This window comes from Aestuariibaculum scopimerae, from assembly GCF_059428085.1.
On the sequence record NZ_CM182089.1, the window covers coordinates 951,425 to 1,874,170 of the forward strand.

General features: G+C 36.3%; 774 protein-coding genes, 8 tRNA genes, 7 pseudogenes and 2 CRISPR repeat arrays (2 of these 791 only partly in view). Of the genes and pseudogenes, 385 read left to right on the top strand and 404 right to left on the bottom strand.

Going from position 1 to position 922,746, the window contains the following annotated elements:
- Positions 1-2,956 carry the 5' portion of a DNA polymerase III subunit alpha gene (dnaE, locus tag AC5SR4_RS04200; protein WP_495358283.1) on the bottom strand. It extends 1,433 nt beyond the left edge of the window, so 2,956 of the gene's 4,389 nt are visible here — the first part of the coding sequence; its start codon is at positions 2,954-2,956; the stop codon falls past the left edge of the window.
- A 158-nt stretch (positions 2,957-3,114) separates the two neighbouring features.
- Positions 3,115-3,564 (bottom strand): ferritin-like domain-containing protein, encoded by a 450-nt coding sequence (locus AC5SR4_RS04205; protein ID WP_495358284.1) that lies wholly within the window; start codon positions 3,562-3,564, stop codon positions 3,115-3,117.
- A 193-nt stretch (positions 3,565-3,757) separates the two neighbouring features.
- On the opposite strand from AC5SR4_RS04205, the gene AC5SR4_RS04210 reads away from it, so the two are divergent.
- The 3 genes from AC5SR4_RS04210 (at position 3,758) to rimM (ending at position 6,079) form a co-directional block, all read left to right on the top strand.
- Positions 3,758-4,822, top strand: a complete 1,065-nt coding sequence (locus AC5SR4_RS04210; RefSeq protein WP_495358285.1) for a lactonase family protein — start codon at positions 3,758-3,760, stop codon at positions 4,820-4,822.
- Positions 4,823-4,939: 117 nt separating this feature from the next.
- Entirely contained in the window at positions 4,940-5,482 is a 543-nt protein-coding gene (locus AC5SR4_RS04215; protein ID WP_495358286.1) for a 30S ribosomal protein S16, read from the top strand.
- A gap of 72 nt (positions 5,483-5,554) precedes the next feature.
- Positions 5,555-6,079, top strand: a complete 525-nt coding sequence (gene rimM / locus AC5SR4_RS04220; protein ID WP_495358287.1) for a ribosome maturation factor RimM — start codon at positions 5,555-5,557, stop codon at positions 6,077-6,079.
- A 148-nt stretch (positions 6,080-6,227) separates the two neighbouring features.
- Here rimM and AC5SR4_RS04225 read toward each other — a convergent pair whose 3' ends face one another.
- Entirely contained in the window at positions 6,228-6,677 is a 450-nt protein-coding gene (locus AC5SR4_RS04225) for a PA2169 family four-helix-bundle protein (RefSeq protein ID WP_495358288.1), read from the bottom strand.
- Positions 6,678-6,835: 158 nt separating this feature from the next.
- Between AC5SR4_RS04225 and AC5SR4_RS04230 the strand changes: the two genes are divergently transcribed.
- The 4 genes from AC5SR4_RS04230 to AC5SR4_RS04245 all read left to right on the top strand — a co-directional run bounded on the left by AC5SR4_RS04230 (position 6,836) and on the right by AC5SR4_RS04245 (position 13,418).
- A complete protein-coding gene (locus AC5SR4_RS04230) occupies positions 6,836-7,552 on the top strand; it encodes a tRNA1(Val) (adenine(37)-N6)-methyltransferase (protein WP_495358289.1) in 717 nt (238 codons plus the stop codon).
- A 108-nt stretch (positions 7,553-7,660) separates the two neighbouring features.
- Positions 7,661-8,839 (top strand): acyl-CoA dehydrogenase family protein, encoded by a 1,179-nt coding sequence (locus tag AC5SR4_RS04235; RefSeq protein WP_495358290.1) that lies wholly within the window; start codon positions 7,661-7,663, stop codon positions 8,837-8,839.
- Positions 8,840-8,968: 129 nt separating this feature from the next.
- Entirely contained in the window at positions 8,969-12,445 is a 3,477-nt protein-coding gene (locus AC5SR4_RS04240) for a PPi-type phosphoenolpyruvate carboxykinase family protein (protein WP_495358291.1), read from the top strand.
- Between the two features lie 73 nt (positions 12,446-12,518).
- Complete coding sequence (locus AC5SR4_RS04245; RefSeq protein ID WP_495358292.1) at positions 12,519-13,418, top strand: metallophosphoesterase; 900 nt, start codon at positions 12,519-12,521, stop codon at positions 13,416-13,418.
- Here AC5SR4_RS04245 and AC5SR4_RS04250 read toward each other — a convergent pair.
- From AC5SR4_RS04250 to AC5SR4_RS04320, 15 genes are all read right to left on the bottom strand, one after another.
- A complete protein-coding gene (locus AC5SR4_RS04250) occupies positions 13,415-13,744 on the bottom strand; it encodes a 2Fe-2S iron-sulfur cluster-binding family protein (protein WP_495358293.1) in 330 nt (109 codons plus the stop codon). The two genes, AC5SR4_RS04245 and AC5SR4_RS04250, sit on opposite strands and share 4 nt — an antisense overlap.
- A gap of 209 nt (positions 13,745-13,953) precedes the next feature.
- The gene (locus tag AC5SR4_RS04255) at positions 13,954-14,280 is read right to left on the bottom strand and encodes a hypothetical protein (RefSeq protein ID WP_495358294.1); all 327 of its coding nucleotides are present in this window, start codon (positions 14,278-14,280) and stop codon (positions 13,954-13,956) included.
- Between the two features lie 5 nt (positions 14,281-14,285).
- Entirely contained in the window at positions 14,286-15,713 is a 1,428-nt protein-coding gene (locus tag AC5SR4_RS04260; RefSeq protein ID WP_495358295.1) for an NADH-quinone oxidoreductase subunit N, read from the bottom strand.
- 22 nt (positions 15,714-15,735) lie between these two features.
- The gene (locus AC5SR4_RS04265) at positions 15,736-17,226 is read right to left on the bottom strand and encodes a complex I subunit 4 family protein (RefSeq protein WP_495358296.1); all 1,491 of its coding nucleotides are present in this window, start codon (positions 17,224-17,226) and stop codon (positions 15,736-15,738) included.
- Positions 17,227-17,233: 7 nt separating this feature from the next.
- Positions 17,234-19,153 carry an NADH-quinone oxidoreductase subunit L gene (nuoL, locus tag AC5SR4_RS04270; RefSeq protein ID WP_495358297.1) on the bottom strand — a complete coding sequence of 640 codons (1,920 nt, stop codon included), beginning with the start codon at positions 19,151-19,153 and terminating at the stop codon, positions 17,234-17,236.
- An 11-nt stretch (positions 19,154-19,164) separates the two neighbouring features.
- Positions 19,165-19,482: an NADH-quinone oxidoreductase subunit NuoK gene (nuoK, locus tag AC5SR4_RS04275; RefSeq protein ID WP_495358298.1), complete on the bottom strand. Its 318-nt coding sequence runs from the start codon at positions 19,480-19,482 to the stop codon at positions 19,165-19,167.
- Positions 19,479-19,994, bottom strand: a complete 516-nt coding sequence (locus tag AC5SR4_RS04280) for an NADH-quinone oxidoreductase subunit J family protein (RefSeq protein ID WP_495358299.1) — start codon at positions 19,992-19,994, stop codon at positions 19,479-19,481. Before AC5SR4_RS04280 ends, nuoK begins: the two co-directional genes overlap by 4 nt.
- Positions 19,995-19,998: 4 nt before the next feature.
- Complete coding sequence (locus tag AC5SR4_RS04285; protein WP_495358300.1) at positions 19,999-20,424, bottom strand: 4Fe-4S dicluster domain-containing protein; 426 nt, start codon at positions 20,422-20,424, stop codon at positions 19,999-20,001.
- A gap of 54 nt (positions 20,425-20,478) precedes the next feature.
- A complete protein-coding gene (gene nuoH / locus AC5SR4_RS04290; protein WP_495358301.1) occupies positions 20,479-21,543 on the bottom strand; it encodes an NADH-quinone oxidoreductase subunit NuoH in 1,065 nt (354 codons plus the stop codon).
- Positions 21,544-21,556: 13 nt separating this feature from the next.
- The gene (locus tag AC5SR4_RS04295) at positions 21,557-22,678 is read right to left on the bottom strand and encodes an NADH-quinone oxidoreductase subunit D (RefSeq protein ID WP_495358302.1); all 1,122 of its coding nucleotides are present in this window, start codon (positions 22,676-22,678) and stop codon (positions 21,557-21,559) included.
- A 2-nt stretch (positions 22,679-22,680) separates the two neighbouring features.
- Complete coding sequence (locus AC5SR4_RS04300) at positions 22,681-23,142, bottom strand: NADH-quinone oxidoreductase subunit C (protein ID WP_495358303.1); 462 nt, start codon at positions 23,140-23,142, stop codon at positions 22,681-22,683.
- A 12-nt stretch (positions 23,143-23,154) separates the two neighbouring features.
- Positions 23,155-23,736: an NADH-quinone oxidoreductase subunit B gene (locus AC5SR4_RS04305; RefSeq protein WP_495358304.1), complete on the bottom strand. Its 582-nt coding sequence runs from the start codon at positions 23,734-23,736 to the stop codon at positions 23,155-23,157.
- Entirely contained in the window at positions 23,706-24,056 is a 351-nt protein-coding gene (locus AC5SR4_RS04310) for an NADH-quinone oxidoreductase subunit A (RefSeq protein ID WP_495358305.1), read from the bottom strand. The genes AC5SR4_RS04305 and AC5SR4_RS04310 overlap by 31 nt, the downstream gene beginning before the upstream one ends.
- Positions 24,057-24,155: 99 nt before the next feature.
- A complete protein-coding gene (locus tag AC5SR4_RS04315; RefSeq protein WP_495358306.1) occupies positions 24,156-25,169 on the bottom strand; it encodes a 2-oxoacid:ferredoxin oxidoreductase subunit beta in 1,014 nt (337 codons plus the stop codon).
- A gap of 2 nt (positions 25,170-25,171) precedes the next feature.
- Positions 25,172-27,031 carry a 2-oxoacid:acceptor oxidoreductase subunit alpha gene (locus AC5SR4_RS04320; protein WP_495358307.1) on the bottom strand — a complete coding sequence of 620 codons (1,860 nt, stop codon included), beginning with the start codon at positions 27,029-27,031 and terminating at the stop codon, positions 25,172-25,174.
- A gap of 161 nt (positions 27,032-27,192) precedes the next feature.
- Here AC5SR4_RS04320 and AC5SR4_RS04325 point away from each other — a divergent pair, with 161 nt between their 5' ends.
- The 3 genes from AC5SR4_RS04325 to AC5SR4_RS04335 all read left to right on the top strand — a co-directional run bounded on the left by AC5SR4_RS04325 (position 27,193) and on the right by AC5SR4_RS04335 (position 31,826).
- Complete coding sequence (locus AC5SR4_RS04325) at positions 27,193-27,543, top strand: 4Fe-4S dicluster domain-containing protein (RefSeq protein WP_495358308.1); 351 nt, start codon at positions 27,193-27,195, stop codon at positions 27,541-27,543.
- Between the two features lie 268 nt (positions 27,544-27,811).
- Complete coding sequence (gene nifJ, locus AC5SR4_RS04330) at positions 27,812-31,342, top strand: pyruvate:ferredoxin (flavodoxin) oxidoreductase (protein WP_495358309.1); 3,531 nt, start codon at positions 27,812-27,814, stop codon at positions 31,340-31,342.
- Between the two features lie 109 nt (positions 31,343-31,451).
- The gene (locus tag AC5SR4_RS04335; RefSeq protein ID WP_495358310.1) at positions 31,452-31,826 is read left to right on the top strand and encodes a HEPN domain-containing protein; all 375 of its coding nucleotides are present in this window, start codon (positions 31,452-31,454) and stop codon (positions 31,824-31,826) included.
- Between the two features lie 45 nt (positions 31,827-31,871).
- Here the strand turns inward: AC5SR4_RS04335 and AC5SR4_RS04340 are convergent, their stop codons facing one another.
- The 5 genes from AC5SR4_RS04340 to trmB form a co-directional block, all read right to left on the bottom strand.
- A complete protein-coding gene (locus AC5SR4_RS04340; RefSeq protein ID WP_495358311.1) occupies positions 31,872-32,117 on the bottom strand; it encodes a NifU family protein in 246 nt (81 codons plus the stop codon).
- The gene (locus AC5SR4_RS04345; RefSeq protein WP_495358312.1) at positions 32,118-33,257 is read right to left on the bottom strand and encodes an Mrp/NBP35 family ATP-binding protein; all 1,140 of its coding nucleotides are present in this window, start codon (positions 33,255-33,257) and stop codon (positions 32,118-32,120) included.
- A gap of 97 nt (positions 33,258-33,354) precedes the next feature.
- Entirely contained in the window at positions 33,355-33,684 is a 330-nt protein-coding gene (locus AC5SR4_RS04350) for an MGMT family protein (RefSeq protein WP_495358313.1), read from the bottom strand.
- A 3-nt stretch (positions 33,685-33,687) separates the two neighbouring features.
- Positions 33,688-34,317: a LysE family transporter gene (locus AC5SR4_RS04355; RefSeq protein ID WP_495358314.1), complete on the bottom strand. Its 630-nt coding sequence runs from the start codon at positions 34,315-34,317 to the stop codon at positions 33,688-33,690.
- Between the two features lie 2 nt (positions 34,318-34,319).
- On the bottom strand, positions 34,320-34,994 hold the full coding sequence (trmB, locus tag AC5SR4_RS04360) for a tRNA (guanosine(46)-N7)-methyltransferase TrmB (RefSeq protein ID WP_495358315.1): 675 nt from the start codon (positions 34,992-34,994) through the stop codon (positions 34,320-34,322).
- A 105-nt stretch (positions 34,995-35,099) separates the two neighbouring features.
- Between trmB and AC5SR4_RS04365 the strand changes: the two genes are divergently transcribed.
- Complete coding sequence (locus AC5SR4_RS04365; RefSeq protein WP_495358316.1) at positions 35,100-36,155, top strand: glycosyltransferase; 1,056 nt, start codon at positions 35,100-35,102, stop codon at positions 36,153-36,155.
- On the opposite strand, the gene AC5SR4_RS04370 is transcribed toward AC5SR4_RS04365, so the two are convergent.
- Both AC5SR4_RS04370 and AC5SR4_RS04375 read right to left on the bottom strand, forming a co-directional pair.
- On the bottom strand, positions 36,129-37,172 hold the full coding sequence (locus AC5SR4_RS04370) for a sensor histidine kinase (RefSeq protein WP_495358317.1): 1,044 nt from the start codon (positions 37,170-37,172) through the stop codon (positions 36,129-36,131). The genes AC5SR4_RS04365 and AC5SR4_RS04370 overlap by 27 nt on opposite strands.
- The gene (locus tag AC5SR4_RS04375; RefSeq protein WP_495358318.1) at positions 37,172-37,852 is read right to left on the bottom strand and encodes a response regulator transcription factor; all 681 of its coding nucleotides are present in this window, start codon (positions 37,850-37,852) and stop codon (positions 37,172-37,174) included. The genes AC5SR4_RS04370 and AC5SR4_RS04375 overlap by 1 nt, the downstream gene beginning before the upstream one ends.
- Before the next feature lie 201 nt (positions 37,853-38,053).
- On the opposite strand from AC5SR4_RS04375, the gene AC5SR4_RS04380 reads away from it, so the two are divergent.
- The 3 genes from AC5SR4_RS04380 to AC5SR4_RS04390 all read left to right on the top strand — a co-directional run bounded on the left by AC5SR4_RS04380 (position 38,054) and on the right by AC5SR4_RS04390 (position 40,372).
- Positions 38,054-38,398 (top strand): T9SS type A sorting domain-containing protein, encoded by a 345-nt coding sequence (locus AC5SR4_RS04380; RefSeq protein WP_495358319.1) that lies wholly within the window; start codon positions 38,054-38,056, stop codon positions 38,396-38,398.
- Between the two features lie 110 nt (positions 38,399-38,508).
- Positions 38,509-39,315, top strand: a complete 807-nt coding sequence (locus AC5SR4_RS04385; protein WP_495358320.1) for a T9SS type A sorting domain-containing protein — start codon at positions 38,509-38,511, stop codon at positions 39,313-39,315.
- A 76-nt stretch (positions 39,316-39,391) separates the two neighbouring features.
- Complete coding sequence (locus tag AC5SR4_RS04390; protein ID WP_495358321.1) at positions 39,392-40,372, top strand: LuxE/PaaK family acyltransferase; 981 nt, start codon at positions 39,392-39,394, stop codon at positions 40,370-40,372.
- A 130-nt stretch (positions 40,373-40,502) separates the two neighbouring features.
- Here AC5SR4_RS04390 and tyrS read toward each other — a convergent pair whose 3' ends face one another.
- A complete protein-coding gene (gene tyrS / locus AC5SR4_RS04395; protein WP_495358322.1) occupies positions 40,503-41,798 on the bottom strand; it encodes a tyrosine--tRNA ligase in 1,296 nt (431 codons plus the stop codon).
- A gap of 87 nt (positions 41,799-41,885) precedes the next feature.
- On the opposite strand from tyrS, the gene AC5SR4_RS04400 reads away from it, so the two are divergent.
- Positions 41,886-42,893, top strand: coding sequence for an NAD-dependent epimerase/dehydratase family protein (locus AC5SR4_RS04400; RefSeq protein WP_495358323.1), 1,008 nt, complete (start codon positions 41,886-41,888; stop codon positions 42,891-42,893).
- Here AC5SR4_RS04400 and AC5SR4_RS04405 read toward each other — a convergent pair.
- The 3 genes from AC5SR4_RS04405 to AC5SR4_RS04415 all read right to left on the bottom strand — a co-directional run bounded on the left by AC5SR4_RS04405 (position 42,859) and on the right by AC5SR4_RS04415 (position 45,568).
- On the bottom strand, positions 42,859-43,404 hold the full coding sequence (locus AC5SR4_RS04405; RefSeq protein WP_495358324.1) for a DUF4296 domain-containing protein: 546 nt from the start codon (positions 43,402-43,404) through the stop codon (positions 42,859-42,861). The two genes, AC5SR4_RS04400 and AC5SR4_RS04405, sit on opposite strands and share 35 nt — an antisense overlap.
- Entirely contained in the window at positions 43,404-44,750 is a 1,347-nt protein-coding gene (locus tag AC5SR4_RS04410; RefSeq protein ID WP_495358325.1) for a dihydroorotase, read from the bottom strand. Before AC5SR4_RS04410 ends, AC5SR4_RS04405 begins: the two co-directional genes overlap by 1 nt.
- A 98-nt stretch (positions 44,751-44,848) precedes the next feature.
- Positions 44,849-45,568, bottom strand: coding sequence for a polyprenol monophosphomannose synthase (locus AC5SR4_RS04415; protein WP_495358326.1), 720 nt, complete (start codon positions 45,566-45,568; stop codon positions 44,849-44,851).
- A gap of 121 nt (positions 45,569-45,689) precedes the next feature.
- Between AC5SR4_RS04415 and AC5SR4_RS04420 the strand changes: the two genes are divergently transcribed.
- From AC5SR4_RS04420 to AC5SR4_RS04430, 3 genes are all read left to right on the top strand, one after another.
- Positions 45,690-46,337: a DUF4271 domain-containing protein gene (locus AC5SR4_RS04420; protein ID WP_495358327.1), complete on the top strand. Its 648-nt coding sequence runs from the start codon at positions 45,690-45,692 to the stop codon at positions 46,335-46,337.
- A 25-nt stretch (positions 46,338-46,362) separates the two neighbouring features.
- On the top strand, positions 46,363-47,112 hold the full coding sequence (locus tag AC5SR4_RS04425) for a uroporphyrinogen-III synthase (RefSeq protein ID WP_495358328.1): 750 nt from the start codon (positions 46,363-46,365) through the stop codon (positions 47,110-47,112).
- A gap of 179 nt (positions 47,113-47,291) precedes the next feature.
- The gene (locus AC5SR4_RS04430; protein WP_495358329.1) at positions 47,292-47,606 is read left to right on the top strand and encodes a hypothetical protein; all 315 of its coding nucleotides are present in this window, start codon (positions 47,292-47,294) and stop codon (positions 47,604-47,606) included.
- 54 nt (positions 47,607-47,660) lie between these two features.
- Here the strand turns inward: AC5SR4_RS04430 and pckA are convergent, their stop codons facing one another.
- Both pckA and AC5SR4_RS04440 read right to left on the bottom strand, forming a co-directional pair.
- On the bottom strand, positions 47,661-49,277 hold the full coding sequence (gene pckA / locus AC5SR4_RS04435) for a phosphoenolpyruvate carboxykinase (ATP) (protein WP_495358330.1): 1,617 nt from the start codon (positions 49,275-49,277) through the stop codon (positions 47,661-47,663).
- Positions 49,278-49,349: 72 nt separating this feature from the next.
- Positions 49,350-49,736 (bottom strand): DUF423 domain-containing protein, encoded by a 387-nt coding sequence (locus AC5SR4_RS04440; protein ID WP_495358331.1) that lies wholly within the window; start codon positions 49,734-49,736, stop codon positions 49,350-49,352.
- 90 nt (positions 49,737-49,826) lie between these two features.
- On the opposite strand from AC5SR4_RS04440, the gene AC5SR4_RS04445 reads away from it, so the two are divergent.
- Entirely contained in the window at positions 49,827-51,212 is a 1,386-nt protein-coding gene (locus AC5SR4_RS04445) for a saccharopine dehydrogenase family protein (protein WP_495359157.1), read from the top strand.
- A 28-nt stretch (positions 51,213-51,240) separates the two neighbouring features.
- Here the strand turns inward: AC5SR4_RS04445 and AC5SR4_RS04450 are convergent, their stop codons facing one another.
- Positions 51,241-52,782: a glycine--tRNA ligase gene (locus tag AC5SR4_RS04450; RefSeq protein WP_495358332.1), complete on the bottom strand. Its 1,542-nt coding sequence runs from the start codon at positions 52,780-52,782 to the stop codon at positions 51,241-51,243.
- Between the two features lie 109 nt (positions 52,783-52,891).
- Between AC5SR4_RS04450 and AC5SR4_RS04455 the strand changes: the two genes are divergently transcribed.
- The gene (locus tag AC5SR4_RS04455; protein ID WP_495358333.1) at positions 52,892-53,569 is read left to right on the top strand and encodes a ComF family protein; all 678 of its coding nucleotides are present in this window, start codon (positions 52,892-52,894) and stop codon (positions 53,567-53,569) included.
- Positions 53,570-53,628: 59 nt separating this feature from the next.
- A complete protein-coding gene (locus AC5SR4_RS04460; protein ID WP_495358334.1) occupies positions 53,629-55,233 on the top strand; it encodes an Ig-like domain-containing protein in 1,605 nt (534 codons plus the stop codon).
- On the opposite strand, the gene AC5SR4_RS04465 is transcribed toward AC5SR4_RS04460, so the two are convergent.
- The 6 genes from AC5SR4_RS04465 to leuS form a co-directional block, all read right to left on the bottom strand.
- Positions 55,220-55,999, bottom strand: coding sequence for an amidohydrolase (locus AC5SR4_RS04465; protein WP_495358335.1), 780 nt, complete (start codon positions 55,997-55,999; stop codon positions 55,220-55,222). The two genes, AC5SR4_RS04460 and AC5SR4_RS04465, sit on opposite strands and share 14 nt — an antisense overlap.
- A gap of 247 nt (positions 56,000-56,246) precedes the next feature.
- Entirely contained in the window at positions 56,247-58,016 is a 1,770-nt protein-coding gene (locus AC5SR4_RS04470; RefSeq protein ID WP_495358336.1) for a MutS-related protein, read from the bottom strand.
- 76 nt (positions 58,017-58,092) lie between these two features.
- A complete protein-coding gene (locus AC5SR4_RS04475) occupies positions 58,093-58,788 on the bottom strand; it encodes a zinc metallopeptidase (RefSeq protein WP_495358337.1) in 696 nt (231 codons plus the stop codon).
- Between the two features lie 155 nt (positions 58,789-58,943).
- Positions 58,944-60,044 (bottom strand): alanine dehydrogenase, encoded by a 1,101-nt coding sequence (ald, locus tag AC5SR4_RS04480; RefSeq protein WP_495358338.1) that lies wholly within the window; start codon positions 60,042-60,044, stop codon positions 58,944-58,946.
- Between the two features lie 235 nt (positions 60,045-60,279).
- A complete protein-coding gene (locus tag AC5SR4_RS04485) occupies positions 60,280-60,531 on the bottom strand; it encodes a SemiSWEET family sugar transporter (RefSeq protein WP_495358339.1) in 252 nt (83 codons plus the stop codon).
- Between the two features lie 2 nt (positions 60,532-60,533).
- Positions 60,534-63,347, bottom strand: coding sequence for a leucine--tRNA ligase (leuS, locus tag AC5SR4_RS04490; RefSeq protein ID WP_495358340.1), 2,814 nt, complete (start codon positions 63,345-63,347; stop codon positions 60,534-60,536).
- Positions 63,348-63,551: 204 nt separating this feature from the next.
- Between leuS and AC5SR4_RS04495 the strand changes: the two genes are divergently transcribed.
- The 6 genes from AC5SR4_RS04495 (at position 63,552) to AC5SR4_RS04520 (ending at position 68,174) form a co-directional block, all read left to right on the top strand.
- Complete coding sequence (locus AC5SR4_RS04495) at positions 63,552-64,484, top strand: DMT family transporter (RefSeq protein WP_495358341.1); 933 nt, start codon at positions 63,552-63,554, stop codon at positions 64,482-64,484.
- A 77-nt stretch (positions 64,485-64,561) separates the two neighbouring features.
- Complete coding sequence (locus AC5SR4_RS04500; protein ID WP_495358342.1) at positions 64,562-65,440, top strand: cell division protein FtsX; 879 nt, start codon at positions 64,562-64,564, stop codon at positions 65,438-65,440.
- Between the two features lie 143 nt (positions 65,441-65,583).
- Positions 65,584-65,838: a DUF3098 domain-containing protein gene (locus AC5SR4_RS04505; protein WP_495358343.1), complete on the top strand. Its 255-nt coding sequence runs from the start codon at positions 65,584-65,586 to the stop codon at positions 65,836-65,838.
- Positions 65,838-66,635, top strand: coding sequence for an undecaprenyl-diphosphate phosphatase (locus AC5SR4_RS04510; RefSeq protein WP_495358344.1), 798 nt, complete (start codon positions 65,838-65,840; stop codon positions 66,633-66,635). The genes AC5SR4_RS04505 and AC5SR4_RS04510 overlap by 1 nt, the downstream gene beginning before the upstream one ends.
- Positions 66,636-66,698: 63 nt before the next feature.
- Positions 66,699-67,391: a tRNA pseudouridine(55) synthase TruB gene (gene truB / locus AC5SR4_RS04515; RefSeq protein WP_495358345.1), complete on the top strand. Its 693-nt coding sequence runs from the start codon at positions 66,699-66,701 to the stop codon at positions 67,389-67,391.
- Positions 67,392-67,523: 132 nt separating this feature from the next.
- On the top strand, positions 67,524-68,174 hold the full coding sequence (locus tag AC5SR4_RS04520; RefSeq protein ID WP_495358346.1) for a hypothetical protein: 651 nt from the start codon (positions 67,524-67,526) through the stop codon (positions 68,172-68,174).
- Here AC5SR4_RS04520 and AC5SR4_RS04525 read toward each other — a convergent pair.
- Positions 68,158-68,775: a thioredoxin family protein gene (locus AC5SR4_RS04525; protein WP_495358347.1), complete on the bottom strand. Its 618-nt coding sequence runs from the start codon at positions 68,773-68,775 to the stop codon at positions 68,158-68,160. The genes AC5SR4_RS04520 and AC5SR4_RS04525 overlap by 17 nt on opposite strands.
- 79 nt (positions 68,776-68,854) lie before the next feature.
- Here AC5SR4_RS04525 and AC5SR4_RS04530 point away from each other — a divergent pair, with 79 nt between their 5' ends.
- Complete coding sequence (locus AC5SR4_RS04530) at positions 68,855-69,427, top strand: DNA-3-methyladenine glycosylase I (protein ID WP_495358348.1); 573 nt, start codon at positions 68,855-68,857, stop codon at positions 69,425-69,427.
- A gap of 224 nt (positions 69,428-69,651) precedes the next feature.
- Here the strand turns inward: AC5SR4_RS04530 and AC5SR4_RS04535 are convergent, their stop codons facing one another.
- The 4 genes from AC5SR4_RS04535 to AC5SR4_RS04550 form a co-directional block, all read right to left on the bottom strand.
- Positions 69,652-70,437 carry a polysaccharide deacetylase family protein gene (locus AC5SR4_RS04535; protein ID WP_495358349.1) on the bottom strand — a complete coding sequence of 262 codons (786 nt, stop codon included), beginning with the start codon at positions 70,435-70,437 and terminating at the stop codon, positions 69,652-69,654.
- Positions 70,438-70,654: 217 nt separating this feature from the next.
- A complete protein-coding gene (gene aat / locus AC5SR4_RS04540) occupies positions 70,655-71,281 on the bottom strand; it encodes a leucyl/phenylalanyl-tRNA--protein transferase (RefSeq protein WP_495358350.1) in 627 nt (208 codons plus the stop codon).
- An 88-nt stretch (positions 71,282-71,369) separates the two neighbouring features.
- Entirely contained in the window at positions 71,370-71,747 is a 378-nt protein-coding gene (locus AC5SR4_RS04545; RefSeq protein WP_495358351.1) for a DUF3127 domain-containing protein, read from the bottom strand.
- A 46-nt stretch (positions 71,748-71,793) separates the two neighbouring features.
- Positions 71,794-72,663 (bottom strand): flavin reductase family protein, encoded by an 870-nt coding sequence (locus tag AC5SR4_RS04550; protein ID WP_495358352.1) that lies wholly within the window; start codon positions 72,661-72,663, stop codon positions 71,794-71,796.
- 121 nt (positions 72,664-72,784) lie between these two features.
- Here AC5SR4_RS04550 and AC5SR4_RS04555 point away from each other — a divergent pair, with 121 nt between their 5' ends.
- On the top strand, positions 72,785-73,936 hold the full coding sequence (locus AC5SR4_RS04555) for a sensor histidine kinase (protein WP_495358353.1): 1,152 nt from the start codon (positions 72,785-72,787) through the stop codon (positions 73,934-73,936).
- A gap of 2 nt (positions 73,937-73,938) precedes the next feature.
- Positions 73,939-74,292 (top strand): hypothetical protein, encoded by a 354-nt coding sequence (locus tag AC5SR4_RS04560; protein WP_495358354.1) that lies wholly within the window; start codon positions 73,939-73,941, stop codon positions 74,290-74,292.
- Here the strand turns inward: AC5SR4_RS04560 and AC5SR4_RS04565 are convergent.
- Together AC5SR4_RS04565 and greA are read right to left on the bottom strand one after the other, a co-directional pair.
- Positions 74,289-74,681, bottom strand: coding sequence for an HIT family protein (locus tag AC5SR4_RS04565; RefSeq protein WP_495358355.1), 393 nt, complete (start codon positions 74,679-74,681; stop codon positions 74,289-74,291). The two genes, AC5SR4_RS04560 and AC5SR4_RS04565, sit on opposite strands and share 4 nt — an antisense overlap.
- A gap of 19 nt (positions 74,682-74,700) precedes the next feature.
- The gene (gene greA, locus AC5SR4_RS04570; RefSeq protein ID WP_495358356.1) at positions 74,701-75,174 is read right to left on the bottom strand and encodes a transcription elongation factor GreA; all 474 of its coding nucleotides are present in this window, start codon (positions 75,172-75,174) and stop codon (positions 74,701-74,703) included.
- 164 nt (positions 75,175-75,338) lie between these two features.
- Between greA and AC5SR4_RS04575 the strand changes: the two genes are divergently transcribed.
- Complete coding sequence (locus AC5SR4_RS04575; RefSeq protein ID WP_495358357.1) at positions 75,339-75,764, top strand: Rieske (2Fe-2S) protein; 426 nt, start codon at positions 75,339-75,341, stop codon at positions 75,762-75,764.
- A 115-nt stretch (positions 75,765-75,879) separates the two neighbouring features.
- Here AC5SR4_RS04575 and AC5SR4_RS04580 read toward each other — a convergent pair whose 3' ends face one another.
- The 8 genes from AC5SR4_RS04580 to AC5SR4_RS04615 all read right to left on the bottom strand — a co-directional run bounded on the left by AC5SR4_RS04580 (position 75,880) and on the right by AC5SR4_RS04615 (position 83,229).
- Positions 75,880-78,114, bottom strand: a complete 2,235-nt coding sequence (locus AC5SR4_RS04580; protein ID WP_495358358.1) for a TonB-dependent receptor — start codon at positions 78,112-78,114, stop codon at positions 75,880-75,882.
- 354 nt (positions 78,115-78,468) lie between these two features.
- The gene (arfB, locus tag AC5SR4_RS04585) at positions 78,469-78,876 is read right to left on the bottom strand and encodes an alternative ribosome rescue aminoacyl-tRNA hydrolase ArfB (protein ID WP_495358359.1); all 408 of its coding nucleotides are present in this window, start codon (positions 78,874-78,876) and stop codon (positions 78,469-78,471) included.
- On the bottom strand, positions 78,876-80,441 hold the full coding sequence (locus AC5SR4_RS04590) for a DUF4301 family protein (RefSeq protein ID WP_495358360.1): 1,566 nt from the start codon (positions 80,439-80,441) through the stop codon (positions 78,876-78,878). The genes arfB and AC5SR4_RS04590 overlap by 1 nt, the downstream gene beginning before the upstream one ends.
- Complete coding sequence (locus tag AC5SR4_RS04595) at positions 80,441-81,010, bottom strand: AAA family ATPase (protein ID WP_495358361.1); 570 nt, start codon at positions 81,008-81,010, stop codon at positions 80,441-80,443. Before AC5SR4_RS04595 ends, AC5SR4_RS04590 begins: the two co-directional genes overlap by 1 nt.
- On the bottom strand, positions 80,971-81,603 hold the full coding sequence (gene pnuC / locus AC5SR4_RS04600; protein ID WP_495358362.1) for a nicotinamide riboside transporter PnuC: 633 nt from the start codon (positions 81,601-81,603) through the stop codon (positions 80,971-80,973). Before pnuC ends, AC5SR4_RS04595 begins: the two co-directional genes overlap by 40 nt.
- Positions 81,587-81,847: a thiamine-binding protein gene (locus tag AC5SR4_RS04605; protein ID WP_495358363.1), complete on the bottom strand. Its 261-nt coding sequence runs from the start codon at positions 81,845-81,847 to the stop codon at positions 81,587-81,589. Before AC5SR4_RS04605 ends, pnuC begins: the two co-directional genes overlap by 17 nt.
- Positions 81,848-81,858: 11 nt before the next feature.
- Positions 81,859-82,602: a phosphoglycerol geranylgeranyltransferase gene (locus AC5SR4_RS04610; RefSeq protein WP_495358364.1), complete on the bottom strand. Its 744-nt coding sequence runs from the start codon at positions 82,600-82,602 to the stop codon at positions 81,859-81,861.
- A complete protein-coding gene (locus tag AC5SR4_RS04615; RefSeq protein ID WP_495358365.1) occupies positions 82,603-83,229 on the bottom strand; it encodes a 4'-phosphopantetheinyl transferase family protein in 627 nt (208 codons plus the stop codon).
- Positions 83,230-83,355: 126 nt separating this feature from the next.
- On the opposite strand from AC5SR4_RS04615, the gene ahcY reads away from it, so the two are divergent.
- On the top strand, positions 83,356-84,672 hold the full coding sequence (ahcY, locus tag AC5SR4_RS04620) for an adenosylhomocysteinase (RefSeq protein ID WP_495358366.1): 1,317 nt from the start codon (positions 83,356-83,358) through the stop codon (positions 84,670-84,672).
- A gap of 89 nt (positions 84,673-84,761) precedes the next feature.
- Complete coding sequence (locus AC5SR4_RS04625) at positions 84,762-85,226, top strand: very short patch repair endonuclease (protein WP_495358367.1); 465 nt, start codon at positions 84,762-84,764, stop codon at positions 85,224-85,226.
- A 138-nt stretch (positions 85,227-85,364) separates the two neighbouring features.
- On the opposite strand, the gene AC5SR4_RS04630 is transcribed toward AC5SR4_RS04625, so the two are convergent.
- The 6 genes from AC5SR4_RS04630 to AC5SR4_RS04655 form a co-directional block, all read right to left on the bottom strand.
- Positions 85,365-85,640: a hypothetical protein gene (locus AC5SR4_RS04630; protein WP_495358368.1), complete on the bottom strand. Its 276-nt coding sequence runs from the start codon at positions 85,638-85,640 to the stop codon at positions 85,365-85,367.
- Positions 85,641-85,766: 126 nt separating this feature from the next.
- Positions 85,767-86,783 (bottom strand): phytase, encoded by a 1,017-nt coding sequence (locus AC5SR4_RS04635; protein ID WP_495358369.1) that lies wholly within the window; start codon positions 86,781-86,783, stop codon positions 85,767-85,769.
- Between the two features lie 9 nt (positions 86,784-86,792).
- The gene (locus AC5SR4_RS04640; RefSeq protein ID WP_495358370.1) at positions 86,793-89,633 is read right to left on the bottom strand and encodes a TonB-dependent receptor; all 2,841 of its coding nucleotides are present in this window, start codon (positions 89,631-89,633) and stop codon (positions 86,793-86,795) included.
- Positions 89,634-89,838: 205 nt separating this feature from the next.
- Positions 89,839-90,099 carry a 50S ribosomal protein L27 gene (gene rpmA / locus AC5SR4_RS04645; RefSeq protein ID WP_495358371.1) on the bottom strand — a complete coding sequence of 87 codons (261 nt, stop codon included), beginning with the start codon at positions 90,097-90,099 and terminating at the stop codon, positions 89,839-89,841.
- 22 nt (positions 90,100-90,121) lie between these two features.
- Positions 90,122-90,679 carry a 50S ribosomal protein L21 gene (gene rplU, locus AC5SR4_RS04650; RefSeq protein WP_495358372.1) on the bottom strand — a complete coding sequence of 186 codons (558 nt, stop codon included), beginning with the start codon at positions 90,677-90,679 and terminating at the stop codon, positions 90,122-90,124.
- 100 nt (positions 90,680-90,779) lie between these two features.
- Positions 90,780-91,208, bottom strand: a complete 429-nt coding sequence (locus tag AC5SR4_RS04655; RefSeq protein WP_495358373.1) for a DUF4199 family protein — start codon at positions 91,206-91,208, stop codon at positions 90,780-90,782.
- A 183-nt stretch (positions 91,209-91,391) separates the two neighbouring features.
- Here AC5SR4_RS04655 and AC5SR4_RS04660 point away from each other — a divergent pair, with 183 nt between their 5' ends.
- Positions 91,392-91,778 (top strand): heavy-metal-associated domain-containing protein, encoded by a 387-nt coding sequence (locus AC5SR4_RS04660; RefSeq protein ID WP_495358374.1) that lies wholly within the window; start codon positions 91,392-91,394, stop codon positions 91,776-91,778.
- A 56-nt stretch (positions 91,779-91,834) separates the two neighbouring features.
- On the opposite strand, the gene gldD is transcribed toward AC5SR4_RS04660, so the two are convergent.
- The 4 genes from gldD to mutY all read right to left on the bottom strand — a co-directional run bounded on the left by gldD (position 91,835) and on the right by mutY (position 95,373).
- Complete coding sequence (gldD, locus tag AC5SR4_RS04665) at positions 91,835-92,419, bottom strand: gliding motility lipoprotein GldD (protein WP_495358375.1); 585 nt, start codon at positions 92,417-92,419, stop codon at positions 91,835-91,837.
- Positions 92,409-93,722, bottom strand: coding sequence for a gliding motility-associated protein GldE (locus AC5SR4_RS04670; RefSeq protein ID WP_495358376.1), 1,314 nt, complete (start codon positions 93,720-93,722; stop codon positions 92,409-92,411). Before AC5SR4_RS04670 ends, gldD begins: the two co-directional genes overlap by 11 nt.
- A gap of 50 nt (positions 93,723-93,772) precedes the next feature.
- Positions 93,773-94,225, bottom strand: a complete 453-nt coding sequence (locus AC5SR4_RS04675; protein ID WP_495358377.1) for a single-stranded DNA-binding protein — start codon at positions 94,223-94,225, stop codon at positions 93,773-93,775.
- A gap of 110 nt (positions 94,226-94,335) precedes the next feature.
- Positions 94,336-95,373 (bottom strand): A/G-specific adenine glycosylase, encoded by a 1,038-nt coding sequence (gene mutY / locus AC5SR4_RS04680; RefSeq protein ID WP_495358378.1) that lies wholly within the window; start codon positions 95,371-95,373, stop codon positions 94,336-94,338.
- A gap of 142 nt (positions 95,374-95,515) precedes the next feature.
- On the opposite strand from mutY, the gene AC5SR4_RS04685 reads away from it, so the two are divergent.
- Positions 95,516-95,806: an HU family DNA-binding protein gene (locus AC5SR4_RS04685; protein ID WP_495358379.1), complete on the top strand. Its 291-nt coding sequence runs from the start codon at positions 95,516-95,518 to the stop codon at positions 95,804-95,806.
- A 434-nt stretch (positions 95,807-96,240) separates the two neighbouring features.
- Complete coding sequence (locus AC5SR4_RS04690) at positions 96,241-97,788, top strand: Rne/Rng family ribonuclease (RefSeq protein ID WP_495358380.1); 1,548 nt, start codon at positions 96,241-96,243, stop codon at positions 97,786-97,788.
- A gap of 196 nt (positions 97,789-97,984) precedes the next feature.
- Here AC5SR4_RS04690 and AC5SR4_RS04695 read toward each other — a convergent pair whose 3' ends face one another.
- The 8 genes and pseudogenes from AC5SR4_RS04695 to AC5SR4_RS04730 all read right to left on the bottom strand — a co-directional run bounded on the left by AC5SR4_RS04695 (position 97,985) and on the right by AC5SR4_RS04730 (position 103,798).
- On the bottom strand, positions 97,985-98,485 hold the full coding sequence (locus AC5SR4_RS04695) for a DUF6438 domain-containing protein (RefSeq protein ID WP_495358381.1): 501 nt from the start codon (positions 98,483-98,485) through the stop codon (positions 97,985-97,987).
- A 51-nt stretch (positions 98,486-98,536) separates the two neighbouring features.
- Positions 98,537-98,889: pseudogene (locus AC5SR4_RS04700) on the bottom strand (integrase core domain-containing protein); the annotation flags it as partial.
- A 31-nt stretch (positions 98,890-98,920) separates the two neighbouring features.
- On the bottom strand, positions 98,921-99,247 hold the full coding sequence (locus tag AC5SR4_RS04705) for a hypothetical protein (protein WP_495358382.1): 327 nt from the start codon (positions 99,245-99,247) through the stop codon (positions 98,921-98,923).
- A gap of 226 nt (positions 99,248-99,473) precedes the next feature.
- Entirely contained in the window at positions 99,474-100,175 is a 702-nt protein-coding gene (locus tag AC5SR4_RS04710) for a hypothetical protein (protein WP_495358383.1), read from the bottom strand.
- Between the two features lie 56 nt (positions 100,176-100,231).
- Entirely contained in the window at positions 100,232-100,813 is a 582-nt protein-coding gene (locus AC5SR4_RS04715) for a hypothetical protein (protein ID WP_495358384.1), read from the bottom strand.
- 78 nt (positions 100,814-100,891) lie between these two features.
- Entirely contained in the window at positions 100,892-101,929 is a 1,038-nt protein-coding gene (locus AC5SR4_RS04720) for an aldo/keto reductase (RefSeq protein ID WP_495358385.1), read from the bottom strand.
- Between the two features lie 111 nt (positions 101,930-102,040).
- Positions 102,041-103,000 (bottom strand): OmpA/MotB family protein, encoded by a 960-nt coding sequence (locus AC5SR4_RS04725; protein ID WP_495358386.1) that lies wholly within the window; start codon positions 102,998-103,000, stop codon positions 102,041-102,043.
- 33 nt (positions 103,001-103,033) lie between these two features.
- Positions 103,034-103,798: an exodeoxyribonuclease III gene (locus AC5SR4_RS04730; protein WP_495358387.1), complete on the bottom strand. Its 765-nt coding sequence runs from the start codon at positions 103,796-103,798 to the stop codon at positions 103,034-103,036.
- Positions 103,799-103,968: 170 nt separating this feature from the next.
- Here AC5SR4_RS04730 and AC5SR4_RS04735 point away from each other — a divergent pair, with 170 nt between their 5' ends.
- On the top strand, positions 103,969-107,388 hold the full coding sequence (locus tag AC5SR4_RS04735) for a DUF8818 domain-containing protein (RefSeq protein ID WP_495358388.1): 3,420 nt from the start codon (positions 103,969-103,971) through the stop codon (positions 107,386-107,388).
- On the opposite strand, the gene AC5SR4_RS04740 is transcribed toward AC5SR4_RS04735, so the two are convergent.
- The 5 genes from AC5SR4_RS04740 to AC5SR4_RS04760 all read right to left on the bottom strand — a co-directional run bounded on the left by AC5SR4_RS04740 (position 107,385) and on the right by AC5SR4_RS04760 (position 113,830).
- Entirely contained in the window at positions 107,385-108,308 is a 924-nt protein-coding gene (locus AC5SR4_RS04740) for a M28 family peptidase (protein ID WP_495358389.1), read from the bottom strand. The two genes, AC5SR4_RS04735 and AC5SR4_RS04740, sit on opposite strands and share 4 nt — an antisense overlap.
- Positions 108,309-108,395: 87 nt before the next feature.
- Complete coding sequence (locus AC5SR4_RS04745) at positions 108,396-109,139, bottom strand: succinate dehydrogenase/fumarate reductase iron-sulfur subunit (RefSeq protein WP_495358390.1); 744 nt, start codon at positions 109,137-109,139, stop codon at positions 108,396-108,398.
- 10 nt (positions 109,140-109,149) lie between these two features.
- Positions 109,150-111,162: a fumarate reductase/succinate dehydrogenase flavoprotein subunit gene (locus AC5SR4_RS04750; protein ID WP_495358391.1), complete on the bottom strand. Its 2,013-nt coding sequence runs from the start codon at positions 111,160-111,162 to the stop codon at positions 109,150-109,152.
- A gap of 10 nt (positions 111,163-111,172) precedes the next feature.
- The gene (locus tag AC5SR4_RS04755; protein ID WP_495358392.1) at positions 111,173-111,832 is read right to left on the bottom strand and encodes a succinate dehydrogenase cytochrome b subunit; all 660 of its coding nucleotides are present in this window, start codon (positions 111,830-111,832) and stop codon (positions 111,173-111,175) included.
- 156 nt (positions 111,833-111,988) lie between these two features.
- A complete protein-coding gene (locus tag AC5SR4_RS04760; protein ID WP_495358393.1) occupies positions 111,989-113,830 on the bottom strand; it encodes a T9SS type A sorting domain-containing protein in 1,842 nt (613 codons plus the stop codon).
- A 103-nt stretch (positions 113,831-113,933) separates the two neighbouring features.
- Between AC5SR4_RS04760 and AC5SR4_RS04765 the strand changes: the two genes are divergently transcribed.
- The gene (locus tag AC5SR4_RS04765) at positions 113,934-115,226 is read left to right on the top strand and encodes an aminopeptidase P N-terminal domain-containing protein (protein ID WP_495358394.1); all 1,293 of its coding nucleotides are present in this window, start codon (positions 113,934-113,936) and stop codon (positions 115,224-115,226) included.
- A gap of 58 nt (positions 115,227-115,284) precedes the next feature.
- Here AC5SR4_RS04765 and AC5SR4_RS04770 read toward each other — a convergent pair whose 3' ends face one another.
- Positions 115,285-116,607, bottom strand: coding sequence for an aspartate kinase (locus AC5SR4_RS04770; RefSeq protein ID WP_495358395.1), 1,323 nt, complete (start codon positions 116,605-116,607; stop codon positions 115,285-115,287).
- Between the two features lie 265 nt (positions 116,608-116,872).
- Here AC5SR4_RS04770 and AC5SR4_RS04775 point away from each other — a divergent pair, with 265 nt between their 5' ends.
- The 4 genes from AC5SR4_RS04775 (at position 116,873) to AC5SR4_RS04790 (ending at position 119,027) form a co-directional block, all read left to right on the top strand.
- Complete coding sequence (locus AC5SR4_RS04775) at positions 116,873-117,529, top strand: hypothetical protein (RefSeq protein ID WP_495358396.1); 657 nt, start codon at positions 116,873-116,875, stop codon at positions 117,527-117,529.
- A gap of 43 nt (positions 117,530-117,572) precedes the next feature.
- Positions 117,573-118,355: an alpha/beta fold hydrolase gene (locus AC5SR4_RS04780; RefSeq protein ID WP_495358397.1), complete on the top strand. Its 783-nt coding sequence runs from the start codon at positions 117,573-117,575 to the stop codon at positions 118,353-118,355.
- Positions 118,356-118,453: 98 nt separating this feature from the next.
- Positions 118,454-118,681: a DUF1660 family phage protein gene (locus AC5SR4_RS04785; protein ID WP_495359158.1), complete on the top strand. Its 228-nt coding sequence runs from the start codon at positions 118,454-118,456 to the stop codon at positions 118,679-118,681.
- 70 nt (positions 118,682-118,751) lie between these two features.
- Positions 118,752-119,027, top strand: a complete 276-nt coding sequence (locus tag AC5SR4_RS04790) for a DUF1660 family phage protein (protein WP_495358398.1) — start codon at positions 118,752-118,754, stop codon at positions 119,025-119,027.
- Here AC5SR4_RS04790 and thiL read toward each other — a convergent pair.
- Positions 119,017-120,057 carry a thiamine-phosphate kinase gene (gene thiL, locus AC5SR4_RS04795; protein ID WP_495358399.1) on the bottom strand — a complete coding sequence of 347 codons (1,041 nt, stop codon included), beginning with the start codon at positions 120,055-120,057 and terminating at the stop codon, positions 119,017-119,019. The genes AC5SR4_RS04790 and thiL overlap by 11 nt on opposite strands.
- Positions 120,058-120,460: 403 nt before the next feature.
- Here thiL and AC5SR4_RS04800 point away from each other — a divergent pair, with 403 nt between their 5' ends.
- From AC5SR4_RS04800 to AC5SR4_RS04880, 17 genes are all read left to right on the top strand, one after another.
- The gene (locus AC5SR4_RS04800) at positions 120,461-120,790 is read left to right on the top strand and encodes a HesB/IscA family protein (protein ID WP_495358400.1); all 330 of its coding nucleotides are present in this window, start codon (positions 120,461-120,463) and stop codon (positions 120,788-120,790) included.
- Positions 120,791-120,799: 9 nt separating this feature from the next.
- Positions 120,800-122,248, top strand: a complete 1,449-nt coding sequence (gene sufB / locus AC5SR4_RS04805; RefSeq protein WP_495358401.1) for a Fe-S cluster assembly protein SufB — start codon at positions 120,800-120,802, stop codon at positions 122,246-122,248.
- A gap of 12 nt (positions 122,249-122,260) precedes the next feature.
- Positions 122,261-122,683, top strand: coding sequence for a hypothetical protein (locus tag AC5SR4_RS04810; protein ID WP_495358402.1), 423 nt, complete (start codon positions 122,261-122,263; stop codon positions 122,681-122,683).
- 1 nt (position 122,684) lies between these two features.
- On the top strand, positions 122,685-123,443 hold the full coding sequence (gene sufC / locus AC5SR4_RS04815) for a Fe-S cluster assembly ATPase SufC (RefSeq protein WP_495358403.1): 759 nt from the start codon (positions 122,685-122,687) through the stop codon (positions 123,441-123,443).
- Between the two features lie 32 nt (positions 123,444-123,475).
- The gene (gene sufD, locus AC5SR4_RS04820) at positions 123,476-124,789 is read left to right on the top strand and encodes a Fe-S cluster assembly protein SufD (protein ID WP_495358404.1); all 1,314 of its coding nucleotides are present in this window, start codon (positions 123,476-123,478) and stop codon (positions 124,787-124,789) included.
- A 29-nt stretch (positions 124,790-124,818) separates the two neighbouring features.
- Positions 124,819-126,033, top strand: a complete 1,215-nt coding sequence (locus AC5SR4_RS04825) for an aminotransferase class V-fold PLP-dependent enzyme (protein ID WP_495358405.1) — start codon at positions 124,819-124,821, stop codon at positions 126,031-126,033.
- A gap of 144 nt (positions 126,034-126,177) precedes the next feature.
- A complete protein-coding gene (locus AC5SR4_RS04830; protein WP_495358406.1) occupies positions 126,178-127,257 on the top strand; it encodes a zinc metalloprotease in 1,080 nt (359 codons plus the stop codon).
- A gap of 81 nt (positions 127,258-127,338) precedes the next feature.
- On the top strand, positions 127,339-127,761 hold the full coding sequence (locus tag AC5SR4_RS04835; RefSeq protein ID WP_495358407.1) for a hypothetical protein: 423 nt from the start codon (positions 127,339-127,341) through the stop codon (positions 127,759-127,761).
- A 39-nt stretch (positions 127,762-127,800) separates the two neighbouring features.
- Positions 127,801-128,223, top strand: coding sequence for a SufE family protein (locus AC5SR4_RS04840; protein ID WP_495359159.1), 423 nt, complete (start codon positions 127,801-127,803; stop codon positions 128,221-128,223).
- A gap of 69 nt (positions 128,224-128,292) precedes the next feature.
- Positions 128,293-128,616, top strand: coding sequence for an SUF system Fe-S cluster assembly protein (locus tag AC5SR4_RS04845; RefSeq protein WP_495358408.1), 324 nt, complete (start codon positions 128,293-128,295; stop codon positions 128,614-128,616).
- Between the two features lie 63 nt (positions 128,617-128,679).
- The gene (locus AC5SR4_RS04850) at positions 128,680-129,186 is read left to right on the top strand and encodes a DUF2480 family protein (protein ID WP_495358409.1); all 507 of its coding nucleotides are present in this window, start codon (positions 128,680-128,682) and stop codon (positions 129,184-129,186) included.
- A 66-nt stretch (positions 129,187-129,252) separates the two neighbouring features.
- Positions 129,253-130,182 (top strand): DUF3078 domain-containing protein, encoded by a 930-nt coding sequence (locus AC5SR4_RS04855; RefSeq protein WP_495358410.1) that lies wholly within the window; start codon positions 129,253-129,255, stop codon positions 130,180-130,182.
- A gap of 375 nt (positions 130,183-130,557) precedes the next feature.
- Positions 130,558-130,938, top strand: a complete 381-nt coding sequence (locus AC5SR4_RS04860; protein ID WP_495358411.1) for a response regulator transcription factor — start codon at positions 130,558-130,560, stop codon at positions 130,936-130,938.
- A gap of 19 nt (positions 130,939-130,957) precedes the next feature.
- Positions 130,958-132,061, top strand: coding sequence for a HEAT repeat domain-containing protein (locus AC5SR4_RS04865; RefSeq protein ID WP_495358412.1), 1,104 nt, complete (start codon positions 130,958-130,960; stop codon positions 132,059-132,061).
- Between the two features lie 2 nt (positions 132,062-132,063).
- The gene (locus AC5SR4_RS04870) at positions 132,064-133,500 is read left to right on the top strand and encodes a glycosyltransferase family 2 protein (RefSeq protein WP_495358413.1); all 1,437 of its coding nucleotides are present in this window, start codon (positions 132,064-132,066) and stop codon (positions 133,498-133,500) included.
- Positions 133,501-133,580: 80 nt separating this feature from the next.
- Positions 133,581-135,998 carry a sulfatase-like hydrolase/transferase gene (locus tag AC5SR4_RS04875; RefSeq protein WP_495358414.1) on the top strand — a complete coding sequence of 806 codons (2,418 nt, stop codon included), beginning with the start codon at positions 133,581-133,583 and terminating at the stop codon, positions 135,996-135,998.
- A 12-nt stretch (positions 135,999-136,010) separates the two neighbouring features.
- Entirely contained in the window at positions 136,011-137,261 is a 1,251-nt protein-coding gene (locus AC5SR4_RS04880) for a YaiO family outer membrane beta-barrel protein (protein WP_495358415.1), read from the top strand.
- Positions 137,262-137,324: 63 nt separating this feature from the next.
- Here the strand turns inward: AC5SR4_RS04880 and AC5SR4_RS04885 are convergent, their stop codons facing one another.
- Entirely contained in the window at positions 137,325-139,580 is a 2,256-nt protein-coding gene (locus AC5SR4_RS04885) for a penicillin-binding protein 1A (RefSeq protein ID WP_495358416.1), read from the bottom strand.
- Positions 139,581-139,604: 24 nt separating this feature from the next.
- Entirely contained in the window at positions 139,605-140,816 is a 1,212-nt protein-coding gene (hflX, locus tag AC5SR4_RS04890; protein ID WP_495358417.1) for a GTPase HflX, read from the bottom strand.
- An 84-nt stretch (positions 140,817-140,900) separates the two neighbouring features.
- Between hflX and AC5SR4_RS04895 the strand changes: the two genes are divergently transcribed.
- Positions 140,901-141,866 carry an endonuclease/exonuclease/phosphatase family protein gene (locus AC5SR4_RS04895; RefSeq protein ID WP_495358418.1) on the top strand — a complete coding sequence of 322 codons (966 nt, stop codon included), beginning with the start codon at positions 140,901-140,903 and terminating at the stop codon, positions 141,864-141,866.
- A gap of 13 nt (positions 141,867-141,879) precedes the next feature.
- Here AC5SR4_RS04895 and AC5SR4_RS04900 read toward each other — a convergent pair whose 3' ends face one another.
- Positions 141,880-143,181, bottom strand: coding sequence for a DUF5689 domain-containing protein (locus tag AC5SR4_RS04900; RefSeq protein WP_495358419.1), 1,302 nt, complete (start codon positions 143,179-143,181; stop codon positions 141,880-141,882).
- Between the two features lie 16 nt (positions 143,182-143,197).
- Positions 143,198-145,966, bottom strand: coding sequence for a carboxypeptidase regulatory-like domain-containing protein (locus tag AC5SR4_RS04905; RefSeq protein ID WP_495358420.1), 2,769 nt, complete (start codon positions 145,964-145,966; stop codon positions 143,198-143,200).
- A gap of 146 nt (positions 145,967-146,112) precedes the next feature.
- Between AC5SR4_RS04905 and AC5SR4_RS04910 the strand changes: the two genes are divergently transcribed.
- Positions 146,113-147,141, top strand: coding sequence for an endonuclease/exonuclease/phosphatase family protein (locus AC5SR4_RS04910; RefSeq protein WP_495358421.1), 1,029 nt, complete (start codon positions 146,113-146,115; stop codon positions 147,139-147,141).
- On the opposite strand, the gene AC5SR4_RS04915 is transcribed toward AC5SR4_RS04910, so the two are convergent.
- The 10 genes from AC5SR4_RS04915 to AC5SR4_RS04960 form a co-directional block, all read right to left on the bottom strand.
- The gene (locus AC5SR4_RS04915) at positions 147,142-147,579 is read right to left on the bottom strand and encodes a hypothetical protein (RefSeq protein ID WP_495358422.1); all 438 of its coding nucleotides are present in this window, start codon (positions 147,577-147,579) and stop codon (positions 147,142-147,144) included. It lies immediately after the preceding gene.
- 99 nt (positions 147,580-147,678) lie between these two features.
- Positions 147,679-149,043, bottom strand: a complete 1,365-nt coding sequence (locus AC5SR4_RS04920) for an endonuclease (RefSeq protein WP_495358423.1) — start codon at positions 149,041-149,043, stop codon at positions 147,679-147,681.
- A gap of 75 nt (positions 149,044-149,118) precedes the next feature.
- Complete coding sequence (locus AC5SR4_RS04925; protein WP_495358424.1) at positions 149,119-150,264, bottom strand: hypothetical protein; 1,146 nt, start codon at positions 150,262-150,264, stop codon at positions 149,119-149,121.
- Positions 150,265-150,276: 12 nt separating this feature from the next.
- Complete coding sequence (locus AC5SR4_RS04930; protein WP_495358425.1) at positions 150,277-152,817, bottom strand: TonB-dependent receptor; 2,541 nt, start codon at positions 152,815-152,817, stop codon at positions 150,277-150,279.
- A 159-nt stretch (positions 152,818-152,976) separates the two neighbouring features.
- Complete coding sequence (gene pgi, locus AC5SR4_RS04935; protein WP_495358426.1) at positions 152,977-154,596, bottom strand: glucose-6-phosphate isomerase; 1,620 nt, start codon at positions 154,594-154,596, stop codon at positions 152,977-152,979.
- A 2-nt stretch (positions 154,597-154,598) separates the two neighbouring features.
- Entirely contained in the window at positions 154,599-155,921 is a 1,323-nt protein-coding gene (locus AC5SR4_RS04940) for a M23 family metallopeptidase (protein ID WP_495358427.1), read from the bottom strand.
- A complete protein-coding gene (locus AC5SR4_RS04945) occupies positions 155,879-156,796 on the bottom strand; it encodes a tryptophan 2,3-dioxygenase family protein (protein ID WP_495358428.1) in 918 nt (305 codons plus the stop codon). Before AC5SR4_RS04945 ends, AC5SR4_RS04940 begins: the two co-directional genes overlap by 43 nt.
- A gap of 6 nt (positions 156,797-156,802) precedes the next feature.
- On the bottom strand, positions 156,803-157,585 hold the full coding sequence (locus AC5SR4_RS04950) for a DUF3108 domain-containing protein (protein ID WP_495359160.1): 783 nt from the start codon (positions 157,583-157,585) through the stop codon (positions 156,803-156,805).
- Between the two features lie 180 nt (positions 157,586-157,765).
- The gene (locus AC5SR4_RS04955; RefSeq protein WP_495358429.1) at positions 157,766-158,062 is read right to left on the bottom strand and encodes a nucleotidyltransferase family protein; all 297 of its coding nucleotides are present in this window, start codon (positions 158,060-158,062) and stop codon (positions 157,766-157,768) included.
- Between the two features lie 44 nt (positions 158,063-158,106).
- A complete protein-coding gene (locus tag AC5SR4_RS04960; RefSeq protein ID WP_495358430.1) occupies positions 158,107-158,526 on the bottom strand; it encodes a lipocalin-like domain-containing protein in 420 nt (139 codons plus the stop codon).
- Positions 158,527-158,998: 472 nt separating this feature from the next.
- Here AC5SR4_RS04960 and AC5SR4_RS04965 point away from each other — a divergent pair, with 472 nt between their 5' ends.
- On the top strand, positions 158,999-159,643 hold the full coding sequence (locus AC5SR4_RS04965; RefSeq protein ID WP_495358431.1) for a DUF6266 family protein: 645 nt from the start codon (positions 158,999-159,001) through the stop codon (positions 159,641-159,643).
- Positions 159,644-159,700: 57 nt separating this feature from the next.
- Here the strand turns inward: AC5SR4_RS04965 and hppD are convergent, their stop codons facing one another.
- From hppD to uvrC, 5 genes and pseudogenes are all read right to left on the bottom strand, one after another.
- Positions 159,701-160,861 carry a 4-hydroxyphenylpyruvate dioxygenase gene (gene hppD / locus AC5SR4_RS04970; RefSeq protein WP_495358432.1) on the bottom strand — a complete coding sequence of 387 codons (1,161 nt, stop codon included), beginning with the start codon at positions 160,859-160,861 and terminating at the stop codon, positions 159,701-159,703.
- A gap of 35 nt (positions 160,862-160,896) precedes the next feature.
- Positions 160,897-161,064: pseudogene (locus AC5SR4_RS04975) on the bottom strand (four helix bundle protein); the annotation flags it as partial.
- A gap of 62 nt (positions 161,065-161,126) precedes the next feature.
- Positions 161,127-162,284, bottom strand: coding sequence for a homogentisate 1,2-dioxygenase (locus AC5SR4_RS04980; protein WP_495358433.1), 1,158 nt, complete (start codon positions 162,282-162,284; stop codon positions 161,127-161,129).
- Positions 162,285-162,494: 210 nt separating this feature from the next.
- A complete protein-coding gene (locus AC5SR4_RS04985) occupies positions 162,495-164,726 on the bottom strand; it encodes a patatin-like phospholipase family protein (protein WP_495358434.1) in 2,232 nt (743 codons plus the stop codon).
- A gap of 182 nt (positions 164,727-164,908) precedes the next feature.
- Positions 164,909-166,705 (bottom strand): excinuclease ABC subunit UvrC, encoded by a 1,797-nt coding sequence (gene uvrC, locus AC5SR4_RS04990; RefSeq protein WP_495358435.1) that lies wholly within the window; start codon positions 166,703-166,705, stop codon positions 164,909-164,911.
- A 188-nt stretch (positions 166,706-166,893) separates the two neighbouring features.
- On the opposite strand from uvrC, the gene AC5SR4_RS04995 reads away from it, so the two are divergent.
- The 4 genes and pseudogenes from AC5SR4_RS04995 to AC5SR4_RS05010 all read left to right on the top strand — a co-directional run bounded on the left by AC5SR4_RS04995 (position 166,894) and on the right by AC5SR4_RS05010 (position 169,840).
- Positions 166,894-167,334 (top strand): ATP-dependent zinc protease family protein, encoded by a 441-nt coding sequence (locus tag AC5SR4_RS04995; protein ID WP_495358436.1) that lies wholly within the window; start codon positions 166,894-166,896, stop codon positions 167,332-167,334.
- A 71-nt stretch (positions 167,335-167,405) separates the two neighbouring features.
- A pseudogene (rimK, locus tag AC5SR4_RS05000) lies at positions 167,406-168,283 on the top strand (30S ribosomal protein S6--L-glutamate ligase).
- A gap of 23 nt (positions 168,284-168,306) precedes the next feature.
- Positions 168,307-169,269 carry a succinylglutamate desuccinylase/aspartoacylase family protein gene (locus AC5SR4_RS05005; protein ID WP_495358437.1) on the top strand — a complete coding sequence of 321 codons (963 nt, stop codon included), beginning with the start codon at positions 168,307-168,309 and terminating at the stop codon, positions 169,267-169,269.
- A gap of 7 nt (positions 169,270-169,276) precedes the next feature.
- A complete protein-coding gene (locus AC5SR4_RS05010; protein ID WP_495358438.1) occupies positions 169,277-169,840 on the top strand; it encodes a 5-formyltetrahydrofolate cyclo-ligase in 564 nt (187 codons plus the stop codon).
- Here the strand turns inward: AC5SR4_RS05010 and AC5SR4_RS05015 are convergent.
- From AC5SR4_RS05015 to AC5SR4_RS05030, 4 genes are all read right to left on the bottom strand, one after another.
- Positions 169,837-170,463, bottom strand: coding sequence for a lipoprotein signal peptidase (locus AC5SR4_RS05015; protein ID WP_495358439.1), 627 nt, complete (start codon positions 170,461-170,463; stop codon positions 169,837-169,839). The genes AC5SR4_RS05010 and AC5SR4_RS05015 overlap by 4 nt on opposite strands.
- 92 nt (positions 170,464-170,555) lie before the next feature.
- Positions 170,556-170,936 (bottom strand): TraR/DksA family transcriptional regulator, encoded by a 381-nt coding sequence (locus AC5SR4_RS05020; RefSeq protein WP_495358440.1) that lies wholly within the window; start codon positions 170,934-170,936, stop codon positions 170,556-170,558.
- Between the two features lie 4 nt (positions 170,937-170,940).
- Positions 170,941-174,408, bottom strand: a complete 3,468-nt coding sequence (gene ileS, locus AC5SR4_RS05025) for an isoleucine--tRNA ligase (protein ID WP_495358441.1) — start codon at positions 174,406-174,408, stop codon at positions 170,941-170,943.
- Positions 174,409-174,734: 326 nt separating this feature from the next.
- Complete coding sequence (locus AC5SR4_RS05030; protein WP_495358442.1) at positions 174,735-175,325, bottom strand: RNA polymerase sigma factor; 591 nt, start codon at positions 175,323-175,325, stop codon at positions 174,735-174,737.
- Between the two features lie 103 nt (positions 175,326-175,428).
- On the opposite strand from AC5SR4_RS05030, the gene AC5SR4_RS05035 reads away from it, so the two are divergent.
- The 11 genes from AC5SR4_RS05035 (at position 175,429) to AC5SR4_RS05085 (ending at position 189,123) form a co-directional block, all read left to right on the top strand.
- Positions 175,429-176,688: a FecR family protein gene (locus AC5SR4_RS05035; RefSeq protein ID WP_495358443.1), complete on the top strand. Its 1,260-nt coding sequence runs from the start codon at positions 175,429-175,431 to the stop codon at positions 176,686-176,688.
- 249 nt (positions 176,689-176,937) lie between these two features.
- On the top strand, positions 176,938-180,225 hold the full coding sequence (locus AC5SR4_RS05040) for a SusC/RagA family TonB-linked outer membrane protein (RefSeq protein WP_495358444.1): 3,288 nt from the start codon (positions 176,938-176,940) through the stop codon (positions 180,223-180,225).
- A gap of 22 nt (positions 180,226-180,247) precedes the next feature.
- Positions 180,248-181,273 (top strand): RagB/SusD family nutrient uptake outer membrane protein, encoded by a 1,026-nt coding sequence (locus tag AC5SR4_RS05045; protein WP_495358445.1) that lies wholly within the window; start codon positions 180,248-180,250, stop codon positions 181,271-181,273.
- The gene (locus AC5SR4_RS05050; protein WP_495359161.1) at positions 181,189-181,632 is read left to right on the top strand and encodes a RagB/SusD family nutrient uptake outer membrane protein; all 444 of its coding nucleotides are present in this window, start codon (positions 181,189-181,191) and stop codon (positions 181,630-181,632) included. The genes AC5SR4_RS05045 and AC5SR4_RS05050 overlap by 85 nt, the downstream gene beginning before the upstream one ends.
- 64 nt (positions 181,633-181,696) lie before the next feature.
- Positions 181,697-183,148, top strand: a complete 1,452-nt coding sequence (locus AC5SR4_RS05055) for a TlpA family protein disulfide reductase (RefSeq protein WP_495358446.1) — start codon at positions 181,697-181,699, stop codon at positions 183,146-183,148.
- A 589-nt stretch (positions 183,149-183,737) separates the two neighbouring features.
- Positions 183,738-184,580 carry an RteC domain-containing protein gene (locus tag AC5SR4_RS05060; protein WP_495358447.1) on the top strand — a complete coding sequence of 281 codons (843 nt, stop codon included), beginning with the start codon at positions 183,738-183,740 and terminating at the stop codon, positions 184,578-184,580.
- Between the two features lie 660 nt (positions 184,581-185,240).
- Positions 185,241-185,714 carry a hypothetical protein gene (locus AC5SR4_RS05065; RefSeq protein WP_495358448.1) on the top strand — a complete coding sequence of 158 codons (474 nt, stop codon included), beginning with the start codon at positions 185,241-185,243 and terminating at the stop codon, positions 185,712-185,714.
- 193 nt (positions 185,715-185,907) lie between these two features.
- Positions 185,908-186,243, top strand: coding sequence for a hypothetical protein (locus AC5SR4_RS05070; protein WP_495358449.1), 336 nt, complete (start codon positions 185,908-185,910; stop codon positions 186,241-186,243).
- A 751-nt stretch (positions 186,244-186,994) separates the two neighbouring features.
- Positions 186,995-187,402, top strand: a complete 408-nt coding sequence (locus AC5SR4_RS05075; RefSeq protein WP_495358450.1) for a hypothetical protein — start codon at positions 186,995-186,997, stop codon at positions 187,400-187,402.
- Between the two features lie 495 nt (positions 187,403-187,897).
- On the top strand, positions 187,898-188,464 hold the full coding sequence (locus tag AC5SR4_RS05080) for a hypothetical protein (RefSeq protein WP_495358451.1): 567 nt from the start codon (positions 187,898-187,900) through the stop codon (positions 188,462-188,464).
- Between the two features lie 347 nt (positions 188,465-188,811).
- Entirely contained in the window at positions 188,812-189,123 is a 312-nt protein-coding gene (locus tag AC5SR4_RS05085) for a GIY-YIG nuclease family protein (protein ID WP_495358452.1), read from the top strand.
- A gap of 116 nt (positions 189,124-189,239) precedes the next feature.
- Here the strand turns inward: AC5SR4_RS05085 and radA are convergent, their stop codons facing one another.
- From radA to panC, 5 genes are all read right to left on the bottom strand, one after another.
- Positions 189,240-190,598 carry a DNA repair protein RadA gene (radA, locus tag AC5SR4_RS05090; RefSeq protein WP_495358453.1) on the bottom strand — a complete coding sequence of 453 codons (1,359 nt, stop codon included), beginning with the start codon at positions 190,596-190,598 and terminating at the stop codon, positions 189,240-189,242.
- 8 nt (positions 190,599-190,606) lie between these two features.
- Entirely contained in the window at positions 190,607-191,758 is a 1,152-nt protein-coding gene (locus tag AC5SR4_RS05095; protein WP_495358454.1) for an alpha/beta hydrolase, read from the bottom strand.
- A 166-nt stretch (positions 191,759-191,924) separates the two neighbouring features.
- A complete protein-coding gene (locus tag AC5SR4_RS05100; RefSeq protein ID WP_495358455.1) occupies positions 191,925-192,884 on the bottom strand; it encodes a lysylphosphatidylglycerol synthase transmembrane domain-containing protein in 960 nt (319 codons plus the stop codon).
- Positions 192,885-192,889: 5 nt separating this feature from the next.
- Entirely contained in the window at positions 192,890-193,240 is a 351-nt protein-coding gene (gene panD / locus AC5SR4_RS05105) for an aspartate 1-decarboxylase (RefSeq protein ID WP_495358456.1), read from the bottom strand.
- A gap of 13 nt (positions 193,241-193,253) precedes the next feature.
- Positions 193,254-194,105, bottom strand: a complete 852-nt coding sequence (gene panC / locus AC5SR4_RS05110) for a pantoate--beta-alanine ligase (RefSeq protein ID WP_495358457.1) — start codon at positions 194,103-194,105, stop codon at positions 193,254-193,256.
- A gap of 278 nt (positions 194,106-194,383) precedes the next feature.
- On the opposite strand from panC, the gene AC5SR4_RS05115 reads away from it, so the two are divergent.
- The 6 genes from AC5SR4_RS05115 (at position 194,384) to AC5SR4_RS05140 (ending at position 203,830) form a co-directional block, all read left to right on the top strand.
- Positions 194,384-195,193, top strand: a complete 810-nt coding sequence (locus tag AC5SR4_RS05115) for a glycogen/starch synthase (protein ID WP_495358458.1) — start codon at positions 194,384-194,386, stop codon at positions 195,191-195,193.
- 27 nt (positions 195,194-195,220) lie between these two features.
- On the top strand, positions 195,221-196,894 hold the full coding sequence (gene bamH, locus AC5SR4_RS05120; protein WP_495358459.1) for a BamH family beta-barrel-assembly machinery protein: 1,674 nt from the start codon (positions 195,221-195,223) through the stop codon (positions 196,892-196,894).
- A gap of 9 nt (positions 196,895-196,903) precedes the next feature.
- Complete coding sequence (glmS, locus tag AC5SR4_RS05125) at positions 196,904-198,751, top strand: glutamine--fructose-6-phosphate transaminase (isomerizing) (protein ID WP_495358460.1); 1,848 nt, start codon at positions 196,904-196,906, stop codon at positions 198,749-198,751.
- A 222-nt stretch (positions 198,752-198,973) separates the two neighbouring features.
- On the top strand, positions 198,974-201,769 hold the full coding sequence (locus tag AC5SR4_RS05130) for a TonB-dependent receptor (RefSeq protein WP_495358461.1): 2,796 nt from the start codon (positions 198,974-198,976) through the stop codon (positions 201,767-201,769).
- A 167-nt stretch (positions 201,770-201,936) separates the two neighbouring features.
- Entirely contained in the window at positions 201,937-203,445 is a 1,509-nt protein-coding gene (atpD, locus tag AC5SR4_RS05135; RefSeq protein WP_495358462.1) for a F0F1 ATP synthase subunit beta, read from the top strand.
- 91 nt (positions 203,446-203,536) lie between these two features.
- Positions 203,537-203,830 carry a F0F1 ATP synthase subunit delta/epsilon gene (locus tag AC5SR4_RS05140; RefSeq protein WP_495358463.1) on the top strand — a complete coding sequence of 98 codons (294 nt, stop codon included), beginning with the start codon at positions 203,537-203,539 and terminating at the stop codon, positions 203,828-203,830.
- A gap of 55 nt (positions 203,831-203,885) precedes the next feature.
- On the opposite strand, the gene AC5SR4_RS05145 is transcribed toward AC5SR4_RS05140, so the two are convergent.
- The 3 genes from AC5SR4_RS05145 to AC5SR4_RS05155 are packed head-to-tail and all read right to left on the bottom strand — an operon-like array spanning position 203,886 to position 206,156.
- Positions 203,886-204,326 (bottom strand): LexA family protein, encoded by a 441-nt coding sequence (locus AC5SR4_RS05145; protein ID WP_495358464.1) that lies wholly within the window; start codon positions 204,324-204,326, stop codon positions 203,886-203,888.
- Positions 204,327-204,385: 59 nt separating this feature from the next.
- A complete protein-coding gene (locus AC5SR4_RS05150; RefSeq protein ID WP_495358465.1) occupies positions 204,386-205,642 on the bottom strand; it encodes a Y-family DNA polymerase in 1,257 nt (418 codons plus the stop codon).
- Between the two features lie 49 nt (positions 205,643-205,691).
- Positions 205,692-206,156 (bottom strand): DUF3157 family protein, encoded by a 465-nt coding sequence (locus AC5SR4_RS05155; RefSeq protein ID WP_495358466.1) that lies wholly within the window; start codon positions 206,154-206,156, stop codon positions 205,692-205,694.
- 11 nt (positions 206,157-206,167) lie between these two features.
- On the opposite strand from AC5SR4_RS05155, the gene AC5SR4_RS05160 reads away from it, so the two are divergent.
- The 7 genes from AC5SR4_RS05160 (at position 206,168) to AC5SR4_RS05190 (ending at position 213,139) form a co-directional block, all read left to right on the top strand.
- Positions 206,168-207,304 carry an aminotransferase class I/II-fold pyridoxal phosphate-dependent enzyme gene (locus AC5SR4_RS05160; RefSeq protein ID WP_495358467.1) on the top strand — a complete coding sequence of 379 codons (1,137 nt, stop codon included), beginning with the start codon at positions 206,168-206,170 and terminating at the stop codon, positions 207,302-207,304.
- Positions 207,301-207,912, top strand: a complete 612-nt coding sequence (bioD, locus tag AC5SR4_RS05165; RefSeq protein ID WP_495358468.1) for a dethiobiotin synthase — start codon at positions 207,301-207,303, stop codon at positions 207,910-207,912. The genes AC5SR4_RS05160 and bioD overlap by 4 nt, the downstream gene beginning before the upstream one ends.
- Positions 207,909-209,174, top strand: a complete 1,266-nt coding sequence (gene bioA / locus AC5SR4_RS05170; RefSeq protein WP_495358469.1) for an adenosylmethionine--8-amino-7-oxononanoate transaminase — start codon at positions 207,909-207,911, stop codon at positions 209,172-209,174. Before bioD ends, bioA begins: the two co-directional genes overlap by 4 nt.
- 22 nt (positions 209,175-209,196) lie before the next feature.
- Positions 209,197-210,354, top strand: a complete 1,158-nt coding sequence (locus AC5SR4_RS05175) for a beta-ketoacyl synthase N-terminal-like domain-containing protein (protein ID WP_495358470.1) — start codon at positions 209,197-209,199, stop codon at positions 210,352-210,354.
- 51 nt (positions 210,355-210,405) lie between these two features.
- A complete protein-coding gene (bioB, locus tag AC5SR4_RS05180) occupies positions 210,406-211,500 on the top strand; it encodes a biotin synthase BioB (RefSeq protein ID WP_495358471.1) in 1,095 nt (364 codons plus the stop codon).
- A gap of 227 nt (positions 211,501-211,727) precedes the next feature.
- The gene (locus tag AC5SR4_RS05185; RefSeq protein ID WP_495358472.1) at positions 211,728-212,588 is read left to right on the top strand and encodes a cupin-like domain-containing protein; all 861 of its coding nucleotides are present in this window, start codon (positions 211,728-211,730) and stop codon (positions 212,586-212,588) included.
- A 59-nt stretch (positions 212,589-212,647) separates the two neighbouring features.
- The gene (locus AC5SR4_RS05190) at positions 212,648-213,139 is read left to right on the top strand and encodes a DUF6646 family protein (RefSeq protein WP_495358473.1); all 492 of its coding nucleotides are present in this window, start codon (positions 212,648-212,650) and stop codon (positions 213,137-213,139) included.
- 4 nt (positions 213,140-213,143) lie between these two features.
- On the opposite strand, the gene AC5SR4_RS05195 is transcribed toward AC5SR4_RS05190, so the two are convergent.
- Positions 213,144-213,617: a regulatory protein RecX gene (locus AC5SR4_RS05195; RefSeq protein ID WP_495358474.1), complete on the bottom strand. Its 474-nt coding sequence runs from the start codon at positions 213,615-213,617 to the stop codon at positions 213,144-213,146.
- Positions 213,618-213,832: 215 nt separating this feature from the next.
- Here AC5SR4_RS05195 and AC5SR4_RS05200 point away from each other — a divergent pair, with 215 nt between their 5' ends.
- On the top strand, positions 213,833-214,024 hold the full coding sequence (locus tag AC5SR4_RS05200) for a hypothetical protein (RefSeq protein WP_495358475.1): 192 nt from the start codon (positions 213,833-213,835) through the stop codon (positions 214,022-214,024).
- A gap of 28 nt (positions 214,025-214,052) precedes the next feature.
- Here AC5SR4_RS05200 and AC5SR4_RS05205 read toward each other — a convergent pair whose 3' ends face one another.
- The 4 genes from AC5SR4_RS05205 to gdhA all read right to left on the bottom strand — a co-directional run bounded on the left by AC5SR4_RS05205 (position 214,053) and on the right by gdhA (position 221,017).
- A complete protein-coding gene (locus AC5SR4_RS05205) occupies positions 214,053-216,464 on the bottom strand; it encodes a TonB-dependent receptor plug domain-containing protein (RefSeq protein WP_495358476.1) in 2,412 nt (803 codons plus the stop codon).
- Between the two features lie 2 nt (positions 216,465-216,466).
- The gene (gene recO / locus AC5SR4_RS05210) at positions 216,467-217,186 is read right to left on the bottom strand and encodes a DNA repair protein RecO (RefSeq protein WP_495358477.1); all 720 of its coding nucleotides are present in this window, start codon (positions 217,184-217,186) and stop codon (positions 216,467-216,469) included.
- Positions 217,186-219,534 (bottom strand): type IX secretion system anionic LPS delivery protein PorZ, encoded by a 2,349-nt coding sequence (porZ, locus tag AC5SR4_RS05215; RefSeq protein WP_495358478.1) that lies wholly within the window; start codon positions 219,532-219,534, stop codon positions 217,186-217,188. The genes recO and porZ overlap by 1 nt, the downstream gene beginning before the upstream one ends.
- Positions 219,535-219,673: 139 nt before the next feature.
- Entirely contained in the window at positions 219,674-221,017 is a 1,344-nt protein-coding gene (gene gdhA, locus AC5SR4_RS05220; RefSeq protein ID WP_495358479.1) for an NADP-specific glutamate dehydrogenase, read from the bottom strand.
- Positions 221,018-221,327: 310 nt separating this feature from the next.
- Here gdhA and AC5SR4_RS05225 point away from each other — a divergent pair, with 310 nt between their 5' ends.
- Together AC5SR4_RS05225 and AC5SR4_RS05230 are read left to right on the top strand one after the other, a co-directional pair.
- Positions 221,328-222,164: a THC0290_0291 family protein gene (locus tag AC5SR4_RS05225; RefSeq protein ID WP_495358480.1), complete on the top strand. Its 837-nt coding sequence runs from the start codon at positions 221,328-221,330 to the stop codon at positions 222,162-222,164.
- A gap of 362 nt (positions 222,165-222,526) precedes the next feature.
- Complete coding sequence (locus tag AC5SR4_RS05230) at positions 222,527-223,399, top strand: AraC family transcriptional regulator (protein ID WP_495358481.1); 873 nt, start codon at positions 222,527-222,529, stop codon at positions 223,397-223,399.
- A 1-nt stretch (position 223,400) separates the two neighbouring features.
- On the opposite strand, the gene AC5SR4_RS05235 is transcribed toward AC5SR4_RS05230, so the two are convergent.
- The 5 genes from AC5SR4_RS05235 to AC5SR4_RS05255 form a co-directional block, all read right to left on the bottom strand.
- Positions 223,401-224,054, bottom strand: coding sequence for an HD domain-containing protein (locus AC5SR4_RS05235; protein WP_495358482.1), 654 nt, complete (start codon positions 224,052-224,054; stop codon positions 223,401-223,403).
- A gap of 27 nt (positions 224,055-224,081) precedes the next feature.
- On the bottom strand, positions 224,082-225,071 hold the full coding sequence (locus AC5SR4_RS05240) for an acyl-ACP desaturase (RefSeq protein ID WP_495358483.1): 990 nt from the start codon (positions 225,069-225,071) through the stop codon (positions 224,082-224,084).
- A 96-nt stretch (positions 225,072-225,167) separates the two neighbouring features.
- Positions 225,168-225,905, bottom strand: coding sequence for a lysophospholipid acyltransferase family protein (locus AC5SR4_RS05245; protein WP_495358484.1), 738 nt, complete (start codon positions 225,903-225,905; stop codon positions 225,168-225,170).
- 26 nt (positions 225,906-225,931) lie between these two features.
- Entirely contained in the window at positions 225,932-226,321 is a 390-nt protein-coding gene (locus AC5SR4_RS05250; RefSeq protein ID WP_495358485.1) for a hypothetical protein, read from the bottom strand.
- 123 nt (positions 226,322-226,444) lie between these two features.
- A complete protein-coding gene (locus AC5SR4_RS05255; protein ID WP_495358486.1) occupies positions 226,445-226,855 on the bottom strand; it encodes a BrxA/BrxB family bacilliredoxin in 411 nt (136 codons plus the stop codon).
- 97 nt (positions 226,856-226,952) lie between these two features.
- Between AC5SR4_RS05255 and AC5SR4_RS05260 the strand changes: the two genes are divergently transcribed.
- Positions 226,953-227,693 (top strand): TerB family tellurite resistance protein, encoded by a 741-nt coding sequence (locus tag AC5SR4_RS05260; RefSeq protein WP_495358487.1) that lies wholly within the window; start codon positions 226,953-226,955, stop codon positions 227,691-227,693.
- Here the strand turns inward: AC5SR4_RS05260 and AC5SR4_RS05265 are convergent.
- Positions 227,690-228,673 carry a S66 peptidase family protein gene (locus AC5SR4_RS05265; RefSeq protein ID WP_495358488.1) on the bottom strand — a complete coding sequence of 328 codons (984 nt, stop codon included), beginning with the start codon at positions 228,671-228,673 and terminating at the stop codon, positions 227,690-227,692. The genes AC5SR4_RS05260 and AC5SR4_RS05265 overlap by 4 nt on opposite strands.
- A 3-nt stretch (positions 228,674-228,676) precedes the next feature.
- The gene (locus tag AC5SR4_RS05270; RefSeq protein WP_495358489.1) at positions 228,677-229,276 is read right to left on the bottom strand and encodes a hypothetical protein; all 600 of its coding nucleotides are present in this window, start codon (positions 229,274-229,276) and stop codon (positions 228,677-228,679) included.
- A 145-nt stretch (positions 229,277-229,421) separates the two neighbouring features.
- Between AC5SR4_RS05270 and metG the strand changes: the two genes are divergently transcribed.
- From metG to AC5SR4_RS05295, 5 genes are all read left to right on the top strand, one after another.
- Complete coding sequence (gene metG, locus AC5SR4_RS05275) at positions 229,422-231,482, top strand: methionine--tRNA ligase (protein ID WP_495358490.1); 2,061 nt, start codon at positions 229,422-229,424, stop codon at positions 231,480-231,482.
- Between the two features lie 32 nt (positions 231,483-231,514).
- Positions 231,515-232,033: a ferritin gene (locus AC5SR4_RS05280; RefSeq protein ID WP_495358491.1), complete on the top strand. Its 519-nt coding sequence runs from the start codon at positions 231,515-231,517 to the stop codon at positions 232,031-232,033.
- A gap of 73 nt (positions 232,034-232,106) precedes the next feature.
- Positions 232,107-232,268 carry a hypothetical protein gene (locus AC5SR4_RS05285; RefSeq protein WP_495358492.1) on the top strand — a complete coding sequence of 54 codons (162 nt, stop codon included), beginning with the start codon at positions 232,107-232,109 and terminating at the stop codon, positions 232,266-232,268.
- 272 nt (positions 232,269-232,540) lie between these two features.
- A complete protein-coding gene (locus AC5SR4_RS05290; RefSeq protein ID WP_495358493.1) occupies positions 232,541-233,014 on the top strand; it encodes a lipocalin family protein in 474 nt (157 codons plus the stop codon).
- A gap of 18 nt (positions 233,015-233,032) precedes the next feature.
- Positions 233,033-233,737, top strand: a complete 705-nt coding sequence (locus AC5SR4_RS05295; protein WP_495358494.1) for a YiaD family glycine zipper/OmpA-like lipoprotein — start codon at positions 233,033-233,035, stop codon at positions 233,735-233,737.
- A gap of 76 nt (positions 233,738-233,813) precedes the next feature.
- Here the strand turns inward: AC5SR4_RS05295 and AC5SR4_RS05300 are convergent, their stop codons facing one another.
- Positions 233,814-234,245 (bottom strand): tellurite resistance TerB family protein, encoded by a 432-nt coding sequence (locus tag AC5SR4_RS05300; RefSeq protein ID WP_495358495.1) that lies wholly within the window; start codon positions 234,243-234,245, stop codon positions 233,814-233,816.
- A 138-nt stretch (positions 234,246-234,383) separates the two neighbouring features.
- Between AC5SR4_RS05300 and mfd the strand changes: the two genes are divergently transcribed.
- Entirely contained in the window at positions 234,384-237,773 is a 3,390-nt protein-coding gene (mfd, locus tag AC5SR4_RS05305; protein ID WP_495358496.1) for a transcription-repair coupling factor, read from the top strand.
- A 63-nt stretch (positions 237,774-237,836) separates the two neighbouring features.
- Positions 237,837-239,162, top strand: a complete 1,326-nt coding sequence (locus tag AC5SR4_RS05310) for a TlpA family protein disulfide reductase (protein WP_495358497.1) — start codon at positions 237,837-237,839, stop codon at positions 239,160-239,162.
- Between the two features lie 9 nt (positions 239,163-239,171).
- Here the strand turns inward: AC5SR4_RS05310 and AC5SR4_RS05315 are convergent, their stop codons facing one another.
- The 10 genes from AC5SR4_RS05315 to AC5SR4_RS05360 all read right to left on the bottom strand — a co-directional run bounded on the left by AC5SR4_RS05315 (position 239,172) and on the right by AC5SR4_RS05360 (position 248,422).
- The gene (locus tag AC5SR4_RS05315) at positions 239,172-239,546 is read right to left on the bottom strand and encodes a YraN family protein (RefSeq protein ID WP_495358498.1); all 375 of its coding nucleotides are present in this window, start codon (positions 239,544-239,546) and stop codon (positions 239,172-239,174) included.
- 19 nt (positions 239,547-239,565) lie between these two features.
- On the bottom strand, positions 239,566-240,726 hold the full coding sequence (locus AC5SR4_RS05320) for a metal ABC transporter permease (RefSeq protein ID WP_495358499.1): 1,161 nt from the start codon (positions 240,724-240,726) through the stop codon (positions 239,566-239,568).
- On the bottom strand, positions 240,719-241,846 hold the full coding sequence (locus AC5SR4_RS05325; RefSeq protein ID WP_495359162.1) for a metal ABC transporter permease: 1,128 nt from the start codon (positions 241,844-241,846) through the stop codon (positions 240,719-240,721). Before AC5SR4_RS05325 ends, AC5SR4_RS05320 begins: the two co-directional genes overlap by 8 nt.
- A 27-nt stretch (positions 241,847-241,873) precedes the next feature.
- Positions 241,874-242,608 (bottom strand): metal ABC transporter ATP-binding protein, encoded by a 735-nt coding sequence (locus tag AC5SR4_RS05330; RefSeq protein ID WP_495358500.1) that lies wholly within the window; start codon positions 242,606-242,608, stop codon positions 241,874-241,876.
- Positions 242,609-242,699: 91 nt separating this feature from the next.
- Positions 242,700-243,608, bottom strand: a complete 909-nt coding sequence (locus AC5SR4_RS05335) for a metal ABC transporter solute-binding protein, Zn/Mn family (protein ID WP_495358501.1) — start codon at positions 243,606-243,608, stop codon at positions 242,700-242,702.
- A gap of 9 nt (positions 243,609-243,617) precedes the next feature.
- Positions 243,618-244,418 carry a transporter gene (locus AC5SR4_RS05340; RefSeq protein ID WP_495358502.1) on the bottom strand — a complete coding sequence of 267 codons (801 nt, stop codon included), beginning with the start codon at positions 244,416-244,418 and terminating at the stop codon, positions 243,618-243,620.
- On the bottom strand, positions 244,405-245,064 hold the full coding sequence (locus AC5SR4_RS05345) for a metal-dependent transcriptional regulator (RefSeq protein ID WP_495358503.1): 660 nt from the start codon (positions 245,062-245,064) through the stop codon (positions 244,405-244,407). Before AC5SR4_RS05345 ends, AC5SR4_RS05340 begins: the two co-directional genes overlap by 14 nt.
- A 298-nt stretch (positions 245,065-245,362) precedes the next feature.
- The gene (gene feoB / locus AC5SR4_RS05350; protein ID WP_495358504.1) at positions 245,363-247,462 is read right to left on the bottom strand and encodes a ferrous iron transport protein B; all 2,100 of its coding nucleotides are present in this window, start codon (positions 247,460-247,462) and stop codon (positions 245,363-245,365) included.
- Positions 247,459-247,689 (bottom strand): FeoA family protein, encoded by a 231-nt coding sequence (locus AC5SR4_RS05355; protein WP_495358505.1) that lies wholly within the window; start codon positions 247,687-247,689, stop codon positions 247,459-247,461. Before AC5SR4_RS05355 ends, feoB begins: the two co-directional genes overlap by 4 nt.
- 58 nt (positions 247,690-247,747) lie before the next feature.
- Entirely contained in the window at positions 247,748-248,422 is a 675-nt protein-coding gene (locus tag AC5SR4_RS05360; protein ID WP_495358506.1) for an SCO family protein, read from the bottom strand.
- 164 nt (positions 248,423-248,586) lie between these two features.
- Here AC5SR4_RS05360 and rseP point away from each other — a divergent pair, with 164 nt between their 5' ends.
- The 5 genes from rseP to AC5SR4_RS05385 all read left to right on the top strand — a co-directional run bounded on the left by rseP (position 248,587) and on the right by AC5SR4_RS05385 (position 251,089).
- The gene (gene rseP / locus AC5SR4_RS05365) at positions 248,587-249,933 is read left to right on the top strand and encodes an RIP metalloprotease RseP (protein WP_495358507.1); all 1,347 of its coding nucleotides are present in this window, start codon (positions 248,587-248,589) and stop codon (positions 249,931-249,933) included.
- 99 nt (positions 249,934-250,032) lie between these two features.
- Positions 250,033-250,106: transfer RNA gene (locus AC5SR4_RS05370), tRNA-Asn, on the top strand.
- A gap of 172 nt (positions 250,107-250,278) precedes the next feature.
- Entirely contained in the window at positions 250,279-250,446 is a 168-nt protein-coding gene (locus AC5SR4_RS05375) for a hypothetical protein (RefSeq protein ID WP_495358508.1), read from the top strand.
- A gap of 155 nt (positions 250,447-250,601) precedes the next feature.
- Positions 250,602-250,673, top strand: a tRNA-Arg gene (locus AC5SR4_RS05380).
- Positions 250,674-250,759: 86 nt separating this feature from the next.
- Positions 250,760-251,089, top strand: coding sequence for a YegP family protein (locus AC5SR4_RS05385; protein WP_495358509.1), 330 nt, complete (start codon positions 250,760-250,762; stop codon positions 251,087-251,089).
- A 77-nt stretch (positions 251,090-251,166) separates the two neighbouring features.
- On the opposite strand, the gene AC5SR4_RS05390 is transcribed toward AC5SR4_RS05385, so the two are convergent.
- The 3 genes from AC5SR4_RS05390 to AC5SR4_RS05400 all read right to left on the bottom strand — a co-directional run bounded on the left by AC5SR4_RS05390 (position 251,167) and on the right by AC5SR4_RS05400 (position 252,619).
- Positions 251,167-251,532: a DUF2200 domain-containing protein gene (locus AC5SR4_RS05390; protein WP_495358510.1), complete on the bottom strand. Its 366-nt coding sequence runs from the start codon at positions 251,530-251,532 to the stop codon at positions 251,167-251,169.
- Positions 251,533-251,655: 123 nt separating this feature from the next.
- Positions 251,656-252,219, bottom strand: coding sequence for a fibronectin type III domain-containing protein (locus tag AC5SR4_RS05395; RefSeq protein ID WP_495358511.1), 564 nt, complete (start codon positions 252,217-252,219; stop codon positions 251,656-251,658).
- A gap of 169 nt (positions 252,220-252,388) precedes the next feature.
- Positions 252,389-252,619, bottom strand: a complete 231-nt coding sequence (locus AC5SR4_RS05400) for a hypothetical protein (protein WP_495358512.1) — start codon at positions 252,617-252,619, stop codon at positions 252,389-252,391.
- Positions 252,620-253,087: 468 nt separating this feature from the next.
- Between AC5SR4_RS05400 and AC5SR4_RS05405 the strand changes: the two are divergent.
- From AC5SR4_RS05405 to AC5SR4_RS05420, 4 genes and pseudogenes are all read left to right on the top strand, one after another.
- Positions 253,088-253,351 (top strand): annotated as a pseudogene (locus tag AC5SR4_RS05405) (arsenic resistance protein); the annotation flags it as partial.
- 226 nt (positions 253,352-253,577) lie between these two features.
- Positions 253,578-260,951 carry a SpvB/TcaC N-terminal domain-containing protein gene (locus tag AC5SR4_RS05410; RefSeq protein ID WP_495359163.1) on the top strand — a complete coding sequence of 2,458 codons (7,374 nt, stop codon included), beginning with the start codon at positions 253,578-253,580 and terminating at the stop codon, positions 260,949-260,951.
- 12 nt (positions 260,952-260,963) lie between these two features.
- A complete protein-coding gene (locus AC5SR4_RS05415) occupies positions 260,964-271,913 on the top strand; it encodes a Tc toxin subunit A-related protein (RefSeq protein WP_495358513.1) in 10,950 nt (3,649 codons plus the stop codon).
- A gap of 132 nt (positions 271,914-272,045) precedes the next feature.
- A complete protein-coding gene (locus AC5SR4_RS05420; RefSeq protein WP_495358514.1) occupies positions 272,046-272,918 on the top strand; it encodes a helix-turn-helix domain-containing protein in 873 nt (290 codons plus the stop codon).
- Here the strand turns inward: AC5SR4_RS05420 and AC5SR4_RS05425 are convergent.
- Together AC5SR4_RS05425 and AC5SR4_RS05430 are read right to left on the bottom strand one after the other, a co-directional pair.
- Positions 272,915-273,277: a rhodanese-like domain-containing protein gene (locus tag AC5SR4_RS05425; RefSeq protein ID WP_495358515.1), complete on the bottom strand. Its 363-nt coding sequence runs from the start codon at positions 273,275-273,277 to the stop codon at positions 272,915-272,917. The genes AC5SR4_RS05420 and AC5SR4_RS05425 overlap by 4 nt on opposite strands.
- A 26-nt stretch (positions 273,278-273,303) precedes the next feature.
- Positions 273,304-273,672, bottom strand: coding sequence for a DsrE family protein (locus AC5SR4_RS05430; protein WP_495358516.1), 369 nt, complete (start codon positions 273,670-273,672; stop codon positions 273,304-273,306).
- Between the two features lie 347 nt (positions 273,673-274,019).
- Between AC5SR4_RS05430 and AC5SR4_RS05435 the strand changes: the two genes are divergently transcribed.
- The 6 genes from AC5SR4_RS05435 (at position 274,020) to AC5SR4_RS05460 (ending at position 284,812) form a co-directional block, all read left to right on the top strand.
- Entirely contained in the window at positions 274,020-274,604 is a 585-nt protein-coding gene (locus tag AC5SR4_RS05435; protein ID WP_495358517.1) for an RNA polymerase sigma-70 factor, read from the top strand.
- A gap of 209 nt (positions 274,605-274,813) precedes the next feature.
- Complete coding sequence (locus tag AC5SR4_RS05440) at positions 274,814-275,968, top strand: FecR family protein (RefSeq protein ID WP_495358518.1); 1,155 nt, start codon at positions 274,814-274,816, stop codon at positions 275,966-275,968.
- 140 nt (positions 275,969-276,108) lie between these two features.
- Positions 276,109-279,717: a TonB-dependent receptor gene (locus tag AC5SR4_RS05445; protein WP_495358519.1), complete on the top strand. Its 3,609-nt coding sequence runs from the start codon at positions 276,109-276,111 to the stop codon at positions 279,715-279,717.
- A 13-nt stretch (positions 279,718-279,730) separates the two neighbouring features.
- The gene (locus AC5SR4_RS05450; RefSeq protein ID WP_495358520.1) at positions 279,731-281,548 is read left to right on the top strand and encodes a RagB/SusD family nutrient uptake outer membrane protein; all 1,818 of its coding nucleotides are present in this window, start codon (positions 279,731-279,733) and stop codon (positions 281,546-281,548) included.
- Positions 281,549-281,563: 15 nt separating this feature from the next.
- Positions 281,564-283,240: a DUF4957 domain-containing protein gene (locus AC5SR4_RS05455; RefSeq protein ID WP_495358521.1), complete on the top strand. Its 1,677-nt coding sequence runs from the start codon at positions 281,564-281,566 to the stop codon at positions 283,238-283,240.
- Positions 283,241-283,342: 102 nt separating this feature from the next.
- On the top strand, positions 283,343-284,812 hold the full coding sequence (locus tag AC5SR4_RS05460; RefSeq protein WP_495358522.1) for a pectate lyase family protein: 1,470 nt from the start codon (positions 283,343-283,345) through the stop codon (positions 284,810-284,812).
- Between the two features lie 196 nt (positions 284,813-285,008).
- Here the strand turns inward: AC5SR4_RS05460 and AC5SR4_RS05465 are convergent, their stop codons facing one another.
- The gene (locus AC5SR4_RS05465) at positions 285,009-286,181 is read right to left on the bottom strand and encodes a helix-turn-helix domain-containing protein (RefSeq protein ID WP_495358523.1); all 1,173 of its coding nucleotides are present in this window, start codon (positions 286,179-286,181) and stop codon (positions 285,009-285,011) included.
- Between the two features lie 860 nt (positions 286,182-287,041).
- Entirely contained in the window at positions 287,042-287,398 is a 357-nt protein-coding gene (locus tag AC5SR4_RS05470; protein WP_495358524.1) for an arsenate reductase family protein, read from the bottom strand.
- Between the two features lie 297 nt (positions 287,399-287,695).
- On the opposite strand from AC5SR4_RS05470, the gene AC5SR4_RS05475 reads away from it, so the two are divergent.
- Entirely contained in the window at positions 287,696-288,154 is a 459-nt protein-coding gene (locus AC5SR4_RS05475) for a DinB family protein (protein WP_495358525.1), read from the top strand.
- Positions 288,155-288,230: 76 nt separating this feature from the next.
- On the opposite strand, the gene AC5SR4_RS05480 is transcribed toward AC5SR4_RS05475, so the two are convergent.
- Positions 288,231-288,944 (bottom strand): DUF3298 and DUF4163 domain-containing protein, encoded by a 714-nt coding sequence (locus AC5SR4_RS05480; RefSeq protein ID WP_495358526.1) that lies wholly within the window; start codon positions 288,942-288,944, stop codon positions 288,231-288,233.
- A 221-nt stretch (positions 288,945-289,165) separates the two neighbouring features.
- On the opposite strand from AC5SR4_RS05480, the gene AC5SR4_RS05485 reads away from it, so the two are divergent.
- Both AC5SR4_RS05485 and AC5SR4_RS05490 read left to right on the top strand, forming a co-directional pair.
- A complete protein-coding gene (locus tag AC5SR4_RS05485; RefSeq protein WP_495358527.1) occupies positions 289,166-289,756 on the top strand; it encodes a hypothetical protein in 591 nt (196 codons plus the stop codon).
- 156 nt (positions 289,757-289,912) lie between these two features.
- The gene (locus AC5SR4_RS05490) at positions 289,913-290,527 is read left to right on the top strand and encodes a hypothetical protein (RefSeq protein ID WP_495358528.1); all 615 of its coding nucleotides are present in this window, start codon (positions 289,913-289,915) and stop codon (positions 290,525-290,527) included.
- 87 nt (positions 290,528-290,614) lie between these two features.
- Here AC5SR4_RS05490 and AC5SR4_RS05495 read toward each other — a convergent pair whose 3' ends face one another.
- From AC5SR4_RS05495 to AC5SR4_RS05535, 9 genes are all read right to left on the bottom strand, one after another.
- Positions 290,615-291,688, bottom strand: coding sequence for a PA0069 family radical SAM protein (locus AC5SR4_RS05495; RefSeq protein ID WP_495358529.1), 1,074 nt, complete (start codon positions 291,686-291,688; stop codon positions 290,615-290,617).
- A 209-nt stretch (positions 291,689-291,897) separates the two neighbouring features.
- Entirely contained in the window at positions 291,898-292,680 is a 783-nt protein-coding gene (locus AC5SR4_RS05500; RefSeq protein WP_495358530.1) for an enoyl-CoA hydratase/isomerase family protein, read from the bottom strand.
- A gap of 32 nt (positions 292,681-292,712) precedes the next feature.
- A complete protein-coding gene (locus AC5SR4_RS05505) occupies positions 292,713-294,170 on the bottom strand; it encodes a sensor histidine kinase (protein WP_495358531.1) in 1,458 nt (485 codons plus the stop codon).
- Positions 294,171-294,319: 149 nt separating this feature from the next.
- On the bottom strand, positions 294,320-294,868 hold the full coding sequence (locus tag AC5SR4_RS05510; RefSeq protein ID WP_495358532.1) for a CopD family protein: 549 nt from the start codon (positions 294,866-294,868) through the stop codon (positions 294,320-294,322).
- 4 nt (positions 294,869-294,872) lie between these two features.
- A complete protein-coding gene (locus AC5SR4_RS05515) occupies positions 294,873-296,243 on the bottom strand; it encodes an MATE family efflux transporter (protein ID WP_495358533.1) in 1,371 nt (456 codons plus the stop codon).
- Between the two features lie 8 nt (positions 296,244-296,251).
- Positions 296,252-297,274: a ferrochelatase gene (gene hemH, locus AC5SR4_RS05520; RefSeq protein ID WP_495358534.1), complete on the bottom strand. Its 1,023-nt coding sequence runs from the start codon at positions 297,272-297,274 to the stop codon at positions 296,252-296,254.
- 44 nt (positions 297,275-297,318) lie between these two features.
- On the bottom strand, positions 297,319-298,023 hold the full coding sequence (locus AC5SR4_RS05525) for a ThuA domain-containing protein (protein WP_495358535.1): 705 nt from the start codon (positions 298,021-298,023) through the stop codon (positions 297,319-297,321).
- An 83-nt stretch (positions 298,024-298,106) separates the two neighbouring features.
- On the bottom strand, positions 298,107-298,289 hold the full coding sequence (locus AC5SR4_RS05530) for a hypothetical protein (RefSeq protein WP_495358536.1): 183 nt from the start codon (positions 298,287-298,289) through the stop codon (positions 298,107-298,109).
- Positions 298,290-298,331: 42 nt separating this feature from the next.
- The gene (locus tag AC5SR4_RS05535) at positions 298,332-299,231 is read right to left on the bottom strand and encodes a helix-turn-helix transcriptional regulator (RefSeq protein WP_495358537.1); all 900 of its coding nucleotides are present in this window, start codon (positions 299,229-299,231) and stop codon (positions 298,332-298,334) included.
- A 189-nt stretch (positions 299,232-299,420) separates the two neighbouring features.
- On the opposite strand from AC5SR4_RS05535, the gene hemA reads away from it, so the two are divergent.
- The 5 genes from hemA to hemB all read left to right on the top strand — a co-directional run bounded on the left by hemA (position 299,421) and on the right by hemB (position 305,301).
- A complete protein-coding gene (hemA, locus tag AC5SR4_RS05540; RefSeq protein ID WP_495358538.1) occupies positions 299,421-300,680 on the top strand; it encodes a glutamyl-tRNA reductase in 1,260 nt (419 codons plus the stop codon).
- On the top strand, positions 300,673-302,250 hold the full coding sequence (hemC, locus tag AC5SR4_RS05545) for a hydroxymethylbilane synthase (protein WP_495358539.1): 1,578 nt from the start codon (positions 300,673-300,675) through the stop codon (positions 302,248-302,250). The genes hemA and hemC overlap by 8 nt, the downstream gene beginning before the upstream one ends.
- Before the next feature lie 29 nt (positions 302,251-302,279).
- Positions 302,280-303,302 (top strand): uroporphyrinogen decarboxylase, encoded by a 1,023-nt coding sequence (gene hemE / locus AC5SR4_RS05550; RefSeq protein ID WP_495358540.1) that lies wholly within the window; start codon positions 302,280-302,282, stop codon positions 303,300-303,302.
- Positions 303,292-304,194, top strand: coding sequence for an oxygen-dependent coproporphyrinogen oxidase (gene hemF / locus AC5SR4_RS05555; protein ID WP_495358541.1), 903 nt, complete (start codon positions 303,292-303,294; stop codon positions 304,192-304,194). The genes hemE and hemF overlap by 11 nt, the downstream gene beginning before the upstream one ends.
- A 120-nt stretch (positions 304,195-304,314) precedes the next feature.
- Positions 304,315-305,301, top strand: coding sequence for a porphobilinogen synthase (gene hemB / locus AC5SR4_RS05560; RefSeq protein ID WP_495358542.1), 987 nt, complete (start codon positions 304,315-304,317; stop codon positions 305,299-305,301).
- On the opposite strand, the gene AC5SR4_RS05565 is transcribed toward hemB, so the two are convergent.
- Positions 305,288-305,476: a hypothetical protein gene (locus AC5SR4_RS05565; protein WP_495359209.1), complete on the bottom strand. Its 189-nt coding sequence runs from the start codon at positions 305,474-305,476 to the stop codon at positions 305,288-305,290. The genes hemB and AC5SR4_RS05565 overlap by 14 nt on opposite strands.
- On the opposite strand from AC5SR4_RS05565, the gene AC5SR4_RS05570 reads away from it, so the two are divergent.
- From AC5SR4_RS05570 to AC5SR4_RS05595, 6 genes are all read left to right on the top strand, one after another.
- The gene (locus AC5SR4_RS05570) at positions 305,394-306,482 is read left to right on the top strand and encodes a CNNM domain-containing protein (RefSeq protein WP_495358543.1); all 1,089 of its coding nucleotides are present in this window, start codon (positions 305,394-305,396) and stop codon (positions 306,480-306,482) included. The genes AC5SR4_RS05565 and AC5SR4_RS05570 overlap by 83 nt on opposite strands.
- Positions 306,483-306,484: 2 nt before the next feature.
- Positions 306,485-306,970 carry a methylated-DNA--[protein]-cysteine S-methyltransferase gene (locus tag AC5SR4_RS05575; RefSeq protein ID WP_495358544.1) on the top strand — a complete coding sequence of 162 codons (486 nt, stop codon included), beginning with the start codon at positions 306,485-306,487 and terminating at the stop codon, positions 306,968-306,970.
- A 99-nt stretch (positions 306,971-307,069) separates the two neighbouring features.
- The gene (locus AC5SR4_RS05580; protein WP_495358545.1) at positions 307,070-307,666 is read left to right on the top strand and encodes a TetR/AcrR family transcriptional regulator; all 597 of its coding nucleotides are present in this window, start codon (positions 307,070-307,072) and stop codon (positions 307,664-307,666) included.
- Between the two features lie 66 nt (positions 307,667-307,732).
- Positions 307,733-308,878: a serine hydrolase domain-containing protein gene (locus AC5SR4_RS05585; protein WP_495358546.1), complete on the top strand. Its 1,146-nt coding sequence runs from the start codon at positions 307,733-307,735 to the stop codon at positions 308,876-308,878.
- A complete protein-coding gene (locus AC5SR4_RS05590) occupies positions 308,875-309,588 on the top strand; it encodes a 3'-5' exonuclease (protein ID WP_495358547.1) in 714 nt (237 codons plus the stop codon). Before AC5SR4_RS05585 ends, AC5SR4_RS05590 begins: the two co-directional genes overlap by 4 nt.
- Positions 309,589-311,268 carry an ABC transporter ATP-binding protein gene (locus AC5SR4_RS05595; protein WP_495358548.1) on the top strand — a complete coding sequence of 560 codons (1,680 nt, stop codon included), beginning with the start codon at positions 309,589-309,591 and terminating at the stop codon, positions 311,266-311,268.
- Positions 311,269-311,726: 458 nt separating this feature from the next.
- On the opposite strand, the gene AC5SR4_RS05600 is transcribed toward AC5SR4_RS05595, so the two are convergent.
- From AC5SR4_RS05600 to trhO, 6 genes are all read right to left on the bottom strand, one after another.
- Positions 311,727-312,380, bottom strand: a complete 654-nt coding sequence (locus AC5SR4_RS05600) for a CoA transferase subunit B (RefSeq protein WP_495358549.1) — start codon at positions 312,378-312,380, stop codon at positions 311,727-311,729.
- 4 nt (positions 312,381-312,384) lie between these two features.
- Complete coding sequence (locus tag AC5SR4_RS05605) at positions 312,385-313,086, bottom strand: CoA transferase subunit A (RefSeq protein ID WP_495358550.1); 702 nt, start codon at positions 313,084-313,086, stop codon at positions 312,385-312,387.
- 121 nt (positions 313,087-313,207) lie between these two features.
- Positions 313,208-315,547, bottom strand: a complete 2,340-nt coding sequence (locus AC5SR4_RS05610) for a penicillin-binding protein 1A (protein WP_495358551.1) — start codon at positions 315,545-315,547, stop codon at positions 313,208-313,210.
- Between the two features lie 65 nt (positions 315,548-315,612).
- Positions 315,613-316,110 carry a gliding motility lipoprotein GldH gene (locus AC5SR4_RS05615; RefSeq protein WP_495358552.1) on the bottom strand — a complete coding sequence of 166 codons (498 nt, stop codon included), beginning with the start codon at positions 316,108-316,110 and terminating at the stop codon, positions 315,613-315,615.
- Positions 316,097-317,284: a PSP1 domain-containing protein gene (locus AC5SR4_RS05620; RefSeq protein WP_495358553.1), complete on the bottom strand. Its 1,188-nt coding sequence runs from the start codon at positions 317,282-317,284 to the stop codon at positions 316,097-316,099. The genes AC5SR4_RS05615 and AC5SR4_RS05620 overlap by 14 nt, the downstream gene beginning before the upstream one ends.
- Before the next feature lie 110 nt (positions 317,285-317,394).
- Positions 317,395-318,474, bottom strand: a complete 1,080-nt coding sequence (gene trhO / locus AC5SR4_RS05625; protein ID WP_495358554.1) for an oxygen-dependent tRNA uridine(34) hydroxylase TrhO — start codon at positions 318,472-318,474, stop codon at positions 317,395-317,397.
- Positions 318,475-318,627: 153 nt separating this feature from the next.
- On the opposite strand from trhO, the gene AC5SR4_RS05630 reads away from it, so the two are divergent.
- The 5 genes from AC5SR4_RS05630 to AC5SR4_RS05650 all read left to right on the top strand — a co-directional run bounded on the left by AC5SR4_RS05630 (position 318,628) and on the right by AC5SR4_RS05650 (position 322,781).
- Positions 318,628-318,825: a hypothetical protein gene (locus tag AC5SR4_RS05630; protein WP_495358555.1), complete on the top strand. Its 198-nt coding sequence runs from the start codon at positions 318,628-318,630 to the stop codon at positions 318,823-318,825.
- A 332-nt stretch (positions 318,826-319,157) separates the two neighbouring features.
- The gene (recA, locus tag AC5SR4_RS05635) at positions 319,158-320,171 is read left to right on the top strand and encodes a recombinase RecA (protein WP_495358556.1); all 1,014 of its coding nucleotides are present in this window, start codon (positions 319,158-319,160) and stop codon (positions 320,169-320,171) included.
- Between the two features lie 107 nt (positions 320,172-320,278).
- Positions 320,279-320,689 (top strand): hypothetical protein, encoded by a 411-nt coding sequence (locus tag AC5SR4_RS05640; RefSeq protein ID WP_495358557.1) that lies wholly within the window; start codon positions 320,279-320,281, stop codon positions 320,687-320,689.
- Positions 320,690-320,715: 26 nt separating this feature from the next.
- A complete protein-coding gene (locus AC5SR4_RS05645; protein ID WP_495358558.1) occupies positions 320,716-321,258 on the top strand; it encodes an RNA polymerase sigma factor in 543 nt (180 codons plus the stop codon).
- 2 nt (positions 321,259-321,260) lie between these two features.
- Entirely contained in the window at positions 321,261-322,781 is a 1,521-nt protein-coding gene (locus AC5SR4_RS05650; RefSeq protein WP_495358559.1) for a hypothetical protein, read from the top strand.
- An 85-nt stretch (positions 322,782-322,866) separates the two neighbouring features.
- On the opposite strand, the gene AC5SR4_RS05655 is transcribed toward AC5SR4_RS05650, so the two are convergent.
- Positions 322,867-323,604, bottom strand: a complete 738-nt coding sequence (locus tag AC5SR4_RS05655) for a lysophospholipid acyltransferase family protein (RefSeq protein WP_495358560.1) — start codon at positions 323,602-323,604, stop codon at positions 322,867-322,869.
- A gap of 111 nt (positions 323,605-323,715) precedes the next feature.
- On the opposite strand from AC5SR4_RS05655, the gene trpS reads away from it, so the two are divergent.
- Positions 323,716-324,684, top strand: a complete 969-nt coding sequence (gene trpS / locus AC5SR4_RS05660) for a tryptophan--tRNA ligase (RefSeq protein ID WP_495358561.1) — start codon at positions 323,716-323,718, stop codon at positions 324,682-324,684.
- On the opposite strand, the gene dprA is transcribed toward trpS, so the two are convergent.
- Positions 324,681-325,784 carry a DNA-processing protein DprA gene (gene dprA / locus AC5SR4_RS05665; protein WP_495358562.1) on the bottom strand — a complete coding sequence of 368 codons (1,104 nt, stop codon included), beginning with the start codon at positions 325,782-325,784 and terminating at the stop codon, positions 324,681-324,683. The genes trpS and dprA overlap by 4 nt on opposite strands.
- Before the next feature lie 106 nt (positions 325,785-325,890).
- Here dprA and AC5SR4_RS05670 point away from each other — a divergent pair, with 106 nt between their 5' ends.
- Both AC5SR4_RS05670 and AC5SR4_RS05675 read left to right on the top strand, forming a co-directional pair.
- Positions 325,891-326,826, top strand: a complete 936-nt coding sequence (locus AC5SR4_RS05670; protein ID WP_495358563.1) for an HU domain-containing protein — start codon at positions 325,891-325,893, stop codon at positions 326,824-326,826.
- Positions 326,827-326,909: 83 nt separating this feature from the next.
- Positions 326,910-327,425, top strand: a complete 516-nt coding sequence (locus AC5SR4_RS05675; RefSeq protein ID WP_495358564.1) for an acyl-CoA thioesterase — start codon at positions 326,910-326,912, stop codon at positions 327,423-327,425.
- A 12-nt stretch (positions 327,426-327,437) separates the two neighbouring features.
- Here the strand turns inward: AC5SR4_RS05675 and AC5SR4_RS05680 are convergent, their stop codons facing one another.
- From AC5SR4_RS05680 to AC5SR4_RS05780, 21 genes are all read right to left on the bottom strand, one after another.
- The gene (locus AC5SR4_RS05680; protein WP_495358565.1) at positions 327,438-328,664 is read right to left on the bottom strand and encodes a murein hydrolase activator EnvC family protein; all 1,227 of its coding nucleotides are present in this window, start codon (positions 328,662-328,664) and stop codon (positions 327,438-327,440) included.
- 3 nt (positions 328,665-328,667) lie between these two features.
- The gene (gene lolB1 / locus AC5SR4_RS05685; protein WP_495358566.1) at positions 328,668-329,435 is read right to left on the bottom strand and encodes a lipoprotein insertase outer membrane protein LolB1; all 768 of its coding nucleotides are present in this window, start codon (positions 329,433-329,435) and stop codon (positions 328,668-328,670) included.
- A gap of 2 nt (positions 329,436-329,437) precedes the next feature.
- Positions 329,438-330,796, bottom strand: a complete 1,359-nt coding sequence (locus tag AC5SR4_RS05690; protein WP_495358567.1) for a tetratricopeptide repeat protein — start codon at positions 330,794-330,796, stop codon at positions 329,438-329,440.
- A gap of 115 nt (positions 330,797-330,911) precedes the next feature.
- Positions 330,912-331,931, bottom strand: coding sequence for a sugar phosphate nucleotidyltransferase (locus tag AC5SR4_RS05695; protein WP_495358568.1), 1,020 nt, complete (start codon positions 331,929-331,931; stop codon positions 330,912-330,914).
- A gap of 72 nt (positions 331,932-332,003) precedes the next feature.
- On the bottom strand, positions 332,004-332,378 hold the full coding sequence (locus AC5SR4_RS05700) for a GIY-YIG nuclease family protein (RefSeq protein WP_495358569.1): 375 nt from the start codon (positions 332,376-332,378) through the stop codon (positions 332,004-332,006).
- A gap of 55 nt (positions 332,379-332,433) precedes the next feature.
- A complete protein-coding gene (gene dut, locus AC5SR4_RS05705; RefSeq protein WP_495358570.1) occupies positions 332,434-332,868 on the bottom strand; it encodes a dUTP diphosphatase in 435 nt (144 codons plus the stop codon).
- 89 nt (positions 332,869-332,957) lie between these two features.
- The gene (locus tag AC5SR4_RS05710) at positions 332,958-334,424 is read right to left on the bottom strand and encodes a lipopolysaccharide biosynthesis protein (RefSeq protein WP_495358571.1); all 1,467 of its coding nucleotides are present in this window, start codon (positions 334,422-334,424) and stop codon (positions 332,958-332,960) included.
- 134 nt (positions 334,425-334,558) lie between these two features.
- On the bottom strand, positions 334,559-335,047 hold the full coding sequence (locus AC5SR4_RS05715; RefSeq protein ID WP_495358572.1) for a hypothetical protein: 489 nt from the start codon (positions 335,045-335,047) through the stop codon (positions 334,559-334,561).
- A gap of 174 nt (positions 335,048-335,221) precedes the next feature.
- Positions 335,222-336,082, bottom strand: a complete 861-nt coding sequence (gene atpG / locus AC5SR4_RS05720) for an ATP synthase F1 subunit gamma (protein WP_495358573.1) — start codon at positions 336,080-336,082, stop codon at positions 335,222-335,224.
- 30 nt (positions 336,083-336,112) lie between these two features.
- On the bottom strand, positions 336,113-336,457 hold the full coding sequence (locus AC5SR4_RS05725) for a four helix bundle protein (RefSeq protein WP_495358574.1): 345 nt from the start codon (positions 336,455-336,457) through the stop codon (positions 336,113-336,115).
- Positions 336,458-336,480: 23 nt separating this feature from the next.
- Positions 336,481-338,058 (bottom strand): F0F1 ATP synthase subunit alpha, encoded by a 1,578-nt coding sequence (gene atpA, locus AC5SR4_RS05730; RefSeq protein WP_495358575.1) that lies wholly within the window; start codon positions 338,056-338,058, stop codon positions 336,481-336,483.
- Between the two features lie 42 nt (positions 338,059-338,100).
- The gene (atpH, locus tag AC5SR4_RS05735; RefSeq protein WP_495358576.1) at positions 338,101-338,637 is read right to left on the bottom strand and encodes an ATP synthase F1 subunit delta; all 537 of its coding nucleotides are present in this window, start codon (positions 338,635-338,637) and stop codon (positions 338,101-338,103) included.
- Between the two features lie 4 nt (positions 338,638-338,641).
- Entirely contained in the window at positions 338,642-339,136 is a 495-nt protein-coding gene (locus AC5SR4_RS05740; protein ID WP_495358577.1) for a F0F1 ATP synthase subunit B, read from the bottom strand.
- 83 nt (positions 339,137-339,219) lie between these two features.
- On the bottom strand, positions 339,220-339,420 hold the full coding sequence (gene atpE / locus AC5SR4_RS05745) for an ATP synthase F0 subunit C (protein WP_106659118.1): 201 nt from the start codon (positions 339,418-339,420) through the stop codon (positions 339,220-339,222).
- A gap of 40 nt (positions 339,421-339,460) precedes the next feature.
- On the bottom strand, positions 339,461-340,546 hold the full coding sequence (gene atpB / locus AC5SR4_RS05750) for a F0F1 ATP synthase subunit A (RefSeq protein ID WP_495358578.1): 1,086 nt from the start codon (positions 340,544-340,546) through the stop codon (positions 339,461-339,463).
- Between the two features lie 124 nt (positions 340,547-340,670).
- Entirely contained in the window at positions 340,671-341,057 is a 387-nt protein-coding gene (locus tag AC5SR4_RS05755) for a DUF6168 family protein (RefSeq protein ID WP_495358579.1), read from the bottom strand.
- Entirely contained in the window at positions 341,054-341,296 is a 243-nt protein-coding gene (locus tag AC5SR4_RS05760; protein WP_495358580.1) for an AtpZ/AtpI family protein, read from the bottom strand. Before AC5SR4_RS05760 ends, AC5SR4_RS05755 begins: the two co-directional genes overlap by 4 nt.
- On the bottom strand, positions 341,244-341,675 hold the full coding sequence (locus tag AC5SR4_RS05765) for a bactofilin family protein (protein WP_495358581.1): 432 nt from the start codon (positions 341,673-341,675) through the stop codon (positions 341,244-341,246). The genes AC5SR4_RS05760 and AC5SR4_RS05765 overlap by 53 nt, the downstream gene beginning before the upstream one ends.
- A gap of 14 nt (positions 341,676-341,689) precedes the next feature.
- On the bottom strand, positions 341,690-344,272 hold the full coding sequence (gene porW / locus AC5SR4_RS05770; protein ID WP_495358582.1) for a type IX secretion system periplasmic lipoprotein PorW/SprE: 2,583 nt from the start codon (positions 344,270-344,272) through the stop codon (positions 341,690-341,692).
- A 189-nt stretch (positions 344,273-344,461) separates the two neighbouring features.
- Positions 344,462-345,172: an ABC transporter ATP-binding protein gene (locus AC5SR4_RS05775; protein ID WP_495358583.1), complete on the bottom strand. Its 711-nt coding sequence runs from the start codon at positions 345,170-345,172 to the stop codon at positions 344,462-344,464.
- An 11-nt stretch (positions 345,173-345,183) separates the two neighbouring features.
- Positions 345,184-346,662: a DUF5687 family protein gene (locus AC5SR4_RS05780; RefSeq protein ID WP_495358584.1), complete on the bottom strand. Its 1,479-nt coding sequence runs from the start codon at positions 346,660-346,662 to the stop codon at positions 345,184-345,186.
- Positions 346,663-346,778: 116 nt separating this feature from the next.
- Here AC5SR4_RS05780 and AC5SR4_RS05785 point away from each other — a divergent pair, with 116 nt between their 5' ends.
- Complete coding sequence (locus AC5SR4_RS05785; RefSeq protein WP_495358585.1) at positions 346,779-347,831, top strand: 2Fe-2S iron-sulfur cluster-binding protein; 1,053 nt, start codon at positions 346,779-346,781, stop codon at positions 347,829-347,831.
- Positions 347,832-348,034: 203 nt separating this feature from the next.
- On the opposite strand, the gene AC5SR4_RS05790 is transcribed toward AC5SR4_RS05785, so the two are convergent.
- Positions 348,035-349,063: a glycosyltransferase family 9 protein gene (locus AC5SR4_RS05790; RefSeq protein ID WP_495358586.1), complete on the bottom strand. Its 1,029-nt coding sequence runs from the start codon at positions 349,061-349,063 to the stop codon at positions 348,035-348,037.
- Positions 349,064-349,106: 43 nt separating this feature from the next.
- Positions 349,107-349,712: a DUF4254 domain-containing protein gene (locus AC5SR4_RS05795; protein WP_495358587.1), complete on the bottom strand. Its 606-nt coding sequence runs from the start codon at positions 349,710-349,712 to the stop codon at positions 349,107-349,109.
- A gap of 75 nt (positions 349,713-349,787) precedes the next feature.
- Here AC5SR4_RS05795 and upp point away from each other — a divergent pair, with 75 nt between their 5' ends.
- Positions 349,788-350,447: a uracil phosphoribosyltransferase gene (upp, locus tag AC5SR4_RS05800; protein ID WP_495358588.1), complete on the top strand. Its 660-nt coding sequence runs from the start codon at positions 349,788-349,790 to the stop codon at positions 350,445-350,447.
- On the opposite strand, the gene AC5SR4_RS05805 is transcribed toward upp, so the two are convergent.
- Complete coding sequence (locus AC5SR4_RS05805; protein ID WP_495358589.1) at positions 350,436-351,359, bottom strand: DUF6427 family protein; 924 nt, start codon at positions 351,357-351,359, stop codon at positions 350,436-350,438. The genes upp and AC5SR4_RS05805 overlap by 12 nt on opposite strands.
- Positions 351,360-351,398: 39 nt before the next feature.
- Here AC5SR4_RS05805 and AC5SR4_RS05810 point away from each other — a divergent pair, with 39 nt between their 5' ends.
- Positions 351,399-351,626 carry a DUF6341 family protein gene (locus tag AC5SR4_RS05810; RefSeq protein ID WP_495358590.1) on the top strand — a complete coding sequence of 76 codons (228 nt, stop codon included), beginning with the start codon at positions 351,399-351,401 and terminating at the stop codon, positions 351,624-351,626.
- Here the strand turns inward: AC5SR4_RS05810 and purD are convergent.
- Positions 351,621-352,892, bottom strand: a complete 1,272-nt coding sequence (purD, locus tag AC5SR4_RS05815) for a phosphoribosylamine--glycine ligase (protein ID WP_495358591.1) — start codon at positions 352,890-352,892, stop codon at positions 351,621-351,623. The two genes, AC5SR4_RS05810 and purD, sit on opposite strands and share 6 nt — an antisense overlap.
- Before the next feature lie 123 nt (positions 352,893-353,015).
- On the opposite strand from purD, the gene AC5SR4_RS05820 reads away from it, so the two are divergent.
- Positions 353,016-354,323: a phenylacetate--CoA ligase family protein gene (locus tag AC5SR4_RS05820; protein WP_495358592.1), complete on the top strand. Its 1,308-nt coding sequence runs from the start codon at positions 353,016-353,018 to the stop codon at positions 354,321-354,323.
- Here AC5SR4_RS05820 and AC5SR4_RS05825 read toward each other — a convergent pair.
- From AC5SR4_RS05825 to AC5SR4_RS05985, 33 genes are all read right to left on the bottom strand, one after another.
- Positions 354,307-355,089 carry a glycosyltransferase family 2 protein gene (locus AC5SR4_RS05825; protein WP_495358593.1) on the bottom strand — a complete coding sequence of 261 codons (783 nt, stop codon included), beginning with the start codon at positions 355,087-355,089 and terminating at the stop codon, positions 354,307-354,309. The genes AC5SR4_RS05820 and AC5SR4_RS05825 overlap by 17 nt on opposite strands.
- Before the next feature lie 8 nt (positions 355,090-355,097).
- Positions 355,098-356,477 carry an exopolysaccharide biosynthesis polyprenyl glycosylphosphotransferase gene (locus AC5SR4_RS05830; RefSeq protein ID WP_495358594.1) on the bottom strand — a complete coding sequence of 460 codons (1,380 nt, stop codon included), beginning with the start codon at positions 356,475-356,477 and terminating at the stop codon, positions 355,098-355,100.
- 13 nt (positions 356,478-356,490) lie between these two features.
- Positions 356,491-357,477: a UDP-glucuronic acid decarboxylase family protein gene (locus AC5SR4_RS05835; protein ID WP_495358595.1), complete on the bottom strand. Its 987-nt coding sequence runs from the start codon at positions 357,475-357,477 to the stop codon at positions 356,491-356,493.
- Positions 357,478-357,754: 277 nt separating this feature from the next.
- Positions 357,755-359,152 (bottom strand): UDP-glucose 6-dehydrogenase, encoded by a 1,398-nt coding sequence (locus AC5SR4_RS05840; RefSeq protein ID WP_495358596.1) that lies wholly within the window; start codon positions 359,150-359,152, stop codon positions 357,755-357,757.
- Complete coding sequence (locus AC5SR4_RS05845) at positions 359,149-360,294, bottom strand: MraY family glycosyltransferase (RefSeq protein ID WP_495358598.1); 1,146 nt, start codon at positions 360,292-360,294, stop codon at positions 359,149-359,151. Before AC5SR4_RS05845 ends, AC5SR4_RS05840 begins: the two co-directional genes overlap by 4 nt.
- Positions 360,295-360,365: 71 nt before the next feature.
- On the bottom strand, positions 360,366-361,565 hold the full coding sequence (locus AC5SR4_RS05850; protein ID WP_495358599.1) for a glycosyltransferase family 4 protein: 1,200 nt from the start codon (positions 361,563-361,565) through the stop codon (positions 360,366-360,368).
- Complete coding sequence (locus AC5SR4_RS05855) at positions 361,562-363,151, bottom strand: heparinase II/III domain-containing protein (protein WP_495358600.1); 1,590 nt, start codon at positions 363,149-363,151, stop codon at positions 361,562-361,564. The genes AC5SR4_RS05850 and AC5SR4_RS05855 overlap by 4 nt, the downstream gene beginning before the upstream one ends.
- The gene (locus AC5SR4_RS05860) at positions 363,133-365,250 is read right to left on the bottom strand and encodes a bi-domain-containing oxidoreductase (RefSeq protein WP_495358601.1); all 2,118 of its coding nucleotides are present in this window, start codon (positions 365,248-365,250) and stop codon (positions 363,133-363,135) included. Before AC5SR4_RS05860 ends, AC5SR4_RS05855 begins: the two co-directional genes overlap by 19 nt.
- The gene (locus AC5SR4_RS05865) at positions 365,225-366,418 is read right to left on the bottom strand and encodes a hypothetical protein (RefSeq protein WP_495358602.1); all 1,194 of its coding nucleotides are present in this window, start codon (positions 366,416-366,418) and stop codon (positions 365,225-365,227) included. Before AC5SR4_RS05865 ends, AC5SR4_RS05860 begins: the two co-directional genes overlap by 26 nt.
- A 7-nt stretch (positions 366,419-366,425) precedes the next feature.
- Positions 366,426-367,166 carry an AglZ/HisF2 family acetamidino modification protein gene (locus tag AC5SR4_RS05870; RefSeq protein ID WP_495358603.1) on the bottom strand — a complete coding sequence of 247 codons (741 nt, stop codon included), beginning with the start codon at positions 367,164-367,166 and terminating at the stop codon, positions 366,426-366,428.
- Positions 367,167-367,168: 2 nt separating this feature from the next.
- Positions 367,169-367,783: an imidazole glycerol phosphate synthase subunit HisH gene (gene hisH, locus AC5SR4_RS05875; protein WP_495358604.1), complete on the bottom strand. Its 615-nt coding sequence runs from the start codon at positions 367,781-367,783 to the stop codon at positions 367,169-367,171.
- On the bottom strand, positions 367,780-368,919 hold the full coding sequence (locus AC5SR4_RS05880) for an N-acetyl sugar amidotransferase (RefSeq protein WP_495358605.1): 1,140 nt from the start codon (positions 368,917-368,919) through the stop codon (positions 367,780-367,782). The genes hisH and AC5SR4_RS05880 overlap by 4 nt, the downstream gene beginning before the upstream one ends.
- 335 nt (positions 368,920-369,254) lie before the next feature.
- Entirely contained in the window at positions 369,255-370,379 is a 1,125-nt protein-coding gene (locus AC5SR4_RS05885; protein ID WP_495358606.1) for a glycosyltransferase, read from the bottom strand.
- 1 nt (position 370,380) lies between these two features.
- Positions 370,381-371,427 (bottom strand): glycosyltransferase family 4 protein, encoded by a 1,047-nt coding sequence (locus AC5SR4_RS05890; protein ID WP_495358607.1) that lies wholly within the window; start codon positions 371,425-371,427, stop codon positions 370,381-370,383.
- 6 nt (positions 371,428-371,433) lie between these two features.
- Positions 371,434-372,747, bottom strand: a complete 1,314-nt coding sequence (locus tag AC5SR4_RS05895; RefSeq protein WP_495358608.1) for an oligosaccharide flippase family protein — start codon at positions 372,745-372,747, stop codon at positions 371,434-371,436.
- Entirely contained in the window at positions 372,744-373,616 is an 873-nt protein-coding gene (locus AC5SR4_RS05900; protein ID WP_495358609.1) for a WD40 repeat domain-containing protein, read from the bottom strand. Before AC5SR4_RS05900 ends, AC5SR4_RS05895 begins: the two co-directional genes overlap by 4 nt.
- A gap of 68 nt (positions 373,617-373,684) precedes the next feature.
- Positions 373,685-374,896 carry an O-antigen ligase family protein gene (locus tag AC5SR4_RS05905; RefSeq protein ID WP_495358610.1) on the bottom strand — a complete coding sequence of 404 codons (1,212 nt, stop codon included), beginning with the start codon at positions 374,894-374,896 and terminating at the stop codon, positions 373,685-373,687.
- On the bottom strand, positions 374,883-376,277 hold the full coding sequence (locus tag AC5SR4_RS05910; RefSeq protein WP_495358611.1) for a hypothetical protein: 1,395 nt from the start codon (positions 376,275-376,277) through the stop codon (positions 374,883-374,885). The genes AC5SR4_RS05905 and AC5SR4_RS05910 overlap by 14 nt, the downstream gene beginning before the upstream one ends.
- Positions 376,278-376,312: 35 nt before the next feature.
- Positions 376,313-377,716, bottom strand: coding sequence for an LB_356 family protein (locus AC5SR4_RS05915; protein WP_495358612.1), 1,404 nt, complete (start codon positions 377,714-377,716; stop codon positions 376,313-376,315).
- A 5-nt stretch (positions 377,717-377,721) separates the two neighbouring features.
- A complete protein-coding gene (locus tag AC5SR4_RS05920) occupies positions 377,722-379,182 on the bottom strand; it encodes an MBOAT family O-acyltransferase (protein WP_495358613.1) in 1,461 nt (486 codons plus the stop codon).
- Between the two features lie 28 nt (positions 379,183-379,210).
- Positions 379,211-380,422, bottom strand: a complete 1,212-nt coding sequence (wecC, locus tag AC5SR4_RS05925) for a UDP-N-acetyl-D-mannosamine dehydrogenase (RefSeq protein WP_495358614.1) — start codon at positions 380,420-380,422, stop codon at positions 379,211-379,213.
- Complete coding sequence (gene wecB / locus AC5SR4_RS05930; RefSeq protein ID WP_495358615.1) at positions 380,415-381,566, bottom strand: non-hydrolyzing UDP-N-acetylglucosamine 2-epimerase; 1,152 nt, start codon at positions 381,564-381,566, stop codon at positions 380,415-380,417. The genes wecC and wecB overlap by 8 nt, the downstream gene beginning before the upstream one ends.
- Before the next feature lie 401 nt (positions 381,567-381,967).
- A complete protein-coding gene (cysC, locus tag AC5SR4_RS05935) occupies positions 381,968-382,555 on the bottom strand; it encodes an adenylyl-sulfate kinase (protein WP_495358616.1) in 588 nt (195 codons plus the stop codon).
- Positions 382,552-382,965, bottom strand: coding sequence for a DUF2061 domain-containing protein (locus AC5SR4_RS05940; RefSeq protein ID WP_495358617.1), 414 nt, complete (start codon positions 382,963-382,965; stop codon positions 382,552-382,554). Before AC5SR4_RS05940 ends, cysC begins: the two co-directional genes overlap by 4 nt.
- The gene (cysQ, locus tag AC5SR4_RS05945) at positions 382,965-383,765 is read right to left on the bottom strand and encodes a 3'(2'),5'-bisphosphate nucleotidase CysQ (protein ID WP_495358618.1); all 801 of its coding nucleotides are present in this window, start codon (positions 383,763-383,765) and stop codon (positions 382,965-382,967) included. The genes AC5SR4_RS05940 and cysQ overlap by 1 nt, the downstream gene beginning before the upstream one ends.
- Before the next feature lie 9 nt (positions 383,766-383,774).
- The gene (gene rfbD, locus AC5SR4_RS05950) at positions 383,775-384,560 is read right to left on the bottom strand and encodes a dTDP-4-dehydrorhamnose reductase (RefSeq protein ID WP_495358619.1); all 786 of its coding nucleotides are present in this window, start codon (positions 384,558-384,560) and stop codon (positions 383,775-383,777) included.
- Entirely contained in the window at positions 384,557-385,108 is a 552-nt protein-coding gene (gene rfbC / locus AC5SR4_RS05955) for a dTDP-4-dehydrorhamnose 3,5-epimerase (RefSeq protein WP_495358620.1), read from the bottom strand. The genes rfbD and rfbC overlap by 4 nt, the downstream gene beginning before the upstream one ends.
- Positions 385,105-385,968: a glucose-1-phosphate thymidylyltransferase RfbA gene (gene rfbA, locus AC5SR4_RS05960; protein ID WP_495358621.1), complete on the bottom strand. Its 864-nt coding sequence runs from the start codon at positions 385,966-385,968 to the stop codon at positions 385,105-385,107. Before rfbA ends, rfbC begins: the two co-directional genes overlap by 4 nt.
- 2 nt (positions 385,969-385,970) lie before the next feature.
- The gene (gene rfbB / locus AC5SR4_RS05965) at positions 385,971-386,978 is read right to left on the bottom strand and encodes a dTDP-glucose 4,6-dehydratase (RefSeq protein ID WP_495358622.1); all 1,008 of its coding nucleotides are present in this window, start codon (positions 386,976-386,978) and stop codon (positions 385,971-385,973) included.
- A gap of 9 nt (positions 386,979-386,987) precedes the next feature.
- Positions 386,988-388,061, bottom strand: a complete 1,074-nt coding sequence (locus AC5SR4_RS05970) for a hypothetical protein (protein ID WP_495358623.1) — start codon at positions 388,059-388,061, stop codon at positions 386,988-386,990.
- Between the two features lie 13 nt (positions 388,062-388,074).
- Complete coding sequence (locus tag AC5SR4_RS05975; RefSeq protein ID WP_495358624.1) at positions 388,075-389,763, bottom strand: DUF6909 family protein; 1,689 nt, start codon at positions 389,761-389,763, stop codon at positions 388,075-388,077.
- A 37-nt stretch (positions 389,764-389,800) separates the two neighbouring features.
- A complete protein-coding gene (locus AC5SR4_RS05980; protein ID WP_495359164.1) occupies positions 389,801-391,294 on the bottom strand; it encodes a GH3 auxin-responsive promoter family protein in 1,494 nt (497 codons plus the stop codon).
- A 3-nt stretch (positions 391,295-391,297) separates the two neighbouring features.
- Positions 391,298-392,167 carry a M23 family metallopeptidase gene (locus tag AC5SR4_RS05985; protein WP_495358625.1) on the bottom strand — a complete coding sequence of 290 codons (870 nt, stop codon included), beginning with the start codon at positions 392,165-392,167 and terminating at the stop codon, positions 391,298-391,300.
- A gap of 116 nt (positions 392,168-392,283) precedes the next feature.
- Here AC5SR4_RS05985 and tatA point away from each other — a divergent pair, with 116 nt between their 5' ends.
- Positions 392,284-392,469, top strand: coding sequence for a twin-arginine translocase TatA/TatE family subunit (gene tatA, locus AC5SR4_RS05990; protein ID WP_495358627.1), 186 nt, complete (start codon positions 392,284-392,286; stop codon positions 392,467-392,469).
- A gap of 82 nt (positions 392,470-392,551) precedes the next feature.
- On the opposite strand, the gene AC5SR4_RS05995 is transcribed toward tatA, so the two are convergent.
- The 4 genes from AC5SR4_RS05995 to AC5SR4_RS06010 all read right to left on the bottom strand — a co-directional run bounded on the left by AC5SR4_RS05995 (position 392,552) and on the right by AC5SR4_RS06010 (position 397,416).
- Positions 392,552-393,529, bottom strand: coding sequence for a DUF4837 family protein (locus tag AC5SR4_RS05995; protein ID WP_495358628.1), 978 nt, complete (start codon positions 393,527-393,529; stop codon positions 392,552-392,554).
- 20 nt (positions 393,530-393,549) lie between these two features.
- Positions 393,550-395,070, bottom strand: coding sequence for a LysM peptidoglycan-binding domain-containing protein (locus AC5SR4_RS06000; RefSeq protein ID WP_495358629.1), 1,521 nt, complete (start codon positions 395,068-395,070; stop codon positions 393,550-393,552).
- 108 nt (positions 395,071-395,178) lie between these two features.
- Entirely contained in the window at positions 395,179-396,366 is a 1,188-nt protein-coding gene (locus tag AC5SR4_RS06005) for a phosphoglycerate kinase (protein WP_495358630.1), read from the bottom strand.
- 204 nt (positions 396,367-396,570) lie between these two features.
- Positions 396,571-397,416, bottom strand: coding sequence for a T9SS type A sorting domain-containing protein (locus AC5SR4_RS06010; RefSeq protein WP_495358631.1), 846 nt, complete (start codon positions 397,414-397,416; stop codon positions 396,571-396,573).
- A gap of 151 nt (positions 397,417-397,567) precedes the next feature.
- Between AC5SR4_RS06010 and AC5SR4_RS06015 the strand changes: the two genes are divergently transcribed.
- The gene (locus AC5SR4_RS06015) at positions 397,568-398,716 is read left to right on the top strand and encodes a DNA polymerase III subunit (RefSeq protein WP_495358632.1); all 1,149 of its coding nucleotides are present in this window, start codon (positions 397,568-397,570) and stop codon (positions 398,714-398,716) included.
- A 4-nt stretch (positions 398,717-398,720) separates the two neighbouring features.
- Here the strand turns inward: AC5SR4_RS06015 and AC5SR4_RS06020 are convergent, their stop codons facing one another.
- The 8 genes from AC5SR4_RS06020 to AC5SR4_RS06055 all read right to left on the bottom strand — a co-directional run bounded on the left by AC5SR4_RS06020 (position 398,721) and on the right by AC5SR4_RS06055 (position 410,481).
- Positions 398,721-401,072 carry a TonB-dependent receptor domain-containing protein gene (locus tag AC5SR4_RS06020; protein ID WP_495358633.1) on the bottom strand — a complete coding sequence of 784 codons (2,352 nt, stop codon included), beginning with the start codon at positions 401,070-401,072 and terminating at the stop codon, positions 398,721-398,723.
- A gap of 58 nt (positions 401,073-401,130) precedes the next feature.
- On the bottom strand, positions 401,131-402,063 hold the full coding sequence (locus AC5SR4_RS06025) for a FecR family protein (RefSeq protein WP_495358634.1): 933 nt from the start codon (positions 402,061-402,063) through the stop codon (positions 401,131-401,133).
- Between the two features lie 54 nt (positions 402,064-402,117).
- The gene (locus AC5SR4_RS06030) at positions 402,118-402,630 is read right to left on the bottom strand and encodes an RNA polymerase sigma factor (protein ID WP_495358635.1); all 513 of its coding nucleotides are present in this window, start codon (positions 402,628-402,630) and stop codon (positions 402,118-402,120) included.
- A 420-nt stretch (positions 402,631-403,050) separates the two neighbouring features.
- Positions 403,051-403,572 carry an OmpH/Skp family outer membrane protein gene (locus AC5SR4_RS06035; RefSeq protein ID WP_495358636.1) on the bottom strand — a complete coding sequence of 174 codons (522 nt, stop codon included), beginning with the start codon at positions 403,570-403,572 and terminating at the stop codon, positions 403,051-403,053.
- A gap of 203 nt (positions 403,573-403,775) precedes the next feature.
- A complete protein-coding gene (locus AC5SR4_RS06040) occupies positions 403,776-404,657 on the bottom strand; it encodes a class I SAM-dependent methyltransferase (protein ID WP_495358637.1) in 882 nt (293 codons plus the stop codon).
- Positions 404,658-404,712: 55 nt separating this feature from the next.
- Entirely contained in the window at positions 404,713-406,584 is a 1,872-nt protein-coding gene (gene mnmG, locus AC5SR4_RS06045) for a tRNA uridine-5-carboxymethylaminomethyl(34) synthesis enzyme MnmG (RefSeq protein ID WP_495358638.1), read from the bottom strand.
- 83 nt (positions 406,585-406,667) lie between these two features.
- Entirely contained in the window at positions 406,668-407,081 is a 414-nt protein-coding gene (gene ybeY, locus AC5SR4_RS06050; protein WP_495358639.1) for an rRNA maturation RNase YbeY, read from the bottom strand.
- The gene (locus AC5SR4_RS06055) at positions 407,074-410,481 is read right to left on the bottom strand and encodes a DUF4175 family protein (protein ID WP_495358640.1); all 3,408 of its coding nucleotides are present in this window, start codon (positions 410,479-410,481) and stop codon (positions 407,074-407,076) included. The genes ybeY and AC5SR4_RS06055 overlap by 8 nt, the downstream gene beginning before the upstream one ends.
- Before the next feature lie 138 nt (positions 410,482-410,619).
- Here AC5SR4_RS06055 and gltX point away from each other — a divergent pair, with 138 nt between their 5' ends.
- The gene (gene gltX, locus AC5SR4_RS06060) at positions 410,620-412,131 is read left to right on the top strand and encodes a glutamate--tRNA ligase (protein WP_495358641.1); all 1,512 of its coding nucleotides are present in this window, start codon (positions 410,620-410,622) and stop codon (positions 412,129-412,131) included.
- Positions 412,132-412,154: 23 nt separating this feature from the next.
- Here gltX and AC5SR4_RS06065 read toward each other — a convergent pair whose 3' ends face one another.
- Entirely contained in the window at positions 412,155-412,838 is a 684-nt protein-coding gene (locus AC5SR4_RS06065) for a hypothetical protein (protein ID WP_495358642.1), read from the bottom strand.
- Positions 412,839-412,913: 75 nt separating this feature from the next.
- Between AC5SR4_RS06065 and AC5SR4_RS06070 the strand changes: the two genes are divergently transcribed.
- Positions 412,914-413,837, top strand: a complete 924-nt coding sequence (locus AC5SR4_RS06070; protein ID WP_495358643.1) for an SPFH domain-containing protein — start codon at positions 412,914-412,916, stop codon at positions 413,835-413,837.
- Between the two features lie 21 nt (positions 413,838-413,858).
- On the opposite strand, the gene AC5SR4_RS06075 is transcribed toward AC5SR4_RS06070, so the two are convergent.
- From AC5SR4_RS06075 to AC5SR4_RS06090, 4 genes are all read right to left on the bottom strand, one after another.
- Entirely contained in the window at positions 413,859-414,071 is a 213-nt protein-coding gene (locus tag AC5SR4_RS06075; protein ID WP_495358644.1) for a hypothetical protein, read from the bottom strand.
- 77 nt (positions 414,072-414,148) lie between these two features.
- Positions 414,149-415,306, bottom strand: coding sequence for a GNAT family protein (locus AC5SR4_RS06080; RefSeq protein WP_495358645.1), 1,158 nt, complete (start codon positions 415,304-415,306; stop codon positions 414,149-414,151).
- Positions 415,307-415,374: 68 nt separating this feature from the next.
- Positions 415,375-415,857, bottom strand: a complete 483-nt coding sequence (locus AC5SR4_RS06085) for a DUF1761 domain-containing protein (RefSeq protein WP_495358646.1) — start codon at positions 415,855-415,857, stop codon at positions 415,375-415,377.
- A gap of 183 nt (positions 415,858-416,040) precedes the next feature.
- Positions 416,041-418,044 (bottom strand): glutamine--tRNA ligase/YqeY domain fusion protein, encoded by a 2,004-nt coding sequence (locus AC5SR4_RS06090; RefSeq protein WP_495358647.1) that lies wholly within the window; start codon positions 418,042-418,044, stop codon positions 416,041-416,043.
- Between the two features lie 242 nt (positions 418,045-418,286).
- On the opposite strand from AC5SR4_RS06090, the gene AC5SR4_RS06095 reads away from it, so the two are divergent.
- The 6 genes from AC5SR4_RS06095 (at position 418,287) to AC5SR4_RS06120 (ending at position 434,717) form a co-directional block, all read left to right on the top strand.
- A complete protein-coding gene (locus AC5SR4_RS06095) occupies positions 418,287-420,491 on the top strand; it encodes an Ig-like domain-containing protein (protein WP_495358648.1) in 2,205 nt (734 codons plus the stop codon).
- Between the two features lie 5 nt (positions 420,492-420,496).
- Positions 420,497-423,241, top strand: coding sequence for a PorP/SprF family type IX secretion system membrane protein (locus AC5SR4_RS06100; protein ID WP_495358649.1), 2,745 nt, complete (start codon positions 420,497-420,499; stop codon positions 423,239-423,241).
- A 101-nt stretch (positions 423,242-423,342) separates the two neighbouring features.
- A complete protein-coding gene (locus tag AC5SR4_RS06105; protein WP_495358650.1) occupies positions 423,343-433,236 on the top strand; it encodes a T9SS type B sorting domain-containing protein in 9,894 nt (3,297 codons plus the stop codon).
- Between the two features lie 10 nt (positions 433,237-433,246).
- Positions 433,247-434,197 carry a PorP/SprF family type IX secretion system membrane protein gene (locus AC5SR4_RS06110; protein WP_495358651.1) on the top strand — a complete coding sequence of 317 codons (951 nt, stop codon included), beginning with the start codon at positions 433,247-433,249 and terminating at the stop codon, positions 434,195-434,197.
- A 35-nt stretch (positions 434,198-434,232) separates the two neighbouring features.
- A complete protein-coding gene (folB, locus tag AC5SR4_RS06115; RefSeq protein ID WP_495358652.1) occupies positions 434,233-434,595 on the top strand; it encodes a dihydroneopterin aldolase in 363 nt (120 codons plus the stop codon).
- Between the two features lie 51 nt (positions 434,596-434,646).
- A tRNA-Cys gene (locus AC5SR4_RS06120) sits at positions 434,647-434,717 on the top strand.
- A gap of 279 nt (positions 434,718-434,996) precedes the next feature.
- On the opposite strand, the gene AC5SR4_RS06125 is transcribed toward AC5SR4_RS06120, so the two are convergent.
- From AC5SR4_RS06125 to AC5SR4_RS06185, 13 genes are all read right to left on the bottom strand, one after another.
- Positions 434,997-435,593: a hypothetical protein gene (locus AC5SR4_RS06125; protein ID WP_495358653.1), complete on the bottom strand. Its 597-nt coding sequence runs from the start codon at positions 435,591-435,593 to the stop codon at positions 434,997-434,999.
- Positions 435,594-435,604: 11 nt separating this feature from the next.
- Positions 435,605-436,093: an RNA polymerase sigma factor gene (locus tag AC5SR4_RS06130; RefSeq protein WP_495358654.1), complete on the bottom strand. Its 489-nt coding sequence runs from the start codon at positions 436,091-436,093 to the stop codon at positions 435,605-435,607.
- A gap of 170 nt (positions 436,094-436,263) precedes the next feature.
- On the bottom strand, positions 436,264-436,953 hold the full coding sequence (locus AC5SR4_RS06135; protein ID WP_495358655.1) for a LysE family translocator: 690 nt from the start codon (positions 436,951-436,953) through the stop codon (positions 436,264-436,266).
- Positions 436,954-437,065: 112 nt separating this feature from the next.
- A complete protein-coding gene (gene bglX, locus AC5SR4_RS06140) occupies positions 437,066-439,384 on the bottom strand; it encodes a beta-glucosidase BglX (protein WP_495358656.1) in 2,319 nt (772 codons plus the stop codon).
- Entirely contained in the window at positions 439,384-440,481 is a 1,098-nt protein-coding gene (locus AC5SR4_RS06145; protein ID WP_495358657.1) for a glycoside hydrolase family 16 protein, read from the bottom strand. The genes bglX and AC5SR4_RS06145 overlap by 1 nt, the downstream gene beginning before the upstream one ends.
- Before the next feature lie 83 nt (positions 440,482-440,564).
- Positions 440,565-441,500, bottom strand: a complete 936-nt coding sequence (locus AC5SR4_RS06150; RefSeq protein WP_495358658.1) for a PKD domain-containing protein — start codon at positions 441,498-441,500, stop codon at positions 440,565-440,567.
- Positions 441,501-441,518: 18 nt separating this feature from the next.
- Complete coding sequence (locus AC5SR4_RS06155; protein ID WP_495358659.1) at positions 441,519-443,648, bottom strand: hypothetical protein; 2,130 nt, start codon at positions 443,646-443,648, stop codon at positions 441,519-441,521.
- Between the two features lie 121 nt (positions 443,649-443,769).
- On the bottom strand, positions 443,770-445,230 hold the full coding sequence (locus AC5SR4_RS06160) for a RagB/SusD family nutrient uptake outer membrane protein (protein ID WP_495358660.1): 1,461 nt from the start codon (positions 445,228-445,230) through the stop codon (positions 443,770-443,772).
- 7 nt (positions 445,231-445,237) lie between these two features.
- Positions 445,238-448,255: a SusC/RagA family TonB-linked outer membrane protein gene (locus AC5SR4_RS06165; RefSeq protein ID WP_495358661.1), complete on the bottom strand. Its 3,018-nt coding sequence runs from the start codon at positions 448,253-448,255 to the stop codon at positions 445,238-445,240.
- A gap of 228 nt (positions 448,256-448,483) precedes the next feature.
- On the bottom strand, positions 448,484-451,294 hold the full coding sequence (locus tag AC5SR4_RS06170; RefSeq protein ID WP_495358662.1) for a helix-turn-helix and ligand-binding sensor domain-containing protein: 2,811 nt from the start codon (positions 451,292-451,294) through the stop codon (positions 448,484-448,486).
- A 165-nt stretch (positions 451,295-451,459) separates the two neighbouring features.
- Complete coding sequence (locus tag AC5SR4_RS06175) at positions 451,460-452,134, bottom strand: head GIN domain-containing protein (RefSeq protein WP_495358663.1); 675 nt, start codon at positions 452,132-452,134, stop codon at positions 451,460-451,462.
- Positions 452,135-452,244: 110 nt separating this feature from the next.
- Positions 452,245-454,431, bottom strand: coding sequence for a ribonuclease R (gene rnr, locus AC5SR4_RS06180; RefSeq protein WP_495358664.1), 2,187 nt, complete (start codon positions 454,429-454,431; stop codon positions 452,245-452,247).
- 196 nt (positions 454,432-454,627) lie between these two features.
- The gene (locus AC5SR4_RS06185) at positions 454,628-456,118 is read right to left on the bottom strand and encodes a T9SS type A sorting domain-containing protein (RefSeq protein WP_495358665.1); all 1,491 of its coding nucleotides are present in this window, start codon (positions 456,116-456,118) and stop codon (positions 454,628-454,630) included.
- Positions 456,119-456,735: 617 nt separating this feature from the next.
- On the opposite strand from AC5SR4_RS06185, the gene rpiB reads away from it, so the two are divergent.
- From rpiB to AC5SR4_RS06200, 3 genes are read left to right on the top strand one after another with little or no spacing between them, the layout of a single operon-like run.
- The gene (gene rpiB, locus AC5SR4_RS06190) at positions 456,736-457,170 is read left to right on the top strand and encodes a ribose 5-phosphate isomerase B (RefSeq protein WP_495358666.1); all 435 of its coding nucleotides are present in this window, start codon (positions 456,736-456,738) and stop codon (positions 457,168-457,170) included.
- A complete protein-coding gene (locus AC5SR4_RS06195; protein ID WP_495358667.1) occupies positions 457,171-458,088 on the top strand; it encodes a cation diffusion facilitator family transporter in 918 nt (305 codons plus the stop codon). It abuts the gene before it with no gap.
- A gap of 14 nt (positions 458,089-458,102) precedes the next feature.
- On the top strand, positions 458,103-458,549 hold the full coding sequence (locus AC5SR4_RS06200; protein ID WP_495358668.1) for a GNAT family N-acetyltransferase: 447 nt from the start codon (positions 458,103-458,105) through the stop codon (positions 458,547-458,549).
- A 4-nt stretch (positions 458,550-458,553) separates the two neighbouring features.
- Here the strand turns inward: AC5SR4_RS06200 and AC5SR4_RS06205 are convergent, their stop codons facing one another.
- From AC5SR4_RS06205 to rnpA, 4 genes are all read right to left on the bottom strand, one after another.
- A complete protein-coding gene (locus AC5SR4_RS06205) occupies positions 458,554-460,005 on the bottom strand; it encodes a T9SS type B sorting domain-containing protein (protein WP_495358669.1) in 1,452 nt (483 codons plus the stop codon).
- A 10-nt stretch (positions 460,006-460,015) separates the two neighbouring features.
- The gene (locus AC5SR4_RS06210) at positions 460,016-460,864 is read right to left on the bottom strand and encodes an OmpA family protein (RefSeq protein ID WP_495358670.1); all 849 of its coding nucleotides are present in this window, start codon (positions 460,862-460,864) and stop codon (positions 460,016-460,018) included.
- Between the two features lie 87 nt (positions 460,865-460,951).
- Entirely contained in the window at positions 460,952-462,586 is a 1,635-nt protein-coding gene (locus AC5SR4_RS06215) for a S41 family peptidase (protein ID WP_495358671.1), read from the bottom strand.
- An 84-nt stretch (positions 462,587-462,670) separates the two neighbouring features.
- On the bottom strand, positions 462,671-463,129 hold the full coding sequence (rnpA, locus tag AC5SR4_RS06220) for a ribonuclease P protein component (protein WP_495358672.1): 459 nt from the start codon (positions 463,127-463,129) through the stop codon (positions 462,671-462,673).
- 132 nt (positions 463,130-463,261) lie between these two features.
- On the opposite strand from rnpA, the gene AC5SR4_RS06225 reads away from it, so the two are divergent.
- Entirely contained in the window at positions 463,262-465,112 is a 1,851-nt protein-coding gene (locus AC5SR4_RS06225) for a glutamate-cysteine ligase family protein (protein WP_495358673.1), read from the top strand.
- Between the two features lie 3 nt (positions 465,113-465,115).
- On the top strand, positions 465,116-466,306 hold the full coding sequence (locus AC5SR4_RS06230; protein ID WP_495358674.1) for an aspartoacylase: 1,191 nt from the start codon (positions 465,116-465,118) through the stop codon (positions 466,304-466,306).
- A 53-nt stretch (positions 466,307-466,359) separates the two neighbouring features.
- Here the strand turns inward: AC5SR4_RS06230 and AC5SR4_RS06235 are convergent, their stop codons facing one another.
- From AC5SR4_RS06235 to AC5SR4_RS06265, 7 genes are all read right to left on the bottom strand, one after another.
- Positions 466,360-467,907, bottom strand: a complete 1,548-nt coding sequence (locus tag AC5SR4_RS06235; protein ID WP_495358675.1) for a pectinesterase family protein — start codon at positions 467,905-467,907, stop codon at positions 466,360-466,362.
- 4 nt (positions 467,908-467,911) lie between these two features.
- Positions 467,912-468,559, bottom strand: coding sequence for a DUF3826 domain-containing protein (locus AC5SR4_RS06240; protein WP_495358676.1), 648 nt, complete (start codon positions 468,557-468,559; stop codon positions 467,912-467,914).
- A 174-nt stretch (positions 468,560-468,733) separates the two neighbouring features.
- Positions 468,734-470,578, bottom strand: a complete 1,845-nt coding sequence (locus AC5SR4_RS06245) for a M1 family metallopeptidase (protein WP_495358677.1) — start codon at positions 470,576-470,578, stop codon at positions 468,734-468,736.
- Positions 470,579-470,639: 61 nt separating this feature from the next.
- The gene (locus AC5SR4_RS06250) at positions 470,640-472,253 is read right to left on the bottom strand and encodes a S8 family peptidase (protein ID WP_495358678.1); all 1,614 of its coding nucleotides are present in this window, start codon (positions 472,251-472,253) and stop codon (positions 470,640-470,642) included.
- Between the two features lie 34 nt (positions 472,254-472,287).
- Positions 472,288-473,148 carry an MBL fold metallo-hydrolase gene (locus AC5SR4_RS06255; RefSeq protein ID WP_495358679.1) on the bottom strand — a complete coding sequence of 287 codons (861 nt, stop codon included), beginning with the start codon at positions 473,146-473,148 and terminating at the stop codon, positions 472,288-472,290.
- A 54-nt stretch (positions 473,149-473,202) separates the two neighbouring features.
- On the bottom strand, positions 473,203-475,398 hold the full coding sequence (locus tag AC5SR4_RS06260; protein ID WP_495358680.1) for a SulP family inorganic anion transporter: 2,196 nt from the start codon (positions 475,396-475,398) through the stop codon (positions 473,203-473,205).
- Positions 475,395-476,240, bottom strand: coding sequence for a universal stress protein (locus AC5SR4_RS06265; RefSeq protein WP_495358681.1), 846 nt, complete (start codon positions 476,238-476,240; stop codon positions 475,395-475,397). Before AC5SR4_RS06265 ends, AC5SR4_RS06260 begins: the two co-directional genes overlap by 4 nt.
- 206 nt (positions 476,241-476,446) lie before the next feature.
- Here AC5SR4_RS06265 and AC5SR4_RS06270 point away from each other — a divergent pair, with 206 nt between their 5' ends.
- The 4 genes from AC5SR4_RS06270 to AC5SR4_RS06285 all read left to right on the top strand — a co-directional run bounded on the left by AC5SR4_RS06270 (position 476,447) and on the right by AC5SR4_RS06285 (position 483,316).
- Positions 476,447-478,270 (top strand): cation:proton antiporter, encoded by a 1,824-nt coding sequence (locus AC5SR4_RS06270; protein WP_495358682.1) that lies wholly within the window; start codon positions 476,447-476,449, stop codon positions 478,268-478,270.
- 275 nt (positions 478,271-478,545) lie between these two features.
- A complete protein-coding gene (locus tag AC5SR4_RS06275; protein ID WP_495358683.1) occupies positions 478,546-480,786 on the top strand; it encodes a tetratricopeptide repeat-containing sensor histidine kinase in 2,241 nt (746 codons plus the stop codon).
- Between the two features lie 117 nt (positions 480,787-480,903).
- Positions 480,904-481,641 (top strand): LytR/AlgR family response regulator transcription factor, encoded by a 738-nt coding sequence (locus AC5SR4_RS06280; RefSeq protein ID WP_495358684.1) that lies wholly within the window; start codon positions 480,904-480,906, stop codon positions 481,639-481,641.
- Between the two features lie 223 nt (positions 481,642-481,864).
- A complete protein-coding gene (locus AC5SR4_RS06285; RefSeq protein WP_495358685.1) occupies positions 481,865-483,316 on the top strand; it encodes an Lcl domain-containing protein in 1,452 nt (483 codons plus the stop codon).
- Positions 483,317-483,632: 316 nt separating this feature from the next.
- On the opposite strand, the gene AC5SR4_RS06290 is transcribed toward AC5SR4_RS06285, so the two are convergent.
- From AC5SR4_RS06290 to AC5SR4_RS06315, 6 genes are all read right to left on the bottom strand, one after another.
- Positions 483,633-484,019, bottom strand: a complete 387-nt coding sequence (locus AC5SR4_RS06290; RefSeq protein ID WP_495358686.1) for an HU family DNA-binding protein — start codon at positions 484,017-484,019, stop codon at positions 483,633-483,635.
- Between the two features lie 410 nt (positions 484,020-484,429).
- Positions 484,430-484,855 (bottom strand): hypothetical protein, encoded by a 426-nt coding sequence (locus AC5SR4_RS06295; protein WP_495358687.1) that lies wholly within the window; start codon positions 484,853-484,855, stop codon positions 484,430-484,432.
- Entirely contained in the window at positions 484,849-485,427 is a 579-nt protein-coding gene (locus AC5SR4_RS06300) for a hypothetical protein (protein WP_495358688.1), read from the bottom strand. Before AC5SR4_RS06300 ends, AC5SR4_RS06295 begins: the two co-directional genes overlap by 7 nt.
- A 1,117-nt stretch (positions 485,428-486,544) precedes the next feature.
- On the bottom strand, positions 486,545-487,078 hold the full coding sequence (locus AC5SR4_RS06305) for an RteC domain-containing protein (RefSeq protein WP_495358689.1): 534 nt from the start codon (positions 487,076-487,078) through the stop codon (positions 486,545-486,547).
- Positions 487,079-487,429: 351 nt separating this feature from the next.
- A complete protein-coding gene (locus AC5SR4_RS06310) occupies positions 487,430-488,338 on the bottom strand; it encodes an NAD(P)/FAD-dependent oxidoreductase (RefSeq protein ID WP_495358690.1) in 909 nt (302 codons plus the stop codon).
- A gap of 199 nt (positions 488,339-488,537) precedes the next feature.
- Positions 488,538-488,684, bottom strand: a complete 147-nt coding sequence (locus AC5SR4_RS06315) for a hypothetical protein (protein WP_495358691.1) — start codon at positions 488,682-488,684, stop codon at positions 488,538-488,540.
- A 106-nt stretch (positions 488,685-488,790) separates the two neighbouring features.
- On the opposite strand from AC5SR4_RS06315, the gene AC5SR4_RS06320 reads away from it, so the two are divergent.
- Together AC5SR4_RS06320 and AC5SR4_RS06325 are read left to right on the top strand one after the other, a co-directional pair.
- Positions 488,791-489,285, top strand: a complete 495-nt coding sequence (locus AC5SR4_RS06320) for a hypothetical protein (RefSeq protein ID WP_495358692.1) — start codon at positions 488,791-488,793, stop codon at positions 489,283-489,285.
- Positions 489,279-489,977: a nucleotidyl transferase AbiEii/AbiGii toxin family protein gene (locus AC5SR4_RS06325; RefSeq protein ID WP_495358693.1), complete on the top strand. Its 699-nt coding sequence runs from the start codon at positions 489,279-489,281 to the stop codon at positions 489,975-489,977. The genes AC5SR4_RS06320 and AC5SR4_RS06325 overlap by 7 nt, the downstream gene beginning before the upstream one ends.
- Positions 489,978-490,063: 86 nt before the next feature.
- Here AC5SR4_RS06325 and AC5SR4_RS06330 read toward each other — a convergent pair whose 3' ends face one another.
- From AC5SR4_RS06330 to AC5SR4_RS06355, 6 genes are all read right to left on the bottom strand, one after another.
- Positions 490,064-490,732, bottom strand: coding sequence for an ATP-binding cassette domain-containing protein (locus tag AC5SR4_RS06330; RefSeq protein WP_495358694.1), 669 nt, complete (start codon positions 490,730-490,732; stop codon positions 490,064-490,066).
- A 314-nt stretch (positions 490,733-491,046) separates the two neighbouring features.
- Entirely contained in the window at positions 491,047-491,226 is a 180-nt protein-coding gene (locus tag AC5SR4_RS06335) for a hypothetical protein (RefSeq protein ID WP_495358695.1), read from the bottom strand.
- Positions 491,227-491,391: 165 nt separating this feature from the next.
- Complete coding sequence (locus AC5SR4_RS06340) at positions 491,392-491,919, bottom strand: hypothetical protein (protein ID WP_495358696.1); 528 nt, start codon at positions 491,917-491,919, stop codon at positions 491,392-491,394.
- A gap of 216 nt (positions 491,920-492,135) precedes the next feature.
- Positions 492,136-493,230 (bottom strand): HpaII family restriction endonuclease, encoded by a 1,095-nt coding sequence (locus AC5SR4_RS06345; protein WP_495358697.1) that lies wholly within the window; start codon positions 493,228-493,230, stop codon positions 492,136-492,138.
- Positions 493,227-494,489 (bottom strand): DNA cytosine methyltransferase, encoded by a 1,263-nt coding sequence (locus AC5SR4_RS06350; RefSeq protein WP_495358698.1) that lies wholly within the window; start codon positions 494,487-494,489, stop codon positions 493,227-493,229. The genes AC5SR4_RS06345 and AC5SR4_RS06350 overlap by 4 nt, the downstream gene beginning before the upstream one ends.
- A gap of 153 nt (positions 494,490-494,642) precedes the next feature.
- On the bottom strand, positions 494,643-495,188 hold the full coding sequence (locus AC5SR4_RS06355; RefSeq protein WP_495358699.1) for a hypothetical protein: 546 nt from the start codon (positions 495,186-495,188) through the stop codon (positions 494,643-494,645).
- Positions 495,189-495,832: 644 nt separating this feature from the next.
- Here AC5SR4_RS06355 and AC5SR4_RS06360 point away from each other — a divergent pair.
- A complete protein-coding gene (locus AC5SR4_RS06360; protein WP_495358700.1) occupies positions 495,833-497,134 on the top strand; it encodes a hypothetical protein in 1,302 nt (433 codons plus the stop codon).
- A gap of 63 nt (positions 497,135-497,197) precedes the next feature.
- A protein-coding gene (locus AC5SR4_RS06365; protein ID WP_495355978.1) for an IS3 family transposase occupies positions 497,198-498,336 on the top strand; the annotation gives its coding sequence in 2 pieces (ribosomal slippage) (positions 497,198-497,459 and positions 497,459-498,336; 1,140 coding nt in all).
- 488 nt (positions 498,337-498,824) lie between these two features.
- Here AC5SR4_RS06365 and AC5SR4_RS06370 read toward each other — a convergent pair.
- The 11 genes from AC5SR4_RS06370 to AC5SR4_RS06420 form a co-directional block, all read right to left on the bottom strand.
- Positions 498,825-499,208, bottom strand: coding sequence for a hypothetical protein (locus tag AC5SR4_RS06370; protein WP_495358701.1), 384 nt, complete (start codon positions 499,206-499,208; stop codon positions 498,825-498,827).
- Position 499,209: 1 nt separating this feature from the next.
- Complete coding sequence (locus tag AC5SR4_RS06375; RefSeq protein ID WP_495358702.1) at positions 499,210-501,813, bottom strand: ATP-binding protein; 2,604 nt, start codon at positions 501,811-501,813, stop codon at positions 499,210-499,212.
- A complete protein-coding gene (locus tag AC5SR4_RS06380) occupies positions 501,813-503,024 on the bottom strand; it encodes a DNA cytosine methyltransferase (RefSeq protein WP_495358703.1) in 1,212 nt (403 codons plus the stop codon). The genes AC5SR4_RS06375 and AC5SR4_RS06380 overlap by 1 nt, the downstream gene beginning before the upstream one ends.
- 718 nt (positions 503,025-503,742) lie before the next feature.
- Positions 503,743-504,045, bottom strand: a complete 303-nt coding sequence (locus tag AC5SR4_RS06385) for a hypothetical protein (RefSeq protein ID WP_495358704.1) — start codon at positions 504,043-504,045, stop codon at positions 503,743-503,745.
- A 55-nt stretch (positions 504,046-504,100) separates the two neighbouring features.
- Positions 504,101-504,529 (bottom strand): type II toxin-antitoxin system death-on-curing family toxin, encoded by a 429-nt coding sequence (locus tag AC5SR4_RS06390; RefSeq protein WP_495358705.1) that lies wholly within the window; start codon positions 504,527-504,529, stop codon positions 504,101-504,103.
- A gap of 1 nt (position 504,530) precedes the next feature.
- Complete coding sequence (locus AC5SR4_RS06395; protein ID WP_495358706.1) at positions 504,531-505,568, bottom strand: DNA-binding protein; 1,038 nt, start codon at positions 505,566-505,568, stop codon at positions 504,531-504,533.
- A 160-nt stretch (positions 505,569-505,728) separates the two neighbouring features.
- Complete coding sequence (locus tag AC5SR4_RS06400) at positions 505,729-506,280, bottom strand: hypothetical protein (protein WP_495358707.1); 552 nt, start codon at positions 506,278-506,280, stop codon at positions 505,729-505,731.
- Between the two features lie 212 nt (positions 506,281-506,492).
- Positions 506,493-509,336, bottom strand: coding sequence for a M16 family metallopeptidase (locus AC5SR4_RS06405; RefSeq protein WP_495358708.1), 2,844 nt, complete (start codon positions 509,334-509,336; stop codon positions 506,493-506,495).
- Between the two features lie 57 nt (positions 509,337-509,393).
- Positions 509,394-510,779, bottom strand: a complete 1,386-nt coding sequence (locus tag AC5SR4_RS06410) for a RagB/SusD family nutrient uptake outer membrane protein (RefSeq protein WP_495358709.1) — start codon at positions 510,777-510,779, stop codon at positions 509,394-509,396.
- 11 nt (positions 510,780-510,790) lie between these two features.
- Complete coding sequence (locus AC5SR4_RS06415) at positions 510,791-514,003, bottom strand: SusC/RagA family TonB-linked outer membrane protein (protein ID WP_495358710.1); 3,213 nt, start codon at positions 514,001-514,003, stop codon at positions 510,791-510,793.
- A 1,210-nt stretch (positions 514,004-515,213) separates the two neighbouring features.
- Positions 515,214-516,524, bottom strand: coding sequence for a FecR family protein (locus AC5SR4_RS06420; protein ID WP_495358711.1), 1,311 nt, complete (start codon positions 516,522-516,524; stop codon positions 515,214-515,216).
- A gap of 224 nt (positions 516,525-516,748) precedes the next feature.
- On the opposite strand from AC5SR4_RS06420, the gene AC5SR4_RS06425 reads away from it, so the two are divergent.
- Positions 516,749-517,318 carry an RNA polymerase sigma factor gene (locus AC5SR4_RS06425; protein ID WP_495358712.1) on the top strand — a complete coding sequence of 190 codons (570 nt, stop codon included), beginning with the start codon at positions 516,749-516,751 and terminating at the stop codon, positions 517,316-517,318.
- Positions 517,319-517,636: 318 nt separating this feature from the next.
- On the opposite strand, the gene AC5SR4_RS06430 is transcribed toward AC5SR4_RS06425, so the two are convergent.
- The gene (locus AC5SR4_RS06430; RefSeq protein ID WP_495358713.1) at positions 517,637-517,999 is read right to left on the bottom strand and encodes an endonuclease domain-containing protein; all 363 of its coding nucleotides are present in this window, start codon (positions 517,997-517,999) and stop codon (positions 517,637-517,639) included.
- A 254-nt stretch (positions 518,000-518,253) separates the two neighbouring features.
- On the opposite strand from AC5SR4_RS06430, the gene AC5SR4_RS06435 reads away from it, so the two are divergent.
- Both AC5SR4_RS06435 and AC5SR4_RS06440 read left to right on the top strand, forming a co-directional pair.
- Complete coding sequence (locus AC5SR4_RS06435; protein ID WP_495358714.1) at positions 518,254-518,727, top strand: hypothetical protein; 474 nt, start codon at positions 518,254-518,256, stop codon at positions 518,725-518,727.
- Positions 518,724-519,191, top strand: coding sequence for a type II secretion system protein GspG (locus AC5SR4_RS06440; protein ID WP_495358715.1), 468 nt, complete (start codon positions 518,724-518,726; stop codon positions 519,189-519,191). Before AC5SR4_RS06435 ends, AC5SR4_RS06440 begins: the two co-directional genes overlap by 4 nt.
- Before the next feature lie 179 nt (positions 519,192-519,370).
- On the opposite strand, the gene AC5SR4_RS06445 is transcribed toward AC5SR4_RS06440, so the two are convergent.
- From AC5SR4_RS06445 to lepA, 5 genes are all read right to left on the bottom strand, one after another.
- Positions 519,371-521,770, bottom strand: coding sequence for a glycoside hydrolase family 31 protein (locus AC5SR4_RS06445; RefSeq protein ID WP_495358716.1), 2,400 nt, complete (start codon positions 521,768-521,770; stop codon positions 519,371-519,373).
- A gap of 138 nt (positions 521,771-521,908) precedes the next feature.
- Positions 521,909-523,816: a 1,4-alpha-glucan branching protein GlgB gene (gene glgB, locus AC5SR4_RS06450; RefSeq protein ID WP_495358717.1), complete on the bottom strand. Its 1,908-nt coding sequence runs from the start codon at positions 523,814-523,816 to the stop codon at positions 521,909-521,911.
- A 3-nt stretch (positions 523,817-523,819) separates the two neighbouring features.
- Positions 523,820-525,085, bottom strand: a complete 1,266-nt coding sequence (locus AC5SR4_RS06455; protein ID WP_495358718.1) for a glucose-1-phosphate adenylyltransferase — start codon at positions 525,083-525,085, stop codon at positions 523,820-523,822.
- Positions 525,078-526,496 (bottom strand): glycogen synthase, encoded by a 1,419-nt coding sequence (locus AC5SR4_RS06460; RefSeq protein ID WP_495358719.1) that lies wholly within the window; start codon positions 526,494-526,496, stop codon positions 525,078-525,080. The genes AC5SR4_RS06455 and AC5SR4_RS06460 overlap by 8 nt, the downstream gene beginning before the upstream one ends.
- A 147-nt stretch (positions 526,497-526,643) precedes the next feature.
- Positions 526,644-528,440: a translation elongation factor 4 gene (lepA, locus tag AC5SR4_RS06465; protein ID WP_495358720.1), complete on the bottom strand. Its 1,797-nt coding sequence runs from the start codon at positions 528,438-528,440 to the stop codon at positions 526,644-526,646.
- A 474-nt stretch (positions 528,441-528,914) separates the two neighbouring features.
- Here lepA and AC5SR4_RS06470 point away from each other — a divergent pair, with 474 nt between their 5' ends.
- On the top strand, positions 528,915-531,098 hold the full coding sequence (locus AC5SR4_RS06470) for a TonB-dependent receptor (protein ID WP_495358721.1): 2,184 nt from the start codon (positions 528,915-528,917) through the stop codon (positions 531,096-531,098).
- Between the two features lie 98 nt (positions 531,099-531,196).
- Here AC5SR4_RS06470 and AC5SR4_RS06475 read toward each other — a convergent pair whose 3' ends face one another.
- From AC5SR4_RS06475 to AC5SR4_RS06485, 3 genes are read right to left on the bottom strand one after another with little or no spacing between them, the layout of a single operon-like run.
- Entirely contained in the window at positions 531,197-531,400 is a 204-nt protein-coding gene (locus AC5SR4_RS06475) for a hypothetical protein (RefSeq protein WP_495358722.1), read from the bottom strand.
- A complete protein-coding gene (locus AC5SR4_RS06480) occupies positions 531,397-532,791 on the bottom strand; it encodes a radical SAM protein (protein ID WP_495358723.1) in 1,395 nt (464 codons plus the stop codon). The genes AC5SR4_RS06475 and AC5SR4_RS06480 overlap by 4 nt, the downstream gene beginning before the upstream one ends.
- Positions 532,781-533,524 carry a prolipoprotein diacylglyceryl transferase gene (locus tag AC5SR4_RS06485; RefSeq protein WP_495358724.1) on the bottom strand — a complete coding sequence of 248 codons (744 nt, stop codon included), beginning with the start codon at positions 533,522-533,524 and terminating at the stop codon, positions 532,781-532,783. Before AC5SR4_RS06485 ends, AC5SR4_RS06480 begins: the two co-directional genes overlap by 11 nt.
- 82 nt (positions 533,525-533,606) lie before the next feature.
- On the opposite strand from AC5SR4_RS06485, the gene dusB reads away from it, so the two are divergent.
- On the top strand, positions 533,607-534,602 hold the full coding sequence (dusB, locus tag AC5SR4_RS06490) for a tRNA dihydrouridine synthase DusB (RefSeq protein WP_495358725.1): 996 nt from the start codon (positions 533,607-533,609) through the stop codon (positions 534,600-534,602).
- Positions 534,603-534,617: 15 nt separating this feature from the next.
- Here dusB and AC5SR4_RS06495 read toward each other — a convergent pair whose 3' ends face one another.
- Positions 534,618-535,823 carry an ABC transporter permease gene (locus AC5SR4_RS06495; protein WP_495358726.1) on the bottom strand — a complete coding sequence of 402 codons (1,206 nt, stop codon included), beginning with the start codon at positions 535,821-535,823 and terminating at the stop codon, positions 534,618-534,620.
- Complete coding sequence (rbfA, locus tag AC5SR4_RS06500; RefSeq protein WP_495358727.1) at positions 535,824-536,219, bottom strand: 30S ribosome-binding factor RbfA; 396 nt, start codon at positions 536,217-536,219, stop codon at positions 535,824-535,826.
- Between the two features lie 170 nt (positions 536,220-536,389).
- Between rbfA and mce the strand changes: the two genes are divergently transcribed.
- A complete protein-coding gene (mce, locus tag AC5SR4_RS06505) occupies positions 536,390-536,800 on the top strand; it encodes a methylmalonyl-CoA epimerase (protein WP_495358728.1) in 411 nt (136 codons plus the stop codon).
- Positions 536,801-536,847: 47 nt separating this feature from the next.
- A tRNA-Ile gene (locus AC5SR4_RS06510) sits at positions 536,848-536,921 on the top strand.
- 299 nt (positions 536,922-537,220) lie between these two features.
- Here AC5SR4_RS06510 and AC5SR4_RS06515 read toward each other — a convergent pair.
- Positions 537,221-537,586: a hypothetical protein gene (locus tag AC5SR4_RS06515; RefSeq protein ID WP_495358729.1), complete on the bottom strand. Its 366-nt coding sequence runs from the start codon at positions 537,584-537,586 to the stop codon at positions 537,221-537,223.
- A gap of 816 nt (positions 537,587-538,402) precedes the next feature.
- Here AC5SR4_RS06515 and AC5SR4_RS06520 point away from each other — a divergent pair.
- On the top strand, positions 538,403-538,594 hold the full coding sequence (locus AC5SR4_RS06520; protein WP_495358730.1) for a PID-CTERM protein-sorting domain-containing protein: 192 nt from the start codon (positions 538,403-538,405) through the stop codon (positions 538,592-538,594).
- A gap of 19 nt (positions 538,595-538,613) precedes the next feature.
- Here AC5SR4_RS06520 and AC5SR4_RS06525 read toward each other — a convergent pair whose 3' ends face one another.
- A complete protein-coding gene (locus tag AC5SR4_RS06525; RefSeq protein ID WP_495358731.1) occupies positions 538,614-539,204 on the bottom strand; it encodes a riboflavin synthase in 591 nt (196 codons plus the stop codon).
- Positions 539,205-539,269: 65 nt separating this feature from the next.
- On the opposite strand from AC5SR4_RS06525, the gene pdxA reads away from it, so the two are divergent.
- From pdxA to mtgA, 8 genes are all read left to right on the top strand, one after another.
- The gene (gene pdxA / locus AC5SR4_RS06530; protein WP_495358732.1) at positions 539,270-540,316 is read left to right on the top strand and encodes a 4-hydroxythreonine-4-phosphate dehydrogenase PdxA; all 1,047 of its coding nucleotides are present in this window, start codon (positions 539,270-539,272) and stop codon (positions 540,314-540,316) included.
- A gap of 73 nt (positions 540,317-540,389) precedes the next feature.
- Positions 540,390-540,929 carry a YceD family protein gene (locus AC5SR4_RS06535; protein ID WP_495359165.1) on the top strand — a complete coding sequence of 180 codons (540 nt, stop codon included), beginning with the start codon at positions 540,390-540,392 and terminating at the stop codon, positions 540,927-540,929.
- Between the two features lie 8 nt (positions 540,930-540,937).
- Positions 540,938-541,141: a 50S ribosomal protein L32 gene (gene rpmF, locus AC5SR4_RS06540; RefSeq protein ID WP_495358733.1), complete on the top strand. Its 204-nt coding sequence runs from the start codon at positions 540,938-540,940 to the stop codon at positions 541,139-541,141.
- 181 nt (positions 541,142-541,322) lie between these two features.
- Positions 541,323-542,324 carry a beta-ketoacyl-ACP synthase III gene (locus AC5SR4_RS06545; protein WP_495358734.1) on the top strand — a complete coding sequence of 334 codons (1,002 nt, stop codon included), beginning with the start codon at positions 541,323-541,325 and terminating at the stop codon, positions 542,322-542,324.
- Between the two features lie 22 nt (positions 542,325-542,346).
- Positions 542,347-542,829, top strand: coding sequence for an acetyl-CoA carboxylase biotin carboxyl carrier protein (accB, locus tag AC5SR4_RS06550; protein ID WP_495358735.1), 483 nt, complete (start codon positions 542,347-542,349; stop codon positions 542,827-542,829).
- A 78-nt stretch (positions 542,830-542,907) separates the two neighbouring features.
- On the top strand, positions 542,908-544,263 hold the full coding sequence (gene accC, locus AC5SR4_RS06555) for an acetyl-CoA carboxylase biotin carboxylase subunit (RefSeq protein WP_495358736.1): 1,356 nt from the start codon (positions 542,908-542,910) through the stop codon (positions 544,261-544,263).
- A 157-nt stretch (positions 544,264-544,420) separates the two neighbouring features.
- Positions 544,421-545,533, top strand: coding sequence for an NAD(P)/FAD-dependent oxidoreductase (locus AC5SR4_RS06560; protein ID WP_495358737.1), 1,113 nt, complete (start codon positions 544,421-544,423; stop codon positions 545,531-545,533).
- A gap of 1 nt (position 545,534) precedes the next feature.
- Positions 545,535-546,218, top strand: coding sequence for a monofunctional biosynthetic peptidoglycan transglycosylase (gene mtgA, locus AC5SR4_RS06565; RefSeq protein WP_495358738.1), 684 nt, complete (start codon positions 545,535-545,537; stop codon positions 546,216-546,218).
- Between the two features lie 10 nt (positions 546,219-546,228).
- On the opposite strand, the gene AC5SR4_RS06570 is transcribed toward mtgA, so the two are convergent.
- The 6 genes from AC5SR4_RS06570 to AC5SR4_RS06595 all read right to left on the bottom strand — a co-directional run bounded on the left by AC5SR4_RS06570 (position 546,229) and on the right by AC5SR4_RS06595 (position 552,671).
- Positions 546,229-547,140: an ABC transporter ATP-binding protein gene (locus AC5SR4_RS06570; RefSeq protein ID WP_495358739.1), complete on the bottom strand. Its 912-nt coding sequence runs from the start codon at positions 547,138-547,140 to the stop codon at positions 546,229-546,231.
- Between the two features lie 24 nt (positions 547,141-547,164).
- Positions 547,165-549,225 carry a prolyl oligopeptidase family serine peptidase gene (locus AC5SR4_RS06575; protein ID WP_495358740.1) on the bottom strand — a complete coding sequence of 687 codons (2,061 nt, stop codon included), beginning with the start codon at positions 549,223-549,225 and terminating at the stop codon, positions 547,165-547,167.
- Positions 549,226-549,329: 104 nt separating this feature from the next.
- Positions 549,330-550,319: an aspartate-semialdehyde dehydrogenase gene (locus AC5SR4_RS06580; protein ID WP_495358741.1), complete on the bottom strand. Its 990-nt coding sequence runs from the start codon at positions 550,317-550,319 to the stop codon at positions 549,330-549,332.
- Between the two features lie 138 nt (positions 550,320-550,457).
- Complete coding sequence (mscL, locus tag AC5SR4_RS06585) at positions 550,458-550,859, bottom strand: large-conductance mechanosensitive channel protein MscL (RefSeq protein ID WP_495358742.1); 402 nt, start codon at positions 550,857-550,859, stop codon at positions 550,458-550,460.
- A gap of 65 nt (positions 550,860-550,924) precedes the next feature.
- A complete protein-coding gene (gene alr, locus AC5SR4_RS06590) occupies positions 550,925-552,031 on the bottom strand; it encodes an alanine racemase (protein ID WP_495358743.1) in 1,107 nt (368 codons plus the stop codon).
- Positions 552,024-552,671 carry a thymidine kinase gene (locus AC5SR4_RS06595; RefSeq protein WP_495358744.1) on the bottom strand — a complete coding sequence of 216 codons (648 nt, stop codon included), beginning with the start codon at positions 552,669-552,671 and terminating at the stop codon, positions 552,024-552,026. The genes alr and AC5SR4_RS06595 overlap by 8 nt, the downstream gene beginning before the upstream one ends.
- A gap of 105 nt (positions 552,672-552,776) precedes the next feature.
- On the opposite strand from AC5SR4_RS06595, the gene AC5SR4_RS06600 reads away from it, so the two are divergent.
- From AC5SR4_RS06600 to AC5SR4_RS06615, 4 genes are read left to right on the top strand one after another with little or no spacing between them, the layout of a single operon-like run.
- Positions 552,777-553,520, top strand: a complete 744-nt coding sequence (locus tag AC5SR4_RS06600) for a DUF8457 domain-containing protein (protein WP_495358745.1) — start codon at positions 552,777-552,779, stop codon at positions 553,518-553,520.
- Positions 553,520-554,194: a 16S rRNA (cytidine(1402)-2'-O)-methyltransferase gene (rsmI, locus tag AC5SR4_RS06605; protein ID WP_495358746.1), complete on the top strand. Its 675-nt coding sequence runs from the start codon at positions 553,520-553,522 to the stop codon at positions 554,192-554,194. Before AC5SR4_RS06600 ends, rsmI begins: the two co-directional genes overlap by 1 nt.
- 2 nt (positions 554,195-554,196) lie before the next feature.
- Positions 554,197-554,541 (top strand): HopJ type III effector protein, encoded by a 345-nt coding sequence (locus AC5SR4_RS06610; RefSeq protein WP_495358747.1) that lies wholly within the window; start codon positions 554,197-554,199, stop codon positions 554,539-554,541.
- A 9-nt stretch (positions 554,542-554,550) separates the two neighbouring features.
- Positions 554,551-555,120, top strand: coding sequence for a uracil-DNA glycosylase family protein (locus tag AC5SR4_RS06615; protein ID WP_495358748.1), 570 nt, complete (start codon positions 554,551-554,553; stop codon positions 555,118-555,120).
- A gap of 7 nt (positions 555,121-555,127) precedes the next feature.
- Here AC5SR4_RS06615 and AC5SR4_RS06620 read toward each other — a convergent pair whose 3' ends face one another.
- Entirely contained in the window at positions 555,128-555,718 is a 591-nt protein-coding gene (locus AC5SR4_RS06620; protein ID WP_495358749.1) for a carboxymuconolactone decarboxylase family protein, read from the bottom strand.
- 59 nt (positions 555,719-555,777) lie between these two features.
- On the opposite strand from AC5SR4_RS06620, the gene AC5SR4_RS06625 reads away from it, so the two are divergent.
- Genes AC5SR4_RS06625 through AC5SR4_RS06635 form a run of 3 tightly spaced genes read left to right on the top strand, consistent with a single transcriptional unit; the run spans position 555,778 to position 559,198 of the window.
- On the top strand, positions 555,778-556,200 hold the full coding sequence (locus AC5SR4_RS06625) for an OsmC family protein (protein WP_495358750.1): 423 nt from the start codon (positions 555,778-555,780) through the stop codon (positions 556,198-556,200).
- A 34-nt stretch (positions 556,201-556,234) separates the two neighbouring features.
- Positions 556,235-557,926 carry a single-stranded-DNA-specific exonuclease RecJ gene (gene recJ, locus AC5SR4_RS06630; RefSeq protein ID WP_495358751.1) on the top strand — a complete coding sequence of 564 codons (1,692 nt, stop codon included), beginning with the start codon at positions 556,235-556,237 and terminating at the stop codon, positions 557,924-557,926.
- A gap of 3 nt (positions 557,927-557,929) precedes the next feature.
- Positions 557,930-559,198: an MFS transporter gene (locus AC5SR4_RS06635; RefSeq protein ID WP_495358752.1), complete on the top strand. Its 1,269-nt coding sequence runs from the start codon at positions 557,930-557,932 to the stop codon at positions 559,196-559,198.
- Here the strand turns inward: AC5SR4_RS06635 and AC5SR4_RS06640 are convergent.
- Entirely contained in the window at positions 559,195-559,947 is a 753-nt protein-coding gene (locus tag AC5SR4_RS06640) for a UDP-2,3-diacylglucosamine diphosphatase (RefSeq protein WP_495358753.1), read from the bottom strand. The genes AC5SR4_RS06635 and AC5SR4_RS06640 overlap by 4 nt on opposite strands.
- Before the next feature lie 10 nt (positions 559,948-559,957).
- Positions 559,958-560,410: a 6-pyruvoyl trahydropterin synthase family protein gene (locus AC5SR4_RS06645; RefSeq protein ID WP_495358754.1), complete on the bottom strand. Its 453-nt coding sequence runs from the start codon at positions 560,408-560,410 to the stop codon at positions 559,958-559,960.
- A 111-nt stretch (positions 560,411-560,521) separates the two neighbouring features.
- Here AC5SR4_RS06645 and AC5SR4_RS06650 point away from each other — a divergent pair, with 111 nt between their 5' ends.
- Positions 560,522-561,163: a 2OG-Fe(II) oxygenase gene (locus tag AC5SR4_RS06650; protein WP_495358755.1), complete on the top strand. Its 642-nt coding sequence runs from the start codon at positions 560,522-560,524 to the stop codon at positions 561,161-561,163.
- Positions 561,164-561,353: 190 nt separating this feature from the next.
- Here the strand turns inward: AC5SR4_RS06650 and AC5SR4_RS06655 are convergent, their stop codons facing one another.
- Together AC5SR4_RS06655 and AC5SR4_RS06660 are read right to left on the bottom strand one after the other, a co-directional pair.
- Positions 561,354-562,688 (bottom strand): MATE family efflux transporter, encoded by a 1,335-nt coding sequence (locus tag AC5SR4_RS06655; protein WP_495358756.1) that lies wholly within the window; start codon positions 562,686-562,688, stop codon positions 561,354-561,356.
- Positions 562,685-563,185: a GNAT family N-acetyltransferase gene (locus tag AC5SR4_RS06660; RefSeq protein ID WP_495358757.1), complete on the bottom strand. Its 501-nt coding sequence runs from the start codon at positions 563,183-563,185 to the stop codon at positions 562,685-562,687. The genes AC5SR4_RS06655 and AC5SR4_RS06660 overlap by 4 nt, the downstream gene beginning before the upstream one ends.
- A 146-nt stretch (positions 563,186-563,331) precedes the next feature.
- Here AC5SR4_RS06660 and AC5SR4_RS06665 point away from each other — a divergent pair.
- The 8 genes from AC5SR4_RS06665 to AC5SR4_RS06700 all read left to right on the top strand — a co-directional run bounded on the left by AC5SR4_RS06665 (position 563,332) and on the right by AC5SR4_RS06700 (position 573,082).
- A tRNA-Ala gene (locus AC5SR4_RS06665) sits at positions 563,332-563,405 on the top strand.
- 140 nt (positions 563,406-563,545) lie between these two features.
- Positions 563,546-565,096, top strand: a complete 1,551-nt coding sequence (locus tag AC5SR4_RS06670) for an alpha-N-arabinofuranosidase (RefSeq protein WP_495358758.1) — start codon at positions 563,546-563,548, stop codon at positions 565,094-565,096.
- Between the two features lie 74 nt (positions 565,097-565,170).
- Positions 565,171-565,428, top strand: coding sequence for a hypothetical protein (locus AC5SR4_RS06675; RefSeq protein ID WP_495358759.1), 258 nt, complete (start codon positions 565,171-565,173; stop codon positions 565,426-565,428).
- Between the two features lie 42 nt (positions 565,429-565,470).
- Entirely contained in the window at positions 565,471-566,421 is a 951-nt protein-coding gene (locus AC5SR4_RS06680) for a glycoside hydrolase family 43 protein (protein WP_495358760.1), read from the top strand.
- 6 nt (positions 566,422-566,427) lie between these two features.
- On the top strand, positions 566,428-567,417 hold the full coding sequence (locus tag AC5SR4_RS06685; protein WP_495358761.1) for an arabinan endo-1,5-alpha-L-arabinosidase: 990 nt from the start codon (positions 566,428-566,430) through the stop codon (positions 567,415-567,417).
- A gap of 1 nt (position 567,418) precedes the next feature.
- Positions 567,419-569,788 carry a beta-L-arabinofuranosidase domain-containing protein gene (locus AC5SR4_RS06690; protein ID WP_495358762.1) on the top strand — a complete coding sequence of 790 codons (2,370 nt, stop codon included), beginning with the start codon at positions 567,419-567,421 and terminating at the stop codon, positions 569,786-569,788.
- A gap of 70 nt (positions 569,789-569,858) precedes the next feature.
- A complete protein-coding gene (locus tag AC5SR4_RS06695; protein WP_495358763.1) occupies positions 569,859-571,847 on the top strand; it encodes an alpha-L-arabinofuranosidase family protein in 1,989 nt (662 codons plus the stop codon).
- 53 nt (positions 571,848-571,900) lie between these two features.
- Positions 571,901-573,082 (top strand): aldose epimerase family protein, encoded by a 1,182-nt coding sequence (locus AC5SR4_RS06700; protein WP_495358764.1) that lies wholly within the window; start codon positions 571,901-571,903, stop codon positions 573,080-573,082.
- A gap of 47 nt (positions 573,083-573,129) precedes the next feature.
- Here the strand turns inward: AC5SR4_RS06700 and AC5SR4_RS06705 are convergent, their stop codons facing one another.
- From AC5SR4_RS06705 to AC5SR4_RS06720, 4 genes are all read right to left on the bottom strand, one after another.
- Positions 573,130-575,895, bottom strand: coding sequence for a PD-(D/E)XK nuclease family protein (locus AC5SR4_RS06705; protein ID WP_495358765.1), 2,766 nt, complete (start codon positions 575,893-575,895; stop codon positions 573,130-573,132).
- Between the two features lie 78 nt (positions 575,896-575,973).
- Complete coding sequence (locus AC5SR4_RS06710) at positions 575,974-577,335, bottom strand: OmpA family protein (protein ID WP_495358766.1); 1,362 nt, start codon at positions 577,333-577,335, stop codon at positions 575,974-575,976.
- A gap of 123 nt (positions 577,336-577,458) precedes the next feature.
- A complete protein-coding gene (kbl, locus tag AC5SR4_RS06715) occupies positions 577,459-578,652 on the bottom strand; it encodes a glycine C-acetyltransferase (RefSeq protein WP_495358767.1) in 1,194 nt (397 codons plus the stop codon).
- Positions 578,653-578,673: 21 nt separating this feature from the next.
- A complete protein-coding gene (locus AC5SR4_RS06720) occupies positions 578,674-581,808 on the bottom strand; it encodes a UvrD-helicase domain-containing protein (protein ID WP_495358768.1) in 3,135 nt (1,044 codons plus the stop codon).
- A gap of 136 nt (positions 581,809-581,944) precedes the next feature.
- Between AC5SR4_RS06720 and AC5SR4_RS06725 the strand changes: the two genes are divergently transcribed.
- Positions 581,945-582,553: a superoxide dismutase gene (locus AC5SR4_RS06725; RefSeq protein WP_495358769.1), complete on the top strand. Its 609-nt coding sequence runs from the start codon at positions 581,945-581,947 to the stop codon at positions 582,551-582,553.
- Between the two features lie 551 nt (positions 582,554-583,104).
- On the opposite strand, the gene AC5SR4_RS06730 is transcribed toward AC5SR4_RS06725, so the two are convergent.
- The 3 genes from AC5SR4_RS06730 to AC5SR4_RS06740 all read right to left on the bottom strand — a co-directional run bounded on the left by AC5SR4_RS06730 (position 583,105) and on the right by AC5SR4_RS06740 (position 587,216).
- Positions 583,105-585,003, bottom strand: coding sequence for an amidophosphoribosyltransferase (locus AC5SR4_RS06730; RefSeq protein WP_495358770.1), 1,899 nt, complete (start codon positions 585,001-585,003; stop codon positions 583,105-583,107).
- Positions 585,004-585,081: 78 nt separating this feature from the next.
- Positions 585,082-586,008, bottom strand: coding sequence for a PfkB family carbohydrate kinase (locus tag AC5SR4_RS06735; RefSeq protein ID WP_495358771.1), 927 nt, complete (start codon positions 586,006-586,008; stop codon positions 585,082-585,084).
- 122 nt (positions 586,009-586,130) lie between these two features.
- Positions 586,131-587,216, bottom strand: coding sequence for a DUF6544 family protein (locus AC5SR4_RS06740; protein WP_495358772.1), 1,086 nt, complete (start codon positions 587,214-587,216; stop codon positions 586,131-586,133).
- A 246-nt stretch (positions 587,217-587,462) separates the two neighbouring features.
- On the opposite strand from AC5SR4_RS06740, the gene AC5SR4_RS06745 reads away from it, so the two are divergent.
- From AC5SR4_RS06745 to AC5SR4_RS06760, 4 genes are read left to right on the top strand one after another with little or no spacing between them, the layout of a single operon-like run.
- Complete coding sequence (locus tag AC5SR4_RS06745) at positions 587,463-588,143, top strand: TetR/AcrR family transcriptional regulator (RefSeq protein ID WP_495358773.1); 681 nt, start codon at positions 587,463-587,465, stop codon at positions 588,141-588,143.
- The gene (locus AC5SR4_RS06750) at positions 588,143-589,798 is read left to right on the top strand and encodes a peptidase domain-containing ABC transporter (protein WP_495358774.1); all 1,656 of its coding nucleotides are present in this window, start codon (positions 588,143-588,145) and stop codon (positions 589,796-589,798) included. The genes AC5SR4_RS06745 and AC5SR4_RS06750 overlap by 1 nt, the downstream gene beginning before the upstream one ends.
- A 3-nt stretch (positions 589,799-589,801) precedes the next feature.
- On the top strand, positions 589,802-591,160 hold the full coding sequence (locus AC5SR4_RS06755; protein ID WP_495358775.1) for an HlyD family secretion protein: 1,359 nt from the start codon (positions 589,802-589,804) through the stop codon (positions 591,158-591,160).
- Positions 591,157-592,575, top strand: coding sequence for a TolC family protein (locus tag AC5SR4_RS06760; RefSeq protein ID WP_495358776.1), 1,419 nt, complete (start codon positions 591,157-591,159; stop codon positions 592,573-592,575). The genes AC5SR4_RS06755 and AC5SR4_RS06760 overlap by 4 nt, the downstream gene beginning before the upstream one ends.
- On the opposite strand, the gene AC5SR4_RS06765 is transcribed toward AC5SR4_RS06760, so the two are convergent.
- Positions 592,556-593,161 carry an RNA polymerase sigma factor gene (locus AC5SR4_RS06765; protein ID WP_495358777.1) on the bottom strand — a complete coding sequence of 202 codons (606 nt, stop codon included), beginning with the start codon at positions 593,159-593,161 and terminating at the stop codon, positions 592,556-592,558. The genes AC5SR4_RS06760 and AC5SR4_RS06765 overlap by 20 nt on opposite strands.
- 135 nt (positions 593,162-593,296) lie before the next feature.
- Here AC5SR4_RS06765 and AC5SR4_RS06770 point away from each other — a divergent pair, with 135 nt between their 5' ends.
- From AC5SR4_RS06770 to AC5SR4_RS06800, 7 genes are all read left to right on the top strand, one after another.
- Positions 593,297-594,505: a FecR family protein gene (locus tag AC5SR4_RS06770; protein ID WP_495358778.1), complete on the top strand. Its 1,209-nt coding sequence runs from the start codon at positions 593,297-593,299 to the stop codon at positions 594,503-594,505.
- A gap of 362 nt (positions 594,506-594,867) precedes the next feature.
- Positions 594,868-598,086, top strand: a complete 3,219-nt coding sequence (locus AC5SR4_RS06775; RefSeq protein WP_495358779.1) for a SusC/RagA family TonB-linked outer membrane protein — start codon at positions 594,868-594,870, stop codon at positions 598,084-598,086.
- A 16-nt stretch (positions 598,087-598,102) separates the two neighbouring features.
- A complete protein-coding gene (locus tag AC5SR4_RS06780; RefSeq protein WP_495358780.1) occupies positions 598,103-599,482 on the top strand; it encodes a RagB/SusD family nutrient uptake outer membrane protein in 1,380 nt (459 codons plus the stop codon).
- Between the two features lie 174 nt (positions 599,483-599,656).
- Entirely contained in the window at positions 599,657-601,048 is a 1,392-nt protein-coding gene (locus tag AC5SR4_RS06785; protein ID WP_495358781.1) for an FG-GAP repeat domain-containing protein, read from the top strand.
- A gap of 25 nt (positions 601,049-601,073) precedes the next feature.
- Positions 601,074-602,534, top strand: a complete 1,461-nt coding sequence (locus AC5SR4_RS06790) for an FG-GAP repeat domain-containing protein (RefSeq protein WP_495358782.1) — start codon at positions 601,074-601,076, stop codon at positions 602,532-602,534.
- 3 nt (positions 602,535-602,537) lie between these two features.
- Positions 602,538-603,014, top strand: a complete 477-nt coding sequence (locus AC5SR4_RS06795; protein ID WP_495358783.1) for a protein-disulfide reductase DsbD domain-containing protein — start codon at positions 602,538-602,540, stop codon at positions 603,012-603,014.
- A 14-nt stretch (positions 603,015-603,028) separates the two neighbouring features.
- Positions 603,029-604,288: a TlpA family protein disulfide reductase gene (locus tag AC5SR4_RS06800; protein WP_495358784.1), complete on the top strand. Its 1,260-nt coding sequence runs from the start codon at positions 603,029-603,031 to the stop codon at positions 604,286-604,288.
- A gap of 1 nt (position 604,289) precedes the next feature.
- Here AC5SR4_RS06800 and AC5SR4_RS06805 read toward each other — a convergent pair whose 3' ends face one another.
- Positions 604,290-604,895 (bottom strand): RNA polymerase sigma-70 factor, encoded by a 606-nt coding sequence (locus tag AC5SR4_RS06805; protein WP_495358785.1) that lies wholly within the window; start codon positions 604,893-604,895, stop codon positions 604,290-604,292.
- A gap of 107 nt (positions 604,896-605,002) precedes the next feature.
- On the opposite strand from AC5SR4_RS06805, the gene AC5SR4_RS06810 reads away from it, so the two are divergent.
- The 7 genes from AC5SR4_RS06810 to AC5SR4_RS06840 all read left to right on the top strand — a co-directional run bounded on the left by AC5SR4_RS06810 (position 605,003) and on the right by AC5SR4_RS06840 (position 616,847).
- Positions 605,003-606,217 (top strand): FecR family protein, encoded by a 1,215-nt coding sequence (locus tag AC5SR4_RS06810; protein WP_495358786.1) that lies wholly within the window; start codon positions 605,003-605,005, stop codon positions 606,215-606,217.
- A 306-nt stretch (positions 606,218-606,523) separates the two neighbouring features.
- Entirely contained in the window at positions 606,524-609,778 is a 3,255-nt protein-coding gene (locus tag AC5SR4_RS06815) for a SusC/RagA family TonB-linked outer membrane protein (RefSeq protein ID WP_495358787.1), read from the top strand.
- A gap of 13 nt (positions 609,779-609,791) precedes the next feature.
- Positions 609,792-611,234 carry a RagB/SusD family nutrient uptake outer membrane protein gene (locus tag AC5SR4_RS06820; protein WP_495358788.1) on the top strand — a complete coding sequence of 481 codons (1,443 nt, stop codon included), beginning with the start codon at positions 609,792-609,794 and terminating at the stop codon, positions 611,232-611,234.
- Between the two features lie 272 nt (positions 611,235-611,506).
- On the top strand, positions 611,507-612,799 hold the full coding sequence (locus tag AC5SR4_RS06825; protein WP_495358789.1) for a TlpA family protein disulfide reductase: 1,293 nt from the start codon (positions 611,507-611,509) through the stop codon (positions 612,797-612,799).
- A 28-nt stretch (positions 612,800-612,827) separates the two neighbouring features.
- Positions 612,828-613,763, top strand: coding sequence for an ABC transporter ATP-binding protein (locus AC5SR4_RS06830; RefSeq protein ID WP_495358790.1), 936 nt, complete (start codon positions 612,828-612,830; stop codon positions 613,761-613,763).
- 15 nt (positions 613,764-613,778) lie between these two features.
- Complete coding sequence (locus AC5SR4_RS06835; RefSeq protein ID WP_495358791.1) at positions 613,779-616,091, top strand: Gldg family protein; 2,313 nt, start codon at positions 613,779-613,781, stop codon at positions 616,089-616,091.
- Between the two features lie 30 nt (positions 616,092-616,121).
- Positions 616,122-616,847 carry a hypothetical protein gene (locus AC5SR4_RS06840; RefSeq protein WP_495358792.1) on the top strand — a complete coding sequence of 242 codons (726 nt, stop codon included), beginning with the start codon at positions 616,122-616,124 and terminating at the stop codon, positions 616,845-616,847.
- A 137-nt stretch (positions 616,848-616,984) separates the two neighbouring features.
- Here AC5SR4_RS06840 and AC5SR4_RS06845 read toward each other — a convergent pair whose 3' ends face one another.
- Positions 616,985-617,569 carry an RNA polymerase sigma factor gene (locus AC5SR4_RS06845; protein ID WP_495358793.1) on the bottom strand — a complete coding sequence of 195 codons (585 nt, stop codon included), beginning with the start codon at positions 617,567-617,569 and terminating at the stop codon, positions 616,985-616,987.
- Between the two features lie 134 nt (positions 617,570-617,703).
- On the opposite strand from AC5SR4_RS06845, the gene AC5SR4_RS06850 reads away from it, so the two are divergent.
- The 6 genes from AC5SR4_RS06850 to AC5SR4_RS06875 all read left to right on the top strand — a co-directional run bounded on the left by AC5SR4_RS06850 (position 617,704) and on the right by AC5SR4_RS06875 (position 630,407).
- Positions 617,704-618,975, top strand: a complete 1,272-nt coding sequence (locus AC5SR4_RS06850; RefSeq protein ID WP_495358794.1) for a FecR family protein — start codon at positions 617,704-617,706, stop codon at positions 618,973-618,975.
- A 593-nt stretch (positions 618,976-619,568) separates the two neighbouring features.
- Positions 619,569-622,898, top strand: coding sequence for a SusC/RagA family TonB-linked outer membrane protein (locus tag AC5SR4_RS06855; RefSeq protein ID WP_495358795.1), 3,330 nt, complete (start codon positions 619,569-619,571; stop codon positions 622,896-622,898).
- An 11-nt stretch (positions 622,899-622,909) separates the two neighbouring features.
- On the top strand, positions 622,910-624,331 hold the full coding sequence (locus AC5SR4_RS06860) for a RagB/SusD family nutrient uptake outer membrane protein (protein WP_495358796.1): 1,422 nt from the start codon (positions 622,910-622,912) through the stop codon (positions 624,329-624,331).
- A gap of 177 nt (positions 624,332-624,508) precedes the next feature.
- The gene (locus AC5SR4_RS06865; RefSeq protein WP_495358797.1) at positions 624,509-627,283 is read left to right on the top strand and encodes a M16 family metallopeptidase; all 2,775 of its coding nucleotides are present in this window, start codon (positions 624,509-624,511) and stop codon (positions 627,281-627,283) included.
- A 378-nt stretch (positions 627,284-627,661) separates the two neighbouring features.
- Positions 627,662-628,489, top strand: a complete 828-nt coding sequence (locus tag AC5SR4_RS06870; protein ID WP_495358798.1) for an RteC domain-containing protein — start codon at positions 627,662-627,664, stop codon at positions 628,487-628,489.
- A gap of 1,213 nt (positions 628,490-629,702) precedes the next feature.
- Complete coding sequence (locus AC5SR4_RS06875; protein ID WP_495358799.1) at positions 629,703-630,407, top strand: DNA-binding domain-containing protein; 705 nt, start codon at positions 629,703-629,705, stop codon at positions 630,405-630,407.
- Positions 630,408-630,628: 221 nt separating this feature from the next.
- Here the strand turns inward: AC5SR4_RS06875 and AC5SR4_RS06880 are convergent, their stop codons facing one another.
- Positions 630,629-631,330 carry a hypothetical protein gene (locus tag AC5SR4_RS06880; RefSeq protein ID WP_495358800.1) on the bottom strand — a complete coding sequence of 234 codons (702 nt, stop codon included), beginning with the start codon at positions 631,328-631,330 and terminating at the stop codon, positions 630,629-630,631.
- Positions 631,331-631,675: 345 nt separating this feature from the next.
- Between AC5SR4_RS06880 and AC5SR4_RS06885 the strand changes: the two genes are divergently transcribed.
- The 8 genes from AC5SR4_RS06885 to cas2 all read left to right on the top strand — a co-directional run bounded on the left by AC5SR4_RS06885 (position 631,676) and on the right by cas2 (position 636,580).
- Positions 631,676-631,837, top strand: coding sequence for a hypothetical protein (locus AC5SR4_RS06885; protein ID WP_495358801.1), 162 nt, complete (start codon positions 631,676-631,678; stop codon positions 631,835-631,837).
- Between the two features lie 33 nt (positions 631,838-631,870).
- Positions 631,871-633,526 carry a tetratricopeptide repeat-containing sensor histidine kinase gene (locus AC5SR4_RS06890; RefSeq protein ID WP_495358802.1) on the top strand — a complete coding sequence of 552 codons (1,656 nt, stop codon included), beginning with the start codon at positions 631,871-631,873 and terminating at the stop codon, positions 633,524-633,526.
- 10 nt (positions 633,527-633,536) lie between these two features.
- Complete coding sequence (locus AC5SR4_RS06895) at positions 633,537-634,205, top strand: response regulator (RefSeq protein ID WP_495358803.1); 669 nt, start codon at positions 633,537-633,539, stop codon at positions 634,203-634,205.
- A gap of 86 nt (positions 634,206-634,291) precedes the next feature.
- Positions 634,292-634,588: an HNH endonuclease signature motif containing protein gene (locus tag AC5SR4_RS06900; RefSeq protein WP_495358804.1), complete on the top strand. Its 297-nt coding sequence runs from the start codon at positions 634,292-634,294 to the stop codon at positions 634,586-634,588.
- Between the two features lie 134 nt (positions 634,589-634,722).
- A complete protein-coding gene (locus AC5SR4_RS06905; RefSeq protein ID WP_495358805.1) occupies positions 634,723-635,211 on the top strand; it encodes an HNH endonuclease signature motif containing protein in 489 nt (162 codons plus the stop codon).
- A 31-nt stretch (positions 635,212-635,242) separates the two neighbouring features.
- Entirely contained in the window at positions 635,243-635,383 is a 141-nt protein-coding gene (locus tag AC5SR4_RS06910) for a hypothetical protein (RefSeq protein WP_495358806.1), read from the top strand.
- Entirely contained in the window at positions 635,376-636,260 is an 885-nt protein-coding gene (gene cas1 / locus AC5SR4_RS06915; protein WP_495358807.1) for a type II CRISPR-associated endonuclease Cas1, read from the top strand. Before AC5SR4_RS06910 ends, cas1 begins: the two co-directional genes overlap by 8 nt.
- Positions 636,261-636,274: 14 nt before the next feature.
- A complete protein-coding gene (gene cas2 / locus AC5SR4_RS06920) occupies positions 636,275-636,580 on the top strand; it encodes a CRISPR-associated endonuclease Cas2 (RefSeq protein ID WP_495358808.1) in 306 nt (101 codons plus the stop codon).
- Positions 636,581-636,697: 117 nt separating this feature from the next.
- Positions 636,698-637,524: a CRISPR direct-repeat array (repeat unit 37 nt; unit sequence AATATCGTGTTTTCTAATCTTTAATCAAACCACAACT).
- A 43-nt stretch (positions 637,525-637,567) separates the two neighbouring features.
- Here cas2 and AC5SR4_RS06925 read toward each other — a convergent pair.
- A protein-coding gene (locus AC5SR4_RS06925; protein ID WP_495355978.1) for an IS3 family transposase occupies positions 637,568-638,706 on the bottom strand; the annotation gives its coding sequence in 2 pieces (ribosomal slippage) (positions 637,568-638,445 and positions 638,445-638,706; 1,140 coding nt in all).
- A gap of 72 nt (positions 638,707-638,778) precedes the next feature.
- Positions 638,779-640,266: a CRISPR direct-repeat array (repeat unit 37 nt; unit sequence AATATCGTGTTTTCTAATCTTTAATCAAACCACAACT).
- Positions 640,267-640,320: 54 nt separating this feature from the next.
- A complete protein-coding gene (gene cas9, locus AC5SR4_RS06930) occupies positions 640,321-644,199 on the bottom strand; it encodes a type II CRISPR RNA-guided endonuclease Cas9 (protein WP_495358809.1) in 3,879 nt (1,292 codons plus the stop codon).
- Between the two features lie 567 nt (positions 644,200-644,766).
- On the opposite strand from cas9, the gene AC5SR4_RS06935 reads away from it, so the two are divergent.
- From AC5SR4_RS06935 to AC5SR4_RS06965, 7 genes are all read left to right on the top strand, one after another.
- Complete coding sequence (locus AC5SR4_RS06935) at positions 644,767-645,165, top strand: DoxX-like family protein (RefSeq protein WP_495358810.1); 399 nt, start codon at positions 644,767-644,769, stop codon at positions 645,163-645,165.
- Positions 645,162-645,896 carry a DUF2071 domain-containing protein gene (locus AC5SR4_RS06940; protein WP_495358811.1) on the top strand — a complete coding sequence of 245 codons (735 nt, stop codon included), beginning with the start codon at positions 645,162-645,164 and terminating at the stop codon, positions 645,894-645,896. The genes AC5SR4_RS06935 and AC5SR4_RS06940 overlap by 4 nt, the downstream gene beginning before the upstream one ends.
- Positions 645,887-646,639, top strand: coding sequence for a class I SAM-dependent methyltransferase (locus AC5SR4_RS06945; protein ID WP_495358812.1), 753 nt, complete (start codon positions 645,887-645,889; stop codon positions 646,637-646,639). The genes AC5SR4_RS06940 and AC5SR4_RS06945 overlap by 10 nt, the downstream gene beginning before the upstream one ends.
- A gap of 622 nt (positions 646,640-647,261) precedes the next feature.
- A complete protein-coding gene (locus AC5SR4_RS06950; protein ID WP_495358813.1) occupies positions 647,262-647,993 on the top strand; it encodes a DUF6090 family protein in 732 nt (243 codons plus the stop codon).
- A 210-nt stretch (positions 647,994-648,203) separates the two neighbouring features.
- Positions 648,204-648,710: a hypothetical protein gene (locus tag AC5SR4_RS06955; protein WP_495358814.1), complete on the top strand. Its 507-nt coding sequence runs from the start codon at positions 648,204-648,206 to the stop codon at positions 648,708-648,710.
- Between the two features lie 162 nt (positions 648,711-648,872).
- Positions 648,873-649,412 carry a helix-turn-helix domain-containing protein gene (locus tag AC5SR4_RS06960; protein ID WP_495358815.1) on the top strand — a complete coding sequence of 180 codons (540 nt, stop codon included), beginning with the start codon at positions 648,873-648,875 and terminating at the stop codon, positions 649,410-649,412.
- A gap of 97 nt (positions 649,413-649,509) precedes the next feature.
- On the top strand, positions 649,510-650,973 hold the full coding sequence (locus tag AC5SR4_RS06965; RefSeq protein ID WP_495358816.1) for a serine hydrolase domain-containing protein: 1,464 nt from the start codon (positions 649,510-649,512) through the stop codon (positions 650,971-650,973).
- A gap of 193 nt (positions 650,974-651,166) precedes the next feature.
- On the opposite strand, the gene AC5SR4_RS06970 is transcribed toward AC5SR4_RS06965, so the two are convergent.
- Positions 651,167-652,312: a N(5)-(carboxyethyl)ornithine synthase gene (locus AC5SR4_RS06970; protein WP_495358817.1), complete on the bottom strand. Its 1,146-nt coding sequence runs from the start codon at positions 652,310-652,312 to the stop codon at positions 651,167-651,169.
- 623 nt (positions 652,313-652,935) lie between these two features.
- On the opposite strand from AC5SR4_RS06970, the gene AC5SR4_RS06975 reads away from it, so the two are divergent.
- The 14 genes from AC5SR4_RS06975 to AC5SR4_RS07040 all read left to right on the top strand — a co-directional run bounded on the left by AC5SR4_RS06975 (position 652,936) and on the right by AC5SR4_RS07040 (position 663,935).
- Positions 652,936-653,946 (top strand): gliding motility protein GldB-related protein, encoded by a 1,011-nt coding sequence (locus AC5SR4_RS06975; protein ID WP_495358818.1) that lies wholly within the window; start codon positions 652,936-652,938, stop codon positions 653,944-653,946.
- A 159-nt stretch (positions 653,947-654,105) separates the two neighbouring features.
- Positions 654,106-655,062 (top strand): amidohydrolase family protein, encoded by a 957-nt coding sequence (locus tag AC5SR4_RS06980; RefSeq protein ID WP_495358819.1) that lies wholly within the window; start codon positions 654,106-654,108, stop codon positions 655,060-655,062.
- Between the two features lie 227 nt (positions 655,063-655,289).
- Positions 655,290-655,697 carry a nuclear transport factor 2 family protein gene (locus AC5SR4_RS06985; RefSeq protein ID WP_495358820.1) on the top strand — a complete coding sequence of 136 codons (408 nt, stop codon included), beginning with the start codon at positions 655,290-655,292 and terminating at the stop codon, positions 655,695-655,697.
- A gap of 436 nt (positions 655,698-656,133) precedes the next feature.
- A complete protein-coding gene (locus AC5SR4_RS06990) occupies positions 656,134-657,747 on the top strand; it encodes a family 43 glycosylhydrolase (protein WP_495358821.1) in 1,614 nt (537 codons plus the stop codon).
- 178 nt (positions 657,748-657,925) lie between these two features.
- Positions 657,926-658,054, top strand: a complete 129-nt coding sequence (locus tag AC5SR4_RS06995) for a hypothetical protein (RefSeq protein ID WP_495358822.1) — start codon at positions 657,926-657,928, stop codon at positions 658,052-658,054.
- 128 nt (positions 658,055-658,182) lie between these two features.
- Complete coding sequence (locus tag AC5SR4_RS07000) at positions 658,183-658,725, top strand: serine hydrolase domain-containing protein (protein ID WP_495358823.1); 543 nt, start codon at positions 658,183-658,185, stop codon at positions 658,723-658,725.
- Positions 658,703-658,921, top strand: coding sequence for a hypothetical protein (locus AC5SR4_RS07005; protein WP_495358824.1), 219 nt, complete (start codon positions 658,703-658,705; stop codon positions 658,919-658,921). Before AC5SR4_RS07000 ends, AC5SR4_RS07005 begins: the two co-directional genes overlap by 23 nt.
- 75 nt (positions 658,922-658,996) lie before the next feature.
- Positions 658,997-660,172 (top strand): DmpA family aminopeptidase, encoded by a 1,176-nt coding sequence (locus tag AC5SR4_RS07010; RefSeq protein WP_495358825.1) that lies wholly within the window; start codon positions 658,997-658,999, stop codon positions 660,170-660,172.
- A 261-nt stretch (positions 660,173-660,433) separates the two neighbouring features.
- A complete protein-coding gene (locus AC5SR4_RS07015; protein ID WP_495358826.1) occupies positions 660,434-661,162 on the top strand; it encodes an alpha/beta hydrolase in 729 nt (242 codons plus the stop codon).
- A gap of 207 nt (positions 661,163-661,369) precedes the next feature.
- Positions 661,370-661,588: a DUF6364 family protein gene (locus AC5SR4_RS07020; RefSeq protein WP_495358827.1), complete on the top strand. Its 219-nt coding sequence runs from the start codon at positions 661,370-661,372 to the stop codon at positions 661,586-661,588.
- A 178-nt stretch (positions 661,589-661,766) separates the two neighbouring features.
- Positions 661,767-662,519, top strand: coding sequence for a hypothetical protein (locus AC5SR4_RS07025; protein ID WP_495358828.1), 753 nt, complete (start codon positions 661,767-661,769; stop codon positions 662,517-662,519).
- Positions 662,520-662,649: 130 nt separating this feature from the next.
- On the top strand, positions 662,650-662,811 hold the full coding sequence (locus AC5SR4_RS07030; protein ID WP_495358829.1) for a hypothetical protein: 162 nt from the start codon (positions 662,650-662,652) through the stop codon (positions 662,809-662,811).
- 3 nt (positions 662,812-662,814) lie between these two features.
- Positions 662,815-663,384: a TetR/AcrR family transcriptional regulator gene (locus AC5SR4_RS07035; protein ID WP_495358830.1), complete on the top strand. Its 570-nt coding sequence runs from the start codon at positions 662,815-662,817 to the stop codon at positions 663,382-663,384.
- On the top strand, positions 663,369-663,935 hold the full coding sequence (locus AC5SR4_RS07040; RefSeq protein ID WP_495358831.1) for a TetR/AcrR family transcriptional regulator: 567 nt from the start codon (positions 663,369-663,371) through the stop codon (positions 663,933-663,935). The genes AC5SR4_RS07035 and AC5SR4_RS07040 overlap by 16 nt, the downstream gene beginning before the upstream one ends.
- Before the next feature lie 12 nt (positions 663,936-663,947).
- Here AC5SR4_RS07040 and AC5SR4_RS07045 read toward each other — a convergent pair whose 3' ends face one another.
- A complete protein-coding gene (locus tag AC5SR4_RS07045; protein WP_495358832.1) occupies positions 663,948-664,367 on the bottom strand; it encodes a nuclear transport factor 2 family protein in 420 nt (139 codons plus the stop codon).
- Between the two features lie 237 nt (positions 664,368-664,604).
- Between AC5SR4_RS07045 and AC5SR4_RS07050 the strand changes: the two genes are divergently transcribed.
- The 11 genes from AC5SR4_RS07050 (at position 664,605) to AC5SR4_RS07100 (ending at position 672,209) form a co-directional block, all read left to right on the top strand.
- Entirely contained in the window at positions 664,605-665,375 is a 771-nt protein-coding gene (locus tag AC5SR4_RS07050; RefSeq protein ID WP_495358833.1) for a hypothetical protein, read from the top strand.
- A gap of 96 nt (positions 665,376-665,471) precedes the next feature.
- Positions 665,472-665,711, top strand: coding sequence for a ribbon-helix-helix domain-containing protein (locus AC5SR4_RS07055; protein ID WP_495358834.1), 240 nt, complete (start codon positions 665,472-665,474; stop codon positions 665,709-665,711).
- Positions 665,704-665,991, top strand: coding sequence for a type II toxin-antitoxin system RelE/ParE family toxin (locus AC5SR4_RS07060; protein ID WP_495358835.1), 288 nt, complete (start codon positions 665,704-665,706; stop codon positions 665,989-665,991). Before AC5SR4_RS07055 ends, AC5SR4_RS07060 begins: the two co-directional genes overlap by 8 nt.
- 202 nt (positions 665,992-666,193) lie before the next feature.
- Entirely contained in the window at positions 666,194-667,042 is an 849-nt protein-coding gene (locus tag AC5SR4_RS07065) for a methylated-DNA--[protein]-cysteine S-methyltransferase (protein ID WP_495358836.1), read from the top strand.
- Positions 667,043-667,153: 111 nt separating this feature from the next.
- On the top strand, positions 667,154-667,756 hold the full coding sequence (locus AC5SR4_RS07070; protein ID WP_495358837.1) for an alpha-ketoglutarate-dependent dioxygenase AlkB family protein: 603 nt from the start codon (positions 667,154-667,156) through the stop codon (positions 667,754-667,756).
- Between the two features lie 75 nt (positions 667,757-667,831).
- On the top strand, positions 667,832-668,563 hold the full coding sequence (locus AC5SR4_RS07075; RefSeq protein ID WP_495358838.1) for an SDR family oxidoreductase: 732 nt from the start codon (positions 667,832-667,834) through the stop codon (positions 668,561-668,563).
- A gap of 253 nt (positions 668,564-668,816) precedes the next feature.
- Complete coding sequence (locus tag AC5SR4_RS07080; protein ID WP_495358839.1) at positions 668,817-669,629, top strand: class I SAM-dependent methyltransferase; 813 nt, start codon at positions 668,817-668,819, stop codon at positions 669,627-669,629.
- Positions 669,630-669,677: 48 nt separating this feature from the next.
- Entirely contained in the window at positions 669,678-670,055 is a 378-nt protein-coding gene (locus tag AC5SR4_RS07085; RefSeq protein WP_495358840.1) for a nuclear transport factor 2 family protein, read from the top strand.
- Positions 670,056-670,266: 211 nt separating this feature from the next.
- Complete coding sequence (locus tag AC5SR4_RS07090) at positions 670,267-670,812, top strand: carboxymuconolactone decarboxylase family protein (protein WP_495358841.1); 546 nt, start codon at positions 670,267-670,269, stop codon at positions 670,810-670,812.
- A gap of 75 nt (positions 670,813-670,887) precedes the next feature.
- Positions 670,888-671,313, top strand: a complete 426-nt coding sequence (locus tag AC5SR4_RS07095; RefSeq protein ID WP_495358842.1) for a DUF1348 family protein — start codon at positions 670,888-670,890, stop codon at positions 671,311-671,313.
- Positions 671,314-671,324: 11 nt separating this feature from the next.
- The gene (locus AC5SR4_RS07100; RefSeq protein ID WP_495358843.1) at positions 671,325-672,209 is read left to right on the top strand and encodes a helix-turn-helix domain-containing protein; all 885 of its coding nucleotides are present in this window, start codon (positions 671,325-671,327) and stop codon (positions 672,207-672,209) included.
- Positions 672,210-672,268: 59 nt separating this feature from the next.
- On the opposite strand, the gene AC5SR4_RS07105 is transcribed toward AC5SR4_RS07100, so the two are convergent.
- Positions 672,269-672,910: a ribonuclease H1 domain-containing protein gene (locus AC5SR4_RS07105; protein WP_495358844.1), complete on the bottom strand. Its 642-nt coding sequence runs from the start codon at positions 672,908-672,910 to the stop codon at positions 672,269-672,271.
- Positions 672,903-673,478 carry a phosphoribosylglycinamide formyltransferase gene (purN, locus tag AC5SR4_RS07110; RefSeq protein WP_495358845.1) on the bottom strand — a complete coding sequence of 192 codons (576 nt, stop codon included), beginning with the start codon at positions 673,476-673,478 and terminating at the stop codon, positions 672,903-672,905. Before purN ends, AC5SR4_RS07105 begins: the two co-directional genes overlap by 8 nt.
- Positions 673,479-673,663: 185 nt before the next feature.
- Here purN and AC5SR4_RS07115 point away from each other — a divergent pair, with 185 nt between their 5' ends.
- The 5 genes from AC5SR4_RS07115 (at position 673,664) to pyk (ending at position 678,046) form a co-directional block, all read left to right on the top strand.
- Positions 673,664-673,897 (top strand): acyl carrier protein, encoded by a 234-nt coding sequence (locus tag AC5SR4_RS07115; RefSeq protein WP_008269813.1) that lies wholly within the window; start codon positions 673,664-673,666, stop codon positions 673,895-673,897.
- A gap of 13 nt (positions 673,898-673,910) precedes the next feature.
- Positions 673,911-675,161 carry a beta-ketoacyl-ACP synthase II gene (gene fabF / locus AC5SR4_RS07120; RefSeq protein ID WP_495358846.1) on the top strand — a complete coding sequence of 417 codons (1,251 nt, stop codon included), beginning with the start codon at positions 673,911-673,913 and terminating at the stop codon, positions 675,159-675,161.
- A 103-nt stretch (positions 675,162-675,264) separates the two neighbouring features.
- Positions 675,265-676,005 carry a ribonuclease III gene (gene rnc, locus AC5SR4_RS07125; protein ID WP_495358847.1) on the top strand — a complete coding sequence of 247 codons (741 nt, stop codon included), beginning with the start codon at positions 675,265-675,267 and terminating at the stop codon, positions 676,003-676,005.
- Positions 676,006-676,124: 119 nt separating this feature from the next.
- Positions 676,125-676,610, top strand: coding sequence for an IPExxxVDY family protein (locus AC5SR4_RS07130; protein WP_495358848.1), 486 nt, complete (start codon positions 676,125-676,127; stop codon positions 676,608-676,610).
- On the top strand, positions 676,610-678,046 hold the full coding sequence (gene pyk, locus AC5SR4_RS07135) for a pyruvate kinase (RefSeq protein ID WP_495358849.1): 1,437 nt from the start codon (positions 676,610-676,612) through the stop codon (positions 678,044-678,046). The genes AC5SR4_RS07130 and pyk overlap by 1 nt, the downstream gene beginning before the upstream one ends.
- Positions 678,047-678,052: 6 nt before the next feature.
- On the opposite strand, the gene dinB is transcribed toward pyk, so the two are convergent.
- Positions 678,053-679,153 carry a DNA polymerase IV gene (dinB, locus tag AC5SR4_RS07140; RefSeq protein ID WP_495358850.1) on the bottom strand — a complete coding sequence of 367 codons (1,101 nt, stop codon included), beginning with the start codon at positions 679,151-679,153 and terminating at the stop codon, positions 678,053-678,055.
- A gap of 78 nt (positions 679,154-679,231) precedes the next feature.
- On the opposite strand from dinB, the gene AC5SR4_RS07145 reads away from it, so the two are divergent.
- The 4 genes from AC5SR4_RS07145 to AC5SR4_RS07160 are packed head-to-tail and all read left to right on the top strand — an operon-like array spanning position 679,232 to position 681,756.
- Complete coding sequence (locus AC5SR4_RS07145) at positions 679,232-679,849, top strand: DUF2238 domain-containing protein (RefSeq protein WP_495358851.1); 618 nt, start codon at positions 679,232-679,234, stop codon at positions 679,847-679,849.
- Entirely contained in the window at positions 679,830-680,300 is a 471-nt protein-coding gene (locus AC5SR4_RS07150) for a CYTH domain-containing protein (protein ID WP_495358852.1), read from the top strand. The genes AC5SR4_RS07145 and AC5SR4_RS07150 overlap by 20 nt, the downstream gene beginning before the upstream one ends.
- A 34-nt stretch (positions 680,301-680,334) precedes the next feature.
- Entirely contained in the window at positions 680,335-680,874 is a 540-nt protein-coding gene (locus AC5SR4_RS07155; RefSeq protein WP_495358853.1) for a YciI family protein, read from the top strand.
- Positions 680,875-681,756, top strand: coding sequence for an endonuclease/exonuclease/phosphatase family protein (locus tag AC5SR4_RS07160; protein ID WP_495358854.1), 882 nt, complete (start codon positions 680,875-680,877; stop codon positions 681,754-681,756). It begins immediately after the preceding gene.
- 2 nt (positions 681,757-681,758) lie between these two features.
- On the opposite strand, the gene pbpC is transcribed toward AC5SR4_RS07160, so the two are convergent.
- From pbpC to AC5SR4_RS07175, 3 genes are all read right to left on the bottom strand, one after another.
- A complete protein-coding gene (pbpC, locus tag AC5SR4_RS07165) occupies positions 681,759-684,095 on the bottom strand; it encodes a penicillin-binding protein 1C (RefSeq protein ID WP_495358855.1) in 2,337 nt (778 codons plus the stop codon).
- A gap of 1 nt (position 684,096) precedes the next feature.
- Positions 684,097-689,670, bottom strand: a complete 5,574-nt coding sequence (locus AC5SR4_RS07170; RefSeq protein ID WP_495358856.1) for an alpha-2-macroglobulin family protein — start codon at positions 689,668-689,670, stop codon at positions 684,097-684,099.
- A gap of 113 nt (positions 689,671-689,783) precedes the next feature.
- The gene (locus AC5SR4_RS07175; protein WP_495358857.1) at positions 689,784-690,860 is read right to left on the bottom strand and encodes an isoaspartyl peptidase/L-asparaginase family protein; all 1,077 of its coding nucleotides are present in this window, start codon (positions 690,858-690,860) and stop codon (positions 689,784-689,786) included.
- Positions 690,861-690,986: 126 nt separating this feature from the next.
- Between AC5SR4_RS07175 and amaB the strand changes: the two genes are divergently transcribed.
- A complete protein-coding gene (amaB, locus tag AC5SR4_RS07180) occupies positions 690,987-692,540 on the top strand; it encodes an L-piperidine-6-carboxylate dehydrogenase (RefSeq protein ID WP_495358858.1) in 1,554 nt (517 codons plus the stop codon).
- Between the two features lie 329 nt (positions 692,541-692,869).
- Here the strand turns inward: amaB and AC5SR4_RS07185 are convergent, their stop codons facing one another.
- On the bottom strand, positions 692,870-694,003 hold the full coding sequence (locus AC5SR4_RS07185; protein WP_495358859.1) for an ATP-binding protein: 1,134 nt from the start codon (positions 694,001-694,003) through the stop codon (positions 692,870-692,872).
- Between the two features lie 30 nt (positions 694,004-694,033).
- Positions 694,034-694,792 carry an SDR family NAD(P)-dependent oxidoreductase gene (locus AC5SR4_RS07190; protein WP_495358860.1) on the bottom strand — a complete coding sequence of 253 codons (759 nt, stop codon included), beginning with the start codon at positions 694,790-694,792 and terminating at the stop codon, positions 694,034-694,036.
- Positions 694,793-695,088: 296 nt separating this feature from the next.
- On the opposite strand from AC5SR4_RS07190, the gene AC5SR4_RS07195 reads away from it, so the two are divergent.
- The 12 genes and pseudogenes from AC5SR4_RS07195 to AC5SR4_RS07250 all read left to right on the top strand — a co-directional run bounded on the left by AC5SR4_RS07195 (position 695,089) and on the right by AC5SR4_RS07250 (position 706,875).
- Positions 695,089-696,198, top strand: coding sequence for a DUF4382 domain-containing protein (locus AC5SR4_RS07195; RefSeq protein ID WP_495358861.1), 1,110 nt, complete (start codon positions 695,089-695,091; stop codon positions 696,196-696,198).
- A gap of 191 nt (positions 696,199-696,389) precedes the next feature.
- Entirely contained in the window at positions 696,390-697,391 is a 1,002-nt protein-coding gene (locus AC5SR4_RS07200) for an AAA family ATPase (RefSeq protein WP_495359166.1), read from the top strand.
- A gap of 79 nt (positions 697,392-697,470) precedes the next feature.
- Positions 697,471-698,337 (top strand): DUF58 domain-containing protein, encoded by an 867-nt coding sequence (locus tag AC5SR4_RS07205; RefSeq protein WP_495358862.1) that lies wholly within the window; start codon positions 697,471-697,473, stop codon positions 698,335-698,337.
- A gap of 123 nt (positions 698,338-698,460) precedes the next feature.
- Positions 698,461-700,050, top strand: coding sequence for a hypothetical protein (locus tag AC5SR4_RS07210; protein WP_495359167.1), 1,590 nt, complete (start codon positions 698,461-698,463; stop codon positions 700,048-700,050).
- Positions 700,050-701,057: a vWA domain-containing protein gene (locus AC5SR4_RS07215; protein ID WP_495358863.1), complete on the top strand. Its 1,008-nt coding sequence runs from the start codon at positions 700,050-700,052 to the stop codon at positions 701,055-701,057. The genes AC5SR4_RS07210 and AC5SR4_RS07215 overlap by 1 nt, the downstream gene beginning before the upstream one ends.
- Positions 701,058-701,181: 124 nt before the next feature.
- Entirely contained in the window at positions 701,182-702,225 is a 1,044-nt protein-coding gene (locus AC5SR4_RS07220; protein WP_495358864.1) for a vWA domain-containing protein, read from the top strand.
- A 94-nt stretch (positions 702,226-702,319) separates the two neighbouring features.
- Positions 702,320-703,198, top strand: coding sequence for a tetratricopeptide repeat protein (locus AC5SR4_RS07225; protein WP_495358865.1), 879 nt, complete (start codon positions 702,320-702,322; stop codon positions 703,196-703,198).
- Between the two features lie 20 nt (positions 703,199-703,218).
- Positions 703,219-703,365 (top strand): hypothetical protein, encoded by a 147-nt coding sequence (locus AC5SR4_RS07230; RefSeq protein WP_495358866.1) that lies wholly within the window; start codon positions 703,219-703,221, stop codon positions 703,363-703,365.
- Between the two features lie 15 nt (positions 703,366-703,380).
- Positions 703,381-703,617 (top strand): annotated as a pseudogene (locus AC5SR4_RS07235) (four helix bundle protein); the annotation flags it as partial.
- 66 nt (positions 703,618-703,683) lie between these two features.
- A complete protein-coding gene (locus AC5SR4_RS07240) occupies positions 703,684-705,459 on the top strand; it encodes a BatD family protein (RefSeq protein ID WP_495358867.1) in 1,776 nt (591 codons plus the stop codon).
- A gap of 1 nt (position 705,460) precedes the next feature.
- A complete protein-coding gene (locus AC5SR4_RS07245) occupies positions 705,461-706,210 on the top strand; it encodes an SH3 domain-containing protein (protein ID WP_495358868.1) in 750 nt (249 codons plus the stop codon).
- A 38-nt stretch (positions 706,211-706,248) separates the two neighbouring features.
- Complete coding sequence (locus tag AC5SR4_RS07250; protein WP_495358869.1) at positions 706,249-706,875, top strand: carbonic anhydrase; 627 nt, start codon at positions 706,249-706,251, stop codon at positions 706,873-706,875.
- A 184-nt stretch (positions 706,876-707,059) separates the two neighbouring features.
- Here the strand turns inward: AC5SR4_RS07250 and AC5SR4_RS07255 are convergent, their stop codons facing one another.
- Positions 707,060-707,596, bottom strand: coding sequence for a CvpA family protein (locus AC5SR4_RS07255; protein WP_495358870.1), 537 nt, complete (start codon positions 707,594-707,596; stop codon positions 707,060-707,062).
- Positions 707,597-707,670: 74 nt separating this feature from the next.
- Here AC5SR4_RS07255 and AC5SR4_RS07260 point away from each other — a divergent pair, with 74 nt between their 5' ends.
- The 3 genes from AC5SR4_RS07260 (at position 707,671) to AC5SR4_RS07270 (ending at position 709,519) form a co-directional block, all read left to right on the top strand.
- Positions 707,671-708,027: a hypothetical protein gene (locus AC5SR4_RS07260; protein ID WP_495358871.1), complete on the top strand. Its 357-nt coding sequence runs from the start codon at positions 707,671-707,673 to the stop codon at positions 708,025-708,027.
- A gap of 73 nt (positions 708,028-708,100) precedes the next feature.
- Complete coding sequence (pheS, locus tag AC5SR4_RS07265) at positions 708,101-709,120, top strand: phenylalanine--tRNA ligase subunit alpha (RefSeq protein ID WP_495358872.1); 1,020 nt, start codon at positions 708,101-708,103, stop codon at positions 709,118-709,120.
- Positions 709,121-709,123: 3 nt separating this feature from the next.
- A complete protein-coding gene (locus AC5SR4_RS07270; RefSeq protein WP_495358873.1) occupies positions 709,124-709,519 on the top strand; it encodes a hypothetical protein in 396 nt (131 codons plus the stop codon).
- On the opposite strand, the gene AC5SR4_RS07275 is transcribed toward AC5SR4_RS07270, so the two are convergent.
- On the bottom strand, positions 709,520-710,521 hold the full coding sequence (locus AC5SR4_RS07275; protein ID WP_495358874.1) for an NAD(P)H-dependent glycerol-3-phosphate dehydrogenase: 1,002 nt from the start codon (positions 710,519-710,521) through the stop codon (positions 709,520-709,522). It lies immediately after the preceding gene.
- Positions 710,522-710,654: 133 nt separating this feature from the next.
- Here AC5SR4_RS07275 and AC5SR4_RS07280 point away from each other — a divergent pair, with 133 nt between their 5' ends.
- Together AC5SR4_RS07280 and AC5SR4_RS07285 are read left to right on the top strand one after the other, a co-directional pair.
- Positions 710,655-711,578 carry a nicotinic acid mononucleotide adenyltransferase gene (locus AC5SR4_RS07280; protein ID WP_495358875.1) on the top strand — a complete coding sequence of 308 codons (924 nt, stop codon included), beginning with the start codon at positions 710,655-710,657 and terminating at the stop codon, positions 711,576-711,578.
- Between the two features lie 218 nt (positions 711,579-711,796).
- Positions 711,797-712,459: a hypothetical protein gene (locus AC5SR4_RS07285; protein WP_495358876.1), complete on the top strand. Its 663-nt coding sequence runs from the start codon at positions 711,797-711,799 to the stop codon at positions 712,457-712,459.
- 68 nt (positions 712,460-712,527) lie between these two features.
- Here the strand turns inward: AC5SR4_RS07285 and nadD are convergent, their stop codons facing one another.
- The 6 genes from nadD to AC5SR4_RS07315 all read right to left on the bottom strand — a co-directional run bounded on the left by nadD (position 712,528) and on the right by AC5SR4_RS07315 (position 717,732).
- The gene (gene nadD, locus AC5SR4_RS07290) at positions 712,528-713,106 is read right to left on the bottom strand and encodes a nicotinate (nicotinamide) nucleotide adenylyltransferase (protein ID WP_495358877.1); all 579 of its coding nucleotides are present in this window, start codon (positions 713,104-713,106) and stop codon (positions 712,528-712,530) included.
- Between the two features lie 10 nt (positions 713,107-713,116).
- Complete coding sequence (gene gmk / locus AC5SR4_RS07295; protein WP_495358878.1) at positions 713,117-713,704, bottom strand: guanylate kinase; 588 nt, start codon at positions 713,702-713,704, stop codon at positions 713,117-713,119.
- Between the two features lie 27 nt (positions 713,705-713,731).
- Positions 713,732-714,589 carry a YicC/YloC family endoribonuclease gene (locus AC5SR4_RS07300; RefSeq protein WP_495358879.1) on the bottom strand — a complete coding sequence of 286 codons (858 nt, stop codon included), beginning with the start codon at positions 714,587-714,589 and terminating at the stop codon, positions 713,732-713,734.
- Positions 714,590-715,192: 603 nt separating this feature from the next.
- Complete coding sequence (locus tag AC5SR4_RS07305) at positions 715,193-715,858, bottom strand: DNA-binding response regulator (protein WP_495358880.1); 666 nt, start codon at positions 715,856-715,858, stop codon at positions 715,193-715,195.
- 2 nt (positions 715,859-715,860) lie between these two features.
- Positions 715,861-717,510, bottom strand: a complete 1,650-nt coding sequence (locus AC5SR4_RS07310; protein ID WP_495358881.1) for a tetratricopeptide repeat-containing sensor histidine kinase — start codon at positions 717,508-717,510, stop codon at positions 715,861-715,863.
- Between the two features lie 48 nt (positions 717,511-717,558).
- A complete protein-coding gene (locus AC5SR4_RS07315; RefSeq protein WP_495358882.1) occupies positions 717,559-717,732 on the bottom strand; it encodes a hypothetical protein in 174 nt (57 codons plus the stop codon).
- Positions 717,733-718,131: 399 nt separating this feature from the next.
- On the opposite strand from AC5SR4_RS07315, the gene AC5SR4_RS07320 reads away from it, so the two are divergent.
- A complete protein-coding gene (locus AC5SR4_RS07320) occupies positions 718,132-718,857 on the top strand; it encodes a hypothetical protein (RefSeq protein WP_495358883.1) in 726 nt (241 codons plus the stop codon).
- Here the strand turns inward: AC5SR4_RS07320 and AC5SR4_RS07325 are convergent.
- Entirely contained in the window at positions 718,841-719,866 is a 1,026-nt protein-coding gene (locus tag AC5SR4_RS07325; protein ID WP_495358884.1) for a DUF4974 domain-containing protein, read from the bottom strand. The genes AC5SR4_RS07320 and AC5SR4_RS07325 overlap by 17 nt on opposite strands.
- Before the next feature lie 569 nt (positions 719,867-720,435).
- Here AC5SR4_RS07325 and AC5SR4_RS07330 point away from each other — a divergent pair.
- Positions 720,436-722,535, top strand: coding sequence for an alpha-L-fucosidase (locus AC5SR4_RS07330; protein ID WP_495358885.1), 2,100 nt, complete (start codon positions 720,436-720,438; stop codon positions 722,533-722,535).
- A 139-nt stretch (positions 722,536-722,674) separates the two neighbouring features.
- Positions 722,675-724,618 (top strand): glucosamine-6-phosphate deaminase, encoded by a 1,944-nt coding sequence (gene nagB / locus AC5SR4_RS07335; protein ID WP_495358886.1) that lies wholly within the window; start codon positions 722,675-722,677, stop codon positions 724,616-724,618.
- 79 nt (positions 724,619-724,697) lie between these two features.
- On the opposite strand, the gene AC5SR4_RS07340 is transcribed toward nagB, so the two are convergent.
- Positions 724,698-725,411 carry a LytR/AlgR family response regulator transcription factor gene (locus AC5SR4_RS07340; protein ID WP_495358887.1) on the bottom strand — a complete coding sequence of 238 codons (714 nt, stop codon included), beginning with the start codon at positions 725,409-725,411 and terminating at the stop codon, positions 724,698-724,700.
- 76 nt (positions 725,412-725,487) lie between these two features.
- Entirely contained in the window at positions 725,488-726,546 is a 1,059-nt protein-coding gene (locus AC5SR4_RS07345; RefSeq protein ID WP_495358888.1) for a sensor histidine kinase, read from the bottom strand.
- A 124-nt stretch (positions 726,547-726,670) separates the two neighbouring features.
- Here AC5SR4_RS07345 and AC5SR4_RS07350 point away from each other — a divergent pair, with 124 nt between their 5' ends.
- The 15 genes from AC5SR4_RS07350 (at position 726,671) to AC5SR4_RS07420 (ending at position 754,762) form a co-directional block, all read left to right on the top strand.
- Positions 726,671-728,929: a GH92 family glycosyl hydrolase gene (locus AC5SR4_RS07350; RefSeq protein WP_495358889.1), complete on the top strand. Its 2,259-nt coding sequence runs from the start codon at positions 726,671-726,673 to the stop codon at positions 728,927-728,929.
- 1 nt (position 728,930) lies between these two features.
- On the top strand, positions 728,931-730,808 hold the full coding sequence (locus tag AC5SR4_RS07355) for a sodium:solute symporter family protein (RefSeq protein ID WP_495358890.1): 1,878 nt from the start codon (positions 728,931-728,933) through the stop codon (positions 730,806-730,808).
- Between the two features lie 56 nt (positions 730,809-730,864).
- Positions 730,865-731,830 (top strand): glycoside hydrolase family 130 protein, encoded by a 966-nt coding sequence (locus AC5SR4_RS07360; RefSeq protein WP_495358891.1) that lies wholly within the window; start codon positions 730,865-730,867, stop codon positions 731,828-731,830.
- A gap of 3 nt (positions 731,831-731,833) precedes the next feature.
- Positions 731,834-732,898 (top strand): carbohydrate-binding family 9-like protein, encoded by a 1,065-nt coding sequence (locus tag AC5SR4_RS07365; protein ID WP_495358892.1) that lies wholly within the window; start codon positions 731,834-731,836, stop codon positions 732,896-732,898.
- Positions 732,899-732,905: 7 nt separating this feature from the next.
- Positions 732,906-734,024, top strand: a complete 1,119-nt coding sequence (locus tag AC5SR4_RS07370; protein WP_495358893.1) for a family 10 glycosylhydrolase — start codon at positions 732,906-732,908, stop codon at positions 734,022-734,024.
- An 86-nt stretch (positions 734,025-734,110) separates the two neighbouring features.
- On the top strand, positions 734,111-735,127 hold the full coding sequence (locus tag AC5SR4_RS07375; RefSeq protein WP_495358894.1) for an isoaspartyl peptidase/L-asparaginase family protein: 1,017 nt from the start codon (positions 734,111-734,113) through the stop codon (positions 735,125-735,127).
- 8 nt (positions 735,128-735,135) lie between these two features.
- Complete coding sequence (lacZ, locus tag AC5SR4_RS07380; RefSeq protein ID WP_495358895.1) at positions 735,136-738,285, top strand: beta-galactosidase, LacZ type; 3,150 nt, start codon at positions 735,136-735,138, stop codon at positions 738,283-738,285.
- Position 738,286: 1 nt separating this feature from the next.
- Positions 738,287-740,611 carry a glycoside hydrolase family 20 protein gene (locus AC5SR4_RS07385; RefSeq protein WP_495358896.1) on the top strand — a complete coding sequence of 775 codons (2,325 nt, stop codon included), beginning with the start codon at positions 738,287-738,289 and terminating at the stop codon, positions 740,609-740,611.
- Positions 740,612-740,689: 78 nt separating this feature from the next.
- Positions 740,690-742,168 carry an alpha-L-fucosidase gene (locus AC5SR4_RS07390; RefSeq protein WP_495358897.1) on the top strand — a complete coding sequence of 493 codons (1,479 nt, stop codon included), beginning with the start codon at positions 740,690-740,692 and terminating at the stop codon, positions 742,166-742,168.
- Between the two features lie 19 nt (positions 742,169-742,187).
- A complete protein-coding gene (locus tag AC5SR4_RS07395) occupies positions 742,188-744,428 on the top strand; it encodes a GH92 family glycosyl hydrolase (RefSeq protein ID WP_495358898.1) in 2,241 nt (746 codons plus the stop codon).
- 14 nt (positions 744,429-744,442) lie between these two features.
- A complete protein-coding gene (locus tag AC5SR4_RS07400) occupies positions 744,443-747,088 on the top strand; it encodes a glycoside hydrolase family 3 protein (protein WP_495358899.1) in 2,646 nt (881 codons plus the stop codon).
- 319 nt (positions 747,089-747,407) lie between these two features.
- Complete coding sequence (locus AC5SR4_RS07405) at positions 747,408-750,515, top strand: SusC/RagA family TonB-linked outer membrane protein (protein ID WP_495358900.1); 3,108 nt, start codon at positions 747,408-747,410, stop codon at positions 750,513-750,515.
- A 12-nt stretch (positions 750,516-750,527) separates the two neighbouring features.
- Entirely contained in the window at positions 750,528-752,099 is a 1,572-nt protein-coding gene (locus tag AC5SR4_RS07410; protein WP_495358901.1) for a SusD/RagB family nutrient-binding outer membrane lipoprotein, read from the top strand.
- 229 nt (positions 752,100-752,328) lie between these two features.
- Positions 752,329-753,666: a sugar MFS transporter gene (locus tag AC5SR4_RS07415; protein ID WP_495358902.1), complete on the top strand. Its 1,338-nt coding sequence runs from the start codon at positions 752,329-752,331 to the stop codon at positions 753,664-753,666.
- A gap of 202 nt (positions 753,667-753,868) precedes the next feature.
- Positions 753,869-754,762 carry a sialidase family protein gene (locus AC5SR4_RS07420; protein WP_495358903.1) on the top strand — a complete coding sequence of 298 codons (894 nt, stop codon included), beginning with the start codon at positions 753,869-753,871 and terminating at the stop codon, positions 754,760-754,762.
- Positions 754,763-754,789: 27 nt separating this feature from the next.
- Here AC5SR4_RS07420 and AC5SR4_RS07425 read toward each other — a convergent pair whose 3' ends face one another.
- Positions 754,790-755,386, bottom strand: a complete 597-nt coding sequence (locus tag AC5SR4_RS07425) for an RNA polymerase sigma factor (RefSeq protein WP_495358904.1) — start codon at positions 755,384-755,386, stop codon at positions 754,790-754,792.
- Positions 755,387-755,517: 131 nt separating this feature from the next.
- Between AC5SR4_RS07425 and AC5SR4_RS07430 the strand changes: the two genes are divergently transcribed.
- The 10 genes from AC5SR4_RS07430 to AC5SR4_RS07475 all read left to right on the top strand — a co-directional run bounded on the left by AC5SR4_RS07430 (position 755,518) and on the right by AC5SR4_RS07475 (position 770,344).
- Positions 755,518-756,765, top strand: coding sequence for a FecR family protein (locus tag AC5SR4_RS07430; RefSeq protein ID WP_495358905.1), 1,248 nt, complete (start codon positions 755,518-755,520; stop codon positions 756,763-756,765).
- Positions 756,766-757,345: 580 nt separating this feature from the next.
- The gene (locus AC5SR4_RS07435; protein WP_495358906.1) at positions 757,346-760,606 is read left to right on the top strand and encodes a SusC/RagA family TonB-linked outer membrane protein; all 3,261 of its coding nucleotides are present in this window, start codon (positions 757,346-757,348) and stop codon (positions 760,604-760,606) included.
- A gap of 101 nt (positions 760,607-760,707) precedes the next feature.
- Positions 760,708-762,147 carry a RagB/SusD family nutrient uptake outer membrane protein gene (locus AC5SR4_RS07440; RefSeq protein ID WP_495358907.1) on the top strand — a complete coding sequence of 480 codons (1,440 nt, stop codon included), beginning with the start codon at positions 760,708-760,710 and terminating at the stop codon, positions 762,145-762,147.
- A gap of 113 nt (positions 762,148-762,260) precedes the next feature.
- The gene (locus tag AC5SR4_RS07445) at positions 762,261-765,020 is read left to right on the top strand and encodes a M16 family metallopeptidase (RefSeq protein ID WP_495358908.1); all 2,760 of its coding nucleotides are present in this window, start codon (positions 762,261-762,263) and stop codon (positions 765,018-765,020) included.
- A gap of 5 nt (positions 765,021-765,025) precedes the next feature.
- On the top strand, positions 765,026-765,226 hold the full coding sequence (locus AC5SR4_RS07450; RefSeq protein ID WP_495358909.1) for a hypothetical protein: 201 nt from the start codon (positions 765,026-765,028) through the stop codon (positions 765,224-765,226).
- Between the two features lie 70 nt (positions 765,227-765,296).
- The gene (locus AC5SR4_RS07455) at positions 765,297-766,130 is read left to right on the top strand and encodes an RteC domain-containing protein (protein ID WP_495358910.1); all 834 of its coding nucleotides are present in this window, start codon (positions 765,297-765,299) and stop codon (positions 766,128-766,130) included.
- Between the two features lie 965 nt (positions 766,131-767,095).
- Positions 767,096-767,764: a hypothetical protein gene (locus AC5SR4_RS07460; RefSeq protein WP_495358911.1), complete on the top strand. Its 669-nt coding sequence runs from the start codon at positions 767,096-767,098 to the stop codon at positions 767,762-767,764.
- Between the two features lie 145 nt (positions 767,765-767,909).
- On the top strand, positions 767,910-768,299 hold the full coding sequence (locus AC5SR4_RS07465; protein ID WP_495358912.1) for a hypothetical protein: 390 nt from the start codon (positions 767,910-767,912) through the stop codon (positions 768,297-768,299).
- 578 nt (positions 768,300-768,877) lie between these two features.
- Positions 768,878-769,285, top strand: a complete 408-nt coding sequence (locus AC5SR4_RS07470) for a hypothetical protein (protein WP_495358913.1) — start codon at positions 768,878-768,880, stop codon at positions 769,283-769,285.
- 732 nt (positions 769,286-770,017) lie between these two features.
- On the top strand, positions 770,018-770,344 hold the full coding sequence (locus tag AC5SR4_RS07475) for a hypothetical protein (RefSeq protein WP_495358914.1): 327 nt from the start codon (positions 770,018-770,020) through the stop codon (positions 770,342-770,344).
- Positions 770,345-770,828: 484 nt separating this feature from the next.
- On the opposite strand, the gene AC5SR4_RS07480 is transcribed toward AC5SR4_RS07475, so the two are convergent.
- A tRNA-Leu gene (locus AC5SR4_RS07480) sits at positions 770,829-770,910 on the bottom strand.
- A gap of 144 nt (positions 770,911-771,054) precedes the next feature.
- Between AC5SR4_RS07480 and AC5SR4_RS07485 the strand changes: the two genes are divergently transcribed.
- The 3 genes from AC5SR4_RS07485 to pth all read left to right on the top strand — a co-directional run bounded on the left by AC5SR4_RS07485 (position 771,055) and on the right by pth (position 773,412).
- Positions 771,055-771,996, top strand: a complete 942-nt coding sequence (locus AC5SR4_RS07485) for a ribose-phosphate pyrophosphokinase (RefSeq protein ID WP_495358915.1) — start codon at positions 771,055-771,057, stop codon at positions 771,994-771,996.
- A gap of 58 nt (positions 771,997-772,054) precedes the next feature.
- Positions 772,055-772,705: a 50S ribosomal protein L25/general stress protein Ctc gene (locus AC5SR4_RS07490; RefSeq protein ID WP_495358916.1), complete on the top strand. Its 651-nt coding sequence runs from the start codon at positions 772,055-772,057 to the stop codon at positions 772,703-772,705.
- 80 nt (positions 772,706-772,785) lie between these two features.
- On the top strand, positions 772,786-773,412 hold the full coding sequence (pth, locus tag AC5SR4_RS07495) for an aminoacyl-tRNA hydrolase (protein WP_495358917.1): 627 nt from the start codon (positions 772,786-772,788) through the stop codon (positions 773,410-773,412).
- 9 nt (positions 773,413-773,421) lie between these two features.
- Here the strand turns inward: pth and AC5SR4_RS07500 are convergent, their stop codons facing one another.
- Positions 773,422-776,454, bottom strand: a complete 3,033-nt coding sequence (locus tag AC5SR4_RS07500; protein WP_495358918.1) for a zinc-dependent metalloprotease — start codon at positions 776,452-776,454, stop codon at positions 773,422-773,424.
- Between the two features lie 168 nt (positions 776,455-776,622).
- Between AC5SR4_RS07500 and AC5SR4_RS07505 the strand changes: the two genes are divergently transcribed.
- The 16 genes from AC5SR4_RS07505 (at position 776,623) to AC5SR4_RS07580 (ending at position 789,186) form a co-directional block, all read left to right on the top strand.
- The gene (locus AC5SR4_RS07505) at positions 776,623-777,558 is read left to right on the top strand and encodes a bifunctional riboflavin kinase/FAD synthetase (protein WP_495358919.1); all 936 of its coding nucleotides are present in this window, start codon (positions 776,623-776,625) and stop codon (positions 777,556-777,558) included.
- Positions 777,559-777,629: 71 nt separating this feature from the next.
- Positions 777,630-778,901, top strand: a complete 1,272-nt coding sequence (gene serS / locus AC5SR4_RS07510) for a serine--tRNA ligase (protein WP_495358920.1) — start codon at positions 777,630-777,632, stop codon at positions 778,899-778,901.
- 513 nt (positions 778,902-779,414) lie between these two features.
- The gene (locus tag AC5SR4_RS07515) at positions 779,415-781,175 is read left to right on the top strand and encodes a tetratricopeptide repeat protein (RefSeq protein WP_495358921.1); all 1,761 of its coding nucleotides are present in this window, start codon (positions 779,415-779,417) and stop codon (positions 781,173-781,175) included.
- A 13-nt stretch (positions 781,176-781,188) separates the two neighbouring features.
- On the top strand, positions 781,189-781,512 hold the full coding sequence (locus tag AC5SR4_RS07520) for a DUF4286 family protein (protein ID WP_495358922.1): 324 nt from the start codon (positions 781,189-781,191) through the stop codon (positions 781,510-781,512).
- 58 nt (positions 781,513-781,570) lie between these two features.
- Complete coding sequence (rsmA, locus tag AC5SR4_RS07525) at positions 781,571-782,365, top strand: 16S rRNA (adenine(1518)-N(6)/adenine(1519)-N(6))-dimethyltransferase RsmA (protein ID WP_495358923.1); 795 nt, start codon at positions 781,571-781,573, stop codon at positions 782,363-782,365.
- Between the two features lie 10 nt (positions 782,366-782,375).
- Positions 782,376-783,749 (top strand): magnesium transporter, encoded by a 1,374-nt coding sequence (gene mgtE, locus AC5SR4_RS07530; protein ID WP_495358924.1) that lies wholly within the window; start codon positions 782,376-782,378, stop codon positions 783,747-783,749.
- Positions 783,749-784,684 carry a 2-hydroxyacid dehydrogenase gene (locus AC5SR4_RS07535; protein ID WP_495358925.1) on the top strand — a complete coding sequence of 312 codons (936 nt, stop codon included), beginning with the start codon at positions 783,749-783,751 and terminating at the stop codon, positions 784,682-784,684. Before mgtE ends, AC5SR4_RS07535 begins: the two co-directional genes overlap by 1 nt.
- Before the next feature lie 9 nt (positions 784,685-784,693).
- Positions 784,694-785,104 (top strand): response regulator transcription factor, encoded by a 411-nt coding sequence (locus tag AC5SR4_RS07540; protein WP_495358926.1) that lies wholly within the window; start codon positions 784,694-784,696, stop codon positions 785,102-785,104.
- Positions 785,105-785,320: 216 nt separating this feature from the next.
- Positions 785,321-785,692, top strand: a complete 372-nt coding sequence (locus AC5SR4_RS07545; protein ID WP_495358927.1) for a VOC family protein — start codon at positions 785,321-785,323, stop codon at positions 785,690-785,692.
- Positions 785,693-785,704: 12 nt separating this feature from the next.
- Positions 785,705-786,181, top strand: a complete 477-nt coding sequence (locus tag AC5SR4_RS07550; RefSeq protein WP_495358928.1) for a DUF4199 domain-containing protein — start codon at positions 785,705-785,707, stop codon at positions 786,179-786,181.
- Positions 786,171-786,626, top strand: a complete 456-nt coding sequence (locus AC5SR4_RS07555) for a DUF1801 domain-containing protein (protein WP_495358929.1) — start codon at positions 786,171-786,173, stop codon at positions 786,624-786,626. The genes AC5SR4_RS07550 and AC5SR4_RS07555 overlap by 11 nt, the downstream gene beginning before the upstream one ends.
- Before the next feature lie 4 nt (positions 786,627-786,630).
- A complete protein-coding gene (locus tag AC5SR4_RS07560) occupies positions 786,631-787,017 on the top strand; it encodes a VOC family protein (protein WP_495358930.1) in 387 nt (128 codons plus the stop codon).
- Between the two features lie 33 nt (positions 787,018-787,050).
- Positions 787,051-787,815: a sulfite exporter TauE/SafE family protein gene (locus tag AC5SR4_RS07565; RefSeq protein ID WP_495358931.1), complete on the top strand. Its 765-nt coding sequence runs from the start codon at positions 787,051-787,053 to the stop codon at positions 787,813-787,815.
- A 65-nt stretch (positions 787,816-787,880) separates the two neighbouring features.
- The gene (locus AC5SR4_RS07570; protein ID WP_495358932.1) at positions 787,881-788,234 is read left to right on the top strand and encodes a TM2 domain-containing protein; all 354 of its coding nucleotides are present in this window, start codon (positions 787,881-787,883) and stop codon (positions 788,232-788,234) included.
- Between the two features lie 103 nt (positions 788,235-788,337).
- Complete coding sequence (locus AC5SR4_RS07575; protein WP_495358933.1) at positions 788,338-788,661, top strand: ArsR/SmtB family transcription factor; 324 nt, start codon at positions 788,338-788,340, stop codon at positions 788,659-788,661.
- A gap of 27 nt (positions 788,662-788,688) precedes the next feature.
- Positions 788,689-789,186 (top strand): DUF6428 family protein, encoded by a 498-nt coding sequence (locus tag AC5SR4_RS07580; protein ID WP_495358934.1) that lies wholly within the window; start codon positions 788,689-788,691, stop codon positions 789,184-789,186.
- A 78-nt stretch (positions 789,187-789,264) separates the two neighbouring features.
- Here the strand turns inward: AC5SR4_RS07580 and AC5SR4_RS07585 are convergent, their stop codons facing one another.
- From AC5SR4_RS07585 to AC5SR4_RS07595, 3 genes are read right to left on the bottom strand one after another with little or no spacing between them, the layout of a single operon-like run.
- On the bottom strand, positions 789,265-791,094 hold the full coding sequence (locus AC5SR4_RS07585; RefSeq protein WP_495358935.1) for a GNAT family N-acyltransferase: 1,830 nt from the start codon (positions 791,092-791,094) through the stop codon (positions 789,265-789,267).
- A 22-nt stretch (positions 791,095-791,116) separates the two neighbouring features.
- Complete coding sequence (locus AC5SR4_RS07590) at positions 791,117-792,367, bottom strand: aspartate kinase (protein ID WP_495358936.1); 1,251 nt, start codon at positions 792,365-792,367, stop codon at positions 791,117-791,119.
- Between the two features lies 1 nt (position 792,368).
- Positions 792,369-792,848, bottom strand: a complete 480-nt coding sequence (locus AC5SR4_RS07595) for a GNAT family N-acetyltransferase (protein ID WP_495358937.1) — start codon at positions 792,846-792,848, stop codon at positions 792,369-792,371.
- 124 nt (positions 792,849-792,972) lie between these two features.
- Between AC5SR4_RS07595 and fbp the strand changes: the two genes are divergently transcribed.
- Positions 792,973-793,980 carry a class 1 fructose-bisphosphatase gene (gene fbp / locus AC5SR4_RS07600; protein WP_495358938.1) on the top strand — a complete coding sequence of 336 codons (1,008 nt, stop codon included), beginning with the start codon at positions 792,973-792,975 and terminating at the stop codon, positions 793,978-793,980.
- Between the two features lie 55 nt (positions 793,981-794,035).
- On the opposite strand, the gene AC5SR4_RS07605 is transcribed toward fbp, so the two are convergent.
- The 8 genes from AC5SR4_RS07605 to gltB all read right to left on the bottom strand — a co-directional run bounded on the left by AC5SR4_RS07605 (position 794,036) and on the right by gltB (position 806,292).
- Positions 794,036-795,889 (bottom strand): SulP family inorganic anion transporter, encoded by a 1,854-nt coding sequence (locus AC5SR4_RS07605; protein WP_495358939.1) that lies wholly within the window; start codon positions 795,887-795,889, stop codon positions 794,036-794,038.
- 50 nt (positions 795,890-795,939) lie between these two features.
- Positions 795,940-796,602 carry a DUF2490 domain-containing protein gene (locus AC5SR4_RS07610; RefSeq protein ID WP_495358940.1) on the bottom strand — a complete coding sequence of 221 codons (663 nt, stop codon included), beginning with the start codon at positions 796,600-796,602 and terminating at the stop codon, positions 795,940-795,942.
- Between the two features lie 25 nt (positions 796,603-796,627).
- The gene (locus tag AC5SR4_RS07615) at positions 796,628-797,257 is read right to left on the bottom strand and encodes a carbonic anhydrase family protein (protein WP_495358941.1); all 630 of its coding nucleotides are present in this window, start codon (positions 797,255-797,257) and stop codon (positions 796,628-796,630) included.
- 44 nt (positions 797,258-797,301) lie between these two features.
- Positions 797,302-798,123 (bottom strand): universal stress protein, encoded by an 822-nt coding sequence (locus AC5SR4_RS07620; RefSeq protein ID WP_495358942.1) that lies wholly within the window; start codon positions 798,121-798,123, stop codon positions 797,302-797,304.
- A gap of 6 nt (positions 798,124-798,129) precedes the next feature.
- Positions 798,130-799,722, bottom strand: a complete 1,593-nt coding sequence (locus AC5SR4_RS07625; RefSeq protein WP_495358943.1) for a SulP family inorganic anion transporter — start codon at positions 799,720-799,722, stop codon at positions 798,130-798,132.
- 97 nt (positions 799,723-799,819) lie between these two features.
- Positions 799,820-800,116 (bottom strand): hypothetical protein, encoded by a 297-nt coding sequence (locus AC5SR4_RS07630; RefSeq protein ID WP_495358944.1) that lies wholly within the window; start codon positions 800,114-800,116, stop codon positions 799,820-799,822.
- A gap of 193 nt (positions 800,117-800,309) precedes the next feature.
- The gene (locus tag AC5SR4_RS07635) at positions 800,310-801,773 is read right to left on the bottom strand and encodes a glutamate synthase subunit beta (protein WP_495358945.1); all 1,464 of its coding nucleotides are present in this window, start codon (positions 801,771-801,773) and stop codon (positions 800,310-800,312) included.
- A gap of 4 nt (positions 801,774-801,777) precedes the next feature.
- A complete protein-coding gene (gene gltB / locus AC5SR4_RS07640; protein ID WP_495358946.1) occupies positions 801,778-806,292 on the bottom strand; it encodes a glutamate synthase large subunit in 4,515 nt (1,504 codons plus the stop codon).
- A 465-nt stretch (positions 806,293-806,757) separates the two neighbouring features.
- On the opposite strand from gltB, the gene AC5SR4_RS07645 reads away from it, so the two are divergent.
- From AC5SR4_RS07645 to AC5SR4_RS07660, 4 genes are all read left to right on the top strand, one after another.
- Positions 806,758-807,789: a porin gene (locus tag AC5SR4_RS07645; protein WP_495358947.1), complete on the top strand. Its 1,032-nt coding sequence runs from the start codon at positions 806,758-806,760 to the stop codon at positions 807,787-807,789.
- A gap of 35 nt (positions 807,790-807,824) precedes the next feature.
- Positions 807,825-809,105: an ammonium transporter gene (locus AC5SR4_RS07650; RefSeq protein ID WP_495358948.1), complete on the top strand. Its 1,281-nt coding sequence runs from the start codon at positions 807,825-807,827 to the stop codon at positions 809,103-809,105.
- A 149-nt stretch (positions 809,106-809,254) separates the two neighbouring features.
- A complete protein-coding gene (locus AC5SR4_RS07655; protein WP_495359168.1) occupies positions 809,255-809,593 on the top strand; it encodes a P-II family nitrogen regulator in 339 nt (112 codons plus the stop codon).
- Positions 809,594-809,624: 31 nt separating this feature from the next.
- Positions 809,625-810,869 carry an ammonium transporter gene (locus AC5SR4_RS07660; protein ID WP_495358949.1) on the top strand — a complete coding sequence of 415 codons (1,245 nt, stop codon included), beginning with the start codon at positions 809,625-809,627 and terminating at the stop codon, positions 810,867-810,869.
- A 52-nt stretch (positions 810,870-810,921) separates the two neighbouring features.
- Here AC5SR4_RS07660 and AC5SR4_RS07665 read toward each other — a convergent pair whose 3' ends face one another.
- Positions 810,922-813,510, bottom strand: a complete 2,589-nt coding sequence (locus tag AC5SR4_RS07665) for a phosphoenolpyruvate carboxylase (RefSeq protein ID WP_495359169.1) — start codon at positions 813,508-813,510, stop codon at positions 810,922-810,924.
- 291 nt (positions 813,511-813,801) lie between these two features.
- On the opposite strand from AC5SR4_RS07665, the gene AC5SR4_RS07670 reads away from it, so the two are divergent.
- The 3 genes from AC5SR4_RS07670 to nadB all read left to right on the top strand — a co-directional run bounded on the left by AC5SR4_RS07670 (position 813,802) and on the right by nadB (position 818,458).
- Positions 813,802-815,637 (top strand): hypothetical protein, encoded by a 1,836-nt coding sequence (locus AC5SR4_RS07670; protein ID WP_495358950.1) that lies wholly within the window; start codon positions 813,802-813,804, stop codon positions 815,635-815,637.
- Between the two features lie 195 nt (positions 815,638-815,832).
- Positions 815,833-816,783: a quinolinate synthase NadA gene (gene nadA, locus AC5SR4_RS07675; protein WP_495358951.1), complete on the top strand. Its 951-nt coding sequence runs from the start codon at positions 815,833-815,835 to the stop codon at positions 816,781-816,783.
- A 112-nt stretch (positions 816,784-816,895) separates the two neighbouring features.
- The gene (nadB, locus tag AC5SR4_RS07680; protein ID WP_495358952.1) at positions 816,896-818,458 is read left to right on the top strand and encodes an L-aspartate oxidase; all 1,563 of its coding nucleotides are present in this window, start codon (positions 816,896-816,898) and stop codon (positions 818,456-818,458) included.
- Between the two features lie 302 nt (positions 818,459-818,760).
- On the opposite strand, the gene AC5SR4_RS07685 is transcribed toward nadB, so the two are convergent.
- Positions 818,761-819,093, bottom strand: coding sequence for a single-stranded DNA-binding protein (locus AC5SR4_RS07685; protein ID WP_495358953.1), 333 nt, complete (start codon positions 819,091-819,093; stop codon positions 818,761-818,763).
- Positions 819,094-819,298: 205 nt separating this feature from the next.
- On the opposite strand from AC5SR4_RS07685, the gene AC5SR4_RS07690 reads away from it, so the two are divergent.
- The gene (locus AC5SR4_RS07690; protein ID WP_495358954.1) at positions 819,299-819,808 is read left to right on the top strand and encodes a DinB family protein; all 510 of its coding nucleotides are present in this window, start codon (positions 819,299-819,301) and stop codon (positions 819,806-819,808) included.
- A gap of 11 nt (positions 819,809-819,819) precedes the next feature.
- A complete protein-coding gene (locus AC5SR4_RS07695; RefSeq protein ID WP_495358955.1) occupies positions 819,820-820,170 on the top strand; it encodes a hypothetical protein in 351 nt (116 codons plus the stop codon).
- A 62-nt stretch (positions 820,171-820,232) separates the two neighbouring features.
- Here AC5SR4_RS07695 and AC5SR4_RS07700 read toward each other — a convergent pair whose 3' ends face one another.
- Positions 820,233-820,700 (bottom strand): CBS domain-containing protein, encoded by a 468-nt coding sequence (locus AC5SR4_RS07700; protein ID WP_495358956.1) that lies wholly within the window; start codon positions 820,698-820,700, stop codon positions 820,233-820,235.
- A gap of 354 nt (positions 820,701-821,054) precedes the next feature.
- On the opposite strand from AC5SR4_RS07700, the gene AC5SR4_RS07705 reads away from it, so the two are divergent.
- The gene (locus AC5SR4_RS07705; protein ID WP_495358957.1) at positions 821,055-821,765 is read left to right on the top strand and encodes a hypothetical protein; all 711 of its coding nucleotides are present in this window, start codon (positions 821,055-821,057) and stop codon (positions 821,763-821,765) included.
- Here the strand turns inward: AC5SR4_RS07705 and AC5SR4_RS07710 are convergent.
- The gene (locus AC5SR4_RS07710; RefSeq protein ID WP_495358958.1) at positions 821,762-822,280 is read right to left on the bottom strand and encodes a hypothetical protein; all 519 of its coding nucleotides are present in this window, start codon (positions 822,278-822,280) and stop codon (positions 821,762-821,764) included. The genes AC5SR4_RS07705 and AC5SR4_RS07710 overlap by 4 nt on opposite strands.
- Positions 822,281-822,432: 152 nt before the next feature.
- Between AC5SR4_RS07710 and AC5SR4_RS07715 the strand changes: the two genes are divergently transcribed.
- The 4 genes from AC5SR4_RS07715 to AC5SR4_RS07730 all read left to right on the top strand — a co-directional run bounded on the left by AC5SR4_RS07715 (position 822,433) and on the right by AC5SR4_RS07730 (position 826,183).
- On the top strand, positions 822,433-823,401 hold the full coding sequence (locus AC5SR4_RS07715) for an NAD-dependent epimerase/dehydratase family protein (RefSeq protein WP_495358959.1): 969 nt from the start codon (positions 822,433-822,435) through the stop codon (positions 823,399-823,401).
- A 48-nt stretch (positions 823,402-823,449) separates the two neighbouring features.
- The gene (locus AC5SR4_RS07720) at positions 823,450-824,034 is read left to right on the top strand and encodes a HupE/UreJ family protein (protein WP_495358960.1); all 585 of its coding nucleotides are present in this window, start codon (positions 823,450-823,452) and stop codon (positions 824,032-824,034) included.
- A gap of 128 nt (positions 824,035-824,162) precedes the next feature.
- The gene (locus tag AC5SR4_RS07725) at positions 824,163-824,594 is read left to right on the top strand and encodes a deoxycytidylate deaminase (protein WP_495358961.1); all 432 of its coding nucleotides are present in this window, start codon (positions 824,163-824,165) and stop codon (positions 824,592-824,594) included.
- Positions 824,594-826,183: a S41 family peptidase gene (locus tag AC5SR4_RS07730; RefSeq protein WP_495358962.1), complete on the top strand. Its 1,590-nt coding sequence runs from the start codon at positions 824,594-824,596 to the stop codon at positions 826,181-826,183. The genes AC5SR4_RS07725 and AC5SR4_RS07730 overlap by 1 nt, the downstream gene beginning before the upstream one ends.
- Positions 826,184-826,190: 7 nt before the next feature.
- Here AC5SR4_RS07730 and AC5SR4_RS07735 read toward each other — a convergent pair whose 3' ends face one another.
- The 3 genes from AC5SR4_RS07735 to AC5SR4_RS07745 form a co-directional block, all read right to left on the bottom strand.
- A complete protein-coding gene (locus AC5SR4_RS07735; RefSeq protein ID WP_495358963.1) occupies positions 826,191-826,799 on the bottom strand; it encodes an FAD-dependent oxidoreductase in 609 nt (202 codons plus the stop codon).
- 1 nt (position 826,800) lies between these two features.
- The gene (locus AC5SR4_RS07740) at positions 826,801-827,004 is read right to left on the bottom strand and encodes a hypothetical protein (RefSeq protein WP_495358964.1); all 204 of its coding nucleotides are present in this window, start codon (positions 827,002-827,004) and stop codon (positions 826,801-826,803) included.
- Positions 827,005-827,108: 104 nt separating this feature from the next.
- Positions 827,109-827,696, bottom strand: a complete 588-nt coding sequence (locus AC5SR4_RS07745; protein ID WP_495358965.1) for a MarC family protein — start codon at positions 827,694-827,696, stop codon at positions 827,109-827,111.
- 109 nt (positions 827,697-827,805) lie between these two features.
- Between AC5SR4_RS07745 and AC5SR4_RS07750 the strand changes: the two genes are divergently transcribed.
- The 3 genes from AC5SR4_RS07750 to AC5SR4_RS07760 all read left to right on the top strand — a co-directional run bounded on the left by AC5SR4_RS07750 (position 827,806) and on the right by AC5SR4_RS07760 (position 832,358).
- Positions 827,806-828,372 carry a DUF3109 family protein gene (locus tag AC5SR4_RS07750; protein WP_495358966.1) on the top strand — a complete coding sequence of 189 codons (567 nt, stop codon included), beginning with the start codon at positions 827,806-827,808 and terminating at the stop codon, positions 828,370-828,372.
- Positions 828,373-828,667: 295 nt separating this feature from the next.
- The gene (locus AC5SR4_RS07755) at positions 828,668-829,648 is read left to right on the top strand and encodes a ribonucleotide-diphosphate reductase subunit beta (RefSeq protein WP_495358967.1); all 981 of its coding nucleotides are present in this window, start codon (positions 828,668-828,670) and stop codon (positions 829,646-829,648) included.
- 226 nt (positions 829,649-829,874) lie between these two features.
- Positions 829,875-832,358: a ribonucleoside-diphosphate reductase subunit alpha gene (locus AC5SR4_RS07760; RefSeq protein ID WP_495358968.1), complete on the top strand. Its 2,484-nt coding sequence runs from the start codon at positions 829,875-829,877 to the stop codon at positions 832,356-832,358.
- A gap of 58 nt (positions 832,359-832,416) precedes the next feature.
- On the opposite strand, the gene AC5SR4_RS07765 is transcribed toward AC5SR4_RS07760, so the two are convergent.
- The 3 genes from AC5SR4_RS07765 to AC5SR4_RS07775 form a co-directional block, all read right to left on the bottom strand.
- Positions 832,417-833,289: an OmpA family protein gene (locus AC5SR4_RS07765; protein ID WP_495358969.1), complete on the bottom strand. Its 873-nt coding sequence runs from the start codon at positions 833,287-833,289 to the stop codon at positions 832,417-832,419.
- A gap of 140 nt (positions 833,290-833,429) precedes the next feature.
- Complete coding sequence (locus AC5SR4_RS07770) at positions 833,430-835,745, bottom strand: inorganic phosphate transporter (RefSeq protein WP_495358970.1); 2,316 nt, start codon at positions 835,743-835,745, stop codon at positions 833,430-833,432.
- A 64-nt stretch (positions 835,746-835,809) separates the two neighbouring features.
- Entirely contained in the window at positions 835,810-837,000 is a 1,191-nt protein-coding gene (locus tag AC5SR4_RS07775; RefSeq protein WP_495358971.1) for a porin, read from the bottom strand.
- 393 nt (positions 837,001-837,393) lie between these two features.
- Between AC5SR4_RS07775 and AC5SR4_RS07780 the strand changes: the two genes are divergently transcribed.
- Positions 837,394-837,750 (top strand): toxin-antitoxin system YwqK family antitoxin, encoded by a 357-nt coding sequence (locus AC5SR4_RS07780; RefSeq protein ID WP_495358972.1) that lies wholly within the window; start codon positions 837,394-837,396, stop codon positions 837,748-837,750.
- A 75-nt stretch (positions 837,751-837,825) separates the two neighbouring features.
- On the opposite strand, the gene AC5SR4_RS07785 is transcribed toward AC5SR4_RS07780, so the two are convergent.
- The 3 genes from AC5SR4_RS07785 to AC5SR4_RS07795 all read right to left on the bottom strand — a co-directional run bounded on the left by AC5SR4_RS07785 (position 837,826) and on the right by AC5SR4_RS07795 (position 843,230).
- Positions 837,826-839,838 (bottom strand): beta-helix domain-containing protein, encoded by a 2,013-nt coding sequence (locus AC5SR4_RS07785; protein WP_495358973.1) that lies wholly within the window; start codon positions 839,836-839,838, stop codon positions 837,826-837,828.
- A gap of 148 nt (positions 839,839-839,986) precedes the next feature.
- Positions 839,987-842,728 carry a TonB-dependent receptor gene (locus tag AC5SR4_RS07790; RefSeq protein WP_495358974.1) on the bottom strand — a complete coding sequence of 914 codons (2,742 nt, stop codon included), beginning with the start codon at positions 842,726-842,728 and terminating at the stop codon, positions 839,987-839,989.
- Positions 842,729-842,861: 133 nt separating this feature from the next.
- Positions 842,862-843,230, bottom strand: a complete 369-nt coding sequence (locus tag AC5SR4_RS07795) for a carboxypeptidase-like regulatory domain-containing protein (protein WP_495358975.1) — start codon at positions 843,228-843,230, stop codon at positions 842,862-842,864.
- Positions 843,231-843,633: 403 nt separating this feature from the next.
- On the opposite strand from AC5SR4_RS07795, the gene dgt reads away from it, so the two are divergent.
- Both dgt and AC5SR4_RS07805 read left to right on the top strand, forming a co-directional pair.
- Positions 843,634-844,974, top strand: a complete 1,341-nt coding sequence (dgt, locus tag AC5SR4_RS07800) for a dGTP triphosphohydrolase (protein WP_495358976.1) — start codon at positions 843,634-843,636, stop codon at positions 844,972-844,974.
- 300 nt (positions 844,975-845,274) lie between these two features.
- A complete protein-coding gene (locus AC5SR4_RS07805; protein WP_495358977.1) occupies positions 845,275-848,427 on the top strand; it encodes a PA domain-containing protein in 3,153 nt (1,050 codons plus the stop codon).
- Between the two features lie 22 nt (positions 848,428-848,449).
- Here AC5SR4_RS07805 and dxs read toward each other — a convergent pair whose 3' ends face one another.
- Complete coding sequence (gene dxs / locus AC5SR4_RS07810; RefSeq protein ID WP_495358978.1) at positions 848,450-850,216, bottom strand: 1-deoxy-D-xylulose-5-phosphate synthase; 1,767 nt, start codon at positions 850,214-850,216, stop codon at positions 848,450-848,452.
- 567 nt (positions 850,217-850,783) lie between these two features.
- On the opposite strand from dxs, the gene AC5SR4_RS07815 reads away from it, so the two are divergent.
- A complete protein-coding gene (locus AC5SR4_RS07815; RefSeq protein WP_495358979.1) occupies positions 850,784-851,233 on the top strand; it encodes a nucleoside deaminase in 450 nt (149 codons plus the stop codon).
- 259 nt (positions 851,234-851,492) lie between these two features.
- On the opposite strand, the gene AC5SR4_RS07820 is transcribed toward AC5SR4_RS07815, so the two are convergent.
- Genes AC5SR4_RS07820 through aspS form a run of 3 tightly spaced genes read right to left on the bottom strand, consistent with a single transcriptional unit; the run spans position 851,493 to position 855,339 of the window.
- On the bottom strand, positions 851,493-851,729 hold the full coding sequence (locus tag AC5SR4_RS07820; RefSeq protein WP_495358980.1) for a hypothetical protein: 237 nt from the start codon (positions 851,727-851,729) through the stop codon (positions 851,493-851,495).
- Between the two features lie 17 nt (positions 851,730-851,746).
- A complete protein-coding gene (locus AC5SR4_RS07825) occupies positions 851,747-853,567 on the bottom strand; it encodes a chloride channel protein (protein WP_495358981.1) in 1,821 nt (606 codons plus the stop codon).
- 17 nt (positions 853,568-853,584) lie between these two features.
- Positions 853,585-855,339, bottom strand: a complete 1,755-nt coding sequence (gene aspS, locus AC5SR4_RS07830; protein WP_495358982.1) for an aspartate--tRNA ligase — start codon at positions 855,337-855,339, stop codon at positions 853,585-853,587.
- A gap of 216 nt (positions 855,340-855,555) precedes the next feature.
- Here aspS and AC5SR4_RS07835 point away from each other — a divergent pair, with 216 nt between their 5' ends.
- Positions 855,556-858,126 (top strand): carboxylesterase family protein, encoded by a 2,571-nt coding sequence (locus AC5SR4_RS07835; protein ID WP_495358983.1) that lies wholly within the window; start codon positions 855,556-855,558, stop codon positions 858,124-858,126.
- A 95-nt stretch (positions 858,127-858,221) separates the two neighbouring features.
- Here AC5SR4_RS07835 and AC5SR4_RS07840 read toward each other — a convergent pair whose 3' ends face one another.
- The 6 genes from AC5SR4_RS07840 to AC5SR4_RS07865 all read right to left on the bottom strand — a co-directional run bounded on the left by AC5SR4_RS07840 (position 858,222) and on the right by AC5SR4_RS07865 (position 865,917).
- The gene (locus tag AC5SR4_RS07840) at positions 858,222-861,740 is read right to left on the bottom strand and encodes an efflux RND transporter permease subunit (protein ID WP_495358984.1); all 3,519 of its coding nucleotides are present in this window, start codon (positions 861,738-861,740) and stop codon (positions 858,222-858,224) included.
- A gap of 12 nt (positions 861,741-861,752) precedes the next feature.
- Positions 861,753-862,925, bottom strand: a complete 1,173-nt coding sequence (locus tag AC5SR4_RS07845; RefSeq protein WP_495358985.1) for an efflux RND transporter periplasmic adaptor subunit — start codon at positions 862,923-862,925, stop codon at positions 861,753-861,755.
- Between the two features lie 32 nt (positions 862,926-862,957).
- Positions 862,958-864,298 carry a TolC family protein gene (locus AC5SR4_RS07850; RefSeq protein ID WP_495358986.1) on the bottom strand — a complete coding sequence of 447 codons (1,341 nt, stop codon included), beginning with the start codon at positions 864,296-864,298 and terminating at the stop codon, positions 862,958-862,960.
- Positions 864,299-864,301: 3 nt separating this feature from the next.
- Positions 864,302-864,907: a TetR/AcrR family transcriptional regulator gene (locus tag AC5SR4_RS07855; protein ID WP_495358987.1), complete on the bottom strand. Its 606-nt coding sequence runs from the start codon at positions 864,905-864,907 to the stop codon at positions 864,302-864,304.
- 112 nt (positions 864,908-865,019) lie between these two features.
- Positions 865,020-865,352, bottom strand: coding sequence for a hypothetical protein (locus AC5SR4_RS07860; protein WP_495358988.1), 333 nt, complete (start codon positions 865,350-865,352; stop codon positions 865,020-865,022).
- A 7-nt stretch (positions 865,353-865,359) separates the two neighbouring features.
- Positions 865,360-865,917 (bottom strand): RNA polymerase sigma factor, encoded by a 558-nt coding sequence (locus tag AC5SR4_RS07865; RefSeq protein ID WP_495358989.1) that lies wholly within the window; start codon positions 865,915-865,917, stop codon positions 865,360-865,362.
- 166 nt (positions 865,918-866,083) lie between these two features.
- Between AC5SR4_RS07865 and AC5SR4_RS07870 the strand changes: the two genes are divergently transcribed.
- From AC5SR4_RS07870 to odhB, 4 genes are all read left to right on the top strand, one after another.
- The gene (locus AC5SR4_RS07870; RefSeq protein WP_495358990.1) at positions 866,084-867,058 is read left to right on the top strand and encodes a polyprenyl synthetase family protein; all 975 of its coding nucleotides are present in this window, start codon (positions 866,084-866,086) and stop codon (positions 867,056-867,058) included.
- Complete coding sequence (locus AC5SR4_RS07875; protein ID WP_495358991.1) at positions 867,058-867,405, top strand: hypothetical protein; 348 nt, start codon at positions 867,058-867,060, stop codon at positions 867,403-867,405. Before AC5SR4_RS07870 ends, AC5SR4_RS07875 begins: the two co-directional genes overlap by 1 nt.
- A 353-nt stretch (positions 867,406-867,758) precedes the next feature.
- Positions 867,759-870,500, top strand: a complete 2,742-nt coding sequence (locus AC5SR4_RS07880) for a 2-oxoglutarate dehydrogenase E1 component (RefSeq protein WP_495358992.1) — start codon at positions 867,759-867,761, stop codon at positions 870,498-870,500.
- Positions 870,501-870,534: 34 nt separating this feature from the next.
- Complete coding sequence (odhB, locus tag AC5SR4_RS07885) at positions 870,535-871,761, top strand: 2-oxoglutarate dehydrogenase complex dihydrolipoyllysine-residue succinyltransferase (protein WP_495358993.1); 1,227 nt, start codon at positions 870,535-870,537, stop codon at positions 871,759-871,761.
- A 478-nt stretch (positions 871,762-872,239) separates the two neighbouring features.
- Here odhB and AC5SR4_RS07890 read toward each other — a convergent pair whose 3' ends face one another.
- From AC5SR4_RS07890 to AC5SR4_RS07905, 4 genes and pseudogenes are all read right to left on the bottom strand, one after another.
- The gene (locus AC5SR4_RS07890; RefSeq protein WP_495358994.1) at positions 872,240-872,869 is read right to left on the bottom strand and encodes a response regulator; all 630 of its coding nucleotides are present in this window, start codon (positions 872,867-872,869) and stop codon (positions 872,240-872,242) included.
- A 47-nt stretch (positions 872,870-872,916) separates the two neighbouring features.
- Entirely contained in the window at positions 872,917-873,363 is a 447-nt protein-coding gene (locus AC5SR4_RS07895; protein WP_495358995.1) for a retropepsin-like aspartic protease family protein, read from the bottom strand.
- On the bottom strand, positions 873,350-875,920 hold the full coding sequence (locus tag AC5SR4_RS07900) for a CHAT domain-containing protein (RefSeq protein WP_495358996.1): 2,571 nt from the start codon (positions 875,918-875,920) through the stop codon (positions 873,350-873,352). Before AC5SR4_RS07900 ends, AC5SR4_RS07895 begins: the two co-directional genes overlap by 14 nt.
- Positions 875,921-875,984: 64 nt before the next feature.
- A pseudogene (locus AC5SR4_RS07905) lies at positions 875,985-877,820 on the bottom strand (PKD domain-containing protein); the annotation flags it as partial.
- A 237-nt stretch (positions 877,821-878,057) separates the two neighbouring features.
- Here AC5SR4_RS07905 and AC5SR4_RS07910 point away from each other — a divergent pair.
- Complete coding sequence (locus AC5SR4_RS07910; RefSeq protein WP_495357223.1) at positions 878,058-878,804, top strand: tyrosine-type recombinase/integrase; 747 nt, start codon at positions 878,058-878,060, stop codon at positions 878,802-878,804.
- Positions 878,805-878,809: 5 nt separating this feature from the next.
- A complete protein-coding gene (locus tag AC5SR4_RS07915) occupies positions 878,810-879,931 on the top strand; it encodes an IS91 family transposase (protein ID WP_495357222.1) in 1,122 nt (373 codons plus the stop codon).
- Positions 879,932-880,201: 270 nt separating this feature from the next.
- Here AC5SR4_RS07915 and AC5SR4_RS07920 read toward each other — a convergent pair whose 3' ends face one another.
- The 3 genes from AC5SR4_RS07920 to AC5SR4_RS07930 all read right to left on the bottom strand — a co-directional run bounded on the left by AC5SR4_RS07920 (position 880,202) and on the right by AC5SR4_RS07930 (position 882,167).
- Positions 880,202-880,330 carry a hypothetical protein gene (locus tag AC5SR4_RS07920; protein ID WP_495358997.1) on the bottom strand — a complete coding sequence of 43 codons (129 nt, stop codon included), beginning with the start codon at positions 880,328-880,330 and terminating at the stop codon, positions 880,202-880,204.
- 295 nt (positions 880,331-880,625) lie between these two features.
- Positions 880,626-881,597, bottom strand: coding sequence for a hypothetical protein (locus tag AC5SR4_RS07925; RefSeq protein ID WP_495358998.1), 972 nt, complete (start codon positions 881,595-881,597; stop codon positions 880,626-880,628).
- Positions 881,598-881,714: 117 nt separating this feature from the next.
- Positions 881,715-882,167 carry a hypothetical protein gene (locus AC5SR4_RS07930; protein WP_495358999.1) on the bottom strand — a complete coding sequence of 151 codons (453 nt, stop codon included), beginning with the start codon at positions 882,165-882,167 and terminating at the stop codon, positions 881,715-881,717.
- Positions 882,168-882,308: 141 nt separating this feature from the next.
- Between AC5SR4_RS07930 and AC5SR4_RS07935 the strand changes: the two genes are divergently transcribed.
- The 10 genes from AC5SR4_RS07935 to AC5SR4_RS07980 all read left to right on the top strand — a co-directional run bounded on the left by AC5SR4_RS07935 (position 882,309) and on the right by AC5SR4_RS07980 (position 888,823).
- Complete coding sequence (locus AC5SR4_RS07935; protein WP_495359000.1) at positions 882,309-882,890, top strand: RNA polymerase sigma factor; 582 nt, start codon at positions 882,309-882,311, stop codon at positions 882,888-882,890.
- 5 nt (positions 882,891-882,895) lie between these two features.
- Complete coding sequence (locus AC5SR4_RS07940; RefSeq protein WP_495359001.1) at positions 882,896-883,639, top strand: tetratricopeptide repeat protein; 744 nt, start codon at positions 882,896-882,898, stop codon at positions 883,637-883,639.
- Positions 883,640-883,671: 32 nt separating this feature from the next.
- On the top strand, positions 883,672-884,439 hold the full coding sequence (locus tag AC5SR4_RS07945; RefSeq protein ID WP_495359002.1) for a TatD family hydrolase: 768 nt from the start codon (positions 883,672-883,674) through the stop codon (positions 884,437-884,439).
- A 3-nt stretch (positions 884,440-884,442) separates the two neighbouring features.
- The gene (locus AC5SR4_RS07950; RefSeq protein WP_495359003.1) at positions 884,443-885,474 is read left to right on the top strand and encodes an asparaginase; all 1,032 of its coding nucleotides are present in this window, start codon (positions 884,443-884,445) and stop codon (positions 885,472-885,474) included.
- 76 nt (positions 885,475-885,550) lie between these two features.
- Positions 885,551-885,638: transfer RNA gene (locus tag AC5SR4_RS07955), tRNA-Ser, on the top strand.
- A gap of 74 nt (positions 885,639-885,712) precedes the next feature.
- A complete protein-coding gene (locus AC5SR4_RS07960; RefSeq protein WP_495359004.1) occupies positions 885,713-886,486 on the top strand; it encodes a MotA/TolQ/ExbB proton channel family protein in 774 nt (257 codons plus the stop codon).
- Positions 886,487-886,509: 23 nt separating this feature from the next.
- A complete protein-coding gene (locus AC5SR4_RS07965; RefSeq protein ID WP_495359005.1) occupies positions 886,510-886,929 on the top strand; it encodes a hypothetical protein in 420 nt (139 codons plus the stop codon).
- A gap of 3 nt (positions 886,930-886,932) precedes the next feature.
- Positions 886,933-887,523, top strand: a complete 591-nt coding sequence (locus tag AC5SR4_RS07970; RefSeq protein ID WP_495359006.1) for an ExbD/TolR family protein — start codon at positions 886,933-886,935, stop codon at positions 887,521-887,523.
- A gap of 18 nt (positions 887,524-887,541) precedes the next feature.
- Positions 887,542-888,012 (top strand): ExbD/TolR family protein, encoded by a 471-nt coding sequence (locus AC5SR4_RS07975; protein WP_495359007.1) that lies wholly within the window; start codon positions 887,542-887,544, stop codon positions 888,010-888,012.
- Positions 888,013-888,130: 118 nt separating this feature from the next.
- Positions 888,131-888,823 (top strand): porin family protein, encoded by a 693-nt coding sequence (locus tag AC5SR4_RS07980; RefSeq protein WP_495359008.1) that lies wholly within the window; start codon positions 888,131-888,133, stop codon positions 888,821-888,823.
- On the opposite strand, the gene AC5SR4_RS07985 is transcribed toward AC5SR4_RS07980, so the two are convergent.
- The 14 genes and pseudogenes from AC5SR4_RS07985 to AC5SR4_RS08050 all read right to left on the bottom strand — a co-directional run.
- Complete coding sequence (locus AC5SR4_RS07985) at positions 888,824-889,432, bottom strand: hypothetical protein (protein WP_495359009.1); 609 nt, start codon at positions 889,430-889,432, stop codon at positions 888,824-888,826.
- On the bottom strand, positions 889,429-890,889 hold the full coding sequence (gene rpoN, locus AC5SR4_RS07990) for an RNA polymerase factor sigma-54 (protein ID WP_495359010.1): 1,461 nt from the start codon (positions 890,887-890,889) through the stop codon (positions 889,429-889,431). The genes AC5SR4_RS07985 and rpoN overlap by 4 nt, the downstream gene beginning before the upstream one ends.
- 67 nt (positions 890,890-890,956) lie before the next feature.
- The gene (gene asnS, locus AC5SR4_RS07995) at positions 890,957-892,390 is read right to left on the bottom strand and encodes an asparagine--tRNA ligase (protein ID WP_495359011.1); all 1,434 of its coding nucleotides are present in this window, start codon (positions 892,388-892,390) and stop codon (positions 890,957-890,959) included.
- A gap of 177 nt (positions 892,391-892,567) precedes the next feature.
- The gene (locus tag AC5SR4_RS08000) at positions 892,568-894,967 is read right to left on the bottom strand and encodes an efflux RND transporter permease subunit (RefSeq protein WP_495359012.1); all 2,400 of its coding nucleotides are present in this window, start codon (positions 894,965-894,967) and stop codon (positions 892,568-892,570) included.
- Between the two features lie 47 nt (positions 894,968-895,014).
- Positions 895,015-896,205 carry a DUF5686 family C-terminal domain-containing protein gene (locus AC5SR4_RS08005; protein ID WP_495359013.1) on the bottom strand — a complete coding sequence of 397 codons (1,191 nt, stop codon included), beginning with the start codon at positions 896,203-896,205 and terminating at the stop codon, positions 895,015-895,017.
- Positions 896,206-896,339: 134 nt separating this feature from the next.
- Positions 896,340-896,897, bottom strand: a complete 558-nt coding sequence (gene frr, locus AC5SR4_RS08010; RefSeq protein ID WP_495359014.1) for a ribosome recycling factor — start codon at positions 896,895-896,897, stop codon at positions 896,340-896,342.
- A 51-nt stretch (positions 896,898-896,948) separates the two neighbouring features.
- Positions 896,949-897,656 (bottom strand): UMP kinase, encoded by a 708-nt coding sequence (gene pyrH, locus AC5SR4_RS08015; protein WP_495359015.1) that lies wholly within the window; start codon positions 897,654-897,656, stop codon positions 896,949-896,951.
- A gap of 241 nt (positions 897,657-897,897) precedes the next feature.
- The gene (tsf, locus tag AC5SR4_RS08020) at positions 897,898-898,872 is read right to left on the bottom strand and encodes a translation elongation factor Ts (protein WP_495359016.1); all 975 of its coding nucleotides are present in this window, start codon (positions 898,870-898,872) and stop codon (positions 897,898-897,900) included.
- An 85-nt stretch (positions 898,873-898,957) separates the two neighbouring features.
- Complete coding sequence (gene rpsB / locus AC5SR4_RS08025; RefSeq protein WP_495359017.1) at positions 898,958-899,737, bottom strand: 30S ribosomal protein S2; 780 nt, start codon at positions 899,735-899,737, stop codon at positions 898,958-898,960.
- Between the two features lie 217 nt (positions 899,738-899,954).
- Positions 899,955-900,341 carry a 30S ribosomal protein S9 gene (rpsI, locus tag AC5SR4_RS08030; protein WP_495359018.1) on the bottom strand — a complete coding sequence of 129 codons (387 nt, stop codon included), beginning with the start codon at positions 900,339-900,341 and terminating at the stop codon, positions 899,955-899,957.
- Positions 900,341-900,796: a 50S ribosomal protein L13 gene (gene rplM / locus AC5SR4_RS08035; protein WP_495359019.1), complete on the bottom strand. Its 456-nt coding sequence runs from the start codon at positions 900,794-900,796 to the stop codon at positions 900,341-900,343. Before rplM ends, rpsI begins: the two co-directional genes overlap by 1 nt.
- A gap of 243 nt (positions 900,797-901,039) precedes the next feature.
- Complete coding sequence (locus AC5SR4_RS08040) at positions 901,040-901,333, bottom strand: type II toxin-antitoxin system RelE/ParE family toxin (RefSeq protein WP_495359020.1); 294 nt, start codon at positions 901,331-901,333, stop codon at positions 901,040-901,042.
- Positions 901,323-901,568 (bottom strand): addiction module protein, encoded by a 246-nt coding sequence (locus AC5SR4_RS08045; RefSeq protein ID WP_495359021.1) that lies wholly within the window; start codon positions 901,566-901,568, stop codon positions 901,323-901,325. Before AC5SR4_RS08045 ends, AC5SR4_RS08040 begins: the two co-directional genes overlap by 11 nt.
- 82 nt (positions 901,569-901,650) lie before the next feature.
- A pseudogene (locus tag AC5SR4_RS08050) lies at positions 901,651-901,920 on the bottom strand (sigma-70 family RNA polymerase sigma factor); the annotation flags it as partial.
- Between the two features lie 337 nt (positions 901,921-902,257).
- Here AC5SR4_RS08050 and AC5SR4_RS08055 point away from each other — a divergent pair.
- A complete protein-coding gene (locus AC5SR4_RS08055; RefSeq protein WP_495359022.1) occupies positions 902,258-903,088 on the top strand; it encodes an NUMOD4 domain-containing protein in 831 nt (276 codons plus the stop codon).
- An 87-nt stretch (positions 903,089-903,175) separates the two neighbouring features.
- Here the strand turns inward: AC5SR4_RS08055 and AC5SR4_RS08060 are convergent, their stop codons facing one another.
- The 3 genes from AC5SR4_RS08060 to AC5SR4_RS08070 form a co-directional block, all read right to left on the bottom strand.
- Positions 903,176-903,802 (bottom strand): cation efflux transmembrane domain-containing protein, encoded by a 627-nt coding sequence (locus tag AC5SR4_RS08060; RefSeq protein WP_495359023.1) that lies wholly within the window; start codon positions 903,800-903,802, stop codon positions 903,176-903,178.
- A gap of 64 nt (positions 903,803-903,866) precedes the next feature.
- Positions 903,867-904,085, bottom strand: a complete 219-nt coding sequence (locus AC5SR4_RS08065) for a hypothetical protein (RefSeq protein WP_495359024.1) — start codon at positions 904,083-904,085, stop codon at positions 903,867-903,869.
- A 144-nt stretch (positions 904,086-904,229) separates the two neighbouring features.
- The gene (locus tag AC5SR4_RS08070) at positions 904,230-904,727 is read right to left on the bottom strand and encodes a DinB family protein (protein WP_495359025.1); all 498 of its coding nucleotides are present in this window, start codon (positions 904,725-904,727) and stop codon (positions 904,230-904,232) included.
- 315 nt (positions 904,728-905,042) lie between these two features.
- Here AC5SR4_RS08070 and AC5SR4_RS08075 point away from each other — a divergent pair, with 315 nt between their 5' ends.
- The gene (locus AC5SR4_RS08075; RefSeq protein ID WP_495359026.1) at positions 905,043-905,999 is read left to right on the top strand and encodes a helix-turn-helix transcriptional regulator; all 957 of its coding nucleotides are present in this window, start codon (positions 905,043-905,045) and stop codon (positions 905,997-905,999) included.
- Here the strand turns inward: AC5SR4_RS08075 and polA are convergent.
- Complete coding sequence (gene polA, locus AC5SR4_RS08080) at positions 905,996-908,839, bottom strand: DNA polymerase I (RefSeq protein ID WP_495359027.1); 2,844 nt, start codon at positions 908,837-908,839, stop codon at positions 905,996-905,998. The two genes, AC5SR4_RS08075 and polA, sit on opposite strands and share 4 nt — an antisense overlap.
- Before the next feature lie 154 nt (positions 908,840-908,993).
- Here polA and AC5SR4_RS08085 point away from each other — a divergent pair, with 154 nt between their 5' ends.
- Both AC5SR4_RS08085 and AC5SR4_RS08090 read left to right on the top strand, forming a co-directional pair.
- Positions 908,994-910,229: a metallophosphoesterase gene (locus tag AC5SR4_RS08085; RefSeq protein WP_495359028.1), complete on the top strand. Its 1,236-nt coding sequence runs from the start codon at positions 908,994-908,996 to the stop codon at positions 910,227-910,229.
- A gap of 146 nt (positions 910,230-910,375) precedes the next feature.
- Positions 910,376-910,672: a thioredoxin family protein gene (locus tag AC5SR4_RS08090; RefSeq protein ID WP_495359029.1), complete on the top strand. Its 297-nt coding sequence runs from the start codon at positions 910,376-910,378 to the stop codon at positions 910,670-910,672.
- Here the strand turns inward: AC5SR4_RS08090 and AC5SR4_RS08095 are convergent.
- Both AC5SR4_RS08095 and AC5SR4_RS08100 read right to left on the bottom strand, forming a co-directional pair.
- Positions 910,669-911,319: a polysaccharide deacetylase family protein gene (locus AC5SR4_RS08095; protein WP_495359030.1), complete on the bottom strand. Its 651-nt coding sequence runs from the start codon at positions 911,317-911,319 to the stop codon at positions 910,669-910,671. The genes AC5SR4_RS08090 and AC5SR4_RS08095 overlap by 4 nt on opposite strands.
- 5 nt (positions 911,320-911,324) lie before the next feature.
- Positions 911,325-914,639, bottom strand: a complete 3,315-nt coding sequence (locus tag AC5SR4_RS08100; protein ID WP_495359031.1) for a protein O-mannosyl-transferase family — start codon at positions 914,637-914,639, stop codon at positions 911,325-911,327.
- Between the two features lie 153 nt (positions 914,640-914,792).
- Between AC5SR4_RS08100 and AC5SR4_RS08105 the strand changes: the two genes are divergently transcribed.
- Positions 914,793-914,865, top strand: a tRNA-Gln gene (locus AC5SR4_RS08105).
- Positions 914,866-915,124: 259 nt separating this feature from the next.
- On the opposite strand, the gene AC5SR4_RS08110 is transcribed toward AC5SR4_RS08105, so the two are convergent.
- Positions 915,125-915,949: a universal stress protein gene (locus tag AC5SR4_RS08110; RefSeq protein WP_495359032.1), complete on the bottom strand. Its 825-nt coding sequence runs from the start codon at positions 915,947-915,949 to the stop codon at positions 915,125-915,127.
- A 136-nt stretch (positions 915,950-916,085) separates the two neighbouring features.
- On the opposite strand from AC5SR4_RS08110, the gene rimP reads away from it, so the two are divergent.
- Genes rimP through infB form a run of 3 tightly spaced genes read left to right on the top strand, consistent with a single transcriptional unit; the run spans position 916,086 to position 920,552 of the window.
- Positions 916,086-916,547, top strand: a complete 462-nt coding sequence (gene rimP, locus AC5SR4_RS08115; RefSeq protein ID WP_495359033.1) for a ribosome assembly cofactor RimP — start codon at positions 916,086-916,088, stop codon at positions 916,545-916,547.
- A 13-nt stretch (positions 916,548-916,560) separates the two neighbouring features.
- Positions 916,561-917,793, top strand: coding sequence for a transcription termination factor NusA (gene nusA / locus AC5SR4_RS08120; RefSeq protein WP_495359034.1), 1,233 nt, complete (start codon positions 916,561-916,563; stop codon positions 917,791-917,793).
- A gap of 29 nt (positions 917,794-917,822) precedes the next feature.
- Positions 917,823-920,552: a translation initiation factor IF-2 gene (gene infB, locus AC5SR4_RS08125; RefSeq protein ID WP_495359035.1), complete on the top strand. Its 2,730-nt coding sequence runs from the start codon at positions 917,823-917,825 to the stop codon at positions 920,550-920,552.
- Between the two features lie 61 nt (positions 920,553-920,613).
- Here the strand turns inward: infB and AC5SR4_RS08130 are convergent, their stop codons facing one another.
- Positions 920,614-921,003, bottom strand: a complete 390-nt coding sequence (locus AC5SR4_RS08130; RefSeq protein WP_495359036.1) for an SPOR domain-containing protein — start codon at positions 921,001-921,003, stop codon at positions 920,614-920,616.
- A 214-nt stretch (positions 921,004-921,217) separates the two neighbouring features.
- Here AC5SR4_RS08130 and AC5SR4_RS08135 point away from each other — a divergent pair, with 214 nt between their 5' ends.
- Entirely contained in the window at positions 921,218-922,513 is a 1,296-nt protein-coding gene (locus tag AC5SR4_RS08135; RefSeq protein WP_495359037.1) for a c-type cytochrome, read from the top strand.
- Between the two features lie 83 nt (positions 922,514-922,596).
- Positions 922,597-922,746, top strand: partial view of a TAT-variant-translocated molybdopterin oxidoreductase gene (locus AC5SR4_RS08140; RefSeq protein WP_495359038.1) — the 5' portion only. The gene runs 2,946 nt beyond the window's last position; the window shows 150 of its 3,096 coding nt (coding positions 1-150); its start codon is at positions 922,597-922,599; its stop codon lies beyond the right edge, outside the window.

Below are 922,746 nucleotides of genomic sequence, written 5' to 3' on the forward strand. Positions count from 1 at the left end.
ACAATAACATTACTTGCTCTTGGTAAACAGTAATACCATAGGTTTCCTTAAGATATTCTTCCATGGCAGGTAAATCGTAATCAATAGCCTCATCACCATGTTTTCTGCGTACAAAGCTTGGTATATATTCCATAGGCCCTGGACGGTACAAGGCATTCATGGCTATCAAATCTTCAAAGACCGTTGGTTTTAAATCCCTAAGGTGTTTTTGCATTCCAGGCGACTCGTATTGAAACACTCCTACGGTTTCACCACGCTGGAACAGAGCATAGGTTTCTTCATCATCTAAAGGGAACGTTTCAGGATTCAACTCAATGCCATGCTTGGCTTTAACAATTTTTACAGTATCCTTAATTAAGGTCAATGTTTTTAACCCCAAGAAATCCATTTTAAGCAAGCCTGCTTCTTCTACAACTGAATTGTCGAACTGAGTAACATATAAATCGGAATCTTTTGCTGTTGCTACGGGCACAAACTTGGTAATATCATCTGGCGTAATAATAACACCACATGCATGGATGCCTGTATTTCTAACCGAACCTTCCAATGTTCTTGCTAGATTAACGGTTTCGGCTTCTAAATCTTCGCCTTCTGAAATGTTTATAAGCTGATTGACTTTTTCTAAGTCTTCTGCCCTAAATTTACCACTCAACTCCTTTTCGCTTAAACCGAATATTTTATTCAGTTTGGACATGGTAGGAATAAGCTTGGCTATTCTATCGGCATCAAACAAAGGCAAATCCAATACTCTTGCGGTATCACGAATGGATGATTTTGCAGCCATGGTACCGTAAGTAATAATTTGTGCAACTTGATTGGCACCATACTTATTGATAACGTAATCCATCACACGACTTCGGCCTTCGTCATCAAAATCAATATCGATATCGGGCATACTAATACGATCTGGATTTAAGAAACGCTCAAAAAGCAAATCGTACTGTAAAGGATCTATATTAGTAATCCATAAACAATAGGCTACTACAGATCCTGCTGCCGAGCCTCGTCCAGGCCCAACTGACACATCCATATTTCGTGCCTCTCGAATAAAGTCTTCCACTATTAAGAAATACCCTGGATAGCCGGTATTCTCTATAACGCTTAGCTCAAAATCTATGCGCTCTTTTATTTCTTCTGAAAGTTCCTCGCCATAACGCTTCTTGGCGCCTTCGTAAGTTAAATGCCTTAAATAAGCATTTTCTCCGCGTTTACCACCATCCAACAAGTCGTCTTCATGCTTAAACTGTTCAGGAATATCAAAAGCTGGAAGCAACACATCACGAGCCAATTCATAAGCTTCTACCTTATCAACAATTTCCTGAATATTACTTATAGCCTCAGGAATATCCTTAAAAAGATTTTTCATGTCTTCGGAAGACTTGAAATAATAGTCTTGATTGGGCAACCCATAGCGGTAACCTCGTCCGCGCCCTATAGGAGTTGCTTGCTTTTCACCGTCTTTTACACATAATAAAATATCATGTGCGTTGGCATCTTCTTTTTTACAATAGTAGGTATTATTGGTAGCAACTACTTTTATGTCGTGCTTTTTTGAAAACTCGATCAACACAGGGTTTACACGATTTTCATCTTCTTGATTATGGCGCATGAGCTCGATATACAAATCATCGCCAAACTGTTCTTTCCACCAAAGCAAAGCTTCTTCAGCCTGATTTTCGCCAATGTTCAAAATCTTACTGGGCACTTCACCATATAAACTTCCTGTTAGTACAATAAGATCTTCTTTGTACTGCTCTATAAGTTTTTTATCAATTCTGGGTAAATAATAAAATCCATTTACAAAGGCATGTGACGATAATTTGGCTAGGTTGTGGTAACCCTTTTTGTTTTTTGCCAACAACACTATTTGGTAACCATTGTCTTTTCTTGTTTTATCTAAATGGTTCTCGCATACAAAAAACTCACACCCTATAATGGGCTTTATTTCTTTAACTTTAGGCGTCTCTCCATTTTCAATAGCGGCTTCTATTTTGGCCTTAACAGATCGGTTATAGTTGCTAACTGCTTTTACAAAGTGAAAAGCCCCCATCATATTCGCATGATCGGTCAATGCAACTGCCGGCATGTTGTGCTCGGCCGCGGCTGAAACCAAATCGGCCACACTAATAGTTGATTGCAAGACCGAAAATTGCGAGTGGTTATGAAGATGTACAAAATCTACCTCCTTTAACTCTGATATGTTTTGTTTTATTTCTTCGGAAGAAATCTGGCTTCCCTCAGCTTTCTTAATGCGCTCCCTAATTTTTTTGCTCTCCTCCTTAAGGTTAATGTGCTTTAATCCTATAAGTTGAATTTCACTGGGATTGGCTTCTTTGAAATTTTGAAAATAATCTGGCTGAACATCTAATTGTTCTTGGGTATATTCCTCTAATCTGATAAGTTCGAAAAAACAGCGTGTTGTTGCTTCAACATCGGCAGTTGCATTATGGGCTTCGGCAAATGGTTGCTTAAATAAATATTCATGTAATTCAGTTAGAGTTGGTAGTTTAAACTTACCATAACGTCCTCCTGGAATTTGACATAGCTCTGCCGTATGTTCAGTACAAGTATCTAAAACTGGTAATTCTTGCAGTGGATTATCAATTGCTGCTCTTACAAACTCAGCTCCCATAATATTAAGGTCGAATTTCACATTTTGACCTACAACAAATTTGGTTTTATTCAAAGCTTCGTTAAACCTTTCTAAAACGACTTTTAGGGGCATGCCCTGCTCATGGGCCAACTCAGTAGAAATACCATGCACTTTCTCAGCGTCATACGGAATGTTAAAGCCTTCTGGTTGCACCAAATAATCTTGGTGATCGATACAGTTTCCCATAGCATCGTGTAGTTGCCATGCAATTTGTATGCAACGTGGCCAATTATCGGTATCTGTAATGGGTGCGTCCCATCGTTTGGGCAATCCAGTTGTTTCTGTATCGAAAATTAAGTACATGCGTAAGTTTATTTATTTGTCATTAAGTTGTTTATAAAAAACAAACTTAGCTCATAAAAATACATAGAAATTCCTCTTTTTGGAAGCTAAGTTATAAACAGTTGTAAACAAAAAAAGCGCAACCCAATGGATTGCGCTCATTTATATTAAACTATCGTTTAAGACACTAATGCTTCATGAACTTTTTCAGTATTAATAGCTGCCTGAATGGCATTTTTTTGCTTAATTAATAAGGAGTCTAGACTTGGTGGTAAGGTCCGGTCTTTCAGTATTTCATTATATTCTTCCAGACTGGCCTCTTCGCCTTTAATCGCCTCCTCTAAAATAACCTCAGCATTGTTAGAACTAAAAAGCGATTTTAAACTTGTCCAATTTCTATGAACTGTTCCTTTAAAGCTTCCTGAATCTTCCGGCATTTCACCATAGCGTATAATTTCTGTTCTAAGTTCTTTGGCAAATTCACTTCTTTCAGAGGCTCTTCTTTTAAAGAACATTTTAAGTCTTTTGTCCTCAACTTTATCAATAGCATTTAAATACCCTTTTTCGGCATCATAATTCTTTACTAATAATTCATTTAATTTGTTTGAAATTTTTTCACTGTACTTCATAATAGTCATTTTCATTTTTAAATTCCAATAAATTCTTTAAAGATGCGTATTGTTTCACATCACTGTATATAATGTATGAAATAACATATACATTGTCAAGCCATTTAACAGGATTTATAACAATTTAAGACTATTTAACAAAAAAGCGCTATTAAGCATTTTATTCCTATTTTTGATAAACAACTTTTTAACCATGCGACTTAAACTTCTCTTTTTACTCATTACGGCAACATTATTTAGTTGCAAAGACACTACAAACACATTATATATAGGTACGTTTACCGATGTGGAAGCCAAGGGTATTTATAAAATGGATTTTAATACTGAAACGGGAGCACTTAGCAACCTTACTCTGGCTGTCGAAGCTCAAAATCCCAACTTTATAGATTTCTCTCCCTCCAAACAATATTTGTATGCGGCTTGTCGTGGCGATGTACACAACATCAGCGCCTACAAAGTAACTGCTAATGGCATGCTGGAACTCATAAATAGTCAGGATAGCGAGGGTGACCGTCCTTGCTATGTTGCCGTGAATGGCGCCGGCGACCAAGCGGTGATCTCCAATTACGGTGGCGGCACGGTTGCTATTTATGACATTAATGAGGATGGCAGTGTTACTGAAGCCACTCAGGTTTTTAACCACAATACGAAACAGGATACGGCACGCGCACATTCTGCTCAATTTTTTGAAAACAAACTGTTTGTTGCCGATTTGGGCAGGAATATGGTTTACCTATATGAACCCAATGCTGATAATCGTTTCAAACTAAAAACAGCTCCTGTTGTAGATATGACCAACAATGCCGGCCCCAGACATTTTACTATAACTAAAGACGGAAAATTTATCTATATAATAAATGAATTTGCCAGCACTGTTACCACTGCTAAAAAAGTTGGGAACCATTATGAATTGGTTAATCACATCTCTACCCTATCCAATAATTATACAGGCGAAAATTCGTGTGCCGATATTCATTTAAGCAAGGATGAACGCTTTTTATATGGCTCCAACCGTGGCGAAAACTCTATAGTTGTTTTTAAAAGAGACACTGCAACTGGGATACTTGAAAAAATTCAGACCATATCGGTTCATGGGGACTGGCCTCGTAACTTTAGTTTAGACCCTACTGGTAAATTTCTTTTGGTTGCTAATAGAAGAAGTAATAATATTAGTGTTTTTAAAGTAAATCCAGATACGGGAACCATTAAGTTTATAAATGATTTTGAAGCGCCAACGCCTGTTTGCTTATTGTTTTGAAAACAAATGAATTACCTGTGTTCAAAAAAACAAATAAAATATTATTAATTAAAAAAATGTAGTATCTTTGCGCCCTTATTAATAACCGAGGTCGAGAACCTCAAATAATTAATTATTATGCCAGTAAAAATTAGATTACAAAGACACGGTAAAAAAGGAAAGCCTTTTTACTGGATCGTAGCAGCCGATGCACGTTCAAAAAGGGATGGTAGATACTTAGAGAAACTAGGCACTTACAATCCAAACACCAATCCAGCTAGTATTGATTTAAATGTTGATAGTGCCGTAACATGGTTACAAAATGGTGCACAACCAACCGATACTGCCAAGGCTATTTTATCTTACAAAGGTGCTCTATTAAAAAACCACTTAGCAGGTGGTGTTAGAAAAGGCGCTCTAACTGAAGAACAAGCTGAAGAAAAATTCAATGCTTGGTTAGAAGAAAAAGTAAGTAAGGTAGATGCAAAAGCACAAGGTTTGGCAAAAGCTGAGGCTGAAGCAAAAGCAAAAGCTTTAGAGGCTGAAAAAGCTGCAAATGAAGCTCGTATTGCTGCAGCTGCTCCTGCTGTTGAAGAAGAGGAAGTTGCCGAAGAAGTTGAAGAAGCGGCTACAAGTGAAGCTCCTGCAGAAGATGTGGAAGCTAAAAACGAAGAAGAATAAAAAACATAATATTTTTTATACTTTTAAACTCCGATAGCAACTATCGGAGTTTTTTTGTGACATAAGATTTAGATGAAAAAAGAAGATTGCTTTTATTTAGGAAAAATTGTAAAAAAGTACAGTTTTAAAGGTGAACTGTTAATTAAGCTGGATACTGACCAGCCTGATATATATGAAAATCTGGATGCTATGTTTATTGACATAAACAACACCTTAATTCCTTATTTTATTGAAAGCTCGCAACTTCATAAATCAAATTTATTGCGTGTGCAGTTTGAGGATGTCAATACTGAAGCCGATGCTGATGCCTTACTAAAAGTCGATGTGTATCTGCCTTTAGAATTCTTACCAAAGTTGGAGGGTAACAAATTTTATTTTCATGAAGTTATTGGATTTAAGATAGAAGATAAAAACTATGGGGAAGTTGGTAATATTATAGCAATAAACGACTCAACCTCCCAGGCATTATTTGAAATTGAAAATAACGGCAAGGAAATATTGATCCCTATGAACGATGAATTCATTATTAACGTTGACAGAAAAAACAAAACCATTTTTGTTGAAACACCTGAAGGGCTTATCGATTTGTACCTATAAAAAATTAGCTTATAAGCATAAGTCCAAAAAAGCATAAGCATGATTTTTAAAAATCATGCTTATGCTTTCTTAACTTTGTGGACACGTTTCTTAAGCCTTATAAAACTGGTGTTTTCAGAGTCTTTCCCCTCTTATTATTTTTAGCCAATTATGCCACAAATTGTGCCTCTCTTTTTATAACATGCATTGAGGCTTGTAAGTCATCTCGGTGTCTAATGAGCGCTTTACATAATGATAAGGGCAAACTAATTTCCCTTAGTAATTCATTATATTTCTCCACGCTCATTTTCTTAATCCTGTAAACTTCATCCAACAGGTCACTTTCATTATTTGTTAAGAGCAAGTTTCTAAAGTTCATCCATATTTGGTAGAAATCACTACTCAAGGAACCCATGGCTCGGGGTTCTGCATCCATCTTTTTTATTTCGGTTCGCAACTCTCTGCCAAACTCATTTCTTTCAAAACCTCTTTCTCTAAAAAAGGTTTTTAAATTTTCATCAACAGCTATATCAAGCGCTTCCGAATACACCTTCTCAACCTCATAATTCATAATCAACAAATCATTTAGTTTCTTTATCTTTTTTTCTGAATACTTCATATATATTGTATTTAGTTTTACTACTTTCAATTACGTTTTAAAAACGCATATAGTTCTCGCATCTCTAAGTTTAACGATGTGAGCACTGATATTATTGAAAATAAGCCTATTATTTAACAGAGTTTAATATAATTTAGCGGATTTTAACACAAAAATGCATGTCCAACAAACCATTTAAATTCAAGGAGTTTACTGTAAACCAAGATGCTTGTGCTATGAAAATTGGTACCGATGGTGTGCTTTTAGGTGCCTGGGTATCTTTAAAACACCACCCCTTTTCCATATTGGATATTGGTGCCGGCACCGGTATTTTATCTTTGATGCTTGCACAACGTAGCCAGGCAGACCTTATTGATGCTATTGAAATTGATCCCGATGCTTATGAGCAATGTGTTGACAATTTTGAGCAATCGCCTTGGGGTGATCGTCTGTTTTGTTACCACGCTTCACTGGAGGAGTTTGCAGATGAAATAGAAGAGCAATACGACCTTATTATTTGTAATCCCCCTTTTTTTATCGAAGATTATAAAACTGAAAACCTTAAGCGTGACTTGGCACGATTTAGTGATGCCATGCCTTTTGACCATTTAATTAAAAATGCCTCCTCGCTGCTTTCTGATAGCGGGTTATTCGCAGTCATTATTCCTTATAAAGAAACTAAGGCCTTTATTAAATTAGCAGCGCAATTTAAGCTATTCCCTAACAGAATTCTGGATGTTAAAGGCCAACCCCAATCAAAATTCAAAAGAAGCCTTATAGAGTTTTCCTTTCATAAAAGTGATGTACAAAACGAAACACTCGTTATAGAATCCACCCGCCATAAATACACAGAAGCCTATATAAATCTTACCAAAGATTTCTATCTAAAAATGTGATAAAATAATAAGATTTAATTAAATTTGAGGTCATAAAATGACGATTTCTTAAAAAAACACCACTATTCCTAATTATTTTATCCTGAAAGCGTCTTAAACTTAAAATGAATGAAGCCAGATTTATTTGTTGCTCCAGATTATTACAATTTAGATGAGCTCTTAACAGAAGAACATAAGTTAGTACGTGACGCAGCTAGAGCATGGGTAAAACGTGAAGTCTCTCCTATTATTGAAGATTATGCACAAAAAGCTGAATTCCCTACCCAAATAATAAACGGCTTAGCGGAAATAGGGGCTTTTGGGCCTTATATCCCTGTTGAATATGGCGGTGCTGGATTAGACCAAATTTCTTACGGCTTGATTATGCAAGAAATAGAGCGTGGTGATTCTGGTATTCGCAGTACAGCTTCTGTACAGTCGTCTTTAGTGATGTATCCTATATGGAAATATGGCAATGAAACACAACGCCAAAAATACCTCTCAAAGCTAGCAAGTGGTGAATGGATAGGATGTTTTGGCCTAACCGAACCTGATCATGGCAGTAATCCTGGAGGTATGGTAACCAATTTTAAAGACATGGGTGACCATTACCTTTTAAACGGTGCAAAAATGTGGATTAGTAATGCTCCTTTTGCACAAGTAGCAGTGGTTTGGGCCAAGAATGAAGAAGGTAGGATTCATGGGTTACTTGTAGAACGTGGCATGGAAGGTTTTTCTACACCCGAAACACATAACAAATGGTCGTTAAGAGCTAGCGCCACAGGCGAGCTTATTTTTGACAATGTAAAGGTGCCTAAAGAAAATCTGCTTCCCAACAAATCTGGACTTGGAGCACCCCTTGGCTGCTTAGATTCGGCTAGATATGGTATTGCTTGGGGAGTTATTGGGGCAGCCATGGATTGTTACGATACGGCATTACGCTACAGTAAAGAACGCATGCAATTTGGAAAACCTATAGGGCAATTTCAATTACAACAAAAAAAATTGGCCGAAATGATTACAGAAATAACCAAAGCTCAGCTACTTACTTGGCGCCTTGGGGTATTGCGTAATGAGGGCAAGGCAACATCTGCCCAAATATCCATGGCAAAAAGAAACAATGTGGACATGGCTATTAATATTGCTCGGGAAGCCAGACAAATGTTGGGTGGTATGGGTATTACCGGTGAGTATTCTATTATGAGACATGCCATGAACCTAGAAAGCGTGATAACCTATGAAGGCACTCATGACATACACTTACTCATTACAGGTCTAGACATTACTGGCTTAAATGCTTTTAAGTAATCTGTTCCATAATTCATAACCTTAAGCCCATACGTAAAGTATGACAAATATCATTTTAGTAAAAGACTAAACTTAGTAAGTTTGATTTTATTCCTATCAAGCTATTTGCAATCAATTAACTAAGTTTAAATGAAAACAGTCGAAACCAATAACCAAGCGAATTTACAGAACAGAAAAGATACCGTTCAATACATAAACCTGCAGTTAGCGGCTTTGGGGCAACCTCTTTTTCAAGACGAAGATGATGCCCTCGAGAAATTCTACAACCCTAAACTGCAACAATTAACAAATGCTTTTACCAAAAGTTTTAAAGAAAGATCACGGCTTTTATCGAAACATCTACCTCCAGCAGATCAAAGAATCCAAGACTTTATAAACGATTATTTAAACGAGATTTCTTTTGCTAAAGAGATTTTATTGCCCAATAACACTTTAATATTAAATCAAAAAGGTCATGCACGAGAAATTAGTTTACCTCCAAACGGCAATTCATTTTCAAGTAAAAACATTACTTCTTATAGAATAAAGCAAGGCGTACTAAACAATCCTTTACATGATAAAAGAACAACAAAAGGCACGTTCCATATTGTAGAAGGCGATTTGCCTGTACCTTTAGATAAAAAGGAAGTTTCTAAGCTAACTTTCGCTTATTTTTTAAAAGCAGCCCTTAGCCCCCCTGATGATTTGAACATTTTACCCTTAACTGCAAACCAAAAAGATAAGGCCAAACTAATGGTTTCTCTACTATTACGCCCTATGGTATGTCCTGAAGTAAAAGGTGTTATTTCTAAAAAAAGTATGGAAGTAAGATTCTTTGCTCCAGGCAGTCTAGTTAGCAACCTAGATTTTGTTGAATCGATATTTGGTAATGCTGGAGATCCTAATTTAGCACATAACGATGCTGCTCTAGACGCCGAGCATTGGACTGGACATACGGGGTGTATTATTTTAGCACCACAACTTAAAACCCTAAAGAAAAAAGACGTTGGGTTACCCCACTGGAACAATGCTACCGAACTCCAGAAAAGAGAAGGCATGTGCTGGAAAGATGAAAGTGAACTTTATAACAACGGCAGTGCGTTTAAGGTTACATGCAGAGATGATCGTGGTATAGTAGTCACCATTATTGCAGACAACTATTTTGGCTACTCTAAAAAAGAGATCAAAACGCAAATCAGTTATTCTGCCAATTTATATGGCTTAGTTGAAGAAGAACACTCAGGCGGCGCTATCGCCTTTCCTAGAGGTGTTATGGGCGATATTGTTGATGGTGCAGCTTTTTCAAAAAAAACAGGCAATAAATTCACTTTTGAAGATACCAAACAACTCTTAGCAAATCGCATAGATGTAAAGCCTGAAAATTATGCAATAGATAAAAAATACCCCAACTTAGTCTATATTCCAGAAAATGCTTTTATCAACACAAATACTAATAGTATAACTTGGTCTTATAATAATGCTGAACAAAAGTTAGTCTTGTCGCCTTACAAGACATATATACATCCTACGGGTAACAAGTTCAAACTGGAAAAACACAAAGCCATTTCATTATGGCGAATAGTAAATACAGCTCCTGAAGGCATTTTTTGCCATAAACCATGTACGGTTTCTGGAGGAGGCAAGTCTGAGATTTCAAAATCTATGCTAAACGCCATTACATATAGTACATTTAACATTATTGATATTGAAGAAGACTTTAAAAAAGCTGATGAAATTATTGAATATGACTACTCGAAGCGTTGGAAAAACTACGACCCCACACTTCCTCCTTCGGAGCCTTTTTTAAGTCCTAAAAGAACTTTAGGTTCTGCGGTAAGGCTGTTAACGCCTCTACCCGTATTTAAGGATGAATATAATACGTTCGTATCTAATATTCCGCCCCACATTAGATCGCTGGTTTTGTTTGTTAAAAGACTATATCGCCAAGATTACCATAATTTAAACTGGAAAGACTGTATGTCTGTTGACATTATAAACGGTCAAAATGGTACTGGCTTAAAGTACTACAACACTCCTGTTGTAGGCAGCTATGTGCGTATTGGGTTTAACCAAAATGGGCAATGGTTGTTAAATAAGTTAAGATCTGATTTTTCTGCTAGCCATAAAATACAATTAGAAGATGACATTTCTGCTTCTATCACCTTACCTAGAGAACAGTTTAAAAATCTAAACCCAGAATTCTCAAACAAAAGTTTAAAAGTTGTTGCAAACTGTGAAAGTTATTTGTTCCAAAGACCAGATGAAGCAATCGTTAGAGGGTATGATGAAGGAGCCGAACGAGATATTGTTTCAGATAACACCTTTTTAACCAACTATGAACTTTTAACTAAAAGTGATGCTGTTAAAATTTATGAAGACACCATAAACTTTGACAAGTATACTCAACCAGTAAAAGATCTTATTTTAAGTGTTGTTAATAGTGAAAAAGATGAAGAATATTTTGTATTACCGTCACACACCCGAATTGTAGATGGCCAACCCACTAAAAATCCGAGATATTTAGAATACAACAGGTTTATTAATGAAACTGAAGAAAGCTATCTAGGTGAAATTGGTGTACGCTTACATAGAAAAATAAAATCAGAAGACCCAGTAATAAATGTAGTTAATGCCGTTTTACCTGGAAGAAGGAACAATCCTGTGGACAAAAAATCAGGCATACGCCCATTGGCGGTTTACAACCCTATTCACTATCAAGAAACACCTGAACTATTCATGGATTTTATTTGTAGTCTTACCGGAAAGTCACCTTCTACCACCGGAGCTGGCTCTGAAGGCGCTTTAACAAAAGGCCCTTTTAATATGCTTACTCCTACAACCGATTTAAACAATGCACTGCTATCACATATCCTTACAGAATCTAATGCCTTTAGCACTGCTGCAGGTTACGTAGGTGCAGAAAATAAGGTTGACCATGACATTAGTTTATTAATTCCTGAAATTTGGGCTCGACTAGAACCTCAAGATCGTGACCCTAATTTCTTGATTAGCGATGGTGCTTTAGAAAAAATAGATGATTTTGAATACAATGGACAAAAAGTATTGGCCAGTCGTTTAGGATACCGGATAACCAAACAATTCTCTTTAAGATGTTTAAACCGCTTATTTGATGAACCTAATATTGTTTTTAATGAGAAAATGCTAAAACCCGAATTACAAGGCATGGAAGATTTTGTCGATGGTATTAACAATATTGTTGAAGCACAACAAAAAGTTGCTTTACGTTACTTTGAAGACGGCAGTATTAAAGCAGCCATTCCTCCTTTAAAAATATTATTACACATTATGGCTTACGGCACATATGAAGGCAAAGAAATAAGCAACCCTGAATTAAGACAATATTTTAAAAGAGCATATATTATTAATAGCGATTGGTATTTAGACCGCTTAAAGTTAAAGCAAGAAAAAGACTTGGCCTTTTACCAAAAGCAACAAAACTATTTAGAAAATTTTGCCTCTAAAGAAATCAATGCCGATCTAGTAGTTGAATTAAATATTTTAGAAAAATTACAAAATGTAAAAAACAAACTTAAAGAGGTTGGCTCTAAAACCTATTTAGACAGTTTAGTGGGAACCATAGGAGCCGATCCACTTTATAGGAAATAAACAAAAATAGTTTAGACTATTTTTTAAAAAAGTGTTTCAAAATTGAAACACTTTTTTATTTACATTTACTGTAATGTTTTCAAGTAAAAAAAGATTAGACAAAGCATATAATAATGCTAAAATTATCAATTTTGATGATACTAGTAAGCTTATTCTATTTAGTGATTGCCATAGAGGAGATAATAGTTTTGCTGATGACTTTGCCAATAATAGAAATATTTATTTTCATGCCTTAAAGCACTATTTCGATGAAGGTTTCCACTATTTTGAAATAGGTGATGGGGATGAGCTCTGGGAAAATTTATCGTTTAAATCTATTTTTGAAGCTCATAAAAATGTGTTTTTGTTATTAAAACGTTTTCATGACGAAAGGCGCTTGCACATGATTTGGGGAAATCACGATATGGTTTATAGAAACCCTAAGTATGTAAAAAAACACTTGGCAACATATTACAATAAAGAACTAGACACTGAAGTAAATTTACTAAATGGCATTACCTATTACGAAGGTATTCTTTTAAAGCATACTAATACCCAGCAGGTGGTATTTTTAACCCATGGTCATCAAGCTGATTGGTGGAATTATAGGTTTTGGAAGTTCAGCCGGTTTCTAGTAAGGGTTCTATGGAAACCTTTAAACATTATGGGTATTTCAGATCCAACATCGCCTGCAAAAAACTACAAAGAACTCATAAAGGTTGAGCGGCGTACCAAAAAATGGATTATGGAAAACAACAACTTAGTTACCATTACTGGTCATACTCATAGACCGCGTTTTCCCGAGCCTGGTGATATTGCCTTTTTCAATGATGGCAGTTGCGTACACCCCCGCAGTATTACAGGTATTGAAATTGAAAACGGTGAGATTTCATTGATAAAATGGCAAATAGAAACTACCAATGATGGTTTCTTAAAAATTGTTAGAATTCTTTTAGAAGGCCCAAGAAAACTAACAGCCTATAAGACTACTTAATCCTCAGGTGCTAATTCAACCTCCAAGCCTGCTACATCAGGTGTCATTTGTATTTGACAACCCAACCTACTATTTGGTTTTACATTAAATGCTTCAGACAGCATAGCCTCTTCATCATCACTCATTTCTGGTAATTCGGTATCACTTAACACATAGCATTGGCAAGAAGCACACATGGCCATCCCTCCACAAACACCTATGGTGCCTTCTGGGGCTAATTCATAAGAACGCACAACTTCCATTAGGTTCATAGCCATATCAGTTGGAGCTACTACTTGATGCTCATCCCCATTCCTATCCTTTATTTTAATTGTAATGTCTTGCATTAATAGGCTTTTTCTTATTGTAATTACTATATTATTCCTTTATTTGTTCAAATTCTTAAGAAAGAGCAGCAAAATTAAAATTAAATTTAGAATAAAAAAATTAAATCCTACTAAATTAATAGGATTAAAGAACATACAACATGATCAAAAAAATAAGGGCATGATGCCCTTTTCTATAATTTTACTAAAAAAAACGTGATGATTGCTTTCTAACTTCCTTTATCCCAATATTGGGGTTTAGTATCTTCAGACCGCTGTTCCCAATAATCTTGGTTTACTTTTTTGCCATCAAAAGTTTTAAGTTTTCTTTGGTACACCCAAATGGTAGGATTGAATACCATATCCGTTACGGCTACGGTATACAATTGTGGATCATCTTCAGCTTTCTTTTTATCTTCTTGAACAATAACTTCAAATCCGTTATGCTCCAATAGTTTTTTAAGAAACTCTTTTCTGTTTTCAGAAACACCTTTTTCAACAAACGTTACGCGTGTTTCTTCAATACTTCCAAACATATGACTTCCTGATAATGGCATACCTACTAATTTAAATTCTTACTTAACTCAAAAATATAATCATACAACGGACTATATAAACCTAAAACCAAAATACCTATTACTGTTACCAAAAGCCCTAACCGCATATATAATTTGTTTTTGAAATACGGAATGGCCTGATTACTAGTTCTTAAAAACATGGCCCGAACTACCAATAAATAATAGTACAATGAAATAGTTACATTAACAACTGCTAAAAAAACCAACAAGTAATATCCTTTACTGGCTGCTGCTGTAAAAAGGAAAAACTTACCAAAAAACCCTGCAACCGGCGGAATGCCTGCCAATGAAAACAGACCCAACATCATAACCAAACTTAAATTAGGATTGGTACGATACAAGCCCTCATAATCATTCATATTCTCCTTTCCCGTTTTCAATGAAATAGCCTGAACCACACCAAAGGCAGCTAAATTTGAAAATATATAAATCATTACAAAGTAAATAATGGTAGCCGTTCCTAATTGGTTTCCAGTCATTAAACCTAATAATATAAATCCAGCTTGCGCAATAGATGAAAATGCTAAAAAGCGTTTCATGTTTTGTTGGCGCAACGCAAATAAATTACCTGTAAACATCGTAGCCAAAGCAATTATATAAATGATGTTTTCCCAGACAGGCATTAACACTTTAAAGACCGTAAACAATAAAATCATGAGTATAAAAACCGCAGCTCCTTTAGATATGACCGATAAGTAGGATGCCACACTAATAGGGGAACCTTCATACACATCGGCAGTCCAAAAATGGAATGGCACTAAGGATATTTTAAAGGCTAACCCAGTAAAGAATAATACAGACCCCAATAAGGTTAAGTTTGTTGATGATATTGTTGATATGATGTCATCAAAATAAATAGAACCTGATGAAGCATAAAGCATAGAAATTCCAAATAATGCTACGCCTGATGCCAACGCTGCTGACAAAATCAATTTAATTCCTGCCTCGCTGGATATTCTTTTGGTCACTTCAAAAGCAGCCAAGGCAGCAACTGGTAATGTTGATAATTCCAACCCTAAGTAAAACATCAAGAAATCACCAGACGACATCATAAAATACATTCCAAACAGCGATGAAAATAATAGTATAAAAAACTCTGTCCCCCTAAGTTGAGCTACTATTTTTTCTTGTATCCAATCCGCTGATTGGAGTAACAATATAAAAACACCCACATTGAGTACGCTTTTAAAGAAATGGATCAATGTGTTGGTCTTGAACATGCCTCCAAACAAACTACCTGTTTCAATTGGAAAAAATCCAACAAGCGTATGGATTCCAAATAAAAAAATAGCCAAATGAACAATACTGTGTTTTTTGGTTTTTGAGATTGAAATTTCAGCCGTTACCAACAATAGTATTATTGTTAAAAGGATAATCTCTTGCCGCATCAATAAAAAGCTACTAAAGTTCATGTTGGTTTTTATTTAAATATTATTATAGTACTCCATGAATGAAGGGTTCTAAACTTTTCATAATCATATCACTTAACCATAAAGGCGCTACTCCTATACCAATTACTGGGATCATTAATAATAAAATCCCTGTTTTTTCATACCAAGTTGCCTTTGGCAAATCACTAACCGAATTGGTTTCTAAAGGTCCCATCATTATTTTTCCAACCAATCTTAAAATGTATACAGATGTTACTACAATTGATGATACCACCAAGATTGTTAGAACTCTATTAAATGTATCTGAGTTTTGCTGAAAAGCACCTACAAAAATATTCATCTCAGCCACAAACCCACTAAAACCTGGCAATCCTAAATAGGCCAATCCTGTAATAACATAAATAGCACCAATAAATGGTAGTACTTTCATCATACCCCCTAGCTTACTAATATCTCGTGTATGGGTCCGTCCATAAACCATTCCTATTAGAGCAAAAAACAATGCCGTTAACAATCCATGCGATAATGACTGAATGATAGCGCCATTCCACGCTATTTTATTAAGTGTTAACAACGCAAACAATACCAAACCTAAATGGCTTACTGATGCATATGCGTTGATGTACTTTAAATCGGTTTGCTTAATAGCTGAAAAAGCGCCATATACCACACCAATAGCCGCTAAAATGATAAAGAACCAAGACCAATGCAGTGCGCCTTCTGGCAATAAAAACATAGCAACCCTAAAAACTCCATATCCACCCAACTTCATTAAAACCCCAGCATGTAACATGGACACAGCTGTTGGCGCAGATGCATGACCATCTGGCGACCAAGTATGAAATGGAAACAACGCACTTATAACAGCAAAACCAATAAATACTAATGGGAAAAATAATTTTTGTGCCGCCAATGGTATATGCACTTGAGCTATATCCAATATATTGAAGGTCAACGGACCACCATCTACGTTGGAATTAAAATAAATCCCTAAAATCCCAACCAACAAAATAGCCGATGCACCCATTAACATAAGAGTCAATTTCATGGCTGAATATTCTTTTGGACCTGAACCCCAAATACCTATCAACAAATACATAGGAATTACGGCTATTTCAAAAAACACAAATAAGGTAAATAAATCAATTGAAATAAAAACACCGTACACACCTAATGATAATACAATTAAAGAAATGAAAAATTCCTTGGGCAATTCTTTCATTTTCCATGAAATAAAAACTCCCGCTAGCACAACAATAGCGGTTAACAATATTAATGCAACAGAAATACCATCAACACCAATATTATAATGGATATTAAAATTTTTAAACCACACAAGGTCTTTGGTGAAGACCATAACATCAGTATTTACGGCACGTTCTCTCAAATAGGCGAACAATAAATTGATGGCCATCCCCAGTTGAATAAGACTTCCAATCATAGAAACAATTCGAGCTCGCTCTAAGGATTTAGAGAATACTAAAGCTAAAACGGTTAGTATAGGTACTACTATAAAAAGTGTTAGAATATCCATATTAATTTTAATTGGTCCATAAATAAATAAACACTAAGGCCAAGATGACAGCTCCCATAACAAAGGAAAAAGCATAATCTTGGAATTTACCAGATTGTAATACTTTTATCTTATTTGATGTTTTCACGGTTGAGTTACCAATTAAATTCATGGTTCCGTCTACCACATTCCTATCAAACCAAGCAAAAGGCTTTGAAATACCATTGAACAATATTTTCTTTGTTACAAACAGGTATATTTCATCAAAATAAAACTTGTCACTTGTCCACTTATAAAATGGGCCCAATGCTTTAGCATATATATCAGACAAACTATTTTCTCTTTTATAAAACATCCATGCAAGCGCTATGCCTATTAAACCAACACCTGTAGCAATAGCAGCTAACGGATAGTTTAAATGGCCTTCAAAACTCATTCTATCGGCTGTTACAAATTTGCCAAACGGAATAAACCCGCCCAAAATACTCAACAAGGCCAAAACCAATAAAGGAAAGGTCATGGACAATGGCGATTCATGAGGCGTATGATTATACGTTTTTTCTTTTCCCCAGAAGATTCCAAAGTAAATCCTAAACATATAAAACGCCGTAAGGCCTGCTACAAAAACACCAACAAAATAAATCAACTTATTATGCTCAAAAGCTGCAACTAAAATTTCATCCTTAGACCAAAATCCTGCAAATGGTGGCACACCAGATATGGCTAATGCCGCTATTAAAAATGTTATATTAGTAATAGGCATGTACTTACGTAACCCGCCCATATCCTTTAAATAATTACTATGTACCGCATGTATAACTGAACCCGCACCCAAGAACAACAAGGCTTTAAACATAGCATGTGTAAACAAGTGAAACATAGATGCCATATACCCAACGCCTTCATGACCATCATAACCAGACACACCTAAAGCCAACATCATATAACCTAATTGAGACATGGTTGAAAATGCCAATACGCGTTTGATATCGGTTTGTGTAATAGCAATAATAGCTGCAAAAAGTGAAGAGAAAGCACCCACATAGGCCACAATGTTCAATGCAAATCCGTATTCAACAAAATAAAACATTGGGAATAAGCGGGCCACTAAATAAACCCCTGCTACAACCATGGTAGCTGCGTGAATTAATGCTGAAACAGGTGTTGGACCCTCCATAGCATCAGGCAGCCAAATATGTAATGGAAACATGGCCGATTTACCAGCGCCTCCTATAAATATCAATATCAAAGCCCAAGTGATAACCGACAGTCCCATAAATGAGGTTGATGCCCAATTTAATATCGCACTCCCCTCTGGATTATTTAAAGTCTCAAAATCATAAGTGCCAGTAAAATACCCCATAATCAAGATTCCAACAAGAAACCCTAAATCAGCAAATCTTGTAACTATAAATGCTTTTTTGGCCGCTGAAACAGCCGATGGTTTAGTATAATAATAACCTATTAATAAAAAGGAAGACACTCCTACCAATTCCCAAAAAATATAGATTTGAAAGAGGTTTGTTGCTAATACCAGTCCGTACATAGAGAAAGTAAACAAAGACAGGTACGCAAAAAAACGAGTATATCCATCATCGCCTCTCATATAACCTCTACTGTAAATATGAACCATTAAGGATACAATAGATACCACTACAAGCATCATGACAGAAATAGGATCAATCAACACCCCTATATCAATATGTAAGGTTTCCGTAAAGTTCATCCAAACACTTTTATTAACATAGGTTTGATAAACACCATCCGCTTTCCCACTAACAAAAAAATATTGAAACGCTGTGTAAAAAGATAATGCTGCAGAAACAGATAGCCCAAGAACTCCTATGTATCCAGAAATGGCAGGCTTTATTCTTTTGTTATTAATACCTAACAATAAAAATACTGCTAGTGGAATTAAAGGAATTAATATTGTATAACTAATATTCATAATTCAACCTATTAATATTTCATGACTTCAGTGTCTTTAACCTCAACAGAACTTATCTGCCTGTAAAGATTAATAATAATGGAAACTGCCAAGGCGGTTTCTGCTGCAGCAACTGCTATAATAAAAATTGCAAAAATGACACCCTGTAACATATCGGGGTATAAATATTTGTTGATGACCACAAAATTTACAACCGATGCATTCAATATCAATTCAATAGAAATCAATACAGAAATAAGGTTCTTTCTTGTAATAAAACCATAAATTCCAACGAAAAACAAAATGGATGTTACTGTTAAAATCTCATATATACTAATACCTACAATCATAATTCATTATCATTTAGTTTTTTTCCTTTTGCGATAATTATGGCTCCAACCATAGCGGCCAATAGTAGCACACTAACTACTTCAAATGGCAATATAAATCCACCAGCATCATAACTTAACAGTTTTATACCAATATCGGCCGTAGTGGTTGTGACCTGATTGTCAACTACATTAAAATGATTGTTATTAATGGTATATAAAAACACCCCAAGACCAAACAAGCACAACAAAGCGGCGAGTATCTTTCTTAATGGTTTAGCTACATCAAGTTTCATTTCAATATGATGTACCAATAGCACAGAAAAAATAATCAATACAATAATCCCCCCAGCATAAACAGTTAGCTGGATGGCTGCTAAAAAGTTATAATCAATTAAAAAATAAATACCTGCAATACCGCAAAGCACAAACAAAAGATAAATAACCGATCTAAGCATTTTACGGCTACTAACCGATGCTACTGCAAACACAATAATTATAAAAGCTATAATATAAAATATAATCTTTTCCATATGCTTAATCTTCTACACCGGCTCTAAGCCTAGAATCCGGTTTGTTTAAAACTCTTGTAAGGGTTGTTCTATCGTATACAGAATTTTCAAAGTTTTGTCCCCATTTAATGGCATCTGTAGGGCAGGCATCAATACATAAGCCACACATAGTACACATCCCCAAATGGTATACAAATTTGTCTATCTTTTTTTTCTTTTTCCCTGTAACTTCATCAATTCCTCTATCCCAAATAATCTCTATAGTACCATTAGGGCAAGCTATTTCACATTTTTGACAGCCTGTACAGGCATGTTCGTTATTTTCGTCATGAGGCATGGTTACTTCACCCCTAAACCTATCAAACATTTTTAAAGTTGCTCTGTTATCTGGATATTGTTGTGTAATGGCCCCTTTTCTGGCATTTAAAAAGTACTTGCCTGTTACGCTCATTCCCGTAAGCAAAGTTTTTATTCCGTGATATATATTTGAAAGATAACCCATAACTTAAAACTGAATTGTTAATTTTTGCCAAACCAAAAATGCCATAATCATAATATTTATAAGGTTAATTGGCAGCAAATACTTCCATTCCAAGGTCAACAATTGGTCAATACGCAATCGTGGGAATGTCCATCTAAACCACATCATTAAAAACACTAAAATCAATGCTTTCAATAAAAACCAAAACACACCTAGCCAAGGAAGCGATTCCGTGATTCCAAAAGGTGACAACCACGCTCCAAAAAAGACGGTTGTTGCAATACATGCTATAATAAACATGTTGATGAATTCTGCTAAGAAGAAATAAGCAAATTTCATCCCTGAATACTCAGTATGAAAACCAGCTCCCAATTCTGATTCGGCCTCAACCATATCAAATGGTGCTCTGTTGGTTTCTGCTGTTCCTGCAATCATGTAAATCATAAAAGCTATAATAGCAGGCACATGTCCTTGAAGAATAAGCCAACCATGCTTTTGTATTTCCACAATTTCTGAAAGTTGTAAAGAGCCCGTTATTAAAACCATGGTCAATAAAGACAAGCCAATTGATAATTCATAACTAATGGTTTGAACGCCGCTACGCATGGCTCCAATTAACGCGAATTTATTATTACTACTCCAACCTGCTAATAAAATACCAATGACCCCAATGGACGATATGGCTATCAAAAAAAAGACGCCTATATTAATATCAAAAGCCTGAAACCCTTGTGTAAATGGAAAAACACCCAATGCCATTAATGATGTAACAATTACAAAATAAGGCGCTAAATTGTATAAAAACTTATCGGCCTTAACTGTTCCTGTTAATTCTTTGGACACTAATTTTAAAGCATCGGCCATCGTTTGCAACAACCCTTGAAAGCCAACTCTATTAGGACCAAGACGTAATTGAAACCATGCTGCAACTCTACGTTCTAGCAATACTAAATACAATCCGGCCACTGCAAAAATCATTAAGTAAACAACTGCAACAATAACCATTGCAGAAACACTTGCAATTCCTTCTGGCATCATACCCATTAACCAATCTTCAATTGTGTCTGTTATATTTAAAACTATATTCATAGTGTGCATGTTATTATCTATCAATATCTGGTATAACTAAGTCTAGTGTTGCCATTATAGCTACTAAATCGGCTATTTTACTTCCTACTGCTATATGATTTAATACCGACAAGTTTGAAAATCCTGGTGACCTGAATTTAAGTCGGTACGGGTTTTTGGTTCCTGTACTAATGATATAAACCCCCAATTCACCCCTGGCCGTTTCAACTTTTTGGTAATATTCTCCTTTAGGTAATTTAATAACGGCATTGGTTTGTACTCTAAAATCACCTTCGGGAATATTATCAATCAATTGCTCAATGATTGATAATGACTCCCACATTTCCTGAATTCTAACTTGGTAGCGCGCATAGGTGTCTCCTTCGGTTCTCAAGGCTTCTTTAAACGTTACTTGATCTAATGCACTATATGGATGATGTTTTCTCACATCACAGGAATAACCAGAAGCCCTACCAACCGGACCAGAAACCCCATAAGAAATGGCGTCTTCTTTTGAGAGCACACCAACACCCATAGTTCGTTTTTGGAAAATAACATTATTGCTCAATAACCGATCGTATTCTGGGATTTTAGTTTTAAAATGTACTATAAAATCTTTTACTCGTTTTACAAAATTGGGATGAATATCATACATCAATCCTCCAGGTATATTATAATTCATGGTTAAACGTGCACCACAGGTTTCCTCAAAAATATCATTGATCATCTCTCGATCCCTAAATCCATAAAAATAGGTTGTCAATGCACCCACATCCATACCCATAACACCCCACCATAAACAGTGAGAAGCGATTCTGGTAAGTTCCCCAACAATGGTTCTTATAACTTTAGTACGGTTTGTAACCTCCACCTGTAAAGCATTTTCAACCGCTAAACAAACTGCTTCATTATTAATATTGGCCGATAGATAATCCATTCTATCAGTAAGGTGAACGATTTGTTGGTAGCTATCACGCTCACACATCTTTTCAATGGAACGGTGTATATAACCCAAATCTGGATCTACCTTTTTAATGATTTCACCATCAATGGTTAATAGCAAGCGCAATACACCATGTGTTGCGGGATGCTGAGGCCCCATATTGATAAAGTATTCCTCTGATTTGAAATTATTATTTATAACGGCAGTTTCCATAACTATTTTATAACCATATTAATATCGTCTTCATAATCTTTTCTCAAAGGGAATCCTTTCCATTCATCAGACAAAAAAAGACGTTTTAAATTGGGATGATTATTGAATTGTATTCCAAAAAAATCAAAGACCTCGCGCTCATGAAATTCGGCTGTTCTCCATATGTCACAAACCGAATCAAAGGTTGGGTTTTCTCTATTAGTAGTTTTTACTTTTACGACTATTTGATGCCTATAATCAGTGGATTCTAAATGATATACCACACCTAATTCTTCTCCCCAGTCCACACCACTCAAGCAAAACAAATAATCAAATTTGGTTTCTATGTCACTTTTTAATTTTGACATTAAACCGTGAAGGTGTTCTTGCTGAACCGAAATATTTAAAAATTGTGATTCCTCTTCTGAGAATTCCAAGCCTGGAACCCAAGTGGCAATCAAATTTTGTAAAGCTTCATTTGTCATAACATACCGTTTTTATTGACCGTCATCAAACCCATCAATTGGATTGGCTTTATGTTTCATGTTTTCAGTTCGAATCTTATCTTGAAGCATCAGCATCCCTTCTAAAAGCGCTTCAGGTCTAGGTGGACACCCCGGAACGTATACATCTACTGGAATTACGTGATCTGCTCCTTTCACTACCGAATACGTATTGTAAAAAAAAGGGCCTCCAGAAATAGCACAAGCACCCATGGCAATCACGTATTTTGGTTCCGCCATTTGGTCGTACAAACGTCTTAAAACCGGTGCCATTTTATTGACAATAGTCCCTGCAATGATGATTAAATCTGCCTGACGTGGGGAAGGTCTTGCTACCTCAAATCCAAATCGTGAGTAGTCGTGTCTAGCTGCCCCTGTTTGCATCATTTCAATAGCGCAACAGCTAGTTCCAAAATAAAGGGACCACAATGAATTTGAGCGTCCCCAGTTTATGATTTTATCTAAAGATGTAACGATAACATTAGCGCCGTTTCCAGCTGGAATAACCTTTCCAGGAAAATCGTCCGGTATTTGTGGTATGTTTTCTACTCCCATTTCAATGCTCCTTTTTTCCATGCATAAATTAATCCTAATCCTAAAATGAACAAGAAAAGAAGAATCTCTATAAAGCCTATGGCCCCAAAATCTTTAAAAACTACGGCCCAAGGCACAAGAAAAGCGACCTCAACATCAAACACCAAGAACAAAATTGCAAATAAATAATACCCCACTTTAAATTGCACCCAAGTTGGTCCAATGGTAGACATCCCACTTTCATAAGGTTCACGCTTTTGGGCATTATCCGATTTATGGGAAATTAAATTTGACAAGAAATTTGCTCCAGCAACCAGAACAATTCCGGCAATTAAAAATACGATGATGGCTTCTGATCCCATTTAAAAATTCTTTTTAACAATTCAAAATTAGTGGTAAATATTTGCCTTTTAAATGACATAAGTCAGTTTTCAAAAATTTATTTCGCAAATGTCTTGCTCCTATTTTACCATGTATATTTCTCCAGAATAAAACAGGTCATTTGTTTCTTTAAATTTAGAGTTTGCCTTAACTTGCTTTGTTAAAGCATCTTCTCGTTCTTCAAAAGTCACATCATCAAAACTTCTAATGATTCCTGTTGCTAATGGATACGTTAATCGCACTAACATTTGGTGTAGTGTTGGATCTTTTTCTTTAGCATTATGCACTAAAACATCGGCTTCTGTAATGCCATTTTCTCCTATATTAACTACTTCAATTTTTAAACCATTTAAAACCAATCCTTTATTTCGGTTTTTGCCAAAAATCATTGGTTTTCCATGTTCTAAAAAAATCTGCTTATCCTCTTTAACATCCTTACTAGTTACATTACTATAACATCCATCATTAAAAATAACACAGTTTTGTAAGACCTCTATTAGAGAAGTTCCTTTAAATTTATGGGCTTCTATAATGATCTGAGAAATATCCTTAGGCACATTTCCCCCTATTCTTGCAAAAAAGCGAGCATTGGCACCAAGGGCTAATTCTCCTGGACTGAAAGGAGGCTGAGTGTTTCCATATGGTGACGATTTTGTTTTTTGACCAACCAATGAGGTTGGTGAAAACTGCCCCTTTGTTAATCCGTAAATCTCATTGTTAAAAAGAACAATATTTAAATCAACATTTCTTCTTAAAACATGAATAAAATGGTTGCCTCCAATAGCCATAGAATCACCATCTCCTGTCATTACCCAAACACTTAAGTTAGGATTAGCCATCTTTACTCCTGTAGCAATTGCAGGCGCTCTACCATGTATTGTATGCATACCATAGGTATTCATATAATAAGGAAAACGTGATGAACATCCTATGCCAGATATAAATACAACATCTTCTTTTTTAACTCCCATTTCTGGAAGTGCTTTTTGCATTGAACGTAAAATAACATAGTCGTCACATCCTGGACACCACCTTACTTCCTGGTCACTTTCAAAATCTTTGTAAGTGTATTTTTTTTCAACGATTGTTTCCATATTTATTTTACTATTTTTTTAAATTCATCGATAAGTTCATTATTCCCAAATGGCAAACCCTGAACCTTATTAAACTGTAAAAACTCAAAACCACTGAAATTCATTCTTAAAATATTGGCAAACTGACCGTTGTTTAATTCACAAACAAGAATCTTTTTGAATCTTGACAATAAATCTTTTGTGTTTTTTGGAAGTGGATTGATATAATTAAAATGTGCAAACCCAATAGATTTATATCCTTCTTGGTTTATTTGCTTTACTGCCGAGTGCAAAGAGCCATATGTTCCTCCCCAACCAACAACCAACAAATCGCCAGAATCAGCAAATTCAGTTTTAATCTCTGGAATATAATTTTCAACACGCTTTACTTTTTCAGCTCTCAATTGTGTCATCTTTTCATGATTTTCAGGAGCTTGGTTTACATTTCCCGTAATACTGTCTTTTTCCAAACCACCAACCCGGTGTTCTAACCCAGGTGTTCCTGGAATACCCCAATTACGGGCCAATGTGTGTTCATTTCTGGTATACGGATGCCAGTTTTCAACTCCAGTTTTAGTAATATTGTTCTTTATGTCCGGAAGTTGGTCAACACTCTGAATTTTCCAGGGAGCAGAGCCATTTGCTATATAACCATCTGTCAATAAAATAACGGGGGTCATATGCTCCAAGGTCAGCTTTGCAGCTTGAAATGCAAAATCAAAACAGTTTGCTGGTGTACTAGCAGCAATCACTATAACAGGACTTTCTCCATTTCTACCATACATAGCTTGCATTAAATCGGACTGTTCGGTTTTTGTTGGCAAACCTGTTGATGGTCCCCCACGCTGCACGTTAACCACAACCAATGGTAATTCCACGGCCATAGCCAATCCCAATGCTTCTCCCTTTAGGGCTAATCCTGGTCCAGATGTTGTAGTTATGGCTAAATCGCCTGCAAAAGACGCTCCAATGGCCGATGTAATTCCTGCAATTTCATCTTCAGCTTGAAAGGCCTTAACACCAAAGTGTTTGTGTTTAACCAACTCATGTAATATATCTGTTGCAGGTGTAATAGGGTATGATCCTAAAAACAGCTCTAATCCAGATTTTTCGGCCGCTGCCAAAAAGCCCCAAGCTGTCGCTGTATTTCCCATAATAACCCTGTAGGTTCCAGATGCCATTTTTGCTGGCGAAATAGTATAGGCATTTGGTATAAGCTCTAATGTTTCAGCAAAATAATATCCTGCGTTTAGAACCTTAGTATTGGCTTCAATTAAATGGGGTTTTGTTTTAAATTTTTTATTAAAAAAATCAATAGTATGCTCTTTTGCACGACCATACATCCAGTATACCATTCCTAAAGCAAACATATTTTTACTTCTAATAATGGTCTTGTTATCCAATCCCTCCACACTCTTTAAAGCTTCTTTGGTTAATGAAGTCATATCAACTTGAATTACCCTATAATTATCCAAACTATGGTCTTCAAGTGGATTCGATTCATATTGTGCTTTTTCAAGATTTTTTTTAGTAAATGCATCCGCATCAACTATAATAGTATGTCCAGGTTTTAAAGCATATAAATTGGTTTTTAACCCAGCCGGATTCATAGCTACCAACAAATCCAAATTATCTCCTGGTGTACTTACTTCTACACTTCCAATATGCACTTGAAAACCCGAAACACCATATAAGCTCCCTTGTGGCGCTCTAATCTCTGAAGGATAGTTTGGAAACGTTGCAATATCATTTCCAAACATGGCAGAAGTGTCAGAAAACTGGGTCCCTGTTAACTGCATGCCATCACCTGAATCTCCAACAAATCTAATTACAACGGCCTCTAAGACCTCTGGTTGAATCTTCTCTTTTTCTGTCAATATCATGTATTACATATTTAGTTAATTTATTGAATTCATTAAATGATACTGTATTTAATGTGCCTAAATATAACTTCACTTTTTATTATGAAATATGATTTATGTCATTAAAAAGAATTCAAATTAGATTTAATATTGTAATGTATTTATAATAAAAAACTTAAATTATGGCTATAATTATAACAGATGAATGCATAAACTGTGATGCATGTGTTGCGGAGTGTCCTAATAACGCCATTTATGAGCCAGATCAAAACTGGTCTTATTCTGATGAAACTGCTTTATCAGGAATAGTAACAACTCCTAGTGGCAATGAAGTCGATGCTGATGCAGAAAATGATCCGATTTCTGATGAATTCTATTTTATTGTTTCAGACAAATGTACCGAGTGCAAAGGATTTCATGATGAACCTCAATGTGCTTCCGTATGCCCTGTAGATTGCTGTGTCCCTGATGAGAATCACGTAGAATCTGAAGAAGCGCTCTTGGCTAAAAAAGCTTGGTTACACGGCGAGTAAATTTATCATTAAAAATTTTGTTTTGTTTTTTAGTAATATTACTAACCTAGTTAGTAATATTACTTAATCAATTGATTTATTGTATATTATATTTTTGGATATTCTACTTTTTGTGCCCAAATAAAACCCTTTCACTAAATACTTTTACACTATATTTTGCTTGAATTGATTTTTTTGCTTAGCTGACATAAGTCATAGAATTAGTGATACGCTATTTGTAATTTCATACCACTTATTTAGTATCTGAAATTAATAAATTATAAGTATTATGGAAAAAGGATTTGAAAAGCTCATATGTGACGCCAATGAAGCTGTAGCAAGAGTAGCACACAAAACGAATGAGGTTTGTGCTATTTACCCAATAACACCCGCATCACCAATGGGCGAACATGTGGATGTTTATAGTTCAAAAGGTCAAAAAAATATTTGGAACAATATACCTAGAATAGTTGAAATGCAAAGTGAAGGCGGTGCCGCAGGAGCAGTCCATGGGTCCTTACAAGCTGGTGCATTAACTACAACATTTACCGCATCACAAGGATTACTCCTCATGATTCCCAATATGTATAAAATAGCAGGCGAATTATTGCCTAATGTTATTCATGTAGCTGCACGAACAGTAGCTACACATGCACTTTCAATTTTTGGTGATCATTCCGATGTTATGGCGGCAAGACAAACTGGTTTTGCTATGCTATTTGGAAGCTCTGTACAAGAAGCACAAGATTTTGCATTAATTTCCCAAATTGCTACATTAAAATCAAGAGTGCCTTTTTTAAATATTTTTGACGGGTTTAGAACTTCGCACGAAATTTCAAAAATAGACAGTATTCCTGACAAGGTTATTAAAGCAATGATGCCAGAGGATAAGATTATGGAACACAAAAAGCGTTCTCTAGATCCCGATCACCCTGTAGTTAGAGGTACATCTCAAAATCCAGATGTCTTTTTCCAAGCTAGAGAAGCATCCAACAAATATTATCAAAACGTTCCTGAAATTGTTCAAAATACAATGGATGAGTTTTACAGCCACACAGGACGTAAATACAACTTGTTTGATTATATAGGTCACCCCGAAGCTAAACGTATTATAATTATTATGGGATCTGGTGAAGGCGCAGTTAAAGAAACTGTATCTGAATTGGTTGAAAGAGGCGAAAAAATAGGCGCTCTTTTGGTTCGATTATATAGACCGTTCTCCATTAAAAACTTTATACAAGCACTACCCCAAACTGTTGAAAAAATAGCTGTACTGGATCGAACTAAAGAACCTGGAAGCGTTGGCGAACCACTTTATTTAGATGTTATTTCTGCTATAAATGAAAGCAAAAGACCAATACCAATTGTTGTTGGTGGTAGATATGGACTTTCTTCAAAAGAGTTCAATCCTAAGATGGTTAAAGGCATTTATGACGAATTATTAAAAGCAAAACCAAAAAACCATTTTACTGTAGGTATTAATGACGATGTAACAAACACAAACATTGAAATTGATGAGCATTTTTCTGTAAAACGCACAACTATTAATTGTATGTTTTACGGATTAGGTTCTGATGGTACTGTTGGTGCCAATAAAAACTCTATTAAAATTATTGGAGATACAACTAATAATTATGTACAAGGATATTTTGTTTATGACTCTAAAAAAGCAGGAGCACAAACTATTTCCCATTTACGCTTTGGCCCAGAACCCATTTATTCTACCTACCTAATTGATAAAGCTGATTTTATCGCAAGCCATCAATTTAATTTTATTGAAAAATATAACATGCTATCCGACCTAAAATTAGGTGGTACATTTTTATTAAATTCACCATTCTCAAAAGATGAGATTTGGAATGAATTACCAAAAAGACTTCAAAAAGAAATTATAGATAAAGAAGCTGAATTTTATGTTATTGATGCTAGTAAAGTAGCTCTTGAAGCCAACCTTGGTAAACGTGCCAATACAGTTTTACAAACTTGTTTCTTTGCTATTTCAGGAATTTTACCTAAAGAAGAGGCTATTCAAAAAATTAAAGATGCCATTGTAAAATCATATTCTCACAAAGGAGAAAAAATCGTAAAAATGAACTTCAATGCGGTTGATAAAGCACTTGAGAATTTACAAAAAGTAGAATACCCAAAAATATCAAATAGCGAAAAACCATTATTATCTGCAATGACAGATGCTCCCGATGGATTTGTAAAAGAAGTCTTGGAGAAAATATTGGCTGGTGCCGGTGATGAACTGCCTGTAAGCGCTTTCCCTGTTGACGGCACATTCCCAACTGGAACCACACAATATGAAAAGCGTGGTATTGCCGATTTTGTTCCTGTTTGGGATGATGAAAACTTATGTACACAATGTAATAAATGTGTGGCTATTTGTCCGCATGCAGCAATCAGGTCAAAAGTTGTTTCAAATGATCTTTTAGCCAATGCACCATCATCATTAAAGGCAGTTCCTGCAAAAGGACGTCCTTTCAATTCTGAAACAGAATCTTATGTATTACAGGTTTCACCAGAAGACTGTACAGGTTGCGACCTTTGTGTAGCTGTTTGCCCTGCCGTTAGTAAAGAGATAGACGATTTCAAATCTATCAATATGAAGAAAAAATTGGATGTAAAAGCCAATGAATCTGCTAATTGGGATTATTTTGTTAATCTTCCTTATTATGATAGAAATGAGTTACAAATTACCAATATTAAAGGGTCTCAATTCTTGGAGCCATTATTTGAATTCTCTGGTGCATGTTCTGGTTGTGGTGAAACGCCATATATTAAATTGCTAACCCAATTATATGGTGATAGTATTTTAATTGCTAATGCAACAGGATGCTCCTCAATATATGGAGGTAATTTACCAACTACACCTTACAAAACAAATGAATTTGGTAGAGGTCCTGCATGGGCAAACTCCTTATTTGAAGATAATGCAGAGTTTGGCTTAGGCATGCGATTAGCACTTACTAAAAAACAAGAAATTGCAGTAGACCTATTAAAGTCTTTAGAACCTTTGGTGGGCAGTACAATCGTTGAAGCAATAATAAACAATCCGGAGGTAACCGAGACTGAAAAAGCCAAAAAGAATACTGATATTTTAGAGCTTAAGAAGACGTTGGAAGTCATTAACAATGAAGATGCTAAAAAGTTAAATCATTTAACTGAATACTTACGAAAAAAAGCTGTTTGGATTCTTGGTGGTGATGGTTGGGCCTATGATATAGGATATGGCGGTGTCGATCATGTTTTAGCTTCTGGTGAAGATATTAATATTTTAATATTAGATACCGAAGTATATTCTAATACTGGTGGGCAAACCTCCAAAGCAACCCCTCTTGGTGCTAGTGCTAAATTTTCAGTGTCTGGAAAACGAACCAGCAAAAAAAGTTTAGGCTTACAAGCTATATCTTATCAAAATGTATATGTTGCTCAAGTGGCCATAGGTGCTAAAGATTTACAAACACTTAAAGCCTTAGAAGAAGCAGCCGCTTATCCTGGACCTTCAGTAATTATTGCTTATTCACATTGTGGTGAGCATGGCTATGATTTAAAACATGGTGCTGAGCAACAAGAAAAAGCTGTAGATTCTGGTTATTGGCCTCTATTTAGGTTTAACCCATTACAACCAAAAGGGAAAAAATTTAGGTTAGATTCTAAAAAACCAACAATTCCTTTAAGTGATTTTATGTATAATGAAACACGATTTACAAGAGTTGTGAAAGATGATGCTGTATTAGGCAAATCATTACTTGATCAAGCACAAGAGGAAGTGGATTCAAAATGGGAACGCTTAGAGCTTTACAGAGACATGTAATTAAAAGTCTTAGCTAAAGTTCAATAACAAGTTTTATTCTAAATGTCATATGAGATGATGACATTTAGAATAAAACTATTATAATTATTAACTCTAAAATACTTTTATCATGGAAAAAAAAGCCAAAGAATTATTTGTAAATGCCCAAGAGAGATTGAATGAAGCAAAACAAGAATTGTTTAGACCACAAGAAGATATTGTATCTTACTCTGTTTGTAAAAATTCCCAATTTGCTATTGAAAACTATTTAAGAGGTTATCTTTTTAAAAATGGAGTAGACCCCACAGCTTATGAAACAATTGACAGTCTTTTTGAGCAGTGTAAACTTATCAATAAAGGATTTGAAAAAGTAGATCTATCTGATTTTGATTGTAAATCATATAAGATAGATTCAGGATATTGTAATGAAATCTCAAAAGTTAGTAGTTGTTTTGATGCTGCAGACAATTTAGATACTTTTCTTAGACAAGAAAAAATAATTTAATCTGAAAAAGTCATTTATCAGAAGTATAAGTAAAATGATTATATTTTAAGATTGTATATTAATTACTTGTTCAATTTGTGGAACATATTTTTTAATTGTCATTTCCACACCAGATTTTAATGTCATTTGGTTAACATTACATCCTACACATGTCCCTTGCAATTGCACTCTAACCAAGGTATCATTTTCTTCAATTGACAACAGTGAAATATCACCACCATCACTTTGTAAAAACGGGCGAATTTCTTCTAACGCTTTTTCAACATTTATTTTAACTTCTTCTGATGTCATCTACTTCTTTTTAACTGCTGAACATCCAGCCATTGTTGTAATTTTTATAGCTTCAGTGGGGGGCAAATCTTCATTGCGTCTAACAACTTCTTGCACCACATTTTGTGTTAACTTTTCAAATGCTTGCTCTAAAGCTGTAGCTGTTTGCAACGCTGCTGGACGTCCTACATCGCCAGCCTCTCTAATGCTTTGTACTAAAGGTATTTCTCCTAAAAATGGCACATCTAAATCGGATGCCAAATTTTTAGCCCCTTCTTTCCCAAATATATAATATTTATTGTCTGGTAATTCTTCTGGCGTAAAATAGGCCATATTCTCTATAATTCCCAATACAGGAACGCTTATACTGTCTTGTTGAAACATAGCAACTCCCTTCTTGGCATCTGCCAATGCAACATTCTGAGGTGTACTTACTACCACAGCTCCCGTAATGGGCAAAGATTGCATAATACTTAAATGAATGTCGCCCGTTCCAGGGGGCAAATCTAAAAGCAGGAAATCAAGCTCACCCCAGTGTGCATCAAAAATCATTTGGTTTAAAGCTTTAGCCGCCATAGGACCACGCCATACCACCGCCTGATTAGGCTGTGTAAAAAACCCAATGGACAAGACTTTAACGCCGTAGTTTTCAATTGGTTTCATTTTAGACTTTCCCTCTATGTTTATTGCAAGGGGTTTTTCGGTTTCCACATCAAACATAATGGGTATGGAAGGCCCATAAATGTCTGCATCTAAGACACCTACCTTAAAACCCATTTTAGACAAGGTAACGGCTAAATTTGCTGTCACTGTAGACTTGCCAACGCCACCTTTTCCTGATGCTACTGCTATAATATTATTAATGCCTGGTATTGGATTTCCCTTTATAACATTTGGCTTTGGTTTTGCCGGTGCATCTACTTTTACATTAACCGTAATTTTGGCTTTTTCATAAACCTGATCGTGAATGGTTTTAAGAATATCCACCTCGGTCCGCTTTTTGGCTTGTAAACTGGGGTTCTTTATCGTTATGTCCACAACCACTTCATCGCCAAAAGTCATAACGTTTGTTACGGCTCCGCTTTCAACCATGTTTTGACCTTCACCTGGTACTGTTATGGACTCTAATGCTTTAAGTATATCTTGTTTATTGAGCTTCATTCACTATTTAGATTAATTCTAAGATGCAAATATACAGTGAATTGTTTAGAATTTAAAGCGATTACATGGAAATGATTTATACTAATATTTAGTTTAATTATAATGATTTTGAGGGATCCCAAAATACCTTGTCAAAATTTTGTATTTGATTATCTTTAACTTTAATCCCTTCGCTTTCTAAAAGCTGTTGCATTAAATTAGTGCCTTCAAAATGATGCTTACCTGTTAATAGCCCTTTTCTATTAACCACACGATGCGCAGGAACTTCTTTACCCACCGAACCATTCATGGCATACCCTACCATCCGAGCACTTCGTGAAGCACCAAGGTATTTTGCAATGGCACCATAACTGGTAACACGACCATAAGGAATTTGTTTTGCTACTTGATAAACTTTATCAAAAAAATTTAAAGTTTCTGCTTTCATAAACTACATTTCTTTAATGATATTAATTAAAGTAACCACAGAAATAATCCCTGTAATACTTCCTATAATGTAGTTCATATTTTTTTGTGAAGCGATTGGCTTGTCTTTTATTTTATGAAAAAAGAACATATAGATATATAGCATAACAAAGGTCCCCATAGCTGCTCCAGCCATATATGCTATAATACTAATTTGACTAAAATCCAACCAACCAAATGATGCTACTGTAATTGTCATGTAAGCCTGGTAAGGAATCGGGAAGACATTTATTGCAGACAAGAACATGCCTTGAAAAAAACGACTATGCTTACTCCGTATTTGAGGTTCTACAACCTTTTTGGGCTGCTTCTTGGCTACTAGTAAATAATAAACTGTAATGAGTACAAAAATTACAAAAGCAACACGCTGAAGAACATCCACAACCTCAGTATGATTACTTAAATACCTAGCAAAAATGGCAGCTATGTACGTTTGCAATAAAACAATAACACAAACACCCATTGAGAACATAATGCCTCTTACATGCCCTTCTTTTAAACTTATTTTTGCGGCTGTCATGTTTAATAGCCCTGGTGGCACAACACCAATTAAAGCTATAAACAAACCTAAAAAGAAAATAAAAGTTATATTCAAAACTATTTAATTTTAAATCGAATATACGTAATTGGTTTGTTTTGTTCTAAATACTGTGACTCATAAAAGGTTTGAATACTTGTAACCTCTTCAGGGCTGCCTTCTTGTTTATACACGTTGTGATTGGCATACAATACTTCGTGCCCCTCTCCATGTAACAGTCCCAATGTATAACCGTGCATAAATTCGCTGTCGGTTTTAAGGTTTACAATTCCTTCGGGCTTTAAAACAGTTTTATAGCGCTTTAAAAAAGCGGTATTGGTCATACGATGCTTGGTACGCTTATATTTTATTTGCGGATCTGGAAAAGTAATCCAAATTTCATCAACCTCTTGCTGGGCAAAAGCATACTCAATAAGCTCGATTTGTGTACGCAAAAAAACAACATTGGGTATGTTTTCCTCAATAGCTGTTTTAGCGCCTCTCCAAAATCTGGCGCCTTTAATATCAATCCCAATAAAATTCTTATTTGGATATTTTTTTGCCAAGGCTACAGCATATTCACCTTTTCCACAGCCTAATTCTAAAACTAAAGGGTTTTTATTTTTAAAAATAGTTTTGTTCCAATGTCCTTTTAATGAAAACCTATTGGTTATCAACTCATCCCTAGAAGGTTGAAATACATTTTTAAAAGTCTCATTTTCTCGAAACCTCTTTAGCTTATTTTTACTTCCCACGTGTTAATTTCTATTTTTTTAAATTATTAATTAATGTTAAAAAATAATTATTTGGTAAAATTAAGGAAATATACGAGAGTGGTAATATGCTTATCTTTGAATTTAATGAAAAAAAGAATTTTAGTAGCACCTCTAAATTGGGGGTTGGGGCACGCTACTCGGTGTATTCCCATAATAAACATGTTAATTGCCAATGGTTTTGAACCAATCATTGCAAGTGATGGTGTTGCACTAACACTATTGCAAAAAGAATTCCCTAAACTTTCATCTATTGAATTACCTTCTTATAATGTTACGTATGCTAAAAAAGGGAAACATTTTAAATTAAAGATGCTAAAAGATTCCCCTAAGCTTCTTAAGGCTATTAAAGCTGAAAAAAAAGCCATTAAAATCTTCATTGAAAACAACACGATTGCCGGTATTATTTCAGATAACAGATTAGGTGTTTATAGCAAAAAAGTGCCTTCAATATTTATAACGCATCAACTAAATGTTTTAAGCGGCACAACCACTTGGTTTAGTACAAAACTTCATGAAAAATTTATACAGAAGTTTAACGCTTGTTGGGTGCCAGACACTAAAGGAGAAATAAATTTAAGCGGCAAACTGGGGCACCCAAATACTTTTGAAATACCTACTGAGTATATTGGTCCTTTAAGTCGATTTGAAAAAAAATCATTGAACATTGTAAATGATGTATTGATCTTGCTTTCTGGGCCTGAGCCCCAACGAACACTACTGGAGGAAAAGCTGCTTTTGGAATTTAAAAACTATCCTAAAAAAATTGTTTTTGTTAAAGGTATTATGGAACAGGAACAAACCATGCAAACAATAGGCAACATGACACTTTATAATTTCATGACATCTGATTTATTAGAAAAAACCATAAATGAAAGTGCCTTGGTTATATCACGTTCTGGTTATACAACTTTAATGGACTTGGCAAAGCTTAATAAAAAGGCTTTTTTTATACCAACTCCAGGTCAGTTTGAACAAGAATATTTAGCAAAGCGCCTTACTGAATTAAACTTAGTACCCAGTTGCAAGCAAGAGGAATTTACAATAAGTAAAATAAACGATATTGCCTGTTTTAAGGGTTTAAAGGCCTTTGATTTTAAAGTAGATTTTAAAACACTATTTAGCCTTTTCGAGAGTAAATGAAAATTCACTACCCACACCAAAATCACTCTCTACATAAATTTTCTCATCGTGTGCCTCAATAATGTGCTTTACTATAGACAACCCAAGTCCAGATCCGCCTTCTTTTCTAGAACCACTTTTATCAACCCTATAAAACCGTTCAAACAATCGGGGTAAATGTGTTTTTTCTATGCCCTCACCATTATCGGTAACCCTTACAATAACTTTGTTTTTAATTAAGTTTTCAATACTTACTTCTGTAGTACCTTTTTCTCTTCCATACTTAATAGAGTTAACAACTAAGTTTGCAAGCACTTGTTGTATACGCTCTTTATCGGCATTTACTAGAACTGGTTTAGGATAATCAATATCAAAGGTGAGTGTTATTTTTTTCTTGGCAGCTTTCATTTCAAACATATCAAATACGTTCTTTACCAATTCCACAATATCAAAAACCTCTATATTTAAACTTAAATCGCCCACTTCCAACTTAGTTATCATATCCAAGTCCTTAATAATGTACCCCAAACGTTCTACACCTTTATTGGCTCTTTCTAAATATTTCGTCCTAAGGTTTTTATCATCCATAGCACCATCCAACAGAGTTAAAAGATATCCTTGAACAGTGAACAATGGTGTTTTTAACTCGTGCGACACATTACCCAAAAATTCTTTTCTGTAGTGTTCCCTAACTTTTAGAGTTTCTATTTCAATCTTTTTGTCTTTTGCAAACTTATCAATCTCTTGGGTTAGGGTTTGCATATCTGTTGTAATGGTTCCCTTTGTTAAACTTGTGGACTCTAAAAGCGTTAAATCGTCGTATATTTTTTTAACCCGCTTGTAAATAAATTTTTCCACTCTTAGTTGAACAACCAAAAAGGAAAAAAAGTATGTACAAAGCACAAAAGCCAACAAATAGAAAATATTGAAGGTGTAAAAAACATATAAAAAAACACTCGTTAAGAGCGTTATAAATATGGTAATGTATAGCGATGTTTTTATCGCAAACTTATACGATTTTTTAAATTTTAACTGCATTAATCTACAAACTTATAGCCTACCCCTTTTATTGTTTTAAAACTATCATCTCCTATTTTTTCACGAAGCTTTCTAATGTGTACATCTATAGTACGACCACCAACTACAACTTCATTGCCCCATACAGTATCTAGTATCTCATCACGTTTAAAAACTTTTCCTGGTTTAGACGCTAGTAAAGATAACAATTCAAACTCTTTTCTTGGTAAAATAATTTCTTTTCCTTTTGAAGTGATTTTGTATTCGTCTCTATTTATTACCAAGCTGCCCACTTTAACAGTGTCTGTTGTCTCTTCTTCTTTAAAACGCCTTAACAACGCCTTTACTTTACTTACCAAAACCTTAGGTTTTATAGGCTTTGTTATATAATCATCGGCTCCAGCATCAAACCCAGCTACTTGCGAATAATCTTCTCCTCTGGCAGTTAAAAAAACTATGAGTGTATTTTGTAAATCTGGATTTTTTCTAATGAGTTCACAGGCTTCAATACCATCCATTTCTGGCATCATGACATCGAGAATTATTAAGTGGGGTATCTCTTTTTTTGCCTTCTTTACTCCTTCTTGTCCATTTTCAGCAGTAATTATTTGGTACCCTTCATTTGATAAATTGTAACCAACTATTTCCAAAATATCTGGTTCATCATCAACTAATAATATTTTAATATCCTTTTTATTCATCCTTAAGACATTGTTAAACTTTCTTTAAGAAGTAAAGATAAAACTATTAACACAAATACATTAAAATATTAAAATTAATAACATTAAGGTAACAATCCAATTACATCAATTTAATTTTTCGGTTAAATAACAAAATCTTTAACATTTTTTTGGAATGACTTTTGTTGTAATTTATTACCTTTATAACGTTGAATTTTACCTATGGAAAAAAACTACTTTTTAACTTTATTTTTTGTCTTAATATTTTTAGCTGCCCAACAAGGGATTGCTCAAAATAGTATAAGCCAAAATCCTCCTGTTCAACAAAATATAGAAAATCTATCTATATACCCTAATCCGGTAACAAACGGTAAAACTTATATCTATATTACATCTAGGCGTAATTTAACTAAGAAAATAGAATTCTTTGACGTTTTAGGCAAACATATCTTCACTACTGTAATAACTGGAAAAGAATTAAACATTTCTAACTTGAGTAAAGGCGTGTATATTTTAAAAATCACAGAAAACAATATCAGCGAGACCAGAAAATTAGTGATTAAGTAGTAAATACGTGTTTTTTTTATTAATAACAGCAAAATATGCTGTTTTTTTTGGATATTTTTTAAAAATGTAAGTATTTTGTTTTTAATAAAAATTTTAAACTTACATATTTTATGATCAAATCTTACTTTATTACATTTAACTTATTAATTTCTATGCTAGCTTTCGGGCAGACTAATGTTGGTATTACAGGTAGTGTTGACGGTGTATATATCAACGAATTCCATTATGACAATGATGGCATAGATACTGGTGAATTTGTTGAAATAGCTGGTCCTGCAGGAACCGATTTAACAGATTATACCATAATTATTTACAATGGCAATGGCGGTGGTGTTATCACCTCTAAAGATTTAAGTGGTACTATTGACGACGAAGGCAATACTGGAGTTGGTGCCATTGAAGTTGTATTTTCTAAATCCATACAAAATGGTTCTCCTGATGGCATAGCACTTGTTAAAGCCGGCTCCACTAATATGCAGTTTTTAAGCTACGAAGGAAGCTTTACCGCTACTGCAGGAGATGCCATTGGGCTTACTTCTGTAGAAATTGGAGCTACAGAAAGCAGCGCCACCCCATTAGGGTATTCATTGGAATACGATGAAGACTCAATGTCTTGGATAACCATTACTAGTAGTACACCTGGAAGTTATTCGCAAGGCCCAACACTATCGATTAAAGAAAAATTGATTGAGGGTTTTAAAATAACCCCTAACCCCGTTTCGTCAACAGCTATTACTGTGTCTAGCAAAAACCATTCTAAAATAGATATTGCTGTATTTGATATTGTTGGTAAAGAGGTTTTACACAAAACCATGAATACTAATAAACTGGACATTTCTAAATTAAAAGCAGGAATCTACATTATTAGAGCTACTCAAAACGATGCCGTTTCGACAAAGGAATTAATCGTTAAATAATTTAAACCGCCATTGTAAATTTAGAGCGCTACTGTTTAGTAGCGCTTTTTTATTTTATCTACTTTTGTTATTGTCTATGGTAAATAGCAATTCTATTTTTAATATTAATACGCCAAGCGATTTTGAAAGCTTAGCACTCCAGGTTTTTAAACATCAGTTTGAAAACAACAGGGTGTATCGTTCTTTTTGCGATCTACTGTATAAGCATCCCAGTAGTATTAAGTCTATTAAAGATATCCCTTTCTTGCCCATACAATTTTTTAAAACACATGAAGTTTTAAGCTCTAAAAATAAGATTGAAACCATTTTTACAAGTTCTGGCACTACAAGTAACTTAAACAGCAAACATTTTGTTACCGATATAGCTGTTTACAAAACCAGTTTTGAAAAAGGGTTTGAAACATTTTATGGTCCTATTGAAGACTATGTAGTTTTGGCATTGCTACCTTCCTATCTAGAGCGTGAGGGCTCCTCATTAATCTATATGGTAGACGCGATGATTAAAAAGTCTAAACATCCTGAGAGTGGCTTTTACTTAAATAATCATGACGCATTAAAAGATGCTTTAAGAACCTTGGACTCCCAAAATAAAAATGTATTGCTTATTGGCGTATCATTTGCCCTATTAGATTTGGTTGAAACCTATCAATTTAAATTAAAAAATACCATTGTTATGGAAACTGGTGGCATGAAAGGAAGAAGGAAAGAATTAATTAGAGAGGAACTCCATAATAAATTAAAGGCGGGGTTTGGCATTCAAACAATTCATAGTGAATATGGAATGACGGAATTGCTAAGTCAAGCATATTCCAAAGGGAACGGACTTTTTAAATGCCCACAATGGATGCAAGTTTTAACTCGCGATACTGAAGATGCTTTAAGTATTTTAACTACCGGAAAAGCAGGCGGTATAAACATTATAGATTTAGCCAATATTAATTCCTGCGCGTTTATTGCAACCCAAGACTTGGGTAAAGTTTACAATAATGGAACATTTGAAGTTATTGGACGTTTTGACAACTCCGATATCAGGGGCTGCAATCTAATGGTCTTATAAATAATTGCTATTACATGTAAGGTTTACTAATTACACCCGACTACTACACCAGCTAAGAATAAAGAAAGATTGATTTTTAGTTGGTTGGTTAGTAAGTTGAGGCCTGGTTGTATAACCAGGCCTCAGTTTTTTATACCAAGGTTAAAACAAAATAGCTCTTTTTGCCGCGTTGCAACAATACAAACTTATTGTTAATTAAGTCCTTTTCAGTAATCATATACCCTTCTTTCACTTTTTCTTTGTTAACCGAAACAGCATTTTCCTTTAAGGCACGACGCGCTTCACCATTCGACTTTAAAAACCCACCTTTTTCGGCTAAAGCCACAATAATATCCAATCCGTTTTCTATATCGCTCTTAAATATTTCTGTTTGCGGCACCCCATCAAAAACATCTAAAAATGTTTTCTCATTAAGCTGCTTTAAATCATCGCTGGTAGATTTTCCAAAAAGGATTTCACTGGCCTTAATCACATTTTCTAAGTCTTCTTTAGAATGTACCATGGTTGTAATCTCTTCGGCCAATCGTTTTTGCAAAACACGCAAATGAGGCGCTTCTTTATGTTGGGCTATTAAATCGTTTACAGCTTCCTCCGTTAAAAATGTAAAAATCTTAATATATTTTTCGGCATCCTCGTCACTTGAATTTAACCAATATTGATAAAATTTATACGGCGAGGTTCTATCAGCATCCAACCAAACATTACCTCCTTCAGATTTTCCAAATTTTGAACCATCGGATTTTGTGATTAGAGGACAGGTAATTGCAAACCCTTTCCCTCCAGAAATTCTTCTAATCAATTCTGTTCCTGTGGTAATATTACCCCATTGGTCGCTACCTCCCATTTGTATGGAACAACCATTTTCTTTATATAAATGAAGAAAATCGTAACCCTGTACTAATTGATAGGTAAACTCTGTAAAACTCATTCCCTCAGATGATTCTGAAGAAATTCTATTTTTTACAGAATCTTTGGCCATCATGTAATTAACCGTAATGTGCTTACCCACGTCACGAATAAATTCAAGGAACGAAAAATTTTTCATCCAATCATAATTGTTTACTAAAACAGCTGCATTATCGGCATCACTTTCAAAATCCAGGAAATGGGCCAATTGCTTTTTAATGGATTCTTGATTATGGCGTAAGGTCTTTTCATCCAACAAATTACGTTCACTCGATTTTCCTGACGGATCACCAATCATACCTGTTGCACCACCAACCAATGCTATGGGCTTGTGCCCACAACGCTGATAATGAGCCAATAACATAATAGGCACTAAATTTCCAATATGTAAAGAATCTGCCGTAGGATCAAAGCCCACATAAGCGCTTCGCATGCTTTCCATTAAGTGGTCTTCAGCACCGGGCATAACAGTATGTATCATCCCCCTCCAAGTTAACTCTTCAACAAAATTCTTTATCATTTCTTCTTATTTTTGGTAAACTACGGCAAAGATAAAAATCAATGGATAATTACTCATGTATTATGAATAATTCTTTACTTTAGTTGCATGATTTTAGTAACGGGAGGTACTGGTTTAGTTGGCGCACATTTACTTTACAAACTTGTTAGCAATAACGAAAAGGTTAAGGCTATTTATAGAAGTGAGCGTAAATTAGCCCATACCAAAAATGTTTTTGCCTCTTACACAAATGACTATATACCGCTTTTTGAAAAGATAGAATGGATAGAAGCTAACATATTGGACATTCCATCATTACAAGATGCTTTTAAGAATATTTCTTATGTGTACCATTGTGCAGCTTTTGTCTCTTTCGAACCCGACAAATACCATTTGCTTAGGAAAACAAATATTGTTGGCACTGCCAATATTGTGAACCTATGCATAGCAAACAAGATTAAAAAGCTTTGTTATGTTAGCTCTATAGCTACATTGGGAAATGCTACTAACAACCAACCCATTACTGAAACTTCCATTTGGAATACCGAAGAGGACCATAGTGTTTATGCCATTACAAAATATGGCGCAGAAATGGAGGTTTGGCGCGCTACACAAGAAGGCTTAAATGCTGTTATTGTAAACCCTGGGGTAATTTTGGGTGCCGGTATATGGAAGTATGGTACCGGGTCTTTATTTAAAAAAGCAAAACAAGGATTAAAGCATTACACTTCTGGGACTATTGGATTAATTGCTGTTGAAGATGTTGTTTCCATTATGATAGCACTTTTAAAAAGCAACATAACCAACGAACGCTACATTTTGGTTGCCGAAAGTTGGACCTATAAACAGTTTTTAGAAACTTTGGCAATATCGGTCAATTCAACACCTCCTAAAACGCTTGCAAACAAAAAACTACTTGGCTGGGGGTGGAAGCTAGATTGGTTATGGCATAAATTAACTGGCAAGCGAAGACAGCTAACCAAACATTTGGCTAAATCTTTATCTACAAAAACCAATTATAGCAGTAGTAAAATTAAAGCAGCTCTAAGCTATCAATTTAAAGATATAAACAACACTATTATTAAGGTTGGAGGTCAGTTTCTGAAACAGGATTAATTAAAACGCCCTCAACTTCAGCTTTCTTTTCCAATAAAACTTCAGTTAAAGAATCCCTTTCCCGTTTTAACTTTAAGGAGTCCCTTACTTTTAAGGCCGTTATAGAATCTTCTTTCTTCTTTGTTAAGGACTTGATAGAGTCTACCATTTTTTCTTCTTCGGCTTTCTCTAAATCGGCCAAATAGGTTTTAAGTTTATCCAAGCTATCAATAACTTTCTTGTAAATTTCCTCGTAGTCCTTTACGTGGTAGGCATAATAATCATTGCTCAATTTAAATTGCAAACTATCTATACCATATTTATTAAACACATAACTGTCTGGGTCTATACCATGCGATTCCATAATTTTTCTGTTTGCAGAAGTGGCAGAACCAATTAATCTGGCATCTATTAAAATATCCACCATTTGGTCTTTAGAAATCAGGTTCTTAGGTTTCTTGGGCCCATTAAAGTTGCCACAAGCTGTTATAAAAACCGCTATACTTATATATCCAATAATTTGTTTTAGCATTATCTTTTAAAAGTTAATCGTTTAGCAGATTTTACATTGGTAAACTTTGCATTTTGATAAACAATACTACCATTTATAAGTGTGTGTGTAATTCTAGACCTAAAGGTTACACCATCAAAAGGCGACCACCCACATTTATATAAAATATTATCTTTTTTCACAGTCCAGGGATTGTTTAAATCCACCAAAACCAAATCGGCAAAATAACCTTCCTTAATATAGCCTCTTTTTTCTATTTCAAATAAGATAGCAGGGTTATGACACATTTTTTCAACAATCTTTTCAATAGATATTTTGCCCTTATGGTACATTTCTAACATAGCTGGCAAAGCATGCTGAACCAACGGTCCACCTGAAGGTGCCTTTGTATAAACGTTTTTCTTTTCTTCTAAAGTATGCGGGGCATGGTCTGTAGCTATCACATCTATTCTATCGTCCAATAAAGCATCCCATAACTGACTTTGATCCTTTTTTGTTTTTACAGCTGGGTTCCATTTTATCAAAGTACCTTTTTTATCATAATCCTCATCAGAAAACCACAAATGGTGAATACAAACCTCAGCAGTAATTTTTTTATCTTTCAATGGTATTTTGTTACTGAATAAATTGGTTTCCTTTCCTGTGGAAATATGAAACACATGTAATCTTGCTCCTGTTTTTTTTGCCAACTCAATCGCTTTGGACGATGACAAATAACAAGCCGTCTCACTTCTTATATCAGGATGGCACGTTATAGGAATTGCTTCTCCATAACGATCTAAATGCTCTTGAAAATTCTTTTTTATGGTAGCCTCATCTTCACAATGCACCGAAATAACCATGTTTGTGCTTTTAAAGATTTTTTCTAACACCTGTGGGTCATCAACCAACATATTTCCTGTTGAAGACCCTAAAAACAATTTTAAACCAGCAACTGTTTTAGGGTCAACCTTTAAAATCTCTTCCAAATTATCGTTAGTCCCACCAAACATGAAAGAATAATTAGCATACGCTGTTTTGGATGCTATCTCAAACTTTTCTTCCAACTTCTCAATAGTTGTTGTTTGGGGGGTTGTATTGGGCATTTCTATAAAAGAGGTAATCCCTCCAGCAACAGCTGCCTTAGATTCGGTTTCAATGGTTGCCTTATGGGTTAAACCAGGTTCTCTAAAATGGACCTGGTCGTCTATGACCCCTGGTAATAAATATTTCCCTTCAGCGTCAAGTACATGTACTTCAGAAGACTTAGCACTAATAGATTCGTTTATCTCTTTAATAAACTCTCCTTCAATTAATATATCGCCCTTAAAAATAGTGCCCTCATTAACAATGTTGGCATGCTTTATAAGTGTTGTTTTAGGTTTCATTTTTTAGTTTATAAAGATTTAAAGTAAAAGGCCTTTAATACATACTTATGCCTAGCCCCTTTTACCTTTTTACTGCTTTCTACTTTTAGTTTTAGTTTTCACTTAAACAGACTTTTCAATTTCATGGAAATAACCCCAAATATGGCTTCCGAAATTATCCCCGAACTTAATTTAGATTCTCCTCGTGTTCTATCGGTAAATATTACAGGAACTTCTATAATTTTAAACTTTTTTAAATACGCTTTAAACTTCATTTCAATTTGAAACGCATATCCAATAAATTTAATAGCATTTAAATCTATGGTCTGTAGTACCGCTCGCTTGTAGCACACAAACCCTGCCGTGGTATCATGAATTTTCATCCCGGTAATTAGGCGCACATATTTTGATGCAAAGTACGACATGAGCACCCTGCTCATGGGCCAATTTACAACATTTACACCTGTTATATAACGTGAACCAATAGCAACATCTGCACCCTTATTATGGCAAGCATAGTGTAGCTTTACTAAATCGTTGGGGTCATGTGAAAAATCGGCGTCCATTTCAAAAATATATTTATACGCTTTATTCAAACTCCACTTAAAGCCATGAATATACGCTGTACCCAATCCAGATTTTTCTTTTCTAACTTCCAAAAACAACCTGTTTGGGTAGTCCTCTTGTAGTTGTTTAACTTTTAAAGCGGTCAAATCAGGAGAATTATCATCAACTATTAAAATATGGACACTGTCTGATTTAGAAAATACCGCATGTATAATAGCCTCAATATTCTCTATTTCATTATAAGTAGGGATAATAACAATTGTATCTGTCATTCTTGAACTTTCGTGAAACAGGTTTAAATTTTAGCAAATGTACATTATTAAGACTTTATTTTTTTTAAATATTCCTTAATAATTAAAGCAACTAATAAAATATTTGTAATAATTTTACAAGATGCTTAGAGAAACTATATCAAACGAATTATTTACAATTTTCTTGGTTACGGGTCTTATTTCCATAGCTATTACAAAACTAATAGCCCCTAAACGTTTTAGTGATTTTATTTATGTTTTAGGAAACTCTAAGTACCTAAAAATTTATGCACGCGAACAGAAATTCTTTGACAAGTTTGAAGCTTTATTGTTTTTTAACCTTATCCTTACAGCATCTGTTTTCACTCTAATTATTTACCAAAAGATAACAGGCATTAAAACCATTTCTATTGATACCATTGTTAAGTTAGGGTTTGGCATTGGTGTTTTTATTTTAATAAAGGTCATGATAGAACGCTTAATTGGCAGCCTATTTGAAATTGATAATTTAACCGACCAATACCTTTTTCAAAAAATAACTTATAAAAACTATTTGGGCCTTTTATTATTACCCATTAATGCGCTACTTCTCTATAGTTTTAACCCATCGCTAATAATTATTTATGCCATTGTTATTTTATTGTTAATTGTAAATATAATAGGGCTTATAACAACCATTAAAACCCATCAAAGTCTAATAAAAAACAACTTATTTTATTTTATTTTGTATCTTTGCACACTTGAAATCGCGCCCTATGTTATATTATACAAGGTGTTTATTTCTAAATGACCATTAACTATTTGTATTTGCAACTATGAAAGTGAAAACCATTTTAGTATCTCAACCAGAACCTAAAATAGAAAACTCGCCTTACTTCGATTTAATAGAAAAACAAAAAGTAAAAATAGATTTTAGACCTTTCATTCATGTTGAAGGTGTTTCTGCTAAGGACATAAGACAACAAAAGGTAGATTTAAAAAACTATACTGCCATTATTTTAACCAGTAGAAATGCAGTTGACCACTTCTTTAGAGTTGCTGAAGAAATGCGCTTTAAAGTGCCCGATACGATGAAATATTTTTGCCAATCGGAAGCTGTTGCCTACTACCTGCAAAAATATGTTGTATACAGAAAGCGTAAAATATATGTTGGCAAACGTACATTTTCAGAGCTTTCTCCGCTCATTAAAAAATATAAAGACGAAAAGTTTTTATTACCAAATACGGACAAAGTTAAAGAGGAAGTGCCTCAAACGCTAGATGCTTTGGGGGTAAATTGGAAACAGGCCATTTTTTACAAAACGGTTGTTAGCGACCTCTCCGATTTGGCAGATGTATATTATGATGTTTTGGTGTTCTTTAGCCCATCGGGAATTGAGTCCTTATTTCAAAACTTCCCTGATTTCAAACAGAACGACACCAGAATTGCTGTTTTTGGCGATACCACTATTAAGGCCGTAGAAGAAAAGGGATTGCGTGTAGATATAGCAGCACCTACTCCTGAAACGCCATCCATGACCATGGCTTTGGAAAAGTATATTGAAAAAGCCAATAAAGGAAAATAAGTTACCCGATAGTATTTTAAACATAGGTTAAAGCATGTTTAACATGTGTTGGAGCTCCTAAAACATTCTTAAGAGCATGTTTAACCAATTCCTCGCTTTAGGTGTTTAGTTTTTGTCCTAAAAAGTCCGTATCTTCCCAAAAGCCGTATATTTATTAACTAACATTTAAAAACAACACGATGAGAAAAACAGTTTTTTGTTTATTGATAGCAATATTATCACTAGGCGTATTTCCAAACACCTTAGCAGCATCTGAAAAAAACCCCACACACAGGACCACGAACACTAATGAAATTCCTGCTGAAGCAAAGCTTATGCTAGACCGCTTAAATGAAATTAAGGATATGGACAAATCCGATTTAAATCGTTCTGAAAGAAAAGAGTTAAGAGAAGAGCTTCGTACTATTAAAAAAACCATGAGAGCCAAAGGATATGGCCTTTATATATCTGGTAGTGCACTAATTATTATTCTGCTTTTAATTATTATCCTTTAATAATAATTCTATATACAAAAAAGCCCAATTGAATTCAATTGGGCTTTTGTTTTTTTAAAAGGCATAGCGCTGCGGGCCTCCACGCCTAATTTCTTCATTAGCATACGCTTCAAACTTTTTAAAGTTCTCACGAAATGCATTGGTTAGCTTAAAGGCCATTTTATAATAAGCTTCATCGTCATTCCATGTAGCCCTTGGGCTCAACACACTTGTTGGAACACCTGGGCACGCTCTAGGCTGTGCCACTCCAAATACCGAATGAATATGGTAAGTATCATAGGTATAAAGTCCCAATTCACCATTTAAAACAGCATTTATCATGGCTCTGGTATATTTTAGCTTCATACGGGTACCAACACCATAAGGCCCTCCAGTCCAACCTGTGTTAACCAACCAAACATTTACACCAGAATCCTTCATCTTTTTAATTAGCATTTCGGCATACTTAGTAGGATGTAACGGCATAAAAGGTGCTCCAAAGCAAGCTGAAAATGAAGGTACGGGCTCTACTACACCAGCTTCTGTTCCGGCCACTTTAGCCGTATAGCCCGATATAAAATGGTAAGCAGCCTGGCTGGGTGTTAGCTTAGAAATTGGAGGCAATACACCAAATGCATCTGCTGTTAAAAAGAATATATTCTTTGGATTTTTACCTATTGATGGTTTTTTAATGTTTTCAATGTGGTATATAGGATAACTTACACGTGTATTTTGCGTTATGGAAGTGTCTTCAAAATTTACATGTCCGTTGCCATCCAAAACAACATTTTCAAGAATGGCCCCCTTTTTAATGGCATCAAAAATTTCAGGTTCATTGTCTCTTGAAAGATTAATAACCTTAGCATAACAACCTCCTTCAAAATTAAATACAGTGTCTCTAGAGGTCCATCCATGCTCATCATCACCAATCAAACTTCTATTGGGGTCTGTAGACAAGGTAGTTTTTCCAGTACCTGATAATCCAAAGAAAATAGCCGTATCATCATCTTTACCAACATTAGCACTACAATGCATGGGCAAAGCGTCCTTAAATACAGGCAAAATAAAATTCAAGGCCGAAAAAATACCTTTCTTGATTTCCCCTGTATAACCCGTACCACCAATAAGCGCTATTTTTCTTGTAAAATTTAAAATAGCAAAGTTGTGCTGGCGGGTCCCATCTACTTCTGGATTCGCTTTAAAACCGGGCGCATTAACAACGGTCCACTCAGGGTCAAAATGCTCAAGCTCATCACTTGTGGGCCTTAAGAACATATTGTAAGCAAACTGATTGCTCCAAGGGTACTCATTAATAACACGAATGCTCATTTTATAATCATCATCGGCACATGCGTAACAATCCCTAACAAATATTTCTTTATTGGATAAATAATCGGTAACCTTATCATACAAAGCATCAAACTTATCTGCTTCAAACGGAATGTTGATATCTCCCCACCAAACGCGGTCACGGGTCACGTTATCTTTAACTATAAACCTATCTTTTGGCAACCTTCCTGTAAATTCACCTGTATTAACAGCTAAAGCCCCAGAAGAGGCTTCAACAGCTTGTCCTTTTTTTATAGCTATTTCATGTAGTTCATTTGGCGATAATTGGTACCTTATATCAGCATTTTTTATGCCATATTGTTTTAACGAAATCGTTTTCGTAATTTGATTATAATCTTCCATATTATGGTTTAAAATTATTAACACTGCAAAATTAGAACATTATTTTTAAAATACTATTTATTTTATAGTGTTTTAAGACCTATTTTTTACGAATTCAACAAGCAACAAAACCCAAGACATTATTAGGAGTAACCCTCCTATAGGTGTTACAAAACCAATAACCTTAAAGTCAAAGCTTGTCAACACGTTCGTTGCCAAACTATAAATAGATCCCGAAAAGAAAACAACCCCTATGGTAACTAAATAAAAAATTGCCTTTTTGGTTTTCTCTCTTATTAAAGAAGTACTCCCTACAAACAGTAAAAAAATAGCATGGTACATTTGATAACGCACTCCCGTTTCAAAAGTTTCAACAGCCTCGGCTGTAATCAACTGTTTTAAGCCATGAGCCCCAAAAGCCCCTAAAATGATACTGAGCAACCCTAAAAAAGACGCAGTAATTAAAATGGTTTTATTCATTATAATAAATTATTCTCAATAAATACTTTTAATATTTATTAAATTCGCAAAACTAAATGTTATTTTAGCACTCCATAAGTTCTAAGCAAAATTACTCAACAAAACTTTAATATGCGAAAGATTTTAGTTATTGGTTCAGGAAAATCCACATCCTATCTGTTACGATATTTAAAAGACAAGTCTGTTTCAGAAAACCTATTTATTACTGTTGCCGATTTAAATATTGAAATCGCTAAAAAACTAACAGGCAATCATTTAAACACCAAGGCAATGGCGTTGGATATTTTTGATGACAAAGCCCGTAAAGAAGCCATAAAAAATGCCGATATAGTTATTTCCATGCTACCGGCCCGTTTCCATATTGAAGTGGCAAAAGATTGTGTGCTTTTGGGGAAAAACATGGTTACGGCTTCTTATGTAAGCCCTGAAATGCAAGCATTAGATAAAGCCGCTAAGCAAAAGGGGTTGATTTTTATGAATGAAATTGGTGTAGACCCTGGTATTGACCACATGAGTGCCATGCAAGTTATAGATCGCATTCGTAGCCAAGGTGGAAACATTATTTTATTTGAATCGTTTACCGGTGGTTTAGTAGCTCCAGAAAGCGATAACAACCTTTGGAACTATAAGTTTACATGGAACCCTAGAAATGTTGTTATAGCTGGCCAAGGTGGCGCAGCGAAGTTTTTACAGGAGGGTACTTATAAATACATTCCTTATAACCGCCTATTTAGACGAACCGAGTTTTTGGATGTGGATAATTTTGGCCGCTTTGAAGTTTACGCCAACCGCGATTCTTTAAAATACCAGAGTGTTTACGGACTGCAAAATGCAAAAACCCTATATAGAGGTACCATTAGACGCGTAGGCTTTAGCCGGGCCTGGAATATCTTCGTGACTTTGGGCATGACAGATGATAGCTATACCCTGGATGATAGTGAAAATATGAGCTACCGCGATTTTGTCAATGCCTTTTTACCATATAGCCCTTCTGATTCGGTGGAGTTAAAACTTAGGCACCAATTAAAAATAGACCAAGACGACATTGTTTGGGACAAGTTGATAGAACTGGATATTTTTAGTGCGAAAAAGCGTGTTGAACTTAAAAAAGCAACCCCGGCGCAAATTCTTCAAAAAATATTAATGGATAGCTGGGAATTAGCCCCCAACGACAAGGATATGATTGTTATGTACCACAAATTTGGTTATGAAAAAGCTGGTAAAACATATCAAATTGATTCCAATATGGTTGTTTTGGGTGAAGATCAAACCTATACTGCTATGGCAAAAACAGTTGGTTTACCGGTTGCCATGGCTGCCCTTGCTATTTTAAACGGAACGATAAAAACACCTGGAGTGCAAATTCCTATTAACAAAGAAGTATACCAACCCATACTAAAAGCCTTAGAAGCTTACAATATATGTTTTATTGAAAAAGAAGTCCCTTATTTGGGCTATAATCCTTTAAACAGCTAATATTAATAGAAAGAATAATAGAAAGAAACTACATCTTCATTAACCAAGAACGCACATCTACTTCTTGTTTAATAATGTCTCTTAAATCGGTTATTTTTACGCGCTCCTGTTCCATAGAATCTCTGTGACGGATGGTCACAGTATCGTCTTCTAAGGTATCGTGGTCTACAGTAATACAAAAAGGTGTTCCGTTAGCATCTTGGCGTCGGTAACGTCTTCCAACCGCATCCTTTTCATCATAGTCCACATTAAAATCCCATTTTAAATCGTCCACAATCTTACGGGCTATTTCTGGTAGGCCATCCTTTTTAACCAATGGTAAAACCGCGGCTTTTACAGGAGCCAAAACACTTGGCAATTTTAAAACAGTTCGCGTAGTCCCATTGTCCAGTGCCTCTTCCACCAAAGAATTGGAAAATACCGCCAGGAACATCCTATCTAAACCAATAGAGGTTTCCAGTACATAGGGCACATAGCTTTTGTTTTCCTCGGGGTCAAAATATTGTAATTTTTTGCCAGAGTATTTTTCATGCTGACTTAAATCAAAATCTGTTCTGGAGTGAATCCCCTCCAATTCTTTAAATCCGAATGGAAACTTAAATTCAATATCGGCAGCAGCATCGGCATAATGGGCCAATTTTTCATGGTCATGGAAACGGTAAAGGTCTTCACCCATTCCCAATGATAAATGCCACTTCAATCGGGTGTCTTTCCAATGCTCATACCATTCCTTTTGGGTACCAGGCTTAATGAAAAATTGCATTTCCATCTGTTCAAACTCACGCATTCTAAAAATAAACTGTCTGGCAACAATTTCATTTCTAAAAGCTTTACCTGTTTGTGCTATACCAAACGGAATTTTTAAACGACTGGTTTTTTGAACATTCAAAAAGTTAACAAAAATACCCTGGGCTGTTTCTGGCCTTAAATACAAATCCATAGCATTCTCGGCAGAAGCACCAAGCTTGGTCCCAAACATTAAATTAAACTGCTTTACATCTGTCCAGTTTTTACTACCTGTTAATGGATCTGCAATTTCCAATTCTTCAATCAATGCTTTAACATCGGCTAAATCTTCATTTTCCAATGATTTTGCCATTCTTGAAAGCGTTGTATCAATTTTTTCTTGATAGCCTAAAACACGGGCATTTGTAGTAACAAATTCCGTTTTATTAAATGCATCCCCAAAGCGCTTTTCTGCTTTGGCAACTTCCTTATCTATTTTAGCTTCAATCTTGGCGCAGTAGTCCTCAATTAAAACATCTGCTCTATATCTTTTTTTAGAATCTTTATTGTCTATTAAAGGGTCGTTAAATGCATCAACGTGCCCAGAAGCCTTCCATGTGGTTGGGTGCATAAATATGGCGGCATCAATCCCCACAATATTATCATTCATCTGTACCATGGCTTTCCACCAGTAGTCACGAATGTTTTTCTTTAATTCTGCACCATTCTGTGCATAGTCGTAAACTGCACTTAATCCATCGTAGATTTCACTACTTTGAAACACGTAACCATACTCCTTAGCGTGAGAGATTACCTTTTTAAATTGATCGTCTTGATTTGCCATGGTGCAAAAATAAAAAACCACTTCAAACAAATTGGATTCTTTACTAAAAATTAAGTGTGCGAGTCATTTATTTTTTATTTTAGTTTACAAAATCCCATTTTAATGCCTCATGCTTAAATCGCTTATAAATTTATTTTTTCCAAAAGTCTGCTATGCCTGTCTCAACTTATTGCATGATAATGAAAAAATGCTCTGTACAAATTGCAGGCATGACCTACCTGTTACAAATTTTCATTTTAATAATGACCCCTCCGTTGAAAAAGTACTTTACGGACGTGCCAAAATTGAAAATGGCACAGCGCTCTTTAGGTTTGAAAAAAAGGGGTTGGTACAACAGCTTATCCATAATTTAAAGTACAAGGGCTATGAAAATATAGGCAACTTTTTGGGCATTTGGTTGGGTAACGAACTAAATAGCTTAGAAAACTATAAATCGGTAAACCTCGTTATACCTGTACCGCTTCACAAGAAAAAACTAAAAAAGCGCGGATACAACCAAGTGGCAAAATTTGGGCAACAAATTGCCAAGGCTTTAAATGCAGATTATAATGATGAGATCCTTATAAAAATAACCAATACCAAATCGCAAGTCAACAAAAAGCGCTTGGCCCGATGGCAAAATAATAACGAGCTGTTTGCAGCTAAACATTTAGACCAGATTGAGAATAAACACATTCTTTTGGTAGACGACATCATTACAACAGGTGCTACCTTAGAAGCTTGTGCAACCGTACTAAACCAAGCTAAAAACATAAAAATAAGTATTGCAACCATGGCAATAGCCTAAACAGTTAGTCGTTATATCTCTAAAATTATGTAGGTTTGTGGAATAATTTAAAATTGGTAATGTATAAAACCTTTTCAAAGTTTATTTTAATGGCACTTATAGGCTTGGTTTTGGCAAATTGTGCCAACCGTGGCAATCCAGAAGGCGGCCCTAAAGATGTTACACCTCCAAAAATTATTAAATCCATCCCCGAAAACTACACCACTAACTTTAAAGGCAAAGAAATTAGAGTGTATTTTGATGAGTATATTAAAATTAAGGACCTTCAAAAACAACTTATTATTTCACCGCCCATGAAAAACCAACCCGAAGTAACACCTTTGGGTGGTGCCAGTAAATACATTACCATTAAAATTTACGACACACTTCAACCCAATACAACATACGCCTTTAATTTTGGAAATAGTATAACCGATAATAATGAAGGGAATCCCTACCCGTATTATAGATATGTGTTTTCAACAGGGGATTATATCGATTCGCTCACTGTTAATGGTAATATTGTTGATGCCATATATAGAAAGCCCGAAACTTTTATAAATGTGGCACTTTACGAAGTTGATTCTACATTTAACGACTCTATAATCTATAAAGAAACCCCTAAATATATAACCAACACGTTAGATAGTGTTACAACATTTTCTATAGAAAACATTAAAGCTGGCAAGTATATGCTCATGGCTTTAAAAGATGGTAATGGCGATAACAAATTTCAGCAAAAAACCGATCAGATTGGGTTTTACAAAAGTTTTATTGAAGTGCCCACAGACTCTGTTTACACGCTTAGAATGTTTTCTGAGAATATCGATTTTAAAGCCGTTAGGCCGCTTATGGTTGCTGGCGAAAAAATTGCCTTTGGATATGAAGGAAGCTATGACCATGTAAAGATCAACATCCTTTCAGATACGCTTAGCAATCTTGAACACCGTATTACCAAAGACGAAAAGGCAGATACCCTCTATTACTGGTACAAACCCAAGTTGGAAGTTGATTCCTTGCGATTTAGAGTGTCTCACCCCACTTTCTCAAAGGATTACACTGTAAAAATAAGGAATCAAAAAAGAGATTCCTTAACTATAAAACCAGTGTCTTCAGGGTCTATAGACACACCATTTGAAATAAGAGGGAGCATTCCTTTTTCTTATTTTGATGCTTCCAAAGTAAGCCTCATAGATAAAGATTCTTTAAAAATTGATTTTAATACGGTATATGATTCCATTAATAACATATACACCTTCCATTTCAATAAGACCCTAGAGAATAGTTATAATCTAACGATACTACCTGAAACCTTTACAGACTTTTTTAATGATAAAAATGTAGATACCCTAAATTATACTATTAGAACCAAAAAAGCTTCAGATTTTGGTTTTGTAAGGTTTACGTTAGTAAACGCCAGTTATCCACTTATTATCCAACTAACAGCAGAAAATGGCACGGTAAAGGAGGAGCAATATGTAACAGAAGAAGGTACTGTAGACTTTTTAAACTTACCCCCTAGTGTCTATTTTATTAGGGTTATACACGATGCCAATGGCAATGGCAAGTACGATACGGGCAACTATCTTAAAAAAATACAGCCCGAGCGTGTTAGTCATTTTAAGGAAATTGAAGTAAGAGCCGATTGGGGTTATCCAGAAACACTCCAATTTATTGCAGAATAAAGGGGTCTTTATCCTGTAAAAACTTCAATTTGTTACGGTAATAGTTTATATGACTCCGCTCTAAGGCAACCACTTCTATTTGCTCTCTGTTAGGTTTTATGCTTGTTATAGCGTTTCCTAAAGTATCGTAAACGGCCGAGCTACCGGAATATTCATTTTGTGCTTCGTCCAGACCCACACGGTTAACGCCAACCACATAACTTACATTTTCTATGGCCCTTGCTTTTAATAGGGCATCCCAAGCTAAAATTCTTGGTTTTGGCCAATTGGCCACATAAATCAATACATCATAATTTTCAACATTCCTGGCCCATACGGGAAATCTTAAATCGTAACAAACCAAAGGGCAAATGCGCCAACCTTTATACTCTAAAACCACCTTTTTATGGCCCTTAGAAAACACTTTATCCTCCCCTGCCAATGTAAAGGTGTGCTTCTTGTCGTAAACGGTTGTAACACCATCGGGTTCAACAAAAAGCAGTCGGTTGTAATATTTTTTATCTTCAACAATAATCAAACTACCAACTATGGCTGCGCCTGTTTTTGCGGCCATTTTTTGCATCCACAACACCGTTTTTCCATCCATTGTTTCGGCCACAGCAGCGGCATTCATAGTAAATCCCGTAGAAAACATTTCAGGAAGCACTACAACATCAAAGGCTTCTGTAATACCCTCTATTTTCTCTTCAAAATCTTTACGGTTTTGTTTAGGGTTTTCCCATACCAAATCAGATTGAATTAAAGCAACTTTAAGCTGTTCTTGCATATGTTTATTTAGTTTTTAAAGTGTCAAAAATATTTAAACCTGTCTATTACAAAATTACAAATTATGGCTTTGCTTCGTAAAGACTATACGACTAACTACGTATAGGCTATACGCAGGCGGCGTTTGGTCTATACGCTTAAAGGCAAATAGGCTACTACTCGTGTGTGTAGCACACCACTTCCCCCTCGTGTAGTGACCTACTTCCCTAGGGAGAAGTGGTCTACTTTTCTCAAACAAGTGCCATGCATTAAATAATTTCCATTTTCTTGAGTAAAAAAGAGGCATTCATGTTTTTGCAAATGCCTTCCTTTAACGTATAATCAAAATAGAGCTCATCATCAATAATTTCAGCATCAAAGTAATAGTTCTTAATAGCTTTTTGGTCTTTTTCTATCTCACACAAACTTAAATCGTGTGTTGCGATGATGCCAGTGGCATGATGGGCCACCAATTTTTCTACAAACTGGCGAGAACCAATGGCTTTATCAGTACTGTTGGTCCCCTTTAAAATTTCATCCAAAACAATAAAATAAGGGGCTTTTTTAATAGCTTCAACTATATATTTTAATCGGGTTAATTCTGAAAAGAAATACGAACTATCATCTGTTAACGAATCGGTGGTTCGCATACTGGTAATTAGTCTAACTGGCGAATACACACTTGCTTTGGCACAAACAGGCAAACCCATATTGGCCATAACTATATGCAATGATACCGTTCGTAAAAAAGTGCTTTTCCCTGCCATATTTGCGCCAGTTACTATAAAAAACTGCTCATTGTGAATCGTTACATCACTTGCTACACGTTTTTCTTTATTTAGCAAGGGGTGTCCCAAACTTTCCGCTTTTATCACTGTGCGGGTATTTACAATTTCAGGAAACACAAAATCGGGATGGTTAAAGGCAAAATTTCCCAAGGCATTATACGCATCAAAAAACGAAACCACTTCAAACCATTCTGCCACTTTATCGGCATGCGCTTTTATCCATTGCTCAATGTGATAGCTGTTTTTTATATCAGACAATGCCAAACCGTTCCCAAAAACAGCAGCAATTAAGTTGTTTCTATTATCTAAAGCATCCAACGCTTTTGATAGGTCTTTAAAAATAACAGATGCTTTTTTTCCTTCTTGCTGAATAGCTTGTTGCTTATGCTGCAACAATTTTGATGTAAATGATTCCTTTTCAATCAAATTTAAAAGCAGGGCGTACTGCTTGAAGGTCTCTTTTACTTTGTCAGAATTGGAAGATAACTGGTTTATCTTCTTTACAAAACGTCCTGTTATGCCCAATCCAATAAGCAGCCAATACCCTATAAATGCTGGAGGTATTATATTAAATATTGTAAGTCCCAATAACAGGCTTGATGCTATGGCAAACACTATGGGCAAAAACCGCATAACGCTTGGCAAAAAAGGTTTGTAGCCTTGCAACCATGCTATGATTTGTACAGCTGGAGTTTCTACCGATACCAAACTGGATGTAGCCGCATAATGTTGGCGCCATTTTGGTTTAGAACTTAACACTTTTATAGCCTCTTGGCGTGCCACAATACCCTCAATATCATTTGCTTTTAAGGCATCCGCCAGCTTTTGGGCACCTTCTTTACTGGTTGTTCGGTTCATGTACTGGTAAAACGACCCATGCCCAAACAAATCAATATCCAAACTGTAAAAGTGGTTAGGGTCTTGAAATTGCAACCCTTCATCCCTGCTAAAAAAGTCTCCTGAAATTATCTGTATCTCTGCCTCATTAATTGCCACCAAAGCCTCATTAAATTTTCTTTTGGCCTTAGCATCATTATATAAAGACAGGACATATAAAAACACAGCACTACCCAAAACACCAATTACGACGGCTACTTGCCAATAACCAAAACTTAAATAAATGCCTAAGCCAGTTAAGGCAAATATCAATACTCTTACGGTACTTAGCCCTGTCATACGCCTATAAAACTTTTGTACTTGGGTTTTATATTGCGCTAAGTGCTTTTTGTAATATGCTAATGGATGTTCCATGTTATTTTGATTGAAAAAGTAAAGAAACAAAAAAGCCCTGAACTTGCTCAGGGCTTTTAATTTATATTTAACATTGTTAATCTCTTCCTCCTAGAACTTGAAGTGCCCAATACACTAAAGATGCTAGGGCACCTATGGCGGCCACCAAATAGGTTCTAGCGGCCCATTTAAGGGCCTCTTCCGAGCCGGCATATTCTTGTTGCGACACCATGTTTTTATTTTTTAACCATGCCAGGGCCCGGTTACTGGCATCATATTCTACTGGAAGTGTAATAAAACTGAAAAGGGTAGCAAACCCCATCATGAGCAATCCTGCAACGGCAATATAATATCCTAAGCCAAATCCTGCAGCGGCCCCCAGTATTAAACCTCCAAGAACAACCCATTGCGACATTCCGGAAGTTACACTAACAACGGGTACTAATGCCGAGCGCATTTGCAACCAACTGTAGGCTTTAGCATGCTGTACAGCATGACCACATTCGTGGGCAGCAACAGCTGCTGCAGCTGCGTTACGTTGGTTATAAACAGACTCGCTTAAATTAACCGTTTTGTTTTTTGGATTGTAATGATCGGTTAAGCGCCCAGGTGTTGATATCACTTTTACATCATAAATACCGTGATCTGCCAACATTTTTTCGGCTATCTCGGCACCACTCATGCCATTACGTAATTGCACCTTAGAGTATTTATCAAATTTACGCTTTAGCGTACTGCTCACCATCCAACTTATAAGGGTTATCCCGCCCAACAATATATAATATCCAATCATTTTTTTGCTTTTATCGTTTATGAATTAAATATATCAAAAATAAAGCCAGTTTTAAATAGATGTAATTATGTCATAAATCCCCTTTTAAATGACAAAACGCTGTTTAAAAGTATTTTATTAAACAGCGTCTTTACAGTTAATTATGGGAATCACTACTATGCCTCGGCAAACTCTAAATCGAAGGCCTCGGCAATTTCTTTATAAACAATTTTACCATGAACAATATTTAACCCTTTAGCTAAAGATGGATTTTGTTCACATGCTTTCTCCCAACCTTCATTGGCTAACTTAATAACGTATGGCAAGGTAACATTTGTTAAGGCCATGGTAGAAGTATAAGGTACAGCTCCTGGCATATTGGCCACACTATAATGTACTACCTCATCAATAATGTAAGTTGGCTCTTGGTGGGTTGTTGGTCTTGTTGTTTCAAAACAACCGCCTTGGTCTACAGCAACATCTACCATTACGGTACCAGGACGCATCTCTTTTAGCATGTCCTTGGTAATTAATTTAGGTGCTTTAGCGCCTTTAATTAGTACACCACCAATAATTAAATCGGAATCTTTAATATGCTTTCTAATATTGTATTCGCTAGAAAATTCACTAATAACGTTATTGGGCATTACATCGCTAACATAACGCAACTGCTTCATGTTAATGTCCATGATAAAAACATTGGCACCCAATCCAGCAGCCATTCTAGCGGCTTGAATACCAACTACACCAGCTCCTAAAATTAAAACCTTGGCCGGTGGCACACCTGGTACACCACCAAGTAAAATACCACGCCCCATAATAGGCTTTTCTAGATATTTGGCACCTTGTTGAATGGACATTCTTCCTGCCACTTCAGACATCGGTATCAATAACGGCAAAGTTCCATCGGCATCTTCTACAGTTTCATAAGCAATACATACCGAATTGCTTTCAATCATGGCATTGGTAAGTGCTTCACTTGAAGCAAAATGAAAATACGTGAACACAACCTGATTGGGTTTAATTAAACTGTACTCTTCTTCAATAGGTTCTTTTACCTTAACAATCATCTCGGCCACATCGTATATTTCTTCAATAGTTTCTAAAATAGTAGCGCCTGCACCCGTATAATCTTCATCTAAAAAACCACTGTTATATCCCGCATTTTTTTGTACATAAACGGTATGGTTTCTTTTGGTAAGCTCAAACACCCCAGAAGGTGTCATGCCTACTCTATTCTCGTTATTTTTAATTTCAATAGGAACACCAATTATCATATGCTTCTTTTTATTGTTTTTAAATATTCACAAGGAACACCTACTTAAATTTTTTTAATTGATTTTAAACACATACAAAAGTAATTTATTGCGTTTAATTTCAGGGCACAAATCTCCGTTTTATTTGAAATATTGCTAACGTATTTAACGTTTTATTAGCAATTAAATAAAATATATCGATTTACTAGGAATTTGTTACATATTATTCAACAGGACATACTAGATGCTAATGGCGCTATCGTTTATGATATTTTACTTTAAAATACACGAGTATAAATGCAGAAACAATGGTAATGGCATTTGCAAAGATTATGGACGGACTTTCTTTTAAAAAGCCATAGACCAACCACATAAAAACGCCAACAAAAAACAGGAGTAACATGGGCAAAGACAAGCCCGAAACGTCTTTGGTTTGCCACGTTTTATATACTTGGGGTAAAAAGGCAGCTGTTGTAAGTATAGCTGCAATAAATCCAATAATCTCCATATTTATCCAACGATATTGACAATCTTACCGGGAACTACAATTACCTTTTTAGGGGTACGCCCTTGCAACTGTTCTTGTGTTTTTTCATGTGCCAATACAGTTTCTTCTATAGCTTCTTTACTCATATCTAATGGTAATTCTAATGTAAATCGCATTTTTCCATTAAATGAGATGGGATAGTTTTTTGAACTTTCTACTAAATAGCTTTCATCAAACGCTGGAAACGCTGCTATTGAAATGGATGTATTGTGTCCTAATTGTTGCCACAATTCTTCTGCAATGTGCGGCGCATAGGGCGATATTAAAATCAATAAAGGCTCTAAAATGGCTTTACTAGTGCACTTTTGGGCCGTGAGCTCGTTAACCGCAATCATAAAAGTAGATACCGAAGTGTTGAATGAGAAATTTTCAATATCTTCCTGCACCTTCTTAATGGTTTTGTGCAGGGTTTTCAAGGCTTCGCTACTTGGTGCAGCGTCAGAAACGTTTAACCCATTGGCTCCTACATATAGTTTCCAAAGCTTTTTAAGGAAACCATGCACCCCAGTGATGCCTGCTGTGTTCCAGGGTTTGTATTGTTCTAAAGGCCCTAGAAACATTTCGTATAGGCGTAGGCTATCGGCACCGTATTGTTCACAAATTTGGTCGGGATTTACGACGTTGTATTTGGATTTGGACATTTTTTCAACATCGCGACCTACTTTATAAACACCTGATTCTAAAACAAACTCGGCATCCTTAAACTCGTCACGCCAGTTTTTAAAGGCTTCTATGTCCAATTCATCGGATGCATTTACAAAAGACACATCAGCATGAATAGCTTGTACCTTTTCATCTTTAACAAGACCTTTAGACAAAAATTTATTTTCGCCTTCTACCCTGTAAACAAACGCACTAGTCCCCAAAATCATACCTTGGTTAATCAGTTTTTTAGCATATTCATCAACAGGTACAAGGCCTTTGTCAAACAAAAATTTCTGCCAAAAGCGCGAATACAGTAAATGTCCAGTAGCATGCTCGCTCCCGCCTATGTACAGGTCTACATCTTTCCAGTAGTTCAAAGCTTCTGGACTGGCAAAGGCGTTGTTATTATGGGCGTCCATGTAGCGGTTAAAATACCACGAACTGCCTGCCCATCCGGGCATGGTGTTTAGTTCTAATGGAAACACAGTAGTATGGTTAATTTTGTTATTCTCTACTACAGTGTTTGTCTCAATGTCCCAAGCCCAAACAGTAGCGTTTCCCAATGGGGGCTCGCCTGTTTCGGTAGGTAAATATTTTTCTACTTTCGGCAATTTAATGGGTAAATGCTCGGTAGCTATCATTTGCGGCATGCCATTCACATAGTATACAGGGAAAGGTTCACCCCAATAACGTTGGCGACTAAACACAGCATCGCGTAAACGGTAATTGGTTTTCCCTTGGCCTTGTCCAATGGCTTCTAAAGCTTCAATAATCTTTTGGGTAGCTTCTTTATATGATAGACCGTTTAGGAAATCGCTGTTAGCAATAATGGTTTTCTCTTTATCGGCAAAAGCTTCTTCTGAAATATCCACACCTTCAAAAATATTGGGAATTGGAATATTGAAATGTTTAGCAAAATCATAATCCCGTTGGTCGCCACAAGGCACAGACATTACAGCGCCGGTACCGTAGCCAGCCAATACATAATCGCCAATCCACACAGGAATGGGGGCTTTGGTAAATGGATGCTCTACATAAGCGCCGGTAAAGGCGCCGGTAATGGTTTTTACATCGGCCATCCTGTCTCGTTCACTGCGTTTTGCCGTTGCTTCTATATAGGCTTCTACTTCGGCCTTTTGCTCTGGTGTCGTGATTTTTGAAACCAATTCATGTTCGGGCGCCAAGGTCATGAAACTCACACCAAAGATGGTATCGGGCCGAGTGGTGAATACTGAAATTCTGAATTCAGAATTCTGAATTTTGAATTCCACCTGCGCTCCCACAGATTTCCCTATCCAGTTACGCTGACTTTCCTTTAAGGAATCTGTCCAATCTATGGTCTCCAATCCTTGAAGTAAACGTTCTGCATAGGCCGAGATACGCATACTCCACTGGGTCATTTTTTTTCTAATTACCGGATGGCCTCCACGCTCGGAAACGCCATTTACAATTTCATCATTCGCCAATACTGTTCCCAATGCTGGGCACCAGTTCACTTCGGTTTCAGCTAAATAGGTCAATCGATATTGTAATAATATTTCCTGTTGCTTTACAGTGTTAAACCCATTCCAGGCTTCTGCTGAAAACACCTCAACGGCATCATCGCACACGGCGTTAACATGGGCATTACCTTGAGAAGCAAACATGCTTATTAAGGTTTCTATAGATTCTGCCTTATCACTATCCTTGTTATACCAAGACTCAAACAGTTGAATAAAAATCCATTGGGTCCATTTATAATAATCAGGATCCGATGTGCGTACTTCGCGCGACCAATCAAACGAAAAGCCAATCTGATCTAGTTGACGGCGGTAGGTCTTTATATTTGCCTCGGTTGTCAATGCAGGATGTTGCCCCGTTTGTATGGCATATTGCTCAGCAGGCAACCCAAAACTATCATAACCCTGCGGATGCAATACATTAAATCCTTGATGGCGCTTGTAACGGGCATAAATATCAGAAGCAATATACCCTAATGGGTGCCCCACATGCAAACCTGCACCACTTGGGTAAGGAAACATATCCAACACATAATACTTGGGTTTTTCTGAGTTATTCTCAGCTTTAAACGTTTGGTTTTCTGCCCAATATTTTTGCCATTTGGCTTCTATCTCGTTGAAATTGTACTGCATGGTAAAGTTTTCCGCTTTTGAAAGCGCAAATTTACGTTTTCTAAAGAAAACAGAAAGGGTTTTGTTGCTATAGTTTTGCTTAAAGTGACTAGAGTGCCTTAAGTTATTGGATTCAATAGCAATCAGGACATAAAATATATGTTGTTAGTGGGTTGCGTTTAAAAAGCAATTTGTAATTTCGCCGTATTAACATATTTCCTGAATTTGATAAAAAATACCACCAAAGCCCATTTGGCATTGTTAGGAACCAATGTTATTTATGGTGCCAATTACATGATTGCCAAGGGCATTATGCCAGATAAGATAAACCCATCTGCTATGGTATTAATTCGTCTGATATCTTGTACCCTTTTATTTTGGATCATTAAATTTCTATTTGTTAAGGAATCTATTGATCGGAAAGATTTATTCAAACTAGCACTTTGTGGCTTTCTTGGGGCTGCTGCCAACCAATTATTGTTTTTTTATGGTATTAGTTTAACATCACCTATTGATGCTTCTATTATCATGACCACAACCCCGGTTATTGTTTTGGTGTTTAGCTATCTTATTCTTAAAGAATCCATTACCAAAAATAAATTACTAGGCATTATTATTGGAGGCATTGGCGCTATTGCCCTTATCTTGTATGGTAATACAGCCGTTGGCAATAGTTCTTTTTTAGGAAACTTGTTTGTGCTATTAAATGCTTGTAGTTATGGCCTATACCTTATTGTGGCTAAAACACTCATGAAAAAATACCATGCCTTAACAGTTATTAGTTGGATATTTTTATTCGGACTTTTTTATGTTTTCCCCATCGGTATTAATAATTTACTTGCTACCGATTTTGAAGCTTTTACCCTGGGCACCTACTTATCTGTAGGCTATATTTTATTGTTTACAACCTTTTTTGCTTACTTGTTTAATGTGTATGCACTTAATTACTTATCGCCATCGGTAAATAGCAGTTATATATACCTGCAACCCGTTGTTAGTTTTGTTATGGTAAGCTTTTATGCCTATGTGCTCATGAGTAGTGAATACACCCAAGATATTGGCATTGTAAAAATATTAAGTTGCTTAATGGTTATTATAGGCGTGTATATTATTAGCAAGCCAAAAAAAAAAGATCTAAACAAGCTTAACAATAAATAACGATATTGAAAGTTTAAACATTTAACTTTTAAACTTTAAAACTTAAATATTATTTTTACGTCAATAATCTTATATATATGAGTTCATCCTTTGAGAAACATCAAAAACGCAGACTAATTTCATCCTATTTCTCAGTAGTACTGAGTATTGCTTTGGTGTTATTTTTATTAGGATTATTGGGCATGCTGGTTTTAAATGCCAAAAAGGTGTCTGACCATTTTAAAGAACAAGTGGTTTTAACCATCTACTTAAAAGACTCGGCTAAAGAAGTTGAAATTAAACAACTTGAAAAGGGCTTAACAATGGCAGACTATGTTAAATCTACCGAATATGTTTCTAAAGAACAGGCCGCCGAATTTATGAAAGCCGAAAATGGCGAGGACTTCATGGACTTTTTGGGCTATAACCCACTGCAAAACTCCATAGATGTCCATTTAAAAGCTGATTTTGTGACTTCAGAACGCCTTGAGAAAATATCGGCCGAAGCTGCTGCCAAGGACTTTGTAGAGGAAGTAACTTATGATAATGATCTGGTAAACCTAATGAACGACAACGTTAAAAAAATCAGTTTTTGGGTGTTGGTCATTAGTGGTATTTTCACGCTTATTGCTGTGTTGCTGATTAACAGTTCCATTAGGCTGGCTGTTTACTCTAAACGGTTTACCATTAAAACCATGCAAATGGTGGGGGCCACTAAACAGTTTATTAGACGCCCCTTTGTTTGGAAAAGTGTTCGCTTGGGGGTTATTGGCGCTGTTTTAGCTTTAATAGGCATGGCTATTGTGCTGTATTATGTTAACAGAACCTTCCCAGACCTCGGGCTACTAAACACTCCTATTTTAATTGTATTCCTTTTTACCTTTGTATTTGCCCTGGGCATCATGATTACCTGGATAAGCACCCATATTGCCACACAGCGCTTTTTGAACTTGCGTACAGATGAACTTTATTATTAGCTGTTGGCTGTTGGATATTGGCTGCTAGCTTCTGGCTAAAGGCTAAAGGCTAAAGGCTAAAGGCTAAAGGCTAAAGAAAAATAAAATTAACATACGCTTTTTAAATAAAAATATTAATTTGCACCATCACTTATAAATCGATTATGGGAGAACAAAAACGAAAAGAAGCCACAAAAAGTGTGTTTATATTTGGAAAGAAAAACTATAAATTCATGTTTATTGGCCTTGCTTGTATTGCATTGGGTTTTATTTTAATGGCCGGAGGGGGCAGTGACGATCCCAATGTTTTTAATCCTGAAATCTTTAGTTTTAGACGCATACGCTTAGCGCCCATGTTGGTTCTTATTGGGTTTGGCATTCAAGTCTATGCCATTTTATTGAACCCTGATAAGCAGTAATGGATACTATTGATGCTATTATCCTTGGTATTATTCAAGGACTTACTGAATTTTTACCTGTGTCGTCCAGCGGCCATTTAGAATTGGGCAAAGCCATTTTGGGCGACCATTCCATGCCTCAAGACAGCTTATTATTTACTGTTGTTCTACACTTTGCTACCGCATTAAGCACCTTGGTTGTATTTAGAAAGGACATCTTAGCCTTAATTAAAGGGGTTTTACAGTTTAAGTGGAACGACGATTTACAATTTATTGCAAAAATTGCCCTTTCTATGATTCCCGCTGTTGTAGTAGGCTTATTTTTTGAGGAACAACTGGAACAGCTTTTTGGAGGCAACATCCTGTTGGTGGGCGCCATGCTTATTATTACAGCAGTGCTCTTGTTTCTTGCTGATAGGGCAAAGGATACCCAAAAAAAAGTGTCTTTTAAAAATGCTTTTGTTATAGGTATTTCACAAGCCATAGCCATGCTACCGGGCATATCCCGATCTGGCGCAACCATTTCAACTTCAGTATTATTGGGAAATGACAAAACGAAAGCAGCGCGTTTTTCGTTTTTAATGGTAGTTCCCTTAATATTTGGTAAAATTGCTAAAGATATTTTAAGTGGTGATCTTAATTACCAAAGCAACAATTTTATGGCCCTTTCCATTGGCTTTGTAGCAGCCTTTATTGCGGGGTTATTTGCCTGTACCTGGATGATAGCCCTTGTAAAAAAGAGCAAGCTTACTTATTTTGCCATTTACTGTGCTATTGTTGGCATGATTGCCATCGGGTTTGCTTTGTTTGTTGAATGATTAAATTATTGGATTACTAACAAATAAACAACTCTACAACTAGCAACTTAACAACAGAATAAAATGAAAACTGCTGAAGATTATCTTTCTGGGCAAGTGTTATTAATTGATAAACCGTTGCAATGGACGTCGTTTCAAGTGGTTAACAAGCTGCGTTGGGAACTTAAACAGGCCTTTAAACTTAAAAAAATTAAAGTAGGCCATGCCGGCACTCTAGACCCCTTGGCCTCGGGATTATTAGTGATATGCACGGGCAAGAAAACAAAAGATATTGATATATTTCAAGGGCAAGTTAAAGAATATACGGGCACCTTTGTTTTGGGAAGCACCACGCCTTCTTTTGATTTGGAAACGGCTATTGACCACACCTACCCCACCCACCATATCACCGAAACTTTAATTAAAGACACTACAAAACAATTTTTGGGTGCCATTGCACAATATCCCCCTGTATTTTCAGCCATTAAAAAGGATGGTAAACGGCTTTATGAGTTTGCAAGAGCAGGCGAGCATGTAGACATTAAACCCAGAACAGTCCATATAGACGCTTTTGAAATTACTGGTATTAACGACATGCAGGTTGATTTTAGAGTGGTTTGTAGCAAGGGTACTTACATACGTTCTTTGGCCAACGATTTTGGAAAAGCACTCCACTCTGGAGCACATTTATCGGCACTAAGGCGTACCAAAATTGGTGATTTTAGCGTGGATCATGCCGTAACCCTAGAGGCGTTTATAGAAAACCTTAACAACTAAATTGCTTTATTTTACGTATATTGTGACGAATAAAACCCCAGAACTTGTACAGATTTGCACCTAACAGATCAACATAAAGCCCTATTAATTACGTTTCTTTTAACAGGAACCATAGTGCTCACTGTCTTCAATTTGAGCATAAAAAAGCAAAATGAATTGGTAGCTGAAAGTTATTATGAGCTAGAGCCCGAGGAACCTTTAACTGAAGAGGAAATAAAGGTGTTGGAGGCCTTGGAACAGCTAAACAACGCCAACAACGCCAAAGCTGAAACCAATCAAGCTTTTAATGAAACCCAAACACACAGTCGTTTTGCACAGGCCTATAAAACCATTGCACCACCAGAGGATTATGTTCCTAAGCCGAGTGATGATACTGGCAACGACCAAAATACCCAAACACTTGATGAATCCTTTACGGCAGACCATGCTATTAAGGACGAGGAGCTATCGGCTTTTAGTAAGGTAAACGAGCTGTTAAAAAAACAACAAAGTGAGGGTGCTAACACTAAAAGCACCATGCACTATTCGTTGGTTGGACGCACGCATTATTACATGCCCACACCTATTTACTTATGCGAATATGGCGGAAAAATTGTTATTAATATTACCGTTAATGCCCAAGGCAAGGTTATAGATGCTTATGTAAACAATGCTTCTACCTCTAGCAACCAATGTTTAATTGATCATGCGTTAGAATATGCCAAAGAAGCCGTATTTAGTGAAGATGCTTCTAAAAAAACGCAACTTGGCTCTATTACCTTTAATTTTATAGGCAAACATTAGGCTCTAACTGGCACAGTATTTCTGTAACGTCCTTAATAATATTTTTACCCTTGTCGTTATTGTACCAATGTTGCAAATCTTCTTTAAACCCTGGTGACAACTTCCCGTACATAGCCTTAAAACGGTTTACATAACCCGTAGCTTCTGTGGGTCGTGGGCCATAGGTGTTTAACACAAAACCTGTTTGGGCATCCATAATAATAAGTTTTGGTATAGACCTGGTACCATAGGTTAAAAATTGGTCCATTAACTCTGGGTTTTCATCACGTAGTACAATCCTTAAATCAATAAAGTTATTCAGTTCTGCAATCTTATTGAGTGCTGGCAATACATGAGCAGCATCGCCACACCAACTTTCGGTAATAACCAACCAAGTAACATAATGGTTAAATTCCAAAATCTGTTTTTTGGATGCTTCAGGAATTTTTAAGGTCTTATCCCAACGCCTCATGCGCCTGTCGTTCAGTTTGGTAACTTTAACCTGCGAGGGTGTTTTTTCCAGGCCTGTTGTAGTATTATCATCAGCCAACCGCTTCACTAATTCCCTATAAGCTTGATATGACATACTGCGTTGCAAGCTATGTGCTAATATAGTATCCATGATGTATATTTTGTAATGAAATTATTAAGATGATATCCAAAAGTAGTATCTTGGTGTGGTAATTAAAATGACTTTTATCATGGTTTTTAAGGAAAAACATCGATGTGGTTGGTGCGTGGGCGATCCGTTATATGAGGCTTACCACGACCAGGAATGGGGCGTTCCGGTTTATGATGATGCTACGTTGTTTGAGTTTTTAATTCTAGAAACGTTTCAAGCGGGCTTAAGCTGGATTACCATACTCCGCAAACGTGAAAACTTTAGGGCTGCTTTTGATGGGTTTGATTATAAAAAGATTGCACAGTACACCCAGGATGATGTAGATCGGCTTTTGTTGGATGCGGGCATTATTAGGAATAGATTAAAAATAAAGGCTACGGTTACCAATGCACAGGCTTTTATGAAGATACAGGATACCTTTGGCAGTTTTAGCAAGTACATTTGGGGCTTTGTAGATGGTAAGCCCATTAAAAACAAATGGCCCGATTTTAGAAAGGCCCCACCTACTACGGCTTTAAGTGATGCTTTGAGTAAGGATTTAAAAAAACGCGGCTTTAAGTTTGTGGGCTCTACCGTTATCTATGCACATATGCAAGCCACGGGTATGGTAAACGACCATGAGGTTGGGTGTTTTAGGTATGATGAAGTTTAAGAAAAACCTCTTAAATCCCTAGTGTTTACAAGGGCTAAGAGATGTGCTGTGAACGCCTTGCCGTTCACGGGTGTTCTCGGTGGCGTTGTGCGGTGAACGCCGCGGCGTTCAGGCGTGGTCGTTTTAACAAAAACGCCACGGCATAAAAATACCATGGCGCTTTCTTAATGTCACTAATATATTAGCACGGTTTACCGTAACGACATATGCAATTAATTGCCTCGTTATTTCAATACTTTCGTAAAATCTGGCTTTAAGAGCTCTTTTGCCTTTTTTACGTCTATATAATCATCTAGGTCTTCTATGGATATGACCTTAAAACCGTGATTTGATAAGTACTGAAGATGTTCTTTAAATAATTCTGGCGGGGTATTTACCCAAGGGTGCTCTATATCGGGTACACCGTGAATGGTTATTACTACAATGTTACCATTTTTTGCTTGGTTAAAGGCGTTTACAATGACCTCTTTATTGTCTGCTTTCATGGCCCAACTGGGTATTAGGTACGGATGGTCTTCTAAAGGGTTGTAGGGACGGCCACCACCTGCTCGGGCATATTTATAGTTTAATTCTTGAAGCGTTTCTAGAGCAGTTGGGTTTAAATCGTATGCTGGATATGCAAACGATGTGGGTTTTGCTATACCCATAGCCACACATTTACGCTCTATGGCTTTTACTTGTTCTATAAATTCGGCATTGGTTATTTTATTGATTTTTTGGTGCGTTAGGGTATGGTTGGCTACTTCAAAACCTCTATCTGAAAGTCCTTTAATTTGATGCCAAGTCATATATTTTGTAGAATCTTGATAGTTTGGTGGAAACTCACATACATAAAACGTTGCATTGAATTGGTACTGTTTTAACAGGGGTGCTGCAATGGAATAATGACTGGCACAACCATCATCAAACGTTAGTACTACCAATTTATCTGGAATGGCTTGCTTTAAAATTTGAGCGCTTACTGAAAGGGACGCCACTAAGATGGTAAATGCTGTAAAAAAATGTTTCATTTGTTATTCTTTTAGATATTAGACCGCTTCGCTGTTAGATTTCTTACTCTTGTGTACTCATTCTAAGTTTACAACTGTTACCTAGTGCCCTGAATTTCGTCTCTATCTCTATTCTATAAGTTAATTAATAATCATGGGGTATATATTTTTAGTGATTAAATTCTAGATTTCTCATGCACTTAATTTTATGCTTTACAAGATAAAGTTTTTTGTGCAATCATTTTAAATACTCTAAAAACTGGTCTCTGGAAATGGCTTCTGCTCCTAAGCTTTCTAGGTGGGTGGTTTGTACTTGGCAATCTATAAGCTTGTAATTGATGGTTTGTACCAATGTTATAAAGCCTACTTTACTGGCGTTACTGGCCTTGGCAAACATGCTTTCGCCGCAGAAAACGCCATTACCTACATCTATACCATATAAGCCCCCTACTAATACATTGTTTTGCCAAACCTCAACTGATTTTGCATAGCCAAGCTTGTGAAGGTTTTTATAGGCCTCAATCATGTCTTTGGTAATCCAAGTATCTGTCTGCCCCTCCCTTTTTATTTTGGAACACTGTGTAATTACAGCATTAAAGTCTTGGTTAAAGGTTACGGTATATGCTTTTTTTCGCAGTATTTGTTTCATGCTTTTTGAGATTTTAAGCTTTTCTGGAAACAAAACAAATCTGGGGTTTGGAGACCACCATAAAATGGGCTCGCCCTCACTAAACCAAGGGAAAATACCATGTTTGTATGCGTGTATTAATCGTTTTGCAGACAAATCGCCACCAAGGGCCAGCAAGCCTTCTTTACTGGCTAACGAAACATTTGGAAACCATATATCGTTTGATAGGTATTGCATAACGATTGTAAAAATAAAAAAACCTCCTTGTTAATATTAACGAATATATTAACGAGGAGGTCTTTTATATTGGTTAATGCCATAGGCATTAAAATGGTAAATCGTCGTGATCGTCTTCATTTAAATCGCCTGCAGGCTCAAATGCATCTGCCGGTGGCACAGGAGGTATATTATCGCCAGGGGCATCGGCTTGAATAGCTTCTATTCTCCAACCTTGAATGGAATTAAAATATTTGGTTTCGCCTTGTGGGTTTACCCATTCTCTTCCTCTTAGATTAATATTGATCTTTACTTGTTGGCCAACTTCAAAATTGTTTAACAAATCGGTTTTATCTTGCACAAACTCCACCATAATATGCTGTGGGTATTGCTCTTCTGTAGTTACTACAACTTCTCTTTTTCTAAACCCATTGTTACCAAATGTTTGGGTTTCTCCTATCATTTTTATACTTCCTTGAACTTCCATTGATTTCTATTTATATCTAATTTATTAAACTTCATTTTTATGAGCACTAACTTAGTAATATTTTCCAAGCACTCGCAACATCACCAAAACTTAAATAATTACGAGCCAGTTTGTGCTTTTCCCTATGCGTGGCTGTTTTTATGTTGGGGTAACGCTTGCTTATATCTTCTATGAACGCTTTAACATCTTCTTCTTTGGGTAAGCTTTCTACGTTGCCCAGCATGCCCAAATCGTTCCCTGTTAAAACCATACTGTGCTTTACTTCCTCTGGAAAATTATCTACTCCTATACCAACAGTAGATATGGGTTTTGGGATTTCAAAAAAGCCCTTTTTGGCACGACTGTAAAAACTACCACCGGCCCTAGCTACCAAATCCAGTTTACTTTGATTTATGGTTTGATCTTCATTTAGCACATCTTCATCTATATGTAATTTTACCACTTCGCAAATTACTAGGTTTCCAGCACCACCTTCGGTTCCTAAAGCTATTACATCATTAACCTTACACTCTAATTGCACAGGTGATTCGGCCACACGAAACGGTTTTACAATATCTGATTTTAACATGGTTAAGCCCGCCTTTTCAAACTCGTTAATACCTTCAGGAAATTCTGAACTGGCCAGGGACATTTGGTGTACCATATCAAAATTCACAACGTTTATTACAACTTCATTGACTGCTTTAACATTATTAAGTGTATGCTTAACGGTATTATCCCTAACGCGTCGTGATGGCGAAAAAATCAATATAGGCGGATTGGCACTAAACACATTAAAAAAGCTAAAGGGCGATAGATTGACATTTCCATTAGCATCTATGGTACTGGCAAATGCAATGGGCCTTGGTGCAACAGCACTTAATAAATAACTATGTAATTTACTGGTTTGTAAGCCTTTTGGATCTATTGATAGCATTAACAACGTTAAAATTTAAGCAAATGTAACCAATCTATTTTGTAACTAAAAACCATTTTGCTAACATCTTAAACAATAATATTAACAGATTTACATTATATTACATACCAATTATTTAACAATGAATTTTACTAAGCATAGTAACGCTTTACGTTGGTTTATTATAGTGGCATCTTTTGTGATTGTGTCTTTAATCCTTTGGAAAACGTATGAATTCTTTCAACACTTTAAAGAAGAAGAGCGCACTAAAATGGAAAATTGGTCGTTTGCACAAACCGATTTAATAAATTCTAACAACACTAATGCCAATTTAGACCTTACCCTTAAGGTGCTTCACAGCAATAAAACTACGCCCATGCTGGTAATAAACGAGGATGGTAGCTTGAGTAGTTACAATAATTTAGATGAAACCAAAATATCAAATCCGGATTACGTTAAAAAACTGGTTTCAAGATTTGAACAGGAAAACAAACCCATACCTGTTAAGTTTGGTGATAGTGTTGTAAGTACTATTTACTATGGAAACTCACCTTTACTAAACCGATTGAAATACTATCCTTTAGCCCTATTACTCATTGTATTTTTATTTGGCGCGGTAATTTTCTTCTTTTACCGAAGTAATAAAAACGCAACTCAAAACAAACTATGGTCCGGCATGGCCAAGGAAACGGCCCACCAAATTGGTACGCCCTTGTCATCTTTAATTGGTTGGACCGAAATTTTAAAAAGCGAACAAGTAAATGCCAACTATATTATTGAAATTGAAAAGGATATAGATAGACTGCAAACCATTACTGAGCGATTTAGTAAAATTGGTTCTGTGCCCACATTGGAAATTGTAGATATTATTACTGAAACCATTAACTCTTATGATTATCTGAAGGCACGCTCGTCTGACTTGATAGATTTTAAAATCATTACCCCAGAAGATGAAATTTTAGTACATTTAAACAAACAACTTTACAGTTGGGCCATTGAAAACCTGGTTAAAAATGCCATTGATGCCATGAAAGGACGAGGTAAACTGGTTGTTGAAATTTCGCAGCTGGAAAATAACATAAAAGTGAGTGTAACCGATACTGGAAAAGGCATTCCTAAAAACCATTTTAATAAAATATTTGATCCTGGTTATACTACTAAACAGCGCGGTTGGGGACTAGGGCTCTCTTTAACTAAGCGTATTATTGAAGAATTCCACGATGGGAAGATTAAGGTATTACAATCTGAAATAAACAAAGGCACTACCATACAAATTACATTAAAACGCGCTTAATTATGGCTGAGAAATTTGTTACTATTAAAGAAGTTAGCTTACACAATAACTGCCCTGAATGTTACAGTAAAGACGGGTTACGCTTAACTTTTAAGCAACAGTTTATTGAAACACCTTTTTATAAGTCTATTACTTCTAATATTACACATGAAATTGATTGCAGAACCTGCAACAACATGATTTACCCTGTACAATGGCGAGACGATATTGAGCAGGTTTTTGAATACCACCAAAAAGCCATTACCCCCAAGAAACCTTCTACTTATTTAAAGAAAACCTCTTGGATTATTATTACTGCACTTTTTTTTATTGCTATTGCTGTTGTAGCAATAGTTTATACAATACATGGTACTTAAATAAAGTTTGCACTTATACTACGGGCCACTTCTTGAAATGCTTCTTGGTCCATAGGTTCTTTTTTAAGAAAGCGTGCATCTTCCATACTTTGTAAAGGAATTAAATGTACGTGGGCATGTGGTACTTCTAAACCAATAACCGAAATGCCTACACGTTTACAGGGTATGGTTTTTTCTATTGCTAAAGCAACACGCCTTGAAAATTGCATTAAGCCTGTGTAGGTAGCCTCATCTAAATCGAAAATCTTATCGACCTCCTGCTTGGGGATACACAGGGTATGCCCTTTACTGTTGGGGTTAACATCTAAAAACGCAAGAAACGCATCGGTTTCAGCAATTTTATAACAGGGTATTTCACCTTGAACTATTTTTGTAAAAATTGAAGCCATAATATATAGCAGATTTAACCTATCGGGAAATTTCTATAATATCAAATTTCATAACGCCATTGGGCACTTGAATTTCGGCCACATCGCCAACTGATTTTCCCAACAAACCCTTACCAATGGGGGAATTTACTGAAATTTTTCCTGCTGCTAAATTAGCTTCACTCTCTGCCACCAAAGTATAGGTCATTTCCTTGCCATTGGTTTGATTTTTAATTTTCACCTTAGATAGCACTAATACTTTGGAGGTATCTAACTGCGATTCATCAATAAGACGCGCATTGGACAGCGTTTCCTCTAATTTTGATATCTTCATTTCAAGTAAGCCTTGGGCTTCTTTAGCTGCATCGTATTCTGCATTCTCACTTAAATCACCTTTATCCCTAGCTTCTGCTATGGCTTGTGAGGCCTTTGGGCGCTCTATATCTTTAAGGTGATTTAACTCTGCTCTTAATTTTTTTAATCCTTCAGGTGTATAGTATGATACTTTACTCATAACTTCATCGTTTAATAATAAAAAGATGCTGAATCAAGCTTGCCTTAAGGCAACAGGTTCAGCAAACAAAAAAATCCCGTATAAACGAGATTAGATAACAAATATACAAAATATTTAATGAATTTGCTTTTTATTGTAAATTGCAAGTGGTTATTTTTGTGAAGATGAAATCCTATATATACCTATTAAGTTTTAGCCTGTTATTAACCTGCAGTGGCAATCAAGAGCATGAAAACTGCAAATACCTTTTAAATGTTGGAGTGAATCTTTCTATGGATTTAAGCTATCCTAAATACAGCCAACTACAATTTGCGGGCAATGCTATTTATGAACCCAATTATGGCAATAGAGGTGTTATTGTAGCCTATACTGGAGCCGATTATTTGGCTTGGGATGCTGCCGACCCTAACCATGTGCCCAGCGCCTGCTCTGTACTTGATATTTCTGGACTGGAAGCTACCTGCGGTTGTGATGATGGCAATACCTATAGCTTAGTTACTGGACAAGCTTTGGGTGAAGTAGCCCTGCCTTGTAGCTTAAGAAATTACCGTGTTGAAAAAAATGGGAATGTATTGTTTGTTTCAAACTAATATGCCATTTAATACAGCCTAATGATATAATAATTATTTAGCATATTTATAAAGTTCCGGAGGAGCGACGTATTATTTGTATTTAATATACCGCTCCTCTGGCGCTTTAACTAAATTAGAATTTTAATGTAGCTCCCAACAAAAAATTGGTTGTTGCTTGGGGGTAATATCCCGCCCCTTCTATTGTGGTTACAGTATTTGGGTCTGTCCATGTGTCATCATAAGTATAGTAATATCCATTAGACACATATGTTTCTCCAAAGATATTGTTTACCAAGCCTGAAAGCAGGATGGATTTGAAGATTCTGTTGGGTTTGATTTCATACGTGATATTAAAATCATTCACAAAATAACTATCCAATCTGGACACTTCAGAATCGGTATTCCCCATAAACTGTTCACCTACATATTTACTTAAAAACGATAATTGCAGGTCTGTTACAGGCTGGTATACAAAAGCATTGGCTGCCACCAGTTCTGGTGAAAATGAAATGTTTGTTTTTCCCAGATTAACCAAAGCCCCATCTTGCTGTACAATGGTTTCTTTATTTTTATTAGAGCTGATTGTTAGGTTTGGCTGAACAGCAAACTGTTTGGTAATTTGTACGGCCCCATCAATTTCCAACCCTAAACGGTAACTATTGCCACTATTGGCCCTAATGGGCGAGCCTGTATTATCTAGTGCTCCCGTTAACACCAACTGTTCATTGTATAACATATAATAAGCATTGGCGCTTATACGGTAGTTTTGTTTGTTATGTCGCCATCCCAATTCAAAATCATTTAACTGTTCTGGCTTAATGTTGGGGTTGTTTTCAAAATCGCCACGACTGGGTTCTCGATTTGCTCTGGCATACGAGAGATACATATTATTGTTACTATCCAACTCGTATGTAATTCCTGCTTTTGGATTAAAGAAATTATAGTTTTCATCAATCAGCATATTGACTCTATCAGATGTTAAGCCCGTTGTTTTATAATTGATAAAGCGCATTTGTAAGTCGCCATACAAACTCACCCTATCATTAAGGCGATAAGTGGCTTTGGCAAATACACTAAAGTCCTTTTTCTTTCCTTGCCCATTGTAGTAATGGTCGCCAATTTCAGAATTGCTGGCGTAACGTGCCCAAATAATTTCACCAAAATGGTCACCAATATAACTGCTGTAAGACCCCCCAAAGTTTAAATCTAACATGTTCTTTTTGTAATTCGCACTAGCATTAACTACATAAAAATCATTATCTAACCAACGACGCCTAATTAAGTCTGTGGTATTAATGGTTTCGCCTCCTATGGTGATTTCATCTAGGTTATAATCGGCAAAATCCTCATCTTCTTTATACTGCTCAAAAAAGCCCCTACCATAGGTGTAATTTAAGCCTAAGTTTGTAGACCAGTTGTTATTGTAGCGTTCGCTCCAATGCAATTGGAAGTGGTCCTGTTTGTAATCGTCCACCTCATTGTCATGAAACCGTGTGGCTCCATTTTCATCGGTATACATACCAGAAGGGTTAAAGGTTCTGTTGGTTGCCAAAGTATCGGCATCAATACCATTCCAAGCCTGATAAGTAACTTCATACCCACCAAAGGCCAATGCTTTAATTAAGGTATTGTCGTCTTTATATGCGCCTTGTAAGAAGTATGACTTTAAATTGGATGAGGCCCGGTCTACATAACCATCAGAATTAATTTGTGATAACCTTCCAGATAATTCAAAATGCTCGTTAATAAGACCTGTACTAAATTTAACGTTATGCTTTCTGGTATTATAACTACCAAATGCATTGGAAATTTCAGCACTGGCTGTATTTGAGATGGCATCGGTTAAAATATTGATACTCGCCCCAAAAGCTCCAGACCCATTAGTACTGGTACCTACACCGCGTTGCAATTGCAAGCTTTCTACTGATGATGCAAAGTCTGGCAAATCCACCCAAAACGACCCCAGTGATTCTGTATCGTTATACGGAATGCCATTAATGGTTACGTTGGTAGACTGTGCGCTAACACCACGAACTCTTATTCCTGTATAACCTACCCCTGCTCCTGCATCACTTGTTGTTACAACAGATGGCAAATAGTTTAGTAAAATAGGTAAGTCTTGACCTAAATTACGTTTCTCTAAAGCTTCTTTTGTAACATTGGAATGTGTAATGGGCGATGTTGCTTTTACACGAACCGCATTCACTAAAACTTCATCTAGTGTTTCTAGGTTTGTGGAATCTTGCTGGGTTTGATTTTGTTGTGCATTGGCACTTAATAAGATTAAAAATGCTAAAAAGCCCAAAATTCGCTTTTGATGAGATTCCTGCCTTCGCAAGAATGACAAATTTTTGAATAAATTTTTCATATCGATTAAATAAATTATAATCGAATAAAAAGAGGTAATTATTCTTTGTTGTTAGTAATTAAATGGTTTTGTTTTTTGACATTGTTACTGTTTTATAAATTTGCCTGAGCGCTCACTGGGCATCTATTAAAAATGTAACATTTGTCTGTCCCTAAACAGCATTACCTGTTCTAGGTTCATTGGGTATGATCTCAGCCTCTACGAGCTAAAAGTTAAAAGTTAAAAGTTAAAGTTCATGACATACAAACTATTAACTGCTTAACAACAACTGGTAACTGGAAAAGCACCCCTTTATGAGAACGGTGCAAAGATAGAAATCAATTATCAACTGGCAATTGATAATTGCTTATTTTATTAATTGATATCTGGCTTTTTTCTATTTGCCTTTTTTTCAGATAGTTTGCGTTTACTCTTTATGCGCTTTTTTATTACAGATTTGGGTATTTTTGTTGGAATGCGTTTTTTTGGAACGATTAAGGCTTGTTCTATCAATTCTAAAAAACGTTGGGTAACCAATGCTTTATTTTTGTGCTGGCTTCTGCTTTCATCACATTGTAATATTAAAAGCCCCTCATTGGTCAATCGCTTTTTAAGCTTTTTTTGTAAGCGTTCTTTTTGTAATTCGTTAAAAACCGAAGATGCTTCTAAATGAAAGGTCAGTTCTACTTTTGAAGCTACTTTATTAACATGTTGCCCGCCACTGCCTGAGCTTCTAACGGCCTTAAACGCTAATTCTTGTAATAAAGCTTCTTGATTGAACATTATATACTTTGATGGGCGGGTTTCAATAAATCGTTAACTGTTTTTACAGGGTTAAAGGTAGCTAATGGCACTTCAACAAAAATGGTGTTCCAAAATGCCATGCTTCCATTCCATAAACCTGGGAGTTCCAACGCTTTTATATCAACCCCGTTTTGGGATTTCATGGTTATAAAAGCTGCTTCAGGATCGACATAATTTAAGAGGTTAAACTTTGCTCCCTTATAATCTTTAACACCACAAACCAAATCGGTTGGGTTAAAGTGCGTTGCATTGGTTACAATATTCTTTTGGGTTTCGTTCTCAATATTGATTTGGGCAAATTCAATAATTTGCAAGCTTATGTTCCCATATTTATCTTCTACCCAAAACGGTCCGCCACCCGGTTCTCCTTCATTTTTAACCATACCACATACGCGTATGGGCCTGTTTAGTTTGTCTTTTAGATAAGCTCCTTTTTCTTTTAGGTTAAAAGTATTGAATATTGCCTCTGTTTTTACGTTCATTTTCTCTAATAGGAACGCTACCATTTCCTGTACTTTTTCTTCAGAAATGACGCCCTTATCTATATCGTGCAAATATTTAAAAGCTTGCGCTTGCACCTCTAGAAGAATACCAGCCAAAAGCTTCTTGTAATCGGACATTTGTTTGCTCTTGTGGCTAACAACGATGTTGTCTATATTCTTAATAAAAATGAGATCGAAATCCAATGCGTTTAAATTTTCTATTAAGGCACCATGCCCAGAAGGCCTAAATAATAAACTGCCATCTTGCTTTCTGTAAAGCTCATCTTTTGATGTAATGGCTATGGCATCGGTAGACTTATTTTGGTATGAAAATGAAACCTGAAACTTGGTGTTGGTTTTCTCTTCTAACGGCTTTATGATAGCACCCAATTCTTTATCAAATAATGCTTTATGAGCTTCAGAAATTGTAAAATGCAAATGGGCTTTGTTGTTTGCCGAAGCATATGATGCAGCTTCCAACAAATGTTCATAAAATGCTGTTGCTACTTGGTTTTCATACTTATGGAATGGCAACAACCCTTTAGGGTAAAAACCGTAATTTAGTTGATTTTCCTCTAACATGGTTTTTACAAAGGTTAAGATTTTTTCTTCAAAAGACAACTGATTAAAACCGGCATCTCTTGTTTGGTTTCTTTTAACTACAGCATCATAAAATGGTAGCTTTTCTAAACCATTAACGAATACCCAAAAATTCTTATGCTTCTTTAAATACGAATCTATCCGGTCTATGTTATCGTTGAAATCTTTTAAAAACTGAAACAAGAATTTAAACATACGCGTAGCTGCACCTGATGCTGGCACAAATTTTACAATTGTCAATTGGTTGCGCTTTTCATCAAACGCATGTATGTATTGCTGTTGCTGATGGGCATCTAACTTTAATATACCATTGCCTATGGTTGCGGCAGCAATTAAATTAGTATAAGACATCCCAGACTTAATACGCTCTATTTGTGCATAAACTTGATTTATGGTTAAATCGTGATCTTGTATTTGGTGAACATCTTTTTCGGTAAACATGACTTGCTTTTGGGTAAACATTATTTGGGCGTTTTTAATAGTTTATCAATATGTTTAACGGCGGTTTCTAAACGTTTTATTTTACTGCCCTTAAGTAATACATAGGGGCGATTATTTTCTATTAAGGCTTTTTCAAAGGCCTTAAACATAGTTTCTCTGTGGTCTGGCCTATCCCTTAGGTCGTCTGCTTCCCAAGGCGTATCAATATAGGTTAAAAAATACAAATCGTAGGTGTTTTCCAGTGCATACTTTTCAAGAACGGGATCGCAATACCCTAGGTAATAAGCTTCAGAATATACTTTGGTTTCCAATAAATCGGTATCGCAAATTAAAATAGTATCTGTTTTTTGGGCCAATTCATTTTCCAGCTTTATCTGGCCTTTGGCTATAGGCAACAAATCGTCGGGCTCACAAGTTTTACGTTCGTTGTTCCATTTATTTTGTAAATACTCGCGCGCATATTCGGGTACCCAAACAGAGCTGTAATGCCTTGCCAATTGTCTTGACAAGGTTGTTTTTCCTGTAGATTCAGGCCCGAACAAAACTACTTTTATGCAGTTTGCGGGTTGTTGTTTATATGTTTCTTCCATGCTAAATAACCAAATATGGCAATTACAGTAAATCCTAGATATTGCAAGCTAGAAAATGTTAGGCCTTTATAAAAATATAATGGCACCGAAATAATATCTCCAAGTATCCAGAAAATCCAGTTCTCTATTTTTCGTCTGGCCATTAACCACATCCCCACAAAGAATATGGCTGTTGTTATGGCATCTACATAGGCCACCCAATTAGTCCATTTATCAAAAAACTCATAAACCAAAAACACAAAAAACAAAGTAGCTACAAATATAAAAAGACTCGTTTTTTTCTCCTTAAAGGTTGTGGTTGAAATGGGTGTAACATGCGTTGCATCTACTTTACGTGTCCAAATATACCAACCATATACACTCATGATAAAATAGTAGCCATTAATCATCATATCGCCCAGCAATTCCCATTTAAACAATAAGTACACAAAAATAACAGTACTTATCATACCGGTGGGGAAAACCAAAATATTGTTTTGTTTTGAGTACCAAACGGACAAAAATCCGAAAATTACGGCTACAATTTCTAAAACAATATCTATGGTGGCATATCCAGAGTATTGTCCAAATAACCAATCAAAAATGGGGTTCATAATCGTGTCTGTCTGATTTTACAATCTTCATGTACAATAAGCCACGTTCTACCAATTCAAAGGCTTCCTTTATTTCGGTAGTTAGGAGTTTCATAACGGCATCATAATCACCATAAACCTGTGTGCTTAATGGGTTTTCTAGAACTTTAAGGTTTGAAGCTCTTAGTTTTTTTATGAAATGGATAATGGCCGGTTCGTAATCGTCTTGCAAGGGGGTTAGTGTTAATTCTACTGATATTTTCATGATTTTCAAGTTTATGGGGTTATGTGTTTATGCGTTTGTAACGCTTCTAAAAATGATATGTTATCTTCTATGGCAGAACCAATAACAATAAGATCGGCACCTGATTTATAAGCGGCTTCCAGTTGTGCTTTATTTTTAATGCCCCCACCTACAATAAGTGGTATTTGCAATTCTTGCTTAACAGCACTTATAATATGTGCATTTACGGGTTCTATAGCCCCACTTCCTGCTTCTAGATACATCAATTTCATACCTAACAATTCACCCGCTTTTGCAGTGTCAATTATTTTTTGAATGGCGCCTCTAGGGATGGGAAGGGTTTGGGTAACACATTCTACCGTGGTTTCTTTCCCATTTTCTATAAGGATATAACCTGTTGGTATAATTTCCAAATTAGTGCCTCTAAGCTTTGAAATGGATGCTACATGCTTGCCTATTAAATAATCTGGGTTTCTTCCTGAAATGAGACTTAAAAACAAAAGGGCATCGGCATGGTTTGTTATCTGGTTTACATCGCCTGGGAATATCACAATAGGCAATTGGGTCCATTTTTTTATTTCGGCAACAAGCAATTCGGTAACGCCTTCTTCTACAGTGCTCCCACCCACAAAAATATGTGTTGCCATAGAGCCATTAACCTTATGCAAAAAATTGGCAACATCATCAATAAAAAATTTATCGGGATCTATTAAAACGGCCAGTAGTTTTTCGCCTTTTAAAGTGGCATCTTGTATGTGCTTGTAAACTGTTTGCATTTAAGATATGGCATAGGCGCAAGTAAACCCTTTAAATTCTAGAAATTGTATGTTATAACGGTGCTTAATGTTATTGTAATCAATCCACGCTACGGTTTCTTGTTCATTATCGGATATGGGAATAACCAAACAATGCTTTTTAAAGCTTAAACCAGGCATGGCAAATAGTTTGTATAACGATTCTTTTATACACCAAATAACGGTTAACTTTTTAATATAATCGGTTGTTGTTGGCTCTAGATAACCAGCCTCGTAATCTATAAATTTATGCGCTATAATGCTTATTTTATCACGTTGTTTTTCTATATCAATTCCAATAACAAAGTCACTAATTATAACTGCCGAAAATGTAAACGAGTGCGTAATGGAAATATGCTTGCCATCTTTTAAATGGGGCTTACCGTTTTCATCATAATATAAGTCGGCATCTTCATAGCCAAACGCAGCCAATAAATGGCGCACACTTAAAAATCCGCGTTGGTGCAATTCACTTTTCATCCCCATAACACGTTGTAAACTTTTTGGTTTTAGGGTTATAGGTTGTATTAAATCATTAAAAGATTCTGTAATCTCCCATATTTTAACAGTAGTTTGTGAATTTGGAGTAATGGTTTTGTAAAGCGGCATTTAATATTATAAAAGTTATAGTTATCTTTGCACAGCCTAAACTGGTGAACATTTTTTTGATAAGCGAATTTAACCATTTAAGTTCTAATCACAAGAGTGTTTGGTTTTAAAAAAAGAAAAATTGACATGAGTACAAAAACAATTCCATACATCGCTAATAAAGTAAAAGACCTATCGCTTGCTGCTTGGGGACGAAAAGAAATTGAATTGGCTGAGGCTGAAATGCCAGGCCTTATGAGTTTACGTAAAGAATACAAAGACTCGCAACCACTTAAAGGCGCAAGAATAGCGGGATGCTTACATATGACCATTCAAACGGCAGTATTAATTGAAACCCTACAAACATTAGGGGCCGAAGTTACTTGGAGCTCATGTAACATATTCTCTACCCAAGATCAGGCTGCAGCTGCTATTGCAGCGGCAGGAACGGCTGTTTATGCCTGGAAAGATATGACTGAAGAAGAATTTGATTGGTGCATTGAGCAAACCCTATTCTTTGGTGAGGACAGAAAACCACTTAACATGATTCTTGATGATGGTGGTGACTTAACCAATATGGTGTTGGATAAATACCCAGAGCTGGTTTCTGGTATTAGAGGTTTAAGTGAAGAGACTACCACAGGGGTGCATAGACTGTATGAGCGTGTTAAAAATGGCACCTTACCCATGCCTGCTATTAATGTAAATGATAGTGTTACTAAAAGTAAATTTGATAATAAATACGGCTGTAGGGAAAGTGCTGTAGATGCGATTCGTCGTGCTACGGATGTCATGCTTGCTGGAAAACGTGTTGTGGTTTGTGGTTATGGTGATGTAGGCAAAGGTACTGCAGCATCTTTTAAAGGCGCTGGCAGCATTGTAACAATTACTGAGATTGACCCTATTTGTGCTTTGCAAGCAGCTATGGATGGGTACGAGGTAAAACGACTGGAAACGGTTGCGCCAAATGCGGATATAATTATTACTACTACGGGAAATAAAGATATTGTTCGTGCCGAACATTTTGAAGCGGTTAAGGACAAAACCATAATTTGTAATATTGGACACTTTGATAATGAGATTGATATGGCTTGGTTAAACCAGCATTATGGCCACACAAAAAATACCATTAAACCTCAAGTTGATAAGTATACCATTAATGGTAAAGATATTATTGTTCTTGCTGAAGGACGTTTGGTAAATCTGGGCTGCGCCACAGGGCATCCTAGCTTTGTAATGAGCAACTCGTTTACTAACCAAACATTGGCACAAATTGAACTATGGAACAATAGTGCCAATTATGAAAACAATGTATACATGCTTCCTAAGCACTTAGATGAAAAAGTAGCAAAATTACACTTGGCTAAAATTGGTGTAGAACTAACAGAGCTTAAGCCAGACCAAGCTAAATATATTGGTGTACAGGTAGAAGGCCCTTTTAAACCAGAATATTACAGATACTAAATTCGATATTTAGATTATTAGATATTTAGACCCTTGCTTTTTGCAAGGGTTTTTTGTTTTGTTTTTATTCTTTATATTGATGTGGCCTTATGATGTACAAAGAACCAAAAATAAAAGTCCCACGTTTTAATGAAGCCTCTGGTTTTTATACTACGAAAAAGCGCTCTAAAATAATGAGCAAGATTCGTGGAAAAAACAGTAAGCCCGAAATGCGTTTTAGAAGGGCTCTTTGGGCCAAAGGGGTTCGGTACCGTGTAGACAGCAAACAACTTCCTGGGCGCCCTGATATTTCCATCAAAAAATACAAACTGGCCATTTTTATTGATGGTGAATTTTGGCATGGTTACAATTGGGATGAACGCAAGCATACCATAAACAGCAATCGTGAGTTTTGGATTCCTAAAATAGAACGCAACATGCAACGTGATGAGGAGGTAAACCAGCAACTGGCCGACATGGATTATACGGTTTTTAGATTTTGGGAACACGAGGTAAAAACGGCACTTAATACCTGTATTAATGATGTATTAATTTATTTGGATTGGAGAACATAACCTGTAGTTTCTTTACTTGTATGCCCAATTTTATAAGAGCTAAAAAAGCATAGTAATGTTTTCTATTTTTTTTGCTTGGATTTTTAGTTGGTGTAGGTTCGCTGAAGGTTCGCTCACCCTTTGGTCGGTATAAAGGTATTAATCATCCACCAAATCTTCTTCAAAATACCACCATAAACTGGAATCTATTGTGGACTTCATTTTAACGATATCGACATCGTTTTTTAAAAAGATAGTAATGTTTTCGTTCGCTCTGTTTTGCTCCACACTTTCTCTTATTTCTATACAATCTATCTCTTTAAATCGTTCTAAATGATTTTTAATCCTTTCATCTAAAGACTCATCGCTTAGGTATATCTTAATTGTAGGGTGGCAAGGGGAGTTTCTAATTTCAGATCTAAAAGGAAGTTCCATAATCTCAATTTTTTAAAAGTGAAAACTCATTTATTCGCAATTAAGTTAATCATTTATTTTATAATAATCAATAAAAAACCCCTTCCTGACAGTAGAAAGGGGTTTTTTAAATATTAAAATTTTATATTATTCTAATAATTTTAGTAGTGCCAAATCGTGAAAATAAAAGTTCCTGTTGTTATTCATTGATACGAATAAACCATTTGGAAACTTATCTCCCAAAGCTTTTGTGGTAACATCGCAACCGTCTGTTTCTATAGTGCCCAAATTAACTTCTTTTATAAAAGCATTGGTTTTTAAATCGAAAACATTAAAGCTATGTGCCTGTTGGTTGGATACTATTAAAAAGCCTTTGTTTTGGTACTTAGCAATGGCAATCCCTTCTATATCTTCTTTAAAATATTCTTTCCCAAAACAATATATTTCCTTATCGCCCATGGCAGGATCTGCATGGTATTTACGAATACAGTGCCCTTCATCAGAGTAATACACAACTCCAGACTCGTTATCTACTGCAATAGCTTCAATTTCTTTCACTCCACTAAAGGCTCCAAATTTTCTAACTAATTGGGCGCTTACACCTAAGCTATCGGCAACTAATTGATATTGATACAAATAACCATTTTCAGGGCCTGTTTTTCTACTTACAATGGCGTATACTTCTTGGGTTTTTGGCGACTTGTAAAGCGCTATACCCATTGGTAAATTGTACTCTGGCTGGGTAGCGTCTGTAAACACTTTAAACCCACCACCATCAAGGGGTTTCATATCGGGTACTGAAAACAATCTTATTTGTTGGCGCTCTCTTTCTGTAAAAGCAATAACATCTACTTGTACGGAATCGTTTAACCTAAAACCATATTCTAAATCAACATTATTGGGTCTTTTAATGTTCTTAATGCTTTTGCTTTCAATAATATTACCGTTTAAATCGAATGCATAAATGCCGCCATTGGTATCTTTATCGGTACCAAAAACAATACTTTTTGAGGCATCTATAGGGTTTACCCATATAGCTGGGTCATCAGTATCATAAGGTGTTTGCTCTGTTACTACGGTTGCTACTATTTCTGGCAATTTAGCCATGCAACCCATTAATATAATGGTTATAGTAAAAACAATATTTACTTTTAACTTGTTCATTAGGTATACTTATTTTTTAAATAGATCGTACTTTAATCCAAAACTTATGCGTCTGCCATAATATTCCATTTGCATAGTTCTGGCTTTAATGCCCTGGAAGTAACGCAATGGTTGGTCTGTAATATTGTTTACATCTACATACAAACTTAGGTTTTTGTTAAGGGATATGTTGGCATTGAAATCTAAGAAGAACTGTTCGTCGTAATATCTATCTTCAAAAGCGCGGCCACCAATTTCATCAATATATGCATCTGAATAATTAGCTGATAAACGCAAGCTTAATTTTTTAGCTACATAAGCCAGAGAACCATTAAACATATTTGGTGCTGTACCTGGCAAGTCTAAATCGTCTCTTTCATCGCCATCTTCATTTTTAATCCCATCTGCATTTGATGTTAAATAGGTGTAGTTTAGCATTAGGCTAAAGTTTTTTGCAAAGCCAGGCAAAAAGTCTAACTGACGTTGTAAGGATACCTCTGCACCAAATACTGTAGCACCATCACCATTTAAGGGTTGGTACACTTCAAAACCATTGGTGTCTTCTGATTGACTTGTATAAATAAAATCCTGAATATCCTTGTAGAAAACCCCAGCGGAAAGAATTCCAACGGATTTAAAATAGTGTTCTGCCATAACATCAAAGTTCATGGAGGTTGTTGGGTTTAGTTCAGAATTTCCTAAGAATATTTCTTCGTCTTCATTATTGATTTCTCTGTAAGGCACTAAATCTACATAATTAGGTCGTGCCAAAGTATTGGTCCACGCAAAACGCAAAACAGTGTTATCCGATACATTATACTTTAAATGCACCCCTGGCAAAACATTGGTATATGAGTTCTCATCTTTCAATTCGTTGGTGCCAGCATAATCGCCATCTACATCAAAAATCAATTCGTTACCTATACTATTAATTTTGGTGTGTTCTACCCTTACACCTAACAACACACTAAGCTTGTTGGATAGTTTTTGATTGGTCATGGCATACCCTGCATAAACGTTTTCATCGGCATCAAAATTAGCAGTCAGGTACTCTTCTGGCAGATCTTCTTTTTGAAATTGCCCTGGATTTTTTAATACTAAATTTCCTAGGAAAGATGGTGTTGCAAAATTGCCTACTAAATATTGACCTCCAGCTAAGAAATCTGAATTAGAATAATCGCGGGTTTCTATACCACTTAAAAAGTCGAAATTTGCTGTTTCAGGGCTATATTCTGAAAAGTCATTGTCGCGGTTTTTGTTTTTCAATCTTGCTCTAGCTCCAAATTTTACAAACCCTCCTTCGTACTGAAACATGTTAAGTGGAAATTTAAAGTTTGCAAAGAAATTAATGTCTTCTTCTTCTGTGTATTGGTTCTCTTCTGTTAACTCGTCAAACTCAAAATCATTAAAATCGGCATCGGCTGCATTTAAGGGTGTAAATAATGGCTTGTCTAAATTATTATTGAATGCTATACCATATTCGCTTTCATATTCTAAATAACGCTCATTTAGGCGTTCTTCGGATGCTTTTGAAAATGAGGCCATCCAATCTATTTGTAGTTTATTAACCAAATGCTCACCCCCCAAACTAAGGTTATACATCCGTTGGTCTTCTAAGCGTCTGTTTTTGTTTCGAGTATTATTTATACCTCCTTTTGTTTGTCTTTTTACTTCTACTGGAAAAGCTGTTAAATTACCACTGCCGTCTACATTAAAGTCACCTGGTTCAATATCTTCTCCATCTAAGATTTCGTGTTCTAAGCGAAACCTGTTTTCGCGATCGTCTCTCCAGTTGTAAATAGACTTAAAATAAATATTACTATGGCTGTTTAATTTGTAATCTAAATTGGCAGAGAAGCTACGTCTAATACGTTGTACTAAATACTCTCTAATTTCGAATGCTTTGGCATAAGGATTAACATCTACTTCCTCCAGATTGTCTTCATCGTCAAAAGCATTGTATTCAAATTCGTCTTCCCACTCAGCTTCAACATTGTCGCTCCCAAAGTCATTGTCGTTATAGGAGGCTGAAAGCATCCATCCAAACTTTTCATCCTTAGTACGATCGCCCAACAAAAAGGAACCATTTATAATTCTTTTATCGGTAATGAGACTAATACCAGAACCCGCTGTGGCAGATAGGCGAAATCCTTGGGGCGATGTTTTGGTAATTAAATTTACCGATCCCCCTAGGGCATCGGCATCCATATCTGGAGTTACGGCTTTATTGACCTCAATGGTTTGAATCATATCGGCTGGTATTAAATCCATTTGTACATTCCTATTATCTCCTTCGGCAGAAGGGATACGGCTGCCATTTAAGGTTACGGAATTTAATTGTGGTGCCAAACCACGTATTATAATATTACGGGCTTCTCCTTGATCTACCTGCATGGTAATGCCTGGTATACGTTTTACGGCGTCACCGATATTAGCATCTGGAAATTTACCAATTTGATCGGTTGAAACAATATTGGTAATATTTTGCTTGTTTTTTTGGGTGTTTAGGGCTTTTGCTTGTCCGCTATTAAACCCATTAATAACTACATCTTCCAATTCCAATGCTTTGGGCATGATGGTAATGTTAATAGTGGTAGTTTTGTTGGCCACTACCATAACATCTATTACGGCGTCTTCGTAACCCAGATACTTAACTGTTATTGTTTGGTTACCAGCTGGCACATTAAGCAATAAAAAATTCCCATCTGCATCAGAATAAGTCCCTTTGTTTATAGATTCTATTAAAACGTTGCTAAAAGGCACTTGTAATCCATCATTATCAATTACAACTCCTTGAATGTTACCTTCTTGCGAATAGCTTAAAAAAGAAATTAGGGCAATAAACACACCTATAAAATAATTTTTTCTCATGATTTTCAGTTAGTTAATTATCTAAGCGAAATAACAAAATCGATGAGCGATGTACTTTATGGATTATTTAAATTATTGTTACTTATTAAGTGCCAAACTTTCATTATTTATAATTAGTTAACATTAAGTACATATTATTATAAAACAAAAAACCCGTTCTGTGTTACAGAACGGGTTGTATACTCAACAAATAAATTTAATATTTCTAAGCTTCAAAAGGCTCTATAGAAACATATGATTTATTATCTTTTTTCCTTGTGAATTTTACAATGCCATCTACTTGGGCATGTAATGTATGATCTTTAGAGGAATATACATTTTCACCTGGGTGGTGTGTATTACCTCTTTGTCTTACGATAATGTTCCCTGCTATTGCAGCTTGACCACCAAAAATCTTAACACCTAAACGTTTCGATTCTGATTCTCTACCGTTTTTCGAACTTCCGACTCCTTTTTTATGTGCCATTTTATTTCGATTTTATGTTTTATTATTTACTTAAAGCTTCGATCAATTCAGCTTTCTTCATTGAAGAATATCCTGTAATATCGTTTGCTTTTGCCATTTCTCTCAATTCTGCAACAGTTAAACTGCTTAAGTCTTGTGATGCTTCTGCCTTAGGAGCTTCTGCTTTTGGCGATTCTTTTTTCTCTGTCTTTGCTGGTGCTGCTTTTTTAGGCTCTGCTTTGGCCTTGGCAGTTTCCTTGTTCTCAGCTTTGGCAGCTTTAACTGCTCCTGAAGCAGCAATACTCTCAATTACGATTTCAGTTAAAGATTGACGGTGACCATTTTTTACACGGTATCCTTTACGTCTTTTCTTTTTGAAAACGATTACTTTATCACCTTTAAGGTGCTTTAAGACTTTTGCTCCTACTTGAGCACCGTCTATAGCCGGGGCGCCTACGGTTACATTGTCACCATCTGCAACAAGAAGAACGTTATCGAAAGCTACTTTCTTACCTTCTTCTGTTTGTAAACGGTTTACAAAAACCTTTTGGTCTTTTACAACTTTAAATTGTTGCCCTGCTATCTCTACAATTGCGTACATAGCGTAACGTTTATTAAATTAGTTTTATTCAAAAATGAGTGCAAATATACTGCTAATAAATTAATCTACAAACGTTTTGTTTGTTTTGGAAGAATTTTTATCATTTTTTAAACACTTGCATCACTGCAAGAGTGGCTATTACTGAAGTTGCCAAGCCCATAATAAGTACTACAAAGGTCACCATACCTATATCGGCATTAAATCCGCCATGAATGGTAGTAAGCATTTCCGGCAAGAAAGCTGTGTTGAGCTCGGTAGTATAAAACAAGAAGAAAAATGTGAACAAAAAGGCTGCAACAAACCCTGTAATAATACCCGTTTTAAAACCTTCGCCATAGGTAAATGCATCAGGGTTTTCTAACTTGCTTAGTCTAACAGCTTCATAAATTCCAAATGCTGTTATTACAGCATTAAAGAAACTAAATACGGGGTTAGTATGCTTATGAAACAATGCTAAAACTAAAAAATATGCTATCAATACAGCACTTGTAACAAATCCGAATCTAATGGGAAGGGATATTTTTTTCATATTACTAAAGAATTATATGCTTTTAAATTTCGTGAAAATTTAACTAATAAAAGAATTTTTGAGGTTATTTTTAGGATGGCCCCCTTAAATTTCAAGTTAATTACCTGCCTATAAAACATTTACTTTTTTATTAAAGCGCCTAGTAATAATTTATTAATTTTGTGCAAACAAATTTTTATAATAATGAATACCTTTAAAAATATATTGATTTTGGCTTTTATTTGTGTTTTGGCTTTAAATTGTAAAAATAAAGCTGAAGCCGAGGTAAAAGCTGTAGCTATTACAGCTCCTGTAGTTAAGGAAGCCGATCCAAACGCCACTTATGCCAAAGCAGAATTTACAATTGATGGCATGACCTGTGCTATTGGCTGTGCCAGAACTATTGAGAAAAAAATTGCTGGTATGGACGGGGTTAAGTCTGCCAAAGTGGATTTTGAGAAAAAGCTAGCAATGGTTGAATATAATGAAGCTAAGGTGACCCCTGTTTTACTTACTGAAACAGTTACTAGTGTGGCAGACATTTACAAAGTAAGCCATATGAAAACAGTGGAGTCGTTTTCAGCTGAATAACGAACACCCATTTTGTAATAAAGGAAGCTTCTCTAAAAAAACTAGGGAAGCTTTTTTTATTTCCAACGCAAAGTTTCCATTATATGCGCTACGTCCTTTTGCAAATAGTTTGCTGCAGGCAAAATAGAATCGTAATTGGGCTTAGCGTGAAAGTAAAGCGACCCCGTTAGGAAATGGTTCACGCTATCGGTAACATAAAATTGTACGGGCGATGCCACATTACCTTTTACCTCTGATAATACACCATAAACATTTCGTTCTTTATTTTCGTATGGGAATACCGGTATTTCGTTTGCTTTAATGGTATGCTCTAAGGTAAACTTTTGGGCGTCTCTAAGGTATTTCTTTAGGTTTTCTGGACTACCTGCTATAGCTTTATAGGTTAAAAAAATGGTGCCCTTAAGGGTAGCATATTCTATATTAATGCCATAACTCTCTGTAGGTGCGTTAAGTTGCTTGATTTGGGTTTTTGTTGCTAGCGTATTGGTTTCAAACGAAAAGGGTAATTGTAATTCGGCAGGTTTATATTGGGCCTTAGGATATTCTAATCTTAAATATGCTTTGGGTTTTGGCGTATAATCCTGCCCGCAAGACACAATACAACAAATTACTACTGCCAGTAAATAAATATTATACTTCATTAAGTATGGTGAATTTTATAAGCTTTATACGTTTTTTATCTAAGGCTTCAATTTTAAAAACGTAATTTTTAAAATTTATTTTGCTGTTTAATTTTGGGAAGCTCCCTGATATTTCCAAAACAAACCCTGCGATGGTCTCGGCTTCACCTTTGTTCTCTTCAAAAACATTATTCTCTTCTATTTTAATAATCTTGTAAAAGTCCTTTAAAGCTGTTTTTCCTTCAAAAACATAATTGTTTTCATCTAGCTTAGAATAGGTTAAATCTTCATCATCAAATTCATCACTAATATCTCCAACTATTTCTTCTATAATGTCTTCTAAGGATATCAAACCCGAAGTACCACCATATTCATCAACCACAACTGCCAAGTGTACTTTTTTCTCTTGGAACTCGGTCATTAAATCGTCCAGCTTTTTGTTTTCTGGCACAAAGAAAGGTTCTCTAATCAAGGTAGTCCAATCAAACTGTTTTCGGTCTATGTAAGGCAATAAATCTTTTACGTAAAGTACGCCTTTTATAGTGTCTATATTATCTTGGTAAATAGGAATTCTGGAATACCCATTTTTAATTATTTCGGGCAATATCTCGGCATACTTTTGTTCTATATTTAGAGCAAATATGTCAATTCTAGGACGCATAACCTGTTTGGTGTCGGTGTTCCCAAATTGTACAATGCCTTGCAGTATTTTATGTTCCTCTCTGGTAGTGTCCTCTTCACTTGTAAGCTCTAAAGCTTGTGATAGCTGGTCTACGCTTAAATTGGATTTTTGCTTTCCCAACTTATTATGTATGGCCAGTGTTACACTACGCATGGGCAAGCTTAACGGCGAGAGCAGTACATCTAAAATCCGCAGTGGGTATGCCATAAAAACCGCAAATTTTAAATTGTTTCTACTGGCATATATTTTGGGCAGTATTTCTCCAAACAACAAAATTAAGAACGTTATTACAACCACTTCTACTATAAACTTAATTATGGGCGATGCAATGGCCGTAAATAGGTCGCTACTTAGGTAAGCAAATAAAATAACTATGCCTATATTTATAAAGTTATTGGCCACCAATATGGTTGCCAGCAATTTTTTAGGACGTTCTAAAAGTTTGGCTATGGTATGGATGCGTTTCGATTTTTCTTCCAGTCCCTTTTCTATATCGTTTCTAGTAAGCGAAAACATAGCAACCTCAGCACCAGATATAAGTGCCGAACTTAACAGCAGTAAAAACAACAACACAACACCAAAAACAACTGAAATATCAACTGCTATCATTAAACTTATAAAACTCGCAGGGTCAGGATCCAAATACTATAGTTTTAGTTAAACACCGCTTCTCGTTTTGAGAAACTTTAATATTAAAATGGCAGATCGTCATCTTCTTCTCCTATGGGTTCGTCTTTTGGGTTTGAGGCAACGGGTTTTTCCGATGCTGTATTGGGAGTATGGGTAGCAGCATTTTGCTCACTTTCTTTTTTGGTTGTTAGAAAAGTGAAATCTGTACATTGAATTTCTGTGGTGTATCTTTCTTGACCACTTTCATCTTGCCACTTTCTGGTTTTCAATCTCCCTTCAATATAAACCTTATCCCCTTTACTTAGGTATTTTTCACAAATCTCGGCTGCTTTGTTTCTTACTACAATATTGTGCCATTCGGTATTGGTAACACGTTCATTGGTTTGCCTATTGGTATAGGTTTCGTTTGTAGCCAACGGGAAACGACCAATACAACCTCCTCCTTCAAAATAGTGCATTTTCACTTCATCTCCTAAGTGGCCAATGAGCATGACCTTGTTTAATGTACCAGACATAATTATTGTTTTAAGATAGCAAAATTACTGAATTGCTTATCATTTATTAGAATAGCTTTCCTTAATTTTTAAAATTAATAAAAAAATTACGATTGTTAATACTCTGCGCACTAAAAAAATGTTTCAACAAAGTTCCCTATTAAGATGGGCATGGCATAATCGCGAATCTTTGAAATGGCGATCGTTTTTACAGGTAAATTGTCTAATGTTACAATCCAAAATTTGGTGTGCAAATGCTGGTGCGATAATTTATGAACAATGTCCACCTCATTATAAAGTGATAATTCATAAGGCTTACCTTTTAGTAAATCATGTGTTACTAAAAGCTTGCTAAATGCTTGATAGTTTATACTTTTTGGGGTTTCTATTAACGGAAATTGATACAGGTTTTGCCAAATACCTTTGCCCTGACGTTTTTCTATAACGGTTTCTTCACCATTTAAAATTATAACTATAAAATTGAAATACTTTTTTTTGGCCTTGGCCGCTTTAATTTTTACGGGCAGCTCGGCTATCCTGTTTTCGTTATTGGCAATGCACCCAGTAAGGAGTGGGCAAACTTTACAATTGGGGCTTTGTGGCTTACATTGTGTAGCGCCAAACTCCATGATGGCCTGGTTAAAGGTTGCTGGATCTTTTTTATCAATTAACTTTTGTGCCAAATCTTTAAACACCTTGCTTCCACTGGACGAATTTATAGGTGTGCCTATACCAAAATATCGCGACAGTACTCTGTACACGTTACCATCTACCACGGCAGTTTGTTCGTTAAAGCAAATGGATGCAATGGCACTGGCTGTATAATCGCCAACGCCTTTTAATTTTAATAGATCCTTATAATTATTGGGAAACTCTCCGTTTAACTCATTTACTATGTGTTTTGCTGTAGCATGTAAGTTTCTTGCCCGGGAATAATAGCCTAAGCCCTGCCACAATTTCAGCACATAACTTTCTTGGGCCTTGGCCAAATGAAAAACCGTTGGAAAAGCATCTATAAACTTGTTATAATATGGCAATCCTTGTTTAACTTGTGTTTGCTGTAAAATAATTTCAGACAACCATATATAATATGGGTCTTTGGTTTGCCGCCACGGCAATTCTCTCTTATTGTTTGAATACCAATCACTTAATGTTTTTGAAAATATCATTAACCAAATAAATAACGCCGACAAAAATAAACGTTTATAATCTTAAATTTTAATGAATTAGGTTTGAAATATTGAATATTAAATTCCTATATTTGCATCCCTTTTAAAATTATATAGTAATCTAATAAAAAATATATTAAAAATGACAAAAGCTGATTTAGTAGCAAAAATTTCTGAGAAATTAGGAATTGAAAAAGGTGATGTTCAAGCAACTGTTGAAACGTTTATGGAAGAAGTAAAATCATCATTGGAAGGCGGTGACAATGTTTACTTAAGAGGTTTTGGAAGTTTCATCATTAAAACTAGAGCTGAAAAAACAGGTAGAAATATCTCAAAAAATACTACCATTAAAATACCATCTCATAACATCCCTGCTTTTAAGCCCGCAAAAGTTTTTGTTGAAGGAGTAAAAACAAATGTAGACGTTAAATAAAAACATTAAGGAATTATTAATTTAAAAAACACTATTTATGCCAAGTGGTAAAAAACGCAAAAGACATAAGGTTGCTACGCATAAGCGTAAAAAGCGTAGACGCGCTAACCGTCACAAAAAGAAAAAATAAACTAAAAAGTAGTTGACAACTACTTTTTTTGGTTAAAAAAACAAACGTTCTTTGAAATGAGTTCATTCGTGTTTTAGGCACTTATAGTGTTATATGAACTCCACGGATTTAAAAAAATCCTGTGATATTTGGTGAATTAAAATTTTACTGAATTAAAACAATGTATAATCCATCTGTACCATTTTGGTTATTAATTGTTGGTTGCTAATTGCTGGTTATTTGGTTTTAAGTTGTACTTAAACCAACTACACCGCGCTTTTAATCTCTAACTTTTTAACTGAATGTGCGGATAAAAATTAACTAAATGGATAAAGAATTGATCATTAGATCTAGTTCCAACAATGTTGATTTTGCCTTATTAAAAGATGGAAAACTTATTGAATTACAGAAAGATGAAGGAGGCAATAACTTTTCGGTTGGTGATGTGTTTATAGCCAAAATAAGAAAAGCTGTTCCTGGACTAAACGCCGCATTTGTAAATGTGGGTTACGAAAAAGATGCGTTTTTGCATTATCACGATTTAGGCCCAAAACTTCCTTCCCTTTTAAAATTCACTAAAAGTGTAAGCACAGGTAAGCTAAAAGATTTTACTTTAAAGAATTTCCCATTTGAAAAAGATATTGATAAAGACGGTAAAATTTCCGATGTCTTAAAATCAAATCAGTCGCTATTGGTACAAATAGTAAAAGAACCTATATCTACAAAAGGCCCTAGAATAAGCTCTGAGCTTTCTATTGCCGGCAGATATATTGTTTTGGTCCCTTTTTCCAGTCGTATTTCTATTTCACAAAAAATAGAGAATAAAGAAGAAAAAGACAGACTAAAACGATTGGTGAAAAGTATAACTCCACCAGGTTTTGGTATTATTGTTCGTACCGTAGCACAAGGCAAAAAAGTAGCTGAACTAGATAAAGATTTACAAAATTTGCTTAGTCGTTGGACGGCAATGTGTAAGAAGCTACATAAAGCGCATCATCCTAGTAAAGTATTAGGTGAAATGAATAAAGCCTCGTCTATTTTACGAGACATATTTAATGACACCTTTACAAGTATTCATGTTGATGATGAAGAGCTTTACATTCAAATTAAAGATTACGTGCATGAAATTGCACCGAACAAAGAATCAATAGTTAAATTGTATCAGTCTAATGTTCCTATTTTTGAAAAATTTGGAATTGAAAGACAAATTAAGACCTCCTTTGGCAAGACCGTTTCTATGGCAAAAGGTGCCTATCTGGTAATTGAACATACCGAGGCGCTTCATGTTATAGATGTTAACAGTGGTAACAGATCCAACAAAGCGAATAGCCAAGAGGATACAGCACTGGAAGTTAATTTAATAGCTGCTACCGAAATAGCCAGACAATTGCGTTTACGTGATATGGGTGGTATTATAGTAGTCGATTTTATTGATATGACCAATGCTGATAATAGGCAAAAATTGTTCAATCATTTTCGTGATGAAATGAAAGATGACAGAGCAAAACACAAAATATTGCCGCCAAGTAAATTTGGTTTGATACAAATTACAAGACAACGTGTTCGCCCAGAAATGAACATTAAAACGCGGGAGGAGAATCCTGACGAAATAATGAACGGCTCTGAGGTTGAAGCACCCATAGGCTTGGTGCAAAAAGTAACACACGATCTTGAACAACTATTAAAAAAAGACTATAAAAAGCTGACTTTAAACACACATCCTTTTATAGCAGCCTTTTTAACTAAAGGTTTTCCATCGATACGTTCAAAATGGTTTTTTGAACATAAAAAATGGGTTAAAATTCTACCAAGAGATGCTTACACATATTTAGAATATCATTTTTTTGACAAAGATGGTAATCAAATTAAATAACTAAAAACCCCTTGCTATTTGTTTAGTAAGGGGTTTTTTAGTTTTGGTTTTTATATTGCTTAAACTTCCAACTGTTGGACATAGTAATGACATGATATCGGTCATATATATGGATTGGTATCGGTCATATATATGGCAGATTGTAATACATAGTAAGGTTAAGGCATCTAACATAGTAAGGTTAAAGTGTTTAACCTTATTTCCAGTTTTGATTAAACCTTAATTCACTCAAATAGTTATAGAGCTCCAATAAATCTTTACCACCTCCAATTCCTTCATCGTAAATTTGTTCAGTTTTATTACTATTATATGTGACTTTTAATTTTCTAATAGAACCATGAAGCGTATTACTGCTAAATGTTTCTTTATCAAACGCTTCATCTAATGAAAAGATAAGCTTAACAATTTTATTGTAAACTTTCTTTTCAAGCTTAGCTACAAATATTCCTTTAACTTCCGATTCTCTAACATTAACACCTTTATTGTCTTCTCCATAACCTACCATATCATTATTGGAAAATATTTTATAATTGTCATTACGTGCATTGAACACAGCTGTTCTATCAGAATAGATAATTAAATCATAATCAGGAGTACTGGCATAACCTTCAGTAAAAAATTCTATTTTTTCTATTTTGTTTTGACTTTGCAGGTTAATAGTAAATAAAACTATTATCAAAAAAATTAGTCTTTTCATTACTTATGTTTTTATTACATGGTTCTGTAAGCTTCCCCAGATTAGAACTGTTTAATTGTCTAAAATTTCTATAAAGTTATTGTTTTCAATTGTAATGGGGTAACCCCATTACAATTGATTTCTGCATATTTTTTTGGGGACAATTTTCCAAGCGCATCGTGAGGTCTGTTATAGTTATAATCATGTATCCAAATCTGAGTTTGTTCACGAACCTGTTCTAGAGTCTCAAAAATATATCTATTTAGAACACCTCTTCTATAAGAACCGTTAAAGCGTTCTATAAAAGCATTTTGGGTTGGCTTTCCCGGTTGGATATATTGAAAATCTATACCATACATCTTGCTCCAAACCGAAGTAATATTTGCTATGAATTCAGGGCCATTATCCATACGTATTTTTTTAGGGTTTGAAATATAATCCATCGAAATTCCCTTACTACTTCTTATCCAAATAATTCTGCAAATTATCTAAAAAGAATTTAGACTTATCAAAATCTATAATTTCATTTGATGGATAAGAAATATGTACAATTTTGTATTCATAAAATTCTTGAGAAGACCCTTTTTTTACTGAATATTTCATACTCTGCCTATCAAAATGATATACATCATTTGAGATTTTTACTCCCCATGTTTGATGTACGCCCATATAATCGTTTAAAAAATCATAAAACTTTAGACTAATAACCTTTTTTATATTATCGGATGTGCCATTTATATAATCGGTTAGTTTTGCTTTTTTATGCAGTACTAGCCTAGGCAAAATAATTGAATCTAAATTGTTTAAAGGGCCCAAGATACCTTTCTTTCCTTCAAAAAGGTTTCCTGGGTTTGATCCAGTCGTTGTTTGAGGATATCTTCCTGTTTCTTATATATTAGATGAATTGTTTAACCTAAAAATCATGGTAAAATATAGTTATCAACGTTTATCCGTAATCACTTATGCTTTTAGATTGTTAAATATTTTTCAATAAAGCGGCTTGAGATTATCATGCACAGCCTAAATTTTCAGTTTTTATAATTACCCAATTATCTTGCTCCTTTTTAATCAAAACATTATAGCTACAGCCACATAATTCACCACAATAAAAACTAACCCTTAAAAAACCATAATTCTTTGCTTCATTAAAATAAATCCTACTCAAAGAAAGCACACCTGAAAACTGTCTTAAATGTTTTTCTTCCTCAGGATGCTTTTCCCAATCTTTTGACCTCAACTCTTTAATGCTTTCCGAGAAGTCAGACTTGTACTTTAAAATATAATCTTTACTTAATTTAATATTTGACAAATTAATTGTAAAAGATGACTTATACATTGTGGTATCTATAAAGTGTAAATATGGATAATCATTATAAATATGGATTAAATCTTTTTTATTAAACCCATATACCGTATCCCTTACCAATATATATAGTGGCGCAAACTTTGTAGTATCTATATATGTTTTATAATCTTTTAAATCTTTATCGAATGCTTCGGCTATTTTATCCAATTCTTTTTTTGAAGCATTCTTTGGTGGCAAAGGAGGGGCAGGGAGTTTCCTGTAATCATCAAAAGTCTGCTTGACTAACACTGGGAAAATTGCCTTGTATATTTTCTGTTCTAAACTAATATCTCTATTGATAATATTGATATAATCATCAATAAAAAATTCATTTTTTTTTAACTTTATCTTGACTTTGGAAGTCAATAGTTGAAAAAATTATTATTAAAATAATCAGTTTATTCATTCCTTATATTATATTTTTAATGAGTTTTATAGAACTGAAGCTGTTCACAATCCATACACAAATTATCATCCATTAATATAGATTTAGTAACCCCATCTAAAAGTAACCTATAGTTATTAATTATGATTTTTCCTTTTATAAAATCATTAGAAGAATTTATTAATACGATCTTATCGGAAACTTTCAAGCCATTATCTTTAAATAAAAAACAGCTATCATTCTTAATTTCAATAAATGTAATTTGAGCATATTTTTTATTATAGTTTGGTTTTAATGCATACCTGCCCTTAAATGTTTCAAGGACATTCATTTTGTGAAGATTATTATTGATAGTATGAATTCTATCCCAAATGTATAAATCTAACAACTCATCTTCATTTAATAAATCCTTGTATTTTTTTATTAAAACGGTATCAGCTACATTATTTTTTTCTTCTCCAATTAAGGTTTTGAATTTATAAATAGTAGAATTTTTAAATTTCTCCTGCACTAGCATTAAGCTATCTACTTTCTTTTGTAAACTAGAACAATTTACCTCCTTCATATCCTGGCATGATAGGTTTAATATCAAAATTGAAATAAAAATTAAATTTTTCATAAATTAAGATTTAAGTATTAACAACCTTTTCTAGAGTAGTTACCACGCCTTATAAATGATCAATTTTAAAATAGAAATTTAAACTGCCGGATTGGGCATAACACGATGCACCTCATTTATTTGCTCTAAAACAGCCTCGCTTAAGGTTATATTTATAGAGCCTATGTTCTCTTTTAGTTGCTCTATAGAAGTAGCTCCAATAATATTACTGGTTACAAAAGACTGTTGCGTTACAAACGCCAAGGCCATTTGTGCTAAAGACATGTTATTATCCTCAGCTATTTTTAAATAATGCTTAGTAGCTTCTGTACAAGCGTTACTGCTGTAACGCGAAAATCTTGGAAATAACTTCAACCTAACATCATCGCCCGCCGTTCCTTTTATATATTTTCCAGAAAGTACGCCAAATGCCATAGGTGAGTACGCCAAAAGGCCTAAATTTTCACGCATACTTATTTCTGCCATATCACCTTCAAAAACACGATTTATTAGTGAATAGGCATTTTGAATGGTAATCATTCTTGGTAAGTTATTTGCTTTATATTCTTCCAAATAGCGCATAGCCCCCCAAGCTTTCTCGTTAGACATACCTATATGACGAATTTTACCTGCCTTTATTTGTTTTTCTAAGGCATGTAATACCTCATTAAAATTATCGGTCCACGGATCGTTTGGATCGTATTTAAAATCTCTGTTCGCAAAGGTGTTGGTATTTCGTTCCGGCCAGTGCAACTGATATAAATCGATGTAATCGGTTTGCAGGCGTTTTAGTTCTGCATTTACAGCTTCTTCAATAGCATTGGGGCTAAAACCTGTGGTTCTTATATGGGCTGTATAATCACCTGTGCCAGCTATTTTAGTTGCTATAACCACCTTGTCCCTATTACCTGTTTTTTGCAACCAAGTACCAATAATCTCGCTGGTTCGCCCTTGTGTTTCAGCTTCGGCTGGAACGGGGTACACTTCAGCTGTATCAATAAAATTAACACCTTGGTCTATGGCATAGTCTAACTGGGCATGCCCATCGGCTTCAGTATTTTGCTTACCCCAGGTCATGGTGCCTAAACAGATTTTACTAACTTTTACGTTTGTGTTTGGTAATGTTGTGTACTTCATGAATTCTTTTTAAATCTTGATTAGCAAAAGCATTAAAGATAAAAAAAACCTTTCAAAAGAATTGCTTTTGAAAGGCTTAAATTGTTTAAATTGTATATGGTTTAATAGGTTTTAATTATCGTTTAGCAGCTTAGATAGTTCATCTAACTTAGGTGTTAAAATCACCTCTATCCTACGGTTTTTGGCTCTACCTTCGGGAGTATCATTGGTTGCAACTGGAGCATATTCCCCACGACCTGCTGCTGTAAGGTTTTCTGGGTTTATATTTGGATTCTCTCTTAAAATATTAACGATCGCTGTAGCACGTTTTGTAGATAAATCCCAGTTGCCTGTTAGTTGCCCACTGCCTTGGTATGGTACATTATCGGTATGGCCTTCTATTAAAACGGCAATATCTGGGTTTTGCCCCAATACACTTCCCAACTGTTGCACGGCTCTTCTACCTTCTACACCTACGGCCCAGCTACCTGAACTAAATAACAGTTTATTTTCCATAGATACGTATACTTTTCCATCGCGTTGCTCTACGGTTAGGCCCTTACCTTCAAAATCGGTTAAAGCTCTTGAAATAGCATCTTTTAACGCAGTCATGGCCGCATCTTTGTCTGCAATAACTTTCTCTAATTCTGCAACACGGTTAGAGCGATCTTCCAATTCTCTTTTCAACCTTTCTAAACGGGCATTTTCGGCGGCTAGGGCTTGTTCTTTAGCTTCTAACTGCGCTAACAACTCTCTGTTTTTTTGTGAATTGGCTGCAATTGCCGCAGAACTGTTTTTCTCTAAAGCGTCATAAGATGCTTTTAAATTATCTAAATTGGCCTTTGTAGCATTGTAATCGCTTTGCAACCTATCGCGTTCTGCTACGGTTTCATCGTATGCTTGCTTTAGCTTTCTTAATTCGTTTTCGGCTTCTGTTTTGGCTGCTAAAAGGGACTCATTTTCTTCATACAACTTACGGTTCTCCTTTTTTAGATTATTGTATTTACCTTCTAATTCCTTGTACACTTTTGGGGATACACATGAGGCTAAGGCAACAAATGCCAGGGCGACTAATGAAAGTTTTCTTATCATTTTTTGGGTTCTTTGTTTAGGTTTATTGTTATGTTAATTCTCTATTTCCAATAATATAGGACAGTGGTCACTGTGCACTGCACTAGATAATATAACGGCTCTTTTTATTTTTTCTTGTAACGGATTTGCAACCATAGCATAATCTAATCGCCAACCTTTATTATTGGCTCTGGCGTTAGCACGGTAACTCCACCAACTATATTGTTGTAAGTCTTTGTTTAGAAACCTAAAGGAATCTATAAAGCCACTATTTATAAAGTTTCCAATCCACTTGCGCTCTACTGGTAAAAACCCAGATACTTTACTTAAGCCCTTGGGATTATGTATATCAATTTCTTCATGGCAAATATTGAAATCGCCACAAACAATTAAGTTAGGAATGTCTTTTTTAAGGGTGTTAATGTAATCTTGAAACATATCCATGTATTCTAACTTATGGTCTAATCGTGCGTCATTGGTCCCAGATGGTAAGTATAGGCTCATTACCGAAATATCACCAAAGTCTGCACGCAGGTTTCGACCTTCAAAATCCATGGAATCAATTCCTGTGCCATACTCTACATGATCGGGCTCTTTTTTACTTAAAATAGCTACGCCGCTATATCCTTTTTTTTGGGCGCTAAACCAATAATTGTATTTGTAACCTGCTTTTTCAAAAACATCTAAATCCAATTGCGCTTTCATGGCCTTAATTTCCTGTAAACAAATAACATCTGGATTGGCACTTTTTAACCAATCTAAAAACCCTTTGTTTATAGCTGCGCGGATACCGTTTACGTTATATGATATTATTTTCATGATTTCTTTTTTAAACCTGTAAGGTTTTCAAAACCTTGCAGGTTAATTTCAGCTAAATTAAATAATGCGTTACTTTTACACTATATAAATAAAAACAAATTTTGATTTTGTAGTATATTGAGTAAAACTAACAACAAAATATTTTAAACTATATTCTGTTTAAACACTAGATGAAATTTACGGGCTTCCTTTTTATACTCTTTATAGGTTTTTATGGGTTTACCCAAAACCTGAATTCAAATTATAGGACTAAAAAAGTTGCTGTAAAAGACACTATAGTTATTGATCGTGTTAGTATTAACCCTAATTACTTTGTAATTAGGCAAGCAGATCGTATTATTGATTCTACATATTATTCTGTTGATTTTTCTAAAGCCATTTTAATATTCAACAAACCTGTTGAAACAGATTCCATTAGTATTAACTATTTAAGGTTTCCCGATTTTTTAACACGAACATATCAGCAATTAAGTGATTCTGTTATTGTAAACAACACAAAAAACATTCAAAAACTCTACCAACTCTCACAACCTAATGAATCTAAAAATTTTATTCCTTTTGATGGTTTAGCTACTTCAGGAAGTATTTCTCGCGGGGTTACTGTTGGTAATAATCAAAATTCGGTTTTAAACAGTGAATTAGACCTCCAAATTTCCGGAAAACTAAGTGAAAAGGTTGCCTTACGTGCTTCTATACAAGATGCTAACATTCCGCTTCAGGAAAGTGGCTACAGCCAGCGTTTGGATGAATTCGATCAGGTTTTTATTGAACTTTACAGTGACAACTGGAATGTAAGAGCGGGTGATATTGACTTAGAAAATACCAACTCGTATTTTGCCAATTTTTCTAAACGTGTTCAAGGCCTGTCGGTTAAGACAATATTTGCCAATGACGATTCCCAAACCAATTTGTTTGCCGCAGGGGCCTTGGTTCGTGGCCAGTTTACAAGAAGCCAGTTTACCGCTCAAGAAGGTAACCAAGGCCCTTATAAGCTACAAGGACAAAATGGCGAATTATTCGTTCTTATTGTATCGGGTAGTGAAACGGTTTATGTAAATGGCAGTGTGGTACAACGTGGTGAGGACAAAGATTATATTATAGATTATAACGCTGGAGAAATAATTTTTAATGCAACCTTTCCTATAACCTCTGAAATGCGTATTACGGTAGATTACCAATTTAGTGACCGAAATTATTCGCGCTTAGTTGCCTATGGTGGTGGCGATTATAAAAGTGAGAAACTTAGTTTAGGTGTTTTGGTATATTCTGAAAATGATGCCAAAAACCAACCCCTGCAACAAAATCTATCAGAAGAACAAGTACAGATACTTGGCAATGCTGGAGACGACCGTAGTATGATGGTTGCCCCTTCTGAAGTTAAAGAAGCTTATAACGACAATAGAATTCTATATAAAAAAGAACTTGTTAATGGTAATGAAGCTTTTGTGTTTTCCAATAATCCTGATGATGAATTGTACCGTGTTACTTTTACACAGGTAGGTGCCAACCTAGGAGATTATGTTTTAAGCAATACCAATGCCATTAATAACATTTATGAATATGTAGGCCCTTTACAAGGAAACTATGCCCCTATTGTACAGCTTATTGCTCCAACAAAACTTCAAATGGCTGTGTTGAACGGACGTTATGCTCCTACTAAAAACACAACAATAAACTTTGAAATTGCAGGAAGCAAGAACGATTTAAACTTATTTTCTAGCTTGGATGATGCGAACAATGATGGTGTGGCTACTAAACTAAAAATTTCACAAAACATTATTAAAAATGATAGTTTATGGAGCTTGAATGTTTTTGCCGATGGTGATTATATACAGAAGAACTTTAGAACAATTGAGCAATTGTACAATGCAGAGTTTAATAGGGACTGGAATTTAAGCAACCTTAATGGAACTACAACAACCAACGCCCTAAACAACCAAACACTATTACGGTCTGGCTTAACAGCTTTTCACCCCGAGAAAGGTGCTCTAACCTATCAATTTGAGCATTTGGGGTATTCTAACGATTTTAACGGTAATAGGCATGTTAGCCATATTAATTTATTGCTCAATAAATTTAATATTCAGTCGTATTCAAGTTTTTTAAATGCAACCTCAAATATTAATACATCAAATTTTTTAAGGTCGCACAACCGCATAACCTATAGTATGACACATAGTTGGTTAGGCACAAAATTGGCTGTAGAGGATAATGAACAAAAACATATTCAAACGGATTCGTTAACAGCTTTGAGTCAAAAATTCAAGTCCTATGAAGTGTTTTTTGGTGTTGGTGATAGTACTAAAATATTTACTGAAATTGGTTATAAAAACCGCGTAAATGATAGTATACGAAACAACCAACTACAAAAGGTTAATACCTCTAACACCTATTATATAAATACCAGACTTATTCAAAATGCTTATACAAACGTATCGTTATATGCCAATTACAGGGTTTTAAAAAGTGAAGATGCTGCGGTTGCTAATGAACAGTCCATAAACTCTAGATTACAATTTAACCAAAAGCTTTTTAAGCAGATTGTACAATGGAATACACTTTTTGAAACCAATTCGGGAACCTTACCTCAACAAGACTTTACCTATGTTGAGGTAGAACCTGGACAAGGCACTTATACATGGATTGACTATAATGGCAATGGTATACAAGAGCTTGAGGAATTTGAAATAGCGCAATTTCAAGACCAAGGGAAATACATTAGGGTATTACTGCCCAATCGAGTTTATATTAAAACACATCAAAATAGGCTAAGCCAAACCCTAACCATCAATCCGTCTCAATGGTCGGTAAGCGATTATAAAGCTCAAAAGTTTTGGTCACATTTTTATAGCCAAACCAGCTATTTGGTTGATAGAAAGCTTAAACGTGAGGGTAATAGTTTTAATTTAAACCCTTTTAAAGGTGATGGTGAAAGCCAATTGGGGCTCCAGTTAAATTTTAGAAATATTTTGTTTTTTAACAGGGGCAAACAACACTATACAACGTCTTACACATATCTTTCCAATAAAAATCGTAACATACTATCCATTGGTTTTATAGAAAACAGTTTGAAGAGCCACCAACTTCATTTTAACCATAAGGTAGCCGAAAGTTGGCTTATAACATTACAATCAGATTTTGAAAAGAACGAAAGTATTAGTGAAAATTTTGCTAGTAAAAATTACCGCTTTGATGAAACACGCTTTAGTCCAAAATTGTCGTATTTGTTTAATGAAAATTCGCGATTTGATATGTTTTACCAACATGCGAGCAAAGACAATACCATTGGAAACTTAGAGACTTTAAAGCAGGCTAAATACGGTATATCATTTACATTTGCAAATAGCCAAAAAAGCTCTATTATTGGCGAGCTTAATTATTTTTCCAACAGTTTTAATGGAAACCCCAATACCCCAGTTGCATACCAAATGCTAGAAGGCTTGCAGCCTGGTAAAAACTTTACTTGGAGTTTGTTAATGCAAAAAAAGCTAACAGATTTTTTAGACCTGAACTTAAGTTATTTTGGTAGAAAAACAGAGACGAGCAAAACCATCCACACGGGTACGGTACAACTAAAAGCTTATTTTTAAAGCAAGAGTAGATCGGCTTTCTTAAACACCGAGATAATAACTTTTACGGCATCTATATAAAAATCTGGGTGTATGTTCTCGAAATCGTCTGTAGGTTCATGGTAATCCTTATGGTCATCTACCCCAAAATACAGGAATGGTATTTTCTTTTTATAAAAAGATGCATGATCAGATGCTTGGGTCCAATCATCTCTCCAATTCCCTTCATCATGTCCCGTAAGAAGTTTTACATTTCCAGTATCCTTGATACTTAAAATCAATTGCTTGAGGGGTTTATTGTATATGGTTCCTACGGCATATAATTCTTTCTTCTCGCTTCTACTTATCATGTCCATATTTAAGTTTAACCTTATTTGTTTTAGAGGGACTACAGAATTATTGATAAAATACTTAGATCCCCGAAGCCCAAATTCTTCACCATCAAAAGCAGCCAAAATAACCGAATGTTTAGGTGGGTGGTTTTTAAAATATTCTGCAAAACTGAACAAAGCACTAACACCCGAGGCATTATCGTCTGCCCCATTATAAATTAAACCATATTTAATTCCTTCATGATCGTAATGAGCACTAATAACAATGTATCTATCTTTAAACTGTGTTCCCTTAATAAAACCCAAAACATTAGCCCCTTTATATTGCTTACCGTCTTTGGTAAATTGAAAGGATTGTTCATAATGTTTATCTAATGGCTGAACATTTAAAGATTGAAATTGATTTATTATGTATTTTTTTGCCTTTTCAGCTCCTTTAGTACCACTGCGTCTTCCTTCGAAGACATCAGAAGATAGTGCTTCAACATGTTTTAAAAGCTGTTGTTCGCTAAATAATGAACGACTTTGTAATTGATTTTGGATTATTGCTTGTGCACCTAGGTAGTTGTAGGCATTAAACAATACAAAAAATAATATGGTTTTATACATGTAATAAATTTACAACATTAAATCTAACAAAAAAACCCAAGCCTAGGCTTGGGTTTTTATAATATTACGACAAACGACATTTAACATCTAAGAAAGGCTTGCTTTTAGCAGCTCTCTATTCATTCTAGCGATGTTGTCTAATGAAATGCCTTTAGGGCATTCTATTTCACAGGCTCCTGTATTGGTACAGTTACCAAAACCTTCCAAATCCATTTGTGCTACCATATTACGAACACGATCGGCTGCTTCTATTTGTCCTTGAGGCAGTAAAGCATATTGAGAAACCTTGGCTCCTACAAACAACATGGCACTGGAATTTTTACATGATGCCACACAAGCACCGCAGCCTATACATGTGGCTGCATCCATAGCCTCGTCAGCTGCATGTTTTGAAATTGGAATGGCATTAGCATCTTGTGTATTTCCTGATGTATTAACTGAAATATAACCGCCTGCATGCTGTATTCTGTCAAAAGCACTTCTGTCTACTACTAAATCTTTTATAACAGGAAATGCAGTAGCCCTGAATGGTTCTATTGTTATAGTATCACCGTCCTTAAACATACGCATATGCAATTGACAGGTAGTTACGCCTCTATCAGGCCCATGTGCCTCTCCATTAATATACATGGAACACATACCACAAATACCTTCTCTACAATCATGATCGAATGCTATGGGCTCTTCACCTTTATTAATTAACTGTTCATTCAAAACATCCATCATTTCTAAAAAAGACATATGTTCTGAAATATCAGTAACGTTGTAATCGACCATTTGACCCTTAGTGTTTGAGTCTTTTTGTCTCCAAATTTTTAATGTCAAGTTCATAATGTCTATTTTATTTGTATGATCTTTGTTTTAATTCTATGTCTTTAAACTCAAGTTCTTCTTTATGAAGCACAGCATCAGCTGGTTCGCCCTTATACTCCCATGCAGCTACATAGGCATAATCAGTATCGTTCCGTTTGGCTTCGCCTTTTTGTTCACCATCTAACTCCACGGATTCTTCTCTAAAGTGACCACCACAAGACTCATTTCTATTTAATGCGTCTTTGGCAAATAACTCTCCTAACTCAAGGAAGTCGGCAACACGTCCTGCCTTTTCTAGTTCTGGATTCATTTCGTTGGCATTTCCAGGAACATTTACATTTTTCCAGAAATCTTCACGCAGCGCCTTAATTTCAACCATGGCCTCTTTTAAGCCTTCTTCATTTCGAGACATACCACATTTATCCCACATAATTTTACCTAACTTTTTATGGTAATAATCTACTGTGTGTTTCCCTTTATTATTTATAAAGAAATCGATACGATCTTTTACTTCTTTTTCTGCTTCGTCAAACTCTTTAGTATCTGTTGGTATCTTTCCAGTTCTAATCTCATTGGCCAGATAATCCCCAATGGTGTATGGTAATACAAAATACCCATCGGCTAACCCTTGCATTAATGCTGAAGCTCCTAGCCTATTAGCACCATGATCCGAAAAATTAGCTTCACCAATACAATACAAACCATCTACCGTGGTCATTAAATTATAATCTACCCAAACGCCTCCCATGGTATAGTGTGTTGCTGGGTAAATCATCATCGGCGTTTTGTATGGATCCTCATCTACAATTTTCTCATACATTTGGAACAGATTACCGTATTTAGCTTCTACGATCTTTTTTCCTAATTCATATATTTTCTCAGCAGAGGCATTCTCGATATTATGAATTTTAGCTTGCTCTTTTCCATAACGCTCTATGGCCGATTTAAAATCTAAATACACCGCTTCACCTGTAGCATTAACACCATATCCAGCATCACATCGCTCTTTAGCAGCTCGTGACGCCACATCGCGTGGCACCAAGTTACCAAAAGCAGGATAACGACGCTCTAAATAATAGTCTCGCTCTTCTTCAGACAAATCGGTAGGTTTTTTACGCCCTTCACGAATGGCCTTTACATCATCTAAGCTCTTTGGCACCCAAATGCGTCCATCATTTCGCAAGGATTCTGACATCAGCGTCAATTTAGACTGGTAGTCACCAGAACGTGGAATACATGTAGGATGTATTTGTGTGTAACATGGGTTTGCAAAGTACGCGCCCTTTTTATGGATTTTCCATGCTGCTGTAGCATTAGAGCCCATGGCATTGGTTGATAAAAAGTATACATTACCATAGCCTCCCGAAGCAATTACAACTGCATGAGCGGAATGACGCTCTACTTCGCCCGTTATTAAATCACGAGCTATTATACCTCTTGCTTTACCATCTACTTTAACAACATCAAGCATTTCATGGCGATTATACATTTGTATTTTACCACGTGCTATTTGTCTGTTCATAGCAGAGTAAGCGCCTAACAACAATTGCTGACCTGTTTGCCCTTTGGCATAAAATGTACGGGATACCAATACCCCGCCAAATGAACGGTTATCTAACAGCCCACCATAATCACGAGCAAACGGCACCCCTTGTGCCACACATTGATCTATAATATTAGCCGACACCTCTGCTAAACGATACACGTTAGCTTCACGAGAACGGTAATCGCCTCCTTTTACGGTATCATAAAACAATCGGTAAGTTGAATCACCATCTCCTTGGTAGTTCTTTGCTGCATTGATGCCCCCCTGCGCTGCAATAGAGTGCGCCCTACGTGGTGAGTCTTGATAACAAAATGCTTTAACATTATAGCCCAACTCCGCTAAGGTAGCTGCGGCCGAACCACCCGCCAATCCAGTACCCACAACAATAACGTCAATGTGACGCTTGTTAGCAGGGTTAACCAGATTAATGTGGTCTTTATAATTTGTCCATTTATCTTTTATTGGACCTTTTGGTACTTTTGAATTTAAAGCCATATTTTTAAGATTAATGGTTAAAATGGTGATATAAAGCTATGAATATAAACCCTAATGGAATAATAATAGCATAGGCTTTACCTATTTTTTGTAATGTTTCCTTTCTACCTGCTGTAGATCCCATAGATTGGAATGCCGAGGTAAACCCATGAAGTAAATGTAATGCCAGAAATACAAATGCTATAACATAGGCCGCAACTCTAACAGGACTTACAAACTTATGTTGCAACTCTTCAAAATATCTTGTTGGGTCTTCTGGTAAAAAGGCTATGTACTTATAATTAATTTCTGGAAACCAAAAATCAATAAAATGCAATATGATAAATGCCAAAATAACAACGCCACTGTAAATCATGTTCCTACTCATCCATGATGAATTTGCTGCACCATTATTTTTAACATAGGCAACAGTTCGCGATTTTTTGTTTTTAATTTCTAACACAAACCCCATGACAAAATGAAATACAACACCAAAGATCAATACAGGTTGCAATGCATATTGCACTAATGGATTGGTGCCCATAAAATGGGAAACTTCATTAAATGCCTCTGCACTAAAAACAGATAAAATATTTATTGCAAAATGTTGAAGCAAGAAGAACATAAGGAAAAAAGCCGAAAGTGCCATCGCTACTTTTCTTCCAATCGAAGATTTAAAAAATCCGCTCATTATTTATTTAGTTAGTTAATACTTTTAAATGCTCATGCAAATGTAGTGAGCAAGCCTATTTTTAACAAGTTTTATAGGTTGTTTTATTAGGTATTTAGAATGGTTTTAAAGAAGCGTTTTTCAGTACATTAAGCTACTTTATGATTGTTATAACGCTCAATCAAAAACTATTTTTTTAGTGGTCATAGCCGTTTGTGAATGAATATTAACAAAATAAATGCCTTTTGAAACATTTGGCAGATTAATTGTTTTTATACGTTCGTCATTAGATACATCGTATTCTGAAATTACCCTACCACTAATGTCATAAATAACCACTTTTTGTAAACTCATTAAAGTTTTATTTTTAATAAAAAACTGTTCTTTTGCTGGATTGGGATATATGTTTACCCCTGCGTTTAAAATGTTATCTTCAACACTTAATGGGCAAGAGTAATCAGTCATAATTGAAGTTCCTAAACCTGGACAAGGGTTTACAGTCGTGCTTCTAGTTTGCACATCATTTGCAGCAGTGATATTAATTGCTCCAAGCACCCGTTGGATTTCTGCATTAGAAATGGCATAATTCATAACATCTTCCGTGTCAATAACATGACCTAATTGATGGCCGTGGCCCAATTCATGTAGCACAACACTTTCAAAATCATATTGTGTAATCCCAGGATCGCCTGTTCCAATATACCAAGTTTCACTAGCACCTGTATCTGGGTCATTTATATTATCATTAAACACGATATCCATGCCATTAACAAACCAATTGATGCTTGTATTTCCTGCAGTAAAACAACCATTGTAATAAGAGGTACAGCGACCTAAAACGCTCTCCTCACCACCTGCTGGAATCTCTGACCCATTATCAAAACGTATAACATTAAATGCGTCGTCAGCAACTACATCGGTTGTTGTTGGTGTATTTTGAATTGTCCAATTAACCCCAGTTGCACAACGCCAATTATCAAATGCTCTTTCAAAAGCCACTTTAGCTCCTGCATAATCTGAATTATTAAAAAAGTCTGTGTACATAACCCAAGTATATCCTCCTGACCCATTATTATTAATATGTTGTGTTTGGTAAGCCACATCAGTTCCCGGGTTCACATTATCGGCCACTAAATTCAACTGGGAATATGTAATTATAAGTTCGCTCGCAGATGTTGTAGAAGCATTTACATTATCTACTACTTGAATGGCTCCAGTTCCTGCTTCAGAAGGAATTTGAACAACAATTTGGTTACTTTCCCAGCTTATTATTTGCGAACCTAAAGCCTCTATATAAGTAGCACCTCCATCATCAGCATTTGAAAACCTAACAGCGCCTGGAGTTCCAAAACCCGAGCCATTTATTGTAAGTTCCGTTTTAGTTCCTGCACTTGCAGATGTTGGAAAAAAGCTTGTAATACTTGGAGCCGCAACCTTATTTTCTTTTATTGATTTACTTATTTCGTTAATATTATAAGGGGAGATATCTATATAGTTAGATTTTGTGACTGCCATGATTTCATTATACAGAGAATTAACGATATCTTGTTTTATGTTAAATGGGTTTGCAGCTAAATCACGTTCTATGTTATACTTATAAAACCCTTGAGCAGAGCCATAGGGTTTATATTTTTTTTTATTTGGCTTACTGTTTGAATCAATGTCAATATCACTTTCATACAACAAAAAAACACCAATATCCTTTTTGTTAAGTTTTAGACTGGGTGATACCACATGTGCTGAGAGCCCCACCACACCACCTCGGGTAATTACCTCTACAACGTCAAGGGGCGTTCCTTTAAAAACTTTAAAAACCTGAATAGTATTAACCGTAAAGATACTTTTATGTTCAACATCCCAATAAGCCTTTTTTGAAATAACTTTACCCTCTACAACTAAGCTAGACTTTTCAATTTGTTTGCTAAAAGTAATTTCCCTTAAAAAGGTTTGTGCACTTAATTGGGGTATGAGTATTATAAAAACCCCAAGCCATACTATTTGAGAGAAAATTTTGTTCATGATAATCCAACCTTCTTTGTAATAAAACCAAATATAACAATTAATAAACTATAATTTCTTTAGCTTTGTTTCTATTAATAAAAATTTAATATTACTAATTGTCATGAAATATTTACCAATAGATAAGTCCCTTTTCATAAACAATAGAAAAAACTTTACAGCTAAAATGAAACCAAAGAGCTTAGCTGTTTTTAATTCCAACGACATTTATCCCATAAGCGCCGATAGCACTATGCCCTTTGAGCAACATCGTGATATTTTTTATTTAAGTGGTGTAGACCAAGAGGAAAGTGTTTTGGTACTGTTTCCCGACTGCCCTAAGGAAAAGCACCGCGAGATTCTGTTTTTAAAGGAAACCAACGAGCACATTGCTATTTGGGAAGGCGAAAAACTAACCAAGGAAAAAGCTTTTGAAACCAGCGGTATTAAAACTGTGTATTGGCTGAAAGACATGGAAAAAATCTTGTTTGAGATTATGACCCAATGCGACACTATTTATATTAATACAAATGAACATTACCGAGCCAATGTTGAAACAGAAACTCGCGAAGACCGATTTACAAAATGGCTAAAAGAAAAATACCCTGCCCACGCAGTAGCAAAGAGTGCACCTATATTGCAGCGTTTGCGATCTGTTAAAAATCAGATTGAAATAGACCTTATGCAACAAGCTTGTAATATTACCGAAAAAGGGTTTCGTAGAATTTTAGGTTTCGTAAAACCAGATGTTTGGGAATTTGAAATTGAAGCTGAGTTTATGCATGAGTTTTTAAGAAACCGTTCTAAAGGCTTTGCATACACGCCTATTATTGCATCGGGAAATAATGCTAACGTACTGCACTATGTTGAAAATAACCAGCAATGCAAAGCAGGCGATTTAATACTGTTTGATGTTGCTGCCGAATATGCTAATTACTCCAGCGATTTAAGTAGAACTATTCCTGTTTCTGGCACCTTTACAAAAAGACAAAAGAAGGTTTACAATGCGGTTAATCGTGTAAAGAATGAAGCAACCAAACTACTGGTTCCCGGCACTTTATTGGAATCCTATCATGCTGAAGTTGGCAAATTAATGACTTCCGAATTGTTAGGCTTAGGTTTACTGGATAAAGCCGATGTACAAAATGAAAACCCAGATTGGCCAGCTTATAAAAAATATTTTATGCACGGCACATCGCACCATATAGGTTTAGATACTCATGACTATGGTATTTTAACTGAGCCAATACAAGCAAACATGGTATTTACAGTAGAACCTGGAATTTATATCCCTGATGAAGGGTTTGGTATTCGTTTGGAAGATGATGTTGTGGTTCAAAATTCTGGCGAACCTTTTAATTTGATGCGCAACATTCCTATTGAAGCAGATGAAATTGAAGACATCATGAATTCATAAAAACAAGAAAAGGGTCGTTATATAACGACCCTTTTTTAACAACACTAAAAATTGTAATTTACAGAGTGACTAATTCAAATAAATAATCGTTTAGCTTGCTAAGAGTTTTTATTTTATCATTAGAGTTAATTAGTAAAGAAATATTGTTATTACTACCTCCATAAGAGATCATTCTTATTTTTACATCTCTTAATATTTTAAACAGTTTATGGGTTTCTTCATGATTTACAATAGAGTGCCCAACCAAGCATACAATGCTTTGGTTTTTATCTACCTCTATAATAGCTATCTTTTCAAGTTCTGCTAATATCTTTTCTAGGTTTTTGTCATCGTCGATAGTTAAAGACACAGCCACCTCAGAAGTCGTAATCATATCAATAGCTGTTTCGTAAATCTCAAATATTTCAAAAACTTTCTTTAAAAAACCATATGCTTGTAGCATTCTGGCCGATTTAATTTTAATGGCCGTTATACCATCTTTTGCCGCAATAGCTTTTACACCTATTTCTGTATGGTGGTTATTTATCAACGTCCCAAAAGCCTTAGGGTTCATGGTGTTCTTTAAACGTACCGGAATATTGTCTGCCCTAACAGGTGTTACTGTTTGTGGGTGCAATATCTTAGCGCCAAAGTAAGCGAGCTCTGCAGCTTCGTCAAAAGACAAATTAGAAATTGGCTTGGTATTATCAACATATCGCGGGTCATTATTGTGCATGCCATCAATATCGGTCCATATTTGAACTTCTTCGGCCTTAATAGCAGCTCCAATAATAGTAGCCGTGTAATCGCTACCACCACGTTGTAAATTAGAAACAAGACCATTATCGTCCAAGCAAATAAATCCTTGAGTAATATAAATATCAGAATCTTTGGCCTGATCAAAAACAATTTTAAAATGTGTTTTAATATAATCTAAGTCAGGATCTTTAGCAGCATCAATCCGCATAAAATCTAAAGCAGGCAACAAAGTGGCACTTACCCCCTCTTGCTTTAAATAACTATTAACCATATAAGTTGAAAGCAATTCGCCTTGTGCAACTATTATGTTTTCTAATTGTTTTGAAAATGATTTATAAGTAGACTCAACCAAGAGGTTAAAAATACCTGAAACATATGCTTTAACTTCTTTGTTTAGAATTCGACTACTTAGAAGTGCATCAATGGTTTTAAAATACGTTTCATGAAGCATATTGATTTTATCAACAGCATCATTCAATCTTTTATCTTCTATATCCTTTGCAATGGCGACCAATTGATTTGTTGTGCCAGACATAGCCGACAACACAACAATCTTTTTTTCTCCGTCGTTTATAATGTTTTTAACATTACAAATATTTTCTACAGACCCAACAGAGGTACCACCAAATTTTAATACTTTCATATAAATTGTACTTAATGCTTTATTAAGTACTGATTATGCCACTTAAAAGCTTAAAAGTTTGCAATATCAGACTCATATCCATCAATTTGGGGACTAAACTATAACTACTTTAGAGAAAAAAAATATTTATTAAAAAAATTGTTTATTTTTGCACATATTGTTAAATAGTTAACATGTAGCATTCGTTAGCAAAAGTTCGGTTTTATAAGCAATGAACCTTACGAAGGTTCCATGTAATAAATAAAAAAACGGTAAATACAAATACATGAAAACTGTATCAAACTGTGTTGAAGACATTTTAATTACCCAACCCTATCTGGAGGAAGCATTATCTAGAAACATCATTAACTTTAGTGCTTTGGCTATTGAACTAACTGAGCCTATTAGTAAAATGCTAAAAAAAGATGTAAAACCTGGGGCTATAATGATGGCCTTAAGGCGCTATAACCCACCCACCACATTGACCAATTCGGTTAAGATGAGAAAGGTTATGCAAAATTTGGGAGATATTACCGTACGCTCTAACTTAACGGACTTTACGATTAAAAACTCTGAAACAATTATTGATAACCATTCAAAAATTTTGGATAGAATAAATCAAGAGTCTAAACTATTCTACACATTTACCCGAGGCATACACGAAAGCAACATTATTGTATCTAGCAGCTTAAACGACTTTGTTCTTGATAGCTTGAAAAATGAAACCTTTCTAGCTTCACAAGATGGTTTATCTGCTATAAGTGTAAATCTTCCTCAAGACAACTCTAAAATTGCAGGTTTATATTACCATTTTTTTAAACGATTAGCCTGGGAAGGCATTGTTCTTTATGAAGTTATTTCAACCACCAATGAGTTTACTATTTTGGTTGAAGATGAATTTGTTGACAAAGCCTTTTCTGCAATTAAAAAAGTGAAAGCTTAACTGGTTTTAATTAAACGCATTTCAACCCTACATTGTTTATTTTATGGACTTACTTTATAAAGGCATTAATATCTTCTTTACCGATGCTGGTAAAGGAAACCCAGTAGTATTGTTACATGGCTTTTTGGAAAACAGTACCATGTGGCAGCCTTTTGTGCCTGAGCTATCAAAAAACAATAGGGTAATATGCATCGATTTATTGGGCCATGGTAAATCTGGCTGCTTGGGCTACATTCACACCATGGAAGACATGGCTGAAGCTGTTGCATTTGTATTAAACCAATTAAATATAAACCAAGTAACAGCAATGGTTGGACACTCTATGGGGGGCTATGTAGCATTGGCTTATGCCGAAAAATATCCAAATGTTCTATGTGGACTTTGCTTAATGAACTCAACTGCGCTTCCAGACAACAAAGTAAAAAAAGAAAATAGAGATAGGGCAGTGATAGCTGTAAAACAAAACTACAAGACCTTTATTAGAATAGCAATTAACAACTTATTTAGGCCAAAGAACAGGTTGATTTTTTCTAAAAAGATTACAGACATTGTAAATAGTGCTTTAGAAACTCCCTTGCAAGGCATTATAGCAGCATTGGAAGGCATGAAAATAAGACCCAACAGAGAACATGTTTTACAATCTTCCAAATTCAAGAAAATGATGATTGTAAGCAAAAAAGACCCTGCTTTAGATTATAAAACATTAATAGACCAAACAATAAATACAGATGTTTTGGTAATAGAATTTCCAGATGGACACATGTGTCATATTGAAAATGAAAGCGAATTCTTAACAGAAATTATGCATTTCATCGAAAATATATAGCTTTTTGTCGTGTTATTAGGTTTTTTTACTTATGTTTATTCTCCTAAATCACTCAAATCATGGAAAAAACTACTAACAAAGCCAAATTAACCTCCAAAATGTACTGCAACCTTTTTGGTCATGATTACCAAGTAACTAAAAAAGTTACTTATCACGTAAAAGAGTATACTTGCTCACATTGCAAAAAACAATTAACTACTAATAGCAATGGAAATCTAATAGAATTGACGCCTAAGTTTAAGGAAATTAACGCTATCTTAGAAAGAATTTATAACTCCAGAATGGAACGTTCAAAGAGAAAATCGTTCGCTTCATCGATTTATTAACAACTTCCATCCTACAGTGAATGTTTTTTTATAGCTTAAGGGTCTTTTAACCTAAAAATCAACTTATTTAATGATAAACATTCATTGCAAGGTATTTGGTCATGACTTTACAGTAACTAGAAATGTTACCTATCACGTTAAAGAATACTCTTGCAAAAATTGCAAAAAACAGCTTACCACTAATGGAAATGGTCATTTAATTGAACTCACTCCTAAATTTAGGGAAATTAATGACGTATTAGAACGCATACACAATAAGCGTTTAGACAGGATGAATAAAAAAGCATCCTTAGAAGAAGAGGAAGAAGATACCCCTACTTTCGAATTGCTTAACTTTAGCCATTAAAACTTTTCCAGCCCTGTGCCTTAATTGGTATTTTTGTCTCTGCCCTTGTAACTAAATGAATGCCTTCAGTTGCTTCTTTTATATATCCTATCACGGTAAGATTAGGATTCGCTTTAATTTTAGGGAAATCCGTTTGGGAAATGGTAAACAACAATTCATAATCCTCTCCACCATTCAAGGCAACCGTAGTACTATCTATATTGAACTCTTCACAAGTAGAGATAACTTGGGGATCTAATGGGATTTTTTCTTCATATAAATCACAACCTACTTCACTCTGTTTACAGATATGGATGATTTCAGATGACAAGCCATCACTTATATCAATCATAGCTGTTGGTTTAACTTTTAAATCATCCAACAATTTAACAATATCCTTGCGAGCTTCTGGTTTTAATTGGCGCTCAATAATATAAGAGTACGGTTCTAAATCAGGTTGATTATTGGGATTTACTTTATACACTTCCTTTTCACGTTCCAGTATTTGCAAGCCCATATAGGCCCCTCCTAAATCGCCTGTTACAACTAGCAAGTCATTGGGTTTAGCGCCACTTCTAAAAACTGCTTCTTTAACCTCTCCAATAGCTGTAACCGAAATTATAAGGCCTTTGTTAGATGATGTGGTATCTCCCCCAACAACATCAATATCATAAATCTTGGCCGCCGTTTCTATACCAGCATACAAATCTTCAAGTGCTTCAAGAGGAAATCTATTAGACACGGCTATTGATACCGTAATTTGCGTTGCCTTGGCATTCATGGCATACACATCCGATAAATTAACAATCACAGCTTTGTATCCTAAGTGTTTAAGTGGCATATAACTTAAATCAAAATGCACACCCTCTACAAGCATATCGGTAGTCACAACAATTTTACTTTTGTTAAACTTTAAAACAGCAGCATCATCACCAATACCTTTAATGGTCGATGTGTGGCTTATCTTAAAGTTTTTGGTTAAGTGCTCTATAAGTCCAAATTCACCTAAATCACTTAACTGTGTTCGTTGTTGATTTTTATCTTCTATCATGTTGCAAAAATAGAAAGGTTATTTGATAAACTGATAAGATATGTTAGTGTTTTATGTGGCTATGGTGCTTTATATAGCAATTAACTATGGCGTACCAGTGAAGGATCTGTATAGAAAATGCTACATACATACGCTATAACTACGCTTTATATACGATTTAAAATATAAGGTTTGGGAGGTACTACTTGGATGTGTAAAATCTTATTTTATTAATATATAATATACGCAATTTTTAGTTAATACAGGGCCATTTGAATAATTAAACTTGAAAGCTTCTTTATTTTTTTTAATGCAATAACTAATACCTATAAAACTATATACTAATATAATGTTAGGTTATATGGTAATCCGTGACTTATATTGTATATTTGCACTCTATTTAGACAAAATCTATATAAGAATTATGATAAAAGTTTCTGAAACAGCTAAGAAGAAGGTTATCGAGCTTATGCGAGAAGATGGCTTTAACCCCACTACAGATTATGTACGCGTGGGTGTTAAAAGTGGTGGTTGTTCTGGGCTATCTTACGATTTAAAGTTTGACAAAGAAAACCAAGAAGGCGATAAAGTATTTACAGATAATGATGTTAGAATTATTGTAGACAAAAAAAGTTTTCTTTACTTAATTGGAACTACCTTAGAATATTCTGGGGGTTTAAACGGCACGGGGTTTGTATTTAATAATCCAAATGCAAATCGCACTTGCGGTTGTGGCGAAAGTTTCTCTCTATAAACAAAAATAATGAATAAATATACTGAAGACGATTTAAGGGAAGAGCTTAAAACAAAAGAATACGAATACGGATTTTATACAAATATAGCATCCGACACGTTTCCTGTAGGCTTAAATGAAGAAATTGTTCGAGCTATTTCCATTAAAAAAGAAGAACCTGAATGGATGACCGAATGGCGGCTTGAATCCTTTCGTGCATGGAAAGAAATGATTGAACCCGAATGGGCCAACGTTACTTATAAAAAACCCGATTTTCAAGCTATTTCTTATTATTCTGCACCTAACAGCAAACCAAAGTACAATAGCTTGGATGAAGTTGATCCCGAATTGCTTGCTACGTTTGAGAAATTGGGCATCTCCTTAGATGAACAAAAAAAACTTTCTGGTGTTGCTATGGATGTTGTTGTAGATTCCGTTTCAGTAGCTACTACATTCAAAAAAACGCTTAGTGAAAAAGGCATTATATTTTGCTCTATTTCCGAGGCTTTGAGAGAACACCCTGATTTAGTTAAAAAATACATAGGCACCGTTGTTCCACAGAAAGACAATTTCTATGCAGCTTTAAATAGTGCAGTTTTTAGCGATGGGAGTTTCTGTTATATTCCTAAAGGCGTGAAATGCCCGATGGAGCTATCTACGTATTTTAGAATTAACCAAGCAGGAACAGGACAATTTGAAAGAACATTGGTTATTGCTGATGAAGGCAGTTATGTTAGCTATCTAGAGGGCTGTACCGCCCCAAGCCGCGATGAAAATCAATTGCATGCTGCTGTAGTTGAATTGATTGCGTTAGAAGATGCCGAAATAAAATACAGTACAGTGCAAAATTGGTTCCCTGGAAATGCTGAAGGTAAAGGTGGGGTTTATAACTTTGTTACTAAGCGTGGTCTTTGTGAAAAGAATGCAAAAATATCCTGGACACAGGTTGAAACCGGTAGTGCCATTACTTGGAAATACCCTTCTTGCATTTTAAAAGGTGACAATTCTGTAGGTGAATTTTATTCTATAGCTGTTACAAATAATTTCCAACAAGCTGATACTGGTACTAAAATGATTCATTTAGGCAAAAACACGAAGTCTACTATCATTTCAAAGGGTATCTCGGCAGGAAAATCCCAAAACAGCTATCGCGGATTGGTTAAAATTAGCCCCAATGCCAATAATGCCCGCAACTTTTCACAGTGTGATAGTTTGCTTATGGGCAATGAATGTGGTGCCCATACTTTTCCTTACATAGAAGCTAAAAACAAATCGGCTAAAATAGAACATGAGGCAACAACCAGTAAAATTGGTGAAGACCAAATATTTTATTGTAACCAACGCGGTATAGATACCGAAAAGGCTATTGCCTTAATTGTTAACGGTTTTAGTAAAGACGTGCTGAATAAGCTTCCTATGGAATTTGCTGTTGAGGCCCAAAAACTATTGGAAATAAGTCTAGAGGGCAGTGTTGGTTAATAAACTAATAAAATGAAAAAAATATTAGTTTTTTTATTGGGCGTTTTATTGGTTTTAGGTTGTAAAAACAACCAAAACCCCAATAGTGCTGAAGAAACCATAACTATAGAAAGCCCAGAAAAAACTAAAAAGCAAAGCGATGGGTTAACTTTATTAAAAGGCGATTTTGTCTTTTTTGAAGGTGCTGCCGTTTTACAGACACATACCAATATTTATGGTGTGTTTTTAACAGACAAGATGTACGAGCTTAACAGATTTGCAGAAACATATAAAAAAGAACCAACCGATATGGTTCAAGTAGAAATTAGAGGAAAAATAACAAATAAAAAAGACAACGTGATTCTTTGGGATAATAAAGTTGAAATTGTAGAGATACTGGATGTAAAAGCTTCAGACCCCGAAACAAATCAAGTTGTAAAATTAGGACAAGAATAGTATGTTAAAAATTGAGAATTTACACGCCAGTGTTGAGGACAAAGCCATTTTAAGAGGCATTAATCTAGAAGTTAAAGCAGGTGAAGTGCATGCCATCATGGGCCCTAATGGTTCTGGAAAGAGTACCTTAGCTTCAGTTATTTCTGGAAAAGAAGAATATGAAGTTACCAAAGGGAACATTATTTTTAATGATGAAGATATTGATGATTTGGCTGCTGAAGAGCGTGCTCACAAAGGCATTTTCCTATCGTTCCAATATCCTGTTGAAATTCCAGGGGTATCAGTAACCAACTTCATGAAAGCTGCTATTAATGAAACGCGCAAGGCCAAAGGGTTAGATGAAATGCCTGCCAAGGATATGCTTAAGCTTATTCGTGAAAAATCGGAATTATTGGAAATTGACAGGAAGTTTTTATCACGTTCATTAAACGAAGGCTTCTCTGGTGGTGAAAAGAAACGTAATGAAATATTTCAAATGGCCATGCTAGAACCTAAGCTAGCTATTCTAGATGAAACCGATTCTGGTTTGGATATTGATGCATTACGTATTGTAGCTAATGGTGTTAACAAACTTAAAAATAAAGACAACGCTGTTATTGTTATTACTCACTACCAACGTTTATTGGATCACATTGTTCCTGATTTTGTACATGTACTACACAATGGTCGTATAGTAAAATCGGGCACAAAAGAATTGGCACATGAACTTGAAGAAAAAGGATACGACTGGTTAAAAGAAGAGACTCCTAGTTTAAAGTAAAAGTTTTAAAACATTTCAACGTATTGAATACAATGGATTTAAAAGACAAATTATTATCATCCTTTTTAGCATTTGAAGAGCAAGTAGATGTAGATGCTTATGTTCATGATGTTAGGAACAATGCTATAAAAATATTTGAAGAAAAGGGGTTTCCCTCCAAAAAAGAAGAAGCTTGGAAATACACCTCTCTAAATAGTATTTTAAAACAAGATTATAGCATCTTTCTTGAAAAAGAAAATGCCCTGGAATATCGCGATATAAAAAAATATTTTCTTCATGATATAGACACTTTTAAAATTGTTTTTATAGATGGCAAATATTCGTCACATCTATCGCAAACCACTCATGACGGCATGGATATCTGCTTAATGTCTGCTGCTTTTTCAAAACCTAAATACCATTTAGTGATTGAAAATTATTTCAATAAAGTTGCTACTAAGGATAGCTTACCATCATTAAATACTGCATTTTCGCAAGAGGGGGCTTATATTCATATACCCAAAAACAAACTAGTAGAAAAGCCTATCCAAATTGTGCATTTGTCTACAGGTAATGAAACCGCTACAATGCTACAACCACGTAACTTAATTGTAGTTGACGAGAATTCCCATGTACAAATAATAGAACGTCATCAAAGCTTAACTGATAATCCTGTACTAACAAACAGTGTTACCGAAATTTTTACTAATAAGCGTGCTATTGTTGATTACTATAAAATTCAAAATGATAATTTAAATGCCTCGCTTATAGACAATACGTTTATAAAACAAAAACAAGAGAGCGTTGCTTCTGTACACACTTTTTCTTTTGGTGGTAAACTAGTTCGCAACAATTTAAACTTCTACCAACACGGCGAGCGCATAGATTCCATCCTTAAAGGCGTTACTATTATTGGAGACAAGCAGCATGTTGATCATAATACTTTGGTATACCATATAGAACCCAATTGCGAAAGTCACCAAGATTACAAGGGTATCTTTGGTGATGGTGCTACAGGGGTATTTAACGGTAAAATAGTTGTTGAAAAAGAAGCTCAAAAAACCAATGCATTTCAATCTAACAACAACATTTTAATAAGCGATAAAGCAACCATTAATACTAAACCGCAATTAGAGATTTTTGCCGACGATGTTAAGTGTTCGCATGGATGTACTATTGGACAATTAGACGAAAGCGCTCTGTTCTATTTACGCTCTAGAGGTATTCCTGAAAAAGAAGCCAGAGCCCTTTTAATGTATGCCTTTAGCAATAATGTACTAAGCTCGGTTAAAATCCCCGAAATAAAACAACGTATCAATAAAATTATCGCTAATAAATTAGGGGTTAACATTGGTTTTAACCTATAACATAGTTTACCAACTACTACCTTTATACTATGCTAAATGTAGAAACCATTAGAAACGATTTTCCCATTCTTTCTCGAAAAGTAAATGGTAAACCTTTAGTGTATTTTGATAATGCAGCAACCTCACAAACCCCAAAGCAAGTTATAGATACTATTGTAGATTACTATTCAAACTACAATGCCAATATTCATCGTGGGGTACACGCCTTGAGCCAGGAAGCTACCGATAAATATGAACAAGCACGCCATAAAATACAAACCTACTTTAATGCGAAACATGCCCACGAAATTATCTTTACTTCGGGCACAACCCATGGTATTAATTTAGTGGCAACAGGGTTTACCTCTTTCTTGAAAAAGGGTGATGAAATTATAGTTTCGGCCTTAGAACATCATAGCAATATTGTACCTTGGCAAATGCTATGTGAGCGTACAGGAGCTACTTTAAGGGTTATTCCCATGAACCAAGAGGGCGAACTAGTTATGGAGGCTTATGACAACTTGGTGTCAAAAAACACAAAACTTGTTTTTGTTAACCATATATCCAATGCCCTGGGAACTATAAACCCTATAGAATATATTATAGAAAAAGCACATCAGGTAGATGCTGCCGTGTTGGTAGATGGTGCACAAGCCTGCCCCCATATGCAACCAAATGTTCAAGCATTGGACGTAGACTTTTATGTAGCCTCTGCCCATAAAATGTGTGGCCCAACAGGTACAGGCATGTTGTATGGCAAGGAAGCTTGGTTAAAAAAACTACCGCCCTACCAAGGTGGTGGTGAAATGATAGCCGAAGTTACCTTCGAAAAAACCACTTATGCTGAATTACCACATAAATTTGAAGCAGGCACTCCCAATATTTGTGGTGGCATAGCTTTTGGCGCAGCCATAGACTATGTAAGTGCTATTGGTTTAGATAACATTGCTAAATATGAACATGAGCTTTTAGATTATGCCACAGTTAAACTGTTGGATATAGAAGGCTTGAAAATATATGGTACTTCAAAGCAAAAAACATCGGTTATTTCCTTTAATTTGGAAGGTATTCATCCTTACGATGTGGGTACCATTCTTGATAAAATGGGAATTGCTGTTCGTACGGGTCACCATTGTGCACAACCTATTATGGATTTTTATGCCATCCCAGGAACCGTTCGTGCTTCCTTTGCTTTCTACAATACCAAATCTGAAATTGATGCTTTGGTAGAAGGTGTTAAAAAGGCAAGATTGATGCTTTCCTAAGACTTTGATATAATTTACTTTTTGTTAATTATTTAACGACACAGTGTGTTTTGTCGAATAATTAACAGTTTTATTGCTGAATTGTTAGCTATATTCTAAAAATAATATATCTTCAAAGCTGACTAATTCAAATTTATATTAAAAATGAAAAAAGTACTTTTATGTATGGCTGCTGTAGCCCTATCATTTACAGCATGTGACGATGAAAAAAGTGTCATCACTCAAGAGCAAAATATTGACATGAGTGATTTTTATGTTTACACAGATTCTAATGATGACAGTGGATTAAGCTCTAAATCTATCCATTCTAAACAATCTTACAATCCTTGCTACACAATGGATGTACTAAACAGGCAGCTTCGTGAAAATCCAGGTCTGGAACAAAAAATGTTTGCCATTGAGTATCACACCAGAAAATTTCTGGCTGCCAAAGGAAAACCTTCCAACCCTGGAAATGGTGGTGGCTCTGATACTGACGGTGATGCCGATGTAGATGTTCTACCTATAGATGATGGTTTAGAGACCATAACCATTCCTGTTTATGTACACATTGTACTACCAAATGCTAATGATGTTACTGATAAACAAGTAAGTGACCAAATAGCTGTAATGAATAGCGACTTTAACAGTTCCAATACAAATCTGTTACCTTCAGGTGCTGATAATTTTGTAAACGATGCCACCGTTACAGACATACAATTTAATCTTGTAGAGACATTTAGGCATGACGACAACTCAAGATCAACCTGGGGTACCCGAGACGATGTTAAATATGCCTACCCTCCCATTACCCCAGAAACCCATTTAAATATTTGGGTTTGTAATATAGGTAGTGGTATATTGGGCTACGCACAATTCCCTGGAGGCAACCCAGATACCGATGGTGTTGTTTTACTGTATTCCAGCTTACCAGGAGGATCAGCAGCACCCTATAATCTAGGGCGCACCGCTACCCACGAAGTAGGTCATTATTTAAACCTACGCCATATTTGGGGAGATGGTAGATGTAGACAAGACGATTTTGTAACAGACACACCAACTTCAGACGGTGCAAATTATGGCTGCCCAACATTCCCAACCATTAACTGTAAGAACACAGACATGACCATGAATTATATGGACTATACTGATGATGCATGTATGTATATGTTCACCGACGGGCAAAGAAACAGAATGCGTGCCATCTTTACCGAAGGAGGCACTAGATCAAGTATGGCAAATTAACACACATAAGCTTAATAAATTTTTAAAAGACGTCAAATTTGGCGTCTTTTTTGTATTATTAAGTATAAAAACACGCTTACAATGAAATTTCTATTCATAATCCTAACATTCCTGCTTATGGACCATGGTTGTTGTAACATCAACCAAGAAGCTTTATCCTTTGAATACACTGCCATGTCCAGAGGCTCTTATAAATACATCCAAATTAATAAAAAGACCATCGTCCAAAAAAATAGCAGAGATGGCAAACCTATCACAAAAACTTGCGACTCAGAGGTATGGAATACCCTATTAAAAGCACTAAAGCCTATAGACATAGAAACCATACCTAACCTAAAGGCCCCATCTGAAAAACGTTTTTACGATGGTGCAGCCATAGCCAACCTTACCATTATTTACAATGGCAAAGCCTATAAAACAGAAAGTTTTGATCATGGAAATCCCCCTCAAGCTATTGTTAAACTTGTTAAAGAAATACTATCTATTGCCCAAAACATTGAATAGCAACATTTCTTGTTGTATTTTTACATAAAATTTATGACAGTGACAATAGAAGACATACAGAATGAGATTATAGACGAATTCTCAATGTTTGAGGACTGGGAAGAACGTTACCAATATATGATAGATTTAGGGAAAGATTTGCCCTTAATAGACGACCAATACAAAACGGAAAGTAATATTATAAAAGGTTGCCAAAGTAAAGTTTGGGTACATGCTGAGTTACAGGATGACAAAATTGTTTTTACAGCCGATAGCGATGCCATCATTACAAAAGGGATTATTGCTATTTTAATACGCGTATTTTCAAACCAACATCCCAAGGATATTATTGCAGCCGATACTGACTTTATTGATAAAATTGGTTTAAAAGAACATTTATCACCTACCAGGGCCAATGGCTTGGTAAGTATGATTAAGCAATTAAAAATGTATGCCATAGCATACCAAACACAGTTAAATTAGTATAGTTTGGGCTTAGGTTAAACACAAACCTTTAAACCCAAAAACCCTAAACCGTAAACCGTAAAAAAGATGAGTGAGACCATAGATACCACCAATTTAGGTGAAAAAATAGTTAATGTGCTAAAAACCATTTACGACCCAGAGATTCCCGTAGACATTTATGAATTGGGATTGATTTACGATGTATTTGTAAATGAAGACTACGATGTTAAGATATTAATGACTTTAACAACCCCTAACTGTCCCGTAGCAGAAACCCTGCCCATGGAAGTGGAAGAAAAAATTAAATCGCTAGACGATGTTAAAAGCGCCGAAGTAGAAATTACTTTTGATCCGCCTTGGACACAAGATTTAATGAGTGAAGAAGCCAAGTTGGAATTGGGGATGCTTTAATTTGGTTTACAGTCGCAGTCGCACGAGTGAGCAACTTAAAACTTAGAACTTGAAACTTAATTTATGTCTGATGAAATTATCAATCGCGTAGCGAATAGCAAACTAGTAACCGTAAACCTTGAGGATTATTACCCCAAGGGTAGTCGGGTACTATTCGATATTAAAGATTGGTTATTTGATGGCTTTGTGTTGCGTGAAAAAGATTTTAGGGATTATGTAGCGAATCATAATTGGTCGCAATACCAAGACCAATATGTTGCCCTTACCTGTAGCAGCGATGCCATTATACCCGGTTGGGCCTATATGCTTATTAGTCTGCATTTACAGCCCTATGCCAAAAAAACCATCATAGGGCATTTAGAAGTCTTAGAGACTGCCATATATCAGGATGTAATAAACAACTTGGATGCTACCAATTTTACAGGCAAGCCCATCATTATTAAAGGTTGTTCCAAAAAACCCGTACCGCAAAATGCTTATATCATGTTGGCTACAAAACTAAAACCTGTAGCCAAATCTATTATGTATGGCGAGGCATGTTCTTCAGTACCACTCTATAAAAAGAAATAACTACACGCCTTTTTAATTTAATTAAAAATCCTGTTATATTTGTATGTGTTACCTAATATTCATACAATGAAAAAAACCTTATTGCTACTCACACTATGCATTGGTATCCATACTATAAATGCACAAACCAAAGAAGCATTAGAATCACAAAAGGCTGAAAAAGAAGCTCAAATAAAGACACTACAAGGCGATGTTAAAAAAATACAAGCTCAGCTTGACACCATTCCAGGGTGGCGCGTCGGTGCTTTTGGCCTTATAGGTGGGAGTTTGTCCAACTTCAATAATTGGTATGCACAGGGCACTCCTAATAATGTATCAGGCAATATTGGCTTTACCTTTAATACCTATGCCAATTTAATTCAAGAAAAATTCTTTTGGAGAAATGCACTATCCACTAATTTAAAATGGGTAAAGTTAGATGATAAGGACGACCCAACGGATAACGACAACTTTGAACCAACAACTGATGTTTTCACTTTATCCTCGTTATACGGACGCAACATTACCAAATCGTTTGCCGTTTCTGGATTGATGGAATATAGAACTACCCTTTTAAACAATTTTAATGATCCAGGATATTTAGATTTGGGTATTGGTGCCACTTGGACTCCTATTAAAAATCTTATCGTCGTTATCCATCCCCTAAACTACAACTTCGTGTTTAGTGATGGTGATACTGTTTTTGAATCCTCTTTAGGTGCCAAAATATTAGCTGATTATACCAGACAAATAGGTGACATACAATTTAAAAGCAATTTATCCCTGTTCCAAAGTTATAAAAGTAATAACTACTCCAACTGGACTTGGACCAATGCTTTTAGCTACACCCTTTGGAAAAACTTAGGAATTGGTTTTGACTTCGCCCTAAGAAATAATAAGCAAGAAGCTTTAAACTATGCCATCAATACTTTAGGTGACACTACTGCTACTTTTGATAGCATTGATAATGATTTGCAAACGTATTACACTGTTGGAGTAAGCTATAAGTTTCAATGAATAAAAATTAGCAATGTGTAATGGACTATTTACTACACACTATATATTTTTAAAATTTATTATCCTAAGTAAGCCTTAGTGGTATATCAGTTGTGCAACAAATTATAGGAACTAAAAAATAACTTCCTGTTTCTAACTATAGTATGCTTTCCCTAAGATTGAAGGGGTTGTCAAATAAATAAAATACAGCATTTCATCCTTATTTTTTGCATTTAATCGATATTATATGTATATTGTCCCCTGTTTTGAGCGATAAAATATACGAAATATATTCGCGAAAACCAACAAAGCTATTGTCAGCAAGCCTCTAAGCCCAAAATTAGTGTTTTATTGGATTAGGTCGCCTGTAAACTCTCAACCTAAAAACGCAAACAAATGAACAATAAAAAAATTGTATTAGCAGAAGACAACACTACACTTTCTTTGCTTTTAAAGTTCCGATTGGAAAAAGAAGGGTTTCAGTTATCAATGGCCAAAGATGGCAAAGAAGCCATTGAACTTATTGAAACACAAACCCCCGATTTAGTGATTACCGATATTATGATGCCCTTTATTAGTGGCCTGGAAGTTATAAGTCATTTACGAAACAAACTGGGTTTAGAAACTCCCATTATTGTATTTTCGGCTGCAGGCCAGGAAGAAATGGTTCTTAAAGCTTTTAATCTTGGAGCCAACGATTTTATGGCCAAACCCTTCAGTCCGAATGAGCTTATGATCAGGATCCGGCGATTAATTACCATAAATCAGGAGGTATAACCCTCAAATCTTACCCCAGATGATAACCTACAACACCCTCTACGAAATCTACAACGGCTTTCCCTTTTTAATTAAATTGGCTTGGTGTGTAGCAGCAATATTGACTGCAGTCATCATTATTTTAACCATTTATTTAAAGGGATTTCGTTATAAATTAAGAAAGCAAGAAGAAGAAACCATCCGGTTTAAAAAAGCCTATGAGGCCCTATTAGTAGAATATCTGTACTCAGGCGATGGGTCTAATACCCTAACAAATGTTCAAAACAACATTATAGAGCAGTTAAAAACATCCGTCAAAATTCCTTTTAAGCGTAAAATCATTGTTTCGGTGCTCTATAATTTAATGAATGAGGTGTCTGGTGAAATGTCAGAGTCCATTAAAACCTTTTATTTTAAAACAGGGCTTATTGAATATGGTTACAAGGCATTACAAAGTGGACAATGGAACATTATTGCTAGAGGCATTGGGGAACTTAGACGTTTTAGAATTGAGGAAGCCAGGCATGAGGTAGCTAAGTTTATTTACTCACGTAGACACGAAGTACGTAAAGAAACCCAACTGTACATGGTAAACCTATTTCATTTCGAAGGGCTTGCCTTTTTGGATGATCTGGAAACCCCACTATCGGAGTGGGCTCAAATACAACTGCTTGAAACCTTGCAAAAGTTTGAAAACCAAGAAATTTGCGATATTCGCCCTTGGTTAAAATCTGTCAACAATACCGTAGTGCTGTTCGCACTAAAACTGGCACAAATATACAACCAATTTGAAGTAAAAGATACCTTAATAGAACTTCTGTTGCACCCAAACAAATCCATAAGAGTACAAACCATTAATGTTTTGGCTCACTTATATGGTATCGAGGCTAAAGATATGCTTAAGGCCAACTTTAACAATCTAAGCATTGAGGAGCAGTTAAGCTTCTTTGGATTACTGGAAAAATTAGTGATGCCCGATGACGAACCTTTTGTAGAAGCTCATTTGTTCCATAAGGACTTCGAGATTCAGTTGTTGGCGCTTAAAATACTAAAACAAATCAATATTGATAAATATATAGGGCTTACCCAATTATCGGATGATAAGAAAAGTTTAGCCATGATAAAAACTGCTAACACCTTATAATAATGGATACAAGTACGGTTAAAATCATATTACAAATACTACATTATATATTCTTTGCTTACGCCTTTTCGGCCATTCTTTCCTATATCATCCTATCGATTATATCGGGTAAAGAAACTGCAGAATATATTAAAAAGAAAAGCTTTGTTGACTACAAAGACATTCTATCCTCCACCATATCGCCATCAATAACCATTATAGCACCAGCCTATAACGAGAGCCTGAATGTAGTAGAAAATGTAAGATCGTTATTATCTAACCACTACGTGAACTACGATGTTATTGTGGTAAACGATGGCAGTAAAGATGATAGTTTAGAGCGCCTTATTGTAGCTTACGATTTAATGAAGGTCGATTACATTGTAAATGAAAAAATAGCCACCCAACCCCTTAGGGCGGGCATCTTTAAATCCAAGAATCCAGCGTTTGAGAAGTTAATGGTGGTAGATAAAGTTAACGGTGGCAAGGCAGATGCTTTAAACATGGGGCTTAACATTAGCAAAAGCGAATATGTGGCCTGCATTGATGTGGATTGCCTCTTGCTTGAAAACGCTTTGCAAAAAATGATAAAGCCCTTTTTGGATGAAACCAATACCAAAGTCATTGCTGCCGGAGGAGTTATACGCATCGCCAATTCCTGTGTAATTAAAGGGGGTAAATTATTAGACATCAACCTACCAAAAAGCCTCTTGGTACAGTCGCAAATACTGGAATATCTTAGGGCTTTTTTATTGGGTAGAATGGCATGGAGCCGATTAAACGGGTTATTGGTAATCTCTGGTGCCTTTGGCATTTTAGATAAGGAAACTGCCATTGCCGTTGGAGGGTATGATACCCAAACTGTTGGTGAGGACATGGAAATCATTGTACGCATGCGTCGTTATATGGAAGAAAAAAATGAAAAATACCGCGTGTCTTACATTCCAGACCCACTATGTTGGACCGAAGCACCCGACAATTATAAAATATTTATTTCGCAACGCAATCGATGGACACGGGGCACCATTGAAACCTTAAGGAAACACCGTAAAATAGGGTTTAATCCCAGGTATGGATGGTTTGGTATGGTAAGCTACCCTTACTGGTTAATTTTCGAACGCCTAGCACCTATTATTGAAGCAGTTGGCTTGCTGTACTTTATTATATTAATGATTTTGCGTGAGGTAAAATGGGAATACGCCTTAACATTTTTAGTACTAGCCTATTTGTTTTCGGTACTGTTTTCCATCATTGCTATCTATTCTGAAGAACTAACATTCCATCAATACAAAAAGAAAGGTACCGGTTTTAAACTGGTTTTACTTAGTGCCCTAGAGCCTTTTGTATTACACCCTTTTATATTATATGCTGCCATTCGTGGTAATTATGATTACTACTTTAACAAAAAGAAAAAGTGGGGCAATATGGTTAGAAAAGGATTAACAGCAACTAATAATTAGTAATTAATACTGTGTAACTATTTTAATGAGAACTGAATCCATAAGAAACAATTTGAATATTTGAATCCTTGAAACAAAAAATGAAAATAACGTTTAAAACCAAAGACCTGTATCAATACATTTATTTAACCATAGCCCTTATTGGAGTCTTTTGGCTATTGAGTGTGTTTGAGCTTATCGTCTCTAAGACATCATATCCCAACACGATGTTAGCCTTGATTTACAAATGGGTGAATGACTTTTGGGCTGGAGTTTTTATAGGACTGTTACTATTCCCTATTTACTTTTTGTTGGCCCTGTTTATAAAAAAACATTTAGCTACTGGCATGAGCATAATCTTTGTAATGGTTATTTTAGCACAATGTGCCTTGGTTAAATACAGCATGACCACCTTACTAAATTTGGGGGCCGATTTATTGGGCTATTCCCCTAACGATATTTTTAATACTGTATCGGCATCCGAGTCATTTTCCATCGTTTACTTCCTACCGTTTATAGTGTTCCCAATCGTATACGTATTACTGTTTAAAGGTATTAACAAGTATTCCAACAAGCAAGTTTTAAAAGCGGGTAGCCTTATAATCATTTTAATATTGGGAAGTTTAAAATTGGTTCTGAGCGATGTTTCTGCACACCCTTACCGAAACAAGATCGCTTTTTTAAGTCAGGATATTATTAAATTCCAGAATGAAAAAAACAAACTAAGCGCTTATGCTTTTGAAAGAAACGATTACCCTTTATTAAAACCCTTTACCCATTCCAAAGATGTATTATCACCCTTTTTCAATACAAAAATGGGGAAACCCAATATTGTTATTTTAATAGTGGAAGGTTTGGGCAGCGAATTTATTGGAAATCGTACTTATAGTGGTTTTACACCTTACTTAGACGGTTTGATTTCTGAGTCCTTGTTCTGGGAAAATTTCGTTAGTAATACTGGACGTACCTTTGGAGTAATCCCATCGATACTAGGCTCACTACCCTATGGCGAAACCGGGTTTTTAGAAGTTTCCAAAATACCGTCACACATGTCTCTGGCAAGCATCTTAAAGGCAAATGGCTATATCACTTCGTATTTTTCGGGCGATATATCCAGCTTTGATAAAAAAATCAATTTCCTTGAATACAATGTCTTTGATCGTATTATTGATGAAAGCCAGTATGGTCCAGAATATACCAAAACCGAATCAAATAGCGGAGGCTTTTCTTGGGGCTATCCAGATTCAGAAATATTTAAAAAAACACTAGCCACCATTAAAGATGAAACAGTGCAACCTAGATTGGATGTTATCATGACGCTTTCCAACCATGAGCCGTTCTCTTTCCCTCAAAAAAAATATTATGAATCGAAGGTGGACAGCATTTTAAATTCTAACAGAAACTTTCACATACCCAAAGAGGATTTTTTAAAATTCAAGGACATCTATACCTCCCTGTATTATACTGACCAAACCATCAAGGATTTTATGGCGGCCTATAAAAAACGTGCCGATTTTGAGAATACCATTTTTGTTATTACGGGCGACCACCGGTTGATTCCTATTCCGCAAAAAGACAAGCTGTGCCGATTTCATGTGCCCTTGTATATTTACAGCCCCATGCTAAAAACAACCGAACGCTTTAAATCGGTATCATCACACTGGGACATCACGCCAAGTTTGTTACCTTTCTTAGTGAACAATTACAATTTAAAACCCATTACCCAAACGGCTTGGATGGGCAGTGGTTTAGATACTACAAAAACATTTAGAAATATTCATAAAATACCCTTAATGCGTTATAAAGGCAGTGTTAATGATTATATATATAATGACTACCTGCTTTCGGATGGCAAACTATACAAGATAAATGAAAACTTTGGTATATATCAAGTAAAAGAAGAAGCCCTAACTAAAGCCATCACAGACTCCTTAATGACCTTTAAAAAACTAAATGCCTACGTAACACTACACAATAAAATATTTCCAGATTCGCTGAATCCTTATGTAAAGTCCAAGGTTGATTTTTCAAAAGAAGAGCTTACCATAATACACACCTTGGTCCAAGATAAAACATTTGACGAAACCTTTAGAACAGCGCAAGACAAGGCTTTTAACAAGCAATACAAAGAAGCTCGTTTATTGTGCGATTATATTTTAAGTGAAGTGCCCAATCATGCCGATGCTAGAACATTAAAAGGACGTACCCTAGCTTGGGATGGTAACTTTACTGCCTCGGAAAATCAACTGTTGTATGTATTAAAACGAACCCCTTATTATTATGATTGTTATTTAGCTTTGTTGGATATATACTGGTGGTCTGGCCAAGATGATAAATCGGAAACCATATACAAGCAAGCAATAAAAAACAAACTTACAGAGCCTACCATAGGCTTTAAAATGGCTCACGCATACAAGCGTTTGCAGAATAACGAGCGTGCAAAGGTAATTATGGATAGCCTAATAACACTTTATCCTAATAACATTGAATTTTCTAACTTTAAGAATACCTTAAATTGATACATCTATATCATGAAAAAATATACTAAAATCTTTGTTGTTTTACTGAGTGTTCATCTATCCGGACAACAACCCGTCTATAATGGAAATCCTGATACGTCCTTTGAAAATGCTCGCACATTGGCTTTTAACGGCGAACGAAAACAAGCCCAAGACACCTTGCTTCTAATTTTAACAAAATACCCAAACTATAATGATATCCGTTCGTTTTTAGGGAGCACTTATTCTTGGGATGGCAACTACAAAAATGCGCGAAAAGCATTTACCCAAGTCCTGAAAAACGACCCCGACCGATTAGATACTTGGGAAGCTGCTATAAAGAATGAATTGTATAGTGATAACCCTTTTAGTGCTTTAGAAATGGCCCAGAAAGCTTTAACCCATTTCCCTGACAATACCGAACTGCTTTATTTAAAAGCCAGTGCCCAAGAGAATTCCAACAAACCTAATGAGGCCCTGCAAACTGTTGAAACGCTTTTGGCTCTAGACCCCAATCATGAAAAAGCTTTAACCTACAAAACCAGTTTAACTGATAAACTAAGCCAAAATGCTATTGGAATAAAAACTGCTATAGATGTGTATTCTAAGGTGTTTGACCCTATGCAGTTCTATACAGCAAAATATGTCCGAACAACCAAGTATGGTAGCATTCATGCAAAGATAAATTTTAGTAGACGCTTTGCCTCTAACGGTGTGCAATTTGAAACCGATTTATATCCTAAGATTATCGAGGGCCTCTATGCTTATCTAAACTTTGGGGTGGCTAATTCATTCTTATTTCCAGACATTCGTTATGGAGCCGAATTATATAAATCGCTACCAAAAAGTTTTGAGGCTTCTTTAGGGTTTAGAACCTTAAAATATAGTGAAACCACAAACATCTATACAGGTTCTGTAGGTTGGTATACGGGCAATAGCTATTGGTCGTTTCGTACCTATATAACCCCTGATGATGCTGGATCCAGTTTATCTGGAACTTTAAATTACAGACACTACAGAAGCGATGTCAACAACTATTTTAGCATAGATGCGGGCATGGGGTTTTCTCCTGAAATTTATCGATTTGAATTTGAAGGCAATGAAAACTCCATTGTCAATCTAAAATCACAAAAATTTAACTTGGGGTATTATTTTACTTCAAAGAACAATAAGAATGCTTGGGGTATACAAACGGGTGTGTCGCATCAAGAAATCATTTTCAATCCTGGTAATTATTTTTGGATTTATTCGTTTGGTCTCTCTTGGGATATTAAATTTCGTTAATCAAAAAAATGTTAATCCCTGCGGGATGTCTGTTACTCTTATATTCTCAGATAATCGAACGCTCTAATCTCCCCCTTTAAACTTCCGTTCTTTTCTACTACCCCCAAACAACCGTTTAAAAAACCCATCCTTTTTTTCAGGTTCACAGTCTAAATCCTCAACCACTTTTTTAGAGGGGATTTCAAAATGGCTTTGGGTAATGGCATTAAATTGGGCATCGGCATTCATGCTTTGGTAAAACTTTGCAAATATGGGAAGTGCTGTATTGGCCCCTTGACCAATAGCGGTAGACTTAAATCCTATCTGGTGGTTGTCGTTACCAACCCAAGTAATCGTAACCAATTTTGGTGTTATACCTACAAACCAACCATCTTTGTTATTCTGCGTGGTTCCTGTTTTACCTGCTATGTCGTTTTTAAGTTTGTAGGTGCTTCTTAAGCGAGATGCCGTGCCACTGTTTACGGTAGACTGCATTATTTCCAACAATACTTGGCGTGTATAATCACCGTACGCAGGGGTATCTGCAATGTTAGGCTTAAAAACCGCAATAAGATTACCATTTTTATCTTCAATTTTGGTAATGGCGTAAGGTTTTACGGACTTACCAGCATTTACGTAACTAGCATAGGCTCCAGTCAGGTTTTTTAAATTAAGTTCAGCAACGCCCAAAGCTAAAGAAGGCTCTTTAGGCAATTCCTTGCTAATACCCATACGATTTACTTGGTCTATCACAGCGTTTATACCAACTTTATTCAGCACCTTAACAGCAATAGTATTTACCGAATGGCTTAATGCCTTTTCTAAGTTATAATTAAGATGTGGGTCCTCTTCCTCTTCTCCAGAATTAGTAGGTGTCCAATCATCAAAATTCGTATACGTTACCGGTGCTACCGAAAAGTATGTACAGGGCTTCATCCCGTTTTCTATAGCTGCCGTATACACAAAGGGCTTAAAGGTAGAACCTACTTGCCGCTCACTTTGTGATACATGATCATATTTAAAGAAACGATAATCAATGCCCCCAATATAGGTTCTAATAGCTCCATTACTCGGATCTATAGAAAGCATGCCCGTATTTAAAAATTTTAAATAATGCTTTAAACTGTCTAAAACCGACATGTGTTTTATGGTATCGCCCGTCCATTCAAACAACTCCATATCACGCTTTACAGAGAGTGAATCCAGAATTTCCTTTTCGGTTAATCCAGCTTCTTTAAAGGATTTGTATTTTGATAAATTTTTCATAGCGGCTTTAACAATGGCTTTGTTTTGGTACCAAGGTGCCGCTTTACCATAAGATCTCTCGTGAGTTTGTTGTAGTATTTCAAGATGTGTTTTCATGGCAGTTTCAGCCAAAGCTTGCATACTGGAGTCTAAGGTAGTATGAACTACTAAGCCATCCTTATAGAGGTCATACCGTTCTCCATTGGGTTTTTTAAGAGTATCCAATATAGCCGATAGTTCTTTTTTTACCTGAGCCCTAAAATATGGAGCTAAGCCTAAATCGTGATTAAAGGACTTATAACTTAAAGTCAAGTCTTGGTTACTTAAGGAGTCTATTTCCTCTTGGGATATATAACCATATTTCTGCATTTGTTGGAATACCACATTGCGCCTTGATTGACTACGCTGTAAATGCAATCTCGGATTGTAATAATTGGTGGCCTTCAAAGTACCTACAAGTGTTGCCGCTTCAGAATAGGTTAATGCCGATGCTGATTTATTAAAAAACTTTCGGGAGGCACTTTCTATACCATAAGTATTATCTGGAAACGGTACAGTATTGAGATATAGAGTTAAGATTTCCTTTTTGGAATAAATGGCTTCAATACGTTTGGCTATAATAGATTCCTTAAACTTGTTGATAAGCATACTGAACACAACATAATCCTTTCTTCCAAATAAGTTTTTTGCCAATTGCAAAGTTATAGTACTACCTCCACCCGCAGATTTATCCTGTAAAATAATGTTTTTAATAAATACCCGAATCAAGCTAACGTTATCCACCCCATCATGCTCATAAAACCGCGCATCTTCTGTTGCAATAAGGGCATCTATAAGATGCTTTGGAAAAGCCTTAAAGGCTAAGGGTTGTCTATCAAAAATATAATACTTGCCAATTAAGCTACCGTTTTTATCCAGCACTTGTGTGGCTTCGGCTTGCTTAATGGAGCTTAAATCATTTTTGGTGGGCAACTTTCCAAAAAAACCTAGAAAAACACTGATGTAAATTATTGCAAAAAAGCCAATAATCACACTGCCCAAAATGAGCAGACGTTTTATCCACCTGTTTTTTAATATTGCTAAAATTTGTTTCATAAATGGGGCTTGAGGATTATGCTGTTACTCCATACTAATATAATCGGGGTATAGGAATTTGTTATAGGGAAATCGCGTAACATGAATGTCGCGCACTTCATCATACACACGCTTTTTGAATTCTTCTAAATTGCTTTTGTTAATTGCCGAAATAAACAGGGCGTTCTCCCCAATTTTACCCATCCATGTTTTTTTCCACTCTTGTAGAGTGTAATGCCTTTTGGAGCGTTCGGTTTCTAAATCCTCATCATCAAAAGGTTCTGGTTTATAAGCATCTATCTTATTAAATACCATAATAGTGGGTTTACCAATACTGCCTATTTCGGCTAAAATCTTGTTTACAGATTCAATGTGCTCCTCAAAGTTAGGATGTGAAATATCAACAACATGCAACAGCAAATCAGCTTCCCGAACCTCATCCAGGGTACTCTTAAAACTTTCTACCAATTGGGTGGGCAACTTGCGTATAAACCCAACTGTATCACTTAACAAAAAGGGTAAATTTTGTATCACCACTTTTCTAACAGTGGTATCTAGCGTAGCAAACAGTTTGTTTTCGGCAAACACATCACTCTTGCTTATCACATTCATTAACGTAGATTTGCCAACATTCGTATATCCCACCAAGGCTACACGAACCATAGAACCACGATTGCCGCGCTGTACCGACATTTGCTTATCGATGGTTTTAATACGTTCCTTGAGCAAAGCTATTTTGTCCCTTACAATACGTCTATCGGTTTCTATCTCGGTTTCACCGGGGCCACGCATACCAATACCCCCTTTTTGACGCTCTAAGTGAGTCCACATCCCTCGTAATCGTGGTAATAAATACTCGCATTGGGCCAGCTCCACTTGGGTACGGGCATAACTGGTTTGGGCACGCTGGGCAAAAATATCGAGAATGAGATTTGTTCTGTCCAACACCTTACAATTCAGTATTTTGCTAATGTTACGCTCTTGTGCTGCCGATAGCTCATCATCAAAAATAGCAGTCCCTACTTCATGCTCCTCAATATAAGCCTTAACATCTTCTATTTTGCCAGTACCAATAAAAGTTTTTGGATTAGGCATATCCACTTTTTGCACAAATCGTTTTACAACATCACCTCCTGCAGTATATGTTAAAAACTCTAATTCATCTAAATATTCTTTAGACTTCACTTCATCTTGGTCTCTAGTTATAACGCCTATTAAAACAGCCTTTTCTAAAGAGATATCTTTCTTCTCTAACATAAAATATAATTCAATAGTGCAAAGTTACACAATTGCTATCATTTTTAATTTTTATATTTTAGGCGATCATTATATAATTTAAAGATGGATTTTTTAGAAGATGTTACTATTAGAAATGATTTACATACCATTGCTTTTTACAATCTTGAAAACTTATTTGATATTCAAAATGACCCCTATACCAATGATGATGATTTTTTGCCCACTTCAGCAAAAAATTGGACCCCCAAGCGTTATGACAATAAGCTAAGGAAATTAAGTTATGCAATTGCCAATATTGGTCGTAAAGAAACTGGTAAGCATCCTGCTATAGTTGGATTGGCCGAAGTTGAAAACGCAACGGCTATTGAAGATTTAATAAACTACAAACATTTAAAGGATTACCATTACAGTTATGTGCATTACGATTCTTTAGACGAGCGTGGCATTGATGTTGCCCTGTTATATGACACAACCGTTTTTAAGGTTGAGACCTCTGAAACTTTTAGAGTTTCGCTTGTTGATGATGATGGAAACCCAGATTATACAAGAGATATTTTATTGGTTTCGGGTTTGCTAGATGGCGAGCGTATTCATGTTATTGTTAACCATTGGTCTTCCCGTAGAGAAGGGGAAAAAGAAACCGAGTATAAACGTATGGCTTCATCTAATAAGGTAGGCGATATTATTGACCAATTAAGATTAAAAGATACTAATGCCAAAATTGTAGTTATAGGAGACTTTAATGACGACCCTTCTAGTAAGAGCATTAAAAGCTTGGTTAATGGCTATGGACTGTTCAATCCCATGGATACCTTACGTTCTTACACAAGAGGAACGACCAACCACAACAGGCGATGGAATTTATTTGACCAAATCATGTTTTCAACCAACTTTTTTGAAACAGCTCCAAACACTTTGGAATATGATATGGCGAATATTTTCGATGAGGATTTTCTAAAGCTTTTTAAGGGCAAATATAAGGGCACCCCTTTTAGGACTTATGTAGGCAAAAAATACCGCGGTGGGTATAGCGACCACTTTCCTGTGTATGCTATTTTTAAAAAATAGCTTGCAAATCTTCCTATTCATTTACAAATACCTGAACATTATCAATTTCATAAGTAGATGATGCCGTGTTGGTTGAAGTGTATTTAAAAGCAACAAACAAGGTGCTGCCTGCTGCTGCTGAAACATCTACATCCCCCGAGTTGGTCCAAGATGACCAACTATTGATGTTGGTATCAAAATTGGCGGTTAGGGGCTCCCAAGAACCATCGATTGTTGGATTGCCTCCTGAATAATCAGTACACATATACAACTCCAAATCATTGCCTGCATAGCGCCTTACAGTTTGAAATGTTAAGATTGCATTTGTAACCCCTGATAAATCTATCGCCCTAGAAATAAGCCAATCCTCATTCTCATTATTGCCACCATTATAACCAGACATGGTTGCACTGTCATTTGGATTGCCATAAGCATTATAATACCACGTCTCATCACCTGTAACATTATATGTTGTCCATTTGTTTAAATTGCCCGATGTAAAAGAATCTTCAAAAAGTGGATCGCAGCGACTATCTTCAAAAATAACATCGTTTGTATCTCTTATAAATAATTGATAATCGGCATTATATTTACTAAATACAGCAGTAATAGTCCCTTGTCCCTGCGGAAAAACTTCATTTTTAAAATCTGAAAATCCACTATTTCTTAAGATGGTAGTAGAATTATCATTACAGTTTTTAAGCGATCTGTTAACGGTAAAAGTATTCCCTGCATTGCCATAAGGCTGTCCAATTTCTGAACTACTTAATTGCATATGTTCTACTTGCACCAACATATTAATGTAGCTATCATTATATTCACTGGGTGTTATAACTTTTGGAACGATGGTTGCCACTTCTGCCGAACGTATAATGTAGTCTGTATAATTAAAAGCTGGAATTCTTCCAACGCTAGCGCCTTCAAAAGCACCTATGTGCAAAACTCCGTTCAATGCATCCATACCCAAACCATTCAACTTTACATATACCTTTCTACCTGGTTTAAATTGGGCGTACAAGGACGTGGCATCGATATCTATCTGAATGGCTGCTGTGGGGTTTTCTGGAGTATCCTGTATAATCAGTACTTTATAGAAGTTGCCCGACTCGTCATTAGAAACCACATAGCCTTCCATAATAAGTTCACCGCCATTATTGGCTTCATTAAAATCTACCAAACCATCAATATACATGTCCTTAATAATACTAATAGTAGTATTCGCCTTAATGTTAGGTTCTACGATTTCCAGTTGAGGAATCGTAAAATCATCATCTTGAACACAGGCTGTTATAATTAAAATTACCACTAAACTCAATAATTTGTAACTCTGTTTCATAGGTTTGTTTATATAATTAAAATCTGAAATAAAGGTTCAAGAAATAGTTGGCTCCACGCCCATACCAATACTTTGGCCCAAATACCCTTATGGGATTATTGGTGTCATCTCGCAACTCTCTATAGTTAGCGTTTCTACCTTGCTCAAATCCCCCTGTTTTATATTTAGTATTTAGCACATTACCAATACTAGCAAAAAAACCCACATAGTACCTAGCTATTCGCCATGACTTACCTCCTACCAGGTTAACAACCATATAATCTTTAAACCGCTCTTGTTTTAAAAGCTGTCTGGCCAAGTCCTCATCATAATCATTAAATGGCAAACCATCCATAGGGTCTTTGTAAAAGTTGGCTGTTCTTGTTAAGGGATTAATATCTAAATAAGTATGAGTAAACATATTTGCCGTAGCTCCAAACCACCAATAATCTGGATCTCGATATTCAAACCCTATCGAATAGGCACGTTGTGGACCACCCGCCACTTTATAGCCTTTTAGCATGGCAGGGCCTTGGGGTGCAGATGCTGCATCGGCAGTAAGGTTTAGCTCGGGGTTATTATCATAGGTATATTGTCCTACGGTAGCCACTCCTTTTAGTTTTATAGTTGGTGTTACTTGAACTTCTACGCCCAACTCGGCTCCCAGGCGTTTAACGTTAATTCCTTGTAGAATTTCGCTAACAAACTCAGCACTTTCTATAAATCCCGTAACCCCATCGGCATAGTAAAATGAAATTTCATTCGCTTTGGTTGTTTTAATATAAAATCCTGTAAGTTTTGCTTTAACTACAGGGGAACGGAAAATGTAACTGGCATCTAAAGCCATGATTTTTTCTTCTTCTATATTGGGTACTATATTATTATTTACCCGAGCATTGGAAAAAGTATTTTGCAATGAGGGCGCCTTTGTAGCATATCCCCCATTAATATTCAGCACATGCTTTCCTGTAATCTTATAGGTATATCCTGCTTTGGCTCCCATGCTTATAAAATTCACTTTAGAACTGCTCCCCAAACTGTTCCCTGTATTGGCTTCATTATCATACAAACCAGTTCTTTGGTAGCTAGTATTGGCTGCATGGGCTGCTATATAGAATTCTGTTTTATTATATTTAAATTCTGCTTTAGCATACCCCGATAATACATTAGCCCGTAGCTTGTAATGGTATTTAAACATATCGCCCACATCTGCAATACGGTTAGGGTTCTGCAAATCGAATTGGTTCCCGCTAAAAGCATCTACATTTAAAAACCCCTGCCCTCCCAATAGATCAGTAATCTCAGCATAATTTTCCGAGTTTAGACTTTTATAGTTTACTGAAGCATTTAAAACCACATGCTCATTCAATTCTGAATTTAAAATGGCGTTATAGGTCCATTGCTTGTCGCTATTAACATCTTCATATAGCACGTAAGTAGCATAATTACCCGTATTATCTAGATTCGTTTGATATAATTGATTCCAATTTATCTGTCCATCTTTTATAAACATCTGTTCACTCAAATATGCCTTTTCATAATTGGGTCCTACAGTAGGCGTTAACCAATAGCTAGGTAACTTTTGATAGTATGCAGGACTGGGATTAGAGCCACCCCCTACAGGAACACCTGCATCATTAAGTCGGGTGCCTCCATAATCTAAACGGCTGTTACCAGTTGTCCCGAATTGATACCCTATATTGGTATTTAAACTTGATTTAGGCGATAAATTCCAATAATGACTTAAAATCATTATAGGCTCATTAATATTCTTAATTCGCGAATTGCGTTTTTTGCCATCCTGCCACCCCCAATATTCGTTATAGGCAATCCCCTTTAAATTGTATACTTCTTGGGTATTAGGTGATGATTTACCTCTTTGGTTTGGTGCATATATTGCTGTTACATTTACACTGTGTTTGGTGTTTATTTGCTTTTCAACCGATGCAAAAAACGCATTGGAATTATACAATGTAGCATCTTGATAACCTTCATTACCCCAGCGCTTAGACAACATTAAAGCTACAGACCACCCGCCCTTCATCAATCCTGTGGCGTAACTGCCCATAGCTCTATTGGTATAGCTTCTGTTGGAAGATGAATACGTAAGCTGCCCCCTATTACTATAACTGGAAGCCCTAGTATTTACATGTGTGGTTCCTAAAAACCCTCCAAAATGATAGGCCGATGGTGTTAATCCTAAATTGAGTTCCTGATTTCTAAACATATCATTCAAACCTCCCCATTGGCTCCATTGTGGCCTGCCGTTATAGAGTTTGTTCATCTCGATACCATTAATCAAAACCGCACTATTCTCTGAGCCTAACCCTCTAAGCTTAAAAAATGACGCACTGAATTCGAAAGCGGCAGTACGTTGCAACACATCCATAGACGCTGAAAGAAGTCCGGAAATATTATCTGAACCACTGGTATCATTGTTCAGCTCGTCGTCCGTAAGGGTAATAGTATATAAATCTTGCGAAGCGGTTACATCTAATTCTAAAGTCATATCCGTAATGTCCACTGTTTTAAACTCATAAACAACAATAGGATAGCGTTTAGTTATATAGCCTGTTTTTTGAATTTTTAAAACTTGTTCTCCTAAAGGCACTTGGGTACTAAAAATAAAAACACCTTCTTTATTAGTCTTGGTCGTTTGGTTCGTTTCTTCAATGGTAATGGTTACATCAGGAATAGGTATAAAAGACATGGCGTCTTTTACACTACCTTTTACAGTTGTTTGCTGTCCGAAACCTGTCAATACTGAAAATATGCTCAACAGATAAATAGGGGCTTTCTTTATCATTTAATGAAATTGCACTTAAATTAAAATAATTATTCGCACAAATTTATAAAATACATAATAATTACCTAATTTTAATCCGAATTTTTTATTAAAAACTATCATTATTTATGATTTCAATAATTAACACACTGAAAACATGGTGTTTAGTGATAATTCTATTTTTTATAAGCCATGTTTATTCACAAAACACAAAGACCTATAAAATACATACCATTGCTTTTTACAACCTAGAAAACTTGTTTGATACCATAAACGATCCCAATAAGTTTGATGAGTCCAGCCCCATTATGGCATTAAAGACAAAACAATCGGAAGCTTATATTAAAAAAGTAAAAAACATGGCTCGCGTTATAGGCGATATAGGCTTTGAGGTTACAGGCAATACGCCTGCTCTTATTGGTATTTCTGAAGTTGAAAACAGAACTGTTATTGAAGACCTAGTGAACGACCCTAAATTAAGGAATAAAGATTATGGTATTGTACATTATCCATCACCAGATACTAGGGGGATTGATGTGGCTTTACTTTATCAAAAAAAGCTGTTCACACCCATAACCACGAGTAGCCATGAACTAAAAATTTATGACGCTATTACTAAAAAGCGAATCTATACCCGAGACCAATTATTGGTAAGTGGTAACCTTGAGGGAGACCTTATACACATTATTGTAAACCACTGGCCTTCCAGGCGCGGGGGCCAAGCCAAAAGCAACCCCAAACGCATGGCTGCAGCTAAGCTTACAAAGCATTTGGTAGATTCGCTTCAAACGATAGATCCTTACGCAAAAATCTTTATTATGGGCGATTTGAATGATGACCCAACAAATGCCAGTATTAAAAACATTTTAAAAGCTCAACAAGATAGGAATAAGGTAGCTCTTAAAGGTATTTTTAATCCCTATGAGCGTTTCTATAAAGATGGTTTAGGAACCACAGCCTATAGAGATAGTTGGAGTTTGTTCGATCAAATTATGGTTACCAAACCTTTAATTGAAAGAGACTATACGTCTTTTCGCTTTTATAAGGCCGGTATCTTTAACAAAAACTACCTTATTAGTAAAAAAGGACGTTATAAATATTACCCTAAGCGTAGTTTTGACTCTGGTGGCTTTACCAATGGCTTTAGTGACCACTTTCCAGCATATCTATATGTTATTAGAGAAGTGGACTATTAGTTAACCCATCCACACATCCCATGGAATACGTGATAAAAACAATACTAAGGCAATGGTGTAAAAAACAGCTAAGGTTTTTAATTTAGATGGTGATGTTAATTTCTTTTTATGCTTAGAATATCCAACCGTAATCAAGGCAACCGCCAAAATATTTACAAAAGGGTGTTCTACTAGATATAAGCGCGCCAGGGAATCGCCCATTACCCCTGCTCCCATCTCGCTCCACAATTGAAATTTAGGAGAAACAAAATAAAGAACCAGTCCGATTAACAATTGAATATGTGATACAATTAACGTAAACAACGAAATTCTAAAATCCTTCGCTTCATACTCCTTCGCTCCAAATGTTTTTATTAAGGCATTTATAGACGCAATAATTAAAATTACTAGGACAAGGTATGCCCAATACGAATGAAGGTTTTTTATAACACTGTACATAACTGGCTGTTTTTAAATTAACAGTAACAAATGTAATAATTAAAACCATAAAAAAACCGCTTCGGTTGAAGCGGTTTTTTATTAATACAATTTATTCACTTAATTCCATCTATTTTCAGCAGCATTTCCACCCCAAATTAATGTGGCCAAATACGGGTTATCTATAAACGGATTTCTATTTCCTTGTGCGCCTTCAATAACATTATTGCGCTGTATTTCGAAAGCTGAAACAGGATCTTCTATATTCCATTGCAAGAACAACTCTAAAGTGCCTACTTTACTAAAAAGTTCGCCATAACGAATATTTAGGTACATAACCATTCTAGCAACATCACCACGCCAGTCATCTCCAGGGTACCACATGTTACCTCCAATTACACCATAGGCACCACTGCCTTCGGTATATGGATAATTACTTCTTTGAGAGTTAATACTTGCATCTGTACTTCTTAAATGGTGTAAATCTGTAACGGCACCTATAGAGCTTAGCAACGATTGCGGATAGATATGCTCTGTATTAAAAGTTTGGGGGAAATATGAATTAGATCCAGAGGTATATTCTTCCCAATATCTACTTTCACCAGAGTACATTAGTATAACATTATCGGCATTACTAATATCTTCATCGGCATCATATAAATATTTGTGTCTTTGCCCGTATGATAATATTACGGTATGCTTCGTTTGTGTTAGTGTCTCTAACTCTTCTAACATCAAATCTTCTGCTTCAGAAAAAATAACACTGTTATAATAATTCAATAATTCTACTGGAATGTTAAAACTTAATGATGCTACTACATTTACAGTTACAGTTGCTGTAGCGCAAGTATTGTCAGGTTGGTCATCATCACAAATGGAGTAAGCAAATGTATCTTGACCAGTGAAACCTGATTGAGCAGTATAGCTTATCGTACCATCCGTATTCAACACAATGGTTCCTTGTGTGCCTGTATCATCAACTGAAGTCAATACTGCATCATCAATCGTTGTATCATTATCTAAAAGTCCTGAAAAAACTCTAGTACTATTTTCTAAAACATTGACTTCATCATTTACGGCTATCGGACTACCTGTATCTGTAACTGTTATAGTTACCGTTGCTGTAGAACACTTAGGGGTCTCATCATCATCACAAAGCGTATAAGTAAATGTATCCTCCCCAACAAAACCCTCTACAGGCGTATAGGTATAAGTGCCATTTCTGCTATCTACTACAATACCACCACCAGTAGTTGAAGCATCAAATGTTGTAATTCTGGCATTATCTTCAACTGTATCATTGGATAATAAATTTTGTAAAACCAACTCTTGGTCTTCTTCTGTTGTGGCCGTATCATTTACAGCCACAGGTTTTCCATCATCGGTTGGTTTAGGGTCTGGATCTGGTGTATCACCACCTCCCGAGCTACTGCAACTTATTAAACAAGCATTAAAGATAATTAACAACGCTATTCTTTTCATCATAATAATCATACACACTAATTAAGACAAAAAACCACTCCTTAACGAAGTGGTTTTTTTGTTATTGTTTGTTTTATTTTATTGGTAAACCCAAACACCTCCTGTTTTAATAACATTCATCGTTTCATTAACAGTAGAACCATTGTATATTACATAGGTAAGGACATATTTTTGGCCTTCCTCTGCACCAGGATTTTTATTATCAAGAAGAACATTAAAAGCCTCTAAAAGCATAGCGTCGCTCCAATAGTTAGAACTACTAGACCTTCTGTCAAAACTACCAAAGAATCCAACATTATCTGCTGGCCCTGGATAAATACTAATAAATGCATTTGAAATTAGAGTAATATCGGCTCCCGTTAAAGTATATTTAATAGTATTATCAGGCACCCAAGTTGTTCCATCATGGCCAAATTGAATAGTTTCACTTACTACATCATTATATTCTGACCAATTGGTGCCATCAAAAATAAAATACTTTACATAGCTATATGTTGTGTTATCTGTTGTGCTGCCATCTCCATCAACATCATCAACATCCGTTGTGTATAGTTTATACATTGTTGCTTGAATGTCACCAGCTGAAACAGTTTCATACTTAAATTTATCCTTTAAAAACACTGGTATTTTTGCTATCGCTTCATCTTCATTTGAAAAATTGGGAAATCCTTCTCCCATCATTTCATATTCATCATCTGTAAAGCCTAAAATATACTCCCATTCGCCATTAAGATACAGAAACCCATTATTTAATGTATTCACACTTCCATTATAATATTTATAAGTCAATGATACTAGGGTTCTATCTTCAGGAGATGGGTATTTCCACTCCAAGAAACCTTGTATATCAGAATCACTATCAAAATTGCCAAAAGTATGTCCTAAATCAGCATAATCTTGTGAAGACACCGTATAAACGATTAGACTTCTTTCCTCTCTTTTAGGAGAATATATTTTAAAAGTAACTGATGCTGTAGAACCTGCCCCCCAAACTGGATACTTATCTGACAACAATCCTGGAATTAAAGTTTTAGCTTCATCTTCCGAGTCAAAATTTCCAAAAGATTTATCTAAATCATCATAATCTTCATCAGTAAGTTCATAAGTAACATCCCCAACTATAGGGTCTACTTGAGCATCTAAATCTGTATAGATATCATCAAGAGGATTACAACCTGTAGCGATTGCTCCTAAAATTAATATGTAATAAAATATATTTTTCATTTTCAAAGTTTTTTAGAATTTAAGTTTTGCTCCAATGCTAAATGTTCTTCCAAACCCATAATAGCCTAGAATAGTATCTGCGTTACCATCAAATGCATCTGTAAAATATTCAGTATCAAACACATTATTCATTCTTCCAGTTAATGTAGCATCAAAAGGACCAAAATCAAAGTCATGGCTAACAACTACATCAAACAATCCATATTCTGGTAATTTATATGCGTCAGACCCTGGAGTACCACGATCACTTGGGTCAAATTCAGCATAAAGATTACCATAATAATAATAATCCACAATTAGGTTTGTTTTTTGTGAAAGACTATAGTTAGCACCTAAAGACAAAGTAGTTTGAGCAGCGTCACCTACATGCAAATCTTCAATATAAAGGTCCACTGTAGTTATTAAATCTTGGTTTTCATCTAAAATATCAACTCCTGTTACATTATTATCCCATCTCCAATCTCCAATAGATACCATGCCATTGAACTTTAACTTTTCAAAAGCTTTATAGACAAAATCAACTTCAACCCCTTGATGTATTGCATTTACTCCTAAAATATTAGCAAAGGAGTTAGTTCCATCAGGTTGTTGGAAACTTACTGTTTCTGTTCTATCCTTCCAAGTCGTTCTATATAAATTAACATTAGCACTTAACTTATCACTTCTATATCCATATCCAATTTCAAAACTAATAACTTTTTGATTTTCAGCATCTTCATTTATATGTTCATTGTCAAAGTTTTGGAAAACCGCATCAAAATCTGGAGCCTTTTCAAAATAACCTACATTGGCAAATACATTGTGGTTATCATCAATATTGTAGTTACCACCACCTTTAACGCTAAAACCAAAGAAGTTATAACGATCTGTTTCTTGCAAAGGGTCACTATCTAAATAATTGAAATAATCCACCCTCTTATAAGATGTATTAGAAGCTGCTAATGAAATGTAAGTGTTTAAATCTTCGTTTACTTCGTACTCTAATTGACCAAAAGCACCAATCCAACCAACTAAACCATCATTATAATAACTGTATTTATCTCCTACTTTTACAATTGCATTTGGATTATTTACATCACTATCGTCTAAGTAATATTGACCACCTAGTAAATCGGTAAGCTCTGTAAAGTGAATCCCCTTATAATTTCTGTAATCTAATCCAGTTAAAAGCACTAAATCATCAGACAAATTTGTTTTTAATGTTGATAGTACCCCATACCAATTATGGTCATTGCGAGATGCTCTTAAAATAGTTTCTGAACCATTAGCCCCTCTAGCTATATTTTCATCTACAATTTTATCAAAATCTATTGGGCCATATAACCCATTTCTATATTCGCCTACACCAGAATCGTCAAAACCAAATTTATAAGCTCCTGCAAAGCCGCCACCGCCGCCAGAACCAAATGAAGCATACAACACAGTTGAAATACTTGTATTGTCATTTAAATCCCAATAATGGTTTAAAGACATTTGAGGTTTGTTATAAAAGTTATCTTCTTGATGCGTTACTTGTCCATCTTTATACCCCCAGTCAGCATTAAACTTTCTTCCACGTTCACTATCTTTATAAGTGCTGATAAGTTGTCTGTTTTGTCTTTGACCATGACGCTGTTTAGAACCAAATGCAGTAAACGACAATTTATGGGCATCATTAATCTCTTGTGTTAAATTAATAAAGTAAGACACTCCATTAAACTCAGTACCATCCACATAACCATCACCCGAAGTTTTAGCCGCTGAAACCGTAGCTGCAAAACCTTTTTCAGATAATCCTGTAGAGTAAGTTAATCCATATTTTAAATAGCCATCATTTGCTATGGAAGTATAAACATTACCCCCTGCTTCAACATCAGATGTTTTCGTAATAACATTAATAGTACCCCCAATAGAAGGTACAGCAACTTTTGAAGCTCCTAAACCTCTCTGCACTTGCATAGTAGATGTTACATCTCCCAATCCAGCCCAATTGGACCAATACACTGCTCCATTTTCCATATCGTTAACAGGAATACCATTAATCATAACTGCAACGTTTTCAGATTGAAATCCTCTAATCCTCGTTTTAGCATCTCCATAACCTCCTCCTGTTTTAGTAGTATAAATACCAGGTGTAGAGTTCAAAATTTCAGGGAATTCTTGTGTCCCTAATTTAAGTTCTATATCAGCAGATTTTACTGTAGAAACTGCAACCGGTGTTTTTCGGTCTACTGCCACGGAAGCAATAATTTGAATTTCCTCAAGACCTACCTGGCTGGACTCTAAAGTAATCTTTCCTAAAGAAATAGACCCTGAAAAGGGAACCGTTTTAGAGTTATAACCTATATAGGTTATCAATAGTTCTCCTGAGGCTGTTTGAGTAGTTAAAGAAAAGTTTCCATCAAAGTCAGTAGTTACTCCATTAGACGTTCCTTTTTCTACAACATTGGCACCTGGCAAGGGAATATTAGTTCCAGCTTCCAATACAGTACCTGTTATAGTACTTTGTGCCATAATAACTGTAGTAAATAAAAAAGCTACAGCCACCAATAAAAAATGGGTAATTTTTTTCATAATTAATTATTTGAAATTAGTCGAAGCAAAAATACGTATAATTAAAAGATAAATATTACCCAATTGTTAAGAAATTTAACAATTGTTAATAAATTAAAAGACTATCGTACTGAAAATCCTATTGCCTTTTCGTTAATATGCTAAGAATTTATTTGAGTTTTAGTTATTTTGCCTATAATAATTCAATAAATTAAGTGTAGAGGCATCATGGCCGCTTTCGGCAGTATTGTTAAATTCTTGTAAAATTTTGTTAGCTAATTGCTTTCCTAACTCCACTCCAAATTGATCGTAACTAAAAATGTTCCAAATAACACCTTGAACAAATATTTTATGCTCATATAAGGCAATTAATTTACCCAAACTTTCTGGTGATAACCTGTTAATAAATATGGTATTAGTGGGTTTATTACCTTGAAACACTTTAAAGGGAACTAAATTTTCTGCCGTCCCTTCAGCAATCACATCGGCTTCGGTTTTGCCATTTAAAAGCGCTTCGGTTTGGGCCAAAAAGTTAGAAATTAACTTATCTTGGTGGTCTTGGTTACCATGTAGCGATTTAACAAATCCTATAAAGTCTGCCGGTATCAGTTTAGTGCCTTGGTGTATTAATTGAAAAAAGGCGTGTTGTGCATTGGTACCTGGCTCGCCCCAAATAATGGTTCCTGTTTGGTAATTTATGGGGTTGCCATTTCTATCTACGCTCTTGCCATTACTTTCCATAATGCCTTGTTGCAAATAGGTTGCAAACTGGTTGAGGTATTGCGAATACGGTATAATTGCCTCGCTTTCAGCTTTAAAAAAGTTGTTGTACCATATGCTTATGAGCGCTAAAATAACTGGTATGTTTTTATCAAAGCTTTCATTTTTAAAATGCTGGTCCATTTTGTGGGCCCCTTGCAACAGCTTATTAAAGTTATCATAGCCTATGGCCAAGCTAATGGTTAAACCCACAGCACTCCATAATGAAAAACGACCACCTACCCAATCCCACATAGGGAAAACATTGTTTTCGTCTATACCAAAAGCGGTTACATTTTTAATATTAGTGGAAACCGCTACAAAGTGTTTGGCTATAGCAGCTTGGTCTGCCGATTCTAAAAACCAACTTTTTATGGTATTGGCGTTAGATAGTGTTTCTTGGGTTGTAAAGGTTTTTGAAACAATAACAAATAAGGTGGTTTCTGGATTTAATTTTTTAATGACTTCATTTACATGGTCGCCATCTACATTGCTAACAAAATGTGTGGTAAGGTGGTTCTTGTAAAATTGCAACGCATCTACTACCATTGCCGGTCCTAAATCAGAGCCTCCAATGCCTATATTAACTACATCGGTAAAGGCCTTACCCGTATAGCCTGTTCTGTTGCCTCCAACAACCTCGTTTGTAAAGGCCTGTATGTTTTGTTTTACCTGATGAATTTCTGGCATCACATCTACACCTGCTACCTTAAAATCGGCATCAGCAGGTGCACGCAAGGCTGTATGCAATACCGCCCTTCCTTCGGTTTGGTTAATGGTATCACCGGAAAACTGACTTTCTATAGCGTCTTTTAGCTTTACCTCATCGGCCAATTCCAGTAAATAGGTCAACGTTTCTTCAGTGATTCTGTTTTTGGAGAAATCCACATAAAAATCATCCCACTTTATGGTAAACTTGTTGGCCCGTTCGCTATCTTGAGCAAACAGGTCTTTCATATGTACATTGTTTATTTTGCCGTAATGCGCTTCTAGTTTTTTCCAAGAGTTTACGGTGGTTGGATCTATCTTTGGTAATGCCATAGTTAATTTGCTTGAGAGATAAGAGGCTGTTCTGGTTGCGCTTCTTCTTCTATTTCTGGTTTAAAAAATATATTGTCCAATTGATATTTTATAGGCTGAATATACTCTAGATACTTAGCTTTTAAACTATCTGATATAGGCTTGGCTTCTGGCAGTTTTTGTTTAAAGGGGTCTACTTGCCTACCATTTACCCAAAAACGATAGCATACATGCGGCCCGCCTGTGTTTCCGGTCATGCCTACCCAACCAATTACATCGCCTTGCTTTACAAATTGCCCCACTTTAACGTTGCGTTTTTTCATGTGCAAGTACTGGGTTTCATAAGTGGCATTATGGCGTATTTTTACATAGTTGCCATTACCTCCTGTGTAACTAGACTTTGTTACCGTTCCGTTGGCTGTAGCCATAATGGGGGTACCAATGGCTGCGGCAAAATCGGTGCCTTTGTGCGGACGCACTTTATAGCCGTAAACAGCTATTCTTCTTTTTAAATTGTATCTGGAGGATATGCGCTTAAATTTTACAGGGGCTTTTAAGAACGCACGCCTTAAATTTTTGGCCTCTTCGTTAAAATAATCAATAATACCCTTTACACTGTCCGTTTCAAACTCAAAAGCATAAAATGGCTCGTCGTTATGCTCAAAATAAGCGGCTTTTATATTGTGCACACCTGTGTAAATGGTATCGTCTATGTACTTATCGGTATAAATAACCTTAAACCTATCGCCTTTTTGAAGGCGTCTAAAATCTATGGTCCAGGCATAAATCTCATCGGCCATTTTATAGGCCAACCTAGGGCTTAACCCTTGTTCGTCTAAAGTTTCCGAAATATTGCTTGTAATAACCCCTGTGGCTATTTTTTCAACGTATTTAATGGGTTTTTTCCTTTTGTATGCGTGAATGGAGTCTTTAAAATTAATAACTACATACTCCTCAGGCGTTGTTTGATAGATAAAACATTCTGGAAGTTCCAAAGTGTCTTTAGAGCATAATAAGGTATAGGGCTTACCCACTTGCAAGCGCCTAATGTCGAACGTGTCTTTGGCTTTTTCTGCAATATGAAAAATCTTTGGGTAGCCTATTTTATTGCGTTCTAATATCTCGCCAAAGCTGTCGCCATTTTTTATGGTATCTCTTTTAACTACAAAGTCACTTAAATTAAAACCAAATTCATAAATATCTTTTGGTTTTTCTACAACGGCTAACTCCTCTTCTATTATTACTGGCTTTTTCTCGTCTTCTTTACAACCAATAAAAAACAATGCTACTACTGTTATTAGTATTAAATATCTGTTCCCCAATTTTCTAATTCTTTTTTTGTCCATAATTCTGGAAAAAATATCCGCTTCTGATATTTTGGATGCATGTATTTTACCCATTCACTCCCTCCTGTTGCTTCGGCGGTTTCACCGCCTATATTTAAATAATGATTTGCTGTGTTATAATGTGCCATTACCCATTTTATATTTACGGTATAATCGTAATGGCGCATAGCTTTTACCAAGTCTTTGTCCTCCCTAGCTTCCTTTGGCAACCCCTTGAACTTGGAATACAAATTGTTAGCTTGATAAAATTTGGTAAATCTAATAAATTCGTCTTTATATTTTTCTTCAAAAACTGTTAATGTGTAACTTTTTTTGCCTGTTTTATAGTCTTTGCCTGCTGCCTGCCAATATAAGTGCTCAAAAGCATTCTCGTAAGATGAATTCCTGTCGATGGTATCCCTAAATCGCTTGTCAATTAAATTAATGAGCTCGGTTGATGCAAACTCTACTTTTCGGTATTGGGCGCTTTGAAAACCACTGGCCGGCGTTAGTGTTTTTCTAAACTTATTGTACTGGTCTACATCCATACCGTCTTTCATGATGCTGAAGGACGAGGTTAACATATCAAAATACCTACTAATACGCATTAATTTAGATGTAAACATAGCGGCATCGACATCTTGGGTTCTTGCCACTTGGTCAATTTCCCAAAGTATCATCTTAAACAGCAGCTCGTTTATTTGATGGTACATAATAAACACCATCTCATCTTTAAAATTCGTATGCTGGGTTTGAAGACTCAATAAGGCATCGGTTTGTATGTAATCCCAATAGTTTATAGGTTTACTATGCAATAGGCCTTCCAGGTAATCTTCCAAATTCTGGTCTATGGCTTCGTACTTCTCTTTAAGCTGATTGGTTATTTTTGAATCCAAATTCTTTTAATTATCAACAATAATTCTAAATGGGTGTTTTAACCCTTTAAAAGCTTCCAGTTCGGCTCTTAACGATCCTACGGCCAAATCTGCCTTTATGCGCAAAGGTACTTTATTTTTGTCTTTTGATACCCAAAGCGTTAAACTTTCCTCTTCCTTAAACACCCGTCCGGCCATTACGTAAGGCCTAAACTTTAGGGCCGCCACTTTACCAAAATCGGTTTCAATGGTTTCTTCTCCTAAATACTTTAGTTTAAACCCATAGTTTTCTTCATCAAAAAACATATCGGTTCGCACCTCATCGCCAACTTTTAGTTTACTTATGTCTAAATTATTACGCAAATAGTAATAGGTAGATACCATATCCTGTATGTTGGGCGAGGTATCAAATATCTTTACCGTATTGTGTTTTTTATCAAATACATGTGCTTTGTGCTCCTTTTGGTTAAACTCAATTTCCAGGTCTTTAGTATGTCCGCCCTCATCAATATTTCTAATAAACTTATAGGGAAGTATGGTGGTTTTATCAAAATAGCTTTCGTAGCGATCTTTTACTTTAAAAAACCATTTAATCATACCGGTGGTCCACCCCTTACCAACTACGTGGTACACCTCTTTACCGTTCAGTTTGGTTTCACTAACGTTAAGGGTGGCATTGCCTGCTTTTAAAAAGCCGCTATAGCTCATTTTAAATTTAAACCATTCGCCCTCTTTAAATGCCGATTCTTTTTGTGAATACGAAACGTTTATAGTAAGTACGGCCGTTATTATAAGTAGTACGTTTTTCATTTGTCTTTGGGTAATTGCCATGTAACTTTTTAAAGTTACAATTATGTTATTGTTTTTAGAAATTACAATTACTGTTCCAAAAATATAAAATTTACGCGTACGGTTTGTAATTGTTGGGTGATGTTGGTGTTAAATTGTAAAGATGATTTATACTTTCTTTTTTTTTGAAGCTTTTATTTGTTAAGCAAAATTTACCTGCTTTAAGATGCCCTCCTTAATTTGTTGTTTTAATGCATTTTTAGTTACTAAGTCAATTTTTTTGTTAAATACCTTTTCAAGATACATTTCAAGAGTAAAGAATTTCCATCCAATGGGTTTTTCTAATTCAACAAGGATATCAATATCACTTTCTTCGGTTTGTGCATTTTCAGAATAAGACCCAACAAACCAATTTCTTTTACCGAGAAGTCTTTGTAAAGTACGGGCTTTAATTCCGCTAGCTTGGTTAATATGTCTTGCTTTGTAAGCACATTTCAAATATAATCAATTCTTTTTATTGAAAATATTTAAAACTTATTCTATCACTTTTTAGTGTAGTAGTAAATATATGGGTCACCAGTTGGCCCTTCATCATATATAGCAAAAGTATTATTACTAATGGTTATCTCTTCTTCATAAGTCCCTTCAATTTCATCTTCATATATAAATTTATATGTATTGTTTCCCACGCTTTCCCAATTAGCAGATTCTTCATAATCTAAATCACAAGTATTATCATAATCTGTATAATATTCTGTATTTACAAAAATACCATCAGATGTAACTACATAAGTACTTTCTTTTTCACAATCTCCTAATGGAATTTCATTTCCTTGATACATTAATTTTGACATATACCAAGTGCCTATGATTGCGTTATCTTCTTTAGGGCTATCGCTTTTGCTACAAGATATGGTTACTAATGTGATAATGGCTAGGGTGATTGTTTTTAGGTGTTTCATTTGTTTTTGGTTATTATGATTATTTATATTTTATTTTACTTACTAGTTATTCTCCAAAACTCCCATCTCATCTCACCACTAACCCTACCAAAATAATAGGGAATTATACATATCCTATACATTCCTTTTACAACCAGTTATATTTTATTTTCAACTCCAAATATAAAATCATTTCTTACGATTAAAAGAAAAAATACAAACTTTAACATTTTACCTTACTTGCTTCTAGTTTAATACTAGTTTCGTTCGGGTTTTGTTCAGGTTTCGTTCGGCTAAACCCCTATCGAGTCGAAGGTGACTCGAACATGACTCGAAGGTGACTCGAAGAAGACCCGAACAAAATAGCCTTGATTTTTGAGTGATTTTTGTTTAAATAATGCCTTTAATTACTCTGTTTTAAGATTTATGATTTGCATATGTAAGAAATTACATTTATGTTTATTGTATAGTTTAACCTCAAATCTTTTAACGAATGGGAACATTTCAAGATAATATTTTAGGTGGGTTTTCTGGAAAAATCGGTAATGTTATTGGTCAGCGTTGGCGCGATAAGTTTGTTATGCGTAGCGTACCTCAACCAAATAGGCGGCCGCCTTCACCAGCCCAAATTAACCAACGCAATAAGTTTAAAACGGTTATTGGGTTTTTAAAGGGCCTGCGGCCTATTTTGTCTTTGTATTTTGGTAAGCCCGAGGGCAGTAAGACGCCTTTTGATTTTGCGATGGGCTACCACCTTAATGAGGCGCTTATTGAAAATTCAGATGGTGCGTATGCCATTAATTATGAGAAGGTTTTGATTGCTAAGGGCGACCTTGGGGAAATGGATAATGGCTCTGTAGTCGCTAATGCTAACCAAAACCTCACGATTTCCTGGAATTCTGATAATTATCAGGGCTATACTAATCCAACAGATGTATTGATTGTTGCTGTGTATGCCGAAGCCTTGAACATATTTGAGATTGCTAATCCTGCGGGAACGCGCCAGGACCAATCGGTGCAAATGACTTTACCTTTGGATTGGGCTGGCCTGGACATGCAGGTGTGGGCTACCTTTGTGACTGCTAATAATACGGAGGCTGCTACTAGTACTTACTTGGGTACTGTAACGCTCTTGTAATTAAATAAGGCTGCCTAAACTATCCTTTTGTTTTTAGGCAGCCCTTATTTTTATTTTCTATAGTGTACCTCTGGTAGCTTGCTCGCGCTCTATGGACTCGAACAGGGCTTTAAAGTTACCGGCACCAAAGCCTCTGGCACCCATACGCTGTATGATTTCGAAAAATAGGGTGGGCCTATCTTCTACGGGTTTGGTGAAGATTTGCAATAGGTAGCCTTCCTCGTCGGCATCAATCATAATGCCTAAGGATTTTAGGGTTTCTATATCTTCACGCAGTTCGTGGTTGTGTGCTTGTAAGCGCTCGGGCACGGCCTCGTAATAGGCTTGTGGGGGCACGGATAGAAACTCGACCCCGCGGGCACGTAACTGGCTTACGGTTGTAATAATATCATCGGTGGCTACGGCTATGTGCTGTACGCCGGCGCCTTCGTAAAAGTCTAGGTACTCTTCTATTTGTGAGCGCTTTTTGCCTTTGGCGGGCTCGTTGATTGGGAATTTGATGCGTCCGTTACCATTGCTCATTACTTTACTCATCAGGGCAGAGTACTCGGTGTGGATTTGCTTATCATCAAAGGACAGGAAGTTTTCAAAGCCCATCACATCTTCGTACCACTTTACCCAAGTGTTCATTTGCCCCCAACCTACATTACCTACCATGTGGTCTATGTATTTTAAACCAACGGATTCTGGGTTGTAGTCGGACTCCCAAGCTCTAAATCCGGGCAGGAAAGCACCTTTATAGTTTTTACGTTCTACAAACATGTGTACGGTTTCGCCGTAGGTATATATACCGGCTCTTACTACTTCGCCATGCGCATCGGTTTCTACCGTGGGCTCCATATACGATTTGGCACCACGGCTGGTGGTTTCTTTGTAGGCCTGGCGCGCATCGTCTACCCACAGGGCTATTACTTTTACACCATCGCCGTGTTTTACTATGTGCTCGTTTATGGGCGATTTACTGGTTAATGGCGTGGTTAGCACCAGTTTAATCTTATCTTGCTTTAACACGTAACTTACAGTGTCTTTAGAGCCTGTTTCTAAGCCTTTGTAGGCATAGGATTGAAACCCAAAGGCAGTTTTATAAAAGTGCGCGGATTGCTTGGCGTTGCCTACGTAGAATTCTACATAGTCTGTTCCTAACAACGGCAGGAAGTCTTGGGCGCCTTCGAATATTTTTTCTAGACCGTAGTCTACTGATTTTATGTCTTTACTCATAATTTTTAGGAATAGAGAGAAGAGAATAGAGATTTTTAGAGCCTGTTTTGAAAACTCATGGTCATCTTTTGGAACTCTGCTATACTTTTCTCAAGTTTATGAAATTGTTCGTTTGTTATATATTTTCTATTGTTTGCTATTATTAATTGTGTTTCTAATTCAAAAGAAGATCCTAGAGAAATATCAATGAAATGAGAAAAGGATTTGTTACTTCTGTGTACTCATAAGCATCTCTGCGCTCTATTCTCTTCTCTATTTTCTAATATTACTCTAGCCACGATTTATGGTAATCCTCATCGGCAATGGCCATGGCATCTTCGGTAACCATTAAAGGTTTAAAGGTATCGACCATTACGGCCAACTCTTCGGTTTCGGTTTTACCTATACTGCGTTCGGTGGCACCTGGGTGCGGACCGTGGGGTATACCTGCTGGATGCAGGGATATGTGCCCGGCCTCAATATCGTTTCTACTCATAAAATCGCCATCTACGTAATACAGCACTTCATCGCTATCTATGTTACTGTGGTTATAGGGTGCGGGTATGGACTGCGGATGGTAATCGTACAACCGGGGTACAAAGCTACACACTACAAAGGCATCGGTCTCAAAGGTTTGGTGCACTGGTGGCGGTTGGTGTATACGCCCGGTAATGGGCTCGAAATCGTGAATAGAAAAGGCATAGGGGTAATTATACCCATCGTAACCTACCACGTCAAACGGATGGGAGGCGTACACCATTTCTATAATGTCATCTTGCTTTTTTACTTTTATTAAAAATTCACCGTCTTGGTTATAGGTTTCTAATTCTTGTGGGCGACGTATATCGCGCTCACAAAATGGTGCATGTTCTAATAATTGTCCGAACCAATTTCTATAGCGCTTGGGTGTATATATGGGTCGGCGGGACTCTACGATGAACAATCTATTGTCTTCGGTATCAAAATCTATTTTATAGATGATTCCACGGGGCACTAATAGGTAATCGCCATACTTAAAATCTAGGTTTCCTAAGTGGGTTCGTAATTTACCGGTGCCTTTGTGAATAAAAATAAGTTCATCGGCATCGGTGTTTTTATAAAAATAATCTTTGGTAGATTGTTTTGGTGCTGCTAATATAATGGCACAGTCGCTGTTTATTAAAACGGTTTTACGGCTGTCTAAATAATCTGTTTCTGGTTTTACTTGAAACCCTCTAAACCGATAGGATTTTATATTGTTTGCTTTTGCTACTTTGGGCGCTACACTGTATTGTTTTTTTATTTCTTTTACTTGTGTGGGGCGCTGTTCGTGATAGCTATTGGTAGACATGCCATCAAACCCAATGGTGCCAAACAACTGCTCGTAATACAGGCTGCCGTCTGGCTTTCTAAATTGTATATGGCGTTTAGGAGGAATATTTCCTAATTTATGATAAAAAGGCATACTTTAAATGTTTTAATGTTAGATTCTAATAAATTTAAAGGCAAAAACCTTAAAATTCTACGATATATAAAGATACAATAAAAGTATTCTCATTCAGGATTTCTCTTGATGAGATAGTGAAGAAATAGTAGTAATTCTTGCCAAAAAATTTGCATATCGAAACAAAGGTCGTGAATTTTTGTGGATTATTAAAAAAATTCGGTGGAAACCCTAAAACCAAAAGCCTACGGAAAAATACCAAAAACTATGGCTTATTTCGGGCGAGAAACTGTACTTAACTTGTATGGGGCCCAATAAGGTATCTACGGAATAGCCCAAGCCATAACCGGAGTAATCTGGAAGTGTAAACCACTCACCAGATTCAAAAAGGTCGTCTTCTACATTGGCCCAATTGCCTTCTAGGATAATGTAATGTTTTTTAAAAATCTCGTAGTGGGCACTAAAGGCACCTTTTATGTAACTATTTCCGGTTAGGGATATGAAATCGTAACCTACAAAGGGCACAAAGTTATTGATAAAGTTGTTGCCGTAGCCCCCTAAGGCAAAATCTAAGGTCTTTGTGGTTTTGTCGCCAAACTTTAGGCCCCCATTGGTTTCTATGTTAAACGACAGTTTGTTGGACAAACTAAAGGCATACCGCAAATCGGCTTTTACCATGGTAAAGTTTTCAAAATCGGCATTAAAACTGGAAGCGTACACATAACTATGTATATCGCCATTAAAGTAAACGCCTCTTTTTGGGAAATAGGAATTGTCGTAAGTATCTAATTTTAAATTGCCAAAAAAGCTTAGATAGTCGGTATTCTCAAAAACGAATTCTTCGGTTTGGTCTTCGGCTATAATGGTTTCTGTTTTTACTTTTAGCCGCTTGTGTTCGGCTCCCAGGCTAAGTGCAAAGTCTTTTCTAAATAGGGTTTGCAGGTAAAACTGATTGGTTTGGTCGCGCAACTGTGCATCTACTTTGTTTAGTCCAGTTACCGATATTTCGGTTTCGTCTAGCAACAACTGGGCGCTAATGTTTTTATCGAACTGGTTGTACCTGGATTTTACACCAATGCTCCAATAAAACCCTTTGTCTATAAAATACTCAAAATTATACCGTACGTTATCACCCAATATAAGGTCTAATGATGCTACATCGTTATGGAATAACCAGCGCTTTTTTGTTAGGTTAATAAGGGCGGCACTTTTATATAGATTATCGTAATGGAGCCCTAATTTTATAAAGGTGCTTGCTTTGGTTTCTCTTAGGTTTGTTATAAGGTTGTACCCTTCTTTGGTTTCTGATTTTTTTAATTGATAGGTCACGGCATCAAAATTATTGGTGGCTACCAGATTGTTAATGCCTTTGGTGAAATTGGAATAACTGATTTTCTCGTTGTTCTTAAATTTAAGTTTACCCAGCACATAAGACCTGGTGTAGTTGTTATTGCCCTTTACTTCAATATCGTTTATTGTAACGCTGTCTTTGTGCTTTATTGTTACATCAAGCGGTGCATCTTCAATAGGTTTACGAACTACTTTCTTTAAGGCCTCGGCATTGTTAATGGCGGCTTGCATGCCGTTTTTGATAATCCTGGAGCCTTCGCTAAATGATATAACGGAGTAGTCTTTAATGTTTGGCTTTATGTAAATATCGGTCTTGCCTACTTTTAGCTTCATATCGTTAATGGTACGAAAGTTATTTATTTGTACCAATACATCTGGCGCGGAGGTTAATTCGTCGCGATTTGCCAATCCGTCTTGAACGTCTACGCCTATAATAACGTCCATGCCCTTAGCTCGCAGTTCGTCTATAGGATAGTTGTTTACCACACCCCCATCAATTAGCACCTCATTATTTATTATTACGGGCTGGAATAAGGATGGTAGCGCACCACTGGCCATAACGGATTGTGCTAGGTTACCGTGGTCTAGCATAACGGGTTTTCCGGTTTCTACATTGGTAGCGATACAGAAAAAGGGTATGGGCAATTTATCAAAATCGTGAATTTCGTTTACGTGCAAAGTGAGTTTTGCCAGCAGGTTATAGGTATTCTGACCTCTGGATAGGGCCGATGGCAGTTTTATTTTAAAGTTATCAAAGGGTAAGCTTACGGCGTATTTTTCTGAACTGCTGCGCTCAAAAAAAGCCTTGGAGGCTCTTGGTAGGTCGTCGTTAATGAGCTTATCGAAATCGACTTTCCTAAAAATGGAATCTAATTGTTTTCCGGAATATCCTGATGCGTAAAGCGACCCTATAATGGCGCCCATGCTGGTTCCTGCTACATAATCTATTTTAACTCCTAAACTGTCTATAACTTTAAGGGCTCCTATATGGGCCAAGCCTTTGGCGCCACCACCACTTAATACCAAACCCACTTTTAAATCGTCCTGTTCTGCGGTTTGGGTGTGCCCTGTTACGCAGATAAGGCATATTAAAAGGGTTATCGCTTGTTTCATATTCGTTTTTAGTTTATGATGTTTTAAAGTTAAAAGTTTATAAAGTTGTTTGCTAAAATGTGATTGTATTTTTTGAGATTCCTCGTCACTCGTACCTCGTTCTGTCGGAATGACAAGTCACTCATAACTCTGAACTTATAACTTTAAGCTTGCCAAAACTTTTCACTTTTGTCTTTTAGTTTTTAATTTTTATCGTGATAATAATTATATACTTTCTCGGCCCGTGCTACTCCTACTACCGCTTCTAGCTCATCTAGCTTGGCATTGGCAACGCGTTTGGCCGATTTAAAATGCTTTAATAAATCTACAACCGTTTTTTCACCAACCCCTGCAATGGTCTCTAACTCTGTGTTTAACGCACTTTTGCTACGTTTATTCCTGTGATGCTCTATACCAAAACGGTGCGCTTCGTTACGCAACTGTTGTATGATTTTTAGGGTCTCACTTTTTTTATCTAAATATAAGGGAATTGGATCATTTGGATAGAATAATTCTTCTAAACGTTTTGCTATACCGATGATGGCTATTTTTCCTCTTAATTCTAGAGCATCCAAGCTTTTTAATGCTGAGGACAATTGTCCTTTACCTCCATCTATAATAATGAGTTGCGGTAAGGGTTGGTCTTCATCCTGCAAGCGTTTGTACCTACGATACACCACTTCTTCCATAGAGGCAAAATCGTCTGGGCCTTCTACGGTTTTTATGTTAAAGTGCCTGTAATCTTTTTTACTGGGCTTGCCGTTCTTAAATACCACGCAAGCAGCAACGGGGTTGGTGCCCTGTATGTTGGAATTATCAAAACACTCAATGTGCCGGGGTTCTTCTTTTAGGCGTAAGTCGGCTTTCATCTGTGCCATGATTCTGTTTACGTGCCGGTCAGGATCTGTTATCTTAATTTGCTTAAAACGCTCCATACGGTAATATTTGGCATTTCTAAGCGATAAATCTAATATGTGTTTTTTATCGCCCAACTGTGGTACGGTTACTTTAATGTCTTCGCCTATATCTACTTTAAAGGGCACGTAAATTTCTTTGGACTTAGAATGGAAGCGTTGCCTGATTTCTGTAATGGCCAATTCTAATAATTGGGTATCGGACTCGTCTAGCTTTTTCTTGATTTCTAAGGTATGTGAACGGATAATAGACCCATACGATAACTGTAAAAAGTTAACGTAGCCATAGCTTTCATCACTCATTATCGAAAATACATCTACATTACTAATCTTGGGGTTAACTATGGTAGACTTGGCCTGGTAATTTTCCAAGACCTCTATTTTTTCCTTTATTTTTTGGGCCGCTTCAAACTGCATATTTTCTGCCAATTGTTTCATTTGCTTTTTAAATTGCGATAGCGAGTCCTTAAAATTGCCTTTTATAATTTCTTTAATGTCTTTGATGTTCTGGTTGTAAGCGGCTTCTGTTTCTAGACCTTCACAGGGGCCATTACAATTTCCTAAATGGTATTCTAGGCACACTTTATATTTATTGGCTTGTATTTTGGTTTCAGACAAATCGTAAGTGCAATTACGTAAGGCATACAGTCCCCTTATTAAATCCAATAGGGTTGAAACGGTTTTCATGCTGGTATAGGGGCCAAAATACTCACTCCCATCTTTAATGACACGGCGGGTGGAAAACACTCTTGGGAAACGTTCATTTTTTATACATATCCATGGGTAAGACTTATCGTCCTTTAGCATAACGTTGTAACGGGGCTGATATTTTTTAATCAGGTTGTTTTCCAGTAAGAGCGCATCGGTCTCGGTATCTACTACAATGTGCTTTATACTTGCTATCTTTTTTACCAATACCCTGGTTTTACCATTATCATGGGTTTTGGTAAAGTAAGACGACACTCTTTTTTTTAAATTCTTAGCTTTGCCTACGTATATTATGGTTCCATTGGCATCGTAATATTGATACACGCCTGGCTGGTTGGGAAGGGTTTTTAATTGTATATCTAAGGCAGGTTTTTCCATGACATTCAAAGGTAATTATTTTATTAGATATTTTAGACCGCTTTGCTGTTAAACCTGTCTGCCCACAGGCAGGTCTTAACTATTGCCAAATGCCTTAAATGTCTCGGTCTCTCTATTCTCTTTTCTCATCTCACTTTTCTGTTCTCTCTATTCTTTTTTTAACTACATTGCGCCACATTTAAATGCACATGAGTAAAAAAATTATTGGCCGATCGGATATTATAGATTTTCCAGAACTGGGACTGTTTAATATTGATGTAAAAATTGACACCGGGGCCTATACCTCAGCCATCCATTGTTCTGAAATTATTGTAGAGGGTGATGTGCTACGCTGTATTTTTAACAGTGATGTACATCAAAACTTTGGTAAGACAGAAATTGTGTTTAACAACTTTTCCAAAACCAATGTTAAAAGTAGTAATGGGTACAAGGAAAATAGGTATAAAATAAAATCGGAAGCTATGTTTTTTGGGAAAACTTACAAGATTAACCTAACTTTAAGCACGCGTAGTGATATGAAGTTCCCTGTGCTAATTGGCAGACAGTTTTTAAAACGCAAATTTATAGTGGATGTTGATTTAGAGAATGTCTCTTATGATTATTGTAATAGAACAGAGAATAGAGAATAGAGAGTAAAGTCTCTTATACCTGCCTGCAGGCAGGTAATAGCGAAGCGGTCTCGCTTATAAAATATACTTATATGAACATAGTTATTCTATCCAGAAACCCGAATTTATACTCTACCAACAGACTGGTTGAAGAGGGAAAAAAAGAGGGCATCTTGTAGAAATCATCGATCCTTTAAAATGTGATATTATTATTGAAAAGGAAAAGCCTACTATTTTTTACAAAGACCGTTATCTGGATTATGTAGATGCTGTTATTCCAAGAATTGGGGCATCGGTAACCTTTTATGGTTGTGCTGTGGTACGCCAATTTGAGATGATGAACATCTTTACCATTGCCACTTCTGATGCCATTCAACGCTCCCGGGATAAATTGCGAAGCCTACAGCGTTTAAGTAAAGCGGGCATTGGTATGCCCAAAACGGTATTTACCAACTATTCGCGCGATGTGGAAGAGGTTATTGAGCACGTAGGTGGTGTACCCGTTATTATAAAATTGCTTGAAGGCACTCAAGGATTGGGTGTGGTTTTGGCCGAAACAAAGAATGCGGCAGAGTCGGTTTTAGAAGCTTTTAATGGTCTAGAGGCCCGTGTGATTGTCCAAGAGTTTATAAAAGAGGCCAAGGGTGCCGATATTAGAGCGCTTATTGTAGATGGGCATGTTGTTGGTGCCATGAAGCGCCAAGGAAAAGAAGGCGAGTTTCGCTCTAATTTGCATCGGGGCGGGTCTGCCGATATCATTAAATTAAATGAAGCTGAGTTGGCATTGGCCATGAGGGCATCACGGGTCCTAAAACTACCTGTTTGTGGAGTGGATATGCTGCAATCTGGTCGCGGACCACTACTTTTAGAGGTTAACTCTACGCCTGGCCTAGAGGGTATTGAGGCCGCCACTGGTAAAAACATTGCAAAAAGTATTATTACTTATATTGAACGGAATTATCATCGATAAATAAAACACTGAAAGTATATAATATGAGCAACACTTTAAATATACTTGACACCAAAATATATCCTGGGGAAAGCAAGGAAGTTAATTTTGATGTGGCAAACCTACATACCTCTTCGCCTGTTAATGTGCCTGTTATTATAGAACGTTCTAAAAAACCTGGCCCTATTGTATTGTTTACAGCGGGCATTCACGGCGATGAAGTTAATGGAGTAGAAATTGTTAGACAGCTTATTGCCAAGGGCATTAATAAACCCAAATGTGGCACCATTATTTGCATTCCCATCATCAATATTTTTGGCTTTATAAACTTAAAACGCGAATTCCCCGATGGTAGGGATTTAAACCGGGTATTCCCGGGCAGTGTAGATGGATCGCTGGCCAGTAGGGTGGCACACAAATTAATTCATGATGTGGTACCTTATGTCGATTATATTATGGACTTCCACACAGGGGGTGCAGGACGTTTTAATGCCCCTCAAATACGTATTTCAAAAGAAAATAAACAACTTAATGAATTGGCAAAAATCTTTGGAGCGCCCTTTGTGCTTTACTCCAAAAATTTAAATAAATCGTTTAGAAACACCTGCTATAAAATGGGAAAACCTATGCTGCTTTTTGAAGGTGGTAAATCCTACCATATTGATACCATTATTACAAACTCTGGTGTTAATGGTGCCAAACGGGTTTTAAATCATTTAGGCATGTTAGCTTCCAAGTTTAAGGCTTCCAAACCTAAAAAAGATACGGTTTTTATTAACGAAAGCCGTTGGCTTAGAGCTAATTATTCTGGTATGTTTAGAGCCACCATATCTATGGGGTCGCAGGTTAGAAAAGGTGCTGTACTGGGTAGCATTACAGACCCCTATGGTAAATTTAACCATGCCGTAAAAGCAGCAAACTCTGGGTATATCATTAATGTAAACGAATCGCCTGTTGTGTATCAAGGGGATGCGCTATTTCATATCTCTACAAAACTTAAACGCTAAGGTTACCATGTTAAAATCTGAATTACGAAAAACTTACAAATCGCTTCGTAATGCACTATCTCCAGATGCTATTGATGCATTGAGCCTTGCTATAGCCAATCAGCTTTTAAAGCTCCCTATTTGGAAACACGATTTTTATCATATCTTTTTGGCTATTGAAGAACAGAAAGAAGTCAACACCGATTATATTTTGAATATCCTCTCTGGAAAAGACAAACACATTCTTATTAGCAAAAGTGATTTTAAAACGGGAGCGATGACACATTTTTTATTGACCGACAGTACTGTTATTAAAAAGAACACATACAACATTCCTGAACCAGAGGATGGCATTGAAATTCCAAGTGATAAAATTAATGTGGTGTTTATTCCGCTGCTTGCCTTTGATGAACAAGGAAACCGCATAGGCTATGGTAAAGGGTTTTATGATCGGTTTCTATCAGAATGTAAACCAAATACCTTAAAAATTGGATTGTCTTTCTTTCCTGCTGAAAAACAAATTACAGATGTTTTTGAAAGTGATGTTCAATTGGATTATTGTGTAACGCCAGATCGGGTCTATAAGTTTTAAGCAGCTTCTTTTTTAAAGGCCCTCTTATTAAATACAATTAACATAATAAATCCGGTGCTTATGGCCATATCGGCAACATTAAACACGGGTTCGAAAAAATTAAACCGCTTGCCCCCATAAAAAGGCAACCAACTTGGCAAATCTACTTCAAACAAGGGAAAATACAGCATATCTACAACACGTCCATGCAATAAGGTATCGTAACCGCCTCCTTGAGGTAAGAATGTGGCAACTTGGTTAAGACTATCATCAAACAATACACCATAAAAAACAGAGTCTATAATATTGCCCATAGCCCCCGAAAATATCAATGCAATTGCCACTATCAATATTTTGGATGCCTGCTTTTTAGTAGCATCATACAACCAATACCCTATACCAAAAATGGCTACCACTCTAAATAAGGTTAATGCAATCTTAGCAGTCCTTTCAGGAATAAATGATATAAAATCACTAAGCTTTGTGCCCCAAGCCATCCCATCATTTTCAATAAAAAATATTTGAAACCAACTAAACACTTCAATGCTTTCCTGTAATTTAAAATGTGTTTTTATATAAATCTTGCTCAACTGGTCTATAAGCAATATGATAATGATAAAGAGAATGGATTTTTTTAACGTCATGATGGTATTGGTTCTAAAGCATGGCCTTCTAAAATAAAAAAACGCCTCGCTTTTAACCGAGACGTCCCAAATATATATTAATTTATTAAAACCTACTGCATATTTTTAGCTTCTATACTCAAAGTAGCGTGTGGCACTAATTTTAAACGTTCCTTATTAATTAGTTTACCTGTTACTCTACAAACACCATAGGTTTTGTTTTCAATTCTAATTAGTGCATTCTTTAGGTCGCGAATAAACTTTTCTTGCCTAATGGCTAACTGTGAATTCGATTCCTTACTCATCACTTCACTACCTTCATCAAAAGCTTTAAATGTGGGCGACGTATCTTCGGTACCGTTGTTATGGTCGTTCATATACGCACTTTTTATAAGCTCTAAATCGTGCTGCGCTTTTACTATTTTTTCTTGTATCAGTACTTTGAATTCTGCCAAGTCTTTGTCCGAATATCTTACGTTTAAATCTGAACTCATAATCTTAGTGTTTTTGGATATACAATTTGGTATTTACATCATCAAAGGCAATTTCTATACCGTTATCTAATTTATCAATAATCTCAAGCTCATTGGCCAACGTTTCCGTTTTTATATAAGCCATATTTGCATCTACTGCATTTATAATTTGATCATCTTTTTGAAGCATGACATCTATTCTATCTGTCACCTCAAACCCAGAATCCTTTCTTAAGTTCTGAATGCGGTTTACCAATTCTCTGGCAATCCCCTCTCCTTTCAGGTCGTCGGTAATAGTTACATCTAAGGCTACTGTTAAGTTGCCTTCGTTAGCAACAAGCCATCCTTCAATATCTTGCGATGTAATTTCAACATCATCAAGCGCTAAAGTTATATTTTTTCCGTTAACTACAATATCTAAAGTGCCATTTTGTTCTATTTTGTTAATATCTTCTGCTGTAAAGTTAATTACTGCATTGGCAATGGCTTTCATATCTTTACCAAACCGTGGGCCAAGTGCTTTAAAATTTGGCTTTATTTGTTTTACCAAAATGTCTGAGGCTTCTTCTAAAAGCTCCACTTCTTTAATGTTCACTTCGTGTTTTATTAAAGCTGAAACGGCCGCAATCTCCTCTTTTTGCTGCTTGCTGGCAATAGGAATCATGATTTTTTGAAGCGGTTGGCGCACCTTTATCTTTTCCTTAGCCCTTAACGACAATACTAAGGAAGATATTGTTTGTGCACTTTCCATTTTTCGCTCTAATACTTTATCTACATAAGATACATCAAATTTTGGAAACTCGGCCAAGTGTATACTTTCAAAGGTTTCTTTTTGGGTTACTGCATTTAAATCCATGTACAAGCGGTCCATAAAGAACGGTGCTATGGGCGCTCCTAACTTAGCAATGGTTACCATGCAGGTGTACAGGGTTTGGTAGGCCGAAATTTTATCTTGTTGGTAATCGCCTTTCCAGAAACGTCTTCTACTTAAACGTACATACCAGTTACTTAAATAGTCTTGTGTAAAATCTGAAATCGCTCTAGCTGCCTTAGTAGGTTCGTATGTTTCATAAAAAGCATCTACTTTTTGTATTAGGGTGTGCAATTCAGAAAGGATCCATCGGTCTATTTCTGGGCGCTCTGCTAATAGGATGTCTGCCTCACTATAAGTAAAGGCATCTAAATTGGCGTACAATTGAAAGAATGAATAGGTATTATAAAGTGTTCCGAAGAATTTACGCTTCACTTCCTCTACACCATCTAAATCGAACTTTAGGTTATCCCAAGGGTTGGCATTGCTAATCATATACCAACGGGTGGCATCGGCACCATAAGTAGCCAAGGTTTCAAAAGGATCGACAGCATTTCCTAAACGCTTTGACATTTTTTGTCCGTTTTTGTCTAACACCAATCCGTTAGACACTACATTTTTATAGGCTACCGAATCGAACACCATAGTACCAATGGCGTGCAGTGTATAGAACCAACCACGGGTTTGGTCTACACCCTCTGCAATAAAATCGGCCGGGAAAGCTCGTTTGTCATTCCGAACTTGTTTCGGAATCTCGCTTTCAGAACCTGAAACAAGTTCAGGTTGACAAACAGGGTCTATTTTTTCCTTATTTTCAAAAGGATAGTGCCACTGTGCATAAGGCATGGCACCAGAATCAAACCAAACATCAATCAAATCACTTTCACGATACATCTTTTGTCCGCTAGGTGCCACCAAAACAATGGCATCTACAATGTTTTTATGTAAATCGATTTTAGCATAGTTGGCTTCAGAATTATTACCTACCTCAAAATCTTCAAAAATATCTTTAGCTAATACACCTGCTTTAACGGCTTTGGCCATCTCAGTTTTAAGTTCTTCTACAGAACCAATACAAAGCGTCTCTTTACCGTCTTCTGTACGCCAGATGGGTAACGGAATGCCCCAATAGCGGGAGCGAGACAGGTTCCAATCGTTTGCATTGGCCAACCAGTTACCAAAACGCCCCGTTCCAGTAGCCTTTGGTTTCCAGTTAATGGTTTCGTTAAGCTCGTACATACGGTCCTTAACATCGGTTACCTTTATAAACCAAGAATCCAATGGGTAATATAAAATAGGCTTATCCGTTCGCCAACAGTTTGGGTAACTGTGTTTATATTTTTCAACCTTAAAGGCTTTGTTTTCTTCTTTTAATTTAATGGCAATTTCAACATCTACTGAACGCTCTGGTGCTTCCCCATCGTTATAATATTCGTTCTTAACATATTTGCCTGCAAACGCACCCATTTCGGGTCTAAACCGCCCTTGTAAGTCTACCAACGGTACTAGGTTGCCTTGCTCATCTTTTACCAGCATGGGTGGCACTTCGGGTGTGGCTTGTTTAGCAACTAGGGCATCATCAGCTCCAAAAGTTGGTGCCGTATGTACAATACCCGTACCATCTTCGGTAGTTACAAAATCGCCCGCAATAACCCTAAAGGCATTTTCTGGATGATCATTGGGCAGGGCATAAGGCAATAATTGTTCATAGGTAATGCCTACTAAATCTTTACCAACAAATTCCTTAACTACATAAAAAGGTATCTTTTTATCACCCGCCTTATAGTCTAACAAAGCAGCTTTGGTTTCTACCTGATTGAATTTCCCTGAAAATTGATAGTTAACCAATTTCTTGGCTAAAACCACATTCATAGGCTTAAAGGTATACTGGTTATAGGTTTCAACCAATACATAATCTATTTTGGGCCCAACGGTTAGGGCCGTATTACTTGGTAAGGTCCAAGGGGTCGTTGTCCAAGCTAAAAAGTAAATATCGCCTTCGTTCTGTAAAAAGCTTGGAAGCGATTCTGGTTTTGCTTTAAACTGGGCTACTACTGTAGTATCGGTAACATCTTGATAGGTACCTGGTTGGTTTAACTCGTGCGAACTTAGCCCCGTACCTGCTTTTGGCGAATAGGGCTGTATGGTATACCCTTTGTACAACAAATTCTTATCATAAATTTGTTTTAACAACCACCAAACACTTTCCATGTATTTAGGTTCGTAGGTAATGTATGGATCATCCATATCTACCCAATACCCCATTTTTTGTGTAAGGTCATTCCATACATCGGTATAGCGCATTACGGCTTTACGGCATGCGGCATTATAATCTTCAACAGAAATGGATTTTCCAATATCTTCTTTAGTAATACCCAATTCTTTTTCTACACCCAGCTCAATGGGCAGTCCGTGGGTATCCCAACCTGCTTTACGCTTTACTTGAAAGCCTTTCATGGTTTTGTAACGCGGAAAAATATCTTTAATGGCACGTGCTAAAACATGATGCACTCCGGGCAGACCATTTGCTGACGGCGGCCCTTCAAAAAACACAAACGATTCGTGGTTTTCCCTAGTGGAAACGCTTTTATCAAAAATATTGTTTGCTTCCCAATAGTTAAGAATGTCTTCTGCTACTTTTGGCAAGTCAAGTCCTTTATATTCAGCAAATTTAGCTTTCATTATATCTTTTTTTTAGACTTTAGAGGTTACATCGCGTGTTTAATAGCTCGATTCTTAGATTCATCGGTCGTTACCGCCCTTTGAATGATACTATCAAATTCTGCTCTCTATTCTCTATTCTCTCTCTTCGTTCGTTAATCAAAAATCGTTAATCGTTAATCTCTCTTTTCTCTTTTCTCTTCTCTCTATGCTCTGGTTAAACCAAGCTAACCTATTAGTAATCACTTCCATTACGTGTTAATATAACGCCCATGGAGGTATTTCTAATTGAGGTGCGAAATTAAGGAATTTTGATAAAATAGAAGCAAAAAATTAGGATGAAGTCTTTATCTTATTTGTTTAACCCCAAACAACAAGAACAACATGTGGCGCATTTTGGCTTTCATCTTTTCGCGAAGCAGCATACAGGCCTTGCTAATGTGCTTGTCTACAGTCTTGACCGATATGTTTTTAAACTCTGCAATTTCATTATAAGTTAAGCCTTCCTTTTTGCTCAATAAAAAGGCCTCTTTACACTTGGGTGGCAATTGTTCTATTTCCTTTTGCACCAAGGCCATAAGCCTGTTGGTTTCGGCTTCATCATGTGTATCATAAAAGAGGTCTAATTCCTCAATGTATTTTTTCTCCAGGGCTGTTATGGCTATATCCTTTCGGTACTGGTCTACAAACTCATTGTAAACCGAACGGTAAAGCAAGCTCTTAATAGAAACATTAACATTTAAGTTTTTTCGCTGTTCCCAAAACCGTAAAATTACATTTTGTACAATATCCTCACTTTTAAAATCGTCTCTAGAAAGGTTGGCGGCATAATCGCACAACGGTTTATAGTACAGCTCTACCAAATGGGCGTAAGCCGCCTCATCCCCTTTTATTAGTTGGGTAATCAGGTATTTTTCATCTGTAAAAGTCGGTTTCAAAAGTGCTAATTATAAGATATTGAATAAACAAATGTAAATTTTTTTTCGAGAAAAATGGGGAACTTGAATTTTTGTTTCGTCTTAGAGGTATAAGCTATTAAAAATGGATAAAAAGATTGAAGCGATCATTACACGGTTTTTAAACAAGGAGGCCAAAATGGATGAACTCACCACCTTAGAAGCTTGGCTTAGAGATCCCAAAAACGAGCGCTTGTTCCGTAGCCATATAAAAAGCAACGCTGTTTTTAAGATGGCCTTAAAGCAATATGATGTAGCGGCTGCCAAAGCCACCATACTGCACCGTATTAAGCAAGAAAAAAGCCTGTTCTATAGATTTAAAACCCAAAACTACTACAAATACGCCGCCGCCATTCTATTATTAGCAGCCATCGCCATCCTTATCCAGACCAATGTCACCCAACACCTAACACCCAACACCCAACACCCAATTATAGTAAACAACCAAATAGAAACAGGCACCAACAAAGCCACCCTAACCCTAGAAGACGGCACCATAGTGCCTTTGGAAAAAGGCATCTCATACCAAACAACATACGCCAGCAGCAATGGCGAGCAACTAGTTTACAATACAGCAAAAAGTAACCAAGAGCCAAAGGCTAAAGGCCAACAGCCAACCACCAACACCTTAACAATTCCTAGAGGCGGCCAATACCAACTAACCCTCGCCGACGGCACCAAAGTCTGGCTAAACTCCGAAACCCAAATAACATACCCCATAACCTTTACCGACGGCCAACCCCGTGAAGTCCAACTCATTTACGGCGAAGCCTATTTCGATGTTTCCCCCAGCACCGAACATAACGGCTCCAAATTTAGAGTATTGTCACCAAAACAGCCGTCTGTCACTTCGAGCGCAGTCGAGAAGTCTTTAGCGTCGAGAGATCTCAGATCAAAAGATCTCACCCAAATAGTAGAAGTCCTAGGCACCCAATTCAATATCAAAGCCTACAAAGAAGAACCACAGATATATACCACCCTTGCGGAAGGCAAAATTGCATTGGCCGCAAACGGTAAGCAAAATATCATGGTGCCGGGACAACAGGCCATTTTGGACCCTGAAAATCAAACCCTTGCTATACAGCAAGTCAACGTCTATCGTGAGACCGCCTGGAAGGACGGTGTCTTTAGCTTTAGCGGCAAGCCTTTAGAGGATATCATGCAGGTGTTGGCGAGGTGGTACGATATCGATCAGGTTATTTTTAGTGATGAGACCCTAAAAAAACGACGTTTTATAGGCTCCTTAAATCACAACCAAAGTATCGAGACTATATTAAAGGCCCTACGCAGTACAGAAGCCATTAGCAATTATGAGATAAATGATAAAACGATTATTTTATATTAATTAATAACAACAAAAACTAATTAAAACCAAAACCAACGCTTATGAAACATAACTAACTATAGAGAAAAGACCACGCCTGTGGCGTGATTAGTTCGACCAGACAAGTTTAAAAGCACGCCGAAGGCGCACTTTTAAACTTGGGGTCTCACTAAAAAAAGGGAAGCAGGGCTCAAACTTTGGACGGTACAAGCCTGCTATCCCCCAGTACTAGCAATTAAATGTTTAACTAACTAATACCCTGTAAAATTAATGAAAAATCAAATATTAACGCTTTCCTTCTCTCGGAAAGTCCTATTAGAATTGATTATGCGTACACTATTTCTACTTTTATGTACCAGTGTGTTTAGCATCGCGCCCAGCAATTTGTTATCGCAAAGTGCCAAGGTGACTATTGAAAAAGATACCTTAATGAGTGTTAATGCCGTTTTTGAGCTTATAGACCAACAAACGGAATACAGCTTTATTTACCCCGAAGAACTTTTTGAAAACAGTGCGCCCATCGCCTTAAAAAAAGGAAAGATGTCGGCCACAAAATTACTCTCCATAGCGGTGGCCAATAGCAAGGTCAACTTAATCCTGACCAAGGATAACACTATTCTTGTAAAGACTAAAAGCCAACAACAAATCCAGGTTACCGGTAAGGTGACCGATGAAGCAGGCATACCTGTTGTGGGTGCTACTGTGTTGATTAAGGGCACGACTAAGGGTACGGCTACTGATTTTGATGGTAATTATAATATTACCGTACCCAACCCTGAAAATGTATTGGTTTTTTCTGCTTTGGGGTTTGGTATGCAGGAAGTAACTGTGGGGAGCCAGCGTGTTGTTAATGTGACACTTAAAGAAAGTATAAGCGAATTGGATGAAGTGACTTTAAGGGGATATTACTCAACAACTAAAAGAGAAGTAACAGGTAGCGTTGCACGGATTAAAGCCGAAGACATCGAAAAACAACCAGTATCAAATACCTTACAAGCTTTACAAGGTAGAGTATCTGGAGTTGATATACAACAATTTTCTGGACTTCCAGGAGGAAATTTTTCAATTAGAATCCGTGGACAAAATAGTCTAAACTTTAATGCAAATGAACCATTGTATATAATTGATGGTGTACCATTTACTGCCCATTCATTAGACAATTTAGCTCCATTAGTCTATGGACAAAATGAAGCAATAAGTCCACTCAATATTATTAATCCAAATGATATCGAAAGTATTGAAATACTTAAAGATAGTGATGCAACCTCAATTTATGGATCAAGAGGTGCCAACGGAGTTGTATTGATTACAACTAAAAAAGGAAAAATTGGAAAAACTAAATTCGAATTTAACATAAAATCGGGAGTAGGAAAAGTTGATAACTTTATGAAGTTACTAAACATTGATCAATATTTGGAAATGCGTAATGAAGCCTTTGCAAATGATGGGAGAGTTCCAGGGTCTCGAGATTATGATGTTAATGGAACTTGGGATAGTAATAGAAATGTTAATTGGCAAAAAAAGCTAATAGGAGGAAGCGCTGAATACACGGATGCTCAATTATCTGCTACTGGTGGAACCAGGAATATACAATACTTTTTTAATGGAAGTTACCATAGACAAACTACTGTTTTTCCTGGAGATTTTAATTATAAAAGATATACAGGACATTTATCAGTAAATCACACTTCCGAAAATGAAAAGTTTCAAATTAACATATCCTCAATCTTTTCAAAAGATGATAATAACTTGTTTAGAAAAGATTTGACAAAAACGGCATTAACTTTAGCTCCAAACGCTCCCGAGCCTTTCAATGAGGATGGAACTATAAATTGGGCCGATGGTGCCTGGGATTCTCCCTTTGCAGATTTAAGAAGACCTTATAATAGCAAAACAGAAAATTTTTTAGGTAACATGTTATTTAATTATTCTTTTCTTCCAAATCTCAAATTTAAAACTAACATAGGTTATTCATCAATTGGGATGAATGAAAAACAGCTATATCCAATAGAAGCTGCTAATCCAGCCTTTGGTGCTAGTGGTTCATTTCAGTCTTCAGATAGTGATATTGAAACTTGGATAGTTGAACCTCAATTGGAATATCAAACACAAATAGGGAAAGGTCAATTATCCTGTTTAATCGGAACTACTTTTCAAAGTAGCATTCAAAAAAGTTTGAACCTTATAGTTGGAGGAATTGAAAATGATGCGTTAATTGAAAACATTAGTGCTGGAACTTCAATTAGAGCGACTAATACTTATACGGAATACAAGTATAGCGCTATTTTTGGAAGGTTAAATTATTCTTGGAATAAAAAGTATTTTCTTAATCTCACTGGAAGGCGGGATGGTTCTTCACGTTTTGGGCCTAATAAACAATTTGGTGATTTCTATTCAATTGGATCGGCCTGGTTATTCAGTGAGGAACATTTTATTAAAGAAAATACACCATATTTAAGTTTTGGTAAAATACGTGCTAGTTATGGTACTACTGGAAATGATCAAATAGGTAATTATGAATATTTGGACACTCACAGTTCATTAGGGTCTTATATGGGGGGAAATACCCTTTATCCAACTAGGTTGGTAAACACAAAATATGGATGGGAAATCAACAAGAAATTTGAAACCGGATTAGATTTAGGGTTTATAAATGATCGCATTTATCTTATTTGTAATTACTATCAAAATAGATCGTCCAATCAATTAGTAGGCGTTTCATTACCTGCCATCACTGGTTTTAATACTGTTCGTGCTAATTGGCCTGCAACCGTTCAAAATACAGGTTGGGAATTCGAAATGCGTACAGAAAATGTTCAGCGACAAAATTTTACCTGGAATACTTCTTTTACTATTAGCTTCCCTAAAAATAAACTTGTAAACTATCCAGATTTTGATGCTTCACCTTTTCGCAACAGTTATGTTATAGGAGAGTCTTTAAATATTTCTAAAGCCTATAATTTTATCGGTGTTGACCCACAAACGGGTTATTCTATTTTTGAGGATTTTAATGGAGATGATAGGATTTCTTCTCCTGAAGATAAGCAAATAATTGTAAAAAATGGAAGGGAATATCATGGGGGATTACAAAACTCGTTAAATTTTAGAGGATTTCAGCTAGATGTTTTTCTCCAATTTGTTAAACAAAAAGGGAGATCTTATAAGAGTGGATTTGCACCTCCGGGTTGGGTACAGGGTTTGATCTCCAATCAGCCAGTTGAAGTTTTGAACCGTTGGCAACAACAAGGAGATATAACAGATATTCCAAGATATTCTGCAACAGATTTTACTAATGTAATTTTGCCTTATATTATTTATTGGCAAGATAGTAATGCTGTATATGAGGATAAATCATTTATTCGATTAAAAAATGTCTCGCTATCTTATAATTTTCCATCAAAACTAGTTGACCAATTAAAAATAAAGCAAGCTCAAATTTATATTCAGGCCCAAAACCTAATTACTTTCACTAAATATAAGGGATTAGATCCAGAAACAGGTAATTCTGTTTTACCTCCTTTAAAAACAATTATAACTGGTATACAATTAGCATTTTAATCAAACTAAAATTTATGAAATAATGAAAAAACACAACGTTATAATAAGCAAGAAATTTTGGTCTAAAAGAATTTTTATATTAGTATCATTACTAATTATTAGTTTGAGTTGCGAGGATTTTGTACAATTAGATCCTCCACAAGATCAATTAGTCAGTGAATCCGTTTTTACTTCTGAATCAAATGCAAATGCTGTCATTAGAAATATATATCGTACATTTTTTTTAGTCGGCGCAAGAAATAGTATCACTGTGTTAGGTGGTTTATCTTCAGATGAGTTTGAAGAATTTAGCTTAACGGATGAGTTTTATTTAAATGCAGTAAGACCAGAAACTTTTGCTGTTTATCAAAACTGGGAATTGCTTTATAAAATAATTTATTTAACAAATTCAGCAATTAATGGATTGAATAGTTCAACCGAAATTACTTCGGAAATTAGCACACAATTAATTGGGGAAGCCAAATTTTTAAGAGCCTTTAGCTATTTTTATTTAGTTAACTTATGGGGAGAAATACCAATAATAACAGATACCAATTATGAGGAGAATAAACTCGCATCACGCATGCCAGTTTCGAATGCTTATGAATTAATTATCGATGATTTATTAGAAGCTATTCAGTTTCTTCCCGAGGATTATAATCATTCCAATGGAGAAAGAGTTAGGACCAGCAAAAGTGTGGCTTATGCATTATTATCAAGAGTTTATTTATATCTTAAAGATTGGGAAAACGCCGAAATTTATGCAAGTCTAGTTATTGATAATTCACAATATTCTTTAGAACAAGATTTAAATAATGTTTTTTTAAAGGATAGCCAGGAAGCCATATGGCAATTAAAACCCCTTAATACAATTGGATATACATATGAGGGTAATTTTTTTATTTTAACAAGTCCTCCAGGGTGGCTTTATCATATTATATACTCAACTCATTTGAAACTGGCGATCAAAGAAAGGTTAGCTGGATTGGAAGTTATTCTAGTAATTCAGAAACTTGGTTTTATCCATTTAAATATAAGGTTAAAACGGAATTTGATCCTAACAACGTAACAGAATATTCAATTTTCTTGAGATTGTCAGAACAATATTTAATTCGAGCAGAAGCAAGAACAAACAAAGGTAATATAATAGGTGCGCAAGATGATTTAAATAAAATCAGAAATAGAGCAGGATTAGGCAACACTTTAGCTATAACAGAAGAAGAAATGCTCTTGGCAATAGAGCAAGAAAGAAGGGTGGAACTGTTTTCCGAATGGGGGCATCGCTGGCTTGACTTAAAAAGATGGAATAAAGCTGATTTGATATTGGGCCCAATTAAATCTGACTGGCAACCATTTGACATCTTATATCCAATACCCCAATCTGAAATTGAAAGGGATCCTAATCTTACACAAAATGAAGGTTATTGATCTTTTATAACCTCTCAAAAAGGAAGAATTTTTTAATAAAAATTAAATATAAATATCGAATATTATGTTGACAAATATTAAATATAAAATAATAATTTTGGCGTTAAACTTAAGTTGTCTAGTTTTTGCTCAAAATAACTTTGAAAAGATTAAACCTTTGAACGTTGGCGACAAGGTTCCAAATTTTACTTTAAAGAATCTTATCCACTATCCTACAAAAGCGGCAAAATTATCCGATTTTAAGGGAAAGCTACTCATCTTAGATAATTGGTCAAGGGGTTGCAAGTCGTGTATTGAATCTTGGCCTAAATTGGTTCACTTACAGGAGAAGTTTAAGGATAAATTGCAAATTGTATTGGTCAATCCTTATGACAATGAATCCCAGGTTAAATCATTCGTGGAAAAAAGAATAAAATTATTGGGACTCAAGATGTCAATTCTTCCTATGATTTGTGGAGATACTACTACTAGGCAATTATTTCCATATCAGAGTGTGCCTCATGTTGTGTGGATAGATCCTGAAGGGGTTGTTCATTCCATTACCGGTGGTCCCGAGTTAAATGAAAAGAACATTGAGGCTATACTTGAGGGTAAATCTGTTAATATGCCTCAAAAAGAACGTATAAAAAAGAGGATAAGTGATCTTAATAAATTTGAAATTTCAAAACCTCTCTTTGTTGACGGAAATGGTCAAGAGCAATTGGCTAGTAAATTTGTTACGCAGTCTGTACTAACTGAAGATGCAGGTAATTATCATTATCTATCTGTTTTACCTCATCCCTCGAACGGCAATGTAAATCTTCAAAAAAGTAAAGTCATGTATGCAACGGCAGCTACTATAATGCAAATGTACGCTTATGCTTATAGGGCGAGGAACAACGCAACAAAAGATTATATTAACCAATATTATTATTATTTGATGGATCAGCACAATTTATCAGTTGTTAGGTCGGGGCGTATTGAATTGGATGTGAAGGATCCTTCTCTATATACTACTATACGGTATAATTATCAACTTTTTGTTCCTGAGCCTGTTGCTGCCGAAAAACTTCAAAAAATGATGCAATTAGATCTTAAAAAATATTTTGGGTTGGAAGTAGGATGGGAAAAACGTAAGAAGAAATGTCTGGTATTTACTATTGCAGATACCTCAAAGATAAGCTATAACTCCACAAATACACCAAAATGGAGTGATCGAAAAGCTGTTATTAATGATGTAAAATTTACCGTTAAAGGACATCGAATGTTTTATGTTATTAGCGAAATAGAAACTCAAAGTGAGTACGGTTACTCGGGCAAGTATCCAATAGTGGATGAAACAGGTATGAATGGTCTCGTTGAATTTGAAGTGGAGGGCAATATTTACAACCAAAAAGACCTTGATAAAGCATTATTTAATAAATATGGAATGCATTTTACACTTGAAGAAAGAGAAGTAGAGGTTTTAGTTATTAGTGAACCTGAAGGGTATGTTTTTCCTTATAAACAATTAATAGACGATGACGTTTCAAATTAGTAATGATTTCAGATGGAAAAAAGATATTCATTTGGACGCTTCTGTTTGTAAGCTATTGTAGTACTGCACAAATATTGGAACCAGTTAAATTAAATTTTTCATCCAATAAAACAGACGCAAACCCGCTGGGCGAAGCTTGCAACTTCGCTCCCAAACAGGTTCAAGGCCATACTAAACAAGAAAGAGTAATTTTTTTCATATTTAAATTGAGTTATAATTAGTAGTGCATGGGCGCTCTAGGTAAAACCGAGTGCCCATGTTTTTTGAGGTATCAATTAACAATAAACGATATAATAAACATGAACTTAAAAGCACCCAAACCAAAGCTCATAAGGCCCCGCTGCCTCACAAATCCTTTCGTGGGGCCCCGCTCATGCAAAGATAGCACAACCATAAACCAATAAAACATTAAAAACCATGACATAACCAACAACACCCCCAACAACCAGCAATCAACAAAGCAAAGTACTTGACCACTGAAAAAACCTAGCCCACTGGTCTCTCAAACCAAACCACAGCCCTAGGTAACCCATGCTATTATCAAGAACATTATAAATAGGGATTTTATACAAAATAAAACCTTAAAAAAATGTACAAAACCATAGTAAACGACACAGAAACAGAACTAAAACACATACAACAAACCACCCCGGACCCCCGGGAATGCACCGAAAAACAAATGGCCCGTTGCTATAAGGCCCTCTGCAGGATGGAGGCCCTGGCTCGGGAAGCGGGACTGGGAACCCCAGAAGAAGAGGTTTCCTTTTTCAAGACCCATTTGCCCAGCATGAAGTCCAAGATCATCTTTAAGAGCGAACGCCTCAAAATCATAACCAAACGGCCCATCGGGCCCGTGGCCGAGCAACGGCAGTACCTTTTGGGGCACTTGGAGCGCATACAGGGCCTGTTGGCCTACCACAAGGACTTTTGGGAACACTACCAACGCAACGATAGGGACTTTGACACCCAAAACTTCACCCTAAAGGAGACCCTGCCCATAGTGGACGCCCATACCTGCCAACTGTACATCTTCGGGCTGGCCTCCGCCCGCGACAATACCGTGGCCTCCTACATGGCCAATGAACGCCTAAAGCATTTTGTTGAAGAAGAACTGGCCAAATTGGACCAACAGGAAGCCCCCCTATCCAAGCCCATAACACTGCCCCAATTGGAGTGGACGGCCTCTAAAACGGATTTGGTGGAAATCCTGCTTGGCATATATGAGGAGAGGATGGTAAACAACGGCGAGGTAAACTTCGCCGACCTAGTCCGTGGCTTTGAGACCCTGCTGAACATTAAACTTGATAATGTTTACAAACTCATAGACAACATAGGCGAACGGGATATAGGGCCCCTTAGTGCCTTTAAGAGACTGGGCAAAGCGGTATTGCGCTTTTTTGATAGACGGGACGGATTGGGCACAAAAAAATAAATGGTAAAGGCAAACCTTTTTAAAATAAGCTGGGGTTAACAGGCCCCGGCTTATTTTTTTTTGAAAAAAATCGATTTCATTTCTTGTTGATTGTTAAGTGATTAACCCTAACCCATACAAAAAACCCGGGTCGCATGACATTGATATGGACAGGGGTTTAGAATACTTTGTTCGATATTCGCCGAGTCGTTACAAATAATGACGGAAATTTACGATTTAAAATGTGCTAATTACAGCTTTAATCCGAAGCTTAATAAACATAAAAAGTAAGCGCATAATAATGTAAAATAAGAGAAGAGAACGGGTAATGAATTATGAATTCAGGATTCAGGATTTGGGATTATAATACCACGGTTATGCTTAAAACTGTTAGGCTGAACATTAAAGAACTAAAAAAAAAATGAAAAATGTTAAAAAACAAACGAAATGGGCTCCCCTATTGTGCCGTTTACGGCGGCATAAGAGGGGGGACCGAGCGTGAGTAAACACGCAAGAGTAAGCAACAACTAACCGACCCTACAACAAACAACTAAACAGTAAGCAACAACTAAACAGTAAGCAACAACTAAACATTTAGAACAATAATAAGAAAAGAGAGTAGAGAACGAGTAACAATGAATAATACCATTAAATAATAAATTAAACTAAATATTAAAAACAATGAAAAGAACAACCCAACCTACCAAAACAACCAACAAGGTAAGCAACACAAAAACGACCATAACAACTGCCCTGGGCTGGGCATTCGGTACCCTTATGCTTGCCCTTAGCACATACCTGTACCTAAACAACCAGCAACCGGGCAAGCAACAGGACAGCATACACTGGAGCAGCAAGCGCTGGAAGGTAAAGACCACCATTACCCCCAACTACGCCAATGAGCCCACGGCCATCAAGGATGCCCCCGTACGGGAACGCGACATCAAGCTGGAGGTCATCGCCTGGCCCGCCACAGACCTCTTGGCAACCATAAACCAGCTCCTGGGCACGATGGACATCCCCTATACCATCTCCTCCCTAGGGGAAGACCAAATCGATTTGGTGGTGCACACCTCTCCCACAAGCCTTTGGGGGCTTATAAACACCCTACAGGAGATCTCGCAGGTAAATCAGGTGGCGTTCCATACGCTTTAGGTTTAAAGTACGAGGTACAAAGTACGATATTAAAAGTATGAGGTACAAAGTATAAGTATAGTGCATAAACAAGATTCAAAATACATGCCCCCTCCGCCCTTCGGGCACCTCCCCCAAGAAGGGAGGCAAATAAACAGTAAACGATAGTTAAACAACCACCTCTACTGATTATGAAATTTAACAAAAACAAATAATGAAATTGTCAAAAATAAAACCAACACTCCTGCCCAGAAGCCCACAACACCTCTGGCATTTTTTGGGCTGGCTCATCGCTGTACTCACCCTGCTCTTTAACGTGTACCAGTGGCAGGAGAATAAGGACATGCAGACTGCCCTGCTACAATCGCAGAACCAAACCCGCAGCGTGCAGGACGAGTTGCGCAAGGCGCGGGCTTACATCGAGGCCATAGAAAAGCAGTTAGAGGTCTATGAGGCCCGGGATGAGGCACTGGACTTGGAGGGCAAGGCCTTGCTGGCCGAATGGAAGGGGCGGTTGAATGCATTAAAAAATGCTTTACATGCTGAGTGAGATGCTGACCTTCGTCAGCATGACAGATTGCTGGGTTCAAACCCTCCGCCACCCCGCTAAGGCGTGGTGCACGCCAACGCGCCATCTGGCTCGTTCGCTAAAAACATCCGCTGGATGTTTTCTTTCCGCTCCGCCCTATCAGAAGGGAGGAGCCATTAGGCTTAACATTAAAGAACTAACGAAAAATGAAAAATTTTAATAAAATAAGCGAAATGTAGGCTCCCCTATTGTGGCGGTTTGTACGCCATAAGAGGGGGGACCGAGCGTGAGTAAACAGTCCAGTGGACTGTTTCAGCGAAGGTGCCTGGTGGCGCGCTGGAATTGCAAAGCAACAATCCGGGGAGTTGAACAGCAACAGTAAGCATAACTTGAAACAAAAAACTTGAAACATGAAACACATAATACTTACAATCACCCTTCCGTCAATAGTTTTTTCGGAAAAACTATTGCCACCTTCCCTCAAAAGGGAAGGAATTCCTTATTTGTGATGGTTCGTGATTAAATCCTGAACTAAGTGGCTTATTTGCTTAAAGCCAGCCTGAAAATAGCTGACAACTATTATCACAGATCTAGGACAAAACACCCCTGATGGGAAATTCCTTCCCGGACCGAGCGAAAAAAAATGTCCAGTGGACATTTTTAGCGTAGGGGCCAGCCGGCGCGAAGGCAAAGGTGGGTTTGCTGTACTGGAAGGGAAGCAAACTCGGAAGGGTGCAAGCCAAATTATAATTAAACTTTAAAAACTAATAAAATGAAACACATACTAACAATAATCACAACCGTCTTACTGGCCCAGGGAATACGTGCCCAACAACTCCCCAAGCTAGATATAGACACCACAACCATACAGCACGAACCCATAAAGGTATTAATCCAACTTACGGACTACAACCTAAAAATGATAGACCTGTTAGAGGCCATACTACAGGAAAAAAACGAAAACAACAAACAACTCATCGCCTTATGCAAGGCCGGCTACACCCAGGTAAAAACACAACTCTTGCTCGCAGACATCGCCCTAAGCCAAAAGGACACCGAGCTTAAACTGATGAACGAACAGTTCAAGAAACAAAAACGCAAAACGGTTTGGAATGCGCTGGGCTTTGGAGCTGGGGGCCTGGCGGTAGGGATTGTAACCGGATTATTAATTATTGATTAGTGATGTGTAATAAAATGACAAATTTAACAGGCAATCTAAATGTCACGTTGAGTGTTTTGTTAAATGAATTTAACCAGTGCATGAAATTGACAAGTTTAACGAGTAGTCCTAATGTCACGTTGAGCGGAGTCGAAACGCTTAACCATCAAAATTTCAAATCATTATGAAAGATGTCGAAGGTAGCAGAGTCGAAGCCCTTTTAAATTCCGGCAGTTTAAGGCTTTCGACTCCGCTCAAGCTGACTGGCGGCTGGGCTGGAAAGTCCGTCATTGCGATGACCAACGGGAAGAAGCAATCTCGTCCACGATAGCTCAGTCTGTCTTAACAAAGAGATAGCTTCAGTCGTGCCTCCTTCGCTATGACAAAATCATCAAAACAAGATCGATATAATTCCGTCGAACCTCCGTCGAAGGAACGTCGAACAAAAAAACAATAATATTTCAATAAAACGAATAGACATAAAAACAAGAAAAATGAATTTTAAAAATTATTATTATGGCAGAAAGTAAAGATAACATGGCCACCTATGGCCTAAGCGGACAGGTTGGAAATTTTGTATTCCGGCGTCGTAAGGACGGAAAAGTATTTGTAGCAAAACTACCTGCAGAATCCGGAGTAGAGCCTACCGAGGCGCAAAAAGACGTACGCAGCAGGTTTCAAATGGCAACCATTTATGGAAAATCGGTACTGGCCGATCCCGTTCAAAAAGAAGACTATCAGGCAAAAGCCAAAACAGGACAACACGCCTACAACGTTGCGGTAGCCGACTATTTTCATGCGCCCGATATTGAGGAAGTAGATTTAGAAAACTACAGCGGACAAATAGGCGATACCATTCGCATTAGAGTGACCGATAACTTTGATGTGGCTAGTGTAAACGTAAACATCCAAAACGGCGATGGCTCTCTGGTAGAAGAAGGCGAGGCCATTGCAGACCAAACCGGATTGTTTTGGGACTATACCGCAACAGTATTAAATGATGATTTAAGTGGTGATAAAATTACGGTAACCGCTAAAGATCGCCCTCAAAATACTACCAAGGAAGAAACCGTACTTCCTTAACATATAAAACCCTTCTATTCGTTACTTTATTGGAATAAAACACAGTGCTTTTTAGTGCTGTGTTTTTTATTTAATAAAAGCATGAACAGGCCTAAACCCCTTGACCTGTCATGCTGACGAAGGTCAGCATCTCAATCCTAATCTAATCTTGGCAAAACCCTGAAATCGAAGATTCAGCGTAGCTAAACAAGTTCAGGGTGACAAATCTGCTAAGGACAGGCCTAAACCCCTTGACCTGTCATGCTGACGAAGGTCAGCATCTCACCTTTCCCCACACAAATTTCAATCCAAAATAATATCTTTGCTTGAATGAAAACCCCTAAGTCTATTTTCAACACTTTTAAGTTATGGTAAAAAGAGCCTACCACAATTATTGGGTATATATAATTACGAACAAGCCCAGAGGAACTTTATACATTGGTGTAACGGGTGGAATTGATGATAGAATGGAACGACATGTTAAGGGTGAAGGGTGTTCGTTTTCTTCTAAATACAAGCTCAAGATGTTGGTTTACTATGAAGAGTTTCAATATATAAATGATGCTATTAGTAGGGAAAAGCAATTGAAAAACTGGCATCGTGAATGGAAAATCAACCTGATAGAGAAAGAGAACCCAAATTGGGAGAACCTTTGGGAGCCTTTAGGGCGTAGACCCTGAAATCGAAGATTCAGCGTAGCTAAACAAGTTCAGGGTGACAAATCTGCTAAGGACAGGCTAAACCCCTTGACCTGTCATGCTGACGAAGGTCAGCATCTCACCTTTCTCCACACAAACTAAACAATCAAAGCCACTAAATCTTCAATCTTAGAAATCATTTGGATTTTTATAACGGTGTTTTTCAATGAAATTTTATTGTACTTAGAAACAAATATGGTTGAAAAACCTAGTTTCTCGGCTTCTAGAATACGTTGCTCTACACGCTGTACGGGGCGTATTTCGCCAGATAGTCCAACCTCGGCCGCAAAACAGAAGTCTTTTTGCAAGGCTACATCTTCATTAGAGGACAAAATGGAGGCTACCACGGCCAAATCAATAGCAGGATCGTCTACCGTAATGCCGCCCGTAATATTTAAAAACACATCCTTGGCTCCTAACCTAAAGCCAGCGCGCTTTTCCAATACGGCCAACAGCATATTTAAACGCTTGGCATTAAACCCGGTGGCACTACGCTGTGGGGTACCATATACGGCTGTGCTTACCAAGGCCTGAACCTCAATCATTAAAGGGCGCATGCCCTCTAAAGTGGCTGCTACGGCATTTCCTGAAAGTTCTTCGTCTTTTTTTGAGATTAAAATCTCTGAAGGATTGGACACTTCCCGCAACCCAGAGCCCTGCATTTCATAAATACCCAGCTCGTTGGTAGAACCAAAACGGTTTTTATGGGCCCGTAATATTCTAAATACATGATTGCGGTCGCCCTCAAACTGCAAAACCGTATCTACCATATGCTCTAAAATCTTGGGGCCAGCAATGTTGCCATCCTTGGTAATATGCCCTATTAAAATAACTGGTGTGGCAGTTTCTTTAGCAAACTTAATAAGCTCTGCGGTACATTCCTTGATCTGGGAAATACTGCCCGAAGCCGATTCTAAATAATCACTATGAAGTGTTTGAATGGAATCGATAATAACAATATCGGGCTCTAATGCCTCTATTTGCTTAAAGATGTTTTGGGTTTTGGTTTCTGTTAATATATAGCACTGGTTATTATCGGGGTTGATGCGCTCGGCACGCATTTTTATTTGTTTCTGGCTTTCTTCACCCGACACATACAAGGTTTTACAGGGTAACTTTAAGGATATTTGAAGCAATAAGGTGCTTTTGCCTATCCCGGGTTCGCCGCCCAATAAGGTTAAAGAGCCCGGAACCAAGCCCCCGCCCAGCACCCGATTGAATTCGTTATCAATGGTATTAAGTCGCGCCTCTTGCGACATATCGATATCTTTAATACGCAGAGGAACTGCTGCCTTTTTTACGGTAGCTGTGGGCGACTTCCAATCGTTTTTATCGGGTTTCTGAATAAGCTCTTCTACAATGGTGTTCCAAGCTTTACATGCGTTGCATTGCCCCTGCCATTTGGCATATTGACTACCGCAACTCTGACAAAAAAAAGAGGTTTTTACTTTGGCCATAATGGTTGTTAATATCCAAAATCTACTTTAATGGCTTCGGCCTTTTCCAGCATGAGGTCTTTGGTAATCCCTGCAATTTCTTCGAGGATATAAGCAGACTTATACGTTTTCATGGCCTTTTTGGTCTCACCAGTTTCTTCATAAAACCTTGCCAAATAATAATTGCCCAATAAGGTATCTGGGTATTCATCACGTGCCATTTTTCCTAAAGCCTCATAGTATTCAAAGCTTTCATGCTTTTCTATGGCAGCAGCAATGGCTCTAAAATCGTTTACCAATATTTGCTTTTTAAGGCCAAACAGATTGTAAATAGTCTGGTACTTGTCTTCTAGATAGGCAACAGGTGAGGTCTCTAATTTTAATATGGTTTCCTGGTATTCTTTTTTACTAATGGGTTGAAACACACTAAACATATTCTCGATGGCATTGGGCAGCGCATGCACGGGCACTGAGTAATGCGTGGGGCCTTCAAAGCTATCAAAATCATAATGCAGATTATCGTTGGCTATTGTAGTAAGATCGGTATTTAGTGCCTGGGTCATCTGTACTATAGAACCCGTATCGTTATCGGTATTTGCCAAGTAATAAAACACTTTGGTTTGTAATTTACTTAATTTTTCGGGCAAGTAATTAATCATATTGGGAGCCAACTCGGGGCTTACGGCCACATAGCCTTGAAACAGCGGTTGTGGTTTTAACAAAAAGTAATTGATAAAATTGGCTGTTTCACCATGGCCTACGGCTACTTTAAAATTGGCAGTACGGTACTTACGCTCTATATATGGAATGAGTTCCATACCAATAAATTCAAAAAAACTGGCTCCGGTTTCTATGGGCAAGGAGTTTTGTTGTGAATACATACAATCCTCAAAACGTGTGTTGTATTGATTTACCCCAACAACAATTGATGCCGGCATATCCTCCCAATAGCTGTAGTAATCGACATTACCTGCAACGGCCTCAAACAAATAATCGCCATCGAACACAATAAACAATGGGTAGGTTTTATTATCGCTACTGTTATACCCCCTAGGAAGTTGAATTTTTATTTCGCGTGTTTGTCCCAACTTGGTCGATTCGAATGTTTCGTATTTTACTTGTGCTGTTATAACTTGAGTAGATATACACAACAAAAGAGTAAGTAGTATATGCTTCATCATAAAAAGAATTGAGATTTGACGTTGCCAAGTTATGAATTAATTATGAATTTGTAATGTGTGGTTTGTGATTAATGGCGTGTCATTAAGGGGATATTACCGCGTAGCGGTTCAAGTATTGTAGAAAACATACCACCCCGTTACCATTCCGCGTAGCGGACAAACAAATTTAACGCCCTCTGTTCCTATTATAAATAGGCAAATAGATAAGTGAAAACCCTCCAAAAATAATGATCATAAGGGTTTGCGAGGCCCACATAATCCAACCAAATGCAATACTGGGCTCTTGGGCAATACCAAATATTGAAAAAGCCGCATAAATGGCCAACGGATAAGAACCTATACCCCCATTGGTGGCCGCAATACTAAAACTTGCCGATATGAATCCTATTAAAATAGCCCCTGCCGATATACCATGTAAATCTTTAATAGCCAACGATGTTACATAAAACATAAGGATGTACATGCCCCAAATAAAGAGGGTATGGAAAATAAACCACCATTTTTGTTTCATTTTAAAGATACTTAAAGCACCTTCTACCAAACCGTTGATAAAGTGCTTAAGCTTTTGGGCCCATTTAGATTTTCCTTGCTTTATATATCTAAAAAACACTACGCCTATTATAACAAGCACCAAAAGGGCTATAACTATTTTGGTTGGGTGAAATGTTTCTATTAAAAACCCATAAATAAAATCGAATTGTAAAAACAGGGTTATGGTAATAATACAGGCCATGACCAATAAATCGGCCATACGCTCGGCCACAATGGTTCCAAAACCTTTTTCGAAAGGAACGTTTTCGTAATTAGACAATATGGAAGCCCTGGCTACCTCGCCCGCCCTGGGAATGGTGTAATTTATTAAATAGGTGGCAAAAACCGCCATGGTACTGTTAGCAAATGCTACCTTATACCCCATGGGCTCTAATTGAAATCGCCAGCGATAGGCCCTGGATAAATGACTTAATAAGCCCAAAAACACCCCCAATACAATCCACAGATAGTCGGATTGTTTTAAATACCCCCAAATGGTATCTATAGATACTTTAGATAACGAATACCAGACTAAAAAAACTCCCAGTAACAATGGGAGTAAAATTCTTAGGGTTCTTTTTATCTTAGGGTTCAAAAGGTTTATTTTAACAAGTTTGTGGCTTCGTCTGGAAAGACCAGTGAGGGCTTAAACACCTTGGCTTCCTCAATATCCATAAAGGCGTATGTTATTAAAATTAAGGTATCGCCCACCGATACTTTTCTGGCAGCTGCCCCATTTAGTGTAATTTCGCCCGTTTTTCTGGGTCCTGGAATGCAATAGGTTTCTAAACGCTCACCATTATCGTTGTTTACAATTTGAACCTTTTCGCCTTGTATAATGTTGGCGGCATCCATTAAATCTTCATCAATAGTAATACTACCAATGTAGTTTAAGTCTGCACCAGTACACTTTACTCTGTGTATTTTAGATTTTACTACTTGAATTTGCATGTGGCAAAGTTAATTAATTTAGAGCAATATTGTCAATAAGTCTCACATCTCCTGCATATACTGCAATAAAAGCTCTGTATTTATTCTTATTAGATTTTTGTTTCACTATTTTAAGGGTTGCAACGTCAGCTATAATAAAATATTCCAATTGCAATAAATCTTGCTTAGAAAACTGTTTTTCAACCCATTGCGACACTTCCTTAGCACTTTTTGTGCCAAACTGTTCTTTGGCAGTTTTTAATGTTTTATATATAAACGGCGCCACTTTTTTAAAACGGGGCTCTAGCCTGGTATTCCTAGAACTCATGGCCAAACCCGATGGTTCTCTATAAATATCACAACCAACAATATTAACTGGCAGGTGGTGTTTTTCTACAAGCTTCTTTATAATCTGCAATTGCTGGAAATCCTTTTGTCCAAAATAGGCATTATCGGGTTGTACAATCTCAAAAAAGCGTTTTACAATGGTACCAACCCCATCAAAATGTCCTGTACGGAATTTACCTTCCATTTCAAATTCCAGTCCATCAAAATCAAAGGTTTCTGCTTGTGCTTTGCCTTCATAAATATCTGCTACTGTAGGTGCATATACTAAAATTCGATCTTCACTAACAGTTTTAAGCAATGCTACATCTGCATTTAAAGTTCTGGGGTAGTTTATTAAATCTTCCTTATTGTCAAATTGTGTCGGATTTACAAAAATACTTACAACAACCTTATCATTATACTTTAAAGCCGTTTGCACCAGTGCTAAATGGCCATCGTGCAAAGCACCCATGGTAGGCACCAGTCCTAAGGTTTGCTTTTTAGCTTTTAAAGCATCTACAGCACCTTCAATTTGCTTTCTTTCTGAATAAACTTCCACCTTTTAATATAAAATTAACGCGTGCAAACTTAAGATTTTACAAGCAATCTGCATAAATTTTTGTACTTTTGCGTGTTTTTTATTTGGAATCCTTCCACCATGGCTGGATTCAAAGATCAAATAATTCAGAGATTAAATGATTGAAAGCTAAAAGTAAAAGTTAAATTTTAAAGTTAAACGTTAGCCTAAACGACTTAACGACCAACGACTTAACAACTAACACATTTAAGTAAGTAACTTTACAACTTTTGACCTTTCAACTTTAAAACTAAAAGTATATGAAAGATAAGAGGATATTATATGTATCATCTGAAGTAGTACCTTATTTACCTGAAACCGAAATTTCTTCAATGTCTTTTGAAGCTCCCAGATTTGTTAACCAACAAGGGGGGCAGATAAGAATTTTTATGCCTAGATATGGCAATATTAATGAACGTAGGCACCAATTACATGAAGTTATTAGGCTTTCTGGAATTAACTTGGTGATAAACGATTTAGATATGCCGCTTATTATTAAAGTAGCATCCATCCCTAAAGAGCGTATTCAGGTTTACTTTATTGATAACGATGAGTACTTTAAAAGAAAAGCAACGTTAACTGACGAAGATGGACATTTATTCTCTGATAATGATGAGCGCGCTATTTTCTTTGCAAAGGGTGTTATTGAAACGGTTAAGAAATTAAATTGGTCGCCAGACATTATTCATGTACACGGTTGGCTAGCGTCGTTATTGCCCATATACCTTAAAGAATACTATACAGATGAGCCTTTATTTAGCGACAGTAAAGTGGTGACTTCGGTGTACAACCAAAGTTTTAACAATACATTAAATAAAGATATGCTTAATAAAGTTAAATTTGACGCTATTAATGAAGATGCCATTAAAGTGCTTGAAGAACCATCATATGTTAATTTAATGAAAGTTGCCATAGATTATTCCGACGCCTTGATTATTGGGTCTGAAACCATACCAAAAGACTTGGAAGCATATTTAGAAGCATCAAAAAAACCTGTTTTAGAATACAAAAATAAAGATGAATTTGGTCCAGCTTATACAGAATTCTTTAATACACGCGTTTTAAGCTAAGTACCTATACATTCATTTAAGTTATATATGAAAAAGACATTTAAAGCCCTTAAACTCACTATCGTTTTTTCACTTCTTCTCTCATCTTTTTTAGCTTGCGATAAAGATTTTACCAATATTGAAAGTGATGTGCTTGGAGACGAAAATTCAAATTTCAGAACCAATTACGAGAATGCACAAATAGTTGCATACAATAAAAAATTAGATTCATTGCAAATTAATGGCTTGGCTTCAAACTTGTTGGGGGTATTTAAAGATCCTGCCTACGGAAAAACCACGGCCAGTATTGTAACCCAACTGGAACCTACAACCTATAGTCCTAATTTTGGTGATAACACTTCAATAGATTCTATTGTTTTAACCATACCCTATTTTAGTAGGGCAATTACAGATTCAACATACACCATTAGCGATTCATTGTATGGCAATGACCCCATTAGGTTGTTTATTTATAAAAATAACTACTTTTTAAGGGACTTCGACCCCAATGGTTCATTAGGCGATGTGCAAAATTATTACTCCAAAGCAGATGGCTCTGTAAATGTTAGTGATAACTTTTCTTTAAATAGCACCTCCTTAATCAATTTTGATGACCACAAAGGCGATTTAATTTTTAGTGACAGTACGTTTACTCCTAGTAGTGATGTTATTCGATTGGATACCTATACCGATGCTGGTGAACTAGAAGCCACGGAATTTACAGCCCCTGCATTGCGAAGAAAATTGGATACTATTTTTTGGAGATCGGCCATTATAGACAAGGAAGGTGATGCGGTATTGAGCAATTCCAGCAACTTTAAAGACTATTTTAGAGGGCTTTACTTTAAAACTGAAGCTATAAATGACGAAGGCAATATGATATTGCTGAATTTAAAAGCTACCAATGCCAATATTGTTATTTACTATTCAAGTGACGGCACAACGGATGGTGAAAGGGTACAATCTACCTACACCTTAAATTTTGCTGGTAACATACTAAACACCTTTATTAACGACTACAATATGGTAAGTCTGCAAAATGGTGACAAAACATTGGGTGATGAAAAGCTTTATTTAAAAGGAGCTGAAGGTTCTATGGCCATAGTAGATTTATTTAGTGGCATGGTAGATTACAATGGCGAAACCATTGAAGCGCTTGAAGCCTTTAAACGCACCTATAGAAAAACAGACGCCAGCGGTAATTACATTAAGGACAACAACGGCAATTATCTTTTAAAGCGTTTAATTAATGATGCCCAATTGCTTGTTTACGAAGATGAGACCATACAAACTGATGGTGATACCGATTTTCATACTTACGACAGGTTGTATGTTTATGATATTAAGAACAATATAACCCTTATTGATTATACTGTCGACCCTATTGAAAGCGCCCAAGAGGCATACTTTTCTAAAACCATACATCTGGGACAACGAAGAACCAATGAAAGTACAGGACTTTCTAAATATAAAATACGTCTTACAGAGCATTTAAACAACATTTTACTGAGAGACTCAACCAATACTAAAATAGGCCTCACACTATCAACTAATGTAAACTATACCAATACTGGCAAGATTTTAAATAGTGAAGATGATGTAACGGCAGTCCCTTCGGCCAGTATCATTACACCTAGAGGTACTATTTTGTACGGAACAAACGAAAACGTACCCGATGACAAAAAAATGGTATTGGAGATATTTTTTACTGAACCAAAATAATCTAAATTTATGTGTGGAATAGTAGGGTATATAGGAACTCGAGAAGCTTATCCCATTATTATTGAAGGCCTTAAGCGCTTAGAGTATCGAGGGTACGACAGTGCTGGTATTGCCTTATTTGATGGCACCGATCTAAAAGTATGTAAAACCAAAGGTAAAGTAGCCGATCTGGAAGCCCGTACAGAGCAGGATATTACCAAGCACGGCAATGTAGGTATTGGCCATACCCGTTGGGCCACCCATGGGGTGCCTAACGATGTGAATTCCCATCCACATATATCAAACTCTGGAGATTTGGTTATCATTCACAATGGTATTATTGAAAATTACGAGTCCTTAAAAAAAGAGCTCTTATCTAGAGGTTACACTTTTAAATCTGATACTGATACCGAGGTTCTCATCAATCTAATTGAAGACGTTAAAAAACAAGAAGGTGTTAAATTGGGAAAAGCTGTACAAGTAGCTTTAAACCAGGTTATTGGCGCCTACGCCATTGCGGTTTTTGATAAGAATAAACCCGAAGAAGTTGTTATTGCTCGCTTAGGCAGTCCTTTAGCTGTAGGTATTGGTGAAGATGAATTTTTTATTGCCAGTGACGCCTCTCCCTTTTTAGAATACACTAAAAATGCCATTTACCTAGAAGATGAAGAGATGGCTATTATTAGATTTCACAAAGGCATAAAAATAAGAAAGATTAAGGACGATTCCTTAGTAGACCCCTATGTTCAGGAATTGCAATTAAATCTAGAGCAAATAGAGAAAAGTGGCTTTGACCATTTTATGTTAAAAGAAATCCACGAACAACCCAAAGCCATTACAGACACTTACCGAGGTCGCTTACTTAGAAATGAGGCCATTATAAAAATGGCTGGGGTTGAAGACAACATGAAAAAGTTCCTTAATGCTAACCGTATTATTATTGTGGCTTGTGGAACTTCTTGGCATGCCGGTTTGGTTGCCGAATATATTTTTGAAGATATTGCCAGAATACCCGTTGAAGTAGAATACGCTTCAGAATTTAGATACAGAAACCCTGTCATTACTGAAAATGATGTTGTTATTGCCATTTCTCAATCTGGTGAAACAGCCGACACCTTGGCTGCCATAAAATTAGCAAAATCTAAAGGTGCTTTTGTCTTCGGCGTTTGTAACGTTGTAGGGTCTTCTATTGCTAGAGAAACCCATGCTGGCGCTTATACCCATGCGGGGCCTGAAATTGGTGTGGCATCAACAAAGGCTTTTACAACACAAATTACCGTGTTATCACTAATGGCATTACGTTTAGCTAGGGCTAAGGGAACCATCAGTAGCTCAGATTTTCGTCATCACCTCTTAGAATTGGAAATGATTCCTACTAAAGTTGAAAAAGCTCTAGAAGCAGATGCCCACATTAAGAAGATTGCAGACATTTATAAAAATTCACGCAATTGCCTGTATTTGGGTAGAGGGTACAACTTTCCGGTTGCCCTAGAAGGCGCTTTAAAATTAAAAGAGATCTCATACATCCACGCCGAAGGCTATCCTGCTGCAGAAATGAAACATGGTCCCATTGCCTTAATCGACGAAAATATGCCTATAGTGGTTATAGCCACAAAAAAAGGCCATTACGAAAAAGTAGTGAGCAATATTCAGGAAATAAAATCAAGAAAAGGCAAAATTATTGGCATCGTTACAGAAGGTGATGTACAGGTAAGAGAACTTGCCGACCATGTTATTGAAGTTCCTGAAACATTAGAGTCGCTATCCCCTTTATTAACAACCATACCACTACAGTTATTATCGTATCATATTGCGGTATTGTTAGGCAAAAATGTAGATCAACCTCGCAACTTAGCAAAATCTGTTACAGTAGAGTAGTAACTTAAAGCAGATATTTGTCATTTCAACAGAGCGAGTCGAGCGACGATAAACGCAAGTTTAGTGAAGCTAATCTCATTCAATTTCCAAATATTTTAACAATATCACAAAAAAAACTGATTTATTTTGTTAAATATTCTTATGCGTGCATAATTTTTTTATATTTTTATAATTGATATAAAATTGCAATTTAATTGCTAAACTAAATTAACACCTATATAGATGAAAACAACACTGTCCTTTATGCTACTATTATTATGTAGCCTAGCCTATTCGCAGACAACAATTTCCGGCTCTGTTGTCGATGATAGTAGCCAGCCCATCCCAGGCGCTAATGTTATTATAACGGGAACAACAACAGGTACCGTAACAGACTTTGATGGAAATTTTACTTTAACAGTTAGCCAAGATCTACCATTTACACTTCAAGCAAGTAGTGTTGGTTTTGAAACAGCTTTTGTAGAAATAACATCCAATAACCAAAATATTTCCATCATTTTAAAAGAAGGAACTTTTTTAGATGAAGTCGTTATCTCAGCTTCTCGAACACCCGAGCGAATTTTTGAATCGCCAGTAACTGTAGAGCGCCTTGGGTTAAAAGAAATAAAAAATACGGCTTCTGCTGATTTTTATGACGATTTAGAAAACCTTAAAGGAGTGGATGTCAATACAAACAGTTTAACATTCAAATCTGTTAACACCCGTGGTTTTGCAACTTTTGCCAATAACCGTTTTATGCAATTAGTAGATGGTATGGACAACTCCTCGCCTGCCTTGAATTTCCCTTTAGGTAATTTAGTAGGTATGGTTGAAACCGATGTACTAAGTGTTGAATTGCTTCCAGGAGCCTCTTCGGCATTATACGGTGCCAATGCTTTTAACGGTATTCTATTTATGCGAAGTAAAAACCCTTTTGAATTTCAAGGTATCAGCGCTTCTATTAAAAGAGGTATAACATCTCAAGAAGCAGCTGGAGACAATCCTTATACCGATGTAAGCGTAAGAGCCGCTTATAAATTCAGCAACAAATTTGCAGCTAAAGTTAATTTTGGTATCCTAAGAGGAACCGATTGGGCAGCTACCAGTGAAGTTGATAAAAATTCTTCAGGCGGCACTAGAGCCTCCAATCCGAACTATGATGGTATTAATGTGTATGGCGACGATTTCTCTGCAAATATTAATAGCGTAGCTATAACATTAGAAAGTATAGGAGCCTTGCCTCCAGGGGCTAGCACTTTAGTCCCTTCGGTAGCCGTTAGTAGAACAGGCTATAACGAACGTGATTTAACCGATTATAAAGCTGAAAGTATAAAATCCGACTGGGGCTTGTATTTTCGCCCTTGGGAAAATGATTTTGAAATATCATATGTTGGTAAAGTTGGTGTTGGGTCAACCATTTACCAAGGCACCAACCGATACAATATTGATTCCTTTTTTCAAGAACAGCATAAACTGGAAATACGAAACAACAACTTCTTTTTAAGGGGGTATGTAGTGGCTGATAAGGCAGGTGATTCCTATGATATGGTATTTACAGGTGTTAACATAAACCGCGCTTGGAAAGGCGACAACCAATGGTTTGGGGAGTATGCAGGAGCCTACGCCCAAGCTGTTTTGGGAGGTGCCAATGACACACAAGCCCATACCATAGCAAGAGCCCAAGCAGATACAGGAAGGTATGAACCTGGAAGCAATGCTTTTAACGCAGCATTTGATAGAACCATAAAAGACCCAAATCTATTAACAGGTTCAAAATTCCAAGACCAATCGAAATACTATCACGGTGATGCCAATTATAACTTTGGTCATCTCATAGATTTTGCGGAAATTCAGGTTGGGGGTTCTTACCGAAAATACAGCTTAAATTCCTCAGGAACCATTTATACAGATAGTGACGCACCTATTGATTATTCAGAATTTGGGATGTATATGCAAATTCAAAAAGATTTAGAGCTAAATGATAATCTAGACTTGAAATTAACCGGTTCTATGCGTTATGACAAATCTGAATTTTTTAGTGGTTTCTATTCCCCAAGAATATCCGCTGGGTTAACCATTAACCGCGATCATAATGTTAGAGCATCGGTACAAACAGGGTTTAGAAACCCTACAACACAAGATCTGTTTATTGGATTAGATGCCGGTAGGGCCATTTTAATTGGAGCTGCACCTGATAACTTAAACCGCTACTCTAGGACCTTTAGTGTAAGCACCAATGGGCAATTATTAGGACAGCCTAGTACCATAACCCAAACTGGTGCTGTTACTTACACCAACTCCTATACACTAAGTTCTGTACAACAATTAGCAGCAACTGGAAATCCTGCTGTTTTGGGCGACCCCGATGCCATCGCCAATCCAGAATTGGTAAAACCAGAACAGATCACTTCTGCAGAAGTTGGATATAGAGGCAAATTCAATAATATTATTGCCGATTTTAGTGCTTATTACAATAGCTATAAAGACTTTATTTCACAAGAAGTAGTTATTGCCCCTTATTATGGAACCGTAGGCGATAATTTATTATCTGTTGCCGCCATAGCCAATGGCGATTACCAAGCTTACAGTGCTTATACCAATGCAGATGTAAACATTAATTCCTATGGTGCTTCTTTAGGATTATCGGCCAAAGTGTTTGGCGGTTTTGATCTAAGCGGAAACTACACCTATGCCAAATTGGATTTTGATAAAGCTTCCAATCCAGATTTCGCTACAAACTTTAACACTCCCGAGCATAAGTTTAAAATGACTTTTGGAAATACCGATCTGTTTGAAAACTTCGGTTTTAATGTTGCCTGGAGATGGAGCGACACTTATTTTTGGGAAGCTACTTTTGGAAATGGCGATGTACCAGCTTATCATACAGTCGATGCCCAAGTTAATTATAAAATACCCAGTTTAAAATCCATTTTTAAAGTAGGCGCCACAAACCTAACCGGTAAAGAATATTTTACTGCATTTGGTACAGGGTTCATTGGATCAATGTATTACGTTTCATGGACTATAAATAATTTATAAATAACCAGAACATATATATCAAGAAAACACCTTTAATATAAAGGTGTTTTTTTATGCGCAAAAAAGAAAAAAACCACTTTCTTTTTAAATTAAAACATCTATCTTTGCACGCGAAAACAAAAACCGTTTTCACGGAATTAAAACGCATAATATTAAACATATAAGTAATGTCTAAAGTTACAGGTAAAGTTGCACAGATAGTAGGTCCGGTTATCGATGTTGAATTCGGTGCTGGTTCAGAGCTCCCAAAAATTTACGATTCATTAGAAATTAAAAGACCCGACGGGTCTATATTAGTACTGGAAGTACAATCCCATATTGGTGAAAATACGGTTCGTACTATTGCTATGGATTCCTCCGATGGTTTAAGCAGAGGCACTGAAGTTACTGCTACCGGTGCTCCTATACAAATGCCTATAGGGGAAGATATTTACGGACGTTTGTTTAATGTTATTGGAGACGCTATTGATGGTCTTGGCGATTTACCTAAAGCTGGTGAAGCTGGTTTGCCTATTCACCGTACAGCACCTAAATTTGAGGATTTATCAACTTCTACCGAGGTTTTATTTACAGGTATTAAAGTAATCGATTTGATTGAGCCTTATGCTAAAGGTGGTAAAATTGGATTATTTGGTGGTGCTGGTGTAGGTAAAACAGTATTGATTCAGGAGTTAATTAACAACATTGCCAAAGGACACGGGGGACTTTCTGTATTCGCTGGCGTAGGTGAAAGAACGCGTGAGGGGAATGACCTGTTAAGAGAGATGTTGGAGTCCGGTATTATCCGTTACGGTGAGGACTTTATGCATTCTATGGAAGAAGGTGGATGGGATTTATCTAAAGTTGATAAATCTAAAATGAAAGAATCTAAAGCAACATTCGTATTCGGACAAATGAATGAGCCCCCAGGAGCACGTGCCCGTGTAGCGCTATCAGGATTAACTATTGCTGAGTATTTTCGTGATGGTGCTGGTGATAGTCAAGGTAAAGATGTATTGTTCTTTGTAGACAATATTTTCCGTTTTACACAAGCTGGTTCAGAAGTATCTGCGCTTCTAGGCCGTATGCCTTCAGCGGTAGGTTACCAACCAACCTTAGCTACTGAAATGGGTGCCATGCAAGAGCGTATTACCTCAACTAAAAAAGGATCTATTACATCTGTACAAGCGGTTTACGTACCTGCGGATGACTTAACAGACCCTGCTCCTGCAACAACGTTTGCCCACTTAGATGCCACAACTGTTTTATCCCGTAAAATTGCAGAGTTAGGGATTTATCCAGCAGTAGATCCACTAGATTCTACATCAAGAATCTTAACAGCTGATATCTTAGGAAAAGAGCATTACGATTGTGCACAACGTGTTAAAGAGTTATTACAACGCTATAAAGAATTACAAGATATTATTGCCATATTAGGTATGGAAGAGTTGTCAGAAGATGATAAATTAGCAGTAGGTAGAGCAAGACGCGTACAACGTTTCTTATCACAACCTTTCCATGTGGCAGAGCAGTTTACAGGTATTCCTGGTGTATTGGTAGATATTAAAGAAACCATTAAAGGATTTAACATGATTATGGATGGTGAATTAGACCACCTTCCTGAAGCAGCGTTTAACCTTAAAGGAACTATTGATGAAGCTATAGAAGCTGGAAACCAAATGCTTGCGGATGCTTAAACAAATTAAGAATTATGAATTCAGGATTATGATTATGGGTTTTCTCTTAATTAATTCTGAATTCATAATTCTAAATTCATAATTAAAAAACATGTATTTAGAAATTGTATCACCAGAGGCCACATTATTCAATTCAGAAGTAGATTCTGTTGTCCTGCCTGGTATTAATGGCGAGTTTCAAATATTAAAAGACCACGCTGCTATTGTGTCTCTTTTAAAAGAAGGTACCATTAAAATTTATACACATACACAAAGTCACTTGGTTTTTGATTCGTTACATTCTGAAGTTATACCTCACAATGACGATGACAAAATACTAACCTTAAAAATTAGTTCGGGAACCATTGAAATGAAAGACAATAAAGTAATTGTTTTAGTAGACTAACAAGCTTTATTTTTATAATACAAGAAAGAAAGTGCAGAAAGATTCTGCACTTTTTTTATACCTTTTTAATAACATTGGTAACAATGCCCCAAATAACAAAATCGTTATCACTGGTAATCTTTATAATTGGATAATTTGGATTCTCTGGCTGTAACCATATGCCTTCTTTATTTACCTTTAAGCGTTTTACCGTAAACTCCCCATCCAAAAAGCATACAGCTATTTTATTGTTTTCAGGTTCTAGGCTTCTGTCTATTACCAACAAATCACTATCCTCAAGCCCTGCTCCAATCATGGATTGCCCGCTTACGCGTGCAAAAAAAGTGGCTTCTTTATTCTTTATAAGCTCTCGATCTAGAGACAAGCGCTGTTCCTTAAAATCATCTGCTGGTGAGGGAAATCCTGCCGAAATTCCATTATCATAAAAAAGTGCCCCTAAGCTATCGGTTTCATCTGGGGTAAAAAAAGTTAGACTTTTAGATTCATGTAACATCATCGCATCGCATTTAATTAAATATAAACATTTAAAAGCTTACTACACTTGTAAGCAACACATCATTTCACTTTTATAATATCATTAATATTAGTGGTATATCTTGGTGACAGTCGTTCTTGGCGCATTTTCCAGGTACGCTCTAAATCCTGACTCCCCAGTTTTACTTTATTAGCCGTGTATTTAGCATTTAACCCATCTATTGTCCGCATTAAAGGTTTATGCTTGGGATTTTCAGTTTCAAACAAGTGCAATTGGTGGTTATCTGTTGGCACCAAACCTGTTACAATAACACCCGCACGCTTATATTTAATACCATCTTTAAAAATATCTGTTGCCGCTTTAACTGCCCGTTGGCTTATTATCAAGCTAGAGTCTGTCGGGTATGGCAAGCTCACACACTTACTAACCCTATGCTGCTCTAAATCTTTTTTATGCCTATCACTACTTAGCATAACGTAAACAACATGGCAGCTAGTTCCCTGCTTACGCAATTTTTCGGCACAACTTGTAGCAAAGGTTGAAATACGTTCTTTAATATTCTCTAAATCGGAATACGTATATTCAAAACTTCGTGTAGTTGCAATAGCATGCTTGGTTTTTAAGGTTTCTAATTCTAATTTAGAAATACCCTCTAAATCTTTTTTAAGCTTCCACTCGGTAATTGAAAAGTTTTTAAGCACCCATTCATCATCCAATTGCACAAAATCAAATGCCGTTTTACAGTTTTTTTTCTTTAATCGTTTGCTTAAGCCCCAACCTATACCCCAAACATCTTCTATTTTAATCCATTTTAAGGCCTTAATACGCTGTACTTCAGAGTCAATAACATAAACCCCATTTGTTTCTTTTGGAAACTTTCGGGCTATTTTGTTTGCCACTTTGCTCAATGCTTTTGTAGGGGCTATCCCCACACAAGTTGGAATGCCTGTCCATTTTAAAACACGACGCCTTATTTGACATCCGTAATCTTTAAAATCATAACCCTTAAAGCCTTTAAATTGTAAAAAGGCCTCATCGATGCTATACACTTCCACATCGGGCGTAAATTGTTCTAAAATTGACATAACCCGACTACTCATATCACCATACAATGGATAATTAGATGAAAATACCTGTATGTTGTGCTCTTTACAAAACGTTTCCCATTTAAAAATAGGTGCACCCATGGGTAATCCAAGCCCTTTGGTCTCATCACTACGGGAAATAACACACCCATCATTATTACTTAAAATAGCAACAGACTTATTGCGTAAATTAGGGTTAAAGGCACGTTCGCAAGACGCATAAAAATTATTACAATCTACCAAGGCATACATAACGTAAAGATACGCGAAACACCTTAATTATTTTTTCTTTTTTAGGGTATTAAAAAAACTTCCCGCTTTCTATAATAGCATGGCCATTGCGCTTATAGGTAACTTTTTTTCCATTTGCACAAAACTGATAAACGCCTTTAGATTTTTGTTCGGTGAAGGACAGTAATATAACATCATCTACCGTACAATCATAGTCCTTAGCGACTTTCTTTTTTACATGCTCAATAGTTGCACGACCTTTTTTTAGCTGGGCTTGAATCTTATTATTCAACTCGGGTTCAACAAAATCTTTTGCTAAATTACACCGTTTATCATCCGTAGGCTTTTCCATATCAATATACTCCCATGTATAGTCTGCTTTTAGCAAAACACGCCTACCATCTTCTGTTTTTACAATATAATTATTTTGGGCAAAGCCCATACATGATACAAAAAACAATAAGATAACAGCATACATTTTCATAATAGATAGGAATAGACGTTTTACATGATTCCAAAAGTACAAATTTTGCATACATTTGTTTTATGAAATTGCCTAAAAAGTTAGAAAACAAAATGGAAACCCGTAAAGCCAGCAATGCTTTACGCGTACTTCTGGCACAAAACAATTTAATTGATTTTTCATCTAACGATTACTTAGGACTTTCTAAATCTGAAACTATTTTTAACAATGCTCATGACTTTTTAATGGGCCATAACATAAAGCAAAATGGCGCAACAGGTTCTCGGTTGCTTTCAGGAAACCACCCGCTTTTTAATGTTATTGAAACCATGCTTGCCGATTTTCATAACAGTGAGTGTGCCTTAATTTTCAATTCGGGATACGATGCCAATATTGGTTTTTTTTCCAGTGTCCCCCAACGAGGCGATATTATCCTGTATGATGAATACATTCACGCTTCCATTCGCGATGGTATTTCTATGAGCCATTCCAAGGCCTACAAGTTTAAACATAATGACTTGGAAAGTCTTGATGAAACCCTAAAACGTATTAAGGGTAATGCCGAACTATATGTTGTTACCGAGTCTGTGTTTTCTATGGATGGCGATTCGCCCGATTTAATTACAATGGCCCATATATGCAAAACCCACAAGGCCCACCTTATTATAGATGAAGCACATGCCGTTGGCGTTTTTGGAACACGTGGGGTTGGCTTGATACAACAACTAGAGTTAGAAAAAGCCGTTTTTGCGCGCTTGGTGACTTTTGGGAAAGCTATAGGCACACACGGTGCAGCTATACTGTGCAGTGAACCCTTAAAGCAATATTTAATTAATTTTTCAAGAAGTTTTATTTACACCACAGCCTTGCCGCCCCATACTTTAGCAACCATACATGCTGCGTATCATGATTTAGTAAATACCGAACATATTGGTGCCTTGCATGAAATTATTGCTTACTTTAAATTGGAACTCATTAAAAATAATCTTAAAACTCATTTTATAGAAAGCCATTCTGCTATACAATGCTGTATTGTTTCGGGAAATGACCATGCAAAATCTATAGCTCAAAAACTACAGGAACAGGGCTTTAGTGTAAAACCTATTTTATCGCCCACAGTGCCAAAAGGTGAAGAGCGTTTGCGCTTTTGCTTGCATGCATTTAATTCAAGCGAAGAAATATCGGAAGTCTTAAAACTACTTGCTACTTTTGTAAAATGAAAACATTTTTTGTTACAGGAATTTCAACAGGTGTTGGTAAAACCATAACATCTGCCATCATAGTAGAAGCCCTGCAAGCTGATTATTGGAAACCCATACAAGCTGGGGATTTAGATTATAGCGATACCCATAAAGTTCAAAATCTGGTGTCAAATACGCGGTCCATATTCCACCCAAATAGTTATGCTCTTAACACCCCTATGAGTCCGCATGCCGCAGCCGAAATAGATAATATTACCCTCGATTTAAAAAACATACATCCCCCAAAAACAACTAACAACCATTTGGTTATTGAAGGTGCTGGTGGTTTATTAGTGCCTTTAAACAACCATCAAACCATATTAGATATCATAAAGCCAGATTACCATGTTATTGTGGTGTCAAGGCATTATTTAGGGAGTATTAACCACACCCTTTTAACGGTTAATTTACTCAAGGAAAAGGGATTTAAGGTGTCTATTGTTTTTAGTGGCGACGAGCACCCTTCCTCAGAGTCTGTCATCAAAAAAATGACAAATATACCCATAATTGGCCGCATTGAGGAAGAACCTTATTTTGATAAAAACGTTGTTAAGGAATATGCCGAATTATTTAAAGACAAACTATGAGTTTACAACAGCGTGATAAGAAACATCTTTGGCACCCCTTAACACAGCACAAATTGCACCCCAATGCCATAGCTCTAACTAAAGCCAAAGGGTGTGTTTTATATGATGAAAACAACAATACGTATATTGATGCCATAGCTTCATGGTACACTTGTATGTATGGACACTGTAACGATTTTATAACACAAAAGGTTACAGCGCAAATGCAGCAATTGGATCAAGTTGTTTTTAGTGGTTTTACCCACGAACCTGCCATAAGACTAAGTGAAGAACTTATAAAAATACTCCCTAACAATCAAAATAAGTTATTCTTTAGCGACAATGGTTCCACCAGTGTAGAAATTGGTATTAAAATGACCCTACAATACCACTTTAACAATGGCGAAAAGAAAGACACTTTAATTGCTTTTGAAGATGGTTTTCATGGTGATACATTTGGTGCCATGAGTGTTTCAGGCTTATCCGTTTATAATGGACCCTTTAAAGATTTCTTTATAAAAGTTAAGCGCATTCCAACACCAACTCAAGAAAATATAGCTAGTGTTTTAAGCACATTAAACCATCTTACAGAAACAAACAATGTTGCTGGCTTTGTTTACGAACCTCTTGTGCAAGGAGCGGCCGCCATGAAAATGTATGATGCTAATGGCTTAAATGAAATTCTAAAATTCTGTAAAAAAAACAATATTGTTACCGTTGCAGATGAAGTTATGACTGGCTTTGGCAAAACAGGTAGGCATTTTGCTTCCCTTTATATGGAAACACTACCAGATATTATGTGTTTAAGCAAAGCCTTAACAGCAGGTTTATTACCCATGGCTATTACAACATGTGCACAACATATTTACGAAGCCTTTTATAGTGATGATATTGGCAAAGGCTTGTTTCATGGGCATACTTATTCTGCAAACCCATTAGCCTGTACAGCTGCCTTAGCAAGCATTGAGCTTCTACAATCTATCGACATTCAAAATAACATTAAAACTATTAGTGCCATGCACCAAGTGTTTGGCAATCGTATAAAGAAACACCCCAAGGTAAAATCCATAAGGCAAACAGGTATTATATTTGCCCTTGATTTAAACATCGAAATGTCCCGCTACGGGAATTTACGTGATAAATTATTTTCTTTTTTCATGGAGCATGGTGTATTTTTACGTCCGTTAGGACAAACCATTTATATTCAAGCCCCTTACGTAATTACCAAAAAACAGTTAGAGAAAGTGTACCAAGTTATTGAAGATGCCTTAGAAATAGTATAACTTTGTTGACAAAATAAAGCTTTTGCAAAAACCAATTTCCATAACAGCCATTGCGTCCATTTCACCTCTAGGACACACCCTAAAAGATGCTTGGCACCAATACCAAAACAACCAACATTGCTTTACAGAACAAGCTTTTGGCAACAAAACAAGCTTAGTTGCCAAAATTCCAGAAAGTGCTAAGCAGGATATCAAGCAATTAAAGGCATCAGACACCAAATATAGTGCTTTAGACAACTCCGTTTTGTACGCTATATACGCCTCTAGACAAGCCATTAAACAGGCAGCCTGGAAAAGTTCTGATAATTTTGGGGTTAACATTGGGTCCTCTCGTGGTGCCACCCAACTGTTTGAAACCTATTACGACGATTTCCTGAAAAATGGCAAAGCACAAACCCTTAGTTCGCCCACTACAACTTTGGGTAATATAGCCTCTTGGGTAGCACACGATTTACAAACGCAGGGTCCAGAAATTAGTCATTCCATTACCTGCTCCACGGCACTCCATGCCCTATTAAATGGTATTGCCTGGATACAATCAGGCATGTGCCATAAATTTCTGGTAGGCGGTAGCGAAGCATCATTAACTCCTTTTACTATTGCCCAAATGCAAGCCTTAAAAATTTATGCAAGAGAGGCTACCGATTTTCCTTGCCGTGCCCTAGACCTCAATAAAAACAAAAATACTATGGTATTGGGTGAAGGCGCCTCTATGGCCTGTTTAGAAACTGGAGAACAAACCAATGCTTTAGCGGTTATAAAAGGCTATGGCTATGCTACTGAAATTTTAAAGCATAATATTTCCATTTCAAGTGATGCCAAATGCTTTCAAAAATCAATGAAAATGGCTCTGGGAACAACTCCTCCAGAAGCTGTGGACGTGGTTGTTATGCATGCACCGGGCACCATAAAAGGCGATTTAAGTGAATACAAAGCTATTGAAACCGTATTTAAAGACCATATCCCTGCATTAACCTCCAACAAATGGAAAATAGGGCATACCTTTGGGGCTTCAGGCATGTTAAGTGTAGAGTTGGCCATTTTAATGCTAAAGCATCAAAAATTCATAGACATTCCGTTTGTAAAACACACCAAAACACCAAAAACAATTCAAAATATCTTAATAAACGCTGTAGGATTTGGCGGTAATGCCGTTTCAATTTTAATAGGCAAAAAATAACCTATAAGCGTTTTTATTAGTATTTTTGATTTTTTAAATCAATATGGATTTATGAGCAATACAAGATACAATTGGACCAAACAAGAGATTCTAGACATATACAACAAACCTTTCATGGAGTTGCTTTATGAAGCTGCCACTGTACATCGTTTACATCACGATCCCAACACCGTACAGGTAAGTACATTACTGTCTATAAAAACAGGGGGCTGTCCAGAAGATTGTGGGTATTGTCCGCAAGCAGCGCGATACCATACCGATATTGAAAACAATGACCTAATGTCGGTACAACAAGTAAAGGCACAAGCCTTGCGTGCTAAATCCAGTGGAAGTTCACGGGTATGTATGGGTGCTGCTTGGCGTAATGTAAAAGATGGTGAGGAATTTGATCAAGTATTGGAAATGGTTCGTACCATTAACAAGCTGGATATGGAAGTGTGCTGTACCTTAGGCATGATTACCGAGAACCAAGCGCAACGCTTAGCTGAGGCTGGTTTATATGCCTACAACCATAACCTAGATTCTTCAGAAGAATATTATAAAGAAGTGATTTCCACTAGAGGTTTTGAAGACCGATTGGAAACCATCGATAACGTTCGTAAAACCAATGTTACCGTTTGTAGTGGCGGTATTATTGGTATGGGTGAAAACGTAGAGGACCGCGCTGGTATGCTTGTGGCGCTTTCTACTTTGAACCCACAGCCAGAATCTGTTCCCATTAATGCTTTGGTGGCTGTTGAAGGCACGCCTCTGGAAGACCAAGAACCAGTTTCTATTTGGGACATGATACGTATGGTAGCTACCACTCGTATTGTCATGCCCGAAACCCAAGTACGCTTAAGTGCCGGTAGAACAGAAATGACACGCGAGGGCCAAGCCATGTGCTTTTTTGCAGGGGCCAACTCCATTTTTGCAGGCGACAAACTATTAACAACTCCCAACCCAGACGTTAACGAAGACATGAAAATGTTTGAGCTATTGGGCTTAAATCCGCAAAAACCTTTCATTAAAAAAATGCAACCCCAAACAGTTGAGGCTACAGAATCTAAATACCAAGCTGCAGGTGAAAAACCAAAGTGGTCGCGCCCAGGGCATACCATTGAGCGTAATGAAATGACAAAACAAAAAGCCAAGAACGCTAACTAGTCTCTAAACCGATCATCACATGGTCTGTGAGTCGTTCGTTAAATGACCTGTGAGTAACACTACTCAGAGGACATGACTCCAACTATCCAACGCCTTTGAACATTAGTAGCATAAGTTCTAATACTATAAAGTATGGCTATGTTTTTTGTCCAAAACTTTTATATCCATAAAATACTATTTATACTTTAATAACGTTTTCTTAACTTTGGCTCTCTAAATTTTAAGCCTTGTCGTTGAACTTACAAGATATTCCTCGTGTAAAAACAATTACAAAAGAGGACTTTTTAAAGCACTACTTTAAACCGCAAAAGCCTGTGGTTATTGAGCGCTTTATTGAAGATTGGCCCGCCTATACCAAATGGAATCTGGACTATATGAAAGCTGTAGGAGGCGATATTACCATACCGCTTTACGACGATAGGCCTGTAGATTATAAAGATGGTTTTAACGAACCGCATGCAAAAATGAAACTGAAGGACTACATAGACCTTCTAAAAGCCGAGCCTACCAAATACCGAATTTTTTTGTGGAATCCACTCAAAGAAATACCACAATTACAAAAGGACTTTAAGTTTCCGGATTTTGGGTTACGCCTTATGAAAGGTATTCCTATGTTGTTTTTTGGAGGTCGCGATTCTTATACCTTTATGCATTTTGATATTGACCTGGCCAATATCTTTCATTTTCATTTTGAAGGAAAGAAAGAAATTATTTTATTTGATCAAAAACAAAATAAGTACCTATATAAAATTCCACATTCATTGATTACCCGAGAGGATATTGATTTTACCAACCCCGATTTTAAAAAATGGCCCATGCTAGAAAAAGCACAAGGTTATAAAACTGAGCTTAAACATGGCGAAATACTTTATATGCCCGAGGGCTACTGGCATTACATGCGTTACATAACCCCAGGATTTTCTATGAGTTTACGTGCCATTGCCAGAAATCCCGTAAATCTAACCAAGGCCATTTACAACATCATTATTATGCGAAATTTTGACAATGCCATGCGTCGCATAAAAGGCCAGAAATGGATTGATTGGAAAAATGAGCAAGCCATTGTAAAAACCCATAATAGATTATAAAATCGATTTGTATTTATTATAAACTTAATATCTTTATCATTTAATTTTAAACTCAAATCATGCGCAAATTCATCCTATTAGCAACCCTTTTAAGTGTATCATTTAGTCATTCACAAGCCTTTATAGGCAGCGGCGACAATAAATTTCAAGTAGGCGCTAATTTTCAAGACAATGCCACGGGTATTAATATAAGTTATGATTTTGGTGTTGGCGAAAATATGTCATTTGGGATATCATCTACTTATGCCTTAAATATAAATGATGCCATCAGTGCCAGTTTTGGTGACCGTTTTGATGTAAAAGGCCGCTTTAATGCCAACCTTGGTAATATTGTAAGTATAGATGAAAATTTCGATTTTTATCCAGGATTAAACTTAAGCTTAAAAAACTTTGGTGGTCATGTAGGAGCCCGCTACTTTTTTACAAGTGGATTTGGTATTTACAGTGAATTAAATGTGCCTTTGGCCAAATACAATACGGATACCTTAAGCCCTGGTGAAAAACTACATAATCAATTTACCATTAGTTTTGGGGCCTCTTTTGCTCTGTAAAACACTATACAATTAGTTCATTGGCTTTATCATAAACTAAATGTGGCTCCCAACCTCTATAAAGAAAATAGTCTACAAATTTCTTTTTCTTTTTTAACTTGTTCGTTTCTTTTATGGTAGCCACTTTCTTTTTAGCTAAGCGGTTTAACGCATCCTCATAGTCCCGGTCATTAATGCTAGCAAGTGCTTGGTTTATAATAGTTTTACTTATGCCCTTTTTCTTTAGTTCAAGAAACATTCTACGCTTTCCCCAATGCTTTATTTTAAACTTACCACTTACAAATGCATGGGCAAAACGGGCCTCGTTTAAAAACCGATGTTCTAATAGATGTACAACAATCACATCTATGGCTTCGGGTATCATATGCATCCCCTTTAGCTTTTTAATAACATCTTGGTGGCATCGCTCTTGGTAAGCACAATAATGTTCTAGTTTTTTTGTGGCTTCCTCTAACGTATAGGTCGTTTTTTGTTGCATAAAGCAAAAATAGAAACAAACTATAAAAAACCTACAAGAACTAAGCTGTTTAACTATAAAATTTAGAATTATTTATTATAAAATTTCTTAGCCTACTTGAAAATTAAGAAATACTACATATTAACCTGCTTTCTTTTCCCTTCATATCATCTTATGTCCCAAAGTATCTATTCTAATACCGTTACGGATACCAATCTGAGCAGTGACAACCCCTATTGCCAACATTACAAGGATCAGGTATTGGTAGAGGATCAGGATTAAGTGTTTCGGGAGTTTCACCAAGTAATAGATATGCCGTTAAAGATTGGAATGTTATTCTAGACACAAGCGAAGACTACTTTTATATTACCTTAACGCCAAACGCTGGCTATGAAATTGATTTTACAAGTTTAATAATAGCTATTTAATTACCAAAACATTCTTAAAAATTAAGGGTTACAGACTATACTTTAAAGATAGGATAAAGTTCCTTCCCGCAGCAGCTATGCCAGATGAATAGGTTTTATAACGCTGATCTGTAATGTTTTCTAAACTTGCTGTTACAAGCGTAGATGTATTTATTTGATATTGGGTTCTAAAATTTAAGGTATACCACGACGGGCTATAGGGATTGCCATTAGCATCAATGGCATAGATATAATCCTTTTCTGTTTCCGAAGGTGCTAATTGGTAATAAGACAGTTCGTTATTATAATTAGTAAACACATCCAATTTTAAATTTTGGTTTGACCAAACCAAATGGGTATTTCCAAAATTAGGTGCAGCGTGTCTAACAGGCACTTCAATATTCCCTTCTACTTCAGTGCCACCAATTACGTTGTACTGCGATGTAAGCTTTAATTGTTCTGTAAGGGTCCATTTTAAACCCATTTCAAAACCATAAATCCAGGCTTTAGAGGCATTCTGTATGGCTTGCACAGTACTTAATTCGCCATCATACATGATTTCCGTGGCGCCATTTAGAGTGAAGTCTCTACGCACCAAAGCATTATCTAAATAAGTATAATACGTGCTTAGGTCTAAAATAAACTTGTTTCCAAAATTTAATTTCATCCCCAAATCGCCACCATAAGCATATTCGGGTTTTAAGTTGTCGTTTGGTACCACTACCGCCCCTGGTTCAGAATCGAACACCTTACCAATGTCATCAATGTTTGGTGCTCTAAATGCCGATGATGCATTTAATTTCCATTGCAATATGGGGTTGGGCGACCAACGTACCCCAGCAGTTCCCGTAAGCGCGCTTGCATCATTGCTAGACGATTGGAATGGTAAATTCAAGTATACGTTATTCCCACTAAAATCAGCTTTGGATGTAATGTGGTTAAAACGTAACCCCGATTGAAATACAAATTTCGTGTTGGGTTTATACTTAATACTTGTATAAGCTGCAGCCGATTGCCAATTAGACCCATTGGGGTATCTCGATACGGTTGAAGACACCATACCCGTTGTGATATCTTCTTCTTCACCAACGGACTTTACTTGGTTATAAATATACTCTAACCCATAGAAAAGCTCTGTTTGGTTACTTAATGCTTTTTCAAAATCTAAGTTGAAAGAATAGGCATCAACCGCTTCTTCCCGGATATTTCTTATTGTGGATTGAAAATCGCGGTCTACCCTACTTTCCTGAAAGTTCTGGTAAGCCGCCATTATCTTTATTTTATCATAAAAGGTTGCATGACTACTTAGTTTTGTAACTTGCAGATTAGACATAAACCACTTTTGCGGACCATAATACCACTCTGCTGACCTTAAGCCTCCCCTTCTATAACGGATTAAACGATCGTACCGCGAATAGTTGGATGTTGCTGTGTAAAACACTCCCAAATCAAAATCCAACGTTTCATAAGGCTTATAATGTATTTTTTGCATCAAATTTAACTGTTGGTAACTCGTTGGCTTTTGCACTAACGGATTACTGTTTTGTATTACCATATCACCTGTACTGGTGGCCAATGCAAACTCGGGTCTTAAATAATTATCAGGACCATGACTCCCCATACGTAAATCACCAAAATTGGAATAACTAGCACTGGTTACAAAAGCCCATGTTTTATATCCCAAATTAAAATCAAAATGTCCTGTTTTTTCATCACTTGCAGTTGCATATCGTACAATGGCATTGGATTTAAACAATAGTGAGTCTGTTAATGACAACTCAGGTTTTTGACTGTAAAAACTCATAACACCACCAATGGCATCACTACCATAGATAACAGAGCCAGACCCTAAGGTAACTTCTGTATTTTGTATGGAAAAAGGATCAATAGAAATAACGTTTTGTAAATTACCGCCTCTAAAAATAGCATTGTTCATTCTAACTCCATCAACTGTTATTAATAATCTATTGGTAGAAAACCCTCTTATCATGGGGCTACCCCCTCCAAACTGACTCTTTTGTATATAAACCTGCCCTGTGGTTTCCAACAAATCGGCACTGGTTTGCGGATTGGTAAACTGATTACTTTCTTGGCTTATACTTATTATTTTTTGTGGTATGTCTCGCTTGTTTTGCTCAAACTTTGAGGCTGAAATAACGATTTCATCTAAATCTTGAGTATTAGATTCTAAATACACTCTATTGATGCCTTCCAGTTCCTGTTTGGTAGTTTTTTTTAGAATATGTGATAAGTGCTTAAAAAAAATGGTTTCTGATTCTAAAAATTCATCTAAAGAGGCTTCCCCCAAAAAATTGGTCACAGTACTTTTAGAGCGATCCAGATTATAAATAGCAACGCCAAAAATAGGTTCTTTGGTTAGGCTATTCAACACTTTAATCTGTTGCGTATGTGCTTGTACAAATGCTAATAACAAAAAAAAAGTCGTATAAAAAAGTTTCATGTTTAATTAAAAACTTGATTAAATATTTGCAGTGACTTAGGGGGTTTAAAACGTCCCAAATGTAATTCAAAATAAAGCAAAATCATATTTAAAAATGCTTGCCTTTGTTTGGCACTGATTTTTACTTCAGATAGGGCATCAAATGTTGTGCCTAAGAGGCTTTTAAGCAGTATTAAATTTTCACCTGAAATGCTGTAATTATCATCTGGTTTGTTTTCAAACTTACCTTCACTTAAGTTAAAGTAAGGTGCATTAGCATGTGTAGTGTCTGGATAAAAGCCTAAGTATTTGGTTAATTTAAGCAAGAACAATAAATGAAAGTTGGCATATTCCGTTTGTTCATCAAGCCACAACAATGTGGTTTCCAAATAGCTGTAAAGTGGTGCATTGCGCTCTTCTTCTTTTAAGGTACCCAATAGCACCTCTGCTAAAAACATAATGATGGCGCTTTTAAAAACATTGGAGTGTAAGCTATTGTATATGTTGCTTAGCTTAGCTTCTTTAATGGTATGTAAACTGCGGTTATTTTTATAAATAACGATTAATTGCAGCTGGGAAAGGAGTTGAAAATAGGCCACTTTAGTACTTGCTTTATGGTTTTTCAATACCCCTCGCAGCAAAAAACTCATTACTCCCAATTGTTCTGTGTAACATGTTACAATTAAGTCATTATCCTTATATTTTAATTTAGATAGAACAATGGCGTTTGTAGTGACTAACATTATCTTACAACCATTATTTTTAACACTCGGGTTTCATAGGTGTCCAAATCAGAAAGCATCACTAGGTATACGCCTGAAGCCACCACATTGTTCGCTAAGTTTTTTCCGTTCCAATAAGCTGTACCTCCATCAATTTCAAGATTATAGCCACTATAGCGTTGATTAACGCGCGATTGGGCCTCGGCAACTAGATTGCCTTCTATATCGGTTATTTTAATATTGACATTCTCTGAAATGTCCTTAATCTTTACCTTATTGTCAACAATATTAAAATTAGGCCTTACTGGGTTTGGGTACACATAAGCACTTTCTAAGGTTTCCAACGGACTGGACCCGCCTGATTGAAACGACACCAACCCTTTATTAGTGGCCATATAAACCACCCCGTTACTATCATCTATAGCAATATCGCGTATGCTGTTTGATGGTAATGGCGAATTATCTGTTGTAAAATGGAAAATAGTTTGCTGTCCATTGGATGAAAAGTAGAACACCCCCGAATCAATTGTTCCAATCCATTTATTGTTAGAACCATCTACCTTAATATCGGTAATAGACTGTTGGAACAAAAGTTCTTTGGCTATACCATCTTCCTCAATGATAATTTCTTCAGCACGAACCTCGTCTTCAAAAAAGTTAGTGGTATTATATAATACCCGCAAACCTCTATAGGTGCCTATCCACAGTTGCCCTCTTTTATCTAAAGCCAGTGCCGTTGCATAGGTTATGGGCATGTTTTCTTCTTCTCTAAAAAGACCTTTAACCAGAGGCGTACCATTGCTTTCATTAAACCCAATAACCCCATAGCTATAACCTGCTGTCATCCATTTTGTTTGGTTGTTATCAATAACAATATCTATAAATCCATTGTTGGCAAAAGCGCCTGGAATAACGGCATCTAGCGCATAGGATCGCCATTGGTTGTTGGAAGGGTTATACGATTTCAATTGGTGTTCTACCTGCCCTCCAGTGGTCCATAAAATTCCATTGCTATCAAAAGCGGTAGCTCCTACCCTAACGTCAATATAACTTGGGTTGTTGGGTAATACCAAAGATTCCAATCCGCTATTGGTTTCGTTATACAATATGGTAGGCACTTCATCATTTACTTCCAGCATCCCACTAAAAAAAGAGCTTATAAATACTTGGCTGTTATTAAATGGGTTTATGGAAATAGCATTTAAACATTTGGCACCAAACACTTCACTGTATGGAGTATTAAGCCATACACCCTCTTTTAAATGGCTAAAACCTCTATTGTTTAAAGGGTACGGATTATAAAACAGGTCATATTCCCCAAATGTAACCCACAAGCTATTTGGCTCCACTTGCAATGAAAATGGTGTATTTAACAATGGCCCTTCAGGATGGATTTCCTCATATAACCCAGGGCTTAGTAAGTCCGTTTTTAAAATTCCAAAATCCTTAGTACCTATATAAATAGCATTCAAATCAATGGTTGCTGCCGTATAAGTTGTGGCAAAAGCTCCAGTATCTAAAGCAGTCTGTGCCAAGGCATTAAAACTGGCATCGTACACATACACTTGATTAGCCGTGGTTACCACTAGGTTATTGTTTACTACTCGTACATCCAACGGCAGGCTGGGATATAAAAACAATTCGGTTAGTACGCCATTTATCACTCTATAAATCCTTCGGTTAGCACCCACCACATATAAGGTATCCGTTTGTGCGGCAACAGCCAAGAAATTACCGGTTGTAACCACTTCCCAATTACTAAAATCTATTAAATTAGGACTAGCCACCAAAGCTCTTCTCAACCCGTTCCCTCCAGTACAGGACGCATAAATATAATCGTTTAACACAGTAGTTTGTGTAACGGGTATTTGGCCACCATTATTACCAATAAAATAGGTGTCACCAAATTCCAAGCGGTCTAAATTGAACACCGAAATCCCATAATTGGTAGCTATATAAACCACATTGTTATAACCATAAAAATGGTTGATGCGTTTGTTGTTTGCTGGTATGGTAGATTTATCAATTATATCTACAACGGTTAAAATAGCATCGTCGTCATCAAATGCAATTTCTATAAGCCCATTTTCATAACCTATTACTAGCAGCCCATACAATTCACTATAATATAAGGCCGAGATGGTTTCACCCGATAAGCCCTGAATAGTGGTAAGTTTCTCCAACGTATTAGTTTGTGTATCAATGCTGAATATGGCGTTTTCGGCAGCGACAAAAATTTTATCGTTACCCTGGGCTACGGTCTTGATGTTATAATATGAAAAATGACCTTCCCAAAGTGCTGAATAATCCTGGGCAAATGGCAGTAAGGGCCATAAATAGATTATAAATGCAAGAAGTCTTTTAAACATACTTAGGTTTTAAGTATTCAAATATATTTATATCTAACGAGTTTTACTTTATAATAATATATAAACTCGTTTAAATGACTTTATTTTAAATAACGAAGGCTCCCAGTAGGGAGCCTTCGTTATTTAAAATACGTGATTATTATACAATCCCTTGTGCCAACATAGCATCTGCAACCTTAACAAAGCCTGCAATATTAGCACCTTTTACATAATTTACATAACCATCTTCTTCCTCACCATAAGCGATACAAGAATCGTGGATATTGGCCATAATTTCTTTAAGTTTTAAGTCTACCTCATTACGAGTCCAATTAAACCTTAAAGAGTTTTGCGTCATTTCTAAACCAGATGTTGCCACACCTCCAGCATTCGAAGCTTTTCCAGGTGCATATAATATCTTGGCTTTTTGGAATGTATGTACTGCTTCTATAGTTGATGGCATATTAGCACCTTCACTCACACATATACATCCATTGGCTATCAATGTTTTGGCATCGTCCTCGTTAAGCTCGTTTTGTGTGGCACATGGTAAGGCGATATCGCATGCTACCTCCCAAGGTGTTTTTCCCTTAACAAAAGTAGCCTTTGGGTAAGTGCCTAAATAAGCACTTATACGCCCCCGTTTTACATTCTTGATATCCATAACAACCTTAAGCTTTTCGGCATCGATACCATCGGCATCATATATGTATCCTGAAGAGTCTGATAAGGTTACCACCTTACCACCCAATTGGATGGCTTTTTCGGCGGCATACTGCGCTACGTTTCCAGAACCCGAGACCACCACCGTTTTATCCTTAAAATCCTTGCCTTTGGTTTTAAGCATGCTTTCTGCAAAATACACGGTTCCGTAACCTGTTGCTTCTGGTCTAATTAAAGAACCACCCCAAGACAGGCCTTTTCCAGTTAACACTCCGGTAAATTCGTTTCTTAGTTTTTTGTACATCCCAAACAAAAAGCCTATTTCCCTAGCACCAACACCAATATCACCAGCTGGGATGTCGGTATTCGGACCAATATGTCGGAACAACTCACTCATAAACGAGTGACAAAAACGCATAATTTCATTATCACTTTTTCCTTTAGGGTCAAAATCACTACCCCCTTTACCACCACCCATAGGCAGTGTGGTTAAACTGTTTTTAAACACTTGTTCAAAAGCCAAAAACTTCAGAATGCTCAAATTCACTGTAGGGTGAAAACGCAATCCGCCCTTGTATGGCCCTATGGCCGAGTTCATTTGTATTCTATAACCCCTGTTTACCTGTATTTCACCTTCATCATCAACCCAACATACCCTAAATGTAATAACACGCTCTGGTTCTACCATTCGCAGCAAAATGTTCTTGCCATAGTATATGTCATGTTCAACAATGTAAGGGATTACGGTTTCTGCAACCTCCTCTACAGCTTGTAAAAATTCAGGTTCGTTACCATTACGTACTTTTACAAGGTCTAAAAAAGCTTCAACGTTACTGTTCATTTGTTTTTATATTAGATGTTAGATCGCTGCGTTGCATAGCTAGATAATGATACTAAAATGCAACTACGACTTATAATTTCTCTATTGTTACACACTATATAATCAATTTACATGGCTTAAAAACGCTTTATATTATTGAATATACAATTTAACGATGCAAAGATACATTATCTATAATTTTTTTGTCGTTTTTTTTTAAATTTCGCAATAAATAATTTTATAATTTACTAGCGTATATTGTATTTGTTTGTTTGTTAACTTGCTTTTTATATATTTGCTATTATTAACGCCTCAAAAACAAAACCTTATTATGCTTAATACCAAGCTGTTAGCTTCTATATTTGGTTTGTTTCTAGTCTGTCAAGCCGCTTATTCGCAATTAGGTTTTTCCCACGAAATAGGTGTTATAGCTGGTCCGGTAGAGTTTAGGTCCGACTTCGGTAGCCGAAATGAAGAGACTACCAATCTGGGGAATTCAGGTATAGGTATTGGTATTATACATTATATTAGCTTTGCTTACAGTGCTGACTGTAATTGTTACACCACCGACACCTACTTTAACGACCATTTTAAATTACGTAGTGAAGTTTCTTGGAACTATACCAAATTAAATCATTTAGGTTTTTGGGTGGCTCCAGACAAAGTTAGTGTACAGGCAGACCAGCTTAGGGCACACAGTGGTGTTGCCGAAAACTTTGATGTTGGCATGCAGTTAGAATACTTTCCGCTAAGTATTCGATCGTTTCAAGCATTTGCATACCGAATAGCACCATTTATAAGTTTGGGCGTGCATTACACAACCTTTAGCCCACAGGCTAAGACAACCTTTAATAACCCTAACCCCGATGCTTATGGCGATATTTATGATCAAACCAACTTTTACTCCTATTGGTTTGAACCTCAAAACTATACTCCAGGCGTAGACCCCTATCCTATTAATGTGGATGGTGGCAGTACTTGGTCTGTAGTAAGTAGTGTGGGCATTCGTTACAAACTAGGTGTACTCTCCGATTTAATGCTGGATTTAAGGTGGCAATACTATTTTAGTGACTGGATTGATGGCTTGGACCACAACTGGAGGAATTTCGATAGAAAAGATGACTGGCTAGTGTGGCTTAACGTAGGCTATATATATTATTTGGATTAACATTGAATGTGCAAGAGGTTTATACAAAAAAAAGTGAGCCACCACAGCTCACTTTACCAACTAAACTAAATAAGACATTAAACTAATTATTAATGAATATTGCCAACTCGTTGTTCGAGTTTATATTTTGAAAAAACTTACTATTTAAGCTTTTTTAATTTATTACTTATTTACATTACAAAGATAGCTCAGAAGTAACATGCAGAAAACATCTAATTTGACCAATTTATATGCTATATTAACTGTTAACTATATGTTAAATGAATGTAAAGTTAAAATAACACAGAACTGGGGTAATAAAAACTATATTTAAAAAAGAATATGTTGTAAATTTGTTATAATAATGAACAATACTAACTGTTATGATTAATAAGAAGCCAACTTTTAGGAAGCTTACCCCAAGTTTCGGCAGTTCTATATTAGTTAAGCAACATATAGACACGGTAGATAAGAATCATGCGTATTGGCATTTTCACCCAGAATTGGAACTTATCTACATTAACAAAGGGCAAGGCAAAACACATATAGGAAACCATTTATCATATTTTAATAATAGTCAATTAATATTAATAGGGTCCAATTTACCCCATAATGGTTTTACTGATAGATTAACCGCTAATGGTACTGAAACAACCATACAATTTAAATCGAACTTTTTAGGCGACGACTTTTTACATGTCCCTGAAATGGCTGCTATTGTTGCTTTGTTTGATAGGGCCAAAAAAGGGATTCGATTTAAAGTAGAGACCAAACAAAAGATTGGTCCTAAAATTGAAAAGCTTATGGAGCACCATGGCTTAAAGCGTGTTTTAAAGTTTTTGGAAATATTAAACTATTTGGCAACAACAGAAGACTATACGCTGTTGAATGCTGATGGTTTTGCTTTTGAAACTGAAGCACAGGACAGCTCTAAAGTTGATGTTATTTTTAAATATGTGAACAGGAATTTCCAAAGACACATTTCATTAGATGAAATTGCAGATCAGGTGAGTATGACTGTGCCTGCATTTTGCCGCTATTTTAAAAAAGCTACTGGTAAAACATTTACGCAACTGGTAAATGAGTATCGCGTGGTACACGCTACCAAATTGCTGAACGAAAGCCAAATGAGTATTGCTGATATTTGCTTTGAATGTGGGTTTAATAACTTTTCACATTTCAATAAGCAGTTTAATGAAATAACGGGGAAAAGCGCCTCTAATTACAGGAAGGAAATAAAGCTTATTATACAGTAGTTTAACACTGGCCATTCCATTCCTTGTAAAACTGATTTAAGAAGCCTAACATGTAGTTATGGCGTTCTTCGGCTAATTGACGTCCTGTTTGGGTATTCATCCTATCTTTTAACAACAGCAATTTTTCATAAAAATGATTTATGGTTGGAGCTGTTGAGTTTTTATATTCGGCTTTACTTATGTTTAAATTTGGTTTAATTTTTGGATTGTAAAGCTCCCTATTTCTAAAGCCCCCATAATTAAAGCAACGGGCTATACCAATAGCCCCCATAGCATCGAGCCTGTCGGCATCTTGTACAACATCCAACTCCAGTGATTTGAATTTTTGCACTTCATGCCCCCCTTTAAAAGAAACATTCTCAATGATTTTTACCACATGATCAATAATGTCCCCTTCAACATCCCGTTCTAATAAAAATGCTCTAGCTTTAGCTGGTCCTATGGTTTCATCTCCATTATAAAACTTGCTATCTGCAATATCATGAAGCAAAGCCGCCAACGAAATCACAAAAGTATTTGCTTGTTCTGTTTTGGCAATCAATAAAGCGTTTTTGTACACCCGCTCAACATGAAACCAATCATGCCCCCCTTCCGCATTAGCCAAGGTCTGTTTTACGAAAGTTATGGTATTATCAATGATGTTTTGTTTATTCAATGTAAATTGTCAATCGTAATTCGCAAATCACTTAACTGCTGGCTCCACCCATTTAAACTGAAAAGAGTTTTCTGGTATCTTCATGCGTTCAGACAAGCGGTACATTCTAGCAGGCAGCTTCATTAAATAATCCCTTGCCTTTTCTGCATCATCACTTAGGTTAGTAACCTTATCTATTTCCCAACGGTTAATCAGCTTTTCTAAAATTTCTATATAATCGTTAGATGTATAAACACCAATACGTTGTGCTGTATTGGAAAATTCTTCGAAAGCAGAACTGGTTTCACCTCCAGATTCTCTTAAAAAATGCGCTGGCATAGTGATTTTTTGTTTCATCATATCATGAAAGGCCAACATCATATTACTAGGATCTACTTTAAAAATACGTTCAACAAACTCAGAATAAGCATGGTGGTGACGCATCTCATCCCCTGAAATGATTTGACACATTTTAGCGAGTTGTTTATTTCCTTTCTTTTTGGCAATCTTTGCTACTCGATTGTGTGATATATATGTTGCCAACTCTTGAAAACTGGTATACACAAAGTTTTTATAAGGATCTCGATCGGTACCTATATCAAAGCCATCGGCTATTAAGTACTGGGTTGTTTTTTCTATTTCACGCATATTGACACGTCCAGAAAGATATAGATATTTATTAAGTACATCACCATGCCGGTTTTCCTCGGCTGTCCAATGACGCACCCACTTGGCCCAACTATTTTCTTTATCCATTTGGTTAACCCCCTCAACATCCATAAGCCAAGATTCATAGGTAGGAAGAGCTTCTTCGGTAATCATATCACCAACTAAAACCACCCAAAAATCATAGGGTAATTCTTTTGAAAGCTCTCTTATTTCACGGACTTGCTCAAAAAAATGAGCTCCTTCTGAATCTGGTAAAAAATCGGTAGGTTGCCATATTTTCTCAACAGGTATTAAATACTTTTCTATAAGAGAATCAACGTCTTTTTCCAAAAACTGCATTACTTCCAATCTCACATTCTTTATCGACATTTTTTATTTATTTTATATTCTTATTCTTATGTGCCTACAAACTCATCAATTACTACACAGCTGTAAATGGTAATCCAATCCATAATTCATCAATCATTAAGGATGTACCCCATTTTTTATAGTAGCTTCTATTTTATCAATAAGCACTTCTCTATTTGCAAAGGTACTAACTTTTAAAGGCTTGTGCACGGTAAAAGTAATATGTGTGCCTAATCCCATAGGAAATGTACCATAGCGTACTGTTTTCCAGGAGTTATTAATGGAAATAGGAACCACAAGCCCTGATGGTACTTTTTTTAGTAAAACTTCCAAGCCTTTGGTTTGAAAAGGTTTGGGAACACCTGTTTTACTACGTGTGCCTTCTGGAAAAATTACCGCCGCACGCTTAGTATTCTCTATATATTCGGCAAATTTCATAATGGCCGGTAAGGCTTGCCGTGGATTTTTTCGGTCTATTAACACCGACCCACCATGGCGTAAATTATAGGATACACTGGGGATGCCCTTACCTAACTCCTTTTTGCTTATAAATTTTGGATGGTACTTACGCATATACCACATAATAGGTGATATGTCGTACATACTTTGATGGTTAGCAACAATAATAATGGGCTGGTTGGCCTGAATATGGTGCGGATTATTAAATGTAAAACGGGTGCCCAATATATTAAGACAACGCAACGCACAAAACTGCAAGGCATCGACACTTAATTTATGGGCTTGGTATCCAAAAACATTTAAACAAATCCATTGTATAGGATGGAATATAACCAATGTTAATATAAAACACAAATAATAAATAATCGTTAAGGGGTATGACAGGATTTTTTGCATGCCCCAAAAATAAGTAAAACTTGGTTTTAATAAACAGCTACACAACTGTTATTTTCGCATGTTATACTTGTAGGAGGGCTTATGTAGGCACAATCAGATCCAATACCCCACTTTTCATTATAGTTCGCTTCCTTTTCGTTATAGTCGCTCACTAAGCTTTCAAGGTGTTCAACGTCTATAGATGTTGAATATATTAAATAGCTCCAAGGGCCTCCGCAGGGTTTACTACCAAAAGCCATGTATTGGCACTCCGTAGTTTCATTACACTCTGAAGTTGCTACTAGGTTTTCTATAGTAAGTTTTAAAGCAATAAGTTCTTTTTGATCGTCTTCAAATTCAAAATTCGAATCGTCATTGCACTTAAAAGCCATAAGGAACGTACAGGTGGCAAACAAAATTAAGTAAGTCTTTTTCATAGCAAAGTATTTACCTAATAGATGCCAGTTACTTAAAAAGGTTGCGTTTGTTTAGTCTAGGCCTCAGTTGTCAGCAATTAAAAATCCAATAATCTAACAACCCAAACACTTAACCATTACCTACTAACAATACTCATTATAAGCATCAATAAGGTTTTCTGCAATAAGCTCTGCAGGTCTACCTTCTATGTGATGACGCTCTAGCATGTGCACCAATTCACCATCTTTAAACAATGCCATACTTGGCGAGCTTGGAGGAAACGGCACCATGTGTTCTCTGGCTCGTGAGACAGCTTCTTTATCTACACCTGCGAATACAGTAACAATATGATCTGGCTTTTTAGTGTTCTGTAAACTTATTCTAGCACCAGGACGGGCATTGGCAGCAGCACAGCCACAAACGGAATTAACAACTACTAGGGTTGTGCCAGCTTTAGCTAAAGCAGCATCAACTGCTTCAGGGGTTTGCAATTCTTCAAAACCAACTTTGGTTAAATCTTCACGCATGGGTTTTACTAATTCTGCTGGATACATATTTTTTAAATTTAATTAATTAACAATTTTAGAATACAAAGATACCAATTGTGTAACTTTTTATGTAGGTTTGACGATAAATAAAATTTATACTTACATGAGTTTTTCAAAATGGATAGGTGCCGCATTGGGATGGTCCTTTGGAGGTCCTATTGGGGCTATTTTAGGATTGGCCCTGGGAAGTGTTGTTGATGGTATGTCTAAAGGAGGGGGTGATAGCTCTGTTTATAGAGACACTTATAGCCAGCCTGTAACAAAACCAGGTGATTTTGAGGTAAGCCTGTTAATCTTGGCTTCTATCGTTATTAAGTCCGACGGTAAACAGGACAAACGTGAACTGGACTTTGTACGAGCACAGTTTGTGAGCATGTATGGCAAAGAACGCGCTAACCATGCGTTTAGACTTTTTAAAGAAATCAATAAGCAAAAAAATATTTCTACACGCCAAGTATGTATGCAAATTAGGCAAATGATGCAACATCCATCGCGTTTGCAACTCATCCATTTTTTATTTGGTATTGCTAACGCTGATGGTCTGGTAACCGATGATGAGGCGGCACAAATTTATACTATAGCAGGGTATTTGGGCATTAGCCGAAATGACTACGAAAGCATCAAGGCCATGTTTTACAAATCGGTTGACAACGCCTATAAAATTCTTGAAATTGATAAGAGCGCCACTGTTGATGAGATTAAAAAAGCTTACCGAACCATGGCAAAAAAATACCACCCTGATAAAGTAATTCATTTAGGAAAAGAACATCAAAAAGGTGCCGAAGAGAAATTTAGACAGGTACAGGATGCTTATGAGCAATTGCAGAAGGAACGGGGGTTTTAGTCTTGAAAAACAATCGTAGACTGCTCCTTGCTTACAATTAATTGAACCTTTCTACCCAATATTATAGCCCGGTTATCCTTTTCGTGACCTGCAGGCATATTAAACGCCACAGGAAAATTATACTCTGCCAGAACATCTAGAATGAGTTGCTCGGTAGAGCTACCCCATTTAGTAGTATTATGTCTTGTTTTAGTGATATCGCCCACAATAACACCTTGACACTTATTAAAATACCCTGCTCGTTTTAAAGCTTGCAGCATGCGGTCCATATGATAACGGTACTCGCCTATTTCTTCAATAAACAAAATCTTGCCTGTTGTATCTATGCTTGTTTTAGAACCCAACATACTATAAAGAACGCTTAAATTCCCACCAACAATAGGTGCTGTAGCTGTACCTACTTTGTTGTATTGAGAACCCGCTAATGTATAGTTTAAAGGTTCCCCAAAAATAGCTTTTCTAAAGGTTTCGATAGTTTCTTTAATGGTTGCAGGGTCGTCTTGCAAGCTGGTACACATCATAGCATGCATGCTTTCAAACCCTTCAACAAGCATGAGATTGTGCAAAGCTGTAATATCGGAATACCCTATAAGCCATTTTGAGTGCTTCCTAAACTTTGTGAAGTCCAGTTTATCTAAAATTCGCACTGAGCCATACCCGCCCCTTGCGCACCAAATAGCACTTATTTTGGAGTCGTCCATAGCTTGCTGGAAATCTTCACAACGTTCATCATCCGTTCCTGCAAAATGGTTTGCTTGGCTAAATACATGCTTACCAACCACAACTTGTAAACCCCAACTTTTAAGCAAGTTTTTAGCGCTTTCTATTTCGGCCGTTCTGTTCTTTAAAATGCCAGCAGGTGCTACAATAGCTACTGTATCACCTGGTTTTAGGTAAGGAGGTTGTATCATATTATTTTGAGAGGTCATTTTAAATGTAATAATAAGTAATAATAACCATATTAATCTTTTTAACAGCATAGTTTAATATTTTTTGTGCCAGCCTAAACTAGAAGTAAAGCCAAGACCAAAATAAGTAGTTTTTGCAACATTACCATAGAACTTTAGACCAAATGATCTTCCAAAAGCAGTTGGTTTCCCCACAGGTATAAGACCATAGCCAACTCGAAACCGTTTTCTGCTTGCTTTAAACCATTTAATATTAAATTCAAATGGAATGCCTATTACTTGTGTACGGTGCCAATACCGATTACCTTCCATATCTTTTAACCTTGTTTTTATATTATTATGTGAAATACCAACGGAAAAACTGTAAGATGTACTGGGATTTACAAACCGTTTTCCATAGAGTATTGCATATTCATTTATTTCCAAATCAGATGTTAAGAAGGGCGCTACTATCAGATTTAGCGGAAAGAAATCAAAGTTGTTTTCAAACAAAAAATGATATTTAAATGTCATTAAATCTTTATTAATCTGATAGTTTAACTGGGCGCCAATACCATAGTTTAACCCTGTACCACCACCTAAACCAGCAGAGCATTCTACATAAATAATAGGATTCGATTTATCAGTAACAATAGAATCGAGGTCCTGTTGGGCAAAACCCTTCACACAAAACATGCAGGTTAAGATAAAAAAGTAACCTTTTCTCATGGCTTTTTCATCAAATGTAAGAAAAAAGCGGGTGTCAATTTAAAATCAAATACAATAAGACTTGATTAATGCCAAACTTAATACTTATTTTTGCCATCAAAATAGAATAAGCATGTCCAAACGATATACCATTACCTCTGCACTGCCCTATACCAATGGGCCCATTCATATTGGCCATTTGGCAGGCGTTTATGTGCCGGCAGATATTTATGCCCGCTATTTACGTTTAACAGGAAACGATGTTGTTTTTATTGGAGGCAGTGATGAACATGGTGTACCCATTACCATTAAAGCTAAAAATGAAGGCGTATCTCCCCAAGATATTGTAGATAAATACCATGCCATTATCAAACAATCGTTTGAGGATTTTGGAATCTCTTTTGATAATTATTCACGAACTTCGGCCAACATCCATCATGAAACAGCTTCGGCATTTTTTAAAACCCTTTACGACAAAGAGGAATTTATTGAAGAAACTACTGAGCAATTATATGATGAAAAGGCCAATCAATTTTTAGCCGATCGATTTGTTACTGGCACCTGCCCAAAATGTGGCAATGAAGAAGCCTATGGCGACCAGTGTGAAAACTGTGGAACAAGTTTAAATGCAACGGATTTAATTAATCCAAAATCTGCTTTAACAGGCAATGTCCCTACCCTAAAGCAAACAAAACATTGGTTTTTACCTTTAGATAAGTACGAAGACTTTTTAAAAACGTGGATTCTGAAAGGCCATAAAAAAGATTGGAAGCCTAATGTCTATGGACAAGTAAAATCGTGGATAGATGATGGTTTGCGCCCAAGGGCCGTAACTCGTGATTTAGACTGGGGCATTCCAGTGCCTGTGGAAGGTGGTGAAGGCAAAGTATTGTATGTATGGTTTGATGCTCCTATAGGGTATATTTCGTCTACCAAAGAGTGGGCTGCACGTGTAGGCAAGGATTGGGAACCTTATTGGAAGGATGAGGACACCAAACTGGTTCATTTTATTGGTAAGGACAATATTGTTTTTCACTGCATTATTTTCCCTGCCATGCTTAAGGCTGAAGGCAGTTATATTTTACCCGATAATGTACCGGCCAATGAGTTTTTAAATTTAGAAGGCAATAAGCTTTCAACATCTAAAAACTGGGCGGTTTGGTTACCCGAATATTTAAAGGAGTTCCCCAACCAGCAAGATGTATTACGCTATGTACTAACTGCCAATGCACCCGAAACTAAGGACAACGATTTTACCTGGAAAGATTTTCAGGCCCGTAATAACAACGAATTGGTCGCTATTTTTGGCAATTTTATAAACCGCGTGGTGGTATTAACCAATAAGTATTATAATGGTGAGGTACCAAGCCCCAATGACTTATTGGATGTGGATGAAGAAACCTTAGCAGCTGTAAAGGCCTATCCTGATGTTATTGCCAGTTCAATTGAACGATACCGCTTTAGGGAAGCGCAGCAAGAGTTGATGAATTTAGCAAGACTGGGCAACAAATACTTGGCAGATGAAGAGCCCTGGAAAACGATAAAAGTAGATGAGGCACGCACCCAAACCATTATGTATGTTGCTATACAAATAGCTAGTGCATTGGCTGTAATAAGCGAACCGTTTTTACCGTTTACCTCAGAAAAGCTAAAAAACATTCTAAATGTCTCATCAAATGGATTAGAAACGTCTTGGAATGATATAAGCACTAAAGAGACTTTACTTCCAAAAGGACACCAAATAGGACAAGCCGAACTACTATTCTCTAAAATTGAAGACGAAACAATACAACACCAATTAGATAAACTGGTTGCCAGTAAAAAAGCCAATGAAGCTGCAAATAAAGTGGTAGAACCTCAAAAAGAAACCATTACGTTTGAGGACTTTACAAAACTGGACATACGCGTAGGTACCATTCTAGAGGCCGATAAAATGCCGAAAACCAAAAAGTTATTGGTTTTAAAAGTAGACACTGGCATAGATATACGTACCATTGTTTCTGGTATTGCAGAAAGTTATTCTGCTGAAGAAGTGGTTGGAAAGCGTGTAACGGTTTTGGTTAATCTGGCACCAAGAGCTTTGCGTGGTGTAGAAAGTGAAGGTATGATACTGATGACCGAAACACCCGACGGTAAATTGGTTTTTGTGAATCCTGATGATAATTCCATAGCTAATGGTTTGCAAGTAAGTTGATATTTTGCGTATTTTTATAGAAAACCAAGGTTATGTTATCAAAATCAATAGAAAAAGCACTTAACAATCAAATACGAATTGAAGCCGAGTCTTCACAAATTTATTTAGCAATGGCCTGTTGGGCAGAAGTAAAAGGGCTTGAAGGGGTTGCTAGATTTATGTACGCACAATCACAGGAAGAACGTGACCACATGCTTAAACTTGTTAAATTCGTAAACGAACGTGGTGGCCATGCGCAAATTTCTAAATTGGCTGAACCCAATGTTACTTTTAAATCATTCCGAGAGATGTTTCAAAAATTATTTGAACATGAAGTATTTGTTTCGGAAAGCATTAATGAACTTGTGCATATTAGTCTAGAAGAAAAAGATTATTCAACACACAACTTTTTACAATGGTATGTTTCCGAACAGATTGAAGAAGAAGCCATGGCGCGAACAATTTTAGATAAAATAAACCTAATTGGAGACGATAAGGGCGGTTTATATTTGTTTGATCGTGACATACAGAATTTAACTGTAAGCTCGGCCTCAAATGATGATGTACGGTAATTTTAACACTTCTTCTTATTTAGATTCAATAAAAATAACTATGTTTGTCCAATAATTGTCAAACATTATTCTCTTGGGTAAAAAGAAGCAAAGAAAGGCAATAAAAAAACTTAAAAAAATTGGGGTTGAAATGCCCAACAATGTAAAAAGTAGTTGCTGTAAAAAATTTAAAAAAGGCGAAAATAAGCGTTGCAAAAAATGTCCATGCTTTGATTTAATAAAAAAGGTTGCTTAATTATTAAACAATTCTTCCCTGTTTAATCATAAACTTAGAGCATTAAAGTATCTAATTACCCTCTTAAATATTTATTTACAATCTATATCAACTTTATCCCTAGTTAAACACGTATATATATCTAGTTTATTAATTAACTAAAAAAGTGAAATTTGATTTGTAGCGTAAACCAATAGTTTAAAATAGATATTCTATAACAGAAATATTAAATCTTATAATTCAAATCACATATTTCTATTTAATTTTGAAATACAATTAAAACAATTAAAATTATGAAAAATCTAATACTAAGCATGCTTGCTTTTTTATTGATTGTAGCTTGTGGTTCTTCAAAAGTTGTAAGAACTTCAAAAAAAACCATTAAAGGAAATTGGACGCTAAGCACCATCACTTACGACCAAACGGGAACTTATAATGTCACATTATTAAATGATGCTTCTAAAGCCTGTTTTGAAGGTAGTAATTGGCAATTTGTACCTAATAACAATACCGGTATTTATACCATTAACGATTTAGGATGCCCAACTGGCGAAAGACACTTTATATTCACCATTGATGAAGTTGATGCCACAACAGGTTTATACGACTTCTTATTGAAGCCGACAGACGAGAAACATAATTCGGAAACCAATCAAGGTTTTAGATTAAAGCTTTCTGCATTGTCCGATTCATACATGCAATGGAAACAAACACTAAACGTAGATGGTAAACCCTTTACAATTACCATGAATTTTACAAAACTATAAATATAAAATATAAACATAATGAAAACTATTATAAAACAAACAGGACTATTGCTTTTTGCATTTTTGCTGGCCTTAAATTTTACAAATTGTAAAGCCGTAAAAAATGCCAATAATAAACAAAAAGGTGCCGTTATTGGTGCTACAGGAGGTGCTATTTTAGGAGCCATAATAGGCAATAATGTTGGCAAAGGCGGTAATGGTGAAATAGGTGCCGTTATTGGTGGTGTAGTAGGTGGTACTGCTGGGGTTCTCATAGGGAACAAGATGGATAAACAAGCACAAAAGATTGAGGAAGAAGTTCCAGGTGCCCAAGTAGAACGCGTAGACAACGGTATTGTACTAACGTTTGACGAAAGCAGTGGTGTTTATTTTGATACCAATAAATACAATATTAATACCGCGTCTCAGGTAACACTGAATAAGCTCATTGGTGTTTTTAAAGAATACCCAGACACCAATTTACTGGTGGTTGGCCACACCGATAGCGTGGGCGCTGAAGATTATAATATGACGCTTTCTAAAAACAGAGCGTATGCTGTAACAAACTACCTTACCAGCAATGGTATTAGTGCCGCAAGACTTACTACAAATTGGTTTGGAGAAACACAACCCATGCACGATAACACTACTGCAGAAGGTCGTGCCAAAAACAGAAGGGTAAACATTGCTATTTTACCAAATGAAAAAATGATTGAAGAAGCCAAGCAAGAAGCTGGTAATTAACTACCATATACATTTAAGTAAATATAAAAGGCGAACCATTTGGTTCGCCTTTTATATTTATAATCAATCATTAAGATTATTGATTCATGTGCTTTATTTCATAAATAAACGTATCTAAATCGGCACCTGTACTAACAATAGTTAAAGCTTTGTCTACAATATATTTTACATTTACTGCATGAAATCCAAGACCAACACCAATCTTATTTAAAAGCTTGTGCTCTGTATCGCCATGAATTTGGTCAACATGCACCATGCGTACCAAGTCGTACAAACGCTCTAAACGCTTATCGTAAGATACGGGTGGGTTAATAGGGTGGGTTTTATAATCCTTTAAAATAATCTGATAATCTCCTTCACTAATCCCTAAATTTTGGGCCAATCGGTCCAAAAACGCTTTTTCTTCATCCGAAATAACACCATCATCCATAGCCACACGAACTATCGCAGCAAAATGATCTTCATTTCGCTTTTTAAATCCACTATCAAATAAATCTGAAAATGACATAATTTTTATATTTAATAAGTCCTGCAAACCTACATATTTTTTTCATTTTTTCAGATAAAAAGAAAAAAGAAAAATTCAGAATCCTGAATTCTGAATTCAGGATTATAAATAGTAAATTTGCATCTAAAATTAAAATACGTGAGTAAAACCCATATCTCGCAAACTTATTTACAGGCTTTGCAAACGCAAAATCTGCAAACCGCTATTTCCAAACCACAAGCTAGGGTGCATTTAAAAGGACTTGTTGGTTCATCCTTTTCCTTTGTTATTTCAAGCGTTTTTAGCCAAAGTGAACTACCTTTTTTACTCGTTTTTAATGACAAAGAGGAAGCTGCCTTTTACCTAAACGATTTGGAACAGCTTTGTGGCGATACCGATGTATTGTTTTATCCAGGGAGTTACCGAAGGCCTTACCAAATTGAAGAAACTGATAACGCTAATGTTTTATTGCGTGCCGAAGTTTTAAATCGCATAAATTCTAGGAAAAAACCAGCCATAATTGTTACATATCCTGATGCTCTTTTTGAGCAAGTAGTTACCAGAAAAGAGCTGGAGCGTAACACCTTAAAAATTTCGGTAAGTGACAAGCTCTCCATCGACTTTGTAAATGAAATATTATTTGAATATCAATTTAAACGTGTTGATTTTGTTACCGAGCCGGGCGAGTTTTCATTACGTGGAGGCATTGTGGATGTGTTTTCATTTTCACATGATGAGCCCTATAGAATTGAATTTTTTGGGGATGAAGTGGATAGCATCCGTACGTTTGATGTTGAATCGCAGCTGTCTATTGCGCAAATCAAGAAAATAAGTATTATCCCCAATGTTGCCAATAAGCTACTGCAAGAAAGCAGGCAAAGTTTTCTAAAATACATTGCCCAGAAAACCGTTATTTGCCTTAAAAACACCGATTTGCTCTTTTCTAGAATAGACGATTTTTATGCAAAAGCAGAAGAAGCCTTTAAAACACTTTCATCAGATATCAAGCATGCCCAACCTAATGAACTCTTTTGTAATTCGGCATTACTAAAAGCGCAATTATTAGAGTTTAGTTTGATAGAATTTGGATCGACAGCTGTCATGTCTAATACACATGTCTCCACGAATGGAGTTAAGGGGTACGAATTAATCACATTTAATACCAAACCCCAACCTTCTTTTAATAAGCAATTTAATTTATTGATTGAAGATTTAAATACCAATTACGATAAAGGATTCACTAACTACATAGCCTGTGTAAGTGAACAACAGGCCAAGCGCTTTCATGATATTTTTGATGACTCCAATCTAGAAGTGAAGCCTTATAAAACCATTGTACTTTCATTACACCAAGGGTTTATAGACGAAGACAACCATATGGTTTGTTATACTGACCATCAAATTTTTGAGCGTTACCATAAATTCCATGTGAAAAATGGTTATGCCAAAAAACAGGCCATTACCTTAAAAGAACTGACCAGTTTAGATATTGGTGATTATGTTACCCACATAGATCATGGAATAGGGCGTTTTGGGGGCTTGCAAAAAATTGATGTGGAAGGTAAAAAGCAAGAAGCCATAAAATTAGTTTATGGAGAACGCGACGTACTATACCTAAGTATTCATTCCTTGCATAAAATCACTAAGTTTAATGGCAAAGATGGTAAACCTCCAAAAATATACAAACTTGGTAGTAGCGCCTGGAAAACCTTAAAGGAAAAAACAAAATCGCGCGTAAAGCACGTGGCTTTCAACCTAATAAAACTTTACGCCAAACGTAAAACCAAAAAAGGATTTCAATACCACCCAGATAGTTACATGCAACATGAGTTGGAAGCCTCGTTTATCTACGAAGATACCCCCGACCAAAGTACCGCTACAGCCGATATTAAAAATGATATGGAAAGTGAACGCCCTATGGATCGATTGGTTTGTGGTGATGTAGGGTTTGGAAAAACCGAAGTAGCCATTCGTGCTGCATTTAAAGCTGTAGATAATAGTAAACAAGTAGCTGTTTTGGTACCAACAACTATACTGGCCTACCAACATTTTAGAACATTTACAGAACGCCTAAAAGATTTTCCTGTAACGGTAGATTACCTAAACCGTTTTAGAACGGCTAAGGAAAAAAGGGAAACATTAGAGGGTCTAGAAAATGGCCAGGTAGACATTATTATTGGCACCCACCAACTAGTGAATAAAAATGTGAAATTTAAAGATTTAGGCTTACTAATAGTCGACGAAGAACAAAAATTTGGTGTGGCCGTAAAGGAAAAGTTAAAAACCCTCAAAGAAAATGTTGATGTGCTTACATTAACCGCAACACCTATACCAAGAACCTTACAATTTAGCCTAATGGCAGCAAGGGATTTATCGGTTATAACAACACCGCCCCCAAACCGATACCCCATAGAAAGTCATGTTATTAGGTTTCATGAAGAAACTATTCGCGACGCCATAAGTTATGAGATTGAACGTGGTGGACAAATATTTTTCATCCATAACCGTATTGAAAATATTAAAGAGGTGGCAGGCATGATACAACGTTTAGTTCCCGATGCTAAAATAGGCATTGGCCATGGGCAACTGGACGGTAAAAAACTAGAACAACTTATGCTGGCCTTTATGGATGGCGCCTTTGATGTACTGGTAAGCACCACGATTGTTGAAAGCGGTTTGGATGTACCTAATGCCAACACCATTTTTATAAACAATGCCAATAATTTTGGGCTGAGTGATTTACACCAAATGCGTGGACGTGTAGGGCGAAGCAATAAAAAAGCCTTTTGTTATTTCATTACCCCAGAATATACAGCCATGACCGATGACGCACGAAAACGTATTACAGCCCTTGAACAATTTACCGAATTAGGCAGTGGTTTTAATATTGCCATGAAAGATTTGGAAATTCGAGGAGCTGGCGATTTATTGGGTGGTGAACAGAGTGGTTTTATAAACGAAATAGGTTTTGATACCTATCAAAAAATACTGAATGAAGCTATTGATGAACTAAAAGAGAACGAGTTTAAAGATTTGTACAATGAAAATAATAAGGACAAAGCGTACGTTAAAGATGTAACGATAGATTCAGATTTTGAACTATTGTTTCCAGACGATTATGTAAATAATATTACCGAACGTTTAAACCTGTACACAAAACTAAACACTTTGAAAAACGAAAACGAACTGCAAACCTTTGAAAAGGAATTGATAGACCGTTTTGGTGAATTACCACCTCAAGTAGAAGACTTAATAAACAGTGTGCGTATTAAATGGATAGCTACCAAAGTAGGTTTTGAAAAGGTGATTATGAAGCAAGGAAAATTTATCGGTTATTTTATAAACGATCAGCAAAGTCAGTTCTACCAAAGTGAAAACTTTAGCAAAGTACTTACATTTGTACAAACAAATTCCAATGCTTGTAAAATGAAAGAAAAACAAACACGTAACGGTTTGCGATTGTTACTTACATTTGAGGGCATTAAATCGGTTAATCAAGCTTTAAAAGCCATACAACCTATTATTAGTGAAACAGTGATGCATTCTTAATTTGAAGCCAGAACCCTTCGGGTTTTTTAAAACGGGGGGGTCAAGAAAAAAATACAAAGAGAAATGAAACAGTTTCTATATTTAATACTATTACTCCCTGAGGTTTTAATAGCCCAGCATACTATTAAGGGCGTATTTTTACCTCCCGACAGCTATGATGTTGCCCTATTGTACAAAGTAACGCCTACTATATCTGAATATATTACAAATGCTGAAGTAAGTGAAGATGGAAGCTTTCAATTTCAATTAGATTCTACTGCAACCAAAGGCATGTATCGCATTGTTTATGCCATTCCTCAAGAAGATTATAATTTTGATGTTATTTATAATGGAAAAGAAGACATTGAATTGACTTTCAATTCTGAAACAGGTATTGCTTTTAAATCATCTTCTGAAAATAAATTACTGGCATCGTACACCAATAGCATGTCCATGATAACCCATAGTATTGGCAAGTTTTATAGAGAAGAAGGTGCCGACACTTTAGCTTTAGCCTCTATTTTTAAAACCCAACGTGAAGCGCAACAAAGTTTTGAAAAATTAGCTAAAAATACAATAGCCCTATCCTTTATTAAAGCCAATAAAACCTACATCCCTGAAGGATATGAGGCCGTAAAAACTTATGTACAACATTTAAAAACCCATTATTTTGATCATGTAGACTTTACTAATAAAACCCTTCAAAGTTCTAGTTTTCTTGAAGAACGCATGCTTAACTATGTGTTTGGAATGACAGCCGATGGTGTGGATGAAATAACCAATTACAAAAACAACATCGATGTATTTTGTAACGCCATGCAAGCAGCACCCCTAAAAGTTAAACGCATTTTGTTGGTAAGCCTTTGGCAACAAATGACCGATTTAAATGTAGTACGCGTTGCCAATTACATTGCGGAACGCTATTTAATACCTGTTGCCAAGTCACTAAACGATTCAGAATTAATAAATGCATTAACCCGTTACATAAACCTTTCTATTGGCCATAGAGCACCCGATTTTTCTTTTCAAATAGAAAAGGACCATCAAAAAATCACTAAAAAACTAAGTGAATTAAATATGGCAGACCAATACATTATTGTGTTTTGGAGTAGTGAATGTTCGCATTGTACTGCTGAAATACCTCAGCTAAAAACATTTTTAGATGGCCTTGAGCCAGAAAGTGTACAGGTGATTGCTGTATCATTAGAAGAAACACCAGCCAAATGGAAAAAGCTAATTTTAGATTTACCAAATTTTATCCATGTTTATGGCGAAGGCAAATGGGAGAATAAAATAGGCAACGACTATGGTGTTATAGAAACCCCTACTTATTTTATATTGGATAAAGACAAGCGTATTGTTAAAAAACCCATAGACTTTGAGGAGTTAAAATCCTTTTTTAACAAATAGCCGCAAGATTTAGTAAAAATGATAAAATGCATCCTCAAGATGTTCTATTGTTGTGTTTTTGCCTTCTATAACTACAGCAATGATATCAAAACGAACTTCCAAATCAATACCATTTATTCTCATATAATAATCAACGGTAGGCACTAAAGACCTTATTTGTTTTGGTTTCACAAAATCCTGTGGATCTCCAAAATCTGCTGTAGATCTCGTTTTAACTTCTACAACAACTAATTTGTCTACTGAGTCAACAGTAAGTTGTGCAATAATATCAACTTCAGCTTTTTTAAAACGATAGTTACGCTCTAAAATGGTATATCCTTTTTTAGTAAGAAAATCAGCGGCAAGTTCTTCACCTATTTTTCCAAGTTCATTGTGTTTGGCCATGAAGTAAAAATATAAAAAACTACCCCCTAAACAAAAAGAAGTCATCTTTCATATCTTCAATCTGGGTATCTTCGTTGGTAATAATATAATCAATGGCCTGAGAGGTAAAGACATCCCCTTTTTCAGTTAGCGATACAATACGGTTATGTATTTCAATCATATTGTTTTTAAGTGCTAAGTCCAAAACCGTTTTACTGCGTACTTTTTGCCAATTAATGTGTTCGTTAAGGTGGTTTACATGACGTTCTTCTACTTCGGTATGATTCTTTAAATGCAATAAAAAGGTAAGTAAAGACACCTCTGTACGCTGTTGTTTTTCTCTATATAAAACAGCTATAATCCCTTTACTGGGCGCAAATAAATAAACCACCAAAAACAAAACCCCTAACATGGTAGTAATAGAGCCCGCAATGGAAGCGTCTAACCCATGTGCTAACCAATACCCAGAAATAGCACCAAAAACACCAAAGGCAATAGCATATGCCAGCATGCGTTTTAAATTGGTTGTTAATAGATAGGCCGTTGCCGCAGGAGCAATCATTAAAGCTACTACTAAAATAGCACCTACAGCATCAAAAGCACCTACGGTTGTTATGGAAGAAACCGTCATTAAACCATAATGTATAACGATGGGAGAAAATCCCAAGGATGCTGCCAAACCTGTATCAAAAGTACTAACCTTTAGTTCTTTAAAAAAGGCAATTAATAAGCCTATTGTAATTATTAATATACTACCAATAATCCATAAAGATTTTGGCCCAACATCAATACCCGAAATGATGAGTCGATCAAAAGGGGCAAACGCCAGTTCTCCTAACAAGACCGCATCGACATCTAAATGAACGTCGTTGGCATTTTTTGCAATTAAAATAACGCCTATACTAAAAAGTGTTGGGAACACTAAGCCTATGGCGGTATCTTCTTTTACTAAACCAGTGCGCTGGATATATTCTACCAAAACAACGGTAATAATTCCTGTAAACGCCGCCAATAATATCAACAAAGGCGAATTCAAATCTTGGGTTATAAAAAACCCTATAACGATACCTGGTAAAATAGAATGGCTTATGGCATCACTAATCATGGCCATTTTCCTTAGTACCAAAAAGGTTCCTGGAATGGCACAGGCAATAGCCACAATACTGGCAATAAGCTGTATTTCTATCTGTGCATTACTCATTACTTGACGTTTGTTGATTATACAAATTCAAAGCTTTGTTAAATCCTTCTTTGGTTAAAGACCACTTATTGCCTTTTAACTTTACATAGTTTTTATGCTCTAATTTACGCAACGTAGAACGGGTATAGCCTTGAAAATTATTTAAGATCTTTATAGCATGTGGGTGTGAGATATCTTTATGGTTTTTTGCAATATGATGCATAAAGGCCAAGGTTTTATTAAGTTGCAAATCGCGACGGTTCTTTATAAACCGGATTTGTTTAAAGAGCAACCCTCTACTAGGTGAAAAAACAAAAGAGCACAGTACAAACACACCTGCAATTATAACAATGACTGGACCTGTTGATAAGTTGTTTTGACTTGCACTAATAGCTGTTCCCAAAACTCCAGAAAAGGCTCCAAACAGGGCCGCAAGAAATACCATTACACTCAAACTGTTGGTCCATTGCCTTGCTGCTGCTGCGGGAGCCAGTAACATGGCACTCATAAGCACCACACCAACCGTTTGCAATCCTAAAACAATAGCCAAAACAATAAAAATGGTTATCAATACATCTATAAACTTTGTGTTAAAACCTAAGGTTTTGGTATAATCGGCATCAAACAGTAAGATTTTAAACTCTTTCCAAAAAAGCAACAACACAACCAAACAAAAACCTGTAACAATACTCATTAACCAAACGTCGCTTTCCACTAAGGTTGCTGCTTGCCCAAATAAATACTTATCCAAACCAGCTTGGTTGGCATTGGGCTGTTTTTGTATAAAGGTTAAAAGCAGCATGCCAAATCCGAAGAAAAGCGATAAAATAAGTCCTAGAGCTGTATCCGATTTTAAATGGGTTTTACTAATAATCCCACGAATCCAAAAGGTTCCAACCAAGCCACTTATTAAGGCCCCTAACAATAAAACATTACTATCCTTGGCACCAGATACCAAAAATGCTATAGCAATGCCCGGCAAGGCTGCATGCGAAATGGCATCTCCCAAAAGACTTTGTTTTCGTAAAACAGCAAAACTACCAAGCATACCGCATACCGCACCCAGTACAGCTGTACCCAGTGTAATGGTTCTAAGGGTATAATCGGAAGCAACAAGTTTTATGTATTCCAGTAAGTCTATAACTTTTAACTTTTAGTTGTTAGTTTTTCACTCTTGTATGCTCACTTTATAATTGATGCCATACGTCTTAGTCAAGTTATCATCATTAAAAATATCTTTTACGGGACCCGTGGCAATCTTTTTCACATTTAAAAACGTAACCCAATCAAAATACTCTGGAACGGTTTGCAAATCATGGTGCACTACGACAACCGTTTTATTGGCTTTTCGCAATTCCTTCAAAATGTTGATAATCGCAATTTCGGTAGTGGCATCTACACCTTGGAAAGGCTCATCCATAAAATAAATAGATGCATTTTGAACTAGGGCTCTTGCCAAAAATATACGTTGTTGTTGGCCGCCAGACAACTGACTGATTTGCCTATTTTTAAAAGACAACATCCCAACTTTTTCTAAAGCTTCCAAAGCTGCTTTCTTTTCTTTCTGGCCAGGGCGTTTTATCCATCCCAAACTACCATAAGTACCCATCATAACAACATCTAAAGCCGTTGTTGGAAAATCCCAATCCACACTCCCCTTTTGTGGCACATAGGCAACCAATGAACGCTGTTTTTCATACGATTTACCATAAATGCGCACACTCCCCGCTATGGGTTTTAAAATCCCTAAGATGGCCTTTATAAGTGTAGATTTTCCAGCACCATTTGGGCCTACAATAGCCATAAGCACACCTTCTGGGATTTCCAAATCAATATCCCACAGCACTGGCTTGTAGTTGTAAGCTACAGTTAAATCGTCTACCTTAACTGCTATATCATTCATTCTTTTCTTTTTTAGATGTTAGACCGCTTCGCTGTTAGAAAAGAGAGGGTTTTATCTCTGTTCTCTTTTCTCGTCTCTCTATTCTAATTAATTATTTCAAAGCATTCACAATGGTATTTACATTGTATTTAAACATCCCAATATAAGTGCCTTCAACCGTCCCGGCATTACCTAATGCATCAGAGTATAAGGTTCCTCCAATGGTAACATTATGTCCTTTTGAGTTAACAGCCGCCTGCAAAGCTTCAATAGTCCGTTTTGGCACCGAGCTCTCCACAAAAATAGCTTTTACCTGTTTTTCTATGATAAAGTTAGCTAAATTTTGCACATCCTGAACACCAGCTTCAGTTGCTGTAGAAAGCCCTTGTAGCCCTACCACTTCAAAACCATACGATTTTCCAAAATAGTTAAAGGCATCATGTGCTGTTACTAGAACCCTTTTATCTTTAGGCAGAGTTTCTATAATGGCTTTTACCTCTATTTCTAAGGCATTTAATTTTTCTAAGTATTCCGCTCCATTAGCTTCAAATGCATGTTTATGCTTGGGTGTCGCTTCTGAAAGTACTTTTACAACATGCTTGGTAATGGTTTTCCAATAATCGATATTAAACCAAACGTGCGGATCGTAATTTCCTTGAAAATACTCTGAACCAATGAGTGTCTTTGGGTCTAAAGCATCTGAAAGTGCAATGGTTTTAATATTTTGATGTTCCATTTTTTCAAACACTTCCACCAATTTACCCTCTAAATGCAGACCTCCATAAAATATAATATCTGCATTGGCTAATTTTGATACATCGCCTTCACTGGCTTTATATAAATGCGGATCTACACCACTACCCATAAGGCCCTGTATATTAATCAGGTCGCCACCAATGTTGTTCAACAAATCGGTTATCATCGATGTGGTGGTCACAATGTTTAATTTTTCATTTCCCTTTTTTTCATTCTTACAGCTTAATGTTAGGGTAACTAGTATTAGTAGTAAATATTTTTTCATGATAATAATCTATTTTTTTGTTGGTAATCTAAAGCTTATGCCTGTGCTTAGTAAAATGTCTTGTCCTTCAGTAATACTTGTCCCTACAGTGGCATCCAATTGCACACTATCTGAAAGCAGGTATGTTAATCCTGCATCCCAATAATGATTGGCTTTGTTGTTTTCGGGCATGTCGCCGTATAATTCAGCATAAACACCAAAGGCATCTGTAATACTCAATCCGTAAGCAATGGTATACACATAGGACGTTTCGGGGTTATCATCCCCCCAAGCAGCTCCTAGGTTGTAAGACAAACTAGAGGTTTCGCTTAAGGTGTGGGCAAAGGCAAATCTAAAATCTGCTCCCGTTGTTTCAGGTTTATAATCGGTACCTGCTGAGAATGGCAAATATAGATGTCCAAGCAAACCAATTTCAGGAAAAGGACCTTGTTCTTTTGCAATACTTGTTTTAACACCCAACAATAGGGGGTTAAACCCACTGGCCACATTATCCAATTTAGTGTTGTTTACTTTTGTGATACCTTCAACAAAATCAAAACCAATCCTAAGTTCTAAGTTTTGCAATAAACCTAATCGTATTAATGTTGTATTATAGGTATAGGTTTCGGTTTTAATGGCATTGTTTTCATAGCTTTCATAAAAAGCACCTGTTTCAACTTGCATAAAACCTTTTGGTATTAAGCTAGGAGATTCTGTAGCATCTGGCCTATCGGTTATTAAGGTACCAATAGGTGCCTTACTTTCTTGCGAGAATCCTAAAAATGTTATACAAAGTGTTACTAGTAACAGTACGAGTTTAGTTAGTTTCATTGACGTAAATAATTGAAGAAAAATCTTGGTTTAATAAAATTGTGTTATTGTTTATTGAAATTTGGGTCATTTTGTTATTACTGAATTGCTTGGAAACCAATAAGGTATTGCCATATTTTAGACCATGTTGCGAACAGAAATCAAAAAATTCTTTGTCATCGCTCATTAAACGTGATATAATATATGCTTTCCCTTCGGTAGTTTGTGCTAAGGGTATGGAAGTGTCTTCCGTTGTAATTTCTCCATCGGCATTGGGAATGGGGTCGCCATGCGGGTCAAACTTGGGGTTCCCTAAATACTCACTTATTTTATTAGCTAGAAAATCAGATGTTTGATGTTCTAACAATTCCGACTCACGGTGGATTTCATGTAAGGACATATCAAACATTTTAAAGAGCAAAGACTCCCAAAGACGATGTTTACGCACCACATTCAATGCCATTTTGTTGCCTTTATCGGTAAGTTTTAATTCTTGGTACTTCTCATAATGCAACAAGTCTTTTGATGCTAGTTTTTTAGCCATATCGGTAGCAGCAGCATTAGATATACCTAGCTTTTTAGCAATATTACCTGGCTTGGTGTCGTGATTGTCCTGTTTGTTGTTTTTGTAAATGGCTTTTACAAAATTCTCAATAGCTGTTGACATTTCTTGTTGCTTTATTTAATATTTAAGTAAGCTTAAATATTTTTCAAATGTAACTAAAATATTGAATCAAACAAATAAAATGCTAGATTTTTAAGAGAATTAAAAAAAGAAATATTTTAATGGCAGCCGCAGTCGTTACTACCACACGCTTTTTTTGACTTAGGCTTTTTTAGGAAGAATTTTTTAACCAAAAACACAAGTGCTACGGCAAGCGCTGTAAAAACCAATATGTTTTGAATAATTGTGTTCATGTTTATTTTGTCGGTATACAACAACACACCTGTCGTTTATAATAAACTTATTTTAAAAGTTGAAATGCAATTAGCGCTACAATGTATGCAAAACCACTCATAATAACCAATTGCAATATGGGCCATTTCCAACTATTGGTTTCGCGCTTTACAATAGCCAAAGTACTCATACACTGCATAGCAAAGGCATAAAATAACAGCAAGGAAATACCCGAAGCAAACGTAAAAAGTGGGCCACCTAAAATAGGATTAATTTCTGCCGCCATTCTGTTTTTAATAGTCGCCTCGTCATCATTCCCCACGCTGTAAATAGTTGCCAATGTTCCCACAAACACTTCTCGTGCTGCAAAGCTGCTTACAATGGCTATCCCAATTTTCCAATCGTAACCCAACGGTCTTATAACAGGTTCTATGGCGCGGCCTGTTAATCCAATAAACGAATTTTCTAATTTAAAGGCTGCTATTTCTTGCTGTAGCATGTCTTCACTTAAATCTTTTGAAGCAGATTGCGCTGTAACAATTTTTTCAGCGTTGCTGAAATTTTCACCTGGGCCATAAGATGCCAATACCCAAAGTAAAATGGAAATGGCCAATATAATTTTACCGGCACCAAATACAAACGATTTTGTTTTTTCAATAACCGTCAAGGCAACATTTTTAAACAAAGGCAATTTGTAGTTAGGCATTTCTACCACAAAAAACGTTCTACTCTTTATTTTTAAAACTTTATTTAAAATATATGCCGAAACAACTGCAGCTCCAAACCCAATAAGATACAGAAACATGAGTGTTAATGCTTGGTATCCAAGTCCAAAAAAGCGGCCTTCTGGAATTACCAAGGCAATAATAATTAGGTACACAGGTAATCTAGCCGAACATGTTGTGAACGGCGTTACTAAAATGGTAATTAAACGCTCTTTCCAACTCTCAATATTTCTTGTGGCCATAATAGCAGGAATGGCACAGGCCGTTCCAGAAATAAGAGGCACAACACTCTTACCGCTTAATCCAAAACGTCGCATAATGCGGTCCATTAAAAACACAACGCGGCTCATATAACCACTTTCTTCCAATACCGAAATAAATAGGAATAAAAACGCTATTTGTGGAATAAAAATAACAATGCCACCAAGACCGGGAATTATACCTTCGGCCAACAAATTGGTGAAAGTGCCATTGGGCAATTGATTTTTTGTCCACTCACTAAGTAAAGCAAAAGCATTATCAATAAAATCCATGGGAACACTGGACCAATCGTAAATTGCTTGAAAAATAGTCAACAAAATGACAAAGAAAATAAGGTAGCCCCAAATTTTGTGGGTTAAAATCCTATCTAATTTTGTTCTTAAATCTTTTGCTTGCGAAACATCTATAGTTTGCCCCTCTTTTAAAACGCTGTTTATAAATTGATAGCGCTTAATCGTTTCCTTTTGCTGCAACCTTTTAAGATCGGCTTTACTTTTGGTTTTAAAGTTGGCAACCGCATCAATTACATTCCTATCGGTTTTACCAAAATTAACATCTTGGGTAATTACAAGCCACAGCTTATAAAGTAACTGGTTTGGAAATGCCGACCTTAAATTATCGAAGTATTCCTTATCAATTTCAGATGCATTTAAGCATGGCTCAACAGAAAGGTCCTTATAATTGGAAATTAAATGCTTTATATGGTCTATCCCCTCTTTCTTTCGGGTACTTACCAATGCTATTTTGGTTTGAAGATGTTTTTCTAAATACTCAATATCCAAAGAAATCCCTTTATAGCGCATTCTATCTGCCATGTTTATAACAAGCAGTGTGGGTATTTCTAAATCTTTAATTTGAGTAAAAAGCAACAGGTTCCGTTTTAAGTTTTCCACGTCACTTACAACAACAGCTATGTCTGGAAAATCCTTGTCGTTCCTGTTTAAAAGCAATTCTATCACCACATTTTCATCAAGTGACGAGGCATTTAAACTATAGGTGCCTGGTAAATCTATAATGTGTGCCTTAACACCTCTTGGTAATTTACAAATGCCTTCCTTTTTCTCAACAGTAATGCCCGGGTAATTACCCACTTTTTGGTTTAACCCAGTAAGCGCATTAAACACTGAGGTTTTTCCTGTATTCGGATTTCCTATTAAGGCCACATTAATCTGCTTACTCATACTACTTTTTCAATTAAAATATGAATAGCAGTTTCTTTTCTTATTGCTAAATGGGTACCGTTAATATTTAAATACATTGGATCCTGAAACGGTGCTAACTGAACAAGCTCCACAAAATTACCGGGCAAACAGCCCATTTCCAAAAGTTTAAGGGGTATATGAATAGACGAAACATCTTTAATGATGCCCCGTTCACCTCGCTTTAATTGTGCTAAAGTATCTTGCAAGCTTATTTAGATTGATTTTAAAGAAACAAAAGTACAGTAAAAATTTTGTAACCAAAAACTATTGCAGATATTCTTCTTTCAAGGTTTTAATATCTTCCAGTAAGCGTGCTATATCCTCTTGGTTGGTACCATCGTAAAACCCCCTAATTTGTCTTTTTTTATCAATAAGCATAAAGTTTTCGGTGTGTATCATATCAAAAGGACCGCCATCCCCTTGGTCCTTTACAGCCAAATAACTTTTGCGTGCCAATTCATAAATTTGCCTTTTATCGCCCGTTACCAAATTCCATTTAGCATCAACAACTCCTTTTTCAATAGCATAGCGTTTAAGTTGGGCAACCGTATCAATTTCTGGGGTTACAGAATGGGAAAGCAGCATTACATCATCGTCATTTAAGATGACTTTTTGAATATCAACCATGTGCTTGGTCATAATTGGACAAATACTCTGGCAGGTAGTAAAAAAGAAGTCTGCTACATAAATTTTATCCTTGTAATCGTTTTGGGTAATGGTTTTTCCATTTTGGTTGGTAAGTTCAAAGTCTGCTATTTTATGGTACTTTTTTTTGTACTGAATGGTACTGTCCACCAATTCGGTACTCACCATAGTGGGTTGGTAAATAGGCAATGGCTGGTAAACATTTAACGTATTGTAAATTATACCTATAATTATAATAGATATCACAGCAAAAACAACAGCAAAAGTTTTATATGCTTTAAAAAACGATAGCATGGCAATATAAATTTAATACATGCAAAAATACATGTAAAATTAAAGACGTGAAATTTTACAGACACTTAAATTCCTGTTAAAAAGGCAGGCATACCGTATTTGTTTTTTTAAAGTTGGTTTAAAAGCTTACTTTTGTGCGATTATAAAATACGACAGCACGCAATATGGAGTTTGTTATTAAAATATCTCAATTTTTATTGAGCCTTTCCTTACTTATTATTTTACATGAGTTAGGGCATTTTATTCCCGCTAAAGCATTTAAAACCCGGGTAGAAAAATTTTACTTGTTTTTTGATGTTAAGTTTTCTCTGTTTAAAAAGAAAATAGGGGAAACCGTTTACGGTATTGGTTGGTTGCCTCTAGGAGGATACGTGAAAATATCGGGCATGATTGACGAGAGTATGGATACCGAACAAATGGCCCAAGAACCTCAACCCTGGGAGTTCCGCTCTAAACCGGCATGGCAACGTTTAATTATCATGCTTGGGGGTGTAACCGTTAACTTTCTATTAGCCATCCTTATATATATAGGTATGAGTTATTTTTATGGCGATCTGTTTTTACCTAATGAAAATATTAAGGACGGACTTTTAATTGAAAGCACAGTTGCTAATAAAGCAGGCCTGTTAACGGGCGATAAAATCTTAGCTGTTGATGGTGAAAAAATTGAAAAGTTCTCCGAAATATCCGAAAAAGTGTTATTTGGTAAAAACATAACCATTGAAAGGGACGGTACACAATCTACAGTAACATTACCCGAGGATTTTTTATCACAACTTATCGATTCCAAAGAAAAATCATTTATAGATTTAAGGATGCCCTTCGCTATTGTGGAAGTGCCAGACACTTCTTATAACAAATCAAGCGGTATAAAAGCAGGCGATATTATTATAGGGTTAAACGATTATAGCACTAAATATATAGACCAAGTAAAACAGGGGTTGGAAAAATTTAAAGGCCAAGAAGTAACCGCCAAAGTATTAAGGGACAATGCCCAAGTTACCATACCTTTAAGTATTACCCAAGATGGTAAACTTGGTTTAGTATATGCGCCAAGCTCTACACCAGAAACCTTGGAAGCTTTAGGCTATTATGAATTCGAGACCAAAAAGTATGGCTTTTTTGAGTCCTTCCCAGTAGGCTTACATATGGCCAAAGAAAAAATGGTGTCCTATTGGAAACAACTAGGGGCTATTTTTACACCAAGTACAGGTGCCTATAAAGGTGTTGGTGGGTTTAAAGCCATTTATGATATTTTTCCAAACTTTTGGAACTGGCAAAACTTTTGGAGCATTACAGCCTTTTTATCTATTATGTTAGGGGCACTTAACCTATTGCCCATACCAGCGTTGGATGGCGGCCATGTGATGTTTTTGCTCTATGAAATGATATCTGGCAGAAAGCCTGGTGACAAGTTTATGGAGTATGCACAAATGGTTGGGTTCTTTATATTAATAGCCTTAGTGTTATTTGCAAATGGTAATGATATTTTTAAAGCTATTTTTGATTGATTTACCAGTATTTAATTTTTAGAAAAATAAAATTAAAAGTCGTTTTGCAGTAATTAAAAATATATATATATTTGCGCTCGCTTAGGCGAAAACAAACATTCCTCCTTAGCTCAGTTGGTTAGAGCATTTGACTGTTAATCAAAGGGTCCTTGGTTCGAGCCCAAGAGGGGGAGCAAAACAAAAGCACTTATCGAAAAGGTAGGTGCTTTTTTTGTGGCTTGAAATTAAAAAAATCACTTCCGTGTTTTCTCAAGTAATTCAGGTAGAACACACCATATAATGTTTTGTTAAACCATTGGATATTTTTGCCTTGTTTGATATTTTTACAAAAAAATCCTATTGAAAATGATAAAACTATATTTTACGCTAGTAATAACTGCGATATTCACATTAAGTTGTAATGCCACAAAAAGCACCACCAGTAAATCTTCAACCTCCGGAATGAATGCCTCTCAAGGCGATTTACCACCCAATGTGCCCTCTAATAAATATTCCAGACAGCGAAGTAGGTAATTACAATATATCATTAAATATAAAAACCCCACCTAATCATACAGGTGGTTTTTTTATACAATAGATTTACTTGGGCCTCCTGTTTTAAAATTGAATGGGGATATGTTTTGTAAAAACAAATAAAAACTTAGATTTACCAAGCAATAAAAACAAACGGCTCCATAGTTCAAGGGATAGAACAAAAGTTTCCTAAACTTTAGATCCAGGTTCGAATCCTGGTGGAGTCACTTTTAATGGTTAATATGTTTGCCCCTTTCTTCATGATAAATGGTAAAATTTTGCTATATTATAAGAAACGTAAAAACAATTTAAAATGGCAAAATTTGAAATTTATAAAGATAATTCCGGGGAATTTAGATTCCGGTTAAAAGCAGGAAACGGACAAAATATTTTAGCCAGCGAGGGCTATGTAGCAAAGTCAGGGTGTACCAATGGTATTGAGTCTGTTAGAAACAATGCTCCCGACGACTCCAAATACGAACGCCTAATCTCCAAAGGTGGTAGCCCGTATTTTAACCTAAAGGCAGGCAACAACCAAATTATAGGCACCAGCCAAATGTACGCTTCTACCAGTGCTATGGAAAATGGGATTGCATCGGTTAAGACCAATGCGCCTTTGGCGGAGGTTGAGGATTTGAGTTAAAACACATTAGTTTATTAAACTTAAAAACGGTAAAAAATTCCTGCTAGGCACTCAAAAAGAACAGGAATTAAAGTATTTTATACACCCCTTAAAACCTTTTCCATCTTCCGCCCTTTAGCCAATTCATCAACCAACTTATCAAGATACCTTACTTTTTGAGTTAAGGGGTTATTAATATCTTCTATACGATAACCACAAATAGTACCCGTTATCAAATGCGCATTTGGGTTTAGCGTGGCTTGCTTAAAAAAGGTTTCGAAGGTTACTTTTTCCTCTATCAAGGCTTTAATCTTAGTGTCATCAAAACCAGTTAGCCAATTTATAACCTGATGTAGTTCTTCTTTTGTCCGGCCTTTGCGTTCCACTTTATTTACGTAATGGGGATATACAGAAGCAAAGGTCATGTTTGCCATACGTTCGTTATGTTCCGGTGTTGTTTTCATTTGCGCTTGTGTATGCAACTAAGGTATTAAAATTATATAAACCAAAAAACACCCAAGGAATCCGTCCTCAGGTATTTTTCAAATTAAAAACTTTAATAGTTAGCAATAAATTTTAAAAATAAGTTACATCACGTAACTACGTACTTCGTCACTATAATTTCTGGTAGGGTTGCTCCCAATCGCTACCACACGAAGGGTATATTGTTTACCCACTTCCAAATCATCTATAGTTAGATAAGACTTGGTAGATGTTTTAATCTGCCAAGCGGCATCGACATCTTCCGTCTTTTTATATTCAAAGCGATAAGCTTTAGCACCGTCAATTTTTTCGGTTCTTAAATTGAGCCGCCCAGAGCCACCACTAGTAACTTTAAGAAAACCCGGCTTAGGCAGTTCTCCTTTTTTACTGCCCTGTCCGGCAAGAGGAAACCCGGAGCTCAATGCCTTGGTTTCATCGCCTTTAACCGTTAAATTAACATAGATAGCCAGTTCGCTTAATAATTCTTCTAGGATTTCACGTTTATCATTTTTATCAGAAATGTCTTCGTGATTTCCATTAGCCGAGGTCTCTAAGGCTGTCCGGTACGCATCTAAAGCAGCTTGCACATCGGCAAGTTCTGGTGATGGCGTAGCAAAGTAAGCATTGTCTGTCATGGCTAAAAGAACAGCACCCGCTAACTGGTCCACCTTATCATCACGGTATTTTGTAAAATTTGTTATGACTTTTGTTTTTTTCATAAGTATATCATAATGTTATATAAGGTTACACATGTTTTATTGGTTTATCTCATTAAAGTTTTGAATTTTCTATAGAAAAAGATATTTAAGTTACATGAGTGTATAACGCTTATGCCGTTTAGTAAGTCTCCAAAACGGTTTTTCCGACCTCCGAAGCCCTATTACCATCTTCCGAAGCGTCATTTCCAACCTCCAAAGGCTTATTTCCGTTTTCCAAAACCATGTTTCCATCTTCCGAAACGGCATTTCGTGTCTCCGAAGCCATATTTCGTGTTTCCAAAAGCATTTTTCCAACCTCCGAAGCATCATTTCCAACTTCCGAAGCCGTATTTCTGTTTTCCGAAACCATTTTTCTAACCTCCGAAAGTTTAAAAGAGGTTTCCTTTTGGGTTGAATGAGAAGACTTTTAAATAAAAAATAATCCATAACACACGTTAAATTTGGTAACGCAAATGTGTTATGTATTTTTGACTTTTACACCCAGGGTATCACCACCCTGGAACAAGTTTTAACAAACTTTTATGAATTTTGACGTGGCTTGTAGCTTAGTTATCTTGTTCCCTTTTCTTTTTAATGTGCGTATTCAAACTGTCGTCACACTCTTTAAATATTTTTGCCTCGCCATCGGCAGATTGGTAAATATCTCTAAAGGTGCGGGACGGATTTTAAACCAATGCTTTGCGATTTTTTGTTATCTTTAGGATGCTAACCGTATTAACCCGTAAAAGATGTTCGATTCTTATAAACATTTTTTAGAAGCTCCCGGATATCATAAAATTATAGGGGACGATTATTTGATTGTTGAGTTTAAATGTCCTTACCGGTTTACTTTGCCTTGATGTTTGTTATTGGCTTTTTCTTTACCAAGGCTATGGGGGCCGCATACAATAAAACGGCATAGGTGGCATTTACTGCTGCTAGAAACAATTTTGAATTGGCCATTGTCGTGGCCATTGTGGTTTTTGGACTTAATTTGGGGTAAGCCTTTGCAGGCATTGTTATTGTCCCTTTGGTTGAAATACCCGCATTAATTTTATTGGTAAGGATGTCTTTTTGGTTAAAGAAAAAATACTATGCCTAAGTACTAAGAAAATATTTTAGATAAAAATATTATTAGCTATTGTGTATTCAGAAATTATTATGTAATTTGTACACACATTCCTAACAATTATTTTTTAGCATTCATATAAATTAATCTATCAGGCTTTCTGGTATATATGTTATAAGCTATAAATAATTCAGCCAAAATACAAACAATTAAGGTACCCGAAATAGCACTTCCAAAGGGTGGCGGCGCTATAAAAGGTATTGGTGAAACCTTTCAACCCGATGCTTTTAAAGGGACGGCCAGTTATCAAATAGACTTGCCCATACCCACTGCGCGGGGCATGCAACCCCATGTGGCGCTAAACTATAATTCAGGTAGTGGTAACGGTGCGTTTGGTATAGGTTTTTCTTTAGCGCTGTCTAAGTTTTCCCTACGCACCGAAAAAGGCATTCCCAAATACGACGGCACCGATGTTTTTCTGTTTAATGATGAAGAACTGGTTTTTAAAACCAAAAAACCCGACATTACAGGATGGCATGTCTATGAGTATGTGCCCCGGGTACAAGCCGCTTTCAATCTTATTGAACATTACGTAAGCACCGATAAACAGGCATCGTACTGGAAGGTGGTAACACCCGAAAAAGAAACCTCCTTTTTTGGAAAACAGGACGGGACACGCATTTACAATCTGGTAAACCCATCCCAAATATTTGAATGGCTCATAGAATCGACTACAGATGCCAAAGGCAACCAAATTCTTTTTAACTATAAAGCAGAGAACAACCATAACATTCCCCAGGTGCCTTGGGAACAGGGGCGCTCCTATAACAATAAATACCCGCAAAGCATACAGTACGGCAATTATACCGATGCCAACCATAGCACAAAGTATGCCTACGAACTGGTGTTCGATTATGGCGAGTACGCCCTTACAAACTTAAACAAAGGGGGTACAGACCCCCACCAACACGTTAATAAATGGGCTTACAGACCCGATGCCTTTTCATCTTATAAAAGTGGCTTTGAGATACGCACCTGCCGTTTGTGCCATAACATCCTAGTGTTCCATAATTTTGAAACCGAACTGGGAGCCATAGCCCTGGTAAAGCGGGTAAGCCTAAATTATAACCAGCAATACCATTATAATACAACTTCCATATCTGGACTGTCCCGTATTAAGGAAACTGTTTTTAGTGGCTATAAAAGGTTGGGAAAACAGGCCAAAGACCCCTACAGCAGCCAAGAGCTACCAGCAACCACCTTTGCGTTTTCTGATTTTAAGCCCCCAGAAGCGCCCTTGTTTAAACAGCTTAAGATAGCCGATAATGCTATTGCAGGGCCCTTGAGCAATAAGGGGTTTTTACCTGTCGATTTTAATGCGGAAGGTATTGACGGCCTGCTATACCAAAACGAACAAACACTTTTATACGCTGCCCCACAAGGCAGTGGCACATACGAAGCCTTGCAGGAGATAAAAAGCTTTCCTGTAGACCACGACTTGAAAAGCACCAGCATTTCCCTGGAAGATATAAATGGCAATGGTACTATAGACCTGGTAACAAAAACAGTTCCTAGAACGGGATATTATGAAAGGCAACAGGATGGCTCGTGGGCAAACTATGTGCCATTTAAACACTATCCCACCGATTTGGAAAACACGGCATACGAAAGTGTGGGGCTGAGCAACAATGGGAAAACAGATGCTGTACTTGTGGAATCTAATAATATAAAGGTATATCCCTCTGAAGGGAAATTGGGATATGCCCAGGCCTTGAACAAAAACAAACAACCCGATTTTCCTGCCATGAAACAAGGCTATCCAGAGGAGTATGTGGGGTTTCAAGACCTTATGGGCGATGGCCTGCAGCACCGGGTAAGGGTGGTTAATGGCAGTATAACCTGTTGGCCAGACTTGGGCTATGGCAGTTTTGATAAAAAAGTCGTTTTAGGCAATGCCCCCAATTTTGGAGAAACCCTAGATAGTTCCCGACTGTTCTTTGCAGATATTGACGGATCTGGCACCAAGGACATTATATATGTGTACAACGATTATGTGGCGCTTTTTTTAAACCACAGTGGCAATACTTTTTCCAATGCCATAAAGGTTTACCTCCCCGAGCCCTACAGCAATACCGACCAGATTACCTTTTTGGACGTTTTGGGAAATGGCACCAACTGCTTAGTGTTTTCTAAAATGACCCCAAACCCCAAACACTATTATTATGATTTTGTAGGTGAAACGATTATTGACGGGACAACCCAAAATAGTATGAAACCCTATTTGCTCCAGGAAATTGATAATAATATGGGAGCCGTAACGCAAATAGCGTACTGCAGCTCGGTAAAATTTTATCTGGAGGATAAGGCCCTGGGCAACCCATGGGTTACCAAATTGCCATTTCCTATACAAGTGGTGGAAAAAGTAGTGCATCTAGACAAGGTTTCTGAAACCCGGTTTACCAAAACCTTTAAATTTCATGATGGATTCTACGACCATGTAGAACGAAACTTTCAGGGCTTTGGATTTGTTGAATCCTGGGATACAGAAACCTATGAAACGCTTCTTGAACACACTAAAGCAGCCACAGTACCCAAAGAAAATTACGTGCCACCCGTTTATACCAAAACATGGCATAATACAGGAGCCATTTTTGATTACCCAGATATTTTAAAGACCTACAAACAGCAATTCTTTCAGGGCGATCATAAGGCCTATAATTTTCCCGATTCGATTATAGACCCTTTGGTTTTCCATCAAGATTCTGAAACGATAAGACAGGCCTATACCGCCCTGCAGGGCCATGTTATTAGAACAGAAGTCTATGCCGATGATAAGGCCTTAAACCCCTTAACGTATAAAAACCCCTATACTGTTACGCAATCCAATGTCGCTGTAAAATTGCTACAGGACAAGGGTGACAATCCCTTTGCAGTTTTTATGGTCATTCCCAGCGAGCAGATTACCTATTATTACGAACGGAATCCGGAAGATCCCAGGGTACAGCAACAATTTACAATGGAAGTTGACGCTTATGGTAACACTATACAGTCCTGTGCCATAAACCTCCCCAGAAGGCCTAAAACGGGTGTTGTGTACCCACAAAACCAAACCCAGATCAATGCCACCCTAGACTGGACATGCTATGTAAATCCGCCTAAAGATTATTTGCATTGCCATACCCCCTGCGACATACAAGAACTGGAACTATCGGGCCTAACACTGCCAGCGGGACACTATTTTACGTTTAAAGACCTAGTAACACTACTAAAGCCCATAGGGCTACCTCATAGAACTAATATTGTACCCTATGGAGTTAAATTTACCCAAGGTGTTCAAGCCAGACAGGTAACATGGCGTAAACATTTCTTTTGGGATCCTACCCTAACCAAAGCACTCCCCCTAAAAGCTATAGCGCCTTTGGGATTGCTACACCATGAAGAACATGCCGTGTTTACAAAGGCCATAAGTATGGATGCCTTTGAGAGCAGACTTATTGATGCACAAGCTTATACGGCCAAGGGGTATTTATCTAACACACTCTATACCCATGGCGGGTATTTTTACGACCCAACATCAAGCTATTGGTGGAACAAGGGCTTGGTACAATACTATGCCCCAAAGGATGCGTATTATTTACCATTGGTTATTGAAAACACATTTGCCACCGAAGGTTCTGCAAAACAAGATGATGCTTTAGATGTAAAAACCACTGTAGCTTATGATGATTACTGTTTGTTTCAGATTAGCATTACCAAAGTACTTACCAACAATACAGCATTAAAAACTACGGCCGAAATAGATTATGTAAGTGGCCTGCCCAAACAATTAACAGATATTAATAACAATAAAACCCAATTGCTGTTTGACCCACTGGGACATGTAATTGTTTCTACAAAATTTGGAACCGAACAAGGAAAGCCCATTGGGGGCATGACCCTATACCCCTCTGGAACAACCTCTGCGGAATACAAGTTACCGACCAACCCCTCTTTTAAGGATGTTATTAATACCCCTGAGACCTATTTACAGGGTGCCAGTACTTATTTTTATTACAATTTAAATGCTTGGCAAACAGACCAACAGCCCACTGCTTCCATTAGCCTAATACGAAACAACTATTGGAATTCCCCCGACAGGGACCAAACCCTTTATTGTAAAACAATAATTGTTTACAGCAATGGCCTGGGAAAAGAGATCGAGAAAAAAACCTATACCGATCCCGGTATGGCTTACCATAGAAACAAGCAAGGCCTTTTGAAAATGGGTGCGGACGATTGTCCACTTTTAGAACAGACCAACTCCCGATGGATCGTTTCTGGGAGAACCGTTTTTAATAATAAGGGCTTGCCTTTTGAACAGTATCTGCCCTATTTTATAAACACCCCCTTGTATGAAGACCAAAAAGATATTCAATGCCCACCACCAACGGTAACCCATTACGACCCCTTAGAACGTGTTATACGTATTGATACACCCAAAGGGTTCTTTTCTAAAGTTACGTTTACCCCCTGGGAAGAACAACATTATGATGAAGATGATACGGTTTTAGACTCGAGCTATTTTAAAGCGCATTACAACAAGTTACCAAAAAACGAAAACGATGCCCTTAAAAAAGCAATGGCTTTTTACAACACCCCAAAAACTAAGGTTTTGGATAGTAAAGGCAGTGTGTTTTGGGAGATTGAAAACAATTTGGGGAATGTTACGGCCAATGCATTTAAAAACATTAAAAAACCTTCGGGGGTTACCGACCAAGCTATTTGGACGGCCCTTTTAAATAAAGGCTACTTAGTAAAAGACAGCAAACATACTGGGTATACATGGCTTACCGAAAAGTTTAAACCCTATACCAAGGGCTTTACCTTACAAATTGGATCCGCTTTTAGCACCATTGTACAGGATATTATAGCGGTTTTGCTTCAAAATTGTCTAACGTCCTATTATGAAACCGATATCTTAGGGCGCAACACAGCATCTATAGACCCCAGGCTATACTACTTAAATATAAGCCAGGGGACTACCCATTACAACTTTAAGTACCAGTATGCCATGGGTACCAAAACACCTTTGGTAACAGATAGTATAGATGCCGGAACCGAAAAGCACCTCACCAATATATTCGATAAGCAGTTTTGGTCGTGGAGCGCCCGTAATTATTGTCAATTTATATATTACGACCGGTTACAGCGTAAAACCAAGCTAACGGTAAAAAAGATTACGACTAGTGGGGTTGTAAAGTCTTATCTGGATTTTAACCAAGTAGAAATATTTACTTATGGAGATTTAATCCCAAATGCCGAAGACGCTAATTTAATAGGGCAAATCCAAAAGGTTCAAGACCTGTCGGGAATTCTTACCAATAACAGCTATAGCATGCTTGGAAAGGTACAAAGTAGCTCTAGGCAAATGCTGGTTGATTATAAAACGCCTGTAGATTGGAACCCGCAATTACCAGTACCCCTACTTGAAAGCGACGTCTATGCCAATGCTATGTCCTACAATGCCGTTGGACTTATGCTTACCGAAACAACCCCAGATGGAACTGTTACTGCCAATACCTATAACCAAGCTGACCTGTTAACCGCTATTTCATTAACCTTTAAGGACCATACACAACAGCAAATTGTAAAGGCCATAGACTACGATGCCAATGGCTTACGAACACAAATTAAATATGGTAATGGTATTACCACCCGCCATACCTATGAAATAACCACGTTACGTTTAACAGCCATTAAAAGTACCCGACTTGCCAATAACAATCAATCGGACACAGTTCAAGATATAAGCTATTATTATGACCCCGTGGGGAATCTATGTGAAGTTATGGACTCGACCTACAAAACGGTGTTTAGCAATAACCAAGAGATAAAACCCCTATTGAATTATACTTATGATGCCCTATACCGACTTATTATAGCCTCAGGAAGACAGCACCAAGGTATTAACAAGACCACCTATGCCAATAATATAAAAGACGGTAGCTTTAAACAGAGCATTTATGGCCCCACCCCCTCGCTGAACGATCCCGACAAGTTGGAAAATTATATCATCTATTATACCTACGACAATTCGGGGAACCTTATAAAAAAATGCCATACTGCTAAAAAAATACCATCATGGACCCGAGACATGGCTGTAGAAGCCAATTCAAACCGGTTAAAGGGCTATACCTATGATGCCTCGGGAAATCAAAGAAACATTATTATAAACAGTCCGGTTGCCCTAGACTTTAACTGTTGTGAAAATTTGGTAAGAGCTGGGATTATTCAAAGACCTTCAGAACTGGATGATTGTGACTATTATTTATATGATTACAATGAACGCCGTACCAAAAAGGTGTCTGAGCGGATGGCCCATGGCGCATCGGTTTCGTTGGTAAGTGAAAAGACCTATTTAGGGAACTATGAGATAAAAAGGCAAAAAACAATAACCACTGGCCAAGAAACCCTAACACTTGAAATGCAAACATTGCGGGTAATGGACAATGCTAGCTGTGTTGCCGTTATACATTATACAGCCACCAATAAACAAGACCCCAGTAAGGATAACACGAGGCAATGTCGGTTCCAATTGGATAACAATTTAGGTTCGGTGTCTTTAGAAATGGATACCTCGGGCGCCCTGATTAGCTATGAGGAGTATTTCCCTTACGGCGGTACAGCCATTATTACTGGTAAGAGTCAAGTTGAAGTAAAACTAAAGGTATACCGCTATGTAGGTAAAGAGCGTGATGATAGTACTGGGTTGTATTATTATGGTGCCCGATACTATCTCCCGTGGCTTGGTCGCTGGTTAAAACCCGATCCTGCAGGAACGGTTGATGGGATGAACTTATACGCCTATGTAGGTGGCAACCCCATTACATTTACAGATGAAAACGGCCTTATAAAAAGACAACGTCTTTCAAGAACTGCAAAGCAAGAAACACAAGGCAGGCGCAATACCCCACGAGGTGATGATCCTGAAAGAATTAGAAAAGGAATAGAAGCAGATAAGGCCAGAGCACACAAGAAGGCCAGAAAAGTTAGGATAAACCGTAATGCGGCATACAGACGGGATACAAAATTTAATGCCGATGACTATAAAGACTATCCAAAAGGAAGTTATGGCTATGGACGATACTTATATCTTTCTGGGCAATTAAAGGCCTTAGGAGCCTTGAAAAAGGGATTGTTGGATTTTACGGGGGCCCCTGTAGAAATAGACCACTCCCCCCATGACGGGTCCCAACGCCGCGGGGAGAGAAAAATGGATGAAGCATCCTTGCACCGCCCAGCCGTACCCCTGCCCAGATTATGGCACAGAAGACATAAAACAACACGTGGAGGACCAAATTTTGATCAGGTTTTTTATGATGACCAAGTAGAGTTGGTACAAGACGACGACAATTATGCAGAGGCGCTTAAAAATCATTTATTAGAGACCTTAAGTGATAGAGCTATAGGAGGAACTGGCGAAGCCAAAATTAAAATGGTTTACACGCTTGCCTTAGAGGCAGTAGCTTATGTAGAAGGCAATGTACCTGTATCATTAACAAAACACCATAAAGCTGGCACACCTGTTATCTCGCTATTTGAAGCTGCAGATATTAGGCTCAAGTTAAAAGATCGATTTGATGAATTAGTTTAAAATATATCAATTATGACAACACAAGAAAAAGCAATTAACCGCCTCAAAAAAATTGGAATTACAAACACTTTGGCCAAAACATTGGTCAAGAAAGGCATATCGTCTGTCATGCAATTGGCCATGCTGCCAACGCCACAATTAAGGGGACTTATTAATGGTGCAGATTTGGGAGCAGATAATGTGGAAGGGATACAAAAAAGAGCCCGGGTGCTTAAGTCTATAGTTGATAACCATTTTATGACAGTGAGGGGGCAGGTGTCTCCGCATTATAAAGCCTTGGCCTCTACAAATACCCAAAACAACATTATAAACTTCCATCAAGGGCTGGAAAGTTATTCCGAGATGTTTGGCAGTCAGGACTATGTATGCTGCGCTGAGTTCGATTCGGTATTGAGCCCTGCCGCATACTTGGTGGATTTAATGCGTTATATTGATGAATATATTAAAATGCCCGATGACGAAACCCTACAACTACAAACCAGACGCCCAGACTTGTGGACCATTCCATTAACAAGTGAACAGACCGTAAACGAGGTTCCCTATCTTGAAATTGTAAATACTGTTTTAAGTACTAAAATAACCAAAGACACTGGGCTTACCAACGCCCTTATGTCTATGGCAGAAAGTGTTTATCCGTTTAATTTACCCTTTAACACCCCCTTAGAACAAATAAGAACCTATTTAGAAGCTTTTAAAACAGAATTGTACGATGTTTATAACACATTTAATATTGCCCCCGATGCCCAAAACAGGGAATATTTAAAATTATCGCCAGAAGAGGCAACCTACCTATCAACACCACTAACTTCTCCTGAAGACCTCAACCTGTCTTACGGCTATATAGAAACCAGTAACCCCAACCCCCATTTTACCGGGATAACTGATACTGGTGATTTGGGAGGCCTAAACAATGCCGATATTTTTATGAAACAAATTGGGTTTAAAAACACGGCCCAACTGGAATCGTTAATCTATCAAAACATAAAAAAAGACATGCCGGGTACAGACGCCTTGCTAAACCAATTATTTATAAACAACACCGCGGGCACAGATAAACACCTAAGTATAGACCCCGTAGTATATAATGGCCCCCAATGGCCAGATAGCGGTGTTTGGCAAGACCCCTCTTATTACCTAACCGTACAGCAAGTAACCTTAAACAATAATCTATACCTTATAGCTAGAAGTAGTGGTGGCATAGACACCTGGAAATATGACAGCACGGCCCAACAGTGGGAATTAATATCGGCCAGTAGTCCAGAATGGTCGGATGCACGCGGTTGGAACCAACCTTGGTATTATTCAACTATCAAAGTTGTTGCTGTGCAAAACACCCTTTTACTATTGGGACGGTCTGCTGATGGTATGACTGTTTATTATTTTGATGAGGGTTCCAACATTTGGACATCTGTAGCAGAGAACGGCCCTTCTGATGTACCATGGTCGGATGATAACGGGTGGAATGCGGCGCAATATTACGCCACCATTCAAACAGCCGTAGTGGATGATGCCCTGTATGTATTGGGACGGTATAAAAAAGGCATTGAGATTTATCTCTTTACTTTTAATGTAGAACAGCCTATTAAAACATCTAACTGGACTGCCCTAGGAGAATCAACCATGCCTCCCTTAAGTGATAACGGTGGGTGGATCTTACCACAATACTATGAAACTATTAAATCGACCGTTGTAAACAACACTATTTATTTAATTGCTAGAGGTATCTACGGGATAGACACGTATGCTTTTGATGCCTCTGCAAAAGCATGGACAACACTGGGAACCAAGTCTCCACAATGGACAGATGCAGGCGATTGGGATTTACCGAAATACTATAAAACAATACAAATAATTGGAGGATTTGTTGGTACTAGTGAAAAATTATTTTTGTTAGGACGTGCCCTATTGGGTATGGAAACGTATTATATGACTTTAACGGACCCATCACCAACATGGACCCCCATTAGTGCCCAAAATGTACCCAGTTGGTCGAACGAAAATAGGTGGTCTCTACCAGAATATTATTCCACCATACAAACACAAAAACTGTCTGCAGGTTTTAACGACATTTTATATTTAATAGCTCGCTCCAGTACAGGTATACAGTTTTGGCGATTTGATCCAGTTAATTTCATTTGGGAACAAATAGAGACGAATGTTCCTGGATGGTCTGACACTACCGGCTGGAATGCACCGGGCTTTTACAGTACCATACAAACAGCGGTTGTAAATAATACCCTTTACTTATTGGGGTGCAACGATGTAGGCATTATGACCTGGAAGTACAACGACGCTTCTACTTGGAATAAAGTATTACCTATTAAGGCATTGATCCAGCCATTAAGAACAACTAACCTAGATGTTTTAAACAGGTTTGTTAGAATGGCCCAAGCCCTTAATTGGACTTTTGAAGACCTGGATTGGACACTGAAAAGCTTGGAGGAAACAGACATAACAACAGACACCATTGCGGCATTAAAAAACGTGCAATGGCTTATGGACAACCTTGATGTTACCACAGACCAACTAACTGCACTTTTACAGGATATTAAAACCTCGGGGATGGGATCTGGTGCAACATCGCAGGCATTTTTTGATGAGGTGTTTAACCTACCAACAGTGTTTTTTAAGTCGTCTGAAGAAACATCTACACCATACCACCCCAAATACGATTTGAATCCAAATTATACAGACCCCTATTTAACTTGGTATCCAAATGGTGATAGCTCTGAAAAAAACAGCCAGCTAACCACCCGCTTAATGGGATCTTTGAACTTAGATGCCGTTAACCTTAAGGCCCTTGTAAAAAAGCTTGAAGCCAGTGCGGCTATAGATACTTCGGAAGGACTCGAATTAACTGTTCCTGTATTATCGTTGCTCTACCGCTATGCCCTGTTATCCAACACGCTTCAAGAACCCATAAAAAACCTTTTTGTTTTGTTTGATCTTGTTGGTATTACAAGTATTTCTAAAACCTTTACACTGGACGATATTATAACACTTGTAACATGGAACAACTGGGTTAAATCCTATAATTTAGATACTGTTCAGCTACAATATATTAGTCAAAATATTAAAGATATAGTCCTAGATCCCGGGTTTGATATCAAGGCCATTCCAGATTTGCTCGTTAACTTATCTGATGCTTCGCAGGGATGGTCTTTAAAACCCACCCAATTACAGGTAAACGTTTTAATTACCGAAGCCTTAAGTACTACTTTTTACAACACATTAACGCATAACCATGTTGTTAACGACCGGGGTATTATTACAATAAAACAACCCAATTTTAATTTTGAAGCTATTTCCAATTTAATAAGCTGCAACCCACTTGTTTATAGTAAAAATCCATTAACATCGGTCTTTACCGCTGGAAATTTAGCAAATGGAACGGCTTCGACCATGCAGGTGCCCACCAATGCAACACTTACCAAAACCCTGGCCCAAGGATCATTGAGTATTTGGTTTAAATCGCAAACTACCCCTAAAGGTACCTTTACGATACTTCCCATTTCAAAATCGATATATGTTAAAATTGAAAATGCCCAAATTATCCTGTCTTATAATAGTAAGACCGTTAAACTGGATTTGCCTAAAGACAACAATTGGCATTTTCTGGTGGTATCGTTTAGAACCAAAGCTAATGGAGAGCTGGTAACCATTCCCAGTATTTCTTTAGACGGTAAGGTTACACCAACCAAAGATATGTCTATACCCGCCAACACCAAATGTGTTCTTGGAACGGGTGACCAAGGGGATACGGCCCAATTTCAGGTGGCACAGCTAAGGGTATTTAACGATTTGCTTACAGTTGAGCAAATAAACAAATTGTATTACACGAATGTTGCCTCCCTAACTACAGGGGACATCATAGATGGAAATACTAACTATTGGCCCTTAAATGAGGGGCAAGGCATACTAAAAGCCAGTGACATTGCTGGAGACCTATCTGGAAATTATGATGGGGACTCCCTTTGGCAAATAACATATAATGTTAAAATACCCAGTGGGTTTAACTATTTGGATGCAGCACATCACTTAGTGCGGGCGTTTGACCCAGAAGCCGCTGATAATGCTTCCAAGCCTTTTGTAAAATTATGGCAGCTTATAGCCATGCTTAAAAATACGCTTAACAAAGTAATGGGCGCACAAAAACAGGGAACCTTGCAAAACCTTTCTGATTATTATCAATCCAAGCGCCAGCTATCGGTCTATGCCGATTATATTGGAAAGGAAGATCACTTTTTAGACTATATACAAACCCTGTTGTTATACCGATTTAGCCTAAATTGGGAAGAATTTAAATTAGACCTGGAACGGCCTACGCCCTTTATAAGTGCCAACTTAAGAAACCAGTTTTATAAAAACCAAATTGAGCTTCCAAAAACAACCGTTATCAATAATGTGTTGAACAATGGTAATGAAGCCACCAAGCAATGGCAGATAAATGCCGGGCCCAACCAGTTGTTCTTGCTTAATAACAGAGAGGAAACTATTGATGTTTATAAGTTACCGCCCACACATAAAGGCATTCACCATAAAAGTTATCAATTTAACAAAGACCCCGAGTACCTTGTGCCCTTAAAAGTTATTAAAGATCTTGTGGAAGGCGTTCCCCAAACTTTTTTTAGAGAAGACAGTGATAGACAGGTCGTACTGCTTAAAAGAGGGGATTTTGTTGAAGTGGCCGTTTATAATATTATTGCTTTAAGCACATCTAATGTGCTTATAAAAATTGAAAACTACATTAAAGACCTAGGGCGTTTACTATACACCGTAAACACTTTTAAAATTACCGATGATGAATATAAGTGCCTGATTGCTAATGCTCCAAGGTTTTTTAAAGGGTGGCAGCCTAATGACTATATGACTTTTAGCCTTGAACAGCTAAAGCCCATCATGCTTTTTAAAGAGCTGAATACACAGTACCAAACAGCAACCATGTCGTTCTCTGATTATTTTTACCTGCCAGATGATCGCTCTTCCTTAGAAGATTATATTGCACCCCTAACGGATTGGGACGATAAGGGGCTTCTTGAGTTATCTGCATGGAAGTGTGATATGGAATTGTTCAACGCTATTGAAAGCCCTTCTAAAGACCTTGTTATATCAAGTCTTGCCATAAGCAAAAACTATGCAGTACTCGGGTCTATGGCCTCTAAGACCTTGTGCTTTTATGAGCTTAAAGGAGACACTTGGGCACCACTTAAGAGCCCTATAAAAGCACCCGATGCATCGTATACCACTTTTGGGCAAATGGTGGCTATACAGTATAGCGAAACCAATAACAAAAAACAGCTACTTGCCATTACCTCCGATTATAAAGCCAAACCCAGTGGCTCAAACTTTTTGGGAATTGTTTTTATATACGAATACGATTTTAAAAACGACACTTGGAAGGCGCCAATAGAAATAACTGCCCCTACCGGAACCCAAACTGGATATAATTTTGGATATGGTTTGGGTATTTATGACGATACTCTTGTTGTAGCATTGGAAGACCTTAGTGCTTTTAAGGGGCGCATGTGTATTTTTAAATACAACCCCGCCTCTAAAAAATGGGTGTACCAACAAACCCCTGAATTTCCAGTAATTGCCACGCGTGGATTTGTTGGTAATATCGTGAATAACATACTTGCCTTAAACACCAATTCGGGACAAGCTATTGTTTATGATATTACCAATGCCAAGGAGCTTTTAAAAGTATCTATAAGTGCCCAAAGTGTTTCTACAAATGGCCAAGTGGTGGTAATGGTGGGAGAAGCTATTAAATATGTTACTGGAATAGGTACCCTGCAACAATCTGAACCGTTAACATTATCAAACCCCGACTTTAAATTTCCATGCTCTGCGGTTTTAGACAATGAAACCCTTGTTGTTTGCGATGCTAGTATTAAATGCTATGTCTATTACATTCAAAACGGGGAATTTGTATTAAAGCAACAGTTTGTTCCACAGGCATTAGATGTTCGTTCCCAACAACCCTTATCGATGGTTATGGATAATGACAACTTAATGTTACACAGTTATAACTTAAATGATTTACCATCGGTATTTTATGGTAGGAAACACGATATAAGCTGGTTTGGTTTTGTACAATCTTGCTTTAAATTAGCGGATAAGTTGGGTGTGAGTATAGCATTCCTGTTGGATTTTATTAAGCTGGCAAAAACAGGCATGGTGGTTCCTAATACCTCAACCAATACCGAAACCAATAGTACAGCATATCAAACCTACAGTTCCTACGCAAACCGATTGGAAAATGCGCTTCAAACAGGCAAAACTGAGACAGAATGGAATGACCTATATGCTACTTTGCGTAGTAAGTTTTTAGTTCATGAAAGAGATGCCCTAGCCTATTATATGCTTTGGTACCTGCAAAAGGATTTTACAGATATTAATACCCTTGACAGCCTTTATGAATTGCTACTTATTGATGTAGCAGCAAGCGGTTGCCGAAGTATCTCTCCTGTAAAAGCGGCCCTTAACAGTTTACAACTTTACATAGAGCGCTGCCGTATGAACTTGGAACCCGAAGCTAGCATTAATAGAGACTACCCTGGTAGCGAAAATGTGATGAATACTGCTGATGTTGAATGGGACTGGATGTCGCACTACCGTATTTGGGAAGCGAATAGGGAAGTCTTTCTATATCCAGAAAACTACTATGATCCTGCACTTAGAAAAGACCGTTCTACCCCTTATGCCGATCTTCAAAACAAGCTTAGCCAGGGCAATCTAACCAACGAAACCGCCATAGCATCTTACCAGTTATATTTTACCGAATTAGAAGCACTTACAAATCTTACAGTAGTTGCAAATTGTATGGCATCGTTAGTGAATTTTATTAACGGGGATTACGTCACCCAAGACACCTTTTTTGTATTTGCCAAACTAAAAAACAGTAATAGTAGCTTTTACCTTCGCACTGCAATTGCCAATAATGCAACAGACACACCAAACCATTGGAGCAATTGGAGCAATTGGGAAAAAATAGATATAAGTATTAAAGCCGATAGTGTAGCCTGTTTTTATGCCAACAATAGGCCGTATCTATTTTGGGTAGAGTTTTCTAAGCAACAAGTAACCACCAGTGGTAAAGATAACTCACAATATGGCAAAACAAAAACATTTAATTACAGTACAAAAATATTTTATGCCTTTCAAACCAATAATGGGAAATGGACCAACCCACATCAAGTTCCAGATCCTACCAATGCACTCGATTTTGTAGTTATACCCAATGGCAAAGCTCCTCTGGAAGTATCACTTCCTTTAGCGCCTTATGTAGCACAATTTTTGGATACAAAAGACCCTTTTGATACCCATAGCTTGTTCTTGAATATAGCCAATGTTTCCATTGATGTTGCCGTTACAAGTGGTGGAACGTTAGAAACAACTAATGGCTCTTTAACTATCCCTATTGATGAAATTTTAGACCTTCATTCTAGGGTGATGTGGTTATTGACGACAGAGGACGACATTAGAAAAAACAATCCTCTTTATGGAGGCTCACCACCTAAGGGCGTTACAAACCCAGATGGTACCGGTTTATTTAGTAATCGAACAGTAATGGATTTAGGGGCCGACTTTGCAGGTGGTATTAATTTACCATGTGGCTATACAACTGACACACCAAATGCCCTATATTTTAACACTTGGTTTAATGAAAGCTTTACCTTTGGTATTTGGATTAATTGTACAATCCCCCAAACAGGCGACTGGCCCATTCTATCCCCCGTTTTACCTTCGGGGTATGTTAATAAAAATAATGAGGAATTACGCTTATTGATAAGGGACCAAAAAGCATATTTTGGGTTTTACGGTAATGATACAGCAGGAAACACACCCATACTCAGTAATACTTGGACCTTTTTGGTATTTACCTATGATGCCAAGGCTGCTGTACAATCTATTTATGTAAATGGCAAGTTAGATAACAAAAGCAATAACATTCCGCCTTTAAATGGAAGCTTACAATTAACCATTGGTGGTGATGGAACAACTTATGCCCATGGGCAGATGGCAGATATGTTTGTTATAAATACCGCGTTTTCTACTTCAAAAGTGCTTTCTGTGTTTAGTATGTACACAGACCCAGAACCGATATCGACTGCAAACATCACAGATTTAAATACCATACAAACTATAAACGGCCAACGCATTCAAGCATTTAATGAAGATCTCTTTATTGGTGGTGCCGATTATTTATACAGTAACAATGCACAATATATTGGAGCTTCAGACCTATCTGCACAAGCAGCATATGGAAAGTATTATTGGGAATTATTTTATCACATTCCTATGCTGGTAGCCCAATTACTGGGTGTAAACCAAAAATTTGACGATGCCAAAACTTGGTATGAGTATATTTTTAACCCGACCTCAAACAATGTTTCCAACGACCGCTTTTGGCAACTAGGGTATTTTAGAAGCCTTGGGGCACCGGAAGATATTGTTTATATACTAACAGATGGCGGAAAAAATTCTAAAGATCAAGTTCAAACTTATGATTTAAATCCATTTGACCCAGAGGCCATAGCCTATTTAAGACCAGGGGCTTTTGAGAAGAAAACGGTAATGAGTTATATAAAGAACCTACTGAATTGGGGCGACAATTTGTTTAGCCAGTATACCTGGGAAACGATTACCCAAGCGGAAATGTTATATATGCTGGCTAAAGAACTTTTGGGCAAACGACCAGAATTAACAGGATCTTTTGAAACGAAAAAAGCAATGAACTTGACCGATATCCAAACAGAATATGGAACCAAGATTCCACAGTTTATTATAGACATAGAAGATATGCAACTCCCTATTAATATAAATGTGCAAGCAACCAAAGCACTCTCATCTGCTATATCGAACTTCTATTTTTGCTTTCCTGAAAATCCTGAACTACCAGACAATTACAATTTGGTAGACACCCGCTTATATGACATTCGCCATTGTTTAAACATTAAGGGACAAGAACAAACATTGGCCTTATTTGAACCACCTATTGATCCCATGGTACTTGTTGCAGCGGGAGCTACAGGACTATCGATTGCCGACGTGCCCATAAGCACCTCTATTGCTATTCCTTATTACCGATTTGATAAAATGATCATGTATGCCAGAAATGTTTCACAGCGTGTTATAGATTTTGGAAGGCAGATACTTTCTGCCCTAGAAAAGAATGATGCTGAAGCTTTGGCATTGCTTCGGGCAGGTCAAGAATTATCGATTTTGGAATTAACAACCTCTATCAAAGAGCAAAACATACAAGAACTGGTACAACAGGCCGATGTCTTGGAACAAAGTTTAATTAGCGCCAATACAAGGGTTTCTTACTATGCTGAATTGATAAACAAACCTATATCTCATTTAGAAGCAGAAGCTTTATCTTTAAGCCAAACAGCAATTGATGTTGAAATTCCAGCAGCCGGATTACATGCAGCAGCAGCAATTGCACATCTCATTCCTACGGTATATGGCTTTGCGGATGGTGATTTTCAACCTGGTAGTGCTATAGAATCTGGTGCCTCTATATTGAGCAGTGTCAGTAATATCAAAAACCTTACTTCTAGTATGACCACCACATCTGCTTCTTACCAAAGACGAAAAGAAGAATGGACCCTACAGCTTAAATTAGCACAAGCGGATGTAGTATCTATTGAGGTGCAACAAGCCATCAACACAATCCGGCAACAAAATGCACAAAAAGAATTGGAAATACACCAACAGACCATTACCAACAATGCTAATTTGCAGGATTTCTATAAGGGTAAGTTTACCAATCAAGAATTATATCAATGGATGGTCGGGCAAATTAGTACAGTATATTACGAAGCCTATAATATGGCCTATGACCTTGCCAATAAAGCACAGATGGCTTATTATTATGAATTGAATACCAGCGATGCCATTATATCGTATGGCTACTGGGATAGTAGCAAAAAAGGACTGCTTGCTGGAGAAAAATTAATGCACAGTATTGACAAACTGGAAAAAGCATATATTGATAAGCACGTTAGATATTTGGAGATCCAGAAAGTTGTATCGTTAAAAGAGATCGATCCATTAGAATTTAACAGGCTCATTACCACTGGAAAATGTTATATTAATTTAAATGAGCAATTATATGATTATGATTTCCCAGGACACTACAACCGTAAGATAAAATCGGTATCTATAACTGTACCTGCGGTTGTGGGGCCCTACCAAACCCTAAAGGCGTCGTTAATACAACAGTCAAATAGCGTTGTGGTAGCACCAGATATTGACACGGTATCATTTTTATTAAATGGTAGTAACAATGACACACAACCACCCGAATATTCATTGCGCCAAAATTGGAACTCAAATCAGCAAATAGCCATTTCAAAAGCCAATCATGATAGTGGGTTATTTGAGCTTAATTTTAATGACAGCCGTTACCTACCCTTTGAAGGAACTGGAGCGGTTTCTAAATGGGAATTACGCATTCCACAAGGCACCAATCAATTCGATATAAAAACTATTTCAGATTGTATTCTTTATATTGATTATACTGCGCAAGATGGTGGCTTAGAATTTTCCCAAAAGGTAATGAGCCTTCCTAAAATAAATAAATACAGTGGATTTATAAGTGTAAGCATTAAGCAACAATTTAATCAGGCATGGAATGAGTTCATAGCATCTTCCCCTCCTAAATCGGGATCATTGGCAATGGATACCATACAGTATCCAGCTAATATAGAAGCAAACTCGCAAGTTATTGATTCTCCAAATGGTGATATTAGCGTTTTTATTAGATCGACAGATGGTTCCTATAACCCCACAGGGTTAAAAGTAAATGGCAGTACGGTAAATTCTGGGAAAGTAAAACCTGGTGAAGGGCTAAATAAGGCTTGGGACATTAGCGCTTCGGGAACTATAGATAGTTCTAAGCTCCTGGATATTATCTTAGTAATTCCATATAACGGTACAATAAAAAGATAAGTTGTCCCCTTTGTCCAAGCAGTTTACATACTGTTTTTAACCAAAGGGGCCATCTAGCTTTTTTATATTTTGACCAACGCTTCATCCTTTTTTTACTATCTTTAGGATGCTAACCGTATTAACCCATAAAAGATGTTCGATTCTTATAAACATTTTTTAGAAACTCCCGGATATCATAAAATTATAGGGGACGATTATTTGATTGTTGAGTTTAAATGCCCAATAAAGGAGGAACTTTTTGATGCTTGGTCGGAATGCCATAGCATTGTTTATGTTTTAAACGGACAAAAAAAATGGATTACACCCGCTGCCGATTTTATGGTTAAGGAAAACCAGTCCATTTTTGTTAGAAAAGGCGCCTTTAAAAACCAACAGTATTTCGAGGAAAGCTTTTGTGTACTTATGTTTTTTATGAAAGACGATTTTATAAAGCGGTGTATGGAAAGTGATGTTGGAAACGAGATTGAAAACTTCCAAAAAATAGATAACCCCGATTTTGTATATCGTGTTAATATTAATGAAAGCCTATTAGCACTATACCATTCCTTTTTCTCTTACTTGAAACAGCCCAGTAAAACCCCCCAAAAGATTATTGAGTTAAAATTTAGGGAAATGCTCTTGAATATTTGTTTAGACCCCCGTAATACGGCCATAAAAAATGTGCTTTATACCCTATCACTACAGTCTGGATACACGGTTGAAAAAATTATGGAAGAACAATACTTTTACAACTTGAAAGTTGATGAGTTTGCCCGGCTTTGTGGCAAGAGTCTATCGTCTTTTAAACGCTATTTTAAAAAAGTTTATAATACCACGCCTGCTAAATGGTTATTAAATAAAAGACTGCAATTGGCACGCGAACTTATGGTAAGCACCAATTTTACTATACAACAAATATGTTACGATTGTGGTTTTGAAAGCGACTCCCACTTTAATAGAAGTTTTAAGGCCACCTATGGTGTAACCCCAAATAGCTGGCGACAACAAAAAACCCAAGTTGTTTAAACAACTTGGGCGTTTTTTAGTTTTAACCAAGCGGCATGGCCGCCTTCTAGATTATGTACTCCTTTTACGCCGTGCTCTTGGGCATGAATGGCCGCCATGTAAGACATAACTCCCCCAGTGCAGCAAAACAAAAACGGACCTTCGCTGTTAAATAATGAATTGGGATTTGTGTGCCTGTTCTCAACAGCTACCTTAAGGTCTTCTAAAGGTAAATTAATAGCCCTTGGAATAGCTCCCTGACTTTCTATACCCTGTGGCGATCTAACATCTATAATGGTAAATTGGTTTTCGGCAATTATAGTATCTAATCGCTTTGCTTCAACTTGTGCTATTATCTCTTTTGAAAATTTAACATTCATAACTTTAATGTTTAATGTGACATTTTTTAAATAGAAATGGTTTCAGCACCTTCAAGAATAAGCTGGTGCAACGCAGCAGAGCCTACCAATTCAATACCATCAATTAAATCTTCTGGTGTATAACCCCTAACTGCAGAACATGGTGGGCATACCATAATTCTACTCTTATTTTGCAGTACGGTTTCAATCATATCTTTCATGGTTGGGTCTTTAGGGTTAAGGTGCGCATGGTTATAGGCTCCTTTTCTTACCCAGTCTACGCCAGAGCTCACTAAAAATATGCTAACTTCCTGACCAGATTTTATGCCCCCATTGGCAATGCTCCATGCTACAGATGCGCGTTCGTCATCCATACCTCTACTAATTAATACTACTACTTTCTTTTTTGTACTCATGATTATAAAATTTTTATGGTTTAATAATGTCACAAAGTAAAGGCGCCTTTTAAAGAATGAATGTTCTGGAAAGTTCATTAAATTGCCCCTAAGGTTCAGGTGCTTTTTCAAAGCTTTTTTTTAACATAACCCTCTATGTGGCATAGGTTAAACCACTTATTTTAAATACTATTTAAAAGGAAAAGCAATATGCTATAGGTATAAAAATTTAGCATAAAGTAGCTAATATTTGAATAGATGTAAAAAATATCCTATTTTTAAAAAATCAACTTTAACTAAAAAACTATATTATTAAATAAGTAAATTATTTAATTTTATAAAAAAAACGCTAATAGTTTCTAAATAAGATGTTACGATCAGATAGTGATAAAGAGCTTCTTAATCAAATTAAACTGGATAATGCCGTTGCATTTAAAAAGCTGCATAATATGTATGCTGAAAATATGTTTCTATATGCTTTTAATGTAATAAAAGATAAGGAAACCTGCGAAGATATTATCCAAAATATATTTATTGATTTTTGGTCCAAACGAAAAGATATTGTGGTTAAAGATGCCAAATCCTACCTATTCAGGGCCGTTAAATACCAAATATTCAACTACTTTAGGGATAAAAAGTTTGATAAGGAAGATTTATCGAGGTTAAACATTATTGACATTTCTGTAAGTGCTTGCAAAAAAATGGAATATGATGAGCTTGAGGCAGCCATACACACATCGGTTGTAAAATTGCCCAAGCGCTGTAGGGAAATTTTTGAGTTGAGCCGTTTTCAATATAAATCCAATAAGGAAATCTCAGAAGAACTCAATATATCCTTACAGGCCGTAAAAAATCAAATATCCAGAGCGTTGGCCTTTATTAAAAAAGATCTTAAAAACAATGAGTGCCTTTTTTATTTTATTTGCTTACACGAAAATTTAGATGACGATTAAAATTTAAGTAACATCACACCTTATAATTTTCTAAATATTAGAACATTATCAAATAATTTTGATAAACGCACTCCACTTTCCTTAAATTAAAATTATCAATAATTAAAAAAAAGTACGTTTTTAATGTGTACTCCCCATTAAGTTTTGTTACTTATTAGTAATAGCCCAAAATAAAGGCCTAAATTTTAAACAATTATTATTTCTGAAAAATGAACGCAAGGCAAGCAAAAAAGCTTTTTACAAAGTACATTAACAATAAATGTACACCAGAGGAACTTCAGTTATTAGAGGCTTTTTTGGACTCTTACCAAGTTAACAAAGATGCTTTATTAAAACTTTATCCAAACGATCTGGAAGATTTTAACGAATATTCATGGTCTAAAATAGAATCGCATATCATTAAAAAAGAACGCAGAAAAAAACATACATTCAAAAATTACTTAAAATATGCAGCTGTAGTTATACTTTTTTTGGCATTAGGGTATGTTTTCCAGCAAGTACGCTTTTCAAATACTTCTAAAATTATCATTCCATCTGAAAATATCACACTTCAAAATGAAGATGGATCTATACAAATTATAAATGAAGATGGATCCAGTAAACTATTAGATGCAAAAGGAAATGTTATAGGCACCCAAACTGGCAAACAAATAGCTTATAGTAACAACATGCCTAACCAACAACAAACAACAGCTAACAACAACCAACTAACATACAACACATTAACAGTACCTTACGGCAAAACATTTAAAATACAATTATCTGATGGTACCGAAGTTAACCTTAACTCTGGAACATCCATAAAGTACCCTGTAAAATTTATAAAAGGAAAAAACAGGAAGGTGTTCTTAAATGGCGAAGCCTTTTTTAATGTTGCCAAAGATGTTAACCACCCCTTTATTGTAAATACCAACGAAGTAGATATTAGAGTATTAGGAACCCAATTTAACGTAAGCTCCTATCCTGAAGACGAAGACATCAATACCGTATTGGTTGAGGGCTCCGTTAGTATTTACAATAAAGACATGCCCTACAGTTCAAAAACGGCAACCCTACTTAAACCCAGCTACAAAGGCGTTTGGGATAAAACAAGCCATAAAATTACCGTAAAAGAAGCCGATGTGGAAATGAGCACCTCATGGATAAACGGTAAAATTATATTTAGGCACATGACTTTTAATAACATCATTAAAAAGTTAGAGCGCCATTATAATGTAACCATCATTAACAATAATGAAGCCCTGGGCAACGAATACTTTGCTGCTAGTTTTGATATAGAAACTATTGAACAGGTATTTGAATCTTTTAACGAAAACCATACTATCGACTATACTATAGAAAACAATAAAATAATTATTAACTAATAAAACCGACTTTCCTATGACATAAAAACCAAACTGAACTAAGACAAGATCACTATAAAAAAACGGAAGATGCTACCAACACCTTCCGCCTACTACTTGTAGTGATTAAATTAATTAATCACCTAATACATAACAAAAATATGAAAAAAGTACTTAAGATAAAGGGGCTGCCCTCTTTATCCTTAAAATTTGACTTAAAAATGAAACTAACTACGTTTTTATTGATAGTTTCTTTATTTCAGATTCAGGCGAATGAATCGTATGGTCAAAAAACTAAAATTTCTCTTGATGTCGAAAATATTACATTAGAAAGCGTTCTCAATCAAATTGAATCGCTAACAGATTTTAAGTTTTTATACAATTATGACGATGTAGATTACAAAAGATTAGTTTCTATAAAAGCCGATAACGAACGTGTATCGTCTATATTAAAAAGGTTATTTGCAGGCTCTAATCTTTCCTTTACACTTGTAGACAAGCAAATTGTTTTAAAAGTAGCAACTGCAACTACAACATCAACAGCATTGGTGAATCGTGAAAATGAAACTGCTGAAACTGCAATAAAACGGCAAACTGGGGTTAATGGATCTGTTTTAGATGAAAACGGTGTTCCTTTACCCGGAGTGAATATTATTGAAAATGGTACCACAAACGGTACACAAACCGATTTTGATGGTAATTATAATTTAACATTACGAGACCCTTCCAACGCTGTGTTGGTGTTTTCTTATATAGGTTACAAAACCGTAGAGGTTCCTGTTAATAACCAAACTGTTATTAATTTAAACATGGAACCAGACGTAAGTCAACTAGACGAAATTGTGATAGTAGATTACGGGTACGGTAAAGTAAGAAAAGCAGATATGACAGGAGCTACTGCCAGTATTAGCAGTAGAGAACTTGCCACCATTCCTATATCTAATGCTGCCGAGGCCTTGGCTGGTAGGTTACCTGGTGTTAACGTAACCACTGCCGACGGAGAACCTGGAGCAGATATTAGAATTCGAGTAAGGGGCGGTACATCATTATCTCAAGACAACAGTCCTTTATTTGTAGTAGATGGTTTTATTGTGGGTGGTATAGATAACATTCCCGTAAACGATATTGCCAGTATAGATGTTTTAAAAGATGCTGCAGCTACTGCGGTTTATGGTGCGCAAGCATCTAACGGGGTTATTGTAGTAACTACAAAATCGCCTGTTGCTGGAAAAACAACAATTAACTATAACAACTACTTTCAATTTAATGAGCTACCTCAAGACAGAAAATATGAAGTATTGAGTCCATATGAATTTGTATTGGCCAATTACGAATACCAAGCGCTTAGAGGCGAAACAGCTGTTGAAGGTTTTGAAAGGTTTTTTGGTAAATACGACGATTTAGAATTGTACAAAAACCGAAAAGCAACCGATTGGCAAGATGAATTGTTTGGAGGTTCCAGACTTTCACAATACCACAACCTGTCTATAGGCGGAGGTACTGAATTGACCAAAATGAATTTAAGTATCTCGCACAATGCCGATGAAGGTCTGTTAACAGGTTCTGCTTACGAAAGAACAGCTATTAATTTTAAATTAAACCAAAAAATTTCAGACAGACTCTCTTTTGATGCGCAAGCCAGGATTACCAATACCATTAAAGATGGTGCTGGAACATCCAGTGGCCAATTGAGTATTAAGGATGCGGTGCAAACAAGACCTGTAAATGGTATTGCTGATGAGTTGGATATTGACCTTAACCAAGTGAACTCCGATGATGATTTCCAACAATTTTTATTAGGGTTAATCAATCCTAACGAATTGGTTAAACAAGATTGGCGTAAACGAACCGATCATGATTATGTTTTCAATGCGGCTTTAACCTGGAAGGTTACCGATAATATTACTGCTAAATCCTCGTTTTCCCGTTCTAAAGGGTTTCAAGAAGATTTAAGGTTTTATGGGCCTTTAACAAGTGAATCTTTTAACAATGGTGGTAGTTTACCACTTGGGCAACGCTCTAACAGAGATGACCATAGCTACCGTTGGATTAATACTTTAAACTATATAAAAGACTGGACAGGTTCTAGATTGGATATATTAGTGGGGCATGAAATATCCTCAAGTGGCGGTAAAAGCAATTTTATTAGAGCCGAAAACTTTAGACTATCTATTACCCCCGAAGAATTATTTGCCAACATGCAGTTTGGTGATGTTGATAGGATAGCTGGAGCCGTGTTTACCGATTCCAATAGAAAATCTTTCTTTGGGCGCTTCGACTTCCAATTGCAAGACAAGTATATTTTTACACTTACTGCTAGAGCCGATCAATCCAGTAAATTTAGTAGAGAGAACTCATTAGGTATCTTTCCGGCATTGGCATTCGCCTGGAAACTAGAACAAGAAAACTTCTTAAAAGATGTGGAATTTCTTGATGAGCTAAAACTTAGAATTAGTTACGGTGAAACCGGTAACGACCGTATTGGATCGGGATTAACTCAATTTCTTTTTGAAGGCACCACCAATAGAGGTCCTGGTTTTGGTAACGTAGACAATGTTTACTACCAACCCGAAAGTAGTTCGCTTTACAATCCCGACCTAAAATGGGAAACTACTGTAACTAGTAACTACGGGTTGGACTTTGCCATGTTTGATAAACGCTTAAGAGGTAATTTTGATTACTATAGAAATGAAACACGCGATTTACTTTACACACAAGCCATTCCAAGCAATACTGGGTTTAACGAACAATATGCCAATATAGGTAGCACGGCCAATCAAGGTATAGAACTTGGTGTAACAGGTTTTATAGTAGACAAACCAGATTTTACATTATCGGCAAGCCTTAATATTGGTAGAAACGTATTGACCATTGAAAGGTTGGATGGTACACAATCTAAATTTGCACAATCTAACTGGGCCAGTACCGATTTAAGAAACCGAAACGATTACCAATTAGAACTTGGTGGCAAAATAGGTAACATGTATGGCTTTGTAACCGATGGTTTTTATTCGGTAGACGATTTTGAAAGCTATGACGAAACAACTGGCACCTATATTCTAAAAGATGGTATTGCCAATTCTTCTGGTACCGTGGGCAACACATTACGCCCAGGGGTATTAAAACTAAAAGACCTGAATGGCGATGGTATTATTTCTGATGATTTTGACCGTAAAGTTATTGGTAATGCCCTGCCCGATTTTCAAGGTGGTTTTGGTTTTAACGTAAGATATAAAAACTTCGATTTGGCAACATTCTTTAACTACCAAGTAGGTAATGATGTTTACAATACCGGTAAAATACAATTCAACCAATTTAGAAGAATTACTAATGGTAACTTGTTACAAACCATGAGTTTGGAAAACAGGTTTACCTATCTAGATATTGATGGTTCCTACACAGGCACCCCAGGTGGCATTGTTACCGATTTAGAACAGTTAAGAGACTTAAACCAAGGCAAAACCATTTGGTCGCATGCCAGTCATGGTGTAGCCGCTGCGGTTATTCACGATTGGGCCATTGAAGATGGGTCGTTCCTTAGGTTAAACAACGTAACCTTAGGTTACAGTTTACCAGAAAAATTAATCTCTAAAGTTGGGCTATCTAAATTTAGAGTGTTTGCAACCGGTAGAAATCTAGCTATTTGGACCAAATATTCGGGATACGATCCAGAGGTTAATTCCAGTAGCAACCCTTTTACTCCCGGTTTGGATAGATCTTCATTCCCAAGGGCACGTTCATATACGTTTGGTGTTAACTTAACATTTTAAAAAAATAATTGATATGAAACTTAAATATTTACTAGCTGTTGTTCCTATGTTCTTCATAGCGACATCATGCGATAAAGACTTTTTAGAACCCGATTCCATTTCTACATTCGATTTAGACTATATATATTCTAATGTTGATGATGCCAGAAATGGTGTAAATGCTATTTACTCCTATTTTAATCAAGATGCTTTTAGGTCTCGATTATCAAATAACATGACGGGGAATACCGATATTGAAATAGGTTACCATAATAGCGAATTCGATAACGGTAGACGTGAAATCTGGAATTTAAACGCTACAAACTCAAACAATGATTTAAACATTGTTTGGACCTATGCCTATAGATCTATTAGAGATGCCAATATAGCTATAAAAGGTATTACGGCTAGTGGGAATCTAGATAATCCAGATGTTTCAATAAAGAATACATTCAATCAACTATTGGGCGAGGCCTACACTTTAAGGGCCTATTGGTATAGCATGCTAGCCTATTATTTTGGCGATGTGCCTTATGTAACCGAAGCACCCGTAGCAGGAGGAGAATTCTTTATTCCTAAAACAAATAGAAACGAAATTCTTACTAAAGAAATACAAGCGTTGATTAATGTTGAGGCCAATATGCAATGGGCAGACCAATTACCTTACGGGATAGAACAAGTAAACCGTGAATACACGCTGGGGATGATTGCACGTTTGGCTTTGCAAAGAGGCGGGTACTATTTAAAGCCCGATCTAACCATGGTTAGAGATAGTGATTATCTAGATTACTATGCTATTGCTAAAGAATACTCTAAAAAATTAATCGATTTAAAAGATCGGGAATTACCAACCGATTTCAGACAAATATTCTTAAACCAAAACCTATTTATAACCACTATAAATGAAGAGATTTTATTTGAAGTACCCTTTGCAAAAGGGGGTGGCGATGTGGGTTGGAATATTGGCATTCGTGTAGATGGTGGCACCGATGCTAAACATGCTTACGGATCTGGTGGCAACTATATGTCTATGCCAGCTACCTACTACATGTCTTTTGACAGTAAAGATATAAGACGTGAAGTAACCTGTGGGTTGTTTAGGGTAACGACAGAAGACACCTTAGCACATGTTGGTATTGGTAGTATCTCGCAGGGGAAATGGAACCGACGTTTATTACCAGAACCTCCAGGACGGGAATCTGCTAAAGGCACCGGGATTAACTGGGTAATGATGCGCTATGCTGATGTGCTGTTAATGTATGCTGAGGCTGAAAATGAATTGAACGGCCCAACTGCTGAAGCACAAAACGCTTTTAAACGTGTACGCCAAAGAGCCTTTGATCCTGCCGATTGGAGCACTAAAGTAGATAACTATATGGCACAAATTTCGGTGTCTAAACAAGCCTTCTTTAATGCTATTGTAGATGAACGCGCTTGGGAATTTGGTGGTGAAATGATTCGTAAATATGAGTTGATACGCTGGGGCATCTATTCCGAGAAAATTCAGGAAATGTTAGATGGATTAAAAGAGTTGGCCGACAAAGCTTTTGCTGGAACTGGCACCGGACCCGATTATATGTACTGGAAAACAGATGACGATGGTAACTTTGCCGTTCTAAATCCAGATACCAAAGTGGCCGCTGCACCAGATGATACGTGGATTAGGCAATCCTTTTTAATTGGGTTACACAATGATACAACAACCTACCAAGAATGGATTTTGAATGATTATGAGAATTATGTTAATGGTCCTAAGCCTGGCGTTGTTAGATACATATTCCCAATACCAGTAACCGCTATTGATAATAGTCAAGGAACATTAGACAATAATGGTTACCAATTTGCTAACTAAAAATTAAACACAGACATGAAGAATAATAATAATGTTTTTAATATTAGAACGGTATTGTTTTTAGGCTTGCTCGTTACCCTATTTAACGCCTGCGATAAAGATGATAATGAAACTCTTGAGAAAACAAGGTTGTTTCGCCCGGTTCTTAACGAAAATTTATTTGCTGAAGGCAATACCATTATAGTAAACATGGGTAAATTAAAAGGTGCAACAGGCTATACCGTTGAAGTTAGCAGAGACACCTTTAACACCATTGAGTACACTATTGAAACCGATACCAACTACGTTCGTGTAAACGAAGCAACCGTAGGAGAAGAACTATTTTGGAATACCCTTTATCAAATTAGAGCAACGGCACATGAGGCCGATCCGCAATACGATAGTAAGCCGTCTGATTTAGGAGGAGTAAGAACCGAACGGTTCCCATCCATTCTTAACTTACCGGCACCATATGATGTTATTGATGTTTCTGCTAGAGTAACCTGGGATCCCATAGGCGATGCCATAACAAGTATGAAAGTGTTTGCACCGACCGATTTAAGGTTGCAAACACCCCTATTTCCAGAAACTCCTGTAACACCAGAAGAGTTTTTGGCTGGTGAAGCTTTTGTAAATGGTCTAGATCCAGATACCCAATACCAAATAGCCATTTATAGTGGTACCGAACTAAGAGGTTGGGTAAACTACACCACATTGGTTGCTGAGCTGGATTATACTACCGTGGCTAATTTAATAGACCTAAGGGGCGATGAAGATCCAGGAGCTGTAGAAAATGCTGTAGCTTCTGCACCCGATGGTGCTACCGTATTGGTAAAACGTGGGGTGTTTTACGACTTACCGTCTACCCCACTCAACAAGTCTATAACCATTAGGGCTGCGTATGGGTTTGGTGAACAAAAAGCCAGATTGTACACCACCGGAAACTGGAACATTGCTTCTGGTTCTAATATCGATCACATTCGTTTTATAGACTTAGAGCTTAGAGGCGAAAACTATGGAGGCGATTACGTATTTAACCCTTCCAGTGGGGATACCAATGTAAACCATCTATTTTTTGATAATTGTGAAATAGGAACCTTTCGTGGTATTTTTAGGTTAAGGGGTACCAATGCCCTGGTAGAAACCTATGAGATTAGAAACTCTGTAATAGACAGTATTGGTGGCTACGGATTGCTTACCTGCGACACCAACCCTGGAGATCCACCAACAGCAACGGTTAATAATATTAAGTTTATTAATAGTACGTTCAACAAAGTACAAATGGGTATTCAATCCAGAAATGCGTCACAATCCATCGAGATTGATGGTTGTACCTTTGCCAATATCAATACCATTTTCCGTTATAGAGGTGGTGATGGTAATAATCAAGTAGCAAACGGTATTACGATTACCAATACCATCTTTGGTCATAACTGGGACCCAACTGGCGAAAAACCTGTTGAAGAACTCGCTGTTGTAGGGACCGAAAGTGGCGGATTGGGTGAAACAAATTTTACCGTACAAAATACGTACACCACAACCGATTTCACCTTTGTCTCAGGCAAAGAACTTGCCGATATTCCAGTAGGTAATGCTGGAAGTTCGCAAGACGGGCTATGGGTTGATCCAGAAAATAACAATTTTAACTTTTTAGATTCAAACTTTATAGGTCAATATACCGCAGGCGACCCAAGATGGCGATCTAAACTGTAATAAGGATTTTTTTTACTTAACTTTTTTTCAATCTATTAAAGTGGATATCCCAAAAGTGACCAAACTTTAAGGTATCCACTTTTTAGTCTAAACTAAAAAGACATGACATTATATTTTAAAACAATACTCCTTGTGCTGTTTTTCATTTCATGCAGTAGCCCTTCACAAAATAACGACACCACAGAAGCACCAGAACCAGAAGAAGAAAAACCGGTAGTTGTTGAAGAGGAAGCTTTTGCTTTCCCCGGTGCCGAAGGCTTTGGCATGCAGGCAACAGGTGGCCGTGGAGGCAAGGTGCTATTTGTAACCAACCTAAACGATAGTGGTTCAGGAAGTCTAAGGGCTGCCATAAACACATCAGGGGCACGTTACATTTTATTTAAAGTATCAGGCACCATCGCCTTAAAATCCACTTTAAAAATAACCAACGGCAATGTTACCATAGCAGGACAAACAGCGCCTGGTGATGGTATTTGCTTAAAAGATTATTCCGTGGTCATTAACGCCGATAATGTTATTATTAGATACATGCGATTTAGAATGGGCGATGTCGCTTTACAGGAAGGCGATGCCATTGAAAGCCGATTTCATAAAAACATCATTATCGATCATTGTTCCATGAGTTGGTCTACCGACGAAACCGTGTCTATTTACAATAACGAGAATACCACATTGCAATGGTGCTTTATCACCGAAAGTTTACGCAACTCGGTACACGATAAAGGGGCTCATGGTTACGGTGGTATTTGGGGTGGTAAAAATGCCTCCTTTCATCATAACCTACTGGCACATCACGATAGTAGAAATCCGCGCTTAGGAGAAGCAGCAGGATCGGCATTTGCACTTACCGATTTGGTAGACTTAAGAAACAATGTGGTTTACAATTGGCAGGGCAACAGTGCTTACGGTGGCGAGGCCATGAACGTTAATATAGTAAACTGCTATTACAAACCCGGTCCCGCAACCACCAAAACAGATCGTATTATATCCATAGATAAAAATAAAGTAGAAGGTACCGAGGTATATGATATCTGGGGCAAATTCTTTATAGATGGCAATTATGTAGAAGGCCGTACACAAGTTACCGAAGATAATTGGACCTACGGGGTTTACAACCAATTTCACGGTAGTTACGGAACCGTTTCAGAAGCAGATAAAACAGCCATGCGCCTGGCAACACCACATAACATCAACAATAATGTAACCACCCATACCGCTGTTGTAGCCTATGAAAAAGTGTTGAACTATGGGGGTGCTTCCTTAAAGCGTGATGCTGTTGATGCTCGTATTGTAGATAATGTAAAAAACAAATCGTACAGCTTTGAAGGCTCCAACGGCAGCACAAAAGGTATTATCGATTCGCAAAGCGATGTTGGGGGCTGGCCCGAATTAAATTCAGAAACAGCTCCAACAGATACCTCTGGTGATGGCATGCCCGACGACTGGAAAACAGCAATGAAATTAAAAATAACAGATAATAATCCAAACGGACATGATTTAAGCACGGGCTATGAAAATATAGAAGTCTATATAAATAGTCTCGTAAAAACCATTACCGAAAATCAGAAATAATAGGATAAGCGATCTGTTTTAAAACAGTAAGCCTCCTATTTTTTAGTCTTCAAATATATTATTTGAAGAACCTTAGTTTGTTTGGTGAGCAGTCTCTTTTTTCATATTTAGAGGCTGCTTTTTTTGTTTAGCCTCTGGCGCTGTTGGCTTCTAGCTATTAGCTAAAGGCCAACAGCTAATGGCTAACAGCTAAAAGCTAATGGCTAACAGCCAGTGAAGGCAAGTATTCCTTAGGACTTAAATTGGTTTGCCTCTTAAAAGCCGTAAAAAATGAATTATAAGAGCTAAAGCCCACCTTACCGGCCAAACCCTCCAGGGTTAAGCTATCCAGGTATCCCTCATTAATAAGCTGGATAGCATCCTTAATGCGGCAATAGTTTTTGTACTCCACAAACGTCATAACAGCATGGTATTTAAAAATATAGTACAAATGGCTATTAGGTATATTAATAGCTTTAGCAAAATCAGGAAACGTAAACTTCTTGTTCCTAAAAGGTTGCTCACGGTATATAAAACCTTCTATATCGCGTATATAGGGCAGCACCCTGTTTTTAATTTTGTTGCTTAACCTTTTATCCTGTGCATTCGTAATATGTATGGCATCAAACACCCACACATGGTCACTAATGCTCAATTGGCTTTCAATATTGGCAACACGGGTCTTTAATTTAGGATAGCCATATAAAATCTCTGGATTTACCAGTATCTTACCATATACAATCACCCAGGGTATAATTACCAAAAACGAATACTTGTGCGCCTGAAACAATTCATCCGAAAGCCTTTCAGTATACAACGCATAAATAATACGCAAATACAGCAATACCGATATCGTAAAAATAAAGATCGTCCAGTTTTTAATAAGTAGATAATGTCGCTTTTCTACCGACCGATTGGTTCGGTGCTTCCACAATTTCGTATATAGCATATAAAAAGACAGTACCGAGTAGGTAGCAATAAAAACCACAATACTGGCAAAGCGCAGGTTTTCAATAGTAGGCGTTCTTAAACCCGGTATATAAGTTTGTCCAACATTTAAAAGCAAATTAAGTGCAGGAAAAATAAGGTGTAGCAGCGCCCTTTTATAAAGGCGCTTATAATCATGTATTAAATACTTAAAGTACAAGTACAATCCAGGAATCACAACAAGGTATATGGGCGAAATAAACTTAGGACTAAACACCAAATCAGTTTGCCATATATGCAATAGACCAATTAAAATGCTTCTAATAGAGCACAGTACAAAAATAACAACCAAAAAAATATTTACAAAAATATTAGACCGGTAAGAAAACAACATGAGTGCTATTACAAATAAGCCCAAAACACCAATCAATATTAATGCTAAGTCTATAAAAAATGGGAGCATATGGTTTTTCTACTATAAAAAAACTTGATTTCTTTGTTAAATGTACATTAAAATATCAAACAGCAATTATAATAGTTACTATTTCTTTAAAATTCTTACTGCTTTTTAATAAAACCAACAAACCCCTTAACACCTTTCAAAAAGCTTCTTTATTTTTATAGATACCTATATCTAATCTAACCCATTGATTTCGGTAAATTGCTATTATTATCAAAAAAAACCTTTAATAAAAACAGGAGGGGTTAGATTTGTAAAGCCACTTGTAACAGAGTGGCTTTCTTTTTTTAATTATTTCTTTCTATTCTGATTACATCATTCAATAACACGCTTATTGCATATTGAATTAATTACTTGAATTTTTTAAAGAAAATCAAACTTTAACATTTCGTTAATAGGGGTATTTGGGTTTTTAAACGTCTTAGTAGTATGAGAGGTTATAGAAGTTAATTCTATAGTTTTCAATTTCGATATCTTAATTTATTTAGAGGGGTTAAAAGCTGAGTCTTTTATATTGTTTAGTTAAAAAGTTTTGAGTCAAAAAAATACAATGCTTTTAATTCCCTCTAAACATTAAAACAGTAAACATTAATTAAACAAATAAAATACAGATAAAACAAAATAGGGGGTTGCACATTTTTAAATATGATTGATCTAAGAACCTAATAGCCGCATTTGCTACAAAATGCAAACCCATAATAACAACCCCCTTTAAAATATCAAAATATGCAATAGCTAACAGATATAACCAAAAACCACATGCTAGTTATTCACTTTTGTTTGAATTAGTCACTCGGCAAAGCAATATTTTGAGTTTAAGTTGCACGGCACGCTAATAGCGTGCCGTGTTCTTTATAAAACAGTTACAAAGCAGTAACCACTTCCTTAGCCGCAGCTACCACCTTTGCAGAATTACCTATAAAAATAGCGTCATCAACAATAATAACCGGTCTACTTAAAAACGTATAGTGCTCCAGTATATAATACTTGTAGTCTCGCTCAGTTAAATCTTGGTTTTTTAAATCCATTTCCTTATAAAGCTTAGAGCGCTTACTAAACAAAACCTCATAACTGCCCGCCATAGCCTTCATAGCATCCAATTGCTTAACAGTAATAGGTTCCGTTTTAATATCCTGCAACACAAAACTTGAAGGCAATTTTAAATCCTTTAAAATTCTGGAGCAAGTACTACAGGTCTTTAAATAATATACTTTTTTCATTCCTTAATATTTCAAAAAGTCAAAGATACAAAGTATCTAGGTTTCTAGATTACTAATTTCACCAACCCCACAGCAGTAAGCAAATTACTGGTTAGTTGTTTGTTGTTTGGTTGGTTAATCATTATTCCATCACACACAATCGAGGCATTCCCAACTCCCCTCCCCCCACCTTTACCCTAGCAACCGAGTCCAAACTCACAATCCTAAATCCATAATTCTGAATTCTTAATCAATTCCCCGCAACAGTAAGCAATCGTAAATCCCAAAAAAAACTATCTTTACAAAAAATTATACACCATGCATTTTACATTAGATGTACTCCCCAAATCTAGAGCCTTTTTCAAAAAAGTAATAGAAACAGAATCCTTAAAAACATTAAACACCGTACCCGTAGGCTTTAATAACAATATTATATGGAATATAGGACATATAGTAGTTACCCAACAATTACTAATCTATAACCTATCAGGCTTACCCATGATGGTAAGCGAAGACTTGATAAACAACTACCGAAAGGGCACCAAACCAAAAGGTCAGGTAACCCAAGCACAAGTAGATGAGATTAAAGCCTTACTAAATAGTACCATAGAACAAATGCAGGCAGATTACAAAGCAGGTGTTTTTAAAACGTTTCAAGAGTATACCGTTTCCACCACTGGGAATACCCTAACCAATATAGATGAAGCCCTTCAATTTACTCTATTTCATGAAGGCTTGCATACTGGCTACGTGATGGCCTTAATACGCGCCCTGTAACATATTTGGTTAGTTGTTCAAAAAGTTCTTAATCGTTGTTTATAAACTCACATCTGCAACAGTGAGCAAAAAATCGTTAATCGTAAATCAAAAAAGGTTGCACTTGCTCCAAAGGTATAGTAAACTGTATAATACCCGTAGCATAAGGCGCAATTTCATAAGTATTGTACAACAACACAATACCCTCATAAGTATAAGCCATATTAGCAGGTAAGCTAAAGACCTTTGGATCAAAAAGTGTGTTTTTATCCGTAATAGCCTTATCAAAATACGTTTTCGCTAAAGCTTTAAAAGCTTCCATATCCGTAAAAAGCGCTTCATTCATAATAGGCTGCCCTGTTTCAGCATCAAAATTCAACAAAGCAATATACAAGCGTCCGTGTGCACCACCCGTATTTAGGTAAGTAGTTAAAGAAAGACTAATGACTTCAGGAGACTGGTACAGCACCTCCCCATCTATTTGTGCTTCCCAGGGCTGTGATACCTCTGGAAACTCCAACACAAAATCTTGATACGCCTCATTAAAGTTCGAAATACTTTCCTTAATAGATTTAGAAGTTGTTGTATCTGGATCTCCAATCTGCAAAGCTATGGTTACAAGCGTATCTATTTTAGAGTTGATGGCATTAGCTATAGCTTTATCTCCTTGGGCCTGCGGAATGTTTACCGTAACAAGGGTATTATTATCTGTAGTAACATTTACCGTTGTAAAAGTTGTTTTTAAATCATCCTCGCAAGCACATAAAGTAAAAAAAGCATAAAGTATAAAAAGGTATTTTTTGTAAATCATAAGTCCATTAAGTTAACTAACACTAAATATAGGTATTGTATTTAAACCACAAAGTATCAATTTCTATAAAAATTTAACCGTTATATATGCTATATTAACTTAACAATGATTTAACATTAAATTAACTGATAAAATAGCACACAAATTAGTCAAATCTGATGTTTTGTATACTGCCATTCCACCATACCTTTGTAGTGTTGAACGTTATAAAAATCCAAATCATGAAAAACACAATTAAAACCCTTAAAAAAAGTATTTTACTAGTAGCCATATTTGCTACTACATTAAGTAACGCAAATGAAATGACCATAGTTAAAGATGCCTTTAACAAAACGTCATTAACTATAGACCATGTTAAAGCAGGAGATGTATTATACATTAAAGATTACAATGGCGCTATACTTTACAAAGAATTGATAAAATCTACCGGTACCTATAAAAGAGGCTTTGATTTAACCGCCCTACCCGATGGTAATTACTTTTTTGAAGTTGATAAAGACCTTCAAATAAAAACCATTCCTTTTACAGTAAGTGCTAACCAAGTACTTTATCTTAAAGAAAAAGAAACCGTAAGCTTTAAGCCTTATGTGAGACTTAAGGGCGGTATGTTGTTTATTTCAAAATTTGCTCCAGAAAAAGAAGCTCTAGGTATTAAAATATATACCGATAACAACAGTGAATACGATTTACTGTATTCTGAAAAAATTGAAGGTGTACAAACTATTAAAAAAGTATACAAGCTAGAAAAAGGTAGCTATAGAATTGTATTAAACTCTAATAATAAGGAGTTCACGAAATTCATTAATAATTAGTTTAATGTCTTATTTAGTTTAGTTGGTAAAGAGTGAGCTGTGGTGGCTCACTCTTTTTTTATGATAATTTAGCACATAAATGCATCAAAATCAATGTTTTACGTAAAAACATTTCTTATTAACTTTGAAATGTTGAACGTTATTAAATTCCAAATCATGAAAAAAGCAATTAACAAAACAAAAAAAGGATTCTTGATGGTAGCCATGTTTGCTGCCTTGTTGAGTTTCGCAAATGAAGCACCATTTTTTACTACAAAAGATGATGCAAACAGAACCCTAATCACTTTAAGCGATGTAAAGGCCGGTAACCTACTATCAATTAAAGATGATAATAATATTGTTCTATATAAAGAAGTTATTCAAAAAACAGGGGTATATACCAAAGGATTTGATTTATCTGCCTTACCTGACGGTGAATATTTCTTTGAATTAGAAAAAGATGTAGAAATTAAAGTAATACCTTTTACTGTAGATGGAGGTGTTTCGGTTCTTAACAAAGCCATGGAAACAACCATTTATAAACCCGTTACTAGAGTAAAAGGTAATATGGTACTTGTTTCTAAGCTTTCCTTAAACAAAAAACCTTTAAAAGTTGATATTTTCTTTAATAGCGATGGTTTAAACAGCAACTCTGAGCTTATTTATTCTGAAGAAATTACAAACGTTAAGAATATTAATAGAATTTACAGACTAGAAGGTTTAGATAGAGGAACTTATACCCTAGTTTATAAAACAGAGGGCAAAACTTTTACCGAAGAAATTAGCAAATAGTTTTAATCTTAATTTAGTTGAATTTAAGAAGGAGGTCTTACGGCCTCCTTTTTTTTTGATCTACTGGGTTTAACACCCTAGACAAGTCTAAAACAAACGCATTTGTCCATCCTTATACGTTTCATGCAAGGACGTGTTTAACCTAGGCATGCCTTTATTTTTAAAGTATTTATTCCGGGCCAATGCCACAAGGTTATTGATTTGTTCGGCTATTTTGCCTTCACCATGCATGCGAGTGCCAAAACGGCTGTCGTTTAATTGTCCGCCGTGGCAACTTTCTATTTGATGCAACACTTTTTCGGCTTTATCGGGCATGGTTTTTTTTATCCAATCGGTAAAAATGGCACCTATAGCACCATTTAGCCTAACGATAGTATGGGCAATAGATACAGCGCCGTGGCTTGAAGCGGCTTTAGCAAGGGACAATATTTCATGGCTATTTATAGATGGAATAATGGGTGCCAACATAACGTTAACGGGAATACCATGCTCGCTAAGGGTTTTAACGGTTTCAAGACGCCTTTTAATTGTTGCCGTTCTGGGCTCTAAAACGCGACGGGTACTTTCAGACAAAGAGGCTATAGATACATGTACCCCTATTAAATCCTCTTTGGCCAAGGCTTTCAAAATATCTAAATCCCTTAGTATTAAAGCATTTTTGGTAATAATACCAACGGGGTGTTTATATTTTAAGAACACCTCTAAACATTGGCGTGTTATTTCAAATTGTTTTTCGGCAGGTTGGTAACAATCTGTATTACCAGACATGACAATGGTATGCGCTTTCCATGTTTTTTTCTTTATAAAGGCTTCCAACAACTTAGGCGCATCTCTTTTTATCATAATACGGCGCTCAAAATCCAACCCAGCACTATACCCCCAATACTCATGACTATTGCGAGCATAACAATAAATACATCCATGCTCGCAACCCTGGTAAGGATTCATGGAGTAAATCATACCAACATCAACACTGTCTACTTTATTTACAATGGTTTTTGGAAAAACATCTAGGTAAAGGGTTTTGTTTTTATCACTTACTTCGCCTTCCTTCTGGCAATATTCCAGAAAATCGTCACGCATTTCATGGCTTAATTCAAAGAAGCGATTGGGCACATTTAGTTGGGCTCCCCGCCCTTTTATTGTAGACTCGGAGTTCATTATTTGATATTATTTAGTTAAACTGGGGTATCATTTCAAGTAACGAGAAACATCTTATAAATAGCTCTCATTGAGATTTCTCGTCGCTCGTACCTCGCTCTGTCGAAATGACAAAGCATATAAAGTTAATAATTATACCATGCCCTAACTGTTAAAACAGAAATGGATTGTTAACAAATTGGAAACAGCAGATAAAAACTTGCCTATTTTTATTTTGAAGGGAAATTAGCTTTACGCTTTTCTAAAAATGCAGCGGTACCCTCTTTAAAATCTTGCGTACCAAAGCTTCTACCAAAGGCATCTATTTCTATCTTAAATCCGTTAGTCCCTTCTTTAAAATTGGCATTGATGGCTTTAATGGCAGCACTAATGGCAACCGAAGAATTTTGACTTATCTTAGTAGCTATCTGCTCGCATCGTGGCAATAAATCCTCTTGGGTAGTAACGTGATTGACCAAGCCATAGCTTAAAGCCTGTTCGGCGGTAATCATATTGGCAGTCATTATAAGTTCCATAGCTCGCCCTTTACCTATAAGTTGTGGCAAACGTTGGGTGCCGCCATAACCTGGGATAACTCCCAAAGACACTTCGGGCAATCCCATTTTAGCATTATTACTTGCAACTCTAAAATGACTTGCCATGGCCAATTCCAATCCGCCGCCCAGAGCAAAACCATTTATGGCTGCAATAACAGGGGTTGATAGGTTCTCAACAAAATCAAACAACAATGTTTGCCCTTTGGATGCCAAATGCGTGCCTTCTTTTACAGAGAAATCGGCAAACTCTCTAATATCTGCACCAGCTACAAAGGCTTTTTCTCCACTTCCGGTAATAATAATGACTTTAACGTTTGTTTTATCATTGGCCTCCTTAAATGCATTGTGTAGTTCTTGAATGGTTTCTATATTTAGTGCATTTAACTTTTTTGGACGGTTTATGGTAATGGTTGCTATGCCGTTTTTTTCTTTTACTATAATATTATTATAACTCATGGCCTATTTTTTTAGTTAGTTACTTAAACAAATTATGCTTTTGGGAAGGTTACTTTAAAAACGGTCCCTACGTGTTTCTTAGATGTAAAAGTAATGGTTCCTTTGTAAGTTTCCACAATATTTTTTACCATGGCCAACCCCAGTCCCATACCACTTGTTTTAGTGGTAAACTTAGGTTCGAAAACCTTATCTATGTTTTCTTCTGAAACACCCGAACCATTATCAGAAATCGTTATAACCACTTGGTTATTTTCTTCGCCAACATAGATAACGATTTTTGGCTCCCGATCGCTTGGAGTTGCCTGAATGCCATTTTTTACTAAATTGGTAACGACCCTAATAAGCTGTGTTCTATCAAACTTAGCTATAAGCTCTTCATGTTGCGGCATAAAAACGATATAGTCTTCATTAAATATATCTAGAGCGAGCCTTACTATATTGACCACATTCAAAGTTTCATTTTGCTGGGCTGGCATCTTTGCAAAATTTGAAAAAGCTGCAGCAATGGAACTCATAGTATCTATTTGTTGTATAAGGGTTTTACTGTACTCATCAAGTTTGGAGTGGATGTTTTCGTCTTCTGGATTAAACTTACGTTGAAAGTTTTGTACCGTTAAACGCATGGGCGTTAAAGGGTTTTTAATTTCATGTGCCACTTGCTTGGCCATTTCCCGCCAAGCTTGCTCTCGCTCACTCCTTGCCAATTGTATGGCACTCTCTTCCAACTCGTCAATCATGCTGTTATAGGAGTTTACCAACGTGGTAATTTCTTCACTGGTATCGTTAACAACAATTTTCTCATTGCGTTTTTCTAATCGGGTGGTATTAATCTTGTCGCTAATAGCTTTTAAGGACTTAGTAATATATTTTGAAAGTAAAAAGGCAATACCTATGGCCATGATTAATACCAAGGCAAATGCATAAGCAATACGCTGTAAAAACTCCAAAAGCTCGTTGGTTAAAAAATCGTCTTTCTCTAAATACGGTAAATTTAATATTGCTATGGCCTTAGATTTTTGGTCTGTAAGATAGGTATAAGACGATTGAAAAGTTTCACCATTTTCCTTATGCTTATCTACGTACATATGCTGGGCAGTGTTTGAAATTGCATTTAAAACCTCAGCATTCAGACAGGTATCTGCCATATGCGTTTGGATACCTGCTTTGGAAGAAATTAATAAGGAGCCCTCTAAATCGTAAAGGTTAATCTGTAATTTATGGATGTTGGCTATATTGTAAATTTCTTCTTTGAAGATCAATGGAATGTTTTCTGTTTTAACTTCCCAGGTATTTTGCCTGCCGTTTAAAACAGCCTTTAAATGTGTTTGGATATTATGCTCTTTTCGCTCTAAACGGCCTTCGTGATAGTCCGCACTTTGCTCTTTATATTGATAGATTGCCACTGCCGAAATAAGTACAGACCCAAATAGCACCAACAGAATCATGGCTAAAAAGATGCGTGTTCGCAAAGAAAGTTTTTTAAGTTTCAATGGGTGCGTGTATTTATTTTATTGGCTTAAAGATAACAATAATTGAACCAAAATAAAGTTAATCTTTCATTGTCACATCAGGCATTGCCGAGATACTAAGAAAACTACAACCAGCTAAGGTCTTCGACTGCGCTCAGACTGACATAGGTCTATGCATTAGGATTCTTCGCTCTTATGTTTTTATATATTTTAAATCCTAACATAATCAACACTCCCAAAACAAGCATCCCTACAAGACCCCAAACCCAATTAATGGCACTTTTTAAGATCACTAAAAATACCACTGCAAACAGAATAAAGGTAGCTCCTTCGTTCCAGATACGCATAAAGCTTGACGATTTTTTTACGACATCGTTTTGCAATTGTTTGTAATACTGATGGGTTTTTAAATGGTATATTATCAAAACCACTACAAAAGCCAGTTTAACGTGCATCCAGGGTTGTTGCAACCAATACGGCTGCAAAACCAATAACCAAATGGCAAAAATGGTGGCCAATAAAGCCGAAGGCCATGTTATAATATACCACAGCCGCTTGGCCATAAGTTTTAACTGTTTACCTAAAATCTCTTTTTCAGGTGATGGCTTATGGAAGGCCTCTATTTGGTAAACGAATAAGCGTGGTATGTAAAACAGCCCGGCAAACCAAGTGATTACGAAAATGAGATGAAACGATTTTATATAATTATAATATTCCATAAGCTTAAGAAATTGTATCTAGTGCCTTACTTTTAGGCTTTAAGGTCTTAATTATTTCTCTATTTAAAAAATAGGCCGTTACCAGAGTAGACAAGATATCTGAAATGGGAAATGATATCCAAACGCCCAACTCGCCATAAAACTTAGGAAGAATCAAAATAAATGGAATAAAGAAAAAGCCTTGCCTAGTTAAGGTTAACAATAAAGCTGGTATGGCCTTGCCTACAGCTTGAAAATAAGCTGCTCCTATAAGCTGAATGGCTATAATGGGTGTTGCAGCAAACACCCAACGCATGGCACTTGGGGTTTGGTCTAAAACATCGGCATTATTGGTGAACATTTTAGTGATAAGGTCTGGAAAAAGCATTAACACCAAAAATACCATGGTTGCCAACAAAGATGCATATTTTATAGAGGTATTAATAGTTTCGCGTACCCTACTGTAATTTTTAGCACCATAATTAAACCCTGCAATTGGTAAAAACCCTTGGGTAATTCCCAATACTGGAAACATGGCAAACATGAGCATTCTGCCCACAATGGCATAAGCCGTAACAGAAATTTCGCCTCCCAAATGAAACAGAATATTGTTCATAAACAAATAGGTGATACTCACTACGGCTTGTCGTGCCAAGGTTACAAAACCAAGTGCACTTATTTCCTTTACTATGCCCAAACTTAACCCAAAATGGGAAAAACTTATTTTTAACTCGGAATGCTTAGACATAAAAAACCAAAGGATAAACACAAAACAAAGCCCGTACGAAATAGTTGTAGCCCAAGCAGCGCCTTCCATACCATAACCCAATAGATTAATAAAAATATAGTCTAAAAGCAGGTTACTTACCGAAGGGATCATCATGGCGTACATGGCAAACTTTGGTTTACCTTCAGCTCTAATAACCGTATTGCCCATCATACTCAAAGCTAAAATGGGCACACCATAAAGTACAATTCTATAATAAATTTTAGCAGGATCGAAAATAGCGCCTTTCCCTCCAAAAGTTGGAATAATCCCGTCAATATACCAAAGCCCAAAAACCACCATGGTAACAGTTAGCAATAGGGTTAGAGTAATTTGGTTTCCGAATGTTTTTAGAGCCTTATCTTTATCATTGGCTCCCAATGCTCTTGATATAATAGAAGACCCTCCTACACCAATGGACATACCTAAAGCTGCAATAAAAAACGATACTGGCAGCACTACATTAATAGCCGCAATGGCAATAGCTCCTATCCATTGTCCTACAAAAATAGTATCGACTAAAATATTGAGCGACATCACTAGGATGCCTATAGAAGCTGGCACTGCCTGCCTTATAATTAACTTACTTATAGGTTTAGATCCTAGATCTTGAGACGTTACTTTAGCCATTATGCCGTTTATTTTTTATTAGATGTCCTTTCGTTAATCCATTTTGACAGCAATGCTACCCATTCGGCATCGTCATTTAAACAGGGAACGGTTGTAAAATTAGAACCTCCCATTTCATGGAATATTTCAGCGCCCTCCATAGCTATTTCCTCTAAAGTTTCTAAACAATCGCTAACAAATGCCGGGGTTACAATGGCCATGTTTTTAATGCCTTGTTTACCCAAACGTTCTATGGTTCTATCGGTATATGGCTGTAACCAAGGATCGAACCCTAAACGCGATTGAAAAGAGGTAGAATAAGAACCTGGTTTTAATTGAAGTTTCTCTGCCACCAACCTAGTGACTTCTAAACATTGATGCCTATAACAAAATGTATGAGCTTCACTAGGGGTAACACAACAAACACCATCTATTTTACAATGTGATTTTGTAACATCGCTCTTTTTTATATGACGCTCTGGAACACCGTGATATGAAAACAATAGATGCTCATATGTTTTATCTGCTAAATGGGTTTTAATGGATTTTGAAAGCACTTCTATATAATCAGGTTTATTATAAAATGCAGGTACAGATTCTATTTTTAAGCTTGGAAAATGTTCTTGGCGGATGCGTTCTGCTAATACCAAAATGGTTTCGGTTGTTGCCATAGCAAACTGAGGGTACAGGGGAAATAGCAACACCTCATCCACGCCTTTGTCTACTAATTCCTGAAGTCCTTTTTTAATGCTCATGCTTCCATAGCGCATGGCCAACCCCACTGGCACTTTAACTTGTTGCTGAATTTTATTATGAAGGCGTTCTGAAATGACTATTAACGGCGATCCTTCTTTCCACCATATTTTTTTATAAGCCGCCGCCGATGCTTTTGGACGCGTTTTTAGGATAATACCTTTAACCAGTAAGGTTCTTGCCCAAAGTGGCACATCGATAACGCGCTCGTCCATTAAAAACTCCCCTAGGTACTTTTTGACATCTTTAGGTTGTGGACTGTCTGGCGACCCTAGATTAACTAGTAAAACTCCCTTCATTTATTTTCTATTTTATTTCTAAAAACCTACAAGGTTTTAATTAATCATCGTTTTAAACAATATATGATGCCTCCTAATAGATGCTGCTTAAATTCTGGTTCTACATATGATGCTTCGGTATGTCCCATCCCAGTATAAAATACTCTAGCATCTTTAAATTCTTGGTACCAAGAAATGGGATGATAGTCGCCATTCTTTCCTCCTTCATAGGTCGATTCATCCAGTGTAAGCAACACCTTGATATTCTCGCTTATGGACTTGTAATTATACCATTCGTCAAAGCGGGTCCATCGCTTTGATAAATGTTTTGTTGCTTGGTGAGTGTTATCAATAACAGCCATACTTGCTTGGCATTTCTCGGGGTGATTTAAAAAATAAGCCCCCAGCAAGTTACCGTACCAGGGCCATTCGTGTTCGCTATCAGCAGCCGAATGAACTCCCATAAAACTACCACCTTTTTCAATATAAGTCCTAAAAGCTTTTTGTTGCTCTACATTTAAAATATCTCCAGTTGTATTGAGAAAAATAATTAAACTGAATTGTTTTAAGTCCCTTTTGTTAAATATTTGGGCATCCTCTGTATGGATCACTTCAAATTGGTTTTCTACACCCAACTCGGTAATGATTTTTACACCAGTTGCTATAGATTGATGCCTAAATTCTACTGTTTTTGTAAATACTAATACTTTGTCCTTGGTATAACCAAACTGGGCTATACTTGTAATTAATAGTATTAATAAGAATTTCATCTGTTTTTTTTATTGTTTTAGAGGTCATATGGAACGCCAAGATAATCATTCTCGTGTGTGTCAAATAATTTGTTATGGGCGTTTCATCTGTTTATTTTTATTGTTTTTTCTTTGTTTGTTTCTAATTTTTGTTGGTGATATAATTTAGGTCTTGCCTCAGTATAATCACAATCTTGAAAAATACCACAAGATGCCGTAGGCAAAACCAATGATTTTGCGTAATTGCTTTTTAATAAGGCTTCTATTTCTGGGGTTAAGTATTTCATTTTTTTTGGTATGGGTTTCTCTCCTATTCTCTATTCTCTATTCTAACTTAAAGATAAAACATATTTTTTAGGTGTGGTCCCATATTTCTTTTTAAAAGCTGCTATAAAATGACTAGCGGTACTGTAACCAACTTTAAGTCCGACCTCATTGACATTGTTTTCACCAGACTCCAATAATTTTCTAGCGACTTCCATTTTATAATCAAATAAAAAACTGAACACCGAATCTCCATAAATTTGCTTAAAACCTTCTTTAAGCTTTTTAAGGTTTAAGCCTATTTCATCTGCTAGTTCCTGTAAGGTTGGAGGTTCAGCCATGCGTGCAATAATAATATCTTTGGCCATTCTTATTTTTGTCACGTTGGTTTCATCAACCAAAAAAGGGCATTGTTCTACATCAGCATCTTCACTTCTATTAAAATACAAACTTAACAATTCGTAGGCTTTCCCTCTAAAATATAGGTTTTTAATAGACTTATTTAAGCTATAATTTATCAACTGATTTAAAACAATGGCCATAGATGGGGATATAATACCATCCTTATAATACTTTTTATCCTTATTATCTTCATTCAAAAACGAGATATAATCGGCTTCTTGAGAAAACAGGCCGTGAAACTTTTTTATGGATATTAGTATGGAAACGATCCAAGAATTGGGGTCTACCAATAAATTAATAGGCAAATCACGTTGTGGATTGTATAGCAATAACGAATTCTCTTCTAGAATATTTAGTGTGTAACTTCCTTGATTAAAAATAAACTTACTGGATCCTTTTACACAAAAATGAAATTGAATGTAATCGCTATCTATATCTTTCTCAATACTTTGAGCGATACTTTTATCATTTTTAAAGACCAACACTAAAAACCCATCATCTACATGTGTTTCCTCAAAAGAACTTTTAGCGACACTTTTTATGTTGTTTTCTTTGGCTTCCATTCGTATTTTATTTAGATTCGTTTTAAATAAACTGCCCCGAACCTGCATTATAATGTGCAAAAATATGACAAAAATCATATATTCTTTAAAAAAGCAGCTAAAAAACCACAAACGATATTAAAAGTTCTTCTAGCGTTATTTTTTTTATCACCATCCACATACATTTGCTTACTATTATCAGGTATTAGCATGCAGAAATATAACATTTCAAGGAGTAATTACTTTTATGCCATTGGTTTAAGTTATAAAAAAGCCGATGCAGACATAAGAGGGCGCTTTAGTTTAGACGAAGCTGCTAAGCTAGCGCTTATTAATGAAGCTAAGGAAAACCATGTTGAAAGTTTGGTTGTAACTTCTACCTGTAATAGAACTGAAATTTATGGATTTGCCCAACACCCTTTTCAATTAATTCAACTCCTTTGTAATAACACCAATGGCACTGTTGAAGAATTTCAAAAAGTAGCTTATATCTATAAAAATAATGAGGCCATTGCCCATATGTTTAGAGTAGGCTCTGGTTTGGACAGCCAAATTCTTGGTGATTTTGAAATTATAAGCCAATTAAAAGCAAGCGCCCGGATTTCTAAAGAAAATGGTTTGCTTAACCACTTTACAGAGCGTTTAGTAAATGCTGTTATACAGGCCAGCAAACGAATAAAAACAGAAACCAATATTTCGTCAGGGGCTACATCTGTGTCTTTTGCTTCTGTACAATACATCTTTAATACAGTTGATAACATTTCAAACAAGAACATTCTACTTTTTGGAACTGGTAAAATAGGTAGAAACACTTGCGAAAACTTGGTGAAACATACCAAGAATGAGCACATTACTTTAATTAACAGAACTAAAGACAAAGCTGAGCAAATTGCAGGAAAGTTTAATTTAATTGTTAAAGACTATGCTAATTTGCAAGAGGAAATTAGCAAATCGGACATTTTAATTGTGGCCACTGGGGCACACCGCCCAACTGTAGACAAACAAATTATTCAATCTAAAAAGCCATTGTTGATTTTGGATTTATCCATTCCAAAAAATGTAGATACCAATGTAAAGTCATTAGAAAATGTATCGTTGGTGCACTTAGATCATCTCTCTAAAATTACCGACAAAACATTAGAAGAACGCAAAAAGCATATTCCTTTGGCTCAAGCAATTATTGAAGAGGTAAAAGCTGAGTTTAACAGTTGGTTAGAAACCCGAAAGTTTGCACCAACCATTAAGGCTTTAAAATATAAATTGCTAGATTTTGCCAACTCTGAATTGGAATTGCAACGTAAAAAACATGCTGACTTTAATGAAGCACAGGCAGAAATTATAAGCAACAACATAATCCAAAAAATAACTAACCACTTTGCACATCACCTTAAAGATGATGCTGTATCTACAGATGAGAGTCTAGAGCTTATAAAAAAAGTGTTTCAGCTAGAATCCAAAACACATGTCTAAAATTATCAGAATTGGCACCCGCGATAGTGAATTAGCGCTATGGCAAGCCAAAATAGTACAAAGTCAACTTGAAAACCTAGGGTACAAAACACAATTAGTTCCTGTAAAATCTACCGGCGATATTGTTTTAGACAAACCCCTGTACGAACTGGGAATTACTGGTATTTTTACACGAACCTTGGATATTGCACTGTTAAATGAAGATATAGACATTGCAGTACATTCTCTAAAGGATGTTCCAACAGTGCTGCCAAAAGACATTGTACAAGCAGCTGTTTTAAAAAGAGGCAATGTAAACGACACTTTGGTTTTTAAGAACAATGAGGAGTTTTTAAGCTCTAAAGATGCCACTATAGCTACTGGAAGTTTACGCCGTCGTGCCCAATGGTTAAATCGCTATCCAACACATACCTTGGTGGATTTACGTGGCAATATTAACTCACGCATGCAAAAACTAAAGGACAATGTTGATTGGAACGGAGCTATTTTTGCTGCTGCCGGTATAGGACGTATTGGTTTAAGACCTGAAGAAGCTATTAATTTAGACTGGATGATTCCTGCTCCGGCACAAGGAGCCATTATGATTACTGCTTTAGAAACGGATACGTATACTAGAACTGTTTGTGCTGAACTTAATCATGAAGAAACCGAAATTTGCACAACCATAGAGCGCAAATTTTTAAACAAATTAGAAGGCGGATGTACAGCACCTATTGGTGCTTTGGCTTACATTAAGAATGAAGAAGTGAACTTTAAAGGTGTTTTGTTGAGTATTGATGGCACCAAACGAATTGATGTTTCGCGCGTTAAAAAATTAGGTGAACACCATGATATAGCTGAATTTTGTGCGGAGTTTGTTATTGACCGTGGGGGGAAACGCTTAATGGATACCATTAAAAAGACCAACAAAAAAACAAATGTGTATTCCACAAAGTCCCTTACTGAAAGCCAACGACTTTTATTCCATGAAAAGGTATCGGTTGAGAGTTCCGATTTTATCAAGATTAGTTTTAATAGAATTCATCCACGGTTTTTAAAAAATGAGATTGAAAATGTTATCATTACCAGTAAAAATGCTGTGGAAGCCCTATTAACTAACTTTTCGGCCATAGAACTTCAGTTTAAAAATATTTATTGTGTAGGTAGGCGCACAAAAAGACTTATTGAAACAAAAATTGGAAAAGTGGCCCATTTTGAAAACAATGCCAAGAAACTGGCAAACTATTTAGTGGAATATATGGAGGGCGCTACTGTTACCTATTTTTGCAGTAATTTAAGACTGGATGATTTACCAAGCATTTTAGAAGAGAACAACATTAAACTAACTGAAATAGAAGCTTACCAAACAAAATATGATAGTTTAGAGATAGATAATACCGTAGAAGGCGTTATGTTTTTTAGTCCATCAACCGTTCAAAGTTATTTAAAGGAAAACAATACCAATGTTATTGCCTTTTGTATTGGCGAAAGTACTGCCAAAGAAGCAAGAACCAGATTTAAAGATGTAAGGGTTGCTAAAATACCAACCGTAGAAAGCGTCATTGAATTAGTTAATGAACATTATTGTTAGCCAATAGCAAGTATCCAATACCAAAATATATGAAAAACGATTTATTTTTAAGAGCATTAAAAGGAGAAACCGTAAACCGCCCACCTGTTTGGATGATGCGACAAGCTGGACGTTATTTACCAGAATTTATGGCCATTCGTGAGAAATATGATTTCTTTACACGTTGTCGTACTCCAGAACTTGCAAGCGAGATTACAGTACAGCCTATTCGTAGATTTGGTATGGATGCTGCCATTTTATTTTGTGATATTTTGGTCATTCCCCAAGCTATGAATATTGAAGTACAGATGAAACCAAATTTTGGCCCTTACTTGCCAAACCCAGTGCGTACTGCAAAAGATGTTGAAAATGTTATTGTTCCAGATGTAACCGTGGCACTGGATTATGTATACCAAGCCATTAAAGCTACAAAGGAATTATTGAACAACGACATTCCATTGATTGGCTTTGCTGGGTCGCCTTGGACCATCTTGTGTTACTGTGTACAAGGCCAAGGAAGTAAAACCTTTGATAAAGCTAAGGCATTTTGCTTTACAAACCCTGTTGCCGTACATCAATTACTTCAAAAAATTACAGATACTACTATAGCCTATTTAAAGGAAAAAGTAAGGGCAGGCGTTAATGCTGTTCAAATATTCGATTCATGGGGTGGCATGTTATCCCCCACCGATTACCAGGAATTTTCATGGCAATATATTAACCAAATTATTGAAGCCTTGAAAGACGACGCTCCTGTTATTGCCTTTGGTAAAGGTTGTTGGTTTGCACTAGGCGATATGGCTAAAAGCAATGCTTCTGCTTTAGGAATTGACTGGACCTGTTCTGCTCGTAACGCACGCTATTTAACTGGCGGCAACATAACTTTACAAGGTAATTTTGATCCAGCCCGTTTACTGTCACCTCCTGCAGAAATAAAGCGCATGGTACACCAAATGATCAACGAATTTGGCAAGGACAAGTATATTGTAAATCTGGGCCATGGTATTTTACCAAATATCCCTGTAGACCATGCTAAAGCGTTTATAGATGCCGTGAAGGAATATGAAAGCTAAATTTTACCAATATATCCAAGATTTGCAAGACCAAATTACCTCAGCTTTAGAAACGGTTGATGGTAAAGCCACCTTTCAAGAAGACCTATGGAAGCGTCCTGAAGGTGGTGGCGGACGTACCCGGGTAATCCAAAATGGGAAGGTTTTTGAAAAAGGCGGTGTAAACATTTCTGGAGTTCACGGAAAACTTCCCAAATCCATGCAAGCCTATTTTAATGTGGGTGATGTTGATTTCTTTGCCTGTGGGCTAAGTTTGGTAATACACCCCAAAAGCCCTATGGTGCCTACTGTACATGCCAATTGGCGCTATTTTGAAATGTATGATAAGGATGGTGCTATTATTGACCAATGGTTTGGTGGCGGACAGGACCTAACACCTTATTACTTGTTTGAAGAAGATGTTATTCATTTCCACCAAATTTGTAAAACGGCTTGCAATAAACACAATCCTGCTTTTTATCCTGAATATAAACAAAAATGTGATGCCTATTTTTATAATGCCCACCGTAATGAAGCGCGTGGCATTGGTGGCTTGTTTTTTGATTATTGTAAAGCTACAGAAGATATGACCATGGAAGGCTGGTACAATTTTGTAACCGAAGTGGGCAACAGTTTTTTGGAGGCTTATGTCCCTATTGTTGAAAGGCGTAAAGACCTTTCATATACTGAAGCACAACGCCATTGGCAGGAAATACGCCGTGGGCGTTATGTCGAATTCAATTTAGTACACGATAAGGGAACTTTGTTTGGGTTAAAAACCAATGGCCGTATAGAAAGTATTTTAATGAGCTTACCCCCTCATGTGCAGTGGGTGTACGATCACCATCCAGAACCGGGAAGTGATGAAGACATCCTACTACAAGTTTTAAAACAGCCTAAGGATTGGGTTTAAAAACGTTGTATAATTATCATGCAGTACCTAACGCCATAACACTCTTTAGATTTTTACAAGAATACATTTTAAAACTCAAAAAAAATTAGTAACATTATTAACGATTTTAGTAAATATAGCATGTACCCACTAAGAAGAAACAGAAGATTACGAACCAATGAAGCCATTAGGGCATTGGTTAGGGAAACAACCATAAGCCCTAACGATTTTTTAGTGCCTCTTTTTATAACCGAGGGCACAGGGATTAAAGAAGAAATTGCTTCTATGCCCAATTACTATCGTTATAGCCTGGACCTTTTGGAGCAGGAAGTTAAAGTGCTTTGGAAAATGGGCTTAAAATCGGTTTTGTTATTTGTTAAGGTGCCAGACCATTTAAAGGACAATAAAGGTGCTGAAGCACTAAACCCCAATGGATTAATGCAACGTGCCATTAAAACCGTTAAAAATGCTTGTCCGGACATGTTGGTGATGACCGATGTAGCATTAGACCCCTACTCCGTTTATGGCCATGACGGCATTGTTGAAAATGGATCAATCTTAAATGATGAAACGGCTAGCGTGTTGGCTGCTATGAGTATTTCGCACGCCCATGCAGGTGCCAACTTTGTTGCCCCCAGCGATATGATGGATGGGCGTATTTTATCCATTCGTGAAGCTTTAGATAAAGAAAACCTTATCCAAACCGGTATTATGAGCTATTCTGCAAAATATGCTTCGGCATTTTATGGGCCCTTTAGAGATGCATTGGATTCTGCCCCAGTTGATATGGCAAGTGTTCCTAAAGATAAAAAAACCTATCAAATGGACTATGCCAACCGTTTAGAAGCTATTCGGGAAACAGAAATGGATATTGATGAGGGTGCCGATATTGTTATGGTTAAACCCGGATTGTGCTATTTAGACATTGTTCGCGATATAAAAAACACCGTGGAAGTTCCTGTAGCGGTCTATCAGGTATCTGGAGAATATGCCATGCTAAAAGCAGCTGCAGAAAAGGGTTGGCTAGACCACGATGCCGTTATGATGGAACAGGTTATGGCCATTAAGCGTGCTGGAGCAGACATGATTGCTAGCTACTTTGCTAAGGATGTTGTTAGATTGCTGTAAGCTTTAAGCAGTAAGCTATATGCTTTACGCGGCTTTTTTGCTTACAGCCTATACCTTTTATTTTCGTAACTTCGTAACTAAATTCTTTTTTAATGGGCGCATTACTTTTTTGGGCAACGATTTCTATTTTCTTTTCTTTTTTATGTTCTATACTAGAGGCTGTTCTATTGAGCATTACACCTACATTTATAAATTTGAAAAAACAGGAAGGTAAAGACTATGCACTTATATTAGAACATTTAAAAAAGGACGTTGATAAGCCCTTAATTGCCATTCTAACCCTAAATACCATTGCGCACACCCTAGGAGCCATGATGGTGGGTATTCAAGCGGAAAAGCTTCCGTATAAAGTTGAGCTTTTTGGCATTAATACCGTTGGCATTGTTTCAGCCATCATGACGTTTTTGATTTTAGTCGCTTCGGAAATCATTCCAAAAACTATTGGAGCCACTCATTGGAAGCGTTTGGCCAATTTTACATCAAAAGCATTGGTTGTTTTAATTTTCCCTTTGAAATGGACCGGTATTCTAGGACTGCTTCAACTTACCACCAAACTTATTGGAGGAAAAGGACACCATGGTAGTGTATTAAGCAGGGAAGACTTTCATGCCATGACCAACCTTGCTGAGGAAAAAGGGGTGTTTTTAGAATCTGAAAGTAAAGTTATTAAAAATATGCTTACGTTTAAAGATGTACAGGCCAAAGATATTATGACGCCTCGTACCGTTATGAAACTTGAAAATGAAGATACCACTATTAAAGCATTCTTTGCAAAAAATTCCAATATCCGTTTTTCTAGAATTCCCATTTACAAAAATGACTCTGATAACATTTCGGGTTTGGTTTTAAAGGATGAAGTCTTTAAAGAAATGGCTTTTGGTAATGGCCAAAAAAAGTTGGCTGACATAAAAAGACATATTATTATAATTAATCGAACTATGCCTATTCCTAGACTTTTTGAACAATTGGTTGAGAGTAAAAACCATATGGCCTTGGTGGTTGATGAATACGGCACTGTAAGTGGCTTGGTGACTATGGAAGATGTTATAGAAACACTTTTAGGTATGGAGATTATGGATGAAAGCGATAACATTCCAGACCTTCAATTATTGGCAAGACGTAGTTGGGAAACCAGAGCCAGACGATTGGGTTTAATTGACGACGAAAACAATGGCCATTAAAAATGGAGCTTGAATTAGAAACCTGCATGATTAAAAGCCCATTAGGATTTACCAAAATTATTGGTGATTCTAATGGTATTAGTGCTATTTCCATTCTTAATTCTGAGGAAAAAGAAACCGATGTTATTCCTGAGAGTCTGCAAGACTGTGTATATCAACTTCAGGAATATTTTGAAGGTACACGAAAAGTGTTCGACTTAAAACTTAATCCCGAAGGAACGCCTTTTCAAAAACAGGTATGGAATGCTTTACAGACTATACCTTATGGAAAAACCATTTCTTATCTAGACCTTTCAAAACAATTGGGTGATGTAAAAGCCATTAGAGCCGTTGCCAATGCCAATGGCAAAAACCCTTTGTGGATTGTTGTACCTTGCCATAGAGTTATTGGTAGCGATGGCAATTTAACAGGGTATGCCGGTGGTTTACACAGGAAACAATGGCTTTTAGACCATGAGAGTCCCTATAAACAACAGTCCCTTTTCTAGATGTTTTTAGCATTTCATAGACTCTCTTTATGAGACATTAATCTCATGATAAAAAAATAGGCATTTTGGTTTTTAAATTTTTTATAAGATATTTGTCTTATGAAGCATACGAAATTACATACTGGGAGGGAGCAACAAAAAGCCAAAACCCGAGCCAAAATACTAAAAACAGCTAAGCGGTTACTGGAAAAAGGAAAGCCCGTAAATCTGGAAGATGTAGCTTACGCTACTAATATTTCTAGAGCGACTGTATATCGCTATTTTTCTAATATGGATATGTTGTATTCTGAGGCGCTTTTAGATCTCCAAGAAAAGTCGCCCGTCATGATGTTTCAGGAAACCAAATACCTCCCCGTAGTACAACGTATTTTATACATCCAAAATTATTATAACGAACTAGCCCTTACCAATGAAGCTGCTTTTAGAAAAACCTTGAGCATGTATTTAAAGGATGAACATTCTGGGGATAAGACTTCTTCAAGAGATTCTAAACGCTTGGCTTCCTTAAAGCTTGCATTGAGCCCTATTAAAAATGAATTGGATGCGGGCACTTATCATAAGATTATAGCCATAGCTACGTCGCTTATGGGTATTGAGCCTGTGATAGCAGCCAAAGATGTATGCAATATGAATAATACACAAACCAAAGATGCTTTGGCTTGGGGGTTAGAAATTATTCTAAGTGCGATACTTTAAAATTCACATACAACTATTTACGTATCGGCTTTTAATTACTATATTTAATTCATTAAAAGCATTAGAATGAAATTTCTCAAAAAAGTCCTTAAATGGACTATTATTTGTTTAGTTACTATTATAGCCCTGCTCTACCTTTTTGATTACGGTTATATAATAAAAGGTGCCCGCATTGTCTATTTTACGGGTCATAATACCGCATTTGTTGACGATTACCCTTATTTTGAAAACGATACAATTAAAAATGGATCCAGCACAGATGTATGGCCCATTCATAAAGCCTATAATACGGTAAATGAAACCGAAAGGCTAAAACAAGCTAACAAAGATTGGGGAACCATTGCTTACCTGATTATTAAAAATGATAGTATTTGGTTTGAAAAATACTATGATGGTTTTAATGAACACTCTAAAACCAACTCGTTTTCCATGGCAAAAAGCATTACAACATCTTTGCTTGGCAAAGCCATAATGGATGGGTACATTACAAGTTTGGATCAGCCTATAAGTGATTTTTATCCACAGTATGATTATGCTGAAACAACGGTTGGAGATTTAGCGTCTATGGCATCGGGGTTGGACTGGGTAGAACATTATACGAGTCCGTTTTCAGTCACAGCCCGAGCTAATTACGATGATGATTTAGCTGAAACCATTTTAAACCAAAAAGTGATAAAGACTCCTGGTAAAGCGTTTGAATATTTAAGTGGAAACACCCAATTATTGGGTATGATCATTCAAAAAGCAACTGGAAAATCATTGGCCAGCTACCTCTCTGAGAGTTTTTGGGCCCCAATGGGTGCAAATGATGATGCCTTATGGCAATTGGATGATAATAAACATAGATTGGCCAAAGCTTTTTGTTGTATTTCCAGTAATGCTAGAGATTTTGCCCGTTTTGGAAAGCTTTATAAAGACCATGGTAAATGGAAGGGCAAACAGTTGTTGGACTCTACTTTTGTGGCCAAAAGTATTAGGCCACGTTTTAAAGAAAGTCCGGAATACGGCTATGGCTGGTGGCTGAAAGATGTTGGAAACCATCATTTTTTTATGATGCAGGGGCATCTTGGACAATATGTTATGGTAGAACCCAAAGACAATGTTATTGTTGTACGATTGGGGCATAATAAATCGCCTGATGCACCTATTAATGGTTTTCATAAAGACGTTACTTTATATGCAGAAGAAGCCTATAAAATGTTACACGAATGATTTCAAAATTAAATCTGGAAAGCATCTTATTTCTTGATATTGAAACAGTTCCCGAAACACAATATTTCTCGGAATTGGATGAAACCAAGCAAGCTTTATGGGAGCATAAATCGCAATATCAAAGAAAAGATGATTATACAGCTGAAGAATTTTATGATCGGGCTGGTATTTGGGCCGAATTTGGTAAAATAGTCTGTATTTCTGTCGGCTATTTTACATTTAGGGGAACTGTTAGAAACTTTAGGGTGACTTCATTCCATGGCGATGAAATTACCATATTAAAAGACTTTAAAAATTTATTGATTTCGCATTATAGTGGCTCCAACCATTTACTTTGTGCCCATAATGGTAAGGAGTTTGACTTTCCTTATATAGCCCGCCGCATGATTATTCACCAAATTGAATTACCATATAAGTTAAACCTATTTGGCAAAAAGCCCTGGGAAGTACCACATTTAGATACTTTAGAATTATGGAAGTTTGGTGATTATAAAAGCTATACCTCATTAAAATTACTAACAAATGTATTGGGTATTCCTTCACCAAAGGATGATATTGATGGTAGTGAGGTATACCATGTGTATTATAAAGATAAAGACATTGATAGAATTGTTACTTATTGTGAAAAAGATACCATAGCTGTGGCTCAAATATTTTTGCGTTTGCGTGGTGACGACCTATTGGACGAAAACGAAATTAAGCATATATAAATGCCTGAAAAACCCATTTTAAAGGTAAAAGACCTATCTATTTCATTTGGAAAGCATGAAGTAATTCACAATATTTCCTATCATTTAAACCAAAATGAGCTTTTAGGAATTGTGGGGGAATCTGGTTCTGGAAAATCTGTATCTACACTAGCCATATTGGGCTTATTGCCAAAAAAAATAGCGAACATAGCAACTGGTTCTATTATCTATAATGATTTTGATTTAACTAAACTCCCCTCCAAAACATTACAAAATATTCGAGGCAAAAAAATTGCCATGATCTTTCAAGAGCCCATGAGCTCTTTAAACCCGTCCATGACCTGTGGCATACAGGTACAGGAAGTTCTATTACAGCATACCAATCTGTCTAAACAAGCAGCTAAAGAAGAAACCCTTATACTATTTGAAAAAGTAAAACTTCCTAACACAACTCGTATTTTTGGAGCTTACCCCCATGAAATTTCGGGAGGGCAAAAGCAACGGGTAATGATTGCTATGGCCATTGCCTGTAAGCCGGATATTTTAATAGCGGATGAGCCTACCACGGCATTGGATGTTACCGTTCAAAAAGATATTATTAAATTAATAAAAGCACTTCAGGTAGAAACCAAAATGAGTGTTGTATTCATAACCCACGATTTAGCATTGATATCTGAAATTGCCGATAGAATTTTGGTAATGTACAAGGGAGAAATTGTAGAACAAGGTGATGCTTCGACTATTTTTAAAGCTCCACAACATATATATACCAAAGCTTTAATAAACTCTAGACCTTCATTAAAAACCCGGTTAAAAGTATTACCAACCATACAGGATTACTTAAATAATACCTCCAGTAATGAGATTGTAAGTAAGGAAGAACGTGCACAAAGGCACAGGGCATTATACAGTAAACCCCCATTATTAGAAGTTATAAATGTTGAAAAAGAATATGTCTCCAAAAGTGGTTGGTTTGGCAAACCCAACACCTTTAAGGCTGTAAATCGTGTTAGTTTCAAGCTCCATGAAGGTGAAACGCTTGGGTTGGTAGGCGAATCAGGTTGTGGAAAAAGCACTTTAGGTAATGCTATCCTACAACTGGATAAAGCCACTGCCGGACAAATTTTATATAAAGGTGTTGATATTACTAAGTTGCCTAATAAGGCTATGAAAATGCTTCGAAAAGACATCCAAATTATTTTTCAGGACCCTTTTTCTTCTTTAAATCCAAGAATACCTATTGGAAAATCCATTATAGAACCCATGATTGTGCATAACCTTTACAAGTCTGATATACAACGGAAAGAGAAAGCCATTGATATTTTAAATAAAGTAGGTTTATCTGAAGATTTCTTTAACCGTTATCCCCATGAATTTTCTGGTGGACAAAGGCAACGTATAGGCATTGCAAGAACCATTGCACTTCAGCCAAAGCTTATTGTTTGCGACGAATCGGTTTCGGCATTGGACATCTCGGTGCAAGCACAGGTTTTAAACTTACTGAACGATCTTAAAGACACTTTTGGATTTACTTATATCTTTATCTCACACGATTTGGCTGTGGTTAAATATATGTCAGATCAATTACTGGTAATGAATGGGGGTAAAATAGAAGAATTGGGTGATGCTGATCATATTTACAGCACACCCAATTCTGCTTACACTAAAAAATTAATCGATGCTATCCCAAAGGGATTATAACATAAATACTTTTTTTGTTAAATAAAGTAAACTTTTTAGAAACCTTAAATTTTCACGTAATGTCTCCTTGAATTTACTTTCATTAAATGTAGGTTGTTCAGGTAGATTTGTTGCAAAATTCATAAGTGTCAAATTTATGGTAGATTTGGGAAATCTATTTATTTTGTTTGGTTAATTTGGGGACTGCTAATATGAAACATATTTTCGATATAATCGCTTAAAAACATATAAAATCGATGAAATGCATTTATTTTTAACATTTAAAGTGTTTATTGGTCGATTTGGAATTTTGTTGTGCGGGAATTACATTTAAATACATAAAGAATCACGGTAATATCCTAAGGGATTTTTAACCCGCGGAGCAGTGGCATGTTAATAAAAATGTATGTGCTGGGAATATATACCTACAAGATCTTGAAGACCTTGCAGGTTAAACGTGACTGACAAGGTAAAAATAATTAAAGTTGCATTTCTGGAATGCTGCCTTCAACTATTAAGGTTCCTTCTGTAGCTTTTTTAATGGTTTCAACGGAAACACCGGGGGCACGTTCTAATAGTTTAAAGCCTTTATTGGTAACTTCCAATACGGCTAAATTTGTTACAATCTTTTTAACACAACCTACACCCGTTAAGGGCAACGAACAGCGTTTAAGTAACTTAGATTCTCCTGCTCTATTTGTGTGCATCATGGCAACAATGATGTTTTCTGCACTAGCTACTAAATCCATGGCACCGCCCATACCTTTTACCATTTTACCTGGTATTTTCCAGTTAGCAATATCACCATTTTCGGCAACTTCCATGGCTCCTAGTATAGTTAAATCTACATGCTGCCCTCGTATCATCGAGAAACTCATAGCCGAATCAAAAAAACTAGCTCCTGGTAGAGTGGTAATGGTTTGTTTTCCTGCATTAATAACATCGGCGTCTTCTTCGCCTTCAAAAGGGAAAGGTCCCATCCCTAAAACACCATTTTCACTTTGAAATTCGACTTCTATATCGTCTCTCACATAATTTGCTACCAAAGTCGGGATACCAATACCCAAGTTAACATAGTAACCATCTTTTACCTCTTTGGCGATACGTTTTGCTATATCTGTTTTATCTAACATGCTTTTAACTTTTAGTTCTTACTGTGCGTTGTTCAATGCGTTTCTCATAATTTTCGCCCTGGAAAATACGTTGAACAAAAATGCCCGGAATATGTATTTGATTGGGATCTAATGTGCCTAATGGCACCAGTTCTTCAACCTCGGCAACTGTAATTTTTGCAGCCCCACACATATTCGGATTAAAGTTTCTAGCGGTTCCTTTGAAGATAAGATTACCTGCTTCATCCCCTTTCCAAGCTTTAACAAAGGCAAAATCTGCTTTAAAGGCATGTTCCAATACATACATTTTGCCATCAAATTCACGGGTTTCTTTGCCCTCGGCTACTTCTGTTCCATAACCTGCTGGGGTATAAATGGCAGGAAATCCTGCTTGAGCCGCTCTACAACGCTCTGCCAAAGTACCTTGTGGTATAAGCTCTACATCCAATTCTCCGGAAAGCATTTGGCGTTCAAATTCATCATTTTCGCCCACATAAGATGAGATCATTTTCTTTATTTGTTTCTTTTGTAGCAGTAAGCCCAATCCAAAGTCATCTACACCTGCATTATTAGAAATACAGGTTAAATTCTTTATACCAAGTTTTACCAATTGGGCAATGGCTTTTTCAGGAATACCACTAAGCCCAAACCCTCCAAGCATGAATGTCATGTTATCCGAAACCCCCGAAAGCGCTTCTTCAACAGTATCTACTTTTTTACGAATCATTATTATTAGTTTTAGCCCTGTAAAATTACGAATTATTGAATGATTTGTATGAATTATTAATAAATAAAAAACCCTTTAGAATCACTAAAGGGCCAATATTATCTTAATAGGATTAGTTTATTTAAAACTGCAAATCGTCTGGAGTGTCTTCAGTTTCATTGTCACTATAAGTTGTGCTTTCTGAAGTATCGGAACAATCAACATTAATGGATAGTGTTGCCGGGGGTTCAAACTCCGCTTTTGAAATATTCAAGGTTTCATCGGCATAGCAACTTTTCATATATAATGCCCATATAGGTAATGCCATGGTAGCACCTTGGCCGTAAGTAATCGATGAAAAATGTGCCGCTCTATCTTCTGCCCCAACCCAAACACCAGTTACCAAATTAGGCACCATACCCATAAACCAGCCATCACTTTGGTTTTGTGTGGTTCCTGTCTTTCCAGCTATAGGGTTTGTAAACTCGTAAGGGTAGCCCGTAATGACCTCTTTATATACCGCCTGATTGCCAGACCACTTATGGCGTAACCTGGTTCCAGAACCACCTTGTGTAACACCTTCTAAAAGTTTTACGGTAACATAGGCTGTTTCCTCACCAATAACATCACGGGTTTCTGGTTTTACCTGATATAAAATGGTACCATTTTTATCTTCAATAGTCGTAACCATAACTGGCTTGGTATAAACACCTTTGTTGGCAAACGTTGAATAGGCCCCAACCATCTCGTAAACACTTAAATCGGGGGTGCCTAGTGCAATGGAAGGTACTGGAGGAATCTTTGAATCGACTCCCAATCGCTCAACCAAATCTATAACCGTTTGCGGTCCAACTTTATCCATCAACCTAGCTGTTACGGTATTTACCGAGTTTGCTAAAGCATTTTTTAAGGTTCGTGTGCCTCCATATTCGTTTCCTGAGTTTTTAGGACACCATTGTTCTGGATTGCCATATTTATTTTTCTCTATACAGAAAGGTGTATCTGGAAATTCGTCACAAGGTGAATAATGCAATTGATCTATGGCAGCGGTATAAACAAAGGGTTTAAAGGTTGATCCTACTTGTCGTTTACCTTGTTTAACCATGTCATATTGAAAATGGCGATAATTTATACCTCCTACCCAAGCTTTTACATGTCCCGTTTTTGGATCCATAGACATCATTCCGGTACGCAAAAAGGATTTGTAATAACGCATGGAATCAATCGGTTTCATAATGGTATCTATTTCTGAAGCTTGACCATCTTTCCAAGCAAAAACGGACATTTGAGTTGGTTTATAGAATGATTTTTCTATGTCCTCATTTGATTTTTTTAAATCGTACTTCATATGTCGCCAGCGCTCGGACTGCTTCATGGAATTTCGTAACAAGGTATCAATACCTCCCATGGTTAACTCTAAAAATGGCGCCGTAGGATTCCTTTTTGGGGTGTTCTGGTTAAAAAACTCTGCTTGTAGTCTGGGCATATGCTTTAGCACAGCATCTTCTGCATATTGCTGCATGCGGGAATCTATGGTTGTGTATATTTTAAGACCGTCGTTGTACAAATTATAGGTTGTACCATCGGGTTTGGGGTTTTCTTTTATCCAATCCTTCATGAAGGCATCTAAATAACCCCTAAAGTATGTAGCAATACCTTCACGATGCGACTCGGGCGAATAGTTTAAGTCTAAATCGGTTTTTTGAAGGGAATCTTTAACCGTCTCTTCAATAAAATCATACTTCTCCATTTGGGACAATACAGTATTGCGACGGTTTTTTGTTAATTCCTCACGTCTTCTTGGGTTGTATAGTGAGGAGTTTTTAAACATCCCCACTAACATGGCCGATTCCTTTATGTTTAGATCTTTGGGTTCTTTGCCAAAATAAATTCTTGCTGCACTCCTAATGCCATCGGCATTGTTTAAAAAATCATAAATATTGAAATATTGTGCTATAATTTCTTCTTTGGTGTATTGGCGCTCTAAACGCGTTGCAATAATCCACTCTTTTATTTTTTGAAGTATTCGCTCAACAATGTTTTTTGAACCTTCTCCATGAAACAGTTGTTTTGCCAATTGTTGGGATATGGTACTGGCACCGCCGCCTCTACCCATTTTTACAACTGCTCTTAATGTTCCAAAGGCATCTATTCCTGAATGGCTGTGGTAACGGGCATCTTCGGTAGCAATTAAAGCATCTACTAAGTGTTGGGGCAATTCATCGTAACTTACCGGTGTTCTGTTATCATTTAAATAAAATTTGCCTAAGGTTTTCCCGTCAGAAGAAATAATTTCGGTAGCTAAATTTGTTTTGGGGTTTTCTAATACGGTATGGTCTGGCATTTCGCCAAAAGCCCCCCAAGATGCCAGTAAAAACACAAGAAAAATTCCTAGAAGTCCTAACCCAAATAATATCCAAAACCATCGAACATATTTTGCAAAGTCATGTTGTACTTCTGGTTTTTGTTTTTTTGTTGCCATATTTAAAGTGCCTTAAGTTATTGCTGCCTTAAATGCCTAAAACAATTATCAAGTATTTAAGGTTACTATTGTTTTATATTTGGTTTTTCTATTCTAAAGCCTACATCGGTAATTCCTTCAAGGTTTTCAACGCCATTAACTTTTCCGTTTTCACGCATGGCTTGTTGAATATTGACTTGATAAGTGCCTGCTTCATTAAAAACCACTTGCTCTTTATACCAAAGCTTGTTTTCTTTTACATCGGTAAATCCGGTGCCCAATAGTTTTCCTGAGGGGTCGGCCATACGGTATTCCAACGTGTCTTTTACAGTTTTACCATGCGGAAAAACCATTTCAACAATTAAAAACAAATTATTGTATTTATAGGCATTGGTATTTCTTAGATTAACAAATAAATTATAGGCATTTACAGAATCTGGTGGATTAATTTTAAAACTGATTATAGAATCTTTATGCCATTTATTTGGAACTGTTTGATACACATCGTATATACGATTTGAATCACAAGACGCAAATACAAAAGAAAAAATTAATAAAAATAACAATGCATTATTTCGCAGCATCTTTACGTTTTTGAGGTTTTTTTTTATTGCTTTTGTTTCTGTTGTTTTTGCCTCTATTGCTTTTACGTTTTCTTCTAGGTTTTGGACTATCAAAACGTGTTAAACTATCCTGACCTACAACGTTCTCAAATTCGTTTTTAGTATCTTCAACAAGGTCTTGTGCATACATTTCCAGACTTACAACTTTTTTGTTCTTCTTGTTTAGTTCAATAATTTCGTTAGCTTGATCGGTTGTAATTCTATGCCAGTTGGTCCATTCGCCTTCATAGGCATACCATAAATGGCCTTTAAAAATATCTGTTTTTTGGCAAACTGCTATTCCTTTGTCTGTTTGTAGTTTTGTTTCTGTTTTTGGGAAATGTTTTAAAGCATCTAGGTAAGTATCCAATTCATAGTTTAAGCAACACTTTAATTTACCACATTGTCCTGCCAATTTTTGGGGGTTTAAAGACAACTGCTGGTAGCGTGCTGCCGAGGTGCTTACCGAACGAAAATCGGTTAACCAAGTAGAGCAGCATAGCTCACGCCCGCAGGAGCCAATACCCCCAAGTCTAGAAGCTTCTTGGCGAAAACCAACTTGCTTCATCTCAATGCGAGTTCTAAACTCGCGCGCAAATACTTTTATAAGCTCTCTAAAATCAACACGGTCTTCTGCTGTATAATAAAATGTGGCTTTACTGGCATCGCCTTGAAACTCAATATCAGAAATTTTCATTTCTAAATTTAAATCAATGGCAAACTGGCGAGCCTTAACTTTCATGGGCTCTTCTTTATCACGTGCCTTTTGCCAAATGTCTATATCTTTTTGGCTGGCTTTTCTGTAGATTTTTAAAACTTCTTCTGGGTTTTCTGGTATGTTTTTACGCTTCATTTGAATACGCACCAATTCTCCCGTTAGGGTAACCATACCTATATCATGCCCAGCCGGCGCTTGTGTTGCCACAACATCACCAATGCTAAGCGTTAAGTTTTCAGTATTTTTATAATAGTCTTTTCTTCCATTTTTATAACGGACTTCAACCCAGTTAAACGGTTCTTCACCATTAGGAAGCGACATGTTGGATAACCAATCAAAAACAGTTAGTTTATTGCAACTGTCTGTTCCGCATGTCCCATTATTTTTACATCCTTTTGGTTGTCCGTCTTTACCAGTTGAACAACTGTTGCAAGCCATATATTATATATATTGAATTCGTTAATAATTAAATTATCACGAATGAAGGTTCATAAATCTATTTGAACTGTAAATATAAGATTATCTAAGGACTTCTCTTAATTTTTATTTTAAGCCTTGGTGTTATTTTTTTGAAAGTGATCAAAAATATTTCTCAGGTCTTTTTTATAGGGAAGGTGTTCTGCCCGCCCTTTTTTAAATATGTCGTTACTATTTCCCTGACCTTTTCTAAGTGCTTTTTGTTCTTCATAAGGCAATCTGTTAATCTCCATACAAGTTTTAGAACAGCAGTTTTCCATTTCTTCCTTGCATTTAGGGCATTGAATGAACAACAAATGGCATGCTTCGTTGGCACAATTGGTATGTACATCAAACGGTTCGCCACATTGGTGGCAATTTGCTATAACATCCTCGCTAATACGCTCTGCACGTCGGTCGTCAAACACAAAATTCTGCCCTAAAAACTTATTTTCCAGATTTTGCTCATTAACCTGTCTGGTATACTCTATAATACCACCTTCTAACTGATAAACGTTTTTAAAACCTTTATGCTTAAAATAGGCGCTGGCCTTCTCACAACGTATACCACCGGTACAGTACATAACCAAATTTTTATCCTCCTTATGTTCACTTAAATCGGCTTCAATAATGTCTAAGGAATCCCTAAAAGTGTCTACATCGGGTGTTATGGCGTTTTTAAAGTGGCCTATTTCACTTTCGTAATGGTTACGCATGTCTACCAAGACTGTATTCTCATCTTCAATTAAGGTGTTAAACTGATCTGCCTTTAGGTGCACACCCTTGTTAGTTACATCAAAGGTATCGTCATTTAATCCATCGGCTACAATTTTATGGCGCACTTTTACCTTTAGTTTTAAAAAGGATTTGTTGTCCTGCTCAACAGCAATGTTTAAACGAATGCCTTTTAAAAAGTCAATACTGTCTAAATGTAATTTAAACTCATTAAATCTGTCGGCCGGCAAGGATAATTGTGCATTGATTCCCTCGTGGGCTACATAAATCCTGCCTAAAACATCCATAGCATCCCAAGTAAGGAATAAATGGTCTCTAAAAGCTTGAGGGTTTTCAATTTTGGCGTATTGGTAAAAAGAAAGTGTTAATCGATTTTTGCCTGCTTTATCAATTAATTCTGCCCTTTCTTTTGCACTTAATTTATTGTACAGTTGCATGCTATACTAATTTTTAAGGTTAAAGATTATTTTTTAAGGGTACAAAGATAGATATTTTATTAGGAATTCAAATTGCCCGTAGAGGGTATACGGCATTATAGAAATACATTATCCACCGAATCCCAATACAGCGTAGGTGTTAAACATTACGTTTTGTTTATTCGCTACGCAGTATTTTCCCAATCTCAACGTTTAAATGATGGTCGTGACCACGAAAAACATGCGCTTGACCACCCACAACATAATTCAGAGCACCAAAAAGATGCTCCCGACCATGATAAACATGACCTCAACAACAAAATAGATAACCATGACCGCAAAAAAGATGGTCTCATATCAACTTTAACATAACTCTACACCATCTTAAACATGGTTGCAAGCACTAAAAAGATAATCGAGAGCACCAAAAACATGACCCTATATCATATTTATCATGTTTCGACTCACAAAAATCATGGTTTCGAGTTTTTTAAAAATGGATTTGAGAAACAAAAAAAGCACCTAATCCATAAAATCAAGTGCTTTTCCATAGTTTAGTTTGGCAATATTATGGCAAATTTCATAGCAAAAATTTCCCCACTTTATAGTTAGATGCAAATTGTGCAAAAAGGTTGCGTTATAAAATTGTGTGATGATAAAAGATGTAGTATTTTAGCAAACGACTTTAGAAAAAATTACATAAAATGAGCAACGAGAAAGATGCTAAACTAAAAGCACTAAAACTAACTTTAGATAAATTAGATAAAGCTTACGGTAAAGGTACCGTAATGAAAATGAGCGACCAAGCGGTTGTTGATGTAGATGCTATACCGTCTGGGTCTTTGGGTCTTGACATTGCCTTAGGGGTAGGTGGTTATCCACGTGGGCGCGTTATTGAAATCTACGGGCCGGAATCTTCTGGAAAAACAACTCTTACCTTACATGCCATTGCCGAAGCACAAAAGACTGGAGGAATTGCTGCATTTATTGATGCCGAACATGCTTTTGATCGGTTTTATGCTGAAAAGTTAGGGGTCGATTTAGATAATTTAATCATTTCACAACCCGATAATGGCGAACAGGCCCTAGAAATAGCAGATAACCTTATCCGCTCTGGTGCCATAGATATTGTAGTGGTCGATTCTGTAGCCGCTTTAACGCCAAAAAGTGAAATTGAAGGTGAGATGGGCGACTCTAAAATGGGGCTACACGCCCGATTGATGTCTCAGGCATTAAGAAAGCTTACAGCTTCTATTAGTAAAACTAACTGTACCGTAATATTCATTAACCAATTACGTGAAAAAATAGGGGTTATGTTTGGTAACCCAGAAACGACCACGGGCGGTAATGCCTTGAAATTTTATGCTTCTGTTCGTTTAGATATTAGACGCTCTACACAAATTAAAGAAACAGACGGCAATGTTGCTGGTAATAAAACCCGGGTAAAAGTGGTGAAAAATAAAGTGGCGCCACCTTTTAAAACGGCCGAATTTGATATTATGTATGGCGAAGGCATAAGTAAGGTAGGTGAAATATTGGATATAGCCGTTGAAAACGAAATCATTAAAAAGAGTGGTTCCTGGTTTAGCTATGGCGAAACAAAATTGGGTCAAGGTCGCGATGCCGTAAAAGTGCTTATTAAAGACAATCCAGAACTTATGGACGAACTTGAAGCTAAAGTTAGGGAGATTGCCAAAGCAGCCTCTAATCCTGAATAGAAAACAAAATCCCGAACTATCGGGATTTTTTTGTCCTTATACGCAACCATTTAACTAAAAAAGCATCTATGTTATAAAACCTTATTAAAACATTAATTTTAGTTATTATGAAAAAGTTGCTTGCCCTAAGTTTCATTTTAGTTTTTTTCGTGTCGTGCAGTATTGATGATGACAGTACTAACTATAGCTTTGAAATTTTGCCCGTAGAGAGCGTAGATATGCCTACCGAATTTACCTTGGGTGAAACTTACCCTATAACCGTTTCGTATTTTAGGCCTTCAACGTGCCATTCTTTTAAAGAGTTTTACTATCGTAAAGACCTAAATGAACGTATTGTTGCCCCCATAACCTACGTGTTTGATGATGACGACTGTGAACCTTTAGAAAATGAATTAGTAGAATCTTCTTTTAACTTTATAGTTACCAGCAATGGCTCCTATATATTTAAGTTTTGGCAAGGGGAGGATAACAATGGTGAAGATCAATATTTAGTTATAGAGGTTCCGGTAACAAACTAAATAAGTACTAATTAATATATGTTAATTTGAGTTTAAACCAACTCATAGAAAATTGTAAACGCAATGATACTAAAGCGCAAAGTGAATTGTACAAACTCTTTTCGAGTAAGTTATTCTCTGTTTGCTTAAAGTATTCGAGAAACTATGCCGAAGCAGAAGACAACCTACAAGATGCGTTTTTAACAATTTTTAAAAAGATTGAACAATACAAAAACAAAGGTTCTTTTGAAGGTTGGTTAAAACGCGTTACAATTAATACCGTACTACAGCAATATAGAAAAGAGAAAGTTTTTGATATTGCCCATGAAAATATGATTGAGGATGTTGAATTAGAAGTTGAGGAAGACTCCATTTCACTCGACTATCTTCTAAAAATTATTCAAGAATTACCCGATAGATACCGATTGGTTTTTAACATGTACGTACTAGATGGTTATTCGCATAAAGACATAGCCGGTATGCTGGATATAAACATAGGCACTTCAAAATCCAATTTAGCTCGTGCTAGACAAATTTTGAAACAGGCCATAGAAAATTATAAAGTAACACAACGTTTGCAATCATTATAATAATGAGTGATAAAAAACACATAGACAGGCTGTTCCAAGAGCGCTTCAAAGATTTTGAAGTGACTCCTAAAGATACTGTTTGGGAAAACATAGAAGCTGAACTTAACCAAAAGAAGAAAAAAAGACGTGTTATACCTATTTGGTGGCGCTATGCTGGAGCTGCAGCATTATTGCTCCTTACATTAACATTAGGCAACCTGTACTTTAACAAATCCAACAATGTAGAATCTATACAAGTTGTAAATACCGAGAGCCCTACTAACGATTCCAATTCTGAAAACACAAGTGCCCCAAACAAAAGTAACGATAGTATAAACTCTAACAATAATACTATAATTGCTAAAGAGGAAAACAACACCCCTTTAAAATTGCCTCAAGAAACAACTATTGAAGAAGGCCCTATTAAAACCGCTTCTACAAATAACAGTGCCAATCTACCCCCATCTAATAAAGTAAATACTAAAAACGCATTAAAGGCGAATACAAGTAACAACAATGCTATTGCTTCAAATCCAAAAGAAAACAAGAATATCCGAAATTCTGAAAACAACAACGTTGTTGCCCAAAAAGACCCCTTGGTAGATAAAGTAAAAACTACCGAACATGTAGAACCACAGCCACCGCTGCAAGACAATACGGTTGTTGCAAAAAATAAAGATGATGAAACCGACAATACAACCATTGCAGATAACACAAACACTGACGAAAATAATCTATCCATAGAAGAGGCCATAGATAAAACCAAAGATATTATTGAAGAAGAAGATAAGTTAAACAGATGGAGCGTTGCCCCAAATGTTGCTCCTGTTTACTTTAACAGTCTAGGAGAAGGTTCGTCCATAGACCCTCAATTTGTCAATAATCCAAAAACAGGCGATCTTAATATGAGCTATGGTATTAATGCAAGCTATGCCATTAACAAAAAGTTAAGTGTACGCTCTGGTATTAATAAGGTCAACCTAGGTTACAATACTAATAATGTTGTTGTTTTTCAATCTGTAGGCGTGAATTCAAGTACTAGTTTGTTACAAAACGTAGATTCTGGAAACAGAACGACTACTATTAATGACGCTGCTACTGAAAATGAAAGCATATCCATTATTAGTGGTGAAACATTTAATGCCAATAAAAGCCCTAAGGCTCTTATTGCAACATCAAGCAACACGTCTATTAACCAATCGTTGGGATACATAGAAGTGCCTCTAGAAATTCAGTATGCCCTTACAAGTAAAAAGTTGGGCATTAATGTTATTGGAGGCTTTAGCTCTTTCTTCTTAAGTGATAATAAAATATTTTCTGAAACAGAAGGTAGTGAAAAAACCTTACTTGGTAAGGCAAACAACATAAACAAAGTAAGCTATAGTGCTAATTTTGGGCTTGGTTTAAATTATAAGATGTCTAAAAAAATAAACCTGAATTTAGAACCCATATTTAAATACCAAATTAACACATTTAACAATACTTCTGGCGACTTTAAACCCTACTTTATAGGGGTATATACTGGATTCGCCATTAAATTCTAGGTTTTTGGTTAGATCTGGATATTGGTTTTTTTGAAAACTCGAAATCAATATCGAAAAAGAAACGGTTCTCCCCAGAACCGTTTTTTTATTCATAAAAATGCTGTAGTTCGCTTAATATAATTTGCCTTGCTTTTTCATTCAACCACTTAGTGTCCTTAATTGCTAAACCTTCTGTAGATAAAAATTCATGAATCTTAACACGCATTCTGCCTGGCCCTCCACTAAAAAGCGTATACGAAAAACGCTTTTTATTGTCGGCAAACGTTAAGGGCACAATGGGAATTTGATGTTTAATTGCCAACCTAAAGGCACCATCTTTAAATGTATCTAAAGCAATCGCTTCATCAGGAACACCGCCTTCTGGAAAAATACAAATGCTTAACCCAGACCTTATACGCCTTTGTGCCCTTAAAAAAACAGCTTGTCGGCTTTTGGGCGAGTCCCTATCTACTAAAATACAGGTGCGTTTATAAAAAAACCCAAACAAAGGTATTTTGGCCAATTCTTTTTTGCCTACAAAAACAAATGGATTCTTAATACACACCAACATAAGCATTATATCGGCCATAGAAGTATGGTTGGCAATAAACATGTAACTCTGGGTTTTATCCAGCTTTTGTTCGCTCTTAATTTGAACTCTAAACCCCATTCCTAGTAAAATAACCTTAGCCCAAATCCTAGCCATTTTAAAAAAGAAAGGATACCAAGATTCTTTTGAAATTGAAATTAAAAGCACTGGAAACATAATAAGGATAGGCAAGGCTACAAGAATGTAAAACCAAATACGGTATAATATCCAGAATATATGTTTAAACAACCTCATTAAAATCAAAAATACACAATTGTATTGAGCAATTCTATTAAAAAAATTACCTTTGCTCTTGTTTAACCAATTAAAGATTCCTGCACTTGCAGGAAACTTGCAGGAAATGTTATGGCAAGAATACTTACAGGAATACAAAGTACAGGGACACCGCATTTGGGAAATATTTTAGGAGCCATCATACCAGCAATAAAAATGGCAGAAGCCCCTGAAAATGATTCCTATCTGTTTATTGCTAATTTGCATACATTAACCCAAATTAAAGATGCTGCTGTTTTAAGACAAAATACGTATTCTACGGCTGCAACTTGGTTGGCTTTTGGACTGGATATTGAAAAAACCGTGTTTTATAGACAAAGTGATGTACCACAAGTAACGGAACTGTCCTGGTATTTAAGCTGCTTTTTTCCTTACCAGCGATTAACCTTGGCACACAGTTTTAAAGATAAGGCCGATAGGTTAGAAGATGTTAATTCTGGGCTATTTACCTATCCAATGCTTATGGCTGCGGATATTTTATTATATGATGCCGAGATTATCCCCGTTGGAAAAGACCAATTACAGCATATTGAAATGACCCGTGATGTGGCATCCCGCTTTCATGCTAAAGTGGGCGAAACCTTTGTTGTGCCAGAAGCCCAAGTACAGGAAAACACCATGCTTGTTCCTGGTACTGATGGCGAAAAAATGAGCAAAAGCCGTAACAACACAATTAATATCTTTTTAGACGATAAAAAGTTACGTAAGCAAATCATGTCCATTCAAACAGATAGTACGCCACTTGAAGAACCCAAGGACTGGAAAACATGCAATTGTTTTGCCATTTATAGCTTATTGGCCTCTAATGCCCAAACAGAAACCATGAAAGCTAATTACGAAAAAGGCAATTATGGGTATGGGCATGCCAAACAAGCCTTGTTTGAATTGGTTGTGGAAACATTTGCGGTACAACGTGAACGTTACAGTTATTATATGAGTAACTTTAATGAAATTGACAAAGCCCTTAATGTAGGGGCCAAAAAGGCAACCTTAGTTGCAAATGCTGTTTTAAATCGTGTTCGAGAAAAAGTGGGTTACTAAATAACCTCAAATAATTTTCCTGGCAGCGGCCTTACAACACCCTTCAATTCCATATTAAGCAATACACTTGCCGCTTTAAAAATGGGCATATTGCAATTAATGGCTATAATATCCAGTTGTTCCTTCTGGCTTTCCTTTAAATAGTTGTATATTAATTTTTCGGGAGCATCCAGCTCTATGAATAATTGTTTTTGAACTACTGGTTTTTTTACATCCTCCAGTTGCCAATCCAATAAATAAGGCACATCTAATGGGGTTGTAAGCATATGTGCCTTTTGGTATTTTATCAAATTATTACAACCAATGCTCATAAGGTCCGTTGTTCTTCCCGGCACCGCAAAAACATCCCGATTGTATGAACTGGCAATATCGGCAGTTACCAAACTCCCTCCCTTTTCAGCAGATTCTATAACAATGGTAGCTTCGCTTAGTCCTGCAATAACCCTGTTTCGTTTTAAAAAATTATTCTTGTCAAAAGGGTCGCTGCTCCAAAAGTCTGTAAAAAACCCACCGTGTTTTTCCACATCAACCATATACTTTTTATGTACCTTAGGGTATATCTGATCCAATCCATGTGCCAAGCAACCCACTGTTTGCAACTTATGCTTTATAGCAGCTTTATGGGCTGTTATATCTGTACCATAAGCAAACCCAGATACAATTACAGGGTTATAAACCGCTAAGGTTTCAACCAATGCCTCACAAAATGCCATACCGTTAGTAGTAATCTTTCGGGTGCCAACAATACTAATAATACGTTGGTTTTTTAAATTGATATTCCCGGTTTGAAATAATAAAATGGGCCCATCTATACAATGTTTTAGCTTTTCTGGGTAATCTTGGTCTTCAAAATAAAAAGTCTTAATAGCATTGTCTTGTATAAAGGTTATTTCCTTTTCGGCCGCTTTTAAATGGTTGGCATTAAACAAATCGCTTAGCGTTACATGCCCAATACCATCAATTTTAAGCAATTTTTGCTTTTTTTCCTTTAAAACAGCTTCGGCTGAACCACAATGGTTTATCAAGCGTTTTGCAATAATATCACCAATATTTGGCACATGCTGCAATGCCAAAGTGTACAGTAAGTCGGTTTCGGTCATTTTGTATTTGGTTAATTTTAAAGCTGCAATAAAAGAATTTTTATACTGTTAATAAATACTTAAATCTAAATTTTATTGACAACCATATTTTTTTAACTTTGTTTTCATGCAATTGGAAACCTACATAAGCGATTTACTATATAGATATGAATGTGTTACGGTACCAGAGTTTGGTGCTTTTTTAACGCAGCGTGAACCTGCAAAGGTTGATGAGGCTACCAATACCTTCTATCCGCCCAAAAAAAGCGTGTCGTTTAATGAGCAAATTCAGAAAAACGATGGGCTTTTGGCAAATTATATTGCCGATGTAGAAAAAATTCCTTTTGAGATTGCTAATAAAAAAATAGCAAAGCGTGTTAAAATACTTAAATCCTTTTTAACACAGGGTGAAACACTTACTTTTAAGAACATAGGTGAGATTGTTTTTAATAGTGAAGGCAAAATTTTATTTGAGCCCACCTATCATCTTAACTATTTAACAGATTCTTTTGGGTTATCGCCATTTGTATCGCCTGCTGTTACTCGTGAGGTATACAAAGAACAGGCCGAAGCTGTTGAAAAGGTCATTCCTATTGCTGTAACACCCGAAAAACGCAACAATAAATCGTTCTTAAGATACGCTGCTGTTGCGCTTGTAGCTTTAACACTTGGTGGTTTGGGAGCCTCTAATTATTATGCCAACCAGATTGAGCAACACAATCAACTAGCGCAAGAAGAAGCCACAAAACAGCTAGACACTAAAATACAGCAAGCAACCTTTAATTTAAACCCGTTACCAGCCATTACCTTAAACGTTACTAAACAAACAGGTAATTACCACATTGTAGCTGGCGCTTTTAGAGTTGAGGAAAACTGCACTAAAAAAATAGCACAACTTAAAACCCAGGGTTTTAAAGCTAGAAAAATTGGTGTTAACAAATATGGTTTGCATGAAGTGGTTTACGCTAGCTATGAGGATAGAATTGAAGCCCTACAGGCCCTAAGAACCATTAAGAAAACCCATAACAGTGAGGCTTGGCTATTGGTTAAAAAATTAGATTAAATCTTCTTTCCAATTATCTCTAAAATCATTTCCTTTAAATCCTAAATTCCTTTTACCTTTGCAGCATATTAAAAATAGCTGGCATGGAGGCAAAAACACCCGAACAATCTAAAACAACACTTACCGATATGGTTTTACCCGGTGAAACCAATCCTTTAAATAATTTATTTGGTGGAGAACTTCTGGCACGTATGGATCGCGCAGCCAGTATTGCAGCCAGACGCCATAGCAGGCGTATTGTTGTAACTGCCTCTGTAAACCATGTTGCTTTTAGTAGAGCCGTACCCTTAGGAAGTGTGGTTACAGTTGAAGCCAAAGTATCCCGTGCTTTTAAAACCTCTATTGAGGTGTTTATTGATGTTTGGATTGAGGATAGGGAATCTGGCACTAAAACAAAAGCCAACGAAGGTATCTACACATTTGTTGCTGTTGATGAAACTGGGAGGCCTATTGCTGTACCCGAAGTGATGCCTGAAACAGATTTAGAAAAAGAACGCTATAATGCGGCTTTAAGACGTAAACAATTAAGTTTGTTACTGGCGGGCAAAATAAAACCCAATGATGCTAGCGAGTTAAAAGCTTTATTTGACAATGCTTAAATATTTGAATTATTAATTCATCCTATAAACCCAAGAAGCTGGATTTTGTGTGTTTCCATCTTTTGAAACAATAAAGCTTAAAATGGTTTCTCCATTACCATTGGTAAACACCTCGCCTATCTCCTGTTTGGTGGTCACTTTGTCGCCTGTTTTAACATACACTTTCCCAAGGTTTTTATAAGCCGTAATGTAATTACCATGCTGTATCATTACAATAGGATTTACATTCCTCATGGTTACAATAGCTATAACCTCGCCATTAAAAACGGCACGTGCTTTAGCCCCTTTTTCTGTTGCTATTCTAACACCGTTACTTTTTATGGTTAGCGATTTATCTATGGGGTGTGGTTGGGTTCCATACCCAACTTTAACAAATCCTTTTTCTACGGGCCAAGGTAATTTTCCTTTATTGGCAACAAAATTAGCCGCCAAAACCTTCTCTTCGGCTGTTAAAGAAAATGCTGAGGAACTACTTGATTTACCAGCCTTTTCATTGGATTTGGCAATAGCTGCTTTAATAATTCTATCTATTTCGGCATCTATCCGGTCTGCTTCCCGCTGCTTTTGCCTAATTTGTGATGCGTACATAGACAGGTTTCTCCTAATAGACTTCATTAAATCCTGATGTTGCTTACGCTCGGCCTCTAAGGATTTTTGAACCTCCTTGTTCTCTGCTATTAATTGTTGTTTTTCCTTTTGTTGCGCTAACAGGTTTTTATTGGTTTCTTGCAGTTCCAGGGTTTTTGTTTTAATAGCTTCGCCCTGTTGCTTTTGGTGATCAGTGTATTGCTTCATGTAATGCAACCGCTTATAAGCCTGCTTAAAGTTGTTTGACGATAATAAAAACATAATCCTGCTTTGCTGGTTTTTGCTTTTATAAGATTTTACAATCATGCCTGCATAGTCGGCCTTTAAAATCTTTAATTCGTCTCTTAAACTGGTTATTTTCTTTTGATTGGAATGAATACTCCGGGTTAACAAGTTTGCTTGTTGGTTGGTAACTTTAATTAAATTATCTAAAACGCTTATCTTATAATTAAAATCTTCTATTAGGGATAATTGCGATTTTTCTTTTGACTTGTTTTCGGCACGTAATTCGTTTATTTTTTGTATTTCCCTACGTAGTTCCTGCCTGCGTGTTTCCAGCTCTTTTTGTTTATTGCTCTGCGAAAGCACTACCATACTACATAGCATAGCACTTAACATGAAAACAATTTTGTATGCAGACTTTCTATACATCTTTTAAAGTTGAATTTCTTTAAACCCCGAAGGTATTTTAAACGGAAAGCTTAAATTTTCATTTAAAGAAACATTTTTAAATTCTAAATTTATGGTTATTTCCTCATTAGCTTCAACAGCTATAACCTTAATGCGTTCTGGTAGCGTTTCTTTTTCAATTTTCTGATAGGCCAGATAATCTATTTGCAAATGCCTTAATTCATTGGGTTGCGATATTTGCTGCGATTTTACTTTGAAATGCACAGGGTCCAATAAATAGAAAATTTCAAAAAGCGCTTGTTGCTTACTGGGTTGGAGTATATAAGAACCATCATCTACATAAGCATTATAGTCTCCCGCTTTTAAATTGAAGAGGGCTTCGCCAAACAATAAATTCTGCACCTTATCAAAATCTAACTCCGTACCCAATAAATTGCTTAAATAGGTGTAATCGCCTTCAAAATATGTATTATCCAATTTATTGTAAAAGCTCACTTTTTCTGGTGTAATAAGGGCTTTTACAACAGAAAACGTGGCACTCATCCATATTACTTCATCCTTTTTGGCCCTAAAGTTCACTGCATGTGTTTGTGAATCGTTGCCTTGTATATAGGATATTTTAAGCCTAGATTGAAATGTTCTAAAATTAGGGGCTTGTTTTGCATTTTCTTTTATCAACTGTTTTGTACTTAACTTGTAATTAGCATCGCCTCCAGTAACAGTCTTAGAAGATTTACAATGAAACACCAAAAGCACCAAAAGGGATAAAATAAGGTATTTAAGTTTGTTCATTATTAATTTGAGATTTGTAATTGTTTTGCTTTATCACTAAACGCTTTTGCTTTTGCTGTATTGTTCAACTTACTATGGGCCTCACTCAATTGTTTGTAAAAATCGAGTTCCATTTTAGTGTCCTCAATAATATAATCTAAACCAGACTCTAAAATGGTTATGGCCTTTTTTGGTTGGCCCAATTGGTTTAACGACACGCCATTAATTAAGTAAAACAAGGGTTGCGATGGATATTTTTGTAATACCTCATTACTTTTCTTTTCTGCCAGCTCATACTGTTGCAAATCTATGTAAAGAAGCAATGCATTTCTAAGCAAATTAAAATTATCGGTATCTATTTTTAAAGCGGCTTCAAAATATTCCAAGGCTTTGGCCTTATTGTTCTTTGCTAAGTAATATTGCCCAAGTTCTATAAGGGTCTTACTGTTGTTACTATCACTTACCATAGCGGTAGCCTCTACCAAATCGGCTTCATACTGCGGATTATCGCCCACAAACTGCACAAAATCCGTTAATACTTTAAGTTTTGCCTCGGGTTTAATCTCTGGACTCTTAACCACTATTTTCATAGATTCTATGGCCTTATCGGCATTTTTATCATCTAAATAAAACTTGTAGAGCGCTAAATGTACCAATTGCGAATTAGGATGAATCTTTAATAATTCTTTGGCCGTTTCAAAAGCTTTTTCCTTTTCATCGTTCTCACTGTATCTAAAAATAAGTGCTAAGTAGTTGGATTCTAATTCTGGATTATCTTCAACGCGCTCTTCTAAGTTTTTTATTTGATCTTTTTTTCGTCCAGTAGCATTGTATATCTGGTTGCGCATCACGTCGCGTGCCATCGAAATTCCAAATTCGGCATCCAATTCATCCAAGATTTCCAGGGCATCGTCATAATCCTTGGCTCTTACATACAATGCCGCCAAATCTTCTTTATAGTCGGGGTGGTATTTAACCAGTTGCTTTACTGTTTTTATGGCTTTGTTGTAATCGTTTTGGGAGGCATAAAACCCATATAGTTCATCTAGAAACCACTCATTGTCGGAATCTTTACTTACGGCTTTCTTTAAGGCATCTTCTGCTTCACCAAAATTTTTAAGTTTTATATAGTTTTTACCCAATTCAAAATACAAAACTGGTATGGAATTGTCTATATCAATACATTTTAAAAGGGCTTCTACAGAACGATCGTAATTTTCAATGCTCTTTTGTTTTAGAGCCTCATAAAAAAGTTCTTGAAATGTATCTTCCACATTCCCCAAATCGTCATCTGGTTTTTTGTTAAAATCCACTTGGGTATAGCTTACTAGGGGGAGTAGGAACATCCCTAATAGAGCGCATATGTATATAATATACTTCATTTATTTGTTTTAAAGCTTTACGCAATTGGCTTTATGCTTTAAGCTTCTTACTCTAGCGTGCTTACTCATGCATTGTAAAATCAAGCGTATTGCCTACAGCCTAAAGCTTACAGCCTTATTCCAACACCGAATAATCACCAAGACTGACCTTTTTATAATCACCATGATATGTTACATGGTTCCCAATCATAGCTTCCTCTAAATTAGCATTTTTAATTGTTGTGTGGCTTTGTATTAAGCTGTTTTTAACAGTAACATTTTCTATCACACTATTGTTACCAATAGATACATAAGGACCTATTGTACTGTTCTTAATAATAACATTCTTGCCAATAAAACAGGGTTCTATAATATTAGAATCCTCTAGTTTTACACATGTCGCTACCAGTTCTTCCTCTCCATCTGCTTTTAAAAAGCTCAACATTTTGGCATTGGTTTCTACGGTTATGGCTTTATTGCCACAATCCATCCATTCATCTACCGAGCCTGTTTTAAATATCTTACCATCTGCCATCATACGCTTAATACCATCATTTATTTGGTATTCGCCTCCATTAGTAACGTTTTCATCTAGTATTTCTTGTAATTTATCCTTTAAAATGGACACATCTTTAAAATAATATATCCCAATCACAGCTTGATCACTCACAAATGTTTTGGGTTTCTCTACCAGTTCAACAATCTCCTGTTTGTCATTCAATTTAACAACGCCATACGCCTCGGGATTATCCACTTGTTTGGTCCAAATCACACTATCGGCCTTAGGATCTAAATTAAACGCCGCACGAATTAGGGTATCGGCATAAGCTATAACGGCTGGGCCAGAAAGTGATGGCTTGGCACACATAATAGCATGTCCTGTGCCCAAAGGTACATCTTGACGGTATATAGAAGCTTTGGCTCCTAAACCACTGGCTAACGCCTGTAAACTGTCAACAACATCATCACCAAACCAAGCGGGGTCGCCCAATACAAAGGCAATTTCTTCAATGGGTTGCTTTAATACTTTTGCAATATCCTTTACCAACCTGTGAACTATTGGCTGTCCTGCAACCGGGATTAAAGGCTTTGGTACTGTTAAACTGTGGGGTCGTAAACGCGAACCGCGTCCGGCCATGGGGACTATTATTTTCATATCTATATACCTGCGAACGCAGGTATCTCTTTATTATTAAACATTATATCTAACTTGTAGATATTCTCAATATTACGCTCTTAATTTATCAAAATTTATATTCCAATTCATACTTAAATCAAACCAACCTGCATTCATATCCTCTATGAGCTCTATCTTCCAAGCTCTTTTCCATTTTTTAAATTGTTTTTCTCTTTTTGTTGCTGCTAGCCCATCTTCAAATATCTCAAAATAAACCAACTTATCACAATTATACTTTGTCGTAAAGGATTTAGGATAGACCTTTAGTTTGTGTTCTTTAACACGTTCATCTATATTATCTGTCACGCCTATATAAAGTACACCATTTGGCCTGTTAGTCATAATATATACATACCAATTGCTCCGAACACCTGTGTCTGCAGGTATTTCCTTTAAATTATCACCTATATCTTTTTCCTTTAACAATGACTTACCTATGGTTCTCTCCCTTCGACTTAGAGATTCCTGCTTTCGCAGGAATTTAATTACTACCAGTACTCCCAAATCCGCCTTCACCACGCTCAGTCTCAGAAAGCAATTCTACAGGCGACCATTCTACCCGTTCATGCCTAGCTATCACCAATTGTGCAATACGCTCACCATTGTTTATGGTGAATTCATCATTAGAAAGGTTTACTAATATCACTCCTATTTCGCCTCTATAATCGGCATCAATCGTGCCAGGGGCATTTAATACGGTAATACCTTTTTTTGCTGCTAATCCACTTCTGGGGCGCACTTGGGCCTCATACCCAACGGGTAGTTCTATAAATAATCCTGTGCCAACAACACTTCTCTCTAAAGGTTTTAAAACCCTTGGCTCTGATAAGTTGGCTCTTAAATCCATGCCCGCTGAAGCCTCCGTTTCGTAATGTGGAAGGTCGTGGGCTGATTTGTTTACTATTTTTATTTGCATTTATTCTTCTTTTAGTTTCTAAGTTTCTGAGTATCTAAGGAGCAACGTACCTTAGATACTTACCCATCTGTTAAACTAAGTCCCTTTTGTTACTTAGTCCTCTTTGTTACTTTTTTTAATTCATTCTTTTCCAAAACGTAAATCATCCCCAAAAATACAATTAACACGGAGATTCCAAAACCATATTGGTATCTAAATCGATAAAAAGATAGCAGCGAAAACCCGATGGAAAGTGTTAAATACAGGACTATTTTCTTTAAATTATAGGGTATGGGATAATATTTTTTACCATACATATAAGATAGCAGCATCATAATAAAATAAGCTACTAAAGTAGCTATGGCCGATGCCTTATAGCCATATGTTTTAATAAAAAAGATATTAATAACCAGCGTTGCTATGGCCCCAACAATAGATATATAGGCTCCAAATTTTGTTTTATCGGTAATCTTGTACCAAACCGACAGATTGTGGTAGATTCCCAGAAAAAAATTAGCAATTAATATAATGGGGACAATCCACATGGCTTCCCAATAGGCCTCGCTTCTTACAATAATAGGTTTTAATATATCGGCAAAAACCACAACGCTTAGTAAAATAACCGATCCAAATGCCACAAAAAACTCTAATATTCTGGCATAATTTTTTTGGGGGTTTACGGTATTGGCATGACTAAAAAAGAAGGGTTCTATACCCAATCGGTAAGCCGTGGCAAACAGGGTCATAAACAGTGCTAATTTATAACATGCTGAATACATCCCTATTTGGGTATCGGCAATATCAGGAGGCAATAGCTCTTTTAACAGAATTCTATCAAAGGTTTCATTAATAGAAAATGCCAGCCCTGCTATTAATACAGGAAAGGCATATCGCAACATACGTTTCCATAAGTCCTTGTGGAAGGTATAGGGTATCTTTATGTAAAACGAGACCATTAAAAGCAGTGTTACAGCACTAGCTATAAGGTTGGCAATAAATATATAGCTGATTTCAAAATCGGGCATGTATATACTTCCAAAAAACGCACTATGTGTAGCTAAATCTTTTAGCAGCAATAAAAAGAAAATATTAAGCCCTAAATTAATAGCCACATTTAAAATCTTGATTAAAGCATAACGCATGGGTTTTTCAGTGGCCCGCAACCAAGCAAAAGGGATAATAACAAGCGCATCTAAGAGTAAAATCCAGATGACCAAGCGAATGTATTTCGCATCAATATCAATAAACGAAGCTATCTGGTCCTGAAATAAAAACGCTACTACAAAAAACCCTAACGAGGATACAATTAGCGAGATAGCCGAAGTGCCTAACACACGATCTTTATCGGTTTCCTTGTTAAAAAACCTAAAAAAAGCCGTTTCCATACCGTAGGCCAAAATAACATTAAAAAGCACAAACCAAGAGAAAATAACATTTACCTTACCATACTCTGCGACCGAGGATAACACGCCCTCGGTTGTGTATAGTGGCACCAGAAGGAAACTTAACATTCTTGGTAGCACCGTGGCTAGGCCATAGATAAATGTCTGTTTAAATAATGTTTTGAGTCCGCTCAAATACTTGGGATATTAATATGGTTAAAAGTACGTTTTTAGTGCATGCTGTGCAAAATAGATTTTTTGAAGTTAGATTTTAATCACGGCGTTATTAAACTAAATTCAAAAAAAACCTAACAATCTAAACTGAGATATTATATAAACAGCTTCCCCATTCTTTTACCAATGCTATCTATTTTAAAATACTTTGTGCTATTTTTTATATGATAACTGATTACACATTCGTTTTCTTTTAATTGAAAACGGGGCTTTTGGTCCCGATAGTTATCGGGATCGGGGTTGGGAACTGGATTTCCATATTCAGCATAAGGTTCAGCACTCATAATGATGTCTGCTTTTTGGGGTGCTACAGATTTAAATCGTGCGATGTAAAGGGTATCATTAGGCTTTTCTAACTTGGCTATACGGCCTCTAAAATAAACACTATCTAGCATGATGTGTCGGGGATTGGACAATACGGGTATAAATAGTTGTATGCCAGAGCCACCGCCTTCTACACCTGCTGCCCAAGGTTGGTAATAGGTATTGTCCAAGGTTAATGGTAAGTGGGTTTCTAGTTTTTGGGTACTGGCACATTGAGTTAAGCTTGTTATGATAAACAAACTCCAAACGCTATTTAGCATGTATTTTAAAAACCCCATCACTCTATACTTTTATGGCTTAAAATACGCTTTTCAAAATTAATGCCATAAAAAAAACCTGCAAGGTCTTTAAGTACCTTGTAGGTTTTATGTATCTATGAAACCTACAGGGTTTTGGAAACCCTGTAGGTTCAGCATAACAATATCATTATTCTTTTAATTATTCAAAGCCTCGGCACCACCTACAATTTCTAGGATTTCGTTTGTAATAGCTGCCTGACGCGCTTTGTTATATGTTAACTTAAGCTGATCTCTTAATTCCTTAGCATTGTCTGTGGCTTTGTGCATGGCCGTCATTCGTGCACCGTGTTCACTTGCAAAAGAGTCTCTAATACTCTTATACACTTGTGTTTTTAGCGATTTAGGAATCAATTGCTCAACAATTTCCACTTTTGATGGCTCAAAAATATAGTCGGCGTTTACATTCGTATCACTTGTTACAGGAACAATGGGTAAAAACTGCTCTACCATAACAATCTGTGTTGCTGCATTTTTAAACTTGTTATAGACAATTTCAATTTTATCAAACTCTCCTGCTACAAATTTATCCATAAGCATTTGTGCTATGTCTGCTACATTATCAAACGTTAAATCGTCAAAAATATCACTTTTATTGGCAATGACTTTGTTGGTCTTTTTAAAAGCATCATTAGCTTTTTTACCAATAGCTACATACGATACGTTTTGGTTGGCATAGGTTTGATTTGTTAACTTATTAACCTCTTTAATAATGTTCGAGTTAAACGCACCAGCCAAACCTCTATTGGATGTTATTGCAACAATTAAAACATTTTTAATTTCACGTTGGGTTGAAAATTTACTTCCAGAATCATCATCTAAAGTTGCACTTAAATTTTGTAGAAGCTCTGTTAACTTATCTGCATAAGGTCGCATGGCTGTAATCGCATCCTGTGCCTTTTTTAACTTTGCAGCAGATACCATTTTCATGGCACTGGTAATCTGCATCGTTGATGACACTGATGTGATTCTGTTACGTATTTCCTTTAAATTGGCCATCTTTTCTAATTATGAATTATGGATTCAGAATTATGAATTCCTGATAATCGACACTAAAAGTCTTATTAGAACTTCACAATCCTCTCTTAATTTTGAGGGAACATCATAAATTTTGGTTTCTTCAATAACATCTAACCAAAAAGATGTTTCGTCCGCCTCTTTAAGAGCAATTCCTAGTTTATTTTTAAAATCTTTTGTACTTACCCCCCTTTGTGATTCCCTCACATTAGCACCTATACTAGTACCTGCTTTAAGTAACTGATTTCCTATTTCAAAAAAACGTTTTTCTTTAAGTTTCTCAGCATAAAGGACAATATCACAAGCAAAATAAAAACTTTTGTCTAATATGGCATTACCACTTTTACTGTAACTCATAATTCTGAATCCTGAATTCTGAATTAATTATATTTCCCCGAAAGATCCTTAGCAACTGCAGTTAAAACATCTGTAACCTCATCCGTTAATTTACCGGCTTTTAAGGTGTCTAATGTGTCTCTATGCTTTGCATTTAGGAACTCGATAAAGTTTCTTTCAAATTCTTTCACCTTATCTACAGGTACATTTTTTAATAAGTTTTTAGATCCTGCATAAATAATAGCAATTTGATCTTCTACGGTATAAGGATCGTTTTGCGCTTGTTTTAATATTTCCACATTACGCTTTCCTTTTTCAATAACGTTTAATGTAACCGCATCTAAGTCGGAACCAAACTTTGCAAAGGCTTCCAGCTCACGGAACTGTGCTTGATCCAGTTTTAAGGTTCCTGCTACCTTTTTCATGGATTTTATCTGTGCATTACCTCCAACACGCGATACGGAGATCCCCACGTTAATGGCTGGACGCACCCCAGAGTTAAACAAGTCACCATCCAAGAAAATCTGTCCGTCTGTAATAGAAATTACGTTGGTTGGAATGTATGCTGATACGTCACCTGCTTGGGTTTCAATAATTGGTAATGCTGTTAATGAACCGCCCCCTTTTACCATAGGCTTTAACGAGTCTGGAAGGTCGTTCATCTCTTTAGCAATCGCATCGTCATTAATCACCTTTGCCGAACGCTCTAATAAACGAGAGTGTAAGTAGAACACGTCTCCTGGATAAGCCTCACGTCCTGGTGGGCGACGCAATAATAACGATACCTCACGGTATGCTACTGCTTGCTTAGATAAATCGTCGTAGATAATCAATGCTGGACGACCTGTATCTCTAAAGTACTCACCAATTGCAGCTCCTGCCATAGGTGCATATACTTGCATAGGTGCAGGATCTGATGCGTTTGCAGCTACAATGGTAGTATAAGCCAAAGCGCCTCTGTCTTCCAATGTTTTTGCAATGTTTGCCACTGTTGAAGCTTTTTGACCTACAGCTACATATATACAATATACAGGTTCCCCTGCATCATAAAACTCTTTTTGGTTTAAGATGGTATCTATACAAACCGTTGTTTTACCAGTTTGACGGTCGCCAATAACCAACTCACGTTGCCCACGGCCTACTGGAATCATTGCATCAATAGATTTAATACCAGTTTGTAATGGCTCTGTTACTGGCTCACGGAAAATAACCCCTGGCGCTTTACGCTCTAAGGGCATTTCGTAAGTTTTTCCAGAGATAGCGCCTTTACCATCAATAGGATTTCCTAATGTATCAACAACGCGGCCAACAATACCTTCACCAACATTTATAGAAGCAATACGTCCTGTACGTTTTACTGTAGAGCCTTCTTTTACACCTACTGAAGCCCCTAATAATACGATCCCTACGTTATCTTCTTCCAGGTTCAATACAATACCTTCTAAACCGCCTCCAAATTCTACTAATTCACCATATTGTGCATTAGCCAATCCGTAAGCACGTACAATACCATCACCTACAGTTAATACAGTCCCAACTTCGTCTAAAGAAGCACTTGCTTCAAAACCTGCCAGTTGTTGTTTTAAGATTGCTGATATTTCAGCTGGTTTTACTTCTGCCATCCTTATTAATTTTGAATTCAGAATTCAGAATTCTGAATTGTTTTAGTTTATTGAAAATTCTCTTTTTAATTTATTTAGCTGATTTGCAATACTTGCGTTGTATTGTACATCACCTATTCGCAATATGAAACCACCTATAATGCTTTCATCAATAATATTATTTACGGTTACATCTTTACCTGTAAGCTCTTTGGCCTTTGCCAGTACCTGTTTCTTCAAGGCATCATTAAGTGCAACGGCTGTTGTTACAGTTGCGACTTCTATCCCTTTTGATTGATCGAACAACTGATTGTATTTTAAGGCAACATCGTTTAAAATAGCAACTCTATTGTTGGAAACCAAAATATTTATTAAGCCTGTTGTTTCTTTGTTTACATTGCTAAACACGTCTAGCAATACCGACTTTTTTACTGATGAGCTAATTACAGGGCTTAGAAGCATCTCTTTTAAGTCATTGCTTTCTGCAATGGTACTAGCAATTAACTTCATATCGCTACTTACGGCCTCGGCCGATTTTTGATCGGATGCTAAGCTTAAAACTGCTTTTGCGTAACGTATTGCTGCTCTTGCTCCTGCCATGGTTTTAGTGTGTTAATTTAGCTTCACCTATCATCGATTCCACTAAGTTTAATTGTTTATCTTTATTAGATAACTCACTGTGCAATACTTTTTCCGCTATGTCTAAAGATAGTCCTGCTACATGGTTTTTTAGTTCGGCCATGGCTGCTTTCTTTTCACTTTCAATAGCTGCTTGCGCTTGTGCTATGATTTTGTTGGCTTGTTCTTCTGCTTCTCTTTTAGCGTCCTCAACCATTTTATTTTTCATGTCGCGTGCATCCTTTAACATGGCTTCACGCTCTGCTCTGGCTTCTTTTAATAGCTTTTCGTTATCTGCTTGAAGGTTTTGCATTTCTAATTTTGCCTTTTCGGCAGATTCCAGTGCATTGTTAATAGACTCTTCTCTGCTTTTAACCGCTCCTAAAATAGGTTTCCAAGCAAACTTTTTTAATAGTAAAAAGAATACTACGAATATTATCGTAGTCCAAAAAATCAAACTTTCTGGTGCAGTAAAGTTCATATCTATATTTTTATTTAATTATTGTTTTTTTTAAGTTTTCCCAAAACCAACCGTTTTGGGAAAACTTAGTCTCATTTCAAAAATTATTTTGCAATTAAAGCAACTACCACTGCAAAAAGCGCAACACCTTCAATAAGTGCAGCAGCAATAATCATTGCAGTTTGAATTTTTGAAGTAGCTTCTGGTTGACGCGCAATAGCATCCATTGCAGATCCACCAATTCTTCCAATACCGATTCCTGCTCCAATTGCAGCTAATCCAGCACCGATTCCAGCTAATACCATAGTAATAAAATTTATTTAGTTAATAATTAAAAAACTCAAATTAATGATGATCATGCTCTGCTACAGCTTGACCAATAAATAATGCTGATAACAATGTAAATACATACGCTTGTAAAGCAGCAACCAACATCTCTAACACACTCATAAATAAAACGAACGCTCCAGAAACTGGCGCAATAAAAACGCTTTTAAATATAAAAATAAGAGAAATTAAACTTAATATAATAATATGACCCGCAGTTATATTTGCGAATAAACGTATCATTAATGCAAATGGCTTGGTGAAAATTCCAATAATTTCAATTGGCACCATAATAGGATATAATGCTTTTGGTACTGGAGGTGTTAAAATATGCTTCCAGTAATCTTTATTTCCACTAAAAGAAGTAATTAAAAACGTGATGAAAGACAACACAAATGTAAAGAATATGTTTCCTGTTAAGTTTGAACTAAATGGAAAAAATGGAATTAAACCTATTAAGTTATTAATCCATATAAAGAAAAATATGGTTAATAAATACGGCATATATTTAGTATACTTTTTCTCTCCAATATTTGGAATAGCAATATCGTCCCTTACAAAGGTTACTAATGGCTCCATAAAACCTGCTAACCCTTTAGGTGCTTTGTTATTCTTTTTATATGAACGTGCAACTGCTGTAAACAATAAAAATATTATCAAAGCAGACATTAACATTGAAAATACCAATTTTGTGATTGAAAAGTCTAAAGGACGTGCTTCAAAATTGAACGCTCCTTTTTCTTCTTCTTTAAGTTCTTCGTACTTGTCTGCATAATAAATAACTTCGTTATATCTAACAAATTCTTGACCATTAGCCTCTACAATATGCTCACCAGAATTATCATGATGAAATTTAGAAGATGAAAAAATAGCCAACCCGTTATCTGTCCATAAAATTACCGGAAGGTAAAAAGAGATTGGGTGACCGTTCCAATCTGCGATGTGAAATTCGTGAGAATCACCAATGTGATCATTAATTAATTCACTTGCGTTGAATTCTTTATTTTTATCATTTTCACCACCATTTAATGCTATTGCAAAAAACGGAAGCAAAGCTAAAACAAATATTGTGATTAATTTGATAGATTTCTTTGCTATCACCATACCTTTTTTTAAAAAAAATTATCGTTTAAAATTTTGGTGCAAATGTACGTTTTTAATTAAAATTTCTGGGTTTTTACTTAAAAAAAATATAAAACACTGAAACAGTGCTATTTAGAATAAAAAACTATTTGTTATTAAGCATTTTTACTGTGAAAATTGTTTCTAATAGTAAGTATAAAAAATAAGGAATGAAAAATGTAATAATATCGTTTAAAGCTTGTTTTTCTTTATTAAGAATCAGAGGTAAAAGGAATACAATAACTGCCATCATTTTTAATAAACTACAAGCCATAAATGCAAAGCCAGTTTTATCTGAAAAAGTTTTTTGAACAAAAACAATAAAAAGATAAATAAATAAGGTTGCGAAAAAATGGAAAAGATAAATACTCCAAGTACTATAATAAAAAGTTTGTGTCTGTTTTAAATGCTCTACAACAAAATATTGAATACTAAATAGAATAATGGTAAAAGCTATTAAAACAAGTAAGAACGATTTTAATTTTTTATTCATTTATTCATATTTGTTACTTGCTTAATCACAAAATACATTGCAAGCGCAACACCTAAAAGTGAAAAAATTAAAGTGTAAGCGCTAAAGTTATTAGGGAATTTTCCATCAAGCCAAACTCCAAAGAAAGCAAAGAGACATATAATTGCAATCATTTGAAAAGCAATACCAGAAAACTTAACATAATTATTAAGCGGTTTTTTCTCCTGATCCTTCTGCTGTTTGTCGCTTTTGTTGCTCACCTTTGTTCATTTCTTTTACGGTACCCTTCATAATGCACGATACATTAAACGTGGCTCCTGGTTCTACGGCCAATTTACCAACTACAACCTCGCCTTCTAAATGGGCTGGGGATTTTAATGTTAATGTACCCGATAATGCTAGTTTTCCAGAAAATTTACCTTCAAAATAAGCATCTGTTCCGTGTAATGTTCCTTTTATAAAACCTGCTTTTCCAACAACAACTTTTCCTGTGGTTTTTATGTTGCCTTCTACTGTGCCATCAATTCTAAAATCGCCTTCACTATTAAAATCACCTACAATTTTAGTGCCTTGTGATATAATGTTTTGACTTGATGTGTTTTCTACCATTTTCTTTTCTTTTTTGTTCTCAGTAAACATAATGTGCTATTAATTTATTCATTGCTTCTATTCAAATAGGCATCCAAATTTTTATGGATTTGAATGATTTGATAATTTACAGATGATACTGCAAAGTAGGGTTCTTTTATTTTCTTTTGTGCTTCTTTGGTTAATAACTGGTCGAATGTTTTTGCTACCTGACCATTTTTTAAACCATGAACAATTACAAATTTGGTGTTAGGGCCATAAACATCTATTGATGATTTTAGTTCGTAATACTTGATGTTCTTTAAAACCTCATCTAGTGTGCTTTTAAAATTAGCTATTTGTTCTTGTTCTGGGTTTTTAAATGTAAAAACAACTTTGTAATTACTATTTATATTATCATTGTCTTGAATAAACTCACTGCTTTCCAATTTGGGCAGCATATTAGCTGCTATATCTTGTGCTTCTTTGCCCTCGGGGGTATTGGCATAGGTTATGGCAATATGGTTTATGGCCTTGCTGTAAGCTTCAAGCCCATATAAACGGCCAGCAGCAGTAGCTTTTAGTAATTCTAGCTTGGGCACTATAGATTCGCCTTCAAAAGTGTTTATATAATCCTCGCTTTTGGAAATTACCTGGGCATATTCCTGATTTTCGTATTGTGTATACAATGCTTCATACAAGCTTTCTGGGCTGTTTGCATCCCGTTCTGAAACAGACTCAGGATTGCTCAATATGCTGGCGTATCTCGACTCTGGATAATTGTTAATAATGTCGCTTTTAGCGATAGCCGCTTCACCATCTTCGCCCAAAAGTTCATAGATTTTATACAAATTGTATTTAGATGGAAGGATTAAACGTGCATCGGGATTGCTATTCAATAAATTTTGAAATTTACTTTTTGCCAGTTCGTATTCCTTGAATTTTTCTTTGTAAATAAGCCCCAATTGATAATAGGCATAATTTCTGTCTTTAGAAATACTGTCTATTACAGTTCTTTCTGTTGGTATTTTTGATATGTAGTATTGCGGATCGTATAATTCGTCTTCTGAAGCAGCGGCAATAATATCGTTACCGGAAACGGTATTAGCATTAGTGGAAATTCTACTGGACCACCTCCAATTGTCCTCTAATGTTCTATTGCCCCAAATTTTTACAAACTCATTTTTACCATAAGCAACTGTTGTGGGGTTATAGAAATAAAAGGTGGCTACTTGACCGGGCAAGCCAGCACGTTGCGATATGGAAGGCTGGCCTCCAGGCATATTACCCATTGTATTACCCGCTACATTGTTGGTTGTTATTAGGCCTTTGTTGCGCTCGGCTATTTCTTGCTTTTCTTTTTCTGTTTCGGCCTTGACCTTTAGTGTTTCTATAAATGCCTCAAAATATGCAACTTTTTCCGCATCGGATAAACGCACTAAATTTAAAATACTGTCATTTACTTTAGCAATTTCTTCATAATAAATAACATCGTCTAAATTATCGCGCTTTCGCTTTATAACACGATAGGGTTTCGAGTTAAGCGTTAAATTGGTCATCGTGCTGTCATAATACCTTCCTGCTATTCTGTAAATGGATTTATCAAAATTCATATCGCCAAGAACTTCATAGTTTTTAGCTTTTAGAAGTTTGTCTTCAGAGTCTGTTCGTAGCGATTTATTAAAGTAATTAACGGCCAAGGAATCTGAATTGTTTTTTAAATGATAGACTGCTATTTGATGGTAAATTTTATCTAGGTAGGGGCGGTTTTCCCTATTTTCCTCAAGCGCATTAAGCAGCTCTAAAAGCTGTAATTTGTTTCCATTGTCATAATCGAAATTCTTAATTTTTTCAATATGGGCACTTATCATGTAAATTCTTGGCGCTTTACGGTTAAGCGCTATTACTTTGTCAAAAACAATATTTGCACTGTCTTTGTAACCTAATTCGTTGTACAGTTGCCCTTGAATAAACCTGTAACGCCCACGTTCGTCATTCTTTTTTGTGGCTTTAGACGCTATTTCCAACTGTGTAATGGCACTATCAATAGCTGTAATGTTTAAATAGGCTTGGGCCAACATGGATGTAGCGTCGGCCAAATCTTGATCCTTTAATTCTTCTTGCCTTAATAAGCGCTTTAGGTTTTTAATGGCCAGCTCATTATTATCTAAACGAATATTGGTTTTTTCGCGCCAAATTTTGGCTTGATTGATTTTATCGCTTGCCGGGTATTTGTAGAGAATGTAATTGAAAGCTTCCAATGCTGGCACAAACCGTTGGTCAAAATATCTTGCTTTTCCCAATAACAGATAGGCTTCGTCTATCTGTGGGTTCTTCTCTTTACCGTCTATGGATATGCTGTGCTTTTGAATGGCCTTTACGGCCTTTTCTTCGGCTATAGTGAAGTTTTCGTTTTCAGACTGTCCGGCCATAACAATCTCATCTTTTATTTGCATCCGCTCTATGGGTAAAACTTCCCAATAATTATCAAAATAACTATCGTTAAGCACACTTTGGCCTTGCTCTAAAGCATTATAACCATTAAACAGTGTATTGAATTCTGCTGTTACAGCATGATAATTTCGGTTAATGAATTTGTCCTTTTTTCTGGAACAGCCCAAAACCAAAACACATACAATTACTGTGGTTATTTTTAATAATGCTTTCAATGTAGGTTTTTTTAGTCAGTTAAATAACTATAAACTAGCGCTTATATTATGTAAGCAGGTAAAAATAAGCATCTTTTTTGATTAACATGAATATTTGACAGAGTTTTAGACTATCTGTTATCCAGTTTGTAGAACCCTTTGGCTGCCTGCCTTGCCGGATAGGCTGGTGTTCAGGGTGACATCAGTCCTTTAATTTACGGGCATAGACCCACCAAAATGGGTTTCTAATTCTTTAAGTGTTGCTTGGTTGGTTGCCAAATCTTTTACAATATCTCCTTTTTCCAGTACTACGATACGCTCACAAACATCGGTTACGTGCAATAGGTCGTGACTAGAAATTAACATAGTAACACCGTGCTTTTGGGCCAGGTTTTTAATAATACTTTTAAGCCTTATTTGTGTGGTTGGGTCTAAATTGGCAAAGGGTTCGTCTAAAATAATGACTTCAGGGTTTCCAATCAATGCCGCTACAATGCCAACTTTCTTTTGGTTTCCTTTGCTTAAATCCCGTAAATATTTTTTTTGATTTAAAATTTCCTCATTAAAAAAGTCCTCAAACTGCTCCAGCAAAGCATTCACATCCGCTTTGTTTTGTCCGCGCAATTCACCAATAAAATAGAAATACTCCTCGGGAGTTAAATAGCCAATTAAAAAGCTTTCGTCGATGAAGGCCGATGTGAAAGGCTTCCAATCTTCGCTAGTACTTACTTGAATATCGTTAGTTTTAATATGGCCTGTGGTAGGTTGTATTAAATCCAAAAGCAAACTAAAATACGTGGTTTTGCCAGCACCGTTGTTACCTACCAAACCAAAACTTTGTCCTTTGGGAATGGTAAGAGATTCGATATTTAGAACCTGTTTGTTATTATAGGTTTTGGTGAGGTTGGTAGTGACTATCATTGTGTTTCGTTTTAGTTGTTTTGATCGAAGGCTGCTATCATTTTATATTTTGATTCTAAATATTTTGATGTGATGCCTTTCATGAGTTTTTGGTGCAGTACAATACCTGCAATGCCTAAAATGACAAGGACTAAACAGGCCCATTCAAACCCTACAAGAAAATAGGCTGCGGCAAAAATACCCATAGGCATTAACAGTAACGGCAGCCCTATAAGCCATTGTACGGCCCCTGTGCCTTGGTAATTGAATGCTGCTTTTTGACTTAAATCTATTTTTTTACGATTAAAGGAACCGCCATAAAGCATAATATGTGTATTAACGCCTATGTTGTATATGGCCGCAGCGAAATGGGCCAATAGAATTTTCCATCCAAAAAACACATAGGGAATACCCAACACAAATAATATGGTTACGCTTAATGCCATGAGCGTGAATTTAGATTGAAGATATTGTTCGTATTTTATATTCTGGCTCATGAGCAACTTGTAATAACTGCTATCCCAAGCTGGTATAAATTGTCCAAAATTAATTAAAAACACTCCTGTTGAAAATACCCCTATAAAGGCAAAAAACCAAGGCATATTTTGATAGGTGGGCTGCGGATAAAAAAACAATCCATACAATAAGCCCAAACCTACAATCCATATGGCCGATTTGGTACGTTTGTTACGCCAAATGAGCTTTAAGTCCAATTGCATGAAGGGCGCTATGCTTCCAAAGTTTTTGGTCCACTCCAGGTTAGCTGCCTGTATTTCTTTTACTTTAGTCTTTAAACCACTATCCAGAAACAATTTTTTTCGCAAGAGCCTAAAATTGAGCCTATAGAGTCCCACTAAAATCAGTATGGGAACGATTATTAAAAGGGGTGCATTATAGACGGCTGTAAACCCTTTAGAAAAAAGTGCTGCCAAAGAAACAATATTAAAATAATTGAGCGCCAATAAACCACCTGCTATAAGTATAATGGGAAGAAAAGACAGTTCTGTTTCGGCCGTCACACTTTCTATAATAAAATTTAGAAAGTTAACAATTAGACTTACCAGTATTAAGGTTAGCATCCATGTTATGACCGATGCTACTGGGTAGTCTTTGGTTATTAAAGTGATGCCAAATGGCAAGATGGCAAAAAGTGGCAGGATATTAAAAAAGGACACCACAGATTTCCCCAACACATAGTTTACTATTTTCTTTCTGCTTATAGGCCATATTAACAGGGGTTTTACATGCATAACGGGCAACTTTTGAAAGAAAAACCGAAATATTAAATCGCCTAAAACCCAATAAAACAAAAACCCGTTTACAGTAATAAATGGGTCGCTATTGGGAAATGTATCTTTAAGTAACGGGTATAGAAGTATTCCCATGCCTAAAAACATAGCCATAAAGTACAGCGCCAAAAACCCCATAACTATTTTTATGGCCAAACCTTTACCAAAACTGGCAGATCGTAAAAAGGACTTCCACTCTAAGCCTAAAAACTTTTTAATCATTGTATTTGGTTGGTATATCTGTTTAATTCAGGTAGTTAGTAAACTTTTTAACCTAATTGTTACAGATATGGTTAAAATTAAAAATCAACTTCACTATTTTTGTCAAAAATTTAAGCATGTCATCATTTCATAAACTTTCTATTAAAAATATAAAAAGAGAAGCGAATAGCGCCATAAGCATTAGTTTTAATGTTCCAGAATCTTTAAAAAGTACTTTTTCTTTTAAGGCTGGCCAATATGTTACTTTAAAAACAATCATTGATGGTAATGAAGTTCGACGCGATTACTCTTTATGTGTCTCCCCTAAAAGCAATGCCCTTAAAGTAGCTATAAAAGAAGTGAAAGATGGTATGTTTTCTGTTTATGCCAATAAGCATTTAAAAGCAGGTGATACGCTTGACGTTGCACCACCAAAGGGGCGTTTTGTTTTTACACCTAATGATGCTAAAACAAAAAACATTGCGGCTTTTGCTGCTGGCAGTGGTATTACCCCAGTTTTAAGCATTATTAAATGTGCCCTAGAAGAAGAAGTGCACAGTAAAGTAATTTTGGTTTATGGGAATAAAACCCTTGATGATACCATGTTTTTAAATGAGCTTTTAGAGCTGCAGCACCAATATAAAGAACGTTTTGTTATTCAGTTTGTATTTAGTCAAACCCAAGAGGACGATGCTATTTTTGGGCGTATAGAAAAAAGTACGGTTAACTTAATTGTTAAGAACAAATATAAACACATTGAAATTGACGACTTTTATCTTTGTGGTCCAGAAGCCATGATTTATACGGTTAAGGATGTTTTAACTAGCCATGGGGTTGATGCCGATAGAATTCATTTTGAACTTTTTAAAGCTTCTAAACCCGATGAAATTATTGAAGTTAATGATACTGGTAAAACCAAAATAACGGTTACGGTGGATGATGAAACAACAACTTTTGAAATGTCGCCAAAACAAACCATTTTAGAAGCTGCTCTTGATGAAGATTTAGATGCGCCTTATTCATGCCAAGGCGGTATTTGCAGTAGTTGTTTGGCCCGCTTAAAAGAAGGTGAAGCTACTATGAGGCAAAATAATATTTTAAGCGAGAGTGAAGTTGCCGAAGGCCTAATTTTAACTTGCCAAGCGCAACCTACAACACCAACTGTTGTGGTTGATTATGATGATGTTTAATTTAGAGCGCTTCGCTGCTAGATACTAGATGTGAGACCGCTTTGCTGTTAGATTGGATTTACCTTCAACAAACAAAGTGACGCTCTTTTTTGAGTAATTCCCCCCGACAAGGCAAGATTTAGGTGAATTAAATCATCTTTTTTATGATTAATACCATGTTTTTTATGCTTTGAATCACCTTTTTCGTGATCTAGACCATGTTTTTAGTGGTTTATTACAGATTTAACTTTTTCTATAATAACATTAGGAGAAATACTCCCGGCGGCATCCTCGTAGCCATCTGGGTATTTATTTCCATAAACAGAGGTGGGTATTTTTGGGTACTGTCCTCTATCGGTCAATAGCATATAATCTTCTGGTTGATTGAAAGGTGCAAACCCGGCATAAGGATGTGTTACACCCCAAATGGTAATGACTTTTATACCTAACATAGCACCCAAATGGGCATTACCAGAATCCATAGAGAGCATAACATCTAAGTTTGATATAACCTTTAGTTCTTCTTCCAACGTTAATTTACCCCCCAAATTTATACCATTTTCAAAATGCCTTTCTATGGCTTCTAGGGCATGGATTTCTTCACTACCACCACCAAATAGTATTACTTTGTAATCTTTTGAAAGTGTTTCAATTACCTGGGTCATTAATTCCAACGGGTACATTTTTCCTTTGTGTGCTGCAAAAGGAGCAATACCTATCCATTTAGTTGTTTTATCACCAGTAATTTTAACTATTTCTGGAGACAGTTCTTTAGGGCTTGGAAAGGAGGGGTTATTTAAGTCTATGGTATATCCTAAAGTCTCAAAAACATCGGCATACCGTTGGTGGGTTGTTTTAAGTTGCTTAAATAATTTTCCTGAAACCAACGCCTTTTTTTCACGTCTCCCTTTATCTATTGAAACAAATCGTTTACACCTAATGAACTTTTTTAACACCTTTGTTCTTAGTACATTATGCAAATCGGCAATGGCATAAAAACGGGTTTCTTTATTAAGTTGTCGTGCCAATCTGTAAAGTCCAGAAACACCTTTGTGCTTTCCTTTAACATGTGCAGCAACAACAGTAACACCTTTCAAACCCTTAAAAAGGGAAGTAAATGCTGGTTTTGTTAATACCGTAATTTTAATGTTGGGGTGTTGTTGTATAAATGCGCTTAGAACGGGAACCGTCATGGCCACATCTCCCATGGCCGAAAGGCGAATAACAAGAATATGTTTTTGTTGATGTGGCATATTTAGATGACATTCTGGAATGGTTTCCAGAATAATGAAACGTTTATTTTTGTCCTCTTAACACAGGGTTTAATTCATCATCATTATACATTTTCATCTGTTTATAAACTTTCATGTATTTGTCACCGTTTTCAATATCGTTCAATAATGTATCAATAGCTGTAGATAAATCAACCCGTTGCTCTAATAAAATATCCAGCTTTTTTTGGCAAGCCGCACGGTGGGCCTCACTAGCGTCTGTTCGAGTAGCTTCTTCTTGCATGTGATAAATTTTCAATGCCAAAATGGATAACCTATCGATGCCCCATGCCGGACTTTCTGTATTTATAGTGGCATTGGCTTTAGGGGTAACGTGTTTGTATTTATCTAAAAAATAGCTGTCTATATACTCCACCATATCTGTTCTATCTTGATTGGAGGCATCTATTTTTCGCTTTAAAGCTAATGCAGATACGGGATCTATTTGCGGATCGCGAATAATGTCTTCATAATGCCACTGCACGGTATCAATCCAACATTTTCTATATAATAAATGTTCTATTAAATCACTTTCTGGATAAGGGTTTTCAAAAGGTTGATCTACGGTATTAACAACGTGATATTTTTCTATAACGTCTTGAAATATTTTGTTGGCTTTACTTGTAAACATATTGTACTAATTTTTAAGGTGTAAATATAAGTCTAAATAATTAACTTTATCATTCCAAACCAAAAGATTGAAGCCATGCACATTCATAATATTTCCCAACAAAACTCCATACTAAATACCTTTATTTCAGAAATTAGAGATGTAACCCTTCAAAAAGATAGCATGCGCTTTAGGAGAAATATAGAACGCATTGGTGAGGTTTTAGGGTATGAGATGAGCAAAGTACTAAATTATAAAGCTACGACTGTTGAGACACCCTTGGGTTTATGCGCTATTAATCTATTTGAAAACGATATTGTTTTGTGTTCTATACTAAGGGCCGGTGTGCCATTGCATAATGGATTGCTTAATTATTTTGATAAAGCTGAAAACGCTTTTATTTCTGCTTATAGACACCATAAACACAACCCTGAAAGTTTCGAGATTATTGTTGAATATTTGGCTTGCCCCAGTTTAAAAGACAAAACACTTATTTTGGCCGATCCTATGCTGGCAACAGGGCAATCTATGGTAGCTACCTTTGAGGCTTTAAAACCTTTTGGAGTACCAAAAAATATTCACTTAGTTAGCGTTATTGGGGCCCAAGAGGGTATTGATTTTATTAGCTCGCATTTTGATGATAATACCCATTTGTGGATTGCGGCTATTGATGACACACTTAATGATAAAGGCTATATTATCCCCGGGCTTGGGGACGCGGGCGATTTGGCCTTTGGCGAAAAATTACAGCATTAACAGTGCAAAAGGAACAATAACCAATACGGCTACAAACAGTTCTTTAAACCACTTTTCCTGAACTATTTCTATATAATTGGTAATAATAATTGTTAAGGGCGCAAAAGCAAACAAAAACTCACTTCCTGTTTTTATGGGCGATTGTAATATAATTAAAAAGGCTATTAGGGCTGCCACTACTATAACTTTAAATGAAGCCCTTGATGCTTTTTTCTTCCTTTTAATATTTTGTAAATAAAACAATGATGACCACACGCCAAAGGACACCAATAAGGTTATGGACACCAAATACTGTGTGGTATTATAACCACTAAAATCGTAACTAACCTCTGGGTAGGACTTAAAAATTTCGAAAAAATCATCATACCATATAATAGAGACCCCCATAGTGATAACAAAAACAGTTGCAGCTCCCAGAAAGGGAATAATCCAATGCCTTATATTGTTATCAGTATACAATAGTAAGCTTACAAAGATTAGTGCCAAAAAGAGGATAGACCAAAAATAAAACAATGCCGCCAAGGCTATCCAAAAAGCGGTATCAAATAGTTTCTTCTTAATACTTCTGTGCGAACGCAAACTTATAATGCGCCTTAAACCCAACAATACAAAAAAGTTTGATAAAAGAATGCTTGTATTGCTTGTAGTTTGTACAAATGCTAATAAAAACAAACTGAAAAGTAAAATGTCGTAATTATTTTTCTTGGCTAAATCATTCTTTGAAATAATAAAACTTACTACTAAAATGGTGACACAGCATAAAATAAAAACAGCCATTTGTTTTAAAATAAAACCAATGGTAATGGGTTCTATTACAAGCTTTGTTCTTGCCGTTATAAAAGCCAAAAGCGTAATAAAAAAAACAATGATGAAATTTATTGGCTTAGATTTACTAAAAATACTTGTTATCATTAACTGTTTTTGTATTTTTGCTACGTAAATATACTAACTATGAAGGACTTCTTTTACGCTATACAGGATTTATTTGTTAATGTGCTTTTTGCACCATATGATGCCCTAAGAGCATTAGAGTTAAATAATTGGTTTGCGGCCAATGCGGTTTCTTGGATTTTTGCTATTATTGGATTGGTTGCCATGGTTTATTGGATGAAACAATTAAAAACCTTTAATGATAATAACGAAGAAGATAAAACGGTTTCTTCGCACTCCTTTTTATAGGTCAAACCCAATATCCTTACGATAATACATCTTATCAAACTGTAGCTTTTCTATATTTTGATAAGATTTTTTTATGGCCTCTTTATAGCTCTTGCCATATGATGTAATTGCTATAACACGCCCTCCTGTAGTAACCACCTTGCCATCTATTAACTGTGCTCCAGCATGAAACGGTATGGAATCTTGAATAGCATCTAGCCCTTTAATTTCTTTGCCTTTTTCATAGGCTTCAGGATATCCACCTGATACGAGCATAATGGTAGTAGCTGCCCGTTCGTCTATTTCAATGTCAATCTCATTAAGCGTACCTTTAGTCATGGCCTGTAATATCTCAACAAAATCATTCTTAAGCCTTGGTAATACCACTTCCGTTTCCGGGTCGCCCATACGAACGTTGTACTCAATCACCTTAGGGTCGTCCCCCACTTTTATAAGACCTATAAATACAAATCCCACATAAGGCAAATGGTCTTTTTTAAAGCCTTCTATCGTTGGTTTTACAATGCGTTCTTCTATTTTGTTTAGAAATGCATCCGTGGCAAATGGCACGGGAGATACAGCACCCATACCGCCAGTATTTAATCCAGTATCACCTTCCCCTATACGTTTATAATCTTTTGCCGTTGGCAATATCTTGTAATTTTTGCCATCGGTTAAAACAAAGCAACTCAATTCAATCCCGTCTAAAAACTCCTCTATAACCACTTTAGTACTGGCTTGACCAAACTTGGCATCTACCAACATACTTTTTAGTTCGGCTTTAGCATCATCTAAATTATTTAAAATAACAACCCCTTTCCCTGCTGCAAGACCATCTGCTTTTAAAACATACGGTGGGTTTAAGGTTTCTAAAAAGGCATAACCCTTTTCAACGGTTTCTTTGGTAAAGCTCTCATAAGCTGCTGTTGGAATGTTATGTCGATATAAAAATTCTTTGGCAAACTCCTTACTGCCTTCTAACTCTGCAGCCACTTTTTGCGGTCCTATAACTGCTATATGTTTAATAGCAGCATCTTTTAAAAAATAATCGTGAACGCCTTTTACAAGCGGATCTTCTGGGCCCACGACTACCATATCTATTTGTTTCTCTAAAACTAGTTCTTTAATAGCATCAAAGTCGGTAACACCAATATTAACATTGGTTGCAACATTTGCAGTCCCCGAATTCCCAGGTGCTACATATAATTCATTACATAAGGGACTTTGGGCAATTTTCCATGCAAAAGTATGTTCTCTTCCGCCAGAACCAAGAATTAAAATATTCATTGTATCTATTTTTAGGAGACTGTTTAAAAATAGCCTCAATATAATTTGTCGAGTGCAAAAATAAAACTAATGCCACGAATTCACGAATATTTTTTATTTACTTTACAAAAATTATAATCTGCCTTGAGTTTATTTAATCTTTCTTTAAAATTTAATAGCTTTCCTATACACAAGGCCAAGCGTGTTTTAAAATCTGTTCAAAATATTGAAGAGAAAGATTTCCCTGATTACATTGATACAAAAAAACAGGACATTGTTAATTACCATTTAAAATACAATGCATTTTATAAACGTTTTGCTAAGGGTGCCAATCCTTTAAATTGGGAAACCATTCCTGTGATGACAAAACGTGATTTACAGCAACCTTTGAACAATAGACTTTCGGAAGGGTTTTCAACTAAAAACAGTTATGTAAATAAAACTTCGGGGGCTTCGGGCGATCCGTTTATTTTTGCCAAAGACCGCTTTTCCCATGCTTTAACATGGGCTATTTTTATGGACAGATATCGTTGGTTCCATCTAGATTTGAATACCTCTAAGCAAGCACGGTTTTATGGAATTCCCTTAAACAAAAAAGGCTATTATAAGGAACGCTTAAAAGATGTTTTAGGCAATCGCTTTCGGTTTTCGGTTTTCGATTTAAGTGATGCTGCTTTTGATAAAGTGCTTAAGAAATTTAAATCGACTGCATTTGATTACATGAATGGCTATACAAGTGCCATTGTTCAATTTGCAAAGTATTTACAGCGTAAGGCTATTGTATTGAACACTACCTGTCCTTCTTTGAAATGTTGTATTGTGACTTCGGAAATGCTTTTTGAGGAAGATAAGGTCCTTTTGGAAAGGCAATTTGGCATCCCTGTTATTAATGAATATGGCGCCGCCGAACTGGGCTTGATTGCTTTTCAAAATAAAAGCAATGAATGGGTTGTTAATCATGAAGACCTTTTTGTGGAAATTCTGGATGACAATAACCATGTTTTACCCCATGGTGAAACGGGGCGCGTGGTTATTACATCGCTTTATAATAAGGCACATCCGTTTATCCGCTATGATTTGGGGGATGTTGGGACCTTGTCTAAAACAAGCACCCCACATAAACCCATCCTTGAAATGCTTACTGGGCGAACCAATGATGTAGTGCAACTGCCCAGTGGAAAAAAAGCGGCCGGACTAACGTTTTATTATGTGACCAAAACCGTGATTGAAGATGCAGGTCACGTGAAAGAATTTGTCATTGAACAGCTTGCGCTAGATACTTTTAAAATTATTTATGTGAGTACCGTGGCGCTTACAGAAATCCGATTGGAAGCTGTTAAAAAGGCTGTTGAGACCTATTTAGAGCCTGGATTGCAGGTTGTTTTTGAACGTCGGGATGCTTTAGAACGCTCTAAAAGTGGTAAACTGAAACAATTTATATCTCGCTTGTAGAAACCGTTTGCTTTGACTTTACAAAGAACTGTTCTTTTAAAAAGATGAGCATCCAATAAAGTGATTTTGGCATTGAAAACCCCAGTCCCTTTCTATACATCCAATAATTGTACTTTATAAGTTTATATTTATTTGAGGACATGGCATTTTTATGAATACGGTAATATGCTAATGGTTCCTGAACGCCCTTAGCGGGTTTACCAGACTTTTTTATAGCCTCTAACCACAAGAGCCAGTCCTGACGTTTGCGTAGATTAGGCACTGTTATTTTGCCTAATACGCTTGTTTTGTAAACTCCTGTTAAGTTTCCAATGTAGTTGCCTTTTAAAAGTTTATGGTATGACAAAAGGGGTAAGGCTTTAATTGTTTTGTTAAGCAGGATGCCTTTATCGTCCATCAATTCATAGCTGGTATAACTTACATCACAGTCTTCAAGTTCCATAAAAGCAATTTGCTTTTCTAGTTTTTCTGGTTTCCATAGATCGTCTGCATCTAAAAAAGCAATATAATCACCTTGAGCTATTTCAATGCCTTTATTTCTAGAAACGGCCGTTCCGGAATTCGCTTCATTTTTAAGAAGCTTTATGTTGGTTGAGTTCTGGTTTATAAATGTATTGACTATTTCAATCGTTTTGTCTTGAGAACCATCATCTATCAACAGCAATTCCCAATTTGAGTATGTTTGATTTAAAACACTGTTTATAGTTTCTGAAATATAAGCTTCTGAATTAAACATGGGCGTTATGATAGAAACTAGAGGCTTCACAACATTAATTAATATGCTTTTTCTTCGCCTTTTAGAGCGTTGAGAAATGTTTGGATGATGATTTTTAAGTCGAGTAACAACGACCAGTTTTCGATGTAGAATATATCGTATTTTACTCGATTGGTAATATCCTTATCCGTTTCAATTTCCCCTCTAAAGCCACTTATTTGTGCTAAACCTGTAATACCTGGTTTTACTCTATGTCTAAAAATAAAATTATACTTATCCACTTTTTTTGAATATTCATCCGTATAAGATAACATATGGGGTCTAGGTCCTACCACACTCATTTCTCCTTTGAAAACATTTATAAATTGCGGCAATTCATCTATACTAGTTTTTCTTAAAAACTTTCCTATTTTGGTAACTCTACTATCTTCTTGTTTAACATAGGTTCCTTTGATTTCTTTAGTGACATTTAAAGATCTGTACTTGTAACAGTAAAATTCAGTATAATTAATTCCATGTCTTTTATGTTTATAAAATAATGGCCCTCTCGACTCTAATTTAATTAAAATAAATAAAATTAACGATAACCACGGGAGAATAAAAACTATCACAAATAATGAAAACAAAACATCAAAACCTCTTTTAATCAATCTGTTAATTTCAAAATCTAATACATTTTTTTGGATAGATAATACCGGGAGATATGTATAAAAATCTATTCTAAACCTTTTATTTGTAAGTTTTAACACATCTGGTACAAATTTAATATTACAATGACTTTTGTTAGCATATTTAATATAATCATTTACCTGTTTTTCCGTTAATTCATCTATAGCACAATAAATCTCGTCAATTTCTTTATTACTTTCTAAATATTCGAAACTATTTTGAATTGTTCCATCACATTCTTTATTTGCTGAATTAGAAAAAACCGCTAATAAATTATATCCCAATTCCTTTTTGTTTAAAAATATTTTTTTTAATTCTTCAGTATTGTTCCCACTTCCAACAATAACAACATTTCTTAAATTCCCTCTAAATCTATAACGAAATATTTTTAAAAGATAATAGCTTAAAATCTTTACAAATCCAACGGCTACGATAGAATAAAACAAATAATTTAATATGTGAATATTATCTGTACTAATACTTTTAAAAGCTCCGATAAATGCAAATAAGAATAAGGCATATACTAAAAACTGCTTTATTAGTAGTAAAAAAACATTAAAAGATGATGTATATCTAAACACTCTATAAAACTGAGTAAAACTAGCAGATATTATCCAAGTAGTAATAGAATAAAATACCTCTATAGTAAAAGATAAATTTTGTTCATTATGCTTCAAAAAATAATATGCTAAAAAATTTATGGCAATAACGTCATATAGAATCAACATCGGCCTTAATAACCATGAATATCTGCCTCGTTTAAATTCCATGAGTTAATGTAAGTTATCTACTAATAAAGCTTTTGAAATCTTTGTGTTCATGTTTATAAAGCTCTTCTTTGGATAATTTTTTAAAATAATCATATGTTATTTTCATGCCTTTTTCTCGGCTCACTTTGGGTTCCCAATTTAGTATTTTTTTGGCTAAACTGATGTCTGGTTGGCGCTGTAATGGGTCGTCGGTTGGTAGTGGTTTATAGATTATTTTTTGCTGTGTCCCTGTTAGCTTAATAATCTCTTCGGCAAAATCTTTTATGGAGATTTCGTGTGGATTCCCAATATTAACGGGATAGGCATAATCACTAAACAGCAAACGGTAAATCCCCTCTACTTGGTCATCCACATAACAGAAGGACCGTGTTTGGGAACCATCGCCAAAGATGGTGAGGTCTTCGCCCCTAAGGGCTTGCCCCATAAATGCAGGAATGACACGTCCGTCATTCAATCGCATTCTGGGTCCGTAGGTATTGAATATACGCACAATGCGTGTTTCCAAGCCATGAAACCGATGGTATGCCATGGTAATGGATTCCTGAAATCGCTTAGCTTCATCGTAAACGCCTCTAGGGCCAATGGTATTAACATTACCATAATAATCCTCGGATTGTGGATGTACTAGTGGGTCTCCATAGACTTCAGAGGTGGAGGCTATGAGTATCCTGGCTTTTTTGGCTTTTGCCAGACCTAATAAATTATGGGTTCCTAAGGATCCTACTTTAAGAGTTTGGATGGGTATTTTTAAGTAATCTATGGGACTTGCGGGTGACGCAAAGTGAAGGATATAGTCTAAGTCTCCTTCTATACTCACAAATTCTGTAACATCGTGTTCAATAAACTCAAAATTGGGATGCCCGGATAAATGGGCTAAATTTTTTGAGTCCCCGGTAATGAAGTTGTCCATACCAATAACATGATAGCCTTCATCAATAAAGCGATCACATAAATGCGATCCTAAAAACCCCGCCGCGCCTGTTATTAAAACTCGTTTCAATGTTGTTTTTTAATTATCCAACTAACAAATTTAAAGGAATAAGTTTAATATTATCGCTTCTTTTTGAAATTCTTCACTTCACTACATTACTGGGTCAATCCCAAAAGTCGTATTTCGACTGACAGAATGACTTGATACTTAACAAAAACCAAGGCATATATGGGAGATACCCGCCCATATATATGGGCGATATCAGGAACCGTATATGGGCAATAGTAGGAAGCGTATAGGGTAAGTTTATATTTTGTACAGGTCCCACGTTAAATTTTGAATGCCATTAGGAACCACTACCAATTTTATAACAAACAAATCCTATTTTTTCAAGTGTTTTGGTGTCTAGAATACCACGACCGTCGAATACGAAAGCGGGTTTGTTCATATGGTCGTAAATTTTTTGCCAATCGTAAGTTTTAAACTCGTCCCATTCGGTTAGCACGGCTATGGCGTGGGAGTTATTAGCGGCCGCATAAGGGTCTTTTTGGACTTTTAGCAGTTTTCTGTTGTCTTCGAGTGCACGTGTGTTTAGGTGTTCTAAATCGGCATAGATGCGTTCTTGGGAGACCTTGGGGTCGTACACTTCAATATTGGCTTGTTCGTTCAACAGACTATCGGCAACGTGTATGGCAGCAGACTCCCGGGTATCGTTGGTGTCTTTCTTGAAAGCCCAGCCCAGAAAGGTAATTTTTTTGCCTGATACGGTATTGTATAGGGTGCTGACGATGTTGTCTGAAAAGCGTTGTTTTTGGTGGTCGTTCATGATGATGACTTGCTCCCAGTAGTCGGCCACTTCTTCGAGTCCGTAGCTTTTGGCTATGTACACGAGGTTAAGGATGTCTTTTTGAAAACAAGACCCACCAAAGCCTACAGAGGCTTTAAGGAATTTTGAACCGATACGGCTGTCCATACCTATGGCTTTGGACACTTCATTAACATCGGCACCTGTTTTTTCACAGATCTCGGACATGGCATTGATGGAGGACACGCGTTGTGCGAGAAATGCGTTGGCGGTGAGCTTGGATAGCTCTGAAGACCAAACATTGGTAGTTAGGATGCGTTCTTTGGGTACCCAGTTGGCGTAAATGTCTACGAGTGCCTGGATGGCTTTTTGTCCGGCTTCATCGGTATCGCCACCAATGAGTACGCGGTCGGGTGCCAGTAGGTCTTGTACGGCAGTCCCTTCGGCTAAAAACTCTGGATTGGATAGTATTTGGAATTGTACGCCGTTGCCCGTGTTATCTAAAATGTTTTTTATAGCCTCGGCAGTTCTAACGGGTAGGGTGGACTTTTCTACAATTATTTTGTTTTGTTTGGCAACTTTGGCGATTTGTCGGGCGCAAAGTTCGATATATTTTAAATCGGCTGCCATGCCTTTTCCTTTTCCGTAGGTTTTGGTGGGGGTGTTTACGGAGATAAAAATCATATCGGCTTCATCGATGGCTTTTTCTACATCTATTGAGAAGTGGAGGTTTTTGCCTCTGGTTTCTTTTACAATATCTGCAAGACCGGGTTCGAATACGGGTAAGTTATCTAGATCTTCATCGTTCCAGGCATCAATACGGGCTTTGTTTATATCTACGACGGTTACTTGTATATGCGGACTTTTTTGGGCTATGATGGCCATGGTGGGACCGCCCACGTAGCCTGCTCCTATGCAGCAGATTTTTTTTATCTTCATTCGTTATTTTTACTTATTATATTTTTACCCTTTTCTTTAACATCATCTACTCTTCTCTTAAATCTAATTTTTCTCCTAATATTTGCAAAACTATAATCAAAACGGTAAAAAAAATACCCTAATAAAATAACGGTAATAACAAGTACAGTAACTAACCAAAAATTATAGGATGCGCTTCCTAAAAAAATAAAAAGATAGACAAAAACTAAATTGAATGCTCCAATAATATAACTTGCTTTTTTATGTGATATTTTAAAATAATCAACAAGTATATGATGTGAGTGATTTCTATCTGGTGAAAATGGGCTTCGTTTATTTACTAATCTAATTGTAAAAACCCTTGCTGTATCAAATAAGGGAACGATTAAAATACTAATGGCTATTAAGGGAACATTTTCAATTAAAAAAGGAAGACTATCGTATTTTTCCGGTGATAAAGCTAAAAATTTAAGGGTAAGGATACTGATAACAAACCCAACTATGAGAGACCCAGTGTCTCCCATAAAAATTTTTTCACTTGTTGTGGATAAATTGTACTTTAAAAATGCAATTAAGCATCCATTTAAAGTTAAACTTAATAAAACGAAAAAATATTCTTTCGTCATATAAAATATCGTAGTATAAATTATAAGTATGATAATTCCAACCATGCCGGCCAACCCATCAATACCATCAATTAGATTATAGGCATTAATAATAGTTACCATTATAAAAGCACTTATAATATAATATAGATAAACAGGTATGTCATAAATTCCTAAAAACCCATTTAAAGAATGAATAGTAAAGCTTTCATTACTTATAACAAATGTTATAGCCATGATTTGAGCAATCAATTTTGTATAAGGGGAAAGAACAACTAAATCATCTTTTAATCCAACAATAAAAAGAATTGTTAACCCAGGTATTAAATAAATAGCTTCACCATATTCACTCCAATTTCTTAAAAAAAATAAAGCTAAGACTAAAACATAAAAAAAAGCAACCCCCCCCAATGTTGGTGTTTTGCGTTTGTGAGAGCTTCTAGTATTAGGATTATCCATTAAGTTTTTATATTCTACTAATCCTATAATTTTAGGTATAGTAAAATACGTAATCAGGTAAGCACCTGCAAAGAATAGTATTGGGAAATAAAATGCCATTAAGGTTATTTATAGTCAAAAATAAGAAACATCCTCTAAGTTTAAACAAAAATAAAGGATTAAAAACTTTGTTAATATTCATCTGTTATAAAATGAAACATTTCATAAGCTAGTTTTTTCCTGCTAAAGTCTTGTTTCATTCTTAAAAAGTCATTCCTATCAAAAGCTTTTTTCCTAATAATACTAAGTTTTTCAATAAAATCCACTTTATCCTCTGGTTTAAAAGCGACACCAACATTATAAACTTTTATTAATTTTTCTGCTTCTCCTTCTACCCCTAACAAAACAGGTTTCTCCATAGCACATAATTCAAAAATTTTAGAAGGCAGTACATGTTTAAATGTTTCTGATCTTTTTAAATTAACTAATGCTATGTCAATAATGGATATGTAATTTGAAACCTCTTCTTTTTTGACTGAAGGTAACATGGTTACATTATCTAACTTTAAAGTTTCTTTTTGTTTTAACAGATCATCCCTCTTTGCCCCATCTCCTATGAATAGAAAATGAATTTTTTTATCTGTAATTTGTTTTGCGCATCTTAAAATAAAATCTAAACCATGGGCCATTCCATGAGTACCAATGTATCCAATGATTAATTTATCTTCTAAGTTTATCTTTTTTAGTAAACTGACATCTTTGCTTTTAGGATTGAATAAATCGATATTTACACCATTCTTTATTACCTTAATTTTTGTCTGCTTTATATGATGTTTTTTGACTAAAATCTCTTTAAAAGCATCTGTAACAACAACAATTTTATCCGCACTCTTGTACATCCTTTTTTCTAAAACTTCAAAAAATCGAATTATTAAACTTTTATTCATGACTCCTACGGCACTAATTGATTCCGGCCATAAATCTCTTACTTCCATAATCCATTTTTTGCGTTTCCAAAAAGACAACCATCTTCCTGAAATTACAGTGAAAAACTGGGGGGATGTTGCTATAATTAAATCTGTTTTAATAAATAGGCCTGCTAAAAAAGAACTAATCATAAAACTGACATAATCTAAAATTCTTTTAACAAACCCCTTATTAGCGCTTATATATGTCCAAACCCTTATTACTTTTATTCCATCTACGATTTCTTTTTGATATAATTTATTTCTATAGCCCTCAAACACTTTTCCTTTTGGAAAATTTGGAGCACATGTTATCACTGTTACATCTGCACCTAACTTGACCCACTCTTTACAATGTTCATAGGTTCTTGTTGCAGGGGCATTTACTTCTGGCGGGAAATTATCAGTTAAAAATAGTAGTCTCATAAACAAATTTCCGTTTTTAGTTTTTTGACAAAATTAACTTGTACTTTCTTTGACTTACAGGTTTTATTGAACCCTTCTGAATAATTATAACTTAAGACTTCAATGCTTGTAATTTCCCCTTCAAACCTAATTAAAATATCCTTGTTCTTTAACCTAATGGCTTGCTCTCCTTCTTTTTCTATATCAATATTTGGATGGAGGTGAAAAAATGCACTTGTTTTGTACTTAGTCTTCCCTGAAAGCTCATCTTCTATAACAATCTTATGTTCTTCGGTATTAAACTTTCTAGTATGTAAAATATTCGTTTTTTTATAGCCATCATGTGTCCCCAGTATTTTATTTTTATCTTCCTTTAAATGAATTATTTTGGCTCTTTCTGCTACGCGAAAACCACCCCAGATTTCTGACTGTTCAAAAGTGCCTACTTTAACTGTATTATGTGAGGCCGTAGAACGTTCCAATTGTCTTAATTCATTTTTTTCATAGGTAGATGTTCCCGTATCTACAATTACAGGTTCCTGATTCACATACAATTCAAAATTAAATGTATCTGAATGTACATGAGCGGGTAAATAAGAAGCACCGACGTTACCAACGTCTACAAATAACTCATAATTCCCTTTTTCTACTTTTCGATACCCAGAATCCTTAAGTTTTCCTTTTTTCCAAGATAACTTTAAAAATGTGGCGTATTGAAACAATGCTTCTGATTTAGGTGCAATATCAAAAGTACTATCATTCACCATAGGAATATCTCCGTTCTTAAATGTGACTGTTTGTAACCAGGAAAGCATTTGCTCTGCTTTACTTTTTAGAAATAAAAGCAATTGATCATCTACATCATACAGATTATTGTCTTTTACTAAATTAATGCAATCCAGAACACGGTGAAGCATGGTTTGATGATACATAGGAGATAACTCTATATGAGCCCCATCAGCTAATACTTGTTCTTCAAGTTCTTCTTTTAAAATTTTTCTTGCTGCCCTATAAAACTCATTATCTTGAAAATAATAGGCTCCAAATAGAAGTGCAAAACCATTTTCTAAATAATGATTTCCTAAAAACTGTAGCTCTAAATTATCTAAAAGTCTTTGGTAATGGTTATATAGTTTTTGATTTATCTCTTGATTATCAATCTTATGCTTTGACAAAAATTTTATCCAATTCATTCCTCGAAGTGAAATAGTATAGGATTCTTTCCCTTCTTTTAGTATCCTATCATTAGCTATAAAATCATTAATTAATTGTATTCCCTGTTCAGGGGCTAATGCTTCCTGATTTAAAAAATCAAAATAATTTAGATTAAATGTCCAAAGCTTTCCATATTCCAAATAATTCCAATCAATGTTTTTATTAAAACAATGCTTAAGATTTAAAAAATCAAAACAGTTTTCAAAGTGATAACTTTTTGCATTAAACAAAAAATCATTCCAAATTATTGGTTTCAATTCTTTGTTTAGTTCTTGGGTATATTCTTTTTTTGTAAGCTTCCCTCTAATAAAATAATATATTCGAAAATAAACTTGTTTAGCTTTAAGGTGTTTTAAAGTGTTTATTAGAAGTTTTAGTCTATATCTATCCATTTGCCTTGTGTAAGTGACTCTATAGCTGCAAAAGAAGCTTTTGTAGTGTTAACAATACTTTCAAAAGGGATGATTGGACTACCACCTTTATTTTGTTGTGTAATCAATTCATTAAACTGATTATAATGTCCTTTATCTTGTTTTGAAGATGCATTGCCTCCTTTAAATCCGTAGGTTTTTAATTTACGCCAATTGTCCATTATCAAGGTACGTTCCTGCGAATAGATTTCAACTCGTTCTTTTGAATACGCTTTGCTTCCATTTGCAAAATAATTGATTACGGCATTGGATCCATTCTCATATTTTAAAAGAATGCTGGCATTATCTGTATTTTCTTTGGGGTTTATCCCCATGGCACTCATGCATACAGCAGATACTTTGCTTCCTGTAAAGTATGTGCATAAGTCTATATAATGGCACGCCTCTCCAATAATTCTTCCGCCTCCTACTTCCATATCATGCACCCAAACATCAGCTGGTATAAATCCTGCATTCATAGTAGCTACTATATTGATTGGGGTATTGTCATTGCCTAAAAGTTTTTTCATGTTCTTTGCTAATGGGGCAAAGCGTCTATTAAAACCTACAGAGATATTAACATTCTGATTATTGTACACTTCTATTATTGATTCTAGCTCCGCTTTTGTTAATGCTAGCGGTTTTTCTACAAAAACACTCTTACCTGCCTCTAAGCTTTCTAAAACCATTGGCGCATGCATATTGTGTTTTGTGGTAATAAATACTAAATCTACCTCATTATCGGCTAATATTTCTTTATAATCTGATGTTGAATTAGCAATATTATAGCGCTTAGCCATTGTAGTGGACGAAAGGCCTCCTGAACTTGCTATGTATTTTAAGTTGGCATTTAGTTTTTTAAGGTTGGGCAATATGGTAGAACTGGTAAAGTTCCCGGCACCAATAATCCCTATAACTCCCTTTTTCCCTTCAAACGATTTTTGAGATATTTCGACTGTTGATTCCGGCGATGCTGTATTATCATATTCTAGAATAGAAGCAATGGATTTTGAGTTTTTCATATCTCCATAAACCTTCTGGTATTCTGACAAAGGCACTCTTTCTGTAATAAGAGGTTTAACATCTAGTGTGCCACGTGAGATTGCATTTAATATGGCTTCAAAATTTCTTTTTTCGGTCCATCTTACATATCCTATAGGATAATCGTTTCCCTTCTGCTCATATGCTTCATCATATCTACCCGGACCATAGGAGCATGACACTTGGAACGATATTTCTTTTTCATAAAAATCGGCCCTACGTATGTCTAGTCCAATTACACCCACAAGAACAATACGTCCTCGTTTCCTACACATATTGGCTGATTGCGAAATTATTTCGTTACTTTTATTAGACGCTGTGATAATCACCCCATCTACTCCAATACCATTGGTATAATTTTCAACAAACTTTACTTGATCTGTACCTTCTCTTAGATTAACAGCAATAATACCCTTCTTCTTAGCAATTTTTATTTTTTCCGGGTCAAAATCAAAACCGATGACATTACAACCATTAGCCAATAACAGTTCTGCAGTAACCAATCCTATTAAACCTAATCCCACTACAACAATGGTTTCTCCAAATGTCGGTTTTAATAATCTTATACCCTGCAATCCTATTGAGCCTATAACTGTAAAAGCAGCTTCTTCATAAGTTACATTATCGGGTATTTTGGCCACCAGATTTTTTGGCATGTTTACATATTCGGCATGGTGTCCATTGGATGCTACACGATCTCCTACTTTAAATTCTGTTACTCCTTTACCTACTTCAACTACCTCTCCTACATTACAATAGCCTAATGGTAAAGGTTGGTTTAGTTTATTAAAAACAGCACCCATTGTTGGCTTTAATCCATCTGTTTTTACTTTGTCTAATACCATTTTAACCTTGTCCGGCTGTTGTCTTGCTTTTTGGATGAAATTGGCTTTTCCAAATTCTACTAACATGCGTTCGGTTCCTAATGAAACTAGCGTATTAGCTGTTTTGATTAGAACATGACCAGATTTTACTATAGGTACCGGTACTTCTTCTAATATGGTTTCTCCGTTTTTAAGGTCTTGTATGATTTGTTTCATTTAAAAAATCTTCTTTAATATTTCTAAACTTAAGTGTGCTAATATAAAATAGTACTATTAATATAAAGCTTGTTAAAAAATTTCCTGCTAAAAAGGATAACAACAAAACTATTAAAACAAAATATGTTTGGTATACATTGCTTCCAATAAAATATTTTTTTATAAACAATCCATACACAAGTGGTCCTAAAACACCAAAAAACATATATAAATCTATCAATCCAAATTCCACTCGGTATGTATTAAAATCTATCCCTCCAAAAATATATTTACTGAAACTCCAATTGGCAGAGATATAATTAATAAAATCAGCTAGCAATTCTATTCTATATGAAGTCAACAAACAAAAGATACCACAATCAGAATAGATTTCAGTTCCATGATAGAGATTTTGTGTTAAAAAATAAATTATACTATTATTAAAAATTAAAGCAAAAAGTAAAGTGATAATAATGAAACATGTTAAAATGAATTTATTTTTTATTTTTTTTAATAAATGAAAAGACGTTAATGCAATTAAATATAACCAGACAATCTTTGTTCCAATCAAAAACGAAGTGCCTATCAAGAAAAGTAATAAAAATAGGTTTCTCCTGTTCAAACAGAAGTCGTAATATAAAACCAATGTTAAAATAATATAAAAATAGCTTACTTCTGAAGTTTGTGCCAATATACCGTTAGCACCAAATCTCTCAGAAAACGGATAAGACATAAATAGTTCAATATTGGTAAACACTCCCATTATCATAAAAATTGAATTAACAACTCCTATGATTAAAAAAATATTAAAAACACTGTTTATATTTTCTTTATCAAACGCACTAAAAAACCATACTACAATAAAAAGGGATGAGTACTCAACAAAATAATAAAGTGAATCGTAAAATAATACTTTATTCATCTTAGGTGAAAGGACAATCTCTATATTTCCAATCAAGAAGGTAACCGCTAAGATGATTAAGAGTTTAACAATAAATGGTTCCTTAATTTTGTTTTTAATTATAAAAAACAACATATAAAACAAAAAAGCAAGCTTAGAAACACCTCCAAACCTGCCGAAAGAATTTATTGAATAAGTAGTTATTAATTTAGTAACAAAATCAGATAAAAATATTAATATTAAGAACAATTCATTTTTATATGTTTTTACTTTACCTAAGACGCTCATTTCTAAATTATGGTCTAAAGTAATTTATTAATACTGCCTTGTATTTACCTTTAAAAACAAATAAACTACCCGCTGCAACCCCTATCACTTTATACTTTTCAACAAGTGTTTTCAAATCTTCAACAGTACCGGCTCCTCCCAAAACAGTAATAGGAACATTAATTGCATTTCTTATAATATCAATTAATTTTAAATCATACCCCTTCATCATACCGTCATTATCAATAGAATTTATCACTATCTCCCCTACACCCAATTTTTCAAATTGGAGGGCCAGTTCTTCTGGACTCTTCCCTGTTGACTTAGTACCATTATGGGTATATACCTGATATTTTCCAAAAAGCCCTTTCTTTTTAACATCCAATACAACAATAACACTTTGTACACCAACCGCCTTACCTATATCTTTTATCAAACTGGGATTTTCTATAACTGCAGAGCTAAGGGCTACTTTTTCGGCACCTAAGTGAATTATCTGCTTAGCTTGCTCTACCGTTTTAACGCCTCCACCGTAACAAAGTGGCATTCTGGATTCATTTGCCAAATTTTTAATCATCTCAAAATCAGGCGCTCTATTTTCTTTTGTAGCATCGATATCCAGAACAATCAATTCATCGACTTCCTTTTCATTAAAAATCTTAACAGCATTTATTGGATCTCCTACATACTTGCTGTCTTTGAATTGAACTGTTTTAACCAGTCCTTTGTTTCTTACCAATAAGCAAGGTATTATTCGTGATCTTAGCATAATTAAAGATTGGAAAAATTTTTGAACAATTGAACCCCGTTATGATGACTCTTTTCTGGATGAAACTGCATACCATAAACATTATCATGATTTACGGCCGACGAAAACTCTATACCATAATTAGTTGAAGCTAATCTATCTTCAGTAGATTGACAGGAAAAATAATAGGTATGCAAAAAGTAAAAACCGTGTTTAACATCTATGTTTTCAAAAATTCTATGCTCTTTCGTTGGTTTGATAGAATTCCATCCTAAATGAGGTAAATATGGTTTTTCTTTTATTCTTGAACTATCAAATTTTTTCACTTCGCCATTAATATACCCCAAACCCTCTAGTTTACCTTCTTCACTCTTTTTGGCCAATATTTGCATGCCTACACAAATACCCATTACGGGTATTTTTTCTTGCAAAACCAATTTATCCAGTTCTTCTTTGAAGCCTGATTCGATCAGTTGCTTCATGGTTTCATCAAAAGCCCCAACACCAGGCAATATAAGTTTGGTGGCACCATGCAATTCCTTGGGCGAATTCGCTACAAAACAATCTATATTTAACTGTTTGTATATGTTTAATATGGCTTGAATATTACCTGAACCGTAATTTACTATTTTAATCATCGTTTTCCTCCTCTTTCCAACCCTGCCATTCTCATAACCTTTGCTCCTATGTTGTATATATTTTCCTGAGATTTATAATCTTTATATGTTTTATTAGGGGCATCCATATAACCTTGCAGCTCTTCTATGGATATTCCTAATTTATTAGCTACAAACTCAAAATCCTGATGAATGGTTTCTGGATCATACGCAGGCTTTTTTAATTCTTCTAAGGCTTCTTCCCTGGTCATTTGCCCTGTTAATATTAAACTGGAAAATTGTACTTTTCTGGTATCATAACCAAACTTTTGGGGCAACCAATAAGCCTCATAGAATCTTGTAAAACGAGATTCAAAATGTTTTTGGGGATATTTTTGATAGCCAAACTTATCCTCTAAAAGCTGCATAGCTTCTTTTTTATTGTAAGGTATAAAATCAAGAGGTCTTATTAATTTTATTTTCTTTAGATAGGGCAAATATACTTTATGCCATAAAATGTTTGTGACCGGATAATCTTTTAATTTACCTGTACCGTGCTTTTTATAAATATCTCTCAATTGAATGGAATCTGATTGGTAATACATCCATTCCAAAGGGTTTCTAACGCATTCTGTTGAATAATTTCCTCCAGTAAGAATATATTTTATTTTATGCTTTGAAGCGAACTTGTACATCGTTGCAAAAAAGGCATGGTCTTGAGGCGTATCTATATGTGGAACACCAGACTTAAAATAAGCTAATTGCAAATCTTTAATTTCTTCCCAATTGATAACCTCTGTATATAAATCTAAACCTAACCCATCAACTAGCTTCTCAATATTATTTACTGCAATTTGAGAATTCCATCCCGCATCAACATGGAAGACTAAAGGTCGAAGGCCATACTCTTCTTTCATTTTATACAACAAGTAAGAGCTATCAATACCACCACTCATACCCATTAAACAGTCAAAGTCATGTTTTTTCCCTTTCTTTTTTATTTTAGTAACAATTTCTTTAAGTGCTTTATCCCCTCGTTCATCGGTATGCCAATTTGGTTGAATATCTCTATAATATGTATTACAATGATCACAAACTCCTTTCTCGTCAAATACGATTTTTGAATCGGTGGTATCCATAACACAATTTGTACAAATCCGGGGGTTTTTATCTCTCATTTCTATTTCTTTATCGTTCTAAAATTTATTTATCTAGCTGAAACAAATTAATACCATTTATATACAAAGGTAATTTTTCCATTCTAAATTAGTAATATCTTCTGAATTATAATCGTTATAAAACAACATAAAAATGTAAACTTCCCTTAAAATTACCCTTAAAAACATTGCTAATCCTACTTAAAATTGATAATACAATTACTAATTCCTTAACTTTTTGAAAACAGAAATAAAAGAATAGATTTTCTTCCCAAAAACCATTTATAACATACATGTCAAAAAACTTTTATAAAAAAATCGTTTTTTATCCTTTCAGTAGATTTAACATAATTTAATTAGTTAAGGTTAACCTTCTCTATTACTCTTTGGTACATAGCAAAGGTATTATTCCAATCCGGCATTGTGCCTAAAATTCTCGTTCCCTTATCTATCATATTATTTTTTACAGATTGACTCAAGAAAACACTTTCTATAGCAGTTAAAATTGAATTTGAGCTACTAGGATCAAAATATAAGGCACAGTCGTTACAGACACTAGTGGCAAAATCTATATTACTAGTCAGTACAGGTAATTTGTGATACATCGCCTCAACATAAGTCCCTGAAAAAGACTCTAAAAGTGTAGGCATTAATAGGCCATCACTTTGCTTGTACAACGCTGGCACATGTTTCATTTCTATGGCGCCTTTATTTATAATAATATGTTCTAATCCCTTTTCTTTAATTTTTTTTAAAAACAAAGAAACTTTCTTATGCTGTTCTTTTTCTATAGTGGTAATAATTTTATAATCCAAACCTCTTGCTTTTATCTCTTCTGCCAATGGAATTAAAATTTCTAAATTCTTATGAGGGTAATAATAGGTCAAATAAAGCAACTTTATGCCCTCTGGTAATTGAAAATCTTTTTGCTCTCCTCCATTCAAATTCTCCATAGAAACCGCATTTGGTACAACTTCGACATTTTTAACCGCATACAATTGTATTAACCTTTTCTTCATAGCACTTGTTTGTGCTATTATGATGGAAACATGCTTTAAATTTTTCTTAAAAAAATAAAGTTTGACCTTTCTGATTAAATAACTCTTTAAATCCATCATTTTCCAAACTGGACTCTCTGGATAAACAGCATAAGGCCAATCAAACAAAAACACTTGGGGAATATTGCTAGCAATTGGTATATCGGCAAGATTAAAAATAGTATCGATACTAAGTTTTTTTATCAAATGTGGTAAAGTATATCTATAAACCCAAGGAAACATTACTGCTCTCTTATAAAAATGGGGGATATCTATAATTGTAATTAATTCATTGGAATAATTTAAATATTCATCCTTTTTAGGTGCTAAAACATAGTACCTATCTTTTATGGGAGTATTGCTTAGCACTTTTAAGTAGTTGTTAAAAATACTTTTACCTCCACCTGCTTTTGCACTAATTCCGTTTACTAAAATATTTGCCATTTTATTTATTCTCTATTGCCTTTATAAAACCTTCTGCCATTTTTTCAATTGTGCAATAATTACTATAATACTCATACGCATTTTTACCCAACTCTCTGGCATAATTGACATTTAAACATAATTTCAAAATATTGCCATACAACGATTCACTATTGTCATCACAAAATAAACCATTATGTTCATGAACTATGTTTGTTTTCTCCCCTCCACTAATAGCATTTTTCTTTGTGACAAAAGGCACTCCATAACCCAAACTTTGCAATACAGCCAAACCTGCTTGTCCAAAAGAAACAGCTACAATAGCCTTATTATAATAATCCAAAAGTTCCGAAGTATCTTCTATATTTCCGGTAAAAACAACTCTGTTTTTTATTTTTAAATCATTGACTAATTGATTTAAATTATCCTTTTCTGGCCCATTACCAATTATTATTAACTTTATTTCGTTAGGTATTTTTTTTGTTAAATCTGCAAAAGTTTTAATCAAAACATCATTCTGCTTCCTCATATTTAAGCTTCCCACAAACAAAATACTGTCTTTAACTTTACTTTCGTAACATTTAATACGTTTACCAACGTCAAAAGTATTATTAGCTACAAAAAGGTTCTTTTCTGGAATACCTGAACTAACAAACATGTCTTTTGCTTCTTTTGTATAAAAAATATTGGCATCTGCCTTTTTAGTTAGATAAAGTCTGGCTTTATTAGCTATTTTGTTACTTGTAAACCAAGCTCCCCACCAAATATATTTGCTTTTTTTATTATGTAAGTACAATGCCAAAATATTATTTACCCAACTTAAATCAAACATAGCTATAATAATATTGTAATTACCAGATTTTGTTTCCTTAAGTACACTTGACTGAATATTTAAAAACCCAATTTTCTTTTTACTAACAATTAGTTCCTTATATAAATCTTTTTTTTGTACACTCGAATTTCCCGAATGTAAAACAGTAATATTATAATATTTAGACAATTCATTATATAAAGCTTTTCTATAATGTAATAGTGTATTTTGAAGTATTAAAATATTTTTCTTTTTCATTAAAAACTAATCCTTAAAAATTCTTTTTTTATACAAAAACAAAATCATTATTATCAGTGTTAAGATATAACCAACCAACCAAGAAAAAGCTAAAGAATTTGCGTCTTTCCATAACATAATTAAAAAGTAAGCACATATTAGCAAAATTGATTGCCTAACTATCTTAAAATATAAAACAAAATTTGTTTTCGATTTAGATATACACACTTGTTCTAATACATTAATAATAGTCATTGGAATTGTGGCAAAAACTAAAGTAATTAAAACCCTTTCTCCTCCTTCAAAACTTTCTCCATACATATTAAAGATTATTCCGGATCCAATAGAAAAAACAACAGCTAACAAAAATGTTACAGAAACATTAAAGATTAGATTAAATTTTAAAATTTGATTATAATTTTTTTTGTCATTTTCTTGATTTGATAAAAATGAAAGTAACACATTGGAAATTGCCCCTGGTAAAAAAAGAATCATTTGAGCCCAGTGGTTTGCAGAATTAAATACGCCTACTTCTCCGTAATTTGTTTTAATCAATAAAATATATAGCATAAACCAGTTAGAAAAAGCATAGACTCCTTCACTTATTGCTAATGGGTAACTGAATTTTAAAATCTTTTTTATATAACCAAAAGAAGCATTATAATTTACCCCACTCCCCAAAGCATTTACTTCCTTTTTTATTAACCTTTTGTTTAATCCCCAATTTAAAACTAACCCCAAAGTAAGCCCAATAAGAGTTCCATTAAGTTCCCATAAATACGTTGTAGTCAATAAAACAGGAAAGCTAACTAGACCTACTATCACATTGATTTTTGCCATTTTTTTATATGCTTCCAAACCACCAAGAACCCCTATTTGATATACATTCATTGCATTAAAAAAGAGATACAATCCAGATATTCTTAACGGCACAACCAAATTGCTTGACTCGAGGATCTCACTAGATATAAAAGGAGCAAATATCACAATTAGTATGCCCAGAGAAAAACCAGTAGTGAAAGTTATTTTATTTGCAGCAGAAATAACTATTCCAACTTCTGAAAAATTACTTCTTTTAACCTGTGCTATATATTTTGTAACCGTTAAACCAAGGCCAAAAGTAGCCATTAAACTAAAAACAGACAATGTCGTTTTAATAACCGCTAACTCTCCAAAACTTACATTTCCTAAAAATCTTGCTATAAAAACTGATGCCACAAGAGACAACCCCTTAACAACAACATTTCCAAAAACTGCCCAGAAAGCTCCAGATATAAACCTTTTTATAACAATGTTATCTGAAGATAATTTTAATACTGTTTTCCTAATTAAATTATTCATTCAATATACTTAACTATCTTTAATTCCCCGTTCCTATCCAAAAATGTTATTTTGGATTCTAAAAAAAAAGCATTAAATATATAGTTACTACTATTTATATTAAGCAATGTAGATTTTTTGCTTTTTAAATCAACTATTTTCAAACTACCATCATAGCTAGAAGTTAGTATTTTTCCCTTTGGCATTTCTGAAACTGAAGACACAATATTATCGTGAATTTTTATCTTTTGGATAAAAGACGGATTTACCAAACTGTAGACAAAAATATTTCCATCTATATCTCCAATGATAACTTTATTTAATTCCTCCAATATTTTTACAGAACTTAATCCTTTACTTTCTACTTTATTAAAAGCAATCTGTTTATGGTTAAAAATATCCCATACCCTTAACATGTTATCATTTCCTATTGAAACGGCATATTTACCTCCTTTAGTTATATCCATCCCTCGTACTATACCTTCATGAGAGCCTATCTTAATAGAACTAAAGTTCTTGTGATCTAAATTTGAAAGTAAAATATTCCCGTCAACCCCAGCACTTAGTAAAAAAGGAGTGTTTGGAACAAACTTAACTATATTAACATCTTTTTCATGAACCTTTTTTGAAGTGAATAATTGTCTCTTGTCAATATCCCATACATCAATATCTCCTGAGTATGAGCCAACAGCCAAATATTTTTCTTTTGTATTAAAATCCATTGCTTTAATTCCTTTGTTTTCTCTGGAAAACACTAAAGTTCTTTTTTTAGTATGTACTAAATTCTTAACATAGATGGTCTTGTTATTATAACTTAGCCTAGCAAAATAATGCTTTTTACTATAAGCAAAAGTTCTTGCGGCAAAATCCTCTTTATATTCCCTTATCATTTCAACATTTTGTGAGAGCATCACCCAGCAAGTAAATAACAATAAACAAAAAATTAACTCCCGTTTTCTCATAAAAGTTTTTTGTCATTTATACAGTAAGTAGCATAGAAAAAATTCAATAATATAATTCCATGCTGTCGCACCAAAATCGACTCAAACATCATACCGACCATTAGCGATATAACCATTGATAATATAGCAATGTTTCGTGTTGTTTTGTATTTAACAATTAACATGGATAACATACTTATCAATATTAAAAAAAGAATCACTCCCCCTGTTACAAAACTCTCTAAATACTGATTATGTACATTAAAGGACTTATCTATTCCGAGATCAAAACCATTTATATAAAATTGCCTGTCCAATGCAAATCTAACGTCTCCTAAACCAACTCCATAGAAAAACGAATTATCTATAATATCAACAGCTGCTGCCCATAACTCCATTCTTATTCTAATAGAATCAGCAATGTTACGATTTAAAAAAGAATGATCTGGGTTAATCAGATTTTCTAAAAACCCAAATTTAAATGCCATGTAACCCAAAGCTGTGGTCACCAACATATAAGTAATTGTAAAAAATATTTTATTTTTCACTTTACCCGAAATAAAATAATAAAACATAAATAAGCACAGTAATACTAAGGAAATAATACCTGCTCGACTCTTCAAAAATATAATTGAAAAAATTACTATCCCATAAAAGCCTAATTGGATAATAGCCTTTTTTGTTTTACTTGCAATAGCCATTTCCCTAAACATGTTAATACTAATACCTAGACACAAAACCAAGTACATCGAAAAGTAACTAGGGTGTAAATCAATAATTTCAGAAAAATAAAAAGACCCTTTGGAAAGTGGTAATTGATTCTCAGGATGTATAATCCCTCCTATAGTATAGCAACACAACAAAGCTGCAATATTACCTAAAACAAAAGATATTTCGACATTTTTAATAATTTTTTTGGACATCTTTTGCCTAAGCAAAATAAAAATTAAGGGGAATACTATAAACGACAGATATTTTTCAAAATTCTTAAAAGAACTCCAAATATCTTTAGAATAAAAAACAGAAATTATTAATAGTAAAAAATAAGCTACCGGTAACCATAATGGCATATTATCAATCTTAACTTTTGTTTTGTTTTTAAAAAACCCTATAAAAGTTACTATTAATAAGGTTATTATTGAAATAGAATTTATGTTACAAAAAAAACCAAATGGAATTGTAAATGCAACAATCGAAAATATAACTAAAATCAGTTTATCTATGTTCATGCGATAGACTAAATACAATTCTTAGAAAAAACTTTATAAATATAAAAGAGATTAGAGCTATCAGCACAAATACAACAAACATATCTAGACCAGATCCCCTAAATAAAACCAAAGTAGTTTGATAAAAATATAATAAAGGAATAAAGTTTATAATTTCACCTTCTACAACGAACCTTCTTATTGTCAAATAAATAGAATTAAATAACAAAAAAATTAGTCCGCCAGCTATAATTCCTAAAAAATGAAAATTCCAAAACATTTCTGATTGAATACTAACAGGCCAAGACCCACCCTTCTCTCTGTAACTTTCTGAAACACTTACGGTATAGTGATGTATAATGCTATATGGCTTAAACGGCAACCAGCTTCTTGGGAAAAAAATAAAAAAAGGTTTAATAAGTGTTTCTCCATAAGTCAATCTTCCTGGCTCCTTCAGTATGGTCTCTATTGCATTGTTCGAATGAAAATAGGTATAAGATATTTCAAGATTATTCATAAATCCGGGAATGAAACCATCAGACAGCACATAGTCAATCACATACGTATTGGCATCCCAAAACCCTTTTGGCTTAAATCCACCATAACCTCTGTAAATAGACATAGCTAAAATTAACTGTAAAATAAGAACAATTGAAGCAACTATTATAATAAATCTCTTAAAACTCATCTTAACTTTAAAAGACCTTGATTCCAAAAGAATTATGGGTAACAATAAAAATATAGCATCTCTTTTGCTTTCGGAAGAAGTGACAGAAAAAACTCCAATAATACACAAATAAAAAAACAATCGTTTACTTAGTTTATTTTCTTTTGAAAAGCAAACTATTAAAATTAAAGCTCCTAAAGTTTTTGGAATAATAGAAAATGTTCCATCGCCTCCCAAAAAAGATAGTCTTAATTCAAAAAAAGAAAACACTATAATTATTGTAGCTCCAATAAATATTAACATCTTATTTGAGTAATTTTTTAAGTTAGAAATTAGTTTAACCCTAAAGGGGCTTTTAATTTCTTTCGACAAAAAGAAACTCACAGTAATAAAAAAATTAATTAAGTTAAAGTAACCTAATACTAGAGAATAATTCTCCCACTTAGAATAAGGATTAAGCAAAAAATCGTAAACTAAACCCTTGCCAAAAACAAAACTTCCAATTAAAAAATTTATGTTTATGTAAGAAACAGCTATGAAAGATGGCGATAGTAGAAAGGAATTTCTATTTTCTCCTTTCAAAGAAAATAAAATATTGAAAATTAGAATTTGTGCTATTGCATAATTATATAAAGAATAAGATAATGCAATATTATGATTAAAAAAGAATGGAATTAAGCTTAATGCAAAATAAAGTAATAAAAAAAACACAGTATTTAGTCTTAATTTTGTCATCTGTTTTAATAGTACTTAAATAACCAGAAAGGTTTTTAATCAAACTGTACATCATCAATTGTTAAATACTTTATCTCTTTCTTTTCTTTATTGTTAAACTCTATTTTTATTTTTTTAAATACCGTAGGTTTTAAATTATATGATCTTAAAGCTACAAAATAATTATTGCCGTTGGACATTGGAACACTATGATCTCCTATAGATGTATACTTTCTATTTAAATCTTTTTCTGTTTCAAGTAAGTTCACCTGGCCGTCTATTGGATAAAAATAATAGCCCATTCCAAAATTAGAAATTCGGTCAAAATCTAAACCTTTATTCATTTTTACTACAATGGTATAATCATTATTGCTAATATTAAATACTTTTACCTGTTTTACATATAAGTCTTCATCAATTAAAAACTTACCCTCAAATAATAATTGCCCTGAGTCATAAAATTTATCTGAATAAATAAAATTTTCTGGCTCAATAGATATGTTTTCATGATGCTCTTCTGACTTGAAAAAGGAGTTTAATTTACCTGCAAGGTTTTCTGAAATCATTGTAGCACCTTTATAATTTAAATGTTTTTCATCAGCATAATAAGATTCATCTATTCCCAAATCATAAAATTTCTGATTATAGTCAATATACATAATTCCTTGATTCTCACATAGACGTTTTGTATTAACATATGCCTGCATATAATATTCTTCATTAAATTTATACAATATAACAGGTGAACGTACTACAACTAATCTAACATGATTCTCTCTACATAAAGAAACAAGTTTTTCAAAATAAACCTCATTTTCTTCACCAAAAGCATGCTTTTTAGGTAATCTTTTAACAACATCCGCCAACTCTTTAGGGTTAACTACATTCTTAGTGAGTTTATACCCTAAAAACCTGTCTTTATCATTTCTAACAGATATACCCCTTTCAATAAATTTTGAATCATCCCACTTATTATGATTTCTGATCAGCGGAAAAAGTGCATTAATTTTATTTTTAAAATCTGAAAATTGATAATTAACCGATATAAGCTTATTCATAGAGAGCTGTTGGGTATCTAGATTTTCAAATTTAAATCCAAGTCTATCCTCTTCAGATTTATCGGGAATATCTAAAGAGTAAGCTTCTAAAATTAATAATTTAGGAGATTGGTGTTCTAAAACCTCAACAAAATTATAATAGTTCTGCTTAATATTTTGTAGTGCAGTTCCCATGTTATATGAGTTGGCATGTAATTTCCCATTAAAAATCAACGGGTTAAAACTACTGTAGCTTAAAGAACTTCCCATAAACACAATATCTAGAGAATTTTTAGGGAGTTCATAAAAATTACGCCAGGTTTGATGTCCTCTTCTTGGCTCTAAAACATATTTTCCTAAAAAACTAGTACATAGTACAACAAGAACAATAAGAACAATAAATTTTAATAAAAATTTAAGCATAGTGTTTAAAATTGAAAATAAATAAATTGTGAGCTGTCATAATCTCCATAGACACCAAATACTAGCAAAACCAAAACAGCAGTTACATACACGCTCCACCTAAATATAAAACCTTGTCGGTTTAAAAACCTAAGCATATTTAAGCGATTATGAAATACCTCTATTACTAACATGAGCATTATAAAAAACAGGTTTTTTTTCAGTTCAAAAATATTAATTATTGGATTATCGAAATTCCATTTATAGTGCTCAAAATTCACTATTTCTTTAATAATGTGTAATGCATCTACTAAAGAATTTGATCTAAAAAAGACCCAAGAAAAACAAACTATTGAAAATGTTATGATTAAAAATAGCACCTTATTGCCAAAATTAGGCTTATTAAACCCAATTTTTGAATAAACTTTCTTCCTAAAAGTGGTTGAAAACTTTTCAGCAATAATAACAATTCCGTGAACCCCTCCCCATATCACAAAAGTCCATGCTGCACCATGCCATATACCACTTACTAAAAAAACGATAAAGAGATTTAAATAGATCCTTGAATTTCCATGCCTACTCCCCCCTAATGGAATATAAACATAGTCTCTAAACCATGTAGATAATGATATATGCCATCTTCTCCAAAACTCTGTTAAAGATTTTGAAAAATAAGGAGTTTTAAAATTTTTCATTAAATCAAAACCCATAGTTCTTGCAATCCCAATAGCTATATCTGAGTATCCGGAAAAATCACAATAAATTTGAAACGCAAATAATATCGTGGCTATCAAATAAGCAGAACTATCATAACCATTAACATTATTATAAACATCATTAACAATTAAAGCTACCCTATCAGCCACTACCATTTTTTTAAAAAGTCCCCAATAAATTAAAAGCATCCCACTTTTAATGTTATTATATTCAAAATTATGTTTTTTAGAAAATTGAGGTAATAAATGAGAAGCTCTTTCAATTGGCCCAGCAACCAATTGTGGAAAAAACGATACAAAAGTAAAAAACTCAATAATGTTAGTAGTAGGCTTTATTTTATTCCTATAAACATCAATGGTATAACTAAGAGTTTGAAATGTATAAAAACTAATACCTACTGGCAATATAATATTTAATGTAGTCCAATCTAATTCTTTTCCAAATAAATGAAATGCATCAACAAATGATGTGATGAAAAAATTAAAATACTTAAAAAAACCTAACAAACCAAGGTTAGTTAATAGGCTAACATAAAGAAGATATTTCCTTTTTGTTTGGCTAGTTGTTGAATATATAGCTTTTCCAATTATATAATCTACAACAGAACTAAACAATATTAACCCTAAAAATCGCCAATCCCACCAACCATAAAATATATAGCTAACAACCAGTAAAAAACAGTTTCTTAATTTAATGTTAGAGGAAAAAACCCAATAAAAAATAAAAACTATTGGAAAAAAAACAGCAAAATCAAGAGAATTAAAAAGCATAACAAAATTTAAATTTTATACCCGTAGACTAAGAATCTATCCCACAAAAATCCAAAACAATTTTATCAATTTTTATTTTTAATGTTTTAAACTCTTTGTGCGCCACTAAAAACACAATAATATCAGCTTTTTGAACAGCTTCTTTATAATCTGTTAATTTAAATACCTTATGTTCTGTAATATTAGGTTCCACAACAAAATATTCCTCATTATTGGCGTTTTGTAAAACTTTTTGAACAATGTACTTGGCTGGTGACTCCCTTAGATCATCAATATTTGGTTTAAAAGCTAAACCCATTAGAGCAATACTTGGCTTGCGACCATGTTTTAATTCAAATTCTAACTTAGCAGTTTGTACTTTTTCAGCACACCAAAAGGATTTATAATTATTTATTTCACGGGCCTTTCCTATAATTTGGGATTCCATGGGATAGTCTGACACAATAAAATAGGGGTCTACCGCAATACAATGGCCTCCCACACCACAACTGGGTTGTAAAATATTTACTCTGGGATGTTTATTTGCTAAATCTATCAGTTCCCAAACGTTAATATTTGCTTTATCACAAATTAACGACAACTCATTTGCAAAAGCAATTTGCACATCTCTTGATGAATTCTCAACCAACTTACACATTTCAGCAGTACGTGCATTTGTTTTATGTAAATCTCCTTTAATAAATTGGCGATAAAAAGAAACTGCTTTTTCAGTAGAAACCTCGTCTACACCACCAATTACACGATCGTTATGTACCAACTCATACATGACATTTCCGGGCAGTACTCTTTCTGGACAATACGCTATATGCAATTTTCCTGACAATTCTGGACGTTCTCCATAAATCAACTGCATCATTTTTTCCGTAGTCCCAATGGGTGATGTCGATTCTATAATATATAAATCGCCTTCCTTAAGCAAAGGTAATATAGACTTGGTAGCAGCCTCCACAAAAGATATATCTGGTTCATTTTTTGCTTTAAAAGGTGTAGGTACAACAATTAAATATACATTAGCATCTATCGGTGTGGTAGCTGCTTTTAAATAACCTTCTTGAACAGCTGTCGCTACTGCAATATCCAATTCGGGTTCTACGATATGTATTTTTCCTTGATTAATGGTATCAACAACAATAGGATTAATGTCTACGCCATGGACATGGGTTTTATTTTGTGCTATTAAAGCGGCTGTTGGTAAGCCTATATAGCCTAATCCCACCATTACGACTTCTGGTTTATGCATAATTTTTTGATGAATTATATATGTTGCTTATGTGATTAACTATTCGCTTACAAGCTTTACCATCTCCATAAGGATTATGTAACTTACTCATGGTTTGGTAAAAAGATGCATCATTTAACAAACGGGTTGATTCTAAAATTATCTTATCTGTATCTGTTCCCACCAATAAAACAGTGCCTGCCTCAACAGCTTCGGGACGCTCTGTAGTATCCCGCATTACTAAAACTGGTTTTCCTAGACTTGGTGCTTCTTCTTGTACGCCACCACTATCTGTTATTATTAAATGTGATTTTTCCATTAACCATACAAAGGCCGGATAAGATAAAGGGGCTATTAACTTCACATTATCTATACCGGATAACAATTCATAAACCGGCTGCTGGACGTTGGGGTTTAAATGGACCGGATAAATAATTTCACAATCTTTATTTTGTAAAGCTATTGCTTTTAATGCTTCACAAATATTTATAAAGCCTTCGCCGTGATTTTCTCTACGGTGACCGGTAACTAGTATGATTCTTTTATCAGGAGAGATTATATTTTTTAAACTTTCTATTTCTTCATCTATATAACCTCCGGCTAATTTTTCAACACTAAACAATAATGCGTCTATTACTGTATTTCCGGTAACCACGATGTTGGCCTCAGGTTTATTCTCCTTAAGAAGGTTATTCTTTGATTCATTAGTAGGTGCAAAATGATAATGTGTTATAACACCAGTAACACAACGGTTCATTTCTTCTGGAAAAGGGGATAGCATATTGTTGGTTCGTAATCCTGCTTCTATATGGCATACTTTAGATCCAGCATAAAATCCTGCAATACTTGTCGCCATAGTTGTTGTGGTATCTCCATGAACAAAGGTGTAATCGGGTTTAAAATCTTCTAAAACATATTTTAGATTAATTATAATATCAGAGGTAAGACTGTAAAGATTTTGATTGGGTTTCATCAAATCTAAATCATAATCGGGAACAATTTCAAAAAAAGTCAGTACTTGATCTAACATCTCACGGTGCTGAGCTGTTATACATACTTTTACTTCAAATGTTTTATGATTTTTAAAAGCTTTCACTAATGGAGCCATTTTTATAGCTTCTGGTCTGGTTCCGAAGACAATTAGGATTTTTTTTTGTTGATTCATACTTAAATAGATTGGAGCAATTAGTTTAAATTATCCAATAAAATCTATGCAAAAATATACTTTTTATAAAGTTTTGTACACTAAAACTTAAATTTAATTCAGAAAGTGTCTTTTACAATATTGTAAAATGCTTTTATCTTATTGTAAACTTACAAAACTATATTGTAAAATGCTTTTGATGTATTATACAATTACAATTGCATATTGTAAAGCAACAATGGCACATTGTACAATTACAACAGCCCATTGTAAAACACTTTTACGCCATTGTAAATCTACAATGCCACATTTTTAAATACTTTTTCTTCATTGTAGACCTTCAATGCCTTATTGTAAAACTACAATGGCGCATTCTAGAATGCTTTTAACGCATTGTAAAACGACAATAGCTTATTGTCGTTTTACAATTTATCTTTAATACTTTCAAAAACAATCTCAACAGACTCCTTCAACTTCATCAACCCCGAAACCTCAACATCAGGATTTCTGGGCACCTCATAAGGCGCATCAATACCTGTCATATCCTTAACTTCTCCTGCTCTTGCTTTTTTATACAACCCTTTTACATCCCGGGTTTCACAGGCTTCTAAACTCGTATTCACATACACCTCAACAAAATGATTCGCTCCAACCGTTTTTTTAATGAATGCTCTATCTTTTTCATAAGGCGCTACAAATGCTGCTAATACGACAATACCAGCATCAATGAATAATTTTGATATTTCACCGATGCGTCGGTTGTTTTCGGAACGATCTTCCGGAGAAAATCCTAAGTTTTTATTAATCCCGCGTCTTACATTGTCGCCATCTAACACGTAGGTATGGATTCCCATATCGTGCAGTTTTTTTTCCAAGGCATTAGCCAACGTTGATTTTCCGGCCCCTGAAAGCCCTGTAAACAATACTAAAAAAGCATTATGCCCATTAAGCTTTTGGCGTTCTTCCTTATTGATTTTATAGTTGTGATTTGTTATGTTTTTTGCCTTCATTTAAAACTGCGTCTGTTTTCTAAGCCAAAATCTATTTTATACCAGGTTCGTTCATGTATGTAATACAGCAGCATTTTTGTGATTACCTCAACAGCTCCAATGCTCAATCCCGTGAATGGGTTTCCAGAAATTATCCACGCAAGTATTATGGTGTCCAACGTTCCTATAAATCGCCATGTAATGGTTTTTAGTAGGTGTCTTTTTTTACTTTCTTGAATATTAGCCCGAAACCAAATCCGTTCATGAACAAAATATAATACCATTTTGGTAATGGACTCTACAATACCAATTTTTAATCCGGTTAACGGATTTCCTGTTATGAGCCAAGATACTAAAATAGTATCTATGGCGCCAACAAAACGCCATGTGATTGTTTTGGCTATATGCCTCTTATATATTTTTGCTGACATTATTTGGTAACTAGAAAGTGATTGTTTAATAATGTTTCTTTATTATATACCATGGGCAATTGGGTTGTTTGATCGATAACCTTGAACCCAACGGCTTCACAAATGGCCTGACCAGCGGCTGTATCCCATTCCATGGTTGGTGCAAATCTGGGATAGAGATCGGCTTTACCTTCTGCCATTAAACAAAATTTTAAAGAACTTCCTTTAGAAACGATTTCTACATCCTTATATTGTTTTTTTATGGTTTCTAAGAATTGAAGCGTCGCTTGATTCATATGGGAGCGGCTTCCAATGACTTTTACTGCATTACCATCATTTTTAGTAGGTTTTAACTGGTCTTCATCATTAAACAACGCTTTATTTTCTTTTGCATCTTGAACGATTGTTTTATAAGCCTTAGACTTGTTTTCATTGGTGTAAAAAAGTTCCCTTGTAACCGGCACATAAATAATACCTAGTTTTGTGATGCCTTTTTCTACTAAAGCAATGTTCACTGTGAATTCCCCGTTCTTTTTTATAAACTCCTTGGTGCCATCAATAGGGTCTACAAGCCAATATTGATCCCATACATGCCTTATTGTATAGGGCACTTGCTTGATTTCTTCGCTAATAATAGGAACGTTTGTTGTTTGGAGGTGATTTAATATGATTTTGTTTGAAACCAAATCTGCTTCTGTTAATGGGGAAGCGTCGTCCTTATATGCTACTTTAAAATCTTTGCTGTAGATTTTTAATATGGCATTCCCTGCTTCTATGACTGCCTTGATAGCTATTTGTAACAGTGCTAAGTTCTTTTCCATACTATTGCGCTAAGTTGATAAAACGGAGTATTTGGGACGTTTTGCCAAGGTTACATAGCCACTTGTTTTAATAAGGTTGACTTTGTCCTGCAAATGGTTTTCTTTTAAAACCGCTTCTGCAAAATCATACCATGTCATAACCTTACCGTCTGTAACATGCTTAATCCCATATTTATTGGTTTCATTCACTAATAAATCGATAATATATTTAGCCAGACTTTCTGTGTTGGTGGGGCTTCCTGTTTGGTCTGCTGTTATGGATAATTCTTTTTTGGTTTCCGCTAAGTCCTTAATGGTCCTGTAAAAGTTTTTTCCATATTTTTTACTGTACAACCAAGAAGTTCTAATGATAAAATATCTTCTCAGAGCTGTTTGAATGTATTGCTCCCCTAGTAATTTGGATTTTCCATATTCGTTAATGGGATTGGGTAAATCTTCCGGTGTGTAAGGTGTTACACTTTTTCCATCGAACACATAATCTGTTGAAATATGTATTAATGTGGTATTAGTTATATTGCTGGCCTCTACCAGGTTTTTAACAGCTTCTGCATTTATTTTAAAGGCTATTTCAGGTGTTTTTTCTGCTTGTTCTACATGGGTATATGCCGCACAATTAATGCAGTAATCAAACGTGTTATTTTTAAAAAATGAGGTGACTTTTTCTTGATCTGTAATGTCTAATTCTGCTTTCGTTACAAAAACAAATGTGATACCGGAATCATTTTTAGAATATAATTCTTCAATGGTTTTGCCTAGCTGCCCTCCTGCTCCTGTAACTAATACCCTTTTACTCATTTTAACTTAAAAAGACTTTGAAATGTTGGCAGTTGTTTATCCTTCTCGGAAATAATGAGGTGTTCTATTGGAACACTCCAGTCAATATTCAAGGTTTCGTCATTGAATATAATACCGGCTTCAGCGTCTTTTTTATAGAAATTATCACATTTATAGGAAAAGACAGTATCATCTTCTAAAACCACAAAACCATGTGCAAATCCTTTTGGCATGTATAATTGTTTATGTTCTTTATCATCTAAAATGATTGAAAAGTGTTGTCCGAAGGTTGGAGATTCTTCCCTTATATCCACACAAACATCCAATACTTTGCCTTTAATAACACTAACCAGTTTAGCTTGCGCATACGCTCCTGTTTGATAGTGTAAGCCTCTTAAAACGCCTTTGGAAGACTTTGATTGGTTATCTTGGACAAAATCTACACTAATACCCGTTTCTGCTTTAAATTTATTTTTATTAAAGCTTTCAAAAAAAAAGCCCCGCTCGTCCTTAAAAACTTGAGGTGTTATAATATAGCAGCCTTTTAAATAGATTTCTTCAGCTATCATGCTTTTACCAATTGTTGAAGGTATTCGCCATAACCACTTTTAAGCAATGGCTTGGCTAAATTAAGTACTTGTTTTTTGTCGATAAATCCCATTTTATAAGCTGTTTCTTCAATACAGCCTATTTTTTGACCTTGACGTTCTTCTATAACCTGAACAAATTGTGAGGCCTGCATTAACGAGGCAAATGTACCTGTATCTAGCCAGGCAGTTCCTTTGTCCAGAATTTCAACTTTTAACATGCCTTTGTTAAGATAGGCTTTGTTAACATCTGTTATTTCCAACTCGCCCCTGTTACTGGGTTTGATGTTTTTGGCTATTTCAATTACAGAGTTATCATAGAAGTAGATGCCCGGAACGGCATAGTTTGATTTCGGATTTAGTGGCTTTTCTTCAATAGACATCGCCTTTCTGTCTGCATCAAACTCTACAACCCCATACCTTTGAGGATCTAATACGTGATAGGCAAATATAATCCCTCCTAGGGGGTTACTACTTGCTTGTAACGTTTCATTCAATCCGGAGCCATAAAAGATATTGTCTCCCAAAATAAGTGCTACGCTATCATTTCCTATAAACCGCTCTCCTATTAGAAATGCTTCAGCTAAGCCTTTAGGTTCTTCCTGTATGGCGTACTCAAATACACAACCATAGTCTGTACCATCTCCCAAAAGGTCTTTAAATCTTAGAAGGTCTTTTGAGGTTGATATAATTAGAATCTCTTTTATGCCTGCACTCATGAGTGTGGTTAATGGATAATAAATCATCGGTTTGTCATATACAGGCATGAGTTGCTTGCTTACCACTTTAGTGAGTGGGTATAACCGTGTTCCTGATCCGCCTGCTAATATGATTCCTTTCATAGCTATCTATCGTATTTTTTTATATACCATGCAATGGTTTTTCGGATTCCCGTTTCGAAACTTTCCTTGGCCTGCCATCCTAATGCTTTTTCTATTTTTGAAGCATCAATAGCATATCTAAAATCATGTCCTGGCCGATCTTCTACAAAGGCTATTTGATTTTTATAAGATACTGCTTTGGGTTTTACTTCATCTAAAATATCACAAATCCTATTTGCAATATATAGATTATTATACTCATTGTTGCCTCCAATATTGTATGTTTCACCTGAAACGCCTCTTTTAAACACCAAATCAATACCATTACAGTGGTCTTCAACATACAACCAATCCCTTATATTTTCTCCTTTGCCATAGATTGGAATGCTTTCTCCATTTACAGCCTTTCTAATAATAGTTGGAATGAGTTTTTCATCGTGCTGTTTGGGTCCGTAGTTATTAGAACAGTTGGAAGTCACCACGTTTAAACCATAGGTGTGAAAATAACTCCTGACCAAAAAATCTGATGATGCTTTGGAAGCACTATACGGACTGTTAGGCGCATAAGAGGTTTGTTCGGTAAACAATCCTGTTTCACCCAGCGTTCCATATACTTCATCGGTTGAAATATGATGAAATCTGGCTTTTTTAAAGGATTCTTTTGCAACGTGTGGCGATTGCATCCAATAGTTTTTGGCCACATCCAAAAGGTTAAAGGTTCCAAAGACATTTGTCTGAATAAAAGTGTCTGGCTTTTTAATGGAATTATCAACATGCGATTCCGCCGCAAAATGAATGACGCCTTGAAATTTATAGGCACCAAACAACCTTTCTAAAAGTAATCTATCACATATATCCCCCTTAATAAAGGTATACTGGTCGTTATTTTCTAAGTTCTTTAAATTAGAAACATCTCCTGCATAGGTGAGTTTATCTAAATTCACTATTTTAATACCAGCATGTTGGTTTAAGAAATAGGGTATGAAATTAGACCCTATAAATCCCGCACCACCTGTTACTAAAATAGTCATTTGTACCCCTTATTGTTTACTTTGTGCTTCCAAATACTTTCCAAGTCCCACTGCAGTAAATACAATTAATGTCAATACAAACAACACCAAAGGCAATAAAAACTTCATCTTGTTATGCCACTCCCTAATATCATATCCTGATTTTGGGAAATCTGCGATCACATTAATCACATTTTTCTGAACAACCATCAAACTGTCTACCTCTCTTCTTTGGTCCTCATATCTAAGTCCTTGTTGAAGAATTTTTGACTCATCCACAATTAAGCTGGCCGATTCAACATCCCCCATATATAAGTTGGTACCTGAACCCGGTATGGGCTCCTTTTGAGATTCATTAATTCTGATTTTTAAATATTCCCCTACCAACGAATCCGTTTTTTGCACTTGTTTAGCAAGGACTTCTTCTTTCTTTTGTAGTATATCTATATTTGATTTTACCAACTCGTCTAAATAGGTGTTCTGAGAAATTTCATTTACAAAGGCCTTTTCTATTTTTTTATATATGTTCTTATCTGTGGAGGCCACACCTATTTTATGAATGCTAAAATTATAGGCTGTTAATGAGTTTTTGTATAAGTCATAGGTCATTTCTGTTCTTGATAAGGAGTCTAATCTAGCATAAAATGATGAGTACATTTCTGCTATGATGTTTTCATCTTTATCGGGCTCAATATAAAACCCTTTAAGTTTGGAAGCCTCTATTGTTGAGATATCCAGTCTTTGGGCCAACTCCAAAGTATCATGATCTATGTGTGCTAATTGATGAAATTGTTTGACGTTTTCATACACCTGTCTGGCCGAATTAAAATTGGTTTCAATAAACATATTGGCGCCATAACTTTTATCGGAAGATTTATCCATTATAAACCCAATAATAACACCAATGATGACTGCTCCTGCATACCACACAAATCGTTTGTAGAAATGTAATAATAGTAATAGGATAACTTTAAACAGCCCAATAAAAATATTGGCTATGAATTTGAAGAAACGATCAAAGGCATTGCCTATTAACTTAAATAACTGTCCTAAATCAACTTCTTCCGATTGTGATTGCTCTGGTTTTTGCAAATCTTTACTCATAATTAAATGATTGTTAATTGAAAATTTGTTCTAATATTTTTCTTGTAATAACATATGTTGGTTTAACACCTGAGGTTCCTAAACCGCCAGAGGCTAAAGTGGCTCCCGTCTCTAAAGGATTATCACTGGCATAATAGGCGTATCTTACTTTTACATTTGGACTAATACTCCCTCTTACTTTGGATGCTGCTTGTATGGCCTTTTGATAATGGGCGCCTTCCATTTCCAAGCCTATCACACTCCATGTTGAGTTGTAAAAGAATTTTAGAATGTCCTTGTTTTGTAACGACGTTCCCAAAACGGTTATCATCGCACCTTCATACACATTAACGCCTTGGTTTTCTAAATCTTCTTTTTTTAGCTCGTTTTTAAAAGGATAGTTATCTGCCGTTCCTTCAAATATATGCGCTGATGGTATCATAATGTCTCCTTTTTTCCCTTCTAAAATACCGGCTTTCCCCATAACGGATATGGACTCGACATTTAAATGCATTTGCTTTCCTTTGGTTTTATAGGGTTTTAAAAGCTCATCTATGGTTTCATAGGCTTGCTCACCAAAGGCATAGTCCATAACCAAAATAACAGGTTTTTTTTGATTTAATATAGTTTCATCGACTTTAATATCAACTTTGGAAACAGCTATCTTGCTAGTATCAAAAATTTGAACGTCAATGTTGGTTCCCGATGTGTCTTTAATATAAATCATGCCCTGTTGCAGGGCTTCTTTGGTGACTTTATTACGCAGGGCTTCATTTTCTTTTTGACTTAAGGACTCGTAACGTTGAAACATGTCTTTCTTGGACTCGAAAGCTTTTAAGGCACTTGGTACAAACAAAGTGTTCATAACACTATGCATATTGGCACTAATGATATGAATAGGTCTTTCTAGAAGGTTATTTTTAAAAAGGGTGTCTTTTATGGTATCTGACCAAATTTCTCCATGTATATGATGCCCAATGCGCTCTCTTAATACCGGGCTAAAGGTTATGGTTCGTTTGTTGGCATTAACCTGTTCTTCGATGGCCAATTTACCTAGCCAATATATGATATGAAGAAATCGTTCTGGTTGTTTTGGGGTGGCAAATTGATTGTAAACGGTTGTTAATTCTTTAAACGTTCTTCCTAAAATATTAGCTGTATGGGTAATGGCTACCTCTCTTTCATCTTGGGTTAGTTTCTTTTTTGATAGCACTGCCTTTTCAAGCTTTATCCAATCTCTTGTAGTGGTACCTTCTTCATCTATTAAAACACGTGAACTTATTTTATGGGACTCTACAAAAAGAAACGTTAAGTGCGTTAGAATATCATAGATGTCTGACCTGCCCCGCGTAATCTCAATATTCATTTGTTCGGCATCAATTCTATAGCAATTACGGCGTCTTTTTTCTGGTATTATGGGCTTAAAATGAGAATTTCCATACCCCTCATCGCTGGTTAGGTTAATAAATGTGCATTCTTCAATACCAATTGGTAGTCGATCTATGACGTAAAGCAAGCCTTCCAGTTCTGCTTTTTCTTCTCCAATGGAACCATATATTTCTGGCCGTAATAGCAACAAAGACTGCCTTAATGTTTCTCCTGAAATACCCATTGGTTTATAAAACCCTCTGTTAAATAAATGGCGCATAGTAATATACATCCGCTCAATAGCATTTGAGCTTTCTTGGGCCCTAGTTCTTTCATGATGTTTTTTATTACTCATACTTCATTTTTTCGAGTCAAAGATAATACTATTTGGCCTAATTTATGTGAGGAAATCCCTCAACAATTTTTCTGTCGTTAGACAATCTAGGTAATTTGTTTTGTCCGCCCAACTTTCCAACCGATTTCATATAGGCTTCAAAGCCTCCTTTTTTTACTTTTCTAACAATTAACGGTTGCAAGACCCTCCCTTGTATTAAATCAAAATAATAGGTGTTTTGTTTTTGAAGGGACTCGTCTATTCTTTTTGCCAAAGCCTCAATATCTTTTGGTTCGTTTTCAAATTCAATAAACCATTCGTGATATGGCAATCCTTTCTCTGGATTGATTTGTGGTGCCACCGTAAATTCTGAAACGCTTATATCTGTATTTACAACAGCATCTTGCAGTGCTTGTTCGACTTCTTTTCCTATAACATGCTCTCCAAAAGCAGAAATAAAATGCTTTATTCTACCTGAGACAATTACTTTATAGGGCTTTATTGAAGTAAATTGTACGGTGTCGCCAATGTTATAGGCCCAAAGTCCAGCATTGGTTGAAATGATCATCACGTAGTTTATCCCTACTTCAACATCCTTTATGGTTATTCTCTCAGGGTTTTTATTAAAAAAGGTGTCGGCTTTTACAAATTCATAAAATATACCGGAATTCAATTGCAGCAACATCCCTTTATCGTCCTGTTTATCCTGAAAAGCAAAAAACCCTTCACTGGCCGGGTATAACTCAATACTGTCTACTTTTCTACCGATGAGGTTTTCAAATTTTGCGCGATAGGGCTCATAATTGACGCCACCAAAAATGAACAGGTTGAAGTTTTTAAATATCTCACCGACTTTTTTACCTGTTTTTTGTTGCAATTTTTCAAAATACATTTGTACCCATGAGGGGATTCCTGAAATGACTGTCATATTCTCAGAAAGTGTTTCTTCTACTATGGCATCTACTTTGGTTTCCCAGTCTTCAATACAATTGGTCTCCCAAGAGGGCAATCTGTTTTTTTGAAGATACTTGGGCACATAGTGTGCCACAATACCTGAAAGCCGCCCTAATTGTACTCCGTTCTGTTCTTTTAAGATGGGGCTTCCTTGTAAAAAAATCATTTTACCATTAACAAATTTACTTTTCCCTGTTTCATGAATGTACATCAAAATAGCGTTTCTTGCTGCCTCAACATGCGAAGGCATACTTTCCTTGGTTATTGGAATGTATTTTGAACCCGATGTGGTTCCTGATGTTTTTGCAAAATATAAAGGTTTACCTTTCCAAAGAATGTTTTCTTCGCCTGCTACCACTTTTTCTACATACGGCTTTAATGCTTCATAATCTCTAATGGGAACACGCTTTACAAAATCCTCATAACTGTTTATACTTATAAAATCGTGATCTTTACCAAACTGCGTGCTAATAGCTTGGGTTATTAAATTTTGAAACACCTTTTCCTGAGTCTTAAAAGGGTTTTTAGACCATTTTTTGATACCTCTATGCACTTGTAAAGCAAATAATTTTGCTAAAGCAGATTTTAATACGGTCATCATCTAGTTAAAATCTATAAAGTTTGTTGGGTTTATAGGATACCCATCGTTCCAAAGTTCAAAATGTAAATGGGGCCCTGTTGATAATTCCCCTAAACCGCCAGCAGTTGCTATTACTTCTCCAGCTTTTACTAAATCGCCTTGAGTTTTTGTTAAAGCTTTATTATGCTTATATACCGAAATCAATCCATAGCTATGTTCAATAATAATGACATACCCTGTGCTAGCCGTCCACTCAGCAAAAATTACAATACCATCTGCTGTGGCTTTTATTGGAGTGTCTTTTGCAACAACAATATCAACCGCATAATGTTTTTCTTTTACATTATATGGTTCGCTAATATTTCCATTGGCTGGAGGAAATAACACAAAATTAGATGCTGATGTTGCCGATTCAAATAAGTTGTATTTATCTTCTTTATCAACTTTTTCACGTAGAAGAGAGTCTTCTGCAATAGGTGCTAAGTTCACCTCGCTTGCTTCTAACTTTACAGCTTCAATAATAGAGTCTTTATTAAAATCTACGGCGCTAATATCGCCTTTTAATACTTTTTTTATAGATGCATAATACCTATCGTTCATTGCGATAACTTGTTGCAATGAATCTGTTTTATAATTCAATTCCGTTGCTTTCTTTTTCAATGCCGTTGATGAATATCCTGGGATGTATTCTCTAAGTGGCGTAAACGCTATTATAACATAGGTTATTACAATTAATAAAATAGCCGACAAAGACGCTAAAACAAAAACATTTAATCGTGTTAGTTTTATTGATAGGCGTTCTTCAAAAGTATTCTCGCTCAATATAACCAGCCGATACTTATCAAGTAATTTTCGCTTTATTCTTTTAGGCTTTTTCCTGTTGCTGTTCATGTTAAAACAAAATTAATTAAAATTATTGCAAGACTTGTTTGCTTTATGCTAAAGTTATGCCTAAAACGATATTATTAAACTTTAATTATTAACTTTGCATAACAAAATTAGGAATTATGGTATCATTAAGTATATTTTTAGGAATGATTGGGGCGCCACAGATTATATTAATTGTTGTGGTGATTCTGTTGTTATTTGGAGGAAAAAAAATCCCTGAATTAATGAGAGGGCTTGGAAGTGGCATTAAAGAGTTTAAGGATGCTAGTAAAGACGGTGATAAAAAAGACGATAAAAAAGAATAAATTCGCCTTTATCTTGTATATAAAAAAAGACCAATATTAAATTAATGTTGGTCTTTTTTATTTTTAGTGATTTTGTAGAAGCTTAATCTATTTTAACCGATTTAATGATGGATTCGAGCTCTAACATATAATCACGCTTTTCAACTGATGGTGCAAAAGCAAAACCTTCTATAACCACCCAACGATTATTAATCTTATCTTCGATAGCATAATTAATAAATGGCCCGCCCATGAACCCATTTTTTAAATCCCAAATACCTTTTGTTTCAAAAGCTGGTTTATTGTCTACAATCGTTTCAGCAAAAAATGGTGTATAAGCATTTTCAGTAACCATATAAGTGCCTTCAATAGCTCCTTCGATATGTGCTTTACCAATGGAATCCCTAATTCTTATAATTTGATTTACAATACTATCGTTTCTTTTTATGGCATGAATTGGCAATTCATATATCATTAAGTTACTGGTACCTGTTGTAATGTCTTTTCTAATCCAAAAGAAATTATCTGTTTCTTTGGCAATTCTATATATGGAGGCAAACTGAATGGTCAAACCCAATTTTTCATGGATAGATTTATAATCATGTGGAGATTTGGCCATTTGCCGTTGCCGCTCTGTCAACTCTTCATTTCTAAATGTCTCAACTATTTTCGAAGCATTCTCTTTAATTATATTTATAATCTCTTGTCTTGTTTTCCCGGAAATAACAATAACTTTTTGGGGCTGTGCGTAAACATTATTTGAAACATCTATAGAAGCCTCTTTACCAGACTCTATTTTTAGAATGGTTCTATTTTTTGTGACGAACCCTGAAAAAACCGAAGGAGGTATTTGGCTTAAAGTAAATGTAGGTTCGTCTTGCGGCAAACCATATATGGGTGCTGTAAGAACATTTCTTATGGTTTCACCAACGCTACCATCCCACAATTCATTACTTACAACTACTGAAACGTTGTTAATACTACCAGAGGAGTCTAAAATGAATCTGCTTTTTTTTGATGATTTTTTCTCCCCACAGGAAGTCATAAATAATATAGCTGCTAGAAAAAGAATGTTTCGCATAATTTAATTAATTTTGGGAACTAGCCTTTAGATATTTTAAGTTTCATTCCTGGTTTTAAATTATTACCACTAATACCGTTCCAATCTTTAATATTTTGAATGGAAACACCAGGAAATTTTTTAGAGATACCCCATAAAGTGTCTCCGCTCTTAACCGTATAGGTTATAATATTACCTGAAGTGGGCGTTGGTGGCGCGTTGTTTACTGATGGGTTTGAGGCTATATGTGGTTTACGTGGATATATGGTTAATCGCTGCCCTATTCTTATATCATTGCTTCTTAAGCCATTCCATTGTTTTATTTGACTTACTCTAACCCCATATCGTCTTGCTATTCTACCTAAAAAATCTCCTGCTTTTACTCTATATGTTACTTTTGTATCTGCCTCAAAAAATTGTGGCAATGGCTTTTCTCGCTTATCAAATTCTGCTTTGGCAAATGCATATATTTGGTCTTCATTGGTCACAAAATCGCCAACAACGCTTTTGGGTAAGCGTATGGTATAATTTTCATCTTCTATAAACGGAATAATATCTAACTTATAGGATGGGTTTAAAAACTGAAGTTCTTCCATAGTTACCCCAGTAACTTCTGAAATTTGATCTAGGGTTATCATTTGTTTAACACGAATGGTATCTGTTTCAAAATAGGCCACATCTGGTTTAATGTTTTTAAATCCGTGCTCTTCGGCATATTCAAAAATATACATAGTGGCTAAAAATGCAGGTAAGTATCCAGCTGTTTCCCTTGGTAAATGGTGCCTTATGTTCCAATAATTCTGATATCCCCCAGATCTTCTAATTGCTTTAGTAACATTACCTGGTCCTGAGTTATAGGCAGCGAGAGCTAAATCCCAATCACCAAAAATTTCATAAAGCTTTGACAAATACTTTGCTGCAGCTTCTGTAGATTTTATTGGGTCACTACGCTCATCTACATAGCTACTCACGTCTAAGCCATACATTTTGCCTGTGCTGAACATAAATTGCCATAAGCCTGTAGCTCCTACTCTGGATTTAGCCCTTGGCTTTAATGCAGATTCTACTATGGCTAAATACTTAATTTCTAGTGGTAAGTTATAGTTGTCCAATTCGCGTTCGAACATTGGAAAATAAAACGCACTTAAGTTAATAAGTCTTTGCAGCGATTCTCTTCTGTTTTTTAAATAGGATTTTATAACACTCTCCAATCCTGGATTATATTCAACATTAAATGGTGTTTTGGCATTTAGTTGTACCAATCTTGTTTTTAATAATTCTGTAGAAAGTTCTGGGTAATCAATATCTTCAAAAGTAAGGTTTGTAACAGTATTATAAATGGTATCATAAAGTGCATTGCTGTAGAGTTCTTCAAGCCATTTTTCATCTAAATTGGCGGCAAACAGGTTGTCTTCTACTTTTTTTAACAAAACAGTATCTGCTTGTGCCATGATTTTTTTAGTTAGAATGGTATTGCCATCAACCAAAGAATCTTTAAGCTTTTCACTTTGGGGGGGGATAGTGTCTTTTGTTTGCGAAAACCCTGTAGCAAACCAAAACATGAAAATCATTATAAAAAACCGAAAAGCCATAAAATCTATTCATTTGTTATTGAACGATATTATGGCTAAAATCGTATTTTTTAAGTTAATTTAAAAACTTAATTTAATTTATTCCAAAATTGCTGCTATTCCAGGCAGGACAATCCCTTCTAAACTTTCTAGCATAGCGCCACCTCCAGTACTTACATAGCTAACTTTATCTTCAAAACCAAACTGTTTTACTGCTGCAACGGAATCGCCTCCACCAACTAGTGAAAAAGCACCGTTTTTTGTTGCTTCAGCAATGGAATTCCCTAATTCAATGGTGGCATTAGCAAAGGTTTCCATTTCAAAAACGCCTAAAGGACCGTTCCAAAGTATCGTTTTGGATTGCATTACAACTTCATCAAAACGTTTAATGGATTCAGGACCAGCGTCCAACCCCTGCCAACCATCTGGAATTTCTTTAATGTCTACAACTTTAGTATTGGCATTATTGCTAAAAGCATCCGCAGCAACAACATCAACTGGTAAATGTACTTTTACACCCTTCTCCTTAGCTTGTTTTAATATGTTCAACGCTAATTCTTGTTTATCATCTTCGCAAATGGAGTCCCCAACTTTTCCGCCTTGTGCTTTTATAAAGGTAAACGACATTCCGCCACCAATAATAAGGTGGTCAACCTTATCTAGAATATTCTCTATAATGGTTATTTTTGAAGAAACTTTGGCCCCTCCAAGAATTGCTAATACAGGTTTTTCTCCAGTTTTTAGTACTTTATCAATACTTTCTATTTCTTGCGCTAATAGGTATCCAAAACATTTATTCTCTGGAAAAAACCCTGCAACAATAGTTGTTGAGGCATGTGCTCTATGTGCTGTACCGAAGGCATCATTTACATAAATATCCCCTAATTTTGATAGTTGTTCTGAAAATACTTTGTCGCCAGCCGTTTCTTCTTTATGAAAGCGTAAATTTTCCAATAATAGAACTTGTCCCGGCTCTAAGTTTTTGGTTGCTGCTTCAACTTTGTCGCCTACACACTCATCAATGAATTTTACTTCAACCCCTAAAATGTTTTCAACTTCTTCAACAATATGGCGTAATGAAAACTCATCTTGAACGCCTTTAGGACGCCCTAAATGTGACATTAAAATACAGCTTCCCCCATCTTCTAAAATTTTAATAATGGTTGGTTTTGCCGATACTATTCTAGTGGCATCTGTTACTTCAAATTTATCATTCAACGGAACATTAAAATCTACTCGTATCAGTGCTTTTTTATTTTTAAAATTGAAGTCTTTTAGCGTTTTCATCCTTTTAATATTAACAAATTTGTTCCACAAATGTAATTAATTAAAAACAGGTTTTAAATCCCTTTTTAACGAAAACGATTGAAGTTTTAAATATTTTATGAAAAGCTGTTTTTATTTGTGTTTTTCTGTTGAAAGTTTGAAAAACCATCACATAAATTAGAATATTATGTGTTATTGGGTTTTGGAAAAAGGATTGCTAAGCCCTTATTTTTTAATGACTTTTATTGTTTGAGATAACGTTCCAGACTCAACTTTAGCTAAATAGATTCCATTATTTAGGTTTTCCAAGGTTATCTGCATTTCTTTGGAGTTTCCTTTAATGCTAGTTATTTCTTTACCCAAAACATTATAAATTGTAACCCTGCTAAGCACTTTATTTGCTCTTAATTTTAAAAAATTTCTAGTTGGATTCGGACCAAAAGAAAAACCATCAATAACATTATGCTTGTTAGATAAGGTAGTCATCTTTAGTTCAAAATCATCAAACCCTAAATAAGCATTCCCATTTTGATATACTACCAGTCTTAATCTTACATATTCATGGCCTGAAGGAACATTATAACTAATCTCTTTCCAACCATTGGAATTAAAATGTCCCGTTTGTGTTGTTTTAAAAATATTTTCTGTATAGTTACAAGCTTCCCAAGAAGATCCATTGTCATAAGTTACTTCAAAATATATATAGTCTTCAGAATCTAATCCAACATAATTTACGCGAAAAGATATTTCAGCTCCAAATCCGTTTATATGTACTGGAGCAAACATAAGTATGTGTTCTGGAGCGGGTATGCCTGTTATTAATTCAGAATAATCGTTGTCTAAATCTCTTCCTGCTAAATAAGATGGCCCAGAGAAAGCACCTGGAACTCTTCCATTTGCTACAGATAATGCTTTCCATAAATCTGTTCCGTTATTCATAGAGTAGAATGGAATATTTGATGTAAACGACCAATTGTCGCCGCCATCATCAAATCCCTGCTTTACCCCTTGCGCATTTAAGTAAAATACAGCTATTAGAAGTAAAAAAACCGTTATCTTGGTTTTACTCATAATTTTAATTTTTAGAATAATTAAAACGAATAACTTTGTGAGGGAACTCAAATTTATGGTAAAATAAAAGTTAGTTCCTATTAAATTCGATAATCCGCCTTTTATTTAGTCTTAATGCGCTTAGATATATCTATTCTAGTATATTTGCTCTATGTTATTTGAAGATATTCTTGGTCAAGATCACATAAAAAAACACTTAACTCAAAGTGTTGATAATGAAAGAATTCCGCATGCTCAATTATTTGTTGGTCATGAAGGGTGTGGAACACTTCCTATGGCTATAGCCTATGCGCAATACATACTGTGCAACAATTCCAATGGTGAAAATAGCTCTGGTAATGACTCGTGTAATTTAAAGTTCAAGAATTTTTCCCATCCTGATCTACATTTTGCATTTCCTGTTACTACAAGTGATAAGGTTAAAAGCCATCCTGTTTCCAGCCATTATCTCGTGGAATGGCGTCAACTTCTAAAAGAGCAACCTTATGGCAATTTATTTGATTGGTATAAATTATTGGGTGTTGATAATAAACAGGGGCAAATTGGGGTTGATGAGGCGCAAGATATCGTGAAATCATTATCCTTAAAATCCTATGAAGGTGGCTATAAGGTCATGATTATTTGGATGGCAGAAAAAATGAATACCGCCTGTGCCAACAAACTCTTAAAACTTATTGAAGAACCACCCAACCAAACGATTTTTATTTTAATTGCTGAGGATGAAGAGCAAATTATAAATACTATAAAATCGCGTTGCCAAATACTTCACTTTCCGCCATTAGCTGAAGATGTTATAAAGGATGCACTGATAAAGAATTACGACTTAAATAGTACTATTGCCACAAAAATAGCTCACCAAGCCAATGGAAATTACAATAAAGCTTGTGATTTGGTATATCAAGATTCTGAAGATTTACAGTTTGAAGAATGGTTTATTTTCTGGATCCGCAGCGCTTTTAAAGCCAAAGGCAACAAAGCGGCCATTCATGATTTAATATCTTGGAGCGAGGATATTGCCAAAACAGGGCGGGAAACACAAAAACAATTTCTTAACTTTTGTTTAGACTTTTTCAGGCAGGCCTTATTACTTAATTATAATGCTAACGAATTGGTGTTTTTAGAACCCAAAACCGATACTTTTAAGTTAGAAAATTTTGCGCCTTTTGTTCATGGCAATAATATTTTGGAAATTAGTGATGAATTGCAAGATGCCATTTATCATATAGAGCGCAATGGAAATTCCAAAATCATCTTAACAGATTTATCTATCAAACTTACCCGTTTGCTTCACAAAAAATAACATGTTAAAATTCCAATCTAAAAACAAGATTAGGCGTAAGTCCTAATGAAGTCTTGTTTATTTCCCCCAGAACATAGCTGTCATCTGTAGTACTTTGCCTTATTTCATAAGTACGACTTAATAAATTCTTCTTGCTATATAGATTTAAAACAGAAGCCCCTAATTTTCCTTTCCACTTTTTATTTTTGGAAATATTGAATTTATACGTAGCAGAAATATCCAGTCTATCATAACTTGGCAATCGGGTACCATTTGTTTTTTCATAATTAATAATAGTCCCTTCAGATGTTTCGGTTACGCCTGTTGCGCTTGTGTAGGGTATGCCTGTTCTAATGTTCCACCCCAAAGACAGGTTAAAATGGTCCCATTCATAGGTGTGAGACCAAGTTAAATGATGTGTTATATCCGTATTCCCAGAGAATTTTTCTCCATTATTAATGGCATCAAAGGTAAAATCATTGTTCATCATTGAATAACTCAACCATGTACGATACTTTTTAACTTTCTTTTTTATAAGGACATCCACTCCCAAAACATTACTTTTTCCAATTGAAAAGAAATCATTAATATTGTCAAAACCCAATGTAAATGACGTTAGCCCTCTTATGTTTCTATAAAACCCTTCTACATCTATATTCCAGCCTCTTTGCTCAAATATAACCCCTGCCGTTAATTGTGCACTTTTAAGAACGGGTATATCTTCGCCATTGGATAATACCCATATCTGATTTTCTAAACCAAACTCTTGTGTATTAAACTCAACAACTTCGCTTACTGTTTGATGCAAACTTTCTCCTGAAAATTTTAATCTGAAATTCGAATTTAAATACGTTTCTAATTGCAGTCTGGGTTCAATGAATAGTTTATTCAATATTGAAAAATAATTGGCTCTTAGTCCTGCATTTACAAACAGCTTCTTATTTTCTTTGAATTGGTAATCCAAATAAAGAGCATGTATATTATTCGTTTCCATATTATTTTCGTTAAAGCTATCCTCAGGGCTTTCACTATCAGTAAAGCTTAGCCCATATTCAACTTTGTTTGTAGAATATTGATACCCCAAACCAATTGTTGTTGGACTACTCATATGCCAATTGGTATCAAATGAAAAGCCAAAATCATCAATCTCATTTTGTTTTCCCAAAGCATCATTAAATTCATCTGTAATACTATTGGTGCCCAAATATTCTAAGTCGAAACTAGAATTGTAAACGCTAAATTGGTGCGAAAAAGCATTATTGTATTTATGGTTCCAGTTAAAACTTGTTCCCTGATTAATTATTTCTAATTTGTCTTGTGAAGCCTCGTCATAAGCCTCAATTAAAAACCCATAATCTAATTTATTCTTTGTGTATAAGTTACTTATGGTAAATTCATTGTTTTCATTTGATTTTACTATTGCTTTTACAGTGAAATCGGTAAAATAAAATAAGTCTTTTGTTGTTGTTACTTCATCATCTTCAAAGACCTTATTGCCTTCAGAAATTTTTGTTTCTTGAAAAACTCTTTTGGATAAGTTTTTAAAGGTTCGCGTGCTAATAACATCGGTAATAGAGCGTCTTGCAGACACCATAACACCAACTGATTTTGCTAATGGTACTTTTAAATACGCATCGGCATGTGTCATATTAAAACCAAAGCCTCCCTCTATCGCATTGGGAATATCACTGCTTGAGGCAATATCTATAACCCCAGATATTCTATTCCCATATTTTGCTCTGGTGCCATTTTTATATAATTTAATTTCATCTGTTATATAAGGGTTGAATGCTGAAATGGTCCCAAAAAAATGCCCTGAATAATACATTTTTATTCCATCCCAAAGTATTAGGTTTTGGTCAGGGGTTCCGCCCCTAATAAATAGTCCTGATGCTGTCTCTGTTGGACTTTGTACACCGGGTATCAATTGAATGCTTTGCAAAACATCTGGCTCGGTTAGTTCAGGTAGTATTTCCATTTTTTTGGGGGAAAGCGAAATGGAAGTGTCTTCATTTTTTTTACTAATTCCAGGGGTTAAATACTCTTCTATCAACACTTCTTCTAACTCTTGGGTATCCGTTAACCGAATACGCTTACTTTTTACAGTATAGTAACGTTCTGATTCTTTTTTGAATGTAATGGAAAGTTGATCTTCTATAGCCAATAAGGCATCTTCTAAAGTGACTTGATTAAGGTTTAGATTTACAAACCGATCATTTACCAATTCGGAATTGAAAGAAAATTTAATGTTAAACCTTTTTTCCAGATCTAAGAAAACCTGATTTAATGTTTCGTTAGAATAGCTTAACGTTATTCTTTCTTGAGCCGTTGTACATAACGAAAAGAGGAAAAATAAAATTACTATTTTACATTTCATTTACTATTCTTGGTTAATTCAAGTAACTCCTAAAGTTGGGTTAATATAACTAAATTATTTAGTTATTGTTACTTGAATTAAGAAGAATAATATCTTTTTCTTTGTCGAGGGTATAAAACATGCCCATAGGGGCCATAACCGTTTTTAAAGCTAGTTTTAAATCTTGGTGTGTAAAAGCTCCAGTAAAACGCTTATTTGTGTTAATATTTGACTTATCAAACTTAATTTCAAACTGGTTTTCCAGCGCTTTTAATACTTGGTCTATTGGAGTATTAACAAATGTGCTTTCACCTAACGTCCAGTTAGATTCACTTAACGCGAAATCCCATTCTTCTATAGCATTGTTTAATATCCTTACTGCTTTTCCAGGTAAAAGAATTACATGTTTATTTAAATAAGTGCTGGATACTTTTACTTTTCCTTCCATACATTGCACTTCAAAATAGGCGTCTCTAGCTATAATATTAAACTCAGTACCTAGCACTTCTACAAGGCCTTCATCGGTAACGACCTTAAAAGATTGCCCTTTTTCAACATCAAAAAAAGCTTCACCATCCAGTTTTAACTCTCTATTGGATTTCCAATTCAATGTTTTGTAATCTAACTGTGTATTGGCATTGAGTTTAACTGTGGAATTGTCAGGAAGCACTACGGCCAATTGCTCTCTAAACCCAGTTTGAAAATGCGATCGCATGGTTGTAATGTAAAATATCCCAAGTGCAATAACCACAGCCGCCGCCGCATACACCCAATTAGGAACAAGTTTTATAACTTTTCCTTTGGTTTGGGTCTTTGTGTTATTTAGTTCTTTTAGTTTACTTAATAGCGCTTGATTGTTAAAAGTAGGAGCTTTTAGATTTTGGGACGCTACATTAATTTTACTAAGAACTGGATAATCATCAGATTTTTTAAACTTTTCTAGCTCTTCGGGAGTTAATTCTCCGGCAATCCATCGAGCTAAAAAAGTATTGTCTTTAATATATTTATCCATCTTTTTAAATTGTTCATGTAATAATTAAACAGTTTATTTTTATTTTACCCTACTTTAAATATCACCTAATTTTTCTCTAAGTGCAATTAAAGCCAAACTCATTCGCTTTTCTACAGCTTTAACAGAGATTCCTGTTATTGTTGCTATTTCTGAATATTTTTTATTATCAATCCTGCTTAACAAAAAAACTTCGCGTTGTTTTTCTGGCAAGTCTGCTATAGCTTTTTTTAGCCGTTCCATAAACTCTTGTTCTTCCAATAAAAATTCTGGTGACTCATTCGTGCTTTTGCCCACAGGAATAGATTGGTGCTTTAGGACAATCTTCTTGTGGTTCATTTCATTTAAAAAAAGATTTCTTGCTACTGTGTATAAATAAGATTTGGCTTTAGTAAACAAAACCTTGGAACAGTTATCCCATAGTTTAATGAAAGCATCCTGTACAATATCTTCAGCCTGCTGCTTGTCACCACATTTATAATATATAAAATTATATAGGGTTTTTGAATGTGTATTGAACAGCTCTTCGTAGTTACGCTGTTCACACACGGATTTAGATTCATTATTCATAAATGCAAATAATACGCAAGGCTAATAAATCAAAATTAAAAAAATTAAACAAATAAGTAGGGTGTTTTCTTTTTTAACTGTTATATATATAAACTATGATGTTTATGCCCCATAAAATAACATAGTTGTTATTAGCCCCGAAAGCCCCAAATTGCCCCAAACACCCTGATTTACATAAACTTACCTGCGTTTATGGTTAGTAATACCTGTAAAAATTAAATTTGATGATTTGGTTTAAATTAATTGAAGCGGTGTTGCTTTTTTTAGGTTGTGTTAGCTAAATTTGCGACAAAGCTTGTCCCCAATCAGTAAGCCTTTGTCGCAAATTATTTTTTTAACTTAAACCTTAAAATTCCCAACAAAAAAAGCCTTACAATTATAAGGCTTTTATCAAATAAAATATTTTTCTATACTGAAGTCCTATTGCTCTTTTTTGTAAGCTTGGTTTAATGCATCAAGTATTACGGTGGTTAAATCATTTTCATCAGTGCCGTACATAACTGTAGAAGACACATCGCTTGTTCCTAAAATATAGGTGTAACCATTGCTCTTACCATATTCGTTAACAAATGTTTTTACTTTACTAATAACAGAGTCTATTTCTGTTTGAAAAGCTTGTTGCAATTCTTGCTGTTCGTATTGCATTTGTTGTTGCAATTGCTGTTGCTTTTGCTGTAGGCTTCCCATGAGTTCCTGCGCCTTTGTTTGTGATGACCTTTGGGCTGTTTGTTGAGCTTCTTTTACTTCTTGCTGGAATGCTTTTCCTATGCTATCGGCTCTTTTTCTAAAAGCTTCGTCTTTAGTTTGGTATTTTGCTTCAATATCTTTTTTCTCTTGATAATCGTTTACAACAGTACTGTTATTTACAAATCCAATTTTAGCTGGTTTTTGGCATGAGGTTAGTGCCAAGGCTAAAGCAACTACATAAATTATATTTTTCATTTGTTTGTTTTATTAATTCGAACAAATGTAATAAAGTAAAGCATAATTAATATATTATTTAGTTTGATTTTAATATATAATTAAAATTTATGGATTAATATTTTTAAATAATTATTTACTATTGATTGCGCATGGTTTTTAAGCGATTTAACGCTGTAAAAGAAATTGACAAAGGATTTCCCTGCTTTGTCTGCAAAAGCGCTTTATTCGCTTTGTAATTTAATTTTTGGGCTTTTGATGACGTAAATATGTGACGAAGCCTCATTGGTTTTAAAGAAAATGAGATTTGAAATAAAACCAATCATAAAAGCTTTAAATACATTCATGCGTCCACTTTTATATTTTTCTGAAAGCAGGCTAACATAAAAAGCGTCAAAAAACATGGGTTTTATTTTTATAACCTGCAAAGAAACTTTTTGTATCAATTTAGAAATAGAAGCTTTATTAAAATGCCAAAGGTGTCTTGGAACGTCGTAGGCCGCCCAAAATGATTTGTAATGTTGTGCATCATAGCTTTTATAATTGGGAACAGCTATCACCAATACTCCATCGGGTTTTAATAATCTTTTAAAGGTGTGAATTTGTTTGTTTAAATCTGGCAAATGTTCTAGCACATGCCAAAGAGTTATTACATCAAAGGTGGCAGCTTGTAAATTAAAAAGCGTCTCTGTATCATAAACAGCGTTTTGCGTTTTCTTATTGGCAATCGCCCTAGCTTTATGGTTAGGTTCCACTCCTACCACATCCCAATGGTTTTGTTGGGCAACTTGTAAAAAATCGCCTGTACCACATCCTATATCTAAAAGGTGTTTTGTTTCTGTTTGAAACGAATTGATGAGTTTTAATTTCTTTTGAAGTGAAATTTTCCTAACCAAATGATATACGTTTTCAAATAAATTACGTTTAGAATCTGTGTGCGAAATGTAATCTTCGCTTTTATAATAGGCAGCCAATTGGGTTACTGCCGGTTGTGGCACTGTTTCCAAAAAACCATATTCGGGATTATGAATTAGCTCAAATTCTTCGCCTGAAACGGAGTGGTCTTTTACTTTTAAATAGACGTTTTGGATGATGTTTTTTGCCACTTATTTAAAGCGTGATTTTAATAAATTTACAAATGTTCCACGTGGAACTTAAAAATTATCTCCCCATATAAACCAACAAAACTGAAATATCATTTGGTGAAACACCACTAATTCTTGACGCTTGAGAAACCGTTGTTGGCTGTATTTTTTTAAGCTTCTCCCTTGCTTCTAAACTCATGGATTTTATTTGAGAGTAATCAAAATTTTCAGGTATTTTTACATATTCCAACCTGCTAAGTTTATCTGCATTATTCTTTTCTTTTGAAATATATCCAGAGTATTTAACTTGAATCTCAGCCTGCTCAATAATTTCTCTGTCTAAATTGTTACGATTTATATAATCTTCAACAGTATCAAATTTACGCATATCCTCAATAGTAATATTTGGCCTAGAAAAAATCTTAAACATCTTATCAGATTGCTTTATGGGAGATGATTCTTTTGATTCTAAAACTGGATTAGCTACCTCTGGCTTAATGCTCGTTTTGGCAAAAAAACCAACAAACTTTTCAGCTTTATTATGCTTTTCTTCCATTCTACGTAAGCGCTTTTCACTGGCCAAACCTAATTCATAACCCTTGGGTGTTAAACGTAGATCGGCGTTATCTTGCCGCAGCAACGTTCTATATTCGGCCCTTGACGTAAACATTCTATAGGGCTCTTCTGTGCCCTTAGTGATTAAGTCATCTATTAAAACTCCTATATAGGCCTCATCTCTTTTTAAAGTAAATACATCTTTTTGTTGAACCTGTAAACTGGCATTAATCCCCGCCATTATACCTTGCGAAGCAGCTTCTTCATAGCCAGTGGTTCCGTTAATTTGACCAGCAAAATATAACCCTTTTACTAGTTTAGTTTCCAGAGTATGCTTTAATTGCGTTGGCGGAAAATAGTCATATTCGATAGCGTAGCCTGGTCTAAAAAACTTAACATTTTCAAAACCCTTTACAGAACGTAATGCTTTGTACTGTACATCTTCTGGCAGTGAAGTTGAAAACCCATTAACATAAACCTCAACAGTGTTCCAACCTTCTGGCTCAACAAATAATTGGTGCCTGTCTTTTTCTACAAATCGGTTAATTTTATCCTCTATTGATGGACAATATCGTGGCCCAATACTTTTAATACGTCCGTTAAACATGGGCGATCTATCAAATCCCTCTCGCAACAAATCATGCACCGTTTCACTGGTATATGTCATATAACACGAACGTTGATTTTCTAACGGTTTAGTGATGTCTAAATACGAGAACTTCTCGGGATTATCATCTCCGGGTTGTTCTATCATTTTAGAATAATCTAAAGACCTTCCATCTACACGTGGTGGTGTTCCAGTTTTCATTCTCCCAGAATCAAACCCTAATTCCACTAACTGTTCTGTAATTCCTGTTGCGGCTTTTTCGCCTGCTCTTCCCCCTCCAAAGTTTTTGTCACCAATATGTATCAAACCGTTTAAAAAGGTTCCGTTCGTTAAAACAACTGTCTTGGACTTTATTTTAACGCCAAGAGACGTTTTAACGCCAACTACTTTATCTTTCTCTACTATTAAACCAGCCACCATTTCTTGGTAAAAATCAAGATTGGGAGTGCCTTCTAAAAGGAGTCGCCAATCTTCCGCAAAACGCATTCTATCACTCTGCACCCTTGGACTCCACATAGCAGGCCCTTTGGACTTATTAAGCATTTTAAACTGTATAGCTGAAGTGTCTGATACAATACCGCTATAGCCACCCAAAGCATCAATCTCCCTTACTATCTGTCCTTTAGCAATGCCGCCCATAGCCGGATTGCAGGACATTTGTGCTATGTTCTGCAGATTCATTGTAATAAGCAATGTTTTACTACCCATGTTTGCCGCAGCCGCAGCTGCTTCGCTGCCCGCATGGCCTGCACCAACAACTATAACATCATAAACATCGTTAAACATATCACTCTCATCTTACTTGTTCCACGTGGAACATGATTAATTTAAAAATTTTAGTGTGCAAATATACAGCGAAATAGTGGATATTAAGCAATTAGTCGCTTTAGATATAAATCTTCCTTCATTCGCATAAGCTTAGCATCACTATCAAGCTTATCTTTATAACCACAATAATGAAGCACACCATGAACCATAACACGCAGTAATTCTTCCTTAAAAGTTACCTTAAAATCTTTGGCATTATCTGATACACGCTCAATGGATATAAAGATATCTCCTTGTATAATTTTTCCTATTGTGTAATCGAAACTGATAATATCAGTTAAGGTATCATGATTAAGAAATTCGACATTCAATTTATGAAGATAGGCATCATCACAGAATATATAATTGATCTCTTCTAGTTTAAACCCTTCAGATTTAATAACATCTTGAATCCATGTGGCCAACTGTAATTCGTTATCTAATCTAAAATCGCCTTCGTAATTAAAGTTAATCATTGTTGGATTTAAAATAATCTTGGACTTTTCTCTTATAAATTGGGCGCAAAGGTAGTGTTTGTTTGTTTAAAATTTCAGTGTTGTTAAAATATTGCTTGGCGTTTGGAATTTGATTCTTGGTGTTGTTGTTGAAGTTGTTAACATTAGTGTTAGACTCGCGCTTCTCTTCTTCACCTTGTTCAAATGCAGCATTGTCCAACTTAAGTAATTGGTGCTTTAAATCTAACATTTTTTGAAGTGTTTGATTGGTAAAACCTTTGTTAAGCAAATCCAACTCAATATCTTCCATCTTCTTTAGTAAATTATTGCCATTGCCACTCTTACCTTCTTTGGCCAGTTTGTCTTCTAAAGCGTTTCTTAACTCTTGCTGTTTTTGATATATTTCATATAGCAAACCGTTTATACTATCACTGTTGCCATCTCCCTCAGATTCATTACCCTGTTCACCCGGTTGCTTACTTTCTTTGGAATCTTGGCCCTCATCAGACTGCTTTTGCCCTTCCCCTTTCTTTTGGGACTTCCCCTCTTGGTTCTCTTTCATACCCTCTTCCATCATTTTGTTAAGCTGTTCTTGATTCATAATAATATCGGGCAATTGCATATCGCCTTGTCCATTTTTACTGGGAGACATACTTAGCTTATCTTGCATGTTGTCTAAAACATCACTCAAAAAATTAGCTAAATTATTAGCTGCAGTGATAGTAAATTGCTGACTGGAAACACCTTGATATAATTGATTTTCTGCAAACAAATCTAATGCCTTGTCTATATTGTAATAAACATCAGAAATTTCTTTATTTACTTTTTCGGAAAGCTTAGGTTGTCGAAGCGACAGTGCAAACAAACTGTCATCTACATGTTCAAAATGCGCCCTCAAACTGTTTTGTCTTTTTAAATAGCTTGCATACTTATTGTGGTTTTCTTCAATAGATTTAAAGTCATTCATCAATGATTCTTGATCAAATGAGAACAATACCAAATTATCAAGTATCTGTCTGAGCATTTCAACATCTTCCTGCATTTGCTCGCCGCCTGAAGCTTGCATGGTGTTTTGCATTTGCTGACTCATTTTTTTCATCTTTTTAGCCGCATTTTTTTGGCTTTGTTGTGCGTCTTTAAAATTCTGATTATCCTTGTGCTCACTGTCATTATCTTTGGAATCTGGAGTCTTTTCATGCTTCTCCAATAGCTCTGATGCATTATGCTGTTCTTTTTGAATATCGTTTTCTTCTAATTTGTCTTGAGGAATATCAATAGGTTTTTTTAGCGTTTTACTTTCTTTTTTTAAATCCTCTATTTGCTTCTTGAAATCCTCAAATCGTTCATTTAAGCCCTCCTGTTTTTCCTTTTTGTTTTCGTCTTCAGATTTATTTGATAAATCCTCTTGGTCTATCGCAAGCTTCATTAAATCTTCCTTAAGCTTTTCCAGTTTTTTTTCTACATAAAAACGTTTCGTTAATTCCAGCAATTGTTCTAAACTACGTTTTTTGTTTTTGTTTTGCTTGGCCAGCTCTTCTAACCTATTGGCCAATTGCTCTTTATTAATTTGTTCTTGAAGTTTTTTTAGCTCCTCTAGTAATTTCTCATCCTTTTGGAGTTGTGCTTCATTTTCTTTTAAACGCTGTTTTAAATCTTCTTTAAATGGGTCTTCTTTTTTACTATCATCAAAATTATCAATATTCTCTTTGAGTTTTTTATTAAAATTCTTCATCATTTCATCTTGTTGCTTTTGGCGTTCTAAAAATGATTGTAACTTCTTTTTGTCGTTAAAGTTTAGGCTTTGCTTTTCTTTTTGGTTAATTGAAAGTTGTTCTAGTTGTTTATTCTGTTCATCAAAATTTTTTAACGATTTATTCAAATCCTTAATGGTTTTACTCTGCTCTTCCAGACTTTTTTGAACATCTTCCTCTTTGGTGCGTTTTCTGTAATGGAATACGTCGCTTTTGGCGCTTTTGTATTTGTTAACCACGTCATTATCAAATACTTGAAAATAAACAGAATATGGCACACCTGCTTCAATATTTAAATTATTGGGAAACGCATTAATAAACTCTGTTAAATTAGAATTGGAAATATCCAAATCTTGATATTGGGATTTAGATGCATCTTCCGATGGATAATAGACCATCTGTAGTTTACTAAATCCATAATCATCACTTGCTTGTCCATAAAAATAAAGGGTTTGTTTATCTAAACTATCAACCTCCATTTTTAGATTTATTTCTGGATATTCGTCTTTTACAACATCTATTTTAAAAGCTAAGGTTTCGTAATCTTTAAGGTATTTGTTATTGGTACTTAAACTGTAAAACAAATTGTTAAAAAGTTGTTTTGATGCGCTAAATTCATTGTCCTTTTCTAATGAAAAAGCCGTTGTATCATTAGCATATAAATAAACTTGCTCTGTAGATTTTGTTTTTAGTCGCCATGTAACATTAGTGCCCTCTGGAACAACTGCATTTCCTGTACTCTTTAAGACATTACTGGCTTTTTTAGTGTAATTGGGATAATCTAAAACCATTTCAAGGCTCAATAACGAAGGCGCATCAATAACTTTAAGTGTGTATAATTTTGATGTAACGTTATTGGCTTTCAATCTAAAATCAATAGTTGTATTGGGTTGTGAAAACACATACTCAAAGGCCCCTACATCTTTCTGCTTTAAGTAATATGTTTCATTATTAAATGTTATTTGAGCATTTTCTGGAATAATTTCCCCTACGGTTTTAACATCAAGTTTAAAATCCTTATTTTCTACTGTGCTCAAATTATTATTAATAACAAAAAACTGAAATGGCGCAGGGGGTTCGTAAGCTGTTTTAAAGTGTACAACGCGTTTGTAACTATCACTAAACCAGTTGTAGTTGCCTGATAAAAATGTAAGCAGAATAATCAAAACTGGAATAGCGGCATATTTTAAATATTTAAGGTTTTGCTTAAAATTAATAGCCAATTTGAAAGGAATAGGCCTTAGCTCAGTCGATTTTTGCTCAATACTAGCTAAAAGCAACTCCGATTGTGCAGTATTTTCATGGAGCTGTAAAACATTGAGCAGTTTGTCATTAACCTCTGGAAAATGCTTACCAATAATCCTTGAGGCCTCTTTGTAATTAATACCTTTTTGAAGCTTGAAAAGTTTTGCAAGTGGCAAAACAATAAACTTAAAAAGCAAACCAGCCTCAACAACCACAAACAGCCAAAACAATAGGGTCCTGGCTTTGGTGTTAAGCCATAACAAATGTTCTACAAATAACGTAAACAGGAAATATAGCAATCCAATGGCAAAAAATAAAATGGCGCCTTTAAGCAATTCATTAAAATAATATCGCTTTATAAACGCTTCGAGCTTATTTTGTATGTTTTTAAAGTTAAGCAATGCTATGTTTGGTTTATGACTCACTAAACTACAATTTTATTTAGTACAGTGAATATAATAATGTGTTAATTGTATCTTTGCAAACGAATTCTAAAAAAGTTCACAAAATCAGTTTTATTGATAGTTAAAAGTAACATTCAAGAATTAATTTTAAATTAAACCATGACCAATAACGTTCGTGTGCGCTTTGCGCCCAGCCCAACGGGACCGCTTCATATTGGCGGTGTTCGTACCGCATTATTCAATTATCTGTTTGCCAAAAAACACAAAGGAACGTTTGTGCTTAGAATTGAGGATACGGATCAAAACCGCTATGTTGAAGGTGCCGAAGCTTATATTATTGATGCTTTAAATTGGTGTAACATCCCATATGATGAAGGTATTGGTAAAAATGAGACATTTGGGCCCTACAGGCAAAGTGAGCGCAAACATTTATACAAAAAATATGCTGATGAGCTTATTGAGAACGGTCATGCGTACTATGCTTTTGATACAGCCGAAACACTGGATTTTCATAGAAAAGATCACGAGGCCAAAGGAAAAACGTTTATATATAACTGGCACAATAGACTAAAACTAAGCAATTCGCTATCTCTTAGCCCCGATGAAGTAAAAGCCAAATTAGAGGCTGGTGAAGATTATGTTATTCGCTTTAAAAGTCCGAAAGACGAAACCCTACTCCTTAAAGATATTGTTCGTGGCGATATTAAAATAGACACCAATATTTTAGACGACAAGGTCCTGTTTAAAAGTGATGGCATGCCAACCTACCATTTGGCCAATATTGTAGATGATCACTTAATGGAGATAACTCATGTTATTCGTGGTGAAGAATGGTTACCGTCTTTAGCATTGCACTACCAACTTTATAATGCATTTGGCTGGAAAGTGCCACAATTTGCACACTTACCTTTAATATTAAAACCAACCGGCAAGGGAAAACTTAGTAAACGCGATGGCGATAAATTAGGATTTCCTGTATTCCCTTTGCAATGGACTGACCCGAAAACACAAGATGTTTCTAGAGGTTATAAGGAAGACGGCTACTTCTCTGAGGCTATGGTGAACTTTTTAGCATTTTTAGGGTGGAATCCTGGTACTGAACAAGAAATCTTTAGCCTTGATGCCTTAATTGAAGCTTTTGACCTTGAGCGTGTAAATAAATCTGGCGCACGTTTTGACCCCGATAAAATTAAATGGTTTAACCACCATTACATGCAAATGCATCCTAATGAAACATTAGCTGAAATTTTTAAATCCCAACATCCCGAATTATCGAATATTGATAGTGATTATATAAGTCTTGTTGTTGGTATGATAAAAGAACGTGCCACATTTGTAAGCGATTTTTGGGATTTAAGCTATTATTTCTTTATATCGCCCAATGCTTATGATGAAAAAGCTGCTAAAAAAGCATTTAAGGAAGGCGCTAAGGGCATTTTAGAGCAAGTTGCGGCAGTTGTTAGCTCTGTGGACGATTTCACGCCTGAAACGCTTCAAAACACCATCAAGGGCTGGATAACATCCAACAATATTGGATTCGGACAGGTCATGATGCCGCTTCGTTTGTCTCTGGTCGGTGCTTTACAAGGCCCGGACATTTTCGATATTATGTTTATGATTGGTAAGAAAGAAACTGTAAACCGTATAGAAAAAGCCGTTTCAATGATGTAGAAATGGTTTTACTCACGTGTTTTTTAAAATGAAATCATAGCACCAAGAACCAACATGCTTTGGTTGCCTTTAAAACTAGAGTCTCCTCCAGTCGTATCTATCTCCTGCGAGTTTAATTTCTTTAAAGTATTGGTAAACCCATAAATATATTCTGCTTTAAGCTTAATAAACTCATAGCCAAGTGTAGCTCCTATTAAGCCATTAATATTAAACTGGGAAATATTAGTAATATCTGGTGCCAACAAGTTACTATAATTGTTTATATAGTAACCTTCCTGGGATTTGTCCTTTAACTCCAGTTTTCCATTATATTGAAGCATGGGACCTACATCTACGGTAAAATAACTGCCACCAACTTTTATATGACCCAATAAGGCCACTTGGGCGGCAAAAAGCTTATAATCAATAAACTCATCTACGGTACTAATATTAGATGGCCTTGCTGAAATACCAATAGTGCTTTCTGAAAGTTGCATGCCAAAACTTATATTGTACCATCGGTGAGGAATATCGACCGTAGCAGACATGCCTCCTATAAACCCATTACCTTTTGATGTAGTAAAATTATCTGTAGTGATATCAAATTTTGTAATACCACCAAAAATTCCAAAACCATTGGTAATTCTATATTCTTGGGGCTGGGAAAAACTATTTGTAACAAAACCTGCAACAATAGCTACTAATAGAACAGATTGTTTTAAATTCATTTTTAAAATTTATTAGCACCAAATATACTATTATTTTAGTATCTTAATTTTTCTAACTTTTTAAATAAAACATTTATGAGCTTTTTCTTTCCTGTAGTTATCTTTTTAGGATTAATAATCTTAATATCCTCATTCTTTACCGTTAAGCAACAAAGCGCAGCTATTATTGAGCGCTTTGGTAAATTCTTAAGCATTCGCCATTCAGGCTTACAGCTTAAAATCCCATTAATCGATCGTGTTGCTGGCCGTTTAAGTTTAAAAATCCAACAATTGGATGTGATTATTGAAACCAAAACTCTGGATGATGTGTTTGTACGTTTAAAAGTTTCTGTTCAATATAAAGTCATTCAGGACAAAGTTTATGATGCTTTTTATAAACTGGATTATCCGCACGACCAGATTACCAGTTATGTATTTGATGTGGTACGTGCCGAAGTGCCTAAAATGAAACTGGATGATGTATTTGTGAAAAAAGATGATATTGCACTTGCTGTTAAGGCTGAACTTAACGATGCTATGCTGGATTATGGGTTTGATATTATTAAAACTTTAGTTACTGATATTGACCCGGATGCACAGGTGAAATCGGCTATGAACCGTATCAACGCTTCCGAAAGGGAAAAAATAGCGGCCCAGTTTGAAGGGGATGCTGCTCGTATTCTAATTGTAGAAAAAGCGAAGGCCGAAGCTGAAAGCAAGCGTTTGCAGGGACAAGGTATTGCCGACCAGCGTCGTGAGATTGCCCGCGGCTTGGAAGAATCTGTTGAAGTGCTTAATAGGGTCGGAATAAATAGTCAAGAAGCTTCTGCTTTAATTGTGGTTACACAGCATTATGATACGCTTCAATCTTTAGGAGAAGAGACCAATAGCAACCTCATTCTTTTACCCAATGCGCCACAAGCAGGTAGCAATATGCTAAACGATATGGTGGCCAGTTTTGTAGCCAGTAATCAAATTGGCGAAGCGATGAAGGAGGTCAAAAAGAAAAAAGAAGATTAAGCCGTTATTAAAAAAGCCTCATTATGCATGAGGCTTTCCTTTATATTTCTCAATCATAGCATTTAGACTTTCAAGGTAGTCTTCTAAAACCTCATTATTAATTCCTGAACCAACATTATCATTAGGCAAAGTATTTCTTGTTTCGTTTAAATACTTCTGCAATTCAGGATATTGCGCTTCTATTTCCCGTATTTTTTTGGTTATTTTTGTTAATAAGTCTTGTGCAGTATTCATAATAAATCTTGTTTTAGCATAAAATAGTCAAAACACAGCTGTTTTCAAAAAATACAATACTAAATACTTGTTAAACTTTAATCTTTAAAAGGGTGGCGCTCATGCCATTTTTGTTTGGGGTTCATTAAACCAAAAATCTGTTTTAAAATAGCATTTAAAATCCCATTTGTATGTTTTAAATATACAGCCATGGGCACTGCTTTAGCACCTACTGAGCTTTTAATTTCCATAGCGGTCCTTGCATAAACAACATTTAAAAACTTATTGTCTATGGCATATTTGGCCATATTATAAAGCATGTTTAAGTACAATTGGTTGGGATATTGGTGTTCTTTATCATAACCCAAAAAATAGGTTTCTAGGTCCTTACCATTTATTATCAGCGTATAGAATCCAACCAATTCATTATTTAAATAATATCCAAACACCTTAAAATCTTCACCTAAAGTTTCCTTAAGATTAACAAAGTGATTTTCAGGCAATAAAAATGTATTGAATTTAGCATTATTAGAAACATTTAAATACAAATCATGAAGTTTTTCGGTGTGCTTTTGAATAGCCTCTAAGTTTAACTCCATATTTTTAATCTTCCCAAGCTTTTTCTTGGCCCGTTTATACCTGTCTCTATACTTTTTATTCAAATTAGCTACATAATCATCAAACGACACCCAATTAGACTTTATCTTCATAATCATATTAGGCTGCACCGAGACCTTATACAGCCTATGTGTATTAAAAAAATCGGTCTCTAAATGTATCGGATCATCCATAAAATAATCCTTGAACATAATGGCACGAATCTTCTTATTTTGTTGAGCCTTTATCATGGTTTTAATGGCCAATGAAGCCTCATAAACCAAATTTAAGTAAGAGGTTTGTGTTATTTCCTCTTTTTGAAAATATATACCATGCTGCCCTGTGTGCGTTAGGTTACCAACAACTAGAATATTCCCTTTTAAAATTTTAGAAACCGTATCTTTTATAAATTCTTTAATGCACGATATGCTAGTATCTCTAAACATATCCTTTAAATACAGTTGTACCCGCTGTACTATAGCAACACCAACCAATTGGTCGTTACTTAAAATTCCAATATAATACCACTGTATGTTACTTGGTGAAGCTGCTTCTAAAGCCCTAAGATATTTTGTTTGTAACAATATATCATGCCCAACCAAAATATCCCATGTTGGTGGTAACTTGTTAACAGCGTTGTAAATATGATATGTTTTCAATACTAAAAATAAAAAAAGACCGAAGTTAAACCCCTCAGTCTTTAATTATGTTAAAAAATTACAAAATATTATTTCCATCCACAAATAATGGCTCCCATAACAGCTAAAGTAACAATCCAGTAACCACTGTTTATTAGAATATATTTTGCGCTTTTACGCTCAAATAATGCATTGGTGCCAATAATTGGCAACGCAATAAAAATACCCGCTAGGATACCATGAAAAGCACCGTGTTTAAAGGTTCTAAAGGCTTCGCCATAATCACTCATAAAAGCATTATACGATGGCAATGCATTGGCGGCATCGCCCCCTACCATACTTAATGCTCCCATTTGATGAATTACAACACTTTGTAATATAAAGGCCAATAAAAAAGCAAATAACAGAGCCATTCCAAAAATCTTGGCCATATTACCCCCTTTAATCTGCTCTTCTGTCATGCCAGCGGCTTTCATCCAAGCGTTTCCAAAAACTTTTGGGTTATACCAAATAAACCCAACAACTAAAGCTGATACTGCTGCAGCTACAATTGCTAAAAAATTAAATTCCATAATAATTTTAGTTATAGTTAGAAGTTAAATATAATTAAAATTATGATACCTTTCTATCTAATAGCTTAACTGTCAGAGCTAAAACAATAATTTAGCCTGGGCTATTTATAAACATTTATGCCTTGGTCGAAGGTACGGCGAAGCTATAGTCAACAAAAAGACTCTCTTAGTATTTAAAATATATTAAATGGTATTAGCTTCTTCTACTAAAATATCATTTTTATCTTCTAAGGCTTTAGCAACAAATTCCTCGATATAATTATCTTTTTTCAATCCTGCCTCTAAAAGCACTTTCAACGCGATCATCGTAGCTATTCGCGTACCTACTTTTTTTACGGCAGTATTAAACAAAGGCTGTAGTTCTTCGTATGTAATATTGCTGGCCAATTGCTTTATCTCTTCTTTTACTTTAAGTTGCTTAGGCTCAGGTAAATTTGTATACTTTTTCCCAAGTTGCTGAATCACATCAATGGCCTTGCGTTTAGGCTGTGCTATATTTCCCTTAGGCTTTTGTACATTGTTTTGGGCTTGGGTATCTTTTTTTTGCTTGGCCCAAGTATCGCGCAATCCTACTGTTTTATTAAAAACTAAGTGCTGGGATGTGGAATTTTTATCAACGTTAAAATACCCTAATCGTTGAAATTGAAACCTGTCTCCTACTTTGGCATCCAACAAGCTGGGTTCAACAAAAGCCTCTCTTATCTTTAAGGATTCTGGATTTAAAAATTCCAAAAAGTCTTTATCTTGGTAGCTATCTGGCGCTTCATCCATAAACAAGCGGTCATATTCTCTAACCTCGGCTTTAAGGGCGTGCTTAATAGATACCCAATGCAGCGTACCTTTTACTTTCTTAGACGTGTCTTTAGAATATGTTGCATGTATTTCTTGAATAGTACCTTTATCGTCCTTAAGCACACGGTTGGCCTTAATAATATAAGCATTTTTAAGTCGGACCTCTCCACCTAGCTTTAACCTAAAGAACTTACTGCCCGCTTGCTCTTTAAAATCTTCTCGTTCTATATACAGTTCTCGGGAAAAAGGAACTTTTCTAAAGCCAGCACCATCATCTTCCTGATTATTCTCTGCATCCAACCACTCCTCTTTGCCTTCAGGGTAATTAGTGATTATCAATTTAACGGGATTCAAAACCGCCATAACCCTTGGAGCTGTTTTATTCAAATCTTCCCGAATGCAAAACTCCAAAAGCGATACATCTATAACATTATCGCGTTTTGCAACCCCAACGGTTTCCACAAACTTTCTTAACGCATTGGGCGTATAGCCTCTACGGCGTAAACCTGAAATGGTTGGCATTCGTGGATCATCCCAACCAGCTACTACCTTATCGTTAACCAATTGTAGCAGTTTACGCTTACTCATAATTGTATAACTAAGGTTTAAGCGTGCAAACTCCCGTTGCTTTGGCCTAACAAGATTAGGGTCTACAACTTGATCGAGAAACCAATCATATAATTCTCTATGTGGCTTAAATTCTAAAGAACATAAGGAATGTGAAATTTGTTCAATATAATCGCTTTCACCATGTGTCCAATCATACATAGGGTAAATACACCAGGTATTGGCTGTTCTATGGTGATACTTTTTCAAAATACGATACATAATAGGGTCACGCATCAACATATTGGGGTGTTTCATGTCTATTTTTGCACGAAGTATGTGGGCGCCTTCTTCAAATTCACCGTTTTTCATACGCTCAAACAAATCTAGGTTCTCTTCTACGCTCCTGTTCCTGTAGGGGCCATCAACGCCTGGTTGTGTGGGAGTCCCCTTTTGTTCTGCCATAGCCTCACTGGATTGTGAATCTACGTAAGCTTTGCCTTCTTTTATTAAAAGAACGGCCCAATCGTATAATTGCTGAAAGTAATCTGAAGAGAATAATTCCTTATCCCATTTATATCCCAACCAAGCCACATCTTCTTTAATGGCATCTACATACTCTTGTTCTTCCTTTGCTGGGTTGGTATCATCAAAACGCAAATTAACGGGGGCATTGTATTTTTCACCTAAACCAAAGCTTATTCCAATAGCTTTTGTGTGGCCTATATGTAAATACCCATTGGGTTCTGGAGGAAATCTAAATCTTAAGTGCTTTTTTGGCATCCCATTGGCCAAATCGTTTTCAATAATTTGCTCTAAAAAATTGAGCGATTTTGCATCACTGTTCATATAGGTTTAAATGATTTTTGCAAAATTACGCAAAATAGATTTATAAAGTTTATCGGATAAATTTTTATAAAAGCTTTTATCTCTTGTTAATAACGTCAAAAAAACTTGTCAGATTGAAAAAAAAAGTTAACTTTACACCGTTGAAACGTTTGTTTTTATCGATGAAATGAATATTTGGCATTTTTAAGACCCCAAATCTTAAATGTTAATAACTAAAAAAAATTAAACTTAACCTAGGTGTTATGAGTAGAGGTAAATATCATACTCTAAAATTTTGTGTCGGCTTCATTGTGCTATTTATCAGTACTTTATGCTATAGCCAAAATTTAAAGCAACCTGTATTACAGTTTTCGGCGCCTTGTGCGTCTGCTACATTCAATACTTACTATGTTGAGTTTGCTTGGGATCCACCTATCGTAAATTTTGATAATAAGTTTATTTTAGAGTTATCTGATGCTGAAGGCGATTTTAGCAACCCCACTACATTAGCCAGTTACTCCGATAAAAACAGTATTTTTAAATTTCAGTTTTCTTTTTCGTTTCCAACAACTATATATGGTGAACATTATAAAATACGAGTAAAAAGCACCAGTCCAGAACGTTTAAGTCCTGTTACAGCTGCTTTTCCTGCCTATTTTTTAACCATCAATACGCCCTTAGTTATTAATAACTATGTAGGCAAGGTTGCTATTTGCGACGGATCGGCCGCAACCATAGAAGTAAACAACTATCCAGATGAACCAAAATATAGATGGTACAGAAACGGAACCTTATTAACAGACCAAACAAGTGCCTCCATAACAACCTCTCAATCTGGTGTTTACTATGTTGAATTGGATTATGGTAATAAATGCTCCAGTGCCACACTCTCTAATGCTGTTGAAATTATTAACGGACAATCTATAGGTATTTCTATAAATGGTGATAGTGAAGTACGTGTTTGCAAAGATACATCTTATATATTGGAGAGTAATGTTGACGATACTTCATTAATATACCAGTGGTTTAAGGATTCCGAACCCATGTCGCAAGAAGGGTATTATCCAACGTTTGATGTAAGTGCTGTAGCAGATTCCAATTCTGTTGGGAAATGGTATGTAGAGGTTAGTAAGATAGGTGGGTGTAAAGAACGATCTGCTGAAGTAAACGTCCTTTTTAAAGAAATAACGGCAACTTTAGCCAATTTATCGAGTGATTTACTGTTTCCCGGTGACCAAGCAGTGTTTGAAGTAACTACTGATGCCGCTGAACCAATGTATGCCTGGTACAAGAACAATATCTTACTAACAAGTGCCGGAAACAAAAGTCTAACAACTTCCGATCCAGGTACTTATTATTGTATTGTTACCGACAATAATGGCTGTACTGCTGAAAGCAGGACGCAATCTATTACAATTGATGCTCCCAAGGAATTTCGTATTGCTATTAATAAGAGCAGTGACTATACTGACTGTGAAAGTCTTTCAACACAATTAACTGTAAGCCAAATTAAAGCGATCCTGAACAACGGCAGTGAAGTTGATGTATATAACGATTTTATAAGCGCCTTTGGGTTTCAATGGTATAAGGATGGTATTGCAATTACCGACGCAACCTCTAAGTCATTGGAAATAAGCAGTTTTACTAATAATGGCACTTATTATGTAAAGGGCTCACTTGAAAATTACAACGCACAGTCCAATACTGAAACAGTACAACTTACTTTTTCTAACAATCTAACAATTAGTAGTGAGGGTTCTATTTCTTGTGATGGTTCTGCAAAAGCAACTATCACTGCTAACTTAGAAAGTACCGACTATGAATACAAATGGTATTTAGACAATCAATTATTAAGTTCCGAAACTACCAGTTCTATTGAAACCAATGCAAGTGGTATTTACAAATTAGCCATTGCTGCCCATGATTGTACTATATACTCTAACGAATTAACTATCAGTCCTTTAAATACTGACGGGTTAGCTCTTGATTCTGAAGAAAACATTACGCTTACAGAAGGAACTTATAGAGTTGTTACCGCCAGTGGTGCCGAAGATTATGCTTGGTATAGAACAAATACCCAAGAGCTATTAAACTACGGTGCCTCAATTGAACTAAGTGAAGAAGGCAGCTATACCCTTATAGCCACAATAAAAGGCTGCGAGCTTATAAAAACTATTACCGTTTCCTTTGTTGAAAGTTACGTTGTTCCTAATGTAATTAGTCCTAATTCTGACGGATACAACGACCAATGGATATTACCTAATGCTTATTCCTTTAAAAATGAAGTAGAAATTTCTGTTTTTAACCAAAACGGGGATATTCTTCTTAAAACCACAAATTACCAGAATAACTGGCCAGATACTGGAAGACTAATCACAACTAGCAGTACTGAAAAACCTGTTTATTTCTATACAATTACCAAAAACAATGCTGTGGTTAAAAAAGGAACTTTAACAATAATCAATTAAGGTTTATGAAGACAAAAATTACACTATTACTTATTTTAATTTTTTCTGTTTTCGCTGTAAATGCACAGGATGAAGACCCCTATGTTTCTATAGAAATTCCTGCCCAAAACATGTTAAAGTTTAATAGGTTCATGATAAACCCAACCTTCTCTACGGTTAGGGAAAATAAGTCTTACATTAATATTTACCATAGAAACCAATGGGTTCAGTATGATAGTTCTTTTAACACCTATCTTTTAAGTTATTCTGGCAGAATAGGGGATAGAAGCGGTGCAGGACTAAGCTTATACCACCAAAACTTTGGAACAATCTCAAATTTTGGGGTTTTGGCAAATTATGCATACGGTACGCGCTTATCAGACAAATCTGTGTTAACACTAGGTTTTAATTTAAGCTATTATAAAAGTGGCTTTGACAGAAGTGAATCTATTACAACTACGCCAGACCCACGATTAGAAGCACTTGAAGGAAACTCATTATTGGGCCTACAACCTGGTTTAAATTTAGCTATTGGTAGTTTTGATTTCGGAATTTATGCAGAAAACCTGATAGATTATAATATTAAGACCAAAAAATCGATCACATCCTTCTCAGAAAAGATATTTTCCGGTCATATTCAATATACAAAAGAACTAAATAGCAAAGACAATGTCTTAGAGGGTGGGCGTCTTATGGTAATGGCAAGAGGTAGAAAAACCCCTGAAGAATCTATTAATTTAAGTGGTAATTTATTGCTTGATGTGCCCAAAATGGGCTGGATTCAAACAGGATACGACGATTATTATGGTGCATCTGTTGGTGTAGGCTTTAATTTAGGGAAAAACATTTCTATAGGTTATACTTATGAAAAAGGTATGAGCGGTGTCGTTAAAAATTTAGGAGCTACCCATGAAATTTCATTTGCCTACTCCATTCAGCCAAACTTAACCGATAAAATGGTTTTCCAAAACAATGCTGATGATATGCCGGAACTCCTTGACGATTTCGATTTATTGGAAATGCAACAAAATAATGCTACGGCTAATAATGAAGACACTACCAAAAAAAGCAAAAAAGCATTAAGAAAAACTGTTGCCAATAATGATGATAGTGAAGCTGCTGACTATAGTTCTTTCAACAAAAAGCAACGCGTTATACTAAGCCAAAAAGACTCCATTATTAAGCAACTTGAAAACAAAGTAGCGGAAAACACCTTGATAATCAATGAATTACTATTAATGCAAGATTCTATAAACGATGCCCGCGTTGCAGATATGGAACGCCGTTTTCAACATTTAATGCACTTCATAAATAATAGTGCCGTTCAAAATGACACTTATATTGCAGAAAACAAACAAACTTTACAAGCAGCACCCATCAAAAAGCCTGTATTCAATGAAAATATTGATGCCAATACCCCATTGGCAGCTTTAAATCCTGATGCTGATAAAAATTACGAAGGTTTAAACAAAAAACAAAAAGACATTGTAAAAAAGCAAGACAAAGCCCTGTTAAAACTTAATGAAACCATTAACGAAAACCGTGCTATTGCTGAAAACTTACTATATAGAGAAGATTCTATAAACCGCGCTTTAAATGCTAAAATTGAACAAGACTTTTTAGCTTTATCCGATTCGGCTAAACAAAAGGCCCAAACGACCACATATGTAGCTAAAAACTTAAATGAAGTTGCTCCAGAGCCTAAAGAAACAACCCATTTTAAAGCTATAAAGGATGCTGTAACAGAAAATGATGATGCCTATACTCAGGAATTGAAGAAGCACAAGATTAAAAACAGTACTTTAAATGTTGATGGCGTAGAAAGTGGTTATTATATCATAACAAATGTGTACTCCACTGATGAATATTTCAATAAATTCATGAACAAGCTTACAGATAAAGGCTTAAATCCAAGTTATTTTAAAAATGACAAAAATAATCGCAAATATGTGTATTTAAAGCGTTTTGACTCTTGGCAAGATGCCATTGCAGCCTATAGATCTAATGTAAATAACACCTATGAAGGCGAAAAATGGATTATGAATGTAAATGGTGCTCAAAATTTTGATTATGAGAATGTTAACAAGGGCTATTATGCTGCTAATAAGCCTGAAGAGACGCCAAAAAAGGCGGTTTTAGCACAACAAAATAGCAAAGCTTCGGGCACAACCACCATTGCGAGCTCTGCAAAAAGTGACATCTTTACGAACATTCAAAAAGATATTTCCAAACCGAGCACAAATGATACTAAGCCAGATATTATCAATGCAAGCCCTATTAAATCAGATTATTTGGCTACCAATTTCTTATTTGAAGAAGAACTAAAGAAAAACAATATACGAAGTGAAACCTTAAATGATGTTGTTGGTGTACAAAAAGGATACTATATCATTGCAAATGTCTATAGCACCGATATATACTTTAATAAGTTTATAAAAAAACTGGCCAACAATGGTCTAGACCCAAATTATTTTGTTAATAATAAAAACAACCTAAAATATGTGTATTTAAAGCGTTTTGACTCTTGGCAAGAAGCCATTGCAGCTTACAAAACTAATATTAATAATACCTATGAAGGTGAAAAATGGATTATGAATGTTAACAACAAAGAAATATCACACAAAGTCTATTTAGCGGGTAATACCGTTGAAAAAAACAAGGCCATCAAGGCTAAGGATACCGTTAAAAGTCCAATCTTTAAACCGTTTGATTTTGACGCTATCAAAGAAAATTTAGCTATTGAAGAAATTGAAGGATTACGTGAAGATTAATTAAGCCCATAACCACAAAAAATACCTAAAAAGCTAATATATGCCCATAAGTCTATCATTAAGTTGATAATGTGTAAAAACTAATTAGCCGTTTAAAGAACATGAGAAAAAACTACTTAACCTACCATAAAGCCCTTTTTCTTGCGCTACTTACTTTAAGTTGCACACTTGCTGTATTTGGTCAAGAAAAAAACTCATTCGATATTAGGTATCAAAACAATATTAGAGGTGATTTAATTTTTATTGCCAATAATATTGTTAATAGAAATACCGCAGACCATGCTATTGGTACTGATAGTTTTTGCGATAGCGCCCTAAGTGACAATGCTTTACCTAATACGCCATATAATATTTTAGGCGACTTATCACTGTATAATGATTGTCTTTATATGGAATATATTGACATTGACAGCGACGTAACAACATTTAGTTCCAGTAGCGCCTCATTAACCATTCCCGATAAATCATGTTCTAGAGTACGTTACGCAGGGTTATATTGGTCTGCTAGCTATGAATATAATATTGGAGGCGATTCAGGCAGTGGGAGGGATGCCGATTTTAATATGGTAAAATTTAGGGTTCCTGGAGGCAATTATGTTGATATAACTGCTGATGAGGTTATTTTTGATGGTTTTGGCGACTCAGATTTTGGTGGTAACAGCCCCTACTCGTGTTATGCCGATGTAACCAGTTATGTAACAGCGCTTGCAGATCCTGAAGGAGACTACTATGTTGCCAATGTAAAAGCCAGCGAAGGTTTTCTAGACAGTGGTGTGTCTGGTGGCTGGACCATGGTCGTTGTTTTCGAAAACCCTTCATATCCAGGTAAATATATTACGACCTTTGACGGATTTGCCGGTGTAAACTCTACACAAACTTTAGACATTCCTTATAACGGATTTATCACTTTACCACCTCCATTTCCGGTAAATGCTAAATTTATGATTGCAACATTAGAGGGAGATAATAGAATTACTGGCGACCAATTATCCATTAGAGCCAACAGTAATAGTACTTTTACCGGGTTTGGAACCAACAGTTCTACTCAACCTAACTATACAAACAATTTTTTTGATAGTAACATAACCTATAATCATACCGTTCTAAACAACCGTAACCCAAATAGCGAAAACACATTGGGGTATGATACCGATCAATTTGATATTCCTAATGCCTTTAATGCTGTAATTCCAAACAGTGAAACTGGCGCCACTTTAAGAGCTAGTACTTCTGGGGATCAATATTTTATCTTCATGAATGCACTTGATGTTGAAATTATTGAGCCTAAAATTATTCTTTACAAACAAGTAGAAGACCTTGCGGGTAATGATATTGGGGGTGGAAATGTTACTTTAGGGCAACAAATAGATTACGTTTTAAGCTTTGAAAATATTGGAAATGATGATGGTACCAATTATACCATCCGCGATGTATTTCCAAACAACACCATTTTTATAGAAGACCAAATTGTACTACCTGCGGGGGTTACCTATGTTTATAATGCTGCCAATCATGAAATCACACTAAGCATTCCAGACAATTATATTGAAGCTGGTGACCCACTTACAGAACTTAGAATACGTATGCAAGTGGTAGAAACCTGTGCCGATTTAAGAGATGCCTGTTCTAATGTTATAGAAAATCTGGCCTATTCAACCTACCGAGGCGTGTTAAATGACAACCAAATAACAGACGACCCCAGTGTCTCAGATTTTGATATTTGTGGTTTTGTTACACCCGGATCGACCAATTTTTTGATTGGTTTAGATGAGTGTGATTTTGTTAGAAATGTGGCTTTATGTGGTAGCGGTGTAGATTTAACCGCTGGTAGTGGTTACGACACATATGAGTGGCGTGACAGCTCGGGAAATGTTATTGGAAATACCCAAACCATTACGGTAAATGCTGTAGGTACTTATGTAGTAACCAAAGCATCTAACGGACCCTGTTTGAGTTTTGATGAAACCGTTAATGTGTCTTTATTTTCAAGCACAACCACACACCCTGTGATTCCATATGCCGATGAGGTGGTAACTTGTCCCAACGATGGCGATACCTTACCAAAAATATTCCTTTGTGGTATTGACGACAGCCGATTTATAGATACCAATATTAACGATGCACAAAGCATAGAATGGCAACAATTAAATGAAGGCAGTTGTCCTGATGTTGGTATTGATGATTGCGCCAATAAAGATAGTACCTGTGGTTGGACAACCATTTCAACATCCGATAGTTTTGATGCTACTTCAGCTGGTGAATACCGTATTGTGGTATCCTATCAAAATGGTTGTTTTAGTCGTTTCTATTTCAACGTTTATGAAAATATTTTAGATCCAAACTACATCACCAAAGATATTATTTGTAACAGTCCCGGTGAAATTTTGGTAACCAATGTGCCTTCTAGTTACGAGTTTCAATTAGTTGACCAAACCACTGGAACTGTTATTGTAGATTTTCAACCTAGTCCTTTATTTACTGTAACTTCAGCAGGCACTTATACTGTTAACATTCAACAAGTTGGTGTTGGTACTGGTGCGTGTATTTTCTCTTTAACAGATATCGGTATTCGCGAACGTGACTATGAAATCAATACCATAGTAACCAACCAAGGCTGTAATACCTTTGGAAGCATCCGTGTGCAAGCACTGGATGTAGAACCACAATACTATTATGAAATCAGTCAAGGCGGGTCTACCGTAGACACCTATGGCCCTTCTAATGACAACGATTATACTTTTGAAGGTCTGATAGCCGGTATTTATGATGTAACCGTAACCACAGACGACGGCTGTATTCTAACCGAGCAAGTAGAAATTATTAATGAGTTCGATTTAGCTTTCGAGGCCAGGGTATCCCAACACATTACCTGTAAAGAAGGTAATATTTTAGTTGACCCATCGGGTGGGAAACCCCCATACCAATATGCGATTTGGTCATTTGAAAGCGAGGGAACAGCTCCCGATCTTACCTATGCCGATGTGTTTGATATTCCAGCTAGCGAATTTCAAACTAGGGAAATATTTGATATCCCTATAGGTAGCCAAGGTGATTATATTTTCGTGGTTGTTGATAGAAATAACTGTTTTGCTTTTTCCAATAAGGTTAACATCCATTTAGAACAAGCTGTTGAATACAACATTGTTGTAACCGATGAGACTTGTTACCAAGCCAACGACGGAACTATTACCATTAATATTACCGATGGGCATGGTTATAAAACCGATTTCAGTATTAACGGTGGCACATATAGAACGTCCAATTCATTTACCAATTTGGCTCCCGGAACCTATGATGTAACTGTAAGAGCAACAAAAGGTAGTGAATCCTGTGAATATACCGATCAAGTAACCATCAACCCGGCCATTGAATTGCTGGGAGAATCTGAACAAACCCAAGATTATACCTGTTTAACTATGGGTGAAATCCGTGTGGTTCCGGGCTCTGTTTCCGGAGGTAATCCACCCTATGAATATAGTATAGATGGTGTAAACTTTACATCTAGTACCGTTTTTGGCGGATTGATTGATGGCGTTTATACCATAACCATACACGATGCCAATGGTTGTACCATTACCACAACGCCTATTACCATAGATCCGTTAGATCCACCAACAGATATTACGTTTACTGCTACCCCAGTAACCTGTCCGGCCATAACATCCAATGTTACATTAAACATAGTAGGGGGGACCGCACCCTTTACTTATGAGATAACAGCTCCAGCAGGAAGCGTTGTTAATAATGGAAACAATAGCACGTTTAATAATCTAGCGCCTGGAACCTATACCTTTTTGGTAACCGATGCAACGGGTTGTACCATTACGGAGAACTATACCATTAATGATATTCCCCAAATACAAGTAACTGGAACGGTAAATAGCCATGTAACTTGTTTTGGTGATAGTGATGGTGACCTTACATTTGATGTGTCCGATTTTGTTTCAACATACACATACACCATTACAAATTCAGCAAGTACAACGGTAGGAAGTGGCAGTAATGTAAGTTCAAACAGTATCAATCTTAATGGATTACCTGCTGAAACCTATACCATTTCAGTGACTGATGATACTACAACTTGTACCAATACATACAACTTAACCATTACTGAGCCTTCTGCTGCTTTAGACTTTACATTTACTGCAGGTATTATAGATTGTAATAACACGACGGCAGATATTATTGTAAATGCTACAGGTGGTTGGGGTGGTTATTCCTATCAACTGGAAGATAATATAGGTACAGTGATTACGGCATACCAAAACGGTAATGTATTTACTGGTTTAACTGGTGGCGATTATGTCATTTTTGTACAAGATGCCAATGGATGTATTGTTTCAAAACCACACACCATAGCACCTTACACACCGCCTTCAGTAACTCTAGCAACTCCAAATGTGTGTTTAGATGGCAGTGCCATTACACTCACCGCTACAGCTACTGGTGGTACTGCACCTTTACAGTACAGCTTAAATGGAGGCCCAACACAAACGTCTAATACCTTTACTGTTTATAGCTCTGGTTCATACACTGTAACCATTACTGATGCTTATGGTTGTACAGCCAACTCGAACACTGTTTTAGTATCCGACCAACTAACCATTAATGCTATTGTTAGTAAAGGCCTAGACTGTTCTGGATCACCCGATGCTGTGATAGATATTAGTATTACCGGTGGAACGGCTAATTACACTTATGAAGTATCCACAGATGGAGGATCTACATACACCACCATTTCAACCACATCCAGCACTACGGAAACATATACCACAGCTACTGATGGCACCTATACCTTTAGAGTGACCGATGTAGCAGGTTGTACTGCAACTACAAGTGCTGTTGTAAGTCCGTTATCACCACCAGATATTACGTCTTTGGTTCAAACCACCGATATTTTATGTAATGGTGAGCCAGGTGCTTCAATACAGGTTAATTTAGACAACACACAAGGAGTGCCTCCATACACCATTAATGTATATAATAACACCACAGCAACAGATTATGGTACACAAACCTCTGGCTTACCAGCAGGAAATTATACGGTAACTGTAACGGATGCCAATGGCTGTACCGATACGGACACGATAACTATTACAGAGCCAGATCCTATTGCTTTTGATGTGGCATTAGTGCCTATTACCTGTACAGGGGTTGGTACCCAATTTGGTTCAATTACCGTAGAAAATGTTACTGGAGGTACTGCAGAATATACTTATTACTTAAGTAATAACTTTGGTGATACATTTACCCCTTACACCACTACAGCTGGGGGCGAAGACTATTCCTTTGTGATTCTTAACTTCGGTATTTACCAAGTGGATGTTGTAGATGCCAATGGGTGTTCATTACGATCTGTTGAAATTATTGCGTCACCTCCAAATGACTTAGATATTGATGTATCTACTTCTACTGTAGACTGTAGTGTGGGCGGAACGGCTATTGTTACCGTTACCTCTGCTATTCCAGGAAATAATTATTCGTTTGGTATCTTAGAAACCAATACGCCTCCGTATTCGTCTTCTTTCCAAGGACCAGATACACCTGGGGGTGCTACTTCAACATTTACAGGATTAATCCCTGGTTATACTTACACATTTGTTGTTTACGACAGTGTGACCAACTGTTATTATTTTGAAACAGCTGATGCGCCTATCGATTCGCCTTCAAATATGACCTCAACTTTAGATGCGGTTAATAATGTAACTTGTACAGGAAATGCTGATGGTAGTGTTGATTTTACCTTTGATAATTATGATGTTGGAGCAAACAGTGTAGACTATGTTATCATTCAAAGTCAAAACAATGTTCCTACATTTATAACAGGGTCGCAAACCGTGAACCCACCCGCTCCCGGTACAGGTATTTCCGTAACAAACTTTGGTCCATTAGCGCCTGGTACTTACTATATCCTGTTTACAGAAAGAGGTGGTCCTTTTGATGGCTGTTCTGTTGGCTCTGATACCTTTACCATTTCAGAATCCATCAATACCTTAGAAGTTCATACCAATCTGGAGAAAAACGATAACTGTAACCTTAACGCCGGACAAATTTCAGCTACCGGACAGTATGGTACACCCCCTTATGAATACCAATTAACATTAAATACCGATCCCGCACCAGATGCTACAACATGGGCAGGTAGTACTACAAACGTCTTTAATGTTGAAGGTGGCAATTATACGGTTTATATCAAAGACTCCAACGACTGTATTCAATCTGAAAACATTAGCGTTCCAACCGATCCTGCACCTGCTATAAGCGCCGTGATTAACAACCAGTGTATTGGAAATCAAGGCTCTTACACTGTAGACGTTACCTTAGATACTGCTGGTGTTGGTCCGTATTACATTAGTGTAGACGGCAGTGCTTTAGCTGCTACCACGCTTGCAAATGCAGGGGACAGTATAACGGTTTCAAACTTAAACTCTGGGGCACATACCATAGAAATTACCGATTTTAATGGTTGTACCGCCACCAGCAATATTACCATTTACCCCCCATTACTTGTAGATGCCCAAGTAAGTGCACAACCATCCTGTACTATTGGAGGTACTATAACCGTTAATGGCATAGGAGGTAGTGGAAATTATAGTTATGCATTGTTAGATAGTGGTTCCAACCCAACGGGTATTAGTATTTCTGGAACAGACTTTACCAATGTGCCTGCTGGCGACTATATTGTTGAAATAACCGATACTGTTACCAGCTGTGATTTCCAGGCACCTATCAGCTTAGAAACTCCCACTCCTGTGCTCTTTACATTAAGTGGTGGTGATGTGTCCTGTAGTGGGGCCAACGATGGCTATATTGAAGTGATCATGGATCCTTCAAACGATAATCCGCCATATACCTTTGAATTAATATTGGGCGGTAGTACCATTGCCACGCAAACAAGTCCTATTTTTACAGGACTCGCTGCAGGTATTTATGATGTTACTGTAACTTCTGGTAGAAACTGTACAGATACCCAATCTATTGTGGTAGATGAGCCTGTAACATTAACCGCAACAGCATCTGCAACACCATTTGATTGCGATACCAATAATAGTATTAATGCTTCTGTGTTAACCATCACAGCTTCAAATGGTACAACACCCTATTTATACAGTATTGATGGTACTAACTTCTTTAGTAGTAATACCTTTAATATTCTTGATACGGGAGTAGATCAAACCATCAATGCCATTGTAAGAGATGCTAATGGCTGTGAGGTTGTTGCAGCGCCTGTAACTATTAATACTCTAGTTCCTATTAATACCAATATTACTCTAGATACTGCTATTGGTTGTACCAATGGCGAAACGATAACCATAACAGCCAGTGGAGGTTCTGGTGATTTCACCTTTGAAGTACTACCCTCTGGAACCATAACACCGGATGCTACAAGTGCAACAAGTGCCACTTTTACATTACCGTTAATAAGTGATTATACCATACGAGTAACCGATAATGTTACGGGTTGTTATGTAGACGACACACATACTGTTAATCCATACCCTATTATGGATGTTATTGCTAGTGTAAACACCAATATAGATTGTTTTGGAAACACCATAGGAGAACTTGCTGTTGACATACAAAACTATACGGGCGATTACAACTACGATGTGTTGGACGGGTCTGGAAGTTCTGTTACCAATGGTACCGGAAATACGGCCACGCCTCTTGTAATATCTAATTTAAGTGGTGGTAATTATTCTGTAACTATTACACAAACCAATGCTCCATTCTGTAACGATGTTTCAAATAGTGTAACCATTACATCGCCTAGTAGTGCCGTAGATGTTATCTTAAATGAATCGGCACCCGTAACCTGTAATGACGATGGCGGTGCCTTAACGGCACAAGGCTCTGGAGGTATTGCGCCTTATGAATATGAATTGGTAAACACTACTACATCAACAACTGTTCAAGCATTTAGCTCCAATAATGTTTTTGAAAACTTACCTTCTGGTGATTATACAGTTACCATTAGAGATGCTAACGGATGTTTAGCTCAAGACTCAAGAACTTTAATCTTGCCTACACCTATCAATGGTAGTGCCAATGCTTCTGCAACAGCATTGCTATGTTTTGGTGACACCAATGCTTCCATTATTGTAAGTGGTGTTACAGGGGGTTCAGGTGATTATAATTATATCCTAAACTATCTAGATGAAGGGTTCTCATCGGGTCCAACAGAAGATAGTACTTTTGATAATTTAGGTGCTGGTACGTACAGCGTAACCATCACCGATGCCTTAAGTTGCGATTTTACAACACCTACTATAACCATTACCGAACCAACTGATATTGTGGCTAGCTTGGTACAAACAAGTCCTGTTACTTGTGCCACAGATGGTGCTTTAGAGCTCACTGTAACAGGCGGTACCCCACCATATCAATACAGTTTAGATGGTGTTAGTTTTACCGGTAGTTTTACAAGCTCAATAAGCATTGCCCCGGTAACCCCAGGCACTTATCAATACTATGTAAGAGATGCTAATGGTTGTAGCACAACAGTCTCCAACCAAATTACGGTAGACCCCGTGGCACCATTAATGTTGAACATTGATACCACGAATGCAACGATTAACTGTACTGGCGACTCCACAGCGCTTATTAGAGCCGAAGCCACTGGTGGCCTTGGAAATTATATGTATGAACTGTTGGACAGTCCTTCGGCCATAACACCATTACAAGGGCCACAGGCCTCAGGAACCTTTAGCGATTACCCTGCGGGTACCTATTATGTAAGAGTGGTAAGTGATGATTGTGTCGACATGTCTAACCCTATCACCATAACCGATCCGCCATTGTTACAAATAACAAATCAATCTTTTACAAACGTATCTTGTATTGGTGAAAATGATGGTACTATTACGGTAGAAGCAGCAGGTGGAACCGGTTTAATTAAATACTCCATTACGCCAAATCTAGATCAGTTTGATACAACCAATACCTTTACCGATTTACCTCCTGGAACTTATGAGGTAATCGCTCAAGATGAATTGGGTTGTTTCATTAATCTGACTTTTGATATTGTTGAGCCAGACCCATTAACGGCTACTGCCATTACTGTATTGCCTGAAACCTGTGCTGGCGACAACAATGCCTTTATTGAAATTGAAATAACTGGTGGTACTGCCCCTTATTTTACCAGTTTTAATACACAAGATGATAGCAATTTTGTTCAAGATCAAGTGATTTTTAGCGACTTGGCTGGTGGTGAAACCTATGTTATTTTTGTAAGGGATAGTGGTGGTTGTGATACCTATGTTATTGTGCCCATAGAAGCCTCTGTAAATCTTGATGCAACTTTAGATATTCAGTACTTCTGTGATAATAACATGCCGTCAAACTCTGTAACAGTTAACTTAACCGACACTTCTGTTACCGATGTAACTTATGCACTAGATAATGGAGCACCACAGACTCAAAACACGTTTACAGACCTTGTTTCTGGTGATCATTTTATAGAAGTCGCCCATATAGATGGCTGTAGTAAAGTTTATGATTTTAGTATAGATACCTTTGATCCATTAGAATTAACCTTGGTAGAATCTAATGTTAACGAAATAACCGCAATTGCAACCGGTGGTTCTGGAAATTATGAGTTCTTTTTTGAGGGTTCTAGTAGAGGTACCGATACTGTTTACTACATTCATGAAACAGGTACTTATACGGTACGGGTAGTAGACGACCTAGGTTGTGAGGCCGTTGCTGATATTTACATAGAATTTGTTGATATTTGTATCCCGAACTTCTTTACCCCCGATAGCGATGGTAATAACGATACTTGGGCACCTTGTAACACAGAAGGGTTCCCGTTTGTATTGACCAAGATATATGATAGGTATGGAAGGGTTGTGGCCGAAATAGATAGATCGCAAGCTTGGGATGGGCGTTACCATGGCCAAGAATTACCAACAGGTGATTATTGGTATGTGATTAGCTTAAACCAAGAGGGTGATGACAGAACCTTTGTGGGGCATTTTACCCTATATAGATAATAACTTGTAAATGAGAAAATTATATACAACCATATTCATCATACTAACCAACCTATGGGCCTTTGCACAAGAGGTTTATCTGCCAACACATACACAGTACTTGGCAGATAACCCTTTTGTAATTGCTCCAACGTATGCTGGTATTGGCGATAATATGCACATCTTGGCCAATGGCCTTACACAGTGGGTGGGCATTAAAGATGCCCCAGATACCCAATCGTTGGTAGGCGATGTGCGGTTAGGGCAACGCTCTGGCCTGGGCGTGCTTTTCTATAATGATAGAAATGGTAATACACGCCAACAAGGAGCGCGGTTTTCTTTTGCGCACCATTTAACATTAAGCACCGCACACGATCAGTTTTTATCGTTTGGTTTATCCTATAATTTTAACCACTTTAGAATTGATGTTGAAAACTTCGATCCTACCATTCCAGACCCCTCTGTGGTAGATGACCGTGCTATAGCCAACCATAACTTTGACATTAGTGCCCTTTATAGATATGAAGGTTTTTATGCCAACCTAACCATTGCCAATATCTTGGACAAGGACATTAATGATTTTACGGCTTTTGAACCAAGCAGGTTAAGAACCTATATGATTTATTCTGGGTATACGTTTAAAAACCCCAATAACAAAAAAGTAGAAATCGAACCCTCTTTTCATTTTCAATTATTTGAAAGTGACGGCCGTTCGGTAACCGATTTTAATATAAAATACAGAACCTATGGCAGAAACGATAACTATTTCTGGTATGGAGTAACCTATCGTTTCTTAAACGACCAGTTTCTAGATCCACTAAATATTGGTCCAATGGCTGGTCTTATGCAGTCTAAAATATATTTTGCTTATTCCTATCAAATAATCATGAATAACCTATCCAATTATAACTCTGGAACGCATATGATTACCATTGGTATTGATCTTTTTCAGGGGATTAGTAATTGTGCATGTACTAATTAATAGTACTTTTGTACAGTAATTAATTTTATTGGATCTTGGGAATTATTAAAGTTGAAAACATTCGGGTATTTGCCTATCACGGATGCCTAAAAGAAGAAACAAAAATTGGTAGTGATTACAGGGTAGATTTAGAGGTTGAAGCTAATTTACAAACCTCTGCCATTACTGATAGGTTAAGTGACACGGTAGATTACGTGTTGTTAAACCGTATTATTAAAGAAGAAATGTATATTGCTTCCCATTTGCTAGAAACCGTTGCCAGACGTATTTTAAACAGAATTTTTTTAGAAGAAGCCCTGGCTACAAAAGCAACCGTTTGGGTTAGCAAGTTAAACCCTCCTATAGGTGGCGATGTTGAAAAGGTGACCATAAAAATGAGTGATACTCGTAAAAAATGATTTTAACTATAGAAAAGTCTTAATTTTTTTTACATTTGCACCATAAAATATGGCGTCATGGCCGAGTGGCTAGGCAGAGGTCTGCAAAACCTTCTACAGCGGTTCGAATCCGCTTGACGCCTCTAAAAAAGCAGTAATTATATAATATATAGTTGCTGTTTTTTGTATTAGGCACCTGCCAGTAAAACAATAGACCTTATCCGCAGATTCTATATTTACACCAACTTGCTTATCTATTACAAACAATTTGTTTGTCTATTATCAACGGCCACGTATATGAAACGTTTGGCATTTCAGAGAGCAAACCTGTCAAACCGCTACAATTTTTATTAAATGTAACAGCCTTAAAATTAGCACTATCCGCCAAATGTTTTATACTTTGTTGTACACCTGTAATTTCTCTATTGTTCAAAATCTTTCAACAATTCGTTTATTTCTTTGAGTTTTTTAGCATAAAATCGGCTAATGAAATACCAAATGACCGGAATCAGAAGTAAACTGGCGATAAGAGATTCCCAATATTCTTCCAAATCATAGAGTAGGCTTTTGTCATACCATGTAGAAGCTAAGGTGGGAAGAATTGATACGGCCAAAACCGGTGCTAAAAAAGCACTTCCCCATTTGATAGTATATTGAAATTTTTTAATTCTATTGACATGTAGAAGGGTTTCCCTGTAGTCATTTTTGACAATATCAACCTCCTGAATTCTTTTGACAAGAATCACCGACATCACCAAACCTGCAATTAAGATGAATATTGTACTAACTGCCCCTGTTAAAGAAAGCCAATCGTTCAATTTTCCAAAATTAGAAAAGATATAGACGAGCATCACTACTGAAATCGCAATCCCCCATTTTTCAAAAGTTATTATTGGATTAAAGATTGAATTTGACCTGTGTCTCGCCATTTTCAGGATCATTTCACTGGTGAGCACTTTTTGTTTTTCAAGTTCCCGATCCATCTCAAACCACTTTGATTTTAGTTCTTCTAATTCCATGATTTCTAATTTTAAGATTTGATGACTTTTGATTTAATTTTCTGTTTTATTCTGGAAATTCTAGTTCCAACATTTGTCTCGCTTAATCCGATTGCATCCGCGATTTCGCTATAGCTTTTATTTTCCAGGTAAAGCAAGATTATACCTTTATCCAGTTCATTGAGCTCCTTAATACATTGGTACAAAATTTCAAGTTTATCATTTTGTCGGTCGGATTGTATTTCCGAATAGTTCAGTGCGGTTGTATCAATAGGTATCCAGCTTATATGTTTTTTCCGTTTTCGCAAGCCGGTTATGGCTGTATTCATTGCAATCCGGTAGACCCAAGTGCTAACTTTAGAGTCGTTTTTAAAGTTTCTGAATGCTTTCCATATCTGAATCACTATCTCCTGAAATAGATCATCTTGATCCTCAGTATTATTGGTATATAAGCGGGCAATCTTATAAATGAGATTTTCATTTTCTTTTATTATGGTAGTGAAAGTTTCCTTAATGCCCATGAGTTTTTGTTTTACTTCATTAGTCGTTATAAGACAAAAAAAATCACAGTTAGGAAAATTTTTGAATGGTACGGGAAATGAATTTTGGGCTTAATCGTTCGATGTATTATGGTGTACAACTTGTTTATCTACTATAATCAAACTACTTGTCTATTATAAACAAGTTGCCTTTATTTTATATCATTTATGGGGTTCATTTTCTCAAGGCGTTCTTTAATAAGTTCCTTTTCTTTTGGGAATATGCCCTGGGTTAAAAGTAGTACTCCAAAGCCCAATATAACCAAGGCAATAATTTTTTTGGTTTTAAAAATAAGGCGTGGTGTTAATTTGTTCTTTAACTTTTTTGCTATTGCTATTTTAACTAAGTCAATTAAAAAATAAACAATTAAAATGGTGCTTAGAAATACCAACACGCCATCTTTAGACCGCGTAAGGCTATTGGCCAATACAATAAAAGCGACCCACCCCAGTAACACTCCAATATTGATAAAGTTTAGCAAGAAGCCTTTTAGAAACAATTTCCCGTACTTTTTTTGAATTTCTACCCTGTGGTACTCTTTAACAATTTCCCTAAAGGATTTGGATGTTTTTATGAATGAAATAAAACCATAAGCCACTAACAAAGCACCACCAAATATTAAAAAGTTTGGATCGTCTTTAATCTTACCTAAAAGCTTGCTGGTACTAAAAAAGGCTACCAGTATAAAAACAATATCTGCTAAAATAACTCCGCAATCAAAAATCAATGCACTCTTAAAGCCTTTAGTGGCACTGGTTTCAAGCAGTACAAAAAATACCGGCCCTATGGTAAATGCAAGTATAATCCCGAATGGTACGGCTGTTAAAATATCATCGAACATAAATGCGTGAGGATTTCATACAAAGAAAAGAAAAAAGGTGTGTTAAACCAAAAACACACCTTTTAAAGAATTACTGAATTAATCACTCAAAAAACCAGTTTAGTTAGCGTTCTTAAATATCTTGGTCTGCGCTTTCTTTAAGCTCGAAAGCAGACTCTAATGTTGTAGCAGAACTACCACCAACAAACACTTTAAATGCACCGGGTTCCAGAATAAATTCGCCTGTATTGTTAAAAAAACCTAGTTCTTTTTTTGTTAGATTGAACGCGACTGTTTTAGTTTGGTTTGGTTCTAATTCAACAATTTCAAACCCTTTTAATTCTTTTACGGGTCTTGTTACACTTGCTATTAAATCTCTAATATATAATTGAACCACTTCTTTACCTTTTACACTACCGGTATTTTTCAAATCTACCGAAACATGTACGGCTTCTTCTGAAACCACTTTTACAACCAGGTTGCTATAAGAAAACGAAGTATAGCTTAGCCCGTGTCCAAAAGGGTATAGCGGGTCATTGGTTTCATCTATATAATGCGCCCAAAATACCTCATTGGGAGCAGGAATAGTGGGGCGTCCTGTATTTTTGTAATTATAATAAATGGGTACTTGCCCTACGCTTCTTGGAAAGGTCATGGGCAATTTACCACTAGGGTTATAATCGCCATAAAGTACTTGGGCTATAGCGTGCCCACTTTGGGTTCCTAACTGCCAGGCTTCAACAATGGCTGGTATATGTTCGTGAGCCCAAGTGATTGTTAATGGTCGCCCATTATTTAGTACCAGAACAATGTTTTTGTTAACCGCATAAACAGCTTCTAAAAGATCTTGCTGTACGCCCGGTAAGCCCAAGTCTGTCCTGCTTCTTGCTTCACCGCTTTGAAAACCGTGTTCGCCTAAAACCATCACCACAACATCGGCACTTTTAGCGGCATTGATAGCCGTTTTAAATTCGCTTTTATCTGTTGTGTTTATTTTTAATTCTGAAGCAAATGTTGTTTCGCCAATGGCTACATCGGCTCCTTTAGCGTAGGTAAGTGTATTACCCGTGTATTGTTGCATCCCTTCCAGTACCGATACAGCCGTATTATCATCTGCACCGATCCTCCAACTGCCTAACGGGCTTGTTTTATCAGCCGCCAAAGCCCCTATTAAGGCTATGCTTTGACCCTCTTTTTTTAGTGGAAGTAATTGCTTGTCGTTTTTAAGCAACACAATCGATTTTTTGGCTACATCTAAAACAGCATCATGAATCTCCTGGCTACCTGTTACATTGTTTTCTCGTGCTTTATCACAATATTTATAAGGGTTATCAAAAAGACCCAACTCATATTTTACTTTTAAAATACGGGTTACGGCATCATCAATCAAAGCCTCTTTTACTTGACCTGTTCTTACCAGATTGGCCAATTCATCTACATAGGCATAAGATTCCATATCCATATCAGATCCTGCTGTAACGGATAATTCGGCGGCATGCTTTTTGTCTTTAGCATACCCATGAAGAATCATTTCGTTTATAGAGCCCCAATCGGAAATCACAAAGCCTTTATAATTCCATTTACCCTTTAAAATATCGCGCTGTAAATACACGTTTCCTGTAGCCGGCACGCCATTTAGTTCATTAAATGAGTTCATAAATGTTTTAACGCCTGCATCGGCTGCAGCTTTAAATGGCGGGAAAATAATATTATTAAGTGTTGAGCTTCCTACGTCTACGGTATTATAATCTTTTCCCGCTTCTGCAAAACCATAGCCGGCCCAGTGCTTGGCACAGGCTGCAATAGTTTCGGGGGCCGATAAGTCATCGCCCTGAAAACCGGCAACACGCGCTACGGCTATTTTACTTCCCAAATAGGGGTCTTCACCCGCGCCTTCCATAACGCGTCCCCACCGGGCGTCTCTTGAAATATCGACCATTGGTGCAAAGGTCCAATTTATACCTGCTGCTGCAGATTCTTTGGCTGCCACTTGAGCCGATTTCTTTATGGCTTCTAAATCCCAGCTCGCAGCTTCGGCCAAAGGAATTGGACTTAGTGTTTTGTAGCCGTGTATTACATCAAATCCTATAATTAAAGGAATGCCCAGTCTTGTTTCTTCAACAGCTATTTTTTGTACGGCTGTCACCTCATCAACCCCACGCACATTAAGCATTGAGCCTACATAGCCTTTTCTAAGGTGCTCATACTTTTTAGCAGCATCGCCATTGGATGGTGTTGGGCCCGTTACATCCCAAAAACCATTGTACTGATTCATTTGGCCTATTTTTTCTTCTAAAGTCATCTTAGCAAGTAAATTGGCAACTTTTATATCTATTGGTGTATTGGACGTTTCTGAATTAAGTGCTAGTTTGTCGTTACGCTGCTCTAAACAGGAAACTGCTAAAATCATTACACTTATGAGCATGCTATATAAGCTATATGTCTTCATCATTATTGATATACTTTTATATAATCTATTTCCATAGTTGACACATTAAAATTAGGGTCGATAGAAAACCAATTCCCGCCCATGGCAACATTCAAAATAAAAAATTGTGGTTCGTTAAAAGGCCATGTGCTACTGTTTTTAGTAGCTGGCTTGTATGAATATTTAAAATCGTTGTCTATTAAAAATCTAAGTTCATTTTCGGTCCACTCTAACGTGTAAACATGAAATTCTGTGCTATAATCAGTTACTATGGTTTCACCAACCTTAGTGTTGGCACAGCCTCCCGAACATGAGGGTGTATGTGTGGCACTTGAAACCCATGTGGCATTATGCCCCCAGTGTTCCATGATATCTATTTCTCCACATGTAGGCCACCCAACGGTATCGATATTGGCTCCAAGCATCCATATAGCGGGCCAGGTGCCTGCACCACTCGGTAATTTTGCCCTGACTTCTACACGGCCATAGGTAAATTGATATTTATCTTTTGTTAACAATCGGGCAGAGGTATAGCCATACCCTTCATAATCTTCTTTTTTTGCAGTAATCTTTAAAACGCCTCCCTCTACTTTTACATTGTCTGCCCTGTTGGTGTAATATTGCTTTTCGCCATTGCCCCACCCACATATGTTGGGGCAACCATTTCCAATATCGTAACCCCACTTTGTACTATCGGGTGGGCCATCTATGTCGAACTCATCCGACCAGACCAATTGGAGGCCTTCGGGTGCTACGTAAACCAAAATGTTTTTAGAAGTACTAATCATATTGCCGGTACTGGAATAGGCAAATACGGTTACAACATAACTATTGGTGCCTTCTACCGCAAACGTATATTCCAGTTCGCCATCGGCATCGGTTATCTCGGGGTCACTCCCAAATTTAAAACCATAGGAAACGGCATCGGTGGCGGTGGCTTTACAACTTATAACTCCTGACCCATCGCCATTAGGGTTACTACCATCTGCTCCTGCAACTTCTACTGTTAAAGCGAGGTTTTTTGGAATAATCTCTATAGGTTCCTCAGGTATGTTAGGGTCGGCACCACCGGATGAACAAGACCATAAGATTAACAGGCTTATATGTATGATATAAAGCATTTTATTAAGCATTTTGTTTTGTTAAAAATGGTTTAAGATGAGGGCACAGCTAATCTGTACCCTCATTTTTTGTTTGTTACTATTTATTGTACTGGTTTCTCGGTTTGGAAATAACAATACCAAGCAAAATCTGCACTTTCTTCAACTCTTACTTTCAATACGCTATCTGTTATTTCAATAATTTCAAAAATACTAGAACCAACATACCAACACATGAAACCCCCATCTGAGAAATTCAATGTTGTTCCACGATAGTCACCATCAACAGTAGCAATAGATGTTGATGGGCTTAACGAAACATTCTTAACGCCCAATAACGATGGAACAACATCTGCACCATGGCAAGTATCGCCATCAACACCTAAGTTGCCGGAGTAAGTACCAGGAATATAGGCTTCGCCTACAGTTTGTTCATAAGTTAACCCAGCTTCTGTTTGTGTAAATACCATTTCGGCTTCGTACATGCAAAGCTTGTCTTCAAGCCATGGTGTGGCAGTAAAGTACTGTGAATAGGTGTGTTCTCCGCCAGATTGAACTGTATTGGGTCCTAATCCTATATTTCCAGGTTTGTCTGCGGCCCAATACCAGGTTTTACTATTTCCTATACCGCCGCTTAATAAGTCTTTAGCCTCCTGGTCGTCAAAAGAACTAAACACATCTATAACCATAGATTTTGAACTTTGAGCACCCCCTGTGCCCGATGCAATAATGGTTACGGTATACGAATTCACGCCCACTTTGGTAAAACGATGTGTTACATCGCCAGTAGATGCCACGTTATCTGTATCGTCACCAAAATTGTATATGTAGGTTATGGCATTATCTGCTGTGGCTGAAAAATTCACAAACCCAGATCCATCACCATTGGGGTTATTGGTATCTGTACCAACAACTTCTACTTCAATTTGTATGTTTGTGGGTACAACAATGGCTCCTATTTCTAAATCTTCATCTTGACAGCCCATCATAACCAATAAAACTGTACAAAATGGTAGTATTATATTTTTAAATGTTTTCATCTTTATTGTTTTTTATTCTTAATTATGAAAATAAAGGTTGTCTATATATACAGTGGCACTGCCTCCTGTTGTATCCCATATTAATTGTGTAATGCCTGAAAAATCTATGTTGTATTTAGACAGAGGAATCGTAACGCTTATCCAAGTGCCTGTAACCACTTTGGGCAGGAACACAATATCTTCTTCATTTATTACGGTATTCACAATTTTAAATCCTAATACCGTATCATCAGGTGTATAGTAATCGAAATGTAGATACTGCATGCCAGTTAAATTGGTAGGATTACCATAATCGGTAACAATACCCGAATAGTTTAAAGATTCGTACAACCAAATATTATCGCCACTTACACTAAAATCGGTTAGGGTCGTGGTTTGTCCCCAATTCGGGTTCACTTCGTTTAAGGTCACACCCGTGTAAGCATCGCTGTAGATCGAAATAACATCGCCCGACGCAATCGTTGGTATGGGTGCAATCACTTCGGGTTGCGTCGTGTTTTCTGAATAAAAGTATAGATTGTCGATATACACTTTGGCACTGCCTCCCGACGTATCAAACAGTAATTGTGTAACTGCTGAAGCGTCTATGGCGTATTCCGATAATGGGATGGTAACACTCACCCAAGTACCTCTTATCACTTCATCAACAAACTTAATGTCTTCTTGGCCCACAACGGTATTCACAATTTTTAATCCTAAAATCTCCGCATCGGGTGTAAAGTAATCGAAATGCACATAATCCATGCCTGATAGATTGGTTGGGTTGCCATAATCGGTTACAATGCCTGTATAGTTTAAGGACTCGTATAACCAAATATTGTTTCCATTAATATCTACTGGGGTTAAGGTTGTGGTTTGTCCCCAATCTGGGTTCACTTCACTTAAAGCAACACTTGAATAAGCATCACTAAAAATAGAGATAACATTCCCTGAATTTTGTGTGGGTGTAGGCGCATTCGCCTCGGGTGTTTCTGCTACTGTAGAAGGTTTATAAAAATAAATGTTGTCTATAAACACAGTACCCGTAGCCCATGGATCGCCCACAAATTTCATTTGGAAGATTTCAGTAACCGTAAGTCCTTGATCGGTATATTCTGAAATTGGGATATCGATACTCGTCCACTCTCCAGATGTTAAATCGCTCCAAACTGGTTTTTCTGTAACGGTTCCTGATGCATTGTTAATAAGGGATGTTTCCATCCTTAAGCCTTCAGATGCTGTCCATACATCCAAATGTAAATATTTCATACCTGAAACATCTATGGTGGTACCTTCTGCTAATGCAATACCTTGATAGCTTAAGTTAATGTATTGCAACATTTCATCTCCGTTTAAATCAAAAGTTGCCCAACCGCTTCCTTGACCTGCTTGACCCCAATCTGGGAAGTAATTAGTGTCTGGAACATCGTTATATTTTGAGCTATATATTGAAATAACGTCTTGCGCTTCTCTGTTTGGTGGTGTAGGTGCCGATTCTATTGGCTGTAAAATCTCAGTAACTTCAAATGCTATGGTACATTCGGTGGTTTGTGTTGAAGCACTCATGGCAACAATTTTAATGTTATATGTGCCGGGCTCTTGATATGTATAACTAACCGGATCCCCAATATTGGCCATTACAGGATCGTCCATTCCCGCTTCTCCAAAGTACACCTCATAACTAATGCCGTATTTGGCATTGACTTTTACATCAACACGCTTAGATACCGCTTCGTTATTGGTCATTTGAATATCTGCATCTTGTCCTATTTCACAACTAAGCTCTGGTGCCTTAAAAACAACTTCAAGGTTTTCTGTAGCGGTGGTTTTTAATCCTGAAATGCCTACGGCCTCAATGGTTACTGTATAAAATTCACCTTCAGGTTTCTCAGCATATTGATGAACAACACTTTCGCCCTGTATTACTTTAGCCGTGTTTGCTGTACCATCTCCAAAGTCTATATTATAAGAGGCTGCACCAATAGCATTAGGGGTAATTGTAATAGACCCCAAATTTCCGGTACTCTCATCTAAAGTAGGCAGAAATGTTGCTGAAACATCCGATGGCGCTACTATAGCATCTAAATAATCGAAGTTTTCATCATCACTACAATTTAGAATAACAAGTAGTGTAAGACTTAAACCTAATATATATTTTATTGTTTTCATCTGTTTTTATTTATTGTTTTTATACGTCAGACCTGCCTTGCCGGCAGGCAGGTGTAACACCTATATAATCATACATCTGTGTGTCAATGCAATTATCATGGTGTTTCATAATCTCTTTTTTTTAATATCCTGGGTTTTGACTCCATCTGCCTCCAGATAATTCAATTTCTTCTACTGGTATGGGAAATAATTCATGTTTTCCCGAAACAAACCCATCAATTTCTTGAGCGGCTCTTCCAGTTCTAACTAGGTCGAAGAAACGGTGTCCTTCGCCTACTAGTTCTACACGTCGTTCTTGGTATATGGCATTGGTTAGATTGGTTCCTGTTAGGCTTACTGGTGCCAACATGGCCCTGGTTCTAACCATATTTAAATACTGTGCGGCTCTTGTATCGCTTATACTGCCTCTGTTTAAAGCCTCTGCAGCCATTAACAGTACATCAGCAAACCGAATGGCACGGTAATTATTTGGGTTTGTAAGTGCTGCATCGGGTTGGTTTAAATCCCCTTTTCTGGCTATATATTTTAAATTGTAATAGCCTGTATGCTCATAACCTGTTGTATAGGTAGCACCTGTTTCTTCTGCCCATGCTTCTATATCCAGTATGGAATATTCCAATCGGATATCGCCATCCTCAAACGCGTCAACTACTTCTTGGGTGGGAACATTAAAGCTGTATCCAAAATCATATAGTGGACCATCATAACTTCTAACACCATTAAATCCAACGGCATAATTTCCTTCCAAACATTGAAAACAATCATAGCTTCCTCCATCCACGTCTGAATACTGTACCTCAAAAACAGACTCTATATTGTTTTCATAGTCGTTCTCGAACATAAACTTCGCTGTTTCAGAAGGTAATAATTGATGTGGTCCGTTATTGATTAGATCTTCTAGAACCGTAGCTGCTTCCGAAAATTTGTCTTGATATAAATAAGCTTTACCCAATAAAGCTTGTGCAGCACCTTTGGTAATTCTACCGGTAACACTTTGAACATATGGTAAATTATCGGCTGCAAATTTTAAATCGTCTTCTATTAAGGCATAAACCTCTGCTTTTGGTGCTCTATCAATTGAAAATTGATCGCCAAAATTAATACGCTTATCGATGGCTAAAGGCACATCGCCAAACCATTTCACCAATTCAAAATAATAATACGCTCTTAAAAAGCGGGTTTGTGCTAAAACACTGGTTTTATTGGCAAATTCTGTTTTGTCCTTAAACTCCATAATGTAATTGCTGCGGTTTACGCCCGTGTACATCCAGGTCCATATTTCCCTAAGATTTGCGTTTATAGGAGTATGTATCATATCATCAATTTCCTGAAACCCAGGGGTGTCTGTGGCGCTTTCGCCACCACACAGGGTATTATCAGAGGCTATTTCTCCTAACTGTACGTTTCTTGCAGTTGCCTGTAGATAGTCGTAGGCCGCTACTAAAGCGTCTTGATAGTCTTTTTCTGTGTTGAAAAAATCCTCGGAATTGACATCTTGGGAAGCCACATCTACAAAATCATCACTACATGAAAATGTGATAAGTGATACCAAGAGGATTATATTTAGTTTTAAATGTTTCATGATGAGATTAAAATTTTAAGTTAACACCTAATAAAAATGTTCTTGCACTTGGGTAAAACCCTTGGTCTATACCGCCGCCAATAGGATCGCCACTGGACGCTGTTGGGTCGTAGCCTGAATATTTGGTTAATGTCACCAAATTATTTGCTGAAATATACAAGCGTAGTTTACTGATCTTTGAACTTTCAAAAACACTGTTTGGAAACGTATAGCCTAATTGTACATTTTGAAGACGGATAAATGAGCCATCTTCTACATAAAAATCAGAGAATACGATGTTTGAGGTGGCTCCGGTAGTAACACGTGGCCAGGAGTTGGTGGAGCCTTCACCCGTCCAACGGTTTAAATAATAAACGGTTTTGTTTGTTAGTGCTTGATTACGCTCATAATTGCGAACAATATCATTCCCTACGGATGCAAATGCATAAGCTGCAAAATCAAAGTTTTTGTAATCGAAAGCTATGTTGAGCCCCATGGTGGCATCGGGTATGGGATTACCAATATCGGTTTTATCATTGTCATCAATCACACCGTCATTGTTCATATCCACAAATTTTAAATCACCTGCCTGTACCCTGTTGTCTATGGTAGCGCTATTGGCAACCTCGGCTTCATTTTGGAAAATTCCATTGGTTTTGTAGCCCCAAAAATATCCTATAGGGTAACCGGCTTCCATTCTGGACGGCGCTGGCTGGCTAATACCAAAAGAACCGCCTGTTAAAAAGTCGCCATCGGTGTTAACAGATATAACCTCGTTTTTAAGAGCCGTTACATTGTACTTAATGCTGAAGTTAAAGTTATCATTAAAGCTATCGCTGTAGCCTATAGCAAACTCAAATCCCGTATTTTCAATAATACCCCCATTTATTACGGGTGCCCCGCCTGTTCCTAACAATCCTGAAACTTGCGGTATTACCAATAAATCTTCAGTTCGTTTTTTAAAGTAATCGGCAGTGATGTCCATTTTGTTGTTCAAAAAACGCATATCTAAACCAATGTCAAGTGTTTTCTGTTTTTCCCATTTTATACCGGGATTGGAAATGGCACCACTGGCAACTCCAAATACTTCTTGGTTGTTAAATATATAGGAGCCTTCACCATTTAAAAGAGAAACAAATCGATAATCCGGAATTCTATCGTTACCTAAAATACCGTAAGAGGCCCTAACTTTTAATAAATCGAAAACTTTGCTGTCTTGAAGAAATGGCTCATCAGATGCTACCCATCCAATAGACCCTGAAGGGAAAAAACCAAACTTGTTTTGGGGTCCAAACTTGGTGGAACCATCGCGACGAATGACTGCCGAAAGTAAATATTTGCCTTTATAATCGTATTGTACTCTGGCAAAGTAGGACAGTAATCGGGAATCGAAGGTTTGGTTTCTGCCTTGAGCTTCAAACCGATCTTCTACATCACTTGCTTGATTTATGTTTGCATTAATATAAGCGTTGTCTATAATATCATATCCTGTAGCTCCTGAAAACTCCCCTGTTGTTTTAAAAACCGATGTTCCTAAAAGGATATTAATGTTGTGTGTATCGTCAATTTTGTTCTCGTACTTAATGAAAGCATCAAACGTATAGTCCCTGTAATAATCCATTGTAGTTACAACCGAACTCCTGTCTACGTTACTGTTCTTACCGCTTCCAAAATTAGCGATGGGATTAAATATCTTGCTGCTTACTTCTGAATAGTTAAACTGAATATTGGATTGTGCCGTAAAGTGCTCTAAGAAATTATAAGAGAGTCCTGCATTACCACTTAGTTTTAAAACTTTCCCCCTGTCAAATGTATCATCTATTTGTGCCAACGGGTTAATAACCTCGCCCCCTAAGCCTTCTGCAAGTGTATAGGCACCATTGTCATCTCTAATTGAAAATGTGGGTGCCATGTTTAATGCATTGAACAATACGGAAGAATTAGAGTTTTCTGGAAGGTTCCTTTTATTGGTTCTTATTAACATAAGACCAGATGTAAACTTGAAGTGCTCCAAGAAATCCAGATTATAGCTAGCATTGTTGGTAAAACGCGTAAAGTTGGATTTATTACCTCCCGCAATACCATCTTGAGTTAAAAAGGATCCACTATAGGAATAATAGGCATTCTTTGTACCACCCTTAAAGAGTATGTTGTGGTTTGTTATAAAAGCGTTTTTAAATACTTCATCTTGCCAGTCCGTACCAGAACCCAATGAAGAAACATCTGTAAAGGGTAGGGGGCTACCGCCCGCTGCTTGTGCTTCATTAACTATTAAAGCATATTCTGTGGCATTTAATACCGGTATTTTCCTTGTGGTTTCTTGAAAACCTCCATAGGCACTATATTCAACCGTAAGTGGCATTTCTTTTCTACCTGTTTTGGTTTTAATAAGAATAACCCCATTGGCCGCTCTAACACCATAGATACCTGCTGTAGCATCTTTAAGAATGTTTATAGATTCAATATCGTTCGGGTTTAAAACACTAAGGTCTTCTATTACGTTGCCATCAACTAAAATTAATGGACGGCTATCGCCGTTTGTGGAAACCCCTCTAATACTAATGGTGGCCCCTGCACCAGGCGACCCGGATTGGGATGTAATATTAACACCTGCAACCTGACCCTGTAAGGCCTGTTCTATACGTGTGGGTTTTAGGGCATCGATAGTTTCGGCGCCTAAAACACTTACAGCTCCTGTAATTTCTTTTTTGGTTTGTGTACCATACCCTATCACTACAACTTCATCTAATTGTGCTAAATCTTCTTGTAATTGGATATTTAAAAAGGCATTACTTGTTACAACGGCTTCATAAGTTATATATCCTATATAGCTAAATGAAAGCGTTGCTCCTATTTCTACATCGTTGATAGTAAAGTTACCATCGAAATCAGAAACGGCTCCTTGACTCGTGTTTTTTACTATTATATTAACTCCGGGAATAGGTAACCCTGAATTATCTTTAACATTTCCGCTTATAGTCACATTCTGGGAACTAGAATATGATATACACAATAATGCTATGATCTTAAAAAGATAATGTCTCATGCGATTTTAGTTTTAGTTTCTGTAAATTTAATTTGATTGGTTGATGAATTATAATTTTTAACCGCAACAAAAAACATACATAACAAAAAAACAGCCTATTTATTGATAAAACCCTAATAATAAAGGGGTGTGTTAAGAATAATTTAATTTTTTAGAATGCCTTATTAATTATAATAAAACTGGCAATGTTGTGGTGTTGTATAGGTATTATACACCCTTGTTGTGTAGTTATATATTTAAAATATAATCTGTTAAGCTAGATTCATGGGGCAAATCCATCTTTTTTCTTAATCTATAGCGTTTTACTTCTACACTTCTTGCCGATATATTTAATAAAGGAGCTATTTCTTTAGAGGAAAGGTTAAGTCTTAAATAGGCACAAAGTCTTAAGTCGTTAGAGGTTAATGAAGGGTGGAGGGTTTTTATTTTTTTAAGAAAGTCTTTATCGGCATTATTAAAGGCCTCTTCAAAGGTATGCCAATCGTCTGTATTGTTTAAGTTCCTATCTATAATTTTAATAACATGCTTTAAGCTTTTATCGTCTTTGGCTTTTTGTAATTCTTTTTTAATGCTATTTAAAAATTCGTTTTTCTTAATCAAGCTCATTGTTGAAATACCCAGCTCACGATTCTTGTTTTCAATGTCCTGCCTTAATTTATCATTGTTAAATCGCATTAATTGCTGCTTGTTTTCTAATTCTTTTAACTCTAACTCCCGCTGGGTTTTATAAAGTAATTTTTCGCGTTGTTTTCTATAGTATCGCTTATAGATATTATGTGTTATTAAGGAAAAAAGTATGGCAAAAAGCACATAGCCCGCTATAAAGGTGTTAGATATATACCACGGCCGTTCTATTCTAAATGTATAGGTTTCTATATTTGTTGATAGGTTATTACCAACCCTAGATCTTACATAAAATGTATAATTTCCATAAGGTAGATTCTCAAAAAATTCACTGGAGTCTGTTGTCCATTGGCTCCATTCGTCATAAATACCCTCTAACCTGTACTGGTATTCTACAACCAAATATTTATTGTACTCTGGCACACTGTAACTAAATTCCAGATTGTTTTCATTATTCTTAAAAAAACCCTTTGCTGTGGGGTCTAAAAATTTAGAGGTACGCCCACTTTTATAATTGCTATTGGAAATTAAATTTAGGTTTATCCTATGGGGCTTATAATTTAACCTATCCAAATCAATAATAATATAGCCCAATGTGGTACCATATAAATATTTGTTGTCCTTTATATAGGATATGTTTTCATACCCAGAAACATCTTTCCGGACATAGCTGGGCAATGGAATTTTATTTATTTTTGGTGTACTACTTAATTTGCTCGGGGTTAAATAGCTTAGACCTTGCAATGAAAAAGCCCAAAGTTTATTACTATCTGCATCAAAAACCAGTTTACCCGAAGTATAATTTTGCTCGTTAAATAATTGGCTTAAAATGGTGTCTTTTACAAATTTATTTGCCTTGCTATTATATTTGAAAACGCCCTTTTTTTGAGTGTATAATAAGTCGCCATTATAATTAATTAAACTGGTTTTAGAGCCTTTTTTTACCGAAGTTTCTTCTAAAATGGACAGTGCTTCGGTTAAATTGTTATTAAGCTTTACTTTAAAAACACCTTTATATTCATGACTTACAAAAACCTCCGTTTCGTTAAGCATTTCAAAATACCTACTGGATATATCAAAATTTTCTATTTTATTCCTTAATTGCCAGGTATTACCTTTATTTTCAATAATATATAGCCCTGTATAATTGCCCTGTAATAAAAGGTTTTCGTTGTTTTTAATGGGTTTGATATGCCACGTACCTTGCACATCTACAACAATTTGTGCCTGATCTTTATTTACAATAAATGTTCCTGAATTGTGCCCACAGAATAAGGTTTCGCCTATTTTGGTTAAGCACCATACGGCGCCTTGGGTGCCTTCAATAAATTTAAAATCTTCATCTATGTTTATGTCTTTATAAAATAGCCCCCTATTGGTTCCAATGTATAGATAGTCGTTATGCAAGATGGAGGTGTTAACAGAACCTATTTTTCCGTGCTTATCATTATAAATACTGAAAGGTGATTTAATATTAATACAATTAACACCATTTTCTAAACCAAGCCATATATTATTATCAATGTCCTCAAAAACCGAAAGTACCGTGTTATTGCTCAATCCATTATCTTGGTTAATTTGATGTCCTATATTGCCATTGGGCAAAACGTGTAAAATACCATTGGAAATAGTGCCCAACATAAAACTACCGTCCTTTAACTGTACACTACTATATATTCTATCTTTTAAAAGTACCTTGTTGGCAGGAATGTCCCACCTCTCAAGGGTCTTGTTCTTTAATATATAAAAACCATTGTCTTCTGTTTGAAACAAAATACTTCCGTTATGGTCAAAGATATTTACCAGTAAATTATCCTTTAAAACAACATCATTACTTACCAAAGTGGGTTTACCATTATTGATTTCGTAAACACCGTCCTTTGACTTTTGGAAATAAATACCCCCGTTTATTTTAAATGTTTTATAAATAGTTGTTTTTGAATTTATTACAGTATAGGACGCTGTCGTTTTATTGTATAAATAAATGCGTTTTAAGGATTGAAACAATATAAAATCGTCTATAGCAATAATGTTCCATATTTCCTCGTCTTCTAAAAAGGATATATCGAGTTTTTTTGATAGGGGCACATAATTTAACATCCCTAAATGATTTCGTTCCCAATACCCAAATTCTCTGTAGCAACCTGTGTAAATAAGATTGTCTATAACATTTACAGATCTTATGATGGTTTGGTTTGGGGATACGTATAACTTCCATTTGGCACCATTAAATTCTAACAAACCTTTATTATTGGCTACATAGATGTATTTATTTGGAGCTTGTGAAATAGACCAATTTTGATTTTCTGCCCCATAGTCATTAGGAGTATATATTTGAATAGGTGGATGTTCCTGTGCTTTTAAGAAAAAACAGGATATAAAAGCAAATAAATATAAAACGTGTTTAGCTGGCATTAAAAACAAATAGATAACATTGGTGTGTGTTACTAATTTAGTAAAAATATAAGGATTTATAACCTTATGTATAGGTATTTGTATGGGAACCGATCCTTAAAAGTCATATAAACAAAAAACCCAACACAAAATGTGTTGGGCTAAATAATACCGTAAGTAATGGTATTAATCCATTCTTTTTATTCTGCCACCTAAAACTTTACTTTCGTTAACAGTTTCGGGATTTCCATATATAAACACATCACCGCCAGCTCGTATTTTAACATCTACTTGTTTTGATGCTTTAACATAAGCTTCGCCCGCTGCATTGATAGATACTTCTGTTTTTTCTGTTTCTAGATGCTCTCCATTATAAGTACCCCCTGTTAATAAAGACACCTTTTGTGCTTTTGATGTACCTGTAACTTCAATAACACCCCCTGTAACGGCCTTAATATTTATATAAGTAACGTCTACGGGTACATTTATATCGCCGCCTTCTTGTGCTTTTAAATTCACTTCGTACTGTTTAATAACATCATCACTAAAAACCCTTGTGCCTTCATTAACATCTATAATATCTAAAGATGTATAGTATAACGTTACTTTGGTATCGCTTCCATCAAAGATTTCTTCTAATTTCATCTTTATTTTTAAAGTGCCATTTTTATTGTTAATAACAACATCATCTTTGTTTTCGCCGGTAATTATTACTTTGTTTTCGCTGGATTTAACCAACTTAACTTCTATTAAATCGTAAACTTTAAGCTCATCAAATTCTCCAACAGTTTTTTCTATTGATTTTTGTGCTGTGGCTACTGAAGATATGGCTATAATTAATAAGATTGCTATTTGTTTCATGTGTATTTATATTAGATAATTTAACTTAAAGATTCCTCCTATCGTCGGAATGACAAAATATACAACGCAAAGTTATCAATAATTATTCCCTTTTTTATTTACTATTTAAACTATTCGTTTTTGCCTATTAAATTAAAATCAAGGTGCTTTTTAACTAAATCGGTGTTTTTTACTTTAACAACCACTTCATCACCTAATTGGTACATGTTTTTGGTGTTTCTGCCTATCATGGCATAGGTGTCTTGATCAAAAGCATAATGGTCGTCTTTCATATCGCGCACACTCACCATGCCTTCACATTTGTTTGCAATAATTTCAACATAAATACCCCAATCGGTAACACCAGAAATAACCCCTACAAAATTTTCATCTTTATGATCTTCCATAAATTTAATTTGCATGTATTTAATGGAATCACGCTCTGCCTTGGTGGCTAAATTTTCCATATTACTGGCATGTTGGCATTTTTCTTCAAAGATGTCTTGGTTTACAGATTTTCCGCCATCTAAATAATGTTGCAGTAAGCGATGTGCCATAACATCTGGATAACGTCGTATAGGGGATGTAAAATGACTGTAATAATCAAAAGCCAAGCCATAATGGCCAATATTGTGTGTAGAGTATTCTGCTTTACTCATGCTTCTAATAGCAAGTGTATCTACTAAATTTTGTTCTTTTTTACCTACTACTTCTTTTAGCAAATTATTAAGTGAGGCTGATATTGATTTACGGTCCTTAAAATTAAGTTTATAACCAAATTTTGAAACAATTCCTTGTAAATTGGCTAATTTACTATCGTCTGGCTCGTCGTGAATACGATAAACAAAGGTTTTTTTAGGAGATTGTTTGCCTATAAATTCAGAAACTTTACGATTTGCCAATAACATAAATTCCTCTATAAGTTTATTGGCATCTTTACTGGTTTTAAAAAATACGCCTATTGGGTTGGCATCATCGTCTAAATCGAATTTTACTTCTACTTTGTCAAATGAAATGGCTCCAGCATGCATACGCTTTCTTCTCATGATTTTTGCAAGTTCGTCCATCGTAAGAATAGCGTCGGCTATATTTTGGGGTGCGCTATAGGCCTCTCCGGTTAAAGAAACTTCTTTTGGAATGTTATTGGATTTGGATTCTATAATTGTTTGTGCCTCTTCATATGCAAATCTAGCATCGCTATAGGTAACGGTTCTTCCAAACCATTGGTTTTTTATCTCAGCTTTGTTGTTTATTTGAAACACGGCCGAAAAGGTTAGTTTCTCTTCATTAGGCCTTAAAGAACAGGCGTTATTAGACAATACCTCTGGTAACATAGGCACTACACGATCTACTAAATAAATGGAAGTGGCGCGCTCATAAGCTTCATCATCTAAAACCGTACCTTCTTGTACATAATGGGATACATCGGCAATATGGATTCCTATTTCATATAAACCGTTTTTAAGAACTTTAAATGATAGCGCATCATCAAAATCCTTAGCATCTTTTGGGTCTATGGTAAAGGTTAAGTCTTTACGCATATCCCTTCTTTTAGCTATCTCTTCTTTAGTAATGGAAGTATCTAATTTATTTGCAAATGTTTCCACATCATGTGGAAATTCAAAAGGTAAACCATATTCGGCCAATATGGAATGAATTTCTGTATCATGCTCGCCTGGTTTTCCTAAAACTTCCAACACTTTACCATAAGGAGAATCGGCATTATCAGGCCAATCTTCTAGTTTAACCAATACTTTGTCACCGTCTTCTGCTTTTAATGTTTTGTTAATGGGTACAAAAATATCCTTGTACATTTTATTGCTATCGGCAACTACAAAAGCATAATTACTATGCAATTGGATAACCCCAACATAATCACTCTTTTCGCGTTTTATTATACGGGTTATCTCGCCTTCCAGTTTACCACGTTTTCGACGTTTATATACATAGAATTCTACTTCATCGCCATTTAGGGCTTTGTTAATGTTATTGGATGCTATAAAAACATCATCGTCAAAATCATCTGAAATAATATAACCTGTACCTTTTCCCGATAAATCTAAAATACCTGTGTGGTATTCGGTATTAATAATCGCTTTGAACTTGCCGCGTTCAACCTGCTCTATTTCTTTTTTAGCCGCTAGTTCTGCTAGTTTTTTTATAATTTGATTTCTGCTACTGGCGTCATTTACACCTAATTTAGCAGCTATTTGTTTATAATTGTAAGTTTGGTTTCTATCTTTTTTTAAAATACTTAAAATTGTATTTGAGAGGTTGGAAATACCATTTTTTGATTTCCGCTTTTTCTTTCTTGTCATGTAATTTTCTTGATCGTTTTCATTTCCTAAGATACAGGAAATTATGTTATTAAATAGCTGTATTAAAGGAGAAGTATGTGCTATTTATTTATGCAAAGCTACAATTAATATATTAAATGGTATTTTCTTAATGTTAATTAAATAAAAAGCCTTGAAAAATTTCAAGGCTTTTAGTATTAAAAAACGTGTTATTATTTTATTTCTTTAATATCTTTTTGACTTGCTTACCATCATTAGTTTCTACTTCTACAAAGTAAATACCTTTATTTAAATGACTAATGTTAATGGTTGAAGCTTTGTGAGTCTCTACAAACTGACCTATAACATTGTAAATAGTTACTTTTTTTAATGTAGAGGCTCTGTAAATATTTATTTTAATATAATTACTTGCAGGGTTTGGATAAATAGAAAAATCATTTTGGTTAAGCTTGTTAACTGATAATACTGTATTTAAATCATACACCCTTACTTGGCCTGAATCACTTCCATTACCATCGTTATAAGGAGCGCCTATGGCAACTCTGGAAGCATCTGAAGTTAAACTTACGGTCCAACCCGACCAATCATTTGCGGCTTCGCCTTGAATACCAGAACCTATCTGCGTCCAAGTTCCTGAATAATTTTTATAAATTCTCACTTGACCTGAACTGGTACCATTAACATCGCTACTATAAGCACCTACTGCTACAACTGACCCATCGGATGATATACTTACACCTTGACCTGCTTGTTCATTATCATCTTCGCCATCAATATCTTGCCCTAATTGGTTCCATAAATTGTTAACACTGTCGTATTCATAAACTTGTACATAACCAGAATCGGTTCCATTAACACTATCGTGGTAGGTGGATCCTATAGCTATAATAGAGCCATCGGATGATAAACTAACACATTGCCCTAATTGATCATCTGCTGCTGCACCATCAATATTTTGACCCATCTTGTTCCATATATCATTTACACTGTCATATTCATATATACGCACGTAACCAGAATCTGAACCATTATCACTGTCGTGGTAAGTAGATCCTATAGCTACAATAGAGCCATCGGACGATAAACTAACACTCTGTCCCGATAAATCAAAATTAACTTCGCCATCAATATTATCACCTATTTGTGTCCAAATTCCAGACATGTTTTTATACACTTGTACGTAACCTGTAAAAAAACCACTTTCACTATTACCTATAGAACTAAGGGCTAACATAGAACCATCATTTGATAAACTAACGGACCAACCAGCAAAGCTAAAATTACTTGTACCGTTTATATTTTGACCCAATTGGTTCCATTGATCATTAACACTATCGTATTGGTAAACACGAACACGCCCTGCTCTTGTACCAGCACCGTTATTATTTATAGCACCAACAGCTATAATGGAGCCATCTGAAGATATACTCACACTGTACCCAAACAGATCGCCACTAGCTTCTCCATTAATATCTTGGCCTATTTGTGTCCAGGTTCCAGAAACGTCTTTATAAACTCTAACTTGACCCGCATTATCACCAGTATCATCATTATTATAAGCTCCTATAATAACATAAGCTCCATTGGATGATATACTTGTGCTTCTTCCAGATTCATCACCTGCAACTTCACCATCTATATCCAAACCTATTTGGGTTTGACTTATACATAAAAAAGGTATTAAAAAGAAAGTAATAATATATCTCATAATCAAAAATTATATTTGCAGTCGAAATATACATATGTTTTACTTTATATCGTTAAATTTTACTATTTTATCGATGATCTTCACTTTTTTATCTAATTTTTAAAGTTTAATCTTACATTAATAAATTTATTAGCAATAAACATACATGTTAACATTATATATCATTACTATAATTTCTTTTTAAAATTTAAAAAATAAAATGGGTATTATTATAGCTTGTTAATATGTGGTATAACTTTATTGTATTTTATTTTGATTACAATTTATTTACTTTCTATTAATAGTTAATTAACAATGTAAATTGTTTTAATTCATTCATTATTAATGTTTTTATGGTTTATATAAACAGTTGTTAACAAGTAAAAAATAGAGGTAATTATTAATACTTTTTTTAAATATGGTGTTTATATCTACCACTTTTTAATCTCATAAATTAGCTAAAAAAAACAGCTAAAATATTTGCTTATATCTTATCCGTTTTTGCTTGATAAAAAAAATTGAATTATCAATATTTTAGTTTTAAAATTTAATAAACAGTTATTAACAAGTAATGAATAAACTAATACACAATATTTATAATTACTACCTTTGTATTATATGTTATTAATATAAGTAAAATGAAAATTTCTATAGGAAACGACCACGCTGGTACAGATTATAAATTTGCTATTGTTAAATACCTGGAATCAAAAGGTTATAAGGTCACAAATTATGGGACAGATAGTAATGATAGCGTAGATTATGCAGATTTTGTACATCCTGTTGCAAAGGATGTTGAATCTAATAAAGCCGATTTTGGTATTCTAATATGTGGTAGTGCCAACGGTGTAGCCATGACAGCTAATAAACATCAAAAGATAAGGGCTGGTTTATGTTGGAATAAAGAAATTGTTCATCTTATACGCAGCCATAATAATGCTAATATTTTATGTATTCCTGCTCGGTTTATAGCGATACCGCAAGCAGTTGAAATGGTAGATGTTTTTTTAAATACACCATTTGAGGGTGGCAGACACCAAAAAAGAATAGATAAAATACCATTATCGTGTTAAATGTCGCATACCGATAGCCATAACCACCCCCATGCTCATAATGATTTAAGAGGGCGTAACCTTTTAATATCCATTTTATTGAACATCCTTATAACAGCATCACAAGTTATAGGAGGTTTAATATCTGGTAGTTTAGCACTTTTAAGTGATGCTCTTCATAATTTTAGCGATGTTTTATCCTTGATAGTTAGTTATGCAGCTAATAAATTATCAAAGAAAGAAGCATCTATTTATAGAACATTTGGCTACAAACGTGCCGAAATACTAGCAGCTTTTGTAAATGCCTCAACTTTAATTATTGTTGCCATTTTATTAATTAATGAAGCTATTAAGCGATTTCAAAATCCTGAAGAAATAAAATCTAATTTGGTTATCTGGCTATCCCTTATTGGTATTATTGCCAATGGCTTAAGCGTGTTATTATTAAAAAAGGATTCTAAGTCTAATATGAACATGCGCAGTGCATATTTACATTTACTTACCGATATGATGGCCAGTGTAGCAGTGCTTTTAGGGGGCTTATTAATGAAATTTTACCAAATTTATTGGGTAGACAGTGTACTAACTTTAGCAATCGCCTTGTATTTAATATGGATGGGATACGATTTATTAAAAACATCTACAAAAGTTTTAATGCTATTTACACCCGATAACATTCCTATTAAAAAAATAGTAGATGAAATCAATGATTTTGATAGCATTAAAAACGTACACCACGTACATGTTTGGCAGCTCAATGAAGAAGAAATACATTTAGAGGCCCATATTGATTTTACCGATGATATTACATTATCTCAATTTGATGCTATTTTACATGAAATTGAAGCGTTGGTTTTTAGTAAGTATGATATAAACCATGTAAATATTCAACCTGAGTTTCGTAAGCCCGACGCAAAGGATGTGATAGTACAAGATTAAAAATAAAGCATTTTATGCTAACCATTCAAGTTAAATCTTTTAAGGCATTAACCAAGCAGGCACTCTATGATGTATTACAACTTCGCAGTGACGTGTTTGTGGTAGAACAAAATTGTATTTACCAGGATATTGATGGGAAAGATCAAAAAGCTTTGCATGTTTTGGGTTATAAAAACAAACGATTAATAGCGTATTCACGTATTTTTAAACCAGGTGATTATTTTGATTATGCCAGTATAGGACGTGTTGTTGTAGCAAAAAACGAGCGTCGCTTTAAATATGGTTATGCTATTATGAATGCTTCTGTTTTAGCTATTAAAAACCATTACCAAGTGTCTAAAATTAAAATATCGGCACAGTTATACCTCAAAACATTTTATAATAACATCGGGTTTAAAGAAGAAGGTAAACCATATTTAGAAGATGATATCCCCCATATTGCCATGATAAAGGATTTATAAACAACTACCTTTTTAAAGTAAAGTGGCCTTTTACAACATCACCAGAATTTAAAGTAATAGCATACCAATAATCATCTGTTTCCAATAATTTACCATTAAAAGTACCATTCCAACCAGCTGAATTTGGCAATAGTGATTTTAAAAGCTTTCCATAGCGATTATAAACATGAATAATACTAATAACATTATCATTATCTAAAACGTTCCAAACATCGTGCTTACCATCATTGTTGGGTGTAAAGTATTTTGGAATGTAAAAGCTTAATTCTGTAATAGTAACATTAAAGTTTGATTCATTACTATTACAAGCAGTTTCATTGTAAATGTAAATGGTTTGCGATGTAGAAATAACATCACCCGGATATAATGGGGTACCGTTTCCTCCAGATTGGGTATAATAATTACCGTTGGTTATATTGGGCAAAGTATAGCTGGTTCCTATATAATCATTTAAGCTGTCAACAGGTATTAAATCAGTACATGCAGTTTCTGTTTCCACAAAACTTGAATTAGCATCTACGTCTGACCAATTAAGAGTACTATAGTTAGCATTATCTACAAGAATACAAGATAGGTTGGGATTTAAAATAGCGTGGAAAAATGTTATTTTAGAGTTATTTCCACTTCTCACATCCAATCCACATAAATCGTTCTCCGCACAGGATAAGATTTCTAAATTTTTTTTATCAGAAACATCTATATAAGAAAGCATGTTTCTAAAGCAAATTAAATCCTCAAGGGCATCATTATACGATATATCTATATCTAAAATATTATTTTCATAAAAGGACAAGGTGTTTAATTCTAAATTATTGGTTACATCTAAATCTGTTAATTGGTTTTCACCACAAATTAATATATTAAGTGATGTGTTGTTGCTTACATCCAGATCTGTTAGCAAATTACTATCACAATAAAGTTCGTCCAGACTTAAATTGTTACTAACATCCAGTATTGGTATTTGGTTATTTCCACAAGACAGGATATTTAATTTTAGATTTTGTGAGACATCCAATGCTGCAATATTGTTAATGTTGCATACTAAAGAGATAAGATTGGTATTTTGACTTACATCTAAAGCAGTAATTTGATTTCGTTCACACCATAAAATAGTTAATTCAGTATTATTGGTTATATCTAAACTTGTTAATTGGTTATTAAATAAATACAATTGTAATAATTTTGTGTTTTTAGATATATCTATACTTGTTAATTGATTTTCCTCACAGTTAAGGATTTCCAAGGCAGCAAAATCCTCAATACCTGTTAAATTGGAAATGTTTTTTAAAGAAATATCCAAGGCTGTTATATTGGCAATGTTAGCGGTTGGAACCATGCCATTAGCAGGAGCAACATCAAAACCCAGATCAATTAAGGCTTGTTCAAAATTTGGATCAGGAATATTAGTGTTTTGTGAAAAACCGGCCAGACAAAATAAGACAACACAAACAAGCATTGCCCACCTTTTAATCGCCCACATAGGTTATTAGAATTTCAACACGTCTATCGAATTTTGGGTCGCCACCAAGCGGAAATTTTCTTCGCATACCCAAATACCGCATTCTTTTTTTGTCAACCCCTTTTTTTGCAAAATAGTCATAAACATATTTAGCACGTGCAACCGATAAGTTACGCTGCTTTGTTTTTCTATCTATGGCATCTCTGCTAAACTTGGTACAGCATACATGCCCTTGTATGGTAAAATAAATATCCTTCCGTTCTACCAACGCCTTGGCAATAGATTCTAATGTTTTTTTAGATTCTGGCATTACAGTGCTATATCCTGTTTTAAATAAAATATTTTCAAAAATAATCTTATCGCCCACCTTAAGCTCGCCCTTAATGATTTCGGGTACAGCTTTCTTTTCAACCACTTCCTCAAGGGGTTCTTCTTTCTTTTCTTCAGCTGTTTTTGGATGCACAATAATTTCCACCTTTCTATTCAAGCCCCTTAGTTTGGTAATGTTTTTTTCTTCAACAATTTTTAAAAGAATCTCACCCTTACCATCAACATTGCTAATTAAATCTTCGCTTATTTCGTTACTTGAAAAAATGGTTTTTATAGCATCGGCACGCTGTTGGGATAGCTTTAAATTATAAGAAGAAGCCCCAATATCATCACAAAAACCAAAAATAGAAATGGAATCTATTTCAATATCTGCTAAGGCTGAAATAAAAAGCAACAGCCTACTTTCTTCTGTGGTAGGAACAATATATTTATCGGTGTCAAAATAAACTTCGTGCGTTAATTTGTTTTGAGAAAAAGAAAATGCGCAGTAAAACGTTAATAATATTGATATAAACAGTTTATTCATAGTAGAATTATAGAACAGGATATAAATATACTATTTTTAATGAATTTTTGTTTTTCTATATGCCTTATAAAGGTATTTACACCAAATTTACCTTAAATAATTTAGATAAACAGACGGATTGCCAAGTATTTCGGTTGCTTTCTTTATTTTGGAGTCGTGTATTTTGTAATACTCGTATAGGCCTTCCCTGTAAACATAGCGTTTTACAATTTCTTCAGTTAATAACTCCAACAAATAGGCTTTGTTTTCATCTATAACATCAACTTTAGATTTATTTAGATTAGCAATCAAGGTATTAAAATCGGCTTCAATATTATCATTTAATTCTTCTTTTGTCGCGGCTTCAAATGCTTTATAGAGGGCTTTTTCTGTATCTGTTTCAAAAGAAAAGTTATTGGTTTTTAAATAGTTTTTAAAGGATGAAAAATCGGTATCGTTAAGTTTTAGCGCGTTAATGTCATCTATTTTGTGTTTATAATAATAATCGGTGGCGTAATTAAATATTAAATCGTTGTTTATAATAGCATTGGTAATGGCAGAATTCTTGGAAGCTTCAAAAATGGCATCTGGAAAAATACCGCCGCCATCAAATACCTTTCTACCACTTTTGGTTTTAAATTCATTATAGTTTTCTTGTTTTACTCTCACAGCCTGGCCTTTTTCATCTCTATGCCAATAATCTAAAGACTGGATACAACGCCCCGAAGGTGTATAATATCTTGAAATGGTAATTTTAACCTGTGTACCATAGGTAAGCTGCTTGGGGCGCTGTACTAAACCTTTACCAAAACTTCTAGAACCTACAATAACAGCACGGTCTAAATCCTGCAACGATCCCGATACAATTTCACTGGCCGATGCACTGCCGCCATCAATTAAAACCACCAGGGGTATTTCGGTATCTATGGGTTCGTTTTGGGTGTAATAGGTTTTATTGTATTTTTTTACTTTAGACTTGGTGGTAACTACCAATTGGCCTTTAGGCACAAATAAGTTTACAATTTTAATGGCTTCATTTAGTAATCCACCAGGGTTGCCGCGTAGGTCTAAGATAATGCGCTCAGCACCTTGAGCCTTTAAATCCCTAAGGGCATAATTAGTTTCATAGGCAGCTTTGTCGTTAAAACGGCTTAGTACGATATATCCGGTTTTATCATTGACCATCGAAAAGTGCGGAACGGCATTTATTTCTACCTCGGCACGCTTTATTTTGGCTGTTTGGGTTTTGCCCTGGCGCTTATAAACCACTTCAACCGAGCTACCCGTAACACCTTTTAACAATTCGCCAGCATTTTCCTTATAGGTCTCAATAAGGGTATTGCCCACTTTAATAATTTCATCACCTGCTTTTAAGCCTGCTTTATCGGCCGGGTAATCTTTGTATGGCTCAATAATCACCAACTTGTCTTTTAATGTTTTTATTTTGGCACCAATACCCGTATAATCGCCCGTATTATTTATTCTGGCAGCCTCTACATCCTGCTCATTCATAAAATTGGTATAGGGGTCTAGGTCGGCCAACATGCTCTTAATGGCTGTATCCATTAAATCCCCGGGGTTCGTCTCGTCCACATAATTCATGTTTAGCTCTTTAAACAGCGTTGTAAAAATTTCAAGCTGCTTAGCTATTTCAAAAAAATCGTTATTAAAGGAAGTGGTTGTTATAAATAACAGGCACGCCAAGGCGGGTGTTAGTATTCTTTTTTTTAGTAGATGTTTCATTTTTTAGATATTAGAGGTTAGATATTAGAGGTTTTAACAATAGATTCTTATGTCCAATCCCTTTTGTTTTTGCAAACGTAATATTCATGTGTCTTCTAAATTAACAGAAACCTTGTTTGTAAACTTATCAAAAAGACGTTTCATTTGGGTTTCAATTTGGGTTAACGTCGGTTTATCTTTGCCAATGTACAAAATCATAAACGCATATTGTGCTGAAATGTTGTTAAAATAATGGGCTTTGTTAAGCCTATAAGCTTCTCTAATTAAACGCTTTATACGGTTTCTATCTACAGCAGTCTTAAAATTTCGCTTACTAACCGAAACCCCTGCTTTGGCCACAACATCCTCTTTAAAAGTTGCGGGCATATATACCAGACGCAATGGAAAAGCCGAAACCGATTGTCCCTCAGCAAACAATTGTTCAATAAGCTTTTTGCTCTTTAATTTTTCTTTTTTATTAAACGTAAATCCCAAATGCTGCTTTTTTAATAACCAAAGGTAATGAAATATAAAAATGGGTGCACCTTTTTTTGGTTTTAGCACACAACCATTCTTGTTTAACAATCATTCCAGAAGTTTTAAATTCTGGGTTTCTTATAGAACTCGACATGACAAAAATCATTTTAATAACCTGTAATTATGGGTATATTAACTGATTAGTTAAATCAATAGGTCATGGGCGATTTAAATGTTTCAAAAATTAAAACAAAAAATGATCAATCTAATTATTTACACCATTTGTTAGATGATATTAAGGCGCTAGACATCATGATAAAAAAGGGGATGATTGAAGAAGCCCCGATTAGAATTGGTGCAGAACAGGAGGTTTTTTTGGTGAACAATCAATTTTTGCCAGAAAACAAATCCGTGAATCTTTTAAAGGCTATTGACAATAAACATTTTACTACCGAAATAAGCAAGTACAGCCTTGAGATAAACTTAGATGTTTTAGAGCTTAAAGACCAATGTTTTTCAGCCATGCAAAATCAACTCGATACATTGTTGGAAATCGCTAAAAAAACCGCCTTAAAGAAAAACATTAAAATTTTGCTTACAGGTATTTTACCTTCTTTATCTGTTAATAATGTTGACGATAAAAGTATGACAAAATTAAAAAGGTACGCTGTTTTAAACGATGTTGTAAAAAGCAATCGTAAGCGGGGTTTTAATGTGCACATTAAAGGTGTTGATGAATTAAACCTATTGCACAATTCGGCCATGCTAGAGGGGTGCAACACCAGTTTTCAGGCACATTTACAAGTCAGCCCCCAAATATTTGTAGATACATATAACTGGGCACAAGCTATCTCAGGGCCTATTTTAAGCATTTGTACCAATTCGCCACTGCTTTTTGGTAAAGAATTGTGGAGTGAAACCCGAATTGCATTGTTTACACAAAGTTTTGATACACGGGTAAATTCTTATTTGTTAAACGAAAAACAATCTCGGGTTAGTTTTGGTAACAACTGGCAAACAGGGGATATTACAGATATTTTTAAAGACAACATTTCAAGGTTTAGAAGTTTTTTGACTACCAATTTTACAAAAAACAGCGTAGATATGCTCAACAATAACGAAATTCCAAAGCTAAAGGCATTGCGCATCCATAACGGTACGGTGTATCCTTGGAACCGGGTTTGCTATGGTACTTACAACGGCAAACCCAATTTAAGAATAGAGAACCGATACATACCTTCGGGTCCAACCACAGCCGATGAAATTGCCAATATGGTTTTTTGGGTAGGCGTTATGTTGGGGAAACCTAAAAAATATAACAATATTCATGAAAAGTGGGATTTTAAAGATGTTAAAACCAACTTTTTTAATGCAGCCCGTTATGGAATGGCTACCCAATTTTATTGGGATGGTAAACACATTTCCAGTTACGACCTCATTTTAAATCAATTACTCCCCATTGCATACCAAGGTTTACAAAAGGCAGGGATAGCTTTAAATGATGTGACGTATTATTTAAACATTATAAAAAACAGAGCACACAAACAAAACAGTTCTGAATGGATCATAAGAAACTATAGGTACTTATTAAAAGCCCATAAGCGTTTTGAAGCCATGCAAATGCTTACTGCCAAAATGTATGAAAAGCAAGAAACTGGTAATCCAATATATAAATGGGATATGTTGGATAGGGCTTATAGTAGAACCCATAAAAATTATTTGGTTGTTAAGCATATTATGAGTTCTGATATTTTTTCGGTTGATCGACATGATACTGTTGAACTCGTTTTAAGCGTTATGACATGGAAAAACATCCATCACATGCCCGTTATTAATAATAAAGAGGAGTTGGTTGGTTTAATAAGCTGGAGCGACATTAAAGGCTATTTAAATAATTCCAGCAAGCAAAAAACAAGCATGTCCCAAGTAATGAAAACCAATATTATAACAGTTGACGAATACACCAAGGTATCTGATGCAAAACAACTAATGAAAGCAAACAAAATTAACTGTTTACCTGTAGTTAAGGGCAAAAAGCTAATAGGCCTCGTTACAAAAAATGATTTTTAAATTATGGTATCTGTTTATAGCAAAGCACTCAACACCAGTATTCAGGTAAATCGGGTTTTGGGCATTAAAAAGGGCGCATTACCAGGTCCTACTTTAGTGTTTTTTGGTGGGATTCATGGCAACGAAACCTCTGGGGTGTTTGCGTTAAAAAGGGTTTTAAAAACGTTGTCCTCGGCACATTTAAATGGGAACGTTTACGCACTTTCAGGTAATTTGCAAGCATTAAAAAATCACAAACGGTTTATAAAACAGGACCTTAATCGTATTTGGACAAAAGAAAACATTACAGCCATAAAGTATAAAACGGAAGTTACCAATGAAGAAGCAGAGCTTTTAGAGTTAACACATATCTTAGAGGATATCTTACAACAGGGATCTCCTCCATTTTACTTTATAGATTTACATACCACATCCAGTAAAACATTGCCCTTTATAACACTTAATGACGCCATAATTAATAGAAAGTTTGCAAAACAATACCCCGTTCCAATTGTTTTAGGTATTGAGGAGTATTTAAACGGCGCTTTATTAAGTTATATAAATCAATTGGGCTATGTTTCTATAGGTTTCGAATCTGGACAACACGATGCGATGTCTGCCATAACAAACCATGTAGCCTTTATAAATTTAAGCTTATTTTATACCCAGGCTTTAAAGGATATGCCCTTAGATAGTGTTTCAAATTACCATGAAACATTGAAAGCCCAAGCTAAGCATATGGTTAAGGTGTTTGAAATTGTACATCTTCATAAAATTCAGGAAAACCACACATTTAAAATGCTAGAGGGGTTTAAAAGCTTTCAGCCTGTAAAAAAGGGAACCCTGTTAGCCAAGAGTAACGCTAAAGCAGTGCTATCGCCACGCAGCGGCAGCTTATTTATGCCATTATATCAAGACAAAGGTGAGGACGGGTTTTTTATCATAAAGCCCATAAACCCTTTATTTTTAAAGTTATCCCAAGTATTAAGGTACACTAAAATGGATAATTTGTTGGTGTTGTTGCCGGGTATTTCCTGGTTACATAAAAAAGAGGGTGTTTTAAAGGTTAACCTTAAGGTGGCCCAATTTTTTGCAAAACCTATTTTTCATTTACTGGGCTATAGGAGCAGAAAAATGGACAAGACCCATTTACTGCTCAATAACCGAGAGCGTGTTGCAAAAACTTATATGTATAAGCATGAAAAGTGGTATTAATTACATGTGTTTTAATAAAAAAACAGATAAAAATTAACGTAAAAAGCAACTAACTATAGGTTTGGTTTTGGGCGCCAACCGTCTAACACAAACATGGGGTTAGAGTAATTCTCAATAAGTTCCTTATCCTTTTTCATAGTGAGCTGACGAGAGTGTTTAGCACGTTGCGATATATCTACAGGTTTGCCATCACTAACATTAGTGCTGTTATATTCCCAATAATGCACATTTGTAGTGTCGCCCCCAACAGGGCCCCAGCCAACGGGCGCAATATTTTCAAGAGAACAGTTAATTAGTACAGATTCACAGTATGGGTAGGAAGTACCACCATTGGTAGGGGCTCGTGCCAAGGTAGTTCCGCCAGGCCTAAGCCCTGTAAACTTACAGTTAACAAATACATTACCGTGGTTGGCATCGGTATTTCGTATCCATTGGAAAGGACCACGAGAGCTCAATTCACAGTTTAGGAAAAAAGCAGCACCACGTCCCAATATGGTATCACCGCCACCGTCTAGTTTAACATTCTCAAAGTAAGCTGTTCCATTGATTTGTAGGGCATCGCCAGAACCAATAATGTTTACATCTTTTACAAATATTTTTTCACCATTGATGAGCAAACCCTCGGCTTGTCCTTTTAATAGTGTTTGAACGGTCATGTTCATCAGCTGTATATTGGTACAATTGTCAATGGCAAATGCAGCTCTGCGCGATGGAAATGTTCCAGGCCATTCATTGGTCTTTATGTTCCAGGGATGTGGATTAAACACTTCATTATTGGCATATTGTACAATAACTTTATCACGGTCTTCGCCCTGTATGGTAATATTGGTTTTATTTCTAAAATAGACGAGTTCTTCGTAGAGACCATTTTTAATAAAAATGTTAACGGTATCTTTATTATAATCAGGAATGTAATCTATGGCGCCTTGTAAGGTGTTGAAATCGCCTGTACCCAGATCGTCTACAATCAACTTACTATCGGCTAGGCTAGGAGCAGTTTTGCGAGTACTAAAACGCCACGTATTTTTATTGTAAATGCCCTTAAATGTTCCTTTGGTGGGCGATACTACGGTACTATCCACCAAGACATAATAGCTTTTGTTATAATCTAAAAGGTTATGGTGTAAATAGATCGTTGCTGTATTATCATGAACAATAATGGGATAAAAATGAAAGGCATCGGTAAATCCACCAATAATGGTTAACTGGTATTCATCAGAAGTTGGTAAGGCTGTTCCAGATGGCGTACCGGGTTTGGTATTGGCATTGGTAAGCGTGCTGGGGCCATATTCATAAGGTTTCTGAGTATAGGTGGCCTTCGGGTTTCTATTGGATTCGGTAGGTCCCGGTGGAATACTCATATCAATAGCGTCCACTAAGGAATCGTTACTACGGTCGTACACTCTAATGGTTCCCTGATTCCCTATAATGGGCTTACTGTCAAATGTCAGTTTTAAATGGGTATCCGGGTTGATACTTTGTTCACTTTGAGCCGGATAGAACGTTAGGTTTTTAAATGTTTCGTTTTGTTTGCAGGAAACGGTTAGCACCCCAATAATCAAAACAAACAAGCCTTTAAACAGGTAAGGTTTACAATTCATGAGATTACTTTTTTCCTTTAGCTTCTTTTTCTGCTCTGGCACGCTTTACGTAATCTTTATACATTTGTCTCCAATTACGTCCATTAGCATTTAAGTATTGCTCGTTCTTGGTTTTATAAATTTCAAAGATGGCTGAGATTTGTTTCATGTTTTTATAATCCACGGCCATTTCGCGCGCTTCTTTAAGGTTCTTTAAAATCACGGCTTCTTCTTCGGCAGTCATGTTAGGTACAATGGCCTGATAGCCTTTTAATGTAAATGCTACTTTACCAATAGTATATTTATCTAAAATGGTTTCTACCTGATCTTCGGCAAGGTTTGCTCTGAGCCCCGACATTAAAGCTTCATGAACACTACCGGGCATAGCTGAGTCAGCAATAATGGAACGGTCCAGATCACTTAGTTTTTCGCCTGTTCTGGGGTTAATGCCTGCAGGAACCGTATTAGCATGGGTATTGTGCCAGTCTCTTACGGCTATTAAATGGGTTGTAATAACATTGGTAACCTGGTTTTCTTTGTTACTGTCATTAAGGTTTAAATCAGCCACCCACGCTTGGGCTTTTTTATGTATATCTGAGTTTTTCGCATCTTGTGCGGCACAAAGATTTGTTGCTATTAAAAGTAGAAGAAGAGGTGTTTTAAGATATTTCATGACCATAGTTGCTTTTATTGTATAGTTTGTTTAATCTTTAAGACTTGATTATACGCTTAAAGTTTAATTCGGTAGCTTTTTTGGTATGATTTTTTATCTGCTTTGCCATTGTAAAATAACAAAAAAGGCTTAACCATTTAAGGATAAGCCTTTTTTAAATTAAAAACAACAGGGTTATTTGCTGTTATTGTCCCTATTAATATCTGCCATCATTTGTTTAGGGTCTATCTGTACCTCTTTAACAGGCTTGTCTGTTTTAAAAGTGTATGTTGGGTAGGCCCAAGCCCAGTCTGCTATTATATGGGCATTAGTTGGCTTTTCGCCCCGCATCATTTGTAATGGAATATAGAAATCTTCCGTACTACCATCGGTATAGGTTACTGTTAAATCTATGGGCATGGGCATTAAGCCATTACGCTCTAAGGTTACCGTTTGGCCATCAATGGCTTTTACACCATAATCAATAACATTGGTAGTTCGCGTCCAATCATTTAAATACCAATCCAGCTCCAGTCCCGAAACGGTTTCGGCCACCCTAATAAAATCGGTACGGGTTGGGTGCTTAAAGGCCCAGGTATCAAAGTATTGTTTTATAGTTTTCTTTTGGTTTTCGTCGCCAATTACATAAGCCAATTGATTTAAAAACACATAGCCTTTGTAATAAGACGAGATAGAGGCGGACCGCCTAAAATAAAAACGGTCGGCATGTGTGGTTTGAGGTTGTTCAGTACCCGATCGGGCATAGGATGTATAGGTTTTATAAACACGCTGTGTAGGCACCTCAAAGGATTTATTGAAAATACTACATTCAGCCAATTCACCAAAGTATTCGGTAAATCCTTCATCCATCCAATAATCTGTTAGTTCGTTGGTAGCCAATAAAAACTGAAACCACGAGTGTGCCATTTCGTGGGCGGTAACACCAAACAAGCCATTAAAGGTGCCTTGGCCCAAAATAAGTGTACACATACCGTACTCCATACCCCCGTCACCACCTTGAATAATAGAGTATTGTTTATAGGGGTATTTACCAATATTATTGCTATAAAACTGCATAAGCTCTACGGCCTTGGGTTGTAAGTTTTTCCAGTTTTCCAGTTTTTCTTCTGGCATGGTTTTCTTATACAGAAAATGCAGCATGGGCCCATCGGGAACTTGCATGGTATCATGGTTGTAGTCTGGATCGGCAGCCCAGGTAAAATCATGTACATTGGGGGCTATAAAATGCCAGGTAAGTTTTTTGCCTTTAGGCCTGTTTACTTTACCGGTTTCATAACCGTGACCAACGGCATTCGGATTTTGTAAGTAGCCTGTACCGCCTACCACATAATCTTTATCGATGGTTAAGGTAACATCAAAATCGCCCCAAACACCATGAAACTCACGGTCTAAATAGGGGTCGGCATGCCAGCCTTCATAATCATATTCGGCCATTTTAGGATACCATTGTGCCATAGATAGCGCAACACCTTCATTATTATTTCTGCCAGAACGACGTATTTGAACAGGCACTTGGGCATCAAAAAGCATATTAAAAGTAACACGTTCACCAGGTTGTATGGGTTTGGCTAAGGTAACCTCTAAAACCGTCCCTACGGTTTCGTGTTTTAAAGCCACACCATTTTGCTCTAGTGCATTTACTTTTATATACCCTATTTCGTCGGGTTTTAATTTACTAATTCGGTCTTTTACCCTAGAATCTGGATCTGGGACATTTTGGGAACGGACATCCATTTCGCTGCCGGGCTGAAAGGCATTAAAGTATAAATGATAGAACACTTTGTTTAAAACATTCGGGGAGTTATTGGTGTACACCAGTGTTTGTTTCCCTGTGTATTGGTAGTTTTTTACATCCATATCGATTTCCATTTTATAATCGACATGTTGTTGCCAATAGCCGGGTTTTGGTTGCTTGACTTCGCTTGCTATGCCATTGGATTGTGGTGTGGCAAGCGGTTTTTGGGCATGACACGACCAAAACAAGAAAACGGCTAATAAAGTAACTAGAAGGTGTTTCATAAGATTAAGGATTTAAAAAAAGAAAGGGGCCTACAAAGCCCCTTTTTTATATAATTTAATATTACTTAGACGCCATCTGAGATGCCATGATTAAGGCATTAAAGGCGTTAACTATTTTTCCAGAGGATGTAAGTTCACTAAAAGGTCTTACATCGTTGGTGTCGCCACCAACAACTACTTTGGTTTTTAATGCTAAGCCAGAGTCCATAATAATTTGTTTTACCTGCCCAGCAGTTAGTGTTGGGTAATAAGAACGAATTAAAGCAGCTACACCTGCAACGGCAGGTGCTGCCATAGACGTTCCGCCTTTGGTATCGTATTCGTTTTCTGGTGTTGTAGAATATACTTTGGCACCTGGAGCAAACACATCTACATTGCGTTTTCCGTAGTTAGAGAAACTTGCAATTATTCCCGAACCATACTTTGGTTCAAGAGCACCCACTCTAATGTAGTTGTTAGAAACTTCTACATAATTCACGTTATCGTCTGGAAAGTTGGGTTCTGTATCAACGTCTTTACTGTCGTTTCCGGCAGCATGTACAAAAACCACATCGTGTTTTCCAGCATAAGCAATGGCATCGCGTACCCAATCGCTGTGGGGCGAAAAGCTTTTACCAAAACTTCCGTTAATTACTTTCGCGCCATTATCTACAGCATAACGAATGGCCAATGCCACATCTTTGTCATACTCATCACCATTAGGCACGGCCCTAACGCTCATTATTTTTACATTGTTGGCAACACCGTTGGCACCTTTGCCGTTATTTCTTTCAGCAGCAATAATACCCGCTACGTGTGTCCCATGGCTCTCGGTTTTAACCGTGGGCTTTACATTGCCGTCACCATAGCCTTTTTTATCAGATAGATCATCTGGATTGTCCCCAGTTAAACGGCCGTTAAAATCTTTATTTAAATTGTAGTCTAAACGATCGTTAATGCCTATTAGGGCATCGCTAATTTCATCTATGGCTTCGTCTAAGGATTCCATACCATTACTGTACATGTATTTTGCAATTTGTACAGCTTTACTCAACGTCTCATCATCTGTTTCAATGGCGGTGACTTCTTCTTTGGTATAGTCGTCTTTACCTAAGTGTTTTTTTAGAGCATCATCGGCCGATTTTACTTGTGCATAAATTTGGTCATATTGTGTTTTTCTACCTGACCATTTTGAATACTCCGTCTCATATTCTTTTTGAGCTCTGGCATAGTCTGGGTTGCTAGTGTCGCCACTGGTTAAAATACGCACAAACTCCAATTGTTCGTTGTAGGCTTTTCCTAAAAAGTTCCATCCGTGTATATCGTCTACATAACCGTTGTTATCATCATCTACACCATTATTCGGAATTTCATCCTCGTTGGTCCAAACCACGTCATCTAAGTCTTCATGGTCTATATCAATACCAGAATCTATAACGGCTACAATTACCGTGTTTCCTTTTTTGTTTTTAATAAGCTCGTCATAAGCTTTATCCACACTCATCCCAGGAATGGTGTCTTTTACTAAATCTAAATGCCCCCAATTGTGTTTTTCAGCTTCTGTTAATTCAGAAACTTTTAATGGAGACGAGTCGATATTTTCGACTGGGGTGGATATGATGCTGGCAGTACTTCCGCAACCATAAAATAAAGCAGTAGCTAGTACTGACATGGATAATATTCGAATTGTTTTCATTTTATAATATTTGTGAATTGTATATAGTTTTAATTTAATTGAAAATATCTTGTGTTGAAAAAACCGCTTTAAGCCTAACGCCTTTTTCGGTATGTTTTACAGTAATAATTTGGTTGTGCGCATCGTGTTCTAAAAACAGATAATAATTATGGGTCGCTGCCAAATTAAGGAACTTTTCTTTTTCATCCAACGTTAATAAAGGCCGGGTATCGTACCCCATAACGTAGGGTATGGGCAAATGCCCAACGGTGGGCAATAAATCGGCCATAAACGCTATGGTTTTGCCTTTATATTGAATAAGAGGAATCATTTGTTTTTCGGTATGTCCATCAGCAAAAAAGATATCAAAGCCCAATGCCGAGTTTTGCAGCATATCATCCTTAGGAAGTGCTGTAAACTGTAATTGTCCGCTGGCTTCCATGGGCAGGATGTTTTCTTTTAAAAACGAAGCTTTTTCACGTTTATTGGGCTGTGTGGCCCATTGCCAATGGTTTTTGTTGCTCCAAAAGTGGGCATTTTTAAAAGCGGGCTCGTAACCGGTCTTGTCGCGGTTCCATTGTATGCTACCGCCACAATGGTCAAAATGCAAGTGTGTCATAAACACATCGGTAATGTCATCGGGGTGAAAGCCGTGTTTTTTAAGTGACCCCTCCAAAGTGTCATTGCCCCAAAGGTGGTAATAGCCATAAAACTTTTCAGATTGCTTTTGGCCCATGCCCGTATCAATTAATATCAGTCTGTTGCCATCTTCAATAAGTAAACAACGTGCCGCAATGTCTATCATGTTGTTGGCATCGGCAGGATTGGTTTTTTGCCATAGAGACTTTGGTACCACACCAAACATGGCGCCACCATCCAGCTTAAAGTTTCCAGCATTTACTGCGTATAAATTCATAGGGCGATAAAATTAGTAAATCTATAGAGAATGCTAGGTCTTGTTAAGAATATATTAAGAAATAACCGCTTTTAATCGTTTTCCAAAATCGAACAGTGCTTTTATTTCCTTAATACTGGCCAAGCGTTCCTTGCCCATAATTAAGAGCGCATTGCCATTGGATTCGATGTGGTAATAAGGGTTGCTCTCAAAAAACCGCGTAATATCGTCGTTAAAAAAGGCCTTAATTCCAGCTTCATCGTCCCCCAATAAATAAAAGTGCTTAGAAAAATCGGTATGGTTTTGAATGGGAATGTCCCTAAACCCGGCAAAGGCATATACTTTTTCTAAAAAGCCTTCTTTATCTAAAGTAAATTCGGGTATGGGTTTATCCAGTTGAATATATAGCATGGTAGATCGAACCACCTCTTTAGCGATAAATTCCCCCTCAGAAAATTCAATATCAAAAAGCCGCATGCCTTTGTCCTTGTTATACAATTCGTTGTAAATACGATTGATTTTTTTGGTATTGAAAAACAAAAAGGTACTTAAAAAGGAAACCTCCTTTTGCTTTTTGGAATTATAGCCAAAGTTATAGTCTTCAGCTATGGTTTCCATATGGGCTTGCCGTCTGGTCAAGCTCTTTTTAATTATGTTTGGTACAGGCAATAGGCGTCTAGATGCAAAAGGGTGCTTAGAATCGGTATCGTGCATATCCAAACCTATAACATCAAAGTTGCCACCACGTTTTTTAAAGGTTTCTTGGTAATTGCTTATGTTTTCCATAACAGTATCGTCTACAAACTCACACATAGAAAAGTCTACAATAACATCTTTGTTTTCGGGCACGGCATCCAAACGGTGCTTTAGTTTGTAGTAGTTTAAAAAACTACAAAAATGCTTTACGCTTACGTAAAAGTTGTTTTTGCCGTCCGGTTCTTTAAACATCAACACATTGGGTTTTAGCACATTCCTAAAAAAGAGGCCGAAACTTTTATTTAGGATGATGTGGATGGTGAGCGTTGTTACAACACCAGCCAAAATACCTGTTATAAGCCCTATTTTTAAGGTAAAGATAAGGGTGACGAAAAAGATGATCAATTGTTCTTTACCTACCGAAAAAATCTTTCTAATAACATTGGGCGAGGCTAGCTTATAACCTGTGTAAACCAAAATAGCCATTAAAGCGGGCAGAGGTATTCGGGTTAATTGGGTGCTAAAAAACAAAATGAAAAGCATTAAAAATACGGCGTGAAAAAAGTTGGACGAACGGTTGCTGGCCCCTTGGTTTACGTTTACCGAACTACGGGCAATCACGGTTACAACATTTAAACCGCCCAAAAACCCACTGCCTATGGTCGCCAGACCCAATGCTTTAAGGTCGCGGTTTACATTAGAACGGCGTTTTTCGGGGTCTAACTTATCTACCGCCTTAATACTTAAAAGCGACTCGATGCCAGAAATTAGGGTAAGGGCCAAAACACTGCCCCAAAACGAAAAGCTGGCCATGCTACTAAACTTCAGTTTAGGCATATCGGCAATAATATGTTGTATGGTGGGTATGCCCGAAAGCATGTATTCTTCATCAATGGGGTGGGGTTCGTGCAAAACAAATTCAAAGTAATAACTAATGCCTATAGACAAAAGCACAATCCACATAGGTGCCGGTATAAGCTGTAGATATTTATTTCGGATCTTGGAATAGAACAGCATAATGGCTAGACTGATCAATCCTGCCAAAGCCGCAAAAATAAGTCCCTTATATTCATAATGCAGCACATCGTTTATGGTAAAGGGAATCTCTACCAGATAATCGACCGTATCGGCCCTGTTTATTCTGTGTGCAAGCATGATATGGAACTGTTTGCCCAAAATAATAAGCCCAATGGCGGCCAGCATGCCTTGAATGGCCGAAGAAGGAAAAAAATCGGCCAGTGTACCCATTCTAAAAACCCCTAAAAGGGCCAATAGTACCCCAGAGCATATAATGGCCATATAGGCACTTTGCAGCCCCAAAGTGGTTACAGCTATTAAAAGCACACCTACCAAACCGTTGCCCGGGCCTGTAATGGTCACATAACTACCTCCTGCAATAGATACGACCAAACCACCTACAATCGCTGCAATAATGCCCGCTATGGGTGGTGCCTCACTGGCCATGGCCAGTCCCAGCCCCAAAGGCAATGCAATAAGGCTAACAACAAACCCAGAGAATATGTTTTTGGGTAAGGCCTTAAAAAAGTCTTTTATGTTATTTCTTTTCGGACTCATTGAAGGATTAATACATCGGTTGGCAACTCGGTTAAAATATGTTCAATATCATGGGGGAACAAGCGGTCCCAAAAGGTCATTTTTTTAGGGCCGTTCATCACCAGTAAATCGGCGCGGGTAATTTGTGCATAGTGCCCTATGGAATAGCCTTTTTTTCCAAAAATAGGCTGCAATTTTACAGCGATGTCTTTCGTATAGGTTTCAGGAATATGGCTCAGGATTTCCTTAATTCTGGAGTTTTCCCTTAGCTTAATACGCTCTTTCATAATAGAGGCTTTTCGCAGGGATTTATCATCATCAACTTTTACCGAAACTTCAGCTTGGTTAATTTCCTCAACCACCGTTATTTTATCGGCTTCCAGCTTCTTGGCAACATAAAAAGCAGCAGTAATGGTCTGTTCTGTTTTGGGGTCTTTTAAGCCGTTTACCACAATGTGCTTGCAGGGCACTCTTTTTACGCTGGGCTTAATAAGTAGCAGTACCGAGCAAGTAGCATTACGTGTAATCTTTCGGGCTATGGAACCTACATAATATTTTAAAAAGCGTTCGCGCTGCAATGCTCCTAAAATAAGTAAATCGATGTGCTTTTCTTTGGTAACGGACAATATAACGTTAACAGGGTTGCCTGGTTTAAAAACAATTTCAAAATCTAAAGTGGCCTTAAAGCTTTTAAGGATCATTTTGAGGGCTGAGACCTTATCATCGGAAGCCTCACCAACATGGATTAAATACAGCTTAGCATTAAAAAACACCGATAGCCTGGCAGCCTCATAGAGGTTGGGTTTTAAATTAGGTGAAAAGGCAATGCCTATACCAATGCTTTTAAACGGTTGTAGTGTCAATATCTTTATAGGTTTTAACTAAAACTGGAAAGATAATATTTTTTTAGGAAAGGAAGTAGGGAGTATTTTGAGTTTGCTTTTAAAGCTTGAAGTGTAATCGGAATGACTAAAGACTTTACAACAGTGAAACGGTCTAACATCTAAAAATAAAAACATGAAATCAAACGGATTTACTTAAATTAGTCTTTTTTAAACCAAATTTAGGCATGATTGAATTAGCAGGTATTATCATTTTAGGCATATTGGCACAATGGGTGGCTTGGAAGTTTAAGATTCCAGCTATCCTGCCACTCATATTAATAGGCTTGTTGGTTGGCCCCATTGCAGCCGAGTTTTTTTCTGAGGATGGCTCAAAATGGATCGAGCCTGTTTGGAATGGTGAGAACGGACTGTTTCCGGGAGATGGCCTGTTTTACTTTGTGTCGTTGGCCATTAGTGTCATCCTTTTTGAAGGTGGCCTAACCCTAAAGCGTGCCGAAATAAAAAATGTGGGCCCCGTTATTACCAAACTCATTACCCTGGGCTCGGCCATCACCTTTTTTGGTGCTGGGGTGCTGGCCCATACTATTTTTAGTTTGAGTTGGGAGATGTCTTTCCTGTTTGCGGGATTGGTTATTGTTACGGGCCCTACGGTTATTACTCCTATTTTAAGGAACATTCCACTTAAAAAGGATGTCTCTACTGTATTAAAATGGGAAGGTATTTTAATTGATCCCATAGGCGCCTTGGTAGCGGTATTGGTGTTTGAATTTATTAGTGTAGAGGGCGATAGCGGCTTTACCAAAACGGCCTTGATAGAGTTTGGCAAAATCGTACTGTTTGGTACCACCTTTGGCTTTACGTTTGCCCACGCCTTGGCGTTTGCTATTAACAAGCAGTTTATTCCGCATTACCTATTAAATGTGGTTTCGCTATCTACAGTGCTCTTGGTGTTTGTAGAATCAGAAGTCTTTGCCCACGAGTCGGGCTTATTGGCCGTGGTGGTGATGGGGATGGTTTTGGGCAATGGTAAATTAAAAAATATTAAGGAGCTGCTCTACTTTAAGGAATCGCTCAGTGTGCTGTTAATTTCTATATTATTCATTTTACTGGCGGCTAATATTAATTTTGAAGAGCTCTTACTGTTATACAATTGGAAAACGGTGGCCTTGTTTGCTGCAGTGGTTTTTATACTTCGCCCCCTGGCGGTGTTTATCAGTACCATGGGCTCTAACTTGTCCATTAACGAACGCCTGTTCATCAGTTGGGTAGGACCACGCGGTATTGTAGCGGCGGGTATTGCATCCCTGTTTGGCAGTAAGTTGCTCATGCAAGGCGTGGCCGATGCCGAGTACATTACCCCCCTAGTATTTATGATTGTATTGGGAACGGTATTGCTAAACGCCACAACGGCCAGGCTGTTTGCCAAATTGGTAGGGGTGTTCTTAAAGCGGTCGGAGGGTATTTTAATTGTTGGCGCCTCTAAAGTGTCGCGTTTAATAGGGAAGTACCTTGAAGATAATGGGAGGCATGTGGTGCTTATTGACAGTAACCAAACCAATATTAAACTGGCAGAGGAATTAGGATTGGAAGCTATTAATACCGATATATATTCCGAGACCTTAGAGGATAATGTGGAATTAAACGATGTGGGCTTCCTCATGGCTTTAACCCCCAGTGATGATATTAACCAATACGCTATTAACAAGTTTAGTGAACAATTTGGAGAGAATGGTTCTTTTAGGCTGATTAGTGTGGATGAAATGAGCAACCCCGATAGTGTACCAAAAGAAGGCCTGTTCTCGTTTACTGATGATTATAGTACCCTGGCAAAAGTGTCCCGTAAATACCCTAAAATCCATGAGATGGAAATTAAAAGCCGTGAGCATTACGAATCGTTGATTGAAACGGCCAATAATGATGAGAATATTGTACCCTTATTGGTTAAGGATAAAGAAGGGGTGCTGGAAATCATCTCCTCTTATAATAAGGCTATGGACGATATTGAAGCGGGGTATTTGCTGGTGTATTTAGGAAAGAAGATGGGATAGCAAAGTGATTCTTTACTATGAAGTAATTATGTGTGACGATTTTAAGTATTATGTATCCTGACCACCATTAAGCCATCAAACAAATAAACATCCTAACCCGGCAAATATTTATTTCAAATGTACGGATATATATTATCGCCGGTTTATCACCAAGAAAACCGCTTTTTTTCTTTGAAGGCGATTAAAAACCCGTATTTTGCATCAGTCTATACTGCTACCAAAACAGAAAATGAATGTTGTACCCGTATAGCGTATAGCTACTTGTAATTCCAACTATGTATTTACTCTCCAAATCCATACACAAAAGAAACATTTTAAAGATACGGGCACTTACAGGCCCTTATTTCTTCGCCGGATTATTTCGATTCGGTTTATTACTAGCAACGGTTTGTTCACAGGCGCAACAAAGTAAAATAGACAGCCTTAAAATTGAGCTTCAGAACCACAGCGCAAATGATACCACAAGGGTTAATATTTTAAATGCCCTTGCCTTTTCTTTTTTCAGTAGTGATATACCAAAATCCATTGAATATTTGAATGAAGCCGATGCTGCTAGTGACATGATCGGTTTTGAAAAAGGAAAGGCAAGAAGTGTTTATATCAGGGGTATTACAGAGGCCGTACGATCTAATTATGACCAAGCGCTAATTCATTATGCCGATGCGCTGAATTTGTATGTAGCCATTGGTTTTAATAAAGGCATTGCAAACTGTTACAATGCCATTGGCATTACGTATAGGAATAAAGGGGAACTTAGAAAATCAATAACATATTTTAAAAAAGCTATTAAAATAGAAGTAGAAATAGGGAGTGATAATCTTTCCGCCAGTCTTATAAACATAGGCTCTTCGTATTCAGATCTAGGGGAGTTTGAAAAGGCTATTTCATACTTAAAAAAAGCCCAGGTTATTGCCGAAGCCAATGGCAATGAACAACGCATAGCTTATAGTTTGAACAACCTAAGTACCATTTATATTGACCAAGGTAACTATCCTGTGGCCCTAGAGTACCTAAAAAAGTCGTTACACATTGATGAAAAACTTGGGGATAGTCTGGGTATCGCCAATCATCTATCCAATATTGGTGAAATTTATATGGACCAAAAAAACTATGATGAAGCAATGCAGTTTTATAATAGGTCTTTAGATATGCACCGGCGAATAAATCGTAAAAGAGGGGTTTCGAAAGTTTCAAATCTTGTTGGGATATTATTAATGGAAAACAAAGAGTATATAAGTGCCCTAGACTATTATTTTGATGCTTTACGTATTGCTGAAGACATTGGGGCAATCAATGATACACCTTATATTCTCAACAATATAGGTTCTGTTTATTTGGCATTAAAGGACCACAACAAAGCGATACAATATTTTGAAAAAGCAAAAAAAATTGGTCTAATAAATGAAAACAAGGTGGTACTTTGCGACACCTATATTGAGCTTGCAAGAACATATTCTAATAAAGAAGAGTACAATACTGCCCTGAACTACGCCCTAAAAGCGAAAGGTATTTCAGAAGCATTCGGATTTTTTAATGTTCAGAAAGAAGCTTCAGAGGTTCTCTCGGTAGTTTATGAAGCTTTGGGCAACTACAAAAAAGCATTGGAAAGCCACCAACACTATAAAAAATTGAACGACAGCCTTTTCAATAAGGAAAACATCGAAAAAATAGCCCAACTGGAATACGAGTACAAATACAAACGGGCCTTGGATTCTGCCAATATCCGCGAACTAAATCTTACGAAAACCGTAATGACTACCTCGCAAGACTTGGAAAAATCCAAGCAAAACTACCTTTGGGCCATTATCGGTATTCTAATAATATCCATTATTTCCGTTTCAATGATTTTTTACCAAAAGTTCAATACAATCAAGGTAAGGACCCAGAATATCATCACCGAACAAAAACTGTTGCGCTCGCAGATGACCCCGCATTTCATCTTTAATTCTCTTTCGGTCTTGCAGGGGATGATATTGAACAAGGAAGCGAAAAAATCGGTAACCTACCTGTCAAAATTTTCCAAACTGTTGCGAATCGTCCTTGAAAACTCACGCGACAAGGTAGTTCCCCTAATCCAAGAGCTGGATGCCCTGGACAACTATATGATTTTGCAAAACTTGGATGCCGACCCACCCTTCGATTACAGCTTGGTCGTAGATGAAAACATAGATATCAATCTCTTTTTGATTCCACCAATGCTCATCCAGCCTTTCATAGAAAACACCATTGAGCATGCTTTTACCGATCAAGAGGACATTAGAGAAATAACAACACAACTAAAATATATAAATGGCGAATTGATTTGTACGATAATAGATAATGGCATCGGCATCAATTCGCAAAGGGAAAACAGGGAAAATGGCAAGAAATCATTGGCCACGGCCATAACTTCTGAGCGGCTTAAAATTTTGTCAAAAGATTTTAAAATGAAAGGTTCTGTCGCTATCGAAGATAGGGCAAGATATAATGAAAAAGGTACCATTGTAACTTTGGTGATTCCCCATAAAATACTTTAAAAAACATGAAACACCCATGAGAATTGCATTCACACACACGAGAATGATTATTAAGGGTGTTCCACCTGCCTGCCGGCAAGGCAGGTCTGACAATTAAAAAACAATAAAAATAAACAGATGAAAGCACTTATAGTTGAGGACAAGGCCTACATCCGAAAAGGGTTGACCAATCTTTTAGAAACCCTTGAAACCGAGGTAACCATCATTGGCGAATGTGCCTCCGTAAAGGAAGCCGTTGTGGTAAGCAACGCCTGCAAGCCTGAACTTGTTTTTTTGGACATTAACCTTACCGACGGTACGGGCTTTGATTTTTTGGACAAGACGGAACACCACGATTTTAAGACCATATTCATTACCGCCTACGAAGAATATGCATTAAAAGCATTGAAGGCAGGTGCGGTAGATTATCTGTTAAAACCTGTTGATGTTGAAGAATTGCAATTTGCCCTGAAAAAGGTTAAGGCCTTGCCCATATTGGAACAAAAAAAACAACTGAGCACAGCCAAGAAAGTTTGGTACCAAGATGATGCTACGCTGGTGCTTTCACTGAGCGATAGTTTTCAGGTGATAGACCTGCAAGAACTATTGTACTGCGAATCCGATAAAGGCTATACCACCTTCTACTTGGCGAACCATAAAAAATATGTGGCCTCCAAACCTTTGAAAGAATACGAAGAAAAACTTGAAAAGGTCGGTTTTACAAGACCCCACCAATCCTTTATGGTCAACCTGAAATTTATTGACAAATATGATAAATCTGGTATTATCCATTTAAAAAACGGAAATAAAATACCCGTTTCCTCCCGAAAAAAAGATGCTTTTATCACCACTTTCCTAAGATTCAATCGTCACTAAGGGCCTCCGTTTTTTGCATTTTTTTAACCATTTCCCTTCCCGTTAAAAAACGAAAATGGGTTGGTTCCCCACAATTATACTTTGTGGCTTTGCACAAAAACATTGGCTATTTTTTTGAAAATCACATGGCCTCATCTTTACAATCCAATAATCAATATTATTGATTGGTTGAATGCCTAAAATTCATCCATCAACTCTTTAATAAATAATCAAATTTAAAACCATGAACAGAAAACCCAAATTATTCAAATTAGTAGTATTAGCGTTGGTGCTTGCAGCCTTTGGTTGTAACAATGACGACGACCAAGTCACAATGGTCAACCTACAGAATTTAGAAGTGACCCTAGACGAAAACCCTACGGATGGACAAAGCATAGGCACCGTGCAAACCGATGGAGACGTTGCTTTGAATTTTAGCATCACCTCCCAAACACCTTCGGGTGCCACAGCTATCGACTCCGAATCCGGAGAACTGACAGTAGTAGATGCCTCTTTATTTGACTTTGAAAACAATCCCGTAATAACGGTAACGGTTAATGCGGAAAATTCAGAAAATACGGCGACTATTACCATTAACTTAAACAATGTGACCGAGGTAACAGCACAGGACTTTACCGTCTCCATCGATGAAAATCCGACAGATGGCCAGGTGTTAGGAACCGTTCAGGCCAATAGCAATAGCACTTTGGGTTTTTCAATTACCTCGCAAACACCTATGGACGCCATGGCCATTGATGCCGGTACAGGCGAATTAACAGTTATTGACCCCAACCTATTCGATTTTGAGACCAATCCCGTGATTACAGCAGAGATTTCAGTAACGGATGGCGTAGAAACGGCTACGGTTGTTGCTACCATCAATTTAAATGATGTTGACGAAGTATCCGCTCAAAATACAAATTTGTCCTTAGACGAAAACCCTTCCAATGGCGATGTTATTGGCACCTTGCAAGCAAGTGGTTCTAATTTATCCTATACCATTACGTTCCAGAACCCTACGGGAGCATTTACCATAAATCAAAGTACCGGGGAATTGTCTGTGGCAGATGAAACACTTTTTGATTTTGAGACCACTCCAGATATGTTGGCGACCATTTCTGTTAGTAACGGCATACAATCCGTTTCGGCCAATGCCTTTGTTTCGCTTAATGATGTAAACGAAATTGGCGAATACAAATTCGGTGGCGTTATTTTTTGGATAGACCCTGCAAGTAATAACAGTAAAGGTTTGGTTTGTGATATCAATGACATAGCGAGTTCTAATCCACCTTCAGGAATAACTTGGAGTGAAGGGTCAACCATGGTCACCGGAGCAACTGGAACAGCAATAGGAACAGGTGAGGCAAACACATCAACAATAGTTGCAAGTCATTCATCAGGAACATATGCAGCATGGCTGTGCGCCGCGTACCAATTAAATGGTTATTCTGATTGGTTTTTGCCAAGTAGAGCTTCAGTAGAAGAGATGTATTCAGTTAGGACCATACTAGAAGCCACGTCTCTGGCTAATGGTGGTACAGTTTTTCCAACCACATTGGGTTCTTTTTATTGGAGCTCTACTGAACTTAATGACATTGTTGCTTATGCTGTTGACTTTGGAAACGGTGCTACAGCAGCCCCCTTAAAAACTACTGGTTATTCTGTGAGGGCAGTAAGAGCTTGGACAGACCTTTAATTCACTTAAGCTAATTCCAAAACCACGCTACAAACCAATGTAGCGTGGTTTTTTTTAATGCTTACAACGCGGGCGATTGACTGCGTTGAGCTTAACGGTTTTATATCATTTAGAGGCGTTTGTAGCAAAAAAGCCCCTGCAAACACCAGTGTTTACAAGGGCTAAGAGACGTGCTTTAGTCGCGCTGGCGACTTGCTGTGTTCTCCGGCGCGTTCTGCGGTGTTCTCTCTCGAGACTACCGCAAGCCATTACAAAGCAAACGCCATAGCGAAACTTCACTATGGCGTTTTGGTGAACTAAACAGATTGTTCAGACCTTAAGAGGCCTTTTGATACCCGGCCGTAAGTAGCGCTTTTTTAATATCGCTGCCCGGGGTAAATACCACCCGGTTACCAATAATATTGGCTTGAGTAACTTCCTCTTCGGTAGGTGCTGCAGAACTTTTAATATTGGTTCTAAAATACCCCAACTCGCCCAATTGCACGATGGTGCTGTTGGTGAGTTTTTCCGGGATGAGCTGTACCAACGAACTCAATACCGCCAGGATATCGGCACGGTTTACAGTACTTATCCGCTCAATTTCCACGGTCAGGTCCTTGAGATCGACACGCTTATCGTTTACCGCCAGGGCATACCATTGCTTGGTACCACCCCCGATAACGCCGGGCTCGCCGCGTTCTATGGTTCTATACTTGATAGGCATATACTATAGATTTAGGTTAAACATAGCCACTGACCTGCTTTACTTCCCACAGTGGTTTTGGGAAGGTTTATTTGGGTTTAGGGGTTTAGCTTACTGTTGTGTGCTTACTCTTGCGTTAGCTAGTTTGCTGTTAAACTCCCCGAGCTTTCGCGGTGCGAAAGCATCCCCTCTTAGCTGGACAAACCAGCCAATAGGGGAGCCATCAGGCTTGCTTGGTAGTTTTGGCGGAGAATGACATGCACTGCCTAGTTTCTCGTGTCAGCCTGAGAGCTCCTCCCTTTAGTTAAAGGGAGGTGGCGCCACGCCCTAAGCGTGGTGACGGAGGGTTTGCACCACTTACCGCTATAGTCTTTCAAAGGCGGAGGGGTGCTTCACTAATCCCTTTTCCCTTATCCCTAATACCTCTTAACCTAATCCCCAACCACCAATCCCGTAATGATCCCAACAACCGCACCGCCTACGCCTACGCCCACCATCCGCCATACATTTTTCTTGCGCTGCTGTTCCAGCTGCTCTTTGGTGGTTAGCAGCTGCAGGCTGGTTTCACTGAGCTTGATGTCGGCCAGGAGCAGCTGACCCTTCAGCTGGGTATGGCTGTCCTTGATATAGCTCATCAGGGCGCGGACGTTCCCGTCCTTTTGGATGAGCAGCGGTTGTAGACTGTCCAACATCCGTAGGTTGTAGTCGGTGAGCGCCATCAGGGCTTTGATGGGCCTTTGGGCGATGTCCGCGCTGTCTATAATGGGCCTGCTATCAATCAAAGATTCCGGTGTTTGGGCTGTGGCCTGGTGTATGCTCAGGCAGCACAGCATGTATAATGTGAGTTGCTTTACCATGTTGAGGCGATGTGTTGTAGGTTAATATGCTGTAAGCTTATGTGTTCTATCTGCGGCATGTTTTCGAGTTCGTCCATAAGCGCCCACAGGTTTGTGGCGGGGCTGTGTAGCTCCAAAATGAGGGTCTCCGTACTTTGGTCGGCAATGGTATAGGGGATGTTTAGTTTTTGTAACAAGGTGTAGAGGTAGGCTTGTACCTCGGGGATGCGCTCGCCGTAGAGGATGAGCTCGTAGGCCTGTACCATACTGTTCAGGGTGTTTCGGGTTTCCAGTAGCCTGCCGCGCCAGCGGTTTACCATGCCCTCGATGTGGTGGTTTATTTCGGCATCGCGGTGGCGGTAGCCTTCCAGTTCCACCATCATAGTGTCCATTTGGGTGTGTGCCTGTGCTAAGGCTTCCTGGCTTTGGCGGATGTGCTGTTGGCTGTCGGTCAACTGCGCATGTAGTGCCTGACTGTCCTGGTATTGGAAAATGGTAATCACGAGCATGATCAGGCTGATGATCCAGCCTAGGGCTCGGAATAAAGGTTTAGTGAATGTGGTTAAGGTGGTGGTGGTTTCTGTTGTTTTCATAATTATAGATTTAAGGTTTTAAAATGTTTAGTTGTTTCTTGCTGTTTAGTTGTTTGTTGTAGAGTCGGTTAGTTGTTTCTTACTCTTACGAGATTTTCACGTTAAGCCTCTCTTCGTTCGTTAATCAAAAATCGTTACTCGTTACTCGTTAATCTCTCGTCTCTCTATTCTTCCTGCCACGTCTTTAGCGTGGTTCTCTCTTTTAGTTTTTCACTTTTAGTTTTTCACTTGTTTAAAATGTTTAGTTGTTTGTTGTATAGTTGGTTAGTTGTTTTCTCACTCGGATGTGATTACTCATAACTCTGAATTTGTAAAGTCTTTTCACTTTTCACTTTTATCATGTTGGATGTTTTTTTCATATTTTAAGTTTTAGTGGTTAATGGTTGCTTTTATTATTATTTGTTTCATTACTTTTTTCCATTGATGAAAAAAGTAACCAAAAAAATCTAGGCTGATTTTTAATTCCTTGAAAATCCGCTTCAAGGCTCTATCATGCGCGTTGCAACCGCTACGCTAGGCAACGCTCCACGGCCACCGCTTCGCCTTGAACCCGATTTTACTACGGAATTAAAAATAGGCCGTTTACCTGCCTCATGGCCTGTGATTTCCGATTGGTGTCTCTTCTCTTTTATTAATTTCGTCTGAGTAAGCAAACTCTGAACTCTTAACTTTGAACTCATAACTTGCCAACCCACATTTCGCTTGTTTTTTAACATTTTTCATTTTTTGTTAGTTCTTTAATGTTTAGCTTAATGGAGGGTTAAAAACCCAATCGTGGCATTCATAATCCTGAATTCAGAATTCAGAATTTATTAACTGTTCTCTATTGTTGCTTTTCCACGTTTAATGGATAAAAAACCACAACCCACCAAGCTAAGATTCTCCATTTTTATTATTTACTGGATGCAGGCTGCGGTTTTGTATGTTGTTTTCATGTTTATTCTTGTTTTTATATGGTTAAACTTGTTTTGATGTGGCGAATATCTATCTATTCATTGAACTGTATCTACAGGGAATCACCACCCCGTTTAAACTTTTTTTTAGGTAAGGCGTTGGCATAAAAAAAGGATGCCTAAAAGGCATCCCGGGTTATATATTAAAGCTAAGTTATTGAGAGTTATTGATCCAAGTCGTCAAAATACCGTTGTATGCTTTCTTTTATTTTATCGGTCAACCGTATCGGGTTGTCTTCCCGCTTACGCATGTCGGAGGTAGTATCATGAATATCTTCGGGCTTCATGTTTTTAACGTGAATAAACTTCAGTAAATGCGTGGTGATGCCTATCTGGGTTGTATCGCCAAACATCTTATGGCAAAAGGCGCCCAGTACCCACTCCTTAAAATCCAGCTTGGTTCTGGTCCACTGTATTTTTTCATAAGCAGGATCTTCTGGCGGGGCCTGGTCAGGATCTAATCTCGCAATCTCCCGTTGAAAAAATGCTATAATCCCTTTATATGCATTGAGCTTAGACACCGGGTCGTTGTCGGTTTTGGTTAACACGTCTTGCATGTCTTTAGTCATGAGTTGGCACATCCCATTTTGGCACAGGTTCATCAGTAAGTGCATGGCTTTGCACAATTCGGAAATGTCTACAGGTTTTTTTTGGTTTTGTTCTATGATATCTTCTAACAATTTATTGACTCTATCCATTTAATATGGGTTTTAAATTAATTTTATTTAGGGGAACCTAAGCGTGTAAAAAATGGAGAGAAACTTACAAGCAGGTTCAGTCGGAGGGCTAGGTTATACACTATATCATGCGCTTGGGGTTTTAAATTCTACTTTATTTTAAAGGTTTTTCAGTAGTATGGCGTACAATATTTCGAATACCCTTAAGAATTTTGAATGTTTTGTTAATACACACGTTTATTCGTCCGTATCTATTTGCTAGTGGCACCCATAATGTGCTTTGCAATTCCATTGATGAAGAACGTAACAAAAAAATCTAGGCTGATTTTGCCCTTGCCGCCAGTAGTAGGAGTCTCTTGTCTCTACCCAAACTCAAAAATCAGCCTGCACCAACACCATATTCACCACGGCCCCCGCTAGGTTGCCGGAATACACCGCGGCACTTACCGAGCGCATCATGGTAGCGTTATCGCCGCAGGCATAGACGCCTTCTACGGTGGTTTTTTGCATGGCATCTACTTTTATATGGCCGGTTTCGGTAAATTCACAGCCCAAGGTCTTTGGGATGTCGGTATGCTGTGTAAAGGGTAAAGCGGCGTATAGGGCGTTAAAGACCTGTTGGCTGCCATCTTGAAACTGTACCTGTTTAAGGTGGCCGTTCTCGTGTATGATTTGCGTTATGGGCGTTTCTATAACGGGAATGTTATGGACTTTTAGTTTTTCTAGCTGCTCAGGGCTTAAGTCTGACGTTCCAGAGGTTAATAGAGTAAGATTGTCGGTCAGGTTATTTACCAGTCCTGCTATGTGAAAGGCTTTTTCGCCATTGGCCATAATAGCTGTGGGCTGTCCCTTAAATTCATAGCCATGGCAATAGGGGCAATGGATGACCGAAATGCCCCAGGCCTCAGAAAAACCAGGGATGTTGGGCATAAGATCACGAATGCCCGTTGCGATGATTAATTGTTTCGCGCGGAATTCCTGTCCCGATTGTACCGTTACCTGAAACCCGTTGGCATTTTTATGGGCGGCCACGGCCATCGCTTCTAAAAAGGTCACAGTATCATATTGTAGTACCTGTGCCTTGGCTTTGGTAGCTATTTCCAAAGGTGTGGCCCCGTCGTGGGTAATGAAATTGTGGGAGTGTGGGGTTTGTTGGTTACAGGGTTGGCCTGCATCGATAATCAAGACGTGCCGTAGGGAGCGCCCCAAGGCCATGGCTGCGGAGAGTCCCGCATAACTGCCACCGATGATGATGACGTCGTAATCTATTTTGTTTGGCATAGTAAGGTTTTGTTTGTTGGTAGGTTTTGTCGGTTGGGGCAGATTGTGCCTTACAAAGTTAAGAGGTTTTGTAATATATTAATATGTGTTTTTTGCTTACTGTAATAAGCAATTTTATCTGTTTATATTTTTTGTTTTAGAGGTCACAGCTCCCGCGCGAATCCTTTAGGTTTGACGCAGTCAATCCTTTCGCGTGGTTTTACAATTTAAAATTCTGAAAAACACAAACACCTTCTAACAACCCATTGTCTCCTGCATAATCCGTTGCACTACTGTATTTGTAATCTTCAGGTCTAAAAACAATGCCTTCTACGGATATAGCAGTTAAAATTTCAAAATATCGCATATCGCGATATGCGATATTTTTATGTAAATACTTGATATAATTAAATTTATGTTATAATATTGCATATCGCGATATAAGATATATGGTAAAAGCAAGTTTACATCAGATGAAACCACAGGACGTAGTAGTGTTAACAAAAATCATTGCTATGGACACGCCTAATTACACACAAATGGATTTAGCGATTTTGCTTGAAATGAGCCAATCAGAAATTAGTAATTCCATATCCAGATCCTCATACGCAGGATTACTTATCAATAAAGGTAGAGAGGTTAATAGGAAGCTGTTTTTTGATTTTATCAAATATGGCTTAGCAGTGGTATTTCCTCAGCATCCGGGCGCTATAGTAAGAGGCACACCAACGGCACACAGTGCACCGCCTCTCGATGATGAAATTAGCAGTAATGATGTTTATGTATGGCCCTATGCCAAAGGGTCATCCCGAGGCCAAAGCATTGCCCCTTTATATCCAACTGTGCCAAAGGCCGTTTTATTAGATTCTAAACTATATGAGCTTTTAGCTTTAATGGATGCTGTTCGTGTTGGTCGAGCCCGAGAAAAAAATCTAGCCCTGGAGCTTTTAGAAAAACTTATATGTTAAAAAACACATTTATTAATAGAGCAGCTACAAAAAAGGTAGCTGTTGCTTTGGGCAATTTAAATAACGAAGTCGTTTATGTTGGAGGTGCTATGGTTGCATTGTATATTGATGACCCTGCTGCTGAAGACATCAGGCCTACCAAGGATATAGACCTTACGTTTCAACTGGCGACCTATGCGAAATTGGAGCAATTGCGAGAATTGCTTATTGAAAAAGGCTTTACTCAAAATGCTGAGGATTCTGTAAATTGTAGGTTTCGATATGATGACTTGAAAGTGGATGTTATGTCTACACAAAGCGTAGGATGGGCACCATCTAACCCCTGGTTTGCAAAAGGGTTTGATAAATCCATATCTAAAACGTTAGATAATGTGACCATCCGTATATTGCCCCTACCTTACTTTTTGGCCACGAAAATGGAAGCTTTTTTAGACCGGGGGTTTCAAGATATGTATGCTAGTCATGATTTAGAAGACATTACTTATCTATTCAATTATACATCTGATATTGATGAGCAAATTCTTAATTCAGGACCGGAAGTGAAGGCTTATTTGATTGAAAAGCTCACCATACTCCTAAATAACAATAACATTCAGGCAGCGATGCGCGGGAGTTTACATTATAGCCAGGGCGATGAACGTATGGATATTATTAATGAGCGGATTAAACATGTTATTTATTCTAATAAATAACTTTTTAATGGTTCCTTTGCCAGTACTTGTTACGAAGGGGCGGGGTAAAGGTTTCACATGGCAGCAGGTGTTAGGCAAAGTATTTTTTATTCACTTGAGTTTAAATATTCATACTTTACTAAATCCTTTTTATTTTTTATTTCAATTTTCTCAGCTTCTTTGATAACGAAATTCTTATCTGTTATTTCAAGAACGTCATTGTAATAATGGTCTGTTAGTATTATACCTTTTGATTTTTTAAGTTTTATTAGTAAGTCTTTAATGACCTCTTTGTAAATTGGTTCAATCATTGAAAATGGTTCGTCCAACATTAAAAATGGATGGTTTAGATTTCCGATAATCAGTAACTCAAGATAGCGTAATTGTCCTAAAGATAATTGTCCAACTTTTATTTTTTCAAAACTCGATACTTTCGGTGAATAAAATATGTTGTCTTGCTCGTCTCCATTTGGATAAAACAAAGGAATTATTTCTCGTACTTTCTTTTCTTTAGGCAAAAAAGTGTCTTGTGGTAAGTAACCTATTTTTTTTGAGGAAATAATCTTTTTTTGAGGAATGGTTTCTGAATTTATTTCTATTAGAATTGAATCGGCTTTTACTGTTCCAAAGATTGCTTTTAATAAAGTGGATTTTCCAGTTCCGTTACGACCAAATATTCCAATTATTTCTCCGACTTTACAATCTAGGTCAACATTCTTTAAAATAGCTTTATTTCTGTAATTTTTGTTAAGGTTGGTCACTTTTAAAAAATCCATTTACTTTAATATTAAATAGATTAGAAATAATGAAATTGAAATAGTCGCATTAAGTAGCCATACTCTTTTTAAAAGGGCGGTTTTTGTAAATCCGAGGTTGTAATATGCGTAATATTCATTTTTTTTAAAAGTCTGGTAGCCAATATAGCCTATCAAGAGGCCAAATGATGAAAAGATTATGATACTCCATAAAATGCCAGAAGTAAAAGCAAAAATCAACGAAAAAGGAACGTTGAACATATTAATATCCAAAAAGTATCTTGAAATAGCTTTATTGTACATTCTTTGTAATAAAATTTATTACCATAATGGGGTTAAATAGCATACATTATTATAAGACCAATCATGGCTAATACAAAAGCTGCGTAAGTTACCTTTTTCCATTTTAATGGGATAGTTTCACTTTTGTAAACTCCGTAAAGTCCAAGTGGGGGACAAAGAATCAATAAATAGCCTAATATATATCTGTTGTACCATTTTTGTTTAGTTTTCATTTTTTGTTTAGTTTTTTCCCATATTATGCCCAACGGTTTTGTATAAGATTAGTTGTGCGGTTAAGCATGTAATTTAACAAATAAAAACCGAATAAAAAATCCGCAAAGATTTTCTTAAGTAGGCTTGTACAAGCAATTATTTTTGCATGCTGTTGGTATACGTATTTATTTTATTTTTTTGAATATCCTTCCGTCTGTTAACACTAAATAATTGTCATTTAATAATTTAATAGGCAAAAAAGTGTCTTCCATTTCAGGTGAATATAAAAACCCGTAAGTGTTATTCTTTTTGGTAATAAATATTTCAAGAGAATCAGGTAAGTAATGTTTTTTTAGTAATGAATTTATTTGAACGAAATCAGGTTCAGGTTCATTAATCGGAGTTACAGAAATCGGAATAATTTCTTCTATACAAATTCTGTTTTCAAATGATTTTTCAATTTCGTCTTCAGTCTTGTCTTTAATTTCACGTAATATTAGACATTTGGCTATAGTCATGTGACAGTTGTAAGCGCCTTTTTCACAAAGTTCGAGAATTTCATTGTCTACTGAAATCCAATCTCCATAGAGTTTTGTTATAATATTTGAAATAGAATCTTTCTCTGTTTCTGAAAACTTTATACCTGTATTGGTTTGACCTTTACAACTCAAACTAGCAATTAACAGAATTAAAAGGAACAAGTTTCTTTTCATATGTATACCAACAATTGTACAAACACACCAGTGTGTTTATTTCCAATATAGTTACTTATCAAAAATAGGTAATTTTCTTATATGGTAGCTTAGAAATATTTATGGAAAATATGGGGGTTGATACTATGTTACTATGTCTAACTCTTACCACGCGAAAGGATTCGCGCGGCAGCGGTGGTGGTGGGAATTGCAAATGTGTATGGCTTTGAGCATTGGCTATTTCGTGAATCGGATTTGTAAGTTCAATTTGAAAAATAATTGTCCGTTTTCCTCATAGATTTCTCCAAATTCGTGTTTAGAAGAACTTGCAGTGTCAAGCTTTGTATTATTTAGCAAATAGTCTTCAAATTCATTTCGGTTGTAAATATGATAGCATAAAATATCTCCATTTTTTTTAACAATTAGATATCCTCCAGTCGCATCGTATTTTCCAGTCCAAACTTGCGATGGCATCATCCCAAGCGCAACATCTGTAAGGAAACGTTTGATTTTGTATTCGTAAAATTTGTGTTCATTCTCAATGTCAAACTCTAACGGATTCTTCTTCGTTGTCAAGTTGACCAAATCAGTTAAATAAGAAAACTCACTAGAATAAAAGTCAAAGACGATTTGGGATAAAATTTTAGGTAGCAAACTGTCTATTAAAACGAGATTATTTGAGAATATAGGTTTTTGGGCTTTATAAAAATCAAAAGAACAATGGTTTTGCAAAATTGCTCTTACTCGTCCTTTTAAATCCGCTGATTCTTTTTTCCCTCTTTTTACCATTAAGGAATTTATTCTACTAATTTCTTGCGGTTGTATAGAACCATTTATTTTATAAATAAAATTTGTCGTTTTACCTGCATTCAATAGAGTAGAAGGACTTCCAAGTTGTGATTTTATACTAAATCCTAAAGTTGGTTGTTGATTAGTTCTTTGGTCGTGAACAACAATTGTAATATCTGTTTTTGCAGAAGAACTTGCTTTTAAAGAGATACAGTTTATAGACTGCATAAATTCTTCTATTACAGGCACAGAAAATGTTCTTTCTGTATTTTGCTTAATTGCATTTAGAAGGTAAAGAGCTTTTTCTTTAAATTCTAAAATTGGAAATTTTAATACTTCTTTATTGCCTGAAATCAAGATGATTTCATCCTGAATTGTGTACTCAAAATTGCCATTGCTTTCAGAACGAAGGATTTTGATTATTGGATAAACTAAACCTTCTAGTTTTTCAATATCCTTATCTCCTAGAAACAATTGTTTGTCGCCCAATAGTTTGAAAAGCGCATAAATTTCGCTCCATTCACCTTTATTACCCGTAATCATTTGCAGTTTAGTTTTTCTATAATTTTTTCCGCTGTTGCTTGAATTGCGGGAACTGCAACTGAATTACCGAATTGTTTGTATGCTTGTGCGTCTGAAACTACTATTTTAAAATTATCTGGAAAACCTTGTAATCTCGCCCATTCTCTTGGTGTCATTTTCCTAATGCCTTCTCTATTTACTTCGCCAGAAATGTTGGTTATAGGTTTGAAGTTGGTCAGCCTATCATCATAAACTAAATTTCGCTCTCTGCCCATTCCACCGCAAACTACCGCATTTGCAGTTCCGTCATTTGGAATAATTTCATAGCCAAATCCATTTCCTTTACTCTCGTGTCTTGCTTTATGGTTTCTTAAAGTATCTATGTAAGTGGTTGAAAGATAGTATTTAACTGAAACCTCATTTTGTTCCAATACATCTTCTAAAACAACTTCTTTGTTAGTTGGTTCTGGATATTCAAAGTCGGTAATTCCAGTGTCTTTATGGAAGCCAACTATGAAAATCCGTTCACGATTTTGTGGTACACCAAATTCTTTAGCGTTTATAATTTGTGGCTCTGGAACATAGTAACCTAAATCTTCACGAAGTACATTTAAAATGGTTGCCAGAGTTTTTCCTTTGTCGTGATTTCGTAACCCTTTTACATTTTCGAGAAAAATTGCTTTTGGCTGTTTTTTCTTTATAATTTCTGCCACATCAAAAAATAGCGTTCCTCTTGTGTCCTCAAATCCACCACGCCTTCCTGCAATCGAAAATGCTTGACAAGGAAATCCAGCGCAAAGCACATCGAAGTTGTCAGGAATGTAACTTTTAGTTTGAGATTTTGTGATATCACCAAATGGAATTTCGCCAAAGTTGGCTCTATATGTCTTTTTTGAATATCTGTCCCATTCACTTGTGAAAACACATTTACCACCTAAATTTTGAAGTGCTAATCTAAAACCGCCAATTCCTGCAAAAAGGTCGATAAATTTAAAAGTCGGGTTTTCTGGCGCTTGAAATGGAACGGAATTTTTACTGTTGAAAATTAAATATTGTAAAGCTTCTTCAGCAACTTTTGTTGAAATTTTAATCTCGCTGTTTTTTGATAAAACCTCTTTTACAAAATTTAGCGCATCTTTTTTGAAGAATTGAGAAACACCATTTTTATGGTTATGTAAGTAATGAGAATAGGAAGCTTGTTTTGGATTTTCTGGTTCGATAATATTTATCTCAAACAACTGCCCATCAATATTTTCTATTACTGTTTTCTCGTTTAGCATTTTTAATTATTCAATTCAAGGTTTGTTGTCTGCAAGATAAGAAGTCTTTTGTTAATTTTTAATTGATTCAGAAGTGTTTTTCCAAGTCTTTTAAACAATTTAAGTTCCTAAATTCACTGCCCCTGCATGCTGTTTATTAAAATTTAGGCAAGGTTATTCCCGTTCTTCACACATGGCTTGGTAGTCGGCGTGGCCGGACCACATCTCTATACTAAAAAGAAAGGTGTCGCAATGGCCGGTTTCTTCATCGGTGTTGGTGCAGTGTTCTCCAAAGGCACAGGTCTCGCAATCATAGGTACAAAAGTCGATGGTATCCAGATTGGTGTCATCCATTTGGCAGGTTATATAGCTGTTTAGGGCTTCGCGAAGTTTCTCATACAAGGCCCGGTAAGGCATCCCTTTAGGGAATTCTATGGCCATATGGTAGTACCGCATCATCCCCTCTAGCATAAGGCAGCAGTCTAGTATCTGGAGATCGTCCAATCGGTCTTCGGGTGGAAACACATTGGGTTCGATGTTAAACCACTCGTGCATTTTTTGCATGGGAATGACGGGTATGTGGCTGTATTTATCCGGTATGTCCATACGGTCTATTTGCCGTTGTGAAAACACGGGGTTTATGGTGTTTTCTTTTATGTTTTTAACCGACTCCCGTAGGTCGTCGCGTAGATGGTCCAGATAGGCTTGCATGGTACTCATGACTTGGTTTTTTTGAGTTGTTTAATCTTTTAATCAGTAGATAAATTTATAAAAAATATATTTTGCTCTGCAAAGTTTTAGAATATTGCATATCGTGATAAACACTATTGAAATGAGCTAATAGTGGCTCTCGACACAGTCGAAGCGCCAGGGAGGGAGTCTTTTCATTTATTTGTTCATTAACTTAATCAAAATCAATTCCCAAAATCTGAATAGGATAATCATAATCAAAGTTGCTAATCCATAGGCTAAAGTACGGTAATTCAAAACCCAAAAATCTGCATACACTGTGGAATTCCATCCAGGATAAATAGAAGCAAAAAAATCACTCCAAATAAATTTTAAAATGAATCTGAATGAAATAAGAGCCAGTAAAATTGCTATAACTTTAATTATCTTTGATTTTATCATTTTTATACTTGTCACAATTGGATAAACACACCGTTGTACTTATCTCAAAGTAGTAGCCTCTTCCAAAAATAAGTGATTTTTTTATAATGGGGTTTGTTTGAGGGTTTTGGGAGTGGTGGGAGGGTTGATTTGGTCTTTGGGTGGTACTTGCTATGTGAAGAGACTTGCGTGGTCAATGTCATTAAGCTAAAGGTTTAAATTTGTACTTTGCAGTAATATTAGTGTAAAAATAAATGATAGTAAGAATAGATGAAATATATGACAACACTTCAAATATTGAAGAGTTTATAGAGGAATTAAAAAGCGCAAATAAAGTCTGCATTCAAATTCAATTTGAGGATTATCAGCGAACACACATTGATATTATGTTGGACTACTTAAGTGTTTCTTTTTTAGCAGAAGAATTAGCAACATTTGGAAAAAAATATTCTGGTCAAACACGACACAAAAAACAACGTAGATACTTTGAAATTTGTCTAGAAGAGTTTGATCATGAAAAACTAGCTGAACATATTCTTTATCGAGGAAAAGAATATAGCTTGGAAGGATATGACGATGATGAGCATTTCATGTATGTTGAAGAGTTAAGTGAATACGAAGACTTGATAAAAGAAAAAAAATTACACTTTCCAGAATTAATTGATTCTTATTATGCAAACTTAAATAACGGTGGTTATCATCAAATGGCTTCAGAAAGGGACGATGAAACACTTTTTTTAAAAAAAGAATATACTAAATACCCTGAAAGATATTTTAAATATTGGTTAAGTGCATTTTGTAATAATAGTGATATTGAGGTTTATGTTTCAACAGAGGCCTGGATAATACCTAACAAGTATGATTTCAAACAAGCTTTAATATTGTTAGGGGAAGTTAGTGAAGACACAAATTACGAAACCGCTAAATTATTTGAATTTGGGGATAAAAATATTATTTGTAATGACAGTGGTGCTATATGGTATAATCTGAAAAATGAGCTAGATTATGCGAGAAGATGTGCCAATATTGCATTGCACAGATATGTTAATTTAGTACCAGAAATAAATGAAACCGAATACATGTTATCAGAATATTCAGATATATTAATAATCAAGGATACTTTTTTCTCATATATCTTTTTTATAAACAATGCAAAACTACATGCTAATGAAATAATAAAAATTAGGGAAAATCTAAATCCACTACATACCATTCTAGGCAATATTTTAGGGGCAAAGAATCATATTAAAATTGATTGGGAATTAATAGATGATGGGGCATTTGAAGAGCTTTGCTATGATATTATTTATGACTTACCAAAATTTGATAATAGGACAATTAGAAAAATGGGAAAGTCTAAATCGAGAGATGGTGGTAGAGATATTACAATTATGACAAAAGCCGCCAGAACTGAAGAAGCAGAATTATACATTTTTCAATGTAAACTATTAAAAAATGGAAGCTCACTCACAAAATCTAAAGTTCCTGATGCAGCTAATGTAATTATGCAATATGGTGCAAAAGGATATGGTATATTTACTAATGTCCTTATGTAGCCTTCCCTAAAAATAAGACAGCATAAAATTCAAATTTACTAATTTTAAATTTTAAACTGTCAGATGAAAAAAAGTAGATTTACCGAGAGTCAGATTATCAAGGTCTTGAAGGAAAACGAACAAGGTCGTGCCGTAGGTGATATAGCACGAGAATTAGGTATCGACAAGAGTACCATTTATTATTGGCGCAAAAGGTACGGAGGTATGGAAACGAGCCAATTAAAACGCTTAAAAGAGTTGGAGGAAGAAAACCGCAAGCTCAAGCAGATGTACGCAGATGCTAGCTTGGATAACCAAATGCTTAAGGATATATTGTCAAAAAAGTTCTAAGGCCTTCCGACAAGAAGCACAGGGCGGTTTATTTAATCAAGGAATATCAGGTATCTATACAAAGGGCCTGTGGTGTTGTGGATTTAACCCGTTCAATGTGGTATTACCAAACCAAGCGTGATGACCGTGAAGTAATCGACAAACTCTCTGAATTGGCTTCGGAACTTCCAACCAGAGGATTTGATGAGTATTACAAACGGATTCGTCGCGAAGGCCATAGGTGGAACAGAAAACGTGTACTACGAGTATATAGGCAAATGAAACTTAAACTGAGACGTAAACACAAAAAGCGTATAACGGGCAGGGTGAAACACCCTTTGGAAGCACCTGAGTCATTAAACATGGTTTGGAGCATGGATTTCATGTCTGATACACTTTCCGATGGAAGAAAGGTACGGATACTGAACATTATGGACGACTGTAATCGCGAGGTATTGGCCATAGATCCAGGATTGAATTATCCGGCTAGAAAGGTAGTAGAAACCCTAGAACAGTTAGAAGAAGAGATTGGCCTGCCACAAACAATTCGTTGTGACAATGGACCTGAATTTATATCCAAAACCTTAAACGCTTGGTGCAAGCGAAAACGAGTAGAAATACGGTTCACCCAGCCAGGTAAACCTATGCAAAACGGATATATAGAACGATTGAATAGATTTTATAGAGAGGATATACTGGATGCGTATTGGTTTAACGATTTGCACCAATTAAGAACATTAAGCAATCAATGGATGGAAGATTATAATAGTAATCATCCACACCAATCACTAGGGAACAAGTCTCCTAGAGAATATAAACCTAGATTCGGTGAAGAATTCTTCATCGAATCTGATGATATTAATGAAAATTTGTTGAATTTAGTAGTGTCTTAATTTGGGTAAGGCTACACTTATAGACTCCACACTATATGATATGTTAGATGGTTTTAACAAAAATATCGGAACATACACTAGAGAAAATTGGTCAAAGTTAGAGTTGGAAAAACATCTTAACAAATATGACAATCTCCGAAAAAAATTCTTCAATTAAAGTGAGTTCTACATTGCGCTTCGGAAAGCGGATATTTTATATAATGGCGTTATAACTACAGCTTTGGGGATGTGGTGGGTGTAGCGGCTGCTATTATATCTACCCGTTATGTAAACATAGCTTTGGGTAGTTTTTGGTGTGAGGGTTGGGAACAGCTCTTTTCTTTTTTGCTGTTCCAATTTTAAAAATAATTCTTTTAAGCAAAACCAGCAATGTGCTGTGTAAGGGATGTTAGCCAAAAACTACAAGAGCGTTGGCGTGCGGAACAAACCAAAAGACATGGGATTTTTGCATTTGCAACAAACTGGGTTTTGGTTTGTGTGGGAAACTACTAAACTAAACCTAAAACGGCATTATCTAAATCATCACCTTCTTTTGTAAAACACCTAATCTGACATGCAAATTTAGAGGCAGTAGCTTTTAAATCATCAATAGATTCACCACCCGAATAATAAAATATTGAAGCCTTATTATATTCAGGATTCCCTTCAATCAAAGCTATTATATCATCTCCTGTTTCTTCACCTAAATCATGGTCAACCATAATTAAGTCTGGTGAACACATTATTAAATCTTGCTCAAGAGTATCACTGTCTTCTTTATGTATTATTACTAATTTTTTCCCTTTTAACTCAACTCTGATTTTTAAGTTGTATTCAAATGAATCTTTCCAATCCTTTTCATCCTCATACATTAAAATTATAAAATCTGCCATTTTATTTTTTATTGATTGTTATAATAAATTCAGCACCTTTTTCAAATGCCTTATTTAGTTTAATATTACCTCCTATTCTTTCCACAAGTTCAGCAACGTGAGAAAGACCTAAACCAGAACCATCTGTAGTAGTAAAACCATAATCAAATACTTTATTTTTATTTTCATTAGGTATTCCTACGCCATTATCTCTAAATCTAATTTCTAATATTTCTTCATCAATCTTTGAAATCTCAACTTCAATTTTATGATTGTGACTTTTATTCTTTTCAACCTTATCCTTTCTATCAAATGATTTTCTCGAATTACTAATCAAATTATCTAATACAATTATTAATTCCAGAGGTTTAAAATTAGTCTTTAGAGAAATAGGTTCATTATTTTCAATGATTGATAATGATATTTTATTTGATAAAAAGGGTTTTACTATGTTCAATAAATATTCCTCTAAAAAAGATACAATATCAAGTAATGAGTCCTTGCTCTCAACCTTAAAGTTTGCTTTTGTTGCAAACTTTGAAATCGAAAAGATTTTATTCAACTCATAGTTTAGACGACTGAAAATTGTTTTTAACTCGTTTTCTTCAAAAGGAAGGTTATTCTCGATTTTAGCAACTGCACCTTTAATATAATTTTGAATAGTACCAGTAGAAATACCTATATGATGCATTAAATTTAATACTTCATCTAAATCTTTAGATTTTATAGACTTTAAAAATAAATTTTGAGATTTTGCTTCAGTAAGTTCTGTTTTTAATTTATCAAGCTCACTTTTTACTTCTTCTGTTACTTTTTCTGAATCAGCTTTTTCATCTTCAAGCTTTTTTACTTGATTTCTTAATTTTGTAATTAAGCTTGTTTGATCTTGTATCGTCTTTCTGTAATTCTGAAATTCTACTAAAGCTTTAGTTGTGGCTTCATCTGTTGAATATTTTAAAAAATCTTCATATTCTTTTTCTAATTCCTTATTTTGTTTTGCCTTAACTTTTAGTATTCTGTTAAGAGCTTCGGAATCAATTTTTTTATTTTCAAAATCTTCTATCAGTTTTTCAAACTCTTTTTCTGACCGCTCTCTTTCTTCTGCAATCTTTTGGGATATTAAACTTTCATTTATATAGAGTTTTATTACCTCTGAAGTTCTTGCGCCTATGATGGAATGTATTGCACCATAAGTTCTTAACTGTTTTGCCTTTTCATCTTCGTCATACACCAACTCTTCTTCTTTAGCATCACCTGCAACAATTTTCTGGTGTATAGAAAAAGAATTAACAGAGCTAGCAGCTCTATCCCAATTCAGACCTTCAACAATATACTTCTCAAGTCTACGGTAAGTCTTAAAGAATAAGCTATCGTTTCTTTCGGATTTAGTTAATGCATAATAATTATCATTCTTAACAATACCCTCCCTACTTGTAATAATTTGAAAATCATTTAAAGCATCATTTATTTCAATTTGGCCAACAACATCACGAACACCTAAATACCTCATCATTCCTTGTCCTTTCCTTTGGTCCAAACTCAACCAATCATTTCCTGGTTGACCGTAAGGTGAAACTCTAAAACCATTTATAAAAAGAAAAATAGAACCGTAGTCAATAGATCTAATTCCTGTCTGTTTAGTGAAGAACGATTTAGCATAGGTGTTAAGGTAATATACTGTAATCTTAACATCACTTACTTCCGGATAGTAGGGGTTTTTCTCAATAATCCAGAAAATTGTACGCCCCTTATCTTTTAATTCTGTGTAAATTTCTTTACCACCATCTCTAGTTTCACATTCAATACTAGTTGTTTTGAAATCTAATTTTTCAAAAATTCTATTCTTTACCTCTCCTAGAAATTTTTGATTGCTCTCTAATTTTTTATTTTCATCTATAAACTCTGGTGCAAGAATAAAGATTCCAAAATCATCTTGAATAAAAGCTTGACTTGGGTTTATTAATTTTTCTAAATACTGTTTTAATGTAACTAACTTATCAACATTCCAAACGACCTTACCATCCTTTTCGTTAGGATAAACCCAATTACTTCTTAATTTAATTATTTCTAATACTACACCACTTTTAAAAGGCTTAAAACCTAAATTTTCAAACTCTGATTCACTCAAAATTTCAGAATACAATTTGATGGATTGTATCTCTTTTTTTTCATCCTCTATTTCAAACTCTCTCCAATCAATACTTAATTTAAGATAATCAGAATCATTCTTTGTTTTAGTATAAAGGTTTAAATATTTACCAAGTCGATCACAAGAAAACCTGCCAACACCTTTGGCTCCTGCCATAACTCTATTGTGCTGTTTCTTGTTGGATTTTTTTTCGGAATAAGCAATATTTAACCATTTATTTTCAACAGCATCTTCAGTCATACCAATACCATCATCTTGAATTATTATTCTAGATGTTTTAATAGTAAAAGCATCTATTTGATTGTCGTCATTATCCTTTAAATTAACAAATGTAACCTCAACTTTTTTTGCATCAGCATCAAATGAATTTTTAACCAATTCCAATATGGCTATATTGTCATCATTGATTAAATCTTTACCAATGATACTTTTAAGTTGCACATTAGTCTTAAAATGTAAAGTTTTCTTTTTAGACATTAGCTAATTAGTTGTTTTAAAACCAATCCGCTTTGCTCACCAAATAAAGGGGGAATTGCATTACCAATTTGGGAATACCTCGGAACCTCTTCCGTTCTTCTTTTACCACCTGTAGTATATTTACCTTTAAATTCAAAAGAGTCCGGAAAGGATTGAATTCTTGCGTATTCTCTTACAGTCATTATTCTTGGTTCACAGTAATGAATGTAATCGTCTGGTAAAGTTGTTATTGTAGGTGTTGGTTTATCTTTATTAAGTATTTTAGTGCTACTCTTTTTTAGCTGAAACCTTTCTTTATATTGTGCACTAGATAAGTTTTCATTTATTGCTATTTGAAATCTATTTTTAATGGTGTCTGAATGATTTGCAAATCTATGACTATCAACTCTTACTTTTGCCCTAACATATCTCCTAGCATACTTTTGAAAAGGTGATTCTACTTCACCATAAAGGCCTTGTTTGAAATTTGAGTTATTAGCAGGAACAGTTCCATTTGATGACAATAAATCTGATATTGCATCTGAAAGTGTCGGATTTACTTTTAACTTTTTATTAATTAAAAATTCTTTTTTATTTGATTTAAGTAGATCAAAAAATGTTTCAGCATTTAGGGCTTCATCTTTTTGAAGTAACTCATTTTGTATGCCAACTAATATAAACCGAGTTCTCTTCTGTGGAATGCCATATTCAGAAAAATCAATTAAATTTCCTTTTACAGAATAACCAATCTTTTCAAGTTCTTCAACAACATATTTAGAATATGCTTTACCTCTCTTTTCATTATTCTTAAAACCCAGTGTAAAGCCTCTAACATTTTCAAAGAAGATTATCTTTGGTTTAACTAAATCTATAAATTGGATATAGGAATTAATCAAGTCATTTCTATCATCGCTTTCAACCCTTCTACCTGCCATAGAAAACCCTTGACATGGTGGACCTCCAGCAACCATATCTACGCTGCCTCGAAGAGCAATGAGTTCTTCTTTAAAGTTATCAATAACTTCATTTATATCGTGTTCAGATTTAGACAACCAATTAGGCCAATCGAAATGATTTTTCTTTTTTATGAGATTGTAAGCCAATGTTTTAAAGGCGTCCTCACTTTTTTCTATAGCAAATAAGCCCTCCCACAAACCTGTATTATGTAATCCGAGAGATAGGCCTCCACAGCCTGCAAATAAATCTATATATTTTAATTTAGGTTGCTCCATACAAAAAAACTGCGAAACTACAAACTTATCGTTTTAATTTTACAAAATCAATAGTTATTTTCTCATATCAACACTTTCTTTATCCAACCCTCCAAAATAAAAAGTCGTTTAATTTTAAAATAAACCACCAAAAATGGTTTTATACTGCTTATTGTTACGTTATGTCTCAGTTTTCCAAAAAAACACCCGAACCGCTCATAAAATCTCTCCCGGTCCGGGCATCTCACTTGTTAAAACTTGTATTGTTTTTTATTAATACATATGTGTATTACTATATAGACGTATTTTATTCGCAATACCCTTAATTATTTTTTGATTTTTTTTTGGTTTTAACGTTTTTGCTTGGGCAATAATAAACCTATTACCTGTGCTGCTCGTTAGGAAGAGACCACTGGTGTAGCCCAACCCGTCGTAAGAGGAGCAAGCGTTTAAAAACAGTCTTGTAGACTGTTTTAGCGCAGCTGCCAGACTGCCGCGCGGCGCCAAAAGCTTCGAGAGAATAAAGAAAATGAACGTAAAAAAACTCACGGTTGCTATTTAACTCCCCGAGCTTCCGCTTCGCGTAAGCATCCCCTCTTATGCCGTATGGGCGGCACAATAGGGGAGCCCTTACGCTTTTTATAATACCTTAGGCTTTTTATTAAGACCTCTCGCTTTTAATTAATTCCTAGGCTTTTTATTAAAATTTAGGTAGGGTTTAGGCAAGGTTATATACTATCTAACCCTCTTCCCGCGCATCATACATCGCCTCATAATCTGCTTGGCCCGGCCACATGTCTTCGCCAAACATGAAGGTATCGCATTTGCCGTTTTCTTTATCTGTGACAGCGCAGTGTGCTCCGAAGGGGCAGGTTTCGCAAAACGGGTCACAAAAATCGATGGTATCCAGGTTGGTGCGGTCCATTTGGCAGGTGATGTCGCTGTTTAGGGCTTCACGAAGTTTCTCATACATAGCCCGGTAGGGGATGCCTTTTGGGAATTCTATGACCATGTGGTAGTACTCCAGCATCGCCTCCAACATGAGGCAGCAGTCTAGTATCTGGAAATCGTTTGGCTGACTTATTTATTTGTTTTTATTAACAAATTGCATCAATAATTTTAATCTTAAGACTTTCACTAAAGTCATTTTCATTTATGATAGAGTAAATTATTTCATAGAGCAGATCTTTATCAATTCGATTATCTGCAATATGTACGGAAATGTTTTCCATTTCAATGATAAACTTATCAATACAATAGCTCAATCCATTTATTTCTAGAAAGTAAGCTCCTAGGGCAATACTGCTCCTTTTATTTCCATCGCTGAATGCATGATTTTTATTAACAGAATATACCAAATGTGTCAATTTTATTTCAAACTCTGGATAATATAAATCATTTTGAATATGCTCCAAGACACTATCTAAAAGTCCAATATCATTAGTTCCATGTGAACCTCCCGATTCGTCAATAATGAAGTCATGTTCTTTTATGGCATATTCTAAGTTGAAATAATTATATGCCATTTTATCTGTTTTTTAGGCGTTTAAATACGTCAATGTTCTTTTTCAACCTTTCCTCTAAAACCATACTCTTTTCCCCTAAAAACTTATCGAATTCTTGAGCTGTTAAATGTGTAACGTAATTTCTTAATTTTTCATGGAGAGCGTCCCGAAACGCCATATCACGACTTGCCATTAATGTTCTAGCCTTTTCAAGTAAAGGCTTTAATATCGCTTGATTATTGCATTCAAATTCAGAAAATAAATTACTTGCTTCGGGAAGTGTCAATTTTCGATTTTCAGACTTATATTTACGTTCTAAGCAGTCGGCAAATCCATTTTCATACGCAGCAATTAAATCCAATACTTCGGAATACATGGTGTCTCTGGCAGAGTCACTTGCTTTAAGTTTTAATATTTGCTTATACTCTTTAGCATTTTCATGAAAAATACTTTTGTATACCGCATCTGTAAATTGTGCAAATTTCCATTTATTGTCAACAATAAAATGCTCTAGAGCATCTGTGAATGCTTGCCGATAATTAAACTCACGAATGGCACTAGGAAGAAATTCATCTTCTCTTTGATTTACATATTTTGTTACACCTCCAATTTTAGCATTAAGCGTATCAATAACAATATCGAGAATTAGAGCTCTTAATTGTTTGGCTCTTTCACTTTCAGTCAATAGCATTCCAATATTTAAGAACGTTCGAAAGTCAAATACTCCTAATTTAGGAGCTTTAGTGATGTCTCCGACATCAATGTCGGTAACATCATCATCATCATATCTAGCTATTATATCCTTAAATTCTTTAAGTCTTTTACCACTTATAACTTCATAACCATTTTCAGTGAGTTCATCTATATGCTGTTCAATATATCTTTCAATAGTCCTCTCATCTATTTTATAAAAATCAGCTATTTGCTTTTTAGTATATTTTAAAGTGGACTCAAATGGAATACCAGGAAAAGCAATTTCCTTTTCTATTTCCACAAGAGCATATTTATTATTTAAAATATTTTTCCTGTGAATATCAGATTTAGTAAGATTTTTACTCATTTAAAGTTTTTTGTTAGATAGAAAACATAAAATTAAATACATTTATGCTTATCTGCTAAAAATAAACAAATATTAGAAGGTGTTATACTACTATTCCCTTTTATCTGATTTTTTTTATTACTCAAGAGTGATAGTTATGATACTTGACGCATTCCGAGCACTAGTTAATCCCCCGCGCATCATACATCTCATCATAATCTGCTTGGCCGGGCCACATGTCTTCTCCAAACATGAAGGTATCGCATTTGCCGTTTTCTTTATCTGTGACAGTGCAGTGTGCTCCGAAGGGGCAGGTTTCGCAAAACGGGTCACAAAAGTCGATGGTGTCTAGGTTGGTGCGATCCATTTGGCAGGTGATGTCGCTGTTTAGGGCTTCGCGGAGTTTCTCGTACATAGCTCGGTAGGGGATGCCTTTGGGGAATTCTATGACCATGTGGTAGTACTCCAGCATCGCTTCCAGCATGAGGCAGCAGTCCAGTATCTGGAAATCGTCTAGGCGGTCTTCGGGTGGAAATACATTGGGTTCGATGTTAAACCACTCGTGCATTTTTTTCATGGGATATATAGGGATGTGGCTGTATTGCTCCGGGATATCCATTTGGTCTATTTGCTCTTGCGAAAACACGGGGTTTATGGTGTTTTCTTTGATGTTTTTTACCGACTCCCACAGGTCGTCGCGTAAATGATCTAGATAGGCTTGCATGGTGCTCATGACTTGGTTTTTGTGTTATTTAATCTTTTAATTAATACTTAAATTTATAAAAATATAGTTTTGTGTGGCTTTTTGTTTGGTTTTAGTTGTCTTTTGCTATTAACTGAATCCTTACAACGCGAAAGGATTGACTCCGTCGAACCTATCGGTTTCGCGCAACAGCGGGGAAAAGACAGAGTTGAGCTAACACTCTCCAATTTTACATTACATTTTTATGGGGCAAGGTTATCTGATGTTTCTATATATGAGATAAACCAATTTTCTTTTAAATATTTTCGAGCAGTTTGACGAATATCTTCTGGGGTAATTGAATCAATTAACTCTTCTCTATCTAGTATAGCAGTAAGATCGCCTTCACTTAGACACTGATTTACTAAATAATTCTCCCATTTGGCATCACTCATGTGATTTTGGCTCCAATCTTCTTTATATTTTTCAATCGTTGCTGTAAAGTCAAAAGATTTTGGTCCATTTTTTTGAAGACTTTTTATTTCATCTAAAGCAGCTTCAATAAGTCTCGTTGCGTTCTTCGGATCACAACTAAAATTAGTCCTTAATTCACAAACATTTTCCGAAGAAATGCAATCTAACTTTATTGTGTTCATGCTTTGATCTAGAGAATAAGTTGCAGTCTCTTTTTCACGAATTCGTCTTAGTAATATGTATTTCATTACATCTTTTAAAATATTCAATTTCATATATTCTATCTCTGAATAGGAATATTGAAAAAAATAAAACAAGGACACATCGGATCGGTTCTTAGCAATACGGTTATTAATAGATATTTTATCTACCCTTTGTTCTAAGGGTTTAAAATTTACATTGTAGGGACAATTACCTTTATCGCCTTCAGTAATGGCTCCTAGATACTTAACAGTAAATTCTACCGCCTTTTCTATATTCATCACTCCTGTCAAAACGAATTCAAATCCTTGAGCGCTAGAAAAAGAGTTTCTATAGATTTGCATACACTCATGATAATCTTCTACCAAACTAAGTTCATCTAAGGAAAGATGTTGCGTTCTTGGTTTGTATCCTATTATGCCTTCTAATTCATTGGTAATAGACTTGTAGTTATTAGCATTTTGCCTCCAATTATTTATTTTGGATATATATATCAAAGAATCATTTCTTGGATATAGAAAGTAACGATAAACCATTTGCAATAAAATTTCTAATTTCTTGTTGGGTGAATGTCCTCTGATTCCGGAAGACTGTTCATCAATGTAGGCATTAATCTTTAGATTGTTATTCTTTTTATAAGCTTCAAGTTCTTTCTGATTAAGCTCGCCTAAACCTGCTTCCTCTAATAAGGTTGTAGCAGCCCTAGCCGAATAATACAATGAGTCAGGATATATCAATGCACCATTTGGGTTTACACCCCTCAAAAACACTCTATCAGCCTCACCTGACACCGCAGGTTTTAATAAAACTTTTATTCCATTTGACAGAACGAGTTCAGTAACACCAATATCTTTGATTTCATTGCGCGTTAAGATTGAAGATTTACTTAACTGATAAAGTGAATTGAAATTCACATCGAGATCCGGACTATTCGACGGTTTAAAAGGGAGTATGGATCTATTTTTTAGAGTCTCCTCCCACCATTGAAGCACTTTGGACTCGCTAGGAATATATTTTTGATTAACTCTATTTGAAAGGACTATGATATCATGATTTTTTTCTGTTATCCACCGTTGGATAAATTTATTGATATCAGCAAGAGTAATTTCCCTAAGAAGCTTTAAATTTACTTCATTTTCAAGTTCCTCTGAAGGGACTGCGCTGCCATGGATAAAATGATCTTCATAATCATTTATTAATTCACTAAGAGCTTTTTTATGATTATATTTAGTTGAACTTAATATCGCGGACTTAGCCAGTTCAAATTCTTTTGAACTGAATCCATAATATTTTAGCCTTTCTAATTCAGTAAATAATGCTTTGAAAGCATATTCGATATTTGCTTTTTCACTTGGTTTGGCTATTAGTCTTAGTGCCTTCAATCCGTACATGTTCTCTAGATATGAAAAATTTATATGTTGTAAGGAGGCATCTGATTTTTTTAGATAGATTTCCGAAAGTCGATTAGCTAACATCACATTACAAATATTAATCATAATCGACTCATTAAAATCTTCAAATGTCCTTTTGATGTCCCTTTCGCCGTGCTTAAAATACATCATAAGAGATATAGATGTGTCCTTTTCATGTCTATTGAACTCGGTATAATAGTTGTTCTGATCATTTAGGATTACTTGATGGTCGATATGACGTTGCTTTTCTACAGGATTCTTCAGATCATCAAAAGTTCGCTTAATTAATGATTCTGTTCTTTTTATATCAATGTCTCCTACAATAAAGAGTCCACATAGATCGGGACGATACCAATCGTTATAGAAGCGCCTAATAGCTTCATCAGAAAGATCAGAAATTCTAACTGTTGAACGGGTGAATTGCCTTGCATATCTGGAAGGAGCCAATACTTTCGACATAACACCTTTGAGAGACCACTCGCCTCTCCACCTCAATTCTTCTTGAACGACCTTTTTTTCAGCTTCAATATCACCCGTACTCATTAATACTTCTCCGGTCATCCAGTCTTTAAGCGCTAAAAATATGGTCTTGAAAACTGAAGTATCTGCTGGAAGATTCTCAAATGGATAGATGGTTTTCATTTGGTTCACCCCAGCTGGTAATTTTGCTCCGAGTATTGACAAGTATTTTTTGAGGCTGTCTGAAGGGAAATGTCTAGTATTTCTTCCTACTAGGATATGCTCTACAATATGTGCCACCTCTGGCTGATCTAAGTCTTCCTGATACGAGCCAGCTTTTACAGTAAAATGTAACAAGACTTTTCCTGACGCCTCATTTTTCTTTTGCAAATAGTAAGTAAATCCATTGGCCAGTACCCCCCTTTTTACTGAAGGATCAAAGGGTACGGAATCTGTTAAATTTAAATTATCCAAATGCTGTGCTACCAAGTCCAAATGACTTACTAAAATGACTAGTAATAAAGAATTTGCTTTGACTAGATTTTTTAATTGAACTATCATAGTTGTATATTAACTATCCCTCTAATACCGAAGGGACAAGATTTTATTGGCGACTTCTCAATAACCATTGTTCTGGTTACCAAGATTTGGATTTTTGTTGAATTCAGACTGTGGGATGGGGTAAAGCAAATTGTCAGTTGTAATGCCATTACCTAAAACTTCCATCGCTCGGTTGGTACGTTTTAGATCCAGCCAACGATGCCCCCATTCGGTAAATAATTCTACCTGACGTTCATGTTCAATAGCCAACAGTAAGCTCACCTTATCATTAGCATCAGTATCATCTAGTCCTGCTCTTCCGCGGATAGTATTAATATCCATCTGTGCGCCTGATATATTATCTAATTGAGCTCTGGCTTCAGCCCGTATTAAATACACTTCCGCCAATCGAAGCACCACTGAGTATTCCGTAAATGGATCAGATATATTTTTACTCCTAACTTTGTATTTATAGGGGAAATAAAAAGTACCTAAAGAAGACCGTGTGATACTATTGACCCAATGCTCCCGTCGTAAATCCCCCTCTTCAAAAGCTCCTAAAAGAGGATTTGTCATAATATGGTATCTAGGCGTGCTAGTTATAATAAAATAGGCTCCTTCAAAAGTACTACTATACGGATATACAGGCATTAATTGCCAAATTGTTTCTTTGCTGTCAAATAGAAAATTTTGGTCAATTTCATTTTTATTGGTTATTTCGTATTGAGAATTGTTTATGACATTAGATGCCTGTATTTGAGCGTTTTCATAATCCTCATTATACAGATAAACTCTAGACAGCAAAGCAGTAGCAGCAGCTTTATTAGGACGTACCCGATCTTCGGTTACATACTCATCATCCATTAATGATTGTGCTATTAAAAGATCATCTTTGATTTGCGTATATATTTTATCTTGAAAATCCCGTGATTTTAATCTATTTTCCCTGTAATCTGTATTTAATATTAAAGGCACATCTCCAAATAAATTGACCAGATAGAAGTATGAAAATGCTCTTACAAATCTAGCTTCACCTTCTAATTGATTGGCCGTGCTTGGCGTCAAGTCACTTGAGATCTCAATACCTTCAATAATAGCATTTGATTGATATATAATATTATACGTGAAATTCCAAAGAGATTCAATATAACTATTCTCAGGTGAGATTTGATAATTTTCAAATTCACTATATAAAATATCTTCACGATAGTTATGTAGCTCCCCTGAAGAAAGTCCTGCCAAAGAAGCTAAACCATAAGGCACACCGCTTAGTGCTCCTCGATCGGAGATATTATTATATATTGCCGTAATGGAAGCTGTTGCCATAACATCATTACTAAAGGCATTTTCTTCAACAATAAGTGATTTGTCTAAATCTACTTCTAAAAGATGGTCACAAGATGATAGGCCAATTGTTATAATGAGTATAAACAATCGGGTATAATTCAATAATCTATTTTTCATGATTTTTAAGATTAAAAGGTTAGTTCAATTCCGCTAGTTATCATTCGCAATGGTGGCAGAAGGTTTTTCGTTTCAGGATCTAGTAAATCAAAATCAGTATAAGTCCACAAATTTTGTCCTTGGATATAAACTTTACATTGCTTGATTGATATCTTACTCAATAGTTTTTCTGGTATGCTGTATTGTAATGACAAAGTCTTTAAACGAATATATGAGTTACTGATATAACGCGCATCACTAAAATTAGCGTCATTCGCGGAAAGCGCAGTTGAAAAACTTCTCGAAAAAACTTGATAAGTAGTTTGATCACCTTCTTGCCGCCAACGGTCATTAAAAATTTTCGCAGGTATGTTCTCAGCTGAACGTCCTGCAGCGGGGAAGCCATAACCTGACACTGTTTGTTTGGAAAACTGAAATAAAAAAGATAGTTCTAATCCCCGATAACGAAAGCTATTATTTAATCCACCATAGAATTGACGGCCAACGTTTTGGATATAAGTCTGGTCATCAGAATTTATTATTCCATTGTCGTCTACGTCTTTCACTTCATACAATCCAGTAGTAGGATTTACCCCCTTGTAGTTATACAACTTTACTATGTTCAGTGATTTACCTATAACATAGCGATCGGCATGTGGAGATTCATCTAGATATGGATAGCTAATAAGAATATTCTTAGGGATTGATACATTAAAAGAGGAAGACCATTGAAAATAATCATGATCTATATTGATTGAGTTGATCATAAATTCCCAACCACTATTTTCCACAGTAGCTTCCAAATTCTCTGTTACTCCAGTAAAACCAGTTATACCAGGTAAAGGATAGTTAAGTAATTGATTGGAGCATCGGTTTCGATACCAAGCAGTTTCAATATTTATTCGTCTAAGAAGTCCCAGTTCGAGGGCAAATTCCAGCTTCTTTGTTTCTTCCCACGCATATTCTGGATTAGCTAGTCCCGTTGGTTCAATGCTCACATTACCTTGGTAAAAATAATCCATATATCCATAAGTACTGAGATAATTGTAATTACCAATCTGATCGCTACCTGTTACCCCATAGCTCGTGCGAAATTTTCCAAAGTTGATAAAAGGTAACTTTTTCATAAATTCTTCGGTAGAGAAAATCCAAGCACCCCCTATTGCTCCAAAGTTCCCCCAACGATGATCAGGGCCAAATCTCGAAGACCCATCTCTACGACCTGTAATATTGAGTAAATATTTTTCTTTAAAGTTGTATCCAATACGACCATAAATAGCAGCATATCGGTACTCACTATTCTCATCTCTATGATAAATTGTTTTGGTTGCACCTAATAAGCTTTCGAGCATTGCATCAGAGGTATAGCCAGTGGCTTCTACTAATTGATAAGCAGCCCTGCTTTCTTGAAGGGTAGTCCCAACTAAAACATTCAAGCCATGTTCTCTAAACTTTTTATTGTATGTTACTTGAGGCTCAATGATCCATGAATTCCTATTGTTTGAACCAAAGTAGCTAGTCGCAGTGGTATTTTCATCAATATCCTCCGGGTTCATAGAAGTAAATGGGTTTTTCTCCAATTCATTTCTATTGAGTACATTATAACCTAAACTTACTTGTGTAGTCAACCCTGTCATCCAATTATAGCCTAATACACTATTAATAGTGATAGTATTTCCATAACTTTTATCTGTTTTTTTTAATCCAGCTAATGGATTGTCCCAGGTAGAATTTTCCCAGTTGAGATTACCTAATTCGTCATATAATTCGGGTGCATTTGGAGGCAATTCTAGAGCATCAAAAACTAGGCTTCCATTAAATATTTTATTAGATTCTACACCATAGTTCATTGTCAGTGTTGTTTTAAACTTTTTATTCAATGAAGAATGGTTCAAATTAAAGTGACCGGATGCTCGTTGGAAACCGAAATCGCCAGGAAAGATCATTGATTCTTTATGATACCCAACTCCAAAACGAAAAGTAGTGTTTTTAGTGCCACCACTTATATTGGCTTGCATATCGGTTATGTTAGCAGTACCACCCAACAACTCTTGTTGCCAATTAGTATATCTAGTTGTATCCCATACGAGAAGATCATTTGCAGAACTACCTGAAGGTTCCTGTCCAGCATTAGAATAAGCTTCTTTTCGCATAGCTATGTATTGTTCCGTATTTAATAATTCAGTAAAATATGGAATCTTACCTATACCAGAATACATGTTAATATCTACATTTGTTGTTTGAGACTGTTGACCTCTTTTAGTTGTGATGAGGATTACTCCATTAGCGCCTCTAGATCCATATATGGCTGTTGCATCAGCATCTTTTAATATTTCTATGCTTTGTATATTTGTGGGATTAAGTGTACTTAGTGGATCAAATCCTCTTGATATTACCCAAAGATTATTTGATTCTACTGGACTAGCATCTATAGGAATACCATCAATCACATATAATGGATATGCGTTTGAATTTGAAATACTATTACGCCCTCTGATCTCAACCTTTACGGCACTCCCAGCTACACCACTCTCTGGAGTTATGTCCAACCCAGGAACCCTACCTTGCAAAGCCATTAAAGGTTGGGTCACAGGCTGTTTTTCTATTTCCTTTGCTGTTACCTTAGAAATATTCCCGGTTTTAGTCCGCTCTGTAGTATTATAATACCCCGCATTCAAAACCACTTCATCCAATTGCCCGACTTCTTCTTTTAGGGTAACGTTAATGGTACTTTGGCTTCCAACAGTTATTTCTTGTTTAGCAAAGCCTATAGCCGAAAACACCAACACATTAGCGGCATCGGGTACTACAATACTATAATGCCCATCCATATCGGCCGCCGTGCCTTTGGTGGTGCCTTTAATAAGGATGGTGGCCCCGGGAATGCCCATACCGTTTTCGTCGGTTACCTTACCAGAGACCTGTATTTGTTGCCGGGGGTTGTTTTCCTTAATGATAATGGTATTGTTTTCGGCCAGGATTAAATTAAAGTGGCCATTGGCAATGCTTTTTTGAAGCAGCCTGCCCAGTGTTATGGTGCCTTTTTTAAGGGGTACCGCCGGCAGGTTTTTAAACATATCTTCTTGATAGATAAAGCGGTACTTGGTTTGCTGCTTTATAATTTTAAAAACGGCATCTACTGTAATGGTTTTATCGGCATCGATAACAATCTTTTCCTGGGAAAGGCTTGTTATGGGCGCCATACTAAAAACAGCAGTGCATATTAAAAATATAAATGTTCTCATAAGGAGCATTAATAGCTGTTTTGTAACCCCAGTAACTATTGGGGGAAAACAGGTTGTGGTTAATTTTAATTCCATAAATTTGTGTGTTATTAGTTTTTTAAATTAATAATGCTATAAGGGATGCAGTGATAACTTTGCAAGGGTGATACTGCGTTCCTTTCTTTTTTTAGATTTAAGTGATGTGATAAAAGAGACTTTAAATGTTTAGTTGTTTGTTGTAGAGTCGGTTAGTTGTTTTCTCACTCGGATGTGATTACTCATAACTCTTAACTTATAACCCTGCCTGCGGCAGGCAGGTCTGAACTTGTTAAAACAGAGATTCTTCGCTCGCAAGCTCACTCTGAATGACATTGTCCTAATTTATAATTCTGAATCCTGAATTCTGAATTTGTAAAGTCTTTTCACTTTTCACTTTTAGTTTTTCACTTTTTTCATGTTGGATGTTTTTTCATATTTTAAGTTTTAGTGGTTTATGTTTGTTCTGTTTTTATTTATATGTACTTTTTGTCATTGCCACAAAAAGTACCAAAAAGGTCTAGGCTTACGAGACCATTGCTGAAAATGCTACGCGATAACCCGCCACAGATAAAAAGAACTCGGTCCGCTATCGCTCCCCTCAAACAGCTTTTTATCTCTTAGCCCTTGCGCTACCTGCTTGATTTTCTAGCAATACCCTCGATAGGCCGGGGGGACTGCCTCATGGTCATTGACCTCCGATTGGTGTCTCTTCTCTCTATTCTCTTCTCTCTTTCCATGTTTGTAGTTTTTTTGATTATTAGATTGTTTAGCTTCTAGCTTCTAGCTTTTGGCTTCTGGCTTTTGGCTTCTGGCTTCTAGCCTCTAGCTTCTATAAATATACTTATTATTACTTTTTTATTTAAATTGTTTACTTATTTATATAAGATAGTTTTAGATTACTAGATTATTAGATTTTTCGATTATTAGACGCTCTGAACTCTGAACTCTGAACTCATAACTTGTTTTCACTTTTCACTTTTAGTTGTTTTTGTCTATCCTCTACGAGGAATTGGGGTTCTATCTTAATTTTTTTTCTACAATGCTTAAACCGCTACGCGGTATTTTTTACTTTTAGATTACTAGATTACTAGATTACTAGATTTTTCGATTATTAGATGCTCTGAACTCTGAACTCTAAACTCTGAACTTGTTTAAGCTTTTCACTTTTAGTTTTTCACTTTTCACTTTTAACTTATTTAAGAATCACCTCCTTGCCATGTATTTCAAAATTGCTAATGAAGCCCATGTTTTTTATGGTGCTTAAAATGTCTTCTATATGTTGGTCCTTGCCCAAAACGCCTACAAAACGAATGTCTTCCAAAGCTTTGTTTTTAAAGGTTACATCCATATCGTACCAACGCGACAATACGGTCATGATCTCTTTTAATGGCATGCCCTCGAAATCGAAAATGCCTTCTTTCCATGAGATTTGCCTGTAAACGTCTACTTGCTGTACCTGTAATTGGTTGGTGCTGGTGTTTAGGGTGGATTGTTGGTTGGGTTTTAAGATTTGAGTATTGGGTATTGCGTATTGAGACATCTCAACTGTACTTGGGGTGACAGATACTTTGCCTTCTACTAGGGTGGTGTATATGTTGGTTTCGTCTTTGTAGGCTTTGATGTTGAACTCGGTGCCTAGGACTTCGACTATTTGGGTGAGGTTGTCTGTTAATGGAGGAGATTGCTTCGTTCCTCGCAAAGACGATCTGGAAGCGCCATCTGTTAATGAAGGGGATTGCTTCGTTCCTCGCAATGACACATTCTTTGGAGACAATACTCTAAATTTAGAGCCACCGTTTTCTGTGCTTGGAGAGACATCGAAATAGGCTTCGCCGTATACTAAGGTGACTTCGCGGGCTTGGCCTGCTATAAAGTTAATGGGATAGGTTATTTGGGTATCGGAGTTGAGCCATACTTGGGTGCCGTCGGCTAGGGTTAATTGGTATTGACCGCCTCTTGGTATTGTTAAGGTGTTTGTTGTTTGTCGGTTAGTCGTTTGTTGCTCACTGTTGCGGTTGGTTGTGTAGGTGATGGCTTCGCCATTGCTGTTGGCATATGCTGTTTGGTAACTCGTTCCTTTTTCTAAGACTACGACAGAACCGTCTTCTAGGGCCAAAGTAGCTTTGTTGGTGCCGGATTCTATTTGGTTATTTACTATGATGGGTTGAGATTCCTCGACTGCGCTCGGAATGACATTGGTCTGGATTAAGATGGTAATCGCTGCTAATAAGACTATTGCAGCTGCAGCGGCGTATTTATATAGGGTTTTGGGTATTAGGTTTTGGGTTTTGGGTTTTGTTTGCTTGGTATCTAGTTTGTGGAGCAGACGTTTTAGGGCAGCGGCTTCGTCCACGGGACGGTAGGCCATGTCTGCTTTTAAATTATAGCGTATGTACATTTTAAAAAGGGCACGATGTTTTGGTTTTTGAACCCAGGCTTGTAACTGGTCCAATTCCGTATCGGTAATCGTATCGGTCAGGTATTTTATGATGAGCTTCTTCAATGTATTTTTATTATTTTTTAGCTTGCTTACATGTATATGGCGTAAAAAAAATGCCGTACCCTTAAAAATTTCGTAATTTTTTTTAAACTTTACGCACTTTTGAGTTAAAAGCTAGAAAGTAATACCCTTGTAAAGGCTCAAGTTAATTAAGAGACTGCTTCGCCCTACCGGGCTCGCAGTGACGTCTGAACTAAGGAACCTGAGGGAACTAAGAATCTAGGAATATGTCTGAAAACACACATTGGGAAAATATTAAAAAGGGGGATAAAACAGCGCTTGATGCCCTGTTTAAGCAATATTACCACCCGCTTTATGTGTATATGTTGCAGCATACTAAAAACCGGTTTGTGGCCGAAGATATTGTGCAAGGGGTTTTTATATACTTATGGGAAAAACGGGAAAGTATTGTGTTTCGGCAATCGATGAAATCGTACTTGTACCAAGCGGCCTATAATGCGTTTATTGACCAAACCAGACAGCAAAAGCGTAAGGATATGCTCCTGGAAAGCCTAAAGCACGAAACGCTTATTGAGGAGCTTGAAGCGGATGATGTTGAGGTTGATAGAAAAATACAACGCGTAAAACGACAAATAGAACTGTTGCCCAAGCGCTGCAAGGAAATTTTTTTACTAAGCAAGCAGGAGGGCTACGATTATAACGAAATTGCCGATATTCTAGACCTTTCGGTGAAAACCGTGGAATCGCAAATGCGCTTGGCCTTTAAAAAAATACGTGAAGGTTTTGAGCATGATGATTTGTTTTTGTTTGTGCTGTCGAAAGCGCTTTCTAGTTAAAAACTAAAAGTGAAAAGTGAAAAACTAAAAGTGAAAAGTGGTACGTGCCAGCTTTTATGAGTTTAACACCTACGGTGTATTGAATGCTAATTAATGGCATGTTTCTACAATACCTTATGCCTTTCGGGCCACACCATGTCTGGGTGATGTTTTAAACTTCGCTTAGCAAAAGTAAAAACACATTAATTTTTTATGTAGGACTTCTTTCAATGCATAGCCTAAGTTTAAAAAAGCAGCGGGATGGCTCCCCTCTTGTGCCGGTTTGTACGGTATAAGAGGGGATATAATTGCTTTAGCAATTATTCGGGGAGTTTAATTTCAATCTTTAAAATAAGAGGCGATATCTTCTAATACCGGTATAAGTTGATTAAAAACCATTTTGTTCTCAAACCGTACAACCCTATAACCACAAGACTCTAAATATTTGGTTCGTTTTGCGTCGTACGCTTCCGCTATAGGATTATTATGTACCTCACCATCCAGTTCTACAATCAAACGTTCTGAAGCACAATAAAAATCGACAATAAAATAGCCAATACTGTGCTGTTTTATAAATCGTCTGCCTTTGAGTTGTCTTGATTTTAAATATTTCCAAAGGTAAGCCTCTGCGGGTGTAAGATTGCTACGCAATTCTTGTCTGAAGCTTTCAAGTTCCTTTTTTGTGTGGTTTCGATGGGACATAGAGCTAAGATAGGGAAAAGTGGGGTATTATTATGTGAGCATGTTTGCTGTTTTAACTCCCCGAGCTTCCACTGAAGTGTAAGCATGCCCCTCTTATGGCGGCGTAAACGCCACAAGAGGGGAGCCCTCACGCAGCTTTTCTTCAAACTTAGGATTGGTTTTAAGTTATTGCGGTGAGTTTGAAGCAAATTTGTTGAGAAACTTTGCTAAGAAAAATTATGTAACTTTAGCATGACTTGATTAGACCAACTAAAATGAAACGAGAACAACCTATTTACACTACTTTCTCATGGATTCGTTTTTTAAAAGACGTCTTGATTGGGTTAGTAATCATTTATCTATTTATTGAAATTGTTTCGCATTCTTCTAATGATATTAGTATGAATGGACTAACTACAGGATTTTTTCTATTAATAGTCCTTGTTATTATGGACTCCAAGGAACTAGCTGTTTACGAGCATACTTTAGAAATTAAACATCTGTACCTTTTTGGATTAATTTCTCGTAAAACTGTCTTTAAATTATCGGATATAAAGGACCTTTCTTATTCAGGAAAATTTTCTAAAACCAACGATTTAGTACAAGACTTACTGCATTTTATTATCCCTGTTTTTGACTTTAAAAACACCATGAGGATTGTGACTGTTAACAATAAGGTCTATGAATATAACATGTATATATATAAAGATAAACTCGAGAAGGTAATCCAATTAATTAAGTGTACATGATTGCATTGATTTTGTCGGCATTAGCGGAGCTAGGACTTATTAGAGCGGATTATAAACATCGTAAACACATAAGTGACCAGGAAAAAAGGGACGGCATTAAACGACCCATTCAAAAATATCTGCTTCAACCAAGTTCTAAAGTCTTTGTAATTGTTTTAGTTATAGGATGCGTGTCTGCTTTTTTATTTTTTAGTTATCGAAGTAAATTCGTTTTCCCGAAACAAACGAAAAAAGAAATTATAGCAATGAGCGAGCGAATAGTGCAATGGCATGAAAAATATGGAAAACTTCCGTCTGACTTAAATGAATTGATTGGAAACAGCCCTGTAAGACTGGAATGGAAAAAAGATTCATGGCATAGAGCGTATCAATATCATATTAAAGACAATGGGCGTAGTTTTTTAATTGTTTCAGCGGGTGCTGACGGGCAATTTGGGACTAGCGATGATATATCTTCAGAATAGATTAAACTTTTCTTAGTGATGTGGATTTAACTCCCCGAGCTTCCACTGAAGTGTAAGCATCCCCTCTTATGCCGTACAAACCGGCACAAGAGGGGAGCCCTCACGCAGTTTTTTTCAAACTCACGCTTGGTTTTAAGTTATAGTTTCACTTTTCACTTTTCACTTTTAGTTTTTCACTTTTAATCTCCTATAATCTGCAAATTCGTGAACTCTTTTGTTACTACTAAGGTGTTATCTTTAAACGCTACGTCTTCAAACGTGACATCTTCGTTATCTACTTTTATGGATGTTACCTTAAAGGGCAAACCAAACAGATTAATTTTAAATGTTTCGTAAGGGGTAATATACTGCCCGCGCTTATGGATACGAATGATTAATTTATTGCCATTACCTGCCAGGTTGAACTTCTTTAAGCTGTAACGGCCCTTGGTATAGTCGTAACCATCGTTGGAATCTTCATAAAGCTCGGAGTCCTCTTTGCCATTTTTATAATAAACATCTAGGCCAATTTGATCTAAAGCCTTTTCGCCTACATATTGCTGTATGGGATATTTTGGTATAATGGCCCCTGCTTTTATAAAGATGGGCATGGTATCTAAATCGGCATCCACCCAAGTTTCTTTACCGCCCTCAACCAATGTTTTGTCCCATAGGTTGTACCATTCTCCTTTTGGGATGTACATGCGGCGCCCTTTGGAATTGGGTTCGTTTATGGGGCATACCAGTATTTGGTTACCTACAATAAACTCATCGGTTCTATAATGGGTTTGTACATCTTCTTGGTCGTACAACACCAAAGACTTTAACATGGGAATATTATCCTGTGCATATTGGTAGAATGTGGTATATAAATAAGGCAGTAACTGGTACCGCATTTCTATAAACTTTCTAACAATATTAGTGATTTCTATATCGAAAGCCCAGGGCTCTTGCTCGCCGTGGTCGCCCGAGGAGTGTGTTCTACAGAATGGATGGAATACGCCCAACTGTATCCAACGGGCATAGAGTTCGCCATTGGGTTGCTCGGCAAAACCACCTATATCCGATCCGGCGAATGAGAATCCAGACATCGCTAGGCGCTGCGCCTGAATATTGGCTATTTGCAAATGCTCCCAGGTGGCTACGTTATCGCCCATCCAAGTGGAGGTGTAGCGTTGGGTACCCGAATAGGCCGATCGTGTAATAACGAATGGTCGTTTGGGGTAATTAAAGCGCTTTAAGCCGTGATAAGTGGCCCTGGCCATTTGCATGCCATAGATGTTATGGGCTTTTTGGTGGCTACAGGGGTTGCCATCGTAATCGTGGCGCACATCGGGCGGGAAGGTTTTTCCGGGCACATCCATAACGGCGGGCTCGTTCATATCGTTCCAAACGCCTTTTACACCAATATCTTCTATAAGTTCTTTAAACAATCCGGCCCACCACTCGCGCACTTCGGGTCTGGTAAAATCGGGGAAATAACACTCTCCCGGCCATACTTTACCTTTCATGTAAGGGCCATCGGCACGTTTACAGAAATAATCTTTATCTAAGGCTTCTTTAAAAACGCTGTATTCTCTATCTATTTTAATACCGGGGTCTATAATAACCACGGTTTTAAAGCCATCATCGGCCAATTCCTTAACCATACGTTTGGGCTCGGGGAAGTATTCCTTGCTCCAGGTAAAACACCGAAACCCTTCCATATAATCGATATCCAAATAAATGGCATCGCAGGGTATTTTTAGGTCTCTAAACTTTTTGGTGATTTCTTTTACTTTAGACTCGGGGTAGTAACTCCATTTACATTGGTGGTAGCCTAAGGCCCATAAAGGGGGAAGCTCTGGGGTTCCGGTTAAATCGGTGTAGCTGGTAACCACATCGATCATTTGCGGACCGTAAAAGAAATAATAATTCATTTCGCCACCTTGGGCCCAAAAGCTGGTAACGTTTCGGCGTTCGTTACAAAAATCGAAATAGGTTCTAAAGGTATTGTCAAAGAAAATACCATAAGACTTGCCGTTGTGTAAGCCAGTATAAAACGGAATGGCTTTGTAAATAGGGTCTGTTTGCTTACCAAAGGCATAAGAATCGGTGGCCCAGTTCTCGAATCGGCGTCCTTTAAGGTTTAAATGCTCTGGTTTATCACCAAGGCCATAATAGCTTTCGCCATTTTGGGCCGATTTGCTCATTTTAACGATATCGCCCCCTAGCTCGTAGCTTTCTTCCCAATGGAAGCCCAATTCGTCTTCGCAAATAATGGAATTGTCTTTGGCATCGTAGATGGATTTCCTTAAATCGGTTTTATAGATATAGCAAATTAGCTTGGCCGTAGTGATGATGTATTTTTCCTTGTCGTCGTCTATTTCTAAGTGGTTATAGCCTCTACTGGCGCCTTCATCTATGGCATACGAAAAGTCTTTTACAAACTTACCAACGGTTGTGTATCGAAATCGCAACACGCTGTCTCTTAAAACCGTGAGCTGAAGGATGACATTATTGGATGTTGTAAAGTATAAAATATCAACATCTTTTTTATAGTCTATTATATTGGAGGGGAATTGGTTTCCCTTGTATTCTAATTCGGTATTTAATATCATATTAAATGCATTTAATAATTGCCTAAAATAGTAAATATTAAAAGCTTAAAGAGCCAATATTTATCAAAAATAACAATGCAAAATTGTGTAAGCCATAAATAATTAGTGGGTTATTTAAATAAATCTCAAATAGAAGGTTTATTTAAGCTGAAAAACAACCATAGCAAGCGGCGGCAAGGTTATTTTTGCTGAATGACTTTTGCCGTTCCAAGGTGATTTTGTGCTATTGATTTCTTTCTTATTGGATACCCCACTGCCACCAAAGGCTTCTGAGTCGCTATTGAACACTTCAATTAATTTACCTTTTCTGGGCAGTCCTATTTTGTAGTTTTTATGTATGGTTGGTGTTAGGTTACAGGAAACAATGATATCGTTTTCTTGGTTATAGCCTTTTCTTATATAGGAAATAACACAGTTTTCGTGATCGTCGTAACTAATCCACTCAAACCCTTCGCCCGTAAAGGCTTTTTCGTATAATGCGGGAGAGGACTTATAGAGCTTGTTGAGTGCTTTAAAGTAATTTTGTGTGTCTTGATGGGGCTTAAAGTCCAGCAGATTCCAATCTAAGCTTTCTTGAAAGTTCCACTCATTGTATTGGCCAAACTCACCACCCATAAACAAGAGTTTTGTGCCCGGGTGCGTAAACATATAGCCGTATAATAACCTAAGGTTTGCAAAGCGTTGCCATTCATCGCCAGGCATTCTTCCTAAAATGGAGTTTTTGCCATAAACCACTTCGTCGTGTGATAGGGGCAACATAAAATTTTCTGAAAAGGCATAGGCCAAGCTAAAGGTTATATCGTTTTGGTGGTATTGTCTGTAAACAGGGTCTTTAGCAAAGTACTCTAGGGTATCGTGCATCCAGCCCATCATCCATTTCATACCAAAGCCCAATCCGCCTAAAAACACAGGTTTTGATACCCCTGGGAAGGCTGTGGACTCTTCTGCAATGGTTTGGGTGTCTGGAAACGATGCATAGATTTCTTGGTTTAATTCTTTAAGAAAATCGATGGCCGCTAAATTTTCACGTCCGCCATACATGTTGGGCTCCCATTCGCCATCTTCTCTAGAATAGTCTAAAAACAGCATGGATGCCACGGCATCAACCCTTAAACCATCTGCATGGTATTGGTCCATCCAAAAAGCGGCATTGCTTATTAAAAAGGAACGAACCTCATTGCGCTCGTAATTAAAGATCAAGCTTTTCCAATCTTGGTGGTAGCCTTTGCGCTTGTCGGGGTGTTCATAGAGGTGCGAACCGTCAAAGAAACCCAATCCGTGGGCGTCTTCTGGAAAATGGGAAGGCACCCAATCTAATATAATACCAATGTCGTTTTGGTGCAGCTTATCTACCAGATATTTAAATTCTTCTGGATAACCAAAGCGCGATGTTGGTGCAAAATACCCTGTAAGTTGGTAGCCCCACGACGGATCGTAAGGATATTCCATAATAGGCATAAGCTCTACATGGGTAAAGTTCATGTCTTTTACATAGGTCACTAAATCGTCGGCCAATTCATAGTAAGATAAAAAGCGATCTTCTTTTAAATTCTTTTTCCAGGAGCCCAAGTGGACTTCGTAAACCGAATAGGGCGCATCGATGGCATTGTGCTTTTTTCGTTTTTTCATCCAGCCGGTATCCTTCCATTTATAGGAATCGTCCCAGATGATAGATGCTGTTTTGGGTGGGTGTTCGCAACGCCGTGCGTAGGGATCGGCTTTTTCGGTTTTTATGCCGTAGTTATGGCTTTCAATTTTATACTTGTAGATATTGCCCTTGCCAACTAAGGGAATAAAGCCTTCCCAGATACCGCTACTGTCCCAACGTACATTTAATTGGTGTTCGCCGTCGGTCCAGAAATTAAAGTCGCCCACAACCGAGACGTTTTTGGCGCTTGGTGCCCATACCGCAAAGTAGGTACCTTCTATACCATCGACCGTGACAATGTGTGAACCAAATTTTTCATAAAGCCTATAGTGTTTACCTGCTTTAAAAAGGTTGATATCGAAGTCTGTAAATAGACTATAAACTTTTACTTGTGCCATATATTATATTACAAATCCGTTAGGAATGGTTGCGCCATTTTTAATTACTACGATACCATCTTTAATAGCGTAGGTGTCTGTTTCTGCATCTTCAAGGTGGCTACCGCCATTAATTCTAACATCGTCGCCTATACGACAGTTTTTATCGAGAATGGCATTTTTAATAAAGCAGCGTTCGCCTATTCCCATTAATATTTTTATTTTTTTTTCTTGTATTTCCAGGAGTGTTTCGTAATAATCGCTACCCATCATATAGGTTTTTATTACGGTAGACTCTTTTCCTATTCTGGAGCGAATGCCTATAACCGATTGTTCAATTTTTGCAGCGCTGATAATACAGCCTTCGGCCAGTACGGCTTTATCGAGGGTAGTACCTGCCACTTTGGTGGTAGGAAGCATACGGGCGTGGGTATATATACGCTTGGTTTTATCGTATAAATCGAACTTGGGGATATTGTCTGTTAAACCTATATTGGCCTCAAAAAAGGAATCGATATTTCCAATGTCGGTCCAATACCCTTCATATTGATAACTTAAGGTCTTGTGCTTTTCTATGGATTGCGGAATGATTTCTTTACCAAAATCGATGGTTGAAGTGTCGTTCATGAGTTCTATGAGCAGCTCCCGGTTAAAAATGTAAATTCCCATGGAGGCAAGATAATGGCGTCCTTCGTGTTTCATTTCGTCACTCACTTCAGAGGTCCACTCGGGCAACAGGCTGGCATCGGGTTTTTCTATAAAAGAGGTTATAATGCTTTCTTCGTTAGATTTTAGGATACCAAAAGAAGGTGCTTCTTTAGCATTAACGGGAATGGTGGCAACGGATATTTCGACACCACTTTTTTGGTGGGCCGCAATCATTTTGTCGTAATCCATTTGATAGAGCTGATCGCCCGATAGAATTAAGGCATAATCAAACTCATGTCTTAAAAAGTGGTGCATGCTTTGGCGAACGGCGTCGGCAGTTCCTTGAAACCACCCTTTATTGCCAGGTGTTTGCTCTGCAGCAAGCACATCAACAAAAGCACTACTGAAAAAACTAAAATGATAGGTGTCTTTTATATGACGGTTTAAGGAAGCTGAGTTAAACTGTGTTAGAACGAACATACGTTTAATGTCGGCGTTGATACAATTTGAAATTGGGATATCTACCAATCTGTATTTTCCTGCTATGGGTACCGCGGGTTTGGACCTTTCCTCTGTTAAAGGGTGCAACCTGGAACCTTGGCCACCTCCTAATATGATGGCTAAAACCTTGTTGTTAATCATTTTTAGTTTGTTTTATAGATTTGTATAAATTTATGTAAGCTGCTGCCGAAGCATCCCATGAATGGTCAATAGCCATTATTTTACTTCGTATAGCCTGGTACGTTGTTTGCTTTTTATAGAGTGCCACACCCCTGCTAATGGCGTTGACAATTTCTAAAACGGTTACATGGTCGTGGCAAATACCAAAACCATCTTTTTTAGCAATATCGGTTACGGTGTCTTTTAAGCCACCTATACTTCTAACGATGGGGATGGTGCCATATCGCAAGGCGTACATTTGGTTTAAACCACAGGGCTCTACCCGTGAGGGCATGAGTAAAAAATCGGCTCCTGCATATATAATATGGGAGAGTTTTTCGTCGTATCCTATATAAGCGTTGTATGTTCCAATATAATCATTTTTTAGCAATTCTAATTGTTTTTCTACTTCTGTATTGCCCGAACCCAGCAATAATATGGTAGCATCCTGTTTTTCCAAAGCTATTTTAAAGGTTTCGGGGAATAAATCGGAGCCTTTTTCATCAACCAATCTCCCAATAAAGGCAAATAGCGGTTTTTCAAATTCTAGATTAAAGGTGTCGCACAAATACTTTTTATTGGCTAAGGCACCTGCATTAACCGTTTCGGGGCTATAGTTTTCAACTATAAAGGGGTCTGTTTCAGGGTTCCACACTTTCCAATCGATACCGTTTAATATACCAGAACACTTTTTGCTTTCGGCGCTTAAAAGACTTTCCAGTCCGTTTGCAGCTTGTTTTAGTTCTTCCATATAACTTGGTGATACGGTTGTAATATGCCAAGCGCACTTTATGGCTGCAGCTAATGGGTTTATGTTTCCGCCCCAATCCAGTAAGCCAACATGATCAAAATTAAAAGGCGGAATTAAGCCAACTTTGTCATGCGAAAACCAACCCTGGTACTGAGCGTTGTGAATGGTTAAAATATTGGGTATTTTTCTAAAGGCCTTATACTTGTTACATTCTTGTAACATAAAGGGAATGAGCCCTGTATGATGATCGTGGCAGTGAATAATATCGGGATATTGGTTCCAGGTTAACAACCAATCGAGGGTAGCGATTTGAAATGCCAGGAAACGCTCGGTATCATCCATAGAATATACATAGTCTTTAAACAACAGCTCTGGAACGTCTATAAAAAAGACATCAAAATCCAAAGGCTCATCGACTACTTTAATATGGTATGTTAAGGTATCGTTACCTAATGTTAGGGTGTTGGTATGGATGGTTGTAAACGCACGTTGCTTTGTAAAGGCATTATCGTAAAACGGCATTATAACCTGCGAGGTGATTGCAGCACTATTTTGATATTTTGGCAATGCCCCAACTACATCGGCAAGCCCACCAACCTTGGCTACGGGATAACATTCTGCACTTACATGAATAATTGTCATTAATACTTTTGCTTTGCAATAAACTTACAAAAATATTAGGCACTATTTTATAGGAAATATATTTTTAAAGAAAATATTACATTATCGATATTAATCGAAATTTTCAATAAAAAATTCACATTTTACGGTAAAAGCATTTAAGAAATCTCAGTCATTCAATTTCAACACGGCCATAAATGCTTGTTGCGGAATCTCTACATTCCCCACTTGGCGCATGCGTTTTTTACCTTTTTTCTGTTTTTCAAGGAGTTTACGTTTACGTGAAATATCGCCTCCGTAACATTTTGCCGTAACATCTTTACGCAGGGCCTTAATGGTTTCTCTTGAAATGATTTTGGCCCCGACAGCGGCTTGAATGGGTATATCAAATTGCTGTCTTGGGATAAGCTCTTTTAGCTTTTCGCACATTTTCTTACCAATGTTTTGGGCATTATCGGCATGGATTAATGCCGACAGCGCATCTACAGGTTGGGCATTCAATAAGATATCCAATCGCACCAACTTAGACGGTTTCATCCCAATAGGATGGTAATCGAACGATGCGTAGCCTTTGGAAACCGTTTTCAATCGGTCGTAAAAATCGAATACAATCTCGGCCAAGGGCATTTCAAAAGTAAGCTCTACACGCTCAGGTGTTAAATAAGTCTGGTTGGTAATGATACCGCGTTTTTCGATACACAGCGACATGACATTCCCAATAAAATCAGACTTGGTAATGATGGTGGCTTTAATATAGGGCTCTTCCACACGATTTAAGGTGGAAGGCTCCGGTAAATCGGAGGGGTTGTTTACAATGACAATCTCATCGGGGTTTTTATTGGTATAGGCGTGGTAGGACACGTTGGGAACGGTGGTTATAACCGTCATATCAAACTCGCGCTCTAAACGCTCTTGAATGATTTCCATATGGAGCATGCCCAAAAACCCACAACGGAAACCAAAGCCTAAGGCTGCAGAGCTTTCGGGAATGAAAACCAACGACGCATCGTTTAGCTGTAGTTTTTCCATAGAGGCACGAAGCTCTTCGTAATCTTCTGTGTCTACAGGGTAAATACCCGCAAACACCATAGGTTTTACATCTTCAAAACCTGCTACAATATTAGTGGTGGGGTTTGCAAAATCGGTAATGGTATCACCTACTTTTACCTCTTTAGCAGTTTTAATGCCAGTAATTAAATAGCCCACATCGCCTGTTTTTACACTTTGCTTTACAATTTGGGTTAGTTTTAGGGTGCCCACTTCATCTGCAAAATAGCTTTTGTTTGTGGCTACGAACTTAATTTTTTGGCCTTTTTTAATTTCACCATTAAAAACTCTAAAATACGTTTCAATACCTCTAAACGAATTGTAAACAGAATCGAATATAAGTGCTTGTAAGGGTGCATTAGGGTCGCCTTTAGGGGCGGGAATGCGTTCTATGATGGCTTTTAAAATGTTGTCTACACCAAAACCTGTTTTGCCACTGGCATGAATAACATCTTCAGGGTTACAACCCAGTAAATCTACAATATCGTCGGTTACTTCCTCTGGGTTGGCACTGGGTAAATCTACTTTATTGAGTACGGGTATAATTTCCAAATCGTTTTCTAAGGCCAAGTATAGGTTAGAAATGGTTTGTGCTTGTATGCTTTGTGCAGCATCTACAATAAGTAAGGCGCCTTCGCAGGCTGCAATGGAGCGGGATACTTCATAAGAGAAATCGACATGCCCAGGGGTATCAATTAAGTTGAGTACATAGGGTTCGCCTTCATAAACATAATCCATTTGTATGGCGTGCGATTTGATGGTAATACCACGTTCGCGCTCTAAATCCATATTGTCCAACAACTGGTCTTGTTTTTCCCTATCTGTAACCGAACCGGTATAATCCAGCAAACGGTCTGCAAGTGTACTTTTCCCGTGGTCTATATGTGCAATGATGCAAAAGTTTCTAATATTCTTCATAAAGTAATCTATACCCAGATTTAATTTGCAAATATATATGTTTTAAATGATGCTAAATGTTTTGATTACATTTAAATTATGTTACCTGTTAATGGTTTATTGAAAAAAACATAAATTAGGTATTCCGTTTATACTTTCAATTAAACTTTTTTCTATTTTTCGGTCTAAGTTTAAAAGAGTTAGTTCAAACCAAAGAGATAATTTAATTTTTAAAGTTGTAATCTAGTGCATAGAAATATAAAAAATTTATTCACATGTTTTTTAGCATGTATTGTTGCAACAAAGTTATTATATTCTCAAGAAGACAAGTCTGTTCCTTACATAGAAAAAATATATCTTCACACAGACAGATCCCACTATATTATAGGCGAAGATTTATGGTACAAAGCGTATAATGTTTATGCTTATAATAATCTTCTTTTTAATTACAGTAATGTTTTATATGTAGAATTAATTTCGTCCGATTCAAAAATAGTGGCACGAAACAAAACAGAATTAAAGGAAGGTTTAGGACATGGGGATTTTAAATTAACGGACTCCATAGGGGTTAAACCCGGTGTATATGAGCTAAGGGCCTATACCCAATGGAACCGTAATTTTGGGTCGGATTTTGTGTTTAAGAAGCGAATTGCCATTCGTGATGTTTACAATAAAGAGACGGATATAGTAGATAAACAGGATATACGCCGTGGGGCTGTGCCTACCTCTAAGGCAAAAGCTCACCATGCATGCAAGGTGCAGTTTTTTCCAGAAGGAGGGGCTTTAATTGAAGATGTTTTAAGTGCTGTGGCTTTTAAGGCTGTGGACCAAAACGATATGCCTATTGATGTAACGGGTAAAGTTCTTGACTCTAAAGGAACACTGGTTGCCTTATTAAAAAGTGTCCATGATGGGATGGGGATATTTCAAATAAAACCTATGAAAGGGGAGGTATATTATGCTGAATTTACAACACCCTATGGAGACACCATCCAGGCGCCATTCCCTACTCCGCATAAGCAAGGGTATGTTGTGAGTTTTAATACCGTGAATGGAAAAGACCTTGTGACCCTTAGAACGAATGAGGAAACATTATTGCAACAACCCAATGATACGCTTTCAATTCATTTTACTTCCAGGGGCATTACCTATTTAGAAGGCTTACAGCCCCTAACGAAACCCTTGTTGTCTTTTGAGTTGCCAAAAAAAACTTTACCAGAGGGTATTAGCCAAATAACCTTGTATGATGCCAGTGCACGCCCGGTAAGTGAGCGATTGGTTTATATTGAAAAGGAACACGATTTAGACGTTATATTAACAACCAACAAAAAAACCTATGACCCCAATGAAGCGGTAACCATTAGGGTGTCGTCCAAAACAAAAACAGGTGAAGGAGTCCCTGCAAGCTACTCGTTAAGTGCGGTAGATATGAATGGGGTTAATAATTTGGGAGATAAACAAGCCACCATTTGTTCTTATTTTTTGATGGAGTCTGATATTAGAGGTGCGGTTTATAACCCAGGCTATTATTTTGACAAGAGTAACCCCCGAAGATTGGCACATCTGGATTTGTTATTGCTAACCCAAGGATGGCGTGATTTTTTATGGAAAACCTTACCTAAGCAAAAAGATAGTATTCATTATAACGCTGAAAAAAGCTTTGTAATATCAGGTTTTGTTAAACAGCTTTTGGGCAATGACCGCAAAACCAATATGAATATGACTTTGGCTTTGGTAAATGAAAACGGTATGAACATACACCATACAGAGACCGATTCGGTAGGTCGTTTTACATTTGATAACCTCCTGTTTTCTGGAACCACCCATATGTTTTTAAGTGCTAGAAACGAAAAAGGAAAGCCTAGAGGGGAAATTGTATTGGACCCCTTTGATAGGCCCCCCATGCCCGTGGATTTTAAACAGGAGGGGCGGATGGCTATGTTTGCTGATAGTACCATGAATGCTATAACCAAAAATGTGTATAAAAAGCACATGGCTTTTGGTATTCCCCCTGAAAATGTGTTGGATGAAATAGAAATTATTGCCAAAAAGAAGACTACGCCGACTAGCCTATACGGCATTCCCGATTTTAGTTATGAGCCAGATGAAAATACTCCTGTGGTAAATGATATATACCAACTTATACAATATGTCATTCCTGGGGTTATTGTTACTGGGGACAGTATCCGTTTTATGAGATTTAATGGGCCGGCCCATATTATATTAAATGGTTTTCCTTTGTTTGATTCCGACGATTTAAGTTTTATACTCCCTGAGGACATTGAGAAAATTGACGCCTTAAAAGGGCCCTCGGCCGCTATATATGGTAGTGAAGGAGCCAATGGTGTGATTGCTATTTATACCAAACAAGGTGTGGGAGCTGCACCAGAAAAAGAACGCTTTCATTCCATTGATAAGGAACTAACAGGGTTTTATAATGCCCGAGTGTTTTATGTACCCAATCCAGAAGCGGCGGAAACACCTTTTAAAATGAATAACCATACAGACATAAGGAATACCTTGTATTGGAACCCATACATCCATCCAAACGAAACGGGGGAAGCAAAAGCCTTGTATTACAATACAGAGGTAGAAACCCAAGTAAAAGTCACCTTAGAAGGGATTACAGCCACAGGGATTCCAGTAGTTGTTAAAACGGAGTACAACATTAAAAAATAGGGATTATGTCCACCAGATTAACCTGTAAAAGTATAGTTGTTTTATATAAGGGCTTGTGTATTTTAATTTGGTAGATAGAAAAAGAAATTTACTGGAACTTACATCATTAAACCGCCACAAATCCCCAGGCCCACAATAAGATAAACGACGGCCAAAATATAAAATATTTTTGATGCTTTTTTGTTATTTGTTCTAAGCAAGAAACCTATTAAAGCTAATAGAAAGGCGGGGCCAATTAAAATTAATAAAACAATAATAACAATAAAAGAATAATCTCCCCCTTGAATTAATAATGTGTTCATAGGCGTGTTTTTTGAAGTTCTTTTAAGCGGTTCTTTTTATCATCTCTGTAAAACAAATTCATAGTTTCAAAAGGGATAATTTTATTGTCTTTGTCTACAATATGCACACATGATTTTTTAATAGCACGTACGTCAAAATTGTAAGCATCTATAAATTGCATGATAATAATACGAAATAAATTGTTGTAACCTAACTCTGGAGCATCAATATTTGGTAAACAGCACATAATGGATTTTAAATGTTCTTCGGCAGTTTCTGTAGAGTTTCCGGTACTAAACAGTTTGATCATTTGTCCTTTAAGCTGTTCATCTTGTTCGTAAATAATGGTATTCTTACTATTATCCAATAAGTCATTAGGGTTTATGTATCGTGTAAGCGGAAATACATTACCACCAAGTTTTAGGGCATATCCCATAACCAAAGCATCGGGGTTGCAAGGTACTGGTAGTAAATCTTCCGGACTGAAAATTTGGGTCTGTTCTAGGATGTTTCTTCTTACTTCAGTTAGTGTCATTCTATCGGTTTCTGGATTGAAATGTTCTAACCTGCCCGTAATTTGGGTGGGTTGAAAGGTAACACCGCGCACACATTTTTGTGCTAATGCATAGGTTATTATTTTTCCTATTTCATTATCGTTCAAGCCTTTTTGTAGTGTTACTACCAAGGTGGTTGATAAGTTGACCAAATTTAGATTTTCAATAGCTTGTTTACGAACATCAGCCAAGTTGGCACCACGAAGTTCTTGTAAAACAGCATTTTCGAAGGAATCGAATTGTAAATAGATTTCAAAATCGGGAGCATAAGTTTTTAATCTTTCTGCAAAGGCGATATCTTTTGCAATTTTAATACCATTGGTATTTAACATTAAATGCCTTATAGGTAAGGATTTTGCGTAATCCAGTATGTCCCAAAATTGTGGATGAATGGTAGGCTCACCACCTGATATCTGTACAACATCGGGTTCTTTTTCGTTCTTAACAATCGTGTCTAACATCCTCTTAATCTCATCTAAGGTTCGATGTCTGCCATAGGTTGGTGAAGAACCTGCATAGCAAGTTGGGCATGTTAGGTTGCAACGATCGGTTACTTCAATAACCGTTAAACAACTATGTTGCTCATGGTCTGGACATAAACCACAGTCGTATGGGCACCCATAATGGGTTTTGGTGTTAAACGTATAAGGGGTTTCACTGGGTTTATTATAGTTACGAATGTTTTTGTAGTATTCAATATCATCAGCAATAAGCACTTTACTGTTTCCATGTTGGTCACATCGCTTGAGCATGTAAACACGGCCATTTTCAAATACAATTTTTGCGTCTATCCTTTTTAAGCATTCGGGGCATAGACTTAAGGTGAAATCGTAGTACGTATATTTTCTAGTGGGCATTTTTTAGTTTTTGAAACAAGAACTTGCTGTAATACAACCAGCAAATTACACATAAAATTTGGATAGAACTTAAAGTGTATATATAGAATACATTAGGTTTTAGAAATTCTATAAAAAAACGAAAACCAAAATAACCCAGCATAAAGTATTTAAAGAGGTCGCCATTTTTTAGATTAAAATGGGTTATAATGTATTTTAAAACAAAATAGAGTAAGATTAGAAAAGCCAACTCGTATAGGGCTATAGGGTGGCGCATGATGCCATCCCCTAAATCCATTCCAAATATAAAAGTCGTTTCACGACCATAAGTAAACTCACTAACACCCGAAAGGAAACATCCAATACGCCCAATAAATAGGCCCAGAATAATTGGAAAAACGAACAAATCACCAGAAGATTGGGTTTCCCCAATCATTTTTTTAGTGAGCTCTACGCTAAGCATACCCCCAAATAGTCCGCCCATAATGGTTTTGGTGTTTAGTAGTTGAATGATATTTGTTGATGAAAAAGAGGCAAGAGGGTTTTCTAAATACCCCATGAAGCGCGACCCAATTAAAGCCCCTATAGCAGCACCCAGAATGATAGACAGTCTATTACGAGAAGAAATAACATCCGATTGATTTCGCCTCAAAATCACGTAATACCGATATGCCAAAAAAAAGGCTACATATTCTAAAACTAAATGGATGTTTATAAAAATACCAAATAGTTCGGGATGAAAAGGGATTTCCAAATGATTGTCAATTAGGGTTTAATAATCATGAATATACATACATTACTTAAAAAAGATGTAATTTTGCCACAAAAATGAAGGCTTGGTAAAGATTGACAATATAGAACTCCCTGATTTTCCGTTACTTTTAGCACCTATGGAAGATGTAAGTGACCCACCATTTCGTGCCCTGTGCAAAGAACAAGGTGCCGATGTGGTGTATACCGAGTTTGTGTCTAGTGAAGGATTGATTCGTAATGCTGCTAAAAGCGTTATGAAGCTGGATATTTATGAAAAGGAGCGCCCAGTTGGAATTCAAATTTTTGGTGCCAACTTAGATAGTATGTTACAAACCATTGACATAGTTACGGCTTCTAACCCAGATATTATTGATATTAATTTTGGGTGTCCTGTAAAAAAAGTGGTAAGCAAAGGTGCTGGGGCAGGTATTCTTAAAGATGTCTGTTTAATGGAACAGTTAACTGCCGAAATGGTAAAACGCACCCATATACCCATTACGGTAAAGACCCGTTTGGGGTGGGACCATGATTCTATTAAGATTGTTGAAGTGGCCGAAAGGTTGCAGGATGTTGGCTGTAAAGCCATAGCAATACACGGGCGGACACGTGCCCAAATGTATAAAGGCGATGCCGATTGGAAACCTATTGCCCAGGTAAAGAACAATCCGAGAATGCATATTCCTGTATTTGGAAATGGGGATGTGGATACACCTGAACGCGCTGTTGAAATGCGTGACCGTTATGGATTGGATGGTGCTATGATAGGGCGTGCCAGCATAGGAAACCCCTGGTTTTTTAAACAAGTAAAACACTTTTTTAACACGGGCGAGCATTTACAGCCAATTTCTCTTGAGGAACGGGTGGAGGCTGCACGCAGGCATTTACAAATGGCTATAGATTGGAAAGGGGAAACCCTTGGGGTATTTGAAACCAGACGCCATTACACCAATTACTTTAAAGGGATTCCACATTTTAAAGAATACAGAACCAAAATGGTGACCAGTGACGATGCTAAGGATGTTTTTGCCGCGTTTGATGAGGTTCTGGAAGCTTTTTCGGATTATCAATTTACTGAATAGGCCTTTTCTACCCTGTTAATGATACTCAACCAAGGTTTTGGAAATACGCGCAGATGCGATGCGCGATGCAACGATACCCAATACTGAAATAGTAAGGAATACAATAACAAAATTTTCGACTTTGATTCTTACAGGATATGCCAAGGAGGGGGTTATCATTACCAAATCTAATGTTTGCTGTAAAAAAGTTAGTATTAAGGCAACAACCAAACCAATAATACCACCTACAACACTCATTAGGCTACCTTGATAGAAAAAGATTTTACGAATATCTTTTAGAGTTGCACCAATGTTATAAAGGGTATTTAAACTTCGTTTTTTATCGAGCATCATCATAATTAAAGACCCAATAATATTGAAAAAGGCAATAATCAACACCAACGTAAAAATAAGGTAGACCGCTAGGTTTTCGGTGTTGAGCATTTTATAAAGGGCATCATTTAATTGCGCGCGGTTTTTTAAGATAACTTTACTTCCTATAATGCCATTAATTTGTTGTTTTACAAGGTCTATATCGGCATCCTCTTTAAGCTTGAATTCTATGGCGGTTATTTGATTGGGCTCATAGTTTAGCAGGTTTTGGGCTAAATCTATAGGCGCAAAGATGTAGTTGTCATTTAATTTTTCATTAATATAAAATACACCAACATTAATGGCATGAACACTGTTAAAGGCATTTTTGGTAGCGGTTATTTGTCCCTTGCCGGGCTTGGGTACATATATGTTAATGGGCTTAGAAAAATCTAAAACCCCTAGTGAAAGACTGTTTGAAACGCCCCAACCAACCACAATTTGTTTGGACTTTTGTTCTAACCAATTACCACTATCTATAACAGAATCGATAGCAACCACGTTTTGAAATTGCGCATCAACGCCTTTTATAGTGGCTAAGGTGTTTTTATTGTTGGAAGCTACTATAACACGTTCTTCAACAATTTTTGTATAGGAGGCAATGCCACCAACAGCATTGAGTTTATTAACATCGGCATCAGTTAAAACAAAGGATTTGCCGTAGGCGGTTTCAGCCTTTAGATCGGGGTCTACTATGCTAGAGAATTCCAATGTAAAATCCTTTAAGCCCGCAAAACCAGAAAGTACTATAAATAAGGATGCTGCTCCTAAAATAACACCAATAATAGCTATAATAGTAATAAAATTGATAGCATTATTGCTGCTTTTAGAGCGCAAATAACGTTTTGCTATATATAATGGGACATTCAATTAGGACTTTTTTCTTTTATCTAATATAGAAGGATCTTTAATGGGGTTTTCGCCACCTTTTAGAGATTTTTCAATCTTATCAATATACTCCAAAGAGTCGTCTATAAAAAACTCTAAATGGGGCATACGCCTTAGTTGGTTTTTGGTGCGTTGTGCCAATTCATGCCTAATTAATGGGGTATTGGATTTAATACCAACTAACAACTCCTTGGCCTTATCATTGGGAAAAATACTTAAATATACCTTGGCAACACTTAAATCTACAGTTACTTTAACCTTAGATACCGATATTAATATACCCTGCATGCCACCTTGTGTTGCGGCACGCTGAAGTACATCTACTAAGTCGCGCTGTAAAACCGATCCTATTTTTTTTTGTCTTTGACTCTCTTCCAAAATTATTGATTTTTTAAAGGATGTTTAATTTAGTAAATTCATACGAATAAACAGGTTTCCTTTGCTTTTATTACCCATAATGGGTTTTTACTATGCAAAAATAGCGGATATTTAAAGATTATCTTACTTTTGAATTACAAATTTGCATCATAAATTCAAAGCCATCTTAAATGAATAAAATTGAGCATATAGGAATTGCGGTTAAAAACCTAGAGGAATCTAACGATTTGTTTTCCAAATTATTTGGAACACCAAGCTATAAGATAGAAGCTGTTGAAAGCGAAGGCGTAAAAACCTCTTTTTTTAAAGTTGGGGACAATAAGGTTGAGCTATTGGAAGCAACCCATGCCAATAGTCCCATAGCTAAGTTTATAGAAAAAAAGGGAGAAGGCATACACCACATTGCTTTTGATGTGGATGATATTGAAGCGGAAGTAAAACGACTGGAAGGCGAAGGCTTTACCATTTTAAATAAAACACCCAAGAAAGGTGCTGATAATAAGCTGGTTGTTTTTTTACATCCAAAAAGCACGAATGGTGTATTAATAGAGCTTTGCCAGGAAATTGTTTTAAAAGAATAAATTTCTTGTAGAGTTATAAAAATAGTATTAAATTCGCAGCCAATTTCGGTCCTATAACTCAGTTGGTTAGAGTATCTGACTCATAATCAGAAAGTCCCTGGTTCGAGCCCAGGTGGGACCACATAGAAATTGCGAAGCCTTGTAGACTTTGAGTTTGCAAGGCTTTTTTGTTGGGTTTAGTATTTTTACAAAAAATAATATCCAATATTGAATTGTAAATAAATATTCTTAGCATCAGTGGATTCTATATTTGTAAAAACAGAATCGTCCACTTTAAAAACGGTTCCATAACCTTGGTACATTCCTATCTCAAAAAATAGTTTTCTAAATTGAAACCCTGTTCCTAAACTTAGTCCATAGTCAAAATTTGATTGGACTTCGCCAAAATCATGCGTTAATTTTTTAGTTTTTAATAAATAACTAAAATGTGGTCCAATAACTATATAGGGTTTTGAAAAAAAATCTAAAAACTAAAGGGAATGATAAATACGTAAGACTATAATCGAAGTCATGAAACGTTATTGTAGGGGCATTGTTTTCTTGATGCCTATCCCCAATGGCATTAACTTCAATTTTTGGATGAAAATGGATTTTATTATGAATTTCAAAATTATACAATAAGCCAAATTTATATCCAAATTCACTACCATTCATAGTCCCTCCATTAGCAAACCCTGATTTCGAAAAGCCTGAGTAATTAATGCCTGCATAAGCACCTAATTTATTCTGTGAGTAAATTACACTGCATGTTAATAGTAATGATATTAATAATGCTGACTTATTCATTTTTATGGCTTTGTTATTATTTTAAAAATTGATTATTAATCTAATATAATTAAATAACTCATAAAAAATGATCGAAACAAAATTCATAAACAACTTAACATGTTGTCAACTCTTTAAAAGTATTTTATGAGTTCTTTTGCCTTAATCTTAATAGCAAAGTATAGCCATAAAAAGGGAAAACACTAAGAAATTACAATATCTTTTTTTTAATCCAATCTTATTTTCCCAAAAAAAGTAGGGTAAACCCAACCCAACCCAAACCGGTAATAATATAGTCATCACGTTTTACTTCATTCAAAACCAATAAAATGGGTGTATAATATTACATTTATGTAGGCTTGTACAATATTAAACGATTGAAATATGATATGAATATGTTATTGTCAATAACTAAATAGCATGTTTAATATACTAAAACGCATGTTCAAGGTGCTCAGTCGAATGTTTGACATACGCTAACGCATGTTAAACATGCTCTTAGGTTTTGTAAGATTTGTTTTTAAAAGTTAGATAGACTTAAATATTATGCAACCCAATCATTATAAGAACGTTAAGTTCACATAAAATTAAAAGGCTAAGCGCATATTTCATTTCGTTTTAACCCGAAAATGTCTATATTTGTTATGCTTAATAAAAAAAGAGAGGGATTACTTTTTAATTAGGTTCATTTTAGACATAAATAACACTTGCCAAAACGGCCAAAAGAGCAAAAAATAAGCATTTCGTCGATTTTTTTTGCTTTTAATGGATGTTTTTTTGTTTAAATTCCTTTACTTTGTGCCAGTTTCCTACTGTTTTTTTATAAATTGTGACCCCATGACAATGCAAAACAAAAGAATATTAGCCTCAATCTTATTTGTATTAATAAGTTTTGTATGCGTATCTCAAGGCTTACCGCCACCTGGGCCGCCAATACCTCCAGGTACTCCTATAGATGGTGGGGTGTTTGTATTAGCTTGTGTGGGATTGCTTTACGGCATTAAAAAATTACTTCCTAAAAAACAATAACCAAATCCAATTTTTTAACCTAATCTTTTAAACTAATAAGTTTAGCAACATACTTCCCTAAAACATCAAATTCTAAATTTACCACTGTTCCTTTTTTAAAGCGTTTAAAGTTTGTATGCTCATAGGTATAAGGTATAATGGCCACACTAAACGAATGCTTTTTGGAATTTACAACCGTAAGACTTACACCATTAACGGTAATAGATCCTTTTTCAATAGTTATATTGTTAAGGGACGTATCATAATTAAACGTAAATACCCAACTGCCTTGGGCTTCCTCAATATGTTCGCAAACTGCGGTTTGGTCTACATGTCCTTGCACAATATGTCCGTCAAGCCTATCACCCAACCTCATAGCACGTTCTAAGTTTACAAAATCGCCTACTTTTAAGGTGCCTAAATTGGTTTTTTTCAAGGTTTCGCCAATAGCGGTAACAGTATATTCACTGTTATTAATATCAACAACCGTTAAGCAAACACCATTATGGGCCACGCTTTGGTCTATCTTTAATTCAGTAGCTAAAGGACTTTTAATAGAGATATGAAGGTTGTTTAGCTCTTCTTTTATACTTGAAACAACACCAATACCTTCAATAATTCCCGTAAACATATTATTATTTGTTTATTTAGTTAAATTTGCATCATCAAAATTACAAACAAAAGTTATCATTTTTAATGAAGAAAGCAGAAAATATAGTTGTAGGGATATCAATAGGTGACTTAAATGGTATTGGTGCGGAAATTATTCTAAAAACATTTGAAGATTCTAGAATGTTGGATTTTTGTACTCCGGTAATTTTTGCCTCGTCCAAGACCATGAATTTTTTTAAAACACATTTTAACTCTGAAATAAATTTTAATAACACCAATAACATAGAGCAGATTGTTCATGGAAAGGTTAATGTATTTAATTGTTGGAATGAAGTTGTAAATATTGAATTTGGAAAAGAAGATATTAAGATAGGTGCATACGCCATAAAATCTTTGCAAGCCGCCACAAAAGCGCTTAAACAAAATAACATAGATGTATTGGTTACGGCACCAATAAATAAGCACAACATACAGTCTAAAGATTTTAATTTTCCTGGACATACAGATTACCTATCGCAAGAGCTAGAAGGTGAAAGCCTTATGTTTATGGTTACAGACAGCTTACGTGTTGGATTGCTTACCGATCATGTTCCTGTTAAGGATATTGTGCAACACATATCGGAGGATTTGATAACTAACAAAATAAATACCGTTTATAATTCTTTGTTAAAGGACTTTAGTGTTGTAAGGCCAAAAATAGCCGTTTTGGGTATTAATCCGCACACGGGCGATAATGGTGTTATTGGTAGTGAAGATGACTCGGTATTAAGACCAACACTTCAAAAAATAAAAGAAACGGGCAAGTTGGTTTATGGGCCTTATGCGGCCGACAGTTTTTTTGGGTCCAATAACTACAAAAATTTTGATGCTGTAATAGCCTGCTATCACGACCAGGGCTTAATACCTTTTAAAACTTTATCATTTGGACAAGGGGTTAACTTTACCGCCGGATTAAATAAGGTTAGAACCTCACCAGATCATGGTACCGCTTATGAAATTGCCGGAAAAGGAGTGGCAGATGAGAATTCATTTAAAGAAGCGGTTTTTACAGCAATTCAAATACATAGAAACAGACTAGCTTACAGCAAACTAACATCAAATCCATTAAAAAAGCAGCAAAAAAAGGGGTAGGCAAAAAAATGTTTATTAGTGATGCCCCTTAAATAAAAATTTATATATTTGCAGGCTCAAAATAGATGTGATGATGAAGCCATTAAAAGAGTTTACAATCCCATTTGTAGGGCTAAAGTTAGGAAAACATCATTTTGAGCATAAAATTGAACAAGCGTTCTTTGAACATTTTGAGTATGAAGAGTTTAATGATGTAAATGTTGATGTAAATCTAGAATTAGATAAAAAAACAACATTACTGGAATTGCACTTTAAAATTTCAGGGTTTGTTAATGTTAATTGCGACTTAACAAACGAACCCTACAATCAGCCCTTAGAAAATGGGTTTGATTTGGTGGTTAAGTTTGGTGATGAATACAATGATGAATATGATGATATTCTCGTTGTTCCTCATGGTACTTATGAAATAAATGTACAGCAATATATATATGAGTTAATTGTACTAACTGTACCTATTAAGCGTATACACCCTGGAGTAAAAGATGGCACATTACAATCGGACATACTTGAGAAATTGGACGAATTAAGTCCTAAACATAAAGAAAAAAACAAAGCTGAGGACGAGATAGACCCTCGCTGGAATACATTAAAAAAACTATTAACGGATAAATAAATATAAAAATGGCACATCCTAAAAGAAAAATCTCAAAAACAAGAAGAGATAAAAGAAGAACCCATTACAAAGCAACTGCGCCACAGATTGCTACATGCCCAACTACAGGTGAAGCACACCTGTATCACAGAGCACACTGGCATGAAGGTAAGTTATATTACCGAGGTCAGGTTTTAATTGACAATTCGGAATCTGTAGAAAACATAGCATAATTTTTATGTAGGCATATGATAAAACGCTCACCTGTGAGCGTTTTTTTTATGATATGCTTTTTCCAAAAGAACAAAAACACGAAATTTACGTTATATTACACCAAATTTTAGTAGTTTTCACAAATTTTAGAGTGTTTTTGTTCAATTTTAATGATTTTTTGGTCAATTTAACTATAAAGTTATGAGTAAAATATCAGCGGCAATAACAGCTGTTGGCGCTTATGTGCCGGAATATGTATTAACCAACCAAATTCTTGAAACCATGGTTGATACGAATGATGAATGGATAACCTCTAGAACAGGCATTAAAGAGCGCCGAATTCTTAAAGAAGAAGGAAAAGGAACGTCTTACCTAGCCATAAAAGCGGCACAAGACCTTATTGATAAAAAAGGCATCAACCCAAAAGATATAGAACTTGTTATTGTAGCTACAGCAACTCCAGATATGAAAGCTGCCTCAACAGCTTCATATACAGCTTCGCAAATAGGTGCTACCAATGCATTTTCTTTTGATATGGATGCAGCATGCTCTAGCTTTTTATACGGCATGTCTGTTGCAGCTAGCTATATAGAATCTGGAAGATATAAAAATGTATTATTAATTGGGGCAGATAAAATGTCGTCTATCATCAACTATAAAGATAGAGCCACTTGTATTATTTTTGGAGATGGTGCTGGTGCTGTTTTGTTTGAACCCAACGAAGAAGGCCTTGGCCTGCAGGACGAATACCTAAGAAGCGATGGTACTGGCAGGGAGTTTTTACAAGCTACTTACGGGGGGTCTGCGTTTCCATTAACGCCCGAGGCTATGGAGCAAGGAGGGCAATATGCATTTCAAGAAGGAAGAACAGTATTTAAAAATGCTGTTTTTAACATGGCCGATGCAACAGTTAAAATTTTAGAACGAAATAATTTAACAAAAGAGAACGTTGATTGGTTAGTGGCACATCAAGCAAACAAACGTATTATTGATGCTACTGCGCAACGAATAGAATTGGAAGACGAAAAGGTAATGATAAACATACATAAATATGGAAACACCACCTCGGCCACACTACCATTACTATTAAACGATTATGAGTCTCAGCTTAAAAAAGGCGATAATTTAATTTTTGCTGCTTTTGGAGGCGGATTCAATTGGGGGTCTATTTATTTAAAATGGGCATATAATTCATTAAACTAACCATTAATTAACTAGCAAAATTATGGATATTAAAGAGATTCAAAACTTAATCAAGTTTGTAGCCAAATCTGGAGCAAGTGAGGTTAAATTAGAAATGGACGATATTAAAATCACCATTAAAACAGGATCGGAATCAGATTCAACAACCGTGCAGTATGCACCAATACCTCAGCAAATACCACAAATTCCAACGCCAGTAACAGAGGCCAAACCAGCTACCGAAGCAGCAGCTCCTGCAGCACCTGCGGCAAAAGAAGACTCAAAATACATAACCATTAAATCTCCAATTATAGGAACATTTTATAGAAAGCCAGCACCAGATAAACCTTTATTTGTAGAGGTTGGGCAAACTATAGCAGAGGGTGATGTGCTTTGTATTATTGAAGCCATGAAGCTTTTCAACGAAATAGAATCTGAAGTTTCAGGAAAGATAGTAAAAATATTAGTTGACGATTCATCTCCTGTAGAATTCGATCAGCCATTATTTTTGGTAGACCCTTCTTAATTTGAAGTTTAAAGTTTAAAGTTTAGCATATGAATCTCTAAACTTATAAACCTTATAAACTTATAAACTCAAAAAGATATGTTTAAAAAAATATTGATTGCCAATAGAGGAGAAATAGCACTCCGTGTTATAAGAACCTGTAAGGAAATGGGCATCAAAACCGTTGCTGTTTACTCAACAGCCGATGCAGAAAGCCTGCATGTAAAATTTGCTGATGAAGCTGTGTGTATAGGACCAGCACCAAGTAGTGAGTCCTATCTTAAAATGGCTAATGTTATAGCTGCAGCCGAAATCACCAATGCAGATGCCATTCATCCAGGCTATGGTTTTTTATCTGAGAATGCCAAATTTTCTAAAATTTGTGAAGAACACGGTATTAAGTTTATTGGTGCTTCACCTGAGATGATAGACAGAATGGGAGATAAGGCCAATGCTAAAGCCACTATGAAAGCTGCAGGCGTACCATGTGTTCCAGGTAGTGATGGTGTTATAAAAACGTTCGAGGAATGTGAAAAAATAGCCAAAGAAACCGGCTTTCCTGTAATGCTTAAAGCATCTGCTGGGGGCGGTGGAAAAGGCATGCGAGGCGTATTTAAACCTGAAGATTTAAAAGCGGCATGGGATTCGGCCAGACAAGAAAGTAAAGCTGCCTTTGGAAATGATGATATGTATATGGAAAAACTTATTGAAGAGCCAAGACATATTGAAATTCAAGTGGTTGGCGACTCAAATGGTAAGGCTTGTCATTTATCAGAACGAGATTGTTCTATACAACGCCGTCATCAAAAATTAACTGAAGAAGTGCCCTCTCCTTTTATGACCGATGAGTTAAGGGAAAAAATGGGGAAAGCAGCTGTTAAAGCAGCTAAATACATTAAGTATGAAGGTGCAGGAACGATTGAGTTTTTAGTAGATAAGCACCGCAATTTCTACTTTATGGAAATGAATACACGTATTCAGGTAGAACATCCTATTACAGAGCAAGTTATTGATTTCGATTTAATTCGTGAACAAATCCTTGTAGCGGCAGGTGTGCCGATCTCTGGAAAGAACTATTTGCCAAAATTGCACTCTATAGAATGTCGTATTAATGCGGAAGACCCATTTAATGGGTTTAGACCATCTCCCGGAACCATAACAACTTTACATGCTCCAGGCGGACACGGGGTGCGTTTAGACACACATGTATATGCTGGTTATACCATTCCACCAAACTACGACTCCATGATTGCGAAGTTAATTACAACTGCGCAAACCAGAGAGGAAGCTATTAATAAAATGAAACGCGCTTTAGACGAGTTTGTTATTGAAGGTATTAAAACCACAATTCCTTTTCACAGACAGCTTATGGATCACCCAGATTATTTAGCAGGTAATTATACTACTAAATTTATGGAAGATTTTGTTATGGAAAAGCAAGAAATTGAAGAATAAATTTAAGGCTCCGAATGTAACATTCGGAGCTTTTTTTATGCATTCTATTGTTATAACAAAACAAACTTAAATCTTCATTCTTGGTGCTAAATCATTATTTTTACCAATATTGGTGTTGACCAATAACCAATAATTAACCAAAAACTAACGGCCAATAGTGAAGCTTTCGTACTGGGAAATAACATCATGGCTTAGCAACATAGATTTTACTATTGTTGGTAGCGGTATAGTGGGCTTAAATTGCGCCCTACAACTAAAAGAAAATTATCCTAAAGCAAACATTATAGTATTAGAAAAAGGGGTATTGCCACAAGGAGCAAGTACAAAGAATGCAGGGTTTGCATGCTTTGGAAGCTTGAGTGAAATTATTGAGGATTTAAAAACACATACTGAAACCGAAGTCTTCCAACTTGTAAAAAAGCGGTTTGATGGTTTGCAGTTATTGCGACAAACACTGGGAGACAAAGTGACGGATTATCAAAACCATGGCGGTTATGAGCTGTTTTTAAACAACGATGATTTACTGGATGTTTGTCTTTCTAAAAAAGAATCTATCAATAAATTATTGAAACCATTGTTTAAAACACCTGTTTTCATTACAAAAGAAAACAGTTTTAAGTTTAACAATATTAAAGAGCAATATGTTTTCAATCCCTTTGAAGGACAGATCGATACGGGAAAAATGATGCTTGCGCTGCTTCAAAAAGCACAATCAAAAGGCATTAAAATATTAAATAATATAACGGTTAAATATTATTTAGAGGGCAATGATTTTGTTAAAGTTGAAACAGATGCTTTTGAGTTTTCAACATCTAAATTATTGATAGCAACCAACGGTTTTGCTTCACAATTAATTAAAGAAAATATAAAACCTGCACGTGCACAGGTTCTTATAACTACACCTATTAAGGGCTTACATATTAAAGGAACATTTCATTTAGACAAGGGCTACTATTATTTTAGAAATATAGATAACAGGATTTTATTAGGAGGTGGCAGAAATCTTGATTTTAAGGGTGAAGAAACAACTGAATTTGGTGAAACAGAACAGATTCAAGATACGTTAGAGCACCTATTAAAAACCACTATTTTGCCTCAGGTATCTTTTGAGGTTGATTATAGATGGAGTGGTATTATGGGGGTTGGTAACCAAAAAAGTACCATTGTTAAACAACTTTCAAATAACGTTTTTTGTGGGGTACGATTAGGAGGTATGGGTATTGCCATTGGTAGTTTGGTAGGTAAAGAATTAGCAGCATTAGTAGAATAATATGATAAAGAGATTCTTTAGGTTTTTATTTAAGTGTTTAATATGGTTTTTTATAGTAACCATAGCCTTGGTAGTTATATTTAAATGGGTGCCGGTACCCGTAACACCTTTAATGGTAATTAGATATTTTGAAAATAGAGATACAGCCCAAAGCAATTGGAAACATGATTGGGTTTCTATAGACAATATTTCGAAAAACCTACAATTAGCGGTTATTTGCAGTGAGGACCAAAATTTTCTTGATCACCATGGCTTTGATATGAAAGCAATTGAAAAAGCATATAAGAATAACCAAAAAGGGAGACGTATAAAAGGAGGTAGCACTATAAGCCAACAAACGGCCAAAAATGTTTTTCTTTGGCCGCAACGAAGTTGGCTACGTAAAGGTTTAGAAGCTTATTTTACATTTTTAATAGAGCTTATTTGGTCTAAAGAGCGTATCATGGAAGTGTATTTAAACAGTATAGAAATGGGGCGGGGTATTTATGGTGCTGAAGCAGCATCGCAGTATTGGTTTAAAAAACCGGCTTCTAGGTTAACATCTTATGAGTCAGCTGCCATAGCAGCCGTACTTCCCAGTCCGCTGCGATACCGAGCTAACCCAGCCTCTAGTTATATACAAGGTAGGAAGGAGTGGATTGTTAAACAAATGTCCTTTTTTGGGATCTTGAATTATAATAAATGAAATAAGTCTGCTATTTTGAATAGGAAAGGTAAACATGATGCCCCTTATTCAAAGCTTGTTGGTTGTGAAACCATACCGGTTTTCCATTCATAGACCCCTCTATTAAATAATAATGCCCCTTGTAATATGATTGTTTTATTGAGGCACACAAATGGGATTGGTCTACTAGTTTTAGTTGATGAGCATACACAAACGTATTGTCAATCTCGGTAAACTCACCGAAAAATGAAGCGATGCGTTTGTTCTTGGGGTGGTCATAAAGCTGCTTTGGGGTGCTGTTAGCAATAATTTGTGCATGATGCAATACAATCATACTATCTGAATATGAAATCACATCACCTTTATCATGTGTTGCAACAATACACGTTATTTGTTTTTCCTTAAGATATTTAAAAAGACTTCTACGTAGTGATTGTTTTTTAAAATTGTCAATATGGCTAAAGGGTTCATCCAATAAAATAACTTCGGGTTGTTTAGCAATAGCCCTGGCAATAGCAACACGTTGTTTTTGGCCGCCACTAAGTTCTTTAACTTTGGTATGGGCATAAGATGTTAATTCAACAACTTCTAAAAGTTCTTGGGTACGCTCCTGTTTTTCCTCTGGATAAAAATTAGATAGAAATGTACCAATATTTTCAGAAACTGAAGTAAAAGGCATTAAATCAAATTCTTGAGCCACATACTTCATAAATTTTGGACCAACAATCAAGTTGTGTTTAGGGCCCAAAATTTCGCTATCCTTCCAAAAAATATGTCCTTTATTTAAATCATAGGTTCCATAAAGTAATTTTAAAAGGGTACTTTTTCCAGAACCACTTTCACCTATAATAGACATATGCTCTCCTTGACCGACAGAAAATGAAATATTTTCTAAAATGAAATCTTTTTTATAAGCAAATGATAGGTTTTTAACTTGTAGCATAACACAAAAGTACTATTAATCTTCTTAATTAATTTGGTTTGGTAATGCCTTAAAACCCATATTGAATAGTGTAAAACTAAAAATATCTGCATATAACGCAATGGTTTTATTTACGGGTGTTCCGGCACCATGTCCAGCATTGGTTTCAATTCGTATTAAAATGGGGTTGGTACCTTTATGTTTTCGTTGTAGCTCGGCAGCAAACTTAAAACTATGTGCTGGGACCACACGATCATCATGGTCTCCAGTTGTTATTAATGTGGCGGGATATAAAACACCTTTTTCTATATTGTGGACGGGAGAATAGCCTTTAAGATATTCAAACATGTCTTTGCTTTGCTCAGCAGTTCCATAATCGTATGCCCAACCGGCTCCTGCTGTAAATGTATGGTATCTTAGCATATCTAAAACGCCAACAGCTGGCAAAGCTACTTTTGCTAGCTTAGGGCATTGTGTCATTACAGCACCTACCAATAAACCGCCGTTTGAACCACCCCGAATTGCTAAATACTTAGAAGAAGTGTAGTTGTTTTCAATTAAATATTTTGCAGCTGCAATAAAATCATCAAATACATTTTGTTTTTTCATTTGGATGCCGGCATCATGCCAAGCACGGCCATACTCACCACCACCACGCAAATTTGGCACAGCCAATATGCCACCCTGTTCCATCCAAACAATATTGGTTACACTAAAGGCTGGTGTTAAGCTTATATTGAATCCGCCATAACCATATAGCATGGTCGGATTGTTACCATGAAGTTTCAAGCCTTTTTTATGTGTAATCATCATGGGGATTTTAGTGCCATCTTTTGATTTGTAAAAGACTTGACGACTCTCATAGTCATCACTGTTAAATGCAATCTCAGGTTTCCAATATAAGGTTGTTTGCCCCGTTTTGGGATTAAATTTATAGATGCTAACAGGAGTGTTGTAATTGGTAAATGAATAGTATAAAAAAGGATCGTCCTTTTTACCTGAAAAGCCGCTGGCAGTGCCTAAACCATTTAATTCAATGTTCCTTATAAAAGTGCCATTAAAATCATATTGTTTTACTTTTGAAATAGCATCTACCATATATTCTGCAAATAAATAACCACTACCTGTTGTTGGATTTAGTACATGCTTGGTTTCAGGGATGATATCCACCCAATGTTCTGGTGTAGGATTGCGAGCATCTACATGTACAACTTTTTTATTAGGGGCATTTAGATTGGTAACTAGAAATAATGTACTACCTATATTATCTAGTATATAAGTGTCGCTATGGGTATGATCCAGAATGGTTATAATGTTGCTATTATTAATAGACAGGTCTTTTATATACAACTTGTTTCCTGAGGTAGAATCTCTAGGGGTAATGATTAAATACTTGTCATCTTCGGTAACAGTAGCATATATGTATCGATGTTTTTCTTTGGTAGTGCCTCCAAAAATAAGAAGGTCATCTTGTTGTTGTGTTCCCAGTTTATGGTAATAAACCTTATGCTGATCGGTCTTTGCCGATAAATTGCTGCCTTTGGGTTTGTTATAGCTGGAATAATAAAACCCTTCATTTTTATACCATGAAATAGCACCGAATTTTACATTTTTAATGATTTCTTGTTTAAAAATTACTTTAGTTTCGGTATCCATAACCATAATTTTACGCCAATCACTCCCTGCTTTAGAAATGGAATAGGCTAAAAGCTTTCCATTTTTTGAAAAACTTAAAGTACCTAATGACGTTGAGCCATCTTTTGAAAACGAATTGGGGTTTAAAAATACTTCAGGTTGTTTGCCCTCTAAAGCTCTGTAAATAACATCTTGATTTTGTAAGCCATCATTTTTTGAAAAATATGTATACTTTCCTTCGGTAAAAGGGGCACTTATTTTTTCATAATTCCATAGTTTTAACAATCTTTTTTTTAAATCATCTCTATAAGGAATACGCTCTAAAAAGTCAGATGTTGTTTTGTTTTGGGCTTTTATCCATGCTTTGGTTTCATTGCTTTTATCATCTTCTAACCATCTAAAGGGGTCCTTTACTTTAATGCCAAAATAGACATCAACAGCATCAACAGTTTTAGTTTTAGGATAATTCACAATAAAAATAGTCTCAGGTATAATTAATTAAATTCAAAAATAATTAAAAAAAGCTTCTGCAAATTATTGCAGAAGCTTAATGTTTAGTTATATAGTTGGCAAAGCTAAACCAAATGGTTTTCTACTAAATATTCTCCAATTTGAATAGCGTTTGTTGCGGCACCTTTACGTAAGTTATCGGCAACAATCCACATATTTAATGTATTGGGTTGTGTTTCGTCTCTTCTAAGCCTGCCTACAAACACTTCATCTTTATCATGTGCAAAAATTGGCATAGGATATGAATTGTTTGCTACATCATCCTGTAAAACAACTCCAGGGGTCTCACTTATAATTTGACGAACATCAGCTATATCAAAATCATTTTCAAATTCCACATTTACAGATTCACTGTGTCCGCCAGAAGTAGGTATACGAACTGCTGTGGCTGATACTGAAAATGTTTTATCATTAAATATTTTTTGAGGCTCTCGGGCCAATTTCATTTCTTCTTTGGTATAACCATTATCTAAAAACACATCGCAATGTGGCAATGCGTTTCTACCAATAGGATATGGGTATGCCATTTCACCTTCAATGCCTGCTATTTCATTTTCCAATTGTTTTACAGCTTTAACACCCGTACCTGAAACAGATTGATATGTTGACACTACAATACGCTTCATTTTATATTTTTTATGAAGCTGTGATAGGGCCAAAACCATTTGAATGGTTGAACAATTAGGATTTGCAATAATCTTATCCTCTTTTGTCAATTCATGAGCATTAATTTCTGGAACTACCAATTTTTTGGTTGGATCCATTCTCCAAGCAGAAGAATTATCTATAACAGTGGTTCCTGCTTCAGCAAATTTTGGTGCCCACTCTAATGAGGTATCCCCACCTGCAGAGAATATAGCTATATGGGGTTTTGCGGCCACGGCATCAGCCAATCCTATAACAGTATATGCTTTATTTTTATAAGTCAAGGTTTTCCCGACTGATCGTTCAGAGGCTACTACCAATAGCTCGGTAATAGGAAAATTTCGTTCTTCCAATACTTTTAGCATTACTTCGCCAACCATACCTGTGGCACCTACAACGGCTACTTTCATTTCACTTTAAGATTTAATAAAATTTGTGAGGCAAAACTAAGTATTAAATCTAAATTAAAAATGAAAAAAAGCCTTAGTTTCTTTAAAACCAAGGCTTTTTAACAACAAATAACACTATGTTATATATTTAACACATCGTTATTTTTTAAGTAAATCTCTAATTTCTGCTAATAATTCTTCTTGAGATGGCCCTTTTGGAGCCTCTGGAGCAGGCTCTTCTTTTTTCTTAGTTTTGTTTATGCCCTTAATAATCATGAACATTACAAAAGCTACAATTACAAAATCTATAACGTTGGTTATAAAACTACCATAAAGAACCGCAATTTCTCCAGTGATATTTCCAGCTTCATCAGCTACCCCGGGAGATATAACATATTTTAAATCATTAAAGTCTGAATTAAAAAGTAATCCAACTAAGGGTGAAACAATACCCCCAGTGAAAGATGTTACTACTTTATTAAAAGCAGCACCCATAACAAAAGCAACTGCAATGTCTACAAGGTTGCCCTTCATTGCAAAATCTTTAAACTCTTTTAACATGATAAATTAAATTTTTAGTTAGTGAACTACTAAAATAGTTAAAAAATTAACAAATGTTAATATTCTTATTTTAAAAATACACGCTTAACACGTTGAGAGATGCTAGTAATAAGCTCATATGAAATGGTATTAACTGTTTGGGCCAGATGCTCTGCAGTTTTATTAGGGCCAAAGATAATAACCTCATCCCCTTCATTACAATCTATATTGGTAACGTTTACCATTATCATGTCCATACAGACATTTCCAACAATGGGAGCTTTTTTATTATTGATTATCACATAGCCTTTCCCTTTTCCATATTGCCTCCCAATACCATCGGCATGACCTATGGGTAATGTGGCCGTTTTCATTAAAGCATCACTTTTATAACCTCTATTGTAACCAACAGATGCTCCTTTTTGTATGGTATGGATTTGAGAAATAATAGTTTTTAATGAGGCTATAGGTTTTAAATTCTTATTTTCTTTTTCAGAATTCCCAAAGCCATAAAGCCCAATACCACTCCGTACCATATCAAAATGGGCCTCAGGATAATTTAAAATACCTGAAGTATTACAAACATGTAGCATGGGTTGGTACCCTATGGCTTTACACAATTGTTTGGCAATAACATTAAAGTGCTTTATTTGGGATTTAGTAAAGTCCTTTTCATTTAAGTCTTCACTAGCAGCTAAATGTGAAAAGACAGACTTTACCTTAACAGTATTGGTTTTCTGCAATACTGATACAATGGATTCAATATCATTCTCTAAAAAACCCAATCTGTTCAATCCGGTGTTAAACTTTATGTGGATGGGATAGTCGGTTAGTTTTTTTTCAGAGGCTACTTCAATAAAATCGTTTAAAATGTTAAAGCTATATAAACTAGGCTCTAAACAATGGTCTATTAAAAGATTAAGACTCACTGCTTGAGGGTGAAGCACTAAAATAGGTGTGGCAATACCCGCTTTACGCAAGGCAACACCTTCACTAACATAGGCCACGGCAAAATAGTCTGTTCCTAATTCCTGCAAGTAATTAGCAATACGGCATGGGTCGCTTCCATAAGCATAGGCTTTAACTACAGCCAAAAACTTTGTGCCGTCTTTAAGGCGCGATTTTAAATGCTCATAGTTGTGCTTTAATGCCTTTAAATCGATTTCAAGTACGGTTTCTTGTGCTTTAGGCATTGGAGTTTTTAGATTTAGGGGTCACTTCTTCAGCATCGTTAACGTTCATGTTTCTAACTTTGTCGCGCATCATGGTTTTGTAATAGGCAGCTCTACTTAAAGGCTCATATTCATTAACTTCCCCCAAAAGAACCAAGTTATTACTGTTGGATTTTCTATAGCTATATTGGGCCAAGTTTCCTGTTCTGGTACAAACAGCATGTACTTTAGTAACATATTCAGCAGTAGCCATTAAAAAAGGCATAGGGCCAAAAGGGTTTCCCTTAAAATCCATGTCTAAACCCGCAACAATAACCCGAACACCTTTGTTTGCTAAATCGTTGCAAACACGTACTATTTCATCATCAAAAAACTGTGCCTCATCAATACCTACAACGTCGCAATCATCTGCCAGAATAGGAATATTTGCTGCAGCCGGAACTGGTGTTGAGCGAATTTCATTTGCATCGTGCGATACAACCATTTCCTCATTATAACGCGTATCAATAATGGGCTTAAAAATCTCTACTTTTTGCCTGGCAAATTGTGCACGTTTAAGCCGACGAATCAATTCTTCTGTTTTTCCAGAAAACATGGAACCACAGATAACTTCAATCCACCCAAATTGTTCTTTATGATTTACTGTATTTTCGAGAAACATTTCGTAATTTTAACACTAAAATAAAACGGTTTTTCGTTTGTATAAAGGTGGCGTAAATTTATTAAAAATCAAAAGCCTAAATCATATTAATTTAAAATTATGGCAATGAAAAAAAAGCTGGAATCTGATTTAGTGAGCATAGCACATAGGATCCTTAAATTAAAAGGAAAGGAAGATGTGATAAAAATGCATGCAGAAGTGTCTGTGCTTTTTGAAAAATTATCTGTACTAAAGTTTGTTCATGAAAATTTTGAAGATGACACTCCAACCATAGGTAGCGATTCCTCATTTTTTGGCATGTTAGATCAAGCGTTTAATAATAAAGTAAGTGATACTATAGAAGTTGAGGACAAAATATACATAAACTTAGACGAAAAAGAAGAAGATGAAATCATGGAACCTGCCATTGAAAAAATAAAAAACATGGTGGCCCATATGCCTATTGAAGAAAAAGAAGAGAAGCCTGTTGAAGAAGATCCTGCCCCAAAGCCTCAGTATCATAAAACAGATTTAGAAGATATTACAGCCGGTTTTAAAAACATGCCAGTCTTTGATCCAGTATCTAAACCACAAAACGGGGAGTTCAATAAGCAAAAATCTTTAAATGATAAATTAAAAAATGGCGGATTTAATATTGGATTGAATGACAAAATAGCGTTTATAAAACATTTGTTTGAAGGCAAGAATGAAGACTACGAACGTGTTATTTCACAACTAAACACATTTCATTCGTTAGACGAAGCCATGCATTTTATAAAAGATATTGTAAAGCCAGACTACAATAACTGGTTAGACAAGGATGAATTTGAAGAACGTTTTTTACAAATTATTGAAAGTAAGTTTAATTAATGAGCAAACTTTATATAGTACCTACACCCATAGGAAACTTAAAAGACATTACATTAAGGGCTATAGATGTTCTAAAAGAGGCCGATTTAATACTTGCTGAAGATACCCGTACATCTGGAAAATTACTCAAACATTTTGAAATTTCAACCCATATGCAATCGCATCATATGCACAATGAGCATAAAACGGTTGAAACCATTATTCAAAAAATAAAAAGTGGAACAACGGTAGCATTGATAAGCGATGCAGGTACGCCAGCCATTTCAGATCCAGGATTTTTATTAACCAGAGCATGTGTAGAAAACAATATAGAAGTAGATTGTTTGCCCGGAGCCACAGCTTTTGTTCCAGCACTGGTAAATTCAGGCTTACCCAATGATAAGTTTGTGTTTGAAGGGTTTTTACCTGTTAAAAAGGGCAGGCAAACAAGGTTGTTATTCCTAGCAGAAGAAGCCCGAACCATGATTTTTTATGAAAGTCCGCATAAACTTATAAAAACCCTAACCCATTTTTGTGAGTATTTTGGTGAAGACAGACAGTTATCAGTATCTAGAGAACTAACCAAGTTATACGAAGAAACCATTCGCGGTACCATTAAAGAAGTTTTAGAGTATTATACCAATAAGCCGCCTAAAGGCGAAATCGTTATTGTGGTTTCAGGAAAGAGCAAATAAAAATGATATTAAAGACATTTATAGATAAACTAAAGAGCACCCCTAATGCCATTGAGTTTTCTGAAACAATGAGCGTTATAGAATCTAATTATGAATTTACTCCCACGTCTTTTAAAAATGGTGAATTACAAAATGGTGCGGGTGAAAATTCTGGTTCGTGTAAATTATTTGCATTTGCCAAAATACAAGGATTTAGCAAAGAAGAAACCTTAGCATGTTTTGGGAAATTTTACTTTGATGAAGTACTAAAAGACCCGTATGGTACAGGCCACCAAAACATTAGAAATTTTATAAAAACAGGTTTTGATGGGTTGTCCTATGACGGTGAGCCATTACAACCTAAATGAGATACATGAATGGAATTCTTACTTAAAGAAATAAAAAATTGCACTTTATGTAAAGACCATTTACCATTAGGTCCACGGCCTGTGTTAACTGCAAACCCTAAAGCAAAAGTAGTTATCGTTGGTCAAGCGCCAGGCACTAAAGTCCATGCTTCAGGGATTCCTTGGGATGATGCAAGCGGTAAGCAGTTACGAACCTGGTTACAGGTAACTCCAGAAGACTTTTATGATGCCAGTAAATTTGCCATCATTCCTATGGGGTTTTGTTATCCCGGAAAAGGAAAATCGGGCGATTTGCCACCACGGCCAGAATGTGCTCCACAATGGCATGAGCCTTTATTTAATAATCTAAAGCATGTGGAGTTGGTTATTTTAATAGGTATGTATGCCCAAAGTTATTATTTAGGAAAAGAAGCTAAAAAAACACTAACCGAAACCGTAAGAAACTATAAGCACTATTTACCAAACTATTTGCCATTGCCCCATCCATCCCCCAGAAATCGCTTTTGGTTGGCCAAAAACCCTTGGTTTGAAGTTGAGGTGTTGCCCGAATTAAGAAAGCAAATAAATGAACTATTTTAAAGGTCTTTTAAACATGTTTACCTTTTTCCCAGCCATGTTTTCCCAAATATTGCTCACCACTTTCCACAGCACCAGTTTCTAGGGTGGTTCCCATACTATCATTCCACCTATTTAGGTAACCAAACAAGGAAATTACCCCCAGCATTTCTACAATTTCACCTTCATTCCAATATTCATATAAACGGGCCTTAATAGTCTCATTAACCCCATTGGGAATTTGCGATGCCGCTAGGCTAAAATCCAGAGCAGCACGTTCAGCTTCACTAAAAGCAGGATGGGTTTGGTAGTCCCAAATATTATCCAATTGCGCTTGTTCAGCACCATACCTTTCAGCTGCACGAATAGCATGTGCTTGGCAATATCTACAACCTGTAGCATTACTGCTCACCCAGGCAATCATACGTTTTAAGGCAGACGTAACACGGCCTTCATTAGCCATAACCGCTTTGTTTAAATTAATAAAAGCTTTGCTAATAGCAGGACGATGTTGCATGGTAAGTACCGAGTTTGGGCAAAATCCCAAAGTTTCATTGAAGAATTCGGCAAGAGCTTTGGTTTCTAAATCATGATTGGAAGATAAAGGTGAAACTAAAGGCATAAATTTATTTTTTAGTAGTATTTTTGATGTATACAAGAAACAAAAAATTATTTATAAAAATGGCACACCATATAACAACAACTTGGTTGGGAAATATGAAGTTTGAAAGCACTAACATATCTGGGCATAATTTATTTATAGAGGCAGGTCCCGATAGTGGTGGAAAAGGAGAAGGCTATAGGCCTAAGGCCCTTATGTTGTCATCCTTAGCAGGCTGTTCTGGCTTAGATATCGCTTCACTTATAAAAAAGATGAAGTTAGAGGTCGATGATTTTAAGATAGATATAGATGCCGAACTTACGGACGAACACCCTAAATATTATCATAAAGTAGCGGTACACTTTCATTTTTATGGCAATAACCTAAACGAAAATAAGCTTCAAAAGGCTGTAGATTTGTCCGTTGAAAAATATTGCGGTGTTATGGAAATGTTTCGTCAGTTTGCCCAAGTGACTGTAGAGACCCATTTTCACAAAAAATAAAGCACCCATTTCTTAAATATAAAGCCAGAGGATATTGCGTTGGACAATAAAACCAAAACCAGAAGCTAATAAATTGACATCGCTTCAGGCGTCACTTCAAGTCGATAATGTAACGGCTACCTTGTTGTTGCAACGAGGTATAGAAACTTATGAAGACGCTAAAGCTTTTTTCAGACCAAGTTTAAACGATTTGCACGATCCTTATTTAATGAAGGATATGGATAAGGCTGTGGCGAGGATTGAAAAGGCTATTGCCAATCAAGAAAACATTTTGGTATATGGCGATTATGATGTAGATGGTACTACATCGGTAGCCTTAATGGCATCTTACTTAAAAACAAAGCACCCAAAAGTTTATACATATATTCCTGACAGGTATGAAGAAGGGTATGGTGTTTCGTATAAAGGCATCAACTTTGCGCTGGAAAATGATTTCACACTTATTATAGCGTTAGATTGTGGCATTAAGGCCATCGAAAAGGTAGCATTTGCTAAAGCCCAAGGCATCGATTTTATTATATGCGATCACCACAGGCCCTCAGAAAAAGTGCCTGAAGCTGTAGCTATATTAGATCCCAAACAAGTCGATTGTAACTATCCATATAAAGAATTATGTGGTTGTGGTGTTGGCTTTAAGTTGGTTCAGGCTTTGGCAAAAAACGATGGAAAGACCATTGCTGATTTAATGGAATATCTAGATTTAGTAGCGACAGCTATTGGAGCTGATATTGTTCCCATAGACGGAGAAAATAGGATATTGGCATATTACGGATTGCAAGTTGTAAATTCAAATCCCAGGCCGGGTATTAAAGCGATATTGAGTGAGGTTGAAAAAACAGTATTGACCATAACCGATGTGGTATTTATCATTGCACCACGCATTAATGCCGCTGGACGTATGAGACATGGAAATTTTGCCGTTAACTTGCTCATGGAACAAGATGCGGGTAAGGCCATCAAACAGGCTTCAGAAATCAATAGTTACAATTTAGATCGTCGGGAAGCTGATAAGCAAATTACCGAAGAAGCGTTACAACAAATTATAGACTTGAACGAACAAGAGCGATTTAGTACTGTGGTTTATCATGAAAGTTGGCACAAAGGCGTGATAGGTATTGTAGCATCGCGATTAACCGACACCTATTACCGCCCCACTTTGGTTTTCACAAAAAGTGGTGATAAATTAGCTGCATCGGCACGGTCAGTTACTGGTTTTGATGTGTACAACGCTTTAGAAGCCTGTAGTGAACATATTGAGCAATTTGGGGGACATAAATATGCTGCAGGGTTAACCCTTAAGGAAGCTAACTACCAAGCATTTAAACAAGCTTTTGAGGATGAGGTTTCAAAAACCATTGACAGGAACTTACTGACTCCAGAAATTAAGGTAGATGCAAAAATCGATTTAAACGACATTACACCCAAATTCTATCGGATTTTAAAACAGTTTGCACCATTTGGGCCTAGTAATATGACCCCAGTATTTATGACCGATAATTTATTGGATACAGGTTATGGCAAATGTGTTGGAGCCGATGAGACGCATTTAAGAATAACCGTTTCCCAGCCACAATCCAATAGGTTTGCAGCCATAGGTTTTGGTCTGGGAGATAAACTAGATATTATTAATAGTAAGCAACCTTTTAAGGCCGTTTACTCTATTGATGAAAATGAGTGGCAAGGTAACGTGTCCTTACAGCTTAAACTAAAGGATATTAAATTATAAAATATGGCAAAGACAGATCCGTATGCCGCGTTGCGTTTTAGAGAGTTCAATATTTTTTTATTGGTGCGTTTTGTATTGGTATTTGGTTGGTCTATGCAGTTTATTGTTATAGAATGGCAGGTATATAGTTTAACCAAGGATCCTTTATCATTAGGTATTATAGGTCTTATGGAGATTATCCCTGCTTTTACCATGGCATTGTTTGCCGGACATATTGTAGACCAAAAAGAAAAGCGAAACCTATTGGCCATGTGTATTGCAGCGTTTTCGTTAATCAGTTTAGGGTTGTTTTTGCTCACATGGCCCTTGATTGTTGAAGATTGGTCTACAAAAACAATTCTTTACAGTATCTATGCCTTGGTATTTTTTGGAGGGTTTTTGCGGTCTTTTTTTGGACCTACCATATTTTCGTTAGTGGCTTTAATTGTGCCTAAAAAAGCATACCCCAATGCTGCTACATGGAACAGCTCTACTTGGCAAATGGCATCAGTTTTAGGGCCAGCCTTTGGGGGCTTTGCCATTAGTTGGCTTGGTGTACACTGGTCACTGTGCATTATTTTCGGGCTGGTGCTTTTATCATTGTTTATATTGTTGCAAATAAAACGTAAGCCCATTTTAAACCCTAAAATTGGCGAACCTGTTATAGAGAGCTTAAAAGAAGGTGTACGGTTTGTTTTTAAAACCAAAGCCATTTTAGGAGCTATGACTTTGGATATGATAGCCGTTTTATTTGGAGGTGCCATTGCACTATTACCTATTTTTGCACAAGACATTTTAAAAGTAGGCAGTGAAGGTTTTGGGGTGTTAAGAGCAGCACCGGCCGTGGGGGCTTTTTTAACCATGCTGGTTACGGCCTATATTCCTATTAGTAGAAATGCAGGCATGAAATTATTGGCAGCTGTATTTGGCTTTGGGATTTGTATAATTGTATTTGGTTTGTCCTCGGTATTTTGGGTATCGGTTATCGCACTGTTTTTTAGTGGGATGACCGATGGCGTATCAATGGTTATTCGGCAAACCATTTTACAGCTTAAAACACCCGATAATATGCGTGGGCGAGTATCATCTGTAAACTCTATGTTTGTTGGGTCTTCTAACGAGTTAGGAGCTTTTGAAAGCGGTTTAACTGCTAAACTTATGGGTACTGTAACTGCTGTGGTTTTTGGAGGTACTATGACATTGATAACGGTTGTTACCACAGGATTGGTATCGCCTTCGTTTAGAAAATTAGATTTGACCAAGGATTTGCAAGCGCACGAGCAAGCAGATTAAAACGTCTTTAATTCAAACGTATCGCCATCAAAAACACCATAGGTATAATAGCTTATCCAATCGCCCAGGTTTATATATTTAGCCGTATTGTTTAGAGAAATTTCCAATGGCAAATGGCGGTGGCCAAAAATAAAATAATCACGATGTTGTTCTTTTAGCTTTTTTTTAGAATATTGCACTAACCATTCATTGGCTTCTCCAAGGAACTTGATATCCTCATCCCCAGAAATCAATTTGTTTTTAACCGAAAGGTATTGTGCTAAACGAATGCCTATATCTGGATGTAGCCATCTAAATAGCCATTTAGAAAAGGGGTTGGTAAATACCTTTTTCATACGCTTATAACCTTTGTCACCAGGCCCTAAACCATCACCATGACCAATAAAAAAGGTTTTATTGTTAAATGTGAATTCTTTGGGTTGGTGATACACAGGAATGTTCAACTCATCTTCAAAATACCCATTCATCCATAAATCATGGTTACCAACAAAAAAGTGAATAGCAATACCAGCATCCGATAGTTCTGCAAGTTTTCCCAGAGTTCGCGTAAAACCTTTAGGGACAACGGTTTTATATTCAAACCAAAAGTCAAACAAATCACCAAGTAAAAATATGGCAGCAGCATCGTGCTTAACACTGTCCAACCAAGCCACAAACTTTTTTTCACGTGGTACAGAAGCTTTATATGTAGGTGCTCCAAGATGATTGTCGGACGCGAAATATATTTTTTTCCCTTTTGGAATTTGCATGTTATAAAATCTAAATATTATCATAATCGAACCACTCTGCAAACGAGCTGTCCGTTTCTTGAAGTTTTAAAGAATGAAGCGAAATGTGTTCAGGCAATCGTTTTTTTATCTTTTTGGCAAAATCAATCACCATCATTTCACTAGTGGGTTGATAGTCTACCAAAAGTACGTTATGCCCTCTACTTTCAAGCTCTTTAGCAAGATCTACATGGGGTGTGTTTTTATTAAAAACCGTGGCGTGATCAAACACATTAACAATTTCTTCCTTCACTATTTTCTTTAAGTCACTAAAATCTATTACCATACCATACTTTACGTTGGAGGTGTTTGAAATAGGTTTTCCAATCACCGTTACCGAAAGCTTATAGCTATGGCCGTGTACATTTTTACACTTACCGTCATAGCCATATAAGGCATGGCCAGTTTCAAAAGAAAATAGTTTTGTAATGCGAATAAAGCTCATGAAAGTAAAATTTATAGTGCAAAGATATTGATTTTGTAAAAGCAAAGCGTTTTTACATTACATTTGCGCACTTTTATTCATAGTGGACTAAAGGTTTTATTGTAAAAGCTTATGAATCATCTCTTTGAAGCTATTGATTTTGTTGAGAATCCGCTTTACGAACAGATTATTTCTGATATTGCAAAACAACAATTTAGTATTGTAGAAAACTTCTTTTCACAAGACGAAGTGGTGCTGTTAAGGCAATCGCTTATTGAAAAACATGAAGAAGACACCTTTAAAAAGGCAGCCATAGGAAACAGGGTAAATGAAACCATTGTTAAATCGATTCGTGGCGACATGATTTTGTGGATTGATGAAACTAAAGCAAATGCCTATGAGAAGTGCTTTTTTAACAAGATAAATGATTTGGTGGACTATTTAAATAGGACTTGTTTTTTGGGCATTTTACAAAAAGAATTCCATTATGCTATTTACCCCAAGAACACTTTTTACAAGAGGCATGTAGATACTTTTCAAAATGACGACCGACGTAAATTGTCGTTTGTATGTTATTTAAACGAAGATGGTTGGCTGCCCGAATATGGTGGCGAGTTGGTATTGTATTTTAATGAAAATGGCAACGAAGTAGAGAAAGTGATTTACCCGTTCCCCGGGCGTGTGGTTATTTTTGAAAGCCAAATGATAGAGCACGAAGTAAAACCGGTTTGTACAGAACGGTTAAGCATTACGGGCTGGTTAAAAACAAGATAGGAACACACTTTGTCCTTTTTCAGTGCTGCAGAGCCATTTTTTTGGGTATACCTATTTCCTTTAGCGTTTTTTATTTCTATTAACCAGGTAAACGATTATTAAAATAATTGCTAATACTAAAAATAGACCATTTCCACTTAAAAAAGACATGATATCCATAAGTTATTTTAGTTTTGTTAATGCTTTAAAATTACATGTTTTGTGCTAAAGGATAAAATTGTTTTCTAAATATAATGATTAAGGGCAACCCCCTGGCCATAATCCAAAAAGTAAATGCTATAAAAATGCCGTACAATTTATAGTCCATACTGTCCAGCCAAAAGAGCATGGGGATAAAAACCGCAAAGGTTGAAAATAACAGTACATTTCTTAAAGGTTTCATTTTGCCCAATCCCTTAAAAACCCCATCAAAAATAAAGGCCAAAGCACCTAATGGTTGCATAAAGAGCACAATCCAAAAAGTATCGTAAAAAAGAGCTAATACCTCGGGATCATTAGAAAATATCTGCCCTAAAGGGTAATAAAATAGAGCGCCTATAACGCCTAAAACAATACCAATGCTAATACCATATTTAATTAACTTATTGCTTAGTGTAATTAGGGTGTTATATTCTTTGCTACCCAATAATTTACCAGATAAAATATTACCGGCACTGGCGTAGCCATCAATAAAAAACGCAGTAAAAAACCATAAGTTTATACCTATGGTGTAAGCAGCAATATAAGCAGCGCCATATCCCGTGGCAAAACGGGTGGCAAAATAAAGTGTAGCGTTAAGGGCCAATGTTCTCACAAATAAATTGAGAATCATAATAATAAATCTATTAATTTCCTTGTTTAAAGGAAAGCTCACTCGTAATGGAATAGCTGTTTTCTTAAGCAAATAATAGGCCGATAAAAATGCCATAACACATTGTGCTGCTAAACTGGCGTAGGCAGCACCTTCAATATTCATGGCCAGAATATAGCCTTCAATGCCAAACACAAGAACCACATCCAAAATAATGTTTATTAATGCCCCAACAATAGCTATAATCATGGGGTAGTAGGTGTTTTGTAAACCTCTAAAAGTTCCAAAAACAGCTATGGTAAATAAGGTAAACGGAAATCCAAATACCCTAATTTTATAATAAACGGAACTGTATTCTAAAATTAAGTTTGAGGCATTATAAAGCTTAAAAATACTTTTGGTAAATGGGTAGGTACTTACTATTATTAGAACACTTAGCGAAGTTATGATAAATATAGCCTGTGCAGGCAGATTTTTTATCTTTTCAACATTATTGGCCCCTACATATTGCGATACAATAGACGATATGGCACTTCGGGTTTGCCCCAGTACCCAAATAAGCATAGAAATAAAAGTTCCCACAATACCTACAGCAGCTAACGATTCGGTGGCATTAACAGGTATGTTGCCCACTATGGCCGTATCGGTAATGGATAGAATGGGTTCTGCTATACCGGCAATTAAAGCAGGTATGGCCAGTTTGTTTATATGTTTTAAGCTAATGTTTGTGCTCATAATACGAGTTCGAAGCAATAAAAGGGATATTTGCTTTGTTTAGGAAAATAAATAGCCTCTAGTTTTTTATAGCCGCGAAGTTCGTAAAAATTTAAATTTTTTGGGTTCTGCGAAAACGTGTCTAATCTTATAGAACTATAACCATTTTTTATAGCATGGCTTTCTGCGTACAGCATAAGCTGTTTGGCATATCCCTTGTTTTGGTAGTCTGGATGAACAGCCAAGCGGTGTATATATAGATTGTTTTTATTAGGGGTAAGCCATGTTACAGGTTTGTAAATCTCGTCCATAAAAGTTGAAATAGTAACACAACCAATCACAGTGGTTTCAAGTTCCAAAACAAATAACTCACCCCGTTCCATATCATTTATAAAAGCATTTTTATTAGGGTAATGCTCATTCCATTGATGTATGTTTTTATCAATCATATGGTTGGCACATGCTCTTGTTATTTGCAAGACCTTGTCGATATCTGCAGTAATAGCTTTTCGAATCATTTACTAGGTTTGTATAGAGGTCAAATTTATTATAAAAATAGGTATCTAACTTTACTGATAAATGTAAAAAAAGTGTAATTTTGGAAAAATTTTTAAGTCCAGTGCTATTAAGGTATTGGGCAAATTAAAAATTGTATTTCAAACAAGGGGATGTAGCTCAGTTGGCTAGAGCGCTACACTGGCAGTGTAGAGGTCGTCGGTTCGAGCCCGATCTTCTCCACATAAAAAGCTTCAAAAGTATTTAACTTTTGGAGCTTTTTTCATTTTTGTTTTCTCATTTTTTGGTTATGTGGTTTATTTTTAAGTAATTTATAATTGTTTTACAGACACTTATAAACCAAACAACTTAAATAAGCCATCATGTTCAAAGTTACACCCTATATTTTTATAGCATTTTTTCTGGTATTGCTAGAAAGCTTTTCACAAACTAGTTCTGTTACAATAACGGTTCATGATGATGAAACGGCGCCCATTATTAGTAAACACATCTATGGCCATTTTGCCGAGCATTTAGGGCGGTGTATTTATGATGGGATTTACGTAGGGGAAAACAGTAAAATTCCCAATACAAATGGTGTTAGAAATGATATTATAAAAGCATTAAAAGACTTAAAAATACCTAATTTACGTTGGCCAGGAGGTTGTTTTGCTGATACTTACCACTGGAAAGATGGTATTGGCCCAAAAGAAAACAGACCTACTATGGTAAATAGATGGTGGGGTGGTGTTACCGAAGACAACAGTTTTGGAACCCATGATTTTTTAAACTTATGCGAAATATTGGAAACGGAACCATATTTAGCAGCAAACGTTGGGAGTAGCACCGTTCAAGAATTCACAGAGTACATACAATACGTTGGGCATGGTACAGGAAGTCCTATGGCCGATTTAAGAGCTGAAAATGGCCGACAAGAACCCTGGAAAGTAACATACTGGGGTGTTGGCAATGAAATGTGGGGCTGTGGAGGACATATGACCCCTGAGTATTATGCCAATATATATAAACAGTATGCAACATTTATGACAGACTGGACCAATGGCGATGGTTTATTTAGAATAGCATCTGGAGCAAATGTGGCCGATTACCATTGGACGGAAGTGTTAATGCGTGATATTCCAAAAAACTTAATAGAGGGTGTTGCATTGCATTCTTATTCTTTTGTAGAATGGCATGATAAAGGTTCAGCAACCAAGTTTAATGAAGCCCAATATTTTTCAACCATGCAAACTGCACTTCAAATGGAGGAATTGGTAACCAAGCACACCGCTATCATGGATAAGTATGATCCTAAGAACAGGATAGCCCTTATTGTAGATGAATGGGGAGGTTGGTATGAAGTTGAAGAAGGCACAAACCCCAGCTTTTTATACCAACAAAACACCATGCGAGATGCTATGATTGCGGGTACAACATTAAACACCTTTAACAATCATAGTAAACGGGTTAAAATGGCAAACCTGGCACAAACTGTAAATGTTTTGCAGGCAGTGATTTTAACAGAAGGCGAAAAAATGTTGCTCACACCCACTTACCATGTCATGAAAATGTATGCTGCGCATCAGGATGCTAAATTGCTGCCATTGTCTTTTCAGGCTCCTACCTATACGTATAATGAAGCATCGCTTCCGGCAATATCAGCCTCAGCATCTAGAGATAAAAGTGGCCAGGTTCATATGTCTCTAGTGAATATAGATGCCCATAATCAACATGTTATTGAAATTGATTGTAGTGATCTTAAAATAAAGCATGTAAGTGGTACTATCATAAGCTCTAAAAATCTTCAAGACCACAATACATTCAACACCCCTTCTAAAATAAAAATAGAACCATTTAAGGCGTTTAAATTTAAGAAGGAGGTTCTTACTGTAACTGTTCCACCTTTTTCTGTGTTGATGTTAGAAGGAAAATAAGAATTTAAACAATGGAGCTATTCAGTTTATACAAAATTAGATCAATTCGAATATTTTTCTTACCGATTTTAATAATGAGTAGTTGCTCCAATGATGATAGTATAAAGAATCCTGAGGCAAAACCAAAAGTAGACGAACCAAAAACTTTTGATGTCCCTACTTATTTAGATAACTATACATCCATAGCCTCTTGGAGTAATCGTTCCCAGTGGAATTTGGTTAATGTAAACGATCCGTCGGTGGTTAAAGATGGCATATTAGTATATGTACCAAACCGATGCGTTCCCATAAGATGCATTGGTTTGGGGAATGAAAATTTAATTATTGACTAAGAATAAATATATTTTAAGATGAAAATAAACCTTGTTTTTTTAATGTCGACTTTTGCAGTGGTTGTATCTTGTAAATCTACAAGAACTTTAGAAGCTAGCAAGGTAGTTACGTTGTTTAACAACCCGATAATTACAGATAAATACACGGCTGATGCTGCAGCTATTGTTCACGATAATAAAGTGTATTTATATGCAGGGCACGATCAGGCACCTAACGATGTTAATGCGTACCGTATGCACGAATGGTTGGTGTATTCTTCTCCAGATATGGTACATTGGAAAGCGCATCCGGTACCATTAAAACCAACCGATTTTAAGTGGGCTTCAGGGAGTGCCTGGGCATCTGAGGTTATTGAACACAATGGAAAATTTTATTGGTATGTAACGGTTCAGCATGGTAGCATTCATGGGAAAGCCATTGGTGTCGCGGTTGCCGATAACCCAACAGGACCTTTTAAAGATGCCATTGGAAAGGCTTTGATTACTAACGATATGACCACACAAACCAAAATAAGCTGGGACGATATAGATCCAACTGTTTGGGTAGATGATGATGGTCAGGCCTATATTTTTTGGGGAAACACCGTGTGTAAATATGCCAAGTTAAAACCGAATATGATTGAGTTGGATGGTCCAATTAAGACCATTGATTTACCAAATTTTACCGAAGCACCTTATATTCATAAAAAAGGGGATTGGTATTATTTGTCGTATGCCTATCAATTTCCGGAGAAAATAGCCTATGCCATGAGTAAATCGATTAACGGGCCTTGGGAATTTAAAGGCATCTTAAATGAAGTTGCTGGAAATAGCAATACCAATCATCAGGCTATTATAGAATTTAAAGGGAAAGATTACTTCATTTATCATAATGGGAGTATTCCAACCCATGGTGGCAGTTTTAGACGTTCGGTGTGTGTAGACCGTTTATACTATAATGAAGATGGAACTATAAAACGCGTGATAATGACTTCCGAGGGGGTCCAAGAATAAGTTTTTATGAAATCGTTGGTTTACAAATTCAATTTACTGATATTTTTTTGGGTAACATTAGCATTCGCACAAGATATACGGGTGCATGACCCAGTGGTTTTTCAACAAGATGAAACCTTTTATTTGTATTGTACGGGGCGTGGCATAAGTTGTTTTAGTTCAAAAGATTTAAAAAACTGGGAAATAGAACCGTCTGTTTTTCCTGAAAAGCCGAAATGGACCGACCAAGTGGTTCCTAATTTTAAAAATCACATCTGGGCACCCGACATTGCTTTTTATAATGGAACCTATTACCTGTATTATTCGGTTTCAGCTTTTGCTAAAAACACTTCAGCTATTGGTGTGGCTACTAATAAAACCTTAAATCCAGGCGATTCAGATTATAAGAGGATCGATCATGGTATTGTTATTCAATCGGTGCCGAATCGAGATTTGTGGAATGCCATAGATCCTAATTTAATATTTGATGAGGATAACACGCCATGGTTATCGTTTGGTTCGTTTTGGAATGGCTTAAAAATGGTCAAACTGGATTCCAGTTTAACGGCTATTGCGCAACCAGAAAAATGGTACACCATAGCCCGGCGAGAGCGTTCTTTTGATATAGCAGATATCAATCCGGGTAATGCCGCTTTAGAAGCTCCTTTCATTTTTAAGAAGAAAGGATATTACTATTTGTTTTTGTCGTGGGATTTATGCTGTAGAGGTGAAAAGAGTACTTATAAAGTAGTTGTCGGGCGGTCGAAATCGGTAACAGGCCCTTATCTTGATAAATCCGGGAAATCTTTATTTGACGGCGGAGGAACCCTTTTAGTTGAAGGCAATGAAAATTGGTATGGAGCGGGGCATAGTAGTACTTATACGTTCAATGACAAAGATTACATCGTTTTTCATGCTTATGATGCCAATGACAATGGATCGCCTAAACTTAAAGTTTCAGAGTTAAAATGGGGCCTTAAAGGTTGGCCAAGTTTAAGAAATAATGTACTTGATTAGTATGAGGTATTTAGCAAGTGTTTTAATAGTTATGGGCTCGCTGTTAGTAAAAGCACAGCAACAAGTTGAATTATTTCCTTTAAATAAGGTGTCCATAACATCTGGAGTATTTAAACAGGCATCAGAAACCGATTTCAATTATATTCAGCAATTGGATCCCGACAGATTGCTTGCACCATTTTTAAGGGAAGCTGGATTACAACCCAAAGCAGAGTCTTATGCCAATTGGGAAAACACAGGCTTAGACGGCCATATTTTAGGGCATTATGTATCGGCATTGTCTATGTATTTTGCGTCAACACAAAGTAAAGTAGCCGAAGAGTTATTAGATTATACCTTATCGGAGTTAAAACGAGTACAAGAGACTAATGGAAATGGATATATAGGCGGGATTCCTGGAAGTAATTCGCTTTGGAGTGAAATAAAAGCAGGTAAAATTAATGCTGCTGGGTTTAGTTTAAATAATAAGTGGGTACCGCTTTATAATATTCATAAAACCTTTGCTGGATTAAAAGACGCCTGGGTGCATGCGCATAAACCTGAAGCCAAAGCGATGCTCATTGCGTTAACCGATTGGTTTACAGAAATAACAAGAGGCTTAACCGAAGCTCAGGTTCAGGATATGTTACGCTCAGAACATGGTGGGTTAAATGAAGTGTTTGCTGAGGTTTATAGCATCACTGGTGATAAAAAATATATAGATTTAGCTAAGCGCTTTTCTCAACATGCTTTATTAAACCCTTTGGCGGCTAATCAAGATATTTTAACCGGTATGCATGCCAATACTCAAATTCCAAAATTTATCGGATTTGAAAGAATAAGCCAGTTAGAGTCAGCAGAGAAGTATCATGATGCTGCTTCTCACTTTTATGAGAATGTCACCGAGCATCGTTCACTAAGTATAGGAGGCAATAGTGTCCGGGAGCATTTTAATCCTATTGACGATTTCAGCTCTGTTTTAAGTAGTGAACAAGGTCCCGAAACCTGCAATACGTACAATATGCTTAAATTAAGTAAATTGTTGTTTGAAGATTCTGCCGAGGCTAAATATATAGGATTTTACGAACGTGCTTTGTATAATCATATTTTATCTTCGCAAAACCCTAACGGTGGTTTTGTGTATTTTACACCAATGCGTCCGGGGCATTACCGTGTGTATTCGCAACCTGAAACCAGTTTTTGGTGTTGTGTAGGCTCTGGTTTAGAAAATCACACCAAGTATAACGAGTTGATTTATGCCAAAAATGATGATGTTCTTTACGTAAATTTATTTATACCTTCAATAGTAAAATGGGAAGAAAAGAAGGCCCACATTATCCAGAAAACAGGTTTTCCCGAAGAAGCTTCAACACAATTTATTTGGAAAAGTAAAAAGAAAACACAAGCAACACTTAAACTCCGTTATCCTTCATGGGCAAACACAGACGAGCTTAAAATATCCATAAATAGCAAGCAGCACAGTATAGAAGCAACTTCTGGAAGTTATATCACTATTAATCGTAAATGGAAAAATGGTGATATAGTTGATATGCAATTACCCATGCATTTAATAATTGAAGAAATTCCAGATCAGTCAGGCTATGTTTCAGTTAAATATGGACCCATTGTGCTTGCAGCTATTATGGGAGAAGATAATCAAGAAGGCTTGTTTGCCGATGCTAGTCGAGGTGGCCATATTGCTCACGGGCCTTTTCTGCCAATAACAGATGCTCCTATGTTTATCTCAAAAAACAGTAAAGATATTTTAGAAAAAATAAAACCAGTGCCAGAAGAACCATTAAAGTTTATGGTAACCAATTTATTATATCCCGAGAATTATAAAGACTTGATACTTCAACCATTTTATAAAATTCATGAGCAACGTTACACCATTTATTTTAAAAATGAAACACCAGAAGGTGTGGCCGAAATGCAACGTCAGTTAGAGGAAAAACAAAAAGCAGAAATACACCTTAGAGCCATGACGGTAGATTATGTAGTACCAGGAGAACAACAACCAGAGTCCGACCACGGGATAAAGTTTGAAAACTCCAATAGCGGAGTTAACCAAAACCGTCACTGGCGTGATGCAAAGGGTTGGTTTAGTTATAATCTTAAAAATGAAGACAAAAAAGCAAAGGCTTTACGTGTTACCTATTATGGAAAAGATGCTGGGCGAAAATTTAAAATATTAGTTAATGGAGAAGTTATCGCTAACCAAGCATTACAAGGAACAAAGGGCGATGTATTTTTCAATATAGATTATAATTTACCAGAATCTATATGCGATAATGAAATTTTAGAAGTACGTTTTGAAGCCGAAACACAGTCGGTTACAGCAAGAATATATGGTGTGCGTTTATTAAGCAAGGCACGTGTTTGGAATAATTAGTTTAAAAAACATAAATAATTAAGTGGTATACGTACCTTAACACATATAAACAACTAGATATACTATAAAAATGAAGCATACACTTGTAAAGAAAACAGTAAACATAGCGTTAGGGCTAAGCATGTTATGGGTAACGGCCCAAGAAAATTACTTAGAGGTAGATGTAAGCAATACTATAGCTAAAATACAACCCACGATGTACGGAATCTTTTTTGAGGACATCAACTTTGCGGCCGATGGGGGCTTATATGCCGAAATGATTAAGAACAGGTCGTTTGAATTTACAGTAGATCCTTTTACAGGATGGAAACAACCAAATAGTAACAGGCACCATTTAAATACCAATTCGGGTATGGCATCCATTGTTAAGTATGCCAATAATACGGGAAATATTAACTATTGTCGTGTAAAGGTAAACGACGATAAAGGCTATGCACTTATTAATGAAGGATTCCGTGGTATGGGCATTAAGCAGGATGCTACCTATAATTTATATCTATCGGCCCTAAACAAGAGCGGTGCTATTAAAAGCATAAAGGTTCAATTTATTGATAGCGATGGGAATGCTTTAGGAGAAACTAAAATAGCACTCACAGCAAAGGATTGGAAGCACTACAAGGCACAAATTACAGCTTTAAAAACCGAAGCCAAAGCCCAATTAAAAATCACCTTTGAAGGTACTGGTGTTATCGATTTAGATATGATTTCGTTATTTCCAGTTGATACTTGGAAAGGTAGAGAAAAAGGCTTGCGTAAAGATTTAGTGCAATTGTTGTACGATCTAAACCCCGGATTTTTACGATTTCCAGGTGGCTGTATTGTAGAAGGCAGAACATTGGCCAGACGCTACCAATGGAAAAAAACCGTTGGCCCCATAGAAAACAGGGAAGTTTTGGTAAACCGATGGAATACGGAGTTTAATCACAGACTTACCCCAGACTACTACCAAAGTTTCGGATTAGGCTTTTTTGAATACTTTCAATTGTCTGAAGACTTAGGAGCTACACCCCTCCCCATAGTAAGTTGTGGTATGGCATGCCAGTTTAACTCGGGCGAATTAGTACCCATGGATGCCTTAGACCCCTATGTACAAGATGCGTTGGATTTAATTGAATTTGCAAACGGTTCGATAGATACTCCTTGGGGCAAGGTTAGAAACGATATGGGTCACCCTGAGCCATTCCATTTAAAATACATAGGTATTGGCAATGAACAATGGGGGCCAGACTATATTGAACGATACAAGGTATTTGAAAAGGCTATAAAAACAGCATATCCAGATATTGTTATTGTTTCAGGGAGTGGGCCATTTCCCGATGGCGATTATTTTGAATATGGTATGGAAGCCCTAAAGGCATTGGATGCTGAAATTATTGACGAGCATTATTACCGAAGCCCCGAATGGTTTCGGGATAATGCCACCCGATATGATAATTATGATAGAAACGGCCCCAAAATATTTGCTGGTGAATATGCGGCACAAAGTGTAGCTATTGCAAGTCCAGATAACAAGAATAATTGGGAATGTGCTTTTTCAGAGGCTGCATTTATAACAGGACTAGAGCGTAATGCCGAAGTGGTACACTTAACATCCTATGCGCCTTTAATGGCTCATGAGGAAGGTTGGCAATGGACACCGGACATGATTTGGTTTAACAACCTACAATCCTATGGTACCGCAAACTATCAGGTTCAAAAATTGTTCTCAACCAATAAGGGAACCGATTTAATTTCTGTTACCAGTAATGGAAATGCACTTGCTGGGCAAGACAATTTATATGCTTCTGCTGTTATAGATGCACATACAAAAGAAGTTATTTTAAAAGTAGTCAATACATCAAATACCCCCCAAAATATAAGTGCTAGCTTTCATGGTAAAAAACTCTTAAAAAAAGGCACTTATATTGTTCTTAAAAGTGATCATTTAGAAGATGAAAATTCATTTGAAACACCTAATAAGATCAGTCCGGAAACAACGGATATTGTCCTTAAAGGGAATAAAGTCCAAATGGAATTGGCCCCCTACTCATTTTCAGTTGTAAAATTTAAAACAAAATAGATACTTTTACCTTAAATAACAGATACTAAACTAACTTAAAATTTAGATAAATTATGAATACACCAATAAAAAGCATTTATGTTTTTTTAATAGCAGGCATGGCACTTTTAAGCGTTCAATGTAAGAACGAAAACAAAAAGAATACAGAAGCCCAAGAAGAAACGCCCATAAATTTAGTAACCATTTCAAAAGAACCATTTGGAATGACTTCCGATAGCATAGCGGTAGACAAATATATTTTGAAAAACGAAAAAGGCATGGAAATTAGTGTAATTACTTATGGGGGTATTATTACATCATGGACAGCCCCCGATGCCAACAATAATTACCAAGATATAGTGCTTGGTTATAATACGCTAGCAGAATACGAAAAAAGCACCCCTTATTTTGGGGCTTTAATAGGCCGATATGGAAACCGTATTGCAAATGGCAAATTCGCTATTGAAGGTAATGAATATACTTTGGCAACCAACAATAATACAAACCATTTACACGGTGGTGTAAAAGGGTTTGACAAGGTTGTTTGGTCTGCAACCGAAAGCCAAACCGATAGTACGGCCTCATTAGTACTTACTTATTTAAGCAAGGATATGGAGGAAGGCTACCCAGGAAATTTGCAAACCAAGGTAATCTATACGCTTACCAATAACAATGAGTTAGAGGTAGATTATGAAGCAACCACCGATAAAAAAACGGTAGTGAATCTAACACAGCACTCTTATTTTAATTTAACAGGCGATTTTTCTAAACCCATTCTAGACCATGAAATCATGATTAATGCAGATGCCTTTTTACCTGTTGATGAAACCTTAATTCCTACAGGCGAAATTAAGGACGTTACCAATACGCCCTTTGATTTTAGGACTGCTAAAGCTATTGGAAAAGAAATAAACGTTGAAAACGAACAACTAAAACGGGGCTTGGGGTATGACCATTGTTGGGTGTTAAATAACCAAGATGCAGGTATGCGATTGGTAGCATCTGCTCATGATAGCGAGAGTAGTCGTTTATTGGAAATTTATTCCAATGAGCCAGGAATCCAATTATATACAGGTAATTTCTTAGATGGCACCTTACCCAATAAGCAAGGAGGGACTTATGCGCATAGAACAGGGTTTTGTTTAGAAACCCAGCATTATCCAGACTCACCAAACCAAGAAGCGTTTCCTTCTGTGGTGCTTAGTCCTGGGGAAACCTATACCTCTAAAACAACATTTAAGTTTTCTACAAAATAAATTAAAGCAAGGTGCGTGTAAATTAAAATAGTTTACACGTACCTTTTCTATATTGTTTCTTTTTCCACAAATGGAATGTCGGGATTACAGATTTCTATAATCAGGTGTTTTAGTGCATGCTCAAAATGCGCCAAGGTCTCTTTTGTAATTAGTGTGTCCTTTTTTGCACCCATACCGGACTTATCTTTTTTTGCGAATTTTAAAAACCCTGAGTTTAAATTTTTAAGCGATATAATACCCGCTTCAAGAGGTAGGGTAACACGCCCTGATTGGTGCATCATATAAGCATAGGTAAGTACCTGAAAGCTTTTACTATATTTTTTATAATCGGTTGTTATGGTTTCCCAATCAATAACTTCAACTTGTGAGGGTTCTACCCGCCCCGTTTTATAATCTATAATTCTAATTATGCCATTGTACTCATCTACCCGATCTACCTTTCCTGTTAATTTTACAGGAAAATCAAGTTCTGGAATATCAATAAAAACATCGTTGTTTGCTTCAATAGCAATTATTTTTATTTGGTTTCCAGCTTTTAGATCGGTTATCTCCAAATCTAAAAGGTTATTTACGTAGCGTTTGGCAATTTCAAAAATTATCAGGTTTTTGCCTTTGGTTATATCACCTTCCCTGTATACTTTTTGAAAATGGAATGTTACAATTTTAGCAATATCGGTCTTCATCCCTTTTACGGCCTCAACCGTTAAAAATGTGTTCAAAAAAGGGTTGTATAAATCTTCAAGTGTATTGTGTACTACCGTTCCTAAAGTGTTGGCGGCCACAGTTTCTTCAACTGCATCGTATTCTTTTATTTTCAATATTTTTTGATAATAAAAATCAATGGGGTTTCGTATGTAGTTTGTAAGCGAGGAAGGAGAAAACCCCGTTTGTGCCAATTTAGCCAGTTCACTTTGTAAGGGCTTGGTTTTTTCAACGCTAATTAGGGCTGTTTTTATAGGGGAAACATGGGGTGCGATAATTTTGTGTTTAATGGGGTGCAGACCCTCGAGTTCCATTTGTGTAATAAACCTGCTTTTTTCTCCACCGGTTAAAACATCGGCTTCTGTGTTGTATAAAATGTGTATGTTTTTGGCACGTTGTAAAAGACGGTAAAAATGATAGGTATACACAGCATCTTTTTCTTTATAGGTGGGTAATTTGTTTTCTAACTTAACATCAAAAGGAATAAACGAGTTATTACTTTTGCCCGATGGCAATACGCCTTCATTAACGGATGCTATAATCACGGTTTCAAAATCCAATACACGCGATTCTAACATCCCCATTATTTGTAAGCCTTGTAAGGGCTCGCCTTGAAAGTCTAAGGTTTCAGAGCTTAGTATTTCTTTGTAAACTTTAAATAAGGTTGCAATATCATGTATGTGATGGTATTCGGCATTTAAACGGGCCAGTTCATTAAACAATTCATTAAAACGGTACAAATACTCTAAGGACAGTAAGTGGGCCGCTTTATTCTCACCTAAATAGGTTTTAATGGCCACAATAATCTGGAAACAGTTGTTTAAGGCTATATCAATAGTAGCATCCCAATTACTGAACAATATATCTATTATATTGTTTTTAGGGTGGTTAAACAGTTCTTTTAAATGGCCCGTTTGGATGTAAATAATGTTATTGCCCTGTATGGTTTCAATGATTTTTGAGGCATAATCGATATTGTTAACATAAAACAGGGGCCTTATAAATTGATGGGAAATAATATGTATAACATCCTTATAATAATAAGTACTTGCAGGGGTTTTGTGTACATAAAACAAAGACTCAAACAACGATGCTAACGGAATGGATTTTAAAGGAAAGCCCATGGTGATGTTTAAAGCATCTATGCCTTCGGGTAAAGAGTTAAGAAGGGGAACCAATAGATTTTCGTCACCTAGAACAACTGCCGTGTTTTGCAGTGACGGATTTTCTTTCTGCAAGGTCTTTAAAAGCGACCCAATGTATTTGGCCTGTCCTATATTTTTTGGAACGCCATAAACATGCATGTTTTTTTCCTTAGAGTAATTGGACGTTATCCAATTAAAAGGATGTTTCTTAAAATATGCCCATTGTTGCTTATGCTGCCGGGTGAACAGGCCAGCATCGTGGTTGGGGTTGTTTATAAAAACAGCATCAATATCCCAATATACCTCTGCCATATTGTTTTGAAGCAGTTCTTGAATAATAATCTCTTCACAGGTATTCAAGGCATTAAAGCCTAAAAACACATGGCGTTCAATTGAGTTGTTTTGAATATAGGCTTCTAAATTTTCAACAGCTTCTCTATAAATCAATCCCTGGTAGCCTATTTTTTTATTTAAGAGTTGTTGGGTAAACTGTTTATAGTAGGTGTGTAATTTATTCCAAAAAGACAGGTAGTTCTTAACAAAATCGGTTTTGTTTTCTTCAAGAGACCAGTGGTTGAGCTCTTGAATGGCCGTTAAATAATTAAAAATGTTTTTTTGTTTAATGCGGTAACGATCAATTTCATTAAAATCCTGTAGTAAGATTTGTGCCCAATTAGAGAATACTTCAAATGAATCGACCGATGCCTTATCGGTAAGGTCTAGATAGATACTGTAAAACTCGAAGAGCAGTTCGGTGTTGGATATGGTTTTTAGTTGCGATAAAGCTTCAACAAACTCTTCAATACTAATAATCCTTGGTGAAAAAATGGTTTGTTTACTTACGTGGTGCAGCTGATGTTTTAAAAAAAGCCCAGCTCTCTTGCTAGGCAAAACAAAGGTAAGATCGGAAAGATTGGCATCCTTGTTTTCTAAATCTTTTAGGACATCAAAAATAAACGTAGTCATTGTATAAAAATAAAAAACGCTTCGGATATCCGAAGCGTTTTTCTAAAACTTATTTTTATTAAAACTATATGCTAGTTTTTATTTTGCTAAGTTAATTTCAACACGTCTGTTGTTAGCTCTACCTGCACGAGTAGCATTTGTGTCGATTGGTCTAGACTCACCGTAACCAAGTGCAGAAAGTCTAAAGGCATCAATACCATTTTCTACTAAGTATTCTTTAACTGCATTAGCTCTAGCATCAGATAATTTTTGGTTAGTAGAATCACTACCAGTACTATCTGTATGCCCTTCTACAGTAAACTTAGAGTTAGGATATTCGTTCAAGATTTTGATGATGTCAGCTAAAACAGATTCAGACTGCGCTTTGATACTAGATTTACCAGTATCGAACAAGATTGTTTTAGCATACTCATTAAGTGTTTTTTGAACTTCTTCAGTTACTTCAGGACAACCGCTGTTAGCTACTGTACCTTTAACATCTGGACATTTATCGTCTTTGTCTAACACACCGTCACCGTCAGTATCAGGCCAAGGACATCCTTTGTTTGCAGCTGGACCAGCAGTGTTTGGACAATCATCCTCAGCATCAGTAACACCGTCACCGTCAGCATCAGGACATCCAGCTAAAGCTTTAATACCAGCTACTGTAGGACAGTTATCATCTTTATCAGCAATACCGTCACCATCAGTATCAGGACAACCGTTAAGCTCTGCTAAACCAGCATCGTTAGGACAGTCATCTTTGCTGTCTTCAATACCATCACCATCAGTATCAGGACAACCGTTGAATGCTTCTAAACCAGGAACGTCTGGACAAGCATCATCTTTGTCATAAATACCATCGCCATCTGTATCAGTACCACCAAATTTAATAGAGATACCAGCAGTATGTTGGAAATGTGTTTGTAAATAATCTTCAAAAGCGTGTTTGTAAGCAGACTGAACAGTTAAGCCAACGTTTTCACTGAACCAAACATTGAAACCTAAAGTTCCGTTTAAAGTTCCAGCTCCAACTTCGTCAACCCAAGTGTAACCTCCACCAGCGCCTAAGTAAGGCTCGAAGGTATTCCAGTCTAATAATTCACCAAGGCTATATTTAATGGTTCCATCTACACCGTAGTATGATAAATCATCTACTGACATGTCACCCCACTTGTCAATTTTATTTAAAGATCCAGCCACTCCAAAAGAGAACCCATCACCTAAATACTTAGATACAGAGATCGTTGATAAAGAAGGTAAAATATTCCAATGTTGATCTACATTAAAATACTCACTAAAAATAGTCTCACTAAAAGGAGCTCCATCACCTGAAGGGAATGCATCTACTGCATTAGCACCAATAGTAATTTGCCAAGGATTGTTTTCGTCTTGCGCATTAGCGTTGCTGTAGCCAAGTACAAGCAACAAAGCGAACAATAATCTGCTAAGATTTTTCATATTCAAAAGTTTAATTTTTAAGTGTTAATTGTAAACAAAAGTAAGTTGTTAAATTTTATTAACAAAGACAAATATATAAAAAAAATGAAGATTTCGTTTATTTACTACTAGTTCGGAGTGATTTTAAATAATGTTCAAAGCCTTGCCTACTTTAGTAAATGCCAGTATGGCCTTGTCTAAATGTGCTTTAGTGTGGGCGGCAGACAATTGTACGCGTATCCTTGCTTTTTCCTTTGGAACTACAGGAAAAAAGAATCCTATTACATAAATACCCTTTTCTAAAAGCATATTCGCCATGGTTTGCGATAACTTGGCATCATAAAGCATTACAGGAACTATGGCCGAATCGCCATCAATAATATCAAATCCGGCTTCTTTCATACCCTTTTTAAAATAATTGGTATTCCACTCCAGGGCATCCCTTAATTCGGTATTGCTGGAAAGCATCTCAAAAACTTTTATAGAAGCCCCCACAATAGCAGGTGCCAGCGAGTTAGAGAATAGATAAGGTCTAGAACGTTGGCGTAGCATGTCTATAATCTCTTTTTTACCGGTTGTATAGCCTCCCATAGCACCGCCCAAAGCTTTCCCTAGAGTTCCGGTAATAATATCTATACGGCCCATAACGTCTTTTTCTTCAAGGGTACCTCGGCCTGTTTCTCCAATAAATCCGGCAGCATGGCACTCATCAATCATCACCAAGGCATCATATTTGTCGGCTAGGTCACATATTTTATCCAAAGGGGCTACTAAACCATCCATAGAAAATACCCCGTCGGTTACAATAATCTTAAAGCGTGCGCCATTATCGTTAGCGGCTTTCAATTGTGTTTCCAAATCGGCCATATTACTATTTTCATAGCGGTATCTGGCAGCTTTGCACAAACGTACCCCGTCAATTATAGATGCATGGTTTAAAGAATCTGAAATAATAGCATCTTCAGCAGTTAAAAGGGGCTCAAAAACACCGCCATTAGCATCAAAAGCAGCAGCATAAAGAATGGTATCTTCGGTTTGGTAGAAGTCTGCAATCTTTTGCTCCAGTGTTTTATGGATATCTTGGGTTCCACAAATAAATCGAACGGACGACATCCCAAATCCATGGGTATCCATAGTATCCTTGGCCGCTTGTATAACGTCTGGATGGGATGATAATCCTAAATAATTGTTTGCACAAAAGTTTAAAACGGTTTCGCCTGTATTTAATGTTATTTCGGCACCTTGAGCAGAAGTAATAATACGCTCTTCTTTATAAAGTCCATTATTTTTTATGTCCTGAAGCTCGTTTTGCAAGTGTTTTTGTAATTTATTGTACATATTATTGTGTTTTTTGCAAAACTACACTTCTTTTACTTTAATATCATCATTTATATAAACAAGTAACCTTTTTTTAACATTTTTGTGCATACGCTCTAAAACATCTTGGTATAACTGCAGTTGTTGTTCATGTTTTTTGTCTTCTGCTCCGGTTTTATAATCAATAATAACAGCATCGTTTTTGCTGTTTAAAACCACCCTATCAGGTCTTAAAACTACGCCTTCTTGGGTAATAATATCTCTTTCGTTATACACGGTATTATCGGCACTGTAGTAAGGCGTCAGTTCTGGGTGGGTTACTATAGCATAAACGGTTTGTTCTAAAAGGGTTGCTTGTTTGCTGTGAATGGCATTTGTGCTTAGAAAATCCTGCATTACAAAGCTTACATCGTCTTTTGTTTTTATTTTAGACATGATGTTATGGATTAAATTCCCTTTTTCAATGGCGTCTTGTTGATTGGTGTCCCATAACAGCCCCGATTTGGTAACTACTTTAATGTTGTGGCTTTCTTTTGGGGTAGATATAAATGTGTCTTGAGTGGTTACTTGGGTAACGGTAGCTTCTTGCTGTTTAACTGTTTGTGGGGTTCCAAAACTGTAGGTTGCTTGCATCGGGTTCCAAAGTTCCAAATGTTGCAGGTAAGCAATGAGCAATCCCGAATATTTATTGGTGTTTACTGCGCCTTTTGCCGTGATGTCTTTTTTTGAAATAACAAACAGTTGGTTTATGGCTCGTGTTAAGGAGACGTAAAGTAAATTGATGTTGTCCAGTTCCTGTTCCGATTGGTACGTATTGAAAATGTCCTGGCCCACATCACCAAACTGTTCCAGGTCTTTATTAAAATTCAGCAAAGTATGCGAAAAGCCTTGGTAGGCACTTGCATCAATTGGAAACCATACCTTGGGGTCTTGCGCTCTGTAAATATCCAAATCGGCATAAGGAAAAATAACCACGGGAAACTCCAGTCCTTTAGATTTATGTATGGTCATAATCTGAACCGCATTTTGCCCTTTGGGCGATACAATGCTCAAGCTGTCCTGCTTCTTATTAAAATAGTCTAAGAAAGCGGGTATATCAGAGCCTTTTTTCTGTGAAAAATCCAAGACCACATCCAAATAAAACTGAATATAAGCATTAGAGGTATTTGCCAATTTAAAATCCCTAATAATGGTTTCCACCAAATCATATAAAGGAAGCTGTAATATCTTAAAGCTGTCTGTAAAAACACCATAACTTTCAAAGCTTTTAAAAAGAGGTGCTATATTAAGGTTTAAGTGTGCCTCAAAAAAGGCATGCTTGTTAGTTATGTTAAAATGCGAGGCCAAAAATGCTAGTACTGCAATTTTTATTTCATTGTTTTTAGGTTGTAGTAACAAAGCCAAAACATGATTTACAAAAATCACTTCAGGGGCATTCCCAATCAGCAAGGTTTCTGAAGACACAATGGGGATGTTTTTGGCACTTAAGTAGTTGGCAATTGCCACACCTTCTTTTTTCTTGCGTACCAATATGCACACGTCCTCTAAGGCAAATCCATTGTTTAAGCATTGGGTTATGGTTTCTAAAACACGGTTGCAGTAAAGAGCATCCCGGTCATCCTCCCGGCCTATTTCTAAAAACGTTAATTCCACATAGCCCTGGGTTGTTTTGTTGGGTTCTTGGTGCGCATGTTCATAAAGGTCTTGGTAGGTGTTGTTGCTAAATACCTGCTGACCCAAAAACTCAAAAAAGCCATTATTAAAAGCTACAATGTCTTGCGAACTCCTAAAATTGTGAGGTAGGTTTTTTAGGGCCTTATCAACATAAAAAGGGTTTTCATTGTTAACTAGGCCAATAAACTGTTCGGCCTTACCGCCCCGCCATCGGTAAATGGCTTGTTTGGCATCGCCTACCAGCAGGGTAGTTCCTTTTTCGGCAGACAGTGCATTGTGCAATAGTGGCATTAAATTATGCCATTGCATTACCGAGGTGTCCTGAAACTCATCAATAAAATAATGCTTGAACTTTTCACCAATACGTTCGTAAATAAAAGGAGTGGGCTGGTTTTTTATCTCATTACTTATAATGGTGTTAAATTCAGAGATAAGCATTTTATTCTGGTCTAGTTTTAAGGTAATCAACTCTTTGTTAATGGCATTTAAAACCGATAGGGGGGTGATGTTCTTGTAAAAGGCTTTCAAGAATTTAAGATGGAACACGGCTTGCTTAACCGTTTTGTAAAGCCTTTCAATTTCTGGCAATAATTGATCTATGGTATGGGCCAGATCCGGATTTAGGGTTTTATTGTAAAGCCCTTTTCGTTCTATGATGTTTTCTTCAAGTTTATTGTTGTAAAGTCCATCCAAAAGCAAATCGGCTGCTTTTTTAAAATGGTTGGGCAGCGTGCCCCTAGAAAAATCAGCATGCTCTAGGCCGGCTTCATCAATAAGCGTTAAAGCGGCTTGGGCATTTTTAGTAATCGTTCCTTCGGTAGCTGTAATATCTTTTTTTAATTGGGTTTTAAGCTGTTTAAAATCCGATAGGGTTTTCTCTTTTAGGGTTTCAATAAAGGGCATGTCGCTTTCGCTAACCAGCAGTTTGGCAATATTGTTAAAGTCGTACGCCACATCCCAACTCTTATCGTCATCGGCCTTTTCAATGGCAAATTCCACCAATACTTTAGTAAGTGCTTCATCAGTACCGGCTTTGGCAATTAGGCTGTCCACCGCTTCTTGTAATAGGGCTTCTTGGTCTAGCTCTACCTCAAAATTCAGGGGCAGTCTTAAATCGTGTGCAAAGGTGCGAATTAGTTTATGTGTAAAGCCGTCTATGGTAGATACATCAAAGGCTGCATAATTATGCATAATGGTATTTAACAAGGCCTGTGATTTTTTATGGATGGTAGGGGCATCCAACGGCAATTCGTTGCACATAGTGCTAAACATGCTATTGGGGTGCGATAAAATAGCGGGATTGGAAAACGCTTTTAAAGTATCAACAATGCGGTCTTTCATTTCACCAACGGCCTTATTGGTAAATGTAATGGCCAAAATACGTTTAAAAGTATCGGGGTTATTGGCCAGTAATAAAATTTTTAAATACTCCTTTACCAGGGTAAATGTTTTGCCACTCCCCGCAGAAGCACTGTAAATTGTAAAAGCATGGTTATGTGGCATGTGTTTTAAAATTTGCATACAAGATAAAAACTATCAATGATTTGATAACAATTAATTATTTTTAATTGAGGTCTTTTGTCTGTAAATCCGTAAATTTGAAAAAGAAAATAAATACTAATAATTAAAACAAAAAACTATGGCTTTCGAATTACCGAAATTAGGATATGCGTATGATGCTTTAGAGCCTCACATTGATGCTCGCACTATGGAAATACACCACACAAAACACCACCAAGGATATACAAACAATTTAAATGCTGCTATTGAAGGAACCGATTTAGAAGGAAAATCTATTGAAGATATCCTTACTAATCTAGACATGAGCAATGCAGCCGTAAGAAACAATGGTGGCGGTTTTTATAACCACGCGTTGTTTTGGGAGGTGATGAACCCAGAAGGCAAAGGGTATTTATCTGGAGAATTAAAAGATGCTATCGAAGCGGCTTACGGGTCGGTTGATGCGTTTAAAGATGCATTTAGCAAAGCTGCAGCTACCCGTTTTGGGTCTGGATGGGCTTGGTTATGTGTGCACAAAGGCGGCAAAGTAGAAGTTTGCTCGAGCCCTAACCAAGACAATCCATTAATGCCCGGTGTTGGTTGTGGCGGTACACCCATTTTAGGAATTGACGTTTGGGAACATGCGTATTACCTAAATTACCAAAACCGTCGTCCCGACTATATTAAAGCGTTTTTTAGCGTTATTAACTGGAACGAAGTAGAAAAACGTTACGCAGCAGCGAAATAAAGAAACCTTTTTTGAAAATTGTTCCCTCAAATTTGGGGAGCTCAAATCGCCTGGAACATGTGTCTGGGCGATTTTTTTGTGGGTGTTATTAAAGCTTTAAAAGAATAGCTGTTTAAAAAGTATTGAAAAAATAAAAAGGTGGACGAGTGTCCACCTTTTTGCCCCAAATCTACCATAAACTTAACCTACTTATGTTATGGTGATTCAAATATAGAATGGTGATATAGATTGCTAAAATAAATTAGTTAAACGGCGTATATTTTGGCTTAAGCGATTTTTAGGTTAGATTTTGAAATGTGATGCGTCTGGTTTAGAACGGGTGCATTACGAAACAAAAACGCATAAAAAAAGGCGAACAAGTGTTCACCTTTTTTTGCCCCAAATCTACCATGAACTTAACCTACTTATGTTATGGTGAGACCAATTTAGATGTATTTTAGGTATTCTGATTATTTTTTAGATGAAACGCATTTTTTTCAGATAAAACGTAAATTTTTCAGATAAAATGTGTTTTTGTTTATTTTGAATATCTCAAATTGATAAAAACAAAATTAATAGGCACGTTCCTTATTACCTTCATAAAAATTAATAAAAGCTCTGTTCACAACGCGGTTCCCTCCAACGGTTGGATAATTGCCTGTAAAATACCAGTCACCCAAGTGTTTTGGACAGGCTTTATGTAGGTTTTCAACAGGTTGGAATATAATCTTAACCTCAGCATTGATGTCTTCCGGACTTAAAAGCTCGGCAATTTTATCAGATATTTGTTCATCAGTAAAAGGATCATATATTTCCTTTACAAAATTCTGCACATATTTGTCATCCAGGTCAGTTTGCTCTACACATTTCTTATAAACGGCCTCTACAATGTCATAGTTGTTAGCTTCTTTAAGCAATTCTAAAGCGGCCCTAAAGGCTACCAGACTCTCCAAATTGGCCATATCAATACCATAACAATCGGGATAGCGTATTTGCGGAGCCGACGATACCACAATAATTTTCTTGGGGTTTAGACGATCCAGCATTCTTAAGATACTTTTCTTTAAGGTGGTGCCGCGTACAATACTATCGTCTATAATCACCAAGTTGTCGGTAGGCTTAATAACGCCATAGGTAACATCATAAACGTGTGCTACCAGATCGTCCCGGCTACTATCTTCGGTAATAAAGGTTCTTAGTTTAACGTCCTTGATGGCTATTTTTTCTATACGGATATGTTCTGATAGGATCTCGGTGACTTTCTGGGCCGAAATAGATCGTTGTCCGCTTAAAATAGCTGCTGTTTTCTTTTTGTTCAACGAGGCTTCGGCGGTTTCAATCATACCAAAAAACGAAGTTTCGGCCGTATTGGGAATATAAGAGAACACGGTATTCTTGGTATCACTATCAATGGCATCCAATACTTTGGGCATTAACAATTTACCAAGCATTTTTCGTTCTTGATAGATTTCGGCGTCACTTCCCCTAGAAAAGTAAATGCGTTCAAAAGAGCAGGATTTACGCTCTAACGGCTCCAGTATCTTTTTAATGGATACGGCTCCAGACTTTTTGGTAATGATGGCATGGCCGGGGTCCAGTTCCTGTACATCCTCAAACTTCACATTAAATACCGTTTGTATTACAGGGCGTTCGGAGGCAATAACGACTACCTCATCATCTTTATAGTAATAGGCAGGTCTAATACCAGCAGGGTCGCGCAAAACAAACGAATCGCCATGGCCAATAAGACCAGCCATAGCATAGCCACCATCCCAGTTTTTAGCGGCTTTTCTTAATATCTTGGCTACATTCAAGCGCTCTGCAATTAAGGGCGATGCCTGCATTTTATTATACCCTTCTTTTTTTACGTTCTTATAAATCTTGCTTACCGCATCGTCCAGGAAATGTCCAATTTTCTCCATGATGGTAATAGTGTCGGTATATTCTTTAGGGTGCTGTCCTAGGGTGATGAGGTTATTGAACAGCTCCCTAACATTGGTCATGTTAAAGTTTCCGGCCATAATAAGGTTTCGGTGCATCCAGTTGTTCTGCCTTAAAAAGGGGTGCACACTTTCTACACTGTTCTTGCCAAAAGTACCATAACGTACATGGCCCAATAGCACCTCACCTATATAGGGAATGTGCTTTTTTTGCATGGCTACATCTTCGGCATACTCGGGGTGTTCGGCAAATTCCTTATTAATGCGTTGGTTTATTTGGGCAAAAATATCCTGAATGGGTTGCTGCTGTACCGAGCGTATACGGCTTATATAACGTTCGCCGGGCTTGGTATCTAACTTAATACTGGCAAACCCAGCACCGTCTTGGCCACGATTGTGCTGTTTTTCCATCATTAGGTACATTTTGTTAACCCCATAAAAGGCACTGCCGTATTTTTCCTTATAATATTCCAGCGGTTTTAACAATCGTATCACCGCAATTCCACATTCATGTTTTAAAGCATCACTCATTTTAGCTCTATTTTAATTTTTGCACCTATTTGCCTATAGGTTATATTAAAAACGCACTCGTTTTAAGAGCGCGCTGTGTTATGTTAATGTTACTTCAAATTGCGTTAGTTCCTTAAACTTTAAAAGGCGCTTATGGACCTCGCTATTCGATAAACTCTGCATACGTTCGGTACCAAATTTCTCAACACAGAACGATGCCAGTGTAGACCCGTAAATTACGGCATTCTTCATATTCTCAAACGAGGTGTCGCCCGTTTTGGCAATATACCCCGCAAAGCCTCCAGCAAAAGTATCGCCAGCTCCCGTTGGGTCAAAAACCACTTCCAATGGCAATGCTGGTGCATAAAACACATGGTCGTTGTGGAACAACAGGGCACCGTGTTCTCCTTTTTTAATCACTACATACTTAGGGCCCATGGTATGTATTTTCCTGGCAGCTACCACTAAGGAATACTCCCCAGTTAGTTGTCTGGCTTCTTCGTCGTTTATGGTAATCACATCAACTTTTTTAATCACCCGGTGCAGGTCGTCCAAAGCACAGTCCATCCAATAGTTCATGGTATCTAAAATAACCATTTTGGGTTTTTGTGTCATTTGTTCCAGCACGCTTAGTTGGACGATTGGATGTAGATTTCCTAACATCACCACATTGGCATCCCGGTAACTTTCGGGAACCTTTGGGTTAAAATCGGCAAGCGTATTAAGCTCGGTCACTAAGGTGTCGCGCGTGTTCATATCGTTATGGTAGCGTCCGCTCCAAAAAAAGGTTTTACCGCCTTTAACAATATCAACGCCCGAAAGGTTGATGTTTTTATTTGCTAATAAGTCTAAATAATCTTGAGGAAAATCGTCGCCCACAATTGATACCGCAGCTATGTCTACGTTAAAATGTGCTGCCGAAAGGCCTATAAAAGTTGCTGCACCACCAAGTATTTTATCGGTTTTCCCGAAAGGCGTTTCAATAGCATCAAAAGCTAAGGTGCCAACAATTACTAATTTCCCCATAAAAGGATGTCTAAATTTTTGTGCAAATATAAGGTTTTAGTGTTTATTGTTTCAAGTTTTTTGTTTCTATTCATAGTGTTATAAAGTTCAAAGACGCAAAGAGGCAAAGTTCGTGCAATGCATTAATTATAAGCAATGTTGGTTACACTTAGTTTTAACCAGGTCCATTGGCCGTTATCCAATTCCCAATCGGCTTTTAATGCTACGGGTATTGTTATGCCATTATGCGTTTTATGGGCCAAGGCCGTTACCGTCCATTGGGTAGGAGTGGTATCTTTGGTGTCCTTGTAGCGCATTGCCACAAACTTTTTAAAAAGACCTGTATTGTCAAAGTAAAACATACCCGAACCTGTTGTCCCGTTGTAGGTCATGGTAGCTTTGGCAACGGTATTATCTATGGATTCCCAGGTTACATACGGACTTAAAGCTGCGGCAGGAAACCAAACCATTTCAGCCAAATAGCGTTGCAAGGTAGCTTGGTTGATGTTTTTACTATTTTTAGCATCGGCTATGGTAAAGGCCGAAAACAACTTAATGGTCATACGGCCTTGTCCATTTTTAAATTGGTCGCGCCCCACCATAGGTGTTAGCGGATTCATCTTAAGGTTAACCGACCAATTAAAGGCTGGGGGATCTATGGTGAAATATTGCTTGGCTTTGGCTGGGATCCACTTGGTTTGCCCAGGTTTTAACAACATTTGTAAGTCTTGTTCCAAATAAACATGGTACACCATTTCTTTACCAACCGCTCCGCAGTGCAGTAGCCAGTTTTGTACAGCAGCAGGCAAGTGCGATATCATCGCTTTGGTTAGGGTGTTGTTGGTTTGTGTATGAGCCTGCTTAAGCATGCTTGTAATTTCATTATTTACAGTTTTATTAAATGCATATGTAGTATAGCCAAGGCTTATAGCAATAAGTATAACCGCATTTAAAAGGGTTCCAAATTTAGCATCTTGCCAATAGTATAGTATTAAAAACTGGGAAAACACCACCCCTATTAGCCCTAGTAGCAACCAATATTCCGATTGTATCCATAGCAGTATGGTGGTTATTATAAAAAGAATAAAAGTGATTAGCCAAAGCACACCAAAGGGTTTTGTAATGGGCAGTGAAATCGCATGAAACTCAGATAGGTTAAAAGCTTTAAGAAACCCGAATAAATGGATAACCCCATGAATACCTATTAATATAATTAAGGTTGTTCGCATGGTTATTGCTTATAGCAAATGGCATAATAAATTTAAGGTATTATAGCCACATTACAAACAGATTTGTCTGGAATTTTAAGTTCGGTTTCATTAATAAAAAGCCTCCTTAAAAAAGTGCTATTATAAAATTTCAATCCTCAATCCTTTATTTTAACGCATGCTTACAATACTTTAAAAGCTAAAAATTAGTAAACCTATTGCATAATAATAGTAATACTATTATATTTGCGTGTAATTATTTCAAATATGCAAGATTTATTAAAAAATTGGAAGATCCAAGTGAATGAAAAGGTCTACCTCAAGGATCCAGAATCGACCACACTTGGTCAAAATATTGTCTCTAAAAGCATTGATCTTATTTACGAGTTTGGTTTCGAGTCGTTTAACTTCAAAAAATTAGCGACCGATATCCAGTCTACAGAGGCTTCGGTATACCGTTATTTTGAGAACAAACATAAGCTACTATTATACCTTGCAACTTGGTATTGGGCGTTTATGGAATATCAGGTCGTACTCCATAGTTTTAGTATCACCGATGCTGAAAAGAAACTCGATGTGATACTTGAAGTCATTACCCAACCCATTGTGCAGGATTCTAATTTCTCGCACATTAACGAGGAAAAGCTTAATAAAATCATCGTGAATGAATATTCAAAGTCATTCCTAATCAAGAAAATAGATGCAGAAGATAAAGCAGGCTTTTTTATAATATACAAGCGCCTTATCAATCGCATTAAAGATGCCATTGTAGGGGTTAATCCCAAGTATCAATACCCTATGTCTTTGGCAAGCAGCATTGTAGAGGGCGCGCTGCATCAGTATTTTTTAAAGGCACATTTTCCAACAATCACCGATTGTCATGAGGAGGTGACACCTACACAGTTCTACAAACATTTAGTGTTCCATTCTTTAAACAGTTCAAAATAATGCATGAGAAAATGACGCCGTGGCGACGGTTTATCGGTTTGTTGCAATTAGACAAAAGAGATATAAAACAAATTATACTATACGCCATATTCGCAGGTTTGGTCGCGCTGTCCCTGCCATTGGGAATTCAGGTAATTATCAATCTTATTCAAGGGGCACAGGTATCAACCTCTTGGGTGGTATTGGTTATTTTAGTAACCTTTGGTGTGGCTTTTCAGGGCGGCTTGCAAATCATGCAAATACGAATATTGGAAAACATCCAACAAAAAATATTTACACGTTCTTCCTTTGAGTTTGCCTATCGGTTTCCAAAGATTAAAGAAATCGAGTTACAAAGTTATTACCCGCCAGAATTAGCCAATCGCTTCTTTGACACACTGACCGTTCAAAAGGGGCTTTCAAAAATATTAATAGACTTTCCCACGGCAGCCTTACAAATCATTTTCGGCCTGTTGCTCCTGTCGTTCTACCACCCGTTTTTTATCATCTACGGGCTGTTATTGGTATTGCTCATTTATCTGGTGTTTCGTTTCACAGCAAAAAAGGGGCTCGCTACCAGTTTAGAGGAGTCTAAAAAGAAATACCGTGTAGCCCATTGGATTCAGGAGGTGGCACGTGCATTACAAAGTTTTAAACTTTCGGGAAACACCTCGCTGGCCATGAACCGTAACGATGACCTGACCTCGGAATACCTCGAAGCCAGAGAGGGCCATTTTAGAATATTGCTGCTGCAATTCGGGCAAATGGTGGCTTTTAAGGTGTTGGTCACTGCCGGATTGCTGGTTATTGGAGGGCTGTTGGTGCTCAACCAACGGATGAATATTGGGCAGTTCGTAGCTGCAGAAATCATCATTCTGTTGGTCATTAATTCTGTAGAGAAATTAATCACGGGGCTGGAAACCTTTTACGATGTATTAACCTCTTTAGAAAAATTAGGGCAGGTGGTTGATAAGGAATTAGAACCCCAGGAAGGTATTGATCCTTTCGGAGTAGATATGCCGTTGGAGATAGAGTTGGAGGATATTAAATTTGTTGCTAAAGATGGCTTTACCATTTTAAGAAATGTCAATCTATCTATAAATGCCAAGGATTGTATACTGCTGGAAGGGCCATCAGGCTCGGGTAAAACCACCTTGCTGAAAATTTTATCAGGATTAATTGCACCTACCAGCGGGTCTCTGTATGTAAACCACGCGTCTATGAAGGGTATTTGTCCCAATCATTATAGAAAACAGATAGGGCAGGTGCTACCAGAACAAAAACCATTTGAAGGTACCATTCTAGAGAACATCACCTTTGGCGATACGTCTATTTCCAGAGATCAGGTTCATGAAGTCCTGGAAGGTGTTGGCTTGCTTACTTTTGTAAAACGACAAGCCAAGGGCTTGCAAACCCTGTTATATCCCGAAGGAAAACAAATTCCGAGTACCGTAGCCAAACGCATTGTTATAGCCCGTGCCATTGTACATCGCCCTAAGTTATTGCTGCTAAAAGATCCGCTGGATAATTTTGAACCGGAAGATGCACAAAAAATCATCGACTATCTCACACATAAGAACCGTCCTTGGGCCATTGTAGTTGCCTCGCAGGGCACTCTATGGAAACAGTACGCTACAAAGCAGTTAATATTAGATACTAACGACGTAACAAATTAGAAAATGCTCAACATTTCGCATAATCAACTTAGCAAAAAAGTGCATTTAGATGGGTATAAGGCTTTTGCAAGAGCCTTCAAACCCCGCTATTATAAAATCTTTAATCGGTTTTTAATAGCCGCAGGTGTTATTACACTCATTATCCTGTTTTTACCCTGGACACAGAGTGTTTCGGGCAACGGTCATGTAACCACATTAACGCCAGAGCAACGTCCGCAAACCATTCAATCGCAAATACCCGGGCGTATTGAAGCTTGGTATGTACGCGAGGGCGACTATGTAGAAAAGGGCGATACCATACTCTATATATCAGAAATCAAGACCGAATACCAAGACCCGCTTTTGGTAGAGCGTACCAATGCACAGCGTGATGCCAAGTCGCAGTCGGTACAATCGTATCAAGGTAAAATAAGTGCGCTACGCAATCAAATTTTGGCCTTAGAGCAAACCCGTAAACTTAAGCTTCAGCAAGCCGAAAACAAATTGCGGCAAGCCCGCTTAAAAGTGCAGAGCGATAGTATAGACAACGAGGCAGCCAAAACCAACCTCACCATTGCCGAGCGCCAGTTTAACCGAACCCAAACCCTACAGGAAGAAGGTTTAAAATCGGTGGTAGATGTAGAGCAAAAACGTTTAAAATTACAGGAAACCCAAGCCAAGCGCCTCTCGGCCGAAAACAAATATCTGGTCAGTCAAAACGAGGTCATCAATGCCCAGGTAGAAATAAGCCGTATTGATGCAGAATTTACCGATAAAATTGCCAAGGCCAGCAGCGATTTATTCACGGCCGAGTCCAGCCGCTTTGAAGCCGAAGCCCAAGTACAAAAGCTAGAAAACCAGTCGTCTAACTACCAAATTCGTAGTAACCAGTATTATATTAAAGCACCCCAAAACGGCTTTATAAACAAGGCCATTCGTGGTGGTATTGGCGAAACCTTTAAAGAAGGCGAACAATTGGTAAACATCATGCCGTCGGAATATGACCTGGCGGTAGAAACCTATGTAAACCCCATAGACCTACCGTTAATACATCCCGGAGAGAAGGTCCGCATTCAGTTTGATGGTTGGCCCGCTATATTTTTTAGGGGTTGGCCCAATGCTTCATATGGTACCTACGGTGGGCGTGTGGTAGCCGTAGAAACCTTTATAAGTCCAAACGGCAAATTTAGGGTTCTTCTAGCGCCCGATGCCGATGCCGAGCCCTGGCCTAAAAATGTACGTGTGGGTTCTGGGGCTTACACCATTGCGCTGTTAAAAGACGTACCTATTTGGTATGAGATTTGGCGACAGCTTAATGGGTTCCCCCCCGATTATTATCAACCAAACCCTGTAGAGGATAACAAAAAAACAAAAGAGAAATGAGGCTAGTTGTAGTGTTTCTTATTTTGGTAATACTGTTTGGTAACGACCAAAATGTACAGGCCCAAACGGCAGAGGCGACAGATAATACGTTCGCTTTTGAGGCGTACTTAGGCTATGTAAAAAAGTACCACCCGTTGGTAAAGCAGGCCAACTTACTGTTAAGTCAGGGAGAGGCCAACCTGTTACAAGCCCGTGGTGGTTTCGACCCAAAGATAGAAGTGGATTACGACCGCAAGAAGTTTAAGGGCACCGAGTATTACGACCAATTAAATGCCATGTTTAAAATACCCACTTGGTATGGCATTGAGTTTAAAGCCAATTTTGAAGAGAATACAGGCAATTACCTAGATCCGAGCCTGACGGTGCCCGAAGGGGGTATCTATGGTGCCGGTGTGTCCTTTTCGCTGGCGCAGGGTTTGCTAATAAACGATCGGATGGCCGATTTAAAACGTGCGCGCTTTTTCCTCAACCAAACCCGTGCCGAAAGGGATTTGCTGGTTAACCGCGTTTTGTACCAGGCCAGTCTGGCCTATTTTAAATGGTTGGAAGCCTATAACGAAGAACAGCTTTATAAAAATTTTATGGATAATGCCAAGGTTCGCTTTAATGCCATAAAGCGCAGTATAGAGGCAGGCGACCGAGCAGCTATCGATTCTACCGAGGCCCGCATAGCCTATTTAAACAGAGCCTTAGGTTTGGAAGCCGCGCGCTTAAAACGTAGAAAAGCCATGCTGGAAGTGAGCAACTATTTGTGGCTAGATGGCGTGCCGTTGGTAGTACAGGATACAATGGTACCAGCCTTGCCCGATACCGCTGTATTGCAAACCTCGCTCTTTTCGGTATTGATGGTCGATATGGAAACCGTTCTGGAAACCCACCCCAAAATACGCAGCCTAGATGCTAAAATTAATGCGCTGGAAGTGGATCAGTTCTTAAAGCAAAACAAACTGCTCCCCAAAGTGCAGCTCAATTACAATTTCCTTACCCAGGATTATGAGGACCTGAGTACCTTAACCACCGATAATTACAAAGCCGGACTAAGCATTAGCTTGCCCCTGTTTTTAAGAGCCGAACGGGGCGCATTACGCCTGGCCAATTTAAAATTGCAGGACGTTAATTTTGAGCGCGATGCTACGTCTTACACTTTACAAAATAAAATAGAAACCGTGCGTACCGAAATCACGTCTTTGGAGCAGCAAGCCGACTTAGTATTGGATGTGATGGCCGATTATGAAGCGCTCCTCCATGCCGAAGAACGTAAATTTGAACTGGGCGAAAGCTCGCTGTTCCTCATTAACAGTCGCGAACAAAAATTAATAGAAGCCAGTTTAAAAGGCATTCAAATCCAAAAAAAATACTTAGATGCCAATGCACAGCTGTATAATGTATTGGGGGTTACCGAGCCCAATGAGTAGGATATTTAAAACCATCATGTAGCATATCCAATAACACAAACAACAACAACTCATCATCGTTTTTAAAGTGTGCCCGTATCTTTTTAAAGGCAATGGTAATTTGGCTTTCCACGGTTTTAATAGAAATGCCCAGATGTTCGGCAATCTCTTTATTTTTATAGCCCTCCATTTTGCTTAGCAATAAAATTTCCTTGCAACTATCCGGTAAGGTATTAATCACAGATCGCAGTTTGGCAATCCGTTCCTGCAGTACACCGTTATCTTCCTCTATTTCATAGGTAAGTATTTCGTTTTGAAACGACTCCACAAAATCAAAATGTCGTTTTTCTTTCCTATATTTATCTATATAACCATAATAAGCTGCGCGGTACAAGTAAGCCTTTAAAGAGGTGTTAATGTTATGGTCTTGTCGTTTTTCCCAAAGCTTTAAAAATACGTTCTGAACAATATCCTCAGCCTCTGGAAGGTCTTGGGTAAACTGAAGCAAATAATGGCAAAGCGGCTTGTAGTACGTATCAAAAAGCGAGCGTAAAACACCCGCTTCATTACGTTTCATAGCTTCCCAGATGTGTTTATCGTTATCCATTAAGAAAAGATCAGTAGTGCAATATTATAAAAAAAGGATGAAACACCTCATAGAATAACTTTAACAAAAAAAAATATCAAATTCTTTCGGGGTAAATAAAAAACCGAACGTCTTACTAATAGAAAAGTGAATAAAATGAAGACAATAACACCACTTATCATAAAGTACCTCACCAACAAAAACAATGTCACCAAAGACGAGGTGGCGGCCATTACCGAATGGTTACAAAAGCCCAACCACAAAGCTAAGTTTGCCGAGATTATCAAAGTCAATTACCGTTTAGATACCTCATACCGCCGCATCGATGTCGATCGGGCCTATCAAAATTTCCTTAACAACCTTAATAAAACACAAGCTCCCCGTAAATTATATCAAAAACGCTGGTTTCAATACAGCGCCGCGGCCGCGATTTTACTTTTAGCAGCGATTACCATCTTAATCCAGACCAATGTCATTCCGAGCGCAGTCGAAGGGCCCATCATAGTCAATAATCAAATAGAAACAGGCACCAACAAAGCTACTTTGGCCCTAGAAGACGGTTCTGTCGTAGTCTTAGAAAAAGGGCAAGCGTATCAAACAACATACGCCAGCAGCAATGGCGAGCAAATCGTTTACAGTTCGGCCGAAAGTAGCGTACAGCCTAAAGCCTATAGCGTAGAGCGTGCAGTCAACACCTTGACTGTTCCCAGAGGTGGGCAGTATCAACTAGCTTTGGCCGACGGCACCAAAGTATGGCTAAACTCCGAAACCCAAATACAATACCCGGTAGCCTTCTTAGACGGGCAACCCAGGGAAGTGAAACTCATCTACGGTGAAGCCTATTTTGACGTATCTCCAAGTACCGACCACAAAGGCTCCCATTTTAAAGTCATGAACAGCGGGCAGGAAATAGAAGTCCTAGGTACCGAGTTCAACATCAAAGCCTACAAAGACGAAACCCACATATACACCACCCTAGTAGAAGGCAAAGTATCTGTCACCCCAAGTACAGTTGAGAAGTCTCAATACGCAATACCCAATACTCAAATCTTAAAACCTAACCAACAAGCCACCCTAAACACCAATACACAACAATTAAGCATTGCTACGGTAAATGCCCAAGATGTGACTGCCTGGCGCGTAGGGATGTTCAATTTTAAGCACATGGCCTTAAAGGACATTATGAAAGTACTATCCAGATGGTACGATATGGAGGTCGTATTTAAAGATAAGACTTTGGAACAACAAAAGTTTATTGGTGCTCTAAGCAAACATTTGAGTATTGAGCAAATTTTAAACGCTATAAAGAGTACCGATATCATTAATAATTATGAGATACGAGGTAAAGAAATCACTATTTACTAATAGTCTAATTAATAACCACTAAAACACAAAAAATATATGAAACGGCATCCAACATGACATAGAATAGAGAATAGAGAGTAGAGAATAGAGAACTAAAAACAGATACTGATCCAAAACAAAGGGTAAGTAAAGACCAAGTCTCTTATCTCTTGTCTAACAGCTTAGCGGTCTCTATTCTAATAAAAAAGAGGAAAGATTCCCAACCTTTGCACAGTAAAGAACCATTTCCCCTTAAAGTCTTACTAATCAATTAAAACCTGCCGGGATAAGGCAGGAATCACTAACTAATAATATGTAAATTTATGGAATATATATTAACTAAACGCTTTTTTCCGTCAGGAAAAAAGCTTCTCATAACCCTTATGAAGACGTTTATCCTCTTGTTTTGTACGGCAGTCTTTAGTATGGCACCAAAATATAGCTTTTCACAAAGCACCATTGTTATAGAAGCAGACAAGGAAGTTTCGGTAGATGATGTGTTCGATATCATTAAAGCCCAAACCAATTACACGTTTATCTATCACGAAAGCCTGTTTAAGGATTTTCCCAAAGTACAATTAAAGAAAGGCAGAATACGGATGGATGCCCTGATTACAAAAAGTATTGAAGGCAATGACTTGAACCTAATCTTATCTGAAAACAATACCATTCTTATAAAAAAAGCACAGAGCCAACAACAAATACGCGTGTCTGGTAAAGTAACCGATGCCAACGGTATGGGCATTCCTGGCGCCACCATTCTTATTAAAGGAACCACCAAAGGAACGGCGGCCGATATCGATGGAAATTACACCCTAACGGTGCCTAATCCTGAAAATGTGTTGGTATTTTCGGCGGTAGGGTATGGTACTCAGGAAATTACGGTGGGGCGTCAAAATAGTATTAATGTCACGTTAAAAGAAAATATTAGTGAACTGGATGAGGTGACCATTAATGCGGGGTACTATAAAACCACCAAGAGAACAGCCACGGGAAGTATCTCTAAAGTAGAATCTGAAGCTATTGAGCAGCAGCCGGTAGCCAATCCCTTAACGGCCCTTCAAGGCAGAATGCCCGGGGTAGAGGTCACACAATCCAGTGCTTATGCCGGTGGTGGCGTAAGTATTAGAATTAGAGGACAGAATAGCATTGCTTCAGGCAATGAACCTTTGTACATCATTGATGGGGTACCTTATGATTCCAATAGCATGTCTGATAGCGGCGTTTCGCAAATTTTCAGAGGCGATGTTAACCCTTTTGGTATTCTTAATTCATCTGATATAGAAAGTGTAGAAGTTCTAAAAGACGCGGATGCTACCGCTATATATGGGTCTCGGGGCGCTAATGGGGTCTTGTTAATCACCACTAAAAAAGGGAAAGCTCAAAAAGCAAAATTAAGTGTTAGTGTTAATACAGCACTAGGTAAGATTACGAAGTTTCAAAAGTTGTTAACCACAGAACAGTATATAGAAATAAACAGAGAGGCTTACACGAATGATGGTATAGATTATCTAACCAGTGGCAATCCGGCAATTGATGGTACTTGGCCTGAAGACCGTTACACAGATTGGCAAGAAGTACTTATGGGGAAAACGTCCCGTATTAATAACGTACAGTTGTCTTTATCGGGAGGCGATAGTAGTACCCAATACTTTTTAAGCGGAAGTTATAGAACAGAAACGTCAGTCATTATTGGAGACCATAAATACAAGCGTGGTACCGTGTTGGCTAAAATGAACCATGTATCTAAAGACGATCGCTTTAAAGTGTCCTTTTCTGCAAATTATTCACTGGACGATGGTACGCTACCGGTTTATGATGCTGCTTTTGCGGGGAGTACCTTAGCGCCTAATGCTCCATCTATGTATAATGAAGATGGCAGTATCAATTTTGATCCTAATTTTAATAATCCCATCACTAACTTGTCTAATGAGTATGTACATAACCGTTACGCACTTATAACTACCGCGGGATTGTCTTATAAAATAGTATCAAGCCTCGAATTTAAAACGGCCTTGGGTTATACTACTACCACATTAGAGGATTATGCGGCCTATCCGGCAAGTATCACAATCGCACCACCGTATAATGATAGTCAATATTCTTATGTTACGCGTAACAATACAACACGTAGGTCTTGGTCAGTAGAACCACAATTAAATTGGCGTCACCAAATTAGTGAAGGAGAATTGAGTGTATTGGTTGGTTTAAGTTTTCAAAAGCAGACGGATAATACATTACGTACAGCTGGCTCTGGATTTTCAAGTGACCAACTGTTAAATAATTTATCAGCAGCAACGACTAAGTACATCAATATTGATGATATGACCCAATATAAGTACAATGCCCTGTTTGGAAGGCTTAATTATAATTGGCAGGGAAAATATCTAATCAATATTACAGGGCGTCGTGACGGATCTAGCCGTTTCGGTCCTAATAAGCAATTTGCTAATTTTGGGGCTATAGGTGCCGGATGGGTATTTACTAAAGAAGTTGCCATCGGTGACTTGTTATCTCCTGTGGTTAGTTATGGTAAATTAAGAGGAAGTTACGGAACCTCCGGAAATGATCAAATAGGAGACTACCAATTCTTAGATACTTTTTCAATCCTTTCATCCCAAACTTATGGTGGTACGGCGGTTATGAATCCATCACGACTCTATAATCCGGATTTTGCCTGGGAGGTGAATAAAAAACTAGAGCTTGGTCTGGATTTAGGATTTTTTAACGATCGTATTCAGTTGTCTACCATGTATTACAAAAACGTATCAAGTAATCAATTGGTGGGTATACCATTGCCAAGTACTACTGGGTTTAGAACACTTACAGCCAATTTAGATGCCAAGGTTCAAAATACAGGTTTTGAAATGGAACTGAGTACCATTAATATTCAAAATAAAAATTTTCAATGGTCTACATCGTTTAACATCACGTTGCCAAGTAATAAACTATTAGAGTTTCCAGGCTTAGAAGGCTCTACTTATGCGAATACCTATGTGGTTGGACAACCCTTAAGTATCATAAGATTGTACCATAATTTAGGGGTTAATCCGCAAACAGGTATTTATGAGTTTGAAGATTTTAACAATGATGGGGCCATTACTAGTACGAGCGATAAAGAAATTATTAAAGATTTAGGGTCACAATACTATGGTGGTTTAGGAAATAGCATAACCTATAAAAACTGGGATTTGGATGCCTTTTTACAATTCTCCAGAAAAATAGGGTTTAACTTTCTAGCTCAAATTTACAATACCGGTAATCAATCGGCCTTAGTTCTGGAGAATCGATGGCATGAACCGGGAGATGTAGCTTTTTTACAACGCTATACCGTTGGTTATAATGCCGATGCCAGCAGAGCGGCCAGTAGATTTTATTCCAGTAACGATGCCTATTCTCCTATTGGGTTTATACGTTTAAAAAATATATCCATAGGCTATACCATTCCGGAGTCCTTGGTAAAAGGACTGCAATGCCGTTTGTATGTTCAAGGCCAAAATTTATTTACTCTGACTAAGTTTAAGGGACCCGACCCGGAAGCACCAAAACAAGGCAATAATATCGTAAAGACGATAAATTTTGGGGCGAATATTACTTTTTAATTAAAAACAGAAGACAATGAAAATATTATATATTAAAATAATTATAGCACTGTTTTTATCAATTACAGTGATTTCTTGTGAATCCTTTTTAGAGACCGAACCACCCCAATCTCAGGTAGGAGGCAATTTGGTCTTTGAAGAACCCAATCTGGCAACTGCAGCTGTTAATGGTTTGTATATTACCCTTAGGGAAGACTTATTAAAAGCGTCTAGATTTGCTAATTATTTGGGACTTTATAGTGATGAGTTAGAACAAATTAATGCCACTCCAAGTGTTGTTACAGATCCGTTCTATTATAACAATGTATTACCGGTGTCGCCTTATGTCTCATTTTGGCAGGATCATTATGCAGCGGTTTACAAGGCCAATGCCATTGTTGAGGGCATTCATAACTCCAATGGTTTAGAGGAAGCATTTGCCAATCAAATTCAAGGAGAGGCTTTGTTTGTTAGAGCTTTTCTACATTTTAACCTGGTGAACTTATTTGGTGATATTCCTTATATAACGACTACAGATTACACTGTGAATGCGGTGGTGTCCAGACAACCGGTAGAGGATGTTTATATCCAAATATTGTCAGATCTGGAAGCGGCCAAAGGGCTCTTAACAGAAGCGTATCCCACTACGGAAAGAACCCGAATTAACAAGCATGTTGTTTCAGCATTTTTAGCACGGGTACATTTATATGCAGGCGATTGGGAAGCGGCTGAAACAGAAAGTACTTTGCTCATCAATAATAGTCTTTACACGCGTGAGAATGATTTGAGTAAATTGTTTTTAAAAGAATCGACGTCGGCTATTTGGCAATTGCAACCCTATCCTACTTTAAATGCCAGTGAGGGCAGTACATTTTATAGAGATCCAGCCTCTTTAGGAAATAAAACAACATTTTTAAGGAGTACATTAATTGAGTCGTTTGAACCTGGGGATATGCGTAAAGACCAATGGATTGTAAGTGGCTTAAAAGATAATATAACTGCATATATGCCTTATAAGTATACTGAAACATGGACAACACAACCTGAATCTAAAGAGTATTCCATAGTGCTTAGAGTGGAAGAACAGTATTTAATTCGGGCAGAAGCCAGAGCGCACTTAGACGATATAGATGGCGCGCAAGACGATTTGAATATTATTAGAAACAGAGCAGGCCTGGGGGATACCACAGCTGCGAGTTTGCCCGATTTATTAGATGCTACACTACAGGAACGTCGGGTAGAGTTTTTTACTGAAATGTGCCACCGTTGGTTTGATATAAAACGTATGGGCAAGGCGGATGAGATTCTAACGCCTGTTAAGCCGGGCTGGGATAGTACCGATGTCTTGTTTCCGGTACCGGAAGAGGAAATTTTGGCAAACCCCAATTTATTACCTCAAAACCCGGGATACAATTAGTAGATGATATAAAAATAAACAGCCTCTTTCCTATTCTTAAGCAGGGAAGAGGTTTGTTAAACTTCAAAAAAAACGTAATCAATTTTTTAAAATACACAAAGTGTATCATGAGACTCTTTTGCCTCAATGTATCGATTAGAGATACTTTTTACAAATAATATAAACCTAAATAATATGATACGATTAAAAAAATTAACACAAGTTATTATTTTATCACTTTGGGTTATGGGACTTACTAATGCCCAAACAGAATCCAAAACAAAGGAAAACGTTAAGGATGATCCCAACGACTTTCCAACACTCATTAATTCAAACATTCCCGGAGCGCCCAAATTAAGTAAACCCCAATTAATTATGGGAAGTACAGCACCTGTTATGGGTGAAGGTATGGGCTGGGCGGCTCCTGCGGTATGGGATTATGATAATGATGGACAAAAAGACTTGCTTATAGGTGAGTTTGGGAGTGGTATGGAGCATGCTGGAATGAGTGTCGGCCATTTTGTAAGGGTCTATCAAAATGAAGGGACCGATGCCAAACCAGCCTTCAGTGATGTGTATGGTTACATTTGGGGGATAAGGGATGACAAAGAATCCTTAGGTACCCCATTGTCAATTTTTACGTGGTGCTGTATAGGCTTTACCCCAAGAATATTGGATTTAAACAACGATGGTTTTGATGATATACTAACCGGCCAATATAACCCGGGGTATATTTCTTGGTTTCGAGGAAGCGAAGATGGATTCCTGCCTGCAGTAAAACTGGAAGAGGCAGGAGACCCTATAGTGGGGAATCTTCAAAGAGATTATTCTTTACCTATTACAGATCCTACCAGTAGTACTTATTGGAGGTATTCCTCTGCGGCTTTTGGTGATTTTGACCAGGATGGCGATTACGATATGGTTGTTGGGGGACAAGCCTTAAGAATGATTGAAAACATAGGTACTAAAGAAGATCCGAAATTTGACCAGCGAATTTTACTAAAAGATACCAACGGAGAAAATTTAGCATCTGGAACCAGTACGGTTCCTTACGTTGTAGATTGGGATCAGGATGGAGTTTTGGATATTTTAATGACGGATACTTATGTGACAAAGGAAAGTGTGGCGGTGATTTTTTATAAAGGTTTAAAGGCTGAAATAGGGACTACTTTTGCTCCGGGAATCCCATTGTTTTATACCCAAGACCGAGGGAAGGAATTTCCCGGAAGTTGGTTAAATATATGTGTGACTGATTGGAACAATGATGGGATTAATGATTTGTTAATAGGTGCCAGTGTGGCGACCCTAAATGGAAAATTTGACCACGATTTATCATGGCAATGGGAAATTGATACAGAAATTATAAAGAAAAACCCGGCGTATTATTCGGCCTCCATGACGAGAACCATAGAACGGCAAATGGAAGGAGCCGAAAAGGTTAAAAAAGAAAAAGGGCTTAGTGATGATGAATTGGAGAAAATGAACTATGCCACCCAAAGACATCTTTTTAAGCACTACTACGGTAAGGAAGCCTATAAAAAATTAGCCCATCAAGGGTATGTATATGTGATGTTAGGATCAAAATAAAAATTAGGTTTTAAATTAAATTATAATGATGAAAAAAGCAAGAATATTTAAGATAGCGATACTCAGTTTAGCAGTATTAAGTCTTCCGTACCGTATCTGTGCTCAAAATAAAAAGAACAACCAAGGGCCCAATGACTTCCCAAAACTTATTAATGCCGATATATCGGGAGCACCCCTATTAAGCAAGCCCCGATTAATTATGGGAACTACAGCACCCGTTAAAGGTGAAGGTATGGGCTGGGCCGCTCCGGCGGTTTATGACTGGAACCATGATGGGTTTGATGATTTATTAATAGGAGAATTTGGCTCTGGTTTAGAAAACAAAGGGATGAATATTGGAAATTTTATACGTGTTTATGAAAATAAGGGCACACAAAAAGCGCCCAAGTTCTCAGATGCCTATAACTATGCCTATGGTCAACAAGATGAGGTGCGTGCCAATGGCACACCATTATCTATTTATACCTGGTGTTGTTTGGCGTTTACCCCACGAATTGTCGATTTAAATGGTGATGGTTACCAAGACATTGTTGCGGGACAGTATAACCCCGGGCATGTGGTGTGGTTTCAAGGAGCTGAACAAGGATTTTTACCGGGCGAGTATTTGCAGCAATTTGGAGACCCGATGGTAGGATTACGCCAAAGGGACTATCAATTGCCTACAGCAGATATAAGAAGCGGCGTTTATTGGATGTATTCATCGGTTGCTTTTGGTGATTTTGATGATGATGAGGATCAAGATATGATTGTAGGAGGCGCTGCCATCCGAATCAGCAAAAATCTGGGGACAAAATACCATCCAAAGTTTGGAAAACGCGAACTGTTATTAGACACGCAGGGCAATCCTTTAAAGGTGCATAACATGAGTGAAGAAGATTATCAAGCTCTTAAAAAAAGACGTCATGTTCCTGAAACGGGAACGTTAATGACGGTACCCTATGTGGTAGACTGGGATCAAGATGGCATATTGGATCTCTTTGTTACAGATGCTTATTACAAAAAAGGCAGTGTTGCTGTTACATTTTTTAAGGGAGTGCATACAAAAGACGGTTTGCGGTTTGAGCCCGGAATTCCTTTGTTTTCAACACCTAATGGAGAAAAAGAATTTCCTGGTAGTTGGATTAATGTATGTGTGACCGATTGGAACGCTGATGGGATCAATGATTTATTGGTAGGCACCAGTGTCGCTACCTTAGCCGGAACATTTAACCACGAACTATCCTGGACCTGGGAGGATGAAACAAAAATTGTTAAAAAGAACCCTTTGTATGAGTCACTGCTTGTAAAGGAATATATAGAAAAACAGATAAAAAGTGCTGAAGTCTTGCAAGCTAAATTAGGACTTAGTGATGAAGAGATGAAAAAAAAGGGATACGTCACAAAAGAAACATTACTAAATAATCCAAGAACATTTGTTAAAGAAGCCTATAAAGACTTAGCCCATCAAGGGTATGTATATGTTATGTTAGGTGAAAAAAGAGAATAAGCTATGTTAAGAAACAAAATGATACGATTAGGCATACTATGCTTGGTACTGCTGTTTAGTAACTATGCAGTACAGGCTCAAGATACCGATTTAGTAAGCTATAGGATACAGGCACCGGACTCTTTAAAGGTAGGCGAGGTGTTTGAGATACACACGATTTTTAATATCCAACCGGGCTACTATGTATATGCCCCGTTGGATTTCAATATAAACCAAGGGAAAATAGTTACCAAGGTCACGTTTAAGCTACCGGAAGACGTGAAGTATGCAGGCCGTTTAGCGCTTCCGGACAGTAGCTATGGCTTTGATACCTACAGCGGCGAAGGTGTTACCATGACCCAAAAGTTCAAGCTGTTAAAGCGGCCGGCAGACGGACAAGTCACCATCCAAGCCCATGTGGTATACCAAACCTGTAATGAGATGCTATGCTACCCACCCGTAAAAGAGAAAAAGACTTTAGTTATTAAGAGTACAAACTAAAAGACAGAACAGCCATGGCAAAACCTCAAAACTACAGGTTAGTACAACAAATAAGTGTTATAATAATGATTATATGGACTCTAGGGCTAAACGCACAAACACCTGCCGATAGGGATTGGCAAGCCCTAAAAACACTTAACATGTTTCCCTCCCAGGCCGATTACCAAGCATACCTAAAACAGCCAGGCCTGGCATTAAAACAAATTGAGGATACATTCTATTTAAAGCAGATGACGTTGGCCAAATCATTCTATGATACATATCCAAAAGACATAAGAAGAGACACGGCACGAGGAATGTACCTAAGTGCCGACCCCTATTTTATCGGTACGGTATCCCCTCAAAAAAAAGCGCAGTTGGATAGCATACCAAAAAAGGCTTGGCCTCGTTTTATGAGGGCACTGCCAGTTGATACCTTAGCCTTGCAAGCTTGGTTACAAACGGGGCATACCATGGTATCAGAAGTCCTAAACTCAGAAGCACCCGAGGAAGTAAAGGAATCAGCAGCCTTCGCCTTATTTGCCCGCGATTTTAGGCTAGCCGCCCGGCATTTTAGTCTGTTACCCGAACAACCGGAAGAAGCGAGTTACTGGCAGTACGTAGCACACACATACTGGCAATCGTTTCTCCTGCGCTTCAAAACCCACATAAACAGCTACCCGAATCAGGAAATTCTAGGAGCTCGGGCTAAGGATTTCCTAGCCTCACTTAAGGGACGAGCCCCCAAAGTAGCAGCTAGCTATTGGCAGATCCTGTTAGAAGAGACTGCAGCATCAAACGCCATGGGCTTACAAACCCTGCATCAAGTCGCCAAGGAACAACTGGAGGCTCTGGAAGTAGAACGCGGCGGCCTGCCTGTTGAGATGACCTTCACGTCTATTCAAGAAGAAAAAGTAGATGTAGCAGCACTGCGCGGTAAGGTTGTTTTAATAGACTTTTGGGCCAGTTGGTGTAAACCCTGCCTTGGCGAGATTCCCTATTTAAAGGCCTTGTACAATAAGTACCATAAAGCGGGTTTTGAGATTATAGGCATTAATCTGGATGCGCAAAGCGCTAAGGATCAAGTGCTAAAAATTATGGAAACCCATGGTATGGACTGGCCCCAGCGGTTTTCGGGCAGTGGCTTTGGTTCTGACGCTTATAAGCAATTGTATGGTGTTAATAGTCTGCCTACGGTATGGCTGTTAGACAAAACCGGGAGGATTGTAGATACCCATGCGCGTGGAGAAAAACTGGAACCCTTGCTTAGGAAACATCTTGGGTTAAATAAATAGCTCAATTGTAACTCGTCAATCGTAACTCCTTAGGTATTCCAAACACCAAAAACAAATAGGTATTCATATTATCGCCTAGGGCTTCTTTAAGCAGATTGAATGCCCGGGCAATATGTGCCTCCACCGTTTTTACCGATACACTTAAATAATCGGCAATCTCCTTATTGGTAAGGCCTTCTTGCCGACTCAATAAAAACACCTCCCGGCATTTTTTAGGTAGATTATCTATTTCTTTTGTTACAATTTTAGTGAGCCTATCCATATCGAAATCCTCTGCCTCAGTAATGGTCTTTAGGCCTTCTACAAACTTTTGTTCGTAATCTAAAAGCACTTTTTCTTTTCGAATAAAATCTACAAACTCATTATAGACCGATTGGTACAGGTAGCTTTTAAAATTAGTTACAAACTGGATTTTGTCGCGTTTTTTCCAGATATTTATAAAAACGTTCTGAACAATATCCTCGGCAGCATCACGATCGCGCACCAAGGTCATAGCATAAGCACACAAGGGTTGGTGGTAGGTATTTACCAGCTTGGTGTAAGCGTGTGTATGACCTTGCTGCAGGGCATATAAGAAAGCATTGTGGGAGTCCTTCTGAATGGCCATATTGAATTGTTAGAGCAGGATTATTTCAGCAAATGTAAAATTTTTTTCCATAAAACATAGGGTTATGGAATTTGGCAGCCGTCTTGTAACAAAATAACCTGCATAACATGGCAAATAATATTAAAACCATATTAGCGAAAGTAATGCTTGGAGAAGCATCGGCTCCAGAGATGGGGCAGTTGGAAGCATGGCTTGCTAAGCCATCAAACCAAATCGAGTTCCAACAGTATTTAAAAACCCATTTGGCTATTACCAATCGATTTGAACAATTTAATACTCCAAAATCTAAAACCCAATTACTAGCTTATATCCATGCAGAAAAACAAGTTTTAAAACAACAACAAACCCGTCGCCGTTACCTAAGGATTGCAAAATACACTGCAGCCGCAGCCATGTTTATAGGGCTGTTAGCTATTGGCTATTGGTTTACCCAGTACCCAACACCCAACACCCAGAACCCTGTAATCGTCAACAATCAAATAAAAACAGGCAGCAACAAAGCCACGTTGACGTTAGAAGACGGATCGATAGTAACTCTAGAAAAAGGAACTAATTATCAAACAACATACGCCAGCAGTAATGGCGAGCAAATCGTTTACAGTTCGGCCGAAAGTAGCGTACAGCCTAAAGCCTATAGCGTAGAGCGGGCAGTCAACACCTTGACTGTTCCCAGAGGTGGCCAATACCAATTAGCTTTGGCCGATGGTACACGCGTTTGGCTTAACTCCGAAACCCAAATACAATACCCGGTAGCCTTCTTAGACGGCCAACCCCGCGAAGTCACCCTCGTTTACGGTGAAGCCTATTTTGACGTATCCCCAAGTACCGACCACAAAGGCTCCCATTTTAAAGTCATGAACAGCGGGCAGGAAATAGAAGTCCTAGGTACCGAGTTCAACATCAAAGCCTACAAAGACGAAACCCACATATACACCACCCTAGTAGAAGGCAAAGTAGCCATTACGCCAATGGCCAATGGCCAAAAGCTAACGGCTAGCAGCCAACGGCTAGCCCCCAACCAACAATCCACCCTAAACCCAAACACCGAAACCCTAATCATTTCTAAAGTAGATGTAGGTATAGAAACAGCTTGGCGCGTTGGCAATTTTAATTTTATAAATGGTAAGTCCCTAAAAGAGATTATGAAAGTATTATCACGTTGGTACGATTTTGATGTGGTATTTAAAAATAAAGATTTAGAAAATGTACAGTTTGTAGGGGTTCTTAGCAAACACCAAGATATAGATAAAATTTTAGCAGCAATTAAGTCTACGTCCATTAATGGCTATGAAATACGAGACAAGACCATTATTATTAAATAGAGAACAGTAAAACAAAAAAGTATAATAAAATTAATTAACCACTAAAAACCATAATATATGAAAAGATACTCCACTTAAGAAAGCATAATAGATACAAGACCAATGGATTTTACCAAAGAAAATTATCTAACGTCTGGTATCTAAAAAAAACAGGGAGAAACGTTTAACCCGTCTAAAAGTGAAACCATTCCTCCCGTTTGCCATTATTAATTAATTAAAAAATTTAACCAATTAACAACAAGCAAATTTATGGAAATTAAATTAACTTATGTCAAATTTCTATTTAGAAGACGACTTTTAAAACTCATGATGCGAACACTCATTTTCTTATGCTGTGCCGTGGTGTTCAGTTTAACGCCTAACAGCATGGTATCGCAAAACACCAAAGTTAGCATTGAAGCCGATAATACCCTTACAGTTGATGAGGTGTTCTACCTAATCATGAAGCAAACAGATTATAAATTTATTTATGAAGCGGGTATCTTCAACAACTTTCCTAAGGTACCCGTTAAAAAAGGCAACATCAATGCCAACACCTTATTAAACAAAAGTTTATCGGGGGGCGATCTTAATATTATAGTAAGTACCGACAATACGATTATCATTAAAGAAGCCCATACTAAACAACAAATACAGGTTTCTGGTAAAGTAACCGATGAAAATGGTGTAGGCATCCCGGGTACCACCATACTTATAAAAGGCACTACCAAAGGAACTGCTACAGATATCAATGGAAACTTTACCATTACGGTATCCAACCCAGAGAATGTATTGGTGTTTTCGGCTTTGGGTTTTGCTTCTCAAGAAATCACTGTAGGTAAACAAACTTCAATAAATGTTACTCTTAAAGAGAGCTTTAGTGAATTAGATCAAGTAACCATTAATGCAGGGTATTATAAAACATCGCAAAGAGAAGCCACAGGAAATATAGCTAGAGTGAATAAAAAAACCATTGAAAAACAACCTGTAAACAACCCTATTGGAGCACTTCAAGGTTATGTTTCTGGGGTAGACATTAGACAAACAGCAGGAACACCTGGTAGTGGATTTGAAATTGAAATACGGGGTAAAAATTTTATAAATGGAGATTCCAGCCCTTTATTTATTGTTGATGGTGTGCCTTTTGGTTCAGAATCGTTAGAATCAAGTAGCATATCTGCAAGTATAAACCAAGGGAATGTAAGCCCTTTAAATGCCATTAATCCACAAGATATTGAAAGCATTGAAATTTTAAAAGAAGCAGATGCTACTGCTATTTACGGATCTAGAGGAGCCAATGGGGTTATATTAATTACAACAAAAAAAGGGAAAGCTGGAAAAACCCAATTTATGGGAAATGTAAGTACTACTTTAGGTCAAGTTAGTCATTTCAGAGATTTAATGAATACCGAGCAGTACCTAGAAGTTAGAAGGGAAGGTATTGTAGGTGATGGTTATGGTGCATTCTTAGAAGATCCATTTTATGATTTTGTTTGGCCCGATATTAAAAACTGGGATCAAAACCGCTATACCGATTGGCAAAAAGAACTAATAGGAGGTAATGCTTACAGGAATATTATGCAACTTTCGGTTTCTGGAGGTAGTAGTCAAACCCAATTTTTAGTTAGTGGAGCGCATCAAGATGAAACCACCGTTTTTCCTGGTGATTCCAACTATAAAAAAACCACGGTACATAGTAACCTAAACCACCAATCTAAAGATGGCCGTTTTAAACTAAATTTTACCACCAATTATGCTGTTGAGAAAAACAACTTACCCCGAACAGATTTAACAGACAAAGCCTATAAGCTAGAACCCAATGCCCCTGCATTGTATGATGAGGAAGGTAATATAAATTGGGAAAACAATACATTCGATAATCCATTGGCTTCTTTAGAAGAGGATTATCAAGTACGTATTAATACGCTTATAGCTAACATGGGGATATCTTATTTAATACTTCCCAAATTAGAGTTCAAAACAAGTCTGGGTTATAACAATAACGATCTTAATTCAAATAGAATTTTGCCACATACAGCACGAAACCCTAGATTTGGTTTTACCTCCAAAAGCTATTCACAAATTAACATTAATATGTCTAATCGTAATTCATGGATTATTGAGCCTCAGTTAAATTGGCATCAGCAATGGAATAATGTAAAACTGGATGTGTTGTTGGGGTCTACATTTCAACATGAAACCACAGAGCAGTTTGTGCAAAGAGGTAGGGGCTTTGCAAGCAATAAACTAATTTACAATATCTCGGCGGCACAAACTGTAGAAGTACTTTCCGATACCGATAGCGAATACAAGTACCAAGCATTTTTTGGGCGTATTAATGTAAAGTTTCGAGACAAATATATTGTAAACTTAACAGGAAGACGAGATGGATCGTCTCGTTTTGGACCAGGAAAGCAGTTTGGTAATTTTGGAGCTGTAGGCGCAGCATGGATTTTTTCCAATGAAGCTTTTTTAAAGGATAACCCGGTGTTAAACTTTGGTAAACTAAGAGCCAGTTATGGTACTACAGGAAGTGATAATATTGGAAATTACAGGTTTTTAGACACCTATACTTCAACTAGTGATGATTACAATGGGACCAGTACATTAGAGCCCACAGGGATTTTCAATCCACTATTAGCTTGGGAAGAAAACAAAAAACTAGAAACGGCCTTAGAACTGGGCTTTTTTAAAGATCGCATATTTTTAACAGCAGCATGGTACCAAAATAGGTCATCCAATCAATTAATAGGAATTCCTTTAGCGGCTACGACGGGCTTTGGTAGTTTAGATGGGAATTTTGATGCCGTAGTACAAAATACAGGTGTTGAATTAGACCTTAACACGATTAATGTTCAGGGAGAAGATTTTAGATGGACTACAACCTTTAATATAACGATACCAAAAAATAAACTAGTGAAATTTGATGACATTGAAAATTCAACATTTGCTAATAGATATATAGAAGGTAAATCTTTAAATATTGTTCGTTTTTATCGTGCTTTAGGAGTTAATCCCGATACTGGGATTTATGAGTTTGAAGATTTTAATGAAGATGGTATCATCGATAGGGTTGATGATCGTCAAATCATCAAGGATTTCACACCCGAATTTTATGGTGGTTTAGGCAACTCCATAAGCTATAAAAATGTGTCTTTAGATTTTTTCTTTCAGTTTAAAAAGCAATTGGGGTACAACTTTTTTAGAGATGGAGTCATTTCTGGGTTTAGACGAAATGGCCCTGCAGAACTATATAACCGTTGGCAAGAGCCAGGAGACATTACCGCTATACAAAGGGCCAGTGCAGGTTTAGATTTTGGCAATGGTTTAGGATTTGCTAGTGATTTGCAACGGGACAGTGATGCTGCTGTAACCGATGCATCTTTTATTAGGTTACGCAACATATCATTAACCTACAAAGTACCAAAAAGTATAAGCTATGGTATGGATGTTAGTGTGTATTTGCAGGGTCAAAATGTATTTACAATTACAGGATATGATTATAGGGATCCAGATCAAAGAGCAAGTTATATTTTACCACCGCTACGACAATTCACGCTGGGATTAAACTTACAGTTTTAAATTAAAAATTAGAATGATGAATCATATAGAAAAAAACATATATAAAAAAGCATCTTATCGAGGGGGCTTTAAAAACCTAATAAAAATGACAAAGAATGTACTCCTTCCCTTTTTGGTTTTAGGGGTAACGGCCTGTTCAGATTTTGTAGAGATCGATCCACCAAAAAACACATTGGTTACAAAAACCGTGTTTGAAGATGCCGAAACCGTAGAATCGGCATTGGCAAATGTATACGTTAAAATGCGAGATGACGGTATGGTATCTGGAAACTATGGGTTGGGTATTTTAATGGCATCCTATAGCGACGATTTAGATTATTATAGTTCTAATACAGAGTTTATAAGAATGTATGAGCATGGTGTTATAAATACCAGCCCTACAGCATTAAATTGGTGGACCCACGCCTATAATATTATCTACGCGGTTAATGATGTTATCCAGGGTGTTGAGAATTCAAGCGCTTTAAAAGCCGATCAAAAAAAAGAATATAAGGGGCAGGCCCTGTTTGTTCGTGGGTATATGCATAGTTTATTAGTAGCACTTTATGGCGATGTGCCATATATAACCACAACTAATTATATAGAAAACAACAGGGTTAGCCGGATGCCAGAAAGTGAGGTATATGCCAAAGTTATTGAAGATCTTGAGGAAGCTATTAGTTTGTTGGGAGATACTTATATAAGTGGCGAACATGTTGTGCCCAATAAATTGGTGGCAAAGGCCTTGTTGGCCAGAATTTATCTTTATACCGAAAATTGGGAGTTGGCAGAATCGACGGCTTCAGAGGTTATAAGTAAGTTTAGTCTAGAGCCAGACGTAACCAAGGTTTTTTTAAAGGAATCTTCAGAGGCCATATGGCAATTTAAGCCAGATGATTATCCTGAAAACAATACCACAGAAGCCCGTTGGTTAATCATTCAATTTATCCCAGGACAATCATATGCTGTAACAGATAGTTTATTAGCAGCATTTGAGGATGGCGATTTACGATTGGATAATTGGATTGGCAGTCATACAAGTACAGTAGATGGGGTAACCACGTTACACTTTGCTTATAAGTATAAAGAAATGTTTAGTACAACAGAATTATCTTTAGAGTACACCATTATTTTTAGGCTACCCGAACAATATTTAATCCGTGCCGAGGCTAGGGCGCATTTAAATGACATTGATGGTGCACAGCAAGATTTGAATACCATTAGGAATAGAGCGGGCTTAGATGATACCACGGCCGCAACTACCAGCGATTTAGTGGATGCCATTCTACAGGAACGTCGGGTAGAACTTTTTACCGAACAAGGGCACCGTTGGTTTGACTTAAAACGATTGGGTAAGGCAACTGAGGTTCTAAGCCCTGTAAAGTCCAATTGGAAAGATACAGATATACTACTGCCTATCCCTGCCAACGAAATTGAGTTAAATCCAAATTTAAAACCCCAAAACCTAGGGTACTAACCAAAGCAGCCATAATATACATATTCATACTACCACCCTCTTAGTTAGAGGGTAGGTAGATAGGATATGGTTTGTTAAAATTTCATTCCAAAATGTACCACATAATGCTTCAAACATATAATCATTAAGTACAAATGTCATAAGCAAAATAGAGATTAAAAACATTAAAAAAACAAAAAGCAATGGAACATACATTTAAAAGAATTTCAACAATACAGCTAGTCATATGCTTGTGTTTAACTATTAGCGGGTGGGGTCAAGAAAAAACGGCAATGCATTTGCAAGCCAAAGCAGCTTGGGAAGTGTTAGATAGCATTAAAGACCATTTTGGTGCGCCCAAAAAAGAGATGTCTTTTTTGGAAAGGCGCCAACATGATGATAGTATCGCTACTAAAAAAAGTAAGCTGGCAGCAGCTTTTTTAAGGGATTATCCCAATAGTCCGCATTACGAAGATGTATTTGTCATGTATTTCCATCCTACTTTTGAGCCGTATTTCATTCAGGAAAAAATTTCAGATAGTCTGGTCCAGATATTAAACCAACTGTCTGTTCAATTAAGAGAAGCTACGTCTCGTAATTTAAAAACCAAGCTTGTAAGTAAGCTTAACAGAACACTGCCTATAAACAATCAAGCTTTAGAACAATGGTTACAATATGGGAATACCTTGGTAGAAAAAGGGCTAGAATCAAACACCTCTCCAGATTATAAAATAAAGCTTGAACAGCGGTTGCTTAATCGGGATATTGGTCTGGCATTAAAGCGTTATCAAGCTTTGTATAAAGATCCAAACGAAACAAGTTATTGGCAACAATTTAATGCCCAATATTGGGATCCTTACCGTTTGCGTGTGGTAGCCCTGTTAAACAAATACCCCAACAATGTATCTATGGCATCCCATGTTCAAAACTTTATTGGTTACGTTTCAAATTACGCCCCAGCTCTTAAAGAACCCTATTGGAACTATTTTCTTGAATTAACAGGGGGGGATAATCCACAGGCAAATCAAGAAGCATTTAAAGATTTACATGCCAAGGCCAAGGAAAACTTGGCAGCGATAAGGCTTTTAAAAGTAGTAGACCCCAATAAACCATTAAAAATGACATTTACCAGTATGGATGGCCATATTGTAGACCTTGAAGCCATGAGGGGAAAAGTGGTTTTAATTGATTTTTGGTCCATTAGGTGTTTGCCATGTATAAAAGAAATGCCCCATGTAGCTGCCATGTACAAAAAGTATCGTGATCAAGGTTTTGAAGTAGTGGGTATTGTAGCCGAAGGTGATGGAGCAAGGGAAGCCGTTTTAAAAATTACTGAAAACGCGCACGCCACATGGCCACAAAGTCTAGATAAAGGAAAAACAGCCACTATTAGCTACCACTCCCTATTCAATATACATTCATTGCCCACAGTTTGGTTATTGGACAAAGCAGGTAAAATAGTAGACAAGCAAGCTCGAGGAAAGCGTTTAGAACCCCTTATTCGTAAGCATTTAGGGCTTAAACCATTGGAGTTTAATTATAGAAACCCATCATTTCAGTTTAACACAAAGGGTAAAAAACAATAAAAAGTATTTATATAAAAAAATAATGTTAATGGAAAATACAAGATTAAAGATTGAAAACCTCTCCCATCAATACACTTCCCAATGGGCCGTTAAAGATGTTAGTTTTGATATTAAACACAATGGGGTTATTGGGTTATTGGGGTCAAACGGTGCAGGTAAATCTACTTTAATGAACACCATGTGTGGCGCTTTATATCAAACTAAAGGCGATATTTTTATAAATGGTATAGATATTAGAAAAACGCCCAAAGAAGCCAAAAAGCAAATAGGGTTCTTACCCCAAAAAGCGCCCCTTCATCTAGATTTAACTGTAGACGAATACTTGTGGCATTGTGCCAAATTAAGGCTTATAAATAAGCATACTATACAGGAAGCCATAAACGAAGCTAAAGTTAAATGCGGCATCATGCATTTTAGCAATAGGTTGCTAAGAAATCTCTCTGGAGGGTACCAACAACGGGTGGGTATAGCACAAGCTATTGTACACAAACCCCCATTTGTAGTATTGGATGAGCCAACCAATGGCTTAGACCCCAATCAAATTATAGAAGTTAGAAACCTTATAAAAAATATAGCAAAAGATTGTTCTGTATTAGTATCTACACACATCCTATCGGAAGTGGAAGCCATTTGCGACCATATAAAAATGATTGAAAATGGCATTATGGTTTTTGAGGGGACTATAGAGGACTTTCATAATGTTATAAAAACAAATACCATTTTAGTAAAAATGAGTGCGCCTCCTACTATTAAAGAACTAGAACAGATAAACGGTATAGATGCCGTAGAGCCGTTAAATACCAAAGGAGTATTTAGGTTTAAGATTACCAATGAAAAAGAAACCCTAGAGCATATCATTAAACAAAGCATAGAAAGCCACTGGCGTTTATATGAGATTAGTGTTGAGAAAGCCACTTTAGAAGAGACCTTTGCGGCATTATCAAAAAAAGAGTTTGTTAATTAAAACCAAAACGAATTTATGAATACCATCTTAAATATTACAAAAACAGAACTTAAAACCCTGTTCTATTCTCCCATAGCTTGGCTTATTTTGGTCATTTTTACCATACAGGCCAATATTACATTTACAGACCTCTTTGAATTATTGTTAAAGCTCTCAGAATCGGGCAGGAGTTTTTATGATATTACAACCAGAATCTTTACCGAAACCATTGGAGGCAGAACGGTTTTCGTAAAAATACAAAACAACCTATTCCTTTATATTCCTTTATTAACTATGGGTTTAATGAGTCGTGAAATTAGTAGCGGTTCTATAAAACTACTGTTCTCCTCTCCTGTTTCATCATATCAAATTGTACTTGGCAAGTATTTTACTATGTTGTTTTACGGGTTCATTCTTATAGTTATTTTATCAATTTCGGTCATTTTTGGAAGTATGGGCATTAAAGATTTGGACGTGCCATACCTGCTTTCAGGATTGTTGGGTATTTATTTGCTAATATGTGCTTATTCGGCCATTGGCCTGTTTATGTCGGCACTTACATCCTATCAAGTTGTTGCTGCCTTTAGTACATTAGCCCTTTTAGGGGCCTTAAATTATGTAGGCACCATTGGGCAGGGTATAGAGTTTGTTAGGGAAATAACCTATTGGCTGTCTATGTCCGGTCGTTCAGAAACCATGATTTCTGGTTTAATAACCAGTGAGGATGTTGTCTATTTTTTAATAGTTATAGCCATATTTTTAGGGTTTACTATTGTTAAGTTAGAAGCTGGTAGAATACGAAAAAAGTTTGTAAACTTTGGCAGGTATGCGCTTATTCTTTTAGTAGGTACTATGGTAGGGTTTGTCTTTTCAAGACCAACCATAAAATCGTATCTAGATGTTACGGCTACTAAGCACAATACCCTTAGGGAAAATAGTCAGGAGGTAATAAAGAACATAGATGGCAAGTTAACCATAACCACCTATGTAAATGTTTTGGGCTATCATATGTACTATGGCGTTCCCAATAGAATTAAAATGGATATGGAGCGTTTCGATAAATATATCCGTTTTAAACCAGATATCAAGTTAAAGTATGTTTACTATTGGAATACCCCAACAAACAATCCTTATATCTATCAACGTTACCCCGATAGTTCAGAAGAAGAGATGGCAAAAAAAGTATGCGATCTTTACAATATAAACTTTAAAAAACTTTTAGGTCCAGAGCAAGTAAAACATATAGGTTTAATGGATGAGGACAATGTGTTTGTAAGACTTGTTGAGCATGAAAACGGACAGAAAACCTTCCTTAGAATTTTTAAAGACATGTACGTTATGCCTGACGAAAAGGAAATAACCGTAGCTTTTAAGCGCATTGTTAAAAACAGCATAAAAGTTGGGTTTTTAATCGGTCATGGTGAACGAGAGGTCTACAGTACAGGAGATGGCGACTATAGTAAGGCAACCGTTTTAAAAAACTATAGAGAGGCCCTAATAAATAATGGCTTTGATTTTGAAAATGTTAGCCTATCAAAAGACGACATTCCCGCAGATATTGATATTTTGGTTGTGGCAGATGCCAAAACACCGCTATCTGAACTAGAGCAAAAAAGGTTAAATACATATATTAAAAATGGAGGCAACATGCTTATTGCGGCAGAGCCTGGTAAAAGAGAATATATGGCACCCATAGCCAACCAGGTGGGTGTTGGTTTTAAAGAAGGTGTTATAGTAGAGCCCAGCAAAGACTTTTCTCCAGCATTGGTTATAAACAACCTAATGCCCAAAATTTCTGAGGAAATATCCTTTGTGTTTGAAGATATGGCTGTGCGAAACGAAAAAGTGACCATGCTAGAAGGCATGGGGCTAGAGTATTCCTTGGCCAAAGAAAAGGGATATCATGTAACGCCCCTTTTGCAAACCAAGTGGCGCGGTTGTTGGAACGAATTAGATTCTACAAATTTTGAAGAGGACAACATAAACTTAAACCCAGAGCTGGGAGAAATTGAAAAACCATACGAAATGGCTGTTGCGCTTAGTAAACAAACGGCAGGTAAGGCACAACGTATTGTAGTATTGGGCGATGCAGATTGTTTAAGCAATAGCGAAGCTTTCATAAAACGGGAAGGGTTAACAATAAATAATCCAGCATTCCTAACGGGTATTTTTGAGTGGCTTTCAAACAACCAATTTCCTGTAGATGTTCGAGAACCAGAATTTCCAGATAACGGATTTACAACAAGTCTTTCAACATTTAAAATCTGGAAAATAGTACTTATATGGGGGCTTCCATTGGTAATTATCATTGCCTATTTGTCCATTTGGCTTAGTAGAAGAAAAAAATAATTCAACCTTTAAAACAATAAAAATAAACAGATGAAACACGTTAATTTAATTTTTATGTTTTTGTGTTTAAGTATGATCTTAAATGCACAAACGGCCGAAGAAATCATTGAAAAACATATTGAAAAATTAGGAGGTAAAAAAGCATGGAACCATATACAATCCATCCAATTAAAAGGCGAGTTTGTTACTTCTTTTGGATCGAATGAAATTCTCACCATAAGTAAAAAAGGAAGACTTGTAGGAAACAAAATAGAAAATGGCAAACGGGTGGCACAATTTGCTTTTGATGGCACCTATTATTGGGATCTGGATTACCACACCAATAAGCTTACCAAAAGAGGGAAAAATATATCGTTAAAATCTAAAAAAGGAGCTAATGAATTTCCCTTAATGTTATTAAAAGCAAAAGACCTGGGCTATAAAATAGCATTATTGGGCGAAGAGGATATCATGGGTGAAGCTTGCTATAAGCTAAAAATAACAAAAGGTAAAATTTTTATAAAAGGCAAAGAAGTGGATGACGAATCGATATCCTTCATTAATAAAGAAACTTATTTAGAAGCATTAACAGAAACAAGAAATATAAGAAGCGATGATATAGTATATACCTATTACCAAGATTACAAAGAAGTAAATGGGGTGTTGTTGCCCTTTGCCATGACTTGGTTTATTAATGACCATCAATATACAATAAATGTAAAATCGTATGTTTTGAATGAGACCATTGATGATGCCATATTTAAGTTTGAAGATTAATGTGCTCCAATAATTTACCTATCAATAGTTTAAAGCACCACAATCCCGTGGTGTTTTTTTATGCTTGTCTTGTTAAAACTTCAACCCAAGAGAAAAGTTTAAATGCATGCAAAATGTAACCCTGAACTCATAACGCGTTAATCCCAACGCGCCAATCCCAGCGTTCTAGATATTAAAAACAAAATCAAAGGATCATCCTTATCAAAGCTTTGTCGTATCTTTTTATAGGCAATACGCATTTGCGACTCCACCGTTTTTAAAGACACGCCCAATTGTTCGGCAATTTCGGCATACTTAAGCCCCTGGAATTTATTTAAGTATAAAACCTCTTGGCATTTGGGAGGTAGTTCATCAATAACGGCCTTTAGTTTAGCAATGCGTTGTTCCAGGATGTCGGCATCCTCGTCCACACGGTTGCGCAGGGCCTCTTCCTTAAGTTGCGCATATACCGTTTGTTGGGTTTTTAGGTGGCGGTAGCTATCAATAAACAAATTACGGCTAGTTTGGTACAAATACTGCTTGGCGGCTTTAGCGTTTTTAATTACGGCCCGCTTGTTCCACAGGGCAATAAAGGCCTGTTGCGTAATGTCCTCGGCCTCGGCAGTATCGTGTGTTAACGTAGTAGTATAACCCAAGAGCGCTTTATAATGTAAGTTGAAAAACGCTTTAAACGCCGTTTCGCTACCCTGCTGTATGGCTATGCCCAAGTCGTTTTGTTCCATACCAATTTTAAAAGGTTAAATACCGCTTAATAAAATAAAAAGTAAAGGTATAAATTAATTTATTAAATTTTTTTTAAGGGTTTTTTCAAACTCATTCGTTACATAAGCATAATAGTAACCCAAAATACAGCATTTTGAAAGTTTTAATACACAAATTTATAGCCAATACACTAACCGATGCCGAGATGGAAACCTTGTTGGAGTGGTTGCGCAAACCAGAGCACAAAGCCACATTTATGGCCCATGTGCAAGACGATTACGACATTAATCAATTATACCAGAAGCCCGATTTAGAAGTAGCCTATAAAAAACTATGGCAAAAAATACAAGCCTCACAAAAACCCGTTAAAAAGTTACGCACCAAGTGGTTTAAATACAGCGCCGCTGCAGCGATTTTACTTTTAGCCGCGATTACCATCTTAATCCAGACCAATGTCATTCCGAGCGCAGTCGAGGAATCTCACCCAATAATCGTCAACAATCAAATAAAAACAGGTAGCAACAAAGCTACTTTGGCCCTAGAAGACGGTTCTGTCGTAGTCTTAGAAAAAGGGCAAGCGTATCAAACAAAATACGCCAGCAGCAATGGCGAGCAACTAGTTTACAACCCGGCAAAAGGTAGCGTACAGCCTAAAGCCTATAGCGTAGAGCGGGCAGTCAACACCTTGACTGTTCCCAGAGGTGGGCAGTATCAATTGGCTTTGGCCGACGGCACCCAAGTATGGCTCAACTCCGAAACCCAAATACAATACCCCGTTAACTTTATAACAGGCCAACCCCGCGAAGTCACCCTAGTTTACGGCGAAGCCTATTTTGACGTTACCCCAAGCACCGACCACGGTGGCTCTAAATTTAGAGTATTGTCACCCAACATAGCGTCATTGCGAGAAGTTCCGACTATAGTCGGAGGGAAGCAATCTCCTCCATTAACAGACAACCTCACCCAAATAGTCGAAGTCCTAGGCACCGAGTTCAACATCAAAGCCTACAAAGACGAAACCAACATATACACCACCCTAGTAGAGGGCAAAGTATCTGTCACCCCAAGTACAGTTGAGAAGTCTCAATACGCAATACCCAATACTCAAATCTTAAAACCTAACCAACAATCCACCCTAAACCTACAAACGGGCCACATTACCCTAGCCAAAGATGTAGACGTTTACCGTGCCATCGCTTGGCGCGAAGGTGTGTTCAGCTTTAAAAACAAACCGCTTAAGGACATCATGGCCGTACTGGCACGCTGGTATAATATAGAGGTAGTGTTTAAAGACAAAGCCCTAGAAACAAAAACCTTTAACGGTAGCCTAGATAAAAAACTAAGTATAGTAGACATATTAAACATCATTACCAACATGAACAACATACAGTACGAAATACGGGGCACAACGGTTGTGCTTAAATGAGTGAAAAGTTAAAAGTGAAAAACTAAAAACTAAAAGTGAAAAACTAAAAGTGAAGAGTGAAAAATACCTCGTAGCGGTTTAAGCATTGTAGCAAAAATGTTATAACGCTACATAAATTCCCCGTAGGGGATAAACAAAAATAACCAAAAGTGAAAAACCATTTTATATAAATAAGTAAACAATTGAAATTAAAAAGTAATAATAAGTATATTTATAGAAGCTAGAAGCTAGAAGCTAGAAGCTAGAAGCCAGAAGCTAGAAGCTAAAAACTAAAAGTGAAAAACTAAAACAAGTTCGGAGTTCAGAGCGTCTAATAATCTAAAAATCTAATAATCTAAAACCAACCACTAAAACTTAAAATATGAAAAAACATCCAACATAAAAGAGAAAAGAGAGACGAGAATAGAGAAAAGAGAGGGTTTTGTCATCCCGAACCGAGTTTACGAGGGAGGGATCTCACAACAAGCTAAAACAAGAGTAAGCAGTCTCTATTCAAAAAAAAAAGGGAAACAAGGTCCGAATTCTGACAACAAACCTGCGCTTCCCCATGAAGTATTAATTAAAACAATGTTTAACTAACACATAACAAATTTATGGAATTTAAATTGACAACCACGCCTTTTTCAATAAGAAAAGGGGTCTTAAAACTCATTATGAGAAGCTTTATATTCTTATTTTGCAGTGCCGTTTTTAGTTTGTCGCCCGGCGACCTGCTCTCGCAGAACACTAAAATTAGCATTGATGCCGATAAAACCGTAACGGTTGATGAGGTATTTGATATGATCGATAAGCAAACCGATTATTCCTTTGCCTACCAATCCAACCTGTTTGCAAACTTCCCAAAAATGCAAATAAAAAAAGGTACGGTACGGCTTAATACCCTTTTACAACAAATACTTACCCAAGGGCATTTTAATGTGGTGCTCACCCAAAACAACACCATCCTTATAAAAGACGCCAACACCATACAACAAATACAGGTCTCGGGTAAAGTAACCGATGAGGCCGGCATGGGCATCCCCGGCGCCACCATCCTAATAAAGGGCACCACCAAAGGCACCGCGGCCGATATGGAAGGGAATTATAGTATTGTCGTACCTAACCCGGAGAATGTTTTGGTGTTCTCGGCTTTAGGTTTTGCAACCCAAGAAATCACGGTTGAAGACCAACGCACCATTAATGTTACCCTAAAAGAAGAAGTGGGGCAGTTGGATGAGGTGGTTTTGAATGCGGGGTATTATAAGACTACGGAGCGGACTAAAACAAGCAGTATTTCAAAGATAACTGCTGAGGAAATAGAAAATCAACCTGTGACAAGCCCTTTAATGGCTTTACAAGGAAGAGTGCCAGGGTTAGATATTACTCCACTATCAGGGGTGCCAGGCTCAGCTGTTAATATTAAGATAAGAGGACAAAATAGCTTAAGACAGGATGAGAATACCGTTGGGGGGAATGGAAGTCGTCCTTTATTTATTATAGATGGAATACCCATAGATTCTAGTCCAATTGAATCAGGATCTGTATCATATTTATCATCGGGTATTGATCCACTTTCTTTCCTAAATCCTGATAATATTGAAAGTGTAGAAATACTTAAAGATAGTGATGCAACAGCTATTTATGGGTCTCGTGGAGCTAATGGTATTATTTTAATAACTACTAAGAACGGTAGTAAAAATTTAACTAAGGGTATTACAATTAATTATTATTCAGGATTGGCAGAAATGGGTAACAAAGTAGATTTACTAAATACCAGGCAATATCTTGAAATGCGAAGTGAAGCTTTTGCAAATGATGGTGCTTCTCCTCGTACAGCCGATTTTGACATAAATGGTTTTTGGGATCAATCAAATGATACTGATTGGCAAGAAGAATTGTTAGGTGGAACGGCAGAAGTATCAGACCTTCAGGCATTTTATTCAGGCGGGAATTTAAATACCTCTTTTAAAATAGGGGCTGGATACCATAAAGAAAATGTGATTTACTCTGATGATTTTGGCTATAGCCGTGTGACAGCTAGTTTAGGATTAAACCATAAATCATTAGATGAAAAGTTTAGAATTAACTTGTCTATGAATTATGGTGCAAGTAAAAATAAGCTATTTGAAGGAGGGAATTTTGTTTTTTATGCATTATCACTTCCTCCAAATGCTCCATTATTGTATAATGAGGACGGATCATTAAACTGGCAAATTTATGATTATGGATCATTTCAGTCTAATACCTGGACTAACCCTCATTCTTATTTATTGAATACTCAAAATGTAAAAGGGACAAACCTTTCATCTAATGCTATATTTAGCTATCAATTAGCAGATGGGCTAAATTTAAAATCAAATTTTGGATTTACTGAATCTAACTCAAATGAACAAATCAAAAAACCCATTGCAGCTTTGTCTCCAACAAGTATTAGTGAGAATAGTTCAGCAGAGAGCATATTTGGCAGGAGTTTTCGAAAATCATGGATTATTGAACCTCAAATTTCTTTTAACAAGAAGTTTAATAGTCATACAATAGATGCTTTAGTTGGATTTACTTTCCAAGAAAGCGTTTCTCAATACCGTTCAGTAAGGGGGTTAGGTTATACTTCAGACATTTTGTTAAAAAACTTAAACGGGGCCAAGAGTGTTACGGTAAATTCTGACGAAGATAATCAGTATAGATATAGTGCTGCTTTTTTTCGCATAGGTTACAATTTTAAAGAGAGATATTTGCTTAATATTACTGGCAGAAGAGATGGCTCATCTCGTTTTGGTCCAGGAAATCGCTTCGCAAATTTTGGGGCTATTGGTATTGGATGGATTTTTTCAAATGAAAATTTATTTGTTAATAATCTAAACTTTCTGAGTTTTGGTAAGTTAAGAGGTAGTTATGGTACTACAGGAAATGACCAAATTGGAGATTATCAGTTTTACAACACTTATTCTTTTAATTCAGCTGACTATCAGGAGAGGGTAACCCTTTCTCCTACGTCTCTATTTAATCCCAGTTATCAATGGGAAGTTACTAGAAAGATTGATTTTGCAATAGAGTTAGGTTTTTTAAATAATAGAGTGTCTTTGGAGGCTAATTGGTATAGAAATAGATCTTCTAATCAGTTAACAGATTATCAATTACCGGCTACTACAGGGCTAGGGAGTGTTTTTAAAAACTTAAATGCAATTGTTGAAAATTCAGGGTGGGAGTTTAGTTTATTGACAAAAAACATGACTAACAACCAGTTTAAATGGACAACTTCATTTAATATTTCTCTATCTAAAAATAAATTAGTAGAATTTCCTGATTTGGAAAATTCCTCTTATGCAGATAGGTATGTAGTAGGACAACCACTATCAATTCAAAGGCTGTATCTCTGGAAAGGTATTAATCCAGAGACTGGAAAGCATGAAATGATAGATTTAAATGATGATGGTATTATTAATGTTCAAGACACTGAATTAATAAACCCTAGAGACAGGGAGTACTATGGAGGCATTAATAATACATTTAGCTATAAAAATTTTGATTTTTCATTTTTCCTTCAATTCTCAAAGCAGTCTTTACTAGGTTGGGAGTATGGTGTTCCAGGCACTCGTAATGCTAACGTGCCTGTTGAAGTATTAAATCGTTGGCAAGAGCCAGGAGATATAACTGAAATAGCATTATTTTCCCAAAGTTTTTCAACGTATGTAAATTTTTTCTATGCTCGAAGTAGTGACTACTTTGTTTCAGATGCTTCATTTATACGTTTAAAAACGCTTTCTCTATCCTATACACTTGACAAACTAAAGATAAGCAATTTTAAATTGGATGCATTAAAGGTTTTTGTTCAAGGTCAAAATTTACTAACCCTTACAAAGTATTTGGGATTAGACCCAGAAACGGGCAGTACTACATTGCCTCCATTAAGGATGTTAACATTAGGGATTAATATAAAACTTTAAAATTTTAAAAGATGAATAAAATAGTTATTTCTTTCCAAAGAGTTATCAGTTTGTTATTAATCACAATAACATTTTCTTGTGAAGAATTTAATGAAGTAGATGTAAACAATTCAAGAATAATTGTTGAAGATGTTTTCAGTAATGATATAACAGCAAGTTCAGCCGTAACAGGAATTTACAGTTATATAGGTCTTAATAGTTCTGGTTTTGCTAGTGGAACTGTAAATAGTATTGGTAGTTTGTGTGCGTTATCGGCAGACGAATTTCATTATTATCCAAACAATTTAGACTTTAATTCTATTGAGTTGAACGAAATATTACCAACTAATGGAAGAGTTTCAGGGTTGTGGACATCGCTCTATCATGCAATATATGAGGCGAACTCAGCGAAAGAAGGTCTTGAAAAATCTGAAACTTTGACCCCTTCAGTTAAAGATCAGCTTTTGGGTGAAGTTTTGTTTGTTAGAGCATTGTGTCATTTCTATTTAACTAATATTTTCGGAGACGTTCCAATAATTACTTCTACGGACTATAACATAAATGCTACAGTAACACGCCAAGATAAGTCTTTAATTTATGATCAAATCATTGAAGACTTGATTATGGCAAAAGAATTAATGGGGCAGGAATATGTTACTACCGAAAGAGTAAGACCTAACAAGAGTACAGCAAAAGCCTTGCTATCAAGAGTTTATTTATATATGCAAAATTGGGAAAGTGCAGATAAAGAAGCAAGTGAAATAATAAATAATACAAATTATGAATTGGTTGAGTTAGATAATGTTTTTATAAAAAATAGTTTAGAAACGATTTGGCAATTAAAACCAACAGGAGCAACAAGAAATACAAATGAAGGATATACATTTATTTTAACTAGTACTCCATTCTCTACAAGGCCATTTCACTTGACTTCTAATTTATTGTCCTCATTTGAAGCTGGAGATGAAAGAAGAGAACATTGGGTTGATAGTGTAGTGACTTCAAACAATGTTTATCATTATTCATATAAGTATAAAATACGCATAGGTGGAACAAATAGTAATCCCCCAGTGCCATTTAATGAGTACAGTATGGTCTTTAGGTTGGCTGAACAATATTTAATCAGAGCTGAAGCAAGAGCTCATTTGGGAAATATTGATGGGGCAATTTCTGATGTTGATAGAATTAGACTTCGCGCTCAAATTCCGTTAATTTCTGATCTCAATCCAAGTATCAGTGAGTCAGAACTGTTGTTAGAGATTATGCATGAACGCAGGGTTGAATTATTTTCAGAGTGGGGACACCGGTGGTTTGACTTAAATCGTACAAACTTATCTTCTATGGTACTAGGAGTATATAAAGAAAATTGGGAGGATACCGATAAATTGTATCCCATTCCTCAAGATGAATTAAGCAAAAATCCACAATTAGGAGAGCAAAATTTAGGGTATTGATATTTATTTGACTGTCGAAAAACCCTGTTTTTTTCGACAGTTCACTCTTCTTACTTTAAAGGTACATGAATAACTTAAAACTTAACAATGAAAAATATTTTCTTCTACTTTTTTATATTATCATATGTCATATGTCATATATGTCAAAACGAGTTATTTGCACAAAATAAAACCCCTATGGATACTAAAGTTAAAGAGGGGATTTTACCCAATGGATTTAAATATTATATATGTAAAAATGATAACCCTAAGAGAAAAGCAGTTGTAAAATTAGTAGTCAATGTTGGTTATTATCATGAAAAAGATAATGAAAACCAGGTAACTCATTTAATTGAGCATATGGCTTTTGAGGGTACAAAGAATTATCCAGGTGATAGCATAATTCAATATCTTGCCGACAAAGGTGGTGTAAGGCTTGGTACTCCGTCTTTTAACGCGTCAACGGGTCATTTAAGCACAATGTATTACGTTAATATTCCAACGCAGGATATTTCTTTATTATATAATACTCTAAAAATAATGCGTGATTGGGCTGGTAATTTGACATTAGATCCCAATATAGCAAGTGTTCAACGAAATGTTGTTTTAGCTGAAATTGTATCTAAAGAAAATTTTAATCCACAGATTAAAATAAATAGAGAAATTAAGAAGAAAAATTTAAACAACACGATGTATGGTCAATTATATTATGAAAGAGGTAGAAACATTCAGTATGTCAAATATAAAACCCTGATAGATTTATATAGAAATTTTTATCGGCCAGATAACGAGGCTATTATTATTGTTGGGGATGTTGATGTTGATGCTGTAGAAAAGCAAATTAAAAGCTATTTTGGTGATATGAAAAATATGAAAAAGAAAGAAAACATAAATCATCTTTTAGAGCGCTGGAGAGGTAATTTAAAAAGTAAAGACCAATTGTTTGAAATATCAAATAAAGATATAACCCAAACATCCATCCACCTTTATTACTTAAAAAAGGGGAAAGCCAGAAATGAAGCGAATGTTAGTGAATATAAATTGTTAATTCAAGACCGTTTGTATGGATTGATGATGAATAAAAGATTGAGAACATTATGTAGACAATATAACTCCCCTATCAAACGAGCAATTAGTTCAATTAACCTGCCGGAAGATAATGATATTTCAAATATTAATTATCTGAAGAACGTTGTAGATTTAAGAGACTTTTCAGATTTAAGAAGAAGCACGAATTTGCTTTTTAGAGAATTAGAGCGTGTCAGGCGTTATGGTTTTACAATGGAAGAGTTTGAAAAAGCAAAATCCGATTTTCTTTTTAATTTACATTCAGTTGATTCTAGTTCCTCCAATATTGCAAATAGGTTAATGGATTCTTTTAAAAAAGGAATTGTAATACCTCCATTAAAAGAACAACAAAAACTTGCCAGGAAATTGTTGGAAGATATTAATCTTAATGATTTTAATTCATATATTAATACTTGGTTAAGCTCTACTAATAACCGTAATTTTTTTATTGTATTGCCAGAAAACCAAAGAGATAAAATTCTTCCAAATAAGGATACAGTTTTTAAATGGCTTTCTGAAATTAAACAGGCTAAGATTGATTTATGGGAGGATGAAAACAAAAAAGGGTCATTATTTGATAAAAATGCATTTTCCGCATTAAAATCTGAATCCTATACACTAGAAAAATTAAAAGATACTTCCATTACCAAAATGACATTAAATAATGGAGTGGAAATATTATTGTGTCCACAAAAATTAAGTAAAGATAAAGGTGAAAATGAAAAAATATCTTTATTGGGGTTTAGTCAGGGTGGTTTCTCTAAATTTAATAATGAAAATCGTGTAGCTGCATATTATGCTGCGGATATTGTATCACAAAGTGGTTTGGGGAATTTTAATAAGTTTCAGTTGAATGATTTTTTAAATGAGAAAAATATTAGCGTCAATCCAATTGTAGATTATAATTCTCATCAAATCCAAGGTATATGCCCTCTAAATGAATTAGAAACTTTATTGCAACTCACATATACATACTTGAAGAAGCCTAAGAGTGATATATCCGCTTTTGAAGATTGGAGGAAAATTAAAGTCAATAGTATTGTTGCACGAAATACCAAAACAAGTAATCTTTTTTATGATAAAATATATAAAACGACTAACTCTAGTTATTTCTCTTGTAATGAACAACAGGTATCAAAAATTGACTTTGATAATGCTTTTAGGATATACAAAGAACTGTTTTCTAATGGAAGAGATTTTACATTTTATATGACAGGAGACTTTTCGGTGAATAACATCACTAATTTATTTGCTAAGTATATTGGGAATCTTCCTTTGAATACTGCCACTTATAAATGCCCTGAGGTAAAAGAAGACCAATTAAAAATTCAGCCAATTAAAAAGACACTATACTTTGGAAATAAAGAGAATGCTTTAGTAAGATTGATTTTTCCGGGAACCAAGGATTACAGTTTTGATATAAAAAACAGAGTGTATATAGATGTTTTAGGTCAGGTTTTAAATCAGATGATCTTTGATAGGTTGAGAAAAAAAGAAGGTAGAACATATTCTCCAGTGGCAGCAGTTAGCTTCGATGAAAATTCAAAAGGAAGTGCAAATTATAGTTTTTATATTTCATTTGATTGTCCTATAGATATTACTGAAGAGATGGTAAGCTATGCCTTGGAAACATTTCAGTTATTAAAAGAAAATGGCCCAGATGAAAATATGTTAAACCGGGCAATTTCAGTTGTGGCAAATAAGTATAAATCTATGAAAGGTCGTCCTTTTCTAGCTAAGGACTTGATGACATATTACAACCAAGGAAAAAGCATTGATCAATTTTTTAAACCACCTGGAAATTTGTCTAAAATTACCCCTAAAGAGATTAAAAGTAAAGCTGCAGAATATTTAGTAGATGATTATTTACAACAATTTATACTAATGCCAGAAAATGGGAAGTGATCTTAGATTCTTTACTGTAGTGCTTTGAGTGGTTGCCTCAAGGCTAAAGAAGTAGAAATAAATCCTCAAAGTTTCCAAAAAACTTCGGGGAATTAAAACACAAAACTAAAGAAAGATGAAAACTCCTCAAATAACTCTCAAACTCTTCGCCAGTGCTCGTTTGTAAAGAGTACTAACAACTATGAAAAAAGAAAATAAATTATCAAAACAAAAAACCATGACATACCAAAACAGCAGCTAAAACCAACACCACTCGAAATACATTTATTAAAAACAAAGCGTAGCCCTAAAAGGGCCTAAAATATGATTAACCCTAAAGAACAAATAGCAAACAAGATGAAAAAAAACAAGTTTAAAACATAAAAAAATATAATACCAATGAATCAAACCTTTGAACAATTCGAAGCAGAGATAAAAACAATACAGACCAACACCCCAGACCTACTGGAACAATGCGAACAGGGCGCCCAGTGCAGCCAAAAGTACCTGTGCCAGATACAGGCCATGGCGCTAGGGGCCGACTTTACCGCCAAGAACGACATACGGGCCTTCCGCAAGGAGCAACTGCCCCAGGTGCTGGGCCACTGGATCTTTTACCGCGAGCACTATACCGTACAGATAAACCTGCCCTTGGGCACGGTAAAAAAGCAGATCAAGTACCTGAGCAGGGAAATCCAGAAAAGGCAGGACTATATAAACACCCACCAGGACCTGTACCGCGCCTACAAGCGCAGCGACACCACCCTGGAGACCATCTATTTAAATACCGAGAACAACACCCCCTGCCTAAACGCGGGGCCCTATTGCCTGTTCAGCATCCCTGGCCTTACCACGGGCAGCGATAACATCCTGGCCACCCTATTGGCCTACGAACGCATGATAGAGGCCCTAAAGGTGCAGATTGCGACATTAGATCCTAACGGCAGTGCAGAAGCCCCGCTACAGGTTAATAAAATACCCTGGGTTAGAACCAAGCTCGATTTTAAGGAGTGGGTGCTGGGTGCTTATTGCTATAAGCTGTTTGGCGATATGACCAAGATAGATGTGACCACGCATTTCCTAAAGTTTATTCACGTTAAAAACATGAAGCCGGAGGAGATCCACGATGTCAGCTCCGACATGCGAAAGCGGGGCGACGACCCGATACGGCTGACCGATAAAATAAAGGGAAGCATACAACGGTATTTTGATGACTTGGATCAATAAAAATAAATAAAAAAAGAGGCGATCGCCTCTTTTTTTATGCGAACACCTTATCCAAAAAAATAAATTTAAACGGGGTGGTGATACCCTGTAGATACAGTCCGGAGAATAGATAGATATTCGCCAAGTCGTTACAAATCAGAACAGATATTTACGATTGACAATACGATTGATTTTTGTTGATGGTTGGGTTTAACCCTCCGTCCCACGCTTAGGGCGTGGGCCACCTCCCTTTGAAAAAAGGGAGGAGCTGAGTGCAGGCTGATTAAAGAAAAACATTCGGCTAGCATGAGCGAAGAAAAAAGAAGAAAGAAATGTTCATTGAAAAAAAGAAAAGACCATTAGGCAGGTAAACGGCCTATTTTTAATTCCGTAGTAAAATCGGGTTCAAGGCGAAGCGGTGGCCGTGGAGCGTTGCCTAGCGTAGCGGTTGCAACGCGCATGATAGAGCCTTGGAGCGGATTTTCAAGGAATTAAAAATCAGCCTAGATTTTTTTGGTTACTTTTTTCATCAATGGAAAAAAGTAATGAAACAAATAATAATAAAAGCAACCATTAACTACTAAAACTTAAAATATGAAAAAACATCCAACATGATAAAAGTGAAAAACTAAAAGTGAAAAGTGAAAAGACTTTAAAAATTATGAATTATGAATTAGGACAATGTCATTCAGAGTGAGCTTGCGAGCGAAGAATCTCTGTTTTAACAAGTTCAGACCTGCCTGCCGCAGGCAGGGTTATGAGTTCAAAGTTTTACTTACTCAGACGAAATTAAAAAGCCAGACGAATCTGGCTCCCCTCTTCTTTTCCGAAGAGGGGACGATTGCTGTGCAACAGCAATCCGGGGAGTTTAACAAGCAACAGTAAACACGCAAGAGTAAGCAACAACTAACCAACTATACAACAAACAACTAAACAGCAAGCAACAACTAAACAGCAACAAACAACTAAACAGAAAAAAACAACCCCAGCCTGTAACGATACATAAAACAAAATCGGAGTTATTATAATTTGAGGGAAAATAGCTTTTGCAGGCTGTGGGTTTTTTGAGTTACGAGTTAACAGTTTCGGTCGCAGTTTACAGGCAAGTCAAGTCCACTACGACTGCAACAGCGAACAGCGACCAAAAATTCCCAAAACCACTGTGGGAAGTAAAGCAGGTCAGTGGCTATGTTTAACCTGTCTGCCGACAAGGCAGACCTTAAAACCAAATAGTATGGCTTTAACCTATTATTTGATTCCCAATAATATGACTCCAGACCCGGACGATTACATGGCAATAAGCAGCAATGAAATTACGGTAAATCTGGATAGTATTATCGATCAAATGACCCGAGAGGGGTCCACCGTTACCAAAGCCGAGGCCAAGGCCAATATAGAGGAGTTCCTAAAAGTGCTCATTCTCAATTTACAGCAAGGGCATGGCATTAATACCGAGCTGATGAACATCACCTCCAGTATTAGTGGGGTGTTTACATCGGAGGAGGACAGTTACAATGCGGGGCGCCACAAGATTAATATCAATATTAATACCGGCACCCGATTGAGTGCCGTGGCACCCACCATTAGCGTAAAAAAAGTAGCGACCAGGGAGCGTACGCCCCTGCCCAAGCATTTTTACGACAACACGTCCGAGACCCAGGATAATATCCTAACCCCCGGCGGTGGGGCCCGCATTACGGGCAGTATCCTAAAGTTTGATGAGGCCGACCCCCTGCAGGGTATATTTTTTGTAGAGACCAGCACAGGAACGGCCACGCGTGTAGACAGCAAGCTGTTGCGCAACAAACCTTCGGAACTGATCTTTTTAACGCCAGCAGGCCTGCTGGCGGGGGAATACCGCATGGAAGTCCGCAGCCTGCTTAAAGGCAATGTAGATGTCAAGAGCGGTAGCCTATCGCGCGTCCTTACCGTATTGTAAGCCCGGTAAGCACCCACCCAAAGCCCTTTGGAAACAAAGGGCTTTTTTTATGCCATAAACCAAGCCCATACGCTTCCCGGTATCGCCCATATATAGGGGCGGGTGTCTCCCATATATATGGGACGATGTTTCCCGTGTATAGGGGGTGGGTATAGGCCATGGTAGTAAGGTGTTTGCCTTGCCAATAATGTTTTTGTTTTGTGTCTAGGACATAACGCTTTTTATTGCAAATTTCCAGACAGCACTTTATCAAAAATATACTCAGTAACAGGTTTTAAAGTTCTGCCATTAACGGGGTGGGTACCATGAAATGTGAAAAACTCATAATTGTTGTCGTGTTTGTCATACCAAAGACCTTTATGACTGGTTCGGGTTGTGATATCAATCTTTTTTAATTTTTGAAGGGTTTCTTCATTTTTGGTACGTTCGGATCCACCTGTGCAATAGGTCTTTTCATAATGATCTTCTACCCATATCATGCACTTTTTTTCAGATAACTTTAAGCTTCCCATAATGACTCCTACAGATAAAAGCGCAATAACAGTTATACAAATATTTTTATACTTTTTAAACTTTATTTCTAGTTTGGCCAGTAGCTCTCTCAATTCATCTTTTCCCACCTTATCTAGATGTTTCCTGGCAAAATCTTTCCAATCTTCACATTCTACATACTTAACAAGAGTGTTTAGTGTATATGCATTTGGAACACGTTTTCTACCTGTCTTTAATATATAGGCTCGATGATATCTTCTAAATGTTAATGTATTAAACTTATCATTAAACGTTCTATTTAAATATTCAGCAAGTCCATTGTTTGTGTCCTTTCCTGACTCTCTTTTCGCCTTTTCAAATACCTCTTCCATTAATTTCTGCACTAATATGCCTTTTTCAATAGAAATACTTTTCTGAGTAGTTTTCTCCATAATATGCTGATTATCAATTTTTAAAAATCATGAACATTGGAGCAAGAACAAATGTACAAAAGATGTACAATCCATGTTTAATATTATTTTGGCCATAACCAGTTCCTTTGTCCCCGAACAGTTCAAGTTATGTTTAGCTAATATAACGAAACGCAAGTTTTGACTCTTGCGGGAACATGCAAGAGAAGGGTAATAAGTTAAAAGGAAGTAACCTAAAAGCCCTTCTCTTCTTTCCTCTTCCTAAAGTCATTGAGTACCAAAATTTAGCATGGGAAGCCTGTGCGCAAAGCATTCAGATCATCTCTGAACGGCCTCCCTTTTTACTAATCAAAAATTTTTAATTCAATGAAACTTTACCATTTATTATTTGTTTTGCTTTTGAATTTAGCGTTTCAATCCTGTACTTCGACCAGTCTTTCTGATATTATGAGTGGCGACGATGAAGAATGTTGTGGTGATGATGGACATATCCCACCACCACCTCCTCCTCCTGGTGGCGGTGGCTAAAAATTGAACGTTATTTTTTAATACTTTAGGGGAATGAAAAAACATATTTTATTCCCTTTTTTCTTTGTTTATGGATATTTGTTTTCTTTAGGTCTACATGCTCAAACTGTTATTGACAGCTCAGCATATTACTACGATATTATTATAAACCATAGCAACAGCAATAAAATTAAGGATGCTTTTACCTTTTACAATAAACATATTGATACCAGTTTAAAAAAGAGGGATACTATAGCTGCTATTCAAGCCCTGCGATTGATGGCTATAGGGCAATTTGAATTGGGATTGATAAATGAAAGCGAATTATCTGCTATACAAGCCCTGAAACTTTTAGATAAGTTACCCATAGCATCCAATACTACAGAAGCAAAGTATGCCATATACAATCACCTGGGGTTGGTTTATAAAGAATTACACTTTCATGACAATGCTTTGGAATATTATAATTATGCACTTAAGCTAGCAACAAAAACAAATGACAGCATATTAATTATTAATAATATTGCTAAAGTTTACTCGCAACAAACAAAATATCCTCTTGCCATAAAGCATTTATTATATGCACTTAAAAAGAGCAAACAAGAAAACCACTTACTTCAAACCGCTTTAATTTTAAATAATCTGGGATTTAATCAATCAAAAATTTATAATCCTGAAGCATTAGGACATATAAACAAAGCTTTTCAAATAAGAACTGAAGCAGAGGACTTAGCAGGTTTATATTCCAGTAATCATACCCTTGCCGTTTACTATATGGATAGAAAACAATATGATACTGCACGAACCTACGCTAATGAAGCTTTTAACATTGCAAAAAAGGTAAACAGTGCTACTTATAGAGAGGATGCATTGGCACTTTTGATAAATATTGATAATAACCCACTAGTAATGCAGTACAAAACGTTGCGTGATAGTATGGCCCTAGTAAAGCAAAAACAAGAGAATACCTATGCCTTGATGAAATATAATGTAGAGCGGGAAAGAGAGAACACACATAAAGTTTCATTAGCTAAACAACAACAATACACAATTTTTCTTGTGGTTATAACAATACTTACTATGGGAGGTATATTTGTTATTTATTATAAAAACCAGCAAAAGAAGCGTGCTAGAGAAGTAGCTACTTATGAAACGGAAACACGCCTTTCTAAAAAAGTCCATGATGAGTTTGCTAATGATATAGCAAGTATCATGACTTTTATAGACAACACCATACATGCACCTGTAACGCCCAAAAAGAAATTATTAAAGTTTTTAAATGAACTTTATTTACGTTCACGGGATATTTCTATACAAATTAGTGATGTGGATATCACCAATTTTTCCAAAAGTTTAAAAGACCTTATTATACAATATAACTCAGAAAACGTATCGGTTATTACAAGTTCTTTAAATACATTTCCGTGGCATAAAGTATCTAAACAAGTTAAAAGTGCACTATATAGGAGTGTGCAGGAGCTGCTAATTAATACAAAAAAACATGCCCAAGCCAAACAAATAACCATTGTTATTAAAAGTCGTTGGGGTAAAAATGAATTGATCTATACAGATGATGGTATTGGTTGCGAAATACGTAATATAAAAACAAATGGACTCCGCAATGTGGAAACCCGCATGCGTAATATAGGCGGAAAGTTTACTTTTGAATCGGAAGTAGGAAAAGGTTTTAAAGCCAGACTGCTTTTTTAAAAACCATATTATGTTTAGAAAAATACTAATTGCAGAAGATCATGGAATAACAAGTTCTGGATTAGAAAGAACACTCCAGCATTTATCCATCCCCATTATTGACTCTACTTATTATTGTGATGATGCGCTGTTACGCATTAAAGCAGCTTTGCAAAAACAGGAACCGTATGATGTATTGATAACCGACCTTAGTTTTAAAGAGGATCATAAAAATGTTAATTTAAAATGTGGTGAGGATTTAATACAGGCTGCTAAAGATGTGCACCCCGATTTAAAAATTATTGTGTATTCTGTAGAACACCGTGTTGGTAAGATCAAGCAGTTATTTGAGCATTATAAAATAAATGGTTTTGTTGGAAAAGAGCGCAAAGACTATAATGAAATAGAAAAAGCACTCCGTGACGCATATATAGACAAAACATACATCTCACAAAATTTACAACAATTACTCCACAACTCAGACAGTATTTTAGAATTGGATGAATGTGATATTATTATCATGAAATTATTATCTAAAGGTTTAAAACAAGAAGAAATAGCAGAGCATTTAAAAAAAATGAATTACCCAGCCAGTAGTTTACGCAGTATTCAAGATAGGCTTGGAAAGCTTAAGATTTTCTTTAAAGCAAAAACACCTGTACAATTGGTAGCCCAGGCCATTCAAAAAGGATTTATTTAATTTTCTTCAAGGACCTTGCGGGAACATGCAAGGTTTTGATTTTCTGGTTGTGTATGTTTGGGCTTTAATTTTAAAAGAATTTAATAATGAGTAGAAAACCAAACACTAATAGAAATGGAGGCAGTTGGACTCTTCAAGAAAAAAAAGACGTATGGGAAAAAGGAAGAATAATCCCAGGTTATTCATCAGATACATGGAGACATGACAAATGTGGAAAATTCATGAAATGGTTAGAACATGGCAACAGAGATTCTGATTACGGATGGGAAATAGATCATATAAACCCTGTCTCTAATGGTGGAAGTGACCATTTAAGCAACCTGCAACCATTACAATGGAGAAATAACTCGGACAAAGGAGACAAATTAAATTGGAGTTGTTGATAACTTTGGGTTACCGACCTGCAGGGTTTTGAAAAACCCTGTAGTCTGTTAAATAAAATGTTAATGTTTCCGTTTAACAAAACCTACAAGGTCTTAAAGACACTTGCAGGTTTAATTCATTTATAATAAAGTATATGAAAAAATATATTTTACCATTAATCTTAGCTTTGTTTATCAGTACACTTTCATTTTCCCAGGAAACCTATAAAGTAGGTAATACCGAATATTATTATAATCAATACTATTCCACTACAGGTAAGCCCATGGTAAAAAGAAGCGAAGCCAATAAACAAGCGTTTTTAAAATCATTAGGTTACGATGACGTACCAGAAGGTTATGAGATTGACCATATAAAACCTTTGTCAGAGGGCGGTACGGATGATCCAAGCAATATGCAATTGCTTACTGTAGAACAGCATAAGGAAAAAACAGCCAGGGAAAGGAGCAACCGTAGTAACTCCACCTATTCCACTACGAAACGAAAATATACCACAAACTCAACATTTTCTAAACCCACTTACTCAACGTCCAGAAGTTCATCAAGCAGAGTGATACATACAGGGCCAAGAGGCGGGAAGTATTATATTAATTCTAATGGGAATAAAACGTATATAAAAAGGTAAAATCAAAAAACAAATTTAAATATATCAAAACATGAACACAATTCAAGCAATTAAACCGGGACCAAAACCTAGAAAAGAAAATGGAACACCTGATAAGAGAAGACGGGTTAGACCAGAAACCAAACCAAAACATCCTGGGCTAAAACCCCATAAGCATAAGCCGGGTGATTAAAAAAACCCTTTTATTTACAAACAAATGTTCCATCACCACAAAGAATGAACAGCTTGTTATAGTTTCTGAACAACAAAACAGAACAATTCCAATAGAAGACATTGGATACATTGTAATTGATAACAATGAAATATATATAAGTGTTCCAACAATAAATAAGCTGATAAAAAATAATTGTGCCTGCATTATTTGTGATGAAAAACATCTACCAAACGGCATGCTTCTAAATCTTAATAGCCATCACATACAGCAAGAACTGTTTAAATGCCAAATAGAAGCCAGTGTACCTTTAAAAAAACAGTTGTGGCAACAAACTGTTATTGAAAAAATTAAAAATCAAGGCATCTTATTAGAAATTATAACCAAATCTAAAAACAAGTTCGAATACCTTGCCAGTAAAGTGTTAAGTGGCGACACTTCCAATATGGAAGCTGTGGCTGCCAATTTTTATTGGAAGTCTTTTTTTGATATGGATTTTAAAAGAGAGCGGTATGGTGATTACCCCAATAATTTTTTAAACTATGGTTACGCCATTTTAAGAGCTGCAACTGCTAGGGCTTTATCCGGAAGCGGACTGTTAAATACCTTAGGTATTCACCACAAAAGCAAATACAATGCATTTGCATTAGCAGATGATATTATGGAACCTTTTAGACCAGTTGTAGATGAAATAGTATATCACATTATTAAAAACTACGATGACCAGGAACTTACTACCGAAATAAAAGTTGAACTTCTTTCCATCCTGACCAGGACGGTATATTTTAAAAATGAAAAAAGTCCGTTGATGGTTGCCTTACAAAAAACGGCAAGCTCTTTACAACAATGTTTTACCGGTAACCGCAAGAAAATTAAGTATCCACAATTATGGAATTAAATGGGTATCGAATTATGTGGTTATTTGTATTTTTTGATTTACCCACCGATACGGCCAAAGATCGTAGGAATGCTTCTGGTTTTAGAAAAAATATTATGAAAGACGGCTTTACCATGATGCAATACTCGGTTTATATGCGGCATTGTGCCAGTAGTGAAAGTGCCGATGTTCACGAAAGACGTATAAAAAAGTTATTGCCACCTTTAGGAAAAGTAAGTGTTTTAAGAATAACCGACAAACAATTTGGTAACATCATGAATTTTTGGGGACGCTCTGAAGTTCCAAAAGAACCCCAACCAGTGCAATTGGAGTTATTTTAACCAAAGCTTACAAAATAAAAAATGCCTCAATCTTGTGTTATCAGTACAAAAAAGAAGCATTTTTTAAAACGATATTATTGCTCAATATGTTCAATACCAGAAGTTAACAAACTAACTAATATCGTGTTTTCTAATCTTTAATCAAACCACAACTAAAACCCCTGATGAATTAGCCGCTATCGTAATATCGTGTTTTCTAATCTTTAATCAAACCACAACTGATGTATTGGGGTTTTCTGTTAAATCGGAATATCGTGTTTTCTAATCTTTAATCAAACCACAACTTTTGGGTACATTTAGTTCACCGCATTGCAATATCGTGTTTTCTAATCTTTAATCAAACCACAACTATATATTATCATGTCATTTGTTTTTTACGAATATCGTGTTTTCTAATCTTTAATCAAACCACAACGGATGCTCTATACTATTGCCAGTATTATTAAATATCGTGTTTTCTAATCTTTAATCAAACCACAACTGCAGAACGAGTATAATCTCCCGACGAACCAATATCGTGTTTTCTAATCTTTAATCAAACCACAACTTGATACCAGCACAAATAAACTCTGAATTGAATATCGTGTTTTCTAATCTTTAATCAAACCACAACTGCAAAACGCATATAATCATCCCACGCAGCAATATCGTGTTTTCTAATCTTTAATCAAACCACAACTATTGTGAAAATTCAATAGGCAATCTTGCAATATCGTGTTTTCTAATCTTTAATCAAACCACAACCGTGACACCTGAAGAAGGATATGTGGCTTAAATATCGTGTTTTCTAATCTTTAATCAAACCACAACTTTGGTGCCGTCTACTGCTAATTGTTGCGTAATATCGTGTTTTCTAATCTTTAATCAAACCACAACTGACACATTAACACAAATAAAATCCGGAACAATATCGTGTTTTCTAATCTTTAATCAAACCACAACTACAGTGGAGCAACTACGCAAGTAGCATGTGTAGCCTTACCCAAATTAAGACACTACTAAATTCAACAAATTTTCATTAATATCATCAGATTCGATGAAGAATTCTTCACCGAATCTAGGTTTATATTCTCTAGGAGACTTGTTCCCTAGTGATTGGTGTGGATGATTACTATTATAATCTTCCATCCATTGATTGCTTAATGTTCTTAATTGGTGCAAATCGTTAAACCAATACGCATCCAGTATATCCTCTCTATAAAATCTATTCAATCGTTCTATATATCCGTTTTGCATAGGTTTACCTGGCTGGGTGAACCGTATTTCTACTCGTTTTCGCTTGCACCAAGCGTTTAAGGTTTTGGATATAAATTCAGGTCCATTGTCACAACGAATTGTTTGTGGCAGGCCAATCTCTTCTTCTAACTGTTCTAGGGTTTCTACTACCTTTCTAGCCGGATAATTCAATCCTGGATCTATGGCCAATACCTCGCGATTACAGTCGTCCATAATGTTCAGTATCCGTACCTTTCTTCCATCGGAAAGTGTATCAGACATGAAATCCATGCTCCAAACCATGTTTAATGACTCAGGTGCTTCCAAAGGGTGTTTCACCCTGCCCGTTATACGCTTTTTGTGTTTACGTCTCAGTTTAAGTTTCATTTGCCTATATACTCGTAGTACACGTTTTCTGTTCCACCTATGGCCTTCGCGACGAATCCGTTTGTAATACTCATCAAATCCTCTGGTTGGAAGTTCCGAAGCCAATTCAGAGAGTTTGTCGATTACTTCACGGTCATCACGCTTGGTTTGGTAATACCACATTGAACGGGTTAAATCCACAACACCACAGGCCCTTTGTATAGATACCTGATATTCCTTGATTAAATAAACCGCCCTGTGCTTCTTGTCGGAAGGCCTTAGAACTTTTTTGACAATATATCCTTAAGCATTTGGTTATCCAAGCTAGCATCTGCGTACATCTGCTTGAGCTTGCGGTTTTCTTCCTCCAACTCTTTTAAGCGTTTTAATTGGCTCGTTTCCATACCTCCGTACCTTTTGCGCCAATAATAAATGGTACTCTTGTCGATACCTAATTCTCGTGCTATATCACCTACGGCACGACCTTGTTCGTTTTCCTTCAAGACCTTGATAATCTGACTCTCGGTAAATCTACTTTTTTTCATCTGACAGTTTAAAATTTAAAATTAGTAAATTTGAATTTTATGCTGTCTTATTTTTAGGGAAGGCTACACATGAATATCGTGTTTTCTAATCTTTAATCAAACCACAACCCTGATGCCATCGCTTCATAGGCTCCACGGAATATCGTGTTTTCTAATCTTTAATCAAACCACAACTATGCACTTGTATCCCAAATGGATAGTATGAATATCGTGTTTTCTAATCTTTAATCAAACCACAACTATGCACTTGTATCCCAAATGGATAGTATGAATATCGTGTTTTCTAATCTTTAATCAAACCACAACGCTGATATAATGGATAGTGTGAATGATTTAAATATCGTGTTTTCTAATCTTTAATCAAACCACAACTATGCTTTACGAAGTACTTCTTTAGGCTTTAATATCGTGTTTTCTAATCTTTAATCAAACCACAACTGTAACATCGCCAGAACCACCTCCTGTATTAATATCGTGTTTTCTAATCTTTAATCAAACCACAACTCTGGGTGCTGTTCAATTAGCAGCTGCATTAATATCGTGTTTTCTAATCTTTAATCAAACCACAACTAGCAATGACAAGGAGATATTCCCAATGGAAATATCGTGTTTTCTAATCTTTAATCAAACCACAACTGGTGGGAACTTTCCCCCAGATAAGAATGTAATATCGTGTTTTCTAATCTTTAATCAAACCACAACCTATTGGAAAGAAGCTTATGTTACTGATCCAATATCGTGTTTTCTAATCTTTAATCAAACCACAACCTATGCAATGGTGCTTTTTGATGCTGATGCAATATCGTGTTTTCTAATCTTTAATCAAACCACAACTGGAAGCAGTCCTCCCAACAAAGCTTCATCAATATCGTGTTTTCTAATCTTTAATCAAACCACAACTATTAAAACTAGAATCACCTGACATATAATAATATCGTGTTTTCTAATCTTTAATCAAACCACAACTGAATTTCCTTTTTAGTTGAATATCATATTAATATCGTGTTTTCTAATCTTTAATCAAACCACAACCCAACTGGTCAAGTAACGCCATTGCAAATCAATATCGTGTTTTCTAATCTTTAATCAAACCACAACTTACCTTGTTCACAGTTAGAATATGAGCTTAATATCGTGTTTTCTAATCTTTAATCAAACCACAACTGGATAAGACAGTTCTATGAAAAAAACATGAATATCGTGTTTTCTAATCTTTAATCAAACCACAACCATACTGGTCTTTTGCTCCCCATGGCTATCAATATCGTGTTTTCTAATCTTTAATCAAACCACAACAAACCTATGCACTTGAAAAGGCTATTGAGAATATCGTGTTTTCTAATCTTTAATCAAACCACAACTTATGGTTTGCCATTGATTTAGGATGTTTTAATATCGTGTTTTCTAATCTTTAATCAAACCACAACCATATACGCTCTCAAATGAATCGATCCAATAATATCGTGTTTTCTAATCTTTAATCAAACCACAACGCGTGTTAAGGATGAAGACCTTAATGAACAAATATCGTGTTTTCTAATCTTTAATCTATCTATAAACCATGACATTTTTGCAAAAAATATGTCAAAGAACTTGAAATTATTTGCTATTTAATTATATTAAAAAATCTATTTCTCCTGATGGATGTAATGTAAAATCTATCCCTTCAAAAACGGCTTTTACATTACTCAAACTAAGTCTTAATTTTTGTGCTGAATTATCAAAATCTAATGCAGATGCTTTCTTTAAATCTTTATCAGCCCCTCCTTGTGCATGGTGACGTAATTGTATTCTACCATCGCTTTCAAACTGTGTGATTTTAAACAATCTCTTACTTAAATCTTCCTTGCTAATGGATTTTAACTCCTCAGGATTATTTTCATAAAAAATAGCCATTTGGTTTACTCTTAGTACTTTTGATAATGGAATTAAAATTTCATTCTTTTTTCCTTGATTTTTTACAACGTTCTCTTCTACCGGTAATTCTAATTTTGAATTTCCTTGATTATGTGTTGCTAATTCATAAGCTGACATGGTTTTAAACGCCTGGTCTTTTTTACCTTTATTGTTTAAAGTTTCATAAATTGCCATAGCAAAAATATTTTCCAAGGTTGCATAATAGCTTTCTTTATAAGGCTTTCTATTTTTTTGGGACACATGGCTTTGCGCCTTAATTCTTGGCAGGTTCTTGTTGTTGGTTTTTACCCTAATACGCTTAATAAGCATTTCTTTTATCTCCTTACCATTTTCATCTTTTTCACTTGGCAATAAAATCCAGCCTTCCGGTGTTCTTATATTTTTTAAGCCGTGTTTAAGGACTCTACTTTTAATACCTTCGTCAACAATTTTATTCACATCAGCCTCTAAAAAATCATTGTTCACAGGTTTACGTAATACAAACCAAATTTCTTTTTCACTATTTTCATTCTCTCGTTCTATGGCACCGTAAAATGTATCTTTGTGCAATGACCCCCTAATGCCCTGTCCTTTTTGGTAGATTACTTGTCCAGATTCATCATATTGTATTTTATTGCGTTTACGCCACTTACGCTTCGTTTGCTTTTGAATAGTATCTTTGTGATTATGTACAACGACTATTGAATTCTTTAATTGATTGGCATCTTCTGTAAAGGTTTCCCAGGGCTTTTTTATTTTAAACTTGTCTTGATATCTATTGGCTTCCGACTCTTTGAATGCTTCTGCTAAACTATCCCGGATGCTTTTATCCATACAAGTTAGTACAACAGCATCAATAGCATGGTGATAGTGATGATTTCTGTCTTTTTCGTCTAAACCCCAGGATTTTCTAACATCGGCTACCATAGTGCCTTTAGCTGGAAAAACCCTCTGAAATAATGATTTTAAAAATAATGTAGCATATTTTGTAATGATACCCGTGTCAACCAATTGGCTATTTTTGAAGTTTGGTTTTATTTCGGTTGCAGTGAATCTGTAAAGTTTTGCTCTCCAATAGTCTAATTCTAATCTTAAATAATGCTTTTGCTGAATAGCCCTGTTTTTTTGTTCGACAGTACTGGCTACTTTTGAGAAATATTTTTGCTGTTCAATCTTTTCTTTTAAGTCTTCTATTTTATCTTTCCAATGTTTTGTATTTAACAAAAAATGTTGTTTGTATTTATCTTCTAATTCTTGAGGGATTCTATTACCCTTTATTTGATTAAAGCTTTTATCGGCCAGTGTTTTATTGGCCAGTGAATTATCAAACGATTTGCTTCTTGGAAAGGTATGCTCAATATCAAATTCAGGATTAGAACCTAATAGTTTCTCACAATTAATGGTTTTGTTTGTGTATAAACAAACGCCATGTTGCTCTTGGCACAATCTATACTTAATAACATCTGTTTCTGTAACAACCGAATTGGTGTCCTTTGCAAGTTCCTCTAATAATGTCCTATATTTTTTATTTTCTTTTTCTCTTTCACGTTGCCATCTTTCAATAGCAAGCCGTTTATTCTTATCATTCAATTCCCTTGCTAGCTCAATAATAATCTCTGTGTCCGGATCTATTTTGCCTTCCTTTAATAACGTGTTTACCAATTTGCGTAAATAAAATAAGGTACGCATTGCCATAGGGTTTTTTATGGAATTAGTGAATGGTAATCCTAAAAAACCATCTTGACTTTGGGGGTACGTCTCCATAGCAGAAGGATGATAAAGCTTGTCTGCTTGTTCTTTTGAAACTTTAAACTCTGACCGTAGAAAATCCTTAATAATTTTATCAACTCTAGGCTTTAACAGGAAGTAACCCCCTGTTCGCCTTTTTTGTAATTGGTTTTGAAAAACCAATTCTATTTCATTTTTTAGAGCTTCTTTTTCGGAGTCAGACATGCGATCCCAAAGAGTTTTACCGTAAAACGCCTTTATCTTTTGTTCTGCATTTTGTTTGTCTGTTTCATCAAGAATATAATCGTAATTCGAATTGTCATACATCTTGATAAAATCACCTACCAACCCATTAACAATATCAATTTTAAGTGTTTTCTCTTTGTAACCCGAAATAATATCCACAATGGTATCTTGAATAAATTCTTTATTCCTATTCCATTTTTCTTTACCTATTATAGTATCAATATTGGCAAAAAATACAGCATAAGGATAAATAATTTTATCTTTTAAAAACGGTAAAATTTTGTTTATAGCTTTTTTGCTCAAAGAAGAATAACCTTGCTTTAAATTTGTTCTCTCATAGTAATCTACTTTTTCCTCTGGAATATCAAATCGTTTTCTAATAAAGCTTTTTACTTTTTCCGAAGTTGTATCATTAACAAAATCTCCAGAGAAAAACAACGTATGCCATAATTCATCTACTAAATTGTTTACTGATTTGCCATCTTCTTTTTTATATTTAGATTTAATGATTGACTTACACTCGTTCCAATTGTTTGCATCAAAAACAACAATCAATCTGCTTATTGTTGGACTTCCAACTATGGGGTATTTATCATTGTAATTAAATTCAAAAAACTGATTGTTTTTTTTCGCAACATTATTAATACCTTTAGAAATATCTGAAAACTTAAAATTCTTTGCACTGACCCTGAAAAATTTATCTAATGCTATTTCGTAATATTCTGGAAATTCTGAGAGAAAAACAAAGGTATCGCTATTGCGTTCTTTTACTTTAATAGAATTTAGGTATTGGTACATTCTAAATTCTTCAAATAAAGGGTGGCTTATAGGACAACGTGGTTTAGCCTTTTCCAAAGTACACGTTCCAACAGTTCCTTTTTGTGATTTTAAGGGTCTTTGAAAAAATATGGCATTAAAAAACTGGTCAGCAATATCTTTTTCAATATTTTGGGATTTCATCAACACATTAAACTCTTCAACATAACTGATTCTGGATGAATTGACCTCTTGATCATTTGCACTAAACTTGGTCTTTCTAACTTTTTGTTCCTTTTTAAGTAAATTATAATAATATTCACCTAATGTTTTAAAACCATTTTGTTCCAGTACCTTTTGTTCCTTTTTAAATTGCTCTAAATCTTTGCCGGCATCCGCATCTTTGCGTCCACTTTTAAAGCCCCTGCGCTGACATATATGATATAATGCTCTACCTAATTCCATTTTTGACACCTTTCCGGAAACTGCTTTGGCCCTTACTTCATAAGGGTTAATTTTTAACCATTCTGAAAATTCATGATTCCCAGTTGGGTATTTCATGTCTTGCCCTTTTTTATATACAGTCCAAATATTTAATTCGTCAATTGTCAAAGGGCAACAACCATAATCTATCAATATTTTTAATAAATCTGCTTTTCTTTTTTTTCTTCTCCTATAAAGTTTTCGGGAGGCTCTGTGTTTCGTCCTTTCTGAAGCTAAAGAAAACTCAATGCCTTTTTCTTCTCCAACTCCTTTTGGAAAGACCAACACATTGGTATCTATTATTTGATTACTCTCTAATTCTGTATCTCTAATTGCCCACCCAATAGAGTTGGTCCCCAAATCTAAGCCTAAAACTTTTGCCATGTTATGTTTTTTTAGTTTAAACAAATAAACAAAAAAGAGAAACATTATAATTGCGGAAAACCACAATTGGAATTAAAATCTTTTATATATATTTGTTACAGATTAAAATTTCTAATCTTTAATCTTATCACAATAAGGCTATATGCCGTAGATGAAAATCTTTAGTCCCGCCTAGGTGGGACTTTTTTATGTAACGAAACTTTCTAAGTGGGTTTGCAAGTCCAACGGAAAAGTTATTACTGTAGGGCATTTACATATTTTTTCCCTGCTGGCGCTCGTTCAATGTCATTAAGTTAATGACATTGGGCCCTCGTTTGTAGCGAGTGCCAACAATGAAAATTGACTATTTTTGAGAGGGTTGTTACAGTGGAGATACACACAGGGGTGTGTGTTTGTTTGGTTGTTGGCTGCTGTAAGCTTACAATAGTTAATATAATAACTAGAAAAAAAATGGATTAAAGAAGTTAGAGATGACGTGATCGGATTTAAGGAATGGAAATAAAATTACAAACGGAAATAAAAACTAATATCAACAATTAATAAAGGTATTGAACCAAACAGTTTTGAATGTTTAAAACAAAACACCTCCATTACACGGTAACTTATTTTATAGCCTTAGTTTGGTTTATGAATGGTCTGGTATGTAAGGTGCTAAATATGGTGCCCAGACACAGCGAAATAGTTGAAAGAATTTTAGGAACGAACCATTCAAAATCGGTAACAATTTTAATTGGATTTTTAGAAATTATTATGGCAGTTTGGATTTTAACAAAGTTTAAATCAAAATTAAATGCAGTTGTTCAAATGGCCGTTGTGGCAATAATGAATATTTTAGAATTTATCCTGGTTCCGGATTTATTGCTTTGGGGTAGGTTCAATGCCTTTTTCGCATTGTTATTTATTGGGCTTATTTACTACAATGAATTTATTTTAAATAAAAAGCTAAATTTACAAACAGTAAAATGAATTTCTTAAAAAACCATCCTTTTGCAGTAGAAACATATTTCGAGAATTCGATTGTGCTAACTTATGCTGTTGATAAAGAGGTATTGCAAGATTTTATTCCGGAATGCTTAGAACTGGATACTTTTGATAATAAATGGGCTTTTGTTGCCTTGGCTATGGTTAATACAAAGCATTTGCGGCCTAAAGGATTTCCTGAGTTTCTTGGAAACGATTTCTTTTTAATTGGGTACCGCGTATTTGTACGCTACACAAATAAAAAAGGAAAGCGACTACGGGGGTTATACATTTTAAAGTCTGAAACCAACAAACCCAAAATGACTTTCTTTGGTAACATCTTTACGCATTACAATTATACCACTACAGATATTAATTATTTAAGTGAAGATGGCACCCTAAATATTTACTCTAAAAGGTCTGCTCTAGATGTTACAATTAATTTAAACAACCTTAATGTAAAACTACCTGATACGTCACCTTTTAGCAATTGGAAAGAAGCCAGGCGATTTGCTGGACCCTTACCGTTTACTTTTACTTATAATGAAGACAAAAAGGAAGTTTTAATTATTGAAGGCGTTAGGCAGCATTGGAAACCCCAACCGGTGCATGTAGAAAAAGCCAATGTGGGTTTTATTGAGAGCAAAGGCTTTAAAGGCCTAAACCTTGCTAATGCATTTGTGGTAAGTAATATTCCGTATTACTGGAAAAAAGGAACATTAGAACGATGGAATTAAAAAGAAGAAAGTTTCAAGGGGTTCTGAATATTTTAAGCTTTAACAGGCATTTTTATGTTATAGGTCTAATTGTTTGGGGATTAATAATTGCAGCCTTGGCTCTTTTAGAATTACCAATTATATGGATCTGGATAATTTCAGGAGCTTTTATTTATGGGTTGATAATGCCTTTAATAATTTCGGCTTATGTTTATGATTTTTCTGGATACTATGATTTTAATTGGCTGAACAGGCTAGAATTAACAAGTTTAAAACCAAAGCAAATAGCCAATATTAATGCAGGTTTTGACGAAACGAGTTTTATATTAAAGAATAATTTTCCCGAAGCCGATTTAAAGGTTTTTGATTTTTACAATGCAAAACAACATACTGAACCGGCAATAGTTAGGGCTAGGAAGGTTAGCTTGGTTTACCCTAACACACAGCAAATAAGTACTAACAAAATACCTTTAGAAGATAAGTCAACAGATATGGTCTTCCTTCTTTCTGCTGCGCATGAGATTCGCTCTCATAAAGAACGAGTTGCTTTTTTAAAAGAATGTAACAGAGTTTGCAAATCTGATGGAAAAGTTATTACTGTAGAACATTTACGGGATACCCCTAACTTTTTTGCATTCTCCATTGGTTTTACACACTTTTTTTCGCGCAGTAGCTGGAAAAAAGCGTTTAAAGAAGCTGGGTTTACGTTATTTGAAGAAACTAAGTTTACGCCATTTATGTCTATATTCAATTGTAAACCTTAACCTAGTTAATATGTATATTCATTTTAAGATAATTGGTGTTCTACTCATCGTTTTATCATTGGTTCACATTATATTTCCAAAATATTTTAAATGGCAAGAGGACCTTAGATCATTGAGTTTGATAAACAAGCAAATGATGACAATACACACGTTTTTTATTGCTTTTGTGGTTTTTCTCATGGGCTTACTCTGCCTAACTTCAACAAATGAACTTATTAACACAAAACTAGGAAAGACCCTGTCTTTTGGGCTTGGCCTTTTCTGGTCTGTTCGCCTTTTTATTCAGTTTTTTGGTTACGCATCGAGCTTGTGGAAAGGAAAAAAATTTGAAACCATAATCCATATCTTATTTAGTGGATTTTGGGTGTATTTAAGTATTGTATTTTGGATGAATTTTTTGAACTAAACGTTATTAAGATGGTAATCTTTTTGGCTGGCGATAGTTTGCAACGAGTGCCAACAATGAAAATTGACTATTTTTGAGAGGGTAATTATAATGTAGATACACACAGGGGTGTGTTTGTTTGGTTGTTGGCTGCAAGCTAAACCGACATCGTTAATCAAACAAAATTTTAAAAAATTAGACAGTTCTAATATGGGTGAGCCTACAAACCATTAGCCAATGATAAAATTCTTTAGAAAAATTAGACAAAATTTGCTTTCCGAAGGTAAAACTGGAAAGTATTTTAAATACGCAATTGGAGAAATTGTACTTGTAGTTATTGGAATTTTAATTGCATTACAAATTAATAATTGGAATGAGAACAAAACCTTTAAAAATGAATTAAAACAAATTATAAAGGAAGTACGCAATGACCTTAATCAAGACATTCTTTATTTAAGTAAGGAAATCAAGTACGAAGAAAGATTTATTAACAATATTGATAGTTTACTTAACAAAGCAACAAAAATGTCTGCTGACTCATTATTGAGTAATATTTCGAAAGTTCATTCCGTGACTTCTTTTGTGCCAGTAAATTTTGGATATAACAAATTGAATAAGCACCCAAGAACAGAAATGTTACCTGATAGTTTGACCAATAATCTTACCATCTATTATTCTACGTTTTCAACCGATATGAACAATTTATTATACGAAGGGCTATCATTGTATAGTTTAAATATGTTTCGTGATTATCTAATTAAATACGGATTTCCAATAGAAACGGGCATTTTAGAAAGACCAGAAGACCTATCGAATTTAAACTATATTATTAATGATATTGAATTTATCGGAATTTTAAGAAACACTAAACAAAATAGGGCTGTTCAACGCTCTATTTTAATTAATGCTCGCAAACAAGCCGAAAGCAGTCTTGAAATGATAAATAATTATATTTCAATTAGTAATTGATTTTAGAAATTGAACTCATAAAAAAGGAGTATAAACAATAAATAACGAAAGCACAATACCGTATAAAATCAATTGTTGGTGTGGGCTTATTTTCTAATCGTTCTATATTTGTTAAATTATGTGCTATCGGGACGGGGCACACAACTAATCTTTTACGTAGCCGTTGCCTGCAAGCTGAAATGAAGAACATTTTAAAAACAGAATTCTAAATTGAAAACTACGATAGCAATCTTACTTTTAATTGGATTAATAAATTTAGGATTTGGACAAAATAAAAAAGAAAGAGATGATGCGAATTATAAATCTCTAAATTTAGGAATTGGATATAATTACAGCTTTGGCGAACCTAATGAGAAAAACTTCCACCTGCTAGATATTGGAATTAACAAAACAATGTATGGAGGACTACATGGTGGCGGATTTCAATATGGAATCGGAACCGAAATAGGGCTAAATACAGAAAAGTTTACAATTGGACCTAAAATAAGTGGACTTATAAACCTAATGGGAATTGCCATTGGAACAGAATTGGTAACATATACAGACTTTGATAATTGGACTTTGAGACTCGTTCCTTTTATTGGATTTAGCGGAGACAAAGGTAAACTGACTATAAATCCTCACGTTATTCTAACCAACAAAAAATTTCAACCAATTGACAAAGGACTTTTGAGTTTAACTATAAATTTAAGTATGAAAAGAGAAAAAATTCAATAAAAACTGCCCCTAAGCCGTGTATAATCATTGCTAGTGCTCGCCTACTTACGAAAATCCTACAGATTTTCCTCTGGTTCGTTCCATTTTTAGTAAGTTAGTTGCTTGCAAACACAACTATCCTTACACAAACCGTTAGGCAATATTTAAGAAAAGTAACTTTGAATGTCAAAACTTAAAAAGAACAGAGAAAAACTTAACTTGACACAGGAAGAACTTTCTGAAAAATCAGGGATTTCTATAAGAACCATACAGCGTATTGAATCGGGGAATGAACCCAAAGGACAAACACTAAAATTATTAGCGAGGACTTTAGGAATAAAAGAAGATGAATTGCTTGAGAAAGAAGAAACCCAAGCCGAAATAAACTCGACGTTACTTAAGGTTATTAACCTATCATCATTGCCTTTTACTATAATCCCACCTGCAAATATTATTATTCCACTTGTAATAATGTTTGCCAAAAAGCAATTTAATCCATTGACCAAGCAAATTGTTTCCATTCAAATTTTATGGCTAATACTTTCAGTCATTATTTTTATGTTGACTTCATTTGCAAAAAATTGGTTTTCGCTTGGAAACCAGCTTATTTTAATTGTCATGATTTTATTGGTTTTGTCTAATGTGTTTATCATTCTTAGAAACGCAGTTGAAATTGATAAAAGAGGAAAACTGTTTTTCTGTCTGAATTTCAGTATTATATAAGCCTGTCGTGAAGATGGCGGTATATTGTCAGGATATTGGCGGGTAGATTTTCATGATGAAAATCATTAGGAATCGCACTTTTGCAAAAAATATTAGCATGACAAAAAAACAAATGTTCTTTAGCGTAATTTTACTCTCTTTATCAATCATTAGTGTCAAAGCACAAATAGACAAGAACTCAGACTTATTTATCGAACTCAAAAAGCAAGACAGTATTTTCTTTGAACGTGGGTTTAACCAATGTGATTTGGATTATTTAGAAAGCCACATCGCCGAAGATTTAAAATTTTACCACGACCAAAGCGGATACCAAGATAGAAATGCCTTCTTTGAGAATACCCAAAAATACATCTGTTCTAATTCAGAACAAAAGCCAATCCGTAAAGTAGATACAAATAGTTTGGAAGTATTTCCTCTGTACAACAACGGAAAACTTTATGGTGCCATACAGAAAGGTGTCCATCATTTCTATTTAAAGGAAAATACCAAAGAAGATGTATGGACCAGTACAGCAAAATTTACAACTGTATGGATTAAAAAAGAAGACATTTGGGTAATGAGTAACGTTTTAAGTTATGACCATAACGACCCCGTTGTTGAAAATCCAAGAAATGATACTGAAGTGTTATTAAAAGATAACAACGTTCCTGCATTGGGAATTGGAATAATTGAAAACGGAAAATTGACCAAAGTTGAAGTTTACGGAACACTCGATAAACAAACAACAGCTCCCTATAATACCATCTTTAAGGTAGCCTCTTTAACTAAACCAATTGTTGCCTTGACCACATTAAAACTTATTGACAAAGGGCTATTGGGATTAGATGAACCTTTATATAAATACTGGATTGACCCAGATATTAAAAATGATAAAAGAAATAAGAAGTTAACACCCAAACTTGTTTTAATGCACCAAACAGGCTTTGCAAATTGGCGTTATATGACAGCATCCAATAAACTGACATTTCAGTTTGATCCCGGAACAAAATATCAATATTCAGGAGAAGGTTTTGAATACTTGAGAAAAGCAATCGAAAACAAGCTTGGTAAGAGTATCGAAGAACTTGCCTCGGAATTCCTTTTTAAACCTATTGGAATGACAGACACTCGTTTTTGGTGGGATTCAACAATGGATGAGTCTAGATATGCTCAAAACTTTAATGAAAAAGGCGAAAAAATAGAAACCGAAAAATATTTTGAAGCAAATGCAGCAGCAAACCTTTTAACCACAGTTGAAGATTATGGAAAGTTTTTAGCTTATGTAATTAATGGGGCAAGTTTATCAGAAAATCTTTATCAAGAAATGGTGAAGCACCAAGTAAAATTAAAAGAAAATGATTTCTTTGGATTGGGATGGGAGATTTTAACTGATTTCAGCGATGATGAATTTGCTTTACTTCATACAGGAAAAGATCCTGGTGTAAGCACATTAGCCATTTGGTTTCCTAAATCTAAGAATGGATATTTAATTTTCTTGAATGGAGATAATGCCAATAAAATTTATGAAGATTTACTGACCAAACGCCTCTATTTAGGAAATGAACTATGGAATAAAAAATGAAAACCGTTGCCTAACATTTTATATAAGTAATGGCTGGTAAAGTGCCAGATGTCTAGGCTTGTAGACAACTCAAACTGCGTAGTGGTTTAACAGGGAAGTACCACGAAATCTGCCACTACTCATACAATTTATCGTTGGCAATAATCTTAGAACCTAAAATTCGCAACAATTCTTTTCCAAACACATCGTTTCATTATTCCTTTACATTATGTGGATAATTCTTGTTACGATTCTGGAATCGTAGAATATGTTCTTTTACAATCTTACCCTTATCAACATTTATAGCATTTTTTATGGTCTTATTTTCGTTCCAACTCTCGCGACCAGATATAACAGATGGTACATGTACCATTAATGCTGCAGAAATAGATCTTGAAGCACTTTCCCAAAAATAACTTGGTGTATGATCTACCGCGTAGTAATCAATAGTATCTATAGCAATTATTGGGTTTTTAAAAGTGGTAGGTTTTGCGAAATAAAAACCCATACCTTCATCGCAACTCACATCAATAATAAGTGAACCTGGTTTAAGCATCGATTTTTCTTCTTCTATGACATAATCAATTGGATTGTCTGTATCCTGATAGGTACCATTAATTATTATTTCAGATTCATTAATTAAATCTAATAAGGGGCTTTGTGACCCATCATGTTCAACAACCATTAGTCGTGGTTCGTTTTCGTTTCCTTTTCTAACTCTAACATAGTGTACATTTAAGACTTCTTCTCTTACTTCATGATCTGGCCTTTGGATACATATAGTAATATCTCTAAAACCATGCGCTTTTAAGGCGTAAATAGCACCTCTACTTGCAGCACCGAAACTAAATATAATGGCCTTACGCTGATTTCCATAATGACCATCTATTCCCTTTAATTGCAAGGCGTGTATAACTGCACTATATCCAGCCATTTCATTGTTTTTATAAAATGTATGTCTTCCCATTTGTCCGCTAGGAGTCCACACATACATATCTTCAAAAGCAATTAAGGTTAATTTTTTATCTATAGCTGTTTGTGTAACTTGGGTATTTTGAGCACAATGCGGATAACCCCAAATAATACCACCTTCTTTTAGTTCTTTAAAATCTGATAAAATAGGTTTGGCAATTATAGCACAACCTAAGCCTGCTAAAATTTCATTTCTTGAAGCAACCCCTCCAGTTAAGGCACTGATGTCTTCGTCTTTTATGTTGAAAGGTTTACCATAACCTTCTTCAAAAATAAGTTGTCTTCGAATAGGTTCTGGAAGTCTATTTAAATGTTCTGGATGAATGGGTACTCGCCTTTCATCTTCCTTCTTTGAAGTACCAATTACTCCCATTTTTAAAAAAGTCATATATTTTTAAATTAAAACGAATTGCAGAGTAATGACATGAGCAAGGCGTAAGATTAAAATTACTATTAGTTACTTACTGGCAATCAGGTATTAAGTTGGTCGCCAGGGTTTCATTAATCAAAATAAAGACTTAAAATAAAAAGCCTTAGGAATTCGCTGAAGTAGTACGAATAGATTAATATCAACAGACAAATAATACTTTGTTAAAGATACCTTGAAATAAACGATTATAAGGATAATACCAAACTAATATCTTGAAACGTATTAAACCGAAACATTATGCTTTAAATTAAAACACCAAAATAAAAACTATTGCCAACAACGGTAGTAGCTGTTGCACAAGCCCATAATTTCATAAGATATGATACAGAAACGTTCTTTTTAAGGGCGTTTGTTATTTTTAACAGGTGTTTTTTAAACGGCGGTAGAAATTGTGCTCTGGAACACGAACACTTAACTGAAAGTTATTGAACAGTTTCTTTTGATATTGTTTTTTGCTTTGTATATACTAAAACACGAAATTTCTTCCTTATATTCGAGTTGTGCAGCAGGTAACAACACCTAAACTGCATTAAAACGCAGTTTAGCCAAACCGTTGTACAACATATTAAAAACAAAACCTTATGAAATGGACTTTGACCATTTTGATTTTCTTAATAATCACCGTTAGTTGTAAAAAGAAATTGGAGCAACATAATGAACAACTAGTCTTTAGCAAAGAAGTTAGCCAAATGAAAGACACTCTTGATTTTGGAGATTTTAAAGTTTATAATCTCTATAAAACCCAAGTGCTAACATATGAAAATCTAAAAACAGAAATTGATTCCGCAAAAATAGCAAACCAAATAATCAATGACCTGTTAAAACCATACCCAGCAATTTTTAAAAATTGTTTTTCATTTCCAGAATCCGACTTCATTTCGTGGAACAAGAATTATTTAACTAATGATAGTCTAATAAAATCGAGACTGGAATTTGTTAGAAAAATAAACCTTGATTCGATTATTAAAGCAAATTATGAAAGTGTGACCAAACTCTCTGGACACAAACCAACTGGTGCTTGGTACGTCTATTTTTTTGGCTATCCAGAAATGTGCGATATGCGTGGTTGCGACTTGAATGCAATGCAACTAAATTTGGCCTATCCTGAATTATCTAAAGATAAAGAATACTTCTCGTATCTATTTCCTCACGAGTTAAACCACAATATTTATGACTTAACTAATGGTAATGACCCTGATAGCAAAACGGTTCTCTGGGACATCATTAACGAAGGTCTTGCGACTTATTTTTCAAAAAAACATTCAGATTTATCAATAAAAAAAGCCTTTACACCATATAAAGATGGGGATTATGAATGGTGCTTGCAGCACGAAAAAAGGATTTTTGAAAAAGCAAAACCGATATTATTTTCAACAAACGGTAGTGATTTTGATAACTTGGGGACAGCAGACAGAAATTCATTCATAAAAGGTTCTCCTGGTAAAATTGGTTATTTTATTGGTTATAGAATTATAGAAGAATACGTTAAAAAAAATGGGGTAGAGTCGTGGAAAGATGTTTATACAACACCTGTTAAAAGTTTATTGATTGAAAGTGAATATGAAAAATATGTATCAAAATTGAATAAATAACGTTTGCCAACACCGATGCTAAAAATAATTGCTTGGTTCTAGTCTACTTACGAAAATCCGAGAGGATTTTCTATTCGGTTTGTATTTGCTAAATTAGGTGTTTAAAACGCGCAACTATCCTTACACATAAACGTTATGGACAATAAAACCTAATAAATTATGAAAACACAAAAATTAATAACAGGGCTTTTAGTTTTGCTAGTCATTTCTTGTATTAAGCATGATCAAAAGATTCAAACTACTGTTAAGGAAAAAGAATTACCAACTTATTCTGGCCCTATTATAGATATGCATTGTCATGCATTTGACCAAATATTTTTTGGGGGTAAAGACTATACAAATCCTTTAACAGGTAAAACATATAAAGCTTCTTCCACCGTTGATTCATTAAGAATTGAAACATTAGCTAAATATGAGGAACACAATGTTGTAAAGGCAATGGTTAGTAACGGCGAACTTTGGTTTGACTATGCTCCAGAAAAAATTATAATTGGGAATAGCCATCGTTATTCCGTCGATGCGCTTCGGGAAAGGTTTAAGAGTGGAAAACTTAAAGTAATTGGTGAAGTAGCTCCCAATTATGATGGCATATTGCCAACAGATGAGAGTTTAACCAAATATTTTGATTTAGCGGTAGAATTAGATATCCCAATTGGATATCACTTATTTCCAGGAGGTCCTCCTGGCGGTGCATATTTTGCATATCCCAAAACAAGGGCATTTCAAGGTAAACCGCTACAGTTTGAAGAAATACTATTTAATAGGCCTAATCTTAAAATATATATCATGCACGCTGCATGGCCATATCTTGAAGATTTGAAAGCACTGATGTATGCACACCCGCAAGTATATGTTGAACTTGGTGTAATTGATTGGGTTTTACCTAGAAAAGAATTTCACCATTTCTTAAAAGGATTAGTGGATGCTGGCTTTGGCAAAAGGATTATGTTTGGAACAGATCAAATGATTTGGGTAGAAACTATTGATGATGCTATTGAGGCTGTTAATTCAGCTGATTTTCTAACATTGGAACAAAAAGAAGATATATTTTATAATAATGCGGCAAAGTTTTTAGGATTTACTGAGGAGGAAATCAAAAAGGATAAAAGTCGATGATTAATAGCCCGTAACACTGGCTATAATCCATTGCGGCAGAATTTCCTAAACGGAAATCCCTGCTTTTTCGCTATATTAGTTACCTAAACCAAAAACCCCACAGGATTTTTCTCGTAACGAATTAATAGCCGAGATCGTTGTGCTTCATTATGAAAAACTCAATTAAAAAATAAAAACCGGGAAAGCTGAAAACCGACCAAAGTAGGCACTAAATAATAATCAAGATTATGACAACTGAACAAAACATTCAAATTATTGACTCTTTGTACAAAGCTTTTTTAACTGGTGATATACCAACTGTTCTAGGATTGATGCATCCTGAAATTGAATGGAATGAGGCCGAAAGTAATTCGCTTGCGGATGGCAATCCTTATATTGGTCCGGATGCAATTTTAGAAGGCGTATTTGCCCGTCTTGGAGCTAACCATGACCACTTTCAATTACAGAATGTTAAAGTTCACGGCATGAACGATAACAAAGTTTTAGCTACTTTACGATATGATGCCAAAGTAAAAGCAACTGGCAAGGCTTATAATGCACAGGCCGCTCACTTATGGGCACTTAATGATGAAGGAAAAATCATTGCCTTTCAGCAATTTGTAGATACCAAAAAGTTGGCAGATTCAGAAGTGTAGTTTTAATTGTGTCTACAGACAAGGAATATAAAAAACGAAAGCACAACACCGTATCCTAAAAATAACGCGTAAGTTTATGCTTTAATCTAATGGTTAGTACGTATTTGGTCACTCTGATTTTCCGAAGAAAAATCCTTGAACACAAAACCGCACGATTCTTATACAATTACGTTGTATAACCCTAAATACCTGTGTAAACGAAGGCCCTTTGGTAACAAAGGGCTTTTTGTTGTTGCAGGTAGGCACCTTAAGGTGTTGAAGGTGTGTGTGGGATAATTAACCCGCACTAAGAAAAAGCATTACAATATGTAGCAGTACAGATTGTTTTTATATATTTATATGTATGTATAAGTAATTTAATGTAGATACAAAATCTGACTATTAGGGTGCCTCCCCATAGCTATCGGTAGGCCCTATAAAGTAATAAAATAAACAGATGAAAACCCTTCAAAACCTTCTTACCACAAAAGCCATGTTACTATGGGGCCTTACCTTTATTATAGGCAGCAATTTAGCGACGGCACAGTTTAACAACATTAAAAACGACACCTTTTGGGATACTAAAAACGGCAAACCCATTTATAGTCAGGGCGGGGGGATATTTAAATTTACAGACCCAGAAACGGGAAAAGAGAAATATTACTGGTATGGCGTACATTATAAGCAAGCCGAAATGTATCGGGAAGACCCATCGGTTACCCAAGCCAGAAACAATTTTGAGGGTGTTACATGTTACGCATCCACCGATTTGGTTCATTGGGAGTTTGAAGGCCATGTTTTAACACCCGATGAAATATTTGCAGATTCCGGGCGTCGCTGGGGATGGCTTGGGCGCATGGGCGTGGCTTATGTAAAAGAGGCCAACCAATATGTCCTAATCATCCAACATAATGCGCGTGTCCTTTTTGCGACTTCCGATTCCTTTTTAGGGCCCTTTAAGAAAAGCCATGAAAAAAGTATGGAAAGCTGGATTGGCACTTCCAATACCGGCGACCAAACCGTGTTTACAGATCAAGACACCGGGAAATCATACTTGGTGTATAGCTACGGTAAGGGGCGCCATAAAATATACCTATCTGAAATTGGCGTAAAGAATGACACCATTACCCTGTTGGACTATAAGCAGGTTTTTAAAGGAGCAGGTCGCGAAGGGAATTGCATGTTCAAATACAAGGGTAAATATTATTTGGCAGCATCTCAATTATATGGATGGGATGGTTCCAATGCCTACTATCTGGTTGCCGATGATATCTGGGGGCCGTATTTGCCTGAAAATGATATGCAGATTTTCCCAGGTGCAGTGGATGATTATGCACACATTTCGCAAACAGGCTTTTTCTATACCGTTCGCGGAAGCGAACAGGAAACGGTTATTTTTTGTGGTGACCGCTGGGCCAATTTTGCAGGAAATGGATTAGGGTACAACCAATGGTGTCCTTTGTCCTTTGATGGTTATACCCCATATTTTAATTCGCTTAATTCATGGAACCTAAATGAAAAAACGGGCGCATGGGAAGTGGCCGATGACAATAACTGGGTAAAAAATGCCAGTTTTGAAGCCGATAGAAAAGCAATACCCAGTTTTGAAAAACCCGTTCAAACAAGGCTGTTAGGATGGGAAACAACAGTGATAAAAGGTACCGAGATTGCACTCGATTCGCTTGCTCCGGTATTGAACCATGCCAATACAGAACAAGAACGTAAAGTAGTTATTGGCGAAAGAAGTTTAAATATGAGCGACCGTGTGGACTTTACACGGCAAGTACACCAAAAGATAGCCTCCTCACCTTATGTAACCTTTAAAAACGACACCTATACGCTAACGGCCAAGATTAAAAATAGCGGCCATTTTGATACCTTGGAAATGTATGCCAAATCTGGTAATAAGAGCTATGAAGTACCAGTAGTGGATACCCATGAAACATGGAAAACCATTCGTATTGAAGGCATTAAAGTAGAAGGAAACGAAATTGAAATTGGTTTTTTTGCAGACGGAAAAGCAGGGGCCTACTGCCTTGTAGATGATGTGTCATTGGTTAAGGCCCCATAGCACACAATTATGCTGAGGTAACCTATATTAGGAAAGACTCTTCTACCTTTCCCCTAAGGGGAGGGATTCGTACGGTAGCCCTTAGTTTAGTATAGTTGTTCACATAGAGATATTCTTGGAAGAGGACAAACGATATAAGAAATTGATTTTCTTTTCTTTTTTTGTAATCTCAATAATTGTGGATAACCAACCAACCGATAAGGGCGAGTTAAGTGCCACATTTGAATTAAAAAAGAATCAACTCATCGAACGGGTAGAAGGCATTGATTGGGTTTATTTTTATGAACGAGTGTCAACAATGGATTAACACATGATGGGTCTGTTTGATTCTTGTGTAACGTTAGACAAAACAAGACCATTAATGCAATTTTCAGTTTCTGTAACAAAACTTAATAAATAAAGTCTTAATGGAAAAGAACTTTTAATAACACTTAAATGGAAAAACAGATTCTTACTTTTTTATTTATTAATTTCTTAATACTTACCTCTTATAGCCAGAAAAACCAAGAATCTGTTAATATAAAACTTGATATGCTGTTTAATTCCCTATCAGAGCATGATATGGCATTTGGTACAATTGCAATAACCCAAGATAATAAGCTGAAATATCATAAAGGAATTGGGTACAGAGAAATAATTTTAAATAAAAAAGAACCCAGTGAACTTAACACAAAATATAGAATTGGTTCTGTAACAAAAATGTTTACATCAATATTAATATTCCAACTAATAGAAGATAACAAATTAACTTTAACGGAAACCATTGAATCCTATTTTCCTAATATACCTAATGCTAATAAAATTTCAATCCAAAACTTAGTGTCACATAGTAGTGGACTTTCAAGCTATACAGAAGCAAAGGATTTTAACGAATGGAAATACAAGTTAAAATCAAAAAAAGAATTACTTGAAATAGTTACTAATCTAAATATAAAATTTTTACCAGGAAAACAAAATGAGTATTCAAGTAGAATGTAAAAAAGTGGATAACAATCTTGTAGTTGAAACTCAAGGAACTGAATTTATTACTAATTATATAGATGAAAATTATTTTATGAATTTGGATTCTGGTTATTTTTTCGAGTTTAATCCTTCAAAAAAGGAACTTTTAATAAAGGAAACAGATAACATTTATTTACTTAAAAAAAATAACCTTACACAGCAACGTATATAAAAAATTGCTAGATTTAGCTAAACTAAACAACTTACCTTGTACAAACCGCTGTGCTTAATTAAAATCCAACCAAGTATGAAAAGAATACTCATAGTTTTTTTATTGGCTCTTATTTGTTATCAATCGTATGCTCAAAAACCAAGAGCAAGAGATTTAGGAGTTCCATTTGTTGGTAAAACGGGCAAATTCAATGCCATAACAGATGTTAAAGGTGTAGAGGTTGGGTATAGCACCATAATTTCGGGTAATGGAGAAAACAGTATTGGTAAAGGGCCTATACGTACGGGAGTTACTGCCATATTTCCAAGAGGAAAAGCCAGTAAATTTAGTCCTGTTTACGCCAATTGGTACAGTCTTAATGGCAATGGGGAAATGACGGGTACGACCTGGGTTACCGAATCAGGTTTTTTAGAAACCCCAATTATGATAACCAATACAAATAGCGTTGGTGAAGTAAGACAGGCTGTGCTGAAATGGTTTGTTGATACCGATTGGTACAATGGAGAGGATTGGTGGTATACGTATCCAGTAGTAGCGGAAACTTATGATGGATTTCTTAATGATATTTATGGCTTTCATGTAAAAGAAGCACACGTATTGGAAGCTATAGAAAATGCATCAAGTGGAAAAATAGCCGAAGGCAATGTTGGTGGCGGGACTGGTATGATGTGCTTGGGCTTTAAAGGCGGTACAGGTACCTCGTCAAGGATTTTTAAAATAAAGGATGCAACGTATACCGTTGGAGCCATTGTGCAATCCAATTTTGGTGCAAAAAGGAATTTATCAATCGCAGGTGTTCCTGTTGGAATTGAATTAAAAGACACCTTAAATTATGATTATAAAGCTCCACCAAAATCAAGAAGACAAGAGGGAGATGGCTCCATTATAGTAATAGTAGCAACAGATGTGCCTTTATTACCGCATCAGTTAAAAAGAATTGCCCAAAGAATTCCTTTAGGAGTTGGTATAGTAGGCGGACGTGGAAGTAATGGTTCTGGAGATATATTTTTAGCATTTTCCACAGCAAACGAAAAAGCATTTAATCGTGATGCGATGACCACTGTTGAAACCATGTCTAATGATTTGCTTATGCCTGTTTTTGAGGCGACAGTTCAAGCCGTTGAAGAAGCGATAATAAATGCCATGGTAGCTGCCGAAACAATGGAAGGAATTAATGGAAATAAAGCGTATGCCATTCCTCACGATTTACTAATTGAAACGCTAAAAAAATATAATAGGATAAAAGAATAACGAGGTATAACAAAGAGGGCTGTACGTAATGTGGGAAAACCACTGAAATTTATACCCATGTGGCAAAGAACAGTTTCAATTTTTATAAAAACCCCGCTATACGTGTAAGAATATTAAGTATATTTATGCGTAACTGATGGTTATACGAACCGTTGCAAATATTTGAACCAAAATAAAATGAATTATAATAGCCGTATGATAACACAACAAAAACCATCGTTTTTTTTATTACTTCTATCATTTATATCGGTTGTTAACTTGATGCAGGCTCAAAATGATTCTATTAAGAACAACTCAATTGTTTGGAGTAAAATAGAAGCTTATACACCTACTAAAGTTGCCCTTCCTGATAACTTTGATTCGACTAAAGAACATACGCTTATTATAGGACTGCATGGTTATGGTAGTACGGCAGAAAGTTATTTGGGATTGAGTAAGCCCTATACCGATGCAGGCTTTATTTTTGCAGCTCCCGAAGCTCCCTACCCAGTACTTCTTGGTAATGGAAAATTGGTCTATGAGTGGTTTCTCTATGATATCTCATCCTTTATTATGCTTGAAAGGCCTGCTTCAGATTTGGAAAAAGCCGCCATGCGAACGACCACGGAAAATCAAATGGGACAAGTTATAGGTGATTTAAAAGATAAGTATAGAGTGAACAAAATATATGTTGCAGGTTTCTCCCAAGGTGGAATTATAACCTATCTAACAGGTATCCATCATCACGATAAAATTGACGGTATGATTATTTTTAGTTCTGTAGTGGATAAAGATTGGTTGGGAAATGACAACATTAAAGATGGGAAAGATGTAAGGACGCTGATAATTCAAGGTGAACAAGACAAGTTAGTCCCTATAGGGTTAGCGGAAAATGGACGTGACCTATTACTTGAAAATGGCTATGATGTAACTTATAAAAAGTTTGAAGGAAGGCATAGCATCCCAATGCAACTTATGGACTTTGTAATTGATTGGATTAACAAAGAATAAAAACGTTTGCCAATAATGTATAACCACAATCCACTTGGTATAACCACAATCCACTTGGAATTGCTAACGTTAGTGCTAAACCTAAAATTATTTACTTTAATCCCGTAATTGACGGTTATACAAGACCATTGTGCTTAATTAAAATCTAACCAAGTATGAAAAGAATACCCATAGGGTTTTTATTGGCTCTTATTTGTTATCAATCTTATGCCCAAGAAATGTAGCACAAAGTTAACTTTAAAGCTCAATCAAAAGATTATTGAAAAAACTAAGGAATATGCTTCCAGCAAAAAAATGAGTTTATCTCGAATTGTTGAAGCCTATTTGCAATCTTTGACTACTGATAATGATACTTCTGATTTTGAGATTTCACCATTTGTAAAAAGTATTGCGACTGGAACTAAAATACCAACTGATTTGGGCTAAAATAACGACATCTAACAAATGGTATCCGTTTTCCCAAAGTACAACTACACAAGGCTTTAATTGTTTAAAATAAGTTTATTTACAAGCATTTACTTATATTTGAGAGGATGTATAGACAGTAAGCGTAATAAAATACATTTATTAAATAGTTAGCCTTTATTATGACCAACCATAACAGATGATAAAATTCTTTAGGAAATTTAGACAAAAATTGTTGACTGAAAATAAATTCAACAAATATCTTCTTTATGCATTTGGAGAAATCATTCTTGTTGTTATTGGTATATTAATTGCGATACAGGTTAACAACTGGAATGCAATTCGGATTGAGAACAAAACGATTACTAATTATTATAGGCGTATAATTATAGAGTTAGATGACGGAATCACTCAATCTAATTCACAAAAAAAGGATATTGACACATTAATTGCCATGAACAGCAAAGCTCTTAAAATTTTGAATTCTAAAAATTTAGATTCTTTAGATATGTTAAAGAACTTTCTAGGAGCTACAGCAACGACCTATATAACTAATTATTCATTTCCTATAACAAAAGAATTTATTAACCTGGGCTATTTATCCAAAATAAAAAATGACAGTCTTAAAAGTAACTTTAAATATTTTTCAGGTTTATTAGAATTTATAGAAAATATAAATAAGCATAGTACCAACCAATATCAAACTACAATAGAACCTTTTTTTAATAAAAATATAAATTATAGTGAGGTTGTCTTAAAAGAGTTTAAAACAAATTTAATTGAAGGAGGTCCTAAAACGGATTTCAAAGATTTACATGACAATCTTGAAATATGGAATATAATTACGTTTAAACAGGAAACTTTAACAACTAAATCTGAGCTGTATAACATTGCAATTGAGGGATTCGAATCGCTAAAGTCTGAGATAATAACTGAGTTAAATAAAAAATAACCAAAGGTACCATATATAAAAATTGCTGGTGTTGTGCTAAAAAAAGGTCGTTGCACGTTAGTATGTCTTGTAAAAGTAAAATTGCCAATGATACCGCAGAGACAAAAAATGTTAAATCCATACATAAGTCATGAAAAAACTACAATTTAAGAAAGCTATTAATGCACCAGCCGAGAAGGTTTATGATACCATGCTGGGCATTGGTAATATTGAAACACACGAACAATGGACTGCTGCATTTAACTCTACCTCAACCTATGAAGGAAGTTGGGAAAAGGCGAACAAACTTTAAAATATGAGACCTAAAGAATTTAGCAGAAACAGTGTTTTAGAAAAGTGTATTGTTCTCTTTTGGAAAGAGGGGTTTAATGGAACGGGTATTCAAAAAATAGTAGATCAAACAAATGTAAATAGATATTCACTTTATCAGGAGTTTGGTAATAAAGAAGGGATATTACTGGCTTCTTTACAACTATATGAAGAGCGACATATTAATTGGGGACTATTGTCTCAATCGGTATCTATACAGGAATTGTTATACACATTTTATTCAAGTTTTTTTAACCCCTCTAAAAACAATAATCACCCCATAGGGTGCTATATTGCCTCTATGGCCATGGAGCTTAGGGAAACGAATGAAATGCAGTTATATTTTAATACATACTTAGGGCTGTTAAAAGACAAATTTGAACAATTACTCCATGAAAAATCTGGGTTGAATATTGCCAAATTAAAGGTAATGGCCCAACAGCTTACAACATTATATTGTATAAGTATGGGGATGTATGTTATTTTTTCACAGCAAGAAGCAGAAAAGCGTATACAAAGTAATTTAAATTTAATTACCAAATGTCTAAACAAGTAAACCAGGAACTGCTTATAAAAAGAGCAGTGCCCATTTTTTGGGAAAATGGCTATAGGGCTGTTTCGTATCAAGAACTTGCGAAAGGGATGGGAATAAGCAAGTCTTTCCTGTACAATCAATGGGGAAAAGAACAACTGTTGCTGGACAGCATAGACAATTATTTATCTGAAAATATTGATCCTGTATTTCATTTTATAGAACATAGCGACAAGGGTGTAGAAGCTATTAGGGAGGTTTATCATGAAGTGGCAAATTCAAATTTTAATGAAGATCCATGCACCTGTATGCTCATGAACATTGCTTTAGAGCTAAAACAGGACCTACCAATACTAACCCCTGTTTACGACCAATTTCTTACCAACATGAGAAACGCATACAGTGCGGCACTTCACCATACATATAAAACAGGAGGGATTAAAGACATTGCTAACATACCCGAGTTTGTAGAAATGTTAGTGGGATTAATGTTTGGCCTAAACTTGCTCCTGCATTATAAATCGAGTGAAGAACTTATTGGCTACATAGATTCCTTTTTTGATCTTATTGAATAACAAACAAGGTTTTTATTCCATCCAACCTAATTCGCGTAAAGTCCATGGCGCATTCCAAATTTTGGTCATACGAACCACTTTGCCATCATCATTCATTTTAAGTGCATAAACATAGTGTGCATTCGTGGTTTTATTTGTTGGAGGAACCGGTCCGCCTTCTCCGGTATGTGTTGCCGTATACGTTGCAAAAAACAGCGCTGTTTTAGTAGCTTCATCAAAACTTGAAGCATGCAACTCATAATGACATCCAGGGGCTATGGTTCCAAATCCAACCATCCATCCTACATAATCCTCAACGGTTTTTAAGTCTACTAGCGGTTCGCATTGTCCGCCAAATGTGGCATTATCGGCTACGAAGTCCTTGCAGGCCTCCCAGCCACCAAGCGATTCACAATTGTGAAAGAATTTTTGAGCGTTTTCGAATAAAGTCATAATATTTTGTTTTAATTATTTATAGCAACAATATTATTAAGTATAGATTACGGACTAAATATTTTCGTTCAGAAACTACCCAGGAAGTTTTACTAAATAGGTGTTTTACATCTTAAACTATTAAACTTAGGGACAAGTATTTACTTATATTTGGGTAAATATTATGGAGAATGACTGTAATTTAGAATGTGTTTTTAAGATGAAAGACAAATAAATTACCAAATACAGAACAACCAAATGGAAAGAGTGCATCTATTTGAATTTGAAGACCAAAAATGGTTTCCAGAGTTTTTAAGAAACTACATGACCGATTTTTTACAGTTTCTATCCAACAAAACAAAAATGTATAAGCCCATCATCCCTATTATTAAAAAGGGGTTAGAAAAAAGTGGAACAAATCGAATAATAGACCTTGGTTCGGGTGGTGGTGGCGGACTTATTTGGTTGAACGCCGAATTAAAAAAAGAGATCCCAAATTTAAAGATTACACTAACAGATTTTTATCCAAATATTTCAGCTTTTAAGTTCACAAAAAGTAAATCGGATAATTTTGAGTGTATTGACAAACCTATCGATGCCAGGGATGTACCATTAGAATTAAAGGGATTGAGGACCCAATTTTTGTGCCTGCACCATTTTAAACCCCATGATGCTAAGCAAATACTTCAAAACGCTATTGATACAAATAGCGCGATAGCCATATTTGAAGGCCAAGAAAGAAGCATACCAAGTATTTTGGCTATGTTGTTTTCGCCAATAAGTGTTTTACTAACAACGCCATTTATAAGGCCGTTTAAGTTAGGACGGATTATGTTTACGTATTTAATTCCGGTTGTTCCCTTAGTTGTTTTATGGGACGGCATGGTTTCTTCTTTAAGAACGTATTCGGTTAAAGAAATGAATAAACTTGTTGAAAGTTTAAAGGGAACAGAAAACTACGATTGGGAAATAAACAAAGTAAAATCTGGACCAGGCGTTATTCTTTATCTATTAGGGACTAAAAAATAAAATATAATGGATTATACTTTGTAAGGATATAATTAATTGCCAATGATTTGTAGTTTGATGCGGTTTTGGTGTATATTTACACCAAACAATATAATTATGGCAAGACAAAGTATATCATTAACAAAGCCCAATGACGAATGGCTAAAAAGCCAAGTAGACAGTATGGAGTATTCAAGTAAAAGTGAACTAGTAAATGACTTGATTAGGCAGGCTCGAAAACAGCAAGTTCAAATTGACTGGATTCGTGCTAAATTGGAGAAAGCTGAAGTAAGCGGATTTACAAATGACAATAAAGAAGATATTTTAGCAAAATCAAAGTCATTGTTAAATGGCTAAATACCGATTAAGCAATGAAGCTAAAAATGACTTGATTCGGATTCACCATTATGGAGTCAAAAAATTTGGAATGGATCAAGCGGACAAATATTTTGATGCCTTCTTTGAATATTTTGATAGTATTGCACAAAGACCTTTTTCGTTTGAGTCTGTCGATTATATAAAAAAAGGGTACAGACGTTGTGTTTGTGGTGTTGACAGTATTTATTTTAAAGTAAATGAAAATATAGTGGAAATAATGGCAATTATTGGAAGGCAAGATTTGGATGAAAAGCTATAAGCTAAACAGCTCTTATATTGAAAACAAAGAACCTTCATAAAACAATAACTTATTTAATGGTCTAGTATAAAGAACGGATAAACGATATGATTAATAAGTATATAACAAGTCGCGTGCCGTACAAAAATGGCTGTACAGTTTAGCAAGTTTTGGGTTTTATAGAAGTAAAATCGGTTCTACTTTTACTGTTAATTTGAGTTTAATGAACGAGCAAGAATACATAAATTATAACCGAATAGCAGAAGCTATTGAATACATACAACAGAATTTCACAAAGCAACCAACTCTTGAGGAAATTGCAAAAGAAGTACATTTAAGCCCATTTCACTTCCAGAGAATTTTTACCGATTGGGCAGGCGTTAGTCCTAAAAAATTCTTGCAATACATAAGCGTTCAACATGCCAAGCAAATTTTGAATGATTCGCAATCTACGTTATTTGAAACGGCATACAGAACAGGACTTTCGGGAACGGGTAGATTGCACGATTTGTTTGTGAAAATTGAGGGAATGACCCCTGGGGAGTATAAAAACAAAGGGGAAAACCTTACTATAAACTATAGTTTTGCTGAAAGTTTGTTTGGACGAATTTTAATTGCTTCTACACACAAAGGCATTTGTTATATGGGCTTTTTAGACGATAACCAAATAGCCTTTTCGGAATTGGAAAAACGTTTTCCTAAAGCGAGTTTCATACAACAAAAAGATGCCATTCAACAAAATGCTCTACAAATTTACACACAAGATTGGAGCAAAATCAATAAGATAAAACTACACCTAAAAGGCACAGATTTTCAGCTAAAAGTTTGGGAAGCACTTTTAAAAATTCCAACGGGAAATTTGGTAACTTACGGAAATATTGCAAAAATTATTCAAAAGCCGAAAGCATCAAGAGCAGTTGGAACGGCTATTGGGAATAATCCCATTGCTTTTTTAATTCCCTGTCACAGAGTTATTCAATCTACAGGAATACTTGGTGGCTATATGTGGGGAACAACTCGAAAAGCGGCCATTATTGGTTGGGAAGCATCAAAAATCAATACTTTTAAATAGTATGATATAGCAATAGAAAATGGTATGGGTTTCTTTACCATTGAACAAGCAAATAAACCAAGGGTTGTATCTGACGATATTATTTGCTGACCGATTATAAAATTAAGAAGAATGGACTTGTTTAATGCTACAAAAAATGCCAATATCTTACCTTTTGATGGGGAAGCAAAGTATTATGGCCCAGTAATGAATACAGAAAAAGCCCAATATTATTTTAACCAATTGCTACAGAACATTCAATGGGAAAATGACAAAGCTATCATTTTTGGAAAATTGATCATTACCAAACGTAAAGTAGCTTGGTATGGAGATAACCCATTTCATTATACCTATTCGAATACTACTAAATTGGCGCTGCCATGGACTAAAACGCTTTTAGAACTCAAAGACATTGTAGAAAATAAGATAGGCGAAAAATTTAACGCTTGTTTGCTTAATTTATACCATAATGGGGACGAAGGTATGGCCTGGCATAGTGATGGTGAAAAGGAATTGAAAAAGAATGGTGCAATAGCTTCATTAAGTTTTGGAGCGGAGCGCAAATTTTTATTTAAACACAAGGAAACAAAACAAAAGGTTTCTGTTCGTTTAGAAAAAGGGAGTTTGTTGGTTATGAAAGGAAAAACACAAACGAATTGGTTACACTGTTTACCCCCAACTAAGAAAGTAAAAAGTGCGAGAATAAATGTAACATTTAGAACCATCGAATTTTAATATAGCAAGTATTGGGTTTTATAGGGCTAATGACCCATGTATGTTTGTATAATAATTAATCGAAAAAAATGAATTATGCAAACATTGAAAAACAAAGTAATCTTAATTACAGGAGCAAATAGAGGAATTGGAAAATCACTGGTTAAAGCGTCATTGGAAAAAGGAGCAGGAAAAATTTATGCTACTTCCAGAGATTTAAACAAAATGCCAAATTTTGGAGACAAAAGGGTGATAACTTTAGAATTAGACATTACGGATAATGCCCAAATTTTAAAAGTTGCAGAACAAACAACAGATGTAGAAGTACTTATTAATAATGCAGGGGTTTTAAGTCAAGGTAATGTTTTGGACGGAGAAATTAGTGCTGTGGAACACGATATGAAAGTGAACTATTATGGCACTATGAAGATGATGCGGGCATTTGCACCTATTTTAGAGAAAAATGCACCGTCAAAAATAATCAATATCGTTTCTATTGTAGCTTATTCGCCTTTACCATCTTTAGCAGGATATTCTGCTTCAAAAACAGCTTTGTATTCAGCTACACTTTCGGTAAGAATTGAATTGGCTAAAAAAGGCATAACAGTACACGCTGTAAACCCAGGAGCAATCGACACCGATATGAACAAGGGAAGCGCATGGGATATGCCGGCACCAGACGGAATTGCAACAATAATATTAGATAAAGTAGAAGTAGGAGAATTAGATATTATTCCTGATGAAATGGGACTTGGAATGTTTAATGCTTGGAAAGAAGCCCCTTCAAAATTGGCAGAGATGTTTTCCAATATGTATCATGGAGAATAACAAAGGACAGTAGACACGCGTATAAAAACATACACCCAATAAGGGATTAAGATAATAGCGGCTTCGATTTTTAATTGAAGGCGCTTTTTTATAGTTACTTGGAGCTTTAGATAACAATTTAAAACCAGTTACTTATAAGTATTTACTTATATTTGGGTAAACAAAAATAAAATTAAATCATATAGAAAAGGCGAACCTTTTATTAGAGTTTATAAAAATATGTTGAACACTAAAGCCAAGCTAAAAAATCCTAATGGAAGCAAAATATGATAAAATAGGAACCGATTATAATGTAACCCGAAAAGTAGATAAATACTTAACCGAACAGTTGTTATACCATTTAAAACCTACCAAAAATGGTAAATATTTAGATATTGGATGCGGAACAGGAAATTATACCAATGAACTTCACAAAAAAGGATTTGAGGTTATTGGGATCGATCCATCTAAAATCATGCTAGAAAAGGCAAGACTTAAGAACCATAGGATTTATTGGAAAATGGGATCGGCAGAAAACACGGGGATTCCAAAAAATTTCGTAGACGGGATAATGGCGTCTTTAACAATACACCATTGGAAAGATTTAGGGATTGGGTTTTCTGAACTCCACAGGGTCTTAAAACCAAATGGAAGAATGGTGATTTTTACATCAACACCCAAACAAATGAAGGGTTACTGGCTAAATCATTATTTCCCCAAAATGTTATCAGATTCAATAACTCAAATGCCAAATTTGGAAACGGTTAAAACGGCTATGAAAGATAGTGGAATAACGTTTTTAGAAATAGATAAATATTTTATAAAACCTGATTTACAGGACCTATTTCTATATTGTGGCAAACATAACCCTGAATTGTATTTTGATGAACAAATAAGACATGGAATTTCTTCATTTTCTTCGTTGTCTAATCGAGCAGAAGTAGAACAAGGATTATTAAAATTAAGAACAGACATTAACACTGGGAAGATAAAGGAGATTATTAAATCTTATGAAAATGACTTTGGAGATTATTTATATGTTATTGGGAAAAAGCCAGCAGGTAATACCCCTAAAACCATTGTTTAAGTCCTTAAAATTTTATAATGATAATATAGAAACGAAACCCCTAATAAAATGACAAAAATCACTGTAAATACAGATTGTGGAAATGCACCAAAAAGAGTTTTTATAAAAGACATTAATATAGCGTTTGTAAAGGGAGATGTAGATTTTCTGGTTGGGTGTGTAACAGACCATATTGTTTGGAATATAATTGCCGACAAAACAATTGAAGGAAAAGAAAAGTTTGCTGAGGCATTGAAAGCAATGAAGGCGGGAGATATAAAGGAATTAGTTCTCCACCAAGTTTTAACCCACGGAAAAGCGGGCGCGGCAAATGGGACTATATACATGCAGAACGGAAAACAATATGCGTTTTCGGACTTTTATGAATTTAGTGGGGCTAAAGGCACAAAAGTAAAAGCGATAACATCTTATATAATTGAGATTTAAGAAAAGTTAGAATAAAAAATACCATTTGTATATTTAGGGGTTCGTGTTTAAGCCCTGAATAAAAGTTTATCATAGCATGCAAGAAGGGAGTACAGTTTTATGCGTTCCAAGAAAATTGTCCATCCATTAACGAAATTCATCCATTTTAATACATGTGGTTTCTGCCCACCTTTGTCATGTCAATAAAGACAAATAATTTAAAAATAAAAAAATGGAAAATTTACTAGAAACAACATTTAACGTACCAACCAAAAATGAAGTCGGAACCATTAATCAAGAGATTTTTGAAAACTTAAACAAAGCATTGGGCTTTGTGCCAAATCTGTATGCAACAATTGCTTATTCTAACAACGGGCTTAAAAGATATTTAGATTTTCAAAATGCAAAAACATCCTTAAGCAACAAAGAAAAAGAGGCCGTAAACTTGATAGTAAGTCAAGTAAATAACTGTATTTACTGCCAAAGCGCGCATGTAGTTATTGGAAAAATGAATGGGTTTAATGATTCACAGTTGTTGGATATTCGTAAAGGCAAGAGTGATGACAGCAAGCTAAATGCTTTAGTAAAACTGGCAGAAGACCTAACTAGAAACCGTGGCAATGCTGCTGCAGAAACTGTAGAGGACTTTTTTGCACAAGGGTATACCAAAGAAAATTTGGTGGATGTCATTCTTCAAATAAGTGATAAAACAGCCATGAACTATCTGCATAACCTAACCAAGGTACCTGTAGATTTTCCTTTGGCACCAAGTATTTAAACAAGTAACAGGTAAAACATCGTGAAAGGTAAATTGAAAGCCTTTCGCGGTGTTAATGCCTTAAAATTTTTTTAGATGATGAAACCAGAAGAAAAACGCTATCCGCTTCCACCCTTTACAATGGAAACTGCTCTTGAAAAAGTACAGAAAGCAGAAGATGCCTGGAACAGTAAAAACCCCATAGAAGTCTCGAAGGCCTATACTGTAGATTCCCAATGGCGAAACAGAACCCAATTTATTAACGGCCGGGAAGAAATAATACAATTCTTAACCGAAAAATGGGAAAAGGAGAAAAACTACACCTTAAAAAAAGAACTTTGGGGATTTCGCGAAAATAGAATGGCCGTAAGGTTTGAGTATGAATTTCAAAATGAAAACGACCAATGGTTTAGAGCCTATGGGAATGAGCTTTGGGAATTTGATGATAATGGCCTTATGGCAAAACGTTTTGCAAGCATTAATGATTTAGAAATAAAAGAAGAGCACCGAAAATTTAAATAATTTTGGCATATATGACACAAAAGAACAATTTTACACTAATCAACCCAAAAATAGGAAACCTGGCATTTAAGCTATCCCAGTTTGAAAATGAAAACCCTTTTGACCACATTCAACGGATGAACTATTACTCCTTGATTTGGATAACAGCAGGCAAAGGAACCGTTAGGGCAGATTTTCATGAGCATGAATTTAAGGATAACATGTTGTTTTCATTTTCTACCTATCAACCATTCATGTTCAGTTTTTCTGGTAATTTTAAGATGGTAGTTATAAATTTTCATCCAGATTTCTTTTGTATTCATAAACACCAGAAAGAAGTGGCTTGTGATGGGGTGTTGTTCAATAATATTTACCATCCGCCTTTTGTTGAAATAAACAAAGCAAGCAAAACCAGTTTTGAAAATGTTGTTGAGCAGATAAAAGCAGAAATACAAAACCCTGCACTGGCACAATATGAACTGCTCATTTCGTATTTAAAGATCGTTTTAATAACAGCCTCAAGGCTAAAAACCGAACAGCAACCAAACGCACAAAAGGCAACAGCAAACGCCAAAACCCCATTTGTTTTACAGAACTTAAAAAACTATATCGAACAGCATTACAAAACAAAGCACACCGCCAGCGATTATGCCGAGATGTTGGCAATAAGCCCAAAAGCTTTGGCAAAGCTCACCAAAGCACATTTTAATAAAACCTTGACAGATTTAATTTCTGAACGGATTGTTATTGAAGCTAAAAGGGAACTGTATCTTACAAACAAGTCCATTAAAGCTATTGGGTACGAACTGGGGTATCATGATGAATATTACTTTAGCAGGTTCTTTAAGAAAAATGTAGATGTTTCCCCCCAGGTATATAGAGAAACAGTAGGGTTTGATAAAGCGTCTACCGTCTAAACATTCTTGCCCAACACTAAGCCAAAAATCATTTGCCTGATATTGGGCTTGATATCAATTCATTTTCGTCCAAAATCCGCAGGAATCTCTCCCCAGGCCTTGGTTTCCCATTTCACTATAGTAGTGGTGTAGGTATGGGTTTTAAGCCAGTGCACGGCACGGTCTACCAATTCAAACAAGGCTTTGTTTTTTTCGGTGCGGGGTAATTTGGTATTGCAGGTTTTCTTTTTTACCCAGCTTATGGCCGTTTTCGAGTCGGTATAAATAATACGGTCACTTTGCTTTTTTTTAAGCAGTGCCAAGCCGTGTACGATGGCCAAAAATTCACCAATATTATTGGTGCCTTCCTCAAAAGGCCCTTGTATAAAGAGCTGTTTTTTGGTTTTGGTATCTACACCGCGGTATTCCATTTTCCCGGGGTTGCCACTCGAGGCTGCATCTACGGCAATGGAGTGGTAATTGGGCTGACCTATTTTTTTAAGCTGTTCTTTAGAAAGTGCACTTTTAAAGGTTTTAGATTGGCCCACATAATCTTTATAACGGCCTTTTAAAGCCTCCTTAGCAGCATTAAAGGTTTCAAAGGCTTTGTATTGGGCGCCCTCATAATTGGTGATCTGCGCTTTGCAATCGGCCCAACTGTCAAACACGCCTGTGTGGTGTCCTTTCCAAACGGTGTAATATTTTTTCTTTTTTTTACGCATTCGTGTCAACAAGTAATTGCGCTACCACCTTTGGGAAATGTGCCATTTCCAGTTCATGGATTTTAGCAGCTACATCCTCGGCCGTATCGGTGGGGTTTACATCACAGGTGGCTTGAAAAATAATGGCGCCCTCATCATAGTGTTCATTTACATAATGTATGGTAATGCCCGTTTGGGATTCCTTGTTGGCAACTACAGCCTGGTGCACATACATGCCATACATCCCTTTGCCGCCATAATTGGGCAACAGTGCCGGATGGATATTAATGACTTTATTGGGAAATGCTTGTAAAATAGGTTCAGGCATCTTCCATAAAAATCCGGCCAAAACAATTAAATCGGGCTGAAAAGCTTTTAAAACATTAAGGACATCATTGGTTTTTGTAAAGGCCGTTCGGTTAAAGGAAAGCGCACTAACCCCAAGGGTTTTACAGCGCTCTAACACTTTGGCCTGTGGGTTGTTGGTAAGCACTTGGGTAACCCTTGCCGTGGTGCTATCTTTAAAAAAGGTAATTAAGTTTTCGGCATTACTACCGCTACCGGATGCAAAAATGACGATTCGCTTCATGTTTTGTGTTATGCTATTGGAATTCTTCGAACAAAAAAAAGAATAATTATTAACATTTAGTAGCTAAATTATAAATACTTAAAAGGAATTTAGTAAATTACAAACACATTTTTAAAGTAAACATGTGTTTTAAAAATAAAGTTTTTTATTTTTGCCAACTAATTAAAACTTAAAATTAAAAGATTATGTCAGACATTGCATCAAGAGTAAAAGCGATTATCGTAGACAAATTAGGAGTTGATGAGAACGAAGTTGTTACTGAAGCGAGCTTCACAAACGATTTAGGAGCAGACTCTTTAGACACTGTAGAATTAATCATGGAATTCGAAAAAGAATTCGATATTCAAATTCCAGACGACCAAGCAGAAAACATTGCTACAGTTGGTCAAGCTATATCATACATAGAAGAAGCAAAATAAGCTAGTATACTTTATGGAATTAAAGCGAGTTGTAGTCACAGGATTGGGCGCTTTAACACCGATTGGAAATACCAAGGAAGCCTATTGGGATGCTCTAGTCAGTGGTAAAAGTGGTGCTGCGCCTATAACATATTTTGATACCGAAAAGTTTAAAACAAAGTTTGCTTGTGAGTTGAAAGACTTTAAGGCGACGGACTTTATAGACCGAAAGCTTGCTGGTAGAATGGATAAATTTACGCAGTATGCTATGGTAGCTTCTGATGAAGCTATAGCAGATGCGAAGTTGAATTTAGACACTATCAATAAGTTACGCGTAGGTGTTATATGGGGCGCTGGTATTGGTGGCTTGGAAACCTTTCAAGAAGAAGTTTTAAACTTTGCCAAAGGGGACGGTACACCGCGATTCAATCCTTTCTTTATCCCCAAAATGATTGCAGATATTGCACCAGGGAATATATCCATTAAATATGGGTTTATGGGGCCTAACTATACTACGGTTTCTGCCTGTGCATCTTCGGCAAATGCCATGTTTGATGCCTTAAATTCCATTAGATTGGGGCATTGCGATGTTGTAATAACCGGAGGAAGCGAAGCTGCTGTTACCATTGCGGGAATGGGCGGATTTAATGCCATGCATGCACTATCTACTAGAAACGAAAGTCCAGAAACGGCCTCTAGACCTTTTGATGGTACCAGAGATGGTTTTGTGCTTGGTGAAGGCGCTGGTGCTCTTGTTTTGGAAGAGTATGAACATGCCAAGGCTCGAGGCGCTAAGATTTATGCCGAATTTATCGGTGGTGGCTTATCTTCTGATGCTTACCATATGACGGCACCGCACCCAGAAGGACACGGTGTGATGGCAGTTATGAAGAATTGTTTGGAGAATGCAGGACTTAAACCAGAAGACGTTGATCACATAAATACCCACGGTACTTCAACACCATTGGGCGATGTTGCTGAACTTAAAGCCATTTCTGAAGTGTTTGGAGACCATGCGAAGCACATTAATATCAATTCTACTAAATCAATGACCGGACACCTGCTAGGTGCTGCTGGTGCTATTGAAGCCATCTCGGCAATTATGGCTATGGAACACGGGATTGTTCCCCCAACCATTAACCATACTACTGTAGATGAAAACATTGATCCAGAATTGAATTTAACGTTGAACAAGGCCCAAAAAAGAGCTATTAAAATAGCCATGAGCAATACCTTTGGGTTTGGTGGCCATAACGCTTGTGTATTATTCAAGAAACTAGATTGAATGCCCGAATGAAATAAACCAAAATAAAAGATAAAATTTTATATTAAAATGATTTTAAGGTTTATTACGACATCTGACATTAAAGTAATATATTAATAATCAGATGAAAAGCATTCGAAACATATTAAATTCCCGTTTTAAACGCAACGGGAATTTTTTTATGGAATTGTATAAAATACTGGGGTTTAAGCCCAAACAGGTCAAGTTTTATAAAAAAGCTTTTACGCACCGTTCTATGAACATACGCGATAGTAAGGGCAATGCCATTAATTATGAGCGTTTGGAGTTTTTGGGCGATGCCATGTTAAGTGCCGTGATTGCGTCGCACTTGTACTTGGAAGTACCCAGTGGCGATGAGGGCTATTTAACTAAAATGCGTTCTAAAGTAGTTAGCAGAGAGCATTTAAATGAACTGGGAAGAGACCTAAACCTAATAAACCTAGTAGAGAGTAAAATACCATCTGGACAGTTTGGCGATAACATTCATGGCAATCTGTTTGAAGCTTTGGTGGGGGCCATATTTTTAGATAGGGGTTACAAGCATTGCGAAAAATTTATATACAAGCGGGTAATCCTGCCCTATGTAGACATTGAAACCCTGGAAGGCAAGGTTATTAGTTATAAGAGTTTGCTTATAGAGTGGTGCCAAAAAGAAAAGAAAACATTCAACTACAATGTCTATGAAGATACCGGAAATGATGAAGTACGGCATTTTTCGGTAAAACTATCCATAGATAATAAAGTCATTGCCAAAGCCCGGGCAACCTCCAAAAAAAAGGCCGAGGAAAAAGCATCTAAACGCGCTTTTTTTGCCTTTCAAAACAAAATGTCCAAGCTCATTTAAAAGGCTTGTAAACAAAGTAATTAACTATAACGTTTTAGTTGCGTTTCTTTCCAAGATTAACGAAAACTTATTAGAACTGAATATTATAAATACTATATTTACAGCGATTAATATAAGTTATGGCTATTCACAAACTTATTCTTGACAATGTTTTTGATGAAGTGTCGAGCACTTTAATAGCAATTCATTGTTCGGTAGAGGATTATCGGTTGGCCTATTTACTGAACAAATATTTGGGCACGGGGCTGGTTAGAAAAGCATCCGATCTTGATTTCAGTCTTGAAAAATCAACTTACACCATTTTTGAATGGGAAGACTGTAAACAACTAACCACATGGAGTCTGGTATCTAATATGTGTAAGGTAGAAGAACACCAACAGGTAAATTACAGTTCGTTGTTCGATACGCCAGATAAAATCATTAAAACAACCCATTTAATACCAGAATATAAACGGGTAAACTATTTCTTGAAAATAGACAATGAGTTTAAAGCGAGCAAGGAGAAATATATTTTAAATAGTATATTAAGTATTCCGCAAGTTGTAACAGCCTTTAGTATAGACATCAGTCAATTAAAATCAAAAGACAATTTAATTTTTAGCTAATGCCATTAAATAAAAAAACCAAAATAGTAGCCACATTAGGGCCCGCAACAAGTACCAAAGATATTTTAAAAGGGATGCTTGATGAGGGTGTTAATGTATTTAGAATTAACTTTTCGCATGCCGATTATAAGGATGTTGCTGAGCGGATAAAAATGATAAGGGAATTGAATGAGGAATACGGTTATAATGCTGCTATTCTGGCCGATTTACAGGGGCCTAAACTTCGTGTAGGGGTGATGAAAGAGGAAGTCGTGGTGCATCCTGGCGATGAAATTGTATTTGCTACGGGAGAGCGTTTTGAAGGCACCAAGGAGCGTGTTTATATGACTTATGAGCGCTTTCCACAAGATGCCAAACCAGGTGAGCGTATTCTTTTGGATGATGGGAAATTGATTTTTGAAGTGGTGTCTTCTGATAATGACTCTGAAGTTACTGCTAAAGTTATACAGGGAGGCCCTTTAAAATCTAAAAAAGGAGTGAACTTACCCAATACTAATATTTCGCAACCCGCTTTAACCGAAAAAGATATTGAAGATGCCATTTTTGCCATCGGGGAGGAAGTAGATTGGATAGCCCTATCCTTTGTACGCCATGCTGAAGATTTAATGCAATTGCGTGATTTAATAGAAAAACACAGTGATTATAAAATTCCTATCATTGCGAAAATAGAAAAGCCAGAAGCGGTAACCAATATAGATAAAATTGTTTCGCATTGTGATGGTATTATGGTAGCACGAGGTGATTTAGGAGTTGAAGTTCCTGCGGAAGAGGTGCCTCTAATCCAAAAACAGTTGGTGTTACGGGCTAAAAAAGCTAGAATACCGGTAATAATTGCTACCCAAATGATGGAAACCATGATTTCCAGCTTAACGCCTACCCGAGCCGAAGTGAACGATGTTGCCAACTCGGTAATGGACGGTGCCGATGCCGTAATGCTATCTGGAGAAACCTCGGTGGGTAAATACCCCGTTGAAGTCATCAGGCAAATGGCTAGCATCTTAAAGAGCGTGGAAGATTCCCCATTAATTAAAGTACCACAATTGCCACCGCACATACGTACCAACCGTTACATTACCAAATCCATTTGTTATCATGCCGCTAATATGGCAAACGAAATTAATGCCAAGGCCATTTCAACCTTAACTAATAGTGGATATACGGCTTTTCAAATTTCGGCCTGGAGGCCCTCATGCTATATTTTGGTATTTACGCCAAACAAACGCATATTAACCCAGTTAAGTCTACTTTGGGGTGTTAAAGCCTTCTTTTACGACCGATTTGTGTCTACCGACCAAACGGTGGGGGATATTAATAGAATAGCTAAAAAGCACAAGTACGTTACTAAGGGGGATATGGTTATTAGTTTGGCCTCTATGCCTATTGCTGAAAAAGGGATGGTAAATACCTTGCGCGTTAGGGAGATTGTAAACGATTAGGATATTTTAAAAATCAAACTTTAATTGTACGCTTACACTTTTTTGTTCGGGGGCAGCGCGTTTGGTTTCAGTATTTAAGTTAGACATGGAAATGCCCAGCAAGCGTACCGAGTTGCTCAGCTTTTCTTGATATAGTAGGTCTTTGGCAGTCTCTAAGATTAACCCTTTATCACTAATAAAATAATGCAGGGTCTTGCTGCGTGTTTGCAGCGTAAAGTCACTGTACTTAATTTTTAGCGTTACGGTTTTTCCTGCTACCTGGCTTTTGTTTAGCCGTCGGGCAACTTCATCGGCAATATGGTCCAGTTTCTCTAGCATAAAAATTTCAGAGGACAGGTTTTCACTAAACGTCCGTTCGGCAGCTAGGCTTTTTCTTATCCTATTGGGTTTTACTTCGCTATTATGAATGCCCCGAACCACATAATAATAGTATCGACCCGATTTTCCAAAATGGTCGCTTAAGTATTCCAAGGATTTTTGCTTTAAATCCATACCTGTAAAAATACCCAACTGGTACATCTTTTCGGCAGTTACCTTACCTACTCCGTAAAACTTTCTAATATCCAACTGTTCTAAAAACGGAAGTACCTCTTCGGGGTTTACCGTTTTTTGGCCATTGGGTTTGTTATAATCGCTTGCTACTTTAGCAATAAACTTATTGATGGAAATTCCTGCCGAGGCTGTTAAACCAATCTCCTTAAAAATACGATCCCGGATGTCTTGGGCTATTAAAGAGGCGCTGGGGTTGCCTTTTTTATTAAGGGTAACATCCAAATAGGCTTCATCCAAAGAAAGGGGCTCTACCAAATCGGTATAATCATAAAAAATGGCCCTAATTTTCTTGGAGATTTCAGAGTATCGTTCAAAGCGCGGTCTAACAAAAATAAGGTTTGGACATAGCTTAGCAGCCAGATTTCCAGCCATTGCACTTTTTACACCAAACTTTCGTGCTTCGTAACTAGCGGCACTTACCACGCCACGCTTGCCGCCACCTCCTACCGCAATGGGTTTGCCCTTTAGTTTGGGGTTGTCCATTTGCTCTACAGAAGCATAAAACGCATCCATATCTACATGAATAATTTTACGTATGGGTAAATCGTTAACCATTTTTAAACTTGAATATTTCAAAAATAAGATATCTTTGGGTGAGATACTATTTTGGGTGAGATACTATTTAAAGATGCCATGAAATTAATTTACACGCTTCTTATTTTATTAGGAATATTATTTATCTGGTCGGCTATTAAGCCCCATGATTATTTTACATGGTTCTTGGAAGTCTTACCCGCCGTTATTGGTATACTAATTTTAATTGTTACCTTTAATAACTTTAGGTTTACACACTTAGTTTACACACTTGTTTTTTTTCATGGTATTATTTTAATTGTTGGAGGTCATTACACATATGCAGAAGTTCCATTTTTTGATTGGTTACAGGAGGTGTTCCATCAACAAAGAAACAATTATGATAAATTGGGGCATTTTGTGCAAGGCTTTGTTCCTGCTATGATTGCCAGAGAGCTATTGTTACGAAAAGCAGTAGTGAGTACCACAAAATGGTTAAATTTTATTGTAGTTTGTATGGCTTTAGCTATTAGTGCCACTTATGAGTTTATTGAATGGGGGGTATCGTTAGTTACAGGAGAGGGAGGAGATTCATTCCTTGGAACCCAGGGATATATTTGGGATACACAATCTGATATGTTGTATGCAACTATTGGGGCCATATTAGCATTGCTTACACTAAGCAAATTTCATGATAAACAATTAAAGCATTTACAGATTGAAAGAAATAGAACGTAAATTTTTAGTGATTTCAAACGCGTACAGAGCCATTGCTTTTAAAAAGACCAGAATTGTTCAAGGGTTTTTAAACACACATAAAGAACGCACTGTAAGAGTTCGGATAAAAGGTGAGCAAGGTTTTATAACCGTAAAAGGCCTATCTGCTTCCAATGGGGTATCACGCTTTGAATGGGAAAAAGAAATCCCAAAGCAAGAAGCCGAAGCGTTGTTAAAAATCTGTGAACCAGGGGTTATTGATAAAATACGTTTTGAAGTGAAAGTGGAAAACCATATTTTTGAAATAGACGAGTTTTATGGCGACAATGAAGGCCTAATAATTGCTGAGATTGAACTGCGTGATGAAAATGAAACATTTTTTAAGCCCGATTGGTTGGGAACCGAAGTTACGGGCAATATTAAATATTACAACTCGCAATTGAGTAAACGGCCATTTAAAACTTGGGAATGATTGTTTTAGGGATAGATAGAAAAAAAACAAAGACATGAAGAAATTATTAAGCATTTTTATAGTAACCACAACATTACTGGCATGTAAAAACGATACAAAGGCACCCATGGCAGAAGAAACAGATACGGTTATAGTGGAGGATACTCTGGATGTTTTAGAAAAGCAGATAGACAAACCTGTTAAAAAAACCATCAAAGAAATTAAGACGGAACTGACAGCTAAAGGCTTTCAGACCTTTGACTATGTGGATATAAAGACCCAAGACACCATTTTAATGCAACAGTATTTTATTGCATTTCTGAAGAGTGGACCCATCCGTTCGCAGAATGAAGAGGAAGCCCAACTGTTACAAGAACAACACCTAGCACATTTAAGAAAAATGTACGAACTGGGTTATGCCGATATTTCAGGGCCTTTTGGTGATAATGGCGACATTCGGGGCATTACTATTTATAATGTGCCCACACTTAAAATGGCCGATAGTTTGGCTAATGCCGACCCTATGGTAAAAGCTGGCCGGTTGGTGATTGAAGTACACCCCTGGTGGGCCGCAAAAGGATTCTCATTACGATAGATGGTAAAAAGGATCGTCCAAATCTTAAGAATTCTACTGCAGGTTGTCAATGTATTAATCATTATAACCTTATTAAAGATTCATTTTATTGAGAAGGAGGAGAGCTTTGGAGCGTCCTTAAACTTCTATTTGTTTCCGCTGCCTGTTATTATTGCAATTGTGCTGCTATTGTCCTTAATATTAAAGGTAAAGAAGTATAATATTATTTTGGCGGGCATGTTAACGTTGGTGTGGTTGGGGCGAAGCTTTAAGTTTCATATACCAGACCGCGTAACGGAAGCCGATCTGGAAGTGGTTTTTTGGAACGCCTCTCGTAACAATGGTTTTGAGGAAGCTTTTGAGGAAAATGGAGGGAAGCCGGATGTGATGGTTTTGGTTGAGACGGAAAGTAGTGCCATGAAAGCGTTACAATCTAAATACCCTAAAGACTATTTTTATGAGATAGGGCGTGAGATTTATATCTTTTCTAAAACCAAGATACAAATTAAAAACACTACAATTTCTAGATACCATTCTACGGTGGTGCATTTTAAAACGAGGGGACTTAATTTTTATGCTGTTGATGTACAGGGCAGTACCGATGTGCCACGCGAATGGGAGTTAAATTTTGTAAGCAAAGAAATTAAGGATACCCAAAACACGATTATTTTAGGCGATTTTAATGCCCCTTATGAATCCAAGTATTTAAAGCCCATTAAAAAAAACTTTAATCAAGCCTTTAATAAAAAGGGCAATGGGTTTCGAGAAACCTGGTTTTATAACATCCCGCTTTTATCGCTAGATCATATTTGGGTGTCTAAAGATTTAAGGGTCTTAAAGACCAAGAAAGTGTTTACCACAAAATCCGATCATAGCATGTTAAAGACATTTGTAAAGATATAATCCTATTCCGAAATTTCAATCCACCGCTTGGCCTCATTTCCGTAACTATCAACCACCGTAATAAGGTGTTTACCAGTACTTGGGATTACAGCCATATCGTGGATGTCTTTGGTAGCCCCCACAAAAGTGTCATCTATATACCAAAATACGGTGGTAGCAGGTTTGGAGTGTGCTAGTCTTAAAATGAGTTCATTGGTAGTGCCATCAAAATCCTTGGGTAAAAAAACACTATTGTCTTGATTGGGGTATATAAACTGCATGCTTACGGGCTGTGACCCCAAACAGTTAGCTTTAAAAGGGGGCAAGGGTTTGTAAAATGGATTGTTGGCTCGGTAATAGTATGCCATTAAGGGCGGTAAAACAAACCACGATTGGTGTTGCATGTTGCTTGTAGATTCGCAGGAGGCGTTTACTTGATACTGCCCTGTTTTATCTAGGTGTACCTGGATGTGGTACGGACAAGGTCTAGTTTTTAAACCACTTTCCTGTATGTATTGGATCATTACCTCGTTACAATTAGGAGCTGCTCGGTAGCCACTTTTTTGACAAATGGAAGCTTCTTGCATGGCATCAAATGGTTTTGAAAACCAGTTGCTATTAGGTAAAAGATCAAACACATCAAACAGTATTGGTGCTGCAGTTTGTACACCTACCAGTCCCGGTCTGCCCTCACCATCAGCATTGCCTACCCATACACCCACTACATAATCTTTGGTAGTGCCTATGGCCCAAGCATCCCTAAAACCAAAACTGGTACCCGTTTTCCAAGCAATTTGCTTAGAGCCATCAAAGAACTCCCAGCTTTCATCGCCTTCGGGTCTATTGACGTTTTTTAAGCTTTCAAAAGTTAAATAAATAGAAGCAGCATCAAATAAGGTTTTATCAGTTGTTTTTTTGCCAAAGTCTATGGTTTCCGAAGCTAAAAAGGTAGGTTCACAAAACTCATTGGTGTAATATTCGCTAGAGGTTTCTGTAAAGTGATTTAAGGTAGCGGATAATGCAGCATAGCTTTTGCACAAGTCCCATAGATTGCTCTCGGCCCCTCCCAAAATTAGTGATAATCCATAATGGTTAGCGTTATAGGTTAAGTTCTTAAGCTGGAGTGTTTTTAAGTAATGGTGAAAACGATCCAGACCAAAGGCTTGCAACATTCGAACGGCAGGTACATTTAAAGAACGTGATAAGGCCCTACTGGCAGTAACGGCGCCATCATAGGTCTTATTGTAATTTTCGGGATTATAGCTGCCGTATTGTGTAGGAACATCGGCCACCAAGGTGTTGGGTAGGATTTCGCCGGCATCCAATAGGGCTGTATATAAAAAAGGTTTTAAAATACTGCCTGTACTTCGTGGTTTATCTATAACATCCACGTCTTTTTGATGGGTTTTATCGGTGGGGGTATTACCCACATAGGCTAAAACCTGACGGGTTTTTATATTCAATACTAGGACGGCTGCATTGTAAATTTCATTTTGGAGCAATTGGTTGTAATGTGTTTTTACAATGTGATTAACGCGTTGTTGCAAATGATTATCTATAGTGGTTTGAAGTTGTTTTCCTGGATAGCGTTGTACTACTTTTTGAAGTAAATGGGGCGCTATTTGCGGTAAGGGATAAGGTTTTTTTGGCAGTCCCTCTGCTATGGAAAGTGTATAGGTTAAGTTGTCTATAATCGCTTGATCCAATAGTTTTTTAAGAAGGGTGTTGCGCTTTTTAAGCAATCGTTCCTGATTTTTTCCCGGATATATTAAACTGGGCGCATTGGGTAGTACGGCTAGGGTGGCGCTCTCTGCCCAAGATAGATCGTAAGGGCTTCTGTTAAAATAGCGCCAAGCAGCGGCATCTAACCCTACCACGTTTCCCCCAAAAGGAGCATTACAGGTGTAATAGGCCAGGATTTGATCTTTAGGCTCCCTAAGTTCTAAACGGGTGGCCAAAATAAGTTCTTTTACTTTTTCAATATAGGTACGTGGCCGACCGTTTCTAGAGAGACGAATAACTTGTTGGGTTAAGGTACTGCCACCGCGCTTTACAGTACCTGATTTTAAATTATCGCGCATGGCCTTGAATATGGATATGGGATTGAACCCCGGATGTTTGTAAAAATAAGCATCTTCAAATTGGATGATGCAGGCTTTAAATTTTTCGGGTACTGAGTCGTTTTGTGGAAATCGCCACTGCCCATCCTTGGCTATTTGTGCACCCAAAAGTGTACCATCTTTACTGGTAATAATGGTAGCCGTAGCATTATTAAATAGGTGTTTGGGTAAACAGAGGGCATACGCAATTAAGAATACACCTATAATACTCAACTTGACTTTATGTTTCTTCAAAAACATATCACTTCTCAATTGTAACCCACTGGCCTTTAGTTCTCACCAAATAATCATTGTCATACATCGCTTCGACCTGAATACCTGGTAAATAGTAAGTGCCCAAATACGATGCATTCAACATCACACTAAAGGTTTTGGTACGTTCTTTACCACTTTTCCCTAAATCAAAATAGAAGTTTACCCGGTCGTCGCGTATGTCGGTGTAACGTGCCTGGCTTACAGTGGTATCTCCAAAATCTGTGAAACGGGTATTAACAATATCCCAACCCGATGGGAACAATTGTGTAAGCGCCACATCGTTTACAGGTTCGCTCTTTAAATTACTAACACTTACCAAGGCAATAAGGTCTTGACCTTGCTTAAGAGTAGCAACGTTTAGGGCATTCCCTTTTAAATCGGTGTATTTTATAGAAACACTTAAACCGCGTTGCTCCACGAGTTCCTGACCTAAAGGTAGCTTGCCTGAGTTTAAGATACGCACATACACCACATTGCTTATGGCATTGTTAACAGAAACGGTATTATTTCCATCAACCACAGCTACTTCACGTTGGGCAACCGCTTGCTGGGTATCTATGGTTTCGGTTTTACCATTAAGGGTGTAGTTTACTTTCAAAGCTTTTCCACCATTAACTTGTACCATTTTTGCCATGGCTAATAGGCTGTAAGCAGTAGTTTGGGTGCTCATCCAACGGTTGCTAGATAGGTCTTTAGCAATATATTCTGCAAGTTCGCGCTGTTTTGGGTTTTTGGTAAGCACCATGGTTTCCAGTGCCATGGCACGATTTCTATCCACAGAGCCATAGGTATAATAACTATAAGCGGATGGCTTGAAAAGAATGTTGGCTAACTGTGAAATGGCATCACTAGCTTCTTTTTGGCCTACCAGCGCATAGGCTGCGGCTAAGCGCCATTTAGCCTCGTTGGATAGTTCTGAGAATTCACGCAACCTGTTCATAGATGCTAGGTCCGGGCTTCCTGCTAGAGCCAGCGTATAAAGGCGGTAGGCCTGTGCCAAATCAGAGTTGTAATATTGGTAACTGGGGCGCCAATTACGTGCTGCCTCTTTTTGGTACTGTATCCAGTTACTCTTAAGGGTAAGTGGTAGTAAATAACCTTTCTTTTCGGCCTCTATCATAAAATGTCCCGCATAACTAGTGCCCCAATCACTGGCAGTGGATTCGCCTATCCAATAGCTCATGCTTCCATTAGGGTTTTGAAAATGACTCAGGCGGGTAATGGCAGTTTTAATATTGGCTTCTATAGCCTGTTTTTTATCGTATGTCAAATCAAAAATATCGTTGAGGAATAACTGCGGAAAGGCACTTGAAGTGGTTTGCTCAACACAACCGTGCGGATATTGAATGAGGTATTGCAATCTACGGGTGAAATCCATAGGGGGCAGAGTAGAAAACTCAATAGTAGCTGTATTGGTGCCCGGTTCGCCAAAAGTGGCAAAATCCATGGCCATTGTGGCATTGGATCCCAAGGTTTTGTCTATGCTTCTTGTGGTGAAGGGGTTCGGGTTTACCACATCTATTTCTATCTTGTGGGTAGAAGTTTCGCCATTACCATTGGCAACCACCTCAATGGTACTGATGCCTTTGGCTTTGCTAACATCCAATTCAAAATAAGCTATTTGTTCGTCAGGTTTTACAAAGGTCAGGGTTTGGGTTTGGGTGCCTACAATGCTAACGCCCTCACTTAATTTTAAACGAAGGTTTACGGTTTTCACTTTAGCTTCCATAGCAAATACCGTTACAGGCAGGGTCACTTTTTCACCGGGACTCAGTTTGCGCGGTAAACTTGCCAATACCATCAGTGGTTTTTTTACGGGTACGGCTTTATCCGTATTGCCGTAAGCTTCAGTTTTTGAGTTTCCGGCTACCACCATAGCACGTACCGAACCAATATAGTTTGGCATTTTAATACGGTGTTTGGCATGTTCACCAGCTTGGAGTTCAAAAGGACCTAAATAGGTTACAACGGGTTTAAAACGGTTAGCCTTTTTATTTTTTCCGGCAATGGCACTGCCATCGCCACCAATGGCAAACACCTGGTCGGTGCTGCCACTATAGGCGCCAATCACATCATCAAACACATCCCAGGTTTTTACGCCCAGGGCTTCGCGCGCATAGAAGGTGTCCCAGGCATTGGGTGTTTTAAAACGGGTTAAATCCAACAGGCCTTCTTCTACCACAGCAATAGTATAGGTCATCTGCTTCTTATTTTTTTCTGAGACTGTTATCTCATAAGTTTGCTCAGGCTTTAATACATCGGGCATACTTAGTTGAGGTTCTAATTTAGTTTTGGGATCTTCAACCATTATAGGAATCACACCATACAAACGAATGGGCAAATCATTTTCAGTAATTGCATGGGGTTGTAACAAGGAAATATTGATGAATACATTGGGGGCCATACGTGATGTAACTGGAATCTCTAGAGTGGTTTCGCCTGGGTTTGTTTCAACCCAGTTATAATTGAGGACTTCAGTACCATTTTCAATACTCACCAATGCCCTGCCTTCACTACCCGATTTAAAGGAGACCTTTGCAGTTTCACCTACTAGATACTGGTTCTTATCGGCTGAAAACACCAACATTTTAGCAGCTTCTTTGTCTCCTGCAGGCATATACCAGTTTTTATAGAAATAAGCTGTACGTCCAGTGGCATGACCACTTATGGGATCTGAAACTCGAATTAAATAGCGACCGCGTTCGTTTTCGGGAATGGTAATGTTAAAGTGCCCTTTTCCATTGCTATCGGTATTAACGGTAGTATCTAAATATGGTCTGTGATAGGTGCTCGACACATAGCTTGACAAATTATCGTACGAGGCATTCCACCACCAGCGCCACTCTATTTTATAGACTTTTACCTCAAGGTTGTTGCGTTGTATGGGCTGCCCTTGGGCATTGACCACAACTACATCAAAAGTTTGGTTTTCATCGGTATAGAAGGAACCATAATCGTTACCCTTGGGCGAGCGTAACCCTACAAACGACTCATAAGGAGCATAGGTTTTGGTAAAGGCATCCATGGAGAAATCGCCACCATTCTCGAAGGCTCGGACTAAAAACTGGACATTGAGCATTCCAGGAGCATTTTTTCCAACCTCAAGTTTGCTCTTTATGTTTGCAAGACCATTTTCGTTAACTTGGCCTTTAAATACATTAACCTCTTCGGTAGAGAATTTACGCGTGGGATCATTAAAAGTATAGGCTTTGTAGTTTTTGAATCCTGTATGCGAAGTGCTAAACTTGGCTTTTATCTCGGCCTTTAAGTTTTTACCAGGAGCACCGTGTAACCAAGCCACATCCAGAGTCCCTTTTAAAGGAGCTTTACTGGTAAGGATGTCGTTTTCAAAGTTAACATTGATCTTTAAACGATTGGGTTTAACCGTTTCTATTTTTAAGCTTTTGTAGAATGCTGCACCACCAACAGATATCCTGGCGTTGTAGGTTCCTGTTTTATCTTCGGAGGCAGTTGGTACAGTAAAAGTGTAGAAATTGTTGAGGTTTTTGGCTGTTACCTGTTTAAAAACAAGTTTGCCATCAGGGTCCGTTACCTCCAGTTTTATTGGATGGCCTTTGGGTAATTCATTGACCATATCATTCAAAATAAAGGTAAGATGTAGAGAATCGCCAGGACGCCAAACACCACGTTCTCCATAAAGGTAACCTTTAAGACCGCGTTGGAGCTTGTTGCCTGAAACATCGAACTTACTTAAGGATAGTGAGTTGCCATCGGCCAGTTTTACATAGGTGGTATTTCGCCCTTTGGTAACAGTGGCAAAGGCTGCATTGTGAGTCAAATCAAAAAGCGTTAAGCCATCTTGGTCTGTAGTACGTCTGGCTAATTCTTGTTGCTGGAAATTATAAAGTCTTATAGTAGCATTGGCTTCAGGTTCAGTAGTTAAAATGTTAGTAACCGCAAAGTAATAAGTGTTGTTGGTGCTTTGTTTAGCAATAACCCCTAAATTGGATGCCAACAAGTTTTGTGAAACGATACGATTATCATTGTAGTAAGCACTGTGACAAGGATTGTCGCGTTCATTCCAGTTATAACTTCTGTCTCTATAACTATAAGTTAAATGATCCCAGTAAGCCTCTTCTTTTAGGTCTTCGTCTTCCGTAGTAAAATCTTGGTAAATTGGGTCATCATAGGCACCTTCATCATAATAAGCCTCATAAGTATTCTCATCATTATCAGCTTTCGAATTGTCTAGTTGGTCCGTACAATTGTAGAGTGAATAGTCTTTTTTGAAGCTCAGTTCTACACGGTAAATAGCACCTGCATCGGCTTTAAAGAATTTGGATAAATCAATACTGTAGGCTTTCCACTTACCCGTATTCTCAGTCTCGTTTTCTAAAGTAATGGTTTGTTTTGCTATACGACGTCCAACCTTTCTAATGGCATAATCGTTGTCACTATTTAAATAGTCGTCTTGTAAAAACTGCAAAATGTTATCTTCAAATATTTTAATGATTCTAACATCAACAGCCTTAAGATTCACAGCTTCAAAATTGAACTTTAATTCTTGCGAGTTGGGTAAAATAGTGCCGTTGTTGATAAGTTTAACTTGAGGTTTTAGAGCTTCAAATAATAAGGTTTCAGAAAAAGGGGTTTTCAGTTTAAAGGCGTCCTGATTGGCAATGCCCTGAAAAATATCTACTTGAATATTGCCAACCAATTTAGTATTTGGGTACACTTTTAAAATATTGCCATCTACAATGTATTTGGGATTTTTTACATGTTGAATAGAGACCAGCCCATCAAAGTTCTGTTGTTTTTTTAAGGGGTCGGAAAAGTTTATGGATAAATACTGCTCGGGAAATTGAACCACTTTTACATCTACTATGGTAAAATTGTTGATCCCTGGAATTAGCAGGGTGTTTTCTCCTTTACTAGTTGCTTTAATAGGTTTACCGTCCCACTGTACCAGTAGGTTACTATCATCTATTTTGCGGTGAATACTATCAATCTTAAACTCGAAAACCTTGGCATTTTCTGAATATTCATTAAACACAAGGTTTAGTTTTTTGCCATCCTGTGAAGCATGGATCAATTGCTTGGCATCTTTTAAAGAGAGAACGTCCGCCGAACGTATCATGGCATTTAAATATTGCCATTCTTTACTGTAGGATTGTAACTGTTGGGTCACTAAGGTAAAACCAGGTGTTATGGTTTTAAATTGAAAGGTGTAGGTATAAAAATCTTTGGGAATATCCTTATAAATAGCATTTAGTTTTACTGTTACAGTATATTCGGTTGCGGGGTCTAGATATTCGTCTGGGGTGAACACAAGGGTGTGTGCATTAACTACGGTAAGACTTCCTTGTACATGCGGTGTTATGCTAACAATATTATCGGTAATTTTCTGGCCTATTTCCCAACCAGCAACATCATTGGCTAAATTAATTTGTATGGGATCTGCTACCGATACCATATTGGAGGTGGTATAACTAATATAATCTCTAAATTTAAAAATGTTATCGGTTTCTACGGTTTTCTTTTTACAGGATAGTGCTAATAGGATGAGCAATATAAAGGCAAGATATTTTTTTAAAGACATGGACGGATGTATTTAATAAATTAGACTTAAAGATAAGAAGTGTAGGTGGTTTCTTAATTAATGTAATTACGTTTTTATTTATATGTTCAGATTATTCACGGTTGTTAAATATGTCATAAAGTTTTGTCATTATAAATACCCAAGGTTAACACCCCTTCTTGGTTTATGTAGGCCCTAAACATACCAGCGGTATTAAATTCGGCTACCATGTTGCCTTTGGCATCTATAGCTATAATACCACCATCGCCACCCAATTCGGGCACTTTTTTCTGGATAACTTCTTTAGCGGCTTCCTTTAGGGATAGTCCCTTGTAAGCCATAAGCGCCGAGATATCATAGGCCACCATACCTCTAATAAAGAACTCTCCCCAACCTGTGCTAGAAACGCCACAGGAATTGTTATTGGCATAAGTGCCAGCTCCAATAATGGGCGAGTCACCAATACGTCCCCAACGTTTATTACTCATGCCTCCCGTTGAAGTACCGGCCGCTATATTACCATGTATATCAAGTGCAACACAACCTACGGTGCCAAATTTAGAGTCTTTAATTTGGTCATCATAAAAGGGTTGGGTGTATACTTGTTTAGAAGTCTTTTGTTTAGTGGCTTTAATTCTTTGAAGTGACTGGAATCTATCCTCAGTATAAAAATAATCTGGACTAACAATAGTCAATCCTTGTTCTTCAGCAAAGGCTTCGGCACCAGCACCAGACAGCATCACATGGGGCGAATGGTCCATAATGGCTCGTGCTAAATCTATGGGGTTTTTTACTGTTTTAGTGCCTGCAGATGCTCCCGCATTTAGGGTTTTACCATCCATAATGGACGCATCGTGTTCATTGGTGCCTGCATTGGTAAATACAGCGCCCTTTCCAGCATTAAATAGAGGCGAATCTTCCATAACATTAATGGTTTTTTGTACGGCATCTAAACTACTGCCCCCATTTTTCAAGATGTTATACCCCACTTGAATAGCTTCCCTTAATTTTAGTTTATAGGCGGTTTCCCGTTCTGCGGGCATGTTTTCTTTTAAAATGGTACCTGCTCCTCCGTGTATAATTATAGAAAAACGTGGCATACTATCAATTGGTTTTTTAGTGTTTGTTATGGATGAAGGTTCAATAGTTGCCTTATTTTTACAGCTTAAAAGAACAAAGCAGCAGGCAGTTAAGAAAATAAGATATTTCACGGCTTAATTTTTAATAAAAAAATCACCTTTAAAGATACAGTATTTAGAAATGAAGTCTGTAATCAAAACAAGTTTTTATTAGTATCTTTACCTCAAAATTAAATAATTCGTAAAAATAAACGCAATATGGAGGCAGTTACTGCAGATTTCGAAATAAAGCAAACCTTGAGCCAGCTAGGTGTTAAAGCGATGAACTTGGGAAGTTCAACGGGGTCTAATAACTTTGGAAATGGCGATGTAATAGCGTCGTATTCACCAGTGGATGGACAACTAATAGCTAGTGTTAAAACTACAACCAAGGCCGATTATGAGGCTGTTATGGAGGCGGCCACAAAAGCCTTTAAGGTTTGGCGCACCATGCCTGCGCCACAACGTGGAGACATTGTACGCCAGTTTAGTGATAAGTTAAGAGAAAAAAAGGCAGCCTTGGGCAAATTGGTATCTTATGAAATGGGTAAAAGTTACCAAGAAGGTTTAGGTGAGGTGCAGGAAATGATTGATATCTGTGATTTTGCTGTGGGGCTTTCGCGTCAGCTTCATGGGTTAACCATGCATTCCGAACGTCCGGGCCATCGTATGTACGAGCAGTACCATCCGTTGGGGGTTGTGGGGATTATATCCGCCTTTAACTTCCCTGTAGCCGTTTGGTCTTGGAACACGGCTTTAGCATGGGTGTGCGGCGATGTATGTGTTTGGAAACCCAGTGAAAAAGCACCGCTTTGTGGCATAGCTTGTCAGAATATAGCGGCAGAGGTTTTTGCGCAAAACAATTTACCGGAAGGCATTTCATGTTTAATTAATGGCGATTACAAAGTGGGTGAATTCATGACGAAGGACACACGTATACCATTAGTTTCGGCGACTGGAAGTACCCGAATGGGTAAAATAGTGGCACAGGAAGTAGCTGCCCGCTTAGGGAAAAGCTTATTGGAATTAGGAGGTAACAATGCTATTATAGTAACACCCGATGCTGATATAAAAATGACCGTTATAGGAGCTGTTTTTGGTGCTGTTGGTACTGCAGGACAGCGTTGTACCAGTACCCGTCGTTTAATTATTCACGAATCTGTTTACAATAAAGTTAAAGATGCCATTGTAGCAGCTTACAAACAATTACGGATAGGCAATCCGCTGGATGAAAATAACCATGTGGGTCCTTTAATTGATACCGATGCCGTAAATATGTACAATAAGGCGTTGGAACAAGTTGTAGAAGAAGGTGGCCATTTGGTCGTAGAAGGCGGCGTACTTTCAGGAGCAGGTTATGAAAGTGGCTGTTATGTAAAACCAGCTATAGTTGAAGCCAAGCCTGAGTTTAAAATTGTACAGCATGAAACCTTTGCGCCGGTGCTGTACCTATTAAAATACACAGGGGATGTTGAGAATGCCATCAACATTCAAAATAATGTAGCACAAGGCTTGTCTTCTGCCATTATGACGAATAATTTACGAGAAGCAGAGCGTTTCTTATCTGTTGCAGGATCCGATTGTGGTATTGCTAACGTTAACATAGGAACCTCAGGAGCCGAAATTGGCGGCGCCTTTGGTGGCGAAAAAGAAACCGGTGGCGGTCGTGAGTCGGGAAGCGATGCATGGAAAGTATATATGCGTAGACAAACCAACACCATTAACTATACCACAGAACTACCCTTGGCACAAGGTATTAAGTTTGATTTGTAGGTTATAAAAAACATTAAGAATATTAAAATCTGTTATACCCAAAGTATGGCAGATTTTTTATTACCTTGTAATTGTTGTCTCTTTGTGGAAGGTTGAGTAAAGAGCCAGTAGTTGAACAGTATAGGGGGTCACTATAGTGATTATAGAAGGATAATTATAAGATAAATAACAAAGCCATTTAAACTAATAAACCTTGCCCCAAACCCAATAAATGATTTCCTGGAAGAAGCAAGGTTATATCTTAAAAAGATTAATAGCGTTACAAAAATAATATTTTTTTCTTATCAATAGGCGTTTAAAAGTTAAATTAAGATTAAGTGTACGTTATCTTAGCTATATTTAACTTTTCGTAATATTCGCATGGACTCTTTGTATAGCCGGTCCAGTTCATCACTATAAGCTTTTAAGTAAGGTTTTGCTTCTTGAAGCTTATCAATAGCTTCATGAAACAGATTAAAATAGCATATCAAATACGTAACAGGCAGGCTCTTTAAATCGGCAGCCTCATGCTTGGTTAGTGTCAGGCCCTTTTTAAGCTTGTTTAAAATCGTGTTATTGGTATTATATATATGGTGTAAAATGCGTTTATCGTATTGTGGAGGCTGAAACAACAGTTTGGTATTGATAGAATAGTTAGCGTTGTTTTCAAACTTAATTACGGTTTCCTCTAGTTGGTAGTATTTATTAACGTTTTGAAAGCCTAAATTAACATACTCAATAATCTTAAAAGAATCATCATTTATAAAAATAGCCACCTCGTCTAGAGCCGAGAAAAACAAACGTACTTGTTCGTTGATCAATTCAATATCAACCCGAGAAAAGAAAGTCTCGTCCTTAACCACTTTTTTTTGCCCAGCCCAACATACCACAAAGTACTCCATAAAAACCTTGTATTGCGGATTATAATCTTGGCGCTTGTTCATAAAATCGAACACACCATTTAAGGTATGCTCAATATTATTTTGGGCATTATTCTCAATGGCCTTAACAATTTTAGAATTAATGTCCTTTACCTCAATATCGAATACCTTCGGCATGCTCATGCTGCCATCCCTAAAAAACACTGAACCGCCATAGTATTTCCAAATGTTTTTCCTTAGGGAGGTTAACTTGCCAGTAGGTCTAATGGTTACCAAGCCCACCACCTTATCATCTTTTAGGTGCGGGAAAGGGATGTTTTCATATTGTACAATAGGCGGATTGGTTAAGTAGGCATTGATGAGGTTTTGAATTTTACTATCGTCAAAAAAGTCCACACCAACAATAGTGTTGTCACTGTCCTCAACACCAATAACAATATAGGAGTTGTTTTTTGGGTTGCTATTGGAAAGCGCACAGATGTGCTTTAAAAACTTGGCCTTACCTTCCTTAAAGCTAATATCAATTTTACGCTTTTTATCGTAAAAGCTGTTTTCGTCGTTATGCGCTAAAAGATGTTTTATAAGGAGGCGTTTGTTAATCATAGCAACTTCCTGTGAAAGCAGGAATCTTTTTTAATTAGTTTGCTTATTCACAATCGTAGAACTTGCTTGGGCACTCGGGTATATCAACATATCAGCAATATTTACATGGTCAGGTCTTGAGATAACAAAATAGATAATCTCAGCAATATCTTCTGCTTGTAATGCTTTAAAACCTTTATATACGTTTTCGGCACTTTTGGTATCACCTTTAAAGCGTACCTCTGAAAACTCGGTTTGGACTAGCCCGGGGTTTATGGCACTTACTTTAATACCAAAAGGGTTTAAATCAATCCGCATGCCCTCGGTAATTGCTAATACAGCATGCTTACTGGCACAGTATACATTGCCTTTTGGGTAAACTTCCTTACCAGCTGAAGACCCAATATTGATGATATGTCCAGCTTGGCGTTCTGTCATTTGTGGTATAATGGCCTTGCTAACATATAATAGGCCCTTAACATTAATATCCATCATGGCATCCCAGTCTTCAGTATTGCCATCATTTATAGGGTCTAAACCATGGGCGTTTCCAGCATTATTAATCAGAATATCAATCGGTTTAAAGGCATCGGGAATAGAAGCAATAGCCTTAAAAGTAGCTGCTTTGTCACGCACATCAAAATTAAGGATGTGTACATTTGTTAAATTTCCTAAAGCTTCTTGTATAGTGTGCAGGCGCTCTAAACGCCTTCCACATAAAATAAGTTGAATACCATTTTTAGCAAACTCGTATGCAGTTGCATATCCAATTCCACTTGTAGCACCAGTAATAAGGGCTGTTTTTGTCATGTTGTTTAAGCGTGTTTTATGGCCTGTTTATCGATAGGCTAAGTAAATTAAAGATGATTTTTGCTATTCACATATAAAAGTACTTAAAACAGATTTAATATCGTAAACTTGTTTATTATTTATACACGCTCCAAAGTTAAAATAACAGAAAACCCAAATCTTCTTAACGGGCTGTAAACAAGATTTTTATACAATGCTTACAGGATGTTTTTAGTGGTAGCCTAAAGGTAATATAGTCCAAAACAGTTATAAGGCCGTATATACAGAAGTACGAATTTAAAAAAAGCAGAATATTTATGAAGACAGTTAAAATTTTAAAAGCATTTATTTTTTCCATGTTGTTAATTGCCTTTGTAGGGTGCGACGATAATGACTCTGGAAAAATAAATTCAGGAGATCCCACAATTTCAGTTAAACTAGTTGATGCGCCTGGCGAATACAAGGCCGTTAACGTTGAAATTGTAGACGTTATGATTAAGATGGATGACAATAGTGATGACGAGAACGGATGGATGTCGCTTGAAGCACAACAAGAAACCGTAAACCTATTGGACTTTACAGGAGGCGTAAGCAAAGTACTTGTAGACAGGTTTCCAATACCAGCAGGAACCCTAACACAAATGCGATTGGTATTGGGCGATGGTAATACTATTGTTATAGAGAATGATGAAGAGGTTGATGAAGAATTTGACCTTAAAACCCCCAGTGCACAGCAATCGGGTTTAAAACTTAAAATAGATGCTGTTATAGAAGAAGGATTTACATACGATTTTGTTTTAGATTTTGATGTAGATAAGTCCATAGTTATGGCCGGAGCATCAAGCAACATTATTTTAAAACCCGTACTTTATGCAAGTGCCGAAGTAAGTTCAGGTATTATTGAAGGTAATGTTTCGCCAATGGATGTACCGTCTATGGCATCAGTTTTAGTTGATGACATGGGTAACGACGACCCAACGGATGATTTTGTAATTACATCGCCTACCGATACAGAAACAGGTGCATTTGCCCTTTGGGGTGTGCCAGCAGGAACCTATGAGGTTATGGTAACTCCAATAGATGAGGAATCTGATTATTCTTATGGAAGTGCTATGGATGTGGTAGTTACCAACGGAGAAATAACTACGATTGCCGATCCTATTGAATTGATGATGAAGCCGGGGTCTATTACAGGTACAGTGCTTGGATTAACAGAAGGTGTTACAGCAACTGCAACCATTATGGTTGATGGTAACCCAGTAGCCGATGAAACCGACGAGTCTGGTGTTTACTTAATAGAAGATGTACCCGCTGGAACTTATACCATGACGGTTAGTGCTACAGGTTTTGTATCGCAAGATGTGGAAGTTACTGTAGCGGTTAATGCAGAAACTCAAGTAGCTGATATAACCTTAGTAGCCGAGTAATAAATAAGATTTAGTAAGTAATAACCAATAAAAGCAACGCGATTTCGCGTTGCTTTTTTGTTTTAACCAATTATTAACGCCCCTTAAAAATTATTTTAACCAATTGTTAACAGCCATCAAAGAAAAATTTTAACAATTTGCATTGCTCAAATAAGCGCGGTATATTCGGGCTTTTATAAAAACAAACAATGATGGAAGATACTAGCACAATTGATATTAAGACAATTAATGAGAAAATAGAAAAGGAGAGTGCTTTTGTTGATTTACTAATGCTAGAGATGAACAAAGTTATCGTAGGGCAAAAGCATATGGTAGAGCGCTTGTTAATTGGCCTTTTGGGTCAAGGACACATATTATTGGAGGGGGTTCCAGGATTAGCAAAAACATTGGCTATCAATACGCTGGCGCAAGCAGTGCATGGTAGTTTTAGTAGAATACAATTTACCCCAGATTTATTGCCGGCAGATGTTACAGGAACCTTGATCTATAATATGAAGGTCAATGATTTTTCCATTAAGAAAGGGCCCATATTTGCCAACTTTGTCTTAGCCGACGAGATTAACAGGGCACCTGCCAAAGTCCAGTCTGCCTTACTCGAAGCCATGCAGGAAAAACAAGTAACCATTGGTGATGAAACCTTTCAGTTAGATCCCCCATTTTTAGTAATGGCTACACAAAATCCTGTAGAGCAAGAAGGGACCTATCCTTTACCAGAAGCTCAGGTAGACCGTTTTATGCTTAAAACGGTTATAGACTATCCAAAAATTACTGAAGAGCAACTCATTATGAGAGCCAATATGAAAGGTGCTTGGGAAAAAGTAAACCCAGTGGTGTCTTTAGAACAAATACTAAAAGCACAAAAAGTAGTAAGAGAGGTGTATATGGATGAAAAAATTGAGAAATATATTCTAGATATCATCTTTGCCACCCGTTACCCAGAAAAATATAAACTCGCCGATTTAAAACCACTTATTTCATTTGGGGCTTCACCTCGTGGTAGTATCAATTTAGCATCAGCAGCCAAATGCTATGCCTTTATTAAACGCCGCGGTTATGTTATTCCAGAGGATGTTCGAGCTGTAGTGTACGATGTGTTAAGACACAGAATAGGCATTACTTACGAAGCCGAGGCTGAAAATGTCACTTCAGTAGATATTATCAATAAAATAGTAAACGAAATAGAAGTACCATAGGATTTCAGATTTTGGAATGACGAATGACGATTTTAGAGCGTAAATCGTAAATCAAAAATCTACAATCGTAAATGACTAAATGGATACAAAGGAATTACTAAAAAAAGTACGGAAGATTGAGATAAAGACACGTCGGTTGTCCGATCATATCTTTGGAGGCGAATACCATTCTACCTTCAAGGGGCGTGGTATGACCTTTAGTGAAGTCCGCCAGTATCAATTTGGTGATGATGTTAGGAATATCGATTGGAATGTTACCGCCCGTTATAACGAACCCTATGTAAAGGTATTTGAAGAAGAGCGCGAGCTCACCATGATGCTTATGGTGGATGTTTCGGGCTCTGAGTTATTTGGCACCGACCAACAGTTTAAAAATGAGGTGGTAACCGAAATAGCAGCCACCTTGGCCTTTTCGGCAACACAAAACAATGACAAAATCGGACTCATTTTGTTTTCCGATAAAGTGGAACTTTACATCCCCCCTAAAAAAGGACGCTCTCATGTATTGCGTATAATTCGTGAACTCATTGAGTTTGAACCCGAAAGTAAGCAAACCAATCTGGCCGAAGCATTGAAGTTTATGCAAAATGTGATGAAGAAAAAAGCCATTGTATTTGTACTGTCTGATTTTATTGCAGACGATTACCACCAAACCATGAAGATTGTTTCAGGGAAGCATGATGTTACGGGTATTAGGGTGTATGATAAGCAAGAAGAAACCATCCCAAATCTTGGTGTGGTGCAAATGCTGGATGAAGAAACTGGCGAATGGATGTTGGTAAATACAGCATCTAAAAAAGTAAGGCTCAACTATGGTAAATTCTATCAAGAAAAAGTAGGTTATTATAAAGAGAGTTTTAATAAATCTGGTGCCGGCACTATAGATTGCCGTGTAGATGAAAGCTACGTAAAAAAGATGTTGGGTTATTTTAAACGAAGAGGCTAGTTTTAAGTGAAAAGTGAAAAACGAAAAGTGAAAAACGAAAAACAGAAGGTGAGAGGTATAGGTTATAATAAAACAGGACTATTTATAAAGACCAGAGTTATCCGTCTTTGCGCTCTTTTCTCTATGCTCTTCTCTCTATTCTCTATTTCATCACACGCACAAGTAAAAGCTTCTATAGACTCAACCGCCATAAAAATAGGACAGCAAATAACCTATGAGATTGCTGTAGAAACAGATTCTACAAACCTAGTGGTGTTTCCCGAAGGACAAAGCTTTACGCCGCTGGAAATGATTGAATCGTACGATATTGATACCATTAAGAACAAAGACAAATTCAATCTCATCAAAAAATATGGTTTAACCCAATTTGATTCTGGAGCCTACACCATCCCCAGGCAAAAAATAATCATTGGCAATAAAACCTTCTTTACCGATTCGTTAAAAGTAGCCGTTAACAATGTGGTTGTCGATACCACTAAGCAAGGCCTTTACGATATTAAGCCCATAATAGAGGTAAAGAAATCCACGGGTAATTGGTGGAAGTACCTGTTACTAACCCTTTTAATAGTAGGTATTATTGCATTTTTAATGTATTGGTTTATTTGGCGAAAAAAACCGTTGACCGAAGCCGAGCAAATAGCTTTATTACCGCCTTACGACCGTGCTAAACTCGCTTTAAAAAAGCTGGACGAGAGCCATTATTTAGAAACGGAGTCTATTAAGGAATATTACTCCGAGCTCACGTTCATCATTAGAAAATACCTAGATGAAAAAGTTTACGACCGTGCTTTAGAGAGTACTACAGATGAGTTGATAAGCAGACTTAAATTATTAAAAGAGGCCAACCAGGTAGATATTAGCAAAGAAGATATTAAGAATTTAGAAAGCATTTTAAAACGGGCCGATTTGGTAAAATTTGCCAAGTCTGCTGTAGATAAAGAGCTTGCAAAAATAGATAGAGACACCATTGATGTTGAGATAGACCACGTAAAAGAAGCCCTGCCTGAACCTACCGAGGAAGAAAAACTTTTAGACCAAAAATACCGGGAAGTACTAGAACGTAAAAAGAAACGCAAAAAGATTATCATAACAGTGGTTCTTGGGGTGTTGTTGTTATTTGCAACCTTTGTAGGGTTTGGTATTAAGTATGGGTTTGGTTATGTAAAAGATACCATTATCGGTCACGATAGTATTGAGTTATTAGAAGGTGAGTGGGTAACTAGCGAGTATGGATTTCCACCCGTTACTATAAGCACTCCTAAAGTGTTGCGCCGGGTAGAGCTGCCTATGGCAGATGAAATGAAGGCCCAAGTAACACAAACCACCTTTGCTTACGGAACTTTGTTGGATGTATTCAGTATTTTTGTAAATACAACAGTATACAAAAACCAGCAAAACAACAAGATCGATTTAGAGCAGGCCTCAGAACGCAGCATTAAGGGTATGGAGGCCCAAGGCGCCCAGGACATTGTGGTGCTTAGGGATAAATTTGTAACACCCAATGGTGCAGAAGGTTTAAAAACCTATGGCACCTTAAAGGCTAAAAACCCTGTAAGCCAAAAAACCCAAGATGGTAGCTATGTGTTATTGCAGTTTACTTCACAAAATGTGCTACAACAAATAGTCATTACTTATGCAAATGACGATGCATATGCCGACCAAATTGTGGAACGTATTTTAAATTCCATAGAACTTAAAAAAGACGAAGACTAATGTTAGAGGGTATAGAGTTTGTAAATAAAGAATTTTTTTGGTTACTATTGGCATTACCACTGGCTGTGATATGGTATTTATTCAAACATAAAAAGCAAACAGCCGAGCTTAAAATATCCAGTTTAAAGGGCTTTAAGATTACCAATTCCTGGTTACCTAAATTAAAACATGGCTTGTTTATATTGCGTTTGTTAGCGTTAACATTATTAATTATGGCCTTGGCTAGGCCACAAACCGTAGATGTATCTACAAAAACCAAGACCACCCGTGGAATTGATATTGTTATGGCCATAGATGTATCGGCCAGTATGTTAGCCAAAGATCTATCGCCCAACAGGCTAGAAGCCCTTAAAAAAGTAGCAGCCGAATTTATAAAAGACCGCCCAAACGATCGCATAGGTCTAGTGGAGTATGCAGGCGAGAGCTATACAAAAACCCCTATTACTAGCGATAAGGCTATTGTATTACGCTCACTAAAAAGTATTAAATACAATACCATTATTGAAGGCGGAACGGCTATTGGAATGGGATTAGCCACATCGGTAAACCGATTAAAGGATAGTAAAGCTACCAGTAAAGTGATTATATTATTAACCGATGGGGTTAACAACTCAGGATTTATAGATCCAAAAATAGCCAGTGAATTGGCTGTAGAATACGGTATTAAAACCTATACCATTGGCTTAGGAACCAACGGTATGGCCTTATCGCCTGTAGCTATAGACCCTAGAACAGGTGATTTTCAATATGCGCGTATTCAAGTAGAAATTGATGAAACTTTGCTTAAGGAAATTGCCGAAGTTACCGGAGGGAAGTATTTTAGAGCAACCAATAACAAAAAGCTTGAAGAGATATATAGTGAAATCAATAAACTAGAAAAAACAGAAATAGAAGAGTTTAAGTTTTATAACTATGATGAGAAGTACCGCCCCTTAGTAATTTTGGCAGGCATGCTATTGCTTCTGGAATTACTGCTAAGGTATACGGTGTTTAGAAGTTTTGTGTAATTAGAGAAGAGAATAGAGAGAAGAGAATAGAGAAGAAAGAGCCAAAGGCTAAAAGCAAATAGCCAACAGCCAAACAATAAAAAATAACAACAATTTAAGCCTAAAGCTTATAGCTATAAAATAAATGTATCAATTAGAAGAAAAAATATGGTTTTGGGTATTGGGAGTTATTCCAATAATAATGCTGCTTTTTCTAGTGCTCCAGTTTTGGAAATACAGGGCCCAAAAAAAGTTTGCAGATAAGCAATTGCTTAAAAGATTAAGCCCCAACACGTCCCTGTTTAAAGCCATTTTAAAAGTAGTGGTTTTAAGCTTGGCATTTGCTTGCCTATCCATAGCCTTGGTAAACCCCAAAATAGGTACAAAGCTAGAAACCGTTAAGCGAGAAGGGGTAGACATAGTGTTTGCTGTAGACGTTTCCAAAAGTATGTTGGCCGAAGACATTGCTCCTAACCGATTGGAAAAATCAAAACAATTGGTAACGCAAATCATTAATAATTTAGCAAGCGATCGGGTAGGGATTATTGCCTATGCCGCCAAGGCATTTCCGCAATTGCCTATTACAACAGATTATGCTTCGGCTAAAATGTTCCTTCAAAGTATGAATACCGATATGCTATCATCGCAAGGAACCGCCATTAACGAAGCTATTAAGTTGGCTACCACCTATTTTGATGATGAAGAACAAACCAATCGAGTGCTCATTATTATTTCAGATGGCGAGGATCATAGCGAAGAAGCTGCTGCTGTAGCCGAGAAGGCCAATGAAGAAGGTATTCGAATTTTTACCATTGGCGTGGGTGATGTAAAAGGAGGTCCCATACCAGAAAAACGAAATGGGGTGGTTTTAAATTATAAAAAGGACAGTAATGGCGAAACCGTTATTACCCGCTTAAATGAAGAAACACTTAAAAATATAGCAGACGAAGCCAATGGCATTTATATAAATGGAAGGAATACCAACGAAGTGGTCGAGAATATAGGTGAAATTTTAAATGGCATGGATAAAAAAGAATTTGAAACCAAGCAATTTGCAGATTTTAAGGATCAATTTCAATGGTTCTTGGGTTTTGCTGTTTTCTTTTTATTGTTAGATATTTTCTTATTGGAACGTCGCACTGCATGGTTGAAAAAGTTGAATTTATTTAATGAAGATGTTCAGCAATAATGAATTATAAACCTTGTTCTAGGATTGATATTTTATATATTTTTTAACTAACAAAAACACAAGGTTTTATATATTGGAAATTATAAAATTGAAAATGAAACAGATACAAATATTATTAATAACAATATTAACACTTAGCACTGGATTTGCTTTTGCGCAAGATAAAGATGCCGAAAAAGCAGCGGCATTGGCAGCAAAAAAAGCAAACAACTATGTGTATGAGGGGAATAATTTAGTGGATGAAGACGATTTTATAGCGGCCGAAATGGCCTATAGAAAAGCTGTTTCAGAGCAGCCAACATCGGTTGCTGGAGTTTACAACCTAGGGAGCTCTTACATAAAAAAAGGCAATTTTGAAGAGGCCATATACCGCCTTGAACAAGCGGCAAAAGTAGCAACTACTAAAACAGAAAAACATAAAGCATTCCATAACATTGGGAATGTGCTTATGGAAAACAAAAAATGTAAAGAAGCTGTTGAGGCCTATAAGAATGCCCTGCGTAATGATCCTACCGATGATGAAACCCGTTACAATTTAGGCTTGGCAAAGATTTGTGCCGAACAGCAAAAAGACCAGAACCAGGACGATCAAAATAAAGATAACCAGGACAACCAAGACAATCAGGATAACAAAGATCAAAACAAAGATCAGGAAAACCAGGATAAGAAGGAGGGCGACGATAAGCAGGACGAGAACCAAGACCAAAAAGACGAGGGCGACCAAGATAAAAAAGAGGGTGACGACCAAAAAGATGATGAAGGCAAGCCCAAAGACGACAAACAAGATCAAGGTAAAGGGAATGAAAAAGAAGAAGAACAGCCCCAACGGCCCAAGCCACAACCAGGGCAGATGTCGCCACAACAAATAAAGAACTTATTGGAAGCCATGAACAATCAGGAACAGAAAGTTCAAGAAAAGATGAATGCAGAAAAAGAAAAAGGGGTCATCATTAAGAATGATAAAGATTGGTAAAAAAATTAGAGTAACGATTTTTGAAACCGGAACCCCGTACTGCTATGAAAACAAATGATTTAGAAGAAAGAATAATTAATTTTGCAGTTGGCGTGGTAGGTATTATTGAAGATGTAAAAAATAATTATGCTGGTAATTATTACGGTAATCAACTAATCCGTTCATAAGGGTCACCAGCCTTAAATTATGGAGAAGCTAGAAGCGCTGAATCGCATAAAGACTTTGTTCATAAAATGGGAATATGTTTAAAAGAATTAAGAGAAAGTTATAACTGTTTAAAAATCATTAATTCTGCGAACTTATATAAAGGAAGTGAGGAAAAGATGGAACAGGTTTTAGATGAAAATAACCAGTTAATATCAATTTTTGTTGCAAGCATTAAAACATCAAAAAATAAATCAAAAATCAAAAATCATTAATATGTATATTGCACATAAGGATTATTTTTTAATCCAGTTCATAATTCGTTAATCGTTAATCAACATATGCAGTTATTTAAAAACATAATAATATTTATACTCTTAGTGTCAACAAGCTTGGTTACTGCACAAGTTAAGTTTGAAGCTAAAGTTAGTAAGCAAAAGCTTGGGGTAAACGAGCGCTTGCGTATTGATTTTGAAATGAACCAAGATGGCGACAATTTCAATCCGCCAGACTTTTCCAATTTCACAGTTGTTGGTGGGCCTAATCAATCCGTTAGCAATTCATGGGTTAATGGTGTGCGCTCCTATAAAAAAACATATAGCTACTTTTTAGCTCCTAAAAGCCGTGGTACCTTTACCATATCGCAGGCAACGATAGTTATAGATGGCGAAACCTATAAAACAACACCAGTAAAAGTTGAGGTAACCGCAGCCGTAGATATTCCCAAAGATCCTAATAACCCCGATTACATTGCTTCAGAGAATGTTCATTTGGTAGCCGAAATATCCAAGACCAATCCGTATTTAAATGAGGCTATTACCGTCGTTTATAAACTATATGTTTCACCAACTGTAGCGGTTGATAATTGGAATGAAATCGATAGTCCAAGATTTAATGATTTTTGGAGTCAGAACATCAACACCCAAGGACAAAAAGTTCAAAATGGCGTGTTTAATGGGGAGCAATATCGTTTTCTTGTATTAAGGAAAACCGTACTATATCCGCAAAAATCGGGAAAACTGAATATAGAACCATTAACCTTGGATATCGCCTTGCGAGTACCCACTAACAGGCGCGATATTTTTGGAAGTCTCTTAATGACACGTGTAAACAAAACCGTTTCAGCAGGCAATAAAACCATTAATGTAAAACCGTTGCCAGAAGCTGGAAAACCAATGGATTTTTCAGGTGCTGTAGGCAATTTTAGTTTTGATGTTACCACATCCAAACAAGAACTGGACGCTTCCGAATCGTTCCAGCTTAAAGTCAACATTCGAGGGAATGGTAACTTAAAACTCTTTAAACTCCCTAAAGTGTCCTTGCCAAGTTCATTGGAGGTTTATGAGCCCGAACACCAAGAAGATGTAAAAACTAACCTGTCTGGTATGCAAGGTAGTATTTCTGATAGTTATACCGTGGTGCCCCAATACAAAGGAAAGTATCCCATACCAAGCATATCCTTTTCGTATTTCGACCTAAAGACCGAAAGTTATAAACGATTATCTTCAGATGAAATTGTGATAGATGTTTTGGATGGCCCCTTAAATAATAATACCTCTAATAACGACACCAATACAGCAACCTATACCAAACACCCCATTGTTTTAAATAGTGATCAGTTTGTTTACATAAAAACCGATACCAGTTTTATAGGCATGAACACCCCTGTGTTTTTTAAGACCAAGCTATTTTGGAGTTTATTGTTGCTTCCTTTTTTAGCCATTCCCTTGGCTATTGTTATAAGAAAGAAAAAGGTGAGCCGTGATGCCGATGTGTACGGAAACAAGATACGTAAGGCAGATAAATTGGCTAAGAAATACCTAAGCCATGCAAAAAAATCACTTGGCAAAAAAGAAGCTTTTTATATTGCTTTAGAAAAAGCCCTGCACAATTACCTAAAAGCCAAATTACGTATTGAGACGAGCGACTTAAGCAAGGATAGAATAAATAGTTTATTAGCAGATAAGCAGGTTGAAGCCAGTGTGATTAAAGATTTTATAAGTATTTTGGAAAGTTGTGAGTTGGCTCGTTATACGCCCATGGATATTGTAACCATGCAAGAAGATTATGATAAAGCAGCTAAAACTATTTCGTTAATAGATAAACAAGCCCGTTAAGATGAAGCATATATCATACATTGTATTCTTTTTATTTAGTTTGGGAATGTTTTCGCAAAACCAATCCCTTTTTAATGAAGCCAATGCCCTGTATAACGAAGGGAAATATGGGGAAGCCATAGATAAGTACCAGGCCATTTTAGCTACTAAAAATCAATCGGCCGAACTGTACTTTAACTTAGGGAATGCCCACTATAAGTTAAACAATATTGCACCTAGTATTTACTATTATGAAAAGGCTTTAAAATTAGCACCTAATGATGCTGATATAAAGCACAATTTAGCCTTTGCCAAAAACATGACCATCGATGCCATTGATGTCTTGCCAGAAGCAGGTCTTTCAAGGCTTATAAAGCGTATAACAAACAGTTTGGATTTTAATGCTTGGGCCAAGTTGGCCGTAGCCTTGGTGTTTTGTTTTGTTATCTTATTTTTGGTCTATTACTTTTCCTATTCTTCCATTAAAAAGCGCTTGGCTTTTATTGGAAGTATTACCTCTATAATACTTGTGTGCCTAGCATTGGTTTTTGCATTCCATAGATTTAATTTAGATAAAAACAACCAGCCGGCCATTGTATTTGCTCAAGAAAGCCCCGTAAAAAGTGAGCCCAATTCCAGAAGTGAAGAAGCTTTCAGACTACATGAGGGCACCAAAGTACAGGTTTTAGATACCATTAAAAACTGGAAAAAAATAAAACTGGCCGATGGCAAGTCGGGTTGGATTTCTTCAAGCGACATTAAAGCGCTCTAAGGTTTTTTAAACTATCTTTAGCCCTTAAACAGGGGCTTATGGATTTAAAGAATGTTTTTAAAAACAATAAGAAGTGGATTAAAGAGAAAGTAACCAACAATCCGAAGTATTTTGAAACTTTAGGGAAAGGTCAAAATCCAGAATTATTGTTTATAGGTTGTTCCGACAGTAGGGTAACCTCGGAAGAGTTAATGGGCTTAGGGCCGGGCGATGTGTTTGTGCACCGCAACATTGCCAATATGGTTACCGGAACCGATTTAAATGTAATGTCTGTAGTAGAATATGCCGTTGTACATCTTAAGGTAAATCATGTAATAGTATGTGGCCATTATGCTTGTGGAGGGGTAAAAGCCGCAATGCAATCGGCAGATCTGGGCATCTTAAATCCGTGGTTACGTAATATCCGTGATGTGTACCGCATTCATAAAAAAGAACTTAATGCCATTGTAGATGAAGAAAAGAAATACGATCGTTTGGTAGAGTTAAATGTTCAAGAACAATGCGTTAATCTTGTAAAAACAGCAGCCGTACAAAAAGCTTCCAGAGAACGGGGCTTAACCGTGCACGGTTGGGTATTTGATGTGCATACGGGCAAACTTATAGATTTAAAAATAGATTTCGAAAAGATTTTGGAAAGCATTCGTGAAATTTATCATTTGGATTAATTACTTGGATTTATATGTTGTTATTCTGACACAAAACCACTTTCAACTTGCCCAGACGAACAGAGCAACTTGACAACAAGTCACTAGTCTATTGATAGCAAGTTGCAGTCAATAGACCAGTAGGTTGTTATCAATAGACTAGCAAGGTCTTATCAACTTGATAAAATTGTCCGGACCAATAGGGTTACTTTAAAAGACCAATAGATACAATTTCTGGGTCTTCTTCTTCGGGAGCCTCTTTTTTATTCAGAATGATTGGAAAAATGGTTGGCGCCAAGTTTTTAACCGGCTCATAAAGTATGGAGTCTTCAATATCCTCTTCACTAGTAAAGGGTAGGGTGTTGTTTAAAACATCAAAAATAATAAGGATTACACTTAGTATTAGTGCTATCTTCATCAAGCCAAATACACCTCCAAGTAATTTGTTAATAATGCCCAAAGCGGCAAAGTTTGCCAATTTGGTCAGTGCTTTTCCAGCAAGCGCTATGGCCAAAACAATCACTACAAAAGTAATGGCAAAAGATACAATATTAATGGTTTTTTCATGCCATTCGGTTTTCTCATACAAAAAGACTGCAGCAAAATCACTAAAGTGAATGGCCCCATATACCCCCGCAATTAAAGCCACTAAAGAGGCTACTTCAACAAAAAGTCCATTCATAAAGCCGCGAATTAAACCAAAAAGCAATAAAGCCACCAAAACAATGTCTATTATACCCATAACGTCTAGAATTTTATCAAATATAAGTTAACTTTGCGACTTGTATAATTAACAAGATTTTCATTTTACAAAAAATGGCTAGAGATGAACAATTAAAAGTACGATGGGATGCTGTAGTTGAAAAATTATCCAATCAATTTGCCGATGGCGATCCGTTGGATTTAGATGCTATTATATACCTAATAGGTGTTCAAGAGCTTGGTCAGCCCCATTTAAAATTTAAAAAAGATCATAAGCTGGACCTAATGCATATTGCCATTTGCCGCCTTTTGGAACCTTATGGATATTATGAGTTTGATTATTACGACGATGAAAAATGGCCCCACTATAAAGTAAAGGAAGCCTTGCCCCACTTAAAAGCAGGCGAACAAAGTGTTTTGATGAAAGAAGCCATTGTAAACTATTTTTTGGAAGCCGAGTTTATTGATTAAAAAGGATTTATACAAGCAATGACCTGAGCTTTTAAAACAAAAACATTAAATTTGCCATCATTTTAAGGATGTTATGATAGATAAGATTAAAGAACTTATAGCCGAAGCCGAAGCGTTTAAAGCGCAATCTAAAGAAGAGGTAGAAGCATTTCGTATTAAATATTTAGGAAAAAAAGGGGTGTTGAATGATTATTTTGCGGAATTTAAAAATATTGCAAACGACCAAAAGAAGGAGTTTGGACAAGCTATTAATACCCTTAAAAAAACAGCAGAGAATAAGGTTAATGCCTTAAAAGAAGAACTGGAGAGCAAAGAAGAAGTAAAAGGTGTTTATGGCGATTTATCACGCCCCGGAGATCCTATTGGTATAGGCGCACGCCACCCTATTTCTATTGTTAAAAACCAAATTATAGATATTTTTTCAAACATCGGGTTTAATGTTAGTGAAGGCCCAGAAATAGAAGACGATTGGCACAATTTTACTGCATTAAATTTGCCAGAGTACCATCCGGCACGCGATATGCAGGACACTTTTTTTATACAAACCAACCCCGATGTGTTACTGCGTACCCATACCAGTTCGGTACAAGTGCGTTACATGGAGAACAACAAACCACCCATTAGAACCATTTCTCCTGGTAGGGTGTATAGAAACGAAGCTATTTCGGCACGTTCCCATTGTTTTTTTCACCAAGTTGAAGGCTTGTATATAGATAAGGATGTTAGCTTTGTCGATTTAAAGCAAACCCTTCAATACTTTACCACACAATTGTTTGGAAAGTCAAAAATACGCTTACGCCCATCCTACTTCCCATTCACAGAGCCCAGTGCCGAAATTGATGTGTATTGGGGGCTGGAAACGGAATCGGACTATAGAATTACCAAAGGAACAGGTTGGTTGGAAATTGGTGGCTGTGGTATGGTAGACCCCAATGTATTAGAAAACTGTAAGATAGATTCTAAAGTGTACTCAGGCTTTGCCTTTGGTGTTGGAATAGACCGTATTGCTATGTTATTGCATCAAATAAACGATATTCGTTTACTAAGCGAAAATGATGTGCGGTTTTTAGAGCAGTTTAAAAGCGCACTATAGGTTTTGAAAAAAGACATCAACATCCCCAAAGTAACAGATGTTTACGTAGCCGTAGTATACGAATACAATACCATTTATAAGACCTATGATTGGAATGCCTACATTATTAATGATAAAGATGTAGACATCGATACCGTACTTATTGTAAGCAATGGCTATAACGAAACAAAGGCGACAGCTACCTTTCGAAAAAAACTGGATGTATTGCCCAAAAAGAGCTATGCTAAAATAGAGTTGATACCAGAGGCCCTGTTTGCTTTAAACAATAGCTTTAAAGTATCTTTTTTTGAAGGCAACACGATGTTTGATAAAACCTATGTGTTTAGAAAAAACACCATTAACTTAAGAGCTTTACAGCCTATACCCTTAATGGAAGCCAAGGGTGTTTTGGTAAAATGATCAATCCAGTTTATCCGTTAGTTTTTTAAAGACTTTTTTAGGGTTTTTGTTTTCATATAAAACATCATAAACCGCATTTATAATAGGCAGCCGGGTTTTCTTTTTGTTTGTTTTATTAAGTAAGTGGGCACTTTTAGCAGCGTAATATCCTTCAGCAACCATGCTCATTTCCATTTGGGCCGATTTTACGGTATAGCCCTTCCCAATCATATTACCAAACATTCGGTTTCTGGAAAATACCGAGTAGCCCGTAACCAGCAAATCTCCCAGATAGGCAGAATTGTTGATGTTGCGTTTCATTTTGTGCATTTTTTTAATAAATCGGCGCATTTCGCGTATGGCGTTGCTCATCAATACACTTTGAAAATTATCGCCATATCCTAATCCATGAGCAATTCCAGCAGCAATGGCATAAATGTTTTTAAGCATTACAGCATATTCCACACCAATAATATCATCACTTATTTTAGTTTTTATGTAATCGCTGGACAAGCTATCGGCAATGGTTTGTGCTTTTTTAGCATCAGAACACGAAATGGTGAGGTACGATAAGCGCTCTAAAGCTACCTCTTCAGAATGGCAAGGTCCTGCAATAACGGCAATATTTTCATAAGGGGTTTTATAGTTTTCATGAAAATGCTCGCCCACCAACAAGCCTGTTTCTGGAATAATGCCCTTTACGGCCGAAACAATAATTTTATCGCTAATATCAACCTTTAGTTTTTGCAGCTCTCCATAAATGAAAGCCGAGGGAATTACAAAAATCAGCACATCGGCATAATCGGCTATCTCATTAATATCATTGCTTAGTTTCAATTGTTCTAAATGAAACTCTACCGAACTTAAGTAATTGGGGTTATGTTGCTCTTTTAATAAATGTTCTTTGGTGTAAACACTGCGCATGTACCAGCCTATTTCATCTAAATTTTCGCTAAGCATTTTTACAATCGCTGTAGCCCAGCTACCTGCACCAAAAACCGCATATTTTAAAGGTTTATCCATAAAAACTATAAATCGTTTATAGTTTCAAAAGTACACAAAATATTAAAGATAGCTAAGTGAAGAAATCATTATCAAAATGTTTTTGGCACGTGTTTTGAAACTTACTAAGCATAAACCCAAAAAATGTTTGATTATGAAGACTGTAAAATTACTTTTAAGCTTTGCACTAACAGCCACTTTATTTACCTCATGCTATACCGAAGTTCATGTAGAGGAGGAACCCACCATATCTCTTAACCAACTATTAAATTCATACGAAATATGGTATGTAGATATTAACAGTACCGTTGGTTACGGTACCACGCCCTTTTTACAAAAGGCCTTTACCGTTTCTTTTAGAAATGGTTTTGTGTATGCCAACAACAATATTGTGGGTATAGGTGATAATGGCGGTGGTTTTGGGATTAACGTAGGAGATTATGATGCCTATGATATGGTTTTAGATGTATACCATAGTGTGGATGGCTTTGAAACTTTTGATGTGTACCAGATAGATAATAATACTATAGAACTGTACAACCCCAATAACGATACCTCTTACTTTTTAGATGGGTACCAACGCAGTAATTTTGATTACGATTTTGTGTTTTACGATAATATCCATTACTTCTTGCAGGAGTACGAAGCTTGGGAGAAAACCTACACTAGTGACTTTGGAGCTATTAATGAGTTTGACAATGAAAACTATTTACAGTTTTTAGCTGGGGGCAATGATGCTACTTTTAGGAGCTCACAAGATGCCTATGGTACCAGTGCCAACAATCTATATTGGGATTATACAGGGGTATATGGCGTAGGTGATGTATCAGGAAATCTATATTTAAAAACTTTAACATTAGATTATGATTATTTCGACAATGAATACTTTGAATTGAGCGTTATAAATGACGGAAAGATTGAGTTATACCACCCATCTTCCGAAACCGTTTATGAATTTGAAGGCAGAGGGTATATACAATACTTAAAGCAAGAAGATTCCAAAGGGAAAACAACAGAAAAAATGCGTAAGCAAAGAAAAGATAAAGTAGACAACCCAAGAACAAATACAAGGGTTTAAAAATTTTGGTTGGTTATTTAGTTATGGAACCGTTTAAGGCGCAATGCTTTAGGCGGTTTCTTTTTTTGTTTTTTGTATAAAATTGATAGGTTTTTCTTATAAAAATAACAATATTATAGACGAACTGTAACTAAAAACCGTTGTTTGTCGAAAAAATTAAAAATTCCATCTTATATCCTATATATTTAGTCTCCCAAACCTACTTATATATTAATGTTATGAAAAACTTTACTTTATTAATAGCATCTGCTTTGATGCTTATTTTATCAAGCTGTAATTTAGAGCCCTTAAGTGTTCTCGAGGCCCATCAGGACATTATAAGTAAAAAGAATAATCCACATCCCAACCAACCCAACCATCCAAAGAATGGCGATGTTGTTAGCGAACCTGTAGATGTAAACGACGGCACCCATTGTGTGGCTGTACGTTTAATGGCAGGACAGCATTACGAAGCTGGGATTATCACTGTAGATAACGATGGTGAAAACCTAATTATAACCTATACTGCGAATGGAGATTGGACTATTTATGCTACCCATTTAAGTGTAACGGATTGTAGTGAGGGTAGTTTTCCAACAACCCAAGCAGGAAATCCCCAAATAGGCCTTTTTGATTATGCCGACACCTTCCCAGAAGGTACCGATGAGGTGATTTATACCATTCCTTTAGATGAGGTAAGTGAAACCTATTGTTTTGCTGCCCATGCAGAGGTTATGGGCCCTACAGGAGGTGAAACAGCCTGGGGTGAAGGCGCCGATTTTGGTGGTAAAAGCTGGGCCATGTACACCGAAGCCAATTTATTAGATTGTCCAGACCCAGATGGCGGTGACGGAGGAGATGGCGGTGATGGCGGTGATGGCGGTGATAACATGCCATCCTAGTTAAAAAAGAATCCTAATATATAAAAAAATAAAAGCTGTCTAAGTTTATCTTAGACAGCTTTTATGGCTCACCTATAAAAATTCATTTCATCTAAATAGCCCCAGACATGTTCGGGGAGTAGGGGCTTAACATTTTTACCCGCTTTTATGGCCTTTCGAATGGCTGTAGAAGACAATTGCATGATGGGTGCTTTGATGTTATGAATTTTTTGGTGGCCATCAAACTGTGCAGGAACCTCTTTATTAGATATTCTAGGATATACATAAATATCATGGTTTTCTAAAATAACTTGATAGTTTTTCCATTTATGGAAACTATTTAAATTGTCTTCACCCATAATCAAGGCAAATACCATATCAGGGTATTTTTCTTGTAGATGCACTAGGGTATTTATAGTGTAATTAGGTTGGGGAAGGTTAAACTCAATATCGCTGGGCTTAAGTTTGGCATAATCTTTTGTGGCCCGGAATACCATTTCCAATCGCTGGTAGTTATCCAATAGACTGCGTTTCTCTTTAAACGGATTATGGGGTGTTACAACAAACCAAACTTCATCAAGATCACTATACTCTACCATATGGTTGGCTATAACTAAATGGCCTATATGTATGGGATTAAAAGATCCAAAAAATAATCCAATTTTCATGGCAGCAATCTTAAGTGTTTAAAAAATCACGAACCTGCTTTTCTGCTTCGGCCAATGCTTTTTCAAGATTATCATTAACAATAATGGTATCAAATAAGGGTGCAGTGGCCAGTTCGGCAGATGCTTTTGCAACCCGCATGTTTATTTTGTCTTCGTTTTCTGTTTTACGCTTTTTTAAGCGTATCTTTAATTCATCAATACTGGGGGGCTTTACAAATATGGCCAGGGTTTGCTCGGGGAATTTGCGTTTAATACGCAGTCCGCCCGACACATCAATATCAAAAATAACATGTTTGCCCATGGCCCAAATACGTTCCACTTCACTTTTTAAAGTACCATAAAAATTATCGCGATATACTTCCTCCCACTCTAAAAAGGCATTGCTTTTTATGTTGTTTTTAAATTCCTGTAGCGATAAAAAGTAATAATCCTTACCATCAATTTCGGTACCACGCCTTTCGCGTGAGGTTGCAGAAATGGAAAACTCTAAGTTTAAATCTTTAATGCCCAGCAAATGCCTTACAATGGTAGTTTTTCCAGAACCCGAGGGGGCTGAAAATACGATAAGCTTGCCTTGAGTCGTCTCTTTTTTAGTCACGTAATTATAAATAGCTAGATTATTGTATTAAAGAACATTTAACAACTGTTCCTTGATTTTTTCCAGTTCATCTTTCATCTGTACCACGAGCTGCTGCATAGGGGCATAATTGCTTTTAGATCCTATGGTGTTTATTTCGCGTCCCATTTCCTGACTTATAAACCCGAGTTTTTTACCATTGGAGTCCTTGGAATTCAATGATTCGGTAAAATAATTCAAGTGGTTTTTTAAGCGTACCTTTTCTTCGGTAATATCAAACTTTTCAATGTAATACACCAACTCCTGTTCAAAACGGTTTTCGTCATACTTCTCTTTTAATTCCTCAATGCCTTTAAGCAAGCGTTCGCGTACCCCTTCAATGCGTTCGGGATCCATAGCAATAACTTGCTCCAGTAACGCATCAATGCTTTTTACGCGAAGGTTAAAGTCGTTTTCCAATACTTTGCCTTCATCCAATCGGTGATCAATCAAGTCGTTAATAGTCGTGTGTATTTCAGCTTCAATTTGTTGCCATTCATTTTCATCAATTTCTTCACGAACCGTATTTAAAGCATCAGGAAAGCGTACGGCCATTTTAAGGAGTTCAATGGCATCGGCATCAACTACCTGTTTTAACTGTTCCATGTATTGTTTTACAACCGGGGTGTTAATTTGTGTAGAGGTGTCTTCGGCAGTTGCTTCCGCATAAATAGAGAAATCTACTTTACCTCTAACCAGTTTATCTGCAATAAGCTTTCTAATAACAAGTTCCTTCTCTCTATAAATAGAAGGCATTCTAGCATTCAAATCCAAGCTTTTACTATTTAGGGACTTAAGCTCTAGCGTAATTTTTTTAGTGGGCAATTGCAATACAGATTTTCCATAACCCGTCATTGAATATATCATAAGTGCGTGTATTAAGGTTTACAAAGGTAACTAAAACCGAAGGTATAGAAAATATATCATAAAATGATATGCTATTTAATGGTTTTGTGAATATAAAAAGCACGCCCCAAACGAAGGGCGTGCATAACATAGTTACCTCTTCTCTCTCCAAAGAGGGCTTTGAGTATAGTTAACATGATCAATCGCAGTATTAGCAACAAATACATGTTATTACAAACCTACAACCCTTTATGTTCAGTATTTTACGGGTAACCGTAAAACGGCAAATTTTTTTTAAAAGAAAGAAAAAGCACGTTCCGAAGAACGTGCCTTAAAGCATAGCCTCACTGGGTGGGGCTTAATATATGATCAAGTTGAATCAATAGCAAATTGATTCAACACAAACAAACCTACAACCCTTTTTTGATAGTATTTTACGGGTAACCGTAAAATGGGTAAATTTTTTTTAAAAAAATTATAGAAAAATAAAAAAGCACGCTATCTCAAGCGTGCTAAGGGTTTTCGAGGTTTGTCTTAAAAAAAGTTACGTAGCAATTCGTGTTTTTATGGCCAAACGATTTTAGGAGTTTCCATTTTTACGGTTAACCGTAAAAATGGGGGGTATTAAATAAGCCCCAAATCTTTTATTATGGCAACCAAGTGTATGGCATTGTTGGCTTTAAATTGGTCTTTAAGCTTTCCAACGCGTTTTTCAACGGAGCTAACACTATTGGGCTCCATATTGCTTTTTCGTAGAAACAGGCTAATATCCTGGTGTGATAAGCCCTGTGAAAGCTGCCTAACTATTTCAATGTCGTAGTCATCAACCTCTAAATTGGGTGTTGGGTTCATAGCATTTTCTACTTGTGGCGAAAGGTATAAGGACTTGTTTGCTATCGTAGCAATGGCTCTTGCCAATTCAAACGACCCGTGGCGTCCCTTACATACATAAGCATTTATGTTGTGGGTGTTTACCAATACCCTTACCTTTTGCAGCTTATCTTCCATAGAGTATACAATAATTTTTAAATCGGGGTGCTCGGGCCTTATATCGCCAATAAGTGCCTCGCCAGAAGATAGTTTGCTCTCATGGAAATCTGATTTAAAAGACAGGTCGGTTATAAGCAACTCAAAGGGATGGTTCTCTAAAGCGGCCTTTTTTATTTTAAGCGCGGCCTCATCGCAATACTGTGCTTTATGCACATTGGTAATGCCATTACTGTTAAGTACAGCAAGCACGCCATCGTTCACAACATCGTGGTCGTCAACAATTAAAACTTTTCTAAACATGGTCATACTGTAATTTTAGTTTTGAATCCTTTATTAATACTGGATTCAAAAATAATACTTCCATTTATGGATTTTATGCGGTTATCCACATTCCGCAGTCCCGACCCTTTTTTTATGGTACACCCCAAACCATTATCGGTATAGGTAATCACCACTTTTTTGTTAAGTTGACTAAAGGTTAGGGCTACAATAGAGGCCTTGCTATGCTTTTTCATATTTACCAAAAGCTCCTGCAATACCCTATAAAGTGTAATCTTTTTTATGCTTTCAATACCATCCCAATTAATTTTCGAGATGTTTCTGGTAATAATATTAACCTGGCTGTTTTTAAAACTTAAAAAGAGGTCGTTAAGCAGTTCATCAAAGTTTTCGTTTACATCAATAGGACTGTTTTCCCTAGATATGTCTCGGGTACGGGAATATATATTTTCCATGGTATCCAGTAAAGCGTCTTTATCCTCTGGATGTTCCTGATATTTGGTTATAACCTGGTACATATCGTTGGCCACCTCGTCGTGTACTTTTTTAGAAATACGGCCTTCGGTTAAATAAATCTCTTTCAATGTGTTCTTTTTATACCGGGACTGTAGGTAAAAAATCAAGAAAACCAATGCGATAGTAATAACGAGCCCGCTCCAAAAAATACGCTCTTTTATAAGCTCGCTTTTTTGAAGTTCCTGTTCCTTTTTTAATACGTCGTACTTCATAAGGGCAAATTTATTCTCTTGTTGTTGTCGGTCTTTTTGAATACTATCACTTAGGGTCTTATAGGCTTTGGCATAAGAGCCTTCACCTAAATCTATCATAATGGCTAGGGCATCTCGCATATAAGAAAAACGGTTTAATGATTTTGCCAAATTATAGGCTTTAAGGGCATAGGTTTTAGCTTCCTTTAAATTATTTTTGTCTTTATAATAGTCGGCTAAATGACTATAACTTGCGTAGACTTGTGCCTTATCAATTTTTTTACGAAGCTCTAAGGCTTTAAGCATATACTCAAGGTTATTTTCTTTGCCTAATTTAGAGTTTGCATAACCCAGATTGTCTAGAATTAGTGCTATTTTAATTGTGTCAGTTGTATTATTAATTAGGTTGTAGGCTTTAATGAGTTGATTTTTACTTTTTTGGTAGTCCTCTAAATCCTTGTAGAGGTTGGAAATATTGTTATATGTAATAATGCTATCTTCAGAGTTTTCAGCAAACTCAAAACTTTTGTTATATAGGTCTATAGCTTTTTGGGTATTTCCCTGTTCTCTATATATGATACCTAATTGATTGTATAAACTTTTTATTAATATTTTGTTATAGTCAGTTTTCTCGGCATTATCCAATAGTTTAAGAGCGTCAACAGCAGCTATTTCGCTTTCTGTAAAAAAACCTAACCTGTAAGTTATTTTGCAAATTTGTAACAAGTCATAAGCTATATAGCTTGTTTTGTTGTTTTTTTGTGCCCAGGTTTTGTGCTCTTGAAAAAAGATATATGCCTTGGTAAGGTCGTCACTGGTTTTAGGATTGATAATCTTTTCTCTGTAGTACTCTACACTATCTTTTGTGTGTTTATATTGTTCTGCGTAAGCACTTTGAACCATCAACCCCAATACCATGGTGGCTACGGCATAAAAAAAGAGGCATGACCGTTTTAATACTTTCATGCCTCTAAAATAGTAAGTAATTTTTAGTTTATTACTATATAATATGGATCAAGGGTTTGGTGGCGGTGGTGGGTCATGTTCAACATCATCTTCACCTCCACAACAATCTTCATCATCATCAGCATATGTGGGTACATTATCGGATACTTTGGCCTCGGGCGAACAAGAAAAAATGGCCCCATTGAGGATAACCGCAAGCATAATTAAATATATTTTTTTCACTTTGTTTCTAATTAAAATTGGACAATAGTGTTGCTGTCCGAGTTGTATCGGATAAGGCTACAGCGCTCATAGCAACACGCGAAAATTTGGTTGAGACGTCTCTCGGTTTTGGGAAGTTTGGAGCGTTGCAGTAAAGGGTATAACTACTTCCCGGAGGTTATACAACTTTACCTAACCGCTCCTAGATTAGAATTTTTGGAACACGATAAACCCTATCATGAGTAAGGCGTAACGCTTAATTCTGAAACAAATGAAAAGAGAAATTAAGGACAGACAGCAAACACATTACAGGCATTTTCCAGTCAATAATGTGCAAACAAAAATGTACACCCTATGTGCGTTTTATGTTCGCCAAATTTTCGCACAGCCCATACAGTCAACTAACCCTCAATCCCTCAAATGATGAAAAAGAAACTATTTCAAGACGCTTTTGTTAAAGCTGAAAAACAATCTGGAAATGTTACGAAGCATGGCCTATCAACCCACCTTGGAAGGGTTTTAACAGACGATTTAAAGTTTGCCGTAAGCAAGATTACCTTTGTGAGGTATTATGAAAAGTATATTGAAAATGATGGGAGTATTACCTGCAACCCGAATACCGATTTGCTAAACAAAATTTCGGAATATTTAAATTACAAGAACTATGAAGCGTATGTTTTGGCACATGCTACGGGGAAAGAAGTGTACAATACCATGGTGTCCATAAACAAAGGGAATACATTACAGGCCTTTTTTAAAAGGCATAAAATAACATTTATAGTGTGCAGTATGCTATTTGCAGGGTTTGTAGCATATCAATCTACTACAAGACAGCGTTGGATGGTGTGGAACGATATTCAATATGTGGAAGTAAAATTTAACAGTGATATATTTAATATGGGTGAGCTAATGCTATATAATGAGGATATGGCAAAGCAATTTAGGAAGTTGCAGGTGCATTGTAACACCGAATTTTTTAGCCCCGATGGCGAAGTAAAGGTATGGTATGGACGAAACAGCCATATGGAATTGGAATTTTTTTCGGCTTTGGGGCTTCATCCCGAAACAGGTCGGATATTAAGCCCCATTACCCCTTATATTATAGAAAAGTACATTTGCAAAAAGCCTGTTAGGGAGACGCAATAAGCAAGGTGCCTTTTAGTTTTAAGGTCATGCCACTAGTTTGCAGTATGTTAACGATAGTGTCTATGGGAAGTGCCGGGTTTAAGGTGCCTGAGTAATTTACTGGGTTTAGGGGTTTGGCATATTTTACCTCCTTATGGTACCATTTGGCAATGGCTTCAAGCACCACTTCGCCAGGAGTTTGGTTAAACACCACCGTGCCGTTGCGGCGTTCGCGAAAGGTACTGTTGGCAGTAGCTGTATTGGTGCCCTCACCCCGCGAGGTAGTAATTACCACCACCCCATTAGCACCACGGCTGCCATACAGGGTTGTAGCAGCGGCGTCTTTTAGTACACTTACATCTTGAATGGTATTGGGGTCTAAAATATTTAAGTTACCTGCATAGGGCATGCCATCCACCAAAATTAAGGGATCGTTCCCCGATTGTAAAGAGTTCTGGCCGCGCACCCGCAATGTCATGTTGGCGCCCTGGCCTTCCACCAATAGTCCGGGCACGCGCCCACTCAATCGGTCCGCAATATTTATAGATGTGTTTTTAGATAGGTCGTCCTTACCCACCATACTAATAGAACTGGTAGCGACCTTTTTGTCCACATAGCCATAACCCGTGTTTACCTGCTCGCCATCAGGAGTGCCTGTACTGCCCATGGTGCTTAGCACAGGGTTTTCAGGGCGGGCTTTAAGCACAATGGTCTTGCCTACAAGTGTGTAGGTAAAGGCTTGGTTGGTCGTTGCCACATCCAAGGTTTCCTCTAGGCTGGCATCTTGTAAATGGATGGCTATTTTATTGCGGGTATCCAAAAGTGTGGTGGGGTACCACAGGTGGTAACCACTTTCCTTTTCAATGGTGTTAAATAGTTTTTTAAGGCTTATTTTAGATTTATCGATCGTTAGTTTTTGGGCGTGCAATCGGGGTGTGGTAAATAGCCCTAGAGCAAGGACCATTAAAAGCGTGTACATGCCAAATAATTGTCGTTTTTTGGGGTTGGTAAAACGTGTTTTTATAGTCATAACAGTTGGTTTAAAAGAAGGTTTTTATTACTAAAGTATAAAAAATACCATAGTATTGTGTTTTTTTAAAGTTAATTATGCCACAAAAATGATGCCTTTTTTAGAACCTTAAAGAAGCCACGAATTCACGAATAAAAGTCTAATAAAAATTATATAAAGTGCTGATTTGTAGAAACATATTTGCTGCACTTAACAAGAAGTAGTATCTTAAAAGGAAATTGTTTTCGGAGAAAATGTTTGAAGAACAAAACTGATGCATTTTTAACAAATCCATATTCATCAAAAATACGTTTTAAGATTCTTTAATGCTGTATTTTCAATACCATATCTATAAAGACATTTTTCTTCGGGTATGCTGAAATGCTTTTCATCTGGTTATATTTAATTTTTATTTCGGTCAGGTGGAACACCTAGGTAATGCGAGTGCAATTCTCGTGAGTGTTTCATAATATTAAACCTATAGGTTTTTAAAATTGTTATTGGTCGAAATGGTAGTGGCGAAATAATTAATTTAGTTTAATATTATAAAGTTGTTAGCTTAAAGGCAAATAAATGATATCTATATTATAATGAGACCTATTTTTAAATTAATAAGTTTTTTATGTATAATTATTTTTAATAGTTGCAAAGAGTCTGTAAATCCGCCTTCACCATTTGGACCCTTGCCAACACAAAAACAACTGGATTGGCATGAAATGGAATTTTATGCTTTTGTGCATTTTTCATTAAACACCTTTACAAATAAAGAATGGGGATATGGTAATGAATCTCCAGAATTGTTTAACCCTATTGAGTTAGATGCAGGGCAGTGGGCCCGTATAGTTAAACAGGCTGGGATGAAGGGAATTATCATAACAGCTAAGCACCACGATGGGTTTTGTTTGTGGCCTTCTGCATATACCGAGCGTTCTGTAAAAAATTCTCCATGGAAGAATGGTAAAGGAGATGTGGTTATGGAATTAGCCAGAGCTTGTAAAGCATACAATTTAAAACTAGGAATTTATCTTTCACCTTGGGATAGAAATCACCCTGAATATGGTAAACCCGGTTACATTACTTATTTTAGAAATCAATTAAAAGAATTACTAACCAATTACGGCGATGTGTTTGAAGTGTGGTTTGACGGCGCCAATGGAGGCGATGGTTACTACGGCGGAGCAAATGAGATGAGAAAAATAAATACACTTGAATACTATAATTGGGATGAAACCTATAAATTGATATATGAAATTTCTCCGAAAACACTTGTATGGGGAGTTGGTCCCTCTGAAGCAAGATGGATAGGTAATGAAGACGGTAGGGCCAATAAAACCAATTGGTGTTTGTTGCGTCAAAAAGATGAATTGGCAGGGAAAGTGCATTATACCGAATTTATGTCTGGGCATGAAGATGGGGAAAAATGGGTGCCAGGAGAAGCAGATGTTTCCATAAGACCGGGATGGTTTTATCATGCTATAGAAGATGATAAAGTGAAATCATTAGAAGAATTGGTGGATATTTACTACCAATCTATAGGTAGAAATGCAAACCTTTTGTTAAACCTCCCGATAGATAAACGAGGGCTTGTTAACGAGAATGACGAAGCAAGATTAAAAGAATTAACAGCAACTATTAAAGCAGATTTTAAAACCGAACTATTGGCAGGAAGTCAGGTTTGGGCCAATAATATACGTGGTAATGAAGCAGTATATTCGGCTAAAAATGTAATGGATGGTGATAAAAACACCTATTGGTCCACAGATAATAATGTTAACACAGCCTCGGTACTATTTGAATTTAAAAACCCTACAACCATTAACCGTATATTGCTTCAAGAATATATTAAACTAGGCCAACGTGTAAAAGAATTTAACGTAGAGGCTAAAGTTAATGGCCAATGGCAAACTATGGCCAACGAAACCACTATTGGCTATAAAAGAATTTTAAGAATACCTAGAGTTACAGCTACCGCGCTTAGGGTAAACATTGCCAATTCTAAAGCGAGTATTGCTATCTCTAATATTGAGGCGTACAATGCGCCTACTTTAGTCCGCTCCCCTATTATAAAACGCGATAAGAATGGTACAGTGACTATGAATGCTGAAAAAGGAAACCATATATATTATACCCTAGACGGATCTACCCCCACAATTTATAGCCCATTATATAAAGCGCCCTTTACATGCAAAGAAGCAGTAAATATAAAAGCTATTGCATACAAAACAGATGAGAAAATAACCAGTACTGTAAAAACAAAAAGCTACGGGATGTCTAAAGAAAAATGGACCATAGTTTCTGTTACAGGGGGCGATTTAGCAACGGCAGACAAAATTATTGATGGCAACCCTAGTACAACTTGGAGATTAGGGAATAATAGGGATGAGCTTCCACAAGAAGTGAAAATTGATATGGGGGGTATACAAGAAATAAGTGGCTTTTCATACGTCCCCCAACAAGTGGGCAATAACCTATATCTTATTTCTAATTATGCATTCTATACAAGTATAGATAATGAGAATTGGACCATGCAATCGGAGGGGGAATTTTCTAATATTAAAAACAATCCGATAGAACAAATAAAAAACTTTAATACAGTAAGAGCTAGGTATCTGCGATTTGTGGCTAAGTTAGCAGTAGGAAATGAAAACAGTGTTTCTATTGGAGAAATAAATATTTTAGAAAAGCAATAAAGCTTAAATATTTAAACAAACTGTTCTGGTTTAAAAGTTGCTCCTTTGGCGAAGTACACAAGTTATTTGTCGAATTTTTGTTTGTAAGTAGTAGTCTATTATTAATTTTAATGTTATTAATATAAATAGCCTCTACCAGATGATTAAAGAAGAAATAAGCTATAAAGAAAAGGAAGAAATAAGCTATAAAGAAGCAGGGAAATTTGAAGACACACGTTTTGAAAAAATTCATAACGTTATTTTCGACTCTTCGCTTGAGGCCTCTGTTTTAGTTGCACAAGAAATAGCAAATTTAATTCAAAGAAAAGAGGAGTTAAATGAGCCTTGTGTTTTAGGATTGGCAACGGGATCTTCTCCAATAAAAGTTTATGAAGAGCTAGTTAGAATGCATAGGGAAGAAGGGTTGAGTTTTAAAAATGTCGTTACTTTTAACTTAGATGAGTACTATCCAATGGACAAGGAGAATATTCAAAGTTATTATTACTTCATGCACGAACACCTTTTTAATCATGTAGATATTTTACCCGAAAATGTAAATATTCCAGATGGCAAAGTTAGTGCTGAGAATCTTCGCCAGTATTGTATAGACTATGACATGAAAATTAAATCTTATGGAGGGTTGGATTTTCAGCTTTTGGGTATTGGCAGAACAGGTCATATTGGATTTAACGAACCAGGTTCTCATATTAACTCGGGAACAAGAAGTATAACCCTAGACCATATTACCCGCATAGATGCGGCTCCAACATTTTTGGGAATAGATAATGTTCCTAGAAAAGCTATTACAATGGGTATTAATACAGTAAGAAATGCAAAAAGAATTGTATTGCTTGGCTGGGGGATAAGTAAAGCAGAAATACTTAAAAAAACCATTGAGGGTGAAATTACGTCTCAAGTACCTGCAACATATTTACAAGAACATAATAATACAACATTTGTTTTAGATAGTGAAGCCTCGTCTGAGCTAACAAGGGTAAAAACTCCTTGGCTGGTCAAGTCTTGTAAATGGACAGAGGAATTGAAACTTAAAGCCGTTGTTTGGCTAAGTGAATTAACAAACAAGCCCTTTCTTAAGTTAACAGATAAAGATTATAATGATAATGGCATGTCTGGCCTTTTAACGGAAGAGGGTACAGCGTACGATTTGAACATTAAAATGTTTAATAAATTACAGCATACCATTACGGGTTGGCCTGGGGGAAAACCGGATTCTGATGACACATACAGGCCAGAACGTTCTACTCCAACAAAAAAGAGAGTTATTATTTTTAGCCCTCACCCAGATGATGATGTTATTTCAATGGGAGGTACTTTTGATAGGTTGGTAGAACAAGGGCATGAGGTTCATGTTGCCTATCAGACTTCAGGAAATATTGCTGTTTCTAATGAAGAAGCTTTAAAATTTGCTGAAATTTCCAAAGCTTTAAATTCAAACTCAAGAGAAATTGAAAGCATCATAAATTTTTTAAAGAACAAATCTGAGAATGATATAGACTCTATTGAAGTTAGAAAATTAAAAGGATTAATAAGAAGAAGCGAATCTTTGGCTGCTACTAGATATTTAGGATTACCCGATTCGAATGTTCACTTTTTAGATCTTCCCTTTTACGAAACAGGGAGTGTAAAGAAAAATAATCTCTCTAAAGCCGATATAGATATTATTTGTAACCTAATTGAAACCATAAAACCACATCAAATTTATGCTGCTGGTGATTTGGCGGATCCCCATGGAACGCATAAAGTTTGCTTAGATGCATTGTTTGAAGCTTTAAAAATCCTTAAGCATAAATCGTATATGAATGATTGTTGGGTATGGCTATATCGTGGTGCATGGCACGAATGGGAACCTTACCAAATTGAAATGGCGGTACCAATGAGTCCCGGACAGGTGCTTAAGAAACGCCATGCTATTTTTTATCACCAATCCCAAAAAGATGGTGTGATGTTTCAAGGTGATGACAATAGAGAATTTTGGGTACGTGTTGAAGACAGAAATAGAGCTACGGCAAAAAAGTATAATGAGCTAGGTTTGGCAGATTATGCAGCTATTGAAGCGTTCAAACGTTACCACTTTAAAATATAATACTTAAGTTTAGTTATTTTTTTTGTTAATGATGGTTATCTTTTTTTTGCACAAAAGATAGCCATCAATTTTTTGTATTCTAAATGGAAGAATTTAAAATTTTATGTTTTACTTCATCTATATACGATCTGCCTATCACATATCTAAGGCCTTCAATTTCCACACTGTTTCCTTCAACCGCATCAATTTTATCAATTGCTATGGTATAAGAACGGTGTATTCTTATAAAATCTCTTGAAGGTAACAGGTTTGTAAAATCTGTTAATGTACTGTGCACAATGTATTTTCCATCCAGAGTGTTGATTTTTAAATAATCTTTTAAACTTTCAATGATTAAAATCTCATCTAGAAAAATCTTTTTCATTTTTTTTTTGTCAATCTTCACAAAAATGAAGGGGCGCTCCTTACTGCTATCTGAAGAAATTTTATTTATTGTTTCAAGCCTTTTGTTAATCTTATTTATTGCTTTCATAAACCTAGGGAACTCAATAGGTTTAACTAAATAATCCAACACATCCAATTCGTATGTTTCTATTGCAAACTCATCATATGCACTAGTGATTATTAATAAGGGAGGCTTTTCCAAACTTTTAATGAAATTAATACCATCTAGCACAGGCATATTGATATCTAAAAAAATAACATCAATAGTATTACTTTTTAAAAAGTTCAATCCATCTATAGCATTCCCAAATGAGTTTATGATTTCAAAACCCTCAATTTTTTCTAAATAGTTTTTAATAACATTTATAGCTAAAGGTTCATCATCTATAATCAAACACTTTACTTTCATATCTATTTATTATTTCTTAGTTATAATCAATTTAGCTATAATTACTTGGAGGTCATCTCTTTAAAGGTGTTTAATTTTAACACACTTTAATTTTAAGTCTGACGATAAATTTATTGTTTCTAGTCTTGATAGACAAATTATAATCATTTTTGTCGTAGCCCAAATCAAGTCTTTTCTTGACATTTTCTAACCCAATACCACTTGATTGTTTCAAATTTTCTTTATGGTTGGAAATTACTGGCATGGGATTGGATATTGTAAAATAAAGAAAATTTTCTTTAACTTTAAAGTTAATGTCTATTTTCACTTTCCCTATGTTTTTATTAGCACCGTGTTTAAATGCGTTTTCAATAAATGTTAACAATAGCATGGGAGCAATTTCCTTATCTTGAATATCTCCTGAGATGGACATGGTTACTTCTAATGAATCATCGTACCTAACCCTTTCCAAATCTAGATAGTTTTGAATACAAAGTATTTCGTTCTCTAAAGTTTGCCGTTTCCCTCTTGTTTCATAAAGGAGGTACCGCATTAATTCTGAAAGTTTTAAAATTATTCTTGGTGTTTTGTTAGACTTTTCTACCGATAAGGAGTAAATGTTATTAAGTGTATTAAAGAAAAAATGAGGTGAAATTTGATTTTTTAAAAAGAGCAATTCTGTTTCCAGTTGCGTTTTTTCAAGATCTGCAACTCTTTTATGTTCCTTTAAAAAATCTAATGTTATTTTAATGGCAGTAACAAATGTGATAACATAAAGTTCGCCAATCATCATGTCTATAGTATAATTGAGAGATAATTTATCTAAAGGTTCTGGCCCTTCTGGCCAAACATTCTGGCTTATTAATAAATAAGTTAGATTAAATTTAACCAAAACCATAATGAAAATGGATGTTAAAACAGACAGTATGTAAAGAATATATTTTTTTCTATAAATTAGAAAAGGCATTAGAACAAAAATATTTAAATAACACAATGTCATGTGAATTGGGAAACCCAATAGGTTGGATTTCAAAGAATACACATAATCATTAAAATAGCTGCCCCAACGAAACGTATTAAACAAAAAATATAGGGACCAAAAGATTATGTGATATTTCCATGATATTCTATAAAACTTATCATAATTATCATTCATTATTAAAAAAATATTAATTAATGTTTTTTTGGTGTTTAGGGCTTTTAATATGTTATCCGTCTAAATTACTTTTATTAATGGTAAAATTAATGAAAATTTAGAGTTTAATTATGAGAACTTATATATGAAGAACTTTACTTTATTTATTTTATTTATAGGTTTAATAAATACCAGTTGTAAAAATAAAAGTCTTAAAGACAATCAACATAAAAAACCATTAGTAGAATATGTAAATCCATTTATTGGCACAAGTGGCCACGGGCATACATATCCTGGGGCAACTGTTCCTTTTGGAATGCTACAAGTAAGTCCAGATAATGGTGTTTCAAGTTGGGATTGGAGCTCTGGTTACCATTATTTAGATTCTATAATTGTTGGGTTTAGCCATTTGCACTTAAGTGGCACTGGTATTGGCGATTTAGCCGATATCTTGTTTATGCCAATAAATGAACAGGTTGATTTAACAATCAATACAAAGAACAGAGATTCATTACCTTATAAATCATCCTACAATCATTTAAACGAAAAAGCTGCTCCGGGTTACTATCAGGTTTTTCTAGAAACACATAAAATAAATGTTGAGTTAACATCGTCTTTACGCACGGCTTATCATAAGTATACTTTCACAAATAGTAATACACAATCTATTATTGTAGACTTAGGTTTTGCCATTAATTGGGATACACCTCTAAAAACAGCTATTACAATTGAAGATGCATATACTATTAGTGGTTTTCGCTTTAGTAAAGGGTGGGCAAAAAATCAAAAAGTGTTTTTTGTTGCCAAATTCTCTAAACCAATTGCAAAACATTTATTAGTAGTTGATGGAAAACAAATTGAAGATAATTTAATAGCCGGGGAAAAAGTTGCAACACAATTATTTTTTAGCACAAACAATAGCGATGAACTACTTGCAAAAGTAGCAGTTTCATCTGTAAGTGTTGCAAATGCAAAAGATAATTTAGACACGAATGATTTCAATTTTGAAAAGGTAAAAGCTGATGCTAAAACGATTTGGGATGCCGCTTTAAATAAAATAGAAGTTGAAACACCTGTAGATTCGCTTAAAACAATTTTTTATACAGCACTATATCATTCACAATTAGCACCAGTAACATATAGCGATAAAAATGGGGAATTTAGAAAAGAGAATGATAGCATAGTAGCAGCTAATAATTACACCGCATATTCTACATTGTCACTTTGGGATACGTTTAGGGCAGAAAATCCACTACTTACACTTTTGGCGCCAAACAAAGTTTCAGATATCGTTAATTCAATGTTAGCCTATTACGAAACTAAAAAGATATTACCTGTTTGGACGCTCTATGCTAACGAAACCAACACGATGACAGGGTATCATTCTATTCCAGTAATTGTAGATGCTTATATAAAAGGAATTGAAGGCTTTGATGCTGAAAAAGCTTATGAAGCGATGAAACAAACCATGATGCAGGACGATCGCGGTTTGATTTTTTATAAAAAGTATGGCTATATACCGTATAATTTATTAGATGAATCGGTTACTATTACTTTGGAATATGCTTTTAATGATTGGTGTGTGGCGCAGATGGCTAAGGCTTTAGGTAAAGAAGAAGATTATGTGTATTTTTTAAATCGATCAAAAGCCTATCAATATTTATTCGATCCAGAAACAGGATTCATGCGCGGAAAATCTGATGATGGCGTATGGAATGAACCTTTTGATCCAAAACATTCTAATCACAGAGAACATACCGATTATACAGAAGGCAATGCATGGCAGCACAGTTGGTTTGTACCACACAATGTTGAAGATTTTATAGCATTACATGGTAATAACGACATGTTTACAAGGCGCTTGGAGCAGCTGTTTACTGAAAGCTCTGAAATTACGGGAGATAATATATCAGCTGATATTTCAGGTCTAATAGGGCAATATGCACATGGTAATGAGCCAAGTCATCATATAGCGTATATGTTTAATCATGCAAATAAACCATGGCGAACTCAATATTGGGTAAAACAAATTTTAAATACACAATACAATACAACACCAAATGGATTAAGTGGCAATGAAGATTGTGGTCAAATGTCTGCTTGGTACGTATTTAGTTCTATTGGCTTATACCCAATGAATCCAGCTTCTGGGAACTATGAAATAGGGAGTCCGGTTTTCGAAAAATCGACAATTCATCTTTCTAATGGAAAAGCATTTGTGATTGAAGCAGAAAATGTTTCCGATAAAAACATTTATATTAAATCCGCAACACTTAATGGCAAAGAATTTAATAAGACATCAATCTCCCATCAACAAATTATCCAAGGCGGAACCCTTCATCTTAACATGAGTCCTGAACCCAATAAAAATTGGGGTTTAATGACTAAAAACAGACAATATTAATATGGATATCATAGATTTAAGTATTATTATATTTTATATCCTATTAACAGTAGGTGTTGGTATTTGGATTTCTAAAAAGGCATCAAAAGGATTAGACCATTATTTCCTTGGTGGAAAATCCATTAAATGGTATTATTTGGGTTTAAGTAATGGGTCTGGAATGTTTGATATTTCGGGTACTGCTTGGATGGTTGGTATTTTATTTTTATATGGTGTGAAAAGTTTCATGTTTATGTGGCTTTGGCCTATTTGGAATCAAATTTTCGTGATGATGTTCTTGGCTGTTTGGATACGGAAATCAAATATAATGACAGGTTCTGAATGGATTTTAACACGCTTTGGAAATGACAGAGCGGGTAAAGCTTCACATATTATAGTTGCTGTTTTTGCTATTATTTCAGCTATTGGTTTTATTGCTTATTTTTTTGAAGGGATAGGCAAGTTCATGACCGTCATTTTGCCCTGGGACTTAACCCTTCAATATAACGATACAATTATTTTTAATTCTGAACAATCCTATGCATTGATCATTATTTTTTTAACGACAGTTTATACTGTTAAAGGAGGTATGTTCTCGGTAGTGGCCACTGAGGTTCTACAGTATGGAATTATGGTTATTGCGGGGTTGCTTGTTGCAGGCTATACTATAATTTATTACACAGATATTCAAATAACATCAGTTATTTCTGAGGAATGGAAAAATGTATTCTTTGGATGGGAACTGGATTCACATTGGAGTTCTAAATATCAGGCTTTTAATAATCTAATTGACTCCGAAGGGTATAAAATGTTTGGGGCTTTGGTAGGGATGTCTTTATTCAAAGGATTTTTTGCTAGTGTTGCTGGCCCTACACCCAGTTATGATTTGCAACGAATTCTTTCAACAAAATCGGTAAAAGAAGCAGCATATATGAGTGGATTTACTAATTTAATTTTATTTATTCCTAGGTATTTATTAATTGCGGGAATTGTTGTTATTGCTTTAGTAACATTAGCTCCAGAAATGAACAGTAATCCTTTATTAAGTGGAGCGGATTTGGAAATATTATTACCAAAAGTTATCAATTTCCATGTCCCAGTTGGAATAAAAGGTTTGTTGCTAGCAGGATTATTAGCTGCTTTTATGTCTACATTTTCAGCATTTGTAAATGCCGGGCCTGCTTATATTGTTAATGATATTTATAAAAAATACTTTAAACCAAAAGCCACCAGTGAACACTATGTTAAAATAAGCCACATCGCTTCATTTTTTGTGGTTGGCTTAGGTGTTTTTATGGGCTTTTTCGCTAACTCCATTAATTCGTTAACGTTATGGATTACTAGTGCCTTGTTTGGAGGTTATGTAGCCGCCAATTTTTTAAAATGGGTATGGTGGCGTTTTAATGGTTGGGGCTATTTTTGGGGGATGTTTGCTGGGCTTGTGGTTGCGTCGTTACAATTTGTGCTAGGCCAACACAAAGGAAGTTTCAATACAGGCTCTTGGTTATATGATTTAACCGAGTTGCAAGCCATTTTCTTATTTCCAATTATATTTGGATTTTCTATAATAGGCTGTTTATTGGGAACCTTTTTTACAAAACCAACAAACACAAAAGTTTTAAAGTCTTTTTATAGTAATGTAAGACCATGGGGTTGGTGGAAACCAATTTATAATATTTTAAAGTCTGAAGATGAGGCTTTCACAAAGAATAATAATTTTGTGCAAGATATGTTAAACTGTGCCATAGGAATTATATGGCAATCGAGCATGATTGTGCTTCCAATATTTCTTTTAATTAGAGATTACCCAAAAACAATAATTTCATTTATTATCTTTTTAATAACTTCAATCATATTAAAGTATACATGGTTGGATAAAGTTAGAAAAATAACAGATTAATAAGTAAGGATGTCCGTTTTATAATGAATAAAATAAAGAAAAATTAAAGTAAAAAAATGAATAAAATTCCTTGGCAAGATAGACCAAAAAACTGTAAAGATGTTATTTGGAGGTATTCTGAAAACCCAATAATAGATAGATATGCCATACCATCGTCTAACAGTGTTTTTAATAGTGCTGTAGTGCCTTTTAAAGATGGGTTTGCCGGTGTTTTTAGATGCGATAATAAAGCTGTGCAAATGAATATTTTTGCAGGGTTTAGTAAAAACGGTATCGATTGGGAGATTAATCATGAGCCTATAGAAATGCAGGCAGGTAATACAAAAATGATAGAATCAGACTATAAATACGACCCGCGTGTGGTTTTTATAGAAGATCGTTATTGGATTACATGGTGTAATGGCTATAATGGCCCGACAATAGGAATAGGATATACTTTCGATTTCGAAACATTCTATCAATGTGAAAACGCCTTTTTACCATTTAACAGAAATGGGGTGTTATTTCCACAGAAAATAAATGGAAAGTATGCCATGCTAAGCCGCCCAAGTGATAACGGGCACACGCCTTTTGGAGATATTTACATAAGTTACAGCCCAGATATGAAATACTGGGGCGAACACCGTTGTGTAATGAAAGCCACAGCCTTTGAGGACAGCGCATGGCAATGTACTAAAATAGGAGCAGGGCCAATTCCAATTTTAACCGATGATGGCTGGTTAATGTTATACCATGGCGTTATTAATACTTGTAATGGATTCCGATATGCTATGGGTGCGGCACTATTAGAAGAAGATGCCCCCGAAAATGTTAAATACAGAACACAGCCTTATTTATTAGGGCCGGCAGTAACTTACGAGCAAATAGGAGACGTTCCTAATGTGGTATTTCCTTGTGCCGCATTGCACGATATCGATGAAGATAAACTAGCCGTTTATTATGGTGCCGCAGATACTGTAGTTGCTATGGCATTTGGTAAACTTAGCGAGGTTATTGAATTTACAAAAAACAACAGCTTATAACGTATGCAATCAAAGCTCATATTAATAATTGCAGTTTGTAATACTTTATTCGGATGCGCACAATCGAACCACACTATTATTCCCAAAAAATATGTGGCCTATAAAACACCGGAACATATTGTGATTGATGGAGACGAATCCGATACATCCTGGAATAAAACCGAATGGACAGATGCTTTTATTGATATAGAAGGCACTATAAAACCAAAGTATCAAACCAAAGTAAAAATGCTTTGGGACGATACTTATTTTTATATTCTGGCAAAAATGGAAGAACCCCATGTTTGGGCTACTTTAAAACAGCGTGATACCATTATTTTTTATAATAACGATTTTGAAGTTTTTATTGATCCGGACGGAGATACCCATAATTATTATGAATTAGAAATAAATGCTTTAAATACAGCCTGGGATTTATTTATTAATAAACCTTACAGAGAAGAAAATGTTGTTTTAAACGATTGGACATTAACAGGGTTAAAATCGGCAGTAAAAATAAACGGTACACTAAACAATGCATCAGATACCGATGAAGGCTGGATGTTAGAAATGGCTATTCCGTGGGCTGCCTATAAAGCATCTTATTATCATGAGAATGTTCCCGAAAATCATTTTTGGAGGGTAAATTTCTCTAGGGTAAACTGGCAACACAGTATCGTTAACGGACAGTATGAACGGAAAAAAGATTCCGCAGGAAAATTTCTTCCAGAATATAATTGGGTGTGGTCTCCAATAGGTGTTATTAATATGCACGAACCGGAAAAATGGGGGTATGTCTATTTTTCTTCAAAAGAAGTAGGAGAAAAAGATACGTTTACAATCCCCGAAGACGAAAAAGTAAAATGGGAATTATACAATTTGTACAGAGCACAAAAAGCCTATTACAAAGTACATAACTCTTGGGCAACATCGCTTGATAGTATTTCTAAAAAAGACATTACTGTCGGTAACAAAACACTAAGACCTATATTAGAGAATCATTTATCAGGATATAATATTTCTGTAAAAAGCCCTTTTTCAAATAAAACCTTAATTGTTAAAGAAGATGGTAAAATCATTTCAAAATAAACGCGTAATGAAACTATTAAAACTATACTTTATCGTAGTTACACTTAGTATTTTTTCATGTGTAGATAAAGAAACAAAAATGGCAGATAAAGACCTGCCAGAAGTAGTAAATACAAAAAATCCTTTTGAATTTGGCGTATGGATTACTGCCGATGCCAAAAGAACAAATGAAGACTACGCTCAGGAATTTGAAAAATATAAAAACGCGGGTATCGATGAAGTGTTAATAAACACCAATGCAGACCCAGAGCTTTTAAAACGGTTAGTACCTGTGGCAAAAGAAAAGGGATTAGGAGTACATGCCTGGATTATGACTATGAATCGTCCGGGAGATTCTATTGCTTTACAACATCCAGACTGGTATATGGTAAGCAGAAGCGGTAAATCCTGTTTTGACGATCGCCCTTATGTAGATTATTACCAATGGTTATCCCCCAGTAACCCAGAAGCGAGACAACATATTTATGGGTTGTTAGAAGGTTTAGCAAAAGTAGAAGGCATAGAAAGTGTACACTTAGATTACATTCGTTACCCGGATGTGTTTTTACCCGTTGGATTATTACCTAAATATAACTTAGTACAAAACACAGAATTACCCGATTACGATTTTGATTATTCCGATGCCAGTATAAATGCTTTTATTGAAAAATTCGGAAAAGACCCCAGAACAATGGAGCATCCGGAAATTGATATGGAATGGAAACAATTCCGTTTAAACCAAATAAGAAACGTAGTAAACCACGCTTATGAAATAGCGCATAAGCATGGTAAAACATTAACCGCAGCCGTTTTTCCTTATCCCGAAATGGCAGATCACATGGTGCGGCAACGTTGGGATAAATGGAATATAGATGAGGTATATCCTATGATCTATAATAACTTTTACAATGAAGGTATCGACTGGATTGGAAAAGTTACCAGACAAGGCGTTGAAGACTTAGAAGGAAAACATATAGGATTAAATACAGGAATTTACCTTCCAGGGTTAAAATCTAACGAAGAACTAAAAGTGGCAATACTGTTAGCAAAAGAAAATGGAGCTAAAGGCGTTACTTTTTTTGATGGGCCTGCCTTAACAGAGGCAAACCTAAAAACAATTAAAGAAACTAAAGCTGGTTTACAATAAAGTATACCAATGGGAAATACCCCGGGTAAAACCGCAAAAAACAAAATGGCACTATCCGCTAAAGTTTTCAATTAAAACAAAAACGTATGTCGAATAGAAGAGATTTTATAAAAAAAACAGCCTTAGGAACTATCGGAATAAGTACAGCTTTAAGCTGTAAAGAAGTTGCCAAAAGCGAAACGACTGAAGTTGTTGCTAGTGAAAAACCACAAAAAAAGCCATTGATTATTTCCACCTGGAATCATGGTTTACCGGCCAATGAAGAAACCTGGAACCAATTAAAAAACGGACAACCTGCTTTAGATGCTATCGAAGCCGGTATGAAAATTCCAGAAGCCGACCCCAAAATAAGAAGTGTAGGTTATGGCGGTTATCCCGACAGAGAAGGTCATGTAACCTTAGATGCCTGTATTATGGACCATAACAGCAATTGCGGATCGGTATGTTTTTTAGAAGGTATTAAACATCCCATTTCTGTAGCAAAACGGGTATTACAAAACACACCACATGTTATGTTGGCTGGCGAAGGCGCTCTTCAATTTGCCTTAGAAGAGGGGTTTGAAAAAGAAAATTTGTTAACACCGGAATCAGAAGCAGATTGGAAAAAATGGTTAGAGGAGTCTAAGTATAACCCCGTAATTAATATAGAAAATCACGATACCATAAGCATGTTGGTTATTGATAACGACGGTAATATTTCCGGAGGGTGTACAACCAGCGGAGCAGCCTGGAAAATGCATGGACGTGTCGGAGACTCTCCAATTATAGGCGCAGGCTTATTTTTAGATAACGAAGTTGGTGCTGCGGCGGCAACAGGTTTAGGAGAAGCCGTTATAAGAACAGCAGGAAGTGCTATGGTTGTAGAACTAATGCGACAAGGAAAAAGCCCGAACCAAGCTTGTAAAGAAATTGTAGAACGTATTTATAACAAGCACAAAAACCATAAAGACATGGAATATTTACAAGTTGGTTTTATCGCCGTAAATAAAGCAGGTGAGTATGGTGGTTACAGTCTGCGTTCCGGATTTAATTATGCCGTTTATGAAGAAGATAAAGGGAACAGAATGGAAGATGCTCAATTTAAAATGACCTGGGATAACTAAGGTAAATAATGAAAATTAAACTCGTAATAGTAATATTATTTATCACATCGTCACTTCCAATTGTGGCCCAGGAAAAGATGCCCTTTTGGCAAAACGAAAAAATTAATGAAGAAAACAGGATGCCTATGCATGCATCCTATTATGTATATGAAAATGAAGATTTAGCCGTAAAAGGCGATTGGAAACAATCGGAAAATTATTTAAACCTGAATGGAATCTGGAAGTTTAAGTATGTGGAGAGCCCAGATAAATTACCAGATGGGTTTGAAAAAACAGAATATAATGATGCTGCCTGGGATGATTTTAAGGTTCCTGCCAACTGGGATGTAAATGGTTACGGATATCCCGTTTATACCAATACAACTTACGATTTTGATAACCTGATTAAAGTAAATCCGCCTTTAGTGCCTACAACGTACAATCCTGTTGGGGTATATCGAAAAACCATTACCATTAAAGACGATTGGAAAGAAAAAGAGATTCTACTTCATGTAGGCGCCGCAAAATCTAATCTTACCGTTTGGGTTAATGGTATTTATGTGGGCTATGGAGAAGACGGAAAACTTCCGCAGGAATTCAGACTAAATACATTTTTAAAAGCAGGTGAAAACACGATTGTTTTAAAAGTTATGAAATGGAGCGACGGTTCCTATCTGGAGTGCCAGGATTTTTGGCGTATGAGTGGTATTACAAGAGATACTTACCTATACATAAGGAACAAATCACATCTGATAGATTTCGAAATAGTACCGGATTTGGATGCTGATTATCAAGATGGAAGTTTAAAAATTTCAACCACATTTTCAGAGTTTAAAAAGAAGAAGGGATACACTTTAGACATTCAGTTAAAAGATGGCTCAACACTAATAAGTTCTAAAAGTATCAAACTTAATGAATCGGTAAAAAACGCAACTTTCAATTTTAGTGTAAAAAACCCAAAAAAATGGAGTGCAGAAATTCCCAATTTATACCAAATCTATTTCATTTTAAAAGATAAGAAAGGAAAAACGAAAGAAGTTATTCCGCAAAATACAGGCTTTAGAAAAGTAGAAATTAAAGACGGCCAGCTTTTGGTAAACGGACAACCCGTTTATATAAAAGGAGTTAATCGCCATGAAACAGACCCTGTTACAGGACAGACCATTTCCAGGGAACGTATGGAAGAAGATATTAAAGTTTTAAAGCAGTTTAATATCAATGCCGTTAGAATGTCACACTACCCAAACGATCCCTATTTTTATGATTTATGTGATACCTATGGTATTTATTTAGTAGATGAAGCCAATTTAGAATCTCATGGAATGGGGTATAGTATTACCCAAACCTTAGGGAATAAACCCAATTGGGAATTGGCTCACTTACAACGTATGCAACGTATGGTAGAACGTGATAAAAACCACCCCTCGATTGTTATCTGGAGTATGGGTAACGAAGCGGGAAATGGCTATAACTTTTATCGCGGCTATTTATGGCTGAAGCAACGTGACCCGTCAAGACCCATACAATATGAAAGAGCTACAACAGCAGGTTGGGAAGGTGAAAGTTTAAAATTCGATTGGGACTCAGACATTATAGATCCCATGTATAATTCTCCCGATGGGATGAAAGCCTACATTAAAGCAAATCCGAATCCGGAACGTCCTTTTATTCAGTGTGAATATGCCCATGCTATGGGGAATTCTATGGGGAATTTTAAAGACTATTGGGATGTTATCAGGGCGCATAAAAACTTTCAGGGCGGATTTATCTGGGACATGATAGACCAATCGGTTTATAAAACAAGAAAAGACGGAACCGTTGTTTTTGCTTATGGTGGCGATTTTGGGCCTGAAGATGTACCAAGTGATAACAACTTTTTAAACAATGGTGTGTTTAATCCAGAACGCCAACCAAACCCACATGCGTTTGAAATGAAAAATGTACATCAAGATATTCATACCTCTTGGGAAGATAAGGCCTCTTTTACCATAAAAGTGTTTAACGAGTTTTTCTTTAAAGACTTAAGTAATGTGAGTTTACATTGGCAATTGCTATTAGATGGTGTGCCGGAAGATAGGGGTGTTATTACAGCTTTAGACATTAAACCGCAACAGGAAAAAATATATGCCTTACCCGTAAATTTAGGCGGAAAATCCTTTAAAGAAGCCTTTATAAATGTAAGCTACTGTTTAAAAACGGAAGCACCTTTTTTACCAGAAGGTTTTGAAATTGCTACCGAACAACTGCCTTTAAAAGGACTTTGGAAAAATGATATGACCGTTTCCGGAGGTACTAAAATGACTGTGGAAAACACTAAAGATAAAGTTGTTTTTAAAAGTGAACATACCACTATCGAATTCGATAAATTAACAGGCTTTATAAGTGGTTATACATTTAATAATACCCCTGTTTTAAAAGCAGGATATCAATTACGGCCAAACTTTTGGCGGGCACCCAACGATAATGATATGGGAGCAGGTTTACAAACAAAATTACTGCCATGGAAAACAGCTATGATGCATCCGGCATTAGTAAACTGGTCTTATAATACCTCCAAAGATCAGGTAATAACAGTAAAAGCGGTTTATAGTTTAGCCGAAGTATTTTCAGAATTAACACTAACATATAAAATAAATAGCGATGGTGTATTAGGAGTTACACAAACATTACATAGCGATAAAGATAAAGAGCTGCCCATGTTACCCCGGTTTGGTATGGAAATGGTTTTACCCAAAGATTTTAATACGCTACGTTACTACGGGCGAGGGCCATACGAGAATTACATAGATAGAAACTTTAGTGCTAAAGTAGGGGTATATAGCCAGACCGTTTCAGAACAATATTATCCATATATCCGCCCCCAGGAAACAGGAAACAAGACCGATGTACGTTGGATGCAACTCTCGGATAATAAAATTAAGTTAGACATTAAATCGGCAGATTTATTTAGTATAACAGCATTGCATTATTTAAATGAAGATTTAGACGATGGTTTGCAAAAAGACCAAAGAAATGCAGCAGATATTAAAGAACGGAATCTAACCAGTTTAAAAATAGATTATAAGCAAATGGGCCTAGGAGGTATTGATAGTTGGGGCGCTTTACCTATGGAAAAATACAGACTTTTAGAAAAAAACTATCAGTATCAATTTAAGATAACACCATCATTAAAAAAATAATATGAACAGATATAATTACTATATACTCGCCTTTTTAATATGCGTTTTGAATGCCTGTGTTAAAGGCAAAGAATTAGAAAAAAAAGAGGCTATTCATATAATTCCTAAGCCGGTAGAAGTTATATTAAAACCGGGTGTTTTTAAGTTTTCAGAACAAACTGTTTTTGTTGCAGCTAATAAATTTCAGGAGGATATATCTAGAGCATTAATTAATAAGTTTGAAACGGCTGCGGGATGGTCTCTTAAGATTTCATTAAAAGCCCCGAAAAGCAATTATATTATATTTAAAAATGATGATAGTCTTAATCGTGAAGCCTATACCTTAGAAGTCTCAGAAAATCATATTACCATTACAGCCAAAGGGAACGCAGGGTTTATTTATGGATTAGAAACCATTAGACAGTTACTTCCCGAAGCCATAGAAAGTAAAACTGTAATCGCAGATAGTACCTGGGAAATCCCTAATGTATTAATTAATGATGAGCCACGTTTTCAGTGGCGGGGATTAATGTTAGACCTGTCGCGCCATTTTTTCAAAACAGATTATATAAAGCAAACGATAGACCGTTTAGCAATGCATAAAATGAATGTGTTGCATTTACATCTGGTTGATGACCAGGGTTGGAGAATGGAAATTAAGAAATATCCAAAATTAACAGACATTGGGGCATGGCGGGTAGACCAGGAAGATGTTATTTGGAATGCCAGGCTTGAAGTAAGCCCGGAAGAAAAAGGAACATATGGTGGGTTTTTAACACAAAACGAATTAAAAGAACTTGTTGAGTATGCCCAGTTAAAAAATGTAGAAATTATTCCAGAAATAGAAATGCCCGCACATGTAAGTTCTGCAATAGCAGCTTACCCGGAACTGTCCTGTTTCGAAAAACCTATAGCCGTACCATCCGGGGGAGTTTGGCCTATAACAGATATTTACTGTGCAGGAAAAGAGAGCACATTTAAGTTTTTAGAAGATGTTTTAGATGAAGTGGTTGCTGTTTTTCCTTCAAAATATATTCATATAGGAGGCGATGAGGCCACAAAAACAAATTGGGAAACCTGTCCGCATTGTCAAAAAAGAATGCAAACAGAAGAGTTGAAAAATGTTCATGAGTTACAGAGTTATTTTGTAAAACGCATGGAAAAATATATTAATTCCAAAGGAAAAAAATTAATAGGCTGGGACGAAATATTAGAAGGTGGTTTAGCGCCAGACGCTACAGTAATGAGTTGGCGAGGTGTAAAAGGCGGTATGGAAGCTTCAAAAGCAGGTCATGATGTTGTTATGACGCCAGGAACACACTGCTATTTCGACCATTATCAAGGGCCTCAAAACGAAGAACCTTTAGCCTTTGGAGGATTTACACCACTTAGTAAAGTATATCAATTCGATCCCGTTGTTGATTCTATGACAACTAAAGAAGCTAAACATGTATTAGGTGGGCAAGCTAACTTGTGGGCAGAATACATTCCAACAACAGACCAATCCGAATATATGATTTTTCCAAGATTAGCAGCGCTGTCTGAAGCCGTTTGGAGCCCGAAAGCATCGCGAAACTGGGAGGATTTTTCACTTAGAATGGAAAGCCTTTTTAAGCGTTACGACTATTTAGGGATCAATTATGCAAAAAGTGCTTATTTAGTAACATCAGATTATACCATAGATATCGATAAAAATGAAATTAGGATCACTTTAAAGAACGAATTTCCAAACGCCGATATTCGTTATGTCCTGGGAAATAAAGCTATAAACGAATTTGCCACACCATATAGCGATACCATAAAAATTAATGAGACCACACTTTTAAAAGCCTCATTATTTAAAGATAATACCCCGGTAGGGCGCACATTTACAGATACTATAAAATTTCATAAAGCCGTAGGTGATAAAGTAAGCTATAAAACACCATATAATGAGAATTATAAAGGCGCAGGAAACATTGGTCTGGTAAATGTTATTCGTGGCACAAAGAACTTTCACGATGGCCAGTGGCAAGCTTGGTTGGTAGCAGATATGGAAGTTGTAATTGACCTAGAAAAAGAAGAGACTATAAAACAAGTTGTAGTAGGTGCTTTAGAAAATCAGGGATCAGGTATTTATTTTCCTGTAAAAATACAAGTACTAAGTTCTAATGATGGTGTAACTTTTAATGAAGCAGGATCTTTGGAACGTCCGTTTGCAATTAACCCCATGGCAGAACTCAAAGATTTTAAAATTAATTTTAAACCCCAAACCGCCAGATATGTAAAAATAATCGCCACAAATTTAAAAAAGACCCCAAAAGGTGGAGACAGTTGGGTGTTTGTAGACGAAATCTTAGTAAATTAAGAGGAGTATTTAGTTCCTAATCATTAGGCAGTAAGAATGTTAAAACGTAGCAGTAATAATTATAATCAAAAAATTAAAATGAAAAGAGGAATAGTATTAGTAGTAATTTTATTTTCAGTTCAATTGTTTTCACAAGCCATTTACGAAGATGAGCGTTATGTACCGGAAACAGATTCGTTGGTTTTAGAGCATTTAGAAGAATGGCAAGGTAAAAAGTTTGGACTATTAATGCATTGGGGAACATATAGCCAGTGGGGAATTGTAGAATCCTGGTCGTTATGCCCCGAAGATTATGGATGGTGTGAACGTAAAAAAGCATCCGGTCCTGAAAACTATTTTGAATATAAAAAGGATTATGAAAGCCTAAAAGAAACCTTTAATCCGGGTAAATTTAATCCTGAAAAATGGGCTAAAGCGGCAAAAGAAGCAGGAATGAAATATATGGTATTTACAACAAAGCATCATGATGGATTTTCTATGTTCGATTCTAAATATACCGATTACAAGGTTACAGATCCGGCCTGTGCATTTAGTAGTAATCCCAGAGCCAATATTACCAAAGAAGTGTTTAATGCTTTTAGAAATGAAGATTTATGGATAGGGGCTTATTTCTCTAAACCGGACTGGCATCACGAAAATTATTGGGACCCATATTTTCCGCCTTTTGATAGAAATGTAAATTACGATCCGGAAGCTTACCCAGAAAAATGGCAAAAATATATTGACTTTACCCATAATCAGATTTTAGAATTATTAACAGACTATGGTAACGTTGATATTTTATGGTTAGATGGTGGCTGGGTAGCAAAAAAATCCCAAGAAGAGATAAATGAGGGCTATAAAAGAATGCTGGCCGATAATAAAGGTGGTTTTCAAAAAACGAGTATAGTAAACCAGGATATTAAAATGGACGAATTGGTAGTTAAAGCACGGGAAAAACAACCCGGGTTGATTGTTGTAGACAGAGCCGTTCATGGAAAAAACCAAAATTATTTAACACCAGAAAATCGTATTCCGGAAAAAACATTGCCTTACCCTTGGGAGTCTTGTATTATTTCAGGAGGCGGATGGTCTTATACACCAGATGCAAAATATATAACAGGAAGAGAAGGTATCCACATGCTTATTGATATTGTAGCTAAAGGCGGAAATTTGCTACTAAATATCGCTCCGGGCCCGGATGGCGAATGGCAGGAAGGAGCATACAGACTTTTAGAAGATTACGGAGCATGGATGAAAGTAAATAGTAGTGCTATTTATAACACAAAACCTATAGCGCCATTTAAAGAAAAAAACATCTGTATGACTCAAAACAAAGCAAGTAATGTGTTCTTGTTTTATATGGCTAAAGAAGGTGAAGATAAAATACCGGCCGAGGTTATTGTAGAATCTATAAGTCCCAAAAAAGGAACGAAGATTACTATGCTGGGTTCAAAAAAGCGATTAAAATGGGAAAAATTAGATAAAGGTTTTAAAGTTATCATCCCAGAAGGTCTTAGAAATAATTTACCTTCAAAAGAAGCCTGGACTTTAAAGGTTGAAAAAATAAACCGATAGAAAACAAAAGTAAAAGGATATGCGTTTAAGCTACACCATTAGAATATTGCTAAGCCCGATAGTTTTATTAGGAGTGTTTACTTGTGCTAACGGGCAAAACCCGGCAGACTATGTTAATCCCTTTATAGGAACTTCAAATTTTGGAGCCACTTATCCGGGGCCTATTGCACCCCGGGGTATGGCGAGCATAAGTCCCTTTAATGTAGCAGGCCCTGAAAACTTGCCCTTAGAGAAAGATAGCAGATGGCTCTCTACCCCTTATATATATGAAAATACATTTCTAACAGGATTTAGCCAGGTAAATTTAAGTGGTGTTGGTTGTCCGGATTTAGGTGTTATATTACTAATGCCAACAACAGGAGCATTAGAAACCAATCATTTAAAATACGGGTCGACCTATTCAGGCGAAGTAGCAAAAACAGCATATTATAGTTCTAAAATTGATAAGTACAATGTTAAAGCAGAATTAACAGCAACAAAGCGCGTAGGTATAAGCAAATTTACATTTCCCAAAGGGCAGTCTAATATTTTATTAAACTTAGGTTTAGGTTTAACCAACGAAGAGGGCGCTATGGTTAAAGTTGTTTCCCCGACAGAAATAGAAGGCATGCGCAGTGTCGGCTCGTTTTGTTACAATAGTCCAGAAGCAGCTTACCCCGTATATTTTGTAGCTAAATTTTCTAAACCGGCAAGCACATTTGGTGTATGGAAAAAACCATCCACTTATACAGGGGTAGAAGCCCAATGGATGACCTATAACGGAAAAACACGTGTTATGGAACAGACAACAAAAATGGTTGTTGGCGATAGCATAGGGACCTATTTTTCATATCAGTTTGAAAAACCGGAAACCGTTGAGGTAAAAATCGGGATATCCTATGTAAGTATAGAAAATGCACGGGAAAACTTAAAACAGGAAACCGGAGATAAATCGTTTAATACCCTTTATAAAGAAACCTATAACGCATGGAACACGTTACTCTCCCGAATTTTAGTTGAAGGCGGTACTAAAGACGATAAGACTATTTTTTATACCGCGTTATACCATACACTAATCCACCCCAATACATTAAACGATTTTAATGGTGAATTTCCAGAAATTAAAACAGGTAGAATAGGTAAAACAAACGGAACACGATATACCGTTTTCTCGCTTTGGGATACCTACAGGAATTTGCATCAACTAATGAGTTTAGTATATCCGCAACAACAGTCTAATATGGTTAAAAGCATGTTAGAGATGTACGACGAAAACGGGTGGTTGCCTAAATGGGAATTAAATGGCACAGAAACATTTACTATGGTGGGAGATCCTGCCAGTATTGTTATTACAGATACTTATTTAAAGGGAATTCGGGATTTCGATGTACAAAAAGCCTATCAGGCCATGTTAAAAGGTGCCGATCAGGTAACTAATAATCCGTTGCGTCCAGGACTTCAGGAATATATAGAAAAAGGCTATTTAACAACAAAATATCGTGGCCCGGTATCAACGACCCAAGAATATAATGCATCCGATTATTCCATAGCCCTTTTAGCAAAAGCCTTAGGCTATAAAGAAGATTATTTACGATTTAAAAAGCGTTCGGTTTCATATCGAAAATTATTCGATAAAAAATTAAGCTTATTACGCCCCAGAACAGAAGATGGTAGTTGGTATGAACCATTCGATCCCTTATCGGGAGCCAATTTTGAAGAAAATGTAGGGTTTATAGAAGGTAACGCGTGGCAATATGCTTTTATGGTGCCTCATGATGTAAAAGGATTAATAACTTTAATGGGAGGTAAAAAAGCATTTACAAAACAATTACAAACTGTATTTGACAGTAATCAGTTTGATATGGCAAATGAGCCTGATATTGCCTATCCGTTTTTGTTTAATTATATAAAAGGTGAAGCATGGAGAAGTCAAAAAACCGTAAAAGAACTTGTAAAAACGTATTTTACAAATAAACCTGATGGATTGCCCGGTAATGACGACACAGGAACTATGTCTGCATGGCTGGTATACAGCATGATGGGCATCTACCCATTAGCGCCGGGAGAACCTAAGTATGCTATTACAGCACCAATGTTTGATAAAATTACCATTCAGTTGGATTCTAAATATTATAAAAATAAAAATGTAGTTATTGAAAGGCTATTACATACTAACGGAAAAATTAAAAGAATTGAGTTAAATGGTAAAGTACATAACAGCTTTTTTGTATCTCACGAAAACTTTGTTAATGGAAAGACCTTAAAAGTAATTCAAGAATAAAGGATATGATAACAATGAAACAAATAACCCTTGGTTTAATACTATTTTTAAGTGCATGTAACATAATGCAGGCACAAAAAAAATACCCCTATCAAAATGCGGAGCTATCTGTAGAAGATCGGGTGTCAGATTTATTAAGCCGAATGAGTTTAGAAGAAAAAGTACGCCAAATGGATATGTATAAAGGCGAGTTTTTTAAAGACGGCGAAGATTTTTCAATAAGCAAAACAAAAAACAAGATAGGAGCCCTTGGCGTAGGAGCCATTCATGATATTTATCCACGCTCAACAAAAATGATTAATGACCTTCAAAAGCATGTTATAGAAAATAACCGATGGAAAATCCCTGCGCTTATTATGTGCGAAATGCTTCATGGGTATTTAGATGAAGGAAGTACTGCTTTTCCAATGAATATTGGTTTAGGTGCTACATGGGACACCGAGCTTATGGAAAAGGTAGGAGCCGTTATTGGTAGCGAAGCAAGAGCGCATGGTGTTCACTTTGGTTTAGGTCCTGTTTTAGGTATTGGCCGTGAACCACGTTGGGGGCGTGTTGCAGAAACTTTTGGAGAAGACACCTATTTAGCAGGAGAATTGGGCCTTGCTATGGTTAAAGGTCTTCAAGGAGACACTTTGGCTTCAAACCGATCAATAATTGCAGAGCCCAAACATTTTGCTGTACACAGTTATCCGCAAGCAGGAGGGAATTCATCTCCTGTAATTGTTGGAGAGCGTACTGCTCGAGAAGATTTTTTACCCACATTCGAAAAAGTATATAAACAAGGGCAAGCGCTGGGAGCTATGTGTGCCTATTCAGAGTTAGATGGCATTCCGTGTGCGGCTAACCATTGGTTATTAACAGATGTTTTAAGAAATGAATGGAATTTTAAAGGTATTGTTGTTTCCGATTTAGGGGCCATTAAATACATTCAAACAACACATTATGTAGCCGATTCTCCAAAAGAAAGTATAAGACAAGCTGTATCGGCAGGTGTCGATATGCAGTTTTACGATTTTTCCAATACATTTTGGCAGGAAACCATTATAGAACTTGTTAAAGAAGGTAAGCTTTCTATGGCGCATATAGATCGTGCTGCTGGAGGTGTTTTAAGGCTTAAATTTATACTTGGGTTATTTGAAAACCCATATACAGAGAAAGGGTTAATTGAAGAACGATTTCATTCAAAGGAAAATCAGGAGATTGCTTTAGAAGCAGGTTATAAGTCCATATGCCTGTTAAAAAACCAAAACAATATTTTACCATTAGATAAGAACATAAAAACCATAGCTGTAATTGGCCCTAACGCAAATGCTTCTCGATTAGGTGGATATTCTGTAAAAAACAAGGTTGCGAAAACGGTTTTAGAAGGCATTAAAGAGGCTGTAGGGAACAGCGCCGAGGTTCTTTATGAAGAAGGCGTTCCTTTAATTGTTAAGGGACAAATCATTCCTTCTAAATATTTATTTACACCAGATGGCAGTGAAAATGGTTTAAAGGGTGAATATTTTAATAATAGAAATATTGAAGGAGACCCCGTTTTAACACGAATTGATGAACAATTAGAATTCGATTGGCCCTGGTCGCCAGGTGATGGAGTTACTGATGATGACTTTTCTATACGTTGGACAGGTTATATTAAATCAGATACTTCTTTTGAAGGCTGGGTTGGGTTAAGTTCGGATGATGGGATTAGAATGTGGATTGACGACCAATTGGTTATTGATAATTGGACTAAAGGTGCTACAAATATTGTAACAACTCCAAAACATATTAAAGCAGGGAAAGCGTATAAAGTTTGTATAGAAATGTGGGAAGGCGGCTGGGGGGCCAGAGCGCATTTACGTTGGAACTTAGAAAAAATAAATTTGCAACCAGCGGTAGATATTGCTAAAAAAGCTGATGTTGCTGTTGTTGTTTTAGGGGAATCTAGAGAATTGGTTGAAGAAAACCGAGATGTTGCAACATTAAATTTGCATGGCATGCAACAAGAATTAATTGAAGCTATTCAACAAACCGGCACTCCAATTGTTTGTGTACTGTTAAATGGCCGTCCGCTTTCAATTAATTGGATAAACGATAATGTGCCAGCTATTTTAGAAAGTTGGTTTCCAGGAGAAGCTGGAGGAAAAGCTGTTGCTGATGTATTGTTTGGTAATTACAATCCTGGAGGACGACTTCCAATTACGTTTCCAAAATCGGTTGGCCAATTACCAATATATTATAACCAAAAGCCTTCGGCAATTCATAGATATATAAGCGAAAGTGAAGACCCATTATATGTTTTTGGTTATGGTTTAAGTTACACAGCTTTTGAATATTCAAACTTAAAGATAAGTACAGATAAAATAACCCCAGATGGAGAAATAACGGTATTGGTAGATGTAAAAAATATAGGTGATTATGATGGAGACGAAGTTGTTCAACTTTATATTAACGATGTTTATAGTAGTGTAACCACACCAAAAAGGACCTTAAAGGGTTTTAAAAGACTCTTTATTAAAAAAGGTGAAACTAAGCATGTGGAATTTGTTCTAACTCCTAATGAACTTGCTATTTGGAACCGTGAAATGAAACGAGTTGTTGAACCAGGAGACTTTGAAGTGATGGTTGGAGGCAATTCAATAGATTTGATTAAAACTAAGTTTAGTGTTTCAAATTAAAAGTAATGAGTAGTTAGTTAATCCAAATAAAATACATCAAAGCACATTAAGGGTGCTTTAAACATATTTTATAAAAGAAGAACGAAGTACTTAGTTTCTTCTTTTTTTTTATGGTAAGGAAATACATAAGGTAACCCCTTATTTTATAAGTATTTATCTATATAGAGGTTTTTAAACTTATAGTATAATTATAAAAATTAAACCAACACCTTTTCAAATTTGTTATTGGTCGAAATAATATAAATAATAACATATTAGATTTATAGATTTAACATGTTATTAACTTAAAAGTGAATTTATTAACTCAAAAACTAATTTTATGATTCAAAATGTACTAAAACTACTGTTTGTGTTTTGTTTGTTTGTCTTTCAAAATGCTGAAGCACAAACTACTGTAACAGGGACAGTTACAGATGCTGCTAGCGGAGTTCCACTGCCTGGGGCAAGTATTGTTGTTAAAGGAACGACCAATGGGGTTTCATCAGATTTTGACGGGAACTATAGTATAACTGTTTCTGGAGATTCTGCAACTTTTGTGGTTTCTTATGTTGGATATGCAACAAAAGAAGTTGCTTATACAGGAAATACGACTTTAAACATAGCTTTATCTGAAGATGCTGAGCAATTAGGAGAAGTTGTTGTAACAGCATTAGGTATAAAAAGAGAGAAAAAATCTTTAACATATTCTGCGCAAACGGTATCTACCGATGCTTTTTCAGAAGCGAGGTCGTTAAACGTTGCCAACTCACTCTCAGGTAAGGTTGCAGGTTTAAATTTTTCAACTACCAGTAGTGGTGTTGGAAGTTCTTCTAGGATTACAATTAGAGGTAACCGATCATTAACAGGGAATAACCAACCACTGTATGTAATAGATGGTGTACCAATGGACAATACCGTATCTTCGCCTTCTGTAGATATTGGAGGTCGTACAAGTTTTGATGGTATTTCAAACATTAACCCAGAAGATATAGAATCTTTATCAGTATTGAAAGGGCCATCAGCCGCTGCTTTATACGGATCACGAGCTAGTAATGGTGTTATTGTAATTACTACAAAAAGAGGATCTGCTACCGATAAGGCACGTATTACAGTATCTTCTAATTTTATGGCTTCAAGCGCTTACAATTTATTGAACCTTCAAAACGAATATGGACAGGGATTTGATGGTGTATATGATGCTTTATCTAAAAGTAGTTGGGGACCTAGAATGGATGGACAATCTGTAGCGGCTTGGCAATTACCACATAATCCTGATTATGACGGACCAGCAACTTACGCATTTAATCCTCAACCAGATAATGGTATGGACTTTTTTCAATCAGGATACAACTGGTCTAGGGGGATATCAGCTTCTATGGGAAATGAAAAAATACAAGGTTACTTCTCTTATACCAATACTGAGGCTGAAGGCATTGTAGTAGGTAATGAATTAGACCGACATAATGTTAATTTGCGTTTAACAAGCGATTTAACCAGCAGGCTGCATTTAGATGTTAAAACGAATTTTATTTCACAAAAAATTGAAAATGCCATAGGCGCAGGTGAAGGACAAATTGGAGAAGCTGTATATACTATGCCAAGAAATATACCGTATAATCAATATAAAGATTTTGAATATATTGATGATGCAGGTCAAATAAGATACAACTACATAAATGCCAATACATTAAGTACGTTAGGCAACAACCCATTTTGGCTTGCAAAAAGGAACCTAAGAACCGACGAAAGAAATAGAATTATCACATTTGCGTCATTAACTTACGATTTTACAGATGAATTGAGCTTAATGGTAAGAACAGGTTTAGATAAAGCTACAAATAAAGCCAAGTCTTCTCGTTATGCAGCTGTTGCAATACTTAACCAAGACTTTGGAAGTTATTCCGAATCTATTAATGAGGTTACAGAATTAAACTCTGATTTCTTATTAACTTATAATAAAGACCTGGGCGATTTTAAATTAAACGTAAATGCTGGTGGTAATGCACTAGTTCAAGAACGTACAGGTATAAGCAGTGGCGGTACTTTAAGCAGAAGAAACTATTTTGCCTTAACGAACCTTCAAAGTACTACTGTTACACCAGATTACAGTCACAAAAAAATCAATTCCTTGTATGGATCTTTACAAGTTGGGTATAAAGACTATTTGTTTTTAGATGCTACAGCACGTAACGATTGGTCTTCATCGCTACCTGCATCAGATAGATCATTTTTTTACCCTTCTATTGGTTTAACAGGGATACTTACCGATATATTCGACATTAAATCTGATGTGCTTTCATTCTTAAAAGTAAGAGGTTCTTATGCGCAAGTAGGTAACGATACCGATCCTTATCTTTTAGCAAATCAACTTACGTATTATGGATTTAATGGTGGTGTTGTACAATCTTCTACATTACTTAACAATCCTAATCTTAAACCTGAAATTTCTAGTTCAACAGAATTTGGTTTAGATGCTCGCTTTTTAAACAATAAAATTGGTTTTAATTTTACTTGGTTTAAGACCAATACTACAGATCAAATATTTACAATTAATGTACCTGAATCTTCTGGATACTCTAGACAAGTAGTAAACGGTGGCGACATTGAAAACAAAGGTGTTGAGATTGTTATAGATGCCGATATTGTAAAAACCAATAATTTTTCTTGGAATACAACCATTAACTTTGCAACTTACAAAACTAAAGTATTAAGTATTTTAGAGGGCCGTGAGGAATTAAACCTTTCTACAGGAGCTGAAAGATTAGCACAGGCAATTGTTAAAAAGGGAGGTGACTATGGAGATCTATACATTAGAGGATTCCAAAGAACTGACGACGGAGAAATTATTGTTGATGCTGGTAGCGGATTGCCTCTATTTACTGGAGGGTTTGATGTGCTAGCAGGTAATTTCAACCCAGATTGGACAGCTGGTTTGTATAACCAGTTTAGATATAAAGATTTTACACTTAGCTTCCTTGTTGATTTTCGAATAGGAGGAGAAGTAGTCTCATATTCTCAAGCAAGAATGGCTGGGGCTGGTGTAAGTGATATTACTTTAAGTGGTAGAGATGGTTTTATTGTAGATGGTGTGGTTGATAATGGAGACGGTACATATTCTACAAATACAACATCAACTAATGCTCAAAATTATTGGACACAAGTTGCAAGTAGAGATCCAAGATCTGCTGAAGATTTTGTTTTTGATGCGACAAATATTAGATTACGAGAATTAATTTTAGGATATTCATTGCCAAGTAAATTCTTAGATAATACACCTTTCTCTGGTGTTGATCTTTCAATTGTTGGTAGAAACTTATTCTTTATTACAAATAAAGCTGAGCACTTTGATCCAGAACAAGGGGTAAGTGTTGGAAACCTTCAAGGTATAGAATCTTATAATATTCCATCCACTCGAGATTTTGGATTCAATGTGAAATTAAATTTTTAAAAAAAATAAGATATGAAAAATTATATAATCAAATTTTTTACAGTAATTTTCCTGTTCCAAATAACAGGATGTACTTCTGATTTTGATGAAGTTAACACAAATCCGAATTCGTTAACCTCAGATCAATTAGATGGAACTTTAGCTGGGCCAGCGTTTGCAAATGCCCTGTATAAAGGTACGGGTAATGCTTCATGGAGTCTTCCAGGTGATGACTATGGAACATACGGGCTTGCAACGGCATTACATTCTATGTTGTTTGCGCATTATATGACTCCAGGATGGGCTGCCGATACTGATGCCAATGGCATTAATGATGGATGGCGAAGTAGAGGTTGGCTAAGATTTTACACTATAGCAGTTCCTTCTTTATTAAATACATATAAAGCAACTGAGGGGAATGCTGAGGCAACAGCCATTCTAGACATTTGGAAAGTGTATATGTTCCATAGATTTACAGATCATTGGGGACCCGTTCCTTATTCAGAAGCTGGTATTGGTGGAGCATCTGTACCTTACGATTCTCAAGAATCGATGTATACCGATTTTTTTAACCTTTTAGAAGCTGCTAATGCCACTTTAAGTGCTACTTCAGAGTCTACTGTTGGTGTATTTGCAGACTATGATGAAATTTATGACGGTAACATTGAAAAATGGAGAAAATTTGGCAACTCTTTAAGATTGCGTTTAGCCTTAAGAATTTCTGACGTTGATGCTTCAAAAGCGCAAGCTCAAGCAGAAGCGGCTGTTTCTGCTGGTGTTATGCAATCAAATGACGACAATGCCTATTTTCATGTTACTCCAGACACCTATAACAACTTTGTAGATATTATGAAGTATTGGGGCTTTTACATGACTGCAGATATGGAGAGTATTCTTAAAGGATATAACGATCCTAGAATGTCGGTTTGGTTTGGACCTGTATCAGATGATACTTCACCGTATTATGAGGATTATGTAGGTCTACCTAATGGAGGAGGTCCTTTATTAGATAGAAATGGCAGTAATTTAAGTTTAACAAACCAAGAAACCACGTTTGCAGACAATAGCAATAAAGATATAGAGGTCATGGTAGCTTCAGAATCTAATTTTAACCGTGCAGAAGGCGCCTTAAAAGGGTGGAATATGTCTGGAGCAGCACAAACACTTTACGAAGACGGTGTAGCACTATCATTAGAGCAATGGGGAATAACAGATACGGCTGTTATTGATGCTTATATTGCTGGAACCACTACAGCTGTAGTGCCTACATTTGGAAGTCTGTATGCCGATTCTACACCACCTGTAGATGTGCCTGTATCGTGGGCAGCAACAGAAGCCGATCAATTAAAGCAAATAGCAGTTCAAAAGTATTTAGGACTTTTCCCAGAATCTTGGGAAGCTTGGTCTGATTTACGTAGAACAGATGCTGATATATTATATCCTTTAATTACTACATTAGACGCTTCTATAGGATATGGCGTGATGAAACGTGTAACATACTTACCTAATGAATATAGTACTAACGGCGATGCTGTTTCTGATGCTATTACGCTTCTAGGAGGTGCAGACAATGGTGCTACCAATGTTTGGTGGGATGTAAACTAAATAAAATCACAGTAAATATTTTTTTAAACTTTGTTAGTCAAATAAAAAGGAGGTTAGTTATTTAACCTCCTTTTTATTAGACAAAAAAAACACACGACTCTTATTTATAATTTTAGCTTAAACCTGTTTTTATTGAATTTACTGTAAAAGCATAAGGCGTTTTATTGCGGTAAATTTAATTTGTAAATGGTGTTAAAGTTTAAGAAAACTTATCAAATCAACAGATAACATGCATACAACTACACAATCTGTCACATTAACAAGAAAAAATACCTTAATACCAATTTTAATAATAGCAGGGCTATTTTTTATCTTTGGATTTGTTACCTGGATTAACGGGGCTCTCATTCCATTCATGAAAGCTATAAATGAATTAACCTCGGCACAATCACTTTTAGTGGCTTCAGCTTCTTATATCTCTTTTGTTGTTATGGCTTTACCATCTTCCTTTATTTTATCAAAGATAGGATACAAAAAGGGCATGTCTTTAGGGTTGTTTATAATGGCCTTGGGGGCCTTGGTTTTTATACCAGCGGCTGGGGCTAGAACATACTGGATGTTCTTAACTGGAATTTTTATTCAAGGTGCAGGTATGACATTGCTTCAAACAGCCTCAAATCCATATATAACAATTTTAGGGCCCATAGATAGTGCTGCAAAGCGTATAGCTATAATGGGGATAGCAAATAAAGTTGCTGGGGCATTAGGTTCTCTAATTTTTGGGGCTTTATTGTTATCTGGGATTGATGAGATTAATGAAACATTAACGAGCGTTTCTAATTCTGAAAAAGTACAATTATTAAACACTATGGCAGATAGTGTAGTGATGCCTTATGTTGTTATGGCTGTAGTACTATTTGTTTTGGGTGTTTTAATAAGAAAGGCACCTTTGCCAAATGTTGAGGCAAAACCTATAGAAGCCCCAAAAGAAGGTGAAACCACAAAAAAGAATATTTTTCAATTCCCCCATTTGTGGTTAGGGGTATTAACACTTTTTATGTATGTAGGGGTTGAGGTTATAGCAGGAGACACCATTATTGCTTATGGTATTTCTTTAGGGTTTTCTGCAGACGATGCTAAATTTTTTACAACCTTTACATTAATGGCTATGGTGGCAACATATGCGCTTGGAGTATTATTAATACCTAAATACATAAGCCAGGCTTTTGCTTTAAAAGTAAGTGCTATTTTAGGTATTGTATTTTCTTTTTGTATTGTATTTTCCACTGGATTTACGTCTATTCTATTTGTAGCGGCTCTGGGTATAGCAAATGCTTTGGTATGGCCTGCCGTATGGCCTTTAACCTTAAAAAACTTAGGCAAGTTTACTAAAACAGCTTCTGCCTTGCTAATCATGGCTATTTCGGGGGGTGCTATAATTCCACCATTATATGGTCAATTGGTTGATATAAACAAAGCAGATTATTTGGCACAGGGAATGAGTGAAACTTTGGCTTCTGCAACAGCATCAACCAAAGGGTACTGGATTCTATTACCCTGTTATCTCTTTATTTTTTACTATGCCGTTTCGGGTCATAAATTAGGACTTAATAAAAGTAAAATGTAATACGTTAAAAACTTAATAAAACATGCTAAGGTATTTAACCAAAATAATATTAAAGTTAAAATTCGTGCTATGGTTTTTGCCGTTTCTGTATCTTTCTTGTATGCACAATTCAAGAAAAACAGCAGTATATAATATAAAGCAAGAATATGTTTTTAATACTCCAATAACCAATAATTGCCATTCGGCAACGTTGGTTGAAATTATGCCAAATAAAGTAATGGCTGCATGGTTTGGCGGTTCTTATGAAGGCGCAAAAGACGTAGGGATCTATTCTTCTTTTTACAATGGTAAATCATGGTCTGTTCCTTATAACCTTGTTGCACCATTAGTTGTTAAAAAAGACACATTACCGTGCTGGAATCCAGTACTATTTAAAAGTAAAAGCAAAATATTATATCTTTTTTATAAAGTAGGTAAAAATCCTAGAGAATGGTTTGGGGCTATGATAACATCCAAAAACAATGGAGAGGATTGGAGTGCTCCAGTATATTTGCCCAAAGGAATCTTAGGGCCAATTAAAAACAAACCCATTGAAGTAAGCCCAGGCGTTATTTTATGTGGCAGTAGTACAGAAAGTAAGGCGAGCAACCAATGGAGGGTACACGTAGAACGCTATACAGAAACAAAAGATGAATGGGAAAAGATTACTGTTGAAAACAAAAAAGGATTTGATATTATTCAGCCAACTTTTTTAGTTCACCCTAACAATACGCTTCAAATGTTATGTAGAAGCAAGCATAATAAAATAATAACCAGTTGGTCTTATGATAATGGAGAGCATTGGAAAAATACAGATAGCATTAATGTTGTTAATTCTAACTCGGGTATTGATGCTCTTACACTTTCTGCTGAAGACTTTCTCTTAGTAAATAATCCTTTAAAACAGGGGGCACATTGGTTTAATGGGCGTAATGTACTAGATGTAGAATTTTCTAAAGACGGAATACATTGGGAAAAATTATTCAACCTAGAAAACCAAGAAAAAGGAGAGTTTAGTTATCCGGCTATTATTCAAACTTCAGATAAAAGAATTCATATTCTATATACCTTTAATAGGGAGTACATAAAGCATACATCTTTTAAATTGGGTGAGTAAGAACATTTAATTTCGGGCAAGAAAAACCTAAGCCTTTTTTCCCAGTACTTTTTTAAACAATAAAAACAAGGTAACCAAGGTTTCGTCCACATGGTTTCTAATATAGGTTAGGGCCTTGCCAATTTGGTTTTCAACCGTTTTAGGGGTAATGCCCAAATGTTCGGCAATGTCTTTGTAGCGCATGCCACTTTGTTTGCTCAGTAAAAAGATTTCCCTGCAACGTGGTGGCAGGGCCTCAATAGCCTCCTTAACCTGCGTTAGCTTTTTGGCGTATAGGGTTTCATCCACTTCCAGGGTGGCGGTAAGTTTTTCCAGTCTTATGGCCTCCAGCTCATTGTCCAATAACTTTTGCTTTCTATAAATATCCGTAAAGCGGTTATAGGCCAGTTTATATAAAAAAGCACTTAAAGAGCCATCCGGGCGCAGGGTATCGCGTTTGTCCCACAGGCGTAAAAAGGTTTCCTGTACCACATCTTCGGCCACATTGCGGTTGGGCGTAAAGTTTAGCACATATATGCACAGGCGGTTATAATACTGTAAATATACCGTTTTATAAGCCGCTTCATCACCCGCTTTAATAGCGGCCATTAAGTTTTTTTCATTAACTTTATTAGGGGTTGCCATGTACTAAAAATGTGTAAAGGGTTCATAAATAAAAAGTAAAGATATAATAATATAGATATTAAAAAAAAATGTCTTGGGGCGTGGGGGTTTTTAAAATCCTGCGTAATATATATGAACAAAGCATTAAAACAATGAATCGAAAGCCCACAGATTTAATTTCAAAGTTTCTAAAAAACGAGCTTTCCATACAAGAGGCCGCCGCGCTAAAAACATGGATGGAGCTACCGGCCAACCGTGCCTTTTTAGAACGCGAAATAGAACTATACCACTTAATAAACGACTACTGCCACAGCTTCGATGCCCAGGCCGCTTACAACAAGCAAGCCCCCCAATTACAAGCCCGTACCAAAGTAAAACGCCTGCGTTTAGGCAAACCCTGGCTACGCTATGCTGCCGCCGCTGCCATTTTACTAATAGCAGCAATTACCATCTTAATAAAAACAAATGTCATTCAGAGCGCCAGCGAAGAATCTCACCCAATAATAGTAAACAACCAAATAAAAACCGGCAGCGATAAAGCCACTTTAACTTTAGAAGACGGCTCTGTGATAACCTTAGAAAAAGGGCAAGCCTACCAAACCGCCAACGCCACCAGCAACGGCGAAGCCATAACCTACACAGATAACCGCAACAGTGAGCAACAAACGACTAACCGACAAACAACAAACACCTTAACAATTCCTAGAGGCGGCCAATACCAACTAGCTTTGGCCGATGGCACCCGCGTTTGGCTAAACAGTGAAACCCAAATAAAATACCCCGTAGCCTTTACAGACGGCCAACCCCGTGAAGTCCAACTCATTTACGGCGAAGCCTACTTCGACGTCTCCCCAAGCACCGAACATGGTGGCTCTAAATTTAGAGTTTTGTCACCCCAGCCGAATGGTCCTGCAAGCAATATGTCATTCAGAGCGTCAGCGAAGAATCTCAACCAAATAGTAGAAGTCCTAGGCACCCAATTCAACATCAAAGCCTACAAAGACGAAACCAACATCTACACAACCTTAGTAGAGGGATCTGTATCTGTCATTGCGAAGGAGGCCACGACTGAAGCAATCTCATCCATCAAAAAGCTAGTACCCGGTCAACAATCCATAGTTACAAACAACACCATACAAATAACCCAAGCCGACACCCACCGCGAAACCGCCTGGAAAGATGGCATATTTAGTTTTCGCGACAAGCCCCTTAAAGACATCATGACCGTATTAGCCAGATGGTACGATATAGAAGTCACCTTTAAAAGCAAACATATAGAAAGCATCCCCTTTAACGGCGTGCTAAACAAGAACCAACCCATCACCGATATCCTGGATGATATCTGTGCAGTAAATCGTATTAATTATGAGATACATGGGAAGACCATTGTACTTAAATAAGTGAAAAACGAAAAGTGAAAAACTAAAAATGAAAAGTGAAGAGTTTGAGTTTGTCATCCCGAACCGAGTTTACGAGGGAGGGATCTCACGAGAAGGTCACGCAAGAGTAAGCAACAACTCTACAACCAACAACATAACAACCAACAATAAACAAAAACACAAATTATGAAACAACAACATCCAACATAGCAAGTTCAGAGTTATGAGTTTAGAGTTCAGAGTTTGCCTTCCTCCAACGGTATTTCAAACCAAGCGTAATGGGCTCCCCTATTGGCTGGTTTGTCCAGCTAAGAGGGGATGCTTTCGCACCGCGAAAGCTCGGGGAGTTTAACAGCAAACCTGTCTGCCGACAGGCAGGCTCTAAACTTCTAAACCAGAGATTCCCGCTTACGCGGGAATAAGTGAGATTCCCGCCTCCGCGGGAATGAAAAAAGAGAGCGAAGCCACACACGACCAATGTACAAGCTTCAACCCTCTTCGAGTACTAATCAATACATATTAACTAATACATAACAAATTTATGGAATTTAATGTTACACCCATATGCTTTTGTAAAAGAAAGCGTATCTTAATAAACCTTATGAGAAGCTTTATATTCTTGTTCTGTACCGCAGTATTCAGCTTGTCTCCGGGAGACATCCTCTCGCAGAATACCCGTGTGGTGATAGAAACAGACCAAACCCTCACGGTAGACGATGTATTCAATCTCATAGAACAACAAACCGACTACAACTTCATTTACCGCGCCGATTTGTTTAGAACCGCCCCCAAACTCTCCCTTAAAAAAGGCAGCGTAAGCGCCGCTAAATTATTACGGGATATTTTAAACGATACCGACTACAACATCATCCTCTCAGAAAACAACCGTATTCTCATTCGGGAGGGGGGTAGCCAACAACAAATACAGGTCTCTGGTAAAGTAACAGATGAAAACGGCATGGGCATTCCCGGGGCTACGGTGCTTATTAAAGGGACTACCAAAGGTACGGCTGCTGATATGGACGGAAATTATGCTATTGTGGTGCCTAATGTGGAGAATGTGCTTGTTTTTTCTTCTGTTGGGTTTGGGACTGTAGAGGTTACTGTGGGATCTCAAAGTACTATTAATGTGACTTTGAAGGAGGCTATTAGTGAATTGGGAGAGGTTGTTTTGAATGCAGGTTACTACAAGACTACCGAAAGAACTAAGACAGGTAGTATTTATAAAGTTACAGCAAAAGAAATTGAAAGACAACCTGTAACAAGTCCATTAATGGCTTTACAAGGTAGAGTTCCTGGACTAGAAATAACACCAAATAGTGGAGTTCCAGGAAGTTCCATTAACATACAAATAAGAGGGCAAAATAGTATTAGAAATACAAGTGTGTATGAGAATGGCAACAATCCTCTATATATAATAGACGGTATTCCTATTGAACCAAGTCCATTGCAATCTGCCTCTTTGTCTAATGAAACAATTTCCAATGGTTATGACCCTTTAGGAGCACTCAACCCATCAAATATAGAAAGCATAGAAATACTTAAAGATAGTGATGCAACTGCGATATATGGGTCTCGAGGTGCCAATGGTGTTATTCTAATTACTACAAAGAGAGCTTCCAAAGGCAGCAAAACAAGTTTAACTTTTAGTACATACAGTGGGATTGGAAAATTAGTAAACAGGATGGATTTACTAAATACGGAAGAATATTTGATTATGCGTAATGAAGCATTTGCCAACGATGGAGCTACGCCAGGTTTAACAGATTATGATTTGAATGGAACATGGGATCAAAACCGTTACACTAATTGGCAAGATGTGTTACTAGGTGGAAATGCTGAAATTAGGGATATTCAAGCTAGTATTTCAGGAGGCAATAATCAAACATCATTTAGACTAGGGGGTGGTTATCACAATGAGGGAGTTATTTATCTAGGAGATTTTGGATACAATCGGATGACAGGTTTCTTTAGTTTAAATCATATTTCACCAAATGGAAAATTTAAAGCTACCTTATCTATTAATTATGGATCCACGAAGAACAAATTATATGAAGGACCGAATTTTGTTTCGCAAGCATTGAGTTTGGCTCCCAATGCTCCTTCATTATATAAAGATAACGGAGATTTAAACTGGGCAATTGTAGACTTTGGATTTTATGATATTCACAGTTTTGATAATCCATTTGCTAAGTTGAAAAATACAATTGATAATACACAAGAAAATTTCGTAGCCAATACCACACTTAACTATACAATTTTCAAGGGGTTTGAATTAAAAACAAATATTGGATATACCACCCTTAATGGTAATGAAAAAATAAAAAAACCAATAGCAGCTATTTCTCCTGCTTTTCTTTCAAGCAATACAACAGGAGAAAGTAATTTTGGCTACCACCATCGCAAATCATTTTTAATTGAACCACAGTTAATTTTTAATAAAAGAATTGATGGACATAAAATAGATGCGATATTAGGCGCAACTTATCAGGAAAGTAATGGTGAGTATCAATCCATTCAGGCTAGAGGTTATTTGTCAGACGTACTGCTTAACTCACTATCTGGAGCTTCTTCTACAAATATCACTGCAGACATTGATAATAAATATAAATATACTGCTGCATTTCTACGATTAGCATATAATTGGAAAGAAAGATATTTATTGAATCTAACAGGCAGGAGAGACGGATCATCTCGTTTTGGACCAGGCAAAAGATTTGGTAATTTTGGAGCAATTGGTGCGGCTTGGATATTCTCTAATGAAAACTTTGCAAATAATTGGGGAGAATTTTTGAGTTTTGGAAAAATTAGAGGTAGTTATGGGGTAACTGGAAATGACCAAGTTGGGGACTATAAATTTTATGATACTTACAGCATTTACACATACACATACGAAGATGCACCAACATTATTTCCCACAGCACTATTTAATTCAAATTTTTCATGGGAACAAACTAAAAAATTAGAGACTGCTTTAGAACTTGGTTTTTGGAAAAACAGAGTATCTTTAGAGTTAGCGTGGTATCGTAATAGATCATACAATCAGTTAGTAAATTATCAATTACCGGCTACAACAGGTTTTGATAGTGTTTTGAAAAATTTTGAAGCCGTTGTAGAAAACAGTGGATTGGAATTAACACTTTTAACTCAGTTTTTTGACACAAGTAATTTTAGCTGGAATACATCAATAAATATATCAACCAACGATAATAAATTAGTATCCTTTCCTGGATTAGAATTATCCACTTATTCTACCTTATATAAGGTTGGGGAACCTCTTTCTGTACAAAGACTATATTCCTATAAAGGAGTTAATTCAGATACTGGAGAACATGAAATTATAGACATTAATGAAGATGGTAATATTAATCCAAGTGATCGTAGCTTTAAGAATCCAAATAATGTGAAGTTTTCTGGAGGAGTTAATAATTCAATTAAGTACAAATCTTTTGAATTATCTTTTCTTTTCCAATTTGTTAAGCAAACAAAATTAGCATATACTTATTTTGCTCCCGGTTTTGCAAATTCTAATGTTCCTTCTTTAGTTTTAGACAGGTGGCAAAATCAAGGTGACATGACAAAAATTGGTAAATTTTCTCAATTTTTTTCTAGTACATATTCTAGGGTGAATCTAAGTGATTATAGTATTGATGACGCTTCTTTTATTAGGTTAAAAACATTATCCTTAACATGGGATTTGTCTAGACAATTAAGAGATAAAGGAGTAATACAAGGAGCTCAAATATTTTTGCAAGGACAAAATATTTTTACAGTAACAAGCTATCTTGGTTTTGATCCTCAAACAGGTACTAACTTACCACCTCTTAGAATAATTTCTGGAGGAATACAATTAAAATTTTGATATACTTTTTTAGCTAGGATTATTTGATAAATAATAAAATATATCAAACATCCTACTTTCAAAAGGTATATAATGTTAAAACACATAAAAATATAATGATTATGAAAAATATAAAAATAAGTATAGTTGAGGGTTTGATTAGAAAAAACTCTATTTATGTATATGCTTTTCTGTTTATAATTCTTAATTCTTGCGAAGATATAATAGAAGTCGATGTCCAAAAATCACAAGTTTTAAAAAGTGTTGTTTTTGATAATGATATAACTGCAACCTCAGCTGTTACAGGAATTTATAGCAATATGTACTCAGATGTAATTAGCTATGCTAGCGGCAGTAGTTCTAGTGTAACAGCTCTTTGCGCTCTTTCAGCTGATGAACTTCATTATTTTCCACAGTCAGAAGATTGGCAGTCATTTGAATTAAATAGACTTTTGCCAGAAAACACTAATGTTTTAGGCCTTTGGAAATCTATGTACCATACAATTTATGCTATTAATAGTGCTTTAGAAGGTATTGAAAGTTCTTCAAGATTAACCTCAGACATTAAGAGTCAACTTAAAGGAGAGTTATTGTTTACAAGAGCGTTTACTTATTTTTATTTGGTAAATCTGTATGGAGATGTCCCTTTGGTTACATCAACGAATTATGAGGTTAATTCTAAGGTAAAACGTTTGTCAGAATCTACAATATATAATCAAATTGAGCAAGATTTAACTTTATCACTGTCACTTCTAAATAATGATAATATATCAAATGAGAGAGTAAGACCTAATAAGAACGTTACAATCGCTTTATTATCTAGGCTTTATTTATATCAAACTGATTGGCAAAAGGCAATTGACTACTCAACTTTATTAATAGAAAACAATAATTATACATTAGAACCTGATTTAAATAACGTTTTTCTAAAAACAAGCAATGAGGCTATTTGGCAACTAAGACCTACAGGAAGCAGAAGAAATACTAATGAAGGTAACGTCTTTATTTTAACAGGAGCTCCTACTAGTTCATCTCGACCTTTTCAAATGACATCTAAACTTATGGAATCTTTTGAAGCAGCAGATGTTCGAAAAACGAAATGGGTAGGAAATATTAATTCTACTTACTATTATCCGTTTAAGTATAAAATTAGGTTAGGAGGAATAAACAGTAATCCTCCTGTTCCTCTCACAGAGTACAGCATGGTTTTTAGATTGGCAGAACAATATCTTATACGAGCTGAAGCACGTGCTCATTTGGGCGATTTATCAGAATCTATAGATGATGTTGATATGATTCGTACAAGATCTGGATTAGATAAAATTAAAGAAACTAATCCCTCGATCAGTAGTAATGACCTTTTGTTGTTAATTGAACATGAGAAGCAAGTAGAATTGTTTACAGAATGGGGACATAGATGGCTGGATTTAAAACGTAATGGCAGAGCAACTGAAATCTTGAATTATAAAACGGATTGGTCTACAGAAGATCAATTATATCCTATTCCACAAAGCGAGTTGGATAAAAACCCTTTTTTAGGAAATCAAAATGCAGGTTATTGATAAATATATTCTAAAAAAACAAAAACATGTACTCCAGAATTGTACTACTATTGTCGTTTCTAAATTTTAATATATCTATAATACAATCGCAAGGTTTATTTCAAAATATACTTATGCCTACCGATCCCGAATTGAGAGTAGGTAAATTAGATAATGGGTTGACTTACTATATAAAGGAAAACAATACTCCTGAAAATATAATTGAGCTGAGGCTTGTTGTAAAAGTTGGTAGGTACTATGAAAATAATTCTCAAATAGAGTTTTCTCACCTAGTAGAGCATTTAGCATTTGAAGGAACTAAAAAATTTCCGGGAGATAGTTTGCAAAACCATATATCCAATATAGGTTTACGTTTTGGTCATGATGTTGGTGCTTCAACTGCTAACGAGTTTACAGTGTATAAGATTAAAATTCCTTCAAATGATTTAATATTACTTAACAATTGTTTGCGTTTGCTTAAAGACTGGTCTGATAATATAGAGTTTGATTCTTCACGAATAGATACTCAATGTTTTGTCATACAAGCTGAATATAGGCATAGAGGAGAAAATGAAACCATGAAGTTAATTTTGGATAAGGACCCAATAATAACAAATGTAATTAATAATGGTGTTGATCGTCGATTTAACAGTGTTATGAAGAATATGAAAGATGTTAATCACTTTAACCTTTTGGAGTTTTATAAAAATTGGTATAGGCCAGATTTAATGTCTATTGTGATTGTTGGAAATGTTAATGTAAATACAGTTGAAAAAAATGTAAGACAGGTGTTTAGTGAGCTTGAGAAACCAAGCTCACTCCCTATCTCTTTAAATTGTAATGATTTTCTTTTAATATGGACCGGTAAAACTAATTCTGAAAATAGGTCTTATGTAATACCTAATAATTTGAGTAAAGAAATAGAGATTGAATTCTATTATAAAAAAACGGGTAAACGCCAAATAAGCACTACAATAGATTTTAAATCTATGATTTTGGATAAATTATGTGAAGATATCTTAAGGGTTAGGGCTGCAGGATTGCGTCAATACAATAAAAATAATGGGTTTAAAAGTTATGTTTATAAAAATTACGAAGGCTCAAAATTGGATATTTTAAACTTATCTGTCAATGCCAATACCCCAATAGAAATTGAGGGCAAATTAAAAATGTTGTTTAAAGAACAAGAACGAATTAAGCGATATGGATTTATGGAAGGAGAACTAAAAAGGGCAAAAGAAAGGTTAAGAATTGATTACAAGAGAGATTTGAGCCACAGCAAACAGAGCAATAATTTAGCTCGTAAAATTATAGAAAGTTTCGTTTATGGAAGTTCCATTCCTTCAATTGATTATGAACAAAAGTTAGTAAACAAATTATTGGATGAGATTGACTTAGATTTAGTTAATAATAACATCTCCGAATGGATGGATAGTAAATATGATGTAATTATTATTCCCCCAACAGAAAGTTTGGAAAATATACCCAATAAGGAACTAATTCAGAAATGGATATTAGAAGCAAAAGATAATGACCTTGGAATTTTTAAGCCATTGGCAATTAAAAAGATAGACTCATTGGTGTATGCAAATGAAGTTGTTAAAGCTAAAAACACTCCTAATATGCTTTCCAAATGGAAATGGGAAACAGACACTTCAGTTACAGTTTTTTCCTTTTTAAAAGGCCCCAAAATAGTATTAAGTCCTACCTCGGACAAATCAAATAAGGTAAGATTGCTCGGTTATAGTCATGGGGGTCTGTCTGATTGCGAGGAGGCAGATAAGATTGCAGCTAAGTATGCAGCAGGTATAATTAAAAAAAGTGGTGTAGGTGGTTTCGATAGATTTCAATTGCGGGATTATTTAAAAGACAAGAAGGTTGATGTTACTTTTTCAATTTTGGACCAATCAGAGGAAATTAATGCCTACAGTTCAATCAATGATCTTGAAATTATGTTTCAGCTCATTTATTTATATTTTAATAGTCCAAAAGTAGATAGTCAAATCTATTCGGATTGGTTATCAGAAATGAAGCGCATCATACAATCGAAACGAGATGTACTATCCAATAGTTTTGTGAGAAACAATAGCCAAAAGAATGATCTAAGTTTTGAAGAAATAAAAAAAATTAAAGAAGATGATCTAATTAGGCTTTTTAAAGATCGGTTTTCAAATGCAAATAATTTTACATTCTACATAACAGGAGATTTTAGCGTAGATCAAATTCAAAAGCTTTTATTTAAATATTTAAGCAATCTACCTACTAAAGAAGATCTTGAAACAAAAACTATAAAAGAAAATAAAGATGTTGACAAAAATAAACTAGATAGTATAATTTATTCAGGAGATTATGATAAGTCAATTGTTAAACTACTCTTTCCTAGTAGTAAATATTTTAATTATAACATAAGTAATATTTTAGTTCTTAAAGCTTTAAGACACTCGTTACATCTTTCGATATTCAATAGGCTTAGAACTAAAGAAGGGGCTACTTATAGTCCAAGTTGCGGACTTTCTATAGAACGAAAATCTAAAGATTATGGAGACTTTTGTTTCAGTATTGTATTTGATTGTGAACCTAGTATTACAAATAAATTAATTTCTTATGCATTAATAGAATTTATTAGGTTAAAGGAGTTTGGTCCTGAAATTAATGTGTTTAATTCTGCAATTAAAGAGATTAAAGCAGAGTTAAAAAGCGAATTAAATTCAGACTTGTTAATGGTTAGAAGATTAAAACAGAGCTATGAATATGATGAAAAGTTTGATAATTCCAAAGAACAATTTGATTTTTTAGATAAGATGACTTTAGAGGATATTAAAAGAGCCGCAAAATTATATCTTGACGATACCAATTTACAAAAATATATAGTGCATCCTAAAGAGTATGAGTAGATAAAATGAAAAGAAACAGAAACAGCACTAAAACATATAAAAGTACAACCCATAAAACCAAGACACATGACATAGACCAACAACACAAAACCCAAAAGCCACAACTAAAACAACAACGGGTTTGGAACCCCGTACACCTACAAACTGGTCATGGCTTATGGACCACGGAAAACACCCCTACACCCTTGCTCCGCACGCAGGTTTAGGCTGAAGAAGAAAGAATAAAAATTATAAATTGAAGCTAACACAACAATAAATAATTTTTAAACTAACAAAATGAATACCATTATAAAACAACAAGAAAACCAATTTAAAGCCATAGAAACCAGTACCCCCAACATGTACCAAAGAACCGAGCTTATTAGAGCATGTTATGAAAGTACCCAATGCCAAGTTATAGAAAAAGTAAACCAAGAAGGCTTTAAAACCCAGAATGACGAAATAGAATTTTACATGCACCAACTCCCGCAAATTAATGCCCCCTATATCTACACCATAGAGCAGCAAAAGATACTAAGCAAGTGGCCGGGAGGCACCGCCGCCGTACAAATACAGTTTTTACAAAAACAAATAAAGCGTCTGGAACGTTACCTAAGCCGGCACCGGGAGTTCTATATGGACTGCCAGCGCGACGACCAAGCCTTTAAAGTCTTGCACTTTACCCAAAAACACCACCGCGTAGCCACCATACCCGAGCCCTACCAATTCCTGGCCATAAAAGATATGGCCTCCCGTGGCGACATCATCATGGCAACCCTAATCGCCTATGAAAAGTTAATAGCAAAGTTGCAACGCGAAATAGAACGCTTAAAGCCCGGTACAGTAGGCAACGCCAAAGACAGCAAAGGGCTTATAAGTTTAACATACACCGGGCGTAAGAGCTATATGGTAGAAGTGGCGTATGCACTCGCAGAAAGCGGTACCATAAACCACGGCCACGCCACAGAAGACGAGATTGTAAAAGTACTGGAAACAGCCTTCCATACCAATTTAGGCAACCACCAAGCCCGCTATACCGAGATATGCCGTAGAGAAGACCCCACCAAGTTCTTAAACTTCCTCAAGGAATGCCTTAAACGGCGCATGGATAGAAACGACGGTAAAAAATAATACACATTAATTTTAAAACCTCAATCCACGGTTTTCTGCATAAAAACAGCAGAAAGCCGTGGATTTATTATTTGAACGAAAAAAAAATTCCCGTAATACGAAAAACCCCTGAAAAGGATTATAGAAAAGGTCAGATATTCGCCAAGTCGTTACAAATCAGAACAGATATTTACGATTGATGATACGATTGATTTTTGCTGATGGTTGGGTTTAACCCTCCGTCCCACGCTTAGGGCGTGGGCCACCTCCCTTTGAAAAAAGGGAGGAGCCATTAGGCTGAACATTAAAGAACTAACAAAAAATGAAAAATGTTAAAAAACAAACGAAATGTGGGTTGGCAAGTTATGAGTTCAAAGTTCAGAGTTTGCTTACTCAGACGAAATTAATAAAAGAGAAGAGACACCAATCGGAAATCACAGGCCATGAGGCAGGTAAACGGCCTATTTTTAATTCCGTAGTAGGGCCGAGCGTTAAGAATCTTTCTAGTAGAAAGATTTAGTGCAGGAGCCAGATGGCGCGAAGGCGTTCAAGGCGAAGCGGTGGCTGTGGAGCGTTGCCTAGCGTAGCGGTTGCAACGCGCATGATAGAGCCTTGGAGCGGATTTTCAAGAGGACGGAACGTCAAGAAAATGTCCTGTGGACATTTTTAGTGAACGGGCCAGATGGCGGAAGGGCAAATCAGCCTAGATTTTTTTGGTTACTTTTTTCATCAATGAACTGCGGAGCATATCATGAGTTCCTCTAAAAAAATAGAATGGACGAATAAAAAAAGTAATGAAACAAATAATAATAAAAGCAACCATTAACCACTAAAACTTAAAATATGAAAAAACATCCAACATGATAAAAGTGAAAAGTGAAAAGACTTTACAAATTCAGAGTTATGAGTAATCACATCCGAGTGAGAAAACAACTAACCAACGCTACAACAACCAACGAAACATTTAAACCCTAAAATCTAAAATAATGACAACAACACCTACGGCCCAAGAGCCAACAATCCCAAAAAAGAATAGCCAAACCCTTTTAAAAGCTCTGGTTTGGGCAGTAAGCCTGGTCATGCTAATCACCATTGGGCATCTGTTTTACAAAAACCAACAACAACAGCTTAAAATAAAAGCAGCCGAACAGCGCATGTTTCAGGCCTGGGAAGACTTAGACCAAGCCAAAGGAAAAATAACCTCCCTAGAAACAAACCTCCGGCTCCATAAACAAAACAACGAAGCGCTCACCAACGAGCTAGAAGACCTAAAAGACGCCTGGCGGCATAACCTCTGGGAGATCCACCCACCACAAGACTACGAGTTTGACCATACCTATAACTACAATAACCAAACCACTCCACTGGGCCTGGCCGCCGAGCACCCGCAAAAAGCACCCCGGGACTTCAAACTCAGTATCAACGCCTGGGTGTTCCCGCAGCTGCTTACCGACCTCTACAGTTGGCTGGACAGCATCCACATGCCCTACACCATCCTTACCCTAAACGAGCGGCAAATCACCCTGGGGGTACACACCACACCCTCGGCCGTTACAGAACTCATGGTTGCCTTGCAAGAGCTACCGCAGATAGAAGGCGTAGAATGTATGGGTAATGATGATTCGGGGTTCCGAGCCACCATTTTGGAAATGTGAGAGGATTTTAGTTACAATGTCACCCTGAGCGTTTTGTTAAATAAATTAACCGGTGCATGAAATTGACAAGTTTAACCGGCAATCCCCCTGTCACCCTGAGCGGAGTCGAAGGGCTTAACAAGCCGTCATTTTCAGCACTACGACAATGCTCAATGTGACAGGCGACCAAACTAAACCAATTAATACAATGAATTTAATAACAAAAAAACCAACGCTTCTACCTGGAAGCCCGCAACACCTATGGCATTTTTTAGGCTGGCTCATCGCTGTACTCACCCTGCTCTTTAACGTTTACCAATGGCGCGAGAATAAGGACATGCAGACAGCCCTGCTGCAATCGCAGAACCATACCAAAACCGTACAGGACGAACTACGCAAGGCAAGAGCATACATCGAGGCCATAGAAAAGCAGTTGGAAGGCTATGAGGCCCGGGATGTGGAATTGGATGAAGCGAGTAAGAAGGTTTTGGTGGAGTGGCGGGGGAGTTTGGAGAAGCTAAAGGCTTGGTTGGATAAATCAGGAAAGGAAAATTAATAATTATTGATGAGTGATTTGTGATAGGTCAAACCCCGTCCTGCGCTAGGGCGCAGAACGCCACCCTTTGTCTAAAGGGTGGAGCCCCTTTAGCTTGCATTAAAAATCTAGCGGCGTATGTAAATCCTCCGCTAAAATTAACAAGCAGGCAAGATGGCTCCCCTCTTCCATTTTTCGAAGAGGGGATGCTTACGCGGCGCGTAAGCTCGGGGAGTTTAACTCCAAACCAACTAACACAACAGTAAGCATAACTTGAAACAAAAAACTTGAAACATGAAACACATAATATTTACAATCACCCTTCCGCCAATAGTTTTTTCGGAAAAACTATTGCCACCTTCCCTCAAAAGGGAAGGAATTTCCCATCAGGGGTGTTTTGTCCTAGATCTGTGGTAATAGTTATCAGCTATTTTCAGGCTGGCTTTAAGCAAATAAGCCACTTAGTTCGGGAGTTAAAGAGAGACCACCATCGACAGGTAATTCCTTTCCTTGAGGAAAGGTACCTAAGCTGTACTGGAAGGGAAGCTTAGGGGAAAGGTGAAAAGCCCAATCAAAATCAAAAATATAACACAAATAAAATGCAAAAATCAATTATAATAATACTAATTATTCTAGCCTGTAAAAGCCTCCAAGCCCAACAAATCCCAAAGCTAGACATAGACACCACAACCATACAGCATGAACCCATAAAGGTATTAATCCAACTTACGGACTACAACCTAAAAATGATAGACCTGTTAGAGGTCGTACTACAGGAGAAAAACGAAAACAACAAACAACTCATCGCGTTATGCAAGGCAGGCTATACCCAGGTAAAAACGCAGTTATTACTAGCCGACATCGCCCTAAGCCAAAAGGACACCGAGCTAAAACTAATGAACGAACAGTTCAAGAAACAAAAACGCAAGACGGTTTGGAATGCGCTGGGCTTTGGGGCTGGGGGCCTGGCGGTGGGGATCATTACCGGATTAATAATTATTAATTAGTAATGGGTGATACGGAGATGCTGACCTTCGTCAGCATGACAGATCGCCGCGTTACTTCAAACCCATAAACAAATAACCCTTTAAACCCCATGCCTATGACTTAGAAACAAGATTAACAACCCGACAAGCACGGTGTTGGCACGAATGCCCAAAGTGTTGGCACTTATGTGTAGCCCGTTGAAACCAACAGCTACCCCATAAGCTATAACAGGAGGCCTGTTGGCCCTAACCAACACATGGTTAATACCAACGGGGCACTAGTTGGCACCAGCAAGCCCTTTGGGGGCACAACGCCGTGAGCGTTAGTGCCAACCAGGTGTCTGTTAGTACCAACAGCGTTACCGTTAGTACTAACAAAGACAGCGTTAACCCCAACACCGTGCCCAAAATTGTTAACGCCAGATGCGTTAGCAGTAACAAGAATTAATTTAAAAATTAAAAACAATGATAAAAGATTTTATACCAAGAAAAAAAGGCGCCTTAATACAATGGCTTAAAAACTATAAACTAAAACTAGCAACGTATGGCGAAACGCTGAGTTTGACCCCCGAGTTGGTCACAGAGAAAACCACCCAATGCGATGCCTTAATCGCGGCTTTTGATGCCGTGGATGCCGCCAAAACTGAATTAGATCGGGTACGGCAGGAGAAAAAGACGCTGCAACGTGAGACCGTTGCAGATATTCGCAACACCGCCAAATTCTTTAAGTCCAGTCCTGGGTATACCGAGAGCATGGGTCAGGATTTGGGGATTATTGGCGAGGTGTCCGTTAACGATCTAAGAACCATGAAAACGGAACTAACCGCCGAGGTATATCCAGGCTATGTCGTGATCAGGTTCACCAAAAAAGGCTTTACGGGCGTAAACATTTACAGTCGCCTAAAAGGCACCGAGGGATGGACCTTTTTAGGACGCGATACGAAAAGTCCGTACTACGACGAGCGCCCGCTACAAGACCCGTCTACTCCCGAAACCCGCGAGTATATGGCCATTGGATTGAAGAATGATGATGAGGTTGGGCAACAGAGTGATGTTGTTGTGGTGGTGTTTGGAGGGTAGGTTTCAGTAGGCAGTCTCGGTTTTCAGTCGCGGTGCTTACTCATATAGGTAAAGTTCTGCGGCTGAAATTGAGATAAATAAGTTGTGAATATTTTAATTCTTACCTCTTAAAATGATTTCTATTCTTTGGTAAACGCAATAAGTTTCGATGCTTCTTGTGTTGTGTTCCAAAAAAAGCATGTTTTTGGGACATAATACAGATCGTTGAAATCAATAACCTCTAATCAATTATAATCTATCTGGTGGGTGAGATAATCAAAACTAGCTGATTGAGTAGCCTCATCCCAGAGTACGGCACCTGCATTAGTGTCCCATATTTTTATAGTAGCACGATCAATCATTCAATTGATTTGCAAAATATTTTCCAGTATAAATCATTTTTGAACTAAATAAAGAATAGAATTTAGTTTGGTGCTGAATAAAAATTAAAAACCTGTAGATTTATAAATCTACAGGTTTTTGTGTTAAAGCGAAGCTTTAAAAGTACTCAAGGTGGGAATCGAACCCACACTCCCGAAAGAACTGGATTTTGAATCCAGCGCGTCTACCAATTCCGCCACTTGAGCTTTAAGTGGACAGCAAAAATATATAAAATTTCCATATTAAGCATAAAAATACCAAGCAATATACTTTTTAGGTTAAAATAAATGTATAAATTTGCACCTCGTTAAAAATAAGGATGCTTTATCATTATAAAACAACAAGTTAACATGCCAATTGTTATAACAGAAGCTAAAATCTTTGCTTGTACCCAAAGTAAAGTACTTGGAGAGAAAATAGCGAAAGCTTTTGGAGCAGAACTGGGTAATGTCATTACTTCTACCTATAGTGATGGCGAGTTTCAGCCGTCCTATGAGGAGTCCATTAGAGGAACCCGTATTTTTATTATAGGTTCTACAAACCCAGGTCCTGAAAATTTAATGGAAATGTTGCTTATGATTGATGCTGCAAAACGGGCATCGGCCAGACATATTACAGCAGTATTGCCATATTTTGGATGGGCAAGGCAAGATAGAAAGGATAAACCCAGGGTGCCTATAGCAGCTAAGCTTGTTGCAAAGATGTTGGAAGCTGCAGGGGCAACGCGTATTATAACAATGGACTTGCATGCCGACCAGATTCAAGGGTTTTTTGAAAAACCGGTAGACCATTTATTTGCATCTACTATTTTTCTACCTTATTTAAAGAGCTTAAACCTTGAAAATTTAACGATTGCATCACCCGATATGGGAGGGTCTAAGCGTGCTTATGCGTATTCTAAAGCTCTGGAGAGTGATGTGGTAATATGTTATAAACAACGTGCTAAGGCCAATGTTATTTCGCATATGGAACTTATTGGGGATGTAACGGGAAAAAATGTGGTGTTGGTTGACGATATGGTGGATACTGCAGGAACTTTAACTAAGGCGGCCGATTTAATGATGGAACGTGGGGCCCTTAGCGTTAGGGCTATTTGTACGCACCCATTATTATCTGGTAACGCATATGAGCGTTTGGAAAACTCTAAATTGCAAGAACTTATTGTAACAGATTCGATTCCTGTAAAGTCAGTAAGTAACAAAATTAAAGTATTAAGCTGTGCCGATTTATTTGCGCAGGTTATGGAAAAAGTACATAATAACCAATCTATTAGTTCTAAATTTATTATGTAAGTCCCCCCGAGTGGTGACATTAACAAAAGAATATTAATTATATTTTATAAATAAACACATGAAATCAATTACAATCAACGGATCTAAAAGAGAAAGCGTGGGCAAAAAAGCAACAAAAGCCTTACGTAATGCTGGTCAGGTTCCTTGCGTATTATACGGAGGAGATAAGCCAGTTCATTTTTCAGCGGATGAAATAGCATTCTCCAAACTTGTATACACGCCCAATGCGCATACAGTTGTGATTGCTTTAGAAAACGGTGAATCATTTAATGCCATTTTACAGGACATTCAATTTCACCCGGTAACCGATAAAATTTTACACATCGATTTTTACCAGTTATTTGAAGACAAAGAAATTACTATGGATATTCCAGTAATGTTTGTTGGTAACTCCCGTGGTGTTAAAAATGGTGGTGTATTACGTAAAAACAGACGTAGCTTGAGAGTAAAAGCATTACCTGCTAATTTGCCCGACTTTATTGAGGCCGATATTACGCCACTTAAAATTGGTAGCAAACTTTACATTACAACTTTAGAAAATGATGCTTACAGGTTTATGCACCCAGATAACACGGTGGTTTGTCTTGTAAGACGTTCTAGAACTTCTATTGACGAGTTTGAAGAAGAAGAGGAAGAAGCAGCAGCAGCGGCAGCAGCTGAAGGCGCTGAAGGTGCAGAAGCTCCAGCAGCCGAAGCAACTCAAGAATAAACACATTCTTAATTAAATACTAAAAGCATCCTGTTTTATTCGGGATGCTTTTTTATTTTTACAGAAATTGAAACTAAAGGATGTTTAAGAGCTTAGCAGCATACTTTAAAAAGAAGCATACTACAGAAGACCTAACTGTCATGAAAAAATATTTAATAGTTGGCCTAGGAAATATTGGAGAGAAATATGCCAATACCCGCCATAATATTGGCTTTAGGGTTTTGGATTATTTTGCAGATAAGGAAGCCCTAACTTTTGAAACCCAAAAACTGGGAGACATAGCAAGGTATAAATTAAAGGGCAGAAGTTTTGTGCTTTTAAAGCCTAATACTTACATGAACTTAAGTGGCAAGGCCGTGTTGTATTGGTTAAAAAAAGAAAATATTCCATTAGAAAACCTATTGGTGATTGCAGACGATTTAAACTTGCCCTTTGGAAGCATTCGGGTAAAAACAAAAGGGAGTGATGGTGGCCATAATGGATTAAAGGATATCCAGGATAAATTAAATACAACGGTGTACAATAGATACCGATTTGGGATAAGTGATACATTTAAAAAAGGCCAGCAAATAGATTATGTGCTCGGGGAATGGACCGATGTCGAAAACGATAAGCTAAAGGAACGATTGGAAACCTCGGTCGAGCTTATTAAATCCTTTGTTTTAGCTGGTATAGCCAACACCATGAATGCATTTAATGGAAAATAAACAGAAGCCTTAATTGATTATTATTTTCTTGGTAGAGGTACGTAAGCTATCACTAACATTTAAAATATACATACCAGATTGCACCTGCCGCAGTTGCACATCTTCTTTAAAATCGCCCAAAATATTTTGGAATTGTTTATTGTAAATGTGCCGCCCCCTAGTATCAAAAACATCAACATTTATAAAGCTTTCCAATAAGCCATTTAATTTGATGCTAAATTTACCGTCGTTGGGGTTAGGGAAAACACTAAAGTTTTCAAATCCAAACATCTCAACAGACAAGGTAGGGGTAACATTTAGGGTGTAATCTTCAACTTCGCCATCAAATCCATTTTCACAGGACTCAGGAACACCATCATCTTTATATTTTGTAGATACCCGCATAATGGTCTGGCCTAAAACAGCATTGATGGGAACAGTAATGGTATATGCCGAAGCATCTGTTATGCCGTTAGTAACATTTGTGGCATCTCCTAAATCATAGACTTCTCCAGCATCATCAAAACTACAGTTTTGGTTCCAGTCTATCCACACTTTGGTATTGGTGGTAAAATCGCCATCGGTATTAACGCGCACAGTTAAATCATACGCACTATCGCGATTTACATCGGTAGAAATGGCGGTATAATTACTATAACCCGAAGGTTTGGCCGAAGTATTATTAATGGTGTTAAATTGTACCAATGTGGTACTGGTTTCATAATCGGTATTAGCTTCAGAAAGACATTGCCCGTTATAAAAAGGCAAGGTTACAGCCTTGTTTTTTGTAATTGTAGAAGCTATTCCTGTTATGGTAATGGGGTAATCGCCCATAGTAACACCATCTAAATTGCTAATCACCATGGTAACACTTCCCGAAGCACTTAAACTACTTGGTGTAAAAGTTACCGAAGAACTCCCAGGATTGCCTGAAGCACTAAACACCGTAGTTTCTGAAAAACCATTGGCAGTTACATAATCAAAATGAAATGTAGCAGTGGTTTCGTCACAGGCAATAGGATCTAAAGTCTCCTCAACCATAAAGAAATCTGGATCGGACGATATTGAAAAATCAAAATCAGAAACATCATAAAAGATATTGCCATCGGCCTCAATTAAAAGACGTGCTGTAGTGGTATTGGATATAGCGGGAACATTATAGCTATAGGAACCGTTATTGGGCGTATTTGATGCAACTGTAATAGGGAAGGTCGCACCACCATTGGTTGATAGTCGTATGGTTACACTTTGGCAATTAATAGTAGCATTGTCGGTTTCGCCAACGTTCCAAGTAATGGTTTGGGTAGAGCCTTGAGCCCAAGAAACAGGGTTATCTATGGTAAAAGGCGCAACATTCTCTACGGTTATTTGCATGGTATCGTAACTGGATTGGCCACCTGTGGCCGAAGCAGGGCTTCTATCGCGTACCGTTAAGGCCCAATTTAAAGTTCGGGCAACACTGGAAGCTGTTTCCCAATCACTGCCCAATGTGGGACTGGTTTGTGTGGTGTTTCCGACAAGGACACTACTAAATTTAGGAATGTATCGATCGGTTTCACTCGATGGTGGCAATGAGCGGTTTATAGAACCTGTTGCCAATTCTGGGCCAAAATTCAGGTAATTTGTAACACCACTATCTATTTGTTCCCAGCAGTAGCTTAAATTGTCGCTACCATCAAGATCTGTTGCCGCACCCTTTAAGATATAAGGAGTCCCAGGGGGGATATGATAATCGATTCCAGCATTTGCCAGGGGTGGGTTATTACTTATACCCTCTGTTGTTTGGCAACTTTTAGAACTAATATTGGTAAGTATTTGTTTAATGCTATGGTAATGAAAATATACGTCACTGTTCAGTTCAACATTATTGGCCCCTTCCAGTCCTGCATAGGCCATAATAGTGGTGCCACTTCCAGGTTCTGAATTAACGCCTGTTCCTTCATTCTCAAAAGCATAGGTGTGGTTGGCACCCATTTGGTGTCCTATTTCGTGGGCTACATAATCAATATCAAACGTATCACCTTCGGGTACACCATCAGCAGGTGATGTAAAGCCACTGCCCTTAGAACTATTATTGCAAACACAGCCAATACAACCAGCACTGCCACCACCACCGGAAGCTCCAAACAAGTGCCCAATGTCGTAATTAGGATTGCCCACTTCAGTCGTTAAGGTATTTTGTAGTTGGGTACTCCAAGGGCCATCTACCCCTATATCGGCATCCGAATAAGGATCAGTTTCAGCATCTGTGTAAATAATTTGTGTGGCATCAACAAGCTCAAAGCGTATGGCCATATCGGTTTCAAATACTTCATTAACACGCGCTAAACTGGCATTAATGGCGGCCAAGGCATCGCTAACAGCATCGCCATTTCCAGGGTTTCCGTCATCGTGATAGGCCGTATATTCACCTGTGGTAGAAACAGCAATTCTAAATTTTTGAAGGGTTTTATTGTTGGCTCCACCTTCATTCGCGGTAAGTTTTGAAGTGTTATTTAACTTGTTGTATGTATCATTAAAAGCATCTCCAATAGTTTTACAATCAAAACCAAGATCGAGTTTCTTTTTTGAAGTCCTGTTGTATAAAATATATTCATTAGAGCCCTTTGTTAAGGGTTGCATAAACGTTGTGGGTTTATTAGCATATGAAATCATGGTCTGTACCCCTTGTGGTGATACGCTCATTCGCAATTTTGCACCAGAGCTATCGGTAGCAAAACCAATATACGCCTTAATATTAGGGTATTTTTTTGCCAAACTTTCTGAAAATACAGGGGCTTCGTAAATTTTAAAAACAATTAGTTTGCCATCCAACCCAGGCATGCTAACAAGTGTTTCTGTTTTTTTATTAGCAGTTCTTAACGCTGATGATGAGACTGTTTGTTGTAGTGAAGATAAATCAAGTGTGAAAGCATGTATTTTAGAATGGTCTAAATGCAGTTTTTCTAAAGCCTTTGAGTCCTTAACTGTTTGAATTTTTTTCCAAGAAACATTTTGGGAAGCCACCGAAAAGATGCACAAAAACATTGCTATTGATAAAACATAATGTAGTTTTGCGTTCATCTAATTATATTTATTTAATATTACATACAATGTAACACCATAGATGATAGCCATATATTAGTGTGGGTTTAAATCTCATAGGTGTTTTATAACAAAATTTAAGGCAAATTGTAACTGCTGATAGCAAATCTAACTTTTTTTAGTCATATTAGCAATTAAAGGCTTTTTATGAGCGAGATAAAAAATATTAAAGCATACCAATCCATGAGTCCTACAGTAGTGACTATTGGAACTTTTGACGGTGTGCATATAGGACACCAAAAAATTATAAAACGTCTCATTAATACAGGGAAGCAGGAAGGATTGAAATCGGTTATACTTACTTTTTTTCCCCACCCGCGTATGGTACTGCAAAAGGATTCTGGTATTAAATTGATAAATACCATTAGTGAACGACGCCATATTTTAGATACTTTGGGCTTGGATTTTTTGCTTATCAAGGAGTTTACAAAAGCTTTTTCCCGCTTGTCGGCAGAAGACTTTGTAAAGGAAATTTTGGTGGATACCTTAAATGCCAAAAAAGTAATTATAGGCTATGACCATAGGTTTGGGAGGAACAGAAATGCCGATATTAAAGATTTAAAAAAGTTTGGAACCCTTTATGGGTTTGAGGTTGAAGAAATATCGGCTCAGGACATCGATGATGTGGCTGTAAGTTCTACAAAAATTAGGACGGCTTTAAATGCGGGTGATATAGATAAAGCCAATGCCTTTTTAGGTTACAACTTTATGTTAACGGGAAAGGTGGTAAAAGGCAAGGCTTTGGGCAGGCAAATGGCATATCCCACCGCTAACATAAGTATAGAAGAAGATTATAAATTAATACCCAAGCATGGAGTGTATGTTGTTCGTGCCAAAATAAATGGGAAGTCGCTTTTTGGGATGATGAATATAGGAACCAAGCCAACAGTTGGCGGTAACCAGGAAAGTATTGAAGTGCATTTTTTTGACTTTAATGATGATCTATACAACAAAACCATTCAAATTGATGTGTTGCACCGCATTCGCGATGAGCAAAAATTTGAATCGATAGAAGCCTTGAAAGCACAATTGTTAAAGGATAAAGAAACATCACTTAGTTATATAAAATCACTGGATTATTAATTTATTTTACGCTTAAAAGAGCTCGAAATATCTGTACAATTCATTAAATTTGTCGCTTAAATTTTTAAGACATGTTACAAGTCCCTTTTATTAGAGAAAACAAAGATTTGGTGATACATCGGCTGGCAAAACGCAATATAGATGCTACCGATATGATTCAAGAGGTTATTACATTAGATGAAGACAGACGACGAATTCAATCTGAATTGGATAATACCTTAGCTGAATCCAATACCTTATCAAAAGAAATAGGGAATTTGTTTAAGTCTGGGCAAGCACAAGAGGCCAATGCCCTTAAAGAAAAAACAGGACAGTTAAAAGTTTTGTCTAAAGAGCTTAGCGATGCGCTTAATAATAAAGCCAATGCCTTAAATGAATTGCTTTATAAGATTCCCAATGTACCCAATGAGATGGTTCCTAAGGGCGGTACCGATGCTGATAATGAAGAAGTTTACAGAGAAGGTGATGTTCCCGTTTTATTTGAAGGGGCCCTGCCACACTGGGAATTGGCCAAGAAATATGATATTATAGATTTTGAATTGGGCAATAAGATAACTGGAGCGGGGTTTCCAGTTTACAAAGGCAAAGGTGCTAGATTGCAACGTGCTTTAATTGCTTATTTTTTAGATATAAATACAGCTGCAGGCTATACCGAATATCAATTGCCACACTTGGTTAATGAGGCTTCGGGGTTTGGCACAGGACAACTACCTGATAAAGAAGGGCAAATGTACCATGTAACTGAAGATAATTTATATTTAATACCAACGGCAGAAGTGCCCGGAACAAATATATTTAGGGATGTGGTGCTAAATGAAAGTGATTTGCCGATAGCTGTAACGGGTTATACACCGTGTTTTCGCCGCGAAGCAGGGAGTTATGGAGCCCATGTAAGGGGCCTTAATAGATTGCACCAGTTTGATAAAGTTGAAATTTTGCGTGTAGAACATCCTAGTAAATCCTATGAAGCATTGGATGGCATGGTTGCACACGTAAAGACCATTTTGAAAGCATTAAAACTACCCTATAGAATATTAAGATTGTGTGGGGGCGATTTAGGATTTACTTCAGCCCTAACCTATGATTTTGAAGTATTCTCTACAGCCCAGGATAGATGGCTGGAAATATCTTCAGTATCCAATTTTGAAACCTTTCAAGCGAACCGTTTAAAACTACGCTTTAAAAATAGTGACGGTAAAAATGAATTGGCACATACATTAAATGGTAGCTCGTTGGCCTTGCCTAGGGTATTAGCAGGTATTTTAGAGAATTACCAAACCAAAAATGGTATCGTTATTCCAGAGGTTTTGCAACCCTATACAGGGTTTAAAATCATAGATTAAGAAGGTTTAACACTTTAGTTGAAAAGCATTAAAATCTTACTATTTATGGGTTTTGACTTAAAAAAATTCGATAAAATGCAACATTAATACGTTATTTGACGATTTTTTTAGCTTTTCTTTTGCGCTTTTAAATAAAATTCAGAAGTTAGTTGCACCAAATCTATTAAACCTACTAACCATGAAAAATTTTAAACGCCTTGTAATTTTGGTTACATTGATCTTTTTCGCCAGCAAAGTGTTGTTTTCAGATTTCGAGATATCTAAGTCTGAAGATAAAATAGTTGCTTTGGCAAATAAGTAAAAAGATTTTATTAGAGATTTTTAACACTTGTTCAAACAAGGGTTTAAGATTGTCCCCAATCGATAATTACATCGTTTTTAATATTAACGGTAGTTAATGGAACATTTATTTTGGTTGGTTAATGCCCGAATTTTATTCGGGCATTTTTTATAATTATATTTACAACTTCAACATAGGGCATTTGTTATCTTTACAGTATGAGACTTATTGTTATGTTATTACTATTTTTTAGCGTACCAGTGATTGCACAAAGCGATGCACTGGCTAAGGAATATTTTAAAAATGGTGATTTTGAGAAGGCCTTGTATGAATATAAAAAGCTATATTCCCAATCGCCCGCAAGTATTGCTTACATTACTCAAATAGTAGCCTGCCACCAGCAATTGGAAGACTATAACGAAGCCGAAGCCTTTTTATTAAAGCTTATGGCACGCATTAATTACCCCGCTTTTAAGGTGGAACTTGGGTATAACTACCAACTTAAGAATGATCTGGAAAATGCCAACACCAATTACGAAGCGGCCATTGCCAGTATAGATATAAATCCAAGTCATGTATTTACAGTTGCTAGAAGCTTTAAAGAACATGCACTTATAGACCAAACCATTGTGGCTTATGAAAAAGCCATGCTGTTAAACCCTGATTATAACTTTAATTACCAGTTGGCACAGTTGTATGGTGAACAAGGTAATATAGAAAAAATGTTTACCAGTTATATTGAGTTTGCTGAAACCAATCCCATAGCACTAATTAATATAAAAAGAGCTATTAGCGATTTTATAAGCGAAGATGGTGACCAGGAAAATAATATAACCTTTAGAAAAATTTTGCTAAAAAAAATACAGCAAGAACCCAATTTACTCTGGAATGAGTTGCTTAGTTGGCTCTTTATTCAACAAAAGGATTTTAATAAAGCCTTTATTCAAGAAAAGGCGATCTTTAACAGGCAACCAGAAAGTTTAGGAAAGATTCATGAACTGGCGCTTATAGCATCCCAAGAAAATGAGAACGAGATAGCCAAAACGATTTTTACCTTTATAACCAATACAGCCCAAGATTTAGATGTATTGCTTGATGCGCATTACAATTTACTTCAATTGGAAACCAAACAAGCTGCCAAGGACCAATACGATGCTATAGATTCTAAATACCTGGCCTTGTTTAGTGATTATGGTCTGTTTTCACAAACTTTAAGGTTACAAATAGCCTATGCCCATTTTTTGGCATTTTATAAAAATGATACTGAAAAAGCAACTGTCTTTTTAGAAAACACCTTAAAACTGCCTTTGTCTGAACAACAAAAAGCCGAAGTGAAATTAGAGTTGGGCGATATATTGGTGTTGCAGGAAAAGTTTAATGATGCCTTAATTTACTATACCCAAATTCAACGAAACTTAAAGAACAGTACCATTTCGCAGGAAGCACGCTATAAAGTTGCCAAAACAAGTTATTACAAAGGGGATTTTAAATGGGCAGAATCCCAGTTAAAAATTTTAAAAGCTTCCACATCGCAGCTTATTGCCAATGATGCGTTGGATTTAAAGTTGCTTATTTCAGATAATAAATATGAAGATTCCCTACAAACGGCATTGAGACTTTATGCCAAAGCAGATTTATTGGCGTTTCAAAATAAAAATGAAGAAGCGATTTTATTATTGAACACAATATTGAGTGCGCACAAAACCGAACCCATTATACCCCAAGCACTTTATAAACAGGCACAACTGTTTGAAGCAAAAGGTGCTTTTGATAAAGCCAAAGCCAACTATGAAGGTATTATTGAGAACTACAGGGATGGCATTTTAGTAGATGATGCCTGTTTTAAATTAGCTGAAATTTTTGAAAAGCATTTAAATCAGCCCGAAGAAGCCAAAGGACTTTATGAACAAATTATTTTTAACCATGCCGATAGTATTTATTTTATTGATGCCAGAAAGCGCTATCGTGCATTACGGGGAGATTTTATAAACTAATAGCAAGTACCCAATGTACATATATAACGTTACAGTAAACATTGATGAGTCCATTCATGACGAATGGTTGATTTGGATAAAGGAACATATACCTCAAGTATTAGCTACAGGTAAATTTGAGAAGGCCACACTTACTAGGGTTTTGGTTGAAGAGGACATGGGAGGTATTACATATTCTGTACAATACAAAACCTATTCTCGTGAGGCATTGGACGCCTATTATAGAGAAGATGCAGAGCGATTAAGGAATGCCGGATTGAAAAAGTTTGCTGATAAAGTATTGGCTTTTAGAACAGAGCTTCAGATAATTGATGAATATTCGGTGGCTTTTAAATAAGCTTTTCTAAAGCATTATCTTTATCTTCGCATTTTAAGCATGTAACACTCCCTAATACGTGGCAAATAACACCAATCATCATCAAGTAAGAGCAAAAAAGCATTTAGGGCAGCACTTTTTAAATGATGAAAAGGTAGCTGAAAATATTGCCAATACCTTGTCATTGAATGGCTACCAATTGGTTTTGGAAATAGGTCCCGGTACAGGTGTGCTTACCAAGTATTTGCTTAAAAAGCCAGTAACAACCTATGTCATTGAAATAGATACCGAATCGGTAACCTACTTGCAAGCAAACTACTTAAACCTGGCGCCAAGGATTATAGAAAAGGATTTTTTAAAGTACGATTTAAATCAGGTTTTTAAGGACAAACCCTTTGCCATTATTGGAAACTTTCCTTATAATATTTCGTCACAAATAGTGTTTAAAGCTTTAGAAATGAAGGACCAAATACCTGAGTTTTCAGGGATGTTCCAAAAAGAAGTTGCCGAACGCATTTGCTCTAAAGAAGGCAGTAAAGTATATGGTATTTTATCAGTATTAACACAAGCCTTTTACACAGCCGAGTATTTGTTTACGGTGCCTCCTAATGTGTTTAGTCCACCACCAAAAGTAGATTCAGGTGTTTTAAGGTTAACCAGAAAACCAGATTATACGTTGCCGTGTAGCGAAGCTTTATTTTTTAAAGTGGTTAAAATGGCCTTTCAACAACGTCGAAAAACAATTCGTAATAGTTTAAAAACATTGAATTTAAGTGATAATTTGAGAGAAGATAGTATCTTTGGTAAACGACCAGAACAATTAAACGTTCAACAATTTATAGAACTTACCCAACTAATCGAAAAAGACCTTTAAAATTTACAATGTGTCTGAAGAAAAAGAAAACATACAGTTTGAATTAACCGATGAGTTAGTAAATCAGGTAGAAAGTCTTATTGAATTGCATGATGATAAAGCACTGCAAAAGCTTTTAAAAGACTTTCACTATGCCGATATAGCTGAGATTCTAGATGAATTAAATCTAGAGAATGCCATCTATGTTATCAAGCTCCTGGATTCTGAGACAACAGCAGATATTTTAATGGAACTCGATGAAGACAATCGAGAAAAAGTCTTAAAAAACCTTTCCACTAAGGAAATTGCTGATGAGATTGGAGAGTTGGATACTGATGACGCTGCCGATATTATTTCTGAACTACCAGAAGACCGCCAACAAGAGGTAATTTCGCAAATTGAAGATGAAGAACATAAGGCAGAAATTAAAGAACTTTTGGCGTATGATGAGTATTCGGCGGGGGGACTTATGGCCAAAGAGTTAGTTAAGGTTTATGATACATGGACAGTTGCCGGTTGTATGCGACGTATTCGTGGACAGGCTAAAGAAGTTACAAGAGTACACTCTATCTATGTGGTAGATAAGCAAGATAAACTTGTAGGACGCCTATCATTAAAAGATCTTATTGTAGCCAAGAGTGAACAGAAGATAGCAGATATCTATATATCCAATGTTGATTATGTTAATGTACACGATGAAGCCGAAGATGTAGCCCGTGTAATGCAGAAATATGACCTAGAGGCCATACCAGTTATAGACGACAACCACATTTTGTTAGGCAGAATTACGATTGATGACATTGTAGATGTCATGAAAGAAGAAGCCGAAAGAGATTATCAATTAGCAGCAGGTATCTCGCAAGATGTTGAAGCCGATGACAGTATATGGAAATTAACAAAAGCAAGGTTGCCTTGGCTGCTAATTGGTATGTTTGGAGGTATTGGTGCGGCCAGTATTATTAATGGGTTTAGCGATGCAATGGATAAATTTCCCACCTTACTAATATTTATTCCCTTAATACAAGCCACAGCAGGGAATGTTGGGGTACAATCCTCCGCAATCATTGTTCAGGGTATTGCTAACGATACCATAGATGGTAGAATATTAAGTCGCCTGTTCAAGGAATTCTTATTGGGATTGGTTAATGGACTTGCTATTGCTTCGGTGGTATTACTTATCAGTCATTTTGCATTTCATACTACCTATTACGAATCGTTAACCATTTGTATAGCATTAATATCTGTGATTATTATGGCGGCCCTTATAGGAACCTTTATTCCAATATTTCTAGACAAAAGAGGTATTGATGCTGCTGTTGCAACAGGGCCATTTATAACCACAAGCAATGATGTTTTTGGTATTTTTATCTATTTCCTTATTGCTAAATTGATTCTTGGATTTTAATGAAAATTCTTCACTTAGACACCAATCATAAATTATTAATTGAGCAACTTAACAATTTAGGGTTTACCAATGATGAAGATTATACGTCCCCTAAAGAAGCGATCGTGTCCAAAATTTCAAAATACGATGGCATTATATTAAGAAGCCGATTTAGCATTGACAAACCTTTTTTAAATGCAGCAAAAAACTTAAAGTTTATAGGTCGTGTAGGAGCTGGCTTAGAAAATATAGATTGCGATTATGCAATAGCCAAAAATATTGTACTAATTGCTGCGCCCGAAGGAAACCGTAATGCCGTAGGCGAACATGCCTTGGGCATGTTATTGGCTTTGTTCAATAAATTTAATAAGGCTGATGCTGAGGTAAGACAAGGTAAATGGTTACGTGAAGCCAATAGAGGCGTAGAGCTAGACGGAAAAACCGTAGGGATTATAGGTTATGGTAATATGGGGAAAGCCTTTGCAAAGAAACTACAGGGGTTTAATGTTGAGGTACTATGTTATGATATTAAAGCGAATGTTGGTGATCAACTTGCCAAACAAGTAACATTGCAACACTTTAAAGAGCATGTAGATGTGGTGAGTCTGCATACACCACAAACCCCCTTAACCTTAGGGATGATTGATTCTGAATTCATTAAAGGGTTTAAAAAACCGTTTTGGTTTATCAATACAGCACGTGGAAAAAGTGTTGTTACCAAAGACTTGGTTACAGCATTAAAATTGGGTAAAGTGTTAGGTGCCGGATTGGATGTGTTGGAGTATGAAAAGGCATCATTTGAAAACTTGTTTGCCTCAGAATTACCCGAAGCATTTCAATATTTAATTCAGGCAGAAAATGTATTGCTTACACCCCATGTTGCTGGGTGGACAGTTGAAAGCAAAGAACAATTGGCACAAACCATAGTAGATAAAATTAAAGCGAAATTTTGCTAATTTTATAAGATGAAGAAGACTGTTCTTGTTTTTGCACTTCTTATTTTGGCAATGCTTCTATTATTTCAGTTTAGTAAATATGCTGTTATTTCAGGGAATTTAAATATTGAGATTATGGTTTCAATAATAGCTGTTGCCTTCTTTTTTATTGGGGTTTATTTAAACAAAAAAAGCTCAAAAAAACCTAGAACTACTGCAACAGAAATAGACCACAAAAAAATAAAGGATTTAGATATTACTGCGAGAGAATATGAAGTGCTTCAGGGAATCTCAGAAGGTCTTTCCAATAAAGAAATTGCAAGCAAACTATATCTTTCTGAGAGTACCATTAAAACCCATGTTTCGAATTTGTTTTTAAAACTTAATGCAAAACGCCGAACACAAGCAATACAGATAGCTAAGGATCTTCAAATCATTTAAAATTATTATTTTTAGGCTAAAGCATGATGAATTTGGTACTTTAGTATGAACAATCATTTCCATACTAACTTTAGCTTTGTGTTAAAATAAAAAATAAACATATGAAGCACCCATGAGAATTACATTCACACACACGAGGATGATTATTCAGGGTGTTCCACCTGCCTGCCGGCAAGGCAGGTCTGACAATTAAAAAACAATAAAAAAAATAAACAGATGAAATTAGGTGCGTTTTCTATGAGTTTAAGTGTAAAGGATATTCATAAATCCAAGGCTTTTTATGAAAAATTGGGGTTTAATGTTTTTGCGGGAGATATAGACAGGCATTATCTTATTATGAAAAACGGTAATGCACTAATTGGTTTGTTTCAAGGCATGTTTGAACAAAATATACTAACCTTTAACCCTGGTTGGGATGAAAGTGCAAACAAATTAGATGTTTTTGATGATGTTAGAGATATACAAAAACATTTAAAAAGTGAAAACATCAAATTAGAACGCGAGAGTGATGAAAAGACTACTGGGCCAGCAAGTATTGTATTTTACGACCCCGATGGGAACACCATTTTAATAGACCAACACGTATAAAATTATATAATCATGAAACACACAATAATTAAATATGGCCTTTATGGCGCCGTTGTTGGTTTTATCATTTTTATAGTGCATTTGGTTTTGGGTGATAATTTAGACTTTGGTACTTTAGAAGTATTGGGCTATATATCTATTTTTATAGCACTTTCATTTATATTTTTTGGAATTAAGCACTATCGCGATCACATTAATAAAGGTGTTGTTTCATTTGGAAAAGCCATTCAAATAGGTGTTCTAATCTCAATAATAGTAGCATTGGGTGTTGGAGTAGCAGATTATATATATACCGCTTACATTAATACTACGTTTTTTGAAGATTATACCCAAATGCTAATTGATACAGGTAGGGAAGATGAAGTAATAGAAATGACCAGTATAATGGGAGCCATGTTTATGGTAGCCCTAGTGATTATTATTGGGTTTATGGTGACCTTAATTTCAGGATTGATCCTTCAACGGAAATCTTCAAAACATGCAATATAAAGCAGATACGCCAGAAGACTATATTAATCAAGTTCCAAAAGAACGCCAAAAACCTTTAGAAAAACTCCGTGAAGTTGTAAATAAACATTTACCAAAAGGATTTAAAGAAGGTATCATGTATGGTATGATAGGTTATTATGTGCCACATTCCATATATCCTAAAGGTTACCATTGTAACCCTAAAGACCCATTACCTTTTATGAGTTTTGCTTCCCAAAAAAACTCGATAAACTTATACCATAGCGGCATTTATGCAAAAAAGGAGTTATATGATTGGTTTGTTAAAGAGTTTGCAAAACATAGCAACCGTAAAATGGATATAGGAAAAAGTTGCGTGCGATTTAAAAGCATAGAAGATATTCCTTATAATTTAATTGGAGCGCTGTGTACTAAAATAACAGTAAAGGAATGGATACAGCTATACGAATCTAATATTAAAAAATAAAAAGATGGAAAAAAGAGTTACTGGCATTGGGGGGTTGTTTTTTAAAACAAAAGACCCAGAACAAACCAAGGCGTGGTACAAAAAACATTTGGGGTTTAATACAGATAATTATGGTTGCACCTTTTGGTGGAAAGACAAAAGTGGCAACGACTGTTCAACACAGTGGAGTCCGTTTGCAGAAAACACCAAATATTATGAGCCCTCTAAAAAAGACTTTATGTTTAATTACCGCGTTGAGAATTTAGAGTTGCTATTAAAGACCTTAAAACAAGAAGGTGTTACCGTTGTGGGCGATATGGAAACATACGAGTATGGTAAGTTTGGTTGGATTTTAGACAATGATGGCAATAAAATAGAACTTTGGGAACCTATTGACAGTGCTTTTTTGTAACTTCGTTACCAATCTGCCAAACAATAGTTCTCGTTGACGTATTTAGAGATATTACAATCCTATCATTTAACAGCATTACAGTGGTTGGCCATTGGATTTGCTGTTTTTTTATTGGGCTTATCCAAATCGGGCATAAAAGGTATAGGGATTATCATTGTACTTATACTGGCCTTTGTTTTTGGTGAAAAAGCCTCCACGGGTATTCTACTTCCTATGCTTATAAGTGCCGATATTTTTGCGGTTATTTACTACAATAAACATGCGCAATGGAGTTATATAAAAAAGCTAATGCCCGCTATGGTTATAGGAGTTCTGGTAGGTGTTTGGGTGGGCAATGATATTTCTGAGGTATTGTTTAAACGCATCATGGCTGTTATCATTATAGTGTCTGTTTTAATTATGTTTTATACAGAAAGTAGAAAGTCTACAACCGTACCTAAAAACCCATTATTTGCCTCTACTATGGGGTTTTTGGCAGGGTTTTCTACCATGATAGGTAATTTAGCAGGCCCTATAGCTAATATTTATTTTCTGGCCACACGTTTGCCTAAAAACGAATTTATTGGAACTGCAGCCTGGCTGTTTTTCATTATCAATGTTTTTAAGCTACCCTTTCATTTTCTAGTATGGAAAACAGTTAGTATAGAAACCTTAGCCTTAAATTCGGTATTATTACCAGCTGTTATTCTAGGGTTTTTCCTTGGTGCCTATATTGTTAAACTTGTTTCTAATGTAAACTATAGGCGGTTTATATTAATTGTCACTGCTATAGGGGGTATTATTATGTTATTTAGATAGATTAGACGCCCTAAATCAATTTATTTTTTTATTATCTTTAAACCGCTAATCAAAAAACTCAAAATATGTCAGACGAAAAAAACTTAAACGACGACCTTAAAGATAAAGCCAATGATTTTGCAAATGAAGCAAAAGAAACGGCCAAAGAATTTTCAGAAAGTGCTAAAGAAACCTTTAATGCAAGTACCGAAGGCAATAAAAAGGTTTTAGCAGGAGTTATGGGTATTCTTTTTGGTGGATTGGGAATCCATAAGTTCATTCTTGGATATAATAAAGAAGGTATTATTCTGTTAATTGCTACTATTGTAACCTGTGGTATTGCAAGTATTATTGGTTTTATAGAAGGCATTGTTTATTTAACAAAATCTGATGAAGACTTTTATAACACCTATCAAGTAGGAAAGAAACCTTGGTTTTAAAAAGCTAAAGCTAGAATTTATTTCTAGCTTTTTTTTAAATATTTATCATCGTAATATTGCAATATTACGATTTTATTGTATATTTGCCTTAAATCAATATAAAATGGGCGCAACAAAAACTGATATTTACAACAAAAGCATTACTGATATTGCTACCATGGCTAAAGTATTTGCACACCCAGCACGTGTAGCCATTTTACAATATATAAGCAAGCAAAATGCCTGTATATGTAACGACATTGTTGATGAAATTGGCTTGGCACAGGCTACTATATCCCAACATTTGAAAGTTATTAATGATGCGGGCCTTTTAACAGGTGACATTAAAGGTAAAAGCATTTGTTATTGTTTAAACGTCGAGCGGCTTAATGAATTTCAAGATTTGCTCAACTCCTTTTTTAACAATACAACATCAAACTGTTGCTAGCCCATAAAACCATAAAAACAATAGATTATGAAAACACAAGACCTCCTATCCGTTTTAGAACAAAACAAAGATAAAGCCCTATTGTTTGAGTATGCTCCTAACCTATTGGTTGGAGCCAATTATCATATTACAGAAGTAAAGCATATGGCTATTGACTCTGTAGATTGTGGATCTCAAACCGATGCTTGGAACGAAACCATAATTCAACTTTGGGAAAGCCCTAAAGAATTAGGGAAAACAGAATATATGTCGGTTTACAAAGCCCTATCAATATTAAAAAAAGTGGGTAAGATGAAACCATATGTGCTGGATGCTGAAGTTAAGTTTGAATACAGTAATGCGACCTTCCACACGGCACAATTGTTTGTTAACGATTTTGAGATACATAACAATAATTTAATATTTAAATTAGCTGTTCAAAAAACAGATTGTAAGGCCAAAGAAACTTGTGGTGTTCAGGACGTTTTAGAACCTGTTACTGCTGAAGAGCCTTGCTGCTCACCTGATGGAAATTGTTGTGTTTAATGTATATATAGGCCCTTTAGGACTTAAAATCTGAAGGGTCTAATATAAAATTATAGATTAATAAAAACACCAATTGGTTTAATCACCATTGTTACTCATAAACTTGCGTTCCAATTCTGCTTGAAATTCTTCCATAACGGGTTTTACAGTACTTTCGGGAAGATCAGCAATTTTAATATACATCAAACCATCTACAGAATTGTTAAATAGGGGGTCTACATTAAAGGCCACTAGTTTGGCGTTTTGCTTTATATACTTTTTAAGCAGTACGGGTAAACGCAATGCTCCAGGTTCTATTTCATCAATAATTTTATCAAACTTATTTAAATCGGCCTCGGTTTCATCAAAAACAAAATCCTTATCAGCGTCTTTTAGTTTTACCTTAAATTCTTTTTTAGGGCGTACATATTGTGCAATATAGGGGTCGTAATAATGTGATTTCATAAACTCAATCATCAATGATTTTGAGAAGTTTGAAAACTGATTGCTAATGCTTACACCACCTATTAAAAACTTATGCTCTGGAAAACGCAAGGTAGTATGTACAATACCTTTCCAAAGTAAAAATAAAGGCATGGGTTTTTGTTGGTATTCTTTAATAATAAAAGCGCGACCCATCTCAATAGACTGGCTCATCATTTTATAGAGTTCTGGTTCAAATCTAAATAAATCTTGTAGATAGAACCCATTAATGCCATAGCGTTCAAAAATTCGAGATCCAAGGCCCATTCTGTACGCACCGACAATAAGTTGGCTATTGTTGTCCCAAAGAAACATGTGGTGGTAATAATTATCGAACACATCTAAATCGATGGCCTCGTTAGTACCTTCGCCTACTTCTCTAAAGGTAATTTCCCGAAGTCGACCTATTTCTCTAAGAATACTGGGGATTTTTGACGCTTCAGCTAAAAACACTTCATAATTTTTGCTAACAAGGAGCCTGGAATCATTTTGTCTAAGGGCTTCAACTTCTTCAGCCATTAGCATTGTATCAACTGGTGTAACTATATTTTTTGGTGCTCTAGGGGTTTTTAAAGTAGATGATAGGTTGTCCAATATTTTAGACTTTTCTTCAAAAGCATTGGAAAGCATATAGGTCTTTCGCCTTAAGAAATCTGAAAAATCTTCAAGTATTGTGAATTCTTTTTGGTCGGCTACCGAAATGGGTTTCCCAATACGAACTTTAATAGTTCGCCGCTTTTGTGTCAATAGTTCAGAGGGAAGCTTGGCAGTTCTTAAAGTGTCGCTAATTTTAGATAATTTATAAAAAAGTTTACTGTTTTTAGCATGAAAATAAATGGGCACAACAGGAACCTCGGCTTTTTTAACAAGTTTTATGGCGGCTTCTTCCCAAGGCCTATCTACAACCAGCTTACCATCACGGTAAGTAGATACTTCACCAGCAGGAAAAATACCCAATGGATGCCCTTCCTTTAAATGAAGAATAGAGTTTTTAAACCCAGAAATGCTAGACTTGGCATCTTTTCTATCCTCAAAAGGATTTACGGGCATAATGTAGGGTTTTAAAGGCTCTATTCTGTGCAATAAAAAATTGGCTATGATTTTGAAATCCTGACGCTGCTCTAACATAAGTTTTAAAAGCAAGATACCATCAATACCTCCCAGTGGATGGTTGGATACGGTAATGTAGGCACCATCCTTGGGCAGGCGCTTTAAATCTTCCTCTGGTATTTCAAACTTAATTTGAAAGTCATCTAGAATAGCGTCTAAAAAAGGAAGATCGTTAAGGTGTTTATGGCGTTTGTATATTTTGTTAAGCGTAGATATTTTTAAAACTTTCATGAGCAACCAACCTATAAATGTGCCAATAAACCCATAACTGTCTACATTGATTACTTTGGCTACTTCCTTGGCACTTACGAGCCCTATATTTTGTTGCTTGGTCATGAGTGTAAATGTACTAAATTGTTTATTTACTTACTATTTGAACGGTTTCCTGGGTTAATTGTTTTAGTAACACGGTTTTACCCTGCTCAATTTGGTCAATGGCCTGTTGATTGTAATGTCTAATCGTGTAAAGTGATACATTTTTGTAACAAGTTACTTTAAATTTTGCTTTTAATTGGTGTAACAATTGGTCTAGATTATTATAAATATTATCAACACAAACGGAAAAGCTGATTGCTGAGTTTTGAATAACATCAACTTTCATTTTATGTAAATGCAGTAAATTGAAAATGGTGCTAATATTCTCTTCAACGATATATGAAAAATCCAATGACGACAATGAAATTAAAACCTGTTCTTTCTTTACAATAAAACAAGGTACCATAGGTTCTAGCGTTACATTTTTGCCTATTCTTGTTCCCGGAGCTTTTGGGTTTAAAAAAGATTTAACGTATAGGGGTATTTCTTTTCTTTGTAAAGGTTGCAGGGTTTTGGGGTGAATAACAGATGCCCCGTAGAAAGCCAGCTCAATAGCTTCGCGGTAACTTATTTTATTTAGTAATTGTGTGTGGTTAAAATAACGGGGATCTGCGTTTAAAACACCTGGTACATCTTTCCAAATAGTAACACTTTGTGCATTTAAACAATAAGCGTAGATGGCTGCAGTATAATCACTTCCTTCTCTGCCCAGTGTGGTTGTAAAATTGTTGGAATCACTTCCTAAAAACCCCTGGGTAATATTTAAGATTGATGTGTTAAAGCTAGATGAAATAGCTTGTTGTGTTTTGTTCCAATCTACATTGGCACGCCGGTAATAATTATCGGTTTTAATATGGTCTCTAGCATCTATCCAACTATTTTTTATTTGTACAGCATTTAAATAGTTGCTTATTATGACTGTTGAAACCAGCTCGCCATATCCAATCACTTGATCATAAACAAAATTGTAATCTGGAGATTTATTGGTTTTTAAAAAACCGTTTAGTTCATCAAAAAGCGCTTTAACTTTTTTAAAAACAGGGTTGGATTCATTTTCAAATAAGTCAAACAAAATATCATTGTGGTATTTAATAACATCTTGTAGAGAACTCTGTAATTCGGCTTTGTTTTCAAAATAATTTTTAACAACAACCTCAATAGCATTGGTTGTTTTGCCCATAGCAGAAACAACAATGAGGGTGTTTTTATAGCCTACCTGTTGCAATACATTTACCAAGTTTTTCACACCATTGGCATCTTTAACCGATGCCCCACCAAATTTAAATATTTGCATATTATAAGTTTGCTATATAATCTTTTATACCCTGTTCGTTTAAATGTACCACACGCCATTCGTCCATAATGTTAGCTCCTTTTTGTCTGTAAAAAGTAATGGCTGGCTCGTTCCAATCTAATACTTCCCAGTTAATACGTTTTACACCTAAGCTGTGGCCGTATTTAATAACTTCATCTAAAAGAGCCGACCCCAAGCCACGACTCCGCATAGTTTCATTTACTATTAAATCTTCTAAATGGATCACCTTTCCTTTCCAAGTTGAATAACGCATATAGCACAGGGCAATACCCTCTATTTTAGAATTTATTTCAGCAACAAAACAAAAAAATGCTGGGTGCTCACCAAAACCATCATTTTCCAGATCTTGCAGGGTAATTTCAACGGCATCCGGTTCTTTTTCAAACTGTGCCAATTGGGTTATTAGCAACAGCACTTGTGGCATGTCTTCTTTTACAGCTTTTCGTATTATATAACTCATGGTGTTATTCTAAAATTATTTCAAATATAACTTAAAGTTGTTTATTTAATGGGTTAATCTTATTCTAAAACGTTGTAGTTTGTTAAAAAATAGTTGATATTTGTATTAACAAAAAATTAACTTCATGGCGCATAAAAAACAAACTTTAGGAGAATTTATAATTGAAAACCAAACAGCATTTAGATATTCTTCAGGAGAATTATCCAGCCTTTTGAATTCCCTTAGGTTAGCTGCCAAAATAGTAAATCACGAAGTTAACAAAGCAGGGTTGGTCGATATTATAGGTGCTGTTGGTGATGTAAATATTCAAGGGGAAGACCAACAAAAACTGGATGTTTATGCTAATGAAAAATTTATACAAACGCTTACTAAAAGAAACATAGTTTGTGGAATTGCCAGTGAAGAGGAAGACGATTTTATTACTATTAATAGCCAAGACGAAAACCACCAGAATAAATATGTGGTGTTGATTGATCCGTTAGACGGCTCATCTAATATAGACGTTAATGTTTCGGTGGGAACTATTTTTTCCATTTACAGGCGTGTCACTCCAGTAGGAACTCCAGTAACGCTGGACGACTTTTTACAAAAAGGGAGCCAACAAGTTGCCGCAGGCTATATTGTTTATGGTACGTCTACCATGTTGGTTTATACAACCGGGGCCGGTGTAAATGGGTTTACATTAAATCCTGCTATTGGATCGTTTTATTTATCGCACCCAAACATGGAGTTTCCAGAGGATGGCCACATTTACTCTGTTAATGAAGGGAATTATATCCACTTTCCACAGGGTGTAAAAAATTATATAAAATATTGCCAACAGGAAGAAGGCGATAGGCCTTATACTTCAAGGTACATAGGGTCTTTGGTGTCCGATTTTCATAGAAATATGATTAAGGGTGGTATTTACATATACCCCAGAAGTTCTAAAAACCCCGAAGGGAAATTACGTTTGTTATATGAGTGTAACCCCATGGCCTTTTTGGCCGAACAGGCAAAAGGTAAGGCCAGCGATGGGTTTACAAGAATTATGGATATTCAGCCTACCGAACTGCACCAACGCGTACCTTTTATTTGCGGAAGTAAAAATATGGTAGAAAAAGCCGAAGAATTTATGCGAAATGCGCAATAATTTCACAAAGTAGCAGTGCAATGCCATTTTTTACTGCTACAGAACCATTTTTTTGTTAGTTGTGATTTCCTTTTAGCCATCTCATACAATCGTCAAAGGTTTCAAAGATGTGTTCTCTAGGAATAAGGTCTGGAATAATATCAATACGTTCCATCATGTATTTTGGCTGATTTTGTAAATCGACAAATAAAACAGTAATGTTACTTTTGTTTAGGTCTTGAAGCACGTCTTCCATAGCGTATAACCCCGATTGATCTATATATTGCATCCTATCTAGGCGTATAACAACTTTTAGTGCTGTTTTTGGTATTTGTGCCGCTAAATTTTGAAAATCGCTTGTAGACCCAAAAAATAAAGGACCTTTAATATGCTTAATGAATACTTCTTCTTTTAGCTTGTCTGGAAAATTTAGCTCATCTTTCCAGGCTTCTTCTTTTAAAGGTTTAACATCAGAGCGTTCGGCCGTTAAATCGCCAATCTTTTTCATAAACATTAAGGAGGCTATAACCAACCCAATACCTACGGCATAAACCAAATTCCAAAAAGTTGATAGTAATAGTACCACTATCATTACCAATACCTCTGAACTTAGTTTTACGGGCCCTACTTTTATATCTCTTGGTAAACTAGGAATGGCTTTAAGACCTTTATAATCCATTACACCTATACCTACAGTAATTAAGATACCCGCCAATACAGCGGCAGGAATTTTTGATGCCAAAGGACCAACCCCTAATAAAATAATTAACAACATAACACCTGCAATCATTCCCGAAAGCTTTGTTTTTCCACCAGAGTTTATGTTAACAACGGTGCGTATGGTAGCACCGGCTCCAGGAATACCACCAAAGAGCGCCCCAATACTGTTTCCAATACCTTGTCCCACAAGCTCTTTATTGGGTTTGTGTTTTGTTTTGGTCATGTTATCGGCCACAACACTTGTTAGCAAGGAATCTATGGCCCCTAATAATGCTAATGTTAAAGCTGTAAATACATAAGGGGTAATACCTGCTATACTAAAGTTTGTAAAAATCTCTAGGTTGGGTGTAGGAATTCCACTGGGTATTTTTTCTATAGGCCTATAATTTAAACCAAAAGCAATGGCCACACCAGATACAATAACCAAAGCCACTAATGTACTTGGAACTTTAGTTGTAATGCGCTTAAACCCATATATAATAATAATGGTTGCCAGTGCCAGTGCCAGTTCTAGCCAATTGATGTTTTGTAAGGCCCTTGGCAGTGCTTTTAAGGTGCCCAGAACGCCCGAAGCATCATTTTTTGCTAGTGTTTTAGATTCTTTTAAAATATCATCTTCAGTGGTATATTGTGCACGATTAACGGTTTCCTTAAAATTTTCTAAAACGAAAATGCCTTCACCTGCTTCTTCTTTTAAAATATTTTCAAGTATTAATTCTTCTGCTTGGGGCCTAAATTGATTTACAAATTCGGCATCTTCATTTGGGTAATATCCAACAGAGGGCAGTATTTGCGTAATAAGGATAATAACACCTATAGCAGTCATAAAACCAGAAACTACAGGGTAGGGAATATATTTTATGTATTTACCCAAGCCCAATATTCCTAAGCCAACTTGCATTAAGCCTGCTAATAAAAATACGGTTAAAATAGCGGGTAGTGCTTTTGTAACATCACCATCGTTTACAGCAATAATACCTGCAATAACAACCATGCTTACCGCCGTCATTGGTGCGGTAGGACCAGAAATTTGAGTGTTTGTGCCTCCAAAGAGCGCTGCAAAAAAGCTTAAAAAAATGGCGCCATAAAGTCCTGCACTTGGACCCAGTCCTGATGATACACCAAATGCAAGTGCTAGGGGTAACGCAACTATACCTGCAGTAATGCCACCAAATGCATCGCCTTTAATGTTTGAAAACAAATTTTTCATAGTTTAGTATTTTAGGTGCGTAAAAGTTACGGTTTTTTTAGGCTTTTATTTTAAAAAGTAACAAATGTTATTAAATTAAATTGGTCACGACCTCCGGTTTCAAAAAACTGATTCATATATCCAGCTTCTACTTTTATGTTTTTATTTATTTGTAAACCAATACCGCCATAAGCCCTGTTTCTGTCAAAAACAGCGCTTTTGGTATTTAAGAATATTTCATTGTAAGCCGAGAAATAATAATTGCCTGTTTTGTTAAAAGGAATATTTAATCCTAAAAAATACCGAAAGCGCATTTTAAAATCTGTTTCAACAAAGCGCTGCTCAAAACGGTACCTGTGATTTAACTTAACACTTCCAATGGTTTGCTTGGATATAAATTGCTGGAAAATGCGATGTTCATTGATACTGGTTTTTTCATCGGAATCACTTAAATAGTTTTCAGATAAAATATAACCATAGCCCAACAGAACATTATTTTTTCCTTCATTAAAGGTATAACCCAATCCTGTTCTTAACAACAGTTGTTCTAGATCTCCAATGGCATTGTAATTTCTATACTGTATTTCGTTATGGATATTCCATTTAGAGTTTATTTTTTTGTTTCCAATATAGATAAGCCAATTACCAAAATTACTGTCTTGTGCATTTATAAAGCATGGTAGTGCTAATAAAAGTATAAGCGCTACCATGCTTGTTTTCTTCTTCTTTTTCATTATATGTTTATAAGCATAAATGCTTTTATTCATAAAAGGTTACAGCACCTGTATTGATGTCGTACATGGCACCTATAATCATAATTTCACCATTCTTTTCCATTTCAGAAAGCACAGGGCTATCGGCATGAATTTTATCAATGGTTAGTTGCACGTTCATATGTGATACATTGTCAACAAATTCAGAGTTTTTAGAATTTCTTAGACTAGCATCGGTGGGTTCGGTTACCGCATTAACGGCTGGTTTAATTTTGCTTAGCATGGATGTTAAATTACCTAGTTTGGCATCATCACAGGCTCCTTTTACGGCACCACAGCTTGTGTGACCTAAAACAACAATTAATTTTGTTCCAGCTAGTTTACAGGCAAATTCCATACTGCCCAAAATGTCTTCATTTACAAAATTACCAGCAATGCGTACACTAAAAATATCGCCTAAACCTTGGTCGAAAACCAATTCTGCTGATACGCGTGAATCTATACAACTTAAAATAGTTGCAAACGGGAATTGACCATCGCTGGTATCATTTACCTGTTCTAATAAATTACGGTTTGCTTTTAAATTGTTTTGAAATCTTTGATTTCCTTCTTTTAAAAATTGTAATGACTTTTCAGGAGTCATTGTTGCTTGTGTTTCTTTAGTATGTGCTTTCATTTGTTTTTATTTTATTAATTTTTTCATTCAATTTTAATGCGTTATTATGAGGCATTTTGATTACTTGTTAATAGCAATGAAACGTTAAGTTCGCGTATCATATCATTAATATAGGATGTTGCAGGGTATCCTTGCCTTTTTGAATTGCCTTTTCCCCAATCTACGCACAACAAGTTAATATTATTTTTTGAGACGTAGTTTGAAAGGTTTTTTATAGAATTATCGCCTTGATCGAAAACATATTCAATGGCTTCGATGTTAGAAGTCGTGGACTCGCTTTTTGCAGTCCCAGATTTGTTGGCAATTTTAAATGACTTTAAAGGTTTTTTTGTATGCTTTATTAAATCTTGGGCAAATGCCAAATTGATTGTTGCCCCTTCATTATTAAGAAACCCTAAAGCCAATCCTTCGTTGGTATCTATAATATTTTTGTCGTCAGCAATCATAACAATGCCTTGATGATGCTTTAAAACAAATTGGGTAACCTTATCGCCTATTAAGTTTAGGGGTTTCAGTTTCTTTTTTCCTAAAACAATAATATCGGGTTGCTCTGTTTTAATATAGCTGCCAATTTCATTTTTGATATTGCCAAAAGTAAACGAATACGCAATGTTTATATCTTGTTCTGTAGAAAAAGATGTTATAAGGCTTTGTATTTTTTTATTGGTTGCCGTGTATTCATGACTAATATTACGGGCAGCCGATAATTGATTTTCTTTTGTAACAACATCAGTGGGCTTTTTTACATGGAAAAATGTAATATCGCCGTTAACCATTTTAGCAAGGCTAATGGTGCTCTTTAATGTAGCACTTACAGAATCTTTTAAATCTGAAAGCACTAATATTTTATATTTATGATCTTTCATAGCGCTTTAACTTAAACTTAATTTAGATTTAGGTCTTGTTCTAAAGAACTCCTCAAAACTTGATGGATTTTCAACAACACCACGTTTTGAAACGAGCTGAATATCTATGTTGCGCTCTTTGGCTTTATGGGCAAAGTCGTCCAGTATTTCAACAATATCATTATCCAGATATCTGGTTTTAATTAAGTTGAGTTCTAAATAAGTATCTCTTGGTAAACTATCCAACTCTTTTAAAATGGCTCCTTTGTTAAAGAAAGTTACTTCTTCAGCAAGTGTCATTTTTATTTTATGCTTTCCATTACTCTTATCTTCAATATGAAGGAAATGAGAGTTTTGGTAGCTCTTCAATAAAATAACAACCACACCAACCATAAGTCCTAGGCTAATACCAACTAATAGATCGGTAAAAACAATACCCAACACTGTAACGGTAAATGGAATGGATTGCTTCCATCCTAAATCGTACATTTTTTTGAAAAGAGCCGGTTTTGCCAGTTTATAACCAACAACCAATAAAATAGCTGCTAAAACGGATAATGGAATCATGTTAAGCAGTCGTGGAATTAAAATAACAGATATTAATAACAGGAATCCATGTATAATAGTGGACATTTTACTCTTTCCGCCAGATTGGATGTTGGCAGAACTTCTAACAATTACTTGGGTAATAGGTAAACCACCTATTAAACCAGAAATAATGTTCCCTGTTCCTTGAGCAAGCAACTCTTTGTTGGTAGGGGTTACATTTTTATCGGGGTCTAACCTATCTGTAGCTTCCACACATAACAAAGTTTCTAAACTAGCAACCAATGCAATGGTAAATGCTGTAATCCATACATCGGTACTGGTAATAGCTGCAAAATTTGGAAAGCTAAATTGGTTTAAAAAAGACGAAGCATCCTCGGGTATTGGTACACTTACCAAATGTTTTTGGGCAATGGCAAATCCCTCATTTCCTGCAGTTATGGAGTAATAAACTATTCCCAAAACAACCGCTACTAATGGTCCTTGGACAATTTGAAATATTTTTGCCTTTTTAGACAGTACTTTATCCCACAATATTAAAATACCAAGCCCTAAAGCACCAATTAAAGAGGCTCCTAAGGACACGTGTTTTATTGTTTTAAATAGTTGTGAAAACGTGTTTTCGCCATCTAGCTGAAAGAATGATAGATCACCTTCATAATCGGCATCATAGCCAAAGAAATGTGGAATTTGTTTAAGGATGATAATGATTCCAATACCGGTAAGCATTCCCTTAATTACTGAAGAAGGAAAATAATAGGCAATAACACCAGCTTTTAAGAAACCAAAAAGGATTTGAATGACACCTCCCAATACTACGGCAACCAAAAAGTTTTGGTAACCACCTAAAGTACCAATGGCAGATAGTACAATAGCGGCCAATCCGGCTGCTGGACCACTAACTCCAATTTTGGAACCACTTAAGGCTCCAACAACAATACCTCCAACAATACCAGCAATTAATCCTGAAAATAACGGTGCTCCACTGGCAAGAGCAATACCTAAACACAATGGTAAGGCAACAAAAAATACGACTATACTAGCTGGTAAGTCATTTTTAATAGTTTTAAACATACAATAATAAGTTTCTATCTTAGCTTGCAACAAGCTAAAATGAGTTAATAATAAACTTTTGTAGACCTAATTAAAATAGGTCAAAAAAAAACTGAAATTATGATATGTTTTGTTCGGGGGGAGGCGATATTAAGTTGAGGTGTGGTTTTGGATAATTGCTAAATTGATAGCTGAAAACCAAGTATTTTTTTAATTTTAAATCGCTAATAACATCATTGCTTTGCAAAGAAAACGGCGATATTAAGTTTTTGGATTTACCATTTTCTTCTTCTTCCGTAACGGAGTAGAAAATGGATGTATCAATGGTGTCATCTAAAGCAACAATCACAGATGGTGCCGCGATGAGCCCCATGAATAAAACTGTGAAAAAGATAGCGATAGACTTTTTATACATCTAATAAAATTTAGATCAAACGATAGCAAATATAATATTTAACAGTTTTTATTATGTTAAAAATTTTTTAAAATGGTGTAAATATGTAACGGTTTTAAATATTTGCTAGTTTAAACACGCAAAAATTAAACAAATAATAATAAAATCCCTTTAAAAATTATATAAAGGGACTTTTTAGGTGTTTAACCTTAAATTATAATGCTACAAGGTCTCCAGTGATGTCTTTAGAAGGCAAATCTGATTTACCCATTAAATAGATATCAACTTGTCTGGCAGCCTCGCGGCCTTCAGAAATGGCCCAAACAATTAAAGACTGGCCTCTACGCATATCGCCAGCAGTAAAGATGTTAGGGATGTTTGTTTGGTACTTGCCATATTCTGCTTTATAGTTAGAGCGTGCATCTTTTTCAATACCCAATTGGTCTGCTATGGTACTTTCAGGACCTGTAAACCCTAAAGCTAATAAGGCTAAATCGCAAGGCCATGTTTTTTCAGTACCTTCAATTTCTATTAGTTGAGGACGTTCTCCAGGAATCATTTTCCACTCAACATTTACCGTTTTTAAAGCGGTTAGTTTACCATTTTTATCGGTTATGAATTCCTTGGTGTTTATTAGCCAGTTTCTCTTTACACCTTCTTCATGAGAAGAGGATGTTTTTAACTGTAATGGCCAGAAAGGCCAAGGAGTTGTTGGCGAGCGGTGCCCAGGGGGCTTTGGCATAATCTCAAAGTTTGTAACCGATTTTGCGCCTTGGCGGTTAGAGGTTCCAACACAATCTGAGCCTGTATCGCCACCACCAATAACAATTACATGTTTATTGGTTGCCAATACTTGATCTTTAACTTCTTTGCCAAATAGTACTTTGGTTTGTTGTGTTAAAAAGTCCATAGCTTGTACAACACCATCGGCATCAATACCTGGGGTGGGCAAGCTTCTTCTTTCAGTAGCCCCACCACAAAGAACAACAGCATCAAAAGCTTTTAGTTCTTTAACATCATAATTAACACCAACATTAACATTGGTTTTAAAGATAATACCCTCGGCTTCTAAAATAGCAAGGCGGCGATCTATAACCTCTTTTTCCATTTTGAAATTAGGGATGCCGTAGCGCAATAGGCCACCAATTTCATCATCTCTTTCAAAAACCGTTACGGTATGTCCAGCTCTGTTTAATTGCTGAGCTGCTGCCAAACCTGCTGGTCCAGACCCTACTACTGCAATAGTTTTGCCTGTTCTTGTTTTAGGTGGTTGGGGTTTTATCCAACCTTCTTTAAAGGCACGTTCAACAATTTGCTTTTCAATGTTCTCAATAGAAATAGGATCCTCTATAATTCCCAGTACACACGATTTTTCACATGGTGCAGGACATAAACGTCCTGTAAACTCTGGAAAGTTATTTGTTGAGTGTAATATCCATGAGGCCTTTTGCCATTCGCCTTGGTGCACCATATGGTTAAAATCTGGAATTAAATTACCAAGGGGGCATCCACTATGGCAAAATGGGATACCACAATCCATACAGCGAGAACCTTGCTTGGTAATTTCGGCTTCACTTAAAGGTATTGTAAATTCTTTATAATGTTTTACACGGTCTTTTACAGGCGTGTATGCTTCATCTTGTCTTTCAAACTCTTTAAATCCTGTTACTTTTCCCATGACACTATGCTGTTGTTAATTCTTCTACCATTTGTTCTTCGGTCTCTAAACGTATTAAGGCACGTTTGTATTCTGTCGGCATTACTTTCACAAAGTTTTTTAAGCTATCATCCCAACGCTCTAATATCTTTTTACCAAGATTGCTATTGGTATATAAAACATGTTTTTCAATTAATGTTTTTAATTCTAAGGCATCGTCGGTTGAGATATCTTCAAATTCAATCGTTTCAGTGTTACATAAACCATTTGTAAATTTCTTTTCAGGATCATAAACATAAGCAATACCACCACTCATACCTGCTGCAAAGTTTCTACCTGTTTTACCAAGTACAACCACTCTTCCTCCTGTCATATATTCACAGCAATGGTCGCCCACACCTTCTACAACGGCCGAGGCTCCAGAATTTCTAACGGCAAAACGCTCGCCAGCAATACCATTTATGTAAGCTTCTCCTTGTACGGCACCAAACAAACAAACGTTACCAACTATAATATTGTTTTCTGCAATGAAATTGGCTTTAGCAGGTTTTTTAACAATCAATTTTGCACCGGACAATCCTTTGCCTAAATAATCGTTTGTATTCCCTTCAACAGTAAATGTAAGTCCGTGGGCACCAAATGCACCAAAGCTTTGTCCTGCAGAACCTGTAAAGTTTATATTCAACGTGTTTTCAGGTAACCCAAGATGCCCATAAATTTTAGATATTTCATTACTTATTATGGCGCCTACCGAACGGTTAGTATTATTGATAGGATAAGCCAATATCATTTTTTCTTTTCTGTATAAAGCTCTGTGCGAATCTTTTAAGATAGAAAAATCAAGAACGTTTTCCAAATCATGATCTTGTTTTTGTGTGTTTTTAACAGTCAAGGTTTTGTATACCTCGGGCCTGTGTAAAATGGCAGACAAGTCTAAGCCTTTAGCTTTGTAATGTTTAATGGCTTTATTGGCATTTATTTTATGGGTTTGTCCTACCATCTCTCCTAAGGTCCTAAAACCTAATTGAGCCATAATACCCCTAAGTTCTTCTGCTATGTAGAAGAAGAAATTAATAACATGTTCTGGTGTGCCTTTAAAGTTTTTACGCAACTCCTTATCTTGTGTGGCAATACCCACAGGGCAGGTATTTAAGTGGCATTTGCGCATCATAATACAACCTGATGCCACTAATGGAGCAGTAGCAAAACCAAATTCTTCAGCACCTAATAAAGCTGCTATGGCCACATCGCGTCCTGTTTTTAATTGGCCATCACATTCAACCACAATACGGCTTCTAAGGTTATTTAATACCAAGGTTTGTTGTGCTTCGGCCAATCCTAACTCCCAAGGGAGTCCAGCATGTTTTAAAGAGGTTAAAGGCGATGCACCTGTACCACCATCATAGCCTGAAATTAAAACCACATCGGCTTTCGCTTTTGCAACACCGGCAGCAATAGTACCAACACCTACTTCAGATACTAATTTTACATTTACTCTGGCTTCTCTGTTGGCATTTTTTAAATCGAATATTAATTGTGCCAAATCCTCAATAGAGTATATATCATGGTGAGGTGGCGGTGAAATTAACCCAACAAATGGTGTTGAGTTTCTTGCAGCGGCAATCCAAGGCAGTACCTTCTCCCCAGGTAGTTGTCCACCTTCTCCGGGTTTAGCACCTTGAGCCATTTTTATCTGGATTTCTCGGGCGTTTGTTAAATAATGCGATGTTACCCCAAAACGTCCCGAAGCTACTTGTTTAATAGCAGAGTTGCGGCTGTCGCCATTAACATCTGGGTGGAAACGTTTTCGGTCTTCACCACCTTCTCCAGAGTTGGATTTGCCACCAATTCTGTTCATGGCAATAGCCAAGTTTTCGTGAGCCTCTCTTGAAATAGAACCGTAAGACATGGCACCTGTTTTAAAACGCTTTACAATGTCTGTCCAAGGTTCTACTTCATCAATAGGAATGGGGTCTAAATTATCAAATTCAAACAATCCCCGAATGGTCATTAAGTTTTCGGCTTGTTCATTTACTGCGCTTGCATATACATCATAACTGTTTTGGTCACTTAAGCGAACAGCCTGTTGTAGCTTGGCAACGGTTGTAGGGTTAAACATGTGGCGTTCACCATTACGTCTCCATCTGTAATCGCCGCCAATATTTAAGCTTAAGCGCTTGTCTATTGTGTTATCTGGATAGGCTAGTTTATAACGTTCATTGATTTCTTTCTCAATTTCATACAACCCAATACCTTCAATTCTTGAGGCTGTATATGGGAAGTATTTTTCAACAAATTGCGAATTGAAACCAACAATTTCGAATATTTGTGAACCTCGGTACGAATGTAAGGTAGAGATCCCTATTTTGTTCATTATTTTCAGAAGCCCTTTGCCAATGGCCTTATTGAAGTTTTCTACGGCCTTATTTTCATCCATCCCTTCAATAAACCCTTCTTTAACTTGCATTCTAATAATCTCGTTAACCATATAGGGGTTAATGGCACTGGCCCCATAGCCAAATAAGGTGGCAAAATGGTGTGGTTCACGAGGCTCTGCAGATTCAACAATAATGTCAAAATAAGAGCGTTTACGTAAACGGTTCATTTGATGGTTTACGTAAGAACAGGCCAACAATGCTGGGATAGGGGCAAAATCTTTGTTCACACCTCTATCAGACAGGATAATGATGTTGCTGCCTTTTTCAAGAGCTTTGGTAACTTGAACAATAATGTCTTCTAAAGCATTCTCCAAACCGTTAAGCCCTTCTACTTTTGGATACAAAATATGAATGGTTTCCGCTTTAAAACCTTCCACAGAAATGGTTCTTATCTTTTCTAAATCGGCATTGGAAATAACAGGGTTTTGAATTCTTAACTTTCTACACTGCCTTTCTGTAATGCTGAAAATATTACGGTCCTTACCTAGGTTTAGGGCAATATCGGTTACAATTTCTTCACGAATACCATCTAGTGGTGGGTTTGTTACCTGGGCAAATAACTGTTTAAAGTAATTTGAAATTAGTTGAGGCCTATCAGATAGCACAGCTAAAGGTGTGTCAATACCCATTGAGCCCAACGCTTCTTTAGCCGATACGGCCATAGGTGTAATAACTTCTTGAATGTCCTCAAAAGTGTAGTTAAATAAACGCTGTCTGGTTTTAATATCAATTGTTTCAATAGGACAGGTTTCATTATTGTAAGGTACATTCCTTAAATGCAATCTTGTTTTGTCCAACCATTTTTTATAGGGCCTTTCAGAAACGATTTTACTTTTTATCTCTTCATCTTCAATAATGCGCCCCTCGTTCATATCAACAAGAAACATCCTTCCAGGTTCCAATCGGCCATGTTTTTCAACATCTTCTGGAGCAATGTCTACAACACCAATTTCAGAAGACATGATTAATTTACCGCTTTTAGTAACAGTATACCTAGAAGGTCTTAAACCATTTCTGTCTAGCAAGGCACCTATATAATCACCATCAGTAAAAGGTACCGATGCTGGTCCGTCCCATGGCTCCATAATACAAGCATTATACTCATAAAATGCTTTTCTGTCCTCAGACATGGTTTTGTGTTTTTCCCATGCTTCAGGAATCATCATCATCATAATCTCTGGTAAAGATCGTTCTGTATGTGTTAATAGTTCAACAACCATATCCATAGAAGCAGAATCTGATTTACCAGGTAAAATAATAGGGAATAATTTCTCTATTTGAGGCCCAAAAACCTCACTTTTCATAATTTCTTCTCGAACACGCATACGGCTTACGTTACCGCGCAAGGTATTGATTTCGCCATTTTGGCACATAAATCGGAAAGGTTGTGCCAGTTCCCAAGTAGGCATAGTATTGGTTGAAAAACGTTGATGTACCAAAGCCAAACGGGTAACCAAATCTATTTGTTGTAAATCGGTATAGTAAGGCCCAATATCTTCCGGCATAATAATGCCTTTATATATTAAGGTTGTAGTGGAAAGGCTAGGCACATAAAAATAACCACTTTCAGATATTTTTGAATTAGCAATAGTATGCTCGGTAATTTTACGTGCGGCATATAATTTGGCCTTAAAAACAGTTTCAGAATCAGCTTCGCCTTTGCCTACAAATAACTGCTCTATGGTGGGCTCAGATGCCAAGGCAATTTCACCTAATTGAGAAGAATCTACGGGTACTTTACGCCACCCTAAAATAGAAAGCCCTTGTGCTTTTATTTCTTTCTCGAATACATCTTTACAAAACTTGTATTGATTGGATGTTTTTGGTAAAAACACCATGCCTACGGCATACGCTCTTTGTTCAGGGATGTTGAAGTCACATACACGCTTAAAATAATCATGCGGGATATCTATCAACAAACCAGCACCATCACCAGTTTTTCCATCGGCACTTACACCACCACGGTGTTCTAACTTTACAAGAATTTCTAACGCATCATGAATGATTTGATTTGTCTTCTCGCCCTTGAGATTACAAATAAAACCTGCACCACAATTTTCGTGTTCAAATTCAGGTAAATACATTCCTTGTTTCTTCAGCATAATCAACAAATTATTGGTTTAAAAACGCGACTTAGTAAGCGAAGATATGTATAGATTTTAAATTAAAATAATGGACAATTCATTATTTCGATTTTAGGAGCTAAGTCAATATAAAAATAATTATATATCAATAAATACGATATTTTTTAATAAATATTCAATGCATAATATTTAGCAATAAATACAGATTACTGAATTTAAATTAGTGAATATTAATATTAATAAAAATAATATCACAAAAAAATATAAAATTTTGATGATAATTCAAATAATTGATTTGATAAAAAATCAAAAAATCAAAAAAATAACATATTACCTCTAAAAAAATAGGGGTAAAATTAGAATATTGACAAAAGTAAATCAATAACCCCTATTTTTTATGGGGGTTAAATCTTTTTGATATAGTTTTACGTCATTCTTAAGGAAAAAATTAACCAAAAAATTAATAACTTAAAATTAAACATTATGAAAAAATTAATTACCCTTTCAATGCTTTTAATGGTTACTGCGTTATTCGCTCAAGAAGAAACCGAAGCGCCAAAATTTACGTTTAGTGGTAGTGTAGATGCTTATTACAGAGCTAATTTTACTGCTCCAAATGATGAGAACGCTATTGCACCTGGTTCTTCTTTTGCCAATTTGCCAGGATTTGCTTTAGGCATGGCCAATGTAGTGGCTTCTTATGAAGGCGAGAAAGTTGGGTTTGTTGCCGATTTAGTATTTGGACCAAGAGGTACTGATGCGATTTTTAATTCTCCAATGTATCCTGGTGACGGAACTGGAACTGGGAACATAATTAATCAATTATATGCTTACTGGAATGTTAGTGAGAGTGTAACATTAACCATGGGTAACTTTAATACCTTTTTAGGTTATGAGGTTATTTCCCCTACGGCAAACTTTAACTACAGTACATCTTATTTGTTCTCTTACGGTCCTTTTAGCCATACTGGTTTAAAGGCAGATTTTGCTTTATCGGAAGATTTTAGCTTAATGTTAGGTGTTATGAACGATACTGATATTACTGAATTCAACTCAACTGGAGATTATGCCTTTGGAGCACAGTTAGGTTACTCAGGTCAGTTCTTAAATGTATTGGTAGACCCTTCATTCTTTGAAATTGATTTTACAGGAGGTTTTGATCTTTCAGATTCATTCTTTTTAGGAATTAATGCTGCTTACTTAAGCATGGAAGATGACGGCCCAGGGTTTGCGGGAGCTGCTCTTTACCCACAATTGGCTGTAACTGATACGTTTACTCTTGGTTTTAGAGGTGAGTATTTTGTAGAAGATGGTGAGTTTGGTGCGATAGGTTCAGGTGTAGAAGATACAAGTGTATTTGCAGCTACATTAACAGGTAGCTTTGCTATAGAAAACTTAACTATTAAACCAGAAATAAGATTGGATAGCGCTTCAGATGATTCATTTATCGACAATGATTTAGCACCAACAAAAAGCTTGGGTTCATTTGTGCTAGCTGCTATCTACTCATTCTAAAAAAAATATTTACTAACCCTTAAAAACTATTTATTATGTCAATATTAAATACGTCACTTTTTATCCAAGATACTGCCGCTATTGAAGGCGATATGGGAATGATGTGGATGCTTATCTCAGGTATCCTGGTATTCTTCATGCAAGCAGGGTTCTTCTTGGTAGAATCTGGAATGACGGATTCAAAAAATGCGGTTAACATCGCAATGAAAAACTTCCTAGACATCGCAGTTGGTTCATTGGCCTTCTGGTTTGTTGGGTACTCTTTAATGTATGGTGCCGATGCCTCAGGTGGCGGTTACTTCCACTGGGGAGGTTTTATCTTCTCTCAAGGTGCTGCCGATTTATTCTTCCAAACTGTATTTGCTGCAACCGCTGCAACTATTGTATCTGGAGCTATTGCAGGTAGAACCAAATATACAACCTATGCAATTTTCAGTATTGTTCTAACTGCAATTATTTACCCAATAGCAGGTGGATGGGAATGGAATGGCGGATGGCTAAATGCTGAGTGGATGCCAGCTGAATTTATCGATTTCGCAGGGTCTTCTATCGTACACTCTGTTGGTGGATGGGCTGCACTTGTTGCTGCTTGGATGGTAGGACCTAGAATTGGGAAATTCTTAAATGGTAAGCCAGTTGAAATGCACGGTCATAACCAAATGTATGCTACTTTAGGGGTATTTATCCTTTGGTTAGGATGGTTTGGCTTTAACGGTGGTTCGCAATTAGCATGGGGTGGTGATGATGCTACTGCTGCTTCACAAGTGGTACTTGTTACTAACTTGGCTGCTGCTGCTGGTGCGTTAAGTGCCCTATTGTTTACTTGGATTAAAAATGGTAAGCCTAACTTGGCAATGACATTAAACGGTGCATTGGCCGGTCTTGTAAGCATTACTGCTGGTTGTGGTAATATGAGCGAAGGTGGTGCTGTGTTAGCCGGTTTAGTAGGTGGTGTCTTAGTGGTATTATCTATCGGATTTATTGAGAAAACTTTAAAAATTGACGATGCGGTAGGTGCCATTTCTGTACACGGTGTTGCTGGTGCTTGGGGGACTTTAGTTATTGGTCTTTGGGGTATTGATGGCGATGCTGGCATAGGTATCTTCAATGGCGGTGGTGCTGCTCAATTGGGCGCTCAAGCTATTGGTGTGGTGGCCTATGCTGTTTGGGCTATTGTTCTGTCCTATATATTCTTGTTTATCTTGAAGAAAATATGTGGATTAAGAGTTACCGAAGCTGAAGAAATAGCAGGTCTTGATATTTCCGAGCATGGAGCAATTGCTTACCCAGGTAAGAGACAAAGAGAAATAGAATAAACACTGTTTCTATTACAATTATAGATTATAGAAAAGATGCCTTATTCAAATAAGGCATCTTTTTAAATTGTTGTAAAGCGACTTGCTAGATAAAATAAAAGTCAAAAATTTTCCTTAATATTAACTAGCTAAACATAAAATAAGAGATGATGAAAAAAATTGAAGCAATCATTAGAAAATCAAAATTTCGTGTAGTAAAAGAAGCCTTGCACGATGTGGGAGTAAACTTTTTTTCTTATTGGGACGTAACGGGTCTTGGTAATGAAAAAACAGGACACGTGTACAGGGGTATATCTTACAGTACAAGCGATATACAACGTAGGTATTTGTCGATTGTTATTAACGATGATTTTGAAGAAGCTACCATTCAAGCCATTCTTAGTTCTGCAGGAACGGGTGAAGTAGGCGATGGTAAAATATTTGTATCGGATATTACAGAATGTTACAGAATACGAACTGGAGAAAAAGGAAGCGATACCTTAAAATAATAACCGACTAAAACTATATTAAAAAAACATTATGGAATTACTAACTACAAACAATGTATGGATGATGATCTGTACAGGTCTGGTTTTCTTTATGCACTTGGGATTTGCATTTTTAGAGATTGGATTAACAAGACAAAAAAACACAATAAACATATTATTTAAAAATATTTTCATCATAACCGTTGGGCTATTATTATATTGTCTGGTGGGCTTTAACTTAATGTATCCTGGCTTTGCAGAAGGATCCTCTGGAATTTTTGGCTTTGCAGGATTTGGATTGGATTCTCCACTAACGGCCGAAGGGGCGTTAGATTTAACATATAACGAGGGATATACCTACTGGACAGATTTCCTGTTCCAAGGGATGTTTGCCGCAACAGCTGCAACCATTGTATCTGGAGCCGTAGCCGAGCGTATTAAAATTGTACCATTTATGATTTTTACCGTGGTGTACGTAGGGTTGGTTTATCCAATAGCTGGATCATGGAAATGGGGTGGTGGATTTTTACAAATGCTAGATACACCTTTCTACGATTTTGCGGGTTCAACACTGGTACATTCTGTAGGTGGCTGGGCAGCATTAATAGCTGTTTACCTATTAGGGTCGCGTATTGGTAAATTTAAAGATGGCAAAGCACAGGCCATTCCAGGGCATAATATTCCATTGGCCACTGCCGGGGTATTGATCCTTTGGTTAGGATGGTTTGGTTTTAATGGCGGTTCTGTACTTTCTGCAGATCCTACATTAACCTCTTTAACTTTGGTAACAACATGTTTAGCTGCTGCTGCAGGAGGTGTTGTATCTATGTTGGTATCTACAGCTATGTATAAAAACTTAGATTTAACTATGTTTTTAAATGGTATTTTAGGAGGTTTGGTTGGTATTACGGCTGGTGCAGACCAAATGAGCCCAACCGATGCCATTATCATTGGATCTGTTGCGGGCGCCTTAATTGTGCTTGCCGTTAGCTTTGTAGATAACAAATTAAAGCTAGACGATCCCGTTGGTGCCATTGCTGTACATTTAGTTTGTGGTATATGGGGAACTTTAGCTGTTGGCATATTTGGTAAATTAGCAGGTGTGGATCAATTTATCAGTCAGTTAATTGGTGTTGTGTCATATGCTGCAATATGTATTGTGTCGGCATTTGTCATTATATACATATTAAAGAAAACCGTAGGCATTAGAGTTTCAGAGAAAGAAGAACTAGAGGGCTTAGATGGTTACGAGCATGGAATGGATGCGTATCCAGACTTTAGATTGAATGAGCATTAATTTTGTCAAGATTAAAACAAATAAAAAAGGCGCCAAAGGCGCCTTTTTTATTTTAAGCAGAATTCCTACTCGCATTAATATTACCAAAGAGTGAACGGGTTACAATCTTTTCATAGATTTTTAATTCCTCAGGATCTTTAACATCTGATCGTTCAAGCTCTTGGATTTTCTTAAGCGCATATTGCTGTATGGTTAATAATGGTAAAACAATAGATTCCCTTACTTCAATAGAAGCTTTTCCAGAAGGTTCGTTTTCCATCAATTCCTTATAACCGGTAAGCTTTAGTAGCAATGCTTTAGTGGTTGTGTATTCTGTATAGATAATGTTCCAAAAAGCACCAAACTCTTCGTCTTTAGACATGTATTTGGTTAAATCGAAAAACGATTTGGTTAAAGACATCATACTGTTTTCCAGTAAGGTTTTAAAGAATTTTGAGTTGTTGTAAAGTTGCTCTACTTTATAAAACTCTCCCTTGTCCTCATATTTTTTTAAAGCTGTACCAACTCCAAAAAAACCGGGAACATTTTGTTTTAATTGGCTCCAAGATCCCACAAAAGGAATGGCTCTTAAATCAGAAAACACCAGTTTGTCTGAGTTAGAACGCTTAGAGGGTCTACTTCCTATATTCGTTTTAGCATAATATTTTAAAGTGCTCATTCTTTCTAGATAGGGAATAAACATGGGGTGCCCTTTAAAATCCTTGTATGTTTGGTAACTGGTTTCGGCCAGATCGTTCATAACCATGCGGTCTTCATCAGACATTTTGTGCTTCTCTTTGCCAATACGGTTAAACATGCCAGAGCTAATAAGTTGTTCTAGGTTGTATTGAGAAGAATCTAATGTACCAAAATTAGAACTTATGGTCTGTCCTTGTATGGTTAGTTGTACTTCTTTGTCCTCAATAGTAGGTCCTAAAGATGCATAAAATTGGTGTGTTTTACCACCTCCCCTTGCTGGTGGGCCACCACGACCATCAAAGAATATCGCAGTAATATCATATTTTCTAGACATTTCAGTTAATAATTCTTTGGCTTTATAAATACCCCAATTCGCCATTAAGTAGCCACCATCTTTAGTGCCATCTGAGAATCCAAGCATAATGGTTTGCTTCATGCCACGGCTTTTTAAATGGGACATATATACAGGGTTTGTGTACAGTTGTTCCATAACTTTAGGCGCATTTTCCAAATCGGTAATCGTTTCAAAAAGTGGCACTACGTCTACAGTTAGCTCTTCTTTAAAGGCTACCATTTTAAGCATGGCAAAAAGCTGCATGACATTTAAGGCCGTTTGGTTATTACTAATAATGTAGCGGTTGGCACCGCGCTCGCCATTGGTTTTTTGAATGGTTTTAATAGCCTCAATAGTTCTTAGGGTGTTATACACCATTTCATCTTCAAAAGCATCAATGTTGATGTTTTCATCCGATACTTTAGAGAGGATTTCAATTTGCTCTGCTTCAGATAACTCGTGGTAGTTTTCTGGGAATGCTGTTTGTCCTGATTCTATAAGATGATCTACAACATTGGTAAATACTGAATGGTGAATTCTACTATCTTGACGGATGTCCAGAGTAGCAAAATGGAATCCAAACAAATGTATTCTATTGATTAAATTGTTTATTTCGTTTACGTATAGCGATTGGTGTTCATTAACAACAACATTCCTAATGCTTAATAATTCTTTAATCAGCTCTTTAGCAGTGATGGATTCAGGAGCGTTTAAATTCACACTGTAATTGTACATAATGGTCTCCAAGCGAATAATACGCTCCTCAACACCCCTAAAAGTAAGTTTTCTGCGTAGCTTTCTTAAATCGGCATAATATTTCTTTAAAGCAGCTTGCTTAAGTTTTTTAGCTACCTTTAAAGTGGTGTCTGGTTTTACAAATGGGTTACCATCTCGGTCGCCTCCTGGCCAAAAGCCTATATTAATAATTTCGTTGTGTTTTTTGCCATCATCATAAATATTCTGCTGTATGTAGTTATATATTTCACCAAATGAATGGTAAAATACATTCTCCAAATACCATATTAAGCTCTTGGCTTCATCATATGGTGTGGGCTTTTCATGTTTAAAAAATGGGGTTTTCCCCAATTGGCCAAATAGGTTGTTTATTTCCGATAAATTATTGCTCTTTATGGCCGCTGTTAAATCGGTAATAATACCCAATACATTGCCTGGGTAAAATTGTGTAGGGTGTGCCGTTAATACAATGCGTACTTTAAAGGCTTCTAGGTAACTTTTTAATTCTTCCAATTTGTTTTCAGAAGAGGCCGATTCCTTCAGGTTTCTTAATGTTCCTATACCTTCCATGTTATTAACAATAGGGAAAGCAGCATCCTCTATGGCATCAAACAGTACCACTTGGCGCTCTATATATTGTATAAACCTAAACAACAGGTTTATTTGGCTTTCTTTATTGCGTCGTGCCTGATACTTCTTAAAAAATGTATCAACTATGGTAGTAGGGTCATCACCATTCGCAAATCCTTTTTTACAGGTTTCATGGAATAAAGGAAGTAAAACACCAGTTTTGGTAATCGTATCAAAAGGCAACGTCATAAATATGCTATTGTATATTTGATACTTAGATAATACTTGTTGTTTAAATCGTGATAATTTTGGCTCTACAGACATAAAATCGCTCAATTGAAAATTAACCATAAAAGTAATGAAGCTTTGATGAAACAGCACAGCCTTTTAAAAGTTTTATTAATTTTTTCCTTTTATCGATTTCTTATTATGAATAATTAAAAAAAACAAGGACATTATCAGAATCTTTATAATTAATCACGGCAGTTTTGGTTTTAAAAACACTGTATTTTGTGTGTTAGTAAAACTTATTAGAATGTGTATGATAAATATCATGATTAGGCAAGAACCATGGCCATATCTTTACTGTTTTTAATTTTAAAAGCAAGCATTCCAATGTATACAAACAAAGTGCATTCATTTCACATCCCGGTAATGGGTATCGGATTTACTATTGATACGCCTATAAAGGTGGCACACTATGGGATAGATTCGGTGATCTCTTTAGTAGATGATATACTATTAGAGAAATTACGAAAGATGTACAGCGAGAAATTTAAGATCCCTTATCAAGAAATAGCAGATAGTGTGATAGATTACCGGGCCAAACGTATTACATCCTATTTAAACCTGGTGAACAATTTAGTGGATAAAAAATTTGAAGCTTTAAAGCATATGGCCCTAGAAAACACCGATCAACTTAAGTCGTATATCCAAATGCTGCCCTCGGGGTCACTAATAAAAGTAGAATTTAAAAAACTTGTTGAGCAAGGTGTTTCAATCTCCGAGATTAAAGCTTGGGCTTCACAGCATTTGCATAAAGGGCGCATAGATGTTAATATAATGACCAAGGTAGACAAAGAAAATTATAATAAAGAAGAACGCTTGCCTACAGAGTATAATGATGCCCATGCTGCTTTAAGGGGGTTTGCAAACAGTAATCTTAACGCATCTGTAGTGCTTTCGGCAGGCATGAACCCAAAACTTTATGATTATATAAGTAGGTTCAATGATTTTTACCCCTCAGAATCCGGGACCTTTAAAAAACGGATTATTTTAAAAGTTAGTGATTACCGGTCGGCATTAATTCAAGGAAAGTTTTTGGCCAAAAAAGGGCTTTGGGTTTCCGAATACCGAATAGAATCAGGTCTTAACTGTGGTGGACATGCCTTTGCGACCGATGGCCATCTTTTAGGGCCCGTCTTGGCCGAGTTTAAAGAAAACCGAGACGCCTTGCGAACTGTTACAGAAACCCTATTAATAAAGGAATTGGAAAACCAAGGACGCGTATATCCTAAACAGCCGTTGCAAATACATATTTCGGCACAAGGTGGTGTAGGCACCCATGAAGAACATACCTTTTTACAGCAACATTACAAATTGGATTCCATAGGTTGGGGCACACCTTTTTTGTTGGTGCCCGAAGCGACTACGGTAGATGAAAAAACATTAAACCAATTGGTTTTGGCCAAGGAAGCAGATTTGTATTTAAGTGATATTTCGCCATTGGGAATTCCATTTAACAATCTTAAAAACAACACTAAAGATTTAGAAAAAGAAGTTTTTATAAATAAAGGCCGCCCAGGTAGTGCGTGTCCTAAAAAGTTTGTAGCCTTAAATAAAGAATTTAAAGACAAAGGTATTTGCACAGCTTCTAGAGAATACCAATATTTAAAAATAAAAGCTTTGGATGCCCAAAACCTGCCCTTAAAAGATTACGAGAAAGCGTTTAATAAAATTACAGAGAAGTCTTGTACCTGTGTTGGTTTAGGGACTTCAGCATTGCTAACCTATGGGCTAGATACAAAAACAGAAGGCACCGGAGTCTCCATTTGCCCGGGCCCCAATATGGCTTACTATTCAAAAGTAATGAGCCTAAAAAATATGGTAGACCATATTTATGGAAGGGACAACATGATATCGCGAACAGACCGTCCCAACATATTTATAAAAGAGCTGGCCATTTACATGGATTATTTAGATGGTAAATTAAAAGAAATAACAGAAAGCATTACCAAGAAGGATGAAAAATACCTGCTTACCTTTATAGACAATTTAAAGGTAAGCATTGCCTATTATAGAACCCTTTTTAGAGCTCTAAAAAACAGTTTTCAAACCATTAAAAAAGAGGTTTTAAATGAGTTGAACAAACAAGAAAAGACTTTAGATCTTATTAAGCTAGAGGTTCAAAATATGGCAGTTCAAGCTAAAAAACATGAGCTCATGTTTTAGGGCCACATAGTGTGTCGTTTCATCTGTTTCATTTTATGAACTAAAACATGCTTTTGGTTAATGAGAATTTAAAGATTTGATAAAAATATAATATGTCATCAATTTTGCTTTATTTTTTAAGGTAAACACAATGCTATATAATTTTAATTAAGATATTTGTAAAATAATAGTCCTTCCTAAAACAGGACTGTTTAAATGATTCAAAGGAGATTAATTGAAATGGATTTAGTACAAGAAATACAGCGCCTTAAAGCAGAAAAAAATGCCGTTATTTTAGCGCATTATTATCAAGTTGCCGAAATACAGGATATAGCTGATTATGTAGGGGATAGTTTAGGGCTTTCACAAAAAGCAGCCGAAACAGATGCCGATATTATTGTATTTGCAGGCGTACACTTTATGGCTGAAACAGCTAAAATATTAAACCCCACTAAAACAGTGGTGTTACCAGATTTAAAAGCAGGGTGTTCGCTGGCCGATTCCTGTCCGCCAGACACCTTTGAGGCCTTTACCAAGCAACACCCTAACCATGTGGTGATTACTTATGTTAATTGCTCAGCCGAAATAAAGGCCTTGAGCGATATTGTTTGTACCTCATCAAACGCTTTAAAGATTGTACAATCCATTCCAAAGGAAACCCCCATTATTTTTGCACCTGATAAAAATTTGGGGCGATACATTATAAAAGAAACTGGTCGTGATATGTTGTTATGGGATGGAAGCTGTATTGTGCATGAGGCCTTTTCTATTGATAAGCTTATAGAACTCCATAAAAAATATCCAGAACACAAAATTATAGCGCATCCCGAATCGGAATCCCATATACTAGATACTGCCACCTATATTGGTTCTACCTCTGGGATGATAAACTTTGTAAAACAGCATCCAGAAGAAAAATTTATTGTAGCTACCGAGGCTGGTATTTTGCATAAAATGCAACAGGAAGTACCAAATACAGAGCTTGTTCCTGCACCAGCTGTAGAAGACAATACCTGTGCATGTAGCGAGTGTCATTTTATGAAAATGAACACACTTCAAAAACTGTACGATTGTTTACTAAACGAATCCCCACAAATCCATGTTCCAGAGCATATTATAGAACGGGCATTGCTGCCCATTGAACGGATGTTGGAGTTATCAAAATAAGTGGATTGGAGATTAACGAACAACGATTAACGATTTTTGAATTTAACCTGCAAGTGTCTTTAATACCTTGTAGGTTTAATTACAAAAATCTACTGCCTAAAACATAAAATCCATGGTAGACACACATTACTTAGTAATAGGTTCTGGAATTGCAGGCTTAACATTCTCTGTAAAGATAGCCGAAAAGTTCCCCGATAGAACTGTAGTTATCGTTACAAAAGCTAATGAAGACGAATCCAATACTAAATATGCCCAGGGCGGGGTAGCAGTTGTTTTAGATAAAGAAAACGATTCCTTTAAAAAACACATTAAAGACACCCTTTTGGCTGGCGATGGCTTGTGTAAGGAAGCGGTTGTTAAAATGGTCATTAAAGAAGGTCCGCAACGCTTGGAGGAACTCATGCTTTGGGGTGCTAATTTTGATTTAGATGCCAGTGGCGAATTTGATTTGGGAAAAGAAGGGGGGCACTCCGAATACCGCGTAGTGCACCATAAAGATATTACAGGGTTTGAAATAGAACGGGCCCTGCTTAAGCGTGCTCACCAACTCCCTAACATTCGTATCTTGCCGCATCATTTTGCTATCGATTTAATAACCAATCACCATATTAAAGACCACAACCAACCTGAAGACCTGTCGTGTTATGGCGCGTATGTTTTAGATCAAAAAACAGGACGTATTTTTACCATTAAGGCCAATAGTACTTTACTAGCTTCAGGAGGTATAGGTTGCGTGTACGGCCATACCACAAACCCCATCATCGCAACAGGTGATGGTATTGCAATGGCATATAGGGCCAAAGCGCGTATAAAAGACATGGAATTTGTACAATTTCATCCCACGGCGCTCTATGAGGTCAAAGGCGAATCCTCCTTTTTAATATCAGAAGCCGTTCGGGGTTTTGGGGCTTATCTAAGAAATAAAACGGGCTACCGGTTTATGCCAGATTATGATAAGCGTGCCGAGCTGGCCTCCAGGGATATTGTGTCGCAAAGCATAGACAGTGAATTAAAAAAATCGGGCGAATCGTATGTTTATCTCGATTGTACCCATTTAGATGTTGAAGCATTTAAAAATCATTTTCCCAATATTTATAAAAAGTGCTTACAACACCATATCGATATTAAAACCGATTGGATACCTGTGGTACCAGCCTCACACTATTTATGTGGTGGCATTAAGGTTAATAAAAACGGTAAGACCACCATTGCCAATTTATTTGCCTGTGGGGAATGTTCTCGAACAGGTCTGCATGGTGCTAATAGGTTGGCATCCAATTCGTTGTTAGAAGCCTTGGTATATGCCCACAATATTTTTAAATACCATGTTAAGCACGAGTACAAAGCTGTGGATATTAGCATACCGCATTGGAATGATGAAGGTACAACCATTACCAGAGAGCACGTTTTAATACAACATAACTTAAAAGAATTACAGGCCCTTATGCGCGATTATGTGGGGATTGTAAGGAGCAACAAGCGTTTGCATGCGGCCATAAAACGCTTAGATGTTATTTATAATGAAGTGGAAGACCTCTACAAAGAATCCAAAATAACGACTCCCCTTTGTGAATTACGGAATATGGTGAACGTAGCGCATTTAATCATCCGTCAATCCCTAGATCGTACAGAGAATAAAGGTGGATATTTTAATGTGGATAATGTCAACAATTAATGAATAACATTTTTGCTATATTCATACCCCTATCGGATGTAACATCTTAACCTTATAAGGTTAGACACCTTAACCTTACTATGTGAAGAGCCTTAAGCTTACTATGTGAAGAACCTTAAGCTTATAAGCTTAAATATTTGAAGGTGATTTTGTTGAGAAAAAGATCCACAAATGAAGAAACAAGCAATGCTTAGGTAAGCTCATCTAACGTCTAAATCTATATTAGTTTAGTCCTAACTTAAAAAAACAAACGAGGCTCATTACTTTATAACAAGCCCCGTTTGCCAAAAAAACCAGATACATTATTTACTAAGCATCAACAACTCATTACAAACAATTTCTGTTAAGTAACGTTTGTTGCCATCCTTATCATCATAGGTACGGGATACTAACTTCCCCTCAACGGCAATTTCTTTGCCCTTGGTAATATACTTTTCCACCACCTTTACCAAACCGCCCTTAACGATAATGTTGTGCCAATAAGTACGATCTACTTTTTCGCCCTTGTTATCCTTATAACTATCATCTGTAGCTAAAGAAAATTTTGCCATTTTGCTGCCATTGGCAAAGCTAATAATTTCTGGGTCTTGCCCCAATCTACCAATCAACTGTACTTTGTTTTTAAGTGTGTTCATAATTTTAAATTTTAATGGTTAAACAGTTAATACTATCGAGACTTCCTAACGGCAGTCAGGTTCTAAAGTTTCGACAGGGCAAAGATGGGTTGGTTTGCAAAAAGTATTCGGTTGTTACATATTTAAAAACGTTTGTAAATGTTTGTAGTCGTTTGTAAACGGATATTGTTTTTTTGTATATTAGCAAATCAAATTTTTAAAACCAATGAATAGCCAAACGATTGCAGCACAACTAAAGCAAAACAAAGCGACGTTTAAGGCGCTTTTAAAGCACAAAACCGAAGCAGAATATAGATGGCGTCCGCAACCAGAAAAGTGGAACTTATTGGAAATGGTTTGCCATTTGTATGATGAAGAACGCGAAGATTTTAGGGCACGGATACAGCATATTTTTAAAACACCTTTACAGGAAATGCCGGGTATTAACCCCCAACAGTGGGTGGTAGATCGTGGCTATGCTTCCAAAAACTATCAAGATATGTTACTGGCGTTTTTAGACGAGCGAGATGTTTCGGTTGTATGGTTGCAATCGCATGAGGATTGCAATTGGCTAAGTACATATAAGCATCCCAGATTGGGCGAGCTATCTGCACTTCAATTTTTAAACAATTGGTTGGCGCACGATTATTTTCATATGCGCCAAATAATACGATATAATTACGAATATTTAAAAAGTACCAGCGGCATGGATTTAAGTTATGCCGGAACTTGGTAAAACAAATACCTATGGATAAACAGTGTTTAGAATGTGGCGAAAAAATAGTAGGCAGAACCGATAAGAAATTCTGCAGCGATGCTTGCCGCAATGCCTATAACAATAAGGTAAATAAGGACAGTAAAAATTTAATTAGGAATACCAATAACAGACTTCGAAAAAACTACCGCATTTTAGAAGCCTTGAACCCTGAACAAAAAACCAAAACATCGCGGGCTAAATTGATTGAGGCGGGTTTTGACTTTAATTACTTTACAAGTATATATACTACCAAAGCGGGCAAGGTATATTATTTTGTGTACAACCAAGGGTACTTACCTTTGGAGGATGATTATTTTGCGCTGGTAAAACGGGAAAGTTAGATGCACTAAAAAAGCCTTGGTTACTTGTAACCAAGGCTTTTTTATGAAAATAGACAATAGTCTTATTTCCAATTGTGTCCTTTAAGCTGTATGGCTGCTTTAAGGATGTCTTTTTGGCTTATTTGCCCCACCAGCTTACCGTTTTCTACAATGGGAAACCGACGTCTTTTAGCCTGTAAAAACTTATTGGCCGCATCAAAAATGTTCATGTTGCCATCAATAGTCTCTACATTTTCAACCATATGGTTTTTAATGGTCTTGTCTTGCATGGGCATATTGTAATACCTGCTTTCACTTATTTGCTTAATGCAATCACCTTCCGAAATAATGCCTACCAATTCATTTCTTTCATTAACTACCGGACCACCTGAAATTCTATGCTTAATTAAAGCTTGTATTACACTCTCTATGGTTTGATCGGGAGTAAACGTAATCAAATTTTTAGACATATAGTCACTTACCTTTAATGAGGGCGTGTCCACAGTATTAGACTGCTGCTTTCGGGCCCCTTGAAAACTCTTTATCCCCATAATAAATAATTTAGTAATTTTAAATGTACTTATTTTTTTTAAGTTATCCTAAAAATGTGGATTTTTGTGTTTCTAGCTTCTAGCTTTTGGCTTTTGGCCTTTAGCTACTGGCTACTTCTGTAAACCACAACCACAACCGCGACTGCGACTGAGACTACAACTGCGACCGCAAACTTTCCCAGTTAAAGGGTTAAATTTATAGGAGAAAGAGAAAGTTTAGGCAACTTCTTTAAATAATTAGTATTCTTTTAAGACTTTAAAGCGTATTTTTTTATAGATTTAGCACCTCGAAAAATAGTGTGTAATTATTTTCAGTTAGGCAACATAATTATTAAAACAACAAAAATGGAATATATGAAACGAATAGTACTGATTTTAATGTTAGGAGGCTTTGCTTTAAATGCGCAGAGCAATGATCAATTAATAAAACATTTTGAAGCTTATTATAAGCAAATGAAAGCGCAGGGTGATGTACAGGGTATTATTAATGGCATGACGCATTTAAATCTATTAGCCCCGTCTACTGAAAGACAGGATACTTTGGCTTATTTGTATATGAGTGAGGGCAAGTATGTGCAAGCGCTTAATACCATAGGTTACGAAACCAGTACAACGGATTCTGATATTGCTGTTGAGGTGAAAGCTGTTTCTTTAAAAGCTGTTAAGCAGCCACAACTTGCCATTGGCCATTTTGAGGAGATGTTTAAAAGAGATCCGAACGCTTTGATAGCATACGAACTGGCGGAATTGAATTTACAAACCCAAAACTTAACAGCAGCAGAAAAGCATGTAACATATGGTTTGGCCAATGCTAAAGACGATATGAAAAAAGCATTTTACGAAACGCAAACCCCTTACGAAGTGTCTTTAAAATCGGCTTTTATGTATCTAAATGCTTTGGTGGTTTACAATAAGGACAAAAAGGCCAACATTGATGCCGCAGTAGATATTTTGGATGCCGCCTTAAAAGCGTCTCCCAATTTTAATTTAATTCAATTAACCAAGTCTGAATTATTAAGGCAAAAACAGGCCTTGCAAGCACAAGCAGCACAGCCTAAAAATTAAGGTTTTTCAATAACAATACTATCTGCTTCCAGTTTCTTGTTCATTTGCAGGTTTAAATTGGAAAATGCCACAAAAAATGCTTTAATAGTAGCAAGTAGCTCTTGCTTGCTGGTAGTGGATAAATTGGCCAGACTTTTTAATTTGTAAAATTTGGTTTCAAACGCCAATATCCGGGCTAAAATGGCTTCGGTATTTACAGGTGCTGGAATAGTCTGTATCAAATCTTTGAACAATTCTTTACTAGAGGCCTCATCGTTATTAAAAAAACTTAAGTCGCCGCGTTTTACCTCATTTATAACATCCTGTAATTGGTAATAATTACTCCAATTAACAATAGCTTGTTCTGTCTTGGTATCTAAGGCAAATTCCGTGTACTGGAGTGCCGAAATATCTTTTTCAGTAATAGCTTCAACTTCAGTTTTAGTATCCGTATCTGTCGTATTTTGGTCCTGTCGGTTGTTGCAAGATAAAAGGCAAAGCAACAAACTAAAAACACTTAAAAATTTAATGGCCATAAGTTTTAAATTATACAAGTACAAATATATAGGAATAGTTCTTTATTTAATGGGGTATGTAAACATCAAATTAAAAAAATTTCGTTTTTAAAATGAGATATTATCAATAAAATCTTATTATTTTTGACAATTCTATATAAATGTACTTTTAAATGCGGTCTAAAATATTAATTATTGGTGCTTGTGGTCAAATTGGTTCAGAATTAACATTCAGGCTTAGAGCAATTTATGGTGATGATCAAGTTGTGGCAAGTGATATTAGTTACAGCAATTTGGAGATTGTTAACTCGGGTATATTTGAAATTGTAGATGCGCAGGATTATGCCAGCGTTAAAGGCTGCGTAGAAAAACATCGCATAGACACCATTTACTTAATGGCAGCCATGTTAAGTGCTACAGGCGAAAAGTACCCAATGAAAGCATGGGATTTAAATATGGACTCTTTGTTTCATGTTTTAAATCTAGCTCGTGCCAAGTTTGTAAAGAACGTTTTTTGGCCTTCCAGTATTGCAGTATTTGGACCTACAACACCTAAAGAATACACCCCGCAATACACCATTATGGAACCAACAACCGTGTATGGTATAACCAAACAAGTAGGCGAGCGTTGGTGTGAGTACTATAACAAAAAGTACGATGTAGATGTTAGAAGCTTGCGTTACCCAGGTATTATTAGCTGGAAAACCTTACCGGGGGGTGGTACCACCGATTACGCTGTTGAAATATACCATAAAGCCATTACAGAAGGCACTTATGAATGCTTTTTAGCTGAAGATACCGAACTGCCCATGATGTTTATGGATGATGCTATAAAAGCGACGACAGATATTATGCAGGCCGATTATAAAGCGGTGCAAATTAGGTCGTCCTATAACCTGTCTGCCATCAGTTTTACACCTAAAACCATAGCAGAATCCATAAAAAAGCACATACCTGATTTTACTATAACCTATAAACCCGATTACCGACAGGATATAGCCAATAGTTGGCCAAAAAGTATTAACGATTCCTATGCTAGGCAAGATTGGAAATGGAAACATGCATTTAATCTAGATGGCATTACTAATGAGATGCTCTCTCAACTTGGTAAAAAATATAAGGTCTCGATAAAGAGCACCTAATTAATTGTATATTTGAAGCATCCGAATCTTTAAATATATAATGATATCATGCTAGAGAATTTTTGGTTTCATGTAGAATACGGTATTAATCATGTACTTGATATTAATGCCTACGACCATGTGTTGTTTCTTATTGTTTTAACAATTCCGTATACTTTTAAGGACTGGAAGCGTGTTTTGTTATTGGTGTCTATGTTTACTTTAGGACATACCGTATCACTTGTTTTGGCCGCTTATAATATCGTTCAGGTAAATGCGCAAATTGTAGAGTTTTTAATTCCTATAACCATATTGGTTGTGGCGCTGTTTAATGTGTTTACTTCAGGAAAAGGGGCCCAAAAAGAAAAAGTGGGCGTACTATTTTTATCAACCCTCTTCTTTGGGCTGATTCATGGACTGGGTTTTGCACGGGAGTTTAAAATGCTGTTGGGCGATTCTGATAGTAAACTCATGCTCTTGATTGAGTTTGCTTTGGGCATAGAAATAGCGCAGATTATTATTGTATTTATCGTGTTGTTTATAGGCTATGTGGTGCAAACTATATTTAGGTTTACCAAACGTGATTGGATTATGGTTGTATCTGCCATTGTAGTAGGGTTAGTCATTCCCATGGTATTCCAAAATGCACCATAACCATTCTTACTAGTGATTTCGCATCTTGAATTTTTTAAAACATAGTGTAAATTTCGTAAAACTTTAACGAACTTGTGTTGTAATTAAAATACGAAGCAACTATATTCGTTTATTCATAAATAAATTGCATGCCAAAAAAAAAACAGCTTAAGTACGACAAAGCTTATTTAAGAATAGCAGAAGAATGGGGAAAGTTGTCTTATTGCAAGCGCAGGCAAGTTGGCGCGCTTATTGTAAAGGATAGAATGATCATATCTGATGGTTACAATGGAACACCATCGGGATTTGAGAATTTTTGTGAAGATGAAGCAGGATACACCAAGTGGTATGTGTTGCATGCAGAGGCAAACGCTATTTTAAAAGTGGCTGCATCTACACAATCTTGTAAAGGTGCCACGCTTTACATTACCTTGTCGCCTTGCAAAGAATGTAGCAAACTTATACATCAGGCAGGTATTGTTAAAGTGGTGTATAATATAGCTTATAAAGATAATTCCGGATTGGAGTTTTTGGAAAAAGCAGGAATAGAATTAAAACAAATTGAAGATATAAAAGCCTAATGCCCTATCAAAAAAAATATTTACCATTAATACTGGGAGTAGCCATTGCCGCTGGAATCTATATTGGCGGGAAATTACATTTTCGGGATTCGCCAGACAGACTGTTTACTAAAAACAGTAAAAAAGATAAGCTAAACAGACTTATAGATTATATAGAATATGATTATGTAGATGATATTAACACCGATAGTATTGTTGATGTTACCGTAAATGGTATTCTGGAAAATTTAGACCCACATTCGGTATACATTCCCAAGGAAGACATGGAACGCGTTGCCGAAAATATGAAAGGGGATTTTGTAGGTATTGGAGTGAGTTTTTACCCGTATAAAGATACGATTGCTGTTATAAGACCCATAGAAGGTGGTCCCAGTGCCGAAGCAGGCATTAAAGGGGGCGACCGAATTCTTATGGCTGATGGCGACACACTATATGGCGATAAGTTAAATGACGGTGAGATGGTAAACAAACTTAAAGGCCCTATAAATACTAAAGTGGACTTAAAGGTTTACCGAAAAGGTGAACCCGAACTTTTAAACTTCACTATAAAGCGATCGCATATCCCCATAAAAAGTGTTGATGCCGCTTATATGCTTACTGAAAAACTAGGGTATATAAAAGTAAACCGCTTTGCAGAGACTACCTATAAGGAATTTAAAAACGGTTTAGATAAACTTTTAAAACTTGGAGCTACTGAAATTGCTTTGGATTTAAGGGATAATCCAGGTGGGTTTTTGGGCATAGCCGAGGAAATTGTAGATGAATTTTTAGAGGATAACAAACTTATATTGTTCACTAAAAACAAAAGTGGTACAATTGAAAAAAGTTTTGCCACATCTAAAGGCGATTTTGAGACTGGTGATGTGTATGTTATGATTAATGAAAATTCAGCATCTGCCAGTGAAATTATAGCTGGAGCCCTGCAGGATAATGATAAGGGGACCATTGTTGGCAGACGCTCGTATGGCAAAGGCTTGGTGCAACGCGAAATGGATTTGGGCGATGGTAGTGCTGTACGCTTAACTGTGTCGCGATATTACACACCAACAGGGCGCTCTATACAAAGACCCTACAATAGGGGCAACGATGATTATTTTGATGATTATTTTGAGCGTTTGGATAGCGGTGAATTATTGGATTCGGATAAAATTAAGGTTGCCGATTCTTTAAAATACAAAACCCCCAAAGGAAAAATAGTTTATGGTGGTGGTGGGATTATTCCAGATGTGTTTGTGCCTATAGACAACAGTATGGAAAATGAAACTTTAAGCTTTTTACAGCGTAGAGGGTTTATAGGCTATTTTGTATTTGAGATGTTAGAGAAAGATAGGCATATTTACGATGATATATCCAGACGGGAATTTATTGATGCCTTTGAGGTGAACGACGACATGGTCTTTGAGTTTCAAGATTACTTGAATATAAGAACCGATTCCAAGATCACTTTTGTGGCGTATCACAATGAGGTTAAGCAGTACATAAAGGCTACATTAGCAGACCAACTTTATGGCGATGGTGCTTACGAAGAAATTTTTAACCAAGGCGATATTATGATTGATGAGGTTATTAAGTTAAGTGAAGGCAAATAGCAAAGCGTCACTCTGTAATCTTATCATGCACCTTAGTGTGTTTACCGCCATTCCAAAGTGTTAAAATATCGGTTGCCACATGGGCTCCGCTACCTGAAGCCATGGCAAACTGACTACGCCATCCTGCCAAAGTACCTGCTACATATAGGTTTTTAGTGATAAGGTGGTTATTGTTTTTAAGCCAAATACGATCTTTTTCTATAGCAGCTTTTGGGTGGGGCTCAATATAAGCATCCAAGCCCTTGATGGTCATTAAATTGGTATAACCCACAGCTATAACAACAATATGCGACGTATAAGTATTTTTGTTGGTTTTAACAGTAAAAGCATCTTTGGCTTTAAAGATTTCCAAGACCTTTTCCTTGTCTATTTGTGTAACGTGCGGGTATAAATCTGCCAACTGTTTTTTCCCCGTTTCTAATATAGAGGCACCCGTAGTGCCCGGGGGCAAGCCCAAAACATTATTAAATAAAGCCGTTTGTAAATGCGATGTTTTTTGATGGGTAATTATGCCTATGTGCTTGTCTTTTGCAAAAGCTTTGTCCTTTGCCGACCCCAATACCAGGGCACAAGATAAGCCAGCAGCTCCGCCACCAATAATTAAAGCGTCATACATATTAGCGATGTTCTTTTACTTTTTGCTCAATACGTTTCGATACATATAAAATAAGCATGATAAGCATAGCGCAAAGGGATGCCAATATGGTAATTAAAGCCACCATGCTTTCGCCCTTAAAAGGCGCGTGAAAGTCAATTTGCGTGCTATTAAAAATAATAAGTCCTAGCGAGATAATACTTATGATGATGGTTAATAGTTTCATTTTTTAATTTTATTAAATTTAACTTACACTGTCATTCAGAGGGAGGTACGACCAAAGCATCTTAAAGATGCTTCGCTTCGCTCTGCATGACATTCTTAAAAAAATTATATAAGATCGAACAATGCCTTAATATTATGTGCAAACAGTTTAACGGCAATGGCCAGTAAAACCACACCAAACACCTTACGTATAATGTTGATACCGTTCTGGCCTATAAGGCGTTCAATTTTCGCCGATGTTTTTAGCACTATAAAAATAATAATAACATTTAAGATAACCGCAACAATAATGTTTTCAGTCCTGAATTCAGCTCTTAAAGACAACAAAGTGGTTAAACTTCCAGGACCCGCAATTAAAGGGAAAGCCAATGGAAAAATAGTTGCAGATACGGCGTTGTGTTCTTCCTGTTTGTAAAGTGTAATACCTAAAATCATTTCCAAAGCAATGAAAAACAGGATAAAAGACCCTGCCACGGCAAACGAGTTAACATCAATGCCAATTAAATTTAAAATGCTTTTCCCCAAAAACAAGAACATTACTAAAATTACACCAGCAATTATAGAGGCTTTTTCGCTTTGTATATGTCCTACTTTTTTACGCAAGTCAATAACAATAGGAATGTTGCCAACAATATCTATAACAGCAAATAAAACCATAAAGGCCGTGAAAATTTCTTTAAAATTAAGTTGCATAAAATGGTGCTTTAAAAATTTGCTGCAAAAGTATGTCAATATCCCTTAATATTGATGGTATTAAAAGCTAAAGTTTCGTTATTTTTGCCAACGCAATTTATAGATATTTATGTTTCAATTAGGAAAGACCATCGTCTCTGAAGATATTATAGATAAGGATTTCATGTGCAATCTTACAGCATGTAAAGGGGCCTGCTGCATAGATGGCGATGCGGGTGCACCACTAGAAGCAGATGAAGCAGACATATTAAAAGCCATTTACCCTAAGGTAAAACCCTTTTTACGTAAAGAAGGCATTGCTGCTATAAAATCGCAAGGTGTGTATACAACTTCTGAAGATGGTGATTTAGAAACACCCCTAATTGATGGGGCAGATTGTGCCTATGTTATTTTTGATGATAAAAATGTGGCACTATGTGCCATTGAGGAAGCCTATAACCAAGGTGTTATTACCTGGAAAAAACCCGTGTCTTGCCATTTGTACCCCGTAAGGGTTCAAGATTATAGTGAATTCTCGGCTGTAAATTACCACAAATGGCAAATATGTGATGATGCTTGTACCCTAGGTAAAGAATTGCAAATTCCCATTTATAAGTTTGTAAAAGAAGCATTAATTAGAAAATTTGGTGAAGATTGGTATATGGAATTAGAAAAAATCGCCAACACCAAAAAATAGACTTAAAAACCAAAATTTTACCTTTAAAAGTAGCCTTTCTTTTGCGTTTTACAGTGCTTAAGTGCCTATTGTTTTGTTTGAGTTTGACAATCCTAATTAATTCATATTTATTTGATTATCAACATATTATGTTTTTATAGAAATTCCCTTTCAAAACAGCAAAACAAAAATTTTTGTTAAAAACTTGTTGACAATGTTTATAACTATACCTTTCATTTTTAACAGCATTTTTCAATCTTTGTTACTTCCAAAATCAATAAATTTTCGTCTAATTATTTAAAAAACACTAAAAACAATGTCTCAGCCCGTAGAACCCATTCTTCAAGAAAACAAAGATCGTTTTGTTATTTTTCCAATCCAACATCATGATATTTGGGAGTGGTATAAAAAATCGGAGGCTAGTTTTTGGACAGCGGAAGAAATCGATTTGCATCAAGATCTTTCTGACTGGAAAAGTAAATTGAATGATGATGAGCGTTATTTTATAAAACATATTTTAGCCTTTTTTGCTGCCAGTGATGGTATTGTAAATGAAAACTTGGCAGAAAATTTTGTGAATGAAGTACAGTACAGTGAAGCGAAATTCTTTTATGGATTTCAAATTATGATGGAAAACATTCACAGCGAAACCTACTCGCTTTTAATTGACACATATGTAAAGGACGAAAAGGAAAAAAACCTATTGTTTAATGCTATTGAAAATTTCCCAGCCATTAAGAAAAAAGCAGAATGGGCCTTAAAATGGATTGATTCCCCCAGTTTTGCTGAGCGCTTAATTGCCTTTGCAGCTGTTGAGGGGATTTTCTTTTCAGGTGCTTTTTGTTCTATTTTCTGGTTAAAGAAAAGAGGCTTAATGCCAGGTTTAACCTTTTCTAATGAGTTGATTTCTAGAGACGAAGGTGTGCACTGTGATTTTGCAGTACACTTACATAACAACCATTTAAAAAATAAAGTATCTAAAGAACGTATTAAAGAAATACTAGTAGATGCCTTAGATATAGAGCGTGAGTTTATAACAGAGTCGCTACCAGCTAGTTTAATAGGTATGAATGCCAAATTAATGGCACAGTACCTAGAGTTTGTAACAGACCGATTGCTGTCGGAGCTAGATTGCGAAAAAGTATATAATACCGCCAACCCATTCGATTTCATGGACATGATTTCATTACAAGGAAAAACCAATTTCTTTGAGAAACGTGTTTCCGAATACCAAAAAGCAGGTGTGCTTAATAAAGAAGAAGATAAAGATAAATTTACGTTTGATGCGGATTTTTAAAATATAAAATCGGTTAAACAATAAGAAGCTTTATAACATCCAAATAATAGTGTTATCCCATACACTACAATGAACGAGTTTCAATAAAAATGGGAGATTTAAACAATATTTTTTAATCAACTAAACTAAATATTTGGCTAATGGATAATTAGTATGAATATTTAGAATAATAAACTAACCAATTTTCTGAAGGTGTATCAGAAAACCTAAAAAAAGAGTTTTAATTATGTATGTAGTAAAAAGAGACGGCAGGAAAGAACAAGTCATGTTCGACAAGATTACCGCAAGGGTTCGAAAATTATGTTACGGGCTAAATGAATTAGTAGACCCATTAAAAGTAACAATGCGTGTTATAGAAGGGTTGTACGATGGTGTGACCACCAGTGAACTTGATAATCTAGCAGCAGAAATAGCTGCAACCATGACAACGGCACATCCAGATTATGCTCGTTTGGCAGCGCGTATTTCGGTATCTAACCTACATAAAAACACCAAGAAGACATTTAGTGATGTTATGCACGATCTGTACACCTATGTTAATCCTAGAACAGGTAAAAAAGCGCCACTTTTAGCAGATGAGGTGTATAAAGTTATTATGGAACATAAAGATGTACTGGATTCCACAATTATCTATAACCGTGATTTTGGGTACGATTATTTTGGTTTTAAAACATTAGAACGCTCCTATTTACTAAAACTCAATGGAGCTATTGCTGAAAGACCACAGCACATGTTAATGCGTGTAGCAGTGGGCATTCATTTAGATGACCTAGATGCTGTTATTGAGACTTACGAGTTGATGTCTAAAAAATATTTTACCCACGCTACACCTACACTCTTTAATTCTGGTACACCTAAACCACAAATGTCGTCTTGTTTTCTACTTACCATGAAAGAAGACAGCATAGATGGTATTTACGATACACTAAAACAAACCGCTAAAATATCGCAATCTGCCGGTGGAATAGGTTTGGCAATACACAATATTCGTGCTACTGGCAGCTATATAGCGGGTACCAATGGCACCAGTAATGGTATTGTGCCCATGCTTAAGGTATTTAACGATACAGCACGTTATGTAGATCAGGGAGGTGGAAAACGAAAAGGGAGTTTTGCCATTTATATTGAGACTTGGCATGCCGATATTATGGATTTTCTCGATTTAAAGAAAAACCATGGTAAAGAGGAAATGCGTGCACGTGATTTATTTTATGCGATGTGGATTTCTGATCTATTTATGAAGCGTGTACAAGAAGATAGTCAGTGGACCCTAATGTGCCCTAATGAATGTCCTGGATTGGATGAGGTGCATAGTGAAGCATTTGAAACGCTTTATTTAAAATATGAGAGCGAAGGTAAAGGTCGAAAAACAATTAAAGCACGCGAACTTTGGGAGAAAATATTAGAGTCTCAAATTGAGACAGGGACCCCTTATATGCTCTATAAAGATTCTGCTAACCGTAAATCAAACCAACAGAATCTTGGAACCATCCGTTCGTCAAATTTATGTACAGAGATTTTAGAGTACACGTCGCCTGATGAAGTAGCGGTATGTAACTTAGCATCTATTGCGTTGCCTATGTTCATTAAGAATGGTGAGTTTGATCATAAAGAACTTTTCCGCATTACAAAGCGTGTTACCAAAAACTTGAACAGAGTGATTGATAGGAACTATTACCCAGTAATAGAAGCCAAAAACTCTAATATGCGCCATAGGCCCATAGGTTTAGGAGTGCAAGGATTGGCAGATACATTTATTCAATTACGTATGCCATTTACAAGTGATGAAGCCAAAAAATTAAATCAAGATATTTTTGAAACACTTTATTTTGCTGCTGTTACAGCAAGTATGGAAGAAGCAAAGGCCGATGGCCCGTACGAAACATATAAAGGATCGCCTATAAGTAAAGGAGAGTTCCAGCACAACCTTTGGGGGCTAAAGGATGAAGAATTAAGTGGTAATTGGAATTGGGACAAACTGCGTAAACAGGTTATAAAACATGGTGTGCGTAACTCACTTCTGGTAGCACCTATGCCAACAGCTTCTACATCACAAATATTGGGGAATAATGAGTGTTTTGAGCCCTATACTTCAAATATTTATACACGTCGTGTGTTGTCTGGAGAGTTTATCGTAGTTAATAAACATTTATTGGAGGATTTAGTAGAACTAGGCCTTTGGAATGATGGCTTAAAGCAAGAAATTATGCGTGCCAACGGTTCTGTGCAAAATGTGGATGTGCCACAACATATCAAGGATCTTTATAAAACCGTTTGGGAGTTAAGCATGAAAGACATTATAGACATGTCTCGTCAAAGAGGATACTTTATAGATCAGTCGCAATCACTTAACTTATTTATGGAAGGCGCAACGATGGCCAAACTAACGTCCATGCATTTTTACGCATGGAAAAGCGGCTTAAAAACAGGTATGTATTATTTACGAACTAAGAGTGCCGTAGATGCTATTAAGTTTACATTACAAACAACAAAAAAAGAAGAGCCAATAGCAGAAGAGGTAGAAGTTGTAAAACAAGAAACAGTAGCTGTACAGCAAGAAAAGAAAAAGCAAGTTGCTGTTAAGAATGCAGCTAAATTTGCACAACAAAACACCCAGGAAATAGAGCCGATGTCTCCAGAAGAGATGAAAGCACTTATAGCCCAAGCAAAAGCATCTGAAGGGGATGATTGCTTAATGTGTGGCTCCTAAAATAAAAAAGCCTTGCAGTTTTACTGCAAGGCTTTTTTATTTGATTACTAATTATTAATTAATAATTATTCATAACGGTTTGATCGTTTGATGCCATCAAGGCGAAAAACTTGTCAATGTTTGGAAGAATGATAATGCGGGTTCTTCGGTTTCTAGCTCTGTGCTCTGCAGTATCATTATCAGTAAGCGGTTGGTAGCTACTTCTACCAGAAGCTATCATTTTTTCTGGATCTACATTGTATTGGTTTTGAAGCTTTCTAACAACAGAGGTTGCTCTCAATACACTTAAATCCCAGTTATCAGCTATTTTTTCAGTATTGATACTTCTAGAATCTGTATGGCCTTCTACCATAACATCCAAACTAGGTTCAGAATTAATAACATCGGCTAATTTCTGTAAAATGGCATTTGCCTTAGGGCTAATCCTGTAGCTTCCGCTGTTAAATAACATTTTATCAGAAATAGAAATCATAACCACAGTTTCATTAATATTCACTGCAATATCTTCATCTTCGTTAATATCACTAGAAGACATGGTTTTTTCTAAGTTATAAGCTACAGCTAAGTTCATGGAGTCTTTTAATGTTTTAGCTTCACTTAGTTTTGCAGGATCAACCTGCTTAAGTGTTTCACGCATCCTAAGTTTTGCATCATTAGAAATAACAGCACCATTATCTAAAACATCCAATTTTGAGTTGTTTTCTTCAGTAAGTGTTCCTACATCTTCTTTTAAGGATACTATTTTACTATTGTATTCATCTACACGGGCTTGAATTTTGGCAAACTTAGTTTCTAAATCCTCTTTTTCCACTTGGGTTTTCATTAGCTCGCTTTTAATCTCTCCATTTTCTTGTTGTAAAGCCACATATTTTTTCTTTGATACACAAGAAAAAACGAGCGCTGCTAATAATAAAATTGAAATTTTCTTCATAATAATAAATTAACTTAAGGTTTAAAGGTTTAGGGTATTTACGGTGTGAAACGGATTATAGATGTTTTTGGGGTTATTTATTTAAAAAAAAGAGGCTTTTTAAAAAGCCTCTTTTAATATATAACTATATATTTTAGATGTTATTCCTCCTCAGGTGTAATAGTTGCTGGTTTTACCGAAGCATCATGAGCGTTGTAATACTCCTCTAAAAGATTCATGGTTGCATTAAGTAAATCTTTTGTTTCTAGCAGTAAACTAAAGTATAAAGTTGTGTTTTTAGGACTTGATTCTTCTGTACGGGTACGCTCTACTTGTTTTTGTATTTTATTAGTAACCAAAGAAGTGATTTCCTCTTTTTTCCCCAGAATAACACCTATTTGCTCAAAAGATTGTGTTTCGAATGCATTTCTGGTATTGTTGAACAAGGTTTCAAAACGCTCATCAACCTCTTTTAACTCCTTAATTTGATTGAACTTTAGTTTTTTATGGTTGTTATTAACATGCTTGTGGCTTACCTTGGTTATGTACTCTAAAGATTGGGTCATATCTTGTAAGTAACCCAGAATATGAATATAAAAATTACTGGCACCTAAACTGGATTCGTCCAAATTCTTGATGAAATAGAAAATGTTATCTCTTAGTTCATCAACTTCGTTGGATAGCTTTACAATTTGCTTTTTATTCTTTTTAAGTAATGTTAAATCTTGTTTTGCCAATCCGTTAATGGCAGTTGTATAAATTTTATTACCGCGCTTTACCACATTTGCAATGTTTTTAGCGCTTTCAATAATAACCCCTTGTATGGAACTGCTCTCTGCTTTTTCTAAGCTGTCCTCGGCTTTTGCCACTTTTGATTTCTTGGTATGTGCAATAGAGCTTCTTATTAGAAGAACAAATGCCGTTAACAGTAATATAGGGAACATTACTGTAACATTTAAATTCAACAAGTAAGCAACGAGTGCTGCTGCAAAAAAGGCACTAAAAGCAGTAAAAAACCAACCACCAATAACATTTAAAACCCCGGCCACTCGATATACAGCACTTTCTGCACCCCAGGCTCTATCGGCCAAGGATGATCCCATAGCAACCATAAAGGTAACATAGGTTGTAGATAAAGGTAACTTATAAGAAGTAGCTATAGAAATCAATACAGCAGCAACCATTAGGTTTACGGCTGCACGAACCAAATCGAAAGCAGGCAGCTCATACTTTTTATCTTTATTAATTGTAATAACAGGCGCTTCAAATTGTTGATCAATTTTGTTTTGCCAGCTCTTAGGTAAAATATAAGAGGACATTTGAGACATAAGCATGGCCGATCTTACAAAGCCTCGAGATAAAAAGTTTGGTTGAAAACGTTCTTTAGTTTCACTTTGGCTAGATAAATCTATCGATGTTTTTACTACGCTTCTGGCTTTTGTTGAAAACCATAATGTTAATACCATAATTAAACCTGCAAATACCAACAGTAGTGTAGGTGTTGGTGCCTTACCGCTTAAACTTTTCATAGAAAACTCTGAAGCGGATAGTCCTAAAGTATTTATGTCAGGATTCATAAAATCTTGATAAGCTTGGTAGGCACCTGTTGAAGGGCCTATAAAGTTAACCAGGTCATTTCCGGCAAAAGCCAATGCCAATGCAAACGTACCTATGATAATGATTAACTTATAAATATTGGTTTTAGCAAAGCTTATGAGAGAATAGGAAAGCAAAGACCAAAATATAAAACTAATGAATACTATAAGTATTACTTGATGCTCTAAGAAGGACTTAATGGTTTCTCCTCCAGTAATATCAAAACTTTGTTGTGCAAAATTAGTGCCTCCAATCCCTTTCATAAAGATAAAATAGGTAATAGAGGTTAAGGCAAGCCCACCAAATAAGGCTCCAACCCATTTTGCTTTCTTTTCAAAATTATAAGACAAAAGTAGTCTCGATACCCATTGCACAATAGCACCAACCGAAAATGCGACCACTACCGAGAGCAGGATTCCAAAAATAATTTGGGAAGCTTTAGATGTGTTTATATAATTTAATAAGTCGTTAAAAGTCCCACCATCGTTTCCTATCTTAATAAGTGCCATGGCAACTGAGGCTCCCAATAATTCAAATACAATCGATACGGTTGTAGACGTTGGCATACCCACCGAGTTAAAAAAGTCTAATAAGAGAATATCCGTAATCATAACGGCCATAAAAATAATCATGATCTCACTGAACATAAATTCCCCCGGGTTAAAAATCCCTTTACGGGCTACCTCCATCATACCACTTGAAAAAACAGCTCCAATGGCTATCCCCAAGCTAGCAACAATCATTATGGTTTTAAATGAAATAGCTTTAGACCCAATAGCAGAATTCAAGAAATTTACGGCATCGTTACTAACCCCAACTACTAAATCGGCAATTGCCAAAATAGCCAGGGCTATAATCATGTACAAGTATAAATTTTCCATAGTTTAAATTAATTTGCAAATATCTTTAGTGTTTTTATATGTTGTGTTATGTAATTGTTATATTTTAAAAATGCACATCCAATTGAAGCCTGTACATAATTTGGCTATTACCATTAGTAATATCTAAATAGCTAATATCTGATTGCACTTTTAGGCTATGACCTGCAATATATTTAGAAATTCCTAAAGTATATTGATTTTCAGGATTTTTGCCAGTTACGGATTGATCTAATGTTATATTGGTATACCTTCCAGATAGTTCCCAATTGGATTTAAATAAATATCCAGTCTGTAAGTTTAAACCCTGCCCTATTTGAACTTCATCACCAGTAAGAGAACCATCGGCATTTTTTGCAAATGGGTCATCAGCATCTCTTTTGGCATATTCTGCCATAAAGGAAAACCCATCGTATTTAAACATAGCATCTATAAACCATGTTGTTATGTTTGTTTCAAAAAAACCTTCATCTGTTATCATGTAAGAACCTTGATTGCTTCTATTTTTAACAGCATTATTATTAAAATCGTAACTAGCTCCAATGGCTAATTTAGGTGTAAGTTCCCGTTTTAAGTCACTGCCCGAATAATCTCCCTTACCATTAAAATTACCAAAGGGTAACAATTCAATACGCCCAGTATATTCATGCCCCCCCAAATTACCTGTGGTAACATTTCTTCCTTCACCTTGTGCTATGGAAAAAATCTCTTTAACAATAAATGTATTTGAAAGTTTGAAATGATGCCTTAATTGTAGGCCCATATCCCTATCTATATTAAATCTACTGTTTAGTAATGAACGGTCTACTTGTTGTAAGTTTGCAGAAGATATAACCCGCTCTCTATTGCCTGGAAGCTTTGTTTGCCCGAACCATAGTTCAAGGTTTTCTGCAAAGTTCCACATAACAACGGCATCTAAGATATACCTAGGGGCATTACTAGTAAACTGTGACGCACCCGAAATATCTCTATTAGATAACCCAAGTTCTATTTTATATTTAAGTTTGGGCGAAAACGCAAAGCCATTAAATTTTAACCTGGCACGTCTTATCAAAGCACTAGATTCGTTGGTTTCGCCATCTTCCCAAGTGGAGGCAGCTAAAATTTGCATTCTAGCACCAATTTTCATGGTCCAAGAACTGTCTTGACCAACTAGATTAAAAATACCTTTACCAAATTTTGGGGAAGTTTCTTGAGAACCAGAAGTGTTTATACTTAATATGAGTATAGCTACTGGAATAGCATACTTTAATTTCATTATAGTTATTAGTTTTTGTCACTGCAAAGAACCAATACCTATGTTAATTTAATGTTACGTAATTGTTAAATGTGTAAATTTTAAAAAAAGACTGCCTTGGCCAAAGGCAGCCCATTAGAAATCATAATAATGTAGTCGACAAAAACTAATAGATTATATGAAATACTAAAATAATATAGTCTTAAGACTAAGTTCAAATATCAAGGTTTTAGATAATGTAATTGTAACCTCAATATTAAGTAATCATTAATATTCCAATGTTAAATTTTACTTTGTAACTATTTTAAAATCAATTATTTATGATTTTAATGTTAAATTAATGTTATGTAAATATTGATTAAATGTTACCTAATAGCTATATTTGATATTATTAATGTATAAAACCCCATAATTATGAAGAAGTTATTTTTATTTTGTTCTGCCTTTTTAATTGCTGTGGTTGCTTTTGGTCAACAAAAGCGGGATTTAAAATTTAACAAGGAAACTAATTTAATTGATGTTGTTTATTATCATGACAATGGCGTTGTAAGCCAAACAGGGTCTTACACTACAGATGGTAAACTACAAGGTGAATGGTTAAGTTTTAACACAGAAGGTAAGAAAGTGATTTCTGGAAATTATGATAATGGGAAGAAAGTCGGCAAATGGTTCTATTGGACTAAAGAAACTATCAAAGAAGTAGATTATGATGCTAATGTAATAGCAAGTTTAAAAGAAACGGAAGTTAAAGAAGACAACCAAGGCCTTTAAACTGCATAATTAAACTAAATAAAAAAGCATCACGCCATGGCGTGATGCTTTTTTATTTATAATAGCGCTTGTATTTTATAAACCAGCACTAGTCCAAGTCCAAGCAGAAATATCCACTTGTGTACCTGTATTGTAAGCATCAGTTGTTGTAGCCGCCACACCATCAATAATAATATTGGCAAGTGGACCATCATCAGCCATATCAATGTTTGTATCATAACCACTTAAATAAAGGTTAGTGATAGTTGCACCCGATTGTTTTTTGAATTGTAAGGCTGTACCACCTACTGTAGAGATTGCCGTTACGTTGATGAACTTAGGGTTGCCATTCGCTTTGTCACCTTCAAAAGCCGTAGAGAAACCTGCTTTGGTGTGAGAAATATATGTGTTGGTAACAGTACCATTCCATCCTTCTGTCCAATCTACAGCATCATCATCATTGTCTTTTAGATAAATGTTAGTTACAGAAGCAGTACCTCCAAAGAACTCAATACCATCATCGGCACCATTAATCACAGCAATATTTTCTAAAACAGTTGCAGATCCAACAGCATAAAGTGATACACCGTTGTATTGAGATTCTGAATTAATTTGAGCTCCGGTTCCTTTAATAACTAAATTTTTGATAGACCCCGAGTTGTCAGCATCATTAGTGCCACCATAAATAAACCCACCAATTTCAGCAGTCGCATTTACACCGGCCGATGTTGTAGCGTTACCACAAATGGTTAAACCACCCCAATCACCTGGTTGGGCATTTACAGAAGCGATTACAACAGGGTTTTCAGGTGTCCCTTGAATATCAATTTGGCCACCTTGTAAAACCGCAATGTAAACACCGGTACCTCCATCTCTAGCCGTTATTTTGGTTCCGGCAGGAATTGTTAATTTAGCACCAGATTGTACAATGTAAGAGGAGTTTAAGTTATAACTAACAGAAGCATCTAAAGTTACATTAGTAGTAACAGCGCCTTGTAATAGGCTGGTTTCAAAAGATAGGTCAGAGTCCACCCAATCAAAAGCTGTAACATCTACAGTAGGAACTACAGTCGTGTTTAAAGCAAATGTGTAGATGCTTTCATCTTCTGTAGTGTTAGTATCATCTTCAACCATAGCTACAGGTGTGTAACCATCAACAAACACCACGTTTGCAGTGTCGCCACCATCTTTCATATCTAAATCAACATCATAACCGCTTAAAGATAAGTTAGTAATGGTACCACCAGATTGTTTTTTGAATTGTAATGCAGTACCACCAACGGTAGAGATTGCAGTGATGTTAATGAATTTAGGATTGCCATTGTCTTTGTCACCTTCAAAAACCGTAGAAAAACCAGCAATGGTGTGTGAGATGTAAGCCGTAGTTACGGTGCCATTCCATCCTTCAGTCCAATCGATAGAATCATCATCGTTATTTTCTAGATATAAGTTAGAAACCGATACAGTTCCACCAAAAAACTCAACACCATCATCAGAGCCATTAATAACAGCTACGTTATCTACTAAGGTTCCAGAACCAACAGCGTAGAAAGACACACCGTTATATTGAGATTCTGGATTAATTTGAGCACCCGTACCAACAATTTGTAAATATCTAATTACACCAGAAGTATCACTATCATCATTGCCCCCATATAAGAAACCGCCAACTTCAGCTTCAGCATCTACGCCAGCAGTTGTTGTAGCGTTACCACAAAGTGTTAAACCGCCCCAATCACCAGGATTACCATTAGCAGAAGACATTACAACAGGTTTACTAGAAGTACCATTAATATTAATAACGCCACCTTTAAGTACAGCAATGTAAACATCAGTTCCACCATTGTCAGCTAAAATTTTTGTGCCTGCTGGAATCGTTAAAGTTGCTCCATTGTCTACAATAAATTGACCCGTTAAGTTGTATTGTACTGAGGCATCTAATGTATAGGATTCTTTTAAAGTACCATTCATCACACCCGTTTCTAGGTTAGCTACTACGTCGGATTGCTCTTCACCAATAGGCGCTGGATCATCAGAATCACAACTTGTTAAAGCTATAGCCGAAATCATTGCGGCTACTTTAAAGAAATTTAAGAATAATTTTTTCATGTTAATTTTATCAATTTTACAGTTAGTCCTTGTTAGGAATTATTAGTCATGCAAAGTAAACGCTTGTGTGTTGTACAACCTTTAACTCAATATTAAACATAGGTTACGATTGCTTTGGTTTAAAAAGCGCAGTGTTAACTAAAAGTTACTAAAAGGTATATTTTAAACTAAGGCTTAATTGACTTCCTTTTTTATAAGCACTAACCGTTTCATTAGTTTCTACACCTGTATTAATATTTCGTATCATTTGGGTTTGTTTAATCTCTGGATTAAGTAGGTTGTTACCAACAAATTTTAGCATGAGCTTATCGGTTATCATTTTACTAACCACTAAATCCAATGTAAAAAAGGCTTTTTCAATAATTTGGTCGTTGTATAGTACGGCACTATTGGCAAAGTCTTCTGGCGAACCCAATGCAAATATTTTATCAGATGCATAGTTGCCAGTAGCAGTTGCTATAAACGCTTTTTCAGTTTGACTGTTGTAACTTAATGAACCGTTTAAGATTAAATCGGAAGCACCTTGTAAATCGGTTTCAGTCACATTTTTATATTGATACGCTTCCAGTAAATCTTGTGTAAACCACATTTTGGTGATGTTGGCATTGAAGTTTAATAAGCTCGCTTCATCTTCGTTTTTAAGAAGATCTAAACGGGTTTCCAGTTCCAATCCAAAAACATCGGCTTTATCACCTGTATTAGAATATTGAAAAATACCAGAAGAGCCTCTAGTTTGTGCTAGGTTAATGGGGTTTTTAATGTTTTTGTAAAACGTCGTTGCCGAAATTAATTCACTATTGTTAGGGAAGAACTCCCATTTTAAGTCTACATTAATAACCTCAGACTTTTCCAGATTTGGATCACCACGAGTAACACGACCCGTTGGCGATACATATTCAAAAGGGGCTAATTCTTTAAATTCAGGAAGGGTTTGTGTCATACTAGATGCTAGGCGTAACGACTGTTTTTCATTTAGTTCGTATTTAAAGTTAACACTAGGGTATAATTCCGAGTATTCTTTACTTATTGAACCAACCCGGCCTACATAATTGGCCACATCCCAAAGCACATTAATTTCATCGCGTTCAAAACGTACTCCAAGGTTACCAGAAAATCGTTTGTTGATTCCAAAATCCAAATTGGCATAACCCGCCATAATATTTAAATCAGCGTCATAGCGGTCTGGATCTCTTTCTCGCAATACTAAACCATTATCGAAATTTTCGGGAGCAAAGGTTTGTGTAAAATCATCTACAGATGGCACTTGAAAATCACGTGCCCTTACACCTATAAAAAGGGAACTGAACACACGATCTTTTTGACGAAAATCTGCACCAATATGTAATTTATAGGGGGCGATATCCTCTTCATCTAATGTGCCAAAAGTAAAAGCGTCATTAATGTAAGCGTTGTATTCAGTGTCCTCGATTTTTTGACTGGATTTTCTTTGTTGAAAATCGCCAACGTGGGCATATTGTATTGTGCTGGCGTCCAAAATATTGGCTTCATTACGTATTCTGTTAGGTTCTTGTGCTAAAACATAGTTATAACCTGCGGCCCAAGTTAGCGTATTCTTTTCGCCAAATCTGTGGTCACCCTCAAGTTGATTAACCAGCATTATGGTTTGTTTAAAATTTTGATCCCTTACAAAAGCACCTTCTTCCTGTGGGTCTTGGTCAAATACATAGCCTTCACCATTTCTACCTTGTTCATAAACATTATCATCACTCTTATTAACAGATAAACTGTTTATTCTTAAGTTGTGATTGTCACTTAATTTCAAAGATAGGTTTATATAGCCTGTAGAGTTGGTGCTGGTCTTAGACAATTCTGTATCAGTAAATTCATTATCTAAAATATTAGATCGATAACTTCTAAAAACACCTTCTTGATAGTTGTAGGTTTTAGAGTGTGATCCAGCAACAAATAATTTCAGTTGCTTACCAGCAAGGTCAAATTTAGTACCACCAGATAAAGACAATCCATAATTACCAGTGTTACTGTGATTGATTGGGTCCCAGGCTTGGCGTGTAATTAGGTCTACCAATGCATATTGTTTTTTGTGGAATCCTAAAGTAACATCTTCAGAAATGATACTCCTTTTAAAGTTGTTATCCCCAATAAGATTTGTATTATAACCAGAAGAAACCGTAACCGAAAGTTCTTTTTTGGAATACGATTTAGAAGTTATATCAACATTACCAGAACTTTGATCGGCATAATCTGATGTAGCATATGTTTTACTAATACCTACATTTTCAATTATATTGGTTGAAAACAAGTTTAGATTAATGTTCTTATTGTTAACATCATCAGAAGGAATTGGTAAGCCATTCATGGATGTCGATAAATAACGATCGCCAAGGCCTCTAATATATATTTCTCCAGAACCTTCACTTTTGGTAACACCTGATATTTTAGTTGTTGCGTTTGCAGCATCAGAAACACCAATCTTTGATAGACGCTCAGCCCCAATACTTTCTTTTATTGCAACCGCTTTTTTCTGTTCCAATAATAAAGCCGTTTCACTCTCTCTTTTGGTAGTTGTGGTAATAACCACTTCATCTAAAGAAGCGGCACTGGCCCCCATGGGTACATTAACTTCAGTTACTTTATCTGCAACAATAGTTACAGGGATTTCTTGGGTTTCGTATCCTACGAAACTAAATACCAGTGTGTAAGACCCAACTTCTAATCCTTCAAAACTGTAAAGCCCATCAAAATCAGAAGTGGTTCCTTTAGTAGTCCCTTTAATTAAAACATTCGCAAATGCTAGTGGTTCGTCGTTATACTCTTTGTCAGTAAGCTTTCCAACAATAGAACCAGTGGTGTTCTGTGCATAGGATGATGTCGCTATGAACAGAACCAATAATACAATAAAATTTTTCATTAGTTTGTCTTGATTTCTTGGCGCAAAGAAACCATTGGAATGTGAATAAAGTGTTACCTGTAGATTAAAGAACGGTAATTAAAGTGTTAGCTCAATGTTACCTAAATGTTATTTAGAAAATAATATTTAGCAATCAATTAACGTCAGCATTGGCACTTGCCATCGCCAATGCAAAATCGTCTAACGATACAGTACTTGCTTTGAGCGATAATTTCACTTCTGCGGGCTTCTTGGCATCAACATGCACGGTTATTTCTTGAGGCTCATAACCTACAAAGCTACAAACCAAGATGTAATCGCCATCTGCTAGATTTTCAAAAGTAAATATGCCTGTAAAATCTGTATCAGCACTTAAGTCGGTGCCTTTAATAGCAACATTAGCAAGTACCAATGGTGCATTGTCAACTTCGTTGTCCATAATTTTACCAACAATTAAGCCAGTGTCCTGAGCAAACGAAAATGCTGTAGAGAATAAGAAAAAAAGTATTGCTAATGGCTTCATAACATTATATGTAATTCACTTGAGGCAAATAAAATCAATTAGCACGAAGTATGTGTTATGTAAACATTAAGCGTTTTTGATTAAAATGTTACCGTAATGTTAAGAATAAAAAGTGAAAAACGAGTAACTCCTGCACTCGGGGTGTGCTTTGTAAACCTTTGCATTGCATAATGTCATTCAGAGGGGGGCCAAGCGTTTAGAAAATGTCCTGTGGACATTTTTAGCGAAGGTGCCTGTCTGGTGTAAGGAGCCGAAGAATCTCTTCCATTACAGAGATTCATCGCTGCGCTCTGAATGACATGGTGCTCTGAATGACAAACGATTGTCTGTTTTAACTTTTCACTTTTAGTTTTTCACTTTTCATTGTTAATTTAATTATCTTGCCAGCACATAATTATTTGCTATGAACTGGGAACAATTATTATCCTTAAAACGATTTGGCGACACCAATAAGCGCATACGAAAAGAGCAAGACGAAACTCGTTTGGGTTTTGAAGTAGATTACGACAGGGTTATTTTTTCTTCAGAATTTAGAAGCCTCCAGGACAAGACCCAAGTCATTCCACTTTCACAAACCGATTTTGTACATACGCGGTTAACCCATAGTTTGGAGGTTAGTGTTGTAGGACGTTCACTGGGGCGTTTGGTAGGCCGAAAGTTATTGGAAAAGCATCCACATTTGCAAAATGTACATGGGTACCAAGCCAACGATTTTGGAGCTATTGTAGCAGCTGCAGCTTTGGCACATGATATTGGAAATCCACCATTTGGACACTCCGGTGAGAAGGCCATCGGTGAATTTTTTAAAACAGGTGATGGTCATAAATACCAAAGTCAATTAACAGCAAAGGAATATCAAGATCTATGCGATTTTGAAGGGAATGCCAATGGGTTTAAAATCCTAACTGAAAGTAGGGCTGGTAGGATAGGAGGCTTACGCTTAAGCTATGCAACGTTGGGTGCCTTTACTAAATATCCCAAAGAGTCACTTCCAAAAAAACCGACCAAGCATATTGCCGATAAGAAATATGGTTTTTTTCAAAGTGAAAAAGGAGCCTTTTTAGACATTGCCAATGAATTAGGATTGATAAAGCGAAGTGAAGCGTCACTTCATTTTTCAAGACATCCACTAGCTTATTTGGTTGAAGCAGCAGACGATATTTGTTATACTATCATCGATTTTGAAGATGGTATCAACTTAGGCTTAATTCAAGAAGAATTTGCTTTGGAATATTTGATTAATTTGGTGCGCGATCGGATAAAGACCGAAAATTATTATGCACTTTCAAGTAAAGAAGACCGTGTAAGTTATCTAAGGGCCTTGGCCATTGGAACTTTAATTGACGAAGCTGCAACCATTTTCATGAAACATGAAGATGCCATTTTGGAAGGCTCCTTCGATTGTGCGCTTTTAGATAAAAGCAAATATGATGCACAAATAAAAGATATTATTAAAATAAGTATTGAAAACATATACCAATCTACCGAAGTTATTGACAAAGAGATTGCTGGGTATGGTGTTATCAATACCCTATTGGCTACCTATACTAAGGCAGTTAACAATGTGTTTAACAATACGGCGTCCAATTACGATAAGCTCATTTTAAAAGCACTGCCCGATACTATCAACATGGATAGTGCTAGCTTATATGAGCGTTTGTCAAGTGTTTGTTATTATGTGTCGTTGTTATCAGATAGCAAGGCGATATTAGATTATAAAAAAATTAAGGGGATAGACTTTTAAAGATAGATGTTTCCCTATAAATCTGTATATTAGTTACTTTCTTTAGTGAAAAGAGAAAATCACGCTAAAGACGTGACAGGAAGAGAAGAGAACAGAAAGGCGGCGAGTGTTCAGAGTTAAAAGTGAGCACACTATATATAGTAAGTAAACTTAGATACTCAGCTACTTTGAAATGTAGATCCTAAAAAAAACTTATGAAACATCCATAAGAATTGCATTTACAAACACGAACATGATTTATCTAGGTGTTCCTCCCGATAGCTATTGGAAGGACGAATAAAAAACAATGAATATAAACAGATGAAAAAAATAATATTTTCCTTGATAGGGGGGCTTGTATTGGTTTTTATTGGTCTGCAAATAAACAGACAAGAAGGTGCCTCTAACAACTCTATGGCAGTACTTAGAAAACAGCATGAAACATTTTTAAGAAATAGTCCTTTTAAAGAAACCCTTAAGCTTTCAAAAAAAGAGCGTAAGGCTAAACGGCTGCCACCTAATAAATATTTTGAAAGGTTGTGGGAGCTTACTATGAATCCAGCAACGGGAAAGCCAGAACCTGAAAAACTGTTTAGCCTCCAAAAACAATTGAGAGACAAGGCATTATTTTCAAAACTACCTGGAGAAAATACTAACAATTGGGTAGAGCGTGGACCCGATGATGTTGGCGGAAGAACCCGAGCTATTATGTTCGACCCGAATGATGCTACAAACAAACGTGTATTTGCTGGAGGGGTTAGTGGAGGACTTTGGGTAAATGACGACATCACTTCTGTTAACGCTTCTTGGACAGAAGTTAATATACCTCAAAACTTAGCCATATCATGTATCACCTATGACCCTAACAATACCATGACGTTTTATTTAGGAACGGGAGAATCTTATGTACAGGGACAGGTAAATGGGAATGGTGTGTGGAAATCTACAGATGGTGGTGCCTCGTGGGCAAAAGTATTTGGAGGAGTTACTGGTGAAACCACCTTTGAAACGGCGGCCCAACTTACCGTAAATTCTCCAGCAGGTCTTGCAGGTACTTACCAAGTAGCCGAAGCGGCCTTTGGTCCTGTTTTAACTTCAGTGTCAGGAAATCTGGTTTTAGTAGATGATGGTACTGCCGCTCCAAATATGGGGTGTAATGCCTTAACCAATGGGGGCGCTATAAGTGGTAATATTGCTGTTGTAGAACGCGGCACTTGCAACTTTACCGTTAAGGTTAAAAATGCCCAAAATGCTGGAGCCATTGCCGTATTAATTGTAAATAACATTGCAGGCCCTCCCATTATTCCAGGAGGAGAAGATGCTACCGTAACTATTCCGTCCGTCATGATTTCTAGAGATGAAGGCCAAGCCATTATAGCACAACTAGGCAGTGGTGTAAATGTTACCATAGCATCTGTTGCTTCGCCCGTTACGGCAAATTATGTAACTCCGGGGATACACCATATTAATGATATTGCAGTAAGAGACATTGGGGGAGGAAATAGTGAAGTGTATGTAGCGGCGGCTTCTACGATCTATAGAGATGCCAATCCCGTTTCTATATTTGGTATAGAAGAATTCGGATTATACCGGTCCACTACCAACGGCTCCAGCTGGTCTAAATTGAGTTTGCCACTTACATCTGGTAGCACTGATTATATGCCAAACGATATCGATATTGCCATAGATAATGCGGTATGGGTTTCTACGGCAACCAATCCCTACGGTGAAGGTGGTGGTGCGGTGCTTTCTTCATCAAACGGTACTTCCTATACCTTAAAGAAAACAGTAGCCAACGGCGATCGTACCCAAATTGCGTTATCGTCGGTTGATGCGGATAAACTATTCGTACTGGCCGAATTAACATCGGGTACCAATGGCGTGGCCATTATTAAAACTGAGGATGGGTTTGCCACGGAAACCAATTTGCCCTTGCCCGTGGACGCGGAGACAGAAATTCCTTCTACGGATTTCACGAATGGACAGGCATTCTATAACTTACTTATTGAGTTAGACCCTACGAATGATGATAATGTATATGTAGGAGGTATTGATTTGTTCAGATCTTTAAATGGGGGGAGTACGTGGTCACAAATTTCAGAATATTACACCAGTACGGGATTAAGTAATGTGCACCCAGACCATCATGCTTTGGCTTTCCATCCAACAGATGCCAGCAAAGCGATTAATACCAATGACGGTGGGGTGTATTACGCAACATCCTTAACAGGAACCCCATCCATTGTTTCAAGAAACAAAAATTATAATACCGTACAATTTTACCATGCCTCTATAGGTCAAGAAGTTGCTAGTGAAAAACTGTTGGCAGGTGCACAGGATAACGGATCCCAATTTATCAATAATGCCTCTGCGGGACTTAACGGGTCTTTAACGGTTACGGGAGGTGATGGTGCTTTTGTGTTTGTAGACAAAGACAATGAATATATTGTAACATCCTCACAAAACGGTAATTATTATTACAGGGATTATGCTACAGGAGAAACCAGTGGCTACACCATTGAAGATGGTGCTGTGGGCGGACAGTTTATCAATCCTACCGATTTGGATAGTAGTAGCGACTTTTTATTTGCTGATGGCACAGCAGGTGCCACTTACCAAATAAATAGGTATAAGTTATTTGCTGGGTCTGCTACTGCCACTACTATTAGCGACCCTTTATTGGATGCTTATCCAACGGCATTTAGGGTGTCTACCATAGAAACCAATACCATGTATGTTGGAACCGATACGGGGAAACTTCTTAAAATTGAATTAACTCACCGTCCAACACAAATTTGGACTGAAATAACCGGGGATGATTTTTATGGAAGTATATCTTGTATTTCACTGGGGCAAACGGCCAACGAGATTTTTGTAACTTTTTACAATTACGGTGTAACGAGTATTTTTTATACGGCAAATGGGGGTACTACCTGGGTGAGCAAAGAAGGTGACTTGCCAGATTTACCTGTTAGAGCTATTATGATGAATCCGCTAAACACCAATGAAGTGATTATAGGTACCGACCTAGGGGTTTGGGCGACACCAAACTTTAACGAAGCCAATCCCAATTGGTACCAATCCAATAATGGGATGAAAGACGTGCCTGTTACTAGTTTTGATTTAAGAACATCAGATTACACAGTGTTGGCTTCTACCTATGGGAGAGGGTTGTTTACAGGGAAATTTACAGCCGATGGCAGCTCATTAACGGTTGATGAAAACACGTTTAATAGCTTAATAACAGTTTACCCAACCGTTTCTAATGGGCACTTTAAAATAACATCTCAAAACGACGTTAGGCAAGGTACATTACGTGTTTTTAATTTAAGTGGTAAGGAAGTCTACACATCTGAGTTAGATTTTAATAGAAATGCTGTACAAGATATTTCCCTTAGGGCATCAAGTGGTATATACATCGTTAAGTTTAAATCTGAAAGCAAGTTATCCACCCATAAAATTATTATTAAATAGCAGGTGAAGTGCTAAATACTACCTAAGAGATTACGGTATTCATGTACTCGGTTAAGCTTTCAACATCCAAGCCAATGGATGCCTGTAATTCGTCTACACTACCGTGTTCAATAAAATAATCGGGGATGCCTAAAACACGGATGTTGTTTTTGTAATGGTTGTTTACAGCAAATTCTAAAACAGCACTTCCAAAACCTCCTGTACATGCATTATCTTCAACAGTAATAATTGTTTGGTAGGTTTTAAGGATATGATGCAATAACTTTGTATCCAATGGTTTTACAAAGCGCATGTCATAATGGGAAATCGCTTTAGGGTTTTTGCAATTTTCAATAGCTTCACTAACATTTTTGGCAATGGTTCCAATGCTTAATATTGCCATATCAGTCCCTTTTTTAAGTTGTTGTCCTGTCCCTATATCAATTTTAGAAAAAGGTTGTTTCCAATCTATGGTAATACCTCGACCCCTTGGATATCTTATGGCAATAGGTTGTTGTAAACCCAGTTGCGCTGTGTACATAATATTGCGTAAGGCTTCCTCATTACTGGGGGCGAAAATAATAAGGTTGGGGATACACCTTAAATATGACAAATCAAAAACACCATGATGTGTTGCACCATCGGCGCCAACCAAACCAGCCCGGTCTAAACAAAAGACAACTGGAAGTTTTTGCAGGGCAACATCATGTATAATTTGGTCGTAAGCACGTTGCAAAAAAGTAGAGTAGATGTTGCAAAATGGGATAAGCCCTTGTGTAGCCATACCAGCGGCTAAGGTTACTGCATGTTGCTCGGCAATACCCACATCAAAAGCCCGATCGGGCATTTCGGCCATCATATATTTTAAAGAACTCCCTGTAGGCATGGCTGGTGTAATGCCTACAATATTTTTATTTTGTTTTGCCAACTCAACAATAGTGTGTCCAAAAACATCTTGGTATTTTGGTGGTTGGCTTAATGGGGGTTTAGCAATTAAGTCGCCCGTTTTAGCATCAAATTTCCCAGGGGCATGGTACTTCACTTGGTTCTCTTCGGCTTGCTTCAATCCTTTACCCTTTGTTGTAATAACATGCAAAAATTTGGGACCTTTAATGGTTTTTAAGCGTTTTAATTCAGAAATAATAGCATTCAAATCATGGCCGTCTATAGGACCTGAATAATCAAAGTTTAAAGCCTCAAAGATGTTGTCTTGTTTTTGGGTGCCTTTTTTAACATTGGTTAAATACATTTTTAAAGCTCCAACACTGGGGTCTATGCCAATGGTGTTATCATTTAAAATAACAAGTAAATTGGCATTGGATACACCCGCGTGGTTCAAGCCTTCAAAGGCCATCCCCCCAGCAATAGAAGCATCGCCAATAATAGCAATATGATGTATGTCTTCTCCTTTTAATTGCGAGGCTATGGCCATGCCCAAGCTTGCCGATATGGATGTAGAAGCATGCCCTACACCAAACGTATCATAGATGCTTTCGCTACGTTTTGGAAAACCACTAATACCTCCAAATTGTCTGTTGGTATGAAACGCATCACGCCTTCCTGTTAATATTTTATGTCCGTAAGCCTGATGCCCAACGTCCCAAATAAGTTTATCTTCGGGAGTGTTAAACACATAATGCAAAGCAATGGTCAATTCCACAACCCCTAAACTAGCGCCTAAATGGCCCTCTTTAGTTGCCACAATATTAATGATAAACGCTCTTAACTCTTGGGCGAGTTGCGTTAAATCTTTTGGGTTTAAAAGACGAAGATCCTTTGGAGAATGAATAGTATTTAAAAGATTTTGCATGCGGGTACAAATGTAATGTTTCCAATGATGAATTCAGAATTCAGAGTTCAGAATTTAATGTTTTACTGTCATTGCGAACCTGCCTGTCGGCAACTACTGTGTGTACACAAATATGTTAAAACTAAAAAATATCAAGCTTTATGAAAATTAGCCACGAATGCCACATATTATCACGAATAGATAGGTGCTCACGGTTGCGTAAAGTAGCAGAGACTAGTTATAACACGAATCATTTTCCGCCAAAGGCAGAAAAACCAAAGCCTGAAAGGCTTAAAATCAGTGTGATGTCTAGCTTTTATTACACCATGCTTACGTCTTTATTGGTGACACATTCGTGTACCTGACTGCCGTTAGGCAGGTTCGTGTCGTTTTAGAGATGTGTACACACGGCAGCTGTCGGCAAGGCAGGTCCCAAATGGTGAAGCAATCTCTCTAAATAAGAGTTTCCCAATTAACCATAGATCGCCACGGTTGTCCCGATAGTTATCGGGACTCCCCCACGATGACAGGCCATTGTAGATTCAGCATGAAATTGTACTTTTGAATTCCTAACAACACGATCCAATTATGATTCAACCTTTTGATGATACCTATTTTATGAAAAAGGCACTACTAGAGGCCGAAATTGCCTTTGGGAAAGGTGAAATTCCTGTTGGTGCTGTGGTGGTAATTGATAACAGAATTATTGCCCGAGGGCATAATTTAACAGAAACCTTAAATGATGTTACGGCTCATGCCGAAATGCAAGCTATTACGGCGGCCTCCAATTTTTTGGGTGGAAAATATCTTCAAAAATGTACGTTGTATGTCACTTTAGAACCTTGCCAGATGTGTGCAGGTGCTTTGTATTGGAGCCAGATTTCCAATATTGTTTATGGTGCTAGGGATAAAGAACGTGGCTGCATTAATTTAAAGACCAAGTTGCATCCAAAAACCATAATAAAAGGGGGTGTTTTAGAAGATGAAGCGTCTACATTACTTAAACGTTTTTTTATTGAAAAGCGTAATTTGAACTAAGATAATTTCTTAAGCTTTTCGTGTTAGAATGGTTGCTTTAGTGTTTTATTGCTTTACTGCATAACTTTTATTGCCTGTGCTTATGTCTTTTATAAATATTGTACTATTTTTTTAAAAAAATAGTACAATATTTTGTAAAAAATACTAGTATTTTTTTTAGAATCTACTACAATAAATGTATTTGTTATAGTGTTGACGATTAAGAAGACTGCTTAACACTGACACAAAACATCAGGAAATAATAAAAAATTATGTGTAATTAAATTTTTTTATCTTCTTGGTTTTTGCGCATCTTTTCTAAATTTTCTTTGGTGAGCATGTAATCTTTAATGTCTTTATCCTTCCATCGATAATAAGCAAATAGAGGAAATACCAAAAAGAAAAGCCCCAAAACACCAAATCCGATAAACTTTTGCGAATATGTGGTTTTGATTATAAAGCCTGTAATAATGCTAGCCAAAGCTATTAAGAATAAAATGAAAATAATATATTTCATTGTTTTGGTGATTTTGGTTACGAGTTGACCTGCAAGGTTATTAATTGGCGCCTGTAGGCAGTCAGTAATTTAGATTTAGATATAAACCCAAAATAAACACCATTTTTGGTTACAGGTAAATTCCAGGCGCTGCTATCTTGAAATTTCTGCATAATATCGGTCATTTTATCAAGGTCTAGGTTTATAACCGCAGGGGGTTTTTGCATTACATCGGTTGCCACGACTTCCTTGTATAGGGTTTGGTCGAACATAATAGGCCTTAAGTCGTCCAAAAGAATAATACCTTGTAATTTTTTAGTGTCTTTTTTTACAACTGGAAAAATGTTTCTATTAGACTTTACCACGGCTTTATGAATCATTTCTTCCAGGTTCATTTCTGGGCTTATAGCAATAAAATTGGTTTCAATCACTTTGTCTATATCCATTAACGTCAATATAGCATGGTCTTTATCATGCGTAATTAACTCGCCTTTTCTGCCCAATTCCATATTATAAACCGAGTGTGGCTTAAAGTGTTTTGTAATACTAAAGGCAATAGTTGCAGTAAGCATTAAAGGAATAAAAAGTTCATAACCGCCTGTTAGTTCAGCAATTAAGAAAATAGCTGTTAATGGTGCATGTAAAACACCAGCCAGTAAACCAGCCATACCTACTAGGGTAAAATTACTTTCGGAAATAGGGGTGTTAAAAAGACCGCAATTATTGATAATTTTAGCAATGCAGTTTCCCATAATACTTCCCATAAAAAGTACAGGAGCAAAGATGCCCCCAACACCTCCGGCACCAAAGGTTAGGGCACTTGCAATAATTTTAAAAAACACCAATCCCGCTAAAAGAAAAATAACAATCCATACATTGTTTAAATCCATTTGGAACAAATTGTTTTCAAGAGCCTTTTCAGGATTACCAGTAATTAAGTTGTTTATAACATCAAACCCTTCACCATAAAGCGGGGGTATTAAAAATACGAGCAAACCAATACCAATACCACCAACAACCAATCGTTTTATGGGAGACCCCAACTTGTCAAATAATTTTTGAACCCGGTCGTACACCTCTGTAAAATAGATAGAGGTAAAGGCTGCAAAAACACCTAAAACCATATAGAAAGGGGCATCGGCTATATAAAATTTATCTTCTATTCTAAAGGGTAGTAAAATATCATCCCCAAAGAAAAAGTAAGAGGTTAAAATGGCAGAAAGTGATGCTAACAAAAGGGGTAGCATTGAGGCTATGGTTAAATCTAAGCTAAATACTTCTATAGCAAAAATCAATGCTGCTATGGGCGCCTTAAAAATAGAGCTCATAGCACCTGCGGCAGCACAACCAATTAATAGGTTTCTAGAGGTTTGATTCATGTGAAACATTCTAGAAATGTTAGAGCCTAAAGCAGCACCCGTTGCAACAGTAGGTCCCTCTAGTCCTACCGAACCACCAAAGCCAACCGTAATAGGAGCGGTTAAAATAGAACCAAACATTTGGTATTGTTTCATAATACCTTTTCGTTTTGAAATGGCAAAGAGGGTAGATGGGATGCCATGGCTTACTTTATTTCTTATTACATATTTAATAATAATATATACTATGGTAAACCCTAAAATAGGGAATAGAAAATAAAATGCGTGGTGGTAATAGTTTATTAAATTCCCTTCCAGTATATGCTGTATAAAGTGGGTTAGGTTTTTTATAACTACGGCGCCTACACCCGATGTAAAACCAATAACAATACTTAAAATATAAACAAATTGTCTATGGGAAATATGTTTGGCCCTCCAAATTAGAATTTGTTTAAGTATGGTTTGTTTTGGCATATTTAAATCTACTAAAAAATCCTGCATGAAAGCAGGATTAAATATTACTGTTTTATATTAAGTTTTAAACTTAATTCTGTTAATTGTACATCGTCTATAGGTGCTGGGGCATCTATCATAACATCACGGCCCGCATTGTTTTTGGGGAATGCAATAAAATCGCGAATGGTTTCTTGTCCTCCTAAAATAGCTACCAATCGGTCTAGACCAAAAGCCAGGCCACCATGTGGTGGTGCTCCATACTGGAAGGCATCCATTAAAAAACCAAACTGAGCTTTGGCCTCTTCGGGTGTAAAGCCTAGATAATCAAACATTAACGATTGGGTTTGTTTGTCATGAATTCTAATAGACCCACCACCAATCTCATTACCATTCAACACCAAGTCATAAGCATTGGCTTTTACGGCACCAGGATTGGTTTTCAATAAGTCTATTTGCCCAGGCTTTGGTGATGTGAAGGGGTGGTGCATAGCATGGTAACGTTCTGTTTCTTCATCCCATTCCAAGAGTGGGAAGTCCATAACCCAAAGTGGAGCAAACTCATTGGGTTTTCTTAAGCCCATGCGTTCTGCCAATTCCATACGCAATGCACTTAGTTGGGTGCGTACCTTATGTTTGTTACCGGAAAGCACACAAATTAAATCGCCAGCTTTGGCTCCTGTAACTTCAGCCCATTTTGCTAAATCGGCTTGGTCATAAAATTTATCAACGGAGGATTTATAGGTGCCGTCATCATTACAACGGCAATATACCATTCCTAAAGCACCTATTTGAGGGCGTTTTACCCAATCAATCAGGTTGTCTATTTCTTTTCTGGTATAGATGTTTCCACCAGGAACGGCAATGCCAACTACTAATTCGGCATTATTAAAAACACCAAAATCCTTATGTTGGGTTACAGCATTAAGCTCGCCAAATACCATTCCAAAGCGAATATCGGGTTTGTCGTTACCGTATAGGCGCATGGCATCATCGTAAAGCATGCGCGGGAATTTATCTATTTCTACCCCATTAATTTCTTTAAGCAAGTGACGTGTTAAACCTTCAAAGGCATTTAAAATGTCTTCTTGTTCTATAAACGCCATTTCACAATCTATTTGTGTAAACTCGGGTTGCCTGTCGGCACGTAAGTCCTCATCCCTAAAACACTTCACAATTTGGAAGTATTTATCCATACCACCTACCATAAGTAATTGTTTAAAGGTTTGTGGTGATTGTGGCAGGGCATAAAATTGCCCAGCATTCATGCGAGAAGGCACCACAAAATCGCGTGCTCCTTCTGGTGTTGATTTGATTAAGTATGGGGTTTCAACTTCAATAAAGCCTTCTTTAGATAGGTAGTTTCGAACCTCTTGGGTTACTTTATGTCTAAAAATCAAACTGTTTTTTACAGGGTTACGACGGATGTCCAGATAACGGTACTTCATACGCAGCTCTTCACCACCATCTGTTTTATCTTCAATAGTGAATGGCGGTAAGATGGCTTCGTTTAAAATGGTTAGTTCGGAAACTAATATTTCAATAGCGCCTGTTGGGATGTTGGGATTTTTAGACGCACGCTCTATAACAGTCCCTTTTACTTGAATAACAAATTCACGACCAAGGTCTTGGGCTTGTGCCATCACCTTTTTTGAACTGCGTTCTTCATCAAAAACAAGTTGCGTAATCCCATAACGATCACGTAAATCTACCCAAACAATAAAACCTTTGTCTCTTGATTTTTGAACCCAACCAGCAAGTGTAACTTCCTTATTAATATGTGATGCATTTAGTTCACCACAATTATGACTTCTGTACATAATGAATTTTTAGAGTTGCAAATTTAAATAAATACAATTGAGTATTAATTTTTTAGGATGTTTTTTTAAATGAACTAAAAAAAGAACTTTTGGTTAAAGTATGAAATTTATATGACGTTATTTGGGTGGTTTGGACTGTTGTTAGTCGAAAAGATATTTTTATAGATAAATATAAAATTAGTTTTAATGTAATTAATGGTTAAAATATAAATATTTATGGTTAGAATGATGTCTTTTTTGTTTTTCTTGTTTTTAATTTCAGCGCAGACCTATGCTCAACAAAAGACGGGTAATATTGTTGAATATTTTGGAAAAGAAAAAGTTGAAACAATTGAAGAAGGCAAGTTGGTTCACATCTTCAAAGAAGCATTAGCTTTAAAAGTACCTATTCATGGATTCAACTCATCCTCTTTTCCTAAAGATCCTGTTTTTGGTCGGTTTTTAATGGATACCGATTATGAACCTAAAGAAAATGAGGTGTTTGATATTGATTTTTTAGGAAACCCAGTAGTATGGAAGACCATGACAGTTGATACAACAAATAGTTTTAATGACAATGAATTACGCTCTAGTTATATTTGTTTAAAATATGAATCCAGTTTAGAGAAAGTAGTATTATTTGAAGCCTCTGGGCATTCTTTAGTCTTAGTAAATGGGAAGCCTCATGAAGGAGACCATTATGATTATGGATGGAACCTTATTCCTTTAGAATTAAAAAAAGGACTGAATATTTTTGTTTTAAAGGTAGGACGTTTTCCAAGGATACGGGCTAGATTAATTGAGCCTAAAGTTAAAGTTCAGTTTACAACTAGGGATTTGACAATTCCTGATATATTGGTGGAGGAAACTAAGGATTTTCAAGGTGCAATACGAGTAATTAATGCAACCAACAATTGGATAAAAAAACACACTATTGAAGCTATACTCAATGAGCAAGTCCTTTATACCACTATACCTAATATACCACCAATGAGCATTAGGAAAATACCATTTTCTATAGCTCATGTTTCAAATGATACCAGTTTAGGAACATATGAGTTGAAACTGAATTTAAAAAGTAATGATAAACGTATCCTGAATGTTAAAATGATTCCTTTTGAAGTAAAGTCTAAGCATTCACATCACAAGCGAACGTTTACTAGTAATATAGACGGAAGTATTCAATATTACAGTGTTGCGCCATCGAGTAATGATACGTTATCTAATGGCGCTATGTTTTTATCTGTTCATGGAGCCTCAGTAGAAGCTGTTAACCAAGCTAACGCCTATAAACAAAAGGACTGGGGAGATTTAATTGCTCCAACTAATAGACGGCCATTTGGTTATGCTTGGGAAGATTTAGGACGTTTAGATGCTTTGGAAGTTTTAGAAAACGCTAAAAGTATATATAAGCCAAATCCACAAAGAATTTATTTAACTGGCCATTCTATGGGAGGGCATGGCACATGGTATTTAGGAGCGACCTATCCAGACCAATTTGCGGCTATTGCACCATGTGCCGGTTATCCTGATTTGTTATTATATAGAGATGTGTTTTTAAACAGGCTTTTAGACATGCCGGAAGAGGAATTAAAGGTATATGGTATAACATCAAAAGCTTTAAGTCGCATACAGGGAACTCCGCAATTAAACCGTTTGGAAACCATTATTGAAAGAGCTGGAACGCCAAGTAGAACTTTAGGTTTAATAAGAAACTATCTGCATCAAGGTGTCTACATCTTGCATGGGGAAAAGGATGATGTTGTGCCTACTTATATAGCTAGGGATATGAGAAAGCGTTTAGGGGAGTTCCACCCAGATTTTACATATTATGAATATCCAGAAGGAACACATTGGTATGGAGACCATAGTGTGGATTGGCCTCCAATATTTGATCTTTTTAAGCAGCGTACAATTCCTAAAGATAGAGATATTGATAATTTAGAGTTTTATACAGGGTCACCTGGGGTGTCTTCTAAATCTCATTTTATAACAATTCATCAGCAAGAAGTACCCTTTGAGGTGAGTTCATTCAAATACTCAAAAGAAGAAGACAAGTATGTGTTGCAAACCGACAATGTTGCTTTCATTGAGATAGATTTTAGCGTTTTCGATGAAGTGGATAATGAGATTATAATTGATGGTTTTTCTTTTGCTATACAAGAAAGTAAAGATATGTTTTTTAAGAAAGAGAAGTTGAAGTGGGAGATAGCTTCAGCTCCAAACTTAAAAGAAAAAGGCCCTCACAGAAATGGTGGTTTTAAGGATGCTTTTAGAAACAATGTAGTTTTTGTTTATGCAACTAAAGGAACTGAAATAGAAAATAATTGGTATTTTAATAGAGCAAGATTTGATGCCGAAACACTTTGGTATCGTGCAAATGGCTCTGTAGAAATAGTTAAAGATGTTAATTTTTCTTTGTCTAAGTATGCCGATCGTAATGTTGTTTTGTACGGAAATAAAACTAATAATGTTGCTTGGGATAAGTTGTTGAATCATTCTTCTATTCAAGTGAAGAATAACGAAGTTGACTTTAATGGTAACATATTATCGGGAGATCAATGGGGGATGTATTATATTGTTCCTAGAACAGATAGTGATATCGCAAGTGTTGGAGTGGTTACTGCTACAGGCTTAAAAGGAATGAAAGCTGCATATATGAATCATTACCTTGTAAATGGAACCACATTTCCAGATGTTTTATTGTTTGACGATGAGGTGCTAACCAATGGATCTCCTGCTGTTAAATGTGCTGGATTTTTTGGTAATGATTGGTCTATAGAGCAAGGAGATTTCGAGTGGAAATAAGTCTGTATTAAAAAAATAGATTAAAAAGAAAAAGCCCTAACACGTGTTAGGGCTTTTTCTTTTTAAATTATCAATTAATACCTGTTAAGTTTTCACTAGTATTCTATTTGGGGTGTCTCTGTAGCAATTTGTTTTGGAGCTTCTTCAGACTGTAGCTTTTTGTTTAACCACATTTTAAGTTGCATGGCCAAAAAGAACAATACAGGCACTACAATTAGGGTTAAGAATGTGGCAACGAACAGGCCGTAAATTACGGTCCAAGCTAAAGGTCCCCAGAAAATAACGTTGTCGCCACCAAAATAAATATGTGGATTAAATTCGCTAAACAAAGTGTAGAAGTTTAGGTTTAACCCAATAGCTAAAGGAATTAACCCCAGTATGGTAGTAATGGCCGTTAAAAGTACAGGGCGTAAACGTGCTTTACCAGCCTGTACAATACAATTAAACAAGTCGTTTTTATCCAGAAACGCTTCTTCGTCCAATCCTTTTTCATATTTCTTTCTATCTATAAGTAATTGGGCATAATCGAGCAGCACCACACCATTATTAACCACAATTCCTGCCAGCGATATAATACCCATCATGGTCATCATAATTACAAAGGCGCTTCCTGTAATAACGATACCACTAAACACCCCAATTAAGCTTAAAAATATAGCTCCCATAATAATGGCAGGTTTTGAAAGGGAATTAAACTGGAAAATCAAAATCAGGAAAATGAGCCCTAAGCCAGTAAAGAATGCTCCCATTAAAAAGGCCATTTGCTTATTTTGCTCTTCTATTTGTCCTGTATAATCTATTTTAATGTTTTTAGGAATGTCATGAAACTCCTTCATAGCATTTTGAACTTGCCTAACAACGGCGCCAGCATCAGTATAGCCTGGTGCTAGTGCAGAGTATACGGTAACAACACGTTTTACATCACGATGCTTAATAGAACTAAAACCTGATGTATTGGACTGTTTGGCTACAGACGACACAGGGATTTCCTTTATTTGCCCTGAAGCCATATCCCTAAACGTAATTCGTTGATTAAAAATGGCACTTGTATTGTAGCGGTTGGCCTCGTTAAAGCGCACATAAATATCATAATCTTCACCATCTTCTTTGTATATGCCCGCTTTGGCTCCAAAAATAGAATTACGTAGTTGTTGCCCCACTTGTGATGAGCTAACACCCAACTCTCCTGCTTTTTCTCTATCTACTACTACTTGCATGGCAGGTTTATCTTTGTTAACATCTATTTTTAGTTCATCAATACCAGCAATGCTTCTAGAGTTAATAAAGTCCCTCATATTTTCAGCTGTAGTAATAAGTTCAGAATAATCATCACCTTCCAATTCAATGTTAATTGGAGCCCCAGCTGGTGGTCCGTTTTGATCTTTTTCAACAGAAATTAAAACACCAGGGTAAATGCCTACCAGTGCTTCTTGTACTTTTTGACGCATAAGCTCACTATCTTCTCCACGCCTGTATTTGTACTCGCGCATAGAAGCTGTAATTTTACCTTTATGGGGCATTTCTGCTGCAGAGCCTCCGTCAGTTTGTGGATTTCCAGCACCTTCGCCAACTTGCGAAACGGCACTTTCTACCATATAGTTGTAATCGCCATCAGTGTACATGTCCTCATTAAGTACAGCATACACCTTTTTTTCTATTTGCTTAGTAATGGCATTTGTTTTTTCTATGTCTGTACCTTCGGGGTATTCAATATAGACAATAATTTGATTGGGTTTGTTGTCTGGAAAGAATTCAACTTTGGTTCGCTGTGAAGCTAAAGAAGCACCAAAGGCCATAAAGGCTATAATTAATAATGCAAAAGTTCCAATACTAACAAAATAGGGGCGCTTACCCTTTAAAGCAGTTTTTAATGAGTTTTCATAAAGCCTTTCAAGTTTTGCAAGGGTTCTGTTTTGAAAACGATTGGCCATTTTACGAAGTATCAATCGGTATATCCAAAGCATGATGGCTGTTGTTATCATAAGGGACCCCAAAGCGCGGTATTCACCACCAATAATAACAATGATGAGCCCAATGAAGGATATGATTGATGTAATGTAAATAATACGCTTTAATGGCATTTCTTTATCTTCTGTGGTCATGAATTTTGATACTAGCACTGAATTGAAGAAAATAGCAACAAATAATGAAGATCCTAAGACCACGGAAAGCGTTATTGGGAAATAAATCATGAATTGTCCCATTAAGCCAGGCCATAACCCTAAAGGGATGAAGGCAGCAACTGTTGTAGCTGTAGAGATGATAATGGGAAATGCAATTTCCCCAATCCCTTTTTTGGCAGCTTCTTTACGGCTCATGCCTTCTTCGTCCATTAAACGGTATACGTTCTCAACAACCACAATACCATTATCTACCAGCATACCAAGCCCCATGATAAGTCCAAACAATATCATGGTGTTCATGGTATAACCCAGCATATTCAATAACATTAAGGACATGAACATAGACATAGGAATGGCAAACCCAACAAAGAGTGCGTTCTTAAATCCTAAAAAGAACATTAAAACGGTTACTACGAGGATGATACCAAAAATAATGTTGTTTACTAAATCGTCTACCTGTCCAATAGTTTTAGAAGATTGATCATTCGTTATCGATAGTTTTAGATTGGCAGGGAATACATTTTCTTGGGCATCTTTTACTATGGCTTGTATTTTTTCGGCCGCCTCAACCATGTTTTTTCCAGCACGCTTTTTAACGTCTAGCATAACAACGGGTTCTCCAAATTCCCTAGCATAAGTAGTTTTGTCTTTTTCCCTGAATGTTACGGTAGCAATATCCTTTAAATAAATAGGGTTATTGTGTTCAGACTTAACCACAAAGTTGTTAAGGTTACTTGGGTCGTCAATTTCCCCAAGAATTCGCATGGTACGGCGTTGTCCACTGGCAATAAAATTGCCGGCAGACATAGTAACATTACCACCGTTTATAGCATTAATAACATCATTAAAACTTACTTGAGAGGCCATCATTTTATAAATATCTACGGCAACCTCTACTTCTTTTTCTTGAGCCCCACGAATATCTACTTTTTTAATTTCTATAAGGTCTTCAATTTCATCCTGCAGGTACTCCCCAAATTCTTTTAATTTATCTACTGGATAGTCTCCAGAAATATTAATATTAAGAATGGGCATTTCCTCAGACATGCTTAACTCAAATACATTAGGTTCTACTTTAGCACCATTGAATGTTGGCCAATCCTCACCGGAAGTTTCTGAGTCTATTTCATCTTTTACCTTTTGTTTAGCTTGTTCTACGGTAATATCTTCATCAAATTCTACAATCACCATAGAGTAATCTTCTTGGGAAGATGAGGTAATCTCTACTACATTACTTACGGTTTTAAGTTTGTCTTCTAAGGGGTCTGTTATCAGTTTTTCAATATCCTCGGCAGTGTTTCCGGGAAATAAAGAACTAATATATATTTTGGTTTCCTTAATTTCAGGAAAGCTTTCTCTAGGCATTTTAAAGTAAGCAGAAATACCTAAAAAAAGAATCATGACCATCATGACATATATTGTGGTCTTGTTTCCAATAGCCCACGATGATAGTTTAAATTCTTTATCAACTTGTTTTTGTTGCTTAGTCATAATTTTTTAATCTTATTGATTAATAACTTTAACAGTTTGTCCATTTTTTACGCTACGGGCTCCTTCTTGAATAATTTCAACTTCATTTTCAATACCATTTACAACTTCAATAACATCGCCTTGCGATTTTCCGGTTTCAATAATAATTCGTTTGGCAACACCCTCATTATTGGAATCTTTGTTTTCTACAATGTAGATGTATTGTTCGCCCTCAGCATTTTCAGAAATAATACTTTGAGGTATTAATATGGCGTTTTCGTTGGAATAATCGTTTATTTTTAAACGTGCTGTTAGGTTGGGTTTAATGTTTTTATCTTTATTTGGTACAGCTACTTCTATTTTAAAGGTTCTATTAGCAGGATTTATAAAGTTACCAGCTTGTCTTACTTTCGAGTCTAGGGTAGTTCCTAAAACAGGAAATTCTATTTTTACATGCTTATTGGCAGTAATATTGGTAATGTAGCTTTCAGGAACATCTGTTTCAATGTACATATTATCTAAATTAACAATACGAATTAATGAGGATTGCCCTGGTGACACTACACTACCTTGGTCTGTAATAACATCGTCTACAACACCCGAGAATGGAGCACGTATCATGGTTTTTTCAAGTTGGCTTTTTAATTGATTTACAGCTCTTTGTTGTGCTTCGTAACTGGACTTGGCCTGTAAATATTGAATTTCACTGCCTATGTTTTGTTCCCATAAGCGTTGTTGGCGCTCATAGGTTGTTTTAGCCAAATCGGCTTGAATTTGTAGCTGTGCTACTTGTTGACTTAAGCCACCATCGTCTATAGTTGCTAAAAGCTGCCCTTTTTTTACATTTTGACCTTCTTTTACATAAACACGTGTTAAAATGCCCCCTATTTCAGGATATAACACCAAGTTTTGCTTGGTTTGAACATTGCCTTGTAATTCCAAATAGTGATCAAAAGCTTTAGATTGCACCTTAAAGGTTGTAATCAATGGCAGCTTTTTAACGGTATCAAGTTCTGAAATCTTAGCATTAAGCAAAGCTAATTGCTCTGCAAAGGCCTGTTGTTTGGCATCAATTTCTTCGCGTTTTTCTTTTAATTTTGTTAAGTCGTTAGACTCTAAAATGGCTTCTAGGGATTTTTCTTTTTTCTCCCCACCGCAAGATGCTAAAACAAATGCGACAATTAGTAAAGCATATATATTTTTCATGTTATAGTGTTTTGTTTTGATTGTTGATTATTTTAATTGACTGTGTTTAATACAGTTTCCAATACTGCTTTGTTATTAATTACATCTAGCATGGCCTGTAAAAATTCTTGTTGTGCTGTGTATAGTTGTATTTGTGCCTGGCGCAAATCGAAACTGGAACCAATACCTTCGAAGAATTTGGTTTGGTTTTTAGCTTCAATACGTTCAGCAAGATTTAAGTTTCTTTTCTTGTTATCATAGTCCTCAACAGCAAATTGATAATCGCTTTTTGCAGAAGCGATTTGCAATTGAATTTTTTGTTCGGTTTCAACCAAGTCGTCTTTAGCTTTTTCTAAATTAATACGGGCACGTTGCGTAGCGGCACTTCTCCCTAAAGAACTAAAAATAGGAATGTTTAAACTCACACCTAATAAAGACGAACCAAACCATTTTTGGTCTTTATCAAAAAAAGTAAAGTCGTTACTAAACGCAGAATAACCACCGTTTATAAAGGTGTTTAATGTTGGAAGGGCCTTGCTTTTTTCTAGTTTTAAAAGTAGTTCTTTTGATGTCTTATCGTTTTCGGCAATCCTATAATCTATAGTGTTCTCAACGGTTTCATCGGCTTCCAGTAGTTCTAAGGATATGTTTTGGGCTGTTAAATCTTCCAAACGATCTGTTAATACAGTAGAGCTATTAATGTTTAAACCAAGGGTAATGTTTAGCATTTGGTATGCCAAGTCCTTTAGTCTTGTTACATTTTTAAGATTACTTTGTACACCAGAAAGCGTAATTTGTAGCTGCTCTACACTTTCTTGCTCCTCCAATCCGTTTTCATATATTTTATTAAGTTCAAACAGGTTTTTTTCTAGCGTTTCCACATTCTTTTGTAAAATACCAACACTTTCCTCTGCTAGCAGGACATTTCCATAGGCATTAATAACAGCCTTTCTAACTTCCAAATCTGTTTTTTCTTTAGCGTTTTCTGAGATTTCCAAAAACACTTTGGCAGATTGTAAACCCACTAAATAGGAGCCGTCAAAGATTTTTTGTGTTAAGGTGGCTGTAGCTGTAATGCTTTGTTTTGTTCCAAAGGTCACTTCAGAAAATTCGCCAGGATTCCCTCCAAAAAATTCTGCAGGAATTAAAGATACTTGTTGTTTTAAAAAGTTTTGATAATCTACCGTTGCACTAATTTGTGGTAAACCGGTGGCGGTTGTCTCCCATTTTTGTTGTTTGGCGGCTTCAATATCGCGTAAGGCGTTTTTAGCAGTTCGGTTATTTTCTAAAGCGTAATCTATAGCTTCCTGTAATGTGAAGCTTTGTGGGATTTCCTGTGAAAACCCCTTGATTGCTAGGAGTAAACTAAAGGTTAAAATTAGTTTGTGCTTCATGTTTTATGATTGATTTGTGTTTATGTGTTTGTTTAATATTTGAATGCCTTTATCAGTCACAATAGCTCTTAAGTGGTATTCTAAATAGCTTTCCATTAAATAGTCCATACTAAATTTATCTTGTGGAAAAATGGTGTTGTCTTTAATGCCTGTCATACCGTTAAAATACATTCGGGATATAAAGTCTACATCAATGTTAGGCCTAAACAAACCCATATCAATGCCATTTTGTAAACTCTCTTTTACCGAATCGTGCATTTTTTCAAATTGCTTGAACTTTAAAATATCGTATATCTGTGGGTAGTATTTTTTAAGCTGGTATTGCGGTGAAGACTTTTCATTTTTTAAATGGTGCATTACAAACATTTTAATGTCATAAAGCTGCTCTATAGGATTTATAGAAGTATTGCAAATACCGTCAATACCTTCGCAAATATGTTCAAAGAGCTCAAAAGTGACTGCTTCAACAAGTTTGGTTTTGTTTTGAAAGTGAACATAAATAGTTTTTTTGGATATGGCCAATTCATTGGCAATATCATCCATGGTAACACTTTTAAAACCGAGTGTTAGGAATAAATCTGTTGCTTTATTAATGATTTGTTGTTTCATATGAAGGGGCAAAGCTACGAATGGAAACTTTAAAAACAAAAAAAGTTTCTTTAGTTTTAATAAAAAAATAACATTTAGAACATGTTTTCTTTAAGTTGGGCATGTCTCATTATTAATCTTTACTACACCAAGGGCTGTTTTTTAATCGTTCTTTCCAAGCGTTTTTAAATTTTTCTCGTTCCTCCGGGGTCATGTCTCGCATGCGTTCAAAGACTTGTTTTTTGTGTATGGCGTGCTTGTGTTTTCCGCAGCCCATGAATCCGCCGAATAAAATTTTACTCAAAACGAGAATACCCATAGCTTGCCAGTAGGTAATAGCTGTTACATGGATAACGTTTGGTAAAATGGCATTCCAGAGCCACATAACCGCAGCACTTAGACCAAATAGCATCACCAGCGGGATGATAACTAAAAATTTTCTTTTTCCTTTAAATCTATGTTCCATAATATTTTTAATTCAAGTTTAAATCGTCATATAATTCTTTTAACCGAAACCGTAAGTGCTTCACAGCATACAGTTTTCTGCTAATAATGGTCTTAATATTTTTGCCTTCTTCATCAGCAATTTCTTGAAGGGTTTTGTCTTCAAATTCATTGGCTACATAAACACGCTTTTGAGCTTCTGGTAGTTCGTCTAAAGCATTTAAGAGCGCCTTCCAAATATCATCCTGAAAGAGCTTTAGCTCCGGACTTTCTTCATGGTCTAAAAGCAAAACATCTCTAATAACAGACGTGCCATCATCATCTTCATACGTGAAATCTTCTAAATTCTCTGTCTTTTTTTTACGGTAGTTGTCGGTTATTTTGTTTTGTGTTACGGTAAACAACCAACTGCTTACGTTTACAATGTCTGATATGTTGGTCAGGTTGCTAAATTGAAACCAGACTTCTTGCAAAATATCCTCGGCATCTTCACTGTTTTTAACCTTGGGTTTGATAAAAGCCATAAGCCTTTCCCCATATTTGTTAACAGTTTGAGAAATAATGCTTTCCTTTTCTTTTTTGGACATTGCAAAGACTTTGACCGGTTTCATGTAGTATTAGACGAATCAAACCGGATTTTACTTTAATGAATTTAAAATAAAAGCCATTATTTTAAACAAATAATAATGTTTTTTTAAAATTTGATACCATATTCTGTTGTTATTGTTTGGGGTTTTCGTGTATTTTTGTTTGATGCAACAGATAGAATTTTACCAAGGTGCTTTTTCTGCATACTTAGAGGGCTTTATTAAAAAAAAGGAGCCTGCTAACCTGTATAATCCCATACATTACATCTTGCAATTAGGTGGTAAGCGCTTAAGGCCGGTACTGACGTTGATGAGTGCTGAAGTGTTTAATTGTAATTATAAAGAAGCACTGCATGCGGCTTTAAGTGTAGAAGTGTTCCATAATTTTTCTTTAGTTCATGATGATATTATGGATGCTGCCCCTTTGCGTAGAGGAAAGGAAACCGTTCATGAAAAATGGAATATCAATACGGGGATACTCTCTGGCGATGCTATGTTAATTATGGCCTATCAACTATTTGAAAGCTATGAAGCCCATACATTTCAAGCTTTGGCTAAATTGTTCAGTAAAACGGCCCTAGAAGTTTGTGAAGGCCAGCAATATGATGTGGATTTTGAAACCCAAGACAATGTTAGCATTCCAGCTTATTTAAAAATGATTGAGTATAAGACTGCTGTTTTAGTGGGTGCCGCTATGCAAATGGGTGCCATTATTGCAAATGCATCTGTTCAAGACCAAAAGGGCATTTATGAGTTTGGTAAGAATTTAGGGATTGCATTTCAATTACAAGATGATTACCTAGATGCTTTTGGCGACCCAAAAACGTTTGGCAAGCAGGTGGGAGGTGATATTATAGAAAACAAAAAAACCTATTTGTATTTAAAAGCGTTGGAGTTTTCATCTGAAAATGACACCCAAAAATTACAACAACTATTTCGTGATAATACTAACAATATTGACGATAAAGTTAAGATTGTAAAGCAAATTTTTGTAACATCGGGAGCTACCGAAGCAACAAAAAAAGCCATAGAAGATTATACTAAAAAGGCCTTTATGGTTTTAGATGCGTTACAAATTTCTGAAGACAAAAAGGCATTGTTAAAAGCCTTTGGCCATAGCTTAATGAATAGAAACGTATAATGCAATTACCTACAACCTTTGAAGATTTAATAAAGGAAGCCAACCAGCTTAATTTGTACAAAAAACTTATACGGCAGTTAAATAAAGATTTTTTGTTAGCAAATATTGATTTGGATTTTGATGAATCCATATTGCCAAGCAGCCTAAAGTTTTTACTTCACGAAACTATTTACAAGCTCATTCAGGAAAAATTTACAGACTATTTAAATCTGCTTTATATCATTGACGTGTCTGAAAAACAAGTAAAAGATTTAGATGGCAGCGATATACTCAAACTTTCTGAACAGGTATCATTTTTAATACTAAAGCGGGAATGGCAAAAAGTATGGTTTAGAAATAAATACTAAGCAATAGGTGCCAATAAAATTAAAGGATTTGTTTTATTGATTATAGGTAGAGTGTGCATTAATTTAAAAAATCACTAAAAAATTAACATAAAAAATTTAATATTAATGATAACGTTTGTTTGTACCTTATAATTATAGTAAAAGAAACATCTAATTTTGGTAAAAGTTGTATTTTTGCTCCAAATTTAATTGAGATTATCTCATGTCACTGCGAGGAGTTTACGACGAAGCAGTCTCATGATAAAAAATATATAGCATCTTAGAGGCAGATTGCTTCGCTCTTAAGGAGCCCGCAATGACCACTATGATGTCTTTTTTTGATAACCTCATGGTACAGCGAATCAATAATTATAATGGATAAATTTTCCTTTTTAAATGCAGCACATACAGCATATTTTGCTGATTTATATGACCAATATTTACAAAATCCAGATACCGTAGAACCCAGTTGGCGCGCCTTTTTTCAAGGCTATGATTTTGGAAGCGAGAATTACGGTTTAGATGGTGAGATTGTTGAAGGTGTTTCAGCACAAATGCCAGAATATCTTCAAAAAGAATTTCAGGTAATAAAACTTATAGATGGTTATAGAATGCGTGGGCATTTGTTTACTAAAACAAACCCTGTACGTGATAGAAGAACCTATTCACCAACTTTAGATATTGAAAATTTTGGACTCACTAAGGACGACTTAGATACTGTTTTTAATGCTGGTGATATTTTAGGGATAGGCGCCCAAACCTTGCGTGAAATTATTGTTCATTTAGATAGGATTTATTGTAGTTCTATTGGTGTTGAATATATGTACTTAAGAAATCCCGAAGTTATTTCGTGGTGGCAAAGTAAATTGAACTTAAATGATAATCAACCTAGTTTTTCGGTTGATAAAAAGAAATATATCCTTTCTAAGTTAAATCAGGCCGTAACATTCGAAAATTTTTTACAAACCAAATATGTAGGTCAAAAACGCTTTTCATTAGAAGGTGGTGAGGCTTTAATTCCAGCCATTAGTAATGTGTTGTTTTATGCCGTAGAAAAATATGGTGTAAAAGAATGTGTTTTGGGAATGGCGCACCGCGGCCGATTGAGCACCCTAGTCAATATATTCAGAAAACCAATGAATGAGCTGTTTAGTGAATTTGAGGGTAAAGATTTTGAAGATGAGAATATTGATGGGGATGTTAAATACCATTTAGGGTTGACTTTGGATAAAACCTACCAAAATGGTAAAAACATTAAGATGAACTTAGTGCCCAACCCATCGCACTTAGAAACCGTGGCGTCTGTTGCCGAAGGGATTACCAGGGCAAAAATAGACTCTGATTATGATGGAGACGATTTGAAAATTATCCCAATCATCGTTCATGGTGATGCTGCTATTGCCGGGCAAGGTATTGTTTACGAGGTGGCACAAATGAGTCAACTAAATGGGTATAAAACAGGAGGAACCGTTCATATAGTGGTTAACAACCAAATAGGGTTTACAACCAATTATTTAGATGCCCGCTCTAGTACCTATTGTACCGATGTGGCCAAGGTAACCTTATCGCCCGTGCTTCATGTAAACTCAGACGATGCCGAAGCTGTAGTACATGCTGTAGAATTAGCATTAGAATATAGAATGCGCTATAAAAAAGATGTTTATATAGACTTATTGGGTTACCGTAAATATGGCCATAACGAAGGCGACGAACCTAGGTTTACACAGCCTAAACTCTATAAGGAAATAGCAAAGCACAAAAATCCATTTGCAATATATTCTGAAAAACTAATTGCTGAAAATACGATTGACAAAGCTTATTTAGATACTATTGTTGAAGAATTTAAAACAACATTAGAAGCCGAGTATGCCAAATCAAAAGAAGTAGAATCTTCACGGGTTAGAGAGTTTATGCAAGAGCGTTGGGAAGGATTCCAGCGTCAAGGTCTTGAGGGGATGCTTCAAACGGTAAATACATCCTACCCCAAAGATAAGTTAGAGCATATCTCAAAGGTCGTATCAACAGTTCCAGAAGGTGTTAAGTTTTTAAGAAAAGCCGAAAGAATTTTAGATGGCAGGGCCAAAATGGTTTTTGAAACCGATACATTAGATTGGGGTATGGCAGAAACATTGGCCTATGGAAGTTTAATGGAAGAAGGTTTTAATGTTCGTATTTCTGGACAAGATGTAGAGCGCGGTACCTTTAGCCACAGACATGCTATTTTGCGTGACGAAATATCAGAAGAGCGTATTAACTTATTAAATACAAATCCTGACAATAAAGGTAAAATGGATATTTATAATTCCTTTTTGTCAGAGTATGGCGTTCTTGGTTTTGATTATGGTTATGCCATGGCAAATCCAAACACATTAACTATTTGGGAAGCACAGTTTGGCGATTTTAGTAATGGTGCACAAATTATATTCGACCAATATTTATCTGCTGCAGAAGATAAGTGGAAAACACAAAATGGTATTGTTGTACTATTGCCTCATGGGTATGAAGGTCAAGGGTCAGAGCATTCATCAGCAAGAATAGAACGTTATCTCCAACTATGTGGAGAAGATAATATGATTGTAGCCGATTGTACTACACCAGCAAACTTTTTTCATTTGTTACGACGCCAAATGAAACGCAATTATAGAAAACCATTGGTGGTTTTTACACCAAAAAGTTTATTGCGTCATACAAAAGCCGTTTCAAGTTTAAGCGAATTGGCTACTGGCGAGTTCCAAGAAGTTATAGACGATACCATAAATCCCAAAAACGCTAAAAAACTGGTGTTTTGTACAGGGAAATTCTACTACGATTTGTTGGCAGAAAGGGAGACCTTGGGAACAGACGATGTAGCGCTTGTAAGAATTGAGCAATTATTCCCATTACATTTTGAAAAAATACAAGCGGTTATAGATCGTTATCCTAATATTGAAAAATATATCTGGGCTCAAGAAGAACCGAAGAATATGGGTGCATGGATGCATATGGCGCAACGGATGGATTTGGTTAAACTGGAAGTTTTATCACGCCCATTTAGCTCAGTGCCAGCACCAGGGTCCAGCACAAGAGATAAAAACAGACAGCAACGTGTTATCAAAGCTGTTTTTGATAACCATTAATTATTACAATAAAATCCAATTAAAATTATAAAGAATGATTTTAGAAATGAAAGTGCCTTCACCAGGGGAGTCTATTACAGAAGTAGAAATAGCAACATGGTTAGTAGAAGATGGTGATTATATAGAAAAAGACCAGGCAATAGCAGAAGTAGATAGTGACAAAGCAACTTTAGAACTGCCAGCGGAAGCCAGTGGAATCATTACCTTAAAAGCTGAAGAAGGTGATGCCGTTGCTGTAGGTGCCGTAGTGTGTTTAATTGATACAAGTGCTGCTAAACCCGAAGGCTCAGAAGCTCCTAAAGAAGCTAAGGAAGCTGAAGCCAAAAACGAAGAAGCACCAAAAACTGAAGCACAAAAACCTGCTGCAACAGAAACTAAAACCTATGCTACAGGAACAGCAAGTCCTGCAGCTAAAAAGATTTTAGCAGAAAAAGATATAGATGCCGCTTCCATTTCAGGAACAGGAAAAGATGGTAGAATTACAAAAGACGATGCTATAAAAGCAGTACCTTCTATGGGAACTCCAACAGGAGGTAACCGCGGGTCTTCTAAAAGTAAAATGTCCATGCTTAGACGTAAAGTTGCAGAACGCCTAGTAGAAGCAAAGAATACTACAGCTATGCTAACAACGTTTAATGAGGTAGATATGTCACCTATTTTCGCCTTAAGAAATGAGTACAAAGAAACCTTTAAAACAAAGCATGGTGTAGGCTTAGGATTTATGAGTTTCTTTACCTTAGCAGTAGTGAGAGCGCTTAAAATGTATCCAGCGGTTAATTCCATGATTGATGGTAAAGACATGATAAGCTATGATTTTTGCGATATCAGTGTTGCCGTATCCGGCCCAAAAGGGCTCATGGTTCCCGTTATGCGAAATGCAGAGAACTTGAGCTTTAGAGGTGTAGAGGCCGAAATAAAACGTTTGGCAATTCGTGCACGAGATGGTCAAATTACAGTTGATGAGATGACCGGAGGAACTTTTACCATATCTAATGGTGGTGTTTTTGGAAGTATGCTGTCTACACCAATTATCAATCCACCACAAAGTGGTATTCTTGGAATGCATAATATTGTAGAACGACCAGTTGCCGTTGATGGTAAGGTTGAAATACGCCCCATTATGTACGTAGCACTATCATACGATCATAGAATTATAGATGGTAAAGAAAGCGTAGGCTTTCTAGTGGCTGTAAAAGAAGCCCTGGAAAACCCCACCGAATTGTTAATGGATAATGATGTTAAAAAGGCTTTAGAGCTTTAACAATCCTTTAAATAGAGTTCATAAAAAAAGTGCTAAAATACTAGCACTTTTTTTATGAACTTAAAATTCAAAAAAACTAACTAAATTAAGACGATAACATTTATTGCAATAACGATAACAATTAAAGTAAATAACCCTACTATAACATACTTTTCTAAAATTTTTTTGTCTTTCCTCATAAACAGTTTTCATTTAAAGCTCTGTACCATAACAGCACAGAGCTTAGTGAGAAGAGCCTTTCTTTAAAAAAAGGCTCTTATATATAAAGAATTAATAGCATTGTAAAGATAAGTTGTAAAAAACCTATAAAAAATACGCACTTCTACGTATTTTTTAAGGATGCTATATAAGCCAAAAAAAAAGCTCTAGACGCATTACAATCTAGAGCTTTTCAAATAAATCTCCCTAAGAACTAATTAATAGCACTGTAAAGATACCGTGTATGTTACATAAAAAAAATACGCACTTCTACGTATTTTTAAAAATGCTCCTTGTTAAGTGTGGCCCAAAGCAACAGCGATGTTGGCTTATTGTCCAGTCCTAATTTAGATACAATATTGCTTCGGTGCTTATCAACCGTTCTAATAGAAATAGAAAGCTCTTCAGCAATATCAAGGCTGGTTTTTTTATTTGCGATAAGTTGAACGATTTTTAATTCAGATTTAGTAAGAAGCCCTATGGCTTCAGGTTTAGGGTTAGAATTTGCGTTGAGGTAAGAGGTTATTTCCTCGCTAAAATAGGGTTTGTTATTAATAACATGGGCTATACAGGTTTCAATTTCCTCAATGGCAAAGTCTTTTAAAATGTAACCATAAACATTAAACGCTTTGGCCTGTTCATACAATTCCTCTTCTTTATCAAAAGTAATAAGAATGATTTTGGTAGGCAGGTTATGCTTTTTACAGTCCTCCGCAATTTCCAGACCCGTTTTACCGGGCATCCTTATATCTAGGATAGCTATTTCGGGTTTTAATTTTACAATAAGCTTATAAGCCGCTTTGCCATCTTGAGCGCTGCCAACAAGGTTAAACCCTTTTGAAGTTAAAAAATCTGTTAAGCCCCGCAGCATGAGCGGATGGTCATCGGCAATAACAATCGAAGTATTCATTAAAAAGGTGAGTTATAAAGCTATTAATACAAGTAAATATATAAATTTTATAGTTTTAAGTATAGGTATTTCTTTTCATAATCAATAATAGCGTTGGCTTTATTTAAAATATCGGCTCCAATGATACCATCAACAGGTTTAGAATTGTGATTAATAAGCGCCGTATTTACATGGGTAAGATTAAACAGTACCAACACAACTTTCCCGTTTTTCCATTTGCCAATTTTAACTTTGTTTTTCTTAGACATTTTGGTCTCCATATTAATAGCCCCGGCACCAGCAGCCATAATTTTAGAATCCTTAACCTTTAACTTGAAGGTATCTATAGCCTCAAAGCCTACACAAGAACTTGAGGCCCCCGTATCTAAAATAAAGCGTCCTTTAATACCATTAAGGGTTGCTTTTATTTCAAAATGATTGGTTTTGGTAAGCCGCATCTTGACCTTAATGTACCCTTTGTCCGAAAGAAACTGTTGTAAACTATCCGTTGCCATTGTTTTTGGATTTCAGCGTTAAAATTACTGAAAGCAAAAGAATAAATATCCCAAAAATAATATAAAATAGTGTGTTGGAAGCCTTTTCAGGCTCAAGCGCACCGTAAAATACAAAGGCACTCCAGTAATAAGGTGATTTTTTTACATTGCTTATGGCTTCATTTTGTAAATAATCCAATTTGGAGTGATGGTTTGCCAGGTAGGCCGATTGGGAGTCGTGATAATGCTTATAAAACGATTGCATGAGTTGTGAGGTTGATAAGTCGTTAATTTTCCATAACGAAAATAACAAGTTCTGTGCTCCGGCATATTGAAACCCTCGTGCCACGCTCATAGAGCCTTCTCCTTTGTAGAGTTTTCCAATGCCTGTTTCACATGCACTTAGCACCACCAGGTCACTATTTAAATTTAAACCGTACAACTCGTTTAAAAATAGGGTGGTGTCGTAAAAGTCTATATGGGCGGGAATCACAAAATCACCACTACTGGCATGGGTGGATAAATGAAGAATAGGGTAGGCTTCTGCCTGCGCCATAAATTGGGTTTTAGTAGCGGCCTCTTTTAAAAGTAAAGTAGCGTCCATTTCATCTGAAATAGCCTTTGCTTCATCCACAGAAAACCTAAGCGCTTGGGCGCTTCCCTCAAAAACAGGAAAGAACCCCAGTAAGTCGGTTTTCTTGTTATGAGTATATGGGCGTAAAAAGAATTGAGCACTGGAGTTATATGCCAAGGTTTGGGTTTTAATCACAAAAGGCATTTTAGAAAAAGCACGTGTTTTTGCAGGGCTTGTTAAAAGCGATTCAAAAGGAATGAAATTGAGCAAGCCATCCGGAATGATAACAATTTGTTGGTGCGTGCTAACCGCTTGCAGGTTTGTTAATTGATACAGTTGGTGCGAAAGTTTAGAAAAGCGTTCCACATCATTATTAATGCTGGTAGCTTTGTCAAACAAGTGGATAAAATCGGTGATTGTTTTTGTTGTAGATGCATCTAAGGGTTTCGCCATTAGTTGGATATCCCGTTCCGAAATGACAAACTGATACAGTGTGTTCTTGCCATAAAAGTAGGCTACCATAACCGCAGACTTGGTCTTTAGCTTTTCCTGAAGGGCATTTACCGAAATAGGCTGGTAGCTGGGTGGGTATACTTTAGAAATCGTATCGTTCAACACTTTAAGCTTTATGGATATGGCATGCAGAGCTTCACTTAAGTCATTTATTTTTGAAGCCTCGGCCCGGTGCCATTGTGCGGTGATAAGTAAACTGGTAACACGTTCTTGTTCTTTTAAAAGGTTAAACTCTTTTATTAAAAGCGTGTCGTTGGGATGTTGTTCTAGACGCATTTTTTTATGTGAAATGGCCTTTAAAACCGAAGCCTTATTGTTTTCGGCATATTGGAATGCTCGAATCAGCAAGCTTTTATCAGGGGTTTGTTGGTAGGTTTTAAATAGCAGATCGATACACCGCTCACTCCTTACCCGGTCTGCCGCCTGATTTTGTAGTTTATTTTCTTGAGAGGTCCAGTTGCGTTCCAATAAAAGAGACACGTAAAAACTTAAATCCAGATATTCCAGAGCAAGGCTATTAGAGGCCTGTATGGACGCGTACAAGTCGAAAATATCTATAAAGGTATTCTCGGCATACAAGGCTGTTTTTTCCGGTATGCCGTCACCTGTAAAATTAGGGAGTAATATGTTGAGGGCCTTTTTTAAAGCGATATCTACTTGCTCCGGCCTACGCAATTTATGGTATAGTTGTGCTTCCTCTAAATAAAATTTAGCCAAGCTTCTCGTAGATAATAAATGAGGTTCCAAATGCTTTTTTGCTTCCTTGAAAGCCACTAATGCTTTTGTATAGTCTCCTTTTTGAAAGGCAATGGCATAGTTGTTTTTAAAACGTTGAAAAGTTGGTAAATCAAGGGTGTTGTTGGTAGTCCATGCGTCATCATACTGCTTCAAGGCTAATAAGCTGGCCGTTTTAATGCTTATTAAATGGCCTTTTTGGGAAGGAGTTAGGGTGTTTAATGCCAAGCTTCTGTTTACTAGTTCCAAAACGGTTTCATGCTTTCCCAATGTTTGGTATAATTTCGATAGATTGATGGTGCCGCTTATCTTGTGAGCGGTATTACCACTATTTTCCGCAAGTACAATATAGTTATTAATGGTGCTTACCGCATTCGTGTAGTCGCCTGTTTGGATATACAGGTTCCCTAGTGGTTTCAAACAACTCTCAATCATATCAAAATCGGAGTATGTGCTTAGGGCATTTTCAAAAAAGCGTGTAGAGGCTTCTTCATAGGTTGTGATAGCCGTTGGTAAGTTTCCGGATGTTTTTAAATAGTAAGCCTTATGGCATTGTAAAAACACCAAGGCTAATTGCTCATCTTTGGTATTAACCTGCTCTTTAAATTGCGTTTCTTGTTGGTTTAGTTTAAGTAAGGCCGTGTCATTGCTATTTGCTATAAATGTTTCTGCAGCACGGTATATCGCTTCTTCTAAATTTTGGGAATATCCTGTACTACACAGAAATAATATTAATAAGCCTGTAATGTATTTCATGGTTAGCATTTAGATTACTTTAGCCCAGCAACTTGTCAGTTTGAGCATTGTAACTATCTCATTTTTAAAATTTCCATATAGCATAAAACTGCCAATAGTTAAAATTCTTATCGAAATCCATAATATACCGAGCTCCCAAACTAGGGCCAATTCTGGCAAAACCAGCCGTTGCTTCAAAAAGCAACCCGGTTCTTAAATTAGTAAATCCATTGGTTTCACTCGATGTGGTTTCCGAGCTTTCAATGATGGGGGAATCTGCCGTATCGCCTTCAAACCGTTCTACCAGTACCGATTGTTGCCGTTTTTCACTCAAAGCAATGGTGTTTTGCAATCCGGCACCCAACCCTAAGTAATTATTAATGTTGTACCGTATTAAAACAGGTACGTCCCAGTCTATGTTTTTATAAGAACTGCTGCTGCTGGTTCGCTGGTAAAACCGTAAGCCATTAGCGTCCTGTACAAAACCTTCTTCTGTATTGGTGTTGCTGCTGTAGGTGAGGAAGTTATTCATTAACTCTACCTGCCAGTACCAGCGGTATGATTTGTAAGGCGACAGTGTGGCTCCAAAAAAATAACTCTCAGAATCTTTTAAGTTACTGTAGGTATTGTAACCGACTTTGGCGCCAATGGAGATCCCCGGTAAGAAGCGCGTGGTGGAATAATTAGTAATGATGGGGTCGTTTTTGTCAAAAATGATGGCCGTTCTGCTTTTGGTCTTTTGTTTATGAAAGTCTTTAGCAAACTTAATACTGTATTTTACAAAACCTTTCGTGGAATCGTAGGCCTTGACATTTTTTTGCTCGCTCCCTGGGAGGTAAATGTTTTTAAAGGTAAAAATAGCTTGTGTATTGGTAAAGCTGGTGTCTAAACAACTGTACAGCACTTCGCGCTTGGGGCATATCTCACATTTGGGATACATATCCAATACCTTCAGGGTCGATTTGTCCAGCATTTCGGGGATGTCCGTTTCTAAGCGAATGGTCCTGGCGGGGCCTTCCCCATTATTTTGAAACTTAATCTTGTATTTTAGGGTTTTAAACCTAACCAAGCGGTAGTTCATAAACGTACCGTTAGAAGACATCTTATTGGGATCATGGGAGGTGACAATCTCCATTTCCATGTCCTTAACCTTATGGTTGTCGTAATTGGCATCGGGGACATAAATACCGCGTACCGAAATAATAGCACTGGTATCTTTAAGCATTTCCGGTGTGGTTTTTAAACCGAAAAAAATATTCCGCTCTTCTTGTGGTTGCATGTTGTTGAATTCTAGAGCCTGCCAGTTTTTATAATACGCCTTGGCATGTTCTAAAGTTAAAGGAAGGTTGGTTTTATAAGAGGTGTCCTGTGCTACTTGATATTGTTCTATGGCTGGTCCGGCCGAGGCCAAATAACTATCGGCATCATCAACAATTCCTGAAAAAGCAAATCCGTTTTCGGGCATGATGGCTTTTTCATTATGATAGGTACGGGTATCTGTTAGTACAAAATTATCTGCTTTGTATTTCTGTTCATTGTAAAACAAATAGAGTTTTCCGTTAACAGAATACTCTTTAGGGTTTTTGTAGCTCAACACTACCACAAATTCCTCGTCCGGTATGGGTTCTCTGTTGCGTTTTAACAGGAGGTCTTCTTCTAAAGATGCCTGGTCGTTAGGTACGGACGATATGCTGTTTACCTGTATTTTTTTAGGGCGTGTGGTGGGTGGTTTCCCGGTGTCGTAATTATTGGTGGCCCATAACCGTACCTCGTAATCTCCTGTTTGCTCGTACACGTGCTTTGGGGCTTGCTCCTGGCTGTAGTGACCATCGCCAAACTCCCAAAAATAGGTGTAAAACGCTTTGGGAGCCCCGGCTATTTGATTTAAAGCAGGTGTTTCTGGGGTAAAGAGCACGGTGTTGAACTAAACCTAAAGGTAGCTTTCCAGTGAAATACACTCACTTTTGGCTACCTTTAAGTAATGTTAAATCTTATAATTTTAAAATTATGAAAAAAAAGCATTACTCTCATTGAAAAAGCGTGTAAATCTGTACCCGAGTTTACAGAATTATACCGCAAGTTAGAACGCTCTGTAACCCTTTCAGGCAAAAGCATCAGTACCTTTACCAATTATGCCCGTTGTCTGGCTCACATCACCTTGCATTTTAATTGTAGTCCTTTAGATTTAGATGAAGAACAGGTTTTAGACTACCTACATGTTTTAAAATCACAATCTAAAGCACCTTCAGGAAGCTTCTTTAAGCATACCGTTTATGGTTTACGGTATCTGTATCGCATCTATGAACTAAAAGAGATGCGCGTCGTGCTTCCATCGATCAAGCGTCCCAACAAATTGCCGGTGGTATTAAGCCGTCAAGAGGTTAAGTTACTTCTTAAAACGCCTAAACTATTAAAACACCGTTTAGTTCTGGCTATGTTGTATGGCTGTGGCTTACGTTGTTTCGAACTTCGCAACCTTCAATTAAAGGATTTGGATTTCGATCGCAAGATGCTGCATATCCGTCAGGGAAAAGGCAATAAAGACCGTTACGTTCCTTTATCTGCTCTGCAAATTCGTGGTCTTAAAAGCTATATTTCAGCCGAACACCCTCGTATCTGGTGTTTTAACGGTAATCATGCTGAAGGTACACCTGTGCCGTTATCCACCCGGGGTATACAGTGGATTATACGTGAAGCCCGTAAACATAGCGGGATTAAGAAACAGGTCACCACCCACAGTTTCAGGCATAGTTATGCCACTCATTTACTGGAAATGGGACTGGATATTATTAGCATTAAAGAGCTGTTGGGGCATGCCGACATTCAAACCACATTGGTTTACCTTCATGTGGCACAATTAGGTAGACAAAAGCCTTTTAGTCCTCTAGATCGGTTATATAGTTAGTAGTTGTGAAACGTGCTACCTATGAAGTAGCTCAGGTGTTAGAACGCAATCAAAATCAACTATCAGCCTATAGCCATAGCAGTTGGCAGCTAAGAACCTTGCATGCCATACGAAAGTGTAGAACCTTAGCGCTGGGTGGGCATATAGACCGCTGCAATAACCCCAAATGCAACACTTTACACCTGAGTTATAACAGTTGCAGAAACCGTCATTGTCCCAAGTGCCAGGGACATCAAAAAGAACAGTGGATACGGGCTCGTGAAGCTGAACTGTTACCCGTGCCTTATTTTCATGTGGTGTTCACCTTACCACAAGAACTTAACCGCTTGTGTCTTTACATACCTAAAACACTTTATAACACACTCTTTAAAGTGGCCTGGCAGGTTATCTATGACTTTGGGTGTCACCCAAAGTTTTTAGGCGCTCGCGCAGGAATGATTGCTGTACTGCATACTTGGGGGCAAAACCTATCGTTGCATCCGCATCTGCATTGTATTGTACCTGGAGGAGGAATAACATCTTATGGACGATGGAAATCTGTAAAACATAAAGGAAAATATCTCTTCCCGGTAAAAGCCATGAGTAAGGTGTTTAGAGCACGCTTTGTGGCGCAATTACGAAAATCATCAAATCTAGAAATCACATCAGATTTTTATAATGACCTATTTAAAAAGCCTTGGGTGGTGTATTGTAAACGTCCCTTTTTAGGCCCCGAGCAGGTGGTAGAATATTTGGGGCGCTACACCCATAAAATAGCCATCAGTAACCATCGCATACTGGCTATCGGGAATGGTTCTGTAACCTTCTCGGTAAAAGATTATCGGCATGGCGGTAAACGTAAAATGATGTGCTTACCCGATGCCGAGTTCATCAGACGTTTTGCTTTACATGTTTTGCCTAAAGGTTTTGTTCGTATCAGGCATTATGGTATGCTCAGTTCTTACCATAAAAGGCTAAGCTTAGTTGAATTAAAGAAAACACTTGTTCCGGTAAAGCTAAAAGAAAAAGCTCCCTTATTACACAATATATGCCCTAAATGCCGACAAGGACGGTTAATAACCATTACAACATTTACAGCTCGAGGCCCGCCAAAACACTGGATAAAACAGTTACATAAGCCTCAATAAAAAAACGTTGCCAAGCACGTAACAGGCAGATATTGTCTAAATTTTAAATTATGAAAGAAATAAACCTCTGTAAAACCTAAATGTTTACCTTACTTATTAAGATAAAGACTGAAAACGATTGTTGAGTTGAACACCAAATAGAAATAGGCCTGAAACAACTCCTTAAACCCCTCTTAAAAAAACAAACCAATCCCCATAGTAGGCTAACCGACCAACTACCGGTTCAGTCAACACGGCGTTCATGTTTGGCCGTACCGACCACACGAACACTTAGTTATTGTCGGTTGTTTTGTGGCTTATAGTAGCGGTTCGGGTAATAGTATCACCAGGTACTAATTGTTGTGCATAGGTGTGGAGTAAACACATACTGCATATAAGTAACAAGGTCCCTTTGTTCATAATCATTTGGTTTAGTTGTCTATAAAAATACAATTCCTTAGATATTATTATATCAATAGAGAGGGATTTTTGTTACCCTATACTGTTTATGGTTTATAAGAAGTAGTCCGAATCGATATTAGATAGTCGTTAAATGTGTATCAGATACTCGCTTAAAGGACTTTCAAATTCTCTATTTAATGTATTTAATTGACAAACAAAAAAACCGGAAACAATGATGTTTCCGGTTTAAAAAAAGCAGGTTGCTAAAAGGGGGCTAACCAAACCAAGTAGGGTATTAACATGTGCAGATTGTTTACGGTAATGCGTTAATAACAGCAGTAAGTTGGGCTTGCGTAACTACGGCCATTTCGGCTTCGGTAAAGGTGATTACCCCATTTTCAACAATGGTAACAGCTTGAATAGCGTATTTCCAGTTGCCATTTTCTTCGGATACAAAGATGACGTGACATTCCAATCCAATAGGAATTTGTCCGTAGTGCTCACTAAACAATCCGGTGCCGGAATCGTAGGTATCCAAATTGGCTAAACCAGTATCTTCGCCATCATAAGACAAGAACAGAGAACAGTTGGTGTTGTCGTACCCCTCAGGTACCCCGGCCAGAATAGTTGTTTTAGGGCGTGGATCATTATAAAAACGGTCTACGTTACTCCATCCAAAATCGCTCATAAAGGCATAGTAGTTATTACCCTCGGCAAATACACCACCTTGTCCGTTGGGACCATCGCGTTTGTCCTCTTCCCAAGCAAGTTCACCATCTTCATCTATCACACCTTTCCAAAGGATCATATCGTTGTCTACATCTCCGGTAATATCGGCCGGAATTAGCATTTGAAAACCGCAGTTAGTATCTAGGGCTTCACCATTTTGTGTTGCTTTTACAAAAAACTCGCCACCCGAAATTAACATGGCCTTATCTCCACTAGGTAAGATACCCATGGTTGGTTTGTTGGTGGTAAGCATGTTTCCTTTATCAAATACTTCTACAAACTCAATATCCACAGTACCGGTTACTGCATTGCCGTTTAAGGTTAAACAGTTGCCATCAATATACAGATTCACACCTTGCTCGGAGGTTAAGGTTACAAAACCATCTTCAGCCTCAAACTGAAAGGTTTGTTTAAGGGCTTCTAAAGCGGCCTCTTGAATGTTGTTAAAATCTTCAGATGTTGGACGTACTATAATATCGTCGTTGTCATTGGTACAACTCGTTAAAAAAACGGTTGCTAATAAAAGAGTTCCTAAAATGTGTTTTAAATTTTTCATGGTATTTAATTTTAAAAGGTTATTCATTGTTTATTATAGTTTAAGCACGATTTATTGCTTTCTATTCATGGTTATATAAACAGGGCAACAAATTTGTTACCCCATTTTTAATTTTTTTTATTGTTGAGGTTGACTAATGATTATTTTATCTACAATAGCATCACCTGTGGCAACCAATGCAATCATTTTATGGGCATAAGATTTAGAGGATGCATACCCTCGGGCATGACCTGTGGTTGTTTTTACTTCCCAGAAATAGTTTCTCTTGGCATTGGTTCCCAAATCTTGTTTCAATACAAAGTAGCTGCTAATTTCGGAGCCTAAAACAACTTCTCCTGTACTGGAAAGTGCTATCATTTTTTTAGCACTTTCAAGAGATAAGGAAGTTCCGGAATAAATACTTTTGTTTGTTTCTACCTTCCAATCAAACACTTGAGCTATATACTTTTCCGTTAGGGGTATTATAGCCATGTTTGTGTATGGGGCGTTAGAAGTTGTCTTTTCATTAGTAGCATTTACATTCATAAAGCTTAATGCTAACGTTGCGATAATTAAAATGGACTTTTTCATGATTTTAATATTTATGAGTTTATAAAGTTTATATGTTTAAAGGCTTTACTAACTCGATTTCATTCTTATATCAACCCACTTTAAAATTTGTTACCCATTTGTTTTAAAGTTTTTTTACTTTAGTAGCAAATACAGGGCTCCATGGGCGAAAAAAAAATACACGAAGACCAGAAATATATTGATGGACTTTTAAATAATAACTCCTTTATCATACAAGCTATCTATGATAAGTTTGTTCCAAAAGTTGTTAATTATATCAAGCAGAATAGTGGTAGTACAGACGAAGCTCAGGATGTTATTCAAGAAACCTTAATAACCATTTACAATCAGGCAAGTCAAAAAAGGTTACAGCTTACTTGTCCGTTTGACGCTTACTTTTTTTTGCTATGCAAACGCAAATGGTTAAATGAACTAAAAAAAACATCTCATAAAGAGGTAACAATTAATGAAGACGTCTTATATAAAGGTGACGACGCTCAAGAATTAGTTTTTGAAACATCGGTGTTTGGCGAAAAAGAAGCCTTGTTTACAGAAATGTTTCAAAAATTGGGAACAGCTTGCAAGGAACTACTTCAAGCAACCTTTAAAATAAAATCCATGGAGGAGGTGGCAAATAGTTTAGGAGTTACCTATGCTTACGCCAGAAAAAAGAAGTCCTTATGTATTGGTAAACTAACAACACTAATTCAGGAGTCGCCAAAATTTAACCAACTTAATTCGTAATTGTCATGGAAGAACAAGATTATATGGTATTTGACAGCTATCTAACCGATACGCTGTCTCCAGAAGAAAAGGCGGCTTTTGAAAATAGATTGAAAACCGATAAGGCATTCCAAGAAGCATTTGATGTATATAAAGAAACGACAGCATTTTTGGAGCATAAGTTTCAGAATGAAGCGGCTCTTGAAAGCTTCAAAGAAAATATACAGAAGATATCCAATACCCATTTTAGTAAAAGCACGGTAGCGACTAGTAAAAAGGCTTCTCAAACCTTCCAGCTTTTTAAATATGCTATGGCGGCTTGTGTTGTGCTGTTGTTTGGAATTTTTACTTGGGACCAATTTTCAACGCCTACCTATAGTGACTTTACGGATTATGAAACCATTAGTTTAACTGTCAGGGGTGATCAGGATGCGTTGTTGCAAACGGCTGAGCAGGCCTTCAATGCTAAAGATTTTGCAAAAGCGGACAAAGCTTTTGAACAATTGATACTAAAAAGAAGACCGGCAACCGAATTGCAATTCTACCGGGCACTAGCCAATATAGAGCTGAATCGTTATGATATTGCAGATGCCTTGTTGAAAGATTTGAGTGAAGGGCAATCCGCTTACAAGTACAAAGCTACTTGGTATTTAGCGCTCAGTCAATTAAAGCAGAAATACTATGAGCGTTGTGAGGCTATCTTAAGGACGATTCCCAGAGAAGCGGAAGATTATGAAAAAGCACAAAAACTATTGAAGCAGTTAGACTAACTATTTTATTAAAACTTCGTTATTTTTGCCGCATGATAATTACCGATACCCACACACATTTATATAGCGAAGCGTTTGACGAGGACAGAGATGTAATGATAAAACGTGCTTTGGATGCAGGGGTATCCCGGTTTTTTATTCCTGCTATAGATTCCACTTATACAGATGCTATGTTGCACCTTGAAAAAGCGTATCCCGATAATATGTTTTTAATGATGGGCTTGCACCCAACACATGTAAAAGAAAACTACAAAGAAGAATTGCAACATGTTGAGCAGATGCTGAAAACAAGACCCTTTTACGCTGTTGGTGAAATTGGTGTAGATTTATATTGGGATACCACGACATTGCACATTCAGCAAGAAGCATTTAGATATCAAATTCAACTGGCAAAACAATATAAGTTACCCATTGTTATCCATTGTAGAGATGCCTTTGATGCTATATTTGATGTATTGGAGACAGAAAAGAGTGATGACTTGTATGGGATTTTCCATTGCTTTACCGGAACTTTAGAGCAGGCTAAAAGAGCCATCTCGTATAATATGAAATTGGGTATAGGTGGGGTAGTGACATTTAAGAATGGAAAAATTGACCAGTTTATCAATCAAATAGATTTAGAGCAAATTGTTTTGGAAACAGATGCGCCCTATTTAGCTCCTGCCCCCTACAGAGGAAAGCGCAACGAAAGTGTATATATTTTAAAGGTATTGGAAAAACTATCAGAATTGTACAATATGCCATTGCAAGATATAGCAGCAATAACTACAAAAAATTCTAAAGACCTATTTAAAATTTAAGCCATGAGTTATATAAAACCTAACATTTTACTTATATATACAGGAGGCACCATTGGTATGGTTAAGGATTTTAGTACGGGGGCACTTAAAGCATTCGATTTTAAAACACTCTTAGAGAAAATACCCGAATTGCAGTTGTTGGATTGTAATATAGATACTGTTTCATTTGAATCTCCTATAGATTCCAGCAATATGAATCCAGATTATTGGGTTCAGATAGCCGAAATAATAGAAGCTAACTACAAAGCCTTTGATGGTTTTGTTGTACTGCACGGCAGCGATACCATGAGCTATACGGCTTCGGCACTGAGTTTTATGTTAGAAAATTTAGCGAAACCAGTGGTGTTTACAGGATCTCAATTGCCTATTGGTGATTTAAGAACCGATGCCAAGGAAAACTTAATAACATCCATACAAGTGGCCTCGCTTCAAAACAGGAACAAGCCTGTGATAAAAGAAGTATGTTTATATTTTGAATATAAGTTATATAGGGCCAATCGCACTACTAAAATAAATGCAGAGCATTTTGAAGCCTTTACATCTTCAAACTATCCTGATCTTGCCGAGTCGGGGGTGCATTTAAAAATAAACAGTGAGTATTTGTTTAAGCCCAATTTAAAAAAACCATTAAAGGTTTATAAAAATATGGACAACAATATGGCACTTATTAAACTGTTTCCAGGGATATCTCCAATGGTCTTGCAAAATATATTAAACACCCAAAATTTAAAGGCCGTTATTTTAGAGACTTACGGATCGGGAAATTGTACTACAGAAACTTGGTTTCTAGATTTACTTAAAAAAGCCATTAAAAAAGGTATATATATAATAAATGTAACCCAGTGTGCAGCAGGAAGTGTTATGATGGGGCACTACGAAACAAGCAATCATTTAAAAAACATTGGTGTTATTTCAGGAAAAGACATCACTACAGAAGCTGCAATTTGTAAGTTAATGTTTATGTTAGGTCAAAATATTGCAGGCAAAACGTTCAAAACCATTTATGAAACTTCCCTTAGAGGAGAAATCTCTTAAAATTAACCTTTAAAATTTTAGCTTTCAAAGTTTTTTTTGTTATTTGAGCCCCCAAAATTAAATACAATTGAAATATAGAGAGGTGGCCGAGTGGTCGAAGGCGCACGCCTGGAAAGTGTGTATACCCCAAAAGGGTATCGAGGGTTCGAATCCCTTCCTCTCTGCTGTATTTTTTATGCTTTAATTGTATTTTTTTTATATCTTTAACACTTTAACTAATAAAATTAAGATCTAGAACATGAAAAGATTATTTTCTATCCTTGCCATTACAGGAATAATGGCTTTTGGAACTGTTAATGCAACAAATGCAAGTACAACTGCAGTTACTACAACTGTAACAAATGTAGCTCAAGATGAAGATGCAGCACCCGCCGCTGAAGAACTTGGGTTTCATCAAGAATTAAAAAAGAGGTTTATTGAAGGAGGCCCTGGTTTTATGGGGATTGTATTATTATGTTTAATTCTAGGTTTAGCAATTGCTATAGAGAGAATTATCTTTTTAAATCTTTCAACAACTAATACAAAAAAATTAACTCAGGACGTAGAAGATGCATTGTCTTCTGGTGGTGTTGAAGCTGCAAAAGAAGTTTGTAGAAACACTAAAGGGCCTGTGGCATCTATTTTTTATCAAGGTTTAGATAGAACAGACGAAGGTTTAGAAGCTGCCGAAAAAGCTGTTGTAGCTTATGGTGGTGTTCAAATGGGACAATTAGAGAAAAACGTTTCTTGGATTTCATTATTTATTGCATTGGCTCCTATGTTAGGGTTCATGGGTACAGTAATTGGTATGATTCAGGCATTTGATAAAATTGAAGCTGCAGGAGACATGCAACCATCATTAGTAGCAGGTGGTATTAAAGTGGCACTTTTAACAACCGTATTCGGTTTAATTGTGGCTATTATTCTTCAAATTTTTTACAATTACATTATTGCTAAAATCGATAGTATTGTTAACGATATGGAAGATGCTTCTATTACGTTAATGGATTTATTGATTAGAAATAAAAAGTAATAAATAAGAAATATTAAAGCATTATGGGTTTACATAAAATAATCAAAATCATAGCGTTTGCTCTTGCTATTATCGGCTCAATTTTTGCGCTGTTAATAATGACAGGATCAGATGCAATGATTGACAACATACTATATATTACATATGTTGTACTTGCACTAATTTTAGCATTAGTATTAATATTTGTGGTAAAAGGGTTGTTTGCAGGAAATATCAAGAAAACGTTAGTAACCGTCGGGATATTTTTGGTAATAATATTCTTGTCTTATACCATTTCATCTGGTACAGATATAGATTTAAAACCTTTTAACGACAAGGGTATGGGTATTACAGAAGCAACCTCTAAGAAAGTAGGTGCAGGGCTATATGCCTTTTATGTACTGGCATTTTTAGCAATTGCATCTATGGCATTCTCTGGAGTAAAAAAAATATTTAATAAATAAATTATGGCAAAAAGAGCGGCACCAGAAGTTAATGCAGGCTCCATGGCCGATATAGCATTTTTACTCTTAATCTTTTTCTTGGTAACTACTACTATTGAAACGGATTCAGGTATTAACCGTAAATTGCCTCCTATTGATGATAATGAAGTTGAACCACCTATCATCAAAAAGAAGAACATTTTTACGGTGCTTTTAAATGGTAAAGACCAATTGCTTGTAGAAGACGAGCTTATGGAATTAAAAGACCTAAGACAAGCAGCTATAGAGTTTTTGGATAATAATGGAGATGGCAGTTGCGAATACTGTAATGGTAAGAGAGATAGTGATTCATCCGACAACCCAGATAAAGCAATTATCTCTTTAAAGAATGAACGTGAAACGACTTATAAAACCTATATAGCTGTTCAAAATGAATTAGTGGCGGCCTATAATGTTTTAAGAGATAGACGAGCACAGTCATTATACGGTATATCTTTTAGTGAGATGGAAGCGAACTACAAAGATGTAAATTGGCCAGGGAACAAAGCAAAGCTGAAAGATCAGATAGAGAAAATAAAAATCGAATATCCGCAAAAACTTTCAGAAGTACAATAATTAAAGTTTATACATGTTATGGCTAAATTTAATAAGAAAAAAAGTGGCGACATGCCAGGAATATCAACAGCATCATTACCCGATATTGTATTTATGCTATTGTTCTTTTTCATGGTTGCTACGGTAATGAGGCAGAACACCTTAATGATTGAGAACAATTTGCCTTTTGCCGATCAAGTTGAAAAATTGGATAAAAAGGATTTGGTAATGTATATCTATGCAGGAAAGCCAAGTGCCAATTATAAACAATATGGTAATGAAGCAAAAATTCAGCTTAATGATAAGTTTGCAGATGTTAACGAGATTGCTGCCTTTATAGCAGCAGAACGTGCTTCAAAACGAGAAGAATTAATACCATTTTTAACTACAGCCCTAAAAGTAGATAGGGATGCTAACATGGGATTAATTGGAGATATTAAGCAAGAATTACGAAAAGTAAATGCACTTAAAATTAATTATACCACCAAAAAAGGTAAGGTTACTAATTAATTTAAACTCTTAATTTTATATTTAAAAGCGTTTTGATTTATCAAAGCGCTTTTATTTTTTATCCGATAAACAATTTTAATTATATATTTATAGTTAATATCACAATGCCTATATTTTAATGAAGCGGTTTCTTTTTATTTTACTCATTACATCCAATGTGTTTAGGGTTTTTGCACAAGAGCCAATAAGCAAATATGTAGATTCCCTGTATAAAGAAGACCAATTTTATGTTGGGATAACGTATAATTTACTTGGTAATAGACCAAGCGGAGTGTCGCAAACAGGGTTTTCCTCTGGCTTTCATTTTGGTGCTATAAAGGACATGCCGCTTAATACAAGAAGGAATATAGCTATTGGTTTGGGTATAGGATATTCGGCCAATTCATTCAATCAAAATTTGTTTATTAGTCAAGATGGTAATATGACCAATTATGCCATTTTAGATGAAAGTGAAACAAATTATACCAAGAACAAATTTTTCATGCATTTAATTGAGTTGCCTTTAGAGTTTAGGTGGCGTACATCTACACCAACTGAATATAAGTTTTGGCGTATTTATACAGGTTTTAAGGTAGGCTATGTACTAATTAACAAAGCAAAATTTAAAGGAGATTCAGGAACACTTAAGTATAAAAACATTAAGGGTTTTAACGATTTTCAATACGGCTTAACGCTTAGTGTTGGTTATAATACATGGAATTTACACCTCTACTACGCCTTAAACCCTATATTTTCTAATAATGCTACTTTAGATGGAAACTCAATAGACACCAATGCCGTTAAAGTTGGTTTAATGTTTTATATATTTTAATTACAACCAATAATTCACCAAAATAAGTTGCGGTAGCATACCCACAAAAAAACCAACTACCAACTCCTTATAGTTGTGTGCATTTATGTGTAATCTAGAGGTAGCAATAGCTCCTGTAATAATGCTCATTAAAGCTAGGGTGCCATTAATGTTAATACTAAAATGAATGCTCAAAGCAATAAAAAACATAAAGACTCCAGAAATGGCAACCATGTGGATACTTACCTTAAACTTAAAAACAGCTAGAGCCAAACACGTCATTGTAGAAATGAGTATGCCTATAAAAAAATAATACAGCTCCACAACCTGCGAAGGGGTTAAAATGCGCTGCAATACAATTAAAACAACAATACAGTTTAAGCCCAAGGGTATAATACGTTCTTTTGGGGTTTCTAAGTAAATAGAATTTACCTTTCCCAGGGTTTTTAATAGAAAATAGAGCAATATGGGCAGTATTAAAGTAAGAATGGCAAGCGATACAAGTTTGGCTTGAATGATATCTTTTGGAATAAACCGTGGGGATTTTACAAAGTAAAAAACAACCCCAAATAAGGGCATGAGTAATGGATGGAAAACAAACGAGATACCTTTTAAAATGCGATCCATCATATCTTTTTTCTTAGTCGGGCTACCGGAACATCAAGTTGTTCTCTATATTTTGCTACCGTACGCCGTGCTATTGGATATCCTTTTTCTTTTAAAATAGAAGCTAGGGCTTCATCTGTTAAGGGTTTTCGTTTGTTTTCTTCGTCAATAACAGTTTCTAAAATTTTCTTGATTTCTTTGGTTGATACATCTTCACCTTGATCGTTTTTCATCGATTCAGAAAAGAAATCCTTAATTAATTTGGTGCCATAAGGGGTGTCAACATACTTGCTGTTGGCAACTCTAGAAACGGTTGAGACATCCATAGAAATTTCATCAGCTATATCTTTAAGAATCATAGGTCTTAGGTTGCGTTCATCACCAGTTAAGAAATAATCTTTTTGATAATGCATAATAGCGCTCATAGTAACAAACAATGTTTGCTGCCTTTGTCTAATGGCCTCAATAAACCACTTGGCAGCATCTAATTTTTGCTTAATAAACATAACGGCATCCTTCTGCGATTTCGATTTTTCCTTAGCATCCTTATACCCTTTAAGCATGTTGTTGTATTCTTTAGAAACATGTAGCTCAGGAGCATTACGTCCGTTTAGCGTTAACTCCAATTCACCATCTACAATTTTAATGGCAAAATCGGGCACCACATGCTCTACAATACGATTGTTTCCCGCATAAGAGCCTCCCGGTTTAGGGTTTAAATGCTCAATTTCATGAATGGCGTCCTTGAGTTGTATTTCGGTAACATCAAACTTTTGAAGTAATTTGGCATAATGCTTTTTAGTAAATTGATCAAAAGCATTGTCTATAATATCAATGGCCAGTTCGGTATCAGGGGTTTTATTTTTTCGATGTAACTGAATGCTTAAGCATTCTTGCAGGTTTCTGGCACCAACACCGGCGGGATCTAATTGATGTACAATTTTTAAAACCTTGGCAATTTTATCTTCAGTAGTATAAACATTTTGTGTAAAGGCCAAATCGTCCATAATGTCTGACAAGGAACGCCTTATATAACCACTCTCATCAACGCTACCAACTAAAAACTCAGCAATATCCCGTTCTTCATCATCTAACCTATAGGTGTTTAACTGGCTTATTAAATGTTGTGTAAACGAAGTGCCTGCGGCATAGGGCATTGTTTTTTCTTCATCGTCACTACTATAATTGTTGGTTTGTGTTCTGTAATCTGGAATTTCATCATCACTTAAATACTCATCAACATTAATTTCGTCATTACCTATCGTTTCACTATCGTTATAATCATCGTTCGAATTATCAAAATCAGAGTCAAAATCACTTTCAATAGTTTCTTTACCACCTTCAAGGGCAGGATTTTCTTCTAATTCTTGCTTAATGCGCTGTTCAAAAGCCTGTGTAGGCAACTGGATCAATTTCATTAATTGAATCTGTTGCGGCGACAGTTTTTGCGATAATTTAAATTGTAAATGTTGCTTAAGCATATTGTGATCTGGTTTAAGATAAAAATATAAAAAACTTTTTTCTCTTTGCTACCAATTTATTGATTTATTAAAATTCTGCACTTTGGGGTGTTCTTGGATACGGTATAACGTCTCTAATATTGCTCATCCCAGTGGCAAACATAACCAACCGCTCAAAACCAAGTCCAAATCCAGAGTGTACAGCCGTACCAAATTTACGTAAATCCAGATACCACCATAAGTCTTCCTCAGGAATATTAATGGCTGCCATTTTTTGTTTTAATACATCCAAACGTTCTTCACGTTGAGCACCACCTACAATTTCACCAATACCTGGAAATAGAATATCCATGGCACGAACGGTTTTACCATCATCATTTAAACGCATATAAAAGGCCTTTATATTGGCTGGGTAATCAAATAATATTACAGGACTCTTAAAGTGTTTTTCAACCAGATAACGTTCGTGTTCACTTTGTAAATCGGCACCCCATTCATCTATAAGGTACTTAAATTTCTTTTTCTTATTGGGTTTACTATTCCGAAGTATGTCAATAGCTTCGGTATAGCTTACACGTTTAAAATTGTTCTCGGTAACGAAGTTTAACTTTTCAATCAAGGTCATGTCACTGCGTTCGGTCTGTGGTTTGGTTTTTTCCTCATCGAGAAGGCGTTTATCCAAAAACTCTAAATCTTCGCGGTTGTGCTCTAAGATATAGCTTAGTACAAACCTCATAAAGTCCTCTGCCAGATCCATATTGCCCGCTAAATCCATAAAGGCTACTTCGGGTTCTATCATCCAAAACTCCGCCAAATGGCGAGATGTGTTTGAGTTCTCTGCCCTAAACGTAGGTCCAAAGGTATATACCTTGCCTAAAGACATGGCATAGGTTTCAGCTTCTAGTTGGCCTGAAACGGTTAAATTGGTTTCCTTTCCAAAGAAATCCTTTGTATAATCAATATGTCCAGCCTCATTTAGCGGTGGGTTTTTGGCATCTAAACTAGTTACTCTAAACATTTCACCTGCACCTTCGGCATCACTTCCTGTAATAATAGGGGCATGCATATAATAAAATCCGTTGTCGTTAAAATATTTATGGATGGCAAAGGATAGTGCCGATCGCAAACGCATCACCGCACTAAAAGTACTGGTTCTAGTACGTAAATGGGCATTTTCCCTTAAAAATTCAAACGAATGCTTTTTAGGTTGAATAGGATATGTTTCAGGATCTGAATCTCCCAATATTTTTAATTCGTTAACTTGTATTTCTACACGTTGCCCTTTACCTTGACTTTCAACAAGCTCTCCAATAACATGAATGGCAGCACCAGTAGTGATTCGTTTTAAAAGTGCTTCGTCAAATTTTTCAAAATCAACCACACATTGTATGTTGTTAATGGTAGAACCATCGTTTAGGGCTATAAAACGGTTTGCCCTAAAGGTTCTAACCCACCCTTTTATATCTACATCAGGGTGTGTCAAGTCTTGAGTTAATAATTCTGAAACGGTACGTAATTTCATCTGTTTATTTTTTTATTTGTCATCCCGATAGTTGTCGGGAGGAAAACACCCTTAATAATCATCCGTGTGTGTGAACCTAATTATCAAGGGTGTTTCATAGGTATTAAAATTTATAATGTAAAGATAAAAAAGCGTGTGGGCTTTCAATCACTAAATAATTAAAAAAGCTGTTAAAAATCACTCAGATTCTTCCTCGTTATCATCTTCCTCGGGAATAATATTGATGGCTGGTTCTTTTAAAACCTCTTTGTTGGCTATACTGCGTTCTAAAGACAGCAATAGCGAAGGAAGTAATAACAGGTTGGACAGCATGGCAAATAGCAACGTGGCCGATACTAAGGCGCCTAAAGCTACCGTACCACCAAAACTGGAAATGGTAAATACCGAAAACCCAAAGAACAGCACTATAGAAGTATAAAACATACTTACTCCTGTTTCGCGTAAAGCACCATAAACCGAGGTTTTTATCTTCCAATGATGGGCCTGTAATTCTTGTCGGTATTTAGCTAAAAAGTGAATGGTGTCGTCCACTGATATACCAAAGGCAATGCTAAACACTAAAATGGTAGAAGGTTTTATAGGCACTCCCAAATAGCCCATTAATCCGGCAGTTACCAAAAGCGGGATAAGGTTGGGAATAAGCGATATGATAATCATACGGCCAGACCTAAACATATATGCCATAAATAGGGCAATTAAAAAGATAGCCAACGATAAAGAAATCACTAAGTTTTTAACCAGGTATGTGGTCCCTTTTTGAAACACCATGGCTTTTCCCGTCATGGTCACTGTGTAACGATCCTTAGGAAATAGCTTGTCTATTTTGGTTTGAAGCGTTTCTTCAATACGCTGCATTTTATCGGTGCCAACATCTTTCATAAAAGTGGTAATACGAGCGTATTGCCCCGTGCTATCCACAAAGTTTTTGAGTAAATCGACATCAGATGACGAGTTTTTGGCATAGGATAGAATAAAGCTATTTTCCTGCGATGTTGGTAATTGGTAAAATTTAGTATTGCCATTGTAATAGGCCTGTTTGGAATATTTAACCAAATCGACAACCGAAATGGGCTTGGATAATTCTGGAATCTCATCGATTAACTCCTGAAGCTCATCCATACGCTTTAGGGTGGCAAGTTTCATAACCCCTTTTTTACGTTTAGTATCAATCATAAACTCTAGGGGCATAATGCCATTAAACTCTTGTTCAAAAAAGCGAATATCTTGGAAAAACTCAGTCTTTTTAGGCATATCCTCTATTAAGCTCCCCGAAATCTTTATTTGATAAATACCAATAATACTAACAATAAGTAAGATAAGCGCTGTAGAATAAATAGCAATACGCTCTTGCCGTACCATGCGCTCCATCCAATTAACAAAGCCACCAATCCACCGCTTGTTTAAATGCTCTAAATGCCGATCCTTAGGGTAAGGTAAAAAAGTATAAATAATGGGGATAATGAGTAAGCACAAAATAAAAATAGCCAGAATACTCAGTGAAGCCACAATCCCGAATTCTTTTAAAAGCTTACTTTCTGTTAATATAAAAGTAGCAAAACCCGATGCTGTAGTAACGTTGGTCATTAATGTGGCGTTCCCTATTTTGGTAATAACCCGTTGTAACGATTTTACTTTATTACCATGCAGTTTAACTTCGTGTTGGTATTTGTTAATAAGGAAAATACAATTGGGAATACCTATAACAATAATTAAAGGCGGTATAAGTGCTGTTAAAACAGTAATTTCATAGTTTAGCAATCCTAAAATGCCTAAGGTCCACATAACGCCAATACATACAACAATAAGCGAGATAAACGTAGCTCTAAACGACCTGAAAAAGAAAAAGAAAATCAGGGAGGTTACAATTAAAGCAGCGCTAATAAACAATCCAATTTCATCAACAATGTTTTGGGAGTTTAAAGTTCTAATATAGGGCATCCCAGATATTCTTACGTCTAAGTGTGTTTGTGCTTCAAACGTTTCAATTTTTGGTAACAGGGTGTTAATTACAAAATCCTTTCTGGCAGCGGTATTAACAAGTTCTTTTTTAAGGTAGATGGCAGATCGTATGGTCTTGGTCTCTTTGTTAAACAAGAAATTGTCATAAAACGGATACTTGTTAAAAAGATCATCTTCCAACGATGCTATTTGTGCCAAAGAAGCAATGGAATCCTTTATAAAAGGTTCTAGTTTAAACTTTTCGTATTGGGTGTCTTTTACAAGCTTTTGAAGATCTTTGATAGATACGACCATTTCAACCTCATCATACTGCTTAAAGTCATCAGAAAGTCTATTCCAGGCATTCAATTTCTCTACAGTTAACAAACTGCTGTCCTTAACGCCCAGTACAATTAGGTTACCTTCTTCGCCAAAGGTTTTTAAAAAATTGTTGTAGGTAATATTTACTTTATGGTCATCCGGGAGCAAATTGGCTTCAGTGTATGTAAAACGCATGTTTTCCCATTTGCTACTAAAGAAAATGGTTATCAATACAATACCAATAAGAATGGTAATTTTATTACGTAGAATAAGTCGCGCTACAACATCCCAAAAATGTTTGCTAAAAAGTTTTAACATGCCATAAGTAAAAGTTGCGCAAAGGTAGAAAAAACAAGTGTATTACCTCATAAAGTCACGTTAAATGTAAACTTTAAAGCCACATTATCTGCAAATTCTGTTAAGTGATAGGCACCGTATCTATATGTACAACTTAGTCCAAAACCAAAAAGCAATTTATTAATTTCAAAACCCGATTCCGTATATCCTTTTTTTAGCGAGCCAAAGGTAACATTTAGGTGCTTTTCAGGGTCTTTAATATCGCCAATAGCATAACGTGTAATTAAAACCATTTGGGGTTTATAGCGTTGTGATATATTAAAGGGTTTTAAGTAATGTTTTAATTGTATTGTAGTAAACTTATCAGAAAAGAACTCATTAAAAAACATGGTTTCAAAGCTATTGTTACCAGCTACAGAAAAGCGTTGCATAATGGTTTCTTTGGTAATATTATTGGGGTAGGCATGGTATAAGTGGGTTAGGGGCGTATTACCGCCTGTAACACCTGCTACTAGGGTAATTTCAGTAATATTGTCTTTAGTACCTACTTGGTAAACAGTTCTAAAATCTACTTTTGAGAAGTTGAAATCACTTTTAAGAACATCCTTAAAGCTCTTGGTGTATTGCAGGGTAAATTTTGGATATCCATTTTTAACTTGCTTCAAATTTTCCCCAGAGTTGTCGTATGTATCAAAAGGGTTCCATTGCAGGGCAATTTTTGCTGTACTTACATGAAATGAATTAAGGACTTGGTTGTTTAAAACATACCCATAATTATAAGTGGGGCTTATAGCGCTAGTAGCAAATTCTGTTTCACATAATAATGTATTGGTTATGTTATGTTCAACCCCAATAGCCTTGGTAATGTGCTTATGGAATAGGTCAATGTTCAACAATCGGGGTTCAAAAAATTGAAAGAACCGTTTGTCTGTTAAAAAGTTAGTGCTTCCAGTTTCTTGTAGATCGTCTGTATAAGATAGGTTTAACCAGGTGTTATGCTTTTCTGCCAACCTAAAACCACCGCCAATGCTGTATTTAAAATGGTGATCCCTAAAGCCATATACAGTATACCCATTTACTCGGAATGTGTTAGAAAACGCATTGTTGGTAATACCGCCAATACCGGTTCTAACACCTTCATATTGATTGTATTTTATTAAATACCGTAGGTCAAAATTAAAGTATTTGGTAGGGAGGTAGCCATTGCCTAAATGTTTTACAAAAGCTTCTTTTTTAATGGAGTCTTGAGCAGGTGCCATAGTGCTTTTATAAGCAGACTGCGACTGCGATATGCTAGCAAATAAAAGGAAGAGGAGGGAAAAACAATGTTTAAGCATATACGTCGCTAGAACTCAAAATTTATGAAAAAAAGCGACTTATTTGTCGCTTTAAATTATACGGTCATAATTTCCTTTTCTTTGTTGTCGAATAGGTCATCCACTTTTTTAACGTACGTATCAGTCATTTGTTGTACATCAATCTCCGCATTGGCTTTTACGTCTTCAGAAACGTCATCATTTTTTTTAATATCATTATTGGCATCCTTACGGGCAGCTCTAATGCTTATTTTAGCATCTTCGGCTTCAGCCTTGGCCTGTTTTGCCAAATTACGCCTGCGTTCTTCGGTAAGTGGTGGTACATTAATAATAATGGTATCACCATTGTTCATAGGGTTAAAGCCCAGATTGGCATAAGTAATACCGCGTTCAATTTCCTGTAACATACTTTTTTCCCAAGGTTGTACGGTAATGGTTCTACCGTCGGGTGTATTTACATTGGCCACTTGGTTTAGAGGCGTTTGCGAGCCATAGTAATCTACCATAACACTACCAAGCATGGCAGGGCTGGCTTTTCCTGCTCTAATATTTACAAATTGCTTTTCCAAATGCTTAATAGCATTGTCCATAGCTTCTTTTGTGGTGTCTAAAATAAATTGTATTTCTTCATTCATTGTTTTAAGCTTTTAGGTCCTCAATATAATATTCAAATATTACGCCAAATTTTATATGTTTACTTCCGTGCCTACATTTTCACCAGCAACTACTTTAAGCAGGTTTCCTTTTTTGTTCATATCAAAAACAATAATGGGCAGCCTGTTTTCTTGGCTTAAAGTAAAAGCCGTAGTATCCATTACTTTTAAACCGCGTCTCAATACATCGTCAAAAGATATGGAATTGAATTTAGTGGCTTTGTCATCCTTTTCAGGGTCGGTATTGTAAATGCCATCCACGCGTGTGCCTTTTAAAATCACATCGGCTTCAATCTCTATGGCACGTAAAACAGCGGCAGAATCGGTTGTAAAATAAGGATTACCGGTACCACCACCAAAAATAACCACACGTCCCTTTTCCAAATGCCTAATGGCCCTTCTTCTAATAAAAGGTTCGGCCACTTCATTGATTTTTATGGCCGATTGTAGTCGTGTAGGTATATCGGCATCTTCAAGGGCACTTTGTAAAGCCAAGCCGTTTATAACGGTAGCTAACATGCCCATATGGTCTCCCTGTACACGATCCATGCCATTACTGGCACCAGCCACGCCTCTAAAAATATTACCGCCACCTATTACGATGGCCACTTCAACACCTTTATCGGTAATGGCTTTAATGTCCTTTGCGTATTCAGCTAAACGTTCAGGATCAATACCATATTGGCGATTTCCCATTAAGGCTTCACCGGATAATTTTAGCAGTATGCGTTTGTATTTCATTTTTTAGATTGTTAGGTCGCTTCGCTGTTAGAAATGAGACTGCTTCGCTGTTAGACTTCCTATCTTTACGAATAAATTTTAAGTCTCTTTTCTCTTCTTTCTGTTCTCTATTCTATTTAGACACAGCAAATATAAGCAATATCTTAAATTGCTAAAGTGTATTTTTTGTAAAGATAGGATATAAAAAAACCATCATACGTTTAAGTACAATGGTTTTTGTATTATAAAATCCTGTAAACGATTAGCCTACAGTAGCTCTTTTAAATCCAGTAATTTCAACATCACCATAAGAAGCTACATATTTAGCAACCGTTATTTTATCATCTTTAATAAAGTTTTGGTCCAATAAACACTGTTCTTGATCCAGTGTTGTGTTATCAGAAATAAAACGATCCATTTTACCAGGTAAAATACGATCCCATATTTGCTCAGGCTTACCTTCTGCTTTTAATTCGGCTTTAGCATCTGCTTCAGCTTGGGCTAAAACTTCAGGGGTTAGCTGTGCCATAGAGATATATTTTGGTACGTTTTTAAGTGTTTTTCCTAAACGTGCCAACTCTTCATTATCTTTTTCAATAACCGCAATTCTGGCCTCAGTTTCAGAAGCTACATAAGCAGCATCAAAATCTTTATAAGATAATGTGGTAGCACCCATAGAAGCCACTTGCATAGCAATATCTTTTACCAAAGTCTCGGCATTGTCAACTTTAGCAGACAATCCTACCAAGGCAGCAATTTTGTTAATATGAACGTAAGCACCAACATAAGGCGCTTCTAATTTTTCAAAAGCAGTAATGTCTAGTTTCTCACCAATAACACCTGTTTGCTCTGTTAATTTATCGGCTACGGTCATCCCACCAAAATCAGCTGCTAAAAAGGCTTCTTTGGTATCGTAGTTTATAGCAAGGTCAGCTAAATCATTAGCCAAAGCCACGAAATTTTCGTTTTTACCAACAAAATCCGTTTCGCAACCCAATACAATAGCAACACCAGCTGTTTGGTCGTCATTAAGCTTCGCTACAGCTGCCCCTTCAGAAGACTCTCTGTCAGCACGCTTTTCAGCCACTTTTTGCCCTTTTTTACGTAACACTTCAATGGCTTTATCAAAATCACCACCAGCTTCAACCAAAGCTTTTTTACAATCCATCATACCCGCACCAGTAGCTTGTCTTAATTTGTTAACTTCTGCTGCTGTAACTTTTACTGTAGATTCCATATTGTTTTTTAATTTAAATAAGTCGTTCAATCCATTTCAACAAAGAAAATAATTAAACGACTTATTTGTATTGTGTAAATGTTAATTATTCTTCTTCCTCTCCTGCTGCAACTTTTTTAGCGGCGCTCTTTTTAGTTTTAGCAACTGGAGCATCTGCGCCTTCACTGTCTTCTTTTTCAGCTTTTCTTTCAGCCAATCCATTGGCGATAGCATCTGTAACGTGCGATAAGATTTTCTCGATCGATTTAGAAGCATCATCATTGGATGGAATTACATAATCAACTTGACGTGGGTCTGAGTTGGTATCTACCATCGCAAAAATAGGAATGTTTAATTTTTGAGCTTCTTTAATCGCGATATGCTCACGCTTAATGTCAACTACAAACAAAGCACCTGGTAAACGCGTCATGTCGCTAATAGATCCTAAGTTTTTTTCTAACTTAGCTCTTAAACGATCAACTTGTAAACGCTCCTTTTTAGATAAGGTGTTAAAAGTACCATCTTTCTTCATTCTATCAATAGAGGCCATTTTTTTAACCGCTTTTCTAATAGTTACAAAGTTGGTTAACATACCACCTGGCCATCTTTCAGTAATGTAGGGCATGTTAATAGCACTTGCTTTTTCAGCTACAATATCTTTAGCTTGTTTTTTAGTTGCAACGAATAAAATTTTGCGACCTGAATTAGCAATTTTGCTAAGTGCAGCACCTGCTTCTTCAATTTTAGCCGCTGTTTTATAAAGGTTTATAATATGGATGCCGTTGCGCTCCATGTAAACGTAAGGAGCCATGTTTGGATCCCACTTACGTGTTAGGTGACCGAAGTGTACACCTGCTTCTAGTAATTCTTTTACTTCTACTGCCATTTTTGTAATAGTTTACGTTCTGTTGAATTAGCAATGGTCCTTTGGCGGTTGGCTTTTGGCTTTTGGCCTTTAGCTCTTGGCACTTGGCTTCATTTAGATGCTAAACTAAATCCTGTCTTTTATCGACATGGACAACAATAACTGGTTAAATTTTTTTAAAATTGTGTATTCACTGCATACTACGACCGAGACCGAGTACTGCGACTGAATACGGGTATTAACGTTTAGAGAACTGGAATTTCTTACGCGCTTTTTTCTGACCGAATTTCTTGCGCTCTACCATTCTTGGGTCTCTTGTTAATAAACCTTCTGGTTTAAGGGTTAATCTGTTTTCTGCATCCAATTCGCACATAGCACGAGAGATGGCTAAACGAACAGCTTCTGCCTGACCAGTAATACCGCCACCTAAAACATTTACAGTGATGTCAAAGTTACCTTCGTTATTAGTCAATGCTAATGGTTGGTTTACTTTGTACTGTAGAGTAGATGTTGTAAAGTAGGCGTTTAATTCTTTTTTGTTTACTGTGATGTTGCCTTTACCAGGAGCAACATAAACACGAGCAACTGCCGTTTTTCTACGGCCAATTTTGTGAATTACTTCCATTACTTGAATTCGTTTAAGTTAATTGTTTTTGGTTTTTGAGCTGCATATTTGTGCTCGCTACCAACAACAACATTTAAATTACGGAATAAACTAGCGCCTAATTTATTTTTAGGGAGCATTCCTTTTACTGATTTTTCTACCACTTTAGCTGGATCTTTTCCAAACAATTCAGTAGCAGTTAAGCTTCTTTGACCACCTGGATACCCTGTGTGACGAATGTATGTTTTATCGTTCCACTTGTTTCCTGTTAGGTTGATTTTTTCTGAGTTAATAACAATTACGTTATCGCCGCAATCAACATGTGGTGTGAAGCTAGGCTTGTGTTTGCCTCTTAAAAGTTTTGCAACTTTAGAAGCTAAACGACCCAAAGTTTGACCTTCAGCATCAACCAAAACCCACTGCTTATCTACAGTCGCTTTGTTAGCCGAAATCGTTTTGTAGCTTAATGTGTCCACGTTATTAATTTATTGTTATCACGCCAATGGGCGCAATAGATTAAACATTCCTCTCTCAAAAAGAGTTTGCAAATTTACGATAATCTATGTGATTACCAAATAGTATGTTATATTTTTATAGTTGGATTATTTCCTTGAAAATGAAGCGGTTTTTGATTTACGATTTCGGATTTCGGATTTTCAATTTTTGTAGAGCCATTTAAGTTTGATAAATCCTCTTAAAAAAGGATATTAACTATTGTGCTATTTAATTTTTTTAAGGGGATTTTGATGTGTGTTAAATACGGAGTAAATAATTATGGTGTCCTTTATTTTCTCATATATAATCACATAAGGAAACCGCTTTAAAGGTAATTCTCTAAATACAGGCTTTCTTTTAATGGCAAATCGTACATTTGTATCTTTCAGAGTTTCAAAATACCCCTGTAAATAGTTGTAAAATTCTTCTCCTAATCCAGCTTGCCGAGATTCATACCAATCGATGGCATCATAAATTTCAGTTTCAGCACCGGGTTCAATAATTAATTTAAAACCCATATTTGTTTTTAATATCGCGCTTTATTTCGTCCCAACTTTTACCTTTGGTTTCTCCTGCTAGATATTTTTTTCTACGTTCCTCAACAATATTATAATGATCTTCAGAAACTAAAGACGAGGATTTAGATTTATTTAAAGAATCAAAAATACCATCTAAAACCATAAGTTTGGAATCATCTTTAATAATTTGATTAAAGCGTTCTATTAAACTATCTCTCAATTTTATTGCTGCCATAGCACAAATATACAAAAAATGATTATTGGTTTAAGGATATATAATTTCAAATAAAAAGCTGTAACTATCCAAAAACCCAAAATCAAACCACGCGTCTAAAAAGCATAAAAAGTAAGGAGGTACCATCCTTAAAGCCCTCGCGTATTTTTTTAAAGGCAATACGCATTTGCGACTCTACGGTTTTTTTAGAAATGTCCAGCCTTTGGGCAATTTCGTCGTATTTCAATCCGCGTAATTTGTTCATTTCCAGTATTTCCTTGCACGATGGCGGTAAAGCGTTAATCAACTGGCGTAGGCGCGCAATCCTTTCATCGGCGTTGGTTTCGGGCTCCAGCATCATTTCCCGCAAAGCTTCCTGCTTAAATCCATCAAACGAATGCTCACGGCGTTTTTGTTTTTCGGTCTCAGTCTTAGTGGTAAGTGCTTACTCAAAACTGCCACCGAAAACCGTGAAACCTCTGCGACCGCGACTGCGACTGGCGACAGAATACTGCGACTGAACACTGCTGCTAAAAAAGAAAACGTAAGAATAAACAATAAAATAAGAAATAAATAAACTCATTAAAAAGTATATAAAATTCAATAATGTAAGACATTCACAAACAATTATTTATAAATTTATTAATATTTGATAAAAAATTTATGTTATTTATATATGTTGTTACAATGATATTTCCTACATTTGTTTTATGTTTTTTAAAAATTACCCTTATCTAAACCGCACACTTGGCAGCCTGGAAGGCGAGCTTTGGAAAGATATCCCAGAAATGAAAGGTTACTTCCAAATATCTAATTTTGGTCGTATAAAACGATTGGCCTATACGGGCGTTGATAAAAATGGCTTTGAATACCATAGGCGGGCCATGATTATGAAACCCAGTATAGAACCCCATTTTAACAATTTTGTTAAGGATTTTACCTATTCTCTACGCGGACGCTTGGTAGTGGACGGGGTGTATTTTAGTTTTACCACCTCGCGCATGGTGTACCGTACTTTTGTGGATCCTAAATTTGACCTTAAGGATTTTACCCAGGTCATCTTTTTTAAGGATGAGGACAGTTTTAATATTGTGCCCTCCAATTTAAAGGTTGCTACCCTTAGCGATAAACAAAAGCGTATTAAAATACGCAAGCGGTCTCCCGGACCCATGCATGGCTTAACAGCTAAGGAACGCCACCTAAGGCAAATGAAAGTGGGTAAAAAAATAAGTAAACAGGTATCTCAATACGACCTATATGGTAAAAAAATAAAGACCTATTACGGAGCTGCTGAAGCTTGTAGGCAAACGGGCATTAATGCCTGTTATATTGGGCTGGTGGCCTGTGGCAAGCGTATTAGTGCTGGAGGCTATTTGTGGCGTCATGGTGATGCGCCTTATATGGACGTGGCGCCAGTGCTCGCAATTCCGAACTTAGGAAATTCTGAAACGGGTAAGCGTTTATTGGAAATATATAGGAAACCCAAAAAAGAGGTTAAGGAACCAAAACCCGGCGTGTTAGTTCCTCAACCTGTCTTTTAGAAGTACTTTTAAAGCTGAGGTAATCTGTGAAGTAGGCCTACAACTATTCGTTTAGTTAAAAAAGTACCTAAATATAACTATTTAAGCTTAATCGCAAGCACAATACTTGTCACTATTCGCTTTTTCAAAACACTCTCTCCCTTCGGTAAAGGCAAAATAGGCCAGCCCTAGGGTACCAATACTGTCTATATATGGAATTTTAAACAGTTCGTAAATACCACTGCTAATAAGGAGGATAACCGACATGTAGATACAAACCAATGTGCAATTGGCATCGGCCAGAATGGGCTCGGACTGGAGCTTATGACCAACGGACCGTTTCCAGGCTACCAATACCCACATAACAATAATGGAAATGATTGAAATAACAACACCCCAAAAGGTTGTTATGGGCTTGTGCCCTGTGTAAATATTAAAGATACTGCTAACTACCAAACCGGCCACCAGAATATAAAAGGCCACCCCTGTAATTCTTAAGGCCGTACGCTCAAAAGCATCCCGATTGCTGTCTGGTTTTTTTTGAATGCGTAAAACCATGTGCGCAATACCAAGTCCTGAGATAACTTCTATAAAACTATCGGTACCAAAGCCAAATAAGGCCAAGCTTTCATCTTCAAACCCCAGATAGGTAGAGATAAGCCCTTCTACAACATTGTAGATAATGGTGAAGATGGCCAGGCCAAAGGCTGTTTTATAAAGTTTTTTTTGTTGCACGCCTTAAATTTACCATAAAGGTAACATGTTTATTAACAATAACAAAATAGACTTTGAAAAGGATTCAATGCAATTCTTCACAATAAAACCCACGACTTTTTAATGCATTACATATAGTTTGTGCTTTAAGTATTTGGGTTTCAACTCGAAGAATATTATCACAATCCTCCAAATCGAAATTCCAACAACCATGCCTTGAGACCAACGAATTTAAAAGGGGCTGTATAAGCTTAATATGTTTTGGTCTAGAAATAGAAGTTTTAAATACAAAAACGGTTTTCATCGGTTTATTTTTTTATTTGTTAGTCCTAACAGCCATGCCTACGGCAGGTAAACCATCAGGCTGGTAGAACACCCTTAATAATTATTTGCCTGTGTGAAAGTAATTATCAAGGGTGTTTCATAACATATTCGTTTTTAAGATTGATTAACGTTCATAAAAAGTAGGTGGCTCAATTCCTAAAGATCGCAAATACACATAGCCCTGCCCGCGGTGATGTATTTCGTTATCTATAAAGTATAGAATGGAGGACTGCACAGTCCCTTCATATTGACCAAATAGTTTTATAGCCTGTTGAAACTGGTCTGGTTTTATTTGCGCCCAATAGGTGTTAATTTCATTTGTTGCTTGGTCCCAAAGTTCTAGCAATACGGCTTTTTTGTTACCATGCTCAACATGTTCATTGAGTGGTGCCGATTTTCCTGTAGCAATTTCTTTAATACCAGGCGCGGCAATGCCTAAAAGTTCCATCACCATATCAGAAAAAGGACGCATACCTCCAATGGTGTGCTTAAAAAAAGCCTCTTCGGGAAAAGCTTCAATAACCCTTCGTGTTAGACTTCTATGTCCTTGCCAATGATTAATCAATTGAGCAGGTGTAATCACTTGGTGTGCTGTAATACTTTTGTTTAATGTTGTTTCCATAATTTTTATTTATAATGATTTTTTATTCTTGAGCAAAGTTAAAATGGGGGTGTGACAGCCCTTTGTCAGCAGTGAATATGATTTTTATTTTTCGTATTAAAAACCTGTTAATCAATTAATTGTAAAATTGTTGTTTTGTTTGGTGTACCATTTTAATTTAAAAACGGATATACTACTGACAAAGGATTGTCACTATTGGTATTTTAATTTGTACTGTTGGTATGTTAATGTTGAATTGTTATGGACAAATTGAATCCTAATTTTAACTTATACATGAATTTGAAGTCCTATCTTTGGGAGATATGTTATGCAATTATGAGTTTAGACACTGTAAAACGTTTTGACCGTATTGTTGCAATTCTTGTGCAATTACAGTCTAAACGTATCGTAAAGGCACAAGAGTTAGCCGACCGATTTCAAGTAAGCTTAAGGACCATTTATAGGGATGTTAGAACTTTGGAAACTGCAGGAGTTCCTATTATTAGTGAAGCAGGTGTTGGATATTCCATTATGGATGGCTACCGATTACCCCCAGTTATGTTTACACGAGAAGAAGCAGGAAGTTTTGTTGCGGCTGAAAAGTTTATGCAAAAGTTTGTAGATAAATCACTTGGGAGTTATCATGAGTCTGCAATGTATAAGCTGAAATCTGTATTAAGAGGACGAGAAAAAGACTGGGTTTCTGCTTTAGAAACACAAATAGTGGTAGACCCTTCCCAAGAGCTGTTCAATAAAAATTCACCAAATGCCCTAGAAATACTTTTTGAGAGTGTTGCCGAAAAAAAACAAGTGTTTTTAAAATACCACTCTTTAAATAGCGAAACACCTTCTGAAAGATATATTGAACCCGTTGGCCTTTTTCACGAAAATGGATTTTGGTATGTACTGGGCTATTGCCATTATAGAAATGATTATAGGCAATTTAGAACCGACAGGATGTTAATGATTAAACGCACGCCACATTTTTTTACTAAAGAGCACGGTACTATTGATGAACACCGACAAAAGAATGACGTTGCTCAAAAAACAAAAGTTAAAATTTTAGTCGATAAAAAAGTAGCACGCTACATAAGCGGTGGTAAAAAACACCAAGGTTTTATTTCTGAAACTACCAAAGGAGATCAAGTAGAGATGACCTTTGCAACGTCCGATTTGGAAAATGGATTTTCAAGATGGTATCTCATGTTTGGGGATTATGCAAAAATAATAGAACCTGAACGTTTAAAAATACGTATTAAAGAAATTTTGGAAAAAACAGCCACAAACCTTTAGTGCGCCTCCAACCAATCATTCCCCATGCCTAAATCGACATCTAAAGGAACGTCTAAACTATAGGCGTTTTCCATTTCTGTTTTAACCAAATGTTTAATGGTTTCCAGTTCGGGTTTATACACATCAAAAACCAACTCATCATGCACCTGTAAGAGCATTTTGGTTTTATAGTTGCCGGCTTCTAATTTGTTGTAAATGTTAATCATGGCAATTTTAATAATATCGGCAGCGCTTCCTTGTATGGGAGCGTTTACGGCATTGCGTTCTGCGGCTCCGCGTACCACGGCATTACGGGAATTGATGTCTTTTAGGTAGCGCCTGCGGCCTAAAACGGTTTGTACATAGCCGTGGTCGCGCGCAAAATCAATTTGTTCGCTTACATAATCCCGTAGTTTCGGATAGGTAGCGTAGTAGGTATCTATAAGAGCTTTGGATTCACTGCGCGATAGGTTTGTTTGGTTACTAAGCCCAAAGGCCGATACGCCATAGATAATACCAAAATTAACCGTTTTGGCATTGCTGCGCTGTTCGCGGGTAACATCTTCTAGAGCTACATTAAATACTTTGGAAGCTGTTGAGGCGTGGATATCTTCACCATTTTTAAAGGCCTGTATCATAGTTTCTTCCTTACTTAAAGCAGCAATAATACGAAGCTCTATTTGCGAATAATCGGCTGCCAATAAGGTGTAGTCTTCATTCCTGGGAATAAAAGCTTTTCTAACCTGGCGCCCCCTTTCGGTACGAATGGGAATGTTTTGTAAATTAGGATTGTTACTGCTTAAACGCCCTGTGGCTGCCACGGTTTGCATATAATCGGTATGCACACGCCCAGTAGAGGCTTCTACCTGTAGGGGCAGGGCATCTACATAGGTGCTTTTTAGTTTGGATAGGCCTCTAAAATCTAGAATGTGTTGAATAATGGCGTGGTCTTTGGCCAAATAACTTAAAATGTCCTCGGAAGTGGCATACTGACCCGTTTTGGTCTTTTTGGGCTTATCTACCAGTTTTAATTTATCGAATAAAATATCGCCCAATTGTTTTGGAGAAGCAATGTTGAATTCCTCTCCAGCTTCGGTATATATTTTTGTTTCCAGGGCCTTAATGTCATTATCCAATTGCTTGGATAGGGTGGTTAAAAAATCCTTGTTTAAATTAATGCCCTCCAATTCCATGGCAGCCAATACACGTAGTAATGGAATTTCAATCTCGTCAAATAGTTTTTGGGTATTGGCCTCGCCCAGCTCTTTTTCAAAATGTTCTTTTAGTTGTAAGGTTATATCGGCATCTTCAACGGCGTATTCGGTTTGTTTTTCCAAAGGTACCTCGCGCATGCTTAGCTGGTTTTTACCTTTTTTACCAATAAGGGTTTCTATGGAAATGGGCGTATAGTTTAAATAGGTTTCTGCCAATACATCCATATTATGGCGCATATCGGGGTTTATTAAATAGTGCGCCAACATGGTATCGAACAATTTGCCTTTTACTGTAATGTTGTACTTGGCCAGAACTTTGATATCGTATTTTAGATTCTGGCCTATTTTTTGGATGCTTTCGCTCTCAAAAAACGGACGCAATGCTTCTATAAGGTCCTGTGCCTCGCCCTGGTCTTCTGGAAAAGGCAAATAAAACCCCTTGCCTGTTTCCCAGGAAAAGGCAATGCCAACCAATTGTGCCGTTATGGGGTTTATATCGGTTGTTTCAGTATCAAAGCATACACTAGTTTGGTTCATTAAGTTTTTTATGAACAATTTGGTGGCCATGCCAGAAGCTACACTTTGGTAAAAATGAGCAGTGGTCTCGGCTGTTTTTCTGGTGTAAGCGGCCTCAGTTACAGAAGCGGTGTTGGGATCGCTACCAAACAATGAAAACTGTCCCGAACCAGCCGAGGCGGGTTCTTTGGGAGGCGTAGGTTTGGTTTCGGTACTTTTTGTATCGGTAGTAGATGTGCTTGCTACGTCTGCAGCAAATGTTTTTTGAAAGTTGGCGAGCAGTTGCCTAAACTCCAGTTCCTGAAAAATGGCAGTTACCTTATCTATATCAGGATGGTCGAGTTCAAAGTCCTTGGCATCAAACGTTACGGGCACATCCAACATAATGGTAGCTAGTTTTTTTGATAGGATACCAAGTTCCTTATTATCCTCTATTTTTTCTTTCATTTTGCCTTTTAGCTCATGGGTATTGGCTAAAAGGTTTTCCATACTGCCATATTGGGCCAGAAATTTTTTGGCTGTTTTTTCGCCCACACCAGGAAGCCCGGGAATGTTATCGCTGGAGTCGCCCATCATGCCTAAAAAGTCTATTACCTGTAAGGGGTCGGTAACCTCAAACTTTTGTTTTACTTCCTCAATGCCCCAGGTTTCGTAACCACCACCAAATACGGGGCGGTACATAAAAATATTTTCAGATACCAATTGCGCAAAGTCCTTATCGGGGGTTACCATAAAGGTTTTGTAACCTTCTTTTTCGGCTTGTTTAGAGAGGGTGCCTATCACATCATCAGCCTCAAATCCTTCTTTTACCATTATGGGAATGTGCATGGCCTTTAGGATATCCTGTATGTAGGGCACGGCTATTTTAATGGCCTCGGGGGTTTCGTCCCTATTGGCTTTATAAGCTTCAAACAGTTCTACACGGTCTGTACTGCCACCCTTATCAAAACAAACCGCTAGATGGTCGGGCCTTTCGCGCTTAATAACATCCAATAACGAGTTCATAAAACCCATAATGGCAGAGGTATCGACGCCTTTGGAGTTGATTCTGGGGTTTTTAATGAAGGCATAATAACCACGAAAAATTAAAGCATATGCATCTACAAGAAATAAACGTTTTTGGTCTGACATGTGATATATTTTGATAGAAAACCAAAACTACAAAAAGTTAAGCGTAATTTGATATTTAAAATAAGGTGGTATTTAAATCTTAACTAATAGTTAAATATAAATTACATTTTTAATATTATTATAGATTTAAGTTATCTTTGGAAAAAACAGCTATATGCTCCGTTGGATTATCTTTCTTGTTGTCTATGCTATCATAGACCTTTACGCCTTTCAATCATTCAAAACCGTTTCAAAAAATAATTGGATGCACGTATTGTATTGGGCAATCTCTGCACTGGTAATTGGTAATTTTATATTCCAATATTTTGGGTTTAACAGAAGGGATGGTTTTTCGCATGCCCATGCGTTTGCCTTTGGGTTTTTTCTTGCCATTTTAATTCCTAAAATGATTTTACTGGTTTTAATGTTAACCGAAGATGTTTTTAGGGTGCCCCAAGCCCTTTTTAGGTTTTTTACCGAGGGGAAGACGGCCGAAGGCCATTATTTTGCATCCAGACGCCAGTTTATTAGTAAAATAGCTTTGGGAATAGCGGCCATACCTTTTGTATCGGTACTTTATGGTATATACAAGGGCAAATACAATTTTAAGGTTTTAAACTACACCCTGCATTTTGAGGATTTACCCGAAGCCTTTGATGGGTATAGGATTACCCAGATAAGCGATATCCACTCCGGAAGTTTTGATGATGTTGAAAAGGTTAAATACGCGGTAAATTTAGCCAATGAACAACAAGGCGATGTGATTTTGTTTACGGGAGATATTGTTAATAGTAAGGCGGAAGAACTATTGCCGTACTTAGATGTTTTTGAAGCGCTAAATGCCAAGGATGGCAAGTATTCTATTTTGGGAAATCACGACTATGGGGATTATACTTCGTGGGAGTCGGAAGCGGCTAAAGAACAAAACTTTGAAACCCTTAAAGCGTACCATCAGCAAATGGGCTTTGATTTGCTGCTTAACGAGAACCGATTTTTAGAAAAAGATGGACAACGCTTGGCCCTGTTGGGGGTAGAGAATTGGGGCGCGGGTGGTTTTAAAAAGGCAGGCGATTTAAAGAAAGCAGCCCAAAATGTGCATGAAAAGGACTTTAAAATATTGATGAGCCACGACCCTACACATTGGGAAAAGGAAGTGCTTAATGATCCCTACCATTATCATTTAACTTTAAGCGGCCATACGCACGGTATGCAATTTGGTATTGAAATTCCAGGGTGGGTTAAGTGGAGCCCCATAAAATGGCGTTATAAATACTGGGCAGGCATTTATAAAGAGATGGGGCAGTACATTAATGTAAACAGAGGGTTTGGTTATTTGGCGTTCCCCGGACGCGTAGGTATATGGCCTGAAATTTCCGTAATTGAACTTAAAAAAGGCACAAGCCAAGCATAATTACGGTAGATGGTTGTATTTATAAAGAAATTGTGTATTTTTATATTAATACTTTAAGAAATCTGTTATAAGTGGTTGCTACTATTTATAATATGAAAAAAATACGTAGGTTTGTAGAAGTATATTTGACTAATAAACAATAAAGTATGTCAAAATTTGGGGAACTTATTGATGTAGAAATCCCTGTGTTATTGGATTTTTTTACTGAATGGAATGAACAGTCTACATCAATGCATGCTGTATTAAAGGATGTTGCTGCGGCACTAGGAGATAAGGCCAAAGTGATAAAAATTGATGTTGAAAAAAATGAGGAGCTTGCAGAAGCTTTACGTGTTAAAACACTGCCAACATTAATTATCTACAAAGGTGGTGAAATGAAATGGCGCCAAAGTGGCGAACAAGATGCCAATACCCTAATTAGTATTATTCAGCAATATGTTTAATGTAATGCTTTAAAGGTATAACCTTGCTTACTAAAGTGTGCCAGTACTTTGGGAAGTGTATATTGCATGTTTTTCGAGGCCTTCACACTATCGTGAAACACAATAATACTCCCGGCCCGTGCCTTACTTAATACATTGTTTAAGCAAGTTTCTTTGGTAATGGTAGCATCCCAATCAAAGGACAGTACATCCCACATAATTATTTTGTAACCCAAACCCATAAGTTGTTTTCCTTGCTTGGGGGTAATTTGACCGTAGGGCGGCCTAAACAAATTATGAATTCTGAATTCTGAATTCTGAATTTGATTCTGCAAGACCTGTGCGGCCGTTTCAATATTTTCCAAATAGGCTTTGGCTTTGGTAGCCCAGCCTTTAATGTGGTTTTGGGTATGGTTGCCAATCGTGTGCCCATCGTTTAAAATGCTTTGAAAAATGTCTGGGTGTTTTTCAATATTGTTGCCTATACAAAAAAACGTGGCCTTGGCATTGTAGGCCTTTAAAGTGTTTAGGGTCCAGTTGGTTATTTCTGGTGTAGGCCCGTCATCAAAAGTTAAATACAAAACCTTTTGGTTGGTAGCGATGTCCCAAACATAGTTTGGGAACATCTTTTTAGCAACCATAGGTGTTTTTATAGGTGTTAGTGCCATATACCTTACGGCATTGAAGTATCAATAGGGATACTGGTATCTATAGGTAAATCTAAATCGCTTTCTGGAGCATAGTCATCTTCATTGGCCTGGTCGCCATAAAAATATTTAAACAGCATAATGTAGTTATTAAATACGCTGCCCTCTATTTCGGCAAACTCAGGATCGTACTTAACCAGTACATCCACGAGCCCTCTATAGCGCTGTATATCGGTATAAATATCTTCAAATAAGCGTTCCTGGTTACTAAGGGTTAAACTGCTGTAATAGTTTAGGTTTTCTTGGTATTTTTTAGCAACATCCTTAAAGAGCTGTTGTGCTTTTTCTTTATTGCCAACTTCGTAATAGGCCCCAATATAGGGTTCTAATAATGTATAATACCCAAAATAATCTACAGGCATATTGTCCATAGCAATATCTGCTATTTCCTCTGCCTTGTCCAACTTATCTTCATTGATTAATTGTTCTACCAAACGTGCTAGATTACCACGGTAGGTTATCGAGTTTTTGCGGGTTTCGGGGTCGTGGTAAATATCAGGACTGCCACTGTTGCCCCAATACCATTTTTTAACCTTTTCATACATTAAATTGGTGTCTACACGCCCCATATCAAACGGGTTGGCTTTGTCTACAGGAGTTCTAATGGGTACAAGTTTGTAGCATAATCCATCAAGCTGTAAATAGTCTTTCATCCAAATATAGTCGTCGTCACCAAAACTGCCTCCCGTAAAATAGATGGGGCGTTTCCATTCATTATTGGCCACCACATCTAGCATGAGCAATCGGTTTTTATACAAAGCATTTCCAGTAATTTCGATATCTATATAAGGTACAATTTTATCGGCATCCTTTGGTTTTACAATGCCAGACTTTAAAGCATTTTCTTTATTTACGGGCAACCTAAGGTGTGGGGTTGGTAAATAGCTCATTTTTAGATCTTGAGGGCGTACTTGTGATAGATCTACCCCTTTTTGCTGCAGCACGTATTTGTATTTGGTTTTAGGATTGCTGCTTGCAATAAAATCTAAAAACTGCTTAATCTCTAAAGTGTCGTTAATTACAGGTTCACTAATAATATAATCGTTTGTGCCGTATTTGTATAAGTCGTGTGTTAGCTGCGACGGGATGGGGTCACTTTCGTAAGCCTTGCGTTTCATTTGGTCTATGTACCAATCGGTTTGAAACAAACTGGTATTAACCACCCGCACATCGGTTCTATACCCTTCAATTTCTTGGGCATACCATAGGGCAAACGTATCGTTATCGCCTATGGTGAACAAAATGGCATTTTCGGCACAGGAATCTAAATACATCTTTGCCATAGCATTGGCGGTGTATTTGCCAGATCGGTCGTGGTCGTCCCAATTGTTGGCCGCTAAAATACCGGGCACCAGTACGAGGCATATGGCACTAATAAGAATAGCAGATAATTTTGAAGGGACATACTTTTTAAGGGCATCAAAAATAGCAAACACTCCAAAACCAATCCACAGTGCAAACACGTAAAACGACCCTACTACCGAGTAATCACGCTCACGGGGCTCAAAAGGCCGTACATTGGTATAAACCTGTATGGCAACACCCGTAAAGAGGAAAAACACCAACATGGTCCAAAATAGCTTTTTGTCTTTATTGAACAAAAAGAAAAAGCCGATCAAGCCCAAGATAAGAGGTAATAGGTAATAGGTGTTTCTAGCTTTGTTGTTTTTAACATCGCTTGGTAAATTGCTTTGTGAATACCCTAACAACCATTCGTCAAGGGGCGTAATGCCTGTTATCCAATTACCATGATTGTCGTAGCGCCCTTGAATATCATCTTGTCTACCCGAGAAGTTCCACATAAAATAACGCCAGTACATATAGCCCAGTTGGTACTGAAACATATAGGTAATGTTTTGCCATAATGAAGGTTTCTCAATATCAATATAGTTTTTAAAGCGTTGCAGGAAGCTGTGATAATCTTCGTAGTCTACATTACCCTGGGCCACTTCATTTTGAAAATTAGAAACTACAGAGCGCAATTCGTTTTCCATTTGGTATTCTGGCTTCAGCTTAAACTTTAAATAGCCAGAAAACATCATATAGTTGGCAGCATGTTCTGGGCTCCACATTCGGGGTAATATAGAAGCGTGCTTAGAGTTGTAATTTTGTTTGGCTTTTTTATAGTCGTTTACAATAACGTATTTGCCTTTGGTTTCGTCTTTTTCATATTTGGGTTTGTCGTCTATATACGGATTGTTGTCATCTAAATATGCATATTGATCTGTAAATTGTGGTCCATAAAACAGGTGGGTTTCTGGATATTGCTCTAGGTTATAGTAAGCCAATAACTCCCTGGCACTGGAAGGGTTGTTCTCATTAATAACTACATTGGCATTGGCACGAATGGGGAGCATTAACCAAGTGGAAAACCCTATAATAACAAAGGTAATACACAATATGCTGGTATTAAGGTGCACATAACCTTTTTTGCGGGTGTATTTTAAGGCATAGTATATAACAGATACCAACACGATACCAGCTATAATTGATCCTGAATTAAATGGAAGCCCGATGGTGTTGACAAAGAAAATCTCGAAAACACTGAAAATTTTAAGAATATTGGGCGCCAATAGTTTAAATATAAATAACAGTACTGCCACAGAAACTACATTGGCAATAATAAAGTTCTTAACGGTTATGGTTTTATAGTTTTTAAAGTAATAGATCAATCCAATGGCAGGAATGGTTAATAAGCCCATAAAATGCACTCCAAAGGAAAGCCCAATAATAAAAGCAATAAGGATAAGCCAGCGGTTGCCCCTGAGTTTGTTCATGTCTTGTTCCCAGCGTAAGCCAAGCCAAAAAAGCACCGACATAATTAAGGTAGCCATAGCGTAAACCTCAGTTTCAACAGCATTAAACCAAAACGAATCGGTAAACGTAAAGGCCAAACTGCCTACCAAACCACTGCCTAAAATTGTGATGGCCTTGGATTTGGAAATATCTTGTTTGATACCCACAAGCTTTTTGAGCAGTAGCGTTATGGTCCAAAACATAAACAAGATAGTAAATGCGCTAGAAATGGCACTCATCATATTCATCATAAACCCAACCTGTTCGGGTTTAAAGGCAAACATAGAGAAAAAGGCTCCCAACATTTGAAAAAAGGGCGCTCCTGGCGGATGCCCTACTTGTAATTTGGCTGAGGTTAAAATGTATTCACCAGCATCCCAAAAGCTAACAGTTGGTTCTGCAGTTAGGGTATAGGTTACAAGGGCTATTAAAAAAGAGAACCACCCTAAAATAGTGTTCCATTTTTTAAAGTTGAAATTGCTCATAGCGGTTTACGGTTTATTTGCTTTGGCGAATTTAATAATAAATATGGTATTCGGGTTGTTTTTAAGTAAACGTTAAGTAATCCTAATTATTTTTAAGAAAAAATGCTTGTAAAAAAGAAACTTTGTTTTAAATTTGCAGCCTCAATTACACAATGGCCTATGGTGTAACTGGCAACACGTCTGGTTTTGGTCCAGAAGAGTCTAGGTTCGAGCCCTAGTAGGCCAACAGTATTGAAAGCAAATCCCAACCGTTATGGCTGGGATTTTTGTTTTTAAGGGCTTAAATTTTAAAGCCTCTCGACAGCGATCGAAATGATGCTTGGATTACTAGTTAAATTTGTCAATTTTATACACTAATTAAATTCATTTAACAAAAGTCTCAGGATAACAAACGCTGCAACCATAATAGTGAGCTACATCTCTAAACTCCTAAACCATTAAACTATCGAATAATCTAAAATTCGAACTATCTAACAATCCAACCATCAAATTTTAAACGTAATAATCGGGCGGTTTACATGGTTTACCAAGTCTTCACTAATACTGCCATTAAAGAAATGCGAAATACCCTTTCTGCCATGGGTGCTCATACCAATTAAGTCTGCTTTAACAGACTTCGAGAAGTTTATAATACCCGCTTCAATACTTATATCGTTGTAAATATTAACCGTATGACCGGTTAAATTAAAACCTTTAATAAAATGGGCTATTTGCTTTTCGGCTTCTTGGGTGGTTATAAAATTATTGGGGGTGTTAACCATAAGTAAATGAATGTTGGCACCTAGCACTTTGGCAAAATCTAAGGCCTTCTGGAAAGGGATTTTATTGTCGTCTTCAAAATCCGAAGCAAAAACAAAGGTTTTAATATTAAATTTAGGATGCTCATTTTTAATAACAAGTACAGGGGTTTCAGAAGTACGCACCACTTTTTCGGTATTGCTTCCTATAAACATTTCCCTAAGGCCACTGGCTCCATTAGAGCCCATGACAATCAAATCGATTTGCTCTTTTTTGCACACATGAAAAATGCCTTTAAAAATTTCTTGAAATTCAACATGCTCGTGCAGCGTTAGTCCTTTTAAGTAGGGCTTGGCTTTTAAAGCTTTAAATTGCTGGTGTGCCAATTTCATAAAATACATGGCTTCGGGCAATTCGTTGTAACTGCCAAGAGGATCGATTGTTTGAACAGGCATTTCAAGGATGTGCAACAAGTAAATATCACAATGGTGTTTCTTTGCTAGCTGTGCAGCTACTTTTAATGCGTGTTCTGCTTGTGTTGAAAAATCGGTGGGAACGAGTATTTTTTTCATAATGTCATAAGTAGTTAGTGTATCTAAAATTATGAAATATTACTTTAAAAATCAATAAAATGTTATATATTTGCACCGTTGAAAGGCTAGATTAAGTATAGAGGGGACGGAAAGTCCCCTCTTTTTATAATAAAAAATGTTTAAAGATACTGTCAAGAATTTATTGGATGCTGCGCTGATTGAAAGACCTGATTTGTTTTTAATAGATTTTACAATTCAAGCAGATAACCGTATTAAAGTGGTTATAGATGGCGACAAAGGTGTTTTGGTAGATGATTGTATATTTATAAGCAGAGCCATAGAGCATAACTTGGATAGGGAAGTTGAAGACTTTGCACTAGAGGTTATGTCGGCCGGAGCCACTGCGCCACTGGTAAATAAAAGGCAGTACACAAAAAATCTGGATAGGGACTTAAAAGTAAGAACGGCTTCTGAAACCTTAGAAGGCAAACTCGTAAAAGCAACCGAAACAGATATTACACTTGCGTGGAAAGCGCGTGAACCTAAACCTGTAGGTAAAGGTAAAGTAACAGTAAAAAAGCAAGCAGAGATTGCTTATGAAGACATTGTAGAAGCAAAAGTTATGATTAAATTTTAATTCAAAAAGAGTTATGGAGAATATCGCATTAATTGAATCTTTTTCAGAATTCAAAGACGATAAGCTAATTGACCGTGTAACGTTAATGGCGATTTTAGAAGATGTATTTAGAAGTGCCTTAAAAAAGAAATACGGTGATGATGATAATTTCGATATTATTGTAAACCCCGATAAGGGCGATTTGGAGATTTGGAGGAATAGAGTGGTTGTGGCTGATGGTGAAGTAGAAGAACCCAACCAAGAAATCTCACTTTCTGAAGCTCGGAAAATAGAACCTGATTTTGAGGTAGGTGAAGACGTGTCTGAAGAGGTAAAGCTTGTAGAATTGGGAAGACGTGCTATTTTAGCATTGCGCCAGAACTTGATATCTAAGATTCATGAACACGATAATACCATAATCTTTAAACAATTTAAAGACCTTGTTGGCGAAATTTACACCGCTGAGGTGCACCATATTCGCCATAGGGCCGTAATATTGTTGGACGATGAAGGTAATGAAATTGTATTGCCAAAGGAAAAGCAAATACCATCAGACTTTTTTAGAAAAGGCGATAACGTGCGTGGGGTGATAGACAGTGTGGAATTAAAAGGCGCTAAGCCAACCATTATTATGTCTAGAAGCTCCCCCATATTCTTGGAAAAGCTTTTTGAACAAGAAATACCAGAGGTTTTTGATGGATTAATTACCATTAAAAACGTTGTTAGGATTCCAGGAGAAAAAGCTAAAGTAGCGGTAGATTCTTATGATGATAGAATAGACCCCGTTGGTGCTTGTGTGGGTATGAAAGGTTCCAGAATTCACGGCATTGTTCGTGAATTAGGCAATGAAAATATTGATGTTATCAATTATACAAATAACTTGCAGTTATATATAACCAGGGCTTTAAGTCCTGCCAGGGTAACATCCATTAAAATTAACGAAGAGACTAAGCGTGCCGAAGTGATTTTAAAACCAGAAGAAGTAAGTAAAGCAATTGGTAGAGGCGGACATAACATTCGTTTAGCCGGTCAGCTTACTGGTTATGAGATTGATGTATTTAGAGAAGGTGCTGAGGAAGACGTGGAATTATCGGAATTCTCAGATGAAATAGAAAGCTGGATTATAGAAGAATTTAGCAAGGCTGGATTGGATACTGCCAAGAGTATTTTAGAGCAGGATGTAGACGATTTAGTAAAAAGAACAGATTTAGAAGAAGAAACAATTAAAGACGTTATTAGGATTCTTAAGGAAGAATTTGAAGAATAACATATATTTGAGTATTTTAAAGGCGATTTATGGCGGAAACAATAAGATTAAATAAAGTATTACGCGAACTTAATATTTCTTTAGACCGTGCTGTGGAATTTTTAGATTCCAAAGGTATTGATATAGAAAAGCGACCTACAACAAAAATTACAACGGATGTATATGAAGTACTATCTAATGAGTTTCAGGTAGATGCTAACAAAAAAGTGGCATCTAAAGAGGTTGGGGAAGCTAAGCTTAAAGAAAAAGAGGTATTGCGCGAGCAGCGTGAGCGTGAGCTTGAAGAAAAACAAAAAGAAGCAGCTAGAAAAGAAGATATTGTTAAAGCCAAAGCCGATAAAATAATTTCTGGACCTAAGCAAGTTGGTAAAATAGACTTAAATCCCACAAAAAAGGAAGCCGCTGCCGCTGAAACCAAGCAAGAAGCACCTGTTGAAAGCAAAAAAGTAGAAGCGAAAGCACCTGAAGCGGAAAAGCCTGTTAGTAAAAAAACAGAAGAGGCGCCTAAAGCCAAGCAAGAAGATGCGCCCAAAAAGCCAACCATTACCAATGAAAATGGCGAGGAAATTACAGAAGAAAAAGTAACAACAAAATACCAAAAACTTTCAGGGCCCAAATTTGCTGGCGATAAAATTGATTTGTCACAATTTAATAAGCCCAAGAAGAAGAAAGAAGATAAGAAAGCAGATCCGAAACCAAAAGAATCTGCCAGTGGTAATAAGAAAAAGCGCCGCCGTATTAGTAAAGTAGGTGGTACAAACACTACCGATAACAGAGGGGGCGATAACAAATCCAGAAACGATCGTTTTAAAGGAAAACAAGGTTCTAGACGTCCTATAATAAAAGAGGATCCTAGCGAAGAAGATGTTAAAAAGCAGGTGCGTGAAACCCTTGAAAAGTTACAAGGGAAATCCTCTAAAGGAAAAGGGGCTAAATACCGCCGAGATAAAAGGGATCAGCATAGAGACCAAACAGAAAAGGATTTACAACAAGAAGCAGCAGAAAGCAAAATTCTTAAAGTAACGGAGTTTGTTACGGCCAATGAAGTTGCTACCATGATGGATGTACCGGTTACCCAAATTATTTCGGCATGTATGTCGCTTGGTATGATGGTTACCATGAACCAGCGTTTAGATGCCGAGACCCTTTCTATTGTAGCAGATGAGTTTGGATACCAAGTGGAATTTGTAACGGCAGATATAGAGGAATCTATTGAAGTTGTTGAAGATAAAGAAGAGGACTTAGAGCCAAGAGCCCCAATAGTAACTGTTATGGGGCACGTAGACCACGGTAAAACATCCTTACTGGATTACATTCGTGAAGAAAATGTTATTGCAGGTGAGTCTGGGGGCATTACACAGCATATAGGTGCTTACGGTGTGGAACTGGAAGACGGACAAAAGATAGCGTTTCTAGATACACCAGGTCACGAGGCCTTTACAGCCATGCGTGCCCGAGGTGCTCAAGTAACCGATATAGCGATTATTGTAGCTGCGGCCGATGATGATATTATGCCACAAACCAAAGAGGCCATATCGCATGCGCAAGCAGCAGGTGTTCCAATTGTTTTTGCTATAAATAAAATTGATAAACCTGATGCCAACCCCGATAAGATTAAAGAAGGTTTGGCACAAATGAACTTGTTAGTAGAAGATTGGGGGGGTAAAATTCAATCCCATGATATCTCGGCAAAATTTGGTACTGGTGTAAAAGAGCTATTGGAAAAAGTATTGCTGGAGGCCGAATTATTAGAGTTAAAAGCCAATCCAAATAAACCAGCTGTTGGAACCGTTGTAGAAGCTTATTTAGATAAAGGACGCGGCTATGTGTCTACCATATTGGTACAGGCAGGTACCTTACGTGTGGGCGATTATGTATTGGCTGGAAAAAACAGTGGTAAAGTTAAGGCCATGCATGATGAGCGTGGTAACGATGTTGAAGCTGCAGGACCATCAACACCTGTATCCATTCTTGGTTTAGACGGTGCACCGCAAGCAGGTGATAAGTTTAATGTGTTTGAAGACGAACGTGAAGCTAAACAAATAGCAGCCAAGCGTTCTCAATTACAGCGAGAGCAATCAGTACGTACGCAGCGTCACATTACATTAGATGAAATAGGACGCCGTATTGCTTTAGGCGATTTCCAAGAGTTGAATATCATTCTAAAAGGTGATGTGGACGGCTCGGTGGAAGCATTAACGGATTCCTTCCAAAAATTATCAACGGAAGAGATTCAGGTTAATATTTTGCATAAGGGCGTAGGTGCCATTACCGAAAGTGATGTATTGTTAGCCTCTGCCTCTGATGCCATTATTATTGGATTTAATGTACGCCCTGTTGGAAATGCCAGGGCCATAGCCGATAAAGAAGAAATTGATATTAGAACTTACTCTATTATATACGATGCCATTAACGATCTTAAAGATGCGATGGAAGGCATGTTGTCACCCGAATTTAAAGAAGAAATTACAGGTACAGCAGAAATCAGGGAAATCTTTAAAGTATCAAAAGTTGGTAGCATAGCAGGTTGTATGGTAACCAATGGTAAAATACTTAGAAGCTCTGGTGTACGTGTTATTAGAGATGGCGTGGTGGTATTTACTGGTGAACTAGCATCCTTAAAGCGATTTAAAGATGATGTTAAAGAAGTAACCAAAGGCTACGACTGTGGTATACAAATAAAGAATTACAACGATATTAAAGAAGGCGATATTATCGAGGCCTTCCACGAAATTGAAGTAAAAAAGAAACTGAAGTAAAATAGAATTTAACCATAAAAAAGCACCGCGAAAGCGGTGCTTTTTTTATATGTATACTTTTCTAGTTAACTTTTTTTGGCTTGAAAATAAAGGCACTTGGAAATTTTTGTTTGATCTTTTTCAAGGCCCTATCTGCCTCCAGACGTGTTCTAAAGTTACCAGCCCAAATTTTAAAATTGGGGGTTTCGTATTGTATGGTCGAGACCCACTCGCTAAAATGGGTGTTGAATTGGCTTTGCGAGGCCTCGGCATCAGAACGGTTCCCGGAGTATATTTGAATCTTATACCGATCAGAATCGGTTTTGTTCATATCCTTCTTAATATTTAGTAGTTTTACAATATTTTTATCTTGATTTATGCTAACGTTTCCCTGTTGTGCCATACATACTGTAGGGGCAATAAAAGCTATTAAAAGGCTTAAGATGGTGGTTTTCAAATTCAATGATTTCATATTCAAATATATTTCTACAAAGGTATACGATATTAACGTAGATTTAGGTTGCTTATTATTATTTAGAATCCCTCTAAATTATCAATTAACAGTTCTCTAACATTTCTAAAATCGACTTTAAGTATTACTTTTGCCTGAGATTTTATAACTTGGTTTTTTGTGTTTTGTAATGAAAAAACCATACCAAAGTTTAGAAGTTAATATAACCAACAATATGAGAAAGGTGATTCACCGTACATTAAGTAAAAACATTCTTGGTTTAAGCTTAATTATTTTTTTAGCGTTTACAGTTGCTCTTTCGGCCCAAGAAGGAGACCCAGCAAAAGGAAAATCATTATTTAACGCCAATTGTGCTGCTTGTCATCAATTAGATAAAAAGATGACGGGACCAGCATTGCGACATGTAGAACAACGTTTGGCAGATGAAGAAGGTTTAGATAGGGCTTGGATTTACGATTGGATACACAACAGTGCAGGAGTAATTAAATCTGGTGATGCTTACGGAAATAAAATCTTTGATGAATATAGTGGTTCAGCTATGACAGCGTTTCCACAACTTTCAGAAGAAGATATTGATAATATTTTAGCTTATACGGCTGAGGAAAAAGCGGCACCACCTACACCAGCACCAGGATCAGAAGTTGCTGGTCAGGCTAGTGGAAGCTCTAGTGGGATTTCCAACGAAATTATCTTAGGCGCTTTAGCCATTCTGTTCATGTTATTGGCGCTTGGTCTCTATTTGGTAAACAAAACATTACGTCGTTTTGCAACAGTACAAAATATAGAACTGCCAGAGGTTACTAAAAGAACGCCACTATGGAAAGCTTTTGTGCAAAATCAATTCTTAATGCTTGTATTTGCAATATTCTTATTGCTTACCAGTGCATACTTTGTATATGGTTATTTAATGCAAGTGGGTGTAGACCAAGGGTACCAGCCGGTACAGCCCATTCATTTTTCACACAAAATACACGCAGGTGATAATGGTATAGATTGTAAGTACTGCCACTCATCAGCACGTGTTAGTAAAACTTCAGGAATTCCATCGGTTAATATATGTATGAACTGCCATAAATCAATCTATGAATACAATGGTGAAACATCTCCGGAGTATTCTAAAGAATTTTATGATGGTGAAATTAAAAAAGTATATAAGGCTGCTGGATGGGATGATGCTGAGCAAAAATACACTGGCAATACCCAACCAGTAAAATGGGTACGCATTCATAATTTACCAGATTTTGTTTATTTTAATCACTCACAACACGTTACGGTTGCAGGCGTTGAATGTCAAACATGTCACGGTCCGGTTGAGGAAATGGAAGTTATGTACCAACATGCACCATTAACCATGGGTTGGTGTATTGAGTGCCATAGAACCACCAATGTAAACGTAGAGGACAATGCTTATTATGAAAAGATACATGCAGAGTTGTCTAAAAAATATGGTGTAGACAAACTAACAGTGGCTCAAATGGGTGGTCTGGAATGTGGTAAATGTCACTATTAATAAATTAAAATATAAAAGTAACGGTTTTTAGTTTTTGGAAAAACTCTAATAACTAATAACCAACAACTAATAACTAGTAAAATATGTCATCAAACAAGAAATACTGGAAAAGTGTTGAAGAGCTAAACGAAAATAGCTCTATTGTTGAGACGCTAAAACAAAACGAGTTTGTAGCTGAAATTCCTACGGATGAATTCTTAGGAGATAAAGATACCTTAGAGTCTACAGCTACA

Bases quoted from the DNA above. Each gene is read 5' to 3' on its own strand.
- AC5SR4_RS04205 (WP_495358284.1), bottom strand. From the start codon at position 3,564: ATGAAGTACAGTGAAAAAATTTCAAACAAATTAAATGAATTATTAGTA.
- AC5SR4_RS04210 (WP_495358285.1), top strand. From the start codon at position 3,758: ATGCGACTTAAACTTCTCTTTTTACTCATTACGGCAACATTATTTAGT.
- AC5SR4_RS04215 (WP_495358286.1), top strand. From the start codon at position 4,940: ATGCCAGTAAAAATTAGATTACAAAGACACGGTAAAAAAGGAAAGCCT.
- rimM (WP_495358287.1), top strand. From the start codon at position 5,555: ATGAAAAAAGAAGATTGCTTTTATTTAGGAAAAATTGTAAAAAAGTAC.
- AC5SR4_RS04225 (WP_495358288.1), bottom strand. From the start codon at position 6,677: ATGAAGTATTCAGAAAAAAAGATAAAGAAACTAAATGATTTGTTGATT.
- AC5SR4_RS04230 (WP_495358289.1), top strand. From the start codon at position 6,836: ATGTCCAACAAACCATTTAAATTCAAGGAGTTTACTGTAAACCAAGAT.
- AC5SR4_RS04235 (WP_495358290.1), top strand. From the start codon at position 7,661: ATGAAGCCAGATTTATTTGTTGCTCCAGATTATTACAATTTAGATGAG.
- AC5SR4_RS04240 (WP_495358291.1), top strand. From the start codon at position 8,969: ATGAAAACAGTCGAAACCAATAACCAAGCGAATTTACAGAACAGAAAA.
- AC5SR4_RS04245 (WP_495358292.1), top strand. From the start codon at position 12,519: ATGTTTTCAAGTAAAAAAAGATTAGACAAAGCATATAATAATGCTAAA.
- AC5SR4_RS04250 (WP_495358293.1), bottom strand. From the start codon at position 13,744: ATGCAAGACATTACAATTAAAATAAAGGATAGGAATGGGGATGAGCAT.
- AC5SR4_RS04255 (WP_495358294.1), bottom strand. From the start codon at position 14,280: ATGCCATTATCAGGAAGTCATATGTTTGGAAGTATTGAAGAAACACGC.
- AC5SR4_RS04260 (WP_495358295.1), bottom strand. From the start codon at position 15,713: ATGAACTTTAGTAGCTTTTTATTGATGCGGCAAGAGATTATCCTTTTA.
- AC5SR4_RS04265 (WP_495358296.1), bottom strand. From the start codon at position 17,226: ATGGATATTCTAACACTTTTTATAGTAGTACCTATACTAACCGTTTTA.
- nuoL (WP_495358297.1), bottom strand. From the start codon at position 19,153: ATGAATATTAGTTATACAATATTAATTCCTTTAATTCCACTAGCAGTA.
- nuoK (WP_495358298.1), bottom strand. From the start codon at position 19,482: ATGATTGTAGGTATTAGTATATATGAGATTTTAACAGTAACATCCATT.
- AC5SR4_RS04280 (WP_495358299.1), bottom strand. From the start codon at position 19,994: ATGGAAAAGATTATATTTTATATTATAGCTTTTATAATTATTGTGTTT.
- AC5SR4_RS04285 (WP_495358300.1), bottom strand. From the start codon at position 20,424: ATGAGCGTAACAGGCAAGTACTTTTTAAATGCCAGAAAAGGGGCCATT.
- nuoH (WP_495358301.1), bottom strand. From the start codon at position 21,543: ATGAATATAGTTTTAAATATAACAGACACAATTGAAGATTGGTTAATG.
- AC5SR4_RS04295 (WP_495358302.1), bottom strand. From the start codon at position 22,678: ATGGAAACTGCCGTTATAAATAATAATTTCAAATCAGAGGAATACTTT.
- AC5SR4_RS04300 (WP_495358303.1), bottom strand. From the start codon at position 23,142: ATGACAAATGAAGCTTTACAAAATTTGATTGCCACTTGGGTTCCAGGC.
- AC5SR4_RS04305 (WP_495358304.1), bottom strand. From the start codon at position 23,736: ATGGAAAAAAGGAGCATTGAAATGGGAGTAGAAAACATACCACAAATA.
- AC5SR4_RS04310 (WP_495358305.1), bottom strand. From the start codon at position 24,056: ATGGGATCAGAAGCCATCATCGTATTTTTAATTGCCGGAATTGTTCTG.
- AC5SR4_RS04315 (WP_495358306.1), bottom strand. From the start codon at position 25,169: ATGGAAACAATCGTTGAAAAAAAATACACTTACAAAGATTTTGAAAGT.
- AC5SR4_RS04320 (WP_495358307.1), bottom strand. From the start codon at position 27,031: ATGATATTGACAGAAAAAGAGAAGATTCAACCAGAGGTCTTAGAGGCC.
- AC5SR4_RS04325 (WP_495358308.1), top strand. From the start codon at position 27,193: ATGGCTATAATTATAACAGATGAATGCATAAACTGTGATGCATGTGTT.
- nifJ (WP_495358309.1), top strand. From the start codon at position 27,812: ATGGAAAAAGGATTTGAAAAGCTCATATGTGACGCCAATGAAGCTGTA.
- AC5SR4_RS04335 (WP_495358310.1), top strand. From the start codon at position 31,452: ATGGAAAAAAAAGCCAAAGAATTATTTGTAAATGCCCAAGAGAGATTG.
- AC5SR4_RS04340 (WP_495358311.1), bottom strand. From the start codon at position 32,117: ATGACATCAGAAGAAGTTAAAATAAATGTTGAAAAAGCGTTAGAAGAA.
- AC5SR4_RS04345 (WP_495358312.1), bottom strand. From the start codon at position 33,257: ATGAAGCTCAATAAACAAGATATACTTAAAGCATTAGAGTCCATAACA.
- AC5SR4_RS04350 (WP_495358313.1), bottom strand. From the start codon at position 33,684: ATGAAAGCAGAAACTTTAAATTTTTTTGATAAAGTTTATCAAGTAGCA.
- AC5SR4_RS04365 (WP_495358316.1), top strand. From the start codon at position 35,100: ATGAAAAAAAGAATTTTAGTAGCACCTCTAAATTGGGGGTTGGGGCAC.
- AC5SR4_RS04370 (WP_495358317.1), bottom strand. From the start codon at position 37,172: ATGCAGTTAAAATTTAAAAAATCGTATAAGTTTGCGATAAAAACATCG.
- AC5SR4_RS04375 (WP_495358318.1), bottom strand. From the start codon at position 37,852: ATGAATAAAAAGGATATTAAAATATTATTAGTTGATGATGAACCAGAT.
- AC5SR4_RS04380 (WP_495358319.1), top strand. From the start codon at position 38,054: ATGGAAAAAAACTACTTTTTAACTTTATTTTTTGTCTTAATATTTTTA.
- AC5SR4_RS04385 (WP_495358320.1), top strand. From the start codon at position 38,509: ATGATCAAATCTTACTTTATTACATTTAACTTATTAATTTCTATGCTA.
- AC5SR4_RS04390 (WP_495358321.1), top strand. From the start codon at position 39,392: ATGGTAAATAGCAATTCTATTTTTAATATTAATACGCCAAGCGATTTT.
- tyrS (WP_495358322.1), bottom strand. From the start codon at position 41,798: ATGATAAAGAATTTTGTTGAAGAGTTAACTTGGAGGGGGATGATACAT.
- AC5SR4_RS04400 (WP_495358323.1), top strand. From the start codon at position 41,886: ATGATTTTAGTAACGGGAGGTACTGGTTTAGTTGGCGCACATTTACTT.
- AC5SR4_RS04405 (WP_495358324.1), bottom strand. From the start codon at position 43,404: ATGCTAAAACAAATTATTGGATATATAAGTATAGCGGTTTTTATAACA.
- AC5SR4_RS04410 (WP_495358325.1), bottom strand. From the start codon at position 44,750: ATGAAACCTAAAACAACACTTATAAAGCATGCCAACATTGTTAATGAG.
- AC5SR4_RS04415 (WP_495358326.1), bottom strand. From the start codon at position 45,568: ATGACAGATACAATTGTTATTATCCCTACTTATAATGAAATAGAGAAT.
- AC5SR4_RS04420 (WP_495358327.1), top strand. From the start codon at position 45,690: ATGCTTAGAGAAACTATATCAAACGAATTATTTACAATTTTCTTGGTT.
- AC5SR4_RS04425 (WP_495358328.1), top strand. From the start codon at position 46,363: ATGAAAGTGAAAACCATTTTAGTATCTCAACCAGAACCTAAAATAGAA.
- AC5SR4_RS04430 (WP_495358329.1), top strand. From the start codon at position 47,292: ATGAGAAAAACAGTTTTTTGTTTATTGATAGCAATATTATCACTAGGC.
- pckA (WP_495358330.1), bottom strand. From the start codon at position 49,277: ATGGAAGATTATAATCAAATTACGAAAACGATTTCGTTAAAACAATAT.
- AC5SR4_RS04440 (WP_495358331.1), bottom strand. From the start codon at position 49,736: ATGAATAAAACCATTTTAATTACTGCGTCTTTTTTAGGGTTGCTCAGT.
- AC5SR4_RS04450 (WP_495358332.1), bottom strand. From the start codon at position 52,782: ATGGCAAATCAAGACGATCAATTTAAAAAGGTAATCTCTCACGCTAAG.
- AC5SR4_RS04455 (WP_495358333.1), top strand. From the start codon at position 52,892: ATGCTTAAATCGCTTATAAATTTATTTTTTCCAAAAGTCTGCTATGCC.
- AC5SR4_RS04460 (WP_495358334.1), top strand. From the start codon at position 53,629: ATGTATAAAACCTTTTCAAAGTTTATTTTAATGGCACTTATAGGCTTG.
- AC5SR4_RS04465 (WP_495358335.1), bottom strand. From the start codon at position 55,999: ATGCAAGAACAGCTTAAAGTTGCTTTAATTCAATCTGATTTGGTATGG.
- AC5SR4_RS04470 (WP_495358336.1), bottom strand. From the start codon at position 58,016: ATGGAACATCCATTAGCATATTACAAAAAGCACTTAGCGCAATATAAA.
- AC5SR4_RS04475 (WP_495358337.1), bottom strand. From the start codon at position 58,788: ATGATTGGATATTATATATTGTTGGGCGGGATAACCCTTATAAGTTGG.
- ald (WP_495358338.1), bottom strand. From the start codon at position 60,044: ATGATAATTGGTGTTCCTATTGAAATTAAAAATAACGAGAATAGAGTA.
- AC5SR4_RS04485 (WP_495358339.1), bottom strand. From the start codon at position 60,531: ATGGAGATTATTGGATTTATTGCAGCTATACTTACAACAGCTGCCTTT.
- leuS (WP_495358340.1), bottom strand. From the start codon at position 63,347: ATGCAGTACAATTTCAACGAGATAGAAGCCAAATGGCAAAAATATTGG.
- AC5SR4_RS04500 (WP_495358342.1), top strand. From the start codon at position 64,562: ATGAGTTCATCCTTTGAGAAACATCAAAAACGCAGACTAATTTCATCC.
- AC5SR4_RS04505 (WP_495358343.1), top strand. From the start codon at position 65,584: ATGGGAGAACAAAAACGAAAAGAAGCCACAAAAAGTGTGTTTATATTT.
- AC5SR4_RS04510 (WP_495358344.1), top strand. From the start codon at position 65,838: ATGGATACTATTGATGCTATTATCCTTGGTATTATTCAAGGACTTACT.
- truB (WP_495358345.1), top strand. From the start codon at position 66,699: ATGAAAACTGCTGAAGATTATCTTTCTGGGCAAGTGTTATTAATTGAT.
- AC5SR4_RS04525 (WP_495358347.1), bottom strand. From the start codon at position 68,775: ATGGATACTATATTAGCACATAGCTTGCAACGCAGTATGTCATATCAA.
- AC5SR4_RS04530 (WP_495358348.1), top strand. From the start codon at position 68,855: ATGGTTTTTAAGGAAAAACATCGATGTGGTTGGTGCGTGGGCGATCCG.
- AC5SR4_RS04535 (WP_495358349.1), bottom strand. From the start codon at position 70,437: ATGAAACATTTTTTTACAGCATTTACCATCTTAGTGGCGTCCCTTTCA.
- aat (WP_495358350.1), bottom strand. From the start codon at position 71,281: ATGCAATACCTATCAAACGATATATGGTTTCCAAATGTTTCGTTAGCC.
- AC5SR4_RS04545 (WP_495358351.1), bottom strand. From the start codon at position 71,747: ATGGAAGTTCAAGGAAGTATAAAAATGATAGGAGAAACCCAAACATTT.
- AC5SR4_RS04550 (WP_495358352.1), bottom strand. From the start codon at position 72,663: ATGCTATCAATAGATCCAAAAGGCTTACAAACCAGTAAATTACATAGT.
- AC5SR4_RS04555 (WP_495358353.1), top strand. From the start codon at position 72,785: ATGAATTTTACTAAGCATAGTAACGCTTTACGTTGGTTTATTATAGTG.
- AC5SR4_RS04560 (WP_495358354.1), top strand. From the start codon at position 73,939: ATGGCTGAGAAATTTGTTACTATTAAAGAAGTTAGCTTACACAATAAC.
- AC5SR4_RS04565 (WP_495358355.1), bottom strand. From the start codon at position 74,681: ATGGCTTCAATTTTTACAAAAATAGTTCAAGGTGAAATACCCTGTTAT.
- greA (WP_495358356.1), bottom strand. From the start codon at position 75,174: ATGAGTAAAGTATCATACTATACACCTGAAGGATTAAAAAAATTAAGA.
- AC5SR4_RS04575 (WP_495358357.1), top strand. From the start codon at position 75,339: ATGAAATCCTATATATACCTATTAAGTTTTAGCCTGTTATTAACCTGC.
- AC5SR4_RS04580 (WP_495358358.1), bottom strand. From the start codon at position 78,114: ATGAAAAATTTATTCAAAAATTTGTCATTCTTGCGAAGGCAGGAATCT.
- arfB (WP_495358359.1), bottom strand. From the start codon at position 78,876: ATGTTCAATCAAGAAGCTTTATTACAAGAATTAGCGTTTAAGGCCGTT.
- AC5SR4_RS04590 (WP_495358360.1), bottom strand. From the start codon at position 80,441: ATGTTTACCCAAAAGCAAGTCATGTTTACCGAAAAAGATGTTCACCAA.
- AC5SR4_RS04595 (WP_495358361.1), bottom strand. From the start codon at position 81,010: ATGGAAGAAACATATAAACAACAACCCGCAAACTGCATAAAAGTAGTT.
- pnuC (WP_495358362.1), bottom strand. From the start codon at position 81,603: ATGAACCCCATTTTTGATTGGTTATTTGGACAATACTCTGGATATGCC.
- AC5SR4_RS04605 (WP_495358363.1), bottom strand. From the start codon at position 81,847: ATGAAAATATCAGTAGAATTAACACTAACCCCCTTGCAAGACGATTAC.
- AC5SR4_RS04610 (WP_495358364.1), bottom strand. From the start codon at position 82,602: ATGCAAACAGTTTACAAGCACATACAAGATGCCACTTTAAAAGGCGAA.
- AC5SR4_RS04615 (WP_495358365.1), bottom strand. From the start codon at position 83,229: ATGCCGCTTTACAAAACCATTACTCCAAATTCACAAACTACTGTTAAA.
- ahcY (WP_495358366.1), top strand. From the start codon at position 83,356: ATGAGTACAAAAACAATTCCATACATCGCTAATAAAGTAAAAGACCTA.
- AC5SR4_RS04625 (WP_495358367.1), top strand. From the start codon at position 84,762: ATGATGTACAAAGAACCAAAAATAAAAGTCCCACGTTTTAATGAAGCC.
- AC5SR4_RS04630 (WP_495358368.1), bottom strand. From the start codon at position 85,640: ATGGAACTTCCTTTTAGATCTGAAATTAGAAACTCCCCTTGCCACCCT.
- AC5SR4_RS04635 (WP_495358369.1), bottom strand. From the start codon at position 86,783: ATGAACAAGTTAAAAGTAAATATTGTTTTTACTATAACCATTATATTA.
- AC5SR4_RS04640 (WP_495358370.1), bottom strand. From the start codon at position 89,633: ATGAGAAAAAATTATTTTATAGGTGTGTTTATTGCCCTAATTTCTTTT.
- rpmA (WP_495358371.1), bottom strand. From the start codon at position 90,099: ATGGCACATAAAAAAGGAGTCGGAAGTTCGAAAAACGGTAGAGAATCA.
- rplU (WP_495358372.1), bottom strand. From the start codon at position 90,679: ATGTACGCAATTGTAGAGATAGCAGGGCAACAATTTAAAGTTGTAAAA.
- AC5SR4_RS04655 (WP_495358373.1), bottom strand. From the start codon at position 91,208: ATGAAAAAAATATCCCTTCCCATTAGATTCGGATTTGTTACAAGTGCT.
- AC5SR4_RS04660 (WP_495358374.1), top strand. From the start codon at position 91,392: ATGAATACCTTTAAAAATATATTGATTTTGGCTTTTATTTGTGTTTTG.
- gldD (WP_495358375.1), bottom strand. From the start codon at position 92,419: ATGAAGTATAATATTTATTTACTGGCAGTAGTAATTTGTTGTATTGTG.
- AC5SR4_RS04675 (WP_495358377.1), bottom strand. From the start codon at position 94,225: ATGTCTGGTACATTAAACAAGGTCATGCTCATTGGCCACTTAGGAGAT.
- mutY (WP_495358378.1), bottom strand. From the start codon at position 95,373: ATGATATTTTCAAAAACATTAAGTGATTGGTATTCAAACAATAAGAGA.
- AC5SR4_RS04685 (WP_495358379.1), top strand. From the start codon at position 95,516: ATGACAAAAGCTGATTTAGTAGCAAAAATTTCTGAGAAATTAGGAATT.
- AC5SR4_RS04690 (WP_495358380.1), top strand. From the start codon at position 96,241: ATGGATAAAGAATTGATCATTAGATCTAGTTCCAACAATGTTGATTTT.
- AC5SR4_RS04695 (WP_495358381.1), bottom strand. From the start codon at position 98,485: ATGAAAAGACTAATTTTTTTGATAATAGTTTTATTTACTATTAACCTG.
- AC5SR4_RS04715 (WP_495358384.1), bottom strand. From the start codon at position 100,813: ATGAAAAATTTAATTTTTATTTCAATTTTGATATTAAACCTATCATGC.
- AC5SR4_RS04720 (WP_495358385.1), bottom strand. From the start codon at position 101,929: ATGAAGTACACAACATTACCAAACACAAACGTAAAAGTTAGTAAAATC.
- AC5SR4_RS04725 (WP_495358386.1), bottom strand. From the start codon at position 103,000: ATGATAAGAAAACTTTCATTAGTCGCCCTGGCATTTGTTGCCTTAGCC.
- AC5SR4_RS04730 (WP_495358387.1), bottom strand. From the start codon at position 103,798: ATGAAAATAATATCATATAACGTAAACGGTATCCGCGCAGCTATAAAC.
- AC5SR4_RS04735 (WP_495358388.1), top strand. From the start codon at position 103,969: ATGAAATTTACGGGCTTCCTTTTTATACTCTTTATAGGTTTTTATGGG.
- AC5SR4_RS04740 (WP_495358389.1), bottom strand. From the start codon at position 108,308: ATGTATAAAACCATATTATTTTTTGTATTGTTTAATGCCTACAACTAC.
- AC5SR4_RS04745 (WP_495358390.1), bottom strand. From the start codon at position 109,139: ATGAACTTGACATTAAAAATTTGGAGACAAAAAGACTCAAACACTAAG.
- AC5SR4_RS04750 (WP_495358391.1), bottom strand. From the start codon at position 111,162: ATGGCTTTAAATTCAAAAGTACCAAAAGGTCCAATAAAAGATAAATGG.
- AC5SR4_RS04755 (WP_495358392.1), bottom strand. From the start codon at position 111,832: ATGAGCGGATTTTTTAAATCTTCGATTGGAAGAAAAGTAGCGATGGCA.
- AC5SR4_RS04760 (WP_495358393.1), bottom strand. From the start codon at position 113,830: ATGAACAAAATTTTCTCTCAAATAGTATGGCTTGGGGTTTTTATAATA.
- AC5SR4_RS04765 (WP_495358394.1), top strand. From the start codon at position 113,934: ATGAAATATTTACCAATAGATAAGTCCCTTTTCATAAACAATAGAAAA.
- AC5SR4_RS04770 (WP_495358395.1), bottom strand. From the start codon at position 116,607: ATGAAAGTATTAAAATTTGGTGGTACCTCTGTTGGGTCTGTAGAAAAT.
- AC5SR4_RS04775 (WP_495358396.1), top strand. From the start codon at position 116,873: ATGAAAACTGTATCAAACTGTGTTGAAGACATTTTAATTACCCAACCC.
- AC5SR4_RS04780 (WP_495358397.1), top strand. From the start codon at position 117,573: ATGGACTTACTTTATAAAGGCATTAATATCTTCTTTACCGATGCTGGT.
- AC5SR4_RS04785 (WP_495359158.1), top strand. From the start codon at position 118,454: ATGTACTGCAACCTTTTTGGTCATGATTACCAAGTAACTAAAAAAGTT.
- AC5SR4_RS04790 (WP_495358398.1), top strand. From the start codon at position 118,752: ATGATAAACATTCATTGCAAGGTATTTGGTCATGACTTTACAGTAACT.
- thiL (WP_495358399.1), bottom strand. From the start codon at position 120,057: ATGATAGAAGATAAAAATCAACAACGAACACAGTTAAGTGATTTAGGT.
- AC5SR4_RS04800 (WP_495358400.1), top strand. From the start codon at position 120,461: ATGATAAAAGTTTCTGAAACAGCTAAGAAGAAGGTTATCGAGCTTATG.
- sufB (WP_495358401.1), top strand. From the start codon at position 120,800: ATGAATAAATATACTGAAGACGATTTAAGGGAAGAGCTTAAAACAAAA.
- AC5SR4_RS04810 (WP_495358402.1), top strand. From the start codon at position 122,261: ATGAAAAAAATATTAGTTTTTTTATTGGGCGTTTTATTGGTTTTAGGT.
- sufC (WP_495358403.1), top strand. From the start codon at position 122,685: ATGTTAAAAATTGAGAATTTACACGCCAGTGTTGAGGACAAAGCCATT.
- sufD (WP_495358404.1), top strand. From the start codon at position 123,476: ATGGATTTAAAAGACAAATTATTATCATCCTTTTTAGCATTTGAAGAG.
- AC5SR4_RS04825 (WP_495358405.1), top strand. From the start codon at position 124,819: ATGCTAAATGTAGAAACCATTAGAAACGATTTTCCCATTCTTTCTCGA.
- AC5SR4_RS04830 (WP_495358406.1), top strand. From the start codon at position 126,178: ATGAAAAAAGTACTTTTATGTATGGCTGCTGTAGCCCTATCATTTACA.
- AC5SR4_RS04835 (WP_495358407.1), top strand. From the start codon at position 127,339: ATGAAATTTCTATTCATAATCCTAACATTCCTGCTTATGGACCATGGT.
- AC5SR4_RS04845 (WP_495358408.1), top strand. From the start codon at position 128,293: ATGAGTGAGACCATAGATACCACCAATTTAGGTGAAAAAATAGTTAAT.
- AC5SR4_RS04850 (WP_495358409.1), top strand. From the start codon at position 128,680: ATGTCTGATGAAATTATCAATCGCGTAGCGAATAGCAAACTAGTAACC.
- AC5SR4_RS04855 (WP_495358410.1), top strand. From the start codon at position 129,253: ATGAAAAAAACCTTATTGCTACTCACACTATGCATTGGTATCCATACT.
- AC5SR4_RS04860 (WP_495358411.1), top strand. From the start codon at position 130,558: ATGAACAATAAAAAAATTGTATTAGCAGAAGACAACACTACACTTTCT.
- AC5SR4_RS04865 (WP_495358412.1), top strand. From the start codon at position 130,958: ATGATAACCTACAACACCCTCTACGAAATCTACAACGGCTTTCCCTTT.
- AC5SR4_RS04870 (WP_495358413.1), top strand. From the start codon at position 132,064: ATGGATACAAGTACGGTTAAAATCATATTACAAATACTACATTATATA.
- AC5SR4_RS04875 (WP_495358414.1), top strand. From the start codon at position 133,581: ATGAAAATAACGTTTAAAACCAAAGACCTGTATCAATACATTTATTTA.
- AC5SR4_RS04880 (WP_495358415.1), top strand. From the start codon at position 136,011: ATGAAAAAATATACTAAAATCTTTGTTGTTTTACTGAGTGTTCATCTA.
- AC5SR4_RS04885 (WP_495358416.1), bottom strand. From the start codon at position 139,580: ATGAAACAAATTTTAGCAATATTAAAAAACAGGTGGATAAAACGTCTG.
- hflX (WP_495358417.1), bottom strand. From the start codon at position 140,816: ATGTTAGAGAAGAAAGATATCTCTTTAGAAAAGGCTGTTTTAATAGGC.
- AC5SR4_RS04895 (WP_495358418.1), top strand. From the start codon at position 140,901: ATGGATTTTTTAGAAGATGTTACTATTAGAAATGATTTACATACCATT.
- AC5SR4_RS04900 (WP_495358419.1), bottom strand. From the start codon at position 143,181: ATGAAACAGAGTTACAAATTATTGAGTTTAGTGGTAATTTTAATTATA.
- AC5SR4_RS04905 (WP_495358420.1), bottom strand. From the start codon at position 145,966: ATGATAAAGAAAGCCCCTATTTATCTGTTGAGCATATTTTCAGTATTG.
- AC5SR4_RS04915 (WP_495358422.1), bottom strand. From the start codon at position 147,579: ATGTACAGTGTTATAAAAAACCTTCATTCGTATTGGGCATACCTTGTC.
- AC5SR4_RS04920 (WP_495358423.1), bottom strand. From the start codon at position 149,043: ATGATGAAAAGAATAGCGTTGTTAATTATCTTTAATGCTTGTTTAATA.
- AC5SR4_RS04925 (WP_495358424.1), bottom strand. From the start codon at position 150,264: ATGAAAAATATATTTTATTACATATTAATTTTAGGAGCAATCGCTACA.
- AC5SR4_RS04930 (WP_495358425.1), bottom strand. From the start codon at position 152,817: ATGAAAAAAATTACCCATTTTTTATTGGTGGCTGTAGCTTTTTTATTT.
- pgi (WP_495358426.1), bottom strand. From the start codon at position 154,596: ATGGCATTACCAAAGATAGATCCAACCACCGTAAACTCTTGGAAAAAA.
- AC5SR4_RS04940 (WP_495358427.1), bottom strand. From the start codon at position 155,921: ATGGACAAAAAAAGAATTAGAAAATTGGGGAACAGATATTTAATACTA.
- AC5SR4_RS04950 (WP_495359160.1), bottom strand. From the start codon at position 157,585: ATGAAAAACGTACTACTTATAATAACGGCCGTACTTACTATAAACGTT.
- AC5SR4_RS04960 (WP_495358430.1), bottom strand. From the start codon at position 158,526: ATGAAACACCTAAAAACAATCACCCTAGCCATTATCACATTAGTAACC.
- AC5SR4_RS04965 (WP_495358431.1), top strand. From the start codon at position 158,999: ATGGGAACATTTCAAGATAATATTTTAGGTGGGTTTTCTGGAAAAATC.
- hppD (WP_495358432.1), bottom strand. From the start codon at position 160,861: ATGAGTAAAGACATAAAATCAGTAGACTACGGTCTAGAAAAAATATTC.
- AC5SR4_RS04980 (WP_495358433.1), bottom strand. From the start codon at position 162,284: ATGCCTTTTTATCATAAATTAGGAAATATTCCTCCTAAACGCCATATA.
- AC5SR4_RS04985 (WP_495358434.1), bottom strand. From the start codon at position 164,726: ATGAAACAAGCGATAACCCTTTTAATATGCCTTATCTGCGTAACAGGG.
- uvrC (WP_495358435.1), bottom strand. From the start codon at position 166,705: ATGGAAAAACCTGCCTTAGATATACAATTAAAAACCCTTCCCAACCAG.
- AC5SR4_RS04995 (WP_495358436.1), top strand. From the start codon at position 166,894: ATGAGTAAAAAAATTATTGGCCGATCGGATATTATAGATTTTCCAGAA.
- AC5SR4_RS05005 (WP_495358437.1), top strand. From the start codon at position 168,307: ATGAGCAACACTTTAAATATACTTGACACCAAAATATATCCTGGGGAA.
- AC5SR4_RS05010 (WP_495358438.1), top strand. From the start codon at position 169,277: ATGTTAAAATCTGAATTACGAAAAACTTACAAATCGCTTCGTAATGCA.
- AC5SR4_RS05015 (WP_495358439.1), bottom strand. From the start codon at position 170,463: ATGACGTTAAAAAAATCCATTCTCTTTATCATTATCATATTGCTTATA.
- AC5SR4_RS05020 (WP_495358440.1), bottom strand. From the start codon at position 170,936: ATGAGTTCAGATTTAAACGTAAGATATTCGGACAAAGACTTGGCAGAA.
- ileS (WP_495358441.1), bottom strand. From the start codon at position 174,408: ATGAAAGCTAAATTTGCTGAATATAAAGGACTTGACTTGCCAAAAGTA.
- AC5SR4_RS05035 (WP_495358443.1), top strand. From the start codon at position 175,429: ATGGATAAAAAGATTGAAGCGATCATTACACGGTTTTTAAACAAGGAG.
- AC5SR4_RS05040 (WP_495358444.1), top strand. From the start codon at position 176,938: ATGAAAAATCAAATATTAACGCTTTCCTTCTCTCGGAAAGTCCTATTA.
- AC5SR4_RS05045 (WP_495358445.1), top strand. From the start codon at position 180,248: ATGAAAAAACACAACGTTATAATAAGCAAGAAATTTTGGTCTAAAAGA.
- AC5SR4_RS05055 (WP_495358446.1), top strand. From the start codon at position 181,697: ATGTTGACAAATATTAAATATAAAATAATAATTTTGGCGTTAAACTTA.
- AC5SR4_RS05060 (WP_495358447.1), top strand. From the start codon at position 183,738: ATGTACAAAACCATAGTAAACGACACAGAAACAGAACTAAAACACATA.
- AC5SR4_RS05065 (WP_495358448.1), top strand. From the start codon at position 185,241: ATGAAAAGAACAACCCAACCTACCAAAACAACCAACAAGGTAAGCAAC.
- AC5SR4_RS05070 (WP_495358449.1), top strand. From the start codon at position 185,908: ATGAAATTGTCAAAAATAAAACCAACACTCCTGCCCAGAAGCCCACAA.
- AC5SR4_RS05075 (WP_495358450.1), top strand. From the start codon at position 186,995: ATGAAACACATACTAACAATAATCACAACCGTCTTACTGGCCCAGGGA.
- AC5SR4_RS05080 (WP_495358451.1), top strand. From the start codon at position 187,898: ATGGCAGAAAGTAAAGATAACATGGCCACCTATGGCCTAAGCGGACAG.
- AC5SR4_RS05085 (WP_495358452.1), top strand. From the start codon at position 188,812: ATGGTAAAAAGAGCCTACCACAATTATTGGGTATATATAATTACGAAC.
- radA (WP_495358453.1), bottom strand. From the start codon at position 190,598: ATGGCCAAAGTAAAAACCTCTTTTTTTTGTCAGAGTTGCGGTAGTCAA.
- AC5SR4_RS05095 (WP_495358454.1), bottom strand. From the start codon at position 191,758: ATGATGAAGCATATACTACTTACTCTTTTGTTGTGTATATCTACTCAA.
- panD (WP_495358456.1), bottom strand. From the start codon at position 193,240: ATGCAAATTCAAGTAGTAAAATCTAAAATACACAGAGTAAAGTGTACT.
- AC5SR4_RS05115 (WP_495358458.1), top strand. From the start codon at position 194,384: ATGAAAGATAAGAGGATATTATATGTATCATCTGAAGTAGTACCTTAT.
- bamH (WP_495358459.1), top strand. From the start codon at position 195,221: ATGAAAAAGACATTTAAAGCCCTTAAACTCACTATCGTTTTTTCACTT.
- glmS (WP_495358460.1), top strand. From the start codon at position 196,904: ATGTGTGGAATAGTAGGGTATATAGGAACTCGAGAAGCTTATCCCATT.
- AC5SR4_RS05130 (WP_495358461.1), top strand. From the start codon at position 198,974: ATGAAAACAACACTGTCCTTTATGCTACTATTATTATGTAGCCTAGCC.
- atpD (WP_495358462.1), top strand. From the start codon at position 201,937: ATGTCTAAAGTTACAGGTAAAGTTGCACAGATAGTAGGTCCGGTTATC.
- AC5SR4_RS05140 (WP_495358463.1), top strand. From the start codon at position 203,537: ATGTATTTAGAAATTGTATCACCAGAGGCCACATTATTCAATTCAGAA.
- AC5SR4_RS05145 (WP_495358464.1), bottom strand. From the start codon at position 204,326: ATGATGTTACATGAATCTAAAAGTCTAACTTTTTTTACCCCAGATGAA.
- AC5SR4_RS05150 (WP_495358465.1), bottom strand. From the start codon at position 205,642: ATGTATGCCTTGGTAGATTGTAATAATTTTTATGCGTCTTGCGAACGT.
- AC5SR4_RS05155 (WP_495358466.1), bottom strand. From the start codon at position 206,156: ATGCAAAATTTGTACTTTTGGAATCATGTAAAACGTCTATTCCTATCT.
- AC5SR4_RS05160 (WP_495358467.1), top strand. From the start codon at position 206,168: ATGAAATTGCCTAAAAAGTTAGAAAACAAAATGGAAACCCGTAAAGCC.
- bioD (WP_495358468.1), top strand. From the start codon at position 207,301: ATGAAAACATTTTTTGTTACAGGAATTTCAACAGGTGTTGGTAAAACC.
- bioA (WP_495358469.1), top strand. From the start codon at position 207,909: ATGAGTTTACAACAGCGTGATAAGAAACATCTTTGGCACCCCTTAACA.
- bioB (WP_495358471.1), top strand. From the start codon at position 210,406: ATGAGCAATACAAGATACAATTGGACCAAACAAGAGATTCTAGACATA.
- AC5SR4_RS05190 (WP_495358473.1), top strand. From the start codon at position 212,648: ATGCGCAAATTCATCCTATTAGCAACCCTTTTAAGTGTATCATTTAGT.
- AC5SR4_RS05195 (WP_495358474.1), bottom strand. From the start codon at position 213,617: ATGCAACAAAAAACGACCTATACGTTAGAGGAAGCCACAAAAAAACTA.
- AC5SR4_RS05205 (WP_495358476.1), bottom strand. From the start codon at position 216,464: ATGAAACTTTTTTATACGACTTTTTTTTTGTTATTAGCATTTGTACAA.
- recO (WP_495358477.1), bottom strand. From the start codon at position 217,186: ATGTTAGTCACTACAAACGCCATTGTTCTATCTAAATTAAAATATAAG.
- porZ (WP_495358478.1), bottom strand. From the start codon at position 219,534: ATGTTTAAAAGACTTCTTGCATTTATAATCTATTTATGGCCCTTACTG.
- gdhA (WP_495358479.1), bottom strand. From the start codon at position 221,017: ATGAACAGTAACGTTGAAGCTTTTTTAGACCTTGTAAAAGTACGTAAT.
- AC5SR4_RS05225 (WP_495358480.1), top strand. From the start codon at position 221,328: ATGCTTAATACCAAGCTGTTAGCTTCTATATTTGGTTTGTTTCTAGTC.
- AC5SR4_RS05230 (WP_495358481.1), top strand. From the start codon at position 222,527: ATGATTAATAAGAAGCCAACTTTTAGGAAGCTTACCCCAAGTTTCGGC.
- AC5SR4_RS05240 (WP_495358483.1), bottom strand. From the start codon at position 225,071: ATGTCGATAAAGAATGTGAGATTGGAAGTAATGCAGTTTTTGGAAAAA.
- AC5SR4_RS05245 (WP_495358484.1), bottom strand. From the start codon at position 225,905: ATGCAAAAAATCCTGTCATACCCCTTAACGATTATTTATTATTTGTGT.
- AC5SR4_RS05250 (WP_495358485.1), bottom strand. From the start codon at position 226,321: ATGAAAAAGACTTACTTAATTTTGTTTGCCACCTGTACGTTCCTTATG.
- AC5SR4_RS05255 (WP_495358486.1), bottom strand. From the start codon at position 226,855: ATGTATCCAGCAGAATTAGTAAAACCCATGCGTGAAGATTTAACCAAA.
- AC5SR4_RS05260 (WP_495358487.1), top strand. From the start codon at position 226,953: ATGAGTTTTTCAAAATGGATAGGTGCCGCATTGGGATGGTCCTTTGGA.
- AC5SR4_RS05265 (WP_495358488.1), bottom strand. From the start codon at position 228,673: ATGCTGTTAAAAAGATTAATATGGTTATTATTACTTATTATTACATTT.
- AC5SR4_RS05270 (WP_495358489.1), bottom strand. From the start codon at position 229,276: ATGTTTTGTGTGAAGGGTTTTGCCCAACAGGACCTCGATTCTATTGTT.
- metG (WP_495358490.1), top strand. From the start codon at position 229,422: ATGTCCAAACGATATACCATTACCTCTGCACTGCCCTATACCAATGGG.
- AC5SR4_RS05280 (WP_495358491.1), top strand. From the start codon at position 231,515: ATGTTATCAAAATCAATAGAAAAAGCACTTAACAATCAAATACGAATT.
- AC5SR4_RS05290 (WP_495358493.1), top strand. From the start codon at position 232,541: ATGAAAAATCTAATACTAAGCATGCTTGCTTTTTTATTGATTGTAGCT.
- AC5SR4_RS05295 (WP_495358494.1), top strand. From the start codon at position 233,033: ATGAAAACTATTATAAAACAAACAGGACTATTGCTTTTTGCATTTTTG.
- AC5SR4_RS05300 (WP_495358495.1), bottom strand. From the start codon at position 234,245: ATGTCATTTTCAGATTTATTTGATAGTGGATTTAAAAAGCGAAATGAA.
- AC5SR4_RS05310 (WP_495358497.1), top strand. From the start codon at position 237,837: ATGAAACAGTTTCTATATTTAATACTATTACTCCCTGAGGTTTTAATA.
- AC5SR4_RS05315 (WP_495358498.1), bottom strand. From the start codon at position 239,546: ATGGCCAAACACAATGAACTTGGAAAAATAGGTGAAGAACTTGCCGCT.
- AC5SR4_RS05320 (WP_495358499.1), bottom strand. From the start codon at position 240,726: ATGAGTAATGCACAGATAGAAATACAGCTTATTGCCAGTATTGTGGCT.
- AC5SR4_RS05330 (WP_495358500.1), bottom strand. From the start codon at position 242,608: ATGAATGATATAGCAGTTAAGGTAGACGATTTAACTGTAGCTTACAAC.
- AC5SR4_RS05335 (WP_495358501.1), bottom strand. From the start codon at position 243,608: ATGAAAAAATATTTACTACTAATACTAGTTACCCTAACATTAAGCTGT.
- AC5SR4_RS05340 (WP_495358502.1), bottom strand. From the start codon at position 244,418: ATGAAACTAACTAAACTCGTACTGTTACTAGTAACACTTTGTATAACA.
- AC5SR4_RS05345 (WP_495358503.1), bottom strand. From the start codon at position 245,064: ATGTCAACAGCTATTGAGAATTTTGTAAAAGCCATTTACAAAAACAAC.
- feoB (WP_495358504.1), bottom strand. From the start codon at position 247,462: ATGAGTAAGCAGATTAATGTGGCCTTAATAGGAAATCCGAATACAGGA.
- AC5SR4_RS05360 (WP_495358506.1), bottom strand. From the start codon at position 248,422: ATGCTATCGTTTTTTAAAGCATATAAAACTTTTGCTGTTGTTTTTGCT.
- rseP (WP_495358507.1), top strand. From the start codon at position 248,587: ATGGAGTTTGTTATTAAAATATCTCAATTTTTATTGAGCCTTTCCTTA.
- AC5SR4_RS05375 (WP_495358508.1), top strand. From the start codon at position 250,279: ATGATAAAACTATATTTTACGCTAGTAATAACTGCGATATTCACATTA.
- AC5SR4_RS05385 (WP_495358509.1), top strand. From the start codon at position 250,760: ATGGCAAAATTTGAAATTTATAAAGATAATTCCGGGGAATTTAGATTC.
- AC5SR4_RS05390 (WP_495358510.1), bottom strand. From the start codon at position 251,532: ATGAAAACAACACCGGAACATAACGAACGTATGGCAAACATGACCTTT.
- AC5SR4_RS05400 (WP_495358512.1), bottom strand. From the start codon at position 252,619: ATGGTTTCGGAAAACAGAAATACGGCTTCGGAAGTTGGAAATGATGCT.
- AC5SR4_RS05415 (WP_495358513.1), top strand. From the start codon at position 260,964: ATGACAACACAAGAAAAAGCAATTAACCGCCTCAAAAAAATTGGAATT.
- AC5SR4_RS05420 (WP_495358514.1), top strand. From the start codon at position 272,046: ATGTTCGATTCTTATAAACATTTTTTAGAAACTCCCGGATATCATAAA.
- AC5SR4_RS05425 (WP_495358515.1), bottom strand. From the start codon at position 273,277: ATGAATGTTAAATTTTCAAAAGAGATAATAGCACAAGTTGAAGCAAAG.
- AC5SR4_RS05430 (WP_495358516.1), bottom strand. From the start codon at position 273,672: ATGAGTACAAAAAAGAAAGTAGTAGTATTAATTAGTAGAGGTATGGAT.
- AC5SR4_RS05435 (WP_495358517.1), top strand. From the start codon at position 274,020: ATGTTACGATCAGATAGTGATAAAGAGCTTCTTAATCAAATTAAACTG.
- AC5SR4_RS05440 (WP_495358518.1), top strand. From the start codon at position 274,814: ATGAACGCAAGGCAAGCAAAAAAGCTTTTTACAAAGTACATTAACAAT.
- AC5SR4_RS05445 (WP_495358519.1), top strand. From the start codon at position 276,109: ATGAAAAAAGTACTTAAGATAAAGGGGCTGCCCTCTTTATCCTTAAAA.
- AC5SR4_RS05450 (WP_495358520.1), top strand. From the start codon at position 279,731: ATGAAACTTAAATATTTACTAGCTGTTGTTCCTATGTTCTTCATAGCG.
- AC5SR4_RS05455 (WP_495358521.1), top strand. From the start codon at position 281,564: ATGAAGAATAATAATAATGTTTTTAATATTAGAACGGTATTGTTTTTA.
- AC5SR4_RS05460 (WP_495358522.1), top strand. From the start codon at position 283,343: ATGACATTATATTTTAAAACAATACTCCTTGTGCTGTTTTTCATTTCA.
- AC5SR4_RS05465 (WP_495358523.1), bottom strand. From the start codon at position 286,181: ATGCTCCCATTTTTTATAGACTTAGCATTAATATTGATTGGTGTTTTG.
- AC5SR4_RS05470 (WP_495358524.1), bottom strand. From the start codon at position 287,398: ATGAAAAAAGTATATTATTTAAAGACCTGTAGTACTTGCTCCAGAATT.
- AC5SR4_RS05475 (WP_495358525.1), top strand. From the start codon at position 287,696: ATGCATTTTACATTAGATGTACTCCCCAAATCTAGAGCCTTTTTCAAA.
- AC5SR4_RS05480 (WP_495358526.1), bottom strand. From the start codon at position 288,944: ATGATTTACAAAAAATACCTTTTTATACTTTATGCTTTTTTTACTTTA.
- AC5SR4_RS05485 (WP_495358527.1), top strand. From the start codon at position 289,166: ATGAAAAACACAATTAAAACCCTTAAAAAAAGTATTTTACTAGTAGCC.
- AC5SR4_RS05490 (WP_495358528.1), top strand. From the start codon at position 289,913: ATGAAAAAAGCAATTAACAAAACAAAAAAAGGATTCTTGATGGTAGCC.
- AC5SR4_RS05495 (WP_495358529.1), bottom strand. From the start codon at position 291,688: ATGAACTCCGAGTCTACAATAAAAGGGCGGGGAGCCCAACTAAATGTG.
- AC5SR4_RS05500 (WP_495358530.1), bottom strand. From the start codon at position 292,680: ATGAGTTATAATAATATTATAGTAAAAGAAAAAAACGGCATAGCAACC.
- AC5SR4_RS05510 (WP_495358532.1), bottom strand. From the start codon at position 294,868: ATGGAATATTATAATTATATAAAATCGTTTCATCTCATTTTCGTAATC.
- AC5SR4_RS05515 (WP_495358533.1), bottom strand. From the start codon at position 296,243: ATGGCTAAAGTAACGTCTCAAGATCTAGGATCTAAACCTATAAGTAAG.
- hemH (WP_495358534.1), bottom strand. From the start codon at position 297,274: ATGAAGGGAGTTTTACTAGTTAATCTAGGGTCGCCAGACAGTCCACAA.
- AC5SR4_RS05525 (WP_495358535.1), bottom strand. From the start codon at position 298,023: ATGAAATTCTTATTAATACTATTAATTACAAGTATAGCCCAGTTTGGT.
- AC5SR4_RS05530 (WP_495358536.1), bottom strand. From the start codon at position 298,289: ATGAAATACTTAACCCCAGAAATAGAAGCCTTATTAAAAAGCAATTAC.
- AC5SR4_RS05535 (WP_495358537.1), bottom strand. From the start codon at position 299,231: ATGGAAGCCAAAGAAAACAACATAAAAAGTGTCGCTAAAAGTTCTTTT.
- hemA (WP_495358538.1), top strand. From the start codon at position 299,421: ATGCAGAAATATAACATTTCAAGGAGTAATTACTTTTATGCCATTGGT.
- hemC (WP_495358539.1), top strand. From the start codon at position 300,673: ATGTCTAAAATTATCAGAATTGGCACCCGCGATAGTGAATTAGCGCTA.
- hemE (WP_495358540.1), top strand. From the start codon at position 302,280: ATGAAAAACGATTTATTTTTAAGAGCATTAAAAGGAGAAACCGTAAAC.
- hemF (WP_495358541.1), top strand. From the start codon at position 303,292: ATGAAAGCTAAATTTTACCAATATATCCAAGATTTGCAAGACCAAATT.
- hemB (WP_495358542.1), top strand. From the start codon at position 304,315: ATGTACCCACTAAGAAGAAACAGAAGATTACGAACCAATGAAGCCATT.
- AC5SR4_RS05570 (WP_495358543.1), top strand. From the start codon at position 305,394: ATGGGCGCATTACTTTTTTGGGCAACGATTTCTATTTTCTTTTCTTTT.
- AC5SR4_RS05565 (WP_495359209.1), bottom strand. From the start codon at position 305,476: ATGCTCAATAGAACAGCCTCTAGTATAGAACATAAAAAAGAAAAGAAA.
- AC5SR4_RS05575 (WP_495358544.1), top strand. From the start codon at position 306,485: ATGGAGCTTGAATTAGAAACCTGCATGATTAAAAGCCCATTAGGATTT.
- AC5SR4_RS05580 (WP_495358545.1), top strand. From the start codon at position 307,070: ATGAAGCATACGAAATTACATACTGGGAGGGAGCAACAAAAAGCCAAA.
- AC5SR4_RS05585 (WP_495358546.1), top strand. From the start codon at position 307,733: ATGAAATTTCTCAAAAAAGTCCTTAAATGGACTATTATTTGTTTAGTT.
- AC5SR4_RS05590 (WP_495358547.1), top strand. From the start codon at position 308,875: ATGATTTCAAAATTAAATCTGGAAAGCATCTTATTTCTTGATATTGAA.
- AC5SR4_RS05595 (WP_495358548.1), top strand. From the start codon at position 309,589: ATGCCTGAAAAACCCATTTTAAAGGTAAAAGACCTATCTATTTCATTT.
- AC5SR4_RS05600 (WP_495358549.1), bottom strand. From the start codon at position 312,380: ATGTTAGATAAAACAGATATAGCAAAACGTATCGCCAAAGAGGTAAAA.
- AC5SR4_RS05605 (WP_495358550.1), bottom strand. From the start codon at position 313,086: ATGATTCGTAAAAAAGTAGATACTGTTGAAGAAGCGCTTTCGGGGGTT.
- AC5SR4_RS05610 (WP_495358551.1), bottom strand. From the start codon at position 315,547: ATGGCAACAAAAAAACAAAAACCAGAAGTACAACATGACTTTGCAAAA.
- AC5SR4_RS05615 (WP_495358552.1), bottom strand. From the start codon at position 316,110: ATGCTGCGAAATAATGCATTGTTATTTTTATTAATTTTTTCTTTTGTA.
- AC5SR4_RS05620 (WP_495358553.1), bottom strand. From the start codon at position 317,284: ATGGCTTGCAACAGTTGTTCAACTGGTAAAGACGGACAACCAAAAGGA.
- trhO (WP_495358554.1), bottom strand. From the start codon at position 318,474: ATGCAACTGTACAATAAATTAAGTGCAAAAGAAAGGGCAGAATTAATT.
- recA (WP_495358556.1), top strand. From the start codon at position 319,158: ATGAGCAACGAGAAAGATGCTAAACTAAAAGCACTAAAACTAACTTTA.
- AC5SR4_RS05640 (WP_495358557.1), top strand. From the start codon at position 320,279: ATGAAAAAGTTGCTTGCCCTAAGTTTCATTTTAGTTTTTTTCGTGTCG.
- AC5SR4_RS05650 (WP_495358559.1), top strand. From the start codon at position 321,261: ATGAGTGATAAAAAACACATAGACAGGCTGTTCCAAGAGCGCTTCAAA.
- AC5SR4_RS05655 (WP_495358560.1), bottom strand. From the start codon at position 323,604: ATGAGGTTGTTTAAACATATATTCTGGATATTATACCGTATTTGGTTT.
- trpS (WP_495358561.1), top strand. From the start codon at position 323,716: ATGGCAAGAATACTTACAGGAATACAAAGTACAGGGACACCGCATTTG.
- dprA (WP_495358562.1), bottom strand. From the start codon at position 325,784: ATGACCGAAACCGACTTACTGTACACTTTGGCATTGCAGCATGTGCCA.
- AC5SR4_RS05670 (WP_495358563.1), top strand. From the start codon at position 325,891: ATGCAATTGGAAACCTACATAAGCGATTTACTATATAGATATGAATGT.
- AC5SR4_RS05675 (WP_495358564.1), top strand. From the start codon at position 326,910: ATGGAGGCAAAAACACCCGAACAATCTAAAACAACACTTACCGATATG.
- AC5SR4_RS05680 (WP_495358565.1), bottom strand. From the start codon at position 328,664: ATGTATAGAAAGTCTGCATACAAAATTGTTTTCATGTTAAGTGCTATG.
- lolB1 (WP_495358566.1), bottom strand. From the start codon at position 329,435: ATGAACAAACTTAAATACCTTATTTTATCCCTTTTGGTGCTTTTGGTG.
- AC5SR4_RS05690 (WP_495358567.1), bottom strand. From the start codon at position 330,796: ATGAAGTATATTATATACATATGCGCTCTATTAGGGATGTTCCTACTC.
- AC5SR4_RS05695 (WP_495358568.1), bottom strand. From the start codon at position 331,931: ATGAAAATAATAGTCCCCATGGCCGGACGCGGTTCGCGTTTACGACCC.
- dut (WP_495358570.1), bottom strand. From the start codon at position 332,868: ATGCAAATAAAAATAGTAAACAAATCAGCCCACGACCTTCCACATTAC.
- AC5SR4_RS05715 (WP_495358572.1), bottom strand. From the start codon at position 335,047: ATGCTAAATAGCGTTTGGAGTTTGTTTATCATAACAAGCTTAACTCAA.
- atpG (WP_495358573.1), bottom strand. From the start codon at position 336,082: ATGGCCAATTTAAAGGAAATACGTAACAGAATCACATCAGTGTCATCA.
- AC5SR4_RS05725 (WP_495358574.1), bottom strand. From the start codon at position 336,457: ATGAGTTACAGTAAAAGTGGTAATGCCATATTAGACAAAAGTTTTTAT.
- atpA (WP_495358575.1), bottom strand. From the start codon at position 338,058: ATGGCAGAAGTAAAACCAGCTGAAATATCAGCAATCTTAAAACAACAA.
- atpH (WP_495358576.1), bottom strand. From the start codon at position 338,637: ATGGCAGGAGCAAGAGCAGCAATACGTTACGCAAAAGCAGTTTTAAGC.
- AC5SR4_RS05740 (WP_495358577.1), bottom strand. From the start codon at position 339,136: ATGAACTTTACTGCACCAGAAAGTTTGATTTTTTGGACTACGATAATA.
- atpE (WP_106659118.1), bottom strand. From the start codon at position 339,420: ATGGTATTAGCTGGAATCGGTGCTGGATTAGCTGCAATTGGAGCAGGA.
- atpB (WP_495358578.1), bottom strand. From the start codon at position 340,546: ATGGTGATAGCAAAGAAATCTATCAAATTAATCACAATATTTGTTTTA.
- AC5SR4_RS05755 (WP_495358579.1), bottom strand. From the start codon at position 341,057: ATGAATAAAAAATTAAAATCGTTCTTACTTGTTTTAATAGCTTTTACC.
- AC5SR4_RS05765 (WP_495358581.1), bottom strand. From the start codon at position 341,675: ATGTTTACTGAGAACAAAAAAGAAAAGAAAATGGTAGAAAACACATCA.
- AC5SR4_RS05775 (WP_495358583.1), bottom strand. From the start codon at position 345,172: ATGATAGTCACTACCAACCTCACCAAAACCTATAATAACAAACAGGTT.
- AC5SR4_RS05780 (WP_495358584.1), bottom strand. From the start codon at position 346,662: ATGATTAAAAAGTTTTTAGGCTTAGAGTGGAAGTCCTTTTTACGATCT.
- AC5SR4_RS05785 (WP_495358585.1), top strand. From the start codon at position 346,779: ATGTCATCATTTCATAAACTTTCTATTAAAAATATAAAAAGAGAAGCG.
- AC5SR4_RS05790 (WP_495358586.1), bottom strand. From the start codon at position 349,063: ATGCCACATCAACAAAAACATATTCTTGTTATTCGCCTTTCGGCCATG.
- AC5SR4_RS05795 (WP_495358587.1), bottom strand. From the start codon at position 349,712: ATGTTTACAAGTAAAGCCAACAAAATATTTCAAGACGTTATAGAAAAA.
- upp (WP_495358588.1), top strand. From the start codon at position 349,788: ATGCACATTCATAATATTTCCCAACAAAACTCCATACTAAATACCTTT.
- AC5SR4_RS05805 (WP_495358589.1), bottom strand. From the start codon at position 351,359: ATGATAACAAGTATTTTTAGTAAATCTAAGCCAATAAATTTCATCATT.
- AC5SR4_RS05810 (WP_495358590.1), top strand. From the start codon at position 351,399: ATGAAGGACTTCTTTTACGCTATACAGGATTTATTTGTTAATGTGCTT.
- purD (WP_495358591.1), bottom strand. From the start codon at position 352,892: ATGAATATTTTAATTCTTGGTTCTGGCGGAAGAGAACATACTTTTGCA.
- AC5SR4_RS05830 (WP_495358594.1), bottom strand. From the start codon at position 356,477: ATGGAATTTAAACGAGGCAGATATTCATGGTTATTAAGGCCGATGTTG.
- AC5SR4_RS05840 (WP_495358596.1), bottom strand. From the start codon at position 359,152: ATGAAGATAAAAAAAATCTGCTGCATAGGAGCAGGCTACGTGGGCGGT.
- AC5SR4_RS05845 (WP_495358598.1), bottom strand. From the start codon at position 360,294: ATGGCATTTTATTTCCCAATACTATTCTTTGCAGGTGCTTACCTGATT.
- AC5SR4_RS05850 (WP_495358599.1), bottom strand. From the start codon at position 361,565: ATGAGACTACTATTTTTAACTGATAATTTCCCGCCAGAAGTAAATGCC.
- AC5SR4_RS05855 (WP_495358600.1), bottom strand. From the start codon at position 363,151: ATGGATAGATATAGACTAAAACTTCTAATAAACACTTTAAAACACCTT.
- AC5SR4_RS05860 (WP_495358601.1), bottom strand. From the start codon at position 365,250: ATGAAACAAATCATACAAGACCTTAAAAACGGAGAAACCATATTAGAA.
- AC5SR4_RS05865 (WP_495358602.1), bottom strand. From the start codon at position 366,418: ATGAGCGTCTTAGGTAAAGTAAAAACATATAAAAATGAATTGTTCTTA.
- AC5SR4_RS05870 (WP_495358603.1), bottom strand. From the start codon at position 367,166: ATGCTAAGATCACGAATAATACCTTGCTTATTGGTAAGAAACAAAGGA.
- hisH (WP_495358604.1), bottom strand. From the start codon at position 367,783: ATGATTAAAATAGTAAATTACGGTTCAGGTAATATTCAAGCCATATTA.
- AC5SR4_RS05880 (WP_495358605.1), bottom strand. From the start codon at position 368,919: ATGAGAGATAAAAACCCCCGGATTTGTACAAATTGTGTTATGGATACC.
- AC5SR4_RS05885 (WP_495358606.1), bottom strand. From the start codon at position 370,379: ATGGCAAATATTTTAGTAAACGGAATTAGTGCAAAAGCAGGTGGAGGT.
- AC5SR4_RS05890 (WP_495358607.1), bottom strand. From the start codon at position 371,427: ATGAAAAAGAAAAATATTTTAATACTTCAAAATACACTATTACATTAT.
- AC5SR4_RS05895 (WP_495358608.1), bottom strand. From the start codon at position 372,747: ATGAATAATTTAATTAGGAAAACAGTATTAAAATTATCTTCAGATAAC.
- AC5SR4_RS05900 (WP_495358609.1), bottom strand. From the start codon at position 373,616: ATGATAAGGGAATATAAAGAGGATTTTGCCGCAAGAACTTTTGCTTAT.
- AC5SR4_RS05905 (WP_495358610.1), bottom strand. From the start codon at position 374,896: ATGAACATAGATAAACTGATTTTAGTTATATTTTCGATTGTTGCATTT.
- AC5SR4_RS05910 (WP_495358611.1), bottom strand. From the start codon at position 376,277: ATGACAAAATTAAGACTAAATACTGTGTTTTTTTTATTACTTTATTTT.
- AC5SR4_RS05915 (WP_495358612.1), bottom strand. From the start codon at position 377,716: ATGCTTAAATTTTTATTAAAATTTATTGTTCTTATTGTTCTTGTTGTA.
- AC5SR4_RS05920 (WP_495358613.1), bottom strand. From the start codon at position 379,182: ATGCTTTTTAATTCTCTTGATTTTGCTGTTTTTTTTCCAATAGTTTTT.
- wecC (WP_495358614.1), bottom strand. From the start codon at position 380,422: ATGCATAAACCAGAAGTCGTAATGGTGGGATTAGGCTATATAGGCTTA.
- wecB (WP_495358615.1), bottom strand. From the start codon at position 381,566: ATGAATCAACAAAAAAAAATCCTAATTGTCTTCGGAACCAGACCAGAA.
- cysC (WP_495358616.1), bottom strand. From the start codon at position 382,555: ATGAAGGCAAAAAACATAACAAATCACAACTATAAAATCAATAAGGAA.
- AC5SR4_RS05940 (WP_495358617.1), bottom strand. From the start codon at position 382,965: ATGTCAGCAAAAATATATAAGAGGCATATAGCCAAAACAATCACATGG.
- cysQ (WP_495358618.1), bottom strand. From the start codon at position 383,765: ATGGAAAAGAACTTAGCACTGTTACAAATAGCTATCAAGGCAGTCATA.
- rfbD (WP_495358619.1), bottom strand. From the start codon at position 384,560: ATGAGTAAAAGGGTATTAGTTACAGGAGCAGGAGGGCAGCTAGGCAAA.
- rfbC (WP_495358620.1), bottom strand. From the start codon at position 385,108: ATGATAGCTGAAGAAATCTATTTAAAAGGCTGCTATATTATAACACCT.
- rfbA (WP_495358621.1), bottom strand. From the start codon at position 385,968: ATGAAAGGAATCATATTAGCAGGCGGATCAGGAACACGGTTATACCCA.
- rfbB (WP_495358622.1), bottom strand. From the start codon at position 386,978: ATGACTATTTTAGTAACAGGTGGTGCGGGATTTATAGGGTCTAATTTC.
- AC5SR4_RS05970 (WP_495358623.1), bottom strand. From the start codon at position 388,061: ATGAGTAAAGATTTGCAAAAACCAGAGCAATCACAATCGGAAGAAGTT.
- AC5SR4_RS05975 (WP_495358624.1), bottom strand. From the start codon at position 389,763: ATGAGTAATAAAAAACATCATGAAAGAACTAGGGCCCAAGAAAGCTCA.
- AC5SR4_RS05980 (WP_495359164.1), bottom strand. From the start codon at position 391,294: ATGACCGTATTAAAATCTGCTTTAGCAAAATTATTTGCTTTACAAGTG.
- AC5SR4_RS05985 (WP_495358625.1), bottom strand. From the start codon at position 392,167: ATGAACAGCAACAGGAAAAAGCCTAAAAGAATAAAGCGAAAATTACTT.
- tatA (WP_495358627.1), top strand. From the start codon at position 392,284: ATGGTATCATTAAGTATATTTTTAGGAATGATTGGGGCGCCACAGATT.
- AC5SR4_RS05995 (WP_495358628.1), bottom strand. From the start codon at position 393,529: ATGCGAAACATTCTTTTTCTAGCAGCTATATTATTTATGACTTCCTGT.
- AC5SR4_RS06000 (WP_495358629.1), bottom strand. From the start codon at position 395,070: ATGTTTTGGTTTGCTACAGGGTTTTCGCAAACAAAAGACACTATCCCC.
- AC5SR4_RS06005 (WP_495358630.1), bottom strand. From the start codon at position 396,366: ATGAAAACGCTAAAAGACTTCAATTTTAAAAATAAAAAAGCACTGATA.
- AC5SR4_RS06010 (WP_495358631.1), bottom strand. From the start codon at position 397,416: ATGAGTAAAACCAAGATAACGGTTTTTTTACTTCTAATAGCTGTATTT.
- AC5SR4_RS06015 (WP_495358632.1), top strand. From the start codon at position 397,568: ATGTTATTTGAAGATATTCTTGGTCAAGATCACATAAAAAAACACTTA.
- AC5SR4_RS06020 (WP_495358633.1), bottom strand. From the start codon at position 401,072: ATGAAATGTAAAATAGTAATTTTATTTTTCCTCTTTTCGTTATGTACA.
- AC5SR4_RS06025 (WP_495358634.1), bottom strand. From the start codon at position 402,063: ATGGATAAATATATTAAAGACAATACTTTTTTAGCTCGATGGATTGCC.
- AC5SR4_RS06030 (WP_495358635.1), bottom strand. From the start codon at position 402,630: ATGAATAATGAATCTAAATCCGTGTGTGAACAGCGTAACTACGAAGAG.
- AC5SR4_RS06035 (WP_495358636.1), bottom strand. From the start codon at position 403,572: ATGAAAAATATAATTTATGTAGTTGCTTTAGCCTTGGCACTAACCTCA.
- mnmG (WP_495358638.1), bottom strand. From the start codon at position 406,584: ATGTTTAACGATGTTTATGATGTTATAGTTGTTGGTGCAGGCCATGCG.
- ybeY (WP_495358639.1), bottom strand. From the start codon at position 407,081: ATGATTAACTTTAATTACGAAGGCGATTTTAGATTAGATAACGAATTA.
- gltX (WP_495358641.1), top strand. From the start codon at position 410,620: ATGACCAATAACGTTCGTGTGCGCTTTGCGCCCAGCCCAACGGGACCG.
- AC5SR4_RS06065 (WP_495358642.1), bottom strand. From the start codon at position 412,838: ATGAATTTAAAACAATCTGTTCTATTAGTAGCTATTGTTGCAGGTTTT.
- AC5SR4_RS06070 (WP_495358643.1), top strand. From the start codon at position 412,914: ATGAGCTTTTTCTTTCCTGTAGTTATCTTTTTAGGATTAATAATCTTA.
- AC5SR4_RS06075 (WP_495358644.1), bottom strand. From the start codon at position 414,071: ATGAATACTGCACAAGACTTATTAACAAAAATAACCAAAAAAATACGG.
- AC5SR4_RS06085 (WP_495358646.1), bottom strand. From the start codon at position 415,857: ATGGAATTTAATTTTTTAGCAATTGTAGCTGCAGCAGTATCAGCTTTA.
- AC5SR4_RS06090 (WP_495358647.1), bottom strand. From the start codon at position 418,044: ATGAACAGTGATGCAAAATCGCTCAATTTTTTAGAGCAAATTATTGAA.
- AC5SR4_RS06095 (WP_495358648.1), top strand. From the start codon at position 418,287: ATGAGTAGAGGTAAATATCATACTCTAAAATTTTGTGTCGGCTTCATT.
- AC5SR4_RS06100 (WP_495358649.1), top strand. From the start codon at position 420,497: ATGAAGACAAAAATTACACTATTACTTATTTTAATTTTTTCTGTTTTC.
- AC5SR4_RS06105 (WP_495358650.1), top strand. From the start codon at position 423,343: ATGAGAAAAAACTACTTAACCTACCATAAAGCCCTTTTTCTTGCGCTA.
- AC5SR4_RS06110 (WP_495358651.1), top strand. From the start codon at position 433,247: ATGAGAAAATTATATACAACCATATTCATCATACTAACCAACCTATGG.
- AC5SR4_RS06125 (WP_495358653.1), bottom strand. From the start codon at position 435,593: ATGGAATTAGAAGAACTAAAATCAAAGTGGTTTGAGATGGATCGGGAA.
- AC5SR4_RS06130 (WP_495358654.1), bottom strand. From the start codon at position 436,093: ATGGGCATTAAGGAAACTTTCACTACCATAATAAAAGAAAATGAAAAT.
- AC5SR4_RS06135 (WP_495358655.1), bottom strand. From the start codon at position 436,953: ATGTTCGATGATATTTTAACAGCCGTACCATTCGGGATTATACTTGCA.
- bglX (WP_495358656.1), bottom strand. From the start codon at position 439,384: ATGATGAAGACATATAGCTTATATAGCATGCTCATAAGTGTAATGATT.
- AC5SR4_RS06145 (WP_495358657.1), bottom strand. From the start codon at position 440,481: ATGCTTTATATCATACATATAAGCCTGTTAATCTTATGGTCTTGTTCA.
- AC5SR4_RS06150 (WP_495358658.1), bottom strand. From the start codon at position 441,500: ATGAAAACATTTAAAAATATAATACTACCATTTTGTACAGTTTTATTG.
- AC5SR4_RS06155 (WP_495358659.1), bottom strand. From the start codon at position 443,648: ATGAAAACAATAAAATATATATTAGGTTTAAGTCTTACACTACTTGTT.
- AC5SR4_RS06160 (WP_495358660.1), bottom strand. From the start codon at position 445,230: ATGAAACATTTAAAACTAAATATAATCCTCTTGGTATCACTTATCACA.
- AC5SR4_RS06165 (WP_495358661.1), bottom strand. From the start codon at position 448,255: ATGAGACATTATCTTTTTAAGATCATAGCATTATTGTGTATATCATAT.
- AC5SR4_RS06170 (WP_495358662.1), bottom strand. From the start codon at position 451,294: ATGCCAGCTAAACACGTTTTATATTTATTTGCTTTTATATCCTGTTTT.
- AC5SR4_RS06175 (WP_495358663.1), bottom strand. From the start codon at position 452,134: ATGAAACAAATAGCAATCTTATTAATTATAGCCATATCTTCAGTAGCC.
- rnr (WP_495358664.1), bottom strand. From the start codon at position 454,431: ATGACAAGAAAGAAAAAGCGGAAATCAAAAAATGGTATTTCCAACCTC.
- AC5SR4_RS06185 (WP_495358665.1), bottom strand. From the start codon at position 456,118: ATGAGATATATTATTACTTTCTTTTTAATACCTTTTTTATGTATAAGT.
- rpiB (WP_495358666.1), top strand. From the start codon at position 456,736: ATGAAAATTTCTATAGGAAACGACCACGCTGGTACAGATTATAAATTT.
- AC5SR4_RS06195 (WP_495358667.1), top strand. From the start codon at position 457,171: ATGTCGCATACCGATAGCCATAACCACCCCCATGCTCATAATGATTTA.
- AC5SR4_RS06200 (WP_495358668.1), top strand. From the start codon at position 458,103: ATGCTAACCATTCAAGTTAAATCTTTTAAGGCATTAACCAAGCAGGCA.
- AC5SR4_RS06205 (WP_495358669.1), bottom strand. From the start codon at position 460,005: ATGCTTGTTTGTGTTGTCTTATTTTGTCTGGCCGGTTTTTCACAAAAC.
- AC5SR4_RS06210 (WP_495358670.1), bottom strand. From the start codon at position 460,864: ATGAATAAACTGTTTATATCAATATTATTAACGTTTTACTGCGCATTT.
- AC5SR4_RS06215 (WP_495358671.1), bottom strand. From the start codon at position 462,586: ATGAAACATCTACTAAAAAAAAGAATACTAACACCCGCCTTGGCGTGC.
- AC5SR4_RS06225 (WP_495358673.1), top strand. From the start codon at position 463,262: ATGGGCGATTTAAATGTTTCAAAAATTAAAACAAAAAATGATCAATCT.
- AC5SR4_RS06230 (WP_495358674.1), top strand. From the start codon at position 465,116: ATGGTATCTGTTTATAGCAAAGCACTCAACACCAGTATTCAGGTAAAT.
- AC5SR4_RS06235 (WP_495358675.1), bottom strand. From the start codon at position 467,907: ATGAATTGTAAACCTTACCTGTTTAAAGGCTTGTTTGTTTTGATTATT.
- AC5SR4_RS06240 (WP_495358676.1), bottom strand. From the start codon at position 468,559: ATGAAATATCTTAAAACACCTCTTCTTCTACTTTTAATAGCAACAAAT.
- AC5SR4_RS06245 (WP_495358677.1), bottom strand. From the start codon at position 470,578: ATGAAACACCTTCTAGTTACTTTATTAGCCGTTTTCTTGTTTTGGTCG.
- AC5SR4_RS06250 (WP_495358678.1), bottom strand. From the start codon at position 472,253: ATGAAAACAATTCGAATATTATCCATGTCAGTACTAGCTACTGCTTTA.
- AC5SR4_RS06255 (WP_495358679.1), bottom strand. From the start codon at position 473,148: ATGAATTTATACGCAGTAAATGCTGGAAACTTTAAGCTGGATGGTGGC.
- AC5SR4_RS06260 (WP_495358680.1), bottom strand. From the start codon at position 475,398: ATGAGTCCGAAAAGAAATAACATAAAAGACTTTTTTAAGGCCTTACCC.
- AC5SR4_RS06270 (WP_495358682.1), top strand. From the start codon at position 476,447: ATGATTGAATTAGCAGGTATTATCATTTTAGGCATATTGGCACAATGG.
- AC5SR4_RS06275 (WP_495358683.1), top strand. From the start codon at position 478,546: ATGTATTTACTCTCCAAATCCATACACAAAAGAAACATTTTAAAGATA.
- AC5SR4_RS06280 (WP_495358684.1), top strand. From the start codon at position 480,904: ATGAAAGCACTTATAGTTGAGGACAAGGCCTACATCCGAAAAGGGTTG.
- AC5SR4_RS06285 (WP_495358685.1), top strand. From the start codon at position 481,865: ATGAACAGAAAACCCAAATTATTCAAATTAGTAGTATTAGCGTTGGTG.
- AC5SR4_RS06290 (WP_495358686.1), bottom strand. From the start codon at position 484,019: ATGCCTATCAAGTATAGAACCATAGAACGCGGCGAGCCCGGCGTTATC.
- AC5SR4_RS06295 (WP_495358687.1), bottom strand. From the start codon at position 484,855: ATGGTAAAGCAACTCACATTATACATGCTGTGCTGCCTGAGCATACAC.
- AC5SR4_RS06300 (WP_495358688.1), bottom strand. From the start codon at position 485,427: ATGAAAACAACAGAAACCACCACCACCTTAACCACATTCACTAAACCT.
- AC5SR4_RS06305 (WP_495358689.1), bottom strand. From the start codon at position 487,078: ATGGATAGAGTCAATAAATTGTTAGAAGATATCATAGAACAAAACCAA.
- AC5SR4_RS06310 (WP_495358690.1), bottom strand. From the start codon at position 488,338: ATGCCAAACAAAATAGATTACGACGTCATCATCATCGGTGGCAGTTAT.
- AC5SR4_RS06315 (WP_495358691.1), bottom strand. From the start codon at position 488,684: ATGCGATATTTTGAAATTTTAACTGCTATATCCGTAGAAGGCATTGTT.
- AC5SR4_RS06320 (WP_495358692.1), top strand. From the start codon at position 488,791: ATGAAACCACAGGACGTAGTAGTGTTAACAAAAATCATTGCTATGGAC.
- AC5SR4_RS06325 (WP_495358693.1), top strand. From the start codon at position 489,279: ATGTTAAAAAACACATTTATTAATAGAGCAGCTACAAAAAAGGTAGCT.
- AC5SR4_RS06330 (WP_495358694.1), bottom strand. From the start codon at position 490,732: ATGGATTTTTTAAAAGTGACCAACCTTAACAAAAATTACAGAAATAAA.
- AC5SR4_RS06335 (WP_495358695.1), bottom strand. From the start codon at position 491,226: ATGAAAACTAAACAAAAATGGTACAACAGATATATATTAGGCTATTTA.
- AC5SR4_RS06340 (WP_495358696.1), bottom strand. From the start codon at position 491,919: ATGAAAAGAAACTTGTTCCTTTTAATTCTGTTAATTGCTAGTTTGAGT.
- AC5SR4_RS06345 (WP_495358697.1), bottom strand. From the start codon at position 493,230: ATGATTACGGGTAATAAAGGTGAATGGAGCGAAATTTATGCGCTTTTC.
- AC5SR4_RS06350 (WP_495358698.1), bottom strand. From the start codon at position 494,489: ATGCTAAACGAGAAAACAGTAATAGAAAATATTGATGGGCAGTTGTTT.
- AC5SR4_RS06355 (WP_495358699.1), bottom strand. From the start codon at position 495,188: ATGAGTACCATGCAAGCCTATCTGGACCATCTACGCGACGACCTACGG.
- AC5SR4_RS06360 (WP_495358700.1), top strand. From the start codon at position 495,833: ATGATAGTAAGAATAGATGAAATATATGACAACACTTCAAATATTGAA.
- AC5SR4_RS06370 (WP_495358701.1), bottom strand. From the start codon at position 499,208: ATGGCAGATTTTATAATTTTAATGTATGAGGATGAAAAGGATTGGAAA.
- AC5SR4_RS06375 (WP_495358702.1), bottom strand. From the start codon at position 501,813: ATGTCTAAAAAGAAAACTTTACATTTTAAGACTAATGTGCAACTTAAA.
- AC5SR4_RS06380 (WP_495358703.1), bottom strand. From the start codon at position 503,024: ATGGAGCAACCTAAATTAAAATATATAGATTTATTTGCAGGCTGTGGA.
- AC5SR4_RS06385 (WP_495358704.1), bottom strand. From the start codon at position 504,045: ATGTTGGAGGCGATGCTGGAGTACTACCACATGGTCATAGAATTCCCA.
- AC5SR4_RS06390 (WP_495358705.1), bottom strand. From the start codon at position 504,529: ATGGCATATAATTATTTCAACTTAGAATATGCCATAAAAGAACATGAC.
- AC5SR4_RS06395 (WP_495358706.1), bottom strand. From the start codon at position 505,568: ATGAGTAAAAATCTTACTAAATCTGATATTCACAGGAAAAATATTTTA.
- AC5SR4_RS06400 (WP_495358707.1), bottom strand. From the start codon at position 506,280: ATGAGCACCATGCAAGCCTATCTAGATCATTTACGCGACGACCTGTGG.
- AC5SR4_RS06405 (WP_495358708.1), bottom strand. From the start codon at position 509,336: ATGATAGTTCAATTAAAAAATCTAGTCAAAGCAAATTCTTTATTACTA.
- AC5SR4_RS06410 (WP_495358709.1), bottom strand. From the start codon at position 510,779: ATGAAAAATAGATTATTGAATTATACCCGATTGTTTATACTCATTATA.
- AC5SR4_RS06415 (WP_495358710.1), bottom strand. From the start codon at position 514,003: ATGAGAACATTTATATTTTTAATATGCACTGCTGTTTTTAGTATGGCG.
- AC5SR4_RS06425 (WP_495358712.1), top strand. From the start codon at position 516,749: ATGTCTGAAAACACACATTGGGAAAATATTAAAAAGGGGGATAAAACA.
- AC5SR4_RS06430 (WP_495358713.1), bottom strand. From the start codon at position 517,999: ATGTCCCATCGAAACCACACAAAAAAGGAACTTGAAAGCTTCAGACAA.
- AC5SR4_RS06435 (WP_495358714.1), top strand. From the start codon at position 518,254: ATGAAACGAGAACAACCTATTTACACTACTTTCTCATGGATTCGTTTT.
- AC5SR4_RS06440 (WP_495358715.1), top strand. From the start codon at position 518,724: ATGATTGCATTGATTTTGTCGGCATTAGCGGAGCTAGGACTTATTAGA.
- AC5SR4_RS06445 (WP_495358716.1), bottom strand. From the start codon at position 521,770: ATGATATTAAATACCGAATTAGAATACAAGGGAAACCAATTCCCCTCC.
- glgB (WP_495358717.1), bottom strand. From the start codon at position 523,816: ATGGCACAAGTAAAAGTTTATAGTCTATTTACAGACTTCGATATCAAC.
- AC5SR4_RS06455 (WP_495358718.1), bottom strand. From the start codon at position 525,085: ATGATTAACAACAAGGTTTTAGCCATCATATTAGGAGGTGGCCAAGGT.
- AC5SR4_RS06460 (WP_495358719.1), bottom strand. From the start codon at position 526,496: ATGACAATTATTCATGTAAGTGCAGAATGTTATCCCGTAGCCAAGGTT.
- lepA (WP_495358720.1), bottom strand. From the start codon at position 528,440: ATGAAGAATATTAGAAACTTTTGCATCATTGCACATATAGACCACGGG.
- AC5SR4_RS06475 (WP_495358722.1), bottom strand. From the start codon at position 531,400: ATGAACACATTATTAATTCAAGGGGGAGATTATTCTTTTATTGTTATT.
- AC5SR4_RS06480 (WP_495358723.1), bottom strand. From the start codon at position 532,791: ATGCCCACTAGAAAATATACGTACTACGATTTCACCTTAAGTCTATGC.
- mce (WP_495358728.1), top strand. From the start codon at position 536,390: ATGAATAAAATTGAGCATATAGGAATTGCGGTTAAAAACCTAGAGGAA.
- AC5SR4_RS06515 (WP_495358729.1), bottom strand. From the start codon at position 537,586: ATGAATAAGTCAGCATTATTAATATCATTACTATTAACATGCAGTGTA.
- AC5SR4_RS06520 (WP_495358730.1), top strand. From the start codon at position 538,403: ATGACAATGCAAAACAAAAGAATATTAGCCTCAATCTTATTTGTATTA.
- AC5SR4_RS06525 (WP_495358731.1), bottom strand. From the start codon at position 539,204: ATGTTTACGGGAATTATTGAAGGTATTGGTGTTGTTTCAAGTATAAAA.
- pdxA (WP_495358732.1), top strand. From the start codon at position 539,270: ATGAAGAAAGCAGAAAATATAGTTGTAGGGATATCAATAGGTGACTTA.
- AC5SR4_RS06535 (WP_495359165.1), top strand. From the start codon at position 540,390: ATGAAGCCATTAAAAGAGTTTACAATCCCATTTGTAGGGCTAAAGTTA.
- rpmF (WP_495358733.1), top strand. From the start codon at position 540,938: ATGGCACATCCTAAAAGAAAAATCTCAAAAACAAGAAGAGATAAAAGA.
- AC5SR4_RS06545 (WP_495358734.1), top strand. From the start codon at position 541,323: ATGAGTAAAATATCAGCGGCAATAACAGCTGTTGGCGCTTATGTGCCG.
- accB (WP_495358735.1), top strand. From the start codon at position 542,347: ATGGATATTAAAGAGATTCAAAACTTAATCAAGTTTGTAGCCAAATCT.
- accC (WP_495358736.1), top strand. From the start codon at position 542,908: ATGTTTAAAAAAATATTGATTGCCAATAGAGGAGAAATAGCACTCCGT.
- mtgA (WP_495358738.1), top strand. From the start codon at position 545,535: ATGATAAAGAGATTCTTTAGGTTTTTATTTAAGTGTTTAATATGGTTT.
- AC5SR4_RS06570 (WP_495358739.1), bottom strand. From the start codon at position 547,140: ATGCTACAAGTTAAAAACCTATCATTTGCTTATAAAAAAGATTTCATT.
- AC5SR4_RS06580 (WP_495358741.1), bottom strand. From the start codon at position 550,319: ATGAAAGTAGCCGTTGTAGGTGCCACAGGTATGGTTGGCGAAGTAATG.
- mscL (WP_495358742.1), bottom strand. From the start codon at position 550,859: ATGTTAAAAGAGTTTAAAGATTTTGCAATGAAGGGCAACCTTGTAGAC.
- alr (WP_495358743.1), bottom strand. From the start codon at position 552,031: ATGCCTAAAGCACAAGAAACCGTACTTGAAATCGATTTAAAGGCATTA.
- AC5SR4_RS06595 (WP_495358744.1), bottom strand. From the start codon at position 552,671: ATGTTTCTCGAAAATACAGTAAATCATAAAGAACAATTTGGGTGGATT.
- AC5SR4_RS06600 (WP_495358745.1), top strand. From the start codon at position 552,777: ATGAAAAAAAAGCTGGAATCTGATTTAGTGAGCATAGCACATAGGATC.
- rsmI (WP_495358746.1), top strand. From the start codon at position 553,520: ATGAGCAAACTTTATATAGTACCTACACCCATAGGAAACTTAAAAGAC.
- AC5SR4_RS06610 (WP_495358747.1), top strand. From the start codon at position 554,197: ATGATATTAAAGACATTTATAGATAAACTAAAGAGCACCCCTAATGCC.
- AC5SR4_RS06615 (WP_495358748.1), top strand. From the start codon at position 554,551: ATGGAATTCTTACTTAAAGAAATAAAAAATTGCACTTTATGTAAAGAC.
- AC5SR4_RS06620 (WP_495358749.1), bottom strand. From the start codon at position 555,718: ATGCCTTTAGTTTCACCTTTATCTTCCAATCATGATTTAGAAACCAAA.
- AC5SR4_RS06625 (WP_495358750.1), top strand. From the start codon at position 555,778: ATGGCACACCATATAACAACAACTTGGTTGGGAAATATGAAGTTTGAA.
- AC5SR4_RS06635 (WP_495358752.1), top strand. From the start codon at position 557,930: ATGGCAAAGACAGATCCGTATGCCGCGTTGCGTTTTAGAGAGTTCAAT.
- AC5SR4_RS06640 (WP_495358753.1), bottom strand. From the start codon at position 559,947: ATGCAAATTCCAAAAGGGAAAAAAATATATTTCGCGTCCGACAATCAT.
- AC5SR4_RS06645 (WP_495358754.1), bottom strand. From the start codon at position 560,410: ATGAGCTTTATTCGCATTACAAAACTATTTTCTTTTGAAACTGGCCAT.
- AC5SR4_RS06650 (WP_495358755.1), top strand. From the start codon at position 560,522: ATGAATCATCTCTTTGAAGCTATTGATTTTGTTGAGAATCCGCTTTAC.
- AC5SR4_RS06655 (WP_495358756.1), bottom strand. From the start codon at position 562,688: ATGAGCACAAACATTAGCTTAAAACATATAAACAAACTGGCCATACCT.
- AC5SR4_RS06660 (WP_495358757.1), bottom strand. From the start codon at position 563,185: ATGATTCGAAAAGCTATTACTGCAGATATCGACAAGGTCTTGCAAATA.
- AC5SR4_RS06670 (WP_495358758.1), top strand. From the start codon at position 563,546: ATGTTCAAAGTTACACCCTATATTTTTATAGCATTTTTTCTGGTATTG.
- AC5SR4_RS06675 (WP_495358759.1), top strand. From the start codon at position 565,171: ATGAGTAGTTGCTCCAATGATGATAGTATAAAGAATCCTGAGGCAAAA.
- AC5SR4_RS06680 (WP_495358760.1), top strand. From the start codon at position 565,471: ATGTCGACTTTTGCAGTGGTTGTATCTTGTAAATCTACAAGAACTTTA.
- AC5SR4_RS06685 (WP_495358761.1), top strand. From the start codon at position 566,428: ATGAAATCGTTGGTTTACAAATTCAATTTACTGATATTTTTTTGGGTA.
- AC5SR4_RS06690 (WP_495358762.1), top strand. From the start codon at position 567,419: ATGAGGTATTTAGCAAGTGTTTTAATAGTTATGGGCTCGCTGTTAGTA.
- AC5SR4_RS06695 (WP_495358763.1), top strand. From the start codon at position 569,859: ATGAAGCATACACTTGTAAAGAAAACAGTAAACATAGCGTTAGGGCTA.
- AC5SR4_RS06700 (WP_495358764.1), top strand. From the start codon at position 571,901: ATGAATACACCAATAAAAAGCATTTATGTTTTTTTAATAGCAGGCATG.
- AC5SR4_RS06705 (WP_495358765.1), bottom strand. From the start codon at position 575,895: ATGACTACGTTTATTTTTGATGTCCTAAAAGATTTAGAAAACAAGGAT.
- AC5SR4_RS06710 (WP_495358766.1), bottom strand. From the start codon at position 577,335: ATGAAAAATCTTAGCAGATTATTGTTCGCTTTGTTGCTTGTACTTGGC.
- kbl (WP_495358767.1), bottom strand. From the start codon at position 578,652: ATGTACAATAAATTACAAAAACACTTGCAAAACGAGCTTCAGGACATA.
- AC5SR4_RS06720 (WP_495358768.1), bottom strand. From the start codon at position 581,808: ATGCCACATAACCATGCTTTTACAATTTACAGTGCTTCTGCGGGGAGT.
- AC5SR4_RS06725 (WP_495358769.1), top strand. From the start codon at position 581,945: ATGGCTTTCGAATTACCGAAATTAGGATATGCGTATGATGCTTTAGAG.
- AC5SR4_RS06730 (WP_495358770.1), bottom strand. From the start codon at position 585,003: ATGAGTGATGCTTTAAAACATGAATGTGGAATTGCGGTGATACGATTG.
- AC5SR4_RS06735 (WP_495358771.1), bottom strand. From the start codon at position 586,008: ATGGGGAAATTAGTAATTGTTGGCACCTTAGCTTTTGATGCTATTGAA.
- AC5SR4_RS06740 (WP_495358772.1), bottom strand. From the start codon at position 587,216: ATGCGAACAACCTTAATTATATTAATAGGTATTCATGGGGTTATCCAT.
- AC5SR4_RS06745 (WP_495358773.1), top strand. From the start codon at position 587,463: ATGCAAGATTTATTAAAAAATTGGAAGATCCAAGTGAATGAAAAGGTC.
- AC5SR4_RS06750 (WP_495358774.1), top strand. From the start codon at position 588,143: ATGCATGAGAAAATGACGCCGTGGCGACGGTTTATCGGTTTGTTGCAA.
- AC5SR4_RS06755 (WP_495358775.1), top strand. From the start codon at position 589,802: ATGCTCAACATTTCGCATAATCAACTTAGCAAAAAAGTGCATTTAGAT.
- AC5SR4_RS06760 (WP_495358776.1), top strand. From the start codon at position 591,157: ATGAGGCTAGTTGTAGTGTTTCTTATTTTGGTAATACTGTTTGGTAAC.
- AC5SR4_RS06765 (WP_495358777.1), bottom strand. From the start codon at position 593,161: ATGGATAACGATAAACACATCTGGGAAGCTATGAAACGTAATGAAGCG.
- AC5SR4_RS06770 (WP_495358778.1), top strand. From the start codon at position 593,297: ATGAAGACAATAACACCACTTATCATAAAGTACCTCACCAACAAAAAC.
- AC5SR4_RS06775 (WP_495358779.1), top strand. From the start codon at position 594,868: ATGAAGACGTTTATCCTCTTGTTTTGTACGGCAGTCTTTAGTATGGCA.
- AC5SR4_RS06780 (WP_495358780.1), top strand. From the start codon at position 598,103: ATGAAAATATTATATATTAAAATAATTATAGCACTGTTTTTATCAATT.
- AC5SR4_RS06785 (WP_495358781.1), top strand. From the start codon at position 599,657: ATGATACGATTAAAAAAATTAACACAAGTTATTATTTTATCACTTTGG.
- AC5SR4_RS06790 (WP_495358782.1), top strand. From the start codon at position 601,074: ATGATGAAAAAAGCAAGAATATTTAAGATAGCGATACTCAGTTTAGCA.
- AC5SR4_RS06795 (WP_495358783.1), top strand. From the start codon at position 602,538: ATGTTAAGAAACAAAATGATACGATTAGGCATACTATGCTTGGTACTG.
- AC5SR4_RS06800 (WP_495358784.1), top strand. From the start codon at position 603,029: ATGGCAAAACCTCAAAACTACAGGTTAGTACAACAAATAAGTGTTATA.
- AC5SR4_RS06805 (WP_495358785.1), bottom strand. From the start codon at position 604,895: ATGGCCATTCAGAAGGACTCCCACAATGCTTTCTTATATGCCCTGCAG.
- AC5SR4_RS06810 (WP_495358786.1), top strand. From the start codon at position 605,003: ATGGCAAATAATATTAAAACCATATTAGCGAAAGTAATGCTTGGAGAA.
- AC5SR4_RS06815 (WP_495358787.1), top strand. From the start codon at position 606,524: ATGATGCGAACACTCATTTTCTTATGCTGTGCCGTGGTGTTCAGTTTA.
- AC5SR4_RS06820 (WP_495358788.1), top strand. From the start codon at position 609,792: ATGATGAATCATATAGAAAAAAACATATATAAAAAAGCATCTTATCGA.
- AC5SR4_RS06825 (WP_495358789.1), top strand. From the start codon at position 611,507: ATGCATTTGCAAGCCAAAGCAGCTTGGGAAGTGTTAGATAGCATTAAA.
- AC5SR4_RS06830 (WP_495358790.1), top strand. From the start codon at position 612,828: ATGGAAAATACAAGATTAAAGATTGAAAACCTCTCCCATCAATACACT.
- AC5SR4_RS06835 (WP_495358791.1), top strand. From the start codon at position 613,779: ATGAATACCATCTTAAATATTACAAAAACAGAACTTAAAACCCTGTTC.
- AC5SR4_RS06840 (WP_495358792.1), top strand. From the start codon at position 616,122: ATGAAACACGTTAATTTAATTTTTATGTTTTTGTGTTTAAGTATGATC.
- AC5SR4_RS06845 (WP_495358793.1), bottom strand. From the start codon at position 617,569: ATGGAACAAAACGACTTGGGCATAGCCATACAGCAGGGTAGCGAAACG.
- AC5SR4_RS06855 (WP_495358795.1), top strand. From the start codon at position 619,569: ATGGAATTTAAATTGACAACCACGCCTTTTTCAATAAGAAAAGGGGTC.
- AC5SR4_RS06860 (WP_495358796.1), top strand. From the start codon at position 622,910: ATGAATAAAATAGTTATTTCTTTCCAAAGAGTTATCAGTTTGTTATTA.
- AC5SR4_RS06865 (WP_495358797.1), top strand. From the start codon at position 624,509: ATGGATACTAAAGTTAAAGAGGGGATTTTACCCAATGGATTTAAATAT.
- AC5SR4_RS06870 (WP_495358798.1), top strand. From the start codon at position 627,662: ATGAATCAAACCTTTGAACAATTCGAAGCAGAGATAAAAACAATACAG.
- AC5SR4_RS06875 (WP_495358799.1), top strand. From the start codon at position 629,703: ATGGCTTTAACCTATTATTTGATTCCCAATAATATGACTCCAGACCCG.
- AC5SR4_RS06880 (WP_495358800.1), bottom strand. From the start codon at position 631,330: ATGGAGAAAACTACTCAGAAAAGTATTTCTATTGAAAAAGGCATATTA.
- AC5SR4_RS06885 (WP_495358801.1), top strand. From the start codon at position 631,676: ATGAAACTTTACCATTTATTATTTGTTTTGCTTTTGAATTTAGCGTTT.
- AC5SR4_RS06890 (WP_495358802.1), top strand. From the start codon at position 631,871: ATGAAAAAACATATTTTATTCCCTTTTTTCTTTGTTTATGGATATTTG.
- AC5SR4_RS06895 (WP_495358803.1), top strand. From the start codon at position 633,537: ATGTTTAGAAAAATACTAATTGCAGAAGATCATGGAATAACAAGTTCT.
- AC5SR4_RS06900 (WP_495358804.1), top strand. From the start codon at position 634,292: ATGAGTAGAAAACCAAACACTAATAGAAATGGAGGCAGTTGGACTCTT.
- AC5SR4_RS06905 (WP_495358805.1), top strand. From the start codon at position 634,723: ATGAAAAAATATATTTTACCATTAATCTTAGCTTTGTTTATCAGTACA.
- AC5SR4_RS06910 (WP_495358806.1), top strand. From the start codon at position 635,243: ATGAACACAATTCAAGCAATTAAACCGGGACCAAAACCTAGAAAAGAA.
- cas2 (WP_495358808.1), top strand. From the start codon at position 636,275: ATGTGGTTATTTGTATTTTTTGATTTACCCACCGATACGGCCAAAGAT.
- cas9 (WP_495358809.1), bottom strand. From the start codon at position 644,199: ATGGCAAAAGTTTTAGGCTTAGATTTGGGGACCAACTCTATTGGGTGG.
- AC5SR4_RS06935 (WP_495358810.1), top strand. From the start codon at position 644,767: ATGTTTAAAACAAAACACCTCCATTACACGGTAACTTATTTTATAGCC.
- AC5SR4_RS06940 (WP_495358811.1), top strand. From the start codon at position 645,162: ATGAATTTCTTAAAAAACCATCCTTTTGCAGTAGAAACATATTTCGAG.
- AC5SR4_RS06945 (WP_495358812.1), top strand. From the start codon at position 645,887: ATGGAATTAAAAAGAAGAAAGTTTCAAGGGGTTCTGAATATTTTAAGC.
- AC5SR4_RS06950 (WP_495358813.1), top strand. From the start codon at position 647,262: ATGATAAAATTCTTTAGAAAAATTAGACAAAATTTGCTTTCCGAAGGT.
- AC5SR4_RS06960 (WP_495358815.1), top strand. From the start codon at position 648,873: ATGTCAAAACTTAAAAAGAACAGAGAAAAACTTAACTTGACACAGGAA.
- AC5SR4_RS06965 (WP_495358816.1), top strand. From the start codon at position 649,510: ATGACAAAAAAACAAATGTTCTTTAGCGTAATTTTACTCTCTTTATCA.
- AC5SR4_RS06970 (WP_495358817.1), bottom strand. From the start codon at position 652,312: ATGACTTTTTTAAAAATGGGAGTAATTGGTACTTCAAAGAAGGAAGAT.
- AC5SR4_RS06975 (WP_495358818.1), top strand. From the start codon at position 652,936: ATGAAATGGACTTTGACCATTTTGATTTTCTTAATAATCACCGTTAGT.
- AC5SR4_RS06980 (WP_495358819.1), top strand. From the start codon at position 654,106: ATGAAAACACAAAAATTAATAACAGGGCTTTTAGTTTTGCTAGTCATT.
- AC5SR4_RS06985 (WP_495358820.1), top strand. From the start codon at position 655,290: ATGACAACTGAACAAAACATTCAAATTATTGACTCTTTGTACAAAGCT.
- AC5SR4_RS06990 (WP_495358821.1), top strand. From the start codon at position 656,134: ATGAAAACCCTTCAAAACCTTCTTACCACAAAAGCCATGTTACTATGG.
- AC5SR4_RS07000 (WP_495358823.1), top strand. From the start codon at position 658,183: ATGGAAAAACAGATTCTTACTTTTTTATTTATTAATTTCTTAATACTT.
- AC5SR4_RS07005 (WP_495358824.1), top strand. From the start codon at position 658,703: ATGAGTATTCAAGTAGAATGTAAAAAAGTGGATAACAATCTTGTAGTT.
- AC5SR4_RS07010 (WP_495358825.1), top strand. From the start codon at position 658,997: ATGAAAAGAATACTCATAGTTTTTTTATTGGCTCTTATTTGTTATCAA.
- AC5SR4_RS07015 (WP_495358826.1), top strand. From the start codon at position 660,434: ATGCAGGCTCAAAATGATTCTATTAAGAACAACTCAATTGTTTGGAGT.
- AC5SR4_RS07020 (WP_495358827.1), top strand. From the start codon at position 661,370: ATGCCCAAGAAATGTAGCACAAAGTTAACTTTAAAGCTCAATCAAAAG.
- AC5SR4_RS07025 (WP_495358828.1), top strand. From the start codon at position 661,767: ATGATAAAATTCTTTAGGAAATTTAGACAAAAATTGTTGACTGAAAAT.
- AC5SR4_RS07030 (WP_495358829.1), top strand. From the start codon at position 662,650: ATGAAAAAACTACAATTTAAGAAAGCTATTAATGCACCAGCCGAGAAG.
- AC5SR4_RS07035 (WP_495358830.1), top strand. From the start codon at position 662,815: ATGAGACCTAAAGAATTTAGCAGAAACAGTGTTTTAGAAAAGTGTATT.
- AC5SR4_RS07040 (WP_495358831.1), top strand. From the start codon at position 663,369: ATGTCTAAACAAGTAAACCAGGAACTGCTTATAAAAAGAGCAGTGCCC.
- AC5SR4_RS07045 (WP_495358832.1), bottom strand. From the start codon at position 664,367: ATGACTTTATTCGAAAACGCTCAAAAATTCTTTCACAATTGTGAATCG.
- AC5SR4_RS07050 (WP_495358833.1), top strand. From the start codon at position 664,605: ATGGAAAGAGTGCATCTATTTGAATTTGAAGACCAAAAATGGTTTCCA.
- AC5SR4_RS07055 (WP_495358834.1), top strand. From the start codon at position 665,472: ATGGCAAGACAAAGTATATCATTAACAAAGCCCAATGACGAATGGCTA.
- AC5SR4_RS07060 (WP_495358835.1), top strand. From the start codon at position 665,704: ATGGCTAAATACCGATTAAGCAATGAAGCTAAAAATGACTTGATTCGG.
- AC5SR4_RS07065 (WP_495358836.1), top strand. From the start codon at position 666,194: ATGAACGAGCAAGAATACATAAATTATAACCGAATAGCAGAAGCTATT.
- AC5SR4_RS07070 (WP_495358837.1), top strand. From the start codon at position 667,154: ATGGACTTGTTTAATGCTACAAAAAATGCCAATATCTTACCTTTTGAT.
- AC5SR4_RS07075 (WP_495358838.1), top strand. From the start codon at position 667,832: ATGCAAACATTGAAAAACAAAGTAATCTTAATTACAGGAGCAAATAGA.
- AC5SR4_RS07080 (WP_495358839.1), top strand. From the start codon at position 668,817: ATGGAAGCAAAATATGATAAAATAGGAACCGATTATAATGTAACCCGA.
- AC5SR4_RS07085 (WP_495358840.1), top strand. From the start codon at position 669,678: ATGACAAAAATCACTGTAAATACAGATTGTGGAAATGCACCAAAAAGA.
- AC5SR4_RS07090 (WP_495358841.1), top strand. From the start codon at position 670,267: ATGGAAAATTTACTAGAAACAACATTTAACGTACCAACCAAAAATGAA.
- AC5SR4_RS07095 (WP_495358842.1), top strand. From the start codon at position 670,888: ATGATGAAACCAGAAGAAAAACGCTATCCGCTTCCACCCTTTACAATG.
- AC5SR4_RS07100 (WP_495358843.1), top strand. From the start codon at position 671,325: ATGACACAAAAGAACAATTTTACACTAATCAACCCAAAAATAGGAAAC.
- AC5SR4_RS07105 (WP_495358844.1), bottom strand. From the start codon at position 672,910: ATGCGTAAAAAAAAGAAAAAATATTACACCGTTTGGAAAGGACACCAC.
- purN (WP_495358845.1), bottom strand. From the start codon at position 673,478: ATGAAGCGAATCGTCATTTTTGCATCCGGTAGCGGTAGTAATGCCGAA.
- AC5SR4_RS07115 (WP_008269813.1), top strand. From the start codon at position 673,664: ATGTCAGACATTGCATCAAGAGTAAAAGCGATTATCGTAGACAAATTA.
- fabF (WP_495358846.1), top strand. From the start codon at position 673,911: ATGGAATTAAAGCGAGTTGTAGTCACAGGATTGGGCGCTTTAACACCG.
- rnc (WP_495358847.1), top strand. From the start codon at position 675,265: ATGAAAAGCATTCGAAACATATTAAATTCCCGTTTTAAACGCAACGGG.
- AC5SR4_RS07130 (WP_495358848.1), top strand. From the start codon at position 676,125: ATGGCTATTCACAAACTTATTCTTGACAATGTTTTTGATGAAGTGTCG.
- pyk (WP_495358849.1), top strand. From the start codon at position 676,610: ATGCCATTAAATAAAAAAACCAAAATAGTAGCCACATTAGGGCCCGCA.
- dinB (WP_495358850.1), bottom strand. From the start codon at position 679,153: ATGGTTAACGATTTACCCATACGTAAAATTATTCATGTAGATATGGAT.
- AC5SR4_RS07145 (WP_495358851.1), top strand. From the start codon at position 679,232: ATGAAATTAATTTACACGCTTCTTATTTTATTAGGAATATTATTTATC.
- AC5SR4_RS07155 (WP_495358853.1), top strand. From the start codon at position 680,335: ATGAAGAAATTATTAAGCATTTTTATAGTAACCACAACATTACTGGCA.
- AC5SR4_RS07160 (WP_495358854.1), top strand. From the start codon at position 680,875: ATGGTAAAAAGGATCGTCCAAATCTTAAGAATTCTACTGCAGGTTGTC.
- pbpC (WP_495358855.1), bottom strand. From the start codon at position 684,095: ATGTTTTTGAAGAAACATAAAGTCAAGTTGAGTATTATAGGTGTATTC.
- AC5SR4_RS07170 (WP_495358856.1), bottom strand. From the start codon at position 689,670: ATGTCTTTAAAAAAATATCTTGCCTTTATATTGCTCATCCTATTAGCA.
- amaB (WP_495358858.1), top strand. From the start codon at position 690,987: ATGGAGGCAGTTACTGCAGATTTCGAAATAAAGCAAACCTTGAGCCAG.
- AC5SR4_RS07185 (WP_495358859.1), bottom strand. From the start codon at position 694,003: ATGATTAACAAACGCCTCCTTATAAAACATCTTTTAGCGCATAACGAC.
- AC5SR4_RS07190 (WP_495358860.1), bottom strand. From the start codon at position 694,792: ATGACAAAAACAGCCCTTATTACTGGTGCTACAAGTGGAATTGGATAT.
- AC5SR4_RS07195 (WP_495358861.1), top strand. From the start codon at position 695,089: ATGAAGACAGTTAAAATTTTAAAAGCATTTATTTTTTCCATGTTGTTA.
- AC5SR4_RS07200 (WP_495359166.1), top strand. From the start codon at position 696,390: ATGGAAGATACTAGCACAATTGATATTAAGACAATTAATGAGAAAATA.
- AC5SR4_RS07205 (WP_495358862.1), top strand. From the start codon at position 697,471: ATGGATACAAAGGAATTACTAAAAAAAGTACGGAAGATTGAGATAAAG.
- AC5SR4_RS07210 (WP_495359167.1), top strand. From the start codon at position 698,461: ATGCTCTTCTCTCTATTCTCTATTTCATCACACGCACAAGTAAAAGCT.
- AC5SR4_RS07215 (WP_495358863.1), top strand. From the start codon at position 700,050: ATGTTAGAGGGTATAGAGTTTGTAAATAAAGAATTTTTTTGGTTACTA.
- AC5SR4_RS07220 (WP_495358864.1), top strand. From the start codon at position 701,182: ATGTATCAATTAGAAGAAAAAATATGGTTTTGGGTATTGGGAGTTATT.
- AC5SR4_RS07225 (WP_495358865.1), top strand. From the start codon at position 702,320: ATGAAACAGATACAAATATTATTAATAACAATATTAACACTTAGCACT.
- AC5SR4_RS07240 (WP_495358867.1), top strand. From the start codon at position 703,684: ATGCAGTTATTTAAAAACATAATAATATTTATACTCTTAGTGTCAACA.
- AC5SR4_RS07245 (WP_495358868.1), top strand. From the start codon at position 705,461: ATGAAGCATATATCATACATTGTATTCTTTTTATTTAGTTTGGGAATG.
- AC5SR4_RS07250 (WP_495358869.1), top strand. From the start codon at position 706,249: ATGGATTTAAAGAATGTTTTTAAAAACAATAAGAAGTGGATTAAAGAG.
- AC5SR4_RS07255 (WP_495358870.1), bottom strand. From the start codon at position 707,596: ATGGGTATAATAGACATTGTTTTGGTGGCTTTATTGCTTTTTGGTTTA.
- AC5SR4_RS07260 (WP_495358871.1), top strand. From the start codon at position 707,671: ATGGCTAGAGATGAACAATTAAAAGTACGATGGGATGCTGTAGTTGAA.
- pheS (WP_495358872.1), top strand. From the start codon at position 708,101: ATGATAGATAAGATTAAAGAACTTATAGCCGAAGCCGAAGCGTTTAAA.
- AC5SR4_RS07275 (WP_495358874.1), bottom strand. From the start codon at position 710,521: ATGGATAAACCTTTAAAATATGCGGTTTTTGGTGCAGGTAGCTGGGCT.
- AC5SR4_RS07280 (WP_495358875.1), top strand. From the start codon at position 710,655: ATGAAGACTGTAAAATTACTTTTAAGCTTTGCACTAACAGCCACTTTA.
- AC5SR4_RS07285 (WP_495358876.1), top strand. From the start codon at position 711,797: ATGAAAAACTTTACTTTATTAATAGCATCTGCTTTGATGCTTATTTTA.
- nadD (WP_495358877.1), bottom strand. From the start codon at position 713,106: ATGAAAATTGGATTATTTTTTGGATCTTTTAATCCCATACATATAGGC.
- AC5SR4_RS07300 (WP_495358879.1), bottom strand. From the start codon at position 714,589: ATGATATATTCAATGACGGGTTATGGAAAATCTGTATTGCAATTGCCC.
- AC5SR4_RS07305 (WP_495358880.1), bottom strand. From the start codon at position 715,858: ATGTTTAGAAAAGTTTTAATTGTTGACGACCACGATGTTGTGAACGAT.
- AC5SR4_RS07310 (WP_495358881.1), bottom strand. From the start codon at position 717,510: ATGAAAGTATTAAAACGGTCATGCCTCTTTTTTTATGCCGTAGCCACC.
- AC5SR4_RS07320 (WP_495358883.1), top strand. From the start codon at position 718,132: ATGATGAAAAAGAAACTATTTCAAGACGCTTTTGTTAAAGCTGAAAAA.
- AC5SR4_RS07325 (WP_495358884.1), bottom strand. From the start codon at position 719,866: ATGACTATAAAAACACGTTTTACCAACCCCAAAAAACGACAATTATTT.
- AC5SR4_RS07330 (WP_495358885.1), top strand. From the start codon at position 720,436: ATGAGACCTATTTTTAAATTAATAAGTTTTTTATGTATAATTATTTTT.
- nagB (WP_495358886.1), top strand. From the start codon at position 722,675: ATGATTAAAGAAGAAATAAGCTATAAAGAAAAGGAAGAAATAAGCTAT.
- AC5SR4_RS07340 (WP_495358887.1), bottom strand. From the start codon at position 725,411: ATGAAAGTAAAGTGTTTGATTATAGATGATGAACCTTTAGCTATAAAT.
- AC5SR4_RS07345 (WP_495358888.1), bottom strand. From the start codon at position 726,546: ATGAATGATAATTATGATAAGTTTTATAGAATATCATGGAAATATCAC.
- AC5SR4_RS07350 (WP_495358889.1), top strand. From the start codon at position 726,671: ATGAAGAACTTTACTTTATTTATTTTATTTATAGGTTTAATAAATACC.
- AC5SR4_RS07355 (WP_495358890.1), top strand. From the start codon at position 728,931: ATGGATATCATAGATTTAAGTATTATTATATTTTATATCCTATTAACA.
- AC5SR4_RS07360 (WP_495358891.1), top strand. From the start codon at position 730,865: ATGAATAAAATTCCTTGGCAAGATAGACCAAAAAACTGTAAAGATGTT.
- AC5SR4_RS07365 (WP_495358892.1), top strand. From the start codon at position 731,834: ATGCAATCAAAGCTCATATTAATAATTGCAGTTTGTAATACTTTATTC.
- AC5SR4_RS07370 (WP_495358893.1), top strand. From the start codon at position 732,906: ATGAAACTATTAAAACTATACTTTATCGTAGTTACACTTAGTATTTTT.
- AC5SR4_RS07375 (WP_495358894.1), top strand. From the start codon at position 734,111: ATGTCGAATAGAAGAGATTTTATAAAAAAAACAGCCTTAGGAACTATC.
- lacZ (WP_495358895.1), top strand. From the start codon at position 735,136: ATGAAAATTAAACTCGTAATAGTAATATTATTTATCACATCGTCACTT.
- AC5SR4_RS07385 (WP_495358896.1), top strand. From the start codon at position 738,287: ATGAACAGATATAATTACTATATACTCGCCTTTTTAATATGCGTTTTG.
- AC5SR4_RS07390 (WP_495358897.1), top strand. From the start codon at position 740,690: ATGAAAAGAGGAATAGTATTAGTAGTAATTTTATTTTCAGTTCAATTG.
- AC5SR4_RS07395 (WP_495358898.1), top strand. From the start codon at position 742,188: ATGCGTTTAAGCTACACCATTAGAATATTGCTAAGCCCGATAGTTTTA.
- AC5SR4_RS07400 (WP_495358899.1), top strand. From the start codon at position 744,443: ATGAAACAAATAACCCTTGGTTTAATACTATTTTTAAGTGCATGTAAC.
- AC5SR4_RS07405 (WP_495358900.1), top strand. From the start codon at position 747,408: ATGATTCAAAATGTACTAAAACTACTGTTTGTGTTTTGTTTGTTTGTC.
- AC5SR4_RS07410 (WP_495358901.1), top strand. From the start codon at position 750,528: ATGAAAAATTATATAATCAAATTTTTTACAGTAATTTTCCTGTTCCAA.
- AC5SR4_RS07415 (WP_495358902.1), top strand. From the start codon at position 752,329: ATGCATACAACTACACAATCTGTCACATTAACAAGAAAAAATACCTTA.
- AC5SR4_RS07420 (WP_495358903.1), top strand. From the start codon at position 753,869: ATGCCAAATAAAGTAATGGCTGCATGGTTTGGCGGTTCTTATGAAGGC.
- AC5SR4_RS07425 (WP_495358904.1), bottom strand. From the start codon at position 755,386: ATGGCAACCCCTAATAAAGTTAATGAAAAAAACTTAATGGCCGCTATT.
- AC5SR4_RS07430 (WP_495358905.1), top strand. From the start codon at position 755,518: ATGAATCGAAAGCCCACAGATTTAATTTCAAAGTTTCTAAAAAACGAG.
- AC5SR4_RS07435 (WP_495358906.1), top strand. From the start codon at position 757,346: ATGAGAAGCTTTATATTCTTGTTCTGTACCGCAGTATTCAGCTTGTCT.
- AC5SR4_RS07440 (WP_495358907.1), top strand. From the start codon at position 760,708: ATGAAAAATATAAAAATAAGTATAGTTGAGGGTTTGATTAGAAAAAAC.
- AC5SR4_RS07445 (WP_495358908.1), top strand. From the start codon at position 762,261: ATGCCTACCGATCCCGAATTGAGAGTAGGTAAATTAGATAATGGGTTG.
- AC5SR4_RS07450 (WP_495358909.1), top strand. From the start codon at position 765,026: ATGAAAAGAAACAGAAACAGCACTAAAACATATAAAAGTACAACCCAT.
- AC5SR4_RS07455 (WP_495358910.1), top strand. From the start codon at position 765,297: ATGAATACCATTATAAAACAACAAGAAAACCAATTTAAAGCCATAGAA.
- AC5SR4_RS07460 (WP_495358911.1), top strand. From the start codon at position 767,096: ATGACAACAACACCTACGGCCCAAGAGCCAACAATCCCAAAAAAGAAT.
- AC5SR4_RS07465 (WP_495358912.1), top strand. From the start codon at position 767,910: ATGCTCAATGTGACAGGCGACCAAACTAAACCAATTAATACAATGAAT.
- AC5SR4_RS07470 (WP_495358913.1), top strand. From the start codon at position 768,878: ATGCAAAAATCAATTATAATAATACTAATTATTCTAGCCTGTAAAAGC.
- AC5SR4_RS07475 (WP_495358914.1), top strand. From the start codon at position 770,018: ATGGGTCAGGATTTGGGGATTATTGGCGAGGTGTCCGTTAACGATCTA.
- AC5SR4_RS07485 (WP_495358915.1), top strand. From the start codon at position 771,055: ATGCCAATTGTTATAACAGAAGCTAAAATCTTTGCTTGTACCCAAAGT.
- AC5SR4_RS07490 (WP_495358916.1), top strand. From the start codon at position 772,055: ATGAAATCAATTACAATCAACGGATCTAAAAGAGAAAGCGTGGGCAAA.
- pth (WP_495358917.1), top strand. From the start codon at position 772,786: ATGTTTAAGAGCTTAGCAGCATACTTTAAAAAGAAGCATACTACAGAA.
- AC5SR4_RS07500 (WP_495358918.1), bottom strand. From the start codon at position 776,454: ATGAACGCAAAACTACATTATGTTTTATCAATAGCAATGTTTTTGTGC.
- AC5SR4_RS07505 (WP_495358919.1), top strand. From the start codon at position 776,623: ATGAGCGAGATAAAAAATATTAAAGCATACCAATCCATGAGTCCTACA.
- serS (WP_495358920.1), top strand. From the start codon at position 777,630: ATGTTACAAGTCCCTTTTATTAGAGAAAACAAAGATTTGGTGATACAT.
- AC5SR4_RS07515 (WP_495358921.1), top strand. From the start codon at position 779,415: ATGTTATTACTATTTTTTAGCGTACCAGTGATTGCACAAAGCGATGCA.
- AC5SR4_RS07520 (WP_495358922.1), top strand. From the start codon at position 781,189: ATGTACATATATAACGTTACAGTAAACATTGATGAGTCCATTCATGAC.
- AC5SR4_RS07535 (WP_495358925.1), top strand. From the start codon at position 783,749: ATGAAAATTCTTCACTTAGACACCAATCATAAATTATTAATTGAGCAA.
- AC5SR4_RS07540 (WP_495358926.1), top strand. From the start codon at position 784,694: ATGAAGAAGACTGTTCTTGTTTTTGCACTTCTTATTTTGGCAATGCTT.
- AC5SR4_RS07545 (WP_495358927.1), top strand. From the start codon at position 785,321: ATGAAATTAGGTGCGTTTTCTATGAGTTTAAGTGTAAAGGATATTCAT.
- AC5SR4_RS07550 (WP_495358928.1), top strand. From the start codon at position 785,705: ATGAAACACACAATAATTAAATATGGCCTTTATGGCGCCGTTGTTGGT.
- AC5SR4_RS07555 (WP_495358929.1), top strand. From the start codon at position 786,171: ATGCAATATAAAGCAGATACGCCAGAAGACTATATTAATCAAGTTCCA.
- AC5SR4_RS07560 (WP_495358930.1), top strand. From the start codon at position 786,631: ATGGAAAAAAGAGTTACTGGCATTGGGGGGTTGTTTTTTAAAACAAAA.
- AC5SR4_RS07570 (WP_495358932.1), top strand. From the start codon at position 787,881: ATGTCAGACGAAAAAAACTTAAACGACGACCTTAAAGATAAAGCCAAT.
- AC5SR4_RS07575 (WP_495358933.1), top strand. From the start codon at position 788,338: ATGGGCGCAACAAAAACTGATATTTACAACAAAAGCATTACTGATATT.
- AC5SR4_RS07580 (WP_495358934.1), top strand. From the start codon at position 788,689: ATGAAAACACAAGACCTCCTATCCGTTTTAGAACAAAACAAAGATAAA.
- AC5SR4_RS07585 (WP_495358935.1), bottom strand. From the start codon at position 791,094: ATGACCAAGCAACAAAATATAGGGCTCGTAAGTGCCAAGGAAGTAGCC.
- AC5SR4_RS07590 (WP_495358936.1), bottom strand. From the start codon at position 792,367: ATGCAAATATTTAAATTTGGTGGGGCATCGGTTAAAGATGCCAATGGT.
- AC5SR4_RS07595 (WP_495358937.1), bottom strand. From the start codon at position 792,848: ATGAGTTATATAATACGAAAAGCTGTAAAAGAAGACATGCCACAAGTG.
- fbp (WP_495358938.1), top strand. From the start codon at position 792,973: ATGGCGCATAAAAAACAAACTTTAGGAGAATTTATAATTGAAAACCAA.
- AC5SR4_RS07605 (WP_495358939.1), bottom strand. From the start codon at position 795,889: ATGAAAAATTTGTTTTCAAACATTAAAGGCGATGCATTTGGTGGCATT.
- AC5SR4_RS07610 (WP_495358940.1), bottom strand. From the start codon at position 796,602: ATGAAAAAGAAGAAGAAAACAAGCATGGTAGCGCTTATACTTTTATTA.
- AC5SR4_RS07615 (WP_495358941.1), bottom strand. From the start codon at position 797,257: ATGAAAGCACATACTAAAGAAACACAAGCAACAATGACTCCTGAAAAG.
- AC5SR4_RS07620 (WP_495358942.1), bottom strand. From the start codon at position 798,123: ATGAAAGATCATAAATATAAAATATTAGTGCTTTCAGATTTAAAAGAT.
- AC5SR4_RS07625 (WP_495358943.1), bottom strand. From the start codon at position 799,722: ATGTTTAAAACTATTAAAAATGACTTACCAGCTAGTATAGTCGTATTT.
- AC5SR4_RS07630 (WP_495358944.1), bottom strand. From the start codon at position 800,116: ATGTATAAAAAGTCTATCGCTATCTTTTTCACAGTTTTATTCATGGGG.
- AC5SR4_RS07635 (WP_495358945.1), bottom strand. From the start codon at position 801,773: ATGGGAAAAGTAACAGGATTTAAAGAGTTTGAAAGACAAGATGAAGCA.
- gltB (WP_495358946.1), bottom strand. From the start codon at position 806,292: ATGCTGAAGAAACAAGGAATGTATTTACCTGAATTTGAACACGAAAAT.
- AC5SR4_RS07645 (WP_495358947.1), top strand. From the start codon at position 806,758: ATGAAAAAATTAATTACCCTTTCAATGCTTTTAATGGTTACTGCGTTA.
- AC5SR4_RS07650 (WP_495358948.1), top strand. From the start codon at position 807,825: ATGTCAATATTAAATACGTCACTTTTTATCCAAGATACTGCCGCTATT.
- AC5SR4_RS07655 (WP_495359168.1), top strand. From the start codon at position 809,255: ATGAAAAAAATTGAAGCAATCATTAGAAAATCAAAATTTCGTGTAGTA.
- AC5SR4_RS07660 (WP_495358949.1), top strand. From the start codon at position 809,625: ATGGAATTACTAACTACAAACAATGTATGGATGATGATCTGTACAGGT.
- AC5SR4_RS07665 (WP_495359169.1), bottom strand. From the start codon at position 813,510: ATGTCTGTAGAGCCAAAATTATCACGATTTAAACAACAAGTATTATCT.
- AC5SR4_RS07670 (WP_495358950.1), top strand. From the start codon at position 813,802: ATGTATACAAACAAAGTGCATTCATTTCACATCCCGGTAATGGGTATC.
- nadA (WP_495358951.1), top strand. From the start codon at position 815,833: ATGATTCAAAGGAGATTAATTGAAATGGATTTAGTACAAGAAATACAG.
- nadB (WP_495358952.1), top strand. From the start codon at position 816,896: ATGGTAGACACACATTACTTAGTAATAGGTTCTGGAATTGCAGGCTTA.
- AC5SR4_RS07685 (WP_495358953.1), bottom strand. From the start codon at position 819,093: ATGAACACACTTAAAAACAAAGTACAGTTGATTGGTAGATTGGGGCAA.
- AC5SR4_RS07690 (WP_495358954.1), top strand. From the start codon at position 819,299: ATGAATAGCCAAACGATTGCAGCACAACTAAAGCAAAACAAAGCGACG.
- AC5SR4_RS07695 (WP_495358955.1), top strand. From the start codon at position 819,820: ATGGATAAACAGTGTTTAGAATGTGGCGAAAAAATAGTAGGCAGAACC.
- AC5SR4_RS07700 (WP_495358956.1), bottom strand. From the start codon at position 820,700: ATGGGGATAAAGAGTTTTCAAGGGGCCCGAAAGCAGCAGTCTAATACT.
- AC5SR4_RS07705 (WP_495358957.1), top strand. From the start codon at position 821,055: ATGAAACGAATAGTACTGATTTTAATGTTAGGAGGCTTTGCTTTAAAT.
- AC5SR4_RS07710 (WP_495358958.1), bottom strand. From the start codon at position 822,280: ATGGCCATTAAATTTTTAAGTGTTTTTAGTTTGTTGCTTTGCCTTTTA.
- AC5SR4_RS07715 (WP_495358959.1), top strand. From the start codon at position 822,433: ATGCGGTCTAAAATATTAATTATTGGTGCTTGTGGTCAAATTGGTTCA.
- AC5SR4_RS07720 (WP_495358960.1), top strand. From the start codon at position 823,450: ATGCTAGAGAATTTTTGGTTTCATGTAGAATACGGTATTAATCATGTA.
- AC5SR4_RS07725 (WP_495358961.1), top strand. From the start codon at position 824,163: ATGCCAAAAAAAAAACAGCTTAAGTACGACAAAGCTTATTTAAGAATA.
- AC5SR4_RS07730 (WP_495358962.1), top strand. From the start codon at position 824,594: ATGCCCTATCAAAAAAAATATTTACCATTAATACTGGGAGTAGCCATT.
- AC5SR4_RS07735 (WP_495358963.1), bottom strand. From the start codon at position 826,799: ATGTATGACGCTTTAATTATTGGTGGCGGAGCTGCTGGCTTATCTTGT.
- AC5SR4_RS07740 (WP_495358964.1), bottom strand. From the start codon at position 827,004: ATGAAACTATTAACCATCATCATAAGTATTATCTCGCTAGGACTTATT.
- AC5SR4_RS07745 (WP_495358965.1), bottom strand. From the start codon at position 827,696: ATGCAACTTAATTTTAAAGAAATTTTCACGGCCTTTATGGTTTTATTT.
- AC5SR4_RS07750 (WP_495358966.1), top strand. From the start codon at position 827,806: ATGTTTCAATTAGGAAAGACCATCGTCTCTGAAGATATTATAGATAAG.
- AC5SR4_RS07755 (WP_495358967.1), top strand. From the start codon at position 828,668: ATGTCTCAGCCCGTAGAACCCATTCTTCAAGAAAACAAAGATCGTTTT.
- AC5SR4_RS07760 (WP_495358968.1), top strand. From the start codon at position 829,875: ATGTATGTAGTAAAAAGAGACGGCAGGAAAGAACAAGTCATGTTCGAC.
- AC5SR4_RS07765 (WP_495358969.1), bottom strand. From the start codon at position 833,289: ATGAAGAAAATTTCAATTTTATTATTAGCAGCGCTCGTTTTTTCTTGT.
- AC5SR4_RS07770 (WP_495358970.1), bottom strand. From the start codon at position 835,745: ATGGAAAATTTATACTTGTACATGATTATAGCCCTGGCTATTTTGGCA.
- AC5SR4_RS07775 (WP_495358971.1), bottom strand. From the start codon at position 837,000: ATGAAATTAAAGTATGCTATTCCAGTAGCTATACTCATATTAAGTATA.
- AC5SR4_RS07780 (WP_495358972.1), top strand. From the start codon at position 837,394: ATGAAGAAGTTATTTTTATTTTGTTCTGCCTTTTTAATTGCTGTGGTT.
- AC5SR4_RS07785 (WP_495358973.1), bottom strand. From the start codon at position 839,838: ATGAAAAAATTATTCTTAAATTTCTTTAAAGTAGCCGCAATGATTTCG.
- AC5SR4_RS07790 (WP_495358974.1), bottom strand. From the start codon at position 842,728: ATGAAAAATTTTATTGTATTATTGGTTCTGTTCATAGCGACATCATCC.
- AC5SR4_RS07795 (WP_495358975.1), bottom strand. From the start codon at position 843,230: ATGAAGCCATTAGCAATACTTTTTTTCTTATTCTCTACAGCATTTTCG.
- dgt (WP_495358976.1), top strand. From the start codon at position 843,634: ATGAACTGGGAACAATTATTATCCTTAAAACGATTTGGCGACACCAAT.
- AC5SR4_RS07805 (WP_495358977.1), top strand. From the start codon at position 845,275: ATGAAAAAAATAATATTTTCCTTGATAGGGGGGCTTGTATTGGTTTTT.
- dxs (WP_495358978.1), bottom strand. From the start codon at position 850,216: ATGCAAAATCTTTTAAATACTATTCATTCTCCAAAGGATCTTCGTCTT.
- AC5SR4_RS07815 (WP_495358979.1), top strand. From the start codon at position 850,784: ATGATTCAACCTTTTGATGATACCTATTTTATGAAAAAGGCACTACTA.
- AC5SR4_RS07820 (WP_495358980.1), bottom strand. From the start codon at position 851,729: ATGAAATATATTATTTTCATTTTATTCTTAATAGCTTTGGCTAGCATT.
- AC5SR4_RS07825 (WP_495358981.1), bottom strand. From the start codon at position 853,567: ATGCAGGATTTTTTAGTAGATTTAAATATGCCAAAACAAACCATACTT.
- aspS (WP_495358982.1), bottom strand. From the start codon at position 855,339: ATGTACAGAAGTCATAATTGTGGTGAACTAAATGCATCACATATTAAT.
- AC5SR4_RS07835 (WP_495358983.1), top strand. From the start codon at position 855,556: ATGGTTAGAATGATGTCTTTTTTGTTTTTCTTGTTTTTAATTTCAGCG.
- AC5SR4_RS07840 (WP_495358984.1), bottom strand. From the start codon at position 861,740: ATGACTAAGCAACAAAAACAAGTTGATAAAGAATTTAAACTATCATCG.
- AC5SR4_RS07845 (WP_495358985.1), bottom strand. From the start codon at position 862,925: ATGAAAAATATATATGCTTTACTAATTGTCGCATTTGTTTTAGCATCT.
- AC5SR4_RS07850 (WP_495358986.1), bottom strand. From the start codon at position 864,298: ATGAAGCACAAACTAATTTTAACCTTTAGTTTACTCCTAGCAATCAAG.
- AC5SR4_RS07855 (WP_495358987.1), bottom strand. From the start codon at position 864,907: ATGAAACAACAAATCATTAATAAAGCAACAGATTTATTCCTAACACTC.
- AC5SR4_RS07860 (WP_495358988.1), bottom strand. From the start codon at position 865,352: ATGGAACATAGATTTAAAGGAAAAAGAAAATTTTTAGTTATCATCCCG.
- AC5SR4_RS07865 (WP_495358989.1), bottom strand. From the start codon at position 865,917: ATGTCCAAAAAAGAAAAGGAAAGCATTATTTCTCAAACTGTTAACAAA.
- AC5SR4_RS07870 (WP_495358990.1), top strand. From the start codon at position 866,084: ATGCAACAGATAGAATTTTACCAAGGTGCTTTTTCTGCATACTTAGAG.
- AC5SR4_RS07875 (WP_495358991.1), top strand. From the start codon at position 867,058: ATGCAATTACCTACAACCTTTGAAGATTTAATAAAGGAAGCCAACCAG.
- AC5SR4_RS07880 (WP_495358992.1), top strand. From the start codon at position 867,759: ATGGATAAATTTTCCTTTTTAAATGCAGCACATACAGCATATTTTGCT.
- odhB (WP_495358993.1), top strand. From the start codon at position 870,535: ATGATTTTAGAAATGAAAGTGCCTTCACCAGGGGAGTCTATTACAGAA.
- AC5SR4_RS07890 (WP_495358994.1), bottom strand. From the start codon at position 872,869: ATGAATACTTCGATTGTTATTGCCGATGACCATCCGCTCATGCTGCGG.
- AC5SR4_RS07895 (WP_495358995.1), bottom strand. From the start codon at position 873,363: ATGGCAACGGATAGTTTACAACAGTTTCTTTCGGACAAAGGGTACATT.
- AC5SR4_RS07900 (WP_495358996.1), bottom strand. From the start codon at position 875,920: ATGAAATACATTACAGGCTTATTAATATTATTTCTGTGTAGTACAGGA.
- AC5SR4_RS07920 (WP_495358997.1), bottom strand. From the start codon at position 880,330: ATGAACAAAGGGACCTTGTTACTTATATGCAGTATGTGTTTACTCCAC.
- AC5SR4_RS07925 (WP_495358998.1), bottom strand. From the start codon at position 881,597: ATGAAAAATTTAAAACACATTTTAGGAACTCTTTTATTAGCAACCGTT.
- AC5SR4_RS07930 (WP_495358999.1), bottom strand. From the start codon at position 882,167: ATGAAAAAGTCCATTTTAATTATCGCAACGTTAGCATTAAGCTTTATG.
- AC5SR4_RS07935 (WP_495359000.1), top strand. From the start codon at position 882,309: ATGGGCGAAAAAAAAATACACGAAGACCAGAAATATATTGATGGACTT.
- AC5SR4_RS07940 (WP_495359001.1), top strand. From the start codon at position 882,896: ATGGAAGAACAAGATTATATGGTATTTGACAGCTATCTAACCGATACG.
- AC5SR4_RS07945 (WP_495359002.1), top strand. From the start codon at position 883,672: ATGATAATTACCGATACCCACACACATTTATATAGCGAAGCGTTTGAC.
- AC5SR4_RS07950 (WP_495359003.1), top strand. From the start codon at position 884,443: ATGAGTTATATAAAACCTAACATTTTACTTATATATACAGGAGGCACC.
- AC5SR4_RS07960 (WP_495359004.1), top strand. From the start codon at position 885,713: ATGAAAAGATTATTTTCTATCCTTGCCATTACAGGAATAATGGCTTTT.
- AC5SR4_RS07965 (WP_495359005.1), top strand. From the start codon at position 886,510: ATGGGTTTACATAAAATAATCAAAATCATAGCGTTTGCTCTTGCTATT.
- AC5SR4_RS07970 (WP_495359006.1), top strand. From the start codon at position 886,933: ATGGCAAAAAGAGCGGCACCAGAAGTTAATGCAGGCTCCATGGCCGAT.
- AC5SR4_RS07975 (WP_495359007.1), top strand. From the start codon at position 887,542: ATGGCTAAATTTAATAAGAAAAAAAGTGGCGACATGCCAGGAATATCA.
- AC5SR4_RS07980 (WP_495359008.1), top strand. From the start codon at position 888,131: ATGAAGCGGTTTCTTTTTATTTTACTCATTACATCCAATGTGTTTAGG.
- AC5SR4_RS07985 (WP_495359009.1), bottom strand. From the start codon at position 889,432: ATGATGGATCGCATTTTAAAAGGTATCTCGTTTGTTTTCCATCCATTA.
- rpoN (WP_495359010.1), bottom strand. From the start codon at position 890,889: ATGCTTAAGCAACATTTACAATTTAAATTATCGCAAAAACTGTCGCCG.
- asnS (WP_495359011.1), bottom strand. From the start codon at position 892,390: ATGAAATTACGTACCGTTTCAGAATTATTAACTCAAGACTTGACACAC.
- AC5SR4_RS08000 (WP_495359012.1), bottom strand. From the start codon at position 894,967: ATGTTAAAACTTTTTAGCAAACATTTTTGGGATGTTGTAGCGCGACTT.
- AC5SR4_RS08005 (WP_495359013.1), bottom strand. From the start codon at position 896,205: ATGGCACCTGCTCAAGACTCCATTAAAAAAGAAGCTTTTGTAAAACAT.
- frr (WP_495359014.1), bottom strand. From the start codon at position 896,897: ATGAATGAAGAAATACAATTTATTTTAGACACCACAAAAGAAGCTATG.
- pyrH (WP_495359015.1), bottom strand. From the start codon at position 897,656: ATGAAATACAAACGCATACTGCTAAAATTATCCGGTGAAGCCTTAATG.
- tsf (WP_495359016.1), bottom strand. From the start codon at position 898,872: ATGGAATCTACAGTAAAAGTTACAGCAGCAGAAGTTAACAAATTAAGA.
- rpsB (WP_495359017.1), bottom strand. From the start codon at position 899,737: ATGGCAGTAGAAGTAAAAGAATTACTAGAAGCAGGTGTACACTTCGGT.
- rpsI (WP_495359018.1), bottom strand. From the start codon at position 900,341: ATGGAAGTAATTCACAAAATTGGCCGTAGAAAAACGGCAGTTGCTCGT.
- AC5SR4_RS08040 (WP_495359020.1), bottom strand. From the start codon at position 901,333: ATGGGTTTTAAATTAATTATTGAACCCGGTGCTGAAACTGAAATTTAT.
- AC5SR4_RS08045 (WP_495359021.1), bottom strand. From the start codon at position 901,568: ATGGCAGCAATAAAATTGAGAGATAGTTTAATAGAACGCTTTAATCAA.
- AC5SR4_RS08055 (WP_495359022.1), top strand. From the start codon at position 902,258: ATGTTTTTTAAAAATTACCCTTATCTAAACCGCACACTTGGCAGCCTG.
- AC5SR4_RS08065 (WP_495359024.1), bottom strand. From the start codon at position 904,085: ATGAAAACCGTTTTTGTATTTAAAACTTCTATTTCTAGACCAAAACAT.
- AC5SR4_RS08070 (WP_495359025.1), bottom strand. From the start codon at position 904,727: ATGGAAACAACATTAAACAAAAGTATTACAGCACACCAAGTGATTACA.
- AC5SR4_RS08075 (WP_495359026.1), top strand. From the start codon at position 905,043: ATGAGTTTAGACACTGTAAAACGTTTTGACCGTATTGTTGCAATTCTT.
- polA (WP_495359027.1), bottom strand. From the start codon at position 908,839: ATGTCAGACCAAAAACGTTTATTTCTTGTAGATGCATATGCTTTAATT.
- AC5SR4_RS08085 (WP_495359028.1), top strand. From the start codon at position 908,994: ATGCTCCGTTGGATTATCTTTCTTGTTGTCTATGCTATCATAGACCTT.
- AC5SR4_RS08090 (WP_495359029.1), top strand. From the start codon at position 910,376: ATGTCAAAATTTGGGGAACTTATTGATGTAGAAATCCCTGTGTTATTG.
- AC5SR4_RS08095 (WP_495359030.1), bottom strand. From the start codon at position 911,319: ATGGCACTAACACCTATAAAAACACCTATGGTTGCTAAAAAGATGTTC.
- AC5SR4_RS08100 (WP_495359031.1), bottom strand. From the start codon at position 914,639: ATGAGCAATTTCAACTTTAAAAAATGGAACACTATTTTAGGGTGGTTC.
- AC5SR4_RS08110 (WP_495359032.1), bottom strand. From the start codon at position 915,949: ATGAAAAAAATACTCGTTCCCACCGATTTTTCAACACAAGCAGAACAC.
- rimP (WP_495359033.1), top strand. From the start codon at position 916,086: ATGTTTAAAGATACTGTCAAGAATTTATTGGATGCTGCGCTGATTGAA.
- nusA (WP_495359034.1), top strand. From the start codon at position 916,561: ATGGAGAATATCGCATTAATTGAATCTTTTTCAGAATTCAAAGACGAT.
- infB (WP_495359035.1), top strand. From the start codon at position 917,823: ATGGCGGAAACAATAAGATTAAATAAAGTATTACGCGAACTTAATATT.
- AC5SR4_RS08130 (WP_495359036.1), bottom strand. From the start codon at position 921,003: ATGAAATCATTGAATTTGAAAACCACCATCTTAAGCCTTTTAATAGCT.
- AC5SR4_RS08135 (WP_495359037.1), top strand. From the start codon at position 921,218: ATGAGAAAGGTGATTCACCGTACATTAAGTAAAAACATTCTTGGTTTA.